The organism is Bradyrhizobium sp. URHC0002 (assembly GCF_054059515.1).
Genome location: NZ_JBSSCF010000001.1, coordinates 8,162,515 through 8,911,129, shown reverse-complemented (window position 1 = coordinate 8,911,129; position 748,615 = coordinate 8,162,515). Strand labels below are relative to the sequence as shown.

Genomic DNA, 748,615 nt, shown 5'->3' with positions numbered 1-748,615 from the left:
TGTTTTATATTTTGGGACAGGCTACCGCCGGGTGTCCGGTTTGTCATCAGGACAAATGCAATCGCTGGATGTTTCCTCGCCCGATCACGCGATTTCGCGAATTTCTTCGCGCGAAGCAGCGACTTACGCACGACGCTCTGGGCTCTCTCCACGTCGTCCCTGCGAACGCAGGGACGACATCGAGTATGTCGCGCGTTGGCTTCGTTACACGCGCTTGCGCCGTTCGCTCGTACGGTGGCGCCCTATTCCGCCTGCCGCCCAGTTCGGGCTGAAATCCAGCGTGAAGTCGCGAAAGCTCTCCACGGCGGGCGAGAGCGATGCGCTGTGCGTTACGAACATCGCGATCTTCCATTTGACGGCCGGCTGCAGCAGCGGCAGGAACGTCAGTCCGAAGCCGCGCACCAGCGGCTCGGCCATCGAGGGGCAGATCACGGCGCCTTGTCTCACGCGCAGCATCGATAGCGCCGTATTCACCCGGTGCACCGGCACCAATTCTTTTGGATGATGCCGGGGCGGCACGTTGCTCAACACGTTGATGGCGATGTTGGGCATGTAGTTGAGCAGCGGCCGCTCGCGCAAATCCTTCCAACTGACCGACTTGCCTCTTGCCAGCGGGTCGTCGCTGCGCAGCGCCGCAAAGAGCGGGTCGGCGCAGATCATGTGCACTTCGACCGATTGGTCCGGAACGACGCCGGCCGGCCCGAAGCCGATGTCGGTAGAGCCGTTCTGCAGGCCGGCCAGCACTTCCTGGATCGGCACGTCGTCGAAGCGGACGTCAACGCCGGGATGGCTGTTGTTGTATCCGGCAATCAGTTCCGGCAGCAGCGTGCAGGATAGCGTTTCGGGGGCAGCGACACGCACCAGCCCGCGGCGCAGCTCCTTGAGATTGGTCAGATTGTCGAGCGCCTCGTCCAGGTTTGAGAGCACGCGCCGCGCCATCGGGGCAAAGGTCTCGCCGACCGCAGACGCCGCAACTTTTCGTGTCGTGCGGTCCAGCAGCCGGACGCCGACGCGGGTTTCCAGCTCCTTGATCAGGCCCGAGAGCGCCGCCTGCGACAGGTGCATGGCCCTCGCGGCTTCCGAGAAGCTCGCGGCCTCCAGCACGGCGACATAGGCGCGCAACTGCCGCAGTGTCACGTCCATCGCCATGTCGCGCCTCCCAGCGTCGTTTCGATAATTCATAGGCTACGCTTATCAATTGGTCAAAAAATACACATTGTTCGATAGAAGTCGCCTCTCTATCGTTGGCCTCGATAAGACGAAGGCCCGGCGATCCAGCGATGCGATCGCGCCAAACGCGGCCCGATGAAAACGGGACGGACTAGCCGCCACTCCAGGTGGCTCTTCTTCCCAGGAGGCATTCGTGAAAGTCACACGCCGAACGCTGCTGGGAACTGTCGCTGCCGGCTTCGCCGCAGGTTCTGCCTTCAAGGCGTCCGCCGAGGGCGATTGGCCGTCGCGGATCGTGCGGCTGGTGTCGCCCTACGGGGCGGGCGGTGCAAGCGACATCTCGTTGCGTATTCTGGCCGAGCAGTTCGGACGCAGCCTCAACCAGCAGTTCATCGTCGAGAACAAGGCGGGCGCGGGCACCCGCGTCGCCAACGAGCTGGTCTCGCGTGCAGCGCCGGACGGATACACTTTCCTCTATGCGGCAGCACCTTTTGCGACGGCCGAAGCCTTGTTCGAGAAACTGAACTACAACCGCAGGGATCTGCAGCCGGTGGCGATGGCCATGATGGCGCCATTGTTCCTGGTGGTGAACGCGCAGGCGCCCTTCAAGACCCTTCAGGAAATGATCGACTACGGCAGGTCGAAGCCCGACGGCCTGACCTTTGGCTCGCCGGGCGCAGGCTCGCAGCCCCATCTGGCCGCCGAACTGTTGTTCAGGGATGCCGGCGTCAAGGGCCTCATCGTTCCCTTCCGCGGCGACAACATGGCCTACACGGAACTGCTGGCGAGCCGTCTCGACGCCACGTTGACCGCGCTCAGCACGGCCCTGCCGCATATCCAGAGCGGCCAGTTGCGTGTGCTCGGTGTGGCGTCGGCCGAGCGCAGCCCGATTTATCCCGAGGCTCTTACCTTGGCTGAGCAAGGGCTTTCCAAGGTGATCGCATCCGGCTGGTACGGCTTCATGGCGCCGGCGGCAACACCGCAGCCAATCGTCGATCGCATGCAGGCGGAAATTATTCGCGTGCTTGCCGATCCCGAAGTGAAGCAGAAGCTGCTCGCCCAGGGACTGGAAGCACGCCCCGGGACGGCGGGCGAGTTCGGCAAGTTCATCGACGACGAGACGCGCAAATGGGGCGATGTGATCCGCGCGGCTGGCCTCAAGGGGGAATAAGATTCATAGCGTTTTCGAGCGAAAGCCCGCCCCGGACATGATCCGGGGTGGACGCCGGTTCGCGTCAAGAAAACGCGTCAAAATAAGAATCTAGTGCGCATACAGGCCCTCGACGATCGGCAATCGCGCGGCCCGCAGTGCGGGAAACAACCCGCCGATCAAACCGACGATCAGCGCAAGCGCAACGCCTTCGCCGATCAGCCAGGGACTGAGCTTGAAGTCGAACACCACTTGCGTGAAGTTGCCGCCGAGCGTCGAGGCCGTGACGCCGTCGAAAATCAGATAGGTGGCGGCGGCCCCCAACAGCCCGCCGATGACGGCGAGCAACAGCGATTCGGCCAGCGTCCCGACGAACGCGGGAAAGCCACCGAAGCCGATGGCGCGCAGTGTTGCGATTTCCGTCGCGCGGGATGCGACCGACGAATACATCGTGTTGAGCGCGCCGGCGACCGCGCCCAGCGCCATCGCAATCGCAAGCGGCCAGCCGAGTTTCTGAATCAGATCTGAGGTCTGTGAGGCCTGCTCGGCGAAGTAGGCTGCTTCGGATTTGACATCGAGCTTCAGCCGCGGATCGTTGTCGCTGTAGCTTTTGAGCTCATTCAGTGCGGCCGGCCCGGTGAGGCGCGCGCGCACGGTCTGCACGATGTTGTTGCGGTTGAACAGGCTCTGCACCACGTTGAGATCCGCCCAGATCTCGGATTCGAACACGCTGCCGCCCGCGTCGAACACGCCGACGACGTTCCAGCGCGTGGCGCCGAACGACACCGTAGAGCCGATGTCGAATCCCTCGAACTGCCGCTGCAATGCCTGGCCGACCACCACCTCATTGCTGCCGCGGTTGAACATGCGGCCTCCGGTGATGGTAATGCCCTTGCGCAGCGCGCTGCCCTGTTCGCCGATGCCGCGCAGCGGCAGGTTGGCCTTGGTCTTGGTCGAACGCTTGATGCCGTCGACCACCAGATAGAGCTCCGGCGAAATCAGCGGTTTGCCGTCGCTGCCGCGGGCGATGCCGGGACCGTCCTCGATCAGCCGAACCTGATCGCGGCTCACCGTGCTGTTGATTTCGGCCTGCGAGCCGGCCCGCAGCACGATCGCGATGTCATCGGCGCCTGCGCCTGCGATGGTGCGCTGAAAGCCGTTGGCCATCGCCAGGAAGGCGAGCAGCACGATCACAACAAGCGCGATCGCGATCACCGTCGAGAGCGAGAGCCAGCGCCGCTGCGCAATGCTCTTGAGGTTGATGGCGGTGACCGCCGCGACTTGAAGCCAAAGCGAACGCATGCCTATCCCCGTCCCAGCGCGGTTGCAATTTTGAGCCGCATGGCGTTGAGCGCCGGAATGATCCCCGTGATCAGTCCCAGTGCGATCATTAGCGCCAGCCCCTGCAGAATGATCGTCGGCGATACCGCAAAGGCGGGCGCGATGTTGGTGAGGCTCGCGCGCAGGGCCATGGCGATCAGCGCCGCAATCGCAAGCCCCGGCACGCCGCCGAGCAGGGCCAGCAGCACGGACTCGCCGAGCACCATCGCCAGGATCCGCGGGCCTGAAAATCCGAGCGTCTTCAACACGCCGATCTCGCGGGTGCGCTCGCGGATCGACAACGCCATCGTATTGCCGACGATCATCAGGATGGTGACGAAGGCGGCGCCCACCACCAGAAATACGATCAGCGCGATGTTGCCGAACTGCGCCACGAACGCCTTGCCGAACGCCTTTTCGGTGTCGGTCGAGGTCTCGGCGGTGGAATTGGCGAACATCGCATCGATCGCTTTCGCCACGTGATCGTTGTTGTCGGGCGAGGTGGTCTGCAGGATCATCCAGCCGATGGTGTCCTTGCCGAAGCTGCGGGTCTCGTCGAAATAGGCGTACTGGAACAAGAGGAAGTTGGTGTCGACATGCTCGACCTTGCCCTTGACGATGCCGGCGATGGTGAGGTCCCAGGTGTGTCCGCCGCTCTTCTGGCTGAAGATGTTGCTCTGAATGGGAATGCGATCGCCGACCTTCCAGCCCCATTTCTGCGCCAGCTTTTCGCCGACCACCGCGCTGCCGCGGTCGCGCATGAAGGCCTGAAGCTGCTCAGGCGGAACGTCGAATTCGTTGCGGTAGACGTCGAAATAGGTGGTTGGCTCGATCGCGAGCGACATGACGAAGTTCTTCGGGTCCTGATAATAGCCACCGAACCAGTTGGCGAAGGTCACCTGCCGGACACCCTCGACCGCTTTCACGCGGTTGAAATATGCGATCGGCATCGGCTGGGTGAAGTTGATCTTGTTGACGGTGATCATGCGGTCCGCGGCGGCGCGATCCTCGCCCACGGTGAAGGCGCGATGGAATCCGGCGAGCACGCCGAAGATCATGAAGGCGATCAGGATCGACACGATCATCAGGCTGGCGCGCAATTTGCGGCGGAACAGGTTTTTCCGGACCAGGTCGAAGTCGTTCACGCGGCAAGCTCCCGTTCGACGAAACGGCCCTTGTCGAGATGCAGGACACGCTTGGCGTAGTTTGCCGCGGCAGGATCGTGCGTCACCATCACGATGGTCTTGCCGAGTTCGCCATTGAGCAGCTGCAGGATCGAAAGGATCTCGTCGGCGGATTGCCGGTCGAGATCGCCGGTCGGTTCGTCGCACAGCAGCAAGTTCGGATCCGAGACGATGGCGCGCGCAATCGCCACGCGCTGCTGCTGGCCACCCGACATTTCGCGCGGACGGTGCTTGGTGCGGTCGGCGAGGCCAACCACGGAAAGCGCGGTATGAACGCGCTCGGCGCGCTCCTTGCGGTTCAACTTGGTGAGCAGCAGCGGCAGTTCGACGTTCTGCGCCGCGGTCAGCATCGGCATCAGATTATAGAACTGGAAGATGAAGCCGATATTGGCGGCGCGCCAGGCGGCGAGTTCGCCCTCGGAGAGACCATCGATGCGCTGGTCCGCAACCGCAATCTCGCCGGCGTCGGCGCGGTCGATGCCGCCGAGCAGGTTGAGCAGCGTGGTCTTGCCCGAACCGGACGGCCCCATGACCGCGATGAAATCGCCGCGGGGTATAGCCAGATCGAGATGATCGAAGATCGAGATCGTTTCCTTGCCCTTGGTGAAACGCTTAGCTACGCCGGTAAGGCGAACCATCGGTTGTTCGGCTGTCACGCTTGTCTCCTTTTGGGATTCCGGCTGGAGGCTAGTTCGCGGCGGTGGTCTCGGCGGTGCCCTTTGCCTTGGCGTCAGCCAGGAAGTTCACCTTCACCGCCATGTCGGGCAGGATGCGCGGGTCCTTCTTTTCGAAGCGGATGCGCACCTTGACCGTGGCCTTCTCGCGGTTCGCGGTCGGCACGATCGCGATAACAGAGGCGGGAATGGTCCAGTCCGGATAGGCATCCAGCATCGCATTGACGGCGCCGCCGGGCACGACGCGGCCGATGAAGGCTTCGTTGACGTCGACTTCGATCTCGATGGAATCCATGTCGACGATGGTGCAGATGCCGGTGCGGGTGTAGCCGCCGACCGACATCGGTGAAATCATCTCGCCGGGCTGTGCGCTGCGGTCGACGACGACGCCGGCAAACGGCGCCCGTATCTGATGTTTGTCGAGCATCGAGGCGCTGCGCTTGGCGTCGATCTTGGCAGTCTCGAATTGCGACTGGGCCTGACGCAATTGCGCGCTGAGCACACCGACCCGGGCCTGCGCCTTGGTCAGGTCGGCTTCGGTCGCGAAATTCTTCTGCGAGAGCGTTTGTACCCGCGACATGATCCGGGTCGCGTCTTCCAGATCGGCGGTGATCGCGGCGACCGCGGCATCGGCCGTTTCGACGCGCGAACGGGCCAGCTCGTAGTCCCTTTCGGCAAGCACGCTGTCGAGCCGCGCGACGACCTGACCCTCGGTCACCGTCATGCCTTCGTCGATGAAGACCTCGACCACCTTGCCGGTGATCTCGGCCGCAACGGTCGCCTTGCGGCGCGCCACCACATAGCCGGAGGCCGCCAGATTGCCGGCCGTCTTGTTATTCGTGGCAGGCTGCTGAGGGGTCTGTGGCTGCGCGGGGGACTGTTGTGCGATCTGCGATGCGGTCTCCTTGGGCGGGTCCGGCCTGCGGAGCTCGTAAGCGCCAAAGGCGGCGAATGCGACGACGCAGGCGACAATCGCAGCCGAGATCGGCAGCCAGCGGCTACCCGATCGCTCCGCCTTGTTGGCGCTGCGATCGATGGTCAGCGATCTCAGCAATTTGCTCTTGTCTTCGGTCATCGTTCATTCCATCCGGCTACTTCCGCGCGGGCGGCATCATTTCTCGCGCTGGCGGTCTCGCTCACAGCCGGTTCACATGTCTCGCCATAGAAGGGGCAGGCCTCAAGCTTTCGTCAGGCGGCGACCCCTAGCCGGTTGTAATCCCGTTGAGCTCTCGCGAGCGCCGGGCGGCGCCCGATTTTCGACGAGGCGAATAGCGGGAATTTAAAGCTTAATGGCGGCGGAAGCAATTGCTGGAACCAGCAAGAGTTGCATGTGACCAGATGCTGCCATTTTTGGATGCCGCGGTTCATCCAATCGCAATCGAGGCCTTCCGACGCGGTACCGGCGGCGCGGCTCGGGTTTTGTCCGGCAATGGCGATCCAGGCGACCGCGCGCAGCACTGATCGAATTTACCGTGGGCTGCCGTAACGCGTGCACGATTCGCTATCAGGATGGTGCGCGTTCGATCATGGGGTTTCTGCAGGAGGCGTCACGACTTTCGCTCGCAACGCTGCGAGCGGCTTGTCGAGGTCGAGTTCGGAGCCATAGAGACTTGTCGAGGTGAGACCCTTTTTGAACGCCAGCGTGGTTCGCCGTGGGGCCCATATGAAACCCATCAGCGCCAGGGGCAGGCAGAACAGCGTCGCAGCCCAATGGCGGTAGCGTCCGGCGGCAAATTCCCAGGCCGCCATCTGCATCTCTCCCGTCATCGTGCAGGGATAGCCGGTGAGAATGTGGTGAAGGTCGTGCCGCGTGACGGCGTCTCGCCGCCACTTCCAGTTTGGAAATTCAATCGACGCCGGGCCTATCCTGCAAATCCATGTCGCAGCGCGTGCCGGGTCAGCCTCGATGCCATTCGCCGCATAATAAGCGGCGAGGGCCTCGGCAGCCGTGGTCACGATCGGATTCCAGAAATTTCCGCCTGGCCGGGCGCGCAGATTGAAAGCGAGCGGGCGTGTACCGGGCTTATTCCAGGGCGCGGCGGCAGCTCCGCGGGCACCTGAACATTCCACGCCAAGCCAAGGGCGCGCAGCAGCCTCACGAACTCCCAGCCGAGATCGATCTGGCCGGGATAGAGACCGTGCCGCGCGGAGCCCGGAAAGGCGTGGTGGTTATTGTGCCAGCTCTCTCCCATCGTCGGAATGGCCATCAACGACACGTTATGGGCTTGCACCACCGCGCCGTCGACGGTCCAGTCCTGCTCTCCCTGCGTGTGCGCGAAATGGGATATTCCCCAATGCATCGTCGTGCAGGCAGCGACGCGTACAAAGACGCCCCACACCACAAACGGCCACCCGCCCAGCCAATACAAAACGAGAGCGATCGGAATCTGCTGCAACATCCAGGTGCGATCGAGGAACCGATAGAAGGGATCGTCGCCAATTCCCGGGCCGGGATCGAAACCGGGGGGGCGCTTCAGAACCAGGCGGCCATGGAGATAGAGCAGGCCATCCAGCCAGAAGCCTGCCCGGTGCGCGAGGAATGGATGACAATCGGCCTGGCGCTGTGCCCAATCCCGGCTGTCGTGCACGCGAATGGTCCACAACGGCCCACCCATGCCGACCGCCGTACCGAGCCAGACCAGCGTCCGCTCCAGCCATTTGGGACACTCGAAGCTGCGGTGGATGAGGCGCCGGTGGAAGCCGACGGAGTGACCGGCGCAAAGCGTGACACCGGCCGTGATCAGAAAGACCGCCAAGGCGCTCCACGAAAATGTAAGTGGACCGAGGACGATGGCCCCAAGCAGCATTGCGCCATTCCACAAGGAGCGCGGCGCATCCCAAACAACCGTGCCCTCGACAGGCGACGCCGTGTCCAGATTGGTTAGAGAATTGACTTTGTAAAAATCGTGCTGCTCCTCGCCGATCATTTCAGTCTTTCCTGATACCAAGAAAAATTGGTGTGACGACTTCGCCGATCAACTAGCCTAATGGGGAAGCATGAACTAAACGTGAAAATGAACAACGTTTGGTTGCATGACTGATTCGCCCCTCATTTGTGCCATTTACTGAGGCAGCGCGCCGTCTTCACGGGCCCTTCGGATTGGACGCTGATCGCACTTCAGTCGATCTCGATCGCCACCTTCCCGAAATGCGCGCCGCTCTCCATGTGTGCAAACGCGTCCCTGGCCTGATCGAAACGGAACGTTCTGTCGATCACCGGCCTCATGCGGCTTGCCGCGATGGCATCCGCCATCGCCTTGAGATCCTCGACCGATCCGACGGTGACACCCTGCAGCCGTTGCTGCTGCATGACCATCAATGGCAATCGCGAGTCGGACGGCGGCGGACCCGCGAGCACGCCGATAAAGGCGATCGTGCCGCCGATCCTGGTCGCCCTGATCGATTCGTTCAGCGTGCCGACCCCGCCGACCTCGACGACCAGGTCGACGCCGTGGCCGCTCCACTCGCGGGCCTTCTTTCCCCAGTCGGGTGTCGCCTTGTAGTTCAATGTGAAGTCGGCGCCGAGCGTCTTCAGACGTTCGATTTTCGCGTCGCTGGATGAAGTGGCGATGACGCGCGCGCCGCACATCTTGGCGAACTGAATGGCGAACAGGGATACCCCGCCGGTGCCTTGTGTCAGTACGGTCTGTCCGGGCTTCACGCCGCCGAGTTTTATCACCGCGCTCCATGCCGTGACCCCGGCGCAGGGTAACGCAGCGGCTTCGACGTCGCTGAGGTGCTCCGGCGTTCTGACCAGCGCGTGCTTCGGAAAGATCCGATACTCGCTAAGCACGCCGTCCACCGAGCCGCCGAGGGCTCTGCGCATCTTTGCTTCGCTGGGTTCGCCGCCGAGCCAGCTTTCGAAGAAGCTGCCGATGACGCGGTCGCCGGCTGCGAATTCCCGCACATCGTGGCCGACCCGCTCGACCACGCCGGCACCGTCGGACACCGGCACGAGCGGAAATTTCTGACGCGAGCCATAGCCACCCTTTACGGTGAGAAGGTCGCGATAGTTCAGCGTTGCCGCCTTGAGCTGAACCAGCACCTCGTCCGCACCGGGCTCCGGCACGGGCTTGTCGACGAGGGCAAGTCCATCGATTCCGTTCGGTCCCTGCAGCTCGTAGCACTTCAACTGAGTCCTCCTTCGGCGCAGCCGGATAAGCGCGATATTGCCGCAAATGTTCCGGTTCCGCCAAGCCCGTGGATCAGAATCGCGCGGCCATCTCGGCCAGCCGCCGATGCGCACCTTCGCGTGCTGACCGGATCGGCTCCGCCGGCCCGGTGGTCGGTCCGATCGGCACGAAACGCACGTCGCTGACGCCGATGAAGCGGAGCGCCTCGCGCAGATAGGGTGTCGCCATGTCGATGCGGCCGCGGTTCATGCCGGTGATGAAATCGCTGCCGCTCGCCAGGATGACGACCGTCGGCCGGTCCTTGAATAGCGGCAGGTAGCCTTGCGCCGGATCGAACCGGAACGCCAGCCCAGGCTGCGTGATGACGTCGATCCATTGTTTCAGCTTGTAGGGAATGCCAAAATTCCACATCGGCGTCGAAATCAGCACGCGGTCGGCGAGCGCGAAGCGGAGAGCGATGCGCTCTGTGACTGCAAACGCATCGCGCTGCGAATCCGTGAAGGCTCGCCCGCCGATGCGGGCATATTTGGCCTCCAGTACATAACCCTCGAACTCCGGCATGTGATCCCGCCACAGGTTCATCACGTCGATGTCCCAGTCCGGCCGTGCCTGGCGGAAGCGGTCAACAAAGACCTTCGCGCCGGCGGAGGATTCCGAGTCCGCGCGCGGCGAGCAGCTCAGGTGAAAGAGTTTGGGCATGGCCGCACTCTGTTCATCCCAATCCCCTGATGACCGCATCGGCATTGGTCACCACGGCCACGTTCTGCATCGCAAAGTTGATGGAGGCGTTGTGCCAGTCCGCGTTCATGGTCGAGCAGCAGTCTTCAGGCACGATCATGAAGTAGCCCTTGTCGGCGCCGGTGCGGGCGGTGTGCTCGATCGACATGTTGGTCCAGGCGCCGGTGTTGATGATCATGTCACGGCCGGTTGCCTTGAGGATGGTTTCCAACTTCGTGCCTTCCCAGGCGCTCATCCGCATTTTCTCGACGACGAAATCGCCGGCGCGCGGCTCCAGCCCGGGAACGGGCGCAGCACCCCAGCTTCCGCGCACCATGGCGCCGCTGTCGACCAGCCCTTCGAACAGCGGTGCATTGAGCGTAACGCCGGGCGCGCCCTGTTCGACGACGAACCAGACATGGATGATGACGACGCCGCGCGCCCGGGCTGCCTCGGCGAGCCGGCGGACATTGTCGATCACGCGTTGCTGGCGCGCATGGGCGGGAGCGCCGGAGTCAGAAAACGCGCCGCCGTCCATGATCACGTCGTTCTGCAGATCCTGAATGATCATCGCGCAGCGCCGGGGATCGAACTGCATGTCGCCGCCCGCCAATTGAGGTGCGGCAGGCGGGGCGGAGGTCCTATCGGGGCCCGTCGAAGCCCGGCTGCTCATATAGGGTTCGTGGCGCGGTCCCGCCTTGACCGGCAGCGCATAGACCGAATGTGTCGCGGTCAGATAGAGCGTGCGAAAATCAGGCCCACCCCAGGTGAGGTTGGCAACGAGTTCGGGCGCGCGAACCTTGCCGAGCAATTCACCGGCGGGCGAATAGACCCAGACGCCGCCGGGCGCCGTGACCCAGATGTTGCCGCGATGGTCGCACTTCATGCCGTCGGGCAGGCCGGGTTCGAGCTCGGAACGGATGCCGCTGGCGAAGACGCGCGCATTGGCGAGCGAACCGTCGGCCTCGACGTCGAAGGCGCGGACCAGCGCCTGCGTGGTGTCGTTGACATAAAGCAGGCGCTCGTCGGGCGAGAAGCAGAGGCCGTTGGGCTGGTCGAACAGGTGACGGTCGACGACGAGCTTTGGCGGGCCGCCGCCGGGTGGAACGCGGTAAACGCCCTGGAAGCCGAGCTGGCGTGGCCGCTCGACGCCGTAGACCGGCATGCGGCCATACCAGGGATCGCTGAAATAGATCGCGCCGCTCGAATGCACGCAGACATCGTTCGGACTGTTGAGTTCCTGATTTTCGAAATGCGAGGCAATCACCTCGCGCCTTCCGTCGGGCCGCTCGCGGATCAAGGACGAGGTGGCATGCTCGCAGACAATGAGATTGAGCTCGGCGTCATAGGTCATGCCGTTGCATTTGTTCGAAGGACGCTTGGTCTCGACAACGCCACGCTTGGCATCCCATCTCCGGCGCACATCGCCGGGCATATCCGAGAACAGCAGATAGTGATGGACCGGATGCCAGATCGGCCCCTCCGTGAAATCAAAACCGGTGCCTACCTGGCCGACCGGCGCGTAAGGATCGATCAGGGTTTCGAATTCCGGGCGCAGCGTGACATGCGTCATCGGTCTGTCCTTTTCTCGGCGCTCAGGCCGGGAACCAGTTGCGCTGGGGCAGGCTCTGGACCACGGGGCCAGGCACCTGATCGTGCAGCCGGCCGACCACCACGCCGCCCTCGATCTTGGCCGGGCGGTCGTGGACCGGGAGCAGATAGCGTGAACTGCTCAGGAGTTTTTTGATCGCCGCCTTTTCCGCGCGTTTGCTGGTGCCGTGATTGCCGGTGGTGCGCGGCTCGGCGTCGTGGATCTCGTGGAAGGGGGTGACGATCTGGTCGTTGAAGTCATAGATCACGTCGCCACAGATGGTGGCGATGCCGTCAGCCGTATGAACATGGATGTTCATCGAGCCTTCGGTGTGGGCGTTGGCGGCATCGCAATAGACGCCGGGCATCAGTTCGATCGGGCCGGTCAGTTCGAGATCGAGGAAGCGCAGCGCGCTCTTGGTGTGCAGGCGGTCGATCAGGTGCTTGATGTCGGGCGCCGGATATTGCGGGTGCATCAATCCGGAGACGGAATATTCCAGCTCCTTGCGGTTGAGCACGACCGTCGTGTTCATCGGAAACAGATCGTCCTTGCCGGCATGGTCGATGTGCAGATGGGTGTGGCAGACATAGCGGACGTCGCCCATGCGCACGCCGTGGCGCGCGAGCTGGTTCTCGATCATGTTCTCGTGGAACTGCAGCCCACGCATGCCCAGCGTTTCCATGATCTGGTTGGAGCGGTAGCCGGTGTCGACCACGACCGGATAAGGACCGCCGGTGATCAGAAAGCCGAGCGTCAGGACACGGCGGGTCCGGCCGCAATCGCGGCCGAGCACGAGAAAGCTCGACTCCAGTTCGATATCGCCATAGTCCAAAATCTTGATTTCAAGCGGCATGTCTCTCTCCCCGAATTCTCTTGTTCGTTTATGTTTCCAGCCGATAAACACGCACGGCTGTTGCTCTCAGAATGGCATCGCGCTGATCCGCGCGAAGGTGTGCGGTCGCGGCGAGATAGGCGTCCACCAGTTCACGATAGCTGGTCCAAAGTTTTTCGATCGGAAAATTGGAGCCGAACAGGCAGCGGTCGGCGCCAAAGATCGTCACCGTGTCGGTGAGCACATCGAATACATGCGCCGGATCGTTGCGGTGGATGAAGGTGCCGAGGCCGGAAAGTTTTGAGACGACATTGGGGCAGGCCGCGAGCCGGGTCATGCCGGCACGCCAGGCGGAGCGCCCTTCTGGCGCGAGGTCTTCCAGCATACCGGCGTGCTGCAGGATGAAGGTCACATCAGGACAGGATTCGGCGAGCCCGACGGCGTCAACCATCTGCGGCGCGAACACCTGGAGGTCGAAGCTGAAGCCGTACTCGGCGAGCCGCGCGACGTTACGCTGGATCTTCGGGTCGGCGCAGAGGTCCGGCCGCGCCGCAAAGCGATAGAGCGGATTTTCATGCCAGTGCAATTGCATGCGCACGCCACGCACCAAGGGATAGCGCGCCAGACGATCGAGTTGCGGACGGACATCGTCGACATTGAAATCGGCATAGGAGACGATGGCGTGCGGCCAGCCGTGGTCCTTGGCGGTCTGCTGCACCCAGGCGGTTTCGTCCTCGAAGCGGTCGTTGGCCCAATTGGTCTGCACATAGACCGACCGCGTTACTCCGGAGCCGGCGAGATCATCGAGATATTCCTGGATCGGATAATCACGCCGGATCGGCTCGTAGGGGCCGAAGATGCGCGGCTGCATCGGTCCAACAAGCCAGGGCAAGTCGGCCTGACGCCAGATGTGGTGATGGGCATCGACGAGTTCGGTCACGCGGCCTTCCTTTGTGCGAGCGAGAGCACATGCGAGACGATCGCGGCGGTTGTTCCGCCGTCGACCAGATCATCCACGAAACGGCGGATCGCGATCAGCGCTTCGGTCTGTGGCTGGAAGCCGGGACCGGCGGCGAGCGGCGTCAGCCAGCTCACGCGCCAGGCGCGTCTCGATAATTTCAGGGTCGCGTCACGCAACGCGGAAGAATCGCCGCGTTCCAGCCCGTCGGAGACGACGACGACGGCGGCGCCGCGGGCGTAGCTGCCGAATCTCGGCACCGCCAGAAACGCCTGCAGCGCATCGCCGATGCGGGTGCCGCCGTCCCAGTCGCTGACCAGATGGGCGGCGGCGGACAGCGCCTGTTCGCGGCGCTTGAGACGGAGTGCGCGGGTGACACGGGTGAGACGCGTGCCGAACGTGAAGACCTCGACATTGGGCGCTGCGTGCGACAGCGCATGCGCGAGCTTCATGTTGTCTTCGGTGCGTCCCTTCATCGAACCGGAGACGTCGATCAGCAACAAAACCTTGCGCGGCCGGGCGCGTCGCTTCAGCCGTCCGAGCCGCAGCACCTCGCCGTCGTTGCGAACGCTTTCGCGCAAGGTGCGGCGCAGATCGGCCCACGGGCCGCGTCGTGCGCGCATGCGGCGATGGCCGCGCCGCCGCGGCAGTCGGGCCGGGGCCTCGCGCGACAGTCTGCGCAAGGCATCGCCGGTCGCGCTCACTGCGAAGCGGCGTTCGACCAGCGCCTCGGCGCGGGCAGCCGCAAGTCCGGACTCGTTGGCTTCGTCGGCCAGCAGCGTTTCGTCCTCGCCGCGGCCTTCCTCCTGCAGGCGAACGACTTCCTCGTCCTCCGCGCCCGCATGGTCGATCGCTTCGCTGCCGAGGAAATGGATGTCGAACAGCCGGTCGTAGGTCGCGCGCCGCTCGGGCGGCGGGGCGAGCGTCGCCAGCCCCGCGAGGCGGATGGCATCCATGCTGCGCGGTCCCAATAGCTCGATCGCCGCGAGATACGCCGTTGTCTGTTCCGGCGCCACGGCGAAACCATTGATGCGCATGAGCGCGACAAAGGACACGAAGACACGGGCCGCGTGTGGTAGCTGAAGTTCGTCGCTCACGCGGCAGCCTCCGCGAGCAGGGCGTCGAGCCGGCCGGAGATGAAGGTGAGGTCTTCCTCGTCCTTCAGCGCGACGCCGATCGAGCGTTTGAAGGCATCGGGCCAGCGGGCGCCGCGCTCGTGCAGCAGCGTGGCCGCTTCGGCCCAGTCCACCGCCTCTGCAATGCCCGGCGCCTTGCTCAGCGGTTCGCGCCGCAGCCTGCCGACGGCGGCGACAACGGCGCGTGCGGTTGCTTCGGCGACGCTCGATGCTCGCATCATCACAATGCGCGCCTCGCGCTCGGCGGTGGGATAATCGATCCAGTGATAGACGCAGCGGCGGCGCAGCGCCTCGTGCAGGTCGCGGGTGCGGTTCGAGGTCAGCACGACGACGGGACGCTCCGCCGCGCGGACCGTTCCGCGCTCGGGAATCGAAATCTGGAAGTCCGAAAGGAATTCGAGCAGGAACGCCTCGAACTCCTGGTCGGCACGGTCGATTTCATCGATCAGCAGCACGGTTGAATCAGGCGCGCGAAGGGACGCCAGCATCGGCCGCTCGATCAGAAAAGTCTCGCCATAGATGTCGATGCTTTCCTCACCGGCCTGCCGGATCGCGAGCATCTGGCGCGGATAGTTCCACTCGTAGAGGGCGGCCGATGCATCGATGCCCTCATAGCATTGCAGGCGGATCAGGCGGCGGCCGAGCACGGCGGCGATGGCTTTTGCGGCTTCGGTCTTGCCGACACCGGGCGAGCCTTCGAGCAACAACGGCTTGCCGAGCGCCAGCCCAAGATAGGCCGCCGTCGCGAGGCCGTCGTCCGCGAGGTAATACGCCGTCCGCAACGCCCGTTCGAGCGCCTCGGGGCTGTCGATGCCGACGATGTTGCCGCGAACCGCCATGCTGCTGCCTCAGCGCCTCGCCTGTGGCCGTGCGCCGCCCTGGGCCTTGATCGCCCGCAGGACTTTTTCCGGCGTGATCGGCAATTCATCCATCCGCACACCGACGGCGTTGAAGATCGCGTTGGCAACCGCGGGCAGCACCGGATTGGCGCACATCTCCCCGGGGCCCTTGGCGCCGAACGGTCCGTCGGCCGCGGGGCGTTCCAGCACGGCGATATCATGCGGGCAGATGTCACCGGGGCCGGGCATCAGATATTCGACGAAGTCGCGCGGGCCGTGCGCCGGATCGGGATAATAAGGCTCGGGCGTTTCAAACAGCGCGTGGCTGATACCCATCCACGCCCCGCCGACGAGCTGCTGCTCGACGAGGCGCGGATTGAGCGCGCGGCCCAGTTCATACGCGCTGTCCATGCGCACCATCGCGACCTCGCCGGTTTCGTCGTCGACCTCGACCTCGGCGACCAGGCAGGCGTGCGCGTAGCAGGTGGCCGGCGACATCTCGCCGGTCTCGGGATTGACCTCCGACAGCGGCACCAGAAAGATGCCGCGCCCCGAGATCGTCTTGCCTTGCTTGAACTGCGCGGCAATGGCGACGTCCTTGGTCGAGATCGAGCGGTGCGGCGCGCCCTTGACGTGGATATTGCCGCGGCCATCCGTATCGAGATCGGCGGCGTTGACCTCCAGTTCCTCGGCGGCCGCTTCCATCATGACGCCGCGCGCCTCCTTGGCCGCCGCCATCACGGCGTTGCCGACGCGATGCGTGCCGCGCGAGGCGAACGAGCCCATGCAGTGCGGCCCGGTGTCGGAATCCGCGGTATCGACATAGACGTCTTCCACGGGCACGCCGAGCGTCTCCGCGCAGATCTGCCGCGTCACTGACTTCATGCCCTGGCCGAGATCGATCGATGACAGCGACACCGTGAACTTGCCGCTGGGATTGGAGTGAACCAGCGCCTGGCTGGGGTCGCCGCCAAGGTTCATGCCGATGGGATAGTTGATCGACGCGATGCCGCGTCCGCGATGTCTTGCCATGGTCAACGCCTCCTGGTGCCGAAGACGGAGGAGAAACGGGCAGCGCCATGCGACGGCGCTGATGGCCGCGGGGGAGGGGGCGTCGGCGCGGGCGGCGGTGGCTGGATCGTTGCTGGCGGCGCACGGTCGTAGGCGGTTCGCTGCTGCGAAGCGGCGACGCGCTGCGGAGCCGGCTCGCGCGGCGTCGGCGATATGGTCGCCCGGGTGCCGCCGCCATCCGTGCGCGACGACATGCGCTTGACCTCTTCGCGAAGCGGCCACTTGGCCTTTTCGGCGGCGACCTGGACGCATTCGATCAACGCGGTGTTTTTCGCCTCGCGCCGGTGTGCCTTCATGTCGCCATCGCGATAGGCGTTGAGGATGCGAAATTCCATCGGGTCGATGCCGACCAGATGCGCGAGCTTGTCCATCTGGCATTCGAGCGCAAAGTCCATCGCCGTGACGCCGAAGCCGCGCATGGCGGTCGCCGGAGTCCGGTTGGTGAACACGCAATAGATGTCGCCATGGACGTTGGGAATCGTATAGGGGCCGGGCAGGTGGGCCGCACATTTGACAACGGCGTAGCTGGAAAGCCGGGTATAGGCGCCGCTGTCGAAATAGGCGCGGATCTTGCGTGCGACGATACGGCCGTCGCGCATCACACCGTCCTTGATGTAGATGCGCTCGGCGCCGCGCGGCGAGCCGAATTGCATTTCCTCCTCACGGCCGAGCTGATAGCGCACCGGGCGCCCGGTCAGCATCGCGCCGAGAATGGCGAGCGGTTCGGTGAGCGTGTCGACCTTGCCGCCAAAACCGCCGCCGACGGTGCCGCCGCATGAAGTGGAAGGTGTTGGAGGGAACGTCGAGGATTTTGGCGCAGGTATCGAGCGAGAAGAACAAGGCCTGCGTCGAGGTGTAGACGACATAGCGGCCGTTGGTGTCGGGGGCTGCGATCGAACCGTTGGTTTCGGTCGGCGCGTGCTCGATCGGCGACATCTGATAGCGTTGTTCGAGAACGTGATCCGCTTCGGCGAAGCCGCGCTCGACGTCGCCGAACCGCAGCTTCTGGTGATCGTAGACGTCGTGATAGATGAAGGTGTTTTTGGGGTAGGTCTCGTTGACGACGGGCGCGCCCGATTTCAGCGCTTCCTCGACGTCGAACACTGCGGGCAGTGGTTCATAATCGACGCGCACTTTCGCGAGCGCCTCATATGCTTCCCGCGGACTGTCGGCGACGATGGCGACAATCGGCTCGCCCTTGTACCGCACTTTGTCGACCGCCAGAGACGGCTCGTCGTCCTTGCCGAAGTTGATCAGGCTGAGCAGCGTGTTGAGATTGACCGGCACGTCGGCGCCGCGAACGATGCGGCGAACGCCCGGCGCGCGTTCCGCTTCCGTCGTATCGATCCGGCGCAGGCGCGCATGGGCGTGCGGGCTGCGTAGTACCTTGAGATGGAGCATGCCCTGCAGCTTATGGTCGTCGAAATAGGTCGAGGTGCCCGTGACATGGCCGAGCATGTCCTGGCGCTGCGTGCCCTTTCCGATCTCTTTCAAATTATCGTCGCGCTCGTCGGCGAAGATGTCCTTGCGCAATTCCAGCATGGTCGTTTCCTTCAGGCGCGGGCGCGGCCGCCCGTGGCGGCGGCGAGGACGGCATTGATGATCGGCTCGTAGCCGGTGCAGCGGCAGATATTGCCCGAGATCGCCTCGACGACTTCGGCGCGGGTCGGCGTGGGATTGCGATCGAGCAGCGCCTTCGCCGCCATCAGCATGCCCGGGGTGCAGTAGCCGCACTGCGCCGCGAATTGCTCCATGAAGGCGCGCTGCAGCGGATGCAGGTTCGGCCCGTCCTTCATTCCGTCGAGCGTTTCGATCGAGCGGCCGTTTGCGGTTTCCGCCAGCGTCAGGCAGGAGAGATGCAGTTCGCCGTCGATCAGCACGCTGCAGGCGCCGCAACCACCCTGGCCGCAACCAAATTTCGGCGTCATGTCGCCGATCGATTCACGCAGCGCGACCAGCAGATTGACGCCGCCGTCGACGAACAGCGCGACGTCGCGGCCGTTGTGACGAAACTGGAGGGCGGTCTTGGTCATGACTTGCTTACTCCTGGCCGGACAGCAGGCGGCGAAGATGAACGCCGACGATCTCGCGGCGATACCAGGCGCTGCCAAGGGCGTTGTCGGCGGGCGATATGCCCTCCGTTGCGGCTGCTGCGGCGGCGCTGATCGCCGCATCGTCGAGCGAGCGTCCTTCCAGGGCGCGCTCGGCGGCCCTTGCGCGTATCTGCGTCGCCGCCATCGAGCCGAGCGCGATGCGCGCACCGGATATGCGACCTCCGCCCGCCGGAAGGTGCGCCGCCAGCGTGATCACCGAGCCGCCCTTCGGCTTGATGCGGGCGATCTTGCGATAGCGGAAGGCGTCGGCGCTCGCAGGCCGCTGACAGGAGACGGCAAGCACCAGCGCGCCGCTCTGACGTTCGCGGGATTGCAGGAATTCCTCGATCGGCATGTCGCGGGCGCCGAGCCCGCCCTGCACGGAGACGGTCGCGTCGAGGGCCAACAGCGCGACGGTGAAATCGCCATAGGGGCTGGGCGCGAACAAATTGCCGCCGACCGTGCCCATGTTGCGCACCGCCGGTCCGCCGATCGAACGGGCGGGGGCGTGCAGAAAGGCGAGATCACGTTCGGCCAGGATCCTGGCGAAGGTCACGCCAGCGCCGATCGTGACGCGTGCGCTCGCCACGTCGATGCGGGAGAGCGCCTGATCGGTCGCACGCACGACGGTCGAGATCGAGATGTCGCCCTCGTTGAGGGCGCGCATGACCAGCGTGCCGCCGCCGAGATAGCGCGCGCCGCGATCGGACGACAGCGCCGACGCGGCCTCGCCAAAACTCGCGAACGTCTTCACCGTGACGGGCATGGCTTCGCCTCCGCTTTCATGCGGCCTCCTTCAGGTGCCGGCGAATGGAATCGAAGCCGGCTTGATAGATCTGTTCCGCGACCATCTGCGTCAGCCGCTCGGCATCTGCAGGTCGCGTGTTGAACCGGGATTCCCAATGCCAGAAGGTGCGGTCGCCATCGGTGACCGGCAACAGGCGGACATGGGCGACATAGTTGAACATCGGGATCGGCGTATCGAGCAGGCAATAGCTGAAGGTCTGTTCGAGGTCCGACAGCGCCAGCAGCTGCTCGCGCAGCTCCGAGCCGTCCTGCAGCTTGAAGCGTCTGATACAGCCGATCTTGTCGGAGGCCTGCGCGCGCTCGATGGCGCTGGTCGCCACCGCCGGGTGCCAGCGGTCGTGGCCGTTGAAATCGCGCAGCACATTCCAGACCGCGCCAGTCGGCGCGTCGAGGATGGTGCTTTTGACGATGTGCGGCACGCTAGCCTCCGAAGGCGCGCTTGAGCGCGTCAAAACCGCCCTGAAACACGCCGGTTCCGATATTGCTGACGAGCTCGTTCTCGCGCTCGGGCGCACAGTCGAACTCGGCGGTCCATTCGAGAAAGGTCTGGTCGCCGTCGGTCACCGGCGTCAGCCGCAGGGTCGCGACGTAGTTCTCGACCCCCATCGGCGACTCCAGGATCGAGTAGGTGCAGAGCATGTCGTAGTCGGAGAGCCCGAGCAGCTTTTCCCGGATGCGATCGCCGTTGCGCAGGCGAAAATCCCGCACGCATCCGATCTTGTCGGCGGGCTCGCCGCCCTCGATGCGGCTTTCCGCAATCGCAGGATGCCAGTTCGGCATGCCGTTGAAGTCGCGCACGCGCGCCCAGACGCGGTCGTTGCGGGCGTTGACGACGGTGGAGACGTAGACCCGGGCCATGGCGTGCTCTTAACCTTTCTTGCGCGGGCCACGCTCGGGGGCGGGCTCGCCGGGGGCGGCAGGCGGCGCATCGGGCTTGCCTTCAGGCTTGCCCTGGCCGCCCTTGCGGGCTTCTGCTTCCTTGATGCCCTGCATGTCGCGCGCTTCGCGGATCAGGCCGGGCATCCTGGCAAGGCTGCCGCCCTCGACGCCGATATCGGCGAGGATCGAGTCGATCAGCGGCGCCTGCACCCGGTAACGAAGCGCCGAGTCGATCACCTCGTCGGTGGCGCTGCGGCCGCCATTGTTGCCGCCGCCACTGCCGTTGAGCCCGTCGACCTGAAGGATGCGGATGCCCTCGATCTTCTCCATCGGCTTGACGCTCTCGCGCACGATGCCCTCGATGCGGTCGAGCAGCTTGCGGCGGAACAGCGAGTAGCGTGCCTGGTCGGTGAGCACGTTCTCGGCTTCGTTGAGCAGCCGCTGTGCCTCGGCTTCGACGGCGGCGCGGACGCGCTCGGCGTCGGCCGCGATCTTCGTCTCTTCGGCCCGCTTCTCCGCCAGCAGCACCTCGATGGTCTTCTGGCGCTTGGCGATTTCGCTGTCGCGGGCGGTGACGACGCGCTCGGCCGCCTCGGTCGCCCCCACGCGCGCATCCTCGGCCGCCACCTTGGCGGCGGATTCTTCAAGCGACTTCTGATAGAGGGCGATCGCCTTGTCCATCAGCGCCGTCTCGACGTCCCTCTCGCGATTGACTTCCAGCTTGCGCAGATCGCGCTCGCGGCCGACGCGCGCTTCGTCGAGGCCGCGATCGGAGGCGATCCGGGCCCGCTCGACTTCCTCGCGGGAGGCGATCTCGGCTTCCTGCAGCGCCTGGACGCGAGCGACTTCGAGCTGCTCGATCGCGCGGCGGCGGGCGAGCCGTACGGTCTCGAGCGCCTGTTCGCGGGAGACATCTGACGTCTCGACTTCCTTGCGGGCGTTGATCTCGGCCTGCTTGACCTGGCGGTCGGCGTCGATGCGTTCGGACCGCTTGGCGGCGAGCGCGATGACGCGCTCTTCGTCGGCGATCTCGACCGCCTTCTTCTGGTCGATGTTGAGCACTTCGCGGGTCTTGGACGAGGCGATGCGCTCGGCCTCGAGCGCGAGGTCGACCTCGACACGCCGCCGTTCGATCGCATCGCGCCGCTTGAGTTCGGCAGCCTCGATCGATTCGGTGCGGTCGATCTCGAGCCCCCGGGTTTCCTTCTCGGCCCGGATACGCTGGGCAGCGATCACCTTCTCCTGGGAAATGCGCGCGGCCTCGATGGCTTCGCGCGAGGCGATATCGGCTTCCTCAATGGCGCGGTTGCGCGCGATTTCGAGCGAGCGAACGCGCTCTTCCTGGGCAATACGTGAGGCTTCCGTTGCCTCGCGCGCGGCGATCCCTGCGACTTCGAGCGCCTGGTTGCGATCGATTTCCAGCTTGCGCGTGGAGTGCTCGGCGCCGATCCGCTCCGCTGCCAGCATCCGCTCTCGCGCGATCCGTGCGGCTTCCACCGCCTTCTGCGCCTCGATCTCGGCTTCCTGAATGGCGCGAACCTGTGCAATCTCCAGCGACCGGGTGCGCTCGTCGGAGGCGATCCGTTCGAGGTTGACGATCGTGGTCTGGGCGATGCGGGCCTTTTCGGTCGCCTCGCGCGCCGCGATCTCGGCTTCCTCGACGCTGCGGGTGCGCTCGATCTCGCGCCTGCGGGTTTCTTCCTCGTTGGCGATCCGCGCATCAGTGATGACGCGATCCTGCTGGATACGCGCCTTCTCGACCGATTCGCGGGCCGTGATCTCGGCTTCCTCGATCGTCCGGGTGCGCTCGATGTCGCGCTGCCGTACTTCTCGCTCCGAGGCGATGCGGGCGGTGTCAACCGCGCGCTGATTGGCGATCTTGGCCTTTTCGATTTCCTCGCGGGCGAGCAGTTCCTTTTCTTCCACCGCGCGGGTGCGCTCGATCTCGCGGTGCCGTGTCTCGCGTTCGGAGGAGATACGGGCTTCGGCGATCGCCTGCTCGTTGGCGATGCGGGCCTTCTCGATGGTTTCGCGGGCGGAAATCTGCGCCTGCTCGGCCTCGGTCTCGCGAAGTGCTCGCTCGCGCGCCACTTCAGTGCGCTGCAGCGCCCGGCGCATCTCGATGTCACGTTCCTGTTCGAGCCGGGCGGTCTCGCTCTCGCGCTCGATCTCCAGCGCCTGGCGCTCGGCATCGAGGTTGCGGGTGCGGATCTTGATCATCGAATCCTGTTCGATGTCGTTGCGCAGCTTGCGCTTGGCCTCGATGTCCTCCATCAGGCGGGTCAGGCCCTCGGCATCGAACCGGTTCGACGGATTGAAATATTCCAGGTCGGTCTGATCGAGATCGGTGATGGCGACCGACTCCAGCTCAAGCCCGTTCTGGGCGAGCGCCTCGGCGGCGGCGGCCTTGAGCCGCATGACGTACTCGCCGCGCTGCTCGTGCATCTGCTCCATGGTCATTTCGGCGGCCACCGAACGGATGGCGGACACGAATTTGCCGGAGAGCAGGGCGTGCAATTGCTCGGGTTCGAGCGTGCGCCGTCCGAGCGTCGCGGCGGCAATGGCGACCGCCTCGCGGGTTGGCTGCACGCGGACGTAAAAATCGGCCTCGATGTCGATCCGCATGCGGTCGCGGGTGATGACAGCGTCATGCTTGGCCCGCACGATGCCCATCGGCAGCACGTTCATGTTGACGGGCGTAAAGTCGTGGATGAACGGCAGCACGAACGCGCCGCCATTGATCACGACACGTTCGCCGAGCAGACCGGTTCGCACAAAGGATACTTCCTTCGACGAACGGTGGTAAAGCCAGTTCACGATGTAGACGACGATGGCGATCACGACGATCGCGATGATCAGCCAGAGAATCAATTCGCCAACCAGAGTCCCCGACATCTTTTCCTCCCTTTGCTCCCGGCGCTATCGCGCGCCGATCGCCTTGAATTTACGAACTTGTTCCGTCAGCGCCCGCTCCACCGGCAGCCGCTCCATCGAGGAGGCGCCGTAGAAGCCGTGGCACTTGCGCGTGTGTTTCATGATGAAGTCGGCATCTTCAGGCTCGGCGATCGGGCCGCCATGGGCCAGCACCAGAATGTCCGAATTGACGCTGAGTGCGGCTGCCGCCCAGGTGTCGATCTGTTCCGGGCAGTCTTCGAGTTTCAGCGCGGTGTGCGCCCCGATCGCGCCACCGGTGGTCAGGCCGAGATGGCAGACGATGATGTCGGCGCCTGCGATCGCCATCGCCGCGGCTTCGCTCTCGCTAAATACATAGGGCGTCGTCAGCATGTCCTTGTCACGCGCCCGGGCGATCATGTCGATCTCCAGCGCATACGACATTCCGGTTTCCTCGAGATTGGCGCGGAAGACTCCGTCGATCAGCCCGACGGTCGGAAAGTTCTGCACCCCGGCAAAGCCGAGCGCCTTCAACTGGTCCAGGAAAAGGTCCATGTCGCGGAACGGGTCGGTGCCGTTGACGCCGGCCAGCACCGGCGTCCTCGTGACGACCGGGAGCACTTCGCCGGCCATTTCCACAACGATCGCGTTGGCGTCGCCATAAGGCATCATGCCGGCAAGCGAGCCGCGCCCGGCCATGCGATAGCGGCCGGAATTATAGATGACGATCAAATCGACCCCGCCGGCTTCCTCACATTTGGCCGATAGACCAGTGCCGGCGCCGCCGCCGACGATCGGCTCGCCCCTGGCGGCCATGGTGCGAAACTTCTTCAGGATGGCTGAACGTTCGAACTTCGCCATGGTCACCTCGCGACTTTCCGACGGGTCCCCGGGCGTCCGACCAGAGGGCGGAGCGCGTTGACGATGGCGGATGCAAATTCGGGTTCGTTGATGTGGCGCTTGACACGGATAAGCTGGCGATTGCTGGTCTGGCGCATGCTGCGCTCCAGTGCGGTAAACAGCGCCGCGTCGGCCTCCGGATCCCAGAACGGCTGTCCCGGCGCGTCGAGCGCGGAGACGCCGCCTTCCGGCAGGAAGAAGCGCACCGGCCCGTCCATCCGGTTGAGCTTTTCGCCGATCCAGCGCCCGATGCGCTCGTTCTCCTCCGGCGTGGTGCGCATCAAGGTCACCTGCGGATTGTGAACGTGGAACTTGCGCTGGCGATAGCGCTCGGGAATGGTGTCGGGCGCGCCAAAGTTGACCATGTCGAGGGCGCCGGCGGAGCCGATGAAGGGCACGCGGCTGCGGATAGCAGCGCCAAAGCGGTCGTCGGTGGCGGGAAACACGCCGCCCATCAGGAGATCGCAGACTTCCGTCGTTGTGAGATCGACGACGGCCGCGAGCATTCCGGAATCGACCAGCTTTTCCATCGATCGGCCACCGACGCCGGTGGCGTGGAAGATGAGGCATTCGAAATCGTTGCGCAGGTCGGACGCGATCTTCTGCACGGCCGGCGTGGTCACGCCGAACATGGTGATGCCGACCGCCGGCAGATCGGCCGGCGCGTTGCGTTCGGTTTTGGCTTGATTGTCGAGGCGCGCCTTCACCATGCCGGCGATGGCATTGGCGCCGTTGGCCAGCACGGCGCGCGAGATCGAATTGAGGCCCTGCACGTCCGTGACCGAATACATCATGGTGATGTCGGCGGGTCCGACATAGGGGCCGACATCGCCCGACGCGACGGAGGAGATGATGAGTTTCGGCACGCCGACGGGGAGGGCGCGCATGGCGGGCGCGACCAGCGAGGCGCCGCCGGAGCCACCCGCCGAAATGATGCCTGCGACATTGCCCTGACGGCGCAGCCAGTTGGCGAAGGCGTCCGCCATCGCCGTCACCGACGCGCCGCGGTCGGACCCGAACACGCCCGACCCGCCGCGGCCGTGGTTCAGCGCGATTTCCTGCGCCGAGACGTCGCAGGTGGAGAGCTTGCCGCTGGTTGACACGTCGACCAACCGCGTCCGCAAATCATGCCCCGCGATCAGGTCGCGAATGAAGCGCAGCTCCTCGCCCTTGGTATCGAGCGTGCCGGCAATCAGGACGACGGGTGGTCCCGATGCGCCTTGTACGCCCGCGCCGGCCTGGCGCTTTTGCCGGGTGGCGTCTTCGATCCGCGTAACGCCGGTCGAAAGCGTGCGCGCCGCGGCCTCGATGCGCGCAATGGGCGCCGGCTGCGACCAGCGCGTCGGCAGCGTGGGATTGGAGATATAAATCCGGATGGGTGCCGTGCTCGCGGCACGCGGCGGCGCGGGACGCACCTCGGCCCCGGCACTCGCATCGGCGGCTTCGAGATCCGCTTCAGGTCCGGCATGGACGCCCACGACGCCAACACCAAGCAGACGCTGTTGCAGTTCCCGGTCGGCGGCCAGGCGCGCGGAGTCGATGATGCGATTGACGCGGCCATTGACCATGATCGCGACATTCTTGGAGATCGCGGTGGCGACGCCGATATTCTGCTCGATCACGAGCACCGACATGTCGCCGTCTTCGCCGAGGCGCACCAGCATTTCCTCGACCTGGGCGACGATGACAGGCGCCAGGCCTTCGGTCGGCTCGTCCATGATGAGAAGCTGCGGGTTGGTCAGAAGCGCGCGGGAGATCGCCAGCATTTGCTGTTCGCCGCCCGAGAGCTGGCCGCCGCCGTGATCCTTGCGTTCGGCAAGGCGGGGAAACGTTTCGTAGATGCGGTCGATGGTCCAGGCGCCGCGCCGCATCCCGGCGGCGAGACTCAAATGCTCGGCGACGCTGAGCGAGCGCCACAGCCGCCGCCCCTGCGGAACATAGCCGACGCCTGCCTGCGCGATCCGCGCCGGGCTGAGGCGGGTGATTTCCTCGCCGCGAATGCGAACCGAGCCGCCGCTCGCCCGCAACAGGCCCATGATGGTCTTGCACAGCGTGGTCTTGCCCATGCCGTTGCGGCCGACCACCGAGAACACGCCGGAATCCAGCGTCAGGTCGACGCCCTGCAAGGCGTGCGAGTGGCCGTAATAGACGTCGAGGCCCCGGACTTCGAGGGCAGGCGCGGAGCGGCGGACCTCACTCATGGCCGGCCCCCAGATAGAGTTCCTGGACCTCGGGGTCGGCTTCGATCTCGTGCGGCAAGCCTTCCTTGAAGACACGGCCGTTGTGCATCATCGTGACGCTTTCGACGACGCGCAACGCGACGTCCATGTCGTGCTCGATGATGATGTAGCCGATATGGGCGGGCAGCGACGTCAGGATTTCGATCAGTTCGCGCCGCTCGGTGGGGGACAGCCCTGCTGCCGGTTCGTCGAACAGGATGAAGCGCGGCGCGCCGGCGAGCGCCAGCGCGATCTCGAGCTGTCGCTGCTGACCATGCGCCAGTTCCGCGACCAACTGTTCCCTGACCGGCGTCAGATGCACCGCCTGGATCAGCGCTTCGGCCGCATGCATGAGGGCGTCGTTCGCGCCCGGGCGCAGCGGAGAAAATCGACCGCGGGATACCCCGCGGCAGGCGAGGTAGACATTGTCCCGCACCGTGAGGCCGGGGAACAGCGCTGATATCTGGTAGGTGCGGCGCAAGCCGCGCCTGATACGTTCGTAAGGCGGGAAGTGGGTAATGTCCTCGCCGAAGAAGCGGATGGTGCCGGAGGACGGCGGAAAATCGCCGGTCACGCAATTGAACAGCGTGGTCTTGCCGGCGCCGTTGGAGCCGAGCACGGCGCGGCGCTCTCCGGGGCGAACCGTGATGGTGACGTCGGTCAGCGCGGCGAGCGCGCCGAATAGCCGTGTCACGCCGCGCAGCTCCAGCGCGGCGCCGGAACCGACCGCTGAAAAGCGTTGCGTGGCGTTATCCATGGCCGTGGCCTCCGCCCGCGCGTTTGTCGGTGGTCGCCGCGCGGCGCCAGCGCTCCCAGAGTCCGATCACGCCGTCTGACGACCAGAACACGATGGCGAGGAAGCCGAGGCCGATCAGAAGGCGGAAGCGATTGCCGTCGAGCCCGAATTTGACCAAGAGATCGAGCGCGAAGGTGCGCAGGATGACGAAGATGAAGGCGCCGATGTAGGGGCCGATGGGACGGGTGATGCCGCCGACCACGGCGATAATCAGGATATCGATGCAGGCGCCGACGCTGACCGAGCCGGGCGAGATCTGCCGGTAGTTCCAGACCTGCAGCACGCCGCCGAGTGCGGCGATAAAGGATGCGAAGGCGTAGGCTGCCACGCGGTGCGCGTTGACATTGAAACCGAGCGCCGCCATGCGGCGGGGATTGTCCCGCACGCCCTGCAGCGCGAGGCCGAACGGCGCGCGCGAAACATATTGAACGGCGAAATAGCAAAACGCTGCGACGCCCAACGTGACGTAATAGTAGGGGATGTCGGAGCGCCAGTCGACGCCCCAGAATTTCGGCGTGGCGATGGTGTTGATGCCGGTGTGGCCGCCGAAGATCGCCCAGTTCTGATTGGTGAAATAGTAGAAGGCCGCACCGATCGCCAGCGTGATCATGATGGTGTAGATGCCCTCGGTGCGCACCGCGAGTGTGCCGCCGAGCGTGCCGAAGATGGTCGCGAGCACCAGCGCCATCGGGGTTGCAAGCCACCACGGCCAGCCGAGGCTGATATTGGTGTTGGCGCTCATGCCGAACACCGCGACCATATAGGCGGCAAAGCCGGCGATGGTGAGCTGCATCAGGCTGACCATGCCGCCATAGCCCGCGAGGAACATCAGGCTGAGGGCGATGGTCCCCAGGATCAGCGTGGTGGCGAAGATCTCGATCAGGAAGAAGCCGCTGGCGATGAACGGCATGATCAAGAGGATCACCGCCACCAGCCAGACGGCCGGCTTGTTGAACTCCGGCCAGGCCAGCAATGTTGCGCGCACCCTTGCGGCCCGATTGGTTTCTTGATGCGCGCCCTGGACCAACGACATGTCAGCGCCTCGCCAGCAGGCCCTGCGGCCGCAGCGCCAGCACCAACACCATGATGAGGAAGGTCACGACGATCGCGTAAGTTGGGATGTAGACCGAGCCAAGCTGCTCGGCGAGGCCGATGATGACGGCGCCCAGCGCAGCACCGGGGATCGATCCCATGCCGCCGACGATGACGACGACGAGAGAAGCCAGCAGAAAGCGGGTATCCTCGCCGGGCGAAAGCGACTGAAAGGTTCCGCCGACCACGCCCGCGATACCGGCCAGGCCTGCCCCGAGCGCGAACACGGCAACGAAGACGAGCTGGATCGGCACGCCGGTCGCGGCGAGCATATCGCGGTCATCGACGCCGGCGCGCACCATCATCCCGACCCGGGTCCGGTTGAGCGCCAGCCACATCGCGATACCGATCACGACGGCTGCCACGAAGATCACGAGCCGCACCATCGGGTAGCGCAGATAGACCGCCTCGCCCGACGCTTTGACCGCGGTGACCAGCGGCAGTTCGATCGGGCCGACCAGCCAGCTCGGGGTCTGGATCTGATAGAAGTCGCCGCCGAATACCCACAGCATCAGGTCCGCAAACACGATCGAGAGCCCGATCGTGACCATGGTCTGGCGCAGATCCTGGCCCTCCATGCGGCGGAAGACGACGATTTGCAGGACTACCCCGAGCAGCGCCACACCGAGAAACGCGACGATGAAGCCGAGCACCCAGGAGCCGGTCCAGGAACTGATGGCGTAGCCGATATAGCCGCCGAACAGATAGAGCGAGCCATGCGCCAGATTGACGTTGCGCATCAGGCCGAAAATCAGCGTGAACCCGCTTGCCACCAGGAAGTAGAGGCTGCCGAGCGTGATGCCGTTGAAGACGGCGTTGAGGAATACCCGCTTCCGGCCGATCGCCTCTTCGAGGCCGGGCGGCCAGACGGCAAGGACCAGCCACAGCATCACCGCGACCGCGATCAGCAGGATCAGCGCCCATGCCGGATGGCGTTCGATGAATCTTGTCACGGTAGCAGCCCGGCCGTCGCCATACCGTCCTCCCAGACGCCGCGGCCGTTTCGGCTCGCGTTTTCAGGGCATCCTAACGGCGCCGCGAACCCTGCACTTGATTGTCAGTATCTTTTCGCGCGCTCTACGCTCAGGGGCGCAAGACTTTGGCGGCGCGGCGGTATTCGGTCGGCGCCATGCCGACATTGGCGGCGAAGAAGCGCGTGAAACCGCTCTGGGAGGAGAACCCGAGATCGAAGCCGATATCGGCGATCGGCACTTCGGTCGCGACCAGCGCGTCGAGCGCCTGTTCCATGATCAGTGTATTGAGATAGAGGTTCGGGGTGACGCCGGTCTGGGTGCGGAACAGGCGGTAGAAGTGTGGACGCGACAGCCCGGAGGCCCGCGCGATCGAATCCAGTTCGATTTCCGCGCCCGGGCTTTCGGACATCAGCTTGATGGATTTGCGGACGCGAAAATCGGTGACCGCGGCCGTGGTGCGCGCCTCCTGCACCGGCTCGGGTATCTGCCAGCTCTCGTCATAGCAACTGTCGATCAACTGCCTGAGTTCGCTATCGAGACTGCTTAACGATGGCGCGCCGCAAACCAGCGCCGCGGATCGGCGAATATGCCTGTCGAGCGTGGCCGTGCGCTTGAAAAAGGTGCTCCCGAACCGCAGGCTGTGCGCGCGGGCCGCATCTGGGGCGAACCATTCGGGGTTGACGTAGAGGACGAAGAAGATCGCACCGTTCTCTACATCGGTGGGAATAAAATTGTGTGGTTCCCAAGGGTTGACGGCAACAATCGAATCTTCTGCGAGAAGCCATCGCTCGTCGCAGACGTCGATCCGGGCCGGCGTTCCACCGACATGAAAAACCAGATGTCCTTCGCGATGCGCATGCATGTTGAAGGGCCGGTTCAACTGATAGACCGTCGCGCGACCAAACAGGCCGTGGAAGACGGCCAGAGCCTTGCTCATGCCTTCCCTCCCGCGGGGATGTTCTTGTCTTTTCAACCAGCGTTCAACATCCGCCGCGGGAATGCAAGGGAAGATCACGTCCAGCTCGGGCCTGAGAGGACCCCGGTCCGTGACCGGGGCCCGTTCGCACATGCGAAGAACTCAGTACTTCTTGCACTCGGGAACCGTCCGGCTCGGCAGCCCGATCTTGGCGAAGACCGCCGGGTCGTAGCCCAAGGTCTGGTTCACGTCGGGAATGACCTTCACGACCTTGCTGAACAACGCGCCCTTGCCGTCATCCACCACTTCGGTGACGAAGTTGGTGCCGATGGCCTGGCGGTTGGAGTCGAGCTTGATCTTGCCGTTGGGCGCGTCGAGCACGATCTTGGCCAGCGCTTCCCTGTACTTCGCCTGATTGTTGCTGAGGTCGCCGTTGACCTCACGCAGGGCGAGGATGAGCGCCATCGTCGAGCCGTAATAGTTGGTGGCGAGCAGCGAGGGGCTCGGGAACCGCTTGGCCGGCGGGAAGGCATCCTGGTAGGCTTTCACGAACTTCTGCCAACCCGGATCCTCCCAGGTATCGGCCTGGCCGCTGGCGGCAATGGTGCCGAGCAGCGCATTCTTGGCGTTGCCCTTGGCCGAGAGGATGGTCTGGTCGACCATGATCGAGCCGCCCATCAGATGCGCCTTGCCGCCGGCCTGCTGGTACTGGTTCAGGAAGTTGACGGCGTCGGCGCCGCCGAGGCCGAGATAGATCGCATCGACGTCGTCGGGCAGCGCGGCGATCACGGAGGCGAAGTCCTTGGTCCCGAGCGGCACCCATTGCCGGTTGGTGACCTGTCCGCCGGCGCCGCAGAACTCGAGCACCAGCCCGAACACCTGCGTATAGATGAACGAATAGTCTTCGCCGACGGTCGCGATCTTCTTATATTTCTTGGTCTCATAGGCGTATTTGCCCAGACCCACCTGCCACTGCGCGCCGTCCATGTTGTAGCGGAAGAAGTTCGGCGCCGGATCGACGTAGGTGGTTTCCTGGGCGCCGGAAGCGGCGTTGATGAAGGTCAGTTCGGGCCGCGTCTTGGCAAAGTTCTTCACCGCGATGCCTTCGTCGCCGGATAGCGGCGACAGCAGGATCTGCACCTTGTCCTGCTCGATCAGCTTGCGCACGGCGCGCACGGCTGAATCGGGCGTGGCATCGGTCGAGGCGATGATGAACTCGATTTCCTTATCGCCGACCTTCTTGCCGAGCACATTGAGCGCCGTCTGGTGGCCGCGTATGCCGTCCTCGCCGAGCACCGTGTAGGTGCCTTCGAGGGTTGCGGTGACGCCGACCTTGATCTTCTCCTGAGCCAAGGCGGCGCTGGAAAGCAACAGGGTGCTCAGCGCGACCAGTCCCGCACAGCTTTTAAACATCGAACCCCTCCCTTGTATCGCCAGTTTTTGTGTCGTCAGGTCGTTCCAAAATCGCCCTGCCGTTGATGGCCGGTTGTCCATCGTGAGCCGGAATGCGTTCGGGATCGCCGGGGCGAAAGCTAACCGATGACGGGGCCGGCGCGCGCAACTTCACCCGCCGAAACTTGCCCGGTAGTCTCATTTTTGCATGCTGCGCCGCGACGAGATATGCGGTGATTTGGGATCGATGATTCAGGATTGCGGAGCGCACGGGTGGAGCAATAAATCCCTGATTTCACTGATGGGTGCCGCAGGACTCGAACCTGCGACCGGCGCCGGTTGAGGTGCCAGATTAAAAGCCTCGCGAGAAGTGCGAGCGGAACCGCGGAGGCATCATCATGGCCGATCTGCACAGGACGAGACGCCGGTCTATCCTGGCAGGCCGTGGGGCGAGCCGCGCGATTATCTGGCTATTCCTTGCCGCCGCCTTCACATGGTGCGCCGGTACCATGGCCGCCGCGGGAGCCGATCTCTATCGCGCGAAGGTCACCGTGACCGGGCAGGGCGAGGCTAATCGCATCATTGGCTTTGCCGCGTGCCTGGAGGATGTCCTCATCAAGGTATCCGGTGCACAGAAACTCAGTGGTGACCGGCGATTGGCCGCCTACAAGTCGAAGGCAGGAGATCTCGTCACGGCATTCAGCTATCGCGATCAGTTTTCGGGCAAACCCATTCGGGACGAGCAAGGCACCCGCGACCGGCCCTACGATCTCACCGTCGAGTTTGAGGAAAGCAGGATCGACGACATTCTCGGGGCGCTTGGCCTCAAGCCCTGGCTTTCACATCGTCCGCGCCTTGCGGTCTTTGTCGAGATGGAACAAGGCCCGAAGAACTATATCGTAACAGCGGATGAGACCCGGTCCGACTTGCAACGTGACTCGCTGCTCGCTGCAGCCGACAGGCGAGGGATGGGCATTGTGCTGCCGGGCACGGCGGCGCTGGCGAAATCGAACATCACCGGCGCGGAGCTCAGGAAGGCGCCGTTCGCGGCGCTGGCGCCGGTTGCGGCCGCGCAGGGTGGCGAAGTCGTTTTGGTCGGGCGATTGGTCTGGGACGACCGGGAGCTCGGCTGGACCACGCAGTGGCAGATGGACTGGCGCGGCCGGACGCACCGTTGGCAAATGCGCGGCGTCACATTCGATGAAGCGTTCCGGCGCGGTATCGGCGGCGCCGCTCAAATCTTGTCGGGCAACGGCGATCCGGGCGGCCGCCCGCAGCGACCGACATAGACGGTCTTCTTCCTATCCGATGCCTCCGTCGACCTGAAAGCACTGGCGCGTGATGCGTTGGCTCTCATCTGACGCCAGAAACAGCGCGAGACTCGCGATGTCGTCTGGTGTCACCGCATCGGGAATGGCCTGACGCGAACGAAATTCGTCGATCGTCTGCTGGTCGGGGTACCATAGCTGGCGCTGCCGTTCCGTGATCACCATGCCGGGCGCGATGGCGTTGACGCGGATGCGGTCTGGCCCAACCAGCCGGGCCAGCGAATTGGTGAAGCCGACGATCGCCGCCTTCGCCGCCGCATAGGCCGGCAGCGCCGGTGCGCCGCGCATCCATGCGATGGACGACATGTTGATGATCGAACCGCCGCGGCGTGCCTGCATCTGCGGCACCACCGCCTGCGCCGCGAAGAAGACGTGCTTGAGGTTGACGCCGATCATCCAATCGAACTGTTCGGGCGTCACCTCGGACAATACCTGGCGCTGGTCGTTGGCTGCGTTGTTGACCAGCACCGCGGCATCGCCAAGCGCGCTGCGGACCTGCGCCATGGCATCGCGCAGGGCGTCGATGTCGAGCAGATCGCACGCCACGAACAGTGGCGCGGAGCCGGACGCAGCCGCCACCTCCCGCACCAGCGCTTCCCCGGCAGCGGCATCGATGTCGAGGAAGGCGACGCGGGCCTGCTGGCTTGCGAACGCGCGCACGAAGGCGGCGCCGATGCCGCTGGCGCCGCCGGTGATCAACACCACACGGCCCGCAAGGCCGGCGTAACTGGTCTGGCTCATGCGATCAGCCGCTCCGTGACGGGGTCAAACAGGCAAATGCGGCGCGTGTCGAGCGCGAAGGGGGCAAGCGCTCCCGGCGCGGGCCTTATATCCGGCGTGATGCGCGCCAGCACCGGCTCGCCGCCGAGCCGCAGCAGCACGATGGTCTCGGCACCGGTGGGCTCGACCATCTCGACCGGCGCATTGACGACGATGGGAAACCCGCGATTGCCCTCGGCAATGCATTCCGGCCTGATTCCAAGCACGACGTCGCGGCCGACAAAGGAAGCCGCCGCATCGTATCCCTGAAGACGAAGCCGGACCTCATCCGGCCGCCCGGCGCCGATCACGACCACCGGCCCGCCATCCTCGGCCTCGAGCCGTGCCGACATCGTGTTCATCGGCGGCGAGCCCATGAAACGCGCGACGAACAGATTGGCGGGATAGCGGTACACGGTGTCGGGGTCGGCGAATTGCTGCACCTCGCCTTGATGCATCACGGCGATCCGCGTCGCCATCGTCATCGCCTCGATCTGGTCGTGGGTGACATAGACGATGGTGGCGCCGATGCGCTGATGCAGCCGCTTGATTTCCATCCGCATCTCCACGCGCAGCTTGGCGTCGAGATTGGAGAGTGGTTCGTCAAACAAAAACAGCAGGGGATCGCGCACCAGCGCGCGCCCCATTGCCACGCGCTGACGCTGGCCGCCGGACAATTGCGACGGCTTGCGGCCGAGCAGCGGCTCGATCTGCAGCAGGCGCGCCACGCTCGCCAGCGCCTTCTCCTGTTCTGCCTTCGGGACATGGCGGCATTCCATTCCGAAGGTGATGTTCTGGCGCACCGTCATCGACGGATAGAGCGCATAGGACTGGAACACCATGGCGATGTCACGGTCCTTGGGCGCGATGTCGTTGACGACCCGCCCGCCGATTTCCACGGTGCCAGCGCTCGGGCGATCGAGCCCGGCCACGATGTTGAGCAGCGTGGATTTGCCGCAGCCGGACGGTCCGACCAGCACGGTGAACTCGCCGCTCTCGATGTCGAGGTCGATCCCTTTCAACACCTCGAGATTGGCGTAGCGCTTCGACAAAGCGCGAATGCTCAACGCTGCCATGACTTCTCCTTCATTTCACGGCGCCGGCGGTAAGGCCGCGTACGAAGTATTTGCCACCGATCAGATAGATCAACAGGGTAGGCAGGGCCGCGATCATCACCGCGGCGCTTTGCACGCCATGGTGCGGGATATCGGCGACCGCGGCCGACAGCGCGATCAGCGCAGCGGTGACCGGCTGCTGTTGGCCGGTTGTGAATGTCACGCCATAGAGGAACTCGTTCCAGATATGCGTGAACTGCCAGATCACGGTGACAACCAGGATGGGCGGCGAGAGTGGGAGAATGATGCGCCAGAAAATACGAAAGAACCCTGCGCCATCGATGCGCGCAGCCCTTATCAACTCCTGCGGGATGGCAACGTAGTAGTTTCGGCAGAACAGGACGGTAAAGGAGAGCCCCTGGATCGTGTGGATCAGCACCAGGCCCGTCAGCGTGTTCATCAGCCCGGTATCGCGCAGCACGATGGTCCACGGCAGCAAGCGCATCTGTTGCGGCAGGAAGATACCCAGCGTGACGATGCCGTAGATCCACTGATCGCCACGAAAGCGCCAGAGCGAGACCGCGTAACCGGCGACCGCACCAAGCAGGGTGGAGAAGATCGTCGCGGGAATGGTGACGAGCGCGGAGTTCAACATGTAGGGGCGGATGCCGACACAGGTCTGCGCGACGCAGAAGTCGGACCAGGCCGTGAGGTAGTTGCCAAAGGCCCACTGCCGCGGCCAGCCGATCATCGAGGTCTGGACGATTTCTTCATTGCTGCGCAGCGAATTCAGTACGACGACGATCAGCGGCACGAGATACGCCACTGCGACCAGCGACACGACGAGATAGATCAGCAAACGGCTCGGCGCCAAGGTTCGCTCACGCATGGGTGACCCGCCTTCGCCAAACATATCGCCACGTCGCGTAAGGCAGCAGCACCGCGAGAAGAATGAGCAACATCAGCACGGCCGCCGCCGCCCCCCGGCCGAGCAGGTTGCGCTGGAACATCAGGTCGTAGACGACAAGGGCCGGCAACTGGGTCGCGATTCCAGGGCCGCCGTTGGTCAGCGCGCGGACGAGGTCGAAGGTCGAAATGGCGAACTGCAGCTGGACGACGATGACGGTGATGGTTATCGGCCAAAGTGTCGGCAGGATGACGCGCCGGTACATCCGGACCGGTCCGGCGCCGTCGATCTGCGCGGCCTTGATCAGGTCGGCATCGACGGACCTGAGGCCGGCGAGGAAGAGCGCCATGGCGAAGCCCGAGGATTGCCAGATAGCAGCGATGACGATCGTCCAGATCGCCATGTCGCGGTCGATCAGCCAATCGAACCGGAAGGAAGTCCAGCCGAAATCGTGGACGAGCTTCTGGATCCCGATGCCGGGATTGAGCAGCCAGCTCCAGACCGTGCCGGTGACGACGAATGACACCGCCAGGGGGTAGAGGAAGATGGACCGCAGCACGTTCTCGCCGCGAATGCGCAGATCGAGCAGGATCGCGAGTAAGAGACCTGTCACCAGGCTGAGCAGAACGAACGCACTGCCGAACAGCAGCAGATTGTCGAAGGCGATTTGCCAGTTCCGCGACGCCAAAACCGAGGTGTAGTTGCGCAAACCGACCCAGCCCGACACCGGGACCAGCGTGGACGGCGTGAACGAGATCCAGATGGTCCACAGCGAAAACGAAACGAGGTGCGCGGCCGACAACAGCAGCGGTACCCAGATCGTCAGATACTCGGGCAGCCGGCGCACCATTTCAGGTGTCGTCGGCCGCCCCGCTCGCGGTGCCGCGGCGTCTGTCAACGCGCGCTCTCGACAGCCTCGGCGAGGCGGGTGACTGCCTGCTCCGGCTTGATCGTCTTGTTCTTCACATACTCCGTGATCACGTCGATCAACGCAGCGGTCAGGCCGTTTTCCTGTGCCATGTTGTGCGCGACGCTGAGGACCGCCTGATTACTGGCGATCGCGTCTTTCAGCGCTGCTGCGGTTCGGCGTTGACCGTCCGACCAGCCTTCGCCGGAAAGATCAACATCGGTGCGCACGGGTATCGATCCCGTGATCTGCGAATACATGGTCTGGATGGCGGGATCCATGACGAGCTGCGCCATCAGCGCCTGGCCAGCTTGCAGGTCGGGCTCCTTGCGCTGCCAGAATATGAACGCGTCGGCATTCAACAGGAACACCGGCTTGCCGTTGTCGCTGGGGCCGGGCGCAATCATGAAGTCCTCGAACTTGAAACCGGCATTGCGCAACACGCCCTGCGCCCACCCGCCCATGATCATCATGCCCATGTCGCCGTCGACGAAGCGCTTCAGGTTGGTGGAAAAGTGCTGGGCGCCGACATTGGGGTCCATCCAGTCGGCGATCTTGCGCACCTGGACGAAGGCGGCTTTGACCTCGGGGCCCTCGAGGGCCTTCTTGTCGAGGTTCATGATGGCTGCGCGGTAGGCGGTGGGACTGATGCCTGCCAGGGAGGCCTCGAATTTCTGCCCGTCATCGGGGCGGGTGCCGCCGTTGGCGATGGGATAGGCAACCCCGCCCGCTTTCATCTTTTCGGCCAGGTCGTTGAAGTCTGCCCATGTGACGGGGATCTTGTCGGCCTTGGCCTTGTCCATCGCGCGCTTGGACAGAAACAGCATGTTGGTGCTGTAGATCTGCAACGGCAGCGCGATCCACTTGCCGCCAGGCTTGTGCAGTTTCGCAAGGTCTGGGGCAACGACCTTTTCGTAGCCGGCGGCAGCGACTAGCTCATCGAGGCTCACGGTCGGAGCAATCTTTGACCAGGCCGCAATCTCGGGTCCCTTGAGCTGCGAACAGGCCGGCGGATCGCCGGCCATGATCTGGGCGCGCAGCTTGTTCATCATTTCGGTGGTGAACCCGGGGACGGGCGAGTGCTGCCAAATCCCGCCCTTCTCCTCGAATTTCTTGCCGAGCGCCGTGATAGCCGCTCCATCGCTGCCTGCGGACCATTGCGAGATGGCGGTCAGGCGCGGCTTGGCCGCGCCTTGGGCGCGGGCGAACGCCGGCAACGCGAGCGCGGCAGCGGATCCAGCGAGCAGACGACGCCTTGTTATTGTGATCGGCATGGCAAGTTCCTCCCGGTGTGAACTTTGTGGCGCGAAGTCGCGCCGCTTATGGCATCTCAGGCGGCCTCCACCGACGAAGCCGGCATGCCGCCGCGGCAGGCCAGACAACAGGCGGCAAAGGCCAAGGCAGAATTCGGATCATTGCCGCTCGAGGGCGGCACGAAAGCCAGCGACGTTTGCGCGAATTTGAGCCCGCCGAGCAGGCAGGCATCGATCCCGTCGACCAACGCCTTGCGATCATCGTCCGCGAGAAGCGACGGCCAGCCGCTGACAACCACGCCAGGACAGGGCTTCACGTTCAACGTATTGCCGATCGCAAGGCCGAGGCGGAACAGCCGGCGCCGCAACTCCTGGCGCATGCGCGACGGAATCTGGATTGCGTTCACCCAATTGTCTCCAAGCTGCAGCAATGCCGGCTCGCCAACGCCAAGCAGCTCGGCCAGCGCCGGAAGCGACGTGTATGCTTCGACACAGCCGTGATGGCCGCAGCGGCATCGCGGACCGCCCTCGCCAAACACCATGTGGCCGAGTTCGACCGGCAGCAAGGCATTGGCTTCGATGGCATCGTCCACCCAGGCGCCCGCCACGCCCTGGCCGACGAACACGAACAGATGCGCGCCGGTCAGCGGATAATCCTTGGTGCGGCAGCGCTGAAACATCGCATGCGCGACGACCGAATTGGTGAACTCGACCGGCGTGCCCGCAAACATCTCGCCGAGCATGCTGCGAACCAGCCCGATGTCACAGGGAATGATCGGATTGTCGAGTTCGCTCGACCGGCCGAGGCCAGGGACTGAAACGCCGATCTGCGCGAGCCGAAGCCGTCGCCGCCGTGCCCAATCCTGAAGCAATTGCAGCGCGTCGCGAAACACCCGGCCGACAGACGCGACGGTTGGCGTTTTCGGCAGCGGCAGACGCTCGGTGCAATGCACTTCGCCCGAGAGCCCGCCGATGCAGACGCTCAGCCGTTGACCGGTGAGCTCAAGAGCCGCCAACGCCACGGATTTGTCGAGCGATACCAAACCGGTCGGGCCACCGAAGTAAGGCGCTGGCCGCCTCACTTCCTCGATCAGGCCCTCCGCCTTCAGGTCAAACAGAATGCGCGACAGGCTCGCCTCTGACAGGCGCACCGCCTTGGCCAGGGGAGGCCGAAACATGCCGCCCGACTGAAGCAAATGCCCCAGAATGGCCGCACGCGTCTGCCGCCGACTCCTCGGCTGCTCCGACATTTCCGTCCCTGTCGTCATTCTTACTTAGTGTAAGAATGTGCGCGCGGAGCCTCTGCACTGTCAAGGCGGTTGCCGGCTCGATTCATGGACTTGCTGTTGTGCGTGGCAGCAAATTCAAGCGCGCGCACTTTTCCGTTCGAAGCTGCCGCAGGCCATTGAGGGACGCAGCCTCGTCGGACCGATCCATCAGACCCAGCCACCGTCCACGACATAGTGCTGCGCCGTGCAGGCGGAGGCTTCGTCGGAGGCGAGGAACACGGTGAATTTCGCCAACTCATCCGGCACGAGTTTTCGCTTCAGGCACTGGCGCCGCATCAGCTCGGTCTCACCTTCCGGCGTGAGCCATTTTTCGAGCTGGCGCTCGGTCATGATCCAGCCCGGCGCGATCGCGTTCACGCGGATGTTGTAGGGACCATAATCGCGCGCCAGCGAGCGGGTCAGCCCGATCACGCCCGATTTGCTCGCCGTGTAAGCCGCCATGCCGCCTTGCCCCGCCATCCAGGAGGTCGAGCCGAAATTGATGATGGCGCCCCGGTTGGCGGCTTTCATGTCCGGCAGGACAGCCTGGGCAGCAAAGAACTGATGCTTCAAGTTGACCGCGATCCGGTCATCCCAATATTCCGGGGTGACTTCCTCGGTCGGATGCCGCTCGTCATGTGCCGCATTGTTGATGAGGATATCGATCGGTCCATGCGCCGCGCGCGCCTGTGCGACGCCCGCACGCAGAGCCGCAATATCGGTCAGGTCAACGTGCTGAAAATGCGCGGCGAGGTTCTGGCCGGACAGCTCCTGCGCCAGACGGGCGCCGGCCTCGTCGTTGATATCGAAGAAGACCACTGTCGATGTCTGACGTGCGAAGTGGCGCGTGATCGCAGCTCCGATCCCCGATGCACCACCGGTGACCAGAACGACCTTGCCCGCGAGATCCGGATAAACAGCCGCCATGATTGTTTCCCCTCACCAAATTTGCCCAGTCATTCTGGCGAGTGGGGCCGACCCCACTCCGGACTGACGCAAAAGCGTATCCGCTGAAGTTAGACACTCAATTGATGAGGTGTATAGATCAGAAAATAAGTTGCGCACCTCAAAATTTTGCGACAGTCTCCTCGGAACCGCCGCGACAGGCGGAAGGGAGGACCTCATGGGATTGCTGAAAAGGCTGTTGGTCGCCGCCACGGGACTGACCCTCGCCGTCGGGCCCGCCGTCGCCGATACCACCGTGAAATGGCTCCATATCGAGGTGAATCCTGCCCAGGTGAAAATCTGGGATGAGGTGGCGCGCGCCTACGAAGCGGCGCATCCCGGGGTCAAGGTCGAGATGCAGTTCCTCGAGAACGAGGCCTACAAGGCCAAGCTGCCGACCATCCTGCAATCAAAGGATCGGCCTCACGTTATCTATAGCTGGGCCGGCGGCGTGCTGAAGACTCAGATCGAGGCCGGCGTTCTCGAAGACATCACCGATCAGGTGAAGGGCTACAGCGACACCATCACCCCGGCGGCACTCGCCGCCTTCACGCAGAACGGCCGCGTCTACGGCCTGCCGATCGCGCTGTCGCAGGTCGGTTTCCTCTACAACAAGGAATTGACGGCGAAAGCCAACGTCGATCCGGCCGCAATCAAGACCTGGGACGATCTGCTTGCCGCGGTGAAGGCGCTGAAGGCGGCAGGTGTCACACCGATCGTAGTCGGCGGCGCCGACAAGTGGCCGCTGCACTTCTACTGGACGCACCTGGCGGTGCGCATCGGCGGCAAGGCCGGGTTCGATGCGGCGCTGCGCGGCGAAAACGGCGGCTTCGCTGGAGAGACGTTCCAGAAGTCCGGCGAACTCTTCAAGCAGCTCGTCGATCTCCAGCCGTTCCAGAACGGCTTCCTCGGTTTCAAGAATCCGCAGGCGGTCGGCTATTTCGGCGACGGCAAGGCCGCGATGACGCTTGGCATTAGCTCCGCCTATCATGTGCAGCGCGCGCTCGCTGCCGACAAGGTAGGGCTCGGCGATGACAGGATCGGCTGGTTCGATTTTCCCGTTGTGCCCGGCGGCATGGGCGCGCCGACCGACACGCTCGGCGGCATCACCGGCTGGCTCATCACCAAGGGCTCGCCGAAAGAGGCGACTGACTTCCTCAAGTTCTTCATCTCCAAGGACGTGCAGACGCGGCTGGCCGCTGGCAACTTCATTGTTCCCGTGGTGACGGGTGCGGAGGCCGGTATCAACAACAGCTTCATGAAGCGGATCGCCAACAACCTTGCGAAGTCGAACTACCATCAAAACTTTTACGACCAGACCCTTGGTCCGTCGGTCGGGCGCGTCGTCAACGACGTCACGGCGGAGATCGCCGGTGGCAGCATGACGCCGCAGCAGGCGGCGACCGCGATCCAGGCCGCCTGGAAGCAGGGCAACTGACGGTGCGCGGCTACTCCGACGCACCGCCTTTGACGACGTCGGAAGCTTCGCCGTGGCTGCTGGCGCGTCGCTCTGTCAGCGACGGCCGCTTCACCGTCCTGGTGCTATTCCTGCCGCCGGCGCTTCTGTTGTTTACGCTTTTCGTGGTGCTGCCGATCGGGGAGGCCGCCTGGTATTCCGGCTTCAACTGGAACGGCTTTGGCCGGCCGACCAACTGGATCGGCTTCGACAATTACCGCTTCGTGCTGGAGACCCGCGCCTTCTGGCTGGCGCTGCGCAACAACGGCCTCGTCATCGCCGTCTCGCTTCTGATCCAGTTGCCGTTGGCGCTGGCGCTCGCGCTGATTCTGGCGGACCGCTTTCGCGGCGCGGTGGCGCTGCGGATGCTGTTCTTCCTGCCTTATATTTTGGCCGAGATCGCCACAGGCCTGATTTTCAGCTTCGTCTATGATGGCGACTATGGCCTCGTCGCGTCGATCTGGCACTGGTTTGGCGCCGAGGCGCCGCATCTGCTGGCCAGCACCCAGACCGCGATGGTGGCGGTGCTGATCGTCATCGTCTGGAAGTATTTCGGCTTCCACATGATGCTGTACATCGCCGCGTTGCAGGGCATGGACAGGAGTCTCATCGAGGCGGCGCGCATCGATGGCGCGACGCGGCCGCAGGTGCTGCGCTATGTCGTCATCCCCTCGCTCTACCCGACGATCCGCCTGTCGGTGTTCTTCGCCATCGTCGGATCGCTGCAATTGTTCGATCTGGTGATGCCGCTGACGCGCGGCGGGCCGGCGGATTCCTCGAACACGCTGGTGACCTTCCTCTACAACAACGGCATCTCGCGCATGCGAGTCGGTTACGGCAGCGCGATCGGCGTCATCCTGTTCGTGATTTGCGTAACCTTTGCCTTCACCTACAAGCGATGGTTCATGCGCGATGAATGACGTCGAGACCATCCGGCCGCCGTTCGATCCGGCTGTGCTTTACAAGGCGCTGTTTCTCGCCGTCATGGCGACCTTCGTGCTGGTGCCGCTGCTGGCGACCGTGCTTGGCGGCTTCAAGTCGCTCGGCGAATTGCGGGTCAACCCGTTCGGGCTGCCGCATCAATGGGAATGGTCGAACTACGCCGACATCCTGTTCTCGGGTCGCTACTGGCAACTGCTGCGCAACTCGCTGATCATTTCGACCCTGACGGTGACGCTGACCTTGATCGTTGCATCGATGGCAGCGTTCACCTTCGCGCATGTGAAGTTCTTCGGCAGCTCGATGCTACTGAGCTATTTGACGCTGGGCTTGCTGTTTCCAGCCGCGACCGCGGTATTGCCGCTGTTCATCAAGGTTCGCGATCTGGGGTTGCTCGACACTTATTTCGGCGTTGTGCTGCCGCAGGTGGCGTTCAGTCTTGCGATGAGCATCCTGCTGCTGCGGCGCTTCTTCAAGGATCTTCCGTACGAACTGCTGGAAGCCGCGCTGGTCGATGGCTGCACCTACATCAATTTCTTTCGCTACGTGACGCTGCCGCTGTCACGACCGATTCTGGCCACCGTGGGCACCATCACCTTCGTCAACAGTTGGAACGCCTACCTTCTGCCGCTCGTGATGCTGAACACCGACACCCTCTATCCCTGGCCGCTCGGCATCATGGTCTATCAGGGGGAGTATTCGTCCGAATGGTCGATGATTCTCGCCTTCATCACGCTGACGATCCTGCCGACCATTGTCCTGTTCATTTTTGCCCAGAAGCACATCGTCGCGGGCCTCACGGCGGGCGCGGTCAAGGGATAGCAGTGGCCTCGGGCCGCATCGATACGAACGGAGAACACGAATGCGAAAAGTCGGCATCGGAATCATCGGCTGCGGCGTTATCAGCACCGCATACCTGAAGGCGGCGCAGCGTTTTCCCGTCCTCGACATCAAGGCCGTAGCCGACATGCGCAGCGATGCCGCCGAGCGGCGTGGCGCTGAGTTCGGTATTCCGGGGATGCGCGTCGATCAGTTGTTGAAGCGTGACGATGTTGAGATCGTGATCAACCTCACGGTGCCGCTGGCCCACACCGACGTCAGCCTGGCCGTGCTCAATGCCGGCAAGCATGTGCACTCGGAAAAGCCGCTCGGCATCAACGTGGCCGAGGCGAGAAAGGTGATGGATCTGGCGGCGACCAGGAATCTCCGCGTCGGCTGTGCGCCGGACACGTTCCTCGGCGGCGGCCACCAGACCGCGCGAAAACTGATCGACGATGGCGTGATCGGCATGCCGGTCGCCGGCAGCGCCTTCTTCATGTGTCCGGGCCACGAGCGGTGGCACCCGGCGCCCGGTTTCTACTATCTGCGCGGCGGCGGACCCATGCTGGACATGGGACCGTACTACATCACCGATCTCGTGCAGCTGCTCGGCCCGGTCGCAAGCGTCATGGGCTCGACCGCGCGGCCGAAGTCCGAACGGCTGGTGACGAGCGAGCCGATGAACGGGACGTTGATTCCCGTCGAGGTGTCGACCCATGTTGCCGGCACGCTGGAATTCGAGAGCGGCGCCGTCGTTTCGATTGCCATGAGCTTCGACGTGCCGAAGCACCGGCACGCGCCGATCGAGATCTATGGCGACAAGGGCAGCGTCCTGGTGCCGGATCCCAACCGGTTCGGCGGCGAAGTGCAGGTGGCGAAAGCCGGCGGGGAGTGGGAAACGATGCCGCTCACCCACGGTCACGTGGAAGGCGAGTTCCGTTCGATCGGCGTCGCTGACATGGCGACCGCAATCGTCACCAATCGGCCGCACCGCGCCAGCGGCGCGCTCGCCTTGCATGTGCTCGAGGTAATGGAAGCTTTCCAGCTCTCCGCCGACGAAGGCCGGCGCGTCAAGATCGAGAGCCGCGTCGAGCGACCGGCGATGATGCCGGCGGGACGTGACACCGGACAAATCGACTGAAGGACAAAGACAATGCGCAAGGCGATGATCGTATGGGGCGGCTGGCCGGGGCACGATCCCGATTTGTGTGCCTCGATGATACGGGGCTGGCTGAAAAAGGAAGGGTTCGAGGTCCGGATCGAGACCACGACGGCGGCATTCGCCGATCCGGCGATCCACGACCTGTCGCTGATCATTCCGATCTACACGATGTCGAAGATCGAGAAATCCGAGGCGCTCAACCTCTGCGCCGCCGTGCACGGCGGTGTCGGGTTCGCCGGGCATCACGGCGGCATGTGCGATGCGTTCCGCGATTCGGTCGACTATCAGTTCCTGTGCGGCGGCCAGTGGGTCGCGCATCCCGGCAACATCATCGACTACAAGGTCGACTTGACCAAGCCGGACGATCCGATCATGCGGGGGCTTCGCAGTTTCGAGCACCGCTCCGAGCAATATTACATGCATGTCGACCCGGCCAACGAGGTGTTGGCGACCACGACCTTTACCGGCGAGCATGCCCCCTGGATCGACGGCGTCGTGATGCCCGTGGTCTGGAAGAAGCGCTATGGTGAAGGTCGGGTGTTCTACTCCTCGCTTGGTCACCGCGCCTACGAACTCGACGTGCCGGAGATCAAGACGATCATGACCCGCGGCCTGTTGTGGGCGGCGCGCTGATGGCGAGCGGCGAAACCAGCTCCGCCGGACGTGCGACGCTTGAAGACGTCGCGCGTGTCGCGGGAGTTTCGCTGGCGACCGTCGACCGTGTGGTCAACCGGCGCGAGGGGGTGCGAGAAAAGACCATCGCGCGGGTCGAGGCGGCCGTGCTGAGGCTCGGTTACCGCGCCGATCCAGCCGCAACACGGCTGGCGCGCAACCAGAGTTTCCGCTTCGCCTTCATTCTGCCGACCGGCAGCAACAGTTTCATGATGAACCTGACCGAACAGGTCGAGCGCACGGCGGATTGGCTGATCGGCCAGCGTGCCTTCATCGACATCCTTCATGTCGACGTGTTCGATCCGGACGCGCTGGCGGGCGCGCTGGAACAGCTTTCGCCCGCCTATGCAGGCGTCGCCACGATCGCGCTGGATCATCCGCGGGTGCGCGCCGCGATCGACGATCTCGCCGCTCGCAACGTCGCGGTGGTGACGCTGGTGTCGGACGCGCCGAACTCGCGCCGCATGCACTATGTCGGCATCGACAATCCCGCCGCCGGCCGCACCGTGGCGACGCTGATGGGCCGCTACCTGTCGGGACGCAAGGGTGCGGTCGGTGTCATCGTGGGATCACTGTCGCTGCGCGATCATGCCGAACGCCAGTTCGGATTCCATCAGATACTGACCAGCGAATATCCCGAGCTCATGGCACTGCCGGCGCTCGAGGGGCGCGACGACAGCGAACGCACCCGGGTGCTGACGGCCGAACTCCTGAAGCGGCATCCCGATCTGCTCGGCATCTACAGCGCCGGTGCCGGCAATCGGGGTATTGCCGCGGCATTGGAGGATGCCGGCCGGACCCGCGATATCGTCTGGATCGCCCATGAACTGACCCAGCACACCCGTCGGTTTCTGCTGCACGGCACGATCGATGCCATCATCAGTCAGGATGCCGGCCACGAAGCGCGGTCGGCAGCACGCATCCTGCTGGCACATTGCCTGGCTGAGCCGGTCATGCCGGACCAGGAGCGCATTCGCATCGACATTTTTCTGCGCGACAATCTGCCGTAGGCCGCGCTGCGAAGATTGCAACCGGGTTCGGTCACCGCATTAGGCATTCTCCATACGTGTCTCGGGCAAGAGGATTCTGTCGATCTCAAAGCCATCATGCGGCAATCGCACGACGACGCGGAGCTGGTGCGTGTCATCAATCAGGCGATCCGCGATAAGCCGCGCGGGCATGACTTCGTGATCGACCGAACCGGTGCGTCACCGGCGCTTTCACGGCATATGTCAGCGACGGGAGGATAGACGTTCAGAGCCAAAGCTCGCGGGGCCGCACGGCCTGCCTCCGCCGTTGGTCTTGGCGTGGCAGCCGTTCGCCCGCTCTGCAGACAAAACAGACTTCCATTGAGTGTCACTCATAGCCTGAACGGTAGATCAGCGGTGGCAGTGCGAGCACGCCGAAGGCCACCATTCCCAGTGCCACGGCAATGAAATTCCAGGTAACGTCGGCCTTGAGCCAGACCACCACCAGCCCTCCGAGCACCGCGATGGCGGCCCTGAGCAGCGCGGCGATGATTGAGGCTTCCATGCGCCTGGTCGCCTGTCCGACGCAATAGAGAGCATAGCCGATCCCGAAGAATCCAAAGAATGGCCCAACGCGGTGCAGATATTCTGCGCCGACTTGCAGCGCGGCTGGATCCTGGCTGAACAGTCCGATCCATGCTTTCGGAAAGGCAGCAGCAGTCAGTCCAATCGATTCGGTCAGGGCGAAGGCTATCAACACGCCGATCCAGGACGCCTTTACAGCTCGTTCTACCTGGCCCGCACCGAGGTTCGCGCTGATCACGATTCCCACCGGACCGCCGACGCCGTAAGCGAGCGGAACCAGAAGAAATTCGAGCCGCGAGCCCGCACCATAGCCGGCCAAAGCCTCGACGCCGCCCGTTGCCACATAGGCCGTGACGATCGCGAGCGTCAGATTCGTGGTGGAGGAGACGACGGCCGACATACCGCCGACACGGAGGATGGCGAGCGCCGACGCCAGCGAAACCCTTGGCAGACGAATCGACGGCTTGAGGACGCCAAACCGGCCCCAGAGATAGGCCGCGTAGGCCAGCGTTCCCAAGGCGTAATAGGCAAGCATCGCGACGGCGCCGCCCGAGGGACCAAGACCCTGGTAGCCAAAGGCGCCAAAGATCAGCGCCTGCGAAAGCGGGACAAGCATCAATCCGCCGCCACAAACCACCATCACCGGAACCTGCAAGTTGCCGGTGCCGCGAACCACGGCCATCAGGAGATTGAACAACCAGATCACCGTGGCGCCCGAAAAAATGATCGAGGAATAAGAGACGGCGATCTCCAGAGCATTTCCGGCGACGCCCATGTGCGCGTAAAGGGTTGGGCCCAACGCAACCATGACGGCTGTCGTCGCAAGGCCGAGCGGAACGCCCAGCAGGACGGCGTACCAGGCGTAGTCGCTGGCTTCGCCGATCCGGCCGGCCCCGAGGACACGTGCAACGGTCGTGACGATGCCGCCGCCGAGCGCGCCTTGCGCGATGGCGACCACCAACGAAATCAGCGGAAACACCGGCGAGACACCGGCCAGGGCATCGACGCCCGTCCGCGATACGAAATAGACCTCCAGCAATCCAATGAGGATCTGGACGATCATCACCGTCGAGTTGGGCACTGCAAGCCGCAGGATCGTGGGCGCGATCGGCTTCGCCAGCAGCATGTGGGTGCGGGCATCTGTTTCTAAGGGACGGGCGCGAGCTTTGCTGCACGCTTCGCCCAGCGAAAGCGTGCGCGCTTGAGGTGACAGGACGCAGGAAGCTTGCATGACCGGTGCTCCATCTTGGAGCCTGTGCAATTACTCCCGGGGCGACCGCGGATCGAACGATATGATTTGACAGGACATGTTAGCGTTCCTAACAATTGGCGAATGACGCGTTTACCGCCGCTGGAAACCTTGCGGGTGTTCGAGGTGGCCTGCCGCCACGGCAGCTACTCCGAGGCGGCGCGCGAATTGCACGTGACGCACAGCGCCGTGAGCCAGCGTATCAGGCAGCTGGAAGAGGAACTGGGCCTCACGCTTTTCGAGCGGCAGGGCAACCGGATGGTGCCTACGCCGAGTGGACTGAGACTGCAGGCAGGCGTCAAAGGCGCCTTTTCGGAATTGAACGCAGCGCTCGGCAACATCAAGACGCGTCGGACCGAGGCAGAAATCGCGGTGAGCCTGCTGCCGGTCATGGCGGCCCGCTGGCTGGTTCCGCGCCTTCCCCGTTTCACGGCCCGCTATCCGCACATCAATCTGCACATCAAGACCGGCCAGTCGCTGGCCAATTTCAAATCAGACGGCGTCGACATCGCGATCCGGTTCGGCACGGGCGATTGGAAGGGCCTGCGGGCCATCAAGCTTCTCGATGAAGAGCTTTTTCCGGTATGCAGCCCGAGCCTCAACGACGGGCGATTGCCGAAGGACCCCGCATCGATGTTATCGGAGCCGCTGCTGATCGACCGTAACGTGTCGTGGCGCGCCTGGTTCAGGTCTGCCGGTGTGACGCTTGATCGCGATATCGCGGGCACCTCCTACACCGATACGAACGCCCTGATGGAAGCCGCGGTGGCAGGACAAGGGATTGCGCTCGGCCGCCTCTCGTTCACGCGATCGGATATACTGGCGGGAAAGCTGGTTCGCCTGTCCGAACACAGCTTGCGTCTTTCTCACTGCCACTATGCGGTTTACCCGATCGCTTCGGAATCCAACCCGGCGCTGGTGGCTTTCCGGGACTGGCTGTTCGAAGAGGCCCGACGCACTTAGGAAGCGCCAGCGAGCTTGCCGACCCTTGAAAGCAGCAGCTTCAGGATCGGCGACTTGTTCGCCTTGTGGTAAGCGAGAACCAGGTCGAGCGTGGGCACCTCTCCCTTCACCGGGCGTGTGGTTATCGATTCCGGCAGATATCGTTTCGTGTAAGCCGGCAACAGCATGACCGCGCGCGTCGATGTGATCATCGATATGGCGTGGACGACATTGTGCACTTCATGCTCCGGTTTGAGGTCGATGCCGGCCCGGCTGAAATACTCCAGGACGACACGGCGCACCGCAGGGGCGGCCTTGGACGGAAGCAAGAAGGCTTCCTTTGCGATCTCTTCCGGCGCGACTGCTGCATGCGATGCCAGGCGGTGGTCGCTCGGAAAAACAAAAACCAGCGGGTCTGTACGCACGCGCCTGTAGATCAAATCGTCCATGTGCTCTTCCGACCGGATGAAGGCGGCATCAAGCTTGCGCCGCATCAAGGTCTTGGCCAGTACTGGAGAGTAATCGCTCGACAGGCGGATTTCGATGCCGGGAAACTCGTCGCGAAGGACGCGCTCCACCTCCGGCAACAAGCCGATTTCGGCCCCCGACATAAAGCCGAGAGCAAATGTCGGTCGCGTCGGCTGAGCGGCACGTAGCGCCGCCTCCTTGGCGGCTTCTGCCTGAACCAGTGCCATTCGTGCATGGTCCAGAAACGCCTTTCCCGCTGACGTCAGCTCAACACCGTGCGCGCTGCGACGCATCAGCTGAACGCCGACTTCCTCTTCGAGATCCCGGATTTGCCGGCTGAGCGATGGCTGCGAAGTGTGCAGCTTTTGTTCGGCGGCAACGGTCAAACTGCCGGCATCGGCCACGGCGACGAAGTAGCGGAGATGCCGGAGCTCCATATAAACCTCCCATATCTCACAGGCATGGGGCCAGCTTACAAAGTCTTTTTCAGGCGGGCCAGCGGCTCCTATAGCAGGAGGGCACTGTACGCGGGGGTCTGCCCGCCGGGCAGGGCGTATCCCGATCCAAACAAGATGAAGGCATGCGCATGCGCACAGGCATCAAGGCGTCGCTGTTGTTCCTTCTGGTGATGACAGCGATTGGCGAGGCCGCTGCGCAGTCCCCGAGCACCCAACCGAAGGCAAGCGGCATGGAAACAGACGTCACGAAGGTCAAGCAGACGATGCTCGGAAACTGGGAAAGCATCGCCCCGGAGGTGCGGCCGAGCGCAGCCAAGAATGCAGATGGCTCGCTCAAGCCGTTCTACCTCAAGCGTGCTTTCAAATATCTGCCGTCTGACCGGTTCGAGCTCGAGATCATCAACTCGGCCGACCCTTACGGTGCCGTGCCGCTCGCGCGCATCAAGATCGGCGGGCACATGCTGTGGCAGGGCCCACATCCGATCGCACCGGGCGCACAGAAGGTCGATTTCATCGCCGATGAGAGCTACGAGGTGACGCCGCTCGCGCAAGGGTTTGCCGATGTGCTCAACAAGGTCGCCGCGGATGGATATGGTGCCTGGAACGTCAACACACCCCAAAGCGTATTCGGAAAGAGCTTTGTTCCATTTGCTCTGAAGGAGGGAACAAACTTCATGGAGTACGACCTTGTCTATCTCAGAGGGGATTTGCTGTTCTGGGGCGCTCGCAATATCGACGGCCGCGGCTTTGATACTGAGCAGAACCGCCCCGCCAATCTTCAGATCCCGCTGATCCGAAAGTAAGCGCGAGTATGCGAAGCGATTTGATCCCTTAAGCAGGTCGTTTCATGGCTGGTTCGGAAATCCCTTCACTGGTCGGCAGAACCGCCGTTGTCACTGGGGCCACGGGCGGTCTCGGTTACGAGACGGCGCTGGCCCTGGCCAAGGCCGGTTCGGAGGTCATTTTGACCGGTCGCGACGATCAGAAGGGACGGTCGGCTCTTGAGAAGATCAGCCGCGAAGTGACCGGCGCCAAGGTAACCTACGAACGTCTCGATCTGGCCCGCCTTGCATCGGTCGTCGACTTCGCGCAACGGATGCACGCCCGGCAATCCCTTGATCTCCTGATCAATAATGCGGGAGTCATGGCGCTGCCCCGCCGGCAAACCACGGCGGATGGCTTTGAGACGCAGTTTGGAACAAACCATTTGGGCCACTTCGCTCTCACCGCTCGGTTGATGCCGCTGTTGCGCCGGGCAAGCGGGCCAAGGGTCGTCAGCGTCAGCAGCCTGGCGCACCGTACCGGCTCCATCGATTTCGATGATCTGCAGGGCGCTCGCGTGTACTCGCCATGGAAGGCATATGGGCAATCGAAGCTCGCATGTTTGATGTTCGCGCTTGAACTGCAACGTCGAAGCGATGCTGCAGGCTGGAACCTGCTTAGTAACGCGGCGCATCCGGGATTTGCCCGAACCAACCTGTTCGCGAGCGGTCCGGGCGGACTTGTTTCTGTCGCGACCGGTTTCGCGGCTCCATTCTTCGGGCATTCCGCGGCGGATGGCGCCCGGCCGATCCTGTTCGCGGCGACGAGCCTGGAGGCAAGGCCGGGCGCCTATTACGGGCCCGGAGGATTTAGTGAGCTGCGAGGGGCACCGGCGCCCGCACTGATCATGCCACAGGCGCGCGACGAAGCGACGGCCGCGAGGCTTTGGGAAGTGTCCGAGAAATTAGCGGGCACATCGTTCGAATAGCGGCAGGCAGATGTAACTGCCCGCGTGTCTCGAAGAGGAGAAATGCGATGGCCACCCCAACCAAACCGGGCAGCGAAGACCGCCGCGTCCAAACCGTCCTGGACGCGTTTGATACCCTTTTCAACAAGCGCGACTACGCTTCCGCCGAGCACTTCTGGTCTCCGCGTTATATCCAGCACAGCGCACATATTCCGCCCGGCCGTGATGGTCTGTTTGGGCTGGTCAAGACCTTGCCCGCGACGCTGCGCTACGAGAACCACGTTGCGGCGGCGAGCGGTGAGTTCGTCATTCTTCACGGGCGGTTCAGCGGACACGGCCTGCCGGCGGCGTGGGTCGTGGCTGACATCGTGCGCATGGAGGATGGCGTGCTCGCGGAGCACTGGGACGTCATCCAGGACGAGGCCACGCGCGAGCAATCGCGCAGCGGTCTTCCGATGTTTGGCGACCGTTTCCCGGCGTGACCGCGACCGCCCAAAGGATGACACCGCTGCCAATTCTACGATGGAGAGGCAGCGGACCTAGTCGAAAACTGGTGCGGCGGTGCTCCAGCTTTCGGTCGCCAGCCAGCGATAGGTCAGCCGTCAAAATGTCTCGGTAATCTTGCTCAGGCGGGGCGGGCGATCCGGGTCAAATCCGCAGGCGCGCGCCGTCTGTTCGATGATGCGATAGGCTGGAACGAGCATCGTGATCGGGTCGGTGGCGGGGTCATCCTCAGCCAACCAGGGCAGCGAGCCATGCGGTCCGCCGCATAGATGCAGCGCGATCTTTTGCTCGCGCAGTTCTTCTGCCAGTGCGTCCACCGTGGCCGCGGTTTCATCCATGAGGCGCATCATGACAACCGGCGTGCGCGATGATAACGCAGCGCGCGGCCCATGCTGCAACTCGGCAGCGCTCAGGCCAATGGACGGCAGTCGCAGGATTTCCGAAAGTTTGAGCGCGATCTCCCGCGCCGAACCAAGGCCCAGGCCTCGCGCTGCCACAAACACAGCTGACGCTTTGCTGAGATCATCGGCAATCTCGGACCAGTCGAGCGCCAGCGCGCGGTGCAGGCGCTCGGGCAGCCGGTCGAGGGCTGACCGCAGCGCGCGATCTTCCGCCAGCTCAGCAACAAGTCCGGCGCTGGCGGCCATCGAGCCGATCACGGTCTTGGTCGCCGCTACGGAGTGCTCTCTGCCGGCTTCGATCGGGACGACGAACTCGGCTTCGTCAGCCACCGGCGACGAGGTCGCATTGACGATGGCGATGGTGCGGGCGCCCGCGGCGCGCGCCGACCTGGTCGCCGCGACAAGATCCGGGCTGCGCCCGGATTGCGAGATCACGATGAACAGCGCATGGCGCAGTATCAAGGGCGTGCGAAATGCCGTGATCACGGAAGGAGCGCTGGCTGAAACCGGAAGGCGAAGCCGCGTCTCGACAAGATATCTCAAGAAAACTCCGGCATGCCCGGAGCTTCCCCGGCCGCACACGACGCACAGCGGGGCGGAGCCGATCCCAATTCGCTGTGCGATGTCGCGCGTGGCGTGGCGGTTACGAATAATTTTGGTGACCACATCCGCGCTTTCCCCGATTTCGCTCGCCATCGCGGATGTTGTCACGGCTCAACCGCTCCGCCCTGCTTGCGCGCCGCCGCTCCCTTGGGATGTCGGTCAGGATCCTTGGCGAGTTCGGCAAACACGCGCCGAAGATTGCCGTCACAGTTTTTCAGAAGGGCCTCGGCATCAACCCTGTCGACGCCCAATGCCAGAAGGCCTGCCGTCTTGATGTCTCCCTCGGCGAGCTCAAGCGAGCGTGCGGCGAGCGACGGATCGCAGCGCGCGATTTGCGCCACCATGGCTTCGGCGCGTCGCTTCAGCTTGGCATTGGTCGGCTGCATGTTCACCATCATGCCGCGATACACCCGGCCAAGCCGCAGCATGATCCCTGAGGAGATCAGGTTGAGCACAACCTTCTGCGCGGTGCCTGCCTTCATCCGCGTGGAGCCGGCGATCTGCTCGCGGCCGGTTTCGATCAGGATCGGAAACTTTGCCGATGCCAGCAGTGCGGTGCCTGGATTGTTGGCGACGCCGATCGTCACTGCATCGAAAGAACCTGCCTGCTGCAGCGCCGCGACCGTGAATGGCGTTGTACCGCTGGCGGCCACCGCGATCACCACGTCGTGCGACGTGAGCCGCACTGCGTCGATCTGCATCGTCGCATCGTCGACATCGTCCTCCGCGCCCTCGATGCTGGTTACAAACGCGCTGTCTCCGCCGGCAACGATGAAGCGGACGCGCTCCTTGGGCCAGGCGAAGGTCGGCGTCAGTTCGGCGCCGTCCTGGACCGCCACGCGGGCCGAGGTGCCGGCGCCGACATACACAATGCGTCCGTGATCACCCAGCGCCGCTTTGGCCGCTTCGGTCGCCGCAGTGATCGCGGGAAGGGCATGGCCGATCGCCGCGACTGCCGCAAGCTGGCCCTCCCACATCGCTTCCATCGCTGACTTGAGCGACCACGCATCAAGATCGGCAAAGCGAGGATCGACTTCTTCGGTGGCCATACAGTTGATCCATTCGCCATTAAACCCGGAACTTTGAAGCCTGTTCATGGTCAGTTTCTCTGTCAATTTCTCTCTTGGGCAGGTCAAGCCGTCCTCGCGCCACCAGTAACGCGCCGGCCGCCGCGTCGGCGTCAGGACACCTCAGGCGGGCGCGCAGGTCAGGCGTCAGCCAGGGCGTAATGGCGTCCGCGAGCCCGCCTACCAGCGAGAGCCGGTCAATTCCTCTCGCCAGGAACAGATCGAGCAGGTCGCCAATGGCATCGGCCGCGCGTTCGACGATGCGCCGGCCGACCGGATCGCCCTGATTGGCGTGCCGCATCACGATCGGCGCGAACGCCGCGTAGTCTGTGGCCCTGGCTTCTTCGGACCAGGCCACGGCCTGATAAGGATCATGATCGAATGCGCCCAGCACTTCTGAAAGCAATGGGGTCAGCTCGCCGCGGCGATCTGCGGCCCGCAGCGCCAGCCGAACAACCTGCAGGCCGATGTCGGCGCCGCTGCCTTCGTCCGACACGGGAAAGCCGTAACCGGCAAGACGGATTTCGCGTCCGTCGATCAGCCCGACACCCACCGAGCCGGTGCCGGCTACCACGATGGCCCCGTTCGCGCCGCTATGCGCGCCGAGACAGGCCGCCAGGCCGTCGCTGATGAAGATGACGGACGCAAAGGGGTGCGCGATCTTGTTGAGCGCCGTTTCCGCGCCCCGGCGACCAAGACCGGCCAGGCCAATTCCGGCGTGCATCTGCGCGAAATCCTCGCGCGTCAGTCCGGCCTGTGCGGCTGCCGCTTCAGTGGCCTCCATGATGGACCGCCAGGCCTTTTCGAAGCCAATCCGCGTCGTGGCGGGCCCCGAACTCGCTGCACCGAGTACGCTGCCGTTTTCGTCCTCGATCCGGGCGCGGCAGCGAGTTCCGCCACCATCAATGCCGAGATACGTGGTACCTTTTGTTCCCATGGAACGTTAACGCGAAGGTATCGCTCCGGGTCCTCCCAAAGCTCCTTGGTGTACATATGAAGTCTTGCACGAGACTCGTCTCACGAGTCCGTGACTGTTATTCTCGGATCAATACTGATGGGCCACGGTTCTTCCTCTCTCACGATTGCCGCACAGCACATCTTTGATGGTGTCGACATGCGCGGGCCGGGCTCAGTCGAGATCTCGCAGGGGCGGATTGAAAGCATCACCCTCGGCGAGGCAGAGGCGCGCGCCTCGATCCACCTTCCCGCAGACGCGATCCTTGCTCCGGGGTTCATCGACATCCAGGTGAACGGAGGCGGGGGCGTCCTTCTCAACGACCAGCCAACGGAGGCTGGCGTTCGACGCATCGTCGAGGCGCACCGCAAGGAGGGAACCACGGGCTGCTTGCCGACCCTCATCACCGATCGCAGCGAGGTCATTGAGCGATTGGCTGCAGTGGCCCAGGATTGTCTGAAAATTCCCGGCGTTCTCGGCTTTCATCTGGAAGGACCGGCCCTCAACAGGTCTCGCAAGGGCATTCATCCGGAAGCCGAGATCCGCGTGCCCGATCGGCGGGATCTGGCCGCGATCAAAAGTTTTGGGGATCGCGGCCGCTCCATTGCGACCTTGGCCCCGGAATGTGTGCCCGCGTCCATGATCGATGAATTGATCGGCGCCGGATTGCGTATCGCGGCCGGCCACAGCGACGCCACCGCAGCCGAAATCGGGCAGGCGGTCGATCGCGGCGTGTCGGGGGTGACCCATCTGTTCAATGCCATGTCGCAGCTGAACGCCCGGGAGCCGGGCCTGGTGGGCGCCGCGCTGGGGGATGACCGGCTGTTTGCAGGGATCATCTGCGACGGCATCCACGTCGACCCCGCCGGGTTGCGGGTTGCCTTCCGCTGCAAGGGACGCGATCGATTGATGCTGGTCACCGATGCCATGCCGTTGGTGGGCACGAACGACCGGCAATTCATGCTGCAGGGAAGGCAGATCACGTTGCATGAAAACCGCCTGACTGGGCCCGATGGCACGCTCGCGGGTGCTCACCTCACCATGATCGAGGCGGTGCGCAACGCTGTTGCGCTGCTCGAAATCTCCCTCGTCGATGCCCTCATCATGGCCTCACGGACATCAGCGGCATTTCTGGGCCTTGACTCCGAGCTTGGACGGATCGCGCCCGGATACCGCGCGGACCTTGTCGCCTTCAATCCGAACTTTGAAGTCGTCGGTACATGGATCGGCGGTGTCGGCTCGATCGGCGAGGCGAGCGAGGCTTTTCAACGAGGTTAGATGAACAACCATCCCATCATCGTGCAAAAATATGGCGGTGTCTGTCTTGAAACACCGGCGAAAATTCGCGCAGTTGCGCGCAGTCTCGCCGACCTGCATGGCCGTGGCCACCGTGTCGTGGCGATCGTCTCCGCCATGGGCAAGACCACCGACCAATTGATCCAGATGGCTTACCAGGTAAGCCCTATTCCCAATCGCCGTGAACTCGACATGCTGTTAACGACCGGTGAGCGCATCAGCATGTCGCTGATGAGCATGGCGCTTTCCGATCTCGGCGTGCCCGCGATCAGCTTCACCGGCAGCCAGGCCGGCGTGATGACCGACGACTCGCATTCCTCCGCACGCATTCTCGATGTACGGCCCATTCGCGTGCGCGAGGAACTTGATCGCGGGCGCGTTGTGGTGCTGGCTGGATTTCAGGGCGTGAACCCGGCGACCAGGGAAATCACCACGCTCGGCCGGGGCGGCAGCGACACGACGGCCGTTGCAATGGCTGCGGCGCTGAAGGCCGAGCGCTGTGAAATCATCAAGGAAGTCGACGGAATTTGTTCGGCCGATCCGCGCATCGTGCCGGATGCAAAACCCCTGCGGCGAGTGGACTTCGCATCCCTGTCGGAGATGTGTTTCTGGGGTGCAAAGATCCTGCATTTTCGCAGCGTAGAGCTGGCGCAAAGTCAGGATGTGCCTCTGGTTCTCAGGCAGTGGGGTGGCGTTGAACACAGCACGCAAGTGATGAAAGAGGTTGCAGGCATGGAAAACGGAAAGGTTCTGGCCGTCAACTCGATGGCCCGCATTGAGCATGTGGAAATAAAGTCGAAGGATCTCAATCACGGTTTCGAGAAATTCGCGCAGCATCTCAAGCAAAACAGCCTGTCCTGGCCGCAGCTCCTTGCGTCACACTTCGCCGCGGGAAAAACCAGCATGACCGTGGCCTGTGATTCGGAGTGGCTCGACGCCCTGTTGCGCACGCTGGAGGGAGCCAAGGATCTGCGCCAGCAGCGCGAGGCTTCAAGCTCGGTGACTCTCACCTGCTTCGGCGGCGTCTCGTCGGAATTGCCGTTCACGGCGTTGCAGGCTCTCCGGCATCACGGGATTGTCCCCGACAAGTACGTGTTGTCGCCGCATTCGGTCAGTCTGTTTGTCCCCGTGGAGAGCCGGGAGGCCGCGGTTAAAGCGTTGCATTCGCTCGTCGAGCAAACATAGGTGCGAGAACCCGAAGGCCTCGTTGATTTTGCTGCGTTTTCGTTCAGTTTCGGCCGCGTTCATTGCGCTTTGTCGAAGTCGTTTCCGGTGTGAGACCGAGGCGCGCGCGACGATCGAGGTGAAAGCGCGCCCGAGCTGCGGAGGGATGGGTCGCTCCAGCTGAATATCAGCGACTCGTTCCACTGGAGCGAACAGCCCTACCTTCACCTGCTCGGTCGCGCTCCAGCTCACCGTAGCTCACCGGTCCCTCCTTCTGAGATTGCCGGGAACGAGGCGCGCGGACCCCGCATTCCGACGCAAGGTTTATAGAAAGCCGATGGAGATCCACGGCACGGCCGCTACGATCAGCGTACCAATCAGCAAGGCTACAATGTAGCCAACGATCGGTCCCATGCCTTCGTCGGGATGAATCCGACTGATGGCGCAAGCCGCGTAGTAACCGACTCCAAAGGGCGGGGCGAAAAGACCAATTCCCATCGCCAGAACGACGACCATTGCGTAGTGGACTTCATGCACGCCGACTTGGCGCGCAATTGGGAAAAGTAGGGGGCCGAAGAGCACGATGGCGGGAATGCCTTCGAGTACGCTCCCTAGGATGACAAACGCGATGATGGTGACGATTAGAAATACCGGCACACCACCCGGCAATGCCGTCATGAACGTCGCAAGCGAAGCCGAGAAGCCGGACTGGGTTAGGGCCCAAGCCATCCCTGTTGCCGCACCGATGATAAATAGGATCGCACCGGATAGAGCCGCGGTCTCAACTAACATTGGATAGAGGCGACGCCAGTCAAATTGGCGATAAATGAGGAGCCCAGCCAGAATGGAATATACGATTCCTATCGTCGAGACCTCGGTAGCAGTTGCGACCCCTTCGACAACCGCGGCGCGGATCACAAAGGGAAGGGCAATAGCAGGAATCGCAATCAGGAACGCACGACCGATTTCTCGTCTCGTCGCCCGTTGAACGTGCGACAAGTCTTCCCTACGATATCGCCACCACACCACCGCACAGAGCCCGATTGCCAGCACGATAGCTGGTAGTAGTCCGCCAGTGAACAGCGCCGCAATCGACACGCCCGTTACCGATCCGATCGTGATCAGCACCAGGGAAGGTGGGATAGTCTCAGTTTGAGCGCCGGTGGCTGCCAGAAGCGCCACTAAATCACCAGGTTTCGCGCCGCGCTTTGTCATTTCGGGAAAAAGCACGGGCGCTACTGCCGCCATGTCAGCCGCCTTCGATCCCGAGATACCCGAAACCAGATACATCGCGCCGACCAGCACATAGTGGAGGCCGCCCCGGACGTGTCCGAGCAGGCTGGCAAGGAAGCCGACCATGGCGCGGGCCATACCCGTCATTTCGATCAACAAGCCGAGGAACACGAACAGCGGCACCGCAAGCAGGATGAGATGGCTCATGCCTTCATCCATTCGGCCAATGACGACCACGTCGGGCGTGCTGGTGGTGAGTGTTATATAGCCGACGGTCGCAAGGCCGAACGCGAAGGCAATCGGTACTGCGGCAAAAACCATAGCGCCGACGATGAATACAAAGAAGATCAGCAAGTTGAGATTGCCGAGCGGCTTCAACACTGGTGCTAGTAGCGCGAGAATCGCGACCAGCACTCCCACGACAGCGACAGCCGCCACAAGGTGCTTGACGTTGGCTGTGGCTGCCAGCCGCAGGGTCGCGACGATCAGCATCAAGCCGATGCCGACTGGAAGCGCGGCGGCGCGCCAAGTGTTGACAATTCCCAGAGCGGGAGTGGTGACAAACACTTCGTCGGCCGCGAACTCGTACGCCGGGTGAATGACCAAAAGCAGGAATGCCAACGATGCCGCCGTCGCGAAGACGTCGAGGAACAACCGGCCTTCCGGGCGGATCATGCCAACGATCGCCGTCATCCGCATATGTTCGGCTCGCTGGAAAGCGACAACTGATCCCAGCATCGCGAGCCATAGGAACAGAATGCCGGCGAGTTCGTCCGACCAGACAATCGGCGCGTGGAGTACGTAGCGGGAAATAATGCCCACAAAAAGGACGATCACCTCCGCAACGACCAGTAGCGCGGCAGGAACCGCGACAACGGGTTTGAGAGCTTTGTTCAGGCCAACGACAACTTTGCGCCATCCGGAAGCCGGTCCCGGAAGGAGGAGTGTCGCTCCGTCTATGTGTCCATGTTCCATGACGCTCACCCTAGTTTGCCAGCGGCTTTCTCAAGTTGAACCAGGCTTCTTCGCCAAACTTGGCTTTCCAGTCGGCATAGAAGCTCGTCTTCGCCAGCGCTTGGCGGAAGACGGATCGGTCGACCTCAAGGAATTGCATCCCCTTGGCAGTCAAATCCGTACGCAGGGAATCGCTGAGCTTTGCGATGTCGGATCGCTCATCGTTGGCCGAACGATCAAATTCACGCGTGACGATCGCCTGCACGTCTTGCGGAAGCTTCTGGAAGGCGCGCTTGTTTCCGAGGATCCAGTAATTGTCCCAGACATGGCCGGTCAGGCTGCAGGTCTTCTGCACCTCATACAGGCGCGCCGTCGCAATGATCGGAAGGGGATTTTCCTGACCGTCGACGACCTTGGTCTGCAGCGCAGAATAGACCTCGTTGAAGTTGATCGGTGCCGGACCTGCTCCAAGGGCAAGGAACAAGGATGTCAAATTCGGCGCAGCCGGTACCCTGAGCTTGAACCCCTTGAGGTCCTCCGGCGTCCTGATCTCCCGACCCGACGACGTGATGTGGCGGAAGCCGTTGTCCCAGGGTTTGGAGAGCGTCATGATCGGCGTCTTTGCGATCTGCGCACGGATGTACGCGCCGAGATCGCCATCCATGGCCTTCCACACCGCATCATAGTTGGGGAAAAGGAAGCCCAGATTTGCGATGCCAGCGGCAGGCACGAGCGTGGCCAGGATCAAAGAGGACAGGTTGAAGAATTCGACGCTTCCGTTCCGGACCTGAGTTAAGAGATCGGTGTCCGATCCGAGCTGATTGGCCGGAAAGAGGTTGATTTCCAGGCGCCCACTCGTCGCCTCCCGGATGCGATCCGCTGCTTCCTTGGCACGAATATTGACGGGATGGGTCGGATCCTGCCCGGTGGCGAGCTTGTAGGTGAACTCTGCCGCCGCAGCGGGGCGAGTGAGTATGGCGCACAACGGAACGGCGGCGCCGGCCAAGAGCAACTTGCGACGAGTGACGGCAATCGATTTGGGTTGGGTCATTGCTTCCTCCTTGTTGGTGCGAAGTGGGTCTGTTGATCGGCAGCGACACTTGACTGCAGCTCGCGCTGGCTCTCGGACGCGGGCATCGGGCAGCAGTCATCGTTCTCCGCGGCGATGCCGCGAAGCGACGTTTCTTCAATCCAACTTGACAAATGGCGGTGCGCCTAGCGCAGCCACCCCTTGATCTGCCGTGCTACTTCGGCAGTCGAAATGCCGTAGCGGTCATGCAGCGTGGGAAGGGCCCCCGCAGCAAGAAATTCATCGGGCAATGCGATCTGATGGAAGACCGGATGGACGCCGGAACGCATCAACAAGGCCGCAACCGCCTCTCCGAGGCCGCCGATGACGGTGTGGTTCTCGGCGACGACAACGAGACGACCGGGCTTGGCCGCTTCGCGGAGGATCGCTTCGTTATCGAGCGGCTTGATCGTCGGAACGTGCAGCACGGCTGCGTCCACTCCGTCGCCCGCAAGCTCTTTTGCGGCTTCCAGCGCGCGCATGGTCATGATGCCGGAGGAGATGATCAGAACCTCCCGACCATCGCGGAGCAGAGACGCCTTGCCGAGCTCAAAGCGGTAGTTGTACTCGTCCAGTACAAGCGGCACCTGGCCGCGCAACAATCGCATATACACCGGGCCCTGATGGGCGGCGATGGCCGGAACGATCTGTTCAATCTCGTGAGCGTCGCAAGGATCGATCACCGTCATGTTCGGCATGGCGCGGAACAGAGCGAGGTCTTCGGCCGCTTGGTGGCTCGGGCCATAACCGGAAGTGAGGCCGGGTAAGGCGCAGACGATCCTCACGTTGCGGTCCTCTTCCGCGATCGTCTGGTGGATGAAATCGTAGGCACGTCGCGACGCGAACACTGCATAAGTCGTTGCGAAAGGCATGAAGCCTTCGGCCGCCAGGCCCGAGGCTGCACCGAAGAGCAGTTGCTCCGCCATGCCCATCTGGTAGTAGCGATCCGGAAACTGTTTCGCGAAAATATGCAGGTCCGTGTACTTGCCGAGATCGGCCGTGAGTCCGACAACTTCGGGCCGGTTCCGGGCCAGTTCGACGAGCGCGTGACCGAACGGCGCCGGCTTCGTCCTTTGGCCTTCAGACGCGATCGACGCGATCATTGCAGAGGTGGTGAGCCGCGGTTTCCCTGATGTAGCTGAGCTTGCCGACTTCATGACTTCTCTCCCGCATCGAGTTCTGCCAGCGCGAGCTGCCATTCGTGCGGCTCGACCCGGATGAAATGGTTCTTCTCGCGCTGCTCAAGGAACGGAACTCCTTTTCCCATGAACGTGTCAGCGACGATTACGCGCGGCTGTGGTCCCGTATGCGAACGCGCCGCGTCGAAGGCTGCCACGACGGCATCCAGATCGTTGCCGTCGACCCGGCGCACGAACCAGCCAAACGCTTCAAGCTTGTCAACCAATGGCTCGAACCCCATCATCTGCTTCGAGGGCCCATCGGCCTGCTGGTTGTTGACGTCGATGACCGCGATCAGATTGTCGAGCTTGTGGTGCGCCGCCGACATCATCGCTTCCCATTTTGAGCCCTCGTCGAGCTCACCATCCGAGAATAGGGTGTAAACGCGACTGTCGGAACCCTTGCGCTTCAGCCCAAGGCCCATGCCAACGGCAATGCTCAATCCCAAACCAAGAGAGCCTCCGGACATCTCCATGCCAGGCGTATAGGAGGCCATGCCCGACATCGGGAGACGACTTTCGTCAAAACCGTAGGTCTCAAGCTCCGCCTCGGGAACGATCCCCGCCTCGATCAGCGCGGCATAGAGCGCGATTGCATAGTGACCATTTGAAAGGAGGAACCGGTCACGCTCTTCCCAGGCCGGGTCTTCGGGACGGAAGCGCATTGCGTGAAAATAGGCGACGGCCAACACGTCAGCGATATCGAGCGCCTGCGCAATGTAACCTTGGCCCTGAACCTCGCCCATGCGCAGCGCATTGCGGCGAATGTTGCGGGCGCGCTGCGCGAGCGTAGGCGCGTTAGCGAGTGTATTCACATTGTTCATATTACTCTTCCTCGCTTGGTTCAGTGAATGAGCATGCCGCCGTTGACATCGATCACGGCACCGGTGACGTAGGCGGACAGGTCTGATGCGAGGAATGTGTAGATTCCTGCGACGTCCGTGGCTTCGCCGAGCCGTCCGAGCGGAATGCCTTCGAGGATTTTTGTCCTCATTTCGTCCGTGAGCTTTCCGGATGTGATGTCCGTACCGATCAAACCCGGAGTAACGCAGTTGACGCGGATTCCGTCGGAGCCAAATTCGCGCGCCATGGCCTTGGCAAGTCCGAGCACGCCGGCCTTTGCTGCGGAATAGTGCGGTCCACCAAAAATGCCGCCGCCGCGCTGCGCGGAGACCGACGACATACATGCGATCGATCCGGCCTTACGCTTTTGCATATGCGGAATCACCGCTTGCGACAGAAACAATATGCCCTTGAGGTTCACATCCTGGATGCGATCCCAGTCGCCGGGCTTGATGTCGAGGAATTTGACCGGCTGGGTAATGCCGGCGTTGTTGATCAGGATGTCGATCTGACCGAAGGCCGCGATAACGGTTTCAACGGCCTTGGCGCAAGCGTTATGGTCGGCGACGTTGCACGCAACTCCGATATGGAGCCCGCCCCCAATCTCCTTAAGCCCCTCGGCGGTGGCGTGCGCCGCGGTGCCGTCAATATCAAGAATCGCAACGCGTGCGCCTTCCTCCGCAAACCGCTTGGCGGTTGCGAGGCCGATGCCGCGAGGCGAGGCCGCACCCGTAATAATTGCCGTCTTGCCGCGAAGCAGCATTTCTTCCTCCCTGAGCCTGGTTTTGCTGGCGCCGCATGAGCAACCAACCTTCTTGACCGTAGGTGGTACGCTCAGGGTGTTTCCCGGACAAACGCGCAGTTGTCTTGGATATGTGAATCTGGTTCACTCATGGGCATGCTGCTGTCGAGCATCCCAATCTCGGGTATTCGAGCTTTCGAAGCGGCCGCGCGCACTGGCTCGTTCAGCGACGCGGCAGACGAACTGCATTTGACGCCTAGCGCGGTCAGCCATGCCATCCGCAAGCTGGAAAGCACAATGAGCACCACTCTGTTCGAGCGGAGTGCGCGTTCCGTCCGGCTGACGCCTGCAGGCGAGAACCTGATGCGTCATGCTGGTGCCGCTTTTGACTATCTACGGCGCGGCATCGAAGAGGTTTCGGGTCGAGGTCCGCAGCTTTTGAGGGTGCATTGTGCACCAAGCTTTGCAGCCCAGTGGCTCGCCCCACGGCTGACGAAGTTCTTCGCTGCCGAACCTCAGCTTGAGGTGCGGCTCGCCGCCAATACTGAATACGCACGTTTCACCAATGACGATTTCGATCTCGACATCGTTTACGGCCAGCCGCGTGGTGAGGGTGTTGATGTGATCCCGCTCGGCGAAGAGACCGTTACGCCGCTTTGCGTCCCTCAAATCGCAAAAAAAATTCGTAAGCCAAAGGATCTCTTGAACCACGTGCTCATCCGCTCTGACGTGAAACAAGTGCAATGGCATCAATGGTTCACCGCGAACGGACTTGAACCGCCTACCATTCATGGAATGCGCTTCGATCGCAGCTTTCTCGCGATAGCTATGGCATGTGGTGGAGTCGGCATAACCTTGGAATCAACCCGCTTGGCCGAACGTGAAATAGAATCTCGCCGTTTGGTGGCACCTCTGGCCGGTCGCTCTACCGATATCCGCTATGTTGGGCACCATCTCGTCTTTCCTCGCGCCGGGCGTCAACGTCGCGCCCTCCGCACCTTCGTGGATTGGATCACGTCGGAGCTCGCGCAGACGGACAACAAGGGTTAGTTGGAGTTGAGCGCCCGCTTCTGCTGGTACACTGCGTTCGCATTGTCCGATGCGTCAGGATTTTCGCCAGATCGAACGTGCGGAGATAGTTTGAGGGTCGTAAAGCAGACCAATGCGCGATGATGGAATTCTGCCGCTGATTTGCCCGACGTGTCAAAATGTTTTCGCGGCGTTCGCTCAGGGCATCGACCACATTGCTACTTTGCATGGGGTTGTTTTCGATATTTTGGTTGGAAGCGGGAGCTGCGTTGGCTTGCGGCTGGGAAGCGGGGCTTGCCGATCCGTAGGTCGCGGCCGCGCCCGCCTTCGCCCAACGGGGCTTCGGCGCGGCAGCCTTTACTCGCTTCGCGAGCGAAGGCTGGTGGGCCCGGCAGCCGCCATATGAAGCTGCTTTTCTTGAGGGGTTTCTTGGTCTTATCAAAATGTTGATTTAACGAGTACCAACAAAGATACCAACAAAGTTGCTAAGGGGAAGAAGATCGGTCCGCCGCCCCTACGCGCAGTCGCCGGCGGCGCTCTGGTCGTCCATCGCGTCCGATCGAACTACGAAGGTAGCTCGATCGCTATCAGTCGGGAAAGTATTTTTTGAAGTTGGTCCGGCACGAGCAGCTCGATTGTCAGTGCCACGGCGGGCCGTAGGTCAATCTTGCATTTCGGCGCTAGTATCTAGCGAGGCCCGTGATTGACCTGGCTCTCATCCGATTCGCTCAGGTGCCGAAGCCGTGCCATAAACGCGGCAAGGTCGGCAGCGTAAAATAACGTCTTCTTGCCGAACTTGACGCGTTTGAGGTCACCTCGTTTGACCGCTGCGTACAGCGCAGTGCGGCCGATACTGAGCAACTCAAGTGTCTCGCTGACCGCGTACGCTACTTTCGTAAAGCCGAGGGCCGAAGGGTCGATCGGATTAACTCCGGTGGTCTTATAGTTGTCCACACTCGACACTGCCTTGTTCGGCGAAACGTGGTCACGGGATTTGCGAGGGTGAGCCATGGTACACATTGTGTCACGCGTCTTGGCGTAAATGAACAGCCCAAGTCAGCGCTGCGCTACGCTATGGCGTCCCCTCAGTGGGCGGTGAGACTGTCCTGTTTGGCCTCAAGCTCGGTCAGCCGGTCAGCCGGTCGGACAGGGCGCGGTGCTAACCGCGTTGCTCGATGACGAGCACGATCTCCGCGAAGGGCTTTCGCGGCTTCGGCAAGCTGGTGGCGAGCCGATTCCAATGAGCTTCGGCGCTGGCCGTTGAGCCGATTGGTTTCCTGCGTATAGGTGCGCATGGCCTCGGCGGCGATCTCCGGCGTCATCATGCGCTCGCGCAGCCCGGTAAGCACGCGGCTTTCAGAGCCTTTCGGTCCACGGGCGGGCGTTGTCGCAGCCGTTGCCAAGCACATGGTTGGTGCATAGCAGTCCAGATTGGGAGCGCTGTGCGCCCCCAATCCGCCTTTGTCTGCTTGGAGAGCCCAAACCGGGGTGGCATCAGGCCGTCAAGGCCGAAGCCGCGAAGCGGGGGCGCGAGAGCGCCAGCCTGTGTGTCGGACATGTCCGACAGCTTGGGGGTGAAAGTCCCCTGTGTAACCTGATGGAGGTGAAGCACTAGCGAAGCGCAAGGGCGGAACCGCGAGGGACCGTCTGAAGGAAGCGTGGAGCAAAGTCGCGACCCGACGAACAGAAATCGGATACGAGGCAGCACTGGTCGGACGAGCGGGCAGGCATTCGCGAAGTCCATCTCCATCAATGGCCAGAGTTGTAAATCCGGCGGGTGTGCGATGAAGGCTGTCGGACTTACTCCGAGAGATCTGCATCGTGTCCTTCGGGACTGAGGACGCCGCAAGGTGTTCTGACCACGATGCAGAAGTCAGCAGAGGGCGTATTAGGCCGGCTCGCCGGCTGAAGGCCCGAACGGTCCCCGATGAGGGGTTGAAGGAAAGGGCAAGTAGATCGGACGTCTCATGACCGGATCGCGACCGCCATACCAACTTGAGGTGGACTTGCCGATGCCCGCGCGGGGTGAAGCCCAGCGTCGGGACGCGCAAGAGGTCGAAACGATCGTGGCGACGGCCGAACCCAAAAGCCCGGCATCCACAGAACATCTTATGGAGGCGATCTGTGACCCAGACAATATAGAAGCTGCGTTGGATGCGGTGGTGCGCAACAAGGGAGCGCCCGGCATTGATGGTATCACCGTCAAACAACTGCCGGCCATTCTCAAAGCGCGCTGGCCGGAGATCGAAGATCAACTACTGCAGGGGCGCTACCAGCCGCAACCGGTGCGTCGGGTGAGAATCCCGAAGCCGGACGGCGGGACGCGCAATCTCGGCATTCCAACCGTCATTGATCGTGTGATCCAGCAGGCAATCCTGCTGCGGCTTCAGCCGCTGTGGGACCCAACATTCAGCGAGCATAGCTACGGCTTCCGGCCGGGTCGCTCCGCTCACCAAGCGGTGGCGCAGGCGCAAGCCTATATCATCGAAGGCTATCGGTTCGTCGTGGATATTGACCTGGCCAAATTCTTCGACCGAGTCAATCACGACCGGCTGATGGCCGCGGTGGCGGCGCGCGTCACGGACCGGCGGCTGCTCCGGCTCATCCGGAGCTACTTGACGGCTGGTGTGCTCGACAACGGGTTGTTTGAGGACAGCCGGGAGGGGACCCCGCAAGGCGGCCCACTCTCGCCGTTGCTCTCGAATCTCGTGCTGGATGAATTGGATCGCGAGCTTAAGCGTCGCGGCCAACGGTTCGTGCGTTATGCGGATGACTGTAACATCTACGTGCGCAGCGAAAAGGCCGGCCGGCGGGTCATGGAGAGCCTGACCCGCTACATCGAACGGCGCCTCAAGCTTCAGATCAACGCGGAGAAGAGTGCCGTTGCCCGACCGTGGCACCGGACGTTCCTCGGATTTACGGTGAGGAACGAACCGGAGTTCCGGCGCTGCATCGCCGACAAGGCCATCATCCGGTTCAAGCACCGGGTGCGTGAGCTAACGCGGCGACATCGGGGCATCACCTTGGAGCGGATGATCCGCGAGCTGGTCTCATACCTGCGGGGATGGGCTGGCTACTTCGGCTTCAGCCAGTGGCGTGAGTTGCAATCCCTCGATAGCTGGATTCGGCGGCGCATTCGTTGCGTCGTCTGGGTCCAGTGGAAGACGCGTGGCAGGCGATATCATGAACTCCGGCGCCTCGGAGTACCCGGGCCCGCGGCCAGCGAGGCCGTCTTCAGCCCAAAGGGACCGTGGCGAATGAGCTTCACGAACGCAATGCACCGCGCCTTCACCAACGCGCGCTTCAAACGGCTGGGTTTGCTTCCCATGGAAAAGCTGGTGGACGCTTAATCCGCCGAACCGCCGTGGTACGGACCCGTATGCCCGGTGGTGTGGGAGGGGCGGCATCGCGAGATGCCCCCCTATCCCGATTTACGGCCTGACGCCGGTCCGGTTCACTGCTGTCAGCAGCAATCCACCAGAGGCCTCATCAGACCGCATCGAACTCGCGCTTCGGGCGCCATGCGACGGGATTGGCAATCCAGCGGTTGATGTCAGACTCATGCCAGCCGCTCCCGTTGACGCTGATCCTGATCTGCGGCGGGAACGTGCCCTCGGCGATCTTGCGGTAGATAGTGGACCGGGACAGCCCGGTCCGTGCAAGAACGGTTTTCAGGCGGATGATACGGTCTTCTCTAATCGGCGTGTTGCGGTCAAGCACTTCCGAGCCTCCCACTTGGGTGACGTCCGACGTCTTTTCGCGGCCCGCGCTTCTCTCCGGGATCGGCATGAAGCCCTCCCATTATGGGGTCCAGTAGAATGATGTGGTCCAAATCTGGTTCGCATCCTGATGATGGCTCACCGGAGATAAGACCGTATGCGAACTCACATCATTCATCGTCCGCGAAGGACGTCTTCCACCTCTCGGCGGAACTCTAAACTCTTTGTCTGCTGGTCGCGTTATGCAGTCGCGCCCGTCGTTGTTGGCCTTGTCTCCCGCGTCCAACGGAACTCCGAGCCGTCGACCCACATCCGATGCAGGACCACCGCAAGCCTGCGCGCCAATGCAACGATAGCTTTTTTGGCCCCATGTCGTTTGGCGACATTCATCGCCCACGCTTTCAGCCACGACCATTTCTTGACGCGTATCAGCAGTACCTGCGCCGCTTCATAAAGAAGCCCCCGCAGCATGCCATCGCCGCACAACGAGACATGACCTATTCGTCTGCTCTCGCCCGACTGGTTGAGTACGGGCGTCAGCCCCAATACAGCGCCCACCGCTCGCGAATGGCGAAAGCGGGACGGAATGTCGATCGTCGAGGTATAGGCGAGCGCGACAATCGGTCCGACTCCGGGCACCGTCATCAACTGACGGCAGACCGGATCGACCCTGGCCTCGTCACGGACCTTGCGGTCCAGTTTGGCGAACTCCTCGCGTAGCTTTTGTCTGGCAGCGAGCAGCGGCTTGATGATTTCCGCCAGATCGGGAGCTGCTTCAACGAGTTCGCGTATCCGCTCATCGAACTTGAATGCTCTAATCGTGCCGACCTTCAGCCCAAAGTTGCGCAAAAGCCCACGCATATCGTTCTCCATGGCGATAGCCTTTTCCTGCAACAGCTTGCGGGCCGTCAGCAAGGCGCGGCGCTTCTGGCTCGTAAGCGTCTTCACATGCACGTCCTTGAACAGACCGACCCGCATCATGTGAGCAATGCCGCGCGCATCGTTGCGATCGCTCTTGTTTGGCTGCTGAGCCTTCAAGAACGCTTTTGTGTGCCGTGTCTCGATACAGAGCACCGCGAATCCCGCCTTCGCCAGCCCCTCGAACAGCCATTGAGACAGCGGCCCCGCTTCGAGCCCGACCCGTTCAAAGTTGAATGCGGGGTCGCTCAGGACAGCGACCAGATCGTCTGGGTGGGATATCACCTTCTTTTCCCGGCAGACATTTCCGCTTTCATCGACAATGCACACGCTCGTTTCTTTGACAGAGACGTCGAGACCCGCATAATACTTCATGCTGCGCTTCACCTTTCTGATGCTTGTGGCTGTTTCGTTCAGACCACGTTTTATCATCAGCCTGAAGTGCAGCACCTTCCTTCCTTTCCGGTCGGCGAAGATGGGGCACGAAGCCGATTACCCCATCTGGTTCGCGCATGGCCGAGCTGCCTCCTGCTGGCTGTTTCTGACGGCTTCTGAGACCAGACAGGACAAGCGGTTGCAGGCAAGCAAGAGGATGGTTTGACTCGTCGCAGCGTAGCGAATGAGTCGGCGGCAAATCGGATAGGTCAAATTCCGATGCCCAGGCCTCTGCCGATGTCGATGCCATGGGTGAAGGCCAGTTCCTGGCCGAGTCGGCGACCTGATTCAAACGCGATGCCAAGTTCCTGCTTGCGGTTGGCGAGGACGGATTCCAGTTGCGGATCGCGTTCGAGACTTTTGGCCATGTCACCCATGGTGGAGCGCGTCGCCTTGTAGCCGGACATGTCGCCCGCCTGATACTGACGCCGGCTGGTGTGGTCGAGCTTCTGCCAGCGTTCCACGAAACGGTCGGCGCGGCGGCTCGGATCGGTCCGCAACTCGGTTTCGAGTTGGAGGGCGCGGATGGCGCGGGCGGGGTTGCCCGAAGCGGATTCTAGGGCGAGTTCCGGGTTCTTCTTGTAGGCGGCTTCGGCGTCGTGCGAGCCATAGGGCCGCACCGCCTCGAAGACCTTGCGGGCCTCCTGCAATTCCTTCACCTGCTCGGGGCTGGCCTTGCCGCCCCGCTCCCGCATATCGAAGATCGCATCCACGGCTCGGGCATGGCGGACGAGCGCCTCGGTGCGGACCTTACGCAGCGCCGCTTCCGGGTCTTTCGCCGCCATCCTTTCCGGCGCTTCCCGTTCCGGCCTCCGCGCGTCGTCCGGGCCAGGCGCAGCGTCGGCAGACGGGCGTAGGCCGTCGAACATGCTGCGCACCCTCTCCGGCACGACCTTGCGCACGATCTCGGCCACGCGCTCGCGGAAGCTGATCCCGCGCCGCTCGGCATAGCCTTGCGCCGGATCGCGCTGCACGTAGTCCGAGGCCATGTCCTTGGCCCGGTCGCGCGACAGGGCGCGGGCGAGCCTATCCCGATTTACGAAATCGTCGCGGCCATAGTGCAGGTCCATGCCGTCACGGTGCCGCGATAGGGCGACATAGCTGGCGTGGGCATCCATCCCCGGCGTCGCCAGCACATGGGTGCGATCCACCGTCATGCCCTGCGCCTTGTGAATGGTCGCGGCATAGCCATGGTCGATACGGTTATAATCCTTTAGGTCAAAGGTGACGCTGCGCCTGTCATCTGTGCGCACCGACATGGCTTGCGGGCTGATCTGTTCGATGGTGCCAAGCGTTCCGTTCTTCACGTCGAGACCGCGCTCATTTTGCAGGAACATGACGCGATCCCCGCTGGCAAAGTTGCGCGCGCCGCGTTCGACGGTGACGTGTACCTCATCGCCAAGGCTTCCGGCTTCCCGCATCTTTTCGCGCGCTGTCTCGTTGAGCGCTCGCACCTCGTCATTGGTGTGGGTGAGGATGATGCGGCTCTTATCCGGTGACGCCTTCCGCTCGCGGTCCCAGCGATCGATCAGATCGCCGCGCGCCTGCTCTCGGGTCTGCGCGTCGTGCACCATGCCATGGGAGCGGTAGGCCTCAAGCGCATCGCCGTTCCTGCCGGTCGCCAGATCGCGCGTGGCATCGCGCTGCCAGTCCTCCCGCTGGCGGCGTACCTCCCCGATTTCCGCACCGCCATGACGCTCGTGAATTGAGCGGAACGCCGCGCCGGCCTCTATCGCTTGCAACTGCCTGATATCGCCGACCAGCACAATTTTCGCACCGGCTTCGGCAGCATGAGACAGCACACGCTCCAACTGGCGCGTGCCGACCATGCCGGCCTCGTCGATCACCAGAACATCGCGCGCGGTGAGTAGGTCGCGGCCCTGTCCCCAGCCATGCTCCATGCTGGCGATGGTCCGCGACGCGATGCCCGATCCGCTTTCGAGGTTTTCCGCCGCGATGCCGGAAAGTGCCACGCCCCGGACCTCATAGCCCGTCGCTTCCCAGGCCTCCCGCGCCACGAACAGCATCGCGCTCTTTCCCGTCCCGGCATGGCCGACCACGATCCCAAGATCGCGACCGTCCGTGACATGCGCCAGCGCGTCGACCTGCTCGCCCGATAGCACAAGGCCGCTCTGTTCAGCTCGCGCCAAAGCGGCTTCGCGGTCCGCGCCACGTACCTCATGGCGTTCCCGTTCTGCCATCAATTCGGCGGCGCGATGCAGGCGCTGCTCCACCTCGATCATCTGCCGGGTGGTGAAGCGATCTTCGCCGCGAGCGTCCTTGCCGAGTTCGACCAGATCGGGCGCTCCGCGCATCGCGCCCATGACCTGGTTGAACTGGTCGATCCCATCGCTGTGACGATGCGCGAAGACAGCCATATCCCGGGCCGTGAAGGTCGATTGCTGATGCGTGATCGCGTCCAGTCCAAGGGAAGGATCGGCAATGATCCGCGCGCCATTGCCGCGCGCGATCTCGCGGTGCATCTTGGCGCGGTCGGCCTCGGTCCCTTCGACCTCGATGCCCCGATCCTCGATGCGTTTGGCGGGCGCACCGATCTGGTTTTGCGGCTCCAGCGCGATGCCTTGCGTTTCGAGGCTGCGATGGTCGATGCGCGCGTCGATGTCGAGTTCGGCCAGCCGCTCATTGGCAAGTTCGGCCCAGCGTTCACGCCAGCGCGCAACCATCTCCGTGCGGTTCCAGTCTCGCACCTTCTGGCCAAAACCGTTCTCGTCCACCGCGCGCATGGTCAGCATGACATGGGCATGGGGTTTTGGCATGCCGTCCTCGGCCATGTCCCAATGCACATTGAGATCGGCGATCATGCCCCGGTCCACGAACTCAGCCTGCACGAAGTCGCGGGCCAGCTCGATCCCCTGAGCCTGGGTCATCTCGCGGGGAAGCGCGAATTCCACCTCGCGGGCAAGCTGCGCGTCTTTGCGGATTTCGAACGCCTCGACGTCATTCCACAACCGCTCGCGGTCGCTCCATGCCTCTGGCGCGTTCTCCGGCAACATCACCTCGGAATGAACGACGCCGCGCTTGCTGGAAAAGTCTTGGGCACGGTCGAGCCGCTCGTCGCGCAGCCGCGAGCCCGAGCGGTAGGCGGCCGATGCTACTGCGCTTGAGCCGGACTTGCGGCCAATGACCTTGACATGAAGATGATAGATCGCCATCGCGATCAGATCAGTGGCACGGCAGAGCGCACGTAGGAACGACGTATAAGCGCGCCCTCCCTCGAAAAATTCTCGGGCGGGATTACACCGTCTCAAACCGTCCCGGCGACCTTACAGCATTATGTCCGGGGCTCAACTATCATCCCCTCATCAACATTGCTGGAGAACGTGATGCGTAAGCCGCGGGATTTCGACGGGAAACTGAAAGCGCTTCAGGACAAGGCGCGTGACCTCAAGAGCCGCAAGTGCAGCAGCTCGGCGAATTGGTCATCGCCACCGGGGCAGATAGCCTCAGCGTCGATGAACTGGCAGGCGCGCTGATCGTGCTGACTGAGACCAAAGATGCTGGAAAGAGAGAGGCGTGGGGCAGGCGCGGAGCCGCGTTCTTTCAGAGCCGGGCGCGGCGAACTGCGCCGGCAGCTGAGCGCCACACTGGCGGCGCTAGGGCGCAACCGGGCGGCGCGCAACCGTCAACAGGCAGCAAGGGCGCGGCATGATATGCGCGCATGGCAAGTCGAGCGCCGCAGGCGCACGCGGCACCTGATTGAACTGGGCGGCCTCGTCGTCAAAGCTGGTGTGGTGGACCTGACCGGCGATGATCGCGCCATCATCCTCGGCGCGCTGCTCTGGATGGCAGACAGGCTCAAAAGCAATCACGGCGAACAGGCGCGGGTGCTCTGGGCCGCAAAGGGAAAGGGGGCATTCGCTGTGGAACGGGCGACAGATGCGTCCACCATCTCGCAGGAAATGCCACAGGATCGGGCATGACCGATGGCGGGCGGCGCGCAGACTCCCTCCCTATGGACTATCCGCTGAGAGCGACTGTGGCTCCACTCGCAAGAATCTGCCGTCGATCGTGAATCAAATTCTCCAAATGGTGCGCCGCAACATTCAAGGTTGCAGCATCCAAGGCAGTCTCGTCGCCAGCCTCGGCCTTGGCGCGTTGCGCTTTCAAGATATCGTCAATCTCGTCTTCGATGCTCTCGAGATCGGCCTCGGCATTTGCTTTCCGTATCCGGCGGACCAAACCATACATCGCGTTCAGCTGACCAATCTCTTTTTACGAATGGCGCAATTCCCAGAAATGTTCAGACCGCCGCAAGCACTGGGAGCGGTAATCTGCGCAAAGATCGGGTGCTCGACCATCATATGTCAGGCGTAGTGATCAAATTCGCTCAGCGCAATTCGCACCTCGCGGGCAAAATCGACCAGCGCGACGGTAAACGCGCCCAGCGAAATCATGAAGAAGATGGCGACCCCGCGCTCGTGCTGGAGCTGAAAGAACGCAGTTACAAACGCTACGATAACAAGAAGCGTGACCGAAATGCTGGCGATCACCGCCCATAAGATGGCTCGGTTCATCATGGCCGCCCGCCGCATCAGGCGCGGCAGATCGGCCTTGAGGCGGGATCGGACGGTGTCGTCATCCGGAATCCCGTTCAGGAGTACCGTTCGGTCGATGATCCTGTTTAGGCGGGCAATGAGGACGGCAATGAACGCAGCCAGCGCGCCGAGAAGGAACGCGGGCGCAGCCGCCTGCGAAATGACGTTCGATAGTTGACTGACGGACGGAGTGTCGGAGATCATTGAGATCCAGTCTTTGGGTATGTCTGCGGGTGATGCGCAACGCGCCTCTTAGCGCCTGCCGACGCGGTTGACCGGGCCGCCACGATTCATTGGGGTTCCAGGCCGTACTCCCACACCAACGGCACCGACGCCGGGGGTCACCACGGCTCGCGCGACCGGCCGCGGCCGCAGCACGATTCCGGGTCTTGCGACGCACCCGACAGGATACGACACTATTGGCAGTACTCCACGGCACTGGCCGGTTCAGTGCTTGCGGCCACGAACCCAGTTATCAGCAGCGCCGATAGAGCGATCGAAAGCTTCATAATGGCCTCCTTTGTTCGGGACCGCCAATGGGTCCCACAGAGCGATCTGCGACTTGCCGCAGGTTAAACTGTCAGCCCGCTTATGTTGGCGAAGGTTCCCCGAAGAGAATTCAAGCGACTTCACTTGCTCCCGAATGGGAAGATGGTTTTCCAGTCATTCTTCATATCGACCACGGTCCAGCCCTCGGCTTTCGCCACTTCAAGCGCCCTGTCGAGGCGACCAATGGAAGAGTTGCGGTCGTAGGCCCATTCCCGCTCGGCGTCGGTGTGGTGCACGATGAGCGCGAAGCGAACACCGCCGCCTCCCTTGGCCCACTCGAGCATTTGCAGGTCACCGTCGGAGTTGCCGAAAGCCGCAATCGGTTGCCGGCCGATGTGCATCTGGATGCCGATAGGCTTGCCGGTTTTGTCGTCGTTGAAATTGAGCTCCGGCAGTTTCATGAGGATCGGCCTGCCGTCGCGTAGCTCGAAATTCAGCTTGCCGCTGCTGCCGACCACTTGCTCGGGCGGGACGCCATAGACTCTCTCGGCGAAAGCCCGCATGAAGTCGATGCCGCCACCGGAGACGATGAAAGTCTTGAAGCCGTTGCCGCGCAGATAGGCGAGCAGTTCCAGCATCGGCTGATAGACCATTTCGGTGTAGAGCCGCCCTGTGACCGGATGCTTCGCAGTGGTTATCCAGTCGCGCACGATCTTCTCGAACTCATCCGTCGTCATGCCGGAATGCGTGACGGTGACGATCTCGAAAATGGCGGCCTCGCCGCCGGCGAGCGCGCCCTTGAGATCGCCCTTGAGCAGCGAGGCAAACGGCTCCTTGTCCTTCCATTCCGGATGCAGCGGGGCGAGCGCTTTCACGCGGTCTAGCGCGAAGGCCAGCTGGAAATAGATCGGCTGCTCTGCCCACAGGGTGCCGTCATTGTCGAAGGTGGCAATCCTCTCTGCAGGCGGCACGAGGTCGGGCGAACCTTGTTTCGTCACACGCTCGACGAACGTGACGATTGCCTTCTTGGTTGCCGTGTCATTCCACGACGGCAATGGGTCGGTCATCGCGGTTTGCGCCAATGCGGAGACTGACAGGAGGCCGGACAGCGCAACAAAAGCCGATAGTGTTGCCCGACGGCTCAATTCGAAGAGCTTGTCACGTTTTTTCATCCGTTCCTCAGTACAGGTTCGGCCACGTTCATTTCTCTGTTTCGAACCACACATCGAAATCCTACATGGCTAGTGGATGTGTCGACGGCCTCGGCGTGGCGCGCGGCGGGACGGTAGCGGCGGCAATAGTTCGGCGCGCAAAGGTGCGAGCCACCCTTGATCACCTTGCGGGGGATTTTGATATTCGGTTGGCAGGGATCGTAACTTGCGGCCTCATCGCCGCCGCGCGGGTTTTCGGGAATGCAGCAGGCTTTGGGGGCATCCGCTTCGTGCTTCTGTGTGTACCAGTCGGTGGTCCATTCCCAGACATTGCCGATCATGTCGTGAACGCCGTATCCGTTCGGTGCGAATGAGGTGACCGGCGAGGTGCGTTCGAAACCGTCATCATTCAGATTTTGCCGTGGAAATTCGCCTTGCCAGGTGTTGGCCTGATGCTTGCCACCGGGCGTGAATTCATCGCCCCACGCATACTCGGCGCCATCCAACCCGCCACGCGCCGCAAACTCCCATTCGGCTTCGGTCGGCAAGTCCTTGCCAGCCCATTGCGCGTAGGCGAGGGCGTCCGCGAACGATACGTGCACCACCGGGTGATGGTCGAGATTGTTGATATTGCTCTTCGGTCCATAGGGATGCCGCCAGTCGGCGCCCTTCAGAAATGTCCACCATTCTCCCCAGTTGCGCAGGTCGACCGGGCGCGGAGGCGGTGCAAATACGAGTGAGCCGGCATAGAGCATATGCGGCAGCGCGCCGGGATAATCTTTCGGATCGGGAGCAATTTGCGCAAATGTGACGTGACCGGTCGCCTTGACGAATTCCTTGAATTGCCGGTTCGTGACCGGCGTGCGGTCAATGAAGAATGAATCGACCGCAACACGGTGAACGGGAGCTTCTTCTGGGTAGTGCTTGTCCGATCCCATGCGAAAGGTGCCGGCTGGAATCAGTACCATGCCAGGACGATCGTCTGCCTTGGCGTCAACGGTATCCTCGTCGAACCGGGCCGTGCTCAAAACTGCGGCTCCTTAGGGTCTGATCCCTCGTTGAAGGTAGGTGGCCTTATTGGGCGGCAATAGCCTCGATCTTCTTGATGGCTTCTGCGCAACCGCTCGAAGCCGTAGATTTGTTTTCAAGCAGGCACGTCGCGATCCGCCCTTGGCCGGGCACGATCTTTCCGCACACGCCGGATATCTCTGCCTTGCACGCGATCACTCCGTCCTTCAGGGCGTCGGCTGTGGTCTGCACGCTCGCCGCGGCTTCCCCCAGTTCGAAAGCGCATTTGGGACTTATCTTGTCCTCATGAGCGTGCATGCAGTAGATCATTCGCCCTTCGCCGGGCGTCACCGTGCGGCAGTACTTCTTGATGTCCTTGGCGCACGCGCTCTCGAGTTTTGAAACCCTCGCGGTCAGTTTTTCCAGAATCGTTTTCCCGACATTCGACTGTGCCGAAACGGAACTGATCGACAAGATGGCCAGCAAGGTGACGCCGACATTGGCCAGCAACCGCATTGTGAACTTCATCGAATATCCTCTGATGATTGGCTCCGAACCGGGCAGCTCGCCCGATACAGGCTGAGGGGTGTCCTGGCTGATATCCTCACTGCGCCAGAGCGAGTGTGAGACTTGAAACTCCCACAGACAGGTTGATCCCAACCGAGCCTTCAACTGAAAGCGGCTGCAACGCGATCGAACGGTTGGATCCTCCGAACAAGAGGTTGGCACCAACGCCAACACCGACGCCTATGGCGCCGCTCGCCCCCACATAGGTGCCGGCCAGTTTTCCCCGCATGGGGCCTGCCGTCGGCGCCAACACGCCCCATGCCAGAACGCCACCTGCGGTGATGCCGATGTCGAGACCAATCGTGCCCATAACGCCGACATAGGCCTCCGGCGGGTATGGACCATTGGGAGCGAAGCGGCAGGCCATCCGCTGCCGGGATCCGAAGATCAGGCCAATCGACGGCGACATCTGGCAGGTTAGCGTACCGGCACTGGTCGTCGGCGGGGTCTGTGCATGTGCTGAAGAAACGACCGCAGCGAACAACAAGAGCACCAGCGCAATAAGGGATTTCAACATGACTAACCTTCCCGCTTTCTGGAACTGTTCGCTGGCGCTACCCGTCCAATCGTCAGAACTTGTAGCCGATGCGTGCTGTCACTTGATTGGAACTCAGATCCTGCTTGAAGCCGACGAGGCCGAGATTCAGGATCGGTATGGGATACACGAAGGTCTTGGTCTCGTATTGCGAATAGCGGTATTCGATGCCCGTGAACCAGTTGTTCGTGAAGGCGTAGTCAAGGCCAGCGCCTACCGTCCACCCCACCCGTGTGCCATCGCCACCGATAGAGATTCCGGTCGTTGGAATAGAGGTTTCATTGGAGATGAATGCCGCGCCGCCCGTCATATACAAGAGTGCGCGATCGGCGGCGTAACCGAGCCGTCCACGGATCGAGCCGCCCCATTTGCTGTGCGCTGTAAGAAAATCGCCGGTGATCGCGGTGTACCGTACCTTGCCAACGGTCCAGCCGGTGAAGTCACCCTCGACGCCCAGCACCACTTGCCCGACCTGGTAATTGTAACCGCTCAGGATTCCGTAGCTCAGGCCATCCTTGCTGGATGAGGACGAGACAAGGAAAGGCGTCCCCAACACAATAGCCCCGGTAGTATACTCGGGGTTCGTTCCGATCCACCCGAGCGCGCCGCCGAGATAAAAACCCGTCCACGAAAACGCCGGCACATAAGCAACTGGCGCAACGGGCACACGCGCCGGAAGGTCGGCGGCGAGCGCGGACAGGCTGAGAGCGCTCGCTGTAGTCGAAAGCAAAACAGTGCAGGCTAAACGGCGCATCACGGGCCTCACTTGCTGGAGTATTCGGATTCTCAATTCCGCAGTAGCACACAAAGAATATTCAAAGCGAATACTGCGTGCTGGTGTCGGTCGCGTCGTCGTTGTGCAGCTGAACGACTGCGTTGACGGTATCAGGCTGCAGCGGGCAGGCTACTGCCGACCCGTTGAGTTGCTCCGACGAGACCGTCACCACCTCGATCGTCCTGTCAGTAGCAGGGCGGATAGGGATAATAGCCGCACGCCGGGCGGGCGTAGACCGGGGGAGGCGCGTACGCATAGGGCGCGGCATATGCCGCCGCTCCAACCGCAGCCACGCCAACGGCAGCACCGGCGTACATCGCTCCACGAAACGCCGTGCGCCGTCCGACGCCAGCAAAGGACATCGGCGTCATCGGCCGACCGATGATGTCGATGAAGAGGGCGGCCCCACCGTCGCCGCCTGCGAGGTCGCCTTCGAGGACCTGAACATTGAACGTCAGTTTGTCACCGTCGAGCTTTGGAGATTTTAGAACGATGACGGCATCCTTCACGGAACCGTCCTTGCTGAAGACAGAGATGGTCGCATTGGGCGGATTTTTGGTAAAGCTGTCGTCACCCGCGCCCCAGTCAGCAATGATATCTGCGGTAAGCTGGTGGCCGGCTGATCTCACCGGTCGATCGGCAAATATGATGGAATGGGGCACAACGCCGGTCAGAGTAAGCGTATCGCCTTGCAACGTCGCGCCGCGTGAATTGAGTACGAACAACGACGGCACGATCTCGGGCTTGGGTGCGGCGGCGGGAGTGCCGATTGTCTTCATGGCGGGGGCGGTTTGTGCGAGCGCCATTCCCGATCCGCACAGACCCGCGGTCAGCGCAATCGTTCCGATAATCCGGCTTAATTTCACGACACATATCATTTTCTTTTTCCTTGTGAGGTTCGACGATTGAAAAACGCAGACGTGCTTGGCGGAGAAGCGGGGCCTCAATAGGCCGCGCGCAACTGGAGACCGGAAAGGCCGAGGGTAACGTTGATGGCAACCGAGCCCTCGAGCGACACCGGCTGCAGCGCGAAGGAGCGTCCGGAGCCGCCAACCAGCACGTTGACGCCGGCGCCAAGGCCAAGGCCGATTTCGCCGGTGGCGCCGACATATTCACCGGCCAGCGCCCCGGGCGGTGGACCTGCCGTCGGCGCGAATACCGCCCAGCCGAGCACGCCGCCCGCGCTCACGCCGAGATCGATGCCGACCGTGTTGAGCGCGCCCTCATAGGCCTGCGGCGGGAAACGATCCTGGGTGAAGCGGCATTCCATCGACTGATGACCGAAGATGATGAAGCCGATGCTCGGATTGAGCTTGCATGACAGCATACCCACCTGGGTCCACGATGCAGGCGTCTGGGCTTGAGCACCGGTGGAAACCGCCGACAATCCAAAAAGCGTGCAGACGAACAGTGTGGCCCTTGCTGACGCTTGAAGACATCCCGTCATATCCACTCCTTGCTGTCGCTCCTGGTGATGAGCGCAACGATGTCACTCGAAGGTTCTGTCGCTTGCTTCTGAATAGAAATTTGCTGTCGTTTGACCAGTCGGGATGGCCGCGCTGACGCGCCCATCCCGGAGATGTCGGCTCGGGTTGTTACTTGCCGCCGCCGCTGGCGCCTCGCTCGACCATCTGGAGCGCCTTCTCAATGCTCAGCGATCCGCCCACCTGGCTTGGCGGATATTCCTTGAAAGTCTGGAGGAAGCCGCCAACGAGGGTGACCGCAGGCACCATCGTCCAAAGCTTGTCGCCCCACCAGCGGCCGTACAACATGCTCTCGGTCTGATAGCGTTCCCACGGATCCTGCCGCAGGTTGGTCACCAGGGGAACGTTGGTGGACTCTTCGGTGCCGGTGAACAGATTGCCCTTGATGGTCTTGAAGCTGAGTTTCCAGTCAGCGTAACGAACGGCCGTGAGGTCGCCATTGTCCGTGAAGTAGAAGAATTCCTTGCGCGGTCCCTCCGCAACTTCACCCTTCAGGAATGGCAGGAAGTTGTAGCCATCCAGGTGGGTCTTGAAGGTCTTGTCGCCAACTTTCATACCGGTCAGGAGTTTTGCTTTGACATCGGGTTCACCGGCGGCGGCCATCAAGGTCGGCAAGAAGTCTTCGCCTGCGATGATGTCGTTGATGATCCCACCGGGCTTGATGGTGCCGGGCCACTTCGCGACCATGGGTACGCGGAAACCGCCTTCATAGGTCGTGCCCTTTTCGCCGCGGAACGGGGAGTTACCGCCATCCGGCCAGGAAAATGTCTCTGCGCCGTTATCGCTGGTGAACACCACGATGGTGTTGTCGGCAATGCCGGCGTCATCTAGCTTCTTCATGATGCTGCCAACCGCCGCGTCGAGCTCCATGATGGCGTCGGCATAGAGCCCGTAACCGCTCTTGTCCTTCCACTTCGGCCCAAGATGCGTCCACACATGCGTGCGAGTCGTGTTGTGCCAGAGGAAGAACGGCTTGTTGGCTTTGGCCGAACGGTCGATGAAATCGACGGACCGGCGAACCAGTTCGTCATCGACGTCTTCCATGTTGAACTTCGATTGCGGGTCCATGTTCGGATGTGGCGGCAGCGGACCGCCGTCGACGATGGTTTGCTTGCCGACCTTGCCCCAGCGCGGATCGGTCGTCGCATCGTCCACCGTGGTGGCTTTGGTCTCTATGACGTTGCGCGGGCCGAAATTGGCGCGAAATTGCGGGGATTTCGGATATTGCGGGTCATAGGGTTCTTCCATCGCATTGAGATGGTAGAGGATGCCGTAGAACTCGTCGAAGCCGTGCACCGTGGGCAGGTATTCGTTGCGGTCGCCAAGATGATTCTTGCCGATCTGCGCCGTCGCATAGCCGTAGGGCTTCAGCAATTCGGCGATGGTCGGGTCCTTGTCCTGCAGGCCCTGCTTGGCAGCCGGCATGCCGACTTTCAGCAGGCCGGTGCGGAAAGGCGTTTGTCCTAGGATAAAGGCGGCACGTCCGGCCGTGCAGGATTGTTGGGCGTAGTAGTCGGTGAACAGCGCGCCTTCCTTGGCGATGCGATCGATGTTGGGCGTGCTTCCACCCATCATGCCGCGATGGTAGGCGCTGATATTCCAGATGCCGACATCGTCGGCCATGATGACAACGATGTTGGGCTTCTTGGCCGCAGTCTGTGCGAGCGCAGCGCCGCCGAATGCCAGTGGAAGTGCAAGCGCTGTTGTTGCCAGAAATTTCTTGAACATCAATGTGTCCTTTTCTTTCATCAATTTTGAGCCAATCAACTCAACGGCAAGTTCACTTCGCAAGATCCGGGCCACGCGCGGCCGCGCGGCGCTTTCAGCGAGAATGCTCGGTAGATCAGCGATGTAGAAATTTCGGCAGCCGTGGCCTGGTGCCCATCACCACGCGAACGCGCCCGAAATTTCGGAGTCTCCTCCGAAATTTCGGAGGCCGCGCCGCGTTGCAACATGCAGCCGCTCCACCCGATTGATTTCCTATCCCGCTGTTTTGAGGGGCATTTCCCGGCAGGCGTCATCCGCGTCGCGTGTTGGCGCGGTTCTTGCGATGAAGACCAACAGAGTTGTTTTACCGACCCGTCGAAACAACGGAAAGAAATCAAGTCTTGATCGTGTTCTCGATGCAGATCGTGGCACCTGACGAAAAGCGCACAGCAATCCTGCGCGCGCTGGGCTCTTTGCTTGGCCCAACGCGGGCGGCTGCGGGCTGCATCCAAGCCCAACTCTACGCCGATCTCGACAAACGCAAGACCCTGTTGCTCGTCGAGGAATGGGAGTCGCGCGAGCAATTCGATCGCAATCTCGATACCGCCAAGATCAATACAATCGTCGCGGCGATCGAACTTTCAAACGAGGCGCCCGTGGTTCGCGTTGACTCGGTCGAACGGGAGGAAGGGGTGGATACCTTGGCCCTTCATCGCGCGTCCACCGGAACTGCCCGCCATTGACCCGATGTCCCAAACCAAATGCGAAATCGCTCGCAGGAAAGAAAAGACAATGCGCAAGATATTGATTTCAGTTGCGATGAGTGCCGCGATGATGACGGCATGTTCGGGCGCCAAAGCTCAAGTCGATCTCAGCACCTATGCCGACGCCGACGGGTTTCTCGATATCCAGGCTTTGACATGCGCGCAACTTGCCGGCACCTGGCAGGATCAGGCCGACTTGCTGAGCTCCTGGTACAGCGGCTGGTACAACGGCCTCGCCAAGCGGCATTACATGGACATCAGGAAGGGCAAGGAAGCCGAGCACGAACTGATCGTGTACTGCAAGGCCAACCCTCAACTCCGCATTATCCAGGCGATCGATATCGTGTTCAAAAGCATGAGGGAACGCGCCGGCATCAAATTGCAGTGAGAAAGTTTTTGGCGACGGTATCGCATTTGATCAGACAGAGGAGAGCAGTGACATGAAGATCACGACAACGCTTTCGTTAAGCTTCCTTCTCGGAACAAGTTATCTGCCGGGAGTGATGGCCCAGACGATCACCGGAACGCCGGGTTCGCCTAGTGCCACCACCACGATCCAGGGCAATCAAATTCCGGTCCCGGATCCGAAATTCGGTGGCGTGATCAAGGAGAATGCCAAGGATTCCAAGCCGTGGTGGCCGCCGACGGTTGTGCCGCCCAAGGGCGCGCCGAACGTGCTCCTCATCATGACCGATGATCAGGGCTACGGCGTCAGCGGGACCTTCGGCGGAGTCATCCCGACTCCGGCGCTGGATCGCATCGCCAAGGCAGGCGTACGCTATACGCAATTCAACTCCACCGCGCTGTGCTCGCCGACGCGGGCAGCGCTGATCACTGGACGCAATCATCACTCATCGGGATTCGGCGTGATCACCGAGCTCTCGACCGGCTTTCCAGGTTACGACTCAGTCATAGGTCCAGACAACGCAACCATCGGCGCCATTCTCAAGGGCAACGGATATGCCACGTCGTGGTTCGGCAAGAACCACAACACGCCTGCGTACCAATACACCATCGCCGGTCCGTTCGATCAATGGCCTGTCGGAATGGGATTCGATTACTTCTACGGCTTTATGGGTGGCGAGACCGACCAGTGGACGCCTTACCTTTTCCAGAACAACAAGCAGATTTCCCCATGGGTCGGTAAACCCAACTACAATCTCACCACCGATCTGGCGGACGAGGCCATCGGCTACATGAAGGAGCTGAACGCTGCGGCGCCTGACAAACCGTTCTTCCTCTACTACGTTCCAGGAGGCAGCCACTCACCACATCAGCCGAAAGCGGAGTGGGTGGAAAAGTTCAAGGGCAAGTTTGATAAGGGATGGAATGCCCTGCGCGAGGAGATTTTCGCCAATCAGAAGCGCCTCGGAGCAATTCCCGAAAACGCCAAGTTGACCGAATGGCCGGATAGTCTGCCGAAATGGGAGACGCTTTCGGCCGACCAGAAGAAGCTGTTCGCCCGACAGGCCGAGGTATATGCGGGCTACACCGCCTATACTGACTACGAAATCGGCCGCGTGATTCAGCAGGTCGAAGATATGGGTCAGCTCGACAATACGTTGATCATCTACATCAACGGCGACAATGGCACGAGCCCCGAGGGCACGCTGTCAGGCACACCCAATCAGTACACTTCGTATAACGGCATCCTCGACTTTCCGATCGAGGAGCAGCTCAAGTTCTACGACGCCTGGGGCTCGGCAGGTAGTTACCCACACATGGCGGTTGCGTGGTCGTGGGCCTTCGACACGCCGTTCAAGTATACCAAACAGATCGCCTCGCACTTTGGCGGCACGCGTCAGGGTATGGCCATCTCGTGGCCCAATCGTATCAAAGACGCCGGGGGCGTACGCACCCAGTTCCATCATATCATCGACATCGTACCTACGATCCTTGAGGCTGCGGGCATCAAGGCACCGCAGACCGTCAATGGAATCAAGCAAAAGCCGATTGAAGGCATCAGCATGGCCTATACCTTCGACAAGGCCAGCACGAATACGCCATCGAAGCGAAAGACCCAATATTTCGAAATGATCGCCAACCGCGGAATCTACAACGAGGGCTGGTACGCCAATACGACGCCGCCGCATGGGCCGTGGATATTGAATGCGCCTTTACCACCGATCGCCGACTACAAATGGGAACTGTACAATATAACCGAGGACTACTCTCAGGCTAACGATCTCGCGGCGAAGATGCCCGGCAAGCTAAAGGAGATGCAGAATCTATTTGTAAAAGAGGCCGCCAAATACAACGTGCTTCCTTTGAACAACGACACTTTCGCACGCTCGCTGGCGCCGCGTCCAAGTGCCACCGCCGGCAAGACTGTCTTTACCTACACCGGCGTAAACCCCGGCATTAATTCCAGCAATGCGCCAAACGTTCTCGGCAGATCCTACAAAATGACCGCCGAGGTCGATGTTCCACAGGGTGGCGGCGACGGCATGATCGCCACCATGGGCGGACGCTGGGGCGGCTGGGGTCTCTACATGCTCAAGGGCAAACCGGTATTCAATTACAATATGCTGATCCTCGCCCAGTATAGATGGGAGGGATCGGACGTGCTTGCGCCAGGCAAGCACACGATAGCTTTTGAATACACCTATGACGGTCCGGGGATTGCCAAGGGAGGCAGCGGTGTCCTGAAAGTGGACGACAAAGTCGTCGCCACGGGCAAGCAAGCCAACTCAATCTCGTTCCTTCAGGTGGCTGACGAGACTTTCGATGTCGGGATCGATACCCGGACGGGCGTGAATGACAAGGACTATCAGGTGCCGTTCGCATTCGACGGCAAGATCCACAAGCTGACCGTCAACCTCGGCCCGATGCAGCTAACGGCTGTGGACGAGCTGAAAAAACGTGAAGCGACGGCCCGGGCACGCGATTGAAATCGCTGGAATGTTGAAGGGTGGCGCCGGACTCGTGCGGCGCCACCATTTTCTCAAGCTGAATAATATCGACTTGGGCGACCATGAAAACCCTGCTGACTGTGATGGCCATCATCGAGGCGGGCGCAGGCCTGGCGCTCGCAGGTGTGCCTTCGACAACGGCGTCGCTGCTGTTCGGGACGCCGCTCGACTCGGTCGCTGCTCTGGGCCTGGCGCGCATTGGCGGCGCTGCGATACTGGCGCTGGCGATCATCTGCTGGCTGGCGCGCAGCGATACGGATAGCCCCGTCGCGCGGAGTGTCATCGTCGCTATGCTGTTTTACAATTTTGCGGTCGCTTGTATGCTTGCATTCGCTGGTTTTGGTCAAGGACCTCACGGCATTCTGCTGTGGCCCGCGGTGACATTTCACGTGGCGGCGGGCAGCTGGTGCGTCGCGACGCTACGTCAAAATGAAGACGGGGTTTTGCGATGAGCCATGAAACCCATCGCCAGCAACTGCCCGCGGCGTGAGAGTGGCGCACAATGAGCATGACTTCATTTAAATTGCCGCTCTGGCTTCGGTTTGTCCTGATCGCAGGGGTTGCCGTTCTTGCGACCGGGTTAGGTCTATTTGCATACCGGTACTATACCCATCCGGTGACCCTGACCGTGGCGGTGGGCTCGATTGACGGTGAAGCCGCCAAGGCAATGTCAGCCATAGCGAGCAAGCTCGTTTCGATCAATGCGCCGGTGCGTCTGACGGTCATAGACACCGGGACGGCGCAGGCAGCCGCCGGGACGTTCTCATCGGGCAAGGCCGATCTCGCGGTGGTCCGCGGCGATGTCGGTGATTTGTCACAAGCGAAAGCTGTCGTCGTCATGAGCCATGTGGTGGTGCTCGTGATCGTACCGCCCGGGTCGCCAATTGACGCCATGGCCAAATTGAAGGGGCGCAGTATCGGCGTAATAGCGGAAGAGACCAATTCGAAGATCCTGGACGTGTTGAGCAAGGAGTATGGACTGGATAGAGCCAAGGTATTCAAGGATATTGCATTGGCAGACGCCCGACATGCGATTCAATCAAAGCAGATCAGCGCGCTTCTTGTTGTGATTCCGCTGTCAGCAAAATACCTGTCGCTGGTGCGAGGCGTTTTTCAGCAAGGACCAAAAGCCTTGCCCGCCCTTATTGCCATCGACTCCGCAGCGGCAATAGCTGACGCCGAACGTGCTTATGAGAGCTTCGACGTTCCAAAAGGTACGTTGCGCGGCGCTCCACCGGTCCCAGACGACGATCTCACGACGCTGAGAACCGCACTTTATCTGGTTGCAAACAAGAAGCTCAGCTCCGATCTGGTGGCAAGCCTGACCCAGACCATCATGAACGTGCGCCGGGATCTGATGGTCGAGCAGCCGATCTTTGCGCAGATTACATCACCCAGTACGGATGCAGATGCCTACCTCGCCCTGCATCCTGGAGCGGCTGCTTTTTATAACGGCACCCAACAAAGCTTCATGGATGAGTATGGCAATTGGATCTATTTGACGCCAATGATTCTAGGTGGCCTTGCCACAGTGCTCGCCGCAGCCTGGAAATTTCTGGGAATCGCGCCAGCCGGAAAGGTAGGCCCGTTGGATTCCTTGTACGCCTTGGCTCGTCGAATACGAAAGGCCGATAGTCTGGCTGAGCTCGAGACGATCGAAGACGAAATTGACGATATTCTGAAAGCCGAAGGGGCCAAGGCTGCTGATGGCGACGAATCCGCAGTGGATGCCACGACCTTGAATGTCGCGGCCCACCGACTGGAGAACTTGATTCACGATCGTCAGCAGTTACTGGCGAGCGGATTTACCGTCGTATCAAGCGGGTAGGGCGCGATTGAGCCGTGAAGGCGGGGCGGCTGCTAGTTCGGCGGAGGTCCAACGGGGAGAGGGGAATTCGCGCCGATCTGGTTGCCATCGGGATCCGGTGCGGCGTTGGTGCCCGCCTGATACCATGGATTGGAGAGGCATTCAGCGGAGGTCCCGGACGCCACGGCCTGGCACGACGCGAGAGTGTTGAATGAACATCCGCTCCAGCCGGGGTTGTCTTCGCCCTGGATGCAAAATGGATATTGGGAAATGGCGGTCTGCGCCGAGGCGGGAGCTGCCATTCCTCCGCCACTCACTACTAGCAATACCGAAGCCAAAATCCGGATCATTTCGCAGCCCTTTCAGGCTGCGCCTCGCGTTCGCGCGAGCGTGCCATCCCTAGGTTAAATCGTTTCATCTCAATCCGCCATCAGAAGCCGAAATCTCACATGCCGTCGATGGCGTCACTTGCACACGGCGGAACAGCGTCGAATCTCATTATTTCTGAACGAGCCCGAGCTTCTTGATGCGCGATTCCAGGGTTGTTGGCTTCATGCCGAGTAGTTCGGCCGCCGCATTTGATCCGCGAATGCGCCAACCGCACCGTTCCAGCGCTCGCACAATGTGCTCGCGTTCGGCTTCCTCGAGTGTGCTTGCCGTATTCACGGCTTTGGGCTGCAGCGCTGGATGGCCGAGTTTGATTTGCAGCGTCGTACCGCGGCTGAGGATCATCGCGCGCTCGATCACATTGCGAAGTTCGCGGACGTTGCCGGGCCACGGATAGGCCTGCAGGGCGGCCATCGAATCGTCGGCAATCGTGTCGATTGCCTTGCCCATCGAGTTGCTGAATTCCTTGACGAAGGTCCATGACAGCAGGGGAATGTCCTCACGGCGTTCGCGCAGCGGGGGCACCTCGACCGGGAATACTTCAAGCCGATAGAACAGGTCTTCACGAAATCGGCCCTCGCGGACCGCCTGTGCAAGCGGCCGGTTGGTCGCGGCAATCACCCGCGCGTCGACCTTGATCGTCCGCGAACCACCCAAACGTTCAAATTCGCCCTCCTGCAGCACGCGCAACAACTTCGGCTGCAGTTCAAGCGGCAGTTCTCCGACTTCATCAAGAAAAATAGTCGAGCAGTCCGCGATCTCAAAGCGACCGGCCTGCCGCGCCAACGCGCCGGTAAAGGCGCCTTTCTCGCGGCCAAACAGTTCAGATTCGATCAGCGCAGCGGGAAGCGCGGCACAGTTTACCTTGACCATCGGACGGCTTCTTCGAGCGCTCGCGTCATGGATGGCCTGCGCCAGCACTTCCTTTCCAGTTCCGGTCTCACCCAGCAGCAGGACGGTAGAGTCGGTTTGCGCGACTTGTGCGATGTCATCCAGCACGCTCAGAAAACGTGGAGACTTGCCCACGATACCCTGTGGTGGCCTGGTCCGTGCCGCGTCCTTGAGATAGGCGTTCTCATGCTCGAGACGGTCCTTCAGAACCTTGATCTCCGTCATGGCGCGCATCAGCTTTTCCTGCTCGCGCTTCCGCGCGACGGCATGGGCAAAGACTTCTCCAACGAGCGTCAGCCGTGCAATCAGATCGTCCGGCCACGGGCGTGTGTCGCGGAAGGCCGAGAAAGCGATGGCGCCGATGATGCGCCCGCCAATGCGAAATGGGATGCTCAGATGCGAATGCATTCCGGTCCGCCGGAAATATTCGGCTTCGCCAACCGCTTCGGGCGGAAGATCATCGGCCGGGGTTTGGACCGCAAGCAGTTCGCCAGCGCGAAGTCTGGCAACGAACCAGTGAAGTTGCGCGGGAAGGGGACCCAGCGGGGTCTCACCGACCCCCTCGACAGCGGTTGAAGACAGAACCACGAGGGAGCCGTCATCCTGGAATTCAGCAAACGTGCAGCGATCGAACCCGAGAAATTGGAGGAGTATCGCTTGCACGATGCGAATTTCCTGCTCGACCTTTTCGACAGGGACATTCGCAAATCGTGCGGAAAGGTCGGCGAGCATGCGCTCGAACGCGAGCAGTTCTTCAGTCGACGCATCGCTTTTCTGCGCGGCCTTCGTCGTTCTGTTGAAAGGTATTGGGTCTGGCATAGCCTCGCTTCTCCGAGCGCGTCACGGAAATTCCGTTTTGACGTGACGGCATTGATCAGCGAACGGCCTTAGTCCTTCCGGAGGCTGCCAACCGCATTTGGGGTAAAGTGTATAATGACGGGTGTCCGACACAAGGGACGAGAAGCCGCTGGCGCGATCGCTGAAGGCCTCTGGATACCATTGTCCACGGAGGACCGTGGTGAGAAGGTGCTATGCAACCGGCAGTCAATGCGCGCTTTGGACCAGGCGCTGTGACACATTGCCCGCTGTCCAAATCGGGCCAGGACCGATGGCGGTTGGGGAGGTAATCGCCCATGCAGGAGAAGCACAGAAGCCGGCTCGCGATGTGAAGGGCCAACAGCACGTTGACCTCGCGAGGTCGCCTCTTATCTCGCCTGCCTTCACTAAAAGACTCACACTGTTACTCATCTATCACGGATTTCATCAGTAGCCTGTGGCCTACTATCCAAAGTGGTGGCGGTGTGGATGAGCTTTATCGCCGGCTGATCGCGCTCCGCGGATCTCCACGCCGTTGCCGAAAATCCGCGGGGAATACCCGCTCTATTTGCCGCGTGCCGGCGCGGACGGCAATGCGCTGGCCGGCGTCCGCCTGCCGCTGCTTGCTGCCCCTCGAGCGACCTATACGGGCTGGAATCCGATCGCCGGGGCAGACGGCGGACAAACGCTGTGTACCCAGATGGGCGCCACGCTCCCATTCGCGGGAACGCGCGCAGAACGTATCGCGACGGCAGATCCGCGCCCATCGATCGAGGAGCTCTATCCCACGTCGGATGCCTATGTGGCGGCGGTCAAGGCTGCGACGGCACGGCTGGTGGATGAGCGCCTGCTGCTCCCCGAGGATGCAGCAGAAGCGATTGCCGCCGCGGAAGCCGGCACACTTGCCCGGCTTGCGCCGTAGCCAAGGTGCGGGCAAGGGGGATGCCGGCGTGCCAGCTTGAGCGCGCTGCGCGATTGTCAGTGCTTCGTCGCACATCGGCGACAACGCGGCTGTCGGTTATGGCATCAGCCGTGAACGGCCCGCCCACGAGGGACACGAGTATCGGCAGAGGATACAACGATATTGCGGATCGCCCTGCCGCGCTTGCACGCTGTGCGATCAGAAAGGGCTCATCATGGTGCACGGCCGCTTTGCGCGGCGAGATGCGCACCACATCGGATTTGCGCACGCCCAAATTCAAATACAGTTCGAACGCCGCCCGCGCCATCGTGCCGATCTTATGGTGCGCCTCATACTTGGTGGCATCATCCTCGGTCCAGGTGTAGAACCCGCCGGTGCTTTTCATTTTCTGGCGGGTAACACCCTCGCTTGGGTCGTGATTGATCAGGCCGGCCGCTTTGCAGAATTTCAGAAAATGGCGTAGTGCCCGCAGCATGTTGCGTTGAACCGCCGCCGATTGCAGGTTCGATATATACGCCTGCATGTGCCGCCGCTCTAACTTGCGCAGCCGCTTGTCCCCATGCTCGGTGCGAAACCGCTCGACCAACGAGCGCTGGCTCGATTGCGTGCCCTCGCCCAACTCGCTCTTAAATGCCGCGCTCTCATAGTAAGCGACGACGGCCGCGTTAAGGGTACCGGCCATCGTACGCGACGCGCCGATCACGATTGGCGCCTTGCAGGCGATCAGCGCGCGCTCGTAGACTTCCATAAATTCGGGCGACCACGGCAGTCCCGGCAACGGTACTTTGCCGTGCCCCTTGCGCCGCAGATAAAACCTTGACCTACCATGGCGGTCAATAAAGGCGTGTACATAGCGCGGCAGCTTTACTGGACGTCGTCCCACTCATTCGGTTCCTGATCTGATTGCTGGTCGTTTGTGGATACCAGCCGCTTGTTCGCACGCATCTTTGTCCGGACAGTTCCGTTGGGCAACGTCTCGATCTCGACAACCGGCTCCAGTCCACATCTGTGTGCTTCTCTGACAAAATCCCGAACCGTATTTTGCCTCGCCGGTCTCCGCGCCATGGCGGTTGTCACCTCAGCTACTGCATCGCGTCGAGGTGGTGGCTACAAGCGCCTTGAGTATTCGACGAGCGTCAGGACTGACGGACTCCCTTTCGATCACGACCCGCAGGATGTCGTTACTATCCTCCAGGAGATCATTTCCCCCCGCGGCGATCGCAAGCGACACGTACAGAAGTCCTACGACTTCTTGCATGCTGTTCATCTGTTCGCTCCAAAGAAAAACCGCCCGGGCGATAAGCCGAGGCGGTCGGTGGTCAGTCGGGTGTCCCGCACCCTTCTATTAACAGGAGAACGAGAAGACCAAAGAAGCAAAGTATAGCAACTTCAGCTACATAGCACGATTACCCTTAACAGAAGCTAGGTGACCTGGTAACCCCCACCGGCCAACAGATCTGCTGCTTGGCCGTCAAACCCGCTGGCCTCGTTTTCCCAATCCGATTCCTCATCCGAGACGTAGAGTTCGGGGGAACTCCACCCAGCCCTTGGTTTGGCAATGATCATTACAAAACCGCCGTGATCCTCCAGAACACGGCCGCTAAATAGCGAGACGTGACACTCCGGACCACGGAGCAGATCCCGGCATTCCTTCTCTGCTATTCTGTCGATAAACGTTCCACCGAGGTTTTCCTGCTTCGGTATAACCGAAAGCACCTCGGGGGATTTGGAAAAACCCCAGTTTCAATCATCTCCTTAAGCGTGGGCCCTCCGGCCCAATCACACCGGGCTAGCGCTAGCTTGAGGGCTCCGGGAACCTTTTCGGCAGCCAAAACCCCGCGAGGGGTGCCCATGAACTTCACGTCACTGATCCGGTGTTCTTCTGCCTGCATGTGCAACATAGTTGCTACGCGCCGATAAGCCTCAAATACCCGACCGACGAATGCAGCGGCGTCCGCTATGCGCTGCGCCCTACCCTCAGCTTCCTTAAACTGAATGTCTTTCTTCCGCATGCGATACGCCGCCTGCCGGCAAAGGTTGCCACAAAAATCAGCGTCGGCTCTGCTCGGGCGGAATTTGGCCTTGCAGTGCTTGCAAACTGGCAATCTCATAGGTGGTTGGTTCATGACCCAGCATCGCAATCAGGAGATGGCGGACAATACCACAATCTGCCCGAAACTCCGGAGGGGGGGATCACTCCCCGGTGATCCTGCAGCCTCAGTCCGCGGAGTGGGTGCATTCGGGGTTGCGCCACAGGTAAATTGAATACCCAAGGTATAGAGGGCATCTGCCTACATCCATATTCCTGAGCAGCGCCGAGCGGTCGAACATCGGGCTGGGGGATGGCGCGCCACCGCTGCTGGTGAATCGCAGGAGCTGGGGTTGTCTGGGAATCAACACCATAGGCCGCCCATCTGATCGTTGGGGCCGCCGAACCAGTCGGATCCCGCTGAAAGCGTTCCCTGCGCAAGGGAAACAAACAGGTCAAAAATTTGAGATAAATCAATGTGATACGGTTGTTGTGTTCACATCTGTGTCGCGATTCGCCAATGCGCTCAAACCGTAGTTTTACGGGCCGCGTTTGAAGTATGATTACTCTACGTTCAGCATCACGACGACCCCATGCCCAAAACCACCTACGGCGAAATGCGCACTTCCGACGTTCGTGCTGATCTACTGCCGCGATCACCGATGCAGCGATTACGTTGAGACTAACGCTGACGGCTGGGCCGATGACGTTAGACTCTCCGACATCAAACCGACCGTCATACCCATGAAGTCGGGCATAAGAAGTACCGATTGCAACGCAGCGCCCATTGCGGTGGGCGTCACGGTGCAATTGCGCACCACTTAGGGAGGGAATGGAAATGAAACGTTCAGTTTTATTGGCATTGTGCACCCCCTTTATGTTTGCGGCTCCGGCGTCTCCGATGACATGAAACAGGAAGTAAGCAAAATCGCTGCGTCCTACATGGCTTGCTTCAACAAGCAGGACGCGTCCTGCATCGCGGCACTCTACACGAAGGACGGCTTCATCATTAATCCGGCCGGCAAGCACATCATCACGGAGTACTATGGCGGTGCGTTCAAAGCCGGAATGAACAAGCTTGAAGCCACCGTCGAGGAGGCCTGGCAGATCGATAACGACACGCCCGGTGCCATGGGCAAATTCCTCGTCACTGGCAAAAACGACAAGGGTGAACCGATGGATTCGGTCGGCATATGGACCCGCCGCTTATGTCAAGCAAGATGGCGATTGGAAAATCCGAATGCTGACGGCGGCTCCAAAGCCACCGCAGCAGAAGACCGCAGCTAAGTAGACTAGGATTGCGAGGAAGCGCCCATCTCGCGAGGGGGGCGTTGTCGATCTGCGTCGATCGCTGGGGCGACGATGTCACGCTCTCTGATATCGGATCGAGCTTCACCTGCACACGCTTGGGGTACGCGCGGCAAGGCAGCGAGGGGCGCGTTAAGGCCGTTCCTTACAATTTTAAAAAGTTAGTGGGCCTGACTTTTAAAAGTAGCCGGACGATCTAGTATGCGTTGATTAGTACGCTGATGATTTTAGATTTTGGGGGATGTCCATGTTTGAACGTCGTGCCCTGGAACGCGTTGAAATCAGCCAGCACGCGCTGCTCCATGTTGACGGTATTCGCGGCTGTCATCCTTGTCTGGTGGTGAATTTCCACCCTGACGGAGCCATGCTCCACTCATCTACGCATCACACGGCCGCCTTTAAATTTGCTCTGTCATTGGATGGCTTCAAAACGACCAAGTACTGCCGCGTGGTGTGGCGGAACGGAAATACCTGCGGCGTCAAATTTGTCGATAAAAGCGACGCTCGCGTAGCGCGCGCGGTTGGATCGAGCCCCACGACAGCGACACCTTCGTGAAGCTGACGCAAGGCGGCGCAGACCTATTCGCCTGATACTGAAAAGCGCGGCCCGTCCACGGTGATGCGCCGGTGCAACACTTTTCACGGAAGTCGTTGACAGCCTTGCGCTTTGGTTAAAAACCGAACCGACGCAAATCTGCCAGTCGGGTCAACTGGTTTCATCGAATCATTTACGGAGGTTCGCATGAACGAAGTGGTGGAGGCTGCGGTTGCCGGCGCATCACTCGCCGCCGGCGGCGCCGTTTGGCTACTTGCGGGCTATCTGATCCAGCGATTTGCTTTCCGAAATCCAGAACCGACAGCCGGCACCGTCATTGCAACATCACTGAGCACTTCGATGTTACTGTTTTCTCTCGGCGCTTTACTGACGTTCTATATCCGATAACGATATGCGTTGCCTCGACCGCTGCCGCTCGGCTTAAATGCTGCGATGCCTGATCTCACCCGCCGCCCAGATCCTCACCGCCGCGATAGCTGGCTGATCCATTACGGCGACTGGAGCCGAGTCGATTGCTCGGCGCACGAGGGGCACGATCGCTCGTTGGGCCAGGATTACCTGTACATTTAGGGCCAGCAGTTCGCGCACGAGGTTCTGGCACACGATCACGGATGTCGGTCGGCCAACCTGTCTCGATTATGATGGATCGGCCCTCGACATAGCCCAACTGCCGCAATCCCAGCTTAACAGCCTCAAGGAACTCCGATCCCTGTGGCCTGCCGACGGCAATCCATCCGATCCGTGGCACCGTTGTTGGGTGCTGCGCCTGCGCGTCGAGCGGCCACGTCAACGCCGCCCACCGAGAACCGCAATGAATGTGCGTCGCTGCATTTGCTGCCCTTCAGAGCAGGTAGCTTAACACTTTGCGACGGGACAACGAGCGGGAAATAGGGCACCAGGCCTAGCTAGTTCCCAGGGCCAAAATTCCGGGTCAAACTCAGACCTCGACGTGCCAAGCGCGAGGCCCGCTTTGCCCCTATCAACGGACATCACCAGCTTGGCGCGGCATGTCCGAAAAGTGCGAACAGCGGACTCATGCGCAGCGCGCACTCCGATCGGCAATCTTCGACGCGCAGGAGCAAGCTTGCGGGATTAACGTATCAACCGCCTCTCTTAGCGTCTCTGTAAGTTACCACATACACGGCTGAGGCTCGCCTCAGTGCGCCCCAAATTCTCCCCGGTGTTCTTCTGAGAAAACGTGCGCATAAAGATTGGCGATCCACTGCTTGCCTTCTTGCGTTACACGCAGATACCTTAGTGCATCACCGATATAGGGGCGGACGGCGTTCCAAAAGAAAGCCGGGTACGCTGCCCGCAAATCATCGGCTGTTTCATATTCGAGCTTCTGGCTCGCGCCGGTTTCCCGAAATTCGGCAAACAACGCGGACGTCTTGCGCAAGTAATTGATGTCCGCCAATTGGCCGATCAGATCCGCGGCACGTAGCAGGCCTGGATAATCTGCCGTGTTCGCATGCTGTTCGTGCTCCGGTACGGGGAAGCGCGTGTGCTCGATATTTGCCTCGATTTCTCGCGTGTCGATGTGGGTCAAACTCGCCTTACCGAAACGCTCTCGGACAAAGAGCTTCGATCGCGTGACATGATAGGGGGTCAAGGATGCGTCGGTTGCTCCCGCGGATACGCCCACCAGATCACCTGTTTCACTACAGACATATTGTCCATCGCGATCACCCCGACATACCCCTCGTACATAGCCGATGTCGTGGCATAACAGCGAAATCGTAAAATGAAGCCAATCCCGAGGCGTGACGCCGCCGTCTCTGGTGTGTTTTCCGCGTAAAATCTCTTGGCCGACCAACGTTACCATGATGGTGTGGTTCATATCGTGGTAGGCCGCATCACTATCGGCAATATTTTCCAATGCGAGGCGCCCAACAAAACCAATGATGTCGGGATAGGCGGGCTCTAGGACTCCATAGATTTGACCGTACATATTTCGAAGATGCTCGACAAACGCTTGGATAACAATTTCTGTAGGGTTAAACATAGTCGCCTCCGTTGGCTCCGATCCGGTATGCTATTCCGGTCGCGAACCGGCCGGCAGTGTAAGCTCAAAAATGGAGCCATCTGAGTCCGACTTGATCAGCCTCAATTTGCCTCCGTGCTTTGCCAACAGTGTAGAAGAGATAGCGAGCCCCAATCCCATTCCGCCGTCTTTTGTCGTAAAGAAGGGATCGAATATGCGCTCCCGGTCCCCGGCGGGAATTCCAGGACCGGAGTCTTCGACCGACATCAATACCTTCGACTGCCCGTCGAAGCGGGTTTTAAGCTGCAGCCGCCGAGTACCCGGGGGCGAGGAACCCATGGCATCAATGGCATTCCTCATGAGGTTCAGAAGTACTTGCTGCAGTGCGATGCTATCCATCTGCACGTCGGGAAGATTGCCTTGGAAATCAGTACTCACCGATATTTCCCGGACTTGAAGATCATGTCTTAGCAATCGTAATGCGAGCTGTCCCGCATCCTCTGCGCTTATTGGGCCACTTCGATGAATTGTCTTGGTTGTCAGTTCGCGAATGCTAGAAATCGTTGCACCAGCGCGATGGCTGTCAGCCTCTATGTCACTGAGGATTTCCTCCAGGACCTCCAAATGAGGCGGAATTGACTGAAGCTGGCTGAGAGCTGTACTGGCGTTAAGAGCGATGGCTCCTAAGGGCGCGCCCAACTCGTGGGCGACGGCCCCCACCACAGCTTCCACGCTCAAGAGCCGGTTCGTGCGTTCACGTCGCAGCAAGGTGATGGCGCTTGCTAGCCGCGAATAAAGAAGCATCGTTTCGACGATCAAGACGGTCAGCAACATGCAACTAGCGACCAGCACAAAACAACGAGCTGCATACCAACCAATGGTAAATCGTATTGAACTGCCGACGATCGCCACCAGGAAGTTTGGCATGCTGGCGAGTAAAGTCACCATCAGCCATAAATCGAGGATTGTTCGTCTACGAAGAAATAGGACCGTCAGAGCGATTGCGCCCCAAGACCAAAGCGCAAAGTTGACTTGATTGCCAAACTGCGTCTGAACTCTGACGTCATTGGTGTAGAAGCTCGGGATATATTCCGTTTTCGTGGTTACGATCCAAGTGAGTACAGTTATTGTCCCGAGTACGCCGGCAAGGGTGGTAATGATGGTCCCCCTTGTCGATCTGGCCGCCAGAGCGTCTACTCCAATTCGATCTTTGGAGAACGCATAGACCATGATTGCCGCCGGAAAAGTGGTGTGCCAAAGCACGTAAATCCAAGCCGGGCTGTTGGGCCCATCACCGATCAGGCCAGCAGGGGCATACCCGCCTGGAAAGGCCAACGTTTGCAAGAACGCGAACGAACCGCTGAATATGTAGCCGCTCGCGAGGGCGAGAAGAGCCCGCTGCGGCTGGATGGAATACTGAGAAAACAGAAGGGTCGCCGTAATAAGGTCGGCGATGCTCAAGGCGGTTTGCAAGACCGGAATGAAGGCATCGATCCGGCCTAACTGGACGCTCGCGAATGGTGCGACAGCCGCCGCCGCGACAATTAAGAAGATGGCGGCCCCGACAGCGATCGCCCTTTGCTGCTCGGTCGCGGGCGTATTGGCTATAATTAGCGGGCAATCCTGCTCTTCTTTCTGGATAGAAACTTGGGCTGCGGCTTTTCCTGGGACGCGCGGCCCCCTTGCAACCCCGCCGCCGATATGCCGCCAGGCCCGGTGCTGCCTCATGCTCGCTCCAAGCATCATAATGGGGCATTGTAACCATTTGAACGCCACACTTGGAAGGAGACAATGCCCGCTAATGGGATGGTCGGGCCGTGCTCCTGCCCCGCCAGCCAGCGAAGCTGGCAAGGGGCGCCAAAGACAAGGAGCTCGCCATGCCTCAGGCACCCAATACCGCGATCGCTGTGATCGGCATCGATATCGGCAAGAACTCGTTCCACGTCGTGGGCCACGATACGCGCGGCGCCATCGTGTTGCGGCAAAAGTGGTCGCGTGGCCAAGTGGAAGCGCGGCTCGCCAATATACCGCCATGCCTGATCGGCATGGAAGCCTGCGTGGGCGCACATCACCTGAGCCGCAAACTCGCATCGCTTGGTCACGATGCCAGGTTGATGCCGGCCAAATATGTCCGTCCCTATAGCAAGGGACAGAAGAACGACTTCAATGATGCCGAAGCGATTGCCGAAGCCGTGCAGCGACCGACGATGAAGTTCGTAGCGACCAAAACCGCGAAGCAACTGGATCTGCAAGCGCTGCATCGGGTGCGCGAGCGGCTGGTGTCGCAACGCACCGGCATCATCAACCAGATTCGCGCCTTCATGCTGGAACGCGGGATCGCCGTACGCCAGGGTATCGGCTTCCTGCGTACGGAACTGCCTACCATTCTTGCGACGCGCACCGATGCCCTGTCGCCGCGCATGTTGCGCGTCATCGAGGAGTTGGTAGGCGACTGGCGCCGGCTGGATCAGCGCATCGATGGCCTATCCGGCGAGATCGAAGCACTGGCCCGTCAAGATCAGGCATGTTCGCGCCTGATGACGGTGCCTGTCATCGGGCCGATCATTTCGAGCGCCATGGTGGCCGCGATCGGCACTGGAGACATGTTCTCCAAAGGCCGCGACTTCGGCGCCTGGCTCGGACTGGTGCCCAAGCAGATTTCGACGGGAGACCGCACGATCCTCGGCAAAATCTCGAGGCGCGGCAATCGCTACCTGCGCGTTCTGTTCGTGCAGGCGGCATGGGTTGTGTTGGTCAAGATAAAGAACTGGGAACGTTACGGGCTCAAATCCTGGATCGAAGCCGCCAAGAGGCGGTTGCACCACAACGTGCTGGCGATCGCACTCGCGAACAAGCTTGCCCGGATCGCCTGGGCGGTGCTGGCCAAAGGACGCGCCTTCGAGCTGACGAGGACCGACGATGCAGGCGTCGTCCAACCCGCGTGATCCTGAGCCACCATCGATCCATGCAGCGCAAGCAGAAAATCACCATCGTGGAAATGCGGGAGACCGGCGCTACCCGGCTCATCGTCTATTGCGCCGACTACAAGTGAGCGCACTCCGTCGTGGTCGACGCGAGCCGCTGGGGCGACGACGTGCGTCATCCTTCTGGAGCCGAAGATTTACCTGTCAGGTTTGCGGCCATCGGGGTGCAGACATCCGGCCGTTGTTCGAAAACGGGCGCATGGGGACCGGTTAGCCCCGCGCATCGCTCTTGCCGTCGTCTGTAGCCACAGTTTGTCCGGCACCGGACAGACGCGGAACCAAAAACCGGAATGTACTCAGGCTCCGGCGGCATAGATTAGCGGCATGTCGCCACACGGCTGCAGCTCGACTCTGGAGCTGCTAGCCCTTTTGTGGAGTTGCGTATGCGTCCCTCCCCATCAGTGGTCCCGTCTGAAACCGGCCACGATACCTACCTAGTGTTGGAAGACTTGGGACGCCTCGGCCCCGTCTGGCGCGAGACCGCTGAAGCGGACGCCAATCACGAGACGCTGATCCGCGAGCTGTTGGACGATCAATACAGCCGTCCGATGCGTATCGTCGCCTTCAATACCGCTGAGGGCTGGTCCCGTGATGTCACGGTCGACATAGCTGACGAGCTGCGCCGACGATTTGTGGAGTGCGATTACGTGCCGGGTTCTGTTGAGGAGCTCTTGGAGCTGGCAAGGCGCTGAAGCCCGGCTTCCCAAGGTCTCATATGGACCCCGTTCGCCAAGTCCACCCCGATCGCGGCACGTCAATTTTAACTGGCACCCTTAACACCCGAGCTTCATCGTGATGGCCATAAACAAAGTCAGCGTGCTGCACGTCATGCAGATGGTCGCCCTGCTACTGCGTGACAGGATTCGCTTCGTGCCCGAGGCGGCCCCGCCCACGCCCTCTGCCGGACACACCGCGACCCGACTCGCATTTGTCTGGCCGTTGCCTATCTATCCAGCATGCGTGCGGGTGAAGGATGCATTCCGATGAGGCCCCTCCTGCGAGGCAAGTACTTGGATGGCGACAACGCCAATCCGCCGAGAAGGAGGCTTACTTGATGGGTTCTCTATGCCGGCAGGTTAAAGCTTTCCAGCCCTGCCCGATCGCGGAGCGAGATTTCGCGCTGATTGCTGCCGATGAAATGGAGCAAGCCGGCTCGATGAAACCGTGATATTGCACGAGATACGGTTTCAATCGTTAGTCCAAGATAGTCCGCGATGTCACGGCGGGACATTGGCAGCATCAGGATCCCAGTAGCGGCTAACCGCTTATCCATTTCAAGCAAGAACGCAGCGACTTTCTCCAGTGCAGTTTTGCGGCCTAGCAGCAGCATGTGATCTTCGGCGTGCATCAGATTGAGTGTGGTCATGCCGAGAAGATTCCGAGAGACAACTGCGTCGCTTTCAGCGACCGTCTCAAGGCTTTGCCGTTTGATTAGACGGACGGTAGTCGTCACAACCGCGTCTGCGGTAAACCGATGTGCATCACCGTTTTCCAGTCCAAATATATCGCCAGCGAGATGAAACGCGCCGATCTGGCGGCGACCATCTGTAAGTAATTTGTAGCTTCTGACCGCGCCGGTTCTTACCTGATAAACGTACTCGGCCGACTCTTTCTCGCCGAAGATCTCGGTCCCCTTCTTGTAGGTGAATTCATTCAAACTGACGATTGGGTTTGACCCGCTCGTCATGCCGAAGTCCACAAGCGAAGTGGGACTGGACGTCACGTTCGTGGTGAGACGCACAAACATCGGCGGAATCCATAACTCGAGGGTTTTCCAAAACAAGCCTAGTTCGAAGTAGATGCCACACTGTCCCGTCCGTCACTTGTACCAAAGGACAATGGAAGCAAATTCGAGCGAATTTTCAGCAACTGCGATGTCCGCTCGCAGTGGGCTTGATTTAGATCGAGGAATATTTTCCGCTCGGCCTCCTCAAAGGCGCGCCGTCTCTCCAACCGCATCAGCCGGGCTTGGCTTGCAGCTATCCGCCGCGGCCTAATTGAGCTTGCGTCGTAGCTTGCCCAGGAACGCCCGCAGATCGGCGATGTATTCCGCAATGACTCCTTGCCTTCCTCAAGGTCGCGAGCCGGCTGAGGCTCCTTTTTGCCCGGCGTTTTGTCGTTCGGATCCATTATACCAATTGGCGCCCCGCCAAATGGGCGCTTTGACTTATGTCAAGGGATCACTTCAGCGCGCAATGATCAGGCCGCACCTCCGGGCCGTGATCAAAGCGCGTTGATCATTCTCCTCGTTCAAATCCAGCCAGCCGCCCAACCTGGCCGCGGTCCCTTAGGCTTCGCCGGCACTGGCTTGACCGGCGCGGTGCCAGCAATGGCGCGCCTGGATCGCGTGGCGGAACGTAGAACGGCAATGTTTTCGGATCAAGGCGCGGCGGATAGCCGCTCGCGCACATTGGTTTGACTTCGGTCTTCGACGGCACCGAACGACATCGTCCAGCCGATACACCCGAAGGCGATGTCGGCGATCCTGATGACGGATGAGGAGCGCGATGTCTGGATGGACGCACCGTGGGATGATGCTAAGGCGTTGCAACTGCCCTTGCCAGATGATGCGCTCGTCATGCGTGGAGTTGACAAGGAAGACAGGGTGGCGGCGTAGACGATGTCCTCATGGCCGACGATGCCGTGGCAGGATGATGGGTGATAAACCGATGCGGATCAGAAGGGCAGCTTGTCACTGGCGCATCGCGCAAGTGGCGGGCAGGCAGGTTCGGGATTGCGACACTTCTCCATGCATGTTGTCATCGCACCGGCATCGGGCTGCCCGGTACAGACCGGCACGCAAGCAGCGATGCGAGCGCGGCACCGCTCTTCGTCGGCCTTGCCACGCCGGGCAAAAAGCAAGATGCCTTGCGAGGCCGCCTGCGAGCGGACGAAGGTAGGAAGGTAGCCTTTGGCCCCCAAGTAAGCGCGAAGCCGAACCAACTTGGCTTGGTGATCTTGCTCAATCATCGTGTCAAGTTGCGCGACCCCGGTCGGTTGGCGAACAACAGCATTTGCCGCTCCTAAGCAGTACGCGGCTAAAAGCTCATGGTCGGTCGCAATATCGGGCTGGGCGCTCGCGGCATCAGCGGCCAAACCGACCGCTATCGCGCTCAAGGTGATCGCTACACATTGTTTCATCCGGCCTCCGCCCTATGGCAATGCAAGGTACTTCAACCGACAGCATTCCGCCACGGCAGGGCGTGCGGATGGGTGCGGCGCGTGAAGCGGGTGCGTGATCCCGTGTGCAGTTTGCCATTTTCCAGTCATATTTGAAAAATGGGTTGTTGCATTAAGGGCACGCAATCTCAGGACATAATCGCATAAGTTGTGAATGGAATTGGAGTCAAACGAATGTCTGCAGCAAACTTATCGGCAGTTGCGAGGTGCATTATCGTTTGAGATAGATCACCAGAGCCGTCGGAGATGGAGAAACACATGATGAAGTTTTTGCTGGCCACGGTTGGTCTAGTTGCATTAGGCGTGGCTGCTCCCGCGTCGGCCGCTGATCTGGCTGCACGTCCCTACACCAAGGCGCCACCGATGGTGGCTGCGATCTACGACTGGAGCGGCTTCTATGTCGGTGCCAACGGCGGTTGGGGATCGAGCCACAAGTGCTGGGATATTACGAACTTCCCCGGTGCAACTGTCGTACCCACCTTCCGTGAAGGTTGTCACGATGCGACCGGCGGAGTGGTTGGCGGTCAGATTGGTTACCGTTGGCAGAGCGCCGGTTGGGTGTTCGGCCTCGAAGCGCAGGGCGACTGGGCTGATTTGAAGGGATCCAATGTTAGCGGTTTCATTCCCGCCTGGACTAACAATTCCAAGATTGAAGCGTTCGGTCTGTTCACCGGCCAGGTCGGGTATGCCTGGAACAATGTTCTTTGGTACGTGAAGGGCGGCGCCGCCGTGACCGACGACAAATACCGAGGTACGGTGACCGCCACAGGCGCGCTGTTCGATTCAGCGAGTGAAACACGCTGGGGTGGTGTCGTCGGAACAGGCCTCGAATTCGGATTCGCACCGAATTGGTCGGTTGCGGTCGAGTACGATCACCTGTTCATGGGCAACCATAGTCACAGCTTCACGTCGACAGGTGTTTTGGGTGCCGCTGTCATACCAGTCGGCGGCGTATTCCGCACCGACTCTATCCGCCAAGATGTGGACCTCATCACCGCTCGCATCAACTACCGCTTCAACTTGGGCGGTCCGGCGGTCGCCCGTTACTGATTTCCCCTAATCTCCAGCGAACTTAAGCCCCGGCATCGTCCGGGGCTTCTTTGTACCCTCCTTGGCGGAATTATAGAACGAGCGAATGTCGCAGCTGGTCAAATCTTCAGGCGCGGCTGAGTTAGGTCTGCTCAACCCCCGACAGCGGACATCGGAAGACGGATCGTCCCGCTGGACCGCCGCTCACGCATCATCCAACCGGCTTCTATTTTCGAGCCAGTCCCTTGAAGGAACCGGCGCGCAGCAAGCCTACTTGCCGTTTTATTGCTATGTTCAGCGCAGATTTTGCGGTTCAGCGAGCCAAATCCGACGAGGGGCACCACCATGCAGCCGGTTACGCAATACGCTAAAAGCGGCGATGTCCACATCGCCTATCAGTCGTTTGGGGATGGTCCGATCAATCTGGTTATGGTCCCCGGGTTCGTTTCGAACGTAGAGAACTACTGGGAGGAGCCTGATCTCGCCCGCTTTCTGAATCGCTTGGGCAGCTACGCCCGGGTGGTAACCTTCGACAAGCGAGGGACCGGCATGTCAGATCGGGTTTCCGAGCTTCCGGGCCTTGACCAGCGGATGGACGATTTGCGAGCGGTCATGGATGCCGCCGGGATGGAGCAGGCGGCCTTGCTCGGGATTTCCGAAGGCGCTCCGCTGTCCGTCTTGTTTGCCGCAACATACCCTCACCGTTGCCGTGCGCTGGTACTCTACGGCAGCTTTTCACGGTTTTCGTACTGGTTTCCGACAGAGGAGGCGCTCACTGCATTCTTCAGCTATGTAGAGCAGGCATGGGGCACAGGCGGCAGCGTCCAAAAATTCGCCCCGTCGCGCGAAAATGACGGCACCTTCCAACGCTGGTGGGGCCGTAACGAGCGTCTCGGTGCCAGCCCATCCGCCGTGAAGGCTCTCATGAAGATGAATAGCCAGATCGATATAACCGGTATTCTTCCGGCGGTTCGGGTGCCAACTCTAGTGATTCACCGGACTGGGGACAAGACTGTCAGTGTAGAGGGCGGACGCGACGTGGCGGCGCATATTCCCGGCGCACGCCTTTTTGAGCTACCGGGAATCGACCATATTTTTTCGTCGGTGAGAACGCAGACGAAATCTCCGATGCGATCGAGGAGTTTTTGACTGGGTCAAGGGCCCCTGTCCCAGTTGACAGAGTCCTTGCCACGGTTCTCTTCACCGACATCGTCGGGTCGACCGAGAAAGCCGCCGAAATTGGCGATCAACGGTGGCGCGATCTTCTCGACAATCATCACGCCACGATCCGGCGCAATCTAGCGCGATTTCGAGGCCATGAAGTGAAAACAACTGGAGACGGCTTTCTCGCCACCTTCGACGGTCCAGCCCGCGGCGTTCGCTGCGCCTGTGCCGTTGCCGAGGAAATCAAGCCGCTCGGCATAGAGGTACGGGCGGGGCTCCACACGGGCGAGTGCGAAATGATTGGTGACGATGTTGGCGGTATCGCTGTTCACATTGGTGCGCGGGTCGCGGCGCTTGCCAGTGGAGGCCAAGTCTTGGTGTCGAGCACAGTGAAGGATCTGGTAGCCGGCTCTGGATTGCGCTTCAACGACCGCGGCGCCCAATCCCTCAAGGGCATTCCCGGTGAGTGGCGTATATTCGCAGCTGAACGTTGAAGACGCGATCGCGTATCCATTGGCGTGGATAGCTCTGTAGAGGGCCTAGCCTGTCGCCACCATGGCGATACTGGATGCGCCACCAGGGCCCGACAACATTTGTTTCGGACTGCAAAAGCCGCGTCAGCTTAACTAATCTCCGCCGATGCCGTTTATAATTTAGGCAACGGATCCTGCTTTGTGCAACCCGTGAACCCTAGAACACTATCGTCGAGCGGCAATGACAAAGGACAGCGATCGAACCAGCGGCCTAATGTCCCGACAGGGTTTGCCCGTGTCAACGAACATCGCCAGCTTGGCGGAGCAAGTCCCGATAAACGCCAATAAGCTACATACTAGCAAGGACACGTTTTTGCATGGACGTGAACTATTTCACGTACGCCGCCTGGTCCGGCGGTTGAACGATCTCACGGAACACACCGTCTCATCCCTCTCTCTTTGCCATCTTCTTGAGCGTGGCAATCTGTCGGAAAAAGTCTTTTATCGGCTGCGCAGGGCTTCCAAGCACTCTCGTGCCTGGCGCTATATCCGAAATGACGCCAGCCTGCGCCCCGACCTCCGCACCCTCTCCAATCCGAAGATGCCCGGCCATGGCTGCCTGCCCACCGACCTGGACGAAATCCTCCAGCACGGTTGAGCCCGAAATACCGACCTGTGCGACGATGACACAACACCGGCCGAGGACAACATTGTGGCCAATCTGCACGAGGTTATCGATACGCGAGCCAGCGCCAATCACCGTGTCTCGCGATGAACCTCGATCAATCGTCGTATTAGCGCCGACTTCGACGTCGTCTTCAAGTATGACCAGCCCAAGCTGGGGGACAGACAGAAATCCATGTTTTATGGAGGCGAATCCAAACCCTTCCTGCCCGATCCGGGCACCGGGATAGACGTAAACGCGTGCTCCCAACACTGCGTAGCTCAAGCTCACATGCGCGCCAATTCGGCAATCTCGACCGACAGTCACGCCACTTCCGATAACCGCGCAGGGTCCTATCCGACAGCCGGGCCCTATCTCTGCCCCGGTCTCAATTACCGACAGCGGCCCGACCTCCGCGGACGGATCGACGAGCGCCCCCTCCGCGACAATTGCGGACGGGTGAATGCCTGGAGAAGCCGCCGGCACGGGATAGAACAGTGCGGCCACACGTGCCCAAGCGGCGTAGGGTTCAGTGGTTTGGATAGCCACCGTGCCCGTTGGTACTCGTGCTGCCATGGCAGGACGCACGATCACAGCGCCCGCCAAAGTTTGATCCAGTGCAGAAGCGTAACGCGGGTTGTCCAGAAAACTCACTTCGTTTGGGCCAGCCGTTTGCAAAGGGGCAACACCTTCGATGAGCAGCTCGAGGTCATCAGCAATTCCCCGTGCCCTGTCTGTGACCACGGCAAGTGGATATGGGCCACTTCGACGATAGAACCTTGCGTCGCCCAAAGTTGCTTTAACCATCCGTGCTCCCAGGTCGCGAACCGGTTCAGTTAGCGTTACCATTTTGACTGGTGCCACGAAGCGATCGGCGCGTTGATACAGATCAATTGCCGTCAGCTCCATGGGCGAAACGCACGTGGCCCTCGGGCGGCTCGCCTGCGTGCCCCGCCGCGTCTAGCAGCGGCCCGCCTCGTCTACAAGCGAGATGCCCGCGCGGCGCCATATGACTACGCGAGTTTCCTTCTTTTGGTATGTCAACGCGCGGCTATGAACTCAAGGCGGACGCTTTTTTCAGCGGCTCAATCAATTCCTCCGCTGAGAATGGCTTTGTGAGAAACGCGACGCAGCCAGAAGCCAGCGCAGCCTCACGAACGGCAGGGGTTTCATTCCCGGTCATGTAGATCACCGGCACGGAAACGCCTGCCGCTTTGAGACCATGTCTCAACTCGATACCGGACCCGTCGTTCAGGTTGATGTCGAAGATGACGCAAGCTGCCTTTTCGACATTGGTGTAGTTTTTGAAAGCCTCTGCGGATGAAAACAGGATGGGTTCATATGCGTGCAGCCGCAACAGCCGCTGGACGGACTTCAGCATGCCCAAGTCATCGTCCACCACTAAAACAAGGCTGGGATCTCTCGACATCATGACCTGTCCGCCGACCTGTCTGAGGCTTTGATATGAGCCTCAGCCGGACAGTTTGACGTAAATCAATGGCTGTTGGTTCCAAATCAAAAAGACAGACCGTCCATATGTCTGGTAGCCGACGCAATGCCGATCCGCTCGGCAATGGACACAAGCTCTGCCAAGGACTTGACCTGCATCTTCTCCATCAGGCTGTGGCGATGTGACTTCACCGTGCGTGTGGTACAGCCTATCGCCCAAGCGATCTGCTTGTTCTGTTCGCCGCGCACGACAAGCTCGAAAACTTCCCGTTCGCGTGGCGTCAATCGGCCAAGTCGGGCGCGCACGCTGTCCAGTTTGTCTTTTAGATCGCGCAATGTTCGGTGGTGCGCAAAAGCCTTTTCAATCGCGCGAATGAGGTCGTCCGACGTTACCGGCTTGATCAGGAAGTCATCCGCTCCCGCCTTGATAGCTCTCACCGTGGTGGGAATGTCGGGATTGCCAGTGACGAATATGATTGGCAGGGTTGAGCCAAGTTCGGCCAGACGCTTCTGGAGTTCCGGACCATCCAAGCCGGGTATTCGCACATCCAGTAGGATGCAGCTGGGGATGCTTTCGGCTGGCAAGTTGACCAACAAATCCAGGGCCGAAGGATAGATAACAACCTCATAACCGGCTTGCTTTAGCCGACGTTCCATCGCCTCGCGAAAAGAGGCATCATCGTCAACAACATGAACCAAACCCGACAATCTCTTTGACCCCTGCTGTTTCTTACTGCGCTATACCAGCACCGCGCCAGTGGAGTGCTTTGCCCAGTAGTGGACGTGCGGAGTAGGCCCGGTCAACGGTCAGTCTTAGAGTGGGGATGGGGTAAAAACGGGACCCTGCTCCGTCCTCCGGGGCCTCCCGATCGATTGGCCGAGCCTCCCAGGCAGAATAGCCAAACCAACGGGATACAGGCAGGATCCCAGCGACTCCCGGCCGCTGTTGAACCAGAATGCATCTCAAGGAGGAAAGCCGCCACTCGCTCAAAGTGCCGTCTTGCGAGCGAGCAGCAGTATTTAAGTTCTCCACATGGATCAGATTGCGAATAGTCATGTGAGGATGGTGTTGAAAGTTCCAGGATCGTCGTGTGCATGTTCACTAAGGGTCTGGCGCTTCGAGCCTCTGTACATCGATCTGCGGAGCTATCACAGCTCGGTTTCAGGGGCGCTAGCTAGGCTACCTCCCACAAGACCGGGCGCCGCTCTGGTAATACTGTGATCTACCTGGTGGGGCTGTGGCGCCTAGGTGGAGGTGCAACACCAGTCAAACAGCGCCATTCTCACAGGTAAATTAAATGACTAAATGCAGTAAAGAACGTCTTGCTCCTACGAGGCGTCAACAGACTCCGCTCCGCTGTCAAGCGTTGATAGTCTTCGCCACGCAGTCGACGAGCCGCTGTCCAAAAAGGCCTCCGGGTGGACCTTTTAGACATCTCCAACAAAAAGGCCGGCATTTCTGCCGACCTAATTTGTGGAGGGACGTAGTTGAGCGAGGATCAGTATCTCGCGCCGTAGCCGCCAAATTTGTAGCTGATGCGGCCAGTGATCATGCTGATATCAGTGCTGGTGTGGGTCGTTACCGTGGTGATCGGTGCAAATCGCGGGGTCGAGAACACGGTGTCATCGCTCGTTCTGAATATGTAATCGTATTCGATGCCGGCGGTCCAATTTGGCGCGAAGCCATACTCAAGACCCACGCCGACCACGCCACCCCAACGGGTCCGCTCTGATTGGGCGACACCGATGCCGCCTACGGTGTCGAAGATGTCGAATCGCTGGTTTACCACCGCGGCGCCGCCCTTGACGTAAAGGAGGGTGTTGTTCCAAGCGTAACCAACCTGACCTGTGAAAAGACCTAAGGCATCGATCTGAGATCGGAAGGTCTCGCCGGCAAACGCCAAACTTCGCCGCTCGGTCCGAAGATTGGCCCAATCGCCCTGAGCTTCCAATCCAAACACCCAAGTGCCGGCCTGCCAGCGGTAACCGATCTGGCCACCCACAATGCCACCACCTTTATCATTACATCCTTCCGCGAAGAAGAAGGCGACGCCGTTGAGCGCAGTAACATCAGCGCACTGTCGAGCCCAGCCGTACCCGCCGTTTGCGCCGATATAGAAGCCGGACCAATCGTACATCATAGGAGCGGCAATCGGGGGCGCCTTGGTATAGGGCGCGAGATCAGCCGCCGATGCGGGAGCGGCGATGCCCAACGCGAAGAGCGCAACGGTACCCAGCAGATATTTCTTCATAATCTATCCCCAATTGTGCGCTTCGTTGAAGCGGGCACACGGGCAGGAGCGCCCATCGAAACTAAGCTAAGTTTAGCGGCAGTTCGTCAGGAAGACGGCAGTTCGTCAGGAAGACTGTATCCGAAATACAACACTTGGATCCTATGACGCGGCCTAAGATTTACCTTCACTCAGGCAGCTGCGCATCCGTCTCTAAGCACGCATCATTTGTTTTGCACGGTGCTCCTTGGAATGTGTTTCGCGAAAATGCGGACCAACCTCGTTTCCTCATTTGAAGTTTGGTCGAACTGTGCGGACGCTATCGCTTCGATAAGCTCGCGGTGCGCCTCGAACTCAGCGGGCAAACCCCGCGCCGCGCCCTTGGTCCACCCTCCAGCCAAGTCACCAAGCGCCGCCCTGCTAATCTCGCACCGCACAATGTTCTTGCCATTTCTCATCGCGAACTCGAACACCATCATTTCGGAATTGTATCCAACAGCCTCACCTCGCGTCAGCGGCATTCACCCGGTTCCTTCCAGTGGATGTGTGACGAGCGTCTAGCTCAAGCCATGCCGGTTCGCCGCCAGGCCTCCCGAGTCGCTAGCGAGCGTAACCGCCCACCAAGTAATCAGCTCTGAAAGCATCCCTGGCGAAGATCAGGAGCGGCCCGCTATAAGCCGTCCGCGCAACCGGCGATGCTCGGATCGGTGTCATCGACCTCGACATAGGAACGGTGCATTGCAGTCGCCCTTTTGTTGCCATCGAGCAGAACACCAATTGTACCACTTTGGTACTTAGGCCTCGGCAGCGCAACAATCACTCCCGAGCGCGTACTCGTTCTCGGGCTCCGCGCAATCCCTAACTCTGTTAGTCGTACTCGATCACCGAGTTGCAGCTCCTGCAGCATTTTCCTATTCTTCGCGAAGTTTCGACTGAGGACCACGAGGATTTCCAGCGGACCGAACCGCTCGGCTACCGACCGAAGTTTACCGGCCACTTAAAACCCGGGTGCGAGCAGAAGCTGGTGGCACGGCGCCATGCCGCCTCAGTTGCCGTACGGAACTTCCCCTTTCTATTGGGCACTGCGATGGAGCGAATTTAGATGATGGATGCCTCGTCGGTCGCAAACGCCCGGGTTGGGCTTGTCGGAGATTGCGAGCACGCGGGGACGTGCGCGAGCGTCTCTCTCAGTCGGCATGAACTTCAACTTCGGTAGTAAATGGGCAAGGACTAACAGGTCGCTTCCCATTGACCTGCGCCTTCATAATAAGGGACGCCTTAAATGCAACAACCCGCCGTGGTTCAATAATCACCTCGACGCCGTTCCTCGGGTTCCTGCCTGGCCGCTGGCCCTTCTTGCGTACCATGAACGATCCAAAAGCCGCCAGCTTGACTGTCTCTCCGCGCACAATGCAGTCGGAAATTTCTTTCAAGACTGATTCCGTCAAAGCTGCGGAGTCTGATCGCGATAGACCGGCCTTCCGGTAAACCGCGTCGTACAGTTCGACCCGCGTAATCGCTTTATGGACAATCATATTTGTTGCTCTTAAATGGATATAAAGCCATTCAAGCATTTGCTGTGCTCAAAGATCAAGCCATCAATAATGGACCGAAAGTACGACAAACGTCCACATCTTTGGAAAGCAGGTGCCGGCCACCGACAGCGACGTCACGGCAGTGCTCCGACGTGGCGATCAATCCCATGCGCAGCCGGCAGACATCCGCTCCGCTGCGGACCACTGCCTATTTGGCTCAGAGCCATCGGTGCCCTGAACAGGGGGAGTATGACCGGCGTCGTCAGGCCGTCTGAGTAGACGATATTCCGGCAGCTTTCCATTTATGGAGAGCAGGTCCCTTCTTTTGCGATTTACCTTTCAAGAAATCGGACGGTCCTTTTGTTCTTGTCCGCGGACTGTTCAACTATTTCAAAGCTACGACGAGCGAGCAACAAAATGGGATAGCGGCAGTGTTGCGGCTGATGACCAAATCCTCGACATCCAGGTAAGAGCCGTGCCTGCTTTGCCGTCGTACGCATTCAGCTTCGACGGGCAACGTCGGAGATCTCACCGCGGGTTCGTCAACGCAGCTCTTTCCAGCGCGTGAAGCGCCGTTCCAGAACGCTGAATGGGATCACGCGACGTCTTGCCGATACGACTGTGTCGCCTGTGCGGGGTCTTGACGTTCGCCGTGCCGCCATTCGCAGTTGCCTCTGCACTCTCCCGATCAGAATTGCAGTTTTTAGCCCGATCGCGGACTTTGAAAGGGTCGCGAGCGATTGCCTTTAGCGCCGAAAGATCCGCCTGATCGAGAAACGTGATTTTGCCAGGTGGCGTCGTTACCATCTTTCCGATGGTCGAACTGGGAATGCCCATTTTTGCAGATAACCTTGCGAAACGAATCGTGTCCCGGATAGTGCCAGAATCCTCACCGCCGTACTCGTTTCCAACCGCATGGACGCCGATCTTTGCACCTTTTGCGATGTATCTTTTGCTGCCGAGCAGGAAAATGAACGCGCACGCAGAGTCGCATTCCTTCGACACATAGGTGGACAGCCGCTTTTGCCGAGTTAGTGCTGCAATTTGATGTCCCTCGTGCAGAAAACCTCCGAGCGAATCCAGGTCGAGTCCGATAATTCGTTGCCGATCGCCGAAGTAAGACCGAAACTTCACGTAATCGCCGGCTACAATGTCTCCGCGAAGCTTGAGCACGTAGCCGCCATCGCACCTTACGCGTGAGATCTCCATGGCCGCGGACGGCGCGGCCAAAAGCGAAGAGACCCATACAATCGCCATTCGCATTTTTGACTTCGCACGCAATGGCCAGCATTCGATCGTTGTTCCGAATTGCAGACCAAGCCTGTGCCTAATTGACTTAGGTCAAAGGGAACTCAGTGCGGACGAGGAGGCTACTAACGTTCCGGTACGCCAGACATGGATCCACGAACGGCAGCAATTCGTTCTCCAGAGGGTCGCGAGCAGCGTCGTCGTCTGCAGAACGTCAATCCCTTCGCTCCGGCATGGGGGTTATCGCTCCACCCCTTTTTGTTCCTTTTTCCTTCTCCTTTTCGTTTGCTCGATGACCCACAACCAGCCAAAACCAATGGCGAAGACCACCATTACGATCAAAATGCCATACTCTATCATTGCAGTGCCGTGAGCCAGTGTTCACCAATCAAGATTGCGGTTCGCTGTCGGAGTCGGCCTTGATCCACATCAAGAGCTACTCGCCTTCGCCCAGACCTTCATCGGCAGCTTGAGGTCGATCGACCCGCTCGTTAACGTTTTCACGCAACCGTCAACGCGGCGTGGCGGGAGGCGCCGCAGGTTGCTGGGTCGTAGTAGGCGCCGCAGCAGGGGCGGCAGCAGGTCGCGTTCGTGGTTCACAGCGGCCGTTCACCATGCGCATTTTTCGAGCGTTGCACTTGCGGACCGCGGCACGCACCTTGGTGTTGGATACGCAAATTCCCTCGACCAGTTGACGCCCCAGACCACATCCTTGTCGAATTGGAATAACCAAATTGTTCGTCTGCTGATGCGGGACGTACGGCATACCCTGTGCTGAGGAGACGACGCAGAGCGCGAGTGCAACGACGGTCGGTCTGATCATTTTTTGCTCCCCATGTCACAGAACAACGCGCGGGTTGTTGCTCGGTGGATTTCGGCAGTTGAGCTAGGTCAATCAAAGACGGCCGAGCGACGAGAACCTTGCGGTCCGCCCCTTCAACGGCTTCGCTCCGACTAGCTAACGGTACGCCGCTCAGTAAGGACGGTAGCCGCCGCCGCAAACGTAGTTGCCGTAGGCGTCGTAGCAGCTGCCGCGATAGGCCCCGGCCGCAGCGGCTCCGACTGCAGCAGCGCCCACTGCCGCCGCACCGACACCGTATCCGCGATAGCCGTAACGCGCGCCGCGCACAGCGACAGCGCCGCCCCGGTATCCCCGAGCAGCCACAGCGCCGCCCCGGGGTCCTCGAACGGCGACCGCGCCGCCGCGGCCTCCAGCTCGCACGCCACCGCGGGCGAATGCGTAATCAGGGAAGGAAGTTACTAGCACCATGGCTAGAGCTGCCGAAGCGATGAGAACTCGACGCAACATTCAACCTACTCCTTCTTAAACGGAGAAAGCCACAGACACTGCCCATCGCACCCGAACCCGCCGGTCTGTCCGAAGCATTGCGCCTGGGAGCTTCTCTCCCTTGATCTGGATCAAACAAACCTCACGTTCATCTACGTGAACGATTGCTCCATCACGGCTTATCGCGCGGATGCTGCAGTCGGAGTATCTTGCCGCGATTCCGCACAGAAAGCCCGCGACTGCCAGCGCCTTGGCCGTGGCACTGCACCTCCATTGCAGTCGAAGCTAGCTCGGCAGGCCTTCTAAGCCCGAATGTGTGATTCCGCGACCGAGGCGGCTTCCTATTCGATCAGAGCTGCGCCTGCGAGACCTGTAGCGCGAGCATCCCGCCTGCGGCAGCTGATGCGAGGACGGCATCAGCTAGCAGCCGCACCCCCGAAGAGCGTATTGGCACATGCACGCTTTAAGCCAGCAGCGGCGTACATCATCGTGTTAGGGAAGGCGCCCACGGTGGCTCTAACCTAGTCCGAGCCCTCGTCAGGAATATTCAATACTGTACCACACGCCTTGCAATGCACCGCGTCGCTGTCATGGGCTGAAGGCCACAGATCGGGCATGGGAATCGCACCTTGGCCGGAGCCAACAATGCCTTGGCGAGATTCAGGAAAAGAGTCACGCCGAAGATCATAATAACAACGGTTATCAGGCGACCAACCGTTCCTGGCAAGGTGATGTCGCCGAAGCCTGTCGTGGTCAGTGCCGTAACTGTAAAGTAGAGCGCATCGGCATAGTTGGCGATGTGATTGTTGTGAGATTTCTGAGTCTCATAGACGATTCCCGTCATCACAAAAATGAACACAGCAAGATTTGCGACAGCAAAAATTACTGCTTCATTTCGCTGAAAGAAAGAGCTGTCGGCTCGAAGCCGGGCCACCATTTGATAGTCGCGTAGCAGCCGCAATGTTCGGAGAGTACGCAGGAAGCCGCCAGCCTCCCCGGCGAGCGGCGCGAGAAGTGAAATCATCACAACCAGATCCGTCCATGTCGAGAGACGGGTGAAGTCTTGCAGCGGATGTCGGCTGATAATCAAGCGCGCGGAGAAATCCGCAAGTATCAAGACACCGAACACGACGTCGAGTGATTGATTCAATACCCTTGCCGCGAGGCAGGAAGGACGTCGCGATTATAAACGTAACTGTAACAATATCGAGCACAAGCAAGGCGTACCGGAACCGTACCCCGCCAGAGGTTTCGCCCTCATATAATTGTCGAGTCCTATCCTTCAGTACCTCAAAGCGGATGGCGATAGATTCAACCAACCCATGTTCATCTGAGATGTGGCGAGGCAACACCATAGTCCCTGATCACTGGCTGTCGTTCTCGAGCTGGCTTTCGTGCCATTGATGGCGTCATAATGATGGCGGGATACTAATCCTTCGTCTCCAACGTGGGTAGATCAAGCCGCCCGTCGCTTTCCGGCGAGGAAGCCGTAAATCGCTAACAGGATGAACGCCCCGACAACAGCACCGATGAAACCCGCGCCTTCGCCGGCCTTATACCAGCCGAGTGCCTGTCCGAGATAAGATGCCAGGATCGAGCCCACGACACCGAGGATGGTCGTCATGATAAAGCCGGTCGGCTCGTTGTTTCCAGGCATGATGATCTTCGCAATGACGCCGGCCAGAAATCCGATAATGATGGTCCAGATGATGCTCATTGGCCTTCTCCGATTGTTCGATGTATTTAAGTAGCGCGCGGCGGCAAACGACCGACGGCCGTTGGCAGTTCTCGCGTCAGTCGTGCGAGAAGCTCTTCGTGGGAGAGCCCTGTCCGCTGCACCAGGGCCGTCAAGACGTCCCGTCCACAGGAGCTGCAGTATCCACGGCTCAATTTTGCCTCCTCTGCTGTCATCACCTGACCCAAAATGTTAACGCCCGCCCACTCGATTAACCGGGCCCCCACGATTCATTGGTGTTCCGCGCCGAAGTCCAAGGCCGGGGGCGCCGATACCGGGGGTCACTACAGCTCGAGCGACAGGCCGGGCTACCAACCGGACGCCGGGCCTTACGATGCAACCAGCCGGATAACTAACATACTGGCAATAGACCACGGCACTGGCCGGCTCACTGCTCACCGACACCCCGGCGATCAAGAGCGCCGACAACGAGATTGATAGCCTCATTTTTCCGTCCTGTTTGAAAAACCGAGTGCTTCCCTGTTGGCGGACCGACGGTTCCGAAACCGCGGCGTTCTGGAGCGCCCCGCCATTTATCCCGTGTTTCTTACCGGTACGCACTTCGTCTGCGGTCTGTGTCTCCGAGGTTCGGAAGATCTGACAGCTTTCAATCAATGGTGAATGGCCACATCTGCACCATTGATCCAGATCAATGCAATCGCGTTCACATGTTCCTTCCCTTCCTTGCGCCGAAGCACTGATGGACGGGAACTGAAGCATGAACCGATCAACTGACAAGGACCGCAATAGCAAAGAGGCCGTCGCTCCGGCACTCAAGCGCAAGGTATATGAACAACAGTTGCGCAAGCTGCACGTTGAGCTTGTCAAGCTTCAGGAATGGGTGAAGCGCGAGGGCAAGAAGGTTTGCGTGGTCTTCGAGGGAAGAGATGGCGCCGGCAAGGGCGGTGTCATCAAGGCCATGACCGAAAGAGTCAGCCCGCGCGTTTTCCGCGTCGTTGCCTTGGCAGCCCCCACCGAACGCGAGAAATCGCAAGCATATATTCAGCGATACTTGCAGCATTTTCCTTCCGGGGGAGAGATCGTTATATTCGACCGCAGTTGGTACAACCGCGCTGGAGTCGAACGGGTCATGGGCTTTTGCACGGAGGATCAGGCCAAGCGTTTTCTGACCATGGTTCCTGCGGTCGAAAAGGCCATGGTCGAATCCGGGGTTGTAATTTTAAAGTACTGGCTCGAAGTGAGTCCTGAGGAGCAAACCAACCGGCTCACGGAGCGGATCGACGACAAGCGAAAGATCTGGAAGCTGACCCAGATGGACCTGGATTCTTATACGCGATGGAATGAGTACACGCGATGTCGTGACGATATGTTCCAATCGACCGACACGTCATGGGCGCCCTGGTTTACCGCTCGATCCGACAACAAGAGGCAAGCGCGACTCAACATCATCGCACACCTGCTCTCAAGCATTCCTTATAAGAAAGTACCCCGAGCTAACGTCAAGTTGCCAAAACGCAAGGTGGCTCATGGCAAGCCGCTTCGCGATTCTCTGAGAATCGTCCCGGAGGCAACCTTATAAACGGCGTGCCGCACGACGAGCGGCTTCAAACCGGATACATTGCCCGGAACTGCAGTCCGCCTTCCCGAAGCAAGATGGACTACAAGAAGGCCCCACTCAAAAGCTGCCATAGGTTGAGGATCGTCACAATTGGAAGGACATTGTACTTGAGTGCACTGTTCAATGGCTAATGCTCGGAAACGTGAGAAGCCAAACCCCATAGTTTTTGAACGCTACCGTAGGCATGAATGCGGCGGCGATTGTCGACGTCTTGAGGCATGGCTATGGCGATGACCTGGCCCGGCTCATTTTGAATGACGGCTTGTCGCAGGCCGCTCTGACCGACGCCCAGTTGCGCTTGCCGCGGAAGAACCGCGATGTCAAACCGATCACGCAAGCGAGCGGCTCCGGCGATTTCATCGCCCTACGGACTTTGGTTCACCCTCGCATCTCAAATACTTTTATGATCGTCCCAAATCGCTGCACGTCGTTGACATAGCCGTCATAACGTTTCGGAAATTCCATTGATCCAAATCAAGGCTTCTTAGCGTGGGCTGCTCAGCCTGTCCGCGGCATCCAGGCTGCAAGCAAGGAGTGTGCGCGATGCGCGAACACCAGCCAAAATATGTTGACACAATCACGCTGATTGCATTGGTGCTGATGTTTGTTTCCGGTGCGATGGCCGTCCAGAGATTTCTAACAACAGAGCAGCCGGGGTTGGCACCGGATGTTCAATTCGCGAAGCTTCGCTAATAATCTGGTTGGCACGCCGCAGAACGTAGGCCGACACCAAGCGTCCGACGAAGAACCAGCAAGCTAGACCGAGTTTTTTCGACATTTGAACGGAAGGAGAGAAAAATGAGCCAAGGCATGCCGTCCATGACTGCACTACTGGGAATGGTCGCACTTGCAGGGTACCAGAACCGGGACAAGATAACCGAAATGTTGACGGGTGCTGGGAGCAGCGGTCCCAACACCGGGGCCGGCCAGTCAGGCTTGGGAGGGATACTCGGAAGTCTAGGCGGGTTGTTGGGCGGCGCCGGCAGCGGTGGCGCGGGTAATCTGCTGAATAATGGCCTCAACGAACTGCTCGATAGCTTCAAGAAAAATGGAAAGGGCGACACGGCTCAATCTTGGATCGAGCCAGGTCCGAATAAGGAGATATCTCCCCCTGAACTGAAGCAGGCAATCGGGCCCGACGTGCTGGCGCATTTGGAACAAAAAACAGGACTTTCACAACAAGAGCTGCTCGCCAGACTTTCGCGCGAGCTACCGTCAGCGATTGACAAGTACACGCCAGACGGCCGTCTGCCGGGGGCATAGACTATTTTGATTTAAAACGCAGCTGCAAGGTTCGTAGTGAGAGTGTGGCGGCCTGTTACTGACGTAACAAGCCAAGCTCCGACATCACGGGGGCTTTTCTTACTCGAAAAAAGCTTTCGTAACTTTGCTCTTAGTCAAGCATCGGCCGTGTCGCTTGAGATTCGTTGAAGGCTCAGACGCAAGCGATGAAGGAGTAAATCCATGACCACTTACCGGCCGATATTGAGAGCGGTCGCAGCCGCCGTGATCGGCATGGCGGCAGTTTCGCGCAGGCCGCGCCCTACTGCCGATCAATCTAACGGCAATGAAGGGTGCGGCCTCACCCGAGGCGCTCCAAGTTCGCTGGGGCGGTGGCTATCGAGGCGGTGGATATAGGGAGCGGCGGGTACGGCTATCGCGGCGGTTACGGTCGATATCGAGGTTTCGGCTATGGAGGCGGCTTGCGCGGAATTGGCTACGGTCGAGGCTACGGCTATCGTCCATACTATGGGCTGGCCGCGGGTGCTCTGGTCGGTGGAGCGATTGTCCGGGAACACGGGTCGGCACCGACCAGACCCCAAGTTTCACGCCGGTGGCGTCTTTTCCGGGTCTGACGCCGCAAGTGCGCGCCCGGTTGAGCGACATGAAGGTCGCGCCGGCGCGAGCCGAAATGGCGACCGGGGTGACCCGTATGCCGCCGACGGCGAACATCGCGCTAAAGCCTTCGCGCGACAAGCGCGTAGATGCTGACTGATGCTGCAAATTACCGCCCGTCCACATCGAGGTGGTGGGTTCTATTCGCAGCGCCAAGCGTCGAAAAAACTCATTGCCCGCAGATCAGCGGAAGAAGCCCGGGTCAATTCCTCGAAGGAAGTCTCAAACGTTCACAGTGGTGCAGCAACCCGGGCCTGGAGATAACAGGGACGATACATCGTCTCCAACTGCCTGCCGCGCAGAAAGATCATGCGCGGACTCAAACCGCCGCGATTAGCAATCCAACGCCGGACCTGCGATGGGTACATCGAGTAGAGCATCCGGGTTGCTCCGGGGTTGGTCACGGCTTGTCCGTGGGCTCCGAAATCCCACGCTGCGTGAAAAGCGAGGTTAGCGTTTCGGGTTACACAGATTTTGTCATGAGGGACCGCGCCGAGGACAATGGTGCAGGACGAAGCGCAAAGGCCGTCGATCATTACTGTTTCGCCTGTGGCCCTCAACTGATCGTATCGGTCTACGTAACGGCCGATCTGTCCGCCCCGATCATTAGCAATTCGAACTACCGCATGGCTTGTACCCGCGCCCGCTAGCAAGAGCATTGCCGCAAGCAGCCCCATTAGCAACTTCATGCTTCCTGCTCCCCAGATGTGATGCGTGCCAACTCTGATAGCCGCACCAGATCAAGGACGAATTATGGTGAGATGCGTTTTTATTGGCAAAGTCGTAATTGAGCGAAGGAACATCGTCCACAGAAGAGCCCGCTGGTTCTGAGAGGATTACCTTCGCGGCATAATCCCAGGAGGTCGAGCAGCAGGCCTTGCTTTGGCGGCATTTGGCGAAGAATAAAGAAGCGTCAGCGTTGCTTGTGGTGCCATCCAGAGTAGTGACGGTTCGCCAACCCCCTAAGCGACATTCTACCAATCGACAGCAACTCACTAGCTTCGATCTACTCGATTGAAGTCGCCGATTGCGGCGAGGTGCTCCATTGTCCGCCGCAGCACTTCAAACAAGACAGCAGTCGACCACCCGAACATCAGGATGCCGTTCATCGCGGTCATCGGCCCTTTCAGCCGCCATTCCTGTACCGGCGTAATGTCACCGTAGCCAAGCGTGGTGTAATTGACGAAAGCAAAATAGAGCAGGTCGCTGCCGGCAGGCGCCGCGCCTACGATGCCGTACACCGACGCCCAAACGAAAACCTCGAGCATGTGTGCGACCATCAGGACAACCGCCGTCGCAATCATGACAGCCATCAGGTGCAGCCTCGGCCGCAACGTGTGCCGCAAGCCCGCCGTGCGTGCGATGCTGATGGCGCCAACGGTCACCAAAGCATGGATGCTGATGTTTATCACGCTGACGATAGAGCCGATTAAGAGTTGATACATCATCGCCCATCTCACCTAAAGGAAACCCGACGATGCTAGCAGGCTGCCTTGCGGACGCAACTTCTTCAGCCGGGTGAACATGCTCGTTGCGGCTTGCTTCGTGGTCTCGCCCAAGCGGCTCTGGTCATCGAACCCACTTCTTTTGCCGCGGCAGTTTGAGCGAGCGAAAATGACATGGCCTACAGACGGCGGGAAAACGGGAATGTCGTGCATCAGCCCGTGCCCGTCGGTGGGACCACATATAGCGTTAGCGCAAAGACCGCGTAGATGAAGATGAGCAGCGCGCCGATAAACCAAGCCGAGCGACCGCTGTTGGTGATGAAGCTCGCCGTCACGGTCGCGATCATCACCATGGTCACCGCGCCCGGCCAGAACTGCAGAGTCATCGGCGACGGTCCGATGAAATAACTGAGCAGCACCAGCGCGGGTGCCACAAACAGAGCTATTTGAGAAGCACTGCCCAGCGCGATGCTGACGCTCATGTCGAGGCGATCCTTGCGTGCCGCGGAAAAGGCGACGGCAAATTCGGCGGCAGCGCCGACTAGTGAAACGATGATGAACCCGACAAAGGCCGGGCTCATCCCAAATGTTTCCGCCGTCTTCTGCACGGACTCCACAAAAATTTCGCTCACCAGAGCGACCAGCACAGTGACGACGAGCAGCGTCCCGACCGCAAGGCCAATGGGCCAGTGCGTCTCCCCCACGCTGTGTTCTGCGCTTGCGAACAGCTCCTTGTGAGTCTTCAACGAGAACAACAGCCCAAGGCCATAGGCAGATATGAGCAAGATGGAGAGGCCGATGCTGAGTCTTTGCATAACGGCCTCGCCCTGCGCGAGGTCAAGGTCAGCAACCGCCGACGGGGCGAGCAGCGCGACGGTCGCCATCAGCAACAGGCCGGAATACAGTCGCCCGCCAGCCCGGTTGAACTCCTGCACATGGTAGCGCAGGCCGCCGATCAGCAGGCAGGCGCCGAGCATGAACAGCGCGTTGGTGACGATTGCGCCCGCGATCGATGCCTTGACCAGCATATACTGGCCGGCGCGCAGGGCCGTGATGGCAATGATCATTTCCGTAAGGTTGCCCAGTGTTGCGTTGAGCAGTCCGCCGACGGCATCGCCGGTCCTGGCGGCGACCGCTTCCGTCGCGTGGCTCAGTAGCGCAGCCAGCGGCACAATCGCGAGCACGGCCAGCACGAACAATAGGGTATGGGAATGCGGCGTCGCCACCTCGGCTAGCAACACGGCAGGCACGAAGATCAGCATCCAAAACAACGGCGTCTGCCGGATTTCCTTCAGCAACAGTTGCATGGCGCTTACCCCCAGACGAATGCGATGGCCCAACTCCGATCCCGTTGCGGGACAGGTTTTCATCTCGCTCAACACGCATTTTTCCACCTTCCCCCCAGCAATGTCCACATGGGACGGAATCCACTGCGTAAGCAAGTGCCCGAACCAACGTGTATTCTCGGCGAAAACATAGGGCACTAGGCGGTACAAGTATCTGACGCGATTCAATCCCGACATACCGGGGCGGGGCCTCCACCTTGCCGTCCTTGCCGATGCTAGGTGCCGGGCGGAATCGGCCTGCGCTTCCGCCAGCCACTTCCGGTGTTCCCCGAACAACGGACATCGCTAGGCCAGCGCAGGTTGGTCCGTTTCGTGCCACAACCGGACTCGAGTGCCCGCCAGGTTCGCACGTTCCGTGACCTGTTTCTGATCACCGAGCTTTTAGATTTCCAAGGCCGAGAGCGACGATGTCGGCTTCGAAGCGAAGTTGGCTCGGATGTCCTGTCAGATCGAGCTGGCTTTCCGGTTTGTTGAAGTCCTCAAACAAGCCGCCGCTGATCCATCAAACCGAAGCTCGATTGATCCGCCGCTATTCCGGCTATCTAGGTCGGGGTCGAACTCATGCTGCCAAAGCTCATTGAGCATCGTTTCATGAATCGTATTTTTTACACGCTGAGCTTCTTCTGCATTTCCTGATGCCGTGAAGTTAGCGATAGCAGAAATGAACCTGTTGATTTCGCCAAACGGCAGCAATCGGGCGTACTGCAACTCGATTTCGGTTCCGACCTGTGGATCAGCGGGGCCGTAGTGATGGCTCGCAAAAATCTGCAGGTTTCCAACACTATATTCGTTATAGAAAATCTCGTAGCGACGACCGTACTCTGGTTCCTCGCGGCCTGTGAGTTCAGCGTCAGGTCGTTCTTGCAACCGCCACGGCTCGTTTGGCTCGAACCTGTGGTTTAGAGCGTCGGCAAACATCTCGAAATCGGAGAAGAACCGTCGATCCTCGTCGGTGATTCCTAGCTCGATGCCGTTTCGTAACGAAGGCGGTGTATGATTGGGCGTGATGGGCTTGCCATTTAGCAGCTTACCCAGAAATTTCCGCTTAGGGCCGCGCCTGACCGTTCGCCAGATGTAGCTGGTGAAGCCTAAATTTATTAGAACCAGCAATATCAGAACTTCGTACATGTGCGCCCCCTAGTCGCTGTTGACGGCGCTTGAGCGATAGCTGACCCGAGGAAAAAACCGCAATCCCAACTCGGTTAGCACTTTTGTGGTCGTTCACGTGGTAAAATTTTTCAATGCGAGGGAGAGTAACAAAGCCAGTTCGGAAAGTGATTTGATTGAAACTCAACACCACATTTGCAGCCTTATGGCGGCCCTTGCTGTGTGCCCGACCGGAGCCGTGGCCGAGGTCTATTCGTGTGAAATTAGGGAATGGGTGCGGGTAAATGACGAGGGAGTTGTTCGGCCTGCGCCAAGTGCACCTTTTAAAGGCCACGTATCGATCGACAAGGAAACCGGCAATGCTGTCGGCGATGCGTTGTCGGTTGCAAATCGTTGGGAAGTTGCGCAAAAGGGTTCGCAAGAAAACGCGTTCGTGACCCTTGGCTACGTTGGTCGCGGCTCCTTTATGAAATTGCAGTCTACGAATTCAAAATAGGACGCGAGAAACCCCTGATCATTGCCGTTCGGTCGCATCGCGGGCTTTTTTCCGCCCTCCGGCGACCTCGGTCTGACGACGCGCTCCGAGGCGGCTTTGGAGCCGCCTCGTTTCTCGTATGCTCACCCAGTGGAATCTGCTGATGTTTCGCATGTCGCAGGATAAGTAGGTGCCCTTGACGGACAGGCGTACATCTGTCCGTCGTGAAGCTTGGTCATGGTACCGGGCTTGCACCCGGATGGCGTTGCGCGCCTGGTAGTCATCCCAACTGCTGTAGCCGTACCAGGGGCCGACCGCGTAGTAGACCCCTCACCGCATAATGAGGGGTGCTACTAATTGAACGACGAGACCTGACGCTATTGCAACTTGATGGTCCCGTTCGCGTTGAAGTTGTCCTTTGGGTTATACCCTGAGTCGTGCAGATTTTTGATATACTGGGCGCGGTCGCTGCTGCTCACACCGCCCCACGCCGCGGATGGACCGCCGTAGTAGGTTGCCCTGGCGCCCAGAACATTCCCACCGTAGTAAGGACTACCTGCGTAGTAACCTGTGCCTGTTTGGTAGGGGTTGCCTCCCCATCCCCAGTTAGGTGAGGTGACCGCGACCGCGTCAGCCGTGCCAATCGCCGCAGCCGTGCCGACCGCTGCGGCACCTGCGCCGACTACACCGGCGCCGTAAACAGCCCGCCGGTTGTGCCGGCGCGCAACACCGGCCCCGCTCACGGGGGTCAGCGGGCGACCCACCCGCGCCTGGGCGCTCTCGATTGACACCGAGATGCCGCCTTGCTCAGACCAACTGAAGGACAACAATGCCGCACACGTAAAGGCAGAAGCTGCAAGGGCAGTCTTTCGTGCATGTTTCATGGGCTTTCTCCGTTGTGCAAAGAACATCAATGCGCACGCGTGCCTACGTCACCGTGCCAGATCGAGTTCGGACTTTTTGGCGGAAATGTTGATAACGTTCATGTTACTGCCGATGCTTGGCATAGGGTAGCGCTCCCCGCGTCCCCACTTCTGCAACGGGTCGTTCTCGACCCGATCGGCCTGCTCGGGGCATGTCCGGTTTAGCCCCGATAGCGGCGGAAGAGCGGGCACCCCGGAGCGGCAGCTTCATGCCACAGCCTGACTCCTAGATTGCGCCAGATCGTGCCCTGTCGTTGGCCGGAGAAGGGAAACTATTTAAGGTTGTCGCGTCGCCGGTCCTGTAGATGGGAATCGTCAGAGAGCAATGAGCAAAGCCATGAAAAGCGGAACAAAAGGCCTCCTGGTTGCAGTCGGCTTCAGCGCGGGCCTGTTCCTCAACGCCCAAGCAGCGACAGCGCAGCAGAGTTGGCCGCCACTTTCATCCGAGCAAATTGCCCGGATCGTCAGGAGCTCCGATCGAACTGCGGCAGATCGCGCCAATGATGAGCGCCGCAAGCCTGAGCAGATGCTGGGCTTCATCGGCATTCGTCCCGGTATTGTCGCGGTCGATCTCAGCGCGAGCGGTGGCTACACCACGGAATTGTTAGCCCGTGCGATCGGACCCTTGGGCAAGGTTTATGGTCAGAGCCGGCCGCGCGATCCCAACCGGGCACCCACACCCCCGGTAACGCCCGAGGGCAACAGCAACCCAGCCACCACGCCGAGTGCGGCGCCAGCAGCGCCGGCAAGCGCGCCACGACCATCCCCGGTGGCCCTCGCCGAACGCGAAAACAATCTCCGAAGCAATGGCGTCCAGGCCGCCCCGATCGTCGCGCTCTCCCGACCGTTCGAAGATCCCGTGCCGTCCGAGCTCGCGGTAGAAGGCGTCGATCTCGCGACCTTGATGTTCAACTATCACGACCTCGGACACCTCGGTGTGGACCGTGCGGCGATGAACAAAGCAGTCTTTGGCGCGCTCAAGTCGGGAGGCCTCTACGTTATAGCTGATCATTCGGGTCGGCCTGGTACCGGTATCTCCGAATCCGGTACCTTGCATCGCATCGAGGAGGCGTTTCTTCGGCAGGAAGTCGAAGCGGCGGGATTCAGGCTGATGGACGAAGGCAATTTCCTGCGCAACCCGAACGATCCCAGAAATAAGAATACGCCGGACCCGCCGCAACCGAAGGACGAATTTGTGCTCAAGTTCGTCAAGCCGTGAGCGGAACATGTCGCATTAGGGTCACTTTGGGACTTCGGCGTGCGCAGTTGGGAAGTCTGCTTTGCCGCGATGAACTGGAATGGCCGAAGGATGTATCCGCGTAACCCGTTTCCAACGGAAAAGTTACGGGAGTAGCCACCCAACGGCCTGGCAATCCGTTAGACGCGCAAGCCCGGGCACTGAAAGACGCTGATACTTTCGAATCAATGCTCGACTGACACGTGGGCTCTGCCCTTAATAACTGTGAATCGGCGCGGGGTCCCGACGCCGATCGGCACGTTAAGCTATTGATCCGATTTGCGGTGGAGGGGGCACTCTCGGGCGCTTATTCGCATCTGCATCACAAACGGTGAACTCTCAAGCGCTGCTGAACACGGCATCGAGTTATCCGACCGAGATTCCGCTTGGAAGGAACTGACAAGAATTTGCGGCGGATTGGTCGGCTCCCTTTCTCGCAATATGAAACAAGGTGCCGAATGGCAGATAGAGCTCTTGGACGAATTTAGGAAGCCTTTGCTCCGAATGCGTCTTGTCTCGGAGGCCCTGGAGTAAGCAAAGATGCTTTGCACGAATACCTGTCTGCCGATCAGGCAAAGCCGTTGCTAGTTGTCGGCCTTGTCTACCAGTCTTAGCCATTCCGCGGCCATCTCTCGCAGAATGCGCCGGGATTCCGGATCACTTGTTTGTCTTGCCAGCTTCACGCAATGCTCGGCGTAGCCGATATATTCCTCTCGCTTTTCAATCGTCGGAATTGCCATAGATGACCTCGTTCGATCTCGCGGTGATAAGCTCGAAGTAAGTCCGCCCACGCCCATGCTTACGACTTCACGGGTGTCAATGCCACGTTGGTCATGTCGTTGTGGCAAATCGAATTCGTGAGGCCATTGTCCCAACGGATCTTGACGGCGCTCCAATCGTTTTCGACCACCTTGCCCCGATCTGCCTTGCGGCCTTGCCAATACACATACTCTCCAACCTTCAAGAGTCTGGATCGATCACCACTCATTGCAATTGCACCATAATATTTGAGATGGGCTTTGGCCGGGTTGTGAAGTTAAAGCGCGCAGTTCATCGAGATGAAATCATCTCCTGTAATCCTTCTAGCATCTGCTTCACGGCAAACGGCTTCTGGTAGAAGCGACTGTTGACGGGTCTTTCGCGCTCAGACAATTCCACCCGTTCCGACACCAAAATGATCTTGATGGCCGGCCATCGGTCATGGACAGTTCGGGCAAGGTCTAAGCCGTCCATGCTGCCGGGCATTTGGATGTCCGTGAAAAGCAGCGCAATGTCTGAGCGGCTTTCCAATATCGCAAACGCTTCGTCAGCATTCGCCGCTTCGACCGGAATAAAACCTGCGTCGGCGACGACGTTCGCCGTACACATTCGCAATATCTCATCGTCTTCCACTACCAAGATCGTAGATAAAGAAAGGGGTTGGGGCAAAGACATGACAACTGACGCTTCCGTAGGTGAGCCAACTATTAATCCGCGCCATGCGCTCGATTTGGCGGCGGACGCTATCTTCACCTGAGATCAGGTCACTTCCCGCCTCATGATGAGCGAGACATTTTGGCCGCCGAAGCCGAACGAATTCGACATTGCTGCTGTGACGCGTGCATCTCTTGCCTTGTGCGGCACAACGTCGAAGGGGATAGCGGGATCCGGAATGTCGTAATTGATGGTCGGAGGGATGCGCTGGTGCTCAGCGTCAACAAGGTGAACACCGCTTCTATGATGCCGGCAGCGGAGAGTGTATGTCCGATCATCGACTTGTTGGATGAAACCGGAATCTTGCCGGCATGATCGCCAAACACTGCTGCGGCGCCGAGATATTCCATCCTGTCGTTCTCTGGCGTACTGGTTCCGTGAGCGTTGATGTAATCGATCTGATCAAAGGTCATGCTTGCATCGGCGAGTGCACCGCGCAGGCAATCGGCGATCGGAACCCCGTCCGGTTTCGGGCGTGTACGATGGAAAGTGTCCGCCAACTCACCGCAGCCGGCGATCACGCCCAAGATCTTCGCGCCGCGCGATTGCGCGGCGCCGAGGCTCTCCAATACGAGCGCGCCGGCACCTTCAGCCATCACGAATCCTTGCCTGTTTTTTGAAAAAGGCTTCGACGCCCTGCGCGGGTCGTCGTTGTGAGTAGATAGCGCCGATAAGAGAGAAAATCGCACCATGGCTTCGGCATTGATGGAGCCGTCGGTCGCGACGCACAGCGCGGCGCCGACTTCTCCGCGCCGGATTGCCTCGACGCCGAGCTGTATTGCTGTTGCGCCCGACGCGCAGGCCGTCGATACCGAAATGGGCGATCCCTTTGTGCCGAAGGTCTCGCAGAGATGGTCCGCAACGGAGCCGAACATATAGCGGGCGTGGATCTGCGCGAAGCGACCGCCGCCGCTGGCTCGCAACAGGGTGTCGTAGTCTATAGAGCCCGCTTCGCCGGAGGCCCGGGCGATTTCTTCGCGTTGCGGCCACTCGACTTCGACCGGGGCCAGACCGAGAAACAAGGGACCCGGAAAATAGCCCTTTCGTCCAATTCCGGATTGGCTGAGAGCCTCTTCGATGACAATATCCGCCAGACGCTCTGCCAACGTGGTCGATGAGAGGGGCTTCACCTCGACGAAGTCGATGGTTCCGGCGATGCGCGTCTTCAGTCCGTGGGTCGAGAAGCGCCGGATCGTGCTTATTCCCGACTCGCCGGCGGTAAGTTTCTTCCAATTCTCGGTCTTGCCCTCGCCAAGCGATGTGATCACACCCATGCCGGTAACAACGACGATCGGACGATTGTGACCATCGCGCATGGTCGTCTTCGCGTTGCGCAGCGTGGTGGGTGCCATGCCAGTTTCAGGGAGCGTCGTCACGAGACTGCCTCCAACAGCGCCATTCCTTCGCCGCGCCAATGACCGACACCGACGGCCACGATCTGGGCCGGCACCACGTCGGCCTCAGTCTCTCGGCCGAATGTATCGGTAGGAGGCACCAGCGCACCGCGGGATAGACTCAACGAACCAACAGCCAGTGCCAACGGGAATTGCGCTTCGCTTAGGTGTCCAAAGGACGAGCCGACCGCCCGGACCGGGATATCCCCGTGTGCCGACAGGAAGGCTGCCTCTTCCGCGGTGGCGTCCGCAGCGCCCGTCGCTGCCGTGTAGATCGCGGTCGCATTATCGGTCACTTCCAGGGACGTCCAGAGACCCCCCAGAACGCTTTCAACTCCGCCTGGGGCAGATCGCGAGGAATGACCGGAGACGACGTTGACGAGCCGTGCAAACGGCTTGGCGCCTCGGCGCTCTGCATGAAGCCTCGACTCAAACACCAGGAATACGCCACCCGACCCCAATGCAAAGCCACCGCCATTGCGCGACCAGACCGACGCGAAGTCCTTCTTGAGATTGAAGCCGCCGCATTCGTAGAGCATCAGCATTTCTTTGCGCTCGCCGTTGTGCGCGGCACCGACCAAGGCAATCTCACTCTGCCCGGAGGCGATCTTCGCCCATGCAATCCGGACGGCATCCACGCCCGCGGCTTCCTCGCCCATAAAGGTCCGTGACGATCCGGACACACCGTGGACGATCGATATATTTCCGGCGAGCAGATTGGATAGCTGCGCGAGGAACAGGGTAGGGCGCAGGTCGTTCATCAGCCGTTCGTTAAGTGCCCCCGACCTTGCGTCCGCGCGCGCGGTTAAAATCGCGGCGTCGACATCGAGGTCGCGCTCGCCGCCGCCCGCAGCGACGATCATGTCGGTCCGAGCCAGGATTTCCTTGTCGTCCTTGATGCCGGCGGAATCCAACGCGAGTCCGGCTGCGTAGGTACCGATGCGCTGCCATGCTTCCATCTGGCGCTGGTCACCCTTTTTTGGAATCTGGCTGTCAAGATTAAGTGGCGTTAAAGGGTGGATCATCCACGGCGCATAGTTTTCCAGATCGATGTTCACACGGCCGCGGCGGAGAGCGTCCCAATTGGCTTCCAACCCGTCCCCCAAGGAGGAGACGAGCCCGATGCCGGTTATCCACGTCTCGCGTCGGTTTGCTTGACGGTGCACCATTAGCGCGATCCACAGATGAGATCGCGGCTTCGCAATCTTCCCCGGCGGATCGCCCACCGTTCATGGCTATGGTGCATCACGCGATCGAGCGCTGCCCGTGAACCCAACGTCTTCTCCGGGATGCAGGCGATGACTGCATTGCGATCCTCGATGAATTGCTCATCGACGATCCACGTCCGCAGCTCCTCGCCGGCGAGTCTGGCCGCGATCCGGTCAGGTATCGGATCAATGTCGTTCGCCACTAGCACATTCATCACGATCCGGCCGCCCGGCGCCAGACGGGAGCGGATGGCGTCGCAGGTCTCCACATCAAACTCCTCCGTGAAACGGAATCCCGGTCCACCGACGTCGATCGCAATGCCGTCGTAATAGGCGTGGTCATCGAACACGAATTTTCGAAAGTCGGAGACGATGCAAGGCAACTCGTCCGGCAGATCGAAATATCTGTGCGCGAGCACGAAGCTGATCGGGTTGATGTCGACAATCGTTAGTCTTTTTCCGAGACGCGACAGCCTCGTCGCAAGATTTCCACCACCGCACCCCAAGACGAGTATGTTTTTCGACTTGTATAATAACTCGTCCATGAGCTTCACGTAGGTGAATACGCTTTCGCCGTCGGGCGTCGCCTGGCTCTGCCTCACTCCCTCTTCGAAATACACACGTGTGCCATCCCACGAACACTCGACGATCTCGATTTTACCGTTCCTGCCCTGGTAACGCCCCAACAACCGCATCGACAACCATCAAGAGAGAGAAGCATTAGAAAGCATGCGTAGAACATCTCTTATCATGTAATGTGCGAAACGCCAATCGATTCGCACGCTTGCCGCTAATGTTACGCGCGAGGGAAGATTCGCGTGCGCTTGCCGTGATGCAGACTAGTTCCCCCCCCGCGTCATTAACGTGGATTGATATCTAGTGCATGTAAATTGATGCTTGAAACAATAATTCACAGGGTGTAGATATATCCTGTGCACATCGCACCGGAGGCCGCCCATTCATGATTACCGCCAATCAACTCAGGGCCGCTCGCGCGCTCCTGAACATCGATCAGCGGCAGACGGCCGAATTAGCGGACCTCTCGGTGCCCACCATTCAGCGCATGGAGGCGAGCGACGGCGTCATCCGCGGCAATGTCGATTCTCTAATGAAGCTGATTTCGGCTCTGGAGAACGCAGGGATCGAACTGATCAATCCCGGCGTGCCTTCCACGAGTGGTGGTCGCGGCGTCCGGTTGAGGGAACACGTCACGAAGCCGAAGATGAAGAACATAAAACAGCCGAAGCCATCATCGTCGCGGACCTTGGAACGCGTTCGATAATTGCGGCTGCGGCTGACGCAACAATTGATAACCCGATCGAAGATGTTGAAAACGGCGAAGACCACTGTGCTCGCAAGCGGATTTTGGCGCCTTAAAGCGCCGAGATGGCACTTGGGCGCCTTGTGGGTGTCCGACCCGCGCGCCGGAAAGGTCTACCGCATCGATCTGGACGGCAAAGTCACGATAGTCGCGGACGTACTCAGCCGACCATTCGGTCTCGGCTTCTTGCCCGACGGCGACTTGCTGGCCGCCTCAATGACCCAGAGGCTGATACTGAACTTAGCCGGTGGGAAAGCGGCGGTTCATGCCGACTTGGCCGACGCTGCGGTCGGATACCTGAGGGACATGGCTGTCGCCCGGGATGGAAACGCCTACGTGACTTCTTTCGATGCCGACGCGGCGGGTCCGGACTGCTTTGCGTCGGCCCGGGTCCTCCTGGCCACGCCGGACGGCAAGGTCCGTTCGGTTGCCGACAATATGGCGCATCCGAACGGGCTGGCGATAACAAGCGCCCATGAAGTGCTGGTCGCGGAGACGCTCGGCAATCGGGTGCTCGCTTTCCAGATCGGGAACGGCGGCGCACTGCTGCATCGAAGGGTGTTCGCAAATTTCGACAGGATGAGCCCGCTCGGCATCTGCGCGGACTCGGAGGGTGCGGTCTGGGCGGCCGCCGCCCGACAGCCGCTTTTTGTCCGTGTGCTGCAAGGTGGACGCGTTACGCATCGCGTCCATGTGCCGGGCCGCCACGCGGTTGCGTGCCAATTGGGCGGGCGGGACGGCCGAACGCTCTTTTGTCTGACGGTCGCTGCTGACCTAGGAGATTATCCCAATCGCCAGCAGACGGCACGCGTTGAGACGACGTCTGTCGATGTTCCGGGAGCCGCGAGTTCCATACGGCTCGTGGAGATCACCCCTCACTAGCGTTCCGAACCGACGTCGGCATTTGCCGCCGTCCGAACGGCGCAAAGGCCAATACGATGGTCACAGAAAAGCAATTGCCGGCAATCGGTCCTTCGCCCTATATCACGGGGTTGTTGTGCCGATGCCCGCGCTGCGGCAAGGGAAAGCTCTTCGACGGATTCCTGAGGCTGAAGCCCGATTGCGAATCGTGCGGTCTCGATTTCACCTTTGCGGATGCCGGCGACGGTCCCGCCATATTCGTCATCATGATCGCCGGCGCCATCGTCGTCGGCGCGGCCCTCATAATTGAGGTCAAGTATCAGCCGCCGTACTGGGTTCACGCGGCGCTCTGGCTCCCGCTGATCCTGATCGTAACGCTTTGGCCGCTACGAGGGCTGAAAAGCCTGCTTATCTCGCTGCAGTATCATCACAAGGCATCGCAAGCGAAGCTCATCCCGCGAGCTAAAGAATAACCGATCTGTTCTCGAAGTCGCTCATTACTAAGTTCGCCGGTATGTCTGCCGGGCTCAGTCGAGGCCTTTCGACCCTCAGAGAAAGCGGAAGCGGCCTGTTGTCGAGCAACATTCGTAATCGTCCATCCACGAACGTGCCTATTGGAAAATGTTTTGAACGACCAATCACATATTGGTCTGCATGCTGGATAGTTTCGAATGACCTACGTTCGAACCGCACCGCCGCAGGACGCTGATCGATCGTTGTCCGTTGTCCGAAACGGCTACGAACTTTTGACGGACCCCGGCCTCAATAAAGCCACCGCCTTCACTGAGCGGGAGCGGCTGGAATTTGATTTGAACGGGCTGCTGCCGTCGCACATTTCGACGCTCGAAGAGCAGATTGAGCGGCGCCTCATCGCGCTTCGCAATCTGCCGAACGACTTGGAGCGGTACGTGTTCCTCAGAGACCTGCAGGACACGAATGAGACGCTGTTTTATGGGCTTCTTGTCTCCAACATCGAAGAGATGCTGCCGATCGTTTACACGCCAACCGTGGGACCGGGTTCGCAGCAGTTCAGCCGGTTATTCCGCAGGCCGCGGGGGTATTTCCTGAGCTTACCGCTTCAGGATCAGATTAAGCGCATTCTTTCTCATCCACGCTTTGACGACGCGGAGGTGATCGTTGCGACGGACGGTGAGCGTGTGCTCGGGCTCGGTGACCAAGGCGTGGGCGGCATGGGCATCGCAATTGGGAAGACCGCGCTCTACACCGGTTGTGCGGGACTGCATCCGTCGACCACGCTTCCGATCTTCCTCGATGTAGGAACCGATAACGAAGAACTGCTCAATGTCCCCTTTATGTGGGTTGGCGTCATCCTCGGGTGACTGGCGAGCGATATGATGAGTTCGTCGACGTGTTCGTTACCGCAGTCGCCGAACGATGGCCACACGTCGTCCTGCAATGGGAAGATTTTGCCGGGAAGAATGCTGTCCGTTTACTAAATCGGTACCGTAATCAGCTTTGCACCTTCAACGATGATGTACAGGGAACCGCCGCTGCGGCGACCGGTACCTTGCTCGCGGCGCTCCAAGTCACTGGCGTTCCCATATCGGATCAGAAGATATGTGTTTTTGGTGCCGGGTCGGCGGGGTGCGGAATTGCTAATCTGCTCCTCCGCGCGCTGACGGCTTCGGGAATGTCGGAACGCGCGGCCCGGCGACGTATCTTCATGATCGATGTCAAAGGTCTGCTGTTGGAAGGCATGCCGAACTTGTCGCCGAGCAAACTGCCGTTTACTCGTTCCACTGCGGACGTGGCGGGATGGGAAATTGCGGATGACGGCACTGTCGGTCTCCTGGAAACAGTCGTGAATGCGCGGCCCAATGTATTGATCGGCGTCTCCGGACAATGCGGGGCTTTCAGCGAGAAAGTTGTGCGCAAGATGGCGACGGGAACTCAGCGGCCGGTCATTTTTCCGCTGTCCAATCCGACTTCCTGCAGCGAGGCGGCACCAGCCGATATTCTGACCTGGACGGACGGACGTGGCGTGGTAGGGGTGGGCAGCCCGTTTCCGTCAGTGGACCGGGCTGGTCGGCCGTTCAGGACCGACCAGGTGAACAATTCCTACATTTTTCCGGGTGTCGGCCTCGGGGTCATAGCATCCCAGGCAACGCGGATAAGTGACGGCATGTTCATGGCAGCCGCCAAGGCCCTCTCGGAAATCTCGCTGAGGAATGAGCTTCCCGATGGAAACATTTTGCCGCCCGTTTCGGCCCTGAGAGAGGTCGCTTTCCAGGTTGCGAGGGCGGTTGGATTGACCGCGATCGAAGAGGGGCTCGCTCCCGATGTTGACGAAACAGCGCTTACGCACAGGATCGACGGCAAAATGTGGACGCCGGCATATGCGTCGTATGCCCGATCGCGCTGAGTGCCGCTGCTATATCGGGACGTAAATTCCAGTGCATCGGCAAGGGATCGATTTCGCCGGATTAGCATCCGAGTGGCGTCTATCATGCGGCTAGGGTGGGCGGTGGTCGCGCTGCGCGCCCAACATGCTCACCCGCGTCCGCGTTCATGCATAAAATACCAAGGCCGACCATGACGTCCGGCCACATCGTCCCAGATCCCCACGTCAGAAATGCGGCCAGGATGATCGCAGCGTTCATGATGGTATGACTTCGTTTCACACGGACCTACAAATCGATTGTCTCGTGGAGGCGCTTGTGAACGTTTGGGACCGGCTTGGCCTGTGGCGCTAGCGTTATTCGGATCCGAGGCTTTGATCGGGCAGATACGACGCGGTCTGGATCTGTCCGATCAGCCCGCGATTGGCGCTACTTCTGCCCGTGCTCGGCGGCTAGAGCATTCGCGCCAAAGCCGGCCACGCCAACGCTCGTGATCGCGGACCATATGATCGGCGCTGCTTCGAAAGGTCCGAAGTGCCACCCAAGTTCAATCAGAACAGATGGTGGCGACCCGAGCGTTAGTGCGGCCAGTCCGACCGCGGTGAACCAGAGACATATGAGCAAAGCGTTCGCCGCGAGATTTGGCTCTAGAGGGTGCATCTGGCGAGAAGCAACGCGGATGTATGCGGCCGTCGAATCCACAAACCGGTTGTGTGTGAAGGCCAGTCCTAGCGCAATCAGGAGATATATCATTTGCAAGAGTGAAGTTACGTTCAAACTTGTCGGATCGGCATGAGAGGCTTGTTCGTCCAATCTGGATTGCGCGAACGTGATCACTATAGGCGTTAGCAACAGTATCGCCAGGCATTGCAAGAATGCTGCGATCACACCTGCCTGGATCAATCGCAATCTCGGATCGAACTTCAAGGCGCAACGTCGCCTGCGTCCACCTGTTCGAGCAGCGCAATCAGACCCTGCAGCATAGCTGTTGGGTTAGGGGGGCAACCGGGAATGTGGAGGTCAACCGGGATCACCTCGGAGACACCTCCAACTACCGCGTAGCTGCCGGCGAAACAGCCGCCATCGCGGGCGCAATCTCCGATCGCCATCACCCATTTGGGATTCGGCATCGCGTGATAAGTGCGCTCCAGCGCTTCGCGCATGTTCTTGGTCACCGGACCGGTCACCATCAGCACGTCGGCATGGCGCGGCGAGGCAACGAACCGCAGGCCGAAGCGCTCAACGTCGTAATAGGCGTTATTGAGCGCGTGGATCTCGAGTTCGCAGCCATTGCAGGATCCGGCGTCGACCTCGCGTATGGAGAGACTTCGGCCGAGACGGCGCCGCGCCGCGCGACCGAGGGCCGTGGCGAGTTCGGTCACCGCGGCATCGTTCAAAGGCGGCGCCCGTTCGGTGAACGGTCGGCGAAACAGGCTTTCAAACAGCAGCTTGCGCATCTTGTGCGGTCCTCAGAGATCTTGGCCTGAGTAAGAACAGTTGAACGACTTATTGCAGAGCGGAAAATCCGCAACGATGTTGCCTTCGATGGCAGCCTCAAGCAGCGGCCATTGAAACCACGAGGGGTCGCGCAGGTGGCAGCGTTCGACCCGGCCATCCCGCAAGCGCAGCCAAGCCAGGACGTCGCCGCGAAAGCCCTCGACGATCGCCATGCCTTCCCGAGACTCCCGAATATGACCCGCATGTGTTCCCAACGGTCCTTTAGGTAGCCGATCCAAGACCTGATTGATCAGGGAGAGACTCTGCTCCACTTCACGCACACGGATCCAAACGCGGGCATTGACATCACCCTCATCGAGGACCGGCACCTCAAAGCGCAGGCTGTCATACGGCGGATAGGCAAGGGCCCGGCGCGCGTCGAAAGAGCGGCCGGAGGCGCGGCCGACGTAGCCTCCAACGGCATACTGCCTGGCCAACGTGGGTTTGAGCATGCCCGTATCGACCGTACGATCCTGCAGCGACGCCGTATTATCGTAGAGCTCGACCAGAGCCGGGAAACGGAGTGAGATGTCGTAAATAGTCGTCAGGATGGCTCCCTTGCCCACCTCATCGAGGTCGCGGGTGACCCCCCCTGGCACGATCATGTCCCGCATCAGGCGATGACCGAAGGCGGTATTGGCCGCCCGCAGCACGCTCTCGCGCAGCACGCTGGTGTGCGCGTGCATCAGGCCGAACGAGGCGTCATTGCAGATGGCACCGATGTCGCCGAGATGGTTGGCAAGCCGCTCGAGTTCGGCGAGTAGCGCCCGCAGCCAGACCGCGCGATCGGGCACGACAAGTTCCAGCGCCGCCTCGGCGGCCTTCGAAAATGCATAGGCATAGGCGACCGTGCTGTCGCCCGACACGCGTCCGGCGAGTTTCACCGCTCGATCGAGACTCGCTCCGGTCATGAGCCCCTCGATACCCTTGTGGGTATATCCAAGCCGCTGTTCGAGGCGGACCACGGTTTCCCCACTCGCGGTGAACCGAAAATGTCCGGGCTCGATGATTCCCGCATGCACGGGACCGACGGCGATCTGGTGCAGGCCGTCGCCCTCGACGGGCAGGAAGCGATAGGGCGACGCCTGCGACAAGGCGTCGATGCGATCTCCCAACGGGAAGCGCGTGCTCCAACGGTTGTGATCGAGCCACGGGCGTGGATCGGGTAAGCCCTCCGCCGACAGTCCAAACAGATCGCGGATGGCGCGCTCCAATCGAATCGCCGGCGGGTGATGCTGGCCGACCGATGGATAGCTGCGATTGGGGCAGTCCAGGCTGATGATCGCGATTTCCGCTGTATGATCATCCATGATCGCCATGTGCACCGTCGAGGGTTCTCCCCAAAGGCCGAGCAGGTTCCAGCGCTTCTGTGCGAGCTCGTTTGCTGCAAATTTCCAAACGGAAGCGTCGACCATGGCTCGCGGCCACGGGCTGTGTTGCTGGATCTCGCGGCCCTCCAGCATCAGATCGATCAGCGATGGCATATCCCGTTTATCCCTAAACTATCCAAGAAGGCGAGCCACATGCTGGAACCAGACCACGAGCGGCGCGGGAAGATAGATTCCCGCGCCCAGAACCAGGGAGAGATGCGCGAACATCGGTACATAGGAAGCCTCGACCGGGGCCTTGCTGCCGCGGGGTTCGCCGAAGGCGACGCTAGTCAGGCGCAGCATCAATGCGCCAAAGGCCAACAACAGGCCGAACACCAGCACGATCGCGAGCAGTGGCTGTCGTGCGAACGTCGAACTGACGACAAGGAATTCGCTCATGAAGATGCCGAGCGGCGGTAGTCCGGCGATCGCGACAACGCCGATCACCAGACCCCAGCCAAGCGCCGGATGGCTTACGGTCAGGCCACGGATCCTAGCGATCTTCTGCGTGCCCTTGACCTGCGAAATATGCCCGACGGCGAAGAAGATCGCGGATTTGGTCAGGCTGTGCATCACCATGTGCAGCAGCCCGGCGAAATTGGCCAGCGGGCCGCCCATCCCGAACGCAAAGACGATGATGCCCATATGTTCGATCGACGAATAGGCGAACAGGCGTTTGATGTCGCGCCGACGGTAGAGCATGAACGCCGCGAAGACGATCGAAACCAGGCCCATCGTTACCATCAGCGGGCCCGGAGCAATCGCGGCCGGATTGGCTGCAAGCAAGATCTTGAAGCGCAACAGCGCGTAGAGCGCGACATTCAGGAGCAGGCCCGACAACACGGCCGATATCGGCGTCGGGCCTTCGGCGTGCGCGTCGGGTAGCCACGCATGCAACGGCGCGAGGCCGACCTTGGTCCCGTAGCCGAGAAACAGGAATACGAACGCGACATTGAGAAGAGCAGCGTCGAAGTTCGCGGCGCGCTCGACCAGCAGCGTCCAGATCATGCCGTCCTGGCCTTCGCCCATGACCGGGCGCGCCGCCATGTAGACCAGGATCGTGCCGAACAGAGCGAGCGCAATCCCGACGCTGCCCAAGATGAAATATTTCCAGGCGGCTTCGAGCGCCGCATGGGTGCGATAGATGCCGACCATCAGCACCGTCGTCAGGGTGGCGACTTCGACCGCCACCCACATCAGGCCGATATTGTTCGACACGAACGCGAGGTTCATGCCGAACATCATGGTCTGGTACATGGCATGGTAGAAACGCAGATAGACCGGCGTCAGCCGGCCGGTCTCGAGTTCGTGCGCGATGTAGCTCGCGCTGAAGATGCTGGTGGTGAATCCGACAAACGTGTTGAGCACGATGAAGACGATGTTCAGATCGTCGATCAGCACATACGGCCCGGGGGCGGGACGTTCGACCACGAACAGGGAAAGCGCAGAGAGGAACGTCGCCAGGCTGGCGACGACGTTCAACCGCGCCGTCAGCCGGTAGCCGGGCAGCACGGCCAGCAGCGCCGCCGAGCTGATCGGAATCAGCAGGACCGCGGTGACGGGATCGAAGAAAGGCAAATTCATCGGCGCTCGCCCCGAAAGTCGTCGAGCGCGGAGACGTCCACCGAATCGAAGCGCTCGCGGATTCGGAACAGAAAGATGCCGATGACGATGAACGCAATCAGAATCGAGAAGGCGACGCTGATCTCGACCACCAGCGGCATGCCCTTGGCGCCGGTCGCCGCCAGCACCAGGCCGTTCTCGAGCGACATGAATCCGACGACCTGGCTGACGGCGTTGCGGCGTGTCACCATGACCAGAAGTCCGAGTAGCACGACCGACAAGGCAAAGGCGATATCCTCGCGCGCCAGCGGGTCTGCGTCGGCGGTCACCCGCAGCATGAGAACCAGCGAGAGGGCGACCAGCCCCATCCCGGCCAGCATGGTCGGGCCGATGCCCACGGCCGACTCGATGTCGCGATGAATTCCAAGCTGCTTGACGATGCGGTGCAGCCCTACCGGAATAACGATCGCCTTGAAGACGAGGGCGATTGCCGCTGTGATGTAGAGATGGGGCGCATCCTGGATGAAGGCCTGCCAAGCGACGGAAAGGGCGAGCACCACGGCATGGAGCGCAAAGACGTTGAGCAGCGAATAGAGCCGGTCCTGGTACAGCATCATCAGGCTGATCAGCACCAGTCCGCCGGCCAGCGTATGCGAGACGTCGAAGGCGAGGCTGTGCATCTGCATCAAAAACTCCTCGAGACGAACAGCAGCAGGGTACCGAGTAGGCCCAGCATGAGAGCGGCACCGAGAAATTGCGGAACGCGAAAGACCCGCATCTTCGCGGTGCCGGTCTCAAACAACGCAAGGAAGAAGCCGGCAACCGCAAGTTTGAGAACATAGGCGCCGGCACCGATGGCATATGATAGCGGTCCGGTTCCGAAGACAGCTATCTTCCAGGGCAGGAACACGCAGGCGATCAGCGAGATGTAGAGCAGCAGCTTGAGAAATGCGCCGAATTCGATCATCGCGAGATGGCGTCCTGAATATTCTAGCACCATCGCCTCATGCACCATGGTGAGCTCGAGGTGCGTGGCCGGATTGTCGACCGGGATGCGCGCGTTCTCCGCGAGGGCCACCATGATCAGCGCAATCATCGCCATTCCCAGCGATACTCGCAATCCAACGTCGGACGAGGCCATGAAATTTGCGACCGTCGAAAGCTGGGTCGAGCCGGCAACGAGCGCCATGCAAAAGACAAACAGGAGCATCGCCGGCTCCGCAAGTGCGGCGATCATGACCTCGCGGCTGGAGCCGATGCCGCCAAAACTGGTGCCGACGTCCATCCCGGCGAGCGCGAGGAAAAAGCGCGCGCTGCCGAGCAGCGCGACGATGGCAATGAGATCCGCCGTCCAGTTGAACAGCAGCCCGGTCGCGAAGGTCGGCACCAGGGCCGCGCCAACCCAGATCGCCGCAAAGGTGACATAGGGCGTCACGCGGAACAGCCACGACGCATTGTCGGCCAGCACCACTTCCTTGCGCAGCAGCCGCAGCAGGTCGCGATAGGGCTGAAAAACTGAAGCCCCCTGGCGGCGCACCAGCCGGGCCTTGATCTTGCGCACGTAGCCGGTCAGGAGCGGCGCGAGCAGGAGCACCAGCAGCATCTGCACGCCCTGCACAAGGATGTCGGAAATCACGACCATATCGCGAGCACCAGCAGCAGCGTGACGAGGGTAGCAAAAACGAGACTGAGATAGCGCCGAATGGTCAGGAATTGCAGGCGGTTGAGTCGTTCGGAGGAGAAACTCACCGCGCCTGCTATCGGCTGATACATTCCCTCCCAGACCAGATCATGCAGTTCGATCCTGAGCCGCGCCGGCCTGATATCGCCGGGGGCGGGCATCTCGACATGATCGCGCGCGCGAAATACATTCGTGCCGAACACGCGGCGGATCGGTTGAGCGAAGCTTACACCGGAATACTGAGCCGCAGGCGTCGGATCGGAAAAGCCGCAGCCCCAGGCCAGCCCTCGCCGCAGGACATGAGAGGCGAAGCGATGAATAAAAAAGACGGCGAGTGAGGCGGATATCGTGATGAACACCATCACAAGTAATCCGTTGTATGAACTCTTGCTCTCCGCGATCGGCACGATGGAAAGCCAGGATTCATTGGCCTGGATCGGCATGCGGCCACCGAGGATTTCAATCGTGATCGGCGAAAGCGCATCGATCACGGGTCCCGGCACGATTCCGGCGAGCAGGCAAAGTGCAGCGAGGATGAACATTGCCGTAAGCGAGTAACGGTCGACTTCAGGTGCGGCTTCGGCCGCCGCGCTGCGCGGTCGTCCGAGAAAGGTGATGCCGAAGGCCTTGACGAAGCACGCCGCTGCCAACGCGGCGGCCAGAGCTAACATGGCACCTACCGCCGGAACCATGATCTTAAGGGCCCATTGCGGCAACTCCGGACTTTGCAAAACGGCCTGGAACATAAGCCATTCCGAGACAAAGCCATTGAAAGGCGGGAGCGCCGATATTGCGACGCAGCCAACCAGAACGACGAAGCTCGTGAACGGCATGCGGTGAATGAGGCCGCCCAATTTGTCCATATCGCGCTCGCCCGTCGACGTCAGAACGGCGCCGGCCCCGAAAAAGAGCAAGCTCTTGAAGAAGGAGTGGTTGAGAACGTGAAACAGCGCCGCCGTGAAGGCGAGGGCCGCCGCGAGCTTCAGGCCGTTGGCCTGGAAGGCCATCGCAAGGCCGAGGCTTGCGAAGATGACGCCGATATTTTCAATGGTGCTGTAGGCCAGCAGGCGTTTGAGATCCTTTTCCATCATGGCGTACAGAATCCCCATGACGGCGGTGATGCCGCCAAGGAAGAGCACGAGCACGCTCGCCGGCCAGCTCGGTTGCCCCAGCAGGTCGAATATGACGCGGATGAAACCGTAGATCGCGACCTTGGTCATAACGCCGCTCATCAGCGCAGAAACGTGACTGGGAGCCGCCGGATGGGCGAGCGGCAGCCAGACATGCAACGGAACCAGGCCGGCCTTCGATCCGGCTCCGAGCAACATCAGGATCAACACCGACGCAGCCACGTATGGCGTATGTTGAGAAGCACGAATGGCGGCAAATCCGTAATCGCCTGCCGGTCCCGCCAGCAGGCCGAAGGCCAGCAGCAATGCCAGCGTGCCGAAGCTTGCCATCACGAGATAGATATACCCCGCCTTTGCGTTGCCGGTTTCGCGGTGGTGCGCCATGACCAGCGCCCAGGAAGCCAGCGACATAAATTCCCAGCACAGCAGATAGGAAAACGCGTCATCCGCCAACACCACCAGATTCATGCCGGCCAGGAAGGCAGGGAAGAAGGGCAGCACGCGGTGCGGCGACGACTCGTGGTGGCCATAGCCGAGACCGTAGAGGCTGGCTGCCGCTCCGCCGAGATTGACGACGAAAAGGAAAAATGAGGCCAGTGCATCCAGCCGAAAATGGGCGCCAAGCCACGGTAATCCGATCGGCAAGGTTAGGTCGGTGGCGTTCGCCGTGCCGCCAAGTAGCCAGCGGATGGCCCCGAACAATGCAATCGCGGACACAGCCAACGTCGCGCTGTAGATGACGGCCGTAGCGATCTTTGCGCGGCTCAGAACGATCGCCAGAATTGCCAAAGCAAGCAATCCGGCAACACAACCCATTTGCAAAACGACGGCCGACATTACCTTCTCGCCCTCGTTCCGGTTGATGCCTTGCTTTCTATTTGATGGTCCAAATAGGTCCTTGCCGATCCGGAATTGATTTTCAATCGCACACCGCGCCCCTGCGAATTGCTGACGGCTCCTTCGTCGATCATCTCTATGCCCGCGGCGTCGAGAGCCGTAATCAGCTTCACCAGCGAATCGACATTGCCCCGAACCATTGTCTCACTAGACTCCATGCGCTGAATGGTGGGCACGGAAAGTCCGGACAATTCCGCGAGTTGGCGCTGATCAATGCCAAGAAGCACCCTGGCAGCCCGCAATTGCGCTGACGTGATCATCGGATTGCCTCACGGCCAGGATTTCGACGAATATCAAACATCATTCTTGCATACTAACTAGTAATGTTATAATGTCAATAAGTGATGTTCTATGTATCTGTACTGAGGGATATGCCCAAGCGCTAGAAATGCGCGTCTTGCCGGATCGCGTATACCGATCGCTTGCGTGACCGTTCTCTGAAGCTCACGCAGGACACGGCAACGCCTTCGCGTTTTTTCGTGGTGGATGGAGAACGACGAATGTCAATCGAAGCACGATTGAGGCCGAGACCGCTTTCTCCGCACCTCGCGATCTACCGACGCTCGATGACCATGATGATGTCGATCGCGCACCGAATGACGGGCGCAGCGCTCTATTTCGGAACGCTCCTACTTACCTGGTGGCTGATATCGGCGGCGGAAGGCCCGAAATCCTATCGAGCATTCGAAGCATGCATTACTTCGCTGCCCGGCAAGTTCGTTCTGTTCTGTTTTACGTGGGCGCTAATTCATCATCTGCTAGGCGGCCTGCGCCATTTCGCCTGGGATATTGGACGGGGATTTGATTTGCGTTCAGCCAACTTGATGGCGCGCGCAACGCTCGTCGGCTCCGTACTCCTCACCATTCTGGTCTGGGCCGTCGGAATCTGGATGAGGGGGCACTTTGATGAAAGACATGCGCTCCCCTTTGAGTCGCGTCCGCGGGCTCGGCTCGGCGAAAACCGGCACTCGGGATTTCTGGATCCAGCGGCTGACGGCCGCAGCAAACGTGCCGCTCGCGCTATTTCTCATCGCGTCGCTCGTCGCGCTGACGGGCGCTGATTACGCGACGGTCCGCAGCTATCTCGGCAATCCATTGGTGGCAATCCCGATGCTGCTGCTCGTTCTGTCCGGAACATGGCATATGCGCATCGGGATGCAGGTCATCCTCGAAGATTACATTCACAGCGAGGGGCCCAAAGTGATCTCGTTGGCATTAAACAATTTCTTTTCTGCGGTCGTCGCCATCGCCGGCGTCTACGCCGTCTTGAAGATTGGCATCCAATCTTAGCCCGTCGAGGAATAACATGAGTTCGACATGCGCATACAAGTTCATCGACCATACGTTTGATGTGGTCGTCGTCGGAGCCGGCGGAGCCGGTTTGCGTGCCACCCAAGGGGCCGTCGAAGCCGGTTTAACGACCGCCTGCATCACAAAGGTGTTTCCGACACGCAGTCATACGGTCGCGGCCCAGGGTGGTATTGCGGCCAGCCTCGGCAACCTCGGCGAGGACAGCTGGCAATGGCATATGTACGACACGGTCAAGGGGGCTGACTGGCTCGGCGACCAGGATGCAATCGAATACATGTGCCGGCAAGCCGCACCCACGGTCATCGAGCTCGAGCATGCGGGGATGCCCTTCTCTCGTACCGAAGACGGAAAGATCTACCAAAGGCCGTTCGGCGGGCATATGAGCGACTTCGGCAAGAATCCGGTCCCCCGTGCATGCGCTGCGGCGGATCGAACAGGACATGCTTTGATCCACACGCTCTATGGGCAAGCTCTGCGGGTAGGTGCTGAGTTCTTCATCGAGTATTTTGTGCTCGACCTCATTATGGTGGATGACGAGTGCCGCGGCGTCATCGCATGGTCGCTGATGGACGGAACCCTGCATCGCTTCAGGGCGCAGACTGTCATACTGGCAACCGGCGGCTACGGCCGGATCTACTTTTCCTGTACCTCGGCACACACCTGCACCGGCGACGGTGGCGGGATTGTGCTTCGCGCTGGCCTCCCGCTGCAGGACATGGAGTTTATGCAGTTTCATCCGACCGGGATCTATGGGGCAGGATGTCTGATCACGGAAGGTGCGCGGGGAGAGGGTGGCTACCTGGTGAACTCCGAGGGCGAGCGCTTCATGGAGCGCTACGCGCCTTCCGCGCGGGATCTCGCGTCGCGCGATGTCGTCTCTCGCGCGATGACCGTTGAAATTCGCGAAGGTCGCGGCGTGGGACCGAAGAAGGACCACATCTTCCTGCATCTTGATCACTTGGAGCCCGCGATGCTGCATGAGCGGTTGCCGGGCATTTCGGAATCGGCGCGGGTTTTCTCCGGTGTCGACGTCACGCGACAGCCGATCCCGGTGCTGCCGACCGCCCACTACTGCATGGGCGGCATCCCCGCGAATTATCACGGCGAGGTGATCCGGCCCTCCAGCGGCAATCCGGATGCGACCGTCAAGGGCCTGATGGCCGCCGGCGAGGCCGCCTGCGTCTCAGTGCATGGAGCAAACAGACTCGGCTGCAATTCGCTTCTCGATATCGTCGTATTCGGCCGCGCGGCGGCGCTGCGCTGCGCTGAAAAATTGACCGCGAAAGCTACGCAGCCTGAACTGCCGCCGGACACCGGGGACGAGACCTTGGCCCGGTTCGACCGACTACGCAACGCCAAGGGCGGAACGCCAACGCCGGCTCTCAGGCTGCAGATGCAGCGTGCAATGCAGAGCTACGCGACCGTCTTCCGGACGGGAACCATCCTGCAGGAAGGCAAAGAGGCGTTGCAAGAGGTGTGGAACGGTTTATCCGACATCGCCGTGTCCGACCGATCGATGGTCTGGAATTCCGATTTGATCGAAACACTTGAGTTTGAAAATCTTCTTCTTCAGGCGACGGCGCTGGTGGATTCGGCCATCGCACGCAAGGAGAGCCGTGGAGCTCACGCTCGCGAGGATTTCCCGAAGCGGGATGACGAAAATTGGATGAAACACACGCTTGCCTGGGTGGATCCAAATGGGTCCGTCCGTTTGGATTATCGGCCCGTCCATACATACACACTGAGCAAGGACATTCAGTATATCGAGCCAGCGGCCCGCGTTTACTGAACTGCGTTCCTCGCGATGAACGCTGACAAAGGAGACCGGGATGGTCCAGCTAAGCTTGCCAAAAAACTCCACGGTTACTGAGGGAAAGGTTTTTATAGCCGCTTCAGGTGCGACGCGGGTCAAGACGTTCCGCGTCTACCGCTGGAGTCCGGACGAGGAATCGAATCCGCGCGTCGACACTTACGAAGTGGATCTTGATACGTGCGGCCCGATGGTGCTCGACGCGCTTATCAAGATCAAGAATGAGGTCGACCAGACTCTGGCCTTTAGACGGTCATGCCGAGAGGGGGTCTGTGGTTCCTGCGCCATGAACATCGACGGTGCCAATACTCTGGCGTGCACCAAGAGCATCGATGCCATCGCTGACGACGTGCGGGTCTATCCCTTACCCCATTTGGAGGTTGTAAAGGATCTGATTCCGGATTTGACCAACTTCTATGCCCAATATGCTTCGATCAAGCCATGGCTTCAATCGGTTACTACGGCACCGGAAGATGAACGGCGGCAAAGCCATCAGGATCGGGAGAAGCTGGATGGTCTTTATGAGTGCATCTTGTGCGCGTGTTGCTCCACCTCATGTCCCAGCTATTGGTGGAATGGCGAGCGCTATCTCGGGCCTGCTGCACTGCTGCAGTCCTATCGCTGGTTGGTGGACTCCCGAGACGAGATGGCCGGCGAGCGGCTGGACAGTCTCGAGGACCCATTCCGCCTCTATCGCTGTCATACGATCATGAATTGTGCTCAGGCCTGCCCGAAGGGGCTCAATCCGGCTGAAGCGATCGCGAAGACCAAAGCCATGATGGTAGGTCGTCAACTTTAGCTCGGCGAACAAACGTGTCGTCAGAAATTTAAGACAATGACGAACAAACGCTCGGCGCCCAGGCACCGGGTATTGAAAGCAGGAACAATCGCGCTCAGCGGCGCCGGCATTGACTGCACCGTCCGCAACCTTTCCGAAACAGGGCGGCACTTGAAGTTACAAGCGTGGTGGGTATCCCGACCGATCTCTCGTTGGTTATCCAATCCGACAACGTGACCCGCAGATGCCGCGTCGTGGGGCGAAAATTGAATCGGCTCCGCGTGACATTCGAACCAGACTTCGGCCACCAATGGAACCGAAGCGTCCGGGCGAGCCGATTTGTCGCTAACTACTCAACAGTGACGCGGACGGCGACGTCGCCCGTGTCACTGCAACCAAAGGAACTCCAATGTCAGGCACCGGTAGGCCGCAGTTGCTTCATCTCGTCGTCGGCGGCGAACTCGTCGATTTCGAGCACACGACCTTCAAGGACCTCGCAAAAGTCGAGACCGTCGGCATATTTCCGAACTACGCATCTGCGCATGCGGCTTGGAAAGCGAAGGCGCAGCAGACCGTCGATAATGCGCACATGCGCTATTTCATCGTTCATCTCCATCGGCTGCTTGATCCGAGCAAAGATGCGGAGCCGATCCCTCAAGCGTCTCGTCGTTAGGGATTGCTGGTCGGAAACCTGTGCCGGTGATCGGTCGATACCGCCTGCGGGTCGGCCTCCGAATTTTGCCACCATGACAAACTGGAAACATCATGAGCGTGATTTCCATCCAATCTCAGGTCGTTCACGGGCACGTTGGAAACAGCGCTGCGGTCTTTCCCATGCAAACGCTGGGGATCGATGTGATGGCGGTGCCTACAACCCTGTTCAGCAACCGACCGGGGTATCCGACTATCAGAGGTCTAGTTCTCGATGCCGAACTGGTTGCTGATCTCCTCACGGGACTGGAGGAGCGGGGAGTGATCGATGGCTGCCAAGTTATTTTGTCCGGATATCTCGGCTCGCCAGAGATTGCGGAAGTCGTGGCTGCCTTCGTCGCTCGGGCAATGAGGAGCAATCCCACGCTGATCTATTGCTGCGATCCGGTCATCGGCGATGCCGATCGCGGTCTGTTCGTGCAGCACGGTCTTCCCGAACTTTTTCGGGATCGGCTTTGCCCGATGGCGAATATCGTGACGCCGAACCAATTCGAGCTCGGGTGGCTGAGAAATACCGAGATTGGTAGTCTGGAAGACCTGGTGATCGCGGCGCGAAGATTGGCGGAGCCGAGTTCCTCCACGGTTGTCGTGACGGGCGCACATCTGACTGACACGCGGGAAGACGAAATTGATACATTCACGGTCGAAGGATCAGCGGTATGGAGCGTGACCACGCCAAAGCTGCCGATAGCGCCGTCTGGGACGGGAGATCTCTTTGCCGCGCTCTTGGTATCCTCGTTGATCCGCGGGTCGACGACCCCGTTTGCGATGAGCGAAGCGGTTTCAGCTACCTTTGCCGTGATTGAGCAGACCGCCGCTACCGGCGCCCCGGAATTGAGAATTGTCGAGGCCGCTGCTTGTCTTTCCAACCCGCGGCGGTTCTTCGAAGCAGTTCCCCGTCGATTCTGATGCAATAGCCGACTGTTCCCATCAACAGGAAAGCCGGGCTCGGGTTTGCGTGCGGCGTCCCTTCAGACGTCCCGGTGCATCGAAGATTCGCGCGCCGCGAGGGCGCGCTCGGCATCTGTGAGGAACCGCTCCTCATGGCTCTTGAAGAAGGACCACAAGAAGTATCCGCCCACGGCGAACGAGGCGAGCGCAACCCACCCGATCGGACCGAGAAGCTGCTCGACGTTCTTACCGACTAAATAGCCCCCAAGCCCGAAAATGGTCGCCCAGATCACCCCGCCAGCAGCGTTATAGATGGCGAAATGTAAAGGCCGAAGCCGGTTCGTTCCAGCGAGAATCGCCGCATAAACTCTCAAGAACGCAACGAAGCGTCCGAAAAATACAATCGCGCCGCCATATCTTGCAAAGAGGTATTCCCCGAGAGCAAGTTGCCGGCTGCCAATCCGGATGAGGTGCCCATGCTTGAGCAATAGGCTTCGGCCAAATCGGCGGCCAGCCCAAAAGCCGAAATTGTCGCCCAGAATTGCGCCACAGGCTGCGACTGCAATGATGAGCCGAATATCCAACCCATGCTGAGCGCCGGCGTAGACGGCTGCGAAAACAAGAACTGTCTCGCCAGGTAACGGAAGTCCCGAGCTTTCAAGCATTACGACGACGAAAACGGCCGCATAACCGTAGTCCGCGACCAGAGACTGAATCAAGGCAACATCGAGAAATGTCATGGAGTCCTTCATGGTCCGATATCGAGAGCGCAATCGGTGGAACACGCCCGACCGCAACCCAGTTGTGCGCAACCTCATCTGCTAGAACACGCTTTGCTTCCGCCGTGGCTTTTTTGCCTGCAGAATGCCGCCTGCAGGGGACGGCTTAGCGTTTGCTCAGGGATCAGGCGGCTGATCCGCGCTGCATGCGCAGGCTGGAGCAATGGTCGAGCATCGTCGCCAGCCCGACGCTGCTTGGAGCCGGGTTGAGCACCAAGGTGCGGCTGGCGGCATCGAACAAGCGCATAACGAATGCCGCGCTCTTCACGTCGGCGTCGTAGTTACCTCGACCACGGGCTTTTTGCTCTTGAGCCACCCGGCTTCGGCGCACTATCGCCTCGCAACCTCTCAATAAACCAGAATGCCCAAATGGCGAAGAAGGAGAGCAAGAAAGCGCCTGCGCACAAAAGAAACGCTTGTCCAACATTGGCAGTCATGTCGTCCTCCCAGCTATTGTTGCAACAAATCCGCTGCAGCTGCGACGCCCCTACACCGACATCAAGATGCAATGTGTGATGAGCCGGCCGACATCACTCATCGGTATGAACAAGCGGTGCACAATGCGTTCGCCTCCGATTTCATCCACGTGGGTGCCAACGTAGAACGGGGCTTTCTCTCGCAAGAGGCGGACGAGTTTCTCGTCAAGCCGCCGGTTGTACGGTGCAAAGCGCTGGTCAGTTACCTTTGCGCCGGTCAGGTCCAAACCAATTCGCGCCGCAGCGAACGGCGCAAAACGTTGAAACGTCCAAACCTCTCTCGACGCTCCGAGGACAAGGATGTGAAGGTAGTCGGCCAAGTCTCCGAATTCCGAGAGATCAAGACGCTTCGGTATATGGATCTCATCGTCAAACAAGGCGCGGTATCGCGCCACGAACCGACTCATTGAAACCGGCAAGTGCTGAGCAGCATTCAATTGACCCAGCCGAGGGATGTAGAAATCTCCGCTCCGGAGTTTGCCATCCTCCGGCGGCGTTGCTCGATTCAGCAACATGCTGACTCACCTCAGTTGTTTTTCCCGCTCGCGCGTCAAAGCTTCCATCGACCGCTCGAGATAAGCCGGCACCATCCCCTGCATGGCATCCCCATAGAAACCGATCAGCCGACGCATGAAGGCAATTGGCAAGAGATCCTGGCCGCTCTTTTTTTCTTCTTCCGATAGGATGTGTCGGAGAACGAACTGGGTGATATCGTCGCCGGATTTCGCATCGTAGACGACGAAATTTTCCCCACGTTTTGCCATGCTCGCGAGGCTTTCGAGGTTCTCATAGGCGCTGGTCGCCGTATTGTAGAGGCGCCGATTGCCGTACTTCTTGATAATCACTGGATTCACTGGTTCCATCATTGAAACTCCCACGCGGCGGACAGTTTGATCGAGACCGCCCGTTTGAATTCGACCTCATCAGAGCAACTCGTTTCGAGCAGCTGATTGAGATCAGCCGCTCTGATGAACGCCCCACGCAAGCGCGGCCAGCAGTATTGAGAACATGAGGATCGTAGCCATCGCCACGACGATGGAATCCCAAGGCATGGAAGCAAGTTGCACATTCGTCTCCCTCATGCCGTGGAGCGATTTGCTCGTTGTTGGGCGAGCTATGATCGACTGTCCAAGGCCTCAAGAATCGCAGTGATGTTTTAAACATCAGAAATGAGCGTTGAAACGAATATATACATGCCTCATCGTGGTGTCCAGATGTTTTGTGCGCGATGTCAATGCTTGCTTTACTTAAGTATTTGTTCTAAAAACGCTTCTCTGAGAAACCGGCTCCTGCAATACGGTCATTGATAGGGGGCAACTCGTCTGGTGCGAAAAGCGGTTACAATGTGCATTCAATGGGGTTACCTCGCGGGCTGGCAGATCTGAGACGTGCCCGATTTCGCCAAAAGCAATCCCAACCACACGATCCGTCGTCCAGGCGGCGGCTGCGATGCCATCAGTGCTGTGAACCTTTCGGAAAGACTTACCGCGGATGTCGATGCTTGGGCGGAAGCTCATGACACGGTCCGCTCCGACGCCATTCGTCAACTAATCGAGCTTGGGTTGAGCGCCGTGCCGTCTGCCGCTTCCCTTGGGTCCGCCCAGCGCGATCCGGTTGAAATTGAAAATTTCGCAGTCGAGCAGATCGGCCAGTTGCTCGATCCATCCCTGCCGGTCGAAGAACGCGAACGTCGCGTACGCAGGCTCACAGAGGGCCCGCCGGAATTCTCAGATGAGCGCATCGACCTGCCAAAGCCGAGAAAATGAGCGAAGACCATGGCATACAATTACGCGATCAATGACGACGTGCTTTTCCAGTTTCAGGGGCCGCAGGGTCGCGCTGTGCCAAAGCAACGAGACGTTTATACAATTATTGCTCGCATGCCCATCGAGGCGGATGGACGACCCCGCTACCGGATCAAGAGCAAGACCGAGAAAGTCGAGCGCGTCGTTACCGAGGAACAAATCAGCCAATTGGGCTGAGCGTCTCGGGCAGGGGGCGCCTGGCTCGCCGGCAGTTGATGCCATCAGCCGACACCTGCCAAAGCACCGGCTTTCGGTCTGACCTCTGCATGCAATGCAGACACGCGATAGCACAGCCACCGCTAGCAGGTCGCCACTCTATGCCGCGGTATCTGTAAGAGTTGGCGCAGAAACACGCACTGGCGGAAAGCCATCGGCTGGTCCGGCCCTGCCGCCAACGCTCGAAACAGCTCAATCGTTCCGCGGTCCTGGCGATAGAGCCTCGAGCGTCCGTCCTGCGCGTTGACTCGCACGAATTAAGCGGCCGGCGTCACTCATTCCCGCTATAATAAAATCATGACGATCGGGATTACCGGACCCGGACGGAAGGTACCAAGGCAAGGCGCCGTGGTCGGGTTCATCATTGCGGCCGTCTTCGTCGCGGTTTGCCTGATCCTGCTCTGGCTCACGAGCGACTTCCTGGTTGACTGGCTGTGGTTTTCCGCGATCGGTTATCCGCAGGTTTTTTGGACAACAATCGGCGCCAAAGCCGTCGTTCTTTTTGCAGTCTGGACCGGAACTGCGGTCGTCCTTTGGTTGAACGGATGGCTCGCGGTGCGTTTTGCCCGACGGCAGCCGACGCAATCTGTCGCGGCCTTCGTGTGGAATCTTGCGGGCAATGTGCCGCCGCCCGACCTGCTGACGGTCGTGCGCGATCGGCTGCCATGGCCCCGCGTCATCGCGGGCGGCGCAGGTTTGCTCGCGCTGCTGGTTGCCGCGGCAGAAGTGGGCAATTGGGGCGCCATCCTGCAGTTTTTCTATCACGTTTCCTACGGCGCCGACGATCCGCTCTTCAACAAGGACATCAGTTTCTATCTCTTCGTGCTGCCAGCCTATATCCTCATCAAAAACTGGATGCTGCTCACGCTCGTGCTGAGCGCGCTTTTCGCCGCAGCAATCTACTGGTGCACGGCGCCATCGAATACGACGTGCAGCACCGATCGATGTCGCCGACAGTGATTGCTCACGGCTCGGCGTTGCTTGCTCTTCTCTTCGTCGTGAAGGCCTGGTCGTACGTTCTCGACCGTTATCTGCTGCTCTATGGCGACAACGGCGTCGTCGTCGGCGCCAGTTACACCGATGTGCATGTGGGGCTGCCGGGCCTGTGGCTAATGATCGCGCTGTCGATCATGGCGGCGTTTGCCGCGTTGGCAAACCTCCGGGTGAGGACCTACCGGCTGCCTGCCGCCGCGGTCATGCTTGTCGTCGTCGGCTCTTTCGTGCTGTCCGGCTTGGTGCCCGTGCTGTTCCGGCAGTTCTTCGTCAAACCAAGCGAGTTGGAACTGGAGAGGCCCTACATTGAACGCAACATCGCGCTCACCCGGCAGGCATACAATCTCGATCAGATCGCCGCAAAGCCGTTTGCTGCCGAACAGAAGCTTACCTTCAAGACGCTCGACGCCAACAAGGCGACAATCGAGAATATCAGGCTGTGGGACTGGCAGCCCTTGTCGGACACCTACGCGCAGCTGCAGGAGATCCGCACTTACTATAAATTCCATGATGTTGACGTTGATCGCTATTGGCTCGATGGCTCCTACCAAAGCGTAATGATCTCGGCCCGCGAACTGCGGCCCTCCTTGCTGCCGCCGAATGCCCAGACCTGGGTCAACCGCCACGTGCTGTTTACTCACGGCACCGGCGCGGTGATGAGCCCGGTCACTCGCAAGAGCAGCGAAGGGCTGCCATTCTTTTATTTGCGCGACATACCCCCCTGTCGCGGACGGAGGCCCCCAGATCCGCGAACCGCGCATCTACTATGGCGAAGAGCACGACAGCTACGTCATCGTCAAAGGCAGCACACCTGAGTTCGACTATCCAAAGGGAAAGGACAATGTCTACGCGGCCTATGACGGCACCGGTGGCGTTCCGATCGGATCGATGGTGTGGAGAGGCCTGTTTGCTTATTACTTCAACGACCCGAACCTGCTGCTCTCAAGCTACATCACCGCCGACAGCCGGATCATGATCCGCCGCAATATCCAGCAACGGGTAGCAACGATTGCTCCCTTCCTCAGGCTCGATCACGATCCTTATCTGGTCATCAGCGATGGGCGGATGTTCTGGATCCAAGACGCCTATACCGTGAGTTCCTATTTCCCCTATGCAGAGCCGGCGCAGGAGCTGGGCATCAATTACATTCGCAATTCAGTGAAGGTTATCGTCGATGCCTATAACGGAACCGTCGACTTTTATCTGATGGACACCGCCGACCCGGTCGCCGCAACCTTCCAGCGCATCTTTCCGAGCTTGTTCAAGCCGTTCTCGGCCATGCCGGCGGACCTGCAGAGGCATATTCGCTATCCGGAGGACCTGTTCCTGATTCAGGCGCGGCTCTATCAGACCTACCACATGGAGGCGGCCGACGTTTTCTATAACCGAGAGGATCTCTGGCAGTTTCCGCGCCAGCCGGGCGGCGGCGGCATTGCAACGATGGCGCCTTATTACATCATCATGCGGCTGCCCGGCGAGCCGCAGGCCGAGTTCTTCCTCATGCTTCCGATGGTGCCCAGCCGCCGCGACAACATGATCGCGTGGCTCGCCGCGCGTTGCGACGCCCCCGACTACGGCAAGCTGATCGTCTACGAGTTTCCCAAGGAGAAGCTCGTCTACGGGCCGTTCCAGATCGAAGCGCGGATCAATCAGAGCACCGAGATATCGCAACAAATCACGCTGTGGAATCAGATGGGTTCGCGGGTGATACGCGGCGCGAACCTGCTTGTGATCCCGATCGAGAACTCGATCCTTTATGTAACGCCGCTCTATTTGCGAGCGGAGCACGGACACCTGCCGGAGCTGAAACGCGTGATCGCAGCCTACGGCGAACATGTGGTGATGAAGGAGACACTCGCCGAAGCCTTGTCAGCGCTGTTCATGGAGCCCGGCGCTACGCCGGGAGTTTCAACCACGACAGAGGAGAGGCCCGCCACAGGCCCGGCGGCAAATCAGGCACGGGAGGCGCTCGATCGCTACAATCAAGCAGTGGAGCGATTGAAGTCCGGAGATTGGAAAGGTTTCGGCACGCAGTTCGATGCAATGCGCGGGCTTCTGGAGGAAATGAACCGACGCTCCACCGGTCACTAGATTTGGGCCCGAACCGAATGGAGCTGGGCCGGCGATTCGGGAGCAGCCCCGATGTCGGGATGAATGGTACGCCGTCGGGCTGGATACAGGGCGTGCTCGTCCACGTGTGGTGCTGGGCGGCTGGTGCAGCTCGTCCGGCCCTTTCAAGGCTGAGACAGCGGCTCGATTCCCCTAGGGAGCACCATTTGCGTACAAGATAGCGAACACCGAGCGGCCAGTGCGTAGGGACACTGTAGTCGCTGCTGCGGTGTGATCGATGTAGCTCTGGTCTACCTTGCTCGCAGTAGCGGAACGATCCTATTACTTTCAAGGGCCATGGCAGTGATGTGGTCTGCCCACCACTGCATCATTCGTCGACGATCAGGCATCCATTCCGCAGCGTTGTAGGCGCGTCGCACTTCGTTTCTTTCAACGTGCGCGAGCTGGCGTTCAATCCAGTCACGGTTGAAGAGATTGCTCTCGTTTAGGATCGTGGAAGCTACCGTACGGAAGCCATGTGTAGTGGCTCGGCCGTGATATCCCATCCTATAAAGGGCATAGAGCATGGTGTTGCTGGACATGCAGCCACTTTTGCCAGGAGACGGGAAAACATTGGGGCTGTTGCGAGAGAGGGTACGTAGCTCGCGCAACACTGCGACAGCTTGGCGTGACAGGGGCACCAAGTGTTCAAGTCGCATCTTCATGCGTTCGGCGGGAATGCGCCACTGAGCGGAATTTTCATCAAGGTTCTCTAATTCGGTCCACCTGCCTGCTCGCAATTCGGTTGTCCGAAGAAATGTAAGAGTCATGAGTTTTAATGCGAGTTTGGTTTGCTGCTCGCCGCTGTAGCTCTCCAAATTTTGCAAGAACGTTGGCAACTCCATGAGCGGCATCGCTCTGTGATGTCGCGGTTCTCCCGTAGCCCGCAACGCGTCCTTTAGGTCAGCGGATGGATCTCGCTTCGCTCTGCCCGTCGCGATTGCGAAGCGGAATATCTGGCTAACAAGCTGCTTTAGTCGCCGCGCCATTTCGTTCGCCCCGCGCTTCTCGACTTTGCGCAAGATATCGAGCAACTCCGGCGGTTCGAGTTCAGCGACCGCACGCCGACCAATCGCTGGAAAGATATCAGTCTCCAGGCGCCGGAGTATCTGCTCAGCGTAGTAGGGGCTACGGGCGTCCTTCCAATTTGCGTGCCATTCCCGCGCAATTGCTTCGAAGGTATTGCCCGCGGCGACCTTCGCGATTCGTTTGCGCTCACGTTTTACTATGGAAGGATCGATGCTTGCAGCAAGGCTGCGCTTGGCATCGTCGCGCGCCGCACGCGCATCCATTAGCCCAACAGCTGGATAGACGCCAAGCGCAAGCGTTCGTTGCTTGCCATGCCACCGATATGCCAAGCGCCAGTATTTAGCTCCTTCCGAATTGATCAATAGGTGCAAGCCGCCGCCATCGGAGAGCTTGAACGGCTTGATCCGTGCCTTGGCATTTCGGCATCTCACGTCCGTCAACGGCATGTTGGTATCTCGCTTCTGCCATCGTTAAGATACCAACAAATATGCCAACAAAACGACGGGATGTAGCGAACGACCTGCGAATGCCGGCGAACGTTTGGGCAGCAGAATATCACGGAAAAATAAGGAAAAATATCGCTTCGGCGAATGACAACGGATGTTCTCGAACGGCGGCGGATCATCAATGTGGTGGGCCCGGCAGGACTCGAACCTGCAACCAGACCGTTATGAGCGGCCGGCTCTAACCATTGAGCTACAGGCCCCGCCGCGAGCGGCCGAAAGAGGCGGCCGGCAACGGTGCTGGCATCGTTTACAGGCATGACAGCGATACGGCAATGCCGGGTTGGGGGCTGAGAACAGGCTTTCATAAGGCCCCGTGCTTGCCTACAACCGGTCTCGCGTCATTCGTCACCGAACGCTTGAGGCCAACAATGAAATTCGCTGGGATTGCCTGTGCCGGTCTTCTCCTGTTTGCGGGCGGCGCCACAGCGCAGGATGGAGGCAAGGCCATTACCAAATCCACAATCAGCACCCCGATAAGCCTTGGGACCGCGACGCCGGGCGGCGGCTTCCCGGTTTATGGCAATGCGTTCGCGGAAATCATGAACGCCGCCGATCCCGCGCTCTCGATCGAGCCGCGCAATACCAAGGGCTCCAACGAAAACATCCCGCTGCTGGAATCCGACCAGCTCGACATTGCGCTGGTGGCCGGCGAGCCCGCCTACGAAGCCTTCATGGGCATCGGCCGGGCGGCGACAAGGCTGAAAATCCTCACCGCGATGTATTCCAGTCCCGGCATGTTCGTGGTGCGCGCCGACAGTCCCTACAAGACGATCAGGGATCTGGTCGGCCAGCCGGTTGCCTTCGGCGCCAAGGGCTCCGGCCTGCCGATTCTGTCGCGCTACATGCTCGACGGTATCGGGCTGAAGCAGGACGAGGACTTCAAGTCGATCTATCTCGACCGCGCCGGCGACGGCCCCGCCATGGTGCAGGACGGCCGTGCGGCCGCGCTGTGGGGCGCGGGCGTCGGCTGGCCGGGTTTTGCTGCGATGGCGCAAAGCCCCGGCGGCGCACGCTTCATCGCGCCCGACGCCGGCGAGATCGCGCGCATCCGCGCCAAGCACACCTTTCTCAAGCCGCTGACGGTCCCCGCCAACAGCTATCCCAACCAGCCGGCCGCGATCGATTCCGTCGGGTCATGGAGTTTTGTGCTCGCGCGCGAAAGCCTGCCCGACGACGTCGCCTACCGGCTGGCGCGCACGCTGCACGGGGCCGAGGCCGCGCTGTGCAAGAAGCTGCCGCAGGCCTGCGAGACCACAGCCGCGAACACGGTCGCGGCTGCGCCGAATGCGGCGCTGATCCATCCCGGCGTGATGAAGTATTTCAGGGAGGCGGGGGTGGTGAAGTAGGGCGAATAGCGAATGGCGAGTAGCGAATGGAAGAACTCGCTGCCGACCATTCGCTACTCATTACTCGCCATTCGCGCGATTATTTCTTCGCCATCGTGCACGCCGGATCCACCGGGCCGAACGCTTCATCGCCGGGAATCTTGGCGAGGATCTGATAATAGTCCCACGGATATTTCGATTCTTCCGGCTTTTTGACCTGCACCAGCCACAGGTCATGCACCATCAGATTGTCCTCGCGCAGCTTGCCGTTGCGGGAGAAGAAATCCTCGATCGGCTTTTCGCGCATCTTCGCCGCCACCTTCAACGGTTCGTCGGTGCCGGCTTCCTTGATGGCGTTGAGATAGCTCGTGACCGAGGAATAGACGCCGGCCTGCCACATCGTCGGCATCCGGTTCATCTTGGCAAAATAGCGTTTTGACCATTCGCGCGTCTTGTCGTCCATGTCCCAGTAGAACGAGGTCGTCAGCAACAGGCCCTGGGCTGCCGGCAGGCCCAGCGAATGGATGTCGGTGATCAGGGCGAGCAATGCCGCCATCTGCTGGCCGCCCTTGAGCACGCCGAACTCGGCAGCGGTCTTGATCTCGTTCATGTTGTTGGGCGGGCCGGCGGCGATGCCGATGATCTTGGCCTTGGAGGCCTGCGCCTGCAGCACGAAGGACGACAGATCAGGCGTCGCAAGCGGCGGCCGCACCGAGCCCAGCACCTTGCCGCCATTGGCGGTGACGACAGAGGAAGCATCGCGTTCCAGCGAGTGGCCGAACGCATAGTCGTCGGTGATGAAGAACCAGCTGTCGCCGCCGCGCTTGACCACGGCCTGCGCGGTGCCGACCGCGAGCGAACGGGTGTCGATCACCCACTGCATCGCGTAGGGCGAGCAGAACTTGCCGTGGAAATCCGCGGCCAGGGTCGAATGCGTAATGAACAGTTTCTTCTTCTCGTTGGCGACGTTCTGCACCGCAAGGCCTACCGCCGACACCGGAACGTCGACGATCAAATCGACCTGATCGACGTCGTACCAGCGCCGCGCGATGCCGCCGCCGATATCCGGCTTGAGCTGGTGGTCGCCGACGATGATGCTGATCGGCTTGCCGAGCACCTTGCCGCCGAAATCATCGATCGCCATTTGCGCTGACGTGACCGAGCCCTGGCCGGTCGGCGTCGCCGCCGGACCGTTCATGTCCGTGAGGACGCCGATCTTGACCACATCGTCGGAAACTTGCGCGAGGGCTGCGGTCGACGCCAGCAGCGTGGCCGCGAGTATTCCCAGCCTGGATAGGTTCCTGGCGAACATCCTGTCTTCTCCTCCCTGGAATCGGCACGTTGGCCGTCGGTTGTCGCAGGCGGTTTGATCCGCCAATTGGTCTCATTTGCAACTATTTTGCCCCGGCGTCAACGTAGCCGAATGGAGGGGCTGACGGCGGGCGATACCCGGTTCTGTTTATTTCCGGCCCGATTCAGGGCATAGCCGGACCATGACCTTGCCCCAGCGCCTGCCGACCTCGCTGACACCGCTCGATAGGGCGCTCGATGCCCTGCTGAACGGCGTGGAACCGGTCGCGCCGGTTGAATTAACGCTCAAGGAGGCGCTGCGTTGCATCGCCGCCGGGATGCCGCCGCTTCCTGCCTATCCGCCGCGCGACATTGCCGCGGTGGACGGCTACGCCTTTTGCGCACGCGATCTCGTCGGCGCCTCCTCCTATTCGCCGCTGCCGTTATCGGCGCCGCCGGTTTGGGTCGAGGCCGGCGAGGCGATCCCTGCGGCTTGCGACTGCGTGCTTGATTCCGATTCCGTCGATTTGTCCGGTCCGATGCCGCAGGTGCTGACGGAGGCCGTCCCGGGGCAGGGCGTGCGTCGGGCCGGCGGCGATATCGCTGCCGGTTGTCTCATCGTGGAGGCCGGGCGGCGCGTGCTGCCGCGCGATCTCCTGATGGCGCGCACTGCTGGAATTGAGCGGTTGAGCGTCCGGCGTCCGCGGCTGCGCATCGTCAATGTACCCTGCAGCAGCGTGACGGCGGATCTGATCGCGGAGAGCGCGCAAGCGACGGGTGCCGAAACCGTGTCCGTCACCGCCGCGGGCCGCGATGCCGGATCGATTGCGGCGGCACTCGATGATGGCGCGTGCGATCTGCTCCTGATCGTCGGCGGCTCCGGCGTCGGGCGCACCGACGCGGCGGTGACGGCATTGGCTGCGCGTGGCGAAATTCTCGCCCACGGCATCGCCCTGCAGCCCGGCCGCACCTCGGCCGTCGGGCACCTCAACAAGACGCCGGTCGTCGTGCTGCCGGGCGCGCCGGATCAGGCTTTTGCGGCATGGTGGACGCTGGTGCTTCCGGTACTCGATCGCCTCTCGGGCCGAGCCCTGCGCAAGACGGTCAATTTGCCGCTGGCGCGCAAGATTGCATCGGGCGTCGGCATCGCCGAGATCGTGTTGCTGGAGCGGAAGCAGGATTTGTGGGCCACGCTGGCGGTGGGCGAATTGTCGCTGGAGGCGATCGCCCGCGCCGAAGCCTGGCTCGTGGTATCAGGCGGCTCGGAAGGCTTTGCGGCAGGCAGCCCGGTCGATGCCTATATGTTGCGGGACTGATATGAGTTCACAAATGACCAATACGCCCGCGCCGAAAGATCGCGACAACAGCGAGCAGGACCAGTTCCTGACGATCCTGTCGCGCGAGGATGCGCTGGCGCGTTTCGAGGCCGCGTTGTTTCCGCGCGCGGTGCCGACGGAGCAACGCCCGCTCGCCGACGCGCTCGGCTGCGCGCTCGCCGAGGACGTGGTGGCGCCGATCGACGTGCCGCCGTTCGACCGCTCCAATGTCGATGGCTTTGCGGTGCGCTCCGCCGATCTTGCTTCCGCCGGTGAGGCGTCACCGGTCCGCGTGATGCTGAACGACGAGGTGATCGCCTGCGGTACCGCGCCGACGCGGCCGGTATTGTCGGGGACGGCGACATCAATCGCGACCGGCGGTCCGGTGCCGCGCGGGGCGGACGCCGTCGTGATGGTCGAGCATACGCAGCCAGCGGGACATCGAGCGATCGAAATCCGCCGTGCTGCGTCGCCCGGACAATTCGTGTCCTATGCCGGCTCCGATATCGCCCGCGGCGAGGCGCTGCTGCGCGCCGGCACCGTCATCGGTTCGCGCGAGATCGGCATGCTGGCGGCCTGCGGCATCGCGCAGGTAAGCGTCGCGCGCCGGCCGCGCGTCGCCATTCTCTCCACGGGCGACGAACTGGTGCAGCCCGGCCAACCGCTGCGCCCGGCCGCGATCTACGACACCAACGGCGCGATCGTCACCGCGGCGATTTCGGAGAACGGCGGCGAGGCTGATTTTTTCGGCGCCATCCCCGACGATGAAGCGCAACTGGAATCCGCGATGCGCAAGGCGCTGGAAACCAGCGACATGCTGGTGCTGTCAGGCGGCACTTCCAAAGGCGCGGGCGACGTCTCCCACCGCATCATCGGCCGGCTCGGCCAACCCGGCATCATCGCCCATGGCGTGGCGCTCAAGCCCGGCAAACCGCTGTGCCTTGCGGTATGCGACGGCAAGCCCGTGATCATCCTGCCGGGATTTCCGACCTCGGCGATGTTCACCTTCCACGACATGATCGTGCCGGTGCTGCGGCGGATGGCAGGCCTGCCGCCGCGTTCGGACGCCAAGGTCAATGCACGCGTGCCGGTGCGGATCGCCTCCGAACTCGGTCGCACTGAATTCGTCATGGTGTCGCTGGTCGAAGGATCAGATGGGTTGATCGCGTACCCGACAGGCAAGGGCTCCGGCGCCATCACATCATTCGCGCAGGCCGACGGTTTTCTGAAGATCGATGCGTTGGCCGACCAGATGCCGGCCGGCAGCGAGGCCGAGGTGACGCTGTTCACGCCGCATGTGCGGGTGCCGGATCTCGTCATCGTCGGCAGCCACTGCACCGGGCTCGATCTGGTCACGGCGCCGATGGCGCATGCCGGGCTCGTGGTGCGCTCGATCGCCGTCGGCAGTCTCGGTGGGCTCGCGGCCGCCAAACGCGGCGAGTGCGATTTTGCGCCGATCCATCTGTTCGACGAGAAGACCGAGACCTACAACACGCCCTATCTCAGTGAGGGACTGGAACTGGTGCCGGGATGGCGGCGCATGCAGGGCATCGTGTTCCGCAAGGGTGATCTTCGCTTCGAAGTCTTGAACGCGGAAGACGCGGTCCGCGCCGCACTCGCCGATCCCGCCTGCATCATGGTCAATCGCAACCAGGGGGCGGGCACGCGCATCCTGATCGACCGGCTGCTCGACGGCGCGCGCCCCGACGGCTATTGGAATCAGCCGCGCTCGCACAATGCAGTGGCGGCGGCGGTCGCGCAGCACCGCGCCGACTGGGGCATGACCATTGCGCCGGTCGCGCATGCGTCCAACCTGGGTTTCATTCCCTTTGCCGAAGAGCATTATGATTTTGCGCTGGTGACAGCGCGCAAGCAGCGGCCGGCGGTGCAGGCTTTTCTCGATGCGCTGGCGTCGGAGCAGGGCCGCGCAGCGCTGGAGCAGGCGGGATTTCGGCCGGCCTGACGCAGGATATGTAGGAAGCCGTCAACAGAAACGGCTCGGGCAGGGATGGGAATGGCACGACCGCTATCGATTGCGATCATCGGCGCCGGCATGGGTGGGCTCGCGACCGCCGCGGCACTACGGCGGGTGGGTATCGACGTCACCGTCTACGAACAGGCGACGCAGTTCGCGCGGATCGGCGCCAGCATCCAGATCGGCTGCAACGCCATGAAGGTGCTGCGCGGGTTAGGGCTGGAATCGAGATTGCGCGCGCAATCATTCTACCCGCGCTCCTGGAACAACCGCGACTGGCGCACCGGCGAAGTCAAATTCGACATGATTTTTGGCGAGATCGCCGAACAGAAGTTCGGCGCACCCTATCTGCTGGCGCACCGCGGCGACCTGCATGCGGCGCTTGCCAGCGCCGTTCCAGATGAATGCGTCAAGCTCAATCACAAACTGGTCGGGCTGGATGAGAGCGGCGAAAGTGTCCGGCTGACATTCGCCAACGGTGCAAGCGTGACCGCCGATGCCGTGATCGGGGCGGATGGCATTCATTCCCTCGTAAGAGACATTCTGTTCGGCGCTTCGCCGGTCAGCTTTACCGGTCGGATCGCCTACCGCACCACCTATCCCGCCGTGCTGCTCGGCGGCGAAAAGATCGACGATTGCACCAAATGGTGGGGCGAGGACCGCCACATCGTCATCTACTACGTCAAGCCGGATCGCAGCGAGATCTACCTCGTCACCAGTCAGCCGGAGCCGGATTTCCGGATCGAGTCGTGGTCGGCGAAGGGCGACGTCAGGGAATTGCGCAAGGCGTTCACAGGCTTCGACCGCCAGGTCGAGCAGGTGTTGGCCGCGTGTCCCGATGTCCACAAATGGGCGATCGTCGACCGCAATTCACTGGCGCGATGGGCGGATCGCAACGTGACGCTGCTTGGAGATGCCTGCCACCCGATGACGCCCTACATGGCGCAGGGCGCGGCGATGGCGATCGAGGACGCGGCGGTATTGTCGCGTTGTCTCGACGGCGTCGAACGCGGTGGCGCTGCGAACGCCTTCCGCCGTTTCGAGGCGACGCGCAAGGCGAGGACCGAACGAATCCAGCAGACCTCGCGCGCCAATACCTGGCTCAGCGGCAAGACCGATACCGACTGGGTTTATGGTTACGACGCCTGGGCCGTGCCGCTGGCGGCGTAGGTTTCGCTTAACCCTGAACGCGCAATAGTTCGCTGATGATCCGCGGCTTCATCCAGCCGACATTGTCGACGATCTCCCTGCGCAGGGTGTCGTGTTCGGCCTCGTATTGCTCTCGGGTGATGCCCTGGGTGGTTCCTTGGCTGCCCGTAGCTGTCATTCCGTATGCTTCCAGCGCGATGTCATGGCGATGCTTCCAGTCGATCACGCGCTTGGTCATGACCTCCGTAACCGCCGGCACGGCGCCGGGATGGCCCGCCAGGTCACAAGCCTCCCTGGTCCGTACATCCGCCGCCAGCATGAGTACGTTCCACTCATCGAACCCGATGAGGTTCATCTGGGCATACAGGAAAGCACCGTGTTCGCCGTCCCAGATGGTGTGGTCGATGACCAGAAAAGGCACGGCATGGCAGTAGCCATGGCGCATCGTCATTTCACGATTGAAGGCTTCCGTGCGCTCATCCAGCCGCTTTTTGGCCGCAGCGAAAAGGGCGATATAATCCTCTGCCTTTGGCAGGATGTTGCGCGCGTCATCCGGGGCAAAGCCAGCTTCCTGCAGAAACTTGCCGATCTTTGGATCGTCCCAGAGTTCCCTCGGGAAGACGCGCGTCACACCATCTGCATCCGGTGTAGGACGCATTGTCTCTTTCAACTCGGTAAAGCTTGGCGGCTTCCTGCGTCCGAATATGGCCACGGTGCCCTCGCGATGAGTCCGTCACCGCAACCCTATCGGGAAGTATATCAAATTGAATTAATCTGAATCTGACATCATGATCGAATTCATCAATCTTTAGGTAGTCAATAGGATTGCAGTGCACAATTGCGCACGTGGTAGGGACGGCGACGGAGAGAGTTGAGTCAACCTCCGTCCAGCGCCGCGAGCCGCTCGGCTTCAGCGATGTCGTCCATGGTGTTGGCATTGAAGAACGGATCGAGCGGTGCGGTCGGCCACGTCACGGTGGCGAGTTTGTAGCGAGCGGTCCAGCGGTCGATCTTCCTGATGTCCTCCACGACCAGCGCGTGGCGCAGTTGTTCACGCAGGCTCACGCTCCACAATCCGATCACGGGATGCGATTGTCCGTCGGAGGCAGCAACGGCTAGCTCGGCATTCTCCGCTTTGAGTGCGCCGTAGAGCCGTGAAACCAGATCACGCGGCAGGAACGGGCAATCGGCGGCGGCGCTGAGAACGAGCTTTACATCAGGCCGGTTGGCCGAAGCCCAGTCGAGCGCCGCGAGGATACCTGCGAGCGGTCCGGGAAAATCGGCGACGCCGTCGGCAATGACCGGCAGGCCGAACGCCGCAAAGCGCGCCGGGTCGCCATTGGCATTGAGAATGAGGCCGTCACATTGCGGCGCGAGGCGCGCGATCACGCGTTCGAGGATGGTGCGACCGGCGATCGTGCGCATCGGCTTGTCGCCGCCGCCCATCCGCCGCGCCAGTCCGCCGGCGAGGAGTACGCCGGGAATGTCCAGCGCGCCTCTTGGCGTCGCCTCAGTCATCGCGTTCGCCCTTGCGCTTGTGCCGCGCGGATTCTTCCCCGACATAATCGAGGTTCTGGTCGAACACGATCCGATCCTGTCCTGATAGCGCGATGAAGCGTTTTCCCCGCGTGCGCCCGACCAGCGTCAGCCCGACCTGCCGCGCCAGTTCGACGCCCCATGCCGTGAATCCCGAGCGTGAGATGAGAATGGGAATTCCCATCCGCACCGTCTTGATCACCATCTCCGAGGTGAGGCGGCCCGTGGTGTAGAGAATTTTGTCGGCGGGATCGACGCCGTGGCGATAGATCCAGCCTGCGATCTTGTCGACGGCGTTGTGGCGGCCGACGTCCTCGGTGTAGCAGACGGGCGTGCCTTCCTTGCACAGCACGCAGCCATGGATCGCGCCCGCTTCCAGATAGAGAGAAGGCATGGTGTTGATCGCGTGCGTCATCTGGTAGAGCCAGGACGTGCGCAATTCCGCCTTCGGCAGCGCCACGCTTTCGACCGCTTCAAGCAGATCGCCGAACGCGGTGCCCTGCGCGCAGCCCGAGGTCTGCGTGCGCTTCTTCAGTTTCGCCTCAAAATTGGTGTGGTGCTCGGTGCGCACGACCACGACCTGAAGGTCGTCGTGATATTCGACCTCGGTGACGACGTCGTCGTATTTCAGCATGTTCTGGTTCAGGAGATAGCCGAGCGCCAGGTATTCCGGATAGTCCCCGATCGTCATCATGGTGACGATCTCCTGCGCGTTCAGATACAGCGTCAGCGGCCGCTCCACCGGCACCCGGATTTCGACCGCCGCACCGGTCTGGTCGGTCCCGGCAACGCGCTCGGTCAGCCGCGGATCCTCGGGATTCGGCACGATCAGGGGGGCGGGGGCCTTTTCGATTTTCATCATATCCGCAGGTTAGCATGACAATGGCTGTCAGCCGATATAAAGCACCTTTGGAGAATGCCTAGCCCCGGTTCGGGCCAGGACAGCGGAGAACGCAATGAAAGTAATAGGCCTCGCGGGATGGAGCGGCGCCGGCAAGACCACCTTGCTGACGCGGGCGATCCCGCAATTGCAGAAACAGGGCCTGCGCGTTTCCGTGATCAAGCACGCCCATCACGCCTTCGATGTCGACGTGCCCGGCAAGGATTCCTGGAAGCATCGCGAAGCCGGAGCGGCCGAAGTTTTGGTGTCTTCCAGCCAGCGCTGGGCCCTGATGCACGAGCTGCGCGGCGCTGCGGAGCCGCGATTGCCGGAACTGCTGGCAAAAATGTCGCGCGTCGATCTCGTCGTCGTCGAGGGTTTCAAGCGCGAGCCGCACCGCAAGATCGAGGTCTATCGCGCCGCGAATGAAAAACCGCTGCTGTTCCCGGACGATCCCGGCATCGTTGGAATCGCGACCGATACGGCGGTTGAAACCACGCTGCCGACCGCCCATCTCGATGATATCGAGGCGGTGGCGGCGATGATGCTGAAATCGGCGATCTCGCTCGAAGACGTGCTGGCGAAATGCGAAGCTGAGGGCTGATCAGGCACATGGCGCAATTGTCTGACGATTGCTTTGCCTTCGGCGGCCCGATGATGTCGGTCGATGAGGCCGTCGGTCTTATTGCCGCGCGCGTGACGCCGGTCGTCGATGTAGAGACGGTCACGCTCGCCCGCGCCGATGGCCGCATTCTCGCGCACGACATTCTGGCGCCGCTGCCGCTGCCGCCCTTCACCAATTCCGCCGTCGACGGTTATGCGGTCTCCAGCCGCGACCTGCCGCAGCAGGAGGAACAGGCATTTCCAGTGATCGGCCGCGTTCAGGCGGGTGGCGCCGCATCTGCGCCGCTCACGCCGGGGCAGGTGGTGCGCATCTTCACCGGCGCGCCGATGCCCGAAGGCGCCGATACCGTGTTCATGCAGGAGGATGTCCGCGTCGACGGCGACAAGGTCGTTCTCCCCGCGGGTCTCAAGCCCGGCGCCAATGTGCGGCCCGCGGGCGAAGATATTCCGGCAGGCCTTGCGGCGCTGAAGGCCGGCCAGCGGCTGCGGCCGCAGGATGTCGCGCTCGCTGCAGCCTTCGGCCTGACGCAGCTCGATGTCGTCAGGCGCATTCGCGTTGCGGTGTTCTCCACCGGCGACGAACTCGCTTCACCCGGCGAAACGCGCGCCGCAGCGCAATTGTTCGATTCGAACCGTTACATGCTGATGGCAATGCTGGCTCGGCTCGGCTGCGAGGTCAGCGATCTCGGCATCATCAGGGATGATCGCGCCGCGCTTGCGCGCGCGCTGCAAGACGTGGCCGGCACGCACGACCTGATCCTCACCACTGGCGGCGTTTCGACCGGCGAGGAGGATCACGTCAAGGCGAGCGTCGAAAGTGTCGGCAGGCTGGTGCTGTGGCGGATGGCGATCAAGCCGGGACGCCCGGTTGCGATGGGAATCATCGGCGGCACCCCGTTTATCGGTTTGCCCGGCAATCCGGTGGCGAGTTTTGTCACCTTCATTCACGTGGTGCGGCCGACCATTCTGGCACTATCGGGTGCGCGGCCGGAGCCGCTGCTGCCGATGCCGGTTCGCGCCGCCTTCGGCTACAAGAAGAAGATTGCCCGCCGCGAATATGTCCGCGTCACCCTGCGCAAGGCGGCGGATGGCGCGCTCGAAGCGATAAAATTTCCGCGCGAGGGTGCAGGGCTTTTGTCGTCGCTGACAGACACCGACGGCCTGGTCGAGCTTGGCGAACAGGTGACGGTGGTTGAGCCCGGCCAGACGGTGGGGTTCCTGTCCTATGCAGGCCTGATCAATTGATGTCCGTTGACGATGCGGGCTCCCTTCGCCATGTTCGGAACATGACCACGACAAAACTCGATCTCGCCGGGCTGAAATGTCCGCTTCCGGCGTTGAAGACCCGCAAGGCGCTGAAGACGTTGCCGCCCGGCGACAGGCTGGAAGTGCTGTGCACCGATCCGCTGTCGGTGATCGACATCCCGAACCTCATTCGCGAAACCGGCGACACGGTCGAAATAACCGAGCGCAGCCAGGACCGCATCGTGTTTTTGATAGAAAAAACAAATGGATCGATAGAAAAGCCAAATGCATGAGCCGTCCGGGCAGGGATATCCCTCGCGCGTCAATTAGACGACATCATTAGAACGCGCGATTGCCGGGTGCGACGATCGGTCCTACAAATTCCGGCATGAACTTCCCGACATCGAAGGCAAGCGCAGCGGGATCCCCTGTTGCGGCCAACGAGCCAGCGGCAAAACTCGGCAAACCGGCTGGCGGCTCCGAGTTCGGCGCGCTGGCGCAGGCCTCGATCCTGATCGTCGATGACGAACCCGGGATGCGCAATTTTCTCGTGCGCACGCTGGGGCCGCGCTGCAAGCATGTGGAGGAGGCGGCCGACACGGACGAAGCCTCGCGCCTGCTCGACAAGAGCCGATTCGACGTCGTCATCCTCGACAACATCATGCCGGGCAAGAATGGCGTCGACTGGCTGGCCGAGCAACGAGCTGTCGGCTTCTTCGCCGACGCCATCCTCATCACGGCCTTTGCCGATCTCGACACCGCGATCCAGGCGCTGCGTGCCGGCGCGGTCGATTTCGTGCTGAAACCGTTCCGCTCGAACCAGATATTGAACGCGGTGGCGCGTTGTCTCGACCGGGTCCGGTTGCAGCGCGAGAACTATGTGCTGCGCTATGCGCTGCGCGCTTCGTCCGATCGCACGTTCCTGCGCGACAATCTGATCGGGACGTCACCGGCGACCCGCAGCGTGCGGGAAACCATTGCCCGCGTCGCCCGCCTGCCGACATCGATCCTGCTGACCGGCGATTCCGGCACCGGCAAGGAAGTTGCTGCGCGCTCGATTCATTCGCTGTCCGATCGCGCCGACAAGCCCTTTGTGCCGGTGAATTGCGCAGCCATTCCGCCCGAGATGATCGAGGGCGAACTGTTCGGCCACATCAAGGGGGCCTTCACCGGCGCAGACAGCGGGCGCGAGGGCCTGTTCCTTTATGCGCATGGCGGCACGCTGTTCCTCGACGAAATCGGTGAGCTGCCGTTGCCGATGCAGAGCAAGCTGTTGCGCGTTCTGGAGGACCGCCGCGTCCGTCCCGTCGGCTCCGAGCGTGAAGTGCCGGTCGATCTTCGCTTGATCTTTGCGACCAACGCCGATCTGCAGAAGCAAGTAGAACGGGGGCGCTTTCGCGCCGACCTGTATTACCGCCTGAACGTCATGCAGATTCATCTGCCGCTGCTCAGGGACCGCGGCGACGACGTGCAGGAACTCGCCACCATCTTCATGAGCAAGCTCTCGATGCAGCTCGGCATGCCGCCGGTTGCGATCGACGGTGCGGTTCGTGCCGCGTTGGCGAGTTACGACTGGCCCGGCAATGTGCGGGAGCTACGCAACCTGATCGAACGCACGCTGATCCTCGGCAAGTTCCCGGACGATTTCGCCGGGCCGCGAAGCGATGGCCAGCCGACCGCTGCCGACAGCCTGGCCGATCTGGAGCGCCGGCACATTCTTTCTGTCCTGAAAGAGGCCGGCGGCAACCGCGAGGAAGCCGCGCGCAGGCTTGGAATCTCGCGCAAGACCATCGACCGCAAATGCGCGCTGTGGGATGTCTGAGCGGGCAAGCAGCATGAACGAGCCGGCGCGCGGGCGCTCTGTTCGTTTCCGGCTGCTGGCGATCGCGCTGCTGCCCATGCTGGTCATCCTGCCGCTGCTGCTCGGGGTCGCCATCTATCGCTGGAATGCGAGGTTCGACGCCACCCTGATTTCGAAGGTGAATGGCGATCTCACCATCGCTCATCAATATCTGGCCCGTATTCTGGAAAAAACCGGCGTTCAGATCCGTGCGCTCGGCCTCTCCGCACGCTTCCGCGATGTGGGGGAGCGCAGTCCGCTGTCCGCCGTGGGCGACCTGCTCGAAACCTCCCGCAAGGAGATAGGTCTCGACTTTCTCTACCTGATGGACTCCAGCGGAAAGATCATCGCTTCGTCACCCGCGTTTCCGGGACGGCCGAAAGGCGACTGGCCGATCATCACCTCGGCGTTGTCGGGGGAGGCGCCGTCGGCCGGCATCGACATCTTCAGCAATGACGAACTTGCGGCGATTTCGCCTGTTCTTGCCGAGCGTGCGCGCCTCGATCTGGTGCCGACGCCGAACGCGGTCCCGACCAATCGCAGCACGGAAACGCACGGCATGGTCGTGCATGCCGCGAGCCGGGCGACGACATCAGGAGGAGCGCCGGCCGCGTTGGTCGGGGGGATTCTGCTCAATCAGAATCTGGAGTTCATCGATACGATCAACGACCTCGTCTATCAGTCAGCCAGCCTGCCGGAGGGCAGCCAGGGAACGGCGACGCTGTTCCTGGACGACGTGCGGGTCTCCACCAACGTCCGCCTGTTCGAGGGGCGGCGCGCGCTGGGGACGCGGGTCTCGGCGGCGGTGCGCTCCGCGGTCATGGGTGAGGGGCGCACCTGGCTCGACAGCGCGTTCGTGGTCAACGACTGGTACATTTCGGCCTATGAGCCTTTGGTCGACAGCTATGGCAAGCGCGTCGGCATGCTCTATGTCGGATTCCTGCAGAAACCGTTCAACGACGCCAAGTTTGAGACGCTCCTGATCATCGCGCTCGCATTCATCGTGATCACGGCAGCAACCGTGCCGATCTTCCTGCGCTGGGCGCAGTCGATATTCATGCCGCTCGAACGCGTCACCACGACGATCGGCGAAGTGGAAAGCGGCAATTTGTCCGCCCGCACCAAATTGCCGGCATCGGGCGACGAGATCGGCCGCGTGGCGTTTCACCTCGATACCCTGCTCGACCAGATCCAGGAGCGCGATCGGCAATTGCGGGAGTGGAACGAGGATTTGAACACGCGGGTGCGCGAGCGAACGCGGGATCTCGAGCACGCCAATCTGAAGCTGGAGGCGACCACCAAGCAACTCATCATGTCCGAAAAGCTCGCAGCCATCGGCGAAATCACCGCCGGTGTCGCCCATGAAATCAACAACCCGATCGCGGTGATGCAGGGTAATCTCGACGTCATCCGCAGCGTGATCGGCGACGCAGCCGACAAGGCCAAGGTCGAGTTCCGCCTGCTCGACGAGCAGATTCATCGCATCAGCCAGATCGTCACCAAGCTGCTGCAGTTTGCTAGGCCGGAAGAGTATGCCGGCTATGTCGAGCGTCACGCGCCTGGAAGCGTCGTGGCCGACTGCCTGCCGCTGGTCAAGCATTTCCTGAACAAGACCGACATCGCTGTGGTCCGGGATGATCGGGCAACCCGCCTGGTCCTGATGAATCGCAACGAGTTGCAGCAGGTGCTGATCAATCTGATCGTCAATGCGATCCATGCCATGCCCGACGGCGGCACCCTTACACTGCGGTCATTCGATGCTGAGCGGGACGGCAATCCGGGCATCGTTATCGAGGTGTCCGACACCGGCATCGGCATGCGTGAAGACATGATCGAGAAGGTGTTCGACCCGTTCTTCACGTCAAAGCGCCGCGAGGGCACCGGCCTCGGCTTGTCCATCAGTCAGACGCTGATCAAGCGCCAGCGTGGTCAAATCACGGTGGAAAGCGAACAAGGCAAGGGCAGCACATTCCGCGTGTGGCTTCCGGAAGCCGACTGATACTTTGGTTCAACCGTTCGGACATTTTGTCCAAACGCGTCCGGACATTTTGTCCGCTGTTGTGGCGCGGTTGTTTGCAAGTCATTGATATCTGGTATCGCGTCATTTGGCACATGGATTGCTCACTTCTTTTTAAGCAAGTGAGGGGGGCGATGACCGGCGATGCGGCAGAGCTGAATTGTTGGCTGCGCATGTCGTGCCGGCACAATCTCACCTCAATTGGCCGGCAATGCCGCGGGCGCAATCACTGCATCAGAGGTTTGGGTTTCTCGAGTGCGCTTGTCGATCTCGCGCATTCCGGAATGGCGTGGAGCAGCAGGATGGGCGCTGTTTCCGCTGCATAACTGACGACAATGGGATCGAAGACGGCAAAGAAACACCCGCCGCAGGAGCGGGCTGCAGGGGAAAATAGCAATGACGACAATCAGTAGCGCCGGGAGCGTGCCCGGTGCAGGAGCGGGATTCCTTGACAAGGAGCGGACGATTGCGACCGCCGGCTTCAATCGCTGGCTGGTGCCGCCGGCGGCGCTTTGCATTCATCTGTGCATCGGCATGGCCTATGGCTTCAGCGTGTTCTGGTTGCCGCTGTCGCGCGCGCTGGGCTTAAGCGCGCCGAAGGCATGTCCGGACATGACGCTGGTGCAGGAACTCTTCACCACGACCTGCGACTGGAAGGTCGCCAGCATGGGCTGGATGTACACGCTGTTCTTCGTGCTGCTCGGCATTGCCGCAGCCGTGTGGGGCGGCTGGCTCGAACGCGTCGGGCCCCGCAAGGCGGGCTTTGTCTCGGCGCTGTGCTGGTGCGGCGGTCTCTTCCTCGGCGCGCTCGGCGTCTACACCCATCAGCTCTGGTTATTGTGGCTTGGCTCTGGCGTGATCGGCGGCATCGGCCTCGGCCTCGGCTACATCTCTCCGGTCTCGACGCTGGTGAAGTGGTTTCCGGATCGCCGCGGCATGGCGACCGGCATGGCCATCATGGGCTTCGGCGGTGGCGCGATGATCGGCGCGCCGCTGGCCAATCTCTTGATGAACTATTTCAAGACCCCGACCTCGGTCGGCGTCTGGGAAACCTTCGTCGCGATGGGCGTCATCTATTTCGTGTTCATGATGATCGGCGCGTTCCGCTATCGCATACCGCCGGCCGGCTGGCGGCCCGAGGGCTGGACGCCTCCGGAAAAAGCCAACGCGATGATCTCGCAGAACAACGTTCACTTGAACGACGCGCACAAGACGCCGCAGTTCTGGCTGATCTGGTGGGTGCTCTGCCTCAACGTGTCGGCGGGCATCGGCGTGATCGGCATGGCTTCGCCGATGCTGCAGGAAATCTTCGCCGGCAAGTTGATCGGATTGCCCGACGTCGGCTTCAACCAGCTTGACGCCACACAGAAGGCGACGATTGCCGGCATCGCGGCAGGCTTCGCGGGACTGCTCTCGCTGTTCAACATCGGCGGCCGCTTCTTCTGGGCGTCGCTGTCGGACAAGATCGGCCGCAAGAACACCTATTACACGTTCTTCATCCTCGGCATCGCGCTCTACGCGCTGGCGCCGACCTTTGCGGAGATGGGCTCGAAGCTTCTGTTCGTGCTCGGCTTCGGCATCATCCTGTCGATGTATGGCGGCGGCTTCGCGACCGTGCCGGCTTATCTGGCCGACATGTTCGGAACCCAGTTTGTGGGCGCCATCCACGGCCGGCTGCTGACGGCCTGGTCGACCGCCGGCATCATCGGTCCCGTGGTCGTGAACTACATCCGCGAGTTCCAGCTTGCCGCGGGCGTGCCGCGCGACCAGCTCTACAACACCACCATGTACATCCTGTGCGCCATGCTGGTCGCGGGGCTGATCTGCAACTACCTGATCAAGCCGGTCGATAAAAAATGGCACATGAGCGATGCCGAGGTCGCCAAGTTGCAGGCGGCAACGGCGAGCGCGGGCCAATCGGGACCGTCGGGTTCCTACGGCATCGGGTTCGGCGGGCTCGACGCCAGGGCCGCGCTGTTCTGGGCCTTCGTCGGCATTCCCCTGGCCTGGGGCGTGTGGAAGACGCTGGAAAGCGCCGTCAAGATACTCTGAGCGCGAAGGATGCCGCGGGACGGCCATCCAGGTCTCCCGCGGTGTCTTCCGACCTCGGTTCCAACCGACGGATCGATAGGCGTTCGCAATCGCAGCATGCGATGGCTTTATTGATCTTGCGGTTATTTCGCGGTCTCATCCGCTGCGCACAGCGGGCGTAGATCGAGAGCGGTGATTCCGCGGGCTCGCTCAAGTAAATCCTTGCCACAGCCTCATAATTCGCTTGGCATCTGGTATGCCAGAGATTAGAGTCGATCTAATCAGGTCCAGAGAACGAGACGTATCAATGAATGTCCATGACGTACAAACGGTTCGTGCGTTCGAACATCCGGGCGCGGGACGGAAGCGGGCCAAGGCGACCCCGAAGGGCCGCCAGGTCGACCCGACCGCCGCCCACGAGATCGAGCTGCTGCTCGGCGACCGGCCGCGGCGCCGCGATCTCCTGATCGAGCACCTGCACCTGATCCAGGACAAGTATCGCCAGATCTCGGCGGCGCATCTCGCAGCGCTTGCCGACGAGATGAAGCTGTCATTTGCGGAAGTGTTCGAGACTGCGACCTTCTACGCGCATTTCGACGTGGTGAAGGAAGGCGAGCCGGATATTGCGCCGCTGACCATTCGCGTCTGTGACTCGCTGACCTGCGCCATGATGGGTGCGGAAAAGCTGCTGCAAGAATTGCAGGACAAGTCCGGCCCCGGCGTTCGCGTGGTGCGCGCGCCCTGCGTCGGGTTCTGCGACAGCGCGCCGGTCGCCGAAGTCGGACACCGCTATGTTCTCAATGCGACTTCGACCGAGGTCCTCGATACCGCGGCGCGGGGCGAGACCCATCCAATCATCCCGTCCTACGTCGATTACGAGACCTATGTCAGCGAGGGCGGCTACAAGCTGCTTGGTGACTTGCGCGCGGGGCGGATCGGCAAGGAAGACATTCTCAAGGTTCTGGACGACTCCAGCCTGCGGGGGCTCGGCGGCGCCGGCTTTCCCACCGGCCGCAAATGGCGGGCAGTGCTGGGCGAGCCGGGTCCCCGGCTGATGGCCGTCAATGGCGACGAGGGCGAGCCCGGCACGTTCAAGGATCGCTTCTATCTGCTCCGCGACGTTCACCGTTTCCTCGAAGGCACGTTGATTGCGGCGCATATCATCGACGCGGAGGACGTCTACATCTATCTGCGTGACGAATATCCTGCCGCGCTCAAGCTGCTTCCGCTCGAGATCGCCAAGCTGCCCGCAGGCGGTCCGCGCATTCACATGCGTCGCGGCGCTGGCGCCTATATCTGCGGTGAAGAGTCCGCGCTGCTCGAGAGTCTTGAAGGCAAGCGCGGCTTGCCGCGGCACAAGCCACCCTATCCGTTCCAGGTCGGCCTGTTCGGCCTGCCGACGCTGATCAACAATGTCGAGACGTTGTTCTGGGTGCGCGACATCGTCGAGAAGGGCCCCGACTGGTGGAAGAGCCACGGCCGCAACGACCGTGTCGGCCTTCGCAGCTACTCGGTCTCTGGCCGCGTCAAGAATCCCGGCGTTAAGCTGGCGCCGGCGGGTGTCACCGTGCGCGAACTGATTGACGAATTCTGCGGCGGCATGGCGGACGGACACACTTTCCACGCCTACCTGCCGGGTGGTGCGTCGGGCGGCATTTTGCCGGCCTCGATGGACAACATACCCCTTGATTTCGGCACGCTGGAAAAATACGGCTGCTTCATCGGTTCCGCCGCCGTCGTCATCCTGTCCGAGCAGGACAGCGTGAAGGGCGCGGCCTTGAACCTGATGAAATTCTTTGAGGATGAAAGCTGCGGCCAGTGCACGCCGTGCCGGGTCGGCACCCAGAAGGCGGCGATCCTGATGGAAAAGCCGGTCTGGGACCGCGAGTTGCTCGACCAGTTGAGCCAGGCGATGCGCGATGCCTCGATCTGCGGGCTTGGCCAAGCCGCCTCGAATCCGCTGACGTCAGTCATCAAATATTTTCCGGAAGAATTCGTGCCGAAAGAGGCCGCGGAATGACCAAGATCAAGTTCGAACTCGACGGCAAGCAGGTCGAGGCCAACGCGGGCGAGACCATCTGGCAAGTGGCAAAACGCCACGAGAAGGAAATCCCGCATCTCTGCTATTCGCCCGAGCCGGACTATCGGCCCGACGGCAATTGCCGCGCCTGCATGGTCGAGATCGAGGGCGAGCGCGTGCTGGCAGCTTCCTGCAAGCGCACGCCGAGCGTCGGCATGAAGGTGAAGACCGAGAGCGCGCGCGCGGTCGCCGCGCAGAAGATGGTGATGGAGCTCTTGGTTGCCGACCAGCCGGCGCGCGAAACCTCGCACGATCCCGATTCGAAGTTCTGGCACTGGGCCGAAAAGGTCGAAGTGACCGAGAGCCGCTTTCCGGCCGCCGAGCGCTGGCAGGGCGACACCAGCCATCCCGCGATGAGCGTCAATCTCGATGCGTGCATCCAATGCGGCCTGTGCGTGCGCGCGTGCCGCGAGGTGCAGGTCAACGACGTCATCGGCATGGCCTATCGTAGTCACGAGGCCAAGATCGTGTTCGACTTCGATGATCCCATGGGTGAATCGACCTGCGTTGCCTGCGGCGAATGCGTGCAGGCCTGCCCGACCGGCGCGTTGATGCCCTCGGTGATGCTGGACGAGAACCAGACCCGCGTCACCTATGCCGACAAGAAGGTGGATTCGCTCTGCCCGTTCTGCGGCGTCGGCTGCCAGGTCACCTATCAGGTCAAGGACGAGAAGATCATCTACGCCGAAGGCCGTGACGGCCCCGCCAACCACAACCGGCTCTGCGTCAAGGGCCGCTTCGGCTTCGACTACATTCATCACCCGCATCGCCTGACAAAGCCGCTGGTGCGGCTGCCGAATGCGAAGAAGGACGCCAACGACCAGGTCGATCCGGCCAATCCGTTCACGCATTTCCGCGAAGCGTCGTGGGAAGAGGCGCTCGATATCGCCGCGAAGGGCCTCGTCAAAATCCGTGACGAAAAGGGCGTCAAGGCGCTGGCCGGCTTCGGCTCGGCCAAGGGCTCCAACGAAGAGGCGTACCTGTTCCAGAAGCTGGTGCGCACCGGCTTCGGCTCCAACAATGTCGATCATTGCACGCGGCTGTGCCACGCCTCGTCGGTGGCAGCGCTGATGGAGGGCTTGAATTCCGGCGCGGTGTCGGCGCCGTTTGCCGCCGCGATGGACGCTGAAGTCATCATCGTGATCGGCGCCAATCCGACCGTGAATCATCCGGTCGCCGCGACCTACATCAAGAACGCGGCCAAGCGCGGCGCCAAGCTGATCGTGATGGATCCGCGCCGGCAGTCGCTGTCGCGCCACGCCTGGAAGCATTTGCAGTTCAAGCCCGGCAGCGACGTCGCGATGCTGAATGCGATGCTGCACACCATCATCACCGAAGGGCTGACCGACCAGCAATATATCGCGGGCTACACCGAAGGCTTTGACGAACTCGCCGAGCGCATCAAGGATTTTCCGCCGGAGAAGATGGAAGCGATCTGCGGTATCCCCGCCGAGACGCTGAAGGAAGTGGCGCGGGTCTATGCGCGCTCGCAGGCCTCGATCATCTTCTGGGGCATGGGCATCAGCCAGCACATCCACGGCACCGACAACGCGCGCTGCCTGATCGCGCTGGCGCTGACGACGGGTCAGGTCGGCCGTCCCGGCACCGGCCTGCATCCGCTGCGCGGCCAGAACAACGTGCAGGGCGCTTCCGATGCCGGCCTGATTCCGATGTTCCTGCCGGACTACCAGCCGGTCGGGCGCACCGATCTGCGCGAGCCCTTTGAGAAGCTCTGGCAGCAAGACATTGATCCCGTGCGCGGCTTGACGGTGGTCGAGATCATGAACGCCGTCCATGCCGGTGAAATCACCGGGATGTATATCGAGGGCGAGAACCCCGCGATGTCGGATCCCGACCTGCAGCACGCGCGCGGGGCGCTGGCGATGCTCGACCATCTGGTCGTGCAGGATCTCTTCGTCACCGAAACCGCCTTCCACGCCGACGTGATCCTGCCGGCCTCGGCGTTTGCCGAGAAGAGCGGCACCTTCACCAACACCGACCGCCGCGTGCAGATCGCGCGCGAGGTGATCCGCCCGCCGGGCGATGCGCGGCAGGATCTCTGGATCATCCAGGAAATCGGCAAGCGCATGGGGCTGCCGTGGAATTATGACGGCCCGGCCGATGTCTTCACCGAGATGACGCAGGTTATGCCGTCGCTGAATAACATCACTTGGGACCGGCTGGTGCGCGAGGGCGCGGTGACCTATCCGGTCGACGCTTCCGACAAGCCCGGCAACGAGATCATCTTCACCACGGGATTCCCGACCGAGAGCGGCCGCGGCAAGATCGTGCCGGCGAAGGTGATCGCGCCGGACGAGGTGCCTGATTCCGAATATCCCATGGTGCTGTCGACGGGCCGCGTGCTCGAACACTGGCACACGGGATCAATGACCCGCCGCGCCAGCGTGCTCGACCAGATCGAGCCGGAGGCGGTGGCGTTCATGTCGCCCAAGGACATGCGGCGGTTGAGCGTGTGGCCGGGCGATTTCATCCGGCTGGAGACGCGCCGTGGCGCGGTCGAAGTCAAGGTACGCTCCGACCGCGACGTGCCTGAAAACATGGTGTTCATGCCGTTCTGCTATGCGGAAGCGGCGGCCAACCTGTTGACCAACCCGGCGCTCGATCCGTTCGGCAAGATCCCCGAATTCAAGTTCTGCGCCGTGCGCGCGGAGAAGGTCGAGCTGCAGTCGGCGGCGGAGTAGCGAGAGGCAATCGTCAGCAGGCGATGTGACTGCGCGTCATCGCGAAGATGGCCGCGCTTCACTGCGTCGGAACGACAAACACCTGCCCGGGATAGATCAGGTTGGGATTGCGGATCTGCTCCCGGTTCGCCTTGTAGATGACGGCGTAGCGCGTGCCCGCGCCGTACGAGACCTGGCTGAGACGCCAGAGGCTATCCCCGCGGGAAACGGTGGTGGTCGTTATCTTCGGCACGACCACGGCGGAGGCTGGCGAGCCACTGTCCGGCAAGACGGTAGCGCCTCCTGCGGCCGCAAGCTGCGGCTGTTTCGGAGCGGCTGAGTCCGGGCGCTTGGCCTGCGCCGACACCGACGCGGTTGTCTCGGGAGCGGTGAATGGCACCTCGGCGCGTGCGCGCACCGAGCCGGAACTCGACGCCTCGTCCAGCCTGACACGGTAGCTGCCCGGCGCGACCCCTTCATTGATGGTGACTGCAAAGCGTCCATCCGCGCCGGCCGTTACCGACGTAACAAAGCTGTCGTTGAGATAAAGCCTCAGCGCTGCGCCGGGGCGCGCCTGGCCGCTCACATGGAACTTGCCGCCCGGCTCGATCTCGACCGTCTCCACGACCAAAGCGCCGGTTCCCGGTTTTGGCGCACCCGGTTGCGACAGCACGACGGTGGGCTTGTTCGGCGTGACCAGCGCCACGACCGGCTGCTCTGTCGATCTCGGCTCCAGCGCTGCCGTCACGCGCTGTTGGGACGTGGTCACCGTGCCGTCCGGCGCTTTTGAGCGCAGCGTCAGGTCGTACGTGCCTGGAGGAAGCTTGGGCGGGACGAGGACGAATTGCCCGGATTTATCCGCGACCGCGCGATCATGCACTTCGCCATCGCGCAGCAGTTCCACCGTAGCGCCCGGGGCTGCCCGGCCCGCGATGACCGCCTCGCCCGTCGGCTCGATGCGGGCAACGTCGAATGTCGGCACACCGTCGCTGCGTTCCGGCGATGGCGGCGATCCGATCAGCGCGTCCACGACGGCATTTGCTTCCGCCTTCGCGGTTGCGAGCGGGGCCGGACCCTGCTCTCCAGCGTTCGATGCAGGCTTTGAGATCATCGGCGCTGTCGTTGCCGCCAGGGTGTCAGCCGGGGATTCGCGGACGTGCTGAATGGCGAAGGCGAGCGCCACGCCACCGGCGACAAACGCCAGGATGGGGATGATTGTTCGGCTCGCCGATATGGCAGTCATGATGCTCACCCGTCTGCCGGATCGTTGACTCGTCGATACTCTATATCGTCTCAAGCGGGGTGGGTACCGGTTTGCGTCAAGAAAATGCGGCGTTCGGCCCGCCAGCTTACAAGCCTACAGCCAGCCGACGCGCCGGAACCGCCAGAACAAGCCTGCGCATACCAGCAGGATCGTGCCGATCACGCTAAAATAACCATATTGCCACTCCAGCTCCGGCATATGCTTGAAGTTCATGCCGTAGATGCCGGCGATCGCCGTCGGGACCGCGATGATGGCGAGCCATGACGCCAGTTTCTTCGACACCGCGGTCTCCTGTGCCTGGCCGACCAGAAGGCTTGCCTCAAAGGCAAACGCCAGCACCTCGCGAAGCGAATCGATCCGCTCCTGCACCGTCCGGACGTGGTCCGTGACGTCGCGAAACAATGGCTGCATCGTGGATCGCACCATCGGCAGATTGTCGTGCTCGAGCCGGCGGCAAACTTCCACCAGGGGTCCGACCGCGTTGCGCAGCCGCAACAGGTCGCGTCGAAGCAAATAGAGGCGCTGGATCTGCGCCTGTGTCATGGCGCTGGCAAGCACTTGGGCTTCCATCGCTTCGACTTCCTCCTGGATGGTTTCGAGCACGGGGGAGTAGTTGTCGACGATGAAGTCGAGGATGGCGTAGAGAATGTAATCCTCGCCCCGGGCCAGCGCGCGGGGGCAGCTCTCGCATCGTTCGCGTACCGACTTGTAGGACGTCGAGGCGCCGTGCCGGACCGACACGATATATCCCTCGCCGACGAACAGATGCGTCTCGCCGAATGCGATGCCGTCGCCGTCGAGTTGCGCGGTGCGCGCCACGATGAAAAGCGCGTCGCCATATTGCTCGATCTTCGGTCGCTGATGGGCGTGGTCGGCATCCTCGATCGCAAGGTCATGCAGCTCGAACTGCCGCTGCACGCTGCTCAGCAGCGCCATATCCGGCTCATGCAGGCCGATCCAGACCACGTGGCCCGGCTTGCTGCGCCAGCTCGAGGCTTCATCGATAGAGATGTTGGCGACGCGCCGGCCATCGACATACACACCGGCCGCGACGACTCCTTCGGAGCTGGCGGGTGCGGTGGTTCCAACGGCTGTGGCTGCTACGTCCATGGTTTCCGTCCCTCAATGGTCGTGGCCGAATCTTGCCTTGAGGCAATTTTTTTCGGAAAGGCTAGCACCGGCAGTTCTGCCGTCATTGCAATCGGGCTTTCGGGGGCGTGGTCGCCGTATGCGCCGGCGTTCAGCCAATGCGTCAATGGGTAAAATGCGAGAGATAGGCTGCCGTCTTCAAGGCGATGATGCCGCCGACGGCGCATAATGCCAGCAACGAGGTCAGCGCGATCAGGCCGAAACGCCTGATCATTGCGAGGTGGGCGTTCGCCGCGCCCGTCTGCTCTCGTTTTGCCGATGAATAGGCAGCTCGATCGAAAGGGCGGCCAGTGTGCGTTAACAGGGTCATGTTCAAGCCTTCTTGCAGCGCTCGATCGCTGATGTGATTTGCCCGACGCCGGCGATGGCCCGCCGCTGCAGACGCAGCGCAAGGCGCATCAACGGCTGGAGGTAGGGGATAAGCGGATTGCCGCCGTTCGCCAGGTCGAGTTCGAACCTGTCAGTCGGAAAAATAGTTGCGCATCCCGTAGGTCCGCTCTGCATCTTTGCGAATGACATCGCGGACGCCTTGAGCAGGAAAAGTCCGCCGATCCGCCCCTTCGCGTCGCGGGCAACCCAGAAGCCGTCCCCGTTGCGGCCGATGAAGAATGCCGGAATTGCATCGCTGACAATGCCGGCATCCAGCGGCCGAAACGGTGTGGCGGTGCTTGCGACTTCGTTATTCGGCGGCGTGCGGGCGGGTTCGGCCTCGGCCGCCACCTGCCGCGTCTGGTAGCTGACAAACACATCGAACTTTTCACCCACGGCCGTCAGCACGGCCTCGAGCCGTTCCGCTGCACGTTGTGCGGTATTGAAAGCGATCGCGGCCATCGCGGCCTCCTCATGAATCCAGTGTCCATGATCTGCAGGCAATGCCATAGGAATGCGAGATGGGCCGACGGTGCATCGCATAGTGGAAATATAGGAATTCGAACGAAACGGCGTTCCGGCCAGCACTTATGCCGTCCCTATGAGAGGAGCGGGGCCGCCGCCTCGATTTCCTATGCGGTCGTCGGCATCTTGCGCATCAAGCGCCCGCCATGCGGGCCGAACGCTTGCTGTCCCTGAGAGAGTCTGTCGCCTATGTCAGGCGAAGCGTCGGACGGGCGCATCTGCCGAGGAGGCCGTCGCGCCCATGTCGAGTTCGATGTCGCGCGCCAGTTCGACGATGGTCTCCGGGTGATGGCCATTTTCGAACAGCGCGTATTTGAGCGCCTGGGCGCGATTGACGAACAGGCCACCATAGAGGCCGTTCTGCTCCTGGGCGATCCATTGGCCATGCCGGTTCCGGCCGATAAAAACAATGGTGGACGCAGCGCTGCACGATGGAGGTTCGATGAGTTTCACGTTGGTATTCCTTCACGAGACGAGGCAGGTGGCCTTGAATATCTTTACGGATGGATATGAATTCGAGCGGGACTTGCGAGCGATCTCATAGGGATCGCATAGGAGATCGAGCTATTTTCGATGAATGGTCAACCGATCGCGCGGGTGAGCGCGCATAGCGCGGCATAGGCCGCCATCTCGTCCCAATGGTTGAGATCGTGATCGAGAAACCGCTCCCGCCGGATGCCGGCGATCACGGCGCAGAGGACCGCAGCCATCCAGAACAGCGCCAGCAGACTTTGATTCAGGCCGATGCTGCCGAAGCCGGCGAAGGCGACCAGGACGAGCAGGCGGACTCCAAACCGAACCAGGACCTGGGCCGATCGCAGTCGTCGCGGCAGGTTCGGCCAATGCTGCACGGGGGCCCCGCGTCAGGCGAAATTGTCGCTGCAGATCGGCTCGTAGAGAGCGTCGGCGCGCCACGGCGCGCTCGGCACGCTGGTCCTGCTCGACGGTGCACTGACGCGCTGGGCCTCGACGAACGCGCTCAGGATCGCCAGCGCCAGGTCGGCGTGACGGGTCTCGATCGATTGATCCAGCCAATCGGGCAGCTCGCGCTGGCGCGACAGCGCGCAGTGCCATTCGCCCTCGTCATAGGCGAGGCGGCGGACCTGCCATTGCGGCAATTCCAGATCGATCAGCGCCAGCGCGGCGTCGGTCCAGGCCTGCGCCTGAATCAGCCGTTCGACGCGGGCGGCTTTGGCGTTCTGATTGGCGGAAGGCAGGCGTCGGCCAGTCGCGTGGACGATATCGGCGAGAAATTTGGCGGTGACATAACCGGCGTTGCGGAGTTGGTCACCGAAGTCAGCGGGGATTTGTCGTTCTGAAAGAAGTGACATGGGATCATCTCAACTCGTAGCGCGGCTGTCATTGCAGCCGCACGTCCAAGCTGGCGAGAACGCCATTTGAAAGCGAGATGAGGCAAGGGGCGAAGAAATAGGGATTTCATAAAGGGGCCCGTCGTCCCTGTTCGCAGGGACGACGGGGCGCGTCTTTATGAGATTCCTATAACGTCGCCATCCCTCCCGTCTCGAAAACCTATGTGGCCGGTGGCACTTCAGCCACTGAAAACGCGAAAACCGTCGCGGGTCACGACGCACAGGAACATTCCCATGCTGGACATCGTCATGCTGGCGCTCGCGCTCGGCTTCTTCGTGGCAGGCATCGGCTATGCCTACGCTTGCGAACGGCTGTAAGGGAGCAAGGCCATGATCTTCGATTACTCACTCGCCGGCCTCGTCTCGTTGGGCCTGCTTTTCTACCTGACCTATGCGCTGCTGCGGCCCGAGCGCTTCTGAGCGCGCCATGCTCACGCTGGTCGAGGTTGTCCTGGCGTTTGTCGTCACCTCGGCGCTCCTGATTGCGCTCATTCACCTGCTGCTGCCTGCAAGAAAGCTCTGAAGGATTCCCGACAATGACCGTCATCGGCTGGATTCAAATTCTTCTGTACTGCGCCATCGTGGTCGCGCTGGTCAAACCGCTCGGCTGGTATATGACCCGCGTCTTCAACGGCGAGTCCACCTTTCTGTCCCCGGTGCTGCGCCCGGTCGAACGCGGGCTTTACTGGGTCGGCGGCGTCGACGAGAAGCGCGAGCAGCACTGGCTGACCTATACGGTCGCCATGCTGCTGTTCCATGTCGGCGGCTTCCTCGTCATCTATGGCCTGATGCGGCTCCAGGCACTGTTGCCGCTCAATCCGGCGGAGCAATCCGCCGTCGCCCCTGATCTGTCCTTTAATACGGCGATCTCCTTCCTCACCAACACCAACTGGCAGAACTACGGCGGCGAAAGCACGCTGTCCTACCTGACGCAGATGGTCGGTCTGACGCATCAGAACTTCCTGTCGGCTGCGACCGGCATCGCGCTGGCGGTAGCGCTGATCCGCGGCTTCTCCCGTTCCTCGATGCGCACCATCGGCAATTTCTGGGTCGATGTGACGCGCTGCACCCTCTATGTGCTGCTGCCGATCTGCATCGTCTACACGCTGTTCCTGGTCTGGCAGGGCATGCCGCAGACGCTTGGCGCTTACGTCGAAGCGACGACGCTGGAAGGCGCCAAGCAGACCATCGCGGTCGGGCCCGTCGCCTCGCAGGTCGCGATCAAAATGCTCGGTACCAATGGCGGCGGCTTCTTCAACGCCAATGCCGCGCATCCCTTTGAAAACCCCACGGCGCTGTCGAACTTCGTGCAGATGATCTCGATCTTCGCGCTTGGCGCCGCGATGACCAACGTGTTCGGCCGCATGGTCGGCAACCAGCGGCAGGGCTGGGCGATTCTCGCCGTGATGGGCGTGCTGTTCCTGTCGGGCGTCGCCGTCACCTATTGGGCCGAAGCCAACGGCACCTCGACGCTTGCTTCGCTCGGCCTCTCCGGCGGAAATATGGAAGGCAAGGAAGTTCGCTTCGGCATCGTCGCTTCCTCGCTCTTTGCGGTGGTCACCACGGCGGCTTCGTGCGGCGCGGTCAACGCCATGCATGACAGTTTCACCGCGCTCGGCGGCATGATCCCGCTGATCAACATGCAGCTCGGCGAAATCATCGTCGGCGGCGTCGGCGCCGGGCTTTACGGCATGCTGCTGTTCGTCGTGCTGGCGATCTTCGTCGCAGGCCTGATGGTCGGCCGCACGCCGGAATATGTCGGCAAGAAGATCGAGGCGCGCGAGGTCAAGATGGCGATGCTGGCGATCCTGGTGCTGCCACTGATGTATCTCGGCTGGACCGCGGTCGCCGTGGTGTTGCCTTCCGCCGTGGCTTCGATGGCCAATTCCGGCCCGCACGGGTTCACGGAGGTGCTCTACGCCTTCACGTCCGCGACCGGCAATAACGGCTCGGCCTTCGGCGGACTCACGGGCAACACCTTCTTCTACAACCTGACGCTTGCGAGTTCGATGTTCGTCGGCCGCTTCTTCATGATCGTGCCGGCGATGGCGCTGGCCGGCTCGCTTGCCGCCAAGAAGTCGATCCCGCCGTCGGCCGGCACGCTGCCGACCAGCGGCGGCCTGTTCGTCGGCCTCGTCGTCGGCGTGATCCTGATCATCGGCGGGCTGACCTTCTTCCCGGCGCTGGCGCTCGGTCCGATCGTCGAGCACCTCGCGATGAATGCCAACACCCTGTTCTGATCGAACGCCATCCGGAGTCTACGTCCATGGAAACCATGAAACTGCAGAAACAGGTCAAGACCTCGGCGATGCTCGATCCGAAGATCGTGCTGCCCGCGATCGGTTCGGCCTTCGTGAAACTCGACCCGCGGCTGATGATCAAGAATCCCGTGATGTTCGTGGTCGAAATCGTCGCAGCCCTCACGACCGTCATCTTCCTGCGCAACCTGGTGACGGGCGGCGAGGGCCTCGCCTTTACCTTCCAGATCATCCTGTGGCTGTGGTTCACGGTGCTGTTCGCCAATTTCGCCGAAGCCGTCGCCGAAGGCCGCGGCAAGGCGCAGGCGGAATCGCTTAAAAAGACCCGCACCGAGAGCCAGGCCAAGCTGTTGACCGGCTCCGACAAGACCTATCGGCTGGTGTCCGGCACCAGCCTCAAGGTCGGCGATATCGTCCTGGTCGAGGCCGGCGACAACATTCCCTCCGACGGCGAGGTGATAGAAGGCGTGGCGTCGGTGAACGAAGCGGCGATCACCGGCGAGTCCGCGCCCGTGATCCGCGAATCCGGCGGCGACCGCTCGGCGGTGACCGGCGGCACGCAGGTGTTGTCCGACTGGATCCGCGTTCGTATCACGGCAGCGCAAGGCTCGACCTTCATCGACCGCATGATCAAGCTGGTGGAGGGCGCCGAGCGGCAGAAGACGCCGAACGAGATCGCGCTCAATATCCTGCTCGCGGGGCTCACCATCATTTTCGTGTTCGCCACCGTGACGATCCCGAGCTACGCGGCTTATGCCGGCGGCTCGATTTCGGTCGTGGTGCTGGTGGCGCTGTTCGTCACGCTGATCCCGACCACCATCGGCGCGCTGTTGTCGGCCATCGGCATTGCCGGCATGGACCGGCTGGTGCGGTTCAACGTGCTCGCCATGTCCGGCCGCGCGGTCGAGGCCGCCGGCGACGTCGATACGTTGTTATTGGACAAGACCGGCACCATCACGCTCGGCAACCGCCAGGCGACGGCGTTTCGCCCCGTCCGCGGGGTCACCGAGCAGGAGCTGGCGGATGCGGCGCAACTGGCGTCGCTTGCCGACGAGACGCCGGAAGGGCGTTCGATCGTCGTGCTGGCGAAGGAGAAATACGGCATTCGTGGCCGCGACATGAAGGAGCTCGCTGCGAGCTTCATTCCGTTCACCGCGCAAACGCGCATGAGCGGCATCGATGCCGGCTCTTCCTCCGTCCGCAAGGGTGCGGTGGACGCGATCCTGAATTACGTCGATGGCGGTGGTGTTCGTGCGGTCGCCTCCGGCAACGCGGCGCGTGTGCTGCAGACAAGTGCCATGTCCGACGCGGCTCGCGAGATCCAGGTGATTTCGGATGAGGTCGCCAAGGCTGGCGGAACGCCGCTCGCGGTCGCCAGGGACGGCAGGCTGCTCGGCGTCGTGCACCTGAAGGACATCGTCAAGGGCGGCATCCGCGAACGCTTTGCCGAACTGCGCCGGATGGGCATCCGCACCGTCATGATCACCGGCGACAACCCGATGACGGCAGCCGCCATCGCCGCCGAAGCCGGCGTCGACGATTTCCTGGCGCAGGCAACGCCGGAAGACAAGCTGAAGCTGATCCGGGACGAGCAGGCCAAGGGCAAGCTGGTTGCGATGTGCGGCGACGGCACCAACGACGCCCCAGCGCTGGCGCAGGCCGACGTCGGCGTCGCCATGAACACGGGCACGCAGGCCGCGCGGGAAGCCGGCAACATGGTCGATCTCGATTCCAACCCGACCAAGCTGATCGAGGTGGTCGAGATCGGCAAGCAGCTTTTGATGACGCGCGGCGCGCTTACGACGTTCTCGATCGCCAACGACGTCGCGAAATACTTCGCCATCATCCCGGCGATGTTCCTGGCGTTCTACCCGCAGCTCGAAGTGCTCAACGTCATGCATCTGGCGAGCCCGCAGAGCGCCATCCTGTCGGCGATCATCTTCAATGCGCTGATCATCATCGCGCTGATCCCGCTGGCGCTGAAAGGCGTCGCCTATCGCGCCGTCGGGGCCGGGGCGCTGTTGCGCCGTAACCTGCTGATCTACGGCTTGGGTGGCATCATCGTTCCCTTCATCGGCATCAAGGCCATCGACCTCGCGGTTGCGGCCTTGGGCCTGGCCTAGCCGTCATTGCGAGCGAAGCGAAGCAATCCATAGCGCCGCAAACACTGCAATGGATTGCTTCGTCGCTTCGCTCCTCGCAATGACGGATACACCTACGGAGACACAAAATGCTCAGAGAAATCCGCCCCGCCGTCCTCATCCTGCTCCTGCTCACCGCGATCACGGGCCTTGCCTATCCGCTCGCCATGACCGCGATCGCCGGCGTGATCTTTCCGAAACAGGCGCAGGGCAGCCTGATCGAGAAGGACGGCAAGGTGATCGGCTCCGCGCTGATCGGGCAGGAGTTCAAGACCGATAAATATTTCCACGGCCGCCCGTCCGCGACCACGGCGCCGGACCCGGCCGATGCAACCAAGACGGTCTCCGTCCCCTATAACGCCGCCAATTCCGGGGGCTCGAATCTCGGGCCGACCAGCAAGGCGCTGGCCGACCGGATCAAGGAAGACGTCGAGAAACTGAAGGCCGAAAATCCTTCCGTGCCCGTGCCGGTCGACCTCGTCACCACCTCCGGCAGCGGGCTCGATCCCGACATCTCGCCGGAGGGCGCGCTTTTCCAGGTGCCGCGGGTGGCAAAGGCCCGCAACCTGCCGGAAGCCCGCGTCCGCGAACTGGTCGTGGAGCATACGCAGCGCCGCATGGCTGGATTGCTCGGCGAGCCCAGCGTTAACGTATTGGCGTTGAATCTGGCATTGGACGCGGCCTCGAAATGAGACCCGCTAGGCCGGCCGAGGGGTGAGGACTATATTGCCGCATGGTTCAAACCCGCCGCGACCCTGAACAGCGTCCCTCGCCGGAAGCCCTGCTCGAAGCGGCCCGGCGTGAGGACAGCCGCGCGGGCCGGCTCAAGATTTTCGTCGGCGCTGCTCCCGGCGTCGGCAAGACCTACGAGATGTTGCAGAGCGCCCACGCCAGGATGAAGGCCGGCGCCGACGTCGTCGTTGGCGTGGTCGAGACCCACGGCCGGGGGGAAACCGAAGCGCTGCTGAAGGGTCTCGAAGTGCTGCCGCGCAAGCGGCTCACCTACAAGGAGCAGACGCTCGAGGAGATGGACCTCGACGCGCTGATCGCGCGGCGGCCGCAAATTGCGCTGGTCGACGAACTCGCCCATACCAACGCGCCGGGCAGCCGTCATCCCAAGCGCTATCTCGACGTCGAGGAATTGCTGTCCCAAGGCATCGACGTCTATACGGCGGTCAATATCCAGCACATCGAAAGCCTCAACGATGTGGTCGCGCAGATCACGCATGTGCGGGTGCGCGAGACCGTGCCGGACAGCGTGTTCGATCGCGCCGACGCTATCGAACTGATCGACCTCACGCCCGACGACCTGATCCAGCGCCTGAAGGAGGGCAAGGTCTATGTCCCCAAGCAGGCCGAGCGCGCGCTGGAGCATTATTTCTCGCCAGGCAACCTGACCGCGCTGCGCGAACTGGCGCTGCGGCGCACCGCCGAACGGGTCGACGAGCAGCTGCTCACCCACATGCAGGCCAACGCCATCGCCGGTCCCTGGGCCGCGGGCGAGCGCATCCTGGTCTGCGTCAGCGAGGACCCGCGCGCGGCAGGCCTGGTGCGCTACACCAAGCGTCTGGCAGACCGGCTGCATGCGCCGTGGACAGCGATCAGCATCGAGACGCGGCGAAGCCTGCAACTGAGCGACGAGCAGCGCGACCGGCTGACCGACACCATGCGGCTCGCGGAAGCGCTCGGGGCTGAGGCGCTGACGATCCCCGGCGTCGGCCGCCGTATCGCCGACGACGTCATCCATTTTGCGCATGCCAACAACGTCACCCAGATCATCATCGGCAAGTCGACGCGCCCCTGGTGGTTCGAACTGACCCGCGGTTCTGTCGTGCACGATCTGGTGCGGCGTGCCGGCAACATCAGCGTGCACGTGATCGCCGGCGACGAACAAGGCGTGGCGAAGGCGGCGGTGCAGACTGCGGTGCGGCAGGAGCCGTTCGAAGCGCGACCCTATCTGATGGCGCTGCTGTTCGTCGCGATCGGTCTTGGCGCCGCCATGCTGATCCAGCCCTTGTTCGGCGGTATCGAGAACGTCGACCTGGTATTTCTCACCGCCGTGGTCGGCGTTGCCGCCCGTTACGGGCTGTTGCCGTCGCTGCTGGCGAGCGTCACGGCGTCGCTAAGCTATAATTTCTTCTTCCTGCCGCCAGTCTATAACTTCACCATCACCGAACCGACCAATATCGCGGCGTTCTTCTTCTTCATGCTGATTGCGATTCTGGTTTCCAATGTCGCGGCGCGGGTGCGCTCGCAGGCCGATACCGCGATCGGCCGGGTACGTACCACTGAATCGCTCTATGCCTTCAGCCGCAAGCTGGCCGGCACCGCGACGCTGGACGACGTGCTGTGGGCAACCGCTTACCAGACCGCGTTGATGCTGAAGGTGCGCGTGGTGCTGCTGCTGCCGGAAGAGGGCGTGTTGACGGTCAAGAGTGGTTATCCACCGGAGGACCAACTCGACCAGGCCGATCTCGCTGCCGCCAACTGGGCCTGGAGCAACGATCGTCCGGCCGGGCGCGGCTCGGACACGCTGCCGGGGGCAAAACGGTTGTTCCTGCCGATGCGGACCGGGCGCGGCGCGATCGGCGTCATCGGCATCGACGACGACCGGACGGGCCCCTTGCTGACGCCGGACCAGCGCCGCCTGCTGGATGCGCTGGTCGATCAGGGCGCGCTCGCGATCGAGCGGGTGCTGTTGGTCGAGGACATGGACCGGGTCAAGCGCACCGTGGAATCCGACCGGCTGCGCGGTGCGCTCCTGACCTCGATCTCGCACGATTTGAAGACACCGCTGGCCTCCGTGCTCGGCGCCGCCTCTACTCTGCGCGATCTCGGCGCCGCCCTCAACGACGCCCAGAAGAACGAATTGCTCGCCACCATGATCGAGGAATCCGAGCGGCTCAACCGCTTCATCGCCAACCTGCTCGACATGACCAAGCTCGAATCCGGGGCGATCGTCCCGAACACCGCGCGGCACGATGTCGGCGAGATCGTCGGCAGCGCGCTGCGGCGCGCGGGCAAGATCCTCGTGCATCACAAGGTGTCGCTGGAGCTCGGCCCAAATCTGCCGATGCTGGAGCTCGATGCCGTGCTCTTCGAACAGGTGCTGTTCAACCTGCTCGACAATGCCGCTAAATACGCGCCGTCAGGCACCACGATTTCGATCCGGGGAACGCGCGACCAGGGAAAGGTCTCGCTGCAGATCCTCGACGAGGGCAACGGCATTCCGCCGGAAGAGCTGGAGAGCGTGTTCGACAAGTTCTATCGCGCACAGAAGGGCGATCACGTCCGCCCCGGCACCGGTCTTGGACTTGCAATTTCCCGCGGTTTCGTCGAGGCCATGCACGGTACGATCTCGGCCGCCAATCGTAGCGACCGCAGCGGAGCGGTGATATCAATCCGGTTGCCGGTACCGGCTGAAAACAATGCGTTGGATACCGCCGCATGAACGCCACCCCGATCAAGGTTCTTGTCATCGACGACGAGCCACCGATCCGAAAACTGTTGCGGATGGGGTTGAGCACGCAGGGCTATGACATCCTCGAAGCGTCCAACGGCAAGATCGCGCTGGAGAAGCTGGCCGAGGGGCCGGCGCTGATCATCCTCGATCTGGGCCTGCCCGATATCCAGGGCCATGAACTGCTGCGCATGATCCGCGGCCGCAACGAAAGCGTGCCGATCGTGGTGCTGTCGAGTCGGGGCGACGAGGCCGGTAAGGTGCAGGCGCTCGACCTCGGCGCCGACGATTATTTGACAAAGCCGTTCGGCATGGATGAATTGCTGGCGCGGATGCGCGCCGCGCTGCGCCACCAGTTGCAGGTGCAGGGCGAGCGGCCGGTGTTTCGATCAGGCGATCTCTCCGTCGATCTGGTGCGCCGCATCGTCAAGACCGGCGAGCGCGAGGTGAAGCTTTCGCCGAAGGAATATGAACTGCTGCGCGTGCTGGTGCAGCACGCCGGCAAGGTGCTGACCCATCGCTTTCTCTTGAAGGAGCTCTGGGACGAACTGACGGATGCGCAATATCTGCGCGTCTATGTCCGCCAGCTCCGGCAGAAGATCGAAGCCGATCCGGAGCGGCCGCAATTCGTGCTGACCGAGACCGGGATCGGCTACCGGTTGCGCGCGCCGGACTGATCAGGGCGCAGCAGTCATTTGCGGCGAGCTTGATCGCGCAAGCGCACATAGGCGGGTCGGGCCAGGCAGGCGTCTAGCCATCGTGCCAGCTCCGGGTAGGCCGACAAGTCCATTCGTGCCATTTTTCCCCACATGAGGATGCCCGCGACGTTGAGGTCGGCGACCGTAAAGCTGTTCCCCGCCAAATAGCCGCGTGCGGCCAGGGCGTCGTTGAGCACGCCCATGGGCTTCTTCAGCAGCAATTCGTTCCGCTCTGTCACGGACGGATCGCGCGCAAATTCCGCCAGCAATGCGCGGTGCTCCAGAAAATTGAGCAGCAGGTGCTCAATCTCCAATACCGCCCAGAAGCTCCACTGCGCGGCGAGGCCCAGCACTTCCGGGGTGGCGCAATGCATCGGGCCGTCATACTTTTGCGCGAGATAGAGATTGATCGCCATCGATTCCCACAGCACCAAATCGCCATCGACCAAAGTCGGAATTCGTGCATTTGGATTCAATCGCAGATATTCTGTGGTCTGCAGATCGTCTGCACGCGTGGTTTTTTCCACTAGCTGATACGGCCTCCCGACTTCCTCGAGCATCCATAGACACCGCATCGCGCGCGATCTCGGATTTCCATAGAGCTGCAGCATCGGTGTGCTCCCGGGCCAATGGCGTGGCAGGAGAATCTACATGCTTTCAATTGCATCCGATAGCTTGCCACAGCGATCGGTATCATGGTCTGCTGCGCGGATCGGGTTGGCGTATACGGTGTGACGGCAAAAGTGGTATGCTTCGTCGCGGGATGTGACCCAGGCTGACCTCGTACGCGCCATAGACTTGAGGAGGGTGTACGGCCATGGCTGAGAGCGTCATGTATCACGAAGGCAATCGGAAACTGCAGGATAAGTTCGACAGCCGGCGGATTTCGGATCGGCTGGAAGAGAAGCTGACGCGCAGGGAATTCAATGATGACGACAAGAAGTTCATCGAAAGCCTGCCGTATTTCTTCCTGGCGACGGCGGACTCCAAGGGCCGGCCCGATTGCTCGTTCAAGGGCGGCGCGCCGGGCTTTGTGCGGATCACGGGGCCGTCCGAGATCGCATTTCCCGACTATGACGGCAATGGCATGTTCAAGAGTCTCGGGAACGTGCTCGTCAATGCCGATGTCGGCTTGCTGTTCATCGCCATGCACGGCAAGCCGCGGCGTTTGCGGATCAACGGCAGCGCCAGTGTGAGCGACAGCGATCCACTGCTTTCGGAGACCGTCGGCGCCCAGCTGATCGTTCGCGTGGCCGCGCGCGCGATCTTTCCGAACTGCCCGCGCTATATCCCGACGATGAGTTCGATCGAGCCGTCGATGTATGTACCCAGCGCCGGACAGGACGCGCCGGAGCCGGCGTGGAAGGGCTTTGCGGATTTCAAGGACTGCATCCATCCACGGCAGCCGACATTCAAGGGGTGAGCACGGCAACCATTCGCGAAATCGCTTCGTCGCGGATGCGGGAGCTGGACTAGAACCACGGCTCCTCATAGACCGGTTTGCCGTCGATCAGCAGACGCTTGATGGCAGCGCGCCCTGATGGGAGGACTGCCGCGACGACCGAGAGCTTGCCCTGGTTGCGGACGTCTTCGAGCTTGCGACCTTCACCCTCGGGAACGAAATAGCTTTCGAGGTTGTAGCGGACCGTCAGGTTGGCACAGAAGACATCTGGCGTTGAACCGCAGGAGGCCCCATAAGTGACCCGGCCGCGGATCAGCACCTCGGGACTTGCGACTGCGACCGGGCCGCCATGGACCGAAAGAGCCTGGTAGACACCGTCGCGATTGGGCGCGAGCTTGACATACACCAGCGGATTGCGGTCGCCGGACGGCTGGCCAGCAAGCGAACCCGCCGACAGTTGCGTAATGTCGTAGCCGAGGACGACATAGTCGCCACGCAGGAAGTCTCTGGGGTCGACTGGACGGGTCTGCAAGGTCACTTCCACGCCGTCACGGAGCACCTGGACGCGGTCGATGATCATCACGGCCAGCAGCGCGATCTGAATCAGGGCGGCAACGCCGAACAGCACGAATTTGGGAATGCGCGCCAGGCGTTCGCCCCAGGATGTGGGTGATATCGCCGTCATTCGCGGCTCCTCGGCATCAAGCGATTGAGCACGAATGCCAGCACCACGGCAACGATGCCGGCCGTCGCGAGGAATATCGAGCGCTTGAGCAGCGATCCCTTCACCGCCCAGGTGATGGCCGCAATGACACAAGCAATGCCGAGCCAGCCGGCGACGATCCGCGGCCGGGCAGCATCCAGCATGCCGGAAACGACAAGGCAGAGCATGGCGCAGAGCAAGGCCGCATAGGCAAGCCACGGCTCACCCGATTGCTGGGGCGTCCACAACGCCATGGCCACAAGGACGAGCCCGATGGCTGCCGCAGCGAAGGCCGTGCCGGCCCGGCGCGTCGTTGCGGCGGTAGCAACGGCAAGGATCACGCCCGCGATGCCGCACGAGATCGCCCAGAGCGGTTGGTCCGCGATTCCCATGGACTCGCGGAAGCCCGCGTTGGCGAGCGTCGCTCCCACGATTGCAACGCCGGTAAGCGAAAAGGCGCCGTAGGAAGACAGGGCGGAGCCTGCCTGAGCCACACGCTGCCATGGCGAAGCGACAAGCGCGAGGGCGCTACCGAACAGCAAGGCCGCGCCGCTGGCGAGCACGAACACCGGCCGGAAATCAGAATGGGACTGAAACGCAGACGCGATCCACCACGGAAGGGCGGCGACCGCGACGAGATGGGCCGCCACGCGCGAGTTCCAAGCCAGCGCGAGGCCGCCCGCCGCAAGCCAGAACACCGCGAATGCAACATGCGGGCCGTCAGATTCGAAGGTACGCATCCAGCTCCAGATGATGGCGGCGGCCAGCGCCACCGCCAGCGCCCCGCGCGAGGCGGTCAACGCCGCCGCCGCGAGCGCGCCGATAGCCCACAGCAGCATACCGCCGGCAAAGTCGCCGCCGAGATGATACATCTGGCCGACCAGCGCGATCTCCGCACCAAAGATGAGGGCACCAACGGCGGCACAGAGATCGGCGAGGACCGGTTGACCTGACCGGGCGAACCAGCCGCCGAGGCCGTAGGCCGTGACGATGCCGGCAAACAGCATGGCGAGGCGCGAGAGGCGTGCGATTTCGATCCAATGGGCCGCGACGAACGCCAGGAACGCTGCGGCGATCAACAGGCCGCCGACGATCGCCACCACGACCGCAATGTTGATGCCGGGAGAAAGCGGGGGAAGGGCGGTGCGGATGGCAGTGACAGCCGCAGGCGCGATCACGCCATCGGCTTCCCATCGCGCAAGATCAGCTTCGAGGCGCTGCCGATAGGTCCGGTCAAACATCCTGGTGGCCTAGCGGCTCATGCATTGGGCGATGGCATCGCAGCGGCCCGCGACGGTTCGGCGCCACGGCGCGCATTTCGAGACACAGTTCAGATGCTGCATGATTCCCCCGCCGGACCAGCCTACCATCGTCGCGGTTGCATTGGAACGGCGCTCGCCCTTTCCCGCGGCCTAGATCGCCGTCATCTCACCTTTGGTCCAGGCTTCCCGCAGCTTGAATTTCTGGATCTTGCCTGACCCGGTCAGCGGGAACGCGTCCACGACGAACCAGTGTTTGGGCGTCTTGTGCGGGGCGAGCGAGGCACGCATGTAGTCGATCAGTTCTTCCTTTTCGATTGTTGCACCCGGCGCCGGGCGGATGAAGGCTGCTACCTCTTCACCCCACCTCTCGTGGGGGACGCCGATCACGGCGACTTCGCCGACCTTGGGATGCTTGAACAGGAGCTCCTCCAACTCGCGCGGATAGATGTTTTCACCGCCGCGGATGATCATGTCCTTGAGCCGGCCTTCCACCGTGCAATAGCCGCGCGCGTCCATCGCGCAGAGATCGCCGGTATGCAGCCAGCCGTCGGCATCGATTGCAGCCGATGTCGCATCAGGCATTTCGAAGTAACCGAGCATCACGTGATAGCCGCGGGTGCAGAACTCGCCGATCGTGCCCACCGGAACGGTCTCGCCGGTGTTGGGGTCGATGATCTTGTTTTCCATATTGGGAAGCGGCAGGCCGATCGTGTTGGCCTTGTCCTCGACGCTGTCGGTGGTGCGGGTCTGCGCCGCGACCGGGGAGCATTCGGTCTGGCCAAAAACAATTGTAAAGGGCGCGCCGAGCTTTTCCTCCAATAGCCGCACCAGCGCGGCCGGCACGGTGGAGCCGCCTGAGCAGATCGCCTTGACGGACGAAAGATCGGTGGTCGGGAATGTCGCGTGTTCCAGCATCGCAACCAGCATGGTGGGAACGCCGAGCATCGCATTGCCGCGGTAAGTCCCGAGCATCTCCAGCACCAGTCCGGGCTCGAACGCCTCGACCAGCACCGTGGTCGCGACCTTCGATACCGCGCCGATCATGCAGCAGACGCAGCCGCCGGTGTGAAACAGCGGCATCGGGGTGACGAAGACATCGCCGGGATCGACGCCCATCCGGTCGGCGGTGTCGGCGCCGTTGTTGAGCAGTCCGCGATGGCGGAGCAGGGCGCCCTTCGGAAAGCCTGTTGTGCCCGAGGTGTACTGGATCATGACGGGATCGTCGGGACTGACGCCCGGCAGTTTGATGGTCTCGTCGTCACCTGCGGCGATGAAGGCATCCCAGTCGTCGAAGCAGATGATTTCGCGCAGTTCGGGGCAATTCGGCGCCACCGCCTGCACCGTCTCCAGCATCGGGTTGCCGCGGAAACCGCTGACGACGAAGATGCCGGCCGAGCGCGACTGCTTCAGCACATATTCGACTTCCCGGGCGCGAAACGCCGGGTTCACGGTGACGAGGACCATGCCCGCCATGCCGGCGCCGAATTCGAGCATCACCCATTCCGGGATGTTCTGCGCCCAGACGGCAATGCGCTCGCCCGGCTTGAAGCGCGACAGCAGCGCGCGGGCAGTGCGCTGGGCTTCGCGATAAAGCTGCGCGTAGGTCCATTGACGGCGCAGTTTTGGGTCGGGAACGCCTGCAATCAGGGCCAGACGATCGGGCGCTGCTTCAGCCGCCTTGCGCAGGAGATCGCCGAACGTCATCTCCCGCACCGCAGGCGAGGTGGGTCCCGCGACATGAGATTGCGTCAATGCCATCAAATCCTCCCCGGTCTTGTGGGGACGGCGCCGCTCTTGTCGCCGGCCTTTCAGGTGTCTCCCCAAGGGCCAAAATGCCTGCCGTCTCCGGTCAATGCAAGCAGATCCGGAACCTCGCCCGATGAAAGGAATTGATTTTGGGCAACGGAGAAACGCCATGGCACGCAAATATTCAAAGAAAGCATCAGCCGACGTCGAGCGCGCAATGAAAAAGCGCAAGGCTGGCACGCTGAAGAGCGGCCGCTCGGGCAGGAAGGTCAAGAGCCGCAAACAGGCGATTGCGATCGGACTGTCGGAGGCGAGGGCGAAGGGCAAGAAGGTGCCGAAGAAGGCTGCGAAGAAGCGGAAGGCTTCGAAGAAGAAGACAGCGAAGAAGTCGAAGCGGTAGGGTCGCCACCGTCATTGCCTGCGACAAACGCGAAGCGTTTGCGCAAGGGAGCAAAGCGACGAAGCAATCCAGAATCCCGGTGGCACTCTGGATTGCTTCGCTTCGCTCGCAATGACGGTGGTGTTACCCCGCCTTGCGGTGCCTCGCCGCCGAGCGGTGCGCTTTCTTCGCCGCCCGCCGTGTCGGTGTCCGCCGGGAAGCCGGGGCAGTTGCGCGCCGCTTCGCCGCAGATTTGCCCTTCAGGCTGGCTTTGAGCGCATCCATCAGGTTGACCACGTTGTCCGGCTTTTCCTCGCGCTCGGCGACCTTGATCGTCTTGCCAGACGCCTTGCGCCGGACCAGTGCCTTGAGCGCGTCCTCGTATTCGTCCTTGAACTTCGAGGGATCGAAATGCGCTGCCTTGGTCTGCAGGATGTGACCCGCGAGTTCGACCATGTCCTTGGTGATCTTCGGGCTCTTGATGTCCTCGAAGAAGTCATCCTCGTCGCGCAGCTCGTAGGGATAGCGCAGCGTGGTGCCGAGCAGGCCTTTGCCAAGCGGCTCGATCGCCACGACGTGCTCGCGGTTGGTCAGCACGATGCGTGCCAGCGCGACCCGCTCCTCATCCTTCATGGCGTCGCGGATTACGGCGAAGGCGTCGACGGCGGCCTTGCCGTCGGGGGCGACGTAATAGGGATTGTTGTAAAAGCGCTTGTCGATTTCGTCTCGCGGCACAAAACTGTCGATCTCGATGGTGTGATTGCTCTCGATCTGGACGGCTTCGAGCTCCTCCTTCTCGATCTCGACATACTGGCCCTTTTTCAGCTCATAGCCGCGGCCTTTCTGCTCGCTCTCGACGACGTCGCCGGTCTCGGCGTCGATCATCTGCTGCTTGAGCCGGTTGCCGGTCTCCTTGTTGATCATGTGAAAGCGGGTCGTCTCGACCGATGTCGAGGCCGGATACAGCACCACCGGGCATGACACCAGGGAGAGTTTTAGCGAGCCTTTCCAGTAGGCGCGGGGGGCCATTGCGATCTCCGGCATGGTTGGGTTTGGGAACTTCAACGGCTAGTATGGGTTTTCGTTCCGGGTATTGCCGCGGGGCGCGGTGGATCGAGGTTTTGACCGTGGCGTTGAAGAAACTCAGCACGTACCGAAAGAAGCGCGATTTCGGCAAGACGGCCGAGCCTGCCGGCGACGTCAAGGTCGCGCCTGCGAAGCAGCGGCGGTTTGTGATCCAGAAGCATGACGCAACGCGCCTGCATTACGATCTGCGGCTGGAGTTCGACGGCGTCTTCAAATCCTGGGCGGTCACCAAGGGGCCCTCGCTCGATCCGCATGACAAGCGGCTGGCGGTTGAGGTTGAGGACCACCCGCTCGATTACGGCGATTTCGAAGGGACCATTCCCGAAGACCAGTATGGCGGTGGCACCGTCATGCTGTGGGATCGCGGCACCTGGGAATCCGATGATCCCGAGCGTGGCTTCAAGAAGGGCGACCTGAAATTCACCCTGCATGGCGACAAGCTGCACGGCAGCTGGGTGCTGGTGCGGATGAAGGGCGACCGCTACGGCGGCAAGCGCACCAACTGGCTCCTGATCAAGCACCGCGACGAATACGCCAAAGAGGGCGAGGACATCCTGGAAGAGGATCGCTCCGTGGCCTCGGGACGCGCGATGACGCAGATCGCACAAGGCAAGGGCAAGGCGCCAAAGCCGTTCATGCTGGTCAAGAAAACAGAAGCCGATGCGGTCTGGCAATCCAACCGGGGCGACGCGGCCGAGGCGCGGACCTTGCGGAAGACGGCCGCATTGCGGGCTACCCCGGAAACGAAAACGCGGGCGCCGGCGCCAATCGCAAAACCGAAGAAGGTCGCGGCGATGCCAAATTTCGTGGCGCCGCAACTCTGCACGGTGGTCGAGCGACCGCCCGGCGGTGACGGATGGTGCCATGAGATCAAGTTCGACGGCTACCGCGTACAATTGCGGGTCGAGGACGGAGAAGCCGCGCTCTACACCCGCAAGGGGCTCGACTGGACCGACAAATTCAAGGCGATCGCGAAGGAAGCAACGTCGCTTCCCGACGTGCTGATCGATGGCGAGATCGTTGCGCTCGACCATAACGGCACGCCGAACTTTTCGAGCCTGCAGGCAGCGTTGTCGGACGGCGACAGCGAGGGCCTGATCTTCTATGCGTTCGACCTGCTGTTCGCCGGTGGCGAAGATTTCCGCAGCCTGCCGCTCGGCGAGCGCAAGGCGCGGCTGAAGAAATTGCTGGAAGAGCGCAAGGGCAGGCAAAAGCAGATCCGCTATGTCGACCATTTCGAAAGCGGCGGCGACGCCATCCTGCAATCGGCCTGCAAGCTGGAACTGGAAGGCATCGTCTCCAAGAAGCTGGATGCGCCCTATCGCTCCGGCCGTTCGGAGAGCTGGACCAAGGCGAAATGCCGCGCCGGACACGAGGTGGTGCTGGGCGGCTGGAAGACCACCAACGGCAAATTCCGCTCGCTGATGGCCGGCGTCTATCGTGGCGACCATCTCGCCTTTGTCGGTATGGTCGGCACCGGTTTTGGACAGGACAAGGTCCGTCGCATCATGCCGGCGCTGAAAGCGGCGGCGTCCGACAAGAGCCCGTTCGGCGGCAAGAATGCACCGAAGAAAACCCGTGACGTGCACTGGCTGAAGCCCGAACTGGTCGCCGAGATAGAATTCGCGGGCTTTACGGCGGACGGAAATATCCGCCAGGCCGCGTTCAAGGCCCTGCGGCAGGACAAGCCGCCCAAGGAAGTGGAGGCGGAGATGCCATCCAAGGCGGACGTCGCGCAGCCCAGGCCGGGCAAGGCGGTGGCGGTGCGCTCAAAGCCCGCTGCGAAGAAGGCGGCCGAGGTCATGGGCGTCGCGATCTCAAAACCCGACAAGGAGCTGTGGCCCGACGGCGGCGACGGCGAAGGCGTCACCAAGCTCGACCTTGCGCAATATTTCGAGGCGATCGGCGAATGGATGATGGACCATCTCAAGGGCCGTCCATGCTCGATCGTTCGCGCGCCTGACGGCATTCACGGCGAAAAATTCTTCCAGCGCCACGCCATGCAGGGCGCGTCCAACCTGTTCGAATTGGCCAAGGTCTCGGGCGACCGCAAACCCTATTTGCAGATCGACCGGGTGGAGGGGCTGGCGGCGGTGGCGCAGATCGGCGGGCTGGAACTGCATCCCTGGAATTGCGCGCCTGACGACTACGATACGCCGGGGCGGCTGGTGTTCGATCTCGATCCTGCGCCGAATGTCGAATTCTCGGATGTGATCGAAGCGGCAAAAGACATGCGCCAGCGGCTGACCGCCGTCGGCCTCGAAAGTTTCTGCAAGACGACCGGCGGCAAAGGGCTGCACGTGGTGACACCGCTGCTCCACGGCGCGCGGGAGAAGGTTTCGTGGAAGGAGGCCAAGGCATTTGCGCAAGGCGTCTGCCAGTGGATGGCGAATGATGATCCCGAGCGGTATCTGCTCAACATGTCGAAGAAGCTGCGCAAGGGAAAAATCTTCCTCGATTATCTGCGCAACGACCGGATGTCGACCGCCGTCGCCGTGCTGTCGCCGCGGGCGCGCGAGGGCGCCACCGTCTCGATGCCGCTAACCTGGCCGCAGGTGCGCGGTGATCTCGATCCGACGAAGTACACGGTCCGCACCGTGCCGTCGCTGCTGGCCAAGACCAAGGCGTGGGTCGGCTACGATGACGCGGCAGCGTCGATCAAGCCGGCGATGAAGAAGTTGGGGGGGAAGTAGGGTGGGCAAAGCGAAGCGTGCCCACCATTTTTGATCGCGCAAGAAAAGGTGGGCACGGCTGCGCCTTTGCCCACCCTACGATCTACTGCCCGAAGACGTAGATGGCCGGGACAAGCCCGGCCATGACGCGACGAATACGTTTCAGATAGGCCGTTCAAAGCTTCCCGAGCAGCAACAGGATCAGCAGGATCACGATCACAAGCCCAAGCCCGCCACCGCCGTAGTATCCGGTGCCATAGAAAGGTCCGCCGCCGACGCCGCTGAATCCGCCCAGCAGGGCGATGATGAGAATGATGAGAATGATGGTGCCGATTGACATGAGTCTCTCCTCAGCCCGGTAGGGCCGTTGCGTTTGTTCTGCCCTGAGACGGTAATAACAAACCGGAATCTCCAAAGTTCCATATTGCGCCGCGATAATCCGCGCGCCTCTTCTTTTCGAACGGCGTGCAATTACATGCAGTTGAATGAGAGAGGGATTTTTTGCGATGACCAAACCGCTGGTAGTTTCCATCCCGCATAGCCTCGGACGCGACGAAGCCATGCGCCGCCTGAAGGCCGGGCTGTCGCGCGCCGCTTCCAGCGTGCCGGTGCTGAGCGTCGATGAGGAGCGATGGGAAGACAACCGCATGATTTTTCGCGTGCGTGCGCTAGGCCAGGCGGCGGCCGGCCATGTCGATGTCGCCGAGGATCACGTGCAGGTGGAAGTCGTACTGCCGTGGCTGTTGCAGCGCTTTGCTGAAGCGGCCCAAGCCGCGATTCAGAACCGCGGCAAGCTGTTGCTGACCAAGAAAAGCTGAGGTTGCGCCATAGCGTTTTCAAGCGAAGTGGACGCCGGTTCGCGTCAAGAAAACGCGTCAAAACATGAATCCCTAGGCGCGCCCGCGCTTCCGTGCCGGCTTTGCTGCGCCATTGAATCTGGCTTTGAGCACGGCGACCGGCAGATGCGCCAGCACATCTGACAGCCGCAACTGCGTGGCGTCGGCGTCGGCAAAACCTTCGATCGTATAGCCGCCGACATCAAGCGCGGCGTCAAAACTCTCCGGCCCGGGCCAATGTCTGCCGCCGTCGGTCAGCGGTGCAAACCACCGCGCGACCACTGTTATCGCGGCCTCGCGGCCGCGCCGCCGGGCGAAGGCAATGAAATGGTCGCGGTGCGGCCCGCTCACTTCCAAAGGCGCGTAATCGCCGTCCGTGAATATGTCGGCGAGTTCAGTTCGAAGCTTGAGCAGATGCCGTGTCCAGGCAAGCTTCAGATGACCGCTCGGCCACTTCTCGACCAGCGGGTCCCAATCCGGCGTTTTCAGCGCGTCGAGCCGACCTGTGCGTTCGGCAAAGTCGACCGGCCGGCGGTTGTCGGGATCGACCAGTGAAAAATCCCAAAGCTCCGTGCCCTGATAAAAATCCGGCACGCCCGGCATCATCGCCTTCAGCGTGATCTGGCTGAGCGAATTCAGTGCGCCCAGCAGCGACAGCCGCTGCGCGAGCGCTTGCAGCGCGTTGAGGAATTCGCCCGAGAGCGAAGGATCGAGAATTTTTTCGATGAAACTCTTTACGCCGGCTTCATAGGCCACATGGGGATTGAGCCAGCTCGTTTCCTGCTTGCCCTCGCGTGCGGCCTTCAGTGCATATTCCTGCATCCGCTCCGCAAACGAAGCGTCGTCCGGCTGCCATGCTCCGACTAGCGCCTGATACAGCATGTATTCGAATGTCGCCGACGGCGCCCGCAAATCGCCATCGACGAGCAGATGCGGCGCGTTGAGCAGCTTCCATCGGGCTACCGCGCTGGTCCATTCGCCTGGCATTTCCGCCAGCGCCATGATGCGTGCGCGCGCATCCTCGCCGCGCTTGGTGTCATGCGTCGCAGTCGCGGTCATGCCATGCGGCCATTCCCTGGCGCGGGCCTGCATCGTCCCGTGAAAATCGTCGGCCGAAAGCGCTCTTGCGGCTGGATCGCCGCCGACCTCATTGAGGGCGAGCAGGCGGTGGTAGCGGTAGAACGTGGTGTCTTCCAGCGACTTCGCCATCATGGGGCCGGTGAACTGCTGCACCTTCAACGCGAAACGTCTGACGCGCGGCGCGCTGTGGTGCGCGCGCCCGGGTTTGATCAGGTCCATCGTCAAGGTGTCGCGGAGGAAGTCGAAAATGCCGTCGTCGGCGGCAAACCAGTCGCCGCGCGCTCGTTCGATCGTCCCTGATATCAACTGGCGGTCAAGCGCGGATGGGCCTGAGGATGTCAGGTAGGTGCGGTAGACCGGAAAGTGCAGCACGTAGAGTTCAAGCGCCTGCCGCAGGCTGTCGGCGGAATAGTCGCGGGTGGCGTAATGTCCGCTGGCGATCCGGGCCAAAAGGCGCGTCAGCACCGTGAATTCGCTGGTCAACAGCGTTTCCAGTACGCGGCGTTTTGCCTCCCGCAGGATCGGCTCGAGTCTTGGCGACTGGTTGCTGATCTGCCGCCAGATCTCGTCGAGCGGCTCCAGGCCGTTTCCGTCGGTCAGCACATGGGTGATTGCGTTCAGCCACTCATAACCGGTCGTGCCATGAACGCCTGCAAATGACGGCAGCTTTTCGTGCTCGCCGAGAATCTTCTCGACCACCACGTAGAAGGGCTGGGTTTGGCCGCCGTGCGCCTCCCGGACCAGCCGGCGCAGGCGCTGGAAATACTGCACGGGGTCGCGCAGGCCATCGATGTGGTCTAGCCGGATCCCGTGAAGCTTTCCCTCCGCAATCAGCCGTTTGACCAGCCGATGGATCGCCTCGAAGGTGCCGGCGTCTTCGACGCGCAAGCCCGCCAGCGTATTGATGTCGAAGAAGCGCCGGTAGTTGATGTCGCTGGAAGCGAGCCGCCAGTGACCGAGCTTGTAGTGCTGGCGTTCGAGCAGATGGTGCAGCGAAAGCGTCGGCGCGGTGCGATCCGGCCCGGCGCGATAGGCTTGCAGCCCTCGCGCGATCATGTCCGCCGCGCCGGAGACCGCTTTCAACTCGGCCTTGAAGCCAGGCGCTTCCTTGCGACTGGGACGGCGTGGCCCCTGGTGCCGCGAAGCCAGCGCAAGCATCGCCTTGCCGGGCGCGCTTTCCTCCGCGCCCGCCTCCTTGAGGACCATGCGCAGGATTTCGCCGTAACGCTCCGGCGCGATCGGCAAGCGATGCTCGAAGTACCACGCCGAAAAGCTGCCCTCGCTGGCGTCGTAGCGCAATTCGATCTCGCCGTTTTCGAGCGCCTGCCCGTAGGACGAGCCGATGATCGGCAGCAGCACGCCGCCGCGGGCGCGGTATGGCAACTGCTCCCAGTCGATGTCGAAGGAGGCCGCGTGCGGTGAGGCGGGACCCCACTCCAGCACGTCGAGCCACCATGGATTGTCGGCAAAATGCACGCCGACATGGTTCGGCACGAAGTCGAGGATCAGCCCGAGATCGTGTTGCCGCAGCACGGCGCTCAGCCGCTCGAAGCCGGCTTCGCCGCCGAGCTCCGGATTGAACTGGGCGTGGTCGGTGACGTCATAGCCATGCGTGCTGCCCTTGCGGGCGCGCATGAAGGGCGAGGCATAGAGGTGCGTGATGCCGAGCGCCTTCAGGTATGGCACCACGGCAGCGGCGGCATCGAAATCGAAATCCGCCGACAATTGCAGGCGGTAGGTCGCGATCGGGATCGCCGGGGGCATTTTCCTATCCGATGCGCCAGAGCACCGTCCATGGTGGGATATCGTCGCCCAACTCGCTGCCCCAGATCAGGGTTCCCGCGGGCCCACCGGGCGCATGGCCGACAATCTGGTCCGACAAGTTGGCGAGCAGGCGAAGCGATGCGCCATCGCCCATCCGCCAATCGGCCGTCAGGAAGCCATTGCCTGCCACCTGTGCCTTCCCGAAGGCGGCGCCGACCAGTCGGGGGACAATCTGTTGCTTCCGGGTTCGCAGCAGTTCTCGCACGAGCGTCAGGCGTTTTCGTCCCGCGGGCGCCTCGCGTTGGTCCCAGTCGAGCACCGCAGAGTCCCTGGTCGAAGCCGCAAGCGCGTCGGGGACCTCATCGCCATATTCCGCATAGGCCCAGGCCAGTTCAACGCGGCGGCCCTTGCGAACGGCATCGGCGAGATCGCCACCGAAGTCGCAGAAGAACGGGAAGGGGACGCTTGAGCCCCATTCCTCGCCCATGAACAGCATGGGAATGTGAGGTGCGATCAGCAGGATCTGAAGCGCCGCCTCGATCATCCGCGCGTCGGCATTGCCTTCGAGCCGGTCGCCCAACGCGCGGTTGCCGATCTGGTCGTGGTTCTGCAGGAAATTGATGAAGGCGACAGGCGCCAGATGTCCGCTCGGCTCGCCGCGCTTGCCGGCGCGAAACGCCGACGGCTCCCCTTGATAGATGAAGCCTGATGACAGGGAGCGGGCGATATCCGAGATCGGCGAACGCTGGTAGTCGACATAATAGCCCTGCTTCTCGCCGGTCATCAGCACGCGCCAGGCGTGATGATAGTCGTCGTTCCATTGCGCGCGATATTTTCCCTGCGGCGGATCCTGTGCAGCATCCAGAATGCTGGCGCGGTTGTCGCCGTTCTCCAGGACCAGATGTATGTGCCGGCCGGTTTCGGTGGCGAGCTTGCCGGCGGCGGCGCTGAGATCGTGCAGCAGCGACAGCCCGCCCGGCTCGACGATCGAGTTGACGGCATCGAGCCGCAGCCCGTCGAAGCGATAGTCGCGCAGCCAGGAGAGTGCGTTCTCGATCGCAAATGCGCGGACGTCTTGCACGCGATAATCGATCGCGCTGCCCCACGGCGTGTGCGCTTCCGTGAAGAAGGAAGGCGCATAGCGGCCGAGATAATTTCCTTCAGGGCCGAAATGGTTATAGACCACGTCGAGCATCACCATCAGCCCGCGCAGATGCGCTGCGTCGATCAGCGCCTTGAGATCTTCGGGCCGGCCATAGGCGCTGTCGGGCGCGTACCACAGCACGCCGTCATAGCCCCAGTTTCGGGAGCCTGCGAAGTCCGCCAGCGGCATCAATTCCAGCACGGTGATGCCGTTCTCGGCGAGATGATCGAGCCTGTCGATCATTGCGCGATAGCTGCCTTGTTTGGTGAATGTTCCGACATGGGCCTCGACGATCACGGCCTCCTGCCACGGCCGTCCGCGCCAGGTCGTAGCGCGCCACGGATAGGCCTGATGGTCGATCACTTCGCCGGGGCCAAAGACGTCATCGGGCTGAAACGCCGACGCCGGATCCGGCACGTCGATCTCATCGTCGATGCGGAATTTGTAGCGCGCGCCGGCCTTCACGCCGGCGATGTCGGCCGTAAACCAGCCGTCCTCGCCGCGCTTCAGCGCATGTGGCTTCTCCAGCAGCACGTCGACACGTTTCGCCGCCGGCGCCCACAGCCGAAACTGTACGCCGTCCGCGGTCAGCCTCGGGCCGAATTGCCGGCCGTTCATGCCGCGCCCGCAAAGGCAAGCACCGACCGCGGCGGCGCGCTGGTCTCGGCGCCCGAAGCTAGTCCGGTGGCGGTCTGCACGACCTCGGTCGTGTTCAGCACCTGCTGCCAGTTCTTGTAGTCGGACATCTGCGGCAATTTGAAAGCGATCTCTTCGGGGGCGGCGTTCAGCACGATAAAGATCGGTGCCTGCCCTTGTTCCATCGGCGCGAGCACATAGGCGAGGAATCGGCCTTCCGGAAAATTCCAGTCGGCTTCCTTCATTTCCTCGGCCGCAGGCGTCAGCCACAGCACGCCATAGGAGCCGTCCTTGCGCCGCCCATCGAGCCAGCGCTGACTGCCGAGCTGGGCGAAGCGCCGGCGCAGGGCCGTCATGTGGCCGACGAAATCGGTGAGGTCGTCGCCTTGTTTGCCGAGATTGTCCCAGCTCACCCAGCCGGTCTCGTTGTCCTGGCAATAGGCGTTGTTGTTGCCGTTCTGCGAATTGCCGACCTCGTCGCCGGCCAGCATCAGCGGGGTCCCTAGCGCGAGGAACAGGCAGGCGAGCTGGTTTTTGCGGAGCTGCCGGCGCAGCGCGACAATCGCGGCGTCGCTGGTTGGGCCTTCGTGGCCGCAATTGTTGCTGTGGTTGTCGTTGGAGCCGTCGCGATTGTCCTCGCCGTTGGCCTCGTTGTGCTTGTCGTTATAGCTGAACAGGTCGGCCAGCGTAAAACCATCATGCACGGTGATGTGATTGACGCTGGCGCGGGTCGCGCGGTTGTCATGATGAAACAGGTCGGATGAGGCGGTCATGCGGCGCGATACCTCGCCGATCAGGCTGCCTTCGCCGCTCCAGTAACGCCGCATCGCGCTGCGATAGCGGTCGTTCCATTCCGACCATTGCGAGGGATACGCACCGACCTGATAGCCGCCCATGCCGAGATCCCACGGTTCGGCGACGAGCTTCACGGTTGCCAGCACCGGGTCTTGCCGTACCGCAGTCAGGAATGAGGAATTGCGGTCGAAGCCGTTCGGCCCGCGCGCCAGCGTGGTGGCGAGGTCGAAGCGGAAGCCGTCGACGTGGCAGACCTCGACCCAGTAGCGCATCGAATCCATCACCATCTGCAGCACCCGCGGATGGGTGAGGTTGACCGAGCTGCCGCAGCCGGTGAAGTCGTCGTAGTAGCGCGGATTGTCCTTGCTGAGCCAGTAATAGGACGCGTTGTCGATGCCCCGGAACGATAGCGTCGGGCCGAGATGGTTGCCCTCGGCGGTGTGGTTATAGACCACGTCGAGCATCACCTCGATGCCGGCGTCGTGCAGCCGCGCCACCGTGGTGCGGAACGCGTCGAGCGCGTTGTCCTGCGCATAGCGCGGCTCCGGCGCGAAGAATGCCAGCGTGTTGTAGCCCCAGTAGTTGGCAAGCTTCCGCTCGACCAGCACGCGGTCGTCGATCAACCCGTGGATCGGCAGCAATTCGATGGTGGTGACGCCGAGCTTCTTGAGATGGTCGATCATCGCCGGCGAGCACAGCCCGCCATAGGTGCCGCGCCAGCCTGGTGCTACGTCGCCCCGCTTCTGCGTCAGACCCTTGACATGGGCCTCGTAGATGATGGTGTCTTCCCAGGCGATGTTCGGCCTTATCTCGCGGCGGCCCCAGTTGAAGGTCTCGTCGACCACGACCGCCTTCGGCATGCCGCGCGCATTGTCGCGGCGGTCGAAGGAAAGATCCTCGCGCGCGCTCCCCGTTCGATAGCCGAAATGCGCGTCGCTCCACACCAGCCGCCCGGCGAGCCGCTTGGCGTAGGGATCGAGCAGCAGCTTGTTGGCGTTGAAGCGGTGCCCGTGCTCGGGCGCATAGGGGCCGTGGACGCGATAGCCATAGAGCTGCCCGGGCGAGACGTCGTTGAGATAGCCGTGCCAGACGTCCTCGTTGCGTTCGGGCAGTTCGATCCGCTCGAGTTCGCGGCGGCCCTGGCCGTCGAACAGGCAAAGCTCGACCTTTTCGGCATTGGCCGAGAACAGCGCAAAGTTGGTGCCCCGTCCGTCCCAGCTTGCTCCGAGGCGGGCGGGGCTTCCCGCGGACAATCGCATGCGTCAGCTTTCCGGTACGAGAAAGATCGCGGCCAGCGGCGGGATGGTCAGGCTGAGCTCGGGGATGCTGCCTTCCAGGGTGCGGACTTCGCCGACATTGCCGACATTGCTGCCGCCATAATGCGCGGAGTCGGAATTGAGCGCTTCCTTCCACTTGCCGGCGAACGGCACCCGGATGCGGTAATTTTCGTAGACGTTCGGCGAGAAGTTCACGATTACGAGACAGCGCGCGCGTGCATCGAAGCCCTTGCGCAGCCAGGCAAAGAGGTTGTGGCCGGAATCATGGGTGATGACCCATTCAAATCCCGCCTGGTTGCAGTCCATCTCGTGCAGCGCAGGTACGCCGCGATAGAGCCGGTTGAGGTCGCGGATCAGGTTCTGAATGCCGGCGTGCCGCTGTTGCCCCAGCAGGTGCCAGTCGAGCGACTGATCGTGATTCCATTCGCGCTGCTGGCCGAATTCACAGCCCATGAACAAGAGCTTCTTGCCGGGATGGCCGAACATGAAACTGTAATAGGCGCGCAGGTTTGCAAACCGCTGCCACTCGTCGCCCGGCATGCGGCCGAGGATCGAGCGTTTGCCGTGCACGACCTCGTCATGCGACAGCGGCAGAATGAAATTCTCCGAAAACGCGTAATGCAGGCCGAACAGGATGTCGCCGTGATGGTGCTTCCGGTACACCGGATCCTTGCCGATATATTTCAGCGTGTCGTGCATCCAGCCCATGTTCCATTTGAAGCCGAAGCCGAGCCCGCCATACTCGACCGGCTGCGAGACCTGTGGCCATGCGGTTGATTCCTCCGCGGCCGTGGTCGCTTCCGGAAAATGCCCGAACAGTTCGATGTTGAAGCGGCGCAGGAATTCGATGGCTTCGAGGTTTTCCCGGCCGCCGTGCCGGTTCGGAATCCACTCGCCGGCGGGCCGGCTGTAGTCGAGATAGAGCATCGAGGCGACGGCATCGACACGCAGGCCGTCGACGCCGTAACGATCGAACCAGAACAGCGCGTTGGAAACCAGGAAATTGACCACTTCGGTGCGGCCGTAATTGTAGATCAGCGTGCCCCAGTCGAGGTGGCGACCCTGCAGGGGATTGGCGTGTTCGTAGAGCGCGGTGCCGTCGAAATAGCCGAGCCCATGCGGATCGTCGGGAAAATGCCCGGGCACCCAGTCGAGCCATACGCCGATCCCTTCGCGATGGCAGGCATCGACGAGGGCAGAAAAGTCTTCCGGCGTGCCGAACCGGCTGGTCGGCGCGTACAGGCCGGTCGGCTGATAGCCCCATGATCCGTCGAACGGATGCTCGCTGACGGGCAGAAACTCGAGATGGGTAAAGCCCATGTCCTTTGCATAGGCCGGAAGCTGTTCGGCGAGTTCGCGATAGCTCAGCCATTCATTGCCGTTCTTGCGCCGCCACGAACCGAGATGAACCTCATAGATCGAGATCGGCGCGCCCAGCGCGTTGATGCCCGCTGGCGCCGGTTGTGGGTGCGGGATTCTGCTTTGATCGACGACGATCGAAGCCGTCGAGGGCCTGATCTCCGCCGCAAAGGCTACCGGATCTGATTTCAGCGGCAGATGTTGGCCGTCGGGTCCGGTGATGTCGAACTTGTAGCGGTCGCCGGCGCGGGCATGCGGCACGAACAATTCCCAATAGCCGACGCCGCGCACCCGCATCGGATGACGCAGCGCATTCCAGAAATTGAAGTCGCCGACCACGCTGACGGCCTTGGCGTTCGGCGCCAGCACCACGAACGCCACGCCGTCGACGCCGTCGAGCGTTATCGGATGTGCGCCGAGCTTGTCGTAGATCCGCCGGTGAGTGCCTTCGCCCAGCAGATAGAGATCGAAGTCGCTGAGCACGGGCGGGAAGCGGTAGGGATCGTCGAGATCGACGACGTTTTCACCGAAGCGGGCGCGGAGCTGGTAGCGTTTGGAGCCGTTCGGCAGCGCGCCTGCGAACAGCCCGGCATCGTGAATTCGCTCAAGCGGCGCCGTCTCGCCGTGCTCGCCGATCGCCTCCACGTTGGAAGCTTCGGGGATGAAAGCGCGCACCACGCTGTGGCCGCCCTCGCTGTGCAAGCCGAGATAACGAAAAGGATCGGAATGCTTGCCTTCGATGATGGCATAGGCCTCGGCGGGTAGCTTGGTCATGAGGCCTCGAAGGATGGTTGCGACAACATTCGGATGATTCCGATTAACGGCACGCGCAGCCATTCCGGCCGGAATGACAATTCGTGTTCGATTTCGTTCAAGGCCTTCTCGAGCAGGAAGAAGGTCAGCAAGCCGTCTGCCGCATCGGGATCGGCGGGCCACAGCCGCTGATCGGTCATGGCTTCGTGGTAGGCGGCGAGAAATGCGGACGCCGCCCGGTCACGCCACTCGCCAAGCGCCGCGCCGAGCTTGCCGTGCTCATCGTGGGCTACTTTCAACGCCCGCTCAAGGGCTGCGGTTGCCGAATAATCGATCGATCGGACCATGCTGGCGATGTCGCGCGCCGCGGGCACCTTGCGCCGGCGTTCGGCGATACTGAGCCGTGGCGCGCCGTCGAAGTCGACGATGAAGATGTCGTCCTTGACGATCAGCAACTGAGTGAGATCGAGGTCGCCATGGCAGCGGATGTTGACGGCGTCGGCGTCGCGCGGCAGCAGCGTTTCGAGCAAATCCGGCAGGGCCGGCTGCAACGCCAGCACCTCGTCGGCCAGCGGGCGGTCGGCTTCCCTCAGCGTCTCGCGCCGCTGCCGGAGCGCATCGAAAACGCGGCCGGCGCACAGCATCAGATCGTCGATCCAGCGCTGCACGTCGTCGCTGCCGGCAGGCTCCGGCGCGAACTCGGCAAGCTCGTTGTTGCTGGCAAGCGCAACATGCAGCTCGGCCACGCGCCGCCCGGCCTGCGACATGTAACGCAGATAGGGAATCTCTTCCTCGCGCTCGCCGGGGTGGATGCTCGCCGCCAGCAGGCGCTGCTCCTCGACAAAGCGATCGAGATAGGACGCACTCACGGTCCAGAGGTCGCCCTGATTGGCGACGAAGGCGTGAACGACGCCGACCGCGCTCTTCTCGTTGCCCTCGACCAGTTCGGCGCTGCCGAGCAGCGCCGGCGTGTTGGCAAAATTGGCGACGTCGGTGAGGAAACGTCCCATCTCGATTTCGGGATTGGGACCGGGCTGAAGCGTCCGATAGATCTTGACGACATAGTCGTTGTCCACCAGGGCGGTGCTGCGAGGTTGCTCGGAGTCGACGATGCGGATGTGCTCGGGCTGCCGGATCGGCTTGTCGCTGAAGCGTTTGGTTGGCCGGAATTCGAGCCGCAAGCCCTGTTCGCTCTCGTCGAGCGTCAGCGATTGCTGCAGATTGCGCAACAATAGCGCGATGAAGATCTGGTCGGTGGCGACGTCGAGCAGGGTGCCTTCGCGGGCGCCTTGCCGAACCGCGGCCAGTGCATGCGGGTTGTAGCGCTCGCGATCGAAGCGCACCCATTCGATCTGCAGCGGCAGCACGTAGCGCGTGTTGACGCCGCGCTGTGTCGTCTCGAAGAGGGCGAGCCATGGCCGGTTGTCGCCGATGTCGCAGAATGGAATGGCCGAAGTCAGGGTCGGACGGATCGCCTTGGGCGATCGTTCCGGATACCAGCGGCTGCGCGCCAGATGCCCCGGAAGCACGTCGCGCTCGAACACGCCGCGCTCGCGCGCCAGCGACACCCATGTCGCGTTCAGCGGCACCACCAGCGTTTCGAACTCGGGCACCGCGCGCTGCGGCAGCGGCTCCGATTTGTCGCGCTCCTGCAGTTCGAACCAGTAGAAGCCATAAGGAGACAGCGTGATCATGTAGGGCAGTTCGCCGATCGGCGGGAAGCGGGTGCGGCCGAGCATTTCCAGCGGGATGCGGTCCTTGTAGGCGGAAAGGTCGAGTTCGGTCGCCTGCGCCGATCGCGACAGGTTGGCGACGCACAGGATAACTTCGCCCTGATACTGGCGTACATAGCACAGCACCGAGCGGTTCTCCGGGCGGATGAACGTCATGGTGCCGCGGCCGAACGCGAGCGTCGATTTGCGGACCGCGATCAGCCGCTTGGTGGCCGAGAGCAGCGAGGACAGGCTGCGCGACTGCGCCTCGACATTGACCGCCTCATAGCCATAGACCGGATCCATGATGGTCGGCGCGTACAGCCGCGCCGGGTCGGAGCGGGAGAAGCCGCCATTGCGGTCCGGCGTCCATTGCATGGGGGTGCGGACGCCGTTGCGGTCGCCGAGATAGATGTTGTCGCCCATGCCGATCTCGTCGCCGTAATAGATGATCGGCGTGCCCGGGAACGAGAACAGCAGCGAGTTCATCAATTCGATCTTGCGCCGGTCATTGTCCATCAGCGGCGCCAGCCGCCGGCGGATGCCGACATTGATGCGCGCCCGGGGATCGTTGGCGTAGGTCGACCACAGATAGTCGCGCTCGACGTCGGTGACCATTTCCAGCGTCAGCTCGTCGTGATTGCGCAGGAACAGCGCCCACTGGCAGTTGCCCGGGATATCCGGCGTCTGGCGCAGGATGTCGGTGATCGGGAAGCGGTCTTCCTGTGCGATCGCCATGTAGATGCGCGGCATCAGCGGGAAGTGATAGGCCATGTGGCATTCGTCGCCGCGGCCGAAATATTCCTGCACGTCCTCCGGCCATTGATTGGCCTCGGCCAGCAGCACCTTGCCTTTGGCGTAATTGTCGAGCTCGCGGCGCAGCCCTCGGATGATCTCATGCGTCTCGGGCAGGTTCTCGTTGTTGGTGCCATCGCGCTCGCAGAGATAGGGGATGGCGTCGAGGCGGAAGCCGTCGACGCCGGTGTCGAGCCAGCGCTTCATCACCTGCACCAGCGCGCTCACTACGCGCGGATTGTCGAAATTGAGGTCGGGCTGGTGCGAGAAGAAGCGATGCCAGTAGAACTGGCCGGCTTCCGGATCCCAGGTCCAGTTCGATTTCTCGGTATCGGTGAAGATGATCCGCGTGCCCGGATATTTCTGGTCGGTGTCGCTCCAGACATACCAGTTGCGGGCTGAGGAATTCGGGTCCGAGCGGCGGGCGCGCTTGAACCAGTCGTGCTGGTCGGAGGTGTGGTTGATGACGAGCTCGGTGATGACCCGCAATCCGCGCTTTTTGGCTTCCTGGATGAAGCGGCGGAAATCCTTCATCGTCCCGAAATCGGGATTGATGTCGCCGTAATCGGCGATGTCGTAGCCGTCGTCGCGCCCGGGGGAGGGGTAAAACGGCAACAGCCACAGCGTGGTGACGCCGAGATCCTGCAGATAGCCCAGTTTCTCGGTCAGCCCGGCAAAGTCGCCGATGCCGTCATTGTTGCTGTCGGCGAAGGCCTTGACGTGCAGCTGGTAGATGATCGCATCCTTGTACCAGAGCTCGTCGGTGACGGCCTCAATGGCTGGCACCCCCTTTGCTTCGCCCACAAGGCTGCCACCCGGATTGAGCGGATAGGCGCCGTCGATAGGAAGGGAGACGCCGGCGTTAGAGCTCTCGGCGGTTTGCGCTTTTTTGTTCACGGTGATGCCACTGCCATGGAAATGACGTGCCCGTTTCGTTTCAGAAACGGGAGACGTTTCGAACTGAGATAGAAAGCCGCTCGACTCGCTTTGGTTCCCTTGGAACCGTTGATGGGCCCGAGCGTTAGACACCCTCTATCTCCTTCCCTTAATTGGACAATTTCGCGACATCGGTTTGATGTTTGCGTGCAAAGTACGTGCCGAATGGACCTTTTTGCTCAAGCCAAGGCCCAGGGAATCCAGACCGAGTTCCTGGACGGCCAGGGTCACCGCCGTGTGACGGACGCGGCCGCGCTCAAAATCATCCTGGATGCCCTGCCGCCGCAGGCTCCGGGACCGCTGGTCGGCCAGCCGGTCGTGGTCCGCTCGGGCCGGCCGTCGCGAACCGAGCTCCCGGCTACAGCCAGGCTTCCGGTGGCGTGGAAAATCGTTGCGGACTCGGGGGTTATCGCCAAGGGCGAGAGCTCGGATCACGCCATCGACTGGCCCAGAGACCTGCCGCCTGGCGTCTACCGGCTTCAGGTGAGCGACGCCACGACCACAGAGGACGTGCCGCTGATTTCGGCGCCGGAACGGGCATTTGGTGGCGAGTTCGACCGCTGCTGGCTGCTCGCGGCCCAGCTTTACGGCGTCCGCTCCGCGCGCAACTGGGGCATGGGCGACTTCACCGATCTCGCCAGCCTGATCGAACTCGCCGATCATCTCGGTGCCGACGGCGTCGGCCTCAATCCGCTGCATGCCCTGTTCGACGATCGCCCGGGCGATTGCAGCCCCTATTCGCCGAACAGCCGGCTGTTTCTCAACGCGCTCTATATCGACGTTGAAAAGCTTCCCGAATTCCAGCCGGATTCCGAAACAAGCGAGGCGTTGGCGCTGGTGCGGGCAGGCGATGCCGTCGATTACGTCGGCGTCGCCGCCTTGAAGTGGCGGGGGCTTCGCACGGCCTTTGCTGCTTTCAAGACCAACGCCAAGCCGGGCCGCCAACAGGATTTTGACAAATTCCGCGCCGAGCGCGGCACCCTGCTGTCGCACTTTGCCTGCTTCGAGGTGCTCCGGCACAAATTTGGCAAGCCGTGGTGGGAATGGCCGGAAGATTGGCGGGTGCCGGACGATTCCAGATGCGCGGCCCTGCGCCAGGGCGCGGACGCCAGCGAGATCGAGTTCGTCGAATTCGTGCAATGGACTGCCGACCGGCAGTTGGGGGCCGCCGCCGATCTGGCGAAGCAACTCGGCATGAAGGTCGGGCTCTATCTCGACGTCGCGGTCGGCGTGCAGGCCGACGGCTTCGATGCCTGGAACGAGCAGGTCGCGATATCCCGCCATCTCGGCGTCGGCGCGCCGCCCGATCCGCTCAACACCGCCGGCCAGACCTGGGGCCTTGCCGGGTTCAATGCCGTTGGGCTCGAGCTTCAGTCCTTTGCGCCATACCGCGACATGCTGCGCGCCTCGATGCGCCACGCCGGCGCCATCCGGCTCGACCATGTGCTCGGGCTGAAGCGGCTCTATCTGGTGCCGCAAGGCTTCACCGCACGCGACGGCGTCTACGTCCAGATGCCGTTCGAGGCGCTGCTGGCGGTGACCGCGCAGGAAAGCATCGCTAACCGCTGCGTCGTGATTGGTGAAGACCTCGGCACCGTGCCGGAGGGCTTTCGCGACCAGATCGCCGATTGGGGCATCTGGTCGTATCTCGTGATGATGTTCGAGCGCGACGACGGCGGCTCGTTCCGCCATATCGACCACTACTTGACGAATGCGCTCGTCACGTTCAACACCCACGATCTCTCGACCTATGCCGGCTGGCGCTCGTTCGGCGATCTCAAGCTGAAGCGCTCGCTCGGCATCGATCCGGGCGAGACCGACGATGCGCGCTGGCGTGCGCTGGCGATGCTCGACGACGTGCTCCGTCATCACACCATCGACCGCAACGATCTCTATTCGGTGGCGAATTTTCTGGCGCGCACCAGGTCGCGGCTGCTCGCGATCTCGCTGGAGGATCTGCTCGGGGTGGTGGACCAGCCCAACATCCCCGGCACCGTCAACGAGCATCCGAACTGGCGGCGGCGGCTTCCGGTGCCGATCGAGGAAATGACATCCACAGTTGACGTCGCCGCGCTCAAGGCGGCAACCCATGAGCGGTCGCGCGCCGCGATCTGATCAGGCGGTGAAGCACCGTGCCGTGTCGTATCGAAGACTATGGGCTGATCGGAGACTGCGAAACCGCAGCGCTGGTCGGCCGGAACGGATCGATCGACTGGCTGTGCTGGCCGGCCTTCGATTCCGACGCCTGCTTTGCAGCCCTTCTCGGCAGCGAGAAGCACGGCCGCTGGCAGATCGCACCGGTGGGCGAGATTACCGGCACCTCGCGCCGCTATTGGGATGACACCCTGATCCTTCAGACCCGGTTCGAGACCGCTGGCGGTGCGGTCGACCTGATCGATTTCATGCCGCCGCGCGGCAACGCCTCCGATGTGGTGCGGCTGGTGCGCGGCGTTCGCGGCCGGGTCAGGATGCACATGCAACTGGTGATCCGTTTCGGCTTCGGCGTGGATATTCCCTGGGTCAAGAAAAGCGAGGATGGTTCGGCGCTGCTGGCGATCTGCGGGCAGGACATGACGGTGTTGCGGACGCCGGTCGAGACCCGCGGCGAGGACCTGACGACGGTCGCCGATTTCGAGGTAGGCGAGGGTGACACCGTCCCCTTCGTGCTCACCTACGGCCCTTCGCATCTGCCGGTGCCGAAGCCGATTAATCCTGCAGACGCCTTGCAGGACACCAAGGCGTTCTGGACCGAATGGTGCAGCCGCTGCACCTATGAAGGCGAATACCGCGACCTCGTGATGCGCTCGCTGATTACGCTGAAGGCGCAGACCTATGCGCCGACCGGCGGCATCGTTGCAGCTCCAACGACCTCACTGCCGGAAAAGCTCGGCGGCGACCGCAACTGGGATTATCGCTTCTGCTGGCTGCGCGACGCCACCTTCACACTGCTCGCGCTGATCAACTCGGGCTATACCGAGGAAGCTTCCGCCTGGCACCGCTGGCTGTTGCGGGCGGCGGCGGGTTCTCCGGCCAACATGCAGATCATGTACGGCATCATGGGCCAGCGGCGTCTCCTGGAATGGGAGGCTGCCTGGCTGCCCGGCTACGAAGGCGCGCAACCGGTGCGGGTCGGCAACGCCGCGCATGCACAACTGCAACTCGACGTCTACGGCGAACTGATCGACGCCTTCCATCAATGGCGCACGGCCAAGCTTGAACTGGATGCAAGCACCTGGGCGGTGGAATGCACGGTGCTCGAGCATCTTGCCGAGGAGTGGGACAAGCCCGATCACGGCATCTGGGAGATGCGCGGCGATGGCAAGCACTATGTCTCGTCGAAGGTGATGACCTGGGTCGCGTTCGACCGCGGCATCAAGAGCGCCGAGACGTTCGGCTTCAAGGCGCCGCTTGCGAAGTGGCGCGCGCTCCGCGAGAGCATTCACATCGATGTCTGCGCGCGGGGATTTGACCTCGAATTGAACTCGTTCGTCGAGTCCTACGGTTCGAAGATGCTCGATGCCAGCATCCTGCTGCTGCCGTCGGTCGGCTTCCTGCCGCCGGAAGACCCGCGCGTCCGCGGCACGCTCGCCGCGGTCGAACGGTATCTGATGCGCGACGGTTTTGTGCTGCGGCACGATCCCCGCGAATCGGAGCAGCAACCGGCCGAAGGCGCGTTTCTGGCCTGCACGCTATGGCTGGCGGACGCCTATGTGCTGGCGGGTGAACTCGCTCACGCGCAGGAGCTGTTTAGCCGCGTGGTCGCGGTTGCCAACGATCTCGGCCTGCTGGCCGAGGAGTATGATACGGCCGCCTGCCGCCAGACCGGCAATTTCCCGCAGGCGCTGACGCATATCGCGCTGATCAACACCGCGCATAATCTCTGCGCGGCGAAGACGCCGACCGAGAAGCCGGCGGTGCAGCGCTCGAAATAGCTCTCTGCGTCATTGCCTGCGACAAACGCGAAGCGTTTGCGCAAGGGTGCAAAGTTCGTAGGGTGGGCAAAGGAGCGACAGCGACGTGCCCACCATTTCACGCTCGCTCACGATGGTGGGCACGCTCCGCTTTGCCCACCCTACGGTCTTGCGTTACTTAACCGGCAAGTTGCGCGAGCCGGCACCCGTCTTCGCCGCGGCAGGCCCGGGCTGGGGTGAACCTGCCTTCATGGGAGGAGGCGGTCGGACACCGGCTCGCGCTTGCCGATCGTGGCGGCCAACAGAAGCGGATTTGCTGCGCAAAGACTTTGAGAACTCCTCGATTTATCCTTCACGCAGGCTTGATACGGCGGAGCATGGCGTTTTCGAGCGAAAGCCTGCCCCGGTCCCGATCCGGAGTGGATGCCGGTTCGCGTGAGGAACCCTTATCCGAGCCGCAGCACCGTCTCGATCGCGGCGGCAAACCCGTCGTGCTCGTTGCTGTCGGTCACATGCGTCGCGTGCCGCTTGATGTTGTCGGCGGCATTTCCCATCGCAAACGAGACGCCGCTTTTGGCAAACATCGGCAGGTCGTTCTCCATGTCGCCGATCGTCGCAATTGCGCCGCTCGGAATGCCCAGCCGCTTCGCAATGGCCTCCACGAAGGTGCCCTTGTCATGGCCGGGCGGGGTGATGTCGAGATAATAGGTTTGCGAACGGACGGCCGTGGCCTCATGCCCGACCGCCTGCTTCATCGCCACCTCGCAACGCTGCAGCAGTGCCGCGTCCGAACTGGCGCCGACGATCTTGCATGCCGCTCCGAGATGCGGCGTGAAATCCGCGATGATGGTCGGATCGGCCTTGATCGCGCGTTTCTCGTGCGGGACGTATTCGCCGTCGGGACTGCGCGTGTACCAGCGGTCGTTGGTGAAGAGCCAGATATCGACGCCGAACGCATTGAGTACGTCGAGGCTGCGTTGCGCTACCGCAGCGGCGATCAAGTGCTGCTCGATCGGCCTGAGCTTGTCGTCGACGATCGAGCTGCCGTTGAAGGCGCCGAGGGGAAGCGTGATCGAAAGCGGCTCGATCAGAAAGCCCATGCCGATGGTCGGTCGGCTGGAGACGATGGTAAAGCCGATGCCGGCCTCGTGCAGTTTCCGTACTGCCGCCTTGGCGCCATCGGTCAGGATTTTGTCCTTGGTCAGCAGCGTGCCGTCGACGTCGGAAACCACAAGCGAGATACGGGTCATTGCGCAACCAGGTTCAATTGACTGACGATGTCATCCACGATTCTCTCGACCGGCGCGTCGATCGATACAATGATCGGCCGCTCGTTCGTGCCCGGCCGCTCCAGCGTCTTGAACTGGCTGGCGAGCAGGCCCGGCGGCATGAAGTGCCCCTTGCGCGCCGCGAGCCGGGCGGCGATCAGATCCTGCGTTCCGTCGAGAAAGACGATGCGGACATCGTCGCGGCCGTGCACGAGGATGTCGCGATAGGCCCGCTTCAGCGCCGAGCAGGCGATGACGGCGCGCTCACCGGCGGCCGAGAGGCGGTCGATCTCGTCGGCAATCGCCTGCAGCCACGGCCAGCGGTCCTCGTCCGTCAGGGGATGGCCGGCGCTCATCTTCGCGACGTTGCTTGCCGGGTGAAACCTGTCGCCGTCCTCGTAGCGCCAGCCGAGTCGCCTGGCGAGATGATCGGAGATGGTGCTCTTGCCCGAGCCGGAGACGCCCATCACCACCAGCGCACAAGGAGTGTTACTGCCCACCAAAATTCTCCGGAATCGCGGCTCGGTCCACCAGCCAGACCGTCTCGCCGGTGGACCGCGCGCGGTTGGCGGGCAGGTTCTCGGCTGCGAAGAGCCGCGTCAAGATCGCACGCTTATCGATGCCTGCAACCTCGAACAGCATTTCGCGGCAGGAGGCGAGGGTGGGCAGCGTGAGGCTGATCCGCGGGACGAACGGCTCGATATTCGCTTTGGGCACGCCGACGACCCAGCGCGCGGTCTCGTCGAGCGCGGGATCGCCGGGAAACAACGACGCGGTGTGGCCGTCCGGACCGACGCCCATCAGCACGAGATCGAACAGCGGCCGGGCTTCATCGAGCGTGTCTGCCCCGTAAAACGACTTCAGTTCCTGTTCGTAAAGCGTGGCGCCCAGGTCAGGATCGGTGGGGTCGGCGGTCGCGGTCGGAATCGGATGGATGTTTGCCGGCGGTGCGCATCGGTCCAGGAAAGCCGTTCGCGCCATGCCCATGTTGTTGAGCGGGTCATCGGCCGGCACGAAGCGTTCGTCGCCGATGAACCAGTGCACGCGCTGCCACGGGATCCGGCTGCGATAGGCCTCGGTCGCAAGCAATTGGTAGAGCTGCTTCGGGCTCGATCCGCCGGTCAGGCAGATCGCCACGCGGCCGCTGTTGGCGGCTGTCGTGGCCAGCACATGTTCGGCGGCGGTGGCCGCCAGCGCCGCCGGATCGGCGACCGTGATCACACGGCGATTGTCGTTCGCGGCCATGGTTCACCCGAGCTTTCGCCAGCTTCGGCCGTCGCGTTCAAGCAAATCGTTGGCTTCCTCCGGTCCTTCGCTGCCCGGTTCGTAGACCTTCAACCCCTTGCCGCCTGCCTTCTTCCATGCATCGAGGAACGGCTGCACCGCCTGCCAGCCGGCCTCGACGCTGTCGGCACGCTGAAACAGGATGTTGTCGCCGATCATGCAGTCATAGATCAGCGTCTCGTAGCCCGTAGAAGGTTCGGCCTTGAAGTAATCCTTGTAGCGGAACTTCATCTCGACGCCGTCGATGTTGATGTTCGGCCCCGGCACCTTGGTGTTGAACTGCAGCGCGATGCCTTCGGTCGGCTCGGTCGAGATGATGAGGTAGTTCTGCGACAGCCGGTCCACCGGCGTGTCGCGGAACATCGCGAACGGCGCCTGCTTGAACTTGATGGCGATTTCGGTGCGCTTGACGCCGAGCGCCTTACCAGTGCGCAGGTAAAAGGGCACGCCGGCCCAGCGCCAGTTGTCGATGGTCAGCTTCAGCGCGGCATAGGTCTCGGTGGTGCTGGTGGGCGCGACGTCGGGGGTCTTGCGATAGTCGTCGATTTCGGTATCGCCAATCCTGCCGCCCCGGTATTGGCCGCGCACGGAATTTTGCAGCGCCTCTTGCTCGCTCTGGGGCTGGATTGCGGAAAGCACTTCGGCCTTTTCGGAGCGCACCGAATGGGCGTCGAACTTCACCGGCGGCTCCATTGTGACCAGCGACAGCAACTGGAACAGATGGTTCGGCACCATGTCGCGCAACGCGCCGGTCGCGTCGTAAAAGCTGCCGCGATGCCCGACGCCGAGTTTTTCATCGACGGTGATCTGGATATGGTCGATATGGTTACGGTTCCAGATCGGCTCGAACATGCCATTGGCGAAGCGCAACACCAGGATGTTCTGCACCGTCTCCTTGCCGAGGTAATGATCGATCCGATAGATCTGGTGCTCTTCGACCAGTTTGAGCAATTCACTGTTGAGCGCTTTTGCCGAAGCGAGGTCGGTGCCGAACGGCTTTTCCACCACCAGCCGCCGCCATGCCCCGTTCTCCGCCAGCATGCCGGTGCGGCCGAGTTCACGACTGATCGGCAGGAACGCGTCGGGCGGCGTCGCCAGATAGAACAGGCGGTTGCCGCCGGTGCCTCGCGTGGCTTCGAGTTCGTCGAGCTGTTTGCTCATGGTGTCGAATGATTCAGGCTCCCTCGGGTCGGCCTCGACGCAGGTCACGCATGCCAGGAGGCGCTGCGCGATCGCATCGTCCACGGCACGGGTCGCAAACTGCCGCAGACCTTTCATCAGGCTGTCGCGCAGTTTGTCGCTCGTCGTGCCCTTGCGGGCGACGCCGACCAGGCAGAACCGGTCCGGCAGGAGATCGCTGGCGGCAAGGTTATAGAGCGCAGGCACGACCAGCCGGTGCGCGAGGTCGCCGGTTACGCCGAAAATGACGAAGGAGCAGGGATCGGGTTTCTTCTGCGCTATCTGACCGACCGCCATGACTGCTCAGGCCTTCGCATCAGGTTTTTTCGGCGGCTCTCTGTGGCCGCCGAAACCGGCCCGCATCGCAGACAGGATCTTTTCCGCAAAGGTGTGATCCTTGCGCGAACGGAAGCGCGTGTAGAGCGCCGCCGTCAGCACTTCCGCCGGCACGGCTTCATCGATCGCGGCGTTGACGGTCCAGCGTCCCTCGCCGGAATCTTCCACAAAGCCCGAGTAATTATCGAGCGTCTGGTTTTCCGCGAGCGCGGAGGATGTGAGATCGAGCAGCCAGGACGGGATCACGCTGCCGCGCCGCCATACCTCGGCGATATCAGCGATGTTCATGTCGAAGCGATGCTCCGGCGGCAACGCGTCGATATTGGCGTTCTTCAGGATGTCAAAGCCCTCGGCATAGGCCTGCATCAGGCCGTATTCGATGCCGTTGTGGATCATCTTGACGAAGTGGCCGGCGCCGGACGGGCCGGCGTGGATGTAGCCCTGCTCGATGCGCGGGTCGCGGCCGTCACGCCCCGGCGTGCGCGGGATATCGCCGATCCCGGGCGCCAATGTCTTGAAGATCGGATCGAGCCGGTCGACCACCGGCTTGTCGCCGCCGATCATCATGCAATAGCCGCGCTCGATGCCCCAGACGCCGCCGCTGGTACCGACGTCGAGATAATGCAGGCCCTGTGCCTTCAGCGCTGCGCCGCGGCGGACGTCGTCCTGCCAGAACGTGTTGCCGCCGTCGATGATGACGTCGCCGGGCTGCATCAGCTTTGCCAATGCGTCGATGGTCGCTTCGGTAATCTTGCCGGCCGGCAGCATCACCCAGGCGGTGCGCGGCTTCTCCAGTTTCGCCACGAAATCTTCCAGCGTGTCGGCGCCGACGGCGCCTTCGCCGGCGAGGCCGGCCACCGCCTTCGCATCCTTGTCATAGACCACGGCGGTGTGGCCGTTCTTCATCAGCCGGCGGACGATATTGCCGCCCATCCGGCCGAGCCCGATCATGCCGAGTTGCATATTCTGACTTCCCTAGCTGAGCGCTTCCGCAATCGCGGCGTCGAGTGCAGACAATCCCGATCCGAGGTCACCCTTGAGGTGAACGCGCAGCGCGCGTCGCCCGCGTTCGGTGAGCACGTCGAAATCGCCGCGCGCCTGCGCCGCCTTGATGATGCCGAAACTCGCCTTCTGGCCGGGCACCGGCAAATCCTCGGCATCGTCGGCCGTGATCTGCAGGAACACGCCGCTGTCGGGCCCGCCTTTGTAGGCTTGTCCAGTGGAGTGCAGGAAGCGCGGGCCGAATTCGGCACAGGTTGCGACGTGACGCGTGTCGCGCACGGCAAGCCGCATCTTCTGCAGCGATCCGATCGTGCCGGGATCTCGCGCGATATAGGCGAGCAGGGCGACATAGTCGCCGTTCTCGGAACGCGAAAGATGCGCTTTGATCCACGAACCGAGCGTGCCGTCGGCGCCGGCCTTGCGCAGCTCGGCGGCGTTGTGCGCGTCGGTGTAGAGATCAGCCTCATCGGTCGAAATGACAGGCTTCTCCGCAGGCAGCGCGCCGGTCTTCTCGAACGCAGCCGTCAGTTCGCGGGTCTTGATCTTGGCTGCTTCCACGTCAGGCTGGTTGAACGGGTTGATGCCGAGGATCGCGCCGGCCACGGCGGTAGCCATCTCAAAGCGGAAAAATTCCTGGCCGATGTGGTCGATCGACTTCATGACGATGCGGACCACGGGATGCCCGGCCGCTTCGAGCGCTTTGAGCCGGTCATCATGCGAGGCGTCGTCCTCGCCTTCGGTTCGGATGTCGATGAAGAAGCGGTCGTTGCCGTAAAGCGAGGGATCGCCGAGCGGCTCGCCGTCGATCGGGATCAGACCCTTGCCGTCCTTGCCGGTGGATTCGGCAATCAATTGCTCGGCCCAGGCGCCGAAATCGGCGACCTTCTCCGACGAGGTAATCGTCACCTTGTCGCGGCCTTCGAGGCCGGCAAGTCCCATCGCGAGCCCAAGCTGTACGCCGGGATTTTCGTGCGGCGGCACGTCGGCGCCGCAAGAGCGCACCATCGCAAGCGCATGCGTGATCAGGCTGCGAACGTCGATGCCGGCGGCAGCTGCCGGCACCAGCCCGAACGGCGATAGCACGGAGTAGCGCCCGCCGATCGCGGGATCGCCATGGAAGATGCGGGCAAAGCCTTGGCTGATCGCGGTCTTCTCCAGCGACGAGCCGGGATCGGTGACGGCGATGAAGCGGTGCCCGGCCTTGTTCTTGCCGATGGTTTTGGCGACGCGATCGAAAAAATAATCCTTCATCACGTTCGGCTCGGTAGTGCCGCCCGATTTGCTGGAGACAATGAACAGCGTGTGGGCGAGATCGACCGTATCCTCCATCGCGCGCACCTGTGCGGGGTCGGTGGAATCGAGCACGTGCAGCTTCGGGAAACCGGATTTTTTGGCGAACGTTTCCGCCAGCACTTCCGGCCCGAGGCTCGATCCGCCCATGCCGAGCACGACCGCATCGCTGAAATTCTGCCCCTTCACGCGGCGGGCAAAATCCTCGTAGTCGGCGACGTCGGCGGCCGCGGGGCTGTTCAGCCAACCCAGCCATTTGTTCTCGTCGTCATCGGTCCAGACCGAGTTGTCCTTTTGCCACAGGCGGCGGATTGTCGCCGACGCGCGCCAATCCTCGGTGCTCTTCTCGACGGCCTTCCTGATGCCGTCGCCGAGCGCGAGTTGCTGCCGGTCGATGCCGCCGCTGAGCGAAGCCGCGCGCTTGCTCGCAACCGCGCCGTAGAGCTTGTCGGCGGCATCCGCAAACAGCTTGACGCCGTCCCTGACCAGTTCGGCCGTGATGGCATCGAGCGAGATGCCGGCCTTTTCGAGTTCTTCCAGCACGCGGCTTGCGTCCTCGATATTCTCCTCGAGGCTGTCGCGGGGTTTGCCATGGTCGCGGAATGCATCCAACGTTGCCGGCGGCACGGTGTTGACGGTGTTGGGCCCGATCAATTCCTCGACATACAGCACATCGCTGTAGTCCTTGTTCTTGGTGCCGGTGGATGCCCACAACAGCCGCTGCGGCTTTGCGCCCTTGGCCGCGAGCTTCTCCCAGCGGGGGCCGGCGAACAGCCGCTTGTAGTCCTGATAGGCGAGCTTGGCGTTGGCGATGGCGACCTTGCCCTTCAGCGCGCTCAGTCGCTCCTTCTCGCTTGGGTCATTGGCTCTTGCGATCTTGTCGTCGAGCTGCTTGTCGACCGCGGTATCGATGCGGCTGACGAAGAACGACGCAACGCTGGCGACAGGCGCGGGATCGCCGCCCTTGGCGACGTATTTTTCGAGGCCCGCGATGTAAGCCTCGGCTACCTCGCGATAGACCTCTTGCGAGAACAGCAGCGTGATGTTGATGCTGATGCCTTCGCCGATCAGATGTTCGATCGCGGGCAGCCCTTCCGGCGTGGCCGGCACCTTCACCATCAGGTTTTGCCGCTTGACGTCCTTCCAGAGCCGTTCGGCTTCCGCGATGGTTCCCTTGGTATCCATCGCCAGATAGGGCGAGACCTCGAGGCTGACGAAACCGTCGCTGCCATTCAAGTGGTCGTAAACCGGCCGCAGCACGTCGGCGGCGTTCTGGATGTCCTCGATCGCCACCGCCTCGAACAGGTCGGCGACGGGGCGGTCGCCAGCCTTTAGCGCATGACCGATCGCGCCGTCATACTCGTCCGAACTGCCAATCGCCTTTTCGAAGATCGAGGGGTTCGACGTCACGCCCTTGACGCCGTCGGTATCGATCAGCGCCTTGAGGTCGCCCTTGGCGACGAAGCCGCGGGCAAGGAAGTCCAGCCAGACCGCCTGGCCATGGTTTTCGAGTGCTTTGACGGGATTCATGGTGCCTGTTCTGTTCGGTCGGTTTTGGGTTTCCGGCACTTTCGGGGGCAGGGCCGGAAAGTCAACATTTGGTTGGGAATGCTGCTGGACGGAATGGGGCGGTCCGGGACGATAACGTCATGGGTGTCGGTTCGATCCCGAAAATGGCTGGTTCTGCCGGCCTCGATCCCAGCGGATCGGTCGAACCGGCTTCCCGAATTGTGACACCAATGGGCACAAGCACGAAGTCGTGAAGGAGGCCGTCATGCGCAGTTTTTCGTCGCCTGCCAGCCTCGTGCTTTTGTGTGCCCTGCGCGTTTGGCCAGACCACGGCTGAAGCGGCCGGCATCGGCGCGCGGAGCGGGCGAAAGTACGGCGACCAGATCGCCCAAATGAGCGGTTGACGTGGAAGCTTCACGTCCGTCGGTAACGTTTCAAGGTCGGAGGTAAAGATAACCCTGCGATTGCAGCTCGGCGATCCGCACCACGCCGCCGCGCTCGGCGGCAACAAAGCCCGGCAGCAAGTCCTTCAGCGTGACATGCTGCGACTTCATGGTGTTGCTGCAGACTGAGTTCGAGGCCGGCTGTTGCCCAGTGCGAAGCTGACCTTGTCGAGATCGGTGAGGTGATAGACCACTTTCAATTTCGCCGAAGGTGCGGCGTCGGTAGCCGCGCTGGCGTGGGATGCGGCAAAGGCTGCGCCGAAAGCCGAAATCGCGCCCACAGGATATTGCGTCGATGAATGAAATCTCTCCGGCCAAAGTGGTGCGGGTCACAGACCAAAGTAGTGAGGCATACCAACTTATGTAGGATGGCTCACTTGTGCCGGAGTGCCGCAAGCTCCTTGCGACCCGTCACCAACCCGGAGCATTCGTGCAGATCGGCGCGATCAACGCGGAAAATCCTGTCGTCGGCACCGGCGACCAATTCGTTGCTGGCGTCGTCGGCGACGATGTGATGGCAGCAGCCGCTGGGATCGAAATTGCCGGCGCGGTGGCGATATTTGAAGCCGAGGCGGAACGAGCAATTGACGGTCTTCTCTTCCGGCGCGTCCTCGGCCGTAACCAAAAGCTTCGTCGCGCTGACCTTCTGCTTCGGATGCTCCGCCGGATGACCGGTGTCATAACGACGCACGAAGCAGGCATAGGTCTTTTGCCGGAGCGGGCCGCCGAACATTTGGGCATCGAAAGCGGTGGCTTTGGCTTTGTCGACGCCCTCCTGGGCGTCACAGGCATGGGCTGCGACGACGCAGGCAATGGCGGCGACGATGCAGGCCTATTTCATGGCAGACTCGGGCTAAACGCGCGCCATGTTACTTTAGTTGCAGTTGGCGGCCGCCACGTTCAACGCGCGGGTCGCCAAATGAATGCGTATTCATCTTGGCCTTATTTGCCGCGGGCTGGCCGTCCGAATGTCACAAAAAGCGCCGTTACCGTGCGTTCGGATCGCTCAGAACCCCGGATTTTTCAGCGTTGCTGCTTGGGATCGCCAAACCAACGCCGATTCGAGCCGGCACGGCCACTCGGAATCCTTAAAAAATCCCTTACATGCTGCTCAGTAGTTACCCGGTGAAAATGTTGCAGCACGGATACAACGGAAGCGAAATGGCACCGTATCTTTACGAGGCAAGCGCCATTAGCACGACTATTGCATTGCATTGTGAAGTCGCTCGCGTGTCCAATTGGCTCATGTGCTGATGGTGATTCGCGAACGAAGCTGTGACGTTCCGACACTGGAACCGAGTGGGAGCGTCCGGCATTTACAGGTGACCATGGAGAGACGGATCATGTACAACGATTCTCTGTTCAATGCTTTCGCCCGGTCTTTCGAGGCCCGAAGTCAGACCGATATGTCGATGGCGGAATATCTGGAGTCGTGTCGAAGCGATCCGATGCGATATGCCAATTCTGCCGAACGATTGCTAGCTGCGATCGGTGAGCCTCAGATGATTGACACGGCCAAGGATCCTCGCCTTGGCCGTATCTTTTTGAATCGGACGATGCGGCTCTATCCGGCCTTCGCCGGCTTCTACGGCATGGAAGAAACGATCGAACGCATCGTAGGCTTCTTCCGCCACGCGGCGCAGGGCCTCGAAGAGCGCAAGCAGATACTCTATCTGCTCGGGCCTGTCGGCGGCGGAAAGTCATCGCTTGCCGAGCGCCTCAAGTCGTTGATGGAAGTCCATCCCATCTACGTGTTGAAGGCCGGCGACGAGCTCAGCCCGGTGTTCGAAAGCCCGCTCAGCCTGTTCGATCCGGACTCGCTCGGGCCGATGCTCGAGGAGAAGTACGGCATTCCGCGCCGCCGCCTCACCGGACTGATGAGCCCGTGGTGCTACAAGCGCCTCGAATCCTTCGGTGGTGACATCTCGCAATTCCGCGTCGCCAAGATCCAGCCGTCGCGGCTGCGCCAGATCGGGATCGCAAAGACCGAGCCCGGCGACGAAAACAACCAGGACATCTCGTCACTGGTCGGCAAGGTCGATATCCGCAAGCTGGAGACTTACGCCCAGAACGATCCCGACGCTTACAGTTATTCGGGCGGCCTCAATCGCGCCAACCAGGGCATTCTCGAGTTCGTCGAGATGTTCAAGGCGCCGATCAAGATGCTGCATCCGCTGCTGACGGCGACGCAGGAAGGCAATTATATCGGGACCGAGAACATCGGCGCGATCCCGTTCACCGGCGTCATTCTCGCCCATTCCAACGAGGCTGAATGGCAGAGCTTCAAGACCAACAAGAACAACGAGGCCTTCATCGACCGTATCTGCGTCATCAAGGTGCCGTACTGTCTGCGCGTCGCCGAGGAGCAGAAGATCTACGAGAAGCTGATTCAGGGCTCCGAACTGGCCGCTGCGCCGTGCGCGCCGTCCACATTGGAAACGCTGGCGCGCTTCTCGGTGATGTCGCGGTTGCGCAAGCACGAGAACTCGACCGTGTACGCCAAGATGCGGATCTACGACGGTGAAAGCCTGAAGGAATCCGATCCGAAGGCGCGCAGCGTTCAGGAGTACAGGGATTCCGCCGGTGTCGACGAAGGCATGGACGGCGTTTCGACCCGCTTCGCCTTCAAGGTTCTCGCTGCGACCTTCAATCATGACACCAATGAGGTCGGTGCCGACGCGGTTCATCTGATGTACACGCTGGAGCAGGCGATCCGGCGCGAACAGCTTCCCGACGAAGTCGAGAAGCGTTACCTCGAGTTCATCAAGGCCGAACTGGCGCCGCGCTATGCCGAATTCATCGGGCATGAGATCCAGAAGGCCTATCTGGAATCCTATTCGGACTACGGCCAGAACCTGTTTGATCGCTATGTCGATTATGCCGATGCCTGGATCGAGGATCAGGACTTCAAGGATCCCGACACCGGACAACTGCTCGATCGCGAACTGCTCAATCAGGAGCTGACCAAGATCGAAAAGCCGGCCGGCATCGCCAACCCCAAGGACTTCCGCAACGAGGTCGTCAAGTTCTCGCTGCGATCGCGGGCCCAGCACGGTGGCAAGAATCCGTCATGGACCAGCTACGAAAAGATTCGAGAAGTGATCGAGAAGCGGATATTCTCCCAGGTCGAGGATCTGCTTCCCGTGATCTCCTTCGGTTCGAAGAAGGACGGCGAGACTGAAAAGAAGCATGGCGAGTTTGTCGCACGCATGGTCGAGCGCGGCTACACCGAGCGGCAAGTCCGCCGGCTGGTCGAGTGGTACATGCGCGTAAAACAGGCTGGCTGAGGCGGATGAGACCGTGGCTATTCACATCGTCGACCGGCGCCTGAATCCGGGTAGCAAGAGTCTGGAAAATCGGCAGCGCTTTCTGCGCCGGGCCAAGGCGCTGGTTCAGGGGGCGGTGAAGAAATCGTCGCAGGACCGGGACATCAAGGATGTCCTGGAAGGCGGCGAGGTCAGCGTGCCGATCGATGGTATGGACGAGCCGCGCTTTCGCCGCGAGGGTGGCACGCGCGACATGGTGCTGCCTGGAAACAAGAAGTTCATCGAAGGCGACATGCTGCCGCGGCCGAACCCGAGCGGCGGCAAGGGCAGGGGCGCGGGCGAGGGCGACAGCGAAGATACGTTCCGCTTCGTTCTCAGCCGCGAAGAGTTCGTCGACCTGTTCCTGGACGATTTGGAATTGCCCGATCTCGCCAAGCGAAAGCTGGCCGAGGTCGAAAGCATGGGCATTCGCCGGGCGGGGTACACAACGACCGGCTCGCCCGCGAATATTTCGGTGGGCCGAACGGTAAGCCGCGCCCTGGCGCGGCGCGTCGCGCTGCGGCGGCCGAGGCCGGAGGTGCTGGCGGCCCTCGAGGCGGAATTGGCGGATTGCAGCGACGAGGCCCGCCGCGCCGAGCTGATGGCCGAGATCGAAGCCCTGAAGGCGAAGATCAAACGGATACCGTTCATCGATCCGATCGACATCCGCTACCGACGTTTCGAGACCGTGCCGAAGCCGGTGGCGCAGGCCGTGATGTTCTGCCTGATGGACGTCTCCGGCTCGATGACCGAGCACATGAAGGATCTCGCCAAGCGCTTCTATATGCTGCTCTACGTGTTCCTGAAGCGGCGCTATCGCCACGTCGAGATCGTTTTCATCCGGCATACCGATCGCGCCGAAGAGGTCGACGAGCAGACGTTCTTTTACGGACCGGCTTCCGGCGGCACGCTGGTGTCGAGTGCGTTGCAGGCAATGCATGACATCGTGCGGTCGCGGTTCAAGCCGGCGGACTGGAACATCTATGCTGCGCAGGCTTCCGACGGCGACAATTCCTACTCGGACGGCGAGGTCACCAGCCGGCTCCTGACCGACAAGATCCTGCCGGTCAGCCAGTTTTTTGCCTATCTGGAGGTCGGCCAGGAAAATGGCCTGTCCTACGAGATGCCCAATTCGTCGCTCTGGACCCTTTACGAGGGCCTGCGCGCGAGCGGCGCCCCGCTATCGATGCGCAAGGTCAACGAGCGCAGCGAGATATTCCCGGTGTTTCACGATCTCTTCCAGCGTCGTAGCCAGCAGGAAAGGACCGGGACATGACCGCGACCGACCAATTGCTGTTCGAGGGCGCCGACTGGGACTTCCGGACGCTGCAGCGGATCTGCGACGCTTGCGAGCAGGTTGCGCGGGACGAATTGGGGCTCGATGTCTATCCCAACCAGATCGAGGTCATTACCGCCGAGCAGATGCTGGACGCCTATTCGTCGGTCGGCATGCCGCTGTTCTACAAGCATTGGTCGTTCGGCAAGCACTTTGCCTTTCAGGAGGCATCCTATCGCAAGGGGCTGATGGGGCTGGCCTACGAGATCGTCATCAACTCGTCGCCGTGCATTTCCTACCTGATGGAGGAAAACAGCGCGACGATGCAGACGCTCGTGATCGCGCATGCCGCCTTCGGCCACAATCATTTCTTCAAGAACAACTATCTGTTCAAGCAATGGACCGACGCCGACGGCATCCTCGATTATCTCGAATTCGCCAAGCGCTACGTGGCGCATTGCGAGGAACGCCATGGCCGGCTGGCGGTCGAGCACACGCTCGATGCCGCGCACGCCTTGATGTCGCACGGCATCGATCGCTATCCCGGCAAGAAGAGTCTCGATCTTCGCGCCGAGGAAAAGCGGGCGGGTAGGCGCCGCGCCCATGAGGAGGCCGCATTCAACGATTTGTGGCGCACCGTTCCGGCCGGCCCGGCGAAGACCAGCGCGATACTGGACGTCGAACACCGCCGCCAGATGCTCGGTCTGCCGCAGGAAAACCTGCTGTATTTTCTCGAGAAGACGGCGCCGCGCCTGCGTCCCTGGCAACGCGAATTGCTGCGGATCGTGCGGCACATCGCGCAGTATTTCTACCCGCAGAGCCAGACCAAGGTGATGAACGAGGGTACGGCGACCTACGTTCACTATCGCATCATGAACCGGCTGCACCAGCAGGGGCGGCTGACGGACGGCAATTTCCTCGAATTCCTGCAGTCACACACCAACGTCGTGTTCCAGCCCGAGTTCGACGACCCGCGCTATTCCGGCTTCAATCCGTATGCGCTGGGATTTGCCATGATGCAGGACATCGAGCGCATCGTCACCAATCCGGATGCCGAGGATCGCGAGTGGTTCCCGGATATCGCCGGCACCGGCGACGCCATGGCCGTGTTGCGCGACATCTGGGCCAATTACCGCGATGAAAGCTTCATCAGCCAGTTCATGAGCCCGCGGCTGATGCGGCACTTCCGCATGTTCCATCTGCATGACGATCCGGAAGATCGCTCCGGCATCCTGGTCGACGCCATCCACGACGAGCGCGGCTACCGCCGGCTGCGGCGCGAGCTGGCGCGGCAGTACGACGTCGGCTTCATCGACCCGAACATCGAGGTGGTCGATGTCGACCTTGCCGGCGATCGCCGCCTGATGCTGCGTCACACCGTGGTGAAGGGCGCCCAGCTCACCGAAGCCGACACCAAACGCGTGCTGCAGCACCTTGCCGATCTCTGGAGCTACGACGTGTCGCTCGTCGAGGTCGACACGTCAGGCAAGGTGATGAAGGAGTACGTCGCAAACCCGCGGGCCATCGCCGCGGCAGCGTAACGGGCTGGCACTACCTCATGGTGAGGAGCCGGGTCAGCGGCGTCTCGAACCATGCGGCCATTCTGCCCTTCATCCTTCGAGACGCGCCTTCGTACTCGTCATGGCCGGGCAAAAGCGCGAAGCGCGTCTTCGCGCTAGATGTCCCGGCCATCCACGTCTTTCTTGGCTGTGTCACCAAGAACGTGGATGCCCGGCACAAGGCCGGGCATGACGGTGGTTTGGTACTGCAGCTGTGATCCAGAACTACCGCAGGCTGGCGTTGATCTTTTCCAGCGCCGATGTGCCGGGGCACAGATCCCCGGCTTCCAGCGTATTGAGCGGCGTCTCGACGGTGTCGAGATGGGTGTGGAGGTCTTCCGAATCCGGATCGACATAGAGCAGCCCGGTGACCACCTGGCCCTTGGCGGCGTGCTTCTGCAGGAAGGTCATCGCCGCCAGCCGGTCGTTGGCGTCATAGTCGGCGTCGATCTTGCGCAGCGCCAGCCGCGTACCGTCATGCTGTTCGACCACCTGCACCGTGCCCGGCGCGTAATCGACCGTGATCGGGTCGCGGCCGGTCAGCACGTCAAGCCGGTTCACCGCGTCGTTATGTTCGCGGACGTAATCAAAACTCTTGGTCGAGCCGGCGTGGTTGTTGAAGGCGATGCAGGGGCTGATGACGTCGATGAAGGATGCGCCCTTGTGGCGGATCGCGGCCGCAATCAACGGCACGAGCTGGCTCTTGTCGCCGGAGAAGCTGCGCGCCACGAAGCTTGCGCCGAGCTGCAGCGCTATCGCCACCAGGTCGATCGCGTTGTCGGTGTTCATCACGCCCTTCTTGGACTTCGAACCGCGGTCGGCGGTGGCCGAGAACTGGCCCTTGGTGAGCCCGTACACGCCGTTGTTCTCGACGATATAGGTCATGTTGACGCCGCGTCGGATCGAATGCGCGAACTGGCCGAAGCCGATCGAGGCACTGTCGCCGTCGCCGGAAACGCCTAGATAGATCAGGTCGCGGTTGGCGAGGTTGGCGCCGGTCAGCACCGACGGCATGCGGCCGTGCACCGAGTTGAAGCCGTGCGAATTGCCGAGGAAGTAATCCGGCGTCTTCGACGAGCAGCCGATCCCGGAAATTTTTGCCACCCGGTGCGGCTCGATCGAGAGTTCGTAGCAGGCTTCAATAATCGAGGCAGTGATCGAATCGTGGCCACAGCCGGCGCACAGCGTCGAGATCTTGCCCTCGTAATCCCGGTGGGTGTAGCCGAGGTCGTTCTTCGGCAGGCCGGGGTGATGAAATTTTGGCTTTGCAATATAGGTCATGACACGGCCTTGCGGAGAGGGGTCACCTTGAGATGATCCTGGTGGTCGCCGATGGCGTTGGCGATGAAGCGCGCGGTAATCGGCGTGCCGTCATAGTGCAGGATCGGCACCAGGCGGACCGGATCGATGCCGTTCTCGTTGACGATCAACTGGCGCAGCTGGGCGTCGCGGTTCTGCTCGACCACGTAAACGAAATCATGGTCGGCGATAAAACTCGCCACGCTGGAGTGGAACGGGAAGGCGCGGATGCGCATGCGGTCGAGCTGATGTCCGCGCGCTTCCAATAGTCCGATCGCCTCGTCCATCGCCGGCGCCGTCGAGCCGAAATAGATCACGCCGTATTTGGTCGGCTTGGCGGCGTTGGCCTGCAACGGCCGCGGCACCATGTCCTGCGCGGTTTCGAACTTGCGCACCAGCCGCTGCATGTTGTCGGCGTAAACAGCGCCTTCTTCCGAGTATCGCGCATACCGGTCGCGCGAGGTGCCGCGGGTGAAGAACGAGCCTTTGGTTGGGTGCGTGCCGGGATAAGTGCGGTAGGGAATGCCGTCGCCGTCGACGTCGAGATAGCGGCCGAAATCGCGGCCGGGTTCGTCGAGCATTTCCGCGGTCATCACCTTGCCGCGATCATACTGCCGGGCGTCATCCCACTTCAGCGGGCGGCACAGCCGGTGGTTCATGCCGATATCGAGGTCGAGCATCAGGAAGATCATGGTCTGCAGCCGATCGGCGAGATCGAACGACTGCGCCGCAAACTCGAACGCTTCAGCCGGGTCTTCCGGGAACAGCAGGACGTGCTTGGTGTCGCCGTGCGAAGCATAGGCGCAGGCGATGATATCGCATTGCTGGGTGCGCGTCGGCATGCCCGTCGAGGGGCCGGCGCGCTGGATATTCATGATCACGGCCGGAATTTCGGCAAAGTAAGAGAGGCCGATGAATTCGGTCATCAGCGAGATGCCCGGGCCGGAGGTTGCGGTGAAGGCGCGCGCGCCGTTCCAGGACGCGCCGATCACGATGCCGATCGAGGCCAGTTCGTCCTCGCCCTGCACGATCGCATATTTCGCCTTGCCGGTCTCGGGGTCGTGCCGCAGCTTCTTGCAGTGGCTCGTAAAGGCCTCCGCCACCGACGATGACGGCGTGATCGGATACCAGGCGCAGACGGTGGCGCCGCCATAGACCGCGCCGAGCGCAGCCGCGCTATTGCCTTCGATGAAGATACGCTCGCCGACCTTGTCGGACTTCTTCACCCGCAAACCTGTCGGGCATTTCAAATTTTGCAGCGCCCAGTCGCGGCCGAGATGCAGCGCGTGGACGTTCGACGACAAGAGCTTTTCCTTGCCCTTGTACTGCTCGCCGATCAATTGCTCGACCAGCTTCGGGTCCATATCGAGCAGGGCGCAGAGCGCGCCGAGATAGATGATGTTCTTGAACAGCTGGCGCTGGCGCGGATCGGTGTAGGTCGAGTTGGTGATCGCAGTCAGCGGCACGCCGATCACGTTGATGTCGGCGCGGAATTTTGACGTCGGCATCGGCTTGGTCGAATCGTAGAACAGGTAGCCGCCCGGCTCGATCGAGGCGACATCCTTGTCCCAGGTCTGCGGGTTCATCGCCACCATCATGTCGACCCCGCCGCGGGCGCCGAGATGGCCGGCTTCGGTGACGCGCACCTCGTACCAGGTCGGCAGACCCTGGATGTTGGACGGGAAGATGTTGCGCGGGCTCACCGGCACGCCGTGGCGCAGGATCGAGCGCGCGAACAGTTCGTTGGCGCTCGCCGAACCCGAGCCGTTGACGTTGGCGAAACGGACGACGAAGTCGTTTACGCTGCTGATCGGGCTTTGGTCTGGCATGTTGATCCCGCGTGAGTCATGTCGATGAGGTATTTTTGCATGTCCCAAGCGCCGGTGGGGCAACGCTCGGCGCACAGACCGCAATGCAGGCAGACGTCCTCGTCCTTCACCATGACGCGGCCGGTCTTGAGCCCTTCGGCAACATAGAGCGCCTGGTCGTGGTGCGGCGAGGGCGCTTTCAGCCGCTGCCGCAAGTCCTCTTCCTCGCCATTCTCTGTGAAGGTGATGCAATCCATCGGACAGATGTCGACGCAGGCGTCGCATTCGATGCAGGCGGGCGCCGAGAATATGGTCTGCACGTCGCAGTTCAGGCAGCGCTGCGCCTCGCCGAGTGCGAGCTTTACGTCGTAGCCGAGCTCGACCTCGGTGCGAATGTCCTTCAGCGCGATCACCTTGTCGCGGTGCGGCACCTTGTAGCGCTTGTCACCGGAGATGTCGTTGTCGTAGCTCCACTCGTGGATGCCCATCTTCTGCGACGAAACATGCACTTCGGGAAGCGGCCGCTCGTTGATGTCTTCACCGGAGATCATCCTGTGGATCGACAGCGCGGCATCATGGCCGTGCGCGACCGCCCAGATGATGTTCTTCGGGCCGAATGCTGCGTCACCGCCGAAGAACACTTTCGGATTGGTCGACACGAAGGTCTTGGCGTCGACTTGCGGCATGTTCCACTTGTCGAATTCGATGCCGCAGTCACGCTCGATCCAGGGGAAGGCGTTCTCTTGACCGACCGCGACCAGCACGTCGTCGCAGGGGATGGTCTGGTCGGGCTCGCCCGAGGGTACCAGGTTGCGGCGGCCCTTGGCGTCGTATTCGGCCTTCACCTTCTGGAAGGTGACGCCGATGAGCTTGCCGCTGACATGCTTGAATGCCACCGGCACCATGAAGTTGAGGATCGGAATATCCTCGTGAAGGGCGTCTTCCTTTTCCCAGGGGCTCGCCTTCATTTCCTCGAAGCCGGAACGCACGATCACTTTGACGTCTTCGCCGCCGAGCCGGCGCGCGGTGCGGCAGCAATCCATCGCGGTGTTGCCGCCGCCGAGCACGATCACGCGGCGTCCGATCTTCTCGACATGGCCGAACGAGACGGAAGCGAGCCATTCGATGCCGATGTGAATGTTGCTTGCCACTTCCTTGCGGCCGGGGATGTCGAGTTCGCGGCCACGGGGGGCGCCGGAGCCGATGAAGACCGCGTCGTAGTTTTCGTTGAGCAGCTTCTTCAGGCTATCGATGCGATGCCCGCCCTTGAACTCGACGCCGAGGTTGAGGATGTAATCGGTCTCTTCGTCGATCACCGTGTCAGGCAGGCGGAACTTTGGAATCTGGCTCCGCATCATGCCGCCCGCCTTGGGATCGGCATCGAACACGGTGCAGTGATAGCCGAGCGGCGCGAGGTCGCGCGCGACTGCAAGCGAGGCCGGACCGCCGCCAACGAGGGCAATGCGCTTGCCGTTCTTCGCCAGCGGCTTCGGCATCCGGTGCTTGACGTCGTCCTTGAAGTCGGCGGCGACGCGCTTCAGGCGGCAGATCGCAACCGGTGTTTCCTCGACGCGGCCGCGGCGGCACGCCGGCTCGCACGGGCGATCGCAGGTGCGTCCCAGAATTCCGGGAAACACATTCGATTTCCAATTGATCATATAGGCGTCGCTATAACGCCCCTCGGCAATCAAACGGATGTATTCGGGAACCGGGGTGTGAGCGGGGCAGGCCCATTGGCAATCGACCACTTTGTGAAAGTAGTCTGGCGCCGAGATATCAGTCGGTTTCATTCCTACCTTGTCCGCGCCGCATAAGGAAACGCGGCCTTGTTTTGCTTGCGAGCGCTTAACGAGCGTTCTTGTGGTTTTTGAATTGGATCATAGGCTTATCTTATTAGAGCCATTCCAGACGCGGCACAAAGGCAAATTTGCGCGATCTCCAGCCTTCAATTGCATGGAAGCTCGGACTTAGCGTCGCAGTCTCGATGCGGCAGTGCAGCATGTGCAGTGCAGCTACGATGCGTGCTACCTGATCAATCCGCGCCGCAATTCTTCGATCAGAACCCTGATCTTCGAAAGGCTGGCGCGATGATGCGGAAAGGTAGCGAAGACGTTGATCGTGGGAAGGCCCGCTTCGCCGAGTACCTCGACGAGCTTGCCGGAGGCGAGATCGTCGCGCGCGAGAAACGACGGCAGGATGGCAACGCCGGTACCTTCCAGCACCAACGACTGCACCGCCATCATATCGCTGACGATGATGCGCGGCGCGATCTCGATCTCGATCAGGTCGCCCGACCATTCGAATCGCCACTTGCTTCGGGGCGCGTAGGTCCGCTGCACGATGCAGGCATGAGCGGCGAGATCCTGCGGCCGTTCAACCGGCGCGTGCTTCGCCACATAGTCAGGTGAGGCGCAGACATGCAGCGTGAAGCGGTCGATGCGCTCGGATACCAGGCCCGACTGCGTCGGTTCGGCAATGCGGATTGCGAGGTCATATCCTTCATCGAGGATATCGACGTAGCGATCCGAGAGATCGAATTCGAAGCGCAGCCGCGGATAGCGCCTGGAAAGAGCGGCGAGGCGCGGAAGGACCGAGGTGCGGCCATAGGCCGTCGGCATGGTCACGCGCAGCAATCCTTCGGGCTCCGATCCTTCGGATTGCACGCGGCCCTCGGCATCCGCGAGCCGTGCCAGCACGTCGCGCAAGTCATGTGCGAAGGCGAGGCCTGCTTCGGTCAGGGCGACGCGGCGGGTGGTGCGCTCGACGAGGCGCTTGCCGATCCGCGTCTCCAGCGCGGCGATGCGCCGGCTGACGGTGGATTGAGTGATACCCAGTTCGCGCGCGGCCGCGCCGAAGCCGCCGCGGTCGACTATCGCTAGAAAAGCCTCGGCTTCGGAAAAGCTGGCCTTATTCATGCTCAATTCGGATTTATGTTATCGAAATCATACCGTATTAATCCGAGGATAGCTATAATAAGCCTGTGCGGCCGATCATTTTCACGAGGCTGCACTCATGACCGCTGTCACACAGGCGATTTCCGAGCGGCGCTCGGCGCGCGCGTATCTGAGCCGACCCGTTTCCGCCGGCCTGGTCCGCGACATCATCGAGGTCGCGCGCCGCACGCCATCGAGCAGCAACATGCAGCCATGGCGGCTCAGCGCGATGGCGGGCCCCGACCTCGACCGGCTGCGCGACGCGGTGCGGCAGAGCATCGCGGCCAATCCCGCCGCCGAGGGGTCGGAGTACAAAATCTACGCGGCCAATCTGAAGGACCCTTACAACCGTCGCCGCATCAAATGCGCCGAGGATCTCTATGGGACCGTCGGCATCCCCCGCGAGAACAAGATGGCGCGGCTGCTGCAGTTTGCGCGGAATTTCGATTTCTATGGTGCGCCGGTCGGCATGATCCTGTCGATCGACCGCACCATGGAGCAGGGGCAATGGGCAGATGTCGGCATGTTCCTGCAATCGATCCTACTGCTCGCCCATGAGCGCGGCCTTTCGGCCTGTCCGCAGGCGGCGTGGGCGGCGATGCACAAGACGGTACGCGCGCATCTCGCGCTGCCCGGAGAATACATCGTGTTCTGCGGCATTTCGCTTGGCTATGCCGACCTCTCGCAGCCGATCAACAGCCTCGTCACCGAGCGCGCTTCGTTCGAGGAGATCGCGGAGATGCGAGGTTTTACGGAGGACGCGCGCGCAGCGGAGGAGATCCTTGCGGTTTAGCCGCTGTCACGAGGCAAGATGTCTTGTTCAGATCAGCCGCAGGATGGCGCCGGTTGTCCCCAGCAGGACCACGACAATCCAGGGAGCCAGTTTCCAAACCGTCAGCAACAGGAAGCCCGCCAGCGCCACGGCGAAGTCGCGCGGAGTGAGCACCGCGCTGGTCCACACCGGATTGTAGAGCGCCGCGCCAAGGATGCCGACGACGGCGGCGTTGGTGCCGCGCATGGCGGCCTGCGCGGTGGGGCGCAGGCGCATCGCGTCCCAGAACGGCAGCATGCCGTAGACCAGCAACAGCCCCGCCAGCGACAAGGCGATCAATGCGATCGCCGCGCCAGCGAGACCGTTGGGGGCGGGTCCGATCGCGCCGAGATACGCCGCAAAGGTGAACAGCGGGCCCGGTACCGCCTGCGCCATGCCGTAACCGGCCAGGAAATCCGCATTGCTGACCCAGCCCGGCGTCACGACTTCCGCCTGCAACAGCGGCAGCACGACATGGCCGCCGCCGAACACCAGGGCGCCGGAACGATAGAACGCATCGAACAGCGCAAGCCCCTGGGAGCCGGTTTTGGCCGTCACCAGCGGCATGATCAGGAACAGCACCGCGAACAGCATCAGCGAAACGACGCCAACGCGCCGTGATACCGAGAAGCCGAGATGACCGGCCGGCGCTATTCCGTCGCCACGGCACAGCCAGAGCCCGGCCAATGCGCCAAGGGCGATGGCGCCGATCTGCCCAAAAGATCCGCCGACGAAGACCACGATTGCAACGGCCGCCAGCGCGATGGCGGCCCTCTCGCGGTCCGGCGTCAGGCTCTGCGCCATGCCCCAGATCGCCTGCGCGACCACGGCGACAGCAACCAGCTTGAGCCCGTGGAGCACGCCTTCGGCAAACGGGCTGGTGAAGGCGGCCGCGCCGAGCGCGAAGGCGAACATGATGATCGCCGACGGCATCGTGAAGGCGAACCACGCCGCCAATCCACCGAGCAGGCCGTTGCCCCGCAGGATGCCGAGTGTGAAACCAACCTGGCTGGAAGCCGGCCCCGGCAGGAACTGGCAGAGCGCCACGATGTCAGCGAAGCTGCTTTCGCTCAGCCATTTTCGCCGTTCGACGAATTCGGCCCTGAAGTAACCGAGATGCGCGATCGGCCCGCCGAACGAGGTGAGGCCCAGTTTGAGGAAGGCAGCGAAAATCTCGGCCACGGTGCCCGCGGACTTTTCCGCCATGCATTCAACTCCAGTTACGGCTGAAGATAGCGGGAACTTGTAATGTCACCAAGCGTTTGGGACGACCTGGAAATTAGATGCGTATGACATCCTCAGTCGGTCGGTCGTCCCCAGCATCCAGAGATGAAGGAGCGCTTTCAAGGCGACCATCGGATATCTCAGAGAGAACATTAGCAGCGCAATTGAAAGCGATCTGAGAGACTTCAGCAGAAGTTCTCATCTGCCTTATCAAGGCCTTCGAAAACTACGAGAGGAGGAATCGAAGTTGCCTGGCGCAGGCACTAGTCGTGCCGACTTGCTCCGAACCGAGCAATTCTTGCCAGAAGGCAAATCTCGCCCGCCGGTTTACCCGACATTGCGTTAACAGCACCTTCACCGCCCCTTCCTAGGATGCGGCATTGCCATTTGTTCCCGTGCAGGAACTTCCCGATCATGCCGCCGTCTGCCAGTCCAACTTTGCGCGTCGAAGCGCTCGATCTGTTGCGGCTCGTGGCCGTGCTGGGCGTCGTGCTCTATCATTTCGGCTTCTGGGGCCCGGCTGCGCACGGGGTGCCGCAGGTCGCGCTCCCCTGGCTGACGCCGGTTGCCAAGTACGGCTTTCTCGGCGTGCCGGCCTTCTTTGTCATCAGCGGCTTCGTGATCGCCTATTCCGCCGAGGGCCGGACAGCAACCGGCTTCGCCATCGCCCGCTTCAGCCGGATCTACCCGACCTTCGTCTTCTGCATGACGCTGACCTGTCTGGCTATCGTGCTTCTGGGGCCGCCGCACTTCGATGCCAGCTTCAGGCAGTGGCTCGCCAACCTGTTCATCGCAGCGACGGCGTTCGGTCAGCCCTACATGGATACGTCCTACTGGTCGCTGGTGATCGAAGTGATGTTCTATGCCTGGGTCGCCGTGCTCATCGCGGCCGGCTTATTCCCGCGCCGGATCGATACCATCATCCTGGTCTGGCTCGGCATCACCTTCGCCAACGAGCTGACGCTCGACGCGCCGCTGGTCGAAAAACTGTTTCTCACGGACTATAGCGGCTTCTTCGCGGTGGGCTTGCTGATCCACCAATTCTATCGCGGGCGCCGCGGCCCGGTGCTGTATGGCATGCTCGCGCTGTCGATCGGCACGGCGGTATTCCAATCCATCCACGAAGCGGTGAAGCTGGCGCCGCACACCGGCGGCGTGTTCGACGCATGGACCGTGGCGGCGATCTGCCTCGCATCCGTCGCCGTCATCTTCCTGGCCACGCGCATCCGTCATGTTCCGCTGCCGTCGGCGTTCGTGCTGGCGGCCGGCGGCCTGACCTATCCGCTCTATCTCCTGCATATGCAGTTTGGCTACGTGCTGTTCACCCGTCAGGCGCCCGCCAATGCGGTGCCGTGGGTGATCGCGATCGTTTTGGCGATGACGTGGCTGGCCTGGTTCGTATGGCGCTATGTCGAACGACCGGCGCAGCGTTGGGTGAGGGATTTCCTGTCGGGCCGCGCCGTCAGGTTCGGGTGGCCGCTCAAGCTGCCCGCGACAGTCCGGAGCAGCGGACGCGCTTAGCCGCTGATATCGCTCTTCGAAACATCCCACATCAGCCGGTAGACGCCACTCGAGATTATCAACGGCTTCAATGCGATATTGCCGCCGAAGCGCAGCATTGCCGCGGGAACTGCGCGGACATCGGTCGCATCGATCAGCATGAACCAGTCGCCGGCGCCGGGATTGGGCGCGGAGGGATCGTCGGTGATCGGCTTCGACAGCGCCGGATCGCTCTCGATCAAATGCATGGAGATGATTCCGTCGAGATTCGCGGGATCGAGGTGCTCCCGCAGCGCAGCACGCAGTTTGTCTTCGCCGCCGGAAGGGCGCAACCGGATGATGCCAAGCGCCGCGCCGCGGCCGGTGCCTTGGCTGACCGTGATGCGCGCGACCGCCCGGATCATGTTCTGGAAGCGGGCGATGTTGGCCTTTGACCATGCGGTCTGGTTCGCCAGCGCGGTGCGATAGGCCGGGCTGTCGAGCACCTCAAAAGTTTCGGTGGAGTAGAGGCTGAGATATTTCGGATTGCCGTCATGCGCGACATAGCGGCGGGCTTCCAGGAAGCCGTCGATGGCGACGCGTTCTTCGAGGTGTTCGCGGTCGTACCAGCGATTGAACTCGGGTTCTTGCGCGGCGTCGACATCCATCGACGTCAGCAGCATGCCTTTTCCGGCCAGCGGCATTGTTGGAAATCCCTACTTTGTGATTCTGGAAGCCACGTCCGCGATCGCCTTCATCACGGCGTCGCGGACGCCGGGATCGTACAGCGTGTGGCCGGCGCCTTCGACGAAGCGGATTTCAGCCTCCCGCCACAGCGCCCCAAGCGCATGCGAGATCGCAGGTGGACACAGCAGGTCATAACGGCCCTGCACGATGATCCCTGGGATGCCTTTGAGCCTGCCCGCGTCGCGCAGCAACTGGTTGGGTTGCATGAAGCAGTCATTGGCGAAGTAGTGCGCTTCCATGAACGGCGTGGCCGGCAAGCCCCGCGACGAACTGAGCGCCGCCAGATCGAGGCGTGTGCGGTTCGGCGTGTGTTCGGAAAGAATGCGTTCGGTTTCGCCCCAGGCCCGGGCCGCTGGAATATTCACGTCAGGATTGGGATCAAGGATGCGGCGAAAATAGGCATGGATAGGTTGCGCGCGTTCGTCTTCGGGCAGCACGCTCATGAAGTCGTCGTAAAGGCCGGGATAGAAGCGCGGCAGTGTGTTGAGAAATCCGTTTTCGATTTCCTGGATCGTGCCGAGGAAGGTGGCGCGCAGCACGATGCCGGTGACGCGGTCGGGATGCGCTTCCGCGTAGGCCAGCGCCAGCGTCGCGCCCCAGGAGCCGCCGACGATCATCCAGCGCTCGAAGCCGAATTTCTCGCGGATTGCTTCCATGTCGGCGATCAGATGCGGCAGCGTATTGGCCTCGCGGCGGCCTTTTGGGCGGCTGCGGCCGGCGCCGCGCTGGTCGAACAGCACCGCATGAAAACGTTCGGGATCGAACAGCCGGCGATGGTCCGGTTGGCAGCCGCTGCCGGGCCCGCCATGCAGATAGACCGCCGCAATGCCGCCGATGCGGCCGACGCTCTCGACATAGATGTCGTGGCCGTCGCTGACGACGAGTTGCTCCGAGGTCAGCGGCGCAAACGGATCGGCGCGTTTGACGGATTTGCCGGCATCGGCGTCAGGCGCCATGCTCGCCTTCCGTCTCCAGCGTGCCGCCGGCGAAATTGCGGTAAAGGAAGCGGTCCTGATGCGCGGCCGCCTCGCGCTCGGCGTCCTTGAAGATCTTTTCGTGCATCGGCGACAGCGTGCAGGCCGGATCGGTATTGCCGGCATCGCCGGTCAGCGCAAAGGCCTGGCAGCGGCAGCCGCCGAAATCGATCTCGCGGAATTCGCAGCTCTTGCACGGCTCCCTCATCCAGCCGGTGCCGCGGTAGCGGTTGAAAGCCTCGGAGTTTTGCCAGATCCAGGCGATCGAATGATTGGAGCGCACGGATTCGAATTCCAGTCCCGTGATGCTCTCGGCGGCGTGGCAGGGCAGCACCTTGCCGGCGGGCGAGATGTTGAAGAACTGCCGGCCCCAGCCGCCCATGCACTTCTTCGGCCGCAGCGCGTAATAGTCCGGCACCACATAGTCGATGGCGAGAATGCCTTTCAGGCGCACGGCGGCTTCCTCGACGATGCGGCTGGTTTCGTCGATTTGTTCGATCGTCGGCATCAGCGCCGCGCGGTTCTTCAGCGCCCAGCCGTAATACTGGACGTTGGCGACTTCCAGCCGGTCGGCGTCGAGATCGACGGCCATCTGGATGATGTCGGCGAGCTGATGCAGGTTCTGGCGGTGCATGACCGCGTTGACCGTCAGCGGCATATCGAGCTCGCGCGTCCACTTTGCAGCTTCGATCTTCTTCTCGTGAGAATTCTTCAGCCCTGCAACGCGGTCGGCCACCATTGGCTCGTTGCCCTGGAAACTGATCTGCACGTGGCACAGCCCGGCATCGGCCAGGGCGGAAAGTTTTTCCTTGGTCAGCAGCACTGCCGAGGTAATGAGATTGCTGTAGAGCCCGACATCGGTCGCATGCTGCACCAGTTCGACCAGGTCCTTGCGCGCGGTCGGCTCTCCACCGGAGAAATGGATTTGCAGCACGCCGATTTCGGCGAGCTCGCTCAAAACCTTCTTCCATTCGTCGGTGGTCAGTTCGCTGCCGCCACGGTCGAGTTCGATCGGGTTGGAGCAATAGGGGCATTGCAGCGGGCAGCGGTGCGTCAGTTCGGCGAGCACGGCCAAGGGAATACCGAACGTCTCGGCGGTCGAACGTTGCGATTCCAGAACCGCGAGCCCGTCGCTGGGCGTGGCGCCGGCTGTTTTGCCATCGGCGAGAATGTCGCTCATGACGTCTTCTCACGCGCTTCGGTCAGGAAACCCTTGTCGGCAAGGTCCTGCAGCATCCCGATAACGTCGGTCAGGATCGCCTCGCGGGGCGCCGCGTATTTGGCGGCGAGCTGATCGGCCATATCGCCGACGCGGCGTACCCCGTCGCAGAGCTGCAGCACTTCGACAGCGATCTCGTCCGGCGCCAGCACGCGTTCCGGCGCCAGGATTACCCAGACCTGCCGTGTCTCATCGAATTTCAGCTTCGCGTGCCGCGGCAATTTCGGCCGGCTCGCCTCGCTGACACTGATGTTGCGGCTCATCGCCATCGATCGCTAGTCCTCTTTGGGCACGAATGCCCCGGGCGGTATGTGGCCCTCGACATAGGCATGATACAGCGCGTCAAGCTGAACCCAAAGCACATTGGTCTTGAAGATCAGCGCATTGCAGACCGCCTCGCGCTCCTTGGGCGTCTTCGCGTTGGCTTTCACGTATTCCAGCGCGAAGCCCGCGTCGCGCGGTGCCTGCGACAGGCGGCGGCTGAAATAGCTCATGATATCGGGATTGACGAAATCATAGTGCTGCAGCATCCCGGAGATGCGCTCCTCATGCAGGTTAGGCGCGAACAGTTCCGTGAGCGAGGAGGCGATGGCCTCCAGTGGCGTCTTGTCGCGGCAGAAATGCACGTAGGCCTCCACCGCAAAGCGCGTCGCGGGCAAAATGCCTTCGGTCGATTCCACATAGGCGCTGTCGAGCCCGAGGCCTTCGGTCAGCTTCAGCCAGCGCTCGATGCCGCCTTCGGAGTCGATATCGCCGTCGTGATCCTCGATCCGGTGCCGCCATTCGACCCTTGTGGCGCGGTCGCGGAACCTCGAGATCACCATCGCGTCCTTGAGCGGGATCGTGCTCTGGTAAAAATAGCGGTTCAGCGCCCAGGCCTGCACCTGTCCCTTTTTTAGCTTGCCGCCATGCAGCAGCCGGTGGAAGGGGTGCAGATTGTGATAACGCGTGGCACCGATGTGGCGGAGCATCGCTTCGAGTTCATCGGCGCTGTCGAGCGTGATGCCCTTGCCGATCGACAGAGCGGTCATTTCCGCGGTCATTTTCCCCTTGGCCACGACATTCACAGCGTGATCTCCGTTCCATCGGCTGGAATCTGCCAGCCCGCCTGTTCCAAGGCCTTTCGCTCGTCCGAGCCCGAGAGCAGAGCGGGGTTGGAGTTGTTGATATGCAGGAACATCTTGCGGCCGATATCGAGGCCGGCAAGGCTCTCGATCGCGCCGCGATCGCCCGACATTGAAATATGGCCCATCCCTTGTCCCGTCTTGCTGCCCAGGCCCTGGACGATCAGTTCATCGTCGCGCCACACGGTGCCGTCGAAGAAGACCAGTGCAGCGCCCGAAAGGCGCGATTTGAGATCGTCGGTCACGTCAGCGCAGGCGGCCAGGAAATAGAAGTACTTGCCGCTTGCCTTGTCCAGAATTCGAAGCCCCAGCGTATCGCCCGCAGCGTCGCCGCCCGCCGGATGCGCCTTGCCTTCGAGATACCACGCGCCCTTGCCGGGAACCGCAAAGGGGAGAATTTCCATGCCGGATGGCGAACCGTCGGGCAGGGTCGGCTCGAACGACTTGTCGGCCTCGATCGGCTGCCGCTTTACGTTATTTGCGCCCAGCACGTTAAAGATGCTGTTGGATCGCAAAATCGCAAGGACTCGCTCATGCGCATAGAGCGTGAAGGGTGAGCCCTCGCGCATCGACAGCAATCCTGCGACCGCGTCGACTTCGCCATTGGTCAGGATCACGCCTGCGATCGGGGTGTGCCTGAGCTGTCCGGCCTTGGGGTGAAGCTGCGGCGTCGCAATAAGCTGCTGACGCAGGTCGGGCGAGGCGTTGATCAGGTACCAGTGCGCGCCGTCGGCGCTGACCGCGATTGAGGCCTGGGTACTCTGCAATTCCCGATTTTCGCTTCGTGCTTTCCGGCATACCAGACATCCGCAATTCCACTGCGGGATGCCGCCACCTGCCGCGGCGCCCAGGACCACGACGCGAAGCATGATCCGTCTCCTGGAGCTTCCAGACTTGAAGACACAAACTGAGCTACAAAACGCCGCGAGGCGGACACCGGCCCAGGACACAATCCCGCTATCGGGAACGTGTCAGACCCGGAAGTCCACCTGCGTGAGAGATGAAATGCGCTACCGCTTACTTGCGGGTGGCACACATATACATGTTGATTTCCATGCCGACCGATACTTCGACGATTTTCGGCGTCTTCCAAGCCATTTTGCTCTCCCTTTGATACCGGACGAATTCCGTCCTTGCAGATTAAGGTACTGCGGATCAAAAAGTTCGCCAGTTAAATCTTTTGCCTGGAACCCCCTTTGTTTATGCTGCGCTGCAAGGGATTTCACAGTGTTGTGCGAGGGCCGCGGTCAAAACTCGGTCAAAACAACGTGGGATCAAACGTTTCGCGGTTGTTCCTACAGCTGCGAATAACAATTCTGGGTGCGACGGAGCGCTACCGGCTCCGGATAAAGAACTTGTGAGATAGGGACGGGCCTCCGGTTGCGGGGCCTCAACCGGAGCCAGGTTTCCGCCGATGCCGCGATATTATTTCAACACCCGTATCGGCGATGAGCTGATTTCCGATCCCGACGGCGAAGTGCTTGTCGATCCCGATCGCGCCTGGGAAATGGCACGCGCCATGATTCGGGAGTTGCTCAAGACCGACGGCGCCGACGGCGCGCTGTTGAGTGCGATCATCGAGGTGACCGACGACGACGGCGAGATCGTGCTGGAGTTTCCGTTCGCCGAAGCGATCCTCGATGCCCCCGGCGCCTCGGTTACGAAGCACTGACGCGCGATGAAGCCGGGCGTCTAGCCACCCATTCGGCTGGCGCGGTTTCTTGGCGCATATTTCCGGTTGCGCTTCAGCAGAAAAATATTGGAGATTGCCGTCCGGAAAGCCACCGGCGCGGCACCCTCATGTGCGGCATGTAGAGAACAGGCTTCCGCCAAGGGAGTAACGCCCATGATAAGTCATCCGTCGACGCCGCGCAGCCTGTTGCTGGCCGGTGCCTTCCTCAGTGCCTTCACGCTAGGTGCCGCGGCCCAGCAGCCCGCCGCACCGCCCGCTGCCGGTGCCCCGGCTGCCGCCGCGCCCGCGCTTCCGCCGGGATCGCCGTTGATCGGACGCCCCGCCGGCAGCGAAGCCGCCGCCAAGCTCGCGCCGAATGCGCCGCCGCCGATTCCCGCCGCGCCGGACAAGCTGCCGACGGCGAAGCTCAAAGTGCCGGCCGGCTTCAACATCGAGGTCTATGCCGCGGGCATGGCGAATGCGCGCTCGCTCGCCGTGGGCGACAAGGGCACGGTGTTTGTCGGCAGCCGTCTGGTCGACAAGGTCTATGCCATCGTCAACAAGGACGGCAAGCGCGAGGTCAAGGTGCTGGCCTCCGGCCTCTACCGTCCGAATGGTCTCGCCTTCAAGGACGGCACGCTCTACATCGCCGAGCTGTCGAAGGTCTCCAAGATCGAGAAGGTCGAGGATAACCTGGACAACCCGCCGAAGCCGACCCTGATCTACGACAAGCTGCCCAAGGACGAAGCCCACGGCTGGAAGTTCATCGGCATCGGGCCCGACAACAAGCTCTACGTTCCGGTCGGCCAGCCCGGCAACAATGTGCTGCACAGCGACGAGCACGGCCAGATCCGCCGCATGAATCTCGACGGCTCGGGCGTCGAGGTGATCGCCAAGGGCGTTCGCAACACCGTCGGCTTCGACTGGAATCCCGAGACCAAGCAGCTCTACTTCACCGACAACGGCCGCGACTGGATGTCGGAAGACGTTCCCGAGGACGAGCTGAACCGCGTCACCAAGGTCGGCGAACATTTCGGCGCGCCCTACTGCCTGCAGGGCAATATCGTCGATCCGGAATTCGGCTGGGGAAAATCCTGCAGCGAATTCACTGCACCGGTCGGCCTGCTGGGTCCGCATTCCGCGGCACTGGGCATGCGGTTCTACACCGGCAGCATGTTCCCGAAAGCTTACAAGAACGCAGCCATCATCGCCCGGCACGGCTCCTGGAACCGCACCAACAAAGTGGGTGGTGACCTCGTGATCGCCAAGCTCAACAAGGACGGCACAATGAAGTCGATGGAGCCGTTCCTCACGGGCTTCATCGAAGAGAACAAGTATATCGGCCGCCCGGTCGATGTGCTGCCGATGAAGGATGGCTCGCTGCTGGTCTCCGACGACTGGAACGGCGCCGTCTACCGCATCACCTACGGCAAGCAGAAGGTGGCGGGGAAGCTGTAGCCCCTCATCGTCATTGCGAGCCAACGGGTCGGGCGAATGCCCGCCCGATGACAGGCTCCGCGAAGCAATCCATTCCTCCATTTGCGGAGACGTGGATTGCTTCGTGTCTGTCGCTTAATGACCGAAGTACCCGGAGTAGACGATGCGTAGAACAATGACGGCGTTGGTGATTGCGTTGATCGCAACGGCTGCCAACGCCGAAACCATCGAACAACGCATCGTGCCGTGTCTCGCCTGCCACGGCGAGAAAGGTCAGTCCGAAACCGAGAACACGCCCTCGCTCGGCGGGCAGCAGGCGCCTTACACGCTGATCCAGCTTTTCATGTTTCGCGAAAAGCTGCGCGCCTTCGAGCCAATGAACGAGATGGCGAAGGCCCTGACCGACGACGACCTTCGCCTTTTCTCCGATTTCATCGCCAAGATACCGAAGCCCGCAGCTCTGGCCGACGCCGGCGAGCCTGCGCGGCTGCAGCGGGGCCAGGCGCTGGTGCAGCAGCACCGCTGCGACACCTGTCACAACCCCGATCTTTCCGGCAAGGAGAACGTCCCGCGCATCGCCAACCAGCGCGAGGATTATCTCGCCAAGACCCTTGCCGAGTACAAGGACAACAGTCGCCACGGCTATGATGGCAGCATGGCGGATGTCATGGCCCCGATCACGCCCGAGCAGATCGTCGATCTCGCCTATTTCGTCGCCCACATGCGCTAAAATCCGGGTGGCGGGCCCGCTGGCGTTGCCCTGCGTCCGGCCCCGGCTTTTTGATTTGACGCGTTTTCCTGGCGCGAACCGGTTTCCACTTCGTTGCAAAACGCTCTAAAAGGGCGGCAATCGATATGGAGTTTTGCATGCAGGATCTATGGCGCCTGTCGGCTGCGGAAATGGCCGCGCTGATCAGGTCGAAGAAAGTCTCGGCCAAGGAGGCGGCGGCTGCGGCGCTGGCGCGGCTGGACGCGGTCAACCCGAAAATCAACGCCGTGGTCGACCACAGGCCTGAGGACGTCCTGGCGCAGGCTTCCGCCGTCGATGCTGCCATCGGGCGCGGCGAAGACGCGGGTCCGCTCGGCGGCGTGCCGGTGACGGTGAAGGTCAATATCGACCAGCAAGGCTTTGCCACCACCAACGGGCTGAAGCTGCAGCGCGATGCCATCGCAAAAAGCAACAACCCGGTGATCGACAATCTGCGCAAATCCGGCGCCGTCATTCTGGGGCGGACCAATTGCCCGGCGTTCTCCTATCGCTGGTTCACCACCAACCTCATTCATGGCGACACCAAGAATCCGCGCGATCCCGGTATCACGCCGGGCGGCTCGTCCGGCGGCGCGGGGGCGGCGGTCGCGGCCGGCATCGGCCACATCGCGCACGGCACCGATATCGCGGGATCGATCCGCTATCCGGCCTATGCATGCGGCGTGCACGGCCTGCGGCCGACCATGGGGCGCATCGCGGCTTTCAACGCGGCGCTGCCTGAGCGGCCGATCGGGCCGCAGATCAGCGCCGTCTCGGGCCCGCTGGCCCGCACCATCGGCGATATCAGGATGGCGCTGGCCGCAATGTCGGCCAGGGATTATCGCGATCCCTGGTGGGTTCCGGCGCCGCTCGAAGGGCCGGCGATGCCCAAGCGCGTCGCGATGTGTCTCAACCCTGACGGCCTCGATCCCGTACCTGAAGTGAAGGCCGCGGTGGCCGATGCCGGCAAGCGGCTCGCGCGCGCCGGCTGGATCGTCGAGGAAATCGCCAGCACGCCGCCGCTGCGCGAGGCCGCCGATCTGCAGACCAAACTCTGGCTCGGCGACGGCTACGAGGCGCAACTGGAAGCCGCCGAGCGTGAAGGCGATCCCGGCGCGCTGGCCTGCCTGCGCGGCAACCGCGCAAAAGTGCACCCGTTCGACCTCTCTAAGACGCTGACGCGGCGCTTGACGCTGACCCGCGAATGGCTGGCGTTCTTCGAAAAATATGCCGTGCTGCTGATGCCGGTATCGGGCGAATTGCCGTTCCCCGATCAGCTCGACCGCAAGGACGAGGCGTCGTTTGCGCGCGTCTGGCATGCGCAATTGCCGCAGATCGCCATTCCCTTCATGGGGCTTCCCGGGCTAACGGTCTCGACGGGATTGGTCGGACGTGTGCCCGTCGGCGTGCAACTGGTTTCCGGCCGTTACCGCGAGGATATGTGTCTCGCCGCGGGCGAGGCGATCGAGGCCGGCGGAACGCCGTCGGCGGCGATCGATCCTGCGGGCTAACTTCAAGAGAACACAATGCCAGGCGTTTATGATTTTACGGCGAGTTCACTCGCCGGCGAACAGGTTCCGCTGAAGCGGTTCGAGGGTCAGGTGCTCCTGATCGTCAACACCGCGAGCGCCTGCGGGTTCACGCCGCAATATAAGGGCCTCGAGCAATTGCAACGCGAACTTTCGCCGCGCGGCTTTTCGGTGCTCGCCTTTCCCTGCAACCAGTTCGGCGCGCAGGAACCGGGCGACGCCAAACAGATCGAGGCGTTCTGCGAAACCAAATATCACGTGACGTTTCCGATGTTCGACAAGATCGATGTCAACGGAAGCCATGCGCATCCGTTGTTCACCCACCTGAAGAATGAGAAATCGGGGCTGCTGGGTTCGTCGATCAAATGGAATTTCACCAAATTCCTGGTCGACCGATCGGGCAAGGTGGTCGGGCGCTATGCCCCGACCGTGACCCCCGAGGGACTACGAAGAGAAATCGAGGCACTGCTGTGAGCGAGACCAACAAAGCGATGAACGACCAATTCCCGGACCGTCTCTCGGTCGATCCGAACAGCCCGTATTACAATGCCGACATCCTCGCGCGCGACGTCGGCATTCGCTTCAAGGGCGTCGAGAAGACCAATGTCGAGGAATACTGCATCAGCGAGGGCTGGGTGCGCGTCACCGCGGGCAATGCCAAGGACCGCTACGGTAACCCGCTGACGATCAAGGTGCACGGCGCGGTCGAGCCGTATTTCCGGGACAAGGCGCCGTCCTGACGCGATCTATCGTTCGTCATTGCGAGCGTAGCGAAGCAATCCATGCCTCTGTACCGGGATAGGTGGATTGCTTCGTCGCTCCGCTCCTCGCAATGACGACAGAGACAGAAAGCCAATCTCATGTCCGTCCGTATCGTCGACGTCTGCGAAATCACAAAGCCGATCTCTTCGCCGATCCGCAATGCCTATATCGATTTCACCAGGATGACGACCAGCCTTGTCGCCGTCGTCACGGACGCCGTGCGTGACGGCAAGCGCGTGGTCGGCTACGGCTTCAACTCGAACGGCCGCTACGGGCAGGGCGGCCTGATCCGCGAACGTTTTGCGCCGCGGCTCAGGGAGGCCGATCCGAAGAGCCTGCTCGATGCCGATGGCGGCAATCTCGATCCCGACAAGATCTGGACAACGCTGATGGCGAACGAGAAGCCAGGCGGTCACGGCGAGCGCTCGGTCGCGGTCGGCACCATCGACATGGCGGTGTGGGATGCGGTGGCGAAGATATCAGGCAAGCCGCTGTTCCGGCTGCTCGCCGAGCGTCACGGCCTCAAGGCCAATCCGCGCGTGTTCGTCTATGCCGCCGGCGGCTACTATTATCCCGGCAAGGATCTGTCGGCGCTGCGCGGCGAGATGCGCGGCTATCTCGACCGCGGCTACAATGTCGTGAAGATGAAGATCGGCGGCGCGCCGATCGCGGAGGACCGCGAACGCATCGAGGCCGTGCTGAGGGAGATCGGCAAGGACGCGCAGCTCGCCGTCGATGCCAATGGCCGCTTCGACCTGGAGACCGCGATCGCCTACGCAAAAATGCTGCGGGAGTATCCGCTGTTCTGGTACGAGGAGGCCGGCGATCCCCTCGACTTCGCGCTGCAGGCGGCATTGGCCGAATTCTATCCCGCAGCCATGGCGACCGGCGAGAATCTATTCAGCCATCAGGACGCGAAGAATCTCATCCGCTATGGCGGCATGCGGCCGGATCGCGACTGGCTGCAATTTGATTGCGCGCTGTCCTACGGTCTGTGCGAATACCAGCGCACGCTGGCGGTGCTGAAAACGCACGGCTGGTCGCCGAGCCGCTGCATTCCCCACGGGGGTCACCAGATGTCGCTCAATATCGCGGCCGGCCTCGGCCTCGGCGGCAACGAGAGCTATCCCGACCTGTTCCAGCCCTATGGCGGCTTCCCGGACGGCGTTCGTGTCGAGAACGGCCACATCACGATGCCGGACCTGCCGGGCATCGGATTCGAGGGAAAATCCGATCTCTACAAGGAGATGAAGGCGCTGGCGGCGTGAGCTTCGATCACGCGGGAAAGATTGGCAGCCCGGCAATCTTGTGAAATGAGTCGCCTGGATAGGAAATTCGGCCTGGCGCCGATAGTTGATTTCCAGGCCGTCAGCTTACCGATCATCTATCTCTGAAGGACGCCGCGATCTTGCCCAGTAAACCTTCTCTTCCCCAACTCTCGCTCTCGAAGGACAAGATCCGGGTCTTGCTCCTTGAAGGCGTCAACGACAGCGCCGTGCAGATGATCGAGGCTGCGGGCTATTCCAACATGACGCGCTTGTCCAAGGCGCTTGAGGGCGATGCGCTCAAGGACGCCATCAAGGGCGTGCATCTCTTGGGCATCCGTTCGCGCACGCAGATCACCACGGATGTTCTTGAGGCCGCGGACCGGCTCATCGCGATCGGATGCTTCAGCGTCGGCACCAATCAGGTGGATGTTGACGCCGCCCGCCGCAGCGGGATTCCCGTGTTCAATGCGCCGTTTTCCAATACGCGAAGCGTGGCGGAACTGGTGATCGGCGAGATCGTCATCCTGCTGCGCCGGATCGTCGCGCGTTCCAACGCAGCGCATCAGGGGCGCTGGGACAAGTCCGCCAACGACAGTTATGAGGTGAGGGGCAAGACGCTCGGCATCATCGGTTACGGCAACATCGGTTCGCAGCTCTCGAACCTCGCGGAAGCGATGGGAATGCGGGTCATCTTCTACGATCATACCGACCGGCTTCGTCACGGCAACACCGAGCCGACCGCGAGCCTGCATGAGCTTTTGGCACAAAGCGACGTCGTGACGCTGCATGTGCCGGAGACTCCTGCCACGCACGGGATGATCGGGCGCGAGGAGATCGGGGCGATCAAGCATGGTGCGTATTTCATCAACAACAGCCGCGGTACGGTCGTTGACCTCGAGGCGCTCGCCGACGCGCTGCGTGACGGCAGGCTTCGCGGCGCCGCGGTTGACGTCTTTCCGGTCGAGCCGCGTTCGAACGCGGACCGCTTCTTATCGCCGCTGCAGGGCCTGGAAAATGTTATCCTGACGCCGCACATCGGCGGGTCGACCGAAGAGGCGCAAGAACGCATCGGTGCCGAAGTTGCTCGCAAGCTCGTCGATTACAGCGATTCCGGCTCGACGATGGGTGCTGTCAATTTCCCGCAGGTCCAGCTACCGCCGCGGCCAACGGGCACGCGGTTCATACAGGTGCAGCGCAATTTGCCGGGCATGCTGGGGCGCCTGAATGAAGTACTCGCGCGCCATGCCGTCAACATTGCGGCTCAGTATTACGAGACCGACCACGACGTAGGCTATGTGGTTCTCGACGCAGATGCCTCGGCAGCCGACGGCCAGCGTGTGCTTGCGGACATCCGGTCTCTGGAGGGCACCATCCGCGCCCGATTGCTCTACGAGTACAAGATCTGAGCCTGGCGCTAGGCTGTTTGCCGCATCGGCTGCGCCTCGCCATACATCAGCGTGCGCCAAAGCCACTCGACGGGGCCGTAGCGGTTGCGGCGCAGCCACCACGCGCTGAAAAATACCTGTCCGATGTAGACGGCGAGGCCGATGGCAAGCGCGCTGGCAACGCCGAGGCGGCCGAACAGGCCGAGACCATAGCCGTAAAAGATCCAGCCAAAGATGACGGATTGCATGAGGTAATTGGTGAACGCCATGCGTCCCAGCGGCGCGGCCCAGCCAAGCAGCCGCTTTCCGCTTTCGAGATTCGCGATACCGATGATGCTGGCGCCATAGCCCAGCGCCAGCAGGACGGTGCCGAGGGGTTCCGCCAGGGCGCGGATCCGGCCGGGCGCGAAAAAGCCTCCGGCATGGCAAAGGATCAATGCCGCGCCGAGGCCGATACAGGCAGCAGCGATCGAGAACAGCTGATGGAGACGCGGGTTTCGCAGAATGCCGATGCGCCAGGCGAACGCGCCGAGAAGAAACAACCCGATGGTGCGGGGAAAGATAAAGGCGTGCAGGGAAGCGAAAAGGGGAATCTCGCGCAGCCGGAACGCCAGCACGTCGAGGAAGCCACCCGTCGCATAGATGCGATAGGCCTCCGTGATGTCCCGCCTCAGCGCGGTCGCGCTGGGCCACAATCCGGACGGGGGAAACACCTGCATCCAAAGGTACAATCCGAGAGACGCCAGCGCGGCGACCGCCAGCAGCCAGCGCGGACCGAACAGGAACGGCAGGACGATCAAACCGGCGAGCGCATATTCGGTGAGGATATCGCCGTTCCAGATCAGGCAAAGGTGAATGAGCCCGAACGCCAGCAACACGACGAGCCGGCGCACGAGCAGCAACGTGCGGCGCTCGCTCTTCGCAAGCCGCTCGAACTGGATGGCAAGGCCTATGCCGAACAGCAGCGAAAACAGCGCAAGCGCCTTCAGGTCGACGGCCAGCATCAGGATGGTTTCGACGGCTCTGTCGATCGGCGATGCCGGGGGGATCTGGGGAAAAAACCGCTCGAAGATCGAAACGCGAAATATGGTCACCACATTGATCGCGAGAACGCCGAGCAAGGCAACGCCCCGCAGCACATCGATGGCGTCGATCCGCTCCGTGGGGCTTATCGGCCGGGGAGATGCGGGGCCATCGGCCATCGCAATGTGACTTCCAATTGAGCGGCGAATGAGATCCGCGCGGCCGCTCTACGACAGCCGCATATCCAGTAACCGCCGGCCTTCGGTCTTGAGCAGTTTCTTTACCACGTTGGAAGCGGCGATTTCGCCCTGGTTGGCGTAGGCCTCATGGTTCTTCTCGATATCCTCGAGGCGGTAGAGGTAATTGACCATGACGCCTGCGGACTCGCGCAGGCCCTTCGGCGAGAGATCGCCGAGCCAGTCGATCTTCTCCAGCCGCGCGCCGTTGCCGATGTGGAAGCGCGCGACCGAATCGATCAGTCGGCCCTTTGACGTGCGGGCTTTCAGGAAATAATGCGCGGCCAGCGGCTCCACCACGGCGCGCAGTTGCGCGGTCAGTTCCGCATCCTCGAACCAGTCTGGCTTGTCGAGGCTTTCCAGCAACGTCCGCTCCTCGTCGCTGAGCGGAACGTCGTCGGCCTGTTTCAGCCACTGCATGAAGCCCGGCACCGGCGACAGCGTGATGAACGTATCCAGCTTCGGCAATTCGCGCCGCAACTCCTCGACCACCTGCTTGATCAGAAAACTGCCGAAGGAAATGCCGCCAAGCCCTTTTTGCGTATTCGAGATCGAATAGAACACCGCGGTGCGCGCGCGTTCGATCGGCACCAGCTGACGCTCGGCGGCGAGCAGCGGCGCGATCGCGGTCGGGATCGTCTCGGTCAGCGCGACCTCGACGAAGATCAGCGGTTCGTCGTTGAGCTGGGGATGGAAGAACGCGTAGCAGCGCCGGTCTACGGGATCGATGCGGCGGCGCAAATCGTTCCAGTCGCGGATTTCGTGCACGGCCTCATAACGGATGATCTGTTCCAGAATATTCGCCGGCGTCGACCAGTCGATCCTGCGCAGCACGAGAAATCCCCTGTTGAACCAAGAAGACAACAAATGCACCACGTCGCGGTCGAGCGCGGCCAGATCCTTGTTGCCCTTCATCAGGGCAAGAAGATCGGCGCGCATCGCCACCAGATCGCTGGTGCCGCCGGGCGCGCGGTTGAGCCGGCGAATCAACTCCTGCCGCTGCGGTTCGGAAGCAAAGTGAAGGGCGCTGGCATCGCTGTCGTTCGGCTGGCTGCGCCAGCTCTCGATTGCCTGCGACAGTTTTTCGCGGTCGGGACCGAAATCTCTCGCCAGCGTTTCGAAGAAGGTGAGCCGGCCGGCGGAGTCGAGGTCGTGGTAGCGGTCGAGCACGTCGCGCGCCATCGCAGTGCCGGACGCTTCACCGCGGCCCGACAGCAGCGCCTTGCATAGTTCAAGCAGTTCGGTGGCGTCCTGGCGGGCGACGGATGGCTCGCCCCGCCGAAGCAGCGTGCGCCCCCGTTCTGATATCGTCGAGAGAAGGTCGGAGAAAAAGGCGTTGGCCATGCGGTGGGGTCGAATCCAGTGAATGTCCCGGAATCCTATACGGAATCTAGGGCGCTGCCGATCACAATCAAGCGCACGGATCGTACGGAAATATGTCATGTCTCGAAACTATATGTCGTCATAGCCGGGCAAAAGCGCGAAGCGCGTCTTCGCGCTAGATGATCCGGCCATCCATTTCCTTGGAAAAAGCTTTTCATGAGGAGCGATGGATATGCAGGCCCCGGCTACGACAAGGCTTCCTACGAGAAGGCTTCGCCGGGGCTTTCCCGAATTGGCACGCGGAAGCTTAGCGGAGGCGGCAAGCCCGCGTATAACGATTCCGCATTACTCCTTCCCGGCAAATTCCGTCGGCGTTTTGCCGGTAACCTGCCGGAAGGCATGGGAAAACGCAGGCACGCTGGCATAGCCCAAATCCGAGGCAAGCTGCTTGACCGAGACGCCGGCGTCCGTCGACAGCTTCTCGATGGCGGCAGCAATCCGGGCGCGCTGGCACCAGCTCTTGAAGCTCAACTGCGTCTCCGCCGAGAACAGCCGCGACAGCGTCCGCACCGAGGTGCCGACCTCGCTCGCCAGCGTCTCGATCTCATGGTCGGCCGTCGGGTCCGCCAGCACGATGTCGGCGGCACGCCGGCAGCGCGGCTCGCGCGGCAGCGGGATGAAGGTAGCCGAATCCTCCGCCTGGTCCAATTCCATCATCGCCAGCCGCAGGAGCAGCGCGGTTCGTTCCCGGTCGTCGCGATCGTCGAACAACGCCAGTATTGTCTGGTGCAGGAGCGGCGACACCCGCACCACGAATTCTGCGTCGAGGCTGTGGCTGCGCGTTTCGCGCTGCAGCCAGTCGAGTTCGAAATAGAGCGTTCGCATCTCGGTATCGGCGAGCACGTCGATCGCGTGCTCCGACAGCGCAGGCACCCAGACCGCGCGATCCGGCGGCACCAGCCAGCGGCCCTTCGGGGTCGTCACCTGCATCGTGCCCTTGGCCGCATAGACCAGCTGCGCCTCGCGGTGCATGTGGGTGCCGATCCGGAAGCCCTTCTTGTAGCCGTTCGCGATCATGTGGATGCCGTCGCCGGTCGAGGTGAGGCGTCCGATAATGGCGGCAATTGGCTTTTCGGCGATATTCATTGGCGACATCCCGTCAGGACAACCCCGTATAACCTATTTTAGAAAATTGCGGGATTCGGGAATCGACCATGAACAGCCCCTCTAGGGTGATCACCTTCGTCAACGCCGCCCATTTCATCGACCATTATGCGATGCTGATTTTCGCCGCCGCCGTCATCATCATGGGGCCGGCGCTCGGGATGGCCTATTCGGAGCTTTTGCCGTACGCCACCCCCGGCTTCGTCGCCTTCGGCGCGGGCTCGCTGATCACCGGCTGGCTCGGCGACCGCTGGAGCCGCCGCCACATGATGGTGATCTTCTTTGCCGGTATCGGCGCGTCGATGATCGCGGTCGGCTTCGTGCAGACGCCGCTGCAACTGGGCGCGGCGCTGCTTTTGATCGGCCTGTTCGCCTCGATCTACCATCCCGTCGGCACCGCGATGATCGTGTCCTATGCCGACAAGCTCGGCCGCGAGATGGGCGTGAACGGCGTCTGGGGCAATCTCGGTGTGGCGTCCTCGGCGCTGGTCACCGGGGTGATCGGGCAGTATCTCGGCTGGCGCTGGGCTTTTATCGTCCCCGGGATCGTCACGATCCTGATCGGCGTGGCGTTTACGCAGATGGTCGTTCACGAGGATCGTTCCGGCTTCAAGCAGGCTGCGGCGCAGGCCAGGGTGGCCAAGCAGGACATGTGGCGGGTGTTGCTGGCCTTGCTGATCGTGGTGATCGCGATATCCACCACGTTCAACGCCATCACCGTGGCGATGCCGAAACTGTTCGCCGAGCGGCTGGCCGGCATGACCGATAGCCCGGCGTTGCTCGGGGTCATCGCGGCTGGCGTCTATGTCTTCGGCGCGATGACGCAGTACACCATCGGCAAGTTGATCGACCATTATTCGCTGAAGACCGTGATGCTGCCGCTGTCGTTTTTGCTGGCGCCGTTCATGTATTTCGCGGCGACGCTGTCGAACCTGCCGCTGATCCTCGCTTCGATCGGCATCGTGATGGGCGCGTTCGGCCAGGTCACCGTCAATGACGCCATGGTCGGCAAATATACCAGCGAGGAATGGCGTTCGCGCGCCTACTCGGTGCGCTACTTCATCGGCTTTACCGCGGCAGGAGCGTCCGTCGGCCTGGTAGCGTGGCTGTATGAAAAGGGCGGCTTCGTCACCATGCTGCAGGCGTTCGGCGCCCTTTGTCTGCTGGTGATCGTGGCCGCGCTGATCCTGCCGCAGGAGATCAAGGTACCGGCGGCGCGGACGAACTGATCGCGTCAGTTCGCCAGCGCCTTGGCGATGATATCGGAGCTCTTCTCCGCCAGCATGATCGTCGCCGGGTGAATGTTCGGCGACGGCATCGCCGGCATGATGGAGGCGTCGACCACCCGCAGGCCATCGATCCCGCGAACGCGAAGCTGACTGTCGACCACGGCACCGTCGTCTTCGCCCATCCGGCAGGTGCCGCAGGGATGGTAAACGGTCGAGCCGTACTTCCTGATGAAATCGGCGATCTGTTCGTCGCTTGTGATCTCGGGACCGGGCGAGGTCTGTTCGGTCACCAGCGATCGGAACGGTTCGGTGGCGACGATCTGCCGGGCGATGCGAAACGCCGCCAGCATGATGCGCATATCATCAGGGTCGCTCAGGTAATTGGCCCGGATGCGCGGCGGCGTGCGCCCCTCCGCATCGCGCAGCGTGATTTCACCTCGGCTCTTCGGCCGGCAGACGCTGAAGATGAAGGTAAATCCCGGCCAGCGGTGCAGGCCGGTCTTGAATCCATCCGTCGAGAAATTCAGGCACTGGTACTGGATGTCGGGCACCGGCTCGGAAGGCGATGACTTGGCGAACAGCGTCGCTTCGGTTGCGCCGACCGCGAGCTGTCCCGATCCCCGTAGCAGCCAATCGAGCGCCAGTTTGACCGACTTGACGGGGCTCATCACGGCTTCGTTCAACGTATCGGTCGCGTTGGTCTTGAAGGTAAATCTCGACTGGTAATGGTCCTGCAGATTCTTGCCGACGCCGGGGAGGTCGCGTTTCACGTCGATGCCAAGCTTTGCCAGTTCGGCGGCCGGGCCGATGCCGGACGCCAGCAGCAGCACCGGGGAATTGATCGCGCCGCCAGAGATGATCAGCTCGCGCCGTGCGCCGATGCGCTGGATCTGGCCATCGCGCTCGACCTCCACGCCAATGGCGCGGCTGCCGTCGAACAGGATGCGGCGGACCCGGGTTTTCGCCATCAGCTCGAGATTTTTTCGGCTCAGGTTCGGCTTGAGATATCCGACCGCCGTCGAGCGGCGCCAGCCATTGTGGACGTTGAGCGGCGCGAAGCCGACGCCGTCAATGCGCTCGCCATTGAAATCGGGGTTGCGCTGGTACTGCAGGCGCTCGCAGGCCTCCACGAATGCCCTTGCCGTCGTCGAGGGGCGTTTGATGTTCGACACCGTCATCGGGCCGCCGGTGCCGCGCCATGCGTTGGCGCCATCGACGCAGTGCTCCATCCGCTTAAAATAGGGCAGCACGTCATTGTAGCTCCAGCCACGCGCGCCGAGACGCTGCCATTCGTCATAATCGCTGGGTGCGCCGCGCAGGAAGACGAGGCCGTTAATGGAGCCAGAGCCGCCCAAAACCTTGCCGCGCGGCCAGATCACGGTTCGGCCGCCGAGACCCGGTTCAGGCTCGGTTTCGTAACCCCAGTTCATCTTCGGGTTCGGGACCAGCTTGCCGAAGCCCATCGGAATGTGAATCCAGGGATTACGATCGCGTCCGCCGGCCTCGATGACGCAAAGCGACACTTTTGGATTTTCCGTCAGTCGCGCCGACAGCACGCAGCCGGCGGAACCGGCACCTGCCACGACGACATCGAATTCCGCATCAAAACCGGATTTGCGCGTCAAGACGTTTCGCTCCTGATCTGCTTTTGCCGCAGAGGATAGTGGTCGACGGGTGGTCTGGATAGCTTGTGTTCGCTCTACTCGACCTTCGGCAGCACCATGTGCAGATGATGGTTCGAGATCTGCATCAGGCCCTGGAAGGGATGGCCGAGATCGACGATCAGGAACAGCGCGCTCGATACCGAGAGCGCGAAAACAAGCGTTGAGGCGATGACGATCGGACCTGGTTCGGCGAACAGGCTGAAACTCGCGAAGATCGCAACCAGCCAGAACACCAGCACGATGAAGAACGGCAGCGGTATCGCGTCTTCGCCCTGGGTGAACACGAGTAGCCGGGTCCGGCCCATGTCGGTGGTGAGCTGGATGATGCGCGATTTCAGCGAGGTCTGTTCGGCATTGGCCGGCGTGAGGCCTTCGACCGCATTGTAGAACCGTTCGGCCGTCGCGCTGATGACAAAGGTCGACTCGTCGCCGTTGCCTGAGACGTTTTCGCGCCACATGCGGGCGGTTGCCGAGGGGATGATTTCCCGCAGCAGGGTGCGTGCCGCTTTCGCTTCCGCGCCATATTTGGTCAGCATCTGGTCGACCAGCACCGCATTGGTGCCGAGCTGCCGGATATTGGTGTTCTGGTTGTCGTAGGTGTTTTTGGCCGAAGCGATCATCAGGCCGATCACCAGCGCGGCGAGGGTCGAGAGAAAGCCGGCACCGAGGCGGATGGCTTCCTTGGAACCTCCCTCGAGCAGGTCGGCCGGCAGAGCCCGCCTCAAGACCATGCCGACGGCCGCGCCGATCAGGATCGAGGCAAAGGAAGCCAGAAACGCGGCGGTCGAACTCATGATGTCATCACCCCGTCATGGTGCAGGCGGTTGGACCATGGGGGTATTGCATAGCGGGGCGTGCGCGCCTGGGCTACCCGCGACGATTTGTTGCGGCGCAATAGCTCAGGGGTAACGTAGCTAAATCGAACAGAGCACTTGACCATGGCTACCCTCCTTGTGTGAGGTGAGCCCATGACCCGAATCCGGCTTTTCTTGTTCATATTTGCGATGTTGGCGCCTTCGCTTGCGGCGGCGCAGCAGTCCATGAAATTCGAGGAGGCCGCGGCCATGCTGGCCGCGAGCTGCGGCAAGGACATCGATGACAACTGCCGCGGCGTCAATCTCGACGCGACGCGCCTGAAGGAGTGCCTGGGCCGCAACCAGGACGTGGTGTCGGCGAAGTGCAGGGCCGATTTTCCTGTCGCCCTCGGCGCCATCCAGCAGCGCATCACCGCGCGCACCTCGCTTGTAAAACTGTGCAATTGGGAATTGAAACATTTGTGCGGCGAAGTTCGGGAGGATCCCGTCAAGGGTCTGCAATGCCTGTTGGACTCGACCAAGAAGGCGACCCCGAACTGCAACAAGGCGATCAGCGCAGCGGGGTATCGCTGATGCCGGGGGTAAATAAGCTGCGCGGTATTGGTCTGTTGCTGGGCACCCTGGCCCTGTTTGCCTTGCCTGTCGCGGCGGCGTCGGCGCAAACGGCCACGTCGAGCGGGGATATCATCGAGAAGCTTGCCGTTGAAGCCGAGTCGGATATCGACCTGGCTGCCTTGAAGCAGCAGGCGGCCGACCGCATCAAGGCAAGAGCGGATGCCCAGCCGCAAAAGCGGCCGCCGATCGCGCCGCAACTGACGAAGCTGCCGCAGATCCGTTTCGACGTTGTGTTCGACCAGGACTCTTCCCTGATCCGGCCGGCCTCCTACCAGACGATCGGCAGCATCGCCGACGCATTGAGCGATCCGAAATTGCGGCCCTACCGCTATCTGATCGTCGATCATGTCGAATCCGCCGGCCGGCGCGACCATAATCTGATCGTGAGCCAGCGGCGCGCCGAATCGATCCGGGACGTCCTGGTGAACACCTTCAAGGTGTCGCCGAAGCGGCTTCAGGCGCTTGGTTTAGGCGAGGAACAGTTGCAGGACGTCAATCGCCCGGCGTCGCCTGCCAATGCGCGCGTCCAGATCATTGCGGTCGGCAAGTTCGAAACGGCCGCTCCGGCAACGCCGGCTGCGGCGGCACCAAAAGGCCCAGCTGCGGCAAAGAAGAAGAAGCGCTGATCACCCCGTGCAGGGTTGAGCGCGACGCCAGCCGCCGGCTGGGGGAGGAGCAGTCGATGTTCAATCAACCCTCGCCGGGAATGGCCGGCCTCTTGCTGGGATTAACAATGATGATGACGGTGCCCGCTGCTGCCGATGCCCTGAAGGACGAGATCGCACCGACCGGCAAGCTGCGGGTGGCGATTGCGATCAGTCCGGCCGGCGGCGCGTTCTGGTCGACCAAGACCGACACCGGTTATGCCGGCGTGCCGGTCGATCTCGGCAAGGCGATGGCCGAGCAACTTGGCGTTCCCGTCGAATATGTCGCGCACAACAATTCCGGGCAGATCGTCGATGCGGTCTCTAAAGGCACCTGGGACATCACCTTCCTGCCGAAAGATCCGGAACGTGAGGGCAGGATGTCGTTCGGGCCGATCTACGAGGTTGCGGACGCGACCTACATCGTCAAGCCGGGGTCACCGATCACGAATTTCGCAACGCTCGATCAACCCGGTATCAAGGTCGCCGCGGTCAACAACACGACCACGATGCGCGGCGCCATCGCGCATCTGAAGAATGCCAAGGTCACGGGCTACCAGACCTACGATGAAATCTTCGGCCTGCTCAAAGGCGGCGAGATCGACGCCTTCGCGCTGTCGCGCGACCAGCTCAACGCCATGGCAACGCAGATCCCCGGCACGCGCGTGCTGGACGAAACCTTCAAGCAGACGGTTACGGCGGTCGCAGTGCCGCCCGATCGTCCGAACTCGCTGGCGTTCGCGGTCAAGTTTCTCAACGAAACGATCGCCAACGGTACCTTGCGCAAGGCCTATGACAATAACGGCCTGAAGGATCGGCCGGTGCGGACGCAAACCAGATAGATTCCGGGCTCGGTGCTTCGCATCGCGCCGGAATGACGGCTGTGACGGCCGCGCGGAAGGTGCCAACATCTGTGCAACTGCACAAATACAAGGCATCCCACCTCTGCCTGACACGCACAAACGGTGGATTAAGCCCGTAGAATCACGAGGTATTTCGAGCCAATGCCTGAAATCGGGGTTGGCACATCGATTGCTTAATTGCTTCTCAGTCAATGACGACTGCCGTCCTACGGATTGCCAAGGCCAGTGTTGGCGAAGGCACAGGGATCAAGCGACCTCACCAAGGCGCTTCGAAGCAGTCATCGGGACCATTTCCCACGAAAGCTTATGCATCTCTGTTTCTGATCGAGCGTGACCGTGTCATCGGCCGTGCCAGGCAGACCTTTGTTGGTTCTGCCGAGGGCGGCATCCGGCACGCGCGTGAGGGCGGTCTGACTCACTTTACATCGGCGCGGCTGTGATTGCCGCGGCTGGATTGAACCGCTCTTGCGAACAAGGGGAACTGTAATGGCCTATCTCGTGCCTTCGGAATTCGTGACCAAGATGGTCGATGCCGGAGAATCCAAGATCTTCATGTCGACGCGCGACACGGTGATCCGCGCCTATATGGCGGGAGCCATTCTGGCGCTCGCCGCGGCCTTTGCGGTCACGGTCAACGTGTCGACCGGCGTTCCGATCGTCGGCGCGGCGCTGTTTCCGGTCGGCTTCTGCATGCTGTATCTGTTCGGCTTCGATCTTCTCACCGGTGTGTTCGTGCTTTGCCCGCTGGCCTTGATCGACAAGCGCCCGGGCGTGACGCTCGGCGGCGTGTTGCGCAACTGGGGCCTGGTGTTCATCGGCAATTTTCTCGGCGCCTTCACGGTAGCGGTGATGATGGCGATCGTTTTCACCTTCGGTTTCACCTCGCCGCCCGACAAGGTCGGCCAGGTGATCGGCACGATCGGCGAGGGACGCACCGTCGGTTATGCGGCGCATGGCGCGGGCGGCATGCTGACGCTGTTCGTTCGCGGCATGCTGTGCAACTGGATGGTTTCGGCCGGCGTCGTCGGTGCGATGATTTCGACCACCGTCAGCGGCAAGGTGATCGCGATGTGGATGCCGATCATGCTGTTCTTCTTCATGACCTTCGAGCATTCGATCGTGAACATGTTCCTGTTCCCGTCGGGCCTGCTGCTCGGCGGCAAGTTCACGGTCATGGATTACCTGATCTGGAACGAGATCCCGACGGTCGTCGGCAACCTCGTCGGCGGTCTCGCCTTCACGGGGCTGACGCTGTACGCCACGCACGTCAAGACCGCGCCGAAGCGCGCCGCCGGCCGTATCGCCGCCTGATCGGCAATTGACTTGAGCGGGCCTCGACCATTTGATTGAGGCCCGCTCCTTTGGTCGTGAACATGCCGCGCGAACTGAAAATATCGGTCGGGCAACATTCTGACAAAGGTCGCAAGGAGACCAATCAGGATTTTCACGGCGTTCTGATTCCTTCTGAGCCCCTGCTGGGCCTCAAGGGCATCGCCATCGTGCTCGCCGACGGGATCTCCAGCAGCTCCGTCAGCCGGGTCGCAGCTGAGTCGGCGGTGAAGGGATTTCTCACGGACTATTATTGCACGTCGGAATCCTGGTCGGTGCGGACCTCAGCACAGCGCGTGCTTGAAGCCACCAATTCCTGGCTGCACTCGCAAACCCGGCGGAGCCAATACTCCTATGACAAGGACAAGGGATATGTCTGCACGCTGAGCGCCATGGTGCTCAAGTCGACCACCGGCCACATCTTTCATGTCGGCGACAGCAGAATCTACCGCCTCTCCGGCAACTCGCTTGAACAGCTGACCAACGACCACCGTGTGGTGATCTCATCCGAGCAGAGCTATCTCGGCCGCGCGCTCGGCGTGAACTCGCAGGTCGAAATCGACCATCTGACGTTCAGGATCGAGAAGGGCGACATCTTCGTGCTGGTCACCGACGGCATTTACGAGCATGTCGGCGACCGCGTCATTGCAAGAGCGATCAAGGACGGCGCGGCTGATCTCGACCTGGCCGCGAAGAACATCGTCGAGATGGCGTTCGATCTCGGCAGCAAGGACAATCTCACCGTCCAGATCGTCCGCGTCGATGAGGTGCCCGACGGCGCCGCCAGCGAAGTGTTCGCGCAGCCGCATGAACTGCCGCTGCCGCCGCTGCTGGAGGCGAGGGCGGTTTTCGATGGCTACCGGATCGTCCGCGAGCTGCACGGCTCCAGCCGCAGCCACATCTATCTCGCCGTCGACATCGAAACTGACGCCGTGGTCACCATCAAGATCCCGTCGATCGATCTGCGCGACGACCCCGCCTACCTGAAGCGGTTCATGATGGAGGAGTGGGTGGCGCGGCGGATCGAAAGCCCGCATGTGCTGAAACCCTGCCTGCTGCAGCGCAAGCGCAATTTTCTGTATGTCGCGACCGAATACATCGACGGGCAGACGCTGACGCAATGGATGATCGACAATCCGAAGCCGAGCCTGGAAACCGTGCGCGGCATCGTCGAGCAGATCGCCAAGGGGCTGCGCGCCTTCCATCGCAAGGAGATGCTGCATCAGGACATCCGGCCCGACAACATCATGATCGACGCCACGGGCACGGTGAAGATCATCGATTTCGGTTCGACCAAAATCACCGGCGTCGTCGAGGCCGAACCGTCAGGCATGCACAGCGATATTCTCGGTACGCAGCAATACACCGCGCCCGAATATTTTCTCGGCGAGCCCGCGACCACACGTTCCGATCTGTTCTCGCTTGGTGTCATCACCTATCACATGCTGACAGGCAAGCTTCCCTACGGAACTCAGATCGCGAATGCGCGGACCCGGTCGCAGTTCAACAGGCTGGTCTATCGTCCGGCCTCACATGGCGACCGCGAATTGCCGCAATGGGTCGACGGCACGCTCGAGAAAGCCGTGCATCCCAATCCCTACAAGCGCTACGACAGTTTTTCGGAATTTTTGTTCGACCTGCGTCATCCCAATGCGAACTATCTCTCGACGTCATCGACGCCGCTGATCGAGCGCAACCCGCTGCTGTTCTGGAAAAGCACGACCGTCGTGCTGGCGCTGGCTGTGATCGTGCTGCTTGCCGTGCAGCACATGCATTGATGAATGGGGAATGAGGCGGGATGAGGTAAAACGGGGGGCGGTTTAACAGGACTTTAGGAAGGCTCGGGAATGATGAGGGCATGTTCTGGGATAGACTCTTAGCTGGCGCTCTAGGCTTGTTCCTTGCATTCAGCGCAGGCGGCAAATTGCAGTTGTGGCTTGATGAAGGGAAGGTTTGGCGAAGAAGTAAGAACCGCGAACCAAGGCTGTTATCGTTTGACGAGACGCCGTTTTCATACGTCTCGGAAATCGTTCTTTGCTTCCTGGCGGTGCTGTTCGGACTCGCCCTTGTCTGGTGGGCGCTCGGCGGAAGCTTGAAGAAGAAGTCCTAGCACTCGGATGGCATCGCGCTTCGCTTTTGCGTGGTACTTGCCAGGGCATTCTTTTCGCCGGGCATTGCTTTCACCGGCGTAAGCCGCTATCAGGCACACCTCTGCGCGACTGGCGCTCGGATGGAGGACCATCGGGGAGCGCAGGGACGATTTGCCGCGCGCCTGGGCACCACTCTCGAACGGAGGTGCCATGACTGCGGAAATCATCGACGGGCATAAACACGCTCAAATCCTTCTCGACAATGTCGCGGGCGAACTCGATCACCTGTCGCGCGCGCCGGGCCTGGCCGTGGTTCTGGTCGGCGACGACCCGGCCAGTCACATCTACGTCCGAAGCAAGATCAGGATGGCGCGGAAGCTGGGCTTGCGCGGCGAGACGAAAATCCTGCCGGGTGGCGTCACCGAGGCCGAACTGCTTTCCGTCATCGCGACGCTGAATGCGCAAGCCGACATTGACGGCATTCTTGTCCAGCTCCCATTGCCCGCACACATCGACACGTTGCGGATCATGGCCGCGGTCGATCCGGCCAAGGACGTCGATGGCCTGCATGCCCTGAATGCCGGCCGGCTGCTCCACGGTACGGATGGCCTCGTTCCCTGCACGCCGCTGGGCTGCATGAAGCTGATCAAGTCGATGGTGTCCGATCTGACCGGGTGCCATGCCGTCGTCATCGGCAGCTCCAATATCGTCGGCAAGCCGATGGCCGCGCTGCTCCTGGAAGAACGGGCGACCGTGACGCAAGCGCATATCCATACGCGTGACACCCAGTTCATCTGCCGTGGCGCGGACATCCTGGTCAGCGCGGTAGGCAAGCCCGGATTGGTGCGCGGAGACTGGATCAAGCCGCGCGCTATCGTCATCGACGTCGGCACCGCACGCGTCGCGCGGCCGGGAGGCGGTTACGATTTGCGCGGCGATGTCGTCTTCGAAGAAGCGGTACAGGTCGCCGGCGCCGTTACGCCCGTGCCGAAAGGCGTTGGTCCGATGACCATCGCCTGCCTGATGGCGAATACGGTGAAGGCCGCGAAAGCCCGGTCAGCGAGGCTTCATTAGCTGTTGTTGGAGCCTAGTTCGTCGCCCCCGCCGGAATCGGGTCCATCCCGCTCTTGACGATTTCGGCGCGCGCGGCGGGTGAGGCGAGGAACTTGATCAGCGCCTTGCCGGCATCCGGTTCTTTCGAGGCGCTGGCGATCCCGGCGGAGAATATGGTGATCTTCTGCAACTCGTCCGGCAGCGGGCCGATGATGTCGATGCCTTCCACCGGCTTCAATTCGCTCATCTGCTGGAAGCCGATCTCGGCGTCGCCGCGTGCGACGATCTCGCCGACGGGCGTGGCCGGAATCTTCCTGGCCTTGTCCTTCATCTCGTCGGCAATGCCGAGCTTGGCGAACATTTCGGTCGAGACATAGACGCCGCTGGCGCTGTCCGAATAGGCGACCGCCTTCACCGCCAGCAGCGCGCGCTTGAGCGCATCGGGCGTAGAGATGTCGGGCTTGGGTGTGCCCGATTTGACGGCAACCGCGATCGGCGATTTCACGAGATCGACTTTGCTGTCGGCGACAGCCTTGCCGTTCCTGACAAGATCGTCGAGCGCATAGCCGACCATGATCAGGACATCGGCAGCCTCGCCTCGCTCCAGCCGCACCGGAATGGCGTTGGTCGTCGTGCCCATCGACGGCCCGTAGGCGGTCAGCACCTTGTGGCCCGTGGCGCGCTCGAATTCAGGAACCAGCGCCTTGTAGGCCGCCGTCAGCCCGCCAGAGATCATCACCCGCACCTCGGCGGCAGAGGCCGTGACGGTCAGCAGGCAAACGCTGAGAATGGCAAGCGCGAAGGCACGGAGATTGATGGAAAGCCGCATGATGATTCCTCCCCGGACGACTCTTGAGCGGTCGACCTTGGGAAGATGTTAGCGCGCGAAGGGCGAGGCGGCTAGAGCCGTGGCATCGTCATTGCGAGCGAAGCGATCCATCGCTCAGCCGTAGGGTGGGCAAAGGAGCAAAGCGACGTGCCCACCATCTATCACCAATCGAGCTGCGAGATGGTGGGCACGCTTCGCTTTGCCCACCCTACGGCATTGTGCATGACGCAACACAATCCTCACGCATTCACGTGCACGAAATCCCGCAGCAGCGGATAGATCTCGTTGTTCCAGCGCTTCCCCGAAAACACGCCGTAATGGCCAACGCCGGCCTGCATGTGGTGCACCTTGCGATAGGCACGTACGCCGGTGCAGAGGTCCTGCGCCGCCAAGGTCTGCCCGATCGAGCAGATGTCGTCCTTTTCGCCTTCGACCGTCATCAGGCCCATGCGCCTGATCGAGGCCGGGTTCACCGGCCGGCCGCGATGCATCAGTTTGCCTTGCGGCAACAGGTGCTCCTGAAACACGTCGCGCACGGTCTCGATGTAGAATTCTGCGGGCAGGTCCATCACGGCAAAATATTCGTCGTAGAAATTTTTGATGGCTTCCGCCTTCTCCTTCTCCCCCTTCGCCAGATGATTGGCGAGGTCGATGTGCTGCTTGATATGGCGCTCGAGATTCATCGACACGAAGGCGGTGAGCTGCACGAAGCCGGGATAGACCTGGCGGAATGCGCCCTTGCACTGCACCGGCACGTAGTTGATCAGGTTTTTTTCGAACCAGTTGATCGGCTTGCTCTTGGCGAACTCGTTGACCTTGGTCGGCTGGATCCGGGTGTCGATCGGGCCGGCCATCAGCGTCAACGTGGCCGGGCGGGCAGGGTGATTGTCCTCCGACATCACGGCGGCTGCAGCCAGCGCCGAGACCGACGGCTGGCAGATCGCCACCATGTGGGCGCGCGGACCGATCCTGTCGAGGAAGGTGATCAGGTGATCGGTGTAGTCCTCCAGCCCGAACCGGCCGGCATGAAGCGGAATGTCGCGCGGGTTGTGCCAGTCGGTGATGTAGACGTCGTGGTCCTGCAGCAGCGTCTTCACGGTGCCGCGCAACAGGGTGGCGAAATGGCCGGACATCGGCGCCACCAGCAACAGCCGCGGCTGCTCGGGTGAATTCTCCTTCTTGAAATGCAGCAGCGATCCGAACGGGGTGGCGAAGGTGACTTCCTCGGTTACCTCGAGTTCCTGATTGCCGACCATTACCCGGTCGATGCCATAGGCCGGCCGGTGATAGGTGAGGGAGGAGCGCGAGATCAGCTCGAGCGATGCGGCGAGGCGGCGGAATAACCTGTCCGAGACGCCCTGCGGCACCAGATTGAGATATTTCAGTCCCGCCGCCGCCCCGGTCCGCCACGGCGACGTCAGGTCCATGTGGTTCTGATAGGCTTGGTATATCATTGACATCATGCACGACCGCCCCTGTCCCGGGGGCCATGCAATATCGAAGCCAGAGCAGGGCGAACCGCCTCCGGAACTGGCACGTGGCTTGCTGTGTAAATGCCCGGCGCACAGGTATTGGGCGGCGGCGCGGCCGGCTGTTCACGCCGGCGCGGGGGTTTGAGGGAAAGGCCATATGGCGAAGACCACACTGACCATCTCCAGCAAGAACTACTCGTCCTGGTCGCTGCGCGGCTGGCTGTTGACGAAGTTCTCGGGCCTGGAATTCGAGGAGGTCGTCACCGCCCCCGACGATGCGTCGGCGCGGGCCGAAATCCTGCTGCTGTCGTCGTCGATCCTGGTGCCGTGCCTGCGCCATGACGGCGCCACCATCTGGGATACGCTGGCGATCGCCGAATACCTCAACGAGGTCATGCCGGACGCTGGCCTGTTGCCCGCCGACCGTATCCAGCGCGCGCATTGCCGCTCGATCTGCGGCGAAATCCATTCTGGCTTCACCACGCTGCGCGCCTCCCTGCCGGTCAACCTGAAGGGCCATTTCCCGGGCTTCAAGATCTGGTCGCGCGCGCAGGCCGATATCGACCGGGTCTGCACCATCTGGCGCGAATGTCTCGCGGAATCAGGCGGCCCGTTTCTGTTCGGCGAGCGGACCGTGGCGGACGCGATGTACGCGCCCGTCGTCACCCGCTTCATGACCTATGACGTGAAGCTCGAACCACGGCTTGCGGCCTACGCCAGCACCATCATGGCGATGCCCGAGATGCAGGAATGGATCGAAGCCGCCAAGGCCGAGCCCGCCGACATCGAAGAGCTCGAGGTCGAATATTAGGCAAGCCTGGCGCGGCCTTGCCCGTTCGAAGGGCTCAGGCAACGGGCAGGCCTTGCTCAAGCCGGTGCCAGAAGTGAGCGGCGTGCGGCTGCGGCGTTGGCCGTCTTTCGCGAGGCCCTGAAACCGGATTCCTGACTGCGGCCAAGTGGTTCGGTGCGCCGATGCCGGCCCGTCGCCGCACTGCAATGCGGCTGGCGTGGATTTCGCATAGCAGCATGAAGCCGTGAACGCGACGATGCGACGCTGCCGAAAATTTGGACGCGCTTCTCACGTGGTCGCGATCTCGCGAACAAGAACCGTGGAGGCTTCCATGAACCAGCAGGCCGTCGTCAGCAAATTCTCTCACGTCAAACCCGGCGATACCGAATTCAAGGGCGGGGGTCTGCGCGACTTCTTCCTGTATCGCGATCTCGGCATCGCCGACGCCACCGGCGGGCAGGTGATATGCCATCTGGTCAAGGCCAACCCCGACCTGCCGCCCGAGGAGGGCACCGGCTGGCACAAGCACGAATGCGAATTCCAGATCGTCATCATGACCAAGGGCTGGGCGCGCTTCATGTATGAGGACAAGTCGACCCTGGTGCAGGCCGGCGACGTCGTCCATCAACGGGCCGGCATCACGCATTACCTGTACGACTACTCGGAGGACATGGAGTACCTTGAGATCGTCAGCCCGGCCGATTTCAAGACCGTCGACGTGCCGCCGGCCGTCGACAACGTGCCGCCGCCGACCCCCTGGAAGTGACCGATATGTCGTCCCCCGAGGAATTAACCTTTGTCGTCGGCCGCTGGCTGCGGCCGATTGCTGCGGTGCTGGATGTGGTGCGCCGCCTCGGATTGCGGACGACATCTAGCCGTGAACAACGGAGTACGGCGCGGAAACAGTGATTCGGGCGCGATTCGTTCCATCGCCGTTCCGAACGTAAAGATCACGCGCGGCTCCGTCGCATTCTGGCACAAAATGCGCGGGCCAGGCTGCGCTGCGGCATCGTCACATCGCGTTGGAGCGCGGAAGCCTCCAGCCGACCACCGTGGCCTCGACCATGCCGCCAGTCCTGTCATTGCGCCATTGTCCGTCGATCCAGCGGCAGGCGAAGGGCAGTTGATAGGTTCCGCTATGATCTTCACAAAGAACTTCCACCGGCTTGTCGGGCGGCGGATCCCCATTTCCGTCGAACTGCGCCAGCCGCTTTTCACGCGTTGCCATACAATTAATCTCCACTGCCGCGGCCGTTTGAGGCGCGCGGCACAATCCATCCACCGTCAACAGGGTAAAGCACAACGCCTGAATGAGGTATCAGTATGGTATCACTGGGGTCGGGGGTCTGCTTCGTGCAAATTGCCGTGATGGACGTTCCCCGCGCTAGATGCATTTGAATGAGGATTTGATGATCGTCCCGATGGCCAGGATCACCTTCGCCGCTTTCGCGCTGCTGATGGCGTTGCTGCCGGTGACCGTTCACGCGCAGGACGTTCCCGGCATCGAGATTTGCACCGTCGAAAAGACGATGGAGCGGCGCACCTCTTGCCTGCAGAGCAATGTCGACTTCCTGCAGAAGACGATCACCAAGCTGACGACAGACCAGCAGCAGAAGATCGATGCCACCAACCGGCAGATCGAGGCACTGAAGGGCGCGGTCATCGGCTTGCAGAAGCTCGTGAGCGAGATGCAGGCGGCACAGAACAAGACCGCGGAGGACGCGAAGAAGGCCGCAGCGCCCGCCGCGAAGGATGCTGCGCCTGCTGCGAAGGACGGCGCGAAGTAGCGTCCCGTCCCCGTGGTCACGACACGCGGTATTGCTCCATGACGGCCATGTCCGGTTCAAGCCCAAGGCCAGGCCCCTGGGGCACTTCGACATCGCCATTGGCATCGACGTCGATACGGCCGCGCCACAGGCATGCGGCGCGCTGCATGTAGAACATCTCGACGAAACTTGCGTCGTTGCGCAGCGACAGCAGTTGCAGCGTCGCCAGCAAGCCCGGCCCGAAATACGGCGAATGCGGCGCAAGCCTGACGCCGAGTTCGTCGGCCAGCGTTACGACCTTGAGATACTCCGTGATGCCGCCGACCTTGATGACGGAGGGTTGTGCGTGGCTTACCGCACCCGCCGTCATCATCTGTCTGAACTGATGAACCGTGCAGGCATTCTCTCCAGCCGCAACGTTGAGCCCGCCTTTGCTTCGCACTTCGGCCAGCGTTGCAAAATCCTCCGGCGGCCAGACCGGCTCCTCGAGGAACATCGGCGCGGCATCCCGGCAGGAATGCGCGAAAGCGATCGCCTCCTCGCCGTTCAGCGGACAGTTCAGGTCGACCATCAACGGAATGCCGGGGCCGATCGCTTGCCGCGCGGCAAATACCGCAGGCGTTGTGGTCTCATGCAATTTGATCGCCTTGTAGCCGAGCCGCAGCGCAGTCTCGCATTCGCTTGCGATCAATTCGGGTTTGCCGATCCGCAGCAGGCTCGCATAGGCGGGAATCCGCGTGCGCTTCGCCGCGCCGATCAGCCGATGCAACGGCACGCCCTTCGCTTTGGCGGCAAGGTCCCACAGCGCGATATCGAGCGCCGATATCGCGAACATGGTGATGCCGTAGCGGCCGAACAGATGCAGGTTGCGCTGGATCTGTTCCATGAAGGCGGGAATGCCTGCCGCGTCGGGAACCTCGAGGCCCTTCGCCTGCGGCGCAATCATTTCCTCGATGGCGGTATAACTGCTTCGCGGACACACATAGGCAAAGGCGTCGCCCCAGCCGGTGATGCCGGCATCGGTGGAAACCTCGACCATGACGATTTCCAGCGCTGCGATGGAAGCGGCGCCCTGTTTGAAGCTCGCGACCCCGGCGTCATAGGGAATGCGGATATGGTGCGCCCGGACGTTGGTGATCAGCATGGTTTCCCCTCCATTCGCGCCTGATACTGTCAGCGGCAGGAACGGAGAGCAAGGATTGTCAAATGAAGCGCGTAGCATCTGAGCATAATGCGGTCGCTTCGCAGGAAAGATGTCAGTCATGAATCCGGCCCAGAAAGCGCTCTGGTACATCGAAGGCCATCTCGCCAAGCCGCTGACGCTTGACGAGATCGCGGCGATCGGCGGCGTCTCGCGCTTCCACATGGTACGAGCGTTTGCCGCGGCGACGGGGTTTTCGGTGATGCGGTACGTGCGTGCGCGCAGGCTGAGCAATGCGGCCCGCGCGCTCGCCGCCGGGGCGCCCGACATTCTCACGCTGGCGCTGGATTCGGACTACAGCTCTCACGAAGCTTTCACCCGCGCCTTCCGCGACCATTTCGGCATCACGCCCGAAGCGGTTCGCGCTGGAGCGTGCTCGGATCATCTCAAGCTCCAGGAGCCCATCGCCATGGATTCAACCCTGCTCGACAATCTCAAGCCCCCGCGTTTCGAAACCTCCAAGCCATTGCTCGTCGCCGGCATCGCCGAACGCTGCACGCATGAAAACGAGGGCGCCGGCATTCCGAACCAGTGGCAGCAGTTTCACCACAAGGTCGACGCCATTCCCGCCCGGATCGGCAACGTCGCCTACGGCGTCTGCTGCAACGGTGACGATGCCGGCAATTTCGACTACATCGCCGGCGTCGAGGTTGCCGACTTCTCTGATCTGCCGCGCGAGTTCGCGCGCGTGCGGATTCCCGAACAGAAATACGCAGTCTTCACCCACGCCGAGCACATCTCGACCATCCGCCGCACTATCAACACGATCTGGAATCACTGGCTGCCGATTTCAGGCATGAAGGCGGCGGACGCGCCGAGTTTTGAGCGCTACGACGAGAAGTTCGATCCGGCTACCGGCAATGGCGGGCTGGAGATCTGGGTGCCGGTGAGGGAATAGCATCGTCGCAATGCTGCCCTGCGCCGCGGGATTGCCCGCGGTTGCTTGGCAAGCGATATCGACTTTGCCATAACATGCCGCAACGAAGTGTTGCGCGTGCGGGACCGAGCCAAAAATCCGCCTGCAGCCAAGAGCAAGCCGGGAGGATTTCATGGCCAATATCCGCGTTCTCGCCACCGATCTGGAGTTTCCGGAAGGCCCGGTCGTCATGCCCGACGGCTCGGTCGTGCTGGTCGAAATTCGCGGCAAGCGGCTGACGCGGGTTTATCCCGACGGGCGGAAAGAGGTGGTCGCGCAGATTCCCGGCGGCCCCAATGGCGCGGCGCTGGGCCCAGACGGCAAGATGTACATCTGCAACAATGGCGGCTTTAGCTGGATCCCAACCGGCAAGATGATCATGCCGGGGCCGCAGCCCGAGGATTATCTCGGCGGCTCGATCCAGCGCGTGGATATGCAGAGCGGCAAGGTCGAGACCGTGGTCGAAAAATGCGGCGAGCACGGGTTGCGGGGACCGAACGACCTGGTGTTCGACCGGCATGGCGGGCTCTGGTTCTCCGAACTCGGCAAGCGTCGCGCCCGCGAGATGGATGTCGGCGGGATCTACTATCTCAAGCCCGGCATGAAGGAGATCGTCGAGGTCGTGCATGGTGTGCTGCCGGCCAACGGCATCGGGCTCTCTCCCGATGAGGACACCGTCTACATCGCGGAGACGCCGACCGCGCGGCTGTGGGCCTATGAAATCGGCGAGCCCGGCACCATCAAGCCGCGCGACGTGATCTATCGCGGCGAGCGCGGCAAGCCGATCGCGGGACTCGGCGGCTACCAGATGTTCGACTCGATGGCGGTAGAGGCGGGCGGCAATGTCTGCGTGGCAACGCTGGTTTCGGGATGCATCTCGGTGATCGCGCCCGACGGCACCCTGGTCGAGCAGGTGCCTACCGGCGACCGCGTCACCACCAACATCGCCTTCGGCGGGCCTGAACTGAAGACCGCCTACATCACGCTGTCGGGCAAGGGTGAGTTGATTGCGATGGACTGGGCGCGGCCGGGACTGGCGCTGAACTTTTTGAACAAGTGAACAGAATACGATAACCATCCACGTCATTGCGAGCGCAGCGAAGCAATTCATGCCATCACGCGGGGATAGATGGATTGCTTCGTCGCTTCAGCGCAAGATTGCCCTTGCAATTTTGTCGCGAGCTCCTCGCAATGACGCGGCTGATAGCGGAGAATTAAATGGCCTTTCTTGAACCGGTTACCCTGCAGGGCGCGCACGCGCGGCTGGAGCCGCTGTCGCACGATCACATCGACGGGCTCGTGGAAGCCGTGAGCGACGGCGAGCTGTGGAAGCTCTGGTACACGGCCATCCCGACCGCCGAAAACATGAAAAAGGAAATCGACCGCCGCCTCGGCCTGTTTGCGGCCAGCGCGATGCTGCCGTTCACGGTGTACGATGCCGAGGGCAAGATCGCGGGCATGACGACCTACATGAACGTCGATGCCGCCAACCGCCGCGTCGAGATCGGCTCGACCTGGTACGCCAAGCGCGTGCAGCGCAGCGCGCTCAACACCCAGTGTAAACTGCTGCTGCTGACACACGCCTTCGAGAAGCTCAATTGCATCGCGGTCGAGTTCCGCACGCATTTCTTCAATCACCAGAGCCGGCGCGGCATCGAGCGCCTGGGCGCCAAGCAGGACGGTATTCTGAGAAGCCACCAGATCGCGCCGAACGGCACGTTGCGCGACACCGTGGTTTACAGCATCATCGCCAGCGAATGGCCGACGGTGAAGGCGCATCTCAATTATCAACTCAACGAAAAGCTGCGGTAACCAAGCCGCGCCAGAAGCGAGACAATGGAAACGTTCGATTATGTGATTATCGGCGCGGGCTCCGCAGGCAGCGTGCTCGCCAACCGGCTCAGCGAAGATGCCGCGAGCCGCGTCTGCGTGCTGGAAGCGGGGCCGACGGACTGGCACCCCTACATTCATCTGCCGGCCGGCTTCATCAAGACGTTCCACATGAAGAGCGTCAACTGGGGCTACAGCCAGGAGCCGGGTCCATGGACCGGTGGCCGCAGCATCTACGCGCCGCGCGGCAAGACGCTGGGCGGATCGTCGTCGATCAACGGCCACATCTACAACCGCGGCCAGCGCCAGGATTTCGACACCTGGGCGCAACTCGGCAATCGCGGCTGGGGTTATCCGGACATACTGCCCTATTTCAAGCGGCTGGAGCGGCGGGTCGGCGAGGGCGACGAAACCTATCGCGGGCGCGATGGCAGCCTGACCGTCACCACCATGGATTGGAACGATCCGCTGTGCGAGGCCTTCATGGAAGGCGCCATGAGCCTCGGCATTCCGCGCAACCCCGATTACAACGGTGCGATCCAGGAGGGCGTGTCCTACTGCCAGCGCACCATCGAGAAGGGCCTGCGCATGAGCGCCGCGAAGGCGTTCCTCCATCCGGCGCGCAAACGAGGCAATGTCGATGTGCGCACGCATGCGCATGTCACCAACCTCATCTTCGAGGGCAAGCGCGCGGTCGGCGTGCGCTACCTCAAAGGCGGCAAGGGCGGTGCTCCGATCGAGGTGCGCGCCAGCAAGGAAGTCATTCTGTCCGGCGGCACGTATAACTCGCCGCAGGTATTGCAATTGTCCGGCGTCGGTTCGCCGGAATTGCTGCAGTCGCACGGCATTGAAGTCCGTCATGCTCTGTCTGGCGTCGGCGAGGGCCTGCAGGATCATTACGCGCCGCGTTCGGTCGCGCGCGTCAAGAACATCAGGACCATCAATGAACTGCGGCGCGGCGTGAGCCTGTGGGTCGAGGCGCTGAAATGGGCGACGACGCGGCGCGGTTTGCTCTCGCTGTCGCCAACCATGGTCTATTGCTTCTGGCACTCCGGCGAGACCACCGAAAGCTCCGACCTGCAGCTCACGTTTACACCCGCTAGCTACAAGGAAGGCGTGCAGGGCCAGCTCGAGGACGAGCCGGGCATGACGGTTGCCTCATGGCAGCAGCGTCCCGAGAGCCGCGGCTATGTCCGCATCCGCTCGGCCGACCCGTTTGCGCCGCCGATCATCCAGACCAATTACCTGGTCGAGGAGATCGATCGCCGCGTCGTTGTCGCCGGCATGAAGCTGGCGCGTCGGCTGCTCGCATCCAAGCCGCTCGCGCCGTATTACGCCTATGAGGATTTTCCGGGGCCCAAAGTGCAGAGCGACGACGAATTCCTCGCCGCCGCCACCGAGCGCGGCACCACCACGTTCCATCCCGGCTGCACCTGCCGCATGGGACCGGCGGATGCCAAATGGGCCGTGGTCGACGACCAGTTGCGCGTGCACGGGCTGCAGGGATTGCGCGTGGTCGACGCCTCGATCATGCCGCGGATGATCTCGGCCAATCTCAACGCCTCGACATTGATGATTGCCGACAAGGCCTCCGACATGATCCGCGGCAAGACGGCGCTGGAGGCAGTGAGATTTCCGGTGTCGGCCTAGGCCGTGCGGCGATAGCCGGCGCAATCCAAGGCAGTCCGGCCATTGCGAGCCACGCAAACCGCAGCAATCATCCTACCAACACGGCGATGCGGTGCATGGCGTTGCCGCCATAGCCCTGCGGATTCCAGAAGCCGGCCTGATGCGGCTGCATCGCGCCCTTGGAATCGGTGGCGCGCGCCCAGATTTCGAAATAGCCGTCGGTGAGCAGTTTGACTGTCGCGGTCCAGCGCTGCCAATCATATTTGTTCTTCGGCTTTTCCAGCGTGGTGCGCTGCCAGCTCGCGCCGAAATCGGTCGAGATATCGACATCCTTGACGGTGAGATCGCCGGCCCAGGAGGCGCCGCGTAGTTTCAATTCCTTGGTGCCGGCGGCGAACTTGGCGCCGTTGGCGGGATTGGTGATGATGGAGCGCACCGGCATCGACTCCAGGATGCGGAAGTTGGCCGGATCGGCCTTGCCCCCGGGCACCATCGGCTTGATCGCCGTGCGATAGGAAAATTCCGTCATGCCGGGACCGTCATGCTCCCTGTCGCGGATGGTGATGCGCGTCAGCCATTTCTGCGACGCCGAGCCCGCCCAGCCCGGCACGATCAGGCGCACCGGCCCGCCATGGATGTTCGGCAGCGGTTTGCCGTTCATCGCCCACACGATCATCGTGTTCGGGTCCATTGCCTTTTCGATGCGCACGCCGCGCGAAATGCTCGGCTTGCCGGCGTCGCCCGACAGATGCAGATCGGCCGCGTAATGCGCGGTGTATTTCGCTGATGGCTTCAGGCCGGCCTTCTTGAGCAGGTCGGCCAGCGGCACGCCGGTCCATTCGGCGCAGCCCGCGCCACCATTGGTCCACTGGTTGCCGCGCGCCGGCGGCGAGAACGCCGCCCGGCCGTTGCCGCCGCACTCCAGCACCATGCGCCGCGTCACCGCCTTGTATTTCGATTTCAGCTCGCCGAGCGTGACCTCGATCTTGTTGTTCACTTCGCCGTCGATGGTGATCTTCCAGGCGTCGGGATTCTTCGCCTCCTCGGGGATCTGCCCGTTGTTGCGGATGTAGAACTTCTCGATCGGCGTGGTGTCGTCATCGAGCAGGCTTTCCGGTGTCTCGGCGACCAGCGGCTTTTCGCCGAGCACGACGAGGCCTTCGTTCTTGCCGGGGAATTTCAGGTGTTGCGGTCCCTTCTCCGGGGCGGGCGCGGCAGCCGGTGCCGCCTGTGCGTGGGCGCTCGGAATTCCGGCGCCGTTACCGGATAGCGGCATGGTGCTCCCAACGATCGCTCCCATCGCAGCCAAACCCGTGCTGCCCAGAAATCCGCGACGGCTGGCGTTGAAGCTGATCCCGCCGTTCTGCCCGGTTTCGCGCGCCATGATATTCCTCCCTTTACTGCCCGGTGTTGTGGGTTTTTAGCCGGGCTTCCGCAACGACTGCCATATTGGTCTGAATTGCACTTTGCTGGCTTGCCTCAAGCCCGAGGCAAGATGCCATTCGTGATCAGGACACCGCGCCAAACGTCCCCGCGCTCCGGCGGATGCACTGAACACGACGGGAATCGACGCGCGAACGGGCGAGCACCGTCCCTGGGGCTCGCCGTCGACTTCGCATGAGCTTCCAGCCGCCGGCTCCCCGTTCGCATCTACCTAAGGAGTCCCGATAACCGGCAGCGACACGTGCGTCGAGGCGGAAGATCGGGCCCCCGAGCGGATACCTCTTCTGGTGACTTTCTTGCGACGTCTATCGTGCCGCCGCCTGTTCGGCCTTGGACTCGGCGAGAATTTTCATGAATTTGGCGAAAAGGATTTCCCGTTCCTTGGTGGAGAGCGTGGTCCGACCGGACGAAGGGGCGTAGTTCTGCATAAACTTCTCGAATGCCACCCTCAGCTCGGGAGAGGATTGGTCGAGCGTGTCCGGTTTTCCGGATACGGTTTGATTTCGGTGGGCGGCAAGCCACTCGGCGGCGGGCTTAAACCGCACCCAACCAGGCATTTCGGCCGAAAGATTGACTTCGCGCCACTTGGGATGCCTCGACGGGTTGTTGAATTGATCGATCTTGCTGAAAAACGCGTCGATGAATTTGGCGACCTTCTTGTACCGCGGGGAATTCTCCGGCCAGGTATAGGCGACAAGCAGTGCCCGGTTCGCAATGGTCGGGACAGTGGTCCCCGGGGCAATCAGGTTCGGATAGCTTTGACTGGTGATTTCCGCGGGAAGATAATTTGCGAACAAATCGCGCAGGTCATGATTTTGCAGGCTTTCCTGATCGAGCGGGAGGAAATGTACGCCGTCTTCCTTCTTCACCTTCGACAGGGTGGCCTGCGGCGCTCCGGAGAGGATGATCATTGCCGAGATTTCTCCCGACGTCAGCCTCTTAAGTGCTTCGTCGTTGTCGTAGTAAGAGCGCTGCACGGGGATATTGAGGGAATTGAAAACGGTATCGGCGGTCACTTCAGTCTGGCTGTCCTTCAGGTTGAAGTTGACCTTCTTGCCTTTCAGATCGTCATAGGACTTGATTTCGTTTCGCGCGAGAACATGAAACTCGGAATTGTAGAGCTTCGTGATGTATTGAATGCGCTGCTCGACATTGGCATACAGCACCGGATCCTTCTTCTTCAGGAGCCGAAGATTGTCCTCGTCGACGACAGCCATGTCCATGTTCTTGAGAAACAGCACATCATTCGCGTTTTGAAGTCCGCCGACCCCAAGAACCGGCAGAACGCGCACGCCGTCCGGCCCCAAATCGTTCACGACGTTCCGGATGTCCTCGGTGAACCTCGCGCAGGTACATGAGATGCCGGATACCACGACCGTTACGGCGATATCGTTGGCCTGACGCTTTTTTTCCTCGTAACCGACCGCCGGCTTTTGGCTTTGGGCAAAAGCAGGACGCAAGGGGACGGTCAAGGATGCAAGTAACAAGAAGAACGACAGGCAAACGAAGAGATTTCTAGCAGTCGCGGTGAAGACGCCCATGACTTTTCCTTTTGCTGTGATCTGCGGCTCATTAAGTGCGTGCCGCGAAGTGAGGTCGCGGCCGAAATTCGGTGGACTCGGTGGATTCGGTTTGCGGTGAACATCCATCGGCAGTAAACGGCTTCGCCGATTATTGCCGCTTGCTTGCGAGCAGTTCGAGCCGCCGAGGCGCCTCCGCCGATCCGAATTTTTTGGCTTTCTCGTACCAGGCTCGTGCCATGGCTACGTCCGGCACGAAGCCATGGACGCCCAGCTTCTCCAGAATCACTGGATCGTAAGTTCCGGCGAGCGTCATGGCGGCGCGCGCATCTCCGGCGTTAGCTGCACGCCGCAGCACGAGGCGAGCCGCGGCGAGATCGCCGCTCGCAATCAAATCATCCGCTCGCTTGAGCGCCGAGGCGATTTCATTAGGATCGAGGCGGAGGATCGCGTCTCCCGCGATCACGGGTTCCGGGACAGGTGCCGGCGGCAGAGCGGCAACGGGCGCCGCGGCCGGCGGCGCTGCGGCCAGCGGTGCGGCGGCGCGGCCGTCCGGCATCGCACTCGTGATTTCCTCAGCCGTCGGCGCGACCGCGACCGCTGTGACGGCTCGAACGTTGGAGGTCTGGTTTGCCGGCGCCGATAGCCGCGCGGCATCGTTGGGATTCCTCAACTGCGTGTCACGTGCCGTCAATTGCGCGGGATCAGGCGGCAGCGCTGCGTAGGCCGGAAGGGAAGCCGAAATTGAATCCTTCGCGTTGACGATGATGGCGCGAGTGGCATCCGAAGAAAACATCGCGAATAGAATTGCTGCGGCCGCAGTCACCAAAACGCCCGCCAGAATTCGTGCCGAGACGGAACGTCTGCGGTCTTTGCGCAGCGGCGTTACGTATTCACTCGGATCCGGCTCTCCGTCGTAATCGGAAAGAAACGCGGGGACGGGATCTTCCGGGTGCAAATCGGTTCGGACTGAAAGTTCGAACTTGGAAGGCGCCACCCAGCAATCGGTCAGGGTTTTGTCGTGTATATCGACGTCGAGATCGTATGGTCGATAACGCGGTGTGTGGTCCACCATGTTGACGTTTCCCAATACTTTAACGCAGCGATTGGGGCGTTGCCGGAAATTTTTCTTATTGTTCTGGTTCCAGAGGCGCCCTGTTTCCTAGCATCGACTCAAGCGCGACGAATGGGTCCAAAAAGCGACCGAGGGTTGAAAAAAATTCTTCTTCCCGTTATCGGGCATACCAAGGTATGCGGCGGTTGATCTGGGGTATGCGGATATTGATCTCGGGTATGCGGGAATCGATCCAGGCGACTGTCGCCGACGTGGACGCCGTTGCGACGCGATCGTTATCCGTGGCTGGTCCATTTTTTGGAACAGCCAGGACGGAGTGCATCGTTCTCGCGAACGAAATGAACAGATCCACCTTCTCACGCTCCGAACATCGCCGCATTTCGGGCGCCTCAATTAGATCTTTGATAACTGCGACCTCGAAGCGCTCGTTCGCAAGCGAATCGGAAGCGGCTGGGCTGCCTTGCGCACCAGATTTGAATCGCCTCTCAACAGCCGGCCGTCTATGGTGCGCTGATGTTGCGCCTCGTGCTTCCATTGATTGCTATCGTCCTGTCGCTGCTGCCGGTCGTCGCGCCGGCTGCGCCGGCTCATAAACGGCCGGCGCCACGCTGGCACGGATACGGCTTCCTGCCGGGCTACCAACAGCCACCGAATAACAGCCTGCCAGCTTACAAGCAGAGAGCTGCGGTCTTGCGCATGGCGCGGAACAACCGGCGTCCCTGGTATATCGATCCAGTTCCAAGTTATTACGGGTACGATGGCGACTGGCACTATTTCGGCCGGCCCGGCTTTTACGGCGGTCGCTACAATGGCGGCAGCTTCGGCCCTTGCTGGACGCGGACGCCGATCGGGCCGATCTGGAATTGCGGCTGATTAAGCCGTTGCTTGAAGACTGCGCGCGTCTGCATCCGTTTGCCCGCAGCGGCGATTGATGGCGCCGAGCGGACATTCGCCGAAACTCGCATGTGCCATGAGCTGAAGTCGCCGCTCCGCTCGATCACCTCGTCGTCACGGGCGAGCACTTGGCTGCGTTGGTCATTCGGGCAGCCCGGCTTGGCGCAATCCTTCTTCGTAACGCGCAAGATTTTCGGCATGCCGATACGGACCCAGCACGTCTTTCAGATTGGATACTCGTAGCGCGGGATTGATCTGCCGCAGCCGAGCCACTGCCTTATGTGCTCGCTCCGGGCATCCGGCCATTGCATTGCTTGCAGCGTCGATGCGTAATCCAGATTGAAAATTTGGATTGTCCTGCAACGCCATTGCCGCCCACGATGCCGCTTCGTCATAGCGGCGCAGGAAGAAATGTGCGTGCGCGGTCCCGACTCGCATTCCTATTACCCGCGGACCGAGTGGGCTCAGGCGCATGGCGCGCGCGAAACGCTCAATCGCAGATTCCTGCTCGCCGAGCCAGTTCTTTGCCCAGCCGCCGCAAAAAAATGCCTCGGCTAAATTAGAATTAAGCACGAGCGCGCGATCGATTAATGCGGCGCCTACCTCGAGATCGTTAACAACATACGCTAGCGCCCAGCCGCTGTCGGCGAGTGCGATCGCGTCATCCTTGCCCAAGTCAACCGCCCGTTGAGCGAGCCTCGTCACTTCGGCAATCTCGTTCGCTGTGTTTGAGATCCAGCCATTGGCCTTGGCAAAGGCGAAGCAAAAGGCAGCACGACCGTAGGCGGACGCAAAATCTGGGTCGAGCTCGATCGCGCTATTGAACAGGCGCAATGCATCGTCGTTCGCTTGCCGGCCAGTATACTGATAAAACCTGGCCAAACCGCGCAAATAGAGGGCATAGGCATCGAGACTCTCGGTCGGCTTGAGCTTGGCGCGCTCGATCTCGGCTTTTTCCACCGCTGGCGCGATCGCCCCGACAACGCTCTCAGTCACCTGATCCTGCAGATCGAAGATGTCGCCGAGCCCACCATCAAACCGGTCTGCCCAAAGATGTGCCCCAGTGGCGGTATCGACGAGTTGTCCCGTGATGCGCACTCGGTTTGCCGCTTTGCGAACGCTGCCTTCCAACACGTAGCGCACCCCAAGCTCGCGCCCGACCTGCTTCACGTCGACGGCGCGCCCCTTGTAGGTGAAGCTCGAGTTGCGGGCGATGACGAACAGCGCCTTGAAATGAGACAGCGCCGTGATGATGTCCTCGGCCATTCCATCAGCAAAGTAGTCCTGTTCCGGATCACCACTCATGTTGGTGAATGGCAGAACAGCGATTGAGGGTTTGTCGGGGAGAGCGAGCGGCAAGGCAGTCTCGATCGGTGGTTTTGTTAGCATTGCCGGCGAAAAGCTCGGGCCGATGCGCACGCGCCAGACGCGCATTGGCTCGGCGATATTCTTCAATACCTGCGGACCCATATCGTCATAATCGATACCGATCTTGCCTCGAATTTGCCGATGAGCATCGTCTGAAATGCTGACGCCGCCTGGTTCTGCGATCCCTTCGAGACGCACCGCGATATTGACCCCGTCACCGAAGATATCGTTCTCTTCGATGATTATATCACCGACGTGAATGCCGATTCGAAATTCGATCCGCTTGATCTGCGGCACATCGATATTTTGTTCGGCCATGCCGCGTTGGATATCGTCGGCACATCGCACGGCATCGACCACGCTGGCGAACTCAACGAGAGCGCCGTCCCCGGTATTCTTGACGATGCGTCCGTGATGCTCAGCGATTTTGGGATCGAAAAGCGTCTTTCTGAGAGCTTTCAGTTGCGCCAGCGTGCCTTCTTCGTCGATCCCTATTAAGCGGCAAGAGCCCGCGACATCCGCCGCCAGAATAGCCGCCAGTCGCCGCTCTACGTGCTCGCTGCTCAAGATCGCCCCCCGGGCTCGGGGAAATTGAATGGTTATATAGCAGGATTGCGGGCCGATGTCCGCCAATGCAGACGTCCGATCACTTTTGGAAGCTTGGCCTGGTGACAGAGATGTCCGTTCGCCCCTCAGAAGCGGACATCGTCAGGTGACGACGGCAGGTCCGAAAAGTGCCATGAGCTGAAATCGCCGCTCTGCTCGATCACCTCATCGTCACGGGCGAGCACTTAGCTGCGATGGTCATTCGGGCAGCCCGGCTTGGCGCAATCCTTCTTCGTATCGCAAAAGGTCTTCGGCCCGCCTGAAAGGGCCCAACACGTGTTTGAGAGTGGAAACACGTAGCGTCGGGTTCAGCAGCCGCAGCCGGGCCAGGGCCTTATGTGCTTTCTCCGGCCGCCCGGCCATCGCATTGCTTGCGGCGGCGATCCGTAATCCAGGTTGATAGTCCGCATTGTCCTGCAATGCCATTGCGGCCCACGACGCCGCCTCGTCATAGCGGCCCAGGAAGAAATAGGCATGCGCGGTCCCGCTTGGCATTCGTAACAGCGACGGATCAAGTGGGCTCAGGCGCATGGCACGCGCGAAGCGCTCGATCGCCGCTTCCGGCTCGCCGAGCCAGTTTTTTACCCAGCCGTCGAAACTCCATGCCTCGGCCAAATTGGGATTGAGCACAAGGGCGCGATCGATCAAGCCAGCGCCCACCTCGAGATCGCGAACGATAATCGTTAGCGCCCACCCGCCGGCGGCGAGCGCGATCGGGTCATCCTTGCCCAACTCAACCGCCCGCTGGGCGAGCCTTGTCACCTCAGCAATCTCGTTCGGTGTGACTGAAAGCCAGCCATTGGCCCTGCCTATGGCGTAGCAATGGGCGGCACGACCGTAGGCAGATGCAAAATCCGGGTCGAGCTCGATCGCGCTCTTGAACAGGCGCAATGCCTCTTCGTTCGCTTGCCTGCTTGCAACCTGATAAAATCTGGCCAACCCGCGTAAATAGAGGGCATAGGCGTCGAGACTCTCGGTCGGCTTGCGCCTGGCACGCTCGATCTCGGCTTTTTCCAGCGCTGGCGCGATCGCCCCGACAACGCTTTCAGTCACCCGGTCCTGCAGATCGAAGACGTCGCCGAGCCCGCCATCAAACCGGTCCGCCCAAAGATGTGCCCCGGTGGCGGTATCGACGAGCTGTCCCGTGATGCGCACTCGATTTGCCGCCTTGCGAACGCTGCCTTCCAACACGTAGCGCACCCCAAGCTCGCGCCCGACCTGCTTCACGTCGACGGCGCGTCCCTTGTAGGCGAAGCTCGAGTTGCGGGCGATGACGAACAGCGCCTTGAAATGAGACAGCGCCGTGATGATGTCATCGACCATTCCGTCCGCGAAGTATTCCTGTTCCGGATCGGAGCTCAGATTGGTGAAGGGGAGAACGGCGACCGAGGGTTTATCGGGCAGAGCAAGGGTCTCCTCAACAGGCCAGCGGTTCGGCACGGCTGGCACGGCGCGACCGTATGGGACGCGCCAGACCCGCATCGGTTCGGCGATGTTTTTCAAGGATTGCGAACCCAAATCCTCAAACGTTACATCTACCTTGCCACGAGTTTGCCGACGAGCGTCGTCCGAGATGCTGATACCGCCAGGCTCTGCAATCCCTTCGAGACGCACCGCAATATTGACCCCGTCACCAAAGATATCGTTTTCCTCGATAATAATATCACCGACGTGAATGCCGATGCGGAGTTCGATACGCTTGTCCTGCGGCACGTCGATATTTTGTTTGGCCATGCCGCGTTGAATTTCATCGGCACATCGGACGGCGTCGACCACGCTGGCGAACTCGGCAATAGCGCCGTCCCCGGTATTCTTGACGACGCGTCCGTGATGCTCAGCAATTTTGGGATCGAAAAGCGTTTTTCTGAGCGCTTTCAGTTGCGCCAGCGTGCCTTCTTCGTCGATCCCTATCAAGCGGCAGGAGCCCGCGACATCCGCCGCCAGAATAGCCGCCAGTCGCCGCTCGACGTGCTCGCTGCTCAAGATCGACCCCCGGGCTCGGGGAAATTGAATGGTAATATAGCAGGATTGTGGACCGATGTCCGCCAATGCAGACGTCGGATCACTTTCGGAAGCCTGGCCTAGTGACAGAGATGTCCGGTTCGCTCTCGGAAGCGGACATCGTCAGGTGACGACGGCAGGTCCGAAAAGTGCCAGAAGCTGACATCGGCCCAGGATATTCACCGCATCCAGTACGGGCCAGTTCGTCACCGATCAGGCGAGCCGGGCCTTGTGCTTCGGCAGTCCAGGGTCGAGGATGGCCCTAGAAATTGGCTTTAGCTATTCGGCGCGACAATGGGGGTTTTCGTGCGAATTCCTTTTAGCATCGGCGTTGGATTAGCGCTGCTCGCCGGACCGGCGTCGGCACAGAAGACGGACCGCCCCGAAGTCAAGGTTGGAGATCGATGGCAATTTGTCCGCTATTACAGTGAAGCCTCGACGAAGCCGAACCTTACCTGGGCGATCGATTCCGTTACCGAAACCGAAATCTCGGGGACCGAGAATGGGGAGCCATTGCGGATGACCCCTGATCTGGGCGTTATCGACTCGCCTGAGAGAAAACAGTCGAACCCCAAGGCACTCAGCTTTCCGCTCGAGGTCGGCAAGCGCTGGCGCTACGCCACGGACTGGCTCTTCAAGCCGAAAGGGTCCATGGGGAGCATTGTGGTCGACGTGGAAGTGGCCGCACATGAGAGGATCGTAGTACCTGCGGGCGAGTTCGAAGCGTTCAAGCTGGTGTCGAAGGGTTGGGTCAGCGGAACATCGCCTATAAACAGCCAATTCGACGCGGTGATCACGACCACCTATTGGTATGCTGCAGGGCCGCGCGCCATCGTGAAATCCGTGACCCATAACCCGTACCTCGGCGCGTCTACGGTCGAAATGGTAGCGTTCCAACTGCAACCATAGAAGTGTGTCGCGCAGGGGGTAGACGTCGTGAAAACGCCCCACAAGATCAAGGATTTTGCGGTCGTCAACGGGACGACGCTTTACTACGAGAAGCAAGGAACCGGCACCGCGGTTCTTTTGATCGCCGGATCGACGGGAGATGCGGGCAACTTCACGCGAGCGGCTGACCTGCTGGCCGACGAATTCACTGTCGTGACCTACGATCGGCGCGGTAACTCGCGGAGTCCTCGCCCGACAGGCTGGACGGCGACGTCGGTGGCTGAACAAGCTGACGACGCGGCGGGCCTCATTGACGCCCTTGACCTCGCGCCGGCTGTGGTCTTTGGCGCGAGTGCCGGTGGCTTGATCGCACTGGATTTAATGATCAGGCATCCGGCGGTCGTTCGGGCGGGAGTTGTGCAGGAGCCGTCGCTCTTCTCACTATTGCCTGATCCGATGATCGCTCTTGCACCACGACGCGCGTTACTTGAGGAAGCTCTCCGGACAGGAGGGCGTCGCGAAGCGATCGAGGTGCTCATGCGCTACCTTAACGATGATGCGGTATTCGCGGCGATCCCAGGCGAAATCCTCGAGCGAATGCTCGGCAATGCCGACACGATTCTCTCGATCGAGAGCCCAGGTTTTGCGAGTTGGCAGCCCAAGACCGAAGACCTCACGAGCCTCACCGCGCCAATTGCGCTTATGTTCGCCAATGAGACCTTGCCCGCCTACAAAGAGGTTACGCTCGCGTTGGCCAAGCTGCTCAACGCAGAGGTGCTGATCGTCCCAGGTCGCCATGGCTTCTATCTTTATCGGCCGCAGGATCTCGCAGACGGGCTCCGGCAGATGGTGAAATCATTGCTACAACGCTGAAGTTGCTTTGAACACCTACTCCGCTGATAGCGCGAGCGGTTGTCATACCATTGCATGTTCGCAGGGCCAGCAGGCAAGACTTCCGGTATGGGTCAAACTCGGAAGTGGCGGCGGTGGCCAGGCAGGTCTGATCTATCCCCAACAACAGACATTCGCCGCTCGAGCGAACACGTCCGTTTGGTGCCAAGAACCGACATTGGAGCCGGTGGATGCATGAGGTGCTGAATGATAGCATCCAGGTCCATCGGATCGGAGCATCAGCATGACCCAGGCTCAGACCGCGGCGTCACGGGGATATGTGCTTGGCGCCACTGAAGGCGAACATCTCGTTCATTTTCGCGACGCCGGCAATATCTTCATCAAGGCGGGCCCCGCCACAGGCTCGGACAATCTTTGCTTGGGTACTCAGCAGGTACCGGTCGGTGCGGGCATTCCGATCCACCGACACTTGCAGATGGACGAAGCCTTCTACGTTCTGGAAGGCCGCGGAATTTTCACATTGAACGATGCACAACACCCCTTCGAGAAGGGTGGAACGATATTCATTCCCAGCAATGCCTGGCATGGATTCGCCAATCCCGATCACGAACTGCTACTGCTCTGGATCATGGCGCCCGCCGGCTTGGACGGTTTTTTTCGCGACACCTGCAATCCGCCCGGGGTCCCGCCAAAGCAGCTGACCCGGGAACAGGTCAACGAGATCGGCCGCAAATATGCGACGGAATACCGATAATCGGCCCTCGCAGGATCCCAAAGGGCCCTGTCCCAGACGAGGCTGCGGTTCAGCGCTGAAAGACGACCTTGCCGCCGACCAGCGTCAGGTCCGCCTTGATGTCCTTGATCTGCTCTTCCGGCACTTCCATGTAGTCCGCGGAGAGCACCACGAAGTCGGCAAGCTTTCCGGGCCGGATCGTCCCCTTCTGCGCTTCCTCGAAGGTGTAGTGCGAGGCCGCACTGGTGTAGAGGCGCAGGGCCTGCTCGCGACTGATGGCTTCCGAAGCGCCGTAGACGTTTCCATTCGGATCCTTCCTGGTCACCATGATGTACATGTTCAGGAACGGGTTGACCGGATTAATGGGGAAGTCCGTTCCGGCGCCGAGACTGTCGAGCCCCATTTTCGCGATCAGCGTCCTGGTCGGCACGGCGCGGTCAGCGGTCGCCCGCCCCAGAAACCGCTCGACGGTCGCGGCCTTGTCCCACATGAAGACGTTCTGGAAATCGATGCGGACTCCCAGCCTGTGCGCACGCTCCAACTGCTCCGGCCTGATCAGACTGGCGTGGATGAGGACGAAACGACGATCCCGGATCGATTTTTCCTTGTCGGCTGCCTCGAGCGCGTCGAGCACCTGGTCGATACCGAGGTCGCCGACGACGTGCACGCCGACACGCCAGCCGTAGCGGTTGCAGATCGAGACGAGTTGCTTCAGCCGTTCAGGCGTTTGCTGCGCGATGCCGTGGTAGTTGTCATGTGAATCGGGATAGACGTCGCGCATGAGCGCGGTCTTCAGCGTCATGCCGCCGTCGTAGAAGATCTTGATGCCGGCGAATTTGAGCCAATCGTCGCCAAAACCCGACGAGGCCCCGTTGCCCGACATGATCGCTTCCCACGCGGTCAGATCGGCAGGGGGCTCTGGCCGGAACATCACGCCGGTGCGCAAGGTCGCTTTTCCGGACGCGGCAAGCTTCTGCAGCGTACGGATATCGCGGGCTTCCGTTGCGCCTTCGACCGCGCTCGTGATTCCGAAGCTGTTCAGCACGCTTTCGGCAATTGTGAACTGCCGCATTTCATCGTCTTCCGTCCACGGCGGCACGGCCTTCTCGACCCGATCGATTGCGGTCTCGACGAGGACGCCAGTCAATTCACCGGCAGCGTCGCGCTCGAAGGATCCGCCGCTCGGATCCGCAGTGGTCTTGTCGACCGCTACCTTTTGCAGAGCCATGGTGTTCGCCATCGAGAAATGCCCGACGGTGCGCAGGTAGACCGGATTGTCCGGAGCGACGCTATCGATCTCCTGCCTGGTCAGATAGCGTTTCTCGGCGAGTTGCGACGGCGGATGCCACGCGCCACCCACGATCCACTCGCCCGGCTTCTTCCTGGCCGTGAATGCCTTGATCGCCTCGAGCGCTTCCGCGACCGTCTTCGCTCGGCTCATGTTGACGACATAGTCGGCAAGACCAGCTGCCTTGAAGTGAGCGTGAGTATCGATCAATCCGGGAATGACGGTCTTGCCAGACACATCGAGCACGCGCGTCCGAGCGCCGGCAAGCGACCTGATCGATGCGCTGCTTCCAGTCGCGAGAATCTTTCCTTCCCTGACGGCGACCGCCTCAGTCACGGTCGATTGTTCGTCCAGCGTCAGCACCTTTCCGTTGATGAGGACGAGGTCAGGCGCGTTGAGGTCTCCCTGCTGGGCGGCCGCAGGTGCAGCGCTTGCGAACCACATTCCCGCCCCAACAACCGCAAGCGCCGTCAACTTGCAGACCATCGCATCCTCCTCGATCCAATTTGTTCAATAGGCGAACATTTGTTCTATTTTTTTAGAGTAACTCCCATCTCGAAGCGGTTCAACGCTTCTTGGACAAAGCCTGCGCGGACATTTCTGGTTTATGAGCCCACGACCCGTTCCGCCGAAAGGCTGAGCTTCCGCTCGCGCATGCGGCGGAGGGGCGGGGTGGCGCTGCCGCAGCGAGTGACACCGTTCGGGTGGAGAGAGTTTTCGCCACTCGCAGCGAAATTCGCTTAATGATGCGCGGCTTCCGGCCGGTACAGCGTGTCGATGGTGACGACACCGATCGCGCGAGACACGCAGGGACAGATCTTGCGATTGTCGTGCTTCTGCTGGTCGCTGAAGAACACGTCGCGATGATCGATCTCGCCCTCGACGGCAACGACATCGACGGCGCAGACGCCGCATTCGCCGCGCTGGCAGTCCGAAATCACCTCGAAGCCGGCGGCGTTGAGCGCGTCGAGCATCGAACTGTTTTGCGGCACGACGAGTTCGGTGTCGGTATCCTTCATCCGCACGCGGAATTCCGCGGTCGGCTTCAGGCCGCTGGACCCGAAGGTTTCGTAGCGCAAGTCAGCCGGCGCGCGTCCCGCGTCGTTCCAGGCGCGCCGCGCCGCCTCCAGCATTCGCATCGGTCCGCACATGATGGCGATGGCATCGTCAGGCAACGCGCCGAAGGTGGCATCGAGGTCGAGCCGCGCGCCTTCGTCGGAGGTGTGGACGATCAAGAGATCGCCGAGCAGCGTCGATAGCTCGTCGAGGAAGGCGGCATCGCCGCGCGATTTGACGGCGTAGTGCAGGGGAGCGTCGATATTCCTGCGGCGCAGGGCGGCTGCGATACCTGTGATCGGCGTGATGCCGATGCCGCCGGCGATCAGGCAGTAGTTCTTCCGCGTCCAGTCGATTTCAAGCAGGGACGCCGGATTTGAAGTCTCGATCCGCGCGCCCGGCCGCAAATTCCACATGCCGCGCGAGCCGCCGCGGCTGTCCGGCGCCAGCCGGACCGCAATGCGGTAGGTGTTGGGATCGCTGTTCTCCACCAGCGAATAGGAGCGCCGCGCCGGCTGTCCGTCGATCAGCACGGTAACGCCGATGTGGCTGCCGGCCGGGTAGGGCGCTACATGGCCGTTCTCGGGGCGCAGTCTGAATTCGCGGATCGTGGGCGTCACGTCGTAGACAGCTTCGACGGTGCACCAGCTCCATTGCTCGGCAAAACGCATGGGCGCTTTCCTATTCGGCTGACGATTTGAGCAGAGCCAGCGCAGGCATCAGTTCGAGATGCGTGCGGTTTCGGATCGCGAGCCGCAGATTGCGCGCGGCAAGCCGCGAATGCTCGCGCATTACGGCCTCGGCCCGCGCGCCCTCGCGGTTCTCGATGGCGTCGACCACGATGCGATGATGATCCTGCCCGAGCAGCAGGATCTGATGCGCCTCCGGCAACGCCGACTGCGCCATCACGAAGGCGCTGGGAGAGGCGAACGGCAGCGCCGAGACGCGATCGATTTCGCGGATCAGCGGTGCGCTTGCGGAAAGTTCGTTGAGCAGCGCGTGAAAGCGCGCGTTCATGGTCACATAGGCGGAGAAGGCTTCGACCGACATCGGGTCCTGGCGAACCAGTTGGTCGAGATCGCCGAGGCATTCCTTCAATGGCTCGAGGCTGCGCGCGCTCGCGCCACGTTCGGCCGCAAAGCGGGCGGCGAGGCCTTCCAGCGTGCCGCGCAGTTCGATCGAGTCCAGAATGTCGCGTTCGGTAAAGGCCTTCACCATGAAGCCGCCGGAGGGGATCGCCTGCAGCAGGCCTTCGTCCTCCAGCCGCACCAGCGCCAGCCGTACCGGCGTCCGCGACACGCCCGTGATATCGACCGCCTGCAATTCGCTGATGCGTTCGCCTGGGCGCAGCCGCCCCGACAGGATCATGTCGCGCAGCGCGAGTTGCGCGCGCACGGTCTGCGAGACGGAGCGCTCGGCGTCGCGTTCGCTCATGTTCTTACTCCGCGGCCTGGACGGTCTGCGGTCCGGTTTCGCGCGCGACCATGCGGTCGATCACGCGCCGCGCCCACATCGCGCCCGCATCGATGTTGAGGTTGTAGAAGGTGCGGTCGGGGTTCTCGTTCATCGCGCGCTGCTGCGCTTCGAGGATGATTTCATCCTCGTGGAAGATGCCGGCAACGCCGTCGCGGATTTCGGTGGTCAGCTTCTGCTCGGTGGTCCGGTAACTGCGGACGAAGGCCCAGAAATAGTGACAGGTGGTGGCGGTTTCCGGCGTCATGGTGTTGAGCACAAAACCGTTGACGCCCTGCGAGCGGTCGCCTTCGGGCGCGCCGGTGCCGGCAGGTGCAACGCCGACATCGATATTGACGGTGCCGGGCGCCTGGAAATGGATGATCTGCCAGCGGTCGACCGGGCCCGGCTTCTGCAACTGCGCCGCCCAGAACGGCGGCGCGTCGATGCCGTGCATCCAGCGCGTCACCGTCACGGTCCTGTCGCCATGGGTGACATCGAACGGGGCTTCGGCGACGTGGTCATTGCCGATGCTGGAGCCGTGCACGAAGGCCTCGTGGGTCAGATCCATCAGATTGTCGACCACGAGGCGGTAGTCGCACTTGACATGAATGGTCTTGCCGTCGCCGGCCCAGGCCGGATCGTCGTTCCAGTGCATGTCGGGCACCAGCGCAGGGTCCGCCAGCGCCGGATCGCCCATCCACAGCCAGATGAAGCGATGCCGTTCGACCACGGGGTAGGAGCGCACGCAGGCCGACGGGTTGATGGTGTCCTGCGAGGGCATGTAGGTGCAGCGGCCCTGTGCATTGAATTTCAGCCCGTGATAGCCGCAGACGACGGTGTCGCCATCGAGTCGTCCCTTGGACAGCGGCACCAGCCGGTGCCAGCAGGCGTCCTCCAGCGCACACACCTGTCCGTTGGACTGGCGGTACATCACGACATGCTTGCCGCAGATCGTGCGGGGAAACAGTGCGTGCTTGAGATCGACATCCCAGGCGGCGGCGTACCAGGCATTGAGCGGGAACGATGACGGCATGACTGCACTCCCTTCAGTGTGCAGGATGTATACAGATACAGCGATGGAATGGCAAATGGGGGCAATAAAAGTATTAAAATACCTCCATAGTATACAAATTCTTTGTGAATTATCTCATTTCGCCAACTCCGGTTTGCCGCCACCCTGATCGTCGGCCAGCAGGGCTTCTGCGCACGGCAGACCGGCACGTGTCATCGAAGCACGTGACCGCTGCGGTCGCCTGAGCAACGGCCGACGAAAGCTGCAGCGTCGATCCAAGCCTGCAACCAATGGGAGGCAACCGTGACGATGTTCCCGCTGATGTCTCGTGGTTCAGCCTCGACTGCTGATCGCCTGGCTCCCGGAAAGTCCGGTTGGCGCAACGCGCGGCGGCTGCGCGCGCTCGCGGGCGTTGCGGCCTTGGTCATGGCTCTTGTCGTGCCCGTGTCTGCGAGTGCGGATTGGCCCGAGCGGCAGGTCAAGCTGATCGTGACGTTTCCGCCGGGGAGCGCCAACGATGCCGCGGCCCGGATTTTCGCCGACGCGCTTGGCAAGAAATGGGGCAAGCCCGTCGTCGTGGAGGATCGGCCCGGCGCCGAGGGCACGATCGGCGTCGGTTCGTTCGTGGCAAGCCATGATGATCATGCGCTGTTGTATACCGTGGCCGGCTCGGTCACCGTCGCGCCGATGCTGGTCGAGAAGCTGCCATACGACGTCAACAGCGATCTGGTGCCGATCTCTGCCACCACTGCGATCGTTTTGACGCTCACGGTCAGCAACCAGCTATCCGTCAACAGCATCCCGGAGCTCGTCGAGGCGTTGCGGGCCAACCCGGGGAAATATGCCTGGACGTCGGGGCCGACCTTGCCGCGGTTTGTCTTATCGGCATTCCTGAAGCAACGCGATCTCAAGATGAACTTCGTCAGTTATCGCGATGCTTCCCAGCCCCAGGCTGATCTGGGCGAAGGCCGGATCCAGGCGCTCCTGACGTCATTGACGGCGTCGTCCTCGCCCGTTCAGGCCGGAAAGGCGCGCTTTCTGGCCGTCGCCAATCCAAGCCGCGCCGCCACGCTGCCCGACGTCAAGACCGTTCGCGAACTCGGTTATCCCGAGCTTGAAATCGAGGGCCTGGCGGGAATTTTTGGCGGCAAGGCCGTATCCGAAGCGCTGCGAAACCGAATTGCCGCGGACGTTGCCGCGATCTGTGGGGATGCCGATGTTCGCCGCAAACTGGAGGCAGGCGGGCACAATGTGCTGAGCGGCACGACTGAGGAACTGAAGGCAGGGATCGAAAAACAGCGATCGGCAATGAACGAACTAGCCAAGATAATCGATATCCGGAATCCGCAATAACTGGGTGAGGGGAGACACGATGGCATCGCAAGTATCGGTCCTCAAGCTTTTCGATCTGGTTCAGTCGCACCGTGTGACCGCCGTGATTTATGTGGCGGTCAGACTAGGTATTGCCGAGCTGTTGCGGGGCGGACCGCAGACGCTCGGCGAACTCGCAAAGGCAACCGGCGCGCATGAACGGTCGCTCGGACGTCTGCTGACCGTGCTTTCCACCATCGGCATATGCGAAAGGACTGGCGAAGGTTCTTACGCATTGACGGAGGTGGGTGCCGGCCTCGACGGCGAAGCGGCGCAATCATTAAAGGGCTGGGCAATCTTTGAAGCCGAAATGCTTTCGAAGCGCTGGAGTGGAATGCTTGAATCGGTGATGACCGGCAAGAGCGCGGCGGAACTGCAAGGCCTCGCCGATAGTTTCGAACTGATGGGTCGATCGCCTGAGACCGTCGACAAATTCAATACGGCGATGACGGAGCTTACGCGGCTGGTCACGCCGGATATCCTTCGCTCCTACGATTTCAGCGGGTTCTCCCACCTGATGGACGTCGGCGGCGGATCCGGCGAATTGCTCGGCGCCATCGCGCAACAAAACCCTAAACTGCGCGGAACGGTTTTCGATCTTCCGCGCTGTGCCGAGGCCGCAAGCAAACATCTCCGGCAGATCGGCATCAGCGACCGCGTGGAATTCGTCGCCGGCGATTTCTTCAAATCCATTCCGGCGATCGCGGATGCAATCATCCTCAAGAGCATCATCCACGATTGGAATGACGCGCGCAGTATCTCAATATTGCGAAATTGCCGCGAGGCACTCCCGAGCAAAGGCAAGCTGCTGTTGGTCGAACGGCTGATGCCGGAAAAGCCGGCCGCCACGGACGAGGACAAGGCGCACGCGTTGAGCGATCTGAACATGCTTCGCGGGCCGGGAGGGTGCGAGCGCACCGAGGGCCACTACCGCGAATTGCTCGATCAAAGCGGCTTCGATCTGGCTACGGCCCATCCAGCCGGCCGCTTCAACGTGATCGAGGCGCATCCCGCTTGAAGAGTGCCGGGCGAGGGGACGCAGCCCTCACCCGTCGTCAGGCGTCAGCCGTAAACGAACGCCTTGTCCTTGAGGTCGATCGCCGGGAATTCGTCCTTTTCCGCCCAGTAGTCCTGGTTGTGCTGCCATTCCGGCTTTTCGCCGCGCTTGGGCAGCAGATGCATGCCGCGCATCATGTAGCCGGGATTGAAGTTTTCGGGATCGATCCAGGGCAATAGCGGCATGTTGTGGTCTTCGGGGCGGAGCTGCGTCGTCACTTTTTTCGCGCCGGTCGCTTTCATGTGATTGAGCATCCGGCAGACGAAGTCCGCGACGAGGTCGACCCGCAACGTCCAGCTCGCGCGGAAATAGCCGAACACCCAGACGAGATTCGGCACGCCGGTGAACATCATGCCGCGATAGGTCACGGTGTCGGCGAAGTCGAGCTTCTTGCCGTCGACGGCAAATTCGATGTCGCCATTGGCCGAGAGGTTGAAGCCGGTCGCGGTGACGATGATGTCGGCTTCGAGCTCCTTGCCGGATTTCAGCAGAATGCCCTTTTCGGTGAAGCGGTCGATCTCGTCGGTGACGACGGAGGCCTTGCCGGACTTGATGCCCTGGAACAGGTCGCCGTCCGGGATGAAGGCGATGCGCTGCCGCCACGGCCGGTACTTTGGCGTGAAATGCGTCGCGATGTCGTAGTCCTTGCCGAGATAGGCTTCGACCGCCGACAGCAGATCCTTCTTGGCCGCTTCCGGCTCCTCAAAAGTCTTGCGGGTGAAGGCATCCTGGTCGAACAGGATTTTTCGCCGGGTGATCTCGTGAATCCAGGTCTCGTCGACCTGCAGCTTCCGCAGTTCCTCGGCGATTTCGATCGCGTTGCGCCCGGTGCGGAAATAGGTCGGCGAACGCTGCAGCATGGTGACATGCGCGCAATCGTTGGCCAGCGCCGGGATCAGCGTCGCCGCGGTCGCACCCGAGCCGATCACGACGACGCGCTTGTTCTTGTAGTCGATATCTTCAGGCCATTTCTGCGGATGGATGATTGGGCCCTTGAATTTAGCCATGCCCTTCCACTCCGGCGTATAGCCCTCGGTGTGGCGGTAATAGCCCTGGCACATCCAGAAGAAATTGGTGGTGAAGCGAAGCTGCTCGCCGGTGTCGGTCCGCGTGGCCTCGATGGTCCATAGGTTTTCCGCGCTCGACCATTTCGCCGAGGTGATGGTGTGCTGGTAGCGGATGTGCCGGGAAAGATCGTTCTCCTCGATCACGTCGCCCATGTATTTCAGGATTTCGGCCGCGCTGGCGATCGGCGCTGAAGTCCACGGCTTGAAGCGGTAGCCGAAGGTGTGGAGATCGCTGTCGGAGCGAATACCGGGATAGCGGTGGGTGGTCCAGGTGCCGCCAAAGGTCCTTTGGGCTTCCAGCGCGACGAAGCTCGTGCCCGGGCATTGCGTGGTGAGGTGATAGGCCGCGCCAACCCCGGAAATGCCGGCGCCGGCGATCAGGACGTCGAAATGCTCCGTCGTGCGCGGCGACGCCTTGTCGATCTGGATTTGAACGTTCATCTGCCCTGTTCTTTTTTCGTTTGTTGTTTTTAAAAACGAAACGCCAGAACCCCTTGGGTTCTGGCGCTGTAGAGGTTTCGCGGACTACACCTCGCGGCGGCTGAGGAAGGCCAGCCGCTCGAACAGATGCACGTCCTGTTCGTTCTTGAGCAGCGCACCGTGCAGCGGCGGGATCAGCTTGCGCGGGTCGCGCTCCCTCAGCATTTCCGGGGTGATGTCTTCGTTCAACAACAGCTTGAGCCAGTCGAGCAGCTCGGAGGTCGAGGGCTTCTTCTTCAGGCCCGGCACTTCGCGCACCTCGAAGAAGATGCGCAGGGCTTCTTCCACCAGACGCTTCTTGATGTTGGGGAAGTGCACGTCGACGATCCGGCTCATGGTGTCGGCGTCGGGGAACTTGATGTAGTGGAAGAAGCAGCGGCGCAGGAACGCGTCCGGCAATTCCTTCTCGTTGTTGGAGGTGATCATCACGATCGGGCGCAGGCTCGCCTTGATATTCTCGCCGGTCTCGTAGACGAAGAACTCCATGCGATCGAGTTCGAGCAACAGGTCGTTCGGGAATTCGATATCGGCCTTGTCGATTTCGTCGATCAGAAGCACCGGGCGCTTGTCGTGGGTGAAGGCTTCCCACAATTTGCCGCGCTTGATGTAGTTCGAGATGTCCGAAACCCTGCTGTCGCCGAGCTGGCTGTCGCGCAGGCGCGACACCGCGTCGTATTCGTACAGGCCCTGCTGCGCCTTGGTGGTCGACTTGATGTGCCAGGTCAACAGCGGCGCGCCGAGCGCTTTGGCGACTTCCTCCGCCAGCACGGTCTTGCCGGTGCCGGGCTCGCCCTTGATCAGCAGCGGCCGCTCGAGCACGATCGAGGCGTTGACGGCGACCTTGAGGTCGTCGGTGGCGACATAGTCCTTGGTGCCGGTAAATTTCATCTATCCGTTTGCCTTGTTGCTAGTTCTTGGGCCGCTCGCGGCCCGAACGGTAAGCGACCGCCGGTCCGGCGGTCGCGATTGGATTTGAGGCGCTATCCTCAGCGTTTGATCAGCGACAGGATCACCAGGATGATCACCGCGCCGATGGTGGCGTTGATGATGTCGCGGACCCAGCCGACGCCCAGGCTGACGCCGAGCTGCGGCAACAGCCAGCTCGCCAGCAGCGCGCCGATGATGCCGATTACGATGTTGCCGATCAGCCCGAACCCTGCGCCGCGCACGATCAGCCCGGCAAGCCAGCCCGCGATACCGCCAATGATCAGCGCCGCAATGATGCCCATTGAATTTCCCCTGCCGGAATAAGCCCTTTATGGCTCAATTGTAATTGAAAAAGCTTCCCGGTCTAGGCCTGACAGCTATGCGCTGGGCTTTGGCATGCGCTGGCTCTTGACGGGCGCGGTCCGGCGGGCAATCTGTATCCCATGTTCCTGCAATTTTTCACATCGCTGCGCGACGCGCAGGTCCCGGTGACCCTGCGCGAATATCTGACGCTGATGGAGGCGCTCGACGCCGACCTCGCCGATCAGACGGTCGAGAACTTCTACTACCTGTCGCGCGCCGCCCTGGTGAAGGACGAACGTAACCTCGACAAGTTCGACCGCGTCTTCGGCACCGTGTTCAAGGGGCTGGAAAGCCTGCTGGACGCCATGGACAAGGCGGACATTCCCGCCGAATGGCTGAAGAAGCTCGCGGAAAAATACCTCACCGAGGAAGAGAAGAAGCAGATCGAGGCGATGGGCTGGGACAAGCTCATGGAGACGCTTCGTCAGCGCCTGAAGGAACAGCAGGGCCGCCACCAGGGCGGCAACAAGTGGATCGGCACCGCCGGCACCTCGCCGTTCGGCGCCCACGGCTACAATCCCGAAGGCGTCCGCATCGGGCAGGAGAAGAACCGCCACAACCGCGCCGTCAAGGTGTGGGACAAGCGTGAGTTCAAGGACCTCGACGGCAATGTCGAGCTCGGCATCCGCAACATCAAGATCGCGCTGCGCAGGTTGCGCAAGTTCGCCCGCACCGGCGCGCCCGACGAACTCGACCTCGACACCACCATCCGGGAAACCGCCAACCACGGCTATCTTGACGTCCACATGCGACCCGAGCGCCGCAACGCGGTGAAGGTTTTGGTGTTCTTCGATATCGGCGGCTCGATGGATTCACATATCGAGCAGGTCGAGGAGCTGTTCTCGGCGGCGAAGTCCGAGTTCAAGCACATGGAATATTTCTACTTCCACAATTGCCTGTATGAAGGCGTCTGGAAGCAGAACAAGCGCCGCTTCACCGACCGCACGCCGACCTGGGACGTGCTGCATAAGTATCCGCATGACTACAAGGTGGTGTTCGTCGGCGACGCCTCGATGTCGCCTTACGAGATCATGGTGCCCGGCGGTTCGGTCGAGCACGTCAACGAGGAGGCCGGCTCGGTCTGGCTCGATCGCATCACGCGCACCTATCCGCATGCGGTGTGGCTCAATCCGGTGGCGCAGAAGCACTGGGACTATTCGGAATCCACCACCATCATCCGCCGGCTGTTTTCGGAGCGTATGTATCCGATCACGATCGAGGGCCTCGAAGGCGCGATGAAGGAACTGGTGCGGTAAGGTCGCGCCGTCGATGCGGCGGACGTCGATAGAACAACAAAGGTGCAATCAATGCCCCAGACCATCCACCGCGGCATCAAATCCCTGATCGACGAAGCCAACGCCGCGATCGAGACCGTCAGCGCGACGGACGCCATCAAGGCCGCGCAGGAACCTGATGTCGTGATCGTCGATATCAGAGATCCCCGCGAGATCGAACGCGACGGCAAGATCCCCGGCGCCTTCTCCTGCACCCGCGGCATGCTGGAATTCTGGATCGATCCGCAAAGCCCCTACGCCAAGCCGATCTTCCAGGAAGACAAGAAATTCATCTTCCACTGCGCCGGCGGACTTCGCTCGGCGCTTGCGGCCAAGACCGCACAGGACATGGGCCTGAAGCCGGTCGCCCATATGGGCGGCGGCTTTGCCGCCTGGCGCGATGCCGGCGGCCCGGTCGAGAAGTGGGAGCCGAAGAAGAAGGGGTAGTTCGAACCGTTGTTCGTTATCTCCGTCATGCCCGGGCTTTTCCCGGGCATCCACGTCCTTGCGTAGGCGAGTGAAGACGTGGAGGGCCGGGACAAGCCCGGCTATGACGACCTAGCCCAACGCCGGAGAAGAAATCCATGCCCGCCACCAACGACCCGCTCGTCTCCACCGAATGGCTCGCCGCGCACATCGCCGATCCCGACGTCAAGGTGATCGACGCCTCGTTCAAGATGCCGGGCGTGCTGCCGCTGCCGAAGGACGACTATCTCGCCTCACATATTCCGGGCGCGGTGTTCTTCGACGTCGACGCGGTGTCCGACCATTCCAACCCGCTGCCGCACATGTTTCCTTCCGCCGAACAATTCGGTCGCGATGTCGGCGGCCTCGGGATCGGCAATGACGATACCGTCGTGCTCTACGATTCCGGCGGCTGGGTCGCCGCAGCCCGGGTGTGGTGGATGTTCCTGTCGTTCGGCAAGGAGGTCCGCATTCTCAATGGCGGCCTGAAAAAGTGGGTCGCCGAGGGCCGCAAGGTCGAGAAGGGCGAGGTGACGCCGAGGCCTGCGACGTTCAGGGCGGCGTTCGATGCGCGGCGCACGCGCAGCATGCAGCAGCTGGTCACCAACCTCGCCAGCCGCGCCGAGCAGGTGATCGATGCGCGCGCCAACGAGCGCTATCAGGGCAAGGTCGCCGAGCCGCGGCCGGGCCTTCGCTCTGGCCATATCCCGGGCAGTCTCAGCCTGCCCTACAACAACCTGTTCGATGCCGCGACCGGCACGATGAAGTCGCTGGACGAATTGCGGGCGGCGTTCTCAGGCGCCGGCGTGAAACTCGAAGCGCCCATCGTGACGAGTTGCGGGTCAGGCGTCAGCGCTGCCGTGCTGACGCTTGCGCTCTATCGCCTCGGCGTCGAGAACCCGGCGCTGTATGACGGCTCCTGGACGGAGTGGGGCGCAGCCGACGGCCCGCCGGTCGCGACCGGCCCGGCCTGATCCCTTGGGTCGCGACGCTACCGCGTCGCGCGTGCGACCGGGAGTTGCGCGAACGGGTTGGCCTGCAGTTGCTGTTGAGCCAGCGCCGCCTCCCGCGCCAGACGCGCCCGCCGCGCGGCAATCCGCTGTCGTTCCTGGGCCCGCTCGGCAGTCCGCTTCTTGACGGCGTTCTGGTCCGGCTTCGGTTGCGTCGTCCTGGCTTCCGTTGTCCTGGTTTCCTTGGCCGCGGTCATTTCGTCGACGATGACGGCGGGACCGCCGAGCGTCGCGATCCGGGCCGCGGCGACGTTGCCTTCGAATGAATAGATATCCGGTGTCGGTGGAGGCGGGGTGGCAGCGGCCGGCTCCGGCATTTCCGGGATGGCGGCGAGCTTTACTTCCGCAGCGGCAACGGGCGCTTCGGTTTCGGCCGCAGGCGCCGGAGCGGCCGGTGTCTCCGCGCTGGCCTGCTGTGCCGGGGCTTCCGGCTTTGCCGCTTCGACCTGCATCGGCTCTGCCGGCTGCAGCGCCGCCAGTTTCTCGGGCGGAGGAGTGTCCGGGGTTTGCCCGGCCGGTGCCGGGGCATCGATGGTTGCTTCCGGAACTGCGGCGGCGGAGACGTTCTCCGCCGGCTTCTCCGCGACCGGCGGATCGACGCGCAGCAACGCCAGCGTCGGTGGCGGGCCGTCATTGCGGCGGACAAACCTCGGCTCGGGCGTCACCCGTCGCGAGGGAAGGTTGGCAAATTCCTCATGCGCGGCACGCAACAGGGCGGCGGCGCCAAGCCCAAAAATCAGGACCGACATCGAAAGCACGATCGCGGTGAACAGGAAACGAAAGCCGGGAAGCATGGACGCGAGTTCCATCCCCCTCCTTATGTTTGGAGGGCTATTGATGCCAAGGGAACGCGGTGACCACTGTGCGGCCGATTCGCGAGGGGCGAGCGCGCGACGAATCAGGCCGATTTAAGAGTATCTCAACACCGGGTGGCTTTTTGTTAACAAAATCTGCGGTCTGACGTCGTTCATGTCAGACCGATGCGATTTCCGGCGCGCTGAGGCATCTTTGCCGCAGCCCGGCAGCGATCACAAATGGCCGGTGTGGGCCGAATTTCGCGGACACGTCTTGAATGTGCCGCTATCTTCCGTCATCTGCCGTTAACCGTCCGGTGGGGCTTGGGGTCTAACGTAAGGCGATGATGAACAACCGCATTCTGACGATTTGTGCAGCCATTGCCGCTGGCATGGCGGGAACTTCGCTTGCCCATGCGCAGCAGGGCTATCCGGCACCCGGCCAGGTTTATTCGACGGCTCCGGGGCCGTATGTGCCCGGTGGCTATGCGACGGATGAACGCCGCGGTCCCGGCCAACCCGATTTCGACGCACTGGATGATGACGATGCGCCGAACGGTCAGAACGCGGTCGCGTTGCCGCCGCCCGGCCCGGTGATGTCGCCCAGCGATCCCCGTTATGGCCGCCCGGCCGGTGCCCCCGTTTATTCAGACCGTGGCGCGCCGATGCCCACGGGCCCGGTCCTTTCTCCCGACGATCCGCGTTACGGCCGTCCGGCCGGTCCGCCGGCGGTGATCTATGCGGACCGCCCGCCCGGTGGCTCGCAGCAGCCGGTCTATTCGGATCGCGACGACAGCCGCATTCCCGGCGCCGGCATCGTCTATCCGAACGACGACCGCGCTGGCCTGCGCCCGCCCGGCGCGATTGGCGCTGCGCCCGCCACCGGCGCACCGCAGCAATCCGCCGTCGGCGCCGACGGCAGGCCGGTGCAGCTCGCTGCGCTGCCACCGGAAGAGCAGCCGGAAGTGGGCCCTGCGCAGCTTCCGCCGCACCTGCGCCGCCAGGAAGTGTCTTTCGCGACCAAGGAGCCCGCGGGCACCATCGTCGTCGATACCTCCAATACCCACCTTTACTACGTGCTCGGTGGCGGCCGCGCGATTCGCTACGGCGTCCGCGTCGGCCGCGACGGCTTCACCTGGAACGGCGTGCAGAAGATCAGCCGCAAGGCGGAGTGGCCGGATTGGCATCCGCCGACCGAGATGATCGAGCGTCAGCCCTATCTGCCGCGCTTCATGGCCGGCGGTCCCGGCAATCCGCTCGGCGCGCGTGCCATGTATCTCGGCTCGACCATCTATCGCATTCACGGCACCAACCAGCCCTCGACGATCGGCAAATTCGTCTCCTCGGGCTGCATCGGCATGCTGAACGAGGACGTCTCGGACCTGTTCGAGCGCGCCAAGGTCGGCACCCGCGTGGTGGTGATGCAAGGCGGCCCGCCGCCCGCCAACACCGCTTCGGCTGCACCGCCGCCCGGTGGCCCCGCTGGCGCAGCAGGCCCTGCACCGGCTTCACAGGCCCAACTGGCTCCCGTTCCCGGCGCGCAGCCGGCGGTGGTGCCGCCGCTGCCCGCGCCGGTCACGATTCGCTGATCCGATAGATCCGATTGTCTTCGAGGCTTTCGCCCTCCCGCTTCCAACGGGAGGGCGATTTCGTTAGGCCAGCCGCTGCTTCGGCTCGCCCTTGAACCAGGCGTCGATGCCCTCGACCATCTGCCGATAGTGGTTGCGAAAGCTGTCGCCGGTGACGTAGCCGAGATGCGGTGTCAGCACCATGTTGTCGAGCTTGCGGAAGGGGTGGTCGACCGGCAGCGGCTCGACCGAAAATACGTCCACGCCGGCGCCGGCGATCTTGTTTTGCGTCAGCGCTTCCAACAGCGCGCCTTCGTCGACGATCGGCCCGCGCGCGGTGTTGACGAGGTAGGCGGTCGGTTTCATCCGCGCCAGCTCGGCTACGCCGACCAGCCCGCGTGAGCGCTGGCTCAGCACCACATGGATGGTGACGATATCGGCGGTCGAAAACAGCTCGTCCTTGCTGACATAGGTAACGCCGACTTCCTTGCACTTCTCCGGCGTGAGATTCGGGCTCCAGGCGATCACGTTCATGCCGAAGGCCTGCGCCAGCTTCGATACTTTCGTGCCGAGCTTGCCGAGGCCGATCACGCCAAGCGTCCGGCCCTCGATCTCCATGCCGACGAATTTCTGCAACGGCTCGCCGGCATGCATGCGGGCGTTCTCGCGGCCGATATTGCGGGTCAGTTCCAGGATCAGGCCCATGGTGAGCGGCGCAGTCGGGTCGCGGCCCCATTGCGTGCCGCACAGCACCACGTTGTGGTCCTTGGCGGCTTCCATGTCGATCGCGGCATTGCGCATGCCGGAGGTGATCAGGAGTTTCAGGTTGGGCAGGCCTGCGAACATCGTGCGCGGGAACGGGGTCCGTTCGCGCATTGCGCAGATAATCTCGAATTCCTTGAGCGCGCTGGCCGCGGTTTCCGCGTTCGTAAACGGCTGGTTGAACACCGTGACGTCGACGCGGTCGGAGACTTTGGACCAGTCGGCGACCGAGAGCGCCACATTGAGATAGTCGTCGAGGATTGCACAGCGCAGCCGCGTCATGGGAGGTCCGTTGGTGGCGAGGATGACGGCGCGGGATGGCCGTCAGGGAAGATCGCCATGGTTGCGCGCAATCGGGAACGGCGCAAGCGGACTTAAACGAGGGGCTGCCTCAAATAACCGGATAGCTCAGCGCTGTTGGCCGAGATGCTTGGCGCGCCAGGCCGGTCCCGGGCCGCGCATATAGTGCAGTTCCGGGCGGTAGGGGTCGAAGGCCTTGGCGATGAACTGGCGCCAGAAGGCGCGGAGTTCTGCCAGCGGTTTTGCCAGTCCGTCGCGGCTGTGCGCCGGGGCGTGCAGGGATGCCGAACTGATCGTTGCCATGACGCGGGGCCTTGTTTTCAAATCGCCTTTTTCGGCGCTGAAGACGAGTTTTCGCCTGATTTATTAAAAGAAGGTTTCAATTGTCGGGATCTCGGCCCACATGGTGACCAACCCGTATTCATCCGTGGTGAACGGATGGAAAACGGGTTCCCGTGGTTGCCCTTTGGCGGCCACGCCGCTACATCAGCGGCAGCAAATCTCCGTAAAATCCAACCATTTCCAGGGATCGCGATGGCTCGCCAGTTCGTCTATTTCATGCAGGGTTTGACCAAGAGCTACCCGACCCGGAAGGTGCTCGATAACGTCCATCTGTCGTTCTACCCCGACGCCAAGATCGGCGTGCTCGGCGTCAACGGCTCCGGCAAGTCGACGCTGCTCAAGATCATGGCCGGCCTCGACAAGGAGTATAATGGCGAGGCCTGGGTCGCCGAGGGCGCCCGCGTCGGCTATCTCGAGCAGGAGCCCCATCTCGACCCCGCGCTCAACGTCCGCGAAAACGTCATGCTGGGTGTCGCCAAGCAGAAGGCGATCCTCGATCGCTACAACGAGCTGGCGATGAACTATTCGGACGAGACCGCCGACGAGATGACCAGGCTGCAGGACGAGATCGAGGCCGCCGGCCTCTGGGATCTCGACAGCAAGGTCGACCAGGCGATGGACGCGCTGCGCTGCCCGCCCGACGATTCCGATGTGACAAAGCTTTCGGGCGGTGAGCGCCGCCGCGTCGCGCTCTGCAAGCTGCTGCTCGACCAGCCGGAACTGCTGCTGCTGGACGAACCGACCAACCATCTCGACGCCGAATCAGTGTCGTGGCTGGAAGGCCATTTGCGCAACTATCCCGGCGCGATCCTGATCGTGACCCATGACCGCTACTTCCTCGACAACGTGACGGGCTGGATCCTCGAGCTCGATCGCGGCAAGGGCATTCCCTACGAGGGCAATTATTCGTCCTGGCTGGTGCAGAAGCAGAAGCGCCTCGAGCAGGAGGGCCGCGAGGAGGTCGCGCACCAGAAGACGCTCGCCCGCGAGCAGGAATGGATCGCGTCCTCGCCGAAAGCGCGCCAGGCCAAGTCCAAGGCGCGCTACCAGCGCTATGAGGATTTGTTGAAGCAGGCGAGCGAGAAGCAGAGCCAGACCGCGCAGATCACGATTCCCGTGGCCGAGCGGCTCGGCCAGAACGTCGTCGACTTCGAAGGGCTCAGCAAGAGTTTCGGCGATCGCGTGCTGATCGAGAATCTCACTTTCAAGCTGCCGCCGGGCGGCATCGTCGGCGTGATCGGCCCCAACGGCGCCGGCAAGACCACGCTGTTCCGGATGATCACCGGGCAGGAGAAGCCGGACCAGGGCACTATCACCGTCGGCGAAAGCGTGCACCTCGGCTACGTCGATCAGTCGCGCGACGATCTCGACGGCAAGAAGAACGTTTGGGAAGAGATTTCCGGCGGCAACGAATTGATCCTGCTCGGCAAGCGCGAGGTCAACTCGCGCGGCTATTGCTCCTCGTTCAACTTCAAGGGCGCCGATCAGCAGAAGAAGGTTGGCGCCTTGTCAGGCGGCGAGCGCAACCGCGTGCATCTGGCCAAGATGCTCAAATCCGGCGCCAACGTGCTGCTGCTCGACGAACCGACCAACGACCTCGACGTCGACACGCTGCGCGCGCTGGAAGAGGCGCTGGAGGATTTTGCCGGTTGCGCCGTCATCATTAGCCATGATCGCTGGTTCCTCGACCGCATCGCCACCCACATCCTGGCCTTCGAAGACGACAGCCATGTCGAATGGTTCGAAGGCAACTTCCAGGATTATGAAAAGGACAAGATGCGCCGGCTCGGCCAGGACAGCATCATTCCGCACCGCGTGAAGTACAAGAAGCTGACACGCTGAGCTTCGGCCTGATATCGCCGAACCCGTCGAGAAACTTGCGCGCGCGCGGCAATGCGTCATGAAGGAATTGCTTCGGCTCGCGCAGCCACAGTCCCTCGATCTGCCGCGAGCGCGGTTCTGAAACCAGAACATCGGCCGGCAGGTCCAGCAGCGCGGCGTCCCAGCCGGGAAAGAATCGCCGGCCGCGCCTGAAGGCCAACGCGAGCAGGCGCTGTTCGGTGGTGAGGCCGTGATAGTCGAAGGCGTTGATCCCGTCGGTGACGTAGATGTGATTGCCGCTGAATCCGGCGGCCGGTTTGATCCATCGGGCGCGGAATTCGAGATCCGGATAGCGTTCCAGAAACGCAAAGGCCAGCACCTGACAAGCGCCGTTTGCGAAGACGTGCCGGTCGGGCCGGTGCCACCGCCGGACCGGGTCGATCTTCACGTTGATCTTCGAAAAGAACATCGCGGCGCCAAGGCTCTCGAGAGGCTCTCGATGATTCGGTGTCGTGATGACCGAGAATATATCTTTGTTCCCGGATGCGTGGGACTTCTTCACGGACTCAATTGATGGGGTGCAGTCATTGATGGAGGTTATGTAACGAGGCGACCGTGCGGACGCTATTTTGCCTTGGAAATCCAGCTAATGTGGTGGTCAGATAACTGGACGCTGCGGCCAGTTGTCGCTTCACAGCGCGGTCAGATTGCGTAGATATAGGCCTCCTTCCGCAATCCGAAATCCCCGTAAGCGAGCTCTCCTGAATGTCCCTCACTCCCGAAACACCCTTGCCGCCCGAAGCTCAGAGGAAGGCATTGCGTCCGATCCCGCTGCTGATCTTCAGCTCTCGCTGGCTGCAGCTGCCGCTTTATATCGGCCTGATCGTCGCGCAGGGCGTCTATGTGGTGCTGTTTCTCAAGGAGTTGTGGCACCTGTTCGCCCACGCCTTCGATTTCAGCGAGCAGCAGATCATGCTGGCGGTGCTGGGCCTGATCGACGTGGTGATGATTTCCAACCTGCTGGTGATGGTGATCGTCGGCGGCTACGAGACGTTCGTCTCCCGTCTCAATCTGGAAGGACATCCCGATCAGCCGGAATGGCTCAGCCACGTCAACGCCAGCGTGCTCAAGATCAAGCTCGCGATGGCCATCATCGGCATTTCCTCGATTCATCTGCTGCGCACCTTCATCGAGGCCGGCGGACTGGCGTCGGGAAAGTCCTCCTATACCGAGACCGGCGTGATGTGGCAGACCATCATCCACACGGTTTTCATTCTGTCGGCGATCGGCATTGCCTATGTCGACAAGTTGTCGAATGATTCCGCCGAACACGCCAAAGACGCCGTCTCGCATTGATGGGCGACATGTCGATCGACAGGATTCCGGTTTGCGACAGAGGTTGATAGCCGCGGTTCTGATACTGGCAGCGATGATGCCGGGCGCGGTGCGCCCGGTTCATGCCGCCGACGCCGGCTTCACCCAGTTCATCGCTTCGCTGTGGCCGGAAGCGCAGGCCGCCGGCGTGTCGCGGGCGACGTTCGATGCCGAGACGAAGGGGCTCGAGCCCGATTACAAATTGCCCGATCTGATCCTGCCGGGCCGGCCTGCCACCGGCGCGCCGTCGCAGGCCGAGTTCGTGCAGGTGCCGGCCGATTACGTCAAGGAAGCTTCTATCGCGCGGCTGGCGGCGGAGGGGCAGAAGCTGATGCAGAAGCATCGTGCGGCGCTGAACGAAATCGAAAAGCGTTTTGGCGTTCCTTCAAGCGTCGTGCTCGCGATCTGGGGCCGCGAGACGGATTACGGCCGCTACCGGCTGCCCTACGACACGCTGCGCGTGGTGGCGACGCAGGCCTATGTCGGCCGCCGCAAGGAGCAGTACCGGGGCGAGTTCATTCTCGCGTTGAAGATTCTCGGCGAGGGCGCGGTGACGCGCAACGAATTCCGTTCGTCCTGGGCTGGCGCCACCGGCTACACCCAATTCCTGCCGTCCGAATATTACAAGCACGGCGTCGATCTCGACGGCGATGGCCGGGTCGACATCTGGCATTCGGTGCCGGACGCGCTGGCCGCCGCCGCGCAGCAGCTCGTCAACAAGGGCTGGCAGGCGGGCGTGCGCTGGGCCTATGAGGTGAAAGCGCCCGCCAATGTCGATTGCACCATGGGCGTGCCCGAGGTGACGAAGCCGATTGCCGAGTGGCTGCGCGCCGGCTTCGTGCCGGTGCGCGGACAGAAGCTGAGCGCGGCGGAGCAGGCGCAGCCGGCCTCGCTGTTGCAGGTGGAGGGCATCTACGGCCCGGCGTTCCTGACCACGAAGAACTACTTCGTCATCAAGGAATACAATTTCTCCGACCTCTACGTGCTGTTCGTCGGCCATCTCGCCGACCGCATGGTAAGCCCGCTGCCGTTCGCCACGCCATGGTCCGCGTCGACGCAGTTGCGCTCGGCCGATGTCGAGGCCATGCAGCGTCATCTCACACGGATCGGTCTCTACAAGGACAAGCTCGACGGCAAGGCCGGCATGCAGACCCGCGCGGCGCTCGGGGCATATCAGAAATCCGCCAGCCTCAAGGTCGATTGCTGGCCAAGCGAAGCCGTGCTGCGCTCCTTGAGCGCGGGGCGCTGAAAGCCTCTTACCCGCCCCTGGAGGGGGCGGGTCGGCTCACATGAAGCGAAGCGCAATGTGAGACGGCGGTGGGGTGACGGTCTCTCAGCTCGAAGACTGTTGGACGTGGAGAGACCGTCACCCCACCTCGGTTCGCATTTCATGCGAACCGATCCACGAGCGAGCTTCGCTTGTCTCGGACCCCTCCAGGGGAGGATGAAGACCCAGCTCCACAAAGAAAAAGCCCGGCCGAGATATCGGCCGGGCTTCGATCAAGACGCGCTTCTCGCGCGCCAGCGATCAGATCAGTTGCAGACCTCGACGCGGCGATAGCGCCAGTCATAGCCGTCCCAGAAGCGCTCGCGGACCATCCGGCACGCCGGGTAGGGCGCTTCTTCCACGTACACCGGGCCGCCGTAGGCCGGGCGGCTGGAGGCGATCGCGCCACCGACGATCGCGCCGCCGATCAGGCCGGCCGCGACGCCTGCGGCAACGCCACGCTGTGCGCTAGCGGGGGTCGCTGCGAGCGAACCGGCGATCGTTGCGACCGCGACCAAGGCAGCAAATGTCTTCTTCATGTTCTGGGCTCTCCTGGGGTGGCGCCTTCGAGCGCCGGGTTTAGGGTTGACTCACACGCTGTTTCGAACTGCCGCTTCGCTAAAAAGCGCACATGGGTCAATCGAAAGTAAACGTTCCCAAAGCGTGATCGAAAAAAACGGTTTTTTCGGGCCGAAAGTGCACTCATCCCGGAAAAGCGAGGACCCTTCCGGGATGTGGAACGCAATTTAATGAAGATGAACGGCTCGCTAGTCGCAAACCCTGACGTTGCGGACCCGCCAACCATAACCGTCCCAGAATCGCTGCCGCTGCCAGATGCAGGATTCGCCGTAGCCGGGATCGACCACATAGGCCGGGCCGCCGCCATAGTAGCCCGGCGCATAATAGCCCGGACCGTAATAACCGTTCTGCGAAGCAATCGCGCCGCCGACGATGGCGCCACCGAGCAATCCGGCGGCGACGCCCGCTGCCACGCCGCGCTGCGCTTGCGCAGGGGCCGGGATAGCAACGACGGAAACGATTAATGCGGCGGCGGCGCCGAGCGCCATCAATGTCTTCTTCATGGCCTCACCTTTCTCGTGGGAAGCAAAGGGCTTTAAGTTTTATCCCGGCGAAAGTTCCATATTTCGCTTGAATGATCAATGAACGGCCGCGCCTTAAGGCGCGACGAAAACAGGACGGAGCGGCCGATTGCGGTGCGCAGATACCGAAGATTCTTCCTCGACCCTTGAACGCAGGACACGATGACGAGCGGAATGACGGCATTCATGGTGGCGGTCGGCGGGACGTCGCTGATCTGCTACCTGCTGATGAACCGGGTGCAAAACCGCCAGAGCGAGCGGAATAGCGCAGGTGGCGACGCTTCCGGCACTAGTTCGAGCGGCAGTTCCGGCGGCGACGGCTGGAGCCCGCTTTCCTGGTTCGGCGGTGACAGTTCTTCGTCGGATTTCACCTCGTCCAGCGATTCCGGCGGGGATAGCGGAGGAGGCGGTGGTGACGGCGGCGGCGGTGGCGATTGACGCTGAAAATCGCCGGCAAATCAGCGCCAGCGTGATCTAGCGCAATGACGTCTTTTTAGATTCATTCCAGTGTTCCCCCGGCATCAGTTTGGAATTGCTTGAAATTGCGGCTTTTCCTTTTGCATCTCGTCGCGCTCTTAAATATCGATGAGCTCGCATCACCGAGGGTTTTAGCGGTTTCATGATTGTCTGTTCCTGCAACGTCCTGAGCGACCACGATGTCCGTAGTGCCGTAAGTGCAGCCTCGGACATGCCGCGGAATCCCAAACAGATTTACGGTTGCCTCGGCTGCAGCGCCGAATGCGGCCGCTGCGCGCGCACCATCAAGACCATCATCGACGAGGCGCTCGGCGCCTGCGCCAAGGAATGCTGCGCCGGTTGCCCGCACAGCCGCCACGCGGCCAACGACGAGCCCGCGCAGGAAATTGCTGCGACCTTCGCGCTCGCGGCCTGCTGAAAACCCCCTCAAAATCCCCTGATTTCCGCCGTTCCCACCGCTTTTTTCGCGGAGCGGTTGCTCTCGGCCCTAAACTGATTTAGAAGCATTCTAAATACAGTTTCAGGCCGTCTTTGGCCTCAAAAACCGGAGTGCACCATGCAGGGCGACCCAAAAGTCATCGATTATCTCAACAAGGGCCTTCGCAGCGAGCTCACCGCCATCAACCAGTACTGGCTGCATTACCGGCTCCTGAACAATTGGGGCCTTTTGGAAATGGCCAAGGTCTGGCGCAAGGAATCCATCGAGGAGATGGAGCACGCCGACAAGTTCACCGACCGGATTCTGTTCCTCGACGGCTTTCCCAACCTGCAGGTGCTGGATCCCTTGCGCATCGGCCAGAACGTCAAGGAAATCATCGAATGCGATCTGGCCTCCGAGATCGCTGCGCGCGCGCTCTACCAGGAAGCCGCAACCCACTGCCACAGCGTCAAGGACTACGTCTCGCGCGACCTGTTCGAACAGCTGATGAAGGACGAGGAACATCACATCGACTTCCTCGAAACCCAGCTCGATCTGATCGGGCGCATCGGGCTCGAGCTCTACACCCAGAAGCATGTCGGCGGGCTGGAGAGCGGGGACTAGACGACCCTCTCGGAACCCTCGTCGCTGTCATCACCCGCCTTGTGCGCAATTGCGCACTGGGGCGGGTGATCCAGTATTCCAGAGACGTCAGTGATTGAGCCGAAATGCCGCGGCGTACTGGATACCCCGCCTTCGCGGGGTATGACGGCAAGTTGAGGCAGCGAAGAAATAGCCCCTACAGCTGCGTCTTGTAGCGCTCGTAAATCACGTCCTGGCTCTCACGCTCGCCGAGGCCGGTTTGGTCGTGGATCACTTCGCCGATGCTCGGCATCACCGATCGCTCGACCCGCTCACCCGCCCACAGTTTCGAGCGCATCAGCGCCTTGCCGCAGTGGAAATAGGCTTCCCTGACATCGATGCGCAGCACCGCGCGCGGCGGCTTGCCGAACTCCACCATCGAGGCCATCAGCTCCGGATCCGCCGACACCTTGCCCTTGCCGCCGATGCGCAGCGTCTCGTCGATCCCGGGCACGAAGAAGATCAGCTGCACGAAGCCACTTCCCTCGACGATGTTGCGAAAACTGTCGATGCGGTTGTTGCCCGAGCGATCCGGCATCAAGAGCAAATTCGGTCCCGCAACATGGATGAAGCCGGGATTGCCGCCGCGTGGCGATGCATCGACGCTGCCGTCCGCGCCTGAGGTGGCCAGCACGCAGAAGGGCGACATGCCGATGAATTTCTTCGCATGGACGTCGATCTCCGGGCGCGCCTTGGCGATCACGCGGGGCGAGGGCGCGGGATAGATCGTGGCGAGGTCGTCGGCGGAAAAATCGGTCACGGGCGGCTCCGTTCAGTTTCGGCCGAGATTATCATCCCGCGGCACGGGCGTCATCTTGAGAAGATCTAGACCGCGTCCGCCGGCACGAAGCAGCTGATGATGATGCTGCCGCGGTGGTGCACGTACCACACCACGGCTTCGCCGATCGGATTACCCTGATCGCGAATGACCGCGCGCTCGGGCACCTGCATCCATTGGCCCTCGATCGGCACCCAATAGGCGCCGCCGCGAACGTCGTAGCTGGTGCGATGTCCGTCCGACTCATCGCAGCAGGGCACGCCGTTCGGCGCGATCACGCTCTTGAACCAGGCGCGGATATCGGGTGGCACATGGCCGAACTGACCCCTGTCGACGGCGAGCGCTGTGCCGGCCAGCACCGAAAGGCAGGCGAGCAAGACGAATGGCGCAAGCCTTCGCATCCGATCCTCCGCTGCGTTTGTCCTGTCCTCGCGGGCATCGAGGACACGATTCGTAAATCCTGAGGACAATTCAAGCGGAGGCGGCGCGCGGATGCACGCTCAAATAATAAGCGATGTGGACGACGCAAATTTGATGCGGTGCGAAATCAAGGCTTCTTCTTGTCGCGGGCGCCGGCCCGATCGCGTGCCATCACTTGCGATTTCGGCGCGACATTCTTCCACGCCATGCTGAGCGCGCTCTTCAGCGTCGTCGCGTCCGCCTTTGCCAGCAGCACATTGGTGTAGCCCTGCTTGCCCCATCCGCCCGGCACGGAACGGAAAATTTCCGGCTCGGCCTCGACCAGCATCGATTGCTGCGCTGGTGTCAATTTCACCATGCCCCAGGCACCGTCGGGATAGCCGAGGGTGGCGAAGATGCGTTTGCCGACGCGGAAATCGGCCGTGCGCTGATGCGCGCCTTCGACGGCTCCGGGGAGAGCGAGCGCTGCGCGGCGAAAATGACTGGCCGACATCGCGCTCGCTTTGCCGGTTCACATCGCCCGCTGCGGCGCGGTCTGCAGCAGTTCTTCCACCTGCTTCTTGTAGAACTTCGCATTGCCGGTCGTGAGATGGCCGCGCGTCTCACCGGAGGCCGGGATCAGGAACAGGCGGCCGTTCTTGACGCGCTTTAACGCCGCATCCGTGACGCCGGTTTCCGGCGGATTGCGCTCGTCGTCGGCGGAGTTGATCAAGAGCAGCGTGGCTTCGATCTTCTCCAGCGAGGGAGCAGGATTGTAATCGTGCGATGCTTCCCACTGGTAGACGAAGTCGTTGGCGTCGGCGGTGATGGCGGCTCCCAGCCGGTCGTCGACCATCTTGTCGGCCTGCGCCGCCGTCGGCGCCAGCGCCTGATAGGCCAGCGTTCCGCCGCCGGTCGCAATCCCATAGGCGTTGATGGCGTATTTCATCATGCGCGGCTGGGCGGTGTAGTTGCCGCTGACGTAGTCGGGATCGTTCTTGATCGTCTCCAGCATCATCCGCCGCAGCATCCAGTTGCGTGCCGCCATCTCGGTCGGCTGCGACGCCATCGGCACCAGCGCGTCCATGAACTGCGGATATTTGCCGCCCCAGATCCAGGTGTGCATCCCGCCCATCGAGTTGCCGATCACGAGCCGCAGATGTTTTACGCCAAGCCCGTCCTTGAGCAGGCGATACTGCGCGTCGACCATGTCGTCGTAATTGTATTTTGGAAACGCGGTCTTCATGCCATCAGACGGCTTTGACGATTTGCCATGGCCGACACCGTCGGGAATGATGATGTAATATTTCGCGGCGTCCAGCGGCTGGCCGGGGCCGAACAATTCGCCGCCAAAACCCGGCGTCAGCATGCTGGCGGCGGAGCCGCCCGAGCCGTGCAGCACCAGCACCGGCTGTCCGGTCGGCTCGCCGATCGTGGTGTAGTGCAGCCGCAGCTCTGGCATCGTCTCGCCGGTGTGGAATTTGAAATCCCTGGCGATCCATTCGCCCTGTTTCGGTGCGGGATAGTCGGCCGCAAAGGCGGTGACGGTGGTCAGGGCCAATGCGACGGCCGAGAAAGCGGCGTGCGAAAAATTCATCATGGTCTCCCCGGGGCTTGCGGTGTCTTTGCGGACCGCTTGGCAGGGAGCCTAGCACACCGGCTATTTCCGTCACCAGATCGGCGAACTAGCCCTCCACTTCGGTTTCCGGCCGGTCGTTGCCAGCGGCGGTCTCGGAGTGCCACCGTCCGTCCGGGGTTTCGTACTCGATCATCTCGGTGCGGCCCGGCACCCGCTGCTCGGCCGCCACGCGCCGGGCGGCTGCCAGCGCCGCGGCGCGGTTCGGAAACGGCTCGGAAAACACGCCGTCGACGGTGTAGGCCCAGCCGCCGTCATGTTCGACGATCTTGTAGGTCACATGGGTCATCGGGAACTCGCTGTTTGCTGGTGCCGACAGGGGTGAACGCGCCGCGTGATTCATGACAGAATAGGCCACGCCGTCGGATTTTGCACCGGTCGTTCGTCCTTGATCGACGAAGGGTGCAGAGGAGAGAACAATGTGCCGCAACATCAAGACCCTGTTCAATTTCGATCCCCCGGCCACGCACGCCGAAATCCATGCTTCCGCGCTGCAATTCGTGCGAAAACTCTCCGGCTTCAACTCGCCGTCGCAGGCCAACGCCGAGGCGTTCAACCGCGCGGTTTCCGAAGTGTCCGACAGTGCGCGGCGCCTGCTGGCCTCGCTGCAGACCAACGCCTCGCCGCGCGACCGTGAGGTCGAGGCCGAGAAGGCGAGGGAGCGCTCGCGGGCGCGGTTTGGCTAGGGACGTGCCCAACCAAATGCGGCGGGCTTGCGGGGCCATCGGTTTCCGGCAGATCGCTCCAGGAGCATCCGCGCGCAAGACGCAAAAGATACCGTTCAGGGTGCGTCGGTCGTCAACGCGGGGAAAGCCACGCGGCTAGTGCGGAAGGACGACCCGATCGCCACCACCCAAAGTCCACGAGTTCATACCGCATGATTCAAGGCCTCGGCGGTGGGGTCGGCCAATGAAAAATATTGGCTGGACAGCAGGGGCAGGTGCCGAGTGGATGTATTCCCGAAACTGGTCCCTTAAAGCGGAATACCTTTACGTGGATTTGGGGTCGGCGGGTAATCGCTTCATTGGTACGACCTTTGTTGGCACCCCACACACGACTGACAGCTTCCCTGCCGACCTTACCTTCCACACCGTTCGTCTGGGCGTGAACTACCGGTTCTGATCGGTTAAGGGTCAGCATCAGCGGAACGCTGGATCGCGTTCGCAGCCTGGTCCGGGTGAGCGAGTGGCTCACAACCCGGTTTGTCGCTCTGTCCGCCTCTGGCACCTCTGAGACATGCGACTATCCTGAGAATGTCCGTTCACCGGCGTAGACCGGAAGTCGCCGTGATCCGGCAAAACCGACGCGAATGACCCAAAGCAGACATGCCAACCGCACTGACCAAGGTACATAGCGGACCTGTCCGCTTTGAAGGCATTGGGTCAAGGGAAGAACCGGAAGCATCCGGCGATGCAGTTCATCCTGCCCCTCGGCCCGGTACGGTCCCGCTGAGATGATGCCGTACCTTGTACGATCCCCATCGAGGTAATGCAAAAAGGGCGATACTGGATCGGCGCCGCCCAGCTACGTGATCCCAGAGTCGTTTGAACCATGCCACATGGCCCGTCACCCCCCTACTGTGGGCGCGATGCATAGAGCGCACATAACGTGGACGCAACGTGCCAGTCTTTCTATCGGAGGGAACGAGATCCTTGACCTCGTGGCTCACATGCACGACGGGAGGATCCTCGATATCCTTCGGGCGGACGATGCCATGAACGCGTCGTTGACTATCCTTCTCGGGGTCGGAGCGCTGAGTCTGCACAGATACGATGTGCGACGCGTCCTGAACTGGATCGCGTTTATCTGGTTCGTTCCGGGCACGCTCCTGCTGGGTTACAGGAGCGGGCACCTGTGACCTCGCAGCCGAACTTGCAGTCTGCACGTTAGCCCTATGATGCAGACAACGACGCGCCGTTTCGATTTCGGCATCGCTGGCGCCGTGACTTCGTGCCCACGTCTCAGCGGCTTCTTCCGAGTATTTGGCGACATAGAAACGTACAACGGCGCAAGAGACACCAGCCGTGGCCGTTTGGCTGAGCGCAATCAATGCTACAAAAGCCAGGATTGCTCGTCTCATCATCGCGATCCCCCGTGACACTAACGCAGCAACTTCAAACGCCTCTGTTTTGATTCCGCTCGTCACCGGTCTTGGGATGAAGGTGCGCGGACCACACCGGCTAGGAAAAAATGGCACCCATCCAGCTCCGCGGTCCAGTCATTGGCAGGGAGCGCAGGCGACAAATTCGGTCCGAACGTTTACAAATTATCTATAGAAACGCATCAAATGATGCATTGATTTTGCGCGGGTGATTTCCACAAAAGTTCATTCGAACTAGCGCTAAAGTTTAACAACCATTCTCCCGGAAGCGTCTTGCAATGCATGCAGGTTTCGGCGTTGAGGGGGTTAGTGTCGAAGCACCGCGACCGTTCTCCTATCAGGCCGGACGGTCGAACTCTGGGTGAGGTGAAGAACCGGAAGCATCCGGCCATGGCGAGGGTAATGGATACGTTTGCTTAATGTCAGCGTTGGCGACAGCGGACGTTGAGCAGCCTGCCGAAATGTCGGCTCATGGCACTTATCGGACGTGCCGCGCCACGCTGACGACGTCCGTTGATGGGGGCAACGCGGACCCCGCGCTCCGGTGCGTCGAGGTCTCAGTTTGACCCGAAGCGGACCTTTCCTTCGGGATCAGAACCACGACGCCAAGTGAGGCCCTGCATATCTCAAGGTTTCGCCTGCATGCCCTGCAAAAAGCGAAGCGGGTTGAGCGGGCCAATGGGGATCAGTTCGAAGCTCATCATATGTGCTTTACCCAAAGGCAGCTTTTCGAGCATTTCGTGAGCGACGGCCGGATCGGTGACGTTGATGATGAACGCCACGCCCGGCTTTCCCTGCAGCGAGTACCACTGCTCGATCTTGCCATCGAGGTAGAGGTCGACAGTTTCCCGAACTTCCTCCGGTAGGACAGCAAATACCTGCGATTGTTCAAAACCGGGATTGATGGTCCCGATGGCGAGAATTTTGGTCGTCGGTGTCGTTTTCATAGCGGCTCCTTGCGCGTTTGCGGAATTGAAGCCAACAAGGCAGCCAATAAGTGCCAATGCGGCGGCAGAAACGAATTTCATGTTATCTCCCTCTGTCTGTCGCTCAGGCGACCGGGTGAACCCCGTTGGGAGAGCATCGGCTGCAAGGCAGCCGGATAGCAACGATAATCGCCTCTGCCGGCAAGTCGGCTCTTGGCACCTTTCGGAAGTGGTGGTCCCGATGCGTGATGTCCGCAGTTGGGAGAAGACCGGAAGTGGTCAGCGGTGGGGCGAACCGACGCGATTGACCCAAAGCGGTCATCCATAGCATGTAGCTGCAGAACACTGCGTCTCGATTGGCTTGGATTAAGAAAACCCTGAGGATATCAGAGTTGTTCACGCAGAGTTCCGAGTTCCGGTCCCAAAGGGAGACGCGAAGCTCAGGCCGCTCCAAGCTAGTGATTCCGTCTTTTTCACGTGGTCGTCAATGAGTCCGGCAAGCTCTGTCGCGTGCGTCGCCGGAATGGAATGGCGCGCCCCCGGAATCGTGTGTAACGAGGCGTTCGCCATCGCACGGCTCAAAATATCCGCGCATTTTTGCAGCGCCGGCCGCGTTCGTCCGCCATGGACGACCCAGGTCGGCAGCAGGATGTTGCCCAGCGCGGCAACGGTCGGATCGAAGCCAGAGCGCAGGTCGAGGATATGGCTTGGTGTCGTATCGATGATTTGGTCGCGGATGCGAGGCGGCAAGGCGGCGAAGCGTCCCTGACCGTTGAGATAATCTAGCATGCATCGGGCCGCTTCTTTATCGCCGGCTTCGAACGACCGAACATAATCATCGGCGGTCCCGGCGAACTCATCATAGAGCGAAAGCTCGCCGGCCTGACGCAGCAGGCCGAATGCCACCGGCTCGATCAGAGTAAGACTCATCAGCGGCATCAGTCCACAGAGGGCGATGTCCAGGCAGACCAGCGCCCCGTAGGAATGTCCCACGAGATGCACGGGGCCGCCGGCGCGACGGATCGCGGCTTCGACGATTTCCGAAGACCGGTTGATCGAGCAATCTTCCGCCGTCCTGTTTTTCCGTGTGCCGCCATATCCGGGCAGGCTGGTCGTCACGGTACGGAAGCGATTATCCAACGCATCGATAACGTGGCCCCAAGCAGCGCCCGTTGCCCATGAACCGGGCACGAAGACAATGGTTGGTCCGGTCCCCTGTTCGCGATAATCGATTGGTCCATGGGTGTGCTGCAGCATTTTCGGTCTCTCGGCTGTCGTTTGCCCGCGCCTGTCGAAGCGCGCATGCACGATGCCGGAAGGCCGGACCGGACACTTTTCCAACCCCTTACATTTTCCTTATCGACCGCTAAGTTTACGCATCCGGGCCGGCTGGCCCGGTTCGATCGGGAGCGGAAGGTTGCGTTATCTGTTTGAGGACTTTGTGCTCGACACCGACAGGCGCGAGTTGCGTCGCGGGCCGGAGGCGGTCTCGATCGCCCCGCAGTCGTTCGACCTGCTCGTGTACCTCATCCAGAACCGGGCACATGTCACCAGCAAGGACGACCTGATCGCCGCCGTGTGGGGACGTCGCGTTGTCACCGATGCGGCACTGGCGACGCGACTCAACGCGGCACGCAACGCGGTCGGCGATAGTGGCGACGAGCAGCGCCTGATCAAGACCCTGCAACGAAAAGGCTTTCGCTTCGTTGGCGCTGTGCAGGAAATTCGTGACGAGGTCGGTACAGTCGCTGTACATGCCACGCCGATATCGGCCATGCCAGCCGACAAACCGTCGATCGCCGTGCTTCCGTTCCAGAACATGTCGGATGAGCCCGGTCAGGAGTACTTCGCCGACGGATTGGTCGAAGACATTATAATGGCGTTGTCGCGATTCAAGTCACTGTTCGTCATCGCCCGCCAGTCGAGCTTTACCTATCGGAACAAGACGGTCGACATCAGGCAGGTCGGACGCGAGCTTGGCGCGCGCTACGTACTTGAGGGCAGCGTTCGCCAGGTCGGTTCGCGCCTCAGGATTACCGCGCAACTGATAGATACCGGCACCGCGGCACATGTCTGGGCGGATCGTTTCGAGAGCGTCATGGACGACATCTTCGATCTGCAGGACAAGATTACACGAAGCGTGGTCGGCGCCATCGCGCCGGAGATCGATCGGGCCGAGATTGAGCGCGCAAGCCGGCGGCCAAGTAGTAATGTCGATGCCGTCACCGCGTACTATCGCGGGCTGCCCCATACCGAGTTTCCAACCAGTGTCGAGAACAACGATACCGCTATGACGGACTTCAAGCGCGCGATCGCGCTCGATCCGAATTTCGCGGCCGCCTACGGGGGCGTCGCGAGTTGCCTGGCTTGGCGGCGAGCCAACAGATGGCCCGGCGATATCGCAGAGGATAACGCAGAGCTCTTGGGCATAGCCCATCGTCTCAAGGCGATGGGCACGGATGATGCCGCGACCCTTAGCGTCGTTGGCTTCAATCTGTTCTGGTTCCAGCTTGATTACGATGCCGGCGCCGAGATGATCCAGCAGGCCATTCTCGCCAATCCCAACTATGCGCGTGCCTATAACTTCAGAGGTTTGCTGCGCGCCTGGAATGGCGGCACGGACGAGTCGATCGCCGACTTCGAACGAGCCATGATTTTGAGCCCACGCGATCCCTTCAACTACAACGCCATGCTCGGCCTTGCTCTCGCGTATCATAACGCCGGCAAGCACGCCGATGCGGCGGAATGGGCGGACAAGGCGGTCAGGGCTTTTCCTCCGTTCTTTCTCGTGGGACTCGGACAAGCCATTCTTTGCTACGTGGGTGCGGGCCGCATGGACGACGCCCGGCGACTGATGACGGAATGTCTTCGTCAGGCTCCACAATGGCGCCGATCGACGGCCGTGCCTCCACCATGGGTGAGGTCACCACAACTCAGGGCTGAACTCATGGAGGCTTTCGTCAAGGCCGGGCTGCCCGATTGATCGCGGCGCTTGTGTGCCCGCTTTGGTTTGACTTGATGCGATTTGGGGCAGCGTCAAAAATCGTCACGGAGAGGCGACCACTTCCGGTTTTGGCCCTTTTCAGACATGACGAGCACGATGGGGGATGTCCGTTCTTGGGGGCAGAACGGAAGTGGCGCCGACCGGCTGCGACTTCGCCTTTTGACCCGATTCGGACATCGTGTGCGGACCCACTCACTCTATCACTTCGCGGTACCGAGGCTTGGCTTGCCGGTCGGGGGCCGAGTTCTGAAACCAGTGCCCGTGGCGACGGATTGACCAAAAGATCACTCGGTTGCGCTTGTCGCGCGTTTCAGGGTCACCACAGCGGTACCCCCACCGGTTGCCGGTGTAGGATTCTTATACGTGAGCACATCGCCGTTGATCGCGATGAAACGCTTCTGATTCGTATTGTCCCACGCGGGAAAGCTGCCGCCGATAATTTGTAAGGATATTGATTGTTCAGATTCAGTGACTTTGTAGTCGCCAAACATCACAACTATCCCCTCCAGAGCGGCTCTGGTTTCCCCCGGCATCGGAAAGTCGCGGCGGGCATATTTTGGTCGTCCCTGACGCACGAGATTGATTGAGAAGTGATCTGCTGCATCGAACATGAAATATCCCTTCGGATCGGAACCAAATACTTCGGTTGTTTTCCCGGTCCTTTCATTCACGTTTACAAATGAAGTGACCTTCCAAGTGCCCACAAGCTGCTGTTTGAGCGGCTCTGCGGCTCCCGCGGATAACGCGGCACATGTAAGAGCTGCGGCTATCGGAATTGACCATAGTGCTTTCATGGTGCTCCCTCCGGTTTTCAGGCACGTTCCATCTATGACGGGTTCTGGGCTGGCCGCCCAGCCAAGTCAGAGCCTCGAAAACATTGCACGGGGGGCAATTCATCCCACAATACCGCACCGACGGCCAGTACTGGATTGACCACACCAAGACGTGGGCATGCGTTCGAAAAGGCAATCGGCCAAAACGCTACGAACCACTCCGGAGGTTGTGCCAGGTGGGCCCACGAGATCATGGTCGGCGATCCTGCGGAAGCCGTCGAGCGAAGAAAGCCGGGGCCTGTGGGGCAAGACAGGACAGCGGTCGTTGGAGCGTTCGGCGTGCCTAGCGTTGCTGAGAAGGCCGGCAACGAAGGTCCGGTTCTGGCACTTTTGGGACATGCCGACTGCCCTGATGATGTCCGCTAATCGGGGAAGAGCAGAAGTGAGCGGCGCGCCGTCAAAATAACGCGAATGACCCAAAGCGGGCATCGAGGTTTGGCGAGCAGGGCAGCAAAAGTCCCGACGCCCCCATCAGCGGTGAGGTTCCGCCGGTACGATGCGTTAGCGGAGCGGGTGCATCAAGCGGGCAACATGAGGCTGCGGGAGTTCATCGGTCTGGTTGGTGGTGCGGCGGCTTGGCGGGTCGCGGCGCAAGCGCAGCAATCAAGACGCATCCCGGTCGTCGGTGTATTTGGGCCTCAAGGTGGCGGTCAGCGATGTTCCGAATTTTTTTGCCCTCCGCTTAGAGGGCGCTCAGCAGGACGGGCGAGTAACCCGATGCTCGTCGGTTGCTACTTTTGCTGAACACGACTCAGATAGTCGATAACAGCGAGGATGCGTTTTCGCACGACGACTTCCGGGCTTTGATCCGGCCCGGCCATCTTCCAATAAGACGGATCAACATAGTGAGGCAGGATGATAATGGGGTTGAATCGTTCTCCCCAAATTGGCATTTCACGAGTGCCGTGAGCGGGAATTGTTTTCGATCCATGTATGGTTTCGTAAACAGCGTCCGTGGGAAAGACCCCGTTGTTGCTCTTGGCCAACATCGTCAAATCGGGAGGCGGTATCTTGAGCTGGTCGCTGACGGGTCCGTTGCCCTTTGCATCCGTACCATGACAACTCGCGCACGAAGACTGAAATTCTGATTTACCGACGTCCAAGTCTTCAGCCTGAGCTGCGGCAGCGAAACCAGCGGTAAGACTGGTAATTATCAACCATTTTACACTACATTTTTTCATGTCGCGCTCCGATGCCAGGAGAACCTACTACTAGTGGTTTTCCCCCCCGATAGTTTGACGCACATCAAAACCGGCTCCCGGCTTAAGCTTATGAACGCTCTCAGTTTACGCGGGTCATGCAGACGAGGTGATCGAATAACGATCCTTTTTTGCTGCGGTGTACGAGTCCGGTTTTGGCACTTTTCGGACCTGACCGGCTGGGTTGACGATGTCGATGTCTCCGCTCACGCGGGCAAAGCGGGGACTTCGCGGCAGCACACGCCGACTTCCGGTAATGACCCACAACGGGCATCGGTAGTTTAGCCAGCATCTCAAGCCGCCTCAAAACAGCTTGGGACCAGGCCGGTCCTGTTTAGAAGCCAACGTCATCAGGCTCGCTGCGGCGGTCATGATAGCGATCCCACCAATGCCGATAACAACCTGCATGCCGACGGCGGTGGAAAATTGAGACAGGATTGCGAAACTCACAAACGAGAGCAAGACGCCTACGCAATAAATCGCCAGGGAGTTTTCGCCGCATCGAATCATCGCCATCATCCAAGGCTTAATCAGGCCGTGCCAGTCTGAGGGAATAAGCCGCGAGACCAAGATGGCCAGCGCGAGAAAATGCAAGAGGCGCAAGGGCGCAAGGCTGCTTTTGTAGATCGGGTAGATCAGCCTTGAGATAGCATCCGGTATAAACCCCTCAAGTGGCTTAATCTGCCAACTCAAGGCGATGGTGAGGCTGAAGGCGAGATAAAGCGAAGCCAACACCAACACAGCGCGCGACTGCACGATTGCCTTGAGCCGGAGGGCGCCCTCGTTCGCATACCAGGCGCCGAACACAAATAGGATCTGCCATGCCAGCGGATTGAAGTACAGTTCCCCGGTTGGCCATACCGGTAGGTTCCAGCCGAACATCTGCACCATGAGATAGAACAAGAGCGATATGACCAGTGCTGCTGTGGCGCTGTGGATCAGCAGCCATAGCACGGCGGGAAAGGCCAGATGCAGCAGCACGAAGGTAGGCAAGATGTCGGTGTTGACGGGCGTATATTGCAGGATCGCGGCATGGACCAATGCCGTTCCCGGATTTTCAAAGAAGACCTTCGTGTTGGTTTCGTCGAGATAACGGCTGCCGCTTCCGACTGTCCAAATCACGATGAAATAGGCGATCAGCAAAAACATAAACGCAGCGTAGATTTCCCAGGCTCGCCGCAGTGCGCGCGTCGCTATCGTTAGCCAGCCCTGCTCCCGCAACGCGCCGCCATAGGCCAGCATGCAGGTGTAGCCTGAGACGAACACGAACACTTCGCTCATGTCGCTGAAGCCAAAGTTGCGAGGTGTTAGCCAGGCGAGCGAGTTGCCGGGAATATGATCGATGAAGATGAACCAAAGCGCCAGTCCGCGACACGCGTCTAACCGCAGGTCTCGTCGATCGCCATCGACATGCATGGCTACACCTTCGCTAGCCCCGGCAAATGATCAATCACGACATCAACGGACCATTTCCATCTGACGGATCCCTATCTGGCACCTGGCGGTCGTAAGCCGTCAAGCCGCTGATCTCGGCTCATCGGGAATAATGCTGAGCGCGATAAGCTCTTGCTCCGCGTGCCCGCCCCTGCGCGACTGCTGCTATTGGCAGGAGCAGACACGATATTCCTTTGTCGCCATGTCTGTTGATGGCACCTTTGAGACATGCCCGCCTATCCTGAGAATGTCCGTTCACCGGGGTAGACCGGAAGTCACCCTGTCCGCCCAAATCGACGCGAATGACCCGACTCGGACCTCCCGAGTTGCCGCACGCTTATTGCCGCCTTGCGACGGGCACAGCAGATGCCGCTTGGGGCAACGGGGCCCTCCCGCGATTACCGCTCACCGGTCCGTAACAAAGTGCTAGGCTGCTCCTTGTCCCAGCGACGTGTTTTGCCTGGCCGTTCGGAGGGCGCAGTGGCGGAGCAGCGGGTTCAAAGGCGATTAGCGGCGATCTTGGCTGCCGACGTGGTCGGTTACTCTGCGTTGATGCAACGCGCTGAGGAGGCCACCTACGCCGAGTTCGAGCGGCTGAAGCGCGAAGTAATCGAGCCTGGCCTCTCCCGCCACGACGGGCGACTGATCAAGACAACAGGTGACGGCGCGTTGGCCGAGTTCGCAAGTCCATCGGCTGCGGTGCGATGTGCGGTGGAGATACAGGAAAGCATCGCGTCAGGCCGAAGCTCCCTTAGGCTACGCATTGGAGTCAATCTCGGAGAGGTTATCGTCGGGGCTGACGGCGATCTTTTTGGCGACGGGATCAACATTGCGGTCCGGCTGGAGGGGGGCGCCGATCCGGGCGGCATCCTGATTTCCGAGAAGGTGTACAGCGAAGTCGAAGGCAAGCTGGACGCTGGCTTCGAGGACCGGGGCGAACAGCAGCTCAAGAACATCTCCAAGCCGGTCCGCGCTTTTGCTGTACGCGCGGGAGCGTTTAGCGCACTGAGCGATAGGCTGAGTGCGGCCCCGCCACTTCCCGACAAGCCCTCCATCGCCGTGCTGCCATTCGAGAACATGAGTGGCGATCCCGAGCAGGAATACTTCGCGGACGGAATGGTTGAGGAGATCATCACCGCGCTTTCGCGGTTCAAATGGCTGTTCGTTATTGCTCGGAATTCGAGCTTCACGTTCAAAGGCAGAGCCGTCGATATCAAGGAGGTCGGGCGGCGGCTTGGCGTCCGCTACGTCCTTGAAGGGTCTGTGCGCAAGGCGTCGGGCAAAGTCCGCATCACGGGGCAGTTGATTGATGCGCTTACAGGGGCGCACCTATGGGCGGACAGGTTCGAGCGTGACCTGACAGGCGTTTTTGCTCTTCAGGACGACGTGACGGTCGCGGTTGTCTCGGCCATTCAGCCGAAACTGCTTCAAACAGAAATCGCAATAGCTACGCGGCGGCGACCGGAGAACCTGACCGCCTATGATTTTTATCTCCGGGCTATGCCGCAGTTTTACCTAGCGACCCGCGAAGGGGTGGCCGAGGCGATCACGCTGGCGCATCGTGCCTTGGAACTGGACCCTCGGTTCGGCCTTGTCGCGGCTCTGGCAGGTGTCCTCCACATGAACAACGTCATCTTTGGCTTTGCTGCCGATCCGCAATTCGAACGCAAGGAAGCAATTCGGCTTCTGCGCTTGGCGTTGAGCCTCGACGATGGTGATCCGGACGCGTTGGCATGGGCTGCCTTAACCTCGGCGTTCATGGTCGGCGACGCTGAAAGTGAGATCGAAATGGCGGACCGCGCCGTCGCGCTCAACCCCAATTCATATGTCGCATGGACCTGTAGAGGCTGGGTCCATCAAGGTGCGGGGCTGCCGGAGGAAGCGATCCGCAGCTTTGAACGTGCCATTCGCGCGAGCCCGGTAGACCCGCTGTTACACCGGCCGCTTACCGGCATGGGGTTCGCCTTAGTTGAACTAGGTCGCTTTGACGAGGCCGTCGTCGCCGCGAGGAAGGCCCTGCGTCAGCACCCCTTCTTTTCGCCAACTTATTGTTGTCTTGCGTCTGCTTTCGCCCATCTCGGACGCGACGCCGAGGCGCGTGAGGCGGCGGCGCGTGTGCTGGAACTCGATCCCGCCTTCACAATATCCGCGAGGGTGGGTCGGCGCAGAGCACACGCGAAGCTGGAGATTGAGGGTCTTCGGAAAGCGGGGTTGCCCGAGTAGCTCTCCATCCACGAGGCGATCGAACGGCGGCACTCTGCTGCGGTGCATGAGTCCGGTTATTGCACTTTTCGGACCTGCTGAGATAGCCCGAGGAGGTCTGCTCCTGAGGGGCGTACGGACATTCCTGTCATAAGGGGGCAGCTTCCGAAATTGACCCGAAGCGGACTTCCGGGCCACAAACTGTCTTGTTCCTGAATTGGTCCGAGAGGACGGCACTTTCTTACGGAAGGGGCGGTGACGGCCTGTTTCAACCCCTGGCGGTGGTTTGAAATAAGCATTGCCTAATTTGAGTTGTGTGCACTACTGGACAGAACTCAACGTGCTAAGTGTGCCTAAATAAATCGTCACAGCCCGGACCGCGGCTTTCACCTGTGATGAGACCGCCGGGTTGGCGTTCCCGCCCCCTCTAACAGGGAAGGAGCCCGCCATGCAGGAACGGCGGCGTTTCCAACAACTTGATCCCCTCGACAAGCGCCTTTCGGAAGAAGCCGAACGTCTGCGGAAAGAAGCCAGAGGCACCCCACCCGGGGTGGAGCGCGACAGGCTTATTCGCAGGGCGCGACTTGCGGAAACCGCCTCGCATATGAGCGAATGGCTTTCGTCGTCCGGCTTGCAGGCCCCCAGATGAAAGATATGCGGGCGCAGTTGGAGAAGCTTCGCTCCGATGCGGCCGAATGCGCAATGATCCGGGACCTGGCCACAGACCAAACGAAGCGTGAGTTATTCACGCGGCTGGCCGTTCATCTCGAAACGCTTGCGCTCGAAATCGAGCGAGCCATGGCCGCGAACCTAAAGGCGTAAGGCCGCCCCAGGTTGTGCAAGCGGAGTTGGCCACGAACGAATCCTCTATCGGGGTTCGACTTCGACTCGCGCTCAATGCGACGGCGGCAGGCATGGCCTCAATGTTTGAGGGCCGTCACACGGCTTCGCAACGGCTCTTGCTGCAAGATCGATAACGGTTTGACGAGTTGGAAAACCTCTATCATCAGCCGCCGGACCCCTTCATCCTCTTGTGCGAGCATGTCCAAGGCGGCGAAGTAGCGTGCACGCTCTTCAATTCCCGGCGGGCGTGTGCCGCGGGTCTGGGGGAACGCAAAATCAAAGCCGGCGGCGAGGTTCCATGGCGTTCTGTTAAACTCGGCCGCCCTGCTAAAAAACGAGGCGGCGATGCCCTCCCGGCTCTGCGAGCGCTCCGTATATTCAGACAAAACCTCTCGCAGGATTTCTGCTTGTATTGCCGCCGCACTCATCCCTTGTGCGTAGATCGGATTGAAGTGGCACAGGGCATCGCCGATCACCAGGAAACCCTTTGGCCACCGCACCATTCGCTCGTAGTGACGTTGCGCACTGCCGACGAATCGGTGGTGCGCAATCGGCGTGAGCTGCTCGCCATCTTTGATGATTCGATAAGCCAAGTCGGAGTGAAGTTCGCTTGCGAAACCGAGGAATCCGTCCCTGTCGGTTGGTGGATAATCACCGAAGCGACCGATTAGGCTCACGAGCAGCGTTCCATTTTCAATAGTGATTACGTATCCTCGGCGCGTGAAATGAGGCGCCGGGCCGGTAATGAACACGAGAGGCTCGCCGGAATAGTTTTCAGGCCTGCGGAAATTTGCGGTGCTATACGCTGTATCGAGTCCGATGGTGGTTTCTTCGGGCGCTGGATATCCAATCGCGGCAAGCCAACGCCGTGCCCGGTGCCCCCGGCCTGTCGCATCGACCACAATGTCGCACTCGATCAACCGCATGTTGCCGCAGCGAACTCCGCGAATGATGCCATCACGGCAAATCAGTTCTCGAACCGTTCTGCGGTACTGAAATCGAATGTTGGGACTTGCAGCCGTCCGCCGACGAATGACAGATTCGAGGAGCCCGCGACTGGCACAGTAACCTTCGATCCCGGAATCAAATGTCGTTCTTGCCGAACCAGTAGGAGAATAGGCTTTGCCATTGGGCAGATACCAAGCAGCATCCCGACCCATGGCAATTCTTGTCGCACCGAGCTGCCTGAGATCCTCGGTGAATGCCGGATAGAGCGACGACAGAACTCTCAGGCCGCCCTGCAGTAATGCATGAAGGTGATGGCCCTGCGGAACGGATTTGTGGACGACCGGCCCGTCCTCGATTTCATCACTGTCGAGAACCACGACCTCATCAAAATGCTCGGAGAGCGCACGCGAGGCCAATAGGCCCGCTACGCTGGCGCCGACGACTACCGCGCGTTGGCCGAGCATCCTTGTCATTGGTCAAACAGTCGCTCAACAAATTTCGAAAGACGCAAGTCGGCGATTCTCAATCCTTTTTTTGGCCGCAACAAGGCGCGGGCTAAGCGCCAAAAAGGGACCGGGAGGACTCATGCAGCCCGTCACGTCTCGCTTAATGGCGCTTTTCGGACCTCACGCGATGTCGGACGTGAGTCCGGAATGCGCATCAAAGCGGAAGCCCGCCAACCATAGCCGCCGGGTTCCGGCGCGGCGTGATGCGCCTCACGGTGCGGCGAGGCAGAGGCTTCCATGATGGCACCGGATGTCAGCCATCGGAGGGATGCCATGGATCAGGCAAGGCGATTGAAGCTCGGCGCGATTTTCTTCACCATATTCTGGATCGGCGGGATGCTGTGGTGGAGCGGCGAGTATCATCCCGCCAACATCATCATTCTTGCCATCTGCGGCATTGTCGGCGGCTACCTCTGGTATCTCGCCATGCGCTGGTTTTTTGAACGCATGCACCTGCTTCCGCTGAACGGCGATCACGGTGCCGGCGGCGAGACGCCGCGATGACGCAGTGACGCATTCGTCGATTGCTGCTAATTTACTTCATACATGATGACCCGGGCAGGTTGGCCATGCGCGCTCTCGCCGTGCTTGTATTCGTCCTGATCTCGTCGACGTCCTTTGCCGCCACTTCCGAACGATTCAGCAAGGGCGGCTGGTACAAGGATTTTCAGCCGGAGATCGAGCGTGCCACCGCCACAGGCGAACTGTTTCGCATCAAGGGTCACTGCCAGTCGAACTGCACGCTGTTTCTGGGCCTGCGCAACGTCTGCGTCGAGCGTAGCGCCACGCTGTTGTTCCACGCCGGCCACGACCGCCAGCGCAATATCCATGTGGCCCATACGCAGCGGATGCTGGGCGCTTACAATGCGAAACTGCGCAGGTATCTCGTCGACAATCACTACATGGAGACGCTGGCGTTTCACACCATTCCGGGCAGCACGATCATCGACACGTTCGGCTACCGGGAATGTCCGCGCCAGTAGACCGTTGCTGCGCGATCAGCCCGCGTCCCACTTCACCGGCAGATTGAGCAATCCGCGAAACGCCCAGCCGCCGATCCGCACCGGCTCGCGCTCATCCAGCCGCAGGCCCTTCAGCCGCGCGAAAGCGCTTGGCAGCGCGACGTCGGCCACCATGGCGCGGGAGGCGAACGCGCCGGCGCAATAATGCGGGCCGGCGCCGAAGGCGATGCTCTTCTGGGTATTGCGGGTGATGTCGAAACGATCAGGCTCGGCAAAGCAGGCCTCGTCGCGATTGGCCGAGCCGAACATGAAGAACACGCGGTCTTCCGGCTCGAAGTCGATGCCGGAATAGCTCCACGGCTTGGCGACGCGGCGCGGCGACATCTGGATCGGCGCAATCCAGCGCGCGTACTCCTCGAACACGTCGATCCATTTTGCTTTGCCGTCGCGCACCAGCGCGAGCTGTTTGGGGTGCGTCAGCAGCGCCCAGACCGTGCCGGCAATCGCATCGCGCGGCTCGTTCTGTCCGCCCGAGATCGCAAGCTTGATGTTGGCGCGGATGCTTTCCATGTTCTGGCCGGCGGCCAGCAGCACGCTGAGGATCGAGGTGTTCGGGTGCTTCTTCACCACGGGGATCATGTCGTCGATGGCAGCGTCGATGCCTGACGTGGCCGCATGGCAGCGCGCCTCGACCTCCTTGTTGCCGGTATAGTTGGCGATGCCGTCGATCATCGCCTGCGACCACGCATCCATGTCCTGGTAGCGCATGTTGGTGAGCCCGGTGACGTCCTTCAGGCATTCGGCCGACAGCGGCAGCGCCAGTGCCTTGCAGAGATCGGCGGCGCCTTGCGGCACCAGCTCGTCGAGGATGCGGTCGGCATGGGCCTGAAACTGGCGGACCCAGGTGTCGCGCACCGTGCGTGGCGACACCGCGGGAAACATCGCCTGCCGCTCCGTCATGTGCGCATCGCCATCCTTGCGCATCATGTTGTGGCCCATCAGCACATTCATCAGCCCGTTCGGCTGATGCGAGGAGAATATGTCGATGCGTTTCTCCTGCGTGAAGATGTCGTCGCGCCGGGTGAACACCGTGGAGCCGAGCTGCGGCACGAAGGCGATCGGCGCCTCCTTCCGCATCCTGGCAAGCGCAGGGTAGGGATCGGCCCAGAACGAGGGGACGTCGATGTCGAAATGCGGGGCGTTGGACATGATGTTCTCACACTGCTCGGTAACCGCCGTCGACCATCACGATCGAACCGGAGACATAGGCCGACAGATCAGAGGCGAGGAAGATCGCGGGACCGACGATGTCTTCCGCGGTGCCGGCGCGGCCCAGCGGCGTGTGATCCAAGAACGTCTTCACAAGGTCCGGATTGTTGGCGCGGGCGTTGGCGTTCAGCGGCGTCGCGATGAAGCCGGGGCCGATCGCATTGACGCGGACGCCTTCCTTGCCGAGTTCGGCGGCGAGCGCCTTGGTGAAGCCGAGCACGCCGTGCTTGGAGGCGGTGTAGGCCGGCGAGCTCGGCGTGCGCACATGCACGAAGGACTGGATCGAGCCGATGTTGACGATGCGTCCCTTGCTGGCGCGCAAGGGCGCGAGGAAGGCATGGGTCACGTTGAAGACGCCGGTCAGGTTGATCGCGATGATGTCTTTCCAATCCTTGATCACGTCGTCGGCGGCGCCCAGCATGCCGTTGCGGCGGACGATGCCGGCATTGTTGACGAGGATCGAGACCTGCCCGACCTTGTCGTCAATCTGCTTTGCCATCGCGACGCAATTTTCGCGGTTCGCGACGTCGAGCGCAAAGCTGTCCGCCTTGCCGCCGGCGTCGCGGATCTCCTTTGCCGCTTCCGCCGCCGCCTTCTCGTCCCTGTCGAGCAGCACGACCCGCGCGCCCTCGCGCGCATAGCCGTTCGCGATCGCGCGCCCGATACCGGAGCCTGCACCGGTGACGACGGCGATGTGATTCTGGAGAAGGGGCATGCGGCGCTTCCTCTGCTTCTGGTTTTGGCGGAGGATAGCAAGCGTGTTGGCGCGTACAAGGTGGGAAGGCGAGGGTTTCGTAGGGTAGACAAAGCGCAGCGTGTGCCAAACCTCATCCTGAGGAGCCGCTTTAGCGGCGTCTCGAAGGATGAATGGCACCAGCGGGGCTACATGGTTCTCCCGGCGATGCGAAGCATCGTCCGGAGGCGGCGCTATCGCGCCTCCTCACCATGAGGATCAACAGTTCAGCTCAAAACGAGCAGGTGCCGTTACGCAGCAGGCCATCCTTGAAGACCAGCGCGTCGCCGAAGGTCGGCACTTCCGAGCCTACGATCACGGCGTAATTCCCGGGATACGGCGCGGTCGGGATGCTCTGGTCCCAGATCTGGCAGAAGCCGGAATCCTGCCAGCGGATCAGGTAATACGAGGCCTGCGCCGGGCTCGACGCGGCAAGTGCGGTGAAACCAATGCCGGCAACGGCGCAAAGGGCAAAAATACGACGCATCTTCAATCTCCTGTTTGGAACACGGGCTCTCCCGCCCGGTTACCGGTTGAGTAGCGGGCAAAGCGAGAAGGTTCAAAAGCGCAAAGCGCGAGGTGGAATAGCTTACCGAAATCCCCACGCGCTGTTATGATTCAGGCCCGGCAGCGGGGCGATGCCAATGTCAGGGTTGAAGGAGACGAAGCATGATGCACACAGCAAACCCACGGCGCGCGTTAAGCCTGCGCGGCCGCGCAAGCGCTGTGCTGGCGATGTTGTGCGCGGTCACCGCATTGTCGTTCCAGTCGGGCAGATCGCCGGCGGCCGCGCCGATCGCGGTGGCGGTGGCGGATTTCGATTATTTCGACACCTCCGGAGAGGTGGTGGACCAGAGCGCGGAGCATCGCGCCCGCGTGGCGTCGTTTGCAAAATTGCTGCGCGATAATCTGGCGGCGCAGAGCGACTATCGCGTGGTGACGATCGAATGCCCCGATCATCCCTGCACCGCCACCAGCATGTCGCAGGATGTTTTTGTCGCCGCCGCGCGGAAGGCCGGCGCGCGCCTGGTGGTCTATGGCGGCATCCGCAAGATGAGCACGCTGGTGCAATGGGGCGAAATCCAGCTGCTCGATCTCGAAGCCGAGAAATTGTTGATGCGGCGAACGGTGACGTTCCGCGGCGACAACGATGCGGCCTATCGCCATGCCGCGAATTTCGTCGGCGATACGCTGAAGGAAACCATGCCGAAGCCGTGACGTCTCTCCAGGGCGTGTACGTACTCATAAATCCGCGATGTCCGCTTATCCCCCAACAGCGGCGCCAACGCGGACATTGCACGAGGTCCGAGAAGGGCCAACTCCCGACATCCCTCTAGCGGCCTAGCGCAACCGTCCTACGAATTTGGATGTCAGGAGTTCGTCTCTTCGGAGCGCGCCATTTCGGTACAAAGCTGATCACGCCAAAACCTGCCGCTTTTGCGCTTCCGGCTGCAACTTGTCAAAGCGGCGCAAGCGCAAGCGCACTGTCTTGAACTGGTATTCGTCGAGTGGCGCCATGATCCGCCGGATCGCGTTGCTCATGGGATTGTTGCCGAGTTCTTGCGCCAGGCGCCGCACATAGAACTCGAGCTGAATTGGCTCGTTTGCTTCTTGTCTCCACGGCTGGCCGGAGTACCGTCGCGCTTCCCTCTGCGACGGAGACGGTCATGGCCCCGGTGCTGCGGCTCTACGAGGATACACTGTCCAACACGGCCGAGGCGGTGGGACTGCCGCCGGTACCGCGCATGATATTCGTCGTGCACGGCGCGGCGACCATCGGCGGCAGCGCGGTGAGCGACGGCGAGACCTGGCACGGCGAGGCCGACGTCATGCTCGCGCCGGGAGTCAGCGGCGTCACCGCCTGGCGCTTCGAGCTCGTACCGGAGGGCGCCGGCGATGGCCCGCTGCTCGCCGTCGGCATCCGCTCGCAACTCAAGCTCGCGGCGCGGCTCGATACCCTGCGGGCCGGCGAGCTGCTGATGCGCGGCGACAGCGTCGCCTTCCCTCCCGGCGGCTGCGCCTACCTGCACCGCCACCAGGGACCCGGCATCCGCTGCCTGATCGAGGGCGGCATCCGCATCGACACCGACGGCCGCTCGACCTCGTACGGCCCGGGCGGCGCCTGGTACGAGTCCGGCCCGGCCCCGGTGTTCGCCCAGGCGGCGGCTGACCGGCCGAGCCGCTTCATCCGCGTGATGATCCTGCCGCGTGCGCTCCTCGGAAAGAGCTCGATCCAGTACGTCAACGAGGATGACAAGGCGAAGCCCAAGTCGCAGCAGTACCGGGTCTTCGTCGACACACTCATTAAGCACGATCCGGCCGATTGAGCGTTTCACATAGTGGCCGGATGGACTGCGGGTTGCTGCTCGCCCGCGCCGACGGAGGTGGCCGAACGAGCCGCGTGCCGAATGACCGCTCTGGGTCAAAACCGGCAATACTCTGGTTGAGCAGAGAATTTCTGCTTAGACCCCCAGAGCCGACATCTGCACCTTTATGAGCACACGCCCAAGGATGGGTGGAGGCGCTTCGTCCGCCGTGGTTCGTAGAGCGAAGGCGGAAACCTTCAGCGGCTGACCGCCTCGTGTATGGCTTCGCAATGGCGCACGAGATTGGGATGGGCCGTGACGAAAGCTTTCAACGGCGTCGGGATCGGGAAGAAGTGGATGTTGGCGATGAAGCCGTAGATGCCGGCATCGATGCTGGTCGGCTTCGCGCCATGCACATAGCCCTCCGCGGGAATCAGATCGGCCAACACCTGCAAATCAGCCAGCCCGCGCGCATAGGCCTGGTCGGGCGCATAACGGCCGATGCCCTGGAAATAATAGCGCTGGGCATTGTATTCCCTGGCCTTGTTCATGCCGGCTTGGTCGATCTGCGAATGCTGCGCCATGAAGCTGTCGCGAAACGCCGGGAAATAACGCTCGTCCTTCCAGCGCGAATACGACATCACCCAGTACAGGTCGTCCAGCATCCGCGTGACGAGAAGGTTGGTCATGCGCTGCGCGGGCGCGAGATTGGCATCGATGGTCAGGCTATATTTGCTGACGAGATGGGCGATGATGGTCTCGCTGTCGCCGATCGTCTCGCCATCATCGACGATATAGGGCAATTGTCCGCGCGGCGCGGACGAGGCGTCGAAGATGTGTTCATGGACGAACGGGACGCCGGTGAGTTTGAGGAAGGCGTAAACCTTCAGCCCGTAGCCGTTATTGTCGGCGACACCGAACAGTTCGGGGTAGGAGTAGAGGGTCAGCATCGATCACCGCCCGGAAAGCTGCGCCACGCATTCGATCTCGATCAGCATTTTCGGATCGGGCAGCGCCTGCACCACGCAGGTGGTGCGGGCGGGGTAGGGCGCGGGCCCGAATGCGGAGGCATACAATACGTTCATCGTGGCGACGTCGGAGGCGCGCGTCAGCAGCACGTTGACCTTGACGAGATCGCGAAACGTTGCGCCTGCCTCGCCGAGCACGCGCTTGATGTTGGCGACGACGAAGCCGAACTGCGCCTCGAAACCATCAGCCAGCGCGCCCTCGTCGTCAAAGCCCGGAATGCCCGAGACGAACAGCAGGTCGCCGGTGCGCGTGGCGAAGGAGAGTGGCGGGGACTTGATGCCGGCGGGCGGAGCAAAATGCTGGATCGAGGGCATGGGACACCTTCATGAACGGTTCGTTGCCCTTAGCCTAACGCGCCGCTGCCTCGCTGGAAAGGCAGCGGCGCGGCGCTTGCGACCCGCCGATAGGTTTGAAGGTCCCGCCCGTCAGTCCAATTCGCCGGACACCAAATAGCGCAACACGCGCCCCGTCGAAGTAATGCAGTTCACAGGTCGGCGTTTTTTGTTCGCGCAATCGTGATGAAATTGTGTCGGATGCGCGGCCCGGGTCGGCGTGCGGCGTGCACTGCGTAAGCCGCCGAATACACTTTGCCCCTTGCGCCGATCGGTTACAATCCGATAGTTGCGACTCAATCTGCACCACGACGCCACCACACTTCCGATTTGCAAGACCTCCGGAGATACGATCCATGAAAATGCCATCCGCCATTCGCGCCGCCGTGCTTGCGTTTGCGGCTTTCGCCGGCGTCACGCTGTCCTCCGCCGCGCATGCCGACGAGGGCTTCGTGCAGCTCACGATCTACAAGGCGGGATGGATCATCGGCGGCTCCGGCGGCGGCGGCGTCTTGAACTTCCACGGGCGCCGTTATCCGCTATCGACCGGCGGCCTCGACTACGGCCTGGTGTTCGGCGGCTCGAAGACGGTGCTGCGCGGCCGCGTCAGCAACATCTATCGCCCCTCCGACGTCGCCGGCGTCTATGGCGCAGCCGGCGCGGGCCTCGCCGTCGGCCGCGGCGCACGCGCGATCGTGCTGACCAACCAGAAGGGCGCGGTGCTGGAATTGACCGGGCAACAGGTGGGGTTGATGGCGAACGCGGATCTCAGCGGCCTTGCGATCACGATGCGGTAGCTGCGTAGGGTGGGCAAAGGCGCGAAGCGCCGTGCCCACCATCCAGCACATCGCGCGAAATGGTGGGCACGCTTCGCTTTGCCCACCCTACGGCGCCGCTGCTTCGGGGAAGGACGGATGAACCGCGACGATTTGGTTGCCGCCTACACGGCCCCTGGCCGCCACTATCACAACCTCGCGCATATCGAAGACTGTCTCGGAGCGCTCGCGCGCGTGGACAATCTTTCGGCGCTCGAGCGCGAAATCCTGTCCGAGGCGATCTGGTGGCACGATGTCGTCTACGACGCGACCCGCGCGGACAATGAAGAGCTCAGCGCACGGTTGGCTGAACAGTACGTGCGCGAGGACCTCCGTCAGGAAGTCGGCCGCCTGATCCGTCTGACCAAGACGCACGCGGTGCAGCCCGGCGATCGCCTGGGCGCCGTCCTGATTTCGATCGACCTCAGCATCCTCGGCGCGGAGCCCGCGCGATACGACGCGTACGCCGCGGCGATCCGGCAGGAGTTCATCCATGTGCCTGACGGCGACTATCGCGCCGGCCGCGCGAAAGTGCTCGGCCAGTTCGCCGCACGGCCGGTCATCTTTCCCGATACGGCCTTCGCCGCGAGACATGACCGGCAGGCCCGCGAGAACCTCGCGCGCGAACTGGCTTCGTTGCGCTGACGACTACCTCACCCCGAGAAAATCACGCTTGCCGATCTCGACGCCGTTGTGCCGCAAGATGCCGTGTGCTGTGGCGGCATGGAAATAGAAATTCGGAAATGCAAAATTGACGAGATACTGCTGGCCCTTCATCGTCATGGTGTTGCTCGGGCCGATGGGAAACGTCACCTCGCGCGTATCGCCGCCGTCGAACTGCGACGGCTTGAACGACTTCACATAGTCGACTGTCTTTGCGATCCGCTGCTGCAATTCCTCAAAGCTCTTTTCGGTGTCGGGCGTGGAGGGCACCTCGCTGCCGGTGAGCCGCGCGCAGGTCTTGCCGGCGAAATCGCAAACCGTCTGGATCTGCCGCGTCAGCGGATACATGTCCGGGTAAAGCCGCGCGTTCAGCAGCACTTCGGGCTGGATATTCTTCGCCTTGCAATGTGCTTCCGCCTTGGCGAGCAGGCCGGAGAGGCTGCCGAGAATCTGCAGGAAGGCCGGCACGGTGGCGTCGTGGAAAGACATGTGATGCTCTTTTCTTGATGTGGAATTAGGCCTCGTGAGGATGAGGCGCTTTCCGACATGGGGAGGCGAGCGAGAAAATTCAACCATTCTCAGGTCGTCATCGCCCGGCTTGACCGGGCGATCCAGTACGCCGCGGCGTTCATGGCGTGAAGAAACCAACAGCGCGGCGTACTGGTTTCCCCGCTTTCGCGGGGAATGACGGCATCCTACCGCGCCGCCGGCATCACCATGCCTGCCGGCTGCGCCTGTGCGCTGGGCCCGCGCATCCGCGCTAATAGCTCCGCCGTCGGCCAGGAATCCGCCGGCAATCCGTATTTCACCTGCATCGCCTTGACCGCCGTGCGGCTCAGCTGCCCCATCACGCCGTCGACCTTGCCGACATTGAAACCCGCGCGCACCAGAAGCTGCTGCAGCTGTTTCAGCTCATTCAACGGCAGTTGCGCGACCGGCGCGGCTGGCTGCCGCATCGGCGGGGCGCCGGCGATGCGGCTCGCGAGATATCCGGCGGTGGTCGAATAGATCAGCGAATTGTTCCACTCGGTGTAGGCGGCGAAATTCGCGTAGGCCAGAAACGCAGGTCCGGTGCGGCCCATCGGCAAGAGCAGCGAGGCCGGCAGGTCGTCGTTCGGCAGCGCGCGGCCGTCGGGATAGGTGACGCCGAGCTGCGCCAGTTTTGCGCGCGGCAGCTTGATTGTCAGGTCGGCCTGCTCCCACGGGAAATTCTGCGGCGCGCGCACTTCCTGCAGCCAGGGTTCGCCGCGCCGCCATTTCAATCCGGTAGCGATATAGTTGGCGGTCGAGCCGATCACGTCGGGCACGCTGCGCAGCATGTCGCGATGGCCGTCGCCGTCATAGTCCACCGCGTAGTTGAAATAATGCGTCGGCAGAAATTGCGTCTGGCCGAGTTCGCCGGCCCATGAGCCGATCATCTCGGCTGGCGTAAGATCGCCGCGGTCGATGATCTTCAGGGCGGCGATGGTTTCCTTCTGGAACATCTCCGAGCGGCGGCAGTCATAGGCCAGCGACACCAGCGACGGCAGCGTATGCAGCTTGCCCAACTCGGCGCCAAAACTGCTCTCCAGGCCCCAGAACGCGGCGATCACCGCCGGCGGCACGCCATATTCCTTTTCCGCGCGCGCGAACGCCGCTGTATGCATCCTGATTCTGGCCTGCGCATTTTTTGCAGCACCCTCGGACGCCCGGTTTCGTGCGAATTCGTTGAACACCTGGCCGAACACGCGCTGGCCGCGGTCGCGGTTGACGATGCTTTGGTCGTAGACGAGGTAGGGTGCGGCCTCGGTCAGCGCGCGCTGCGAGACGCCATCCGCCACTGCCTGCTGTTTGAGGTCGGCGAGGAAACGATCGAACGACATGCCGTTGTGACAGGCCGCGGCACGCGGCGAGCGCGAAGCGGCGGCCGGCGGCTGCTGACCGGGCACCGGCGCGACGACCGGCCTCGGCGCCGCCGCGGCCGGTCGTGCCGGGCGGACGGGAGCGGGGGCTGGTTGGGCGATGGCGAGAGATGAAAGGGACAGCGACGCCGCGGCAGCAAGCAGGAATCTGGAAAGCGGCATCAATGTCACCGGTTCGAAAGGGACCGTAGGGTGGGCAAAGCGAAGCGTGCCCACCATTTCAGAGCAATCCAGCCAGTTCAATCAAGATGGTGGGCACGGCGCAAGTGCGCCTTTGCCCACCCTACGGCCTCGGAGCAATCCGGCCCGCAAGCCCCGCCGCGCGCATAGGAGCCTGCCGTATCAACCTGATCTCGCAGGCTGTTCCAACCGCCTCCCGCCGTGTAGGCTTACCGCACTGCCGGGCCGATATAAGGCCATCGCCCATATGGGGCGGGCGGACAAAAGGGAGATGGCGGGAAGACCATGACGGAACTCCGATATCTGGCGCCTGATACGCTTGACGAAGCGATCGGCGCATTTGCGAAAGCCGGCAGCGCCGCGCGCATTTTGGCCGGCGGCACCGACTTGCTGGTGCAGATGCGATCCGGGATGCTGAAGCCCGGCGTGATCGTTGACATCAAGAAAATCCCCGAGATGATGGCCATCGAGCAGACCGCCGATGGCGGCTTTCGCATCGGCGCCGCCGTCTCCGGCATGGCGCTCGCGGAACACAAGAGCTTTGGCAAGGTCTGGCCCGGCGTGCTCGAGGCCGTCAACCTGATCGGTTCCAAGCAGGTGCAGGGCCGCGCGTCCGCCGGCGGCAATCTCTGCACACGGCTCGCCCGCCGGCGACAGCGTGCCCGCGATGGTCGCCGCCGGTGCTGTTGTCACCGTGCAGGGCCCGAACGGCCGCCGCGAATTGAAGGTGGAAGATGTTCCCGCCGGCCCCGGCCGCACCAACTTAAAACCCGGCGAGATTCTTGTCAGTTTTGCCTTGCCGCCGCGCCCGCCCGGATCGAGCGATGCTTATCTGCGCATGATCCCGCGCACCGAGATGGACATCGCCGTCGTCGGCGTCGGCGTCAGCCTGACGATCAAGGACGGCACGGTCACATCAGCCCGCGTCGGCCTCGGCGCGGTAGCGCCGACCGTGCTGCTGGTCGAAGACGCCGCCAAGGTGCTGATCGGCTCAAAGCTCGACGACGCCGCGCTGGCGAAGGCGGCTGCCGCGTGCTCCGCCGCCTGTCGTCCGATCGACGACAAGCGCGGCACCATCGCCTACCGCACCAAGGTGGCCGGCGTGCTGCTCAAGCGCACCGCTGCGATCGCTGCCAAACGCGCGACCCAGAAGAACTGAATCGGGAAATAATCTTCATGGCCAAAGTTCACGTCACCACGTCCATCAACGGCGAGCCGATGGAATTTCTGTGCGAGCCGTCAGATACCATGCTCGACGCGCTGCGCGGGCCGCTGGCGCTCACCGGCTCCAAGGAAGGCTGCGCCTCCGGCGATTGCGGCGCGTGCTCGATCACGCTCGACGATCGACTGATCTGCTCCTGCCTGATGCTCGCCGTCGAAGCGCAAGACCACGAGATCAGGACCATCGAAGGCATGGCGCAGGGCGACAAGCTGCATCCGCTGCAGCAGAAATTCCTGGAAATGGCCGCGCTGCAGTGTGGCATCTGCACGTCGGGCATGCTGGTCGCCTCCGATGCGCTTCTGAAGAAGAACCCGAAGCCGAGCGAGGAGGAAGTCCGCTTCTGGCTCGCCGGCAACCTCTGCCGGTGCACCGGCTACGACAAGATCGTCCGCGCGGTGATGGAAACCGCCGCCGAAATGCGCGCCCAATAAAAGCTGGAGCCAGCCCAATGAATCTCGTCACCAACAACAAGTGGATCGGCCAGCGCACCATCCGTCCCGACGGCATGGACAAGGTCACCGGCCGCGCCCAGTTCGCCGCCGACACCGCCATGCCCGGCATGATCTGGGGCAAGGTCTTGCGCAGCCCGCATCCGCATGCGCGCATCAAATCGATCGACACCTCCAAGGCGGAAAAGCTGCCGGGCGTAAAAGCCGTCGTCACCGCGCGCGACATCGTCGATTTCCCGATTGCCGACGGCGCGGTCATGTTGGGCATTCAGGACATGCGCTGGATGTGCCGCAACGTGATGGCGCGCGAAAAGGCGCTGTTCCCCGGCCATCCCGTCGCGGCCGTGGCCGCGACCACGGAGGCAATTGCAGCGGAAGCCTGCCAGCTGATCGAGGTCGACTACGAAGTGCTGCCGTGGTCGATCGAGATCGACGACGCGATCAAGAGCGATGCGCCGATCCTGCACGAGTTCAACAAGTTCGACGGCAAGCCGTCCAACATCGCGGGCCGTATCGAGCACAAGAAGGGCGACCTCGCGGAAGGTTTCAAGCGGGCTGACATCGTCATCGAGCGCACCTTCAACACGCGTCCCGTTCACCAGGGCTATATCGAGCCGCATGCCTGCCTGATCTCGGTGGCGCCGGACGGCAAGACCACGATCTGGAGTTCCAGCCAGGGCCAGTTCATGGTGCGCGCGATGACGGCCCATCTCACCGGCATCTCGCAGAGCGACATCCGCGCCATCCCCGCCGAGATCGGCGGCGGCTTTGGCGGCAAGACCATCGTCTATCTCGAACCGCTCGCGACGCTGCTTGCGAAAAAATCCGGCCGCCCGGTGAAGATGGTGATGACGCGCGAGGAAGTGATGCGCGCGACCGGGCCCACCTCAGGCTCGAAGAGCACGGTGAAGATCGGCGCGACGAAAGATGGAAAAATCGTCGCCGCGCATGGCACCTTCTATCTGCAGGCCGGCGCCTTCCCGGGCTCGCCGATCCGCGGCGCCGCCGGCTGCAGCTTCACGCCCTACGACATCCCGAACCTGCTCTCCGAAGGTTTTGACGTCTGCTCCAACCGCTCCAAGGTCGCGGCCTATCGCGCGCCGGGCGCGCCGATCGGCGCCTATGCGGTCGAATGCGTGATGGATGAAGTCGCCGAAGCGCTGAAAATGGACCCGCTCGACTTCCGCCTGAAGAACGCCGCGAAGGAAGGCACCAAAGCCGCGCACGGCCCGACCTTCCCGCGCATCGGCTTTATCGAGACCGTGGAAGCGGCGAAGAATTCCGAACACTACAAGGCGCCGCTCGGCAAGCTACAGGGCAGGGGCGTGGCGTCCGGCTTCTGGTTCAACGCCGGCGGCGAATCTTCCGCGCAAGTCAACATCACCGAGGACGGCAACGTCGTCGTCACCACGGGGCATCCTGACATCGGCGGCTCGCGCGCGGGCATCGCCAACATCTGCGCCGAACTCCTTGGAATCGATTACCGCCGCGTCTCCGTCATCATCGGCGACACGCAGACGATTGGTTTTTCGAATCTCACCGGCGGCAGCCGCGTGCTGTTCGCCTCCTCGATGGTGGTGACGCAGTCGACCGACAAGATCATCCAGACGCTGCGCGAGCGCGCGGCAAAAATCTGGGAGATCGATCCCGAAGCGGTGAAGTGGGAGCAGGGCGCGGCGCATCCGGTGAGCCCGAACGCCGGCCAGTTCGAACCGCTGACGCTGAAAGAACTCGCCGAGAAGGCGCCCGCGATGGGTGGACCCATTGGGGCCGGCGTGCAGCTCAACACCACGGGCGCCGACGGCGGTTTCGGCACGCATGTCTGCGACGTCGAGGTTGATGTCGATCTCGGCATCGCGCGCGTCATCCGCTACACCGCCGTGCAAGATGTCGGCCGCGCCATTCACCCCGGCTATGTCGAGGGCCAGCTCCAGGGCGGCGTCGCGCAAGGCATCGGCTGGGCGCTGAACGAGGAATACATCTATACCAAAGAAGGCAAGGTCGATAACCCCGGCTTCCTCGACTATCGCATGCCGGTCTGCTCGGACCTGCCGATGCTCGACTGCATCATGGTCGAAGTGCCGAACCCGAAACATCCGCAAGGCGTCAAGGGCGTCGGCGAAGTGCCGCTGGTGCCCGTGATGGCGGCGGTCGCCAACGCCATCTACAACGCGCTCGGCAAACGGTTCTATGCGCTGCCGATGTCGCCGCCGAAGGTGCTGGAGGTGCTGGAAGCACCGACGCAACAAGCGGCGGAGTAGGATGAGGGATTCGTAGGGTGGGCAAAGGAGCGTCAGCGACGTGCCCACCATTCTTGCAGAAGTCAAAGTGGTGGGCACGCTTCGCTTTGCCCACCCTACGCGCTAACCCGCCGCACAGGCTTTTGTAGGCCCCAGCGCTATGCACGATGTCCTGCCCTACCGCACCATGGCGTACAACAACGCCTGGGCAAACCACCGGCTGCTCACCGCCTGCGCACGGCTGTCGCCGGACGAATTCACCGCGAAACGAACCGGCTTCTTTCCAAGCCTGCACGCCACGCTCAACCACATCCTGATCATCGACCATTTTTACGTCGATGCGATGGAAGGCGGCACGCTCGGCCCGGCCGCGTGGGCGGACCAGGAGCCGTGTGCAACGGTCGCCGCGCTGAAGGAAGCGCAGGCTGCGGTAGATCGGCGTTTGCTCAAGGTCGTCGAAGCGCTCGACGGCGCCGGACTGCAGCGCATCGTCTCCGTGCATCGCGGCACCTCCATCCAGCGCGAACGGATGGACCGCTTGCTCCTGCATCTGTTCCAGCATCAGGTGCACCATCGCGGCCAGGCCCACGCCATGCTCAGCGGCACGTCGGTGAGCCCGCCGCAACTCGACGAATTCTTCGCGGTGGGTGAAGCCTCGTTGCGGGCGGAGGAATTTGCCGAGCTCGGTTGGACCGAGCAGAAGATCTGGGGCTCGGACGCCGGGGCGTAATCAAGCGCGGCGGAGCGGAAGGCGATCTCGTGGCGCTTCCTGATCTCCCCGGCATGCCGCATGCAGGATTGCCGTTACGCGAATATTAGCCATGCCGCCGAGACCCGCGTGCGGATGCTTCAATCCGGGACTAATGTCGCCGTGAGGTCATGAAGTGAGGTGGCGGGTCATGGGCAAGATCACGCCCGAACAGGTGCTGAGCCAGTATCCGGGGCCGGTCAAACTTTATCGGACGATAGGCCAGACCGTTGTGACGCCGGCGATCCTGGGCCTGTTCTGCGGCTCCCTCTACTTCCTTGATCTCGGTGCGGACTACAGGCCGATCGCGATCGGCATGGGAGGGTTCTTCCTGCTCTTCGCCCTGGTGAACTATTACTCGAGATCGTGGATCGAGCTGAATGGGTGGGGGTTCACGACAAGAGACTACGGGGGCGCGCAAATAAAATGCAACTGGCGCGAGACGTCCGAGTTCAGCATGGATGTCAGTCAATGGGGCGTGTCAGTAAGATACATCAATCCTGCTGAGGAGCCAGGGGTTTGGGATTCGCGGTGGCGATACGTGGCGGTATGGCCGTTCGATCCGAAGACAACGGCAGATCTCATGAATGCCTGGCGCGACCGCGCGCTGGGGCTGTACTGAGGCGCGTAACCGACGCACAACGAGAGCAAGCTTAGTCCGGATAAGCCAGCGAGGGGTTTGTTCGGAGTGCCGCATCTCGCTGCGCTCATGCGGGCTGCTTGCTGGTTGTCGATCCGTGGTCGGGCATGCGACAATTGAGGAAAAGAAATTCCAGGACGATCAATAAGGAAGCCGTCTTGAACGCTCAGAATCCACCTTCCACTTCTCCCTTCCATGCCATCCGCGCCATCGACTACACCGTTATCTTCGTGCGCGACATGGTGGCGATGCGCCGCTTCTATGAGGGCGTGCTCCGCTTCCCGCTGACGCGAGAATTGTCGGCGGGCTGGATCGAATATCAGATCGGCGGCAACACGCTCGCGCTGTCGCGGCTGGGCCGGACGGCGAAGGATGCGCCGACGCCCACAGGCAGCGCGTCGCTGCAGCTCGCCTTCAAGGTTGCGGTTGATGACGTCGACCGCTGCGCCGACGAGCTGGTGCGGCACGGCGTCGATCTGCTTGAGCCGCCGACCAACCAGCCCTTCGGCCATCGCACGCTGTTCTTCAGGGATCCCGATGGGAATTTGCTGGAGGTGTATGCGGAGATTTGAAGCGGGCGAGCGTAGTTCACTCTCAGTCACGGTGGAGAGTAGGGCGTCGCTCAGTTCAGCGTCAGCCACACCAGGTTGCCGTCGTGGTTACAGGTATTGCAGCGCGCCGGCTGGTTGAAGGTATTGGCGAGCTGCCATTCCTGCGCCTCGTTGCTCCATTGCGCGGTGGCGTGGCAGATGATGTCGTCGGAACCGCAGGCGGCGCAGACCGGCGTGGCGCGGGCGGCGCGATTGGCGACCTTCAGTTCGACCGGCTGTGCTTGCTGCCGTTCAGGCGCCATCCGGTCCTGAGTGACCAGATCCTGGACGATTTCGAACGGGTTCATCAGCTTGACGCGTCGCAACATCGGTCCTGCATCCATCCGCGAGTTCTGGGAATCGCTGCTTTCAAAGCTAGCGAATCGGCTTGGCCGTTCCATCGCAAAATTGCGGAATACCCACGTTTTAAATGTGATCGTCACCGGCGGGACACAGCAGCGGCTTTGCGGCGGGAAAGCGGTGCATTGATGCATCGCACTGCGCCAGCGACAGAGCTGTAGAAAGATCGAACCTGTGGCCATCCGCAAACAACGGCCCGGCGTCGATGCCGGGCTGTGTGTTGGAGGACTACTTCTTCGCCGCCGATCCGGTGGTCTGCTGACCCGGCGCGCTTTCCGAATGGCCGGGGCCCTTCGCGGTATTCTTCTGGTGTCCTGGCGCGTATTTGGAGGCGCCGGTCGTAGTCTTGCTCTTCTGCATCTTCTGTCCGGGGGCGATTTCCGAGGAACCCGGAGATTTCGTGCTGGTCTGCGCAAACGCGGCGGTTGTGAGCAGCACGGTCGAAACCGTAATCAATGTTTTCAGCATTGGTTTCTCCTGTTGCAGGCAACCAAGCAAACGTCTCGTTCACGGCGATGTTCCGCTTTTTCCCGATCAGCAGTCGGGCGACACCCTCACAACTCCCGCGCATTCGAGAACGCAAACGACGACACCCGCCGCGTGTTCTCATCCAAAATCAGCGTCCGCGTGATCGGCGGCTCCGCCCGCTGGCTGCAGTTTTCGCGTTCGCAGAGCCGGCAGTTGACGCCGATCGGCGTTCCCTCCGCTTTCTCCAGATCCATCCCGGCGGCGTAGACGAGTTTGGCCGCATGGCGGATTTCGCAGCCGAGACCAATCGCAAAGCGCGGCTGCGGTTGCGGGTGCGGCGCCACCGGCCGGCGCACCATCTGCGCGATCGAGAAATAGCGGGTGCCGTCGGGCAGTTCGATCACCTGCTTGAGCAGGCGGTCCGGCGTGTCGAAGGTCGAATGCACGTTCCACAGCGGGCAGGTGCCGCCGAATTTCGAGAACGGGAACGTGCCGGAGGAGAATCTTTTGGAGACGTTGCCGGCATTGTCGACGCGCAGCAGGAAGAACGGCACGCCGCGCGCGTTCGGCCGCTGCAGCGTGGTCAGGCGGTGGCAGACTTGCTCGAAGCCGGCATTGAAACGTTGCGCCAGCACATGCACGTCATAGTTCAGCGTCTCCGCCGCACCGTGAAACGCCTGATAGGGCATCATGACAGCGGCCGCGAAATAATTCGCGAGCGTAATCCGATAGAGCCGCCGCGGCGTGTCGTCGAGCGGGCCGGCGCGATTGACGATTGCGTCGATGCTGGCGCCGCATTCGCTCAGCCCAATCTGCAGCGCCAACTGGAAGGCGCGCCCCGCGCCGTCGACCAGTTCGGAGATCAGAAGTTGCCGGCGGTGGCGGTCGAACCGCCGCAGCGTCTCGCGCATCACGTCAACCGGCATGATGCGGGTGACGATCGAATGCTTTTCCCGCAGCCGCGCCGAAAGTGCCGCGAACAGTTCCTCGGCGGACACATTCAGTTCGTCACGCAAATTCTCCGCGGCCTGTTCGAGTTCGGGGAAATAGTTGCGGTTGGCCTCGATCAGGTCGCGCACGCGCTCGATCGGGTTGGCCTCGAAGCGGGTGCCCTCGTCGCGGTCGGCCATTTGCGCTGCGACCAGCGTTTCGCCGCGGCGGGCCTCGGTATAGGCGGCATAGAGGCGTTGTAAGGAATGAGTCACGCCGGGGCACAATTCGGCGAGGTCGCGCAGTTCCTGCTTCGGGAGGTCGATCTGGCGGAACAGCGGATCGGAGAAGATTTCGTTCAGCTCGGCAAAGAACCGGTCCTCGTCGGCGGTGGCGAGATCGCGCAAATCGAGGTCATAGGTTTCGGCCAGGCGGAGCAGGATCTGCGCCGTCACCGGGCGCTGGTTCCGCTCTATCAGGTTGATATAGCTCGGAGAAATGCCAAGCCCCTCGGCGATCTGGGTCTGCGACAGGCCGAGCTGCTGGCGGATCCGCCGGAAGCGGGGGCCGACGAAAAGCTTCTTTCCGGAATTGGTGGCCATGGCAGGTTCCCTGACCCTGATTGTGACAAATTTTACAAAGTGACATCTATGACAAGTTCAGATGTTACATGACATCACCATTCAAAATCAAGCAGACTATACGAATTTAGGATTTTAGCGTTTAGCTCTCGGTACGTTTCGCAATGCACTGTCAAGAATGTCGATTGAAGGGATACGAACATGAACTTCCAGCCACGTGGCGTCAGCGACCGAGCCATCCAGGGACCGGCTTCCTATGCAAGCGAGATCGGAGCTGCCAAGGCGCTCCTGGAGACCCAGCCGACCTGGAACGGTGTCACCGCCGAAGCCGTGGCGCGCATGCGTCTGCAGAACCGCTTCAAGACCGGCCTGGACATCGCCCGCTATACGGCGGCGCTGATGCGCGCCGATATGGCTGCCTATGATGCCGATCCCACCAAGTACACCCAGTCGCTGGGCTGCTGGCATGGCTTCATCGCGCAGCAGAAGCTGATTTCGGTCAAGAAGCACTTCGGTGGCAAGACCGATCGCCGCTATCTGTATCTCTCGGGCTGGATGATCGCCGCACTTCGCTCCGAGTTCGGACCGCTGCCCGACCAGTCGATGCACGAAAAGACCTCGGTGCCGGCGCTGATCGAGGAGTTGTACACCTTCCTGCGTCAGGCGGACTCCCGTGAGCTCAACGACATTTTCCGCGCCATCGACGCCGCTCGCAAGGCAGGCGACAAGGCGAAGGAAAAGGAGCTGATCGAGAAGGTCGACAACTTCCAGACCCACGTCGTGCCCGTCATCGCCGACATCGACGCCGGCTTTGGTAATGCCGAGGCGACCTATCTGCTCGCGAAGAAGATGATCGAGGCGGGTGCGTGCGCCCTGCAGATCGAAAACCAGGTCTCCGACGAAAAGCAGTGCGGCCACCAGGACGGCAAGGTGACCGTGCCGCACGAGGTGTTCCTGGCGAAGATCCGGGCCTGCCGCCATGCCTTCCTCGAGCTCGGCGTCGAAGACGGCGTCGTCGTGACCCGCACCGACTCGCTGGGTGCTGGTTTGACGCAGCAGATCGCCGTCAGCCACAAGCCCGGCGACATCGGCGACCAGTACAACAGCTTCCTGGATTGCGAGGAAGTGACGCCCGAGAACGCCCGCAACGGCGACGTCATCATCAACCGCAACGGCAAGATGATGCGGCCGAAGCGGCTTGCCAGCAACCTGTACCAGTTCCGTGCCGGCACGGGCGAAGATCGCTGCGTTCTCGACAGCATCACCTCGCTGCAGAACGGTGCCGACCTGCTGTGGATCGAGACCGAGAAGCCGCATATCGAGCAGATCGCCAAGATGGTCGACCGCATTCGCGAGGTCATTCCGAACGCGAAGCTGGCCTACAACAACTCGCCCTCGTTCAACTGGACGCTCAACTTCCGTTGGCAGGTGTACGATGCGATGAAGGAAGCCGGCAAGGATGTCAGCAAGTACAACCGCGCCGACCTGATGAAGCCGGAATACGACGAGACGCCGCTGGCGATTGAAGCCGACGAGCGCATCCGTACCTTCCAGGCCGATTCAGCCAAGCGTGCCGGCATCTTCCATCATCTGATCACGTTGCCGACCTATCACACGGCAGCTCTGTCGACCGATAATCTCGCCAAGGAGTATTTCGGCGACCAGGGCATGCTGGGTTATGTGAAGAATGTTCAGCGCCAGGAGATCCGTCAGGGCATCGCCTGCGCCAAGCATCAGAACATGGCCGGCTCCGATATCGGTGACGAGCACAAGGAATATTTCGCCGGTGAAGCCGCGCTGAAGGCGGGCGGCGCTCACAACACGATGAACCAGTTCGGCTAACACACAGCTGACGACAACAGGAGACTAGTCATGACGAAGAGCAATTTCTGGGTGATTGGCGGCGAGTTCGGATCGATGAACTTCCACAAGCTCGTGGAAGGCTCGGCCCAGGTGCAGGGACCCTTCAAGACCCGCAAAGAGGCCGAGGATGCCTGGCGCGCGGTCTCGGAAGAGAACCGTCACAAGGCCGGCGTGCGCTTTTCGATCGTCGAAGAGCCCTCCCGCGTCTCGGCCTGATACCCCTTAAGAAACGGCCCAAGGACGAGCGGCCCCATCCGGAAAACCGGGTGGGGCCGTTTGCGTTCTCAAAGCGGTGTGGCGACGCGCCGAACTCGCTCCGGGAGACGAGCCGAGCTCGCTCCGGGAGACGAGCTGAGCTCGCTCCGGGAGACGAGCTGAGCTCGCTCCGGGAGGGGCGGGGTGAGGGGTTGCCTTAGGGGACTCAGAACCCGGTGGACCGCTAAGCTATTGCAAATAAACAGCCATTGCGCGCGAGGTAGTTACTGATAGGTTAACCGGGCCAACCTCTCAGGATAAAGGCGGCTACCGATGGCAGAAGCGCAAAACACCGGCAACGAGGCCCGCGACATGCGACCGACGCGGCTGCGCGACGCGCTCCGCCAGGCCCGCATCGAGGCCGCCGACCGCACCGGCGTCGTGGTCGAGTTGCGCGATGCCGAGGTTGCCCGGCTCGAGATCCTGAACGAGGCACTCGATCCGCTGTTCGCCGAGGTGCCCGAGCAGGTCGACCTGTTCGATCGCGGCGTCAGCCAGGGCGAGACGCCGCGGCTGTGGATCGATGTGGTGGCGCATGTGGTGATGGGGCGCGACAAGCGGATCTATCGCTTCGTGCAGGATACCCGTTTCGGCCGCATCGTGATCGCGGAGTCGCATGACGTGCCTGTCATCGTCGATGCCGTCACCGGCTATGTCGCGCGCCGCATGATCGAGCGCGAACATGCGATGGTGGCAACCCCCGTGGACGAGCCGGTTGTGGAAAAAAAGCCGCGCCGCCGCGGCCTCGGCGCCTTCGTGCTCGGCTTCCTGCTGGGCGCGGTGGCGCTGTTCGGATTGGCGCTGTATGCGAGCCTGAAGAATTTCTGAGGTCGGCCACGCGGCGGATTGAAAAACGGTGTCGACCGCATCATGACCGTACCGATTGCCATCCTGCTGGTGGCCGCCCTGTTCGCCGGCGCCTGGCTGTACGGCAAGTGGCGCACGCTGCGCCGCGCCGAGTTCATCCGCACCTTCCACTGGCCGCGCGGGCTGCTCGAGCGGCTTGAGAAGCATCACCCCGGCTTTGCGCGCAAGGACAGCGCGCTGGTGTCGCGGGGCTTGCGTCAATTCTTCGTCGCCTATCTGATGAGCGGCAAGCGCCACGTCTCGATGCCCTCGCAAGTCGCCGATGATCTCTGGCACGAATTCATCCTGTATACGCGCGAGTATGACGCGTTCTGCCGGCGCGCCTTCGGCGGCTTCCTCCACCACACCCCCGCCGTCGTCCTCAGCGAGCATCGCAAGAGCAACGAAGGCCTGCGCCGCGTCTGGTGGTACTGCTGCAAATACGAGAACATCGATCCGGTCCGCCCGACGCGCCTGCCGCTGTTGTTTGCGCTCGACCGCAAACTCAATATCGCAAACGGGTTCGTCTATCATCCCGACTGCGAAGAGCTGCGCAAGAACGGCAGCGGCGCCGCGTATTGCGGCGGCGATTTCGCAGATACGTCGTTCGACGGCAGTTCGGACGGGTTTGGCGATGCCGGCAGCGACGGAAGCAGTGATGGCGGCGGCGACGGCGGCGGCGGCGGTGGTGGTGATGGGGGCGGCGGCTGCGGCGGCGGGGATTGAGGACTTCGCGGCGCAGAGCGCAGCTACAGCAGCGTTGCCTGCTTGATCTGCTTGACGCGGTAGTCGGCGTCGATGGCGCGTACGGTCTGCACGCAGCGCCATTTTTCGCCGTCGCGCGCGATCGAAAACAGATTGTAGGCCGCGGCCGGATAATTCCGGTGCGCCAGCGCGGACGCCGACGGCACGCCGACCGCGGGGATCTGGCGGTCGGCGCCTTCGAGCCACATCGTCGAATGGATGTGGTCGTGGCCGTGCAGGACCAGTTCGACACCGCGCCGCTTCAGCACGGCGCGGAGCGCCTTCGAATCGGTCAGCCGCTTCATCCGCGAACCCGAGTGCAGCGGATGATGAACCAGCAGCACCCGGAAGGCCTCATCGGCGGACATCTGCGCCAGATGGCGGTCGAGCGCATCGAGTTGCGCGCGGCCAAGCCGGCCGGTGGCCATCAGCGGCGGCGTCGGCACCGCCGAGGAGACCCCGATCAGCGCCAGCGGCCCCCGCCGGCGCACGAACGGAAACGGCGTGCCATTCGCCTCGGCGACGTCGCAGCTCAGATACTTCTCAAACGTATCGGCGAAATGGTGCCGCGTGGCGCGGACATAGGCGTCGTGATTGCCGGGAACGACCGTGACCCGTTGCGGCGTGCCGACGCTTTCGAGCCAGGCCTGGGCCGGGGTGAATTCCGCCTCCAGCGCCAAGTTGACGAGATCGCCGGTCACCGCGATGTGGTCCGGCCGCTGCGCCTGCATGTCGGCGACCAGCGCATCCAGCACCTCGCGGCGATGATACTTGTGACGGTTGCGGGTCCAGTTGAGATAGCCGAGCGCACGCTTGCCCGCGAGATCGCGAAGCCGCGCCGCGGGCAGCGGTGGCAGATGCGGATCGGACAGATGCGCCAGCGTGAAGGTATCGGTCATTCGCGCTCTGCCGCATTCCCTGTGATATAGAGCCGTCGCACGATCATGCCGACGATATAAGGATCAAACGTGATAGCTGTCCATCCGAGGTTTGCGTGACGGTGCTGGAGCACTTGCGAAAACGTCTCGAACCGCAATTGCGGCGGGCCTTCCACCTCTATTGGCGGATGGCTCGCGGCATGACGCTTGGGGTTCGTGGCGTCGTGCTCGACGGCGACGACAAGGTGTTCCTGGTCAGGCACAGCTATGTCGCCGGCTGGCACCTGCCGGGCGGCGGGGTCGAGGTCGGCGAAACCTTTCTAGAAGCCTTGCGGCGGGAACTGATAGAGGAGGGGCGGATCGAACTGACCGGGAAGCCGGTCCTGCATGGCCTGTTCTTCAACGGCCACGTCTCCCAACGCGACCATGTCGCAGTCTATGTCGTTAGGCAGTTCCGGCAGGACCGCCTGCCGAAGCCCAACCACGAAATCGTCGAGTGCGGGTTCTATGCGGCGGGTGCGCTGCCGGCGGAGACGACCAGGGGCACGCGGCTCCGGATCGCGGAAGTTCTCGACGGTACGACGCCGATTGCGACCTGGCGCTGACGCGCGGCGCGGAGTCCCGTTCCGATTCCATCGGAACGGAAAAGGCTCTAGAAGCGGACAAACAGGGTTCGATATGGGCAGGATGAAAATTTTGAGGCTCCTCTGCGGCTTCGGCCTGCTCGCGGTGCTGGCGAGCAATGTCTGGACGATGTCGCGCTGGAGCGAAAGCCGCGGCGTCTACGACGACGTCTGCTATCTGCGGCAGGCGCATCTGTTCCAGAAATATGGCCTTGGCGGCATCGATACCAACATCGTTTTCGACGACGACGATTACCTCAAGAACAAGCTGAAGGCGATCGGCTATGCGGAATGGAACGATGTGAAGCGCGTCCCCTGCCATACCTTGATTCCGACTGCTGACAAATATGTCATGCAATACCCGCCGGGCACCGGATTTGCGTTGGCGCTGTTTCGCGAGGGGTTTCAGGTCATCCCGCTCTATGTGCTGGCGAACACGGCGATCCTTGCCTTTGCTGTCATAGCGTTGTTCCGCGCACGCGACCCGGCCTCGCTCGCGCTGGCTGCAGTGTTCGGGCTTGCTGCGCTTTACTTGATGATCAACCCGAGCAAGGCGAGCTATTCGGTGCCGCCGACCATGATGGTCTGCGCGGCCGCAGGCTTTTTCACCGTGAAGTATTTCGCAGGACAACCGCGACATCGGCTGTTGATTATTGCACTGATCGGTCTGCTGATCGGCCTGTCCGTCAATTTCCGTCTGCCCAACCTGTTCCTGGCGGCGGGCTATTGCCTGTATCTTGCCGGGGCGTTCCTGCTGGCGCGCACCAAGCAGACTTTCCTGCAGGGGGTATCGTTCGGTATCGCCTTCCTGATCGGCATCGCGCCGACATTGATCGCGAATGCGATCAATGCAGGGAGTCCGTTCTCGACCACCTATGGCAGCGTCGATGCCCTGCCGCCCGAGCTGAACGCCAGCGTCTTGTTAAGCTATCTCGTTGACGTTCAGTTCACCTTGCTGGCGATATCGGCGATCTGGACCGCCTGGCTATGGTGGGCCAATCAAGGCCGCGCAAAGCATGCTGCAATCCTGGTCGCGGTAAACCTTGCGGTAAACCTGATTTTCTTCATGACCCATCCGATATTTACGCCATATTATATCATTCCGATCGACATGCTCTCGCTCTGGACTTTGCTGTTCGCAACGCTCGATCTGCGCGGCGAACGGGCCGCCAAAAGTGCGGCCTTCCCTCAACCGGCCAACGCCTGATTGCGGTATGACGCGCCATGGACGGACTTAAATCGGGTGAGCCGGCAATGACGACAGCAGCGCTGCGGATTGCGGTTCTGGTGCCATGCTTCAATGAGGAAGCCGCGGTCGCCACCGTGGTCACCGACTTCCGCAAGGCGCTGCCGGCCGCTGAGATTTTCGTCTACGACAATAATTCGAAGGATCGCACCGTCGAGGTGGCGCGCGCGGCTGGCGCCATCGTGCGCAGCGAGCGCCGCCAGGGCAAGGGACACGTGGTGCGGCGCATGTTCGCCGATGTCGATGCCGACATCTATGTGCTGGTCGACGGCGACGCGACCTATGACGCGCCGAGCGCCCCGCGCATGATCGATGCGCTGGTCAATGATCATCTCGATATGGTGGTGGGCTTTCGCGTCGACCAGTCGGTCGCGGCCTACCGGCCCGGCCACCGCACCGGCAACTGGATGCTGACGAGCTTCCTTTCCGCGGTATTCGGCCAGGCATTCAAGGATATCCTTTCCGGCTACCGCGTGTTCTCGCGCCGCTTCGTCAAATCCTTTCCGGTGCTGTCGGACGGTTTCGAGATCGAAACCGAGCTCAGCGTGCATGCGCTCGAACTGGCGCTGCCGGTGGTGGAAATCGAGACGCCTTATTATGCCCGCCCCGAGGGATCGTTCAGCAAGCTGAACACCTGGCGCGACGGTTTCCGGATACTCGGCACCATCCTGAAGCTGTACCGGTCGGAAAAGCCGCTGCGGTTTTTCACGGTCATCGGCATGTTCCTGATGCTGGTCTCGATCGGCCTCGCGATCCCCGTGATCATCACCTTTCTCGAGGAAGGCATCGTTCCACGGCTGCCGACCGCGGTACTGTCGATGGGCCTGATGATCGTGGCGGTGCTGTCGGTAAGCTCGGGGCTGGTGCTGGATACGGTGACGCGCGGCCGCCGAGAGATGAAGCTGTTGGCCTATCTGTCCCAGCCGGCCATCAAAGGGGATTAAGGCAATACGGGGATTGCCGTCTCCGGCAATGGACCGCGCCGCCGCCAGATGCTATCTCGCGCCCATCATGAGCGAACTTGACCTCACCATCCTGGCCGAAACACCAAAGGACGCCCAGGCGATCGAACGCCTGCACGAGCGCACGTTCGGTCCCGGCCGTTTCGTGCTGAGCGCCTACCGCCTGCGCGAGCATGTCGATCACCTGCTCGACCTCTCGTTCACGGCGCGGATCGGCACATTGCTGGTCGGCTCGGTGCGGCAATTGCCGATCTGCATCGGCGATACGCCGGCCCTGATGCTCGGGCCGTTGACGGTCGAGCCGCCGTTCCGAAAGCGCGGCGTCGGTCGCATGCTGCTCGATCGCTCGCTGCAGGACGCCAAGGCCAAGGGCCATCGCCTGGTCATCCTGGTCGGCGACGAACCTTATTACGGCCGCGTCGGCTTCAAGGTCATACCGAAGGGGCGTGCGATCATGCCGGGTCCCGTCGATTACAGCCGCCTTTTGGTGGCGGAGCTGGTCGAGGGCGCGTTCGAGGGCGTCTCCGGCGATATCCGGCCGGACTGGAGCAAGGCGCGGTAGCGCCGATGGCGAAGCGGCGCCGTGGGGGCGCCCGGTCTCGTCGCTATCGGAAAAGTCGACGCCTTTTGGTGCCGGCCACCGGCTTCGATGCGGACCCCGTGCTTCCGGCTGCGTGCTGCAGTTCGTGCCGAAACTCCTCACGCTTCTCGTGGATGGAAGCAACGACCAGTCCCATCGCCACTCCCAAGCCGATCAGGGCTGCTTCGGACAATAGCAGGCTTGCCTCGATGGTTTCCGGCACGGCGTCGGTGACGCCGATTCCGTAGAGATGTCGCGCGTGGTCGGCGTCACGCGCGCGCGAAACGATCAGTACATCTTTCCGTAGCGCGCGAACCTGCGCGACAATTTCGTCAATGCCTTTGGGTTCGTTGATCGTAACGATGACCGCGGCGGCTTCCGTGAGGCCGCAGCTCATCAGGAACTCCGGGTTTGTCGCATCACCGTAGAAGACGGTACGGCCCTGCTTGCGTTGCTCCGGGACGGCCGCGGCATCGTTGTCGACGGCGGTGTATTTGAACTGATGGCGATCGAGCATCGTGCAGACGACTTGTCCAACCCGGCCATGTCCGACGACAATGGCATGGCCACTCCCGCCGCTCGGTGCAACGGTGAGCTCTGGATCAAGCGGTTTGTCCTCGCGCACCATCGGTGCCAGCCGCCGCGCGACATGAGACAGTGCCGGGGTGAGCATCATGGTCAGCGTGATCAGCGCGACGGCAAAACTCGATATGTTGGCGTCAATCAGGCCAAGCGTCGTTGCCATCCCAATGCCGACGAAAGCGAACTCGCCGCCGGGACCAAGCAGCAGTCCGACCTCGATCGAGGCCGGCCAGGAAAGGCGAAACATCCGGGCCAGGAAGACGAGGATGGTGGACTTTACGACAATCAGCCCGGCGGCACCCGCAATCAGCCAGACCGGATCGCGCGCGATCTGGCCAAAATCGATGTTCATACCGACCGTGAAGAAGAACAGGCCAAGCAAAAGGCCCTTGAAGGGATCGATGGCGATTTCGATCGCTTTGCGGAACTCCGTCTCGGCCAGCAACAGGCCTGCGACAAAAGCGCCAAGCGCCATGGAGAAGCCGGCCACGGCAGCAGCTACCCCGGTCGCGACGATCACGAATAGCGTCGTGGCGACGAACAGGTCGCTCATGCCGGCCGATGCCACCAGACGGAACAGGGGGCGCATCACCACGCGGCCGACGACGACGATCACGCCGAGCGCCAGGGCGGCATTCACGAGCGCAAGCAACAGTGTCGCGATGACCGATCCGGAGTCTCCCGCGCCAAAGATCGAGATGAAAAGCAGAAGAGGGGCGACTGCCAGATCCTGCGCGAGGAGGACCGCGAAGCTTGCCCGTCCCGCGCTTGTGTTGAGCCGCTTCTGCCTGGAAAGAATCTCGATGACGATGGCGGTCGAGGACAAGGCGAGACACGCACCAAGGATGAGGGCCACCGGAGCCTTGCTGCCAGCCAGCGCGGCGACGAGGCCGATCGCGACCGTCGAGAAAATGATCTGCAGGCTGCCCAATCCGAAAATCAGGCGGTGCATCGCCTTCAATCGGTCGTAGGACAACTCCATGCCGATCAGGAAGAGCAGGAACACGACGCCGAGGTTCGCGATGCCGGAGACGTTTCCTGCGTCGACGACGGTGAACCAGTAGAGAAGCGGAAATTTTTCAATGAACGATCCCAGCCCGAGAGGGCCCAGGATTGCGCCGGCTCCAAGATAGCCGAGAACGGGATTGAACCCGTATCGCCGTACCAACGGAATGACGACGCCCGCGGTGCCGAGCAGAACAAGCGCGTCGCTGTAGACGTGAACATTGATGGACGAAGTCATCTATTCGATGTGCATCTGTTTCCAGTGGAGTGAGGGAACGTCCCGCGCATCGGCCGTCTCCGCCTGGAACGTTAGCTGGTACCACCAGCTAACGCCACCCCGTGGCCCATACCTCCGTCCTAGAACTTCAGATTGGCGAACGCGCGCACACCGATGCCCGGCAAGAGAACCTGGTCCTTGGTGTAGGACACCGAGTTGCGGATGTTCTCGTTCAACAGGTTGTTGCCGACCAGCCCGACCGTCATTTCACGCGCGCCGAACCAGGATGGATCGAGCTTCGTCCTGTAGCTGACCTCCGCCTTCAACAAATTATAACCCGCGGTGGGCGTCTCGCCGATCGGAGCGATATCGTTCTGCGCGAAGGCGTGCAGCAGGTTGATCCGCGTCAGCCAGTTGGCATCGCGCCAGAACAGCCCGCCGCCGACACGCACCGGCGGGATGCGCGGTACGTTGGTGCCGTCGCTGAAGGTTGCGCGCACAACATCGAACTGGTTCTCGATGCCCCAGATGCCGCCGTTGAAGGGGCCGATGTCCAACTGGCTCTGGAATTCGCCACCGCGAAAGGTGGCGTCGCGTTGCGAATAGATCGCCTGGTTCAATTCGAGCGGAGCAGCCGGATTGGCAGGGCCGACGCAGGCGACATCCTCGCAGGTGTTGCCGGTGAGGCGACGGTAAATGAAGCCATTGAATTTGGTGTAGTAGGCGGTTGCCTCGAACCTGAAAGGCCCGGTCGCCTTCCGCAATCCGATCTCGATCGTCTTGGCGGTCTCGATGCCGAGATCGGGATTGCCGATGTCGAAGGTGCCGGTGGCGTCGTGTGCGCCGCGCGAGAACAATTCCGCAGGTTTCGGCGCGCGCTCGACATATTGAGCGGTGACGCTGGCAACCAGTTGGCCCGGGAGGTTCTGGATCAGGCCGATGCTCGCGCTCTTCGGCGTGAAGTTGAGGTTGCGCGCTACCGGCGGACCGATGTCGCCGGGATTGGTGTTGAGGTCGAACACGTCCGGAATGAACGACGGCGTCGTTCCGCTGAGACTGACGTGCTCGATGCGGCCGGCGATCTGCGCCTTGGTGGTCTCGGTGAACTTGAATTCGTTGAAGGCATAGCCGGCGACCTTGGTGTTCTTGTTCGGATCCCACAAACCGTTGAGCGGGCTCCCGGGATCGTCCGGGCTTGGCGCGGTCAGTTGCTGGTGGCTGGCCTGCAGACCGAACGCGGTCGTGACAGCGGCAAAGCGTGCGTTGAACGGCGTCATCTGCACTTCGACGCGGCCTTCCTGCTCCTTGTTGGTAAAGGTTTGCCGCACACCCAATGACGAAAGGTCGGCGGGGTCTGCGAGCCCGATCTCGTTGTGCTTGTAGTCGGTGGCCGCGGCCCAGAACCTGACAGCATCTATCGCCGCCGCGTCCGGGCGGTATTCGCCCTTGGCCGAAAACTTGGTCTGGTGCGCATCGATCCGGGTCTGGTGATCGGCGCCGTCGATACCGGGGATGCGATACAGGGAATCGTTCTGCGTGATCGCAGCACCGATGAAGCCGCCATGGAAGATGTAGGAGCCGCCGACAGAGGCGCCGTCGGCTTGCGCGGCCGAGTTCGGTTGCTTTCCGTTCACGGGCCGCGTCTGGTCGAACAGATAGGGATAGCCGGGAATGCTGTAATCGCCGGCCTTGCGGCCATAGGCGTCGGCGTGGACGGCAAAATTGCCGCCGCCGGCATCGAGCAAAATGCCGCCCTCGACGCCGCGATCGGCCGAATTGACGGCGTTGCGGGTCTCGACGGTCACGCATGATGCGGATTGCGCCTCCGCCAGCGGCGCTTTCGCTGGCAGGCCGTAGCTCTGGAACGGCGCCGCCGGGCAGGAGGGCAGGGCCTCGGGGATCCGGTTGTTGGTGGCGCTGACGACGCCGCCGATCGAGGTCGAGCCGTAGCGCAAGGCTGCAGGCCCGCGCACGACCTCGACCTGGTTTGTGGCGAGCGGATCAATGGGAACGAAATGATCCTCGCCGAGGTCCGAGACGCCGCCGCCGCCGGTGCCGTTCTCGACGATACCGACGCGGTTGCCGTCGAGGCCCCGGATGATCGGCCGGCTGGAGGCGCCCGGCGCGAAGCTCGAGCCGGTGATGCCGGGTTTTGAAAACAGGAGATCGCCGAGCGTTGCGCTGCCGGAACGGCGGATTTCCTCGTTGGGCACGATCGTGACGGTCGCGAACTGGTCGGTCACGACGGGCAGCACGCCCTGTTGGGGTGCGGCTGCGACCGGTGCGGCCTGCGGTTCTGGCGCGCGTTCGCGGTTCTGGCCGGGCGCGGCGCGGGCGACACGTGCCGGCGTTCGCGATGGTGCGGGTTTACGCCGCACGATCGGGCTCGGCGCCGTCACGGTGATTTCAGGCAGTTGCGTCGATGTCGCTGCTGCGTCCTGCGCCATCGCCCCATCGGCCATCGCGCATAGCAATAGCCAGCTTGTTCCACCGAAATGGAACGCTCGGTTCTTCTTTGAAGTCATTGTCCCGATCCTGATTCCGTCGATGTGCGACGGATCGATTCCGATTTTCCCTTAGGTCAATCAGCCGCGTGGCGCGGCGATCCCCCAGGGGTGCATCAATCAATCGAGGTCAGGAGACGGGAGGTGCGCGGGACTGGAACGCGCGATGGAGCGAGCCGAGATGCGTGAACTCGGCGCCGGTAGTCAGGTGCAGAAGCTCGACCGCCTGCGGCAGTTCCAGCAGCGGCGGCGTGGCGAACAGGAAATTGTTGGCCAGCGAGAGGACGGCGCAGATCGCGCAGTCGGAGGTTGGCTGATCGGTATCGTGGCCGGATGGCTGCTGTGCGGCGCGCGCCTCTTGCGCGGCTAGCGCCGCGGCAATGGCGAGGTCCGTATCGGCCAACCCGGTCTGAAGTGCCGGCGCGGCGCGGGCGACGTCGGCGTGGAAATGTCCGAACGACAGCGCAAACTGGATCGCGAGCGCCAACAGCGCCAGCCGCGAGCCGTGCTTGAGATGCTTCCGGAACCAATTCACGACGAACTACGCCTTCCCCGAACGGCCAAGCGCCTAGGCCGCCCAATGTTATAATATAACATCGGAAGGTTCCGACGATGTCAACCGCCGCACGGATCGGCTGCGGAGAAAACGTTGAGCGATGTGTGATTGATGCAACGACCGGGCGTCGCGAGGCGGCGCCTAGCGCCCCTCGCGCACCCAGGTCGCCGCGAACGCCCCGAGCAGCAGCAACAAGCCGACGAGGCCGGCAAACATCGGCAGCACGCCGACGCCCTTCACGACGCTGGCGTCCCGCATCTTGACGCCCATCCAGCCGTCGCCATGGAAGATGCCGGAGGCGCGCACCGGCACCACGCGGGGCAGGTCGATGCTGCCGCCGTCGGCCACGCGCCGCGCGTCGCCGCCGCTTGCCTGCGACAGCGGCTTCAGCATCTCGGTGGTGGAGGTGACTTCCGAAAATTCCTTCGGGTTGGTCGGCCCGACATTGATCAGGGCTTTCAGCGCGCCGTCCGTGGCCTGCCATAGCCCGAGTTCGTTGGCGGGAAGGGTGGAGCGCCAGGTGCCGGGCTCGCTTGCGGTCAGCGTGAGTTCTTTCGTGGCGCCGCTCGGCGACGTCACCGTCACCGGCGGCACGTTGTCGGCCATGGTCTGGCGCAGCACCACGAGGTCCTTGCCCTGGATCTGCAGGCGCAGCGCCTCTTCGTCGAGATCAGGCTGCTTCATCAGCCAGTGCGACGTCCGCCGCAGCAGATCCAGATGCGGTCCACCGCCTTCAAAGCCGCGCGCCCACAGCCAGATGTGGTCCGACAGCAGAAGCGCGACCCGGCCTTCGCCGAAGCGCGACAGCAGCAGCAGCGGCTTGCCGTCGGCGCCGGTCATCACGGGCGCGCCGATCGCGTTGCGCGTATCCACGGTGCGGAAGAAGCGGCTCCAGCGCGGCGGTTCGCTCGCCGAGCCCTCGAGGCCACGCGTCACCGGATGGCGTTTGCCGGCGTCGCTTAAGTGCGCGTAGAACGGTTTTTCAGTGACGCCGACCGGTTCTGCCGGCAGCACCGTGTCCAGCGGCGTGCGCCAGATGCTGGTGGTGGAAGCGTAATCGGGCCCGGCCGATACCAGCACCGCGCCGCCGGCGCGGACATAGCGCGCGATGTTGTCGAAATAGGCGATCGGCAGCACGCCCTGCCGGGCGTAGCGGTCGAAGATGATCAGCTGGAATTCGTTGATCTTCTGCTGGAACAATTCGCGCGTCGGAAACGCGATCAGCGACAATTCGTTGATCGGCGTGCCGTCCTGCTTCTCCGGCGGGCGCAAAATCGTAAAGTGCACCAGGTCGATGCTGGCGTCGGACTTCAGCAAATTGCGCCAAGTGCGCTCGCCGGAATGCGGTTCGCCGGATACCAGCAGCACGCGCAGCTTGTCGCGGACGCCTTCGATCGCGACCACGGCGCGATTGTTCACCAGCGTGAGTTCGTTTTCGAGCGGCGAGGCCTCGATCTCGACGATGTTCGAGCCGGCATGCTTGATGTCGACCTCGACATTGGAGGTTTGTCCGCTCACGAGCGTGCGCTCGCTGATCACCTCGCCGTCGCGGCGCACCACGATCTTGGCGCGCTGACCGGAGACGCCCTGGTCGTCGAGCCGGTAGGTGATGGTCTGGGGCTGTCCGACGATACCGAAACGCGGCGCGGCCGAGATTGCGATGCGACGGTCGCGCTCGTCCTTGCGCCCGGTGACCAGCGCGTGCACCGGCGCCTGGAAGCCAAGGGCGGCGGCACTGGCGGGAATGTCATGCACCCGGCCGTCCGTAATCAGGAACGCGCCGGCGACACGGTCGACGGGAACGTCGGACAGCGCCGAGGACAGCGCGCCGAACAGTTTGGTGCCGTCGGTTTCGCCGTCGGCCTGTCCGGCCTCGACGACGCGGACTTCCAGTCCCTTGATCTTCTTCAGCGTGTCGACCAGCGCCTCCTGCGCCTTGGCCGTCTCCTGGTTGCGCGTGCCGAAATTCTGGCTCGGGCTCTTGTCGATCACAACAGCCGCGACCGAGGACAACGGCTCGCGGTCCTCGCGGGTAAAGGAGGGGTTGGCGAGCGCCAGCAGGATCAGCGCCAGCGCCGCGACGCGCACGGCAGCCCCGCGCGAGCGCCCGAGCAGCAGCAGTACCGAGATCGCGACGATCGCGGCGAGCGCGATCCAGAGCACGATCGTCGGAACGAGGGGGGTGAACGCGATGCCGTACTGCATGGCCTATTGCCCCAACCGCTCGATCAGTGCCGGCGCGTGGACCTGATCGGCCTTGTAGTTGCCGGTCAGGGTGTACATCACGATGTTGACGCCGGAGCGGAACGCGAATTCGCGCTGGCGCGGCTCGCCCGGCGTCAGCGGCAGCATCGGCTGCCCGTCCGGGCGGTGCGCCCAGGCGCCGGCGAGATCGTTCGAGGTGATGATGATGGGCGAGACGCCGTCGCCGCCGCGCGCCGGGCGCGAGGCTGCGTCGTCGTCATCCTCGCGCGGCAGGGTCTCGACCCAGGTCTGCCCCGTGTTGAAGCGGCCGGGGAAATCGCGCAGCAGGTAAAACGTCTTGGTCAGCACGTGCTCGCGCGGCACCGGCTCCAGTTCAGGCACGTCGAGGGAGGAGAGAATTTCGCGCAAGGTGCGCATGCCCGGCGTTTGTGCCGCGCCGTTCTCGCCGGGCGGCGCCTCGATGGCGTCGCGGGTGTCGAACAGCACCGTGCCGCCCTGTTTCATGTAGGCGTCGATACGGTTGATGGCATCCTGCGGCGGCTTCGGCGCGCCCGGCACCACCGGCCAGTAGATCAGCGGAAAGAACGCCAGTTCATCGTGCGCGGGATCGACGCCGACGGGATCGCCAGCTTCCAGCGCCGTGCGCTGCGCCAGGAACAGCGTCAGACCGGCCATGCCGGCCTTGACGATGGAATCGACGTCGGCATTTCCGGTGACGACATAGGCAAGGCGCGTCTGCGACACCGACTTGATGGCGAAGTCGTCGTTGCTCTGGGCACGCGTCGGCGAAGGCGCGATGGGGGCCGCCGCCAAGATCAGGGCCAGCAGAACGGCGGCAGCCGCCGTGCGCCGCCGCCACAAGGCGGCAAGACCCGCACCCAGCATCGCGACCACGACCGCATCGATCAGGAACAGCGCCAGCGACGACGACAGCAGAATACCGCGCAAATCGCGCGGTTCGGCGTTGGTGTAGCTGGCGCGCTGCGCGCGCAGGGAGGATGTATCGAGCGACGCGATGCGATCGGCCGGGGCCAGCGTGTTGACCGCGATCGGGCCATCGGCCGGGCCGTAGAAGCCCGGCGGATGATCTGTCGTGGCGCGGTCGCGATAATCCGCCGGCATCGGCTTGGCGGTCGAGGGCGGCGGTCCGAATGCGCCGAAACCGTCGAGGGTGCGCAGCGGCGCCACGGTCTCGACATTGGTCGCCTCGCTCGCAACGCCCGCACCGGGCTTCGAGGTGTAGCCGGACATGTCGACCATCCGCCGCAGCATCTCGACGAAGCTGCCGGACATCGGCAGGTCCGACCAGCGCGAGTCGGCGCCGATATGGAACAGGCTGACGATACCCTTGCCGCGATGCTCGCCGGTCACCAGCGGCGTGCCGTCTTCCAGCGACGCCCAGGTCTTGGTGGCGAGCACCGCATCCGGCTCGGCCAGCACCTGCCGGTTCACGGTGACGTCCTTGGGCACGGTGAGGCCCGCGAACGGGCCGTCGGCGGCGAACGAAGCCAGATGCTGCGGCTTTTCCCAGGTCAGGCTGCCGCCGAGGATGCGGCCGCCGCGACGCAGTCTCACCGGCACCAGATCGTCATCGGCCTGCGCCAGACGGGGGCCTGCGAAACGCACCAGCACGCCGCCCTGATCGATCCATGCGTTCAGCCGCTCGCGGATTTCCGGCGACAGCGTGCCGACATCGGCGAGCACGATCATCGGCAGCCGCTGATCGAGGAATTGCGCGATCACCTGCTGCGCCGCGCCGCGATCACCCAGCCGCACGTCGGCGAATGGCGACAAGGCGCGGGTGAGATAGAAGGTCGATGCCAATAGCGGCTGGGCGGTGTCGCTGGTAGCACCTGTGACGACGCCGACGGCGCGCCGCCGCCATCGCTTGTCGAGCAGTTGCACGGCGCCGGCCGATCGTTCGCCCGATATTTCCAGCCGCGAAATGTCGTTGCGCAGCTCGACCGGCAGATCGAACGCCGCTTCGCTCTCGCGATCCTGCATGCCGAACGCGTAGCGCGCCTCGCCGATCGGCGAGCCCTTGGCGTCGATCGCGCGAACCACACCGGCGGCGACGCCGCCGGTGGTGCGAAGCACCTTGACCGTCATTTTCGCCGCGGCGTTTTCAGCGGCGACCAGCGCCTGTGCCGGGGCCGCGCCGCCCTCGAACACCGTCAGCTTGCGGTCGCCGATGGTCTTGCCGAGATTTTCGATGAATTCGGCGCCGCGCCCGGTGTCGACACCGTCGGACAGCCACGCGATTTCGGCATCGCCGGTGCTCTTCAGGAAGCGGTCGAGCGAGCCAAGCGTGTCGACGCGGTCGACCGAATAGGGTTTTGGCGAGATCTGGCGCAGCGCGACCCGCGCGGTGCCCGCCGGCATCAGCGTGATGTCGCGCGCGGTCTCGGAGAGCGGAACCAGTGCAACGCCGCGGCGGTCGTTGTCGGCGTTGGCGATCAGTTCATCCGCGGCCTTGACCCGCGTGTCCCAGCTTGCCGCCGCACTCCAGCCGTCGTCGAGCAGGATCACCAACGGCGCGTTGCTGCCGCCGACCCCGGTCTGCGGATTCCAGATCGGGCCGGCCGCGGCAAGGATGACCAGTGCGGCGGCAGCGAGGCGCAGCAAGGTCAGCCACCACGGGGTCCGCGACGGGGTTTCTTCCTTCGGCCTGATGTCGAACAGGAGCCGCGTCGGTGGAAACTCGATCCGCCTCGGCCGCGGCGGCATGACGCGCAACAGCCACCACAACACCGGCAGGCTCAACAGGCCCAGCAGGAGCAGCGGTTGCGCAAAGGTGAGGGGGAGCCCCGCGATCATGCGCTGCGTCCCGCCTTGACGGTTGAACCGCGCACGCTTCCCTTGGCTGCCATCATGCCCGAATGCAGGAACAGCAGGAGTTCGGCGGCGGAACGGCTGGTGGTGTGGGTCGAGAACAACCAGTCGAGCCTGTTGGTTTCGCTACGGATCTCGTCGCGATGCAGGGCTACGCGCGCGACATAGTCGCTGGCCCAGCTCTCGGCGCGGCCGGCGGTGATGGCGCCAAATCCTTCCGGCTCGACGAATTCGACCCGGCCGGCGTAGGGAAAGGTTTCTTCGGCGGGATCGACCACCTGGATCAGAGAACCATGAGCGCCGGAGGCCGAAAGCCCCGCGAGCATCAGCCTGATCTCGCTCATCGGCGACCACAAATCGGACAGCACGACAATTTCGGCCAGCGCCGACGGGACAAAGGACGGCGGCAGGCTCGCGCGCACCGCATCGTCGTGCAGCATCGCCTGCGCCATCTTGTCGATCACGTTGCGGCTTGCGGTCGGGTTCATCAGGCCGGGAATGCCGACGCGTTCGCCGCCCGAGACCAGCAGTTCGGCGAGTGCAAATGTAACAATAAGCCCGCGCTCCAGCTTGCTGTCGCGCGCACCCTTGGAAGCAAACGCCATCGACGGCGAACGGTCGGGCCAAAGCCACACGGTATGCGCGGCTTCCCATTCCTGCTCGCGGACATAGAGATGATCGTCGCGCGCCGAGCGGCGCCAGTCGACGTTCTGCGATGGCTCGCCGGAGACGAAGCGGCGATACTGCCAGAAGCTCTCGCCGGCGCCGGCGCGGCGCCTGCCATGCAGGCCATGGATGACGTTGGCTGCGATGCGGCGGGCTTCGAGCACGAGACGGGGCAGCGATGCGGCGAGCGTTCGGCTTTCGCCATCGGCACGTCGTATTGCTAAAATCTCCCCGGTCTCGTGGCTGGTCTCTGCGGCCATCAACCGATCCGCGTCTTCAATTGTTTGATCACGTCGGGAATAGTGCGGCCTTCCGCGCGCGCCGAGAAGGTCAGCGCCATGCGGTGCTTGAGAATGGGTTCGGCGAGATCGAGCACGTCGTCGATCGAGGGCGCGAGGCGGCCGTCGAGCAGCGCGCGGGCGCGCACCGCCAGCATCAGCGACTGGCTGGCACGCGGGCCCGGTCCCCAGGCGATCAGCTTGTCGCCACCATCAGGGTCGGGCCGCGCGGCGCGCACCAGCGACAGGATCGCCTCGACGACGCTGTCGCCGACCGGCAGGCGCCGCACCAGGCGTTGTGCGGCGATCAGTATTTCCGCGTTCATCGATGCCTTGGCGAGCGTCTCGTCCGCGCCCGTCGTTTCAAACAGGATGCGGCGTTCGGCGTCGCGATCGGGATAATCGACGTCAATCTCCATCAGGAAGCGGTCGAGCTGCGCCTCGGGGAGCGGATAGGTGCCTTCCTGCTCCAGCGGGTTTTGCGTGGCGAGCACGTGGAACGGCTTTGGCAGATCATGCCGCGCGCCTGCAACGGTGATGTGCTGTTCCTGCATGGCTTGCAGCAGCGCCGATTGCGTACGCGGGCTGGCGCGGTTGATCTCGTCGGCCATCAGCAACTGCGCGAACACCGGTCCGGAGATGAAGCGGAACGACCGCTTGCCGGAATTGCTCTCGTCCAGCACCTCGGCGCCCAGAATATCCGATGGCATCAGGTCCGGCGTGAACTGGATGCGCTTGGCGTCCAGCCCGAGCGTGATGCCCAGCGTTTCGACGAGCTTGGTCTTGGCGAGGCCGGGAACCCCGATCAGCAGCGCATGACCGCCGGACAGGATCGTCACCAGGGTGTTTTCGATCACCCGTTCCTGGCCGAAGATGACGGTGGAGATCGCTTCCTTTGCGGCGCGAATCTGACCGGCGACCTGTTCGGCCGAACGGACGATCGCGTCCTCGAGTTTCTCGACACCGTCTGCGCTCGCCATGTCTTTCTCCTTCAGCCATCAAACCGCTTCATGACACCGCTGGTTGCGTCGTCATGCCACGAACCGCATGCTAAACCTGTGCAAAGGCGATGTATTCGTTGAATTAAACTATCCCCACATTATCGGCATTTCGGGGTATGAACGGCATCACGATGTGGCGACTTGATCCGCAATAGTACGGACTCAAATCGTCGGGAACACATATCTCGGTATACGTGCACCAATCGTGCCAGATGATGCGCCAAGACACTCAGGGCAAACAATGGCGAAGCAAGGGCAAACCGGCACTCAGGGCCTCGAAGGACTTACTGTCGCTGCGAGGGAAGCCGCCAACGCCGCCCCGGCCGGCAAGGGGCTTCCTCCAGTCCATCTGTGGAATCCGCCGTTCTGCGGCGATCTCGACATCCGAATCGCCAGCGACGGTACGTGGTTTTACATGGGCACGCCGATCGGGCGGCCGGCGCTGGTGCGGCTGTTCTCGACCATCCTGAAGCGCGAGGACGGCAAGCACTTTCTCGTGACCCCGGTCGAGAAGGTCGGCATTCGAGTCGACGACGCGCCTTTCCTCGCAGTGGAGATGCAAAAGGAGGTTGATGATCGCGGGCGGCTATTGCGCTTTCGCACCAATGTCGACGATTGGGTGCCATGCGATTCCGGACACCGCCTGCGATTCGAGATGGCGGCCGACGGCGGGCTGACGCCCTATCTGCATGTCCGCGCCGATCTGTGGGCGAAAGTGACCCGCGCGCTCTATTACGATCTGGTTGACATGGGGGAAGAGCGGGTGGTCGATGGTCAGGCGATGTTCGGAATCGAGTCTGGCGGCGAATTCTTTGCGATGGCGGATGCGAAGCAGGTGAGGGACGCGGTTTGAACGAGCCGATGCTGAGAAAGATGGACGCGGCTCCGATCAACTCAACGGAGTTCTTCGCGCGGAGCCAGGCCAGGCTGAATTTCGACGTGCCTCCCGGCCTGGTCGATCCCGATATCATTCCGAAAACCGGCGATGAGGGCAACGATCGCATGCTGGAGATCGTGGCACGCGAGCAGCCGGTGCGCCCGGCGGCGGTGCTGATCCCGGTGGTCGATCACGATGAGCCGACCGTGTTGCTGACGCAGCGCTCGCCGCATCTGTCCAGCCACGCCGGCCAGATTTCCTTTCCGGGCGGCAAGATCGACGCGACCGATGCTTCCCCGCTCGACGCCGCCCTGCGCGAGGCGGAGGAGGAAGTCGGCCTCAAGCGCGACTTCATCGAGCCGATCGGCTATCTCGACCTCTATGGAACCGCCTTCGGGTTTCGCATCCTGCCGACGGTGGCGCGGGTCAAGCCGGGCTTCAAGCTGACGATCAACGAAGGCGAGGTGGTCGACGCCTTCGAGGTGCCGCTGGCGTTCCTGATGAATCCCGAGAATCATCAGATCCACTCCAAGGAATTTCGCGGCATGGAGCGCTCCTACTACGCCATGCCGTTTGCCGAGCGTTACATCTGGGGCGCGACCGCCGGCATCCTGCGCGTATTGTACGAGCGGATTTATCTCGCATGATCCGTCCGGTCCTGACCGAACTCGCGATTTTCCTGACCCCGTTCGCGGCCTATGCGATTTTTCTGATTGCCACCCGTTCCGGAGTGCTGGTGTCGTCCTCCTGGCCGGTGCATCTGGTCGCCAAACTGGTGCTGGGATCGCTGCTGCTGGTCGTGATCAGCTTCGTCCTGCTCGCGCAATTCTCCGGCGCGCCGCCGGATTCGACCTACGTTCCCGCGCATCTCGAAAAGGGCAAGCTGGTTCCTGGAGTCGAGAAATGAGTGAGGCCCGCGTGCTGTCGGACGCGCCGTGGCTCAGATCAGGTCCGGCCGCGCGCGTGCTCGCGTTGCTCAATGGCGATGGCGAGGAAGCCCGCGTGGTCGGCGGCGCCGTGCGCAATGCGTTGCTGAATATTCCCCTCGGCGACATCGATATCGCAACCACGGCGCTGCCCGACGAGGTGGTCCGCCGCGCCAAGGCGGCCGGCATCAAATGCGTGCCGACCGGCATCGACCATGGCACGGTCACGCTGGTCGTCGAATCGCAGCCGTTCGAGGTCACGACCTTGCGCGAGGATACCGAGACCTTTGGCCGCAAGGCCAAAGTTGCGTTCGGGCGCGACTGGGTTCGCGACGCGGAACGGCGCGACTTCACCATCAACGGGCTTTCCGTCGATGCCGACGGCATCGTGCACGACCACATCGGCGGGCTTGCCGATATCGAAGCCAAACGCGTGCGCTTCATCGGCGATGCAAACCAGCGTATCGCCGAGGATTATTTGCGCATCCTGCGCTTCTTCCGCATGCATGCCGCCTACGGGGTGGGTGAGCCCGACCGTGCCGGATATCTCGCCTGCATCGACGGGCGCGCGGGACTTTCGAGCCTTTCCGCCGAGCGCGTGCGGATGGAAATGTTGAAGCTGTTGATCGCGGAAGGCGCCGCGGTTGCGGTAGAGGCGATGGCGGATGCCGGGCTGCTGCTGCCGATCTTCGGCGGCGTCGCCTATACCGGAGCGTTCGCGGCGATGATCGCGGTCGAACGCGCGCTGGAGCTGCCGCCAAACGCCGTGCGCCGGCTCGCCGCGCTTAACGTCGCCGTCACCGAGGACGCCAGGCGCGTTTCGGCGCGGCTTCGGCTTTCCAACGCGGAAACCAAGGCGCTGGACTCGATGGGCCATCGCTGGTGGCGGTTCGCCAGCAAGGATGAGGCGCGGGCGCGGCAGCTTCTCTATCGGCTCGGCGAGGATCCCTACCGCGACCGGCTGATGCTGGCATGGGCGCGGGCCGGCGGCGTCGACAATGGCGCCGCGCGCTGGCACGACCTCGCAACACTGCCGCAGCGCTGGAGCGCGCCGAAATTTCCGCTGCGGGCTGCCGATTTCATCTCCCGCGGCATTGCCGAGGGCCCCGCGCTCGGTCATGTGCTGACGCTCGCGGAAGATGCCTGGTTGGCCGCGGGTTTTCCGCTGGATGCATCCGAGCTGGCCGCGCTCGCCGACCAGACCGCCGCCCGTTTCACCCGCGATCACCGGCTGTGAATATTCTGGCCGGCTTTGCCGACATTTCGCTCGGCCAACTCGTGCTGGTCGGCGGCATGGCGCTGCTGGCCTCTATCGTTGGCGGTCTTGCCGGCTATGGCACTGGCGCCTTGATGCCGCTGGTGCTGGTGCCGCTGGTTGGGGCCGAGCCTGTGGTGCCGATCATCGCGATATCGGCGATTATCACCAATATCAGCCGCTTCGTGGCCTATTTCCGTTACGCCGACCGGCGCCGCGCGCTGATCGTGATCGGGGCCGCCGCGCTGACCACCGCGCTCGGCGCCTACGGTTACACGCGGCTTACGGGCGCGGGCGCGGCGCTGGTGATCGGCAGCATGCTGATCCTGAGCGTGCCGCTGCGCCGGCTGGCCAAGAAGCGCAATGTCAGGATTGGCGATACCGGCCTCGGTGCGAGCGCGGTGGGCTATGGCGTGCTGGTCGGCGGCACGTCAGGCTCCGGCGTGATCCTGCTGTCGTTGCTGATGGCGTCGGGGCTCGAGGGTGCGGCGGTGATTGCCACCGACGCCGTGATCTCGGTCATGACCGGCCTGATCAAGATTTCGGTATTCGGCCTTGCCGGCGTCGTCAGCGCGCAGGTACTGGCGTTCGCGCTCTTGATCGGCGTGATCGCCATTCCCGGCGCGTTCCTCGCAAAAGCCTTTGTTGAGCGCATGCCAGTGCATATCCACACCGCGATCCTCGACGCCGCCGTGATGGTCGGCGGCGTGGTCATGATCACGGCCGCGCTGCGGCATTGATCGGCTCAATAGGTGAGCGAGGCCGTGCGGACCGGGAAACAATTCAGGCTTGATATGTTCCAGACAAACGGCACGTTGCACCAAAGGCCGCCGGGGCGATATTTCACCCGAATTTGCTCCATCCGAAACAGCGCCAGGCTGTTGAACGCGTTGATCCGGCCGGCGAGATCATCAAATTGAGCGTTGATCTCCTTCTCTCGCTTGAAGACATCGCTTTCCTTCGCGGCGTCGCGGCCGATCTCGGAGGCCCATTGCCGCGCCGGCGCAAGCTTGTTGTGCGCGGCCTCAAGGCAGTAATGCATCGTCAGGACGTGGTGTTTGGCGCTGTACCAGTTGATTCTCTTGGCTGCCTTGTCGTTAGGGCCGGCACAGATCCGGATGAACGCGTCTCTCGGCTTGGTCGTCTCGTCAACGCCGCGTTTTTCGGCGATTGCGCAATATTCGTTATCGGCAACCTGCTCGGTCGTCGTGTCGTCGTCCTCGATCTTCATGTTTCCGAACGCAGGAAAATTGTATTTGTCGGAACAGTCGAAGGCATAGTCGCGCAACACCCGCCGTGACAACGGATCCTCGTCGACGTTGTGCTTCTCGGCCGGATCGCGAACGCTATCGCTGGGCCTATCGATATAGATTTCGGCCTTTCGCGTGAGGAGGTCGATATTTTCACGGAGCTCGATCCGCGCTTTTTCGTAGCGCTCCGAAATCGCCCGCGCGTGCTTGGCGGCCAGCGCCTTGTCGCCGGCATCGGATTTCCCGCCGACGGCGTCCGCGAAATCGGTATAAAGCATTTGCTGCAGCGCCTGCACTTCGGAGAATGCGTGTGAGATGTCCGTGAAGGTTCCCGCCGCCAAGGTCATGTCTTCCTTGGCCAGGCTGCTCACCTTCTCCTGATAGGCGTTGAGATATTGGAAATAGCCGACCGCAAGGCTGCTCAGCACGGTGAACAGGGTGCTGAGCACGGTGAACAGCGACAGCCCTTTGACGGTGTTCCAGAGCCACCTCAGCGGGACGGATTTCGGTGCAATGTCGTCCGCCTCCGGCGGCGGCTTGTGCGTGTCGTCGTTCGGCATCGGTGAACTCCCCAACCTTGGACTTCAACCTTGGAGCAACGTCGACACAATCCGGGATTGCCGCTCTCCGCACCGTGAGGCAACTCACACTTCACGCGGCCGTATGATGGCTCGCTTGGTAAGCCAACGGAACTTCAGCAGCTCTCAGCGGGGCAGCAGTTCCGTCAGCGAGCGGATGATGCGATCGGGCTTCACGGTGGAGTCAGGGGGCAGGCCGTCGCCATGCACGTCGATCCAGATGGCGTAGATGCCGAGCCGCTGCGGGGCTACGACTTCCCATTCCAGATTGTCACCGATCATCCAGGTTTCGGATGCGGTGACGCCGAGCGTCTGCATGGCGTGCAGATAGGCGCGCTCGTCCGGCTTGCCGAAACCGTGCTCGCCCTCGATCTGGATGTGATCGAAACGATCCGACAGCGCAAAACGTTCGACCTTGGCGCGCTGGGTGCCGGCGGCACCGTTGGTCACCAGCGCCAGCTTGACGCCGCGCGCCTTCAATTCGTCGATGGCGTCATGCGCGCCAGGGAAGACGAACATCTCCTCTTCGCGGTAGGCGGTGAAGCGGTTGGCGAGCCGTACCGCAAGATCCTCTGATAGCGTGTGGCCGTCTGCGGCAAGGGCGGCAAATCCGCGTGTAACGGTTATGCGCCGCGCCTCATCCAGCTTCAGCCGCCATTCGGCGCCTGCGACCGTCCAGAACTTGCGCGCGGAATCCAGAACTGCGGTGGCAACCTGCTGCGAGGTCCACGGCCCGAACTCGGCGGCGAATTCCGCGGCGACGTTGTGCCAGGCGATCTCGGGACGGCCATAGGCCGACAGGATGGTGTCGTCCATGTCGATCAGCATGGCGCGGGGCAGGTGGGTCATCGTTTCACGGCCATTTCGCTCTCAGCGCTAGTGACCGCGGACAATCGCGGCCGATCTGCCGCGAATATCAGATCCCCCGCACCGGGTCCAATTCCGGGAAACGACGTCGCCGGGCCGTGGATGCCGGGCGACGTCGAAATTCGCTCAGGCGACCTTGTGCTCGCCCTCTTCGTCTTCGTCCTCATCGTCTTCTTCGTCGTCTTCTTCTTCGTCGTCTTCCTCTTCGTCATCCGTATCGTGCTCGGCGAGGTCAAGCACGGCCAATGGCAGCGTCTCGCGAAAGAGATCGCCTTCATTGCCCATCCACACGCACGCGACATTGCCGTCCTCTGACTTCCACCACGCTAAGCGGGTGGCCGCCCGACTTCAGCATGACGACATCGCCCGGTTTCAATTCCATGATCTGCTCCTTGTAATGCATGACGCGATTCGCACCCTAGCGACCGGTCATGACAAGCCGATCATGACAGTCCAATCATGGCCACTTTACCTCCGGCGGCATCGACGAGAGAATAGAATCCACATTGCCGCCGGTTTTCAGCCCGAACATCGTGCCCTTGTCATGAAGCAGGTTGAATTCAACATAGCGTCCGCGCCGGACGAGCTGTTCCTCGCGATCGTCTGCGGTCCAGGAGGTCAGGAAATTGCGCCGCACCAGCTCCGGATAGATTCTTGCAAAGGCGCGGCCGACATCCTGGGTGAATGCGAAATCGGCCTCCCAGTCGCCGGAATCATGGTGGTCGTAGAAGATGCCGCCGATGCCGCGCGGCTCCTTGCGGTGCGGCAGATAGAAATACTCGTCGCACCACTTCTTGTATTTGTCATAGGAGACGATGGCTGCGTGCTTGTCGCAGGCGGCTTTCATGGCCGCGTGAAAATCTTGCGCGTCGGCATCGTCCTGGCGGCGGCGGCGGTCGAGCACCGGCGTCAGGTCCGCACCCCCGCCGAACCAGGTCTTGGTCGTAACTGCGAAGCGGGTGTTCATATGTACTGCCGGAACATGTGGATTGCGCATGTGCGCGATCAGCGAAATGCCTGAGAGCCAGAAGCGCGGGTCGTCCGCCGCGCCGGGAATCTGGCTGCGGAATTCAGGCGAGAATTCGCCGTGAACGGTCGAGCAGTGCACGCCGACCTTCTCGAACAGCCGGCCGTGCATCATCGACATCACGCCGCCGCCGCCGGGCTTGCCGGTGTGGTCGGCGCGATCCCAGGGCGTGCGTACGAAGCGTCCGGCCTCGCCGGGATAGAGCGAAGCCGGGGCATCGTCTTCCAGCCGCTCGAAGGCCGTGCAGATGTCGTTGCGCAAGGCTTCGAACCAGGCTCTCACGCGCGTCTTGCGATCCTCGATCAGCGACATGTCCATGGAGAATTCCCTTTCTCTCCGTCATTGCGAGCGGAGCGAAGCAATCCATCGTGCCACAAAGTAAAGAATGGATTGCTTCGTCGCTTCGCTCCTCGCAATGACGGGAAGAGGCATTGTTACCCCTGCGGTCCGAAATACGTGCAGCTTTCGTTGCAACTGTCGCGGTGAACGCTGACGCGGGTGATCTTACCGGCATGCTGGACCCGTTCGAAGATGTAGCGCGAGATATTTTCCAGCGTCGGCATTCCCAGCGCCTCGACCTTGTTCAAGAACTTGTGGTCGAGCGTCTTGCGGACCTCTTCCATGCTGCGTTCGAGCAGGCCGAGATCCAGCACCATGCCGGTTTCGGGATCGGGCGTGCCGCGCACGCTCACCTCGGCGCGAAACGAGTGGCCGTGAATTTCCTCGCTGTCCGCGCCGAAGGTCGTTCCCTTCAAGGAATGCGCGGCTTCGAAGCGAAATGATTTGGTCAGTTCCCACATCTTGAAAATCTGGTTCCTATCTGATGCCAAGTGCTTATCGGATACCGAGTGTCTTGTGCGTCTGCAGGCTGAGCCGCCATTGCGGATGGCGCAGGCAGTAGTCGACCGTGCGCGCGGTGTTTTCGATCACGTCGGGGCCGTCCATCGGCTGCAGCGAAAAGCGTTCGAAATCGAGCCCCGCAAAATCTTCCGGCGCAGCTCCCGCCTGCGGATAGACCAGCTTCAATTCGTGGCCGCGGCGCACCGCAAGTCCGGCGCCGGCTTTCGGGCTGACGCAGACCCAGTCCATCCCGCCAGGCGGTTCGATCGTTCCGTTGGTCTCGATGCCGATGGCGAAGCCGCGCGCATGCAGCGCATCGATGAAGGGGGTATCGACCTGCAGCAAAGGCTCGCCACCGGTCAGGACCACGTAGCGGTTGGTGTTGTCGCCGGTCCATTGTCCGGCGATGGTATCGGCGAGTTCGTCTGCGGTGGCGTAGCGGCCCCCCAGTGTGCCGTCAGTGCCGACAAAGTCGGTATCGCAGAACGTGCAGGTGGCGCCGGCGCGGTCCTGTTCGCGGCCGCTCCAGAGGTTGCAGCCGGAAAAACGGCAAAACACCGCCGCGCGGCCGGCATGCGCGCCTTCGCCCTGCAAGGTCAGGAATATCTCTTTGACCGCGTAACTCACCATCTCTCCTTGAGAACCGCATCGCTCTCGATCGCAGAACCCGTCTGCCGCAGCGCCTCGCCCAATGCCATGGCCGCTGCCATGGCTACATTGAGCGAACGCAAGTCCGGCCTGATCGGGATCGCCAGCCGCGCATCGGCAGCGGCGGCAATTTCGGCCGTGACCCCTGCGGATTCCCGCCCGAACAGCAGGACATCGTCCTGCCGGTAGCTGAAATCCAGGTAGGAACCGGCTGCCTTGGTCGTAAACAGCACCAGCCGGAAACCCGCCTCGTTACGCCATTGTTCGAATTTTTGCCATGAGTCATGGCGGGTAAGGGCGACGTGATCGAGGTAGTCCATTCCCGCCCGGCGGAAATGCCGGTCCGAGATCGGAAAGCCGGCCGGCTCGATGATATGGGCGGCCGCGCCCAGGCACGCACACAGGCGCAGAATCGTTCCCGTGTTCTGGGGGATGTCAGGCTGGAAGAGGGCGATGTGCATGGTGTCGAGGCTTCGGAAGCGCGGGTGAAATGTATTGAATAAATCACGGTCGGGCGCGGATTTAGTGCATTGCACGCTTGCGAGCCGATAGCGGGCTTGCGCTCTTACGGCAAGGGTGCCAATAGAACGATTCTGGACTGCTTGTTCCGCCGGTTTGGGGGAGGAAAAGCGGTTTTTCTGCCGCCGCGGGGGCCGCGGGCGCCGGCAGCCTCTTTCGGGTCGCGCTTTTGGCGTCCTCGGGGCGGTTCCGCTGGCTGCAGATAAGAAAGGGCTTGGAATCGTGACGACAGCGTCTTCGGCGGACCATCCGACACGCCGTGATTTCCTTTATGTTGCAACGGGAGCCGTCGCCGCCGTCGGCGCGGCTGCCACGGTGTGGCCGCTGGTTTCCCAGATGAACCCGGACGCCTCGACGATCGCGGCCGGCGCGCCGATTGAGGTCGACCTGACCCCGATCGCCGAAGGACAGGACATCAAGGTGTTCTGGCGCGGCAAGCCGATCTACATCAGCCACCGGACCAAGAAGCAGATCGAAGAGGCCCGCAAGGTGCCGGTAGCGAGCCTGCCCGATCCGCAGAGCGACGAGGCGCGCGTCAAGCCGGGTCATGACCAGTGGCTGGTCGTGATCGGCATCTGCACGCATCTCGGCTGTATCCCGATCGCCCATGAGGGTGCTTACGACGGCTTCTTCTGCCCCTGCCACGGTTCGGTCTACGACACCTCGGGCCGCATCCGTCAGGGACCGGCGCCCGCCAACCTGACGGTGCCGCCCTACGCATTCGTTTCCGACACCAAAATCCAGATCGGCTAAGGGCTCGGACCTTGTCCGAGACCGCTTAACCCGTCGCGTCGTTTTACTTCCTCAGGATCGCATCAATGAGCGGACCATCCGATTTCCAGCCGACCAATCCCGCCTTGAAGTGGATCGAACGGCGCCTCCCGATCATGGGACTCATGCACTCCTCGTTCGTGGCGTATCCGACGCCGCGTAACCTGAACTACTGGTGGACTTTCGGCGCCATCCTTTCGATGATGCTGGGCGTGCAGATCCTGACCGGCGTGATCCTGGCGATGCACTATACGCCGCACGCCGATCTCGCGTTCAAATCGGTCGAACTGATCGTGCGCGACGTCAATTACGGCTGGCTGCTGCGCAACGTCCACGCCTGCGGCGCCTCGATGTTCTTCTTCGCCGTCTACATCCACATGTTCCGCGGCCTCTATTACGGGTCGTACAAGGAGCCGCGTGAAGTGCTGTGGATCCTCGGTGTCATCATCTATCTCCTGATGATGGCGACCGGCTTCATGGGCTACGTGCTGCCGTGGGGCCAGATGAGCTTCTGGGGCGCCACCGTCATCACCAATCTGTTCTCCGCCGTGCCCTATATCGGCGACAGCATCGTGACGCTGCTGTGGGGCGGCTATGCCGTCGGCAATCCGACGCTGAACCGCTTCTTCTCGCTGCATTATCTGCTGCCGTTCGTGATCGCCGGCGTGGTCGTGCTGCACATCTGGGCGCTGCATGTCGCGGGCCAGAACAATCCGGCTGGCGTCGAAGCGAAGACCGAAAAGGACAGCGTGCCGTTCACGCCTTACGCGACCATCAAGGATGCGTTCGGCGTCTCCTGCTTCATGCTGTTCTTCGCATGGTTCATCTTCTACATGCCGAACTATCTCGGCGACGCCGACAACTACATCCCGGCCAATCCCGGCGTGACGCCCGCGCATATCGTGCCGGAATGGTACTACCTGCCGTTCTACGCGATCCTGCGCTCGATCCCGAACAAGCTCGCCGGCGTCGTCGCGATGTTCGGTGCAATCATCATCCTGGCGTTCCTGCCCTGGCTCGACAGCGCCAAAACCCGCTCGTCGAAATATCGTCCGCTGGCCAAGCAGTTCTTCTGGATGTTCGTGGTGGTCTGCATCGGGCTCGGCTATCTCGGCGCCCAGCCGCCGGAAGGCATCTATGTGATCGTCGGCCGCATCCTGACCGTCTGCTACTTCGCCTACTTCCTGATCCTGCTGCCGCTGCTCTCCCGGATCGAGAAGCCGCGCCCGGTGCCGAATTCGATCGCCGATGACGTGCTGGCAAAGTCCGGCGGAAAGCGCGCAACCGTGGCTTCCGCGGTGATTGCGTTGCTCGTTGCGGGCGGATTGTTCGCCGGCAGCGTGCAGGACGCCCGCGCCGACGATCATGGCGTTTCGCCGCCCGGACAGAAGTGGTCGTTCTCGGGTCCCTTCGGCAAGTTCGATCGCGGCGCTCTGCAGCGCGGCCTGAAGGTCTACAAGGAGGTCTGTTCCTCCTGCCACGGCCTGTCCTACGTCGCCTTCCGCAACCTCGCCGATGCCGGCGGCCCCGGATATTCGGTGGCGCAGGCTGCGGCGTTCGCCTCCGACTACAAGATCAAGGACGGCCCGAACGATCAGGGCGAGATGTTCGAGCGGCCGGGCCGGCCGGCGGATTATTTCCCGTCGCCGTTCCCGAACGAGCAGGCGGCCCGCGTGGCCAATGGCGGCGCGGCTCCGCCGGATCTGTCCCTGATCCCCAAGGCGCGCTCCTACAAGCGCGGCTTCCCGTGGTTCCTGATCGACTTCTTCACGCAATATCAGGAGCAGGGCCCGGACTACGTGGCCGCGCTGCTGCAGGGCTATGAGGACAAGCCGCCGGCCGGGTTCACGCTGCCGGAAGGCTCCTACTACAACAGGTATTTCCCCGGTCACGCCATCAAGATGCCGAAGCCGCTGAACGACGGCCAGGTCACCTTTGACGATGGTTCGCCGGCAACGGTTGCGCAGTACGCCAAGGACGTCACGACGTTCCTGATGTGGACCGCGGAGCCGCACATGGAAGCGCGCAAGGCACTCGGCCTGCAGGTGTTCGTGTTCCTGATCCTGCTCACGGGCTTGCTGTACTTCACCAAGAAGAAGGTCTGGGCCAACGCCCACTGATCGCGGCCCTTTTCATCGCGAATTTCGGAAAAGCCCCTGCGGGGGCTTTTTTGTTGCCCTGACCCGACCTGTGTGCACGGATCGAGCGATTGCTTCCGGAACGCGCTGCGGACAAGATGCCGGTCAATCATCCAGAAATCAGCGCGGAGGAACCCATGGGTACGAGCATCACTTTCAAGCGGCCGGACGGCAAGGATGCCAGCGGCTATCTCGCCAATGCCGCGCGTGGCAATGCGCCGGGCGTGGTCGTGATCCAGGAATGGTGGGGCCTGCAGGACCAGATCAAGGGCCTGTGCGACCGCTTCGCGGTGGCGGGCTTCGATGCGCTGGCGCCCGATCTCTACAAGGGCACGGTGGTGCCGTATCACGACACGGATGCGGCCGGCAAAGAGATGAACTCGCTGGATTTCATGGACGCCACCACGCAGACCGTGCGCGGCGCCGTGCAATATCTGTCGCGCAACGGCGCCAAGGTCGGGTTGACCGGCTTCTGCCTCGGCGGCGCGGTGACCATCATCGGCGCCACCAAAATTCCGGAGCTTGCGGCCGGCGTGGTGTTCTATGGCATTCCGCCGGAGCAGGCGGCAAAGCCTGCGGACGTGAAGATTCCGCTGCAGGCGCACTTCGCCAACAAGGACGACTGGTGCACGCCGCAGGTGGTCGATGCCTTCGAGCAGGGCATGAAGGCCGCCGGCAAGTCGCTCGAGTTGTTCCGCTATGACGCCGAGCACGCCTTCGTCAACGAGCAGCGGCAATCCGTGCATGACCGGCAGGCCGCCGAACTGGCCTGGGGCAGGGCGACGGAGTTTTTCAAGAAGCATCTGGGCTGAGATACGCGTGGCGGACGAGAGCTGAAAAATGCCGGTCGGCATCAGCCACCCCGGTCTCGGCTACGCGACGTTTTGCGCGATCAAGTTCGTTGGCTACACGGCTGCGGCGCAAGTCCTCTCGGTGAGCTACAACCGCGACGACCTCGCCTCGTGGAAGGTCGGCGCGGTTCGCACGCTGATCGGCATGGCGGCGGGCGCGGGCTATTACGGGCTGTGGCGCGTTCTCGGTCCGGACGCGTTTCGAACCGGCGCCGGGTACGACAGCTTTCCCTATCTCTATCTCGCCGGACTGTTGCCGGTCCGGATTGCCGAATGGTGGCTTCTGATCTTTCTGTTCTATGACCGCAAGCTGCGCCAGCCGGCCAGGGGCTGGCGCATGGTGGGGCTCGGCACGATATGGTCCTATGTCCTGGATGCGCCGGCCATGGCCGGCTTCATCGCAACGGCCGGGTTCTGGGTCTGCTGACGACGTGCGGCGGCGCCGCCGAGTGAGGAATGCAAAATGAAAATCTTCTGCACGGGCGCGTCGGGTTATATCGGCGGATCGGTCGCGGCGCATCTCATCGCCGCCGGACATCAGGTGACGGGCCTGGTGCGCTCGCCTGAAAAGGCCGAGGCGGTTCGCGCGCGGGGCATCCAGCCCCTGTTGGGAACGCTCGACGACGGGGAAATTCTGGCGCAGGCGGCGCAAGCCGCCGACGTCGTCGTCAACGCGGCGAGCGCCGATCACAAAGGCGCGGTCGAGAGCCTGCTTGGCGCGCTCGCCGGCAGCGGCAAGCCGCTCATCCACACATCGGGATCGAGCATTGTCGGCACGCGTGCCAAGGGTGAGCGTTCCGACGCCATTTTCGACGAAGACACTGCCATCACGCCATCGCCTGCGCGCGTGGCGCGGGTCGCGTTGAACGAGTTCATTCTCTCCCATCGCGACAAGGGCTGCCGGCCGGTCATCATCTGCCCGAGCCTGATCTATGGCCTCGGCCTTGGCGCCAATCCGGACAGCGTGCAGGTGCCTCTGCTGATCAGGCTGGCAAAAAAGCGCGGCAACGCGGCGCATGCCGGGCCCGGCGAGAACATCTGGTCGAACGTGCATATCAATGATCTCGTGACCCTCTACGCGCTTGCGATCGACAAGGCGCCGGCAGGCAGCTTCTATTTCGCCGAGAACGGCGAGAATTCGATGCGCGAAGCCTGCGAGGCGATCAACCGCATGCTGGGTTTTGCGGGACCGCCGACGGCGATGTCGATGGCGGAAGCCGCCGCCGATTGGAGCGAGGGCACGACGGAGGATACGATGGCATCCAACAGCCGGGTGCGCGCGAAGCGCGCGCGGCAGCTGGGCTGGCAGCCGAACGCCCGCGGATTGATCGAAGAGATCGAGCAGGGCTGTTACCGGGACTAGGTCTCGCCGTCGTCCCTGCGAAAGCAGGGACCTATACGCCGCGGCCTATCGTTTTGGGAAATGCTGTTCGACTGCTTCGCGCAACGATAACTCCCTGTGGTTATGGGTCCCTGCTTCCGCAGGGACGACGTAAGATCAGGTGCCAGCCTCACGCACCCCGTCCCACCACGCGCACGTGCCCGACATCAGCTTGTAATTGCCTTCCATCACCTGCACCGGCGCGCGCAAGCCCGAAGCCGCCGCGCGCAGGCGCATCTCGCGGGCAACCACGCGGTCTTCCGGTGGCAGCCAGACGCGCTCATGGCCCCACAGGCTCGGGCCGTCATGCATCTCCACCGCCTGCCACGTCGCGGGATCGATCTCGCGGCCGCCCCAGCCGCATTCGATCATGAAAGACGACGGCGTCTTGGCGTAGAACGAGGTCATGAAATCGTTGGTGTGACGGCCGAGCGTGACGCCGACGCGGTCTTCCTGCGTCATCGCGATGTCGTAGCACTGGCCGACATCGTCGAGCGAGAACAGCTCCACCATCAGATGATGCATGCCGTTCCGCCCCGTCTCGATCAGCGCGAGGCTGTGATGCCGCGCGTTGACGTGGAAGAAATAGGCGCGGAACGGCTTTGAGATGTAGTCGGACAATCCGAAGCCGAGCACGTCGACATAGAATGCCATGACCGGCTCGATATTCTCCACCGTCAGCACGGCATGCCCGAGCCCGAGCGGGCCGGTGCGGAAACCCGAAATCGATCGTCCCGGCGTAAAGGGCGTATCGTCGATCTCGGGGCCGCAAAAGGCTTCCAGCCGGTTGCCGGCCGGATCGTGAAACGAAATCAGGCTGCGGACGCGCCGGGCGTCGGCCAGCGTCTGCGGTTCTGCGGTGACGGGCACGCCGGCTTCTTCAAGCCGCGCCGCCAGCGCGTCCAGCGCCGCGCTGTCGGCAACCTCCCAGCCAAAGAACCGCGTGCCTTCGCCCATGGCGCGGTCGATCACGATGCGCTGCTTGCGGTCGTCCATCCGGAACGCCAGCAGCGAGTTGCCGCGCTCGACCGCCTGCAGCCCGACCAGGCCGGTCCCGAACTGCCGCCAGTCCTCGAGGTTGGCAGATCCGAAGCCGGCATATCCCAGACCCAGCAATGCCATCGCTTGCCTCCCTTGCCTGCAATCTTTGCGCGTTGAAAGCGCCGCTGCTTGCTCAAATCCTACGCAAGTTTTCCGTTTTCGGACACCCCAAGATGGGCCCGGAACGGGGGCATCCTGGCCCGTCGGTCTCTTGACATCATCAGCGGCGGATGTGATTAGGCTCCCATGAACACCGTTATCAGCCCATCCCGTCTTTGGTGGCGCACCTCTTAAAGAGGTGGCCGGTGCGATTTCATTTTTTAAAATCGTCGAAGGTCGCCATCGCAGTGCGACGGTCCCTTCGTTTGTCCTGTGTGGCGCTCCCTGGCGAAGTTTCGTAAGAGGATCACATGAACAGGACAGCCTTCTCCCTGCCCGAGCACAGCGACTACCGGACCAGCGGCGGCCTCGCGATTTCGCGGGCCGTCGAGCAGTTCACCGGCAACGCCAAGCGCCTTGACGACCTGATCGAACTGCTCGACCGTCGCCGCGGCGTGGTGCTGTCCTCAGGCACCACGGTGCCCGGCCGCTACGAGAGTTTCGATCTCGGCTTCGCCGATCCGCCGCTGGTGCTGGAAACGGTCGGCTCCGACTTTTCGCTTTCTGCGCTGAATGCGCGGGGCGAGGTGCTGATCGCGTTTCTGGGCGACGTGTTGCGCGAGCCCTGCGTGGTCATTTCGGAGCGAAGCGCGACGCATCTCTCAGGCCACATCATCCGCGGCGCTGCGCCGGTCGAGGAAGACCAGCGCACCCGCCGCGCCAGCGTGATGTCGCTGGTGCGCGATCTCGTCGCCGCCTTGTCAGCCAATGACGACCCGCTGCTCGGGCTGTTCGGCGCGTTCGCCTACGACCTCGTTTTCCAGATCGAGGACCTCGTGCAGAAGCGGGCGCGGGAGAGCGACCAACGCGACATCGTGCTGTATGTGCCGGATCGCCTCTTGGCCTATGACCGCGCCACCGGCCGCGGCGTGGTGCTGAGCTATGATTTTGCCTGGAAAGGAAAATCCACCAAGGGTCTGCCGCGCGACACCGCCGAGAGCGTTTACGCCAGAACGCCGCGGCAGGGCTTTGCCGACCACGCGCACGGCGAATATCAGGCGACTGTTGAGGTCGCGCGCGCGGCATTCGCACGCGGCGACCTGTTCGAGGCGGTGCCGGGGCAATTGTTTGCCGAGCCCTGCGAGCGTTCCCCGGCCGAAGTGTTCCAGCGACTCTGCCGCATCAACCCGTCGCCCTATGGCGCGCTGATGAATCTCGGCGACGGTGAATTTCTGGTGTCGGCCTCGCCGGAAATGTTCGTCCGCTCCGACGGCAGGCGAGTCGAGACCTGCCCGATCTCGGGCACCATCGCGCGCGGCGTCGATGCGATCGGCGATGCTGAGCAGATCAGGCAGCTGCTGAACTCGGAAAAAGACGAGTTCGAGCTCAACATGTGCACCGACGTCGACCGCAACGACAAGGCGCGCGTTTGCGTTCCCGGCACCATCAAGGTCCTGGCACGGCGGCAGATCGAGACCTATTCAAAACTGTTCCATACCGTCGATCATGTCGAAGGCATGCTGCGTCCGGGCTTCGATGCGCTCGATGCCTTCCTGACCCATGCCTGGGCGGTCACCGTGACCGGCGCGCCGAAATTATGGGCGATGCAGTTCGTCGAGGACAATGAGCGCTCGTCGCGGCGCTGGTATGCCGGCGCGATCGGTGCGGTGAATTTCGACGGCAGCATCAATACCGGGCTGACCATCCGCACCATTCGCATGAAGGACGGTCTGGCCGAAGTGCGCGTCGGCGCCACCTGTTTGTTCGATTCAGATCCCGCCGCGGAAGACCGCGAGTGCCAGGTCAAGGCGGCGGCGCTGTTCCAGGCGCTGCGCGGCGATGCACCAAAACCGTTGTCGGCGTTTGCGCCCGATGCCACCGGCTCGGGCCGCAAGGTGCTCTTGATCGACCACGACGACAGTTTTGTGCACATGCTGGCGGATTATTTCCGGCAGGTCGGCGCCAGCGTCACCGTGGTCCGGCACATCCACGCCCAGGAGATGCTGAAGAAGAATTGGGATCTGCTGGTGCTGTCGCCGGGCCCGGGACGGCCGGAGGATTTCGGGATTTCGAAAACCATTGGCACGGCGCTCGACCGGAAACTGCCGATCTTCGGCGTCTGCCTCGGCGTGCAGGCGATCGGCGAATATTTCGGCGGCCAACTCGGCCAGCTCACCCACCCCGCGCACGGGCGGCCGTCGCGGGTTCAGGTGCGCGGCGGACGGCTGATGCACAATCTGCCCAATGAAATCGTGATCGGACGCTATCATTCGCTCTATGTCGAGCGCGACAGCGTGCCCGAAGTTCTCGAGGTCACCGCGACCACCGAGGACGGCGTCGCGATGGCCATCGAACACAAGACCCTGCCGGTCGGCGGCGTGCAGTTTCACCCGGAATCGCTGATGTCGCTCGGCGGCGAGGTTGGCCTGCGTATCGTCGAAAACGCCTTTCGTCTGAACGTGCCAGTCAATTGAGGATTGCGAGATACCGATGACATTCGATCACGACCTGAAGGCCACCGTCCGCACCATTCCGGACTACCCGAAGCCGGGCATCCTGTTTCGCGACATCACGACCCTGCTGGCGGATGCGCGCGCGTTCCGCCGCGCGGTCGACGAATTGGTGCAGCCCTGGGCGGGATTGAAGATCGACAAGGTCGCCGGCATCGAGGCCAGGGGGTTCATCCTGGGCGGGGCGGTGGCGCATCAGGTCTCCGCAGGCTTCGTGCCGATCCGCAAGAAGGGCAAGCTGCCGCACACCACGGTACGGATTGCCTACTCGCTGGAATACGGCCTCGATGAAATGGAAATGCATGTCGATGCCGTTCTACCGGGCGAGCGCGTCATCCTGGTCGACGATCTCATCGCCACCGGCGGCACCGCGGAAGGCGCGGTGAAGCTGCTGCGCCAGATCGGCGCCAACGTGGTAGCGGCCTGTTTCATCATCGACCTGCCGGATTTGGGCGGCGCCGCCAAATTGCGCGCGATGGACGTTCCGGTGCGAACGCTGATGGCGTTCGAGGGGCATTGAGGTGACGACAAGCCGTAGGGTGGGCAAAGCGCAGCGTGCCCACCCTTTCGCAGCGCGCTCGGTGATGGATGGTGGGCACGTCGCTGCGCTCCTCTGCCCACCCTACGAGACTGGACTTCACACCGCCTCTGCATTGAGCTGCGACCGCCAATGCTGCGCGCGCTCTTTCAGCAGCGCATCGCGGATGTAGGACGTCTCTTCCTCTTCCAGCCGTTCGCATTCTTCGAACGTCAGGCTGTCAGGCCCATGCGCGGTCCATGCCGCCTGCAGGGTGCGGCAGGTGTGGCTGCCCTGGCGCAGCGTGAACCAGATCCGGTTCTGGATTTTCTCCAGATTGGGCGTCTGGCCGACCCACACCTGGGGCGAGGCCTTGCAGCGGATGACGAAAATCCCTGCGAAGGTTTTCCGCTCCTTGTAGGCGGCGATCGCCGTCTTTCTGTCTGATGTCACGGGGATGGTCTCGCCAGTTGCGGTCAGGCCGAGGCGATACCAGACAAGGCGGGGTCCGTCAATATTACCCGGGTAATATTTGCCTGCTCGTCGAGCCGGCCAAGAGGAGCTCACGACTGCTGCGGGAGCAGGCTGAACTCGAGCTCCCGAAAGCTGGTGTAGTTCTTCCGTATCCACTGGTGCAGCTCGGTCGACGAATCCCTCTCGTTGCGCAGGTAGTCGGTGAAGGAAAAGCTCGGCCGGTCGACATAGGTCTTCAGGAACGAGGGCAGGGCCGTTATCCGCAGCACCCGCCCCAGGCCCATCTCGCCGGGCAGTTCGCCCCGCACCACATACTCGTTGTCGACCGTAATCAGCGCTTTCAGCGGGATCTGCTCCCGTAGCGTCGGATAGGCGCGCGCGGAAACACGGTCGGTATCGGCCACGAACAGGACAATCGGTGCCACGCCGCGCCGTGCGGCCTCTTTCAGGAAACCGATCTCGTTGGTCATCTTGAAGAACTCGTCGAACGCATGAAAGCCAAGGTCGACCACCTTGGCGACGCCGTCATGGACGATCAGGCGGTCCATGAGCTGCATCTTGCCGTAGGTGTCCATGACCTCGGCCGTCTCGGTCAGGCGCGGCAGATATTCGAGCAGCGACGGTTCCTTCAGGTTGATGTCGAAGGAAGATACTGCGCCGTCTTTCAGCAGCAGAAATTCGCTCAAGAGCCGCGCGAGCAGCGTCTTGCCGACCAGTGGACGGGGCGAGCAGATGATGTAGACGGGCGTGAGGCTCATCACGCGCTATATCAGGCGAATTTTTCGTCTAATCCAGCCCCAACGCAGTCAGGTTGTGATTATTTTTCGCCGCCGCGCACGCCAGGCTTGGCGCCGACCAGATCGGTCAGCTTGATGCGGTCGAACTCGCTCCAGACATTGGCGAGCCAGTGCCGGACATAGCCGCGCAGCACGAACGAGTAGTTCGCGGCTTCGTCCTCCTTGCCCTTATTGGCGACGAATTTGAGGAACGGCACCGAGGAAACCTCGACCTGCTCATAGGCCATTTCGTTGAGCTTGGGGATCGTGAGTTCGGTGGCGTCCTTGATGCGGTGGAAATAGGAATTGTAGGTCGCCTGGTCCCACTGGAAGAACTGGGTGTCGTTGATGAAGTTCTTCACCAGGTAATATTTGGCGCCCTGCATGAAATTAGCGGTTTCGGCGATTTCATCCAGCGAGGCGATCGAGGGGCCCAGTATGTGGAACACGGCGAAGGTGATCTGTCCTGCCTTGGCCGCATCGAGAAAGCCGATGTCGCGCAGCGAGGCCAGCGCCGGGGACAGCAGTCCGGCGCGGACGTCGATCACGGTCACGGAGGGGCTGGCCGCGTTCAGCGTATCGAAGATCTTCATCTGGTCCGAGGTCGTCGTCATGTCGACGATCTCGGTGATGTCGGGGTGGAAGCGCATCAAGGTGCCGCGCGGCGATTCGGTGTCGAACGCCCGGGTCGGCACGTTGTTGGCGCTGAAGTAATCCAGGAGCGTCCGCGACACGGTCGTCTTGCCGACCCCGCCCTTGTCCGCGCCCACCACAATCACGACTGGCTTTGCCATGGAATTCCTTTGAACAACGTCTCCGACCGCGGGAGCGATCGGTTGGCCCCATTCCCCTGCTTTGGGCGCGAACATGGCAGAAACAAGGGAGAATTCAATTCCTTAGACGGCCACCGCCATGATTCATACGGAATTTGTTATGCGCCAAGGGGGTAGCGGCGGATGCTCAATTGTGCCGGCCCCAGGGGCCCTCCGACGGGGCAGGACGCGCGGCCTCTTGGGCATCGCTCCAGGGGCCGCGGGGGACCGGTTGCGGGATCTGACCGGGGGCCGATTCGTCCCGATCATCTGGTTCGTCCGCCCTGTCCGACGGCAACGCCAGCGGGCCGGGGTCGTGACCGCCGGCGAACTGCACCAGCGCCTTGACGCGAGAATCCACGGACGGATGGGTCGCGAACAGGTCGGCAAATCCCTCGCGGGGATTGTCGACGCAGAGCTCCATGACCGCGGAGGTTGCGCCGGGAAGCTCGCCGCGGTTCTCGATCTTGCGCAGCGCCGTGATCATGGCGTCGGGATTCTTGGTCAGTTCGACCGAACCGGCATCGGCCAGCAATTCGCGCGACCGCGACAGCGCCAGCTTGACGACCTGCGACAACAGCCACGCCACCAGGATCAGGGCGATCGCAATAATCACAACGATGATTGCGCCACCACCGCCGGAGCCCTTGCTGTCGCTGTCCGAAGATGATGACGAACGCGAGGACGACGATGACCAGCCGCTGCCGCTCGAATTCCACGACAGGTTGGTGAACATGCGAAAGAACAATTCGCCGAAGAAGCCGACCACGCCGGCGATGATGACCGCGATCACCATCAACTGCACGTCGCCGTTGCGGATATGGGTCAGCTCATGGCCCAGCACGGCCTCGATTTCCTGGTCGTTCAATGCCTGCAGCAAACCGGTCGTGACCGTGACGGAATATTGCCGCCGGTTGAGGCCGCTCGCGAACGCGTTCAGCGCCGGGCTGTCCATCACCTTCAGCTTCGGCATCGGGATGCCGCGCGAGATGCAGAGATTTTCCAGCAGATTGTAGAGCCGCGGCTGTTGTTGCCGCGTCACGTCCTCGCCGCCGGTGACGGCGTCGATCATGTTCTGATGGAAGAAATACGCGATCACGATCCACAGCGCGGCCACGCCGGTCGCATAGGGAAAGGCCGTCACCAGATCGCGCGACGCGGCCCGCAAATAATAGTCGACCGGGGCGTCGCTGCGGATCAGCACTTCCGCGAGCAATGCGCCGGCAAACACCAGCACGTAGATCAGCAGGAACAGGCCGGCGAGCAACAGCATCGAACGAAACTTGTTCGATGCGATATGCGTGTAGAGACCGTACGCGGCCATGACGTGCTGCTCTGCCGGAACGTTTCGGGCCTAGAATTTCACCGTCGGCACCACCTCGACTTCGGCGCGGCTGGCGCCGAGATCGAAGAATTCCTTGCGGGTGAAGCCGAACATGCCGGCGAACAGCGCCGCAGGCAGTTGCTGGATGCCGGTGTTATATTCCTGGACCGCGTTGTTGAAGAAGCGGCGACTGGCCGCGATCTTGTTTTCGAGGTCGGACAGCTCGCCCGCAAGCTGCTGGAAGTTGGCATTGGCCTTGAGGTCCGGATAGGCCTCCGACAGTGCGATCAGCCGGCCGAGGGCGCCGCTCAACTGGTTTTCGGCGGCGCCGACTTGCGCCGGCCCCTGCGCCGACATCGCCGAATTGCGCGCCTTGATGACGTCGTCGAGCGTGCCGCGCTCGTGGCTGGCGTAGCCCTTCACGGTTTCGACCAGGTTCGGAATCAGGTCGTGACGCTGCTTGAGCTGGACATCGATGTCGGCAAAGGCCTGGCTGACGCGCTGGCTGAGCGCGACCAGGCGGTTATACGCGCCGAAGGCAAACAGCACGATGATGACGATGACGCCGATAACGATCCAGCCGGTCGACATGACGGACAACTCCTGTGGGACGAAGAGGCAGGGAACCTAGACGAAAAACCGGGCGCGCGGCAGCCCGCCCGCGATTTGGGGCATGGCTTTAGTCGGAAGTGGGGCGGGATAAGTTCAATTCGGTCGTGTCCGGGGCACGGAGACCGCCGTCTGAATCAGCTCTCCTCCATCACCGCATCGCCCCACCGCCAACGCCGGGCGGCGGCGTAATCTGCTTTGGCGCGGCGCGGCACCTTTGTGAGGGAGAGACCCTCCGGCGCGCAAAGCTTCGCGGTTATTTCGACCTTGCTGACGGCCGGCTGTGCGAGCACCCGCGACGGGCGTTGGACGACCGCCGCGCGCGTCAACGCGACATAAGCAAACTTCTCGTCCTCGAACGGCAGCTCCGCGCCCTTGACCTGCTTGTGTGCACGCGAGCGCTGCAAGCGCTGGGTGAAATGGCACCAGTCGGGCGCCTGCAGCGGGCATTTGCCGTCGTGCGGGCAGGGCGCGGCGACATGCGCCCCCAACGCGATCAGCCGCTCACGCAACGCGATGATCCGGGCATAGCCGGCAGGCGTGCCCGGTTCGACCACGAGCAGCGTGTCGCGGGTTTTTTGCCACATCAGTTCGGCGAGTGCGCGTCGCTCGCCATCGCCGATTTCGCCGATCATGTAGCTCGCCACGACAAGATCGGCCGTATCCGCTCCGGTCAGGGCGGCGCGGGCTTCTCCGCGTTGATAGCTGACGTCACGCAGGCGAAAGCTGTCGGTGACGAGGCCGAGCGCCAGCGCGCGCAACGCGTCGTTGGCATCGAGCAGCGTAAAGCGTTGCAGAGATGGGAAGGTTTCCGCCGCCGCCCAGGTCGCCGTGCCCGGCCCGGCGCCGACATCGAGCAGGCTTGTCGGCGCGAGGTCCGGCCTGATCTCGACGAGCGCGTTCAGGCTCGCCGTGACCGCGGCATAGGTGGCGGGCATCCGCGCCAGCGCGTAGGCCAGCGCATCGGCCTCCGAGCGGATGGCGCCGGAGCCGCCGCCGTCGCGATAGGTTTTCGAGATTGAAGCGGCGCGACCGGCGGCGTCGCTGCGCGAAAACCCCCGCAGCTTGCCGTCGAGCGCGGCCTTCAGTTCGGCAGGGAGGTCGGGCGAGGTCATTTGTCTCGTCATGCCCGCGCAGGCGGGCATCCAGTACGCCGAGAAGGTTGAGTGTCTTACAAGATAGCGCGGCGCACTGGATCATCCGCCTCCGCGGATGATGACGTCAACTGGGTGAGGCAGCGCGCCTCACGCCACGTTCTGATCCAAAATCTTTACCGCGTCGTCGAGGCCGACCGAGACCAGTTGCGAGACGCCGCGTTCGGCCATGGTGACGCCGAACAGCCGGTTCATCCGCGCCATGGTGATCGGATTATGCGTGATGATGATGAAGCGGGTCTCCGTCGACGACGTCATCTCGTGCAACAGGTTGCAGAACCGCTCCACGTTGTGGTCGTCGAGCGGCGCGTCGACTTCGTCCAGCACGCAGATCGGCGACGGGTTGGTGAGGAACACCGCGAAGATCAGCGCCAGCGCGGTCAGGGCCTGCTCGCCGCCTGACAGCAGCGACAGCGTCTGCGGCTTTTTGCCGGGCGGCTTTGCGATGATTTCCAGACCGGCTTCCAGGGGATCGTCGCTTTCGATCAGATGAAGTGCGGCTTCGCCGCCGCCGAACAGTTCGGTGAACAGCCGCTTGAAATGCTCGTTGACGGTCTCGAACGAGGTCAAAAGCCGCTCGCGGGCTTCCTTGTTGAGGCTCTGGATGCCCTGGCGCAACCGCTTGATGGCTTCGACCAGGTCGTCGCGCTCGGTGGTCAGCGCGGTGTGCTGGGTTTCCACCTCGCGGAGTTCTTCTTCGGCGCGCAGATTGACGGCGCCGAGACGCTCGCGGTCGCGGCGCAGCTTTTCAAGGCTTTCCTCGATCTCGCCCAGCGGCGGCAGTTCCGCGCCCGGCTCGAGCTCGGCGAGCGCCGCTACCGCATGCGGCTCGACTTCGAGCATGTCGTGGATTTCCCGCTCGATGTCGGAAAGCCGGCGCTTGGTGCCCTCCATGCGTTCCTCGGCGCGGGCGCAGGCCTCGCGGGCGGAGGAGAGCGCTTCGAGCGAAGCCTTGGCTTCGCGGTCGGTCTGCGCCATCACGCTCTCGGCGGCGGCGAGCGCGTCGGCGGCGACGCGGCGGGCGGTTTCAGCGGATTCGATTTCGTTGATCAGCGCGCGGCGCTTTTCGGCGAACAGAGCCGGCGCATCTTCCAGATCGGCGCGCTCGGCCGTTACTTCGGTGATCCGCGCCTCTACGGTGGCAACCTGGGAGGCCGCGCTTTGCCTGCGGTTCTGCCATTCGGTGCGTTCGGCCGTGATCGCCTGCACGCGCTTGTCGGCCAATTCGGCCTCGCGCGCCAGCGCCTGGGCTTCGGCCCGCACTTGCGCGGCAAAGCGGCGGTGTCCGTCAATCTCGCTGCGAACGGTGGCGAGCCTGGCTTCCGTCTCATCAGTTGGCGGCAACTCGGCCAGCGCGGCGTTGGCGCTCTCATGCGCGGCTTCAGCCTCGCTGCGATCGGCGGCGAGCCTTGTATGGGCTTCGGTCAGCGCGGATTTGCGCGCGGCGTGGCGATTGATCTCGCGCTCGGTCGTGGCATGGCGTTCGCGCGCCGCATCGGCCTCGCGCTGCGCCGCCCGCCATGCCTCGCGGGCGGCGGTTTCGGCGGCGGAGGCCGCCTTCAGTTCGGCCTCGGCGTCTTCCAGCGCCTGGCGCTTATTGGCAGCGTCGGAGCGGGCCTGTTCCAGCTCGTGTTCGATGTCGACGAGGCGTGCACGTTCGGCAAGACGCCGCGCGGCACCGGTCGGCGCATGCGCCGACGCAACAAAGCCGTCCCAGCGCCAGACGTCGCCTTCCAGCGACACCAGCCGCTGGCCGGTCTTCAACTGCGACACCAGTTCGGCGCCGCGCTCCTTCGGCACGACGCCGATCTGCGCGAGACGACGCGCCAGTTCGGGCGGCGCCTCGACATGAGCGGCAAGCGGGTCGACGCCGGCCGGCAGCGACGGATCGTCGAAGCTCGCGCCCGCATTGGTCCAGCGCATCGGCGCGGATGGGTCGACGGGGGCGTCAAGATCGTCACCGAGGACGGCGCCGATCGCCTTTTCATAGCCCTTGGTGACGGTGACGCCGTCGATGATCGGCGGCCACAAATTCTTGGTCTCGCCGTTGACGAGCTTTGAAATGGTGCGCGCCTCGGTTTCGAGCCGCTGCACGCGCTTGTCGGCCTCGGTAAGCGGGGCGCGGGAGGCTTCGAGCTTCTGTCGCGCGGCGACGTGGCCGGTCTCGCTGGCCTGTGCTGCGGCTTCGGATACCGCCAGCGTTTCCTGCGCGGTCTCCATGGCCGCGGCGAGCGCGTCGAGGTCACCGAGATTGCCGGTCTCGTCGCTGAGCTTCTGCTCATCGGCCTGGACGCTGGCGATCTCCTGATCGAGCCGGGCCAGACGGTCGCGGTGGGTGCGTACGCCAGCCTCTAACTGGTTGCGCTTGGCGGTGAGGTCGGCGAGCGCGGTGGTCAGCTCGCCGAACATGCGTTCGGCCGCGGCCAGCGTCGCTTCCGCTTCGGAAACCCGTTCATCAATGCCGGAGCGCTTTTCGACGCGCGACTTGATTTCTTCCTTTAACTCGGCGTCCTCGGTGTCGAGCCGCTGCAGCGCCACTTCGGCGTCGGAAGCCTGCTGCTGCTCGCGCGCGATGTCGCCGGCGAACTGCTGCAGCCGCCGGTCGAGTTCGGCGACGCGCTCCTTGGCGCGGGCTTCCTCACGGTCGAGCTGTTCGCGCGCATTGGTGAGGCGCTGCAGCCCCGCCGCGGCGCGGGCTTCGCCCTCGCGCAGCGCCGGGAGTTCGGAGGCGCGGATCGCCTGGATGCGCGCGGCCTCGGCCTGCTCGCGGGTGCGCTCGGCCATCTCGCGCACGTTGATGTCGTGGGTATGCCCGGCTTCCGCGACGTCGGCATTGGCCTCCAGCCAGCGCAGATGGAACAGCGTGGCCTCGGCCTTGCGCACCTTGGCGGCAACTTCGCGGAAGCGAATGGCCTGGCGGGCTTGCTTCTTCAACCCGTCCATCTGGCCGGACAATTGCCCGATCACGTCCTCGACACGGGTGAGGTTGGTTTCGGCCGCCTTCAACCGCAGCTCGGCTTCGTGGCGGCGGGCGTGCAGGCCGGCGACGCCGGCGGCGTCTTCCAGCACGCGGCGGCGCTGTTCGGGTTTGGCCTGAATGATCTCGCCGATCTTGCCCTGGTGAACCAGCGCCGGCGAACGTGCGCCGGTGGCAGCATCGGCAAACAGGATCTGCACGTCGCGGGCGCGGACGTCGCGGCCGTTGATGCGATAAACGGAACCGGCTTCACGTTCGATGCGTCGGGAGATTTCCAGAACCTGGCTGTCATTCATGGCGGCCGGGGCGGTGCGATCGGCATTGTCGATCGTCATGGTAACTTCGGCGTGGTTCCGCGCCGGTCGGTTGCCGGAACCGGCAAAGATCACCGCGTCCATGTCGGCGGCGCGCAGCGATTTGTGCGACGTCTCGCCCATCGCCCAGCGCAGCGCCTCGACCAGATTCGACTTGCCGCAGCCGTTCGGTCCGACCACGCCGGTGAGGCCGGGTTCGATCATGAAATCAGTGGCTTCAACGAACGACTTGAAACCGTGGAGGCGGAGGCGCGTGAGTTTCATGAACACAAATCTCTGTTGGCCGGGCGCGAATCTCCCTGCCGTGACAATACCATAGAAGGCAATGTCGGTGTGTGGACGAACCGCCTGTTGCGGCACTTATCGGTGCGACAATGGCGAGGCCGGGGCCGGAGGGCAACGGGCCCTCGAGGCTTTTCCCAAGAGTTTTAGGGAGAGTTTTAGGGCCTTTTGAGGCGCTTTTGTCGAGCCTTTTGCTGGACTTATGGGTCCGAATGAATCCGGCCCGTGCGAATCAGCTCTTCAGCATCGAATTGATGCGCTTTGCGAACTCTTCGAAGCTCTGCTCGCCCTTGAGCATCTCGCCGTTGATGAAGAAGGTCGGTGTCGACTGCACCTTCAGCACATCGGCGGCGAACTTCTGGTCGGCCGCGATCTTGTCGAGCAGCGCCTGGTCTTTCAGGCAGTCCTCGACCTGCGCCTGGGTGAGGCCGGCCTGCTTGCCGATCCGGGCCAGCGTCTCCGTGGTGTTCTTCACCACCCAGTCATTCTGCTGCCTGAACAGAAGGTCGATCACGGCAAAAAATTTCGGCGCGTCGTCCTTGGCGATGCAGCGGGCCAGCATGGAGCCGGCGGCCGCCTTGATGTCGAGCGGGAATTCGCGGAACACAAAACGGATCTTGCCGCTGTCGATGAATTCCGACTTGATCTTCGGAAACACCTTCTCGGTGAAGGCTGCGCAGTGCGGGCAGGTCATCGAGGCGTATTCGGTGATGGTCACTGTGGCGTTGGCGGGGCCAAGCGCCATGTCGGGCAGGGACTGTGGCTTGGCGACGTCGGCGGCACCCTGCGCGATGGCGTCGGTGATCAGCCGCAGCGGCGAGAAGCCGGCGAGCAGGCCAAGGCCGGTCAGCGACAGGGCGGCAGTGAAGGCGCGGCGCGTGATCATCAAGGTCTGCTCCCGAATGGCGCGTTCACGCCCGAAAGAAGTACAAAAAGAAGCCTTCGCTAGCTTGAAACGCCAGTTGTGGCAATGGCGGGGTGCGCCGGGCGAGCTGCGTAAAAGGCTCAATTTCGCTTGATCGCGGCGCCGAGCCGCGCGAGTGCGGCGCGCAGTTCCTCGTCCTCGACCGCGGAGAGGGTTTCGGCGACCTTTGCCACCGATTGCGGGTCCGGTACGCGGCTGGGCGCGGGGCCCTTTCGGCGCGACAGCGGCGCCTGCCGTAGCGCTAGCCGGCCAACCGCGCTCCAGCCGAAGAAGCGATTGACCCGTTGCAGGATGACGTCGGACGAATGCTGGATCTCCAGCGCCGCAGGGCCCTCCACCCGCAATATCAGCGTGGCCGGTTCCTGCGGCTGCCCTTCCACCGGCCGCGGCCACTGCATCTTCAGCGGCTCGGAATGGGCGGCGATTTCAGCTCCCGCAATGTCAGCCCAGCGCGTCACCAGCTCGCGCGCGGCAAATCCCTGCTTGGCGTAGGCGTCCGAAAACACGTCGCTGAGCAGGACGGAGAGGGGTTTTGCCGAGATCGAGCCGGGTTTTGCCATGGGGCTCTATTACATCTTGCTCGTCGCAGGCGCCATCTCCGCCGTCATGGCCGGGTTCATCCCGGCCATCCACGTCTTGGGCTGTCGCGAAGAAGAAAGACGTGGATGCCCGGGACAAGCCCGGGCATGACGTGGAGAGATTTGCGTTTCAACATTAGAATGCACGGATGACGTCTTCTGCTGCCACAAAACGACGGACTGAATCGGCCGAAAGCAGCGCCTCTCGTCCCGCGCTGCTGCTCGACTGGTACGACCGCCATCGCCGCCGGCTGCCGTGGCGGCCGCCGGCGGGCGAGCGGCCTGATCCGTACCGGGTCTGGCTGTCCGAGATCATGCTGCAGCAGACCGGCGTCAAAACGGTCGGGCCGTATTTCCTGAAGTTTCTGGCGCGCTGGCCGGATGTGGCCTCGCTCGGCCGCGCGTCGCAGGATGACGTGCTGCGGATGTGGGCCGGGCTCGGCTATTATTCGCGCGCGCGCAATCTGCATGCCTGCGCGGTCGCGGTGCTGCGCGACCATGGCGGGGTGTTTCCCGACAGCGAGGAAGGCCTGCGCAAATTGCCGGGCATCGGCCCATATACGGCGGCGGCGATCGGCGCGATCGCCTTCGACATCAGAACCATGCCGGTCGACGGCAATATCGAACGCGTGGTGTCGCGGCTTTACGCGGTCGAAGACCCGCTGCCGCAGGCCAAGCCGATCATACAGGAATTGGCGGCAACATTGCTTGGTCCGTCTCGCGCCGGCGACGAGAAGTCTCGCGCCGGCGATAGCGCGCAAGCACTGATGGATCTAGGCTCCTCGATCTGCATGCCGAAGAAGCCGGCCTGTGCGTTGTGCCCGTTGAACGATGATTGCGCCGCCCGCTTGCGCGGCGATCAGGAGACGTTTCCCCGCAAGGCGCCGAAGAAGGCGGGTACGCTGCGCCGCGGCGCCGCCTTCATCGTTACGCGCGGCGATGAACTCCTGGTCCGCACGCGCGCGGAAAAAGGCCTGCTCGGCGGCATGACCGAAGTACCGGGTTCGGAATGGCTGGCCGGGCAGGACGACAAGGCGGCGCTAAACCAGGCGCCTGCGCTCAAGGGCGGGGTGCGCTGGCACCGCAAGGCGGGCGTCGTGACCCACGTCTTCACGCATTTTCCGCTGGAGCTTGTGGTCTACACCGTAAAACTGGCTGCGCGCTCGCGGGCGCCGGAGGGCATGCGCTGGGTGCCGATCGCAACGCTGGCCGGCGAGGCGTTGCCCAATGTAATGCGCAAGGCCATCGCGCACGGGCTGGGCCTCTAGGCGCGATCCGCCCGAAGTCTGCTGACACCATGATGGCAGCAGGCCTGCCGTAGATGGAAGCCTCACGGAGGTTCCCATGATCGGCACCGCTCTCGACACTATCCCCATGCCGCCGTCTTCAAAACTGCTCGGCTGGCACGTGCTCGACGCGCGGCCGAAGGAGGGCTGGATCCGCATTGGCTTTGACGGCAAGCGGGATTTCTGCAATCCGGCGGGCTTCGTGCAGGGCGGCATTCTCACGGCGATGCTCGATGACACCATGGGGCCGGCGGTGTTCACCATGACGGACGGAAAACTCTACACGGCGACCATCACCATGACCGTGAATTTTCTCAGCCCCGCCAAGCCCGGGCCGATCACCGGCGAAGCCAAGGTCACCCAGCTCGGCAAGACCGTCGCCTTTGTGGAGGGACGTCTGACGGCCGCGGATGGCACGCTACTGGCGACTGCCACGACCAGCGCGCGGCTGGTCGAGACCGCGAAGGCCATTCGCTAGAAGGGCGGCGAGGGGGCCACAATTCCTCACTCGGCCTGGTCGCCCGCGTCTGGGTTTTCGCATTTGATCTGGCGCAACGCGACGGATATCCCGCGCGCGCATAATTCCGTTGCGCTCGCCTCTGCGAGGCGGGCCCATCGGAGACGCCCGTCATGAAGTCTCTCCGTATCATTGTTCGCCGTCTTGGCGGACCAGAGGTCTTGGAGACCTTGGAGGAAGAGGCGCCGGAGCCGGGGCGAAGCGATGTGCGAGTACGCGTGCTCGCTGCCGGCGTATCCTTCGCAGACTTGCTGATGAGGGAGGGTATTCATCCGGAGAAAACGCTCCTTCCATTTACGCCGGGGTGGGACATCGTTGGTGTTGTCGAAAAGACGGGACAGGAAGTGTCGCAGGCCATGGCCGGTCAGATGGTCGCGGCTCTGCCAATTCACGGCGGCTACGCCCAGCACATCTGCCTGCCACCAGATGAACTCACTCCGGTTCCAGATGGTCTTGATCCCGCAGAAGCCGTCAGCCTCGTGCTGAACTACATCACGGCCTATCAGATGATGCATCGCCTAGCGCACGCCTCACGAGGTCAGCGCGTACTCATTCATGGTGCGGCCGGAGGATTAGGTACGGCGCTACTGCAACTCGGCCGTCTGGCGGGGCTCGAAATGTATGGCACCGCATCACTGGCGACGCATCGGATCGTATCCGATCTCGGCGCGACGCCGATCGACTACCAGAAAGCCGATTTTGTCGAAGAGATTCGCCGCCTGACAGGCGAAGGCGTGGATGTTGTCTTCGACGGTGTTGGCGAGGCCAATGTTTGGCGATCGTTCCAGGCTCTGAGACCGGGCGGCCGCGTCATCGTTTATGGCTTCACTTCGTTCCTGCAACAGGGGCAGTTGGCAGGCGGTTTGCGCTACCGCTTTCGCGGCATTACGCGGCCTGCCTGGTACGCGCTCCGCGCGCTCCTCTCACCCGGCAGACGACGCATCCTGCCCTACAGCATACAGATGCTGAAACGGAGGAAACCGGCGTGGTTCCACGAAGATTTGAGCGTGCTGCTTGATCTGCTTCGCGACCAGAAGATCAAACCTGTCATCGCCGAGCGGATTCCGCTTCGCGAGGCCCGCCACGCGCAAGAATTGCTCGGCCGTGGATCCGTGAAGGGCAAGCTCGTGCTTGTTTGCAATTGATCATGACCGCTGGCATCCCGGCGCCGCCGAATTGGGCGGACCAGCGGTAACCGATAACCGAGGTTTCGTCGGCTCCCGATTCCGTCAAGCTTTTTGTCCCATTGCTGACGCCGAACGATGCTGCTGGTTCAGACGAAGCCATTTTCCACGGCTGTTGAAGTTGCCCTGAAACAGTCGCAGGATGACGCATGGCCAGACTGCTGAGGTTCGGTCATGTGGATGCTCATCAACTCCCTTTACCGCGGCTATATCCGCGCGCGCCTGGTTAAGATGCGCCAATACCATCTCGTGAAGACGGTTTGACAAGAGTGCGCATGGAATTTGCGGCATCGAATACCGTGTGATCCAGAGCATCGCGCACTACTGCTGGAGTCGGTCGATCGATGCCGACCGTCACCAGTCCAGGAGATCCAATAGCGGGGAGCGACCTCACCAACTGGTCGGTCATTTGTGGAAACAGGAGGACATCATGCAAGCCATGGCCACCGAAACCTTCATCGGCAACATGCGTGGTCCCGTCATCAGGCGAAGGGATGCCGAGTATGACGCCGTCCGGAGTCTCTACAACGGGATGATCGACAAGAGTCCCGAAATGATTGCGCGATGCACCGACGCTGCTGACGTTGTCACCGCGGTGAATTTCGCAAGGCAGAACGATCTCCAGGTCGCGATCCGCGGCGGCGGGCATAACGGACCTGGCCTTGGCAGTGTCAACGACGGACTGATGATCGACATGTCGATGATGAAAGGCGTGCGGGTCAATCCCGCTGCCCGCACCGTCCGCGTCGGTTCGGGCTGCACACAGGGCGATGTCGATCACGCGACGCACGTCTATGGGCTCGCCGTGCCGGCTGGCATTGTCTCGACCACGGGTATTGCCGGCCTCACGCTGGGCGGCGGCACCGGCTACCTCACCCGCAAGTATGGTCTCACCATAGACAATCTGCTGGAGGCGGACGTCGTGCTCGCCGACGGCCGCATCGTCACCGCGAACAAATCGGAGAACGCTGATCTCTATTGGGGCCTGCGCGGCGGCGGTGGAAATTTCGGCATCGTTACGAGCTTCCTGTTCCAGGCGCATCCGGTGAGCATGGTCTATGCCGGACCAGTCTTCTGGGATCTCGAACAGGCCCGGACGATCATGCAGAAATACAGGGATTTTCTGCCTGGCGCTCCGGAGGAACTCGGGGCGTTTGTCGGCTTGAAGACTGTGCCACCGATGGACCCGTTCCCGGCGGAGCATCAGGGCAAGCGCGCCTGCGCCATCATCGCCTGCTATAATGGTCCAACAGAAGATGGCCAGGCGGCCATGGCCAAGTTGCTCGGTGAGCTGCCCCCGCCGTTCTTCAACTGGATGGGCGAAATGCCCTATCCGGCCCTCCAGTCCATGTTCGATCCGTTCTTCCCAAAGGGCCTGCAATGGTACTGGCGCGGCGATTTCGTCAAGGAACTGACCGACGAGGCGATTGACGCCCATATTGCCCAGGCGCGGAAACTGCCCAGCGCGCTCTCGCTCATGCATCTCTATCCGATCGACGGCGCTGTTCGTCGCGTCGGCAAGAGCGACACCGCCTGGAATACGCGCGGTGCGACCTGGTCGATGGTTATTGCGGGCATCGATCCCAATCCGCAAAAGGCCGGCGAAATCACGCGCTGGACCAAGGGTTACTGGGAGGCCGTGCATCCTTACTCGGCTGACGGCGGCTACGTGAATTTCATGATGGACGATGGGGACGACAGCCGACTGAGGGCCACCTATGGCGACAACTACGACCGTCTCGTCGCCCTAAAGTCCAAATACGACCCGATGAACTTCTTTCGCATGAACCAGAATATCAGACCGCTGCCGCATTCGTAGACGCTGCCGCGGTTCAGCTTCGCCCCAAGATTCCTGTCGGAGCGTTCTTTCGCTTCATGGAACGAAGGAACGCTCGGGCTTCGTTGCTTCGAGGCGTCCTCGAGTCAGCCCGCGCTCGCCCGCGGCGCTTCCCGCGTGATCTGGACGATCGGCGGCTTGGCGTTGAGCCCCTCGACCTGGAAGCCGGCGACGCGCTTGTAGTTGGCGGCGATGTCTTCCAGCTCCTTCAACGACAGCACGTCGGTGACGACGTAGTAGCCGTCGGGCGCGCGCTCTTCGACCATCTGCATGACCTGCTCGGGGCCGTTACGGCGGTTGAGCATCACAAGGTCGGTCGTTGCCGGACGGCGCTCGGCTTCGTAGGCCACGAGCGCGGCGTTGGTCGGGCCATGCGCCAGGATTTCACGGGTGATGACGCGGGCGTCCAAAATCGCCTGCGACGCGCCGTTGGAGCCGATCGGGTACATCGGATGGGCGGCATCGCCCATCAGCGTGACGCGGCCAAAGGTCCATTGCGCAACGGGATCGCGATCGACGAGGGGGTATTCATAGGCGTGCGGGCAATTCTCGATCAGGCCGGGCACGTCGAGCCAGTCGAATTTCCAGTCCTTGAACCAGGGCAGGAATTCTTCGAGGTCAGCGGTTCGGTTATAGTCCTCGCGCCGCCACTGGTAGGTCGGCGGCATGTGCCGCTCGGCCACCCAGTTGATCCTGAATTTGCCGGCGCTGTCGGCCTGCTTCGAAATCGGGTAGCAGACGAATTTCAGGATCTCGTGGCCGGCCATGATCATGGTTCGACCGGACAGGAAGGCGTCGCTGTCGGTAATGCCGCGCCACAGGATACGGCCGTTCCAGATCGGCGGGCCTTCGCCGGGATAGAGCTTATCGCGAACCGCCGAATGGATGCCATCGGCTGCGATCAACAGCGTGCCGTCGTGGCTGCCTTGCGATCTGCCGGTCGCCTTGTCGATGAATTCGGCGCGGACGCCGTTCTCCGTCTCGGTCCAGCCGGAGAGGTGATGGCTGGTCAGAATGTTCTCTTTGCCCAGCCGTTCGATCGCAGCATCGAGCAGGATCTGCTGCAGCGTGCCGCGGTGGATCGAGAACTGCGGCCATTTGTACCCGGCCTCGATGCCGCGCGGCTCGCTCCAGATCGGCTTGCCGTGCTTGGAGAAATACGCGAGCTCCTTGGTGCGGACGGCGGCCGCATCGAGCCTGTCGTGCAGGCCGAGCTCGATCAATTCGCGCACCGCATGCGGCAACACGTTAATGCCGACGCCGAGCGGCCGCAGCTCGGGCACGCTTTCAAAGACCCTGGCGGGAATGCCGATCTGGTGCAGGCTGAGCGCCAGCGTCAGCCCGCCAATGCCGCCGCCCGCGATAAGAACCGTCATGTTACGCCCCTCTTACTCCTTGGGCGTCATGACATGAGAGGCGGCAGGGGGCAACTGCGAAAGCCTGGCGGAAATCCTCATCCACCCCGGCAATTCACGGGAGTGCAGGGGCCGGGCCGAAGAATCCGACGATCCTGACCAGCCGGCCATCGGGACCGACCTCGCCAAAATCGATTGAAATATCGCCGCAGGTTCCATCCGCGCGCACCAGGCGCCAGAGGAAGCGGACCACGTTGTGATGCACGTCGATACCGCTCATGAATTCGAGCCGCGCCCCGGGCCGCCGGGCCAGCACCTCGCCGATCTGCGTCGCCAGTGCGTCACGGCCGGCCAGGGAGACGTTGGGATCGAGATACACGCCATTGTTGCTCCAGCATTGCTCGAGCAAGGCGCGTCTGGCGGTATCGTCCGGCTCGTTCCAGGCCGCCATATACCGTGTCACGGTCTCTGTGATTGCGTCTTTGTCCATGAGCACTCCCGCCCTCATCCGCACGATCGAGGCAACGCATCGCGCGTTTCGCATGGGTTATTCTTGCAGGGAAGCGTCGGGCGGTCACTTACATCCGAGGTAATTGCCCTTCTGAAGCGATGGTCTAGATTGCCGGCATGGATGCGCCAGACCGCAACTCGCAGCATATGCCGGCTGGACATTTCAGCAGCCTGCTGAAGCATTGGCGAAGCGTGCGCCGGCTTACCCAGATCGAACTGGCGGCCGATGCCAATGTGTCCGCCCGGCATCTTTGCTTTCTGGAAACTGGCCGGTCGCAGCCGAGCCGCGAGATGGTGCAGCTGCTCGGCAGCGCGCTCGATCTGCCGCTCGAGGAGAGGAACGCGCTGCATGTCGCGGCGGGCTTCGTGCCGCCCTACGGCGACAAGGGGCTGGCGGCTGAAAATCTGCAACCGGTGCGGCAGGCGCTGGATTTCATTCTCCGGCAGCAGGAGCCGTATCCGGGGATCGTGATCGACGGGCACTGGGATGTTCGCATCCGCAATCAGGCGTCAGCGCGCCTGCTCAAGCCGTTTCGCGATTCATACGAAATGGAAAATGGGCTTGCGGACAACGCCATGCACGTCGTCTTTCATCCAAAGGGCCTGCGGCAGTTCATGTTGAACTGGGACGAGTTCGCCCGGCAGTTGATCCAGATCCTGCATCGCGATGTCGCGCAAGGCAGTCGGGCGGCGGCACAATTGCTCGATGAGATCATGACCTACCCCGGGCTGTCGGCCGAATGGCGGCTTCCACGCCATTCGGCGGCGTCCTCGCCTGTCATGACGATGCAGCTGGCGAAGGGCGACTATCGCCTTGCCTTCTTTTCCACCTTCACGACGCTGGCGATGCCGACCGACGCGGTGCTGCAACAGATCAAGATCGAATGCTTCTTTCCGGCTGATGACGCGACCGCCGAGAAGGCGCGCCAACTGGCACTTCAACAAGGCCCAGGAGATAGAGATGCAACCTGCTGTGCGTGATCAACAATCGGCCGACACCATGGACGAATTGCGCGCGTTGAACGCCCGCTTCATCCATAATTTCGTGACCAACGACGTGGCTTCGCACGACGCCATTCTTCATCCCGGCTTCATCAGCATCTGGCCCACAGGTCAGCGATGGGATCGCGCGACCTATCTGAAATACTGGGCGACGGCCTTCGATCCCGAGGTCGTCGTGTATTGGGACGTCCGTGATGAACTCATTACCGTCATCGGCGACGTTGCGCTGGTGCGTTCCACCAACAAATGCACGCGCCGCCGCGACGGAAATGAAGTAACCGGCATGACCACGTACACCGATACCTATCTGTTCGAGAATGGCGCGTGGAAATGCATTCAGGCCCAGATCACGGCGGTCGCGCCCGAGCATTATCCCGCCGATGACACGATCGTCAGCGTCTACATCAAGGGAAGGCTCCAGCAGCGGGCGAGTTGAACCGCGGAGGCTGCTCCACCCGCTGGGGGTGGACGGCGGATGAGCGTGCCGTTAACGTCCGGCTTTCCCCATGAGGACCGCCATGTTCAAGCTTTACTACGCCCCCGGCACCTGCGCGCTGGCTTCGCATATCGCGCTCGAAGAGGTCGGCGCGCCCTACAGCGCTGAACGGCTGAACTTCAAGAACAACCAACAGAACAGTCCGGACTATCTCAAGATCAACCCCAAAGGCCGGGTGCCGGCGCTGGTAACGGACAGTGGGGTGCTGACCGAGACGCCGGCGATCCTGGCGTTCATTGCGCAGAGCTTTCCGGACGCGAAGCTCGTGCCGCAGGATTCCTTTGCATTCGCGCAGGTGCAGTCGATCAACAACTATCTCTGTTCCACCGTGCACGTCGCGCACGCCCACAAGATGCGCGGGGCGCGCTGGGCGACCGAGGAGACGTCGTTCGCCGACTTCAAGCGCAAGGTACCGGAGACGATGACCGCGTGCTTTACGCTGATCGAGCGCGACATGCTCAAAGGACCCTGGGTGATGGGCGAGCAGTACACGGTCTGCGATCCCTATCTGTTCACGATCGCCGGCTGGTTGGAGGGCGACGGCGTCGATCTTGCGACGCTGCCGAAGGTGGCCGCCCACCGCAAGCGGATGTCGGAACGGCCCGCGGTGCAGAAGGTGTTGGCGGACGAGAAGGTCTGAACTGAGCTTGTAGGGTGGGCAAAGCGCAGCGTGCCCACCATTGCTTGCGTCGCTCTTGATGGTGGGCACGGCGCTTGCGCGTCTTTGCCCACCCTACGCAGCCTTCCTCTTCCCCCGCTCCATCTCGCGGCCGATGCCGAGCATGATGTTGCGCAGCCAGATCGAGCCGGGGTCCATCTGGGCGCGGGTCGGGTAGAACATGAACTGCTCGTCGACCCCGGGATCGAGCGGCGGCGCGATCGTTGCCAGCGATAATTGCTTCGACAGCGCGCCGATCAGGCGGCGCGGCACGAAGGCGACGAGATCGGTGCGCGCGGCCACATGCAGCGCCTCGATGTAGCCGGGCACGACCAGCGCGATCCGACGCTCGATGCCCTTGGGGCGCAACCATGTGTCGATCAGGTCCTCGCTCGCGCCGCGGATCACGACCGCGACATGGCGCGCGTCGAGAAATACGTCCGGCCGCTTCAGCCGGGCGCCGATCGGGTGGCCCCGCCGCACCGCGAGCGCGTCACTGTCGGTGTAAAGCCGTTGCCGGTGAAAGCCGGTAAAGGCGTTGCCGATCGAGATCACCATGTCGATGGTGCGGGCGAACTCCGCCGTGAAGATCGCGGGGCCCCGCCACGGCACCACGTCGATCCGGACGTTCGGCGCCAGCTTCGTGATCTTCTCCATCAGCGGCGGCATCAGCAGCTCGACCGCAAGGTCCGGCATCATCAGGCGAAACTGGCGCTCACTCCTCGCGGCGTCGAACTCGTCGGCGATGAACAGGGACCGCACCTGGTCGAGCGCCTGTGCCAGCGGCGCGCGCAGCGCCTGCGCCCGCGGCGTCAGCTCCATGCGCGCGCCGTTGCGAACCAGGAGGGGATCGCCGACCAGGTCGCGCAGCCGCTGCAGCGCGTGGCTGGCGGCCGGCTGCGACAGCCCGATCCGCATCGCGGCGCGGCTGACATTGGCCTCCCTGAGCAAGGCGTCGAGCGCCACCAGCAGATTGAGGTCAAGCGAATTCAAATTCATGATATGAATATATATCATAATCACTATCGATTGGAAGAATGACCTGCGGCGCGCGATGATCGGACATCAGATCAAAGGAGAAGCCGCCATGAGCGCAGCAGAAAACAAGAAACTGGTGCAGCAGGTTTATACGGATTCCGCCAACCGGAGCGGGACCACGTTCGTCGACAACCTGGCCGAGGATGCGACGTGGATCGTCACCGGCCAATATTCGTGGTCGCACGAGTTCAAGGGGCGTGAAGCGATCAACAACGGGCTGATGGGCCATTTCCGCTCGTTCTTCGCGGTGCGGCCGCGGACGCTGGCGTTCAACTTCATCGCGGAAGGCGACTATGTCGTAGTCGAAGCGCGCGGCGACAACGTCACCAAGTCAGGCGTGCGCTATGACAACCAATATTGCATGGTCTGGCGCATCGAGGGCGGCAAGATCAAGGAGATCAAGGAGTATTGCGATTCCGCGCTGGTCGAACGCGTGCTCGGGCCGTTTCCGGCAGAGCGAAAGCTCGCCGCCGCGGTTTGAGACATCGGACCGCTGCGTAGGGTGGGCAAAGCGAAGCGTGCCCACCACTCTTCGAGTTTCGGAGGTGCGTCGACAAAGAAATGGTGGGCACGGCGCAAGTGCGCCTTTGCCCACCCTACGATTCCCTTGGTGTTTGCCTGTTCAGGCGGCCTTGACCTTGAGATGCTTGAACATGTTGCCGCGGGCCTCGTCGTCCATCTCGGCCTTGAACTTGAAGTTATCCTTCAGCGCGATCGCCTTTGCCGCCGCAGGCCGTGCCATGATCTCATCGACCAGCCGCTTGACGTTGGGATATTTCGCGACCGCATCCTCACCCATCACGAAGGGCATCAAGCGGGCCCAGCCCCAAACGTCCATGTCGACGATGGTGTAGGTGTCGCCAACCATGTAGCGGCGGCTGGCGAGGTGGTCGTTGAGAATGCCGAAATGCCGCTGCGCCTCAAACTGGTAGCGGTTATGCGCGTAGTCGATTTTCTCCGGCGCAAAATGCTTGAAGTGGACGGCCTGGCCGGAATACGGGCCCACGCCGGTGGCGGCGAACATCAGCCATGACAGCAATTCGCCGCGGTGGGCCGGCGAGTTCGCAGGCAGAAACTTGCCGGTCTTTTCGGCGAGGTAGAGCAGGATGGCGTTGCTGTCGAACACCCGGACGCCGTCATCATCGATCGCGGGCACCTTGGCGTTCGGATTGATGGCGAGATATTCCGGCTTGAACTGGTCGCCCTTGCGGGTGTCGACGGCGATCGGTTGATAGGCGAGGCCGGCTTCTTCCAGGAAGAGGGCGACCTTGGTCGGGTTGGGCGATCCGTTGAAGTAAAATTTGAGCATTTGGAATTTCCCCCATTGCTTCTTGCCAGGACAATTTATTGCGGCAGGCGGCGACATTGCCGCCGTGTGTCACGTCCATGCTCAAATTTTTGCGAGGTGCGCAAGCGACGAGTTTGTGACCGGCCGGGCTCTCGAGGCGAACGAAGCTCGCTGTTACGACAGCACCAGACCGCCTATGCCGGCCAGCGCAAGGCCGGCACCGGCAGCGATCATGACGGATGCGAAGCGCATTTCCGAACGCAGCGCCGTGCGTTGCCCCGCACGCTCCGATCCCCGCGCATAGCCGTGAACGATGATCTGCTCGCTGAAGGAGCCGCTGGCGTCCAGAATGTCGGTCAAGCCCGCGCTGGCGACGAGGATGCCGAGGATGATCAGTCCGGCCGGGCCCAGCAAACTCAACAGCAGCATCGGAAACAAGCCGATCAGGAAGATCGGCAGCAGCGGCAGCACGATGAACGACTCGGAGTCTCGCGTGCGCATGGCAGTAATCTCATACGGGATGCAGGATACCGAGATTATACCCTGAAATAGCAGCGAAAAGGCGCATGATTGCCTGCGCGCCCGACACGGCTGCCATGCCGGTTGATCGGGGTGGCTGCGCAGGGGCCAGGCCGCATTTCGCGGTAATGGCCGCCGAGGTCGTCTGCACGCTGTCGTGTTTTGGCGCGTCCCGTCGAGGTGCGCCTGCAGTTGTCCGGTGATACGCCCGGGTGCGGCTCAGCCCGCCGCCATCCCGGAGCGGATTTCGGCGCGCAGTTCGTCGATCAGCCTGAGGCCGTTCTTGGTCTCGACGTGCCAGAAGGTCCAGCCGTTGCAAGCGCCGGAGCCCTGTGCGACCGCCCCAATGCGGTGGATCGAACCGACCTTGTCGCCGAGCATGATGGCGCCGTCGGCACGAACCAGGGCGCCGTGGCGCTTCTTGGAGTCGACCAGTTTGGTGCCGGGCGGAATCATGCCGCGCTCGATCAGTTCGGAGAACGCCACGCGCGGGGCGTCGCGCGCGGTCATGAACGGCGCCAGCGTCGCGTCGGGCAGCGGTTCGATGGCTGCGATGCGCGCTTCGGCCGCAGCCGCATAGGTCTTGTCGCGTTCGAAGCCGATGTAGCGGCGGCCGAGACGTTTTGCCACGGCGCCTGTCGTGCCGGTGCCGTTGAAGGGATCGATCACGAGATCGCCGGGCTTCGACGACGACAGCAGCACGCGCGCCAGGAGGCCTTCGGGCTTCTGGGTCGGATGCACCTTCTTGCCATCGGCGCCCTTGAGGCGTTCTTCGCCGGTGCAGAGCGGGATCAACCAGTCGGAGCGCGCCTGCACGTCCTCATTGGCGGCCTTCAGGGCCTCATAGTTGAACGTATAGCCCTTGGCCTTCTCGTCACGCGCGGCCCAAATCATGGTCTCGTGGGCGTTGGTGAAGCGGCGGCCGCGGAAATTCGGCATCGGATTGGTCTTGCGCCAGACGATATCGTTCAGCACCCAGAAGCCGAGGTCCTGCATGATCGCGCCGACGCGGAAAATGTTGTGGTAGGAGCCGATCACCCACAGCGTCGCCGACGGCTTCATGATCCGGCGGCAGGCGAGCAGCCAGGCGCGGGTGAAATCGTCATAGGCGGCAAAGGATGAAAACTTGTCCCAGTCGTTGTTGACGGCATCGACATGGGATTCGTCGGGGCGCTTGAGATCGCCCTTGAGCTGCAGGTTATACGGCGGATCTGCGAACACCAGATCGACCGAACCGGCCGGAAGCTTCGACATCTCGGCGACGCAATCGCCGACGACGATGCGAGCGCTGGACTCGGACTCAAATTTAGTGCGGGGCGCCCTTACAGACGCCCCGCGACGCGACACTACCATGACTCAATTACTCTGACTCAGGCGACGCTGTCGGCGACGCGGGACTAAACAACCGACTGGCGGTACATTGACCCCGCAAAGTAAAAATCGACTTAATCGGTATTGTTGCTGAGAAGAGATTGCCGAGAGAAATTGCGGGGTTGGGTGCACTAGGCAATATTTGCCGGGCAGGTTATTGATTAATGGAATGGAAATTTTACGTGATTGCTGCGTTGGGTATTCGAGCCAAACAGCCCCGGGGATGAGGAAACAGCGCCATGCGTTACGATGATTTCCGCCGCAGCGAAGACATCGATGACCGTCGCGACGACGGCGGCGGCGGAATGGGCGGTGGCGGCGGCGGTTTTGGCCTGCCGATGGGCGGTGGCGGGCTCGGCATCGGAACCATCATCGTGCTTGGCCTGGTCGGCTATGCCTTCGGCATCGATCCACGCATCCTGATCGGCGGCGCCGAAATCCTGACCGGTGGCAACCAGGCGCCGACCTACCAGACCGATCGCAAGTCGGGACCGGCCAAGACCGGCGCGCCGAAGGACGAAGTCGGCAGCATGATCGCAGGCATTCTCGGCGAGATTGACGACCGCTGGAGCGAGATCTTCCAGTCCAGCGGACAAAACTACACAGGGCCGCGCATCGTGCTGTTTCGCAACGCCACCAATGGCGGGCGCTGCGGCATGGCGCAGTCGGCGATGGGGCCGTTCTATTGCCCGCCGGACAAGCAGATCTTCCTCGACACCAGTTTCTTCCGCGAGGTCGAGACGCGCTTTCGCGGCTGCTCGGGCAGTGCCTGCAAATTCACGACGGCCTACATCATCGCGCATGAGGCGGGACATCACATCCAGAACCTGCTCGGCATCCTGCCGCGCGTGCAGCGGCTGCAACAGCAGGCCGGCAGCAAGGCGGAAGCCAACGCGCTGCAGGTCAAGGTCGAGCTGCAGGCGGACTGCCTGTCCGGCGTCTGGGTCAACCGCGAAGAGAAGAAGCGTCCAGGCTTCCTCGAAGCCGGCGACATCGACGCGGCGTTGAAGACGGCAACCGCGATCGGCGACGATACGCTGCAGCGGCAGTCGACGGGCAGGGTGGTGCCCGACAGTTTCACCCACGGCTCCGCGGCGCAGCGCAAGCAGTGGTTCATGACGGGCTACCAGCAGGGCACGGTGCAGGCCTGCAACACGTTTGCGCAAGGCGCGTTGTAGTTTGAAGACGTGGATGCCCGGCGCCAGGCCGGGCATGACGAGAAGAAGAAGTCATGTCCTCCATTGATGAAACCAAACAATTCGTGCCGCTCAACATCGCGGTGCTGACGGTCTCCGACACCCGCTCGCTGGCCGATGACAAATCCGGCGCCACGCTGGCGGAGCGGCTGACCGAGGCCGGTCATCTTCTTGCCGCGCGCGAGATCATCGTCGACGACGTCGATGCGATCCGCATCATCATCAAGCGATGGATCGCCGACGAGGGCGTCGATGCCATCATTACCACCGGCGGTACCGGTTTCACCGGCCGCGACGTGACGCCGGAGGCGATCGAGCCGCTGTTCGAAAAGCGGATGGATGGGTTTTCCATCGCCTTCCACATGCTGAGCCACGCCAAGATCGGCACCTCGACGGTGCAGAGCCGCGCAACTGCGGGCGTTGCGGGTGCAACGTTCATTTTCTGCCTGCCAGGATCGCCGGGCGCCTGCCGCGATGCGTGGGACGGCATCCTCGCCGCCCAGCTCGATTACCGCACGCGTCCCTGCAATTTCGTCGAGATCATGCCGCGGCTGGACGAGCACCTGCGGCGGCCCAAAGCACAGGGCGCTTCAGCCTGACGGACAGTCAGTGCGGCGTCGTCAGCCACGACCAGATCGCATGCCACAGGTCGCGATACCATTTCTCGCGCAGCGCGTGGGCACGCTTGATGTAAAAAGCGAGAAGGTCCGGCGTGACGCGCCGCGAACCGTCGCGACGCACGGGCTTCACAGTTCCAGTTCCCAGGTTTCGCCGATCAGGCTTTGGCCGAAACTGCGGTGCGGCTCGGTGGCGACCAGCTTGAATCCGGCTTCCTGATAGATCTTGCGGGCGGCGACCAGCATGCTCTGGGTCCACAGCGTGATCCGGCGATAGCCGCAGGCTTTTGCGAACGCGATGCATTCGGCGACCAACCGATGGCCCAGCCCCTGGCCGCGCCCGGCCGGGTCGACCAGCAACAGCCGCAGCTTGGCGACGTCGTCGGTGTGCCTGACCAGAAAGATCGAGCCGACCTGCGTGCCGTCGATGTCGGCGATCCAGCAACGCTCTCGCGACGCGTCGAATGAGCTGAGGAATTTCGCCGCGATCTCGGCAACGAGCCCCTCGAATGAGGAATCCCATCCGTATTCGCGCGCGTAGAGCGCGCCGTGGCTCTGCACCACCCATCCCATGTCGCCGGGGCGTGGCTCGCGCAGCGTCGCCGGTCGTGGTGCGGTACTGCCATCGCCGAGCAGCCGCTCGATGTCGGCCATTGCCCCGATCAGTCGCTCCCGGCCGCCGATCGTCAGCGAGCCAAGCATCGCCGCGACGTCGTCATTTGTGCTTCGTTCGAGCTTGGCGAATGCCTGCCGTCCCTTGGCGGTCAATGCGAGCTGGTATTGCCGGCGGTCGGACGGCAGCGGTTCGCGGGTGATCAACCCGGCTTCATCGAAATTCTGCACGATCCGGCTGAGATAGCCGGCATCGAGACCCAGTTCGGCTCCGATCGCTTTAGCCGAGAGATCCTGGCGGTGGGCGAGCTCGTACAGCACCCGGGCCTCGCTCAGCGAGAACGGGCTCTTCAGGAGCTGCTGGTCCAGCACGCCGAGCTTGCGGGTGTAGAAGCGGTTAAAGGCGCGAACCGCCGCGACTTCCTGTTCGGAATCCAGTTGGGACATGGCATCACCTCAATGATTGCCATTGTCAAATATATAGTTGCTCTTGGCAAGTATTTTGATGGCCGGCATCCGGCGAGGGCGCACCCAGGCCGGTTCTACTTTGCATGGGGTTGTTTTCGATATTTTTTGTCTGGGACGCCCTAGGCGACGACCGTGATCCGGCTGCGCAACTGGGTGCGCGAGGCGCGGCCGAGCTGGCGCAACAGCCGCGTCTCGGAACGGCGGGAATCCGGCCGGTAGCCGCCAAGCCGTTCATAATGATCGCGCGCGATCAGAAGTCCCTGTTCCGCCGACGGTCCGGCAATCATCCGGGCGACGAATTTGAAGCCGTCGCGCAGCCGCGTTTCGGCATAGGGCGAGCGGGCGTAGCGAAACACCCCGGCGCGCGGCCGGTCGCTGCTCGATACGTTCTGGATGAACTGCGTGGTCTCTTCGATCCAGCCGCTGTCGAGCACCGCGCCGGCATGCAGGAACATGAGCCATGGCGAGCGCGCCGCGCGCGCACCGGCGGCCAGCGCCGCGGCGCGTGTTCCTTCAAACCCGAGAAAGCGGCAGCCGGCGACGTCGGCCACCCGTTCGATCACGCCGTTGCCGGCCCGGTCGACCAACAGCACCTCGCGGATGATGCCGGCTGCGGCGCCCGGCACCAGCGCCGCCAGCGTTGCGACGGCGGGCTGCTCGACGCCTTCGGTTGGAATGATCACGCTCAACATGAATGAGGCTTCGGTGGCTCATAGGGGCAAAAACGCTGCACTGTTATCACCTTGTCACAATCAAAGCAGCCGTTGGCGTGCAGTTTTTTGCGGCAACCTCCGGCGGTCATCGCGCGGCGTCCGTCCCGGCCCGGATTAACATTGTCCGCGGGCGACCAGAAGCGGCATGGTTGGCCGGATCTAGTCAGCGGCGCCGAACGCGGCCGTCAGCGCGATCCGGCATCCTCGGGCCTCGATAGGGATTGTCCGAGCACGAACCGCCTCGCCCCGAGATTGTTGCCATACACTGCGCATAGGTGGCGAAATCGCATTGGGTGGTTCCCCCGCCCTCGCTGTAGGTCCTGGCGCACACCGGCGCATTGGCGTCGGCCCGGGCGGTCAAGGCTCCCAGCGAGGTGACGGCCGCGATAACAAGTGCGAAGGCAGCGGTCTTTAGAAACGTTTTCGACATTTTGTTCGCTCCAGGCTGGTTGGGTTGCGATCGAACGGGCCGTGAGACGGCGATCGTAGGCTTCGACGACCCCGAATTACGAAGCCAGCAGCCTCCGGGTTGCGGTGGACACGCGAATGTGTGTTCTTGATTTGTTCTATTTGCGTGCTATGTTCTCTTCATGAGCCCAGCATCCTCTCATGCCCTCAAGCACCCGCCGGTCACGGCGCCCTCCGAACCGGCGGGTGCGACACCTTTTCCCGAGCTCGCGGTCGCCATTGAAAGCAAGCGACGGCGCGGCCGCGGGGCGCAATCCAACCAGAGCGGCCGGTTCGAGGCCGAAGCGCGGGTCGCCTTCGACGATGGCTGGCAGAGCCTGGACGAACTGCCGCCGTTCAAGACGACGGTTTCGCTCGATACCTCGCGCAAGGTCATCACCCGCAACGACTCGCCCGACATCGGCTTCGACCGTTCGATCAATCCCTATCGCGGCTGTGAGCACGGCTGCGTCTATTGCTTCGCGCGGCCGACCCATGCCTTTCTCGGCCTGTCGCCGGGGCTCGATTTCGAATCCAAGCTGCTCGCCAAGCCGGACGCGCCGGAACTGCTCGAGAAGGAACTGGCCGCCCCGGGTTACGAGCCGCGCATGATCGCGATCGGCACCAACACCGATCCCTATCAGCCGATCGAGCGCGAATACAAAATCATGCGCGGCATTCTCGAAGTGCTGGATCGAGCCGGCCATCCCGTCGGCATCGTCACCAAATCGGCGCTGGTGACGCGCGACATCGATATTCTGCAGCGCATGGCGAAGCGCAATCTGGCCAAGGTCGCGATTTCGGTCACCACGCTCGATCCCAAGCTTGCGCGCACCATGGAGCCGCGCGCCTCGACGCCGCCGAAGCGGCTGGAGGCGTTGCGGCAATTGTCGGAAGCCGGCATTCCCGCGACCGTGATGGTCGCCCCGGTGATTCCCGCGCTGAACGATTCCGAGATCGAGCGCATTCTCGATGCCGCAGCCCATGCCGGCGTCAAGGAGGCAAGCTACGTGCTGCTGCGGCTGCCGCTGGAAGTGCGCGACCTGTTTCGCGAATGGCTGATGGCGAACTATCCCGACCGTTACCGTCACGTCTTCACCCTGATCCGCGACATGCGCGGCGGGCGCGACTACGACTCGCAATGGGGAACGCGGATGAAGGGCACCGGGCCGATGGCCTGGATGATCGGACGCCGGTTCGAAATCGCCTGCGAAAAGCTCGGCCTCAACAAGCGCCGCTTGAAACTGACGACCGACCATTTCGTCAAGCCCAACCGAAGCGGCCAGCAACTGAGTTTGTTCTAGATAGTTATCGTCATTGCGAGCGAAGCATGTCATGGCCGCGCCGCTTCTCTCTGCCGGCGAATTGCCGTATTGCGGCGTGATGAAGCAGAAGTCCGGGTCAGCATCGGAACAGCCGCCGCTCGTCATCTTGACGACGCCGCGCCTGATTCTTCGCGCGACGCTCGAAGCGGATATATCGATTCTGCAGAATCTGGTCCTTGGCGACAGCGGTGTGATGCGCTTTGCATTTTCCGGAGCGCCGATGGCGGGCGATGCCGCCGAAGATTTCATCCGGCGGTTCTTCACCTTCGGCAGCAGCCTCACGGGCATGGCGGTTTTGACGGAAAAGCCCGCGGCCGAAATCATCGGCTTTGCCGGCTTGTCTCCATGCGACGCGTTGGGAGCCGACGATTTCGAGATCGGGTTTGTCCTGGCGCGCCGGGTATGGGGCAGGGGGATCGCGACCGAAATCGGCGAGGCGCAACTCGCCTTTGGGTTCGACCAACTCAAATGCGGCAGATTGCTCGGGCTGGTCGATCCGCGAAATGCGCCGTCCATTCACGCGCTCGAGAAGCTCGGCATGCGCCATCTGGAGACGATAGCGGACCCCAGGCGCGGAAGCCGGAGCGTTTATGTGATTGAGGCCGCAGAGTGGCGAAGGCGTCGCGCTGAATAACGGGAATTGTGCCAGGTTTCCGGTTGCGCGCCGGCGCGCGCTTTCGCACGATCCCGGCCATGATTCGAGACAAGTCCGCCAAGAGAACTGACAGGAAGGCCGGCAGGGAACAGGCCGAGCTGCCGAAGGGCGTCATCGCGGTCGCGCCGCCGAGCTTTCGCCGCGAACGGGCGCTAATCAAGCGCGGCGTTTGGCCGGTGGCCGGCTGCGACGAGGCCGGGCGTGGTCCGCTGGCGGGTCCGGTGGTGGCGGCCGCCGTGGTGCTGGACCCGAAGCGAATCCCGAAGGGGATCGACGATTCCAAGCGGCTGACCGCGGAACGCCGCGAGGAATTGTTCGAGGAGATCTGCGCGACGTCGTCCTTTGCGGTCGCCTTTGCCTCGCCGGCGCGGATCGATCGTGACAATATCCTGCGCGCCTCGCTCTGGGCGCTGGCCCGCGCAGTCCGTGCGCTGCCCGAGATGCCGAACCACGTGTTTGTCGACGGCCGCGACAAGATCGACGCTCCTTGCGACTGTGACGCGGTGATCGGCGGCGACGGCATTGTCATGTCGATCGCGGCCGCCTCGATCATCGCCAAGGTAACGCGCGACCGCCTGATGAGCGCGCTGGCGCTGGATTGCCCGGGCTACGGCTTCGAAAACCACAAGGGCTACGCCGTGCCGGAACATCGCGAGGCGCTCGATCGGTTAGGTCCCAGCATCCACCATCGCCGATTTTTCGCGCCGGTCATTGCCGCGCGGCTGAAACATTACCCCGAGACAGTCGAGGAGACGGTCGAGCCCGATCTCTTTACCGTCGATGGGGAGATTACTTCCGAGATTTCAGTCACGATCTGAGGCCGGTTGCCTCGGCGGCTCGTGCGCTCTATCAAACGTCCCTTAAGGACAGGGCTGCTCGGCCCGGGCATTCGGACGTTTCATGCGCTTCACCTCGCTCGTTGTCGAACTGATCCGCGCCCGGCCGCGGCTGGTGGTCTGGATCGTGGTGCTGGCCCAGGCCGGACTTTGGCTGATCCTGCCGATGCTGCTCTATCCGAGCCCCCCCGGCGACGTTGCGACCGTGGTGGCCTTCGGCCGGGAATACCAGGTCGGAACCTGGCTCGGTCCGCCGCTGGCGTTCTGGCTCGCCGACATCGCCTTCCGCGCCGCCGGCAACACCATGTTCGGCGTCTATCTGCTGGCGCAAGTCTGCGCCGTCGTCACTTTCTGGATCTATTATCAACTGGCCCGCGCGATCATCGGCGGGCAGCAGGCGGTGCTTGCGGTATTGCTCTCGATGACGGTGGTGGCGTTCAGTTCGCCCGGCGTCGAGTTCGGCCCGCTGGTGCTGGCGCGCCCGCTATGGGCGCTGCTTTTGCTGCATTCCTGGCAATTGATCGGCCAGAACCGGCGCAACGCGTGGTTCGCCTGGTCGATCGAGGCCGGGCTTTTGCTGCTGACGACGTCGGCGGCGCCCGGGTTACTGCTGCTGCTCGCCGGATTTGCCGTTGCCACCCCGCGCGGCCGGCGTGTGCTGATGTCGCTCGATCCGCTCTATGCGTTGCTCGTGATCGTTGTCCTGGTGTTGCCCTACCTGATCTGGCTGCTCCGCGCCGACGCACTCGCCATGCCGCCGTGGCCCGCGATCTCCGATCTCGGCGCGCGCGCCCTGCAATGGGGCGAGCTGCTCGTTGGTCTGGTGCTCGCGATGTCCGCCATCGTGCTGCTGGCGATCCTCAACTCCGGCTGGTTCGCCCGCCATGCCGAGGAAGCGCCGATCATCTACCGGCCACCGGTCGATCCGCTGGCGTGCGACTTCGTCTATTTCTTCGCCATCGCCCCGGCGCTGCTCGGAAGTTTCCTGGCCGGGCTGTTCAATTTCGACCACGTCGTAGGCGGCGCAGGCGTTGCCTTGCTGATGTCGGGGCTTGCCGTGGTCGTGGCGACCGGCGATCTGATCCACCTGCGGCGCCAGCGCGTGCTGCGCACGGTTTGGGCCGCGGCGCTCGCCGCTCCCGCTCTCGTCGCGATCGCAACCACGGTTCTTCTGCCGTGGACCAGCGCTGCCGAAGTGCCGACCTCGCTGCCGGCGAAAGCGATTGCCGCATTCTTCGGCGACAATTTCGAACGGCGAACCAATCAGCGGCTGCGCGCCGTGGCCGGCGATCCGCAACTGGCGAGTTTCATCGCGATGAGCCGCGGCCGCCCGCATCTGCTGCTCGACGCCACGCCGGAACGGACGCCATGGCTGTCGGTCGCGAAATTCAACCAGACCGGCGGCGTCGTGGTCTGGCGCGCCTCCGACACCTCTGGGACGCCGCCGCCCGAGATCGCGCAGCGGTTTCCAGGCCTGGTGCCGGAAGTGCCGCGCGCCTTCGAATGGATGGTGAACGGCCGCCAGCCGCTGCTGCGCGTCGGCTGGGCCATCGTGCGGCCGAAGGCGCCGTAGTTTGTGTTCCTCATGGTGAGGAGGCGCGGAGCGCCGTCTCGAACCATGAAGCCCGTGGCCATCCTTCGAGACGCACGCTGACGCGTGCTCCTCAGGATGAGGACTGTGGCTGCTCCAGCGCCTTCGCGATCGCGCGCAGATCCTGCCACGACATCCGCTTGTAGGACGGCGAGCGCAGCAAATACGCCGGATGGAACGTCGCCATGGCGCGGATGGTGCGCGTGCCGGTGTCGTAGTCGAACCATTTTCCGCGCGTCCTCATGATGCCCTCGCGGGTCGACAGCAGCGTTTGCGTCGAGGGATTGCCGAGCGTCACCAGCACGTCCGGGTTTACCAGTTCGATCTGTCGCTGGATGAACGGCAGGCAGATTTGCGTCTCCTGCGGCGTCGGCGTCCGGTTGCCGGGCGGCCGCCAGGGAATGACATTGGCGATGTAGGCCTTGCTGCGGTCGAGGCCGATCGCCGCGATCATCCGGTCGAGCAATTTGCCGGAACGTCCGACGAACGGCAGGCCCTCGATGTCCTCGTCGCGCCCGGGCGCTTCGCCGACGAACATGATGCGCGCTTGCGGATTGCCGTCGGCAAACACCAGCCGCGTCGCGGTATTTTTGAGCGCGCAGCCCTCGAAATTTTCCAAAAGCGCGCGCAGCGCTTCCAGCGTCGGCGCCGTTCGCGCCGCGTCGCGCGCGATGGCGATGGCGGCTTCCGGCGGGAGCGCTATTTCGCTGCGCGGAACTGCCGGTGTCGCGGCGGGCATTTCCTGCAACGGGCGGGGTGGCGCCGTCTCGCGGAGCGGGACCGGGGCGGCAGGGGCGTCGGGCTCGCTCAGCCGATCGGCCGGCTCGTCCGCCAACGCGCAATCGACCCCGGCCTCCAGATAAAAGGCCAGCAATTGCCGAATATTAGGCGCGGGTTCGGGGATCAAATCCATTATGCCAATCTAATATGGATCGAGCCGGCGTGAAACGCCCCGCATTGCATTTCCATGGTTGTCCTCCCCGCAAAAATCGGAAACAACGAGCCCTTAGAGCCGTTCTCAATCGGGCTGAGATCAGATCATGAGTGCAGAAGAACTTCCTCCCCGCGAATCCATGGAATTCGACGTCGTGATCGTCGGCGCCGGGCCGTCGGGCCTCGCCGCGGCGATCCGGCTGAAGCAGCTCAATGCCGATCTCAGCATCGTCGTGGTGGAGAAGGGTTCCGAGGTCGGCGCGCATATCCTGTCAGGCGCCGTGATCGATCCGGTCTCCCTCGACAAGTTGATCCCGGATTGGCGCGAGGATGCCGATTGTCCGCTGAAGACCCAGGTCAAGGACGACCGCTTCTACTGGACCACCGCGACCAGCGCGATCCGGTTGCCGGGCTTCGCCATGCCGCCGTTGATGAGCAACCATCACTGCTACATCGGCTCGCTTGGCGATGTCTGCCGCTGGCTGGGGCCGAAAGCGGAGGCGCTCGGCGTCGAAATCTATCCGGGCTTTGCCGCGGCCGAAGTGCTGTACGACGACAATGGTGCGGTTCGTGGCATTGCGACCGGCGACATGGGCATCGGCAGGGACGGCAAACCAAAGGATTCCTTCACCCGCGGCATGGAATTGCTCGGCAAGTACACGCTGTTCGCCGAAGGCGCGCGCGGCAGCCTGAGCAAGCAGCTGATTGCGAAATACTCGCTCGACGCCAACAGCGAGCCGCCGAAATTCGGCATCGGGTTGAAGGAGGTTTGGGAGATCGATCCCGCCAAGCACCAAAAGGGCCTGATCCAGCATTCGTTCGGCTGGCCCTTGAACAATTCGACCGGCGGCGGCTCGTTCCTCTACCATTACGACGACAACAAGGTGGCGGTCGGTTTTGTCGTGCATCTCAATTACGACGATCCCTATCTGTCGCCGTTCGACGAATTCCAGCGCTTCAAGACGCATCCTGCCATTCGCACGGTATTCGAAGGCGGCAAGCGGATTTCCTATGGTGCGCGCGCGATCACCGAGGGCGGTTATCAGTCGGTGCCGCGCTTGAGTTTCCCGGGCGGCGCCCTGATCGGCTGTGCGGCGGGATTTGTGAACGTGCCGCGCATCAAGGGCGTGCACAACGCGATGGGCAGCGGCATGCTCGCCGCCGAACATGTCGCGGCCGCGCTCGGCGCCGGCCGCGCCAATGACGAACTGGCCGAATACGAAAACGCCTGGCGTGATTCCGCCGTCGGCAAAGACCTGCACCGGGTCCGTAACGTCAAGCCGCTATGGTCGAAGTTCGGCACCATCATCGGCGTTGCGCTCGGCGGCTTCGACATGTGGTGCAACACGCTGGGCTTCTCGCTGTTCGGGACCCAGTCGCACGCAAAACCCGACCGCAAGACCCTGGATGCGGCGAAGACGCACGCGCCGATCGCCTACCCGAAGCCGGACGGCAAGCTATCCTTCGACAAGCTGTCCTCGGTGTTCCTCTCCAACACCAACCATGAAGAGGACCAGCCGGTTCATCTCAAGGTCGCCGACATGAACCTGCAGAAGATCTCCGAGCACGATGTCTATGCCGGTCCGTCGAACCGCTATTGCCCTGCCGGCGTTTACGAGTGGGTCGAGGAGGCCGCAGGTCCGCGCTTCCAGATCAACGCCCAGAACTGCGTCCACTGCAAAACCTGCGACGTGAAGGACCCGAACGGCAATATCACCTGGGTTCCGCCGGAGGGCGGCGGCGGGCCCAACTATCAGGGCATGTAGAGAGGCCGTGGACCACGATTGCGTGAGGTGGAGGAGGGTGATACCGCCTCCGGCCACGATACCGCCACAGTAAAAGCGTTTCCGGGTTGGGCTGGCTAAATTGGAGCCCTAAGGGCCTAATCTGCCAATCGATTCGCCAACCCCTATCCTTGCGGTTGAGGGCCAAAAGCGGCATTGTCGCTGCCCGAGATGCCGCCGCTTGGCTTTGCATTCGAGACCGATCGTAACGATCCCGCCATACATCCTGGAGCTAGGCGAACCGTGATGCTTTCCATTCGTATGAATCGTTGGACCTTCGCCGCAGTCACTCTCGCCGCACTGGCCGCACCGGCTGCGGTTTTGGCCCAGACGCCCGAACACACGGGAGATAACTCCGCGCAGTTCCCGAGCAAGGCCGACCTGAAATCGCTGACGACGTCCGGCAGCTATCTGGCCGCGCGCCACGCCAGCGTCGAGCGCGACGCCGCTTCCGCCGCCGCATTCTATCGCTCCGCGCTGCGCACCGATCCCAAGAACAACGAACTCATTGGACCGCGCCTTTATCTCCTCGCTGGCCGATGGCGACATCGATGAAGCGGTCAAGCTTGCCGATCGCATCCTGACGATGGACAAGGCGAACCGCGTTGCGCGGCTGGTCGTCGGCGTGCGTGACCTCAAGCAGAAGAAATATGCCGCCGCGCAGCTCAACATCAACCAGTCGATCCGCGGGCCGATTACCGACCTGGTGGCGACGCTGCTGTCGGGTTGGGCGAACTACGGCGCGGGCGATGCCAAGGCGGCGGTTGCAGGTATCGACAAGCTGACCGGCCCTGAATGGTATCCGATCTTCAAGGATCTCCACACCGGGATGGTCCTCGAGATTTCCGGCAAGGACAAGGATGCGGGCACGCGGTTCGAGCGCGCCTACAAGCTCGACGATTCGATGCTGCGCGTGTCCGACGCCTATGCGCGCTGGTTGTCGCGCAACAAGGACGGCGCTGCGGCGGCCGGCATCTACGAAGCGTTCGACAAGAAGCTGCCGCGGCATCCGCTGGTGCAGGAAGGGCTGCGCGACACCAAGGCCGGCAAGAAGCTGCCGCCGCTGGTCGATTCGGCGCAGGCCGGCGCGGCCGAAGCGCTGTACGGCATCGGCGCCACGCTGACCCGCCGCGGCGGCGAGGATCTCGCGCTGGTCTATTTGCAGCTCGCGCTCTACCTGCAGCCCAACCATCCGCTGGCGCTGTTGTCGCTCGCCGATCTCTATGAGTCCGTGAAGAAGCCTCAGATGGCGATCAAGGTCTACGAGCGCATGCCGGCCAGTTCGCCGCTCAAGCGCAACGCGCAGATCCAGCTTGCCACCAATCTCGACGCCGCCGACCGCAGCGAAGAGGCGATCAAGATCCTCAAGGGCGTCACCGCGGAAGCGCCGAAAGATATCGAAGCCATCATGGCGCTCGGCAACATCGAGCGCGGCCGGAAGAAGTTCAGCGATTGCGCCGGGACCTACACGCAGGCGATCGACGCGAACCCCGGGGTGACGGACAAGAACACCTGGGTCACCTACTATTATCGCGGCATTTGCGAGGAACGTTCCAAGCAGTGGAACAAGGCCGAAGTCGATATGCGCAAGGCGCTGGAGCTGCAGCCCGAGCAGCCGCATGTGCTGAACTATCTCGGCTATTCCTGGATCGACCAGGGCATCAACCTCGACGAAGGCATGAAGATGATCAAGCGTGCCGTCGATCAGCGGCCCGACGACGGCTACATCGTGGATTCGCTCGGCTGGGCGTTCTACCGGATCGGAAACTTTGAGGACGCAGTAAAGAATCTCGAGCGCGCGATCGATCTCAAGCCCGAGGATCCGACCATCAACGACCATCTCGGCGATGCCTATTGGCGCGTCGGGCGGACACTGGAAGCTAAATTCCAGTGGGCCCATGCCCGCGACCTCAAGCCCGAGGCGGAGGAATTGCCGAAGATTGAAGCCAAGATTGCCAACGGTCTGCCCGACGATACTTCTTCTGCGGCTTCCGCCGACAAGAAGAAAGAAGACGGCAAGGGCGGTTGAGGACTTTGGGGGCCGTTTGGCAATGCCGGGACTGAGTGATGAAGGGCGTGCCAAGGTCAACCTGACCTTGCGGGTGAATGGCCGCCGTGCAGACGGCTATCACGATCTCGAAAGCGTGGTGGCGTTCGCCGACTGCGCCGACCGGCTGACGTTGACGCCTGGTTCCGACCTGAATTTGAAGATGACGGGACCGCTGGCGCAGGCCTGCGGCGAGACGTCGGACAATCTGGTGCTCAAGGCCGCGCGTCTGTTGGCCGAGCGCGTACCGGACATGAAGGCCGGCAGTTTCTCGCTCGACAAGGTCTTGCCGGTGGCGGCCGGAATCGGTGGAGGTTCGGCCGATGCCGCAGCCGCCCTGCGGCTGCTTTCGCAGCTGAACGGGCTCGCGCTCGACGATCCCCGCATCATCGAGGTCGCGCGACTGACCGGCGCCGACGTGCCGGTCTGCGTCAACTCACTCGGCTGCGTCATGACCGGCGTCGGCGAAACGCTGCAGCCGCTCAGCCTGCCGAAAATGCCCTGCGTGATGGTCAATCCCGGCGTTCCCGTCGCGACCAGCGACGTCTTCAAGGCGCTCGGCCTGCGCAACGGTCAATTGCTGGTCGGCGCCACCGACGTGCTGCTGCAGGACCGCTGGCCCGATGAGAAGGCATCTCTTGAAGATTGGGTTGAAGCGCTCGCCGCCAGTTCCAACGATCTGGAAGCGCCCGCCATGCGGGTCCAGCCCGTGATCTCTGAGGTCATCGCGGCGCTCAATGCGACCAACGGCGCCTGGCTGGCGCGGATGTCCGGATCGGGTGCCACCTGCTTTGCGATCTATGAGAACACCGCCGAAGCCGGCCGCGCGGCAGAGAAGCTCCGGCGCGACCACCCCGGCTGGTGGGTGCATGCGGGCACGCTGAGCTAACGCTGTCTTCGTAGGGTGGGCAAAGGAGCGTCAGCGACGTGCCCACCATCTATCCCAATGACGAGTGAATGGTGGGCACGCTTCGCTTTGCCCACCCTACGGACTCGCCGGCCGCCGCGCGAACACCAGCGAAATGCCGAGGCCTGCGATGAACAGGCCTGAACCCTGCCTGAGGCGCTGCAGCAGCTGTGGCCGGCGCGTGAGACTGGCGCGCGCCGTCGCGGCCATCATCACCACGACGACATCGGCCAGCGTGTTGAGGGCCACCGAGATCAGGCCGAGCGTGATGAACTGGAGCGCGATGTAGCCGCCGGCTGGATCGATGAACTGCGGAATGAAAGCCAGAAAGAAGGCGGCGGTCTTCGGGTTCAGGGCTTCGACCAGCACGCCTTCCCGAAACACGTGGTGTGCGCGGACAGCGATGGCCTGTTGCGGCAGCAGATCGCGCGCTTCGCGAAACGTCTTGAGGCCCAGCCAGACCAGATAGAGCGCGCCGACGAATTTGAGCGCGGTGAACAGCTCGGCGCTGGCAAGGATGATCGCCGAGACGCCAAGCCCGCCCGCGATCACATGCACCAGCCCGCCGAGCGCCGTTCCAAATGTCGAGGCGATGCCGGCTCGCTTGCCGCCCGACAGCGTCCTTGCCGCGACGTAAAAGATTCCAGGACCGGGGACGGCGGCGATGACAAGGGCGGCCAGGAGGAACAATGTGAAATTGGTGCCGCTCAATGCGATCTCTCTTTGTAGGATGGGTAGAGCGCAGCGAAACCCATCGATTGCCGCCACTGGGATGCTGTCATCACCCGCGAAGGCGGGTGATCCAGTATTCCAGAGGCATCAGTGTTCCGTTGAGAAGCCGCGGCGTACTGGATACCCCGCCTTCGCGGGGTATGACGGAAGCGGAATCAATGCGACCGCGCCAGGCAGAACGCCACGACCTGTTCGAGCGCCGTCTTCATGGGCGAGGCAGGGAACAGCGCCAGCGCGTCGACGGCCATTGCGCCGTAATGCTGGGCGCGGCTGATCGTGTCTTCCAGCGCGCGGTGCTTGGTCATCAGGCCGATGGCGTGATCGAGGTCGCTGTCGCCGATCTCGCCACGCTCCAGCGCCTTGACCCAGAATTTGCGCTCGCTGTCATTGCCGCGGCGGAACGCCAGCACCACCGGCAGCGTGATCTTGCCCTCGCGGAAATCGTCGCCGATGTTCTTGCCGAGTTTCGCGGCCTTGCCGCCATAGTCCAGCACGTCGTCGACGAGCTGGAACGCGATGCCGAGATTCATGCCGACCGAGCGGCACGCGGTCTGCTCGGCCTTCGGCCGGTTGGCGATCACGGGTCCGACCTCGCAAGCCGCGGCGAACAGTTCGGCCGTCTTGCCCCGGATGACGGCGAGGTACTCGTCCTCGGTGGTCGCGGTGTTCTTGGCGGCCGCAAGCTGCATTACTTCGCCTTCGGCGATGGTGGCCGCGGCGGAGGAGAGAATGTCCAGCGCACGCAGCGAGCCGACCTCGACCATCATGCGAAAAGCCTGGCCGAGCAGGAAGTCGCCGACCAGCACGCTGGCTTCATTGCCCCACAGCATCCGCGCCGACAGCTTGCCACGGCGCAGTTCGCTCTCGTCGACCACGTCGTCGTGCAGCAGCGTTGCGGTGTGCATGAACTCGACCGAGGCGGCGAGCTTGATATGGCCGTCGCCGGAGTAGCCGGTGAGGTTGGCCATCGCCAGCGTCAGCATCGGGCGGAGACGTTTGCCACCGGATGAGATCAGGTGGTTGGCGACTTCCGGAATCATGGTGACTTCCGACCCCGTCCGCGACAGGATCGTGGCGTTGACCCGCTCCATGTCGGCGGCGACGAGCCCGACCAGGGCATCGATCGAAGCGTTTGGGCTTTCGAAGGGTACAATAACCGCCACGCAGGTCTCCAATTTTGGCCAATTCGCACTATCCTTGTTCTACAATAGAAAGTGCCGGCTGAGGCGGCAAGGGCAGGTAGCGGTTGACAGACCGTGCGCCGCCGTCGCACCCGGGCGAAAAGGAGTGCGTCGCGTGCGGGAATTGGTCAGAACCAACGATATCGTGCTGGTTTCCGCAGTCGGCGCGCTGCTCGACGGCGCCAATATCCATCATCTGGTGCTGGACCAGAACATGAGCGTCATCGAGGGGTCGCTCGGCATCCTGCCGCGCCGTATCCTGGTTCACGAGGATGACAATCGCGAGGCCCGTCAGTTGCTGGCCGAGGCGGGCCTGGCCCACGAATTGCGCCCCGATGACTGACCCCGTCCTCGAACTGACCGAGGATGCGTTTCTCGGCGGGCAATTGCGTCTGAAGCAGCTGAAATCGGGACATCGCGCCGGTCACGATGCGGTGCTGCTGGCGGCGGCGACGCCAGCCCGTCCGGGCGACCGCGTCGCCGACCTCGGCGCCGGTGTGGGGGTCGCGGGCCTGGCGGTTGCCAGGCGCGTGGCCGGCATCGATCTGGTTCTGGTCGAGATCGATGCGGCACTGGCAGGGCTTGCGCGCGCCAATGCGGACGCCAATGCGATTCAAGCTGATGTGATCGTGCTCGATGCGGAGACCGATGCCGCAGCCTTTGCCGCTGCCGGCCTGGCTCCTGACAGCGTCGATGCGGTGCTGATGAATCCGCCCTTCAACGATCCCGCGCGGCATCGCGTTTCGCCGGACACGGCGCGGGGGATCGCGCATATGGCGACCGCAACGACGCTCTCGAAATGGGTTCATGCGGCGAGGCGCATTCTCAGATCGAGGGGAGCGCTGACGCTGATCTGGCGCGCCGATGGAATTGCCGAGGTGCTCTCGGCGCTCGATCACGGTTTCGGGAGCTTGCAGGTCCTGCCGGTTCACGGCGACGCACGGGGGCCTGCCAACCGCATCCTGGTTCGCGCCACCAAGGGCGGGCGGGCGCCGACGCAAATCCATCCCGCCCTGATGCTCAATGATGAGTCAGGCGTGCCCAATAAAAGGGTGCAGGAGATTTTGGCCGGGAAGGGGAGCTTGCCGCTCGCGAGCCCGTAAAGCTGGCTTCCTCGAACAGGACGCTATTGCGGAAGCGTCTCTGACTGTTGTTTGGGCGCCGATGTAAAGTGGATCGCGGCCAGAAGGCTGCCGATGAGCATGATCAGCAGATAGATTTTCATGTCAGTCTCCGCTGCGGCATTGCAGCTTTGGCATCTGCAATGCAAAAGGCTTCCAGCCCGAAAAGGGTTTCAGCCTTTGCAATGACAGTGGTGCGATAAAAAATGGTTAATTCGAGGTAACGATGTTGTCGGGACCGAACAATCTTTTGTGTAAGTCCTTTCAGGCCAATGCCCTCCATCGGCCAAGAGAAACAATCCCCCCCAAAATCGTTCAGTACAGGTGAGGTAACGGCATGAGTGAACAAATAAGTGATCGCGCGGGATTGCCGAACCTCTTGGCCAGGGTGAAGCAACTCATTCCGGCAAAATTCCGGCGCGACGCCGCGGTCGTCCCGGTGGTGCGCCTGTCGGGTGTCATCGGTGCGGTGACGCCGTTGCGGCCGGGCCTGACGCTGGCGGGCATCGCCAAGACCCTCGAACGCGCTTTCGCCACCAAGCACGCCAGGGCGGTGGCGCTGGTGATCAATTCGCCCGGCGGCTCGCCGGTGCAATCGCGCCAGATCTATCTTCGGATCAGGCAGCTCGCCGCGGAAAAGAAACTGCCGGTGCTGGTGTTCGTCGAAGACGTCGCGGCATCCGGCGGCTACATGATTGCTTGCGCCGGCGACGAGATATTTTGCGATCCGTCCTCGATCCTCGGCTCGATCGGCGTGGTCGGCGGCGGTTTCGGTTTTCAGGACTTGATCAAGCGAATTGGTGTCCAGCGGCGGCTCTACACGGCAGGCGAGCACAAGGCGATGCTGGATCCGTTCCTGCCCGAAGACCCCGATGACGTGGCGCGCCTGAAGGCGCTCCAGCGCGAGATCCACGCCATCTTCATCGCGCTGGTCAAGGGAGCCCGCGGTGCGCGGCTCAAGGGAAGCGAGGACGTCCTGTTCACCGGCGAATACTGGGCGGGTGAGAAATCCGTGTCGCTGGGCCTTGCGGACAAGATCGGCGATATCAGGTCGACGCTGCGCGAGCGCTACGGCGAGAAGGTGCTGACGCCCATCGTCGCGCCCGCAAGCGGGATGCTGGCCGGCCTGTTGGGCCGGAAATCGCCGGGGGCGGGTGCGCTGGCCGCCTTCGACGGTATCGGGGGACTGCCGGACGAGCTGATTTCCGCCCTGGAGACACGGGCGATCTGGGCCAAATTCGGGTTCTAGAAATCAACTGGAGGTCATCGAGCCGCGCCATTTAGTCCCAAAAGCGGAATTGCGGCGCAGGCCGGCTTGGGCGACAATGCGATCCATTGGGGGCTGACACGTGAACGACAAGGATCGACCGATGCCGCCGCTAGTCGCATTCGCGGGTGCCCTGGGTGGGCTCGCCGTGGTTCGATGGGCCTACAAGACCGCCGTCCGCATCAACAGGGAACTGGAAGAGGCGCGCCTGACACGCGTTGCCGAGGGCCAGACGGCCGACATTCCGACGCTGCGCCGCGACCCCGTCACCGGGGCTTATCGGCCGGGCTAGGACGAGCCACACAAACTGCCAATTCGGCGATGCCGGACCTCCGGCATCGCCTTGATTCCCTGCCTCCGCGTCGATACGGTCCCGCGCTCTTAAACCCCCCTTCGCGAGGCCGATTCTGCCGATGGACGCACTTCCTGCCCATATGCGCCCGGAACGTTCGTTCCAGGGCTTCATCCTTGCCCTGCAACGGTTTTGGGCGGAGCAGGGCTGCGTGATCCTGCAGCCCTACGACATGGAAATGGGCGCCGGTACCTTCCATCCCGCGACGACGCTGCGTGCGCTCGGGCCCAAGCGCTGGAACGCCGCCTATGTGCAGCCCTCGCGACGGCCGAAGGACGGCCGCTACGGCGAAAATCCCAACCGGATGCAGCACTATTATCAGTTTCAGGTGATCATGAAGCCGTCGCCGCCGAACCTTCAGGACCTGTACCTGAAGTCGCTGGCCGCGATCGGCATCGATTCGAGCCTGCACGACATCCGCTTTGTCGAGGACGATTGGGAGAGCCCGACGCTCGGCGCATGGGGGCTGGGCTGGGAGTGCTGGTGCGACGGCATGGAAGTATCGCAGTTCACGTACTTTCAGCAGGTCGCAGGTGTCGAATGCGCGCCCGTTGCCGGCGAGCTCACTTACGGGCTCGAGCGTCTTGCAATGTATGTGCAGGGTGTCGACCGCGTCTACGATCTCAACTTCAACGGCCGCGACGGCGCCGACAAGGTCACCTACGGCGACGTCTTCCTGCAGGCCGAGCAGGAATACTCCCGGCACAATTTCGAATATGCGGACACCACGATGCTGTTCGAGCAATTCAAGATGGCCGAGGAAGCCTGCCGGAAATATCTCGCGGCCGGTTGGAAAGAGGGCGGTAATCAGAAGGAGCATCTGATGGCGCTGCCGGCCTACGACCAGTGCATCAAGGCGAGCCACGTCTTTAACCTGCTGGACGCCCGCGGCGTGATCTCGGTGACGGAACGACAAAGCTACATCATGCGCGTGCGCGAACTGGCAAAAGCCTGCGGCGAAGCCTGGGTTCACACCGAAGCGGGCAGGGCGGTCTGATGCCTGATCTTCTGCTGGAGCTGTTTTCCGAGGAAATTCCCGCGCGCATGCAGGCCAAGGCGGCGGACGATCTGCGCCGCATGGTCACCGACAAGCTCGTTGCCGAAGGCCTCGTCTATGAAGGCGCAAAAGCGTTCGCGACGCCGCGGCGGCTGGCGCTGACCGTGCACGGCATTCCGGCGCGGCAGCCTGATTTGAAAACCGAACGCCGCGGACCAAAAATGGGCGCACCCGATGCGGCCGTGCAGGGTTTTTTGAAAGCGACCGGCCTCAAATCGCTCGATGAAGCAAAGATTCAGCGCGACCCAAAGGGCGATTTCTACATCGCGCTGATCGAAAAGCCCGGCAGCGCCGCGATCGACGTGATCGCCGAGATTCTGCCTGTCATCGTCAGAACTTTCCCGTGGCCGAAATCGATGCGCTGGGGCGAGCGTTCGGCCAAATCCGGCTCGCTCTCCTGGGTGCGGCCGCTGCATTCGATCATCGCCACCTTCGGGCCGGAGACCGAAGAGCCTGACGTCGTAAAATTTTCCGTCGACGGCATCGAGGCCGGGCAGACCACGTTCGGTCACAGATTCATGGCGCCGGCTGCGATCCCGGTGCGCCGCTTCGAGGATTACGAAGCCAAGCTGAAGGCGGCGAAGGTCGTGCTCGACGCGCAGGCGCGCAAGGACATCATCCTCGCCGACGCCAAGCAGTTGGCGTTCGCGCAAGGTTTTGAACTGGTCGAGGACCAGGTGCTGCTGGACGAGGTCGCGGGCCTCGTGGAGTGGCCGGTCGCGTTGATGGGCTCATTCGACGAGGAATTCTTGTCGATCCCGGGCGAGGTGATCCGCGCCACCATCAGAAACAACCAGAAATGCTTTGTGGTCAGCGATCCCAAGACTGGGAAGCTCGCCAACAAGTTCATCCTGACCGCCAATATCGAGGCCACCGACGGCGGCAAGACGATCATCGCCGGCAACGAGCGCGTGATCCGCGCGCGGCTATCGGACGCGAAATTCTTCTACGAGACCGACCTGAAGACGAAGCTGGAAGCGCGGCTGCCGAAGTTCGAGCAGATCGTGTTTCACGAGAAGCTCGGTACGCAGGCCGAACGGATCAAGCGCATCGAACGGCTAGTGGCCGAGATCGCGCCTTTGGTCGGCGCCGACGTCGAAAAGGCCAAGCGCGCCGCGCATCTGGCGAAAGCTGATCTGCTCACCGAAGTCGTCGGTGAGTTCCCTGAATTACAGGGCCTGATGGGAAAATACTACGCGCTGGCCCAAGGCGAAGACGCCTCCGTCGCTGCGGCGAGCGAAGAGCATTACAAGCCGCAAGGTCCCGCCGATCGCGCGCCGACTGATCCAGTAAGCGTGGCGGTTGCGCTGGCCGACAAGATCGACACGCTGGTCGGATTCTGGGCGATCGATGAGAAGCCGACGGGAAGCAAGGATCCATATGCTCTTCGCAGAGCGGCGTTGGGTGTCATCAGGCTGATCGTCGAGAACACGCTTCGGCTGCCGATCTTGAACGTGGCGAAGTCCACCATGGCTGGTTTGCCTGCAAAGGGCGACGCCCAGAAACTTCCGGGCGATCTCCTCTCCTTCTTCGCCGACCGCCTGAAGGTCCAGCTTCGCGACCAGGGCGCGCGTCACGATCTCGTGGACGCCGTGTTCTCGCTCGGCGGCCAGGACGACCTTCTATTGGTGGTCCGCCGCGTCGAGGCGCTCGGCAAGTTCCTCGAAACCGATGACGGCAAGAACCTGCTTGCAGGGACCAAGCGGGCGAGTAACATCCTCGCCATCGAGGAGAAGAAGGACAAGCGCACGTTCGACGGCGCACCGGATGCCGGGCTCCTCCACTTGGCGGAGGAAAAGACGCTTGCGAAGGCGATCGATCAGGTCAAGAACGAGGCCGGGGCTGCAGTCGCGAAGGAAGATTTCGCCAGCGCAATGAGTGCGATGGCCAAGCTGCGTCCGGCGGTCGATGCGTTCTTCGATAAGGTCAAGGTCAATGACGATGAACCCAAGGTGCGCGAGAACCGACTAAAACTCCTGAACGAGGTCCGCGCGGCGACCCGCGCGGTTGCGGATTTTTCGAAGATCGAAGGCTAGATCATGGATCATCAGACGCTCGCCGCTTACGACCTGGATGCGGCGGCGTTCGCGAAGGATTGGCTCGGTCAGCCGGCGCCCGTCGACCTGCAGGAAGTCGTCGAGCGGTTTTTCGTGCGCGGCGGAACCTCGGCCGATATCGGCTGCGGCTGCGGCCGCGAGGTCGCCTGGCTCCACGCGAACGGTTTTTCGGCCGTGGGCTTCGATCCTTCCGAAGGCCTGCTCAACGAGGCGCGCCGGCGATATCCCTCCTTCAAGTTCGCGCATGCCGAATTGCCCGAGCTGCGCGGCGTCGGTACCTTCGACAACGTCCTGTGCGAAACCGTGATCATGCATCTCGACCGCAAGCAGATTGCGGCGGCGGTTCGCCGGCTGCTCGATATCGTCAAGCCCAGCGGCATTCTCTATCTGAGCTGGCGCGTGACCGAGGGCGCCGATCAGCGCGACGCGCAGGGGCGGCTTTACGCGGCGTTTGATGCCGCTTTGGTGCTGACAGAGCTGAAGGCGACGACGGTATTGCTCGATGAAGAGGCGGTCAGCGCCTCATCGGGGAAGAAGATTCACCGGCTCGTGGTCAAGAAGCCGGGACTGGAAATTCGGGAATAAAGAAGACCCCGCCCGGAGGGGACGCCGGGCGGGGCTTCTTGTCCGGTCGTATCTCGCGCACATCCGCTTGCGCGGCGCCCGGACCAATCGTTCAGGCTACTGAGGTCAATCGACCACCTGAACGATGCGACGCGAACGCGGTTCGACCAGCACGGTCTGGCCATTCACCACGGTGTAGCGATAGGGCGTCATTCCGAACGTTTGCGGCACGTCGTAATAGGTGACGCCGGTTTCCGGCAGCACCCCGCCGACGATCACCCGCTCGGAAATCGTATAGTTCGGCACGCGTTCACGCACGATGTATTCGCGGAAGGCCGGCCGCTGGTTGGCAACGATGCCTTCGTGTTCGCCGATGACGACCGTGCTGCCGCCGGCGGTGCCGGTGGTGATCGTGGTCTGCGCCTGTGCCGCGATCGGGGCAGCCATCGCACCGGCGATCGCCGCAATGGCAAGTACTCTGTTCCGCATGGTCAACTCCTTCGCGAGAAGAGCGCCGGCTTTCGCCAGCGCACGATGCGGGGCCAATTCATCCGCTGCGGCATTGTTCCGGAAAACCGTGGCCTCATACGGGGCATTTCTGGGGAATTGTTGCGGAGGCGGGAACCCATTGAAGCCGTGAGCGTCTTGCTATTCCCAAACCGCGCCAGCGGTTAAGTTGCGGCCCTCGATTCGATTCCCCCTCATAAGCCGGAGATTTCAATGACCATCACCGCTGCGCACATTTCCCCGATCGTCGCCCTGATCGCGGGGGTCTTGATTCTGATTATGCCGCGGTTCCTGAATTTCATCGTGGCCATCTATTTGATCTTCGTCGGCCTGGCCGGTCTCGGCGTGTTCAAGATGTTCAAGTTCTAGCGCGGGAAAGCAGGCTTTCGCGGCTTGCGCGGAACCCCTCAAAATGGTGTAAGGCGCGCAATCTTCTCACCTTTTTAGATAGCTGGAATCCATGGCCAAAGCCGTCGCGAAGTCCAAGAAAACTGTAGCGAAGGCTGCAGTGAAATCTGTAGCGAAATCAAAGCCATCGGCCCGACCCAAGGCCGCCGCCGCGGCCCCTTCGGCCCGTAAGGCGCTAAAGAAGCCCCCGGCCAAGCCGGTCGCCAAGGTCGCGGCCAAGAAGGCTGTGGTCCGCAAGCCGGCCGCTGAGGCGGTAAAATCCGGCAAATGGGTCTATACCTTCGGCGACGGCAAGGCGGAGGGCAAAGCGGGCCTGCGCGACCTGCTTGGCGGCAAGGGCGCCAACCTCGCCGAAATGGCCAATCTCGGCCTGCCGGTGCCTCCGGGCTTCACTATCCCGACCTCGGTCTGCACCTATTTCTACGCCCACGACAAATCCTATCCCGCCGCGCTGAAGACGCAGGTCGAGAAGGCGCTCGACCATGTCGGCAAGCTGGCCGGCAAGGAGTTCGGCGATTCGAAGAATCCGCTTCTGGTGTCGGTCCGCTCCGGTGGCCGCGCCTCGATGCCGGGCATGATGGACACCGTGCTCAATCTCGGCCTCAACGACAAGACGGTCGAAGCGCTCGCCGAACTCTCCGGTGATCGCCGCTTCGCCTATGACAGCTATCGCCGCTTCATCACGATGTATTCGGACGTGGTGCTCGGCTTCGAGCATCATCACTTCGAGGACATCCTCGATACCTTCAAGGATGGCCAGGGCTATACGCTCGACACCGATCTCTCCGGCGACGACTGGGTCGAACTGGTGGGCAAGTACAAGGATGCCGTGGCGCGCGAAACGGGTAAGGATTTCCCGCAGGACCCGCACGAGCAATTGTGGGGCGCGATCGGCGCGGTGTTCTCATCCTGGATGAATGCGCGCGCGGTCACCTATCGCCGCCTGCACGATATCCCGGAGTCCTGGGGCACGGCCGTCAATGTGCAGGCCATGGTGTTCGGCAACATGGGCGAGACGTCCGCGACCGGTGTCGCGTTCACGCGCAATCCCTCCACCGGCGAGAGCAAGCTCTACGGCGAATTCCTGATCAACGCACAGGGCGAGGACGTGGTGGCGGGCATCCGCACGCCGCAGGACATTACCGAGGAAGCGCGCCAGGAATCCGGCTCCGACAAGCCGTCGATGGAAAGCGCGATGCCGGAGGCGTTCAAGGAGCTGACGCGGTTCTACACGCTGCTCGAAAAGCACTACCGCGACATGCAGGACATGGAGTTCACGGTCGAGCAGGGCAAATTGTGGATGCTGCAGACCCGCGGCGGCAAGCGCACGGCGAAAGCGGCGCTGCGCATCGCTGTCGAACTCGCCAATGAAGGCCTGATCTCGAAAAAGGACGCGGTGATGCGGATCGATCCGGCTTCGCTGGATCAGTTGCTGCATCCGACCATCGATCCCAACGCCAAGCGCGACGTGATCGCGACCGGCCTGCCGGCCTCGCCCGGCGCCGCATCGGGCGAGATCGTGTTCTCGTCCGACGAAGCCGCCAAGCTGCAGGCCGACGGCCGCAATGTCATCCTGGTGCGGATCGAGACCAGCCCGGAAGACATTCACGGCATGCACGCCGCCGAAGGCATTTTGACCACCCGCGGCGGCATGACCTCGCACGCCGCCGTGGTCGCGCGCGGCATGGGTAAGCCCTGCGTTTCCGGCTGCGGCGCCATTCGCGTCGATTACGGCCGCGGCACGATGAGCATCGGCTCGCGCACCTTCAAGACCGGCGACGTCATCACCATCGATGGCTCGCTCGGCCAGGTGCTGGCCGGCCGGATGCCGATGATCGAACCGAAACTGTCGGGCGAATTCGGCACCCTGATGGGCTGGGCCGATCAGGTTCGCAAGCTGGGCGTTCGCGTCAACGCCGACACCCCGGAAGATGCGCGCACCGCCATCAAGTTCGGCGGCGAGGGCATCGGGCTGTGCCGCACCGAGCACATGTTCTTCGAGGAAACCCGCATCCGCACCGTGCGCGAGATGATCCTTTCCGAGGACGAACAGTCGCGCCGCGCGGCGTTGTCTAAGCTGTTGCCGATGCAGCGCGCGGACTTCGTCGAGCTGTTTGAGATCATGAAGGGGCTGCCCGTCACGGTCCGTCTGCTCGATCCGCCGCTGCACGAATTCCTGCCGCATACCCAGGCCGAAATCGAGGAAGTCGCGCGCGCGATGAACACCGATCCGCGCAAGCTCGCCGATCGCGCCCGCGATCTCGCCGAGTTCAACCCGATGCTGGGCTTCCGCGGCTGCCGCCTCGCCATTGCTTATCCGGAAATCGCGGAGATGCAGGCGCGCGCGATCTTCGAAGCGGCGGTCGAAGCCGAAAAGCGCACCGGCAAGGCCGTCGGGCTCGAGGTGATGGTGCCGCTGATCGCGACCAAGGCCGAGTTCGATCTGGTCAAGGCGCGCATCGACGCCACCGCGCAGTCGGTGATGAAGGAGACCGGCAAGAAGCTGGCCTATCAAGTTGGTACGATGATCGAGTTGCCGCGCGCGTGCCTGATGGCCGGCGACATCGCGCAGACTGCGGAGTTCTTCTCGTTCGGCACCAACGACCTGACCCAGACCACCTACGGCATCAGCCGTGACGACGCCGCAAGCTTCCTCGGCACCTATGTCAGCAAGGGGATTTTGGAAATCGATCCGTTCATCTCGGTCGATCGCGATGGCGTCGGCGAACTGGTGAAGATCGGCGTCACCCGCGGCCGCAAAGTCCGGTCCGGTCTCAAGGTCGGCATTTGCGGCGAGCATGGCGGCGATCCTGCCTCAGTGGCGTTCTGCCACGAGATCGGGCTCGATTACGTCTCGTGCTCGCCCTACCGCGTGCCGATTGCCCGCCTTGCCGCAGCCCAGGCCGCGCTCGGCAAGACGGTTGCGAGCCAGGCGTAGTTAGAGCGCTCACTATCAACGGATACGACGTCATGCCCGGCCTTGTGCCGGGCATTTACGTTCTTGCGTGCAGTTCTTGCATGTAGGAGCGCGGACTGCATCACGCCGATCATGCTTCGCTTCGCTCGCAATGACGATGGAACTGCGGACGCAGCTTGCCTCGACATCTTTGGCAGTGCTGCACCGCAGTGCACGTAAAGATGCGCAGGAGAAGTTTTCGCCTGACATTTTTCTTCATCATCTTCGTTGACGGGATATTTACCACTTTCATCGCGTGCCTGTTTACCAACACTTCTTTTGCGAACCGCAAAAATTACGCGATCTCTTGCGTGTGACACGCAGGCCACGTCGATTAACTCCCCGGCAACCTAAATTCGATACCAACAAAAAAGGTCGAATTGCACGGATGTACTGACGTTCGATCGTGTAAGCGTTGCGTGAGCGTACAATGTTTGTGTTGCGTAGCCAGCCGAAGGGCGCGCGGTTCGCGTCCTTCGGCCTCGGTCTCTGCGTCTTCGCTTTGATGCCGACCGAGATCGGATACCAGGATATTGCTTCGCTGCTGGCGCGCCAGCCCGGCGTCGCCGAGCGCTGGCAGAAGCGGGTGTTCTCCTCCGCCGGCACGATCCAGGTCGCAACATTCTCCTTCGGCCGTCCGATCGGAACCTCCTCGCCGCAAACCGCGACCTATCGGCTGGCCAGCCTCGACAATCAGGGCATCGACATCACGGGATCAGTGACGCGCAATCCGCTCGTCGCGCCGCCGCCGCGTTATCACGCCGCCGATTTTCCCAAGGTCGATCGCACGCTGAAAGGCGATCGCCTCGTCGTGACGCCGCCGCCTGCCGAAACCGCAAGCCCGGCTGAGCGCGCGCCGACGACCGAGGACCCCGCGACGTCGAATACTTCGGTCAAGGGCGCCAAGACCGTCGAGACGGCGCCGTCCGTCGAGCGTGCGCCGCTCGACCCCGAGCTGCAGGCCGCGCTGAGCGCGCCGCCGCTGGCGCAATACGACATGTCGCTGTCGCTCGAAACCAAACCGCAGGACAGTCTCAAGACCGTTCCGGAGAAGCGCGAGGCCGCGCGCGCGCCTGCGCCGTCGCGCGATGGTTTCTCCTTCAAGACCTCCAGCCTGTTCTTTGGTTCGTCGCTCGGCTCGCCGGAGAACATCGAGCGCTGGCGACCCGGCGAAGAGCCTGTCATCGTGATGCCGGGCGCTGTTCCCGATCCCGACATGAAGGTGATGGCTTCGCTGCCGGTCGACGCCGACGGTCCGGTGCGGGCCGGCGAGATGGGCGAGAGCGTTGCGCCGAAGGGCGAGGTCAATTCCGACAACCAGCGTGCCAAGACGCCCGCCGAACGTCTCGGCCTGTTCGACGAAAAGTCGCGCGGCAAGTCGGAGAAGTGCCTGGCGGAAGCGATCTATTTCGAAGCCCGCGGCGAAGCGGTGCGGGGCCAGATCGCGGTGGCGCAGGTGGTGCTGAACCGCGCCTTCTCGGGTAAATACCCCGAAACCGTGTGCGGCGTGGTCTACCAGAACAAGCACCGCCATCTGGCCTGCCAGTTCACCTTCGCCTGCGACAACAACAAGGACGTCATTCGCGAACCCGACATGTGGGAGCGCGCGCAAAAAATCGCGAAAGCGATGCTCGACGGCCAGCTCTGGCTGCCGGAAGTCGACAAGTCGACGCACTACCACGCCTATTGGGTGCGGCCGTCCTGGGTCAATGAAATGAAGAAGATGTACAAGACCGGCGTGCACACCTTCTACCGGCCGCGCGCCTGGGGTAACGGCAGTGACGCGCCGAGTTGGGGAACCCAGGCCCAAACCGCGGCGATCTCCGCCAGTCTCGCCGAAGCCGCGCAAAGCTCGGCCGAGCAGGCGAGCGTGAAGCGGTAATTGCAACCGTTGTCCCTGCGAGGGCTACGCCCACCAAATTGCTCTCATTGCCCTCGCTAATTTTGCAGAGCTGCCCTGCAGCGGAAAATTTTTCTCCGCGCCCTCTTGGGATTTTCATGCAGCTGCATTAACTCCCCGTAACGTTTCGCCTGACGATTCCGGGCGGCGATCGTCCAGGGGAAACAAATGACTGTAACGACCGGCGACATCAGTCCATCTTCCGGCCTTGGCACCTGGCGGACGCCGCTGGTGATCATCATCTGCGGATGCTTGATCGCGCTGCTGAGCTTCGGCCCGCGCTCAAGCCTCGGCTTTTTCATCCAGCCGATGGGCCGCGAGTTCGCCTGGGGACGCGACGTCTTCGGCCTTGCGCTGGCGCTGCAGAACCTGTTGTGGGGCCTGGGCCAGCCGATCGCGGGGGCCATCGCCGATCGCTTCGGTATCCTTCGTGTGATGATCGTCGGTGCGCTGCTCTATGCCGGCGGCCTGCTCCTGATGCGATATTCGACGGCGCCGCTTTCGCTCGATCTCGGCGCCGGAGTTCTGATCGGTTTCGGTCTATCCGGCTGTTCGTTCAACCTGGTGCTGTCGGCGTTCAGCAAGCTGCTGCCGCCCGAGAAGCGCGGCTTGGCGCTCGGCGCCGGCACCGCGGCCGGCTCGTTCGGACAATTCCTGTTCGCGCCGTTCGGTGTCGCGATGATCGACAATTTCGGCTGGCAGGCGGCGCTGACGGTGTTCGCTTTCCTGATGCTCTTGATCGTGCCGCTCTCGCTCGCGCTCGCGACGCCGCCATCGACTGCGCCGGCATCGAATGCGCCTGCCGCGGACGAGCAATCGTTCAAGACCGCGCTGGCGGAGGCGTTCGGCCATCGCTCCTACGTGCTGCTGGTGCTCGGCTTCTTCACCTGCGGCTTTCAGCTTGCCTTCATCACCGTGCATCTGCCGGCCTATCTGGCCGACCGCGGGGTTGCGGCGTCGACCGGCGGCTGGGTGGTCGCGGCCATCGGTCTTTTCAACATCATCGGATCGCTCAGCGTCGGCTGGCTGCAGAACAAATATCCCAAGCGCTATATCCTCTCGATCCTCTACTTTTCCCGCGCGCTGTCGATCTTGGCGTTCATCTCGTTTCCGATCACCACCTTCTCGGCGATCGTGTTCGGTGCCGCTACCGGCCTGACCTGGCTCTCGACGGTGCCGCCGACCTCGGCGCTGGTCGCGCTGATGTTCGGCACCCGCTGGTTCGCGACCCTTTACGGCTTTGCCTTCGTCAGCCACCAGGTCGGCGGCTTCCTTGGTGTCTGGCTCGGCGGCGTGGTGTTCGAGCAGTTCGGCTCCTACACGCCGATCTGGTGGCTCTCGATCTTCTTTGGCGTGATGTCGGCGCTGATCAACCTGCCGATCGTCGAACAGCCGGTCGCGCGCCCGGTTGCGCAACCCGCCTGATGCGGTAAACACTCCGGACAGAGAAAAGTCCGGGGAGTTCGCCATGGGAACGTTCAAGGCCATCAGGATCGACAAGGCGGAGAAGGGCACTACTGCCGCACTGACGCAGTTCGACGAAGCCGAACTGATGGAAGGCGACGTCACGGTTGCGGTCGAGTGGTCCACGCTGAACTACAAGGATGGCCTGGCCGTCACCGGCAAGGCGCCTGTGGTGCGACGCTTCCCGATGATCGCCGGCATCGACTTCGCCGGCACCGTCGAACAATCCTCAAACCCGGCGTGGAAGGCCGGCGACAAGGTCGTCTGCAACGGCTGGGGCATGGGCGAGACCCATCTCGGCTCCTATGCCGAAAAGGCCCGCGTCAAGGGCGACTGGCTGGTGAGGCTGCCGGAAAACATCTCGACGCGTGATGCGATGGCGATCGGCACCGCCGGCTATACCGCGATGCTGTCGGTGCTGGCGCTGGAGAAGCATGGCCTGACGCCTGCGAGCGGCCCTGTCGTGGTGACCGGCGCCGCCGGCGGCGTCGGTTCGGTCGCCACCGCCGTGCTTTCGAGGCTCGGATATCACGTCATCGCGTCCACCGGGCGCGTGTCGGAGGCTGACTACCTCAAAGGCCTCGGCGCCGCCGAGGTGATCGACCGCGCCGAGCTCGCAGGTCCCGCCAAGCCGCTGGCCAAGGAGCGTTGGGCCGGCGGCGTCGACAGCGTCGGTTCGACCACGCTCGCCAACCTGCTCTCGATGACGAAATATGGCGGGGCTATCGCAGCGTGCGGGCTTGCCGCTGGCATGGATTTACCGTCCTCGGTCGCACCGTTTATTTTGCGCGGGGTGTGCCTTCTGGGCATCGATTCCGTGATGTGTCCGTTGCCCCAGCGCAAGCTTGCCTGGAACCGTCTTGCCAGCGATTTGGATAAGGGTAAACTGGCTGAAATTACTCAGGAAATTAACCTTGACCAAGTCATTGGAACCGGCGCGCAAATTCTCGCCGGCCAGGTCCGCGGTCGAATCGTGGTAAAAATTCTCTAACGGCGTTCAGACTTTACCAACCAACCTGCTCCAATGTTGCCACGGTTGGTATGGTAAGCACGGGGTAAAGGCGGGCGCCCGCGCTATTGTTAAGTTGGAGTAGGCTGCATGCTTGCGCGTTTGGTTCTGGGGGCCGTCACGGCCAGTGCGATGATTGTTCCTGTGCTGGCCGGGAGCATGAATGCCGACGAGGCGCGCAGGTTTGTGAACGGCAAGGTTTTCGCCTTCACCTGCTTTGACGGCACCCGCGGCGCCGGCCGCATCCTCGACGATCTCGGGGCAGCCGGTTCTATCCAATTCAGCGGCTCGGGCCCGATCCGCCATGTGCGCCTGCCCGGCAACACGCTGCAGATTCGCGGCCAGGCCGTTTGTGCTTCGATCAAGGGACTTCCGTTCGAGCCGTGCTTCAATCTCGACAGACGGGACGATCGCTCGTTCCGCGGCTCCGTCTCGGGCATGGGCTTCGCCTATTGCGATTTCCGCCATCAGGGCGCCTCGCAGATGCTGATCGCGCGCTCCGTGGCGCGACCGCGCTCGCTGCATCGTCGGGACGAGTCGGCGCGCGGGGCGGCCGACGCTCGTGCCGAAGTAACGGGGCGGGTCGAGACCCCAGCGGTCGAGAGCGCCAGGCTCGAGCCGGTGAAGGTGGAGCAGGTCAGGTCTGATCCGGCCAAATCCGAACCGGCCAAGGCTGAGAGCCCCCCGGAGCTGCGCCGTTCGACCGACTGATCGGACGGAAACGGCGAGCCTCATCTCGTCCGGTGATGCGGGAACCCGTAGTCATACGGGCTGGCGCATTCATGTCCTGGTAGCAAATCTCATTCCAAGTGGTGGTGACCGGCAGAGAAGGCCGGGAGGCGGCCGAACACATGAGATCAATCATGCCGCTGTATTTTTTTCGGATCAGCCACGGCCGCTACGCGGGCGCGTCCGATCAGGGATCCGAATTTGAAAGCCGCGAAGCCGCCTGGACCGAGATGACGAACGTCTGCGGCAACCTCCTCGGCAGCCTTTCGCGCAGCCTGAAGCAGAATGCCGAGTGGCAGATGGAGCTGCTGGACGAAGCCAAGCGGCCCGTGTTCAGGATTCGCCTCGTCGCCGAATCCGTTAGTTAGGATTCAATCCAGCCGCCATCCCCGCATTGAGTAATTCTACGGAGCGGGGAATTAACCATCGCTTGGAACCTCGTACGTACGGTTGCCGGATATTCCCGGCGTATCGAAGGTTGACGGCAATCCTTCGCATTCCTCGGCCCCCGTCTCCAACGCTTGAGAGAGCCAAGCCATGTCCGCACTTTCCATCCGCGCCAAGGTCATCGCCGTAATCGCATTCATGCTGATCGCGATGTCCGGCATGGGCCTGCTGGCGATCCGCAGCATGCAGGTGATTAACGCCCACACGGTGGAAATCGCCTCGAGCTGGCTTCCGAGCGTCCGGGTGCTTGGCGAATTGCGCGCGGATATCAATCTGTTCCGTATTGCGCTCCGGGCCCATGTCATGGCGGAAACCCTCGAAGCGAAGGCCGCCAACGACAAGCGACTGGCCGGCATCCTCGAAAGGATCGCGAAAGATCGCAAGGCTTACGAGCCGATGATTACCACGCCCGAAGAGCGCTCGATCTACGAGAACTGGGGGCGCGCCTGGGACAAGTACATCACCGGCGTCCAGGAAGTGATCGAGTTGTCGCGCCAGAGCATCGGCCGGATTCCCCATGAGGCGAGCGAGGCCATCTCCAAGAAGGTTGCGGTCATCGCTGCCGAATCCGATGCGTTCCTGGAACAAGACATCAACCTGAACAATGCAGGCGCGGACACGGCGACCCGGCAGGCCGCGGAAGGCTACAATTTCGCGTTCTGGCTCGTCTTGAGCATTGTCGCTGCCGTCGTCATTTGTGGCGTCGGCGTCGGAATCTATCTGGTCCGCGACCTCTCGCGCGGGATTGCATCCATCGTGAAGCCGATGCAGGCGCTGGGAAGCGGAGACCTGTCTGCTGAAGTGAGGCGCCGCGGCGAGAGAACCGAAATCGGCGCCATGGCGGACGCCTTGCAGGTGTTCAAGGATGCGCTGATCGCCAAGAAGGCTGCCGATGAAGCCGCCGCCCGCGATGCCGAAGCCAAGATCGAGCGCGGCCGTCGCGTCGACGGCATCACGCAGGACTTTGAAGCCATGATCGGCGAGATCGTCGAAACCGTGTCGTCAGCCTCGACCGAACTCGAGGCTTCCGCAAGCACGCTGACCGCGACGGCGGAGCGCGCGCAGGAACTCGCCACCACCGTCGCCTCGGCCTCGGATGAGGCTTCCACCAACGTGCAGTCGGTCGCATCTGCCACCGAGGAAATGGCATCCTCCGTCAACGAGATCAGCCGGCAGGTGCAGGAATCCGCGCGGATGGCCAGTGACGCCGTGGAGCAGGCCTCGAGGACCAACGATCGGGTCGGCGAATTGTCGAAAGCCGCCGCCCGCATCGGCGATGTGATCGAACTGATCAACAACATCGCGGGCCAGACCAACCTGCTTGCGCTCAACGCCACCATCGAGGCGGCACGCGCCGGCGAAGCCGGCCGTGGCTTCGCGGTCGTTGCGTCCGAAGTGAAGGCGCTGGCCGAACAGACCGCCAAGGCCACCGGTGAGATCGGGCAACAAATCACCGGCATCCAGGCCGCGACCCAGGATTCGGTCGGAGCCATCCAGGAAATCTCGGGCACCATCGGAAAGCTCTCCGAAATTTCTTCGGCGATCGCGGCTGCCGTGGAAGAGCAGGGCGCGGCGACGCAGGAAATCTCCCGCAACGTGCAGCAGGCTGCGCAGGGGACGCAGATGGTCTCCGCCAACATCACCGACGTGCAGCGCGGCGCGACCGAGACGGAGACCGCCTCGTCCCACGTTCTCTCCGCGGCGCAGATGCTGTCGGGCGACAGCAACCGTCTCAAGGTCGAGGTCGCCAAATTCCTCCAGTCGGTGCGCGCCGCCTGAAGCAGAACGTCCAATCACTGATGGCCGTTGGACGAAACCGGGAAGGCCCTGCCGCAATCTGCGCCGGGGATTTCTCTCATCCTTGCGCCAATCTTCCTGGCCCGCACCCAAGCGTGCATCTGCGTCATAAGTGCAGATTTTAGCGAAGGTTTTACGTGTTCACCGTAATCCTACTGACTTCGCGTTAAGACTAATCAGGAACATCGGAATGTATTGATATTGCCTCCTGGTTGGGCATTTCCACGGTCGCAACGGCGCAGACCAAGCATGGGCGTGTTGCGTTGGCCCCACCGGCTTTAAGACATTAGGAAACCCTCATGAGTGGCTTTTCCGTTCGTCTCACCCACAAGGTCATGGCAATCGGCATTGTCGGACTGATCGGGCTCCTCGCGTTCGGCATTATCTATCAGGCTGGAAGCTGGTCGCAGGACGCCTCGCGTACGGCTGCGAAAGGCGCGCGGGAGATCTCCGACCTCAACAAGCAGCTTTCGATCGAGATGCTCGAGGCCCGGCGCAGCGAGAAGAATTTTCAGCAGCGCCGCAATGAGAGCTACGCGAAATCGCATTCCGAGCTGGTGGTCAAGATCGACCGTGATTTCGGCCGACTGGAAGGCCTGACCAAGGCCGCCGACCTCGGCGCGCTTACGGAGAAGGTCAAGCTCGCGCATGACGGCTTCAGGAAATACGCCGCCGATTTCGCAAACCTGGTGGGTGCGGAGATCAAGCTGGGTCTCAACGAAACCTTGGGCCTGTCCGGCGCGTTGCGCGGCGCCGTCCATGATATCGAAACCAAGCTCAAGGAAATCGACGATCCGCGTCTGACCAGCTGGATGCTGATGATGCGCCGGAACGAAAAGGACTTCATGCTGCGCCGCGACCAGAAATACGTCGCGGAGATCAAGAAATCCGCCGCCGAATTCTCCAAAGCACTGTCCGCGGCAGCGATCGCTCCGCCGGTCATGGCCGAGATCACCGCGAAATTGGCGACCTACCAGAAAGAGTTTGCGGCGTGGGCCGAGACGGCCCAGCAAACCTCAGCTTACGATGCCGGCATGATGAAGACGTTTCGGGGGTTTGAACCCGTGATGGTCGAGATCGCGCAGGCCGTCGAACGGCTCTACAACGAGGCCGAAGCGGCCGAGGCGTCGACGCGCGATGCCGTCAGAACATGGATGCTGATTGCGTTTGCGTTATCCGTGATTGTCGTATGTGGCCTGTCACTCCTGATCGGCCGCTCGATCTCGAACGCGTTGGCCTCGATGGTGTCAGCCATGACGCGGCTCGCCGGTGGCGATGTCGGGTTGGCGATCCCGGGCCTCGGTCGGCGTGACGAGATCGGCGAAATGGCTGATGCGGTCGAGGTGTTCAAGCACAACATGATCGAAGCCGAGCGGCTGCGCGCCCAACAGCTCGAGGCCGAAAAGCGGCAGGCGGAGCGGCGCAAGGCGGATATGCGCCAACTCGCCGATGCGTTCGAAGGCGCCGTCGGAGAGATCGTCGAGACCGTATCCTCGGCTGCGACCGAACTGGAGGCCTCGGCCGATACGCTGACACAGGCGGCGGAGCGCTCCCAGCGCCTCGCGACCACGGTCGCGGCGGCTTCTGAAAAAGCATCCACCAATGTGCAGTCGGTATCTTCCGCCAGCGAAGAGCTGACCACCTCGGTCAACGAGATCAGCCGTCAGGTGCAGGAGTCTTCCCGCGTGGCCCATGAGGCCGTGGACCAGGCACAGAAGACGAATGACCGCGTCAGCGAGCTATCGAAGGCGGCAAGCCGCATCGGCGACGTGGTCGAACTGATCAATACCATCGCCGGCCAAACCAATCTGTTGGCGCTGAATGCCACGATCGAGGCCGCGCGCGCCGGCGAAGCTGGCCGCGGCTTTGCGGTGGTCGCATCCGAAGTGAAGGCGCTTGCCGAGCAGACCGCGAAGGCCACCGGCGAGATCAGCCAGCAGATATCAGGCATTCAGGCCGCTACCCAGGACTCGGTCGGCGCGATCAAGGAAATTGGCGCCACCATCGGGCGCATGTCGGAGATTTCCTCGACCATTGCCGCCGCCGTGGAAGAGCAGGGCGCGGCAACGCAGGAAATTTCCCGCAACATCCAGCACGCCGCAACGGGGACGCAGCAGGTCTCCTCCAACATCACGGATGTGCAGCACGGCGCCACCGAGACCGGATCGGCCTCGGCGCAGGTTCATTCGGCGGCGAAATCGCTGTCGAGCGAAAGCAACCGGCTCAAGCTCGAGGTCAGCAAGTTCCTCATCTCGGTCAGGGTCGCCTGAACGATCAGCCTCCTGCGGGAACGCTTGGGGCGACCTGCGCCGCTGCTTGCCTGCGGAACAGGATCCGCTGGTACAGCCAGCCGATCGCCACCAGCACCAGGCCGAGGCACATGAACGACAGCGCGCGGTAGACACCCGTCAGCGTCGACATGTCGATCAGGAAGGCTTTCAGGATCGTCAGTCCGATGACGATCGCTGACGCCAGCCGCGCGCGCTGCGAATTGAAGAGAATGCCGATCCCGAGCAGGACCACGCCGAACGCCAGATACACGATCGAGTAGGTGTATTGCTCCGCGCCGGTGGTCGGACCGTGGGCCATGATTGGGCCGTGATAGATTCTGCGGATTTCAAACGTCACGTAAGCGAGCGCGAGAATGAGCGCTCCCGCCGCGATCGTGTTGGCGTAGGCGACCGGACGCCGCCCCGCCACCGCATAGGACAACAGCAGCGCAAGCACGGCGGGCAGGGCGTAGCCGAGCAGCAGCAGGTTGATAACGGTGCCGCCGACATCGATTGACCAGAGAACCGGGTTTTCCAGCCCCATCAGCCCGAACAGCGCCGCCAGGCCTGCAAACGCCGTGAGCAGGATGGCGCCGGCGTTGTGAATGACACTGCCGGTGCGGATGCGCAGGCGCTCCAGCCCGATCGCCATTGCGAGCGCTACGCAGACCTGCAGCGCGATTTCGGTAAGGCCGGCGCTCTGCCGGTACACATCCCCATTGTTGACGGCATGGCGGATTTCCATGAACGCCAGCAGAACCGTGAACAGGATCGCCGCAGCTTCCACCGTTCGCAGCGGCGCATCATCGCCGCCACGGCGCAGCAAGATGCTGCCGGCCCAGAACGATGCCGCCGGAATGCCGTAGCCCCACAACAGCCAGTTGAAGATCGGCGTGGTGCCGACGGCGCTGCCCGCAATGCGCGGCTCGTAGCCGATCCGCAGCACCACAATGCCGGCGAGGATGGCGGCGAGTGTGCGGAGGAACGGGATCGGCCGCTGGACGGAAATCCAGGCGGTGCCTGCCGACATCAGCGCCAGCGCGATCGTCAGCCAGCCTTTTTCCAGCGCAAAGGTCAGCGCCAGCGCCAGCGCTGCAAGCGTGCCGGTCGCAAACAGCGCGATCGAAGCCTGCAGTCCCGGTCGGTCGTCGCGCTTGGCGAGGATCTCGGTTGCGGCGGCATAGGCCGCGGCCAGCATCACCGCGAGAATCGCAAACGGGATCGAACGGTCGAGATGGGCGATGCGGGCGTAGAGCGCGACCAGCAGCGCCAGCGGCGTGAAGACCGCCGCGGCCGACCAGATCACCGGGATGACCGGCCCCGCGAAGCGGCCCTGCGCGAGGAATCCTGCGACGCCAAAGCCCGCGGCGAAGATCGCGGCCGAGATCAGGTGCAGCGACACCGATCCGTCCGTGGCGTTCGGCCCGATGCCTGACAACGGGCCGCCGGGCACCACCAGCATGTCGGGATTGGCGCGAATTGCCCATTCGGCGAATACGATGAACACCAACGCAGCCGCAGCGCCGACCGCGCCGCCGGCGGCATCGCTGCGCCAGGCGACCAGGAGACTGCCAGCCACCAGCAGGCCGAATACGATCATCGCGGTATCGGCATGAAAACTGTTCAGCACGATCAACGTGGCGCCGAGCAGATAGGCCGCAAGCGAGCCGGACGAGATCGGCTCGACCTGCCCCTCGTCGGCGAGCGGGCCGAACATGAAACCGCACACCACAAGCAACGCGGCGAGAATGAAACCGGCGAGCACGTGGAAAGCATGCGGGCCGACCATCGATGGACCGCATTGCAGGCAGGGGAATGTCCACAGCAGCGCGAACGCGATCGTGGTGACTGCGAGCCAGCGCCACAGCCTGATACGTGCAAGGCCGAAAGCGGCTGCGGTGACGATTCCGAGATAGATATAGAGCGCCCAGAAGTCCGGCTTGCCGGACGACACCAGGAGCGGCGTCACGAAGGCGCCCACGACACCGAGACCTGCAAGCGCCGGCCCGTGCAGCAGCGCCGCGGCAAGCGTGCCCAGCGCCACCAGTCCGAGCAGGATGAACGCGGTGGCCGGCACCAGGAATCCGTACAGCGCATAGGCCGCATAAACAGTGGCGAACGCTACTGCCGTTCCGGCGGCCGTCAGGATGGCCGGGATATTGGCGATCGGCAGCGCCTCGATCGTGGAGACACTCTCCTTGCGGCGCATCCATTCGCCGGCCAGCAGCAGGGCCAGCGCGAACAGGCCGCCCAGTATCGTGCGGACGCCTGGGCCGAGCAGGCCGGCCTCGATCGAATAGCGCACCATGAAGAACCCGCCGAGCGCCAGCGTCAGCCCGCCGATCCACACCACCCAGCTCGTGCCGATCGTTTCCTCGAAGCCTCGATCGGGCTGTGGCAGCGGCGGCGGAGATGCTGCCACCACTCCAGCGGCTTGATCCGGGACGGCGGCGGGGGCGATGGATTCCACGTCCGGAATGATGGGCGGCGGTGTCGGCACAGCCGCGCTCGAGACCGGCGGCAAGGTCTGCTCGAATGCTTCAAATGGCGTGAGTGGCGGGGGCCCGGGCGCAGCGGCGGCCGCTGGCGCCGTCTGGATGGCCTCCAGGCGCTGGCGCAGGTCCGCCACCTGGTTCATGGCCTTCCGCGCGAATATCAATGCGACGATCGCGATCACGAGCGCGAAGAAAACGAAGGGGTCGTCGAACATGAAGCCTCCAGGCGGGCGTTTCAAAGCGTTTTCAAGCGAAGTGGGTACCGGTTCGCGTGAAGAAAACGCGTCAAAACGAATGACTAGCCGTTAACCGGCCACGTCCGCAGCCTGGTTGCAATCCTGAGTGCGCCTTTGTCCGCTAAAAGTTCAAATCAAGCCCGTGAGGCAATGTCGCACGCTCCGCCAGGGGATATGGCATTTCGTGCCATGTCCCTCGGGAGTGCGCAGGCTCTATTCCAGATCGAGCCGGAACGGCCGGCCCTCGACGGTCATGCTGCCCGGGCCCATTTCGTCGAGGGCGCGGAGCATCCGGCCCTCGCGCCCAAGCGCCCTGTCGGCGAGGCTGACGATCAGCCGGTTCGGCGACGCGATCGGGGAGCGGGCGCGAATTTGCCGGGCGATCTCGATCTCGTCGCGGTGCGGATTGAGCATGCAGGCGGCGGCAAAGGCGCTTGCGGTCGACCGGCTGATGCCGGCATAGCAATGCACCACCATCGGCGCGCTGCGGTCCCAGTTGCGGACGAAGTTCAGTACCCTCTCGATATGATGATCCGCCGGCGCGACAAAACCGTCCATCTGCTCGGTGATGTCGTCCATGGACACTCTGAGGTGGTTGGCCTCGAGCACCGAAGCCGGACGCTGCACCTGATCGACATTGGCCATCACGGTGAGGATGTGGCTGGCCCCGGTTATTCTGACGGTCTCGGGAAGTGCGGCAAGCGAACAGACGTGAAGCATGGCGATCCTTCGAAGCGTTCCCTGGAAGGTCCTGTTTTGTCCCAATTATAGGCCCGCGGGTGGGACGGTGAAAGCAGGTTTGCGCGAGGCGATCAACCGAGCAGCAGCTTGAATCGCGCCAAAAACTGCTTCTCGGCCCGGGCCGCGGTCCACGGCGTCAGATAGTCGCGCACCGTGGCTTCGGGCAGGCCGGGGTCCCTGCCGAACAGACGCTTCGCCTCGTTCTGTGAAAATCCGGCCAGATGGGTGGCTTCGAGATAGGCGGCGCCGCGATCGGCCGCCTTGACGGCCTGGGTGATTTCATCGGCGAGGGCTGGCGGCAGGCCGAAGCGAATATGGATCGCCGCGAGCAGGCGTTTCTCCACCACCTTGTAGTCGCCGCCGAGCACCGCCTTGAATGGCGAGATCATGTCGCCGATGACATATTCCGGAGCGTCGTGCAGCAGCGCTGCGAGCCGAAAGCGGACGTCGACGCGCGGCATCTGCTCGCGCATGACGGTTTCCACCAGCAGCGTGTGCTGCGCCACCGAGAAAATATGCGCGCCGCTGGTCTGCCCGTTCCAGCGCGCGACGCGTGCCAGGCCATGGGCGATGTCGGCGATCTCGATATCGAGCGGGGAGGGGTCGAGCAGGTCGAGCCGCCGCCCCGACAGCATCCGCTGCCAGGCCCGGTTGGCGATGCTGGACGATTTTCGCGGCGTCATTTGATTCCAAAGCGGGATGAGGTCACCCCGCTTTGCCATTGTCTGAGCATGATCTTTCCGGAAAACCGGTTGCCACTTTTCCGGATCATGCTTTGAGTCGCGGCTTGCGAAGCTTGCCGCTGCAGTTCTCGTGGCAGAAGCAGGTGACCAGGTGGTCGTTCACCATCCCCGTGGCCTGCATGAAGGCATACACGATGGTCGGGCCGACGAACTTGAAGCCTCGTGTGCCGAGCTCCTTGGAAATCTTGATCGAGACCGGCGTCGAAGCCGGCACGCTGGCGGTGGTCTTGAACTGGTTGACCTTCGGCTTGCCGTCGACGAAGTCCCAGAGAAACCGAGAGAAGCCAGGACCTTCTTCCATGATCTTCAGATAGGACTTCGCGCTGTTGACGGCGCCTTCGATCTTGGCGCGGTTGCGCACGATACCGGCATCGTTCATCAGCGCGTGGATCTTCTTGTCGCTGTAGCGCGCGATTTTTTCCGGCTGGAAATCGTCGAACGCTTTGCGGAAGTTCTCGCGCTTGCGCAGGATCGTGATCCACGACAGCCCGGCCTGAAAGCCGTCGAGGATCAGCTTTTCGTAGAGCGCGCGGTCGTCATACTCCGGCACGCCCCATTCGGTGTCGTGATAGGCCATGTAGAACGGGTCTTCGCCGGGCCACGGGCACCTCGTTTTGCCGTCGGGGTGCAGGCGCGCAGATCGGCTCATGCGACGGTCTGCTTCGGTGGGGTGCGAACATCGTTCGGGTCGGTCAGCCGGATCGCAAGGCCGCCGGCCGTCAACGAAAGTCCCGCATCGAGCGCATCCGCAACGCGGTCGATCCGGACCAGCGCGAGGCCGTGGCCGCCGGCGGTCGATCCCATGGTGCCGACCTGCTTGTCGCCGCCGAGAACGGCGACGCCGGTCTCCGGCGAAAAATCCTCGAGCGTGACCCGCACGATCCGCGTCCGTGCGGTGCCGCGATGCTGCATCCGCGACACCACTTCCTGGCCGACATAGCAGCCCTTGTCGAAATCGACGCCGTGCAGGCGGTCCATATTGGTCTCGTGCGGAAACGCGTCGCTGTACATGAAGTCGAGCCCGCCCCGCGGGATGCCCGTGGCGATGCGATGCGCCTCATAGGCCTCGCTGTCGACGAGATCGGCGCCGATCAGGTCGGCCACCTTTTGCTTGAGATCCGCGGGCACGAGGATACGCCAGCCCAGCGCCTGATGCCGCGGATCGGCAAAAGCCAGATCGGGCTTCATCGCCGGCTCGCCGTCCCATGCCGCCAGCACGCCCATGCTGTCCGAAATATTCTCTACCGCCACCTTGGCGCGCAGCTTGTAGAAGCCGAGCTTGTCGGCGAGGTTCTGCGCCAGCGCGCGGGGGGCGTCGATCAGGAAGCCGCCGCCATGGCCGGGTGGGGCTTCGGTGATCAGGAAATCAGCCGTGATCTTGCCCTGCGGCGTCAGCAGTGCCCCGAACCGGCCAAGGCCGGGCTGCAGCGGCGTGACGTCTGTGGTGACGAGGCCATTGAGGAAGTTGCGGGCATCCTCGCCGCTGATCTTGACCACGCCCCGGTCCGGAAGAAACGCTGCTTTCATTAGGTAAAACGGCCTCTTTTGACCTGCTTTTGAAGTTCCTGGGGAAACGCAGGTGGCGGATACCCCATCCGAAGTTAAGGCGCTATGGTGCCGCCAACAAGCCCTGCACGAGAGCCTGGAGCAGGCGTTGAGGACAGATGAATCAACGATTTGATACCATTCTAAAATCCGGCACCGTGGTCAATCAGGACGGCGAGGGCGTCCGCGACATAGGCATCTCCAACGGCCGGATCGCCGCCATCGGCGGGCTCGGGCAGGCGCAAGCCGGCGAGACCATCGACTGCAACGGCCTGCACATCCTGCCCGGCGTGATGGACACCCAGGTGCATTTCCGCGAGCCCGGTCTAACGCACAAGGAAGACCTCGAGACCGGCTCGCGCAGCGCCGTGATGGGCGGCGTCACCGCGGTGTTCGAGATGCCGAACACCAATCCGCTCACAGTCACCGAGGAGACCTTCACCGCCAAGATCAAGGCCGGCCACCATCGCATGCATTGCGATTTCGCGTTCTTCATCGGCGGCACCCGCGAGAACGTTCAGGATTTGCCTGAACTCGAACGTGCACCCGGTTGCGCCGGCGTAAAAGTATTCATCGGCTCTTCCACCGGGGCGCTGTTGGTCGAGGACGACGAAAGCCTGAGACGCATCTTCCAGGTGATCCGCCGCCGCGCCGCCTTTCACGCCGAGGACGAATACCGCCTCAACGAGCGCAAGCCGATCCGCATCGAGGGCGATCCGCGCTCGCATCCGGTATGGCGCGACGAGACCGCGGCGCTGATGGCGACGGAGCGGCTGGTCAATCTGGCGCGCGAGACGGGAAAACGCATCCACGTGCTGCACATCTCGACCAAGCAGGAAATCGACTATCTGAGAGATCACAAGGATGTCGCCTCCTGCGAGGCGACGCCGCATCATCTGACGATGGTCGCGCCCGAATGCTATGAGCGGCTCGGCACCTTGGCCCAGATGAACCCGCCGGTGCGCTCGGCGGATCACCGCGAAGGTATCTGGCGCGGCATCGAACAGGGCATCATCGATGTGCTCGGTTCCGATCATGCACCGCATACGCTGGAGGAAAAGACGAAGACCTATCCGGCCTCGCCCTCCGGCATGACCGGCGTTCAAACGCTGGTGCCCTTGATGCTCGATCACGTCAATGCCGGGCGGCTGTCGCTACAGCGCTTCGTCGATCTGACCAGCGCAGGGCCTGCGCGGCTGTTCAATATCGCCTGCAAGGGCCGCATCGCCGCGGGCTATGACGCCGACTTCACCATCGTCGATCTCAAGCGCAGCGAGACCATCACCAACAAATGGGTAGCCTCGCGCGCGGGGTGGACGCCGTATGACGGCATGCGCGTCACCGGCTGGCCGGTCGGCACCTTCGTGCGCGGCAAGCGCGTGATGTGGCAGGGCGAGGTGGCAACGCCGTCGACAGGCGAGCCGGTGCGGTTCCTGGAGACGTTGAAGGCGTAGGGCGAAGCGCCGGCGAGAGCATAGCGTTACGCACGCCTCCGTCGTCATCACCCGCGAAAGCGGGCGATGCAGTACGCCGCGGCTTCCCGACGTATAACAAGCGTCTCTGGAATACCTGGATCGCCCGCTTCAGTGCGCAATTGCGCACAAGGCGGGCGACGCCGGCGAGGGGATGCGACCGCTTACTGCTTCGCCAACTTCAGCGAATACTCGCCGTTCTTCACGCGCGCCGAGAGACCGTCCGTGAATTTCGCCACCGCATCCTCGCCATAGGTCGAGACCAGTTCGGCGAGCGCGGTGAACAGGCTCGCCTGCGCGAGGCAGTCGCCATCGACGCCCTCGTGCCGCGCTTCCGCCCAGGCCTCGCTCAGGTAGCTCAATGCAGTCTGCTTCTGCTCGAGGTCGGGAAGCGGGTCGCGGGCGATCGGGAAGGGGGCTGGGCGGCTCATGAAGCTCAACGAAATCTGCGCGCGAACCAGGGCGGAACGCATCCTGACGTGACAAGCTGTAGCACGCGCCGCGAACCCGCCTAGGCCACATCTTTAAGAAAGGTTAACGGCGGTACCGATATTTGCGGCGGCGGTTCCACGAGTTGGCCGGCTTCAGGAAATGCAACCCAGGATCGCTCCCGGTGTCGCGCAAACATGGTGCGCGCCGGCCTCCAGCAACTCGTCCCGGCTACCGTAGCCGTACAGCACGCCAATGCCCTTCATGCCGTTGTTTTTCGCGCCCACCATGTCGTGGCTGCGGTCACCAATCATCAGGGTTTTGGCCGGATCGACGGCGACTTCCTTCAGCGCGTATTCGAGCAGATGGGACTTGTCCACGCGTGTGCCATCGAGTTCGGAACCGAACACGCGCTCGAAGTGATCGCGCAGCCCGAAATGGTCGATGATGCGCTCGGCGAAGACATGCGGCTTGCTGGTGGCGACGAACAGCCGGTGACCGGACGTGCAGAGCCTGGTCAGCACATCGCCGATGCCGTCATAGACGCCGTTCTCGTACAGCCCGACGTCGGAAAACCGTTCGCGGTAGAGCGACACGGCACGATCGGCCGAATGATCGCCGCCGAGCAATCTGACAAAACTCGCGCGCAGCGGCGGCCCGATGCACCAGGTCAACTCGTCCTCGGTCGGAATCGTCGGATGGTCAAGCCTTTGCAAGGCATATTGAATCGAACGGGTGATGCCGGGTTTGGGGTCCGTCAGCGTACCGTCGAGATCGAAGAAAATCGCGTCCATGATTCAATTCGCATAGCGGGCGGTAAGATCGCGCGAAATCTTCGAGCCTTCCTCGATATATCGGCGGATCGCGACCGAGGCCGCGGGCGTGCAGGTCCGGTAGGTCTGCTGAAAGCCGTTATAGCCGCGGTTGAAGCCCGCGATCATGCGGGCGCGGCGGTCGCCGGACGGGGTTTCGGCATCGATCAGCGCCTGCATTTCGTTGCGCCATTTCGCCCCTTCATTGGAGCCGCAAATGCCCCGGAGATAGTGCAGGGTGCCGAGAATCTCGGCCAGCCGCTGCAGGTCGCCGTCAAACGGCGCGGCGGCATCCTGGGCCCGCGCGGGGGCCAGATGGAAGGCCGACATGAGGATGAGGGCGGCGAGGGCGTGCTTCAGCATTTGAGGGCCGATATGCCCCCTCAATACGCCCGAGGCAAGGTGTGAAACCCTGGAATGACCGCCTAGACCAGCTTCCGGGCGGCCTCGATGACCTCCAGGAGGCCGCCGGTGACCTTGAGGTCGCCGAGCCCATCGGGGGCCAGCCATTTGAAATCGTCGTGCTCGTCATTCAGGACCGGCTCCCTGGCCGTCCAGCGCGCCGCGAAAGACATGATCACATAGTGCCCGCCGCCGCCGGCTGCGGGCAGCACCTCGCGCCAGCCGGCCAGGCCCAGAATCTCGATTCTCAAGCCGGTTTCCTCGTCCACCTCGCGGTGGAGCGCGGTATGCAGCGATTCGCCGAATTCGACCCGGCCGCCGGGGAACGAGTAAAAACCCTTGCCGGGCGAGCGGGCGCGGCGGACCAGCAGGACCTTGCCGTCACGGAAGATCGCGCCGCTGACGGCGAGCTGGGGGCGGGTCGGCTGGACAGGGGAGGCCAAGAGGGAATCCGGTACGCAGGGAACTTGCTGTGATCATGCCCGATCGGGTCGCACAGGTCTAATGCGGCGGATGGCAGCGAAGCGTGAAAGGTTAGTTCGACATCGCCGCTTCGACGTCATTGTCGGTGTTGCCGTTGATGACGCCACCGGCCAGCGCCACCAGCGGCTTGACCCAGGCGGTGGCCTGCTCGGCCAGGGTGGCGCGGGTCTTGTCCTGCTGAGCCTCGCGCATCGCATTGCCCACCGCGGTCAGGATCGAGGTCATGGTCGCCGTGAGATTGTCGAAATTGGCACGGACCTTGGGGTCGGCGCATTCATAGGCCTCGATCGCGAGGTCGCGGGCCTTGAAATTGGAAGCCCAGAAATGCTCGGCGTAGGACAGCGGGGTCCAGGTCAGAAAATCCTCCGCGCATTCCGGCATGTCCGGAACCATTTCGAGCAGCATGACGGCTTCGTTGAAATGATTCAGGTAGTCGGTGGCGAGCCCGGTGCGCGGATTGATATTGGCCGCGCGCAATTGCTCCGCACGCGCCTCGTCGATACGGGCCGGCGTCGGTGGCGGCATAGGGCGATCGGATCGAACTTCTGTGGCGGCGATGGAGTTCATTTGTTCCACTGTTAACATGTGGGGTTAACACTCGTTAAACGGAGGCTTATCTTGGTCAGATAATGTGCGGACGTTTCGTCATTACCTCACCACCCGAGGCACTTCGGCAGATCTTCGGCTATTTCGAGCAGCCCAATTTCCCGCCGCGGTATAATATTGCGCCGACGCAGCCCGTTCCGGTTGTCATCCTGGAAAATGGCGGCCGCCACTTCCGGCTGATGCGCTGGGGACTGATTCCGTCGTGGGTGAAGGATCCCCGCAGATTTACGCTGCTGATCAACGCACGTTCCGAGACGGTTCTGGAAAAGCCGGCGTTCAAGAATGCCATCAAGCGCCGGCGCTGCCTGATTCCCTCCGACGGTTATTACGAATGGCAGGACGCGAGCGGCCGCAAGCGACCGTTCTTCATTCACCGCCGTGACGGCCAGCCAGTCGGCTTTGCCGCGCTGGCGGAAACCTGGATGGGGCCGAACGGCGAGGAGACCGACAGCGTCGCCATCGTCACCGCACCGGCCAGCCGCGATCTCGCCGCGCTGCATCACCGTGTGCCCGTGACTATCGCGCCTGAGGAATTCGAACGCTGGCTCGACGGCCGCGCATACGACGCCGAGGATGTCATGCCGCTGCTGCGCGGGCCAGCCGAAGGCGAGTTCGCCTGGCATGAGATTTCCACGCGCGTCAACCGCGTCGTCAATGACGACGCGCAACTGCTGCTGCCGATCACCGACGAGGAGCGCGCGGCGGAGGAGCCGAAGCCTGCGAAGAAGACCGCGCCGCGCAAGGTGGCCGCGGCGCCGGAGGATGACGGACAGGGCTCGTTGTTTTGAAGCGGTGTATTTGTAGGGTGGGCAAAGCGCAGCGTGCCCACCATTCTAACCGAGGTTCGGGATGCATGGCGGGCACGCTGCGCTTTACCCACCCTACGATCCTTACTTAAAAATATGCAGCGCGGCGTACTGCAGCAACATGATGGTCTTGGCGTCGACGATGCGGCCATCTGATATCATCGCGAGTGCCTGATCGATCGGTAATTCCAGCACCTCGATGTCTTCGCCTTCATCGGCGAGGCCACCGCCGCTGCCGACTCGCATCGAGGGATCGTATTCGGCGACGAAGAAGTGCTGCTTCTCGGTCACCGAGCCCGGACTCGAGAAGGCTTCGAAGATTTTCCTGATACTGCCGAGCCGGTAGCCGGTTTCCTCTTCCGCCTCGGCGCGAATCCGCACCTCGGGCGCTTCGCCGTCCAATACGCCGGCCGCAGCCTCGATCAGGAGATCGTCGTAGCCGTTGACATAGACCGGATAGCGAAACTGGCGGACCAGCACGACCGTACGCTGCGCAAGATTGTAGGGCAGCACCGTCGCGCAGTTGCCGCGGTCGTAGGTCTCGCGGGATTGCGTCTGCCACTCGCCATTGGCTCGGCGATATTCGAACGTGGTTTTGTTCAGCAGGTAGTAATCGTCGGAGAGGGTTTCGACGTTCTTGACGCGGACACGATCGGAGATTGTCATGGAATTCCTTTCGCCGTCACGGCGTCGGTTCGCGGCCGTCGAGCCATTTGGCGAAAACAATGGTCTGCGCTTCAGCGTAGCCGATCGACTGGTAGAATGCCCCTGCCTTGGCGTTGTCGCGCCGGACCATCAATTGCAGTTTGGCGATGCCGGCCGCGCGCAGCCAGTCCTCGGCCGCGCTCATGATGGCGCGGCCATAACCCTTGGCGCGGCGATCCGGATCGGTGGCGACATAGTAGACCCAGCCGCGATGACCGTCATAACCGACCATAACCGTTGCGACGATGGTGTCGTCGGCGCGTCCGATCAGGATCGTTGAATTCGGCCTGCCTCGGGCGAGCGCAATGTCGGCGGTGGGGTCGTTCCACGGCCGCGTCAGGCCGCAGGCCTGCCACAGCGCGATCACGGCGGCGACGTCGGCATCCCTGATGTCGGCGATGGCGAGCGCAGGGAAGGCTTTTGTTGTAGCCACGGTCACAGCACCTTGCCCGGATTCATGATGCCATGCGGATCCAGCATCGCCTTGATGCCGCGCATCAGCTCGATCGCGACCTTGTCCTTGACGTCGGGCAGTTCGTCGCGCTTGAGCACGCCGATGCCGTGCTCGGCCGAAATCGATCCGCCCATCCGCAGCACGATCGCGAACACGACCTCGTTGACCTCGTGCCAGCGCGACATGAAGTCGGCCGTGTTGCCGCCGATCGGCTGGCTGACATTGTAGTGGATGTTGCCGTCGCCGAGATGGCCGAACGGCACCGGCCGCGAGCCCGGAATGAGTTTTACCACCGCCGCATTGGCTTGTTCGATGAAATCTGGCACGGCCGCAACCGGCACCGAGATATCGTGCTTGATCGAACCGCCTTCGGGCTTCTGCGCGGCCGACATCTCGTCGCGCAGCTTCCAGAACCCGGCGCGCTGGGAGAGATTCGCCGCGATCACGGCGTCGTCGACAATGCCTTCTTCCATGCCCTTGGCGAGAATCGATTCCAGCGCGGCGCTGGCGTCGTCGCGCGAGGAGGATAATTCCATCAGCACGTACCAGGGATGCTTGCTCTCCAGGGGATCGCGGATGTCGATGCCGTGACGAAGGCTGAAATCGACCGCGATGTCGGCCAGCAGTTCGAAGCTCGTGAGGCTGCCGGCCGCCTCGTTCTGCGAGATCGACAGCAGCTTCAGCGCCTCTGCCGGCGATTTGAGGCCGACATAGGCGGTTTCAACCGCATGCGGCTTCGGAAACAGTTTCAGCGTCGCCGCGGTGATGATTCCGAGCGTGCCCTCGGCGCCGATGAAGAGGTTGCGCAAATCGTAGCCGGTGTTGTCCTTCTTCAGCTTCGACAGTCCGTTCAGGATCCTGCCATCGGCCAGCACCACTTCCAGCCCGAGCGCCATTTCGCGCGCCACGCCATACGCCAGGGCAGCGGTGCCGCCGGCATTGGTGGAGAGATTGCCGCCGATGGTGCAGCTTCCTTCCGCGCCGAGCGACAGCGGGAACAGGCGATTGACTTCGGCGGCGCGAGCTTGCGCGATCTGCAGCACCACGCCGGCCTCGCAGGTCATGGTGTTGGAGGCGGGGTCGATTTCGCGGATCTTGTCCAGCCGCCGCAGCGAGACGACCACTTCGCCATTGTGCGGGGTCTGTCCGCCGACCAGGCCGGTATTGCCGCCCTGCGGCACCAGCGCGATTTTATGCTCGCTGGCGAGCTTGCAGATCGCGGACACTTCCGCCGTCGAGCCGGGCCGCAACACCAGCGGCGAGCGGCCGTGAAACAGGTCGCGTTCCTCGGTGACGTAGGGCGCGATATCGGCGGCATCGGTTACGGCATATTTGTCGCCGACAATGGCGCGAAACTTGGCGATCAGTTCAGCGGGAAGAGGGGGCACAGAACCCTTGACGATATTCATTTTCTTCTTCTCTTTCATTCCCGCCAATCATTCTCGTCCGACCGCTGCGCGGCGCAGCCGGTCGTTGATGGCTTCGCCCAGCCCGTCGTCCGGAATCGACATCACCGCAATGGCATGCACGCCTTTGCCGTCGAGCGCGCGAAGATGGCCGAACAGGTTGGCGGCGGCCTCGTCGAGATCGCCACGTTCCGACAGATTCATCACCGCGGAGGCGGCGTCAATTCCCGAAATTGCTCCGAGGCCGAACGCGAGCAATGCTTCGCCGGCTTCGAGCTTGACGGCATTGAGCCGCACTTTCGCACGCGGCGCGTAATGGGACGCCAGCATGCCCGGCGCCAGCGGTTGCCCGCCGTCGGTCTCAGTATCCGCCGGCGGCTGCGCCAGCGCGCGGCCCAGCACGCGCTCGATCTCCGCGCGCGGCACGCCACCGGGACGCAGCAGCATCGGCGCATTGAAGCAGCCGATGATCGTGGATTCGACGCCGACCGCGACCGGCCCGCCATCGACGATCAGGTCGATCCGCCCCGCAAGGTCGCTCTGCACATGCGCGGCCGTGGTCGGGGAGACGTGACCCGAGAGATTGGCCGATGGCGCCACCACGGGACCGCCGAAGGTTCGCAGGATGCCGCGCGCCACGGGGTGAGCCGGTATCCGGATCGCGACTGTGTCGAGGCCGGCGGTGGCGAGGTCGGCCACCGCGCAAGCGGGCGTTTTCGGCAGCACCAGCGTCAGCGGGCCGGGCCAGAACGCTTCGGCAAGCGCGGTCGCAGCGGCGTCAAAGCGCGCGATCTTGCGGGCGGCGGCGATATCGCCGACATGGGCGATCAGGGGATTGAAGGCCGGCCGGCCCTTGGCCTGGTAAAGGTGGGCGATCGCGGCCGGATTGGTGGCATCGGCGCCGAGGCCGTAGACGGTCTCGGTCGGGAACGCGACCAGCCCGCCCTCCGCCAGCACACGCGCCGCAGCCGCCACGGCGGCCTCGCCGGCGGGCAAAATCTGGGTTTTCAGGCGAACTTCCACTGTGATTAATTTCCTTAATCCGGCTGCTTGCGGTCGCCGACACCCAAGGCTATAAGCCGCGTGCCAAGTCGGAGTGTGGCTCAGCCCGGTAGAGCACTGCGTTCGGGACGCAGGGGTCGCAGGTTCGAATCCTGCCACTCCGACCATTCTTTCAATGACTTATAATTTCGATGTTTTGGCTGCGCAACGAATTGACGCGCTTGTGCGTTGGACGGCCGGCAGCGTTGGCTCATGCGAAATGAGGCCGCGCGGCTGTTCGGCGCAGCAACGGGCTATGTTTTAGCCACCGATTGTCTCGTGTCCGATTTCTCGGACTGGATCTGACGATCTATTCCATTTTTCAGCTACCAGCACGGCCGATGACCGCGGAGCGGTAAAATATCATGAACGGATTCAATTAGATTGCTCCGGGATCGGTCCCTCTTTGGGCTGGCATGCGAAATGCAGTTCGTGAGCCAAATAGACCGTCGCTAGTCAGTTGGACGGCAGGAAGAATGCGAAAAGCATCTCCACAAGGGGAGAGAAACATTGGACCAGGATCGCGATCCCACTGAAACACGTGAATGGCTGGATGCGCTCGACTCCGTCGAGGCCTTTGAAGGCGTCGGCCGGGTCGACGAACTACTGGAAGGCGTCATACAGGCCGCCCGGCGCAAGGGGGCAAAGTTGTCCTTTGCGGCCAATACGGCCTATGTGAACACCATCCCGCCGCATGATGAGCCGGCACATCCGGGCGACCGGGTCCTCGAACACAAGATTCGTTCGATTATCCGCTGGAACGCCGCGGCCATCGTGCTGCGCGCCAACAAGACGTCTTCCGAACTGGGCGGGCATATCGCCAGCTTCCAATCCGCTGCGACGCTTTACGATACCGGGTTCATGCATTTCTGGCACGCGCCGACGGAAGCGCATGGCGGCGACCTGATTTATTACCAGGGCCATTGCTCGCCCGGCATCTACGCCCGCGCCTATCTCGAGGGCCGGCTCAGCGAGGAACAGCTTCTCAATTTCCGTCAGGAAGTCGACGGCAAGGGTCTGTCGTCCTATCCGCATCCCTGGTTGTTGCCGGATTTCTGGCAATTCCCCACCGTGTCGATGGGGCTTGGCCCGTTGATGGCGATCTACCAGGCGCGGTTTCTCAAATATCTCGATTGCCGTGGTCTTGCGGATACCAAACCGCGCAAGGTCTGGGCTTTCATGGGCGATGGCGAGATGGACGAGCCGGAGTCGCTCGGCGCGATATCGCTGGGCGGTCGCGAGCATCTCGACAATCTGGTGTTTGTGATCAACTGCAATTTGCAGCGTCTCGACGGACCGGTGCGCGGCAACGGCAAGATCATCCAGGAACTGGAAGCCGATTTCCGCGGCGCCGGCTGGAACGTCATCAAGGTGCTGTGGGGCTCGGGCTGGGATCAATTGCTGGCCGCCGACGTCACGGGCATTCTCAGAAAGCGCATGGAAGAGTGCGTCGACGGTGAATACCAGGACTACAAGTCGAAAAACGGCGCTTACGTCCGCGAACACTTCTTCGGAAAATATCCCGAACTAAAAAACATGGTCGCTCATATGAGCGACGACGAAATCTGGGGAATGACCCGTGGAGGTCACGATCCCCTGAAGGTCTACGCCGCTTACAAGGCTGCGTCCGAGCACAAGGGGCAGCCGACGGTCATTCTGGCAAAGACCGTCAAGGGCTATGGCATGGGCGAATCCGGCGAAGGCCAGATGATCTCGCATCAAGCCAAGAAGATGAACGAGGAGGCCCTTCGCCAGTTCCGTGACCGGTTCCAGATTCCGGTCTCCGACGAGGCGCTCAAGGAGGTGCCGTTCGTCCGTCTGGCGGCCGATTCGCCCGAAATGAAATATCTCGCCGAGCGACGTGCGGCTCTTGGCGGACACTTGCCCGCGCGCCTTCGCAAATCCGCGCCGATTACAATTCCACCGTTGTCGGCATTTGCGCCGCAACTGAAGTCGACGGAAGGCCGCGAGATTTCCACCACGATGGCCTTTGTGCGCATTCTCAATACGCTGTTGCGTGACAAGGAGATCGGAAAACGCATCGTTCCCATTGTTCCGGATGAGAGCCGCACCTTCGGCATGGAGGGCATGTTCCGTCAGTTCGGAATCTTCTCCCAGGTGGGACAGCTCTATCGGCCCCAGGATGCCGATCAGATGATGTTCTATCGCGAGGACAAGACGGGTCAGATTCTTCAGGAAGGAATCAACGAGGCCGGCGCGATGGCCTCCTGGATCGCCGCCGCGACATCCTATTCCACGTCGAATACGCCGGTGATCCCGTTCTACATCTATTATTCGATGTTCGGCTTCCAGCGCGTGGGCGATCTGGCATGGGCGGCCGGAGACATGCGCGCTCGCGGCTTCCTGATCGGCGGCACGTCAGGCCGAACCACGTTGAACGGCGAGGGGCTTCAGCACGAGGACGGCCACAGCCACCTGATCGCGGCAACCATTCCGAACTGTGTCTGCTATGACCCGACCTATTCCTATGAACTCGCTGTCATTGTTCAGGATGGGTTGCGCCGCATGTACGGCGAGAATGAAGATGTCTTCTATTACATTACGACATTGAACGAGAATTACCCGCATGGAGAAATGCCTGAAGGTGCCGAGGAAGGCATCCGCAAGGGCATGTACAGACTGAGATCGGTGGAAGCGAAGAAAAAGGCTCCGCGCGTTCAGTTGCTCGGCGCGGGCGCCATTCTGCGAGAGGTCGAAGCAGGCGCTGCGTTGCTGGCGGAAGACTTCGGTATCGCCTCCGACATCTGGAGCGTGACCAGTTTCATGGAACTGCGCCGCGACGGTCTCGACGTTGATCGCTGGAACATGCTGCACCCGACCGCGAAGGCCAAACGCTCTCATGTCGAGACCTGTCTCGACAAGGCCGGCGGTCCCGTGGTCGCGTCGACAGACTACATGAAGCTGCTCGCCGACCAGATCCGGCCGTTTGTTCCAGGCCGTTATCGTGTGCTGGGGACCGACGGCTTTGGCCGATCCGACTACAGGCGAAAACTGCGCAGCTTCTTCGAGGTCGATCGCTTCCATGTCGTTGTCGCCGCGCTGAAGGCGCTGTCCGAAGAAGGAACAGTCCCGGCGTCGGTCGTTGGCGACGCGCTCCGCAAATACGGCATCGATCCCGACAGGCCAAATCCGGCAACGGTCTGAGACCGGTCACGCTCGTTTTGCTCATCAGAAAATGCCGCAGGCCAAAGCGTCGCGCATGAGAGTCCAGGGGAGGTTGATTTGACCAACATTGTTGATGTGAAGGTACCGGATATCGGCGACTTCAAGGACGTTCCGATCATCGAGATCGCGGTCAAGCCGGGCGACGTAGTCAAGATCGACGATCCGCTGCTGACTCTGGAATCCGACAAGGCCTCGATGGAAGTGCCGTCGCCATCTGCAGGCACCGTCAAGGAAGTGCTGGTGAAGGTCGGCGACCGCGTCGGCAAAGACAAGCTGATTGTCCGTCTTGAGGGCGGTGACGTGCCGTCGGCGGCTCAGGCTGCACCCGCCGTGATGCATCAGCAGGAAGCGGCCGAACCGCCTCCAGGTGCCGCGCCCGCACCCGCGCCACAGAAATCCGGTGGTCCGGCAATCGCGGACTTTTCCGGCGCGCATGCGAGCCCGGCGATCCGTCGTCTGGCGCGCGAACTCGATATCGATCTCAACGCGATCAAGGGAACGGGCGAGAAGGGCCGCGTCACCAAGGAAGATCTGAAAGCCTCGCTCGGTGGCGGAGCCAAGGCTTCTTCGGCCGGCGCGCCTGCGGGCGGCATGGGTATCCCCGAAATTCCCGCTGTCGACTTCTCGAAGTTCGGCCCGGTCGAGATCAAGCCGATGGTGCGCATCAAGCGCATCTCGGGACCGTTCCTGCACAGGGCGTGGCTCAACATTCCACACGTCACCCACAACGACGATGCGGACATTTCCGAGATCGAGAAGTATCGCAAGGAACTGGACGACGCCGGCAAGGCCGACAAGAAGAAGCCTTACCGCGTCTCGCTTCTGCCGTTCCTGATGAAGGCATCGGTCAACGCATTGAAGGCGTTTCCCGACTTCAACAGCTCGCTGACACCGGAGAAGGACGCTCTCGTTTACAAGAAATTCTACAATATCGGCATCGCGGTCGACACGCCGGAAGGCCTGGTCGTCCCGGTCGTGAAGGATGTCGATCGCAAGGGTATCATCGAGATCTGCCGCGAACTCGGCGACATCTCGGCAAAAGCGCGGGACGGCAAACTGACGCCCGCGGAGATGCAGGGCGCGACGTTCACGATTTCATCGCTTGGCGGTATTGGCGGTAGCGCCTTCACGCCCATCGTCAACGCGCCAGAGGTCGCAATCCTCGGTGTCGTACGCTCCAAAATGGCGCCGGTATGGAATGGCGAAAGCTTCGTGCCGCGGCTGATGCTGCCGCTCTGCCTTTCCTACGATCACCGCGTGATCGATGGCGCCGCGGCTGCCCGTTTCGCCCGACATCTCGCGACAGTTCTCGAAGACGTACGGCGGCTCGTCCTCTAACGGACAGGAACGGGAGAGAGACGATGACTGATACGATCAAGGTGCCCGATATCGGTGACTTCAAGGATGTCCCCGTCATCGAGGTGCACGTGAAGCCGGGACAGACTATTGCGGCTGAAGACACGCTCATTACGCTTGAATCCGACAAGGCGACGCTGGACGTTCCAGCGCCTGCGGCCGGGACCATCGGTGAAGTGAAGGTCAAGATCGGCGACAAGGTAAGCGCGGGCACGGTGATTGCGACGTTCGCCGGTGCGGCTGCCGCTAGTGCCCCGGCCGCCAGTGCCCCGGCCGCTGCTTCGCCGGTGGCCTCGGCTTCTGCTTCAACGCCAAAGGGCGATCTCCATGCCGAGGTGCTTGTGATCGGCGCGGGCCCCGGCGGCTATTCGGCGGCATTCCGGGCCGCCGATCTCGGCAGGAAGGTGGTGCTGGTCGACAAGGGCCCGACACTTGGTGGCGTCTGCCTGAATGTCGGCTGCATTCCATCGAAAGCCCTTCTGCATGCCGCCAAGGTAATCGACGAAACCAGGGAGATGAGCGATCACGGTATTTCCTTCGCGGCACCTTCGGTTGACATCGACAAACTGCGCGGCTGGAAAGACGGCGTCATCAAGAAGCTGACGGGCGGGCTGTCAGGCCTTGCCAAACAGCGCAAGGTCACGGTGGTCACCGGCGTTGCGAAATTTGCCTCGCCCAAGTCAGTGCAGGTTCAAACGAGTGAGGGCGGCAAGATAGTTTCGTTCGACCACGCGATCATTGCCTGCGGCTCCGAACCGGTGACGCTGCCTTTCATCCCGCACGACGATCCACGCGTGATCGATTCAACCGGCGCGCTTGAACTCAACGGGTTGCCGAAGCGGCTGCTGGTGCTCGGCGGAGGTATTATCGGGCTCGAAATGGCGACGGTCTATCATGCGCTCGGCGTCAGGGTCACGGTCGTTGAATTGTTGGATCAGATCATCCCCGGTGTCGACAAGGATATCGTGACGCCCCTGATGAAGCGGATCGACAAGCGCTACGAGAAGATCCTGCTGAAGACCAAAGTGACGGCGGTTGCAGCCAAGGCGGATGGCCTTCATGTGACGTTCGAGGGACCGACCGGAACTTCGAATGATGTGTTCGATCGTCTGCTCGTCGCCGTCGGCCGTCGTCCGAACGGCAAGATGATTGGCGCGGAGGCTGCCGGTGTTGCGGTCGACGAACGCGGCTTTATCGCGGTCGACAAGCAGATGCGCACCAACGTTTCGCATATTTTTGCCATCGGCGACGTGGTGGGTCAGCCGATGCTTGCCCACAAGGCGGTGCACGAGGCCAAGGTCGCGGCCGAGGTAGCGGCAGGTCAGAAGAGCGTCTTCGACGCCAAGGTCATTCCCTCTGTCGCCTATACCGATCCGGAGGTAGCCTGGGTTGGCCTCACCGAGATCGAAGCCAAGGCCAAAGGTATCAAGTACGGCAAGGGTGTTTTTCCGTGGGCGGCGAGCGGACGCTCGCTGTCGCTTGGCCGGGATGAAGGCGTCACCAAGGTCCTGTTCGATGAGGAACACGAACGGATTATCGGCTGCGGCATCGTTGGGCCTTCGGCGGGCGATCTGATCGCCGAGGCCGCGCTCGCGATCGAAATGGGCGCCGATGCCGCCGACATCGGTCTCACGATCCACCCTCATCCGACGCTGTCCGAAACAATCGGGATGGCTGCGGAAGCCTTCGAGGGAACCATCACGGATCTCTACATGCCAAAGAAGAAATAGCGCCTCGCCGGCAGGTGTGAGCGTCAGAAGACAGAAAAACTGTCCGAAATCCAAAGAGGGGAAATAACTGTGTCAGATCATCTGGATGAAAGCGCGCTCGAGTATCACCGGAATCCGTCGGCAGGGAAGATCTCCGTCGTTCCGACCAAGAGTATGACCACCCAGCATGATCTTGCGTTGGCGTATTCCCCCGGCGTGGCGGTGCCGTGCATGGCGATTGCCGCAAATCCAGATCAAGCACGCAGTCTTACGTCGCGAGGCAACCTCGTCGCGGTCATTACGAATGGCACGGCTGTTCTCGGTCTCGGCAACATCGGCGCGCTGGCCAGCAAGCCGGTGATGGAGGGCAAGGCCTGCCTGTTCAAGAAATTCGCCGATATCGACGTCTTCGACATCGAGCTTGACGAAGCCGATCCCGACAAGATCGTCGATATTGTCGCGGCCATGGAGCCGACATTCGGCGGCATCAACCTGGAAGACATCAAGGCGCCGGAGTGCTTCTACATCGAACGGAAGCTTCGCGAGCGCATGAAGATCCCGGTGTTCCACGACGACCAGCACGGTACCGCAATCGTTGCCGGAGCGGCTGTCATGAACGGACTCGAGATCGTCGGAAAGAAAATCGAAGACATCAAGATCGTGGCATCGGGCGCGGGCGCTGCCGCGATTGCCTGTCTTGATCTGCTGGTCGGCCTCGGCGTGCGGCGCGAGAACGTCTTCGTCTCAGATATCAAAGGCGTCGTCTATGCCGGCCGCGTCGAATATATGGACGATCAGAAGGCGAAATACGCCCAGCCAACGTCAGCGCGAACGCTGGGCGAGATTATTCAGGGCACCGATCTTTTTCTCGGTCTGTCCGCCGGCGGCGTCCTGAAGCCGGAAATGCTCGCCAAAATGGCGGACCGCCCCCTTATTCTTGCACTCGCCAATCCGGACCCGGAGATATCGCCCGAACTCGCCAAGGCGACGCGCCCGGACGCTATCATCGCCACCGGCCGCTCCGACTATCCCAACCAGGTCAATAACGTTCTGTGTTTTCCGTTCATTTTTCGCGGTGCGCTCGACGTCGGAGCCACCACCATCAACGAGGAAATGAAATTCGCCGCTGTTCATGCCATTGCAGCACTCGCGCGCGCTGAACAATCGGACATCGTCGCCTCCGCCTATGGACAACAGGAAACCCGTTTTGGACCCGACTTCCTGATTCCCCGTCCGTTCGATCCGCGTCTGATCAGCGTGGTCGCTCCAGCCGTCGCCGAAGCCGCCATGAAAAGCGGGGTCGCGACCCGGCCCATCAAGGACATGCCGGCCTATCGCCGGGCGATGGAGCGATTTGTCTACAAGTCCGGCAATACCATGAGGCCGGTGTTCGAAGCTGCTGCCCAAACGAGCCAGCGCGTGATCTTCGCCGAAGGCGAGGAGTCGCGTGTGCTGCGGGCGGTCCAGATAGCCGTGGATGAAACGCTGGCCCGGCCGGTTCTCGTCGGGCGCAAGGACGTGGTGAACGCGAAGATCAAGGACATCGGCCTCAGGCTCGAGCAGGGGCGGGACTTCGATCTGATCGATCCTCATGACGAGGCGCTGATCAGGTCGGCGGTCGAGGACCACTATCAATTGACGCGGCGCAAGGGCGGTTCGCGCGAGCGGATTGACCGGGCGATGCGTTCCAACAACTCGCTGCTGGCGGCCACGATGCTTCGGCTGGGGCGTGCGGATGGCATGCTGTGCGGCACCCATGGCGATTATTCCGAGCACCTGGAATGCGTGTCGAAGGCGATCGGCTTTGGCTCGGGCAGGCGAATCTTCGCGGCCATGAACTTGCTGATGCTTCCGCAACATACCGTCTTCATCTGCGATACCTACATCAATGCCGATCCGACCGCGGAGGAGTTGGCTGACATCACCATCCTGGCGACCGACGAAATGTGCCGGTTCGGAATTAATCCGCGAGTGGCTCTACTCTCGCATTCCAGCTTCGGCAGCTCCGATGCGGCATCGGCGAGGAAAATGCGCGCGACGCTCGATCTGGTCCTCGACGCGAAACCAGACCTTGAAATCGAAGGCGAAATGCGGGGCGACATGGCGCTGTCCAGGCGGATTCTGGACGCCGCGTTTCCGGATTCCCGCCTGCATACCGAGGCCAATCTTCTGATCATGCCCAATCTCGATGCGGCCAACATCACCTACAACGTGTTGAAGACCGTGGCCGGCGAAGGTGTGACCGTGGGACCGATCCTGCTTGGCGCGGCCAAGCCGGTACATATCCTCACGCCCACGAGTACCGTGCGAGGCATCGTGAACATGACGGCGCTCGCTTCCGTTGATGCGTCGATAAAGAGTTGATTCGAAATTGAGGGGAGATCGTTATGACGAGTCACGCAGGCACTACCAGCGATGTTTCAACCAGCGGTGTTTCGGCAAAAAAGCCCTGGTACAAAGTTCTCTATGTCCAGGTGCTGATCGCGATCCTGGTCGGCGCGATTTTCGGCTGGCTTGAGCCGACATATGCGACGAATGACTGGATCAAGGCGCTCGGCGAAGGCTTCATCAAGCTGATCAAGATGGTGATCGCGCCGATCATCTTCTGCACCGTAGTATCCGGCATCGCGCATATACAGGATGCCAAGAAGGTCGGCCGCATCGGCATCAAGGCGCTGGTCTATTTCGAGGTGGTCTCCACCTTCGCGCTGGTGATCGGTCTTATCGTCGGCAATGTGGTCAGGCCCGGCGCGGGTTTCGGCGGCGCCATGGCGAACGCGCAGGCGGTAGCCGGCTATGCCAAGCAGGCGGAAGCGCAGAAGAGCGTCGATTTCTTCCTGCATATCATTCCCGATACCGTCGTCGGCGCCTTCGCGCAGGGCGAAATCCTGCAGGTATTGCTGTTCTCGATCCTGTTCGGCTTTGCGCTGATGGGTCTCGGCGAGCGCGGTCATACGCTGCGCGCCTTCATCGACGATGCTGCGCATGGCGTTTTCGGCGTCATCGCGATTGTCATGAAAGCGGCCCCAATCGGCGCGTTCGGCGCCATGGCCTTTACCATCGGCAAATTCGGCACCGGAGCCATTCTGAACCTGGTCGGCCTGATCGCGACCTTCTATGTCACGGCCGCGCTGTTCGTGTTCGTGGTGCTCGGAATCATCGCAAGGATAGTCGGGTTCTCGATCTTCAAGTTCCTGGCCTACATCAAGGACGAGCTGTTGATCGTGCTCGGTACCTCATCTTCGGAAAGCGCGCTTCCGTCGCTGATGGAAAAGCTCGAGCGGCTCGGCTGTTCCAAGTCGGTGGTGGGGCTGGTGGTGCCGACCGGGTATTCGTTCAATCTCGACGGCACCAATATCTATATGACGCTCGCAACCCTGTTCATTGCGCAGGCGCTCGGCTTCGAGCTCACCATGGGCCAGCAGATCACGATCCTGTTGGTCGCCATGCTGACCTCGAAGGGCGCTTCCGGCATCACCGGCGCGGGCTTCATCACGCTGGCGGCGACGCTGGCCGTGGTCGATCCGCGCCTGGTTCCGGGCATGGCCATCGTTCTCGGGATCGACAAGTTCATGAGCGAATGCCGTGCTCTCACAAATCTGTGCGGCAATGGTGTCGCGTGCGTGGTTGTGGCCTGGTGGGAAGGTGAGCTCGATCGCACGGCGCTCAATAGGAACCTCGGCAAACAAATCGATCCCGCTGACCTGGAGACAGCGCTTACCACGGGCTAACGCCGGGCGACGTACCCGCAACCGGTGTCAGCTCCAGATCCTGTCGCGTCAAGGCGAGGCGATCGATGGTGCTGCCCGGTTGCCGGCTCCGAGAATGGAAACAATGGCGATGTCAAGCGAGAGCGATCTGCACCATATTGTCGTCGTGGGCGGAGGGGCCGGGGGACTGGAGCTCGTAACACGCCTTGGCGACCGTCTGGCGGCCAAGGGCAAGGCGAGGGTTACGCTGGTCGAGCGTTCCCGCACCCATCTCTGGAAGCCGCTGCTTCATGAAATCGCCGCCGGCAGCATGGATGCCGCGCAGCATGAGGTCGACTATCTCGCACACGCCCACTGGCACAATTTCCGGTTTCGCTTTGGCGAAATGATCGGGATCGACCGCAAGAACCGCGAAATTCACCTGGCGGCCACGTTTGACGACGAGGGCGAGGAGATTACACCGAAACGATCCTTTACATACGATACGCTTGTCATCGCGGTGGGCAGCGTTTCGAATGATTTCGGCACGCCCGGCGTCAGAAAGCATGCCATCATGCTCGAGACCCCGGAACACGCGGCGCGCTTCAATCGAAAAATTGTCAATGCGTGCTTTCGCGCGCATACGCAGGAGCAGCCCGTCCAGCCGGGCCAGCTCCATGTGACGATCATCGGTGCGGGTGCCACCGGGACAGAGCTTTCGGCCGAGTTGCACCAGACCACGCGAGCGGTGGTCGCCTATGGTCTTGATAAGATCAACCCGTCCCGGGATATTCGCATTACGCTTGTGGAAGGTGCCGATCGGATCTTGCCGGCGCTCCCCGAGAGAGTGTCGCATTCGACAGCGCTGCTCTTGAGAGGACTGGATGTCGATGTTCGCACCGGCGCCAGGGTGAATGAAGTATCCAGTGAAGGCGTCCATCTGGAGTCCGGCGAACTCATTCCCTCGAAATTCGTTGTTTGGGCCGCGGGGGTCAGGGGCCCTGATTGTCTCAGCGATCTCGATGGGCTCGAGGTCTCGCGCAGCAACCAGCTTGTCGTGTTGCCAACGCTTCAGGCCACCCTGGATCCCGACATTTTCGCGATAGGCGACTGCGCAAGCTGCCTGAATTCTGCTTCTGGCCAGCCCGTTCCGCCCCGGGCCCAGGCGGCTCACCAACAGGCGTCCCATGTCTTCAAGCAGATCACCCGCCGGCTCGAAGACAAGCCGCTGCAACCGTATTTCTACCGGGATTTTGGCTCGCTGGTATCGCTCGGCAAGTATTCCACCGTCGGCAGTCTCATGGGCTTCGTGAAGGGGAAGAATCTTCAGATCGAGGGCTACTTTGCGTTGTTAATGTATCGATCTCTCTACAAGATGCACCAGGTCGCCTTGCATGGTGGGGTCAAGGTAGTTCTGGACACGCTCGGCCGGCTCATCTCGCGCCGCACCGTGCCGCATATCAAGCTCCATTGAGGCGTCAATGATAAATTCCGTGCGTCTTTTGCCGGCCGTTGTGTAGAGTCGCAACGGCGGTGAGCGGCGGCTGGACATCATACGCGGAAGCCGCGATCGACATTGTCGGGATCGCATGGAGCAGAGTGCCAACAAAATCGAGCCACCTTCCAGGATCGCCTGGGCGGCAGGTATTGCTGGCGCGTTATTGCTCATGGCGGTCGCCGTCATCCTTGCCGGGGATGTTGCATTTCGCCTGAGGTCGGAGCGGACCATTGAGCAGGAACGAATTGAGCTTGACCGCTACGCAACCTTGCTGGCGACGGAGCTGCACCGGTTCGACTATCTTCCCGATTTGCTGCAAAATCATCCCGTGGTTATGGATATCCTGAACACGCCGGATGATCCAAAGCATGTCGATCGCGCCAACCGCTACCTGCAGGCGGTCAATGATGCCGCGGGCACGACGACGCTCTATCTTCTGGACCTAAGCGGAAAAGCGACGGCGTCAAGCAACTGGAACGGGCCGGCCAGCTTTGTCGGCGTCGATCTGTCGTACAGGCCGTACTTCGCTCATTCCTTGCGTGATGGGTCGGGCCGCTTCTATGGCATCGGCACGACCAGCGGGACGCCGGGGTATTATTTCGCCGCCACACTTCCGCGCGGGAAAACCCCGCTTGGCATCGGTGTCGTCAAAGTCAACCTGGAAGGACTGCAGGTACGTCCGTCGTCTGCCCTCAGCGACGTAATGATCGTTGATGAAAACGGCGTGATCGTTCTGGCGTCGCGGCCGGCCTGGCAATACCGCACCATGACGCAGCTCACGCCCGGCGCTCTGGCGACGCTGCGCGACGCGCGCCAGTACGAAAATGTCGAACTTGCGCCCATCGGAATCAAGACTGAAGAAGAATTCAAGGGCGAAGGCGCGATCGTGTCGTTGCCCGGCGAGAAGCCCGGCAAGGAGCGACCGCGTTTTCTGATGCAAGAAAAGAAGCTCGACGGGTCCGATTGGAGGATCGTGATCCTTTCCGATCTCTCGGATATCAAGCTTTATCAATACTGGGCTCAGGTCGCCGCGGTGCTGCTCGCGACGTCAATCGTATTCTTCGTCCTTTTCATTTTGCAGCGGCGGCGGACCATCCGCCTTCAGCTCGCCGGCAAGGAAGCGCTTGCGCTCGCCAATGTCGAGCTGGAGCATCAGGTTGCGCAGCGTACTCAGGCACTGGTCGATACCAACCAGCAGCTGCGCGATACCCAGGATGAACTCGTTCATTCCGCCAAACTGGCCGCGATCGGGCAGCTTGCGGCGGGCGTCACGCATGAGCTCAATCAACCCCTGGCGGCAATCCGCACGCTTTCGGAAAATGCAGAAACCCTGATCGAACGATCTCAAATCGATATTGCGCGCGGCAACATGCGTGACATCACCGATCTGGTCGACAGGCTGAGCGGGATCACCGGTCAATTGAAGCAGTTTGCCAGAAAAAGCGTGGTCAACCTGCAGCGTGTTCCGATCGATCGCAGTATCCGGAACAGCATGCAGATTGTCGCGCATAGAATTAAGAAAGCTGAAGTGGCGATTGATGTCGACCCGATCGAGGAGAATCTGTGCGTTCGGGTCGACGCGCCGCGCCTCGAACAGGTGCTCATCAATCTATTGTCGAATGCCATTGATGCAACCGCGGGAGTGGATAAACCTGCTGTCAGGATCGCTGCATCCCATGCCGGCGACATGGTTCTGATTTCCGTTCAGGACAACGGAGTTGGATTGTCGGAGAAGGTTCTCTCGCATCTGTTCGAGCCGTTTTTCACGACAAAGGAAGCGGGATCAGGACTGGGGCTTGGATTGGCAATTTCGACGGGTATAATAAATCAATTCGGTGGAACACTTACAGCTTCCGGTGAAGAGCAACGTGGAGCGGTATTCTTGATCAAATTGCCTATGTATCGGAATGAACTCGATGTCCGCGATGTATGACGGTCTTCGGGTCATGTTCGTCGAGGACGATCCCGCTGTGCGCGCCGCAACGGCACAGACACTCGATCTCGCCGGGTTTGAAGTCGAGCAGCATGCTTCCGCCGAGTCAGCTCTGAAAAACCTGAAGGAATACTTCCCCGGCGTCCTGTTGGTTGATTTTCAGTTGACCGGGATGAACGGGATTGCGTTGCTTGAGCGCGCGGTGACGATCGATCGAAGCCTGCCCGTCATCATCGTCACAGGGCACGGGGATATTTCGATCGCCGTCAAGGCGATGCATGTCGGAGCGTATGATTTTCTCGAAAAGCCCGTCTCCAACGACCTTCTCGTCGGCGTCGTCACGCGAGCGATGGAAAAGCGACGGCTGACATTTGAGGTCAGCGATCTGCGCAGGCGCCTCGAGCAGAAGACCGGCATCGATAGCATGCTTATCGGCGACTCTCTGGCCATGGTCGCGTTGCGCAACAGCATCCTCAAGCTATCCGATGTCACGCCGGACGTCTTGATTCAGGGAGAAACCGGCTCGGGTAAGGAACTGGTCGCCCGCGCTTTGCACGAATGCTCTCCGTTGCGCGATGGTCCGTTCGTCGCGATCAACTGTGGCGCTATTCCCGAATCAATGTTTGAAAGCGAGCTTTTCGGCCACGAGAAGGGCGCCTTTACCGGAGCACAAGCTCTGCGCATTGGAAAAGTCGAGCATGCCTCGGGCGGAACGCTGTTCCTCGATGAAGTCGAAGCCATGCCCATGGCATTGCAGGTCAAGCTGTTGCGCGTCCTGCAGTTCCGCCAACTTGAACGCCTCGGCTCCAACAAGCTTATCGACGTCCCGGTCCGCGTTGTCGCAGCGACGAAGCTCGATCTGAAAGCGGCGTGCGACATGGGGCGGTTCAGAAGCGATCTCTACTTCCGGTTCAACGTGGTTACCCTTGCCATTCCACCGCTTCGGGAACGGCGCGAGGATATTCCGCAGCTGTTCGAGCACCACGTCCTGCTTGGCGCGGCCCGCTACAAACGCGAAGCGCCCATTGTCACGGATCAATTGATGCGCGATCTGGTGTCGTTCGATTGGCCCGGAAATGTTCGCGAACTTGGGAATGTCGCGGATCGTTTCGTTCTGGGTTTGCTGGGCGGGGGGTTTAATTCCGATGCAGCCAATGAAAGCGCGGACAGATCGCTCAAGAACGTCGTCGGCGATTTCGAGCGAGGTCTGATTATGGAGACCTTGCGCAGGCATCATGGCGACGTCCTCGCAGTCAGCGAGAGTCTTGGCATACCCAAGAAGACGCTCTACGACAAAATGCGGCGTTATGCGCTTTCAGGCGAAGAATTCAGGTAATTCTATCATTTAGTTGGAATTGCAATCGTCGCCGATCGAAAGGTCGGCGACATCTTCGCGGCAGGCACTTGCGTCGGCCTGCGTGGTCACGAATGTGCCGCGGCTGTCGCTATCGATTTCGGTATCGATGCCGGTCGCGCAAGGGGCACGTACAAATACGGTGAGCCAACCGTTCCCGTTTTCAAATCAAGAAATCAAGCGCAAGCTTCCCCTGCACGTTGTGGGCAACAATCGAAGCTTAATGATTGAGCCGCAGATTTGTCTTAGGTTTGGACCTGGGGACTACACCCGGCGTCAGCAGGGTGCTCATGGATGGAGGCTTGGATGCCCAGACAATTCGGCTTGAAGGCAACATCGTCAGCCGCACGGCGGGCGTCCGCAGCATCATCACGCGCAACGCCGGGCCGGAACGAATCGGCCCCTGCATTGAAGAGCCGTTCTCCGCGAAGTTCCGCAGCGTCAAAGCTCGCTGCCCAATGCTCGGAACTGCCGTTCACACCTGCGAGTTGGCGGGGCTGCCGTGGTCGGCGATCCATCTCGGCAGACTGAGATCCCCGCCACCGGAAAGGGTAACTAACGCCAGGAAGCCGCATATAAGGCAGCCGGATATGCCGGCTGCGGCGAAAGCCCCGTGGATGTCGGCTTGACAGAAGATTTGGCGGGCTTGCCCTGCGCGGGATCGGTCGCGACTATCGCGGCAGTCTCACGTGCCTTGCTCAGGAAGGTCGCCAAGCAGATTTGACAGCTTGACGGCGAGCTTTCGAAGCCTGGCATTCTCTTCGAGCAGCACCGGAATGTTGTCGGTTTCCTGATACGGCGCGTCATCTCCCCGAAGTCCGTCGACTTCGTCGAGCAGGGGCGACAGGGCGGTGAGAAGTTCGTCGCCCTGGTGCGGCGCGTCATTTGTCTGACGCACGCTGTTGTCTTCGCGCAGCGGCACGACGTTGCCGGCATGTTCGACATTTCGAAATGCCTCGCGGCGGGCCTGTCTGTCGTGCGGCGGATGTTCGATACTCATGACACATTCCTGTTCACAAGGTGGCCCGGACGTTTGTTCGACGACGAGCTTTCCATTGAGTCGGCGGCGAATTTGCGTCGGAAAGGGAACAACGGTGAGGCTCGGCGGATAGGTCACACGTCCTTTGATTCACACGGCAGATCGAATTAGGCCAAATTTTTGACGTATCGCGAACCATTCTGACGTCCGTGCGGCTGGGGAGCGTACCATCTTACTTAGGGACGTATCGATGACGGATTTCCTGACCAATGCGGATCACTGGCGCAGGCGCGCAGAACGGACACGGGCGTTAGCCGCGAATGCTGTCAAGGACCAGGGGCGCCTGCTCAAGGTGGCGGAGGAATACGATCGCCTGGCAGCGCTCGCCGAACGGCGCCGAAGTGCTCCGGTCCCGGCCGGTTCCTACGCTCCGGCAAGCCAGCCCGAGTAATCGTCTTCAATCGAAAAATCGTCGGGAGGGGCGGGCATTTCCGCTTCTGTCGGCGCAGGGCGATGCCGAAGTGGCGCAGAAATGCGCCGCCATAGCCAGATGTGTGACCTGTAAAACACAACCCCGAGGTAACGTTCAAAGCATTGTGATCATGCGATTGCAGGGGAATCAACGAATCACCTAGACCTTTAGCGGGGCTGGGAAGCGGAGAGTGAGTATGAGAGTCGCTTCCTTAGAAAGTGTACTGACGGCGGCTACGCTGGTACTGGCCATCGTCATCGTGCTGTGGGGAATCAAGATTTTCCACGGTGTATGAGAGCAGGGCGAGCTGGCGTCGAACTAGAGACCTCCGGTCAAGAAGAGGTTCGCGACAAAGGCGTCACAGGCGTCACTTCCGCGGCGGCGGAGGCCTTTCTTTTTAGTTGCCGACGAATATTTCGCCGGGGGCTTATCCCTTCCGACGCGTATCGAGTTTGGTTTACGGCCCAGAGCGAGATCCGCACGGGCCGCGAAAGGCATTGGTTGCAAGTTCGGCATGCATTTTGGTTATTATCTGATGATCGCAGCGATCGTTCTCATGGGGCTGGAAGTTCTTTACGCGCTCTATCAACTGGCCACGTTTCTCTAGAGCTCCTTTTGGGTTCTGATTGAACCAGAACCAGACTCTAGATTGTTGTTTTGACTCATTTTCCTGACGCGAACCGGTGTACCGTCCGAGAGCACGCTTCGCTCGAAAACGCCACAAACCGCACGCGCGGGGTGCAATTCCGGACCGAGCGAGCTTGGAGTTTCGCCGCAATCACGCCGCTTTAGCGCCGGGGTCGTCTCCGCGCGATTCCAATTTTTGTCGCAAATTTGCCTGCCGACTCACCTCATTCTCCGCGCGCGACAACGCGACTGGGGGCTCGTTACGCATTGCAAAATTGGAGTATCAATCATGCGAGTAGACCATCCGCAGCTTAATAAGCGAGACCGACGCGCAGAACCCTCATTTTGGGTTGATGAACCGACCGACGACGCTCTTTCACTGCTTGAGAATGCCCTTCGTGGCGACGAACCCGCCCTTCGTCGCAACGAACGGGCCGACGAAGCCCACTCGCTGATCGAGGAGAACGCCCGGCTCCGGGAGCTTTTGTCCCAGCTATCTGACATCATTCGCAAAAACGGCGTTCACCCGAGATAATGCGACGATCCGACCTCGGCCCCGCCCCGGCAAAAGTGGTTCACCCGCTGCCGTGGCGGGGCCGCCGTATTTTTGATGACTGAATTCACGCGGACGCCGCCCGCACGAGAGGCGGCAGACAGCCTGACCGAATACGCCGCCGCGCTCAGGCCAGATGGCAAGCCACGAAATGCCCGTCGCTGCCTTGCTTCAGTTCGGGCGCGCTTTCCCGGCAGCGCGGTTCGGCGATCGGGCAGCGGGTGTGAAAATGACAGCCGCGCGGCGGGTTCATCGGGCTCGGCACGTCACCTTGCAGGCGGATCCGCTTGCGCTTCACCTTCGGGTCCGGCACCGGCACGGCGGAGAGAAGCGCCTGGGTATAGGGATGCTGCGGATGGCGGTAGAGCTCGCTCGCGTCAGCCAGTTCGACGATGCGCCCGAGATACATCACCGCCACGCGGTCGGAAATATGCTCCACCACGGAGAGATCGTGGGCGACGAACAGATAGGTCAAGTTGAGTTCGGCCTGCAGGTCCTCCAACAGGTTGATCACCTGCGCCTGGATCGACACGTCGAGCGCGGAAACCGGCTCGTCGCACACGATGAACTTCGGCTCCACCGCGAGCGCACGCGCGATCACGATGCGCTGGCGCTGGCCGCCGGAAAATTCGTGCGGGTAGCGGCGCATGTGCTCCGCCTTCAATCCCACCTTGACGAGCAGGCTCGCCACGCGGTCGTCCCGCTCGCTTGCCGAGGAAGCGAGTTCGTGGATGGTGAAGGCTTCGCCAAGGATCGCGCCGACGGTCATGCGCGGATTGAGTGAGGCAAACGGGTCCTGGAACACGATCTGCATGTTGCGACGCATCGCGCGCAGGTCGCCGCCGGAAAGGCCAAGCATGTCCTGTCCGTCAAAGGCGATCTCGCCTTCGCTGGGTTCGATGAGGCGCAGCACGCAGCGCGCCGTGGTCGACTTGCCGCAACCGGACTCGCCGACCAGTCCGAGCGTTTCGCCGCGGTTGACCGCAAACGACACGCCGTCCACGGCGTGAACGCGCCCGACCTCGCGCGAAAGGAACCCGCCCTTGACGGCAAAATGCTTCTTCAGGCCGGTGACGCGCAGCAGGGGTTCGCTCATGCGCGCGCTCCCTGCGTCTCTCCGAGGTGACAAGCCATGCGATGACCCGGTGCTACCTCGCGCAGCACCGGTTCCTGTTCGGAGCATAGCGCGAAGGCGAAGCGGCAGCGCGGCGCGAAGCGGCAGCCGGGCGCGGGATCGATCAGGATCGGCACGCTGCCGCCGATGGTTTCGAGCCGGGTCTTGTGCCCGCTGTCGAGGTCGATGCGCGGGATCGAGCGGATTAACCCTTGCGTGTACGGATGGCGCGGGCTTTCGAACAGGCTGTCGACATCGGCCTCTTCCACCACCTTTCCGGCATACATGACGACGACGCGCTGCGCGGTCTCCGCCACGACGCCCATCGCATGGGTGATCAGCATGACGGCCATGCCGAAGCGATCCTTCATGTCCTGCAACAAATCGAGGATTTGCGCCTGGATGGTCACGTCGAGCGCGGTGGTCGGCTCGTCGGCGATGACAAGCTTGGGCTTGCAGGCCAGCGCCATGGCGATCATGACGCGCTGGCGCATGCCGCCCGAGAACTGGTGCGGGTAATCATGCACACGGCCTTCCGCATTGGGAATCTGCACCAGCTTCAGCATCTCGATTGTGCGGGCCAGCGCGTCCTTTTTCGACAGGCCCTCATGGCGGCGCAGGCTTTCGGCGATCTGCTCGCCGATCGACAGCACCGGGTTGAGCGAGGTCATCGGCTCCTGGAAGATGAAGCCGATCTGCTTGGCTCTGATATCGTCCAGTTCGTGGCTCGTGAGCGGCACGAGATCGCGGCCTTCGAACAGGATCTGGCCTTCGACGATGCGGCCCGGCGGCATCGCGATCAGCTTCAGGATCGACATCGCCGTGACGGTCTTGCCGCAGCCGGATTCTCCGACCACGCAGAGCGTCTCGCCCTTGTTGAGCACGATGTCGACGCCGTCGACCGCCCGTAGCATGCCGTCGTCGGTGGCAAAGTGAGTCTTCAGGCCCTTGATCTCGAGCAGCGGCGACATCAGATCACCCGCCTTGCATCGAGCGCGTCGCGCATGCCGTCGCCGATGAAATTGATCGCGACCACCGCGACGAAGATCGCGCCACCCGGAAACAGCGCCCAGTGGGCGGCGATGTCGAGAAAGTCCTTGGCGTCGTACAGTAGCCGGCCCCAGGTCGGAACGTCGGGCGGAAAGCCCAGGCCGAGAAAGGACAAGGTCGATTCCGCGATGATGGCGGCGGCGACGTCGATGGTGCCCGCGATGATCACCGGTCCCAGCGCGTTGGGCAGGATGTGGCGTACCACCTGCCGCAGCGGACTGGCGCCGAGCGCACGCGCAGCTTCGACAAAATCCTTTTCGCGCAGCGAGAGGAATTGTGCGCGCACCAGACGGGCGACCGGCATCCAGCGCAGGCCGCCGATGACCAGCACGATGAGAATGAAGATGCCGCCCTCGGGGCCGAAGGCGGCCTTCAGCCCGTCGCGGAACAGATAGATGAGAAGCAGCAGCAGCGGCAGTTGCGGCAGCGAGAGGAACAGGTCGGTCAGCCACATCAGCGCATGTCCGAGCGCGCCGCGCGACATGCCGGCGAGCGCGCCGATCAGCGTGCCGACGAGCACGGCGACCGCCATCGCGGCGAGGCCAACCGCGAGCGAGATGCGTCCGCCGTAGATCATGCGGGCGAGAAGATCCTGTCCGAGATCGTCGGTGCCGAAGGGGTGGGCCAGCGAAGGGCCTTCGAGGCGCGCGTTGAAATCGATGTCGTTGATGCTGACGCGCCAGACGAAGGGTCCGAACAGCACGGCTGCGATCAGGACGAGCAGCAGGACCGCGCTGACCACGGCGAGCTTGTGGCGGCGATAGCGCCGCCAGGTCTCGCGCCAGGGCGACCAGGCCGGCCGCCGCTCAGCGGAGGGAGATGCGAGGGTCAAGCCAGCCATAAAGGACATCCGCGATCAGGTTGAAGAGCACGACGAGACAGGCAAAGACGAAGGCCACGGCCATCACGACCGGCGTGTCGTTGGAGAGAATGGAGGAGATCAGGAGCGAGCCGATGCCCGGAATGCGAAAAATCTGCTCGGTGACGATGGCGCCGCCGAACACCGCAGGCATCTGCAGCGCCACCAGCGTGACGACCGGGATCATCGCGTTGCGCATCGCATGCTTGACGATCACCCTGGCCTGCCCGAGGCCCTTGGCGCGCGCGGTGGTGACGTAGTCGAGGCGGATCACGTCCAGCATGGCCGAGCGCACGAAACGCGTCATGGAGGCGGCCTGAAACAGCCCGAGCACCATCACCGGCATGATGGCTTGCCGAATCTGTTCGATCACCCAGCGGAAACCGGTCGCCTTGATGTCGGTGGTGTAGACGAAGGGCAGCCAGTCCAGCGTGATCGAAAACAGCAGGATGAACAGCAGACCAGTGAAGAAGGTCGGCAGCGAAAAGCCGATGAAGGCGAGCGTGTTCGCGATCTGGTCGAAGATCGAATAGGGCTTCGTCGCGGCATAGACGCCGACCGGTATCGCGATCACGAGCGCCAGCAGTTGCGCCGAGCCGATCACATAGAGCGTCGTCGGCAGGCGCTGCAGGATCAGCTTGTCGACGTTCATCCGGCTGACGAAGGAAAAGCCCCAGTCGCCCTGCAGCATGGCGGTGATCCAGTGCAGGTAACGGAGGTAGATCGGATCGTCGAGGCCGAACTTGGCCCGAAGTGCGGCCGCGACTTCGGGCGGCACGTTCGGGTTGGTCGCGAGTTCACTGAAGGGATCGCCAGGCGCTAGCGCCAGCACGATGAACAGAATGAGCGAGATGCCGAGCAGGCTCGGCACCGCGATCAGGAGACGACGCAGCACATACTGGCTCATGAGGGAAAAATCCCGTCGCGATTATCCTGTCGCCTCCCGGTACCAGTCGAACAGATTGTCGGTTTCGTTGGCCCAGCCGCTGACCACCGGGCGTAGCGAATTGGCGGCGGCTTCCACCTTCAGGCGGTGCATCACCGGGATAAAGGCGACGTCCTGCATCATGATGTCGTTGGCCTTGATGTAGAGGGCGGCACGCTTGACGAGGTCGGTCTCGGCCTCGGCGGCGTCGATCGCCGCGTCGTAGTCCTTGTTGACCCAGCGCGGAAAGTTGACGCCCTGCCACTTGTTCTCCTTGGTGGCGACGTTGCGCGAATGATAGCGGCGCATGTGCTGGGCCGGATCCGGCTGGCTCATCGGAATCTGGAACATCTCGAGGTCGGCGTAGAATTTTGCGTAGGTGTCGGGATTGGCGACGTCGGAGGAGAAGAACACCGAGGCGACCACCGATTTCAGCTCGACGTCGATGCCGGCCTTCTGGCAGGCCTGCTTGACGATGGCCTGGGTCTTCTGGCGTGGGCCATTGATCGCGGTCTGGTAGAGGAGCTTCAGCTTCTTGCCGTCCTTCTCGCGGATGCCGTCCGCGCCGACCTTCCAGCCGGCGTCCTCCAGCAGCTTGGACGCCTTCTCGATGCTGAATTCCCAGGTCGTGTTCTTCGAGACGAACTGCTCGGGGCCGTTGAGGAAATTGGGCGTGACGCGTCCGGCGCGGCCGTAGATCACCTTCTTGACGGCCTCGCGGTCGACCAGCATGGAGAGCGCCTTGCGCACCGCCGGATCGGAGAGCAGCGGATGCTTGGTCTTCATCGAGGAGCGCTCGCCGTCGACCTCGGTATTGGGATCGGTGAAGTTCAGCGCGATGAATTCGGTGTCGCCGCCGACCGCATAGACGGTCTTGCCCTTGCCGCCTTTTTCCAGACGCAGCAGGACATCGTCTTCCACCTGGATGTTCCAGCCGAAATCATACTCGCCGCTCTGGATCACGGCGCGCGCGGCCGAGACGGCATCGCCGCCGCCCTTCATCTCGAGCGAGTCGAAGTGGGGGCGGTTCGGCATGTGGTAATCGGGATTGAGCTCGCCGCGGATGAGATCGCCCGGCTTGAACTCGACGAATTTGTAGGGACCGGTGCCGACGGGGGAGAGGTTGTTCGGGGCCTCGCGGGACTTGGCGCCTTTATATTCCGCGAACAGGTGTTTCGGGATGATGGCGCCGGGGGCGCCGACAAAGGCATCGGCCCAGAATGGCGTCGGCTTCTTGAAGGTTATGCGGACGGTGAGGTCGTCGACCTTCTCGACTGATATGTCGCGGTGGACGCCGATGGTCACGGTGGCGGTGGCGGGATCGCGGGCGTATTCCCAGTTGAACACCACGTCGTCGGCGGTGAAGGGTTTGCCGTCGTGCCATTTGACGCCGGGCTTGAGCTTCCAGGTCACGGACATGCCGTCGGCGGCGAGGCCACCATTCTGGATCGAAGGAATTTCGGCGGCCAGAACCAGCTTCATGTTGCCGTCGGCATCCCAGCAGGCGAGCGGCTCATAGAACAGGCGCGAGCCGTCCTGGTCCTTGGTGCCGGTGGCGAAATGCGGATTGAGCAGGGTCGGCCCCTGCCACCACAGCAGCTTCAGCGCGCCGCCGCCGCCGCGCTTGGTCGGCTTGTAGACGGAGGGACCCTCGGCCAGCGCCACGCCGCCGATGGCCAGAAGCTGCGTCGCCATGGGCGCGGTGAGACCGACAGCCAGCATGCGCTGAACGAAGCCGCGGCGATCCATGCGCCCGTCCTTTACTTCGTCGATCATGGTCCGCAGTTCGTTGTCCAGCATCGTTGTCCCCGTGTCTGGTTCTGGTGTTTGTTGTGGTGCGCCGCCGGGCGGCAGCGTGAGATGTTTCGCTGGTAAGATGGCACACCAAATGCCCCGGAGGTCAACGCCTGCCTTGTCGACAATCAGCAGGATGGACGGGAGCTGTGATTTTTGCTTGGGCAGAAACACGCTGCGGCGCACATCGCTTTGGCAATCCGGCGGCCTCGGCGCGGCAAAAGCGCGCGGAATCGCGCTCTGCACTGCAAAAAATTTCGCCAGACCGGTCAGGCCAGGCGGTCAGATACGCGACATGTTCAGCGGCGGCGCGACGCTGTCGGGCAGCGGGCTGACATAGGGGGTACGGGTGGTGCGCTTGTTCAGGTCGGCCTTGGCGGCGGCGATCAGGTCTGGTTCCGTCAGCGCCCGGACGCCGAGACCTGCCATGGCCTTGGCGGCCTGCACCATGGCCTTGTGGGCGTGCGGACTCTTGCCCTGCGCCACCACCTGCCAGGTGTGGAACGGGGTGCCGATAGCAACCGTCGGGGCATGGACCTGAACGGTGGGCACGACCCAGCTCACGTCGCCGACGTCGGTCGAGCCGATCTGCGGGTTACGTTTGGCGTCCAGCGGGACGATGAAATCGGCCAGCGGCCGCTCGGTCGGCTCCATGCCGATCGAGTGATAGACGCTGGCGATATCCTTATCCGTCAGCGTGGCGCGGATTTTTGCGGCGAAATCCTTGTCGGTCTCGTCGAAATGTGGGGGACCGAGCTCTTCCATGATGCCATGGAGCGCCTGCTCGAGCGGGGTGTTCGGCAATATGTTGGAGACGGCGGAAATGATCTTCATCTCCACCTTGGTTTCGGTCATCAGCGCCGCGCCCTGCGCGATCTTGTGGACTCGTTCCACCAGTTCGTTCATGCCGGGCAGGTCGCGGTCGCGGATCGAATAGCGCACGCGGGCGTGGGCCTGCACCACGTTGGGGGCGATGCCGCCGGTATCGAGCAGGGCGTAATGGACGCGGGCGTCGCTCGGCATGTGCTCGCGCATGTAGTTGACGCCGACATTCATCAGCTCGACTGCATCCAGCGCGCTGCGGCCGAGATGCGGCGAGGCCGCGGCATGCGAGGTGCGCCCGGTGAAGATGAAGTCGGCGCGGGTGTTGGCGAGCGAAGGCGTCACCACGACTTCCCAGAAGCTGGACGGATGCCAGGTGATCGCGATGTCGGCTTCGTCGAAGGCGCCATCGCGCACCATAAAGGCCTTTGCCGCGCCGCCCTTCTTCCGCGGGGCAGCCGTAATAGCGCACGCGCCCCGGCATCTTGTGTTCGGCGAGCCAGTCCTTCACGGCCGTGGCCGCAAGCAGCGCGGCCGAACCGAGCAGGTTGTGACCGCAACCGTGCCCATGGCCTCCAGCCTCCAGCGGCCGAGGTTCGGCCACGCCGGCTTCCTGGCTGAGACCGGGCAGGGCGTCGTACTCGCCAAGGAAGGCGATCACGGGCCCGCCTTCGCCCCATTCACCCATCACGGCGGTGGGAATGCCTGCGACCTGTTCGGTGATGCGGAAACCCTGATGGCGCAGTTCGGCCAGATGTTCGGCGGACGAGCGCGCCTCGGTGTAGCAGACCTCGGGCATCGCCCAGACCCGGTCGGCCAAGGCCACGAAGCGCGGCTTGATGGTGTCGACGCCACGCCAGATGTTACTGCGGTTATCCATCTTACGATTTCCAATTCTGAAGGGCGATGTGAGCGGAGGAATTGTTATCAGCTTCGCCACATGACGCCAGCGCCCGGCGGACATTCAGCCATGCGGCGGGGGCGGGGCGCAAGTTGCGTCGCTACGCCGGCCCGAACACTGATGGGCCGGTCACACCCTCACGCCATGCGGTCGGAACAGCCGGCCCTTCTCCACCACCAGCACCACGGCGAGCGCGGCCAGCGTGCAGAGGAAGAAGCCGGTGGCGAACGGCAGCAGCGTGCCGTCGTAAGCCTGGCCGATGGTGACGCCGATGCCGATGCCGAGCAGCGTCGTGATCGAGCCGTACAGCGACGAGGCGGTGCCGGCGATATGGCCCTGCGGCTCCATCGCCAGCGCCGTGAAATTCCCGATCATCAGGCCGAAGGCAAACATCATCGATGCCGAGAGCGCCATGAACAGCGGCAAGGGCAGCATCTGCATTTTCGTCGCCACCAGCATGGTTGCGGCGACGGCCACGAAGGCGAGCAAGGCGCCATGCGAGATCACGCGCATGCCGAGACGGCCGACCAGGCGGGAGTTGATAAAGCCGGCGATGGCGGTGCCGATGGCGATGCAGGCAAAGGCCAGCGGAAAATAATGCCCGAGCTGGTAGATTTCAGTGAACACCTGCTGCGACGTAAACACGAAAGCGAACAGCGAACCCACGACGCCGCCGGCCGCGAGCGCATAGCCCAGCGTCTGGCGGTTGGTCACGGTCTGGCGGAAGGCGTCAAGCACCTCGCCGATGGCGAGCGATCTGCGCCGCTCCTCGGGCAGGGTCTCCGGCATGCGCAGCGCGCTCCAGATCAGCGCCACCACGCCATACAGCATCAGCACGATGAAAATGCCGCGCCACTCCGTCAGCAGCAGCACGACTTGCCCGAACGACGGTGCGACCACGGGTACGGCGATGAACACCATCATCGCCAGCGACACCACGCTTGCCATGCGACGGCCGGAATAGCAGTCGCGGACGATCGAGGTCGCGATCACGCGGGTGGCAGATGTGCCGAGGCCCTGCAGCGCCCGCGCCAGCAGCAGCGTCTCGAAGGAAGGTGCCGCGATGGCAAGCAGGCTGGCGATGCAATAGATCGTCATGCCGCCCAGCAGCAGCGGACGGCGGCCGAAACGGTCCGACAGCGGCCCCATCACGAACTGACCGACGCCGAAGCCGAGCAGGAAGATCGACAGCACCATCTGCGGCCGGTTGGCCGCCGTGATGTGGAACGTGGACGCGATGTTCGGCAGCGCCGGCAGCATCATGTCCATCGCGATCGGATTCAGCGCCATGATCGAGGCGATCACGATCACGAATTCCGGGAAGCCCATCGGGCGGTGGCCTGAAGCGGCCACGGCATTGGCACTGGTGTCGGACAACAAAAAAATCCTTTTGAAGGCGGCACCTTATGGACTTTGGTGCGATGCACAAATAACGTTTTCGGCATGGCAGATCGTCGGTGGGCGCGGCGCGACGCGGGTCGCGCCGGTCAGGCCGGAAGACCTGTTCGGGCAGCGGGCCCAAAGGCGTTGTTCTGGTGGGCGGCTTGCTCTATCCCCTACGCACGAAACAACGGCTTGATTGCTTTCGAACGGAGACCCTGTGTCGGGACAGACCTTGAAGATCGGCACGCGCAAGAGCGTGATGGCGCTGGCGCAGACGGAAGGGATCGCGCGGTTGTTGCGCGCGGCCGATCCCGCGCTCGACGTCGAGATCGTCAAGTTCGAAACCCGCGGCGACCAGGACCAGACCAGCAAACTGCTGCGCCACGGCGGCAAGGGCGGCGCCTTCGTCGCCGAAATTCGCGAGGCGATGCGCGCAGGCCATTTGCAGGCGGCGATGCATTCGCTGAAGGACGTTCCCGGCAATGAGGAGACGCCCGGCCTGATCATCGCGGCGACCCTGCCGCGCGACGCCGCCAACGACGCGCTGGTGCTGCGGCCGGGCCTTTCGCTCGATGCGTTTCGCGCTTCGCAAGGCAAGGGTTTCAAGATCGGCACCAATGCGGTGCGCCGCGCGGCCTATCTGCGCCGGCTGTTTCCGGAAGTGACGGTGATCCATTTCCGCGGTGCAGCCGATACCCGCGTGGCAAAACTCGACCGCGGCGACAAGCAGCGGCTTCCCGACGGCGGCGAGGTGGGTCCGGCGGACGCGCTTGTGATGGCGCGATCGGGGCTCGAGCGCATCGGGATGACGTCGCGCATCGTCCATGACTTCTCGGTTCGTGAAATGCTGCCGGCGGTAGGGCAGGGCATCGTCGCGGTCGAATGCGTCGAGAACGACTGGCTGACGCGCGTGCGGCTGGCAAAGATCGAGGACGCCGCGTCACGCCTCTGCGCTGAGGCCGAACGCGAGGTGCTGTGGGTATTGAACGGCCATTGCAACTCGCCGATCGCCGGCCACGCCACGCTGGCGGGCAACGAGATGACGCTGACGGCCGCGGTGCTGGATGAAACCGGCGATCGCTTCATCGAGGTGTCGCGGCAGGGGGTGGCAGATCGCCCCCGCGAACTCGGCCGCGCGGTGGGGCTGGAGTTGTTGGACAAAGGTGCGGCCGAGATCATCGCGCGCACACGGCCGGACGAGCACTAGACTCGGACGCGTACCCATAAATCAGGCTTGTCCGATATGCGCCGATACCGGACCAAATTCTGCATCGCACCGGAACGACGATAGGTGCCAAAGCGGTCGTCCGGTGCGCTGACCGCACGACGGGTGAAAGCGGGTTAGGTCGTCGCCGCGCGGAACAGGCGCCATTCGTCGGGCACGCCTTTGAGAACGTGACGGCCGCGCTCTTCAAACGCTAATCCTGAGCCTGCCACGAGGTCGCGAACCGTCTGTGAGACCAGAACTTCACCCGGGGCAGCTAACGCCGCCACACGCGCGCCAATATGCACGGCAATGCCAACAATATCGTGAGCGACGAATTCGCACTCGCCGGTGTGCAAACCGCAACGTACCTTCAGCTCAAGCGGACGCACCGCATCGCCAATTGCGCGCGCGCAACGCACGGCGCGCGCAGGCCCGTCGAACGTAGCAAGGAAACCGTCGCCGGTGGTGTTGATTTCCCGCCCGCGATACTGGCCGAGCACGCCCCGAACTTTGGCATAGAACGCATCGAGCAGCACGTGCCAGGCGCCGTCACCGAGCGCGGCGGCGCGTTCCGTAGATCCCGCAATGTCGACAAACAGCACAGTCGCAAGCACCCTATCTGGCTCCGCTGCTTGCCGTTGCCCCGTGACGAACTCTTCAACCTCATCAAGAATCTGGTGCTGATTGCCAAACCAGACCACATGGTCCTGGCCGCCTAGCTCAATCAGCTTGGCGCAAGGAATCTGCTGCACCATGTAGCGCGCATGCTTTACGTCAATGACACGCTCATCGGTGCGATGTAAGATCAAGGTCGGTACACGCGTGACGGGCAGTATATCTCTGACGTCGATCTCCCGGTTCATGCGCATGATCGCAGATGCCGCGCCTGGGCTTGCTGAAGCCCTGAAGTAGGCGGCGATTTGCTCAAGTGCGTCCTTATCGCCGGCAAGGCTGGGCACCCACATCCGCAAACTCATTGCATCTGTCGTGCCCCAGTGGTGCTCAATGTCATCGAGGAAAGCGCTCCACTGCGCATCGGTCCACGCGAATGTGTAGTCAGGCGCCCACGAGCGTCGCGCATAGGTGCCGCAAAGCACCAGGGCCGACGTGCGCTCGGGATAGGTCGCTGCATAGAGCAGCGACATCGGACCGCCCTCGGACACGCCAAACAAGGTGGCCCGCTGGGAACCAACCTGGTCCAGCACCGCCTGCACGTCGTGCATCCGCTGTTCAAGCGTGAAGATCTGAGAACCGCGATCGGACATTCCGGTGCCGCGCTTGTCGAATATGATGACCCGCGCAAACGTTGCAAGCCTGCGAAAGAAGGAGGCGCGCGCAGGCGATTGCCAGAGCGCTTCAACGTTGGAGACAAAACCCGGGACGAATAGCAGGTCGCGCGGACCGTCGCCAATCACCTGATAGGCAATATGGACGTCGTCACTCTTGACGTAGTGAGTGGCCGGGATGTCCGCCATGTTGGCCTACGCGCGCGTCACGAAACTGCGCGGCCCGAGTGTCGCACCTTATTCCGTGTCAGGCCAGCGAAATTCGGTCGAAAATCCCTCAGCGATTGGGGGAAACCGATGGCGACGTCACGTTCGGCCGCGATATTCGCTTCGGTCATTCGATCCAGCGGCAAGTCCAGCCATGTCCGCGGTGACGCCGAGCCGAAGTCAACTGAAAACGTCGGCGGTCGCGCTACGGGCCGTTGTGGGGCGCATCTGTATCATTCGCTCGCGTGAAAAGTCAGCTCGGCGATGCGACGGTCGGCGCGGCGGAGCCGCCGGCACAGTTCGCGGTTGATGTTCTGCATCACGATCACGTAGGCGTGGATGTCGGCCTTGTAGAACGTGTAGAGGTTTTTGGCCGTGAGCTCGTACAGCACGGTTTCGGACTCCGCGACGACGGTGGCGGACCGGTTCTGCATTTCGATCAGCGTCATTTCGCCGAAGAAATCGCCGGGCTCGAGATCCGTCATTCGAATTGAACGCCCGGAATCGCCGAGCATGCTCACCACTAGGTGGCCCGCGTGAACAATGAACATCGAGCGCCCCGGTTCGCCTTCCGCGACGATCGTGGCGCCGGCGTCGAAGCGACGCTCGGCCAGCATTGAGACCAGGAGATCGAGGCTTGCGTCGGAGAGCCCACCGAAGAAAGGCGTGGCGAGCAGGAATGCTTTCAGATCGGGCGAGCTGACAGCCATCGATGCAATATACTCCCGCTCCGGGTAGCGGCAAGTTCGCAAACCATCTTTCCCGTCCGGGCGTTTGCCGTTATCTTCCAAGGATCGGCAGAAGCGAGGGGGACACGCCGGCGTTACGCGTCAGTTCTGGTAGCCGTGTTGGTCGCAACCGTGGCGCTTCTCTCGCTGCCGGCGCACGCCGGTGAGCGTTACCTTGTCTCCCCCGAAGAAATCAGCATCGGTCCACCGCCCGCGCGCTACACTTGGATTCCATTCCGCTGCGGCGAGGGGTCTGCGGATAATTTCTATCACGGCGCCTGGTATGCCGGGCAGCCGACCGCGCTTTATCGTGGCCGCGCCTACCGACCGTATTAATCGATACACCGCCTATCGCGCGGTGCCGCGGACCTATCTCTGCTCGGAGTGACTGAGCGAGCTCGCTACAGCCACAAAATCTGCTTCCGATATTCGAGATCGGTCAGCAGCGGCTGCGCCGGTCCCTCATGGAACACCGCGCCGCGCTCCAGCGCGAAGACGCGGTCGGCGAGTGCCAGCACGAGATCGAGATTGTGCTCGACGATCACGATGGAGATGTGCTGCCGGAGCCGGTCGAACACCTTGAACAGGTCGAGGATCACGGTCGGCGCCAGTCCCTCGAAGGGCTCGTCGAGCAACAGCAGCTTGACATTGCCTGACATCGCCCGCGCGACCGCCACCATCTGCTGCTCGCCGCCGGAGAGATAATCGGCAGCTACGTCCATGCGTTCGCGCAACCGCGGAAAATAGTCGAGGACCTGCGCTTCATCCCACACCACGCCGTTGCTGCCGTCGGTCTTGCGCGCCAGCCGGCCGAGCGAGAGATTTTCTCGAACCGTCATGCCGGCGAACAGACCGCGGCCCTGCGGCACATAGCCGATGCCGGCGCGCGCAATATCGGGCGCGGGCAGGCGCGAGATATCAAGGCCGGCATATTCGATGCTGCCCGACGACAGCGGCACGAGGCCTGCGAGCGTCTTCAACAGCGTCGACTTGCCGGCGCCGTTGCGGCCGAGCAGGGCGACGATCTCGCCCTCGCGCACGTCGAGCGTGGCGTCGTGCAGGATGTGGCTCTTGCCATAAAAAGTGTTGACGCGCTCGAAGCGCAGGACCGGCGCTGCACCCACCTTCGCGTAATCGCTGCTGAGATGCTCGACCTCGGGCACGCCGGTGCCGGTATAGACCTCCTGCACCCTGCGGTCGGCGCGCACGGCCTCCGGCGTGCCGGTCATCAGCACCTCGCCCTGGTTCATCACGGTGACGGTGCGGGAGAAGCCGAGCACGCGGTCGATGTCATGCTCGACAATCAGGACCGGAATGTTGGCGGCGATGTTCTTGACGAGGTTCGAGACGCGCTCGCGCTCGGCGGCGGCAAGACCCGCCAGCGGCTCGTCCAGCAGCAGCACCTGCGGCTTGGAGCCGAGCGCGATGCCGAGATCGACCAGCCGCTGCCCGCCATAGGAGAGTTCGCCGCCCTCGATGGTCTCGATGCCTTCGAGGCCAAGGAATTTTAGCAGCTCCGCGGTCTCGGCGTGGATATCCCTGTAGTGATCGATGTCGCGCCAGAGGTTGAAGCGTCCGGCGTTCTGCGCCTGCAGCGACAGGCGGAGGTTTTCGTAGATCGACAGCCCCTTGAACAGATTGGTGATCTGGAACGAGCGCGCCAGCCCCTGGTGGCAGATCGCCTCCGACGGCACGCCCTGGATCTCGCGGCCATTGAGCTTGATGGTGCCGCCGTCGGCCGGATTGAGGCCAGAGACCAGATTGAACAGCGTGGTTTTTCCCGCGCCGTTCGGCCCGATCAAGGCATGGATTTCGCCGGCGCCGACTTGCAGGCTCGCATCGGTCACCGCGCGAATGCCGCCAAAAGTCTTCGAGACGCCGCGTACGTCGAGCACGATGCCGTCGAGCCCTTTCGGCAGCAGGAAGGCCGGCAGCGGCAGACCTTCGTAGATTTTCCGGCGGCTCATCGCTGCGGCTTCTTCCGGCGGCGGCCACCAGCGTTTTGACAGCGTCGCCCAGATGCCGACAAGGCCGCCCGGCGAATACAGCACGAAGGCGACGAAGATCAGGCCGAACCACAACAGCCAGTTCGATGTCCAGATCGAAAACAACTCACGGAACAGGATGAAGAACAGCGCGCCGATCGCCGGCCCCAGCATGCTGCGCATGCCGCCGATCACGACGATCGCGAGCAGTTCGCCGGAGAAGGGAACGGAGACCGCCTCGGCGGAGACGAGATAGTTCTGGAAGCCGATCAGCCCGCCGGCAAACCCGGTGATGACCGCCGAGATCACGAAGACGCCGAGCTTATAGCGCTCGACTGGATAGCCCTGAAACGTGGCGCGCAACTGGTTCTCGCGGATCGCCATCAGCACATGCCCGAACGGCGAGCGCACCAGCCGCAGCAACAGATAAAGCACGCCGAGGCACAGCGCGGAGACGACGATGTAATAGTTCAGCGCGTTGTCGAGGCTGAACGGGCCGATGCTGCCGCGCTTCAGCCCGCCGAGGCCGTCCTCGCCGCCGGTGACGGCGGTCCAGCGGAACGCGATGGTGTAGGCCAGCGCCGACAGCGCCAGCGTCAGCAGCGAGAAATAGACGCCGCGCCGGCGCAGGATGATGAAGCCGACGAAGGTCGCGATGACGGCGACGACGATGGCCGCCAGCAGCAGCGGCAGGAAGATGTCACCCCCGAACCAGTTGCGCTGGATCAGCCCGGCCGCATAGGCGCCGATGCCGAACCAGGCGCCGTGGCCGAACGAAACGAGGCCGGTATAGCCGATGCAGAGGTTGAGCCCCATCGCGGCAATGGCGAGCGCCACCACCATGGTTCCAGTATTGAGCGAGAGGCCGAGCAGATAGAGGCCGAACGGCAGCGCGATGACGGCAAGCGCGGCAAGCCATAGCGGGCGGTATTTTTCGGCGGTGCTTGTCATTCGAACTTCTCGATCCGTTCGCCAAGCAGCCCGCGCGGGCGCACCAGCAGCACCAAAAACATCAGCACGTAGATTGAGGCTTCACCCGCGGCCGGCGCGAAATGGATGGTGATGCCGCGGACAACGCCAACCAGCATCGCCGCCAGCACCACGCCCCAAAAGCTGCCAAGGCCGCCGATGACGACGACAACAAAGGCGACCGTGATGATCTCGGCGCCCATGGCGGGATGCACGATCGTGATCGGCGCAAAGAACGCGCCGCCGAGCGCGGCCATGCCGACGCCGAGCATGACGATCGCGGTCATGTAGGGCTGCAGGCGAATGCCGAGTGCGGCGACCATGTCCGGCCGCTGGATGCCGGCGCGCACCACGCGGCCGAACGAGGTCTTGTGCAGCAGCAGCCAGACGCCGACGAGGACCGCAGCGACGACGGCGAGGATCAGCAGGCGATAGCGCGAGAACAGGAAGTCGCCGAGAAATACTGAGCCGCGAAACGCCTGCGGTATCGCAGCCGATATCGGCGGCGCGCCCCAGATGATCCGGATCGCCTGTTCGGTGACCATGGCGAGCCCGAACGTCACCAAAAGGCTCAGGATTGGATCGGCGTCGTAGAAGCGGCGCAGGATGAAGCGCTCGAACAGAATACCGAGCAGTGCCACCGCGACAGGCGACAGCACTATCGCCGGACCGAAGCCGAGATACTTTGTGATCTCGACGGAGATGTAGGCGCCGAGCGCGTAGAACGCGCCATGCGCGAGATTGACGATGCCGCCGACGCTGAAGATCAGCGACAGGCCGAGCGCGATCAGGAGGTAATAGCCCCCGAGCACCAGGCCATTCACCACCTGCTCCAGCAGAAATCCGAACTGCATGTGCGATCCGCGAGGATAAAAAGGGACGGCGCCGGCTTTTTAGTGCCGGCGCCGCAACGCCAGTGGCCCGACGCCCGTATCGGGCTTTTATGCCTTCATGTTGCAGGGATTTTGCGTCTTCGTCGGGTAGATCGATTCAAGTTCGGCGCCCGCGGTCGGCACGGCGTCGCCGAGCACGAGCATGTCCCACTTGTCCTTCATCTCGTTCTTCGGTTTTACCGTGAACGGATAAGCTTCCTGCACGAGTTGATGGTCCCAGGAGCGGAAATAGGCCTTGCGGCCCTTCATGATGTCGAACTGCGTCTGCTTTTCGAAATAGCCGATCAGCGCGTCGCTTTCGATCGACTTGGTCTCGGTGATCGCCTGCGCGATCATTTTCAGCGTGATGTATTCGATCCAGGCGTGGTTTTCCGGCGGCTTGCCGTGCTTCCTGGTGAAGGCCTCGACGAAAGCCTTCGAGGCCGGATTGTCCAGCGTGTGATACCAGACCGTCGGCCAGGTGCCGCTCAGATTGCCTTCGCCCATGGCCCAGGCGTCTCCGGTGTTGAGGTTGAAGCCGACCAGCGGGTAGGGGAGGCCGAACTCGGCATATTGCTTGACGAGGTTGGTGACCTGGTTGCCGGCGAGGTTGCAGCACACGACATCGGGCTTGGCCTGCCGGACCTTCAGCAGATACGGGCTGAAGTCGGTGACATCGGTCGCGATCAATTCGTCGCCGATCAGCGTGGCGTCGTTGGCGCTGAAGAAGGCCTTTGCGGCTTTCAGGAGGTCGTGGCCGAAAATATAGTCCGCGGTCAGCGTGACAAACTTCTTGCCCTTCACCATGCCCTTCTGGTTGAGCGCAGTGCCGACGGCGTTGACCATCACGGTATTGGGGATGTCGCAGTGGAAGGAGTGGCGGTTGCAATCCTTGCCGCGCAGGGCGTCCGAACGGGCGCCGGTGGAGAAGAACACCTTCTTGTTGCGCTCGGCGACCTGCATGATGGTTAGCGACGAGGCGGAAGAGATTTCACCGAACAGCAGCACCGCGCCGTCCTGCTCGATCATGCGCTGCGCCTTGGTAGATGCAGTCGCGGGATTGACCGAGTCTTCCGACATCAGGTCGATCTGTTTGCCCATGATGCCGCCGGATGCGTTGATCTCCTCGGCCGCCATCTTCACGCCGAGTTGGGCGTAGCTGCCGATTGCGCCGAGGAAGCCGGTCAGCGGCACCAGATGGCCGATCTTTATTCGTGCGGCCTGTGCGCTGAGGATGGCCGGGGATCCGATCGCGGAGGCGCCGGCAAAGGCGGCGCCGGCCTTCAACAGGGTACGTCGGCTGTAGCGGGTCATCACTGTCTCCTCCCGGGATACGTCGCGACGTTCTCTCTTCCGTTCCCGCTTATGCGACAATGTGAGAGACGTTCTTTTATTGTTGTAAGATATTTCCGAACGCAGTGGCTCCTGTCAACGCCAAATGCGTCGCAGCCGCGTTCAAGCCGTTTGGAGAGGACTTAGCCGGATCGGATCAGGAGGATTTGGCGAGATCCCGCGCGCCGAATTCGGCCGACAGCCGGCCGGCGGCCGATTGCACCAGCTTGGCGCGGCTCTGCAGCACCTGGTCGGTCATGCGCCAGATCGGGCCGGAGATGCCGAGCGCGCCGATCACTTCGCCGGTGAAATTATAGACCGGCACCGCGACGCAGCGGACTTCCGCGTTGAATTCACCGTCGTCGAAGGCGATCGCACTGCGGCGGATTTCGGCGATATCGCGCAGCAGCACGGCGGGGTCGGTGATCGATTTTTTCGTCGACGGTTTCAGCTCGACCCGTTCGAGGAAGCGCTTCAGCTGATCGGGGCGCAGTGAGGCCAGCATGATCTTGCCGAGCGCGGTGCAATGCGCCGGCCGCACTACGCCGACGCGGTCGGTCAATTGAAATGCGCCGGGCCCGCTGGTGCGGGCAATTACGACCACCGCGTCGCCCATGCGCACGGCAAAATGGCCGCTTTCGCCACTTTCGCGCGACAGGTCTTCGAGGACCGGCGTCGCCAGATTGACCATCTCGATTTCGTCGAGCGCGCTGGCCGCCAGCGCAAACAGCGGCCGGCCAACACGATAGCGTTTTGAATCGCGCTCCTGCCTGAGATAGCCGAGCGAGACCAGCGTCTTGGCGAGGTGGAAGGTGGTGGAATTATGCAGGCCCACCAGCTTGCTGAGGTCCGCTAAGCCAATGCCTTCTCGGTGACGCGCGACTTCCTCGATGATCGAAAAGGCGCGGCCCAGCGACTGCACGCCGCCGCGCGCGCGCTCCTCGGCCTCGTCGTCGATGTTGGGTTCGCTGCTTGGCACCAGTCTTGCGATCGAAATTTTGCCGGTCGAAACCTTGCGCGGCGTTGCCTGCTTTTCGCTCGTCGTCGGCTTGGTGCGCGGTTTCACGGAATCAGCTCTCCAGGTGGGCGGGGCGAACTCTATCAGGCCGTCTCCGCCCGGCAACAGCGCCGCGCATCGCGCGAGGCGCCGACAGCAACATACCACAATAGCAATTGACGTACAGTATTATGAGAAATACGTTCGGACCCGCCGCCGGCCGCGCAAGCAAGACGCGGAGGCGAATTCGTTGAGCTGCAGGGAGAGAGTTAAATCGATGTCGCGTAACATGCTCAACGGCGCCCAGGTCATCGTCGACTATCTGATCCAGGAGAAGGTGCCGCAGGTGTTCGGCCTGTGCGGCCACGGCAACATCCAGTTCATCGACGCGCTGTACGAGCGCTCGTCCGACATCAAGACCATCTCGGTGCATCACGAGAGCGTCGCCGGCTTCATGGCCGACGTTTACTACCGCGTCTCGGGACGGCCGACGGCGACGTTCACATCCTGCGGGCCCGGCTCGGCCAACCTACCGATCTCGCTCGCCAATGCCTTCCTCGATTCCGTGCCGTTCCTGGCGGTGACCGGCAACGTGCCGACCAGCCAGTTCAACCGCGGCGCATTCCAGGAAATGTACCGGCATTATCAGGCCGATTTTCCCTCCACCGTGCGCACGATGTGCAAGAAGGTGTTTCAGCCGACGCGCGGCGAGATGGTGCCGCTGGCGGTGCGGCAGGCCTGGAAGACCATGACGACCGGCCGGCCCGGCCCCGTCGTGCTCGACGTGCCCTTCGACGTGTTCATGGAGTCGGCGGCGGAAGAGGCGCCGAACGCGCAAGCCTGGAACGCCAACATATCGAGCCGCTGCGGCGCCGACCCGGAAGGCGTGGTGAAAGCCGTCGACATGCTGCTGTCAGCCGAGCGGCCGACGATCATCGTAGGGCAAGGCGTGCGCTACGGTGGCGCGGCGGAAGAATTGCTGAAACTTGCCGAGCGGCTGCAGATTCCGGTCGCGGCTTCCGCCAGCGGCCTCGGTGCGATCAATTGCAACCATCCGCTGGCGCTGGGCCTTGTCGCGCGCGCCGGGCACTATCAGGCCAACCACGCGACGCGTCAGGCCGATGTGCTGCTGGCGATGGGGATGCGGTTCGACGACCGCACGTCGAGCTCATGGATCCCCGGCTATTCCTTCACCATTCCGCCGACACGGCTGATCCATGTCGACATCGATCCCGAGGAGATCGGCCGCAATTATCCCGTAGCGCTCGGCCTGATGGCCGACGTCCGCACCTTCCTGCGGCAGGTGCATGCCGAACTCGACCGCCGCGCTGATCTGTCGAAGAAGGCCGACGCCCGCAAAAAATGGCTGGCGCAGATCGATACCTACCGGAAAGAATGGGACAAGTTCGTAGCCCCCGGATTCTCCGACGACACCATGCCGATCAATCCGCAGCGCGCCGCGCTCGAAATCGACAAGGCGCTGCCTGATAATGCGATCCTCGTCAGCGATATCGGCGTGCATCACAACTGGCTGCTCGGTTTCTGCAAGCCGAAGCGGCCGGATTCGCTGATCGGATCGATGGGGTTCGGCCCGATGGGCTTTGGGGTTGCCGGCGTGATGGGGGCGAAATTCGCCGCGCCCGACCGGCCGTGCGTGTCGGTGTGCGGCGACGGCGCGTTCTTCATGCACGCCAACGTGCTGGGAACGGCGGTCGAATACAATCTGCCCGTGGTGTGGGTGGTGTGGAACAATTACGCCTATGCCTCGATCCGCGGGCTGCAGCGCGGCTATCTCGGTGGCCGGGAACTGGCGACCGATTTCCACGATCCCAACACCGGCGAGCGCTACAATCCGGATTTCGCCGCGATGGCGCGTTCCTGCGGCGTCGAAGGCGTGCGCGTCGATCGCGCCGGTGATCTCGGCGAGGCCATTCGCAAGGGCATCGCGGCGAACAAGCCCTATCTGATCGATGTCGATATCGCCGCCGATATCAATCCGGTCGGCGCGGGGGTGTGGGAATTGCCCGGGCTCGGCCAGAGCAAGGCCGGCATCGGCACGCGCTATCAGCCCGCCTGATTCATTTCGCGAGGAAATCTTAATGTTGCTTGCAGGCAAGAAAGTTGTCGTCGTCGGTGGTTCTTCCGGCATAGGTCTGGCAACCGCCGAGATGGCGAAGCGCGAGGGCGCTGAAATCATCATCGCATCCCGAAACGTCGAGCGGCTCGACAATGCGGCCGAGACGCTGAATGCGATCGCGATTCCAACCGACGTCACCAGCGACGACAGCGTCGCAAAACTGTTCCAGCGTTGCGGCCCCGTCGACCATGTCGTGGTCACGGCGGCGCAGCTTCGCACCGGTCCGTTCAAGACGGTGGCGATGGAAGATGTGCGGGGAACGATGGAGGGGAAATTCTGGGGCGCATGGCGCGTCGCGCAGCAGGCGCAAATCCGCGCCGGCGGTTCGCTGACCCTGGTCTCGGGTTTCCTCAGCGTTCGTCCGCGGCCGAATTCGGCTATTGTCAGCGCCGCCAACGGTGCGCTGGAATCGCTGGCCCGCGCGCTGGCGCTCGAACTCGCGCCGGTGCGCGTCAACGCGGTCTCGCCCGGCGTGATCGATACCCCGATCCGCGCGGCGATGCCGGAGGAGGCGCGGCGCGATATGCTGGCAAAAGCTGCGGCATCATTGCCGGTCGGCCGCGTCGGCCTCGGTGAGGATATCGCGCGGCAAATCCTCGGTTTCATGGCGAACGGATTTGCCACCGGATCGATCGTCTATATCGATGGCGGGGCGCTGGTGATCTGATGGCAGAGGAGGCCATCATGGCTTCAGAAAACAACGGCGCCTTCATCCGCAACATCGCCGAAGTGCCGTGGCGGGAATTCCCCAATCACTTCGGCGGCGCGCTGTCGAAACCGCTTGTGATGCCTGAGACCGCGGGCTCCCGTCACATCGACTACCGGATTTCGATGTACCAGCCGATGGCGCATGTCGCGCGTCACAAGCATCGCGTGCAGGAGCAGATCTATCACGTGCTCGAAGGCGAGGGGCTGATGGAGATTGCTGGCAAGAACCATGTGGTGCGCAAGCACGACTTCATCTTCCTGCCGCCGGGCGTCGAACACGCGATCTCGAATTCGGGGCTGGTCGATCTGGTGTTCCTGGTGATCACCTCGCCGGTGACGGATGACGAAAAGCCGGTGTGAAGCGCCGGTCGACTATGCCTTCGCCGATCCCAACAGCACCACGCCCCCAATCAGGATCGCGCAGCCGACCACCCGCCATGCCGTGACCCGCTCGCCGAGGATCAGCATGCCGAACAGCGCACCGACCATCATCGACATTTCGCGCGCGGGCGCGACCAGGCTGAGCGGCGCGCCCATCTCGATGGCTGACAGCACGAGGATGTAGGACAGCGGCGACAGCGCGCCGACCCCGAACGCGAGCAGCCAGTAGCCCTTCATCTTCGCTTTGGCGCGAGGCAGGTTCGACAGAACGATCGGCAGCATGATGAAGAAGCGCACCAAATTGGTGACCCAGTCGAGCACGACCGGGTGAATCCCGAGCATCTTGACGCCATATCCGTCGACGACCGTGTAGCCGGCGATCAGCGAGCCGGTCGCCGTCCCCCAGCGCACGCCGTCGAGGCCGCGCGGGCGGCGGAATGCGGAAAGATCGCCCTGCGTGGTAATGAAGCCGATCCCGATGACGACGGCGAGCAGCCCGAAGATGCCCTGCGCGGTCGGCGTCTCGCGCAGCAGGATGAACGCGCCGATCGACGACAGCATCGGCCCGGTGCCGCGCGCGATCGGATAGACCACCGAGAGGTCGGCGACCTGATAGCCGCGCTGCAGGCAAAGGCTGTAGGCCAGATGAATGCAGGCGCTCAGCACGAGGCAGGCGGCGACGGGCAGGCTCCAGTGCAGGTCACCGTAGACCAGCAGCCAGATCATCCATGGCAAATAGACGAGACAGGCGAACATATTGTAGGCGAAGACAAAGGTCGGGCCGGCGTCAGCCGCGCGCTTCGAAAGCAAATTCCACGTGGCGTGAATAAAGGCGGCGAGGACAACGAGCGTAAGCGAGAGTAGCGACATGAGACCTCCGTGCCATCAGGCGCGAACAAGATCTCGACATCTCCTCCTCTGGGCTTTTGTCCCTCGGGTGCAGCCGCGTGCTACCGCGGTTTCCGCAACGCTCGGACCGGCAATGGCGGTCTCGCCATCCGGAACCCTAGTTGCCACTCAGTCGATGGAACCCTGATATCCAAGGGAATCAGGTGCGGTCAATCCGGAACTTATGCTGCAGGCGCGCAATGCCGCGGTCAGGCCGCCAGATCCTGCAACAGCAGCGACGAGCCGCGAATCAGTACCTTGCGTCCCTTCGCGGTGATGGCGGGCGCATCGCCGTTCATGGTGGCAAGTTCCAGCGTGATCAGGCCGTCGATGGTGTAGCGGCTCATGCGCGGCAGCTTTGATGCCGGCGTCCGCAAGGCTTTCAAGGTTTCCCACTGGGACGGCGTCAGTTCGTAGTCGAATTCTTCGTTCATGGTGCCTCGGCATTCGTGCAGCGCTTGCCACAATTCTTGTGGCGCGTAATAGCGAGCGCACGTGAAATTCGTGCGACCACAACGAGTCGGTATTTCGACAAGCGACGATGTCGCTGTCACATCATCGTGTCACTGGAATCGATTGAATATGTCGAATCACACAGATGGCCGAATTAAAAACGCCGGCGCAAATTTGCGTGAATACGGGGCGCGTCAAAAAGACCGCCCAATCGCCGCAACCCTTAAGAGAAAGTTACTAACCAAAGGTAAACGTGGGGGTAGGGGGAATAAGCTGTTTCGCCCGCCAGCAGACCTCATCCTGAGGAGCGCGGAACGCGCGTCTCGAAGGATGAATGGCAGGAACCGGGCCTTCATGGTTCGAGACGGCGCTTTCGCGCCTCCTCACCATGAGGGTTTGACAGCTGCCGTAGGGTGGGCAAAGCGAAGCGTGCCCACCATCTTTTTACGCCGAGAGAATGGTGGGCACGGCGCGGTGCGCCTTTGCCCACCCTACAAATCTCGCGCTTCCGGACGAGCGAATCTATCCCCGCCGCACGCTCGATCCGCCGTCGACCGGCAACGTCACGCCGGTAATGAAGCTCGCTTCATCGGATGCCAGAAACAGCGCGGCGTTGGCGACGTCCCAGCCGGTGCCCATCTTGTGGCGCAGCGGCACTTTGGCGTCGCGCTCGGCCTCGACCTCGGCGCGGCTCTTCTTGAACTCGCGCGCGCGGGTATCGACCGCCATCGGCGTGTTCATCAGGCCGGGCAGGATGACGTTGGCGCGGATGCCATATTGCGCATTCTGGTAGGCGAGCTGTTCGGTGAAGGCGATCATCGCCGACTTGGTCGCCTTGTAGGCGACATAGGGATAGGTGGTGATCGCGGCCATCGACGAGATATTGATGATTACGCCGCTCTTCTGCGCCCGCATGATCGGGATGACATGCTTGGCGGCCAAGACGCAGCTCTTCAGGTTGATCGCCACGCAGCGGTCGAACGCTTCCTCTGATATGTCGAGCAGCTCGGCGTCGCCACCGGACAGGCTGACGCCGACATTATTGTGCAGGATATCGATGCGGCCCCAGCGTCCTTTCGCATCCTCCACCATCGCCTTGAGGTCGGCATTTTTGGTGACGTCGGTCTTGAATGCCGCCGCGATGCCTTCCCTGGCGGCGATCAGATCTACCGTCTCCTGGGCAGAGGCCAGATTGTGATCGACGCACAACACCTTGGCGCCCTCGCGCGCGAAGGTCAGCGCGGTGGCCCGGCCATTGCCGATGCCTTCGCCGGGGCTCTGTCCGGCGCCGACGACGATGGCGACACGATCTTTCAGGCGCATCTCATTCCACTCCCGGGATCGGGTACTGTTGCAGTACCTCTTTGTAATAGGGTTCGTTGTCGATCTTCATCGTCGCCAGCACGCGGACCACGGCGCAATAGAAGGCGATGGTGAGCACGAGGTCGACCATCTGCTCGTCGGAGAGGTTTTGCTTGATCTCGGCGAAGGTTGCCTCCGACATCGCAAGTTCCCGCACCATCTCGCGGGCGCCGCGGAGGATGACCTTCGCCAGTGGCTCGAGCTTTGAGGGCTTGCCCTCGGTCTCGGCCATCAGACCTTCGATATCGTCGTCGGTGACGCCGAATTCCTTGCCGATCTTCACGTGGTGGGTGAACTCGTATTCCGATTTCTCCATCCAGCCGACCTGGAGGATCGCCAGTTCACGCAGGCGCGGGTCGAGTTTGCTGTTGAAGCGGATATAGCCGCCGACGCCGTTGAAGGCGCGCGCCATGTCGGGCGAGTGCACCAGCAGCTTGTGCAGGTTCGTGTTGCGCTTGAGCATGTCGCGATATTCGGGGGCGACCTGGTCGGCTTCGAGATAGGGCAGGCGTGCCATTTTGTTGTTGTCCTTGTTGGCGATGTCAGGTGAGGCTCACCTAGCCATATAGCGCCTTGTGCTCCCGTTCGTGGTTGGCGTAGGAATCCTTGATGCTGGCCATGTTCAGCAACATGGTTGCGACCGGCGTGTCGTCGGCTCCGAATACCGTCGTACGTACCCACACGCTTTCGGTGCGGCGGCTGCCGCTTAACGCGACCACTTCGCGTTCGGTGGAATAGCTCTCGCCGACAAACAACGGCCCGCGCAGCAGGCGGATTTCCTGATCCGCAAACAGGCCGACGGCCGGCCCGCGGATCGGCAGGCGATCTTCGCGGGCACGGTATTGAAACAGCACGCTCAGCATCTCCATGGGAATGATCGCCCGTCCCCAGGGATTGTGCTCCTGCGAATAGTACGCCGAGGGCTCGGTGATGACCTTCAGTTTCTGCGCAAGCGAAAACGGATAGAGGTCGCCCATGTGCTGGTCGAAAGCCATCTTCACTGTCTGCCGCGGCGTCTTCATGCCGACCTTGAGGTCGGCCAGAATGACGGGATCGGCGAGCGGCTTCAGTTCGCCAAGCCGGCGGTGAAGCGCCGTTTCCGCTCCATCGCCGCCGATCGATGCGGTGCCGCGCAAGATCTCGGTGCCGTCGCGCTTGGTCATGCCGATCGCGCAAGTCCTCTGGCCCGGCTTCGGCATTTCGATATTGGCCTGCACCTCCTCGCCCTCGAAGGCGGGGTTGCGGTAATGCGCCGACAGGCAGCCGGTCTCGAACCAGGCCTGACCCCAGATCCGCTCGCACAACGGCGCGAACTGGCTGAAATGGGTCGGGCCCTCGATGGTGCCGCCCTGAAAGCCGAGCTTTTGCGCGGTCGCATCGTCGTGGATCGAGGCGTGGGAGTCGTAGACCTGCGCGTGAAGCATCTGCTTGGGGCTGCGCCACGGCCCCACCAGCAGGTTGCCGCTTTCCAATAGCTCGGTCGTGAATGCCGCTTCTGTCATCCCTGGTGTCTCCCTTTGCGCCGCAGCGTTTCAAAGAAGGCAGATTTCGGCAAGAGGCAGGGCTGATCCACAAGGGAGATATGTCCTGCGGCCATGAATTCACGCTGTGCACGCATAGCAGAACCGGTGCATTCTGTTCGCAACTAGACCGGTTCAAATAACCGACGGAACGCGCGACGGGGAGCGGACGAATGGCGTTGATGGAAGTTGGGCTGGACGACAAATATCGTCTGGATGCGAAGCGCATATTCCTCTCCGGTACGCAGGCGCTGGTCCGACTTCCCATGCTGCAGCGCGAACGCGACCGCGCAGCGGGGCTCAACACCGCCGGTTTCATATCGGGCTACCGCGGCTCGCCGCTCGGCATGTACGACCACGCGCTGTGGCGCGCGAAAACCTTCCTCAAGCAGCATGACATCGAGTTCGCGCCCGGTCTTAACGAAGATCTGGCGGCGACCGCCGTGTGGGGGAGCCAGCAGGTCGGCATGTTCCCCGGCGCCAAGGTCGATGGCGTGTTCGGCATCTGGTATGGCAAGGGCCCCGGCGTCGACCGCTCCGTCGACGCGCTCAAGCACGCCAACTCGGCCGGCACCTCGCCGAACGGCGGCGTGATTGCGCTGGCCGGCGACGACCATGGATGCCAGTCCTCGACGCTGGCCCATCAGAGCGAGCAGGTGTTTGCCGCAGCATTGATGCCGGTGGTCAATCCGGCGACGCTGCAGGATTATCTCGATCTGGGCATTCTGGGCTTTGCGCTGTCGCGCTACTCAAGTTGCTGGGTCGGCTTCAAGGCGATTTCCGAAACCGTTGAAAGCTCGGCCTCGATCGTCAGCGATCCCGACCGCATCAAGATCATCATGCCCGATGATTTCGAAATGCCGCCGGGCGGGCTTTCGATCCGCTGGCCGGACGCGCCGATGGAGCAGGAGCGGCGGCTGCATGGCCCGAAGATGCAGGCGGTGGCGGCGTTCACGCGCGCCAATCGCTTCGACCGCATCGTGCTGGATTCGAAGCCGGCACGGCTCGGCATCATGGCGACCGGCAAGGCCTATCTCGATCTCCGGCAGGCGCTGGCCGATCTCGGCATATCGGATGCCGACGCGCAGGCGCTGGGGCTGCGCATCTACAAGGTCGCACTGACCTGGCCGCTGGAGGAATCCGGAGCAAAGGCGTTCGCCGAAGGTCTGCAGGATGTTCTGGTCGTCGAGGAAAAGCGCGGCTTTATCGAGGACCAGCTTCTGCGCATTCTCTACAACGTCGATGCCTCGAAGCGGCCTTCGGTAGTCGGCAAGCGCGACGAGAGCGGCGCTACCCTTTTGCCGAGCGAAGGCGAGCTGACGCCGACCATGGTGGCGGCGGCCGTCGTCGCGCGGTTGCGCAAGCTTGGCCATCGCAGCCCGGCGCTGGAGCAGCGCCTCGCAAAGCTCGAAGCGTTCGACCGGCCGGCGGAGGGCGTCGGCGCTGCAAAACTGCAGCGGACGCCGTATTTCTGCTCGGGCTGCCCGCACAACACCTCGACCAAGATCCCTGAGGGCAGCCGCGCCATGGCCGGCATCGGCTGTCACGGCATGGCGCTGTCGGTGCCGAACCGCCGCACCCAGACGATCTCGCATATGGGCGCGGAAGGCGTCACCTGGATCGGGCAGGCGCCGTTCACCAGCGAACAACACGTGTTCCAGAATTTGGGCGATGGCACCTACACCCATTCCGGCCTGCTGGCGGTGCGCGCGGCGGCGGCGTCCGGCGTCAACATCACTTACAAGATCCTCTATAATGATGCGGTGGCGATGACCGGCGGCCAGCCGGCTGAAGGCGGGCTGACCGTATCGCAGATCGCGCACCAGGTTTCGGCCGAAGGGGCAAAACGCCTCGTCATCGTCTCCGACGATCCGGAGAAATATCCCAGCAATTACTTCCCATCGGGTGCAAGCGTTCATCACCGTCGTGAACTCGATGCGGTGCAGCGGGAGCTGCGCGAGGTCAAGGGCCTCACCGTCCTGATCTACGACCAGACTTGCGCGGCGGAAAAGCGCCGCCGCCGCAAGCGCGGGCTCTACCCGGATCCGCCGAAGCGCGTCTTCATCAACGAACGCGTCTGCGAGGGGTGCGGCGACTGCTCGGCTGTTTCGAATTGCGTCTCCGTGCAGCCGCTGGAAACCGAATTCGGCCGCAAGCGGCGGATCGACCAGTCGAACTGCAACAAGGATTTTTCCTGCATCGAGGGCTTTTGCCCGAGTTTTGTTACCGTGCATGGCGGCAAGCTTCGTAAGGCCGATCGTACGACGGCCGATCCGTCGGCGCTGTTCGCCGATCTGCCGCTGCCGGCCACGCCGGCGCTCGATGGCGCCTACAACATCCTCGTCACCGGGATCGGCGGCACCGGCGTCATCACCATCGGCGCGCTGCTCGGCATGGCTGCGCATGTCGAGGGTCTGGCGTGCTCGACGCTCGACTTCACCGGATTGTCGCAGAAGAACGGCGCTGTGATGAGCCACGTCCGCATCGCGCCCGAGGCGGACGATCTCGCAACCGTCCGTATCGCGCCGGGCGGGGCCAATCTCATCCTCGGCTGCGACATCGTGGTTGCCACCAGCATTCCGGCGCTAAGCCGGGCCGAGCGCGGCGTGACGCGCGCGATCGTCAACGCCGATCTGTTGCCGACGGCAAGCTTCGTCATCAACCCCGACATCGATTTCGAGGCGGGAACGATGCGGGAGTCGCTCAACGAGGCCGTCAGCGCCCCCGACCTCGACATTCTGGACGCCACCGGGCTTGCCACGGCGCTGATGGGCGACAGCATCGCTACCAACGCCTTCATGCTCGGCTTTGCGTTCCAGCGCGGCGCGATCCCGTTGTCGCTGGAGGCGATCATGAAGGCGATCGACCTCAATGGTGCGGCGATCGAGATGAACAAGCTGGCGTTCTCCTGGGGACGCCTGGCCGCGCACGATCTGCAGCGCGTCGTCACGGCTGCCCGCTTCAAGAATTCGGGTGCTCAGCCTGCGAAGCGGACGCTCGACGAGAGCATCGCTTTCCGCGCCAAGTTCCTGACGGACTATCAGAATGAGGCCTATTCGACGCGCTACCTCGCCGAGGTGGAGCGCGTCCGCGCGGCCGAAGCCAAGGCCGCGGCCGGTTCGCATGACCTCACCGAGGCCTTCGCAAAGGGCCTGTTCAAGCTGATGGCCTACAAGGACGAGTACGAAGTCGCCCGGCTTTATTCAGACGGCGAATTTGGGAAGGCGTTGAAGGAACAGTTCGACGGCGAGCCCGGCGTCAAGGTCAGCCTGGCGCCGCCGCTGCTAGCTTCGCGCGACAAGGTGACCGGGCATCTGCGCAAGCGCGAGTTCGGTTCCTGGATCTTCCGCGCCTTCGAACTCCTGACCCGCTTCAAGTTCCTGCGCGGAACGGCGCTCGACCCGTTCGGCTATACGGCCGAACGCCGGATGGAACGGGCATTGCCCGGCGAATATTCCGGCATGATCTTCCGCCATCTCGACAAGACGAAGCCGCATGACTGGCCGCGTCTGGTGGCGCTGGCGAAGTCAGCGGAACTGGTTCGCGGTTACGGCCACGTCAAGGAAGCCAGTGTGGCGAAGTTCCGCGGGGAGTGCGCGCGCCTGGAGGCCGCGATCGGCCAGCCGGTGGCACAGGCAGCCGAGTAGGGGGTGTTAATCCGGCTTGTGAACTTTTCCACAGCCGGAATCACTCATTGCTAACCTTTTGACCGGCAACAGCTGGAATTGTCCGGCCGGTTTCCTACATGGTGGGTATAGTTTCACTTTTGGGTTGATTCCAAAGAGGCCTGTGATGGTCCTGAAAAACGCTATTGCCGCAGCACTTTGCACGGGCCTCCTGATATCGGGCGGCGCCGCGCTGGCGGGCGAGTATCGTGCAGGCGAGTTGCTCGGCCTCGATCTCTCCCAGGCCATGCTCTCGCCGAAGCGGCTCGGTCCGGAGACGCAATTCGCCCCGGTCCGAATCGAGGCGAGATCCGATCGCAGGCCGGTGAAAACGGAACGCGTGGTGTTGCCGAAGGCCGAGGCGCCCAAGACTCAGATGGCTGCTCACGTTGTACAGGAGCGCGCCGAGAAACCGCGCGGCGCCGCCCGCACCAAGCTGGCACGCCGCCATACCAACCCGCTCGACGCACAGGCGCGCGACACGCGGATCCAGACCTGGCCGTGCAAGTCCGGCGGCATCTGCGGCTGGCAGCGATAGCGTTGCTTCGTAGGGTGGGCAAAGCGCAGCGTGCCCACCATTGACGCCAACGAACTCGGAGAGATGGTGGGCACGCTGCGCTTTGCCCACCCTACTAGTCTCCCATCACGTCATCCACCTGTCGTAAAACCTTCAGCCGCGAGTCAAACTCAACGGGCACACCTTCGTCGTGATTCGACGAGGGTGCTTCGATGCCGATTGCGATACGCGCCGGGCAAGCCGTTAACCGGCGTCAATTGCTGGTCCGCTCCGCCGCGACAATCGCGGTGGCTGGTCTCGGCAGCCTCGCCAGACCATATCTCAGCCGCGCCGCGGATCGTCCGCTCATCACGAGCGGCATTCAGTCCGGCGACGTCTCGGCCGATTCCGCTGTTATCTGGGCGCGCGCCGACCGGCCGGCGCGGATGCAGGTCGAGTGTTCTGTCGTCGAGAGTTTCAAGACCATCATTCGCAAGGTGACCGCCGCCGCATTGCCGGACAGTGATTTCACCGCAAAGGTGCTGCTCGACGGCCTGCCGGCCGGGCAGGACATTTTCTATCGCGTCCGCTTCGACGACATTAGCGAGAGCGGCATCGAAGGCGAGGCGCAGGTCGGGCATTTCCGCACCGCGCCGACAGAGCGAACATCGGTGTCGTTCGCTTGGTCGGGCGATACCACGGGCCAGGGCTGGGGCATCGACGAAAACCGTGGCGGGATGCGGACTTACCGCACCATGCTCGACAACCGTCCGGACTTCTTCATCCATTCCGGTGACCACATCTATGCGGATTGCCCGGTGGAGCGGGAACTGAAGCTGCCCCGTGGCGATATCTGGCGGAACATCGTCACCGAGGAAAAGTCCGTCGTCGCCCACAGCCTCGCCGAGTTCCGCGGCAACTACAAATACAACTGGCTCGACCAAAGCTTTCGCGCCTTCCACGCCGCCGTCCCCCTGTTCGCGCAATGGGATGATCATGAGGTCACCAACGACTGGGCGCCGATCGGCACGGCCGACGAGACCGGCTATGCCGAGGACGGCAGCTCGCTTCTGGTCGCGCGGGCCCGCCGCGCGTTCCATGAATTCATGCCGATGCGCGCGGTGCCCGCCCAGGACGGTCGCATCTATCGCAAGATCGCCTATGGCCCGCTGCTTGACGTCTTCATGATCGACATGCGCAGCTACCGGGATTCCACCTGGAATAAGCGCGACGACCAAAGCGAGACCTGCATTCTTGGTGCTACGCAACTGGCGTGGCTAAAGCGCGAGCTGGTGGCCTCCGATGCTACCTGGAAAGTGATCGCTGCCGACATGCCGATCGGCCTCTTCAGCGAGGATGGCATTGCGCTCGGCGACGGCCCGCCGGAGCGGCGCGAGCATGAGATTGCCGGTCTGCTGTCATTCATGAAGCGCGCCGGCATCCGCAACACGGTGTGGCTGACCGCCGACATGCACTACACGGCCGCGCATCATTATGATCCGAACCGTGCGGTCTATCAGGATTTCGAACCGTTCTGGGAATTCGTCTCCGGCCCGCTGCATGCGGGCACCTGGAGGCCGGCCCCGCTCGACAATACCTTCGGGCCGAAAGTGATGTTCCAGGAGGGCTGCAGCGCGGAGCAGGGCGAGAATTTCGCCCCCTGTTTTGGCCTCCAGTTTTTCGGCCGTGTTGATATCGACGGCAAGACCGAAGTGATGACCGTGACGTTGAAGGACGTCGACAACCGCGACCTCTGGTCGGTCGATATCGAACCCCGCCCGGATGCGCGGCCCGGTCAGATCATGGCACAGCATATCTGACGCGTTCGCTCGGCAGACCGTCGCTCAACCCTTCCATGTTCGCGCCGCATAGTTTGGCTAGGCTCCGGCGCCTTGCGACACGTGCGGTCCAAAATCGCATCTGGAAGTTGCGTATTATTTGTTGAAGGAGGCGTTGCGGTGGCGCACACTTCGCTGTCCCTCCCGACCGGAGCCCCGCCATGTTTGTCGCCGAGAGCAAGCGCCTGACGCATCAGGGCGCGAAAAGGATCATGGCGACGGCGCTGGAATTGGCCGGCCAGGCCAACATCGCGATCGCCTGTGCGATCGTGGATGCCGGCGGGCATGTGATCATGATCGAACGAATGGACGGCGGCCGCTTTCACACCGTCCACTCCTGCACCACCAAGGCGGTCTGCGCCGCGTCTAACCGGCGCCCGACCACAGCCAAAGGCGCGGCCGGCCAGGACCTCGACGTCAGCCATGCGATCGGACTTGCGCTCGCCGCCGGACCGGAACGGTGGACGGCCATGGAGGGCGGGGTGCCGGTGCTGGTGGACCGCGAATGTATCGGCGGCGTCGGCGTGAGCGGCGGTGATTGGGCGACCGATCTGCGGATCGCCAAGCTGGCCGTCGAGTCGATCGGCGCGAATTGGGAATGACAAAGCAGTTCGGCCCGGGGAGGGGCAAAGTCATGGGTGCCGATCCGCTCCGCGTGGCTTGTATCGGGATGGGCTGGTGGTCCGACGTTCTGGCGGACGCCATCCAGCGCTCGGGCAAGCTCGAGATCCGCAGCTGCTACACCCGGTCCGACGAAAAACGCAAAAACTTCGCGGCAAAATACCGCTGCCGTCCGGCCGCGAGCTACGAAGCGCTGCTGGCCGATGCCGAGATCGAGGCGATCATCAACACGACGCCGAACGACGTGCATCTGGCGACGACCTGTGCGGCCGCAGCCGCGGGCAAGCACGTCTTTCTGGACAAGCCGATCGCCAACAGCATTTTGGACGGCCGCGCCATCACCGAGGCCTGCCGCAAGGCCGGGGTGGTGCTGGCGCTCGGCTATCAGCGGCGGCGCGAGAGTCATTTCCGCTATCTCAGGCAGCAGATCGACGCCGGCCGGTTCGGCAAGCTCGTCAACGCCGAGGCAAACATCAGCCGCGATCGTCTCGGCAAGGTCGATCTCACCTCGTGGCGCTATCAGGCCGCGGGCATGCCGGGCGGCGTGATGCTGCAGATCGGAATCCACTACATCGACGTGCTCGCCTACCTGATCGGGCCGATCCATGCGGTGTGCGCCCAGTCGGTGCAACTGGTGCTGCCCGGCGACAACCCTGACGTCGCGAGCCTGATCCTGCAGCATGAGAACGGCGCGCTTTCGACGCTGAACGCAAGCTACGCCTCGGCGTCCGAGCATTACCTGATGAACGTCTACGGCAAGGACATGACGGCTTTCTACGATTTGCACAACGGGTTGCGGCTGCTCAAGCGCGGTGAAAGCCAACCGGTCGCTGTGCCGTGCGCAGTCAACGATACCCTGGTCGAGCAGCTCGAGGAGTTTGCCGCGGCAGCGCGCGGGCAGCGTCAGCACGAAGTCGGGGGCGAGGAGGCGACGCGATCGCTCGCGGTGGTGCGCGCCGGCATTCTCTCAGGCCGTGAGGGACGTGCGGTCGAGATCGCGGAAATATTGAACGGCGACGGAAAAATGTGACCGCGCAGCAGCACGGATGGGAGCGCGCGTTATGAAACCTGGCATGTGTGTCTGGAAAGCTTTCGCGGTTGCGATGGTGTTGGTCGGCCTCGTCGGGCCGGCTCGCGCGCAGGACTACCCCTCCAGGGCGATCACGGTGGTGGTGCCGTTCCCTCCCGGCGGCGCCAGCGACGTCGTTGCACGCATTATCACCAACCAGATGTCGAAGATCCTCGGGCAATCGATCATCATCGAGAATGTCAGCGGCGCCGGGGGCACGGTCGGCAGCGCCCGCGTCGCGGCTGCCGCACCCGACGGCTATACCCTGCTTGCCGCGGCGATGGGCTCGCATGTCGCGGCTCCCGTGCTCACGCCGAACCTCAAATACGATCCCGTGGCCGACTTCGTGCCGATCGGCTTCACTGCCCATTCTCCGGCCGTCATTATCGCGCGGAAGGATTTCCCGGCACAGGACCTGAAGGAATTCGTTGCAGCGCTGCGGCAACGGGGCGACGCGGTGAAGCAGGCCCATGGCGGCATCGGCGCGTCCTCGCATATGGCGTGTCTGCTGTTCACCGCGGAAATCGGCGCGAAGCCGGCGCTGGTCGCCTATCGCGGTTCAGGCCCGGCGTTGAATGATCTGGTCGGGGGCCATGTCGATTTCATGTGCGAGCAGTCGGTCAGCGTGGCGGAAACGGTTCTGGCCGGCTCGGTCAAGGCCTTCGCGGTCTCTGCCGGCAAACGCCTCGCAATGCTGCCGAATGTTCCGACCGCTGGCGAAGCCGGCATCAACTACGAGATGAGCGTCTGGGCAGGACTGTTTGCGCCGAAGGGCGTTTCGCCCGAAATCATCGCCAGGCTTTCCGACGCGCTCGACCGGGCACTCGATGAGGATGTTGTGCGCGAGCGGATTGCCCAGCTTGGCGGCTCGATACCGGCAAAGGACGAACGCAACCCGGCTGCCTTCGATCGTTTTGTTCGCTCCGAGATCGCACGCTGGTCACCCATTCTTGCTGCGGCCGGAACCGGCAAATGAGGCGTTCGACGCGGGTGCAGAAGCGGCGGGGCCGGAAAGGACCGCGCGGACCTCGTGTTGCGAACTGCGATTGTCGGGCAGTGCGCCACATGAAATTCGCTCACTGCCTCGCCACCAGATAACCGACCAGCACCATCAGTACGGAAACCGTCATGACCACGCCGAGCACGGCGGCGATGATCGCGGGCAGTTCATGGGTTTCCAGCCATTGTCGCAACGCCCTTACCATCGCACCCCCGACCTGGTCCTGATTGCCCGCACCTTGCACGCGCGCGATCTCATTAGCGATCAATTTCGCTCAGTGAAATAGCCGGTTCATGCGTCTTTCGTCGCGCGCCTGCAAAAGCCGGAAGGCCACCCCGGCCTTGCCGAAGGACAGACGTTGTGTAATTCCCGGCTCCGGGCCGGCTTCGCGGATTCAATCTTTTCCGCCCGCCGGAATTCGGGTTTTTGCTACACACGGGCGCGACGCCAGTCCATACTGGTTCGCATCAAAGGGAGGTCTTTCAAATGCGTGAAGCTGTTATCGTTTCCTATGCACGTACCGGGCTGGCGAAGTCCGGCCGCGGCGGGTTCAACATCACCCCGCCGATGTCGATGGCGGCCCACGCCATCAAGCACGCCGTCGAGCGCGCCGGCGTCGAGAAGGAATATGTCGAGGACTGCTATCTCGGCAATTGCGCGCACGGCGCGCCGAATATCGGCCGCCAGGCCGCGCTGCTCGCCGGCATGCCGAAGTCGACGGCTGGCGTTTCCGTAAACCGCTTCTGTTCGTCGGGACTGCAGACCATCGCAATGGCCGCCAACTCGATCCGCTCCGATGGCGCCGACTGCATCGTGGCCGGCGGCGTCGAGAGCATCTCGATCCCCGGTGGCGGCTCGCCCAAGGAATCGATCGACCCCGATTTGCTCAAGGCCGCGCCCGATATCTTCATGGCGATGATCGACACCGCCGATATCGTCGCCGAGCGCTACAAGCTCAGCCGCGAATACCAGGACGAGTACTCGCTGGAATCGCAGCGCCGCATGGCTGCCGCCCAGCAGGCCAACAAGTTCAAGGACGAAATCGTCCCGATGAAGACCAGGATGAAGGTGGTCGACAAGGCGACGAAAGCGGAAAGCATCGTCGACTACACCGTCGACAAGGACGAATGCAACCGGCCCGAAACCACGCTGGAAGGCCTTGCCAAGCTCGAGCCGGTGAAGGGCGCCGGCAAATACGTCACCGCGGGCAATGCCAGCCAGCTCTCGGACGGCGCGGCGGCGGTGGTTCTGATGGAAGCCAAGGACGCCGAGAAGCGCGGCCTCAATCCGCTGGGCCGTTTCGTCGCCTGGGCGGCGGCGGGCTGCGAGCCGGACGAGATGGGCATCGGCCCGATCTACGCCGTGCCGAAGCTGTTGAAGCGCCACGGCCTGAAGATCGACGACATCGATCTCTGGGAGCTCAACGAAGCCTTCGCCAGCCAGTGCCTCTATTCGCGCGACAAGCTCGGCATCGATCCCGAGAAGTACAACGTCAACGGCGGTTCGATCGCGATCGGCCACCCCTTCGGCATGACCGGTGCGCGTCTCACCGGCCACATCCTGCAGGAAGGCCGCCGGCGCAAGGCCAAGTGGGGCGTCGTCACGATGTGCATCGGCGGCGGCCAGGGCGGCGCAGGCCTGTTCGAGATCTACAGCTGAGACTTTCGCAATCAGCGCGTAACAAAGAAAATGGCTCCGCGAGGAGCCATTTTCAGTTTGAGCGTTCAAAACTCAGTAGCGATGTTTCTTGATGACCACGACCCTGTCGTGATGACCATGGCGCCAGCCGCGATGGTAGCCGCGGTCGCGGTGGCCTCGGTATTCGGCACGCGCGCCATAGCCATGGTGATGGCCGTGGTAGCCGCCACGCTTGATCACAACGGTCTCGGCGCTCGCAATTGACGGCGCCGCGATGACGAGTGCACCAAGTGCAGCGATAACATATCCAAACTTCTTCATTCCAATCCTCCACAATTGACGAAGATAGAACATCAGATTGGAGGGAACGTTCCCGCGAACCTCTAAGAGAATTCTGAACGCCTGTTCACACGCGTGCGTCGCGCGTCGTCCGTTAGACTTTTGGCTAGTGACGTAGGATGGGTGGAGACATAGACGCTGGTGGCCCGGGCTATGGCGGGGTCTGCCCACTCAGGGATCACTGGCTCCACGGCTAGCTTTGCATGGGAGGATGCACGCCCTGCTTGCAGAACGCCGGAGCCCGGCGCATCATCACCAGATAAAAATCATATCAGGGGGAGCGTTGCCATGAGCGAGGTTTCACGCCGACATTTTCTGGGTCTGACCGGATCGGCCGCGGTCGCAGCCATATCAGGACACGCCAACGCCGCGATGGGGCCGAACGACAAGTTCGACCTCGTGATCAAGGGCGGCGACGTGCTCGATCCGAGCCAGTCGCTCCGGGGCAAGCGCGACATCGGCATCCGCTGGGGCATGATCGAGGCCGTCGAGAACGACATTCCGGCCGCCCGCGCCGCCAAGACCATCGACGCCTCGGGCAAACTGGTGACGCCCGGCCTGATCGATCTGCATTCCCACGTCTACCCCTACGGCTCGGCGATCGGCATTCCCGCCGACGAACTGGTGCAGGCGCAGGCCACCACCACGGTGGTGTCGGCAGGCGATGCCGGCGTCAACAATCTCGCTGCGCTGCGGCGTTATATCGTGGCGCAATCGCGGGCGCGGATTTATGCCTTCGTCCACATCGCCAACAACGGCCTGTCCGGCTTCCCGGTCGCCGAACTCTACAATATCGATTACGCGCAAGTGGAAGCCTGCGCGATGGCGCTGGCCGAAAATCCGGATTTCCTGCTCGGCGTGAAGGTCAGGATGTCGGAGAACGTCATCGCCAAACATGGCGTCGAGCCGCTGAAGCGCGCCATCAAGGCCTGCGAAATGTGCGGCTGGCCGGCCAAGATGATGGTGCATATCGGCGGCGTCGAGACCAAGGAACTGATGTCGGAAATTCTCGACCTGCTTCGGCCGGGCGACGTGCTGACCCATTGCTATTCCGGTGCGCCGAACATTGCCGGCGCCTTCACCAACATCGTGCAGGACGGCAAGCTGCTGCCGGCGGCGCTGTCCGCCAAGCAGCGCGGCGTGATGTTCGATGTCGGCCATGGCGGCGGAAGTTTTGACTTTACCGTGGCGGAGGTGGCGATCCCGGGCGGCTGCACACCGGACACGATCTCTTCCGACATCCACGTCTTCTCGGGCAATACGCCGGGCATGCCTTATCTGCCGAACGTCATGAGCAAATTCATTCTGCTGGGACATACGGTGGAGCAGGTGGTGGCGATGGCGACCATTGCGCCGGCCAAGATCATCAACCGCGCGCCGAAGCTCGGCACGCTGCAGATCGGCGCCCCCGGGGATGTAGCGATCCTCGAACTGGTGGAGGCGCAGACCTCGTTCGTCGATACCCGCAACAACAAGCGGGAGGGCAAGCTGCTGCTCAAACCGGTGCAGACCGTGATCAACGGCGTGCCGTTCGGCCGGCCCTACCAGGCGCCGTTCGCGGTGCGGTAGGGTTAAGCATTCATCACGTCGGCGACCAATGTTTCAATCAACCCAAAACGAGGAGGCACCGTGCGGGCTCGAGCGAACCTTAAGGCGATATTCGGTGTGGCGGCTTTACTGGAAACCGGGTTTTTCATGTCATCTGCGGGTGCTGCGACCTTTGTGTATGTTGGAAATGCCGACAGCCAGGACGTCAGCGTTCTCGAACTCAAGTCGAACGGCGATCTAGCGCCGGTTGAAACAGCGGCGGTGCCAGGCCCCGCCAAACCCGGCGGTTCGCTGCCGCTTGCGGTCAGCCCCGACAAGAAACGTCTCTTTGTCGGCTTGCGCAACGAGCCCTACACCGTCGTGACGTTCACGATCGATGCCAAGACCGGCAAGCTGACGCCGCTGCGCCCCGGTCCGCTGGCGGATTCCATGGCGTACGTCGCCACCGACCGGAGCGGAAAGTTTCTGCTGAGCGCCTCATATGGCGGCAACAAGGTTACGGTCAATCCGATCGGGCCCGACGGCGTCGTGCAGGCGGCGCAGCAGATCATGACGACCCAGCCGAATGCGCATTGCATCGTGGTCGATCCATCGAACCGCTACGTGCTTCACACCAGCCTCGGCGGCGACCTCGTGTACCAGGAAAAATTCGACGCCAAAACCGGCAAACTTACCCCCAACGACCCGCCGAGCGTGAGCGTCAAGGCCAAGGCAGGCCCGCGTCACCTCGTGTTCTCACCGGGCAAGAAGTTCGTCTATCTGCTCAATGAACTTGACGCGTCGATCTACGTTTTTCCATGGGACGCCAAGACCGGTACCCTGGGGAAGGAAGTTCAGGTCACGACTTCATTGCCCAAGGGTTTCGAGGGCAAGCCGTGGGCCGCGGACATCCACATCACGCCGGACGGCAAGTTTCTCTACGCCTCCGAACGCACCACCAGCACGCTTGCCGCATTTGGGGTCGATCCCAAGATGGGATTACTGACGCCGATCGATTCCTATCCGACCGAAAAGCAGCCGCGCGGCTTCAGCATTGATCCAACCGGCCGCTATCTGCTGTCCGTCGGCCAATTGTCCAACAGCATGACGAGTTACGCGATCGACAAGGCGACCGGCAAGCTCACCAAGCTGAAGGAATATCCTGTCGGCAAGAACCCGAACTGGGTCGAGATCGTCGCTTTCTCGTGGTAGAACGGCGCCGGCCGCTTCGAAGGGAGCGTCGTTTGGCCGGATCAGCCTGATGGCCGCTGCGTCCTGATATCGCCGATGATGTCGGCAATGACGGCGCCCATCACCAGGGCGCCGCCGGCGAGGACCCGCAGTGTCGGGACCTCGGCAAATGCCACCCATATCCAGAACGGCATCAGCGGCGTCTCCAGCGTCGAGATCAGGGCGGCCTGGCCCGACGGTAGCAGGCGCGAGCCGAGGAAGAACAGCGTGAGGCCCAGCGCGACCTGAAAGCATCCGAACATCGCGAGAATCAGGATATCGGCCCCGGTGACGCCGGTTATTTCGCGGGCGAAGGGAATGCTGACGATGCTGCCCAGGATGTTCGACAGCGCGGCAGCGGCTACCATCGACGTGTCCTTGTGCCGCCGGAGCAAGACCGTCATTGCGGCAATCGCCAGCGTCATGAAGCAGGCGAGCGCAACACCTAGGATGTCGGAACCGACGCGTGCGCTGCCGACGATGACAGCAACACCGCAAAGTGCCACGACACTCGCGATCACGGTTCGCAAATGCGGGACCTCCCGCAACCAGACCCAGGCGAGCGCGGCGGTGACGAAGGGGCCGGTCGCGATGATGATGGCCACATTGGCGACGCTGGTCAGTTGCAGCGACGGAATGAAGGCGATCATGGCCGCTGCCGACAACGACGCGACCAGCCAGCCGCTTTTTCTCATCCTGATCAGATCCCGCAGGCCGGCACGGCCTTGCAGCACCAGCAAGATGGCCGTGATCATGCCGCTGGCGAACACTCCGCGCCAGAACAGGATGGTCCAGGAGTCGTAGGGAAGCAGCCGTGTGAAGAACGGCGCCGTGCTCCAGGCGATGGCGGCGGCGACGACAAGGGCAATGCCCAAGCGATGCTGCGAGCGCGCTTCCGCCATCAGGCAATCAACGCGGACTGAGGTTGAAGTCTTGGCCGAGCAGCTTGCCGACGAGGTGCGCGGGATTGTCGGGGATGGTGTCGCCCCGCCAGGCGACGTGCTGATCGGTGCGCGTCAGAATCAGTTTGTGGTCGCTGGGCGGCTGCGCTGTGGGAATATCGACGATGTTGAACGGGACGCCGTTGGCGCGCATCGCGTCAGTCAATGGCGCAACCGCAACATCGGAATCGTAGCGCACCAGCGTGTAACCCGGCCCGAGCGCATCATAGACCGGCCGGCCATCGGATAGTTTTGCGAACGGAAGCCGGCAGCCCGGCGTCGAGGACGGCGTGAAGTCCGCCATCGTGAAACCCGGCTGCTCGGCGCCGTCATAGGCGATGATCGGGGAGCGATCGTAGAAATAGCCGAAGTTGAGACCGGCGCAGCAATATTGCTGCACGTTCAGATCATAGGCGGCTTGCCCGACCTGCTTGCGGACGGCGTCGCCCTCCGGCCCCGGCTGCTCGATTTCATCGGGAACGGTGCGGCGCTGGCTCAACACCTTGCCCGCCATCTCCATCGCAAAACGAGAGACCTGCTCGGTGATCGGAAGGCGCTCGGCCTCGTAGGCATCGAGGATGGCGATGCCGGCCCATCCTTCCAGATAGGCCGCGAGCAGCCATGCGAGGTTGGTTGCGTCCGCGATCCCGGCATTCATGCCGTAGCCGGCATAGGGCATCCACAAATGCGCCGCGTCGCCGCAGATGAAGGCGCGCCCCTTGCGAAAGCGGTCGGCGACCAGGCGGCGGCCGACCCAGTCTTCCTTGCTCAGGATTTCATATTCGAAATCGGGACCGACGCCGAGGATGGCGCGGATCGAGGCGTCGCGATCGACCGACTCGAAGGTCTCGTCTTCGCGGTTGAGGTGGTTATGGATCAGCCATTTTTCGCGGCCGTCGATCGCAACCACCGTGCCGCAGCGCCGCGGATTGAGTGACAGCGTCATCCAGGCGGGCGCGTCCATCAGGCCGAGCAGGGTGGGGGCGTGTATATAGGTCGATTGCACACGCTGGATGATTGGCGTTCCCTGCAGGTTGGCGTCGATGGCCTTGCGAACGAGCGAACGTGCCCCGTCGCAGCCGACGATGAAATCGGCATGAATCTGCAAGGTGCTTCCCGTATCCAGATTGCGGACGGTCGCAACGATGCCGTCATTGCCTTCGCTGAAATCCTCGAACGCGGTGCGGTTCAGAATTTGAAGCCCATCGATGGAAGCCGCGTGCGCGAACAGCACGGGTTCCATGTCGATCTGGTTGATGCGATGCGGCGGCTCGGCCGTCGGCCAATCGGTGTCCGGGCCGCCGGTCGCGGTATAGCGGTCGCGTCGGCAGGGAATGAGGATGCGCGAGAGCTCGATGCCGGTTGCGGTGGTGCGGTAAGAGCAGTCATTCGGGTAATCCGGCGGCAGTCCCGTGTCACGCAGCTTCTGCGCCAGCCCGAGCCTGCGGAAAATCTCCATCGAACGCGACGAGACGTGGTTGCATTTCACGCTCGGCGGTTCTCCGGCAGCGCGCGTTTCCACCATTGTGACAGGTATTCCCCGCTGCGCGAGGTCCATCGCGAGCGTCAGGCCGACCGGCCCGGCCCCCACCACGAGAACGCTTGTCTTCACCATGTTGCTCGCTGCCTTGTCGCTTGCTGCGCTGTGACGATCATGCATAACTGATAGCCACAAAAAAAATCATCGGGGGACCCTAAATGTTTCCGTCGATCTGGCGAGCCTTGACCGGGACCCTTGTTGCCGTTTTTTCGCTGTCATCAGTCGTGCTTGAAACAGCAAACGCATATCCTGATCAACCGATCAAGATCATCGTGACGTTTCCGCCCGGCGGCAGTTCCGATATCGTGATCCGCGCGCTGCAGCCGTTGTTGTCGGAGACGCTGCGTCAGTCCATCGTCGTCGAGAACAGGGCGGGCGCGGGCGGCAATATCGGGATCGGGGCGGTGGCACAGGCCGCGCCCGACGGATACACGCTCGGCGTCGCCGCGGCTGGCGTGCTGACGGTCAATCCCCATCTCAATCGCGCGGCGATGCCGTTCGATCCGGTCAAGGATCTGGCGCCGGTGACGCTGCTGGCGGAAATCCCGTTCGTGCTGGTGTCCTCGCAGCAGTCGGCCATTGCCTCGGTCGCAGACCTCATCGCCAAGGCCAAGGCGCAACCGCAGGGCCTGTCGATCGGCCATGGCGGCAACGGCACGGCGATGCACCTGACCTCGGCCTTGTTCAACCAGAAGGCTGGCGTCGGAATTCAATTGATCGCCTATCGCGGCACCGCGCCGGCGACGACGGACGTTCTTGCCGGCCACGTCCCGCTGGCGGTGCTGGATATTCCCGCATCCAGGCAATTGATCGGCGACGGCAAGCTGAAGGCGCTCGGGGTCTCCGCCGCCAAGCGCGTCGTCTTTCTGCCCGATGTGCCCACACTGGCCGAGCAGGGCCTGAGCGGATTCGAATCCGTCGGCTGGTTTGGAATCGTCGCGCCCGCCGGCACGCCGCCCGAGATCATCGCCGCGTTGAATGCCGCCTTCGTGAAGGCGTTGAGCGATCCCGCCGCGATCGAGAAAATCCGCGTTCTCGGCGCCGAACCCGCGCCCATCTCACCTGAGGCATTTGCAAAATTCATCCAGAGCGAAAGCGAAAAATGGGGCAAGCTGATCGCCGAGGCCGGCATCAAGGCGGAATAGAACGCCGGCCACGGCGCCTCCGCCGATTGATCAAAATCAAATTGGACGAAGGCCAGCACCATTTGATCCCAATCAATGCGGCAGCCTTCTTGCCTGACGACGATGTCAGGCAGAGGGATCCAGCGTGGCACGCAGCGAACGCCTATCCGACACCGGACTAACCTCGGGCCGTCCCGTCCGGGCGATGCCTCATCGTCCCGTCCGGGCGATGCCGCAGGACGATGACGTCCGTCTGGCGCAGGAGAGCGAGTTTCTCTGCCAGTTGGGCGGCCGGGTCCGCGAGATGCGCGCGCTGCACGGCATGTCGCGCCGGGAGCTCGCGCGCCGCTCCCGCCTTTCCGAGCGTTATGTGGCCCAGATCGAGGCCGGCAAGGGCAACGTCTCGATCGTGCGGCTGCTGCGGATCGCGCTGGTGTTTCGCTGCGAATAGCGTTTCGTGCGAGATTCATTCTTTGAGACGCCGATCAATGGCGTTGAGATCAAACCTTCTCCCATAAGCCTCTGAACGGGAAATCGGGGGCACCAGCCTCCAAATCTCTTTCGTGTCGCGATCCTCGAACCAGCGGCCACGGGAAAGCAGGCCCTTTTCGTAGCGTGGATCAGCCACTCGCGCGATCGCGCAGCCCGATAAAACCTGCTTCTCGATGTAGTCGCAAAACCACTTTTACTCTCCCGGAGAGTTGAAGCCCGTGCGGGACGATACCACATTGGTTCGGGTCCAAATGCATTTGACGGAGGATAGCGATGCCGCAGCATCAGTTGGCGCGTTCGTTGCAGGGCCGCGTATCAAGCGCGGAATGACAGATGCGCGTTGTATTTGCCCAGGCATAATGCTCGGGCCCACGAAGCTCGCTGCCTGATGGCGGATTCATCGCTCGTCCCTGCCAACGGTACCACTCAAGGCTGGAGCTAGGGGCTTCCCAATGACCCATCAAAACACACCGGCATTCACCCGGCGCGACTTGCTGAACCTGATCGGCCAGGCAGCGGGCGGCGGCGCCATGTACCAGGCGATGACATCGCTGGGCCTCGCCGCCGAATCGAACTTCAGCGGCCCACCCAAGCTGGCTGGCGCGAAGAAGGGCAGCAGCGTGCTTATTCTCGGCGCCGGCCTGGCCGGCCTGGTCGCGGCGCTCGAACTGCGTAATGCCGGCTACAAGGTCACGATCCTGGAATACAACCAGCGTGCAGGTGGACGCTGCTGGTCGATACGCGGCGGCGACACCTTCACCGAATTGGGCGGCGGCGTACAGCACTGCCGCTTCGCCAAGGGCGAGTACTTCAACGCCGGTCCCTGGCGCATCCCCTACCACCACCATGCCGTGCTTCACTACTGCCGGCAGCTTGGCGTCGCACTCGAACCCTTCGTGCAGGTCAACTACAACGCCTGGGTCCACTCGAGCACGGCCTATGGCGGCAAGCCGCAGCGCTACCGCCACGTGCAGGCCGATTTCCAGGGTCATGTTGCAGAATTGCTGGGCAAGGCTGCGCGCCAGGGCAGCCTCGATTCCGTGTTGACACAGGAAGACAAGGAGAAGCTGCTCGAAGGCCTGCGCCGCTGGGGCGCGCTCGATGCCGAGTTTCGCTACCGCGAGGGCATCGCCACCAGCGCCTGGCGCGGCTACGAGATCGATCCCGGCGGAGGCCTGATGCCGCCGGCGAAGCCATCCAAGCCGCTCGAATTCAGCGAGCTGTTGCAGTCCAGGCTGTGGCGCTCTATCGCCGCCGGCCAAGCCTATGAATTCCAAAGCACCATGTTCCAGCCGGTGGGCGGCATGGACATGATCGCCAAGGCCTTCGCCAAGCAGGTCGGCAACCTCATCCGGTACCAGGCGCGAGTCACCCGCATCGAACAGAGCGAACGTGGCGTGACCGTAACTTTCGTGGACGAGGCCCGCGGTGGCGCACAGCAACAGGAAAAGGCCGATTGGTGCTTGTGCACCATCCCGCTGTCGATCCTGAGTCAGATCGACATCCAGGTAGGCGCCGAGATGCAGGCCGCCATCAATGCCGTGCCCTACGGCTCGTCGATCAAGGTGGGGCTGCAGTTCAAACGGCGGTTCTGGGAGGAGGACGAGCACATCTACGGCGGCATCACCTACACCGACCTGCCGATTTCGCGCATTTCCTACCCTTCCACGCGCTACGGCGCGTCCGGCCCGGCAGTGGTGCTGGGCGCCTACGTGTTCGAAGGGCCCAACTCCTTCGAATTCGGCGCGATGGCTCCGGAGGAACGCGTCCGTCGCGCTGTGGAGTATGGCAACCAGATCCATCCGCAGTACGCCGACGAGTTCGACAACGGCATGTCAGTGGCTTGGTACCGTGTGCCCGGCAATCACGGCTGCTACGGCAAGTGGACCGACGCGCTGCGCGACCAGCACTACAAGGCCCTGTGCCAGGTGGACGGTCGTATTGCGTTGGCCGGCGAGCACGTCTCCCATATCCCCGCGTGGCAGGAAGGTGCCATCCTTTCCTCACTCGACGCAATCCGGCGCCTGCATGCGCGCGCCACCGCTTGATGGCCAGAGCGACCTAACCATGCACATCACCGTCCGCAAATGACCATGAACGCGCGCAACATCCAATGCTGTCTCGCAAGCGCCATTACCGTTCTGGCAGCGGTTGCTGCCCAGAGTGCCCAGGCGCAAAGCAGCACGCCCGCAACCAGCGTCCAGCCCATGTTCTCGGTGGGACCGAAATTCCAGCAAACCACCGGCGAATCCATCTACCGATCGCTGTGTCAGGGTTGCCACATGCCGCAAGGCGAGGGCGCCAAAGGCGCCGGCACCTATCCGCCGCTGGCCCGCGACAAGAATCTCGAAGCCGGCGGCTATGCGGTCTATCTTGTCGTCAACGGTCAACGCGGCATGCCGCCATTCGGCGAGATGATGACCGATGGTCAGATCGCCGAGGTCGTGAATTATGTGCGGACGCATTTCGGCAATTACTTCACCGACGCGGTGACCGCAGCCGACGTCAAGCAGGCGCGCCGCTAGGCGAAAAGGGGAGAGGCTTATGAAAAAACAGATCATCTTCATGCTTGCTGCGCTGTTGGCGGCATGCACGGCGGCGCGGGCCGAGATCGTGCGGCATCCGATCCCGAATTCGACCTTTCCGATCGCACAATCTGTCGAGGTCAGAGGCAACGTCACGACCTATTACGTCAGCGGTCAGGTGCCGCCGGCGGTCAACAAGGACGCCGATCCCGCGAGCCTGCAGGCCTATGGCGACACCAAAATGCAGTCGATCGGGGTGCTGAACCGGATCAAGACCATTCTCGAAGGCCTTGGGCTTACCATGGGCGACGTGGTGAAGATGCAGGTCTTCCTGGTGCACAACGCCGCCGCGCCGATGGACTTCAAAGGCTTCATGGAGGGCTACACCCAATTCTTCGGCGGCAGCCAGCCGAATCTGCCGGCGCGTTCGGTCGTCGGCGTCGCAGCGCTCGCCAATCCCGGCTTTCTGGTCGAGATCGAGGTGATCGCGGTCAAGGACAACAGCAAATAAGAGGAGAGCAGGATGCGCAGAACCACGATCTGGAAGCTTCGTTCGGTGCTACTTTCAGCGACGCTTGTCTCGACGTTGATTGCTTGTGCCGCTGTTGCCGAGACTTTGACCCCGCAGCAGCAGTTCGCCTACGACATCTACAAGGAACTGGTCGAGATCAACACGGTGACCGCGACCGGCGACACCGCCAAGGCGGCCGAAGCAATGGCGGCGCGCCTTCGTGCGGCCGGCTTTGCGGATGGTGACGTGCAGGTGTTGCAGCCCGCGCCGCGCAAGGGCAACCTTGTGGTGCGGCTGCGCGGTACCGGCGCGCGCAAGCCGATCCTCCTGCTTGCCCATATCGACGTGGTGCCTGCAAATCGCGAGGACTGGTCGGTCGATCCGTTCAAGCTGATCGAGAAAGACGGCTATTACTACGGACGCGGTACCGGCGACGACAAATTCATGGCGGCAGCCTTCGTCACCAACATGATCCGCTACAAGAAGGAGGGGTACAAGCCCGACCGCGATATCATCCTGGCGCTTGAGACCGACGAGGAAATCCTCGACCGTGACGAACTCGGCATCCGGTGGCTGCTGAAGCACCATCGCGATCTGATCAACGCCGAGTTCGCGCTCAACGAAGGCGGGGGCGTCGGGTTGAAGGACGGCAAGCCGATCCGCAACAGCGTCCAGACCTCGGAAAAGGTCTCGGTCAGCTTCCTTTTGGAAGTGAAGAACAAGGGCGGCCACAGCTCGCTGCCCGCGAGGGACAACGCGATCTATCGTCTCGCGGAAGGACTGGTGCGGCTCTCGAACTTCAGATTCCCGATGAACCTGAACGAGACGACGCGCGCCTATTTCGAGCGCACCGCCCAGTTCGAAAGCGAGCAGACCGCGGCCGACATCCGCGCGGCCCTGTCGGACAAGCCCGATCCGGCGTCGCTGTCGTTCGTCCGCCTTGCGGCCAATCCGGCCTACAATGCGCAGCTCCGCACCACCTGCGTGGCGACGATGCTGGAGGGCGGCCACGCCGTGAACGCGCTGCCGCAGCTTGCGACCGCCAAGGTCAATTGCCGGATCATGCCGGGCGAGCCGATCGAAGGCGTCAAGGCGACGCTTGAGAAGGTGCTCGACGACGATCAGATCAAGGTCACCCAGATGGAGCAGGGGGTCCTGAGCGCGCCCTCGGCCCTGCACGAGGAAATCATGGGTGCGATCGGGAAACTGTCGAAGGAATTCTGGCCGACCGCTGTGATCCTTCCCGTCATGAGCGCAGGCGCAACCGACGGCAGCTATCTGCGCAATGCGGGTATTCCGACCTACGGCCATTCCGGTCTCGCCGGCGACATCAACGACTTCCGCGCCCACGGCAAGGACGAGCGCGTCGCCGTGAAATCGTTCTACGAAGGGCAGGAGTATCTCTATCGCCTGGTGAAGATGCTGTCGGGCGGAACGTGACAAGCGGCTAGATGCGGCAAGAGCGCGGGGCCGGGTCGCTCAGCTCCGCGCGCGCTTCTCCACATTGGCAATTCGTTCCGGCACGCCAAATTCCTTGCGGCAGACTTCGGCGAGCAGGGCGACGCCCTCGCGGATCTGCTCGTGCGAGGGACTGGCAAAACACAGCCGTAGCCGGCTGCCGGAGTAGACCTTGTCGGTCGACCATTCCGGTCCGGGATTGATCGCAACGCCCGCGGCGAGTGCGGCCTGGTAGAGTTTCAGCGTGTCGACATTGTCGGGCAGTTTCACCCACAGGAAGATGCCGCCTTCGGGCGCTTCGAATTCGGCCGCGGTGCCGAACTGCTCGTTGAGCGCTTCCATCAGGGTGTCGAGCTTGGCGCGCAGGCCGCGCGTCAATTTTGGCACATGGGTGGAAAAATGCGGCGCGCAATATTCCGCCAGCACCATCTGCTCCAGCGCGCCGCTTCCGGCATCGGTCTTCAGCGCCAGCATCCGCGACATCATCTCCCAGGGCGCGACGATGAAGCCGACCCGAAGGGCGGGGGCGATCGATTTCGAGAACGAGCCGATGTGAATGACGCCGCCATGCGGGCTCATGGCATAGATCGCGGGCGGGCGCTCGCCGCTCCAGATCAGATCGGCGTAGCAATCGTCCTCGAAGATCGGCACGCCATATTGCTGCGACAGTTTCAGCATCTCCGCGCGCCGCGTCTCCGGCATGATTGAGCCGGTCGGGTTCTGCACGGTCGGGATGGTGTAGATGTATTTCGGCGTGATGCCGCGGCTCTTGTGGTCGGCGAGGACTGCCGCCAGCGCGTCCATCCGCATGCCCTGGTCATCGAGGGGAATGCCGACCGCCTTGACGCCGAGCCGCGTCAATCGGGTCAGCGCGCCCTGATAGGTCTCCTGTTCGACCAGCACGGTGTCGCCGCGCGCCAGCAGCGTTTGATTGACGAGGTCGAGCGCCTGCAGCGAACCTGAGACGATCATGATGTCATCGGCGCTGCAGGCGATGCCGGCGTCACGCTTGAGTTTCGCAGTGAGGAATTCGCGCAGGGGACGATAACCCTGCGGACCGCTGGCAAGCCCGTAGGTCGCCAGCGTCTTGCCCTCGCGCCTGAGCACGGCGCTGATCGCCTCGACCAGGCCGTCGACCGGAACCTGGTCGGGATCGTTGTTGCCGCCGACGAAACTGTATTTGGCAAGGCCCGTCCACCGTGCTGCCGGCGCCGGCAATCCGGCGGGCAGCAAGGGCGCGAAATCGAAGGGGGTTGCGGTGGACATGGATATTCACTCCCGTTTTGTTTTCGTTGAGAAGGTCTTCCGACCCTCTTGCAGGCTAGTTCTTGATGACCCTGATCGGCCGCCCCTGGCTGATGAAGGCGTAATGTCCGGCGCCGACGCTGCCAACCATCAGCGCCTCGACCGCAGGCTCGGCGATTTCGCCCGTGGCCGCCCAGTCGACCACGAAATTGGCCCCTGTTCCGCCGCGTACGTCGTTCGCGGCGATCAAGACTTCGATGGTTGCGAACGGTTTTAGCGCAACCGGCGACTTGAGGTAGGTTTCCACCATCTTGCCTGACGTGTCGAAGTACGCGATCCGCTTCAGGATCAGGGGGCGGGTTTCGGAAGCGTTGTGGACGCTGAGCGTGACCGAAAAATCCGCCCGCAGCTTGCCCTGGCTCATCGAGACGCTGGAATAGACAGGCACATAGAATGCGCCGGATACGGCGAGATTTTCCGCAGGCAACGCGGTGAGGGAGGCGGCAAAATTCTGTTCGATGGTCCCGTTCTGCGCGAAGGCCGCCGGGCAATACAGGATCGACAGCGCGGCCAGAATCGCGAAAAGAAGGTGCCTACCACGGCTGTGACACATTGCTTGTTTGACCCCCGCGCCGGGACCTCTAGGTTGGGGCAGGGGGAAGTCCGGAACCATGCACGAGCTTATTCGCGATATCACCTTATGCATCCTGTTCGCCTGGGTGCTCGGCCTGTTGGCGCATTTTTCCCGGCAGCCGCTGATCCTGGCCTACCTTATCGCCGGGTTCGTCATTGGTCCATTCGGCATGGGCTGGGTCAAGTCCCGGGAATCGATCAACGTCATCTCCGAACTCGGCCTGATCTTCATGCTGTTCATGATCGGGCTGGAAATCGACCTGAAGAAGATCGTGCGCGCCGGCAAGGTCATCCTGTTCGCCGCCGGCGGGCAATTGATCGGCGGCGTCCTGCTCGGGATATTGTTCTTTATCGGGATCGGCCTGTCGATGGGCAGCGGGCATTTCGACGCGCTGTATCTGTGCATCGCCTGCGCGCTGTCGAGCACGGTGATCATCGTCAAGGTGCTGTACGAAAAGCGCGAGCTCGACACGCTGCCCGGGCGGATCACGCTCGGCGTGCTGGTGCTGCAGGACATCTTTGCGATCCTGTTCCTGGCGGTGCAGCCGAGCCTGGACAATCTGCAGGTCAGCGTGATCCTGATCTCGATCGCGCGGGTCGGCGCGCTGGTGGCGACCGCGCTGGTGCTCAGCCGCTATGTGCTGCCGTGGCTGTTCCATCAGATCGCACGCCGGCCGGAACTGATTCTGCTCGGCGCGCTGGCCTGGTGCTTTCTGATCGGCGAGATCGCGGAGAGGCTTCACCTGTCGCGCGAGATGGGTTCGCTGGTGGCGGGCGTTTCGCTGTCGACATTCCCCTATGCGCTCGATGTCACCGCCAAGGTGACCACGCTGCGCGACTTCTTCATCACGCTGTTCTTCGTCGCCCTCGGCATGACGATCCCGATCCCGGGGGCGTCGGTGATCGGGCTGGCGCTGATGATTGCCGCCTTCACGGTGGTCAGCCGCGTAGTGACGACGTTTGCACCGCTCTATCTGATGAAGCAGGGCCTGCGCGCCAGCCTGCTTCCGGCGATCAATCTGGCGCAGATCTCGGAATTTTCGCTGGTCGTGATCCAGACCGGCGTCACCGCAGGCCACATCACGACCGAGACGTCGAGCGCGGCGTCGTTCGCCTTCGTGGTTCTGGCGGTTGTGAGCACCTTCGTGATGGCGCGCAGCGATCAGGTGACGCGCGGCCTGATCGGTCCCTTGAAGCGGATGGGTCTGCGCGATCTCGATCACAAGCATGACGCCGAAGCCGGGCATGAGGGCGGCCACGGGGAGGCACGCCGGGTCGTCATCCTCGGTTTCTTCCGTGCCGCAAGCGCGCTGCTGGCCGAGATCGAACAGCGCAATCCGGCGGCTCTCGACCAGATCACGGTGATCGATTTCAATCCGCTGGTGTTCCGGACCTTGACGGACCGTGGCATGCACGTGGTCTACGGCGACATCAGCAATGTGGATACGCTGGTGCATGCGGGCGTCGGCAAGTCCGAACTGATCATCCTCAGCATCCCGGACTCGCTGTTGAAGGGCGCCGACAATGAAAAGCTGGTCCGGCATGTCCGCTCGTTGAACCCGACCGCCAAGATCGTCGCGACCGCCGAGATCCTGGCCGACGTCAACGACCTCTACGACGCCGGGGCCGACTACGTGACGGTGACCAGGCTCAGCGACGCTCATGAACTGTACAAGGTGATCGAGGCCGCCCAGGCCGGGCTGCTCGAAGACAAGCGCGCCGAGACCGACGCGCTGCTCAGCGAGCGCCGCGAGGTACTGCCGTAGAAATGGGCTAGCGTAGCCCGGGCGCGCGTTCGCGCGACCCGTCGGCTCCATCCGGGCCACGGGCTTCGTTCGGGCCGGCATCCAGGTATGCCTGCGGGCGACGTTCTGCCCTGCGTATTGACGCTGGCGCAGACCAAGGAGTCCGGCTAATGCACTGGCTGAAGATAGCGAGATTTTGAGAAAATGGCCGATACGATCCAGGAAGTTCTGCAAGCCTTTGCCAAGGGTGAACTCGTCGTCGTTACCGACGATGACGACCGGGAGGGCGAGGGCGATTTGATCGTCGCGGCCTCGCTCTGCACCGCGGAGAAGATGGCATTCATCATCCGCCACACCTCCGGCATCGTCTGCGCGCCGATCACCACCGACGACGCCCGCAGGCTGCGGCTCGATCCGATGGTGGCGCATAACGAGTCCAACCACACCACCGCCTTCACGGTCTCGATCGACTACAAGCCCGATGGCGGCACCGGCATTTCGGCGGACGAACGCGCCTCCTGCTGCCGCGCGCTCGCCAATCCGAACGCCGGCGCCAATGATTTTGCCCGGCCCGGCCACATCTTCCCGTTGATCGCCCGCGACGGCGGCGTGCTGCTACGCTCCGGCCATACCGAGGCGGCCGTCGATCTCTGCAAGCTCTCAGGGCTCCCGCCGGTCGGCGTCATCTCCGAGTTGATGAACGACGACGGCACCGTGATGAAGGGCGAGCAGGTCGCACGCTTTGCCGCCACCCACAAGCTCAAGCATGTCACGATTGCTGACATGATCGCCTACCGCCAGGCGCGCGAGAAGTTGATCGAGCGGGTCGCGACCTTCACCACCGACAGCCCGATCGGGCCGCTGCAGGGCTATGCCTATCGCTCGCCATTCGACGAGATTGCGCATGTCGCGTTCGTCTACAACGACATCGGCGACGGCAAGAACGTTCTGACGCGGCTGCACAAGCCGAACATCGTCAAGGATCTCTTCACCGGCCAGGCGCGCATGCAGATCGTGCTGAACCATTTCAAGGATGCCGGCCGCGGCGTGCTGGTCTATCTGCGTGACGGCGCAGCCGGAGTTCCCGTCGAGCCGGTCGGCGAACAGAAATCGGCGGAGGCCGATCGCAACCGGCAATGGCGTGAAGTCGGCGTTGGCGCCCAGATCCTGCGTGACCTCGGCATCACTTCGATCCGGCACCTGACCCAGTCGGTGCACGATTACAAGGGACTGTCCGGTTTCGGCATCGAGATCGTCTCGAACGAACGGCTGGAAGACTAGCGTTCGTCATCCGGTCAACCACCCAATCCAATTGCGCTTCGGCCGATAGCGCATTAATTTGGCCGGCAATTTCCATGAGGACAGTGATGCGAAAGGGATTTTCATGAGCGTGCGGCCTCAAACCAAGGACAAGCCGACTGCTGCGGGTTTCCAGTGGGACGATCCGTTCCTGCTCGACGAACAGCTTACCGAAGACGAGCGCATGATCCGCGACACCGCGCGCGCCTACGCGCAGGACAAGCTGCAGCCGCGCATCATCAAGGCCTATCTCGAAGAGAAGACCGACCGCGAGATATTCAACGAGATGGGCGAACTCGGCCTGATCGGTATCACGCTGCCGGAGGAGTATGGCTGCGCCAACGCGAGCTACGTCGCCTATGGCCTGGTGGCGCGCGAGATCGAGCGCGTCGATTCTGGCTATCGCTCGATGAACTCGGTGCAGTCGTCGCTGGTGATGTATCCGATCTACGCCTATGGCGACGAGAACCAGCGCAAGAAATACCTGCCCAAGCTCGCCACCGGCGAGTGGGTCGGCTGCTTCGGCCTGACCGAGCCGGATGCCGGCTCCGATCCGAACGGCATGAAGACCCGCGCCGAAAAGGTGGCCGACGGCTACCGGCTGACCGGCAGCAAGATGTGGATTTCCAACGCGCCGATCGCCGACGTCTTTGTCGTCTGGGCGAAATCCGCCGCGCATGACAACCAGATCCGCGGTTTCATTCTCGAGAAGGGCATGAAGGGCCTGTCGGCGCCGAAGATCGGCGGCAAGCTTTCCTTGCGCGCCTCCATTACCGGCGAGATCGTGATGGACGGCGTGGTGGTGCCGGAGGACGCGCTGCTGCCCAACGTGTCCGGCCTGAAGGGCCCGTTCGGCTGCCTCAACCGCGCCCGCTACGGCATTTCCTGGGGTGCGCTGGGCGCTGCCGAGGACTGCATGCACCGTGCCCGCCAGTATACGCTCGACCGCAAGCAGTTCGGCCGGCCGCTGGCGGCCACCCAACTGGTGCAGAAGAAGCTCGCCGACATGGAGACCGAAATCGCGCTGGGCCTGCAGGCCTCGTTGCGCGTCGGCCGCCTGATGGACGAGGGCAAGTTCGCGCCGGAGATGATCTCGATCGTCAAGCGCAACAATTGCGGCAAGGCGCTCGACATTGCGCGCGTGTCCCGCGACATGCACGGCGGCAACGGCATCCAGATCGAGTACCACGTGATGCGCCACACCGCGAATTTGGAAACCGTGAACACCTATGAAGGCACCCACGACGTCCACGCCCTGATCCTGGGCCGTGCGATCACGGGCATTCAGGCGTTTTCGTAAAGCGCGTTGCGAGGAATCCCGGACGTGACTTCATTTTTCCGCTGTCATCGCCCGCCTTGTGCGCAATTGCGCACTGGGGCGGGCGATCCAGTACGCCGCGGCCTCTCGTTTCATCTCGAACGTCGGCGTTTACTGGATACCCCGCCTTCGCGGGGGATGACGACTGAGCATGTGTCGCGACGCCGCATAGGAACTCCCCATGGCCGACAACGACGACATTCCGTTCAACCGCGACTTTCCGCTCAAGCCGGGTGTCGTCGATGAAGCCCGCCCCGGCGTGCGGCGCGTTCTCTGCAATAATCCGAGCCCGTTCACCTTCACCGGCACGGTCAGCTACATCGTAGGCCAAGGCAATGTCGCGATCATCGATCCCGGACCGGATGACGAAGCGCATGCCAAGGCGCTGCTTGAGGCCGTGCGCGGCGAGACGGTGACGCATATTCTGGTCACCCATACCCACCGTGACCACTCGCCGAACACGGCGCGGATCAAGGCCGCCACCGGCGCGCCTGTTTATGCCGAGGGCCCGCATCGCGCCTCGCGGCCGCGCTTCGAGAGCGAGAAACACAATCCGGAGTCAGGTGCCGACCGCGATTTCAGGCCCGACATCGAGGTCAAGAACGGCGACGTCATCGAGGGGCAGGGCTGGGCGCTGGAGGCGGTGGCGACCCCCGGCCACACCGCCAATCATCTGGCGTTCGCGTGGCCTGAGCGAAAGGTCAACTTCGTCGGCGATCACGTGATGGGATGGTCGACCTCGATCGTCGCACCGCCGGACGGATCGATGATCGACTACATGGCCTCGCTGGCGCGGCTGGAAGCCCGCGAGGAGGATCTGTATTTTTCAGGCCATGGGCCGGAGATTCCGGAAGGACCGCGTTACGTCCGTTTCCTGACCCGGCACCGGCAGGCCCGCGAAGCCTCGATCCTGCATCGGCTTGCCAAGGGCGAGGCCGACATCCCGACCATGGTGCGCGCGATCTATATCGGCATCGACCCGCGGCTGACCAACGCCGCCGGCTATTCCGTGCTGGCCCATCTGGAAGATCTGGTCACCCGTGGGATCGTGGCGACCGACGGCGATCCGGTGATCGGCGGAACGTACCGGATGGCGAATTAAGAGTAGCGAAAAGGATAGGGCGCCAGGGCATGGACTCGTGCCGCGCTGCGGCCTGTCATGTCGCGGCGGAACCTGGGGCGGTGACGGCGAGCGTTCTCTCGCGGCGCAGGCGGCGGCCGTTCAGTACAATGCCGATGAAACTGTAACGCACCAGCAGCTGATAACTCGCCAACATCACGGGAAGGGCGACCACGAGGATGATCGCGAACTTGATCGGCCAAGGCCAGTCGAGGCGGGATACCGCGACCTGCAGCGCCATCACGATCGGCATGTGGATCAGATAGAGCCAGTAGGATGCGTCGGCGAGATAGCGCCGCACGGGGCTGAAGCCGGACATGAAGCGCAGCGCGAGGCCGATAGCCGCGAATGTCGTGGTCCAGATCGCCAGCGCGTAGACGATGGCGCCGGTTACTCTGATCGTGCCGACGCCGATCGGTATCGACCGCACGTCGGGCAGGCTCGGCACGAGGGCAAGGGCGAAGCTTATCGCGATCAAGCCGATCGCGAATGCGAGGTTGATGAGCCAGCGTTTCTCCAGGATCCGCAGCAAATCGATCTGACGATTCAGTAACCAGCCAAAGCCGAACGCGGTGCCGAACCCGATCAGCGCCTGCAGGTTGGTGATAAGGGATTGATTCGGCGTTCGCACGCCAAGCCAACCCACCCATGTCGGATCGAGGCTGAGGGCGATGCCGATCGGCACGGCCAGGATCGCCGGAGCCAACGGAGTTCGCATGATCCGGGCGATCAGGCGGTCGGCGGAGGTGCGAAGACGGTCGCTCCGGTCGAGCCAGGCGACGCCGCTGCGCAGCAGCAACGTGGCCGCATAGAGCTCCAGCAGGACATAGAGGAACCAGAGATGGGTCAGGGGAAAGCTGGGCAGCACCGGCGGCCAGCTCGGCTCGCCTGGAATCGGACCGCCGTTCGGAAAACCCGCGGCCCAGAACACGACCATACCCATCACCGCGAACAGGATCGGCCAGGCGACCACGAGCGGCCCCCCTATCCGCTGCATCCGATCCTTGATGAAGCCCCAGGGGCCGCGTCGATGGAAACTCATATGTGCGAAGAAGCCTGCCATCAGAAAGAAGGTTGTCATCCGGAACACGTGGATTGCGAAGAACAGCAGCGCCAGGGTGATGCTGGGATGAGTGTCCTGGATGATCCAGAACCTCGTTTGCGCCGGAACGAATGAGAGAGTTGCGTGCAGGACGATGCCGAGCAGCAGGGCAAAGCCCCTGACCGCATCAAGGGCGTGCAGCCGTTCCGGAGTTGGACCGACGTCGGTTGCGCTGGGCATGGAAGGCCTCAAGGATCGTTGCCGGGGAATCCTGAGGCTTTTCTGCCTGATCGCGCCAATCCGCTCTTGCCCGATCCGGAATTCGGCTAGCCGATTTTTCAGCGGGACTGGCCGATTTTGAAGTTTCTGTCGCTTTCGGATGCAGCGACTGGCGATTGGGCCAGCGCGTGGCGCCGAAATTCGGTCGGCGTCATGCCGGTATCGGCTTTGAAGGCGCGGTTGAACGGTCCAATCGACTGGAATCCGGCGTCCATCGCGATGGTCAGCACCGGGACGTCCCTTTGGTTCGGGTCGGACAGCGCAGCTTTGGCATCGTCGATGCGGTAGCGATTGAGGAACGCGTTGAAGTTGCGATAGCCCAACCCCTCGTTGATCACTTGCCGGAGCCGGTACTCCTGCAGGTCGAGCCTGACCGCCAGCGCGCCTATCGAAAGACCTTCCTGCCGGTAGATGCGCTCCACGGTCATCAGATTGTCGAGGCGGCGCAGCAGAATCGGGGCTACCTGGTCGCGATGATCGCCGTCACGGGTTCCAACTTGGGTTTCGCGGGGCGTGTCGCCGGATACTATTGCTGCCGTAGCCTGCATCGCGGCAGTGGTTGCGTTCGCGCCGAAAAGGCCCCAGCCGCCCAACATCGCCAGCACGAACAGGCTGAGTGAGCTGGCAAGGCTGCCGGGCGCGCCCGCGCCGGCAACGGGGACCGAGGTCGAGGTAAAGCCCGACCCAGCGACAAGAGCGATAAAGACGAGATTTATCACGACGACCGCAATTCTCAGCCGGCGCCGCCGGGCGACCAGATCGGCGCGCCAGGTCTTGACCGTCTGTATTGCGACGGAGAGCGCCAATACCAGAGATATGATCGACAAAACCTTGGCGCCGTTCCTTGCGAGTGCTGGCCAACTTGTCCAGGTCAGGGATACCGAGAATCCGATGCCGGCAACGGCCAGCCACAAGGCGCCATGCCGCAGCCTCAGGATGAAATCGTCATCGAAGGTCGCCCGCGCCCAGAGCCAGAACACGACGGATTGCGCGGACAGGATGGGCAGCGTCCACCAGAATGATGATTTCGGGATGAACGGCGCGGTCGCGATCGCATAGGCCGCGCCACCGGCTGCCATGGCCATGCCGAGGAGGATGTTTCGGTTGGTTGGCCGCAGCTGCAACAGCACCAGCACCATCATCAGGAATAAACCGCTCGCCGCGCCGCGAAGCCCGAGATCAAGCGCTGTGAGACTCATGTCATTCACAGTTCAGATTTTCCTGTTCGAGACCCCTAATCTCGCATCCGCCTCGCGCCCGGACAATCTTAAATCGCAATCGCGATCCTGCGGTTCTGGAATGCCTGCTTTCGTGCGGCAATTCGAGCGTAAGCGGACATTGGTCGGGACTGGTGATCATGAGTGCACGGCGTGGCGTGTCCCCACTCGCTGTTCGCCATTCGCTATTTCTTCACCGTCTTCGCTGGCGCCTTGGCCGGCGCCTGCGGCTTCTTCTGCGCCGGTTTGGCGTTGTCGACGGCCGAATTGATGTCCTCGATCAGCTTGGAGACGCGTGCGGCGTTGCTGCCGAGGTCGCTTTCGAAATAGCGCGAGGAGGAGCGGATATCGACGCGCGATTCCTCGCCGTCGGGCGTAATGCGGATCGAGATGTCCTCGCGGAAACCCATGATCGGCGTCCGTGCCACCGCTTCGATACGGCCGATGCGGCGCGGCAGCTGCGGCGGCCGTTCATCGATCACGAGCCATTTGCGCTTGTTGACCAGCGCCAGCGTCACCTCATAGGCCCGCTGCGGCGGGACTTCGAGCTCCACGGTCTCGATCTCGGGATACGCGACCCGCTGCTGTTCGGCCGAATAGAGCCCGGCATAGACCGCCGGGTTGGCGCCTTCGCCGCTGCGCAGCCGCGCCAGCGCCTCGAAGCGCGGCGGATCGATCGGGTCGGTGGTGATGTCGTGGATCGGCGGCAGCTTGCGGTATTGCAAAGCAAGGTAGGCCGGGTAGGCGAGCAGGACGGTACTGATCAGGAACGCCAGCAAGATCCGGCCCATGCCGCGCGATCCGTTCTGCCAGATCGCGGCAAAGGCAGCGAGGCCGACCAGGATCGAAAGCACGGCGCAACCCAGCGCGCCGAAGAAGGTCGCCAGCGCGGGCTTCATCTCCAGGAAGCCGAAACGGACGATGAGGATCGAGACCACCACCGCGACCACGGCAAAGATGGCGAGGTTGCGCGACCAGGTGGCGAGGCTGGACACGGGCTCCGACTGGTAGGGAGCGGAAAACCTTCGGGCCATTGGTAAATCTGCCGGGTTGGAGTCTGTCTGACCGGGCGGGCAGCCGGGCTGCAAACTCGCAACTTGAGACCACGGCAGGGCGCGAATTTCAAGGTTTGCGCGCTATACTTCTTGTGTGACGCGTTTTCTTGACGCGAACCGGGTGTCCACTTCGCTCGAAAACGCTGCTAATCGGCCAATGCAGGGGCTGCAGCAACCTTGCCGGTTAACTATCCCTGTAAATTGATTATTAGTTGTAGATTGAAGTCGGTCCAACTTTCGTCTACCTCTTGCCGCCGGGTTGTCGTATTTGCCGTTACACGGGACTGTCCTGCACGGGACACGGCGAACACCAACCCAAAGGGGAAACGGCGGGTGTCAGCCGCAAGCGCTGCAGGATGATCTCAACTGCCGGTCCTTGTTACCGGGCGGAGCCGCAAAGAGCGGTTGCGCCCATCCGGAGTTTCAGGGATCATCGTATAGGGCGCAATCGGCATACGTCCGCGAGGCTGGTGGATAGCCTCATTGGGGCGAGTGTTCAGTATGAGTGATGCAAAGCACGAAGGATATCTCGGTCCGAACGATCCGGAATACTATGCGCCGCGCGAGCTGAGGGAGCAGCGGGCAACCGGCGAGCAGCCGAGTCCGTCGCTCGTGCAGAACGACGGGTGGCGTCCGCGAATGCCGACGGAAGGACCGAACTTGCAACCAATTGGCAAGCCTCCACGCCGCCAGGATTCCGAAATGTTCACCAAGGCTGTCGCGCAGGCCATGCAGGAGGCGCGGGACATGGCGCCGGTCGAAGCGCCGTCCGTGCTCCGCGACCTGTCAGGGCGGCGCGCGCTGCTCCAGCAGGTTATCCGCTTTTCGATCGCTGTGGCGATTGCAGCGAGCATCGCGACGCTTCTGGTCATGGCCATTCCGTCTTCGCAACGCCCCGCCGGCCAGGACAATGCGTCGCTTGCGGCCGCCTGGCAGTCGGTAAAATCGTCAGTTACCCCGGCGCCGCAGCCGCCGGCACCACAGAAGCGTACGGCGACCCTTGCCGTGCAGGACGGCAGCGGCTTCGCCAATGATCCCGTGCCGCTCGGAATTCACGTCGGCGCTCCACCGCCCGGCGCATTCGTATCCATTAACGGACTGACGGCCGGCGCACGGCTGACGTCCGGAAAGCGTGTTGGTTCTGAGTGGCGCGTGCCGGCGACGGAGATTTCCGGCGTTTCGGTCATTCCGCCGGAAGGCTTCGCCGGCCAGATGCTGGTCACCGCGGAATTGCGTGACGGTGACGGCGTGGCTCTCACCGGCACCTCGACGCGGCTGACCTGGCAGGCAGCTGCGCCAAGCCTTGCTGCGATAGCGCCAAGGGCCGTCGCGCCGCCGCCGGTTGCCGTGGCGCCGCCGCCGCCGGTTGCCGTGGTGGTGCCGCCGCCGGTTGTCGTGGCGCCTCCGGTCGCCGTGGCCGCGGCCGTGCCGTCGGCGATCCCGACCCCGCCGCAGGCGGACGTCGTGCGCAGCCTCGATGCGAGAGAAGTCGCTGCCCTGATCAAACGCGGACAGGATCTGCTCGCCGGCGGCGACGTCCAGTCGGCGCGGCTGTTGCTGATGCGCGGCGCCGAGGCGCGGGATGCGCGGTCGGCCTTGCTCGTCGGCACGACCTACGATCCGGCGATGCTCAGGCAACTCGGCGCTGACGGGTTGGCGGACGCCGCCCAAGCCCGCATCTGGTATCAGCGGGCCAAGGAATGGGGCGAACCCGACGCGCAGCGAAAGCTGGAAGCGCTGGCGCTCTCGCGCTGATTCGACGCGGCGCGTCGCACGCGCCCGTCAATCTCCCGATCATGTGAGCCAGGCGGCCGATCCGACGCGTCTGTGACGGGTCGAGCCAGCCCGGCGACCGGCGTGCAGCAGGAATTGCGGCTCACCGCCCATTGTCGAACTGCGACACCATAAACTCGGTGAACGCCTTCACGCGTGGAGTGCGGTGACGGCCGGGCACGGTCACGACATGAATCGGAAACGGCTCGCTCAGATGGGCATCCATCAGCAGCGGGACGAGCGCGCCCTCCCGGAACGCGCGCCCGACCACGAAATCCGCCAGTCTCGCAATGCCGAGCCCTGCTACCGCAGCATCGAGCAGCAGGTCGGCATTGTCGCTTGCAAAGGTGCCTGAGATGGCGAGCCGGTTGATGCCTTCATCGGTGTGGAACGGCCATTGGTTGAACTGCCCAAACCCAGTCAGCGTCAGGCAGTTGTGCTGCAACAGATCGGCGGGCACGCGCGGCGAGCCGTATTTCTTCAGATAGATCGGACTCGCGCAGATCAGGCGTCTGGCGTCAGTGATCTTGCGCGCTATGAGGGTCGAGTCACCGAGCCATCCGGAGCGGATGGCTATGTCTGCCTGCTCGGCGACGAGATCGATTTGCCGGTCCGAAACAAGAAGCTCGACGGTGATCTGCGGGTAGCGCGCGAGGAAGAGCGGAAGCAACGGACCGAGTGTCTGTTTGGCATAGGCCGTTCCGACACTGATCCTCAAATGGCCGCGCGGAGCTTGGCTTCCCGCCGTTATCTCGGCTTCCGCAGCCTCGATCGATGCAAGTATCTCCCGGCTCCGGGCGACAAAAAGTTCGCCTTCAGCGGTCAAAGCCAGACGGCGCGTGGTTCGCGTCAGCAGACGGACGCCCAGCCGGTCCTCGATGCGGGTCACGAGTTTGGAGAGCGCTGAAGGCGTGATCCCGAGATCGCCGGCCGCCGCAGCGAAGCTGCCACGCTCGATCACACGCACAAAGGCATTCATCTCGGCAGAGGCGCTATTCATGAATTCTATTCACGAGTAAAATGAAATTATAGTCGATTATCAACATATGAGAAAGGAATAAGTTGAAGCCGTCAACTCATGGAGACGCAGACAATGTCAGCGGAAGAGAATTGGAGCGGCGATCCAAGGCAGTCGGGCAGCAGTGATGCTGTCCTCCGCCATACCAATGGCAGTATCGATATCGGGGTGTACGCAGCGATTGCGCACCGTCAGCGCGCCGCAGCCATGACGTCTTCGATGCTATCAGCAGTTCGAATGATACGCGAAGCTTGGGCGGCAATTGCGGTGCGCCGTTCTCTCCAGCATCCTGCCGTGGGGAAACGCTGCGTTTGATATCGAGATATCGACGGCGCGCTCCGAGGGATTTCCTCAGTGAAGCTGCCGAAAAATTACAACCGTCCAACCAGCCACGCCGGCGTGCGATCTCATTCACGCCGGCTCCTGTTTGGGCTGTCCCTCCCGGCACGGGAGGGACAGATTTGGTTCACGCCGCGGCGTTCGGGAAGCGGTAGCTCTTGAACTGTTCGCGCAACGCGGTCTTCAGGATCTTGCCGGTTGCGGTGTGGGGAATGCCTTCGACGAAAGCGACGTCGTCGGGCATCCACCATTTGGCGATCTTGCCGTCCATGAATTTCAGGATGTCCTCGCGGGTCGCTTTCTGGCCGGCCTTGAGCTGGACGATCAGAAGCGGGCGCTCGTCCCATTTGGGATGATAGACGCCGATCACGGCCGCTTCCGCGACCGCGGGATGGCCGACTGCGAGGTTTTCCAGATCGATCGACGAAATCCATTCGCCGCCGGACTTGATGACGTCCTTGGAGCGGTCGGTGATCCGCATATAGCCGTGCTGGTCGATGGTCGCGACGTCGCCGGTGTCGAAGAAGCCTTCGTCGTCGAGGATATCTGCATCGACCTTGAAATAGGCCTTGGCGACCGCGGGCCCAGCCACCTTGAGGCGGCCGAAAATCTTGCCGTCCCACGCCAGTTCCTTGCCGGCATCGTCGGTGATCTTCATCTCGACGCCGAATGGCGGATAGCCCTGGGTCTGCAGGATGTCGAGCCGCTCCTCGCCGGTGAGTTCGGCAAACGGCGGCTTCAGCGCGGCGACGGTGCCGATCGGGCTCATCTCGGTCATGCCCCAGGCGTGACGCACGCGAATGCCCATGTCGACGAACGACTTAATCATCGAGCGCGGCATCGCCGAGCCGCCGCACACCACGCTCTTGAGGTGGGGCAATTTCAGATTGCCGGCCGCCATGTGGTTGAGGAGCATCAGCCACACGGTCGGCACGCCGGCGGTGTGCGTGACCTTCTCGGTGTCGAGGAGTTCGTAGACCGAAGCGCCGTCGAGCTTGGCGCCCGGCATCACGAGCTTGGTGCCCATCGAGGGCGCGGAGAACGCGATGCCCCAGCTGTTGGCATGGAACAACGGCACCACCGGCAGCATTGTCTCTGCGGCGCTGGTGCCGAGGGCGTCGACATTGTTGGCCATCAACCCGTGCAGCACGTTGGAGCGGTGCGAATACAACACGCCTTTCGGATCGCCTGTGGTGCCCGAGGTGTAGCACATCGCGGCTGCGGTATTTTCGTCAAAGTCCTTCCATTTGAACTTGCCGTCGGCTTCTGCGATCCAGTCCTCATAGGCGACCGCGTTCTTCAGCGTGGTCTGCGGCATGTTCGCCTTGTCGGTCAGCACAATGTAGCGTTCGACGCTCGGCAGGCTGGCGGCGATCTTTTCCAGGATCGGCACGAAGGTGATATCGACCATCACCACGCGGTCTTGCGCGTGGTTGATGATCCAGGCGATCTGGTCGGGGAACAGCCGCGGATTGACGGTGTGGCAGATCGCGCCGATCCCCATGATGCCGTACCAGGCTTCGAGATGACGCCAGGTATTCCAGGCGATGGTGGCGACGCGGTCACCAAGCTTGATGCCGTCGCGGTCAAGCCGTTGCGATACTTTCAGCGCGCGTGCATGAATTTCGGCGTAATTGGTGCGATGAATGGGACCTTCGATCGAACGCGTGACGACCTCTTGCGTGCCGTGGTACTTCGCCGCGTGTTCGATAATCCGATGGCAAAGCAAAGGCCAGTCTTGCATCAATCCGAGCATACGCACTTCCCTCCGATGGTTTATTCGTTGCCGCACGATCCGCCGACTGTACGGGCGGATCGGGGGTTGGGTTCATGGAATTGACATGAACTTTACCGCGCAGAACGCAAGCCGGAAATGGTCTTATGGCGCCTTTCGCCGCATCGAACCGGCCATGGTTACCGTTGCCGCGGTGGCGCTCCTGCTTGGCATGCCAGCCCGGCCAGCGATGGCGGCGAAAGCGTCCCGCTCGGCGCCATGGGCTGACCTGTTAAGGGATGCATCGCCAAAAGAACGGGCGACGCCGCGCCGCGCGGCGGTGCCGCTGCCGATGCCGCGCCCTTCCGAGGCCCCCTCAGCCGAGCGCGACGAGCCGGACAAGGAGCAGCAGGCGTCGCCCCCCAACGGCAAGCCCGACCGGCGGGCTGCGCCCGCGCCGCAGCCCACGCCACAGCCGTCGGCCTGCCGGCTGGCGCTGACGGACGAAGTCGCCATCGCGCCCAGTATCCCCGACATCAAGGGCGCCGGCGGCTGCGGGGGCGAGGATCTGGTGCGGCTGGAGGCGATCGTGCTGCCGGACAAGCGGCAGGTTTCGGTGAAGCCGGCGGCGATCCTGCGCTGTAAGATGGCGGCAGCACTGGCCGGCTGGATCCGTAGTGATATCGCGCCGCTGGCGGAGCGCCTCGGCACCGCCATCTCCAATCTCGACAATTTCGATTCGTTCGAGTGCCGCGGCCGCAACCGCATCGTCGGCGCCCAGCTTTCCGAACATGGCCGCGCCAACGCGCTCGACGTTCGTGCCTTCAAGTTCGCCGACGGCAGCACGATCTCGCTGACCGACCGCACCGTGCCGAGGGGATTGCGCGAAAGTGTGCTGCATTCCGCCTGCACGCGGTTCTCGACCGTGCTGGGTCCCAGCTCGGACTGGTACCACGAGGACCATATCCATCTCGACCTGATGGAACGGCGAAACAATTACCGGATCTGCCAGTGGGACGTGTTGGACCCGCTGCCGCAGAAAGCGCCGCTATTGCCGGCCGAGCGGCCCGAGGAAGCGCCGCCGCGCGAGGTCGCCGCCAAGCCGGACGACGCCAAATCTGGTGCCAAGTCTGATGCGAAGCCTGGTGCCAAGTCTGGTGCCAAGTCTGATGCAAAGTCCGATGCCGAGTCGGACGCCGAAAAATCCAATGCCGAGAAGCCGGATGAGGCCGAGCCGCCGCGCGAGGAGAAGCCTGCAAAGAAAAAGCGCCGGCAAAACCGGCGCTCTTGATCTTCGGCTGCGGTGCAACCGGCAGTGGCTACTGGGCCAACGCGCCGCTGTTGCCGCCGCCCTGCAGCGCCATTTTGGAATTGTACGGCGAGTCACCCTGCTTGGGATCGAGCACGACGACAACCGTGCCCTGCTTCACCCGGCTGTAGAGGTCGATGACGTCCTCGTTGGTCATGCGGATGCAGCCAGACGAGATCGAGGCGCCGATATATTCCGGCTGGTTGGTGCCGTGGATGCGGAACAGCGTGTCCTTGTTGCCCTGGTAAAGGTAGAGCGCGCGGGCGCCGAGCGGATTGTCGACACCGCCGGGCACCGAGGCGGGCAGGCCTTCGATGCGCTTGTGGATATCGGCCGTGGGCGTCCATTTCGGCCATTCCGCCATGTTGCCGACCTTGGCGATGCCGGAGAACGCGAGAGCTTCCTCGCCGACGGTGACGCCATAGCGGATCGCCTTGCCGCTGTCCTGGACCAAATAGAGGTAATGATTATCGGAATCGACCACGATGGTACCGGGCAGTTCCTTGCGGTGATAGTCGACGATGGCGCGGCGGAACGGCTCTGCCGGCGGCACCACGGCATAGCGCGCCTTGGCGAGCTGGGCCTTGTCGTTCGGCTTGAGGGTGGCTTCAGGGGCGGCCTGATACGTCGTTGCCGGCATGCAACCGGACAACGCAAGGCCGACGGCGAACAACCCCAGGATTACTTTCATCGACGACATGGCGTACTTCCAATCGAAAGTCTTGCGTTCGCAGCAACAATCTTGCGGCCCAAACGCGACGATTCCATTAATCCCATTATCCGCAAAAGCCGGCGCTTATGCCAGCGTTTGCACGCCGGTTTCGCGCTGCGGAAGCGCGGCTGTGGCTTTTATGCCGCAACTTTTGCGACTTCCGGTTGATTTCAGGGCCGGGAGTGCACCGGGGCCCAAGCGTGGCCGCGCGAGCGCCGCCTCACCGCCACAAATATGGATCGGCGGTTAATGCGCCGGTCATGAAGCGCTTGCCAGAATCGGATTTAGTGCCGCTGGCTAGCTATGGCGTTTTCAAGCGAAGTAGGTACCGGTTCGCGTCAAGAAGGCGCGTCTAGACGAGAGACTGCCGCCCTGTTCCGGAGTTGCCCATGTTTTCGGTGTTTGTTCCCTCCGAATCCGCCCTGAAGAAGCTCCCGGCCGTGGATCCGGCGCTGTTGCCGGACAATGCGGTCTGGGTCGACCTGTTGAACCCGACGATGGAGGAGGACCGCGCGGTCGAGCGGCTGGCCGGGATCGCGGTGCCGACCCGGGAAGACATGCAGGAGATCGAGATTTCCAGCCGGCTCTATATCGAGAACGGCGCCCGCTACATGACCGCGACCCTGATGTGCCAATCCGACACCGATATGCCGAAAACGACGCCCGTCACCTTCATTTTGGCCGGTCACCGCCTGGTCACGGTGCGGTACGACGAGCCGAAGCCGTTCGCCCTTGTTGAGCATAAGCTGGCGCGCTCATGCGTGCCGGGCATATCGGGTGAAATGGTGATGATGGAACTGCTGGACGCGGTGATCGACCGCTGCGCCGACATTCTGGAGCGCGCCGGCGCCGAGGTCGATCAGGTCTCCCACGACATCTTCGAGCCCGAAAGCGAGCGCCACGGCCAGGCCAAGCGATATTCCCAGATCCTGATCGCGATCGGGCGCAAGGGGGATTTGACCTCCAAGGTCCGCGAGAGTCTGGTCTCGATCGGCCGTGTCGTCACTTTCCTGTCGGCGGTGGTGGAAGGCGCCAAATGGTCCAAGGACATGCGCGAGCAACTCAAGACCATGCAGCGCGACGTCGTCTCGCTGACCGACCATTCGTCCTATCTCTCCAACAAGATTACCTTCACGCTCGACGCCATGCTCGGCGTCGTCAATCTCGAGCAGAACAACATCATCAAGCTGTTCTCGGTGATGGCCGTCGTCCTGATGCCGCCGACGCTGATCGCCTCGATCTACGGCATGAACTTCAAGGCGATGCCGGAACTCGAATGGGCGCACGGCTATCCGATGGCGCTCGTCATGATGCTCATGGCAGCCGTGCTGCCGTACTTCCTCTTCAAGTGGAAGAAGTGGTTGTAAACCAGCGGTTCCCCACGGTTCCGCACCTGCGAAGATCCGCTCAACTCCACCGCTAAAATTTGAGCAGTGCGCTGAACGAATGATCGAAACTTGTCTGCGATAACGTGTATCTCAGGCCGCGAGGATCCCATGGTTGAGAAACTCATAATGTCGCCACGCAACGTCATCGATCTGGCGCGCTATCAGCAGGGCCGTAGCGGTGGCAAGGCGCAGGCGTTCTCGACGCGGCTTTGCCGGCACTGCGGTGCTGTGCTGGCGGACGGCGAGAACGAAGACGAGTGTTCGAGCACGTTCAATCTCGATGCGGCGTCTACTCCGCGCACGGCGCAACGAAAGTTTTACGCGGAGTGAACGGCGAGCCGCGCGTGAAGTCGTGTAGGGTGGGCAAAGCGTAGCGTGCCCACCAAGCAGCGCGGCCGGTGATAGATGGTGGGCACGTCGCTAGCGCTCCTTTGCCCACCCTACGAGATCGTCACTTCCTACACGTGCTGCCCGCCGTTGATGTGGATCTCGGCGCCGTTCACATACGAACTGGTTTCCGTGCACAGCACATAGATGATCTTCGCCACCTCGTCCGGCGTGCCGAGCCGATGCATCGGAATTTGCTGCTCGACGATCTTCTCGGTGCCCGGCGACAGGATCGAGGTGTCGATCTCGCCCGGCGCGATCGAATTGACGCGGACGCCGACGCGGCCGAAATCGGACGCCATTTCCCGTGTCAGTGAAGCAAGCGCCGCCTTCGAGGTCGCATAGGCGACGCCCGCGAACGGGTGCACGCGCGAGCCCGCGATCGAGGTGACGTTCACCACCGCGCCCTTGGCGTGCTTCAATTCCTCGATCAGGCCGCGCGCCATCATGATCGGCGCAAAGAAGTTGACACGAAAAACGTGGCTCCAGGTTTCGATGTCGGTGTCCATGGTGCTGAGCCGGCCGCCGTCCGGCGCCTTCGGCGAGATCGCGGCGTTGTTGACCAGGGCATGCAGCTCGTCGTTCTCCAGCCGCTTGCGGATCTCCGAAATCGCGCGCGTCGTGTCGGCGTGATCGGCGAGGTCGACCTCGATGTGGTCCTCCGGTCCGGCGCCCCACGGGCAGACTTCCGGAAAAGCATGCCGCGAGCAGGTGATGACGCGCCAGCCGGCCGAAGAGAACCGGATCGCGGTGGCGTGGCCGATGCCACGGCTGGCGCCGGTCAAGAGCAGCGTGCGCCGCGGCGCGTTGGATGAAGAGGGCATGCAGGTCTTTCAGCTTTGAATAGCGTCTAGGCTCGTGGCATCAGGGATAGAGCCGCACCTTGCTCCAGGCTTGCGCCGGCGCATCGCGGCGGAATTCGATGCGGTCGTGCAGGCGGAACGGGCGGTCGTGCCAGAATTCGAAACGTGTGGGGTGGATGCGCCAGCCGCTCCACCCCTGCGGGCGCGGCACTTCGCCGATCACGTATCTGGCGGCGACCAGCGCGATCGCCTGCTCGAAGGCAAAGCGGCTTTCCAGCGGCTGCGACTGCTTGCTGGCCCAGGCGCCGATCTGAGCCTGCTTTGGCCGCGTGGCGAAATAGGCGTCGGCTTCCTCATCCGTCACCGGCGACACGTTGCCGCGGATGCGGACCTGACGGCGCAGCGACTTCCAGTGAAATAGTAAAGCCGCCTTAGGATTTGCGGCGAGTTCACGGCCCTTCTGGCTGGCGATGTGGCTGTAGAACACGAAACCATCCGCATCATAGCCCTTCATCAGCACCATCCGGAGATCCGGCAGCCCGTCAGGGTCGACGGTCGCCAGCGCCATCGCGTTGGGATCGTTCGGCTCGGACTTCACGGCTTCCGCAAACCATTCGGCGAACAGCGCAAACGGTTCCTCGGCCGCGGTAAAATCACCCGATGTTAACGGTGCCGGGTGTTTGATGGAGGTCGTGTCCGTCATGGCAGGAGTCCCAGTTGCGTATCCTCGCGTCCCAGAGCGCGTTGCAGCCCCGGTACGGGCTCGCCCTATATAGGGTATGGGAACGCGTTGGCCTATCGGCGATCGGGGCGAGCGGCGCCGTGATGAGCTTGATTTTGATCGGTCTCAGCTCGGGCGGCTGCAGCCTGTCGCGCCCGGACGCCTACGCCAAGATGGGCGCCGCCGACGTCACGGGTTCGCTGGGCAAGCAACAGGGCGCCCCGCCGGCGCCGACCGAGAGCGATCTCGCCTTCGCGCGCACCGCCGCCTCCGACGTGCTGACCAAGGGCGACAAGGATTCAAGCCAGCCTTGGGAAAACCCGGAGACCGGCGCGCGGGGTTCGGTGACGCCGCTGTCCCAGGCCTATTCCGCCGAAGACGGGCGCACCTGCCGGGATTTCCTGGCAAGCTACGTCAACGGCCGCGTGGAAAGCTGGCTGCAGGGCGCTGCCTGCAAGGCCGGCCACGGCCGATGGGAAATCCACACGATCAAGCCCTGGACGCGAGGATAAGGCCTAAAAGGATTTTCAAGCGAAGCCTTCCAGGTAGTTGCAAAAATGCAACTGGCTCCCCAGATGAAGCCAAAGCGGGCGAATTGTCCTAAGCTTCCATAAACCGAATTCCCGTGAAGGAGACCTGACGGATGCGCGACCCCTATGAGGTCTTGGGGGTGCCGCGGGGCGCCAGCGCTGCGGCGATCAAGAGCGCCTATCGCAAGCTCGCCAAGAAGCATCACCCCGACAGCAACAAGAACGATCCGAAGGCGGCGGAGCGTTTTTCCGAGATCAATTCGGCCAACGAGATCGTCGGCGACGAGGACAAGCGCAAGCAGTTCGACCGCGGCGAGATCGACGCCGAGGGCAAGCCGCGCTTTCAGGGCTTTCCCGGCGGTGACCCGCGCGGTCGCGCCGGTGGAGCTGGTGGCTTCGAGTCCCACAGCTTCCGCACCGGTGGCGGTCCGGGCGGCGCTGGAGGGGCGGGCTTTGAAGATATCCTCAACAGCATGTTCGGTGGCGCGGCGAGGGGTGGACGTCCCGGCGGCGGCCGGACCTTTGAATTCAATACCGGCGGGATCGGCCTCGATCTCGATCTGAATGTCGCGATGACGGTGTCGCTGGAGGAGTCGGTCAAGGGCGGGGAAAAGCGCGTCCGCCTGCCGACCGGCAAGGAGCTCAACGTCCGGATTCCGGCAGGCGTCACTGCCGGCCAGCAGATCCGGCTGAAGGGCCAGGGCGAAACCGCGCCGGGCCACCCACCGGGCGATCTCCTGATCACCGTCAGCATCGCCCCGCATCCGTTCTTCAAGGTCGATGGCAGCGATCTGCGCATCGATCTGCCGATCACGCTGTATGAGGCGGTGTTGGGCGGCAAGGTCCGGGTCCCGACGCTCGGCAGCGCGGTCGAACTTTCAATTCCGAAAAATACCTCCAGCGGCCGCACCTTCCGCCTCAAGGGCAAGGGTCTGCCCAAGGCGGGGGGGACCGGGGACCTGTTCGTCTCCACCCGAATTATTCTGCCCGACGGGAACGATGCCGAGCTTGAGGCATTGATGGAAAAGTGGCGCGACGGCCACCCCTATAATCCGCGCAGCGATTTCGGCTGAGTCGAGTGATGATTCGGCCGCGATTCGCGGCACGAGAACACGCGTCTGGCAGTACGGGGCTTGGCGGATTCTTCCCGAGAAATCGGCCTAATTCCTGGAAAACAAAGGGTTTTCTGGAAAAAGGGGCGGCCTCGAAAGGGGGACCAGCGCGGTACCAAACCCCGATCGAGGCCGCTTGCGCCGATCGGCGGATCGAACGCTACTCATTTTCGCGTGATCACCCGGTGCTTTAATGAGACGAGCTGGTGTTTTGATTCCAGATTTTCGATGTCAGAATTGGGACAAACGGCCTGAAGTCGCCTGGAGCCCCACTCCGATGCAATCGGAACGGGGCTTTGGATTGTTATTTTGACGGGTTTTCTTGACGCGAACCGATCTCCACCCCGGATCAAGTCCGGGGCAGGCTTTCGCTGGAAAACGCTCTATCCGCCCTTCTTTTCCATCTGATCGTAGACCGCCTGGGCGATCTGGGTCAGCCGTCCGCGGTCGGCGCCGGTAGACACCACGGCATAGACGACGCCGTCATCGGCCCAGAACAGCGTGCTTTCATTGCCTTCCGCCGCGAAGCGCATCTGGGTCGCCTCGGCGTCCGATTTGGCGGTGTAGATCGTGAAGCGTTCGCCGGAGGCGCTCTCATACATCATGAAGGATGCTGGACCCGCGGAGCTCGGCAACAGCCGCCCGCCGACCAGCTTCAACCCGGCCCCCGCCAGTTCGGGCGCGCGGACGACCCAGCCGCAGCGCTTGGTGAGCCATTGCTGCAGATGGCTGCGTTCATTGCCCGGCACCTCGACGGGGTGGCGTACTTCCACCACGTAAAGCCGGTGCGCTTCGATCGCGTGCACTGTCAGATTTTGGAAGGGGGAGGGCCCTGCCGTCGCGCCGCGCGCGAACCAGCCAACGCTGCCGCCAACGATGAACGCCGCCAGCGTGGCCGCGATCGCGCCGTAGACCCATTTGCGCGGCTGTCGCACCAGCCGCTCGATCTCAAGCCGCTTCGGTACTGCCTCGTCGATCACCGAATCGTATCTGGCATGCAGCGCTTCGGCCATCGTGCGCCACGAATGCACCCGCGCGGCATCGTCGGGATGCGAGGCGAGCCACGCCTCGACATCGCCGCGGCGTTCCGCCGGCAACTCGTTGTCGACGTAAGCATGCAGCTCGTCTTCGGTGACGGGAATGTGGGGATCGGTCATTGTCGTCGTCTCTGTCCATTCCTGGTCTGTCTGTGCATCACGCCTGTCACTCGCATCTTCATTTCACCCGCCGCAGCGCCGTGCGTTCGCCCTCGAGCGAAGCTTTGACATGCGCGCGTGCACGGGCAAGCCGGGACATTACGGTGCCGATCGGTACGCCCTGGATGTCGGCGACCTCGCGGTAGCTCAGCCCTTCCAGCATCACCAGCAGCAGCACCGAGCGCTGTTCTTCCACCAGTGTCGCCAGCGCGCGGGCGATATCGCGGCCCTCGGCTTCGGTGCCGCTGGCGTCCGGGTTGTTGTCGAGCAGCGGCATGAATTGCGGCCGCCGCGCCAGCGACCGCCGCCGGTTCTTGTTCAAATTGGTCAGGATCGTATAGAGCCAGCTCCTGACGTCGCCGCCGAGAAACAGTTTTTCCGAACGCAACGCACGCACCAGCGTATCCTGCACCAGATCGTCGGCGATGTCGGCATCGCGCGCGAGCGCGCGCGCGTAGCGACGGAGCGCCGGAATCATGGCTTCGACACTTTGACGAAACGCGGTCATCGGCACCAGATTGCAAAGGGTTGTCCGGCGCGAACGCCTTACCGAACATAACACCCAATCGGCGTGTCTATTCCAGCCATTGAGGCCTACCCGAAACAGCGTTAATCCGGAAGCCGATTTAGGCTCGACCGCGCCGGAGTGCTGGTGTACCTCCAAGCCTCGATGGAAGGAATTAGCCTGATAGTCCGATGCCTACGCCCGTGATCTACTACATCCGCCATGGCGAGACGTCGTGGAATGCGGAAGGCAGGCTGCAGGGCACGCAGGACGTCCCGCTGAACGATCTTGGCCGCAGGCAGGCGGCTCATGCCGGCAATGTCCTCGCGAACCTCCTCAAGCGCGATAGCCGCGACAAGTCTTCGCTGCCGTTCATCGCAAGCCCGCTGCAGCGGGCGCGGGCCACGATGGAATTGGTGCGCGGCGCCTTGAAGCTGCCGCCGGAAAAATATGCGCTCGACGATCGCCTGCGCGAGATCGGCTACGGCGTTTGGGAAGGCTCGACGCTGGCCGAGATGCAGGCCGCTGATCCCGTGCTCTATGCCAGGCGGCTGACGGCGAAATGGACGATGGCCCCCGAAGGCGGCGAGACCTACGCGGAAGTGCAGGACCGGATGCGCAACTGGTACGATTCCGTCGATAGCGACACCGTGGCCGTGGCCCATGGCGGCACGGCGCGGGCGCTGATGGTGGCGCTCGGCATCGAAACGCCGAAGAGCGCCGCCGACCTCCTGATCGAGCAGGGCGCGGTCTACGTGTTCCGCGACGGCGGGCTGAAGAAGTATAGTTAACCAGTCTCCGTCATGCCCGGGCTTGTCCCGGGCATCCACGTCCTTTCGCCCGACGTTGAGAGCAAGACGTGGATGGGGACAAGCCCGGCCATGACGGTTGAAAGGACATTTGACCCCTCGGGCCGTGCGCGTTACGACACACCATGTCCCACAACACCTTCGGCCACATGTTCCGGGTCACGACCTTCGGCGAAAGCCACGGGATCGCGATCGGCTGCGTGGTCGACGGCTGCCCGCCGCTGATCCCGCTGACCAATGAGGACATCCAGCACGATCTGGATCGCCGCCGTCCGGGACAATCGCGCTTCACCACCCAGCGCCAGGAGCCGGATGCGGTCAAGATTTTGTCCGGCGTGATGGCGCATCCCGAGACCGGCGTTCAGGTGACGACGGGAACGCCGATCGCGCTGCTGATCGAGAACACCGATCAGCGCTCCAAGGACTATTCCGAGATCAAGGACAAGTTTCGTCCCGGCCACGCCGACTTCACCTATGAGGCCAAATACGGCCTGCGCGATTATCGCGGCGGCGGACGTTCCTCGGCGCGCGAGACGGCCACGCGTGTCGCGGCCGGCGCCATCGCGCGCAAAATTCTCCCTGACGTGAAGGTGCGCGGCGCGCTGGTGCAGATCGGCCCGCACAAGATCGACCGCGACAAGTGGGACTGGGACGAGATCGCGCGCAATCCGTTCAATTGCCCGGACAAGGACAAGGCCGCGTTCTTCGAGCAATATCTCGACGGCATCCGCAAGAGCGGCTCCTCGATCGGCGCCGTCATCGAAGTGGTGGCCGAAGGCGTGCCGGCGGGATGGGGCGCGCCGATCTACGCCAAGCTCGACGGCGAGCTGGCGGCGGCGATGATGAGCATCAATGCGGTGAAGGGCGTCGAGATCGGCGCCGGTTTTGGCGCTGCCGAATTGTCGGGCGAGGAAAACGCCGACGAGATGCGCACCGGCAATAACGGCACGCGCTTCCTGTCCAATAATGCCGGCGGCGTGCTCGGCGGCATCTCGACCGGCCAGCCGGTGGTGGTGCGCTTTGCGGTGAAGCCGACCTCGTCGATCCTGTCCCCGCGCAAGACGGTGGACCGCGCGGGCGCCGACACCGACATCATGACAAAAGGCCGCCACGACCCCTGCGTCGGCATCCGCGCCGTGCCGGTGGGCGAGGCCATGATGGCCTGCGTGCTGGCCGACCACTTCCTGCGCCATCGCGGGCAGGTGGGCTAAAGAGTTCGGCTACGGGCTGCATTGCCGCAACGTCAAGCGTAGGTCTCGCCTTGACGCGCGCCGAACTTGCGCGGCAAATACCGGCGTCATGGATGCATCGAAACTGCAAGAGTTGACCGACTGGCTGATCGACGGCGGGAGATCGGCGACCAGCAACAAGAACTTCATGGCGGAGACCTGCGAACGAATGGTTGCGGCAGGCCTGCCGCTCTGGCGCGTCGGCGTTTTCGTCCGCACTCTGCATCCTGAGATTTACGGCCGCAATTTCATCTGGAAGCCGGGCGCCGAGGTCGAGCTGGGCACGGTCGATTACAATATCCTGCAATCGCCGGATTTTCGCGCCAGCCCGCTGATCCTCGTGTTCCAGCAGGGTCTGGAGGTTCGGGCACACGTCGACGATCCCCGGAGCGCGCGCTTCCCGATCATCGATGAATTGCGCGCCGAAGGCGTCACGGATTATATCGCGCTGCCGTTGCCCTTCGTGGGCGGCACCGTCAACGGATCGAGCTGGACCACGAAACAGCCAGGCGGGTTCACCGATGAACAGTTGGCGGCGCTGCGGAGCATCGCGAAGCCGCTGGCGCGGGTGGTCGAGATCCTTAGTTTGAACCGCATGGCCGCGAGCCTGCTCGACACCTACGTTGGCAACCGCGCCGGCGAGCGGATCATGGGCGGCCAGATCAGGCGCGGCCATACCGAGACGATGAATGCCGCGATCTGGCTGTCCGATCTGCGCGGCTTCACGGCGCTGTCGGACCGGCTGCCGGCAGAGACCGTCGTCGACATCCTGAACCATTATTTCGATTGCCAGGTCGCCGCAATCAAGAAGCATGGCGGCGACGTGTTGAAATACATGGGCGACGGCCTGCTCGCTGTGTTTCCGATCGACGAATATGTCGGAGACGAAAAGCAGGTCTGCTTGAATGTGCTGGAAGCTGCCCATGAGTCGCGCGCCAGCGTCGCCGACATGCAATACCCGGTCGGGGACACGGTCGAACGTTTTCGCTTCGGCGTAGCACTTCATGTCGGACGGATTCTCTACGGCAATATCGGCGGCGGCAACCGGCTCGACTTCACATGCATCGGCCCTGCGGTGAATCTGGCCGCGCGGCTGGAAAAGATCGCCAGCCAAACCAAACGCACCATCGTGGCCTCGGAGGGATTTGCCGGCATCTGCCGAGGCGGCTGGAGCGATCTCGGCGAGTTTCCGGTCGCCGGTTTCTCAAAGGCCGCGCGCGTCTACGGCCTGGCCGATGAGACCTCGGCGGCCTAACCCGTAGCCCGGATGCAGCGAAGCGAAATCCGGGATTCGCGCCGCAGCCTGAGGTGTCTCGGATTACGCTGCGCTCCATCCGGGCTACAAACTGGCTATTCTTCCGGCTCGGTCGTGAACAGCAGCGGATAGCCCTTGGCGCGGCCGGCGTCGGTGGCGCGTGTCGCCTTGGTCTCGGCGACGTCCTTGGTGAACACGGCGACCACGCAGACGCCGCGGCGGTGCGCCGTGATCATCACCTTGTGGGCCTGGTCCTCGGTCATGCGGAATTCGGCCTTCAGCACCGTGACGACGAATTCGCGCGGCGTGTAGTCGTCATTGATCAGGATAACCTTGTGCAGGCGTGGCCGCTCGGTCTTGGTTTTGACCTTGGTTTTTGGCGTGACGACGGGATCGGCCATTTCTAGTCAAGTCCGGCAAGCGAGCGAATGACGCGGGCCCGCCGCGCTCAGTTGGCACGGCAGTCCGCGAGACGCCGCGCCATGGTCTGATCGCCGCGGCTGACGGCCATTTCGATCAGTTTACAGGCTCCGGGCCGGTCCTGAAACTGGGCGTTTGCCGACAGTTTCAGCTCGATCAGGGCGGCCATCGCGCCGGGTTCGTCGAGTTCCGCGGCTTCGACGGCATCGTAGAACACGCTCTTGGCGCCGTTCACCCGCACTTCCGGAAATTCAGCGAGCAACCGCAAGACCTGCCTGCGAGCGTCGAGGGAGCGGCAACGCAACGACTACGCCAAAGGCGAGCAGGCCGGACGACATAAGGACCACGCGCAACAACGGCGGCAGACTGTCAATTGCGGGAAGTTTTGGGGGCGTAACCATGATCGTGCCAATGCGGCCTTCTTTCTGGCCGGCCGCATCGCATCTGTCGCGCCGGGCGGGCTGATCGTTCATTCGGAGCCGGATACCGGACAGGTTCATCGCGGCGCGGAACGGACAGCTCAGGCCCGCTGTCGACGAAGCGCCCGATCCTAACCCGAATGTGAAGGACAAATGATTTCAGCGCTTTGCGTCGGCCAGTTTGCATGTCACCATCGCTGTCGTTCGACGGGAGGGCCGCAATGCGCTGGTATGTCTCGATCGGGGTCGTGCTTGTCGCGGGCGTACTCGCCGGCGGCGATGTGGCGAGTTTTGCCGCGCCGAACCCCACGAACCGGCCGGGCCACCAGCCGAACGCCGCCAGCCATCAACTGGCGGACAAAGAGGCCAATCCGACCGTCGACGTCGAACTCGTCCTCGCCGTCGACGTCTCCTATTCGATGGACATGGACGAACTCGCGCTGCAGCGGGAGGGCTATGCGCAGGCGATCGTCTCCAAGGAATTCCTGCAGGCGCTGAAGAGCGGCCCGAACGGCAGGATCTCGATCACCTATTTCGAATGGGCGGCATCCACCGACCAGAAGATCATCATCCCCTGGCGCGTGATCGATGGGCCCGAGACGGCAGATGCCGTCGCCAATGAAATCATCAGAACCCCGATCCGCCGCGCGTCGCGCACCTCGATTTCGGGTGCGATCAACTTCGCCATGCCGCTGTTCGACGAGAACCCGCACCGCGGCCTGCGGCGGGTGATCGATATTTCCGGCGATGGCCCGAACAACAACGGCGCACCGGTCGTCATCGCGCGCGATGCCGCGGTGGAAAAGGGCATCGTCATCAACGGCTTGCCGATCATGGTGAAGGAACCGTCTTACTCCACCATGGATATCGACAATCTCGATTTGTATTACGAGGACTGCGTCATCGGCGGCCCCGGCTCGTTCGTCGTCACCATCAAGGACCGCGACAAGTTCAAGGAAGCGATCCGCACCAAGCTGCTGCTCGAGATCGCGGGCCGTACCCCCGAACGCCCGGTCGTGCCGGCTGCCGGCCGGGAGGCGCGCGTCAATTGCATGATCGGCGAGAAGATCTGGCAGGACAGGTGGGGAAGGTGATGATTTCGGAGGCGGGTAGGGTGGGCAAAGGCGCGCTTGCGCCGTGCCCACCATTCCAGCTCGAGCAAGAATTGGTGGGCACGCTTCGCTTTGCCCACCCTACGAATTTTCCCAAACCGCTCATCTCCTGAACCTCGCCACCAATTCCACATGCGGCGTGTGGCGGAACTGGTCGACCGCGGTGACGCCGTCGATCTTGTAGCCGCCGTCGATCAAGATCTTCGCGTCGCGCGCAAACGTCGTGGCGTTGCACGACACCGCAACCACCGTCGGAATCTTACTGGCCGCGAGCTGCGTCACCTGCGCCTGCGCGCCCTGCCGCGGCGGGTCGAATACCACCGTGTCGTAGTCGCGCAATTCCTGTGGCATCAGCGGGCGGCGAAATAAATCACGCGCCTCGGCCTTGATCGGCTTCAGCCCTGAGGTGGAAGTCGCGGCCTTCTGCAGCGCTGCGACCGCGCCGGCGTCGCTGTCGAAGGCGGCGATACGCGACTTCGCCGCAAGCCGCAGCGCGAAGGGGCCGACGCCGCAGAACAGGTCGGCGATGTATTTGCCGCGCTTGCAATGCTCCAAGACGAGCGCGGCCAGCGTTTCCTCGCCCGCCACCGTTGCCTGCAGGAACGAGCCGGGCGGCAGCGCCACCTGTGCGGCGCCGATCGAAATCACCGGCGGCGTTCGCATCAGCACCAGCTCGCCGTGGCGCGTCAGCCGCGCCAGCCGATGTTGTTCCGCGATGCGCGACAGCCTGGTGATCAAGGCGGTCGAGAGCGGGCCGGAGCCGCGCACATCGATATCCAACCCGCTATTGGTCGCGGTGATCTGGATGTCGAGCGGCTTGCCCATCGAGATCAGCGGCTCGGCGATGGCCCAGGCCGCCTCGATCGCGCCGTTTAGACCAGGGTCGAGGATCGGGCAGCGGTCGATCGGAATGATGTCGTGCGAACCCGCTGCCGCATAGCCGACCTTGAGCACGTCGTGCGTTCCCATCCGCCCGTGCAGGGTGAGGCGCCGGCGGCCGGCGCCATGGGCATCGACCAGGGGTGCGACGTCGCAAGCGATTGCCGCCTGCGACAGTGTCGTCACCACGAGCTCGCGCTTCCAGGCGCGATACGGCTCGGCGTCCCAATGCTGGATCGCGCAGCCGCCGCAAACGCCGAAATGCGGACAGAACGGCGCGATCCGCTCCACGCTCGCGGTCTCGACCTTGAGCAATCGCCGGCGGTCGGGATGGTGGCCGGGAACCGCACCGACGTCGACCGTTTCGCCGCCGAGCGTGTACGGCACATAGATGTTGCCGCCGCCTGCGATGGCGACGCCGTCGCCATGATGGCCGACTGGTCGATGACGAGACGCTCGCTGTCAGCCACGGCGCGCGCCCATGAAGAATTCGATATTGCCGTCGCCGCCGGTGATCGGCGAGGGAAACACCTGGATATCGGTGCAGCCGAACGAGGCGGCGAACGCCGAGATGTCGTCGCAGATTTCCTGATGCACCATCGCGTTGCGGATGATGCCGTGCTTGGAGTGTTTTCGCTCCGCTTCGAATTGCGGCTTGATGAGCGCCAAGAGGTGCATCGGCGCGGCTGCCAGCGACAGCGCCACCGGCAGCACCGCTCTCAACGAAATGAAGCTGACGTCGATGACGACGACATCCGGCCGCGCGGGCAGCCGCTTGCCCTCGAACTTGCGGATGTCGGTTTCTTCCATCGATACGATCTGGGGGTGATCGCGCAGCGAGGGATGCAACTGGCCGCGCCCGACATCGATGGCGAACACGAGGCTCGCCCCGTTTTGCAGCAGCACTTCGGTAAAGCCGCCGGTGGAGGCGCCGACGTCGAGGCAGACATGGCCCTCGATCTCGATCGGATACAGCTCCAGGGCGCCGGCGAGCTTGACGCCGCCGCGCGAGACGTAGGGGTGCGCGGGCTGCGCGGATAATTCGGCATTGGCAGCGATCATCTCCGAGGCCTTCAACACGGGCCTGCCGTCGGCGATCACGCCGCCGGCGTCGATCGCCGCACGCGCGCGGGCGCGGCTTTCGAACAGGCCGCGCTCGACCAGCAGCACGTCCACGCGCTTGCGGGCAGAAGTCTCGCTGTGGTTCCGCTCAGCCAATGTCAGTCCGATTTGCGTTAGTCCGATTTTCCGGTGGCGCGATCCGCCGCAAGCGCGACACAGGCCTCGAACGAGGTGAGATCGTGCCAGATATCTTGAGGCCGCTGCCGCGGCGTCACCAGTCTAGCACCATGCAGATCGAGCGTGTGGATCATCATGAGATTGTCGGGCAGACCGAAATCTTCCACCGTCAGCCCGTCGCCGTCGATCAGATGGCCGGTCGCGGATTTGGTCACGTCGTGGATCCGCTTTACGCGCTCAACATAGAGTGCGGGGTCGTTGCTATAGGCCAGGCAGAACTTGCCGCGGCCGGCCATGTAGCCGAGTTCATAGACGGTGCCGGCGTCGGCACTGGGGCCGCGAAACGGCGTAAGGTTGGCGATGATCGCGTCCGCCGCGTCCATCATGGCCTCGTTGCCCTCAAAGATCGCGAGCGAGGCATCGGCGGCCGAAAGATCGACCGCATTGTCGAGCGGATAGAGGCCGCTTACGCCATGGCGGGCGCAGATCGCGGCCTTGCGGCGCCCGATCTCGATGGCATCAGGCAGGAACACATCGGGACCTGCCAGATAGATCTTCATGGGATTACCGGCGAAAGAGCCAGCTCTTCGATTCTACCAGCGCTTCGGTTCTGACCAGGCCAGAACCGAAGCAGCTTGAGCCTCAGGCGAGCTTGACGGTCTCGGTCTTGTAGTCCTTGCCGAGCGCATCGAACACCTTGGCGACGATGCCCTTGGCGTCGAGTCCGGCGTGGGCATACATCGCGGTCGGCGAGTCGTGGTCGATGAACTCGTCGGGCAGGATCATCGCACGCATCCTTAGACCCCCGTCGAGCATGCCGTGGTCGGACAGCGTCTGCATGACATGCGAGCCGAAGCCGCCGATCGAGCCTTCCTCGATGGTGAGCAGCACCTCGTGGTCGCGCGCCAGCTTCAGCACCAGATCGACGTCGAGCGGCTTCATGAAGCGCGCGTCGGCGATGGTGGTGGAGAGACCGTGGGCGGCGAGTTCGTCGGCCGCCTTTTCGCATTCGGCCATGCGCGTGCCGAACGAGAGCAGGGCGATCTTGCTGCCCTGGCGGACGATGCGGCCCTTGCCGATTTCGAGCGGGATGCCGACCTCGGGCATCTCGACGCCGCGGCCTTCGCCGCGGGGATAACGCACCGCGCTCGGGCGGTCGTTGATCGCGACCTGCGTGGCGACCATGTTGACGAGTTCCGCCTCGTCGGACGCCGCCATGATGACGAAGTTCGGCAGGCAGCCGAGATAGGCGTTGTCGAACGAGCCGGCGTGGGTCGCGCCGTCGGCACCGACCAGACCGGCGCGGTCGATCGCGAAGCGAACCGGCAGGCTCTGGATCGCGACGTCGTGGACCACCTGGTCGTAGCCGCGCTGCAGGAAGGTCGAGTAGATCGCGCAGAACGGCTTGTAGCCTTCGGTGGCGAGGCCGGCCGCAAAGGTCACGGCATGCTGCTCGGCGATGCCGACGTCGAAGGTGCGGTCGGGGAACGCCTTGTTGAAGATGTCGACGCCGGTGCCCGACGGCATCGCCGCGGTGATGGCGACGATCTTGTCGTCCTTCTCGGCTTCCTTGACGAGGCTCTGGCCGAACACGTTCTGGTAGGCCGGCGCATTCGGCTTGGCTTTGGCCTGGGCGCCGGTGGCGACGTCGAACTTGACCACGGCGTGGTACTTGTCGGCGGAAGCTTCCGCCGGGCCGTAGCCCTTGCCCTTCTGGGTAACGACGTGAACCAGGATCGGGCCGGTTTCCATGTCGCGGACGTTCTTCAGAACCGGCAGCAGATGGTCGAGATTATGGCCGTCGATCGGGCCGACGTAATAGAAGCCGAGTTCCTCGAACAGCGTGCCGCCGTCCATCATGAAGCCGCGGGAATATTCCTCGACGCGGTTGGCGCGGTTGGCGAGGATCTTGGGCAGGCGCTTGTTGATCTGCTTGGCCGCCTCGCGCAGCGTGCGGTAGGTCTTGCCGGAGTAGAGCCGGGACAGATACGCGCTCATCGCGCCGACCGGCGGCGCAATCGACATGTCGTTGTCGTTGAGGATTACGATCAGGCGCGAATTCATCGCGCCCGCATTGTTCATCGCCTCATAGGCCATGCCTGCGGACATCGAACCGTCACCGATCACGGCGATGATGTTGTTCTTGCCGCCGGAGAGGTCGCGCGCCACCGCCATGCCGAGGCCGGCCGAAATCGAGGTCGAGGAATGCGCAGCGCCAAACGGATCGTAGTCGCTCTCGGTGCGCTTGGTGAAGCCGGAGAGGCCTCCAGCGGTGCGCAGCGTGCGGATGCGGTCGCGGCGGCCGGTCAGGATCTTGTGCGGATAGGCCTGATGGCCGACGTCCCAGATCAGGCGGTCGCGCGGCGTGTCAAAGATGTAGTGGATCGCGGTGGTCAGTTCCACCACGCCGAGGCCGGCGCCGAAATGGCCGCCGGTCACCGACACGGCGTCGATGGTTTCCAGGCGGAGTTCGTCCGCGACTTGCTGTACCTGCTCGATCTTGAGCTTGCGAAGATCGTCGGGTGTACGAATGGTGTCGAGAAGCGGCGTTTTACTAAATGTGGTCACAGCGATATTCCAATTTTGCAGGTCGGGGGCGAATAACCCGACGCGAGATGGGGTACGCGTTAACCGCGCAGCGAAAATCCAGATGCCGGGTGCCACCTCGGTAGGCCGGTATCTGATTTGACAGCCTAGATGCAGTCCGGTTCAAACCACGTGATACGCATCACGTTGGCAGATTCAACCCTTCCCGGTCAGTTTCTCTAGTTATTTGAAGTGCTTACGGCCGTGGGAGATCAGCGGAAGGCCGCTCTCCGTAGCCCATAGAACTGGAAGCTTTACACCAAAGCGACCGCCAAAGCCAACCCGCTGAGCCGATTCGGTTCCGCAGGGGTGGGTTCAAGGATCGTTCCTGTTTTTCAACCGCTGCGGCGGGTGGAAGGTTCCATTTTACCGAGATCGGCGGCATTTGCGGCCGCCGTCGCGGCCGCTTCGATCCTTTTCCAGGCCCCATCGCGCACGCCGGAATCGCCGGTGGCGACATCCAGGGCGGCGTCGGGGACGGCCACACGCGCGCTGAGCGGGACCGGTCCGCAGACGATCATGAAGAAGTCGTAGGCATTGGGCAGTTCGTTGGCCATCACGAACTGGAAATGCACGCGGAAGAACTGCCAGCGAAACTTCTCGTAGTGCTCGGGCCGGATGATGTCACGGAAGCGGACCGGCACGATCTGCGGATTGCGCCTGGCGGCGCCGACGTCGATGCCGTGGCTGGTGATCGGATCGAACTGGTAGAAATTCATCACGTCCTTGCGGGCCTGACAGTCGATCCAGTCGATCGACGGCTCGATGGCGAGCTGGCGCAGATGGTCGCGGAACTCTTGAGCCACGGCGTGATAGCCGACGATCGGAAAATTGCCGCCGATCGTCAGCAGCACGATCCGCGGACCGTGACGGCCGAGCGCAGGGTCGAGCTTCAACGCTCGCGCCAGCATTTCCGTCGACAGGAACGATCCGGAGCTATGGCCGACGATGACGATTTCTTCGGCGTCGGAGCTTTTGGCGACGTTAACCAGATGCTGCGCGAAGCGGTCGATGCGCTGGTCCCATTCAGGACGTTCGCGACGCGAGAACTCCCAGGTCCAGATTGTGTCGCACAGCAGATAGAGCACGTAAGTGGCGTTCTCGGTGTATTTCAGCACGATGCCGAGCAGGGCGACGAACAGGGCGGCCGCGATGGTGATGCTGAAAATGTCGGGAATGCCGAGCGTATTCAGCCCCTTCTCGAAAACGAAGGCGATCGCTGCGACGCACGCGGCTTCCAGCAACAGCATCACATGCGGATAGGTGATGAAAGTCGCGAAACGCCAGTTCGCCTTGCCGAAGCGGGCGATGGTGCCGGCGAAGACCAGCCGCCAGTAGATCCATACCGCGCTGAAAACCGTGCGCCAGATCGGCGACGCCAGATCCTGCTGGATGAAATCCTCGAACCGGAGGAAATCGTAGGCCGTGCGGGTCTGCCAGTCCTCAGCCTTGGCATCGATGGTCCAGGACGCGATCTCGTCGTCGGCCGCGACCTTGGGCCGGCTGATGGTGGTCTGGAGCTGGTAAAGCCGGCCGAACTTGCGCAGTTCGGTCCGGAACATGCGGTAATATTGCGCCAGCCCGCGCGGATCGTAACCCTGAATGTAGATGATATGGCGGTGCTGGACGCGCACGTATTGTCCCCGGATGATGGCCGACTATAACAGGCTGGGCAGGGCGCCAAGAACTAAATCAACGACAAAATCGGACACTGGATTGGCGACCAAATTGACCGGTTATTCAGCCTTTCGGCGGGCGGCGAGCACCGGATTCGCCCCAGATTACTTCGACGATCTCTCGATCATGCCAGGCGAGACCTGTGGGGTCGATGTTCCGGCGTCCGGAATCACTGCACGTCCAGCGGTTCGGTTCCGGTGACCTGGCCGTTGGCATCGGTGGTAATCTTGTCGACGCGGGCCTCGGCCTGCCGCAGCAATTCTTCGCAGCGGCGCTTCAGCGCCTCGCCGCGCTCATAGATCGTGACCGATTCCTCGAGCGGCACCTTGCCGTCCTCCAGCCGCTTCACGATCGATTCGAGCTCCTCGATCGCGCGCTCGAAGGTGAGTTTCTTGACGTCGCCTTGCGTATTTTCGGCCATATCGAGTTCCCGAATGCGCCCCTAAGAGCGCAGAATCAAACAACATTTTGCGGGCCTATTGTGACGGGGATTTACGCGCCCATCAATGCGGTGACATGCGCCGCAACCGACTCTTTGAGCCCCTGCAGGTCGTAGCCGCCCTCCAGCACCGACACAAGGCGGCCGCCTGCGCTTGCTTCGGCCTGGTCCATCAGCTTGCGCGTGACCCAGCCGAAATCATCCGCTTTCAGATTGAGCGAGGCCAGCGGATCGCGGTAATGCGCGTCGAAGCCGGCGGAGATGATGACCAGTTCCGGCGAGAACTTCTGCAACTGCGGCAGGATCAGGTTTTCGAACGCGGCGCGGAACTTGGCGCTGCCGTCTTCGGAAGCCATCGGCGCATTGACGATGGTGTCGTGCTCGCCGCGTTCGCCGCTGGCGCCTGTGCCGGGAAACAGCGGCATCTGGTGCGTCGAGCAATACATCACGGTCGGATCGTGCCAGAAGATGTCCTGCGTGCCGTTGCCGTGATGGACGTCGAAATCGACGATCGCCGCGCGGCCGATGCCGTATTTGCGCTGGGCGTGGCGGGCGGCAATGGCGGCATTGTCGAAGAAGCAGAAGCCCATCGGCTTCGAGACCTCCGCATGGTGACCGGGCGGACGCACCGCGACGAACGCATTCTGATGCGTGCCTGACATCACCGCATCTGTTGCCGCCACCGCGCCGCCGACGCCGCGCATCACGGCCTCCCAGGTGCCCGGCGACATCGAGGTGTCGCCGTCGATGTAGATCATGCCGCTTTGGGGGGCGATATGCCGGAGCTCGCCGACATAATGCTCGCCATGGCACAGCGTGACGGAATCCAGATTGCCTTCCGGCGCTTCGCTGCGCGTCAGCGGCTTGAAGCGATCTTCTCCCAACACCTCGGCGACCGCACGCAGCCGGTCGGGACGTTCCGGATGCCCCGGGGGCGTGACATGGTCGAGACAGGCGGTATGCGTCAGAAGGAGCGTCATGCAAAATCCTGGCGTTGAGGCGCGCGCCGGCGAGGAGCGGCTAATCTAGGCCGTTAGCGGCCGCTCGGAAAGGCCCACGGCGTCAGGCTTAGTTGATCCTGATAATGCGATCGGCGGCGGTCGGACCGACCGGGCTGTTTGCCCCAAAATAGGCATGCAGCGCGTCGACGTCGTAGATGCCGACCTGTGGCGCGGTTCCCTGGGTGAGCACGGTAAAACCGTCGCCGCCGACGAACAGGAAATTGTTGACGGTGACACGATAGCTCGCGGCGGGATCGACCGGTTGCCCGTTCAGCGACATCCGCTCGGCGATGACGCGCTCGCCGTCACCCTTCGACCCGTCCCACGCGTAGCTGAAGCCTTTCGACACCTGCAGGATCCTTGGCCGCTTCGGATCGAGCCATTGCTGCTCCAGCATGTCCTTGATCTGTTTTCCCGTCAGCGTAATCGTCACCAGTTGATTGCGGAACGGCTGGCTGGCGAACAGGTCGGCATAGGTCACCGCGCCGTCCTCTCTGCGCGTTACGTCGGCGCGCACGCCGCCGGGATTGGTGAAGGCGATGACCGCGCCGCCTTTCGCCTCCGCGCTGGTGGCGGCGAGCTGCGCATCCGCGATGATATCGCCGAGCGGGCTCTCGCCGGTATTTTTTGGCGTGCGCGACAGCGTTTCCGTCAACGAGCCTGCCGGACGGTTGGCGATCGGCGCGGCGACCCTGTCATAGGCTTCGATCAGTGCGGTCTGGTCGGGATCCTTCGCCAGCGTCGCCGATCGCACGATGCTGTTGTCGGCCCTGGCGCTGACGACGTCGCGCGTGACGGGATCGAGCTTGAGATCGATCGCGGTGACGAGCGTGCCGTATTTGTCGCCTGATGTGACGAGCCGCCCGTCGATCTCGCAGACATAGGCGCGGTGAGTGTGGCCGGTGACCACGACGTCCACCGCGTGATCGAATTTTTTGACGATATCGACGATCGGGCCCGAAACGCCGGGGCATTCGTTGTAGTCCCCCGTCGGCAATCCGCCTTCGTGGATCAGGACGACGATGGCCTCGACGCCGCGCGCCTTCAGTTCCGGGACCAGCGCATTGACCGTCCTGGCTTCGTCGCGAAACTCGAGGTCGGCAATGCCAACCGGCGAGACGAGGCCCGGGGTGCCCTTCAAGGTCAGGCCGATGAAGGCGACCGGAATGCCGTCGAACTCGCGGATTTCGTAAGCGGGAAACACCGTTTTCCTGGTGTCCTTTACGAACGTGCTGGCGGCGAGATAGCGAAATTTTGCGCCCGCAAACGGATGCGGTCCCTGGCATTGGTCGACCGGGTGGCAGCCGCCATTCTGCATGCGCAACAGTTCGTCCTTGCCCTCGTCGAATTCGTGGTTGCCGACCGAGGAAATATTCAAGCCCATCATCGACAGCGCTTCGACCGTCGGTTCGTCATGGAACATCGCCGACAGGAACGGGCTGGCGCCGATCAGGTCGCCGGCCGCGACGAAGATCGTGTTCTTGCGTCCCTCGCGAAGCTGGCCGACCAGCGTCGCCATATGTTCGGCGCCGCCGGCGGCGACGGTGATCTTCTTCGTCTTGTCCTCGGGATCGGTAATCGTGATCCCGCCCGGCGGCGGGCGAAGGTAGCCGTGAAAATCATTGATCGCGAGAATGCGCAGGTCGACGGGGGTGGGGGGCTGGGCGAGCGACGCGGAAGGCGCCAGCATGATTGCAAATGCTGCAAGGATCGGGCGAAGGGGAGTTCTCATGGCGTTGACATAGCAGATGACTGTTTCAGCGTCATTGCCTGCGACAAACGCGAAGCGTTTGCGCAAGGGAGCGCAGCGACGAAGCAATCCATTCTTTCTTGATGCGGCGCGATGGATTGCTTCGCTGCGCTCGCAATGACGATGGAGAGAGCCCGCTCTACCCTTTTTTCCGAGAAAAGAACGCCTTGAACGCGGCGACCGCTTCCGTCGAGCGCATCCGTTCGCCGAACAGATGGCCTTCCTGGTCGATCCGGCGTGTCATGTCTTCCGGCGGCAGTTTCAACAGTTTTCGCGAGATCGCCACCGCTTCGGCCGGCAGCGCGCAGATTTCGCGGGCTACCTTGCGCGCCTCGGCCTCGGTGTGCCCGGGCGCCACCACCACATTGACGAAGCCGGCCTCGCGCGCCTCGTCGGCGGAAAACTTGCGTCCCATCACCAGCATGGAGAATGCGCGCTGGTGGCCCATGGTGCGCGGCATCAACAGGCTGGAGGCGCCTTCCGGCACCAGTCCGAGATTGATGAACGGCGTCGAAAAGGTCGCGGTCGTGCTGGCGAGCACATAGTCACAGTGGAACAGCATCGTGGTGCCGATGCCGATCGCGACGCCGTCGACGGCGGCGATGATCGGCTTGACGTTGTGCGCCAGCGAATAAAGGAGTTTTACGGCGTTGGAGGCGCCGCGTGGCACATCTGTATTCGAGGTGCTTTCTTTGAGAAAATCCTCTAGATCGTTGCCGGCGGTGAACACGCCCGAACCGCCTGTGATGATGATGCAGCGGATATCGGGGTTGTTCTGCGCCTTGTCGATCGCATCGCTCATCCCGCGATACATGTCCTGGGTGAATGCGTTCTTTTTCTCGGGCCGCCGCAGCCTGATTACGCGCGTCGCGTCTTCGTCTGTAACAATGAGGTGCCCGGTCATGAACCTGTCCTTGGATCGCAGACGGCAACGGTGCCGCTGGCCAATCATCCGGCCATATCCTACATGATCCGGCAAGGGACCAAACTGTCCCGGCGGATTTTTCCGAGGGATGTGACCAGTAGGATAATGCAATGCAGCTAGGCGGAATTCATCATCTGACCGCGGTCTCGGCGAAGCCCCGGGAGAATTTGGCCTTTTACACTGGCCTGCTCGGCATGCGGCTGGTGAAAAAGACCGTCAACCAGGACGACGTCAGCGCCTATCACCTGTTCTACGCCGACGGCAAAGCCAACCCCGGCACCGATCTCACCTTCTTCGATTTCCCGGCCGCCCCCGAGCGGCGCGGAACCAATTCGATCTCGCGCACGGGCTTGCGCGTCTCGGGCGAAAAGACCCTTGGCTACTGGCGGGACCGCCTGAAAACGGCCGGCGGCGTGACCGGCGATATCGTCGAGGTCGACGGCCGGCTGACGCTGCCGTTCGAGGACGGCGAGGGCCAGCGCCTGGTGCTGGTCGACGACGGCGGCGCGGGCACGGCCTCGCCGTGGGACCGCAGTCCGGTGCCGGCCGAACACCAGATCCGCGGGCTCGGTCCGATCGTGCTGACCGTGCACGATCTGTCGCGCACCGCCTTCGTGTTGACCGAGGTGATGAACATGCGCCGCGCGCGCGACTATGCCGCTCACGGCGCGCAGATTCATGTGTTCGAGATGGGGGAGGCAAGGGGAGAGGGCGGCCCCGCCGCCGAGCTGCATGTGCTCGAAGACAAGAATTCGCCAATGGCGCGGCAAGGCGCCGGCGGCGTCCACCACGTCGCGTTCCGAACCCCCGACGAGGCGCAGTATCACGCCTGGACGAAGCACCTGACGGACTTGCGCGTCCCCAACAGCGGCGAGATCGACCGCTTCTATTTCCGCAGCCTCTACTTCCGCGAACCCAACGGCATCTTGTTCGAGATCGCCACCGACGGCCCGGGGTTTGCGACGGATGAGCCGATGGAAACACTCGGCGAGAGATTGGCGCTGCCGCCGTTTTTGGAGCCGCGAAGGGCGGCGATCGAGGCGGGGCTGAAGCCGATCGAGTGAGATTCCGTAGGGTGGGCAAAGGCGTGCTTGCGCCGTGCCCACCATCGATCAACGCCATCGCTTGGAAATGGTGGGCACGCTGCGCTTTGCCCACCCTACGGGCTACGGAATGAAGCTAGTGAACCTGTCGAGGACATCATGAAGGTCTACCGATATCTCACCGGCAAGGATGACGCCGCGTTCTGCCATCGGGTGACCGATGCTCTGAACCGCGGGTGGCAGCTTTACGGACAGCCGACTCTGACATTCGACCAGAAGCGCGGCGAAGTGATCTGCGGGCAAGCCATCACCAAGGACGTCGAAGGCAAGACCTACGATTCCGAAATGGATTTGTCGAAGCTGTAGAACCGTAGCCGGATGAGCGGAATGACATCCGGGGCCTCAGCTTCCTTTGTTCCCGCATGTCGCTGCGCTGATGCGGGCTCCCCGCTGACCGTGGCAGAAAACGAGGTCCGTCTGTCGAACCGATTTCCTACAGCTAAAGGGCCGTGGTCAGGGTCAAACTCTTGTGGACGGTTTTGTAATGATCGAGCTGTTCGATGGCACGATCAAGTTCTTCGCCGATCGAAATCTTCGCCAAATTATCCTGCATTTGTTCGATGCGGGCCGTGAGGTCAGCAAGATCAAACTCCTCAACTGGTGAGGCGGTATCCGCAAGAATAGTGAGTTCCTCGCTCGAGAATTCAGCCAGCCCTCCCAGCACCACAAATCTCTGCCGGGTGTCAGCGGTTCTAATATCTACGATCCCCGGGCGTAGCGCTGCGACGATCGGCGTATGGCCGGCCAGAACGCCGAAATCGCCTTCCAGGCCCGGCAAATCCACCTGATCTACCTCGTCTGAAAACAGGAGTTTTTCAGGCGATACAAGGTTTGCTTTGAAAGTTGACATTGTAACTCCCCAATCGCTCTAACCTTGTGATAGATTTCGTTCGCGCACGACCGCGAGGCAGGCGACGGCCAGATATTCGTCTCGGGACGACAGAGGCATTGGAGCCACTCCTTGAAATATTGAACCTCTGCAAAGGCCAAGGCAAGTATCACAACGGCGGCTGCGATTGGAGGGTGCTATGTCCGTGGAAAGCATTCTGAAGAAAAAGGGAACCGACGTCGCAACAATCGCCCCGGATGTTAGCGTCAAGAGAGCGGCGGATTGGCTGCGTGCAAAAAATATCGGCGCTCTCGTGGTAACGAGCGGTAGCGAAGTTCTTGGTCTCATTTCCGAACGTGAAATCGTTCTCGCGATTTCTCGCCACGGCGAGGCTGCCACATCGATGTCTGTGAGCGAAATCATGCGACATGGCGTGATCACCGTGTCCCCAGCGGAAACTGTCTCTCACGTGATGGACCTGATGACACGGCACCGCGTGCGCCACATGCCGGTTGTCCATGACGGCAAGCTCGCCGGGATAATCAGCATCGGCGATGTGGTCAAATATCGTCTGGACGATCTGCAGCTTGAAACCAACGTCCTGCGCGATGCCTACATCGCCGCACGTTAACGCCGGATTGTCACGCTGGACTGTCGGACTGAAAGCTTCGTCTGACGGCCTCTGTTCAAGTGCAGATGTTTAAACGGTTCTTTTGCTAACGGGCCGAGCCATAGGAATTGACGACGGCCTGTCTCCACCGCCACCCGCCCGATGACAAAACAGTAGCCCGCGAAGGGGCTCAGCACATTCGTTGCCATCAAGGAACTTGGCGACGAACGCGGCGCGCCCGCGAAGGGTCAGTACTCCTTCCGTAGTTCTCCGGGCAAGGACATAGTTCCGCCTCCTCGGCTGCGTTAAACGCCAGTGTTAGCTCGCGGTAGCGCAGATGGGGGGATCGCTTTCAGGCGGGTGCCATTGCATTTGATACGGAGCACCAAATGGCTTCCACGCTGAACGAGAAGTTCGCGGAAGGGCAGGCCGCGGGCTTGGAGCAGCAGCTTTCGAACCTGGCGCGCGAAGCGGGAATCAGTCCTTCGGCCCCGCCGACCAGCATGAAGACGTCTCGCCCACCGCTGGCAACGAGTTATCGATTGTCGGATTGGCGCTATGTGGCTTTCGTCGGGTCTTTGGCTGCATCCATAGGTGTCGCTGCCTGGTGGCGGTCATCCTCCGTTGATACGGCGATGATGGCCCGCTCAGATCCGAAACCTCTGACACAGGCGGCGCCGGTAGCCGCTGCGCCGAAAGACGTCGCGGCGGCTGCTGTTGCCCTGTCTTCCGAGTTGGCGCAGCAGCTCCAACCGATGGCGCGCGATCTCGCTGCCTTGAAGCAAACGGTCGAACAGCTCAAGGTGAGGCAAGAACAATTGGTCCGAGACAATGAAAATCTCACGAGCCAATTTGCGGCGAGCCGGGAAGAAATGGCGCGCAACAACAGTACCGTCGACCAGATCAAGGCGACCCAGGTCCAGATGGCGCGCGAAAGCCAGGCGCTTACCGAGCGGGTCAACGCAAGCCAGGAACAACCCGCAAACGTCATCGCCAGCCCTTCAGAGCCAAAGGCGATGCCCGAAGCGCCAACGATGATGCTCGAAGAGCCAACGATGATCCCTGAAGAGCCAAAGGTAATGCCCGAAATACCACTGCCGCGTCCGCGGCAGGCGGCCACTGTCGGCCAGGCGCAAAAGCCGACGCCAACCCCGGCGCGGCCGCAAGCCAAAAAACCGCAACCGTCATTCGCATGGCCATGGTCAGTGCGCTAATGCACCCGGCCGCCTAAAACCAAGAGCCGCTATCGCACAAAAATTAATGGGGCTCCCGATCGGCCGCGGCCAACTGGCTGTGGCGCGAATGCGGATCTCGAGTGTCGGATACCTAATCCGTTGCTCAGTGTATGGCAGATATCCCAAAACAATCGATATCCGGAGTTTCGCCAAGCGCGTTATCTGTGAGCGAACACGGCGCGCAAGACGTCTGGTGTGCGCACTTCCTCGTGCACATTGCACACGAGACCGCGGGTGCAGCAAGCACCCGGCATTCCCTGCTCCCTCATTTTAGAGGAAAGGAATTTTTAGCAGCCTCGAGAGCAAGTCGCGCGGCGAGAAGGTGAAGAGCCGCGCGCCAGCGTGACGTAGCTTGCGGCTCCTCACGCTTCGTTTTTGGGCGTGTACTTCCCGAGCACGCATTTGTAGCGCTGCAAATGCCATTCGCGATACGGGCCCTTGGCGAGCCAGTCGGCAATTCCAATCTGCGCGTGGACCGTGCAGGCGTTCATGGTGATGCCGGACTGGTCACTGGTGGTGACGACTTTTTCGAGACAGAGCTGGCTGTTGCAGAGAACGGCGACGAGAGTGACGAGCATGGCGACCTTCGTTGCTAAGGAATATCCAATTCGTTCAGCCAATGCAGGGTTCATGCCAACATTGGTGCACGCCGTTTTTTGGACGCTCCCTACGCGAATTGAGCTGCAAAGGCGCAGCCCTTCCGTAGCCGTGCTTTTTCGCACGGGCCGGATACCAACAACGCAAGTAAATGGAAACTGCGCTGAGAGTAGGGGCGGGCAGGGCCGATTCGCAAAGCGTAGAACTACGGGATCGTGCCGGAACGGCCGTAACTGTCTTAACGCTGCAACAGTTCTGGATTGCGCCGCCTGGGTTCGCGGTGACGCTCGCGGGCAGAAATCGCACACTTCGCTGGATGGGTAGAGCGAAGCGAAACCCATCACCGTCCCGGGCAGCAATTGATGGCTATCGCTTCCACCTTCTCGTTGAGCTACGGCGGACAAGGCGCTCCAGCCATCCTGCAAATTGGGCACACTCGAAGAGTGAGGGCGACGAAGCCGCAAAATTTGGATTGTCGGACTGATTTCGTCTCCAAGCGCATTTCAGACTCATTCCGAACGTCGCGCGATGCCCGTTTCGCGTTCCACGTGTAGAGCGGTTCCCTTCCGAGAGCAGGATGCGGCATTAGTGCAACAACCATCGTCCTAAATTTCGGAAGGTACATCGTTAAGAAGCGGCAGCCTGCGCGTGCAGATATAATCGCATCGACGAATCCGAAACGGAGTTTTCGATGTCGAAGTTTGCGATCGGCGAGCAAGTCGAAAACGTTGCCAACGATCACGAGTCGGGCACGGTTGTTGCAGTATTTCCGACCGTTGACGGAAGCTTTAGATATGCCGTCGACACGGAAGGTTACGGCACACTCCAGTTCTTCGCCGAGGAGAAACTGGCTTTTGCCGCTATGAGTTGGGGAGCCACATGACGGGCCGTGCAACCACGCAAGCGATCTCCGCGTCCGAACCGACGAAGGGCGACAGCGATGCTGTGCGCATCAGGCATCAGCTTGACGCTTGGGCAAATGCCTCAAATCGCACGCCTCGATTGGTGGCGACACCTGCGGAAGATATCAGCGTTGAACCATCCGGCGAGGCGCCCTTGCCGGCAACGAAGCGCGGCCGCTCCTCTCCGGCATCCAGGGCCGCCAAGGGGAGCAAGGCCAAAGCAGCCAAGACAACCAGGGCCAAGACAGGAGAGGCCAAGACAGGAGAGGTCAAGCCGGAAGAGGCCAAGACAGCCGAGGCCGATGGCGAGCCGGAGGCGCCCGACGCGCCGCCCGAGGCGCTGACGGTATCCGCAGCACCCACCGTGCCGGAGGCCGTTGCCGCCACGCCGGAACGCGCCCGCACCAGCCGCGCCTTTGCCCTTGTTGCAGCACTCGCGCTGGCGACGGTTGCTGCCTATTTTTCAGTCGCAGGCATGGCCGAGATATTTCCCGGCGCGCCGGTTGCGGTCATGGTGCTCGCCGCCACGATGGAGGCCGGCAAGCTGGTGATCGCCGGATGGCTGGCCGCGCATTGGCGCCGGACCAACTGGAAAATGCGCGCGGTCATGGTGGCCCTCGTTGCCGGCCTTGCGCTCATCAACGCCGCCGGTGTGTTCGGCAAGCTGGTCGAGGCGCATGTCAGCGTGGCGGCCACGTCGCGTTCTGGCGTCACTGAGCGGCTTGAAGCACTCGACGCCCGCGTCACGGCGCAAACGGCTGCCGTTGCCGATCTTAACAGCCGCATTGCGCAAATCGACCGGGCCGTGGACGAATCGACGCGGCTTGGCCGGGTGACGCGGGCCATCAATATAGCAACGCAGCAGCGTTTGACGCGGGACGGGTTGGATACGCAGCGGCAGGCGGCAACCGCTACGCTGGTCGGGCTGCAGGCGCAACGCGCCGCGCTGGCCGGTGAACGTTCCCGCATCGAGGCATCCGCAGGCCCGATCCAGTATCTTGCAATGATGGTCGGCGCCGCGCCCGAAGTCGCGGTGCGATGGCTGATATTGTTGATGGTGCTGTGCTGCGATCCCGCAGCGATCGCCTTGACGGTCGCGGCGGCTGGTTCGCGAGCCAGCGAGTCGAGATGAGAGCCGACTGCAGTAGCACTTCCCCAAGCGCTGGTGATGGCTGCGTTAACGACGAGATCAACCATCGGCCAACGCAGCATCAGCAACGACTCGCCTAAAGCCAACATTCGGGGTATAAGTATTCCCCATGAGTTGGGATGCGAAAGACGTAGCGCTGCTCAAAGAACTCTGGGCCGCGGGCCACAGTGCCGGTCAGATCGCCAGTCGGCTTGGCTACAGCCGCAACGCGGTGAGCGCCAAGCTGAAGCGCATGGGCCACAAGCGGAGTCACAAGCCACCGACGGCCAACCCCAGGATCGTGGCGGTGCCGACGCGAAGGCCGGCGTTGGCGGCAGCCTGCGCCCGGCCGGTGGATCGAGTGGTGTCCACGCGGAAGCCGGTCGCGAAGCAGACCAAGGAACTTGCCAAGGAGCTCACCAAGCGTGAGCTTTACGCGATGCTGGCTAATGCGGTCAGGAATACCGGCTGACGCTTGCTGTCGGTCTGGTCGAGAGGATCGGTATGATCGATCCGCTCCTAATAGCCTTCCCGCCATGCGCGGGAAGAGCAGGCTTGAACCGGCTACATGGTCCTCGCTCTCGCGAGTTTCACGTTCTTGGCGATTTTCGCGGCCTTGGCCATTTTAGCGGCCTTGGCAATTTTAGCGGTCTTGGCCTGCTTCGTCTTGCTGCGATCGTTCCGCGCAGCCTGCCGGCTGCTCTTCTTGACCTTCGATTCCGCGACCTGGGTTTTCCTGGGCTTCGCTTCCGCCTCCTGCGTTTTCGCTCCGCCGCGGCGGGAGACATATTCCTGGCCGTCGATCGGCGCGACGTGGGGCGGATCCCTGTCAAGATAGGGACGACCGGTTCCATAGTCCTTGCCGTTTGCGTCGATCCACTTCCAGAGCTTCTCGGTGGAGACCCATCGCTGCGCGCGGCTGTTGCCTTTGACGCTCACAATGTCGGCTGCAAGCCCGCGGCCATAGCCGCCACGGGTACTGCCGCCATGGTAGGACCGGTCGGTTGCCGCCTTCAGGCCGCTTGCGATTCCCTGGCGGTAGTCGTCGCGGAACGCGCTGGTGATGCCGGGCGACAGTCCGGCCTGCTCAGCGGCGTGAAGGGTGTGAAACAGCTTGAGCTTGAACTTCCGGTCCATGCCGCCGATCACATAGTCCATCATCGACATGCCGGCTCTTTCAGCGGCCTTCGGGTCCTTCCAGGTAAAGTCCTCGTCGACACGCCTGGTGAAGGTCCTGGTGACAGTTTTCGTCTTGCCCTTGCGCTTGATCGTCACCTTGCGCTGTTCATACACCTTGATGGCATCGACCTTGGGCGCCCGCTCGTAGAGAGCCCACAGATAGCGATCGATGCAGATCTCCGCGACCAGGCACTCCTCGTTGATTTCGAGGGTGGGGATCGCTGGCTGGGCATTGTAAGGCACCGCATCGGTCGGGCTGACCATCGCTACATCGGTGGACGGTTCCTCGGGCGACAGCACCTGCGAAGGATCGGCCAACGAAATCTCGAAAAGCGATATCGGCTCATAACGAAGGTTCGCCGTCGCTTCGGCGACTTTCGCCATCACGGAATCGGTGGCTGGCGCCACAATGACGTCACCGATATCGGCACTCGCCAGAACGATCTTCTGCGATGGCTCCGTGGGCGCGGCGTTTGTGATGACAGTTGGTTCGCGGCGTTCCACGATGGACACCGCGCTGGTGCTCTCGATCGCGGCCGCGCGAGTGTTTTCGATGGAAGCGCCGACGTGCTTGATGGGAGCCGAACCGAAGCCCGCGAGCCAGGCAAGAACACAGCTCGCGAGGGCGGTGCCCGCGAGAGCGTTGATTCGGCGCTGCGCCTTCGTCGCCAATCGCCATGGGTCCATGATCCGGCCTCCCAAGGCTCGCATGAGCCTGATTGCATAGCCAAGCACACGACAGCGCTCATTCTTCGGATTGCGAAATGAATGCGCAACGGCCGGAGACTACGGGATCATCTATTTTTTAGAAGGTGTTGCTTCAATACCACGGGCCGCAGCATGGAACTTGCTGTGCCATTCTGCGACGGATGCGTGCGAGCCGCATATTCAGAGCAAGCTCATATGGCGGATTAGCGTAAGCGTAATCCACCATATGGTTCGTCGAGTCGTGCTCACGGTAGTGGGTTACGCTTCCGCCTTCGCTCTGCGAGCTACGGCGGACAAGTCGCCGACCCACCCTGCGGACTGTCACCCCAGCAACACCGTGTCCGCGCCGTTCACGGCTTCCGCGCTGTCGGTGACCGTCTTTTCCAGCGATCCCGCCTGCACGGTGATGTTCTCGGCAAAGAATCGCGCCACCGTCACGTAGCGCTGCGGATCGCCGGCGTCGCCATTGCTCTTGGCGGCCAGCGCTTCGCCGGCCAGCATGCAGCCGCCGAGCGTTGAACCAAACAAACGGAGATAAGGCGTGGCGCTCGCCAGCGCGTCGTTCGGCGCGGAGGCCACGCGCTCCAGCAACCACTTGCTGGCGCGCTCCAGCGAGCCGAGCGCGTCGCGCAGTTTTGCGCCTGTGGTGCCAAACGCGGGATCGTTCGAGGCCTCGACCTGCTTGACGATACCGCCCAGTTCATCGAGCAGGGCCCAGACCGAGGCGCCGCCGTTTGCCGCGAGTTTTCGCGTCACGAGGTCGATCGACTGGATGCCGTTGGTGCCCTCGTAGATCGTGGTGATGCGCGCGTCGCGGTAATGCTGCGCGGCGCCGGTCTCCTCGATGAAGCCCATGCCGCCGTGAACCTGCACGCCGAGATAGCTCACTTCATTGCCGATGTCGGTGGAGAAGGCCTTTGCAATCGGCGTCAGCAGCGCGCCGCGCGCGGCGGCGTCAGCCCGCACCTTCGCGTCCTTGGCACGCACGGACACGTCCATCGCCACTGCGGTGGCGTAGCAGATCGACCGCGCGGCGGCCGTCATGCTGCGCATCTGCAACAGCATGCGCTTGACGTCGGGATGCTCGATGATCGGATCGAGCCCGTCGCCTTGTCTGCCGATGGCGCGGCCCTGCTTGCGTTCCTGCGCAAAGGCCAGCGCCTGCTGATAGGCGCGGTCGGCAATGCCGACGCCTTCGAGGCCGACGCCGAGGCGGGCCTGGTTCATCATCGTGAACATGCAGAGCATGCCGCGATTTTCCTCGCCGATCAGGTAACCGATGGCGCCGCCGCGATCGCCCATCGTCATGGTGCAGGTGGGGGAGGCGTGCATGCCGAGCTTGTGCTCGACGCCGGACGGATAGATGTCGTTGCGTGCGCCGAGCGAGCCGTCGGCATTGACCATGAATTTCGGAATGAGAAAGAGCGAAATACCCTTGGTGCCCGCGGGCGCATCGGGCAGGCGGGCCAGCACGAAATGCACGATGTTATCGGTCATGTCGTGGTCGCCATAGGTGATGAAGATTTTCGTGCCCTTGATGCGGTAGCTGCCGTCATCAGCGCGCTCGGCGCGGGTGCGCAGTGCACCGACATCGGAGCCGGCCTGCGGCTCGGTGAGCTGCATCGTGCCGGTCCATTCGCCGGAGACGAGTTTTTCCAGATAGATCTGCTTCAGTTCATCGCTGCCATGGGCATCGAGCGCCTCGATGGCGGAGAGCGTCAGCAGCGGGCAAAGGCCGAAGGCGATGTTCGACGCGCTCCAGATTTCGGTACAGGCCGCGTTGATCGCCATCGGCAGGCCTTGGCCGCCGAAGCCTTCCGGCCCCGACACTGCGTTCCATCCGCCCGCGATCCAGCGCTGATAGGCGTCGGGCCAGCCGGGCGCGGTCGTCACCTTGTCGTCGGCGAGCTTGATGCCGTGTTCGTCGCCTACCCTGTTCAGGGGCGCCAGCACGTCGCCGGCGAATTTTCCGGCTTCCTCCAGCACGGCCGCGGTGATGTCGCCGTCGAAGTCGCCGTAATGGCCGGCCTTCACGGCCGCCTGCAGGCCGGCACCGTGGTTGAGCGCGAGCAGGATGTCGGAGATCGGCGCGCGGTAAGTCATGACCATAATCTCGCTTTGACGGGAACGGAGCTGCCGTATTCCCACGAAACCGGGGTTGTCTCAACTCTCCGATGGGCGGTATTGGGCCGCGCCAGGGGGGTGTGAAACCGGCCGGGGGCTTTCGCGTAAGCGGCCCTAATATAAAGTGTCACGCTTCCGGGGGCTGATTTCGAACGAAATTCGGGATTCCAGCCTGTTGAAATGACCTGACACCCTCTATAGACCGGGCGTTGTCCGAACCGGTTCGCGCAAGGGGGTATCGTCCGCGCGCGCTCCGGTTCAGCCTGTTGGGGCGTAGCCAAGCGGTAAGGCAGCGGATTTTGATTCCGCCATTCGGAGGTTCGATCCCTCCCGCCCCAGCCAGAATTTATGCAATGAAATCAGGCGCTTTTCGATCTGCCGGCATTTTCGTTCTGAACGCTCTCACCTGTCGCATTCTGAACGCCTGTTGCTATTTGGTTCGCCAATGCATGAGCGTGGCGTTTCCTCGTGGCCGAGAGCATCCGCGCCTCCGTGCGCTTCGCATATCCAGCGTAACTTTCTCGCGTGCGGTGAGCGGACAGCGCACGGCCCTGACCTTCAGTAAGTTCCGCTTCTTCGAGCTCCGTCATTCCGCCGTGTCGGCAAGCATCCAATGTGAAGATGGACGGCAGGCCGACTTCCTTCCTCATCCGCTGGACGATCTTTTGCATGCCAGAGAACGAGTAGGGCTTGGAGACGCCTTCTTCGACTACTCGGAGTATCATCGGAACGCCACGCCGCGAAAGTTTGGCGAGAAACCTTTCGGCGTCCTCGTAGAATCTTACAACCGTCCCGTCCGGCAGTACTTCTTCTAGTGGATGGTCGATCACGGCGCCCGTCTTATGGTGCTCGATGCGGATCGTCGGCTTTGGTCCTATGCGATACCCAGTCCATTTGATATGACCGGCAATGACGTTTTCCGGCCGCTGCAACCATTCGAAGCAGATAACCGCGCAGGCCGCACATTCGATCTCACCGTGCTCCAAGCAGCCGTTCGCAAACGCATAGACCTGCTCCCGCGTCACGGCCGGTTTAACCAGCTTCACGCGCGTTGCCATCGTCACGCCTAACCACGGGTTCGGTATTTCTTTAGGGAATTCTCCCGGGTACAACCGATGCACAACGCGCCAAGCCTTCCGACATAGAACGATTAGCTTTTCCGCCGTCCGCAGGCGGTTGCCTTTTCCGCCCTTTACAAAGCGGTCATAGAGCTTGTCCGCGCCTAATGGTGTAACAGACTTGATAGGACGACTGCCGACGCGATCACCGCGATTAGTCAGAGTGTCGCAAATTTCGCGCATATTCCATTCATAGTTGCGGCGCGATCGAGGATTGACCTTTTCGAGGTAGGCCCGGCTCTGCCGGTACTCTCGGAAGAGCCAATCGATGCTGCCTATGCGCGGCGCCTCCTCGCTGGAGATGGGAAGACCTTTGCGGGCATCGTTCCATTCATCGAACAGCCCGTTGAGGGTTTCGGCCCTGCCACCCTCGCCACATGCCTTGGCGTAGTCCGTTCCCAACGGTTCGTTCGGGAGGGGGCAGCCCATCTTCCGGTACTTTGTAGGAACCGTGTAATAGAAGGCAGTCCTTCCGGAGGCGAGAATCTTGGGAAGAACGTGCCGCGGCAATTTTACTGTTACAAATCCTCGGCGATGTCGGCTGCCGACGCCTGTTCCGGAGGCAAAATAGCTGCGTCTAGATCGTCCCTCAACCATAGTCGTCGACGTCCCTCACTTACCCTCGGCAAAGGATACTCCGCGCCGACTCGCTTTAGGAAGTCCTCAATTGTCCGCTCTCCGCAGTAGCCGGCGGCTAGATCAACGGCCATTCGCCTGGGCCAAGCCCCATTCGGTATCGCAGCTGGTTTGCTCATATCTTACTTCGTTCCCGAAGGAGATGGCGACAGTCAGAACGCAGATCTAGAGGCGTGAATGCGCTGAGCGCCTCGCCGGCGCTTCAAGGAATTCGCCCCTCGTTCACTTCCCGCACGGGATATCAAACGCAAAAGCCAACACTTTGCGAGGGCGATCCCGGTTCATTCGGCAATCGGACACCGTAGGGTGCAATTGGGAAACCCGCCGACTATGCCGGTGCGCGATCAGGAGGTCGCGGCAGGGGGCACCTGGAAGGTCTCGCCGTTCTCTACGCCACGCCGGCCCGCGAGGCGGATCGCGATCTTCAAGGAAGCCACTCGCCTTGAGATCGACTTCCTAGAAATGGACTGGCGTGCGGGCCAGCATGTTGAATAGCCACTTCGGCAGCCGTCAGGCTAATAACCTGAAGGTCATAGGTTCAAATCCTATCCCAGCAACCAAATTATTAAATGAAAACAGCGGGTTGATGTTTCCTCAGCCCGCTGTTTGTTTAGAAAAGTAGCTGGCACACACCTGGCACACTCCGGCACACCCCCTGACGAAACCACACAATTGTGGTAGGTTCCCTTCAACGGGAGCTTTGGTCGTGGTCAGGCACGAAATTCTTGGGGGATTGGTCCAACTTTACAGGCGCGAGCGGAGCCACCATTGGCACTGTAGCGCGTCCATTGACGGACATCGCTTCCGCGCGACAACCAAGGAAGAAGGCTTGGAACAAGCCAAGCAGTTCGCGGAAGACTGGTACCTTGGCCATCGAGGCAAGGTGAAGGCGGGGTTGGTCAAGAAGCGCGAGAAGTCCTTCCGCGAGGCCGCCGCCAAATTTGAGGAAGAATACACCACCATCACTGAGGGGCAGCGTAGCGCGAAGTGGGTGCAGGGCCACAGCATCCGCATCCGGCTGCACCTCAACCCATTCTTCGGTGATCTTGGCTTGTCCGAGGTCAACCCCGGCAAGGTGCAGGATTATCGGGTGCATCGCGTCACCCCGCCCCCGGTTGAGACGTCGGCGGGGGACGATGCACAGGGCCCCGAGGCCGAGCCACCGGTCTACAAACCACCGGCCCGCAGCACTTTGCATGACGAGATCGTCACTCTTCGGCTGGTGCTCAAGACCGCGATCCGCCACGGGTGGCTCGCGCATTTGCCGGACCTGTCGCCTCCCTACAAGACGCGGGGGAAGATCGCGCACCGTCCGTGGTTCAGTCCTACGGAATACAAACAGCTTTATGAGGCGGCGCGCGACTATGCAAAGCAGTCGCATGGCAAACCTTGGCAATGGGATGCCGAGCAGGTCTACGACTACATCCTGTTCATGGCCAACACTGGCATGCGGCCCGATGAAGCCAAGAACCTCCAGCACCGCGACGTGACCATTGTGGATGACGCGGCGACCCGCGAGCGCATCCTCGCCATTGAAGTGCGCGGCAAGGTGGGCTTCGGCAACTGCAAGAGCATGCCGGGCGCCGTGCGCGTCTATGAGCGTTTGTTGAGCCGTCCCAAGCCGGAGAGGGGCAAGGCCAAGGAAGAGGGCAGCGGCAGACAATTGCCACGGCCTACTGACCCGGTGTTTCCTGGTCTCCATATCAAGCTGTTCAACGGCATCCTGAAGCGGGCCGAGCTTAAGCTCGATCGCGAAGGCCACAAACGCACGGCCTACAGCCTGCGGCACACGTACATCTGCATGCGGCTGACGGAAGGCGCGGATATCTACCAGATCGCCAAGAACTGCCGGACCAGCGTCGAGATGATCCAGAGGTTCTATGCAGCGCACATCATGAACTCACTCGATGCGGCTGCGATCAATGTCATGAGGCCCACGCCGCGACAGCGGCGGAAACCGGCAGACCTCGCCGCTGGCGAGGACAGGCGCCCGCAGGCTGCGCAACCGATCATTCTCGCAGAGCCTCCAGAGAGTTCTGCCGAACTATAGGCTCATTTCGTTTTGCTTACGGGGCCGCTTGGCATACTTGGCCCCGCTACCGGGCGCTTGGCGACCCGGCTCTCGCGCCGCTTGGTGCGGGCGCGCTTTCAGGGGCTTGGCCCCACTTAAAGACTAGTCGATCTATGGAGCTTTCTGCGCGCTTGGAGAGCAGCGCCGGCTCGCTCATTTTAGACTACAGCTAATGCAACCGTCTGGTCTTGGCTCGGCAAATCACGGCATAATGGCGCATGAACCCACCCACAACTTTCCTGCCTATCCAAATCTGAAAAACAGCATTGAAGTCGCCAATGAATATCGGTCAAATTGAACAAAACGTCCAGGAATTGGCACGAAACGTGTCTCGGGAGACGTTCGTGTATGATTTGCTTGCCGCCTACGGTTTACCGAAAGCATCGATTACGCGGCTCCAGCAGGGCTCGTACAATCTTTCGAAGGTTGAAGGCGAAATCCTCTGGAAGAAGAAGCTCTACTTCCGTGCGCTCGTTGATGAGGATCTACATGGGTTCATCGACACCCGTCGAAGAGAAGTGGCGATAACAAAGCAGGCCCCGCGCTTTATTGTCGTTACAGATTTTGAAACGATCCTGGCCTACGACTGTAAGACCAAAGACACTCTCGATATCGCTTTAGAAGATCTGCCACGCCATTTTGACTTCTTCTTGCCTTGGGCAGGTATGGAGAAGGCGCAAGCCAAGCCGGAGAGTCAGGCCGACGTAAAAGCCGCCATGAAAATGGCGAAGCTTTACGACCTCATTCGCCAGGATAACCCGGATCGCTATGGCGACACGGCATCGCTTCACGAGTTAAACGTATTTCTGTCCCGTATCCTTTTCTGCTTCTTCGCAGAAGACACTGAGATTTTCGAACCCAAGTTATTCACCAACAGCATCGTTTCACACACCCAGCCGGACGCAAGCGATCTAGCCGCGTATCTGGACAGACTATTCGACGTACTCAATGTACCCGAGCGCGGTACGCCCAGCCTGCATCATCTTGGAACTTTGCTGGACCCACTAAACGACGACCCACGCACAACCTTCCCAGCGTATCTCAAGAAGTTCCCCTACGTGAACGGCGGGCTCTTTGCCCAGGCGCTGCGCTGCCCCCAATTCAGTGCTCGAACTCGAAAGATGCTGATTGAATGCGGCCGCGATCTAAACTGGTCTGAAATCAACCCCGACATCTTCGGGTCTATGATGCAGGCCGTCGTGCATCCCGACGAGCGTGGCGGCATGGGCATGCACTACACGTCTGTAACCAACATCATGAAGGTGATCGAGCCTCTTTTGCTCACCGAGTTGTATAGGGAGTTCGAGAAATTCCAAGATGACGAAAAGCGGCTTCAACGGCTAATCGAACGGCTTTGGACAATTCGCATATTCGACCCCGCCTGCGGCTCAGGTAACTTTTTGATTATTGCATACAAAGAACTGCGAAAATTAGAGATCGAAATATTCAAGAGGCTCCAGGAAATCAGCACTCAAAAATCGTTGCCAATTTCCGGATTGACCTTGGCACAGTTTTTCGGAATCGAGCTTGACGATTTTGCGCATGAGATTGCCATCCTTTCATTGTGGCTCGCAGAGCACCAAATGAATGTAGCGTTCAAAAACACCTTCGGCCAAACCAGACCTTCGCTGCCGCTCAGGGAGGGAGGAAAGATAGTCGCTGGAAACGCGCTAGAATTGGAATGGGACACAGTCTGCCCGAAGGCCCCGGAAGCTGAAATATATATCCTGGGTAATCCGCCGTATATCGGCGCCAGAAATCAGAGCAAGGAGCAGAAGGCCGATCTTTGTCACGTGTTCGAAGGGCACGAAGAATACAAAGACTGCGACTACATATCGGCCTGGATTTTAAAAGGTGCCGACTACATTGAGGAGACCGAGGCCTCGTTCGCATTCGTTTCTACAAACTCGGTTAGCCAAGGCGAGCAAGTTGCCTACATCTGGCCTCGTGTTTTTGCGCGCGGCCTTGAGATAGGATTCGCCCATCAGTCATTTCGATGGTCGAACAACGCAAAATCAAATGCTGGTGTGACCTGCGTAATCGTGGGAGTACGCACAATCAGTAATCGATCCAAGTTCTTACATTCAGGCACCACCGTTCGGGAAGTAGAAAACATCAGCCCTTATCTCACCGGCGGACGCACGGTCTTCGTACGAAGGACATCAACATCGATCTCAGACCTGCCCCAAATGGTGATCGGGAACATGGCGCGCGATGGCGGCCATCTCATTCTCTCCGCAGAAGAGGCAAAGCATCTTGCGGATCATTTCCCTGAGAGTCGGCCGTTAATTAGAAAGTTAATCGGAACAGACGAACTTATAACAGGAAAAGAGCGGTTTTGCCTGTGGATTGAGGACGATCAATTAGCAGCCGCGCAGGCGATTGCGCCAGTTAGAGAGCGCATAAGCGAGGTACATAAGTTTAGGATGGCGTCGAAGGCCAAGACCACTAACGGCTACGCTCGTATCCCGCATAAGTTTGCACAGCGCTGCTTAAAGGAGGAAGACTCGATTGTTGTTCCGTCAACTAGCTCTGAGCGCAGAAGCTACGTCCCGATAGGCTTCTTCGGTCGGGGGCTGGTCATCACCAATCTCGCCAACGTTGTTTATGGCGGCGACACTTTCATCTTTGGACTCCTGACATCCCGCATGCACATGGCCTGGATAAGGGCGATCGGCGGAAAGTTTGAGACTCGCCTAAGGTACACACCGGAGATGTGCTACAATACGTTTCCTATCCCTTCGATCAGTGGAGAGCAAAAGAAGAGCATACGGGCTAACGTCTTGAATATTTTGGAAGAGAGAGAAAATCATCCTGAGGCGTCGATGGAAGCGCTTTATGATCCTGATACGATGCCCGCGCCGCTTCTTCGAGCGCACACTGATCTGGACCTCGTCGTAGACCGTTGTTACCGAGCAAAGCCCTTCGGTACGGACGAGGAGCGCCTCGAATTTCTCTTGAGGCTCTATGAAAAAATGACGCTGCCCAAGGAAGAACCCGCCGATGCCTGACATTGTTCACGTAACTTACGCACGGACGGGCGAAAGCACCAAGATTAGCCCGATGGGCATGCGGGAGATGCAGGAGCGCGCATATCAAGCGCGGGACGCCCAGTACTTGCTGTTGAAGGCTCCCCCGGCATCGGGAAAGTCTCGGGCCCTCATGTTCATAGCCCTCGACAAGCTTCACAACCAGGGACTCAAAAAAGTCATTGTCGCTGTTCCCGAGAAATCAATCGGCGGATCGTTCGACAATACGGACCTTACAACGCACGGCTTCTTTGCTGATTGGATTGTTAGTCCGGCTTTTAACCTCTGCACCCCGGGTGGGGACAAGAGCAAGGTCGCGGCCTTCCAGCGATTTCTAGCTGGTAACGAGCGAGTGCTAGTCTGCACTCATGCCACATTGCGCTTCGCGTTCGAGGCAACGGAAGAAAGCGCGTACAATGACGTGCTGCTAGCCATCGACGAATTTCACCACGTCTCGGTGGACGCGGAAAGTCGCCTAGGCGAGTTGTTGCGTTCGATCATGGACAAGTCATCGGCCCACCTTGTTGCGATGACGGGGTCATACTTTCGTGGCGATAGCGTGCCTATACTTGGACCCGAGGACGAGGCTCGCTTTACCAAGGTGACGTATAATTATTACGAGCAACTGAACGGTTATACTTATTTGAAGTCACTTGGTATCGGCTACCACTTCTACCAAGGACGCTACACAACTGCCATTCATGATGTTTTGGATACGAACAAGAAGACCATTTTGCACATCCCAAGTGTGCAGTCTGGCGAATCGACGAAGCGAAAACACGACGAGGTTGATGCGATACTCGATGGCATCGGAGAGGTGGTGCGCCAAGACCCGATGACGGGTGTTATCTTCGTTAAGCGTCGAACGGACGGACGGGAAATCAAGATTGCTGACCTCGTTCACGATACCGCAGTTGAGCGGGACAAGATTGTCGACTATTTGCGTCAGATTAAGCGCCCTGACGATATGGATCTTATCATCGCCCTGGGGATGGCGAAGGAAGGCTTTGACTGGTCGTTTTGCGAGCATGCCCTTACGGTTGGATATCGCGGTTCGCTCACCGAGATAATCCAGATCATCGGGCGGTGCACCCGCGATAGTCCGAACAAGAGCCACGCGCAGTTTACAAATTTGATTGCGCAGCCCGACGCCGACGACGACCTCGTCCGACTTTCAGTGAATAACATGCTCAAAGCAATTACCTGTTCCCTCCTGATGGAACAGGTTCTTGCGCCGAATTTCAATTTCAAGACGAAGCGCTTCGATGACGAGGAACAAGAGCCCGGCAGCATCAAGATTAAAGGCTTCCTGGAACCTAGCACGGAGCGGGTGAGGCAAATTATCGAGTCCGACTTGAACGATTTGAAGGCGGTCATTCTCCAAGACGACACGATGATAAAGGCGTTGCCGGGGAACGTTGATCCCGAGGTAATCAACAAGGTAATGATTCCAAAGATTATTAGGATCAAGTATCCCGACCTTAGTGACGCGGAGGTCGAACAAGTGCGCCAGCACGTGGTCGTCGACTCGGTGATTAAGAATAGTGAAATCAAAGAGACAGGCGATCGGCGGTTTATAAGGATGGCCGGTCAGTTCGTGAATATCGACGACCTGCACATCGACTTGATTGATTCAATCAACCCCTTTCAAAAAGCCTTTGAGATTCTATCGAAGTCCGTCACAAGCCGCGTTCTCAAGGTGATCCAGGAGACGATCGAGTCCACACGCATCCAAATGTCGGAGGAAGAAGCCCTTCTTCTCTGGCCGAAAGTTAAGACCTTTTTTCGCGTGAACGGCAAGGAACCGGCCTTAACTGCGCTCGACCCGCTTGAACGAAGGCTCGCCGACGCGCTCATCTTTATAAAGGCACAGCGTAGAGCCCAGGGATTGTGATGGAGAAGGAGAAGCTTTTAGCGCTCATTGCCGACGATGATCTTGGTTTGTTGAAGGTCAAGCCGAGAGGCGCAAGTGCGTCTTCATCGGCTGACCGGTTAGTCGCATCATTCGGCGAAATTAACGACTTCATCCGAGCGCACGACCGGGTGCCAGCGCCCAATCAAGACAATGTTCAGGAGTATCGTCTTTACAGTCGACTAGAGGGTATGCGCCGGGACCCCGCTAAGGTCCTCCCTCTTGGCGAATACGATGAGTTTGGCCTGTTGGCGGACGTCAAGGAAATCAAAACGATCCAGGACGTCTATGAGGACGACGAGTTTGGCATTTTGGCCAATACTACCAACTCGATTTTTGATTTGAAGCACGTTCCCAAACAAACGACGATGCCTGAATATGTCGCAAGCCGTAAGCAATGTGAGGATTTCGAGCAGTTTGAGCCGCTGTTGGTTCAATGTCAGGCGGACCTTCGATCTGGAAAGCGGAAGTTGTGGCCTTTTGCCAAGGAACAGCAAATTCATGAGGGCCTGTTTTTCGTTCTGAGGGGTATACTGCTTTATGTTGCGGATGTTGGCGACCGCGAGATCACCAGCGGCAAGAACAATGCGCGGCTGCGTTGCATATTCGAGAACGGCACCGAGTCCGACATGCTACTGCGCTCCTTGGCGGCGGAGCTTTACAAGGATGGGCGGCGAGTTTCTGCACATGAGGACCATCTTCTCGACGGCTTCGACACCATCTCTGACTCAGACCAGGAGACCGGTTTTATCTACGTGTTGAAGTCACGGAGCGAGCGGCCCGAAATCGCCGACATGCAGAACCTTTTCAAGATAGGTTTCTGCCGAGGTGCCGTTGAAGAGCGCGTGAGGAACGCCACGCAGGACCCGACATTCTTGATGGCGCCAGTGGCAATCGTGACCGCGTTCAAATGCTACAATATGAATCCGGTGACGCTAGAACAGCTACTTCACCGCTTTTTTGGAAAATGGTGTTTGGCCGTGGACGTCTTCGACCGTGCAGGCCAGCGCCACGTGCCGCGAGAGTGGTTCGTTGCACCGCTTGATGTAATCGAGCAAGCCATCCATTTTGTGATAAGCGGCGAGATTGTCCAATTTGAGTATGATGGAGATCGGCAGGAGATCGTCGCTCGGCTGTGACTGAGCGCTGCACGGTGTTTCACAACCGTTTCACAGATCTGTGCCCGGTTCGAGACCGGCCGCCCCACCATTTTACGGATTGTTGGTGATCTCGATATCCTGGTTAATCACCGCGCTCTCAACGAAGTTGCCGAGCATCTGGGCCGTCGAGTTGTAGATCGACGGCTGGTCCTCCGGACCGCGCAAGGTGAGCACGAATGCTACCTCCTGCGGGCCGACATCGCTGTTGGTTTGCCAGCCGAACTGGAACAGATCGCGCGCGAAGACGCGCGCATACAGGCGGAGTTGGTTGCCGGAAAAGGCCAAGCCGCCGCCTTTCGCGAAATCCCGGGAATGTCTACGGACCGGCTGCCACTTCTTCAGATTCTCGCGCGCATCATTCTCGGGAAGTGTTGACTCCATCATCGAGCCTAACAGGGACTTCCACTCATCTTGTTTCGTTGGATGCTGGTACGAGAGCGACGTTTCGAGGCGCGTAGCAAAGTAGTTGGTTTCGGCAAAGGGCGACACAACGGGTTTGAGCACGGCCGTTAGGCTCGCCCGGCCGAGCAGTTTGCCGTTATGGATCATCTCCGGCGGAATCGGGATACCGGTCCAGTAGTACGCCGTTCCTGGCTGCAGCTGAGCCGTCCAGGTTAGCGCCACGGTGCCCGGCGCACATGTCCACGGCATAGTTCCCTGGTACGGCGTTCCCCACCCGAGTTGCGGGTGGTGCTCATCGAGTTCGCTCGCACTCACCAGGAGCGCTTTCACGAGATCAGGCGTCGGGTTGCGGAGGTTGGCGAACGTATGCGCCGCCAGCGACGACACCAGCGTCGTCGGATAACTGCTGCCGGTATCGGTGACACCGCCGATCATCCGAAGCTCAGAAAACCAGGATACATCCGGCTTGAGCATGCCGTCGGGACCCGGCCCGCCAAGACAGCGAGGACAAGGCCCTGCAGGGCTGCCGCCCGCATCTGCTTGTCGGCCACCAACCACGATCGCTGCTTCACAGTCAGCCGGCGGCTCAGGCCGAGTTGTACCCGCCGAAGATACGTTGCCGACCGATACGACCGGTAGAACGCCGAAGTGGCGGCTTAGGGTGGCCAGTTCGTGGCCAAGCAGGCTCACCGCGTCCGGGCTAGCACCAGGTTGGTTGGCAGAAATATTCCAGACCTTTGTATCCGGGTGGGTCCGCATAACGTCGGCAAGGTGGTCGATGAGGTCTAGTTCGTCGATCCTAGCATTGGTGTTGCGCGCGGGAACAGCCTGCACGGTTCCGATACGGCAGTCGAGATCAGGTAAGACACGGTTTGTGTTCCAAGCATGCCCTTGAACGACCAGCGAGCTGATGGCGCTACCGTGAACACGGTCCGCCTGTGCATCGGTGACGAACTTGCGCGCGCGCCACGCTTCCGCACCTGCATAACTCGGTGCATGAAGGCCACCGTCGACCACACCCACAATCGGGGCGTCAGCCACGTTAACCGGCGTGGTGGGATGAGCACCTTCGCCGGGCGCAGCAACCCTGATAGGACGCACCGGATCGATCCGGTAGGATGCCCCCGAGGCTAGCAACTCGAAGAGGGCCTCGCGGGTCGCGATGCGCACAGTTCCACGACCGACTCCCGTGTTGCGGTAGTTGCGCATCGCGCGAGCGATGCCAGACTGTCGCTGCGCAGAAGCTACCTCTCGCGAAGAATCAACCGAACCGGGCAACGCGGGGCCGGTGGGGCCAGGAAGCAGCCTCGTGTGAGGGAATGTCGGCAGCAGAATTTGTTGCTGCGAGAGCATCTCGACTCGCTCTAGCAGGAGCTCGCGGGCCTGCCGTGTGCGAAACGGTGCAAGCCAAACCACAAAAAGGCGCGCGCCATCCTCTTCCGGCGCTGACTGCCATAAATCGTCAATTGATCGGCCCCGCGCGCGGTCGGCTGGGCTGAAAGGCGTCAGGCTCTCAACGCGTGAGATGTCAGCCTGAACCGGATAGTTGACGGGATTATCGATCGCGCGGGCAAGCCGACCAAGCTGCTCCAGGTCAGCCTCGATAAGGTATCCGCCATGGTAAGGCGCCACGAGACGGCAACCGTTGACCGGGCTGAAGAGGTCATCGGGCGTATGCGTGGGAGCCAACGAATCCTCCGCGAACATGCGCACCACAAGGTGCGCCGTGCCGGCAAATGACGGGAGATCGCTTCGCGAACTGAACAGACTGCGGGCTGAAGCAGCGAGGACCCTTTGCTGGGTTGGGAGGCGCGCGACCACGACGCTTCGCTGGCCCTTGCCGCGCGCGCTGGGCGACTCCGGTTTTGGGTCCATTTGCAGACTCAGAACCGGGTTCAGTAAAGGAGGCGCTCTCTCGGCCACGGATTATTCCTCCTGCTTAAAGTATTGGTACACGGCTTGGCGAGTTACGCCGAGCAAACGTGCAATATTGGCTGCTGATACCTTATCTTTCAACCCCAACGCGAGTTGCTTTTTTTGGTCAGGTTCAAGCGGTGTCCGTTGCGGCATAGAAGACTGCCCTGCCCGGAAATTGAGAACCGCGAGTGCAACTGCGCCGTAATCGAGATCCCGCTTGTCGAGCAGCGCGTGTCGCCGCGCGCTGTGGGCGATGGTTTCTATGTCAGCGCCGGACAGGCCTTCCGATAAGACTGAAAGGGGATCGGCAATTTGCTCGCCATCCTTGTCCTCAAACAGGAAGTGCTTCCAAAGGTCTGCACGCACCTCAGCTTCCGGCGGGCCAAACTCGATTTTGTACGGGAAGCGGCGCCATATTGCGGGATCAAGCAAATGCGCGTGGTTCGTGGCAGCGATGACAACAGCGTGCTGGTCGAGCGAATCCAGGCCTTGAATGACCGTGTTCACCACGCGCTTCAACTCACCTAGCTCGTTCCTGTCGTCCCTTAGCTTGGCGATTGCGTCCATCTCATCCAGGAACAGCACTGCGTTCTTCGACGGCACGAAGTCGAAAACTGTTCTGATGTTTTTGCCGGTGTCACCCAGTAGTGACGTGATCACGGAATCAAGGCGCACCACGTAAAATGGTCGGCCGAGATTCGCTGCAATATGACCGGCAAGCAAGGACTTGCCCGTGCCGGGAGGCCCGGACAGCATGAGATTGAGCCGAGAAGCGAGGCCCTTGGCGTTGAGTTCATCGACGTGTTGCACATCGGTGAGGAAGTCGCGGAAGACGCGATTCCCGGTTTCATTCAAGAAAATTGGATTGTGCGGCCACGGCTGTTCTTCGACCAGCGGCAAGCGCGATTTTGTGTCAACCGGAAGCGACTCGACATAGCCGGAGGCGCGCAGCGGCACGCCGCGCTTCCGAACCAACGCTCTTAGCTCCTTTGCCGCTTCCTCATTGCCTGCCTTCGCGAGCTCGCGCGCAAGGTTGCCGGCGATTCGGCGAACGCGGGTGTAGTCCGCCGAAAGCGCTGCGTCAGTGAGTTCAATGAGGTGTTTGGGATCGAGGGGCACGCTATTTTCTCCGGTTTTTCGTTGGCTCTTTTGTAAAGCAATTTTGCCGTATTGACAAGTGATATCTTCTTATTGTAAAGTATACCAATCAAACTGACAAAGGATATGAACATGTTGCAAAATCAAGAAGTCAGCGCCCACGGCGCACCCCACCCGGGCAAATTTGAGATTCTGGTCGCCGGAACTGACCTTCAGTTTCGTCCCCTGAGCCTGACTGACCCCGAGCCCACCGGCCGTCAAATCATCGACGCGGCGGGCGGCCGACCCGCCGACGAGTACGCGGTGCTGCAGTGGCCCGCTAACGGCACCCTCGAACGTCTGGGTCTTGATGAGACTACCGACCTGCGCAAGCCGGGTGTGGAGCGGTTCATCGTGGCAAAGAGTGACCGCGATTATCGCTTCGAGATCGACGGCAAGGAGCAGGAATGGCCCGAGGCTGCCATTACCCGGGAAGTGTTGCTAGCGCTGGCCGGCCAGGACCCGGCCCAGTTCTCGGTCTGGCAGGAGTTCAAGAACTCTCCCGACAAGGAGGTCTTGAGCGGTCACCCGGCAGACTTGGCCGAAAAGGGTGTCGAGCGGTTCTACACGGTCATGAAACATACCACGGAGGGCAGTGATGGCAGTCCTTCCCATTCGTGATCGCGCATACCTCGTCGAGCGCGGCGTCGCGTTCGAGGAGGTGGACGGCAACGAGAAGGGCGTGATCTTCCGGGATTACGTCCTTCCGGCCGGCCGCTTTGATCAGACCAAGGCCGATATCCTGGTGTTGTTGCCGCCCGGGTATCCGGACGTGCGGCCGGATATGTTCTTTGCAATGCCTTGGATCAAGCTCTGCAGGTCTGCGCAGTATCCGCGCGCCGCTGACCAAGCGCACGATTTCCAAAACCGCCGTTGGCAGCGCTGGTCACGTCATAACGACCAGTGGCGGCCCGGCGTTGACGGCATCTGGACCATGCTCAGGCGCATCGATACGGCACTGGAGGCGGCAGCGTGAGTAACTTTAATCTCGTTTTCATCGAGCAGCAGGAAGCCGAGCTGCGCGATCAGTTGTTTGCTGTGAAAGACGTGGAAGGCGCCGCCTATGTGCTGATGCGCGAATGCAAAATCGCGGGCGACCCTTGGGAGCGACGGTCGCGAACCAAGTTGGTGGTGCGCGAGATCATCCCGATTCCGGCGGAAGACAGGGTTTCGTCCAGCGCCCAGCACGTGACCTGGGGCACGAAGGGGTTTGTGGCCCTCCTGCAACGATGCCAGCGCGAGGAACTCGTGCTCGGCATCGCTCACTGCCATCCCCGTGGCCCGCAGGACTTCTCCGAACAGGACGACGTGAATGAAACGGAATTGCTGAGGACCGCCTGCAACCGAAACGGCCCTTCCGCCAAGTTGGTCAGCATTCTCTTCTATGAAGACGGCGGCATCCGTGCCCGCGTTTGGCAGTTTCCCAAGCACAAAGCCGACTGCAAATCTGTGGCGGTCTTCGGTGAGCGCTTCCGGTTTCACTTCCCCGCCGCGTCCTCTCCCGTTTCCGAGGTATTCGCGCGACAAGTGCTGGCCTTTGGGCCATCCCTCATGGCGCAACTCAAAGCGTTGCGGATTGGCATCATCGGCGCGGGCGGCACCGGCAGCGCGACCGCCATGCTGGTAGCAAGAGCCGGCGCCGGACAGATTGTTGTCGTGGACGACGATATTGTTGAGCCAACCAATCTGAACCGGCTCCATGGTGCCACTCAGTCAGATGCCGACGCCATGATGGGCAAGGCGGACATCGCCGCCCGCGAAATCGCCCGAATGGGGTTAGGTGTTCGGGTTGTGCCCCTCAAGGGCTGGGCCAACGCGCCTCACGTGCGGGACGCGCTTAAATCCTGTGATGTCATCTTTTGTTGCACCGACGACAACGCCGGTCGCATCTTCCTCAACCGGTTGGCCTACTTCTATTTCATCCCCGTCATCGACATGGGGCTGGCGATGGCTGTCGCTAGACCGCCCGCCGTGGGCATGGCGGACATCTCGGCCCGGGTCACAACCATTCTGCCCCCCGAGACCTGTCTGCTCTGCCGCGATGCGGTAGATACCGAACTGGCCCGAGAAGAGGATCTGCGGAGGCGCAATCCAACAGAGTACGATCGTCAAAAGCGCGAAGCCTACGTCAGGGGTGAAGGCAATCCGAACCCCGCCGTGGTCACGTTCACCACCGAGGTCGCGTGCATGGCCGTAAACGAACTTCTGAACCGCATCGTAGGCTACCGGAAGCGCGAAATGGGCAGCGAGCATCGGCGGCGCTTTCTCTTTTGTGAAGATAGAGCCACCTCGGCCTCGCCGCGGAATACCTGCCCCATCTGCGCCAGCAAGCTCTATTGGGGCATGGCCGATGCTGAACCGTTCCTGGATCTTGTCGGATGAACGCAATCCTCCGCACCATTCTGCTGTTTCTCGTTTGGCTCGGCCTTGTCAAGAAGCCGCGCTATCTGGCGCGCTACTCTGAACAACACCCGACCGTTGCCGAGCTAGCCGACGATGATCTTGTTGTGGTCCGTTCAGGCGGCTTCACCAAATGGGCCTGCTTCAAATGCCCATGCGGATGCGGCCAGAAGATTGCATTGTCCTTACAGAAGGAGCGACGGCCATCATGGTCGGTCGTAGTTGATTGGCTGCAGCGGCCAACCATATCGCCTTCGGTCAATCAGCTTGCCGGTTGTTTGTCCCACTTCTGGATCAAACGCGGCGATGTCGAGTGGACCGGTAGTCCACGCTAGTTCAACCCGAGGAGACCGCGATGACGAAACTTCGAAAATACACCCTTTCGCACAACGACAACCGCGATAGATGGGAACTCAAGCAAGATAAGACCCACACCTTTGTCAAAGCGTTCGATACCAAGGCTGAAGCCACGGCTGGCGGCGTATTGGCACGCTCACTTGGCAAGGAAGGCGGCTCGGTGAAAATCGAGAAAATTTCGGGAGGCTATCAGGAAGAGCGGACTTTTCCGCGTAGCGCCGATCCGCGTAAGTCCAAGGGTTAGTCTTGGTGTCAGCATGAACTTTGGCTCAATAGTACCATTATCCGAAATTCCATACCTAACGAAGGCCGATCTTAGCGGTCGCTTTCTGGCAAGCACGCTATTCTATGACGGCAGTGATTGGCAAATGTGGCTGCAAACGGAGCAAGCCGACCGCTTCGTCAAGGTTCATGCATGGCCTGCTGAATCGTTCTATTTTTCGGCAAAGCCTGAGAATGAGAACGACCTTTGCAGTGAGTTTCTAAACTTCCTAGCTCAGTCAGCGAATGCGCTCTCGGTCATGAGGCGGTTCTCAGCTATTGGTGACGATATATTCAACCTTTCTGCGTCCTTAGCTAAGCTTCCGATCTTTCATTCGTCCGCCACTGCATCGCAGGGTTCGAGCCGATTAGCAGCCACTGAGGTAGAATATATCCTGTTCACTTGCCGAAGCGTCTTCGATCTATTGCAGGAGGTGATTAAGGACCTTTGGGAGACGATTCTTCTTCGCGACACGACCATCCGGAAAAAGGCGTTAAAGAAGAGCTTCGCCGATATGACATTGCACGGCAGCGAAATGCGTGCAGCCGAAGACATAGCCGAGAGATACGGGCTGCCCATGCCGCTGGCAGAGTGTTACGCGGGCCACGCGCCTATGTTCCTCAAAATACGGCAGTTCAGGGACGATCTGGTCCATAGAGGCCACCGCGTTCAGACTATCTTTCACGGCGAGACCGGCTTTCTCATAACCAACAGCCTGGGCTCTTTTCGCGATATCAACATCTGGCGCGAGCCGGAAGTTATCGTGAACGGTTTGGCACCATTGGCGCCGGTATTGAACACAGATCGGTTCGGCCTCATCACCGATTTCCTCGCGGAGGCGTTCCACTATCAACTCAAGCACAGCAATCGCTACGAAGAGGTCAGCAGGCGGTTGAAGCTCGGCCCGGCCGTGGAGGGGCGCGACGAGAAGGGCATCAAGAAGACCCTATCCGCACTTTTGAAAATCCTGCATCCGGCTGACTCGCCTACCGATGTCGAATTCGACGAGTACGTGTCCTATGCCATAGAATGCCGCCGCCGCGTCAAAGAGCAAATGAATAAGAGGAAGCCCGACGACGAGTTCGCGAAGATCGACCTGTCCTACATCGACAAGGACGGACGAGAGATCGTCGTCCATTGCCCGGAAAGCGCGAACGCCTCGGCGACACTGGAGCCCGCGCGTCGTCGTCTAAAGATGAGTGCGCAGTCCGGCGAACCCGCATCGGCACCAGCCCAGCCATCCGCCGCGGAAAAATTCATTGTGGCGCCTTCGTCCGACGAAATCCCCACGGCGATTTCATCGCCACAGCCAATCGGCCCAATCGATCGGCACTACACCATCGGCTATGGTGACACCGGTCATTCTTACGATACGATTTTTGGCCCATACCTAGTGGGCGCCAAGTCGATGGTCGTTGAGGATCCTTACATACGCGCGCCGCACCAGATCGCAAATTTTGTCCGACTCTGCGAGACGGCGCTCAAAGCGTCGACTGTTCAAACCATCACCTTGATCACGTCCTATGACCAGCAAACCGACATGGCCGACGTCCGCGATAAGTTGGACGAACTGAAACAGAGTCTGCTGGAATATGACGTAGCTTTAAATGTGGAGCTGAACGCCAATCTGCATGATCGTGAAGTGCGTCTCGACAATGGCTGGATCATCAAGATCGGCCGTGGTTTGGATTTCTATCAAAAACCCGATGGCTGGTTCACAGTTGGCGCGACGGACCTGAACCTGCGCCGCTGTCTAGAAACGAAAGTGGACGTCTTCAGGGCCCCTGCGGGCGAGTGAAGGAGATCATTTCCGGTCTACCCCGCCTCCAGTCGACGCCAGGCCGCGCCCTGTGTTTCAGCGCGGAGAGGGGCCCGCTTCGGTGCTGATGCGCCTGTAGACCTTGCGGGCACGGCCACGGCACCGGCATCTGGCGAAGGACTGCGGGGATCGCAGATTGCAAACCTGCCGTTGAGTGTTCCCAACGACGTCAGATGGTGCAGGCAATACTCATCTGCGAGTCGTATCCCGATTGATCGTAGATCAGATTCGAGCAGTGTTATCTCGCCAGACCAAGTGATCTCGGACAGCTCGTTCCAACTCGAAGCAATGAAAGCGGAACCCCACAAGAATTGTGGCTGAGTCGATCGAAATATTGCAAGGACTTATCCTGCGTCGCCGTGATCGATTGCGTTACGCAAATTGCGAAGAAGACGACCCATTCTGTGACCATCGAAGCCGATTGGCTGCGGAACCGCAATGAAAGCGCCCTTCATGTGGGGTATCGGCAGTCCCAATAGGCAGCGCAACGCGGAGCCAGCAAATGGCGAATGCGAGTGAGCAGAATTGTCGCCTGCAGTTGTTACCTCCCCCGAACTCAGGCTAATATTCATCTCGGGCGCGTTAAGACTGGGGGGCGGCTTGAAAATCATCAATTGCGGGAACGGCATACATGAGCGCGAGGTCAAGGGGATCGAAACCCTCGCCTCGCTTCCTCCCCACTGGTTTGCCTACACGAACCTTGATCTGGCCACTGCGCCCGGCTCGAGCCGCGAAATAGACGTCATCATTGTGGCGGACGATCGCATCCTTGTAGTCGATCTCAAAGATTGGTTTGGACCGATCGAAAGCCGCGAGGGGCATTGGTTCAACGTCGGGAAGGACCATGGCCCATCCCCGGTGGCGAAAATCTCATCGAATGCACGCAACGTCTTCATCCAGCTCGAAGCGCACCTGAAGCGTCACGCAAAAGGGTCCAAGGTAATTGTACCAAAGGTACAGGGACTAGTGGTACTGACGAAGGTCACCGACCTTAGCGGAATCGCGGAAACCGAACGTCAAGCGGTGATGCCCGTTGCGACATTTACATCGGCGCTCAAGTCGATTCCCAAGCGAATCGAGACTTTCGGCAAGGCAGCACCTGCCGGTTTGCTGACCTCTGCGGAATGGAAGGATCGGCTTTCGAAGTTCTTTAACGTAAGCAAGGGCGTTTTTGTGCCCGGGCGTCGTACCTACGGCGGCTTCTACGCCACATCGGCAGCACCTGTGTTCGAGCATCCCGAGGGGATCTTCGCCGAATTCGAGGCAAGCGACGAGCGGCAATCGCCCACGCTTGGCGTTCTGCGGCTCTGGGACTTTTCCAAGGCAGAGACACGCTTCCAAAGCGAAGAAGGGCGCAGCGAGATTGCCGGCCGCGAGCAGGAGGTCATCGCCTACCTGCAAGATCGCTGCGAACAATGCGACAGCGTCATCATCGACGGCAAGACCCGCGATCCGAACTTTGGCGTTAGGTATTGGGAGGTCTACGACCGCAGGCGTCGTCTTCACCGTCTCACGGATTTCGCAAGTACCGAGCTGCCGGACCTCAGTCGCATCGATCGGATTGAGTTGGCCCGCCAGTTACTCGCGTCCCTCGACGCGCTTCACCTCGCCGAAGCGGCACATCTCGATTTGGGTCAGCACAGCGTATGGGTACAACGACCATCGACGGTGCGCCTTTCTCACCTCATGGCAGCGAGCTATCGGGATATCCGTTCGCTTGGGGAGTCGCGGTTTCAGTTCCTGTCGACAGGCAAGCTGCCTGAGGACGTGTTCGGAGTTGAAACAACGCCAAAGAGGCGCGACGTTTTTCTTGCGGCCTCCGTCATTCATCGCATCATTCTCGGCGCCAGCCCGGGATCATCGGGCGGCTTTCCCGAATGGGACAACTCGGCCGACAAGAATTGCGACTATCTCGAGTTGCACGATTGGTTGGCGTCGGCGCTGGCGCTCGATCCGATGCAGAGGTTCAAGGACGCAGGCGAAGCACTGACCGCCTTTAACGCCGCTGTCGCTGTGCGGCCGACCCCTGCGGAGGTCCTTGAGGGACTTGAGCGACATCGAGGCGCCATCAAGAGCCAAATGGCGCTCTTCCAAGCTTATCCCCCAGCCAATATCCTTCGCGACGACGAGACGCGCACTTTGTGGCGCACAAGCAATGACGGCCGCGAACTCTTGATCAAGGTTTGGAAGCGCGCGTCTTGGGGAGACCAGAGTAAGGAGGGTCCGCGCATCCTTGACTTCCTGGACCAGCTTGCCGAGCTCGCGTCGGCCGAACCGGTAGGATGCGCGAAGGTATTGGGCGCGATGTGGCTCGGCGATGCGATCGTCATGATCCAGGAATGGATCGATTTACCCGACCTTGCGCATGTTCTAGAGGAGCGATCGGAGGAATTCAGCGAGGATGCACGTCTAGAGCTGATCGAGGCGCTTGCCCGGCGGGTCGAGGAATTGCATGCCGTTCGCTTTGCGCACGGCGACCTCAAACCGGCCAACATTCTTGTCGATCCGGCAGCGCCTAGCGCCCCCGTAATTGTTGACCTAATCGACTTTTCCACCGCTAACGACGGCGACACCGTGACCGCACGCTATGCTCCTGAGAGCGGCGGCCGTTATGAGAGGGATTGCTTCGCCGTCACGGTTATTGCCGAAGAGCTGCTGGTGGGGATCGATTCTAGGATTTCCTCTCGGGTGCGAGAAGCGATTGACAAGGTGCGGACTGACGAGCCGCGGAACGCAACCTTGCTTCCGTTGATCGACGCACTAACGGTCGATGAGGCGGACGACCAAAACATTGAAATGATTCGGTTAACCAGCCCGCACGTAGAGGCAGGGCCGCTGCTTCCGGACGAAGGCCGCTATTTTCTGCGGCGAGCGCAGTCGGGACGCGCGCTCGTCATTCGCGGCGCCTGCGAGGAACTCGAGATCAGAATCGATGCGGACGGAAAGCCAGTTCGGCTTAGCCGGCGCCGGCTTGAACAATCGAGGATTAGGTCTAACCAGCGGTTTGAATTCGGCGCGCTCGAGGCCGCCATCGGTGTCGAGGATGGTCCGACTACTACGCTGGGTAACTTGGAACCATTGCTCGAGCGCGAGGACGTCGTCGCGGCCTTGGCCCCTGTGCGGCCGAAAGCGACCGATCCCGAAACTACCGAGGCGAGCCAACAACTCGCAGAGGAACGCGACGTCGTTCCCGGCGAGCCGCCCGAAGACGATCTCATCGAAGCAATCGCCGCCGAGCCACCGCCAAGCGGGCAGGTTGATGTAGCAAGGCTGTGGGAGCTGCTGGTTGACGCTGAGCGGGAGCTGGAGACCTACGGGCAGGTCGCAGAGGACAGCGCTTTCGACAGGAATATCAACCGCCACAAGGTCCAATTCGACCTGCTGAGCGGTTCCTTGGATTACAATCGTCGTGACCGCGTCATGGTCGAGCGTAAGGACCGCAAGGGAAATTGGCGGCCCGTCGGTCAGCTCGATCTGCAACGTTCAAAACCAGATACGCTGTACCTGGAGAGCATGCGGCCCGACCAGAAAAGCGGTCCACCACTGGTCGATGAAGGTGATGAACTCCGCTTCCGTAGCCGCATGGAGGAAACCAGCCTTGATAGACGCCAAGCGGCGGTCAGGCGGATCGTAGGCCGCACGTCACGCACTAGGAATCTGATCGAAATTCTCGACTCTCGCACTGCTTCAAGCCCCCAGATGCTGCCCGATCGCCAATCCGTCGAAAAGTTAAAGGAGCAATACCAGCTGAACGATCAGCAGGCGCAGGCGTTGTCGGCTGTGCTCGCAACACGGCCTTTGGCCCTCGTCCAAGGTCCGCCTGGAACGGGCAAGACCGTCTTCATCGCCGCACTGGTCCACGCGGCCCTTACGTCAGGGTTGGCCCGTAACGTACTTCTCGCGAGCCAAGCGCACGAAGCCGTCAATAATGCAGCCGAGGCGGTACTCAAGTTATTCGCGCGCGCCGGCGAAGTGCCCAGCATCCTACGCGTTGGCAGTGAAGGTGTCGTCTCCGACCGATTGTTGCCTTTCCATGTCGAACGCGTCGAGCAACTCCAGAAGGATAGATTCCGCGCCGAAATGCGCGAGCGCCTCGCCGTCGCAGCCCAAGGGCTGGGCATTCCCGAGGGTCTCACCGACGCGCTGACGCACGTAGAACTCGCGGTGCAACCAGTTGCGGCCCGCCTTGCCGCTCTGCAAGACGAGGAAAATTCAGCGCAGCGCATCACCGCGCTACGCGAGACGATCTTCCAGCAGATCGTGCCGCTTGGTATTGGTGACGTTCTGACTGCGGAAACCCCTACTGAGGAGATTATCACAACGATTGTCGGCGCGTGCCTCAGGTCGGTGCCGCACGACGTGCGACCGAGCGCCGATCGTGTCGCCAGGTTCCAGATGGCTGCTGCGCTCGCGCGCGACTTCGTGGGCACCGTCTCGACCCAGCAACGAAGCTTCGAAACCTTCCTTGCCGGCACGCGTCAGATCGTTGCAGGGACGTGCGTGGGCCTCGGCCGGTCGGCGTTGGGCTTGACTTCAACGCCCTTCGACTTGGTCATCGTCGATGAAGCGGCACGGTGCACCGCCAGCGAGCTTGCGGTACCGATCCAGGCCGGTGCGTGGGTGGTATTGGTGGGCGACCACAAGCAACTTGAGCCGCAACACCCGGAATCGGTAGTGGACGAAGTTGCCGAGCGCCTAGGGGTGGGCGTGGCGGAAGTCGCCCGAAGCGATTTCGATCGTATCTTCGAAACGCCGTATGGTACTGCCGCCGGACAAACTCTTCGGCGGCAGTATCGCATGCTTCCCCCAATTGGAGAGATCGTATCTAACTCATTCTATGACGGTCGACTCGAGCACGGCCGGCCGACGCCAATCATCGACGCGAATTCTCTTCCCCCGGACCTGAACGCGGCCGTCACCTGGTTCGATACAACATCCTTCGGCGAACGGGCCAAACAGGCTGACCCCAATAATCGCAGGAGCCTGACAAACACAGTTGAGGCAGATGTAATCGTGACCCTCTTGAAGCGGTGGGGTGAATGCCAGCCGTTCTTGGAGTGGCTCGAGCTGCAAAAATCCCATGCGCACGCGATCGGTGTTATCTGTGCATATTCCGCCCAGAGGGATCTTGTCCGGCGCAAAATTGCTCAGGCGCCGATTCTGCCTTCGCTGCGCGCCGCCCTCAAGGTGGACACGATCGACAGCTATCAGGGCAAGGAGAATCCAATCGTTATCGTCTCACTCGTCCGCAACAACTGGGACGGCGCTCTCCAGAACGGTACGAAGACCATTCGCCCAGGGTTCTTGGCAAAGCCCAACCGGATCAACGTTGCGATCAGTCGCGCGATGGACCGGCTGGTCCTCGTTGGCAGTCTGACCAGATGGCAAGAGGATGGCCCGATGAACCGGATCGCGAAAGCATTTTCGCGCAACATCGAGGCGGGCCATGCAAATAAAGTCAACGCTGCAGCCTTGATAGAAAATGGGCTCGAGGCGGCCCCGCTAGACATTGCGAGCGACCGCGCATTGGAGACAGTTCGATGACGAACAAGCCGCGCCGTACATTGACGATCGCGTCCGTGCGCGAGGGGCTTATCGACGAGACCGAGGACGGCCCGCTGCAACTGGCCATACTCGATCTTTCACTTCCGTGTCGTCGGTTCATCGTCGAGCACAAGGTCGCCGATGTCGGAAAGGTTTCGGTGACTGCGGAATTCCTTCTTCGCTTTGTCCGTGCTATGGAAAGCTGCACGGAGGAAGCCGTTCAGTCCTTCTTCGGCTACAGCCGGCGCGAAATGGCGTATGTGCTGCACGAGGTCGAGGACGCCAACTATGTTCTCCGCGTTGACGGTCGCATCAGCCTGACATCAACGGGGCTTTCCCTCTTTCAACCCGGCGTCGAGGAACCCCTTATCTATGAGGTGGAGCGCAAAACAGCACGCGTTGGTTTCGACCTGATCTCGCTCGCTCCTGCGGAAAGAAAATTTCTAAGCTATTTCGAGCGTAACCTTCCAGAAATGCCCTTAGCAGACGCGGTGCAGGTGAGTTCGGCAACGGAGCGGGTGCCGTCCTCGTTCCGCCGCTTTTTCCGCGAATTCGCGCAGAAGATTGATGCGACCTCGACCGTACGACGCGCGCTTTATTCGATCGACAGCGTAGTCGCCGAAGAGCGTTTCTCGACGCTGGTACGTGTCCGTCTTGTTTCCACCGGCCTGAAGCCGACTCAGCCTGATATCGACCTCTCCGAGTGGAAGTCCGACTACGAGCTCTCCGATCGGGAGGCCGTGGGGAGTGCAGTTGCGGAGATGGTTGAGCGCATGTCTGTCGCGAGGCGCGAGGACGACGGCGCGGCCTATCAGCTCCTGGTCGAACTCGCCAAAGAATATCTCAAGGAATGGACACGCCGTGACGGATTGAACGTGCAGCGTTTCTACAGAAATGCATTCACGAGCCATGGCGATGTCCGCGCCGACCGTCAGACTGTCCCTATCGTCGGCAGCCTTTTCACAATGGAAAATGCACGCCGGCTTTTCGACGTTGCGAACTACGGCCTGCGCAAGACGCGCCATGCGGCGGCGGCCGTTTACTGGGTGGTTCCCCAAGTGCCGCTTTGGGGAAGCACCACTATCATGGCCGAAGCCATAGAGCAGTTCCGCGAAAGGGTCATGCGCACGAACGAAGACCTTGCTGTTCGCCAAAATGTCGAAACCATCGCGTTAACCGCCGTCCGTTCAGAGCGGTGGGTTCGAGAGGCTTTCACGCGAGAGCAAGGGGCAAGTGTCAAGGTATTTCCCAGCGGCTTCGAAATGCTACTGGTTCCTGGTGCCTTCGTCGCCGCGACCGTCCACGCGCCGATCGGCCCGCCATCGGGCCTCCCGGTACCACTTGGCTTCGCCAGCTTCGATCCGCGCGTACTAGCCAGGGCAGGCCAACTACTGGAAGCGAACGCGGAGTCGTTCAAGCTGGGTGATACGTTGATGCGAAATCTGGTCGCGCCCTTGTCGCCAATCCCAATTGAGGAGATCGCAGAGAGCTGAATTTTGGCTTGAAATCCCAAATCTGGGCGCTCTTGATGGGCGCAACTTGGACGCAAAGGCAATCTGTGTTGTGCATTTGGCGACAAAGAGAGGGACCGGCAGGCGCGGATGGCGCTCGCGGAAGCATTTCCCGGGCGCGAGGTTCGGATGCTCAACACCCCAAACATTGCGCGAGGCGGTGGCGGCATTCGCTGTCTTGTTCAGCCGGTCCCCGCTGCCAGGTGATGGAAGCAAGGCACCTGGCGTCGCGAGAGCGAAGATGGAGTGTGTTGCGCTCCACCGTCGATCGGGTTCTTCATACCAATGTGCGAATCCTCGCTTTCACCGTCCAGTGGCAGCCGCACACGAAAGCAACCAGACAACGGTTGCCTTTCGCTTTAGCATCCGGATCAACAGCAGGAAGTCATCCTCTCCAATTTGATCGCGCAGTTGCCTAAAGGCGTGAGCGAGCGCAGGAGAAAGCCTCTCTTTTTGCTTCGAACTGAGATCTGAGATTCCGGTTTTCCAGTCAGCCTTGAACTTGGCAACTTTGGACTTGGGGAGCTCGCAGCTAAATGTGAAGGTCTTTGGACTTCCTCGCATTGTAACGGAACCAGAAGGAGACTGACCGCCATAGCGGTGCACCAGCGTATCAAACAACGGATTGTAATCGAAATATTCAGCCTTACTTGCGACGCTGAGAACCAGCTGCGCGCGCAAGGCTTTTGTCACCAAACGTGCCATGTCGAAACTCCCTAATTCGTCGATCAGGGCTCTCTTTTCACGCCTGTACCGTCCGGCAGCAAAGAGAATTTCCATATGCTTATATCGAGAGACCGAAGCGCATTCGCGACATCATCAGCAATATCTTCGTCGCCCGGCAGAACCAGAAACTTTCGAGTTTTACGCTCGCCTCCAGAGTGCACGAGCAGCTGTCCGATCGCTGTGTAAAGTGCCTGTCTGCCGACAGAAGTCTTGGCTTCGTAGACTTCCATCAATATGCCGTTCATGCGGACTCCCAGATCGATCAGCCCGTTGTTGAAAATAACTTCGGCAGGCGATTTCGTTTCGGATCGTTTATGTAGCTCGCTTATTACGTCCCCGTGATAGCTGAAGTAGTCCAGAGTTCCGCCCGTGTAACCATTCTTCTGCCCGGAGAATTCGGGCGTGAAGCCGTCGAGGTCGATGCCTTCGTCCTTTGTATCTTCAGGCCCAAGACGATCTTCCCTCACGAGCTCTTTGAACTGCGCCACCTGCATTGGTGAAGCGACGAATGCGGCCAACCAGCGTCCCGGGGTTCAGAGCGCCGATTACGATGCCGTAACGCTCCTTGTCAGCTTCCGGATCAAACGCGCCCGCCAGGCGATTCCTGCTCCAGGAGAGATATGCAGGCTCTTCCCACGCATTCCTATCTGTTACGTCAAAAAACCTTTCATTATCAGCTAGTTAAGTCGCTCCGGTGCAATCGGCTGCCAGCCGCTACAATTTCCTACATGGCACATGATTGGCACATGATCGGTCTGGCCTACCGCCAAGTGACGCCGTCCTCGACCAATAAGTTAGCAATCTGTTTGAAAACTACTTTAATTGAGCCGAGTGCTCGCTTCCGCTTTTTCCGCGGTCGCTCCGCTTTATGAGAGTAACCACAACGGACGAGAGTTCCATGGCCATTTCTGCGGGCGATCCACCGCCCTCAACCGATCTAGAAGGTTGGCGTCAGGCGATTGCCGGTGGCCGTTTGCGAAAATTTCGCCTTGAGACGATCGCGGCGGCCTTCCAAGATCTGGGTGAGATCGATCTGAGAGTCCGTCAGGACCTAGCGAAGCATCTTTCTGGCGCGATCATCGGAATGCTTCGCAAGCGGGTCGATACAAAGAAGCCGAACGGCGGTGAAGACATCATCTTTGAAGTTCACGAAGTCATCTTTGTGGCGTTGCTGAACCCGAGCACCGCCGATGGCAAGCAGCTTCGGAAAGGCTTCGGCGGGATCGTCAACTTTCGCCTGAAAGATGCGCTCGCCCAGTCCCATAGTGATCAAATCGTTCCGGCACCGAAGCCGAACAAGTCCTCTGCAAAATCGCGGGCGCAGTCCGCTACAGGCGCAGAAGCCAAACCGGTAAAGAAAACAGCCGAGGAAATTGCTGCTGAGGTCGATGAAGTCACGAACGCGCTGAAGCAGGACGTGGCGGACTTACCGGACAAGAAGGCCAATGAAGAAAAACCGCCCGAAGCGGACCACGTAGATGACCGTCCGCCGCCTTACATAATGGATGACGCCGAGATTGACGAAATCGGGCCCGGCAAGAGCGAATACGATCCCACCCTAATGGCCGTTGTCCGGAATATGGATGGCGAGATCGACAAACAGCGCATCCTGGCAAAGATACCGGACCGGGTGAGGCAGCTCGCATTCTCGCTCCACATGGATCGTGAGCCGCAAGAGGTCATCGCGCGAGCGTGCGGCGTTAGCACAAGAACAATCCGTACATGGGTTGCAGAGATTCAAGAAGATCTTCAACAGACCAAGGAGGCTCAAGAGCTTCTGATACGGAGAGCTGGAGCGAAGTCATGACCAAAGCAAACCGAAACCAAGAGCGGGACGCCGTGCTCTTTTCCTTTCACGAGGCATTTGAACGGCCAACTGCAACGCAAATTATCGAATGGACTGAACGCTACCCTGAATTCGCGGATGATATTCGGGCGCATGCCGCGGTGGCGCGAGAGTGGGCCGACGATCGGCACGCCGTTTCCGCTGAAGCCGATGAGAGCCTCCTTGCCGCCGGCTATAGCCGCGCGCTCGATCTGATGCACAAGGCGCGTACGTCGACCAGCGAGGCGCAACGAAGCTTCCAAGACGTTATCGCTGCCCGCGGCATGACTGTTCCCCAGGTTGCACGCGCGATCGGCATTGACCGAGGCATCATCGCCGACCTTTTCGGCGGGCGGATGAGCGGTCCCATTCGGAATGTCTTTGTCGATGCGGTGATCGGAGTTTTGACGATGTCGCGCGATACTTTCGCGCGCCTTCACCAGCATGCGCTTAACAACCCTACGCTTGGATACGCCAAGGCGACGCAGGCGCCATCGGTCGTAGTCAGGCCGTACGACGACATCATTCGAACATGCGACGACCTGACGAAAGAAGAAAAAAAGAAGTGGCTCGAAGAGGGTTGATATGGACGGCTGGATCGACATTCGACGCAAGGCGCGCGCAGTCCATAAGAAGACACTCCTTGACGCGGGCGGGGACCGCCGCGCGGAGTTCCTGACTGCGGCCGCCGCAAAGGCGGACGATCTCAAAGTTCGCTATGTTGAAGCGGGCCAAACCTTCGGTCACGGCGTTTTTGGATTGCTCGAACGAGAAAACCTCATCGTCAATGTGCTGAAAGGGCAGAAAAAGCCTGACGAAGCCGTCGTTATCGCCCACGAGCTCGGCCATTTTCATCTCCATCTCGATCCCACGCATGAAGTAACCAATCGCTCAGCCGGCCTCGGGGGCGATCCGGTTGAAAATGCATTGGGAAGCGGCGAGGGTTATTCACCCCGAGAACGGAAGGAGGTCCAGGCCGATGTCTTTGCCGGCGAATTCCTGTGCCCTTCCGATTGGCTGCGCGACCAATTCGTAACGCATGGCAAGCGACCGTCCGATATCGCCAAGGATCTTGGCTTGCCGCGTGATTTGGTCCTTCACCAAATGATCCGCGCGCTTTTGCTCCCGCCGCTTACCGAAGCCCCGCCGCCCCAAACCGGCGGGGTTTTTGCATTGGATGACAGCCAGAAAACGGCTGCCCTCTGGGCCAACGGAAACATCCTTGTCGATGCCGGGCCGGGCACCGGTAAGACGCGTACGCTCGTTTCAAGGGTTGAGCATCTTCTTCAAAGTACAGGCCCTTCTTCCATTCTCGCACTGACGTTTTCAAACAAGGCGGCGGAGGAGATGCGCGATCGCATCTCAATGATGAATCCCGCCGCTGCTATCGAGATGTGGGCGGGCACGTTTCATAGCTTCGGCTTCGAGTTGATCCAAAAGTGGCCGTCGGCAGTAGGGCGATCTCCCAAGGTGCGGATTCTCGATGAAGCCGCGCAGCTTGAGCTGCTCGAAGAGAACCTCGATAAGCTACCGTTGCGCTATTACCAAAACCTCTATGAGCCTGCGTACGAGCTGGTCCATCTTCTTCGTGCAATCTCGCGCTGCAAGGATGAGGGCATAACTCCCGCAGAGTATTTGGCAGAAGCGCGGGCCATGCAGAAGAGCGCGGCCGATCCGGAAGCGAGAGAGCAGGCCGATCGCGCCGTCGAAGTCGCTGAGACCTACGAAATTTATCAAAAGGCTTTATTGGATGCCGACGCGGTGGACTTCGGTGATGTCATTTTGCTCGCGGCAGAGTTGATCAAGGATAATGCAGAAGTCCGTGCGTACATTTCGGGCTTCAAACACGTTCTCGTGGATGAATACCAGGATGTGAATTTTGCAAGCGCCCGCATGCTGCAAGAAATTTGTAAGGCGGGGGGCTCCGCGTGGGTCGTGGCCGATCAGCGCCAATCCATCTACCGGTTTCGCGGCGCTGAGCCTTCGAATGTCGAATCGTTCGCTGCCGACTTCGGCGGGCACCGCCATTCCCTAAAGGTCAATTATCGCTCGTCCGCCCAAATCGTTCGGGCGTTCCAGCAATTTTCATCTGCCATGGGTGATGGTGGGGCCATGGCTGGATCATGGACGGCCAGGCGCGGTGGCGGAGGGCCGGTAACGTTGACTGTCGCACCCGACGTAGCTGCGGAGGCAGAGGCTATACGCGACCATATCGAGCAGCTTCGCCAACAGGGCGTTGCCTATAGCGACCAAGCGATCCTCGCACGGACGCATCTCACGCTTGCGAGGATCACTACAATTCTCGAAAAGCTTGGTGTGCCGCTGGTGTACCTCGGCGATTTGTTCGAGCGTGAAGAAATCAGTACACTTCTGTCCCTGCTTGCCATTGACGCCGAGTACGGCGGCCTTGGATTGATGCGGGTTGGCACGTTGAGCGATTACGGCGCAAACCGCGCAGATATCCTGGCCGTAATTAGTTGGGCGGCGCAAAACCGGTCGCGCATCATCGATGCCCTCGCGAATATCTCTGCCATTCCATCCCTTTCCACGCAAGGTCGGGAGGGCCTTTCTCGGCTCGCTAGCGAATTGGCCGGGCTCGCTGATGTGTCAGCGTGGACCATGCTCACGGAATGGCTCTTTGAGCGCAGCAGTCACCTCATTCCGCTGCTGGGCGCAAATAATGCGCTCGGGCAACAGAAACTCATCGCGATCTATCACTTGCTAAAGTTCTGCAGCGAACAAGCGACGGCCGGCCGCAAGGGCAGAAAAGCGCTTCTTGAAAGGGTTCGCAGGCTTGAGGCGCTAAACTTCGACAGTTCGTTCCGGCGCGTGGCCTCTGAAGCATCGGATATGGACGCTGTGCGTGTGATGACCATTCATGGGAGCAAAGGGCTTGAGTTCCGCGCGGTGCATTTCCCCGCCCTCGCAACTCGCTATATGCCAACCAGCCGGCAGGGCAATCGTTGCCCGCCGCCCCCCAGCCTCTCCCGTTTGGCCATGCAGCCGTCGGACCACGAGGCCGAAGAACAGTGTCTATTTTTCGTGGGACTATCCCGTGCCAAGGATTACCTGTTTCTCAGTCGCGCTGAATCTTACACCGCGACGAGGGCGGGGGAGTCGAAGTTTCTGCCGGCAATCCAAGGCGTCATCGCGGGCGAAAGGTATCGCGGTTCCGGCAGTGTCTATGGCGATGCAACACCGCTAATACCCCCTGGCGCGCAGGAGCGATATCTGGAACGCGACCTCGAAACGTACATGCGTTGCCCTGCACGCTATCGCTTCACGGTCGTGGAGGGCTTGCGCGGCGGGCGCGATGACACAGCCTATATCTCATTTCATCGTTGCGTGTACGATACAGTGCGCTGGCTTGAGACTGAGCGTGAGGCCGGAAATAGCGTTGGGATGGCGGACGGCCTCAAGAGGCTTTCCGAGACATGGCAGGCTTCCGACTTCACCGATCATCCGTTCGAGCCTTACTACCGTCGCGCCGCAGAAGGCATGGTTCGCGCGATGGTTGAGGCAATCGGAAAGGAAACGGGCCATTACGAACGCGATGAATGGGAAATTCCCGTCGGCCGCCATCGCGTCGTGCTCGTTCCTGATCGCGTTGTCGTGACGCCGGAGGGGTCCGTCAGCGTGCAGCGTGTCAGGACAGGTCGAGAAACAAAATCCGAGCCTGACAAGCCAATCTACGCCCTCTTGCGCCGCGGCGCGGCGTCGCGCTTTCCCCAAAAGAGGGTGAGTGTAGAAACCTTCTATTTGGCCGCGGCCAAGTCGGTGCCGACCGTCGCCAAGAACGACGATAGGGCCATCGGGAAATATGCCGACGCCATTGCGGCCATCGAGCTTGGCCGGTTTGAGCCCGATCCCAGCGACGATCGTTCTTGCCCCAATTGCCCCTGCTATTTTACCTGCCACGGCTGACTTCCGCTTTTTAGCGCCTCGCATCGCTTTCTCTATGACGGTCCATCACGGACCCCATTAAGGAGAAAGCATCCATGTCTACCCTCGCTCTCTTTGTTCAGGTTCACGGCACCCCGGGCTTGCGCGAGCTGCAGCTTGCCGAAGCCGCCACGCTCGGGGAACTGCACCTGGCTCTCGAAACGCTGGGCATCAAGGTCGACGATGAAACCTTCGTATTCATCGACGAGGCCGAGAAGCATGAATCCGGTCCGTATCACCAGCCGGTCGCGCATCTGAAGCACGGCTGCCGTGTTCATGTCAGCCGCTGCAAGCAGATCGAAGTGACCATTCGCTATCTCGACAAGACCGCCAGCCATGCGTTCGCCCCCGGCGCGCGCGTCCGTGCGGTCAAGGCGTGGGCGGCGCAACATTTTCATGTCAGCCCCAAGGACGCCGCCGAGCACGTCTTGCAACTCTGCAAGTCCAGCGACCGCCCCTCAAGCGATACCCCGCTTCATCAGGTCGCCAAAGGACACGAGTGCACCGTGTGCTTCGACTTTGTTCCTGAAAAGCGGGTGGAAGGCTAACATGAACGCGCCAATCCCCCCGGATCGCCTGCTTCTCGATCAAGACCTCGCCGCGGCGGAATTTCGCTGCGGCGAGGCCGAGGGCCGTTGGCGCTTTCGCTCACTGCGCTGGCCTTACGTCATCATCGCAGTGAGTGCCCCGGCGCGCCCGAACGCACCCGAAGAGTTCGGCTTCCGTTTCGAGTGCACAGGCTACCGCCAGACCCCGGTTACGGCGCAGCCGTGGGATCTCGCTCGCGATGCCCCGCCGCTCCCATCGCGATGGCCGACAGGGCCAACCCATGTGGTGGCCGTGTTTCGCCCTGACTGGAAGTTTGGCCAGTGCCTGTACCTGCCATGCGACCGCCTCTCGATCGAGGGTCACCATGAGTGGCCCGTGAAGTACCCAAGCCGCATGTGGAACCCTGCGCGCGGCATCATCTGCTACTTGGAGCAACTGTATGATCTCTTCAATCATAGCGACTATTCGGGCGTGGTGGGCGCCTGACCATCGCCTTTGCTGTTCATTCCGTCACTGGCGCGGGCTTGTTGCCGAACTTGACCGGCGCGGCCAACGCCGCCACGAGGCCGGTGCGTTCCTCCTCGGAACGACGCACGCGGGGCGGCGCGAGGTGGAGCAGATCGTGTTCTACGACGAACTCGATCCGCGAGCCCATGCGACTGGCGTCTGCGTGCTCCATGCGGACGCTTTTGCGAAGCTTTGGGCGATTTGCCGTGAGCGCGGCCTCTCTGTGGTCGCCGACGTTCACACGCATCCGGGAGCCGGCTTTCAGAGCGATTCCGACCGAACCAATCCGATGGTGGCGCGCAAAGGCCACATTGCGCTCATCGTTCCAGATTTCGGCCGCTGGCCAATCAATCCGAAGCGCATGGGCATCTACGAGTACGAGGGTGACCACGCTTGGCTCGACCACAGTCCCACTCGCGCACCACACTTTCTTTACACCGGCTTCTGGAGCTGACGATGTCAATACCAATCGATCACACCGAACTGCATCGCACCGCCAAGTATTTCATGGACAATGGGCGCGCGTCCACGCACGAGGAAGCCATTGCTATCCTCAAGACTTTTGGCCTCGTTGTCCACGCCGGGCCGGAGCTTGCCACCAGCGCCTTGCACCAGGCGGCGCTGCTCACCCTCGTCAATCTTGCGCGCCGAACACTGCTCAACGGCGTCCACGTGTGCGGGATTCCCGAGGGCGCCCCTTGTGTGTCGAAACTTTCGAGAGCTTCGTCTTTCGCCGATGCTGTCATCGAGCTCGGCGGGACGATCACTTCGTCGCCGCGATCAGACTGGCCACAAGCCGTGATCGGCAGCGCTGCCAGCGCCAAACGTCCTGCGTGGCGCGTAACATGGGAGGGGTGGCGTGGTGGTGTCGTAATGACGGATCATCCGGCAAAACTCGACGAAAGCTCCGGGATGGAGTTGGCTCCGATGCTCGCGGCCGCGGTCTGCGCCGCCGAAGCGTTCGCATTTTGCGCCGGCGATCACCTGCTTGCAGGTCGGCGTGCGCATGGCCTTTCGCTTTGGCGGCCTGGTCACGACTGGTTAATCTCCGATCCGAGCGAGCCGCGCCTGGCTTACCTGCCCTCCAGCCTATGGATCATCGGCCTAGGAAATCTCGGGCAGGCCTTCGCATGGTTGCTTTCGGCTCTGCCTTACGATGAGCCGCAAAAGGCGACCTTCGTGCTGCAGGACTTCGACCGTATCGCGGCATCCAACGACAGCACATCGCCCCTTTCATTCCGGAAAGATATTGGCCGTCGCAAGGGCCGCGTCGTCTCGGATTGGCTTGAGAAGCGAGGCTTCCAGACCATCGTTGAAGAGCGTCGATTTGGCGACTGGATGCGTCGATCTCCGGATGAGCCTCGCGTCGCGTTGTGCGGCGTTGATAACGCGCTCGCGCGGATGGCCCTAGAAGAAGCGAGTTTTGACCTCGTGGTGGAGGCGGGTCTTGGCGCTGGGCCAGAAGCCTTTCGAAGTCTCGCCATGCACACGTTCCCAGCCACACGTACCGCAAAGGAGATTTGGTCGCGGCAAATTAGCGACCGCGCAGTTTCCCCGGAAAGCATGCCAGCGTATCAGCAACTCAAGAAGGCCGGCATGGACTCCTGTGGCCTTGCGCAACTCGCTTCGCGAACCGTCGGAGTGCCGTTCGTCGGCTTGATCGCCGGCTGTCTTGCCATGTCCGAACTCCTGCGCCGACTGCATGGGGGCGTTGCGCTTGAATACGCGGCTGGCTCGGTCCTCGCACTGGACGATATTGAGTCCGGGTCAATCGAAGCGGAGGTCTATGCGTTCGGTCACCTGCTGCGCACATGAGTAAATCGAAGCGGCGCGGCCAAGTATTAGTGACATACGGGGACAACCGTCGGAGGCCGACGTTTTTCTCTATTTACCTGCAAGTTGAAGGCTTACCCTATGCAGATTCGAAGTTGAAGGTATGTGCATGAAATTCGTCCATTCGTCCGATCTTCAGATCGGCAAAGCATTCGGGTATTTCGAGCCAGAGGTCGCGAACATCCTTCAGGATGCGCGCCAAGCGGTCGTCCGCACTCTCGGGGAAGCAGCGGTAGAGGCGGGGGCCACCGCGGTTCTGATTGCCGGAGATATCTTTGAAAAGCAACAGATGACGCAGCAGACGCTCGGCCGAGCGATCGAAAACATGCGCTCGTTCAGCACGGTGCAGTGGCATCTCATGCCGGGTAATCACGACCATTTACGCGAGAGTGGGCTCTGGGATCGCTTGGCCCGTTCTCAATTGCCGCCCAACGTGACCCTGCACGTACGACGTGGCGCCGTTCAAATTTCAGATGATGATGGCGCCCCAGTGTTTCTTCTGCCTGCTCCGCTGCGCTTCACGTCAAGCGTCGATGACCTCACAGCCTATATGAACGACGATCCCACGCCGGAGGGCGCAATACGTATCGGCATGGCTCATGGTTCAATCCAAGGCTTCGGTTCGGAAGGAGACGCCAGTAATTATGTTGCACCAAGTCGCGCTGACGAAGCCGGCCTTGCCTATCTTGCCATGGGCGATTGGCACAGACAGATCAGGGTGAGTGATCGCTGCTGGTACAGCGGAACGCCGGAGCCGGATCAGTTTAAACTTCCTCCGAACGCAGTGACATCTCTCTGCAACGGCGGGTCTGCGCTGGTTGTCGAAGTGAATCGCTCAAGGATGGTGCCTACTGTTACCCCCATTCTGACCGGCAGGCATCAATGGCACCGGATTGAAAAGACACTGACCGACGACACCCAGATTAGTTCGCTGGAAGCCCAGCTTCGAACTCTCAATTCGGACCTCAGCAAGCTTGTCATCGACTTGCGTGTGGAGGGCGTTCTATCGCTCTCGGGTCGCAAGGCATTCGAAGAGCAAATCGTGCAGGGTGTGGGGGCTGCTTTCAGAGCATTGCGCTTCGATGATTCCGGCTTGGCTCTCAATCCCACGGAGCAAGATCTCGATGAAATTGATCGCGCTGGCTTCGTACGCGTTGCTGCGGACCGTCTCAGGCTGATTGCCGCCGACGCGTCGAACGAGGCGTGGGCTCACACGGCCGCGCAAGCTCTGAAGCGCCTGTACGTCGAGCACCTTCGCCAAGGAGAGCGATCATGAAAATACGCTCGGTCGAGCTTACAAACTTTCGGAAATTCGTTGGAACCTTCCGGGTCGATTGCATTGGCGATAATGTCAATGTCTTGGTCGGTCGAAACGAGCTCGGTAAATCCACGCTGCTGGAGGCTATTAACGGCGCTATATTCGAGAAGGCCAAGTCAACGGCCGCGCATGTAAAGGCCTTCCGGCATCTCGCTAACCAAACGGTCCCCGAGGTCAAGCTTGCCTTTGACGTGGACGGGAAGAGCTGGTTGATCCACAAGCGATTTGCGGGGCAGGCCGGGAAAGCAATACTATCCTGCTCGGACCAGCGGTTGTTCGAGGACGATGCGGCCGAAGCGGAATTGCAGCGTTTGCTTGGCTTCAGCGGCGGAAGGAGCGGGGGCGAGCCCGGCATTTGGGGGACGCTGTGGGTCCAGCAAGGCCAGTCCTTCGGCGACGTTGAGCTAAATGAGCAGGCTCAGCGGACGATGCAAGGTTGCCTCGAAGCCCAGGTTGGGCTTGTCACCGGCGGTACTCGCGGGCAAAAAATTCCCAAAGCTGTGAGGGACGCGTTAGACCGCCCTTCGAGGGGCGAGGGGCCCGCGGGGGAGGTTCAAAGACGCTATCGACAAGCTTTCCGACGCCAAGCAGGAGGTAGCCGATTTGGAAGCAAAGCGTCTGGCTGTTTTCCAGTTTATGGAGGATCTCGGGCGCAATAAGCATGAACTCAAGCAAGAGCTGGATGGATGGGACGAAGCCGCGCACCGACTTGAGCTTGAAGGCGAACGCACCAAGCGCACAGTCGCGGTGACTCGCGCGGCCGAAGTTGGAAGTGTGCGAAGCGCCGCTAAGCTGGCGCGAGAGAGGGCGACGCAGGCCAGCAAGCTGGTGGATGATCGGGCTAAGGCTGTTGAAGAACTCCGACCGCTAGAATCTAGCCTCCTGGAACTTGGCGCGCAGAACGCAGCAGCGCTCGCGGCGCAAGCAGATGCACAGGTCGCTGTTTCTAAAGGCGAAGCAAAGCTGGCGGACCTCCGCATCAAAACCACCCACAATGCCGAGCGAACGCGGAAGTTGGAGCGGGTTCGCAATGTTGTCAGACTCAACGCAGAAGTCGCTCAGCATCAGCAAGTTCTTGACACTTCCGCGACCCTGGAGCTGGAGCGTCAGCAGCTCGGGGAAATGATCGGAGCGATTGCTACGACCGACGAGGCGGTTACCCGCATTGAAGAGGCCGTTACTGAATGTGCGGCAGCGGAAGCCGCCATGAGCGCCGTGGCGACGACCGTTTCTTTTGCCGTTCAAGACGATGCGCGGGATAGCATTCTTGTCGATGGCAAGGCGATTGCCGCTTCCGCCGGCTGCATGCCCATCATGGGCAAGACAACGGTTGCTATTGCGCGCGTTGGAACAATAACCATCGAGCCTCAAATCAAGAATCGAGGTGCGTTGCTGGCGCGCCGCGATGCTGCTGCGCAGCAAATGAGAGCCGCATTGCAGGCGGCTGGAGTTGAAAGCCTTGCCGAAGCGCGCGTGGCGGCAGCTCAGCGTAAAGAGCACGCACGCCGCTCCAACGACATCGGGAAGGAACTGGCCCGCCTCGTTCCCGGTGACAAGTCCAAGAAGCTCGCGCCAGGGTTGGACGCTCTTAAGGGTCATCTGAGCGAACTGCGCGGTCGGCTCAAAGTTGATATGAAGAGCTGCGAACTTGCAGAAATCCCAGCTGAGAGCGCGCTCGCGCGCGATATTCAGGAGAATCTTGATGATGGAGCGCGGCTAGAGGCCGAGATCAAGACGGCGGAGGCAGAGCTCGCCGGCCCGGCGGATGTCCTGCTTCAGGCCGAAAAGAAGCTGCGTCATGCCCGGGAACGCATTGCGGGACTGAATGGTACAATTGAGAGCAAGAAGGCAGACCTTGCCGCGAGCCGGATGAACGGAAGCGACGAGCAACTCGTTTCTGCTGCCGAGGCACTGGAGCGCGAGGCGGCCGTGGCGGATACGCTATTGATCAAGAAGGAAAGGGAAGAGGGCGAAAGCCTTGAGGCCATTGACGCCAGAATCAAGCGGCTGGAGAAGGCTGCCAGTAATCACCACCAATCCGTTGCAACCCTGAGCAATGAGGTTACCCGGCTGACGGCGTTGATCGAAGCGAACGAGGGGGCGGGTGTTGAGGAAATGCTTCTCGGCGCTGAGGCTGAAAGGGACCGCCTTACGAACACGATCGCGGAATTTCAGGAGGAAGCGGATGTTCTTCAATTATTGCTGGATACGCTAGAGACGGCAGAGGGTGAAGCTAAAACCCGCTACCTCGCGCCGGTCGTAAGCCGTGTTGAACCTTACTTAAAAATGTTGCTCCCCGGGTCGAACATCGTCCTCGATGAAAACTTACAGATCGCGGCTCTCCAGCGGAGCGGCCAGCGCGAGGATTTTGAGGTGTTAAGCGGCGGAACAAAAGAGCAGCTTGCCGTCCTGACCCGCCTTGCATTCGCAGAGCTCTTGCTCGGGCAAGGACGTCCAGCCACCGTTATCCTCGATGACGCTCTGGCGTTTTCCGACGATGACCGTATCGAAAGTATGTTCGACGTACTAATGCGAGCAGGAGAGAATGTGCAAATTATCGTGTTGACGTGCAGAAAGCGTCTTTTCACGCGGCTAGGCGCGTCGCCCTTGGAGATTCGAGCAGCATCCTGACGGTGGCGAGCGGCTCTCCAAGCCGTTAGTCTGGACTGGCTTTTAAGCCATAGCGGAAAATATTGATTTAGGTCTTTGCAAGCGGAGGATGCGTGTATCAATTCACCGAGCCATCCGCTGCAATCCAGCTCCTCCGGTGGAATAAGGAGCTGCCTTCTGCCAGTGCTGCGGACCCGCTGGGCCTGAACCTGCGCGTATCAGCCCGGCTTGCCAATGAGCTCTTGCATTGCATCACCTCGATCACGCCGCGCGCGCGCTACTATTCCTTCTTTCCATGGGCCTTTGAGGATTACCGCGAAAACGAGCATGGAACGCCCAAAGATCGCGGACGTATTCCTGGCGTTCTCGCCAGAGAACGCGCCATGGTGCTCGGAGCCGTCTTGCACCACGACGGAAAGCCTTGCGAGGGTGGCGCGCTTGGCGGCTCGGACCCTGCGTCGACCTTGGCCAAGGGCAAGAAGAAATCCTATGACCTGCTCGCATGGCGGCATCTTAAGGCCGCGGAAGGCCAGTTTGGTGCAGCTTACAAAGGCTCCTTGATCAATCTCGGCATTTTCAAGACTGATAGCGACGAGGTCGATGAGGAAGCAACGATCGATACCGCCGAACTGGATGAATCGGTGCAAGCAATCGAAATCACTGAACTCTCGTCGTTAGGAAAGCGCCTCGCTCAAGCATTCGCGCAATCGGTTCGCCGCACCAAATACGTGAGCGAAGGCTGGGCGCAGAAAAAATTGGTTGATGCCGACGTCCTGAAGCAATTCGGTTCCCGAGCTGGCCTCTGCGAAATCGGCGAGAAATCGGCATCCGACCGCGACGTTCTACGGAGCATGTTCTTCGCACGCGACGGGTTTCGCGCCACAGGAAGTCACGGGCGGCGCCGAATGTCGTTGCTTCTGGTGCTCGAATGCATCGGGCAAGCTCAGGCCTTAGGCGTGTCATTCGACAACTCCGTCTTTAGCGATATTTGCTACTTCGGTGAAACCCTTGTCGGGGAAGAGAAGCCAAAACCGGTCGCGATCACCCTTCCTCGTAAATTGAGTGATATTAGCGAACGGTGGCGGGCCTATCATTCGCATAACTACCTCGCGGTCGCGCTCCAGTCGTTTCTGGTGGCGCTCGCTCGAATCCTGCGCGACCGGCCAGGCGGTATCGCGCGCGCCGACCTGTTTAGCCAGTTTTCATCTCCTGCCATCACGGCTCGATTCAAGGAGTTGTTCGGACGCGATTTGCCGGGCGAGTTTTTTGACCTGACGCCACGGGACATGCTGGCGTTTGCAAGCGTCACATTGCCGAAATCCTTGGATGGTGGCAGCGGCGGCATTCTTGCATTGCCGATCGCGTCACCCTTTTCCGAACGGAACCTGGAAAGCCATCTCATCGACGGTGAAGCGAACGACGCCGCGGGGATAGCAATTGCAGCGATGCTCTTTTATCAGACTTTGCATCGCTATCCGGCTGCGGTCGCGGGGCCGTTTCACAATTGGTACAGCCGGCACGTCAAAGACCCTTATGCCGACATCGCCTTGCCCGGCGTCCTTGATATGCTGCATGGCGAATTCGGCAGCTCATGGATTGACCGCTCCAACAAAGCAATCCTGGACCGGGTGATCTGGCGATTTGTCGTTCGTCAGCATCAGACCATGAGCTATGAGCGTGGCTTTGGCGGTAACGCCCCCCTTTTTCACGTCGATGGTGTAACTGTCATCGGAACCAACACCGACTACATCGATCCGCGCGCGCTCAACGTCCGCCTTCGCAGCGCCCTGCAAATCCTCACCGATCTTGACCTTATCTATTGGGACGATGAAAGCGGCTACTGCCGTACGGATGACGGCAACGCGTGGCTGGCTACGGAACTTCTAACTGAGCAGAGCCTATGAAGCCGCTGGACCTCCTCGAATTCTTCGATAAGGGGGCCAGCGCCTTTGCCTTCATCGCTACCTATGAGTTCGATCCGCAGTTTTTCGAACGGCGGGTGCTTGGGAAGAAGTCGTTTGCGGCTGCGGACCGGCTGGTCATTTTCATGGATCGCGGACGTTATCAGGAGTTGCTCCAAGGCGGGCTCTTGGTGGCGGGATTCAACCGGCGCTATCTCGTCATTCCGGTTGATCGCAAAGCCGGCGTCTTCCATCCCAAGCTGTATCTTGCCATCGGTGAAAAACGTGCAGATGGGATCGTGGGGAGTAACAATTGCACGACGGGCGGCATTGCCTACAACGTGGAACTCTGCTCGGCCTTCACCGCACGCGCCGATCATACCGGCCATGATGACCTGACCGCCCAAGGCATCATCCGGCAAATTTACGAGGCAATGAAAGCTTACTCACTGGCTGCGCCTGATCTTCGCGAAGTCCTCGAAAAGCAATTCTTTTTGCCGGTGGAGGCCCGCTTCCCTTGGCTACGACGCGACACCCCGCTTCCGAAGACCGAGATTGAGCTACTGCAATCCCACACTGCACCGCTCTGGAGTCAACTGGTGACCCGACTTGAGTCACAGGCAGTGAGGAAGATAACTGTGATTTCGCCCTTCTATGATAGGGAGATTGATCTGCTCAAGCGATTGCGCCGAAGCTGGCCTGATGCAGCGCTCACGATCGTCGCGCAGCAAAACTATGCCACTCTAGCCGGGAAGAAACTGTCCAAGCTTTTTGCAGCGGGCAAAAAAGGCCGCCTATTGGCGGCGAACCCCAAGCCGGGTCGGCGCCTTCATGCCAAGGCCTTTGCCTTTGAGACACGTCAGGGAACCTTCTGGCTAACGGGCAGTCCGAACGCCACTCTCGCGGCGTTCGACGGTCTAAACAGCGAGGCGGCGATCTGGTTTAAGTCAAAGCAGCATGCCGATGCGTTGCTCGAGGACGACCAGATCGCTTTCGAAGAAGTGCAGCCAGCGGACTTTGAAGCCGGAACCGAGCAGGAGCCGGCTAACGAGCAGGTTGCCTATGAGTTGCGGCTTCACTCCGCGACACTTTCCGAGCAGGGCGTACTGGAATGTGCGTTTGATTCAACCGGCGGCATACGGGCCACCGCGCTGAGAATTCGAAACTTTAATGAAACGCATCCCGCGCTCTCATTTCCGATACTCCGTCCCGACGGAAGAGTCCGTATTGAGTTGAGCGAAAGCCAGATTGCACAAATCCGGGCAGCCGCGATTTGCGAGGTCAAGGGCACGAACCAGCACGAAGCGGAAGTCTTCAGCAATCCGATGGCCCTCGTTCAGCTCTATCAACTGCTGCGGGAGAGGACGGCCCATGGCGGCAGGCCAAACCCGCTCCAGACCATAACGGAGACGGGCGAAAACCTTGTGCCCTACATCGATAGCCTTGGCAGTGTTCGGGAGGCCGTCGAGTTCTTTGACCATTGCAGCATTCGTTTCCGGGATGGCGAAACGCCTTCTCACAGGCAGGGGCAACCCCGCTGGAAGCCACGCGACCCGTTCCAGCCGGATACCCCGGTGAATTGGTTAAATGTCCCTTCAGGGAGTTCAGCAGCAGATCTGCGTGAAGCGATATGGAACTTTGTCGAACGTCATCAGGGGGAAAAGCTCTACAAACATGTCCGACGCGGCAATATCAATGGTCTACCGAATTTCCTCGATATTTTCCGGACGCTCAATGGCCTGCTTCTGACCTATCACACTCGGACCATCGACCAGACCGGGCCGGTAATTCCATTCCCGTATGTTACAAAGGGTATAATGGACAACCTTGAACTCCTCATCGGGCCGTTCGAGCCTCGTGAGGACGCATTTGAGGGAAGCGGATTCGTGTCGGCAATTCTCGCCAACGTCGCGGGTGACAAGAAGATCGTTCGGGAGCGGTTGCACGAGGAGCACGTGCCGCAGATGGTTGCCGCCGCCGTGGAGGCCATGGTGCAGGTCAGGATAAAAGCCCGCAAGCTGGCGGCTCTCGACCCGTGGTCAACGAACCGCCTGAGGTGGGTGAGTAATTGGATCAAACAGAGAGGGCTCGTCGTCCCAACTGCCGCAGATATGCGTGCGGCGGCCGTTGAATACATGCCGACGCGGCTTGCTGCCTGATCAAATTAGTTACCCTGATTATTCAGGAATTTCGCGCCTTCATTCAGCGTGTGGATGTGCACATCTGGCACAAAGATGCCAGGCATTTGCGGGAGATTGCCGGTCGTGTCACGCAACGCCCGCGTGTTGCGCGATGATGGCGGCCTGCCCCTTGTGAGACTTGTAGAGATTGCATCGGTCAGGCTTCGGTTCGGGGGTGGCGCGGCTGCCAACCTAATTGTAGCAGAGTCGCGGATGGACGCCGGCCCGCCTTGGCGCATTTCCGGCAGCGCAGCCGGCTGGCGAGATCGTGCACGAAGGTGGTCGGCGGGTGCTTCATCGCCGCGAGGTCGACGTCGCTCGGCGTCTTGCAGTGCGCGCACCTGATCTCCAGCCAGGGGAAGCCTCCATTCACGGCCTGGTCGATGGTGGGCGACGGATCGATCGGTTCGCCGTCTGACCACATCCGCTCGTTCCAGCTTTCGCAAAGGAGGCGGTCAGCCTGCTGGATCATCGCCTGGCCCTTGGCCCGCATCTCCGCCGATTGGGTGGCCAGGATGTTGGCCATCGCGCGTGCCTTGCCGAGCTCTTTCGCCAGAGCCTTGCGATCGCCGCCCGACAGGGGCGTTGGGTGATACTGCGGGGCCATCCGGACATCCAGGCGCAATGAGATCGGATCGGCGATCCGGAGCGGGCTACGGCGCCTCGAACGCCGGCCAGCACCCGTCTTCTTCATGCCTGCCGGTGCGCTGCTGGCAGGTGTTGTCGAGCAGCCGCTGCGCGACGTCCTTCCAGACCGCGTTGCCGCCATACAATCGGACTGCATCGGCGGTCCGGATTTCCACGGTCCGCTCGCAGCGGCGGCAGGAGATGCGCAGCACATGGCGCTGAATTTCCGAAAGACGTCTCTGCTGCATTTGGGTCCCGGCCGCGCCGGCGCGAGGGTCTTTGAGTACCGATTCCCAGTATTCGGCCGGGAGGGGCGCATCCGGAGCCGCAGCTGACGCGCCCGGCCTGCGGGCGGCTTCTGCGGCCAGTTTTTCCATCTGCTTAGGGGGCGGCATGCTCGCGGGTCGGTCGGTCATTCCGAATTAGAACATAAAGTGAACAAAAGTCGAGTCTGCTCGGACCCGCCGGAGAAAAAATCATCATCTTGGAAGGGGCGGGCTGTCGGAACCAAGCCGGGCCATTCGTCTTGAATCCGGCATCAGTATGGAGTTCCCCTGTCATGGCACCCCGCGCTAACTGGAAAGGCTTTCTGCGTCTTTCCCTCGTCACCTGTCCGGTAGCGCTCTATCCAGCCACATCGGAATCCGAAAAGGTCTCGTTCAACCAGCTCAACCGGAAGACCGGCCACCGCATCAAATACGCCAAGGTGGATGCTGATACCGGCGAGGAAGTCGACAACGAGGACATCGTCAAGGGTTACAAGGTCGATACCGACACCTTTATTGAGGTGACGAAGGAAGAGCTTGAGAACGTCGCGCTGGAATCGACACGAACCATCGAAATCGACGAGTTCGTCGACCGCAGCGAGATCGATCCGCGATATCTCATCCGTCCCTACTACCTGCGCCCCGACGGCAAAGTTGGGCACGATGCCTTCGCCGTCATTCGCGAAACCATCCGCGAAATGAACAAGGTCGCGATCGGACGCGTGGTGCTGACCAATCGCGAGCACATCATTGCGCTCGAGCCGCTCGACAAGGGGTTGATGGGGACGCTGCTACGCTATCCCTACGAGGTCCGTTCCGCAGAGGAATATTTCGACGATATCCAGGACGTTAAAGTCACCAAGGACATGCTCGACCTGGCCAGGCACATCGTCAATCAGAAGGCAGGCCACTTCGAGCCGGACAAGTTCGAAGACCAGTACGAAACTGCCCTCATCGATCTGATCAACCAGAAGCGCGCCGGCAGACCCATCACCGCGAAAGCGCGCCCTCGAGGCGAGAACGTCGTCGACCTGATGGACGCGCTGCGCAAGAGCATCGGAGAAGGCCCGCCGGCGGCGACAGAGGCGCCGAAGAAACCAGGCAAAAAGCCGCGCAAGGCGGCGGCCGGGCAGAAGGAAATGCTGATGCCGATCGCAGGCAAGAAGCCGGCGAAAGAGGCCGCGGCGAAGAAGCCGGCGGCCAAACCGCAGCGGAAGTCGGCTTAGGTGTCGTGAAGCATCCGGTGACGCCGGACGGCCACTACTTCGTCGTTCGCGGCAGGCTCAGGCGGATGGCAAATCCCGATCTCGACGAGGTCACGCGAGACCATCTCGTCGGCCGGCTAATGGCGGCCCGGCGGGCGGTGCGCGACGCCAACAAGGCGGCCGACCAAGAGGCTGAAGCAACGGCGCATAGGGCCGTGGACGAGGTTAAGCAGGCGCTCGGCGAGCGCGGTCCGGTATGGTGGGACGACGGCTCGCCGGATATCAACCGGCACATGGCGAAGAACACGCTTTATTCCGACTGGTATGCGAAACTGACTCGCTCCGACCATGGAGGACTGTGAGTTGCCAAAAGCCGCAATCTTCGATCTGGACGGCACGCTTCTGGACTCGGTGGATCTCCACGCCATGGCATGGCAGGAAGCCATGCTTAAGTTCGGCCACGATGTGAGCTTCGAACAGGCACGAAGCCAAATAGGAAAGGGAGGTGACAAACTCATTCCCGTCTTCCTATCAGCTGACGAACAACGGGACCACGGCAAGGAACTGGAGGAGTGGCGTGGTAAGCGCTTCAAGTCGGAATATCTGCCGCTTGTGCGTCCCTTCTCGGCGGTCCCGAACCTGCTGCGACGCGTTCGCGACGCTGGAGTTCGGATCGCGGTTGCTTCCTCGGCCAAGAAGGATGAGGTCGATGAGTATCTCGACATCGCTCGCGTCGTCGATCTCGTGGACCTCACAACTTCTTCCGACGACGTAGATGAATCAAAACCGGCGCCAGACATCTTCAATATCGCCCTCAAGAAGCTTAAGATCGATGGCGCCGACGCCGTCGTGATCGGTGACACGCCGTACGATGCGGAAGCGGCTGGTAAGGCGGGAGTTCGCACGGTCGGCGTGCTCTGCGGAGGCTTCACGGAAGACGAATTGAGGAAAGCCGGGTGCGCCGAGGTGTATCCGGGGCCCGCTGCGCTACTAGCGTGTTTTGAACATTCGTTGCTGCGCAAGTAGCCAGTCGTGGCGCCTCAGATCCTTCGCCGTTGGCCCAGCTCTCGATCCGCGCCCCCAAAAAAGGAGCGATATGGCTGCGCTGAAAAGGACTTCTAGGAGATCAACCTTGAGCGCGGGCATTCTCGCCTACCGCAAGGGCGCTCGCGGGCTCGAGGTTCTGCTCGTTCATCCCGGCGGTCCGTTCTGGCGCAAGAAGGATAATGGCGCCTGGTCCATTCCGAAGGGCGAAATCGATGCCAATGATGCTCCGGAGAACGTCGCTCGACGCGAATTTGCCGAAGAACTCGGCCCGAGCGCTTCGATTGGTCCACTCCAGCCGCTGGGGGAAGTCCGACAGCGAGGAGGGAAGCGCGTCATCGCATTCGCCGGCGAGGGCCACTTTGATCCGGTGGCGCTGACTAGCAATACCTTCGATATCGAATGGCCGCCCCGAAGCGGTCGACGGCAGAGTTTTCCCGAAGTCGACCGCGCGGAATGGTTCGATATCGAGCTCGCGCGGACCAAGATGCTGTCCGCTCAAGCTGAGCTTCTCGATCGTCTTTTGGCGATCGCGGTTGAGAACGCCGGGAAATGACGTTCAGGATTGGAATCATTTCGGACCCGCACGGCCTGTTGAGGCCCGAGGCGGAACGAGGCCTGACGGGCGTCGATCACATCATTCATGCCGGAGACATCGGGCGCCCCGAGATCGTCGACGCGCTTCGCCGGATCGCGCCTGTCACCGCCATCCGTGGAAACGTGGACAGTGGCGAGTGGGCCCGCGACTACCCCGACACGAACCTTGTGCGCCTGGCGGGAAAGTCGATCTACGTTCTGCACGACCTGAAGACGCTGCAGGTCGATCCCGGGGCCGGCATCGACATCATCGTCTCCGGGCATTCCCACGTGCCGAAGATCGACACGGTCAGTGGCGTTCTCTACCTGAATCCCGGCAGCGCGGGACCGCGGCGCTTCAGGCTGCCAATTATGCTTGCGACGCTCGAAGTCACGCGTGAGGGCGTGCGACCCGAAATCCACGACCTTGGAGGCGACTGAGCGCACCACCGCGCAGGGAATACACAGCGGAGGAGGCGCATGCGTTAATTCGTTCCGTTTGCCGGTTACGCCCGAAGGGAAGCGCTATTTGCGCGGACGTTCTCGCTCGCGCACGACATCCTTCGCCCGCTTGTCGGACCTGAGCCCGAGGTAGACGGGCTGGCGCAGTTCGCCCTTACTCGTCCACTCCGCGAATTTGACCTCGGCAACCAACGAGGGCCTGACCCAGGTCGTGGCGGCCTCGTCCTTCACTTTGGCAGGGAAGGGTGATTTAGGGGTCGTCAGCTTCACGAGCTTGGCATGGAGGTCTTCCAAGACCTTGTGGCTGAAGCCAGTGCCGACATGTCCGATGTAGCGCCATGCGTCGTCTTCCCGCACGGCGAGGACCAGGGCGCCGAAGAACGGCCTGGTGCGCCTGGGCGCCGTGAAGCCGGCGATCACCACTTCCTGCCGCTTTGCCGTCTTGATCTTCAGCCAATCCGGGGACCGGCTTCCGGACGCATACGCGCTGTCGGCGCGCTTCGCCATGACGCCTTCCAGACCCTTCCGCTCGGCCTCGGCGAAAAATTTCGTGCCGTTCGCTTTGCGGTGACGGCTGAAGGCGATCAGCCGGTGGCGCGGCAGGATCGCTTTCAGCCGCGCCTTGCGCTCGAGAAGAGCCTGTTTGCGCAAGTCCGCTGCGTTCTGAAACATGAGATCGAAGGCGCAATACAGAAGCTTGGCTTCATGGCGCAGCGCGTTTTGAAGCAGCTGGAAATGCGAGACGCCGTCCTTTCCGATCGCGACGAGCTCGCCGTCGATCACGGCGTCGCCCTTCACGCCCTCCAGCGCTTTGGCGACCTCGATATAGCTGCGGCTGATGATCTTGCCGTTGCGGCTGTAGAGTGCAACCTTGCCCCGCCGGATTTCCGCGATCATCCGGAAGCCATCGTACTTGTCCTCGAAAACCCAGCCGGGGTCGTCGAACGGCGCGTCAGTGAGCGTAGCGAGCATCGGCTGTAAGCGCTTGGGCAGGGTCGACGTCCGGCTCATTCAAGGGCCAATCCTTCAGAGCGCGTTGCCTAATGCATGGACGTCCTTCAAGAATGAGGGAACGCTCAAAGCCATGGCATGTTCCGTCCGACGCCGCGGCAATCCCAGAGTGCGCGACGTTGACTATCGAACGGGAAGGGCTGATCAGACCAATGGCCAGAAAACTCAGGACCTACCAGACTTCGCTAGGTTTCTTCGATCTGGCGATCGCCGCTCCCTCCATGAAAGCGGCTCTGGAAGCGTGGGGCGCAGACAGCAATCTCTTCCACCAAGGCGCTGCGAAGGAGAGCCACGATCCGGACAGCATCGCCGCGACCATGGCAAAGCCTGGCGTCGTTCTCAAGCGCCCGGTCGGATCCGACCGACCATTCAGCGAGCATACTGAACTGCCCACCAAACTTGGTGGAGGCGGATCAACGAAAGCCAAGTCGAAAGGCCCAAAGGCGAAGAAGCCTTCCTCTCGCCCTGTCGACGAGGCTGCGGAGCGAAAGGCCGCGCTCGCCTACGAACGGGAACAGAAGCGCCGCGATGTTGAACGGGCGAGGGAGGAGGCCGCGAGGCAGAAGGAGCGTGCACGCCGTCAGCAGGCGGTCGATAAGGCACAGGCTGCGTTGGACAAGGCCGAGCAGAATCACGCGAAGCGGTCGGCCGCCATCCAGGCTGAGGTCGAGGCTCTTGAGAAGAGATCTCAAACCGAAGAAACCCGCTGGGATAAGGAGAAAGAGCGATTGCAAGCCGCCTTGCGGCGCGCGCGGGGTTAGTTTCTGTGGGCACCCACGCGTGAAGGCCAGCGGTCCCCTTCAAGCGTTCATCGTTCGGGATCCAGCACGCGTGCTGCGGCTTGGTTCACCGCGGCGCGGTCTCGTCGGGCCTCAGGAGCAAGCTCCATGACCGCTCGATGCAGCTCGGCCGGAATCGTCAGCTGACTTTCCAAGGGCTTGGTTGCCCACTGCCAGAAGCGGTCAAAAGCATCCATCACAGATCCTCCCGAAGTCCCTTGAAGAAGGGATGGCGGACCTTCCCCTCCGCCGACTTCGCGCGGTATTCGATCTCGGCCAGCAGCTTCGGCTCGACCCAGATCCCCTTGTGCGCGATCCGCTTTGCATAGGGCTGCGTCTTGCGGATTAGCGGCCTCAGTCGTTTCAGCAGGTCGGCAGCGGACGCCTTGTCGAACCCATGGTCCACCTTCCCGGCGTACATCAGTTCACCACCCTTTTGGCGGCCGACGTAGATGCCATCCCACTTGCCCTTATCGAGGGAATATCCAGCAATGGTCAGTGTCTCGCGTTGCGCGCAGGTCTTCTTGACCCAGTTGTGTCCACGGCCACTCGCGTACACGCTATCGCGAACCTTCGACACGACGCCTTCGAGACCGAGCTCGCAGGCGTGCGCGAACATCTCGCGTCCCTCGATCTCGAAGCTTTCGCTGAATTGGACGTCGGTGCCGGCGATGATCTTCGTCAGTTCGGCCTTGCGCTCGAAGAGCGGCAGCTTTCGGATGTCCCTGCCGTTCAGGTAGAGCAGGTCGAAGGCGATCAATACGATCTTGGTCGAAGTGCCCTTGAGCTCTTTCTGTAGCACCGAGAAATCGGTTGCGCCGTTGGTGGCCGGCACGACGACCTCGCCGTCGACGATCGCCGAGCCCGCCTTGATGTGCCAGGCGTCATCGGCGATCTTCCGGAAGCGGCTGGTCCAATCATTGCCGCGCCGGGTGAAGACCCTCACGGCCTCGTTTGCCAGATGGACTTGGACACGGTAGCCGTCGAACTTGATTTCGTGAATCCAGCGAGACCCGCTCGGTACCTTCTCGACCGAGCTGGCCAAGGCTGGTTCGATGAAGCCCGGCAGCGGCGCCTTGATGCCAATCGCTGCCGGTTTTCGACGCTGGAACGCCACGCACGAACTCCACGCTACAGGTGATTCAAAGTGGCACAGCTCGAATCGTTCCGGAACCGGGGAATCCTTTGCCGCGTTGCATGGTCGTCTGATCATAAAGGAGGAGCCGATGGCGACAGCGAAGAAGACGGCCCGCGGGCGCAAGCAGGACAGGGCCCGGGTGGCCGGGCAGCAGAACTACGAGCTACGGTACGAGTCGAAAAAGACCGGGCGCTCGGCGGCTGCGGTGAAGAAGGCCGTCAAGAAGGTCGGCAACAGCCGAAAGCGGGTCGAGAAGCGGCTTGGGAGCTAGGCCAACTTGCAGGCAGTCGATTTCCCGGCGCCGGGCCTCTAGCAGTCCGGCGGACATTCAGGGCAAGTGTCGCCGATCGAGGCTAATACGTCCTCGATTTCGGCGACCGCCTCTGCCCCAGAGAGTCCGTCTGGCGGATCCAGGCGGGCGATGTCGAAGGCGCGCTTGCGGGCGTGCGGGTCGGCGCGATCTTGCATCCAGCCGTGCTCCTCACACTCGCGGATGGCGCCCGCTTCCTGCAGCACCGAGATCGCCCAGCCACGCAGCGTCCGGATCGCAGACCGCCGCTCTTTGGTCATAAGCATTGGAGCTTCTCCTACCCGGGGGAATCCCTCCGGCCGGCGGTTCGTTCCTCGCCACTGTCGCAGAGCAGGGATTCGAAATCGTAGTGCTTCCGAAAAGCTTCAGCGCCACATCCCTCGCATGCGAGATCCGATGTCGATTCGCGGCCCCTGGCTTGGGCCGCGCGCAGCGGCGTCTGCGGACGCTATAGGCCAGTTCGTACGGTCGAACAGGCCGAGCAGCTTCTGGGGGATGAAGCGGGTTCGCGATGCATAAACGTGCCGGTCTCCCTGTGAGTGCTGACCGTGCGTGAAGAAGCGTTGCGGCACTACCAGATGAAGATCGTCCTTCGCCCGCGTCATCGCGACATAGAGAAGGCGGCGCTCCTCCTCGAGCTCGGCGGAGGTGCCAGCTCCCAAGTCAGACGGCATGCAGCCGTCCACCACGTTGAGGACGTACACCGATTTCCATTCCTGACCCTTGGCCGAGTGGATGGTCGATAGAATCAGATAGTCCTCGTCCAGCAACGGCACACCGGCCTGGTCGCTGGTCGCGTCCGGCGGATCGAGGGTGAGCTCCGTCAGGAAGCGTTCACGCGAAGGATATCCGCCGGCTATCTGTTCAAGTTGAACGAGGTCGGCGCGCCGGACCCCGGCGTCTTCGTGGATGCGCTCGAGATGTGGTTCGTACCAGAGGCGGGCACGCTCAAGGTCCGATGGCCATTCCGAATATCGGAGATTTCCGATGGCCTCGACGAAGATGGTCCAATCCTCGCCGGCGCGGGGCGGGCAGGGAAGGGTACAAAGCGCGCCGAGCGGGTCGCTAGCCTCCGCCATATGATCGAGAATGCGCTGCGCGGAAGCCGGACCGACACCCGGCAACAGATGCATCACGCGGAACCCGGCGACCCTATCGCGGGGATTCTCGACGAACCGCAGCATTGCGAGCAGGTCCTTGACGTGCGCGGCGTCAAGAAACTTCAGGCCGCCGAACTTGACGAAGGGGATGTTGCGACGAGTAAGTTCGACCTCCAGCGGGCCGCTATGTGAGGAGGTGCGGAAGAGGACCGCCTGCTGCTTGAGGAGTGCTCCTTCCTCGCGGCATTCGAGAATGCGCTCGACGACGTAGCGCGCTTGGTCGCCCTCATCGCGCACGGCGACCAGTCGAGGCTTTGCCGATGACGTGCGCTCCGTCCATAGGTTCTTGGTGAAGCGCTCCTTGGCGAGATCGATGACGCCGTTTGCCGCGGAAAGGATCGGCTGCGTCGAACGATAGTTGCGATCTAGCGTGACGATCTCTGCCTTCGGACTGAACTGCTCGGGGAAGTCCAGGATGTTGCGGACGGTTGCCGCACGGAACGAATAGATCGATTGCGCATCGTCACCGACCACTGTGAGGCCGCGTCCTCCAGGCTTCAACGCCAGCAGAACTGATGATTGCAGACGGTTTGTGTCCTGGTATTCGTCGACGAGGACATGATCGAAACGGCTGCCGACGTCGTCGGCAATGCCGGCGTCGGACATCATCTGTGCCCAATAGAGAAGGAGATCGTCGTAATCGAGAACGTTGTGCTTCTGCTTGGCTTCGACGTACGCCGCGAAAAGCTCCTTGAGTTCATTGGTCCAACCAGCGCACCACGGGTAGGACGCTCCGAGCACCTGCTCCAGTTCGGCCTCGGCGTTGACACAGCGCGAGTAGATTGAAAGGCACGTACCCTTGGTGGGAAAGCGACTTTCGGTCTTCGACAGCCCGCGCTCGTGCCTGACGAGATTCATCAGGTCGGCCGAGTCCTCGCGATCGTGAATAGTAAAAGCGGGATTGAGGCCGATCTGGTCGGCATATTCGCGAAGCAGCCGGGTGCCAATACCGTGGAAGGTACCGGCCCAGCTTAGCGCGTCGGTCATGATGCCCGCGTCGGCGCCGAGAACTTTCCGGGCGATCCGCTCGACCCGTTTTGCCATCTCCGAGGCCGCGCGCCGCGAAAACGTCATCAACAAGATCCGGCGGGGGTCGGCGCCGCTGACAATGAGATGGGCGACGCGGTGAGCAAGCGTATTCGTCTTGCCGGACCCTGCGCCGGCGATGACAAGCAGTGGTAGCCCGACATGGCTGTTGCCGCAGACACCGTGCTCGACGGCTCGGCGCTGCTCCGGGTTGAGCGTCTCAAGATATGATGCGGCGGTCGACGCGAGCACGAATCAGTTCCCCTGCTGAAATTCAACGCTCGATGATTCCTGCTGGAATCGCAACAAGCTCGAACTGCCGTCAGAGCACGTGGTTTTGTTCTTCCACGTGCTCCGATGTGCGGTCAAAAGGCAAGCCTAAGCCGCCGCCTTGTCTTCCTTCTCGGGGCCGCGCATGACGATCTGCAGCGCCTCATCGGGCAGCGGACGCTGCAGCGCCTTCGCCTCGTCCCATGGAGCGCGCATCCATACATCGCGTTCTTCCTCGGTCGCCAGGATTACCGGCATTGCCTTTGGGTGGATCGGCGCGACGATCGCGTTCGAGGACGTGGACGAGATGAGGCCTTGGGATCGGCTTCGACTTCGTGCCGCGATCTCCGTTGAACTCGGTCCAGATGCCGGCGAAGCAAAACAGCGGCCGGTTGTCGTCGAGCGCGAACCAGACGTCCTTCTTTTTGGTCTCCGGATTCGTCTCCGGAGCGTATTCGGCGAAGCTGTTCGCTGGCACAAGGCAGCGGTTCTCCGGCTTCAGCCAACCGCGCCAGTGGGGAGAGGACGTGTTGCGAATATTCGTCACCGGCGGGCCGCCGGTCCGCGGTGGAGGCGGCATGCCCCAGCGCATCAGCACCATCTCTTCAGCATCACTGGCGTGGCGGATCACAGGCGCTGGATAATCCGGAAAAACACCGGGCGTCGGCGGCAGGTTGCCGACGTACCGGTCCATGCGTCTGAACAAGCCGGCGATCGCGGCTTGGTTCGTCGTGATCGAGTACAGATTGCACATTTCAGCGTTCGTTCTCGACGATCATGGCCAAAGCCCGACCGAGGCATTCCGCGCATCCGGGTCCGCATGTCCGGACATCATGACGCCTTCCTCACTCTGTTTTGTTCAAATGATCGCATCATGATGCCGTCGAGAATCTTGCCAGCAGCTGCTCGAACCTTTCTCTCGGTATCCTCAGGCATCGGTGGGAGCTTATAGGTCGCCACGAGATCCGTAAGTTCCTTATGGACATCTGTACGGAAGCCACGCGGGTCATCAGCCATTTCCGACAGGAGTTGAAATAGCGTCATGAGCAGAAGCTGCATGGCCATGTCAGCGCCCATCTGCTCGGCCTGGTCGTCCGTGATGAAAGAACGCGTGTCCTGATGCTTCATGCTCCTCAACGACCTCCGACATCTATCCTGTGTAGGTCCGAAAGCGCCCGCGCATGTACGCATGCGCGACGGAGTGGACCAGTCGCCTCCGTCGGCCTAGTTCCGATTTTCCCGCGGCTATCATGATCCTGTGTTAGAAGGAACTTGCGCTGGGATTGTGCATCGATGCCCATCTATCGCCTGCTGCAAAATTCTCCGCTGGGCCCGGAGGAAATAGCGGTTTTGACCGATGCTTATGAGCGCACCTTGCGCGCGCTCAGTTTGGTTGATCGCGGTGATCCCATCGCAGAATTGATTGCCAAAAAAGTTATTGAACTTGGTCAGCGCGGCGTTCGCGATCCGAAACAATTATCATCACTCGCCATTAAAGAGCTCGGCGTCGAATAGGGCGGGGGCATCCGTGCTGTTGGCAGGAGTCATGTGTTTTGTCGGACTTGTAGTGGCGATCGGGATTACCATCCTGATAAGTCATTTCAGCGCCCGCGCGTGAACAGTCGCCATCAGAAAATTGAGACCGCCTCAGTCAGGAGCCCCTTCGTTGGAGAACACTGCTTGCCTCCGCCGTGTGGGAGGCTCTGATGTCAAACGAACGGTGACCTATCTCCATAGTCGCGCGGGTGGCTCTAGCGTGGTTTGGGCGACTCACGCTAACCCATCAATCTCAACCACCTCACTGCACAAAAGGAATGAAATGGTTGCCGCCACCCGTGAATTGCCGGCCTCAGGTTACGCGCTTGAAGTGGACGGCCGACTCAAAGCCGAATTTGCAACCAAAGACGGCGCAAGGGCAGGTGGAGAAGAGCTAAAGAAACGCTTTCCCATGCTTCAGATCAGGATCTATGACGCGCAAACGAATGCGCGCGAGGAAATTTAGATCTTCTCAAGTCTAAGCGGATTTTCTGCTAAATGCACATTCTGCTTCCGCCGCACCGGGCTTCTCGTGAACCGAGCCGCTGACGCGTCTCGGCCGTCCGGCTTCGATCCCTTGCGCGATACGGTGTCGCTCGCCGGAGGCACTCGCGTTAGGGGCCGCCGGCATTGAATGCCGGCGCCGCTATCACTGCCCCGAACGCGGGTGCCTTGTTAACCGGTCTCGCGACTACAGTCGCCTCGGTGCCCGCGGGCATTTCATGCTCGCGTCGCTATCACTGCCCCTTCGTCGGCTGCCTCTTCTCCTGCCTCCGCTGCGCTTCGGCCGAAGAGTATCTCCCAGGGCTAGTACATGATGCGCGGTACGCTGCTTGCGGAGACGTCGAGAGCAAGAGGAGAGCCGGGATTTTCGTGACGGGTTGGAGGCCGAGAGAGAGTCTCACGGCCGCCCGTCATGGAGAATCCGACATGGCAAGCGCCGTCCAGAAGATCAAACTCAGTCCCTCCCGGGATATTCCATTCAACAAACTGGTGCTGAGCCAGTCCAACGTCCGGCGCGTCAAGGCCGGCATCTCGATCGAGCAACTCGCCGAGAGCATCGTGCAACGTACACTCTTGCAGAGCCTGAATGTCCGGGCCGTCGTCGATGCAGAAGGCAACGAAACCGGCATGTTTGAAGTCCCGGCGGGCGGCAGGCGCTATCGCGCGCTGGAACTTCTCGTGAAGCAAAAGCGCATGGCCAAGACGCAGCCCGTTCCCTGCGTGGTGCGCGAGGGCGGTATCGCGGAGGACGATTCGCTTGCCGAGAATGACGAGAGGGTCGGGCTCCATCCGCTCGATCAATTCCGAGCCTTTCAGATCTTGCTTGATGCCGGCTTGACCGAGGAGGAGATCGCGGCCCGTCACTTCGTGACGCCGGCCGTCGTTAAGCAACGACTGCGGCTGGCCTCCGTGTCGCCAAAGCTGCACGAGGTCTATGCCGAAGACGGCATGACCCTTGAGCAGCTCATGGCCTTTTCTATTACGGCTGACCAAGCCAGGCAGGAACAGGTCTGGGAGAACGTCAGCCGGTCCGGCTACGATGAGCCCTATCAAATCCGGCGCATGCTGACCGAAAATGCCGTCCGCGCGTCCGATCGTCGGGCCCAATTTGTTGGGCTTACTGCTCACGAGCAGGCCGGTGGCGGCGTTTTGCGAGACCTGTTCGAGCACGATGACGGCGGCTGGTTTCAGGACGTCGTGTTGCTCGATCGCCTCGTAACCGAAAAGCTCAAAGTCGAGGCCGAGACGATTGCTGCGGAAGGCTGGAAGTGGATCTCAGTGGCCACAGATTTCCCCTACGGTCACACCGATCGCCTGCGAGAAATCGAGGGTAAACCTGTCGATCTCTCCCCCGAGGAGCAGGCCACCATCGACGCCCTCAACGCCGAGCAGGCCAAGCTTGAATCCGATTACCAGGATGCGGACGAATTGCCGGACGAGGTCGATCAGCGTCTCGGCGAAATAGAGTCGGCGCTGATGGCCTTCGAAGACCGGCCAGTGCTCTACGATCCGGCCGAGATCGCCCGAGCTGGTGTGTTCGTTAGCATCGATTCCGAGGGACGCCTTTCAGTGGACCGGGGTTACGTCCGTCCAGAGGACGACGTACCGGCAACTGATCTTGATGTCGGGCAGGGCGCCGATCCGTCGTCGACCGAAGGGCAGGAGACGAGTGCTTCCGTCCCGCGCACCGTGATCGCGGTCGCAAGTAGTGCTCCTGACGTAGACGAGGATGATGAAGATGCGGCCAAGCCTCTGCCTGATCGGCTCATCACCGAGTTAACGGCGCATCGTACGCTGGCATTGCGGGATGCGCTGGCTGAGAACCCTGCGATCGCGTTCCAGGCGGTGTTGCACAACTTCGTGCTGACGGCCTTTTACCGGTTCGCGTCGTCCGGAAGCTGCCTAGAGATCGGACTTCACCCGCCGACCTTTCCCGCTCAAGCCCCGGGACTCAGGGAAAGCGTGTCTGCGAAGGCCGTCGAGGCGCGGCATGAGGCCTGGAAAGCACGACTTCCGAAGAGCGAAAAAGATCTCTGGGATGCGCTCACAGCTTTCGATGGCGGTGCACAAGCGTCCCTGTTCGCTCACTGCGCGTCATTTGCGGTCAATGCCCTCTATGAACCGGCAAACCGCTACCATCAGGGCCGCGTCTCTGCCCACGGCGTCCGCACGCGGCTCGACCAGGCCGATGTTCTGGCACGCGCCGTCGGTCTCGACATGGTTCAGGCTGGCTGGAGACCGACCGTCGATAACTATCTTAGCCGGGTCACCAAGCCTCGCATTCTGGAGGCGGTGCGGGAAGCAAGAGGCGAGTCTTCCGCGCAACTGATCGACCACCTGAAGAAGGCGGACATGGGCAAGGAGGCCGAGCGTCTTCTCGATGGTTCGGGCTGGTTGCCGGAGCCGCTGCGTCTGGTCGACGCCACCGCGTCGCCAGCGGAAGAGGAGGGTCAACCGGGCCCATTGCCCGAATTTCTTGCCGACGACGAGGATCGGGAGGACGCCACCGACGACGATCCGCAACAGCTCGACGCGGCTGAGTGACGTCATACGGCGGGGATGGCTCCGGCCGTCCCGTGGTTGTTGGGGGCCGGTGTGCAGCGCCGGTCCCCATTTTTATTGGTGAAGGCCTAAGAGGGAGAGCCGGGCCGGGAAGGGCTTGAGTCGCCGCGGTCTTAAAGGAGAGCGCCGGGCGGTTCGGCCCATTCCCGCTCTCCCGAGAAATCCTCCCATGACCGAATCTCTCGTCAGCGGCGCCGCCAGCGCGCCGCTCTCGATGCGTGCCACCGCAGTTGTCGCCTCGAGCGTCGTTAGGGCTGCGCGACAGCTTCTGACCGATCTAGAGCGCAGCCGTCGGATTGACGCTGCTGTCCTCCGCAGCGCCATGGAGGCTGCCTTCGGCAGCTCCGATGCGACCGGCGCCTGGAACTGGAAGACGGCCTACGACGCCTGCGAGGCGGCGACCGTCCTATTCCTACGACGCTATGGCGCTGCCATGCGCGCCAAGGCGACGTCGCCGGCCGCCATGCTGCCGATGTTGATGAGGATCACCAGTCTCCTTCCGACTCAGACACGTCGATCCCTGGAAAGTGAATCCCTCCAACAGTTCTCCACGCCAATCGGGTTGGCGTTTGTCGCCAGCCGGGCGGCCGCGATCACGCCTACAGACGTCGTTCTGGAACCTTCCGCCGGCACCGGTCTTCTTGCCATCCTCGCCGAACTTGACGGCGCCTCTCTGGTCCTCAACGAGGTTGCCGAGAACCGTGCCGGCATTCTCGCGCAGCTCTTTCCCACCGCCTCCGCGACGCAGTTTGATGCCGCTCACATCAACGATCACCTCGATGCCGGCATCGTGCCGAGTGTCGTGCTGATGAATCCGCCGTTCTCGGCTGCGGTCCATGTCGATCGCCAGATGGCAGATGCGGCACTACGGCACATCACCTCCGCGCTTGCGCGTCTTCCAGACGGCGGACGGCTGGTCACCATCACAGGCGCGAACGTCGCGCCCGATAATCCCGTGTGGACCGACTACTTCAAGCGGCTGCAGGAACAGGGCCGTGTCGTATTCTCGGCGGCAGTTGACGGCGCTGTCTATGCCAAGCACGGCACCAACGTCGACACCCGCCTCACTGTTATCGATCGAGTGCCGGCAGATGATGTCGCGGTATTCCCAGCGTCCCCCGACATTGCGCAGGACCTGCCTACTTTGCTCGGCTGGGTCTTACAGCATGTGCCGCCACGTCGGCCAATTGCTGGAATGGCGGCTGGAGTGGTGCCGCCGATTGCCAACCCTGCCACGCCTCGTACTGTCCGCGCCTACGTCGCCCACCGCCAGTCGGCTGCAGCAGTGCCGCCAATTGATCCCGTGGCGAGCGAAGTCGCCTACGATCCGGTGGATTGGACGCCCACGGATGCCAGCAACATCACCGATGCGCTCTATGAGACCTACACACTTCAGTCGATCCATGTACCGGGCGCGCAACCGCATCCCACCAGGCTCGTGCAGTCCGCCGCGATGGCTTCCGTCGCACCGCCAAAGCCGTCCTATCGGCCGCATTTGCCGGCCAAGGTCGTCGCGGATGGCATCCTCTCGGACGCCCAGATCGAGAGCATCATCTATGCCGGCGAGGCACATGCCGAGTTTCTCGCAGGGTCCTGGACGGTCGATGCGACTTTTGACGTCGTGGCCGCCGCGCGCGATGACGCGGAAAATGCCGTCCGCTTTCGCCGAGGCTGGTTCCTGGGTGATGGCACTGGCGCGGGTAAGGGACGGCAGGTCGCGGGAATCCTGCTCGACAACTGGCTGAAAGGTCGCCGCCGCGCGGTCTGGATCAGCAAATCCGACAAGCTCATCGAGGATGCGCAGCGCGATTGGTCGGCTCTCGGGATGGAGCGGCTCCTCGTCACGCCGCTGTCCCGCTTTCGTCAGGGCTCGCCAATCCAACTCGCGCAAGGCGTCCTGTTCACCACCTACGCTACGCTGCGCACCGATGAGCGTGGCGAAAAGCTTTCGCGCGTGCGGCAGATCGTCGAATGGTTGGGCTCCGATTTCGACGGAGTGATCGTCTTCGACGAGAGCCACGCCATGCAGAATGCGGTTGGCGGTAAGGGCGAGCGCGGTGACCAGGCTGCCTCTCAACAGGGGCGCGCAGGGCTGAGGCTTCAGCACGCCTTGCCGAACGCCCGCGTCGTCTATGTTTCCGCGACTGGCGCCACTACAGTCCACAATCTCGCCTATGTCCAGCGGCTGGGACTGTGGGGCGGTGAGGATTTTCCATTCGCTACCCGAGCCGAATTCGTCGAGGCGATCGAGGAGGGGGGCGTTGCTGCCATGGAGGTGCTGGCGCGAGACCTCAAGGCGCTCGGGCTCTATGCTGCGCGCTCACTGTCCTACGAGGGCGTCGAGTACGAACTGGTCGAACATCAGCTCACCCCCGAGCAGGTTCGTATCTATGACGCCTATGCCGGCGCGTTTGGCATCATTCACAATAATCTCGAGGCGGCGATGCGAGCCGCCAACATCACCGGCGAGACGGGCACGCTGAACGGGCAGGCGAAATCGGCTGCCCGCTCAGCCTTCGAAAGCACCAAACAGCGTTTCTTTGGCCATCTCTTGACCTCGATGAAGACGCCATCGCTGATCTACTCAATCGAGCGCGATCTCAACGCTGGACACGCCGCGGTCATCCAGATCGTCTCCACCGGCGAGGCGCTGATGGAGCGCCGGCTCGCCGAAATCCCGACCGAGGAGTGGGGCGACGTTCAGGTCGACATTACCCCGCGCGAATATGTCCTCGACTATCTCGCTCATTCCTTCCCGGTTCAGCTCTACGAACCCTTCACCGACTCCGAGGGCAATCTCTGTTCTCGGCCCGTCTATCGGGACGGCCAGCCGGTCGAAAGCCGGGAGGCCGCCGCACGCCGTGACCGCCTCATTGAAAAGCTCGCATCGCTGTCGCCGGTGCCCGGCGCCCTCGACCAGATCGTTCAGCGATTTGGGATCGACATGGTGGCCGAGGTGACCGGCCGCTCGCGCCGCATCATCCGCAAGGGCGACCGGCTGGTGGTCGACAACCGCGCGGGTTCGGCCAACCTCGCCGAGACCGCGGCGTTCATGGATGACGTCAAGCGCATCCTCGTGTTCTCCGACGCCGGCGGCACGGGTAGGAGCTACCACGCCGAGCTGTCGGCCCGGAATCGCCGTTTGCGGGTTCACTATTTGCTTGAGCCCGGCTGGAAGGCGGATGCTGCCATCCAGGGTCTCGGCCGCACGAACCGGACCAACCAGGCGCAGCCGCCGCTGTTCCGGCCGATTGCAACGGACGTGAAGGCGGAGAAGCGCTTCCTCTCCACGATCGCTCGCCGACTCGACACCTTAGGCGCCATCACGCGCGGCCAGCGTCAGACCGGAGGACAGGGTCTGTTCCGGCCCGAGGACAATCTCGAAAGCCAGTACGGCCGCGATGCGTTGCGCCAGGTCTATATGCTGCTCGCGCGCGGCAAGGTCGAGGGCTGCTCGCTCGAGAGGTTCGAAGACGCGACCGGACTGAAACTCATGGATGCCAACGGCATCAAGGACGAGCTTCCGCCGATCACGACCTTCCTGAACAGGTTGTTGGCGCTCACCATTGAGCTCCAGAATATTCTCTTCACGGCCTTCGAGCAGTTACTGACCGCCCGCATCGATGGTGCCATTGCGTCCGGCACCTACGACGTCGGACTGGAAACGCTGCATGCCGAGAGCTTCGTCGTCACCGACCGGCGGACGATCTATGCACATCCGGCGACGGGCGCCGAGACCCGGCTCCTCACGATCACCCGGCGCCAGCGCAATCGTCCTGTGACCTTGGATGATGCCCTCGGCCGCCTTTCGGATCATCGTGCCGTCCTACTGATCAATGCGCGCTCGGGCCGTACCGCCATTCAGATCCCGGCTCCGAGCTTCATGCTTGATGACGGCGAGATCGAACGGCGCGTCCGGCTGATCCGGCCGATGGACCAGCACAGCGTTCCACTGAAAATGATGGCGCAAAGCCATTGGGTCGAAGCTGACCGTGAGCGTTTCAGCGCGGCTTGGCTGACCGAGCTTGCGGAGGTGCCTGAGTTCTCTGAGAGCACGATACACGTCGTGGCGGGCTTGTTGCTGCCGATCTGGAAGCGGCTGCCGAACGAGTCGACGCGGGTCTATCGCCTGCAGACCGATGCCGGCGAACGCGTCATCGGCCGCAAGGTATCGGCTGCCTGGGTCGCGAATGTCCTTAGCTCCGACGCGCCTAAGCTGGCGCCGGACACCGCCTTCGCCGCACTGATGGAAGGGCGCACCATCCTCGACCTCGCCGAAGGCCTCCAGCTTCGCCGCGTCCGAGTCATGGGCGCACACCGCATCGAACTGTCGGGATTCACCGACACGATGCGTGATCGACTGCGAGCGTACGGGCTATTTGCGGAGATCATCTCCTGGAAGCTACGCACGTTCGTGCCATCAGATGCGAGCGGCAACGAGGTCCTGGCGAAGGTCCTCGATCACTACCCAATCGAGCGCATCGCCGAGTGGGAGGCCGCGTGATGCCCCGCGACGCCTCGGAACTGGCACAGCGTCTCGCGCGTGAGGCCGAGGCGGTGTGCCGCCACTACCTTTCCAATGGTAAGCGCGAGGGGCGCTATTGGCTGGTTGGTGATGTCCACAATACCCCGGGCCGCTCGATGTTCGTGCGGCTCCAGCACTCGCCGAAAGGGCCTGCAGGCAAGTGGACTGATGCCGCAACCGGCGAGCATGGCGATCTCCTGGACATCATCCGCGAAAGCCTAGGCTTGCGCGACTTCCGCAAGGTCGCCGAGGAGGCGAGGCGGTTTCTCAAGTTACCTCGCCCTGAACCGGGACTCGTCCCGAGATCCGCTCGTTCGACAGCACTGGCTGGCTCACAAGAGGCTGCAAGACGGCTGTTTGCGGTATCAGGACCGATCGAGGGTACCGTCGCCGAGACCTATTTGCAGCGGCGAGGAATAGCCCACGTGCACCATGCTGGCAGCCTGCGATTCCATCCGCGCTGCTATTATCGGCCTGACGAACAGCTGCCGACCGAGACTTGGCCGGCGATGATCGCCTGCGTCACCAACCTCGATGGCAGGATCACCGGCGTGCACCGTACCTGGCTCGACCCAGATGGCTTTGATCGGGTTCGGCTCGGTAAGGCTCCGATCGACACGCCGCGGCGAGCGATGGGCGACCTGCTCGGCAACGCGGTTCGTTTCGGGGCACCTGACGACGACGTGCTTGTCGCCGGCGAAGGCATCGAGACCATGCTGTCGTTACGCTGCGTACTTCCGGCCTTGGCGATGGCCGCCGCGCTATCAGCCAATCACCTCTCAGCCATGTCGCTATCGTCGAACTTACGTCGGCTCTATATCGCTCGCGACGCCGATACTGCTGGAGAGGCGGTGCAAGCTATTCTCCTGCAACGCGCCGAAGCGGCTGGCATCGAAGCAATCCCATTGTCACCTCGGCTAGGCGACTTCAACGAGGATCTGCACGTCTTCGGGCTCGACGTCCTCCGGGCGGCGTTGCGGATTCAGCTCGTACCGGAAGACATCGTCCGCTTTCTGTGCTCGTCGACCGCTCTCGTATAGGCGCGTTTGGGTTTTGTGGACGTCTATGGCCCAGTCGAGGCGGACCCAATGCCGTAGAGGGCGCGACCACGGCCTTCTAGAGGGCGATCGGACGGCAACCAGCCCGGGCCTCCAATGGCTGCGTTCGGCTATTTTCCGCCGCGCGCTGTCGATGGAACGACAGTTATCAATGCCTGAAGGCGCGCTTTGCATCGCGAAGCAAAATAACCGGCCTTCGCCATCCTCCGCTGCGCTCCGGCCCTCCGCGCTGCTCCGGGTTCTGGCCCGTTCCGCCCGCCGTCTCAAGTGATCGCCACGAAGGCCGCGATGGGCGCGGCCGATCCGGCAAAAGGACCTTCTCCCATGAGCGATCATGACGACAACGAACGACCGCGCACGGCATCTCCGACCGACCTCGTGCTCAACGAATTGCAGCTCTTCGGCTACCGTCCATTTGACGACCAGCCCGATCCGAGACCGCTCCCCGAAGGTCGGATGATCGCAGGTGCCGTCGCCGATATCTTCGATGCCCTAGTTGCTACCCTTAGCGACACGCGGCTCGAGCCGGACCTTCCGGATCTGCTGTGGTCGACTGTCAACCTCTTCCATCGTGCCGCAGAACGAACTGATCGCCAGCTTGATGACAACGAGCAGGCGCAACGCAAGAGCCAGCGCGAGCAGAACGGCTCGGAAGTACGATCGGTCGAACTCGAGCGTCTGACGGCCGAAGGCATCACGTTGATCGAGCGCCGCAACTGCCTGGAACTCTTCCGCGATCAGGCCATCGAACTCTTTGAGGTCCACACTGGCTCCGCCTGGCGCCCTCGATCGGGATCACTCGTCAACCACCGCACGCTCACCGCGGCAATGATCGACTCCCGAGACTTCATCGCCGCCAAGCGCCGAAGCGAGACCGAAGTCATGGTACCGTCAGGACCGAAGATCGCGCTCACGGGAGGCCTGGACTTCAACGACCACCGTCTGATCTGGGATCGTCTCGACAAGGTGCATGTCAGGCATCCCCACATGGTCCTGATCCACGGCGGATGCCCGAAGGGCGCAGAACTGATTGCCTCCAAATGGGCGACTAACCGGAAGGTGCCACAGATCGCTTTCAAGCCGGACTGGACGAAGCACGCCAAGGCAGCTCCGTTCAAGCGCAATGACACCATGCTCGAACTACTGCCAATCGGCGTCATGCATTTTCCGGGCACGGGGATCCAGGACAACCTCGCCGACAAGGCAAGACGCCTCGGCATTCCTGTCTGGAAGTTCGGTGGCGGCGCGTAAGCGCCGTCTTTACTACCTGAACCACCAGGTGGAGTTGCATCGCCGCAACTCCGCCTCGTTTCGATCCTATGTCGGAAGTTGCGCCGTGGTGGTGGTGGAAGGCGCGACTGGCAAATCTATTTACATGGAGCCACCGCCATGCTCGCCCTTGGGCTTGTTCTCAACACACTCGGCATCGGTCTGTTCTGCTGGGCGATCTTTGCGCTCGCAGTGTATGCCCTGCCGTTTTTTTTCGCGCTGAGTATTGGGATGACGGCGTTACAGAGCGGCGCCGGATCTGTCGTTGCATTGCTCATCGGAATGGCCGGTGGCGCAGTGACGCTTGTCCTCGGTCAGACCGCCGTCGCCGTTACTCGATCCTTGACCTTGCGCATCGCGATCGCGAACGCTTTCGCTTTGCCTGCCGCCGTCGCTGGCTATCATCTCGTATTCGCGCTGTCGCAGGTCGGGGCAGATTCGCCAGCTTGGCGGGAGGCCTTCGCTTGCGTGGGAGCGGTTTGCCTTGGCGGCACGGCGTGGACGCGCCTGATCGTCTTTGCGGAGGCCCGCCCGTTCGAGCCGGCTGAGGCGGTGCAGAAGCCGTCTCATCCAAATCTTGTGGCCGCCACCCGCGATGGATGACCATCCACCGTCTTCGTCGAACAGGTTCGCGTAGATCGGCGCGTTGAACGAGCGATGGTCGGGACCTGATCGGGGAGAGCGCAATCCTCCTCGAGGTGCCTCGACCACGCGGCGGCTATTTCGGCCGTGGCCCACCCAGCTGCGGCGCAGCGGCGCCCTATCTCGATCATTCCCTCGGAGACGATACCGCCTTTGGCAGTAGATTGTTTCTCTTTCTGCACAGATCGTTCCGACCCCTTGTTCAGCACAACCAAGATACGCCACGTCTTCCCCGGAGATTGCGGTTCAGCACGCGGACCCACGTGGCCTCATTGATGGCTTGATCTGGCCGAAGACCGGCTTCGCCTCGATCGTCTGAGCCGCAACGCCGTTGATGCGACTTTCTTCCCCTGGGCGTGCGCCCATTCCTCGCGAGGCAAGAAAGTCGCCGCAACGGCGTCCTCCGCTGCGCTCCGGCCCGCCAGCGGGTGCGTCGCCGATCGTCCTCGGCCTCTAGATCGCCATCGAGGCCGCGGTGGTCGCGGGCTTGAAACACAAACAGGAGAAGTGACATGGCTACCATCGGTTCTTTCAAGAAAGTCGGCAACGATTTCCAGGGCGAGATCATCACGCTGAGCCTGCAGGCCAAAGGCGTCCGCATCGTAGCCGAGACCAACCGCACGAACGAGAACGCTCCCAGCCACCGCATCTATGTGGGCAGGGCCGAGATCGGGGCGGCCTGGTCAAAGCGCTCCGAGGAGGGCCGCGACTACCTCTCGCTCAAGCTCGACGATCCCTCGTTCAACGCACCGATCTACGCGAACTTGTTCGACGACGAGGGCGGCGAAGGCTACACTCTGCTCTGGTCGCGGCCGCGGAAGAACGGGGAGTGAGACTCAACCTCCGCCAAGCCCCGCCCGAGTTGCTCGGGCGGGGCTTTTCTTTGCAACCGAGCAAGATGGCTCGCCAACGGCGCCAATTAGATCCGCCCCAGGCTCATCATTCCTTTTTTGCTTGGTCTTGCGCGATCTCTGCAGAATTCTTCATCAGGCAAAAAAATGTTATCGACGTGGCTGACGCATCGCGTGAGCGGTGCTATTTCTTCTTGCGACGAGGGGGCGCCGGCTTGCGACCTTTGGGCAAAGGCTTGGGCGTCGTTGCTCCTTTGGGTGGCTGAACGAACAACTCGGCTAAATGAACATCCAGCGTACCGGCGATCCGATCGAGAAGATCAATTGTCGGGTTCTCGGATTGCCGCTCAAGACCACTCATATATGAGCGGTCAATCCCGGCATCGTAAGCCAATTGCTCTTGCGGAATGCCGCGATCCACGCGGATCCGGCGCACATTCCAGGCAACAAGCGCACGAGCTTTCATGCGCTAAAGCAGCCATTTAGTAGGCCATCAAACCACTGGCTATAGACGTACTATTTCGGTAAGTTCGGCTCGAGTGCAGTTAGCGAAGTCCGCGCGTAGGCTTACATGGAACAGCCGGCGTTAGATCCAGATGTTGCGGACGTGGCGCCGAATGATGCGGTGCTGACGACCTATGACGAACAGCATTTGGTGACCTATTGGCGTCTTCTTGATGCCGAAGCCGCTGGCGCCGACTGGAAAGAAGTGACTCAAATCGTGCTGCACATCAATCCGGATCGCGAGCCAGCGCGCGCCCGCAACGCATTTGATAGTCACTTGGCACGAGCAAGATGGATGGCAGACCACGGCTATCGCGACTTACTTCGTGGCGGTACGACCAAATAGCGAAGAATGTCTTCCGGAGTTCGTAATTAGAACAAGATTCTTCCGCCGAGGGCGTGATCGCCTGTAGGCATCACGCAATGCAGAATTGGTGACTTCCCCAACAACTCCGGGATTCATAGAGATAGGCCGTAATCGTTGTACGGCAGGGGATCAGAGCAGTGTCTGAGATCGACTGGCGCTCACCGGAGGCATATCAGCACGCCAGTAAATCAGGGGAGATGGCAGATTTCGCTTGGGAGTCACTCCGGCGGAGTACGAACTATCGAATGGCTTACCGGAACGCTCGATCGAAAGACGGGCAAGTGACGTCCGAATTCCGGAGGAGATGGGGCGTCTGCTTTCGCTCATGACCCGCAGGGGTCCTTTTATGAACAGACGATCTTCTGGGCGCCCGAGGCCTTGCCCGCGGTGGTCCGGGTCGTGCGCAGCGCGTCCGTCTCGCGAGCCATCGGCGCAACCCTACCGCGCGCGGACCTTGCATCGGGCAGCATTCGACAGGCACCGGACGGCTGGCACGCCGTGTTGCGCATTCAGGGAGCGCAACATCACCTCTGGCTGAAAGAGGCACCACAGCTGGGCGTCTCTTATGCAGCCGAACTGCCGCTCGATGCGGATTTTGAGATCCGCGCGCATGCCTCACATCGGCTGTGGCGCGCCATCAATGGTCGTCCGTCAGGACCTCCCTTCCATCAGCTTTCGGCACAGCGGAGCGAACGGTTGGCATTGGCGCTGCGAGCGCTCGATGGTCACATAGATGGCGCCTCCTATCGCGTGATCGCCGAGGTGCTGTTCGGCCGAAAACGCATCCCGGAAAGCGCCTGGAAGACCCACGAATTGCGCAGCCGTACCATCCGCCTGGTGCAGGCTGGCTTAGCCTTGATGCGTGGCGGCTATCGCGCCTTGCTTCGTCCACCACCTCGCAAGGAATAGGGCAAGGGGTGCCGAAAATCGCCCCCGCATCTTCGGCATCCCCCTAGGTCTTTCTACTCCGCCATCGTGACCGTCAACGCGCGACCCAACGCGGTCGCTCTCGAAACGATCACGGAGCCTCGCAAATGCCCGATCCGAACGCCGGCTTGCCGCAGCGATATCTGCGGACGCCAGAAGCTGCTCGATTTCTCAGTCTGTCCGGGCGGACCCTGGAAAAGCACCGAACCTACGGCACGGGTCCCGCCTATCGAAAGCTCGGGGGACGCGTCGTCTATGCGCTGGAAGACCTGAAAGCCTGGGCCGATCGCGGTGCCAAGACTTCGACCACTGATCCTGGCGCAGGCACCGTGCTGCCGGCAAAGCGGCATGCGCCCATACCGTATGCCGGCCGGCCGCGTCGCTGAAGGTCGACAGGGGATTTATCTCGATGCGACACAGACACATTTCTGAACGGGAACAGCTAAGTCTCTTCCGGGCGCTGTCTGGCGATCTCGCGCCACGCGATGCGCAGGATTTGATGGCCTATCCGTTCTTCTCCCTCGCCAAATCGCGGCGAGTCGCTCCTATCGACTTCCGCGCCGGGAAGATTGCCATTCGCGTCGAAGCCGTGCCCGAGCATGGCATGGCTACCATTTGGGACGCTGACGTCCTGATCTGGGCGGCGTCGCAGATTGTCGAGGCCCGCGACGGCGGATTGAAAACCTCCCGCCTGATGGCGGCGACGCCGTATGAAATTCTGACCTTCGTTGGTCGCGGCACCAGCGTTCGGGACTACGACCGTCTCAAGTCCGCACTCGACCGGCTGCAATCGACCACTGTCATGACATCGATCCGTCAATCGACCGATCGGCGGCGGCACCGATTCTCCTGGATCAATGAATGGAAAGAGACGGCCGACGCCCACGGCCGGCCCCGCGGATTGGAGCTGATCCTGCCGGACTGGTTCTATGCCGGTGTGCTGGATGACGCGCTCGTGCTCACCATCGACCGGGCGTATTTCGACCTGACGGGCGGGCTCGAACGCTGGCTTTATCGCATTGTTCGCAAGCACGGCGGCAGCCAGAAGGGTGGCTGGAGCTTCGACTTTGTTCATCTCCATGCCAAATCCGGCAGCCTCTCGCCGCTCAAACATTTTGCTTACGACCTGCGCGAGATTGTCCGCCGTCAGACGTTGCCGGGCTACCAACTCGTCATTGAGCGCGGTTTGCGAGGCGACGAGCGTCTGGCCTTTACGCCGATTGCCGCCGATCCCATTGCGGCGCGTCTGCGCAAACGCGGTCTGAATGCTAGCCCGGGGGAAAACCTGTGAATCAGTTCGTGCTATGGGGGACTACAACTGACGTGCCAACGGGGACCCGATCCTCGTGTTATTGGGGACCAAAATCGGATGAAACGTCTTGGCTCTCAACGAGTTGCGGCCGCCGTAACTTTACTAACCTGGAATCCTTCGGATTCTTTCTAACGGGAGCGCGCGTTTTCCAGGCTGTTGATAAGCGGGCGTTCGTGAACTCACACCAAAGGGTGCGAACCGGCCATCGCTTCGGCAAAGACGGTTCGCGACTCCAGAATTGGACCGCTGCTGAGTTAGGCGCCGATCGTGCTTTACAGTGGTTTAGCGCTCCAAAGGGATTGCCGCAGTCGGCGGAGCTGGGTGCAAGGCGCACCCTGTCCTTGTTTCGATTGGGCAGAGCAAATTCGTCATCGATTGCGTCCGGCCTGCGCGACCATTCTAAGATCGCATCCTTTGGGCGCGGAATATGCGTTGCCGTCGGGCATGGCGACTTGTTCACGATCGAGATCCTCCATCACCGCGGAGGAGCTGCATGAGCGACCTCACACATGTCGAACTGCTGTGGCTTGAGAAGCGGATCGAGAACTGGATCAGGTTCGGCCGGGTAGCGGCCGAACGGATACTCGACCGACGACGCCGTGTCGTCTCATTTGCACCGGGGAGCATCTTCGCCTTCGTGCGCTGGACATCCAGCGACTACGGAACCGTTGTTTCGAAGATCGATATCTTGCGAGCCGTTGCGCCAGGTCAGCGCTGTGCGACCGTGCCCTATATACGTCCCGGCGGCGACATCTTGCTGCGGCTCTCCGGCTGGCCGAAAGTCGAGCGGGTGCTGCAGTTGATTGACGCCGTGGAGGCGCTCGGCATCAATGCTGCCGACGCAGCGCCTGACTACTGGCATCACGCACACAACCGCCTGTCCGTCGGAGAGGCGCCGAGGCCCTACACGCGGTCGCGGCATCAGATCTGGCTTCAACGCCGGAAGATCGCGCCATGAAGCACCAGATAACGACGCTCCTGACAATGTTCGGATCGGTCGCCTTGCTTACGTCTGTGATCTGCGTGAAGCCTGTTCCCCTGTACGTCTGGAACGCCTCAGAGAGTGTCCCGTTTGGGCTCTATCGCCTCCAACCCGTCGACACGCTGTTTGTCACCGAACTGGTTGCAGTCCTGCCGCCGGAGCCGCTTTCAGCGTTCCTTGCTGAGGGCAGCTATCTGCCGCGCGGCGTGCCGATGCTGAAGCGCGTCCTCGCACTCCCCGGGCAAACGGTTTGCAGGAATGGCCTCACCATCAGCGTCGATGGAATTGGACTTGGCGAGGCGCGCGATCGCGACAGGCGTGGCCGTCCGCTCCCGATCTGGCAGGGCTGCCGCGTCGTCGCGCAAGTTGACGTCTTCCTCATGAATTGGCAGTCGTCGGATTCTCTGGACGGCCGCTACTTCGGACCCATCCCGGCCTCTGCAATCATCGCCCGAGCGCTGCCGATCTGGACGGATGGAGAGAATTAACCGTGTGTTGCTCATGCTCTCAAACAGCCGCGCCTCTAACTCTTCGAATACAGCCGCATTCCTCCATCCCGGCCAGAGCTCGCAGGGCCGCGGCATCGGGTGATCGTCAAAGTCGACCACTTGACCGCCTCGCGAGCACGTCGCCAACAGCCTTCCGTCAGCAAATTAGTGGAGTCGTATTCAATCGCGCGCTGTCGGGATTTTTCGTACATGGGACTGTGAGAAGAAGGCAGCACGATCAAGCGAGCCACGGACGGCAAGATAAAAGCGCCGACTGCCGTCGAGCTGGTTGTGGCTGCGAGAGTAGGGGTTCTGCAGCATTGCACAAAGCTGCCTGCCGGCGCTTCTTCCAAAATCCCAAAGATATCAGCGTGTCGAGAGACGCCGGTCTTTGTGAACTCACGGTAAAGCCATCATGAGTGAACACGACAACGATCTTCGCATCCGCCCTGGCCGCATTCGCGACGTCGGACGAGGCGCGACTAAATCGAAGAGTTTCGTCGGCCAGGTTATGCGCGCGGCCAGGAAGGCGGGACACACAGGTAAGGACTTTGGCCGACAGGGACGAAACTCTGGCTCGCGCTTCGGCCGAGGGCGATCTGCAGCATTGGCGCTTTCGATGCGCTCTCCGTCACGACGGGTAGTGATCAATGCGCGCGTGGTCCGCAATCGGGGCACAGGACTCCGGTCGGCACCGCCTTTGGCCAAACACGTAAACTACCTCAAACGTGAAGGTGTGACGCGAGATGAGGTCGATGCCAAATTGTTCGATGCGCGGTCCGATCAGGCCGACGAGCGCGCATTTGCCGAGCGTTGCTCGGACGATCGACATCACTTTCGCTTCATCATTTCCCCCGAGGACGCCGCCGAACTCGACGACCTCCGCACCTTTACGCGGGAGCTGATGATCGACGTCGAGCAGGATCTCGGAACTAAACTCGATTGGGTGGCGGTCGATCACTGGAACACCGACAATCCGCATGTCCATGTCCTGATCCGCGGCCGGGGCGGCGACGGCCGGGACCTCGTCATCAGCCGTGACTACATCAGCCGAGGCTTTCGGAATCGCGCCGCTGAACGTGTCGCGCTCGAGCTTGGACCGCGGAGCGAGCACGAGATCAGATCCACCCTGGAGAGGGAGATTGAGGCGGAACGATGGACGAGTCTCGATCGGGCGTTGCGCCATGCCGCGGACGAGGGGGGCGGGGTCGCCGACCTTCGTCCCGGAGGGCAAGAGCACGATCCGGAACTGCGCCGGTTAATGATCGGGCGAGCTTTGAAGTTGGAGCGCTTCGGCCTGGCTGAACGGACCGGGTCAGCCTGCTGGACCCTGAAGCCGGGTATGGAGCAGACCCTTCGAGATCTGTCGATCCGGGGCGACATCATCAAGACCATGCATCGGGCCATGACCGGCATCGGCCGCGAACCCGATATCTCCAGCTTCGCCCTGCACGGGGAAAGTCTTGCCGATCCCGTGCTCGGTCGGTTGGTGGGTCGAGGTCTGGATGACGAGCTGAAGGACACCGCTTACGCCATTGTCGAAGGCGTCGATGGCCGAACCCATCATCTCAGGTTCTCAGATCTCGAAATGACCGGCGATGCCAGGCCCGGCGCAGTCGTCGAGGCGCGCGCTTATGAAGATGCGAGGGGGCGCAGGCGCTTCTCGCTTGCGACGCGATCTGATTTCACTATCGAGGCCCAGGTCACTGCACCAGGCGCGACGTGGATTGATCGACAATTGCTTGCGCGGGAGCCGGCTGCCAGCGGCGGCGGCTTCGGAGCCGAAGTGCGTGATGCGATGGAGCGTCGGATCGATCATCTCACCGGGGAGGGCCTTGCCCGACGTCAGGGGCAGCGGGTCATCTTCGCGCGCGATCTTCTTGAGACGTTGCGCCGCCGGGAGTTGGATACCGCCATATCAAACCTCTCTGCCGGGACCGGACTCGCCCACCGCCCTTTGGTGGAGGGCGAGCACATTTCGGGCGTCTATCGCCAGCGTGTGACGCTCGCGTCGGGGCGGTTTGCGATGATTGACGACGGATTGGGTTTCCAGCTCGTGCCGTGGCGTCCGGCACTGGACCAGCAACTCGGAAAGCAGGTTTCTGGTGTCGCAATGCCTAGAGGGCGCGTGAGCTGGACCTTTGGCAGGAAGATAGGGCTGGAGCTTTGATCGGCCGCCGTCCCGGTATTTCTTCGCCATGATACGAGAGGCTGCGATCGCAACGACGAGGAGATTGCCCCTCGGCTTCATCGTCTATTCCTACGTCCCGACGCGTCTGTTCGGGATGGAGGAAGAATGCAATGCCGTATGTCGATGCCGCCGGCGTGAAGCTCTGTTGTGAAGAGACCGGCCAGGACTGTCCGATCATTTTCGTTCATGAGCTTGGATCTGACCTTCACGCATGGGAAGACCAGGTTCGTTGTTCCTTTCGCGCGTACCGCCGTATCACATGGAACGCCCGCGGTTATCCGTTCGGTGATGTCCCCGAAGACGCAGCTTTGTGCCCGAACGCAGAATTCACCGCCGGTCCAAAACGTGCGACAGCCGAGCCCTTGCGCATGGGTGGGACTCAGCAATGAAGCCCAGGATCGGCGTCTATCTCTCCGAACGCATGGCCACAAGGCTGGCGGCTGCGTCCAAGCGTCCCGGCGCAACGAAGTCGGCGCTGGTGGAAGCAGCGCTCGAGCAATTTCTTGGTCCTGAAGATGACGTTGACGAGTCTCCCTCGATGGAGCGTCGATTAGCTTCGATGAGTGCTCAGCTTGAGCAGCTCGACCGAAATCTCAGAACTGTGAATGAGGCCGTCGCGCTTCATGCGCGGTTCCACCTCGCGGTTACACCGATACTCCCGGCGGCCGCCCAACTTGGTGCGTGTGCGCTTGGGGCCGAACGCTTCGAGGAGTTCGCGGCGCAAGTCGGCCGGCGCGTTAGTATGGGGGTGCCGCTCATCCAGGAGACGATGGGCCGGCTCAATGCGCAGAGGCGGGATCCTCCGAACGGTTCGAGGGATAGGATACCAGGCACGCACTCGCCGGTTTGCGAACCAGAGCTCAAGCCGTCAGCTTTAGTTGAAGTACCAGAACGCGCCGCTGCCGTCCGGGAGGGCGGCAGCCTGTTTAACTTTCCCGGAAAGGCCGGAAGACCCTTGCACTGAGCCTTTCGCGAGCGGCGCTATCGTACATGGAAAGGCCAGGGCGGTACCGGAGCGTTTTCGACTGTTTCGGCAGGCATCCCCGCGCGGTAGGGATCGAGAGCGCACGCCGACGTGGCAATTGATTCTTCGCGTCTTCTTGCCGTTTGTCGCCGCTTACTACATTTCATTTCTGTTCCGGACCATCAATGCGACCATTGCTGGCTCACTGGCGTCGGAATTCGGCCTCGGCGCTGGCGATCTCGGTTTCCTGACTTCGGTCTACTTCCTGACCTTTGCAGCCGCCCAGATACCGATCGGAATCGTGTTAGATCGATACGGGCCGCGGGTCGTCCAGAGTACAGTGATGCTGGCCGCGGCCGTGGGCGCGGCGATATTTTCCATGTCGGACAACTATGCACTGCTCCTTGCCGGCCGAGCGTTCATCGGTTTGGGCGTGGCCGCTGCACTGACAGCCGGATTGAAAGCCCTCGTGCTCTGGTTTCCCGGAGATCGCGTCCCGTTGCTCAACGGCTTGATGATCATGCTAGGGGCGTTAGGTGCTGTGACAGCGACATTGCCGGTCGAGCTGCTGCTCGTCTCAGTCGGCTGGCGAGGGTTGTTTGAACTGTTGGCCGCGGCAGCGACCGGGATCGCGGTCATGATCTACCTGGTCGTGCCGGAGCAATCGGCGGTGCCAGTTAGTAGCGGGACAGCCGCGGTGGGCTTGAGAACTATCTATGCCGATCCCCGGTTCTGGCGTCTGGCGCCGCTTTCGGCGACTTGCATTGGGACAGCCTGGGCGCTGCAGGGATTATGGGCGGCACCATGGCTCACCGATGTCGAGGGCCTCGATCGGGCGGCACTGCTGCAGCATTTATTCGTTATGGCGATCGCATTGAGCTTGGGTGCACTTCTGATGGGCGTCACGGCGGATCGGCTGCGCCGGCGCGGTGTCGGACCGCGAGCGCTCCTCGGGCTTGTCGTCACAGTGTTCATCGCGGCGGAACTGGCGCTAATCCTGCGATTGCCCCTGCCATCGTTTATCCCGTGGGCTGTAGTCGCGGCGGTCGGCGCTGGCACTGTTCTCGGCTACGCAATCCTGGCCGAGTACTTTCCGAAAGAGATCGCCGGGCGCGTCAACGCGGCGCTGAACGTCTTCCACATCGGCGGTGCATTTGTGCTGCAGTATCTGACCGGTGTCGTGGTTCAGCTCTGGGCTCCCATCGATGGGCACTATCCGGAAGTTGCTTACCAGACCGCCTTCGCGCTCAATGTCGGTCTCCAGATCGCTGCAGCGCTCTGGTTCGCTTTGCCCTGGCTTCAGGCGCGCTTGCCGCGATGGAGGCAGGAGCATGGGCTCAATAATTCGGAAAAGTTATGTAGGGACCGAACGCATCCGGCAGATCGCGCCATGGTGCTCCGGATGGCAGGACCCGGAAAATGCAATTGAGAACAGGACGATCGTTCACCCGAGGAACTCTATGCGGCCTGTTGGGCAGCATCGGCTTGATCCGGTAGGGGTAAGCGGACCTGGTCACTTCGCGTACGCGCAAAAATCAGCTCGCTTTCAGGTCAAGGCTGACATCAAATGGCAGGGGGTCGGATCGGTCGCGAATGACCGACAACGGATTCAGGCCACCCGCGCGAGAAACTACGCGGGTACGGGCGCTCTGCTGTCCGAGCAGTCTAGGGCGCGTCAATATGGAGTGCCGTCCAGCCCTTCATGTATCGTCCGATTGCACCGGCGGAGATATGAACATGCGATATGCTTTGGTCATCGCGATGTTGCTTGGGTCGACGTTCCTAGGCAGAGCCGATCGACCGTGACAAGTGGATCGCGCAGACTGGAAGAGCGAGCAAATCCTGCCTCGCTAAGTTTCGGCAGAAATTCGGGGAAGGCAAGGGCCAAAATTACTCAAGCTGTGTGACAGATCAAACCAACAAGGCGATCGATGACTGCGTTGGCAGTAGTGAGTGTTCCAACTGTGTTTTAGAAACATCATTGAGAGTATTGGAAGTCTGCGACCTATCGAGGTGCTGAAAGTACACGTCTCCGGTCGTCCTACCGAATACCGTGAAGGCGCCTCTCGCAACCGCGGGCGGAGCCTGCCTGAACCTCATCGGTTTACCGCTCGTGCTTGTAGAGCGAAAGGCCTGGCTTGTGCTTCATGAAAGGCATGAGACGGCGTTACAGGCATTTTGGGCCACGCAAAAGACGAAGCACTTTTGTTGGGTTTTAACCATGGCCAGGGGAATGGTGTTGCCGCGAATGAAGATTGAGGACTGCCACCGTTCACTCCCGGTCCAGCTTTCCGCGCAAAATCGACGAGACAGCCCTTGCGCGGCACAACTCTGCACAGACCTACGGTAAACTCATGGACGCGTGTGCGTAGTAACCTTGAGCAGTTGGGTTGACCAGAACCTCGCCTTGATCCGTTCGCGCATAACTGAACAACCCACGGAACGACGGTCTATTTCTCTTTGGCCTTCGCTGCTTCCCTAGCTAATCGCTCAGCCCGCAATCGTTCATAGTTCTTTTGGAAGGCTTCCCGCGCTTTTTCGTATTCAGTTACCGGCCTTCGCTTATGTGCGGGTAGAAAAGCCGTTTCCGCCGGTCGTTGCGCGCGGTCTTTCGTCAATTTATCGATCATGGAATCCTCGTCTGCATTATCTACGCCGCTGCTTGCGGCGAGCAGATGCCCGAACGTTTTTATTTTCGGCCGTGCGCTGCGAGGCTGGACGCGTGTTACGGGATTGCGGTTTGCGTTTCCGCTCGGGTTGCGGGTCGACGACAGGCTCGGGTTGCCTGTTACCGACCAGCTGGGGTTGCGTATTGCGGACCGCCTCGGCCAGCATCTCACGCAGCTCGGCCTTTGTCTTCTTATCGCTCATAGATCACCTTCGTGACCGATGAGGCGACGGTAGCGCGGCCACAGCGCCCCGCAAGAAAAAACGCTGATTAAGGTTGCTGGTTAAGTTTAATGGCGGTGGCTTCCCAGGGAAGAGCAGATCTTGAACATTCGCTGCTTGATGTGTGCGTTTTGACGTAGTTCGAACATTGCTGCTTGGCTTCTTTGGGACACTCGCGTCGCGGTCGGACCGCCACGGTCGTGATCGGAGATGCGAGGCACTTCGATCGCGCCTCGAAGAATCCCGTAATTCTCCGTGCTACTCACCATTACGTCGGTCCTGATGTCGAAGATCTCCCACGCGCACTCGAGAGCCCACCAAAGCCTCTTCTCCGTACGGAACAAGTTGCCCAGAGCCACACGGTTCGATCGGAATCCGATGCGTGCTATCATTGTCTTGGCGATGCTGGCTTCTCGGGCTTGATGATGTTGTGCAGCGAACACGGCGCGAAGCGCGCCGCGGCGCCGGCTTAAGGGCGAGCGCCTAAGCCTTCGTTTCGTTCTGTACTCCCTTCAGATGCCGGACGATCACCTACGTTCTATTGATCCGATGATCGCGATCGTCCTAGGCTGCATGCGTTGAAAAAGCGCACAGCCCAATGAAGTGCGACGGTGAAAACGGGATGATCGACGAACAGCGACGATAACAACGAGAGGCGACTGCAGTGCTCGACTGGTCCGAAAGTCTCAGATCTGGCAGAACCGCGCGATGCGCAGTTTGTGATGGCAAGTTTGGTCTCGTCCGGCACTACTCGTGGCGAACCCCGCTTTGTTCCAGGAAGTGCGTCGATCGCCTCAGAGCTCGCAGGGAAACTGACCGCAATTGGGTGGGCTGGCTCCAAATCGCCTTCGACCAGCTGCCACAGAACCGCGCGAGGGCTTAATGACGGTCCAGATCTGACAATGAAGGAATATTAGAGACAGCACGGACTTTGCTCCGCGCCGTCAAAACCATGACCGACTCAGCGATCGCGAGCCAGCCTCAGCCCCCTTGCCGGGGACTACCAGTTGTCAGCTGAGCAAGCTTCGCATGCCGATGCGGCCAAAGCATTCACGCTATCGGCAACTGGCGCTGAACGCGAGTGGCGTACCGGGAATCAACGCCGACTACTTCGCGGCCATCCGCATGGCGATCATCACGGCCGCTGATGAACTGTGGGAATGATTGATCCGATGACGCTGGAAATTATCCTGTTGTTACCGGGGGCCAACGTTCTGTGTCTTGATCCTGCTTGCGTTCGGGGGACTGGGCATCGTGCAGCCTCACGAACGCCGACGGCGCTCGTAGGTCATGGCTTCTCGGAAGAAATGCCTAGTGACGTTGGGACGCCCGGCGCGCGGACCAGTCACGAGCTTTTTATTCCTTCGTTACCGCCTGCGAGGCTTCAAAGTCGGCGCAGAGTTCCTAAGTGTAAATGTACATGATATCCGTCATGTAAAGACGGACTCATCTTCCAGTTAGGTTTGGAGCGAATATGGGCGAGGTTATTCGATTTATCCCAAAGTCCGAGCGCGAGCGAGCCCGCCTAATTCGAGAAGCCCGTGCGATATATGACAGCATCTTCCCGCCGGCTGATCCGGTCTGCGAGCAACGAAAGACGTCGGTAAGTCATACGGACAGCGTCTCCAACGTCGATCGTAGCAAAGGGGTTCTCCTGTCGTGATCAAGATCATCGCCGTGCTCTGCAGTCTCTCCTCCCCGGCAAATTGCCACGAGCAGACCATCACCACCTCGGACTTCGCTGACGTCTCGATGCAGTCCTGCCTGGTGGGCGCGCCGCAACTCGCTGAGTGGATGAAGCAGCATCCGGCCGAACGCCTGGCGGCATGGCGCTGCGTGATTGGCAAACAGGAGGGCAGGGGAGCTTAGGCTGGAAAGCGGCTTCTCCGGATGCTTTGAGCCGCTTAATCACAATGGCTACGATTACTGACTGCGTCCCTTCGATCGCCACCAAGGCCAGGCGATCGAGTAAGTCCTTGTTTTGTGGTGCATGAGTCCGGAAGTGACATGGTCAAGAAGGCCGCGCGTTGGCGCGCAACCTCGATTGGTCCAAGGGCGGCGGCGGATTTAGAAGTCTCTGCAGATGCGGCTGGTGGCATTCCTCGCTACGGCATCACGCGGCGCGGCGGCAATAACGATCGTCTATCGACTCTATGGCGAGAGGTGATTTCCCTCGCCCGCGTTGCAAGGTCATTCTCGTCGGGTGGTGTGTAGTCATCTTTAGCACGAACAGGAGCTACCATGAAGATGATCGACGAACGTCGAGGATGATACCAAGAGGAGGCTACCATGCCCTACTGCTCCGAAAGTCTTAGATCTGACAGAGCCGCGCTATGCGCAGTTTGTGATGGCAAGTTTGGTCTCCTCGGCCACTACTCGTGACGAACCCAGTTTTGTTCCAGGAAGTGCGTCGATCGCTTCAGAACTCGCAAGGAGAGTGATCGCAATTGAATGGGCTGGCTCCGAATCGGCTTCGACCAGTTGCCGGAGAACCGCGCGAGGGCTTTATGACGGTCCGGCTGACCCTGAGAATGTCCGTTAATTGGGGAAAACCGAAGTGAGCGGCGCACGGTCAAAGTGACGCGAATGACCCGACCCGGAAATTAGCCTCTAGCAGGACGCGGCACTGCTGTGATTTGATAATTGCAACGCGAGTTCGCAGAATTTTCAGCTATCACAGGAGCAACCTTGAATACTGTTCTAATATCTCAGTTGGTAGCGGCCGTCATCGTTGCGTTGTTTGCGGCATACAACTTGTTTCATTACGTACTTTTTCTTTTGGTGACCCGACCGAAGGACGCGAGCAAGATCGGCCACCAGCTGAATAAATTCGAGCAGCGCCAACTGATTGAGTGGACGCCAAAGCCGAACGACTTTCTCAAACATGACGACGAAAAGCGCACATATGATGATGTGTTCGGCACGTATCGCGACGAGCAATCGAACTACAGCACGTGTGTGTTTCCCCGATTTGCATTTTCGCACCCTTATGAGGCCGAATATGCACTTTTGAAGCCGAAAGACGGGATGCGATTCCTGGATCTCGGATGCGGCTCCGGCGCGGCAGCCGAATACCTCGCTATGCGGAGCAATATCGAAATTGTGTGCGTGACCAATTCATCTGTGCAGGCGGAGATCTGCCGGCGGAAATTTGCGAGACTTGGCGGGCGTGGACAGGTGATCGTCATCGACTTCGACAGCCTCGATCTCCCGAATGAACACTTTGATGCCATCTATGCGCTCGAGTCGATTGGCTACACCAAAGACCTGGACGCGTGGCTAGCTAGGTGCTGGCGGATGCTCAAACCGGGAGGACGGTTGCTGATCCATTCGCCGGGGTCGCTGGATCATTGTCGCCGTACCAAGGATTACCTGAGTGTCACCGCCTTCTTCGAGAATTGGCGCTACAATTTTGTCGGAGCCAATCTTCTCGTCTACAAGATGCGCCGACTTGGCTTCAGCCCAATCCACTATCGGCGACTACCATTCTTGGCTTGGGGAGTAACCTGGAACTTCATTCAACACATGCTGTTGTGGAAGTACCGGCTAAAGATGCGCACATTCGTGGAACTGGAGCGAATCATTTGGCGAACGTCGAAGGTGTTTGTGTTTAGCAACCCGTACAACACGGTGCTGGCCACCAAACCCAAGGCACCATCTTGCTCCCAAACTCACACATCGGAAGCAGTTGCTGGCGCTGCCGAGATTGATCATGAGGTCCGCGCATCAATACCGGCCGCATGATAATCGCGGTGTTCTGCGTGTATCTGCGTTCCTCCTGGCGGGCAATGACGTCGGCTTTGGCCCAAGTTCGGGGCTGTTCGTCTTCGATCCGCTCTGGAAGAGCGGCCTTTCTATTGGCTGTGAAGGCGCGACTTCCGTTGTTGTGAAGGTTTTCGGATGCCGGCCCCCATGACGGTGGCTCGGCGCACACCGGGGGCCGGCGTCCGCAAACCTCCAAGGGAGGAAACCGCGGGAAAGGATATGTGGGTGGTGCGGCGTGGGCTATGGGGATTTGAGCGCCGCGGATGAGGTGTGTGATTGGAATCGAGGCGATCCAGCAGTCTGGCCGATGGTGAAGCGGCTCATGCATGAGCGGTGGATCGGGTCGAACGCGGCGAATTCCCGGACGATTTGAGACGGCAGCTGGATGTCAGAGCGCGCTCTGCCGTGGCCGGTCGAGAGCCGGCGAACGGGACGAGCAGATTTGCGGGATTGTGACGCGGTCATGAGGTGTCGACCCTGATGACGATCGGTGGAGGTGTCGGCTGGTGCCGTGGCGTTGCACCGCGCGCGAAGACCTCGATGATGATCATGCGACCGCCGCAGCATGGACAAGCCGGCTTGCCGGGATCGACGGCGGCAACGGTGGGCTGGCCTTCAGGTTTTGCCACGGCGAGCAGCTCACGCGCGCGGGCGATGTTGTCGGCGCGCGTGCCACTGGCGAACAGGCCGTAGTGACGGATGCGGTGGAAGCCTTGTGGCAGGACGTGGATCAGGAATCTGCGGATGAACTCGCCGGTGGAGAGTGTCATGACCTTCTGCCGTTCGCACTGCTCGGCGCGGTAGTCCTTCCATTTGAAGGTCACACCTCGCTCGTCGAGCGAGATCAGACGACTATTGGAGATTGCCACGCGGTGGGTATAGCGCGACAGATAGGCCAGCACGGCCTGTGGCCCGCCGAACGGGCGCTTGGCATAGACCACCCATTCGGCTCGGCGCAGCGGCGCCAGATACGCCGCGAACGCCTGCGCATCGGCGAGAGCGGCATGATTGCCGAAGAACTTCAGATGGCCGGCTTTGTGCGCCACGATCAGCTTCTCCAGGAACAGCCGCCGGAACAGGCGGGAGAGCACGCGGACGGGGAGGAAGAAGCCCGGTCGGCAAGATATCCAGCTTTTGCCGTCGAGCGAGATGCCGCCGCCCGGCACGATCATGTGGACGTGCGGGTGATGGGTCATGGCCGAGCCCCAGGTGTGCAGCACGGAAGTCACGCCGGCCCGAGCGCCGAGGTGCTTGGGGTCGGCGGCGATCGTGGTCAGGGTCTCGGCCGAAGCCTTGAACAGCAGGTCGTAGACAACAGCCTTGTTCTGGTAGGCGATGTCGGCGATGGCCGCCGGCAGCGTGAACACCAAATGATAGTACGGCACCGGCAACAGGTCGGCCTCGCGCGCAGCGAGCCATTGCTTCGCCGCGGCTCCCTGGCACTTCGGGCAGTGCCGGTTGCGGCAGGAGTTGTAGGCAATCGTGGTATAGGCGCAGTCCTCGCAGCGCGCGACATGGCCGCCGAGCGCTGCGGTGCGGCAGTTCTCGATTGCCGACATCACCTTGAGCTGACCGAGGCTGACATGGCCGGCATTGGCTCTGCGCCATGCCGGTCCATGGTCGCGGAAGATATCCGCGACTTCCAAAGCCGGGCGCGACATAAGCGCCTCAGCGTCAGCCGGGCGGCCGGATCTCCTTGAGCTTGAGCGCGACGTGCTCCAGCGGGCTCATGACCTCGCTGATCGTCTTGGTGGCGACGCGGGTATAGAGCGCCGTGGTGTCGAGCTTGGCATGACCGAGCAGCACCTGGATGACGCGGACGTCGATGTTCTGCTCAAGCAGGTGGGTGGCAAAGCTGTGCCGCAAGGTGTGCAGCGAGACGCATTTGCTGATCTCGGCCATCTGGGCCGCGGCGTGACAGGCGCGATTGAGTTGGCGCGTGGTCATCGGCTGCGCCGGATTGCGGCCGGGGAATAGCCAGCCCTGCGGGCGCGCCGCCCTCCACCACGCCCGCAGCAGGTCGAGCAGGTGCGGCGACAGCATCACGTAGCGGTCCTTGCGGCCTTTGCCCTGCTCGACGCGGATGATCATGCGCTTGCTGTCGATGTCGGAGACCTTGAGCGAGATCACCTCGGTAGCGCGCAGGCCGGCGCCGTAGGCCACGCTCAGCGCCGCCCTGTACTTGAGCCCCGGCGCGGCATTGAGCAGTCTTGCCACTTCCTCCACGCTGAGCACCACCGGCAGCTTGCGCGGTTCGTGAATGACATGGGTGTGCTCGACGATCTCGTGGCGCCTGAGCGTGACCTTAAAAAAGAACCGCAGCGTCGAGACGGTCTGATTGAGCGTCGGCACGCCAACGCCGCTCGCTGCCAGATGCAGCTGGTAGCGCCGCACGTCCTCGAAGCTCGCCATATCGGGTGATCGCCCGAGGAACGCGGCGAAATTCTTGACCCGTTGCACGTAGTCATGTTGGGTCTTCGGCGCGAACTTGCGGATCGTCATGTCTTCGATCATGCGCCGCCGCAATGGGCTCATGGCCTCGTCGGTCATGGGGATGCTCCTGTCTTGAGTGAGGTTGTTGAAACCCCTCGATCTCAAGACAGGACGCCCCGTGGCGCTATCGTCTTGGCTGTGCCGCCCGCCGCAGCGTCCTACCGCGCGAGCGGTTTAGTCCTATGGCCCTTCGCGGGATTTCGCTGCTGAGCGCCAAACGCGTCGCTTTAGAAGCAAAGCGGACATAATCCCCGACGCGGCGCGCCCCGCGTTTATGGGTACGCTAGCCAAGCCGCAGCGTGCAGGGGTTGCCCTTTTGTCTACGCATCAGGCCCGGGTCGTCACGCTCCATTGTAGGGCAGCAGAGTCACAATGGGAATGCAGCGGGCCGGCGGGCTTGGTCGCCCCGTTTTTTGCCACCTTGTGACCAGCCGAATTGTACGCTGGAATGCTAGGGAACGCGCTGACTGGCTGCGGCAGGTTGCCTTCGGCCACAAGGGTAATTTGATCTTTCGTTGCATGTCAGCGACCAGAATCCTTTGGGGACAAATCCTTGTCGTCTTGACGGTCGTGCTCGTCATGATGTGGGCCGCGACGCAATGGACGGCGTGGCGGTTAGGCTACCAGCCGCAGCTTGGCCAACCGTGGTTTGAACTCACGCATGGCGTTCCCGTCTATCTTCCGCCGGCCTTCTTCTGGTGGTGGTATGTCTACGATGCCTATGCACCGCGCGTGTTCGTCGAAGGGGCATGCATCGCAGCGTCGGGTGGAATTATCTCTATCATGGTGGCATTTGCGATGTCGGTGTGGCGGGCCAGGGAAGCGGAGACCGCCGCGACGTACGGTTCGGCCCGCTGGGCGAACCAGCTTGAGGTTCGCGCTACCGGGCTTGCCGGGGCGGACGGCGTGATACTCGGCCGTTTCCAGCAACATTATCTACGTCACAATGGACCGGAGCACGTGCTGTGTTTCGCACCTACTCGATCCGGCAAGGGCGTCGGACTGGTAGTTCCGACGCTCCTGACCTGGCCGGGAAGCTGCATCGTCCATGACATCAAGGGAGAGAATTGGACGCTGACGTCCGGTTTTCGTGGTCGGCACGGCCGGGTATTGTTGTTTGATCCCACCAATTCACGGAGTGCGGCCTACAATCCCCTTTTGGAAGTGAGGCGAGGGGAATGGGAGGTTCGCGACGTCCAAAACGTGGCCGACGTGCTGGTCGATCCCGAAGGGTCGCTCGAACGGCGGAACCACTGGGAGAAGACCAGCCACGCCTTGCTGGTCGGCGCCATCCTTCACGTCCTTTATGCGGAACAGGACAAGACGCTCGCTGGCGTTGCCAGTTTCCTTTCCGATCCGAAGCGCCCGATCGAGACCACGCTTCGCGCGATGATGACGACGCAGCACCTCGGCGAAGCCGGAACGCATCCGGTGATCGCGTCCGCAGCGAGGGAGTTGCTGAACAAGAGTGAGAACGAGCGATCAGGCGTGCTCTCGACCGCGATGTCCTTTCTCGGCCTCTATCGTGACCCCGTCGTCGCCCAGGTGACACGGCGCTGCGATTGGCGCATTCGCGATCTTGTTGAGGACGATCAGCCAAGCACGCTCTATCTCGTGGTACCTCCGTCCGACATCAGTCGAACCAAGCCCTTGGTGCGGTTGATTCTCAACCAGATCGGCCGCCGTCTCACTGAGGATCTCCAGGCCAAGGGTCGCCGGCATCGGTTGCTGTTCATGCTCGATGAATTTCCGGCGTTGGGACGGCTCGATTTCTTCGAGTCCGCGCTTGCCTTCATGGCGGGTTACGGTCTCAAGAGTTTTCTCATTGCCCAATCCCTTAATCAGATCGAGAAGGCTTACGGGCCGAACAACGCCATTCTCGACAATTGTCATGTGCGCGTGTCCTTTGCTGCCAACGACGAACGCACCGCCAAGCGCGTGTCGGACGCGCTTGGGACGGCCACCGAATTGCGTGCCATGAAGAACTATGCCGGCAACCGGCTTAGTCCCTGGCTCAGCCACCTCATGGTTTCGCGGCAGGAAACGGCGCGGCCATTGCTCACGCCGGGTGAGGTGATGCAGCTCCCACATGACGACGAGTTGGTGCTGGTTTCCGGCGTGCCACCCATCCGTGCCAAGAAGGCGAGGTATTTTGAGGATTTACGTCTGGCTGAGCGCGTGCTGCCGCCACCGGAACCATGCACCGATGGACGCGAAGATGGCGGTCCGTCGGACGACTGGAGCCAGTTGCGAGCCCTACCAAAGACAAATGTGCCCAAGCCTGCAATCCTGTCGGACCTCCGACAAGCCGTCGAGGATCCCGCAAATTCTGGCATACGTCGTGAGCCCGAGCTTCCAGAGCATGAAGATTTCGCACCGAAAACCTCACCGCCTTCGCCGGAGTTCGACTTTACCGACGACGAGGGCGACGATGACGCCGTGCACGCTCGCGCGCTGCGCACGAACGTCCTCAGGCTAGCGCGCCAGACCGCGATGGACCCGGGCGATGGTATTAAGCTCTAGGATGAGATGATGCGGACCAAACATACGTTTCGCTTGCCTCCGGAGCTTGCGAGGCGGCTTGCCGATCACGCCAGCCGAAAGCGGGTACCTCAGGCGCTCGTCGTCGAAACCGCGCTGGCGTCATTCTTGTCACCAGATGATTCGGAGCGGATGGAAGCTGCGCTCGGCCGTCGTCTTGACCGGCTGACGCGGCAGGTTGAGCGGCTGGAGCGTCACATCACCATCTCAAATGAAGCGCTGGCGTTGTTCGTGCGGTTCTGGCTGACGGCAACACCGCCGTTGCCGGACACGGCGCAGCCGGCTGCACAGACCAAGGGCCGGGAACGCTATGAGGGTTTTGTCGAAGCGCTGGGGCGCCGCCTGGCCAGGGGCCAGACCTTGGCCCAGGAGATATCGCTGGACATCGAATTGGCGCAAGCGTCGCCAACCGTTCCCCGTGAGTGATTTCGCCGTCTGCTTCTTTTGCTACGCCACCGTACGTTACTTGATCTGAGCTTGTTGCGCGAGTGCGCAACCGGCTCTTTCTACTGATCCCCATCGGGCGAGCCACCTTGGCTCGGCGGCCTTGGGGGTAAGCGTGACAGTTCGTTCCTTTCAGTCCGAGGCGGTATCCCGTGGTGCACGCATGTTGCGTACTGCGCTCGGACCGGCGATAGCGGCCTGGCTCGAAGACGCCGGGATCGTCGAGGTCATGCTCAATCCCGATGGCCGGCTCTGGGTCGATCGGTTGGCGGGAGGGCTGGCGGATACCGGAGAGCGTCTCGCTGCAGCCGACGGCGAGCGCATCGTGCGGCTCGTTGCCCATCACGTCGGCGCTGAGGTTCATCCCTCAAATCCGCGCGTCACGGCCGAGTTGCCCGAGACGGGAGAACGTTTTGAGGGGCTGCTGCCACCCGTGGTCACTGCTCCAGCCTTCGCCATTCGCAAGCCGGCGGTGGCCGTCTTCACCCTCGACGACTATGTCGCCGCCGGCATCCTCACAGCCGCTCAGGCTGAAGGGCTACGGAACGCTGTCCGAGAACATCAAAACATCCTCGTGGCTGGCGGCACCTCGACTGGAAAGACCACGCTGGCGAATGCGCTCCTGGCCGAGGTCGCCGAGACGACCGACCGCGTGGTGCTGATCGAAGATACTCGCGAGCTTCAATGCAAGTCGGAAAACCTCGTGGCGTTGCGCACCAAGGACGGCGTCGCCTCGCTATCCGACCTCGTGCGCTCCTCGCTCCGGCTGCGTCCCGACCGGATTCCGATCGGTGAGGTACGTGGCGCCGAGGCGCTCGATCTCCTCAAGGCGTGGGGTACCGGCCATCCCGGGGGCATCGGCACCATTCATGCCGGCACGTCGCTAGGCGCTCTCCGCCGCCTCGAACAACTCATCCAGGAAGCGGTCATCACCGTACCGCGCGCGCTGATCGCGGAGACCATCGATGTGATTGCCGTTCTCTCCGGCCGCGGAGCGGACCGACGGCTGGCAGAACTCGCGCGCGTCGAAGGCCTCACGCCCGACGGTGACTACCTCATCCGAGTAGCAGGAGACCAATCATGAAAGGCGTCACCTTGAGACGCGCAATAACAGCCATTTCCGTATCTCTCAGCTCTGGAGGGATAACGCGTGCAGCATATGCGGCGGGGTCCAACATGCCGTGGGAGCAGCCGCTCAACCAGATCCTGCAATCGGTCGAAGGACCAGTCGCCAAGATTTTAGCCGTGATCATCATTATCGTGACGGGACTTACGCTCGCCTTTGGCGACACTTCCGGCGGTTTCCGACGCCTGATCCAGATCGTGTTCGGTCTGTCGATTGCATTCGCGGCATCGAGCTTCTTCCTCGCATTCTTCTCGTTCGGCGGGGGGGTGCTGATCTGATGGACGGGCCCGTTGAAGGATTTGCAATTCCGGTGCACCGCGCTCTTACCGAACCGATCCTGCTCGGCGGCGCGCCGCGGTCGGTAGCCATCATCAACGGCACCGTTGCCACGGCGCTCGGTCTCGGTCTGCGGCTTTGGATCGCTGGCCTCGTGCTCTGGGCCATCGGCCATGCCGCCGCCGTCTGGGCCGCGAAGCGCGATCCGCTCTTTGTCGAGACAGCAAGACGCCATCTGCGCATCCCCACCCATCTGAACGTGTGAGCAACCGATGATGAACCTCGCCGAATATCGCCGTTCCACCACGCATCTTGCGGATTTCCTGCCGTGGGCCGCACTGGTCGACGAAGGCATCGTCCTCAACAAGGACGGATCGTTTCAGAGGACCGCGCGCTTTCGCGGGCCCGATCTTGATTCCTCCGTTCCAGCAGAACTTGTTGCGGTTGCCGGCCGGCTCAACAATGCACTGCGTCGCCTCGGGTCCGGCTGGGCGGTGTTTGTGGAGGCGCAGCGATATCCTTCGAACGCCTATCCGCCGAGCAGTTGCCCGGATGTGGCATCGGCCCTGGTCGACGCCGAACGCCGAGCTCAATTCGAGGAAGAAGGGGCCCATTACGAGTCAGCCTATTTCCTCACCTTCCTGTATCTGCCGCCGGCGGAGGATGCGGCGCGTGCCGAGCGCCTGCTTTATGAGGGACGGGAGCGCGGTGAGGCTGCCGACGCCCATGAGATGTTGCGCGGCTTTGTCGACCGGACCGACCGTGTGCTGCAACTGGTCGAAGGGTTCATGCCGGAGTGCCGGTGGCTCGATGACGGCGAGACCCTGACCTACCTGCATGCCTGCGTCTCGACCAAGATACATCGCGTCCGCGTCCCCGAGATTCCCATGTATCTCGATGCGCTGCTGGCTGACCAGCCGCTGACGGGCGGACTCGAACCGATGCTGGGCGGCCAACACCTGCGTGTACTCACGATCGTCGGGTTCCCGACGGCGACCACGCCGGGCATCCTGGACGAACTCAATCGGCTTGCCTTCCCCTATCGTTGGTCGACCCGGGCGATCATGCTCGACAAGGGGGACGCAACCAAGCTTTTGACGAAGATCAGGCGGCAATGGTTCGCCAAGCGGAAATCCGTCGCCGCGATCCTGAAGGAGGTGATGACCAACGAGGCTTCGGCTCTCATCGACACCGATGCCCACAACAAGGCTATCGATGCCGACGCCGCGTTGCAGGAACTCGGCTCCGACCTGATCGGAGAGGCATTTGTCACCGCCACGATCACGGTCTGGGACGAGAATCCGCGCATCGCGGATGAACGATTGCGCCTGGTCGAGAAGGTGATTCAGGGACGCGACTTCACCTGCATGGTGGAAACCGTCAACGCAGTCGATGCTTGGCTGGGCTCATTGCCCGGCCATGTCTATGCCAACGTCCGCCAGCCCCCGGTTTCAACCCTGAACATCGCCCATATGATACCGCTGTCCGCGGTTTGGGCAGGGCCGGCGAGAGACGCTCATCTCGGTGCGCCGCCGCTGTTCTTCGCGCGGACGGAAGGATCAACGCCGTTCCGCTTTTCTCTCCACGTCGGGGACGTCGGACACACGCTGGTGGTCGGTCCGACCGGTGCGGGCAAATCCGTACTGCTCGCGCTGATGGCGCTGCAGTTCCGCCGGTATCCCACCTCCCAGGTCTTTGCCTTCGACTTCGGCGGGTCGATCCGGGCAGCGGCGTTTGCCATGAACGGCGATTGGCACGATCTCGGCGGGGCGCTGTCCGAAAGCGCCTCCGAACCGGTCGCCATGCAGCCGCTAGCCATGATCGACGATGCGGCCGAGCGCGGCTGGGCGGCGGAATGGATCGTAGCCATTCTCGCCCGCGAGAAGATCGACATCACGCCTGAAGCCAAGGACCATCTTTGGTCGGCGCTGTCTTCGTTGGCGTCGGCTCCTATCGGCGAACGCACGCTGACCGGTCTTTCCGTGCTGCTGCAGTCCCAGAGCCTGAAAAGGGCCCTTCAACCCTACTGCCTTGGCGGTCCTTTTGGACGGTTGCTTGATGCGGAGGTTGAACGGCTTGGAACAACTTCGGTCCAGGTCTTTGAAACCGAGGGATTGATCGGGACCGGTGCCGCACCGGCCGTGCTCGCCTATCTCTTTCACCGTATCGAAGGTCAGCTCGACGGGAGGCCGACGCTACTTATCATCGACGAAGGTTGGCTCGCACTCGATGACGAAGGGTTTGCCGGCCAGATTCGCGAATGGCTGAAGACGCTGCGGAAGAAGAATGCCTCCGTCATCTTCGCCACCCAGTCGCTCTCGGATATCGACGGCTCCGACATTGCGCCTGCCATCATCGAGTGCTGCCCGACGCGGCTGTTCCTTCCGAACGAGCGGGCGATCGAGCCGCAGATCACGGCTATCTATCGGCGCTTCGGTCTCAATGACCGGCAGATCGAGATCCTGGCGCGCGCCACGCCCAAGCGCGATTACTACTGCCAGTCCCGGCGCGGCAATCGCCTGTTCGAGCTGGGTCTTGATGAATTCGCGCTCGCCTTCACCGCGGCTTCCTCAAAGGCCGATCAGACAATGATCGAGCGCGTTCTCGCCGAACATGGCCGCGAGGACTTTGTCATGGGCTGGCTCGCCGCGCGTGGGCTGAGTTGGGCTGCCGATCTCATTCCCGGTCTCAGAATCCAGGAAGGTTTGTCATGAAGCGTCTCCGTTACCTCGCGGCGAGGACCGCCGTCGCCATTGCCATCGTAAGTGCGGTTTCGCCCACCTCGGCCCAACTGACCGTGTTCGATCCCAGCAATTACGCGCAAAACGTGCTCACGGCCGCGCGGGAGCTGCAACAGATCAACAACCAGATCACCTCGCTGCAGAATCAAACCCAGATGTTGATCAACCAGGCCAGGAATCTTGCCAGCCTGCCGTATTCCTCGTTGCAGCAACTCGAGCGGTCGATCCAGCGAACCCAACAGCTTCTCGCCCAGGCGCAGCGCATTGCCTACGACATCAAGCAGATCGATCAGGCCTTCTCGACGACCTATGCGCCGGCTTCAACGAGCGGATCAGATCAGGCGCTGATCGCAAATGCGAAAACACGCTGGCAGAATTCTATAGCAGGCTTGCAGGATGCTTTGCGCGTTCAGGCGACCGTGGTCGGCAACCTTGACACTAACCGCACGCAGATGTCGGCCCTCATCAGTTCAAGTCAGGGCGCAACCGGGGCGCTGCAGGCCAGTCAGGCCGGTAATCAAATTCTTGGCTTGCAGGCGCAGCAACTCGCCGACTTGACCGCAGCGATTGCTGCGCAGGGACGGGCACAAAATCTCGAAACTGCCCAGCGCGTCGCCGCACAGGACCAGGGGAGGGAACAGCTTCGTCGCTTTCTCGCACCCGGGCGTGGCTACCAACCCTCAAGCGTGCAGATGTTTCACCGATGAGCGGGCCCAAAGGAAGCAAGCAGCTGCTCGTCGTGGCCACGGCAATCATCGTTCCAGCCTTCTTCGTCGCAGCTTGCGCAATTCAGCTTCGCGGCGATGGCGGCGGTGTCGCAGTAGGATCGTCGCTAACCCAAGCGACCGATCCGGCTGCTGCCGAGCTCGAACGCTGCCGGACGGTCTCCTCCGAGCAGGCGGCAGAGCTCCAGGAATGCCGTCGCGTTTGGGCAGAGAATCGCCGTCGCTTCCTCGGACAAAGGAAAGCGCCAGCCGCTCCCTTCATCAATGCCCAACCAAATGCTCCGCCGCCTTCGTCAGCGCCGCACAAAGATCCCGGACGCGTTCTCGGAGCTCGGCCGCCCCTTGCCACCCCGAAGAGCGAGTAACCCGATGGGTGGTACCGGCGTCATCGATCGATTTCTGGAAACCTTTACCCGCTATATCGACTCTGGCTTTGGGCTGCTTGGTAACGAAGTCGCATTCCTCGCGACCACGCTCGCCGCGATCGATGTCACGCTGGCCGCCCTGTTCTGGGCCTGGGGCACCGACGAGGACATCATCGCTCGCCTTGTGAAGAAGACGCTGTTTGTCGGCGTGTTCGCCTATCTGATCGGTAACTGGAACAACCTTGCCCGAATCGTTTTCGAGAGCTTTGCCGGTCTTGGCCTCAAGGCATCGGGCACTGCGCTGTCGTCAGCGGATTTCCTGCGCCCGGGACGGATCGCGCAGGTCGGTGTCGACGCGGGGCGGCCAATTCTAGATTCGATCTCGGGCTTGATGGGCTATGTCAGCTTCTTTGAGAATTTCGTCCAGATCGCAGTGCTGCTGCTCGCATGGGTGATCGTGTTGCTCGCCTTCTTCATCCTGGCGATCCAGCTCTTCGTCACCCTGATTGAATTCAAGCTGACGACGCTCGCGGGCTTCGTCCTGATCCCCTTCGGCCTGTTCGGCAAGACGGCCTTCGCCGCGGAGCGCGTACTCGGCAACGTCATCTCGTCAGGCGTCAAGGTCATGGTGCTCGGCGTGATAGTCGGCATCGGCTCGACGCTGTTCTCGCAGTTTACCCCGGGCCCGGGAAATGCGCAGCTCACCATAGAAGATGCCATGGCCCTGGTGCTCGCGGCATTGGCGCTGCTGGGCCTGGGTATCTTTGGGCCCGGCATCGCCAACGGCATTGTCTCCGGCGGTCCGCAGCTCGGCGCTGGCGCTGCTATTGGTACGGGGTTAGCGGCCGGTGGTGTCGTGGTGGCCGGAGCAGGTCTTGCGGCCGGCGTCACCGGTGCACTCGCCGACGCCGCACGCGGCACGGCGGCGCTGGCAGGTAGCGCGAGCGGCGCGTTTCGGGCGGGTGGTCTGTCCGGCGTCGCGGATGGCGGCGCGTCCGCCGCGACGAGCCCGCTTCGTCGCGCCGCGGCAAGTCCCGGCAACAGTTCGGCATCAGCCGGCGGCGCTGCGGCCGGTGAAGATGGTGCCGGCCAGGTACCAGCAAGTTCCTCACCGCCGGATACTCAGTCGGGTTGGACCAGACGGATGAAGCGCATGCAGACCATGAGCCGTGGGGCTTCGGCCGCTACCAACGCCGTGCGCTCGGCCGACCATGGTGGCGGAGGCGCCTCCGTCGATCTCTCTGAAGGAAAGCCGTGATGTTCAAACGACCATCCGTTCATTATGGCCGCACGTCTGCGCCCGTAACGCCCTATCAGAAAGCGGGGCAAGTCTGGGACGAACGCATCGGCTCGGCGCGCGTGCAGGCGAGAAACTGGCGGCTGATGGCGTTCGGATCTCTCATCCTGTCGACAGGACTCGCATCCGGTCTCGTCTGGCAATCCACACAGGGAAGCATTACGCCCTGGGTCGTTGAGGTCGATCGTCTCGGCCAGGCACAGGCGGTCGGCCCAGCCAATCCCTTCTATCAGCCGGCCGATCCGCAAATTGCCTTTCATTTGGCACGCTTCATCGAAAACGTGCGTGGGCTGCCGGCTGATGCCATCGTGCTGCGGCAGGACTGGCTGCGCGCCTACGACTTTACGACCGACCGCGGCGCCGCGGCCCTTAACGACTACGCCCGCGTCAACGACCCCTTTGCCAAACTCGGCAAGCTGCAGATCGCTGTCGAAATATCCAGTGTGATCCGTGCTTCGCCGGAGAGTTTTCGCGTCGCCTGGGTCGAGCGACGCTACGACAACGGCCAGCTTGCCGCCACCGAGCGCTGGACCGCCATCCTCACCATCGTGATCGAAACCCCGCGCGATGCCGATCGCCTGCGCAAGAACCCGCTCGGGGTCTATGTCAACGCCATCAACTGGTCGAAGGAGCTTGGGCAGTGAGGATGCAGATTCCTGGAGTCGCCAGCCCGAGTTTGATCAAGGTAATGGGCCCGATCTTGCTTGTTTGCCTATCGGCAATCAGTGGCTGTACCACCTTCAAGCCGCCGCAGATCAGCTACGACGACGATGTCCCGCCACTTTCCAGTCCGCCATCGCTAGTGGAGGATCGTCCACGATCCCTGCACGTCCCGCCGTCCTGGACGGCAGCGAAGGGAGGCAAGAAGAGCGCAGCAGAAGCCAACGAACCCGTCACCCGGATCGAGACCGCCAATGATGCCGCACGCGTCGAACCGCGAAAGGGCGGCTACTTCAACGCGGTGCAGGTCTTTCCGTTTAGTCCCGGTGCCCTCTATCAGATCTACGCAAGCCCCGGGCAGATCACCGATATCGCACTCGAGCCCGGTGAGCAGCTCACGGGGTCGGGGCCGGTTTCGGCTGGCGACACCGTGCGATGGGTCGTCGGCGACACCGAAAGCGGAAGTGGCGATACCAGACGCGTCCACATCATGGTCAAGCCGACGCGGCCTTCGATTGAGACCAACCTCGTGGTCAATACCGACCGGCGCACCTATCTCATCGAGCTGCGCTCGCGTGAAAAGCCTTACATGCCCTCGGTGGCATGGTTCTATCCCGAGGACCGGCCCGGTCGTGCCCGAGCTGTTCCGCCGGCGCCAGTCCTACCCGACTCTTCCCAGCGGCGCTATCGCTACACCATCGAGGGTGACGATCCGCCCTGGCGGCCGGTCGGCGCCTATGACGATGGCCGCAAAGTCTATATCGAGTTCTCGCCTGGCATCGTCCAGGGAGAGATGCCACCGCTGTTCGCCGTCGGTCAGGACGGCAAGCCTGAGATCGTCAATTACCGAGCCTATCGGAACGTGCTGATCGTCGATCGGTTGTTTGCCGCGGCCGAACTGCGGCTTGGCGGCGAATCCCAGCAAAGGGTCCGAATCATCAGAAGTGACGGGAGGCCGTCGTGACTGATAACCAAACCGCCGGCGCTGGTGGTACTGGTTCTCCGTCGCCGAAAAGCGCTGAGGAGATAGCCGGCTCACTGCGCCTGCGTCCAGAACGTCCGCCGGTCACACGCCTGTCGCGAAAGGTCTTGGCCGGCGGCGCGGCACTCGCGCTCGTTCTCATCGCCGGAGCCGTGCTGTGGGCCCTGCAGCAAAATCGCACGCGTGGTCCAGCTTCCGAAGAACTCTACAGCACCGATCACCACAATGTGGCCGACGGTCTTGCCGGGCTGCCGCGCGACTATGCGGGTATCCCCCGCGACGCCCCGCGCCTCGGGCCGCCATTGCCGGGCGATCTCGGTCGCCCCATTGTGGCGGCCCAAGCCCGGTTTGGACCGCTTGCAGTGGATCCCGAACAACAGCGGATGAGCCAGGAAAGCGAGGCCGCGCGCACCAGCAAGGTTTTTGCATCAACGAACGTGGGATCACAGGCGGCAGGGATTCCTGCCGAAACGACCGCAAATGCTGCGCCATCATCCGATGAGGCGTTTACCCAAAATGGACAGGATCGCAAGCTTGCCTTCGTCAATGCCTCGGTCGATCGCCGCACCACGAGCCCTGATCGTGTGACGAAGCCGGCGTCACCCTTCGTGGTGCAGGCTGGGTCTATAATTTCTGCGGCCCTCATCACCGGTATTCGTTCTGATCTACCAGGGCAGATCACTGCGCACGTGACCGAGAACATTTTTGACACGCCGACCGGTCGCTGGCTGCTGGTGCCCCAGGGTGCGCGGCTAGTCGGAATCTACGACAGCCAGGTTACCTTTGGACAGTCGCGCGTCCTCCTCGTCTGGACACGCCTGATCATGCCGAACGGCCGATCGATCGTCCTTGAGCGGCAGCCCGGTGCCGATACCGGCGGGTATGCTGGGCTTCAGGACGAGGTTGATCATCACGGGGGCGAGCTGTTCAGGGCGGCGCTGCTGTCGACCTTGCTTGGTGTCGGAGCCGAACTCGGATCCGGCTCGGATGCCGGCAACGGAAACAGCGCCATTCTACAGGCGCTTCGCCGTGGGGCAGGGGATTCCCTGAACCAAACCGGCCAACAGGTCGTTCGGCGCAATCTCAACATCCAGCCGACCCTGACCATCCGACCGGGTTTTCCGGTGCGGGTAATCGTCAATCGCGACCTCGTGCTCGAACCATACAGAGGCTGAAAGATACATGGCGAAGCTGAAACTCGGCACCATTGCCGATGACAAGCCGGTCAAGCTCACCGTAGAGCTGCCGGCCGACGTCCATCGCGACCTCGCGGCCTACGCCGTCGTGCTTGCCCGTGAAACCGGACAATCGATCTCGGATCCGGGAAAGCTAGTTGCACCAATGCTAGCGCGGTTCATGGCAACCGATCGAGCCTTTGCGAAGGCACGGCGCAAGGGTCAGCCAGCGCAAGGCAGGGGATAGCGTTCGCTCAACAGTTTGAGGAAGTTCGCCAGAGCGGGATTGTCATTATCCTTGCGCCAGTGCGCTGAATAGTGAACTTGGCTCGGTCCCATCCCGTCTCGCACCTCTCGATAAGTCAGGCCGGCGAAAGCGACGCCGATGTCGGATTCGGCCACCAGGCTGACGCCGAATCCTATGGTTATGAGGGTCTTGATGATACCTCTACTAACGTCATGGCGTTCGATCTTGGGGCGGTCTGCTGTCGAGATGAGCTTCGCCAACAAGAGGTCCTCAAGTTCTCGACCCGGATCATATTGGCTGAGAAGGACTGTTTCATTCCGTAGGTCGGTCCAGTAGATCGCCTTCTTAGCGGCCAGTTGATGCCCCTCAGGCAAAGCCACCAGGACGCGCTCGCTCCACAGCGGCAAGGCGTTGCTGTCAAAGACGTGTCCCCCGTCGGTCGCGATGACAACGTCGATAGCGCCATTGCGTAAGGCGGTGACGAGGCGCATTCGCGACCTTTCGACCATGCCAAGTGCGACCTGCGGGCACCGCTGCCTGAAATCTACCAACGTCGCCCGTAAATTGCCGGCCGACAGCGATGTAAAAAATCCCACAGACAGCCGGCCAGCCTCGCCGCGTCCGTTGGACTTGGCTGACGTAACCAGCGCATCCATTTGTTCGAGAATCGACCGCGCCGCCCGGAGAAAATCCCGGCCAGCCGATGTGGCGCAGACGCCGCCGCTCGATCGCTCGAACACAATCACGCCTATCGATTCCTCGAGCTGGTGAACGCAACGGCTCAGCGTAGATTGCTGTGTCAACAACACTTCAGCGGCCCGCCGGAAGCTTCCATACTCCGCGGAAACAACCGCATATCGGAGGTATTGAAGGGGGATCGTTGAAGATTGATTGCGGAGAGACAAATATCTGTGGTCTTGTTCGTCGGCCATTCGCGACCATGATGCTCTGAGAAGGCAGGAGCATCGATCAGATATTTAGAATCGGGTGATTTCATCGGCCGGTTGTGTTCATTATTGGGCGTTGCCGTTCGCCACAGCGATGCCAGTTTCTGGACCTAGGTCTAGCCGGGAACGCGAACAAGCTGCGCGCGGCCGCACTCACTAGCTGTGATCGCCAGCGCCTTCCATTCGGTCCGATTCCATGATGCGTTCTCTACAACTCAAGCAGCGCGGACGGTGACAAGAAACTTCGCGACGGCCGCTTTCAGATGGGCGCTCTCGTTGGAGTGTGATTGGCGGATTGCAAAACTTGTGTCGACGCCGAGCCCGTCTGAACAGATCCTTCACTCACGTCGCTAATGTTGGCGGCGACTTCAGCGGTACCGATGGCAGCCTGTCCGACATTGGCGGCGATTTCGCCGGTCATAACGCCCTGTGTCTCAATCGAGGCAGCAATATCCGCTGCAATTTGGGACACACTACCGATTGGTCAACCGACGCTGACGATCCGTCCGAGATATCCGGTTCGCGTAATAGTCAACCGAGATCTCGTGCTCGAGCCCTACAAAGGATGATCAGGTATGACCAAGCTTAAGATCGAATCGGTTTTAGACGAGAAGCCGGTCAAAATCACTCTCGTGCTGCCGGCAGATTTCGATCGAGATCTAAGGGCCTATGCCCAACTCTTAAAGGTTGAGAGTGGTCGCTCAGTGAGTGATAGAGCGATCGGCAGGGTTCTGTGTCGGTCCGAACGCTGTCAACGCCAGAGTTTAATCAGCTGCGCAGCCACGCTCGGAAGATCTGACCCGACAGCTACCGGCGCCGCCGGCCAGCCAAGCACCGCCAGCTTGGGCGGCGGCGCATTGCCGGGTCTGGCAATAAGCGCTGCTGGACAACCAACGTTCTGCGCCCCGAGAGTATCCCACACATGGGTCGACACCATGCAAATCTCGGCCGTCGATGCATATAGCTCCTCCGCGGCCATGTGATACACCTGCGGCGCCGGCTTATATCGACGCACGAGATCAACACTCAGCAATCTTTCAAAGTAACCATCGATGCCGGCGTGCCCTAGCTGTGCGATCTGGACGCCCTCCGGCGAGTTCGAAAGCGTAACAAGCCGGAAACCGGCGTCCTTCAATTGCTTCAGGCCGGCCGGCACGTCGGGGTGCGCGGGCATCGTGGCGGCTCGCTTTCCCAGCTCTACGATATCGGCCTGATGAATCGAGACCCCGTAAATCGAGCCCATCGATTTCAGCACGGCCTCCGATAAATTAAAGAATGGCGTGTAAGGCCCACCTGCCAGGGTTATTGCTTCCGAGTAGAGGATCAGCTGCGTATACCATTCGTTCACCGACTTCCCGTCGCCGAATAGCCGTTCAAACAGCGGCGCCAAGTGCCGGATGTTGAGCAGCGAATCATTGACGGCGAATGCAAGGATCGACGGCACCACAGCGCCGCTCTTGCTTTCTTGAGCGCCTGCGGGTGCAGCCCGCCCGACAGCACTCGCCGTCACGCCGCCAATTGCGGCAGCTCCGAGGCCTGCAAGTAGCTTGCGTCGCAGCACCGAGAATCGAACGTCGTCGGTCATGGGTTTGCTCCTTTCCACTCGCTAAAATTGAACCACTCCTCACTGGCAGTCCGCGCGCGCTGGGCGGCGCTCACTTCGGGCGCGTTGAGAACTGTGGTCGTCAGCAAGACCGTAGCAGCGAGAATCCAGTGGTACGAAGCGTCGAGCCCAGTGAAATGGAAGGCGGAGGGGGCAGTGATGGAGACCACACCCAATGCGCGCTCCACCCAGAGATGCAGCCAGTAATGGATGACCCGGACAAGCCCCGTCGCGTGGTCCGTGAGAGCCGGCAGCAGCAGTGCCGTTACGCGGGTCACCACCGAAAGCCACTGCGCGACAGGACTGCTCTTGCTTAGCTTCAACAGGAATGGCGCGACCATCAAGACGATGGCAATAGGATAGTCGATTAGATAGGTGTGGATAGATTTTGTGACGAAGCGACAGGGCAAAGCGTAACTCCTGCATGCTGGGCTGCTCGATCGAGTTCTTCGGACATCGAGAGTAGGGGCTGCGCACACGAGCGGCGGATCGACCGCGTTGTGAACGATGGACCACCCGTGCTGCCACCAAGTATCGATGAGGTGTATGAGGAGGGTATTCCGGTCTGCGCGCCGTTAGAAATGTCGGATCGTTATCGTTTTCATTCTCTCCGGCGCCCGCGTCTAAAGCTTGCAGACGCCAACGACCCCCGAGCAGGAGGTCAGAGCAAGCGCTCGAGTAGAAATCTCTTCCATTTGAACAGCTCCCGGTTTGTCCATCCTAACTGATGCCAACCTAGCACCGGCGGAGCGAGAGCCTTCCAACCCATCGATTTTGAGCAAATCTTGTTCTGACCCCGTGTTCACAGTTCGTCCAAAGTAGCGTGAATCTGCGCATTGTTCTTGTCAGGGCCCTAATCACTCGGGGCGCCGTCCTCTTCGATCTGATACGCAACGAGAGACGCGGTTCGCCTCTGACCGATAGTTTGAAGGGGCGGTCCCGTAGTGCTTCCGGAGTCGAGTGAAGCTGCTGCGGCTCTGATACCCGGCATGAAGTGCAACTTGCTCGATGGACAATGCATTGGCCGCCAGCAGGCCAGACGCATGCGAAGACGTCTCAGGACGGAGATCGGCGATTCACCAAACGCGCCCCCTTAAGCGAAAGCATTGTCTCTTTGAGGATGTTCTTGTCCATCGTTACCTCCTTGAGGATGCTCGTTCTTTTCAATCTGTCTGAAGGCTTATTTGATGGGCGTGGTCAGCGGGTCGTCATTGGTGTCGAGGACGAAGACAGCGAGCAGCTTTGCCGGCTCGGTCTTGCTCGCGTTGCGGCTGATCAAATGGACAGCGCCCGGCGGTTCGGACCAGCTCTCGCCTGCCCGATAGATGCGCGTCTCGCCGTCATTCACCTTCGACTCGATCGCGCCCGAAATCACATTGGCGTAGATGAAAGCTGACTTCGCGTGGGTGTGAGGCCCGGAGGCCGCGCCGGGCGCGTAATCGACTTCCACGGCGATCAGCGACTTGCCAGGGATATTAGGAATGGCCGCCTCGAAGTTCTTCGTGACGGTTTGCGCTTCGCTATCATGGGCGTAGATGGGGCCGGCCATCGAGAAGGCGAGGGCGGCGCAGGTGGCGGCGATGATTGCTCGGATCTTCATGGGCTCTCTCCTTCAGCCTAAAGGTTGGTCTTCGTTCTTCATTGTTTCCTCCCGGCCTCGCCGGCCTGATGATTGCGGACACCGGAGGGGTCAGTCTCGCGGGATGAAGTCGACGTGGGGGCCCCGGCTCGACAATAAACACCGGGAGCTTGGCGAGAACGCACGCGACCGCGCGACAGCCATTGCCATGTGGAATCCCGAGAACAGCTGAGGATCGCCCTCCTGCGGGCCGAGCTGCGCCGGGATATGGGCCGGATCTTCCGCCTGGATGCGGGGCGAGACAATCGCCGCGGCGCAAAAGGCAACGATAATCCACGACAAGGCAGAACTGCTCGCCCCCCCCCGAGTCCTCACGGACGAACATCGGCAACGTCTCGACCCTCGACGCGCCGTCGCCGCCTTCAACCCGCTGTCCGCCTGCCTAATCCCGAAAGCGTCGCGACTGGCTCCTCGGGCGCGTTAAAGACGGACGTCGTGAGCAGGACAGCGGCAGCGAGGACCCAGTAGTACCAGGCGTCGAGTCCGAAGAATTTGAAGACAAACGGGGCGATGACAAACGCCACCCCGACGGCGCGATCGACCCGAAGGTGCAACCAGTAGGGAATGATGCGCACGAGTCCGGTGGGATGGTCGGTCAGAGCGGGCAAGAGTAGAGCCGCGACACCGACAACAACCGAAAGCCACATCGCGACCGCTCCGCTCTGGCCGAGCTTCAGCACAAATGGCGCTGCGATCAAGACGATCGCGACGGGATAATCGATTAGGTAGGCATGGATAGACTTGGTGATGAAGCGGAACGACATCGGTGACTCCTACGTGCTTGGTTGCTCGAGCGGGTCCTCGCGACGCGGAGAGTGAATCCACCCAAGAGGACGATCACGCCGCCCTATGCTGGCAAGCACTCGGTACAACCGCCACGGGTCAGCCCGGTTCGACGCAAGAAAGGCTATGCCGATACGCCAACCATTAGAAATGCCCGTTCGTTATTGTTTTCATTCCACTCGCCCGGCGCCATGGAAGCGGGTTAGTGCGGCGTTGAGCGTCGACCGCCAGTCCAAGAGCGGAGTGAACTTCAGGCGCACGAGGCGACGATGCTTCAGTGTCTGGCTGTCGAGGTCAGGAAAGGCTTGGGAAGATCGCCCGGACCGTGCCATACGTCATCCGCTTCATTCCTGAGCACCCCACACAGGTTCGCGACGGTCGCCGTGCGTTATGCCGAGGGGCAGCTTTCGACCTTTGGTGTCGCAGCTGTCAGGCGACCTCCTCGATCACGAGCTCCCCTTCCGTTGAACGAGATCGCGTCACCGGCGCACTTGCCCTCCAACTCAGCATAGATCGTGCCTGGGTTGAGATGCCCCTGATCTTGTTGCCGTCGCACACAAACTTGCCTGTCGACACGGCACCGGCGCCGGCGAACGACGCGACAGTGACCGCGAGCGAGGTCGCAAGCGTGCGGACCTGCTGCCGGTCGTCGCTCAAGCCGATCTCGACGCGGGGCAGCTGCTTGATGTCGCAGCCGATGGCGCCCGCACGGGACGCTGGGATCTCCTCCTGCGCCAGGAAGCTTATGCGAGCTTGGTCAACCCCCGCGGCTCCCAACTCTCTTACCGCAGCCTCGAATTCAACTTCGCCTTGCAGCGCGCCAATGACCTCTCGCAACTCGCTCACTATCGGCATCCTCTAAACTTGCTTTCCTGTCTTGAAGGCCTCGGCCCGTGCCGAGCACCGCGCCCGCCTCTCACGAGTAGTCACCGCCGCTTTGCTGAGTGAGGTTGCCGAGGTAATCACGCTTCCCGATCTTCGCTCCAAGGTGCCGGAGGATCGCGTGCGCAATCGAGATGTGGAAGAAGAAGTCGGGCAGCACCAGGTGCCGGATGTAGTCGTCGCCGCCGAACCACCCGCGCACGATAGGCGGCGTCAGCTCGTAAGTGTGGGACTGCGCGCCGGAAATCTCGTCCGGCTGCACGTTTTTCAGGAAACTGCGAGTCTCAAGGAGCCGTCCCTTCAACGCCGGATACATCATCGGGGTGTTACTGGGTGCTGGCGGATCGTGCTGCATCAACTTCGCCATGTGCGCCTCGACCTTGTTGCAGCTTACGGAGAACTGTTCTCCGAAAGTGAGCATGTCGGGCGCGAGCCGCTCGCCAAGAATCCTCCCAGGCTCAAACGCCTTGGTCCGTTCGAGTGCCCGGGCGTGGTCGAGATAGTCGTCCATTACGTTCAGTCCATGCACCATGACAGGGACTGTGATGTAATAGACCGAGAAGGACACGCCGAACTCCATGCGCTCGTTTGTAGTCTGAAAGTCGGTCGGACCCGACAGGTCGATAATCAAAACGAATAGTTACAATAAGTCCTTCCCGGCGGCGTCCACCACGTTCGCGGTCGGGTCGGCCGGAGCCGCTCCGCTGATCTGAGCGATCGCCGCCACGGTGCCGGCGACCAGCGAGACGGCGACAACCAGGCCGACGGTCCTCGATAATTTCATGGGGTCTCCCTTGCCCGCGCGCGGCACGGCGACTCGGCGCAATGGCTTCAATCGATGTCGAGGCGGGCGCGTGTTCGCCCAGCCCAGTGGACTTCAGGATCAGATGGAGCGGACGAAATTTGAAATTCCCTTTGGACATGCATTCGATAAGCGTGGGGTATGGTCGTCCAAAAGCGCGGTGCGCGTCGGCAGCCCGTCCTCTTCGATCGGCCGTCGAGGAGTGCGCCGTACAACACCGCCTTGAGGTCAAATGACAGCGAATCGGAGAGGTCAATCACCACGTGGGCGCCCGCCAGGGCTTCTTTCAGCCCATCTGCGGTAATCGTACTGACGCCGACCTTCGGTGAAGCAGCGATCACCTCGTGGCCGCCCTGACGCAGAATGGCGACGCTTTTCGAGCCAATCAGGCCGGTGCCGCCGATCACGACGATTTTCATTGCGGGATCGTCCGACAGGAAACCAAGAAAGAAAATTCTCAGACCGCGCGCCACCCAGGTCGGGGATTCCCGCGCGCCTTGCGCAGAACGGCGTATGCGACCGCGATAATCACGTTCGCAAGTCACGAAGCCAATGCACCGATCCTGACGCCGGACATTCCCGCGATGATCGCGGCCGCGACGATGGCGCTCATCCCGACGCAGACACCCCAAAGGCGATCGGCATTGCGTTGATCGACACCGTGCGCGATCAGCACCACTCTCAGCCCTGAAGCAAGGTGGCTCAGGACGAAGAAGGCGCCGAGGGCGTAGTGAGGCAGCAGCCGGATATTCCATGCGTCATGAACGAGCCCAGTCGGGGCTCCGATCGCGAAGTTCCAATCTGTCGGTATGCCGAGGAAGCTTCGCGCGTAGACGAAGACCGAGTTCATGTGGCCGAGAATGTACACTGAGAGATAGGCTCCCGAAGCGACCTGATAGGTCCGCTGGAAGTCGTGCGCTGCGGCGCTCCAACGCCATGCCAGAAAGAGGCCGGTGCCGATCTGGAAAAGCATGGCCGCCAGCAACAACGGTTCACCTATGGCGGAGCGATAAACCAGGCGTCCGATCTTCATAACGGCTGCATGCGTATCCGGCCCTATCAAGCCGAACAGATGATTGGTGAGATGAAACACCACATATAGGGACAGGACCGCGGCCGTTACCCCGTGGACAACCCGCCAACCCCCAACTGCAGGCACAGCTGCAGCGACCGGATCTCGGGCAGACTGCGACCAGATCGCGATTGCGAGCCAAATCGCGCACCAGACGACCTCGTCGGGAATAGGGCTCTTGATCAAGATCTGGACAACGCCGAGAAAGACATAGAGCGTTGGCGACGCCACGCTGGCATAGGCGAGGCGTCTTGAACCGGGATTGGACGTGGGACGACAAGCCAGAGCGATCCCAAGAAACGGCACGACGAACGCAACGACCAGGATGAAGGTCGCGCTGGCGATAGCGAGCGGTGGCGGGCTTAAGGCCTGCGTGCCGACGATGGCATGAAAAGCATTGAGCAGAAATGGATAGCAAATCGCCGCCGCTGCGGGAATCAGAGCCAAATAGTCAAAGCGCTTCACAAGAAACCTTGTGCGGTTCTGCGGGCGAAGGAATGCTTCCATCATAGACCTATAAAGCCACAACAAAGAAACCGGTGTACGAGACGACCTCCAAGACAGGTTTGAAAACTTGCCTTCGCGTATTGGCTTGCGGCCGTGCATCGATTCTTTATTGTTTCGATGACCACATAAACTCACACTTTGTCAAAGAACGTTCACGAAAAAGAAGGCAGAGTCGTTCATCGCTTCTCTATTTTCGTTCTATTTCCCGGCCGGTGGCCGAAAAATGCCACTCTCGCTTGCAAAGATAATACACGAGAAGTCTCATTTCGGCGATCACCGTTGTCGTTGAGCTAGTGAATGCTCTGATCTGTGCCAAGGCAACGGGGTTGCTTCAGCCGAAGCTTCCGCAGAGTCTGGTCAACTCCTGAGTGATCTTCGAATGCGTTGGCGCGCAAAATGACCAATTCGTCCAAGAGGGCTAGGTCATGAAAATGCGTTTGAATTATTCATGCGGATCATCGATGCCCACAGTGCCCGCGCGCTTCTTGTCGTTCTCGTGCGCCATGTACGAACATCTTTCGGGCCTCACTGCGCGAATTTCGCGGCACCAGTTGTGCAAGCCGCGACGGCATTGATCGCCGATTCCAGCGACTGAACGCAACTTAGAAGTCTTTGCAGAACAAAAACGTCGGCTTCGCGTGCCATGCGGATCGTGGCATTCCTCGCTATGGCATCACGCCGCGCGGCGGCGCGGCAATAACGATCGCTTATGGACTCCATGGCGAGAGGTGATTTCCCTCGCCGGCATTGCAAAGTCATTTTCCAAAAGTTGTCCAATTAATCTCAGCATCCGGCACCGCGATGGCGCTGCGCTAGCTACGGCTGTTGACTGACAAATGGCACGGATGAGGAAGACTGATGTCCCAAGAAGCCTACGACATTGTCATTGCTGGCGCGGGCGCGGCCGGCTGCGTCGTTGCGAGTTATCTCGCCGTACACACTGATGCTTCGATCGCGCTGATCGAAGCGGGCGACACCGATCGCGATCCGTTCATCCACATTCCTGCCGGCTTCGCCAAAATACTGGCCCACGACCGGCATGTCTGGAAATACGAGACGGTTCCCCAGCACGGCACCAAGCGAGCATATCGCTCAGGCAAGGTGCTCGGCGGCGGCTCCTCGATCAACGCGATGGCCTACGTCCGTGGTCAAATGCGCGACTACGCCGCGTGGCAGGACGCGATCGGCGACACCGGCAAATGGTCCTATGAAGACCTGCTTCCCGTCTTCATGGCGCAGGAAGACAACGACACGTTCCACGACGAATTTCACGGCATCGATGGTGGCCTGGCGGTCCAGCAGCCCAAGGGCATCAACAAGCTGAACCAATACTGCCTCAAGGCCTTCCAGGAATATGGGATTCCCTTTAATCCCGACTATAACGGCAAGAGCCAGATCGGCGTCTCACCGGTGCAGTCTACGGTCGGAAATCAGCGGCGGTGCAGCGCGGTCGATGCTTATCTGCGTCCGCACCTCGCCTCGGGCCGCGTGACCCTTCTCACCGGCAAGACCGTCGTTCGCATCCTCGTCGAGAACAAGCGGGCCGTTGGCGTCGAGCTCATGGACAAGGGCGTGAAGAGGATCACGGCCGGCGAGGTTGTGCTGTCCGCCGGCAGCGTCCATAGCCCGAAGATCCTCATGCACTCGGGCATCGGGCCGGCCGAGCAGCTTCGCCAACACGGCATCGCGGTGATCGTCGATTCTCCGGAGGTAGGCGAAAATCTCCACGACCACGCGATCGTGCCGGTCCGTGCCTACGTAAAGGGCGATCTCGGCTATCAGGCAGCCGCGCAGGGCCTCGGCAGCGTGAAGGCGGGCCTGCGCTATTTCGCCACCAAGGATGGCCCGGCGTCGGGCAACGGCATCGAGACGGTTTCCCACTGGAATCCGTCCGACTTCACCGCCGAACCCACGATCCAATGCTATCACGTGCCTATCATCGCGGCCAATGGAATCAGCCCGACGGGCGACCGCTCTGGCATCACCTTCGAGCTCGTCGTGCTTCAGCCCAAGAGCCGCGGCTGGGTGCGGTTGGCCGACAGCGACCCGACGTCGATGCCCCTCATCAACCCGAACTTCATGGGTGAGGAAGAAGACCTGATGGCCGCGGTGGAATCGGTGCGCGCGATCCGCAAGGTCATGGCGCAAGAGTCGCTGGCGCCGGTGATCGAGGAGGAGATCGAGCCCGGCCCGCGCATCCAGTCGGACGCCGAGATCGGCGAATGGGTGAAGCGTGCCGTGACGACGATGTTTCACCCGGTCGGCACGTGCCGGATGGGCCAAGATACGCGAGCGGTGGTCGATGCAAGGCTCAGGGTCCGCGGGGTCGACGCCCTCCGGGTGATCGACGCCTCGATCATGCCGAATATCACCAGCGGCAATACCAACGCCCCGACCCAGGCGCTCGCGCGCCACGCCACGGCGATGCTGGTCGAGGATCTGAAGCGGCCTACTGAGCAGAGCTATTGAAATCAAGTCCGAGGTCCGCGTTGGAACAGCGGTGCGAAACAATGATGCTGCCTGTATCGAGACCGGCTGATGAAACAGTGTCGAGCTGTCCAATTCAATTGCAGCATTCTAGGTCCTTGGGGAGACGGAAGTGAGTGCGACTGACAAAACGGAGTGTCCGGCTCCGGCGACCCGGCTCGATCGCGGTTGGTTTCGCGGCCTTGCACGATGCGGCGGCGCACCGATCGGCATGCTGTTCGCGCTCGCGCTCGCTGGCTGCGACGGGAAGGCGCAATCGCGGGCGGCCGCGCCTCCGCCGCCGCCGGTGACGGTGGCGCAACCGGTCAAACGGACCGTCACCGACTGGGACGAGTTCACCGGTCGCTTCGAGGCGATCCAGGAGGTTCAGGTCCGTGCCCGCGTCGGCGGCTTCGTCAATAGTGTAGAGTTCAAGGATGGTGCGATCGTCCGCGCTGGCGATCTGCTTTACATCATCGATCCGCGCCCGTTCGAGGCGGTCGTGCTGCAAGCCGAAGGGCAGCTCGCCGACGCACGAGCCAAGGGGGAACTTGCCAAGCGCGATCTCCAGCGCGGCCTGACCCTCGTGCAGACCAGCGCGGTCTCCGAACAAGTCGTCGATCAGCGCCGTCAGGCGCTGCAGGCGGCGCGTGCCGCCGGGACCCAGGCCGAAGGCGCGCTCAAGGCCGCACAGCTCAATGTCGAATTCACCCATGTGGTGGCGCCGATCACCGGCCGCGTCAGCCGGCATCTGGTGACCCCGGGCAATATCGTGCAGGGCAGCGAGGACGGCGCCACGCTATTGACCTCGATCGTATCGCTCGATCCGATCTACATTTATTTCGACGTGGACGAGGCGACCTATCTGAAGAACAACAAGCTGTGGTTCGAGGGCAAGCGGCCGAGCTCGCGCGACACCCCCAATCCGGTGCAGGTGGTGCTGACCGGCGAAACCAAGCCGTCGCATGAGGGCCATATGGACTTCATCGACAACCGACTCGACGTTTCCACCGGCACGCTGCGCAGTCGTGCCGTGATTCCGAACAAGGATCTCTCGATCCTGCCCGGCCAGTTCGGCCGCGTCCGCATCATCGGCAGTGCGCCTTATGAGGCGTTGCTGCTGCCTGATACCGCGATTGCGACCGACCAGTCGCGCAAGATCGTCTTCGTCGTCAAGGACGACAATACGGTCGAGGCGAAGCCGGTAACGCTCGGGCCGCTCGATGAGGGGCTGCGTGTGATCCGCGAGGGGCTGAAGCCTGAGGATCGCGTGATCGTTGACGGCCTGCAGCGGGCCCGGGTGGGCGCAAAGGTCAGTCCGCATGTAGCCGATGTCAAGCCGGCCGGTGACAAGACATGAATCTGGGTCGGCTTTCCATCAACCAGCCCATCCTGGCGATGGTGCTGTCGATCGTGCTGCTGATCGTCGGCGCGATCGCCTACACCACGCTGCCGGTTTCGGAATATCCGCAGGTGGTGCCGCCGACCGTCGTCGTCACCACGCAATATCCGGGCGCCACCGCGCAGACCGTTTCCGACACGGTTGCAGCCCCGATCGAGCAGGAGATCAACGGCGTCGAGGACATGCTGTATCTCTACAGCCAGGCGACCTCGAACGGCAATCTGACCATCACGGTCACCTTCAAGCTCGGCACCGACCTCGACAAGGCGCAGGTGCTGGTGCAGAACCGGGTCGCGATCGCGCAGCCGCGGCTGCCGGAAGAGGTGCAGCGCAACGGCGTCGTCACCCGCAAGAATAGTCCCGATATCCTGATGGTGGTCTTCATGCTGTCGCCTGACGACAGCTTCGACCAGCTCTATATCAGCAACTACGCGCTGCTGCAGGTGCGCGACGAGTTGCTCCGCCTCGACGGCATCGGCGACATTCAGATGTTCGGCGCCCGCGACTACTCGATGCGGCTGTGGCTCGATCCGGACCGGATCGCAACGCTCGGTCTGACTTCTGCCGAAGTGGTGGCTGCGATCCGCGCGCAGAACCTGCAGATCACGGGCGGGCAGATCGGGGAGCCGCCGATCGCCGACCGCGCGTTCCAGCCCAATCTCACCTTTACCGGGCGCCTGAAGGATCCGAAGCAGTTCGAGGACATCGTGGTCAGGGCCGGCGCCGACGGCCGAATCGTGCGGCTGCGCGACGTGGCGCGGGTCGAACTCGGTGCGTTGTCCTATGCGACCAATAGCTTTCTGCTGCGCAAATCGGCGGTCGCGCTACTGGTGACGCAGCGGCCGGGATCGAACGCGCTGGCGACCGCGAAAAACATCTCCGATACCATGGAGAAGCTGAAGACCCGTTTTCCAAAGGGCCTCGACTACAACATCGGCTACAACCCCACCGAATTCATCGCGCAATCGATCCACGAGCTGATCAAGACGATCTACGAGGCCATGCTGCTGGTCGTCATCGTCGTGCTGGTGTTTTTGCAGGGCTGGCGGCCGGCGATCATTCCGATCATCGCCATTCCCGTCTCGCTGGTCGGCACCTTCGCCGTGATGGCGGCGCTCGGATTCTCGATCAACAATCTCACGCTGTTCGGCCTAGTGCTCGCGGTCGGCATCGTGGTCGATGATGCGATCGTGGTGGTGGAGAATGTCGAACGGCACCTCGAGCACGGCATGAGCCGGCGCGATGCGGCGCTCAAGACCATGGAGGAGGTCGGCAGTGCGCTGGTCTCGATCGCGCTGGTGCTGTGCGCGGTGTTCGTGCCGACCGCCTTCCTCGGCGGCATTTCCGGGCAGTTCTTCCAGCAATTCGCCATCACCATTTCGGTCGCGACCGCGATCTCCCTCTTCTGCTCGCTGACATTGTCGCCGGCGCTGGCCTCGCTGATCCTGGTGCCGCATGAGGAGAAAAAGCCACCGGCACGCTGGAATTTCATCGCGCGTGGCTGGGACACCTTCACCGGCTATTTCAACCGCGGTTTTGACCGGCTGTCGCATGGCTACGCCAGTACGGCTGATTTCGTGATCCGGCATTCGGTCGTGATGCTGCTGTTGTATGTTGCGCTGATCGGCAGTGCCGGATGGCTGCTCGCCACCACGCCGCAAGGTTTTATTCCCGCGCAGGACCGCGGCTATGTCATCGTGTCGGCGCAATTGCCGGGCGCGGCGTCGCTGGCGCGCACCACCGACATCGTCCGTCAGATCGAGAAGACCGCGCTCGATACTCCAGGCATCATCCGCGTTGCGGCGTTCGCGGGATTTTCGGGCGCAACCCGAACGCAGGCGGGCAATGCGGCGGCCCTCTTCCCGGTGTTCGAAGAGCCGGAGATACGCCTGAAGAAGGGCCTGACCGCGGCTGCGATCACGGCCGATTTGCGCAAACGTCTGTCTGCGATACAGGGGGCGTTCATCATCGTCATTCCGCCGCCGCCGGTGCCGGGCATCGGCACTGGGGGTGGCTTCACGATGCGGGTCCAGGATCGCCAGGGTCGCGGCCCCGAACTGCTGGCCGCCGCCAACGACGAGCTCGTCGCCGCGGCGCGCAAGGCGCCCGGGCTGACGCAGGTGTTCTCACCCTTCACGGCTAATACGCCGCAGCTCTTCGTCGATATCGATCGGGTCAAGGCGCAGAAACTCGGCGTGCCGATCGCGAACGTCAACGAAACCATCCAGACCTATTTCGGCTCGACCTACGTCAACGACTTCAACCTGTTCGGCCGCACCTATCACGTCACTGCCCAAGCCGACCTGCCGTTCAGAAAAGAGCGATCCGATCTGGCGCGGCTGCGCACCCGCAACGCCGCCGGCGACATGGTGATGCTCGGCAGCGTGGTGGATTTCCGGGACGTTTCCGGTCCCGACCGCGTCGCCCGCTACAATCTCTATCCGGCAGCGGAGCTGCAGGGCGAGGCGTTGCCGGGCACGAGTTCGGCCACCGCGATCAACACCATGAAGCAGCTCGCGGAGCAAACGCTGCCGAGCGGCTTCTCGTTCGAATGGACCGATCTTTCGTACCAGCAGGTCACCGGCGGCAATGCCGGCCTCTACGTGTTCCCGATCTGCGTGCTGTTCGTGTACCTGGTGCTCGCGGCGCAATATGGTAGCTGGAGCCTGCCGTTCGCTGTGATCCTGATCGTGCCGATGTGTCTGTTGGCTGCGACCATCGGCGTGCGGATCACGGGGCAGGACGTCAATATCCTGACCCAGATCGGCTTCGTCGTGCTCGTCGGACTGGCAGCCAAGAACGCCATTCTGATTGTCGAGTTCGCACGCGATATCGAGCTGGAAGGCCGGCCGCGGTTGGAGGCGGTGATCGAAGCCTGCCGGCTGCGGTTGCGGCCGATCCTGATGACGTCGTTCGCCTTCATCCTCGGCGTGTTGCCGCTGGTGGTCTCGTCGGGCTCCGGATCGGAGATGCGCCAGGCGGTCGGCGTCGCCGTGTTCTTCGGCATGCTCGGCGTCACGCTGTTCGGCCTGATCTTCACGCCGATCTTCTACATGGTGGTGCGCAACCTCGCGGAAGGTAAGAACAAGGGCAAGCCGACCCAGACGACAGCGGCCGCGGCGGAGTGAGTTGCGGTGACGCCGATGCGCGATGAAGCCGGAACAACTCGCGCTCGCTGCGCACGTGGATCAAATAGTACGCAACGCAGGCTATGTAAAAGGAGAGTCGGATGACCACCACCGTGTTGAAGGCAATGATCATCCCCGCCAAAGCCGACAAGTAGAGCAAAGCATTCTGATGCAGTCTCAAAGATAACGACACTCGAAATCGTGGTGGGAGCCGCGACCTCGGCCATCACCGGCGGCGCCTGCTCGCCCTATGGCTTCCATTGGACCTTCGACACCCGCGCGCTCGCGGTCTGCACCGGCGGCGCGCTGATGAAGGCGGGCGGCGGCCAGACGGTCGGCTCGGTTGGCGTGCCGCCGAACTCGTCGGACTTCTCCTCCTTCCTGCTGCAGCGCAGAGCTCGAAGGCGAAAATCGTCAGTCTCGCCAATGCCGGCCAAATAGACCTTCCGGCTTGCGATCGTAATATGCCCGGGAAGAAAACCGACCTCCCAGAATATGAGACAATTTGTCCAGGCTGCTTTAGGCCCCGCACGGCTGTCGTCGCACGGACGCGCGCAGGCCGTCGTGATCACGCCGGGTTATCGACTACATGCCCCATCTGAATGACGTTTGGGCGCCGTCGCCTAATACTGTGCTGCCGTGTGAGGCAGGAGGACGGGCGATGGTCACGACTGTTGAAGGCCCTGTTGGAAGGCACGACAACGACTGGACGTCTGCAGAGACCGCCGCCGGGCGCAACGTTGGCCTCTCCCTTTGGAGGGGCGTTCGAGGAAGGTGCCCGCGCTGCGGGCGCGGTCGCCTGTTTTGTGCGTTTCTCAAAGTCGATGAGCACTGCTCTGTCTGCCGCCTCGATTTCACCGGACACCGGGCCGACGACCTGCCGGCCTACTTAGTGATCGTCATCGTCGGACACGTCTTGGTTCCGGTAATTCTCTGGATCGAGGTGGACTATGCACCGTCGCTGGCGTTTCAGCTTGGCGTCTACCTTCCGATTACGGCCCTGGCCTCGATAGCTCTCTTGCAGCCGGTCAAGGGCGCCGTCGTAGGGCTGCAATGGTCGCTAAGGATGCACGGCTTCGGCGCGCATCCACCCGATGAAATCTAGGCTTGAGGCTGAAGGTGCCTCAACGGAACGGCGGCCGAGGAGCGGGCGCAAGCGCCAGCAATTTCATTCGCAGCATCATAGCGTCAGATGTCGAAGCCGGCCGCACGCGTATCGTAGTCACGCGCTTTCCACCCGAGCCGAACGGCTTCCTCCACCTTGGATACGCGAAGTCGATCGTACTGAATTACGAGCTTGCGAAGGAATTCGGCGGCCGCTGCAACTTGCGCCTCGACGATACGAACCCGACAAAGGAGAGGGTGGAGTACATCGACGCGATCAAGCGCGACGTCCAGTGGCTCGGATTCGATTTGGCGCAGGGCCTGCACTTCGCCTCCGACTACTTCGAGCAGCTCTACGCGTGGGCCTGCCATCTCGTTCGCATCGGCAAGGCCTACGTGGACGACCAGTCCGCGCACGATATCAGAGAGGGCAGAGGGACATTGATGAGCCTTGGCCGGAACAGCCCGTTCCGCGACCGCAGTGTGAAGGAAAATGCTGAGTTGTTCGCGCAGATGCGCGCCGGCGAGTTCAGGAACGGCGAGCGGGTGCTCCGCGCGAAAATCGACATGGCGTCAGCGAACCTCAACCTGCGCGACCCCGTCATCTACCGTATTCTCAACGCCGGCCATCCGCGCACCGGCGTGGCTTGGCACATCTACCCGAGCTATGATTTCGCGCACGGCCAGTGTGACGCCATCGAAGGGGTGAGCCACTCGCTCTGCACCCTCGAGTTCGAGGACCACCGACCTCTGTACGATTGGTTCCTCGACAACCTCCCAGTGCCATCGCGACCCCGACAGTACGAGTTTGCTCGCCTGGGCATTACGCATACCGTTCTCTCAAAACGCGCGCTGACGGAGCTAGTGCGCGACGGCCACGTGGCGGGCTGGGACGATCCGAGGATGCCGACGCTTGCGGGCCTGCGCCGACGCGGCGTGCCGCCCGAGGCGGTGCGCCAGTTCATACGCGGCGTCGGAGTTTCGAAGGCGAATAGCACGGTCGACGACGGTGTCCTGGACGCAGCGATCCGGGATGTCCTCAATGAGCGGGCTCCGCGCCGAATGGCGGTGCTCAAGCCGCTCAAAGTGACAATCGAGAACTATCCCGCGGGCCGGATAGAAGAGTTCGACGCGCCAAACCATCCGGCGGACCCGGCCTTCGGGAGGAGAGCCGTCCGGTTCTCCCGCGAGGTGTACATCGAGCAAGACGACTTCCAAGAGGCGCCACCACATGGTTTCCGGCGCCTCGCGCCGGGCCGCGAGGTGAGGCTCCGCTACGCCTACCTCGTCACTTGCCATGATGTCGTGAAGGACGCAGCAGGCCGTGTGGTCGAGCTACGCTGCGCCTACGACCCCGACAGCAGGGGTGGCGCCGGCGCCGGCGGCCGAAAAGTCGGGGCGACAATCCACTGGGTCAGCGCCGTGGATGCGTTGCCAGCAGAGGTCAGGCTCTACGGCCGGCTCTTCTCAGCAGCGAGTCCGAGCCCGACGGACCTCGCGGCCGACCTCGACCCACATTCCATGCATACGCTGCGCGGCTGCCTCGTCGAGCGCGCAACCGCCTCCGATCCCCACGGCGAGGCGTTGCAGTTCGAGCGCCAAGGCTATTTCAGCCACGACGATGATTCCCGCCCCGAACGGCTGGTCTTCAATCGAACCGCCTCATTGCGCGAGAACCCGGGAAAGCCGCCGATAGCGCGCCTCGACCTTCTCAGGGGCACGCGGAGGCAATTGAGATCGTCTTCGATCCCGCGGTCGTAGCTACCCGGCGGGCTTTGATGGCGGTCCATTCATGGTCGGTGTGTTCGTAGCGCATGATTCGAGCCCTCGCCTCCAGGGCTTGGATCACGTTCCGGTACGCGGCCTCAACCGACGCTGCCGCAGTGCATTTGGGTCGCTATCCACCCAGAAGCGGACTCGTTATGCTCACCTTGAGTTCTTCCGGTTTTGACCCCATAGCGGGCATCGTCGACAGTTTAGAAATACCACTATGCACATGGCATTGGACCCCATTTCGCAACGCGCAAATCCATGCTGTAATAATGTTCTTCGTGAGCAACGGGCAACGAAGCCCTAAGCCTCGAAGAAGATAATGCGACGACGCAATTTCCAACAACGGGGTTAGGAGATGCGACAATGAAAAGAAGCACGCTGATTAGTCTCAGTATTTCGGCATCGATCGCCGCGTTAGCGGCTGGTGTCGCGATTTCCGCGCAAGACAAATACACTGTGCAAGTACCGAACGGCCTCGTGTTCTCTGAGTTTAGGGGATACGAGGATTGGCCAGTGATCGCGATCAGTGAGAGCGGAGGCAAGATCGCTGTCATCGTGGGAAATCCGGTAATGATCGATGCCTATAAGCAAGGCGTGCCCGGCAATGGCAAGGCTTTCCCAGACGGCGCCAAGATGGCGAAAATTCATTGGAGCCCGAAAATACAAGAGACGTACCCCGGTCAGCCAACGGTGCCAGGTACCCAGCTTGACGCTGGTTTCATGGTGAAGGACGGCAAGAGGTTCGCGGACAGCGGCGGATGGGGATGGGCCGAGTTCAACTATGACGCCGCGTCCGATACGTTTAAGCCCGCCACTGCAGCGGACAATCCGCCGCAGGAAAACGACGCGAAGTGCGGGTTCTCGTGCCACTCGGTGGTGCAGAACCGCGACTACGTTTTCACGGATTACGGAAAGAGGTGAGTATCGAATAGTGTTGACGGACGGTCGTAACGACTGCGCCGAATAATGGTGGATGTCCGCACCTGGCACCTTTGAGACATGCCCGCCTGTCCTGAGAACGCCGTTCACCGGGACAGGAAGCCGCCGTGGTCGGGTCAAACCGACGCGAATGAACCAGCTCGGAAGTCAGACCTTTCGCTGCGCTGTGATCGTCCATGGGCCGTGCAGCGCGTCTTCGATTCAACGACACTGCTCCGACCATTCGTGCCATGAACGTTGTGAAAGTTTTCGGCTGTCAGAGCGACGCCCTCGGTTAACATAAAGTGATGGGGCCGTTCACATGGCTGATGGAATGTCCCGTTGAAAACGTGTTTAATGTCGCCCTGAAAATGTCTTCGGAAAGTTTGGGTTGGCCTACGTTTAGGCAGCCACTTCGCCGAGGAAAACGGCTTCGACGAAGAGCAATGTGTGTTGTCCCAACAGCGCGAGCGACGCGTTGAACTTCTACACCGGCGCCGGACGCAATCTAAGTTCCTGCGACAATAGCCTTTGCAAATTCAAACAAAAGGGAAAAGAGCGCGGTCGCCGTGACGGCGAAGGTGATGCCGGCCAGGCCGCGCGGATAGAAGCCATTCTTGCAGAATTCAAAAAGGCAGGAAAGGAGCCTATGTCATGAGTACGATCACCACCAAAGATGGCACTCAAATCTACTACAAGGACTGGGGCGCGGGCCCGGTCATCACATTCTCGCACGGTTGGCCGCTCAGTTCCGATGCCTGGGACGGTCAAATGATGTTCCTCGTGCAGCACGGCTACCGCTGCATCGCGCACGACAGACGGGGTCACGGCCGTTCAAGCCAAGCTTCTGCCACAACGACATGAACGGCTACGCCGACGATCTAGCTGCCGTCATCGAAGCACTCGATCTGTGTGACGTTACACTCGTCGGTCACTCGACAGGCGGCGGCGAAGTTACGCGCTACATCGGACGGCATGGTACCGACCGCGTTAAGAAAGTTGTCCTCATTGCCGCGGTGCCGCCGCTCATGTTGAAGACCGAAGGCAATCCGGATGGGCTCCCGATGGAAGTATTTGACGGCATCCGCGCTGGACTCATGAAAGACCGCTCGCAGTACTACAAGGACGGTGCGATTGCGTTCTATGGCGCGAACAGACCGGGCGCGAAGGTCTCGCAAGGGATCTTAGATCAGTTCTGGCTATGGAGCATGCAGTCCGGTCTTAAGAATTCCTATGATAGCGTCAAGGCCTTCTCCGAGACCGACTTCACTGAGGACCTCAAAAAGTTCGATGTGCCAACGCTTGTAATGCACGGCGAAGATGATCAGATCGTGCCAGTGAAGGCCTCTGCCAAAAAATCAGCCAAGCTGATCAAAGGCGCGAAAGAAATCTACTATCCCGGTGCGCCTCACGGCCTTACCGCTACCCTTCAAGATCAGGTCAATGCTGACCTACTTGCGTTTATCGCAGAGAAAGAAGAGCGAAAAGCAGCTTAGGAGCGCACTTGTGTTCGGCGTCAGCGCGCTTCGTCCCCTAAATGCGCGCTGACGGCTGGACTTCGAGGAGAGCGGGCTCCCATCTCCACGTGTCCCTGCGACAAGCGAGGTTAGCCATGAAGATCATCGTCATCGGCGGCACCGGCCTGATCGGCTCGAAAACCGTCGCTATTCTCCGCCAGGGCGGTCACGACGTCGTCGCTGCATCCCCCCAAAGTGGTATCAACACCATCACAGGAGAGGGTCTCAAAGAGGCCTTGGTCGGCGCGCAGGTGGTGATCGACCTCGCGAATTCGCCCTCATTTGAAGACAAGGCGGTGCTGGAGTTCTTTGAGACCTCCGGCCGCAACCTTCTCGCGGCGGAGGCAGCAGCGAACGTCCGGCACCATGTCGCACTATCAATCGTCGCAATCGATCGGACAGACAATGGCTATTTCCGCGCCAAGGCTGCCCAAGAGAAACTGATCGAGACCTCCGGCATCCCATACACCATCATCCGTTCGACCCAGTTCCTGGAATTCCTCGGCGGCATCGCCAATTCAAGCGCGGAAGGAAACCTGGTCAGGCTCCCGCCCGTCCTGTTCCAGCCCATCGCTTCGGACGACGTTGCTGCCAGCGTTGCCGATGTGGCGCTTGCGCCGCCGCACAATGGCATCGTGGAGATTGCCGGCCCGGAACGAGCGCCATTCAATGAAATCATCGCCCGCTATCTGAAGGCGGTTGGCGACCCGCGTGAGGTCGTGAGCGACCCCGATGCCCGATACTGGGGCGGCCGGGTTGACGAGCACTCGCTCGTGCCGTTGGGCGAGGCGCGCCTCGGCCGCATCGGTTTCGACGAATGGCTCCGCCGCTCACAGGCAGCAGCCTGATCCCGCATCGGAGGTACGCCCAGTCTGTCCGAGCGGTCCCGGGCAACGAACGAAAGAGGCGACTATGACGATCAAACTCGTTGCGTTGGTTCTTCTGTGCCTCATGACCGGCACGGCGGTGGCCCAGGAGCCTAAGGTCACGTCACTCATGTCTAAGGACCTTCCGGAGCATCCCGGCAGGGAAGCTCTGATGATCACAGTCGAGCATGCGCCCGGCGGGTCGAGCGCTATTCACCGACACAATGCACATGCGTTTGTTTACGTGCTGGAGGGCTCCGTCGTGATGCAGCTGAAGGGTGGACAACAGGTGACACTGACACCAGGACAGAGCTTCTATGAAGGCCCTGATGACGTTCATGTCGTCGACCGGAACGCAAGCGGCACCCAGCCGGCGAAATTCCTGGTGCTCTTGATCAAGGACAAGGGCGCCCCGGCGCTCGTGCCCGCACAGTGACTGTTACAACCCAAGTACACGGACGGTCAGCAGGAGATAAACATGAGCTTGGACAACACCGACGAGTTGGTTCCGTCGCGCTATGCGCTGCGGGTCGGCGAGATTGACGCGCTGGTGGTCAGCGATGGGGTGCTATCGCTGCCAGGCGCGATGTTGGGCCATAACGCCGACCCGGCCGTTCGAACGGCCTGGCTGAACGACATGTTCCTGCCGCCGGACGTGCTCGAGTGGGCGCTCAACGCGGTCGTGGTGCGTAGCGGCGGCCGGACCGTACTCATCGACGCTGGGATAGGGGTGGACCGGGGCTTAAACTTGCCGCGGGCCGGGCGGTTGGTCCAGCGACTGGAGGCCGCCGGCATCGATCTCGCATCCGTGACCGACGTGGTGCTTACCCACATGCAGTCGAGCACCCCGACTGGTACAACGGCTTCGAACACGACCCCGAGGAGGCGGCCCGAGTCCGGGTCCGTCTTCTGCGGGAGCTGGCGGCAAACCGCGAGTCGCTGGTGGCCACTCACCTTCGTTCCCGTCCGTCTGCCATGTGGCGGTCGACGGCGACGTCTTTCGCTGGGCACCGGGCCCCTGGGAGTACTGACTGTTGGGTTAGGGCCGAACTAGACGACCGTATGCGTTTGAACAACTGGTCGATCGCTGCCTCGTACGACACCGCCCGTATCTTCGCCGGCTTAGGCTTCGGCTCCTCCACCGCGAGCAGGTCGATCATCTCGCGCCTGCGCCGCACCGGCGTACGAGCGAGCACGCCAACAACGGGGACTTTCCATGATCCTAGGGATGTCGGTGGACGCCTTCACAATCTTGCACGTCATTATCACCCTTGTCGCAATCGGAAGTGGACTGATCGTTGTGGGCGGGATGTTTGCCTCGAACACGTTGCCGGTCACAACCGCACTTTTTCTCTTCACAACGGCGCTCACCAGCTTGACTGGATTTCTTTTTCCCATCCACGGCTTCACGCCGGCTTCGGGTGTCGGAATTGTGGCTTGTGTGATCCTGACCGTCGCGCTGTTTGCTTTGTACAAAGAGCACCTGGTAGGCGCATGGCGCTGGATCTACGTAATCACCGCTGTGGTGTCGCTTTATCTTAACGTCTTCGTTTTGGTCGTGCAGAGCTTCGGGAAGGTTTCGGCTCTCAATGCGTTGGCTCCGATGCAGACCGAACCACCCTTCGCGGTCACGCAGGCCGCTGTGCTGGCCATCTTCATGCTGATTGCTCTGATCGCCGTCATTAAATTCCGACCCCCTCAAGCGCAGATGTAACAGTTTGCGATGTCCGTTGTTGCCGATAGTGTTGCAAAACCCCCAAAATGCCGAGCGACTAATTTTCCGCGGAAAGACGAAACAAGCAACAATCGCCGATCAATGCAGGCTCAAACCCGCTACCGGAATCGCCTGTGAGTTTGGCGCCTGGCGGCGTGGTCCCCCACATAATTAATCGATCGTCGCGCCCACGGCTCGGAGAATTTGAGTCCCGTGCCACAAAAAGACTTTTGCAACACTATCGGCCCTTCTCGGACCTTATGCGATGTCCGCTCCTACGCCGCTGTTAGGGGATAAGCGGACATCGCGGATTTATAAGTACACGCCCTAGATGGAGATTATCTTGCCGACTTTCGGCACACAGCCTCGGTCGACGAGCCATTCGGCCCTTTGACGAATTTCTCCGCGGTCTGATCGATGATTGGGAAGCTCCCGTGGTGGCAAGGGATCGCTTTGTCGAAGTTGAAATAGCGGCGGCAGGCGAGCGCAGCCACTGCGCCGCCCATGGTAAGGCGATCGCCGATGGGGACGATACCGATGTCCGACCAGCATGGCGTCAGTCTTTCAAGATGGCGAGTGCGTCGCCGACGTGATCGTTGTGGCCGTGCGTGAGCAGCATTTGGGTGACACCCTCGGCGGGTTCCTCCCACCCCTTCTTCCAGGACGGGTTATCAGGCAGAAACGGACAGGCAAGAACTAGGACGACGACTTCAGCGAATCCGTATCGAACGGCAGGCTGCGCAGGCGCTTCCCGGTGGCGGCGAAGATCGCATTGTTCACCGCAGCACTGACAATGGCCGTCGGAGCTTCACCAATGCCACCTGGAGCCTCTGCGTTCTTAATCAAGTGCGTCTCCACCGTCGGCACCTCGTCGATACGCATCGGCAGATAGCTGTCGAAATTGCTCTGCTCGACGCGTCCATCCTTGAAAGTGATTGACCCATGGAGCGCAGCGGTCAGCCCGAAAAGCGTTCCACCCTCAACCTGTGCTTCGATCGTATCCGGATTGACGTACATGCCGCAATCAACCGCACAGACGATCCGCTTTACTTTGACAGAGCCATCGGCCGCCACTTCGACCTCGGCGACCTGCGACAGGTAACTTCCGAATGCGAATTGTACCGAAATCCCGCGGCCATGCCGTGCGGGAAGTGGTGATCCCCACCCTGCTTTTTCCGCGGCAAGGGACAGAACAGCAAGCGCTCGCGGATTGTGACCAAGCAATCCCTTGCGATACGCGACAGGATCCTGCTTCGCCGCATTCGCGAGCTCATCCATGAAGCTTTCGACCACAAAAACATTGTGAGTCGGTCCGACGCCGCGCCAGAAAGCCGTCCGGACACCAGGGGGCTCGACCCGGACATAGTCGACGTGGATATTGGGCAGCGCATAGGGCGGCTCGGCCGCCGCTTCTACGGCATCGAGGTCTAATCCGTCCTTGAACCAATAGGGAATATAGCGAGCGGCGATCGAGGAACCGGCGATCCGATGCGTCCAGGCAACCGGCTTGCCGGCCGCATCAAGTCCCGCCGACAGCCGATCGAAGTAGTACGGCCGATACATATCGTGCTGGATGTCTTCCTCGCGGCTCCAGATCACCTTCACCGGGCCATCGACGTGCTTGGCGATCTTGACGGCCAGCACCGTGCCGTCGGCCTCCAGCCTTCGGCCGAAGCCACCGCCAATCAGATGATTGTGAATTTTGATCGCATCCCTTGGCAGGCCGGTGAGTTCGACCACCAGAGACTGCGTGAGCGACATCACCTGCGTCCCGACCCAAACGTCGCAACGATCCTTCTGCAGATGAACGGTGCAGTTCATCGGCTCCATCGCCGCATGGGCCAGGAAAGGTACCTGATAAATGACTTCGAGCCGCTGCGCCGCGCGAGCAAGAGCCTTCCCTGCATCGCCATCGTTACGGGCAACCGCGCCCGGCTTTTTGGATTCCGCCTCCAATTGCTTGACGATTTCGGCGTTGCTAACCTTGCCATTCGGCCCGTCGTCCCACGTGATGGCGGCAGCCTCGAGCCCCTTCTTTGCGGCACCCATGTGATCCGCCACGACGGCAACAGCTTCATCGATATTGACCACCTGCCGGACGCCCTTCACTGCCAGCGCGGCTTTCTCGTCCACCGTTTTCACCTTGCCACCGAGCACAGGCGAAATGGCAACCGCCGCAACCTTCATACCCGGCAATAGTGCGTCGATGCCGTAGAGTGCGCGCCCATCGACCTTTATCGATGAATCCACGCGCTTGGCACGCGTGCCGATCAGGGTGAAATCTTTCGGATCCTTCAATCTAACACTTGCTGCGGGCGCCACAGGCAATTTCGATGCAGCCTTCGCAAGTTCGCCGTAGCTCAGATGCTTCGAGCCGGACGCATTGAACACGACGCCGTTCTTGGCATGGCAAGTCGCTGGATCGACATTCCACCGCTTGGAAGCAGCCGCAATCAGCAGATTACGACCCACTGCGCCTGCCTGACGCAGCGGCGTCCAGAAGGCACGTACAGAGGAGGAAGCACCTGTAGTTTGAATGTGCAGGAACGGGTTGGCGTAAAGCGCATCATTTGCCGGTGCATGCTGAACCTGAATCTGGTCAAGCTCCACCTCCAGTTCTTCGGCCAGAAGCATCGCGAGCGCCGTGTAAACCCCCTGTCCCATCTCGGCCATCGGCATGACCAGGGTCACGGTGCCGGTTGGATTGATCCGTATAAATCCATTCGGCGCGAAAGTACCCGTGACCTCGTTTTCGACCACCCGCGAAGCAGGCGCCGCGAAGACGGACTCCGTGCTTGCACCGGTCAGCGCAAAACCAAGCAGCAAACCTGTGCCTTGAAGAAAGGCGCGCCGCGACACCGCTGTTTCATCGGCAATCCGCTCTCTCAGAATAAGCCCATCCATGATCTCAAACTCCCGCGGCGTGCTTGATCGCAGCGCGGATGCGCTGATAGGTGCCGCATCGGCACACATTGCCCGACATGGCGCCGTCGATATCGTCATCCGTCGGCTTCGGCGTGTCCTTCAGCAGCGCCGCCGCCGACATGATCTGGCCGGACTGGCAGTAGCCGCATTGCACCACCTCCAGCTCCAGCCACGCCTTCTGCAAGGCCGCGCCCTGCGGCGCCTGGCCGATCGCCTCGATCGTGGTGATCGCACTATCGCCGACGTTGTCGACCGGAGTCTGGCAGGAGCGGACCGGCCGGCCGTCGAGATGCACGGTGCAGGCGCCGCAAAGCGCCTGGCCGCAACCGAACTTGGTCCCGGTCATGCCGAGCACGTCGCGCAACACCCACAAAAGCGGGGTGTCGCCGTCGACATCGACCTCATGAGGTGTGCCGTTGATCTTTAACGTAAAAGCCATGCATGCCTCTCGGTGGCTGGGGCTGATAGGGGACGCAGCCAGCCGACCGCGATTGCAATCGTCCGGCTGCACGGATCAATGGGCGCGTGTCGCTCACGGACGAACGCGTATGACCGTCTTCCCCGCGCGGCGCTCGGTCGCATTGAAGGTGGCGATGGCATTGTCGAGGGTCGAGACGTTGCCGATGTTCGTCCGCAGTCGTCCGTCCCGCACCCGCTTGACGATCTCACCAAGTTGGGCTCGATCGGACTCGACAACGAAGTCGATCGCCAGGCCGTCGAGGGGCCGCGCCTCGGCCGGTCCGACGATGGTCACCAGCGTTCCTCCGGCTCGAATCAGGCCTGCGGACCGCTTCTGGATGTCGCCGCCGATGACATCAAACACCAGATCGACTCCGCCTATGTCTTCCAGGGCGTCGTTCTCGAGGTCGACGAACTCCTTCGCGCCGAAGTCGAGCGCCTTTGGACGGTCGGCGGCGCGTCCGGTGCCGATGACATAGGCGCCGGCCTCTCGTGCGAGTTGCGCCACCATCGAACCGACTGCGCCGGCCGCGCCGTGCGCGAGGACGCTCTGCCCCGCCTGAAGGCGGCCGTGCTGAAACAGTCCCTGCCACGCGGTCAGGCCCGAGATTGGCAGGCTCGCGCCTACCGTGAAGTCGACGTCGCCCGGCAGTGGCGCTAGGTTGCGTGCCTCCATGGCTACATACTCGGCCAGCGTGCCGTCGCGATACCAGTCCGCGAGGCCGAACACCCGCTGTCCCACCGACAGACCCGTCGTGCCATAGCCGAGGGCCGTGACCACTCCGGCCAGCTCGTGCCCAGGGATCGACGGTGTTCGGTCACGGTCGCGGCGATCGGTCCAGGTCGAGGGCCACGCCAGTTCAGTCGGGACGAATCCCGACGCATGAACCTGAACGACGACGTCGTTTATCGCTGCCTGCGGCTCGGGCCGCTCCGTCAGCTTCATCCCGGCCGTTCCCCGAGCCTGGTCCGTCACAACGATCGCTTTCATGGGAATTGTCTCCTCAGTCATTTGTCTTCTTGGTGGAAATGTTGCATCGATGGGAGCGTGTCGCTCACGGACGAACGCGGATGATCGTCTTCCCCTTGCGTCGCTCGGTCCGGTTGAAGGCGGCGACGGCATCGTCGAGGCTCGAGACGGTGCCGATGTTCGTCCGCAGTCGTCCATCCCGCACCCGCTGGACGATCTCAGTCAGTTGGGCACGATCGGACTCGACGACGAAATCGACCGCCAGGCCGTTGGCGGGCCGTGCCTCGGTCGGGCCGGCGATGGTCACCAGCGTTCCTCCGGCTCGAACCAGGCCTGCGGACCGCTTCCCGATGTCGCCGCCGAAGACATCGAAAACCAGATCGACTGGGCCGACGTCTTCCAGGGCGTTGTTCTCGAGCTCAACGAACTCTTGCGCGCCGAAGTCGAGCACCGCCTGACGGTCGGCGGCGCGTCCGGTGCCGATGACGTAGGCGCCGGCCTCACGTGCGAGCTGGGTTACCATCGAACCGACTACGCCGGCCGCGCCGTGCGCGAGGACGCTCTGCCCCGCCCGGAGACGGCCGTGCTCGAACAGTCCCTGCCACGCAGTCAGGCCCGGCATCGGCAGGCTCGCGCCCACTGTGAAGTCAACGTCGCCCGGCAGCGGCGCGAGGTTGCGCGCCTCGACTGCCACATACTCGGCGAGGGTGCCGTCGCGAGTCCAGTCCGTGAGGCCGAACACCCGCTGTCCGACCGACAGCCCCGTCGTGCCATAGCCGAGGGCGGTGACCACTCCGGCCAGCTCGTGCCCAGGGATCGACGGTGTTCGGTCACGATCGAGGCGATCTGTCCAGGTCGGGGCCCACGTCAGCTCATCCCAAGTGAATCCCGACGCATGAACCTGAACGACGACGTCGTTTATCGCTGCCTGCGGCTCGGGCCGCTCCGCCAGCTTCATCCCGGCCGTTCCCGCAGCCTGGTCCGTTACCACGATCGCCTTCATCATCTACCTCCCGATGTGTGGCATGTCGTCATTTTCAGAATTCCTTTGCAGATTAGCGCAAATAGAACGGCGAAGATCGATGGTCCAATGACCTTCGGCTATGGAATCGATGCCACCGACTCGGCGTGCAAAATCAACGGCACGAAACAAACGTCTGCTTCTCACGCCAAAGGGCCGGCCGTCACAATGACGATCGGCCGCTCGTCACCCTTGGTTTGGAAAAAAATTCCACGGAGGGAGACTCTCTTTGATTTCGCCATTCGGTGCTCCGGAGCTGCATATGGTTTTGCATGCTCGGCCGCGGAGATAATCGTGGAATCCTGATGTGGTGCTAAATTATCCTAGCCTTGTCGGTACACACGAAAAGCCCAGACGCGTTCCCGAGAATCTTTCCTGGGTGCATCTGGGCTTTGACGTTACGCTCGCATCACGCGACGCCTCTAGACACCCTCGGAGAAGGTCGATGCGACCGGATAGAGTTCAGATCGAGCCAGCCCGTGTAACGGCGGGAAAGTCCTTCTCGGGATCGAACACGTTATTGAAAAAGTTCGTCAGGGAGTACATAGCCACCAGCGCGATGATCTCCATGACGTTCGCATCCGTGTAGCCTGCATCGCGAACGGCTTTCAGATCGGCGTCACTGACCTTGCCGCGGGTCTCGATGACCTTGCGCGAAAACTGGACGGCGGCGTCCCGCTTCGGGTCGCTGGCATGGCCCTTCCGAGCGAGAATGATTTCATCGGCCGGCAGCTTGGCCATATGCTCGGCCGTAAAGCTGTGAACCGTCAGGCAATAGTTGCAGCCATTCACTTCGGAGACAGCGAGGCCGATGCTGTCACGCGTCTTCACGTCGAGCGCCTTGCTCAAGGAGCCGAGCAGGGCGGCCCACGCGTTGAACGCGATGGGGCTCTGCGCGAAGGTCGCCATCATATTTGGGGTGAACCCGATGTTCTTGGTGATCGCATCGAGAGTCGGTTTGCAATCGGCCGGCACTTGTTCCGGCTTTAGAGCTGCACTTCTTGGCATCGTAGTCTTCCGTAAGTTACGGGCTTTACTAATACTTATACGAGATCCAGCACATCGGCGACCGGACGGCGCGGCTTCTGCGCCCAGTTTCCCGGACGCTCCGGCCCTACGGACAACAGCATGACCGGCACTTCGTCATCGGCTAGTCCGAACTCGCGGTGCACCGCTTCGGCGTCGAAACCGATCATCGGCGTCGAACCCAGGCCCAGCGAGCGGGCCGCATAGATCATCGCCGCCGCGCCGAACGTGCCGGTGCGTACTGCTTCGTCGCGCTGGCGCTGCGGGTACTGCATGTACAGATCGCGTGCGGGGATTTCCCATTCCGGCACCATATTTGCCGGCATGATGCCCGCTTCCACCAGCGGTGCCAGACGCTCTGGTACTACGCTGGAATCGGCCAACACACCGCAGACGATGAAGGTAACGGCTGCTTCGGTGATCGCGGGCTGATCCCAAGCGAGCGGACGCAACCGAGCCTTGGCTTCAGGCGTGCGTACGGCGATGAAGCGCCAGTTCTGCAAGTGGAATGACGTCGGCGCGGTGGTGCCGATTCGCACCAGCTCGCGGATTTGGTCGTCACTCAAGGTGGCGGAGGGGTCGAAGTACTTGGTGGCGCTGCGGCTCAGGATGCATTCGATGACATCGTTGGTCATGGTCATTCCGTCGGTCATGGTGATTCCTATGGGTGAAGGGATAGGTTGAGGTACGAGAGTGCTTTCGCTCCCTTGCTGAAAATGCCGCGGCGATAAGGCCCGTTCGACATCTAATGCCAGGGGCCATGGGCAGTTTCCGAAAGCGAAGGCAGAACAGTGTGACCTCGCTTCCAGAACTGCTCGGTGTAGGGCGGCGGCTTGACCGTGACACATCAGCGTCCACCACGTTCACGGTCGGACGGGCTGGAGCCGCTTCGTTCATCTACGCGAGCGCCGCCACGGTGGCCGCGACCAGCGAGACCGCAACAGCTGAGCCGACGGTCTTCGGTGATTTCATGGGGGCTCCTTTGTTGCCCGCGCGCGGCACGGTGGCTCGGCGCAATGGCCTCATTCAATATCGAGGCGGCCGCGTGTTCGACCGACCCAGTGGACCTCAAGATCGGACGCTGCCGGCGAAATTAGAAATTCCCTTTGGTCATGCATTCGATAAGCGCGGGGTATCGTTGCCTAAAAGCGCTGTTCGCGTGCGCCCCGTCGGTCCAGGCAGGGAAACGCATCGCGTAACCGCCGCTGCTCTCGAAGCGCACGGGCAGCAGGCTCGTAACGCATGGCGGTGAGGGATTCAGACAGAGCATCACGCAATTCCGACGCCTGCACACATTGGTCGGCGGCATCGGTGCTTAGCGTGCGAATGGATGGCGTCTTGCTGACGCCTCGCTCAACAAGCCGTTACTTCAACGTAGCAAGATAGGCTACGAGGTCCGTCCGGTCCGTCGGGTTCCTCAGCCCTGCGTAGGGCATCCTGTTTCCAGGAACCACCTGCTGTGGCGATTCCAGATACGCATCGAGGATCTTCGTATCCCAGACAATGTCGGACTTCTTCATCGCGTTACTATAGCTGAAGCCGGGAACTGTACCCGCCTTCCTGCCGATGATTCCCCCCAGGCCCGGCCCGGCGCGACTGGCATGATCTGTCGCATGGCAAGCTGCGCAAGCTTTGAAGATGGACTTTCCATGCTCGGCGTCCTGTGCGTAGCCGGGATTGGCGGTTGCTCCCGCAAGTACGAGCGCCGCGATAAACGCGCCAATCTTTCCCGCGCTTTTCATAGGAACGTCCTTTTTAGATCGGGATCAGAGGTGGCGCGGCCGCGCAACGTAATCGTTGAGGTCGTCGCCGAGTCGAAGCGCGAGCGCACCTAGCGGGCCTGTCGGGTTGTAGCCTGCATTGAAGGGGTAGACGGATGCGCCGACGACAAACAGGTTTTGCGCATCCCAGTGCTGCAGGTGAGGGGAGACGACGCTCGTCGCAGGGTCGCTTCCCATCATCGTGCCACCAGTGACATGGGTGGTCTGATAGACGCGACTGTCGTACGGCCCCTTGCGGGGGGCTGTCGGCGGCGCGATGTCGGCACCCGTCGCTTTGGCGATCTCGTCGATCTTCTTCGACAGATAGACGGACATCCTGCGCTCGTTCTCACGAATGTCGAATGTCATGCGCAAGAGCGGTTGCCCATAGGCGTCGACATAGGTCGGGTCGAGGTCGACATAATTCTCCCGATGCGGATACCAGCTTCCGTGGGCAGATATGGTGAAATTGTGAGCATACCAATCGGCGTTGGCCTTCTTCCAGGTCGAGCCCCATTTCGGGGTTCCGGGCGGCACGGCACGGCTCGTAATCGGCCGTCCATTGGTCACGTTGGCGTAGATGTAGCCCCCTCCAAAGAAGCCAAGACCGCTGTGGTCGAAATTGTCGCCGTTAAATTCGTCGATCACCGTCTATGAGGCGCCGGACGCTAGGAACGGGTTGATCCAGCGATCCTTGAAAAAGACACGCGTGCCGGACATTGTCTGGTGGCAGAAATTCTTGCCGACCACCCCTTGACCAGTCTTCGGATTGTAAGGCGTTCCAATCCCCGCCATCAGCAGAAACTTGGTATTCGACATCGTGAAAGAAGAAAGCACGACGACGTCCGCTGGCTGTTCGTACTCCTCGCCTGTTACGCGATCGATGTAGCGAACGCCGGTCACACGCTTGGCCTTGCGATCATAAAGAATATCGAGAACATGCGTTTCCAGACGCAATTCGAAGCTCTTGCGCTTTCTCAGCATCGGATAGAGCAGAACTTCGGGGCTCGCCTTGGCATTGGCTTCGCAGATGAAGCGCTCGCAATGGCCACAGAACTGGCACTGACCAAGCTGCATGCCATCGGGGTTGGTGTAGGCATCCGGCGAATTCGCCGCCGGCAAGGGAAAAGGTTTGTAGCCTAGCTTTTTGGTTGCCTCGCTAAAGATCACGCCCGCTTCGGTGATAGGCAGAGGTTTTTGCGGAAAATCGTTCTGCCGCGGTGCCTCGAATGGATTTCCGCCCTCCTGTAGCTTGCCGCGCAGATTTCCTGCCTTACCGGCAATGCCGAACAGCTTTTCGAACTGATCGTGATAGGACTCCATCTCGGCATAGGTAACGCCCCAATCCTGGATCGCCATTTCAGTTGGAATAGCCTTGTTTCCATACCGGTTCTCAAGGTGGGTACGCAAAACAGGGTCAGACTCGCTCCAGCGCCAGGTCTGCCCGTTCCAGTGATTGGCCGCACCGCCCATTCCCTCGCCGGGTTTGAAGGCCTGGAGACGCCGTATCGGCAGAGCCGTTTCGCCGTCGTTATGGCGAAGCGTGTAGGTCTGGACGGACCAATCCTGAAAGAGATCACCATGCACGTCCCAGCGCAGTTCGTCGCGCTGCGATGGCAGGCTTGTTGCGGCGGTATGGGTGCGGTCGATTCCACGTTCAAGGACGACGACATCGACGCCCTTGGCTGTCAGCTGGCGAGCAGCCAGCGCCGCCGTAAATCCGCCTCCAACGAAAACGACGGTGCGATGTTTCAAGCGTGAATCCATGATTTCCTCCCTTAGGCGAAGTCGGCGATGGATTTCGGATCGGCGGCACCCGGGAAGGGCTTGCCACGGAAATCGACCATGTCCTGGGAATGAATGGCGGGGAGACCTGGATAGCCGATCGCCTTCCAAAACACCTTGCCGACATTGCCGCCGTAAACGGGATCGGCGAAACAAGCTTGCTCAAATAGCGGATAGACGAGTTCGTTGAACCACGAGGCGAGCTGGACGCGCTCGTCCGTCACCTTGCCGTCGGCGATTTCATGGAGAAATCGGTCGGCGCCACTCTCATCTAATTCACTAAAGGCCTTGCCATTGCGTTTCCGGCAGGCCGCATCCGCGGCAGCGAGGCCCGCCTTGAAAAACTGCTCGGGTGTGAGCGGCAATTGATAGCCCAGTTCAGGCTTACCCTCTCGCCAGGGGCCGCGCATATAGAGGCGCGCGCCCTTACCGAAACCGCCTGCCAGTTGTCGGTCGATGTAGGCTGCAAGCCCGCAATCGACGCCGCCGGGTGTCAGCGCATCCGCAGGACACATCACGTTGACCATCACCTCGACGAAGCCGGCTTCGTCCGGGCCGAATGACAGATAGCCGGGCACTGGCGACGGCAACTTGGCAGCGATAGTACTCGCGGAAGCATCCACGGATTGGGAGGAGGCCGGTTCGGATGCGTCCGCGAGCGCCGCGGTTGTCGCGGCGGTTCCTATCAGGACACCCGGAGCCAGCGAAGCGGCGCCCGTGGCGGCGGCAACGCCGAGAAAGCCTCGACGGTTCGGATGGAAGGTTTCGTCGCTTTGGTCATTGGTCATCGGAGTTACAGTCCAATTTTTTATCGCGGCATGATCGCGTGATGATCCATGTGCGAGACGTCCCCTCTGTGCGGCAGAAGCATGGGTCGCCTCATGCGGAGCTTTTCAGTCGCTGTGGAGGCGACCGCATGTGCTCGGCCGGCCCAGCAGACCCAAAGATCGGACGCAGCCGACGAAATTAGAAATTACTTTTGGTCATGCATTCGATAGGCGGAGGTATCGTCGTCCAAAAGCGCTGTGCGCGCTTGCGTCCCGTCCGTCTTCAATTAGCCATCGAGGAGCGCGCCGTACTCGAGGTGTCGAGCGGCGTAGGAAGACATGAAGGGGCACTTCGCGATCAGCCTTTTTCCATCGCGTCGACGCTTCGAAAACGCCATGTGCCAGCCGCGATCCGTACCCTTGGCCGGACAGCTCTTGCGGCACCTCCGTGTGGAGCAGGGCGACGCGGCTTTAGTAGGCGACTGCGAGCGCGCCGTCGCCGAATGGCATTTCAAGCCGGCTCATTGCTGGATTGTCCCGGATACGGCCGCGGCAAGCGGGGCGAGCCGCGTGTGTCTGGACGAACGGCGACGGATGGTGGATTCGCCGTGCGATCCGCGGACTTACTTTTCCGCCGCGGCGGCGTGCGGCCCGCAGCACTTTATTTGCGCGCCGTCGCGCCAGGCCGCTGCGATCGGGCACGATTGCGCGTGAATTGCATGCCGCGCCAAATATCATCCCCGTGCTTCACGGCACGAACGGAAGACTTGAGCCAACAGGCGCTGCTGGAACACTCTCGTCGCGCTCTAGAGGCAGAGTGAACTGAAAGGAGGCGCCCCGAGGTTCATTCTCGCCGGCCCACATCCGCCCGCCGTGCGCCTCGATGATGGAACGGCAGACGGTCAAGCCTGTGCCGACGCCTCGGACCTTGGTAGTATAGAAGGCCTCGAATAGGCGGTCCACACTCTTCAGATCCAATCCCGGACCCGAATCTCGTACCGCCACCAGCGCGCCGTTTGATTCCTCTTTCTCCGTGTAAATCAGCAACTCGCGTGCTTCTTCGCGCATGCTGCTCATTGCCTCCACAGCGTTGATAATCAAATTGAGGATTACTTGCTGTAGTTGCACCCGATCTGCTTGGACAATCGGCGAGGGCTCTGCGAAGTGCGTCAGGACTGATACGCCGTTTTTCGTCACCTCGTCACGCGTCAGCTCGAGCACGTCGCGGATCGCTCCATTGATCTCCACGCGCTCCTTCTTCGATGGCGCCTCCTTGAAGAGCCCCCGGAGCCGGTAGATCACGTCACTGGCTCGATAAGCGTCCCTCACGATGCAATCGAGCGCTTGTCGTACCTCGTCCAGGGCCGGGGGTCGATGATCCAGAAAGTGTCGAGCGGCTTGAGCATTAGTGACTATCGCCGCAATGGACTGCGTTACTTCAGGGGCGACCGAGGCCGCGAGCCGTCCTATCGTTGTGATGCAGTCGACGTGCGCCAGATCGACCTCCACCTCGCGCAAGGCCTTGGAGGTAAGCGTCAGGGAGTGCGTTCGGAGTGGTACCGCATCAAAAATTTTTCCATTATTGTCTGGTGGGACGCCCAAATGTCCAGTGTCGATCATGGCGTTCTCCTTTGGATGTTCGGAGCGGAGCACAAGACCGCGAAGGTCTGTCCGACGGCTGAGCATCCAACAAATGATCTAGCCACTATTGGAGGGATTTGATCCGGACCGGGAGGCCCTTGCTTTTTTACTTGGAATTTGGACTTACGGCGCGCCGGCGCGCCGCGCTGACGGTCAAGACCTACAGAGCGTCGCGGGTGTTAGCTAGAGAAGACCTGCAGCTGCGGCACTATCCCGGTCGGCTTGCTTTTGTCGAACAATCGCGAGCTGTTGGCTGCACACACCAAAGTCACTGGTGTCAGCGCGTATTCCGAATGTTTCACAGAATGCGAGGTTTTCAGCTGCAATCTCGCGATCGAGTTGGATTTTCGCGTTGGCCCGTGTTGCGGGAGCGGAGACGAAAATGGCGTACGCACCGAACGACAGCAGCACCACAATGAACAATGAAAACAGGAGCCGCGAACCTACACTACTGTCGATAGCATTAGCATTGACATCGGTCATCGTAGAGTTCCTTTCAACTGGCTTTCAGGATGAAATATTCGCTGTACGATTTCCCACGCCAGGAACCTAGCCCCATGCGCCAGCGCCCGGGGCGCAGGAACAACTCCGATGGATAATCGGCGCGTTTCTTACGCGGGCTTGATCATATCCCGTGCATAGGCAAGGCCGATACCGTATCCGCCGCCGTGAGCCTCTACGATCGCTCGCGCCCCGTCATAGGTCTCATGCCGGGTCCAGTCGCGCTGGAGTTCCAGAAGGACCTGGATCCACGACGTCGGCTTCGCCCCCGCCGCTTCCATCCGTCGCATCGCCAGATCGTGACTGACCGGAGTGAGCCCGCCGCAAGCGTCGCCGACGACGTGTACCTCATACCCTGCCGCGCGAGCGGAGAGCACCGGAAAGGTCACGCACGCTTCCGTCAACAGCCCCGAAAAGATCAGCTTCCGCCGTCCGGTCGCCACGATCGCGCCGCGCGCAGCATCGTCCTCCCACATGTTCATGTTGCGGCGGTCGATCGCGACCACTTCGGGAATCGCGGCGTGAATCGCGGGCATCAGGGGACCGCTGTAGACCTTGGTGGCGGACGTGGACGCCACGATCGGCATGCCGAAAACGGATGCAGTGCGCGCTAGAGCGATCACGTTGTTCAGAAGCATTTGGCGATCGATCGATCCCACGCCGAAAGCAAGTCCGGCTTGCTGATCGACCAGCACCAAGGCGCAATTCTCCGGCTCGATCAGGATGTCGGGCATTGCCCTCGCGGTTCCTGGTCCTTGTGTCATGATTTCGTTAACTCCAGACATCGGGGGTTTAGGAATACGCCACCGACCGTCCAATTGGATTGGACGAAAGCTGCGGGGATTGAAGAAAGTGCATTCGTTGCCTCGGCCCTCTTCGGCGGATCCAGGCAGACTTCGCTTCTGCTCTCGACAGCATAGCCTTGAAGGTGATTTCGATGAGCTGTTCAGGAAAGGCCAGTCTCGTCACGCCGATCAGGTTGCTGGCGCACTGAGGTCGTGCCGTGCCGTAGGCTTCCTTGCGCACCTTGCCCGCGGCGGCGAATGCGGGTCGACATTGAGGACATAGAGCGTCTCCTCGACGACGTTGTCCAGCGTTGCCCCGAAGCGCGCCAAAAGCTTGATTGGCGTAGGTAGCGCGCATCTGCTGTTCCATCATCGAGAACTCGGCCGGCTTGCCGGATTCATCGAGAGAAGCAGGCGCGATCAGGTTTCCCGTCTCGTCCTGGCTGAGCTGGCCGGAGACATGGATCGTGTCACCAACCTTGATCGCCTGTGCGTATCCGTAGGCATCTTCCCACGGCACGCCGAAATAGGCGGCCTCTTTACCATTCACTGCGGCTGCGTTTACGTCGTTGCTTTGCATATCGAGCCTTCTGGCTTCTCAATCTGGCATCGCGTCTCGGTGGCGGCACTGAAAGTTTCGGTACGACGATGCTTTGGACAATGACCTTGCAACGCCGGCGCGGGAAATCACCTCTCGCCATAGAGTCGATAGACGATCGTTATTGCCGCCGCGCCGCGTGATGCCGTCGCGAGGAATGCAACCAGCCGCGTCTGCAGAGACTTCTAAACCCGTTGCCGCCCTTGGACCAATCGAGGTTGCGCGTGCCAACGCGCCGCCGTCCTGCATTGCCGAAGATTTTGCTGAGGAGATAGGTCTGTCGTATGGTCAGTACGTCAGTCATCGGGTGTCCAAGGTGTCACGGAACAATACGAAGATTTGCTCGCTCCTAAACCCGACGTCGTCCGCAATGCGTAGAGCTTGTTGCACGTTTCTCAAACTCGTGGAGCATCATAGTAAAGAGTCGACGGTCCATCGATTCGAGCCGGCGAGACCCAGAAATAGGGCGCAGCACATCGCAGCGAATACAGAGTAGTCGAATGGCGACTTGATCCCAAACGAGATCGCCATGGCTGAACCGAATAGGAAGAGTAGGCCCGCGCTGCCGAAAGCCGCCCACCGCAGCGCGAGTCCGAGTATCAGCGTAATGCCAAATAGGAGCTCCAGCACCGTCGCGGCCGTGCCGAGAAAGGGTATCATCGATGCTGGTGCGAACGCATTTACCTCGGCCGCGTAGCCCAAAAATCGCTCGAATGTTCCCCAGGAGACTCCGCGCTCGCTTGGATTGCCGTAGAACCCGAGCCGGTCGCTGACCGACAAAAGGAACGAGAACCCCAGTGCCGCGCGGCTTCCCAGCGAAAGAAGATCGAGGGCAAGAGATGCTCGTTGCTCCACGGATTGCAGCTTGAGAATGGGTTGGCCACGCGAAGTGCGCAGGACGCCGCGAAGCGTTTCGGTTGTTGCCATCATGGCGCAATCCTACGGGTGGGTGGGGGCAGGAGCTTTGGGAGCGAGACGGCGACAGCCAGGCCGACGGTCCTCGATAATTTCATGGGGATCTCCTTTGCTGCTCACGCGGCATGGCGCAAGGGCTTCAATCCCTGTCGAGGCGGCCCCGCGTGTTCGGCCTGCCTAGCGGACCTCAGCATCGGACGCGGCCGGCAAAATTAGAAATTCCCTTTGGACATGCATTCGATAGGCGTGAGGTATCGTCATCCAAAAGCGCTGTGCGCGCCGGCGTCCTGTCCGCCTGCGATCAGCCCTCGAGGAGTGCGTCGTACTGGAGGTGTCGGGCCGCGTAGGAAGACATGAAAGGGCACTTCCCGATTACTCTTTTACCGTCACGTCGCAGAGCTTAAAAAACGCCATCCGCCAGCTGCGATCCATATCCCAGGTCGGACGGCTCTTGCGGCATCTCCGTATGGAGCAGGACAACCCGTCTGCTTTCGACCTTGTAGAAGGCGACTGCGAGCGTTCGGGCCATCGGGCCAAGCGCGCGCTGATGCACGATCTGACCGCGAGGCTGTCCCAAAGCGGCGACAACCTCTTTCGCTCTGACGTCGTCGACGGACTGCCCAGCCTTAAATAATTCGATCCCATGCCGCTGGCTATACGACGGACGGGAACTCCGACCTGTTTGAGGAGATCACACGCGTCTCGAGGAGTATGATCCGGCGCGCGCGGAGCCAGCGATCCCGCCGACGCAGCAACCCGACCACGACAGTTCGCCGGCCCGGCGCCTATCCTAATTGAGTACGGCGCGGGGGCTAGACTGGAGACCGAGCTCATGCTGGACGCCCCGCAGGGTTACGTGTACGTTCCCGTCGACGTCGCGCACGAGTACCTGCTTCAGACGGCGCACCGGATGGAACGCCGCTTTCGTTCTCTGTGGTGCGGCCTGTCGCGCGACTTCCTGAGCGCATTCGAGATGCCCACGGGGCCAGATGCCGTTCGACCTTTAGTAGCCGTAGATGTCCGGCACCGGGCGGACCCCGGGATCCTCGTCGGCGGCGAAGTCCTTTCCGATAACTTCTTGTGCCAGTCGTAGATGTGGCCCATGAAAGGCGAGATCAGAACGGCGCCAGCCTCAGCGCTGGCGATGCCTGCGCCCGGTTCAGCAGAACGTCATGTTACACTTCACACCCTCGCTCTGGAGAATCTGTGCAGCGCGTATTCCCTCCCACGTCGATGCGAGTTTGATGAGCACGCGCTCGGGTCCCACGCCTCGCTGCTTGTAGGCTTCGATAACCTGGCGCCCCTTCGCGAATATTGGCGAAAGGTTGGCGTCCACCTCGGTGGACTGGCACGAGTCGCCGCAAGGCTGGACGCCGACGGAGACTGCGAACCGGTCGGCAGTCGCGACAGCGACGCGTGCAGCGTCGCCGCTCCATTTTCCTCCCCACGCCAATGCTTCTTCGACAACATCCCTGTCCTCGAGATTGTCGATAGCATTCAGGACGATCGTGCGATTGGTTCGTGCAGTCTACCGGTTTTTAGACGTGACACCGCGCCAAGATCGCCAGTGTCGCCTACTATGGTCGTCATCGCGCGAAGTTGGTTCAGCTTCGGCGCCAAGGCCTTTTCTTTTCGATGTCGGCGCAAGCCGCTTGCGGGCGGCAGGCGTGCGAAACCGCTTTCTTGTCGCCGGGTCGCGCTCTTCTATGCCTTGCGCGTAACCAGCGTGGTCGGGCCTTCCTTCGTCAGATGGGCTCTCCCGACTGCTCTTCCTCGAACGTCACGGCCACCGCCGCGTTAGCAGAGAGGCGAATCCTCTGCCCCTCGACGTCGGCGACCAGCCCGAGGTCGATGAAATGCGCGTGGCCCTTGTGCTGGCCCTCGCCGCTATCGCGCTTCGCGAGCCTGATGCGCCCGTTGGCGATACCGTCGACGGTGCCGACGTGGACGCCGTCCGCGCCAATCACTTCCATGTTTTGGGCGATCTTGTCCGTGGTCATTTGCTCTCTCCTTTGGTTTCACCGGTGGAACTAGGCGTTCTCCGCCAAGCGGAGCCCCGCGAATTGCCAACGCGTGCGCGCCGAGAAGAAACTGCGGTAGCTCGCGCGGAGGTGTCCCGGTAGCGTCACGCAAGAGCGGCCTCGCAAAGCGAACTGCCCGGACATGAACTTGCCACTGTGCTCGCCGACCGCGCCGAAGCGCAGGTGAGGCGAGAACGGGCTGCGCGTCCACCCACGATGCACAAGCAGTGGGGCTGCGCGCCGCAGGCCACAGACAACGCGATCGTCGTCAGGCGGCGGTTCTCCGCGGCAACTTCCACTGGGGGCGGACGAAGTGGCAGGTGTAGCCGTTCGGGTAGCGTTCCAGGTAATCCTGGTGCTCGGGCTCGGCCTCCCAGAAATCGCCAGCGGGCGAGAGCTCGGTCACGACCTTGCCCGGCCAGAGCCCTGAGGCCTCGACGTCGGCGATGGTGTCCTCGGCGACGAGGCGTTGTTCCTCGCTCGTGTAGAAAATTGCCGACCTGTAGCTTGTGCCTCGGTCGTTTCCCTGCCGGTTGGGCGTCGTCGGGTCGTGGATCTGAAAGAAGAACTGCAGCAGGTCGCGGAAGCTCGTCTGACTCGGATCGAACGTGATCTCGATCGCTTCCGCGTGCGTGCCGTGGTTGCGGTACGTGGCGTTCGTGACGTCGCCGCCCGAATAGCCGACCCGCGTCGAGACGACGCCGGGCAAGCGCCGCACCAGCTGCTGCATTCCCCAGAAGCAACCCCCTGCCAGGATCGCGCGTTCTGTAGTCGCTGCCATCGTCAGGCCTCCTGTTTTGTGAAGAGCTTTGCGTACTCACCGTACCCTTCGCTCTCCAACTGATCGCGGTGGATGAACCTCAAGGAGGCCGAGTTCATGCAGTACCTCAACCCGCCCGTGTCGCGTGGCCCATCCGGGAAGACGTGGCCAAGGTGGCTGTCGCCGTGCTTGGAGCGAACTTCGGTCCGCGTCATGCCGTGTGAGCTGTCAACGTTCTCGACGACGTTTGCGGCCTCGAGGGGCCGCGTGAAACTCGGCCATCCCGTCCCGCTGTCGAACTTGTCGAAGGATGCGAAGAGCGGTTCGCCGGAAACCACGTCGACGTAGAGGCCAGGCTCCTTGTTATCCCAGTATTCGTTGGCGAAGGGGCGCTCGGTTCCGTCAGTCTGCGTGACGCGGTATTGCTCGGGAGTCAATTTCGAGACCGCTTCGGGGTTTTTCCTGTAAGTCGGCATTCGCGGTACTCCTTTTCAGCATTGAAGATACCACGGGGTGGTCGACCATCCAATCACCTCCGGCTATCGAAACGATGCCATGCGGATCGACACCGGAGGTGTTTCAATCTGCCGGGGCGATTCATTGACCCAGGCGACGGGTCTGACACCGCTGGAACAGGACTTTGAATCGGCGCTCGCCGCGATGCCGAGTGGCTACGGCGAAAGCGTGTACGAGGGGCTGCGGTACACGGAAGTCTCGCGACGGAAAAAGGGGACCAACCTGTTCGCGTGAGCGCTCGCGAGCGGCGAATCGTCAGCTTCAACCTTCGACTGAGGTCGGGCGATGACTATTTGCGTCTCTGCGAAATGCCGACCGAGAAGGTCGTGGCGTTTGTTCTCGGGTATGCCCCGACCCACCGCGGGTTTAAGCAAGGCTGTTATGTTGACCCTATTTGGGAAAACACCATGAGTGGGGATGTCACCCGGTAGTACTTGCCGCAAACGAGAGCGTCGAGGCCGCCGAAATATGACAACTTTTGTTCGCGAATTTCGCGGCCTAGTAGCTCATGAAAGTTGCAGCCGTTACACACGACCAGCTATCAAGCCGCCGTCGACTTTGTGGACCGCACCGGTCGTCCAACTGGACTTCCCGGACAGGAGGAACACGTCACTCATATTTCGATCATTCCTCTTCGCTTGACCGCATCCGACGATCGATCGTCGCGATGCTAGAACCGGTACAATGTGCGAGACTTGGTGCTGAATATGCTGTCTTACTTTCTGGCAATACTTCCATCTCGCAACACTATCAGCGAAGCATTTAGGGCACGTACTCATAAATTTCGGCCATGTCCGCTTCGCTCCGATAACGACCATTTTTGTGCAACCGCAGCAAATGGCGCGATGGGCCAAGAGGCGACGTAACGCGTCCGGGTCAGCTCGGTTCGAGGGACTTGGTTCGTGCCACCACCAGACCTGAGTGTGCAAGAACAGGTTGGTCGTTACCCACGCAACCCAATTCCGGCTTTCCAAAAGCTTTCTGTAGGCATCCTGCCCATCCGCGGCGATGTCTTTCCCTCTTTTACCTCGTCCGGCATCCGGTCGGCGACGTGGCCCACGACAAATCCACCGTAGGAGCGGCGTCATGGTCTAGGCCGGCGCGTTGGCAGGCGCAACCTCGATTGGTCCAAGGGCGGCAACGGGAGTCTCTGCAGGTGCGGCTGGTGGCATTCTTCCCTACGGCATCACGCGGCGCGGCGGCAATAACGATCGTCTATCGACTCTATGGCAGGAGGTGATTTCTCTCGCCGGCGTTGCAAGGTCATCCTAGTCGGGTGGTGGATGGTCACTTTTAACACGAACAGGAGCTCCGCAGCTAATGCATTCGGGCAAGGCGGTACATCATCTTGTGTGAAGGAGGAATCCATGCGTCTCAAGGATAAAACTGCAATCATCACCGGTGCAGCGAGCGGTATCGGAAAGGAGATTGCGATCATGTATGCGCGTGAGGCGCAAATGTAGCGATCGCCGATCTCGATGAGCAGGCCGCTGAAGCAACCGCCCGCGAAATCGACCCGAGCCAAAAGCGCTCGATCGGCGTCACCATGGACGTTTCGAACGAGGACCAGGTTGAAGCCGGGGTTGCGAAGACCGTTCAACGATTCGGCAAACTGGATATTCTTGTCAGCAATGCAGGAATTCAGATCGTGGCGCCAGTGGTCGACTTTGAATTCGCCAAATGGAAGAAGATGCTTGCCATCCATCTCGATGGGGCATTTCTGACAACACGCGCCGCCCTGCGGCACATGTACGGGCAGAAGAGCGGCAGCATCATATACATCGGATCGGTTCATTCGAAGGAGGCTTCGAAGCTAAAGGCGCCATATGTTGCCGCCAAGCACGGACTGCTCGGGCTGGCGCGGGTCGTTGCCAAGGAAGCAGCCGAGCACGGCGTCAGCGTTAACGTGATCTGCCCCGGTTTTGTTCGCACTCCGCTGGTCGAGAAGCAGATTCCCGAGCAGGCGAAGGAACTCGGCATTTCGGAGCAGGAGGTAATCAAGAACGTGATGCTGAAGGAAACTGTCGATGGCGAATTCACTACGGTGGATGATGTGGCCGAGACCGCGCTCTTTCTGGCCTCCTTTGGGTCGAACGCACTGACCGGGCAGTCCATTGTGGTTAGCCACGGGTGGTTCATGCAATAGAACCAATTACGGACTTAGCGATGCGTCGCTTGTTTGCAGGCCGCCTGGTTATTGCGACAAGGAGTAGTCGTAATTCTGCCTATTCGCACTAGGGCGTGTAGAGTTGAAGAACATGGGAGGTCCGCCATTGAGTCCATACCTCGTTGGTTTGCTCGGTATCCTAGTCGCCCTCGCCCTGCTCATTTTTCTCGCCTTTAGGGGCTTCACCCTGCTTTTGGCAGCACCTGCAGCGGCGATAGTAGCTGCTGTGTTCTCGCGTGAGCCGATACTCGCGGACTGGACGATTACTTTTATGCGGGCCACAGCGAATTTCATCGGAAACTTTTTCCCGCTGTTTCTGCTCGGCGGTGTGTTTGGTAAACTCATGGCCGACAGCGGCGCTGCGCTTTCGATCGCGCAAGGCATTGTCGGGTGGCTAGGAAAGAAGCGTGCCGTCATAGCTGTCGTTATTGCCTGCGCGGTCCTCACCTACGGAGGCGTCAGCCTGTTCGTTGTGGCTTTCGCGGTAATGCCGGTGGCTGCCGCCTTGTTCGAACAAGCGAACATTCCGCACCGGCTTATTCCGGCGGCCATCGCTTTGGGCGCCTTTACCTTCACAATGACGGCGCTGCCCGGCACGCCGGCTATCCAGAACGCTATCCCGATGGCCTTCTTCCATACGACCCTTTTTGCCGCGCCGGTGCTGGGTGTCATTGCGTCAGCAATTATGCTCGGTTTTGGGCTTTGGTGGTTACGCTTGATCGCGACGCGCGCAAGTGAGGCGGGTGAGGGCTACTCTCCGGAAACGCAAAAAGCCGTTGACGATCGGTTGGTGCGCGCCCGCGGCGCAAATTGTGAGAATTTCGACATCGCCGAGTTGGAACGTGGTCATCCCTGCAAGGATCTTCCGTCGTTTGCGACATCTGTGGCGCCAATTGCGATTGTGCTCGTGGTTAACCTCCTCACGAGTCTGTTCGTACTGCCGAGGATGGACACGGGGTATCTGGCCGAACCGCGGTTCGGTGCCAAGCTCTCTGCAGTAAGCGGAGTTTGGTCAGTTGTAGTAGCGCTTGCGCTTGCCTCCCTGGTTCTGGTGTTGATTCACCGTAAGCGTCTGACGGAGTTGCAAAAGTCTCTTGATGCCGGCGCCAGCGCTTCGGTATTGCCTGTGCTCAATACGTCAAGTTTGGTCGGTTTCGGTGCTGTGGTTGCGGCGCTGCCTGCTTTTGCTGTGGTCCGAGACTGCTTTCTGTCGGTTCCAGGCGGGCCGCTCGTTTCGATCGCCATTGCCGCCAATGTAATGGGCGGCATCACCGGTTCGGCCTCCGGCGGATTGACCATCGCGCTCAATGCGCTGGGCGAAACATATGCACAGCTTGCCTCAGCCGCGGGCGTTCATCCCGAGTTGATGCACCGCGTAGCCGCCATAAGCTCCGGCGTGCTCGCCATGCTGCCGCATAACGGCGCGGTGGTCACCTTGCTGGCAATCAGCGGAGCCACGCAGCGTAGCAGCTACCGTGAGATCATGATGGTGGGACTCGTGGGGCCGTTGCTCGGACTGACCGCAATTATCGCGCTAGGGAAACTCTTTGGGTCGTTTTAATGATCCCGCCGTCTCTCGGGTTATCGCGCCGCCGCCCAGGGGAGCGGCATCATGTTAAGCTGCCCCGCAGTATCCGAGCATAGAAATACGGCAGACGCGCCAAGCTGTTCGGGGGGTAGGTAAAGGAGTTCAGGATTTCGGAACATGAGTCGACAATGTGATGCTGAACGACACCGTTGATCACCAGTTCACCACCGTTGTCCGCTTTTCGATCGATTGTGTTGCAAAACTCCCGTTGAGACGACTCGCGAACCGTGATTCCGTTAGTGGAGAGGGCATCAGCGGGAGCGGCGCATGATGGGGCGGCGGGAAGATGGACAAGGTCAATTTTTCTATTCGTTTGATCTCGACAAGGTGGTTCCGCCCGATCATCTGGTGCGGCAGATCGAGGGTCTGCTCGATTTGAGCAAAGGAGTTGGCGCCATATTACTCGCACACGGGGCGGCCCTCGATTGACCCGGTGCGGATGATCCGGATGCTGATCGTTGGCTACGTGTTTGCGCTTCGCTCGGAGCGCCGGCTATGCGCTGAAGTCCAGGTCAACCTAGCCTACAGGTGGTTCTGCAAGCTCGGCATTGAGGACAGGATCCCCGACCATTCTGTTTTTTCCCGTGCGCGGCATGAACGCTTCCGGGAGAGCGACACTCTGCGTCGGGTCTTCGAGGGTCTAGTGGCAATGTGCATTGCGACCGGGCTGGTTGGGGGCGAAGCGTTCTCGATCGATGCGAGCCTGATCAAAGCGGATGTGGATAAGAATAAGCGGATGCCCGGCGACCAGCCGATTGGATGGCCGAAGGTAGAGGAGGCATCTCATGCAGTTCGCGAGTACCTCGCTGCCCTTGATACTGCCCGCGGCGATGAGGACGGTGGTGGAGATTCTGGCGGTTCAGGCAGCGATCGACACAAGCCTCCAAAGGAAGTCTCGCTTACCGATCCGCAAGCGACATGGGTTGAGAGACCAGGCCTGGATCCATTCTTTGCCTATGATGCGAACCTTGCTTGCCAGCAACAGAGTAGGTGAGGTGGGTACCCAGCTCTTTCTAAGTTATCGCTTTGATAGACGACGCGCCCGATGGCGAACTTAGTTTGCATCTGTCGCCTTCTTCAACTTTCGATCCGAGAAGTGTTCTTAGGTTTGTCGCATAGTTCGCAAGATAGTCATGGCGTTCAAGTTCGTCCCGCTCCACCTCCTCATCGTGTCGCTCGGTATGAGGAGCGCGGGTACGGTGACGATAAGAGGCATCGGTGGCGGATCCTCTACGGAAGAGGCGCCCGGTGCTTCGTTTGCCCCGCGGCGCATGGCGATATTTGGGGCCGCCGACTATTCCTAACGATTATTCGTCAACGGCTACCATTCCAAAGTTGAATTGTCGTTTTCGAGAATGCACGGTCACCATGCAAGAAACAAAGGCGGACAGGTGCCGCGAGGGAGACCGTTGGGGGAAGAACTAGCATGGACGACGAAGTTTCGAAGGGGCACCCGGTCAGTACGCCGATCGAACCGTCCGCGGAGACCTTGAGCGGCTTTCGCAGGCTGGACATCCGAACCGATCGGCTGCTTTCATCATGGCTGCGAGAGAAGGGCGTTCCTGATGGCGCCCTGAAGGCGAACGAATCTGCCCCCGATTTCCTTCTCCCCGAGGCAAATGGAAAGCTCGTTTCATCTTTGGAATTGCGACAAACCGCACCGTTGATTGTCACCTTCGTTTACGGGACTTGGTCCCCATTGTGCGCAGCTGGACTACGGGCTCTTCACGGGGCCACCCGTAATATCCGCGCTGCCGGCGCCAGAGCAATTGCCATAACGCCCGAGACTGGAGATTTGCCTCGCAATTTCAAACGCGATCACCAGCTGGATCTGGAAATCCTCTCCGACCTAGATCTTGGGGTGAGCCTTTCGTTCGGCCTAGTGTCCGTAGTGCCGGCGGAGATAAAGAGACCTCTCTTGCAGCGTGGCCTTGATCTCTCAGCTCCCCATGGCTTCTCCATTTGGATGTTGCCAATGCCGGCCACCTATGTCCTCGACCAACGAGGGATTATCCGTCGAGCGTGTGTCGGGCCGGACTCCATCACAGGAGCGACGACCGAAACCGTGCTTGCTGCCCTGTCCGAATTGGATGGGCCAAAGCCTAGCCCTTAGAGTTTGACCGGAAATAAGACGAGTCAATTCAAGAGGCTACGCGTGGGCGGCTGCAGCTGCGTCGTGGCCGGGCTTGGCCCGGCCATCCACGACTTCGCGTCACTTCAGCAACGACGGCTGGATGCCCGCGACAAGCTCGGGCATGAGGAGGCGGGAGGGGGGCCCGTGATTTGGATCAGGGAGCCTGCACCTTCTGCGTCAGCCTTGCGAACATTGTCCTTGTTCGAGGCAAGGGCAGATGCGCTTCGGAGTTTGTCCAGCGCGCTCGTCCAGTCGCGAACACGAGCAACCTTGATAAAGGCGTCAAGCGCCGGCGAATACTGCCTCCCTGCCACGGCCAAAAGCTGCACCTCGCGCCGGACGGGGTCGCCCTCAATTGGAATAGCGGCGAGCGACGGCAGCCTGGGAGCGTGCTCTGGCGCCAGGATGGCCCCAAAACCAGCGGATGCCATTTGCTGAAGATGCCTTTCCTGAGCGCTCCTGTGCACAACTTTAGGGCCCGGATGGTCGGCAAAACAAGCCTGCTTGAATCGGCCTGCGACGTCGCATCCGATCCTTTCGAGAAATACCGCCTCATGCAAGTCTTGGAGCGGTATAACGGTTTGCCTCGCCATCGGATGTTCCCGAGACAAGACGAGCACGTACCGCTCCTCGAACAACCGCCAGCGGTCGATACGCTCAGGTAGCTCGACGGCGTCACCGACGAGTGCGGCATTGATCTCGCCATCCAAAAGCATCGCAACGAGCCCGTTGGCATCCGCCTCGCGCAGATCGACTCGAAGGTCAGGGATGATCCTGGCGAGTTCCAAGAGCAATTCCGTAATGAGTGCGGCGGAGACTGACGGCACCAGCCCGATTTTCAGCGGGGCGATTGTCTTCTTTTGATAGCCTCGCGCCTGAACCCGTACCGCCTCCGCGGCGGCAAATATCTTCTCCAGCGTGGGCAAAATCATCTTGCCCAACTCGGTGAGCTGGGTGAGGTGACGTTCACGGTGAATCAACGCGCCACCGAGTTCTTGCTCCAGCTTTTGTACCGCCTTTGTCAGCGCCGGCTGCGTCACATTGCATTGCTCCGCAGCCCGCGTAAAATTGAGTGTCCTTGCTAGGGCTAGGAAATATCGCACCTGATAAAGCTGCAGCTGCATACTCATACTCGAAAGGATTTGCGGTGGTTCGGACCGTTCCGGTTCGTTGCCATGTAGGCAGGGGCGATGGTCAAGCGGTTTGTCGTGGCGCTTCCGCGGAAACAGATATTGTGCGCCGGCTCGGAATTGTCGACCCGCGTCTTGCGAAGGTGTTCTCACCGACGCTGTTTCCGATTAACGTCGCGGTTGCGTAGAACATCATAGGCGAGACCGGTTAAATGTCAGGGTTTGCATCGGGATCGGCTCGGTCATCTTTTCATCAAGTGCTTTTTGCTCATTTGGGATCTCCTAAGGTCTCAGTTCCGGACGGTTGGAATGAGGGCCACGGCAAGTGCGGCACGCTCACGCTCGTCAAAGAGGTTCCCAGCTTCCGCCCAGGCTGTTGGTCATGGCGAGCAGATGCGCACCGTCCTAGCCATAAGGCAGTACCAAGCTTTGCAATTGTCCGGTCCCAAGACTAGGACACCAACTCAATCCGAGGGTCCGAAACACATGTCCGATCGTCCAAATCTTGTCTTGCCGCGATCCGATCTCGATGTGCTGATGGCAACCTTGGATGTCGACGTAGTTGGGCTCATCGAGTGTTTGGTCAGTCCAGGTTGGCGCCTGTCATTCGGGAGCGCGGACGTGCCGGCTATCCACTACAATCTTTCCGGGACCGGACGAATGGTCGTGGGTGGTTTCCCCGCATTTCCTCTGGTACCTCACACCCTTGTCATCACGCCCGCCAAGAATCCGTTTTACATTGAGGTTGATGGCCGCACAGCGGCCAAGACAATGAATGTGGTTGAAGCGCAATGGGATCCGCGCTTGGGGGAGCACATCCAGCGATTCGTCGCCGGGGACGTCGACCCGACGGTCATGCTGATTTGCGGGTACTTCCGCGCCACCTACGGCTCGTCGATCGACCTCTTTGCAGGCCTTTCCACGCCGATTGTCGAGCGCTTCGAACCCGGCGATGAACTGGGGTCAAAGTTGCAGGCTGCGTTGGCAGAAATCAGCGGCCGGCAGGTTGGAATGCAGGCGATGACGACCGCCATCCTGAAGCAGGTCCTCGTCACGCTCGTCCGTCGGAGTCTGAATTCGACCAGCGTTTGGCTCGAACGCTTTTCTATCCTGAGTGACCGTCAAATCGCTCTTGCGTTCGCCGATATGGTGGCGCGACCATCGGCCGATCACTCTGTCATCGCCTTGGCGCAGAAGGCTGGCTTGAGCCGATCCGCATTCATGACGCGCTTTGCGCGCGCGATCGGATGTTCGCCTATGGTCGCGCTCCGGCAAATGCGGATGAAGCGTGCAGCCGATATGCTCGCCGCGAGGACATTTTCCGTTGAGCAGATTGCGCGGGCGGTCGGTTATAGGAGCTGCAGCAGCTTTCTCCGTGCCTTTCGCAAAGTGCATGGATACGTCCCGGCAGAATCTGAGGGTGAAGGGCGCTCCGCGCCGCCAGCTTCTCCCCGGTCAGCGCGGCGCGTCGGGCGCAGCTGAGGACGAAGTCCGGGGCACGTGACATTAGTGCGACGGTCGGTGCTCAGCCGATGAAATGCTGTTATCGATTGCATGATCAAGAAACATGATCGCCGCAGCGCGACGCGCCCTAGTATTCGAGGCGGTCCAGTGGCCACCACTGGCTGTGACGGTTGCATCGTCACCAACCGAATAATCGTTTGCGGTCTACAGAAGGAGGCTCAAATGCCCCGTATTGCCATTCCGAAACGCGAGGACTCCCCCGCGGAGTCCAAGCCGATCCTCGACAACGTCGACAAGATGCTGGGCTTCGTGCCTAACCTGCACCGCCTCATGTCGATCAGCCCGAACGCGCTCTCCGGCTGGGCTGCCCTGATGGGATCGCTTGCGAAGACGCTGGACGTCAAGACGAGAGACGGGATCTCGCTGGCGGTGTCGGAGGCGGACGGGTGCGACTACTGCCTCGCCGCGCACAGCTTCATCGCGGGCAACATGGCAAGAGTCCCGGCGGACGAAATCGCCCTGAACAGGGAAGGCCGCTCGAGCGATCCCAAGCGCCAGGCTGCGCTCGCCTTCGCAAAAGAGCTCATCGAGAAGCGCGGCAAAGTTTCCGACGCCCAGTTTGCGGCGGTCAGGGATGCGGGGTGGACAGACGCCAACATCGTCGAGATGATCGCGCTGACTGCGCAGTTCCTGTTGACCAACTTCATGAACAATGCGGTGCAGACCCCGATCGATTTTCCCGCAGTCCGTCCCGCCAAGACAGCCTAACGCGAGGTGCTCTCCTTTGGAGAGGGGAGGGCTGGAGAATCCAATGTCTCGACGGCCCTCGAGGCCTGGTGTCAAGCGCGTCTACGAGCCGCCCGAGGCCTCAGACGGCATGAGGGTGCTCGTCGACCGTATTTGGCCGCGCGGGCTCACGAAGGAGCATGCCAGCGTCGACGTATGGCTGAAGGACATCGCCCCGAGCGCCGGCCTCAGGACCTGGTTTGGCCATGACCCGAACCGCTGGCCCGAGTTTCATAAGCGATACTTCGAGGAGCTCCGCGCCAATCACGCCGCAGTCGAGCACCTGACGGATCTTCTATTGGCGGGCAAAGTCACGCTGCTCTTCGGTGCGCACGACACCGCGCGCAACAACGCCGTGGCGCTCGCGGACTACCTCGCGGCATATTAGTCGGGGTCGATGTTCGGGATCGGAAGCTCGCTCAAGTCGTCGTCATAGCTTGCCGCCGGGCCGACGCTCACGTTATCGTTAGTGCGGATGTCGGCGCTGAGGCCGAGCGTCCGCCCGATGGGACACATGTTCGCAGCCTGCATCAACTGGGAGCGCTCGTCGTCGCGAAGGTTTCCCTCGAGCGTGATGGAGCGCTCGAAGGAGTCGCGGCCGCCATCCGCGCCATGGTAGTACGACACGGCAACCTCGACGTGGGAAAGCGGGAATTTCCGCCTTCGCGCCTGCAGCCGTATCGTCATCGCCGTGCACGCGGCGAGCGAAGCGCTCAGCAGCTCGTAGGGGTTTGCCCCCGCTGCCGTGCCGCCCCTGCCGTCTGGGCCGCCGATCGAGAACACCGATGCGCCGGCACGGCCTTTAAGCGCGCCAGCGCCGTCTAGGTCGCCGGCCACCTCAGCCTGTGGGCGAGGAGCTCCATCGTCGTTCGAATTCGTCATCGTGCTTTCCTTTCAGATTTTGACAAGCCTCGCGGCTGGCCCGTCAGGGCGGGTCGCGGCAGTCGATCAGTTTACACGGCATCTTTGCGGGAGCCTCTGCGCGCATCGGCGCAGTCTCACGCTCGCTGATGAAGATTAGCACGTAAGCGCTGATCACCCACTGGACGACAGCGAAGGACGCTTCTAGCGACCGCCCAATCGAAGGCAGCGAGACCGCCAGGATGTTCGAGCCGAACGTGGTGAGGGACGAGACGAGCAACGCCGTCAGCGGAACGCGGAATTTCCGCGAAGCCTCGGCCCCTCGCTTGTCCACTGCGCTCGTCATTTCCGCGGATCTCCTTGATCGTGTTCGTCGCTGTCACCTCGCGAGAGCGACCCTAGCTCCTCCACGGCTCGCCCCTGGGTGAACGCAGGATCGAACTCGCAGCAGGCCAGCCCCTCCCGACGGAGCGGTGTCAGGCGTGGAGGGTCTTGCCGCCCTTGGCGTCTGCGTAGTACTGAGGCGCCTCGCGACGGTCGTATTTCCCGTACTCGCGTACGATCCGTACTCTCCGGACCCTTGCCTTGTCATTCGCGGCGGAAGTGTCCTCGAAGGCCTGCGCCGCAGCGGCGTCCTTCCAGGATATGAGCAGAATCAGGTCGCCGGGCGTAAGTACGGCGTCGAAGATGTCCCAGGACGTGCTGTCGGCGGCCCACGGGTTCAGGCCGAGCCACTCGGCGCAATCGTACGGGTTGTTGGTCTGCTTCCACTCCGCGGGGCGAGTCGCGTTGATCAGCGTGACCGTTGTTCCCTCCCCGACTTCGGTCTCGTCGAGCCTCTGCTCCGTGAGGGCGTATCCCGTCGGCACCTGATTGTCGGCAGTGATCTGGCCGACGCGCAGGTGGTAGTCTGCGAGGATTTCGTCGCGGCCCTTCTGCTGGACCTCCTGATGACGCCTGCGGGTGCGCCAGCGGACGAGCGACTTTTCGTCCCGCCAGCTCGAAAGCGAAAGGATCCAGCCCTCGCGGGTCAGGCTCTTGTAGCGGATGTTGTCGACGAAGCCCTCGACCTGTTCCAGCTCGGGGCGCAGCATCTTGGCGTTGTCGAAGTAGTCATCCCAGTTCTCTTTATTGGGGATGACCTCGAAAATCACTGAGAACATGTTCGTATCCCGCTCCTAGAGTGCTGCGACGCAGTCGATCTCGATGTCGAAGTGCCCAGGCCAGGCGCGCCGCCCTTCACGGCAGAAGACCTTCAAGCCATCGACATCGATCGTTTTTGACAGCATCCGCGTGGCTCCCGTTTCCTTCACCAACACGTCTCCTGCAAAACGAGAGGGATGGTCTCAAGCGCCATAGCGTTCGGTCTTGATCGCTCTCGCTTCCAGTCCCAAGGCGAGAGCGGCGTCCGCTGCGATGTCGACGAAGGCGTTCGACCCGCACATGAAGGCGCGGCCGGGGGACTCAGGCAGCCGCGCCGCGACGTCAGCGACCATCCTGGCGTCGATCCGCCTGCGGAAGTCGGTGCGGCGCGTCGCAGGCTCGCGTGTCAGCGCCAAGGCGAGCGCGAAATCGGGAAGCGGCCTCTCGAGCTCGAGCAACTCGTGGCGGCCTGTGAAACCGCGAGTGACCATGCGGATTTCCTCCGTGCCGGCGTGTCGGGTCAACCATCTGGCGCGGTCGCGAGCGGCCGGGCTCGCGCGGGCGCACGGTCACGAACGCCGCGCGCCGCGGGTCCCCGCCCCTAGGGGAACGTCAGGCCGAAAGCGGCCGGATCGGGCTGCTCGCCTTTCCGTGGGACCAAGAAGCGCTCCAGCCCACCCGGCACGAAGCTGAGCAGCAGGGTCGCCTGATCGCCGACCACCTCGATCGTATGCGGCACACCGCGGGGAAGAGCCGCGTAGGCGCCCGGCCCCACCTCGACACGGGCATCGCCGACCCGCGCGATTAGCTTCCCTTGCACCACGTAGATCAGTTCGTCCTCGCGCGAGTGGGTGTGCAGCGGCGGCTCCTCCCCGGCCCGCACCGTCCACATGACAGCGCCATATTCGCCTCCGGACTGGCTGCTCTCCACTTTCATCTCGACGCTCGAGCCCCCGCTCGAGGTCACCGTCTCGCCGCCGTGGGGCGGCGTGAGAACCGGCTGCTGGACTGACATTTGTAGCCTCCTGATTGTTGGACCCTTGTTCGACTTCGCAGTGGCGGCGAAAGGTTGTCGTTCACAACGTACCGTGAAGCATGATAGTCCGCGCGGCGAATGGGAAATGACGTCACGCCATGAAGTCGATAGCCGCGCGTTATGACGGCCGTCCGCCCTCCGAATCGGACTCGCGTGCACCCGACGCCGACTGCTCCAGCAGTTTGGTCTGCATCCTGACGGCCTCCGTTAGCTTCAGGACTTCGCGCTCGCGCAGTTGGTCGATCTTCTCATGCAGCAACTCTATCTCGAGCTCCGCCTTCACGTTGGTAGTCGTTCTCCGCAGCCCTGCGATCGATGTCCTGCTGCCGGTTCTGGCTCATCATGATGACTGGCGCGGCGGAGGCCGACTGGAACGAAAGCGCGAGATTGAGAAGAATGAACGGGTAGGGGTCCGAGCCCCTGTTGAATAGGTTCGCCGCCTTTCCTAGCAGCTATGCCTTGTCCGATCCTGCTCCAACCTCGCCATCGCGGGACACCATGCGGATATGGCGCCGTACGACGCAATCGATCCTACTCTCGGATTATTCACCCAGACCATGAGATTAGAATATGAGCCCCTCGTACAATAGCGCGAACGACCTCACGCGACGCATCATTATGCAATCCCGTCAAAAACTAAACGGGAGGGCGATGTCCATAAGCGATGGGCGACAAGCGGATAAGCCGGCTCTACTGTCACGTCAGCCTCAGGATATTCCTTCACCCGGCCTCGACCCGACTCTCTCAATCGCGATCCTGTCGACCTGCGTCCGCAAAGATCGTAAGTCTTCATGTAAGCAGTCCGATGGGTTATGGCGAACTAGTTTATGCCGTCTATCCGTCCCGAGCGTCATTTCGTAGGAGGCTGAACATACCGCAGTTCTATTTTTGATGCTCTAACCTGAAGGAAGCTCTGATTGATCGCTACAGCGCTGTAGTAGACGACCTCGCGGAAGCACGTGATCACGCGGCCTGTGTCGTGCGATCCCTTATCAAGGCGCGCAGCCTCGAAGATTGGCGCGGCTGGGTCCTGCACGTCAACGACGATCTCGGTGATGAGCTCTTCGTCGTCCCCTTCGCTGCTCGAGAAGCCGCATTGAAGTCGCGATGCTCGCGGTTCAGTCACCCATAGCGCCGCTTCGCCGATGCGTTGTGGTATCAAAAGCAGATGCAGCAAGCTCATCGCGACTGCCTGTGACCCGTATCACCCCGCGCGTCATTATATGCGTGGGCCTCCGGTCGCTGTGGACGGCGCGAAAGTTCAGTGCTCTTCGGTCTCGAGCCCACCGACACGCTTCTGGGTGTAAAGCTCGAGCCCGATCCGGTTGATCAAATCAAGCTGCGTTTCGAGGAAATCGATGTGGTGTTCCTCGTCCATCATCAGGTTATCGAACAGGTCGCGGGTGACATAATCGCTCACGGAATGACAATACGTCGCCGCCTCTTGGTACAGCGCACGCGCGCTCATTTCGGCGGCGAGGTCGCAATCGATGATTTCCTTGACGTTCTGGCCGATCCGCAAGGGATCGAGCAACTGCATGTTGGGAAAGCCTTCGAGGAAGATTATCCGGTCGGTGATGCGGTCGGCGTGCTGCATCTCCTCGATCGATTCTTTGCGCCAGATCTTGGCCATGTCCGAGAGGCCCCAATTGGCCAGCAGCCGGTAATGCAACCAATACTGGTTGATGGCAGTGAGCTCGTGACGCAGTCCCTTGTTAAGATACTCGATGACTTTGGGGTCGCCCTGCATGATGAACTCCAAGGCTTGAGGCCAGGTCTTGGGCTTTCGTTAGTTTAGAACGTTTCTGAGGAAGAACAAACAGGCAGGCATTCCCCGGTACGAAACCGAGAGGGGCCCGTCCAGCAAATCCAGGGAAGTTAGGGCGCTGTGGGCGCAAATTGGGGCTCATCCCGCGCGTCATCCATGATCCGGCGATGCGGGCCTGCTTGGCAGGCCAGCACATTCTCTGGACGCCTCGTCGATGATCGTCTTGATGGTGCGCGCGCAGCGGCCGCATTCGGCGCAGCAGCCAAGGCAGTCATAGATCTGCTTGGCATTGCATGGCGCGTCGTCGGCCGTGTTCACGGCGTGGCGAACATCGTGGTCACTGAGGACATTGCAGGAACAGACGATCATGAAACGCGAAAAAGACCTTCAGTGATGCAGCGTCATCGATATGGGACGGCGCCAGGACGCGTTGGAGGTTCCAAACAAGGGGGAGATGAGGAGTGGCGCCCTCCATGGGAAGTCAGCCTTGACCTTTTTATCTTTGGAGTCGGTAGAAATCTGTTTGACCCCTCGCGGCGACCGCTAGCTGCAGAGCCGACGAAGGACACGGGAGTGCCGCTCCCTGCCGGCCAAAGACTAACGCTCTCGGTTAGCGTAGATGACACTGCTGGAATCTGTCGGCCCTGAGTAGCAGCCACCACTGCGTTTCGGGTGTTGTCCTCCTCGATCCCCTTCGAAGAATCCGTCTGCGTAAGAAGAGCGCTCATCAGCTGACTATGTCGTTCCGTCGGGTCTTCGACGACCTGGCCAGGCGCTGCTGCTCAGGATGAGCGCGTTCTCGCTCGTTTGAATGGGTGCAAGTCCGTGTGAGTAGGTCCTGAAGCGTTGCTCGTAAGGATTGCGGCGTGAGGCCCCAATGGCTACGAGCCTGACGCGTGCTCCGGAAGTCTTGAGTTGCGAAAGAAGACGGTCAATGCTTACGCCTTGTCGACGGACATCTTCTTCACTCCAGATCTTCGCATCGACTGGGATTAAATAATTTTGCCCGTCAGATTCGACGCTGTAACCTTCGAAATAGACTAACACAATTGAATTCAAATGTACTCTTGCCCTTAGATGATCAATTGCGCGGGTCATTTCGGCGCGCGTTGCATTGTCAACGGCGTCGACCAGAAAGCCGTCTTTGCGAAGAGCATTTGTCAAACCTTCGGCATGCGTGGCTTGAGGGAGCCGCACGCTGCCAAGCTTTGGCGTTACCACCAGCCGTCGTCACCGCCGGCCGTAAGGGAAGCCGGGATAGCATAAGGTCGGATAGCTCCAATACATCGTCAATCCATTGGATGTGTCGAAGGCGGCGATCTGATCGCGGATCGCCTGGAGGTGGCGCCGACTTCCTTACATAAACGCGCCGCCTTCGGGAGCGCAGAGGATTTTATCAATACTGCGGACACGTCGGCGCGTCGGTCCACGGCGCTGTCGCAAAGGCGCCGACGCGCGGACCGGGCACGCAAGCTGATCTGTAATATCCGTGGCCGTAGGCTCCATAGTATGAATTATAGGTCGGATAGCTCCAATACGAACTATAGGCGGGATACCCCCAGTACGAATTATAGGTGGGATAGCCCCAGTACGAAGGGGAGGGATGACCCTGCCGCACCTGATAGCGCACGTCCGTCGTCACGGCTGGTACCGCCGTCTTAATCGATGTGCCATTGATCGGCGCAGCAGACGATTTGGCCGTGGCGGTCACTGCGATAGGAACAGCAATCGCGAGCGCAACCGCGAGGCTGCGGACTTGAATCTTCATGGGAGCTCCTGTTCGTTTTAAACCACCCGAAGAGAATACCTTGCAACGCCGGCGAGGGAAATCACCTCTGGCCATAGAGTCGATAGACGATCATTATTGCCGCCGCGCCGCGTGATGCCGCAGCGAGGAATGCCACCAGCGGCATCTGCAGAAGCTCCGTTGCCGCCGTTGGGCCAATCGAGGTTGCGCGTGCCAACGCGCCGCCGTGACCCCGACATTCGTGGTGCGGGGATCCAACGCTCGGAGAGTTGGAAATCCGTGCGAGTGGCAGCCACCGCACCAATGCTAGTAGAAAAAGTGAAGCCTGTACCGCGCGCCGAGCTCCTCAGAGTGAGAGGCGTTCCTTTCCCTCAGCATCGATCCAGTAGGGGGCCGCGAGTTCAGGGGCAGCCCGGAGGATAGGCACGTGAACACGTCTTCGCGGTCGCCGAGAGTTCCGCTCCGGCGAGGCGGCGCAGACGGAAGCGCCGCACTCCCGCCGCAGCCCGCCAAGCGTCTCTCAGCCATTCCGATAACGGTCGGCTATCGACTCCATGGCGAGAGGTGATTTTCCTTTTGACCGTCATGGACTCAATCTTCGAGCCATCGTCGCCCACCCTCGTGCACGGGCCGAAGTCGGCGTTCCGTTGAATGATCATAGGCCGGGAGGTCCGACATGCAGATCAAAGAGACAAACGGCGTTTCATTCCCCAGCTCTGTCGAAAGCCCGCCGCTGGAGGATGTCGTCGTGCTCGTGGACCGCGCCGGCGCCTCGCTTGGAATGCGGCGCGCGTTCAGCGCAAGCGTGAGTTGCGTGCGCGAAGGCGGCAGTAGCGGCCTCATCGCGTCCACGTACGTGGAGATCCCGCTCGTCGGGTCCGACGGCGAGGTCTCGGGGATTGTTTTCCACGCCAGCCCGCGGTCCGACACGCGAGGCGCGGTCCCCGCTGGCGGACGGGTGAGGGTGAGGGCGATAACGGACTTGGCGCAGTTCGTCGTCCACGACATCAATAACCTTCTCGCCGTTGTCGGGAGCGGCCTGCGGCTGCTCGAGTGCCAGAGCGATGCTGCGTACCGAAAGTCCACCGTCGACAAAATGCAGGAGGCGATCACGCGAGGCGCGTTGCTTAGCCGACAGCTCCTCGAGGCTGCGCGACCGCGCCCCAAGTCGATCGACGGGTTTGTCGCAGGCAGTCGCCTCGCAGCGATAGCGGGCACGCTTTACCGGGCGTTGCGTCCGGACATCACGGTCAGCACTGAGATCGCCCCTGATTTATGGGCCTTCAATGCCGACCCGGAAGAGCTGTACTTCGCTTTGCTGAACCTCTGTCGAAACTCGGCCGATGCTATGCCGGGGGGCGGCGCGATCACCGTCGCGGCGCGGAACGTCGAACCTTCCGCTGGCGCGGCCGGGGGATTCGTCGAAATCGTCGTCGCCGACGACGGGGAGGGCATGCCCGAGGAGGTTCTCTCGCAGGCCTTCACCCCGTACTTCACGACAAAGGCCGCGGGCAGCGGCACCGGCCTCAGGCTCATCCAGGTCCAGCGCTTCGCCGAAGGACGAGGCGGCGCGGTCTGTATAGAGAGCGAGCGGGGAGGCGGCACGTTGGTGCGCCTCTTCCTCCCGCGCGTGCACGCGGCTGGGTACCCCGGCAGAATCGTCGGCGCGGAGATCGCGTACACGCCGTCACCCGACGGCGGCGTATTCCACGTCGTCAACCCAGCGACGGCTGCGCTGACTTCGTAGCCGGCGCGAACACCTGGAGACCGGTTCAGCGATGCAGCTCATGATCCCGCCCGGCCGCCTCGACCGTCCGGTCGACCACGAGAGGGACCACGTGCTCGGCCCCACCGATGCCGAGATCACGCTCGTCGAGTACGGCAGCTACGCGTGCCCGCACTGCAGGGCTGCTAACGAGCGCATCGCACAAGCACGCGACCAACTCGGCGACCGCGTCTGCTACGCCTTCCGCCACAGGCCGCTCACGGACAACAGCCTTTCGTTTCGGGCCGCCGAGCTCGCTGAGCTTGCCCAGACGCCCGAGGCGTTCTGGTCCGCGCACATCAAGCTGATGACGAGGTCGATGCAGCTCACAGAGGACGACCTCGTCGCGGTGGCCGCCGATCTTGGCGTGAACGCCGACTTCGCGCTCGGCGACAGCGACGCCGTGCGGCGCGCGAGGGCGAGGGTAGAGGCGGACGTCGCAAGCTCACGCGCAAGCGACGTGAGATTCACGCCGACCTTCTACATCAACCGCCGGCGCTACGATGGGCCCTGGGACGAGAGCTCTCTCGTTGATGCGATGCTTGGCACGCTCGGCCACCGCGTCCGTACGGCAGCCCTGGACTTCGCGAGCTGGGGCCCGTCCGCCGGCATTTTGCTGATCCTCGCGACCGTGGCGGCAATCGTCTTGACGAACTCGCCGATCGGGCCGGCGTTCGAGGCGCTCTGGCACCAGAAGTTCGGCGTGAGCTTGGGCAACGCAGCCTTTCAGATGTCCATCCTCCATTGGGTCAACGACGGCCTGCTGACGGTGTTCTTCCTCGTCGTGGGATTGGAAGTGAAGCGCGAGATGACAGTTGGCCACCTCGCAAGCCGCCGCTCCGCCGCGCTTCCGATCGCCGCCGCGCTCGGCGGCATGGTCGTGCCGGCGCTTCTGTATGTGCTGGTCATCCCTGCGGGGCCGTGGTCGCACGGATGGGGCGTTCCGATGGCGACCGACACTGCGTTCGCGATTGCCTTGATCGCCGTGATGGGCGCTCGCGTTCCCGTCGAGCTGCGCATCTTCCTGACCGCGGCGGCCATCGTCGACGACATCGCTGCGATCGTCGTCGTCGCTGTGTTCTACTCCGGCGATATCCATCCGGGCTACCTGGCCGCGGCTGCGGCGGTGGTCGTGGCGCTGGCGCTGCTGAGCCGGTCGAGGGTCTACCTGCTCTCGCCTTACATCCTGTTGGGCGTCGCGTTGTGGGCGTTCGTCTACGCGGGCGGCCTTCACGCGACGCTGGCTGGCGTGGTACTGGCACTGTTCATTCCCACGCGCCCGCCTGCCAACCTGGCTGCCCTGATGACGCAGGCCAGCACCATCATCGCCTCCGAGGCCCGGCACGAGGGTGAGGTTCTCAGGCACGGCCCCTCCACCCCGGCGCTGCACGCGCTCGACGCAATCTACGACAGACTTGAATCGCCCGCCGACCGGCTGCTGCGGCACGCTGGCGCGCGGTCGAGCTACGCTGTCCTTCCGATCTTCGCACTGGCGAATGCGGGCGTGGCGATCAATCCGGGCGTCTTTGTTGGGCATGGCTGGCTCATGGCCGCGATCATCGCTGGCCTCGCCATAGGAAAGCCGCTCGGCGTCTTCCTCGCGGCTGCTGCGGCCGTGCGCGCAGGCATAGCCGTCAAGCCGGCAGAGTACACGTGGCGGCAGTTGGCCGGGGCCGGAGCCCTCGCTGGGATCGGCTTCACGATGTCGCTCTTTATCGCCGGGCAGGCGTTTCCAAGCGCTCCCGACTTCTCGGCCGCCAAGATCGCCGTGTTCGCCGCGTCGAATCTTTCGGCCGTCGTCGGGACTGCCCTGCTCTGGGGAGCTTCGCGTAAGGAGCTTATCGAAGAGGCGCCGCAGAGCGCCAGCATGCAAGTATCATAGCCCGCCGACATTTATGCGGGATCGTAATTCCACGTGGCCATCCAGCCATATGGCGAGGAGTCGATCCGGCGGCCTGTGAAAGCCCACTTCGCGCTCTCCGGCGGGGATGTGAGAAGATCGGATGCGTGACGCTGGGTAGTAAGTCGGAAGTTCAAACGGGCGCTTCGTTGGGAAACGCCGGCGTCATCGTCATCGCGATATCGACTTCTCCAAATGGGACTCCCCGTCAGGCTTTGCATATATGCGCAGGCACCTCATCCCCGGCCTCCAGTCGCTCCATCTAGCTCAGCATGTGGTGTGGCTTCTGTGTGTCCAATGCGATGTCGGGTAGGGTCAAAGGCTAACCTCGACAGCTGGCATGATCTTCGTCGCCTCATCTTCGGAAACAGACTTCCACGGCACTCTGCGCTCAGGTCGGCAGAGGGCCACAAGCGGCTGTGAGCAGATGCGAGAGCTAGCGTCGCGGCGTTCGTCCGCGTATACGGTCGAAGCCGTGCTTAATCGCTGCGAAGCGCTCGTCGATGAACGGTTCGTGCTCTGTATCGGTGAAAATGTAGGGCCAGTCGTTTTCGATGGCCTCGCGAACCAGTTCGCCCACATAGAGCGGATCAATGCCGTTGTTGATTCGTTCCTGCAATGCCTTGATGAACTCGGCGCGGGGTCCTTCTGTCGGCGGAGGGTTGCCGACGACAGCCCCAGCAAATCGCTGCGGCACGTTGCGCCGAGAGTTCATGATCTGCGTGCGGATGACGCCCGGACACAGAACGGATACCCCAATCTTCCTCGGCGCGAGCACGTCACGCATCCCCTCGGACATCGCCACCACTCCATATTTGCTCACATCGTACGCCAGACTTGGTCCCGCAATCAGTCCGGCGACGGACGCTGTGGAAACAACCTGCCCTCCTTCGCCGTGCGCTTCGATCAGCGGACCGAAAATCTCGAAGCCCCAGATCACCGACATCAGGTTGACGCCGAGGACCCAGTTCCAGCCTGCATCAGTCCACTCACCATAGGTGCCCCCGCCGCCGACGCCCGCATTGTTGACCAATATGTGGATTCGGCCATACCGCGCGACGGTCGCGTCCGCTGCCGCCTGAAGTTCGCCTTTGAGCGAGACGTCAGCTTTCACGCCATCGACATCGACGTTGGTCCGTGTCTTCAGGTCCGTGACCGCTTTTTTCAGCGCCTCTTCCTCGATATCGCAGAGCATGACCTTCACCCCCGCTTGTGACAGCGCGGTCGCGATCCCCAGTCCGATCCCCGAGGCAGCGCCTGTCACGAATGCGGTCTGTCCAGCCAAGTCTCTCATGCGCTTTCCACCTTGCTTTCACTCAACAAATTCGCCCGCCAGACTGCGCCGCGGAGTGCCGCAATGAACGCGCGTCGTCTCATGTTTCGCGCCCGCGCTACGCCTAGAAATAACCGATCGCTAGTTTCAAACTAGCACATTGGAAACCACTGGATAACGGGGACAGGGTCGGTTTTCGGAAGCGCTGGCTCCACGCCGACGATGACCGCTCAGGGAATGCGTCCGCTTTCGGGCACATCGCGCCCCCCGTCGGCACGGGGCTCATTGAGCCTAACTGCCGGCCACGATTCAAATCCTTCACCGAAGGGGGCCGAATCATGCGCTACGAACTCTCCGACGAGGAATGGACTGCCAGCAGGCCGATGCTGCCAAACAAGCCGCGCGGCGTACCACGGGTGAATGGCCGTCGCGTCCTCAATGGTATCTTCTGGGTTTTGCGACCCGGGGCGCCATGGCGTGATCTGCTAGCGGCATTCGGTCCTTACACGACTTGCTACAACCGCTTTGCTCGCTGGCGGTGGGCTGGTGTCTGGGGCTGCATGATAGACGCACCTGCCACCGCCCATGATGCGACTGTCCAGATGACCGACACCTCCATTGTGAGTGCATCAACATGGAGCCTGCATCACAAGGCATCAGCGCCAATCGATCGGAAGGTCGCGCGGCGGCTTGACGAGCAAAATCCATTCGGTGGTCAATAGCAATGGTCTGCCGATACGGCTCGCGCTGAGCCCGGAGAGGCTCATGACGCTCGACTTGCCGGCAAACTGCTGTCTCGTCTGAAATCCGGGTCGATGCTTCTCGCCGACCGTGGCTACGACGCCGACTGGATCAGAGAGCTTGCCATGATAAAGGGCGCGTGGGCCAACATCCCGCCGAAAAGCAATCGCAACGATCCGATCTGCTTCAGCCCTTATCTCTATAGAGCCCGGAATCAGGTCGAGCGGTTTTTCAACAAGATCAAGCACTGCCGCCGGATTGCGGCGCGCTACGAGGGGCGCCGCTAACTACCTTGGCTCGGTACAGCGCGCATCGATCAGGCTATGGCTGCATGCTAGTGAGTCCGCGTCCTAGTTGCGGTGACTCGGCTCGTCCCCGTGCGCCCGGGTTGCGGGCCCATCGCGGTTTTCGAACAGGATTCGTTCGGCGGCACCCGCAAGATCGTCATATTGGCCGCATCGCAGCGACCACATGAACGCGCCGAGCGCTATGGCGCCGAGCGCGAGCGCAACGGGAATCAGGAAGAAGTAATCCGTCATCAGGCTTTCTCCATCGCAAGCGCCTGGCCGGAGATATCGCCAGCGGGCGCGCCCGCGCGCGGCTCCTTGCGCGAGCGCCAGCCATGCAGCCGCAGGGCATTGGCGATCACGAGCAATGACGAGGCCGACATCGCCACCGCCGCCACCAGCGGTGTCACATGGCCGAGTATCGCGATGGGCACTGCAATTGCATTGTAGCCGATGGCGAGGATGAGATTCTGGCGCACGAGCTGCCGCGCATTGCGCGCAACCGCAATGGCCTGGGGCACGGCGAGAAGACTGTCGTGCAGGAAGACGAGGTCGGCGGCATTGCGTCCGACATCGGCGGCGGTGGCTGGAGCCATGGATGCATGCGCGGCGGCGAGGGCAGGCGTGTCGTTAAGACCGTCGCCGACCATCAGCACGCGCTGTCCTGCTTCCGTCAGATCAACGATGTGTTTCGTTTTGTCCGCGGGAGAGACGCCGGCGCGGTAGGGAAGTCCGAGATCCGATGCGAGATAGCGCACAGGTTCGTCGCGGTCGCCAGACATGATCTCGACGCGGCATCCCAAATTGGACATGGCAAGCACGGCCTCGCGGACGTCCGGGCGAAGATCGCTGTCGAAACGGAAGGCTGCGCGCAGCCGCCCGTTCCCGGAGAGGACAACACCGGTGGCGGCCGACTGTTTGGCGGCAGGCGTCAGCGCCCAGTTTGCCCGGCCGAGCCTGTAGGTTGTCGTGCCGATGGTGGCCTGCATTCCAGCGCCCGGCTGCTCTGAAAGATCGTTCAGCGTCACGGGCGTGACAGCATTGTCGCGTCCCGTGGCGGCCAGCGCGCGCGAGTAGGGATGGCGTGAATGGGCCGCGATCGAAACGGCGATAGCCAGCGCCGCGGGATCGATGTCATTACCGTTCATGAGCCGCAGCCGATCCATGGTCAGCGTTCCGGTCTTGTCAAGGATTACGGTGTCGACTTCGGCAATGCGCTCCAACGCGCCGCCGTCCTTGACCATGACGCCGCTCTCGAACAGACGCCGCGCGGCAACGACCTGCACCATGGGCACGGCAAGGCCGAGCGCGCAGGGGCAGGTGATGATCAGCACCGCGATGGCGATGGCTGCTGCGCGATGCAGGTCGCCTTCCACGATCATCCAGCCGATGAATGTCAGGAGTGCGGTGAGATGCACGACCGGCGCGTAGAGACGCGAGGCGCGATCCGCGATGCGCCGATAGACCGAGCGCCCGGCTTCGGCCGCTTCCATCATCCGTACCATTTCGGCGAGGAATGAATCTTTCGCGGCAGCCGTCGCGACGATGGTGACCGGGCCGGTCAGGTTCAGCGTACCCGCGGACAGCACCGCGCCCGGTGCAACCGGCTGAGGCAGGCTCTCGCCGGACACCAGCGCGTAGTCGATCTCCGAGTGTCCTGTTTCGACGCGGGCATCGACCGGCACGCGCTCGCCCGCCGCCAGCAGGATATGCATGCCCGGCTGGATCTCGCTCACCGGCAGATAGGCGTGTGTGCCGTCGTCCTGCACCACGAGCGCGCCGCGCGAGGACAGCCGGGCCAGGCCTCGGACAGCAGTTCGTGCCCGCGCGCGCATCATGTGATCGAGCGTGCGGCCGATCAGCAGGAAGAACAACAGTGAGATTGCGGCGTCGAAATAGGCGTGCGCTTCCTGATGGAACGTCTCGTAAAGGCTCATGCCGAAGGCAAGCAGCACACCGATGGAAACCGGAACGTCCATGTTGGTCTGGCCATGACGTAACGCGCGCCAAGCCGAGGAAAAGAATACGCGGCCCGAATAAATCAGCGCGGGGAAGGCGATCAGTGCGGAGATCCAGTGAAACATGTCGCGGATCGAGGCTTCGGCCCCGGACCATACCGACACTGACAGCAGCATGATGTTGCTGGCGGCGAAACCTGCCACCGCAAGCGCGCGGATCAATTCTTTCAGCGTCTCGTCGGTCTCGTCCGCGTCCGCGTCGTGAAGATATGCGTCGTAACCCATGTTGTGGAGCGTCTCGATGAACGGCGCGGGCGGCTTGTCCGCCTGCCAGCGGATTACGACCCGCTTGGTCGAGAGATTGACCCGCGCTTTTTCCACGCCGGGAAGCGCGCCGAGCGCCGCTTCGACCTTCTGGATGCAGCCGCCGCAGTGAATGCCCGGCACCGAGAGGTCAGTCTGGCGGACGCCGTCGCCGATGATGCGGCTTGCGAGCAGCACTTCCTCATTCCCGGTGTGGGGATCGGCCATCGCGAGAGCAAGTTCAGCGCCGGGCGCACAACAACTCATCGGTACTCCGTTTCTGCACGTCGCCGGCATTGTGCCGGCGGCGTGTCATTATATTGCGACTTCGACCACCACCGCGCGATAGGCATGCCATGTGCCGTGCCCGAGCAGGGGAAACACGATGATCAGGCCTAGCATTCCGGTGGCGAGGGAGAGCAGGAATAGTGCGAGCACAATGGCGCCCCAGGTCAGCATCACGGGCAGGTTGTTCCACACCAGCGCCATACTCGAACCCATGGCGGTGAGGGCGTCAACGCGCCTGTCGAACATTATGGGAATCGAAAACGCGCTGATGGCAAACGAGAAGGCTGCGAACAGTCCGCCGACCGCGCTGCCGACAATGAGCATAGCCCAGCCGACCGGCGTGGTGAACAGCATCGGTGCGATATGCTCGAGACCGGGAAACGGCACCAGGCCGAAAAACAACGCGTAGATGATCACCGCCGCGCGCATCCATGTGATCATCAAAAGGCACAACAGGACGCCCACGAAAAGGATCTGTCCGCCGCATCGCGGCCTGACGAAGATCATGTTCGCGAGATTGATGGGCAGGCCGGCGGCAAGGCGGCGGCTTTTCTCATAGAGACCGACGGCGAGGATTGGGCCCATCACCATGAAGCCCGCGAACGCCGGAAACAGGATATAGTCCCAACCCAAACGAAAGAGCCCGCCGACGATGGCGACCGACGTGAGAAAGATCAGCAGGCCGTAGCAGAGGCTCGTCATTGGTTGAATGGTTAGGTCCTGCCAACCCTTAGCAAGCCAACTGAGCGCGTCGGCTGGAGCAAGCGAGCGGTGCCAGCGGGTTTTCGTGGGAAGCGGAGGCACGACGGTCGGGATGATGGTCATGTCGATCACTCCACCCGTGCTTTGGTTGTCATGGACGGTTTCGATGAACACGACGAGGTCGCCGCGCTGAAGCTTGTCGTGCCGTTGCCTTCGCCATGCCGGAGATGACCGACGCAATCCGGCTGAGAGGAGACGGCCACGTAAAGCAGATGCGCATTGGCGGCGGCCAGCACGATGAGCCCGAGGCCGGCCGACAGCCAGACGATGGACTTGGTCTTCCATCCGCCATGCGATGCCGCCGCGCCGCTCATGGGGTGGGCATCCTCTGATCGAAAAGGTAGAGCGCGAGGATCTTGCGATCGAGCGGCGTTAGGCGACCTTCCCATGATGGCATGTGGCCCTGGCGCCCGTTCCACAGTGTGTTCGTGATCGTCTGCACATCGCCGCCATAGATCCAGAACTTATCGGTCAGGTTCGGTGCGCCCGTGTCGTTTTTGCCCTTAGCGTCCTCGCCATGACATGCGGCGCAATTGGCGGCGAAGATCTCCTTGCCGGCGTCCACATCGCCGGGCTTTGCCGTCTTCGCGGTCGATGGATCGGAGAGCGAGCGCACGAAGGCCACCACCTTGTCAACATCGGGAGGCTGGAGGATCTGATCATGGCCAAAGGCCGGCATCTGCGAGGTGCGGCTGTCGGGATGCGGCGAGTTGATGCCGACGCGGATGGTCTCGGCAATGGAGTCCGGGTCGCCGCCCCACAGCCATGAGGTGGTGGTCAGGTTCGGGAAGCCGTGGCCGCCCTGTGCGTTGAGTCCATGGCACATGGCGCAATTGTCGCCGAACAGGGTGCGGCCGGTCTGGCGCACGATGTTCATCAGCGCAGGATCGGCTTGAAGCTCCTGATAGCTTTTGGCCTTGATCTGGTTGGTCCATGCACTGCGGCCGAGGGCGGCTCGCTTCAGCGAGTCCTGCACGATGTTGCGCTGGTCGAGGCCGAGCAGTCCTTTGGTGTAGCTAACGCCGAGTGGCCACGCGGGCATCAACACCCAGTAGCCGACCGAAAAGACAAAAGCGATCAACAGGAAAAAGTACACCGCGCGCGGAACCGGCGTGTTCAATTCCTTGATACCGTTCCATTCGTGTCCGGTGGTGAGATAACCGGTGTATTTGTCGCGTTCTTCTACTGCCATGGCCCATCCTCATTGCGCAGGACCGACTTGGCGGCGTGATCGAACGCCTTCTTGTTCGACGGCCAGTAGGCATAGACAACAGTGATGATCGAGAGCGCAATCAGATAAATCAGTCCGAACGATTTCGAGAACCAAACCAGCGTACTGTGTTCGAGATCCATGATCACCTCGTAGCGTTCGCGACGGATTTGTGCGCCGCGTCGGTCAAGTGGCCAAGCACCTGGAGATACGCGACCAGTGCGTCCATCTCGGTGAGATCGCCGGGCCTGCCGTCGAACACGCGGACATTGGTAGCTTTGCCGTAGCGTTGGGGCACGCCATCGGCATACGGCGAATCCGGTGCGGCCTGGCCGTAGGCGTCCTTGCTCGCGTTGGCAATCATGTCGTCGGTGTAGGGCACGCCGACGGCGCGTTGGGCTTTCAAGTGCGCGTTGAGATCATCGGTGCGCAGCGTCGTGCGCAGCAGCCACGAGTACGCGGGCATGACGGAGACGGGAAGCACATCGCGCGGGTTGTTGAGGTGGGCGACGTGCCATTCGTCGGAATACTTGCCGCCAATGCGCGCGAGGTCCGGTCCCGTGCGCTTTGATCCCCAAAGCATCGGATGGTCGTATTTCGATTCAACCGCGAGCGAGTAAGGGCCGTAGCGTTCGACCTCATCGCGCAGCGTGCGGACCATCTGCGAGTGACAGGCGTAGCAGCCTTCGCGGATGTAGATGTTTCGGCCCGCCAGTTCGAGCGGCGTGTAGACACGCATGTCGGGCGCATCTTCCACCGTCTGGTGGATGGTGAAGAGCGGCGCGATTTCCACGAGGCCGCCGATGCTGGCCACAAGAAGGATGCCGAGGGTGAGGCCAATGGCTTTGCGTTCCAGCCGATAGTGCAATCCGAACATGCGGCTTACTCTGCCGGTTGAAGGACGGTCGTGCCGCCGAGGGCAGGTGATGGCACGTCGATCGCGGATTCATGCACCTCGCGGTTTCCGGTCCTGATCGTCATCCAGATGTTGTAGGCGCCAACGATCGCGCCGATCAGGAACAGCAGGCCGCCGATGGCGCGCGCGATGTAGTAGGGGCGCATTGCAATCAGCGAGTCGACGAAGGAATAGGCCAGCGTGCCGCTCTCATTGTAGGTCCGCCACATCAGCCCCTGGGTGATGCCGGAATTCCACATGGCGAAGACGTAAACGACGGCGCCGGCCAGGGCGAACCAGAAATGCGCTTCGACAAGCCGCGGCGAATACATGCGGTCGCGTTTCCAGAGCCACGGCACGATGGCATAAATCGATCCGAACGTGATCATCGCCACCCATCCGAGCGCGCCCGCGTGGACGTGGCCGACGGTCCAGTCGGTGTAGTGGGAGAGCGCATTGACCGGGCGGATGGCGAGGAATGAGCCCTCGAACGTGGTGATGCCGTAGAACACCGCGGCCACCATCATGAAGCGCAGCGTCGCATCGTCCCGCACCTTGTCCCACGCGCCGTTCAGCGTCAGCAGGGCGTTGGCGGCCGACGCCCAGGACGGGATCAACAGCATCAGCGAGAACGTCATGCCCAGCGTCTGCACCCATTGCGGCAACGCCGTGTAGTGCAGGTGATGCGAGCCCGCCCACATGTAGAAGAAGGTGATGCCCCAGAAGCTGATGATCGACATCCGGTAGGAATAGATCGGCCGTCCGGCGCGTACCGGCAGGAAGTAATACATCATGCCGAGGAAGCCGGCGGTGAGGAAGAAGGCGACGGCGTTGTGACCGTACCACCATTCGGTCATGGCATCCTGCACGCCGGAGAACAGCGAGTAGCTCTTGGCGCTGCCGAAGGAGACGGGGACGGCGAGGTTGTTGACGATGTGCAGCATCGCGATAACCAGGATGAAGGCCATATAGTACCAGTTGGCCACGTAGATGTGCGGCTCCTTGCGCCGTGCGAGCGTGCGCAGATAGATCCCGAAATAGACCACCCAGACGATGACCAGCCAGATGTCCGCGTACCATTCCGGCTCTGCGTATTCCTTGGACTGAGTGATGCCCATCATATAGCCGGTGACGGCGATGAGGCAGAACATATTGTAGCCGAGCAGCACGAACCACGGGCTGAGCTGATCGGGCAGGCGTGCGCGCGAGGTCCGCTGCAGCACGTAGTAGGATGTGGCGATCAGCGCGTTGCCGCCGAAGCCGAAAAGCACGCTGGTGGTGTGAACGGGACGCAGCCGTCCGAAGCTGGCCCAGCCGGCGTCAAAAGTGAAGTCGGGCTTCACCAGGAGCCACGCCACCCAGTCGCCAATGAAGAAGCCGAACACAGCCCAGATCATGGCGAGAACGATGCCGAATTTCGTCGGATCGTCGTAATAGCGGTTGAGGCGTTCGCCGCCGGGTTCAGGATCGTAGTAGACCGAAATGACTTTGAATATCCCGGCAAGCGCCGCGACTCCGACGAGCGCGCCGTGAATGCCGAGCGGATCGTCCTTGCCTGCTATGCCAACTATCAATCCGCACAGTGCGAGCCCGAGCAGGATCAACAGCGCGTACTGACGTTCAGCCTTGGTCAGTTGTCCGATCATTGTCTTGCTGCCCAGGTGTTGTCCGCACCTGTGGTGCAGGTTCTTCGGTAGTTTTCGATACGTTCTTGGCCGCGATCATTGGACCGCCCGCAAAAAGTCTCACTGGAACTATTGATTGCCGGCGTAGCGACGGAACGTCCGAATGGATGACGTCTTGCTGGCGCCTCGCTCAACGAGTCGCTACTTCAACGTAGCAAGATAAGTAACGAGGTCCGTCCGGTCCGTCGGGTTCTTCAGCCCTGTGTAGGTCATCTTATTTCCGGGAACCGCCTTCTGTGGCGATTCCAGATATGTATCGAGGGTCTTCGCATCCCAGACAATGCCAGACTGCTTCATCGCGCTACTGTAGCTGAAGCCGGGAGCCGTACCCGCCTTCCTGCCGATGATTCCTTCCAGGCCCGGCCCGACGCGATTAGCGTGATCCGGCGCATGGCATGCTGCGCAAGCTTTGAAGATGGTTTTTCCGTGCTCGGCGTCCTGTGCGTAGCTGGGATTCGCGGTTACGCCCGTAAGTACGAGCACCGCGATAACCACTCCGTCTTTCATCGGAACATCCTTTTTTAGACCGGGATCAGCGGTGGCGCGGCCGCGCAACCTAACTGTTGAGGTCGTCGTCGAGTCGAAGCGCGCATGCCCCTAAAGGCGTATCGGGTTGTGGCCTGCTTTGGCAGGATAGACGGATGCACCGACTACAAAGAGGTTCTCTACATTCCTCCCTCGAAGTCAGTGAAGGAGAGCGAAGGCGGAACTGCGGTCTCGACCGACAACCGGTACCGCTGTCGAATTTGTCGGTGGACGCGAATGGTGCCTTGCCCGACACCACATCGACGTAGAGTCCCGGTTCTGCCTCGAGGTTTTTGTTGGTTGTCTTCATCCTTCGACCTCCTTGCAAACAAGCAAAAAATAGGACGACGAAACTCGACGGTCCAATGACCTGTGGCTATAGAATCGATGCCATGGACATTGCGCGCAAATAGACGGCGCAGAACAAACATGTGCTTCTCACTGAACGGGCTTGGAGATCTCTGTAGAACAAAAAACGTCGGCTTCGACGTGCCATGCGGCTGGGGGCACTCCTCCCTACAGCATCATGTGGCGCGGCGAGCGGGCCGCTGACGGAGCTGTTGGCGAAAATCTCACGCGGAGGCATCGCATCGATCCCCATGCCGCCGGTTTTGATCCTGCAACGCCTCAATGGCGGCGGTAGGAGCTCCCGTCGTCTCGCCGGGCGCCTGCCGTCGGCGCTAAGAACCCGGCACCAGCTTCCACCCCCTGATCAATTGAAGCGAGGAGGGCTGCGATTGACGTGCGCCCGTTGCTGGGCCGCGATTGAAACCGCAGTGGGCTCGCCTTGTGCTTTGGCGTACTTGTCGCCTCCGGCGTCGGTCGCCGACCGAGGGTGGGCAATGGCCTAAGCGCGTCTTCCGCCGTAAGGGTAGTCGCCTTCCGGTTTTCAAAACAGGCCGATCAGCGCGCGTTTGGTCCGGGCTCGACCTCACCTCGGCCTCCGCAGTCGGCCTTGGCTCGGCCTTTGGCAGAGGTGGAGGGGCGGCGGAAACGTCGTTGCGGGACTGGGAGTCGGTTACCTGCCCTGCATGCTTGGCGATATCACACCAGGTCTTATGCTCGTTGGGGCGGCGGAGCCAGAGCTCAACGATGAGCTGTGGTTGCTGACCCATCCGGATATCCGCAAGTCAGGACGAATATACGCGTTCATGACACACTGCGTGGAGGCGATCAAAAAGCGACGCGATCCGATCGAGGGGCTTTGGGGAACCACTTCGGTTCCGGCCGATGTGGCGGAGATCACCGCGGCTTCGTTTCTGCTCCAGAGAGCATAGCCTTGAAGGTGATTTCGATGAGCTGTTCAGGAAAAGCCAGTCTCGTCACACCGATGAGGTTGCTGGCGCACTGAGGTCGTGCCGTGCCGTAGGCCTGCTTGCGCACGTTGCCCGCGGCAGCGAATGCGGCGTCGACATTGAGGACATAGAGCGTCTCCTCGACGACGTTGTCCAGCGTTGCCCCGAAGCGCGCCAAAAGCTTGACGGCATTGGCGTAGGTCGCGCGCATCTGCTGTTCCATCATCGAGAACTCGGCCGGTTTGCCGGATTGGTCAAGAGAAGCAGGCGCGATCAGGTTTCCCATGTCGTCGTGGCTGAGCTGGCCGGAGACATGGATCGTGTCACCAACCTTGATCGCCTGTGCGTATCCGTAGGCATCTTCCCACGGCACACCGAAATAGGCGGCCTCTTTTCCATTCACTGCGGCTGCGTTCGGCATCTCTTCTCCTTCTCCTACAACGTCGGCGAGTCACTGAGCGAGAGTTCGCCGGCGATACGATGCGATGAGTCTCGCTATGCGACGTCGTCGATTGCTTCCTTCGGTTGAACTCCAAGGCTTCGCCGCCCGTGCTCCTTAGATTGCCTCGAAAATCGGGGCCGTTGTGGAAATAAGGATGACCTCTCGACCATCGCATGTGACTTGCCGGTGCAGACGGCAATGGCGAAGTATTGATCAGAAAGCCGCACAAGCGGTCCTTCAGTAACGGTCGACTTTGGCGCGTTAGGCGAAGCTACGCCAGCGACATTCCGCTGAGAAATATCTGACTGTTATGGTTTCCATTCCCACGCGTTCACGGCGGCGATGAGGTGTCGACGGCGTACGTAGAGACGGCTATTCCTCTGGTCTCCAGCCAGCGAAGCGCGAACTGCCTTTCCGCAACGCACCCAGAAAATCAGGCAGGACACGTTAAGCGCGCCGCGGTCGGGCGATACCAGCGACACATCATCGACGCCATGCCGGCTTATCGGTTTGGGAGTGGACAGCCGCGCGTTACGAGGTGAGACCTGCGACAACGGTACCATTGGTTGCAGCGCGGGACGAAATTTAGCAGTACCTCAGACGCATAGTTTCCATAGCGGCGGGTAATATTGCTGCGACGGTCCTCACTACCATTCGTACATCGAGTCGAGTTGCGCAGGCCGCGACGGGATTGGCCGCCGATACAGCGACAGAACGCAGCTTGGGAATTTTGCGGAACAAGGACGTCGGTTTCGAGGTACGATGCGGATGGTGGCATTCCTCGCAACGGCATCACCACGCACGGCGAGCGGCCATAACGATCGTCTATCGACTCTATGGCGAGAGGTGATTTCCCTTGCCTGCGTTGCAAAGCCATTCTCCAAAGCATCGTCGTACTGAAACTTTCGGTGCCGCGACCGATACGCGATGTCGGATTGAGAAGCCGGGAGGCTCGATATGCGAGGCAACGACGTAATTGAAGTCGTCACGCCGCTCGGAGTGGGATCGGCGAAGTTACCTTATTCCCGGATGTGACTGCCGTTCTTGCGGGCACTGCGGGTGTATTGGAGGAGCCGGGCCGTCGTCCGGCATCTATCATCGGTTGAGAGCCACATCGCCCTGTTCATGAGGAGGGTTGAGATCCCAGTGGTTGGCGAAGGGAGCGAAAGTGGCGATCAGCGGACGCCGCCGGGAAGTCGTCGCCAAGCCGTTCGACCGATCCAAACCGGGAGCGCCGAGATCCACGGCATAGCGTCTGATGTCGCGACCGCCGAAGGCTGCGCCGTGACGCTCGTGCAGACTCATGCCGCTCTCGGCGGCTTTGATGTCCTTGTGAACAACGCCGGCGCGGTGCGGGTCGGTCGTCGGGAGAAAACGGACGAAGCCGAACTGCAGGCCATGATCGACGTAACCGCAGCGATCCTGCTGACGCGGGCAGCGCCACCAGTGCTCCGCAACAGCGGCGACGCCATGATAGTGAATGTTTCCTCCTGTATAGCGCCGGTCGGCGCGCTGTTCTACGAGACCTATGCCACGGTGAAGGCTGGGCTTGCCTATTTCGGTGAAGCGCCGCGGCGCGAGTTGAAGAGGGAGGGCATCCATGTCCTGGCCGTCTCTATCCCGGCGGGACGGACACTCCGATGATGAAGTCAAACCGCGCCGGGCTCGAACCTGGCTTTACGCGCGAACCGACCTCCGCCGTTGTCGACGCCATCGCGGAAGGCATCGAAACCGGGTCGTTCGAGGTGATCCGTAGTTTCTGCAACGCCCAGCTTGCCGCTTTTTGCGCGAGCGGCGGACAAATTCGGCGGGGAAGACATCAAGATTGTCTCGGTATCGGTGGACGATCGGGAAAAGTCGGAGGCGCTCGTCGAACAGCGCAAGCGCGGTTTCCCGGTCGCCTACGGCGCCGATGCACGAGCGGTTTCCGCGCTCACCGGCGCTTTCGTCAATGACGCGCCCGTCTATCTCCAGGCAACCGGCTTTGTCCCTTAATCCCGAAGGACCGATCGTAACGGTGGTCTATTCGATCGGCGCGATTGGCCGTCTGATGCCCGACAATGTGCTGGGTCTGGTCCGCACGTGATATCTTCGGCAAAGAACCGAGGAACAGCGGCAGATTGGCGAGGAGGTCGATGAATGGCGCAGCCGTTTGTAGATCCGTGCAGCCGCGGCGTTATCGATGCAGAACCCTGCCCGCGAGAGCTCGGACGGGAAGCGCCACCTCGACGCCGACGCATGGTGCTCGCCGCCTGCGTGCTTGCGTCGTCGATGGCGTTCATCGATGGGACGGCGCTGCTCGTTGCGTTACCGAGATTGCGCGCTGATTTCGCTACGGACCTCGCCTCCGTTCAATGGGTTCTCAACGGGTATATGCTGGCGCTCGCCTCGCTGACATTGATCGGCGGCGCGCTCGCGGATGTTTATGGCAAGGCGCGCATGCTCGCGCTCGGCTGCGTCCTGTTCGGTCTGGCGTCTGCGGCTTGCGCGCTGGCTCCTTCGCCCGCCTGGCTGATCGCTGCCCGCGTCGTGCAGGGAGCGGCCGCAGCGATCGTCACCCCCGCCAGCCTCGCCCTGATCGGGGCCACCTATCCGCGCGCGGAGCGGAACTGGGCGATCGGCGTATGGGCGGCGGCATCGGCTCTGACCACCGCTGGCGGTCCCGTCTTGGGCGGCTGGCTGACCGAGACTTTCGGCTGGCCGTCCGTGTTCTGGATCAACCCGCCGCTCGCGCTCGTTGCAGTGGGATTTCTGCTGGTCTTCGCGCCCAAAGATGTCCGCATCCAGCGCAGGTTCGACGTGATTGGCGCCGCGATCCTCGCTTCGACGATTGGGGCGCTCGCCTGGGCGCTCAGCCAGATCGGCCCTAGTCAAGCTGGGGCCGCTGCGGACGCTCCCGCCCAGATGGGCACGGTGCTCACGATCGTCGCTGGGCTTGGCATCGTCGGGCTCGCCGTCTACGTGTTCTGGGAGGGCAGAAGCGAACACCCGATGACGCCGCCTCGCCTCGTGGAGAACCGCGCCTTCCTTGGGCTGAACGTCGCGACCCTGATGGTCTATGCGGGGGTTTCGATCATGTTCTTTCTACTACCCTTTGACCTCGTCGATCGCCGCGCCCTGTCGTCGACCGATGCCGGAATGGCATTCCTGCCCTTTACGCTCGGCGTCGGACTCCTATCGGGCGTGTTCGGCGGGTTGGCGGACAAGATTGGCGCGCGGGCCATGCTCATCGCGGGACCGGCAGGTGCGGCACTCGCCTATGTCTGGATGGCGCTCGGTCAGGAAGAATCCTTGATGCTCGGCGTGATCGTACCCATGATGTTGCTTGGCCTGTCCTTCGCCGTGCTCGTGGCACCGCTCACCGCGTCCGTCATGTCGAGCGTTGACCAGACGGACGAAGGGCTCGCCTCCGGCATCAACAATGCGGCGAGCCGGATTGCGCAGCTTGCCGGGGTCGCACTGGCCGCCGGTGTCGCGTCTTTCGAGTCCGGCTACGAGGTCGGTCTCGCCGTAGCAGCTGCGATCTCGATCGGCGGCGCCTTTACAGCTGCAATAACCCCGACGCTGGCCACGGCGAAAGCGGGCGGCCCGGGAGGGGTTTAGAAAGCATGGAATTCAACCAGACTCGATATTTCCTAAACCTGGCAGATACCCCTAACTTCACCGAAGTGGCGCGGCATTGAACGGGATAAGTATGGCATCGGATCGATTGTGGATCGGCACGCGCAAAAGCGCAATGGCGATCGCCCAGACTGAGGAGATCGCACGACGCCTCAAAGCCGTCGGCGCTGAGGTCGAAATCGTCAAGTTCGAGACCACGGGCGATATCGACCAGGTTGGCAAGCTCTTGCCGCATGGCGGCAAAGGTGGGGCCTTCGTGGCGCAGATTCGCGAGGCGGTGCTTAACGGAAGGCTCCACGCCGCGATGCATTCGCTTAAGGACGTGCCGGGCAATGAGGACACGCCCGGGCTTGTGATCGGCGCGACGCTCTCGCGCGATCCGCCCGGCGACGTCCTGGTGCTACGGCCGGGCACCTCGGTCGACGAGCTCAAACGCACGCGTGGCAAGGGATTCGAGATCGGCACCAACTCCGTCCGCCGCGCGGCCTATGTGCGGCGGCTGTTTCCGGAGATCGAGGTCATCCATTTCCGCGGCGCCGCCGACAGCCGCGTGCGCAAGCTTGACCAGGGCGCAAAGCAGAAGCTGCCAGATGGCGGTGCGGTGGGGCCTGCGGATGCGTTGATCATGGCGCGCTCAGGCCTCGAGCGCGTCAGGCTTACGAGCCGGATCGCGTACGATTTTTCGATTGCCGAGATGCTGCCGGCAGTGGGGCAGGGGATCGTTGCAGTCGAATGCGCCGCGCGCGATTTCGAGACGCGCCGTATCCTGTCAGCGATCGACGACGCGACGACCCACGCGTGCGCCGACGCCGAGCGCGAGGTGCTGTGGGTGCTCAACGGCCATTGTAACTCGCCGATCGCGGGATTTGCGAAAGTCATGGGCATGGAGATGCGGCTCGCCGCATCCGTGCTCGATCATGCGGGCGGTCGGATCATCGAGGCTTCGCGTGTTGGCCGAGCAAGCCGCCCGCGCGAACTCGGCCGCGCAGTGGGAATGGAGCTGCTCGCCAGAGGCGCCGCCGAGATCATCGAGCGCGGCCGGCCGGTGTGATAGAGCGTCATTGCGGGGAACGAAGCGACGAAGCAATCCAGAGTCACAGGGCAGCGCGACATCAGACCGAGTGATTCTGCCGGGGCCACCTCGGCGGAACCAGAGGGAAAACGCCTCGCCGCAGTAGCTCGGACTAATCATTCATCCGCCCGGAGCCATTGACTGTAAGACTTCGTCGCGCAGATAGAAGTGGTGGAAGAGAGCCGCGGCTGCATG

The 748,615-nt window shown here is 61.8% G+C and carries 691 protein-coding genes, 4 tRNA genes, 32 pseudogenes and 1 riboswitch (1 of these 728 cut by a window edge); of the genes and pseudogenes, 351 read left to right on the top strand and 376 right to left on the bottom strand.

Going from position 1 to position 748,615, the window contains the following annotated elements; translation table 11 throughout:
- Positions 1-204 precede the first annotated feature (204 nt).
- Positions 205-1,149, bottom strand: a complete 945-nt coding sequence (locus ACVWVY_RS42965; protein ID WP_456632050.1) for a LysR family transcriptional regulator — start codon at positions 1,147-1,149, stop codon at positions 205-207.
- A 214-nt stretch (positions 1,150-1,363) separates the two neighbouring features.
- Here ACVWVY_RS42965 and ACVWVY_RS42960 point away from each other — a divergent pair, with 214 nt between their 5' ends.
- Positions 1,364-2,341 (top strand): Bug family tripartite tricarboxylate transporter substrate binding protein, encoded by a 978-nt coding sequence (locus ACVWVY_RS42960; RefSeq protein ID WP_456632049.1) that lies wholly within the window; start codon positions 1,364-1,366, stop codon positions 2,339-2,341.
- A 90-nt stretch (positions 2,342-2,431) separates the two neighbouring features.
- Here ACVWVY_RS42960 and ACVWVY_RS42955 read toward each other — a convergent pair whose 3' ends face one another.
- The 28 genes and pseudogenes from ACVWVY_RS42955 to ACVWVY_RS42820 form a co-directional block, all read right to left on the bottom strand.
- Positions 2,432-3,622, bottom strand: coding sequence for an ABC transporter permease (locus ACVWVY_RS42955; protein WP_456632048.1), 1,191 nt, complete (start codon positions 3,620-3,622; stop codon positions 2,432-2,434).
- A gap of 2 nt (positions 3,623-3,624) precedes the next feature.
- Positions 3,625-4,785 carry an ABC transporter permease gene (locus ACVWVY_RS42950; protein WP_456632047.1) on the bottom strand — a complete coding sequence of 387 codons (1,161 nt, stop codon included), beginning with the start codon at positions 4,783-4,785 and terminating at the stop codon, positions 3,625-3,627.
- Positions 4,782-5,462 (bottom strand): ABC transporter ATP-binding protein, encoded by a 681-nt coding sequence (locus tag ACVWVY_RS42945; protein ID WP_456632475.1) that lies wholly within the window; start codon positions 5,460-5,462, stop codon positions 4,782-4,784. The genes ACVWVY_RS42950 and ACVWVY_RS42945 overlap by 4 nt, the downstream gene beginning before the upstream one ends.
- Positions 5,463-5,511: 49 nt before the next feature.
- Positions 5,512-6,573, bottom strand: a complete 1,062-nt coding sequence (locus tag ACVWVY_RS42940; RefSeq protein WP_456632046.1) for an efflux RND transporter periplasmic adaptor subunit — start codon at positions 6,571-6,573, stop codon at positions 5,512-5,514.
- Between the two features lie 113 nt (positions 6,574-6,686).
- Complete coding sequence (locus ACVWVY_RS42935; RefSeq protein ID WP_456632045.1) at positions 6,687-6,956, bottom strand: hypothetical protein; 270 nt, start codon at positions 6,954-6,956, stop codon at positions 6,687-6,689.
- Positions 6,957-7,022: 66 nt separating this feature from the next.
- The gene (locus tag ACVWVY_RS42930; protein ID WP_456632044.1) at positions 7,023-7,454 is read right to left on the bottom strand and encodes a hypothetical protein; all 432 of its coding nucleotides are present in this window, start codon (positions 7,452-7,454) and stop codon (positions 7,023-7,025) included.
- Entirely contained in the window at positions 7,451-8,425 is a 975-nt protein-coding gene (locus tag ACVWVY_RS42925) for an acyl-CoA desaturase (RefSeq protein WP_456632043.1), read from the bottom strand. Before ACVWVY_RS42925 ends, ACVWVY_RS42930 begins: the two co-directional genes overlap by 4 nt.
- 191 nt (positions 8,426-8,616) lie before the next feature.
- Complete coding sequence (locus ACVWVY_RS42920) at positions 8,617-9,630, bottom strand: zinc-dependent alcohol dehydrogenase family protein (RefSeq protein WP_456632042.1); 1,014 nt, start codon at positions 9,628-9,630, stop codon at positions 8,617-8,619.
- Positions 9,631-9,703: 73 nt separating this feature from the next.
- Positions 9,704-10,330 carry an FMN-dependent NADH-azoreductase gene (locus tag ACVWVY_RS42915; RefSeq protein WP_456632041.1) on the bottom strand — a complete coding sequence of 209 codons (627 nt, stop codon included), beginning with the start codon at positions 10,328-10,330 and terminating at the stop codon, positions 9,704-9,706.
- Positions 10,331-10,343: 13 nt separating this feature from the next.
- Positions 10,344-11,921 carry an isochorismatase family protein gene (locus ACVWVY_RS42910; protein ID WP_456632040.1) on the bottom strand — a complete coding sequence of 526 codons (1,578 nt, stop codon included), beginning with the start codon at positions 11,919-11,921 and terminating at the stop codon, positions 10,344-10,346.
- Positions 11,922-11,943: 22 nt separating this feature from the next.
- Complete coding sequence (locus tag ACVWVY_RS42905; protein WP_456632039.1) at positions 11,944-12,792, bottom strand: MBL fold metallo-hydrolase; 849 nt, start codon at positions 12,790-12,792, stop codon at positions 11,944-11,946.
- Between the two features lie 28 nt (positions 12,793-12,820).
- Positions 12,821-13,711 carry an amidohydrolase family protein gene (locus ACVWVY_RS42900; RefSeq protein ID WP_456632038.1) on the bottom strand — a complete coding sequence of 297 codons (891 nt, stop codon included), beginning with the start codon at positions 13,709-13,711 and terminating at the stop codon, positions 12,821-12,823.
- On the bottom strand, positions 13,708-14,826 hold the full coding sequence (locus tag ACVWVY_RS42895) for a vWA domain-containing protein (protein ID WP_456632037.1): 1,119 nt from the start codon (positions 14,824-14,826) through the stop codon (positions 13,708-13,710). The genes ACVWVY_RS42900 and ACVWVY_RS42895 overlap by 4 nt, the downstream gene beginning before the upstream one ends.
- Positions 14,823-15,704 (bottom strand): AAA family ATPase, encoded by an 882-nt coding sequence (locus tag ACVWVY_RS42890; protein WP_456632036.1) that lies wholly within the window; start codon positions 15,702-15,704, stop codon positions 14,823-14,825. Before ACVWVY_RS42890 ends, ACVWVY_RS42895 begins: the two co-directional genes overlap by 4 nt.
- 9 nt (positions 15,705-15,713) lie before the next feature.
- Positions 15,714-16,736 carry a xanthine dehydrogenase family protein molybdopterin-binding subunit gene (locus ACVWVY_RS42885; protein WP_247783649.1) on the bottom strand — a complete coding sequence of 341 codons (1,023 nt, stop codon included), beginning with the start codon at positions 16,734-16,736 and terminating at the stop codon, positions 15,714-15,716.
- A gap of 2 nt (positions 16,737-16,738) precedes the next feature.
- Positions 16,739-18,317 (bottom strand): annotated as a pseudogene (locus ACVWVY_RS42880) (xanthine dehydrogenase family protein molybdopterin-binding subunit).
- 11 nt (positions 18,318-18,328) lie between these two features.
- Positions 18,329-18,808, bottom strand: a complete 480-nt coding sequence (locus ACVWVY_RS42875) for a (2Fe-2S)-binding protein (RefSeq protein WP_456632035.1) — start codon at positions 18,806-18,808, stop codon at positions 18,329-18,331.
- Between the two features lie 7 nt (positions 18,809-18,815).
- The gene (locus ACVWVY_RS42870) at positions 18,816-19,634 is read right to left on the bottom strand and encodes an FAD binding domain-containing protein (protein ID WP_456632034.1); all 819 of its coding nucleotides are present in this window, start codon (positions 19,632-19,634) and stop codon (positions 18,816-18,818) included.
- 16 nt (positions 19,635-19,650) lie between these two features.
- Positions 19,651-20,094 carry an SRPBCC family protein gene (locus ACVWVY_RS42865; protein WP_456632033.1) on the bottom strand — a complete coding sequence of 148 codons (444 nt, stop codon included), beginning with the start codon at positions 20,092-20,094 and terminating at the stop codon, positions 19,651-19,653.
- Position 20,095: 1 nt separating this feature from the next.
- Entirely contained in the window at positions 20,096-20,533 is a 438-nt protein-coding gene (locus tag ACVWVY_RS42860; protein ID WP_456632032.1) for an SRPBCC family protein, read from the bottom strand.
- Positions 20,534-20,542: 9 nt separating this feature from the next.
- Positions 20,543-23,449: a flotillin domain-containing protein gene (locus ACVWVY_RS42855; protein ID WP_456632031.1), complete on the bottom strand. Its 2,907-nt coding sequence runs from the start codon at positions 23,447-23,449 to the stop codon at positions 20,543-20,545.
- A gap of 24 nt (positions 23,450-23,473) precedes the next feature.
- Positions 23,474-24,307, bottom strand: a complete 834-nt coding sequence (locus ACVWVY_RS42850; protein ID WP_456632030.1) for a phosphoenolpyruvate hydrolase family protein — start codon at positions 24,305-24,307, stop codon at positions 23,474-23,476.
- Between the two features lie 2 nt (positions 24,308-24,309).
- The gene (locus ACVWVY_RS42845) at positions 24,310-26,547 is read right to left on the bottom strand and encodes a Tm-1-like ATP-binding domain-containing protein (RefSeq protein ID WP_456632029.1); all 2,238 of its coding nucleotides are present in this window, start codon (positions 26,545-26,547) and stop codon (positions 24,310-24,312) included.
- Complete coding sequence (locus tag ACVWVY_RS42840; protein ID WP_456632028.1) at positions 26,540-27,322, bottom strand: ABC transporter ATP-binding protein; 783 nt, start codon at positions 27,320-27,322, stop codon at positions 26,540-26,542. Before ACVWVY_RS42840 ends, ACVWVY_RS42845 begins: the two co-directional genes overlap by 8 nt.
- Positions 27,315-28,394 carry a branched-chain amino acid ABC transporter permease gene (locus ACVWVY_RS42835; protein ID WP_456632027.1) on the bottom strand — a complete coding sequence of 360 codons (1,080 nt, stop codon included), beginning with the start codon at positions 28,392-28,394 and terminating at the stop codon, positions 27,315-27,317. The genes ACVWVY_RS42840 and ACVWVY_RS42835 overlap by 8 nt, the downstream gene beginning before the upstream one ends.
- Position 28,395: 1 nt before the next feature.
- Positions 28,396-29,406 carry a branched-chain amino acid ABC transporter permease gene (locus ACVWVY_RS42830; protein WP_456632026.1) on the bottom strand — a complete coding sequence of 337 codons (1,011 nt, stop codon included), beginning with the start codon at positions 29,404-29,406 and terminating at the stop codon, positions 28,396-28,398.
- Between the two features lie 130 nt (positions 29,407-29,536).
- On the bottom strand, positions 29,537-30,364 hold the full coding sequence (locus ACVWVY_RS42825; RefSeq protein WP_456632474.1) for an AraC family transcriptional regulator: 828 nt from the start codon (positions 30,362-30,364) through the stop codon (positions 29,537-29,539).
- 141 nt (positions 30,365-30,505) lie between these two features.
- A complete protein-coding gene (locus ACVWVY_RS42820) occupies positions 30,506-31,756 on the bottom strand; it encodes an ABC transporter substrate-binding protein (RefSeq protein WP_456632025.1) in 1,251 nt (416 codons plus the stop codon).
- 377 nt (positions 31,757-32,133) lie between these two features.
- Between ACVWVY_RS42820 and ACVWVY_RS42815 the strand changes: the two genes are divergently transcribed.
- The gene (locus ACVWVY_RS42815) at positions 32,134-33,024 is read left to right on the top strand and encodes a DUF2066 domain-containing protein (RefSeq protein WP_456632024.1); all 891 of its coding nucleotides are present in this window, start codon (positions 32,134-32,136) and stop codon (positions 33,022-33,024) included.
- 12 nt (positions 33,025-33,036) lie between these two features.
- On the opposite strand, the gene ACVWVY_RS42810 is transcribed toward ACVWVY_RS42815, so the two are convergent.
- The 7 genes from ACVWVY_RS42810 to ACVWVY_RS42780 form a co-directional block, all read right to left on the bottom strand.
- Entirely contained in the window at positions 33,037-33,804 is a 768-nt protein-coding gene (locus ACVWVY_RS42810; protein WP_456632023.1) for an SDR family NAD(P)-dependent oxidoreductase, read from the bottom strand.
- Positions 33,801-34,898 carry an ABC transporter ATP-binding protein gene (locus ACVWVY_RS42805; protein WP_456632022.1) on the bottom strand — a complete coding sequence of 366 codons (1,098 nt, stop codon included), beginning with the start codon at positions 34,896-34,898 and terminating at the stop codon, positions 33,801-33,803. The genes ACVWVY_RS42810 and ACVWVY_RS42805 overlap by 4 nt, the downstream gene beginning before the upstream one ends.
- Before the next feature lie 10 nt (positions 34,899-34,908).
- Positions 34,909-35,766 carry a carbohydrate ABC transporter permease gene (locus tag ACVWVY_RS42800; protein WP_456632021.1) on the bottom strand — a complete coding sequence of 286 codons (858 nt, stop codon included), beginning with the start codon at positions 35,764-35,766 and terminating at the stop codon, positions 34,909-34,911.
- A complete protein-coding gene (locus ACVWVY_RS42795; protein ID WP_456632473.1) occupies positions 35,759-36,634 on the bottom strand; it encodes a carbohydrate ABC transporter permease in 876 nt (291 codons plus the stop codon). Before ACVWVY_RS42795 ends, ACVWVY_RS42800 begins: the two co-directional genes overlap by 8 nt.
- A 44-nt stretch (positions 36,635-36,678) precedes the next feature.
- Entirely contained in the window at positions 36,679-37,965 is a 1,287-nt protein-coding gene (locus tag ACVWVY_RS42790) for an ABC transporter substrate-binding protein (protein ID WP_456632020.1), read from the bottom strand.
- A 56-nt stretch (positions 37,966-38,021) separates the two neighbouring features.
- Positions 38,022-39,194: an ROK family transcriptional regulator gene (locus ACVWVY_RS42785; RefSeq protein WP_456632019.1), complete on the bottom strand. Its 1,173-nt coding sequence runs from the start codon at positions 39,192-39,194 to the stop codon at positions 38,022-38,024.
- A gap of 186 nt (positions 39,195-39,380) precedes the next feature.
- Positions 39,381-40,139 carry an SDR family NAD(P)-dependent oxidoreductase gene (locus tag ACVWVY_RS42780; protein WP_456632018.1) on the bottom strand — a complete coding sequence of 253 codons (759 nt, stop codon included), beginning with the start codon at positions 40,137-40,139 and terminating at the stop codon, positions 39,381-39,383.
- A gap of 196 nt (positions 40,140-40,335) precedes the next feature.
- On the opposite strand from ACVWVY_RS42780, the gene ACVWVY_RS42775 reads away from it, so the two are divergent.
- From ACVWVY_RS42775 to ACVWVY_RS42745, 7 genes are read left to right on the top strand one after another with little or no spacing between them, the layout of a single operon-like run.
- Complete coding sequence (locus ACVWVY_RS42775; RefSeq protein ID WP_456632017.1) at positions 40,336-41,595, top strand: ABC transporter substrate-binding protein; 1,260 nt, start codon at positions 40,336-40,338, stop codon at positions 41,593-41,595.
- Positions 41,596-41,624: 29 nt separating this feature from the next.
- Positions 41,625-42,533 (top strand): carbohydrate ABC transporter permease, encoded by a 909-nt coding sequence (locus tag ACVWVY_RS42770; RefSeq protein ID WP_456632472.1) that lies wholly within the window; start codon positions 41,625-41,627, stop codon positions 42,531-42,533.
- Complete coding sequence (locus ACVWVY_RS42765; RefSeq protein WP_456632016.1) at positions 42,526-43,374, top strand: carbohydrate ABC transporter permease; 849 nt, start codon at positions 42,526-42,528, stop codon at positions 43,372-43,374. The genes ACVWVY_RS42770 and ACVWVY_RS42765 overlap by 8 nt, the downstream gene beginning before the upstream one ends.
- Positions 43,375-43,414: 40 nt before the next feature.
- A complete protein-coding gene (locus ACVWVY_RS42760; protein WP_456632015.1) occupies positions 43,415-44,512 on the top strand; it encodes a Gfo/Idh/MocA family protein in 1,098 nt (365 codons plus the stop codon).
- A 12-nt stretch (positions 44,513-44,524) separates the two neighbouring features.
- Positions 44,525-45,166, top strand: a complete 642-nt coding sequence (locus ACVWVY_RS42755) for a ThuA domain-containing protein (RefSeq protein ID WP_456632014.1) — start codon at positions 44,525-44,527, stop codon at positions 45,164-45,166.
- Positions 45,166-46,215, top strand: a complete 1,050-nt coding sequence (locus ACVWVY_RS42750; protein ID WP_456632013.1) for a LacI family DNA-binding transcriptional regulator — start codon at positions 45,166-45,168, stop codon at positions 46,213-46,215. The genes ACVWVY_RS42755 and ACVWVY_RS42750 overlap by 1 nt, the downstream gene beginning before the upstream one ends.
- A 15-nt stretch (positions 46,216-46,230) precedes the next feature.
- Positions 46,231-46,455 carry a hypothetical protein gene (locus ACVWVY_RS42745; RefSeq protein WP_456632012.1) on the top strand — a complete coding sequence of 75 codons (225 nt, stop codon included), beginning with the start codon at positions 46,231-46,233 and terminating at the stop codon, positions 46,453-46,455.
- A gap of 106 nt (positions 46,456-46,561) precedes the next feature.
- Here the strand turns inward: ACVWVY_RS42745 and ACVWVY_RS42740 are convergent, their stop codons facing one another.
- Entirely contained in the window at positions 46,562-47,989 is a 1,428-nt protein-coding gene (locus ACVWVY_RS42740; protein ID WP_456632011.1) for an MATE family efflux transporter, read from the bottom strand.
- A 102-nt stretch (positions 47,990-48,091) separates the two neighbouring features.
- Between ACVWVY_RS42740 and gcvA the strand changes: the two genes are divergently transcribed.
- Positions 48,092-48,970, top strand: a complete 879-nt coding sequence (gene gcvA / locus ACVWVY_RS42735; RefSeq protein WP_456632010.1) for a transcriptional regulator GcvA — start codon at positions 48,092-48,094, stop codon at positions 48,968-48,970.
- On the opposite strand, the gene ACVWVY_RS42730 is transcribed toward gcvA, so the two are convergent.
- Positions 48,967-49,854 (bottom strand): LysR family transcriptional regulator, encoded by an 888-nt coding sequence (locus ACVWVY_RS42730; RefSeq protein WP_456632009.1) that lies wholly within the window; start codon positions 49,852-49,854, stop codon positions 48,967-48,969. The genes gcvA and ACVWVY_RS42730 overlap by 4 nt on opposite strands.
- Before the next feature lie 143 nt (positions 49,855-49,997).
- Here ACVWVY_RS42730 and ACVWVY_RS42725 point away from each other — a divergent pair, with 143 nt between their 5' ends.
- From ACVWVY_RS42725 to ACVWVY_RS42715, 3 genes are read left to right on the top strand one after another with little or no spacing between them, the layout of a single operon-like run.
- Positions 49,998-50,678: a hypothetical protein gene (locus ACVWVY_RS42725; RefSeq protein ID WP_456632008.1), complete on the top strand. Its 681-nt coding sequence runs from the start codon at positions 49,998-50,000 to the stop codon at positions 50,676-50,678.
- Between the two features lie 44 nt (positions 50,679-50,722).
- The gene (locus ACVWVY_RS42720) at positions 50,723-51,625 is read left to right on the top strand and encodes an SDR family oxidoreductase (protein ID WP_456632007.1); all 903 of its coding nucleotides are present in this window, start codon (positions 50,723-50,725) and stop codon (positions 51,623-51,625) included.
- A 47-nt stretch (positions 51,626-51,672) separates the two neighbouring features.
- A complete protein-coding gene (locus tag ACVWVY_RS42715) occupies positions 51,673-52,086 on the top strand; it encodes a nuclear transport factor 2 family protein (protein WP_456632006.1) in 414 nt (137 codons plus the stop codon).
- Between the two features lie 120 nt (positions 52,087-52,206).
- On the opposite strand, the gene ACVWVY_RS42710 is transcribed toward ACVWVY_RS42715, so the two are convergent.
- The 3 genes from ACVWVY_RS42710 to ACVWVY_RS42700 are packed head-to-tail and all read right to left on the bottom strand — an operon-like array spanning position 52,207 to position 55,116.
- The gene (locus ACVWVY_RS42710; protein WP_456632471.1) at positions 52,207-53,205 is read right to left on the bottom strand and encodes an SIS domain-containing protein; all 999 of its coding nucleotides are present in this window, start codon (positions 53,203-53,205) and stop codon (positions 52,207-52,209) included.
- Positions 53,206-53,216: 11 nt separating this feature from the next.
- Entirely contained in the window at positions 53,217-54,161 is a 945-nt protein-coding gene (locus ACVWVY_RS42705; protein ID WP_456632005.1) for an N-acetylmuramic acid 6-phosphate etherase, read from the bottom strand.
- Positions 54,162-54,180: 19 nt separating this feature from the next.
- Complete coding sequence (locus tag ACVWVY_RS42700) at positions 54,181-55,116, bottom strand: BadF/BadG/BcrA/BcrD ATPase family protein (protein ID WP_456632004.1); 936 nt, start codon at positions 55,114-55,116, stop codon at positions 54,181-54,183.
- Between the two features lie 117 nt (positions 55,117-55,233).
- Between ACVWVY_RS42700 and nagA the strand changes: the two genes are divergently transcribed.
- A complete protein-coding gene (gene nagA / locus ACVWVY_RS42695) occupies positions 55,234-56,412 on the top strand; it encodes an N-acetylglucosamine-6-phosphate deacetylase (protein WP_456632003.1) in 1,179 nt (392 codons plus the stop codon).
- Positions 56,413-57,615, top strand: a complete 1,203-nt coding sequence (locus ACVWVY_RS42690; RefSeq protein ID WP_456632002.1) for an aspartate kinase — start codon at positions 56,413-56,415, stop codon at positions 57,613-57,615.
- A gap of 303 nt (positions 57,616-57,918) precedes the next feature.
- Here the strand turns inward: ACVWVY_RS42690 and ACVWVY_RS42685 are convergent, their stop codons facing one another.
- From ACVWVY_RS42685 to ACVWVY_RS42665, 5 genes and pseudogenes are all read right to left on the bottom strand, one after another.
- Positions 57,919-59,802, bottom strand: coding sequence for a TRAP transporter large permease (locus ACVWVY_RS42685; RefSeq protein ID WP_456632001.1), 1,884 nt, complete (start codon positions 59,800-59,802; stop codon positions 57,919-57,921).
- Between the two features lie 5 nt (positions 59,803-59,807).
- Positions 59,808-60,832: pseudogene (locus ACVWVY_RS42680) on the bottom strand (TRAP transporter substrate-binding protein).
- 164 nt (positions 60,833-60,996) lie between these two features.
- Entirely contained in the window at positions 60,997-62,007 is a 1,011-nt protein-coding gene (locus tag ACVWVY_RS42675) for a transketolase family protein (protein WP_456632000.1), read from the bottom strand.
- Positions 62,004-62,852: a transketolase gene (locus ACVWVY_RS42670; RefSeq protein WP_456631999.1), complete on the bottom strand. Its 849-nt coding sequence runs from the start codon at positions 62,850-62,852 to the stop codon at positions 62,004-62,006. The genes ACVWVY_RS42675 and ACVWVY_RS42670 overlap by 4 nt, the downstream gene beginning before the upstream one ends.
- Positions 62,853-62,872: 20 nt before the next feature.
- On the bottom strand, positions 62,873-63,634 hold the full coding sequence (locus tag ACVWVY_RS42665; RefSeq protein WP_456631998.1) for an SDR family NAD(P)-dependent oxidoreductase: 762 nt from the start codon (positions 63,632-63,634) through the stop codon (positions 62,873-62,875).
- A 138-nt stretch (positions 63,635-63,772) separates the two neighbouring features.
- Here ACVWVY_RS42665 and ACVWVY_RS42660 point away from each other — a divergent pair, with 138 nt between their 5' ends.
- Complete coding sequence (locus tag ACVWVY_RS42660) at positions 63,773-64,663, top strand: LysR substrate-binding domain-containing protein (protein WP_456632470.1); 891 nt, start codon at positions 63,773-63,775, stop codon at positions 64,661-64,663.
- Positions 64,664-65,329: 666 nt separating this feature from the next.
- On the opposite strand, the gene ACVWVY_RS42655 is transcribed toward ACVWVY_RS42660, so the two are convergent.
- Positions 65,330-65,596 (bottom strand): helix-turn-helix domain-containing protein, encoded by a 267-nt coding sequence (locus ACVWVY_RS42655; protein WP_456631997.1) that lies wholly within the window; start codon positions 65,594-65,596, stop codon positions 65,330-65,332.
- Between the two features lie 131 nt (positions 65,597-65,727).
- Complete coding sequence (locus ACVWVY_RS42650) at positions 65,728-65,991, bottom strand: hypothetical protein (protein ID WP_456631996.1); 264 nt, start codon at positions 65,989-65,991, stop codon at positions 65,728-65,730.
- A 663-nt stretch (positions 65,992-66,654) separates the two neighbouring features.
- Here ACVWVY_RS42650 and ltrA point away from each other — a divergent pair.
- Positions 66,655-67,992, top strand: a complete 1,338-nt coding sequence (ltrA, locus tag ACVWVY_RS42645) for a group II intron reverse transcriptase/maturase (RefSeq protein ID WP_456632469.1) — start codon at positions 66,655-66,657, stop codon at positions 67,990-67,992.
- A 139-nt stretch (positions 67,993-68,131) separates the two neighbouring features.
- On the opposite strand, the gene ACVWVY_RS42640 is transcribed toward ltrA, so the two are convergent.
- The 3 genes from ACVWVY_RS42640 to traA form a co-directional block, all read right to left on the bottom strand.
- Complete coding sequence (locus tag ACVWVY_RS42640) at positions 68,132-68,341, bottom strand: helix-turn-helix transcriptional regulator (RefSeq protein WP_456632468.1); 210 nt, start codon at positions 68,339-68,341, stop codon at positions 68,132-68,134.
- Positions 68,342-68,601: 260 nt separating this feature from the next.
- Positions 68,602-69,654, bottom strand: coding sequence for an IS110 family RNA-guided transposase (locus tag ACVWVY_RS42635; RefSeq protein WP_456632467.1), 1,053 nt, complete (start codon positions 69,652-69,654; stop codon positions 68,602-68,604).
- A gap of 269 nt (positions 69,655-69,923) precedes the next feature.
- Positions 69,924-72,887, bottom strand: coding sequence for a Ti-type conjugative transfer relaxase TraA (gene traA / locus ACVWVY_RS42630; protein ID WP_456631995.1), 2,964 nt, complete (start codon positions 72,885-72,887; stop codon positions 69,924-69,926).
- Positions 72,888-73,058: 171 nt separating this feature from the next.
- Here traA and ACVWVY_RS42625 point away from each other — a divergent pair.
- The 3 genes and pseudogenes from ACVWVY_RS42625 (at position 73,059) to ACVWVY_RS42615 (ending at position 74,049) form a co-directional block, all read left to right on the top strand.
- Positions 73,059-73,384, top strand: a pseudogene (locus ACVWVY_RS42625) (conjugal transfer protein TraD).
- A 1-nt stretch (position 73,385) separates the two neighbouring features.
- Positions 73,386-73,655: a conjugal transfer protein TraD gene (locus tag ACVWVY_RS42620; RefSeq protein WP_456631994.1), complete on the top strand. Its 270-nt coding sequence runs from the start codon at positions 73,386-73,388 to the stop codon at positions 73,653-73,655.
- An 88-nt stretch (positions 73,656-73,743) separates the two neighbouring features.
- Positions 73,744-74,049 carry a hypothetical protein gene (locus tag ACVWVY_RS42615; RefSeq protein WP_456631993.1) on the top strand — a complete coding sequence of 102 codons (306 nt, stop codon included), beginning with the start codon at positions 73,744-73,746 and terminating at the stop codon, positions 74,047-74,049.
- Here the strand turns inward: ACVWVY_RS42615 and ACVWVY_RS42610 are convergent.
- The 10 genes and pseudogenes from ACVWVY_RS42610 to ACVWVY_RS42565 form a co-directional block, all read right to left on the bottom strand.
- Positions 74,040-74,474 (bottom strand): DUF2721 domain-containing protein, encoded by a 435-nt coding sequence (locus ACVWVY_RS42610; protein WP_456631992.1) that lies wholly within the window; start codon positions 74,472-74,474, stop codon positions 74,040-74,042. The two genes, ACVWVY_RS42615 and ACVWVY_RS42610, sit on opposite strands and share 10 nt — an antisense overlap.
- Positions 74,475-74,522: 48 nt before the next feature.
- A pseudogene (locus ACVWVY_RS42605) lies at positions 74,523-74,779 on the bottom strand (hypothetical protein).
- A gap of 120 nt (positions 74,780-74,899) precedes the next feature.
- On the bottom strand, positions 74,900-75,931 hold the full coding sequence (locus tag ACVWVY_RS42600) for an HAD family hydrolase (protein WP_456631991.1): 1,032 nt from the start codon (positions 75,929-75,931) through the stop codon (positions 74,900-74,902).
- On the bottom strand, positions 75,928-76,878 hold the full coding sequence (locus tag ACVWVY_RS42595) for a formylglycine-generating enzyme family protein (protein ID WP_456632466.1): 951 nt from the start codon (positions 76,876-76,878) through the stop codon (positions 75,928-75,930). Before ACVWVY_RS42595 ends, ACVWVY_RS42600 begins: the two co-directional genes overlap by 4 nt.
- Before the next feature lie 106 nt (positions 76,879-76,984).
- Positions 76,985-77,434, bottom strand: coding sequence for a cysteine rich repeat-containing protein (locus tag ACVWVY_RS42590; RefSeq protein ID WP_456631990.1), 450 nt, complete (start codon positions 77,432-77,434; stop codon positions 76,985-76,987).
- An 88-nt stretch (positions 77,435-77,522) separates the two neighbouring features.
- Positions 77,523-78,002, bottom strand: coding sequence for a DUF992 domain-containing protein (locus tag ACVWVY_RS42585; RefSeq protein ID WP_456631989.1), 480 nt, complete (start codon positions 78,000-78,002; stop codon positions 77,523-77,525).
- Positions 78,003-78,054: 52 nt separating this feature from the next.
- Positions 78,055-78,774: an outer membrane protein gene (locus tag ACVWVY_RS42580; protein ID WP_456631988.1), complete on the bottom strand. Its 720-nt coding sequence runs from the start codon at positions 78,772-78,774 to the stop codon at positions 78,055-78,057.
- A gap of 206 nt (positions 78,775-78,980) precedes the next feature.
- On the bottom strand, positions 78,981-79,601 hold the full coding sequence (locus ACVWVY_RS42575) for a hypothetical protein (RefSeq protein ID WP_456631987.1): 621 nt from the start codon (positions 79,599-79,601) through the stop codon (positions 78,981-78,983).
- A gap of 137 nt (positions 79,602-79,738) precedes the next feature.
- Positions 79,739-80,242 (bottom strand): DUF992 domain-containing protein, encoded by a 504-nt coding sequence (locus tag ACVWVY_RS42570; RefSeq protein ID WP_456631986.1) that lies wholly within the window; start codon positions 80,240-80,242, stop codon positions 79,739-79,741.
- Between the two features lie 148 nt (positions 80,243-80,390).
- The gene (locus tag ACVWVY_RS42565; protein WP_456631985.1) at positions 80,391-82,007 is read right to left on the bottom strand and encodes an arylsulfatase; all 1,617 of its coding nucleotides are present in this window, start codon (positions 82,005-82,007) and stop codon (positions 80,391-80,393) included.
- Between the two features lie 386 nt (positions 82,008-82,393).
- Between ACVWVY_RS42565 and ACVWVY_RS42560 the strand changes: the two genes are divergently transcribed.
- From ACVWVY_RS42560 to ACVWVY_RS42540, 5 genes are all read left to right on the top strand, one after another.
- A complete protein-coding gene (locus ACVWVY_RS42560; protein WP_456632465.1) occupies positions 82,394-82,729 on the top strand; it encodes a putative quinol monooxygenase in 336 nt (111 codons plus the stop codon).
- 49 nt (positions 82,730-82,778) lie between these two features.
- The gene (locus tag ACVWVY_RS42555; protein ID WP_456631984.1) at positions 82,779-83,138 is read left to right on the top strand and encodes an HdeA/HdeB family chaperone; all 360 of its coding nucleotides are present in this window, start codon (positions 82,779-82,781) and stop codon (positions 83,136-83,138) included.
- Positions 83,139-83,190: 52 nt separating this feature from the next.
- A complete protein-coding gene (locus ACVWVY_RS42550; protein WP_456631983.1) occupies positions 83,191-85,641 on the top strand; it encodes an arylsulfatase in 2,451 nt (816 codons plus the stop codon).
- An 83-nt stretch (positions 85,642-85,724) separates the two neighbouring features.
- Positions 85,725-86,114 carry a hypothetical protein gene (locus tag ACVWVY_RS42545; protein WP_456631982.1) on the top strand — a complete coding sequence of 130 codons (390 nt, stop codon included), beginning with the start codon at positions 85,725-85,727 and terminating at the stop codon, positions 86,112-86,114.
- Positions 86,115-86,164: 50 nt separating this feature from the next.
- A complete protein-coding gene (locus ACVWVY_RS42540; RefSeq protein ID WP_456631981.1) occupies positions 86,165-87,490 on the top strand; it encodes a TAXI family TRAP transporter solute-binding subunit in 1,326 nt (441 codons plus the stop codon).
- Positions 87,491-87,522: 32 nt separating this feature from the next.
- Here ACVWVY_RS42540 and ACVWVY_RS42535 read toward each other — a convergent pair whose 3' ends face one another.
- Entirely contained in the window at positions 87,523-87,819 is a 297-nt protein-coding gene (locus tag ACVWVY_RS42535) for a DUF3551 domain-containing protein (protein ID WP_456631980.1), read from the bottom strand.
- A gap of 148 nt (positions 87,820-87,967) precedes the next feature.
- On the bottom strand, positions 87,968-89,566 hold the full coding sequence (locus ACVWVY_RS42530) for a sigma 54-interacting transcriptional regulator (RefSeq protein ID WP_456631979.1): 1,599 nt from the start codon (positions 89,564-89,566) through the stop codon (positions 87,968-87,970).
- A 532-nt stretch (positions 89,567-90,098) separates the two neighbouring features.
- Here ACVWVY_RS42530 and ACVWVY_RS42525 point away from each other — a divergent pair.
- Entirely contained in the window at positions 90,099-90,485 is a 387-nt protein-coding gene (locus ACVWVY_RS42525) for an alpha/beta hydrolase domain-containing protein (RefSeq protein ID WP_456631978.1), read from the top strand.
- Here the strand turns inward: ACVWVY_RS42525 and ACVWVY_RS42520 are convergent.
- Positions 90,376-91,368, bottom strand: coding sequence for a hypothetical protein (locus ACVWVY_RS42520; protein ID WP_456631977.1), 993 nt, complete (start codon positions 91,366-91,368; stop codon positions 90,376-90,378). The genes ACVWVY_RS42525 and ACVWVY_RS42520 overlap by 110 nt on opposite strands.
- A 2,052-nt stretch (positions 91,369-93,420) precedes the next feature.
- On the opposite strand from ACVWVY_RS42520, the gene ACVWVY_RS42515 reads away from it, so the two are divergent.
- From ACVWVY_RS42515 to ACVWVY_RS42505, 3 genes are all read left to right on the top strand, one after another.
- Positions 93,421-93,801 carry a nuclear transport factor 2 family protein gene (locus ACVWVY_RS42515; RefSeq protein ID WP_456631976.1) on the top strand — a complete coding sequence of 127 codons (381 nt, stop codon included), beginning with the start codon at positions 93,421-93,423 and terminating at the stop codon, positions 93,799-93,801.
- 268 nt (positions 93,802-94,069) lie between these two features.
- The gene (locus ACVWVY_RS42510; RefSeq protein ID WP_456631975.1) at positions 94,070-94,378 is read left to right on the top strand and encodes a hypothetical protein; all 309 of its coding nucleotides are present in this window, start codon (positions 94,070-94,072) and stop codon (positions 94,376-94,378) included.
- A gap of 186 nt (positions 94,379-94,564) precedes the next feature.
- Entirely contained in the window at positions 94,565-94,765 is a 201-nt protein-coding gene (locus ACVWVY_RS42505; protein ID WP_456631974.1) for a hypothetical protein, read from the top strand.
- 769 nt (positions 94,766-95,534) lie between these two features.
- Here ACVWVY_RS42505 and ACVWVY_RS42500 read toward each other — a convergent pair.
- Both ACVWVY_RS42500 and ACVWVY_RS42495 read right to left on the bottom strand, forming a co-directional pair.
- Positions 95,535-96,383 (bottom strand): Npun_R2479 family HD domain-containing metalloprotein, encoded by an 849-nt coding sequence (locus ACVWVY_RS42500; protein WP_456631973.1) that lies wholly within the window; start codon positions 96,381-96,383, stop codon positions 95,535-95,537.
- A 30-nt stretch (positions 96,384-96,413) separates the two neighbouring features.
- On the bottom strand, positions 96,414-98,090 hold the full coding sequence (locus tag ACVWVY_RS42495) for an MASE4 domain-containing protein (RefSeq protein ID WP_456631972.1): 1,677 nt from the start codon (positions 98,088-98,090) through the stop codon (positions 96,414-96,416).
- Between the two features lie 149 nt (positions 98,091-98,239).
- Here ACVWVY_RS42495 and ACVWVY_RS42490 point away from each other — a divergent pair, with 149 nt between their 5' ends.
- Both ACVWVY_RS42490 and ACVWVY_RS42485 read left to right on the top strand, forming a co-directional pair.
- Positions 98,240-99,307 (top strand): IS110 family RNA-guided transposase, encoded by a 1,068-nt coding sequence (locus tag ACVWVY_RS42490; RefSeq protein ID WP_456631971.1) that lies wholly within the window; start codon positions 98,240-98,242, stop codon positions 99,305-99,307.
- 422 nt (positions 99,308-99,729) lie between these two features.
- Positions 99,730-100,038, top strand: coding sequence for a hypothetical protein (locus ACVWVY_RS42485; RefSeq protein WP_456631970.1), 309 nt, complete (start codon positions 99,730-99,732; stop codon positions 100,036-100,038).
- 371 nt (positions 100,039-100,409) lie between these two features.
- Here the strand turns inward: ACVWVY_RS42485 and ACVWVY_RS42480 are convergent, their stop codons facing one another.
- A complete protein-coding gene (locus ACVWVY_RS42480) occupies positions 100,410-101,093 on the bottom strand; it encodes a helix-turn-helix domain-containing protein (RefSeq protein WP_456631969.1) in 684 nt (227 codons plus the stop codon).
- 726 nt (positions 101,094-101,819) lie between these two features.
- On the opposite strand from ACVWVY_RS42480, the gene ACVWVY_RS42475 reads away from it, so the two are divergent.
- A complete protein-coding gene (locus ACVWVY_RS42475) occupies positions 101,820-101,963 on the top strand; it encodes a hypothetical protein (protein ID WP_456631968.1) in 144 nt (47 codons plus the stop codon).
- A gap of 59 nt (positions 101,964-102,022) precedes the next feature.
- On the opposite strand, the gene ACVWVY_RS42470 is transcribed toward ACVWVY_RS42475, so the two are convergent.
- Complete coding sequence (locus tag ACVWVY_RS42470) at positions 102,023-102,487, bottom strand: hypothetical protein (RefSeq protein ID WP_456631967.1); 465 nt, start codon at positions 102,485-102,487, stop codon at positions 102,023-102,025.
- A 297-nt stretch (positions 102,488-102,784) separates the two neighbouring features.
- Between ACVWVY_RS42470 and ACVWVY_RS42465 the strand changes: the two genes are divergently transcribed.
- The 3 genes from ACVWVY_RS42465 (at position 102,785) to ACVWVY_RS42455 (ending at position 105,213) form a co-directional block, all read left to right on the top strand.
- A complete protein-coding gene (locus tag ACVWVY_RS42465) occupies positions 102,785-103,576 on the top strand; it encodes an outer membrane protein (RefSeq protein WP_456631966.1) in 792 nt (263 codons plus the stop codon).
- Between the two features lie 324 nt (positions 103,577-103,900).
- Positions 103,901-104,704 (top strand): alpha/beta fold hydrolase, encoded by an 804-nt coding sequence (locus ACVWVY_RS42460; RefSeq protein WP_456631965.1) that lies wholly within the window; start codon positions 103,901-103,903, stop codon positions 104,702-104,704.
- A complete protein-coding gene (locus ACVWVY_RS42455) occupies positions 104,701-105,213 on the top strand; it encodes an adenylate/guanylate cyclase domain-containing protein (protein WP_456631964.1) in 513 nt (170 codons plus the stop codon). The genes ACVWVY_RS42460 and ACVWVY_RS42455 overlap by 4 nt, the downstream gene beginning before the upstream one ends.
- A gap of 424 nt (positions 105,214-105,637) precedes the next feature.
- Here the strand turns inward: ACVWVY_RS42455 and lpxD are convergent, their stop codons facing one another.
- The 11 genes and pseudogenes from lpxD to ACVWVY_RS42400 form a co-directional block, all read right to left on the bottom strand.
- Complete coding sequence (gene lpxD / locus ACVWVY_RS42450; RefSeq protein WP_456631963.1) at positions 105,638-106,765, bottom strand: UDP-3-O-(3-hydroxymyristoyl)glucosamine N-acyltransferase; 1,128 nt, start codon at positions 106,763-106,765, stop codon at positions 105,638-105,640.
- A gap of 142 nt (positions 106,766-106,907) precedes the next feature.
- On the bottom strand, positions 106,908-107,288 hold the full coding sequence (locus tag ACVWVY_RS42445) for a response regulator transcription factor (RefSeq protein ID WP_456631962.1): 381 nt from the start codon (positions 107,286-107,288) through the stop codon (positions 106,908-106,910).
- Positions 107,289-107,371: 83 nt separating this feature from the next.
- Complete coding sequence (locus tag ACVWVY_RS42440) at positions 107,372-108,013, bottom strand: response regulator transcription factor (protein ID WP_456631961.1); 642 nt, start codon at positions 108,011-108,013, stop codon at positions 107,372-107,374.
- Between the two features lie 791 nt (positions 108,014-108,804).
- A complete protein-coding gene (locus tag ACVWVY_RS42435; RefSeq protein WP_456631960.1) occupies positions 108,805-109,557 on the bottom strand; it encodes an outer membrane protein in 753 nt (250 codons plus the stop codon).
- 203 nt (positions 109,558-109,760) lie between these two features.
- Positions 109,761-110,057, bottom strand: a complete 297-nt coding sequence (locus tag ACVWVY_RS42430) for a DUF1488 family protein (RefSeq protein WP_456631959.1) — start codon at positions 110,055-110,057, stop codon at positions 109,761-109,763.
- 666 nt (positions 110,058-110,723) lie between these two features.
- Positions 110,724-111,071 (bottom strand): integration host factor subunit alpha, encoded by a 348-nt coding sequence (locus ACVWVY_RS42425; RefSeq protein ID WP_456632464.1) that lies wholly within the window; start codon positions 111,069-111,071, stop codon positions 110,724-110,726.
- 528 nt (positions 111,072-111,599) lie between these two features.
- Positions 111,600-112,334, bottom strand: a complete 735-nt coding sequence (locus ACVWVY_RS42420) for a hypothetical protein (RefSeq protein WP_456631958.1) — start codon at positions 112,332-112,334, stop codon at positions 111,600-111,602.
- Positions 112,335-113,273: 939 nt separating this feature from the next.
- Positions 113,274-113,546 carry a hypothetical protein gene (locus tag ACVWVY_RS42415; RefSeq protein WP_456631957.1) on the bottom strand — a complete coding sequence of 91 codons (273 nt, stop codon included), beginning with the start codon at positions 113,544-113,546 and terminating at the stop codon, positions 113,274-113,276.
- 582 nt (positions 113,547-114,128) lie between these two features.
- Positions 114,129-114,962, bottom strand: a pseudogene (locus ACVWVY_RS42410) (potassium channel family protein).
- A gap of 101 nt (positions 114,963-115,063) precedes the next feature.
- Positions 115,064-115,324 (bottom strand): GlsB/YeaQ/YmgE family stress response membrane protein, encoded by a 261-nt coding sequence (locus tag ACVWVY_RS42405; protein WP_456631956.1) that lies wholly within the window; start codon positions 115,322-115,324, stop codon positions 115,064-115,066.
- Positions 115,325-115,534: 210 nt separating this feature from the next.
- Positions 115,535-115,789: a hypothetical protein gene (locus ACVWVY_RS42400; RefSeq protein ID WP_456632463.1), complete on the bottom strand. Its 255-nt coding sequence runs from the start codon at positions 115,787-115,789 to the stop codon at positions 115,535-115,537.
- Positions 115,790-116,060: 271 nt separating this feature from the next.
- Here ACVWVY_RS42400 and ppk2 point away from each other — a divergent pair, with 271 nt between their 5' ends.
- Complete coding sequence (gene ppk2, locus ACVWVY_RS42395) at positions 116,061-116,882, top strand: polyphosphate kinase 2 (protein WP_456631955.1); 822 nt, start codon at positions 116,061-116,063, stop codon at positions 116,880-116,882.
- 166 nt (positions 116,883-117,048) lie between these two features.
- On the opposite strand, the gene ACVWVY_RS42390 is transcribed toward ppk2, so the two are convergent.
- On the bottom strand, positions 117,049-117,258 hold the full coding sequence (locus ACVWVY_RS42390) for a hypothetical protein (protein ID WP_456631954.1): 210 nt from the start codon (positions 117,256-117,258) through the stop codon (positions 117,049-117,051).
- 206 nt (positions 117,259-117,464) lie between these two features.
- Between ACVWVY_RS42390 and ACVWVY_RS42385 the strand changes: the two genes are divergently transcribed.
- The 3 genes and pseudogenes from ACVWVY_RS42385 to ACVWVY_RS42375 all read left to right on the top strand — a co-directional run.
- Positions 117,465-117,614 carry a hypothetical protein gene (locus ACVWVY_RS42385; protein ID WP_456631953.1) on the top strand — a complete coding sequence of 50 codons (150 nt, stop codon included), beginning with the start codon at positions 117,465-117,467 and terminating at the stop codon, positions 117,612-117,614.
- Positions 117,615-117,719: 105 nt separating this feature from the next.
- Complete coding sequence (locus ACVWVY_RS42380) at positions 117,720-118,184, top strand: YidB family protein (RefSeq protein WP_456631952.1); 465 nt, start codon at positions 117,720-117,722, stop codon at positions 118,182-118,184.
- A gap of 529 nt (positions 118,185-118,713) precedes the next feature.
- Positions 118,714-118,833 (top strand): annotated as a pseudogene (locus ACVWVY_RS42375) (DUF2865 domain-containing protein); the annotation flags it as partial.
- 214 nt (positions 118,834-119,047) lie between these two features.
- Here the strand turns inward: ACVWVY_RS42375 and ACVWVY_RS42370 are convergent.
- The 4 genes from ACVWVY_RS42370 to ACVWVY_RS42355 all read right to left on the bottom strand — a co-directional run bounded on the left by ACVWVY_RS42370 (position 119,048) and on the right by ACVWVY_RS42355 (position 122,736).
- Positions 119,048-119,506: a hypothetical protein gene (locus ACVWVY_RS42370; RefSeq protein ID WP_456631951.1), complete on the bottom strand. Its 459-nt coding sequence runs from the start codon at positions 119,504-119,506 to the stop codon at positions 119,048-119,050.
- Positions 119,507-119,812: 306 nt separating this feature from the next.
- Complete coding sequence (locus tag ACVWVY_RS42365) at positions 119,813-120,265, bottom strand: potassium channel family protein (RefSeq protein ID WP_456631950.1); 453 nt, start codon at positions 120,263-120,265, stop codon at positions 119,813-119,815.
- A 209-nt stretch (positions 120,266-120,474) separates the two neighbouring features.
- Positions 120,475-121,569, bottom strand: a complete 1,095-nt coding sequence (cax, locus tag ACVWVY_RS42360) for a calcium/proton exchanger (protein ID WP_456632462.1) — start codon at positions 121,567-121,569, stop codon at positions 120,475-120,477.
- 483 nt (positions 121,570-122,052) lie between these two features.
- Positions 122,053-122,736, bottom strand: coding sequence for a hypothetical protein (locus ACVWVY_RS42355; RefSeq protein WP_456631949.1), 684 nt, complete (start codon positions 122,734-122,736; stop codon positions 122,053-122,055).
- 97 nt (positions 122,737-122,833) lie between these two features.
- Here ACVWVY_RS42355 and ACVWVY_RS42350 point away from each other — a divergent pair, with 97 nt between their 5' ends.
- Positions 122,834-123,211 carry a hypothetical protein gene (locus ACVWVY_RS42350; protein ID WP_456631948.1) on the top strand — a complete coding sequence of 126 codons (378 nt, stop codon included), beginning with the start codon at positions 122,834-122,836 and terminating at the stop codon, positions 123,209-123,211.
- Positions 123,212-123,567: 356 nt separating this feature from the next.
- Here the strand turns inward: ACVWVY_RS42350 and ACVWVY_RS42345 are convergent, their stop codons facing one another.
- Positions 123,568-124,074: a hypothetical protein gene (locus tag ACVWVY_RS42345; protein ID WP_456631947.1), complete on the bottom strand. Its 507-nt coding sequence runs from the start codon at positions 124,072-124,074 to the stop codon at positions 123,568-123,570.
- A gap of 565 nt (positions 124,075-124,639) precedes the next feature.
- Between ACVWVY_RS42345 and ACVWVY_RS42340 the strand changes: the two genes are divergently transcribed.
- Together ACVWVY_RS42340 and ACVWVY_RS42335 are read left to right on the top strand one after the other, a co-directional pair.
- On the top strand, positions 124,640-125,332 hold the full coding sequence (locus tag ACVWVY_RS42340) for a class I SAM-dependent methyltransferase (RefSeq protein WP_456631946.1): 693 nt from the start codon (positions 124,640-124,642) through the stop codon (positions 125,330-125,332).
- A 297-nt stretch (positions 125,333-125,629) separates the two neighbouring features.
- Entirely contained in the window at positions 125,630-125,884 is a 255-nt protein-coding gene (locus tag ACVWVY_RS42335) for a DUF6894 family protein (protein ID WP_456631945.1), read from the top strand.
- Between the two features lie 50 nt (positions 125,885-125,934).
- Here the strand turns inward: ACVWVY_RS42335 and ACVWVY_RS42330 are convergent, their stop codons facing one another.
- The 5 genes and pseudogenes from ACVWVY_RS42330 to ACVWVY_RS42310 all read right to left on the bottom strand — a co-directional run bounded on the left by ACVWVY_RS42330 (position 125,935) and on the right by ACVWVY_RS42310 (position 130,120).
- The gene (locus tag ACVWVY_RS42330; RefSeq protein ID WP_456631944.1) at positions 125,935-126,090 is read right to left on the bottom strand and encodes a hypothetical protein; all 156 of its coding nucleotides are present in this window, start codon (positions 126,088-126,090) and stop codon (positions 125,935-125,937) included.
- A gap of 310 nt (positions 126,091-126,400) precedes the next feature.
- On the bottom strand, positions 126,401-126,742 hold the full coding sequence (locus ACVWVY_RS42325; protein ID WP_456631943.1) for a response regulator: 342 nt from the start codon (positions 126,740-126,742) through the stop codon (positions 126,401-126,403).
- A gap of 126 nt (positions 126,743-126,868) precedes the next feature.
- Positions 126,869-128,139, bottom strand: a pseudogene (locus ACVWVY_RS42320) (beta-ketoacyl-ACP synthase).
- A gap of 56 nt (positions 128,140-128,195) precedes the next feature.
- Complete coding sequence (locus ACVWVY_RS42315; protein ID WP_456631942.1) at positions 128,196-129,386, bottom strand: beta-ketoacyl-ACP synthase; 1,191 nt, start codon at positions 129,384-129,386, stop codon at positions 128,196-128,198.
- Complete coding sequence (locus ACVWVY_RS42310; protein ID WP_456631941.1) at positions 129,386-130,120, bottom strand: spermidine synthase; 735 nt, start codon at positions 130,118-130,120, stop codon at positions 129,386-129,388. The genes ACVWVY_RS42315 and ACVWVY_RS42310 overlap by 1 nt, the downstream gene beginning before the upstream one ends.
- 266 nt (positions 130,121-130,386) lie before the next feature.
- Between ACVWVY_RS42310 and ACVWVY_RS42305 the strand changes: the two genes are divergently transcribed.
- The 4 genes and pseudogenes from ACVWVY_RS42305 (at position 130,387) to ACVWVY_RS42290 (ending at position 133,990) form a co-directional block, all read left to right on the top strand.
- Entirely contained in the window at positions 130,387-130,707 is a 321-nt protein-coding gene (locus tag ACVWVY_RS42305) for a helix-turn-helix domain-containing protein (RefSeq protein WP_456631940.1), read from the top strand.
- A 111-nt stretch (positions 130,708-130,818) separates the two neighbouring features.
- Complete coding sequence (locus ACVWVY_RS42300) at positions 130,819-131,628, top strand: SMP-30/gluconolactonase/LRE family protein (RefSeq protein WP_456631939.1); 810 nt, start codon at positions 130,819-130,821, stop codon at positions 131,626-131,628.
- Between the two features lie 56 nt (positions 131,629-131,684).
- Positions 131,685-132,080 (top strand): DUF983 domain-containing protein, encoded by a 396-nt coding sequence (locus ACVWVY_RS42295; RefSeq protein WP_456631938.1) that lies wholly within the window; start codon positions 131,685-131,687, stop codon positions 132,078-132,080.
- Positions 132,081-132,278: 198 nt separating this feature from the next.
- Positions 132,279-133,990 (top strand): annotated as a pseudogene (locus tag ACVWVY_RS42290) (NAD-dependent malic enzyme).
- 406 nt (positions 133,991-134,396) lie between these two features.
- Here the strand turns inward: ACVWVY_RS42290 and ACVWVY_RS42285 are convergent.
- From ACVWVY_RS42285 to ACVWVY_RS42250, 8 genes are read right to left on the bottom strand one after another with little or no spacing between them, the layout of a single operon-like run.
- Entirely contained in the window at positions 134,397-134,894 is a 498-nt protein-coding gene (locus tag ACVWVY_RS42285) for a hypothetical protein (protein ID WP_456631937.1), read from the bottom strand.
- Positions 134,891-135,424, bottom strand: a complete 534-nt coding sequence (locus ACVWVY_RS42280; protein WP_456631936.1) for an NADH-quinone oxidoreductase subunit B family protein — start codon at positions 135,422-135,424, stop codon at positions 134,891-134,893. The genes ACVWVY_RS42285 and ACVWVY_RS42280 overlap by 4 nt, the downstream gene beginning before the upstream one ends.
- A gap of 12 nt (positions 135,425-135,436) precedes the next feature.
- Positions 135,437-136,948 carry a hydrogenase large subunit gene (locus ACVWVY_RS42275; protein WP_456631935.1) on the bottom strand — a complete coding sequence of 504 codons (1,512 nt, stop codon included), beginning with the start codon at positions 136,946-136,948 and terminating at the stop codon, positions 135,437-135,439.
- Positions 136,949-136,966: 18 nt separating this feature from the next.
- Entirely contained in the window at positions 136,967-138,418 is a 1,452-nt protein-coding gene (locus tag ACVWVY_RS42270) for a hydrogenase 4 subunit F (RefSeq protein ID WP_456631934.1), read from the bottom strand.
- The gene (locus ACVWVY_RS42265) at positions 138,415-139,077 is read right to left on the bottom strand and encodes a hydrogenase-4 component E (RefSeq protein ID WP_456632461.1); all 663 of its coding nucleotides are present in this window, start codon (positions 139,075-139,077) and stop codon (positions 138,415-138,417) included. The genes ACVWVY_RS42270 and ACVWVY_RS42265 overlap by 4 nt, the downstream gene beginning before the upstream one ends.
- Positions 139,078-139,082: 5 nt before the next feature.
- The gene (locus ACVWVY_RS42260) at positions 139,083-140,039 is read right to left on the bottom strand and encodes a respiratory chain complex I subunit 1 family protein (RefSeq protein ID WP_456631933.1); all 957 of its coding nucleotides are present in this window, start codon (positions 140,037-140,039) and stop codon (positions 139,083-139,085) included.
- Positions 140,030-142,045 carry a hydrogenase 4 subunit B gene (gene hyfB, locus ACVWVY_RS42255; RefSeq protein ID WP_456631932.1) on the bottom strand — a complete coding sequence of 672 codons (2,016 nt, stop codon included), beginning with the start codon at positions 142,043-142,045 and terminating at the stop codon, positions 140,030-140,032. Before hyfB ends, ACVWVY_RS42260 begins: the two co-directional genes overlap by 10 nt.
- On the bottom strand, positions 142,045-142,365 hold the full coding sequence (locus ACVWVY_RS42250) for a helix-turn-helix domain-containing protein (protein ID WP_456631931.1): 321 nt from the start codon (positions 142,363-142,365) through the stop codon (positions 142,045-142,047). Before ACVWVY_RS42250 ends, hyfB begins: the two co-directional genes overlap by 1 nt.
- A 240-nt stretch (positions 142,366-142,605) precedes the next feature.
- Between ACVWVY_RS42250 and sdhC the strand changes: the two are divergent.
- From sdhC to pdxY, 6 genes and pseudogenes are all read left to right on the top strand, one after another.
- Positions 142,606-142,971, top strand: a pseudogene (sdhC, locus tag ACVWVY_RS42245) (succinate dehydrogenase, cytochrome b556 subunit); the annotation flags it as partial.
- Between the two features lie 40 nt (positions 142,972-143,011).
- Positions 143,012-143,395 carry a succinate dehydrogenase, hydrophobic membrane anchor protein gene (gene sdhD / locus ACVWVY_RS42240; RefSeq protein WP_456631930.1) on the top strand — a complete coding sequence of 128 codons (384 nt, stop codon included), beginning with the start codon at positions 143,012-143,014 and terminating at the stop codon, positions 143,393-143,395.
- A 16-nt stretch (positions 143,396-143,411) separates the two neighbouring features.
- Positions 143,412-145,205, top strand: coding sequence for a succinate dehydrogenase flavoprotein subunit (sdhA, locus tag ACVWVY_RS42235; RefSeq protein WP_456631929.1), 1,794 nt, complete (start codon positions 143,412-143,414; stop codon positions 145,203-145,205).
- A 40-nt stretch (positions 145,206-145,245) separates the two neighbouring features.
- A complete protein-coding gene (locus ACVWVY_RS42230; protein WP_456631928.1) occupies positions 145,246-146,025 on the top strand; it encodes a succinate dehydrogenase iron-sulfur subunit in 780 nt (259 codons plus the stop codon).
- A 388-nt stretch (positions 146,026-146,413) separates the two neighbouring features.
- Entirely contained in the window at positions 146,414-146,677 is a 264-nt protein-coding gene (locus ACVWVY_RS42225) for a DUF4170 domain-containing protein (RefSeq protein ID WP_456631927.1), read from the top strand.
- 92 nt (positions 146,678-146,769) lie between these two features.
- A complete protein-coding gene (pdxY, locus tag ACVWVY_RS42220; RefSeq protein ID WP_456631926.1) occupies positions 146,770-147,624 on the top strand; it encodes a pyridoxal kinase PdxY in 855 nt (284 codons plus the stop codon).
- 62 nt (positions 147,625-147,686) lie between these two features.
- On the opposite strand, the gene ACVWVY_RS42215 is transcribed toward pdxY, so the two are convergent.
- The 4 genes and pseudogenes from ACVWVY_RS42215 to phaR all read right to left on the bottom strand — a co-directional run.
- A complete protein-coding gene (locus tag ACVWVY_RS42215; protein ID WP_456631925.1) occupies positions 147,687-148,346 on the bottom strand; it encodes a DedA family protein in 660 nt (219 codons plus the stop codon).
- A gap of 163 nt (positions 148,347-148,509) precedes the next feature.
- Positions 148,510-148,812: a hypothetical protein gene (locus tag ACVWVY_RS42210; RefSeq protein WP_456631924.1), complete on the bottom strand. Its 303-nt coding sequence runs from the start codon at positions 148,810-148,812 to the stop codon at positions 148,510-148,512.
- Positions 148,813-148,872: 60 nt separating this feature from the next.
- Positions 148,873-149,376, bottom strand: coding sequence for a hypothetical protein (locus ACVWVY_RS42205; RefSeq protein WP_456631923.1), 504 nt, complete (start codon positions 149,374-149,376; stop codon positions 148,873-148,875).
- Between the two features lie 18 nt (positions 149,377-149,394).
- A pseudogene (phaR, locus tag ACVWVY_RS42200) lies at positions 149,395-149,727 on the bottom strand (polyhydroxyalkanoate synthesis repressor PhaR); the annotation flags it as partial.
- A 522-nt stretch (positions 149,728-150,249) separates the two neighbouring features.
- Between phaR and ACVWVY_RS42195 the strand changes: the two are divergent.
- The 3 genes and pseudogenes from ACVWVY_RS42195 (at position 150,250) to ACVWVY_RS42185 (ending at position 153,966) form a co-directional block, all read left to right on the top strand.
- Positions 150,250-150,627 (top strand): hypothetical protein, encoded by a 378-nt coding sequence (locus ACVWVY_RS42195; protein WP_456631922.1) that lies wholly within the window; start codon positions 150,250-150,252, stop codon positions 150,625-150,627.
- 9 nt (positions 150,628-150,636) lie between these two features.
- Positions 150,637-150,843 (top strand): hypothetical protein, encoded by a 207-nt coding sequence (locus ACVWVY_RS42190; RefSeq protein ID WP_456631921.1) that lies wholly within the window; start codon positions 150,637-150,639, stop codon positions 150,841-150,843.
- Positions 150,844-151,179: 336 nt separating this feature from the next.
- Positions 151,180-153,966, top strand: a pseudogene (locus tag ACVWVY_RS42185) (UPF0182 family membrane protein).
- 269 nt (positions 153,967-154,235) lie between these two features.
- Here ACVWVY_RS42185 and ACVWVY_RS42180 read toward each other — a convergent pair.
- Together ACVWVY_RS42180 and ACVWVY_RS42175 are read right to left on the bottom strand one after the other, a co-directional pair.
- Positions 154,236-155,459, bottom strand: a complete 1,224-nt coding sequence (locus ACVWVY_RS42180; protein WP_456631920.1) for a tyrosine-type recombinase/integrase — start codon at positions 155,457-155,459, stop codon at positions 154,236-154,238.
- A 184-nt stretch (positions 155,460-155,643) separates the two neighbouring features.
- A tRNA-Ile gene (locus tag ACVWVY_RS42175) sits at positions 155,644-155,719 on the bottom strand.
- Between the two features lie 168 nt (positions 155,720-155,887).
- Here ACVWVY_RS42175 and ACVWVY_RS42170 point away from each other — a divergent pair.
- Positions 155,888-156,865, top strand: a complete 978-nt coding sequence (locus tag ACVWVY_RS42170; RefSeq protein ID WP_456631919.1) for a TAXI family TRAP transporter solute-binding subunit — start codon at positions 155,888-155,890, stop codon at positions 156,863-156,865.
- Between the two features lie 79 nt (positions 156,866-156,944).
- On the opposite strand, the gene ACVWVY_RS42165 is transcribed toward ACVWVY_RS42170, so the two are convergent.
- Positions 156,945-158,156: an ABC transporter substrate-binding protein gene (locus ACVWVY_RS42165; RefSeq protein ID WP_456631918.1), complete on the bottom strand. Its 1,212-nt coding sequence runs from the start codon at positions 158,154-158,156 to the stop codon at positions 156,945-156,947.
- Positions 158,157-158,343: 187 nt separating this feature from the next.
- Here ACVWVY_RS42165 and ACVWVY_RS42160 point away from each other — a divergent pair, with 187 nt between their 5' ends.
- Genes ACVWVY_RS42160 through ACVWVY_RS42150 form a run of 3 tightly spaced genes read left to right on the top strand, consistent with a single transcriptional unit; the run spans position 158,344 to position 162,595 of the window.
- On the top strand, positions 158,344-159,450 hold the full coding sequence (locus ACVWVY_RS42160; RefSeq protein ID WP_456632460.1) for a molybdopterin-binding protein: 1,107 nt from the start codon (positions 158,344-158,346) through the stop codon (positions 159,448-159,450).
- A 13-nt stretch (positions 159,451-159,463) separates the two neighbouring features.
- Positions 159,464-161,413 (top strand): molybdopterin biosynthesis protein, encoded by a 1,950-nt coding sequence (locus ACVWVY_RS42155; RefSeq protein WP_456631917.1) that lies wholly within the window; start codon positions 159,464-159,466, stop codon positions 161,411-161,413.
- Positions 161,414-161,464: 51 nt separating this feature from the next.
- Positions 161,465-162,595 carry an FAD-dependent monooxygenase gene (locus ACVWVY_RS42150; RefSeq protein ID WP_456631916.1) on the top strand — a complete coding sequence of 377 codons (1,131 nt, stop codon included), beginning with the start codon at positions 161,465-161,467 and terminating at the stop codon, positions 162,593-162,595.
- A gap of 7 nt (positions 162,596-162,602) precedes the next feature.
- On the opposite strand, the gene ACVWVY_RS42145 is transcribed toward ACVWVY_RS42150, so the two are convergent.
- The 3 genes from ACVWVY_RS42145 to ACVWVY_RS42135 all read right to left on the bottom strand — a co-directional run bounded on the left by ACVWVY_RS42145 (position 162,603) and on the right by ACVWVY_RS42135 (position 164,972).
- A complete protein-coding gene (locus tag ACVWVY_RS42145; protein ID WP_456631915.1) occupies positions 162,603-163,286 on the bottom strand; it encodes a hypothetical protein in 684 nt (227 codons plus the stop codon).
- Between the two features lie 164 nt (positions 163,287-163,450).
- Positions 163,451-164,092, bottom strand: coding sequence for a molybdenum cofactor guanylyltransferase MobA (gene mobA / locus ACVWVY_RS42140; RefSeq protein ID WP_456631914.1), 642 nt, complete (start codon positions 164,090-164,092; stop codon positions 163,451-163,453).
- Positions 164,085-164,972, bottom strand: coding sequence for a formate dehydrogenase accessory sulfurtransferase FdhD (locus tag ACVWVY_RS42135; protein ID WP_456631913.1), 888 nt, complete (start codon positions 164,970-164,972; stop codon positions 164,085-164,087). Before ACVWVY_RS42135 ends, mobA begins: the two co-directional genes overlap by 8 nt.
- Before the next feature lie 94 nt (positions 164,973-165,066).
- Between ACVWVY_RS42135 and mobB the strand changes: the two genes are divergently transcribed.
- From mobB to fdhF, 8 genes are all read left to right on the top strand, one after another.
- Entirely contained in the window at positions 165,067-165,594 is a 528-nt protein-coding gene (gene mobB / locus ACVWVY_RS42130) for a molybdopterin-guanine dinucleotide biosynthesis protein B (protein ID WP_456631912.1), read from the top strand.
- A gap of 8 nt (positions 165,595-165,602) precedes the next feature.
- Entirely contained in the window at positions 165,603-166,859 is a 1,257-nt protein-coding gene (locus tag ACVWVY_RS42125; RefSeq protein ID WP_456631911.1) for a molybdopterin molybdotransferase MoeA, read from the top strand.
- A 41-nt stretch (positions 166,860-166,900) separates the two neighbouring features.
- Positions 166,901-167,152 carry a sulfurtransferase TusA family protein gene (locus tag ACVWVY_RS42120; protein WP_456631910.1) on the top strand — a complete coding sequence of 84 codons (252 nt, stop codon included), beginning with the start codon at positions 166,901-166,903 and terminating at the stop codon, positions 167,150-167,152.
- A 95-nt stretch (positions 167,153-167,247) separates the two neighbouring features.
- Positions 167,248-168,681 (top strand): sigma-54-dependent transcriptional regulator, encoded by a 1,434-nt coding sequence (locus ACVWVY_RS42115; protein ID WP_456631909.1) that lies wholly within the window; start codon positions 167,248-167,250, stop codon positions 168,679-168,681.
- Between the two features lie 13 nt (positions 168,682-168,694).
- Positions 168,695-170,698 carry a sensor histidine kinase gene (locus tag ACVWVY_RS42110; protein WP_456631908.1) on the top strand — a complete coding sequence of 668 codons (2,004 nt, stop codon included), beginning with the start codon at positions 168,695-168,697 and terminating at the stop codon, positions 170,696-170,698.
- Between the two features lie 414 nt (positions 170,699-171,112).
- Positions 171,113-172,768: an OFA family MFS transporter gene (locus tag ACVWVY_RS42105; RefSeq protein WP_456631907.1), complete on the top strand. Its 1,656-nt coding sequence runs from the start codon at positions 171,113-171,115 to the stop codon at positions 172,766-172,768.
- A gap of 286 nt (positions 172,769-173,054) precedes the next feature.
- Positions 173,055-174,767 (top strand): NADH-ubiquinone oxidoreductase-F iron-sulfur binding region domain-containing protein, encoded by a 1,713-nt coding sequence (locus ACVWVY_RS42100; RefSeq protein WP_456631906.1) that lies wholly within the window; start codon positions 173,055-173,057, stop codon positions 174,765-174,767.
- Positions 174,764-177,529, top strand: coding sequence for a formate dehydrogenase subunit alpha (fdhF, locus tag ACVWVY_RS42095; protein WP_456631905.1), 2,766 nt, complete (start codon positions 174,764-174,766; stop codon positions 177,527-177,529). The genes ACVWVY_RS42100 and fdhF overlap by 4 nt, the downstream gene beginning before the upstream one ends.
- A 58-nt stretch (positions 177,530-177,587) precedes the next feature.
- On the opposite strand, the gene ACVWVY_RS42090 is transcribed toward fdhF, so the two are convergent.
- The 7 genes from ACVWVY_RS42090 to ACVWVY_RS42060 all read right to left on the bottom strand — a co-directional run bounded on the left by ACVWVY_RS42090 (position 177,588) and on the right by ACVWVY_RS42060 (position 182,146).
- A complete protein-coding gene (locus tag ACVWVY_RS42090) occupies positions 177,588-178,751 on the bottom strand; it encodes a LysM peptidoglycan-binding domain-containing protein (RefSeq protein ID WP_456631904.1) in 1,164 nt (387 codons plus the stop codon).
- A gap of 114 nt (positions 178,752-178,865) precedes the next feature.
- Positions 178,866-179,882, bottom strand: a complete 1,017-nt coding sequence (locus tag ACVWVY_RS42085; RefSeq protein ID WP_456631903.1) for a magnesium and cobalt transport protein CorA — start codon at positions 179,880-179,882, stop codon at positions 178,866-178,868.
- 142 nt (positions 179,883-180,024) lie between these two features.
- Complete coding sequence (locus tag ACVWVY_RS42080) at positions 180,025-180,231, bottom strand: hypothetical protein (RefSeq protein WP_456631902.1); 207 nt, start codon at positions 180,229-180,231, stop codon at positions 180,025-180,027.
- Positions 180,232-180,233: 2 nt separating this feature from the next.
- Positions 180,234-180,752, bottom strand: coding sequence for a hypothetical protein (locus ACVWVY_RS42075; RefSeq protein ID WP_456631901.1), 519 nt, complete (start codon positions 180,750-180,752; stop codon positions 180,234-180,236).
- Positions 180,753-181,007: 255 nt separating this feature from the next.
- The gene (locus ACVWVY_RS42070) at positions 181,008-181,268 is read right to left on the bottom strand and encodes a hypothetical protein (RefSeq protein ID WP_456631900.1); all 261 of its coding nucleotides are present in this window, start codon (positions 181,266-181,268) and stop codon (positions 181,008-181,010) included.
- A 128-nt stretch (positions 181,269-181,396) separates the two neighbouring features.
- Positions 181,397-181,666 carry a hypothetical protein gene (locus ACVWVY_RS42065; RefSeq protein WP_456631899.1) on the bottom strand — a complete coding sequence of 90 codons (270 nt, stop codon included), beginning with the start codon at positions 181,664-181,666 and terminating at the stop codon, positions 181,397-181,399.
- Between the two features lie 12 nt (positions 181,667-181,678).
- Complete coding sequence (locus tag ACVWVY_RS42060; protein WP_456631898.1) at positions 181,679-182,146, bottom strand: hypothetical protein; 468 nt, start codon at positions 182,144-182,146, stop codon at positions 181,679-181,681.
- Positions 182,147-182,356: 210 nt separating this feature from the next.
- Here ACVWVY_RS42060 and ACVWVY_RS42055 point away from each other — a divergent pair, with 210 nt between their 5' ends.
- The 7 genes from ACVWVY_RS42055 (at position 182,357) to ACVWVY_RS42025 (ending at position 190,721) form a co-directional block, all read left to right on the top strand.
- On the top strand, positions 182,357-182,503 hold the full coding sequence (locus ACVWVY_RS42055) for a hypothetical protein (protein WP_456631897.1): 147 nt from the start codon (positions 182,357-182,359) through the stop codon (positions 182,501-182,503).
- Between the two features lie 12 nt (positions 182,504-182,515).
- On the top strand, positions 182,516-182,605 hold the full coding sequence (locus tag ACVWVY_RS42050) for a K(+)-transporting ATPase subunit F (RefSeq protein ID WP_016846764.1): 90 nt from the start codon (positions 182,516-182,518) through the stop codon (positions 182,603-182,605).
- Between the two features lie 116 nt (positions 182,606-182,721).
- Positions 182,722-184,425 (top strand): potassium-transporting ATPase subunit KdpA, encoded by a 1,704-nt coding sequence (gene kdpA / locus ACVWVY_RS42045; protein WP_456631896.1) that lies wholly within the window; start codon positions 182,722-182,724, stop codon positions 184,423-184,425.
- 26 nt (positions 184,426-184,451) lie between these two features.
- Positions 184,452-186,566: a potassium-transporting ATPase subunit KdpB gene (gene kdpB, locus ACVWVY_RS42040; protein WP_456631895.1), complete on the top strand. Its 2,115-nt coding sequence runs from the start codon at positions 184,452-184,454 to the stop codon at positions 186,564-186,566.
- A gap of 107 nt (positions 186,567-186,673) precedes the next feature.
- Positions 186,674-187,276: a K(+)-transporting ATPase subunit C gene (locus ACVWVY_RS42035; protein ID WP_456631894.1), complete on the top strand. Its 603-nt coding sequence runs from the start codon at positions 186,674-186,676 to the stop codon at positions 187,274-187,276.
- A 41-nt stretch (positions 187,277-187,317) separates the two neighbouring features.
- Positions 187,318-190,035, top strand: a complete 2,718-nt coding sequence (locus ACVWVY_RS42030; RefSeq protein ID WP_456631893.1) for a DUF4118 domain-containing protein — start codon at positions 187,318-187,320, stop codon at positions 190,033-190,035.
- Positions 190,032-190,721: a response regulator gene (locus ACVWVY_RS42025; RefSeq protein ID WP_456631892.1), complete on the top strand. Its 690-nt coding sequence runs from the start codon at positions 190,032-190,034 to the stop codon at positions 190,719-190,721. Before ACVWVY_RS42030 ends, ACVWVY_RS42025 begins: the two co-directional genes overlap by 4 nt.
- A gap of 14 nt (positions 190,722-190,735) precedes the next feature.
- Here the strand turns inward: ACVWVY_RS42025 and ACVWVY_RS42020 are convergent, their stop codons facing one another.
- Positions 190,736-191,353, bottom strand: coding sequence for a glutathione S-transferase family protein (locus ACVWVY_RS42020; RefSeq protein ID WP_456631891.1), 618 nt, complete (start codon positions 191,351-191,353; stop codon positions 190,736-190,738).
- Positions 191,354-191,559: 206 nt separating this feature from the next.
- On the opposite strand from ACVWVY_RS42020, the gene ACVWVY_RS42015 reads away from it, so the two are divergent.
- Positions 191,560-192,165 carry a pyridoxamine 5'-phosphate oxidase family protein gene (locus ACVWVY_RS42015; protein ID WP_456631890.1) on the top strand — a complete coding sequence of 202 codons (606 nt, stop codon included), beginning with the start codon at positions 191,560-191,562 and terminating at the stop codon, positions 192,163-192,165.
- 49 nt (positions 192,166-192,214) lie between these two features.
- On the opposite strand, the gene ACVWVY_RS42010 is transcribed toward ACVWVY_RS42015, so the two are convergent.
- The 3 genes from ACVWVY_RS42010 to ACVWVY_RS42000 all read right to left on the bottom strand — a co-directional run bounded on the left by ACVWVY_RS42010 (position 192,215) and on the right by ACVWVY_RS42000 (position 195,867).
- A complete protein-coding gene (locus tag ACVWVY_RS42010) occupies positions 192,215-192,829 on the bottom strand; it encodes a GDYXXLXY domain-containing protein (RefSeq protein WP_456631889.1) in 615 nt (204 codons plus the stop codon).
- Positions 192,826-194,088: a DUF2157 domain-containing protein gene (locus ACVWVY_RS42005; protein ID WP_456631888.1), complete on the bottom strand. Its 1,263-nt coding sequence runs from the start codon at positions 194,086-194,088 to the stop codon at positions 192,826-192,828. The genes ACVWVY_RS42010 and ACVWVY_RS42005 overlap by 4 nt, the downstream gene beginning before the upstream one ends.
- Before the next feature lie 171 nt (positions 194,089-194,259).
- On the bottom strand, positions 194,260-195,867 hold the full coding sequence (locus ACVWVY_RS42000) for an AMP-binding protein (RefSeq protein WP_456631887.1): 1,608 nt from the start codon (positions 195,865-195,867) through the stop codon (positions 194,260-194,262).
- 157 nt (positions 195,868-196,024) lie between these two features.
- On the opposite strand from ACVWVY_RS42000, the gene ACVWVY_RS41995 reads away from it, so the two are divergent.
- The gene (locus ACVWVY_RS41995; protein WP_456631886.1) at positions 196,025-196,255 is read left to right on the top strand and encodes a DUF6496 domain-containing protein; all 231 of its coding nucleotides are present in this window, start codon (positions 196,025-196,027) and stop codon (positions 196,253-196,255) included.
- Between the two features lie 123 nt (positions 196,256-196,378).
- Here the strand turns inward: ACVWVY_RS41995 and ku (ACVWVY_RS41990) are convergent, their stop codons facing one another.
- Positions 196,379-197,263, bottom strand: a complete 885-nt coding sequence (gene ku / locus ACVWVY_RS41990) for a non-homologous end joining protein Ku (RefSeq protein ID WP_456631885.1) — start codon at positions 197,261-197,263, stop codon at positions 196,379-196,381.
- 98 nt (positions 197,264-197,361) lie between these two features.
- On the opposite strand from ku (ACVWVY_RS41990), the gene ligD (ACVWVY_RS41985) reads away from it, so the two are divergent.
- The gene (ligD, locus tag ACVWVY_RS41985) at positions 197,362-200,013 is read left to right on the top strand and encodes a DNA ligase D (protein ID WP_456631884.1); all 2,652 of its coding nucleotides are present in this window, start codon (positions 197,362-197,364) and stop codon (positions 200,011-200,013) included.
- A 154-nt stretch (positions 200,014-200,167) separates the two neighbouring features.
- Here the strand turns inward: ligD (ACVWVY_RS41985) and ACVWVY_RS41980 are convergent, their stop codons facing one another.
- On the bottom strand, positions 200,168-200,332 hold the full coding sequence (locus ACVWVY_RS41980) for a DUF3309 family protein (protein WP_082649702.1): 165 nt from the start codon (positions 200,330-200,332) through the stop codon (positions 200,168-200,170).
- A 166-nt stretch (positions 200,333-200,498) separates the two neighbouring features.
- Here ACVWVY_RS41980 and ACVWVY_RS41975 point away from each other — a divergent pair, with 166 nt between their 5' ends.
- On the top strand, positions 200,499-200,810 hold the full coding sequence (locus ACVWVY_RS41975; protein WP_456631883.1) for a polyhydroxyalkanoic acid system family protein: 312 nt from the start codon (positions 200,499-200,501) through the stop codon (positions 200,808-200,810).
- A gap of 72 nt (positions 200,811-200,882) precedes the next feature.
- Here the strand turns inward: ACVWVY_RS41975 and treY are convergent, their stop codons facing one another.
- From treY to treS, 5 genes are read right to left on the bottom strand one after another with little or no spacing between them, the layout of a single operon-like run.
- Positions 200,883-203,672: a malto-oligosyltrehalose synthase gene (gene treY, locus ACVWVY_RS41970; protein WP_456631882.1), complete on the bottom strand. Its 2,790-nt coding sequence runs from the start codon at positions 203,670-203,672 to the stop codon at positions 200,883-200,885.
- Between the two features lie 4 nt (positions 203,673-203,676).
- Positions 203,677-205,434, bottom strand: coding sequence for a malto-oligosyltrehalose trehalohydrolase (treZ, locus tag ACVWVY_RS41965; RefSeq protein WP_456631881.1), 1,758 nt, complete (start codon positions 205,432-205,434; stop codon positions 203,677-203,679).
- Positions 205,431-207,506 (bottom strand): glycogen debranching protein GlgX, encoded by a 2,076-nt coding sequence (gene glgX, locus ACVWVY_RS41960; RefSeq protein WP_456631880.1) that lies wholly within the window; start codon positions 207,504-207,506, stop codon positions 205,431-205,433. The genes treZ and glgX overlap by 4 nt, the downstream gene beginning before the upstream one ends.
- A gap of 3 nt (positions 207,507-207,509) precedes the next feature.
- Entirely contained in the window at positions 207,510-209,657 is a 2,148-nt protein-coding gene (gene glgB / locus ACVWVY_RS41955) for a 1,4-alpha-glucan branching protein GlgB (RefSeq protein ID WP_456631879.1), read from the bottom strand.
- Positions 209,654-212,947 (bottom strand): maltose alpha-D-glucosyltransferase, encoded by a 3,294-nt coding sequence (gene treS, locus ACVWVY_RS41950; protein ID WP_456632459.1) that lies wholly within the window; start codon positions 212,945-212,947, stop codon positions 209,654-209,656. The genes glgB and treS overlap by 4 nt, the downstream gene beginning before the upstream one ends.
- Before the next feature lie 297 nt (positions 212,948-213,244).
- On the opposite strand from treS, the gene malQ reads away from it, so the two are divergent.
- Together malQ and ACVWVY_RS41940 are read left to right on the top strand one after the other, a co-directional pair.
- Positions 213,245-215,194, top strand: a complete 1,950-nt coding sequence (gene malQ, locus ACVWVY_RS41945) for a 4-alpha-glucanotransferase (RefSeq protein WP_456631878.1) — start codon at positions 213,245-213,247, stop codon at positions 215,192-215,194.
- A gap of 17 nt (positions 215,195-215,211) precedes the next feature.
- The gene (locus tag ACVWVY_RS41940) at positions 215,212-217,011 is read left to right on the top strand and encodes a glycoside hydrolase family 15 protein (RefSeq protein ID WP_456631877.1); all 1,800 of its coding nucleotides are present in this window, start codon (positions 215,212-215,214) and stop codon (positions 217,009-217,011) included.
- A 425-nt stretch (positions 217,012-217,436) separates the two neighbouring features.
- On the opposite strand, the gene ACVWVY_RS41935 is transcribed toward ACVWVY_RS41940, so the two are convergent.
- The 8 genes and pseudogenes from ACVWVY_RS41935 to ACVWVY_RS41900 form a co-directional block, all read right to left on the bottom strand.
- Positions 217,437-218,240 (bottom strand): Cof-type HAD-IIB family hydrolase, encoded by an 804-nt coding sequence (locus tag ACVWVY_RS41935; RefSeq protein WP_456631876.1) that lies wholly within the window; start codon positions 218,238-218,240, stop codon positions 217,437-217,439.
- Complete coding sequence (locus ACVWVY_RS41930) at positions 218,237-218,725, bottom strand: gluconokinase (RefSeq protein ID WP_456632458.1); 489 nt, start codon at positions 218,723-218,725, stop codon at positions 218,237-218,239. The genes ACVWVY_RS41935 and ACVWVY_RS41930 overlap by 4 nt, the downstream gene beginning before the upstream one ends.
- A 22-nt stretch (positions 218,726-218,747) precedes the next feature.
- The gene (gene pgl, locus ACVWVY_RS41925) at positions 218,748-219,503 is read right to left on the bottom strand and encodes a 6-phosphogluconolactonase (protein WP_456631875.1); all 756 of its coding nucleotides are present in this window, start codon (positions 219,501-219,503) and stop codon (positions 218,748-218,750) included.
- Positions 219,504-219,506: 3 nt separating this feature from the next.
- Entirely contained in the window at positions 219,507-221,018 is a 1,512-nt protein-coding gene (zwf, locus tag ACVWVY_RS41920) for a glucose-6-phosphate dehydrogenase (protein WP_456631874.1), read from the bottom strand.
- A 6-nt stretch (positions 221,019-221,024) separates the two neighbouring features.
- Positions 221,025-222,020, bottom strand: a complete 996-nt coding sequence (gene gnd / locus ACVWVY_RS41915) for a phosphogluconate dehydrogenase (NAD(+)-dependent, decarboxylating) (protein ID WP_456631873.1) — start codon at positions 222,018-222,020, stop codon at positions 221,025-221,027.
- Positions 222,021-222,032: 12 nt separating this feature from the next.
- Positions 222,033-224,879 carry a bifunctional transaldolase/phosoglucose isomerase gene (locus ACVWVY_RS41910; protein ID WP_456631872.1) on the bottom strand — a complete coding sequence of 949 codons (2,847 nt, stop codon included), beginning with the start codon at positions 224,877-224,879 and terminating at the stop codon, positions 222,033-222,035.
- A 413-nt stretch (positions 224,880-225,292) separates the two neighbouring features.
- Positions 225,293-225,424, bottom strand: a pseudogene (locus tag ACVWVY_RS41905) (DsrE family protein); the annotation flags it as partial.
- A gap of 250 nt (positions 225,425-225,674) precedes the next feature.
- Complete coding sequence (locus ACVWVY_RS41900; protein ID WP_456631871.1) at positions 225,675-226,034, bottom strand: hypothetical protein; 360 nt, start codon at positions 226,032-226,034, stop codon at positions 225,675-225,677.
- A 610-nt stretch (positions 226,035-226,644) separates the two neighbouring features.
- On the opposite strand from ACVWVY_RS41900, the gene ACVWVY_RS41895 reads away from it, so the two are divergent.
- From ACVWVY_RS41895 to ACVWVY_RS41885, 3 genes are read left to right on the top strand one after another with little or no spacing between them, the layout of a single operon-like run.
- Positions 226,645-228,588, top strand: coding sequence for a PrkA family serine protein kinase (locus tag ACVWVY_RS41895; RefSeq protein WP_456631870.1), 1,944 nt, complete (start codon positions 226,645-226,647; stop codon positions 228,586-228,588).
- A gap of 13 nt (positions 228,589-228,601) precedes the next feature.
- Positions 228,602-229,882, top strand: coding sequence for a YeaH/YhbH family protein (locus ACVWVY_RS41890; RefSeq protein ID WP_456631869.1), 1,281 nt, complete (start codon positions 228,602-228,604; stop codon positions 229,880-229,882).
- Positions 229,879-231,423, top strand: a complete 1,545-nt coding sequence (locus ACVWVY_RS41885; protein ID WP_456631868.1) for a SpoVR family protein — start codon at positions 229,879-229,881, stop codon at positions 231,421-231,423. The genes ACVWVY_RS41890 and ACVWVY_RS41885 overlap by 4 nt, the downstream gene beginning before the upstream one ends.
- Before the next feature lie 243 nt (positions 231,424-231,666).
- On the opposite strand, the gene ACVWVY_RS41880 is transcribed toward ACVWVY_RS41885, so the two are convergent.
- The 4 genes from ACVWVY_RS41880 to ACVWVY_RS41865 all read right to left on the bottom strand — a co-directional run bounded on the left by ACVWVY_RS41880 (position 231,667) and on the right by ACVWVY_RS41865 (position 237,463).
- Positions 231,667-232,722 (bottom strand): 2-oxoacid:ferredoxin oxidoreductase subunit beta, encoded by a 1,056-nt coding sequence (locus ACVWVY_RS41880; RefSeq protein ID WP_456631867.1) that lies wholly within the window; start codon positions 232,720-232,722, stop codon positions 231,667-231,669.
- On the bottom strand, positions 232,719-234,569 hold the full coding sequence (locus ACVWVY_RS41875; RefSeq protein WP_456631866.1) for a 2-oxoacid:acceptor oxidoreductase subunit alpha: 1,851 nt from the start codon (positions 234,567-234,569) through the stop codon (positions 232,719-232,721). Before ACVWVY_RS41875 ends, ACVWVY_RS41880 begins: the two co-directional genes overlap by 4 nt.
- The gene (locus tag ACVWVY_RS41870; protein ID WP_456631865.1) at positions 234,539-236,338 is read right to left on the bottom strand and encodes an FAD-dependent oxidoreductase; all 1,800 of its coding nucleotides are present in this window, start codon (positions 236,336-236,338) and stop codon (positions 234,539-234,541) included. The genes ACVWVY_RS41875 and ACVWVY_RS41870 overlap by 31 nt, the downstream gene beginning before the upstream one ends.
- A gap of 234 nt (positions 236,339-236,572) precedes the next feature.
- Positions 236,573-237,463, bottom strand: a complete 891-nt coding sequence (locus ACVWVY_RS41865; protein WP_456631864.1) for a LysR family transcriptional regulator — start codon at positions 237,461-237,463, stop codon at positions 236,573-236,575.
- Between the two features lie 97 nt (positions 237,464-237,560).
- On the opposite strand from ACVWVY_RS41865, the gene ACVWVY_RS41860 reads away from it, so the two are divergent.
- On the top strand, positions 237,561-238,274 hold the full coding sequence (locus ACVWVY_RS41860; RefSeq protein ID WP_456631863.1) for a nitroreductase: 714 nt from the start codon (positions 237,561-237,563) through the stop codon (positions 238,272-238,274).
- Positions 238,275-238,301: 27 nt separating this feature from the next.
- On the opposite strand, the gene chrA is transcribed toward ACVWVY_RS41860, so the two are convergent.
- A complete protein-coding gene (gene chrA / locus ACVWVY_RS41855; protein WP_456631862.1) occupies positions 238,302-239,498 on the bottom strand; it encodes a chromate efflux transporter in 1,197 nt (398 codons plus the stop codon).
- Positions 239,499-239,930: 432 nt separating this feature from the next.
- Between chrA and ACVWVY_RS41850 the strand changes: the two genes are divergently transcribed.
- Positions 239,931-241,037 carry an acyltransferase family protein gene (locus tag ACVWVY_RS41850; RefSeq protein ID WP_456631861.1) on the top strand — a complete coding sequence of 369 codons (1,107 nt, stop codon included), beginning with the start codon at positions 239,931-239,933 and terminating at the stop codon, positions 241,035-241,037.
- Here ACVWVY_RS41850 and ACVWVY_RS41845 read toward each other — a convergent pair.
- From ACVWVY_RS41845 to pqqA, 7 genes are all read right to left on the bottom strand, one after another.
- Positions 241,034-241,699, bottom strand: a complete 666-nt coding sequence (locus ACVWVY_RS41845; protein ID WP_456631860.1) for a hypothetical protein — start codon at positions 241,697-241,699, stop codon at positions 241,034-241,036. The genes ACVWVY_RS41850 and ACVWVY_RS41845 overlap by 4 nt on opposite strands.
- Before the next feature lie 12 nt (positions 241,700-241,711).
- Entirely contained in the window at positions 241,712-242,698 is a 987-nt protein-coding gene (gene pip, locus ACVWVY_RS41840) for a prolyl aminopeptidase (protein WP_456631859.1), read from the bottom strand.
- Positions 242,688-243,896: a pyrroloquinoline quinone biosynthesis protein PqqE gene (pqqE, locus tag ACVWVY_RS41835; protein WP_456631858.1), complete on the bottom strand. Its 1,209-nt coding sequence runs from the start codon at positions 243,894-243,896 to the stop codon at positions 242,688-242,690. The genes pip and pqqE overlap by 11 nt, the downstream gene beginning before the upstream one ends.
- Complete coding sequence (gene pqqD, locus ACVWVY_RS41830) at positions 243,893-244,204, bottom strand: pyrroloquinoline quinone biosynthesis peptide chaperone PqqD (RefSeq protein WP_456631857.1); 312 nt, start codon at positions 244,202-244,204, stop codon at positions 243,893-243,895. The genes pqqE and pqqD overlap by 4 nt, the downstream gene beginning before the upstream one ends.
- Positions 244,205-244,210: 6 nt before the next feature.
- Positions 244,211-244,966: a pyrroloquinoline-quinone synthase PqqC gene (gene pqqC / locus ACVWVY_RS41825; protein WP_456631856.1), complete on the bottom strand. Its 756-nt coding sequence runs from the start codon at positions 244,964-244,966 to the stop codon at positions 244,211-244,213.
- Between the two features lie 32 nt (positions 244,967-244,998).
- Positions 244,999-245,928: a pyrroloquinoline quinone biosynthesis protein PqqB gene (gene pqqB / locus ACVWVY_RS41820; protein WP_456631855.1), complete on the bottom strand. Its 930-nt coding sequence runs from the start codon at positions 245,926-245,928 to the stop codon at positions 244,999-245,001.
- A gap of 148 nt (positions 245,929-246,076) precedes the next feature.
- Positions 246,077-246,157: a pyrroloquinoline quinone precursor peptide PqqA gene (pqqA, locus tag ACVWVY_RS41815; protein ID WP_138835738.1), complete on the bottom strand. Its 81-nt coding sequence runs from the start codon at positions 246,155-246,157 to the stop codon at positions 246,077-246,079.
- Positions 246,158-246,473: 316 nt separating this feature from the next.
- Between pqqA and ACVWVY_RS41810 the strand changes: the two genes are divergently transcribed.
- The 8 genes from ACVWVY_RS41810 to serA all read left to right on the top strand — a co-directional run bounded on the left by ACVWVY_RS41810 (position 246,474) and on the right by serA (position 253,881).
- Positions 246,474-246,731, top strand: coding sequence for a DUF6894 family protein (locus tag ACVWVY_RS41810; RefSeq protein WP_108518973.1), 258 nt, complete (start codon positions 246,474-246,476; stop codon positions 246,729-246,731).
- Between the two features lie 174 nt (positions 246,732-246,905).
- A complete protein-coding gene (locus tag ACVWVY_RS41805) occupies positions 246,906-248,189 on the top strand; it encodes a PQQ-dependent sugar dehydrogenase (protein ID WP_456631854.1) in 1,284 nt (427 codons plus the stop codon).
- 142 nt (positions 248,190-248,331) lie between these two features.
- A complete protein-coding gene (locus ACVWVY_RS41800; RefSeq protein ID WP_456631853.1) occupies positions 248,332-248,898 on the top strand; it encodes a c-type cytochrome in 567 nt (188 codons plus the stop codon).
- A gap of 137 nt (positions 248,899-249,035) precedes the next feature.
- Positions 249,036-250,427, top strand: coding sequence for an amidase family protein (locus ACVWVY_RS41795; RefSeq protein ID WP_456631852.1), 1,392 nt, complete (start codon positions 249,036-249,038; stop codon positions 250,425-250,427).
- Positions 250,428-250,442: 15 nt separating this feature from the next.
- Entirely contained in the window at positions 250,443-250,919 is a 477-nt protein-coding gene (locus tag ACVWVY_RS41790; protein WP_456631851.1) for a glutathione peroxidase, read from the top strand.
- The gene (locus ACVWVY_RS41785) at positions 250,916-251,185 is read left to right on the top strand and encodes a DUF3297 family protein (RefSeq protein ID WP_456631850.1); all 270 of its coding nucleotides are present in this window, start codon (positions 250,916-250,918) and stop codon (positions 251,183-251,185) included. Before ACVWVY_RS41790 ends, ACVWVY_RS41785 begins: the two co-directional genes overlap by 4 nt.
- Positions 251,186-251,305: 120 nt before the next feature.
- A complete protein-coding gene (locus ACVWVY_RS41780) occupies positions 251,306-252,475 on the top strand; it encodes a mandelate racemase/muconate lactonizing enzyme family protein (RefSeq protein WP_456631849.1) in 1,170 nt (389 codons plus the stop codon).
- A 140-nt stretch (positions 252,476-252,615) separates the two neighbouring features.
- Positions 252,616-253,881 carry a phosphoglycerate dehydrogenase gene (serA, locus tag ACVWVY_RS41775; protein WP_456631848.1) on the top strand — a complete coding sequence of 422 codons (1,266 nt, stop codon included), beginning with the start codon at positions 252,616-252,618 and terminating at the stop codon, positions 253,879-253,881.
- Positions 253,882-253,889: 8 nt separating this feature from the next.
- On the opposite strand, the gene ACVWVY_RS41770 is transcribed toward serA, so the two are convergent.
- The 3 genes from ACVWVY_RS41770 to ACVWVY_RS41760 all read right to left on the bottom strand — a co-directional run bounded on the left by ACVWVY_RS41770 (position 253,890) and on the right by ACVWVY_RS41760 (position 257,588).
- Positions 253,890-255,062 (bottom strand): DUF418 domain-containing protein, encoded by a 1,173-nt coding sequence (locus ACVWVY_RS41770; protein ID WP_456631847.1) that lies wholly within the window; start codon positions 255,060-255,062, stop codon positions 253,890-253,892.
- Between the two features lie 48 nt (positions 255,063-255,110).
- Positions 255,111-256,463 carry a malonyl-CoA decarboxylase gene (locus tag ACVWVY_RS41765; protein WP_456631846.1) on the bottom strand — a complete coding sequence of 451 codons (1,353 nt, stop codon included), beginning with the start codon at positions 256,461-256,463 and terminating at the stop codon, positions 255,111-255,113.
- Positions 256,464-256,787: 324 nt separating this feature from the next.
- Positions 256,788-257,588: an AraC family transcriptional regulator gene (locus ACVWVY_RS41760; protein ID WP_456631845.1), complete on the bottom strand. Its 801-nt coding sequence runs from the start codon at positions 257,586-257,588 to the stop codon at positions 256,788-256,790.
- A 68-nt stretch (positions 257,589-257,656) separates the two neighbouring features.
- Here ACVWVY_RS41760 and ACVWVY_RS41755 point away from each other — a divergent pair, with 68 nt between their 5' ends.
- The gene (locus tag ACVWVY_RS41755; protein WP_456631844.1) at positions 257,657-258,835 is read left to right on the top strand and encodes an MFS transporter; all 1,179 of its coding nucleotides are present in this window, start codon (positions 257,657-257,659) and stop codon (positions 258,833-258,835) included.
- 5 nt (positions 258,836-258,840) lie between these two features.
- Here ACVWVY_RS41755 and ACVWVY_RS41750 read toward each other — a convergent pair whose 3' ends face one another.
- Complete coding sequence (locus tag ACVWVY_RS41750) at positions 258,841-260,460, bottom strand: GMC family oxidoreductase (protein ID WP_456631843.1); 1,620 nt, start codon at positions 260,458-260,460, stop codon at positions 258,841-258,843.
- 74 nt (positions 260,461-260,534) lie between these two features.
- On the bottom strand, positions 260,535-261,293 hold the full coding sequence (locus ACVWVY_RS41745) for a bestrophin-like domain (RefSeq protein ID WP_456631842.1): 759 nt from the start codon (positions 261,291-261,293) through the stop codon (positions 260,535-260,537).
- 174 nt (positions 261,294-261,467) lie between these two features.
- Between ACVWVY_RS41745 and ACVWVY_RS41740 the strand changes: the two genes are divergently transcribed.
- The 7 genes from ACVWVY_RS41740 to ACVWVY_RS41710 all read left to right on the top strand — a co-directional run bounded on the left by ACVWVY_RS41740 (position 261,468) and on the right by ACVWVY_RS41710 (position 267,929).
- Entirely contained in the window at positions 261,468-261,887 is a 420-nt protein-coding gene (locus ACVWVY_RS41740; RefSeq protein ID WP_456631841.1) for a hypothetical protein, read from the top strand.
- Positions 261,815-262,555, top strand: coding sequence for an OmpA family protein (locus ACVWVY_RS41735; protein WP_456632457.1), 741 nt, complete (start codon positions 261,815-261,817; stop codon positions 262,553-262,555). Before ACVWVY_RS41740 ends, ACVWVY_RS41735 begins: the two co-directional genes overlap by 73 nt.
- A gap of 113 nt (positions 262,556-262,668) precedes the next feature.
- Positions 262,669-263,415, top strand: a complete 747-nt coding sequence (locus ACVWVY_RS41730; RefSeq protein WP_456632456.1) for a transporter substrate-binding domain-containing protein — start codon at positions 262,669-262,671, stop codon at positions 263,413-263,415.
- 507 nt (positions 263,416-263,922) lie between these two features.
- Entirely contained in the window at positions 263,923-264,747 is an 825-nt protein-coding gene (locus tag ACVWVY_RS41725) for a formate/nitrite transporter family protein (RefSeq protein WP_456631840.1), read from the top strand.
- A 62-nt stretch (positions 264,748-264,809) separates the two neighbouring features.
- Positions 264,810-266,543, top strand: a complete 1,734-nt coding sequence (locus tag ACVWVY_RS41720) for a protein kinase domain-containing protein (RefSeq protein WP_456631839.1) — start codon at positions 264,810-264,812, stop codon at positions 266,541-266,543.
- Between the two features lie 80 nt (positions 266,544-266,623).
- Complete coding sequence (locus tag ACVWVY_RS41715) at positions 266,624-266,875, top strand: hypothetical protein (RefSeq protein WP_456631838.1); 252 nt, start codon at positions 266,624-266,626, stop codon at positions 266,873-266,875.
- Positions 266,876-266,970: 95 nt separating this feature from the next.
- Positions 266,971-267,050, top strand: a riboswitch (ZMP/ZTP riboswitch).
- A 15-nt stretch (positions 267,051-267,065) separates the two neighbouring features.
- The gene (locus ACVWVY_RS41710) at positions 267,066-267,929 is read left to right on the top strand and encodes a bifunctional 5,10-methylenetetrahydrofolate dehydrogenase/5,10-methenyltetrahydrofolate cyclohydrolase (RefSeq protein ID WP_456631837.1); all 864 of its coding nucleotides are present in this window, start codon (positions 267,066-267,068) and stop codon (positions 267,927-267,929) included.
- 13 nt (positions 267,930-267,942) lie between these two features.
- Here the strand turns inward: ACVWVY_RS41710 and ACVWVY_RS41705 are convergent, their stop codons facing one another.
- Both ACVWVY_RS41705 and ACVWVY_RS41700 read right to left on the bottom strand, forming a co-directional pair.
- Entirely contained in the window at positions 267,943-268,737 is a 795-nt protein-coding gene (locus ACVWVY_RS41705) for a substrate-binding domain-containing protein (protein WP_456631836.1), read from the bottom strand.
- Positions 268,738-268,976: 239 nt separating this feature from the next.
- Positions 268,977-270,200: a polyhydroxyalkanoate depolymerase gene (locus tag ACVWVY_RS41700; protein ID WP_456631835.1), complete on the bottom strand. Its 1,224-nt coding sequence runs from the start codon at positions 270,198-270,200 to the stop codon at positions 268,977-268,979.
- Positions 270,201-270,366: 166 nt separating this feature from the next.
- Here ACVWVY_RS41700 and ACVWVY_RS41695 point away from each other — a divergent pair, with 166 nt between their 5' ends.
- Together ACVWVY_RS41695 and ACVWVY_RS41690 are read left to right on the top strand one after the other, a co-directional pair.
- On the top strand, positions 270,367-271,020 hold the full coding sequence (locus ACVWVY_RS41695) for a glutathione S-transferase family protein (protein ID WP_456631834.1): 654 nt from the start codon (positions 270,367-270,369) through the stop codon (positions 271,018-271,020).
- A 310-nt stretch (positions 271,021-271,330) separates the two neighbouring features.
- Entirely contained in the window at positions 271,331-271,765 is a 435-nt protein-coding gene (locus tag ACVWVY_RS41690) for a cupin domain-containing protein (protein ID WP_456631833.1), read from the top strand.
- Between the two features lie 246 nt (positions 271,766-272,011).
- Here ACVWVY_RS41690 and ACVWVY_RS41685 read toward each other — a convergent pair whose 3' ends face one another.
- Positions 272,012-272,227, bottom strand: coding sequence for a hypothetical protein (locus ACVWVY_RS41685; RefSeq protein ID WP_456631832.1), 216 nt, complete (start codon positions 272,225-272,227; stop codon positions 272,012-272,014).
- 181 nt (positions 272,228-272,408) lie between these two features.
- Here ACVWVY_RS41685 and ACVWVY_RS41680 point away from each other — a divergent pair, with 181 nt between their 5' ends.
- Entirely contained in the window at positions 272,409-272,786 is a 378-nt protein-coding gene (locus ACVWVY_RS41680; RefSeq protein WP_456631831.1) for a hypothetical protein, read from the top strand.
- A 16-nt stretch (positions 272,787-272,802) separates the two neighbouring features.
- Here the strand turns inward: ACVWVY_RS41680 and ACVWVY_RS41675 are convergent, their stop codons facing one another.
- A complete protein-coding gene (locus tag ACVWVY_RS41675) occupies positions 272,803-273,909 on the bottom strand; it encodes a mandelate racemase/muconate lactonizing enzyme family protein (protein WP_456631830.1) in 1,107 nt (368 codons plus the stop codon).
- A 118-nt stretch (positions 273,910-274,027) separates the two neighbouring features.
- Here ACVWVY_RS41675 and ACVWVY_RS41670 point away from each other — a divergent pair, with 118 nt between their 5' ends.
- From ACVWVY_RS41670 to ACVWVY_RS41655, 4 genes are all read left to right on the top strand, one after another.
- Entirely contained in the window at positions 274,028-274,864 is an 837-nt protein-coding gene (locus tag ACVWVY_RS41670; RefSeq protein ID WP_456631829.1) for a GyrI-like domain-containing protein, read from the top strand.
- Positions 274,865-275,015: 151 nt separating this feature from the next.
- Entirely contained in the window at positions 275,016-275,942 is a 927-nt protein-coding gene (locus tag ACVWVY_RS41665; protein WP_456631828.1) for an SMP-30/gluconolactonase/LRE family protein, read from the top strand.
- 158 nt (positions 275,943-276,100) lie between these two features.
- Complete coding sequence (locus tag ACVWVY_RS41660) at positions 276,101-276,694, top strand: GNAT family N-acetyltransferase (RefSeq protein ID WP_456631827.1); 594 nt, start codon at positions 276,101-276,103, stop codon at positions 276,692-276,694.
- 24 nt (positions 276,695-276,718) lie between these two features.
- Positions 276,719-278,362, top strand: a complete 1,644-nt coding sequence (locus tag ACVWVY_RS41655; protein WP_456631826.1) for a GMC family oxidoreductase — start codon at positions 276,719-276,721, stop codon at positions 278,360-278,362.
- Positions 278,363-278,429: 67 nt separating this feature from the next.
- On the opposite strand, the gene ACVWVY_RS41650 is transcribed toward ACVWVY_RS41655, so the two are convergent.
- The 3 genes from ACVWVY_RS41650 to ACVWVY_RS41640 all read right to left on the bottom strand — a co-directional run bounded on the left by ACVWVY_RS41650 (position 278,430) and on the right by ACVWVY_RS41640 (position 282,379).
- On the bottom strand, positions 278,430-279,725 hold the full coding sequence (locus ACVWVY_RS41650; RefSeq protein WP_456631825.1) for a sulfite oxidase: 1,296 nt from the start codon (positions 279,723-279,725) through the stop codon (positions 278,430-278,432).
- A gap of 364 nt (positions 279,726-280,089) precedes the next feature.
- Positions 280,090-281,325, bottom strand: coding sequence for a TAXI family TRAP transporter solute-binding subunit (locus tag ACVWVY_RS41645; protein WP_456631824.1), 1,236 nt, complete (start codon positions 281,323-281,325; stop codon positions 280,090-280,092).
- Between the two features lie 130 nt (positions 281,326-281,455).
- Complete coding sequence (locus ACVWVY_RS41640; RefSeq protein ID WP_456631823.1) at positions 281,456-282,379, bottom strand: hypothetical protein; 924 nt, start codon at positions 282,377-282,379, stop codon at positions 281,456-281,458.
- A 513-nt stretch (positions 282,380-282,892) separates the two neighbouring features.
- Between ACVWVY_RS41640 and ACVWVY_RS41635 the strand changes: the two genes are divergently transcribed.
- Entirely contained in the window at positions 282,893-283,252 is a 360-nt protein-coding gene (locus ACVWVY_RS41635) for a hypothetical protein (RefSeq protein ID WP_456631822.1), read from the top strand.
- 162 nt (positions 283,253-283,414) lie between these two features.
- On the opposite strand, the gene ACVWVY_RS41630 is transcribed toward ACVWVY_RS41635, so the two are convergent.
- Both ACVWVY_RS41630 and ACVWVY_RS41625 read right to left on the bottom strand, forming a co-directional pair.
- Complete coding sequence (locus tag ACVWVY_RS41630; RefSeq protein WP_456631821.1) at positions 283,415-285,208, bottom strand: adenylate/guanylate cyclase domain-containing protein; 1,794 nt, start codon at positions 285,206-285,208, stop codon at positions 283,415-283,417.
- A 237-nt stretch (positions 285,209-285,445) separates the two neighbouring features.
- Entirely contained in the window at positions 285,446-287,230 is a 1,785-nt protein-coding gene (locus tag ACVWVY_RS41625; protein ID WP_456631820.1) for an adenylate/guanylate cyclase domain-containing protein, read from the bottom strand.
- Between the two features lie 312 nt (positions 287,231-287,542).
- Between ACVWVY_RS41625 and ACVWVY_RS41620 the strand changes: the two genes are divergently transcribed.
- From ACVWVY_RS41620 to ACVWVY_RS41610, 3 genes are all read left to right on the top strand, one after another.
- A complete protein-coding gene (locus ACVWVY_RS41620; RefSeq protein WP_456631819.1) occupies positions 287,543-288,157 on the top strand; it encodes a hypothetical protein in 615 nt (204 codons plus the stop codon).
- Positions 288,158-288,184: 27 nt separating this feature from the next.
- A complete protein-coding gene (locus ACVWVY_RS41615) occupies positions 288,185-289,009 on the top strand; it encodes an alpha/beta fold hydrolase (protein ID WP_456631818.1) in 825 nt (274 codons plus the stop codon).
- Positions 289,010-289,307: 298 nt separating this feature from the next.
- Positions 289,308-289,742, top strand: coding sequence for a cupin domain-containing protein (locus ACVWVY_RS41610; protein WP_456631817.1), 435 nt, complete (start codon positions 289,308-289,310; stop codon positions 289,740-289,742).
- Between the two features lie 49 nt (positions 289,743-289,791).
- Here the strand turns inward: ACVWVY_RS41610 and ACVWVY_RS41605 are convergent, their stop codons facing one another.
- The 4 genes from ACVWVY_RS41605 to ACVWVY_RS41590 all read right to left on the bottom strand — a co-directional run bounded on the left by ACVWVY_RS41605 (position 289,792) and on the right by ACVWVY_RS41590 (position 294,553).
- Positions 289,792-291,495 carry an amidohydrolase gene (locus ACVWVY_RS41605; RefSeq protein WP_456631816.1) on the bottom strand — a complete coding sequence of 568 codons (1,704 nt, stop codon included), beginning with the start codon at positions 291,493-291,495 and terminating at the stop codon, positions 289,792-289,794.
- Positions 291,496-291,749: 254 nt separating this feature from the next.
- Positions 291,750-292,736: a PDR/VanB family oxidoreductase gene (locus tag ACVWVY_RS41600; RefSeq protein WP_456631815.1), complete on the bottom strand. Its 987-nt coding sequence runs from the start codon at positions 292,734-292,736 to the stop codon at positions 291,750-291,752.
- A 10-nt stretch (positions 292,737-292,746) separates the two neighbouring features.
- Positions 292,747-293,499: a GntR family transcriptional regulator gene (locus tag ACVWVY_RS41595; RefSeq protein WP_456631814.1), complete on the bottom strand. Its 753-nt coding sequence runs from the start codon at positions 293,497-293,499 to the stop codon at positions 292,747-292,749.
- 4 nt (positions 293,500-293,503) lie between these two features.
- Positions 293,504-294,553 (bottom strand): aromatic ring-hydroxylating dioxygenase subunit alpha, encoded by a 1,050-nt coding sequence (locus ACVWVY_RS41590; protein ID WP_456631813.1) that lies wholly within the window; start codon positions 294,551-294,553, stop codon positions 293,504-293,506.
- A gap of 288 nt (positions 294,554-294,841) precedes the next feature.
- On the opposite strand from ACVWVY_RS41590, the gene ACVWVY_RS41585 reads away from it, so the two are divergent.
- Positions 294,842-295,885, top strand: a complete 1,044-nt coding sequence (locus ACVWVY_RS41585) for a Bug family tripartite tricarboxylate transporter substrate binding protein (protein WP_456632455.1) — start codon at positions 294,842-294,844, stop codon at positions 295,883-295,885.
- A gap of 19 nt (positions 295,886-295,904) precedes the next feature.
- The gene (locus tag ACVWVY_RS41580; protein ID WP_456631812.1) at positions 295,905-296,921 is read left to right on the top strand and encodes a methyltransferase; all 1,017 of its coding nucleotides are present in this window, start codon (positions 295,905-295,907) and stop codon (positions 296,919-296,921) included.
- Between the two features lie 44 nt (positions 296,922-296,965).
- Here ACVWVY_RS41580 and ACVWVY_RS41575 read toward each other — a convergent pair whose 3' ends face one another.
- The 3 genes from ACVWVY_RS41575 to ACVWVY_RS41565 form a co-directional block, all read right to left on the bottom strand.
- Positions 296,966-298,468 (bottom strand): flavin-containing monooxygenase, encoded by a 1,503-nt coding sequence (locus tag ACVWVY_RS41575; protein ID WP_456631811.1) that lies wholly within the window; start codon positions 298,466-298,468, stop codon positions 296,966-296,968.
- A gap of 84 nt (positions 298,469-298,552) precedes the next feature.
- Complete coding sequence (locus ACVWVY_RS41570; protein WP_212420366.1) at positions 298,553-299,395, bottom strand: AAA family ATPase; 843 nt, start codon at positions 299,393-299,395, stop codon at positions 298,553-298,555.
- A 98-nt stretch (positions 299,396-299,493) separates the two neighbouring features.
- Positions 299,494-299,736, bottom strand: a complete 243-nt coding sequence (locus ACVWVY_RS41565) for a GlsB/YeaQ/YmgE family stress response membrane protein (protein ID WP_456631810.1) — start codon at positions 299,734-299,736, stop codon at positions 299,494-299,496.
- A gap of 141 nt (positions 299,737-299,877) precedes the next feature.
- On the opposite strand from ACVWVY_RS41565, the gene ACVWVY_RS41560 reads away from it, so the two are divergent.
- The 3 genes from ACVWVY_RS41560 (at position 299,878) to sseA (ending at position 302,510) form a co-directional block, all read left to right on the top strand.
- Positions 299,878-301,053 carry a vWA domain-containing protein gene (locus ACVWVY_RS41560; RefSeq protein ID WP_456631809.1) on the top strand — a complete coding sequence of 392 codons (1,176 nt, stop codon included), beginning with the start codon at positions 299,878-299,880 and terminating at the stop codon, positions 301,051-301,053.
- A gap of 51 nt (positions 301,054-301,104) precedes the next feature.
- Positions 301,105-301,518, top strand: coding sequence for a rhodanese-like domain-containing protein (locus ACVWVY_RS41555; protein WP_456631808.1), 414 nt, complete (start codon positions 301,105-301,107; stop codon positions 301,516-301,518).
- A 137-nt stretch (positions 301,519-301,655) separates the two neighbouring features.
- Positions 301,656-302,510: a 3-mercaptopyruvate sulfurtransferase gene (gene sseA, locus ACVWVY_RS41550; protein ID WP_456631807.1), complete on the top strand. Its 855-nt coding sequence runs from the start codon at positions 301,656-301,658 to the stop codon at positions 302,508-302,510.
- A 17-nt stretch (positions 302,511-302,527) separates the two neighbouring features.
- On the opposite strand, the gene ACVWVY_RS41545 is transcribed toward sseA, so the two are convergent.
- Positions 302,528-303,355: a hypothetical protein gene (locus ACVWVY_RS41545; RefSeq protein ID WP_456631806.1), complete on the bottom strand. Its 828-nt coding sequence runs from the start codon at positions 303,353-303,355 to the stop codon at positions 302,528-302,530.
- Between the two features lie 329 nt (positions 303,356-303,684).
- On the opposite strand from ACVWVY_RS41545, the gene ACVWVY_RS41540 reads away from it, so the two are divergent.
- A complete protein-coding gene (locus ACVWVY_RS41540) occupies positions 303,685-304,929 on the top strand; it encodes a L,D-transpeptidase family protein (RefSeq protein WP_456631805.1) in 1,245 nt (414 codons plus the stop codon).
- Positions 304,930-304,992: 63 nt separating this feature from the next.
- On the opposite strand, the gene ACVWVY_RS41535 is transcribed toward ACVWVY_RS41540, so the two are convergent.
- Both ACVWVY_RS41535 and ACVWVY_RS41530 read right to left on the bottom strand, forming a co-directional pair.
- Positions 304,993-305,952 carry a D-2-hydroxyacid dehydrogenase family protein gene (locus tag ACVWVY_RS41535; protein WP_456631804.1) on the bottom strand — a complete coding sequence of 320 codons (960 nt, stop codon included), beginning with the start codon at positions 305,950-305,952 and terminating at the stop codon, positions 304,993-304,995.
- A 126-nt stretch (positions 305,953-306,078) separates the two neighbouring features.
- Positions 306,079-306,273, bottom strand: a complete 195-nt coding sequence (locus ACVWVY_RS41530; protein ID WP_456631803.1) for a hypothetical protein — start codon at positions 306,271-306,273, stop codon at positions 306,079-306,081.
- Between the two features lie 231 nt (positions 306,274-306,504).
- Here ACVWVY_RS41530 and ettA point away from each other — a divergent pair, with 231 nt between their 5' ends.
- Positions 306,505-308,154 carry an energy-dependent translational throttle protein EttA gene (gene ettA / locus ACVWVY_RS41525; RefSeq protein WP_456631802.1) on the top strand — a complete coding sequence of 550 codons (1,650 nt, stop codon included), beginning with the start codon at positions 306,505-306,507 and terminating at the stop codon, positions 308,152-308,154.
- On the opposite strand, the gene ACVWVY_RS41520 is transcribed toward ettA, so the two are convergent.
- Positions 308,114-308,602 (bottom strand): hypothetical protein, encoded by a 489-nt coding sequence (locus tag ACVWVY_RS41520; protein WP_456631801.1) that lies wholly within the window; start codon positions 308,600-308,602, stop codon positions 308,114-308,116. The genes ettA and ACVWVY_RS41520 overlap by 41 nt on opposite strands.
- 296 nt (positions 308,603-308,898) lie before the next feature.
- On the opposite strand from ACVWVY_RS41520, the gene ACVWVY_RS41515 reads away from it, so the two are divergent.
- Entirely contained in the window at positions 308,899-309,489 is a 591-nt protein-coding gene (locus tag ACVWVY_RS41515; protein ID WP_456631800.1) for a TIGR00645 family protein, read from the top strand.
- Positions 309,490-309,562: 73 nt separating this feature from the next.
- Complete coding sequence (locus ACVWVY_RS41510; protein ID WP_456632454.1) at positions 309,563-310,756, top strand: lytic murein transglycosylase; 1,194 nt, start codon at positions 309,563-309,565, stop codon at positions 310,754-310,756.
- A gap of 284 nt (positions 310,757-311,040) precedes the next feature.
- On the opposite strand, the gene ACVWVY_RS41505 is transcribed toward ACVWVY_RS41510, so the two are convergent.
- Together ACVWVY_RS41505 and ACVWVY_RS41500 are read right to left on the bottom strand one after the other, a co-directional pair.
- On the bottom strand, positions 311,041-311,313 hold the full coding sequence (locus ACVWVY_RS41505; RefSeq protein WP_456631799.1) for a hypothetical protein: 273 nt from the start codon (positions 311,311-311,313) through the stop codon (positions 311,041-311,043).
- A gap of 228 nt (positions 311,314-311,541) precedes the next feature.
- Positions 311,542-311,856, bottom strand: coding sequence for a hypothetical protein (locus tag ACVWVY_RS41500; RefSeq protein WP_456631798.1), 315 nt, complete (start codon positions 311,854-311,856; stop codon positions 311,542-311,544).
- A 180-nt stretch (positions 311,857-312,036) separates the two neighbouring features.
- On the opposite strand from ACVWVY_RS41500, the gene ACVWVY_RS41495 reads away from it, so the two are divergent.
- The 3 genes from ACVWVY_RS41495 (at position 312,037) to bfr (ACVWVY_RS41485) (ending at position 313,393) form a co-directional block, all read left to right on the top strand.
- Positions 312,037-312,312: a hypothetical protein gene (locus tag ACVWVY_RS41495; protein ID WP_456631797.1), complete on the top strand. Its 276-nt coding sequence runs from the start codon at positions 312,037-312,039 to the stop codon at positions 312,310-312,312.
- Positions 312,313-312,493: 181 nt separating this feature from the next.
- Entirely contained in the window at positions 312,494-312,769 is a 276-nt protein-coding gene (locus ACVWVY_RS41490; protein ID WP_456631796.1) for a (2Fe-2S)-binding protein, read from the top strand.
- 138 nt (positions 312,770-312,907) lie between these two features.
- Positions 312,908-313,393, top strand: a complete 486-nt coding sequence (gene bfr / locus ACVWVY_RS41485; protein ID WP_456631795.1) for a bacterioferritin — start codon at positions 312,908-312,910, stop codon at positions 313,391-313,393.
- Positions 313,394-313,568: 175 nt separating this feature from the next.
- On the opposite strand, the gene ACVWVY_RS41480 is transcribed toward bfr (ACVWVY_RS41485), so the two are convergent.
- From ACVWVY_RS41480 to ACVWVY_RS41460, 5 genes are all read right to left on the bottom strand, one after another.
- A complete protein-coding gene (locus tag ACVWVY_RS41480) occupies positions 313,569-314,171 on the bottom strand; it encodes an MSMEG_1061 family FMN-dependent PPOX-type flavoprotein (protein WP_456631794.1) in 603 nt (200 codons plus the stop codon).
- A gap of 65 nt (positions 314,172-314,236) precedes the next feature.
- Entirely contained in the window at positions 314,237-314,590 is a 354-nt protein-coding gene (locus ACVWVY_RS41475; protein WP_456631793.1) for a hypothetical protein, read from the bottom strand.
- A gap of 146 nt (positions 314,591-314,736) precedes the next feature.
- Complete coding sequence (locus ACVWVY_RS41470; protein WP_456631792.1) at positions 314,737-315,102, bottom strand: MmcQ/YjbR family DNA-binding protein; 366 nt, start codon at positions 315,100-315,102, stop codon at positions 314,737-314,739.
- 18 nt (positions 315,103-315,120) lie between these two features.
- On the bottom strand, positions 315,121-316,185 hold the full coding sequence (locus ACVWVY_RS41465; protein ID WP_456631791.1) for an alpha/beta fold hydrolase: 1,065 nt from the start codon (positions 316,183-316,185) through the stop codon (positions 315,121-315,123).
- Positions 316,186-316,273: 88 nt separating this feature from the next.
- The gene (locus tag ACVWVY_RS41460) at positions 316,274-316,513 is read right to left on the bottom strand and encodes a DUF2188 domain-containing protein (protein WP_456631790.1); all 240 of its coding nucleotides are present in this window, start codon (positions 316,511-316,513) and stop codon (positions 316,274-316,276) included.
- A gap of 130 nt (positions 316,514-316,643) precedes the next feature.
- Here ACVWVY_RS41460 and ACVWVY_RS41455 point away from each other — a divergent pair, with 130 nt between their 5' ends.
- Both ACVWVY_RS41455 and ACVWVY_RS41450 read left to right on the top strand, forming a co-directional pair.
- Positions 316,644-316,910: a DUF2277 domain-containing protein gene (locus ACVWVY_RS41455; RefSeq protein WP_456631789.1), complete on the top strand. Its 267-nt coding sequence runs from the start codon at positions 316,644-316,646 to the stop codon at positions 316,908-316,910.
- 223 nt (positions 316,911-317,133) lie between these two features.
- A complete protein-coding gene (locus tag ACVWVY_RS41450) occupies positions 317,134-317,346 on the top strand; it encodes an outer membrane protein (protein WP_456631788.1) in 213 nt (70 codons plus the stop codon).
- A 1,605-nt stretch (positions 317,347-318,951) separates the two neighbouring features.
- Here the strand turns inward: ACVWVY_RS41450 and ACVWVY_RS41445 are convergent.
- Together ACVWVY_RS41445 and ACVWVY_RS41440 are read right to left on the bottom strand one after the other, a co-directional pair.
- On the bottom strand, positions 318,952-319,353 hold the full coding sequence (locus ACVWVY_RS41445) for a hypothetical protein (RefSeq protein WP_456631787.1): 402 nt from the start codon (positions 319,351-319,353) through the stop codon (positions 318,952-318,954).
- 294 nt (positions 319,354-319,647) lie between these two features.
- Positions 319,648-320,508 carry an alpha/beta fold hydrolase gene (locus tag ACVWVY_RS41440; RefSeq protein ID WP_456631786.1) on the bottom strand — a complete coding sequence of 287 codons (861 nt, stop codon included), beginning with the start codon at positions 320,506-320,508 and terminating at the stop codon, positions 319,648-319,650.
- 52 nt (positions 320,509-320,560) lie between these two features.
- Here ACVWVY_RS41440 and ACVWVY_RS41435 point away from each other — a divergent pair, with 52 nt between their 5' ends.
- Positions 320,561-322,234 carry a winged helix-turn-helix domain-containing tetratricopeptide repeat protein gene (locus ACVWVY_RS41435; RefSeq protein ID WP_456631785.1) on the top strand — a complete coding sequence of 558 codons (1,674 nt, stop codon included), beginning with the start codon at positions 320,561-320,563 and terminating at the stop codon, positions 322,232-322,234.
- A 305-nt stretch (positions 322,235-322,539) separates the two neighbouring features.
- Here the strand turns inward: ACVWVY_RS41435 and ACVWVY_RS41430 are convergent, their stop codons facing one another.
- From ACVWVY_RS41430 to ACVWVY_RS41420, 3 genes are all read right to left on the bottom strand, one after another.
- On the bottom strand, positions 322,540-323,049 hold the full coding sequence (locus tag ACVWVY_RS41430; RefSeq protein ID WP_456631784.1) for a lipocalin-like domain-containing protein: 510 nt from the start codon (positions 323,047-323,049) through the stop codon (positions 322,540-322,542).
- Positions 323,050-323,819: 770 nt separating this feature from the next.
- Positions 323,820-324,269, bottom strand: coding sequence for a c-type cytochrome (locus tag ACVWVY_RS41425; RefSeq protein ID WP_456631783.1), 450 nt, complete (start codon positions 324,267-324,269; stop codon positions 323,820-323,822).
- A gap of 321 nt (positions 324,270-324,590) precedes the next feature.
- The gene (locus ACVWVY_RS41420) at positions 324,591-325,703 is read right to left on the bottom strand and encodes an OpgC domain-containing protein (protein ID WP_456631782.1); all 1,113 of its coding nucleotides are present in this window, start codon (positions 325,701-325,703) and stop codon (positions 324,591-324,593) included.
- A 498-nt stretch (positions 325,704-326,201) separates the two neighbouring features.
- Here ACVWVY_RS41420 and ACVWVY_RS41415 point away from each other — a divergent pair, with 498 nt between their 5' ends.
- Positions 326,202-327,944 (top strand): adenylate/guanylate cyclase domain-containing protein, encoded by a 1,743-nt coding sequence (locus tag ACVWVY_RS41415; protein WP_456631781.1) that lies wholly within the window; start codon positions 326,202-326,204, stop codon positions 327,942-327,944.
- A 591-nt stretch (positions 327,945-328,535) separates the two neighbouring features.
- On the top strand, positions 328,536-328,745 hold the full coding sequence (locus tag ACVWVY_RS41410; protein ID WP_456632508.1) for a hypothetical protein: 210 nt from the start codon (positions 328,536-328,538) through the stop codon (positions 328,743-328,745).
- A gap of 98 nt (positions 328,746-328,843) precedes the next feature.
- Here the strand turns inward: ACVWVY_RS41410 and ACVWVY_RS41405 are convergent, their stop codons facing one another.
- Positions 328,844-330,187: an NAD(P)/FAD-dependent oxidoreductase gene (locus tag ACVWVY_RS41405; protein ID WP_456631780.1), complete on the bottom strand. Its 1,344-nt coding sequence runs from the start codon at positions 330,185-330,187 to the stop codon at positions 328,844-328,846.
- A 306-nt stretch (positions 330,188-330,493) separates the two neighbouring features.
- Here ACVWVY_RS41405 and ACVWVY_RS41400 point away from each other — a divergent pair, with 306 nt between their 5' ends.
- On the top strand, positions 330,494-330,724 hold the full coding sequence (locus ACVWVY_RS41400) for a hypothetical protein (RefSeq protein ID WP_456631779.1): 231 nt from the start codon (positions 330,494-330,496) through the stop codon (positions 330,722-330,724).
- 65 nt (positions 330,725-330,789) lie between these two features.
- Positions 330,790-331,203 (top strand): hypothetical protein, encoded by a 414-nt coding sequence (locus ACVWVY_RS41395; protein WP_456631778.1) that lies wholly within the window; start codon positions 330,790-330,792, stop codon positions 331,201-331,203.
- A 15-nt stretch (positions 331,204-331,218) separates the two neighbouring features.
- On the opposite strand, the gene ACVWVY_RS41390 is transcribed toward ACVWVY_RS41395, so the two are convergent.
- The 3 genes from ACVWVY_RS41390 to ACVWVY_RS41380 form a co-directional block, all read right to left on the bottom strand.
- On the bottom strand, positions 331,219-332,391 hold the full coding sequence (locus ACVWVY_RS41390) for a cytochrome P450 (RefSeq protein ID WP_456631777.1): 1,173 nt from the start codon (positions 332,389-332,391) through the stop codon (positions 331,219-331,221).
- Positions 332,392-332,398: 7 nt separating this feature from the next.
- Positions 332,399-333,166, bottom strand: a complete 768-nt coding sequence (locus ACVWVY_RS41385) for an SDR family NAD(P)-dependent oxidoreductase (protein WP_456631776.1) — start codon at positions 333,164-333,166, stop codon at positions 332,399-332,401.
- Between the two features lie 250 nt (positions 333,167-333,416).
- Complete coding sequence (locus ACVWVY_RS41380) at positions 333,417-333,671, bottom strand: hypothetical protein (RefSeq protein WP_456631775.1); 255 nt, start codon at positions 333,669-333,671, stop codon at positions 333,417-333,419.
- Between the two features lie 182 nt (positions 333,672-333,853).
- Between ACVWVY_RS41380 and ACVWVY_RS41375 the strand changes: the two genes are divergently transcribed.
- Positions 333,854-334,402: a DUF2380 domain-containing protein gene (locus ACVWVY_RS41375; RefSeq protein ID WP_456631774.1), complete on the top strand. Its 549-nt coding sequence runs from the start codon at positions 333,854-333,856 to the stop codon at positions 334,400-334,402.
- Positions 334,403-334,600: 198 nt separating this feature from the next.
- On the opposite strand, the gene ACVWVY_RS41370 is transcribed toward ACVWVY_RS41375, so the two are convergent.
- Positions 334,601-334,726, bottom strand: coding sequence for a hypothetical protein (locus ACVWVY_RS41370; protein WP_456631773.1), 126 nt, complete (start codon positions 334,724-334,726; stop codon positions 334,601-334,603).
- 125 nt (positions 334,727-334,851) lie between these two features.
- Between ACVWVY_RS41370 and ACVWVY_RS41365 the strand changes: the two genes are divergently transcribed.
- Positions 334,852-335,511, top strand: a complete 660-nt coding sequence (locus ACVWVY_RS41365; protein WP_456631772.1) for a hypothetical protein — start codon at positions 334,852-334,854, stop codon at positions 335,509-335,511.
- A 236-nt stretch (positions 335,512-335,747) separates the two neighbouring features.
- On the opposite strand, the gene ACVWVY_RS41360 is transcribed toward ACVWVY_RS41365, so the two are convergent.
- The gene (locus ACVWVY_RS41360) at positions 335,748-336,440 is read right to left on the bottom strand and encodes a glutathione S-transferase family protein (RefSeq protein WP_456631771.1); all 693 of its coding nucleotides are present in this window, start codon (positions 336,438-336,440) and stop codon (positions 335,748-335,750) included.
- Between the two features lie 3 nt (positions 336,441-336,443).
- On the bottom strand, positions 336,444-336,833 hold the full coding sequence (locus tag ACVWVY_RS41355) for a RidA family protein (protein WP_456631770.1): 390 nt from the start codon (positions 336,831-336,833) through the stop codon (positions 336,444-336,446).
- A gap of 374 nt (positions 336,834-337,207) precedes the next feature.
- On the opposite strand from ACVWVY_RS41355, the gene ACVWVY_RS41350 reads away from it, so the two are divergent.
- Positions 337,208-337,648 (top strand): hypothetical protein, encoded by a 441-nt coding sequence (locus ACVWVY_RS41350; protein WP_456631769.1) that lies wholly within the window; start codon positions 337,208-337,210, stop codon positions 337,646-337,648.
- 117 nt (positions 337,649-337,765) lie between these two features.
- Positions 337,766-338,311, top strand: coding sequence for an HD domain-containing protein (locus ACVWVY_RS41345; protein WP_456631768.1), 546 nt, complete (start codon positions 337,766-337,768; stop codon positions 338,309-338,311).
- 3 nt (positions 338,312-338,314) lie between these two features.
- Here ACVWVY_RS41345 and ACVWVY_RS41340 read toward each other — a convergent pair whose 3' ends face one another.
- Both ACVWVY_RS41340 and ACVWVY_RS41335 read right to left on the bottom strand, forming a co-directional pair.
- Positions 338,315-338,818, bottom strand: a complete 504-nt coding sequence (locus ACVWVY_RS41340; protein ID WP_456631767.1) for a DUF1993 domain-containing protein — start codon at positions 338,816-338,818, stop codon at positions 338,315-338,317.
- 206 nt (positions 338,819-339,024) lie between these two features.
- On the bottom strand, positions 339,025-340,392 hold the full coding sequence (locus tag ACVWVY_RS41335; protein ID WP_456631766.1) for a lytic murein transglycosylase: 1,368 nt from the start codon (positions 340,390-340,392) through the stop codon (positions 339,025-339,027).
- A 303-nt stretch (positions 340,393-340,695) separates the two neighbouring features.
- Here ACVWVY_RS41335 and ACVWVY_RS41330 point away from each other — a divergent pair.
- From ACVWVY_RS41330 to ACVWVY_RS41305, 6 genes and pseudogenes are all read left to right on the top strand, one after another.
- Positions 340,696-341,569, top strand: a pseudogene (locus ACVWVY_RS41330) (FAD binding domain-containing protein).
- A gap of 17 nt (positions 341,570-341,586) precedes the next feature.
- Positions 341,587-342,063 carry a (2Fe-2S)-binding protein gene (locus ACVWVY_RS41325; protein WP_456631765.1) on the top strand — a complete coding sequence of 159 codons (477 nt, stop codon included), beginning with the start codon at positions 341,587-341,589 and terminating at the stop codon, positions 342,061-342,063.
- A gap of 17 nt (positions 342,064-342,080) precedes the next feature.
- Positions 342,081-344,342 carry a xanthine dehydrogenase family protein molybdopterin-binding subunit gene (locus ACVWVY_RS41320; protein WP_456631764.1) on the top strand — a complete coding sequence of 754 codons (2,262 nt, stop codon included), beginning with the start codon at positions 342,081-342,083 and terminating at the stop codon, positions 344,340-344,342.
- A gap of 139 nt (positions 344,343-344,481) precedes the next feature.
- Positions 344,482-345,051, top strand: a complete 570-nt coding sequence (locus tag ACVWVY_RS41315; protein ID WP_456631763.1) for a DinB family protein — start codon at positions 344,482-344,484, stop codon at positions 345,049-345,051.
- A 169-nt stretch (positions 345,052-345,220) separates the two neighbouring features.
- A complete protein-coding gene (locus tag ACVWVY_RS41310) occupies positions 345,221-345,691 on the top strand; it encodes a hypothetical protein (protein ID WP_456631762.1) in 471 nt (156 codons plus the stop codon).
- A gap of 176 nt (positions 345,692-345,867) precedes the next feature.
- Entirely contained in the window at positions 345,868-346,281 is a 414-nt protein-coding gene (locus ACVWVY_RS41305; protein WP_456631761.1) for a VOC family protein, read from the top strand.
- Positions 346,282-346,331: 50 nt separating this feature from the next.
- Here ACVWVY_RS41305 and ACVWVY_RS41300 read toward each other — a convergent pair whose 3' ends face one another.
- From ACVWVY_RS41300 to ACVWVY_RS41290, 3 genes are all read right to left on the bottom strand, one after another.
- The gene (locus ACVWVY_RS41300) at positions 346,332-346,628 is read right to left on the bottom strand and encodes a hypothetical protein (protein ID WP_456631760.1); all 297 of its coding nucleotides are present in this window, start codon (positions 346,626-346,628) and stop codon (positions 346,332-346,334) included.
- Positions 346,629-346,887: 259 nt separating this feature from the next.
- The gene (locus ACVWVY_RS41295; RefSeq protein ID WP_456631759.1) at positions 346,888-347,127 is read right to left on the bottom strand and encodes a hypothetical protein; all 240 of its coding nucleotides are present in this window, start codon (positions 347,125-347,127) and stop codon (positions 346,888-346,890) included.
- Positions 347,128-347,213: 86 nt separating this feature from the next.
- Positions 347,214-348,659, bottom strand: a complete 1,446-nt coding sequence (locus ACVWVY_RS41290; protein WP_456631758.1) for a helix-turn-helix domain-containing protein — start codon at positions 348,657-348,659, stop codon at positions 347,214-347,216.
- 180 nt (positions 348,660-348,839) lie between these two features.
- Here ACVWVY_RS41290 and ACVWVY_RS41285 point away from each other — a divergent pair, with 180 nt between their 5' ends.
- From ACVWVY_RS41285 to ACVWVY_RS41270, 4 genes are all read left to right on the top strand, one after another.
- Complete coding sequence (locus tag ACVWVY_RS41285; RefSeq protein WP_456631757.1) at positions 348,840-350,480, top strand: isocitrate lyase; 1,641 nt, start codon at positions 348,840-348,842, stop codon at positions 350,478-350,480.
- 30 nt (positions 350,481-350,510) lie between these two features.
- Positions 350,511-350,717, top strand: coding sequence for a DUF4170 domain-containing protein (locus ACVWVY_RS41280; RefSeq protein ID WP_212033207.1), 207 nt, complete (start codon positions 350,511-350,513; stop codon positions 350,715-350,717).
- A 312-nt stretch (positions 350,718-351,029) separates the two neighbouring features.
- The gene (locus tag ACVWVY_RS41275) at positions 351,030-351,584 is read left to right on the top strand and encodes a hypothetical protein (RefSeq protein WP_456631756.1); all 555 of its coding nucleotides are present in this window, start codon (positions 351,030-351,032) and stop codon (positions 351,582-351,584) included.
- Between the two features lie 42 nt (positions 351,585-351,626).
- The gene (locus ACVWVY_RS41270; RefSeq protein ID WP_456631755.1) at positions 351,627-352,328 is read left to right on the top strand and encodes a glycine-rich domain-containing protein; all 702 of its coding nucleotides are present in this window, start codon (positions 351,627-351,629) and stop codon (positions 352,326-352,328) included.
- 23 nt (positions 352,329-352,351) lie between these two features.
- Here the strand turns inward: ACVWVY_RS41270 and ACVWVY_RS41265 are convergent, their stop codons facing one another.
- Entirely contained in the window at positions 352,352-353,245 is an 894-nt protein-coding gene (locus ACVWVY_RS41265) for a metallophosphoesterase family protein (protein ID WP_456631754.1), read from the bottom strand.
- 95 nt (positions 353,246-353,340) lie between these two features.
- On the opposite strand from ACVWVY_RS41265, the gene ACVWVY_RS41260 reads away from it, so the two are divergent.
- The 4 genes from ACVWVY_RS41260 (at position 353,341) to ACVWVY_RS41245 (ending at position 356,617) form a co-directional block, all read left to right on the top strand.
- Positions 353,341-353,829 carry an NUDIX domain-containing protein gene (locus tag ACVWVY_RS41260; protein ID WP_456631753.1) on the top strand — a complete coding sequence of 163 codons (489 nt, stop codon included), beginning with the start codon at positions 353,341-353,343 and terminating at the stop codon, positions 353,827-353,829.
- A gap of 82 nt (positions 353,830-353,911) precedes the next feature.
- Positions 353,912-355,054, top strand: coding sequence for a hypothetical protein (locus ACVWVY_RS41255; RefSeq protein ID WP_456631752.1), 1,143 nt, complete (start codon positions 353,912-353,914; stop codon positions 355,052-355,054).
- 47 nt (positions 355,055-355,101) lie between these two features.
- On the top strand, positions 355,102-356,037 hold the full coding sequence (locus ACVWVY_RS41250) for a glycosyltransferase family 2 protein (RefSeq protein WP_456631751.1): 936 nt from the start codon (positions 355,102-355,104) through the stop codon (positions 356,035-356,037).
- Between the two features lie 67 nt (positions 356,038-356,104).
- Entirely contained in the window at positions 356,105-356,617 is a 513-nt protein-coding gene (locus ACVWVY_RS41245; protein ID WP_456631750.1) for a GNAT family N-acetyltransferase, read from the top strand.
- Between the two features lie 43 nt (positions 356,618-356,660).
- Here the strand turns inward: ACVWVY_RS41245 and ACVWVY_RS41240 are convergent, their stop codons facing one another.
- The 7 genes from ACVWVY_RS41240 to ACVWVY_RS41210 form a co-directional block, all read right to left on the bottom strand.
- Complete coding sequence (locus ACVWVY_RS41240; protein WP_456631749.1) at positions 356,661-358,460, bottom strand: cation:proton antiporter domain-containing protein; 1,800 nt, start codon at positions 358,458-358,460, stop codon at positions 356,661-356,663.
- 119 nt (positions 358,461-358,579) lie between these two features.
- Positions 358,580-360,964, bottom strand: a complete 2,385-nt coding sequence (locus ACVWVY_RS41235) for a TonB-dependent receptor (RefSeq protein WP_456631748.1) — start codon at positions 360,962-360,964, stop codon at positions 358,580-358,582.
- A gap of 109 nt (positions 360,965-361,073) precedes the next feature.
- On the bottom strand, positions 361,074-361,478 hold the full coding sequence (locus ACVWVY_RS41230; protein WP_456631747.1) for a DUF2946 family protein: 405 nt from the start codon (positions 361,476-361,478) through the stop codon (positions 361,074-361,076).
- Positions 361,479-361,640: 162 nt separating this feature from the next.
- Positions 361,641-363,704 carry a hypothetical protein gene (locus ACVWVY_RS41225; protein WP_456631746.1) on the bottom strand — a complete coding sequence of 688 codons (2,064 nt, stop codon included), beginning with the start codon at positions 363,702-363,704 and terminating at the stop codon, positions 361,641-361,643.
- Positions 363,705-363,707: 3 nt separating this feature from the next.
- Positions 363,708-366,518 carry a DUF4159 domain-containing protein gene (locus ACVWVY_RS41220; protein WP_456632453.1) on the bottom strand — a complete coding sequence of 937 codons (2,811 nt, stop codon included), beginning with the start codon at positions 366,516-366,518 and terminating at the stop codon, positions 363,708-363,710.
- Positions 366,518-367,462: a DUF58 domain-containing protein gene (locus ACVWVY_RS41215; RefSeq protein WP_456631745.1), complete on the bottom strand. Its 945-nt coding sequence runs from the start codon at positions 367,460-367,462 to the stop codon at positions 366,518-366,520. Before ACVWVY_RS41215 ends, ACVWVY_RS41220 begins: the two co-directional genes overlap by 1 nt.
- Positions 367,462-368,460: an AAA family ATPase gene (locus tag ACVWVY_RS41210; protein ID WP_426534165.1), complete on the bottom strand. Its 999-nt coding sequence runs from the start codon at positions 368,458-368,460 to the stop codon at positions 367,462-367,464. Before ACVWVY_RS41210 ends, ACVWVY_RS41215 begins: the two co-directional genes overlap by 1 nt.
- Before the next feature lie 262 nt (positions 368,461-368,722).
- On the opposite strand from ACVWVY_RS41210, the gene ACVWVY_RS41205 reads away from it, so the two are divergent.
- Genes ACVWVY_RS41205 through ACVWVY_RS41185 form a run of 5 tightly spaced genes read left to right on the top strand, consistent with a single transcriptional unit; the run spans position 368,723 to position 372,279 of the window.
- Positions 368,723-369,334, top strand: coding sequence for a DUF1285 domain-containing protein (locus ACVWVY_RS41205; RefSeq protein WP_456631744.1), 612 nt, complete (start codon positions 368,723-368,725; stop codon positions 369,332-369,334).
- An 8-nt stretch (positions 369,335-369,342) separates the two neighbouring features.
- Entirely contained in the window at positions 369,343-370,005 is a 663-nt protein-coding gene (locus tag ACVWVY_RS41200) for a CoA pyrophosphatase (RefSeq protein ID WP_456631743.1), read from the top strand.
- Complete coding sequence (locus ACVWVY_RS41195) at positions 370,002-370,265, top strand: DUF6111 family protein (protein ID WP_456631742.1); 264 nt, start codon at positions 370,002-370,004, stop codon at positions 370,263-370,265. The genes ACVWVY_RS41200 and ACVWVY_RS41195 overlap by 4 nt, the downstream gene beginning before the upstream one ends.
- A complete protein-coding gene (locus tag ACVWVY_RS41190; RefSeq protein ID WP_456631741.1) occupies positions 370,262-371,521 on the top strand; it encodes a CCA tRNA nucleotidyltransferase in 1,260 nt (419 codons plus the stop codon). Before ACVWVY_RS41195 ends, ACVWVY_RS41190 begins: the two co-directional genes overlap by 4 nt.
- Positions 371,518-372,279, top strand: a complete 762-nt coding sequence (locus tag ACVWVY_RS41185; protein WP_456631740.1) for a TSUP family transporter — start codon at positions 371,518-371,520, stop codon at positions 372,277-372,279. The genes ACVWVY_RS41190 and ACVWVY_RS41185 overlap by 4 nt, the downstream gene beginning before the upstream one ends.
- Before the next feature lie 5 nt (positions 372,280-372,284).
- Here ACVWVY_RS41185 and ACVWVY_RS41180 read toward each other — a convergent pair whose 3' ends face one another.
- The 7 genes and pseudogenes from ACVWVY_RS41180 to ACVWVY_RS41150 form a co-directional block, all read right to left on the bottom strand.
- The gene (locus tag ACVWVY_RS41180) at positions 372,285-373,349 is read right to left on the bottom strand and encodes a hypothetical protein (RefSeq protein ID WP_456631739.1); all 1,065 of its coding nucleotides are present in this window, start codon (positions 373,347-373,349) and stop codon (positions 372,285-372,287) included.
- A 144-nt stretch (positions 373,350-373,493) separates the two neighbouring features.
- Positions 373,494-374,216, bottom strand: a complete 723-nt coding sequence (locus ACVWVY_RS41175) for an HAD family hydrolase (RefSeq protein ID WP_456631738.1) — start codon at positions 374,214-374,216, stop codon at positions 373,494-373,496.
- Between the two features lie 144 nt (positions 374,217-374,360).
- A pseudogene (locus ACVWVY_RS41170) lies at positions 374,361-374,616 on the bottom strand (YodC family protein).
- Between the two features lie 75 nt (positions 374,617-374,691).
- Positions 374,692-375,579, bottom strand: a complete 888-nt coding sequence (gene hemF / locus ACVWVY_RS41165) for an oxygen-dependent coproporphyrinogen oxidase (RefSeq protein WP_456631737.1) — start codon at positions 375,577-375,579, stop codon at positions 374,692-374,694.
- A 116-nt stretch (positions 375,580-375,695) separates the two neighbouring features.
- Positions 375,696-376,061 carry a 6-carboxytetrahydropterin synthase gene (locus ACVWVY_RS41160; RefSeq protein ID WP_456632452.1) on the bottom strand — a complete coding sequence of 122 codons (366 nt, stop codon included), beginning with the start codon at positions 376,059-376,061 and terminating at the stop codon, positions 375,696-375,698.
- 34 nt (positions 376,062-376,095) lie between these two features.
- A complete protein-coding gene (gene queE / locus ACVWVY_RS41155) occupies positions 376,096-376,728 on the bottom strand; it encodes a 7-carboxy-7-deazaguanine synthase (RefSeq protein WP_456631736.1) in 633 nt (210 codons plus the stop codon).
- The gene (locus ACVWVY_RS41150) at positions 376,725-377,210 is read right to left on the bottom strand and encodes a tRNA (cytidine(34)-2'-O)-methyltransferase (RefSeq protein ID WP_456631735.1); all 486 of its coding nucleotides are present in this window, start codon (positions 377,208-377,210) and stop codon (positions 376,725-376,727) included. The genes queE and ACVWVY_RS41150 overlap by 4 nt, the downstream gene beginning before the upstream one ends.
- Positions 377,211-377,490: 280 nt before the next feature.
- Between ACVWVY_RS41150 and petA the strand changes: the two genes are divergently transcribed.
- From petA to ACVWVY_RS41125, 5 genes are all read left to right on the top strand, one after another.
- Positions 377,491-378,021 carry a ubiquinol-cytochrome c reductase iron-sulfur subunit gene (gene petA, locus ACVWVY_RS41145; RefSeq protein WP_456631734.1) on the top strand — a complete coding sequence of 177 codons (531 nt, stop codon included), beginning with the start codon at positions 377,491-377,493 and terminating at the stop codon, positions 378,019-378,021.
- Positions 378,022-378,086: 65 nt separating this feature from the next.
- On the top strand, positions 378,087-380,159 hold the full coding sequence (locus ACVWVY_RS41140; RefSeq protein WP_456631733.1) for a cytochrome c1: 2,073 nt from the start codon (positions 378,087-378,089) through the stop codon (positions 380,157-380,159).
- A gap of 155 nt (positions 380,160-380,314) precedes the next feature.
- Positions 380,315-380,989 (top strand): dienelactone hydrolase family protein, encoded by a 675-nt coding sequence (locus ACVWVY_RS41135; RefSeq protein WP_456631732.1) that lies wholly within the window; start codon positions 380,315-380,317, stop codon positions 380,987-380,989.
- A gap of 28 nt (positions 380,990-381,017) precedes the next feature.
- A complete protein-coding gene (locus tag ACVWVY_RS41130) occupies positions 381,018-381,455 on the top strand; it encodes a hypothetical protein (RefSeq protein ID WP_456631731.1) in 438 nt (145 codons plus the stop codon).
- Positions 381,456-381,491: 36 nt separating this feature from the next.
- Complete coding sequence (locus tag ACVWVY_RS41125) at positions 381,492-382,391, top strand: NAD-dependent epimerase/dehydratase family protein (protein WP_456631730.1); 900 nt, start codon at positions 381,492-381,494, stop codon at positions 382,389-382,391.
- Positions 382,392-382,526: 135 nt separating this feature from the next.
- Here ACVWVY_RS41125 and ACVWVY_RS41120 read toward each other — a convergent pair whose 3' ends face one another.
- Positions 382,527-383,531, bottom strand: a complete 1,005-nt coding sequence (locus ACVWVY_RS41120; RefSeq protein ID WP_456631729.1) for a VOC family protein — start codon at positions 383,529-383,531, stop codon at positions 382,527-382,529.
- 329 nt (positions 383,532-383,860) lie between these two features.
- Between ACVWVY_RS41120 and ACVWVY_RS41115 the strand changes: the two genes are divergently transcribed.
- Positions 383,861-386,023 carry an anthranilate synthase component I gene (locus ACVWVY_RS41115; RefSeq protein WP_456631728.1) on the top strand — a complete coding sequence of 721 codons (2,163 nt, stop codon included), beginning with the start codon at positions 383,861-383,863 and terminating at the stop codon, positions 386,021-386,023.
- Between the two features lie 16 nt (positions 386,024-386,039).
- A complete protein-coding gene (locus ACVWVY_RS41110) occupies positions 386,040-386,579 on the top strand; it encodes an adenine phosphoribosyltransferase (protein WP_456631727.1) in 540 nt (179 codons plus the stop codon).
- A gap of 117 nt (positions 386,580-386,696) precedes the next feature.
- Here the strand turns inward: ACVWVY_RS41110 and ACVWVY_RS41105 are convergent, their stop codons facing one another.
- The 9 genes from ACVWVY_RS41105 to ACVWVY_RS41065 all read right to left on the bottom strand — a co-directional run bounded on the left by ACVWVY_RS41105 (position 386,697) and on the right by ACVWVY_RS41065 (position 396,783).
- On the bottom strand, positions 386,697-387,029 hold the full coding sequence (locus tag ACVWVY_RS41105) for a GIY-YIG nuclease family protein (RefSeq protein ID WP_456631726.1): 333 nt from the start codon (positions 387,027-387,029) through the stop codon (positions 386,697-386,699).
- Positions 387,030-387,139: 110 nt separating this feature from the next.
- Positions 387,140-387,808: a hypothetical protein gene (locus ACVWVY_RS41100; RefSeq protein WP_456631725.1), complete on the bottom strand. Its 669-nt coding sequence runs from the start codon at positions 387,806-387,808 to the stop codon at positions 387,140-387,142.
- Between the two features lie 59 nt (positions 387,809-387,867).
- The gene (locus ACVWVY_RS41095) at positions 387,868-388,620 is read right to left on the bottom strand and encodes a hypothetical protein (RefSeq protein ID WP_456631724.1); all 753 of its coding nucleotides are present in this window, start codon (positions 388,618-388,620) and stop codon (positions 387,868-387,870) included.
- A gap of 166 nt (positions 388,621-388,786) precedes the next feature.
- On the bottom strand, positions 388,787-389,962 hold the full coding sequence (locus ACVWVY_RS41090; protein WP_456631723.1) for a M48 family metallopeptidase: 1,176 nt from the start codon (positions 389,960-389,962) through the stop codon (positions 388,787-388,789).
- 30 nt (positions 389,963-389,992) lie between these two features.
- Positions 389,993-390,553 carry a LemA family protein gene (locus ACVWVY_RS41085; RefSeq protein WP_456631722.1) on the bottom strand — a complete coding sequence of 187 codons (561 nt, stop codon included), beginning with the start codon at positions 390,551-390,553 and terminating at the stop codon, positions 389,993-389,995.
- A 155-nt stretch (positions 390,554-390,708) separates the two neighbouring features.
- Positions 390,709-391,686, bottom strand: coding sequence for a small ribosomal subunit Rsm22 family protein (locus tag ACVWVY_RS41080; RefSeq protein ID WP_456631721.1), 978 nt, complete (start codon positions 391,684-391,686; stop codon positions 390,709-390,711).
- Between the two features lie 129 nt (positions 391,687-391,815).
- Positions 391,816-395,280 carry a chromosome segregation protein SMC gene (gene smc, locus ACVWVY_RS41075; protein ID WP_456631720.1) on the bottom strand — a complete coding sequence of 1,155 codons (3,465 nt, stop codon included), beginning with the start codon at positions 395,278-395,280 and terminating at the stop codon, positions 391,816-391,818.
- A gap of 250 nt (positions 395,281-395,530) precedes the next feature.
- The gene (locus tag ACVWVY_RS41070; RefSeq protein ID WP_456631719.1) at positions 395,531-396,187 is read right to left on the bottom strand and encodes a DsbA family protein; all 657 of its coding nucleotides are present in this window, start codon (positions 396,185-396,187) and stop codon (positions 395,531-395,533) included.
- Between the two features lie 116 nt (positions 396,188-396,303).
- The gene (locus tag ACVWVY_RS41065; RefSeq protein ID WP_456631718.1) at positions 396,304-396,783 is read right to left on the bottom strand and encodes a DUF721 domain-containing protein; all 480 of its coding nucleotides are present in this window, start codon (positions 396,781-396,783) and stop codon (positions 396,304-396,306) included.
- 167 nt (positions 396,784-396,950) lie between these two features.
- Here ACVWVY_RS41065 and ACVWVY_RS41060 point away from each other — a divergent pair, with 167 nt between their 5' ends.
- The 4 genes from ACVWVY_RS41060 to ACVWVY_RS41045 all read left to right on the top strand — a co-directional run bounded on the left by ACVWVY_RS41060 (position 396,951) and on the right by ACVWVY_RS41045 (position 401,607).
- Positions 396,951-398,069, top strand: a complete 1,119-nt coding sequence (locus ACVWVY_RS41060) for an A/G-specific adenine glycosylase (protein WP_456631717.1) — start codon at positions 396,951-396,953, stop codon at positions 398,067-398,069.
- A gap of 76 nt (positions 398,070-398,145) precedes the next feature.
- Positions 398,146-398,565 (top strand): PaaI family thioesterase, encoded by a 420-nt coding sequence (locus ACVWVY_RS41055; protein WP_456631716.1) that lies wholly within the window; start codon positions 398,146-398,148, stop codon positions 398,563-398,565.
- 152 nt (positions 398,566-398,717) lie between these two features.
- Entirely contained in the window at positions 398,718-399,749 is a 1,032-nt protein-coding gene (locus ACVWVY_RS41050) for a medium chain dehydrogenase/reductase family protein (protein ID WP_456631715.1), read from the top strand.
- A gap of 469 nt (positions 399,750-400,218) precedes the next feature.
- Positions 400,219-401,607, top strand: a complete 1,389-nt coding sequence (locus tag ACVWVY_RS41045) for an FAD-binding oxidoreductase (protein WP_456631714.1) — start codon at positions 400,219-400,221, stop codon at positions 401,605-401,607.
- Positions 401,608-401,711: 104 nt separating this feature from the next.
- Here the strand turns inward: ACVWVY_RS41045 and ACVWVY_RS41040 are convergent, their stop codons facing one another.
- Together ACVWVY_RS41040 and ACVWVY_RS41035 are read right to left on the bottom strand one after the other, a co-directional pair.
- Positions 401,712-403,001, bottom strand: a complete 1,290-nt coding sequence (locus tag ACVWVY_RS41040; RefSeq protein WP_456631713.1) for a flavin-dependent oxidoreductase — start codon at positions 402,999-403,001, stop codon at positions 401,712-401,714.
- A gap of 94 nt (positions 403,002-403,095) precedes the next feature.
- Positions 403,096-403,470, bottom strand: a complete 375-nt coding sequence (locus ACVWVY_RS41035; RefSeq protein ID WP_456631712.1) for a nuclear transport factor 2 family protein — start codon at positions 403,468-403,470, stop codon at positions 403,096-403,098.
- A gap of 137 nt (positions 403,471-403,607) precedes the next feature.
- Between ACVWVY_RS41035 and ACVWVY_RS41030 the strand changes: the two genes are divergently transcribed.
- The 3 genes from ACVWVY_RS41030 to ACVWVY_RS41020 all read left to right on the top strand — a co-directional run bounded on the left by ACVWVY_RS41030 (position 403,608) and on the right by ACVWVY_RS41020 (position 405,628).
- Positions 403,608-404,471, top strand: coding sequence for a helix-turn-helix domain-containing protein (locus tag ACVWVY_RS41030; protein WP_456631711.1), 864 nt, complete (start codon positions 403,608-403,610; stop codon positions 404,469-404,471).
- Positions 404,452-404,928 (top strand): nuclear transport factor 2 family protein, encoded by a 477-nt coding sequence (locus ACVWVY_RS41025; RefSeq protein ID WP_456631710.1) that lies wholly within the window; start codon positions 404,452-404,454, stop codon positions 404,926-404,928. The genes ACVWVY_RS41030 and ACVWVY_RS41025 overlap by 20 nt, the downstream gene beginning before the upstream one ends.
- Before the next feature lie 82 nt (positions 404,929-405,010).
- On the top strand, positions 405,011-405,628 hold the full coding sequence (locus tag ACVWVY_RS41020) for a glutathione S-transferase family protein (RefSeq protein WP_456631709.1): 618 nt from the start codon (positions 405,011-405,013) through the stop codon (positions 405,626-405,628).
- A gap of 93 nt (positions 405,629-405,721) precedes the next feature.
- Here ACVWVY_RS41020 and ACVWVY_RS41015 read toward each other — a convergent pair whose 3' ends face one another.
- Entirely contained in the window at positions 405,722-406,645 is a 924-nt protein-coding gene (locus ACVWVY_RS41015) for a LysR family transcriptional regulator (RefSeq protein WP_456631708.1), read from the bottom strand.
- A gap of 88 nt (positions 406,646-406,733) precedes the next feature.
- Here ACVWVY_RS41015 and ACVWVY_RS41010 point away from each other — a divergent pair, with 88 nt between their 5' ends.
- Complete coding sequence (locus ACVWVY_RS41010) at positions 406,734-407,165, top strand: nuclear transport factor 2 family protein (RefSeq protein ID WP_456631707.1); 432 nt, start codon at positions 406,734-406,736, stop codon at positions 407,163-407,165.
- Between the two features lie 141 nt (positions 407,166-407,306).
- Here the strand turns inward: ACVWVY_RS41010 and ACVWVY_RS41005 are convergent, their stop codons facing one another.
- The 3 genes from ACVWVY_RS41005 to ACVWVY_RS40995 form a co-directional block, all read right to left on the bottom strand.
- The gene (locus ACVWVY_RS41005; RefSeq protein WP_456631706.1) at positions 407,307-407,993 is read right to left on the bottom strand and encodes a glutathione S-transferase family protein; all 687 of its coding nucleotides are present in this window, start codon (positions 407,991-407,993) and stop codon (positions 407,307-407,309) included.
- Between the two features lie 153 nt (positions 407,994-408,146).
- On the bottom strand, positions 408,147-408,473 hold the full coding sequence (locus ACVWVY_RS41000; protein ID WP_456631705.1) for a hypothetical protein: 327 nt from the start codon (positions 408,471-408,473) through the stop codon (positions 408,147-408,149).
- Positions 408,474-408,710: 237 nt separating this feature from the next.
- Entirely contained in the window at positions 408,711-409,844 is a 1,134-nt protein-coding gene (locus ACVWVY_RS40995) for a DNA methyltransferase (protein ID WP_456631704.1), read from the bottom strand.
- Between the two features lie 257 nt (positions 409,845-410,101).
- Here ACVWVY_RS40995 and ypfJ point away from each other — a divergent pair, with 257 nt between their 5' ends.
- Entirely contained in the window at positions 410,102-411,040 is a 939-nt protein-coding gene (ypfJ, locus tag ACVWVY_RS40990; RefSeq protein ID WP_456631703.1) for a KPN_02809 family neutral zinc metallopeptidase, read from the top strand.
- Between the two features lie 53 nt (positions 411,041-411,093).
- On the top strand, positions 411,094-411,657 hold the full coding sequence (moaB, locus tag ACVWVY_RS40985; protein ID WP_456631702.1) for a molybdenum cofactor biosynthesis protein B: 564 nt from the start codon (positions 411,094-411,096) through the stop codon (positions 411,655-411,657).
- Positions 411,658-411,664: 7 nt separating this feature from the next.
- On the opposite strand, the gene ACVWVY_RS40980 is transcribed toward moaB, so the two are convergent.
- From ACVWVY_RS40980 to ACVWVY_RS40965, 4 genes are all read right to left on the bottom strand, one after another.
- Positions 411,665-411,808, bottom strand: coding sequence for a hypothetical protein (locus ACVWVY_RS40980; protein WP_456631701.1), 144 nt, complete (start codon positions 411,806-411,808; stop codon positions 411,665-411,667).
- Positions 411,805-412,734 (bottom strand): bifunctional helix-turn-helix transcriptional regulator/GNAT family N-acetyltransferase, encoded by a 930-nt coding sequence (locus ACVWVY_RS40975; protein WP_456631700.1) that lies wholly within the window; start codon positions 412,732-412,734, stop codon positions 411,805-411,807. Before ACVWVY_RS40975 ends, ACVWVY_RS40980 begins: the two co-directional genes overlap by 4 nt.
- Positions 412,735-412,874: 140 nt before the next feature.
- Positions 412,875-413,447, bottom strand: a complete 573-nt coding sequence (locus ACVWVY_RS40970; protein WP_456631699.1) for a glycosyl transferase — start codon at positions 413,445-413,447, stop codon at positions 412,875-412,877.
- A 184-nt stretch (positions 413,448-413,631) separates the two neighbouring features.
- On the bottom strand, positions 413,632-413,898 hold the full coding sequence (locus tag ACVWVY_RS40965) for a DUF3551 domain-containing protein (RefSeq protein ID WP_456631698.1): 267 nt from the start codon (positions 413,896-413,898) through the stop codon (positions 413,632-413,634).
- Between the two features lie 160 nt (positions 413,899-414,058).
- On the opposite strand from ACVWVY_RS40965, the gene ACVWVY_RS40960 reads away from it, so the two are divergent.
- The 4 genes from ACVWVY_RS40960 (at position 414,059) to ACVWVY_RS40945 (ending at position 418,304) form a co-directional block, all read left to right on the top strand.
- Positions 414,059-415,219, top strand: coding sequence for a PA0069 family radical SAM protein (locus ACVWVY_RS40960; RefSeq protein ID WP_456631697.1), 1,161 nt, complete (start codon positions 414,059-414,061; stop codon positions 415,217-415,219).
- A gap of 31 nt (positions 415,220-415,250) precedes the next feature.
- The gene (locus ACVWVY_RS40955; RefSeq protein ID WP_456631696.1) at positions 415,251-415,874 is read left to right on the top strand and encodes a GNAT family N-acetyltransferase; all 624 of its coding nucleotides are present in this window, start codon (positions 415,251-415,253) and stop codon (positions 415,872-415,874) included.
- Positions 415,875-415,933: 59 nt separating this feature from the next.
- Positions 415,934-416,713: a ribonuclease HII gene (locus tag ACVWVY_RS40950; protein WP_456631695.1), complete on the top strand. Its 780-nt coding sequence runs from the start codon at positions 415,934-415,936 to the stop codon at positions 416,711-416,713.
- A gap of 82 nt (positions 416,714-416,795) precedes the next feature.
- Positions 416,796-418,304, top strand: coding sequence for a glycosyltransferase family 39 protein (locus ACVWVY_RS40945; RefSeq protein ID WP_456631694.1), 1,509 nt, complete (start codon positions 416,796-416,798; stop codon positions 418,302-418,304).
- A gap of 91 nt (positions 418,305-418,395) precedes the next feature.
- On the opposite strand, the gene ACVWVY_RS40940 is transcribed toward ACVWVY_RS40945, so the two are convergent.
- Positions 418,396-419,229, bottom strand: a complete 834-nt coding sequence (locus ACVWVY_RS40940; RefSeq protein WP_456632451.1) for a uracil-DNA glycosylase — start codon at positions 419,227-419,229, stop codon at positions 418,396-418,398.
- 133 nt (positions 419,230-419,362) lie between these two features.
- Here ACVWVY_RS40940 and ACVWVY_RS40935 point away from each other — a divergent pair, with 133 nt between their 5' ends.
- The 3 genes and pseudogenes from ACVWVY_RS40935 to ACVWVY_RS40925 all read left to right on the top strand — a co-directional run bounded on the left by ACVWVY_RS40935 (position 419,363) and on the right by ACVWVY_RS40925 (position 423,975).
- On the top strand, positions 419,363-421,021 hold the full coding sequence (locus ACVWVY_RS40935; protein ID WP_456631693.1) for an electron transfer flavoprotein-ubiquinone oxidoreductase: 1,659 nt from the start codon (positions 419,363-419,365) through the stop codon (positions 421,019-421,021).
- Between the two features lie 264 nt (positions 421,022-421,285).
- Positions 421,286-423,068 (top strand): annotated as a pseudogene (locus ACVWVY_RS40930) (tetratricopeptide repeat protein).
- Positions 423,069-423,090: 22 nt separating this feature from the next.
- Entirely contained in the window at positions 423,091-423,975 is an 885-nt protein-coding gene (locus tag ACVWVY_RS40925; RefSeq protein ID WP_456631692.1) for a 4-(cytidine 5'-diphospho)-2-C-methyl-D-erythritol kinase, read from the top strand.
- Between the two features lie 96 nt (positions 423,976-424,071).
- On the opposite strand, the gene ACVWVY_RS40920 is transcribed toward ACVWVY_RS40925, so the two are convergent.
- Together ACVWVY_RS40920 and ACVWVY_RS40915 are read right to left on the bottom strand one after the other, a co-directional pair.
- Positions 424,072-424,704, bottom strand: coding sequence for a LysE family translocator (locus ACVWVY_RS40920; protein ID WP_456631691.1), 633 nt, complete (start codon positions 424,702-424,704; stop codon positions 424,072-424,074).
- A 176-nt stretch (positions 424,705-424,880) separates the two neighbouring features.
- Positions 424,881-425,888 (bottom strand): polyprenyl synthetase family protein, encoded by a 1,008-nt coding sequence (locus ACVWVY_RS40915; RefSeq protein WP_108518510.1) that lies wholly within the window; start codon positions 425,886-425,888, stop codon positions 424,881-424,883.
- A 133-nt stretch (positions 425,889-426,021) separates the two neighbouring features.
- Here ACVWVY_RS40915 and ACVWVY_RS40910 point away from each other — a divergent pair, with 133 nt between their 5' ends.
- The 7 genes from ACVWVY_RS40910 (at position 426,022) to ACVWVY_RS40880 (ending at position 432,345) form a co-directional block, all read left to right on the top strand.
- Positions 426,022-426,249, top strand: coding sequence for a putative signal transducing protein (locus ACVWVY_RS40910; protein ID WP_426534305.1), 228 nt, complete (start codon positions 426,022-426,024; stop codon positions 426,247-426,249).
- Positions 426,242-427,009 (top strand): tRNA1(Val) (adenine(37)-N6)-methyltransferase, encoded by a 768-nt coding sequence (locus ACVWVY_RS40905; RefSeq protein ID WP_456631690.1) that lies wholly within the window; start codon positions 426,242-426,244, stop codon positions 427,007-427,009. Before ACVWVY_RS40910 ends, ACVWVY_RS40905 begins: the two co-directional genes overlap by 8 nt.
- Positions 427,010-427,364: 355 nt before the next feature.
- Positions 427,365-428,276 (top strand): S49 family peptidase, encoded by a 912-nt coding sequence (locus tag ACVWVY_RS40900; RefSeq protein WP_456631689.1) that lies wholly within the window; start codon positions 427,365-427,367, stop codon positions 428,274-428,276.
- Between the two features lie 121 nt (positions 428,277-428,397).
- Entirely contained in the window at positions 428,398-428,586 is a 189-nt protein-coding gene (locus ACVWVY_RS40895) for a hypothetical protein (protein ID WP_456631688.1), read from the top strand.
- 121 nt (positions 428,587-428,707) lie between these two features.
- Positions 428,708-429,643, top strand: coding sequence for a glycine--tRNA ligase subunit alpha (locus tag ACVWVY_RS40890; RefSeq protein ID WP_456631687.1), 936 nt, complete (start codon positions 428,708-428,710; stop codon positions 429,641-429,643).
- Positions 429,643-431,739 carry a glycine--tRNA ligase subunit beta gene (gene glyS / locus ACVWVY_RS40885; protein ID WP_456631686.1) on the top strand — a complete coding sequence of 699 codons (2,097 nt, stop codon included), beginning with the start codon at positions 429,643-429,645 and terminating at the stop codon, positions 431,737-431,739. Before ACVWVY_RS40890 ends, glyS begins: the two co-directional genes overlap by 1 nt.
- A gap of 3 nt (positions 431,740-431,742) precedes the next feature.
- Positions 431,743-432,345 carry a class I SAM-dependent methyltransferase gene (locus ACVWVY_RS40880; RefSeq protein WP_456631685.1) on the top strand — a complete coding sequence of 201 codons (603 nt, stop codon included), beginning with the start codon at positions 431,743-431,745 and terminating at the stop codon, positions 432,343-432,345.
- A gap of 105 nt (positions 432,346-432,450) precedes the next feature.
- On the opposite strand, the gene ACVWVY_RS40875 is transcribed toward ACVWVY_RS40880, so the two are convergent.
- The gene (locus ACVWVY_RS40875) at positions 432,451-432,813 is read right to left on the bottom strand and encodes a DUF1236 domain-containing protein (protein WP_456631684.1); all 363 of its coding nucleotides are present in this window, start codon (positions 432,811-432,813) and stop codon (positions 432,451-432,453) included.
- Positions 432,814-433,044: 231 nt separating this feature from the next.
- On the opposite strand from ACVWVY_RS40875, the gene ACVWVY_RS40870 reads away from it, so the two are divergent.
- The 9 genes from ACVWVY_RS40870 (at position 433,045) to ACVWVY_RS40830 (ending at position 445,811) form a co-directional block, all read left to right on the top strand.
- The gene (locus ACVWVY_RS40870; RefSeq protein WP_456631683.1) at positions 433,045-433,200 is read left to right on the top strand and encodes a DUF3096 domain-containing protein; all 156 of its coding nucleotides are present in this window, start codon (positions 433,045-433,047) and stop codon (positions 433,198-433,200) included.
- Between the two features lie 91 nt (positions 433,201-433,291).
- Positions 433,292-436,177: a pyruvate, phosphate dikinase gene (gene ppdK, locus ACVWVY_RS40865; RefSeq protein WP_456631682.1), complete on the top strand. Its 2,886-nt coding sequence runs from the start codon at positions 433,292-433,294 to the stop codon at positions 436,175-436,177.
- A 448-nt stretch (positions 436,178-436,625) separates the two neighbouring features.
- Positions 436,626-438,077, top strand: a complete 1,452-nt coding sequence (locus ACVWVY_RS40860) for a cell wall hydrolase (protein ID WP_456631681.1) — start codon at positions 436,626-436,628, stop codon at positions 438,075-438,077.
- Between the two features lie 186 nt (positions 438,078-438,263).
- Entirely contained in the window at positions 438,264-439,520 is a 1,257-nt protein-coding gene (locus tag ACVWVY_RS40855; protein WP_456631680.1) for an MFS transporter, read from the top strand.
- A gap of 43 nt (positions 439,521-439,563) precedes the next feature.
- Complete coding sequence (acuI, locus tag ACVWVY_RS40850; protein ID WP_456631679.1) at positions 439,564-440,550, top strand: acrylyl-CoA reductase (NADPH); 987 nt, start codon at positions 439,564-439,566, stop codon at positions 440,548-440,550.
- Positions 440,551-440,658: 108 nt separating this feature from the next.
- Positions 440,659-441,279: a hypothetical protein gene (locus tag ACVWVY_RS40845; protein ID WP_456631678.1), complete on the top strand. Its 621-nt coding sequence runs from the start codon at positions 440,659-440,661 to the stop codon at positions 441,277-441,279.
- A 152-nt stretch (positions 441,280-441,431) separates the two neighbouring features.
- The gene (locus ACVWVY_RS40840) at positions 441,432-441,665 is read left to right on the top strand and encodes a DUF6894 family protein (RefSeq protein ID WP_456632450.1); all 234 of its coding nucleotides are present in this window, start codon (positions 441,432-441,434) and stop codon (positions 441,663-441,665) included.
- 169 nt (positions 441,666-441,834) lie between these two features.
- Positions 441,835-443,523 carry a methyl-accepting chemotaxis protein gene (locus ACVWVY_RS40835; protein ID WP_456631677.1) on the top strand — a complete coding sequence of 563 codons (1,689 nt, stop codon included), beginning with the start codon at positions 441,835-441,837 and terminating at the stop codon, positions 443,521-443,523.
- Between the two features lie 317 nt (positions 443,524-443,840).
- Positions 443,841-445,811, top strand: coding sequence for a methyl-accepting chemotaxis protein (locus ACVWVY_RS40830; RefSeq protein WP_456631676.1), 1,971 nt, complete (start codon positions 443,841-443,843; stop codon positions 445,809-445,811).
- 4 nt (positions 445,812-445,815) lie between these two features.
- Here the strand turns inward: ACVWVY_RS40830 and ACVWVY_RS40825 are convergent, their stop codons facing one another.
- From ACVWVY_RS40825 to ygfZ, 5 genes are all read right to left on the bottom strand, one after another.
- Positions 445,816-448,521 (bottom strand): DUF2339 domain-containing protein, encoded by a 2,706-nt coding sequence (locus ACVWVY_RS40825; protein ID WP_456631675.1) that lies wholly within the window; start codon positions 448,519-448,521, stop codon positions 445,816-445,818.
- 234 nt (positions 448,522-448,755) lie between these two features.
- Positions 448,756-449,262, bottom strand: coding sequence for a tyrosine phosphatase family protein (locus ACVWVY_RS40820; protein ID WP_456631674.1), 507 nt, complete (start codon positions 449,260-449,262; stop codon positions 448,756-448,758).
- A 92-nt stretch (positions 449,263-449,354) separates the two neighbouring features.
- Positions 449,355-449,966 carry a YfbR-like 5'-deoxynucleotidase gene (locus ACVWVY_RS40815; RefSeq protein WP_456631673.1) on the bottom strand — a complete coding sequence of 204 codons (612 nt, stop codon included), beginning with the start codon at positions 449,964-449,966 and terminating at the stop codon, positions 449,355-449,357.
- Between the two features lie 85 nt (positions 449,967-450,051).
- Complete coding sequence (locus tag ACVWVY_RS40810) at positions 450,052-450,675, bottom strand: DNA-3-methyladenine glycosylase I (protein WP_456631672.1); 624 nt, start codon at positions 450,673-450,675, stop codon at positions 450,052-450,054.
- The gene (gene ygfZ, locus ACVWVY_RS40805) at positions 450,672-451,553 is read right to left on the bottom strand and encodes a CAF17-like 4Fe-4S cluster assembly/insertion protein YgfZ (RefSeq protein ID WP_456631671.1); all 882 of its coding nucleotides are present in this window, start codon (positions 451,551-451,553) and stop codon (positions 450,672-450,674) included. The genes ACVWVY_RS40810 and ygfZ overlap by 4 nt, the downstream gene beginning before the upstream one ends.
- A 137-nt stretch (positions 451,554-451,690) precedes the next feature.
- On the opposite strand from ygfZ, the gene ACVWVY_RS40800 reads away from it, so the two are divergent.
- On the top strand, positions 451,691-453,025 hold the full coding sequence (locus ACVWVY_RS40800; RefSeq protein ID WP_456631670.1) for a dihydroorotase: 1,335 nt from the start codon (positions 451,691-451,693) through the stop codon (positions 453,023-453,025).
- 182 nt (positions 453,026-453,207) lie between these two features.
- Here ACVWVY_RS40800 and ACVWVY_RS40795 read toward each other — a convergent pair whose 3' ends face one another.
- The 5 genes from ACVWVY_RS40795 to ACVWVY_RS40775 all read right to left on the bottom strand — a co-directional run bounded on the left by ACVWVY_RS40795 (position 453,208) and on the right by ACVWVY_RS40775 (position 455,694).
- A complete protein-coding gene (locus ACVWVY_RS40795; protein ID WP_456631669.1) occupies positions 453,208-453,474 on the bottom strand; it encodes a hypothetical protein in 267 nt (88 codons plus the stop codon).
- 153 nt (positions 453,475-453,627) lie between these two features.
- Entirely contained in the window at positions 453,628-454,266 is a 639-nt protein-coding gene (locus ACVWVY_RS40790) for an HAD family hydrolase (protein ID WP_456631668.1), read from the bottom strand.
- Between the two features lie 3 nt (positions 454,267-454,269).
- Positions 454,270-454,647, bottom strand: coding sequence for a TIGR02301 family protein (locus ACVWVY_RS40785; protein WP_456631667.1), 378 nt, complete (start codon positions 454,645-454,647; stop codon positions 454,270-454,272).
- A gap of 62 nt (positions 454,648-454,709) precedes the next feature.
- Entirely contained in the window at positions 454,710-455,129 is a 420-nt protein-coding gene (locus tag ACVWVY_RS40780) for an NUDIX hydrolase (RefSeq protein ID WP_456631666.1), read from the bottom strand.
- Positions 455,130-455,220: 91 nt separating this feature from the next.
- Positions 455,221-455,694, bottom strand: a complete 474-nt coding sequence (locus tag ACVWVY_RS40775) for a hypothetical protein (RefSeq protein ID WP_456631665.1) — start codon at positions 455,692-455,694, stop codon at positions 455,221-455,223.
- Between the two features lie 104 nt (positions 455,695-455,798).
- On the opposite strand from ACVWVY_RS40775, the gene ACVWVY_RS40770 reads away from it, so the two are divergent.
- Positions 455,799-456,563, top strand: a complete 765-nt coding sequence (locus tag ACVWVY_RS40770; protein ID WP_456631664.1) for an SOS response-associated peptidase — start codon at positions 455,799-455,801, stop codon at positions 456,561-456,563.
- A gap of 102 nt (positions 456,564-456,665) precedes the next feature.
- Here ACVWVY_RS40770 and ACVWVY_RS40765 read toward each other — a convergent pair whose 3' ends face one another.
- The 4 genes from ACVWVY_RS40765 to ACVWVY_RS40750 are packed head-to-tail and all read right to left on the bottom strand — an operon-like array spanning position 456,666 to position 460,169.
- Entirely contained in the window at positions 456,666-457,247 is a 582-nt protein-coding gene (locus ACVWVY_RS40765; RefSeq protein WP_456631663.1) for an NUDIX domain-containing protein, read from the bottom strand.
- A gap of 16 nt (positions 457,248-457,263) precedes the next feature.
- Entirely contained in the window at positions 457,264-457,719 is a 456-nt protein-coding gene (locus ACVWVY_RS40760) for a GNAT family acetyltransferase (RefSeq protein ID WP_456631662.1), read from the bottom strand.
- 2 nt (positions 457,720-457,721) lie between these two features.
- The gene (locus tag ACVWVY_RS40755; protein ID WP_456631661.1) at positions 457,722-459,149 is read right to left on the bottom strand and encodes an FAD-binding oxidoreductase; all 1,428 of its coding nucleotides are present in this window, start codon (positions 459,147-459,149) and stop codon (positions 457,722-457,724) included.
- Between the two features lie 27 nt (positions 459,150-459,176).
- Positions 459,177-460,169, bottom strand: a complete 993-nt coding sequence (locus tag ACVWVY_RS40750; RefSeq protein ID WP_456631660.1) for an L-threonylcarbamoyladenylate synthase — start codon at positions 460,167-460,169, stop codon at positions 459,177-459,179.
- A 69-nt stretch (positions 460,170-460,238) separates the two neighbouring features.
- On the opposite strand from ACVWVY_RS40750, the gene ACVWVY_RS40745 reads away from it, so the two are divergent.
- From ACVWVY_RS40745 to ACVWVY_RS40705, 9 genes and pseudogenes are all read left to right on the top strand, one after another.
- Positions 460,239-460,315, top strand: a tRNA-Pro gene (locus ACVWVY_RS40745).
- Positions 460,316-460,697: 382 nt separating this feature from the next.
- Positions 460,698-463,352: a pyruvate dehydrogenase (acetyl-transferring), homodimeric type gene (gene aceE / locus ACVWVY_RS40740; RefSeq protein ID WP_456631659.1), complete on the top strand. Its 2,655-nt coding sequence runs from the start codon at positions 460,698-460,700 to the stop codon at positions 463,350-463,352.
- A 39-nt stretch (positions 463,353-463,391) separates the two neighbouring features.
- Positions 463,392-464,711 (top strand): annotated as a pseudogene (gene aceF, locus ACVWVY_RS40735) (dihydrolipoyllysine-residue acetyltransferase); the annotation flags it as partial.
- A 23-nt stretch (positions 464,712-464,734) separates the two neighbouring features.
- The gene (gene lpdA / locus ACVWVY_RS40730; RefSeq protein ID WP_456631658.1) at positions 464,735-466,459 is read left to right on the top strand and encodes a dihydrolipoyl dehydrogenase; all 1,725 of its coding nucleotides are present in this window, start codon (positions 464,735-464,737) and stop codon (positions 466,457-466,459) included.
- Positions 466,460-466,528: 69 nt separating this feature from the next.
- Complete coding sequence (locus ACVWVY_RS40725; RefSeq protein WP_456631657.1) at positions 466,529-468,802, top strand: NADP-dependent malic enzyme; 2,274 nt, start codon at positions 466,529-466,531, stop codon at positions 468,800-468,802.
- 23 nt (positions 468,803-468,825) lie between these two features.
- Positions 468,826-470,169, top strand: a complete 1,344-nt coding sequence (locus tag ACVWVY_RS40720) for a dicarboxylate/amino acid:cation symporter (RefSeq protein ID WP_456631656.1) — start codon at positions 468,826-468,828, stop codon at positions 470,167-470,169.
- A 109-nt stretch (positions 470,170-470,278) separates the two neighbouring features.
- Positions 470,279-471,601 (top strand): NAD(P)/FAD-dependent oxidoreductase, encoded by a 1,323-nt coding sequence (locus tag ACVWVY_RS40715; protein WP_456631655.1) that lies wholly within the window; start codon positions 470,279-470,281, stop codon positions 471,599-471,601.
- 115 nt (positions 471,602-471,716) lie between these two features.
- Complete coding sequence (locus tag ACVWVY_RS40710) at positions 471,717-473,558, top strand: ATP-binding protein (RefSeq protein ID WP_456631654.1); 1,842 nt, start codon at positions 471,717-471,719, stop codon at positions 473,556-473,558.
- A complete protein-coding gene (locus ACVWVY_RS40705; RefSeq protein WP_456631653.1) occupies positions 473,542-474,894 on the top strand; it encodes a sigma-54-dependent transcriptional regulator in 1,353 nt (450 codons plus the stop codon). Before ACVWVY_RS40710 ends, ACVWVY_RS40705 begins: the two co-directional genes overlap by 17 nt.
- A 703-nt stretch (positions 474,895-475,597) precedes the next feature.
- Here ACVWVY_RS40705 and ACVWVY_RS40700 read toward each other — a convergent pair.
- Positions 475,598-476,029 (bottom strand): hypothetical protein, encoded by a 432-nt coding sequence (locus ACVWVY_RS40700; protein WP_456631652.1) that lies wholly within the window; start codon positions 476,027-476,029, stop codon positions 475,598-475,600.
- Positions 476,030-476,141: 112 nt separating this feature from the next.
- Between ACVWVY_RS40700 and ACVWVY_RS40695 the strand changes: the two genes are divergently transcribed.
- Both ACVWVY_RS40695 and ACVWVY_RS40690 read left to right on the top strand, forming a co-directional pair.
- The gene (locus ACVWVY_RS40695; protein ID WP_212419654.1) at positions 476,142-476,342 is read left to right on the top strand and encodes a hypothetical protein; all 201 of its coding nucleotides are present in this window, start codon (positions 476,142-476,144) and stop codon (positions 476,340-476,342) included.
- A 937-nt stretch (positions 476,343-477,279) separates the two neighbouring features.
- Positions 477,280-477,525, top strand: a complete 246-nt coding sequence (locus tag ACVWVY_RS40690; protein ID WP_456631651.1) for a hypothetical protein — start codon at positions 477,280-477,282, stop codon at positions 477,523-477,525.
- A gap of 145 nt (positions 477,526-477,670) precedes the next feature.
- Here ACVWVY_RS40690 and ACVWVY_RS40685 read toward each other — a convergent pair whose 3' ends face one another.
- The 7 genes and pseudogenes from ACVWVY_RS40685 to ACVWVY_RS40655 form a co-directional block, all read right to left on the bottom strand.
- Positions 477,671-478,639, bottom strand: a complete 969-nt coding sequence (locus tag ACVWVY_RS40685) for an ABC transporter ATP-binding protein (protein ID WP_456631650.1) — start codon at positions 478,637-478,639, stop codon at positions 477,671-477,673.
- A complete protein-coding gene (locus ACVWVY_RS40680; protein WP_456631649.1) occupies positions 478,636-479,628 on the bottom strand; it encodes an ABC transporter ATP-binding protein in 993 nt (330 codons plus the stop codon). Before ACVWVY_RS40680 ends, ACVWVY_RS40685 begins: the two co-directional genes overlap by 4 nt.
- Positions 479,628-480,548 carry an ABC transporter permease gene (locus ACVWVY_RS40675; protein ID WP_456631648.1) on the bottom strand — a complete coding sequence of 307 codons (921 nt, stop codon included), beginning with the start codon at positions 480,546-480,548 and terminating at the stop codon, positions 479,628-479,630. The genes ACVWVY_RS40680 and ACVWVY_RS40675 overlap by 1 nt, the downstream gene beginning before the upstream one ends.
- A complete protein-coding gene (locus ACVWVY_RS40670; protein WP_456631647.1) occupies positions 480,514-481,473 on the bottom strand; it encodes an ABC transporter permease in 960 nt (319 codons plus the stop codon). Before ACVWVY_RS40670 ends, ACVWVY_RS40675 begins: the two co-directional genes overlap by 35 nt.
- A 21-nt stretch (positions 481,474-481,494) precedes the next feature.
- Positions 481,495-483,291 carry a peptide ABC transporter substrate-binding protein gene (locus ACVWVY_RS40665; RefSeq protein WP_456631646.1) on the bottom strand — a complete coding sequence of 599 codons (1,797 nt, stop codon included), beginning with the start codon at positions 483,289-483,291 and terminating at the stop codon, positions 481,495-481,497.
- 276 nt (positions 483,292-483,567) lie between these two features.
- Positions 483,568-484,987 (bottom strand): annotated as a pseudogene (locus ACVWVY_RS40660) (M20 family metallopeptidase).
- 150 nt (positions 484,988-485,137) lie between these two features.
- On the bottom strand, positions 485,138-486,337 hold the full coding sequence (locus tag ACVWVY_RS40655) for a multidrug effflux MFS transporter (RefSeq protein WP_456632449.1): 1,200 nt from the start codon (positions 486,335-486,337) through the stop codon (positions 485,138-485,140).
- Between the two features lie 286 nt (positions 486,338-486,623).
- On the opposite strand from ACVWVY_RS40655, the gene hemC (ACVWVY_RS40650) reads away from it, so the two are divergent.
- Positions 486,624-487,598, top strand: a complete 975-nt coding sequence (gene hemC, locus ACVWVY_RS40650; protein WP_456632448.1) for a hydroxymethylbilane synthase — start codon at positions 486,624-486,626, stop codon at positions 487,596-487,598.
- Between the two features lie 134 nt (positions 487,599-487,732).
- On the opposite strand, the gene ACVWVY_RS40645 is transcribed toward hemC (ACVWVY_RS40650), so the two are convergent.
- The 6 genes from ACVWVY_RS40645 to ACVWVY_RS40620 all read right to left on the bottom strand — a co-directional run bounded on the left by ACVWVY_RS40645 (position 487,733) and on the right by ACVWVY_RS40620 (position 496,043).
- Positions 487,733-489,073 carry an adenylate/guanylate cyclase domain-containing protein gene (locus ACVWVY_RS40645; protein ID WP_456631645.1) on the bottom strand — a complete coding sequence of 447 codons (1,341 nt, stop codon included), beginning with the start codon at positions 489,071-489,073 and terminating at the stop codon, positions 487,733-487,735.
- Positions 489,074-489,324: 251 nt separating this feature from the next.
- Entirely contained in the window at positions 489,325-489,801 is a 477-nt protein-coding gene (locus ACVWVY_RS40640; protein WP_456632447.1) for a cyclic nucleotide-binding domain-containing protein, read from the bottom strand.
- A gap of 419 nt (positions 489,802-490,220) precedes the next feature.
- On the bottom strand, positions 490,221-492,755 hold the full coding sequence (locus ACVWVY_RS40635; protein ID WP_456631644.1) for a branched-chain amino acid ABC transporter ATP-binding protein/permease: 2,535 nt from the start codon (positions 492,753-492,755) through the stop codon (positions 490,221-490,223).
- Entirely contained in the window at positions 492,752-493,627 is an 876-nt protein-coding gene (locus ACVWVY_RS40630; protein ID WP_456631643.1) for a branched-chain amino acid ABC transporter permease, read from the bottom strand. The genes ACVWVY_RS40635 and ACVWVY_RS40630 overlap by 4 nt, the downstream gene beginning before the upstream one ends.
- An 87-nt stretch (positions 493,628-493,714) precedes the next feature.
- Positions 493,715-494,959, bottom strand: a complete 1,245-nt coding sequence (locus ACVWVY_RS40625) for an ABC transporter substrate-binding protein (protein WP_456631642.1) — start codon at positions 494,957-494,959, stop codon at positions 493,715-493,717.
- A gap of 175 nt (positions 494,960-495,134) precedes the next feature.
- Positions 495,135-496,043, bottom strand: coding sequence for an IclR family transcriptional regulator (locus ACVWVY_RS40620; RefSeq protein WP_456631641.1), 909 nt, complete (start codon positions 496,041-496,043; stop codon positions 495,135-495,137).
- 208 nt (positions 496,044-496,251) lie between these two features.
- Between ACVWVY_RS40620 and ACVWVY_RS40615 the strand changes: the two genes are divergently transcribed.
- The 3 genes from ACVWVY_RS40615 to ACVWVY_RS40605 are packed head-to-tail and all read left to right on the top strand — an operon-like array spanning position 496,252 to position 499,179.
- On the top strand, positions 496,252-498,051 hold the full coding sequence (locus ACVWVY_RS40615; protein WP_456631640.1) for a thiamine pyrophosphate-binding protein: 1,800 nt from the start codon (positions 496,252-496,254) through the stop codon (positions 498,049-498,051).
- 22 nt (positions 498,052-498,073) lie between these two features.
- Positions 498,074-498,778, top strand: a complete 705-nt coding sequence (locus ACVWVY_RS40610; protein WP_456631639.1) for an SDR family oxidoreductase — start codon at positions 498,074-498,076, stop codon at positions 498,776-498,778.
- A 17-nt stretch (positions 498,779-498,795) separates the two neighbouring features.
- On the top strand, positions 498,796-499,179 hold the full coding sequence (locus tag ACVWVY_RS40605; RefSeq protein WP_247520110.1) for a cupin domain-containing protein: 384 nt from the start codon (positions 498,796-498,798) through the stop codon (positions 499,177-499,179).
- Positions 499,180-499,191: 12 nt separating this feature from the next.
- Here ACVWVY_RS40605 and ACVWVY_RS40600 read toward each other — a convergent pair whose 3' ends face one another.
- The 5 genes from ACVWVY_RS40600 to ACVWVY_RS40580 all read right to left on the bottom strand — a co-directional run bounded on the left by ACVWVY_RS40600 (position 499,192) and on the right by ACVWVY_RS40580 (position 503,405).
- Positions 499,192-500,070, bottom strand: a complete 879-nt coding sequence (locus ACVWVY_RS40600; RefSeq protein WP_456631638.1) for a DMT family transporter — start codon at positions 500,068-500,070, stop codon at positions 499,192-499,194.
- Positions 500,071-500,297: 227 nt separating this feature from the next.
- Entirely contained in the window at positions 500,298-500,522 is a 225-nt protein-coding gene (locus tag ACVWVY_RS40595) for a hypothetical protein (RefSeq protein WP_456631637.1), read from the bottom strand.
- Positions 500,523-501,063: 541 nt separating this feature from the next.
- A complete protein-coding gene (locus ACVWVY_RS40590; protein ID WP_456631636.1) occupies positions 501,064-501,864 on the bottom strand; it encodes an SDR family NAD(P)-dependent oxidoreductase in 801 nt (266 codons plus the stop codon).
- 1 nt (position 501,865) lies between these two features.
- Positions 501,866-502,420 carry a carboxymuconolactone decarboxylase family protein gene (locus ACVWVY_RS40585; RefSeq protein ID WP_456631635.1) on the bottom strand — a complete coding sequence of 185 codons (555 nt, stop codon included), beginning with the start codon at positions 502,418-502,420 and terminating at the stop codon, positions 501,866-501,868.
- 40 nt (positions 502,421-502,460) lie between these two features.
- Complete coding sequence (locus ACVWVY_RS40580) at positions 502,461-503,405, bottom strand: hypothetical protein (protein ID WP_456631634.1); 945 nt, start codon at positions 503,403-503,405, stop codon at positions 502,461-502,463.
- Positions 503,406-503,596: 191 nt separating this feature from the next.
- Between ACVWVY_RS40580 and ACVWVY_RS40575 the strand changes: the two genes are divergently transcribed.
- The 6 genes from ACVWVY_RS40575 (at position 503,597) to ACVWVY_RS40550 (ending at position 512,088) form a co-directional block, all read left to right on the top strand.
- A complete protein-coding gene (locus ACVWVY_RS40575) occupies positions 503,597-507,070 on the top strand; it encodes an indolepyruvate ferredoxin oxidoreductase family protein (RefSeq protein WP_456631633.1) in 3,474 nt (1,157 codons plus the stop codon).
- Positions 507,071-507,215: 145 nt separating this feature from the next.
- Positions 507,216-507,626 (top strand): hypothetical protein, encoded by a 411-nt coding sequence (locus ACVWVY_RS40570; protein WP_456631632.1) that lies wholly within the window; start codon positions 507,216-507,218, stop codon positions 507,624-507,626.
- Between the two features lie 191 nt (positions 507,627-507,817).
- Positions 507,818-509,404: an alkaline phosphatase D family protein gene (locus ACVWVY_RS40565; RefSeq protein WP_456631631.1), complete on the top strand. Its 1,587-nt coding sequence runs from the start codon at positions 507,818-507,820 to the stop codon at positions 509,402-509,404.
- A gap of 179 nt (positions 509,405-509,583) precedes the next feature.
- Positions 509,584-510,024, top strand: a complete 441-nt coding sequence (locus tag ACVWVY_RS40560) for a GlcG/HbpS family heme-binding protein (protein WP_456631630.1) — start codon at positions 509,584-509,586, stop codon at positions 510,022-510,024.
- Between the two features lie 32 nt (positions 510,025-510,056).
- A complete protein-coding gene (locus tag ACVWVY_RS40555; protein ID WP_456631629.1) occupies positions 510,057-511,073 on the top strand; it encodes a Gfo/Idh/MocA family protein in 1,017 nt (338 codons plus the stop codon).
- A gap of 31 nt (positions 511,074-511,104) precedes the next feature.
- Positions 511,105-512,088 (top strand): Bug family tripartite tricarboxylate transporter substrate binding protein, encoded by a 984-nt coding sequence (locus tag ACVWVY_RS40550; protein WP_456631628.1) that lies wholly within the window; start codon positions 511,105-511,107, stop codon positions 512,086-512,088.
- Positions 512,089-512,188: 100 nt separating this feature from the next.
- Here ACVWVY_RS40550 and ACVWVY_RS40545 read toward each other — a convergent pair whose 3' ends face one another.
- On the bottom strand, positions 512,189-512,380 hold the full coding sequence (locus tag ACVWVY_RS40545; RefSeq protein ID WP_456631627.1) for a hypothetical protein: 192 nt from the start codon (positions 512,378-512,380) through the stop codon (positions 512,189-512,191).
- Between the two features lie 218 nt (positions 512,381-512,598).
- Between ACVWVY_RS40545 and ACVWVY_RS40540 the strand changes: the two genes are divergently transcribed.
- The gene (locus tag ACVWVY_RS40540; protein ID WP_456631626.1) at positions 512,599-513,771 is read left to right on the top strand and encodes an acetyl-CoA C-acyltransferase; all 1,173 of its coding nucleotides are present in this window, start codon (positions 512,599-512,601) and stop codon (positions 513,769-513,771) included.
- A gap of 72 nt (positions 513,772-513,843) precedes the next feature.
- Here ACVWVY_RS40540 and ACVWVY_RS40535 read toward each other — a convergent pair whose 3' ends face one another.
- A complete protein-coding gene (locus ACVWVY_RS40535) occupies positions 513,844-514,071 on the bottom strand; it encodes a hypothetical protein (protein WP_456631625.1) in 228 nt (75 codons plus the stop codon).
- 306 nt (positions 514,072-514,377) lie between these two features.
- On the opposite strand from ACVWVY_RS40535, the gene ACVWVY_RS40530 reads away from it, so the two are divergent.
- Positions 514,378-515,658 carry an amidohydrolase family protein gene (locus ACVWVY_RS40530; RefSeq protein ID WP_456631624.1) on the top strand — a complete coding sequence of 427 codons (1,281 nt, stop codon included), beginning with the start codon at positions 514,378-514,380 and terminating at the stop codon, positions 515,656-515,658.
- 126 nt (positions 515,659-515,784) lie between these two features.
- On the top strand, positions 515,785-516,828 hold the full coding sequence (locus ACVWVY_RS40525) for a lactonase family protein (protein WP_456631623.1): 1,044 nt from the start codon (positions 515,785-515,787) through the stop codon (positions 516,826-516,828).
- 41 nt (positions 516,829-516,869) lie between these two features.
- On the opposite strand, the gene ACVWVY_RS40520 is transcribed toward ACVWVY_RS40525, so the two are convergent.
- Positions 516,870-517,748, bottom strand: coding sequence for a DMT family transporter (locus tag ACVWVY_RS40520; protein WP_456631622.1), 879 nt, complete (start codon positions 517,746-517,748; stop codon positions 516,870-516,872).
- A gap of 7 nt (positions 517,749-517,755) precedes the next feature.
- Entirely contained in the window at positions 517,756-519,402 is a 1,647-nt protein-coding gene (locus ACVWVY_RS40515) for an FAD-dependent oxidoreductase (RefSeq protein WP_456631621.1), read from the bottom strand.
- A gap of 197 nt (positions 519,403-519,599) precedes the next feature.
- Here ACVWVY_RS40515 and ACVWVY_RS40510 point away from each other — a divergent pair, with 197 nt between their 5' ends.
- The 6 genes from ACVWVY_RS40510 (at position 519,600) to ACVWVY_RS40485 (ending at position 525,419) form a co-directional block, all read left to right on the top strand.
- Positions 519,600-520,472, top strand: a complete 873-nt coding sequence (locus ACVWVY_RS40510; RefSeq protein WP_456631620.1) for a Bug family tripartite tricarboxylate transporter substrate binding protein — start codon at positions 519,600-519,602, stop codon at positions 520,470-520,472.
- Positions 520,473-520,596: 124 nt separating this feature from the next.
- Positions 520,597-520,902 carry a helix-turn-helix domain-containing protein gene (locus ACVWVY_RS40505; protein WP_456631619.1) on the top strand — a complete coding sequence of 102 codons (306 nt, stop codon included), beginning with the start codon at positions 520,597-520,599 and terminating at the stop codon, positions 520,900-520,902.
- A gap of 493 nt (positions 520,903-521,395) precedes the next feature.
- Entirely contained in the window at positions 521,396-522,991 is a 1,596-nt protein-coding gene (locus ACVWVY_RS40500; RefSeq protein WP_456631618.1) for an FAD-dependent oxidoreductase, read from the top strand.
- Positions 522,992-523,036: 45 nt separating this feature from the next.
- On the top strand, positions 523,037-523,468 hold the full coding sequence (locus ACVWVY_RS40495; protein WP_456631617.1) for a c-type cytochrome: 432 nt from the start codon (positions 523,037-523,039) through the stop codon (positions 523,466-523,468).
- A gap of 19 nt (positions 523,469-523,487) precedes the next feature.
- On the top strand, positions 523,488-523,979 hold the full coding sequence (locus ACVWVY_RS40490) for a RidA family protein (RefSeq protein ID WP_456631616.1): 492 nt from the start codon (positions 523,488-523,490) through the stop codon (positions 523,977-523,979).
- Positions 523,980-523,991: 12 nt separating this feature from the next.
- Positions 523,992-525,419, top strand: coding sequence for a M20/M25/M40 family metallo-hydrolase (locus ACVWVY_RS40485; protein WP_456631615.1), 1,428 nt, complete (start codon positions 523,992-523,994; stop codon positions 525,417-525,419).
- A 39-nt stretch (positions 525,420-525,458) separates the two neighbouring features.
- On the opposite strand, the gene ACVWVY_RS40480 is transcribed toward ACVWVY_RS40485, so the two are convergent.
- Both ACVWVY_RS40480 and ACVWVY_RS40475 read right to left on the bottom strand, forming a co-directional pair.
- Complete coding sequence (locus ACVWVY_RS40480) at positions 525,459-526,703, bottom strand: aminotransferase-like domain-containing protein (RefSeq protein ID WP_456631614.1); 1,245 nt, start codon at positions 526,701-526,703, stop codon at positions 525,459-525,461.
- A gap of 55 nt (positions 526,704-526,758) precedes the next feature.
- Entirely contained in the window at positions 526,759-527,295 is a 537-nt protein-coding gene (locus ACVWVY_RS40475) for a DUF3124 domain-containing protein (RefSeq protein ID WP_456631613.1), read from the bottom strand.
- Between the two features lie 58 nt (positions 527,296-527,353).
- On the opposite strand from ACVWVY_RS40475, the gene ACVWVY_RS40470 reads away from it, so the two are divergent.
- From ACVWVY_RS40470 to ACVWVY_RS40455, 4 genes are all read left to right on the top strand, one after another.
- Complete coding sequence (locus ACVWVY_RS40470) at positions 527,354-529,081, top strand: cation:proton antiporter (protein ID WP_456631612.1); 1,728 nt, start codon at positions 527,354-527,356, stop codon at positions 529,079-529,081.
- A 183-nt stretch (positions 529,082-529,264) separates the two neighbouring features.
- Positions 529,265-530,341 carry a 3,4-dihydroxy-2-butanone-4-phosphate synthase gene (gene ribB / locus ACVWVY_RS40465; protein WP_456631611.1) on the top strand — a complete coding sequence of 359 codons (1,077 nt, stop codon included), beginning with the start codon at positions 529,265-529,267 and terminating at the stop codon, positions 530,339-530,341.
- Between the two features lie 103 nt (positions 530,342-530,444).
- Complete coding sequence (locus ACVWVY_RS40460) at positions 530,445-531,659, top strand: acyl-CoA dehydrogenase (protein ID WP_456631610.1); 1,215 nt, start codon at positions 530,445-530,447, stop codon at positions 531,657-531,659.
- A gap of 199 nt (positions 531,660-531,858) precedes the next feature.
- A complete protein-coding gene (locus ACVWVY_RS40455; protein ID WP_456631609.1) occupies positions 531,859-532,779 on the top strand; it encodes an MBL fold metallo-hydrolase in 921 nt (306 codons plus the stop codon).
- Positions 532,780-532,834: 55 nt separating this feature from the next.
- Here ACVWVY_RS40455 and ACVWVY_RS40450 read toward each other — a convergent pair whose 3' ends face one another.
- From ACVWVY_RS40450 to ACVWVY_RS40440, 3 genes are all read right to left on the bottom strand, one after another.
- Positions 532,835-534,079 carry an acyltransferase family protein gene (locus ACVWVY_RS40450; protein ID WP_456631608.1) on the bottom strand — a complete coding sequence of 415 codons (1,245 nt, stop codon included), beginning with the start codon at positions 534,077-534,079 and terminating at the stop codon, positions 532,835-532,837.
- Positions 534,080-534,177: 98 nt separating this feature from the next.
- Positions 534,178-535,326 (bottom strand): helix-turn-helix domain-containing protein, encoded by a 1,149-nt coding sequence (locus ACVWVY_RS40445; RefSeq protein ID WP_456631607.1) that lies wholly within the window; start codon positions 535,324-535,326, stop codon positions 534,178-534,180.
- Between the two features lie 194 nt (positions 535,327-535,520).
- Positions 535,521-536,369, bottom strand: a complete 849-nt coding sequence (locus ACVWVY_RS40440) for a DUF1499 domain-containing protein (protein ID WP_456631606.1) — start codon at positions 536,367-536,369, stop codon at positions 535,521-535,523.
- A gap of 522 nt (positions 536,370-536,891) precedes the next feature.
- On the opposite strand from ACVWVY_RS40440, the gene ACVWVY_RS40435 reads away from it, so the two are divergent.
- Positions 536,892-538,145 (top strand): hypothetical protein, encoded by a 1,254-nt coding sequence (locus ACVWVY_RS40435; protein WP_456631605.1) that lies wholly within the window; start codon positions 536,892-536,894, stop codon positions 538,143-538,145.
- A 121-nt stretch (positions 538,146-538,266) separates the two neighbouring features.
- Here the strand turns inward: ACVWVY_RS40435 and ACVWVY_RS40430 are convergent, their stop codons facing one another.
- Both ACVWVY_RS40430 and ACVWVY_RS40425 read right to left on the bottom strand, forming a co-directional pair.
- Positions 538,267-539,163: a LysR substrate-binding domain-containing protein gene (locus ACVWVY_RS40430; RefSeq protein ID WP_456631604.1), complete on the bottom strand. Its 897-nt coding sequence runs from the start codon at positions 539,161-539,163 to the stop codon at positions 538,267-538,269.
- 484 nt (positions 539,164-539,647) lie between these two features.
- Positions 539,648-541,276 (bottom strand): fatty-acid--CoA ligase, encoded by a 1,629-nt coding sequence (locus tag ACVWVY_RS40425; protein ID WP_456631603.1) that lies wholly within the window; start codon positions 541,274-541,276, stop codon positions 539,648-539,650.
- Positions 541,277-541,361: 85 nt separating this feature from the next.
- Here ACVWVY_RS40425 and ACVWVY_RS40420 point away from each other — a divergent pair, with 85 nt between their 5' ends.
- Positions 541,362-542,525, top strand: a complete 1,164-nt coding sequence (locus ACVWVY_RS40420; protein WP_456631602.1) for an extensin family protein — start codon at positions 541,362-541,364, stop codon at positions 542,523-542,525.
- Positions 542,526-542,553: 28 nt separating this feature from the next.
- Here the strand turns inward: ACVWVY_RS40420 and ACVWVY_RS40415 are convergent, their stop codons facing one another.
- Positions 542,554-543,243 (bottom strand): L,D-transpeptidase, encoded by a 690-nt coding sequence (locus ACVWVY_RS40415; RefSeq protein WP_456631601.1) that lies wholly within the window; start codon positions 543,241-543,243, stop codon positions 542,554-542,556.
- A 401-nt stretch (positions 543,244-543,644) separates the two neighbouring features.
- Here ACVWVY_RS40415 and ACVWVY_RS40410 point away from each other — a divergent pair, with 401 nt between their 5' ends.
- Together ACVWVY_RS40410 and ACVWVY_RS40405 are read left to right on the top strand one after the other, a co-directional pair.
- Positions 543,645-544,622, top strand: coding sequence for a magnesium transporter CorA family protein (locus ACVWVY_RS40410; protein ID WP_456631600.1), 978 nt, complete (start codon positions 543,645-543,647; stop codon positions 544,620-544,622).
- A 129-nt stretch (positions 544,623-544,751) separates the two neighbouring features.
- Positions 544,752-544,973: a hypothetical protein gene (locus tag ACVWVY_RS40405; protein ID WP_456631599.1), complete on the top strand. Its 222-nt coding sequence runs from the start codon at positions 544,752-544,754 to the stop codon at positions 544,971-544,973.
- A 128-nt stretch (positions 544,974-545,101) separates the two neighbouring features.
- Here ACVWVY_RS40405 and ACVWVY_RS40400 read toward each other — a convergent pair whose 3' ends face one another.
- A complete protein-coding gene (locus ACVWVY_RS40400) occupies positions 545,102-545,854 on the bottom strand; it encodes an SDR family NAD(P)-dependent oxidoreductase (RefSeq protein ID WP_456631598.1) in 753 nt (250 codons plus the stop codon).
- 40 nt (positions 545,855-545,894) lie between these two features.
- Complete coding sequence (pdxH, locus tag ACVWVY_RS40395) at positions 545,895-546,536, bottom strand: pyridoxamine 5'-phosphate oxidase (protein ID WP_456631597.1); 642 nt, start codon at positions 546,534-546,536, stop codon at positions 545,895-545,897.
- Between the two features lie 122 nt (positions 546,537-546,658).
- On the opposite strand from pdxH, the gene ACVWVY_RS40390 reads away from it, so the two are divergent.
- Both ACVWVY_RS40390 and ACVWVY_RS40385 read left to right on the top strand, forming a co-directional pair.
- Positions 546,659-547,066 carry an RT0821/Lpp0805 family surface protein gene (locus ACVWVY_RS40390; protein WP_456631596.1) on the top strand — a complete coding sequence of 136 codons (408 nt, stop codon included), beginning with the start codon at positions 546,659-546,661 and terminating at the stop codon, positions 547,064-547,066.
- 131 nt (positions 547,067-547,197) lie between these two features.
- Positions 547,198-548,157: a DnaJ C-terminal domain-containing protein gene (locus ACVWVY_RS40385; protein ID WP_456631595.1), complete on the top strand. Its 960-nt coding sequence runs from the start codon at positions 547,198-547,200 to the stop codon at positions 548,155-548,157.
- Between the two features lie 422 nt (positions 548,158-548,579).
- On the opposite strand, the gene ACVWVY_RS40380 is transcribed toward ACVWVY_RS40385, so the two are convergent.
- On the bottom strand, positions 548,580-549,353 hold the full coding sequence (locus ACVWVY_RS40380; protein ID WP_456631594.1) for an anti-sigma factor family protein: 774 nt from the start codon (positions 549,351-549,353) through the stop codon (positions 548,580-548,582).
- 58 nt (positions 549,354-549,411) lie between these two features.
- Positions 549,412-549,900, bottom strand: coding sequence for an RNA polymerase sigma factor (locus ACVWVY_RS40375; RefSeq protein ID WP_426534507.1), 489 nt, complete (start codon positions 549,898-549,900; stop codon positions 549,412-549,414).
- A 188-nt stretch (positions 549,901-550,088) separates the two neighbouring features.
- On the opposite strand from ACVWVY_RS40375, the gene ACVWVY_RS40370 reads away from it, so the two are divergent.
- The 3 genes from ACVWVY_RS40370 (at position 550,089) to ACVWVY_RS40360 (ending at position 553,190) form a co-directional block, all read left to right on the top strand.
- Positions 550,089-550,688, top strand: a complete 600-nt coding sequence (locus ACVWVY_RS40370) for a histidine phosphatase family protein (protein ID WP_456631593.1) — start codon at positions 550,089-550,091, stop codon at positions 550,686-550,688.
- 143 nt (positions 550,689-550,831) lie between these two features.
- Positions 550,832-551,917: a chorismate synthase gene (gene aroC / locus ACVWVY_RS40365; protein WP_456631592.1), complete on the top strand. Its 1,086-nt coding sequence runs from the start codon at positions 550,832-550,834 to the stop codon at positions 551,915-551,917.
- An 88-nt stretch (positions 551,918-552,005) separates the two neighbouring features.
- Positions 552,006-553,190, top strand: coding sequence for an adenylate/guanylate cyclase domain-containing protein (locus ACVWVY_RS40360; RefSeq protein WP_456631591.1), 1,185 nt, complete (start codon positions 552,006-552,008; stop codon positions 553,188-553,190).
- Positions 553,191-553,285: 95 nt separating this feature from the next.
- Here ACVWVY_RS40360 and clpS read toward each other — a convergent pair whose 3' ends face one another.
- Entirely contained in the window at positions 553,286-553,591 is a 306-nt protein-coding gene (gene clpS / locus ACVWVY_RS40355; RefSeq protein WP_456631590.1) for an ATP-dependent Clp protease adapter ClpS, read from the bottom strand.
- A 47-nt stretch (positions 553,592-553,638) separates the two neighbouring features.
- Complete coding sequence (locus ACVWVY_RS40350) at positions 553,639-553,878, bottom strand: hypothetical protein (RefSeq protein ID WP_456631589.1); 240 nt, start codon at positions 553,876-553,878, stop codon at positions 553,639-553,641.
- A gap of 372 nt (positions 553,879-554,250) precedes the next feature.
- Here ACVWVY_RS40350 and ACVWVY_RS40345 point away from each other — a divergent pair, with 372 nt between their 5' ends.
- On the top strand, positions 554,251-555,123 hold the full coding sequence (locus ACVWVY_RS40345; RefSeq protein ID WP_456631588.1) for a DUF1194 domain-containing protein: 873 nt from the start codon (positions 554,251-554,253) through the stop codon (positions 555,121-555,123).
- A 120-nt stretch (positions 555,124-555,243) separates the two neighbouring features.
- Here ACVWVY_RS40345 and ACVWVY_RS40340 read toward each other — a convergent pair.
- The 9 genes and pseudogenes from ACVWVY_RS40340 to ACVWVY_RS40300 form a co-directional block, all read right to left on the bottom strand.
- Positions 555,244-556,490: pseudogene (locus ACVWVY_RS40340) on the bottom strand (class I SAM-dependent RNA methyltransferase).
- On the bottom strand, positions 556,483-557,238 hold the full coding sequence (locus ACVWVY_RS40335; protein WP_456631587.1) for a TlyA family RNA methyltransferase: 756 nt from the start codon (positions 557,236-557,238) through the stop codon (positions 556,483-556,485). The pseudogene ACVWVY_RS40340 and the gene ACVWVY_RS40335 overlap by 8 nt, the downstream one beginning before the upstream one ends.
- Before the next feature lie 17 nt (positions 557,239-557,255).
- The gene (locus ACVWVY_RS40330; protein WP_456631586.1) at positions 557,256-557,819 is read right to left on the bottom strand and encodes a nucleoside 2-deoxyribosyltransferase; all 564 of its coding nucleotides are present in this window, start codon (positions 557,817-557,819) and stop codon (positions 557,256-557,258) included.
- A gap of 82 nt (positions 557,820-557,901) precedes the next feature.
- The gene (gene dxs, locus ACVWVY_RS40325) at positions 557,902-559,827 is read right to left on the bottom strand and encodes a 1-deoxy-D-xylulose-5-phosphate synthase (RefSeq protein ID WP_456631585.1); all 1,926 of its coding nucleotides are present in this window, start codon (positions 559,825-559,827) and stop codon (positions 557,902-557,904) included.
- Between the two features lie 353 nt (positions 559,828-560,180).
- Positions 560,181-561,479 (bottom strand): hypothetical protein, encoded by a 1,299-nt coding sequence (locus tag ACVWVY_RS40320; protein ID WP_456631584.1) that lies wholly within the window; start codon positions 561,477-561,479, stop codon positions 560,181-560,183.
- Positions 561,480-561,691: 212 nt separating this feature from the next.
- The gene (locus ACVWVY_RS40315; RefSeq protein ID WP_456631583.1) at positions 561,692-561,943 is read right to left on the bottom strand and encodes an exodeoxyribonuclease VII small subunit; all 252 of its coding nucleotides are present in this window, start codon (positions 561,941-561,943) and stop codon (positions 561,692-561,694) included.
- Between the two features lie 71 nt (positions 561,944-562,014).
- Positions 562,015-562,941, bottom strand: a complete 927-nt coding sequence (locus ACVWVY_RS40310) for a histone deacetylase family protein (protein ID WP_456631582.1) — start codon at positions 562,939-562,941, stop codon at positions 562,015-562,017.
- 88 nt (positions 562,942-563,029) lie between these two features.
- Positions 563,030-564,694 (bottom strand): bifunctional metallophosphatase/5'-nucleotidase, encoded by a 1,665-nt coding sequence (locus tag ACVWVY_RS40305; protein WP_456631581.1) that lies wholly within the window; start codon positions 564,692-564,694, stop codon positions 563,030-563,032.
- 157 nt (positions 564,695-564,851) lie between these two features.
- Entirely contained in the window at positions 564,852-565,616 is a 765-nt protein-coding gene (locus ACVWVY_RS40300; protein ID WP_456631580.1) for a crotonase/enoyl-CoA hydratase family protein, read from the bottom strand.
- Between the two features lie 131 nt (positions 565,617-565,747).
- Here ACVWVY_RS40300 and ACVWVY_RS40295 point away from each other — a divergent pair, with 131 nt between their 5' ends.
- Both ACVWVY_RS40295 and ACVWVY_RS40290 read left to right on the top strand, forming a co-directional pair.
- On the top strand, positions 565,748-566,701 hold the full coding sequence (locus ACVWVY_RS40295) for a ring-cleaving dioxygenase (RefSeq protein WP_456631579.1): 954 nt from the start codon (positions 565,748-565,750) through the stop codon (positions 566,699-566,701).
- A 138-nt stretch (positions 566,702-566,839) separates the two neighbouring features.
- Complete coding sequence (locus tag ACVWVY_RS40290) at positions 566,840-567,046, top strand: DUF1737 domain-containing protein (RefSeq protein WP_161852629.1); 207 nt, start codon at positions 566,840-566,842, stop codon at positions 567,044-567,046.
- A 133-nt stretch (positions 567,047-567,179) separates the two neighbouring features.
- Here the strand turns inward: ACVWVY_RS40290 and ACVWVY_RS40285 are convergent, their stop codons facing one another.
- Positions 567,180-567,590 carry a F0F1 ATP synthase subunit epsilon gene (locus tag ACVWVY_RS40285; protein WP_456631578.1) on the bottom strand — a complete coding sequence of 137 codons (411 nt, stop codon included), beginning with the start codon at positions 567,588-567,590 and terminating at the stop codon, positions 567,180-567,182.
- A 178-nt stretch (positions 567,591-567,768) separates the two neighbouring features.
- On the opposite strand from ACVWVY_RS40285, the gene ACVWVY_RS40280 reads away from it, so the two are divergent.
- The gene (locus ACVWVY_RS40280) at positions 567,769-568,200 is read left to right on the top strand and encodes a CBS domain-containing protein (protein WP_456631577.1); all 432 of its coding nucleotides are present in this window, start codon (positions 567,769-567,771) and stop codon (positions 568,198-568,200) included.
- 416 nt (positions 568,201-568,616) lie between these two features.
- Complete coding sequence (locus ACVWVY_RS40275) at positions 568,617-569,393, top strand: hypothetical protein (protein WP_456631576.1); 777 nt, start codon at positions 568,617-568,619, stop codon at positions 569,391-569,393.
- Between the two features lie 383 nt (positions 569,394-569,776).
- On the opposite strand, the gene ACVWVY_RS40270 is transcribed toward ACVWVY_RS40275, so the two are convergent.
- Positions 569,777-569,992: a hypothetical protein gene (locus ACVWVY_RS40270; protein WP_456631575.1), complete on the bottom strand. Its 216-nt coding sequence runs from the start codon at positions 569,990-569,992 to the stop codon at positions 569,777-569,779.
- 710 nt (positions 569,993-570,702) lie between these two features.
- Here ACVWVY_RS40270 and ACVWVY_RS40265 point away from each other — a divergent pair.
- The 3 genes from ACVWVY_RS40265 (at position 570,703) to ACVWVY_RS40255 (ending at position 572,514) form a co-directional block, all read left to right on the top strand.
- The gene (locus tag ACVWVY_RS40265) at positions 570,703-570,894 is read left to right on the top strand and encodes a hypothetical protein (RefSeq protein ID WP_456631574.1); all 192 of its coding nucleotides are present in this window, start codon (positions 570,703-570,705) and stop codon (positions 570,892-570,894) included.
- On the top strand, positions 570,891-572,045 hold the full coding sequence (locus ACVWVY_RS40260; RefSeq protein WP_456631573.1) for a hypothetical protein: 1,155 nt from the start codon (positions 570,891-570,893) through the stop codon (positions 572,043-572,045). Before ACVWVY_RS40265 ends, ACVWVY_RS40260 begins: the two co-directional genes overlap by 4 nt.
- Positions 572,046-572,172: 127 nt before the next feature.
- Positions 572,173-572,514 carry a GcrA family cell cycle regulator gene (locus tag ACVWVY_RS40255; protein WP_456631572.1) on the top strand — a complete coding sequence of 114 codons (342 nt, stop codon included), beginning with the start codon at positions 572,173-572,175 and terminating at the stop codon, positions 572,512-572,514.
- Between the two features lie 92 nt (positions 572,515-572,606).
- On the opposite strand, the gene ACVWVY_RS40250 is transcribed toward ACVWVY_RS40255, so the two are convergent.
- Both ACVWVY_RS40250 and ACVWVY_RS40245 read right to left on the bottom strand, forming a co-directional pair.
- Positions 572,607-573,908, bottom strand: a complete 1,302-nt coding sequence (locus ACVWVY_RS40250) for a hypothetical protein (protein ID WP_456631571.1) — start codon at positions 573,906-573,908, stop codon at positions 572,607-572,609.
- A 342-nt stretch (positions 573,909-574,250) separates the two neighbouring features.
- Positions 574,251-576,032, bottom strand: a complete 1,782-nt coding sequence (locus ACVWVY_RS40245) for an acyl-CoA dehydrogenase (protein ID WP_456631570.1) — start codon at positions 576,030-576,032, stop codon at positions 574,251-574,253.
- Between the two features lie 288 nt (positions 576,033-576,320).
- Here ACVWVY_RS40245 and ACVWVY_RS40240 point away from each other — a divergent pair.
- A tRNA-Gln gene (locus tag ACVWVY_RS40240) sits at positions 576,321-576,395 on the top strand.
- 17 nt (positions 576,396-576,412) lie between these two features.
- Here the strand turns inward: ACVWVY_RS40240 and ACVWVY_RS40235 are convergent.
- On the bottom strand, positions 576,413-577,573 hold the full coding sequence (locus ACVWVY_RS40235) for a hypothetical protein (RefSeq protein WP_456631569.1): 1,161 nt from the start codon (positions 577,571-577,573) through the stop codon (positions 576,413-576,415).
- 557 nt (positions 577,574-578,130) lie between these two features.
- Here ACVWVY_RS40235 and ACVWVY_RS40230 point away from each other — a divergent pair.
- The 6 genes and pseudogenes from ACVWVY_RS40230 to ACVWVY_RS40205 all read left to right on the top strand — a co-directional run.
- Positions 578,131-578,302 (top strand): annotated as a pseudogene (locus tag ACVWVY_RS40230) (thiaminase II); the annotation flags it as partial.
- Positions 578,281-578,367 (top strand) — tRNA-Ile (locus ACVWVY_RS40225). The pseudogene ACVWVY_RS40230 and the gene ACVWVY_RS40225, both read left to right, overlap by 22 nt.
- A gap of 269 nt (positions 578,368-578,636) precedes the next feature.
- On the top strand, positions 578,637-579,857 hold the full coding sequence (locus ACVWVY_RS40220; protein WP_456631568.1) for a tyrosine-type recombinase/integrase: 1,221 nt from the start codon (positions 578,637-578,639) through the stop codon (positions 579,855-579,857).
- Positions 579,858-580,156: 299 nt separating this feature from the next.
- Positions 580,157-582,889, top strand: a complete 2,733-nt coding sequence (locus tag ACVWVY_RS40215) for a DNA methyltransferase (protein WP_456631567.1) — start codon at positions 580,157-580,159, stop codon at positions 582,887-582,889.
- Complete coding sequence (locus tag ACVWVY_RS40210; protein ID WP_456631566.1) at positions 582,882-584,801, top strand: DEAD/DEAH box helicase; 1,920 nt, start codon at positions 582,882-582,884, stop codon at positions 584,799-584,801. The genes ACVWVY_RS40215 and ACVWVY_RS40210 overlap by 8 nt, the downstream gene beginning before the upstream one ends.
- Positions 584,801-585,958, top strand: a complete 1,158-nt coding sequence (locus ACVWVY_RS40205; protein WP_456631565.1) for a GIY-YIG nuclease family protein — start codon at positions 584,801-584,803, stop codon at positions 585,956-585,958. The genes ACVWVY_RS40210 and ACVWVY_RS40205 overlap by 1 nt, the downstream gene beginning before the upstream one ends.
- A gap of 72 nt (positions 585,959-586,030) precedes the next feature.
- On the opposite strand, the gene ACVWVY_RS40200 is transcribed toward ACVWVY_RS40205, so the two are convergent.
- Both ACVWVY_RS40200 and ACVWVY_RS40195 read right to left on the bottom strand, forming a co-directional pair.
- Positions 586,031-588,256 carry a S8 family peptidase gene (locus ACVWVY_RS40200; RefSeq protein WP_456631564.1) on the bottom strand — a complete coding sequence of 742 codons (2,226 nt, stop codon included), beginning with the start codon at positions 588,254-588,256 and terminating at the stop codon, positions 586,031-586,033.
- A gap of 51 nt (positions 588,257-588,307) precedes the next feature.
- Positions 588,308-589,417 carry an AAA family ATPase gene (locus tag ACVWVY_RS40195; protein ID WP_456631563.1) on the bottom strand — a complete coding sequence of 370 codons (1,110 nt, stop codon included), beginning with the start codon at positions 589,415-589,417 and terminating at the stop codon, positions 588,308-588,310.
- Positions 589,418-589,528: 111 nt separating this feature from the next.
- On the opposite strand from ACVWVY_RS40195, the gene ACVWVY_RS40190 reads away from it, so the two are divergent.
- From ACVWVY_RS40190 to ACVWVY_RS40150, 9 genes are all read left to right on the top strand, one after another.
- The gene (locus ACVWVY_RS40190) at positions 589,529-590,056 is read left to right on the top strand and encodes a multiubiquitin domain-containing protein (protein WP_456631562.1); all 528 of its coding nucleotides are present in this window, start codon (positions 589,529-589,531) and stop codon (positions 590,054-590,056) included.
- Complete coding sequence (locus ACVWVY_RS40185) at positions 590,034-590,411, top strand: E2/UBC family protein (RefSeq protein WP_456631561.1); 378 nt, start codon at positions 590,034-590,036, stop codon at positions 590,409-590,411. Before ACVWVY_RS40190 ends, ACVWVY_RS40185 begins: the two co-directional genes overlap by 23 nt.
- Complete coding sequence (locus ACVWVY_RS40180; protein WP_456631560.1) at positions 590,408-591,817, top strand: ThiF family adenylyltransferase; 1,410 nt, start codon at positions 590,408-590,410, stop codon at positions 591,815-591,817. The genes ACVWVY_RS40185 and ACVWVY_RS40180 overlap by 4 nt, the downstream gene beginning before the upstream one ends.
- Complete coding sequence (locus ACVWVY_RS40175) at positions 591,814-592,170, top strand: DUF6527 family protein (RefSeq protein ID WP_456631559.1); 357 nt, start codon at positions 591,814-591,816, stop codon at positions 592,168-592,170. Before ACVWVY_RS40180 ends, ACVWVY_RS40175 begins: the two co-directional genes overlap by 4 nt.
- 20 nt (positions 592,171-592,190) lie before the next feature.
- Complete coding sequence (locus tag ACVWVY_RS40170) at positions 592,191-592,436, top strand: DUF2188 domain-containing protein (protein WP_224944584.1); 246 nt, start codon at positions 592,191-592,193, stop codon at positions 592,434-592,436.
- Positions 592,437-592,449: 13 nt separating this feature from the next.
- A complete protein-coding gene (locus ACVWVY_RS40165; RefSeq protein WP_456631558.1) occupies positions 592,450-594,252 on the top strand; it encodes an MIT C-terminal domain-containing protein in 1,803 nt (600 codons plus the stop codon).
- Positions 594,253-594,873: 621 nt separating this feature from the next.
- Positions 594,874-599,817, top strand: a complete 4,944-nt coding sequence (locus ACVWVY_RS40160) for an AAA domain-containing protein (protein WP_456631557.1) — start codon at positions 594,874-594,876, stop codon at positions 599,815-599,817.
- The gene (locus tag ACVWVY_RS40155) at positions 599,814-601,310 is read left to right on the top strand and encodes a hypothetical protein (protein WP_456631556.1); all 1,497 of its coding nucleotides are present in this window, start codon (positions 599,814-599,816) and stop codon (positions 601,308-601,310) included. Before ACVWVY_RS40160 ends, ACVWVY_RS40155 begins: the two co-directional genes overlap by 4 nt.
- A 63-nt stretch (positions 601,311-601,373) precedes the next feature.
- Positions 601,374-601,535 (top strand): agmatine deiminase family protein, encoded by a 162-nt coding sequence (locus ACVWVY_RS40150; RefSeq protein ID WP_456632446.1) that lies wholly within the window; start codon positions 601,374-601,376, stop codon positions 601,533-601,535.
- Between the two features lie 96 nt (positions 601,536-601,631).
- On the opposite strand, the gene ACVWVY_RS40145 is transcribed toward ACVWVY_RS40150, so the two are convergent.
- A complete protein-coding gene (locus tag ACVWVY_RS40145; protein WP_456631555.1) occupies positions 601,632-602,033 on the bottom strand; it encodes a hypothetical protein in 402 nt (133 codons plus the stop codon).
- Positions 602,034-602,056: 23 nt separating this feature from the next.
- On the bottom strand, positions 602,057-602,572 hold the full coding sequence (locus ACVWVY_RS40140) for a hypothetical protein (protein WP_456631554.1): 516 nt from the start codon (positions 602,570-602,572) through the stop codon (positions 602,057-602,059).
- 380 nt (positions 602,573-602,952) lie between these two features.
- Here ACVWVY_RS40140 and ACVWVY_RS40135 point away from each other — a divergent pair, with 380 nt between their 5' ends.
- The 12 genes from ACVWVY_RS40135 to ACVWVY_RS40080 all read left to right on the top strand — a co-directional run bounded on the left by ACVWVY_RS40135 (position 602,953) and on the right by ACVWVY_RS40080 (position 618,698).
- On the top strand, positions 602,953-603,861 hold the full coding sequence (locus ACVWVY_RS40135; protein WP_456631553.1) for a helix-turn-helix domain-containing protein: 909 nt from the start codon (positions 602,953-602,955) through the stop codon (positions 603,859-603,861).
- Positions 603,858-604,463, top strand: coding sequence for a hypothetical protein (locus ACVWVY_RS40130; RefSeq protein WP_456631552.1), 606 nt, complete (start codon positions 603,858-603,860; stop codon positions 604,461-604,463). Before ACVWVY_RS40135 ends, ACVWVY_RS40130 begins: the two co-directional genes overlap by 4 nt.
- A 1-nt stretch (position 604,464) precedes the next feature.
- Positions 604,465-607,803: a UvrD-helicase domain-containing protein gene (locus tag ACVWVY_RS40125; RefSeq protein WP_456631551.1), complete on the top strand. Its 3,339-nt coding sequence runs from the start codon at positions 604,465-604,467 to the stop codon at positions 607,801-607,803.
- A 119-nt stretch (positions 607,804-607,922) separates the two neighbouring features.
- Positions 607,923-608,369 carry a hypothetical protein gene (locus ACVWVY_RS40120; RefSeq protein WP_456631550.1) on the top strand — a complete coding sequence of 149 codons (447 nt, stop codon included), beginning with the start codon at positions 607,923-607,925 and terminating at the stop codon, positions 608,367-608,369.
- A gap of 1 nt (position 608,370) precedes the next feature.
- On the top strand, positions 608,371-608,856 hold the full coding sequence (locus tag ACVWVY_RS40115) for a DUF7665 family protein (RefSeq protein ID WP_456631549.1): 486 nt from the start codon (positions 608,371-608,373) through the stop codon (positions 608,854-608,856).
- Positions 608,810-609,331, top strand: a complete 522-nt coding sequence (locus tag ACVWVY_RS40110) for a Mov34/MPN/PAD-1 family protein (protein ID WP_456631548.1) — start codon at positions 608,810-608,812, stop codon at positions 609,329-609,331. Before ACVWVY_RS40115 ends, ACVWVY_RS40110 begins: the two co-directional genes overlap by 47 nt.
- A 2-nt stretch (positions 609,332-609,333) precedes the next feature.
- The gene (locus tag ACVWVY_RS40105) at positions 609,334-610,692 is read left to right on the top strand and encodes a hypothetical protein (protein ID WP_456631547.1); all 1,359 of its coding nucleotides are present in this window, start codon (positions 609,334-609,336) and stop codon (positions 610,690-610,692) included.
- A 127-nt stretch (positions 610,693-610,819) separates the two neighbouring features.
- Positions 610,820-611,986 (top strand): metallophosphoesterase family protein, encoded by a 1,167-nt coding sequence (locus tag ACVWVY_RS40100; protein ID WP_456631546.1) that lies wholly within the window; start codon positions 610,820-610,822, stop codon positions 611,984-611,986.
- A complete protein-coding gene (locus tag ACVWVY_RS40095) occupies positions 611,983-612,687 on the top strand; it encodes an AAA family ATPase (protein WP_456631545.1) in 705 nt (234 codons plus the stop codon). The genes ACVWVY_RS40100 and ACVWVY_RS40095 overlap by 4 nt, the downstream gene beginning before the upstream one ends.
- Complete coding sequence (locus ACVWVY_RS40090; RefSeq protein WP_456631544.1) at positions 612,632-614,659, top strand: hypothetical protein; 2,028 nt, start codon at positions 612,632-612,634, stop codon at positions 614,657-614,659. The genes ACVWVY_RS40095 and ACVWVY_RS40090 overlap by 56 nt, the downstream gene beginning before the upstream one ends.
- A 92-nt stretch (positions 614,660-614,751) precedes the next feature.
- Positions 614,752-616,542 (top strand): hypothetical protein, encoded by a 1,791-nt coding sequence (locus tag ACVWVY_RS40085; protein ID WP_456631543.1) that lies wholly within the window; start codon positions 614,752-614,754, stop codon positions 616,540-616,542.
- Positions 616,539-618,698, top strand: coding sequence for a hypothetical protein (locus ACVWVY_RS40080; protein ID WP_456631542.1), 2,160 nt, complete (start codon positions 616,539-616,541; stop codon positions 618,696-618,698). Before ACVWVY_RS40085 ends, ACVWVY_RS40080 begins: the two co-directional genes overlap by 4 nt.
- A 178-nt stretch (positions 618,699-618,876) precedes the next feature.
- Here ACVWVY_RS40080 and ACVWVY_RS40075 read toward each other — a convergent pair whose 3' ends face one another.
- Positions 618,877-619,326 carry a hypothetical protein gene (locus ACVWVY_RS40075; protein ID WP_456631541.1) on the bottom strand — a complete coding sequence of 150 codons (450 nt, stop codon included), beginning with the start codon at positions 619,324-619,326 and terminating at the stop codon, positions 618,877-618,879.
- A 46-nt stretch (positions 619,327-619,372) separates the two neighbouring features.
- The gene (locus ACVWVY_RS40070; RefSeq protein ID WP_456631540.1) at positions 619,373-619,762 is read right to left on the bottom strand and encodes a hypothetical protein; all 390 of its coding nucleotides are present in this window, start codon (positions 619,760-619,762) and stop codon (positions 619,373-619,375) included.
- 143 nt (positions 619,763-619,905) lie between these two features.
- Here ACVWVY_RS40070 and ku (ACVWVY_RS40065) point away from each other — a divergent pair, with 143 nt between their 5' ends.
- The 5 genes from ku (ACVWVY_RS40065) (at position 619,906) to ACVWVY_RS40045 (ending at position 622,878) form a co-directional block, all read left to right on the top strand.
- The gene (gene ku, locus ACVWVY_RS40065; protein ID WP_456631539.1) at positions 619,906-620,838 is read left to right on the top strand and encodes a non-homologous end joining protein Ku; all 933 of its coding nucleotides are present in this window, start codon (positions 619,906-619,908) and stop codon (positions 620,836-620,838) included.
- A gap of 5 nt (positions 620,839-620,843) precedes the next feature.
- Entirely contained in the window at positions 620,844-621,179 is a 336-nt protein-coding gene (locus ACVWVY_RS40060; protein ID WP_456631538.1) for a hypothetical protein, read from the top strand.
- Positions 621,166-621,843: an HAD family hydrolase gene (locus ACVWVY_RS40055; RefSeq protein WP_456631537.1), complete on the top strand. Its 678-nt coding sequence runs from the start codon at positions 621,166-621,168 to the stop codon at positions 621,841-621,843. The genes ACVWVY_RS40060 and ACVWVY_RS40055 overlap by 14 nt, the downstream gene beginning before the upstream one ends.
- A gap of 70 nt (positions 621,844-621,913) precedes the next feature.
- Positions 621,914-622,417, top strand: a complete 504-nt coding sequence (locus ACVWVY_RS40050) for an NUDIX domain-containing protein (RefSeq protein WP_456631536.1) — start codon at positions 621,914-621,916, stop codon at positions 622,415-622,417.
- Entirely contained in the window at positions 622,414-622,878 is a 465-nt protein-coding gene (locus ACVWVY_RS40045) for a metallophosphoesterase family protein (protein WP_456631535.1), read from the top strand. The genes ACVWVY_RS40050 and ACVWVY_RS40045 overlap by 4 nt, the downstream gene beginning before the upstream one ends.
- A gap of 84 nt (positions 622,879-622,962) precedes the next feature.
- Here ACVWVY_RS40045 and ligD (ACVWVY_RS40040) read toward each other — a convergent pair whose 3' ends face one another.
- Complete coding sequence (ligD, locus tag ACVWVY_RS40040; protein ID WP_456631534.1) at positions 622,963-623,910, bottom strand: non-homologous end-joining DNA ligase; 948 nt, start codon at positions 623,908-623,910, stop codon at positions 622,963-622,965.
- A gap of 152 nt (positions 623,911-624,062) precedes the next feature.
- Here ligD (ACVWVY_RS40040) and ACVWVY_RS40035 point away from each other — a divergent pair, with 152 nt between their 5' ends.
- Positions 624,063-624,671, top strand: a complete 609-nt coding sequence (locus tag ACVWVY_RS40035) for a cell envelope biogenesis protein TolA (RefSeq protein ID WP_456631533.1) — start codon at positions 624,063-624,065, stop codon at positions 624,669-624,671.
- Positions 624,672-624,718: 47 nt separating this feature from the next.
- Here the strand turns inward: ACVWVY_RS40035 and ACVWVY_RS40030 are convergent, their stop codons facing one another.
- Together ACVWVY_RS40030 and ligD (ACVWVY_RS40025) are read right to left on the bottom strand one after the other, a co-directional pair.
- Positions 624,719-624,886 (bottom strand): hypothetical protein, encoded by a 168-nt coding sequence (locus ACVWVY_RS40030; protein WP_334380517.1) that lies wholly within the window; start codon positions 624,884-624,886, stop codon positions 624,719-624,721.
- Positions 624,886-625,806 (bottom strand): non-homologous end-joining DNA ligase, encoded by a 921-nt coding sequence (gene ligD / locus ACVWVY_RS40025; RefSeq protein ID WP_456631532.1) that lies wholly within the window; start codon positions 625,804-625,806, stop codon positions 624,886-624,888. Before ligD (ACVWVY_RS40025) ends, ACVWVY_RS40030 begins: the two co-directional genes overlap by 1 nt.
- A 109-nt stretch (positions 625,807-625,915) precedes the next feature.
- Between ligD (ACVWVY_RS40025) and ACVWVY_RS40020 the strand changes: the two genes are divergently transcribed.
- Positions 625,916-626,098, top strand: a complete 183-nt coding sequence (locus tag ACVWVY_RS40020) for a DUF3606 domain-containing protein (RefSeq protein ID WP_456631531.1) — start codon at positions 625,916-625,918, stop codon at positions 626,096-626,098.
- A gap of 38 nt (positions 626,099-626,136) precedes the next feature.
- On the opposite strand, the gene ACVWVY_RS40015 is transcribed toward ACVWVY_RS40020, so the two are convergent.
- The 4 genes and pseudogenes from ACVWVY_RS40015 to ACVWVY_RS40000 form a co-directional block, all read right to left on the bottom strand.
- A complete protein-coding gene (locus ACVWVY_RS40015; protein ID WP_456631530.1) occupies positions 626,137-626,403 on the bottom strand; it encodes a hypothetical protein in 267 nt (88 codons plus the stop codon).
- A gap of 99 nt (positions 626,404-626,502) precedes the next feature.
- Positions 626,503-628,575: an ATP-dependent helicase gene (locus tag ACVWVY_RS40010; protein ID WP_456631529.1), complete on the bottom strand. Its 2,073-nt coding sequence runs from the start codon at positions 628,573-628,575 to the stop codon at positions 626,503-626,505.
- A gap of 126 nt (positions 628,576-628,701) precedes the next feature.
- Positions 628,702-629,347: pseudogene (locus ACVWVY_RS40005) on the bottom strand (SOS response-associated peptidase).
- Positions 629,348-629,424: 77 nt separating this feature from the next.
- On the bottom strand, positions 629,425-629,721 hold the full coding sequence (locus ACVWVY_RS40000) for a hypothetical protein (RefSeq protein WP_456631528.1): 297 nt from the start codon (positions 629,719-629,721) through the stop codon (positions 629,425-629,427).
- Between the two features lie 165 nt (positions 629,722-629,886).
- Here ACVWVY_RS40000 and ACVWVY_RS39995 point away from each other — a divergent pair, with 165 nt between their 5' ends.
- From ACVWVY_RS39995 to ACVWVY_RS39960, 8 genes are all read left to right on the top strand, one after another.
- Positions 629,887-630,108 carry a hypothetical protein gene (locus ACVWVY_RS39995; RefSeq protein ID WP_247517368.1) on the top strand — a complete coding sequence of 74 codons (222 nt, stop codon included), beginning with the start codon at positions 629,887-629,889 and terminating at the stop codon, positions 630,106-630,108.
- Between the two features lie 304 nt (positions 630,109-630,412).
- Positions 630,413-630,595: a hypothetical protein gene (locus ACVWVY_RS39990; RefSeq protein WP_392699655.1), complete on the top strand. Its 183-nt coding sequence runs from the start codon at positions 630,413-630,415 to the stop codon at positions 630,593-630,595.
- A gap of 464 nt (positions 630,596-631,059) precedes the next feature.
- Complete coding sequence (locus ACVWVY_RS39985; RefSeq protein ID WP_456631527.1) at positions 631,060-633,177, top strand: ParB/RepB/Spo0J family partition protein; 2,118 nt, start codon at positions 631,060-631,062, stop codon at positions 633,175-633,177.
- 187 nt (positions 633,178-633,364) lie between these two features.
- Positions 633,365-637,699, top strand: a complete 4,335-nt coding sequence (locus ACVWVY_RS39980) for a strawberry notch-like NTP hydrolase domain-containing protein (protein ID WP_456631526.1) — start codon at positions 633,365-633,367, stop codon at positions 637,697-637,699.
- The gene (locus ACVWVY_RS39975; RefSeq protein WP_456631525.1) at positions 637,699-638,760 is read left to right on the top strand and encodes a DUF7146 domain-containing protein; all 1,062 of its coding nucleotides are present in this window, start codon (positions 637,699-637,701) and stop codon (positions 638,758-638,760) included. The genes ACVWVY_RS39980 and ACVWVY_RS39975 overlap by 1 nt, the downstream gene beginning before the upstream one ends.
- Before the next feature lie 342 nt (positions 638,761-639,102).
- Positions 639,103-640,029 carry a DUF2493 domain-containing protein gene (locus ACVWVY_RS39970; RefSeq protein WP_456632445.1) on the top strand — a complete coding sequence of 309 codons (927 nt, stop codon included), beginning with the start codon at positions 639,103-639,105 and terminating at the stop codon, positions 640,027-640,029.
- 78 nt (positions 640,030-640,107) lie between these two features.
- Positions 640,108-640,650, top strand: coding sequence for a hypothetical protein (locus ACVWVY_RS39965; RefSeq protein WP_456631524.1), 543 nt, complete (start codon positions 640,108-640,110; stop codon positions 640,648-640,650).
- 551 nt (positions 640,651-641,201) lie between these two features.
- On the top strand, positions 641,202-641,522 hold the full coding sequence (locus tag ACVWVY_RS39960; RefSeq protein ID WP_456631523.1) for a DUF736 domain-containing protein: 321 nt from the start codon (positions 641,202-641,204) through the stop codon (positions 641,520-641,522).
- Between the two features lie 202 nt (positions 641,523-641,724).
- Here the strand turns inward: ACVWVY_RS39960 and ACVWVY_RS39955 are convergent, their stop codons facing one another.
- Positions 641,725-642,006, bottom strand: coding sequence for a helix-turn-helix domain-containing protein (locus ACVWVY_RS39955; protein ID WP_456631522.1), 282 nt, complete (start codon positions 642,004-642,006; stop codon positions 641,725-641,727).
- A gap of 105 nt (positions 642,007-642,111) precedes the next feature.
- Here ACVWVY_RS39955 and ACVWVY_RS39950 point away from each other — a divergent pair, with 105 nt between their 5' ends.
- From ACVWVY_RS39950 to ACVWVY_RS39900, 11 genes are all read left to right on the top strand, one after another.
- The gene (locus ACVWVY_RS39950) at positions 642,112-642,390 is read left to right on the top strand and encodes a DNA -binding domain-containing protein (protein ID WP_456631521.1); all 279 of its coding nucleotides are present in this window, start codon (positions 642,112-642,114) and stop codon (positions 642,388-642,390) included.
- A 218-nt stretch (positions 642,391-642,608) separates the two neighbouring features.
- Complete coding sequence (locus ACVWVY_RS39945) at positions 642,609-642,740, top strand: transcriptional regulator domain-containing protein (protein WP_456632444.1); 132 nt, start codon at positions 642,609-642,611, stop codon at positions 642,738-642,740.
- A 49-nt stretch (positions 642,741-642,789) separates the two neighbouring features.
- On the top strand, positions 642,790-643,320 hold the full coding sequence (locus tag ACVWVY_RS39940) for a DUF2285 domain-containing protein (protein WP_456631520.1): 531 nt from the start codon (positions 642,790-642,792) through the stop codon (positions 643,318-643,320).
- Positions 643,321-643,445: 125 nt separating this feature from the next.
- On the top strand, positions 643,446-643,724 hold the full coding sequence (locus tag ACVWVY_RS39935; protein ID WP_456631519.1) for a helix-turn-helix transcriptional regulator: 279 nt from the start codon (positions 643,446-643,448) through the stop codon (positions 643,722-643,724).
- Between the two features lie 23 nt (positions 643,725-643,747).
- Positions 643,748-644,629: a replication initiator protein A gene (locus ACVWVY_RS39930; protein WP_456631518.1), complete on the top strand. Its 882-nt coding sequence runs from the start codon at positions 643,748-643,750 to the stop codon at positions 644,627-644,629.
- 514 nt (positions 644,630-645,143) lie between these two features.
- Positions 645,144-645,608 carry a DUF2840 domain-containing protein gene (locus tag ACVWVY_RS39925; protein ID WP_456631517.1) on the top strand — a complete coding sequence of 155 codons (465 nt, stop codon included), beginning with the start codon at positions 645,144-645,146 and terminating at the stop codon, positions 645,606-645,608.
- A complete protein-coding gene (locus ACVWVY_RS39920; RefSeq protein ID WP_456631516.1) occupies positions 645,605-646,120 on the top strand; it encodes a S26 family signal peptidase in 516 nt (171 codons plus the stop codon). Before ACVWVY_RS39925 ends, ACVWVY_RS39920 begins: the two co-directional genes overlap by 4 nt.
- A 415-nt stretch (positions 646,121-646,535) precedes the next feature.
- Positions 646,536-648,290 (top strand): relaxase/mobilization nuclease domain-containing protein, encoded by a 1,755-nt coding sequence (locus ACVWVY_RS39915; RefSeq protein WP_456631515.1) that lies wholly within the window; start codon positions 646,536-646,538, stop codon positions 648,288-648,290.
- A 131-nt stretch (positions 648,291-648,421) separates the two neighbouring features.
- The gene (locus ACVWVY_RS39910; protein WP_456631514.1) at positions 648,422-648,700 is read left to right on the top strand and encodes an alpha/beta fold hydrolase; all 279 of its coding nucleotides are present in this window, start codon (positions 648,422-648,424) and stop codon (positions 648,698-648,700) included.
- The gene (locus ACVWVY_RS39905) at positions 648,697-649,275 is read left to right on the top strand and encodes a hypothetical protein (RefSeq protein ID WP_456631513.1); all 579 of its coding nucleotides are present in this window, start codon (positions 648,697-648,699) and stop codon (positions 649,273-649,275) included. Before ACVWVY_RS39910 ends, ACVWVY_RS39905 begins: the two co-directional genes overlap by 4 nt.
- A gap of 118 nt (positions 649,276-649,393) precedes the next feature.
- Entirely contained in the window at positions 649,394-650,704 is a 1,311-nt protein-coding gene (locus tag ACVWVY_RS39900) for an MFS transporter (RefSeq protein WP_456631512.1), read from the top strand.
- On the opposite strand, the pseudogene ACVWVY_RS39895 reads toward ACVWVY_RS39900, so the two are convergent.
- The 3 genes and pseudogenes from ACVWVY_RS39895 to ACVWVY_RS39885 form a co-directional block, all read right to left on the bottom strand.
- Positions 650,619-650,792 (bottom strand): annotated as a pseudogene (locus ACVWVY_RS39895) (transposase); the annotation flags it as partial. The gene ACVWVY_RS39900 and the pseudogene ACVWVY_RS39895 sit on opposite strands and share 86 nt — an antisense overlap.
- Before the next feature lie 933 nt (positions 650,793-651,725).
- Positions 651,726-651,905, bottom strand: a complete 180-nt coding sequence (locus ACVWVY_RS39890; RefSeq protein ID WP_456631511.1) for a hypothetical protein — start codon at positions 651,903-651,905, stop codon at positions 651,726-651,728.
- A 16-nt stretch (positions 651,906-651,921) separates the two neighbouring features.
- On the bottom strand, positions 651,922-652,146 hold the full coding sequence (locus ACVWVY_RS39885; RefSeq protein WP_456631510.1) for a hypothetical protein: 225 nt from the start codon (positions 652,144-652,146) through the stop codon (positions 651,922-651,924).
- A gap of 1,047 nt (positions 652,147-653,193) precedes the next feature.
- On the opposite strand from ACVWVY_RS39885, the gene ACVWVY_RS39880 reads away from it, so the two are divergent.
- From ACVWVY_RS39880 to ACVWVY_RS39865, 4 genes are all read left to right on the top strand, one after another.
- Positions 653,194-653,328, top strand: a complete 135-nt coding sequence (locus ACVWVY_RS39880) for a hypothetical protein (RefSeq protein WP_456631509.1) — start codon at positions 653,194-653,196, stop codon at positions 653,326-653,328.
- A 310-nt stretch (positions 653,329-653,638) separates the two neighbouring features.
- Positions 653,639-653,827: a hypothetical protein gene (locus ACVWVY_RS39875; RefSeq protein WP_456631508.1), complete on the top strand. Its 189-nt coding sequence runs from the start codon at positions 653,639-653,641 to the stop codon at positions 653,825-653,827.
- Positions 653,824-654,033 carry a hypothetical protein gene (locus ACVWVY_RS39870; protein WP_456631507.1) on the top strand — a complete coding sequence of 70 codons (210 nt, stop codon included), beginning with the start codon at positions 653,824-653,826 and terminating at the stop codon, positions 654,031-654,033. The genes ACVWVY_RS39875 and ACVWVY_RS39870 overlap by 4 nt, the downstream gene beginning before the upstream one ends.
- Positions 654,034-654,852: 819 nt before the next feature.
- Positions 654,853-655,908 (top strand): SAM-dependent methyltransferase, encoded by a 1,056-nt coding sequence (locus tag ACVWVY_RS39865; protein ID WP_456631506.1) that lies wholly within the window; start codon positions 654,853-654,855, stop codon positions 655,906-655,908.
- A gap of 482 nt (positions 655,909-656,390) precedes the next feature.
- Here the strand turns inward: ACVWVY_RS39865 and ACVWVY_RS39860 are convergent, their stop codons facing one another.
- Positions 656,391-657,590, bottom strand: a complete 1,200-nt coding sequence (locus tag ACVWVY_RS39860) for an IS91 family transposase (protein WP_456631505.1) — start codon at positions 657,588-657,590, stop codon at positions 656,391-656,393.
- 13 nt (positions 657,591-657,603) lie between these two features.
- Positions 657,604-658,479, bottom strand: a complete 876-nt coding sequence (locus ACVWVY_RS39855) for a tyrosine-type recombinase/integrase (protein WP_456631504.1) — start codon at positions 658,477-658,479, stop codon at positions 657,604-657,606.
- A gap of 462 nt (positions 658,480-658,941) precedes the next feature.
- Here ACVWVY_RS39855 and ACVWVY_RS39850 point away from each other — a divergent pair, with 462 nt between their 5' ends.
- The 13 genes from ACVWVY_RS39850 to ACVWVY_RS39790 all read left to right on the top strand — a co-directional run bounded on the left by ACVWVY_RS39850 (position 658,942) and on the right by ACVWVY_RS39790 (position 671,001).
- The gene (locus ACVWVY_RS39850; protein ID WP_456631503.1) at positions 658,942-660,945 is read left to right on the top strand and encodes a conjugal transfer protein TraG; all 2,004 of its coding nucleotides are present in this window, start codon (positions 658,942-658,944) and stop codon (positions 660,943-660,945) included.
- 9 nt (positions 660,946-660,954) lie between these two features.
- Complete coding sequence (locus tag ACVWVY_RS39845; RefSeq protein WP_456631502.1) at positions 660,955-661,389, top strand: CopG family transcriptional regulator; 435 nt, start codon at positions 660,955-660,957, stop codon at positions 661,387-661,389.
- A gap of 181 nt (positions 661,390-661,570) precedes the next feature.
- Positions 661,571-662,491: a P-type conjugative transfer ATPase TrbB gene (gene trbB / locus ACVWVY_RS39840; RefSeq protein WP_456631501.1), complete on the top strand. Its 921-nt coding sequence runs from the start codon at positions 661,571-661,573 to the stop codon at positions 662,489-662,491.
- A complete protein-coding gene (locus ACVWVY_RS39835) occupies positions 662,488-662,811 on the top strand; it encodes a TrbC/VirB2 family protein (RefSeq protein WP_456631500.1) in 324 nt (107 codons plus the stop codon). Before trbB ends, ACVWVY_RS39835 begins: the two co-directional genes overlap by 4 nt.
- Positions 662,811-663,074, top strand: coding sequence for a VirB3 family type IV secretion system protein (locus tag ACVWVY_RS39830; RefSeq protein ID WP_456631499.1), 264 nt, complete (start codon positions 662,811-662,813; stop codon positions 663,072-663,074). The genes ACVWVY_RS39835 and ACVWVY_RS39830 overlap by 1 nt, the downstream gene beginning before the upstream one ends.
- Before the next feature lie 7 nt (positions 663,075-663,081).
- The gene (trbE, locus tag ACVWVY_RS39825) at positions 663,082-665,523 is read left to right on the top strand and encodes a conjugal transfer protein TrbE (protein WP_456631498.1); all 2,442 of its coding nucleotides are present in this window, start codon (positions 663,082-663,084) and stop codon (positions 665,521-665,523) included.
- Positions 665,520-666,257: a P-type conjugative transfer protein TrbJ gene (gene trbJ / locus ACVWVY_RS39820; RefSeq protein ID WP_456631497.1), complete on the top strand. Its 738-nt coding sequence runs from the start codon at positions 665,520-665,522 to the stop codon at positions 666,255-666,257. Before trbE ends, trbJ begins: the two co-directional genes overlap by 4 nt.
- Complete coding sequence (gene trbK-alt / locus ACVWVY_RS39815; protein ID WP_456631496.1) at positions 666,254-666,640, top strand: putative entry exclusion protein TrbK-alt; 387 nt, start codon at positions 666,254-666,256, stop codon at positions 666,638-666,640. The genes trbJ and trbK-alt overlap by 4 nt, the downstream gene beginning before the upstream one ends.
- 4 nt (positions 666,641-666,644) lie before the next feature.
- Complete coding sequence (gene trbL / locus ACVWVY_RS39810) at positions 666,645-667,898, top strand: P-type conjugative transfer protein TrbL (protein ID WP_456631495.1); 1,254 nt, start codon at positions 666,645-666,647, stop codon at positions 667,896-667,898.
- Positions 667,898-668,581: a conjugal transfer protein TrbF gene (trbF, locus tag ACVWVY_RS39805; protein WP_456631494.1), complete on the top strand. Its 684-nt coding sequence runs from the start codon at positions 667,898-667,900 to the stop codon at positions 668,579-668,581. Before trbL ends, trbF begins: the two co-directional genes overlap by 1 nt.
- A 44-nt stretch (positions 668,582-668,625) precedes the next feature.
- Positions 668,626-669,561 (top strand): P-type conjugative transfer protein TrbG, encoded by a 936-nt coding sequence (gene trbG / locus ACVWVY_RS39800; RefSeq protein ID WP_456632443.1) that lies wholly within the window; start codon positions 668,626-668,628, stop codon positions 669,559-669,561.
- A 62-nt stretch (positions 669,562-669,623) separates the two neighbouring features.
- A complete protein-coding gene (locus ACVWVY_RS39795) occupies positions 669,624-670,754 on the top strand; it encodes a TrbI/VirB10 family protein (protein ID WP_456632442.1) in 1,131 nt (376 codons plus the stop codon).
- Between the two features lie 7 nt (positions 670,755-670,761).
- Positions 670,762-671,001: a DUF2274 domain-containing protein gene (locus ACVWVY_RS39790; RefSeq protein ID WP_456631493.1), complete on the top strand. Its 240-nt coding sequence runs from the start codon at positions 670,762-670,764 to the stop codon at positions 670,999-671,001.
- Here ACVWVY_RS39790 and ACVWVY_RS39785 read toward each other — a convergent pair.
- On the bottom strand, positions 670,977-671,933 hold the full coding sequence (locus tag ACVWVY_RS39785; RefSeq protein ID WP_456631492.1) for a LysR substrate-binding domain-containing protein: 957 nt from the start codon (positions 671,931-671,933) through the stop codon (positions 670,977-670,979). The genes ACVWVY_RS39790 and ACVWVY_RS39785 overlap by 25 nt on opposite strands.
- Before the next feature lie 500 nt (positions 671,934-672,433).
- On the opposite strand from ACVWVY_RS39785, the pseudogene ACVWVY_RS39780 reads away from it, so the two are divergent.
- Both ACVWVY_RS39780 and ACVWVY_RS39775 read left to right on the top strand, forming a co-directional pair.
- A pseudogene (locus tag ACVWVY_RS39780) lies at positions 672,434-672,517 on the top strand (TrbI/VirB10 family protein); the annotation flags it as partial.
- A gap of 6 nt (positions 672,518-672,523) precedes the next feature.
- Positions 672,524-672,643: pseudogene (locus ACVWVY_RS39775) on the top strand (DUF2274 domain-containing protein); the annotation flags it as partial.
- A gap of 56 nt (positions 672,644-672,699) precedes the next feature.
- Here ACVWVY_RS39775 and ACVWVY_RS39770 read toward each other — a convergent pair.
- From ACVWVY_RS39770 to ACVWVY_RS39725, 10 genes and pseudogenes are all read right to left on the bottom strand, one after another.
- A complete protein-coding gene (locus ACVWVY_RS39770; protein ID WP_456631491.1) occupies positions 672,700-673,533 on the bottom strand; it encodes a haloacid dehalogenase type II in 834 nt (277 codons plus the stop codon).
- Positions 673,530-673,961: a hypothetical protein gene (locus tag ACVWVY_RS39765; RefSeq protein WP_456631490.1), complete on the bottom strand. Its 432-nt coding sequence runs from the start codon at positions 673,959-673,961 to the stop codon at positions 673,530-673,532. Before ACVWVY_RS39765 ends, ACVWVY_RS39770 begins: the two co-directional genes overlap by 4 nt.
- A gap of 447 nt (positions 673,962-674,408) precedes the next feature.
- On the bottom strand, positions 674,409-674,567 hold the full coding sequence (locus tag ACVWVY_RS39760) for an AraC family transcriptional regulator (protein WP_456631489.1): 159 nt from the start codon (positions 674,565-674,567) through the stop codon (positions 674,409-674,411).
- A 164-nt stretch (positions 674,568-674,731) separates the two neighbouring features.
- Complete coding sequence (locus ACVWVY_RS39755; protein WP_456631488.1) at positions 674,732-675,151, bottom strand: cupin domain-containing protein; 420 nt, start codon at positions 675,149-675,151, stop codon at positions 674,732-674,734.
- A gap of 401 nt (positions 675,152-675,552) precedes the next feature.
- Entirely contained in the window at positions 675,553-675,954 is a 402-nt protein-coding gene (locus ACVWVY_RS39750) for an SPW repeat domain-containing protein (RefSeq protein ID WP_456631487.1), read from the bottom strand.
- A gap of 448 nt (positions 675,955-676,402) precedes the next feature.
- Positions 676,403-676,819, bottom strand: coding sequence for a hypothetical protein (locus tag ACVWVY_RS39745; protein WP_456631486.1), 417 nt, complete (start codon positions 676,817-676,819; stop codon positions 676,403-676,405).
- A 70-nt stretch (positions 676,820-676,889) separates the two neighbouring features.
- Entirely contained in the window at positions 676,890-677,435 is a 546-nt protein-coding gene (locus ACVWVY_RS39740; RefSeq protein ID WP_456631485.1) for a DUF1993 domain-containing protein, read from the bottom strand.
- Positions 677,436-677,495: 60 nt separating this feature from the next.
- The gene (locus ACVWVY_RS39735; RefSeq protein WP_456631484.1) at positions 677,496-677,639 is read right to left on the bottom strand and encodes a hypothetical protein; all 144 of its coding nucleotides are present in this window, start codon (positions 677,637-677,639) and stop codon (positions 677,496-677,498) included.
- A gap of 203 nt (positions 677,640-677,842) precedes the next feature.
- Positions 677,843-678,076: pseudogene (locus ACVWVY_RS39730) on the bottom strand (NmrA family transcriptional regulator); the annotation flags it as partial.
- A gap of 122 nt (positions 678,077-678,198) precedes the next feature.
- A complete protein-coding gene (locus ACVWVY_RS39725) occupies positions 678,199-679,239 on the bottom strand; it encodes a hypothetical protein (RefSeq protein ID WP_456631483.1) in 1,041 nt (346 codons plus the stop codon).
- Positions 679,240-680,094: 855 nt separating this feature from the next.
- Here ACVWVY_RS39725 and ACVWVY_RS39720 point away from each other — a divergent pair.
- The 14 genes and pseudogenes from ACVWVY_RS39720 to ACVWVY_RS39655 all read left to right on the top strand — a co-directional run bounded on the left by ACVWVY_RS39720 (position 680,095) and on the right by ACVWVY_RS39655 (position 694,124).
- The gene (locus ACVWVY_RS39720; RefSeq protein WP_456631482.1) at positions 680,095-681,705 is read left to right on the top strand and encodes a GMC family oxidoreductase; all 1,611 of its coding nucleotides are present in this window, start codon (positions 680,095-680,097) and stop codon (positions 681,703-681,705) included.
- Between the two features lie 229 nt (positions 681,706-681,934).
- A complete protein-coding gene (locus ACVWVY_RS39715) occupies positions 681,935-683,062 on the top strand; it encodes an efflux RND transporter periplasmic adaptor subunit (RefSeq protein WP_456632441.1) in 1,128 nt (375 codons plus the stop codon).
- Positions 683,059-686,232, top strand: a complete 3,174-nt coding sequence (locus ACVWVY_RS39710; protein ID WP_456631481.1) for an efflux RND transporter permease subunit — start codon at positions 683,059-683,061, stop codon at positions 686,230-686,232. The genes ACVWVY_RS39715 and ACVWVY_RS39710 overlap by 4 nt, the downstream gene beginning before the upstream one ends.
- Before the next feature lie 192 nt (positions 686,233-686,424).
- Positions 686,425-686,666 (top strand): annotated as a pseudogene (locus ACVWVY_RS39705) (ABC transporter substrate-binding protein); the annotation flags it as partial.
- A gap of 227 nt (positions 686,667-686,893) precedes the next feature.
- Positions 686,894-687,337, top strand: coding sequence for a DUF983 domain-containing protein (locus tag ACVWVY_RS39700; protein WP_456631480.1), 444 nt, complete (start codon positions 686,894-686,896; stop codon positions 687,335-687,337).
- 2 nt (positions 687,338-687,339) lie between these two features.
- Positions 687,340-689,097 carry a glutamine--tRNA ligase/YqeY domain fusion protein gene (locus ACVWVY_RS39695; protein WP_456631479.1) on the top strand — a complete coding sequence of 586 codons (1,758 nt, stop codon included), beginning with the start codon at positions 687,340-687,342 and terminating at the stop codon, positions 689,095-689,097.
- Between the two features lie 375 nt (positions 689,098-689,472).
- Positions 689,473-690,030, top strand: coding sequence for a cytochrome P460 family protein (locus ACVWVY_RS39690; protein WP_456631478.1), 558 nt, complete (start codon positions 689,473-689,475; stop codon positions 690,028-690,030).
- Positions 690,031-690,505: 475 nt separating this feature from the next.
- Complete coding sequence (locus tag ACVWVY_RS39685; protein WP_456631477.1) at positions 690,506-690,685, top strand: hypothetical protein; 180 nt, start codon at positions 690,506-690,508, stop codon at positions 690,683-690,685.
- A pseudogene (locus ACVWVY_RS39680) lies at positions 690,682-690,819 on the top strand (alpha/beta fold hydrolase); the annotation flags it as partial. The gene ACVWVY_RS39685 and the pseudogene ACVWVY_RS39680, both read left to right, overlap by 4 nt.
- A complete protein-coding gene (locus ACVWVY_RS39675; protein WP_456631476.1) occupies positions 690,765-691,523 on the top strand; it encodes an alpha/beta fold hydrolase in 759 nt (252 codons plus the stop codon). The pseudogene ACVWVY_RS39680 and the gene ACVWVY_RS39675, both read left to right, overlap by 55 nt.
- A gap of 116 nt (positions 691,524-691,639) precedes the next feature.
- The gene (locus ACVWVY_RS39670) at positions 691,640-692,392 is read left to right on the top strand and encodes an SDR family oxidoreductase (RefSeq protein WP_456631475.1); all 753 of its coding nucleotides are present in this window, start codon (positions 691,640-691,642) and stop codon (positions 692,390-692,392) included.
- A gap of 64 nt (positions 692,393-692,456) precedes the next feature.
- On the top strand, positions 692,457-692,846 hold the full coding sequence (locus ACVWVY_RS39665; RefSeq protein ID WP_456631474.1) for a cupin domain-containing protein: 390 nt from the start codon (positions 692,457-692,459) through the stop codon (positions 692,844-692,846).
- 42 nt (positions 692,847-692,888) lie between these two features.
- Positions 692,889-693,441 (top strand): annotated as a pseudogene (locus ACVWVY_RS39660) (MBL fold metallo-hydrolase).
- Positions 693,442-693,638: 197 nt separating this feature from the next.
- Positions 693,639-694,124 (top strand): hypothetical protein, encoded by a 486-nt coding sequence (locus ACVWVY_RS39655; RefSeq protein WP_456631473.1) that lies wholly within the window; start codon positions 693,639-693,641, stop codon positions 694,122-694,124.
- A gap of 327 nt (positions 694,125-694,451) precedes the next feature.
- On the opposite strand, the pseudogene ACVWVY_RS39650 reads toward ACVWVY_RS39655, so the two are convergent.
- The 17 genes and pseudogenes from ACVWVY_RS39650 to ACVWVY_RS39570 form a co-directional block, all read right to left on the bottom strand.
- Positions 694,452-694,666: pseudogene (locus ACVWVY_RS39650) on the bottom strand (metal-dependent hydrolase); the annotation flags it as partial.
- 14 nt (positions 694,667-694,680) lie between these two features.
- A complete protein-coding gene (locus tag ACVWVY_RS39645) occupies positions 694,681-694,743 on the bottom strand; it encodes a hypothetical protein (protein WP_456632440.1) in 63 nt (20 codons plus the stop codon).
- A gap of 77 nt (positions 694,744-694,820) precedes the next feature.
- Positions 694,821-697,028, bottom strand: a complete 2,208-nt coding sequence (locus ACVWVY_RS39640; RefSeq protein WP_456631472.1) for a molybdopterin cofactor-binding domain-containing protein — start codon at positions 697,026-697,028, stop codon at positions 694,821-694,823.
- A gap of 4 nt (positions 697,029-697,032) precedes the next feature.
- Positions 697,033-697,488: a (2Fe-2S)-binding protein gene (locus ACVWVY_RS39635; protein WP_456631471.1), complete on the bottom strand. Its 456-nt coding sequence runs from the start codon at positions 697,486-697,488 to the stop codon at positions 697,033-697,035.
- A gap of 93 nt (positions 697,489-697,581) precedes the next feature.
- Complete coding sequence (locus ACVWVY_RS39630; RefSeq protein ID WP_456631470.1) at positions 697,582-698,499, bottom strand: NADP-dependent oxidoreductase; 918 nt, start codon at positions 698,497-698,499, stop codon at positions 697,582-697,584.
- 64 nt (positions 698,500-698,563) lie between these two features.
- Positions 698,564-699,481 (bottom strand): NADP-dependent oxidoreductase, encoded by a 918-nt coding sequence (locus tag ACVWVY_RS39625; protein ID WP_456631469.1) that lies wholly within the window; start codon positions 699,479-699,481, stop codon positions 698,564-698,566.
- A gap of 480 nt (positions 699,482-699,961) precedes the next feature.
- A complete protein-coding gene (locus tag ACVWVY_RS39620) occupies positions 699,962-700,507 on the bottom strand; it encodes a carboxymuconolactone decarboxylase family protein (protein ID WP_456631468.1) in 546 nt (181 codons plus the stop codon).
- A gap of 35 nt (positions 700,508-700,542) precedes the next feature.
- Complete coding sequence (locus ACVWVY_RS39615) at positions 700,543-701,178, bottom strand: nitroreductase family protein (RefSeq protein WP_456631467.1); 636 nt, start codon at positions 701,176-701,178, stop codon at positions 700,543-700,545.
- Positions 701,179-701,889: 711 nt separating this feature from the next.
- Positions 701,890-702,267 (bottom strand): c-type cytochrome, encoded by a 378-nt coding sequence (locus ACVWVY_RS39610; RefSeq protein ID WP_456631466.1) that lies wholly within the window; start codon positions 702,265-702,267, stop codon positions 701,890-701,892.
- 24 nt (positions 702,268-702,291) lie between these two features.
- Positions 702,292-702,933 carry a GMC oxidoreductase gene (locus ACVWVY_RS39605; protein WP_456631465.1) on the bottom strand — a complete coding sequence of 214 codons (642 nt, stop codon included), beginning with the start codon at positions 702,931-702,933 and terminating at the stop codon, positions 702,292-702,294.
- Positions 702,934-702,936: 3 nt separating this feature from the next.
- Positions 702,937-704,052, bottom strand: coding sequence for a GMC family oxidoreductase N-terminal domain-containing protein (locus tag ACVWVY_RS39600; RefSeq protein WP_456631464.1), 1,116 nt, complete (start codon positions 704,050-704,052; stop codon positions 702,937-702,939).
- Positions 704,053-704,063: 11 nt separating this feature from the next.
- Complete coding sequence (locus ACVWVY_RS39595; RefSeq protein WP_456631463.1) at positions 704,064-704,648, bottom strand: gluconate 2-dehydrogenase subunit 3 family protein; 585 nt, start codon at positions 704,646-704,648, stop codon at positions 704,064-704,066.
- A gap of 936 nt (positions 704,649-705,584) precedes the next feature.
- Positions 705,585-706,457: a sensor histidine kinase gene (locus tag ACVWVY_RS39590; RefSeq protein ID WP_456631462.1), complete on the bottom strand. Its 873-nt coding sequence runs from the start codon at positions 706,455-706,457 to the stop codon at positions 705,585-705,587.
- 204 nt (positions 706,458-706,661) lie between these two features.
- Positions 706,662-706,961, bottom strand: a complete 300-nt coding sequence (locus ACVWVY_RS39585; protein ID WP_456631461.1) for a hypothetical protein — start codon at positions 706,959-706,961, stop codon at positions 706,662-706,664.
- Between the two features lie 128 nt (positions 706,962-707,089).
- Entirely contained in the window at positions 707,090-707,713 is a 624-nt protein-coding gene (locus ACVWVY_RS39580) for a hydrolase (RefSeq protein WP_456632439.1), read from the bottom strand.
- A 172-nt stretch (positions 707,714-707,885) separates the two neighbouring features.
- Positions 707,886-708,344 (bottom strand): annotated as a pseudogene (locus ACVWVY_RS39575) (Rid family hydrolase); the annotation flags it as partial.
- 429 nt (positions 708,345-708,773) lie between these two features.
- Positions 708,774-709,292, bottom strand: coding sequence for a hypothetical protein (locus ACVWVY_RS39570; RefSeq protein WP_456631460.1), 519 nt, complete (start codon positions 709,290-709,292; stop codon positions 708,774-708,776).
- A 451-nt stretch (positions 709,293-709,743) separates the two neighbouring features.
- Here ACVWVY_RS39570 and ACVWVY_RS39565 point away from each other — a divergent pair, with 451 nt between their 5' ends.
- Together ACVWVY_RS39565 and ACVWVY_RS39560 are read left to right on the top strand one after the other, a co-directional pair.
- On the top strand, positions 709,744-709,911 hold the full coding sequence (locus ACVWVY_RS39565; protein WP_456631459.1) for a hypothetical protein: 168 nt from the start codon (positions 709,744-709,746) through the stop codon (positions 709,909-709,911).
- Between the two features lie 153 nt (positions 709,912-710,064).
- Positions 710,065-710,370, top strand: a complete 306-nt coding sequence (locus ACVWVY_RS39560; RefSeq protein WP_456632438.1) for an L-histidine N(alpha)-methyltransferase — start codon at positions 710,065-710,067, stop codon at positions 710,368-710,370.
- Positions 710,371-710,436: 66 nt separating this feature from the next.
- On the opposite strand, the gene ACVWVY_RS39555 is transcribed toward ACVWVY_RS39560, so the two are convergent.
- From ACVWVY_RS39555 to msrB, 4 genes are all read right to left on the bottom strand, one after another.
- Complete coding sequence (locus ACVWVY_RS39555; RefSeq protein ID WP_456632437.1) at positions 710,437-710,784, bottom strand: transaldolase family protein; 348 nt, start codon at positions 710,782-710,784, stop codon at positions 710,437-710,439.
- Positions 710,785-711,022: 238 nt separating this feature from the next.
- Positions 711,023-711,277, bottom strand: coding sequence for a DUF2171 domain-containing protein (locus tag ACVWVY_RS39550; RefSeq protein ID WP_456631458.1), 255 nt, complete (start codon positions 711,275-711,277; stop codon positions 711,023-711,025).
- A 289-nt stretch (positions 711,278-711,566) separates the two neighbouring features.
- The gene (msrA, locus tag ACVWVY_RS39545) at positions 711,567-712,079 is read right to left on the bottom strand and encodes a peptide-methionine (S)-S-oxide reductase MsrA (protein ID WP_456631457.1); all 513 of its coding nucleotides are present in this window, start codon (positions 712,077-712,079) and stop codon (positions 711,567-711,569) included.
- Positions 712,080-712,081: 2 nt separating this feature from the next.
- Positions 712,082-712,534 (bottom strand): peptide-methionine (R)-S-oxide reductase MsrB, encoded by a 453-nt coding sequence (msrB, locus tag ACVWVY_RS39540; protein ID WP_456631456.1) that lies wholly within the window; start codon positions 712,532-712,534, stop codon positions 712,082-712,084.
- 37 nt (positions 712,535-712,571) lie between these two features.
- On the opposite strand from msrB, the gene ACVWVY_RS39535 reads away from it, so the two are divergent.
- From ACVWVY_RS39535 to ACVWVY_RS39515, 5 genes and pseudogenes are all read left to right on the top strand, one after another.
- The gene (locus ACVWVY_RS39535) at positions 712,572-712,808 is read left to right on the top strand and encodes a hypothetical protein (protein ID WP_456631455.1); all 237 of its coding nucleotides are present in this window, start codon (positions 712,572-712,574) and stop codon (positions 712,806-712,808) included.
- 1,133 nt (positions 712,809-713,941) lie between these two features.
- A pseudogene (locus tag ACVWVY_RS39530) lies at positions 713,942-714,720 on the top strand (3-hydroxybutyrate dehydrogenase).
- Between the two features lie 127 nt (positions 714,721-714,847).
- A complete protein-coding gene (locus ACVWVY_RS39525) occupies positions 714,848-716,302 on the top strand; it encodes a GntP family permease (protein WP_456631454.1) in 1,455 nt (484 codons plus the stop codon).
- Positions 716,303-716,596: 294 nt separating this feature from the next.
- Positions 716,597-717,296: pseudogene (locus tag ACVWVY_RS39520) on the top strand (transposase); the annotation flags it as partial.
- Positions 717,297-717,755: 459 nt separating this feature from the next.
- Positions 717,756-718,442 (top strand): redoxin domain-containing protein, encoded by a 687-nt coding sequence (locus ACVWVY_RS39515; RefSeq protein ID WP_456631453.1) that lies wholly within the window; start codon positions 717,756-717,758, stop codon positions 718,440-718,442.
- Between the two features lie 104 nt (positions 718,443-718,546).
- Here ACVWVY_RS39515 and ACVWVY_RS39510 read toward each other — a convergent pair whose 3' ends face one another.
- Positions 718,547-719,587: a LysR family transcriptional regulator gene (locus ACVWVY_RS39510; RefSeq protein WP_456631452.1), complete on the bottom strand. Its 1,041-nt coding sequence runs from the start codon at positions 719,585-719,587 to the stop codon at positions 718,547-718,549.
- A 492-nt stretch (positions 719,588-720,079) separates the two neighbouring features.
- On the opposite strand from ACVWVY_RS39510, the gene ACVWVY_RS39505 reads away from it, so the two are divergent.
- The 3 genes from ACVWVY_RS39505 (at position 720,080) to ACVWVY_RS39495 (ending at position 722,231) form a co-directional block, all read left to right on the top strand.
- The gene (locus ACVWVY_RS39505; protein WP_456631451.1) at positions 720,080-721,075 is read left to right on the top strand and encodes a helix-turn-helix domain-containing protein; all 996 of its coding nucleotides are present in this window, start codon (positions 720,080-720,082) and stop codon (positions 721,073-721,075) included.
- Between the two features lie 204 nt (positions 721,076-721,279).
- Positions 721,280-721,825, top strand: a complete 546-nt coding sequence (locus ACVWVY_RS39500; RefSeq protein WP_456631450.1) for a carboxymuconolactone decarboxylase family protein — start codon at positions 721,280-721,282, stop codon at positions 721,823-721,825.
- 43 nt (positions 721,826-721,868) lie between these two features.
- The gene (locus ACVWVY_RS39495) at positions 721,869-722,231 is read left to right on the top strand and encodes a DUF488 domain-containing protein (RefSeq protein WP_456631449.1); all 363 of its coding nucleotides are present in this window, start codon (positions 721,869-721,871) and stop codon (positions 722,229-722,231) included.
- Here ACVWVY_RS39495 and ACVWVY_RS39490 read toward each other — a convergent pair.
- The 13 genes from ACVWVY_RS39490 to ACVWVY_RS39430 form a co-directional block, all read right to left on the bottom strand.
- Positions 722,228-722,725 (bottom strand): OsmC family protein, encoded by a 498-nt coding sequence (locus ACVWVY_RS39490; RefSeq protein ID WP_456631448.1) that lies wholly within the window; start codon positions 722,723-722,725, stop codon positions 722,228-722,230. The two genes, ACVWVY_RS39495 and ACVWVY_RS39490, sit on opposite strands and share 4 nt — an antisense overlap.
- Before the next feature lie 43 nt (positions 722,726-722,768).
- On the bottom strand, positions 722,769-723,050 hold the full coding sequence (locus ACVWVY_RS39485) for a hypothetical protein (RefSeq protein WP_456631447.1): 282 nt from the start codon (positions 723,048-723,050) through the stop codon (positions 722,769-722,771).
- Positions 723,051-723,180: 130 nt separating this feature from the next.
- A complete protein-coding gene (locus tag ACVWVY_RS39480) occupies positions 723,181-723,867 on the bottom strand; it encodes an antibiotic biosynthesis monooxygenase family protein (RefSeq protein ID WP_456631446.1) in 687 nt (228 codons plus the stop codon).
- Positions 723,868-723,882: 15 nt separating this feature from the next.
- Entirely contained in the window at positions 723,883-724,020 is a 138-nt protein-coding gene (locus ACVWVY_RS39475; protein WP_456631445.1) for a hypothetical protein, read from the bottom strand.
- A 30-nt stretch (positions 724,021-724,050) separates the two neighbouring features.
- Positions 724,051-724,338: a hypothetical protein gene (locus ACVWVY_RS39470; protein ID WP_456631444.1), complete on the bottom strand. Its 288-nt coding sequence runs from the start codon at positions 724,336-724,338 to the stop codon at positions 724,051-724,053.
- A 110-nt stretch (positions 724,339-724,448) separates the two neighbouring features.
- Positions 724,449-724,862: a cupin domain-containing protein gene (locus ACVWVY_RS39465; RefSeq protein ID WP_456631443.1), complete on the bottom strand. Its 414-nt coding sequence runs from the start codon at positions 724,860-724,862 to the stop codon at positions 724,449-724,451.
- Positions 724,863-725,001: 139 nt separating this feature from the next.
- Positions 725,002-725,166: a hypothetical protein gene (locus ACVWVY_RS39460; protein ID WP_456631442.1), complete on the bottom strand. Its 165-nt coding sequence runs from the start codon at positions 725,164-725,166 to the stop codon at positions 725,002-725,004.
- Complete coding sequence (locus tag ACVWVY_RS39455) at positions 725,132-725,281, bottom strand: DUF1003 domain-containing protein (RefSeq protein ID WP_456632436.1); 150 nt, start codon at positions 725,279-725,281, stop codon at positions 725,132-725,134. The genes ACVWVY_RS39460 and ACVWVY_RS39455 overlap by 35 nt, the downstream gene beginning before the upstream one ends.
- Positions 725,282-725,733: 452 nt before the next feature.
- Positions 725,734-726,066: a hypothetical protein gene (locus tag ACVWVY_RS39450; RefSeq protein WP_456631441.1), complete on the bottom strand. Its 333-nt coding sequence runs from the start codon at positions 726,064-726,066 to the stop codon at positions 725,734-725,736.
- Positions 726,067-726,144: 78 nt separating this feature from the next.
- The gene (gene bfr / locus ACVWVY_RS39445) at positions 726,145-726,633 is read right to left on the bottom strand and encodes a bacterioferritin (protein ID WP_456631440.1); all 489 of its coding nucleotides are present in this window, start codon (positions 726,631-726,633) and stop codon (positions 726,145-726,147) included.
- 168 nt (positions 726,634-726,801) lie between these two features.
- Entirely contained in the window at positions 726,802-727,020 is a 219-nt protein-coding gene (locus tag ACVWVY_RS39440) for a (2Fe-2S)-binding protein (RefSeq protein WP_456631439.1), read from the bottom strand.
- A gap of 366 nt (positions 727,021-727,386) precedes the next feature.
- The gene (locus ACVWVY_RS39435) at positions 727,387-727,848 is read right to left on the bottom strand and encodes a caspase family protein (RefSeq protein WP_456632435.1); all 462 of its coding nucleotides are present in this window, start codon (positions 727,846-727,848) and stop codon (positions 727,387-727,389) included.
- 199 nt (positions 727,849-728,047) lie between these two features.
- Entirely contained in the window at positions 728,048-728,419 is a 372-nt protein-coding gene (locus tag ACVWVY_RS39430) for a hypothetical protein (protein WP_456631438.1), read from the bottom strand.
- 655 nt (positions 728,420-729,074) lie between these two features.
- On the opposite strand from ACVWVY_RS39430, the gene ACVWVY_RS39425 reads away from it, so the two are divergent.
- Together ACVWVY_RS39425 and nhaA are read left to right on the top strand one after the other, a co-directional pair.
- The gene (locus ACVWVY_RS39425; RefSeq protein ID WP_456631437.1) at positions 729,075-730,145 is read left to right on the top strand and encodes an ATP-binding protein; all 1,071 of its coding nucleotides are present in this window, start codon (positions 729,075-729,077) and stop codon (positions 730,143-730,145) included.
- Between the two features lie 31 nt (positions 730,146-730,176).
- Positions 730,177-732,045: a Na+/H+ antiporter NhaA gene (gene nhaA / locus ACVWVY_RS39420; RefSeq protein ID WP_456631436.1), complete on the top strand. Its 1,869-nt coding sequence runs from the start codon at positions 730,177-730,179 to the stop codon at positions 732,043-732,045.
- A gap of 454 nt (positions 732,046-732,499) precedes the next feature.
- On the opposite strand, the gene ACVWVY_RS39415 is transcribed toward nhaA, so the two are convergent.
- Entirely contained in the window at positions 732,500-733,357 is an 858-nt protein-coding gene (locus ACVWVY_RS39415; protein WP_456631435.1) for an SDR family NAD(P)-dependent oxidoreductase, read from the bottom strand.
- A gap of 317 nt (positions 733,358-733,674) precedes the next feature.
- Between ACVWVY_RS39415 and ACVWVY_RS39410 the strand changes: the two are divergent.
- Positions 733,675-734,431: pseudogene (locus ACVWVY_RS39410) on the top strand (IS5 family transposase).
- On the opposite strand, the gene ccoS reads toward ACVWVY_RS39410, so the two are convergent.
- From ccoS to ACVWVY_RS39360, 10 genes are all read right to left on the bottom strand, one after another.
- Positions 734,428-734,616, bottom strand: coding sequence for a cbb3-type cytochrome oxidase assembly protein CcoS (gene ccoS, locus ACVWVY_RS39405; RefSeq protein WP_456631434.1), 189 nt, complete (start codon positions 734,614-734,616; stop codon positions 734,428-734,430). The pseudogene ACVWVY_RS39410 and the gene ccoS sit on opposite strands and share 4 nt — an antisense overlap.
- On the bottom strand, positions 734,616-736,892 hold the full coding sequence (locus ACVWVY_RS39400) for a heavy metal translocating P-type ATPase (RefSeq protein ID WP_456631433.1): 2,277 nt from the start codon (positions 736,890-736,892) through the stop codon (positions 734,616-734,618). Before ACVWVY_RS39400 ends, ccoS begins: the two co-directional genes overlap by 1 nt.
- Positions 736,893-736,940: 48 nt before the next feature.
- Positions 736,941-737,738 carry a DUF2189 domain-containing protein gene (locus tag ACVWVY_RS39395; protein WP_456631432.1) on the bottom strand — a complete coding sequence of 266 codons (798 nt, stop codon included), beginning with the start codon at positions 737,736-737,738 and terminating at the stop codon, positions 736,941-736,943.
- Positions 737,739-737,743: 5 nt separating this feature from the next.
- Positions 737,744-737,989, bottom strand: coding sequence for a hypothetical protein (locus ACVWVY_RS39390; protein WP_456631431.1), 246 nt, complete (start codon positions 737,987-737,989; stop codon positions 737,744-737,746).
- Positions 737,986-738,867, bottom strand: a complete 882-nt coding sequence (gene ccoP, locus ACVWVY_RS39385) for a cytochrome-c oxidase, cbb3-type subunit III (RefSeq protein WP_456631430.1) — start codon at positions 738,865-738,867, stop codon at positions 737,986-737,988. Before ccoP ends, ACVWVY_RS39390 begins: the two co-directional genes overlap by 4 nt.
- Positions 738,858-739,028, bottom strand: coding sequence for a cbb3-type cytochrome oxidase subunit 3 (locus tag ACVWVY_RS39380; RefSeq protein WP_456631429.1), 171 nt, complete (start codon positions 739,026-739,028; stop codon positions 738,858-738,860). The genes ccoP and ACVWVY_RS39380 overlap by 10 nt, the downstream gene beginning before the upstream one ends.
- A gap of 2 nt (positions 739,029-739,030) precedes the next feature.
- The gene (gene ccoO, locus ACVWVY_RS39375; RefSeq protein ID WP_456631428.1) at positions 739,031-739,762 is read right to left on the bottom strand and encodes a cytochrome-c oxidase, cbb3-type subunit II; all 732 of its coding nucleotides are present in this window, start codon (positions 739,760-739,762) and stop codon (positions 739,031-739,033) included.
- Between the two features lie 5 nt (positions 739,763-739,767).
- Positions 739,768-741,426 (bottom strand): cytochrome-c oxidase, cbb3-type subunit I, encoded by a 1,659-nt coding sequence (gene ccoN / locus ACVWVY_RS39370; RefSeq protein ID WP_456631427.1) that lies wholly within the window; start codon positions 741,424-741,426, stop codon positions 739,768-739,770.
- Positions 741,427-741,606: 180 nt separating this feature from the next.
- A complete protein-coding gene (locus ACVWVY_RS39365) occupies positions 741,607-741,972 on the bottom strand; it encodes a c-type cytochrome (RefSeq protein ID WP_456631426.1) in 366 nt (121 codons plus the stop codon).
- Positions 741,973-743,232: 1,260 nt separating this feature from the next.
- Complete coding sequence (locus tag ACVWVY_RS39360; protein WP_456631425.1) at positions 743,233-743,706, bottom strand: Rid family hydrolase; 474 nt, start codon at positions 743,704-743,706, stop codon at positions 743,233-743,235.
- Between the two features lie 1,146 nt (positions 743,707-744,852).
- Between ACVWVY_RS39360 and ACVWVY_RS39355 the strand changes: the two genes are divergently transcribed.
- From ACVWVY_RS39355 to hemC (ACVWVY_RS39340), 4 genes are all read left to right on the top strand, one after another.
- Complete coding sequence (locus ACVWVY_RS39355) at positions 744,853-745,371, top strand: SDR family NAD(P)-dependent oxidoreductase (RefSeq protein WP_456632434.1); 519 nt, start codon at positions 744,853-744,855, stop codon at positions 745,369-745,371.
- Between the two features lie 129 nt (positions 745,372-745,500).
- Positions 745,501-745,722 carry a hypothetical protein gene (locus ACVWVY_RS39350; protein ID WP_456631424.1) on the top strand — a complete coding sequence of 74 codons (222 nt, stop codon included), beginning with the start codon at positions 745,501-745,503 and terminating at the stop codon, positions 745,720-745,722.
- A gap of 144 nt (positions 745,723-745,866) precedes the next feature.
- On the top strand, positions 745,867-747,330 hold the full coding sequence (locus ACVWVY_RS39345; RefSeq protein ID WP_456631423.1) for an MFS transporter: 1,464 nt from the start codon (positions 745,867-745,869) through the stop codon (positions 747,328-747,330).
- A 91-nt stretch (positions 747,331-747,421) separates the two neighbouring features.
- Positions 747,422-748,399, top strand: a complete 978-nt coding sequence (gene hemC, locus ACVWVY_RS39340; RefSeq protein ID WP_456631422.1) for a hydroxymethylbilane synthase — start codon at positions 747,422-747,424, stop codon at positions 748,397-748,399.
- Between the two features lie 141 nt (positions 748,400-748,540).
- Here the strand turns inward: hemC (ACVWVY_RS39340) and ACVWVY_RS39335 are convergent, their stop codons facing one another.
- Positions 748,541-748,615 carry the end of a cytochrome b gene (locus ACVWVY_RS39335; protein WP_456631421.1) on the bottom strand. It continues 459 nt past the right edge of the window, so 75 of the gene's 534 nt are visible here — the last part of the coding sequence; its start codon lies beyond the right edge, outside the window; the stop codon is at positions 748,541-748,543.

Bases quoted from the DNA above. Each gene is read 5' to 3' on its own strand.
- trbL (WP_456631495.1), top strand. From the start codon at position 666,645: ATGGGTGGTACCGGCGTCATCGATCGATTTCTGGAAACCTTTACCCGC.
- kdpA (WP_456631896.1), top strand. From the start codon at position 182,722: ATGACCGTCATCGGCTGGATTCAAATTCTTCTGTACTGCGCCATCGTG.
- ACVWVY_RS39585 (WP_456631461.1), bottom strand. From the start codon at position 706,961: ATGACCGATGTCAATGCTAATGCTATCGACAGTAGTGTAGGTTCGCGG.
- ACVWVY_RS41460 (WP_456631790.1), bottom strand. From the start codon at position 316,513: ATGACCCATGTGACCTACAAGATCGTCGAACATGACGGCGGCTGGGCC.
- ACVWVY_RS41320 (WP_456631764.1), top strand. From the start codon at position 342,081: ATGAATCTCGTCACCAACAACAAGTGGATCGGCCAGCGCACCATCCGT.
- ACVWVY_RS41335 (WP_456631766.1), bottom strand. From the start codon at position 340,392: ATGCCGCTTTCCAGATTCCTGCTTGCTGCCGCGGCGTCGCTGTCCCTT.
- ACVWVY_RS40640 (WP_456632447.1), bottom strand. From the start codon at position 489,801: ATGGCTGTCAGCTCGCCCGATCTGAAAGCATTCCTGCTCGCCACGCCT.
- ACVWVY_RS41265 (WP_456631754.1), bottom strand. From the start codon at position 353,245: ATGACCGATACCTTCACGCTGGCGCATCTGTCCGATCCGCATCTGCCA.
- ACVWVY_RS42500 (WP_456631973.1), bottom strand. From the start codon at position 96,383: ATGTTTAACCCTACAGAAATTGTTATCCAAGCGTTTGTCGAGCATCTT.
- ACVWVY_RS39610 (WP_456631466.1), bottom strand. From the start codon at position 702,267: ATGAAAAGCGCGGGAAAGATTGGCGCGTTTATCGCGGCGCTCGTACTT.
- ACVWVY_RS41380 (WP_456631775.1), bottom strand. From the start codon at position 333,671: ATGCGTCGTATTTTTGCCCTTTGCGCCGTTGCCGGCATTGGTTTCACC.
- ACVWVY_RS41500 (WP_456631798.1), bottom strand. From the start codon at position 311,856: ATGAAGAAGACATTGATGGCGCTCGGCGCCGCCGCCGCATTAATCGTT.
- ACVWVY_RS40535 (WP_456631625.1), bottom strand. From the start codon at position 514,071: ATGAAGAAGTTTGGATATGTTATCGCTGCACTTGGTGCACTCGTCATC.
- ACVWVY_RS42870 (WP_456632034.1), bottom strand. From the start codon at position 19,634: ATGCCCGTCACGGTGAAGACGTTCGCGAGTTTTGGCGAGGCCGCGTCG.
- ACVWVY_RS40440 (WP_456631606.1), bottom strand. From the start codon at position 536,369: ATGGCCCGAAGGTTTTCCGCTCCCTACCAGTCGGAGCCCGTGTCCAGC.
- ACVWVY_RS40380 (WP_456631594.1), bottom strand. From the start codon at position 549,353: ATGACCGATCCCCACATTCCCGTCACCGAAGACGAGCTGCATGCTTAC.
- ACVWVY_RS41175 (WP_456631738.1), bottom strand. From the start codon at position 374,216: ATGACCCACCTGCCCCGCGCCATGCTGATCGACATGGACGACACCATC.
- pdxH (WP_456631597.1), bottom strand. From the start codon at position 546,536: ATGACGGACACGACCTCCATCAAACACCCGGCACCGTTAACATCGGGT.
- ACVWVY_RS42445 (WP_456631962.1), bottom strand. From the start codon at position 107,288: ATGATGTCGAGAGATCCCAGCCTTGTTTTAGTGGTGGACGATGACTTG.
- ACVWVY_RS41745 (WP_456631842.1), bottom strand. From the start codon at position 261,293: ATGAGTTCGACCGCCGCGTTTCTGGCTTCCTTTGCCTCGATCCTGATC.
- ppk2 (WP_456631955.1), top strand. From the start codon at position 116,061: ATGAACCGATCAACTGACAAGGACCGCAATAGCAAAGAGGCCGTCGCT.
- ACVWVY_RS41440 (WP_456631786.1), bottom strand. From the start codon at position 320,508: ATGCTGCAGCACACCCATGGACCAATCGATTATCGCGAACAGGGGACC.
- ACVWVY_RS41760 (WP_456631845.1), bottom strand. From the start codon at position 257,588: ATGAATATCGCCGAAAAGCCAATTGCCGCCATTATCGGACGCCTCACC.
- bfr (WP_456631440.1), bottom strand. From the start codon at position 726,633: ATGCAGGGCGACCCCAAAGTCATCGAGTATCTTAACAAGGGACTGCGT.
- ACVWVY_RS42940 (WP_456632046.1), bottom strand. From the start codon at position 6,573: ATGACCGAAGACAAGAGCAAATTGCTGAGATCGCTGACCATCGATCGC.
- pqqE (WP_456631858.1), bottom strand. From the start codon at position 243,896: ATGAGCGACATTCTCGCCGATGGCAAAACAGCCGGCGCCACGCCCAGC.
- ccoP (WP_456631430.1), bottom strand. From the start codon at position 738,867: ATGGCAGTAGAAGAACGCGACAAATACACCGGTTATCTCACCACCGGA.
- ACVWVY_RS41595 (WP_456631814.1), bottom strand. From the start codon at position 293,499: ATGAGCGAACGCGACGCCGAGCGCTCCGTCTCGCAGACCGTGCGCGCG.
- ACVWVY_RS41375 (WP_456631774.1), top strand. From the start codon at position 333,854: ATGATGCACACAGCAAACCCACGGCGCGCGTTAAGCCTGCGCGGCCGC.
- ACVWVY_RS41410 (WP_456632508.1), top strand. From the start codon at position 328,536: ATGGCTTTCGTCGTCCGGCTTGCAGGCCCCCAGATGAAAGATATGCGG.
- ACVWVY_RS40045 (WP_456631535.1), top strand. From the start codon at position 622,414: ATGACGTTCAGGATTGGAATCATTTCGGACCCGCACGGCCTGTTGAGG.
- ACVWVY_RS41240 (WP_456631749.1), bottom strand. From the start codon at position 358,460: ATGACTTCGTCCATCAATGTTCACGTCTACAGCGACGCGCTTGTTCTG.
- ACVWVY_RS41195 (WP_456631742.1), top strand. From the start codon at position 370,002: ATGATCCGTCCGGTCCTGACCGAACTCGCGATTTTCCTGACCCCGTTC.
- ACVWVY_RS41365 (WP_456631772.1), top strand. From the start codon at position 334,852: ATGGCCCCGGTGCTGCGGCTCTACGAGGATACACTGTCCAACACGGCC.
- sdhA (WP_456631929.1), top strand. From the start codon at position 143,412: ATGAGTTCGACATGCGCATACAAGTTCATCGACCATACGTTTGATGTG.
- ACVWVY_RS39630 (WP_456631470.1), bottom strand. From the start codon at position 698,499: ATGAAAGCGATCGTTGTGACGGACCAGGCTCGGGGAACGGCCGGGATG.
- ACVWVY_RS40820 (WP_456631674.1), bottom strand. From the start codon at position 449,262: ATGCTTCACGTCTGTTCGCTTGCCGCACTTCCCGAGACCGTCAGAATA.
- ACVWVY_RS40570 (WP_456631632.1), top strand. From the start codon at position 507,216: ATGGTCCTGAAAAACGCTATTGCCGCAGCACTTTGCACGGGCCTCCTG.
- ACVWVY_RS42790 (WP_456632020.1), bottom strand. From the start codon at position 37,965: ATGCCGATCACAATAACAAGGCGTCGTCTGCTCGCTGGATCCGCTGCC.
- ACVWVY_RS41895 (WP_456631870.1), top strand. From the start codon at position 226,645: ATGTACAACGATTCTCTGTTCAATGCTTTCGCCCGGTCTTTCGAGGCC.
- ACVWVY_RS42100 (WP_456631906.1), top strand. From the start codon at position 173,055: ATGAATGTCCATGACGTACAAACGGTTCGTGCGTTCGAACATCCGGGC.
- ACVWVY_RS41600 (WP_456631815.1), bottom strand. From the start codon at position 292,736: ATGCGTTTTGCCGAGCAATGGAGCTGGTGCACCGTCGAAGCTGTCTAC.
- ACVWVY_RS40125 (WP_456631551.1), top strand. From the start codon at position 604,465: ATGGACGGCTGGATCGACATTCGACGCAAGGCGCGCGCAGTCCATAAG.
- ACVWVY_RS42765 (WP_456632016.1), top strand. From the start codon at position 42,526: ATGAATGACGTCGAGACCATCCGGCCGCCGTTCGATCCGGCTGTGCTT.
- ACVWVY_RS39700 (WP_456631480.1), top strand. From the start codon at position 686,894: ATGGTCACGACTGTTGAAGGCCCTGTTGGAAGGCACGACAACGACTGG.
- ACVWVY_RS41190 (WP_456631741.1), top strand. From the start codon at position 370,262: ATGAGTGAGGCCCGCGTGCTGTCGGACGCGCCGTGGCTCAGATCAGGT.
- ACVWVY_RS42210 (WP_456631924.1), bottom strand. From the start codon at position 148,812: ATGTTGGACAAGCGTTTCTTTTGTGCGCAGGCGCTTTCTTGCTCTCCT.
- ACVWVY_RS39770 (WP_456631491.1), bottom strand. From the start codon at position 673,533: ATGACCGACGACGTTCGATTCTCGGTGCTGCGACGCAAGCTACTTGCA.
- ACVWVY_RS41700 (WP_456631835.1), bottom strand. From the start codon at position 270,200: ATGATGTCAATGATATACCAAGCCTATCAGAACCACATGGACCTGACG.
- ACVWVY_RS41995 (WP_456631886.1), top strand. From the start codon at position 196,025: ATGGCACGCAAATATTCAAAGAAAGCATCAGCCGACGTCGAGCGCGCA.
- ACVWVY_RS39755 (WP_456631488.1), bottom strand. From the start codon at position 675,151: ATGAAGATCCGAGCAATCATCGCCGCCACCTGCGCCGCCCTCGCCTTC.
- ACVWVY_RS39590 (WP_456631462.1), bottom strand. From the start codon at position 706,457: ATGATCGACACTGGACATTTGGGCGTCCCACCAGACAATAATGGAAAA.
- ACVWVY_RS42275 (WP_456631935.1), bottom strand. From the start codon at position 136,948: ATGCCATCGCTGATCGATCTGATGCTGGAGGGCCGCGAGATCCAGCAA.
- ACVWVY_RS41395 (WP_456631778.1), top strand. From the start codon at position 330,790: ATGCGCGCTCTCGCCGTGCTTGTATTCGTCCTGATCTCGTCGACGTCC.
- ACVWVY_RS42610 (WP_456631992.1), bottom strand. From the start codon at position 74,474: ATGATCTCCGACACTCCGTCCGTCAGTCAACTATCGAACGTCATTTCG.
- ACVWVY_RS42470 (WP_456631967.1), bottom strand. From the start codon at position 102,487: ATGAAACAATGTGTAGCGATCACCTTGAGCGCGATAGCGGTCGGTTTG.
- ACVWVY_RS41475 (WP_456631793.1), bottom strand. From the start codon at position 314,590: ATGCGAAGGCTTGCGCCATTCGTCTTGCTCGCCTGCCTTTCGGTGCTG.
- ACVWVY_RS40270 (WP_456631575.1), bottom strand. From the start codon at position 569,992: ATGCTCGTCACTCTCGTCGCCGTTCTCTGCAACAGCCAGCTCTGTCTC.
- ACVWVY_RS41400 (WP_456631779.1), top strand. From the start codon at position 330,494: ATGGATCAGGCAAGGCGATTGAAGCTCGGCGCGATTTTCTTCACCATA.
- fdhF (WP_456631905.1), top strand. From the start codon at position 174,764: ATGACCAAGATCAAGTTCGAACTCGACGGCAAGCAGGTCGAGGCCAAC.
- ACVWVY_RS40845 (WP_456631678.1), top strand. From the start codon at position 440,659: ATGCTTGCGCGTTTGGTTCTGGGGGCCGTCACGGCCAGTGCGATGATT.
- ACVWVY_RS41865 (WP_456631864.1), bottom strand. From the start codon at position 237,463: ATGAATAAGGCCAGCTTTTCCGAAGCCGAGGCTTTTCTAGCGATAGTC.
- ACVWVY_RS39365 (WP_456631426.1), bottom strand. From the start codon at position 741,972: ATGAAAGACGGAGTGGTTATCGCGGTGCTCGTACTTACGGGCGTAACC.
- ACVWVY_RS39750 (WP_456631487.1), bottom strand. From the start codon at position 675,954: ATGTCGTTCCGCTTCATCACCAAGTCTATCCATGCCTACCTAATCGAT.
- mobA (WP_456631914.1), bottom strand. From the start codon at position 164,092: ATGACTGAGGCGACGCCAAGAGGCGCGCTGGACATTCCCGGCGTACTC.
- trbG (WP_456632443.1), top strand. From the start codon at position 668,626: ATGGGCCCGATCTTGCTTGTTTGCCTATCGGCAATCAGTGGCTGTACC.
- ACVWVY_RS42965 (WP_456632050.1), bottom strand. From the start codon at position 1,149: ATGGCGATGGACGTGACACTGCGGCAGTTGCGCGCCTATGTCGCCGTG.
- ACVWVY_RS41660 (WP_456631827.1), top strand. From the start codon at position 276,101: ATGGCCTTTCTTGAACCGGTTACCCTGCAGGGCGCGCACGCGCGGCTG.
- ACVWVY_RS39720 (WP_456631482.1), top strand. From the start codon at position 680,095: ATGTCCCAAGAAGCCTACGACATTGTCATTGCTGGCGCGGGCGCGGCC.
- ACVWVY_RS39920 (WP_456631516.1), top strand. From the start codon at position 645,605: ATGAAGCACCAGATAACGACGCTCCTGACAATGTTCGGATCGGTCGCC.
- ACVWVY_RS39490 (WP_456631448.1), bottom strand. From the start codon at position 722,725: ATGACGAATTCGAACGACGATGGAGCTCCTCGCCCACAGGCTGAGGTG.
- ACVWVY_RS42380 (WP_456631952.1), top strand. From the start codon at position 117,720: ATGAGCCAAGGCATGCCGTCCATGACTGCACTACTGGGAATGGTCGCA.
- ACVWVY_RS41715 (WP_456631838.1), top strand. From the start codon at position 266,624: ATGTTCTGGGATAGACTCTTAGCTGGCGCTCTAGGCTTGTTCCTTGCA.
- ACVWVY_RS41735 (WP_456632457.1), top strand. From the start codon at position 261,815: ATGCCTGTTGGACTCGACCAAGAAGGCGACCCCGAACTGCAACAAGGC.
- ACVWVY_RS42890 (WP_456632036.1), bottom strand. From the start codon at position 15,704: ATGGCGGTTCGCGGCAACATCGTCGGCATCGACAGCCCCGAGGCGCTC.
- ACVWVY_RS41250 (WP_456631751.1), top strand. From the start codon at position 355,102: ATGACGACAGCAGCGCTGCGGATTGCGGTTCTGGTGCCATGCTTCAAT.
- ACVWVY_RS41690 (WP_456631833.1), top strand. From the start codon at position 271,331: ATGAACCAGCAGGCCGTCGTCAGCAAATTCTCTCACGTCAAACCCGGC.
- ACVWVY_RS40050 (WP_456631536.1), top strand. From the start codon at position 621,914: ATGGCTGCGCTGAAAAGGACTTCTAGGAGATCAACCTTGAGCGCGGGC.
- bfr (WP_456631795.1), top strand. From the start codon at position 312,908: ATGCAGGGCGACCCAAAAGTCATCGATTATCTCAACAAGGGCCTTCGC.
- ACVWVY_RS41900 (WP_456631871.1), bottom strand. From the start codon at position 226,034: ATGTTCGGCGGCCCGCTCCGGCAAAAGACCTATGCCTGCTTCGTGCGT.
- ACVWVY_RS42570 (WP_456631986.1), bottom strand. From the start codon at position 80,242: ATGACGGGATGTCTTCAAGCGTCAGCAAGGGCCACACTGTTCGTCTGC.
- ACVWVY_RS40420 (WP_456631602.1), top strand. From the start codon at position 541,362: ATGAACTTTACCGCGCAGAACGCAAGCCGGAAATGGTCTTATGGCGCC.
- ACVWVY_RS41455 (WP_456631789.1), top strand. From the start codon at position 316,644: ATGTGCCGCAACATCAAGACCCTGTTCAATTTCGATCCCCCGGCCACG.
- ACVWVY_RS42785 (WP_456632019.1), bottom strand. From the start codon at position 39,194: ATGTCGGAGCAGCCGAGGAGTCGGCGGCAGACGCGTGCGGCCATTCTG.
- ACVWVY_RS42085 (WP_456631903.1), bottom strand. From the start codon at position 179,882: ATGGACGTAGCAGCCACAGCCGTTGGAACCACCGCACCCGCCAGCTCC.
- ACVWVY_RS40300 (WP_456631580.1), bottom strand. From the start codon at position 565,616: ATGACCGGGCACCTCATTGTTACAGACGAAGACGCGACGCGCGTAATC.
- ACVWVY_RS40105 (WP_456631547.1), top strand. From the start codon at position 609,334: ATGTCAATACCAATCGATCACACCGAACTGCATCGCACCGCCAAGTAT.
- ettA (WP_456631802.1), top strand. From the start codon at position 306,505: ATGGCTCGCCAGTTCGTCTATTTCATGCAGGGTTTGACCAAGAGCTAC.
- ACVWVY_RS42405 (WP_456631956.1), bottom strand. From the start codon at position 115,324: ATGAGCATCATCTGGACCATCATTATCGGATTTCTGGCCGGCGTCATT.
- ACVWVY_RS40840 (WP_456632450.1), top strand. From the start codon at position 441,432: ATGCCGCTGTATTTTTTTCGGATCAGCCACGGCCGCTACGCGGGCGCG.
- aroC (WP_456631592.1), top strand. From the start codon at position 550,832: ATGTCCCACAACACCTTCGGCCACATGTTCCGGGTCACGACCTTCGGC.
- ACVWVY_RS40460 (WP_456631610.1), top strand. From the start codon at position 530,445: ATGAGCGTGCGGCCTCAAACCAAGGACAAGCCGACTGCTGCGGGTTTC.
- ACVWVY_RS40975 (WP_456631700.1), bottom strand. From the start codon at position 412,734: ATGTCCCAACTGGATTCCGAACAGGAAGTCGCGGCGGTTCGCGCCTTT.
- ACVWVY_RS39725 (WP_456631483.1), bottom strand. From the start codon at position 679,239: ATGATGGAAGCATTCCTTCGCCCGCAGAACCGCACAAGGTTTCTTGTG.
- ACVWVY_RS41125 (WP_456631730.1), top strand. From the start codon at position 381,492: ATGAAAATCTTCTGCACGGGCGCGTCGGGTTATATCGGCGGATCGGTC.
- ACVWVY_RS39655 (WP_456631473.1), top strand. From the start codon at position 693,639: ATGTCGGTGGACGCCTTCACAATCTTGCACGTCATTATCACCCTTGTC.
- ACVWVY_RS42015 (WP_456631890.1), top strand. From the start codon at position 191,560: ATGGCTGAGAGCGTCATGTATCACGAAGGCAATCGGAAACTGCAGGAT.
- ACVWVY_RS40030 (WP_334380517.1), bottom strand. From the start codon at position 624,886: ATGGATGCTTTTGACCGCTTCTGGCAGTGGGCAACCAAGCCCTTGGAA.
- ACVWVY_RS41710 (WP_456631837.1), top strand. From the start codon at position 267,066: ATGACTGCGGAAATCATCGACGGGCATAAACACGCTCAAATCCTTCTC.
- ACVWVY_RS42225 (WP_456631927.1), top strand. From the start codon at position 146,414: ATGTCAGGCACCGGTAGGCCGCAGTTGCTTCATCTCGTCGTCGGCGGC.
- ACVWVY_RS41050 (WP_456631715.1), top strand. From the start codon at position 398,718: ATGAAGTCTCTCCGTATCATTGTTCGCCGTCTTGGCGGACCAGAGGTC.
- ACVWVY_RS40815 (WP_456631673.1), bottom strand. From the start codon at position 449,966: ATGACGCCGCGAAAATCGTCCAGCATCGCCAACCGGGCCTGGCAGCGG.
- ACVWVY_RS40765 (WP_456631663.1), bottom strand. From the start codon at position 457,247: ATGACAATCTCCGATCGTGTCCGCGTCAAGAACGTCGAAACCCTCTCC.
- ACVWVY_RS41845 (WP_456631860.1), bottom strand. From the start codon at position 241,699: ATGCCGCTGGCCGGAAAAGGCATGCTGCTGACGTCGATGGATGTCGAC.
- ACVWVY_RS42685 (WP_456632001.1), bottom strand. From the start codon at position 59,802: ATGGAACATGGACACATAGACGGAGCGACACTCCTCCTTCCGGGACCG.
- ACVWVY_RS41040 (WP_456631713.1), bottom strand. From the start codon at position 403,001: ATGACGGTTCTTATCGCGGGCGGCGGCATTGGCGGGCTGACGCTGGCG.
- ACVWVY_RS42310 (WP_456631941.1), bottom strand. From the start codon at position 130,120: ATGCGGTTGTTGGGGCGTTACCAGGGCAGGAACGGTAAAATCGAGATC.
- glgB (WP_456631879.1), bottom strand. From the start codon at position 209,657: ATGACCAAGCTACCCGCCGAGGCCTATGCCATCATCGAAGGCAAGCAT.
- ACVWVY_RS42060 (WP_456631898.1), bottom strand. From the start codon at position 182,146: ATGTCACTTCTTTCAGAACGACAAATCCCCGCTGACTTCGGTGACCAA.
- ACVWVY_RS42485 (WP_456631970.1), top strand. From the start codon at position 99,730: ATGCGTCCCTCCCCATCAGTGGTCCCGTCTGAAACCGGCCACGATACC.
- ACVWVY_RS41640 (WP_456631823.1), bottom strand. From the start codon at position 282,379: ATGGTGGACCACACACCGCGTTATCGACCATACGATCTCGACGTCGAT.
- pip (WP_456631859.1), bottom strand. From the start codon at position 242,698: ATGGCGCCTGACGCCGATGCCGGCAAATCCGTCAAACGCGCCGATCCG.
- ACVWVY_RS41245 (WP_456631750.1), top strand. From the start codon at position 356,105: ATGAGCGAACTTGACCTCACCATCCTGGCCGAAACACCAAAGGACGCC.
- ACVWVY_RS39640 (WP_456631472.1), bottom strand. From the start codon at position 697,028: ATGGATGGGCTTATTCTGAGAGAGCGGATTGCCGATGAAACAGCGGTG.
- ACVWVY_RS40795 (WP_456631669.1), bottom strand. From the start codon at position 453,474: ATGAGCCGCCCAGCCCCCTTCCCGATCGCCCGCGACCCGCTTCCCGAC.
- ACVWVY_RS40435 (WP_456631605.1), top strand. From the start codon at position 536,892: ATGAGTGATGCAAAGCACGAAGGATATCTCGGTCCGAACGATCCGGAA.
- ACVWVY_RS42820 (WP_456632025.1), bottom strand. From the start codon at position 31,756: ATGTTTAAAAGCTGTGCGGGACTGGTCGCGCTGAGCACCCTGTTGCTT.
- nagA (WP_456632003.1), top strand. From the start codon at position 55,234: ATGGGCCACGGTTCTTCCTCTCTCACGATTGCCGCACAGCACATCTTT.
- ACVWVY_RS41055 (WP_456631716.1), top strand. From the start codon at position 398,146: ATGATCGGCACCGCTCTCGACACTATCCCCATGCCGCCGTCTTCAAAA.
- ACVWVY_RS40680 (WP_456631649.1), bottom strand. From the start codon at position 479,628: ATGTCGCCGCTGCTCGAGATCAAGGGCCTGAAGACTCACTTTGCCACC.
- ACVWVY_RS42710 (WP_456632471.1), bottom strand. From the start codon at position 53,205: ATGGCGAGCGAAATCGGGGAAAGCGCGGATGTGGTCACCAAAATTATT.
- ACVWVY_RS40055 (WP_456631537.1), top strand. From the start codon at position 621,166: ATGGAGGACTGTGAGTTGCCAAAAGCCGCAATCTTCGATCTGGACGGC.
- ACVWVY_RS42665 (WP_456631998.1), bottom strand. From the start codon at position 63,634: ATGCTGCTTCGCGGCAAGACGGCAATTATTACGGGTGCGGCCTCGCCT.
- ACVWVY_RS40410 (WP_456631600.1), top strand. From the start codon at position 543,645: ATGTTTTCGGTGTTTGTTCCCTCCGAATCCGCCCTGAAGAAGCTCCCG.
- ACVWVY_RS39570 (WP_456631460.1), bottom strand. From the start codon at position 709,292: ATGATGGCAACAACCGAAACGCTTCGCGGCGTCCTGCGCACTTCGCGT.
- ACVWVY_RS39740 (WP_456631485.1), bottom strand. From the start codon at position 677,435: ATGGAGTTCGGCGTGTCCTTCTCGGTCTATTACATCACAGTCCCTGTC.
- ACVWVY_RS39915 (WP_456631515.1), top strand. From the start codon at position 646,536: ATGAGTGAACACGACAACGATCTTCGCATCCGCCCTGGCCGCATTCGC.
- ACVWVY_RS42330 (WP_456631944.1), bottom strand. From the start codon at position 126,090: ATGGCAATTCCGACGATTGAAAAGCGAGAGGAATATATCGGCTACGCC.
- ACVWVY_RS40000 (WP_456631528.1), bottom strand. From the start codon at position 629,721: ATGAAGCATCAGGACACGCGTTCTTTCATCACGGACGACCAGGCCGAG.
- sdhD (WP_456631930.1), top strand. From the start codon at position 143,012: ATGAAAGACATGCGCTCCCCTTTGAGTCGCGTCCGCGGGCTCGGCTCG.
- ACVWVY_RS41270 (WP_456631755.1), top strand. From the start codon at position 351,627: ATGACCGTACCGATTGCCATCCTGCTGGTGGCCGCCCTGTTCGCCGGC.
- ACVWVY_RS41675 (WP_456631830.1), bottom strand. From the start codon at position 273,909: ATGCTGATCACCAACGTCCGGGCGCACCATATCCGCATTCCCTATGAC.
- ACVWVY_RS39790 (WP_456631493.1), top strand. From the start codon at position 670,762: ATGGCGAAGCTGAAACTCGGCACCATTGCCGATGACAAGCCGGTCAAG.
- ACVWVY_RS39580 (WP_456632439.1), bottom strand. From the start codon at position 707,713: ATGCCCGACATCCTGATCGAGCCGGAGAATTGCGCCTTGGTGCTGGTC.
- treY (WP_456631882.1), bottom strand. From the start codon at position 203,672: ATGCCCCCGGCGATCCCGATCGCGACCTACCGCCTGCAATTGTCGGCG.
- ACVWVY_RS41355 (WP_456631770.1), bottom strand. From the start codon at position 336,833: ATGCCCTCGATCCAGCATTTTGCTCCGCCCGCCGGCATCAAGTCCCCG.
- ACVWVY_RS41570 (WP_212420366.1), bottom strand. From the start codon at position 299,395: ATGAAATTTACCGGCACCAAGGACTATGTCGCCACCGACGACCTCAAG.
- pqqB (WP_456631855.1), bottom strand. From the start codon at position 245,928: ATGCTTCGCGTCGTGGTCCTGGGCGCCGCGGCAGGTGGCGGCATCCCG.
- ACVWVY_RS41505 (WP_456631799.1), bottom strand. From the start codon at position 311,313: ATGAAGAAGACATTTGCTGCCTTGGTCGCGGTCGCAACGATCGCCGGT.
- ACVWVY_RS42840 (WP_456632028.1), bottom strand. From the start codon at position 27,322: ATGGATAACGCCACGCAACGCTTTTCAGCGGTCGGTTCCGGCGCCGCG.
- ACVWVY_RS42340 (WP_456631946.1), top strand. From the start codon at position 124,640: ATGCTGGGCTTCATCGGCATTCGTCCCGGTATTGTCGCGGTCGATCTC.
- acuI (WP_456631679.1), top strand. From the start codon at position 439,564: ATGGGAACGTTCAAGGCCATCAGGATCGACAAGGCGGAGAAGGGCACT.
- ACVWVY_RS40665 (WP_456631646.1), bottom strand. From the start codon at position 483,291: ATGCTGGACAACGAACTGCGGACCATGATCGACGAAGTAAAGGACGGG.
- ACVWVY_RS40405 (WP_456631599.1), top strand. From the start codon at position 544,752: ATGGTTGAGAAACTCATAATGTCGCCACGCAACGTCATCGATCTGGCG.
- ACVWVY_RS41310 (WP_456631762.1), top strand. From the start codon at position 345,221: ATGGGCAAGATCACGCCCGAACAGGTGCTGAGCCAGTATCCGGGGCCG.
- ACVWVY_RS41435 (WP_456631785.1), top strand. From the start codon at position 320,561: ATGCCGGAAGGCCGGACCGGACACTTTTCCAACCCCTTACATTTTCCT.
- ACVWVY_RS40515 (WP_456631621.1), bottom strand. From the start codon at position 519,402: ATGGTGAAGACAAGCGTTCTCGTGGTGGGGGCCGGGCCGGTCGGCCTG.
- ACVWVY_RS39860 (WP_456631505.1), bottom strand. From the start codon at position 657,590: ATGTCGCGCCCGGCTTTGGAAGTCGCGGATATCTTCCGCGACCATGGA.
- ACVWVY_RS40790 (WP_456631668.1), bottom strand. From the start codon at position 454,266: ATGGACGCGATTTTCTTCGATCTCGACGGTACGCTGACGGACCCCAAA.
- ACVWVY_RS41255 (WP_456631752.1), top strand. From the start codon at position 353,912: ATGAAAATTTTGAGGCTCCTCTGCGGCTTCGGCCTGCTCGCGGTGCTG.
- ACVWVY_RS39670 (WP_456631475.1), top strand. From the start codon at position 691,640: ATGAAGATCATCGTCATCGGCGGCACCGGCCTGATCGGCTCGAAAACC.
- ACVWVY_RS40675 (WP_456631648.1), bottom strand. From the start codon at position 480,548: ATGGCTGGCTTGACCCTCGCATCTCCCTCCGCTGAGCGGCGGCCGGCC.
- pdxY (WP_456631926.1), top strand. From the start codon at position 146,770: ATGAGCGTGATTTCCATCCAATCTCAGGTCGTTCACGGGCACGTTGGA.
- ACVWVY_RS42905 (WP_456632039.1), bottom strand. From the start codon at position 12,792: ATGCCGCTTGAAATCAAGATTTTGGACTATGGCGATATCGAACTGGAG.
- ACVWVY_RS42135 (WP_456631913.1), bottom strand. From the start codon at position 164,972: ATGATGAAAATCGAAAAGGCCCCCGCCCCCCTGATCGTGCCGAATCCC.
- ACVWVY_RS39495 (WP_456631449.1), top strand. From the start codon at position 721,869: ATGTCTCGACGGCCCTCGAGGCCTGGTGTCAAGCGCGTCTACGAGCCG.
- traA (WP_456631995.1), bottom strand. From the start codon at position 72,887: ATGGCGATCTATCATCTTCATGTCAAGGTCATTGGCCGCAAGTCCGGC.
- ACVWVY_RS40755 (WP_456631661.1), bottom strand. From the start codon at position 459,149: ATGAATATCGTCAAGGGTTCTGTGCCCCCTCTTCCCGCTGAACTGATC.
- ACVWVY_RS40590 (WP_456631636.1), bottom strand. From the start codon at position 501,864: ATGCGCCTGAAAGATCGTGTCGCCATCGTCGTCGGCGCCGGACAGAGC.
- glgX (WP_456631880.1), bottom strand. From the start codon at position 207,506: ATGCGATTGTCCGCGGGAAGCCCCGCCCGCCTCGGAGCAAGCTGGGAC.
- ACVWVY_RS39500 (WP_456631450.1), top strand. From the start codon at position 721,280: ATGCCCCGTATTGCCATTCCGAAACGCGAGGACTCCCCCGCGGAGTCC.
- ACVWVY_RS41685 (WP_456631832.1), bottom strand. From the start codon at position 272,227: ATGGCAACGCGTGAAAAGCGGCTGGCGCAGTTCGACGGAAATGGGGAT.
- ACVWVY_RS40600 (WP_456631638.1), bottom strand. From the start codon at position 500,070: ATGTCGCTACTCTCGCTTACGCTCGTTGTCCTCGCCGCCTTTATTCAC.
- ACVWVY_RS41975 (WP_456631883.1), top strand. From the start codon at position 200,499: ATGACCAAACCGCTGGTAGTTTCCATCCCGCATAGCCTCGGACGCGAC.
- ACVWVY_RS42835 (WP_456632027.1), bottom strand. From the start codon at position 28,394: ATGTCGTTGGTCCAGGGCGCGCATCAAGAAACCAATCGGGCCGCAAGG.
- ccoN (WP_456631427.1), bottom strand. From the start codon at position 741,426: ATGATCGGACAACTGACCAAGGCTGAACGTCAGTACGCGCTGTTGATC.
- ACVWVY_RS39505 (WP_456631451.1), top strand. From the start codon at position 720,080: ATGTCCGATCGTCCAAATCTTGTCTTGCCGCGATCCGATCTCGATGTG.
- ACVWVY_RS40310 (WP_456631582.1), bottom strand. From the start codon at position 562,941: ATGACGCTCCTTCTGACGCATACCGCCTGTCTCGACCATGTCACGCCC.
- ACVWVY_RS41540 (WP_456631805.1), top strand. From the start codon at position 303,685: ATGATGAACAACCGCATTCTGACGATTTGTGCAGCCATTGCCGCTGGC.
- ACVWVY_RS42775 (WP_456632017.1), top strand. From the start codon at position 40,336: ATGGGATTGCTGAAAAGGCTGTTGGTCGCCGCCACGGGACTGACCCTC.
- ACVWVY_RS41680 (WP_456631831.1), top strand. From the start codon at position 272,409: ATGATCGTCCCGATGGCCAGGATCACCTTCGCCGCTTTCGCGCTGCTG.
- ACVWVY_RS41205 (WP_456631744.1), top strand. From the start codon at position 368,723: ATGGCGAAGCAAGGGCAAACCGGCACTCAGGGCCTCGAAGGACTTACT.
- ACVWVY_RS40645 (WP_456631645.1), bottom strand. From the start codon at position 489,073: ATGGCGGACATCCCGGCCACTCACTACGTCAAGAGTGACGACGTCCAT.
- ACVWVY_RS40480 (WP_456631614.1), bottom strand. From the start codon at position 526,703: ATGTCCACCGCAACCCCCTTCGATTTCGCGCCCTTGCTGCCCGCCGGA.
- ACVWVY_RS40720 (WP_456631656.1), top strand. From the start codon at position 468,826: ATGACGAGTCACGCAGGCACTACCAGCGATGTTTCAACCAGCGGTGTT.
- ACVWVY_RS40215 (WP_456631567.1), top strand. From the start codon at position 580,157: ATGAATATCGGTCAAATTGAACAAAACGTCCAGGAATTGGCACGAAAC.
- ACVWVY_RS41980 (WP_082649702.1), bottom strand. From the start codon at position 200,332: ATGTCAATCGGCACCATCATTCTCATCATTCTCATCATCGCCCTGCTG.
- ACVWVY_RS40770 (WP_456631664.1), top strand. From the start codon at position 455,799: ATGTGCGGACGTTTCGTCATTACCTCACCACCCGAGGCACTTCGGCAG.
- ACVWVY_RS39665 (WP_456631474.1), top strand. From the start codon at position 692,457: ATGACGATCAAACTCGTTGCGTTGGTTCTTCTGTGCCTCATGACCGGC.
- ACVWVY_RS41765 (WP_456631846.1), bottom strand. From the start codon at position 256,463: ATGGCCAACGCCTTTTTCTCCGACCTTCTCTCGACGATATCAGAACGG.
- hyfB (WP_456631932.1), bottom strand. From the start codon at position 142,045: ATGTCGGCCGTCGTTTTGCAAATGGGTTGTGTTGCCGGATTGCTTGCT.
- ACVWVY_RS42215 (WP_456631925.1), bottom strand. From the start codon at position 148,346: ATGACATTTCTCGATGTTGCCTTGATTCAGTCTCTGGTCGCGGACTAC.
- ACVWVY_RS40905 (WP_456631690.1), top strand. From the start codon at position 426,242: ATGACTGACCCCGTCCTCGAACTGACCGAGGATGCGTTTCTCGGCGGG.
- ACVWVY_RS41130 (WP_456631731.1), top strand. From the start codon at position 381,018: ATGCCGGTCGGCATCAGCCACCCCGGTCTCGGCTACGCGACGTTTTGC.
- ACVWVY_RS41370 (WP_456631773.1), bottom strand. From the start codon at position 334,726: ATGAGCAACGCGATCCGGCGGATCATGGCGCCACTCGACGAATACCAG.
- ACVWVY_RS40585 (WP_456631635.1), bottom strand. From the start codon at position 502,420: ATGGCACGCCTGCCCTATCTCGAAGCCGACCAGGTCGCCCCCGAATAT.
- ACVWVY_RS41620 (WP_456631819.1), top strand. From the start codon at position 287,543: ATGGGGGTTTTCGTGCGAATTCCTTTTAGCATCGGCGTTGGATTAGCG.
- ACVWVY_RS41445 (WP_456631787.1), bottom strand. From the start codon at position 319,353: ATGAAATTCGTTTCTGCCGCCGCATTGGCACTTATTGGCTGCCTTGTT.
- ACVWVY_RS41800 (WP_456631853.1), top strand. From the start codon at position 248,332: ATGCGTAGAACAATGACGGCGTTGGTGATTGCGTTGATCGCAACGGCT.
- ACVWVY_RS41405 (WP_456631780.1), bottom strand. From the start codon at position 330,187: ATGACAAGGATGCTCGGCCAACGCGCGGTAGTCGTCGGCGCCAGCGTA.
- ACVWVY_RS42795 (WP_456632473.1), bottom strand. From the start codon at position 36,634: ATGGTGCGCCGGCTGCCCGAGTATCTGACGATCTGGGTACCGCTGCTG.
- ACVWVY_RS41020 (WP_456631709.1), top strand. From the start codon at position 405,011: ATGTTCAAGCTTTACTACGCCCCCGGCACCTGCGCGCTGGCTTCGCAT.
- ACVWVY_RS41650 (WP_456631825.1), bottom strand. From the start codon at position 279,725: ATGGCGCGCGAAACCGGGCAGAACGGCGGGATCAGCTTCAACGCCAGC.
- ACVWVY_RS40595 (WP_456631637.1), bottom strand. From the start codon at position 500,522: ATGAACGAAGAATTCGACTACGAACTGACGCCGTCCCAGTGGGAAACC.
- moaB (WP_456631702.1), top strand. From the start codon at position 411,094: ATGTCCTCCATTGATGAAACCAAACAATTCGTGCCGCTCAACATCGCG.
- ACVWVY_RS39945 (WP_456632444.1), top strand. From the start codon at position 642,609: ATGGCAGATTTCGCTTGGGAGTCACTCCGGCGGAGTACGAACTATCGA.
- ACVWVY_RS40945 (WP_456631694.1), top strand. From the start codon at position 416,796: ATGCGCTTCACCTCGCTCGTTGTCGAACTGATCCGCGCCCGGCCGCGG.
- ACVWVY_RS42190 (WP_456631921.1), top strand. From the start codon at position 150,637: ATGGCATACAATTACGCGATCAATGACGACGTGCTTTTCCAGTTTCAG.
- ccoO (WP_456631428.1), bottom strand. From the start codon at position 739,762: ATGTTCGGATTGCACTATCGGCTGGAACGCAAAGCCATTGGCCTCACC.
- msrB (WP_456631456.1), bottom strand. From the start codon at position 712,534: ATGCCGACTTACAGGAAAAACCCCGAAGCGGTCTCGAAATTGACTCCC.
- ACVWVY_RS42885 (WP_247783649.1), bottom strand. From the start codon at position 16,736: ATGGCAAGACATCGCGGACGCGGCATCGCGTCGATCAACTATCCCATC.
- ACVWVY_RS41875 (WP_456631866.1), bottom strand. From the start codon at position 234,569: ATGCCAGACCAAAGCCCGATCAGCAGCGTAAACGACTTCGTCGTCCGT.
- treZ (WP_456631881.1), bottom strand. From the start codon at position 205,434: ATGAACGGCCGGCAATTCGGCCCGAGGCTGACCGCGGACGGCGTACAG.
- ACVWVY_RS42280 (WP_456631936.1), bottom strand. From the start codon at position 135,424: ATGCGCAAGCTGCTGTTTGAAAGCCTGTTTCGCCGACCGTTCACCGAA.
- ACVWVY_RS40425 (WP_456631603.1), bottom strand. From the start codon at position 541,276: ATGCTCGGATTGATGCAAGACTGGCCTTTGCTTTGCCATCGGATTATC.
- ACVWVY_RS40210 (WP_456631566.1), top strand. From the start codon at position 582,882: ATGCCTGACATTGTTCACGTAACTTACGCACGGACGGGCGAAAGCACC.
- ACVWVY_RS40870 (WP_456631683.1), top strand. From the start codon at position 433,045: ATGACCATCACCGCTGCGCACATTTCCCCGATCGTCGCCCTGATCGCG.
- cax (WP_456632462.1), bottom strand. From the start codon at position 121,569: ATGCAACTGTTGCTGAAGGAAATCCGGCAGACGCCGTTGTTTTGGATG.
- sseA (WP_456631807.1), top strand. From the start codon at position 301,656: ATGCCCGCCACCAACGACCCGCTCGTCTCCACCGAATGGCTCGCCGCG.
- ACVWVY_RS42090 (WP_456631904.1), bottom strand. From the start codon at position 178,751: ATGACTGCCATATCGGCGAGCCGAACAATCATCCCCATCCTGGCGTTT.
- ACVWVY_RS39425 (WP_456631437.1), top strand. From the start codon at position 729,075: ATGCAGATCAAAGAGACAAACGGCGTTTCATTCCCCAGCTCTGTCGAA.
- ACVWVY_RS42725 (WP_456632008.1), top strand. From the start codon at position 49,998: ATGCGCATGCGCACAGGCATCAAGGCGTCGCTGTTGTTCCTTCTGGTG.
- ACVWVY_RS41870 (WP_456631865.1), bottom strand. From the start codon at position 236,338: ATGAAACCGACTGATATCTCGGCGCCAGACTACTTTCACAAAGTGGTC.
- ACVWVY_RS41225 (WP_456631746.1), bottom strand. From the start codon at position 363,704: ATGCAGTACGGCATCGCGTTCACCCCCCTCGTTCCGACGATCGTGCTC.
- ACVWVY_RS41345 (WP_456631768.1), top strand. From the start codon at position 337,766: ATGAACCGCGACGATTTGGTTGCCGCCTACACGGCCCCTGGCCGCCAC.
- ACVWVY_RS40935 (WP_456631693.1), top strand. From the start codon at position 419,363: ATGAGTGCAGAAGAACTTCCTCCCCGCGAATCCATGGAATTCGACGTC.
- ACVWVY_RS42850 (WP_456632030.1), bottom strand. From the start codon at position 24,307: ATGGCGAAGTTCGAACGTTCAGCCATCCTGAAGAAGTTTCGCACCATG.
- ACVWVY_RS40530 (WP_456631624.1), top strand. From the start codon at position 514,378: ATGAGCGAGGTTTCACGCCGACATTTTCTGGGTCTGACCGGATCGGCC.
- ACVWVY_RS41655 (WP_456631826.1), top strand. From the start codon at position 276,719: ATGGAAACGTTCGATTATGTGATTATCGGCGCGGGCTCCGCAGGCAGC.
- ACVWVY_RS40610 (WP_456631639.1), top strand. From the start codon at position 498,074: ATGTTGCTTGCAGGCAAGAAAGTTGTCGTCGTCGGTGGTTCTTCCGGC.
- ACVWVY_RS39550 (WP_456631458.1), bottom strand. From the start codon at position 711,277: ATGACCACGGACAAGATCGCCCAAAACATGGAAGTGATTGGCGCGGAC.
- ACVWVY_RS39515 (WP_456631453.1), top strand. From the start codon at position 717,756: ATGGACGACGAAGTTTCGAAGGGGCACCCGGTCAGTACGCCGATCGAA.
- ACVWVY_RS42265 (WP_456632461.1), bottom strand. From the start codon at position 139,077: ATGCACAGCCTCGCCTTCGACGTCTCGCATACGCTGGCCGGCGGACTG.
- chrA (WP_456631862.1), bottom strand. From the start codon at position 239,498: ATGGCGGAAAAGTCCGCGGGCACCGTGGCCGAGATTTTCGCTGCCTTC.
- ACVWVY_RS42490 (WP_456631971.1), top strand. From the start codon at position 98,240: ATGCCTCAGGCACCCAATACCGCGATCGCTGTGATCGGCATCGATATC.
- ACVWVY_RS40130 (WP_456631552.1), top strand. From the start codon at position 603,858: ATGACCAAAGCAAACCGAAACCAAGAGCGGGACGCCGTGCTCTTTTCC.
- ACVWVY_RS42875 (WP_456632035.1), bottom strand. From the start codon at position 18,808: ATGACCAAGACCGCCCTCCAGTTTCGTCACAACGGCCGCGACGTCGCG.
- ACVWVY_RS41030 (WP_456631711.1), top strand. From the start codon at position 403,608: ATGGATGCGCCAGACCGCAACTCGCAGCATATGCCGGCTGGACATTTC.
- ACVWVY_RS41315 (WP_456631763.1), top strand. From the start codon at position 344,482: ATGCACGATGTCCTGCCCTACCGCACCATGGCGTACAACAACGCCTGG.
- ACVWVY_RS42355 (WP_456631949.1), bottom strand. From the start codon at position 122,736: ATGTACGAAGTTCTGATATTGCTGGTTCTAATAAATTTAGGCTTCACC.
- ACVWVY_RS42515 (WP_456631976.1), top strand. From the start codon at position 93,421: ATGAAACAGGAAGTAAGCAAAATCGCTGCGTCCTACATGGCTTGCTTC.
- ACVWVY_RS42295 (WP_456631938.1), top strand. From the start codon at position 131,685: ATGGTCACAGAAAAGCAATTGCCGGCAATCGGTCCTTCGCCCTATATC.
- ACVWVY_RS42115 (WP_456631909.1), top strand. From the start codon at position 167,248: ATGAACTTCCCGACATCGAAGGCAAGCGCAGCGGGATCCCCTGTTGCG.
- ACVWVY_RS41755 (WP_456631844.1), top strand. From the start codon at position 257,657: ATGAACAGCCCCTCTAGGGTGATCACCTTCGTCAACGCCGCCCATTTC.
- ACVWVY_RS41795 (WP_456631852.1), top strand. From the start codon at position 249,036: ATGCAGGATCTATGGCGCCTGTCGGCTGCGGAAATGGCCGCGCTGATC.
- ACVWVY_RS40265 (WP_456631574.1), top strand. From the start codon at position 570,703: ATGTCGAAGTTTGCGATCGGCGAGCAAGTCGAAAACGTTGCCAACGAT.
- ACVWVY_RS40705 (WP_456631653.1), top strand. From the start codon at position 473,542: ATGTCCGCGATGTATGACGGTCTTCGGGTCATGTTCGTCGAGGACGAT.
- ACVWVY_RS42855 (WP_456632031.1), bottom strand. From the start codon at position 23,449: ATGTCGGGGACTCTGGTTGGCGAATTGATTCTCTGGCTGATCATCGCG.
- ACVWVY_RS41010 (WP_456631707.1), top strand. From the start codon at position 406,734: ATGAGCGCAGCAGAAAACAAGAAACTGGTGCAGCAGGTTTATACGGAT.
- ACVWVY_RS39910 (WP_456631514.1), top strand. From the start codon at position 648,422: ATGCCGTATGTCGATGCCGCCGGCGTGAAGCTCTGTTGTGAAGAGACC.
- ACVWVY_RS41420 (WP_456631782.1), bottom strand. From the start codon at position 325,703: ATGCATGTCGATGGCGATCGACGAGACCTGCGGTTAGACGCGTGTCGC.
- ACVWVY_RS41065 (WP_456631718.1), bottom strand. From the start codon at position 396,783: ATGGCAAAACCCGGCTCGATCTCGGCAAAACCCCTCTCCGTCCTGCTC.
- ACVWVY_RS40245 (WP_456631570.1), bottom strand. From the start codon at position 576,032: ATGACTTACCGCGCGCCGATCTCCGACATCCTGCTCGCGCTCAACCAC.
- ACVWVY_RS41635 (WP_456631822.1), top strand. From the start codon at position 282,893: ATGTTGCGCCTCGTGCTTCCATTGATTGCTATCGTCCTGTCGCTGCTG.
- ACVWVY_RS41295 (WP_456631759.1), bottom strand. From the start codon at position 347,127: ATGCTGAAAACATTGATTACGGTTTCGACCGTGCTGCTCACAACCGCC.
- ACVWVY_RS42155 (WP_456631917.1), top strand. From the start codon at position 159,464: ATGACCAATACGCCCGCGCCGAAAGATCGCGACAACAGCGAGCAGGAC.
- msrA (WP_456631457.1), bottom strand. From the start codon at position 712,079: ATGGCAGCGACTACAGAACGCGCGATCCTGGCAGGGGGTTGCTTCTGG.
- ACVWVY_RS40135 (WP_456631553.1), top strand. From the start codon at position 602,953: ATGGCCATTTCTGCGGGCGATCCACCGCCCTCAACCGATCTAGAAGGT.
- ACVWVY_RS40615 (WP_456631640.1), top strand. From the start codon at position 496,252: ATGTCGCGTAACATGCTCAACGGCGCCCAGGTCATCGTCGACTATCTG.
- ACVWVY_RS42860 (WP_456632032.1), bottom strand. From the start codon at position 20,533: ATGGCCCGGGTCTACGTCTCCACCGTCGTCAACGCCCGCAACGACCGC.
- ACVWVY_RS42585 (WP_456631989.1), bottom strand. From the start codon at position 78,002: ATGTTGAAATCCCTTATTGCGCTGGTGCTCTTGTTGTTCGCTGCGGTC.
- ACVWVY_RS40635 (WP_456631644.1), bottom strand. From the start codon at position 492,755: ATGACAAGCACCGCCGAAAAATACCGCCCGCTATGGCTTGCCGCGCTT.
- ACVWVY_RS40360 (WP_456631591.1), top strand. From the start codon at position 552,006: ATGGATGCATCGAAACTGCAAGAGTTGACCGACTGGCTGATCGACGGC.
- ACVWVY_RS41670 (WP_456631829.1), top strand. From the start codon at position 274,028: ATGAATCCGGCCCAGAAAGCGCTCTGGTACATCGAAGGCCATCTCGCC.
- ACVWVY_RS40900 (WP_456631689.1), top strand. From the start codon at position 427,365: ATGAGTGAACAAATAAGTGATCGCGCGGGATTGCCGAACCTCTTGGCC.
- ygfZ (WP_456631671.1), bottom strand. From the start codon at position 451,553: ATGAAAGCAGCGTTTCTTCCGGACCGGGGCGTGGTCAAGATCAGCGGC.
- ACVWVY_RS42020 (WP_456631891.1), bottom strand. From the start codon at position 191,353: ATGCTGCAGCTCTATGGAAATCCGAGATCGCGCGCGATGCGGTGTCTA.
- ACVWVY_RS39835 (WP_456631500.1), top strand. From the start codon at position 662,488: ATGAAAGGCGTCACCTTGAGACGCGCAATAACAGCCATTTCCGTATCT.
- ACVWVY_RS40830 (WP_456631676.1), top strand. From the start codon at position 443,841: ATGAGTGGCTTTTCCGTTCGTCTCACCCACAAGGTCATGGCAATCGGC.
- ACVWVY_RS39990 (WP_392699655.1), top strand. From the start codon at position 630,413: ATGGTTGCCGCCACCCGTGAATTGCCGGCCTCAGGTTACGCGCTTGAA.
- ACVWVY_RS41730 (WP_456632456.1), top strand. From the start codon at position 262,669: ATGACGGTGCCCGCTGCTGCCGATGCCCTGAAGGACGAGATCGCACCG.
- ACVWVY_RS42400 (WP_456632463.1), bottom strand. From the start codon at position 115,789: ATGAGGCTATCAATCTCGTTGTCGGCGCTCTTGATCGCCGGGGTGTCG.
- ACVWVY_RS42365 (WP_456631950.1), bottom strand. From the start codon at position 120,265: ATGATGTATCAACTCTTAATCGGCTCTATCGTCAGCGTGATAAACATC.
- ACVWVY_RS41140 (WP_456631733.1), top strand. From the start codon at position 378,087: ATGAGCGGACCATCCGATTTCCAGCCGACCAATCCCGCCTTGAAGTGG.
- ACVWVY_RS40475 (WP_456631613.1), bottom strand. From the start codon at position 527,295: ATGTGTCACAGCCGTGGTAGGCACCTTCTTTTCGCGATTCTGGCCGCG.
- ACVWVY_RS40710 (WP_456631654.1), top strand. From the start codon at position 471,717: ATGGAGCAGAGTGCCAACAAAATCGAGCCACCTTCCAGGATCGCCTGG.
- ACVWVY_RS39735 (WP_456631484.1), bottom strand. From the start codon at position 677,639: ATGAAATTATCGAGGACCGTCGGCCTGGTTGTCGCCGTCTCGCTGGTC.
- ACVWVY_RS39400 (WP_456631433.1), bottom strand. From the start codon at position 736,892: ATGAGTTGTTGTGCGCCCGGCGCTGAACTTGCTCTCGCGATGGCCGAT.
- ACVWVY_RS42420 (WP_456631958.1), bottom strand. From the start codon at position 112,334: ATGCGAATGGCGATTGTATGGGTCTCTTCGCTTTTGGCCGCGCCGTCC.
- ACVWVY_RS42250 (WP_456631931.1), bottom strand. From the start codon at position 142,365: ATGATCACGTCAGCGCAATTGCGGGCTGCCAGGGTGCTTCTTGGCATT.
- ACVWVY_RS40175 (WP_456631559.1), top strand. From the start codon at position 591,814: ATGAACGCAATCCTCCGCACCATTCTGCTGTTTCTCGTTTGGCTCGGC.
- ACVWVY_RS42125 (WP_456631911.1), top strand. From the start codon at position 165,603: ATGGCGCAATTGTCTGACGATTGCTTTGCCTTCGGCGGCCCGATGATG.
- ku (WP_456631885.1), bottom strand. From the start codon at position 197,263: ATGGCCCCCCGCGCCTACTGGAAAGGCTCGCTAAAACTCTCCCTGGTG.
- ACVWVY_RS39565 (WP_456631459.1), top strand. From the start codon at position 709,744: ATGGAGCAGGACAACCCGTCTGCTTTCGACCTTGTAGAAGGCGACTGC.
- ACVWVY_RS40695 (WP_212419654.1), top strand. From the start codon at position 476,142: ATGACGGATTTCCTGACCAATGCGGATCACTGGCGCAGGCGCGCAGAA.
- ACVWVY_RS41910 (WP_456631872.1), bottom strand. From the start codon at position 224,879: ATGAATCCCGTCAAAGCACTCGAAAACCATGGCCAGGCGGTCTGGCTG.
- ACVWVY_RS42150 (WP_456631916.1), top strand. From the start codon at position 161,465: ATGGCACGACCGCTATCGATTGCGATCATCGGCGCCGGCATGGGTGGG.
- ACVWVY_RS40260 (WP_456631573.1), top strand. From the start codon at position 570,891: ATGACGGGCCGTGCAACCACGCAAGCGATCTCCGCGTCCGAACCGACG.
- ACVWVY_RS41930 (WP_456632458.1), bottom strand. From the start codon at position 218,725: ATGGGCGTCTCCGGCTCGGGCAAGAGCACCATCTCCGATCATCTCGCC.
- ACVWVY_RS41860 (WP_456631863.1), top strand. From the start codon at position 237,561: ATGACCGCTGTCACACAGGCGATTTCCGAGCGGCGCTCGGCGCGCGCG.
- ACVWVY_RS42050 (WP_016846764.1), top strand. From the start codon at position 182,516: ATGATCTTCGATTACTCACTCGCCGGCCTCGTCTCGTTGGGCCTGCTT.
- ACVWVY_RS42910 (WP_456632040.1), bottom strand. From the start codon at position 11,921: ATGACGCATGTCACGCTGCGCCCGGAATTCGAAACCCTGATCGATCCT.
- ACVWVY_RS40280 (WP_456631577.1), top strand. From the start codon at position 567,769: ATGTCCGTGGAAAGCATTCTGAAGAAAAAGGGAACCGACGTCGCAACA.
- ACVWVY_RS42780 (WP_456632018.1), bottom strand. From the start codon at position 40,139: ATGGCGGCTGTTTATCCGGATCTCGCGGGCAAGGTCGTTCTGGTCACC.
- ACVWVY_RS41720 (WP_456631839.1), top strand. From the start codon at position 264,810: ATGCCGCGCGAACTGAAAATATCGGTCGGGCAACATTCTGACAAAGGT.
- ACVWVY_RS41520 (WP_456631801.1), bottom strand. From the start codon at position 308,602: ATGTTCTTTTCGAAGATCAACGTGAAGATCGACCCGGTCCGGCGGTGG.
- ACVWVY_RS39380 (WP_456631429.1), bottom strand. From the start codon at position 739,028: ATGGATCTCGAACACAGTACGCTGGTTTGGTTCTCGAAATCGTTCGGA.
- ACVWVY_RS40295 (WP_456631579.1), top strand. From the start codon at position 565,748: ATGCAGCTAGGCGGAATTCATCATCTGACCGCGGTCTCGGCGAAGCCC.
- gnd (WP_456631873.1), bottom strand. From the start codon at position 222,020: ATGCAACTCGGCATGATCGGGCTCGGCCGGATGGGCGGCAATATCGTC.
- ACVWVY_RS40685 (WP_456631650.1), bottom strand. From the start codon at position 478,639: ATGAGCGAACCCCTGCTGCGCGTCACCGGCCTGAAGAAGCATTTTGCC.
- zwf (WP_456631874.1), bottom strand. From the start codon at position 221,018: ATGGCGGTCGGTCAGATAGCGCAGAAGAAACCCGATCCCTGCTCCTTC.
- ACVWVY_RS41560 (WP_456631809.1), top strand. From the start codon at position 299,878: ATGTTCCTGCAATTTTTCACATCGCTGCGCGACGCGCAGGTCCCGGTG.
- kdpB (WP_456631895.1), top strand. From the start codon at position 184,452: ATGGAAACCATGAAACTGCAGAAACAGGTCAAGACCTCGGCGATGCTC.
- ACVWVY_RS41215 (WP_456631745.1), bottom strand. From the start codon at position 367,462: ATGGCCGCAGAGACCAGCCACGAGACCGGGGAGATTTTAGCAATACGA.
- ACVWVY_RS40670 (WP_456631647.1), bottom strand. From the start codon at position 481,473: ATGAGCCAGTATGTGCTGCGTCGTCTCCTGATCGCGGTGCCGAGCCTG.
- ACVWVY_RS41090 (WP_456631723.1), bottom strand. From the start codon at position 389,962: ATGGCCGCGTACGGTCTCTACACGCATATCGCATCGAACAAGTTTCGT.
- ACVWVY_RS41430 (WP_456631784.1), bottom strand. From the start codon at position 323,049: ATGAAAGCACTATGGTCAATTCCGATAGCCGCAGCTCTTACATGTGCC.
- ACVWVY_RS40525 (WP_456631623.1), top strand. From the start codon at position 515,785: ATGTCATCTGCGGGTGCTGCGACCTTTGTGTATGTTGGAAATGCCGAC.
- ACVWVY_RS41885 (WP_456631868.1), top strand. From the start codon at position 229,879: ATGACCGCGACCGACCAATTGCTGTTCGAGGGCGCCGACTGGGACTTC.
- hemF (WP_456631737.1), bottom strand. From the start codon at position 375,579: ATGGACATGTCGCTGATCGAGGATCGCAAGACGCGCGTGAGAGCCTGG.
- ACVWVY_RS39480 (WP_456631446.1), bottom strand. From the start codon at position 723,867: ATGTTCTCAGTGATTTTCGAGGTCATCCCCAATAAAGAGAACTGGGAT.
- ACVWVY_RS40785 (WP_456631667.1), bottom strand. From the start codon at position 454,647: ATGCTGAAGCACGCCCTCGCCGCCCTCATCCTCATGTCGGCCTTCCAT.
- ACVWVY_RS42025 (WP_456631892.1), top strand. From the start codon at position 190,032: ATGAACGCCACCCCGATCAAGGTTCTTGTCATCGACGACGAGCCACCG.
- ACVWVY_RS40970 (WP_456631699.1), bottom strand. From the start codon at position 413,447: ATGTTGAGCGTGATCATTCCAACCGAAGGCGTCGAGCAGCCCGCCGTC.
- ACVWVY_RS42165 (WP_456631918.1), bottom strand. From the start codon at position 158,156: ATGTTCGCCAGGAACCTATCCAGGCTGGGAATACTCGCGGCCACGCTG.
- ACVWVY_RS39390 (WP_456631431.1), bottom strand. From the start codon at position 737,989: ATGAGCGGCGCGGCGGCATCGCATGGCGGATGGAAGACCAAGTCCATC.
- ACVWVY_RS42180 (WP_456631920.1), bottom strand. From the start codon at position 155,459: ATGCCGTTGACGGACGTGAGATGCCGAAATGCCAAGGCACGGATCAAG.
- pqqD (WP_456631857.1), bottom strand. From the start codon at position 244,204: ATGGCGATGAGCCGCAACATCAGTGTCAGCGAGGCGAGCCGGCCGAAA.
- ACVWVY_RS40625 (WP_456631642.1), bottom strand. From the start codon at position 494,959: ATGACCCGCTACAGCCGACGTACCCTGTTGAAGGCCGGCGCCGCCTTT.
- ACVWVY_RS42845 (WP_456632029.1), bottom strand. From the start codon at position 26,547: ATGAGTGAGGTCCGCCGCTCCGCGCCTGCCCTCGAAGTCCGGGGCCTC.
- ACVWVY_RS39690 (WP_456631478.1), top strand. From the start codon at position 689,473: ATGAAAAGAAGCACGCTGATTAGTCTCAGTATTTCGGCATCGATCGCC.
- ACVWVY_RS40630 (WP_456631643.1), bottom strand. From the start codon at position 493,627: ATGCAGTTCGGATTTCTGCTGGAGCAGGTGGTGAATGGCCTGGTGCTC.
- ACVWVY_RS41385 (WP_456631776.1), bottom strand. From the start codon at position 333,166: ATGCCCCTTCTCCAGAATCACATCGCCGTCGTCACCGGTGCAGGCTCC.
- ACVWVY_RS42510 (WP_456631975.1), top strand. From the start codon at position 94,070: ATGTTTGAACGTCGTGCCCTGGAACGCGTTGAAATCAGCCAGCACGCG.
- ACVWVY_RS40855 (WP_456631680.1), top strand. From the start codon at position 438,264: ATGACTGTAACGACCGGCGACATCAGTCCATCTTCCGGCCTTGGCACC.
- ACVWVY_RS41045 (WP_456631714.1), top strand. From the start codon at position 400,219: ATGCAAGCCATGGCCACCGAAACCTTCATCGGCAACATGCGTGGTCCC.
- ACVWVY_RS40955 (WP_456631696.1), top strand. From the start codon at position 415,251: ATGGCCGCGCCGCTTCTCTCTGCCGGCGAATTGCCGTATTGCGGCGTG.
- ACVWVY_RS42505 (WP_456631974.1), top strand. From the start codon at position 94,565: ATGAACGAAGTGGTGGAGGCTGCGGTTGCCGGCGCATCACTCGCCGCC.
- ACVWVY_RS41005 (WP_456631706.1), bottom strand. From the start codon at position 407,993: ATGCTCAAATTTTACTTCAACGGATCGCCCAACCCGACCAAGGTCGCC.
- ACVWVY_RS41780 (WP_456631849.1), top strand. From the start codon at position 251,306: ATGTCCGTCCGTATCGTCGACGTCTGCGAAATCACAAAGCCGATCTCT.
- ACVWVY_RS40775 (WP_456631665.1), bottom strand. From the start codon at position 455,694: ATGCCGCCACCGACGCCGGCCCGTATCGACGAGGCGCGTGCGGAGCAA.
- trbB (WP_456631501.1), top strand. From the start codon at position 661,571: ATGTTGCGTACTGCGCTCGGACCGGCGATAGCGGCCTGGCTCGAAGAC.
- ACVWVY_RS41360 (WP_456631771.1), bottom strand. From the start codon at position 336,440: ATGCTGACCCTCTACTCCTACCCCGAACTGTTCGGTGTCGCCGACAAT.
- ACVWVY_RS39395 (WP_456631432.1), bottom strand. From the start codon at position 737,738: ATGACCATCATCCCGACCGTCGTGCCTCCGCTTCCCACGAAAACCCGC.
- ACVWVY_RS41545 (WP_456631806.1), bottom strand. From the start codon at position 303,355: ATGGAACTCGCGTCCATGCTTCCCGGCTTTCGTTTCCTGTTCACCGCG.
- ACVWVY_RS42030 (WP_456631893.1), top strand. From the start codon at position 187,318: ATGGTTCAAACCCGCCGCGACCCTGAACAGCGTCCCTCGCCGGAAGCC.
- ltrA (WP_456632469.1), top strand. From the start codon at position 66,655: ATGCCCGCGCGGGGTGAAGCCCAGCGTCGGGACGCGCAAGAGGTCGAA.
- ACVWVY_RS41590 (WP_456631813.1), bottom strand. From the start codon at position 294,553: ATGCCGTCATCGTTCCCGCTCAATGCCTGGTACGCCGCCGCCTGGGAT.
- ACVWVY_RS41290 (WP_456631758.1), bottom strand. From the start codon at position 348,659: ATGGCCACCAATTCCGGAAAGAAGCTTTTCGTCGGCCCCCGCTTCCGG.
- ACVWVY_RS39450 (WP_456631441.1), bottom strand. From the start codon at position 726,066: ATGAGCTTGCTGCATCTGCTTTTGATACCACAACGCATCGGCGAAGCG.
- ACVWVY_RS41725 (WP_456631840.1), top strand. From the start codon at position 263,923: ATGGCCTATCTCGTGCCTTCGGAATTCGTGACCAAGATGGTCGATGCC.
- ACVWVY_RS40520 (WP_456631622.1), bottom strand. From the start codon at position 517,748: ATGGCGGAAGCGCGCTCGCAGCATCGCTTGGGCATTGCCCTTGTCGTC.
- ACVWVY_RS41340 (WP_456631767.1), bottom strand. From the start codon at position 338,818: ATGTCTTTCCACGACGCCACCGTGCCGGCCTTCCTGCAGATTCTCGGC.
- ACVWVY_RS40385 (WP_456631595.1), top strand. From the start codon at position 547,198: ATGCGCGACCCCTATGAGGTCTTGGGGGTGCCGCGGGGCGCCAGCGCT.
- ACVWVY_RS42575 (WP_456631987.1), bottom strand. From the start codon at position 79,601: ATGGCGCTCGCACAAACCGCCCCCGCCATGAAGACAATCGGCACTCCC.
- ACVWVY_RS39785 (WP_456631492.1), bottom strand. From the start codon at position 671,933: ATGGCCGACGAACAAGACCACAGATATTTGTCTCTCCGCAATCAATCT.
- ACVWVY_RS40925 (WP_456631692.1), top strand. From the start codon at position 423,091: ATGCCGGGACTGAGTGATGAAGGGCGTGCCAAGGTCAACCTGACCTTG.
- ACVWVY_RS40860 (WP_456631681.1), top strand. From the start codon at position 436,626: ATGTTTGTGTTGCGTAGCCAGCCGAAGGGCGCGCGGTTCGCGTCCTTC.
- ACVWVY_RS39600 (WP_456631464.1), bottom strand. From the start codon at position 704,052: ATGGATTCACGCTTGAAACATCGCACCGTCGTTTTCGTTGGAGGCGGA.
- ACVWVY_RS40485 (WP_456631615.1), top strand. From the start codon at position 523,992: ATGCGCAGAACCACGATCTGGAAGCTTCGTTCGGTGCTACTTTCAGCG.
- ACVWVY_RS42815 (WP_456632024.1), top strand. From the start codon at position 32,134: ATGGCCGATCTGCACAGGACGAGACGCCGGTCTATCCTGGCAGGCCGT.
- ACVWVY_RS39930 (WP_456631518.1), top strand. From the start codon at position 643,748: ATGCGACACAGACACATTTCTGAACGGGAACAGCTAAGTCTCTTCCGG.
- ACVWVY_RS40375 (WP_426534507.1), bottom strand. From the start codon at position 549,900: ATGACCGCGTTTCGTCAAAGTGTCGAAGCCATGATTCCGGCGCTCCGT.
- ACVWVY_RS42810 (WP_456632023.1), bottom strand. From the start codon at position 33,804: ATGAGCCAGACCAGTTACGCCGGCCTTGCGGGCCGTGTGGTGTTGATC.
- ypfJ (WP_456631703.1), top strand. From the start codon at position 410,102: ATGCGTTACGATGATTTCCGCCGCAGCGAAGACATCGATGACCGTCGC.
- ACVWVY_RS39875 (WP_456631508.1), top strand. From the start codon at position 653,639: ATGGGCGAGGTTATTCGATTTATCCCAAAGTCCGAGCGCGAGCGAGCC.
- ACVWVY_RS41350 (WP_456631769.1), top strand. From the start codon at position 337,208: ATGAAAATGCCATCCGCCATTCGCGCCGCCGTGCTTGCGTTTGCGGCT.
- ACVWVY_RS42425 (WP_456632464.1), bottom strand. From the start codon at position 111,071: ATGATTGTCCATAAAGCGATTACGCGGGTCGAACTGTACGACGCGGTT.
- ACVWVY_RS42705 (WP_456632005.1), bottom strand. From the start codon at position 54,161: ATGGCCACCGAAGAAGTCGATCCTCGCTTTGCCGATCTTGATGCGTGG.
- ACVWVY_RS40895 (WP_456631688.1), top strand. From the start codon at position 428,398: ATGCCGCCGCTAGTCGCATTCGCGGGTGCCCTGGGTGGGCTCGCCGTG.
- ACVWVY_RS41515 (WP_456631800.1), top strand. From the start codon at position 308,899: ATGTCCCTCACTCCCGAAACACCCTTGCCGCCCGAAGCTCAGAGGAAG.
- lpdA (WP_456631658.1), top strand. From the start codon at position 464,735: ATGACTGATACGATCAAGGTGCCCGATATCGGTGACTTCAAGGATGTC.
- ACVWVY_RS41425 (WP_456631783.1), bottom strand. From the start codon at position 324,269: ATGAAAAAATGTAGTGTAAAATGGTTGATAATTACCAGTCTTACCGCT.
- ACVWVY_RS42260 (WP_456631933.1), bottom strand. From the start codon at position 140,039: ATGGTCGTGATTTCCGACATCCTTGTGCAGGGCGTGCAGATGCTGCTG.
- hemC (WP_456631422.1), top strand. From the start codon at position 747,422: ATGGCATCGGATCGATTGTGGATCGGCACGCGCAAAAGCGCAATGGCG.
- ACVWVY_RS42540 (WP_456631981.1), top strand. From the start codon at position 86,165: ATGAGCATGACTTCATTTAAATTGCCGCTCTGGCTTCGGTTTGTCCTG.
- ACVWVY_RS40305 (WP_456631581.1), bottom strand. From the start codon at position 564,694: ATGAGAACTCCCCTTCGCCCGATCCTTGCAGCATTTGCAATCATGCTG.
- ACVWVY_RS41645 (WP_456631824.1), bottom strand. From the start codon at position 281,325: ATGGGCGTCTTCACCGCGACTGCTAGAAATCTCTTCGTTTGCCTGTCG.
- ACVWVY_RS41115 (WP_456631728.1), top strand. From the start codon at position 383,861: ATGAACAGGACAGCCTTCTCCCTGCCCGAGCACAGCGACTACCGGACC.
- ACVWVY_RS42620 (WP_456631994.1), top strand. From the start codon at position 73,386: ATGCGCGCATGGCAAGTCGAGCGCCGCAGGCGCACGCGGCACCTGATT.
- ACVWVY_RS42565 (WP_456631985.1), bottom strand. From the start codon at position 82,007: ATGTTCAAGAAATTTCTGGCAACAACAGCGCTTGCACTTCCACTGGCA.
- ACVWVY_RS41535 (WP_456631804.1), bottom strand. From the start codon at position 305,952: ATGACGCGGCTGCGCTGTGCAATCCTCGACGACTATCTCAATGTGGCG.
- ACVWVY_RS42635 (WP_456632467.1), bottom strand. From the start codon at position 69,654: ATGAAGTATTATGCGGGTCTCGACGTCTCTGTCAAAGAAACGAGCGTG.
- ACVWVY_RS42740 (WP_456632011.1), bottom strand. From the start codon at position 47,989: ATGCAAGCTTCCTGCGTCCTGTCACCTCAAGCGCGCACGCTTTCGCTG.
- ACVWVY_RS41695 (WP_456631834.1), top strand. From the start codon at position 270,367: ATGGCGAAGACCACACTGACCATCTCCAGCAAGAACTACTCGTCCTGG.
- ACVWVY_RS41555 (WP_456631808.1), top strand. From the start codon at position 301,105: ATGCCCCAGACCATCCACCGCGGCATCAAATCCCTGATCGACGAAGCC.
- ACVWVY_RS42345 (WP_456631947.1), bottom strand. From the start codon at position 124,074: ATGAAACATGCACGAAAGACTGCCCTTGCAGCTTCTGCCTTTACGTGT.
- ACVWVY_RS39845 (WP_456631502.1), top strand. From the start codon at position 660,955: ATGCGGACCAAACATACGTTTCGCTTGCCTCCGGAGCTTGCGAGGCGG.
- ACVWVY_RS42315 (WP_456631942.1), bottom strand. From the start codon at position 129,386: ATGGTGCACCGTCAAGCAAACCGACGCGAGACGTGGATAACCGGCATC.
- ACVWVY_RS39710 (WP_456631481.1), top strand. From the start codon at position 683,059: ATGAATCTGGGTCGGCTTTCCATCAACCAGCCCATCCTGGCGATGGTG.
- ACVWVY_RS42230 (WP_456631928.1), top strand. From the start codon at position 145,246: ATGGTCCAGCTAAGCTTGCCAAAAAACTCCACGGTTACTGAGGGAAAG.
- ACVWVY_RS41705 (WP_456631836.1), bottom strand. From the start codon at position 268,737: ATGCGGCTTTCCATCAATCTCCGTGCCTTCGCGCTTGCCATTCTCAGC.
- ACVWVY_RS40020 (WP_456631531.1), top strand. From the start codon at position 625,916: ATGGCGACAGCGAAGAAGACGGCCCGCGGGCGCAAGCAGGACAGGGCC.
- ACVWVY_RS39430 (WP_456631438.1), bottom strand. From the start codon at position 728,419: ATGAAGATTCAAGTCCGCAGCCTCGCGGTTGCGCTCGCGATTGCTGTT.
- ACVWVY_RS40875 (WP_456631684.1), bottom strand. From the start codon at position 432,813: ATGCGGAACAGAGTACTTGCCATTGCGGCGATCGCCGGTGCGATGGCT.
- ACVWVY_RS42305 (WP_456631940.1), top strand. From the start codon at position 130,387: ATGATTACCGCCAATCAACTCAGGGCCGCTCGCGCGCTCCTGAACATC.
- ACVWVY_RS42435 (WP_456631960.1), bottom strand. From the start codon at position 109,557: ATGAAGAAATATCTGCTGGGTACCGTTGCGCTCTTCGCGTTGGGCATC.
- ACVWVY_RS40550 (WP_456631628.1), top strand. From the start codon at position 511,105: ATGAAACCTGGCATGTGTGTCTGGAAAGCTTTCGCGGTTGCGATGGTG.
- ACVWVY_RS42555 (WP_456631984.1), top strand. From the start codon at position 82,779: ATGCGCAAGATATTGATTTCAGTTGCGATGAGTGCCGCGATGATGACG.
- ACVWVY_RS40430 (WP_456631604.1), bottom strand. From the start codon at position 539,163: ATGAATAGCGCCTCTGCCGAGATGAATGCCTTTGTGCGTGTGATCGAG.
- ACVWVY_RS40080 (WP_456631542.1), top strand. From the start codon at position 616,539: ATGAAGCCGCTGGACCTCCTCGAATTCTTCGATAAGGGGGCCAGCGCC.
- ACVWVY_RS42105 (WP_456631907.1), top strand. From the start codon at position 171,113: ATGACGACAATCAGTAGCGCCGGGAGCGTGCCCGGTGCAGGAGCGGGA.
- clpS (WP_456631590.1), bottom strand. From the start codon at position 553,591: ATGGCCGATCCCGTCGTCACGCCAAAAACCAAGGTCAAAACCAAGACC.
- ACVWVY_RS42430 (WP_456631959.1), bottom strand. From the start codon at position 110,057: ATGCCGCTGACGCGAGGTGAGGCTGTTGGATACAATTCCGAAATGATG.
- ACVWVY_RS41850 (WP_456631861.1), top strand. From the start codon at position 239,931: ATGCCGCCGTCTGCCAGTCCAACTTTGCGCGTCGAAGCGCTCGATCTG.
- ACVWVY_RS39885 (WP_456631510.1), bottom strand. From the start codon at position 652,146: ATGAGCGATAAGAAGACAAAGGCCGAGCTGCGTGAGATGCTGGCCGAG.
- ACVWVY_RS40890 (WP_456631687.1), top strand. From the start codon at position 428,708: ATGGACGCACTTCCTGCCCATATGCGCCCGGAACGTTCGTTCCAGGGC.
- ACVWVY_RS41770 (WP_456631847.1), bottom strand. From the start codon at position 255,062: ATGGCCGATGGCCCCGCATCTCCCCGGCCGATAAGCCCCACGGAGCGG.
- ACVWVY_RS40035 (WP_456631533.1), top strand. From the start codon at position 624,063: ATGGCCAGAAAACTCAGGACCTACCAGACTTCGCTAGGTTTCTTCGAT.
- ACVWVY_RS41000 (WP_456631705.1), bottom strand. From the start codon at position 408,473: ATGCGCACGCGAGACTCCGAGTCGTTCATCGTGCTGCCGCTGCTGCCG.
- ACVWVY_RS39415 (WP_456631435.1), bottom strand. From the start codon at position 733,357: ATGAGAGACTTGGCTGGACAGACCGCATTCGTGACAGGCGCTGCCTCG.
- ACVWVY_RS39715 (WP_456632441.1), top strand. From the start codon at position 681,935: ATGCTGTTCGCGCTCGCGCTCGCTGGCTGCGACGGGAAGGCGCAATCG.
- ACVWVY_RS42670 (WP_456631999.1), bottom strand. From the start codon at position 62,852: ATGAACAATGTGAATACACTCGCTAACGCGCCTACGCTCGCGCAGCGC.
- ACVWVY_RS40075 (WP_456631541.1), bottom strand. From the start codon at position 619,326: ATGGCCCCGCAGTATCACCCAACGCCCCTGTCGGGCGGCGATCGCAAG.
- ACVWVY_RS39955 (WP_456631522.1), bottom strand. From the start codon at position 642,006: ATGAAAGCTCGTGCGCTTGTTGCCTGGAATGTGCGCCGGATCCGCGTG.
- ACVWVY_RS41015 (WP_456631708.1), bottom strand. From the start codon at position 406,645: ATGAATTTGAATTCGCTTGACCTCAATCTGCTGGTGGCGCTCGACGCC.
- ACVWVY_RS40200 (WP_456631564.1), bottom strand. From the start codon at position 588,256: ATGGACCCAAAACCGGAGTCGCCCAGCGCGCGCGGCAAGGGCCAGCGA.
- ACVWVY_RS39970 (WP_456632445.1), top strand. From the start codon at position 639,103: ATGAGCGATCATGACGACAACGAACGACCGCGCACGGCATCTCCGACC.
- ACVWVY_RS39880 (WP_456631509.1), top strand. From the start codon at position 653,194: ATGCCGATGCGGCCAAAGCATTCACGCTATCGGCAACTGGCGCTGAAC.
- ACVWVY_RS42205 (WP_456631923.1), bottom strand. From the start codon at position 149,376: ATGTTGCTGAATCGAGCAACGCCGCCGGAGGATGGCAAACTCCGGAGC.
- ACVWVY_RS42945 (WP_456632475.1), bottom strand. From the start codon at position 5,462: ATGGTTCGCCTTACCGGCGTAGCTAAGCGTTTCACCAAGGGCAAGGAA.
- ACVWVY_RS40500 (WP_456631618.1), top strand. From the start codon at position 521,396: ATGACCCATCAAAACACACCGGCATTCACCCGGCGCGACTTGCTGAAC.
- ACVWVY_RS40400 (WP_456631598.1), bottom strand. From the start codon at position 545,854: ATGCCCTCTTCATCCAACGCGCCGCGGCGCACGCTGCTCTTGACCGGC.
- ACVWVY_RS41530 (WP_456631803.1), bottom strand. From the start codon at position 306,273: ATGGCAACGATCAGTTCGGCATCCCTGCACGCCCCGGCGCACAGCCGC.
- ACVWVY_RS42005 (WP_456631888.1), bottom strand. From the start codon at position 194,088: ATGTTTGACCGGACCTATCGGCAGCGCCTCGAAGCTGATCTTGCGCGA.
- ACVWVY_RS41035 (WP_456631712.1), bottom strand. From the start codon at position 403,470: ATGGACAAAGACGCAATCACAGAGACCGTGACACGGTATATGGCGGCC.
- ACVWVY_RS42270 (WP_456631934.1), bottom strand. From the start codon at position 138,418: ATGAATTTGCCTTTCTTCGATCCCGTCACCGCGGTCCTGCTGATTCCG.
- ACVWVY_RS41805 (WP_456631854.1), top strand. From the start codon at position 246,906: ATGATAAGTCATCCGTCGACGCCGCGCAGCCTGTTGCTGGCCGGTGCC.
- ACVWVY_RS39850 (WP_456631503.1), top strand. From the start codon at position 658,942: ATGTCAGCGACCAGAATCCTTTGGGGACAAATCCTTGTCGTCTTGACG.
- ACVWVY_RS42675 (WP_456632000.1), bottom strand. From the start codon at position 62,007: ATGAAGTCGGCAAGCTCAGCTACATCAGGGAAACCGCGGCTCACCACC.
- ACVWVY_RS40560 (WP_456631630.1), top strand. From the start codon at position 509,584: ATGTTTGTCGCCGAGAGCAAGCGCCTGACGCATCAGGGCGCGAAAAGG.
- ACVWVY_RS40455 (WP_456631609.1), top strand. From the start codon at position 531,859: ATGGCCGACAACGACGACATTCCGTTCAACCGCGACTTTCCGCTCAAG.
- ACVWVY_RS41150 (WP_456631735.1), bottom strand. From the start codon at position 377,210: ATGCACATCGCCCTCTTCCAGCCTGACATCCCCCAGAACACGGGAACG.
- ACVWVY_RS42915 (WP_456632041.1), bottom strand. From the start codon at position 10,330: ATGCCCAAACTCTTTCACCTGAGCTGCTCGCCGCGCGCGGACTCGGAA.
- ACVWVY_RS41575 (WP_456631811.1), bottom strand. From the start codon at position 298,468: ATGAACGTTCAAATCCAGATCGACAAGGCGTCGCCGCGCACGACGGAG.
- pgl (WP_456631875.1), bottom strand. From the start codon at position 219,503: ATGGCCGCGAACGACAATCGCCGTGTGATCACGGTCGCCGATCCGGCG.
- ACVWVY_RS40190 (WP_456631562.1), top strand. From the start codon at position 589,529: ATGTTGCAAAATCAAGAAGTCAGCGCCCACGGCGCACCCCACCCGGGC.
- ACVWVY_RS41180 (WP_456631739.1), bottom strand. From the start codon at position 373,349: ATGCCGAACGACGACACGCACAAGCCGCCGCCGGAGGCGGACGACATT.
- ACVWVY_RS42465 (WP_456631966.1), top strand. From the start codon at position 102,785: ATGATGAAGTTTTTGCTGGCCACGGTTGGTCTAGTTGCATTAGGCGTG.
- ACVWVY_RS39485 (WP_456631447.1), bottom strand. From the start codon at position 723,050: ATGACGAGCGCAGTGGACAAGCGAGGGGCCGAGGCTTCGCGGAAATTC.
- ACVWVY_RS40690 (WP_456631651.1), top strand. From the start codon at position 477,280: ATGCGAGTAGACCATCCGCAGCTTAATAAGCGAGACCGACGCGCAGAA.
- nhaA (WP_456631436.1), top strand. From the start codon at position 730,177: ATGCAGCTCATGATCCCGCCCGGCCGCCTCGACCGTCCGGTCGACCAC.
- ACVWVY_RS41495 (WP_456631797.1), top strand. From the start codon at position 312,037: ATGACGAGCGGAATGACGGCATTCATGGTGGCGGTCGGCGGGACGTCG.
- ACVWVY_RS39470 (WP_456631444.1), bottom strand. From the start codon at position 724,338: ATGGTCACTCGCGGTTTCACAGGCCGCCACGAGTTGCTCGAGCTCGAG.
- ACVWVY_RS40165 (WP_456631558.1), top strand. From the start codon at position 592,450: ATGAACTTTGGCTCAATAGTACCATTATCCGAAATTCCATACCTAACG.
- ACVWVY_RS41490 (WP_456631796.1), top strand. From the start codon at position 312,494: ATGATTGTCTGTTCCTGCAACGTCCTGAGCGACCACGATGTCCGTAGT.
- ACVWVY_RS42700 (WP_456632004.1), bottom strand. From the start codon at position 55,116: ATGGGAACAAAAGGTACCACGTATCTCGGCATTGATGGTGGCGGAACT.
- malQ (WP_456631878.1), top strand. From the start codon at position 213,245: ATGGACCTTTTTGCTCAAGCCAAGGCCCAGGGAATCCAGACCGAGTTC.
- trbE (WP_456631498.1), top strand. From the start codon at position 663,082: ATGATGAACCTCGCCGAATATCGCCGTTCCACCACGCATCTTGCGGAT.
- ACVWVY_RS41135 (WP_456631732.1), top strand. From the start codon at position 380,315: ATGGGTACGAGCATCACTTTCAAGCGGCCGGACGGCAAGGATGCCAGC.
- ACVWVY_RS39345 (WP_456631423.1), top strand. From the start codon at position 745,867: ATGGCGCAGCCGTTTGTAGATCCGTGCAGCCGCGGCGTTATCGATGCA.
- ACVWVY_RS41285 (WP_456631757.1), top strand. From the start codon at position 348,840: ATGAACTTCCAGCCACGTGGCGTCAGCGACCGAGCCATCCAGGGACCG.
- ACVWVY_RS40345 (WP_456631588.1), top strand. From the start codon at position 554,251: ATGCGCTGGTATGTCTCGATCGGGGTCGTGCTTGTCGCGGGCGTACTC.
- ACVWVY_RS41085 (WP_456631722.1), bottom strand. From the start codon at position 390,553: ATGTCGACCGGCTGGATCGTTATCGGCGTCATCGTCATCATCGTGCTG.
- ku (WP_456631539.1), top strand. From the start codon at position 619,906: ATGGCACCCCGCGCTAACTGGAAAGGCTTTCTGCGTCTTTCCCTCGTC.
- ACVWVY_RS40115 (WP_456631549.1), top strand. From the start codon at position 608,371: ATGAACGCGCCAATCCCCCCGGATCGCCTGCTTCTCGATCAAGACCTC.
- ACVWVY_RS41580 (WP_456631812.1), top strand. From the start codon at position 295,905: ATGGCATCGCAAGTATCGGTCCTCAAGCTTTTCGATCTGGTTCAGTCG.
- ribB (WP_456631611.1), top strand. From the start codon at position 529,265: ATGGCCGATACGATCCAGGAAGTTCTGCAAGCCTTTGCCAAGGGTGAA.
- ACVWVY_RS41810 (WP_108518973.1), top strand. From the start codon at position 246,474: ATGCCGCGATATTATTTCAACACCCGTATCGGCGATGAGCTGATTTCC.
- gcvA (WP_456632010.1), top strand. From the start codon at position 48,092: ATGACGCGTTTACCGCCGCTGGAAACCTTGCGGGTGTTCGAGGTGGCC.
- ACVWVY_RS41880 (WP_456631867.1), bottom strand. From the start codon at position 232,722: ATGACCTATATTGCAAAGCCAAAATTTCATCACCCCGGCCTGCCGAAG.
- ACVWVY_RS41450 (WP_456631788.1), top strand. From the start codon at position 317,134: ATGAAAAATATTGGCTGGACAGCAGGGGCAGGTGCCGAGTGGATGTAT.
- ACVWVY_RS40285 (WP_456631578.1), bottom strand. From the start codon at position 567,590: ATGTCAACTTTCAAAGCAAACCTTGTATCGCCTGAAAAACTCCTGTTT.
- ACVWVY_RS42730 (WP_456632009.1), bottom strand. From the start codon at position 49,854: ATGGAGCTCCGGCATCTCCGCTACTTCGTCGCCGTGGCCGATGCCGGC.
- ACVWVY_RS40490 (WP_456631616.1), top strand. From the start codon at position 523,488: ATGAAAAAACAGATCATCTTCATGCTTGCTGCGCTGTTGGCGGCATGC.
- ACVWVY_RS40715 (WP_456631655.1), top strand. From the start codon at position 470,279: ATGTCAAGCGAGAGCGATCTGCACCATATTGTCGTCGTGGGCGGAGGG.
- ACVWVY_RS39830 (WP_456631499.1), top strand. From the start codon at position 662,811: ATGGACGGGCCCGTTGAAGGATTTGCAATTCCGGTGCACCGCGCTCTT.
- ACVWVY_RS41665 (WP_456631828.1), top strand. From the start codon at position 275,016: ATGGCCAATATCCGCGTTCTCGCCACCGATCTGGAGTTTCCGGAAGGC.
- ACVWVY_RS40835 (WP_456631677.1), top strand. From the start codon at position 441,835: ATGTCCGCACTTTCCATCCGCGCCAAGGTCATCGCCGTAATCGCATTC.
- ACVWVY_RS40605 (WP_247520110.1), top strand. From the start codon at position 498,796: ATGGCTTCAGAAAACAACGGCGCCTTCATCCGCAACATCGCCGAAGTG.
- ACVWVY_RS41470 (WP_456631792.1), bottom strand. From the start codon at position 315,102: ATGTCGGCCAGTCATTTTCGCCGCGCAGCGCTCGCTCTCCCCGGAGCC.
- ACVWVY_RS40155 (WP_456631556.1), top strand. From the start codon at position 599,814: ATGACGAACAAGCCGCGCCGTACATTGACGATCGCGTCCGTGCGCGAG.
- ACVWVY_RS40255 (WP_456631572.1), top strand. From the start codon at position 572,173: ATGAGTTGGGATGCGAAAGACGTAGCGCTGCTCAAAGAACTCTGGGCC.
- ACVWVY_RS41935 (WP_456631876.1), bottom strand. From the start codon at position 218,240: ATGACCCGTATCTCGCTTGTGGTTTCCGACGTCGACGGCACGCTGCTG.
- ACVWVY_RS40185 (WP_456631561.1), top strand. From the start codon at position 590,034: ATGGCAGTCCTTCCCATTCGTGATCGCGCATACCTCGTCGAGCGCGGC.
- ACVWVY_RS41080 (WP_456631721.1), bottom strand. From the start codon at position 391,686: ATGACCTCGCCCGACCTCCCTGCCGAACTGAAGGCCGCGCTCGACGGC.
- ACVWVY_RS41025 (WP_456631710.1), top strand. From the start codon at position 404,452: ATGCAACCTGCTGTGCGTGATCAACAATCGGCCGACACCATGGACGAA.
- ACVWVY_RS40995 (WP_456631704.1), bottom strand. From the start codon at position 409,844: ATGGTAGTGTCGCGTCGCGGGGCGTCTGTAAGGGCGCCCCGCACTAAA.
- ACVWVY_RS41740 (WP_456631841.1), top strand. From the start codon at position 261,468: ATGACCCGAATCCGGCTTTTCTTGTTCATATTTGCGATGTTGGCGCCT.
- ACVWVY_RS42760 (WP_456632015.1), top strand. From the start codon at position 43,415: ATGCGAAAAGTCGGCATCGGAATCATCGGCTGCGGCGTTATCAGCACC.
- ACVWVY_RS42580 (WP_456631988.1), bottom strand. From the start codon at position 78,774: ATGCGCCGTTTAGCCTGCACTGTTTTGCTTTCGACTACAGCGAGCGCT.
- ACVWVY_RS42955 (WP_456632048.1), bottom strand. From the start codon at position 3,622: ATGCGTTCGCTTTGGCTTCAAGTCGCGGCGGTCACCGCCATCAACCTC.
- ACVWVY_RS42035 (WP_456631894.1), top strand. From the start codon at position 186,674: ATGCTCAGAGAAATCCGCCCCGCCGTCCTCATCCTGCTCCTGCTCACC.
- ACVWVY_RS42385 (WP_456631953.1), top strand. From the start codon at position 117,465: ATGCGCGAACACCAGCCAAAATATGTTGACACAATCACGCTGATTGCA.
- ACVWVY_RS42600 (WP_456631991.1), bottom strand. From the start codon at position 75,931: ATGAAAAAACGTGACAAGCTCTTCGAATTGAGCCGTCGGGCAACACTA.
- ACVWVY_RS42800 (WP_456632021.1), bottom strand. From the start codon at position 35,766: ATGCGTGAGCGAACCTTGGCGCCGAGCCGTTTGCTGATCTATCTCGTC.
- ACVWVY_RS39975 (WP_456631525.1), top strand. From the start codon at position 637,699: ATGCCCCGCGACGCCTCGGAACTGGCACAGCGTCTCGCGCGTGAGGCC.
- ACVWVY_RS41110 (WP_456631727.1), top strand. From the start codon at position 386,040: ATGACATTCGATCACGACCTGAAGGCCACCGTCCGCACCATTCCGGAC.
- ACVWVY_RS42595 (WP_456632466.1), bottom strand. From the start codon at position 76,878: ATGGTACTGATTCCAGCCGGCACCTTTCGCATGGGATCGGACAAGCAC.
- ACVWVY_RS40965 (WP_456631698.1), bottom strand. From the start codon at position 413,898: ATGTCGAAAACGTTTCTAAAGACCGCTGCCTTCGCACTTGTTATCGCG.
- ACVWVY_RS40450 (WP_456631608.1), bottom strand. From the start codon at position 534,079: ATGCCCAGCGCAACCGACGTCGGTCCAACTCCGGAACGGCTGCACGCC.
- trbJ (WP_456631497.1), top strand. From the start codon at position 665,520: ATGAAGCGTCTCCGTTACCTCGCGGCGAGGACCGCCGTCGCCATTGCC.
- ACVWVY_RS40825 (WP_456631675.1), bottom strand. From the start codon at position 448,521: ATGTTCGACGACCCCTTCGTTTTCTTCGCGCTCGTGATCGCGATCGTC.
- ACVWVY_RS39625 (WP_456631469.1), bottom strand. From the start codon at position 699,481: ATGAAGGCGATCGTGGTAACGGACCAGGCTGCGGGAACGGCCGGGATG.
- ACVWVY_RS41565 (WP_456631810.1), bottom strand. From the start codon at position 299,736: ATGGGCATCATTGCGGCGCTGATCATTGGCGGTATCGCGGGCTGGCTT.
- ACVWVY_RS42750 (WP_456632013.1), top strand. From the start codon at position 45,166: ATGGCGAGCGGCGAAACCAGCTCCGCCGGACGTGCGACGCTTGAAGAC.
- ACVWVY_RS42460 (WP_456631965.1), top strand. From the start codon at position 103,901: ATGCAGCCGGTTACGCAATACGCTAAAAGCGGCGATGTCCACATCGCC.
- ACVWVY_RS39615 (WP_456631467.1), bottom strand. From the start codon at position 701,178: ATGACCGACGGAATGACCATGACCAACGATGTCATCGAATGCATCCTG.
- pqqC (WP_456631856.1), bottom strand. From the start codon at position 244,966: ATGACCGCTCTGTCGATCGGCAAGGGCATCACGCTCGACAGCGCCGAT.
- ACVWVY_RS42690 (WP_456632002.1), top strand. From the start codon at position 56,413: ATGAACAACCATCCCATCATCGTGCAAAAATATGGCGGTGTCTGTCTT.
- ACVWVY_RS41790 (WP_456631851.1), top strand. From the start codon at position 250,443: ATGCCAGGCGTTTATGATTTTACGGCGAGTTCACTCGCCGGCGAACAG.
- ACVWVY_RS40110 (WP_456631548.1), top strand. From the start codon at position 608,810: ATGATCTCTTCAATCATAGCGACTATTCGGGCGTGGTGGGCGCCTGAC.
- glyS (WP_456631686.1), top strand. From the start codon at position 429,643: ATGCCTGATCTTCTGCTGGAGCTGTTTTCCGAGGAAATTCCCGCGCGC.
- ACVWVY_RS42720 (WP_456632007.1), top strand. From the start codon at position 50,723: ATGGCTGGTTCGGAAATCCCTTCACTGGTCGGCAGAACCGCCGTTGTC.
- ACVWVY_RS42550 (WP_456631983.1), top strand. From the start codon at position 83,191: ATGAAGATCACGACAACGCTTTCGTTAAGCTTCCTTCTCGGAACAAGT.
- ACVWVY_RS40810 (WP_456631672.1), bottom strand. From the start codon at position 450,675: ATGAGCCGATCTGCGCGCCTGCACCCCGACGGCAAAACGAGGTGCCCG.
- ACVWVY_RS39510 (WP_456631452.1), bottom strand. From the start codon at position 719,587: ATGCAGCTGCAGCTTTATCAGGTGCGATATTTCCTAGCCCTAGCAAGG.
- ligD (WP_456631534.1), bottom strand. From the start codon at position 623,910: ATGAGCCGGACGTCGACCCTGCCCAAGCGCTTACAGCCGATGCTCGCT.
- ACVWVY_RS42480 (WP_456631969.1), bottom strand. From the start codon at position 101,093: ATGTTTGTGCGTCTCACCACGAACGTGACGTCCAGTCCCACTTCGCTT.
- ppdK (WP_456631682.1), top strand. From the start codon at position 433,292: ATGGCCAAAGCCGTCGCGAAGTCCAAGAAAACTGTAGCGAAGGCTGCA.
- ACVWVY_RS40290 (WP_161852629.1), top strand. From the start codon at position 566,840: ATGAAGGTCTACCGATATCTCACCGGCAAGGATGACGCCGCGTTCTGC.
- ACVWVY_RS40495 (WP_456631617.1), top strand. From the start codon at position 523,037: ATGAACGCGCGCAACATCCAATGCTGTCTCGCAAGCGCCATTACCGTT.
- ACVWVY_RS41465 (WP_456631791.1), bottom strand. From the start codon at position 316,185: ATGAATTTTTCGCACGCCGCTTTCTCGGCCGTCGCATTGGCCCTGACC.
- ACVWVY_RS39440 (WP_456631439.1), bottom strand. From the start codon at position 727,020: ATGATCGTCTGTTCCTGCAATGTCCTCAGTGACCACGATGTTCGCCAC.
- ACVWVY_RS41390 (WP_456631777.1), bottom strand. From the start codon at position 332,391: ATGTCCAACGCCCCGCATTTCGACATCGACGTCCCCTCGTTCTGGGCC.
- ACVWVY_RS41060 (WP_456631717.1), top strand. From the start codon at position 396,951: ATGACGTCTTCTGCTGCCACAAAACGACGGACTGAATCGGCCGAAAGC.
- ccoS (WP_456631434.1), bottom strand. From the start codon at position 734,616: ATGACGGATTACTTCTTCCTGATTCCCGTTGCGCTCGCGCTCGGCGCC.
- ACVWVY_RS39980 (WP_456631526.1), top strand. From the start codon at position 633,365: ATGACCGAATCTCTCGTCAGCGGCGCCGCCAGCGCGCCGCTCTCGATG.
- ACVWVY_RS40575 (WP_456631633.1), top strand. From the start codon at position 503,597: ATGGCGTTGATGGAAGTTGGGCTGGACGACAAATATCGTCTGGATGCG.
- ACVWVY_RS42000 (WP_456631887.1), bottom strand. From the start codon at position 195,867: ATGGCATTGACGCAATCTCATGTCGCGGGACCCACCTCGCCTGCGGTG.
- ACVWVY_RS41200 (WP_456631743.1), top strand. From the start codon at position 369,343: ATGCTGAGAAAGATGGACGCGGCTCCGATCAACTCAACGGAGTTCTTC.
- ACVWVY_RS42805 (WP_456632022.1), bottom strand. From the start codon at position 34,898: ATGGCAGCGTTGAGCATTCGCGCTTTGTCGAAGCGCTACGCCAATCTC.
- ACVWVY_RS42370 (WP_456631951.1), bottom strand. From the start codon at position 119,506: ATGAAGTTGCTAATGGGGCTGCTTGCGGCAATGCTCTTGCTAGCGGGC.
- ACVWVY_RS42590 (WP_456631990.1), bottom strand. From the start codon at position 77,434: ATGCGGTTGCTGGCCAATGTCGGCGTCACCTTGCTGGCCATCTTGTCG.
- ACVWVY_RS39465 (WP_456631443.1), bottom strand. From the start codon at position 724,862: ATGTCAGTCCAGCAGCCGGTTCTCACGCCGCCCCACGGCGGCGAGACG.
- ACVWVY_RS42530 (WP_456631979.1), bottom strand. From the start codon at position 89,566: ATGCCAGACCCAATACCTTTCAACAGAACGACGAAGGCCGCGCAGAAA.
- ACVWVY_RS40205 (WP_456631565.1), top strand. From the start codon at position 584,801: ATGGAGAAGGAGAAGCTTTTAGCGCTCATTGCCGACGATGATCTTGGT.
- ACVWVY_RS41120 (WP_456631729.1), bottom strand. From the start codon at position 383,531: ATGGCATTGCTGGGTCTGGGATATGCCGGCTTCGGATCTGCCAACCTC.
- ACVWVY_RS40950 (WP_456631695.1), top strand. From the start codon at position 415,934: ATGATTCGAGACAAGTCCGCCAAGAGAACTGACAGGAAGGCCGGCAGG.
- ACVWVY_RS40095 (WP_456631545.1), top strand. From the start codon at position 611,983: ATGAAAATACGCTCGGTCGAGCTTACAAACTTTCGGAAATTCGTTGGA.
- ACVWVY_RS39905 (WP_456631513.1), top strand. From the start codon at position 648,697: ATGAAGCCCAGGATCGGCGTCTATCTCTCCGAACGCATGGCCACAAGG.
- ACVWVY_RS42545 (WP_456631982.1), top strand. From the start codon at position 85,725: ATGAAAACCCTGCTGACTGTGATGGCCATCATCGAGGCGGGCGCAGGC.
- ACVWVY_RS41325 (WP_456631765.1), top strand. From the start codon at position 341,587: ATGGCCAAAGTTCACGTCACCACGTCCATCAACGGCGAGCCGATGGAA.
- ACVWVY_RS41585 (WP_456632455.1), top strand. From the start codon at position 294,842: ATGTTCCCGCTGATGTCTCGTGGTTCAGCCTCGACTGCTGATCGCCTG.
- ACVWVY_RS39360 (WP_456631425.1), bottom strand. From the start codon at position 743,706: ATGCCGAACGCAGCCGCAGTGAATGGAAAAGAGGCCGCCTATTTCGGT.
- ACVWVY_RS40390 (WP_456631596.1), top strand. From the start codon at position 546,659: ATGAGCTTGATTTTGATCGGTCTCAGCTCGGGCGGCTGCAGCCTGTCG.
- ACVWVY_RS42075 (WP_456631901.1), bottom strand. From the start codon at position 180,752: ATGGCCGCGATCGCTTTCAATACCGCACAACGTGCAGCGGAACGGCTC.
- ACVWVY_RS39925 (WP_456631517.1), top strand. From the start codon at position 645,144: ATGAGCGACCTCACACATGTCGAACTGCTGTGGCTTGAGAAGCGGATC.
- ACVWVY_RS41280 (WP_212033207.1), top strand. From the start codon at position 350,511: ATGACGAAGAGCAATTTCTGGGTGATTGGCGGCGAGTTCGGATCGATG.
- ACVWVY_RS42495 (WP_456631972.1), bottom strand. From the start codon at position 98,090: ATGAGGCAGCACCGGGCCTGGCGGCATATCGGCGGCGGGGTTGCAAGG.
- ACVWVY_RS39985 (WP_456631527.1), top strand. From the start codon at position 631,060: ATGGCAAGCGCCGTCCAGAAGATCAAACTCAGTCCCTCCCGGGATATT.
- ACVWVY_RS40170 (WP_224944584.1), top strand. From the start codon at position 592,191: ATGACGAAACTTCGAAAATACACCCTTTCGCACAACGACAACCGCGAT.
- ACVWVY_RS40370 (WP_456631593.1), top strand. From the start codon at position 550,089: ATGCCTACGCCCGTGATCTACTACATCCGCCATGGCGAGACGTCGTGG.
- ACVWVY_RS42110 (WP_456631908.1), top strand. From the start codon at position 168,695: ATGAACGAGCCGGCGCGCGGGCGCTCTGTTCGTTTCCGGCTGCTGGCG.
- ACVWVY_RS40565 (WP_456631631.1), top strand. From the start codon at position 507,818: ATGCCGATTGCGATACGCGCCGGGCAAGCCGTTAACCGGCGTCAATTG.
- ACVWVY_RS42120 (WP_456631910.1), top strand. From the start codon at position 166,901: ATGACCACGACAAAACTCGATCTCGCCGGGCTGAAATGTCCGCTTCCG.
- ACVWVY_RS42825 (WP_456632474.1), bottom strand. From the start codon at position 30,364: ATGAGCAAGGCTCTGGCCGTCTTCCACGGCCTGTTTGGTCGCGCGACG.
- ACVWVY_RS39935 (WP_456631519.1), top strand. From the start codon at position 643,446: ATGCCCGATCCGAACGCCGGCTTGCCGCAGCGATATCTGCGGACGCCA.
- ACVWVY_RS40580 (WP_456631634.1), bottom strand. From the start codon at position 503,405: ATGACAGAAGCGGCATTCACGACCGAGCTATTGGAAAGCGGCAACCTG.
- ACVWVY_RS40800 (WP_456631670.1), top strand. From the start codon at position 451,691: ATGAATCAACGATTTGATACCATTCTAAAATCCGGCACCGTGGTCAAT.
- ACVWVY_RS40880 (WP_456631685.1), top strand. From the start codon at position 431,743: ATGGATCATCAGACGCTCGCCGCTTACGACCTGGATGCGGCGGCGTTC.
- ACVWVY_RS42475 (WP_456631968.1), top strand. From the start codon at position 101,820: ATGTCGGCGATCCTGATGACGGATGAGGAGCGCGATGTCTGGATGGAC.
- ACVWVY_RS39855 (WP_456631504.1), bottom strand. From the start codon at position 658,479: ATGACCGACGAGGCCATGAGCCCATTGCGGCGGCGCATGATCGAAGAC.
- ACVWVY_RS41100 (WP_456631725.1), bottom strand. From the start codon at position 387,808: ATGAGCCTCACGCCCGTCTACATCATCTGCTCGCCCCGTCCACTGGTC.
- trbK-alt (WP_456631496.1), top strand. From the start codon at position 666,254: ATGAGCGGGCCCAAAGGAAGCAAGCAGCTGCTCGTCGTGGCCACGGCA.
- ACVWVY_RS40145 (WP_456631555.1), bottom strand. From the start codon at position 602,033: ATGGCACGTTTGGTGACAAAAGCCTTGCGCGCGCAGCTGGTTCTCAGC.
- ACVWVY_RS40315 (WP_456631583.1), bottom strand. From the start codon at position 561,943: ATGGCCGAAAATACGCAAGGCGACGTCAAGAAACTCACCTTCGAGCGC.
- ACVWVY_RS42170 (WP_456631919.1), top strand. From the start codon at position 155,888: ATGAAATTCGCTGGGATTGCCTGTGCCGGTCTTCTCCTGTTTGCGGGC.
- ACVWVY_RS39635 (WP_456631471.1), bottom strand. From the start codon at position 697,488: ATGGCTTTTACGTTAAAGATCAACGGCACACCTCATGAGGTCGATGTC.
- ACVWVY_RS41300 (WP_456631760.1), bottom strand. From the start codon at position 346,628: ATGTTGCGACGCGTCAAGCTGATGAACCCGTTCGAAATCGTCCAGGAT.
- ACVWVY_RS42715 (WP_456632006.1), top strand. From the start codon at position 51,673: ATGGCCACCCCAACCAAACCGGGCAGCGAAGACCGCCGCGTCCAAACC.
- ACVWVY_RS40070 (WP_456631540.1), bottom strand. From the start codon at position 619,762: ATGACCGACCGACCCGCGAGCATGCCGCCCCCTAAGCAGATGGAAAAA.
- ACVWVY_RS39950 (WP_456631521.1), top strand. From the start codon at position 642,112: ATGGAACAGCCGGCGTTAGATCCAGATGTTGCGGACGTGGCGCCGAAT.
- ACVWVY_RS42080 (WP_456631902.1), bottom strand. From the start codon at position 180,231: ATGACCCTGTTAACGCACACTGGCCGCCCTTTCGATCGAGCTGCCTAT.
- smc (WP_456631720.1), bottom strand. From the start codon at position 395,280: ATGAAACTCACGCGCCTCCGCCTCCACGGTTTCAAGTCGTTCGTTGAA.
- pqqA (WP_138835738.1), bottom strand. From the start codon at position 246,157: ATGGCTTGGAAGACGCCGAAAATCGTCGAAGTATCGGTCGGCATGGAA.
- ACVWVY_RS41160 (WP_456632452.1), bottom strand. From the start codon at position 376,061: ATGTGGGAACTGACCAAATCATTTCGCTTCGAAGCCGCGCATTCCTTG.
- ACVWVY_RS39995 (WP_247517368.1), top strand. From the start codon at position 629,887: ATGCCCATCTATCGCCTGCTGCAAAATTCTCCGCTGGGCCCGGAGGAA.
- ACVWVY_RS40555 (WP_456631629.1), top strand. From the start codon at position 510,057: ATGGGTGCCGATCCGCTCCGCGTGGCTTGTATCGGGATGGGCTGGTGG.
- ACVWVY_RS42755 (WP_456632014.1), top strand. From the start codon at position 44,525: ATGCGCAAGGCGATGATCGTATGGGGCGGCTGGCCGGGGCACGATCCC.
- ACVWVY_RS40415 (WP_456631601.1), bottom strand. From the start codon at position 543,243: ATGTCGTCGATGAAAGTAATCCTGGGGTTGTTCGCCGTCGGCCTTGCG.
- lpxD (WP_456631963.1), bottom strand. From the start codon at position 106,765: ATGGAGCTGACGGCAATTGATCTGTATCAACGCGCCGATCGCTTCGTG.
- ACVWVY_RS40960 (WP_456631697.1), top strand. From the start codon at position 414,059: ATGAGCCCAGCATCCTCTCATGCCCTCAAGCACCCGCCGGTCACGGCG.
- mobB (WP_456631912.1), top strand. From the start codon at position 165,067: ATGAAAGTAATAGGCCTCGCGGGATGGAGCGGCGCCGGCAAGACCACC.
- ACVWVY_RS40250 (WP_456631571.1), bottom strand. From the start codon at position 573,908: ATGGACCCATGGCGATTGGCGACGAAGGCGCAGCGCCGAATCAACGCT.
- ACVWVY_RS41605 (WP_456631816.1), bottom strand. From the start codon at position 291,495: ATGGTCTGCAAGTTGACGGCGCTTGCGGTTGTTGGGGCGGGAATGTGG.
- ACVWVY_RS39890 (WP_456631511.1), bottom strand. From the start codon at position 651,905: ATGATCGATAAATTGACGAAAGACCGCGCGCAACGACCGGCGGAAACG.
- ACVWVY_RS40330 (WP_456631586.1), bottom strand. From the start codon at position 557,819: ATGAAGATCTATCTGGCAGGTCCCGATGTGTTCCTGCCTGATGCCATC.
- ACVWVY_RS39620 (WP_456631468.1), bottom strand. From the start codon at position 700,507: ATGCCAAGAAGTGCAGCTCTAAAGCCGGAACAAGTGCCGGCCGATTGC.
- ACVWVY_RS39960 (WP_456631523.1), top strand. From the start codon at position 641,202: ATGGCTACCATCGGTTCTTTCAAGAAAGTCGGCAACGATTTCCAGGGC.
- ACVWVY_RS40540 (WP_456631626.1), top strand. From the start codon at position 512,599: ATGCGTGAAGCTGTTATCGTTTCCTATGCACGTACCGGGCTGGCGAAG.
- ACVWVY_RS42925 (WP_456632043.1), bottom strand. From the start codon at position 8,425: ATGATCGGCGAGGAGCAGCACGATTTTTACAAAGTCAATTCTCTAACC.
- ACVWVY_RS41235 (WP_456631748.1), bottom strand. From the start codon at position 360,964: ATGACTTCAAAGAAGAACCGAGCGTTCCATTTCGGTGGAACAAGCTGG.
- ACVWVY_RS41275 (WP_456631756.1), top strand. From the start codon at position 351,030: ATGGCAGAAGCGCAAAACACCGGCAACGAGGCCCGCGACATGCGACCG.
- ACVWVY_RS42535 (WP_456631980.1), bottom strand. From the start codon at position 87,819: ATGATCCGGATTTTGGCTTCGGTATTGCTAGTAGTGAGTGGCGGAGGA.
- trbF (WP_456631494.1), top strand. From the start codon at position 667,898: ATGTTCAAACGACCATCCGTTCATTATGGCCGCACGTCTGCGCCCGTA.
- ACVWVY_RS41510 (WP_456632454.1), top strand. From the start codon at position 309,563: ATGATGCCGGGCGCGGTGCGCCCGGTTCATGCCGCCGACGCCGGCTTC.
- ACVWVY_RS40015 (WP_456631530.1), bottom strand. From the start codon at position 626,403: ATGCTTATGACCAAAGAGCGGCGGTCTGCGATCCGGACGCTGCGTGGC.
- ACVWVY_RS41210 (WP_426534165.1), bottom strand. From the start codon at position 368,460: ATGGCGAGCGCAGACGGTGTCGAGAAACTCGAGGACGCGATCGTCCGT.
- ACVWVY_RS41095 (WP_456631724.1), bottom strand. From the start codon at position 388,620: ATGGCAAAGCCAGTCGTGATTGTGGTGGGCGCGGACAAGGGCGGGGTC.
- ACVWVY_RS40655 (WP_456632449.1), bottom strand. From the start codon at position 486,337: ATGGGCTTCCCGGAATTCGTGATCGTGATCGCCTCGATCATGGCGCTG.
- ACVWVY_RS42010 (WP_456631889.1), bottom strand. From the start codon at position 192,829: ATGACGGCGATATCACCCACATCCTGGGGCGAACGCCTGGCGCGCATT.
- ACVWVY_RS40470 (WP_456631612.1), top strand. From the start codon at position 527,354: ATGCACGAGCTTATTCGCGATATCACCTTATGCATCCTGTTCGCCTGG.
- ACVWVY_RS40100 (WP_456631546.1), top strand. From the start codon at position 610,820: ATGAAATTCGTCCATTCGTCCGATCTTCAGATCGGCAAAGCATTCGGG.
- ACVWVY_RS39355 (WP_456632434.1), top strand. From the start codon at position 744,853: ATGAGGAGGGTTGAGATCCCAGTGGTTGGCGAAGGGAGCGAAAGTGGC.